Genomic DNA, 900,730 nt, shown 5'->3' on the forward strand with positions numbered 1-900,730 from the left:
CGACTCCCCGCCCCGCCGCCCCCGACCCGCGCTCGCGCTCTGCACGGCCCTGGCCGTCCCGTCCGTTCTGCTGCTCGTCCTGGTGGCGGTGCGCTGGAGCCCGCTGATGGGCCTCGACCGCGACATCGCCCGCTCCCTGCACGGCCGGGCCGTCGCCGACCCCGGGATCACCCGGGTCAACCGGGTCCTGACCGACTGGGTGTGGGACCCGTGGACGATGCGGCTGCTGTGCGCGGTGGTCGTGCTGGCCCTCGTGTGGCGGCTCCGTGACTGGCTGCTCGCGGGCTGGGTGGCGGGCACCTGTCTGGTGGGCACGCTGCTGCAGCAGGGCCTGAAGGCGGCCGTCGACCGGCCGCGCCCGGTGTGGCGGGACCCGGTGGACTCCGCGCACTACGCGGCGTTCCCCTCGGGCCACGCGATGACGGCGGCCGTGGTGTGCGGGCTCGTCCTGTGGCTGCTGCGGCGGTACGGGGCCGGGCGCGCGCTGTGGCGGACGGCGCTCGCGCTCGCCGTGGTGTCGGTGCTCGGCGTCGGCCTGACCCGGCTGTGGCTGGGCGTGCACTGGCCGACGGACGTGCTGGGCGGCTGGCTGCTCGGTGCGCTGACGGTGACGCCGGCCGTGGCGGCGTACGACCGCTGGGTGGCGCCGAACGCGCGCGCTTGACCGGCGTGTTCGGGGCGCCGGAGGATCGGGCGCATGACGATCAAAGCCGTGCTGTTCGACTTCTCCGGGACGCTGTTCCGCATCGAGTCCACCGCGTCCTGGCTGCGCGCCGTGCTCGACGAGGCGGGCCTGACGATGCCCGAGGAGGCGTTCGTACGCGCCGCCGAGGACCTTGACACGGCGGGCGCGCTGCCGGGCGGCAGCACGCACCAGTCGAACGTGCCGGAGCACCTCGCCGAGCTGGTCGCCGTCCGCGACGTGGACGCCTCGCGGCACCGGGCCGCGTACACCGGCCTCGCCCGCCAGGTGCCGCTGCCGGACGAGCGGCTCTACGACGCCCTGTACGACCGGCACATGACGCCCGCCGCCTGGCGGCCCTACCCGGACGCCCGCGAGGTGCTCGCCGCCCTGCGCGAGCGCGGCGTCCGGGTCGCCGTGGTCAGCAACATCGGCTGGGACCCGCGCCCCGTCTTCGAAGCGCACGGCCTCGACCGGTACGTCGACACGTACGTCCTGTCGTACCGGCACGGCGTCACGAAGCCGGATCCGCGGCTCTTCGCGGCGGCCTGCGAGGAGTTGGGCACCGCGCCCGGCGACACGCTGATGGTGGGCGACGACCGGATCGCGGACGGCGGTGCGGCGGAGCTGGGCTGCGCGGTGCACTTCGTGGACCATCTGCCCGTCGAGGCCCGCCCCGACGGGCTGCGCCCCGTGCTCGACCTGCTCTGACGGGACGCCCGCCCGACGCCGCGTCACCTGACACGGCGGCACCCCACACGCACACATCCCGCACACGACACGACCGCACTCGGACGATCCCCCGCGTCGCCCGAGTACGGCCGGTCCTCCCCCGCGCGCACCACACCCCGAGGGGCCGGTGGCCGGGAAGCGCTGAGTATAGTTGGCTGCGAGCCAGTCAACGCAGGAGTCAAGAATGTCCCCCCGCAGCGCATCGGTCAATGAGGAGTTGCGCCGACGTTCCCGCGAGCGGCTCCTGCAGGCGACGCTGGAGCTCGTCGGGGAGCGCGGGTACGACGCGACGACGCTCGGCGACATCGCGGACCGCGCCCGTTCGGCGCGCGGTCTCGTCTCGTACTACTTCCCCGGGAAGCGGCAGTTGTTGCAGTCGGCCGTGCACCGGCTGATGCACCGCACGCTGGAGGAGGCGCTGGAGCGCGAGCCGCGGCCCGCGCCCGAGGACGGCGACGAACGCCTTGCGCGCGCCATCGACGCGATCCTGGGTCTGGCCCGCGACCATCCGGTGCTGATGCGCACGCACATGGCGGGGATCCTGCAGGCCGAGGGCTTCGTGCAGTGCCCCGAGCAGCAGCGGCTCGCGGCGCTGCTGCGGGACACGGTGCTGCGGCACGGCACGCTCGACGTCGACACGGACTACCCGCTGCTGCGGGCGCTGTTGATGGGCGCCGTGTTCTCGATCCTGGTGCCCGGGGTGCCGATGCCGGTCACGACGCTGCGCACCGAACTGTTCCACCGCTACGAGCTGGAGTGGCGGCGGGGCTTCCCGCCGGACGACGAGGATGACGCGTCGTCCGACGAGAGCCCCGCGCACGGCAGACCGGCGGATTTCTCACGCTACTTCGAGCCGCTCTCGCCCGCCGCTCACGGCGATGCGTCCGCTCAGTCGAAGTAGTCCGGCTGCGTCTGGACGTTGAGCTCGCCGAGGCGGACCTTGGCCGCCGGGTCGGTCCTGGCGTCCTTGATCTTCAGGACGTCGAAGCCCTTGGCGATGTCGTTCGAGTACACGTAACCGTTGTAGTAGTACGCGGACCAGGAGCCGCCCGTGGTCATCTTGTCCGTGGTGAGCGGGCCCCGCTCGAAGTAGCCGATCTCCTTGGGCTTCGAGGAGTCGGTGAAGTCCCAGACGGAGACGCCGCCCTGGTACCAGGCCTGCACCATCAGGTCCTTGCCCTTGACCGGGATCAGCGAGCCGTTGTGGGCGACGCAGTTCTCGGTGTCGGCCTGGTGGCGCGGGATCTTGAAGTAGCTCTTGAAGACGAGCTTGCGCTTGTCGCCCTTGCCGGTGATGTCGTAGATGCCGTCGGCGCCGCGGTTCGGGCCGATCTCGGCGTTGCAGGTGGCCGCGCCGCCGCCACCCAGCTCGTCGGTGAAGACGACCTTGTTCGCCTTCTGGTTGAAGGTCGCCGAGTGCCAGAACGCGAAGTTGACGTTGTCCTGGACCTGGTCGATGACCTTCGGGTTCTCCGGGTCCTTGATGGAGAACAGGATGCCGTCGCCCATGCAGGCGCCCGCCGCGAGGTCCTTGGAGGGCAGCACGGTGATGTCGTGGCAGCCGGTGGTCTTGGAGACGCCCGGGTTGGTGGGCGCGCCGGGGTTGCCGCCGCCGTCCTCGCCCTCCCCGGGGAAGAGCACCGGGAAGTTCACGACGGCCGCCTTCTGCGGCGCGTCGCGCGGCACCTTGATGACCGAGATGCCGTCGTGCGGCGGCTGGCAGTCGGGGAAGGACGCGCTGGGCGAGTAGGAGGAGACGTAGATGTAGACGTTCTTCTTCTCCGGCACCAGGCTGTGGGTGTGCGAGCCGCAGGCGGTCTCGACGGCGGCGACGTACTTCGGGTTCTTCTTGTCGCTGATGTCGAAGACCTTCATGCCCTCCCAGGACGACTTCTCGGTCGCCGGCTGGGTGGTGGAGGCGCAGGAGTCGTCGCTGCGGGAGCTGTCCGTGGACAGGAACAGCAGGTTCCCGGAGACGGAGACGTCGTTCTGGGAGCCGGGACACAGCACCTGGGCGACCGTCTTCGGCGCCTTCGGGTTGCTGATGTCGAAGACGCGGAAGCCGTCGTAGTTCCCGGCGAACGCGTACTTGCCCTGGAAGGCGAGGTCCGAGTTCGTGCCGGGCAGCGCGTCCTTGGGGATGTTGGTGACGTGCTCGACGTTGTCCGAGTGGACGACCTCGTCCTGGCCGGGTATCTCACCGGCGGATATGGACTTCTCGACCTCGGCCTCGGTGCTCTTCGAGACGCTCTTGGGCGCCTGCGACCTGTCGCCCGGGTCGGGCGTCGCCGAGACGGGTCCCGCGGCGAGCAGCGCCGCGAGGAGTCCGGCCGCGGCCGTGGCAACTCCCAGGCGTCTGCGCCGTGTTCGGGGGGAGTACAGGGTCACTGTTGTCTCCTTGGGTGACGGTGAGTTCGCTCGTACGTGAACGATTCACGGATCTCCCCGAGTATCGTCTTCCTCATGCACAGATCAATAGATGGCAACGCAATCGTCATGAAAGTTGCTGTCGCCGCGCTGGCGGCGGTGTCGGCGCTGGCATTGACCGGGTGCGACTCAGGGGGTTCGGACGGCGCCGCCAAGGCCAACTCCCGTGTGTCCGACGGCCCTTCGGTGATCGCGCCCGGCAAGCCGGGCGACGCGGCCGAGACACTGTCGGCCAAGGACGCGGAGCGGCGCGGCGCGGACGACACCCCGAACTCGGCGGACGTCACGTACGCGCAGATGATGATTCCGCACCACGAACAGGCCCTGGAGATGACCGAATTGGCTCCGAAGCGGGCCGATTCGGAGCAGGTCAAGCGGCTCGCCGAGCGGATCTCGGCGGCGCAGGGCCCGGAGATCGGGGCGATGCGCGCCTGGCTCCAGAAGTACGACAAGGACACCGAGGCCGGCGGCCACCACGCGCACGACGCGATGCCCGGCATGGCGACGCCGACCCAGCTGAAGAAGCTGAAGGCCGCCCACGGCAAGGCGTTCGACGAGCTGTTCCTGAAGCTGATGATCACGCACCACCAGGGCGCCGTGACGATGGCCACCGAGGTCAAGAGCGGCGGGAACAACGTGCAGGTCGAGGAGATGGCGGACGACGTGATCGCGCAGCAGACCACGGAGATCGCCCGGATGCGCGACATGTCCTGAGCCACGGCCGCACCCCTCCCCCGCCGCGGCTCCCGGTGTCATGCTGGAGGTCAGGAGCACCACGGCGGAGGGAGCCTCCAGTGCCGCACATCGCCGTCGTCGGCTCGGGCCCGAGCGGGGTCTACACCGCGCAGGGCCTGGTGCGGCAGGACCGCGTCCCGGACCTGCGCGTGGACGTGCTCGACCGGCTGCCGTGCCCGTACGGGCTCGTGCGGTACGGGGTGGCGCCGGACCACGAGAAGATCAAGTCGCTCCAGGGCAGTCTGCGTTCGGTCCTGGAGGACGAGCGGGTGCGCTTCGTCGGGGGCGTGGAGATCGGCCCCGCGCTGCCGCCCGCCCGACTCCTGGAGCTGTACGACGCGGTGGTGTACTGCGTGGGCGCGGCGGCCGACCGGCGGCTCGGGGTGCCGGGCGAGGATCTGCCGGGCAGCTGGTCGGCGACGGACTTCGTGGCCTGGTACAGCGCGCACCCGGACGCGGTCGACGGCGGTTTCGTGCGCGGCGTGCGCGCGGCGGTGGCCGTCGGGGTGGGCAATGTCGCGGTCGACGTGACGCGGATGCTGGCGCGCGGCGCCGCCGAGCTGCTGCCCACCGACATGCCGGACGCCGCGCTCGGCACCCTCGCGGCGAGCGAGGTCAGGGACGTGCACATGGTGGGCAGGCGCGGCCCCTCGCAGGCCCGTTTCACCACAAAGGAGCTGCGGGAGCTGGGCGGGCTCCCGGACACCGGGATCGTCCTGGACGAGCGGGAGCTGGCGCTCGACCCCGCGTACGTCGATCCGTCCGGGCTTACCGCGGCGCAGCGGCGCAATGTGGAGGTGCTGCGGGGCTGGGCCGCCGCCCCCGGGCGGAACACGGGCCGCCGGATCCATCTGCGCTTCTTCCTGCGCCCCGTGGAGATCCTCGCGGGCGGCGACGGGCGGGTGGCCGGGGTGCGCTTCGAGCGGACGCGGCCCGACGGGCGGGGCGGCGTGGTGGGCACGGGCGCCTTCGAGGACATCGACGCCGGTCTTGTGCTGCGGTCGGTCGGCTATCGCGGGGTGCCGCTGAAGGGCCTGCCGTTCGACGAGGCCACCGGCACCGTGCCGCACGAGGCCGGAAGAGTGCTGCGGGACGGGCGCGTGTCGCCCGGCGAGTACGTCGCCGGATGGATCAAGCGGGGCCCGACCGGCGTGATCGGCACCAACCGCCCGTGCGCGAAGGAGACCGTCACCTCGCTCCTGGACGACGCCCCCGGGCTCGTACGCGGCGGCGGGCGGGCCCGTGATCCGCTGGCCGGGCTGATCGAGGCCGGGGCGCGGCCCGTGCTGTGGGACGGGTGGCGGGCGATCGAGCGCGCCGAGGCCGAACTCGGCCGGGGTCTCGGGCGCGGGCCCGTGAAGATCCCGGACTGGGACGGGCTGCTGAGCGTCGCGCGCGAGGCGTAGCGCCCGGCGGGGTCAGCCCTCGCCGAGCCGCGCGTCCTGCCGGTCGGCGGCGTCGAGCACGGCGTCGAGCAGGCCGGGGAAGAGCGCGTCCAGGTCGTCCCTGCGCAGCCCGTTGAGCTTGGCGGTGCCCCGGTAGACCTGGACGATCACGCCGGCCTCGCGCAGCACCCGGAAGTGGTGCGTGGTCGTCGACTTGGTGACGGGCAGGTCGAACGCGGAGCAGGACAGCTCGGCCTCCTCCGACGTCGCCATCTCGCGGACGACGGCGAGCCGCATCGGGTCGGACAGCGCGTGCAACACGGCCTCGAGCCGGATCTCCTCGCGCTCGGGGTGCGCGAGCGTGCGGCCGCCGACGGCGGTCCCGGTGTGCGGTGCTGCGGTCGTCATGGACGACTCCCCTTCGCGGTGCGTGCGGCTCGACGCGTACGGCGCGTCACGGCTCATTGTACGAGACCTCTCGTAGTTTGACATCTGCCGTACTACGATGGCTATCGTACGAAGCAGGTCCTCGTCGCACCCCTCGAGGCCATTTCCGCGATCCACACCGAATGGAGTCCGCCGTGAGCGCACTGTTCGAGCCCTACACCCTGCGGTCCCTGACCATCCCGAACCGCGTGTGGATGCCGCCGATGTGCCAGTACAGCGCGGCTCCCGAAGGCCCGCTCACGGGTGCGCCGAACGACTGGCACTTCCAGCACTACGGGGCGCGCGCCGCCGGCGGCACCGGCCTGATCATCGTCGAGGCGACGGCCGTCTCCCCCGAGGGCCGGATCTCCCCGCAGGACCTCGGCATCTGGAACGACACGCAGGTCGAGGCGTTCCGGCGGATCACCTCGTTCCTGAAGTCGCAGAACACCGTGCCGGGCATCCAGCTCGGGCACGCGGGCCGCAAGGCGTCGACCGACCGGCCCTGGAAGGGCGGCGCGCCGGTGGGCCCCGAGGCGCACGGCTGGCAGCCCGTCGCGCCGAGCGCCGTGCCGTTCGACGAGCAGCACCCCACGCCGACCGAGCTGACGGTCGACGGCATCAAGGAGATCGTCCACCAGTTCGTGGCCGCCGCGAAGCGCTCCCTCGACGCCGGTTTCCAGGTGATCGAGCTGCACGGCGCCCACGGCTACCTGATCGGCGAGTTCCTCTCCCCGCACTCCAACAAGCGCACCGACGCGTACGGCGGCTCGTACGAGAACCGCACGCGCTTCGCGCTGGAGGTCGTCGACGCGGTGCGCGCCGTGTGGCCCGAGGAGCTGCCGCTGCTGTTCCGCATCTCCGCCACGGACTGGCTGGAGGGCGAGGAGGGCTGGACCGCCGACGACACCGTCCGGTTCGCCGCCGAGCTGAAGGAGCACGGCGTGGACCTGATCGACGTGTCGACGGGCGGCAACGCGGCGGGCGTCCGCATCCCGGTCGGCCCCGGCTACCAGGTGCCGTTCGCGGCCCGTGTCCGCAACGAGGCCGGTGTCCCGGCCGCCGCCGTCGGCCTGATCACCGAGGCCGAGCAGGCGGAGAAGATCCTCGCGAACGGCGAGGCCGACGCGGTCCTGCTCGGCCGCGAGCTGCTGCGCGACCCGTCGTTCGCCCGCCACGCGGCGCGCGAGCTGGGCGCGGAGAGCCACGTCCCCGACCAGTACCACCGCTCGGTCTGAGCCCAGCAGCACGTACGCCCCCGCGTGACCACGGATCGCGGGGGCGTACGCGTTTTGGGGGCCGGGCGGACAGGCCCTAGTGTCCGGCCACCACACCCGACAGCTCGTTCGTGCCCTTGGGCAGCTTCACGGACGTGATCTTCTTGCCACTGTCGAGGTCGATGGCGTGCAGGGCCTTCTCGCCGGGCTCGGAGACGTACGCGGTGTGGTCGCGGACGAACAGGGTCGGCCGGGGCTGCTGCCAGTCGAGGGGCTCGCGCCACTCGCCGACCGCGTCGATCCGCTTCTCGACCTTGCCGGTGTCCGGGTCGATGACGTGCAGCTTTCCGTCGGTGCCCAGGACCAGTGCCTCGCCCTCGGGGCCGCGCGCGAGGGAGCGGAAGGAGTAGCTGGTGCCGAGGTCGACGAGGCGGAGCTTCTTCTTCTCCGTGTCGACGAGGGAGATCCGCGTGGGCCGCTCCAACTCGGCCTCGGCGTCCGTCTTGTAGTCGCCGAGGAGGACAGGGGACTTCTCGCTGCCGGCCTGGTTCCCGATGCGGCCGTAGTCGTCCGGAGCGTCGATCTTCGTGAACTCGCCGTCCTTGTGGACGAGGATGCCGTCCTCGCAGCCGATGCCTATCGCCTCGCCCTGGGCGGCGGCCTCGCCGTGCACGCCGGGGCACTTCTCGTTGCGGGCGATCTCCTTGTTGTCCTTGTCGAGGACGAGGACGCCGGTGCGCTTCTCCTTGTCGCCGAGCGTGCTGAGGAGCTGTCCGTTCTTCAGCTCGATGGCCACGCCGTGGTGGGCCTTCGCGGAGGTGTACGTGCGGCCCTCGGGCTTCTCGCCGCCTGCCAGGTCGGCGGGGTCGAAGACGTTGACCTCGCCGGTGCCGTCGGTGAACAGCACCGTCTTCCCGGCGTGCCGCACGACGTGGCCCGGCTCGGAGCCCTTGTACGTAATGTCGGTGAGGCGCTTTCCGGTGGCGTCCAGGACACGGAAGCCGCTGTCGGTGGAGACGACGACGTGGTCCTTGTCGCCGGCCGGGTTGAGGCGGTTGAAGCCGGGCAGGTCGATCGTGCCGCCCAGCTTCAGGGTTGTGCCGTCGAGGATGTAGAGGCCGCCGTCGAATCCGGCGACGAGCGGGTCGTCGACCGCCTGCGCGGGTGTGGCGCGGGCCCCCTTGGCGGCGCTCTTCTTCGTGTCGTCCTCGTTGCCGCAGGCGGTCAGCACGGTGGCGAAGGCCAGGGCGCAGGCGGTTCCGCCGAGGGCTCTCCTGCGGGTGGTGGTGTTCACGGGTGATCCTTCCGGGTGGGAGCTGGTGGGGTCAGCGGGCGGTGAGGCCCTTGGTCATCGCGGTGGTGTTGGCGCGCATCATGCGCAGGTACGTGTCCGCTCCCTCGCCCTTCGCCGTCAGGGACTCCGAGTACAGCGGCACTACCTGGACCCGGCCGCCCATCTCCTTGCGGAGCACGTCGGCCAGGCGGGTGGGCTGCGAGGAGTCGGCGAACACGGTGTTCACGCCCGCCCGTTCCATGGCTTCGGTGAGGGAGCGCAGGTCGGAGGAGCTGGGCGAGGCGAGGGTGGTGCCGCTGGGGACGACGGCGCCGATGACGCGCAGGTCATAGCGGTCGGCGAGGTAGCCGAAGACGTGGTGGTTGGTGACGAGGGAGCGGCGGTCCTCCGGGACACTGTCGAAGGACTTCCGCATCCACGCGGCGAGGTCGGCGAGTTGTCCGTCGTAGCGCGCGGCGCGGGCCCGTACCGCGCTCTTGTCGACGCCGCCGACGTGCTCGGTGATCTGCTCGGCGATGAGTCCCGCCGCCTTGCGCATGCGCTCGGGGTCGGTCCAGAAGTGCGGGTCGGGCTGCCCCTCACCCGCGCCGTCGCCCGTGTGGAAGGTGAGCGGGGCGACGGCCCTGCCGACCTCGAAGGTGGCGACGCCCGACTCGCGGGCGGCGTCGACGTGCCGCAGCACGTTCTCCTCCAGGCCGAGGCCGTTGTGCACGACGAGGTCGGCGCGCTCCAGGTCGGCGGCCTGCCGGGCGGACAGGCCGAAGGAGTGCGGGTCGGCGTCGGGTTTCATGAGGACGGTGACCTCGGCCTGGTCGCCCGCGATCTGCCGGGTGACGTCGCCGAGGATGTTCGTGGTGACGACGATCCGGGGCCGCTCGCCGCCGGTGGCGCAGCCGGTCACCGTGGCGAACGCGGCCAGGGCCAGCAGTCCGAGCAGCAGGCTCCGCAGCCGCGCGGCGCCCACCCGTACGCGCTTCTTGGCCTCGCCCGCGCTCATCGGCCGGTCTCCGCCATGAGCGCGGGTTCGATGTCGAGGTCGAAGGTGCGGGCGATGCGCAGGTCGTCGTTGTAGTCGACCTCGAACACCCGCTTGCCGTCGGGGTCGTTGACATAGGCGCGGCTGCGGTCGACCTCGACGACCGGGGCGTCCGGCTTCCCTGTCAGCAGCTTCTTCGTACGGGCGGTCTCCTTGCCGGTGCCGATGTCGTAGCCGTGCAGCCGGCCGTCGGTCTCCAGGACGAGGAGCGGTGCCCCTTCGCCCGCGGTGTTGGCCGCGACGACGGGCCCGGTGTCGATCCGCTTCCAGTCGCGCTCGCCGACGTCGAGGACCCATACGGCGTCGTCGCCTGCCCGCGCGGTGAGGGTGTCGCTGCCGGGGCGCTGCCGGAACTCGACGGCGCGTTCGCCGTCCGTCACGTCCTCGTCGTACGGGATCCGTTCGGCGGTGAAGGTGCCCTTGTCCTCGCGGACGAGCAGGGCGCCGTCGGCGCAGCCGAGCACGAGGCCGCGCCGGGTGACGGCGTCGCCCTTCGGGTCGTCGCACGTCGCGTCGGGTGCGATGACGCGCTTGCCCTTGCGGTCCAGGACGGTGAGTTTCGTGGTGCCGTCGTCGTCGGCGAGGCCCACCAGGTGCTCCGCGTACGGGACGACGGGTCCTGTGCGGGTGCCGGGCAGGGTCCGGGTGCGGGCGATGTCGCCCTTCTCCAGCTTGCCGCGGTCGTACAGGACGGTCCTTCCGTCCTCGCCGGTCACCGCGGTCACGGCGGCGTCGCCGCGGATCGACGCGTCGCGACTGTCGGGCAGTTCGCCGACGTCGCGTATCGCGGCGCGGTAGTAGTGCACGTGGTCGCCGTGGTCCACGGTCCAGGAGCCGCCGTCGACCAGGTGGGTGCCGTCGGGGGTGTGGAGGTGGCCGAAGCGGCCGTCGGTGGTGAGGCGCGTGGCGTCGGCGACGCGGTCGGTCGTGGTCACCTTGCCGGTGATGAGGTCGAGGACGCGGGTGTCTCCGCTGTCGGGGTCGTTGAGGACGAGCCGGGACTGCTGCTCGGCGCCCTCCTTCGCGCCGGGGACGTAGCCGTGCGGGGCGGCGGACGGCGAACTCGCGGTGGACTTCGGGTCGTTGGACTCGCCCGAGGCGCACCCCGTGGCGAGCAGGGCGGTGAGGGCCAGCGGGACCGGGGCCCACTTCGCCGCGCTGGTTCTGGCGGTCAAGACATTGCCTCCGACGTGCTTCGGTCGAGTTCGGGTACGGGGGCCGGGGCGGCGGCGCGTGACACACGCCGGTGCCGCACGCCCGACGCGAGGTGGGAGAGGAAGAAGAGGCTCACGGCGAGCGCCGACACGGTGGCCCCCGCGGCCGTCCCCAGGTGCCAGGACAGCAGCAGCCCGCCGAAGGTGGCCGCGGCCCCGAGCAGCGCCGCGCCTGCCATCACCCCGCGTACTCCGCGGGCCCAGGGCAGCGCGGCGGCGGGCGGCGCGATCAGCAGTCCGAGCACGAGCAGCGTGCCCACGATGTGGAACGAGGCGACGATCGCGAGTCCGAGCAGCCCGAGCAGCACGGCGTGCGCGAGCCGCGGCCGCAGCCCCAGGGTGTGCGCCTTGCGGGCGTCGAAGGTCAGGGCGAGGAAGGCCCGGTGGCCGAGCGCCGACACGACGAGCGCCACGAGGAGCGCACCGCCGAGCAGCACGAGGTCCCGGTCGCGTACGGCGAGGACGTCGCCGAAGAGGAGGCCGGTCAGATCCACCGCGAAGGACTGCGAGCGCGACACGATGATCACGCCGAGGGACAGCATGCCGACGAAGAGCAGTCCGATGCCGGTGTCCCGCGAGAGCCTTCTGGTCCGGCCGAGGGCGGTCACGCCCGCCGTCATCACGGCGGCGCTCGCGACGGCGCCCAGCATCAGGTTCCCGCCGAGCAGCGCGGCCAGCGCGACGCCGGGCAGCAGGCCGTGGGACATCGCGTCGCCGAGGAAGGCCATCCCCCTGAGCACGACCCAGGTCCCGGCGAGCGCGCAGATCGCGGACACCAGGATGCCGCCCCACAGGGCGCGCTGCACAAAGGCCACCTCGAAGGGGGCCGTCAACCACTCCATGCGGAGGACAGTACAATGAAAACCATGTTCAACAAACCGACCGTCCCACCGCAGCGGCACCCCGCTCCGGGCGTCCGCGTGCGACTCACCAGCCTCTGCGCGGGTTATCCGGGCCGCCCGGTGCTCGACCAACTCACCTACGACGTACGGGCATTGGGCAGCACGGCGCTCGTCGGACCGAACGGCAGCGGGAAGTCCACGCTGCTCGGTGTGCTCGCCGGTGTGATCCGTCCTACATCCGGCGAGGTGGTGCACGGCGGGGAGCTGCGGCCCGCGTTCGTGCCGCAGCGCGGCGCCGTCGGGGACGAACTGCCGCTGACCGTGCGGCAGACGGTGGAGATGGGGCGCTGGGGCGGGCTCGGGGTGTGGCGCAGGCCGACGCGGCGCGACCGGGCGGCGGTCGACGAGGCGCTCGACCGGCTCGGCGTCGGCGCCCTCGCGGGGCGTCAGTTGGGCGAGCTGTCGGGTGGGCAGCGGCAGCGGACGCTGATCGCGCAGGGGCTCGCCCAGGAGTCCGACCTGCTGCTCCTGGACGAGCCGACGACGGGCCTCGACCCGGAGGCCAGGGACCGGATCGGATCACTCCTGGCGGACCTCGCGGCCGAGGGCGTCACCGTCGTCCAGGCCACCCACGACCTGGACACCGCACGCTCGGCCGACGCGTGCCTGCTGCTGCGCGACGGCCTCCTCGCGGGGCAGGGCCGCCCCGACGAGGTCCTGACGGACGCGGCACTGGCCCGGGTCTGGCAACCGGCCTGACGTGCGGTTCAGCGGGCCGGCGGCCCGGACAGGGCTGTCAGCGTGCCGGGCCCGGTTCGCCCAGGTTCCGCGTCGGACCGCCGAACGGCAGGACCAGCGTCCGGCTCGCCATCAGCCACTGCCCGTCCACCCTGCGGAAGGTGTCCTCGTAGTGGCCGATGTTCGCGGGCGGCGGTGGCGGGACGTAGCCGTGGCCCGGGTATCCGTCGACGCGGTATGTCGCGAAGTACGTGGTGGCCCGCGCGGTGTCCGGTGAGTCGACGGTGACCAGGATGTTCGTGCACAGCCGACGGGACAGGCGGTCGGCGGGGCGGCCGCCGAAGTAGGCGCGCAGGGCGTCGCGGCCCGCGATCCTGCGGTCGTCGTAGGGCCACTCCCAGACACCGTCGGTCGTGAAGAGCTCGGCGACCGTCGCCGGGTCGCCCAGGTCGAGGCGGCGGACCAGCTCCAGGATCAGGCGCTCGCAGGCGCGCTCCGCCAGGAGGCGGTCCAGCGGGTCGAGGGGGTCGTCGGCCGGGGTGTCCTTGGTCATCGTCCAGTCCTACCAAGTGGCGCCCGGTGGCTACGAGTTGTTTTGGAAGCGGCGGCGGGTCGGCTCGTCCGCCGGGAGGAACGTCTCCAGGTGCAGGCCTTCGAGCGCGGCGTCGGTGGGCGTGGTGAGCTGGGCCGACGTGCTGAAGAAGCGCAGCGGGTCCGCGCCGGGGACGGTGAGTTCCAGGGTGAGGACGGGGCTGCCGGTCGGGGCGGTGCGGGGCACGGACGCGAGGTGCCGGGCGGTCTCCTCCGCGAGGGCGAAGTGCCGCGGGTCGTGGCTGCGTTCGGCGCGGTGGACCAGCTGGTGGTGCAGGTGGGAGGCCCACTCCGTGAAGTTCCGGATGCGCGGGGCGAGGCCGCGCTCGTGCACGCACAGGCGGATGACGTTGATGGGCGGCTCCAGGAGTTCCGGCGCGCAGCCTTCGAGGAGCGCGCCCACGCCGTCGTTCGCGTCGACGACGTCCCAGTAGGTGTCCAACAGCAGCGCCGGGTACGGCATATGGGCGTCGAGGAGTTCGCGCAGCCCGTCCATGACGACGGCGAGCGAGGCGTCCGCCAGGTCGCGGTCACGGTACTGCGGCGCGTAACCGCCCGCGAGGAGCAGCCGGTTGCGCTCGCGCAGCGGAACGTCGAGGTGGTCCGCCAGGTGCAGGATCATCTCCGGCGTCGGATGCGCCCTGCCGGTCTCGACGCGGCTGAGGTGCCGCGTGGAGACGGCGGAGCGGTTCGACAGCTCCTGCTGGCTGAAGCGGCGGCGCTCGCGCCAGCCGCGCAGCAGCGGTCCGACGGCGCGGGTGTCCACGGGGTCCACGACGGTGGTCATGACGGCAGCCTACGACGGCGAGGCGCGCTCGCCATGACCTGTGAGGTCATGGAGGTTCCGCCGCCGCCCGGCCACCGTGGTGGGCGTCAACACACCACAGACCAGCGGAGGTTCGGACCATGACCACCCACCACGCCGTCGACGCCTACCTCGCCACCTGGAACGCGCGGGGCGAGCAGCGCACGAAGCTCATCGCCGAGCACTGGGCGTCCGACGCCACGTACACCGACCCGCTGGCCGAGGTCGCGGGGCACGACGCGCTGGACGCGCTGATCGGCGGGGTGCACGAGCAGTTCCCCGGCTGTGTGTTCACGCCGGTCGGCGCCGTGGACGCGCACCACCGGCAGCTGCGGTTCCAGTGGGGTCTCGGGCCCGATGGCGCCGAACCGCTGGCGGTCGGCTTCGACGTGCTGATCCTGGACGAGGACGGCCGGATCAAGGACGTCCGCGGCTTCCTGGACAAGGTGCCCGGCGCCTGACCCGACGCGACGTCACCTAGGGTGTCGTGGCATGTACATCTCGAACAGCGCCCTCTCCGGGTCCCGCCGCAACCGCCTCGTCATGGGCGGGATCCTCACCCCGTTTCTGGCCCTGCTCGGGGTGGTGTTCACCGTCGTGGCCGTGAACTCCGCCGACAGCCCGCTGTCGCTCGCCGCCTTCGCGGCGGTGGCGGTGTCGGCGTTCGCGGTCGCGTGGTGGGGCGCCCGCTACTGGCACGCGGCGCTCAAGGGGACCCGGGAGCCGAGCTGGTGGCCGTGGGCCCTGCCGCCCGTCACCCTCGTCACGATCCTCGTCGTGTCCGGCGTCCGCGCGCTGCGGGCCGGGGACGACGGGGGCGTCGGCCTCCTGGTGATGGCCGGTTTCCTGCTGCTCCCGGCCGTCATCGGCGGCGTGGCGGGCCTGATCGGAGGCCGCGCGCACCGGAACCGCACACGGCGGGCGCCCGCCCCGGCCCCGCACTCCCCCGCGCCTCAGCGGCCGGCGCGGGCCTGGGGCTCGATCGACCGGGACGCCTCCTGAGCGCTACGCCTCCGCGGTCGGCGCCTGCGCCGGGTGGACGACCCGTGCCAGGAACGAACGGGTGCGCTCGTGGCGGGGGTTGCCGAGCACCTCGTCCGGGCGGCCCTCCTCGACGACCACGCCGTCGTCCATGAACACCACGCGGTCCGCGACCTCGCGGGCGAAGCCCATCTCGTGGGTGACGACCATCATCGTCATGCCCTCGTCGGCCAGGGACCGCATCACGCCGAGCACATCGCCGACGAGTTCGGGGTCGAGCGCGGACGTCGGCTCGTCGAACAGCATCAGCTCGGGCCCCATCGACAGGGCGCGGGCGATGGCGACCCGCTGCTGCTGGCCGCCGGAGAGCTGCGCCGGATAGCTGGTCTCCTTGTCGGCGAGGCCGACCCGTTCGAGGTGGGCGCGCCCGGTCCGCTCGGCCTCGGCCCGGTCCCTGCCGAGCACCCGGCGCTGCGCGATCGTCAGGTTCTCCAGGACGTTCAGGTGCGGGAAGAGGTTGAACTGCTGGAACACCATGCCGATCCGGCGGCGCACGCGGTCGATGTCGAGGTCCGGGTCGGTGAGGTCGGCGCCCGCCACCACCACCCGCCCCGAGGTGGGCTCCTCGAGGAGGTTGGTGCAGCGCAGCAGGGTGGACTTGCCGGAGCCCGAGGGGCCGATGACGCACACCACCTCGCCGCGCTCGACGGTGAAGTCGATGCCGCGCAGCACCTCCAGGTCGCCGAACGACTTGTGCAGTCCCTGGATCTCGATGGCCGCGGTCATGGGTGTGTCCCCGTCCTTGGTGTCGGATGTCATGGCGCGTGTCACCTGGCCTTCGCGTGCCGCGCTTCGAGGCGGCGCACCAGATAGCCGAGGGGGACGGTGACGAGGAGGTAGCACAGGCCCGCGACGAAGATGGGTGTGCTGTTGGCGGTCTCGCCGGCCAGGTCCCGGCCGAACTTGGTGAGTTCGCGGGTCTCCAGGGAGACACCGAGGAAGAGGACCAGCGAGGAGTCCTTGAACAGGAGCACCAGTTCGTTCGTGAGCGGCGGCACGATGACGCGGAAGGCCTGCGGGATGACGATCGAGCGCATGGCGAGGGCCTGCGACATGCCGAGCGTGCGGGCGGCTTCCAACTGGCCGCGGGGCACCGCCTGGATGCCGGCCCTGATCGTCTCGGCCATGTACGCGGCGGCGACCAGGCCGAGCGCGATGGCCACCTGCCCGTACACACCGCCGGGCAGCGCGGTGCCGGGGAAGGCGAGCGGCACGCCGACGCCGATGAAGATGAAGATGAGCAAGGCGGGCAGGCCGCGGAAGAACTCGATGTAGACGGAGGCGAGCCAGCGGTAGGGCGCCACGGACGACAGCCGCATCAGGGCGATGACCAGGCCGAGCACGAGGCCGACGCCGAATCCGGTGAGGGTGTAGATCACCGTGTTGACCAGCGCCGTCGTGATCAGGTCGGGGAACATCCGGCGGGCGACGGACGGTTCGAGGAACTGGTGCTGGAGCTGCCCCCAGTCGGCGAGCGTCGCGGCGAGCAGCACGGCGGCGGCCAGGACCACGTACTGGACGACGCGCGTCACCTTGCGCCTGCGGCGTGGCGACATGCGCTTGCGGGGCGTGGCCGCCTCCCGCGAACTGCCGTCTGCGGAGGGCGACTTCACGGTGCTCACTTGTCGGCGCCCTTCGGCATCGGGCCGATCCACTTCTCGTAGAGCTTCTTGTACGTGCCGTCCTTCTTGGCCGCGCCGATCGCGTCGTTGATGGCGGCGAGCAGCTTCGGGTTGCCGCCCTTCTTCACGGCGAAGCCGTACCGCTCACCGGTCGGGACGGTGCCGAGGAGTTCGAACTTGGCGGCGACGGAGGAGTCCTTGAGCCAGTTCTGGACGACCGGGTAGTCCTGGATGAGGACGTCGACGCGGCCGGTGCGCAGCCCGTTGAGCTCGGCGTCGGAGCTCTCGAAGGACTGCGGGTCGACGCCCGTGGCGTGCGCCTTGTCCTCGCCGGTGGTCGCGGCCTGCGAACCCAGCCTGAGCTTCTTGGCCTTGACGTCGTCGAGGGTCTTCGCTTCGACGCCCTTGCGGGCGAGCAGCGCCTGGTCGGCGTCGAAGTACGGGTCGGAGAAGTCGAGGTTCTGCTTGCGCTCGTCGGTGATGGTCATGCCGGCGGCGGCGACGTCGCACAGGCCCGCGTTGAGGTCGGCGCCCGTCTTGATGGTCTCGAAGGACTTGTCGATGATGTCCTGCTTCACGTCGAGCTTCTTCGCGACGAGGTCCATGAGGGAGACGTCGAAGCCGACGACCTTGCCGTTCTTCTCCGACTGGAAGGGCGCGTACGGCAGGTGGGTGCAGGTGGTCAGCCTGCCCTTGTGGACCAGCTTCACCCCGCCCGCGGTCGTCGTGACGTCGGAGCTCTTGCTGCACGAGGTCGTCAGGGCCACGAGGCAGGCCGTGACGGCGAGCGGGACACAGCGGCGGGCGATGCGTGCGGTTGAGGTCACGTGACTTCCCTGGGTCGTGGCGGGACGAGTGGTGCGCTGCACGGACGCCCGAGAGCGTCGGTCCGGGGTGTGGGACCGGCACTGACCTCGGGAAACACGGGGGTTCGGACACACTGACGCACGGGCGCCGCGAGGTCCACATCGCGTTTCTTTGGCACCCCCAAGAAACTCTTATCGATCTTGACTTGCGGGGTGAACTCCATAGCTTGTACGCATGTTTGACTCGCGGCACATCCAGACGTTCGCCGAGGTCGTGCGCACGGGCTCCTACGCGGCGACCGCGCGGGACCTCGGGTACACGCAGCCCGCCATCAGTCAGCAGATGAAGGCGCTCGAACGCGCCGCGGGCACCCCGCTGTTCATTCGCGCGGGACGCGGGCTGCGGCTCACGGACGCGGGGCAGTTGCTGGCCCGGCACGCGACGGGCATCCTCAGCTCCCTGGAGACGGCCCATGGTCAGCTGAGGGCGATCACGCGCCTGGAGTCGGGGCGGGTACGGGTCTGCGCCTTCCCCAGCGCGAACGCCGCGCTGCTTCCCGCGACCGTCGCCCGGGTCGCGGCCGAACACCCCGGAATCCGCGTCGAGTTGTCGGAGGAGGAGCCGCCGGACTCGCTGCGCGCGCTGCGCGAGGGCCGCTGCGACCTGGCGCTCGCGTTCGCGCCCGAGGACGGCGCGACGGGCCGGGGGGCCGAGGAGGGGCTTGTCGAGGTGCCGCTGCTCGACGATCAGCTGCTGGTCCTGCTGCCGGTCGGGCATGCGCTCGCCGGGAGCGAACGGGTGGCGCTCGCGCGTCTGGAGCGGGAGCGGTGGATCGCGGGCTGCGCCCGCTGCCGTGGTCATGTCGTCGCGGCCTGCGCGGAGGCGGGCTTCGCGCCGGACATCGCCTTCACCACGGACGACACGCTGGCGGTGCGGGGGCTCGTGGCGGCGGGCGCGGGGATCGCGCTGGTGCCCGGCATGGCGCTGTCGTTCCTGCGCCACCCCGAGGTCGTGGCCCGTCCTCCGGAGCCCGCGAGCAGCCGCCGGGTGTCGGCGTACGTCCTGGCGGGGCACGAGTCGGCGCCGGTGACGGAGCTGATGCTGCGGACACTGGCCGAGACGGCGGCCGGTCTGCGGGACGGGAGCGCCGACCTCGGGAACGGAAACCGATAATTTGCATTCCAGATGCAACATTTATACTGTGCATTTATGCGGTTGACGCGATTCACGGACCTCGCCCTGCGCGTCCTGATGCGTCTCGCGGTGGAGGAGGGCGAACTGCCCACCACGCGCGAGGTGGCGGGCGCCATGCAGGTGCCGTACACGCACACCGCGAAGGTCGTCGCGAAGCTTCAGCGGATGGGGCTCGTGGAGGCGCGGCGCGGCCGGGGCGGCGGACTCGCCCTCACCGCGGGCGGCCGCTCGGCCTCCATCGGCGGACTCGTGCGCGAACTCGAGGGGCCGGGCGACGTCGTGGACTGCGACGGCGCGACTCCGTGCCCGCTGCGCTCGGCCTGCCGGCTGCGCGGCGCGCTGCGCGAGGCGCAGGAGGCGTTCTTCAGGACGCTGGACCCGCTCACGCTCGACGACCTTGTCAAGGACCCGACCGGCCCCCTCCTGGTGTCCCTCTCGCCCCCTCCGCCGACCGGCTGACTCCGACACCATGAGTGCGGGCAGCCGCCCGCCCCCACCCCCAGCGAGCCGGGAACCACCCGCACGCTTAAATATGAATCTGAGATGCAACTTAAGGAGTCCCGTCGATGCTCACCGACCAGTCGGCCGCCGTCGTCCGCGCCACCCTCCCCGCCGTGGGCGCCGCCATCGAGGACATCACCGGCCTCTTCTACGAGAAGCTGTTCGCGGCCCACCCCGAGCTGCTGCGCGACCTGTTCAACCGCGGCAACCAGGCGGCCGGCACCCAGCGCCAGGCCCTCGCCGGCTCGATCGCCGCGTTCGCGGGGCACCTCGTGAACCACCCGGACGACCGCCCCGACGTCATGCTGGCCCGCATCGCGCACAAGCACGCCTCCCTCGGCGTGCGCGCGGACCAGTACCCGGTCGTGCACGAGCACCTCTTCGCCGCCATCGCCGAGGTGCTCGGCGACGCGGTCACCCCCGAGGTCGCCGCCGCCTGGGACGAGGTGTACTGGCTGATGGCGAACGCCCTCATCGCCATCGAGAAGCGGCTCTACGCGGAGCAGGGCGCGGTCGACGGCGACGTGTGGCGCGAGTGGGAGGTGGTGTCGCGCGCCGAGGAGACGCCCGACGTCGCGTCCTTCCTGCTGCGCCCGGCCGACGGTGCCCCCGGACCCGCCTTCAAGGCGGGCCAGTACGTCTCCGTACAGGTCGAACTCCCGGACGGGGCACGCCAGATACGCCAGTACAGCCTGACCGGCGCGCCCGGCGCCACGGTCCGCTCCATCGCGGTGAAGCGGGTCGTGGGCGACGCGCCGTCGCCCGACGGCGAGGTCTCGAACCACCTGCACGCCCACGTCCACGAGGGCGACCGGCTGCGCGTCTCCGCACCGTACGGCGACCTCACCCTGACCGCCGTCGAGGCGCCCCTCCTGCTCGCCTCCGCCGGCATCGGCTGCACCCCGATCCTCGCCATGCTGGAGGATCTCGCCGCCACCCGGCACACGGGCCCGGTCACCGTCGTGCACGCCGACCGCTCCCCCGCCACCCACGCCCTGCGCACCGAACACGCGGCCCTCACCGCCAAACTCCCGGACGCCACGGCCCACTTCTGGTACGAGGAGGGCGCACCGACGGACCACCACGCGGGCCTCGCCGACCTCACGACCGTCCCCGTGCCCTCGGGCACCCACGCCTACCTCTGCGGCCCCCTCCCCTTCATGCGCACCCTGCGCGAACAACTCCTCGCCAAGGGCGTCTCCCCGTCGAACATCCACTACGAGGTCTTCGGCCCTGACCTGTGGCTGGCGGCCGCGGCGTAGCGGAGAGAGCCGGTGTCCGCGGCCCTTCCGAGCCGTGGACACCGTCTTCACCGGTGTGAACTCTTCTGACAGGGTGTGCCGCTGGACGATTCGTTCAGCTTGCAATCAACTGTCGAGGAGTAGTCGCGATGAGCCGCCGCACGTCCAGACAACGTGTCGCCACCCTGTCCGCCCTGGTCTGCCTGCTGGGCCTGACCGCCGCCGCTCCCGCCGCGCCGTCGGCGGTGCAGAAGGCCACCGGTAAGAAGGCGAGTCTGCTCGACTCGGTGCCGAAGTCCGGGGTGCTGCGGGTGTGCACGACCGGGGACTACAAGCCGTTCACGTACAAGGACCTGAAGGACGGTTCGTACAGCGGCATCGACATCGACATGGCGAAGGAGCTCGCCAAGAGCCTCGACGCGAAGGCCCGGTGGGTGGACACCACCTGGGCGAACATCGCCTCCGACCTGTCGGCCGGGAAGTGCGACGTCGCCGTCGGCGGTGTCTCGATCACTCTGCCGCGCGCCCGCCAGGTGTACTTCAGCGAGCCGACCCGCGAGGACGGCAAGACGCCGATCGTGCGGTGCGAGGACAAGGACAAGTACCAGACGCTGAAGGACATCGACCAGGCGGGGACGACCGTCATCGTCAACCCCGGTGGGACGAACGAGCAGTTCGCCCGGGCGAACATCAAGAACGCCACCATCAAGCTCCACCCGGACAACCGCACGATCTTCGACGAGATCGTGGCGGGCCGGGCGGACGTCATGATGACCGACGCGAGCGAGACGCTCTACCAGTCCAAGCTCCACCCCGAGCTGTGCTCGGTCCACCCCGACAAGCCGTTCACGTTCGCGGAGAAGGCGTACGCGACGCCGCGCGGCGACCGCGACTTCCACGAGTACGTCGACCAGTTCGTGCACCTGACGACGCACGACGGCACGTACGAGAAGTACGAGTCGGAGTGGTTGGACTGAGACCTACAACAGAGTCGCGGTGAGGTCGGGGCCCGGCCCCGTCTCGTACGCGTCCTCGTCGAAGGGGTACAGCGGGCGCTCCACCCGGTGGTGTCCCAGGCGCAGCAGGTCCTGGTCGACGCCGCCGGGGGTGAGCGCGAGCAGCCAGTCCGCCGCCATGTCGTGCAGCTCCGGCTCCAGGTAGCCGATCTTGACGACGACCACGTCGTACGTGCGCGGGTCGATGCCGAGTCCGCCGTCGGCCGGTCCCATGAAGTCGGCGAGGGTGTGGAACGGCTTGCGGCGCTCGACGAGGATCACGGTGAGGCCGCCGACGCGGACGGCCGCCATGTCGACGCCCCGGTCGTACGCCCCGCCCTCGGCGCGGTCCTTCTGGTCGGTGGCGCGCTGCAACGCCTCGACGGTTCCGGTGAGTTCGTACGGCCCGCCGTGGTTCGCGTCGACCTTGCCGCCGACGGAGAGCGTGACCTCGGCGCCGACCCCGGCCTCGAAGCAGGCCGCCACGGCGACGGGGTCGGTGATGCCGGGGTGGACCGCCGTGACCTTGCCCGTGCGGATCGCGTCGTTCTCGAGCAGCTTGCCGAGCATGTACGCGAGGTCGCCCGCGCCGCCCGCCGTCGGGTTGTCTCCGGAGTCGCTGATGAGGAAGGGGCGCCGGTCGGAGGCGACGGCCTGCTCGATGCACTCCTCGGCGCTGCCGGTCGGGCCGACGAAGAGGAAGTCCTTGCGGGCGTCCCAGTAGCGGCGGGCGAGGGACTCGGCCTCCCGCGCCGCGAGTTCGGCGTCGTCGCCGGTGACGACGATGGCCGCCTTGCAGCGCGGCTCGTCGGCCCAGGCGTAGCCGACCCACATGGCGGCGTCGAGGATGCCGTCCTTCTGCTCGATGTCGGCGAGCGAGGCGTAGAGCGACTTGGCGGGCTCCAGCCGTGTGCTGGTCTTCTCGCCGGGGAGCAGCACCGGGACCTGGACCCAGGCGCGGTGCGGGCGGACGCCCTCGCGCAGGCAGCGCACGAGGTTGCGGGCGGCGCGCTCGCGGGTGTCCCAGGCGTCCTCGTGCGGGGCGAGGCGGTGCGCGGTGAGCAGGTCGACGGGCTCGGCGAAGCGGCGTGAGACGTTGCCGTGCAGGTCCATCGCCGTGGAGATCATGGGGCGCCCCGCTGCCGGGTCGTCGGGGGTGCCGTTGTGGTCGAGGGCCGCGCGGACCGCTTCCGTGAGGTCGCCCTCGGCGTCGGTGAGGCCGATGACGCTCATGGCGCCGTGGATGTCGTAGACGAGCCCGTCGAGCGGGCCCGCCTCGCGTATCCGGGTGACGAGTTCGTTCTTGAGGATCAGGTACGACTCGGCCTCCACCGGGCCGCCGGGCAGCGACGTGGCGTGCAGCAGCGGCACCCACTCGACGAGATCGGCGAGGTCCGAGCCGGACCGCGTCCACGTGTAGCGGTCGAGGAGGTCCTGGCCGCGCGTCTGCCGGAAGTCGTCGGTGGTGGAGCGGTGCGGGCAGAACGTGGACGACTCGATGCCGATGCCGCCGATGCCGATGCGCAGGCGGCGGCCGGTGATCGGCGGGGTGGTGCTCGTCATGCGTGGACGCTCTCTTCCTTCGGGGCGGGGGCGGTGGTCGACAGGTGGGTGTGCAGCGCCGTGAGTCCCGCGCCGAGCAGGCCCGCGTCGCGGCCCGCGGCCGTCGTTGTGATCTCGAGGTCCGCCGTGGCGAGCGGCAGGCAGCGCTCGTAGAGGACGCCTCGCACGGCGGCGACGAGGGGTTCGGCGGTGGCGAGGACGCCGCCGATGGCGACGGCCCGCGGGTTGAAGAAGTTCACGACGACGGAGAGCACCGTGCCGATGTGGCGTCCCGCGGCGCGGACGAGGGTGGTGGCGACGGGGTCGCCGTCGGCGACGAGCTGGAGGAGTTCGGTGGTGTTCGCCACCTCGACGCCCTGCTCGGCAAGTTCGCGGATGAGGGCGGCGCCGCTGGCGACGGTCTCCAGGCAGCCGATGTTCCCGCAGGAGCAGGGCCTTTCGCCCGCGGCCTCGACGCGGACGTGGCTGATGTCGCCCGCGCTGCCGTTCGCACCGTCGTGCGGGCGGCCCGCGACGATGACGCCGCTGCCGATGCCGCGGCCCGCCTTCACCACGACCATGTGGTCGAGCTCGGGCCGGGAGGTGCGGTGCTCGCCGACCGCCATCATCGTGGCGTCGTTGGCGACGGTCACCGGCATGCCGAGCCGCTCGGCGAGGACGTCGCGCAGCGGGTAGCGGTGCCAGCCCGGCATCCGCGACGGGCTCAGGACCCGGCCGTCTGCGGGGTCGACGGGGCCGGGGAACGACACCCCGAGCGCCCGCACCGTACGCCCCGATTCCCGCTGCTTGTCCGCGAGCCGGGCCACCTGCTCGCACAGCCAGTCGACGGCGGACTCGGGTCCCGCGGTGATGTCGTGCGGCAGGTCGACGGCGTCATGCACCTCGGCGCCGAGGTCGACGGCGCCGAGCCGCGCGTGCCGGCTGCCGAGGTCGGCGGCGAGCGCGACGCCGCCCTGCGCCTTCACCCGGAGCAGCCGGGGCCTGCGCCCGCCGCGCGATGCGCCCTCGCCGGACTCGGTGAGCACGCCCGCCGCGACCAGCTCCTGCACGCGCAGCGAGACGGTGGAGGGCGCGAGGCCCAGCTCCCTGACGAGGTCGGCGCGGGAGGCCGCTGCTCCGGACGAGACGAGCCGCAGTATGTGCTGGGCCGAGCCCGGCTCGCCCTCGTGCGCGGTGTCCGCCATCACGTCCCCCTGGAGACTTGCTTCGCTGCGTACTTGCTTCGATCGGTTTGTTCGAGGTCGGACTGAACATTAACCACCTCCGAATCAAGTCCGCCAGACCCACCCGGACTTTGCACTACTTTCCGAATGAACCTATTGACTTGCTTCGAACGGTCGACTTAGCGTTCGGGCGCCCCTCGTCGAATCTTCACACGGGGCTGGATCCCGTCCCCTTGGAGGCCCTTCGGCATGCGTTCCCTCAGGTCAAAGGCGCCCGCCGCGCTCGCCCTCGCGGCGGCGCTCGTGGCGCTCACCGGCTGCACGCGTGAGGCCGGCGGCATCGCCATGGGCCCGACGGGCGGCACCCCGGTCGAGGGCGGCACGGCCACCATGGCCCTGCCGCCCGCGGCCACGCCGAACTGGATCTTCCCGATCGGCGCGCCCGGCTACGGCGCCTCGTACAACTACGGCATCCAGTCGCAGCTCTTCATGCCGGTGTACGACGCCGTGCAGAAGAAGGGCGAGCTGGTCACGCACGGACCGAGCACGCTCGGCCTGGAGCCGGAGTACAGCGACGGGAACAAGACGGTGACCGTGCCGCTGCGCAAGGGCGTGACGTGGTCCGACGGCACCGAAGTGACCTCCCGCGACCTCGAGTTCTGGTTCAACCTCGTCAAGGCGAACAAAGCCGACTGGGGCAGCTACTCGGTCGGCACCATGCCCGACAACGTCAAGCGGTTCGAGGCCGTCGGCGACCACACCGTACGGCTGCACCTGGACCGCGCGTACAACCCGGACTGGTTCACCGCCAACCAGCTCTCGCTGATGCGAGCGCTCCCCCAGCACGCGTGGGACGCGAAGACCGACGGAGGGAAGGTCGGCGACTTCGACCGCACCACCAAGGGCGCCAAGGCCGTCTTCGCCCGCCTCACCCGGCACGCCAAGAGCCTCGGCTCGTACGGCAGCGACCCGCTGTGGAAGACGGTCAACGGGCCCTGGAAGCTCGCCGGATGGCGGGACAACGGACAGGTGACACTCGTCCCGAACGAGAAGTACACCGGCCCGAAGTCGGAGCGCCCGCACCTCGACAAGGTGGTCTTCAAGCCGTTCACCACCGCCGACTCCGAGTACAACGTGCTGCGCTCCGGCGGCGTCGACTACGGCTACATCCCGCCGTCGGTGATGGCGCAGAAGGAGAAGTTCGAGGGCAAGGGGTACCGCGTCGACCCGTGGGAGGGCTGGGCGGTCACCTACATCGTCTACAACTTCAACTCCACGCACGCCGGGCCCGCGATGAACCAGCTCTACATCCGGCGGGCGATGCAGCACCTCGTCGACCAGAAGGCGATGAGCGACGTCGTCTGGCAGGGCAGCGCCACACCGACGCTGGGCCCGGTGCCGGTCACGCCGAAGAGCCAGTACTTGTCGAAGGACATGGCGCACAACCAGTACCCGTTCTCCGTCGCCAAGGCCAAGGCGCTGCTCACGGCGCACGGCTGGCGGACGGTCGACGGCACGGCGCGCTGCGTGCGGCCCGGCACCGGCGACGACGAGTGCGGCAAGGGCATCGGGAAGAACGACCCGCTGGAGCTGACCCTGCTCTCGCAGTCCGGCTCGACCGAGACGACGAACATGATGCAGGAGCTCAAGTCCTCGCTCAGCAAGGCCGGCATCGACCTGACGGTCCGCCAGCAGCCGCTGAACTCCGTGCTCGGAAACTCCGTTCCGTGCAAGGCCAAGGACCCGGGCTGCAACTGGGACATGTCCTTCTTCGGCACCGCGGGCAGCTGGTACTACCCGCTCAACCCGAGCGGCGAACAGCTCTTCTCCACCGGCGCCTCCTCCAACTTCGGCAACTACAGCGACGAGAAGGCCGACCGCCTCATCCGCGCCGTGCAGTACGCGCCCGACATGAAGGCCGTGCACGCGTACGGCGAGTACCTCGCGGAGCAGCTGCCGGTGATGTGGATGCCGAACCCGGCCTACCAGGTGTCGGTGATCAGGAACGATCTGCGCGGCATCGAACAGAACCCGACCGTGACGTTCCAGCCGTCGCACTGGTACTTCGTCAAGGATTCCAAGAACGTCAAGAAGGGAGCCGCGCAGTGACCGGCTTTCTGGTCAAGCGTTTCCTTCAGGCGCTCGTCGTCCTGTTCCTCGTGTCGATCATCGTCTTCACGCTGCTCCACCTGCTGCCGGGCGGCCCCGCGCGGGCCATCCTCGGCCCCAAGGGCACACCGGAGCAGATCGCGCACTTCAACCACCAGCAGGGCTACGACCGTTCGCTGCCGACGCAGTACCTGATGTACCTCAAGCGGCTGCTGACCGGCGACCTCGGCGAGTCGTACAAGCTCAACTCGCCGGTCCTGGACCTGCTCACCCAGCGGCTGCCGAAGACGCTGCTGCTGACGGTGCTGTCGACCGTCCTCGCCGTCGTCATTGCGGTGCCGCTCGGACTGCTCCAGGCGGTGCGGCGCGGCAAGGCGTCCGACTACGCGCTGACCGGTCTCGCGTTCCTGATGTACGCGACGCCCGTGTTCTTCCTCGGCCTCATCATGATCATCCTGTTCGCGCAGGTGCTGCCGATCTTCCCCGCGGAGGCCCCGCAGGGCGAGACGATCGGGGAACTCCTCGGGGACATACCGGGGTTGATCCTGCCGGTCGTGACCATGGCATTCGGCATCGTGGCCATGTTCAGCCGCTACATGCGCTCGGCCGTCCTCGACAACCTCACCGAGGAGTACGTGCGCACGGCCATGGCGAAGGGCCAGTCGAGCCGCCGGATCATGGTCAAGCACGTGCTGCGCAACGCCCTGATCCCGCTCGCCACGCTCCTCGGCCTCTACCTCCCGACGCTGTTCAGCGGCGCCCTCGTCGTCGAGTCGATGTTCAACTACCCCGGCATGGGGCTGCTCTTCTGGAACGCCGCGCAGGGCTCGGACTTCCCCGTCCTCCTCGGCGTCACCCTCGTCGTCGGCATCGCGACCGTCCTCGGCTCGCTGCTCACCGACATCCTGTACGCCGTCCTCGACCCGCGGATCCGGAGCGTGGCATGACGACCGCTGTTACTTCTGCGATACCCGGGCACGAGGAGGCCGCGCAGGCCACCCCCTCGCTGGCCCGCCGCACCCTGCGCGTGTTCACGGGCAACAAGCTCGCCCTCAGCGGCGTCGTGCTGCTCGTCCTGCTGCTCGCCTTCTGCTACCTGGGCCCGCTGCTGCACCCCACCGAGCAGGTGCACACGAACCTCTCCCAGGCGAACCTCGCGCCCGGCGCCTCCGGTCACCTGCTCGGCACCACCGACCTCGGCTACGACATGGTGGGCCGCCTCATGGTCGCCGGGCAGACGTCCCTGGAGATCGGCCTCGCGGCCGGCCTCCTGGCGACCCTCTTCGGCACCGTCTACGGCGCCGTCGCCGGATACTTCGGCGGCTGGGTCGACGCCGCGATGATGCGCGTCACCGACGCCGCGCTCGCCATACCGGCGATGTTCCTCCTGGTCGTCGTCGCCGCGATCATCACGCCCAGCAAGGGCATCCTGATCCTCATCATCGCGGGCGTCGCCTGGCTCTCCCCCGCCCGCCTGGTGCGCGGCGAGGCGCTGTCGCTGCGCAACCGCGAGTACGTCCAGGCGATGCGGATGATGGGCGGTGGCGGCGCCCGCGCCGTCTTCAAGCACATCGTCCCGAACGCCATCGGCACGGTCATCGTCAACTGCACGTTCCAGATCGCCGACGCCATCCTCTACGTCAGCTACCTGGCCTTCCTCGGCCTGTCGATCCCGCCGCCGTCCGCCGACTGGGGCTCGATGCTGTCCTCCGGCATCACCTACACGCAGAACGGCTACTGGTGGCTGATCTTCCCGCCGGGCATCGCGATCGTCCTGGTCGTCGCCGCGTTCAACTTCATCGGCGACGGGCTGCGCGACGCGTTCGAAGTACGGCTGCGCAAGTGACGTACGCACCACGGCATCCGACCGGCGAGAAGGGCCGCACCACGACCATGACGACTCCCCTGCTCCGCATCGAGGACCTCCGCGTCGACATCGCCACGCGCGACCGCACGGTGCACGCCCTCGACGGTGTCTCCCTCGACCTCGCGCCCGGCGAGGCCCTCGGCATCGTCGGCGAGTCCGGCTGCGGCAAGACCATGACGGCCCTGTCGGTGCTCGGCCTGCTGCCGTCCGGCGGCGAGGTCACGGGCGGCCGCATCCTCTTCGACGGCCAGGACCTCGCGGCGGCGCCCGCCCCGGTCCTCCAGGACGTCCGCGGCAACACCATCGGCATGGTCTTCCAGGACCCGCTGACCTCCCTCAACCCGACCATGACGATCGGCGCGCAGGTCGCGGAGCCGCTGCTCCTCCACCGGGGCGTGACCAAGAAGGAGGCGTGGGCGCGCGCCGAGGAGACGCTGCGCCTGGTCGGCATGCCGCAGCCGGCGGAGCGCATGAAGGCGTACCCGCACCAGCTGTCCGGCGGCATGCGGCAGCGCGTCGCGATCGCGATGGCCCTGGTCTGCGAGCCGAAGCTGCTGATCGCCGACGAACCGACGACCGCCCTCGACGTGACGACCCAGCACCAGATCCTCGAACTCATCGACGACCTGCGCGAGCGGCTCGGCATGGCGATGATCCTGGTGACGCACGACCTCGGCGTCATCGCGAACCGGGTCGACCGGGTGGCGGTGATGTACGCGGGCCAGGTGGCGGAGCAGTCGGACGTGCGCGGCCTGTTCGCCCGCCCGCGGCACCGCTACACGGAGGCGCTGTTCGCGGCGCTGCCCGAGCGCGCGGCGGACAACGAGACGCAGCTGCACACCATCCCCGGCCTGCCGCCGAGCCTGACGGTGCGGCCCACGGGCTGCCGGTTCGCGCCGCGCTGCCTGTTCGCGACGGACGACTGCCGGACCCTGGAGCCGTTCCTGGAGGAGGACGAGGTGCAGGGGGCCGAGCACCGGTTCGCGTGCTTCCACCCGGTGCCGCACGAGGCGGCCGCGGTGGACGCCGACGAGGTGATCGCGCCGCCGTCGATCCCCGCGCAGTCGGCGCCCGGCGACGTCCTGGTCGAACTCGACTCCCTGGTCAAGGAGTTCCCCCTCAAGGGCGGCCCGTTCTCCCGCAGCCGCGGCACGGTCAGCGCCGTCGGCGGGGTGTCGCTGAGCATCCGCAAGGGCGAGACGTTCGGCATGGTCGGCGAGTCCGGCTGCGGAAAGACGACGCTGGGCCGGATCGTGGCGGGCCTGGAGGAGCCGACGTCGGGTTCCGTACGGTTCGCCGGCCGCGACCGCGCCTCGTTGTCCCGCTCGGAACGGCGGGCGCACCGCCGCGACGTGCAGCTGATGTTCCAGGACTCGACGGCGGCGATGGACCCGCGCATGCGCGTGGGCGAGATCCTGCGCGAGCCGCTCGTCATCCAGGGCGTCGGCGACAGGGCCGAGCAGGAGAAGCTGATCGGCGAGCTCCTCGACGCGGTGGGCCTGCCGCGCGGCGCGGTGCACCGCTACCCGCACGAGTTCTCCGGCGGCCAGCGCCAACGCCTGGGCCTGGCACGGGCCTTGACTCTGTCGCCGGACCTGGTGGTGGCCGACGAACCGGTGTCGGCGCTCGACGTCTCGGTCCAGGCGCAGATCCTGAACCTGATGCGGGAACTGCAACGCGAACGCGGCCTCACCTATCTGTTCATCTCGCACGACCTCGCGGTGGTCCGCTACCTCGCGGACACGGTCGGCGTGATGTACCTCGGCAAGCTGGTGGAGGTGGGCCCGGCGGAGCAGGTGTACGCGCATCCCCTGCACCCGTACACGCGCGGCCTGCTCGACACGGTCAACGTGCCCGACCCGGAGGCGGAGACCGTGGGCACGCCGCTCACCGGCGAGACGCCGTCGGCGGCGAAGCCTCCGTCGGGCTGCCGGTTCCGCACGCGGTGCCCGATCGCGCGGGACGTGTGCGCGACGGAGGAGCCGCCCGTGTCGGAGCCGGCCGCGGCGGGTCACCGGGTGGCGTGCCACTTTCCGCTGACGGCGCGCGACGGGGCCGGTCTGGAGGCGGGACAAACCGCCTGACCTGCGGCGATGCCCGATGCGGGGGCCATTGTCAGTGGTGGGGTGCAGACTGACCGATACCTGGAGACAACGACGTTTCGGAGGTATCGGCATGACGGACGTACTACTGGCCGTGGGCACCCGCAAGGGCCTCTTCCTGGGCCGCAAGCGCGACGGGGACCCGTTCGAGTTCGACGAGAGCCCGTACTTCAACGCGCAGGCGGTGTACTCGGTCGCCATCGACACCCGCGGGGAGCGGCCACGGCTCCTCGCGGGCGGCGACAGCGCGCACTACGGCCCCTCGGTGTTCCACTCGGACGACCTGGGCCGCACCTGGACCGAGCCACCCAAACCCGCGGTCAAGTTCCCCGAGTTCACGGGCACGTCCCTCGAGCGGGTCTGGCAGCTGCACCCCTCCGCCTCCGAACCGGACGTGGTGTACGCGGGCACGGAGCCCGCGGCGCTGTACCGCTCGGAGGACCGCGGCGAGACCTTCGAGCTGTGTCGCCCGCTGTGGGAGCACCCCACGCGCTCGCAGTGGGTGCCGGGCGGCGGCGGTGAGGGCCTGCACACGATTCTGACGGACGCCCGCGACCCGCGCGCGGTGACGGTGGCGGTGTCCACGGCCGGCGTCTTCCGCACGAGCGACGGCGGGCAGAGCTGGTCCCCCGCGAACAACGGGGTGGCGGCCGTCTTCCTGCCCGACCCGAACCCCGAGTTCGGCCAGTGCGTGCACAAGGTGACGCGGGACGCCGCCGACCCCGACCGCCTCTACCTCCAGAACCACTGGGGCGTGTACCGCAGCGACGACGGCGGCGGCAAGTGGCTCGACATCGGCGAGGGCCTCCCCTCCACCTTCGGCTTCGCCGCCGCCGCGCACCCGCACCGGGGCGACACGGCGTACATCTTCCCCATCACGGCGGACATCGACCGCGTCCCGGCCGACCACCGCTGCCGCGTCTACCGCACCCAGGACGCCGGAGCCACCTGGGAACCCCTCACCTACGGCCTCCCCGAGGGCGACCACTACGGCACAGTCCTCCGCGACGCCCTCTGCACGGACGACAACGACCCGGCGGGCATCTACTTCGGCAACCGCAACGGCGAGGTGTACGCGTCCCCGGACGAGGGCGACACGTGGGACCAGGTGGCATCGCATCTGCCGGATGTGTTGTGTGTGCGGGCGGCGGTGGTGGGCTGAGGAACGGGCTGCCGCGTGGGGGTGGGAGCCGGGGTCCGCTCAGCTCCCGGGCTCTCCCTCCCTTGATGTCTCTTCGCCGTCGTCGACCCGATACCACACCGTGGCGTCCGGTGGCAGCAGGCGGGCCGTCGGCGGGAGGGGAAGGCTGGTCAGGGCCGGGGGTGTCTCCGGCGTGAAGGGGAGGAGGGCCGGTTCGGGAGTGGGGTTGGCGACGCAGCGCAGGGCGCCGACCGTGAAGTCGAGTACGGGGTCCGCTTCGGCGGAGTTCCAGGTCAGGGCGGTGTCCGCGGTGAGCAGTGCCCGGCGCAGTCCGAGGGCCTCGCGGTAGAGGGACAGCGTGCTGGTGGGGTCGTCCCGCTGGGCCTCCACCGAGAGCGCGGCGAAGGACTGCGGCTGCGGCAGCCAGGACGCGGCCGGACCGAATCCGTACGAAGGGCCCGCACGCTCCCAGGGGATCGGTACGCGGCAGCCGTCCCGGCCCTTGCGGGCGCCCGCCGAGCGGTGGTGCACCGGGTCCTGGAGGACGGCGGCGGGCAGGTCCGCGACCTCGGGGAGACCCAGTTCCTCGCCCTGGTAGAGGTACGCGGCGCCGGGCAGGGCGAGGAGCAGCAGGGCGGCGGCGCGGGCCCGGCGAGTGGCGGTGGCCGGGGGCACGTGGGGCTCGGTGCCGCCCGACCACAACCAGGACTCGATGTCCGTGCCGGGAGGCAGGGCGAGACGGGAGGAGTGGCGTACGACGTCGTGGTTGGAGAGAACCCACGTGGGGGCGGCGCCGGCCTCGGCCGCGAGGGCGAGGGAGCGGTCGATCGTCGCGCGCAGCGTGCCGCCGTCCCAGTCGGTGCCGAGGAAGTCGAAGTTGAAGGCCTGGTGGAGTTCGTCGGGGCGGACGTAGTGTCCGCGTCGGTCGAGGGCCGCCCAGGACTCGGCGACGGTGACGCGGGGCGGGGCGTAGGAGTCCGTGACGCGGCGGAAGCCGCGCAGCAGTTCATGCACCTCGTCGCGGTCCCAGAACGGATGGCTGCCGTGCCATCCGTCGCCGACGATGCGGTGGTGCACCTGGTCGGGGCCGAGGTCGCGGAGGGGTGCGGCGAGGTCCTTGGCCATGCCGTGGGCGACGTCGAAGCGGAAGCCGTCGACGCCGCGGTCGAGCCAGAAACGCAGGACGTCGTGGAACTCGGCGACGACCTCGGGGTGGGTCCAGTCCAGGTCGGGCTGGGTGGTGTCGAAGAGGTGGAGGTACCACTGGCCGTCGGGTACGCGGGTCCAGGCGGGGCCGCCGAAGACGGACTGCCAGTCGGTGGGCGGTTCGGTGCCGTCGGCGCCGCGGCCGTCACGGAAGACGTAGCGGGCGCGGGACGGGCTGCCGGGCTCTGCGGCGAGGGCGCCCTGGAACCAGGAATGCTGATCGGAGGTGTGGTTGGGGACGATGTCGATGATGACGCGCAGCCCCAACGTGTGAGCGCGTGCGAGGAGTTCGTCCGCGTCGGCGAGCGTGCCGAAGCGGGGGTCGACGTCCCGGTGGTCGGCGACGTCGTAGCCGCCGTCCCGCATCGGTGACGGGTAGAACGGGGTCAGCCAGACGGCGTCCGCGCCGAGGTCGGCGACATGCGGCAGACGGGCGGTGATGCCGGGAAGGTCACCGATGCCGTCGCCGTCGCTGTCGGCGAAGCTGCGGACGTAGATCTGGTAGATGACGGCGGAGCGCCACCAGGGGTCGTCCGGGTTCACAGGTCGGCTCCCTTGTGGGGCAGGGCGGAGAGTTGGGCCGTGCCGGAGCGCGGCGAGGTGAGCACGGGGACGACGACCGCGTCGGCCGGCAGAGCGGCGAGTGCGTCGGCCATGGAGGCCTGGGCGAGGACAAGGACGTCGTGGTCGGCGGCGAGGCGGCGGGCCTCGGCGGCGATGAGCGCGTCGTGCCGGTCCTGGTCGCCGCCGGTCCGTGCCTCGTACGCGCCCGGGCAGGCGGTGGTGGTCAGCGTGACGCTGCGGCCTTCGTCGGCGGCGGCGCGGCGCACCAGGTCGGCGGTCGGGGCGAGTGTCGACTCGAGCGTGGCGAGGACCGCGATGCGGCTGCCGGTGCGGACGGCCTCGACGGCCATCGGCTCGTCGATGCGGAGCACCGGGATCCCGGCGAGCGGTCGCGTCTGTTCGACGAAGGGGCCGACGGACGAGCAGGTGACGAGCACGGCGTCGGCGCCCGCCGTCTCCGCCTGGTGGACGTAGGCGGCGAGGCGGGCCGCCGTGCGGGGCAGTGGGCCGTGCTCGACGGTGTCTGCGAGCAGGCTCTCGTCCACGACGTGATACGGGCGTACGTGCGGGGCGAGTTCGCGCAGCAGCGGGTCGAAGGTCGCGGGGAGGGAGGCGACGGTGTGCAGAACGCAGACGCGCGGGGCGGTGCCGGTGTTCATGCCGCTCCCTCCGTGCGGACCGCCGCGGTGTCCCACCATGGGCGGCCGTGGGCGTCCACGATGTCGCCGAGCAGGCGGAGCCGGTCGGCGCTCGGGCCCCGCAGCGCCGCGTCGCGGTCGCCGGTGAGGGCGTCGGTCCACAGGGCGCGGCCCGCGAGGAAGCCCGAGGCGCCGGCGCGGCAGGCGGCCTCCACCGCCGTCGGAAAGTCGCGGGCCGTGACGCCCTGGGAGAGGACGACCCAGGGGACGTCGACGACGGCGTCGATGCGGGCGGACTGCTCGGTCAGGTGGGCGAGGCCGCCGACGCCGCCGTCGGGGACCTGGCACTTGTAGAGCGAGGGGCGCAGCGGGGCGAGTTCGCGGGCGGCCTCGACGATGGCGTCGTTGAGGTCGAACGCCGCCTCGTCGCCGTGGGCCGGGCGTGCCACCGGTTCGAGGACGGAGGCGAGGCCCGCGGAGCGGCACAGGTCGATGAAACGGGAGGCGAGTGCGACGCGGCGCTCGCGCTGGTCGTCGGGGCGCCAGATGACGAGGAGCTTCAGGCCGCGGGTGCCGTCGGCGACGACGGCGGCGGTGTCCACGGACGCGTCGAGGGACGTGCCCTCCACGGGGCCGCCCGGCTGCTGGTCGAGCACGTCCACCGCGAGGATCGGGGCACAGGTCGCGGGGAGCACCTTGTCGTCGATCAGGCGGCGGTAGCCGTAGTCCCGGTCGATGAGCAACGCGGAGGCGTACGGGCCGAGTTCGCGGGCGGCGGCGAGCTTGAAGTCGGTGAGCCGGTCGTCCGGGATGTCCCTGCCGGGGACGCCGGCGCGCTCGGCCATCATCGTGCGCAGGGAGTCGCGCTGATCGGCGGCGACCATCGCGAACGTACCGGTCTCCCGGGCCAGGTGGGCGACGGCGGGGGTGCGGGTCATGGGTGTGCGTTCCTTGGGTTGGTTTGCGGAAAGGTGGGTGGGGTCGTCCGGCCACGGAGCCGTGGCGCGGGGGCGCCGGTCGCCAACGGCAGGAACCGGTCCAGGTGATGGGCCTGGTGGGCCCGTGCCGTGGCCTCGTCCGCGACGACGGGGCGCGACGGCGCCGCGGGGGCGCGATCGAGGCCGATCGCCGCCCCCGCCAGCAGCGCCGCTCCGAGCCCGGGCGCCTCCGGCTCGGCGCACACCCGCGTGGGCCAGGGCCCGACGGCGGCCTTCAGCGCGGTCCAGGCGGCCAGCCGGGTCGACCCGCCGAGCAGCGTCACCGATTCCGGCGCCGCCGCGCACAGTCGCGCCTGCACGTCCGTCATCCATCGCGCCTGGTGCGCCGTGCCCTCCAGGATCGCGCGGGCGATGTGGGCGGGTCCGTGCTCGATCCGCAGGTCGTGCACCGCGAGCCGGGCGTCGGGGTCGGGGCTCGGGGCGCTGCGTCCGCGGGCGTACGGGGTGATGGTCGGGCCGCACGGGGTCGCCGGCAGCGTCGCGACGAGCCGGGCGAACTCCTCGTAGCGGTCCGCCCCTTGCAGGCCGGCGTCGAGGAAGCGGTCGCAGAACCACTCCACCAGGAGACCGGATCCGGCCGCGCCCGCGAGGACGATGAAGTGGGTGCCGTCGGCGTGCCGGCCCCAGGACATGCCTTCGGCGGCGGCACCGGCCCGGTCCGGCGGGTCCGCTGTGACGGTGAGGACGGCCTCGGCGGTGCCCATGGAGTCGGCGACCTGCCCGGGCCCGCGCACTCCGGCGGCCCACGCGCCGACGAGGTGGTCGTGTCCGGCCACGACGACAGGTGTCCCGGCGCGCAACCCGGTCTCACCGGTGACCCGCGAGATGACATGTCCGACGGGCTCGCCCACTCCCCGCACCCGGGGCATGTGCGTGTCGCGGAGCCCGGCCTCCGCCAGCAGTTCGGGGATCCACTGCCGCTCGACGGGGTCCCAGGCCATGGTGCGCTGTGCGAACGTGGCATCCGTGCCGACCGCCCCCGTGAGCGCGTGGGCGACGAGATCCGCGGCCCCCACCCACGTCCGCATGCGCGCGGGCAGTCCCGGATCATCGGCCACCAGCGCACACCACTTGGCGAGCGGCACCTTCGGGCTGGGCAGCACCCCCGTGCGGGCGTGGAGTCGATGTGCGCCGAGTGCCGAGGCGAGACGTGTCGCGTGCGGTGCCGGTTCCGGGTCGGACCATGCGCGGACGGGCCCGATGGCGTGCCCGTCGGCGTCGAGCGGCACGCCCGCCTCCGCCATCCCGGTCACCCCGACGGCCGCGGGAGCGCGCCCGGCCTGCCGTACGCACCGCGCCAGAGCCCCGAGCGCGGCGGCGACGAGGCCGTCCGCCGGGTGGGTGTGAGGGGTGCTTCCGTACGGGGTCGGGGACGTGGCGCGGGCGAGGACCCGCCCGTCCGCGTCGCACAGCACGGCCTTCACATGGGTCGTGCCGATGTCGAGCCCGGCCAGCGGCTCCCCGCTCATCGCCCGGCCGCGTCCAGCGGCGGCAGCACGCCCGAGCGTGCCACCCGCGCGTACCAGCGGCCGCTGTCCTTGATCGTGCGGCGCTGGGTCTCGCGGTCGACGTGCACGAGCCCGAAGCGCGGCCAGTACCCCATCGCCCACTCGAAGTTGTCGAGGAGCGACCAGTGGTAGTAGCCCTCCACGGGGGCGCCCGCGGCCATCGCCCGGTGCACGGCGGTGAGGTGGGCGTGCAGGAAGGAGATCCGTCGGTTGTCGCGCACGCGGCCGTCGTCACCCGGCTCGTCCCCGTGGATGGCACCGTTCTCGGTGATCAGGAGCGGCACGCCCGGGTGCTCGCGGTGCAGGCGCACGAGCAGCGCTTCCAGGTCGCCCGGGACGACCTCCCAGCCGAGGTCGGTGCGTTCGGTGTCGGGACGTCCCTCCTCGACCTTCCAGGGCCACGGGCCGTCGCCGCTTCGGGCGCTGACGATGCGGCGCGTGTAGTAGTTGACGCCGATGAAGTCGCTGCCCGCGGCGATCGTGTCGAGGTCGCCTTCCTGGATGAAGTCGAGCTCCCCCACGGCCCGTTCCCAGTGGGCGCGCATGTCCGCGGGGTAGCCGCGGCCGTGCACGGGGTCGAGGAACCAGCGGTTGACGTAGCCGTCGGAGGCTTCGGCCGCGGCCCGGTCGGCGGTGCTCGCGTGGTCGTCGGGGGTGTGCGGGAACAGGGAGTACGCGATCCCCGCGCGCGAGTCCGGCCGGTCCGTGTTCCGCAGCTCGCGCACCGCGAGGCCGTGCGCGAGGAGCAGGTGGTGCATGACGGTGACGGAGGTCTTGAGGTCCTTCTCGCCCGGTGCGTGCAGGCCGAGCTGGTGCCCGAGGAGGCCCACGATCCAGGGCTCGTTGATCGTGACCCAGTCCCGGACGCGGTCACCGAACGCGTCGAAGCAGAGGGCCGCGTAGTCGGCGAACCGCTCGGCGGTCTCCCGGTTCCGCCAGCCCCCGCGCTCCTGGAGGGCCTGAGGCAGGTCCCAGTGGTAGAGGGTGACGAGCGGCTCGATGCCGCGCTCGAGCAGCCCGTCGATGAAGCGGTCGTAGTGGTCCAGCCCCCGCTGCTCGACCCGTCCCACGCCCTCGGGGAGGATGCGCGGCCAGGCGAGGGAGAACCGGTGGGCGTTGGTGCCGAGTTCGGCCATGAGCGCGGTGTCGTCGGCTCGGCGCCGGTACTGGTCGACGGACACGTCGCCGGTGTCGCCGCCGTCGATCGCGCCGGGCACGCGGCAGAACCGGTCCCAGATCGACTCACCGCGCCCGTCGGCGTCGACGGCACCCTCGACCTGGTACGCGGAGGTGGAGGTGCCCCACCGGAAGCCGGCGGGGAAGGATGCTCCGGGCGTGGTCACAGTGCCTCCTGGAACTCGGGCAGTTCACGGGCGTGCTCGCAGGCGTACAGGAGCACGCCCGCCGACCAGGCGTGGGAGAGCGTGAGCAGCATGCCCTTCGCCTGGAAGCACTCGGTCTGGTAGAAGCGTTCGCTGACCATGCCGCGGTAGGCGTTGAAGTCTCCGTCGGCGCGGGCGACGAACTGGCGGAAGCAGTCGAGGTTCTCGCGGGTGGCACGCAGGTAGTACGGGTCGTCGAGGTGCCGGGCGAGGCGGACGGCCTCGGGCAGGCAGATCAGGCCGAAGGCGTGCAGGTGCTGGTTGGAGGGCGAGGCCTGGTCGGCGCCGCGGGTGCGGAATCCGTAGCGGGCGAGGAGGGTGTGCTCGTCGAAGTGGACGTCGTAGGTGTAGCGGAAGGTGAGCGTCCAGTCGGCGGCGCGGCGCGCCAGGTCGAGCCAGCGTCCGTCGGGGTCCCCTGCCTCGTGGAGGAGCGTGTACGCGATGATCGCGTTGTAGCCGTCCTCGGAGGTGGGGGCGAGGGAGACGTCCTCGGGGGCGCCGCACAGGAATTCCGAGCGCACGTCGTCGGCGAACGCGGCGCCCGCGCGCCGGGCGGCCTCCAGGTAGCCGCGTTCCCCGAAGGCCTCGGCGGCCTCGACCAGCGCGCCGACGAACGCGAGCCCCGCCGCGCCCTCGTGGTCGAGTGCCTTGCCGGTGTGCACGTCGTGGGCGGCGGCGAGGCGCCCGGTGCTCGGGTCCTGGCCGGCGAGCGCGGCGGCCAGGTTGTCGCGGACGGCCGCCTCCCAGTCCGGATGATCGTGGCCGCGGGCCCGTTCGGCGACGAGGGCGCGCAGCGTGAACAGGGTCGCGTCGCCGAGGGTGCGGGCGTGCAGCCGGTCGGCGTCGCCGGTCCAGCCGGCGGACCAGCCGCGCGAGCGGGACCACTGGCCCCAGAAGGTGCCGCCCGGTGTGCGGTGGGCGCAGATGTGGTCGATGACGGCTTCGGCCGCCGCGGCCCGGTCGGTGTCGCCGACCCGTCGTGCGTGCAGCAGCAGGGCGTGGGCGTAGGGCACGCCGCTGATCCAGGAGACGTGCATCGCCTGCCGGTCTCCGTCGTCCCCGAGCGCTTCGCGGTCGAAGGCGGCGGTCTCCAGGAGGACGGGTGGATCGCTGCGGTAGTGCCAGCGGTGCAGCCCCTCGGCGGACAGCGCGGCGGCCTCGTCGATGCCGACCCAGGCCGCGGGCGCGCCCTCCGGTACGGCTTGGTGCAGGGCGCGCAGCACGGGCGCGTAGGCGTGCGGGTCGGTGTCGAGGAGGTGCACGGTGAAGCGCAGGGTGTGTTCCTCGCCGGGGCGCCAGGTGTGCGGCGGCGTGTCGGCGGGCCGCGGTGTGCCGGAGCCGTAGTACGTGACGGGTTCCTCTCGGTACGGGGCGTGCAGCCGCAGCGCCGGGCGGTCGCCGTCGAGGAGGGCGAAGCCGACTCCCTGCTCACCCAGCGGTCCGGTCTCGGCCAGGGCGAGTGCGGCGCCGCCGTGCCGGTCGCGGGCGAAGACGGCGGGTGTGCCGCAGCGGTCGGCGCGGAACGACCAGGCGGATGCGGTGAGGCCCGTGGGGTCCGTGCCGTCCGCGGCGTAGCGCGGGTAGGGGCGGGCGCAGTCGGCTCGCCGGTTCTCGCCGTAGAAGGCGCCGGGGATCAGCCAGCCTGGGTCGTCGCTCGCGCCGAGCCGCAGCTCCACGCGGAGTCCGGCGTCGAAGGGTTCGGTGCCCTCGTGGCGGACGGTGAGTTCCGCGGCGCGGGCGGAGCCCTCGCCGGTGAGCCGGAGGGCGGCGTGGAAGCCGTGGGCCCGTCCGGTGACGGTCGTCGCACCGTCGCCGCCAGTCGCGGGCACGGGAAGACAGGCACCGTCTGCGGTCAACAGGGCGACGACGTAGGGAAGTTCCAGGAGGCCGTCGGCCTCGCCGCGGAGCACCAGCGGCTCAGTCAAGGACTCGGGCATCGACATTCCAGCCTTCCAGCAGTACGGCGCGGCCCGCTTCGGGGGCGTCGCGCCATGCGACGGGCACCTCGGCGGTCTCACCGGGCAGCAGATCGAGCATGTTGTCCCCGAAGACCGCCCATCCAGGGGCTTCGACGGGGCGGGCGTCGGTGAGGTGGAGGCCGAGGGCGGCGGGGCCCTCGACATGGGCGAGGCGCAGGGCGCGGCGGTCGCGGGTCCAGTCGAGGGTGACGTGGGCCGGGGGCAGGTCGAGGTAGGCGGAGAGGTCGGGCCCGACGGCGTGGACGTACCGGTTCCCCGCGACGAATTCGCCGCGCTTCGAACGGAGTTGGAGGTCGAGCAGGAAGAGCGGACCCGGCAGCTGCACGGTCTCCAGGGTCAGCTCCGCGCCCCGGCTCTCCCGCACCACGCTCCCGTCGAGTGCCACGATCCGCGCGCGCGTCGTCCCGGAGCGCCACGCGTGCACCCGTGCCGCGAACCGCTCGTGACCCGCCCATGCCTGCGTGGCGAACGACGCGCACACGTGGTCGGGGCGGTACGCGCGGCGCACGCCGTGGTACGCGGGTTTGGGGTCGCCCCGGTGGTCGACGGCGGCCGTGCACCAGGCATTGGGGAACGGCTCGTTGAACTGCCAGGGGACGGCCCCGGACGAGCGGGGCGCCCGCCGCAGGTTCGCCTCCACCGCGTACCGCAGGCCGTCGTACTGGAGTTGCTGGCTGGCCCGGCGCATCCGGTCGACGCTGTCGAGCCGGCCGCCGAACGTGCGCTGCACCAGCGGCGCGTTGTTCCACCAGGCGCCGAGGTGTTCCATGACGGGGTTGCTGCGGTCGGTGGGCCACTGGGCCTCGGCGGGCACGACGGCGTCCCAGGTACGCCGGTTGGCCATGCCCTCCACACCGAACTCGGAGTGCAGCAGACTGGTCCCGGCGTCGTACAGCTCCTGGTGGGCGTCGAGCCCTTGGTGTTCCCAGGGGCCGTGCACGTCGTGCTGGCCGTCCGGCGCCCGCTCGATGTTCTCCCGTGTGTTGAGGAAGTCGCGCCCCGACGGCGAGCCGGGGAGCCAGCAGCGATCGGGGTCGAGTTCGGCGACGACGCGGGCAAGCCTGCCGACGACCGGCGAGGACTTCTCGTCGAGCGGTGTGGCGGTCGCCGTGTCGTGGAGCTCGTTGCCGGGCCCCCACAGGGCCAGCGCCGGGTGATGGCGCAGTGCGGGCACGATCGTCCGCGCCTCACGTTCCATCAGGTCGAGATAGGCGTCGTCGGTCGCGGGGACGGAGTCGATGCCGGAGCTGGAGAGGCTGAACTCCTGCCACACCAGCAGGCCGAGACGGTCGCAGAGGGAGTAGAACTCCTCGGTCTCGATCAGTCCGCCGCCCCACACCCGCAGCAGCGTGACGTGCGCGTCGGCGGCGAGGTTCAGAAGATGCGCCAGCCGTTCCGGGCGCGGGACCCCGTGGAGCGCGTCCTGCGGCACCCAGTTCCAGCCCTTGGCGTAAACGCGGCGGCCGTTGACCTCGACGGTGTACGGCAGGGCATCGGCGGGCGCTCCGGGATTCGGCACCAGCCGGACCGTGCGGAAGCCGACCGTGCGCACGACGGGTTCTCCGCCCGACGCCCGGACGGTCACGGTGTACAGCGGCCGGTCACCGTGGCCGTTGGGCCACCACAACTCCGGCTGCGACACGACCGCTTCCGCCACCACCGTGCCGTTCCCCGCACCGAACGGGACGTGCCGCTCGGCGACGAGCGCGCCGTCGGGGGCGTGCACGGTCACCTCGAGCGTCCCCGGTTCGGCCGCCTCGACCTCGGCGTCGACCCGCACGCTCCCGGAGCCGTCCGCACCGACCACCGCGTCCTTGAGCCGCACGGGCCCCGCGATCTCCAGCCGGACCGGCTTCCAGATGCCCTGGTGGACGAGGCGTGGGCAGAAGTCCCAGCCGTAGTTCATGCGCGTCTTGTGAGTGCGCACCCGGTCCGTGCGGCCCACCTGAGGTTCCCCGGGCGGTGCGGGGTGGACGACGACGGCGAGTACGTGCGGGCCGCCGTCCGCGTACGCGCTCACGTCGACCTCGAAAGGCACGAACATGCCCTCGTGGTGAGCCAGTTCGTGGCCGTCGACGAGGACGGTCGCCTCGTGGTCGACGCCCTCCAAGCGCAGCAGTGCGCGCTCGCCCGACGCCAGGCGGGGCAGCTCCAGGGTGCGTCGGTGGAGCCAGGCGCGCTGCGGCACCCATTCGGTCAGCAGGCTGTCGGTGCCCACGTACGGGTCGGGGATCTGCCCGCCCACTCGCAGATCGTCGAGGACGGAGCCGGGGACCCGTGCGGGGAACCAGCCCGGTTCTCCGTCCGGGCGGCCGGGGCCGCACAGCCAGCGCCAGGTGTCCCCCAGGCAGCCGCGCAGCTCCCAGCCGTCGTCGAGCACGTGCACGGAAGTCAGGCCTCCACCGGCAGTTCGAGCAGGTCCGTCTCGGTGACGGGTGCCGCCGGGTCGGCCGGCACGCGGAACGTCTTGATCTCGTGCGGGCCGAACTCGGCCTCGACGAGGCGCTGTTCGCCGAGCATCGGCAGTCCGATCCGGGCCGAAGCCGCCGCACCGCGGGATTCGTAGGCACGCACGATCACATCTCCGGAGGCGTCCTCGTCGCCCTTGACGACGGTGACGAGGACACTGCCCGCGCCGTCGTCGGCGTAGGACGCGCGCTGCCCGAGCGGGCCCTCGTGGAAGGTCTCCATGAGCGCGAAGGACGGCTGGTTCAGCTCGGCGGCGCGCCGCGCGGGGTCGACCGCGCGCCAGTCGGCGCCGTGCGGGAGCAGCAGGTAGCGGAATTCCTGGCGACCCTGGTCGAGGTACTCGTAGACGCCGTCCTCGTCGAGGATCTTCGGCTCGTGCCAGGCGTAGACGGGGCTGCGCAGCGCCGTCATGCCGATCTCCGCGCCGGTGACGTCGTGCCCGTGCTTGCTGTCGTTGACGACGGTCAGCCCGGCGCGCATGCCGCCGGGCAGGGTGCCGGTCACGTCGACCCAGGCCTGGGTGGGCTCCTCGGTGCCGTCCGGGGTGCGCTCGACGAACCCGTACGGGATCTCGTGCGTGGCCGTGGGGTCGGTGAGCGAGGTCGGGAAGCGCAGCTTGAGCGTCTTGAGCTGCTCGTGCCAGTCGACGGCGGTGCGCACCTCGACGCTCCTCGCGCCCGCGGACAGGACGAGTTCCTCGGCCATCCGCGAGGCGCCGTACGTGGATTCGATGCGCAGCACCGCACGCACAGGACCGGACTCGACGAGCCGGACGCGACGCCCCGTGAAGGAGCCGATGGCCTGGTCGTAGGCGCGGACGCGGTGTCCCCAGGTGTCACTCCGGTCGTCGACGACGACGGCGTGCGGGCCGGGGTTCGCGGGAATGAGCTCGGCACCGGTCGACTTGTCGACGAACGAGGTGAGCCAGCCGCTCGCCGGGTCGACCTCCAGGCGCAGGTGCTCGTTCTCCAGCGTGGTGTCGGTCGCGCGCACCGGCCCTTCGGCGGAGTCCGCCCCCGGCACCAGGTGGTACACCCGGTGCCCCAGCGGCGGCACGGTGGCCCGGAACGCGAGGCGGCCCCGGCTGCCCATCATGCTGGCCTCGGAGCGGGTGAGCTGCGCCGGCACCGGGTCGCCGTTCTCGTCGGTGAGGCGCACGGTGGCGGCCTGGGCGAACTCGACCTCGACGTCCTGTTCGAGCTCCCAGGGGTGCGGGTTGAAGACGACGACGGGCACGGTGCCGTCGGCGAGCGGGATGTCGATGCGGCGGGCGATGGCCTGGGTGGCACGGTTGAAGATGTCGGCGGCGATCGAGCGGGCGCGGCCATAGTCGTCGCGCGCGTCGTCGTACGCCGAGCGGATCGACGTCCCCGCGAGGATGTCGTGGAACTGGTTGAACAGAACCAGCTTCCAGGCCTCGGTCAGCTTCTCGACGGGGTACGTCTCCCCCGCCACGGCCGCCGCGACCGAGGCCCACTTCTCGGCGCGCTGGAGGTCGTTCTCGGCGCGGCGGTTCCACGCCTTGACTCCGGAGTGCGCGGAGTAGCAGCCGGGGCCGTGGTGCTGGAGCTCGCCGGTGTGCACGGGCACGTCCTCGCGGTCGCGGAGCCGGTCGAAGAACCGTGCCGGGTGGGAGAGTTCGAGCCTGGGCAGGCCGCCGAGCGCGTCGAGGCGGGCGATGGAGTCGAGATTGGCCCTGGTGGGGCCGCCACCGTGGTTGCCGACGCCGTAGAACACCATCAGCTCGGGCTCGTCCGGCGGCATCATGGCGAGGGACTTGTCGAGGTGGTTGCCGATGTCCTTGCCGGGCGTGCAGTACTCGTTGGGCAGCCGGTAGGCCATCACGCGGGAGCCGTCGGGCGCCTCCCAGTGGAAGAACTGGCCGGGCAGCACCTGCTCGTGCGGGCCGGGCCGCAGGAAGATGTACCCGTCCATCCCGGACTTGCGGAGGATCTGCGGGATCGTCGCGTTGTGCCCGAACGGGTCGAGGTTGCAGCCGATGGTGGCGGCCTCGCCGAACTTCTCGATCAGGTACCGCTGCCCGTACAGGGCCTGGCGGACGAAGGACTCGCCGGAGGGGATGTTGCAGTCGGGCTCGATCCACCAGCCACCGACGATCTGCCAGCGGCCCTCGGCGACGCGCTTGCGGATCGTGGCGAACAGCTCGGGGTCGTGGCTCTCGATCCACTCCAGGTACATGACGGAGTCGCAGGTGAACACGAAGTCGGGGTACTCCTCCATGCGGTCGACGGCGGACTGGAAGGTGGCCCGGATCTCCTGGAGTCCCTCCGGCCAGCGCCACAGCCACACCGGGTCGATGTGCGCGTTGCCGACGAGATGCAGGGTGCGGTCACGGGAGTTGGGCTTGGCGGTGGTCATACGGCGGCCTCCGGGCGGTGGTCGTACGGCTGGTCGGCGACGTCCGGACCCGCGGCCCAGGCGTCGACGTGCTCGCTGAGCAGGTGCAGCAGGGTCAGGTGCATCTCCTGGATACGGGCGGTGGTGGCGGCGGGGGCCACGAGGACGTGCTCGGCGTGCGCGGCGGCGGGCATGCCATCGTTGTCACCGCCCGCGAAGAGCACCGTGCGGGCGCCCCGCTTCCCGGCCTCTTCCAGGCCCCGGATCACGTTCGCGGACCGGCCCGACGTGGTGAAGCCGACCACCATGTCGTCGGCGGTGACGAGGGCCTCGACCTGGCGGGCGAAGACCTCCTCGTACGCGTAGTCGTTGCCGATGCAGGAGACGACGGAGGGGTCCGTGACGAGCGAGACCGCGGGCAGCGCACGGCGTTCGCGCAGGTAGCGGCCGATGAACTCGCCGGCAAGGTGCTGGGCGTCGGCGGCGCTGCCACCGTTGCCGAAGGTGTAGAGGCGACCGCCGCGGCGGAACACCTCGACGAGTGCGTCGCCGACGGTGCGCAGGGTCGGCAGCAGCTCCTCCAGGCGCTGCGCGGCGGCGATGTGTTCGGCGATCTGGGTCGTCGGGCTGAGGCGGGCGGTGGGCGGGGCGGACATGGAGCTCCAGAGGTGCGCGGCAGGCGGTCAGCTGAGGGTGGGCAGGGGCGCGCCCGCCCCTTCGTGGTGGGCGAGTCGTTCGAAGGCGATGGCGGCGGCGCCGAGCACCCCGGCCCGGTCGCCGCCGGTCGCGGTGACGACGCGGGCGGCGTTCGCGGCGGGCCCCATGGCGAGCCGCGCCACCCTTTCGCGTACGGGGGCGAGGAGTCGGTCGCCCGACCGGGTCACGCCGCCGCCGAGGACGACGAGCTCCGGTTCGTAGAGGTTGACGATGGACGCGAGACCTTGTGCGAGGAGTTCGCAGGTCTCGTCCCAGAGTTCGGTGGCGAGGGCGTCGCCTTCGCCGGCTGCACGCGCCACGTCGGCGGCGGTGATCTCGTGAGCGGGCAGGTCGGCGAGGACGGACCCCCGACCCCGGCGGGCCAGGGCCTCGCGGGCACGTTCGGCGATCGAGGTACCGGAGGCGTACGCCTCCAGGCAGCCGGCCCGGCCACAGCTCTTGCAGGTCCGCCCGTCGGAGCGGACGGTGATGTGGCCCGGCTCGCCCCCGTTGCCCGCCGCGCCGCGGTAGGTGCGGCCGTCGACGACGAAGCCGCCGCCGACGCCGGTGGACACGGTGAGGTACACGAGGTTCCGGGTGCCGCGTCCGGCACCGAAGCGCCACTCCCCCGCGGCGCCGGCCGTCCCGTCGTTGTCGAGGACGGAGGTCAGTCCGTAGTGCTCCCGGGTCAGCCGGGTGATGGGGATGTCGAGCCAGCCGGGCAGGTGGGGCGGTGCGACGAGCACGCCGGTGGCCGAGTCGAGGGGGCCACCGCAGCCGATGCCGCAGCCGAGCAGGGCGCGCGGCGCCTCGTCCGGGTCCACGCCCGCGGCCGTCAGGGCGGCGCGGCCGAGGGTGAAGAGCCGGTCGAGGCAGGCGTCGGGGCCCTCCTCGACGCGGGTGGGCACGGTCAGGAACGACAGCGTCCCGCCGTCCTCGCCGACGACACCGGCCGCGAGCTTGGTGCCGCCGATGTCGAGCGCGAGCACGCTTGAGTTGGTCATGTGACTGTTCAGCCCTTGCTTCCTGTGGTGGCGATGCCCTGCGTGAAGTGCCGCTGGCAGACGAAGAAGGCGATGATCATGGGCACGGTGACCACGACGCTCGCCGCGCAGACGATCTCCCAGCGCATCTCGCCGCCGTCGCCGAACTGGTCGAGGACCGCCTTGAGACCGCGCGGCACCGTGTAGAGCTGGGGGTCGCGCAGATAGATGAGGGGTCGGACGAGGTCGGTCCAGGAGGCCTGCACCTCGAAGATGAAGGTGACGATGAGTGCGGGCCTGCACAGCGGCGCCGCGATCCGCCAGAACAGCGTCCAGTAGCCCGCTCCGTCCACCCTGGCCGCTTCGAACAGCTCGCGCGGCAGGCCGAGGAAGAACTGGCGGAGCAGGAAGATGTAGAACGCGGATCCGAACAGGTTCGGCGCCCACAGCGGCACTTGGGAGCTGGCGAGGTGGAGCCAATTCCACACCATGTACTGCGGCACCATCGTGACGGCGGCCGGCAGCATCATCGTGCCGATGACCAGCGCGAACAGCGCGTCGCGGCCCGGGAAGCGGAAGTACGCGAAGCCGAAGGCGACGACCGCGCTGCTGATCGTGACGGTGACGGCCGCCGCGAGGGTCACCGCGACGCTGTTGCCGATCCAGGTGAGCAGCGGCAGCGCCTTCCAGAGCTCCTGGTAGTTGGCCCACTGCACCACGTGCGGGATCAGCGCGTTGTCGAAGACGTCCGTGGAGGGCTTGAGCGAGGCGCTGATCAGCCAGACGAACGGGTAGAGGAAGACGACGGAGGCGAGCAGCACGCCGAGGACGCGCAGCGCCCGCTTGACCAGGCCTTCCTTCGTGTCGGGTCGCATCGTGAGCTGGGTCATCGCTGGTCACCCTCGTAGTAGACGAACCGCTTGCTGACCTTGGCCTGGACGACCGTGATGAGGAGGATCACCAGGAACAGCAGCCATGCGAGCGCTGAGGCGTAGCCCATGTGCATGTACTGGAAGGCCTGTTGGAACAGGTAGACGACGTAGAACAGCGCCGCGTCGCTGCTGTACGACTGCGTGGTGGCGGTTCCGAAGAACGCGGTGTACGCCTCCGTGAACGTCTGCAGCGAGGCGATCGTGTTGACGATCAGCGTGAAGAACAGCGTGCCGGAGATCTGGGGCAGCGTCACGTGCCGGAACGACGTCCAGCGGCTCGCGCCGTCCAAATCGGCTGCTTCGTAGAGGTCCTTGGGGACGTTGCGCAGTGCGGCGAAGTAGATGACGACGGTGGAACCGACGGACCAGAGGCTCGTGAGTACGAGGCCCGGCTTCACCCAGAGACTGTCGGTGGTCCAGGACGGGCCCTCGATCCCGAAGAACCCGAGGACGTGGTTGATCAGACCGACGTTGCCGTTGAACAGCAGCAGGAAGAGGATGCCGACCGCGACCGGGGGCGTCATCACCGGCAGGTAGAACACGGTGCGGAAGAACCCTGCGCTGCGGCCGACCTTCAGCAGCAGCATCGCGAGGACCAGGGCGAACGCCATCGACAGCGGCACGCGAAGGACGGCGAAGATCAGCGTGTTCATCAGGGACTTCGCGACCTGCGGGTCCTCGAAGAGCTGACGGTAGTTGGCGAGGCCGACGTTGTGGGTCGAGCCGATGGCGTCGTAGTCGGTGAAGGACAGCACGAGGCTGGCGAGCATCGGCCCGGCCGTGAAGACGACGAAGCCGATGATCCACGGCGAGATGAATCCGTAGGCGGCCCAGATCTCGCGGCGCCGCGCCCGGCCGCCGGGCTTCTCCCCTCCGACGGCGGAACCGACGGAGCCGGCGGGCCTGCGGCGCTTGGCGGACTTCGAGGGCTTCGGGGTGAGGACGGACTGCATGGCTACTCACGTCCTTCGTTGGCGATGTCGAGCGCGCTCTGCGCCTTGCGCTGCGCCTGGTCGAGGGCCTGCCGCGGGGTCTGCTCGCCGGACAGGACCCGGTTCACCGCGGACTGCCACGCGTCCTTGAACTCGCTGCCCGCCGCGTTGGCGGGGACCGCGAAGCCCTTGCGGGAGAGGTCGAAGACGATCCGGGTGGCCTTGTCGAAGGCCTTGTTGCCGGTGGGCTTCCAGACGTCGTGCTCGATGATCCGGTCCGCGGCGAGATTGCCGGTGACGTCGCCCGTGTAGGGCGCCCCGCTCTTGCGCGTCTCCTTCGCCTTGGCCCGCGCGGCGTGCACCCAGGTCTTCGTCGCCGTCATCGTCTTGACGAACGTGCAGGCGGCGTCGGGGTGCTTGGCGTTCTTGGGGATCGCCCAGCCGAGTCCCGACGACCAGTTGAGCGGCTTTCCGTCACGGCCGCGGAACACGTCGGGGGCGAGGTCGATCTTGGGTGAGGCACCGGCCAGGACGTTGACGTACCAGTCCTCCATCGGGAACGAGCCGAGCTGTTCGCGCACGAACTCGTTCTTCGCTCCGAACATGTCGAAGGAGTCGCGCAGCGCCTTCAACTTTCCCCAGCCGCCCTGCGCGTTGACGAGCTTCACCGCGTACGTGAGCGCCTCGACGGCCTTCGGGTCGTTCAGCTCGGCGGTGCGGCCGTCGGCGCTGATCAGGTCGGCGCCGTTGGCCTTCGCCCACAGCGGGAAGAACTCGGGGATCTTGGGGTCGAAGCCGATCCGGGTGAGCTTGCCGCCGCTGCGCCGTTGCAGCGTCCGGGTCGCCTCCTCGAGCTTCTTCCAGTTCCCGGTCGAGAACTCGGCGGCGCTGGTGCCGTTGTCCTTGAGCACCTTGTCGTTGGTGAGCAGCAACCGGCTGTCGTACGAGTCCGGGAGCGCGTACACCGTGCCGTCGAGGGAGCCCTCGTCGATGGCGGTCCTCACATAGCCGTCGGTGTCGATGTGCTCGCGCTTCAGGCAGTCGGTCAGCGGCATCAACGCGCCGCGGGCCGCGTAGCCACCGACGAGGGTGCGGTCCATGACGACCGCGTCGGGGGCGTCGCCCGCGGCGACCGCGGAGAGGAACTGCTGCGAGTCGAAGGCGCCTTCGTTGACCTGGATGTGCAGTCCGTCGGGTGCGAGCGCCTTGCGGGCCGCGTCCATGCGGTCGCGCGCGAGGGCGTCGGACTGCATGAACCCCATGGTGGTGAAGGTGGAGTTCCCGCTGTCTGCCACGCTCACGCCGCCGCAGCCGGACAGGGCCGGCAGCAGGGCGAACGCCGCGGCGAGTCCCGCCGCCTTGCGGCGTATGCGCTGGGGTGGTGCCGCCATCGTCTCTCCTTTGAGTGGCGAGCTACACGAGGGGGAAGGGGGATGCGGCTCTGTTCCACCGGCGTCGTGGCGACGTCCGCGGTGTGGCATCGATCCCACATGAGAACGTAACCACGTCCGGTGCGGGCGTCAACGGTTTTCGGCCGGGCAGTTGCCGGAATCGATCGGTCGGTGCGGTCGGGGTCAGCTCTTGGGCGGCGCGGTGGACCCGCGCAGCACCAACTCGGGCTGCAGAACGACGGATTCGGCCCGCCCCGCACCCTCTCGCCCGACCCGGTCGAGCAGCAGCTCGGCGGCCCTGCCACCAAGGTCGAACACGGGCTGGCGCACGGCGCTCAGGCCAGGCTCGACCATCTTCATCCATGCCAGGTCGTCGAACGAGACGACGGAGCAGTCATCGGGAACCGTGACGCCACGCCGCTTGAGTTCCTGCCACACGAGTTCGGCCATCACGTTGTTCGCGGCGAACACGGCGGTGAGCGACGGGTTTCCGTCGAGGAACGCGGCGAGCTGCGCCGCCTGATCGCCCTCGCCCTGGCTCAGGTCGAGGACGTGCCGACGCGGCACGGGAAGCCCCGCGTCCCGCAGCGCCGCCCGATAGCCCTTGAGGCGGTTGCGCCCCGTGTCCCACTGGACCTCGTCGACCACGATGGCGATGTCACGGTGCCCGAGCCCGACGAGGTGCTCCACGGCGAGCCGCGCACCCCGCTCGTTGTCGATCGCCACGGCGTCGCAACCGCGCACGCCCGACCTGCGGTCCAGTTCCGTGACCGGCACCCCGTGCCCGACGAGGGTCTCGGTGGCGCCCCGCGCGACGGGCGTCAGCAGCACTCCGTCGGCGCGCATCGACAGGAAGGCGCGCGCGCCCGCGGCGGCCCGCTCGTCGTCGCCGTGGTCGTCGACGAGCACCATCTGGTACCCGGCCGCGGACAGGGTGTGCTCGACCCCCGCGGCCAGCTCCGCGTAGAACTGGTTGCGCAGGTCGGAGACGAGCACGCCGACGAGTCCGCTGTTGCGCCCCTTCAGGGTGCGCGCCGACACGTCCGGCACATACCCGAGCCGCTCGGCCGCGGCCTCGACCCGCTCCTTGATGTGGTCGGCGACGTACCCGTGCCCGCCGAGCGCCCGGGATGCCGTGGAGCGCGAGGTCCCCGCGGCCTCGGCGACGTCCCGCAGGGTCGCCCGCGCGCGCTTGCCGCCCGAACCGCCGCCGCGCACCGCCGCCGCCCCGTTCGCCATCAGGCCGTCCTTCCCTTCGCCCCCGCCGGCCCGCTCCTGGGCTGGTCACGGCTCCGCCAGCGAGCCCACATCGTCCGCAACGCAGCGTAGTCGATGTCCTCCAGCGGCTCCCCCGTCCGGTCCACATGGCTGCTCAGGTACAGCGCCGGGACGCCGAGTTCATCCTTGACCTCGGTGTACGCGCGCCACTGCGCGCGGTCGGGAGCGCACCAGTCGTCGGTGTCGACGGGTGTGTCCGGGCATGCGGCCGCGGCGACGGCGGCGCGCAGCCGCATCTGCGGCACCACCCGCGCGTACGGCTCCGGGTCGTCGAGGCGCAGCATGTCGTTGAGCCGGATCATGTCGGTGACGTCGGCGAAGGCCGGGTGCGGGGTGTGGGTGACGACGAGGGCGTCCGGCTTCGCGGCCTTGGCGGCGTCGTACAGGACCTTCAAGTGGGCGTGCAGCAGCGCGATGCCCCAGGTGTCGCTCGCGTGGGCGCGCAGGCTCTCGCCGGACGGGGTGTCCGCCGTGAAGTCGATCTTCAGTCCGTCGGCGTCGAGGCCGTCCGGCGAGAGCATGGCGCGGATGTTCCCGGCGAGAAGTTCACGGGCCTCGGGGTGGGTGGGGTCGAGCGCGACCGGAAGGCCGTCGGCGGTGCGCACGCACAACGCGTCGGGTACGCCCTCGGTCGCCCAGGCCCGCCACCACAGGAGGACCTTCTGGCCGCGGGCGTGCCGATCGGCTATCCATTCGCGGAGTTCCGGCCATGCGACGCGGTCTGGTTCCCATCGCCCGTACGCCTGCTGCCATTTGTCGTCGATCACGACGGTCCCCGGCACGAGGCCGTGGGCTTCGAGGTGGTTCAGGTGGGCGTCGTACTCGGCACGGGTGCTCAACGCGGGGGCGGGCGTGCCGGTGGTACGGGATCGGGCCATCTGCGCGCCCCAGCCGCAGAACATCGGCTCGGTCCACCACGCGGGACGGTCCTCCGGGGCGGTGCGTGGGCGCGCGGCCCAGCCTTCGCGCTCCAGCCAGGCGCGATGCGCCCGCAGTCCGCTGTACGGGTCCGGATGCCCCGGCGAGAGGAGCACCGAGGGTGAGTGGTGACGGCCGTCGACACGGGTGTGCCCCTCGTGGGCGAGGGCCAGGTGGAAGCCGCCGTCCGACGGCACGTACGTGAGCTCGGTGAAGGTCAGGTCGTCGACGGGCGCCCCGGCCGACACGGTCCACCAGCCGTGCGGGGTCTCGGCGGCGGCCGGATCGACCGCCTCGTCCACGCGGTCCTCGGTCAGGGCGAGGGCGAGCGGCGCCGGCGTGAAGAACCAGTGGCCCCGGCCGGGCCGGGCATCGCCGCACACTCCGACGGCGGCGCTCTCGCCGGCGCCCCTGGTGAGGCGGCGGGGCGGTCCGGGGTTGGGGGTGAAGAGCGTCCGCCAGGCATGGCCGCTCGGACGCAGGCCGCCGCCGCGACCGCCGAGCGCGGCCCGCTGCGCGAGCAACAGGCTCTGCCGCAGCCTGCCTTCACCCTCGACCTCCCACGTGAGGACGGGCCCTTCCGGCGTGCACTCGATGCGGGTGCGGGCCGCGCGCCATGCGGTGCTGCGGCGGGAGATGGTGACGACCGGGTGCGGTCCTGTGGTGTCGAGTTCGGGGGCGTCGACCGACAGGGTCTCGTCGGTACGGTCGGTGCGGTCGAGGGCGCCGGGGAGTTCGATGTGGACGGGGCGGTGGGGCACGGCGGTGTCGGTCCTGCGCAGCGTGGCGGTCTGCCCGTCCGTCGCGACGGTGAGCCGCCAGCCCGGTGCCCGTACGTCCACGCGGCCGTCGACGTACTCGCCCTGGATGTGTGCCGTCGTCATCGCACGCTCACCAGCGCCTCCGCCTGCTGACCGAAAGCCGTCCGGCCCACGGTCAGGTCCACCGCGACCCGTGTCCGCTCCTGCGGCGGCGCGTCTGTGGGCACGCGCAGGGCGAACTCCGTTTCGGTCACCTGGTGTGCGGAGAGCCCGATGTCCCGGACGGGTGGATCGGCCTGCCAGCCGGGTGGCACGACCAGTTCGAGGCGTGCCGTCTCCGCCCGGTCGAACGGGTTGCGGACCTCGACCGTCAGCGGCAGCGTGCCGCCCCGGGGCGGCACGCTGCGGTACGGGAAGATGCGCGCGCCGAACCCCTCGGCCTCGAAGTCGACGTCGCGCGGGAGGAGTTCGCGGTGCAGCCGGGCCAGGCGCGCACCCTCGGTCGTCAGCATGTCGAGGTACGCGTCGGTCACCTCGAAGGGGTGCCAGTGCCCGCTGATCATCATCTCGGGGCGCAGCCGCTGGTACAGCTCGGCGCTGCGCACGAAATCGTCGACGCGGAAGCGGTTGCGGTACTGGTAGTTGAGCAGTTCCGGCTGCCTGTCGTCCGGGTTCCACGCGGTGTTCTGCTGGTCCCCCGTGGCGATGACCCGGCGGCCGTCGACGGTGAAGGCGTATGCGGCCGCGTAGAGCGTGTGTCCGGGCAGCTCGTGGACGCCGATCTCGTACTCGCGCCAGCGCACGGTGCCGTTGTCCGGCAGGGCACGGTCGACCGGGATCGGGTCGTACCAGAGGCAGGGCAGGTCCCAGCGGGTGGGCGCGGCGAGCACGGGGGCGATGTGCTCCGGGGCCCAGACCTCGGTGCCGTGCACCTCGCGGAGCAGGTTGAAGCCTGCGACGTGGTCGTCGTGGTAGTGCGTCGGCAGGGCGACCTCGACGCGGTCGATGCCGTGGTCGCGGCGCAGCGACTCGATGGAGGTGAGCAGCGGACGGCGGGAGGAACGGTCGTGGCCGCCCGGCAGGCCGGTCGTCAGATCGAAGCCGAAGTCGATGAGCAGGGCGGTCCCGCTGTCGGAGAGCAGGGCGTACGAGTTCGCCATGCTGGTGACGTTGCGCAGCAGGTGGGGGGTGACCGGCTTCCAGGGGTGAGTGAGCATCGGCTCGGGCCGCCACGGGGTGGCGCGCCGCATGTCGATGAGCTCCTGGAGGTGGTCGCGCAGACGGGCCACCGCGGCGGGCGGGTCGGTGACCGTGTCGCCGTGGGACGGCAGGAGCAGGTCCGGGGCGTGGTCGAGGAGTTGGGCGCAGGACAGGACCGTCGCGGCCGCGCCCTCCATGCCCGCGTTGGGGTGGAAACCGGTGTACGCCCACTGGGTCGCGGCCAGGGACCAGACGCGGCCCTCGCCGTGGATCAGGTCGCCCGTGAAGGCGAGGCGGCGGCCGTCGATGTCCACCAGGTAGCCGACCGAGCCGACCGTGTGGCCCGGCAGCGGCAGCGTGTGGACGTCGAACGCGCCGTGGCGTGCGGTGCGGTACTCGGCGACCGTGCCGGTGACCGGGACCTGGTTCAGGAGCGAGAAGCGGTCCTGTCGTACGTCGTAGTCGTTGTCCAGGGGGCGGGTGCGCCAGTGTTCGTCGACCGCGTCGATCAGGTCGCGCTCGACCGGGGGCACCCAGATCCGGATGCCTTCGCGGGCGGCTCGGGCCAGGCCCTGGACCTGGTCACGGTGGTGGTGGGTGACGAGGATGTCCGTCACCCGGTCGATGCCGAAGTCTCCGATGTGGTCGAGGATCCGGCCCGAGCCGAAGTCGACGAGGACGGCCTCGCGGCCGTCGCGGAGGGCGTAGACGTGGCAGGTGTCCTCGAAGCGGAAGACGTTCTCTGTTGGCCCCGAGTGTGGCATCGATCCCATGTGGGAACGATGCCACGCCGGGGTGTGGGGGTCAATGCTTGCGGTGGGACGGGGTCGGCGTCGCGGGGCGCCTCAAGCCACTGCCGGACTCGATGCGGCCAACAGACGCTGCAACCGCACCCCCCTGCGCACATCCAGCTCACCCGACCGCCCCGCCCGGACGGACTCCGCGAACTCGCGGCGGAGGATCGGCCAGCACTCGTCGTGGTCGATGTCCGCCGTGTCGTAGACCAGTTCCGGTCCGGGGCCGAAGAGTTCGACGCGGGTGAGGGCGCGGGGGCGGGAGACGGAGCCGGAGAGGGAGGCCTGGCTCACCGCGCCGTTCTCGTGTTCGCAGGTCAGCTCGATCCAGCGGCGGGAGTCGCCCGTCGCGCGGATCGAGGCGATGGGGCCGACCGCGGCGTCGAGGAGGTCGAGGAGGTGCGGGCCCAGGTCGTACAGGGCGCCCTGTTCGAGGCGCCAGGAGGTGGCGAAGTCGCCGCCCAGGAAGGCGCCGTGGAGGTAGCAGGAGCGAGCCCCCGTCACCGTCATCTGTTGTGCCCGGTCGAGGAAGGCGCGGGTCGTCGGGTGGTAGCGCTTCGTCAGGACGAGTTGGGTGACGACGCCCGCCTCGTCGACGGCGTCCGCCAGGCGTTCGGCCGCCGCCAGGTCGAGGGCGAGGGGCTTCTCCAGGAGGAGGGCCTTGCCCGCCTTCGCCGCGCGCGGCGCCAACTCCGCCTGGACGGACGGCGGTACGGCGAAGGCGACGGCCTCGCAGCCGTCGAGGAGTTCGTCGAAGCTCGCCGCCACCGCGGCGCCGTAGGGCTCCGCCGTCGCGAGGGCCGCTTCCGGGCGGCGGGCCCAGACGGCGGTGAGGCGGGTCTCGGGGCCCGCGGCGAGCATCCGGGCGTGCATGGTGCGGGCCCAGGGCCCTGCGCCGACGAGTCCGACGCGGACGGGGGCGTGCGGCCATGCGGGGGTGTCTGTCACGGGGTTCCTTGGGGTGGTGCCGGTGCGGCGGAGGATGCGGCCGCCGCGCGCAGGCGGGCGTCGGCGCGGTCGGGGGCGTAGAGGACGTCGACGACCATCGCGGCGGCGCCGGTCAGGCCCGCGTGTTCGCCGAGCCGCGAGGTGACGACGTCGAGGTGGGCGGTGGTGCGGGGCATGGCGCGCTGGTAGAGGAGTTCGCGGACGCCGGTGAGGAAGGGGATGCTCGCGAGGTCGCCGGCGAGCATCAGGACGCCGGGGTTGAGGAGCGTCACGACCGTGGCCAGGACCTCGCCGGCGCGCTGTCCCGCCTCGCGGGCGAGCCGGACGGCGTCCGGGTGGCCCTGTTCGAGCAGGGCCCTGACCTCGGCTCCGGTGGCAGCCTCGATGCCCTGGGCGGAGAGGTCCCTGGCGAGGGCCCGGCCGCTGGCGACCGCCGCGAGGCAGCCGTAGGACCCGCACATGCACAGCGCGTCCGGCCGGTCGTGGAGCCGGATGTGGCCGATGTCGCCGGCGCCGCCGTCGATGCCGCGGTAGATCTCGTTGTTGACGACGACGCCCGCGCCGATGCCGGTGGACACCTTGATGAGGACGAAGGCGGCGCAGTCGGGGTGGCCCGCCTGCTGTTCGGCGAGGGCCATCAGGTTGGCGTCGTTGTCCACGAAGACGGGGACCGCACGGCCGGTCGGGTCCTCCAGGGAGGCGCCGACGTGCTCGGCGTACGCCTCCCGCATGCGTTCCCTGACCGGGAAGCGGTCCCAGCCGGGCATGATCGGCGGCTGCACGATCATGCCGGTCTCCCAGTCCACGGGGCCCGGGACCGAGAGGCCGATGCCGCAGATCCGGTCCGCCGCCGTGCCGGACTCGGCGAGGAGTTCGGGGAAGCGGCGGGCCAGCCGGTCGAGGACCCGGTCGGGGCCGTCGCCGATGTCGAGGTCGAGGGCCCGCTCGGCGAGGACCGTGCCCGCGAGGTCGAGCACGGCCACGCGCGCGTACCGGGTCTCCAGGTCGACGGCGAGGACGGCCGCGTGCCGGGTGTCGAAGGCGATGCGGTGCGAGGGGCGGCCTCCGGTGGAGGTGCCGGTGTCCTGGCGCAGCCAGCCCGCCCCTGCGAGTTCGTCGAGGCGGAGCCCGACCGTCGAGCGGGACAGGCCGGTCGCGCGTTGCAGCTCGGCACGGGTGGTGGCCTGGCCGCCGCGGATCAGTTGCAGCAGTCGGCCCGCGCTCGCCGGGCTGGGCGTGCTCATCGTCGTCTTCCCCTGTTCACCTGAGTCGTTCCCCCGGTCAGCTCTTGTCGGCGCCGGCGGTGAGGCCCTCGGTCAGCAGACGTTCCGCGGCGAAGAACAGAATTACCACGGGGATCGTCAGCACCACGGACCCGGCCATCAGCACCGTTTTCGACACCTCGATGCCGTTGGAGAGCTGGGCGAGGCCGAGCGACACCGTCCACTTGTCGGGGTCGGCGGCCAGGAAGAGGAGGGCGAAGAGGAATTCGTTCCACGCGATCATCAGCACGTAGAGGCCGGTGGCCATCAGGGACGGCAGCGCGAGCGGCAGGATGACCTTGCGGACGGTCTGGAGGCGGCTGCACCCGTCGAGGGCGGCGGCCTCCTCGATCGAGTACGGGATGGTGACCAGGTAGTTCTTGAGCATGTAGATCGCGACGGGCACGGTCTGGGCCACGTAGACGATCGCCAGGCCGACCAGGCTCGACGAGAGCCCCATCTTCGCGAACATCACGAACAGCGGGACCGCGAGCAGCGTCGACGGGAACATGTAGACGGCGAGGAACAGGGCGCTGACCTGGCGGTTTCCGAAGAACTTGAGGCGACTGATCGCGTATGCGCCGGGGACCGCCGCGAGGAGGGTGAGGAACACCGTGCCGAGCGAGACGAGCGCCGAGTTGCGCAGGAGCTGGAGGAAGCCCTGGCCGCCGTGGTCGGTGGAGCGCAGCACTTCGGTGTACGTGTCGAGGGTGAACTGCTTGGCCGACACCCACAGCGATCCGGGGTCGAGGAGCAGCGCGTCGATCGGCTTCACCGACAGGAGCAGCATGTAGTAGAAGGGCACGATCGTGATCAGCGCGAGGAACGCGATGACCACCCAGCGGGCGACGCCGAAGAACCGCTCCTCGAACTGCGCGCGCGTCATGGTCCGCCTGCCGGGACCCGTATGCGTGCTCGTCACGACTCCTCCTGGACCTTGTTGCCGAAGAACTTGAAGTACAGGCCCAGCAGGACCATCAGGACGACGGCCAGGACAAGGGCCTGAGCCGCCGCGGCCCCGACGTCGTAGCGCGAGGTCAGGAAGTCATAGACGCGCACGGCCGCGACGTCGGTGCCGGCGCCGCCGCCGGTCAGCAGGTAGACGTCGTCGAACTTGTTGAACGTCATGATGAAGCGCAGCACGCACAGGAGCGCGATCACCGGCATGAGCTGCGGGAGCAGGATGTGCCGGAAGCGCTGGGTGGGCGTCGCGCCGTCGACCTTCGCGGCTTCCTCCAGGCCGTCAGGGACCGCCTGGAGGCGGGCGAGGATGAAGAGGAAGGCGAACGGGAAGTAGCGCCAGCACTCGAAGGCGATCACGGTGAGCAGCGCGAGCGGGATGTCGAAGTGCGCCCCGAGCACATGGACTTCGTACGAGCGCGTGGACAGGAACGCGATCGGGTCGTCCCAGCCGAACAGCTTCTGGCCCCACTCGTTGACGATGCCGTACTGCGGGCTGAGCGCGACCTCCCACACGAACGCGACGGCCACGACCGGGGCCACGTAGGGCAGGAGCATCGCCGCGCGCAGCAGTCCGCGTCCGCGGAACGGCGTGCGCAGCGCGAGCGCGGCGAGCAGGCCGAGGGCGACGGAGCCGAAGGTGGCGCCGACGGTGTAGGTGAGAGTGGTGCCGAGGCTGGACCAGAAGCCGGCGGACTCGAAGACCTGCGTGAAGTTGCGCAGGCTCCAGTTGCCGAACAGGCCCATGCCCTGGATGTCGACGAGCTTGGCGCGCTGGAAGGCGAGCAGCACGGTCCACAGGATCGGCAGCACCACGACGACGAGGACGACGAGGAAGGTCGGGCTGACGAAGGCGAAGCCCGCGCGGGCCTCGCGGCGGCTCGCCGTCATGGGCTTGCGGGTGCGGCGTCCGGGCGGGGTGGGTGATCCGTCCGGCGGTTCAGGGCGCTTCGTCGCGCGGGAAGTGGCAGTGGTCATGGCAGGGCTTTCGACGCTTCCGACGGGGAGTGGGCGGGGTGCGGCGGGCCGCTACTGGAGCGACTTCTTCAGGGCGGCGACCTCTTCCTCGGCTTCGCGCGAGGCCTCGCGGGGCGAGGTCTGTCCCGCGGTCATGGCGCCGATGGCCTTGGGGACGGGCAGTTCGCCGTTGGTGGCGCCGACGAGGGCGCCCTCGCCCTGTTCGATGCCCCAGCGGCGCAGGTCGCCGATGCCGTCGGCGAGCTGGTCGAGGACCTTGGGCGAGTAGACCTCGTCGAGCGGTTTGCGCTCGCCGACGCCGATGCTGCTGTGCCGCCAGGCGGCCATGTACTTCTCGGGCTCGGCGGCGGTGCCGCGGCGCACGGGGATCTTGCCCTCGGGGGCCTGGCCGAACCAGTCCTCGTAGCCGCTGCCCATCATGTACTCGATGAACTGGCGGGAGGCGTCGGTCTCGGCGGTCTTGGTGGTGACCCAGGAGGTGATCTCGCCGAACTGGGCGGCCTTGTTCGCCCCCGTGCCCCTGAGGGCGGTGACGATGCCGGTGTTGTCGGCGAGGAACTGCTTGTCCTTGCCGCACTGCGGGCAGCTGGGCAGCGCGTCCTTGCGCAGGCCCGCGAGTTCGTCGAGGAGGAACGAGGACCAGATCATCATCGAGGAGCGGCCCGCGAAGTAGGTGGCGCGCGTCGAGTCGACGGTCTGGGTGCCGGGCGCCCCGTACTCGCGCGCCAGCTGGTCGTACGTGTCGAAGGCCTTGACGCACTGCGGGGAGTCGAGGGTGACCTTGCCTCGGCCGTCGACGAGCTGGCAGTCGCCCGCAAGCGCGAGGCTCTCGAAGCTCTGCGAGGTGAAGACGTCCGAGGGGTCGGTGGCGGCGGAGACGCCGTCGTGCCCCTTGGTGGTGAGCTTCTTGGCGGCCTTGACCAGCTTGGCGTACGTGTCGGGCTTGCTCAGGCCGGCCTTGGCGAAGTCGTCCTTGCGGTAGACGAGCAGCTGGAGCCAGGCGTCGGAGGGGACGCCGAGAGCGGTGCCGTCGTCGCTGGTCAGCTTCAGGGCGTTCTTGTCGAACGTGCCGCGGCCCAGCTTGTCGACGATCTGCCGGGGGATGTCGGTGTTGAGCAGGCCGTTGCTGTACATCTGCCAGGTCTGGCCCATGGGGGCCGCGCCGATCACGTCGGGCAGGTGTCCTGAGGCGGCGGCCGACATGATCAGCTGCGGCATCTGGCCCTCGTCGACGCCGACGAGGTGCACCTTGACGCCGGTCTTCCTCTCGAAGCCGTCGATGATCTTCTGCGTCGCCGCGACGCGGTCCGGGAGGTTCTCCTGGGACCACACGGTGATCTCACGGTCCGGTTTCCCCGGCCCCGTGCTGCTCGCGCAGCCGCTGAGCAGCCCGATGCCCAGCGCCGCGGCGGCACCGACCGCGGTCGCCCTCGACCGTCGCGTCCTGATGCGCATTGCCCGTCCTCATCGCCGACTTACGTCTGTCAAGCACGCATCTCAGCACTACTTTTGCATGTTGACAAGACATAAGTTGCGGATATTGTCGACTCAACCAACAGCCGCACCACCCTTTTCGGAGTCGTCCGTGGAACGCGTCGTTCAATTCACAGGTCCCCGCCAGGTGGAGGTGGCCGAGCACGAGCGCCTGGAGCTGCCGCCGGGCCACCTCCGCGTCCACACGCGCTACTCGGGCATCTCGGCCGGCACGGAGCTGACCGCCTACCGCGGCACGAACCCGTATCTGACCCGCACCTGGGACGCCGACGCCCGGCTCTTCCGCGACGACGAGGCCGGCATCAGCTATCCGGTCGTCGGCTGGGGCTACTCCGAGGTCGGCGAGGTCACCGAGGTCTCCCCCGAGTTGGCCGGCACGCCCGGCATGCCGGAGGTCGGCGACCTCGTCTGGGGCATCTGGGGCCACCGCAGCGAGGGCATCGTCCCGGCCGAGCGGATGATCGGGCACACCCTCCCCGCGGGCCTCGAACCACTGGCCGGGGCCTTCGCCCGCGTCGGCGCCATCGCGTACAACGCGGTCCTGGCCGGCGGGATCAACCTCGGCGAGGACGTCGCCGTGTTCGGCCAGGGCGTCATCGGCCTGATCGCCACCCGCCTCGCCCGGCTCAGCGGCGCCCGCGTCACCGCGGTCGACGCGCTCCCCGGCCGCCTCGACACCGCGAAGAAGTACGGCGCCCACACCACCCTGAACGCCCGCACCGACGCCGTCGCCGAGCGCGTCCGCGAGGCCACGGAAGGCCGCGGCGCCGACCTCGCCATCGAGATCAGCGGCGCCTACCCGGCGCTGCACACGGCCGTCCGCTCGGTGACCGTCGGCGGCCGGGTCGTCGCCTCCGGCTTCTACCAGGGCGACGGCATCGGCCTGCGGCTCGGCGACGAGTTCCACCACAACCGCGTCGAGATCGTCTGCTCCCAGATCGGCGGCGTGCCCTCCCAGCTGTCGGGCCGCTGGACGGTGGAGCGCCTGCAGCAGACCTTCCTGCGTCTGGTGGCCGAGGGGCAGGTGGACGTGGAGTCCCTCGTCAGCCATGTCGTCCCGGTCGCGGACGCCGCCGACGCCTATGTCCTGCTCGACGAGCGCCCCGCCGACGCCCTCCAGGTCGTCCTGGAGTTCTGAGAGGTTCCCCGAAACATGCTGAAGTTCGCTGCCCAGGAACAGCTGCTGCCCGGCGAGACGCTGCAGCAGAAGTGGGAGTTCGCGCAGGGCGCCGGGTACGACGCCATCGAGCTGCGCGCCAAGGGCGATCTGCACTTCGCCTCCCGGCTCCCGGAGTTGAAGCAGGCCCTCAAGGACGGCGTGGTCATGCCGACCGTGTGCGTCGAGATGCTGCATTTCTTCGGCGCCTTCGACGACGAGCTGCGCCGCGACGCGCTCGTCCAGATGAAGTCGCAGCTCTCCGTCATCGCCGAGATCGGCGGGCTCGGGGCGCAGACCCCGGCCTCGTACGGGATGTTCTCGCGGCGGCTGCCGCCGTTCGAGCCGCCGCGCTCGGAGGCCGAGGACCGCGAGATCCTGCTCGAAGGCCTCACCGAACTCGGCGAGCACGCCTCCGCCGAGGGCGTCACGCTCTACCTCGAACCGCTCAACCGGTACGAGGACCACATGGTCAACCGCCTGGAGCAGGCAGCCGAGTTGATCCAGGAGGTCGGCCTCGACTCGGTCCGGATCGGCATCGACAGCTACCACATGAACATCGAGGAGTCCGACCCCGCGCAGGCGATCCTCACCCACGCCCCGTACATCGGGCACGCCCAGGTCTCGGACTCCAACCGCTTCCAGCCGGGCGCGGGCCACCTCGACTGGCAGGCCTGGCTGGGCGCCCTGCACACCGCGGGGTACGAGGGGTATCTCGCGGCCGAGTGCCGGCTGACCGGTGACCCGGTCGAGGCGGTCCGTTCGGTGCCCGCGTTCCTCAAGGGGTCCGGCGCGTGACCGCACTCCTCGACCGGCCCGCCCGCACCGCCGCCGCGGACCTGACCCTGCGGCGCGGTGCGGGCCGGGTGCTCATCGACAACTGGGCGGGGACGAGCACCGTGCCGTCCCGGACCCTCTATCCGCACCAGTGGAGCTGGGACTCCGCGTTCATCGCGATCGGCCTGCGGCACCTGTCCGCGCGCCGAGCGCAGCGCGAGCTGGAATCGCTGCTGGCCGCGCAGTGGGGCGACGGGCGGATCCCGCACATCGTGTTCAACCCGGCGGTGCCGAACGGGGCGTACTTCCCGAGCCCCGACTTCTGGCGCTCGTCCACGGCGGGCGCCGGCGTGGGCGCGCCGGCCGCCCTGGAGACGTCGGGCATCGTGCAGCCGCCGGTGCACGCGCTTGCCGCGTGGCTCGTGCACCGGGCCCACCCGGCCGAGTCGCGGCGCCGCGGCTTCCTCGGCCGGGTGTACCCGCGGCTCGTGGCGTGGCACCGCTATCTCCTCGACCGGCGCGACCTGGGCGGCGGTGGCCTCGCGGCGGTCGTGCACCCGTGGGAGCCCGGCATGGACAACAGCCCGTGCTGGGACGGGGCCTTGGCCCGGATCGCCCCGGCCGACCGGGGCAGCTACCGGCGCGCCGACCTCGACCACGGACACCCGGCCGACCGCCCGACGGACCTCGACTACGGCCGTTACGTGCGGCTCGCCGTCGACTACCGGGACGCGGGCTACGACGACCGGGCGGCCGCGCACCCGTTCCGGCTCGAGGATCCGTGCGTGAACGCCCTGTTGATCGCGAGCGAGCTGGCGCTCGCGGAGATCGCGCGGTGCGTGGACGGTGACGCGGCGGCGCACGAGGCGCGCGCGGCGCGGCTCACCGAGGCGCTGGTCGCCCGCCTGTGGGACGCGGACGCGGGTCTGTTCCTGGCCCGTGACCTGGTCGACGACACGTTCGTCCCGGCGCGCAGCGTCGCGGGGCTCGTGCCGCTGCTGGCGCCCGGCCTTCCGGGAGACGTGGTGGAGCGCCTGGTGGCGACGCTTGCCGGTCCGTCGTTCCGGGCCACGGCCACCGATCTGGTGCCGAGCTACGACCTCACGGGACCGGCCTTCGACCCGACCCGCTACTGGCGCGGACCCGCCTGGTTCAACACGGCGTGGCTCGTGGAGCGCGGCCTGCGCACGCACGGCCTGCACGCCCGCGCCGACCGGATCCGCGCCGCGCTCCTCGACACGGCGGGCGCGTCCGGCTTCGCGGAGTACGTCGATCCGACCACCGGAGCGGCACGCGGCGCGCGGTCGTTCTCCTGGACGGCGGCGCTCGCCCTCGACCTGCTCACCCCCGAGGAGACACCCCGATGAGCGGCGCGGCCCCCCGCATCCAGCTCGTGCGCGACGCCACGTTCGCGCACCTCGACCCCGACGGCGGCATCACCGGCACGCGCGGCGCCGTCCCCGACGGCCTGTTCGTGCGCGACGCCCGGCACCTGAGCCGCTGGCTGCTCACCGTCGACGGCGCCGCCCCGGCCGTCCTCTCCCCCGTCGACCCGGCCGGCGCGTGCGTGCTCACCCCTGAGGGCACCCGCGACGCGCCTCCCGCATACACGGTGTTCCGCCAACAGGCCGTGGCGGCCGGCGAGTTCACGGACACGCTGCGCCTCGTCAGCAACAGCGCGGACCCGCTCGTCGCCGAGGTCGTGGTCGCCGCCGACGCCGACTTCGCGGACACCTTCGAGCTGCGGGCGGACGAGCGCGCCTACCCGAAGCCCGGCGCCGAACGGTCCGTGCGACGCACCGGCGACGGCGTCGAGTTCGGCTACCGGAGGGCGGACTGGCACGCCCGCACCACCGTGTCCGCGTCGCCCGCTCCCGACGACGTGCGCGGCACCGACCTCGTATGGCGGCTGCGCCTGGAGCCGCACGGTGAGGCGGAGCTGCGGCTGACGGTCACGGCGCACCCGCACGGCGGTCCGCAGCTCGCGGCGGAGCCGGTACGCGGAGGTGAGCACGGACTCCGCGACGCGCCGGACGACTTGGACAAGGCGTGCGCGCAAGGGCTGTCGGATCTCGACCTGTTGACGATCGCCGTGCCGGGCCTCGACGGCGAGCCCGTCAGCGTCCCGGCGGCCGGAGTGCCGTGGTTCCTCACCCTGTTCGGCCGGGACTCGCTGCTCACCTCGTACTTCATGCTCCCCTACCGGCCCGCCTTGGCGGCCGGCACGCTCAGCGCGCTGGCGGCCGTGCAGGGCCGGGAGTACGACGCGTTCCGCGGCGAGCAGCCCGGCCGGATCGTGCACGAGACACGGCGCGGCGAGCTCGCGCACTTCGGGCAGGTCCCGTACGGGCGTTACTACGGCACGATCGACGCGACGCCGCTGTTCCTGGTGCTGCTGCACGCCCACTACGAGGCGACGAAGGACCCGGACCTCGCCGACCGTCTGGAGGCGCACGCCCGGTCCGCCGTCGACTGGATGCTCGGCGACGGCGGCCTGCGCGAGCACGGCTACCTGGTGTACGAGCCGGATCCGAACGGTCTTGTCAACCAGAACTGGAAGGACTCCGCGGGCGCCATCTGCTTCAAGGACGGCGCCCAGGCGGAAGGCCCGATCGCCGTCTGCGAGGTCCAGGGCTACGCGTACGACGCGCTGCGTCGCACGGCCCGGCTCGCCGCCGAGGTGTGGCGGGGTCCGGAGCTCGCACGGGAGTTGGACGGGCTCGCCGACGCCCTGCGGGAGCGGTTCGCGCGCGACTTCTGGCTCGACGAGGACGACTTCCCCGCGCTCGCGCTCGACGGCGCGGGCCGCCGCGTCGACGCGCTCGCCTCGGACGCCGGGCATCTGCTGTGGTCGGGCATCCTCGACGAGGACCGCGCGCGCCGGGTGGGTCGGCGGCTCCTGGAACCGGACTTCTTCTCCGGCTGGGCGATCCGCACGCTCGCCGCGGGCCAGCGGCCCTATCACCCGTTGTCGTACCACCGCGGCAGCGCCTGGCCGCACGACAACGGCGTCATCGCGCTCGGCCTCGCCCGCCACGGGCTCCGCGACGAGCTGCGCCGCCTCGCGTCCGGGCTCGTCGACGCGGCGGCCCGGCACGGGTACCGGCTCCCCGAGGTCCTCGGCGGATACGCCCGCGCGGCCGCCGCGCGCCCCGTGCCCTACCCGCACTCCTGCTCCCCGCAGGCGTGGGCGGCGGCGACGCCGTGGGCGCTGCGCACCGCCCTTACCACGGCCGGACGTTGATCGACGGGCGGTTGAGGCGGGGTGTCGGTGCGGCAGTAGGGTGACCGCGTGGCACCACGACCTCTGCATGAAATCGTCGAAGCGGGCTGGGCGAAGGCCCTCGAGCCCGTGGCCGGGCAGATCTCCGCGATGGGGGAATTCCTCCGCGCGGAGATCGCCGCCGGGCGCACCTATCTCCCGTCGGGCGCCAATGTGCTGCGCGCCTTCCAGCAGCCGTTCGACGACGTACGGGTGCTGATCGTCGGGCAGGATCCGTACCCGACGCCGGGTCACGCCGTGGGGCTCAGCTTCTCCGTGGCTCCCGACGTGCGGCCGCTGCCGCCCAGCCTCGTCAACATCTACCGGGAGCTGAACACGGACCTGGGCCTGCCCCAGCCGTCGAACGGCGACCTGACGCCGTGGACCCGGCAGGGCGTGCTGCTCCTCAACAGGGCGCTGACGGTGGCGCCGCGGCGTCCGGCCTCGCACCGCGACAAGGGCTGGGAGCAGGTCACCGAGCAGGCCATCCGGGCGCTCGCCGCGCGCGGGACGCCGCTCGTGTCGATCCTGTGGGGCCGTGACGCGCGCAATCTGCGGCCGCTGCTCAGCGACTACCCGGCGGTCGAGTCGCCGCACCCCTCCCCCATGTCGGCGGACCGCGGCTTCTTCGGGTCCCGGCCGTTCAGCAGGGCCAACGACCTTCTCGAACGCCAGGGCGCGCGGCCCATCGACTGGCGCCTGTCGTGAGCGGCGCCTCGTGGGTGCTCGGGGTCGACTCGGGCGGCTCGGGGCTGCGCGTCGCGCTCGCGCCCGCCGACGACCTCGGCCGCGCGGTCGCCACCGCATCCGCCGTGCCGGTACGGACGTCGGGCGCGGGCATCGACCCGGAGCACATGGTCGGGCAACTCGTGCCGATGGCGCGGGAGTTGCTCGGCCGGGTGGGCGACGTGCCGCTCGGTGGCGTCGCGTTGGGGGCCGCCGGGATGGCGACGCTCGGCGACGGGCTGCGGGCCGAGCTGCCCGGGGCCCTCGCGCGTGAACTCGACGTGGAACGGCTCGCGTTGGCGGCCGACGGCGTCACCGCGTACGCGGGCGCGCTCGGGCAGCGACGCGGGGCGGTCGTCGCCGCGGGCACCGGAATGATCGCCCTCGGCACCGACCTCACGGACTGGCGGCGGGCCGACGGGTGGGGACACCTGCTCGGCGACTGCGGCGGCGGATCGTGGATCGGGCAGTGCGGGCTCGGCGCCGCGATGCGCGCCTTCGACGGGCGGCGCGGCGGGAGCAAGGCGCTGCTCGCGGCGGCGGAGGAGCGGTTCGGGCCCGCCGTCGAGCTGCCGGGCCTGATCTACCCGCGCACCGACCGCCCCGCCGCGCTCGCCTCCTTCGCGCCCGACGTGGCGCGCTGCGCCGCCGACGGGGACCCCGTGGCCGCGGAGATCCTGCGCGCCGCCGCCGTCCACATCGCGGAGGCCGCCGCGGCGGTCTGCCCGGCCGACGGCGGCGAGGTCGCGCTGACCGGCGGGCTGTTCAGGACCGGCGAGCCACTGCTCGGGCCGCTGCGCGTGGAACTCGCCGGGCAGCTGCCGCGCGCCACCGTGGTGAGCGCGGCCGGGGACCCGCTGCACGGCTCCCTCGTGATCGCCTCCGCGCTCGCGGAGGACGGTCTGCGACTGCCGCTCGATCCGCGCCTGCTGCATGTGCCGTAATTCACTTTCAATGCGCCGCACACCCCTCCGGACCAGGACACTTGCAGAATTCGTAACTGAAAGGACAATCTCGGACGGATACCGCTCAGCTGCACCCTGACCGAACAACGAAGCCGGTCGAGCCAGTAGCATGCGGCGCCATGAGCACCCCCACTGGGCCCGCATCCGGCCTGCCCGTACGAATGCCGCGACCCCGACAGCCCGGACGCCACCGTCGTCCGGAACCCGTGGCCGCCCCCGAGGGCGCGCCGTCCCTTGTGCTCGCGGTGCCCGGCACGCCCAGCGCCGCCACGCGCATGCTCGCCGACGAGGTGGTGAGCATCGCCCGTTCCGAGCTGCCCGGCCTGGACGCGCGGGTCGGTTTCGTGGAGGGCGAGCTCACCGACTTCCCGATCTCCGCGGAGTTCCCCTCGCTGGCGTCCGTGCTCGCGCACGCCGCGAAGGAGCGCACCGCCCGCTACGAGCAGGCGCTCGCGGCCGGCGTCGAGGCGCAGGAGCCGGCCGGGCCCGTCGGGGTCGTCGTGCCGCTGCTCGCGGGGCCCGACAACGCCCAGCTGCGGCAGATCCGGCAGGCCATCGCCGACAGCCGCGTCGCCGCGGAGCTCACCGACGTGCTCGGCCCGCACCCGCTGCTCGCGGAGGCGCTGCACGTGCGGCTGTCCGAGGCCGGTCTGGCGCGCGCCGACCGCGCCCGGCTGTTCGCCGTGACCACGGCGGCCGACGGCATCATCCTCGCGTCGATAGGCGGCGAGGAGGCCGTGCAGGCCGCCGGGATCACCGGGATGCTGCTCGCCGCGCGGCTCGCCGTGCCGGTGATGGCCGCCGCGCTCGACGAGGAGGGGGCGGTCGCCGCCACCGCGGAGCAGCTGCGCGGCTCCGGTTCGCAGCAGCTGGCGCTCGCGCCGTATCTCGTCGGGCCCGAGCTCGACCCGGCCGTCCTCGAGGCCGCCGCCAAGGACGCGGGGTGCGCCGTGGCGGAGCCGCTGGGGGCGTACCCGGCGATGGGCAAGCTCGCGCTGGCCAAGTACACGACGGCGCTGGGGATCACGCCCCAGCCGGTTGCCTCCGGCGGCTGAGCGGTCGGGGGGTGGGGCCTGGGACGGTGTCCCGGGCCCCTTTGTTCTGCCTATGGCTGACGACGGTGATCTTCGGCCGTTACGGTCGGGGGATGAGCCTCGATGACGCCTTGGTGACGGAACAGATGGCTTACTACCGGGCAAGGGCGCCCGAGTACGACCGGCCTTATGCGGAACGCGCCGACCTGCGGGAGCTGATGCGGTCCAGTGCGCAGTGGCCGGTCGGCGGGGACGTGCTCGAGCTGGCCTGCGGGACGGGGCAGTGGACCGCCCTGTTCGCGCCGCGGGTGACGTCCGTGACCGCGGTCGACGCGTCGCCGGAGGTCCTGGCCATCGCACGGGAGCGGGTGTCGGCGCCCAACGTCCGCTTCGAGCAGGCCGATCTGTTCGAGTGGCGGCCTCAGCGGCGCTACGACACCGTGTTCTTCGGTTTCTGGCTGTCGCACGTGCCGCCCGCCCGGATGCCGGGTTTCTGGAGCTCGGTCGCCGCCTCCCTCGCCCCGGGCGGCAAGGTGGTATTCGTCGACGACGGCCCGCCGATGGCCGCGCAGGAGGAGCTGCTGACGGGCGAGTCGAGCCCGGCCGCCGTGCGGGAGCTGGACGACGGCAGCCGGTACCGCATCGTGAAGGTCTTCCACGACGCCGAGGCGCTCACCGGCGACCTGGCCTCCCTCGGCTGGGCGGCCACGGTGCGCCCCGCCTCCGAGAACTACCTCCTCGGCGTGGCGGAGCCCGCGGTCTAGGCGAAGACCACGCAGGACGGGGACGGTACGGGGACGCTGCCGCCGCGGACCGGGACGCCCGAGGCGTGGTCCAGGGCGAACCAGGTGACGTCGCCCGAGCGCTCGTTCGCGGCGTAGAGGTAGCGCCCCGACGGGTCGAGGGCCAGGTCGCGCGGCCAGTTGCCGCCGCACGGGACGGTGCCGTGGAGCGTCGGCTGCTCGCCGCTCGTGTCGAGGGCGAAGAGGGAGAGCAGGTCGGCGCCGCGCGTGGCCGTCCACAGGAAGCGGCCGTCGGAGTCGACGACGATCGCCGAAGGGTACGCGTCCCCGGCCGGCGCCCCCGTCAGGACCGGGATCTCGGTGAGCGGCTTCAGCACGCCGTCCGTGGCGTCCCACGCGCAGACCGTCAGCGTCGGGGCGAGTTCGTTGAGCACGTACACGTAGTCGCCCGAGGGGTGGAAGGCCAGGTGGCGGGGGCCCGATCCGGGGCGCAGGGCCGTCTCGTGGTGCGGGCGCAGTCCGTCGCCCTCGGGCCCCTTCGCGTACGTGTGGACGGAGTCGGTGCCCAGGTCGACGGCGAGGGCCCAGGTGCCGGTCGGGTCGGGCAGGATCTGGTGGGCGTGCGGGGCCTGTTGGCGCTGCGGATGCGGGCCCGAGCCGGTGTGCCGGTGGGCAGCGGCGATGGTCCCGGGGATGCCGTCGGCGCGCAGCGGGACGGAACTGACGCTGCCCGAGCCGTAGTTGGCGGTCAGTACGTGGCCGTCCCAGACGGACAGGTGGGTGGGGCTCGCGCCGTCGACCTGGACGGGCGGCGCGGCGAGCGCGAGCGGCGCCGAGTCCGTGCGGAAGGCGGCGACCGCCCCGTCCTCCGTCTCGCTCACCGCGTACAGCAGGTCGCCCGCGCGGGACAGCGTCAGGTACGACGGGTCGGGGAGTTCGTCCGTGGCGTCGAGGAGGGTGAGCGAGCCGTCCCTGCGGTCGTGCGCCGCGGTCACGATGCCGCGCCCGCCGGCCGCGGTGAACGATCCGATGTAGGCCCGCCCTGTCTGACTCGCGGTCACTGCGTCCCCTTTCGGCGTACGGGCCGGGCGCCCGTGCCGCCGACGGTAGCAGCGGGGTGCGCGGGGAGGGTCAGAGCAGGTCCCGCCAGGGCCGCGCGGTTGGTTCCTGTGGCGGTGCCTCGCCGCGGGCGCGGGCGAGGGCTTCGGGGTGGTGGACGTAGCCGGGGGTGCTCGGCGCGTCGTCGTAGGTGCGGTGGAAGACCGGGGTGGTGGAGCCGGAGAGCGGCGGCACGATCCAGGACCAGTCGGCGCCGACGGTGCGGCCGCGGGACTCCTCGCGGGCCACGTGGGTGAGGAAGCGGCGGGACTCGGTGTGGTGGTCGGTCATGGTGACGCCCGCGGCGTCGAAGGAGTGCAGCACGGAGCGGTTCAGCTCGACGAGCGCGCGGTCCTTCCACAGGGAGCGGTCGGTGGAGGTGTCGAGGCCGAGGCGGTCGGCGAGGTAGGGCAGCAGGTTGTAGCGGTCGGTGTCGGCGAGGTTCCGGGCGCCTATCTCCGTGCCCATGTACCAGCCGTTGAAGGGGGCGGCGCCGTAGCAGACGCCGCCGATCTCCAGGCACATGTTGGCGAGGGCGGGGACCGCGTGCCAGCGCAGCCCGAGCCCGGACCACCAGTCGAACTCCGGGTGGTGGAGCGGCACTTCGAGGACGGCGTCCGGCGGCAGGTCGAAGCAGCGGGGCGGGCGGTGCGGGTCGTCCTGGACGAGCAGCGGCAGTACGTCGAAGGGGGTGCCGTCGCCGCCGCGCCAGCCGAGGTCGCGGGCGTACGCGGTGAGTCCCGCGCCGCGCGGATCGCCGACGACGTGGCCGTCGCGCTGCACGTATCCGGCGTAGCGGACGAGTTGTTCGTTCCAGATGCGGGGGCCGGGGCGGCCCGGCAGGTCCGGGGCGAAGACGGTGATGAGGGGGCGGATCCGGCCGCCGGGCGCCGCCTCGCGCAGATGGTCGGCGCAGGCCTCGGCGATCTCCTCGGCGGTGGTGAGGTGGCGCAGGTCGCGGACGCGCAGGGACTGCCAGTAGAGGCGGCCTATGCAGCGGTTGGCGTTGCGCCAGGCGACGCGGGCGCCGAAGGCGAGTTCGCGCGGGGTGTGGGTGTACGTGCCGGTGGCGGCGAGCTCCGCGTCGACCTCGGCGATGCGGGGTGCGGGGTCGCCGAGGTCCTGCTCGGCGTGGTGCCTGCGGATGAACGCGGCGGCGGCGTGGGCGACTTCGCCGGTGCCGCGCGGGGCGGCGGGGCGGGGGCGGGCGCCGTCGGCGGTGACCGGGCAGCGGTCGTGGCGGGGTGTTTCGGGGGTGCGGGATGCGGGGTTCCGGTGCGGGGCGAGGGCGAGCCAGCCGGCGGCGTCGGGCGGTGCGGCGTCCCTCCGGTCCGTGGCGTTCTCGGCGGCTCGCGTGCCGTTCCGGCGCAGGTTGCTACGCATGGTGCACTCCCAGCTGGTCGTTGGCGCGAGACAACCACAAGTCGGGTGCGGCGGGCGGCGGGTTCCGCAGGCACCGGGAGCGCGAGGAACTGTTCGGGGGCGCGCGACGCCTCGAACACGCCCCCTCAGCCCTCGGCCTGCCTCCCGCGCCTGTTGGCGTTGAACCGCGCCTTCTTCTGCCGGTTGCCACAGGTGTTCATCTCGCACCAGCGGCGGGACCTGCTCTGGCTCGCGTCGAAGAAGGCGGCGCGGCAGGTGGGCGACGCGCACAGGGCGAGCTTTCCGTCGCGTTCGCCCGCGAGGATGTCGATCGCGTCGGCGGCGACCACGCCGAGAGCGTCCTCCACGCGGGCGTCGGGGCCGAGCCGCCAGCGGCGCTCGCCGTCGGGCGTCAGGACGGCGGCGGCCGCGCCCTGCGTGCTGCACGCGTTGATGACGTCGACGGCGGGCGCGGGGAGGGGTTCCTGGAGCGCACCCGCGGTGGCGGCGGCGTGGATCGCCTCCCGCAGCTCGCGGGCGCGATCGAGCTGGGCGTCGGTGCAGGACGCCACGTCGAGGCCGTACACCGCCAGCCAGTCGACGAGCCGCTGGGGCACGGGGATCCGCTCGACGGGTTCGCCGCGGCGCTCCGTCAGTGTCGCCGTGAAGCTCGTCGCCAGCACCTTCCCGAGGCGGAACTCGGGGAACTCAGCACGCATGGAACCACCTTAGGCGGTTGCGGTGCGGCGCGGAACCTTGCTAGAACCGTCTTAGCCGGTTCCACGACGCCAGGAGGCCAGGAGGCCGTGATGGACGTACAACCGTTCGAAGCGCGAGCGACCGATGCCGAGCTGGACGACTTGCGGGCCCGCCTCGCCGCCGCACGCCTGCCGGAACCCGAAACGGTGCGGGGTGCGGATCCTGGCCCGGACCGCTGGTCGCAGGGCGTCCCCCTCGCCGACCTGACCGACGTGGTGACGTACTGGCGGACGACGTACGACTGGCGGCCGTTCGAGGCCCGCCTCAACCGGATCGGCCAGTTCCGGACGACCATCGACGGCCTCGGCATCCACTTCCTGCACCGCAGGTCGCCGCGCGCGGACGCCACTCCCCTGCTCATGACGCACGGGTGGCCCGGAAGCGTCGCGGAGTTCGTCGACGTGGTGGACGAGCTGGCGGATCCGGAAGACGCGCAGGCGCCGGCGTTCCACGTCGTGGCGCCCTCGCTGCCGGGCTTCGGCTACAGCGACAAGCCGGCCACGACCGGCTGGGGCACCGAGCGGATCGCGGCGGCGTGGGTGGAGCTGATGGGGCGGCTCGGGTACGACCGTTTCCTGGCGCACGGCGGCGACTGGGGCGGCAACATCACCACGGTGCTCGGCGGCCGTCACCCCGACCACGTCATCGGCGTCCACACGCTCTTCGCGGAGGCGCCGCCCGGCCTGTCGACGGAGGGCCTCACGGAGACCGAACGCCGCTGGACCGAGGAGACCCACGACTTCTGGCACCACCGAGCGGCGTACGCGAAGCAGCAGGCGAGCCGACCGCAGACCATCGGCTACGCGCTGGTGGACTCGCCGGTCGGGCTCCTCGCGTGGATCCTCGACAAGTTCGCCGACTGGTCGGACACGGTCGACAGCCCCTTCGAGACGATCTCCCGGGACCGGATCCTCGACGACGTCACCCTGTACTGGCTGACCCGCTCCGGCGCGTCGGCGGCCCGCATCTACTACGAGAGCCACGCGTCCCTGGACCCCGGCCTCCGCGTCGACGTCCCCGCGGCGATCACCATGTACCCCCGCGACATCGAGAAGACCCCCCGCCCCTGGGCGGAACACCGCTACCGCACCATCGTCCACTGGACCGAACCCACATCCGGCGGCCACTTCCCGTCCCTGGAACGCCCCACGTACTTCACCCGGGACCTCCAGACCGGCCTCCAGAAGGTCCTGACGGCGACCGCGCCTCCACCCGCGTCGACCGTCTAGGACCACGAGCCCCGGCCCGGCGGACACCCGCGTACGGGCCCCCGACTTCAAGCCCGCTGGGCACGTGAACGCGGGCCCGACGGGCGACAGACCGGCCATCGACGCGAGACCAGCAACTCAAGCCTGTCCCACGATGGAGGACAGACCGGTCAGCGGCGCGAGACCACCGAATCAAGCCCGCCCGGCGCTTGAGGCCGCCCGGGCGACAGATCCATCAGCCGCGCGGGACCACCAGGTCAAGCCGGCTCGGCGTTCGACGACTGAGGAGCCCCCGGGGCCGACGGGACGAACGGCAGTGCGAGATCACCATCGAGCCCGTCCGGCGTTCGAAGACAAACCCCGGGCCCGACCAACCCATCGGCGGCACAGGACCACACAATCAAGCCCGCCCGGCGATTGAGGACAAGCCCGCAGGGTGACCAGGCCCATCGGCGGCGCGGGACCACAATCCAAGCCCGTCCGGCGATTGAGGACCAGGGGGGCCGGGGGCGGAGCCCCTGGGGTGCGAGCGCGGCGCCGCGCGACAGGAAACCGCTACGCCCGGCGGAGCGGAACCGCCAGTTCGGCCAAGGCGCGCTCCAGCGCATGCACATGCGCCAGCACCGGATGCTCCACGTCCACCGCCGGCGGCACCGCCACACCCCCGTTCGGCGCGGGCGCCGTGAGGGACTCGACCGCCGCCTCCACCCGCTGGCACGCCGCCGCGAGCCGCACGTCGTGCGACGCCTCCGGGTCGGCCGCGACGGACGCGAGCCCCCGCACCTCCCGCGCACACTCGTCGAGCAGCGCGAGCACCTGCCGGGCCCGTCCCTTGCGCGCCTTCATCAGGCTCAGCGGATGCACGAGCGGCGACAGCGAGAGCCGGACGCGCCCGAGGATGTGTTCCAGTTCGGCGACGCGCGGCGCGGGGTCCGCGCTCGTGTCGCCGCCCAGCCGCGCCGCCGCCTCCGCCGTGCACGCGTGCACGCACCGCAGGGCCCGCTCGACCCACGCCTCGGTCACGGAGTGCGTGGTCACCGGCAGCAGGAGCAGCACCGCGAGCACGGCGCCCAGCGACCCGACCGCCGTCTCCGCCACCCGGAGGGCGAGGAGCGCCGGGTCGAGCACGCCCAGCAGCCCGTACAGCATGCTCGCCATGACGGTGACCGCGAGCATCATCCACGTGTACGAGACGTGGGCGGTGTAGAAGATCCCGAAGACGCTGATCGCGACGATGACGGCGGCGGCCACCGCGTGGTGGTGCAGCGGCACGGCGACCAGGAACCCGAGGACGATGCCGAGCACCGTGCCCAGGAACCGGCGGAATCCGCGCACCACGGTCTCGCCGCGCGACGTCGTCGCCACGAACACCCACCACGTGGCGCCCACGGCCCAGTACCACCGCTGGTCCGAGAGCAGCTGCCCGACGCCGAGCGCGAAGGCCGCCCCCGCGGTCGCCTGCACGGCCTGCCGCGTCGTGATCCGCGCGAGCCCCGTCCCCCCGGTCGGCGCGGGCACGGCGACGGGTGCCGGGAGCCGCCGCTCGTAGCACCAGACCCCGAACCGTACGGTCGCAGCCGCGCCGAGCGAGAGCAGCACGGCGACGTACAGTTCGGGCAGCATCCGGGGCACGGTGTGCAGGAACTGGGCGGCGAATAACGTCATGAACGCGAAGACGCCGAGCGAGTGCCCGCGCGGCCCCCACCTCCGCGCGTACACGCCCGCTCCGACGACGGCGAGGAAGGCGAGGTCGCGGGCGACCGGGGCGTCGTGCAGGGCGGCGGCGAGCGCGAGCACCGGCAGGCCGACGACCGGCAGCAGCGCGGTGGTGACGGCCTGCCCGCGCACGGTCGCGTCGGTGACCGTGAACAGCGCGAGCAGCGCGGCGAGCCCGCCCGTGATCGCGCCCGGCAGCGAGTGTCCGACGGCGCCGCACAGCGCGACGGCGAGCCCGATCCCCAGAACTGCTCGCGCCGCGAAGCGCAGCCGTATCCGTCCCGGGTCCGCCGCCACGAACGCCCTCTTCAGCAAGTGCCCCGCCCCTTCCGTACCGCGCGTGCTCCCGACATGGAAAAGGCGCCGCGGAGACCCTCCCGGGGTCCGCAGCGCCATCGACGCCTCCATTTCAGCAGCAGAGGGGCCTGTGGTTCAACAGTGGCCGGATCCACTGGGCCATTGGCACAGCGACGGCTCGGTGTCACGGCCCGCCGCCGGACCATCTGCCCAGTCGGCACAACCGGTCACCGCGCCCGACCGGAAACCCCGCGATGCGCGGTGTCTGTGAAGTGGCGGTGAAGCGGGTTTCGACCGCGCGCGACGGGCAACATGCCGCCCGTGACTCACCCCAACGACGGCATACCCAACAATGCCCCATACGGCCCCGGCCCGAACAGGCCGCCTCACAACGGCCCATACCCCTCTCAAGGCGGCGACACCGCCCCGCTGTACGGCGGCCCGCGTCCGCACGACGCACCGCCGCCGCAGCACGGCCCCCGTCCGTACGACGGCCCGCCGCCGCCCCCGCGGCAGCAGTCCGCGTACCGCCAGGACCCCGACATCCCGTACGAGCCGGTGCCGCACACCGGCTACGGGCAGAACTCCGGGTTCACCCCGTCGGGCCGTCCGGTGCGCAACCGCAGCGGGCGCGGCCAGGACCGGCTCGCGCTGCTGGTGCACACGCTCGCCGACATCGCCGCGGTCTTCCTCGGCCTGTGGATCGTGCTGTACCTGCTGGACGCCAACCAGGCGAACGTGTTCGTCGAGTTCGTGCACGACATGGCCGACTGGCTGTCCGGCTGGGCGCAGGACATCTTCACCATGGACACCGAGGGACTGCGGGTCTTCTTCAACAACGCGCTGCCCGCGGTGATCTACCTCGTGGTGGGCCACGGCGCCGCCGCCTGGATCCGCCGCCTCTGAGTCGCTCGTCGGCCGGACTTCGGGGCGCCCCCACCGCCCTGGAGACTCCGCCCGGCGGGCCACATCGCGATCACTCCCGTCGCGCACCTTGACGGCCGCGGGAGCCCGGCTGCACGCTCGGCTCACCTTGAATCCGACGTCAACTCCGACGTCCCCGTCGAGAGGTGTGCCGATGACGGAGGTCTGGACGGTCCGCGGACCGATCGACTCCAGCGAACTCGGGAACGTACTCGTCCACGAACACGTCGTCATCGTCGGCGAGGAGTTCCGGCAGAACTACGCGCGATGGGACGAGCAGGCCGTCGTCGACGACGCGGTCGCCCAGCTGAACGAGCTCAAGGGGCTCGGCATCGACACGATCCTCGACCCGACGGTGCTCGGCCTCGGCCGGTACATCCCCCGCATCCAGACGATCGCCGCGCGCACCGACCTCAACATCGTCCCGGCGACCGGCCTCTACACGTACGACGATCTGCCGTTCCAGTTCCACTACCACGGACCGGGCACGCTGTTCGGCGGTCCCGAGCCGCTCGTCGACCTGTTCGTGAAGGACCTCACCGAGGGCATCGCGGACACCGGTGTGCGCGCCGCGTTCCTCAAGTGCGCGATCGAGGAGCAGGGCCTCACGCCCGGCGTGGAGCGCGCCATGCGGGCGGTCGGGCAGGCGTCGGTGGCCACCGGGGCGCCGATCACGGTGCACACCCATCCGGCGTCGGAGTCGGGGCTCGTCGCGCAGCGGGTGCTCGCGGAGGAGGGCGTCGACCTGTCCCGCGTCATCGTCGGGCACTCCGGGGACAGCGACGACCTCGACTATCTGATGCGGCTCGCCGACGCCGGTTCGTACCTCGGCATGGACCGCTTCGGGCTCGACGCCCCGCTCACCACCGAGCAGCGTGTGGACACGATCGTCGAGCTGGTGCGCCGCGGCTACACGGACCGGATCACGATCTCGCACGACGCCTCGTGCGTCATCGACTGGTTCGGCGACGTGGACCGTGCCGAGGTCGCCCCGCACTGGAACTATCGGCACATCAGCGAGGACGTGCTGCCCGCCCTCGCCGAGAAGGGGGTGTCCAAGGACGACATCGACACGATCCTGCGGGTCAATCCCCGTCGGAGCTTCGAGACCCGGGGGTGACGGCGCCGCCGCCGCGCTCGACGTCGCGCAGCACCGTCTCGTGCAGGGCGGCCAGGCCGTCCTCCGGCACGGCGGCGGGGCTGCCGGTGAGGGTGTACCACTCGTCGGCGTCGGTGTACTGGATGGCGATCCGGGCCCGGTCGCCGGACTCGCGGATCGTGCTGACGGTGAGGTCCCCGGTGATCACGCCGACCTCGTCGGTCATGGCGCCGCCGGGGCCCGCGTGCACCTGGCCGGTGAGGGACTCGGCCTTCCCGTCCTTGTCGGCGCTCATGCGGAACACGTTCCCAGCATCGTCGTCAGCTCCTTCTTCTCCGCGTCGGTGACGGTCAGTTCGTACGTCGACTTCACCGACACCCACGAGCGGGCGTACGTGCACCAGTAGTCCTTGGACTCCGGCTGCCACTCGTCGGGGCCCTGGTCGCCCTTGGAGCGGTTGGAGTGCGCGGACACCGACAGGAGCTGCGGGTGCTCCAGGTCGTTGGCGAACGCCTTGCGCTCCTCCTGGGTCCACTTGTCGGCGCCCGAACGCCAGGCGTTGGCGAGCGGCACGGTGTGGTCGATGTCGAGGTCCTCGGACTGAGTGAACCTTTCTCCGTCGTAGACGCTGACCCAGTTCCCCGAGACGGCGCGGCACTCGTCGTCCGTCTTCACGTCCTTGCCGTCGCGCTTGAGGACGGCTTCGCGGGTGGAGCAGTTGTCGCCCTGCTCGGCCCAGTGCGGGAACTTGTCGCGGCTGTAGCCGGACATCGATCCGTGCGGCGCCACCTTCAGTTCCGCGAGTTCGTCGCGGGCCTGGTCCGCGCCGGGCACGCCGGGCAGGGTGCCCTCCTGGGCAGCGCCGCCGGAGCCCGCGCCGGCCGACTTCGAGGGTTCCGCGCCGTGCGCCGAGTCCTCGGACCCGCCGCCGTCCACGCCCTGACAGCCCGTGAGCAGCAGCGCCGCGAGCGCGGCGGGCGCCACCGCCCGCGCCAACCGCCCGACCCTCGTACGTTCCTGAAACCGCATGCCCCGCAACTCACCTTCCGTCGACCGCTACGAACACACGCAGCGTACGGCGCGACCGACGGGCTGTGAGGGACCGGGGCGCGGCTCAGTGCGTCGGGGCGAGCAGCTTCAGGACGTCGTCGGTGGTGCCGGTCTCCCCCAGGCGCGGGAAGATCCGCTCGACGCTGCCGCGGTGCGCCTCCGGGTCGAGGTCGGTCATGGCGTCGGTGGCGAGGGTGACGTGGTAGCCGTGTTCGTGGGCGGCGCGGGCCGTGGACTCGACGCCGATGCTGGTGGCGACGCCGGTGAGGACGACCTGGGTGATGCCGCGGCGACGCAGATGGAGGTCGAGGTCGGTGCCGTAGAAGGCCGACCAGTTCCGCTTGGTGACGGTGATGTCCTGCGGGTGCCCGGCGAGCGCGTCGGTGATCTCGTCCCACCCCTCGGGCATGGCGCGGCCGCTGCCGGGGGTCTCGGTGCGGCCGGGTACGGCGTCGGATCCGTCGGCCGCGAACGTGACGCGGACGAGGACGACGGGGAGCCCCGCGGCGCGGAAGGCGTCGGCGAGGCGGGCGCTGCGGTCGACGACGTCGGACACGGGGTGCGGGGCGCCGGACACGCCCATGAGGCCCTTCTGGAGGTCGACGACGACGAGGGCGGTCCTGGGGTCGAGGGTCGTGAGAGGCACGTGACGTTCCTTTGGTACGAGGCGGGTTGAGAGGGTGGGGACGGGGTTTCAGTCCCGGCCCACGCGGCGCAGCGCCCGGTCGACCGAGGTCACCAGGAGCAGCAGCACGGAGACGACGACGAGCGTCCACGCCAGTTCGTGCAGTCCCGCCGTGTCGGCGCCGCCCTTGAAGAAGGCGGCGTTGGCGGCGGAGGCGAGCAGCGCGCCGAGGTAGCTGAAGGTGCGCAGGAGCCCGGCGGAGGCGCCGGTGCGCTCGGGGTCGGCCTGCGCGTAGAGGGCGTTCTGGTTGGCGAGCCCGACGAGACCCTGCGGGACACCGAAGAGCGCGCCGACGACCACGAGGAGCCAGATCGGACTGTCGGAGCCGAGGCCCAGCAGAGCGGTGACACCGGCGAGTTGGGCGATGCCGCCGACGTACAGCTTGCCCCGCACCTGCGGGCTGCGTCCGGTGAGGACGGTGACGCCGATGGCCATGAGGGACATCGGGAGCAGCAGCAGACCGGCCTGCTCGGGGCCGAGACCGCGGCCGTCCTGGAGCCACTGGCTGTAGCCGTACAGGAAGGCGTACGACGTGGTGTAGGCGAGGAGTTGGCGTGCGTACGTGGCGAGCAGCGGGGTGTTGCCGATGAGGACGCGGAGGTCGATGAACGGGTCGCGGGAGGCCAGCTCCCTGCGGGCGAAGACGGCTCCGGCGGCCAGGCCGATCACCGGCAGGTACCAGTGCGCGGTGCCGGGCGCCGTGAGGAAGAGCATGAACGCGGTGAGCGAGCCGGCGAACAGCAGCATGCCGGGCACGTCCGCCGACGCCACGGCGTCGGTGTCACGGCCCGCCCGGACGGATCTCGGCAGCCGCAGCGCGCCGAGGACGAGGCAGGCGAGGGCCAGCGGCACGTTGATGGCGAAGATGAGGTGCCAGCCGCCGAGTCCGATGAGCACGCCGCCGAGGGTCGGGCCGATGACGGCGATGACCTGGTTGGAGACCGACAGCGCGGCGAGGATGCCGCTGGGGCTCTTCAGGCCGGTGCGCTCGGACTCGGTACGCAGCAGATACATGGAGGCCGGGTACGCGGCGGAGGTGCCGAAGCCGAGGAGGACACGGGAGACGATCAGCACCCAGAAGCTCGGCGCGAGCACGCCGAGCAGGCCCGCGACGCCGACGAGCGCGGTGCCGAGCAGATAGAGCCTGCGCGGCCCGAACGCGTCGACGAGCCGGCCGATCACCGGCTGGCCGACGGCGGTGGCGAGGTAGAGGGCGGAGACCAGCCAGGCCGTCTGCGAGGGCGGGACGCCGAAGGCGTGGCCGATCGGGACGAGCGCGACCGCGAGCATCGACGAGTTGATCGGGTTGAGGATCGACCCGAGGATCATCGGCGCGACGAGACGCCGGTCGAATCCGTCGACCGCGCCCCGCTTCCGTGCGCCGCGGACGCGCTGGGCTATGCCGCTCATGCCTGCGTCGCTTCGTCGAGCAGCGCCATCGCGGTGATCACGGCGCGCAGCTGTTCCGCGCTGCCGTGCTCGGCGAGCCGCCCGGCGAGCCACGCCTGGCGGGCCCTGCGCACGCCCTGTCGGCGCTCGCGCCCCGCGTCGGTGAGCGCGACGACGCGGCGCCTGCCGTCCTCGGGGTCCTGGTGCCGCTCGACGAGGCCGCGCTCCTCCAGGGCGATGACGTGCTTGGCCATGGACTGCGGCCGGACGTTCTCGATCGCCGCGAGGTCGCTGGCGGTGGCGGGCCCGTACTTGTCGAGCCGGGAGAGCACGGAGGCCTGCGCGGGCGACAGCTCGCCCTCCGGATCCACGTCGAGCGCCATCAGCCTGCGGCGGAGCCTGCTGATGATCACCCACACCTCGTCGGTCGCCCGGACCGCGAGCTCCTCGACCGTCGCGCTGTCGTCGTTCATGCCTCCACGCTAGATCGACAGCCAAGACTGTGCAACCTTGGCTGCACAGTTTGGCTGTCGATCATCCGTCCCGTGGGTCAGCGGGTGAACACCGCCACGCTGCGGGCGGGCACCTCGAACGTGCCGGTGTCCTTGCTGTACGCGGACGACTTCACGGTGTCGTCCGCACCGTCGGCCTGCACCGGATGCAGCCGGTACGCCGTGCCCGCCGCGTCGGCGACCCGCTGCTTCTGCCGCTCGGGCGTCGCGTTGAACACGATCACGAGGTCGCCGAGCCGCATCGTGATGACGCCCGGTGTCTCGTCCTTGCCGGAGAGCGGAAAGGACAGCGCCTTCTGGACCTCGGCCGCCGTCGACAGGTGGAACGCCGGCTCGGCGGTGCGGATCTTCAGGAGGTCCTGGTAGGCGGCGGAGGCGCCCTCGATCTCCGCGCAGCCCGGCACCTTCACCGAGGACAGCAGCGGCTTCGCGTACGGCCACTTGGCCTTGTTGTCGGCGGCCATCGGCAGGCCGCGGCCGAAGCCGTTGCCCGCGCGGCAGTCCCAGTGGATCGCGTTGAACCAGTCGCCGCTGTCGAACGAGTTGCGGTCGAGCGACTTCGAGCGCAGCAGGTCGGTGCCCGCCTGCGAGAGCGCGGGCCCCTGGGAGAGGGCGGCCGTCGCCATCGCGAGCACCTGCATCCGGGAGCGGTCCGCCGCGCTCGTCGACGCGGGCAGCTTGTACGTCAGCGTGTCGTACAGCGACTCGTTGTCGTGCGCGTCGGCGTAGGCGAGGGCGTCGCCGGGCGCGGCGGCGTATCCGGCGGGCGCGCCGTTGTAGTCGACGCCGGAGCCCTTCACCTTCTCCCCCGCCGTGTCGGTGAACTCGTACGCCGCCAGGTTCCCCGACAGGCCCACCTTGATGAGGTCCTGGTAGTGCAGGAGCCGGGCCTTCTGCTCGGCCGACGTGCCGTTCGCCTTCGACGAGTTGGGGTCGGTGTAGAGGCCGGAGGCGAAGCCCTGGACGCCCGGGTCCTCGTCGAACGGGGAGCCGCCGCGCACGGCGTCGCGCGCCCGGTCGGAGAACGTGGCGATGCCGGTGCCGGCCATGTTCTTCTGCGTGGCCTGCTCGAAGCGGGCGTCGTCGGCGACCTCGCCGAAGTTCCAGCCCTCCCCGTAGAGGATGATCTTCTTGCCGTCGACGCCGTCCTTCTCCAGGGTCAGAGCGTCGAGGGCCTTGCGGACGGCCAGGATGTTGGCCTTCGGGTGGTGGCCCATGAGGTCGAAGCGGAAGCCGTCGACCTTGTACTCCTTGGCCCAGGTGACGATCGAGTCGACGACCAGCTTGCCCATCATGGTGTTCTCGGGCGCCGTGTTGGAGCAGCAGGTGGAGTTCGCCACCGAGCCGTCCGCCATGAGCCGCTGGTAGTAGCCGGGCACGATCCGGTCGAGGACGGACGTCTTGTCCTGTCCTGCCGAGGCCGTGTGGTTGTAGACGACGTCCATGACGACGCGCAGTCCGTCCTGGTTCAGCGACTTGACCATGTCGCGGAACTCGACGGTGCGCTGCGTGCCGTCGGGGTCGCTCGCGTACGAGCCTTCGGGGACGGTGTAGTGGTACGGGTCGTAGCCCCAGTTGTAGGCGTCCTTCGCAGCCGCCTTGCCGACGCACTCCTGCTGCTTGTCGCTGTCGGGCGCGTACGCCTTCAGGTCGCAGTCGGGCGTGGACTGTTCGGACTTCTTCTCGGGGATCGTCGCGATGTCGAAGGCCGGGAGCAGGTGCACGTACGAGGTGCCGGACTCGGCGAGGGCGCGCAGGTGCTTCGAGCCGTCGCTGTTCTTGTCACCGAAGGCGTTGTACGTGCCGCGGTCCTCGGCCGGTGTCGTGGCGTCCTCGGCCGAGAAGTCACGGACGTGGAGTTCCTGGATCTGGGCGTCCTTCATGGGGACGGCCTTCGGCTTGGCGAGGCCGGACCAGCCCTTGGGGGCGAGTGACTTGTCACCCAGGTCGACGACCAGACTGCGTTCCGAGTTCGCGGTGAGCGCCACGGAGTACGGGTCGGTCACCTTGTTCGTGACGAGCTTCTGGACGCTGGGCGCCCACACCTTCACGGCGTACCGGTACTCCTCGCCACGCCACGCGGACGCGCTGCCGGTCACGGCCCATACGCCGGTCCTGTCGTCGCGGCGCATCGCGACGGGCTTGCCGCCGAGTTCGAGGGAGACGTCGCGGGCGGTCGGCGCCCATACCGACAGGGTCACCTTGCCGTTCTTGAAGACCGGTCCGAGGGCGGCCTTCTGCGCGGCGTCTCCGTACGTGGCGTCGAGGACGCCCGCGGTCTGCACGCCGGTGGCCGCGAGGAGCGCCCCGTTCGCCGCCCGCTGCGTGGCGATCAGCTGGCCGCGCAGCGCCTCGCGCACCCGGTCGCGGTCGCGCGCGTCGACGGTGAACGCCGGATAGTCCTTGAGGTGGGGGTACTTCGCCTTCTGCGCGTCGGTCAGGTCACCGGGGTTCAGGCGCAGCCACCGCCCCTCGCTGGTCAGCGCCCCGTCCTCCACGCCGATGCCGCCCTCCGGCGCGTACACCAGCTGCTGGCTGGTGGCGGCGGTGGCCTTCACCTTCCAGACGACGGTGTCGGCGTCGATCCACTGCGCCTCGGCCTTCGACAGGTCGAGGTCGGCGCCGGATCCCACGGACGGGAGGAGGTAGCTGGTGTCACCGGAGTTCAGCCACACCTCCTTGCCGTAGGTGGCGAAGTCGAGGGAGCGGTCCGTGGCGATGTCCTTCTCGTCGCCCTTGTGGAGGATGTAGCTGAGCGAGGTCGCGCCGTCGGCCAGCGGCACCTCGAAGGTCAGGCCGTAGGCGTCCTTGCCGGTGGGCTCGAGCGGCTTCGACCAGTCGGTGGGGTTCGCGGCGCCGGTCCAGGTGTGCAGGCCCCAGCCGTCGTAGTCGCCGTCGGGGCGATGCACGTGGATGACGGCCTTCTTGGCGTCCTGCGGCGGATGGACACCGTCGGGCCGCGCGGTCTCCTGCCCTTCCTTGCCCTGCTCGGTCCAGACTTCGCCGGTCTTCCCCAGCTCGATGGTGCGCTGCGGCCCGTCGGCGGTGCCGGACTTCTCGATCGTGTACGTCACCGAGCTCGCGCCGTCGGGGACCTTCACCCAGGCGAACGCGCCGTAGGCGTCACGGCCGACGAACTCGGCGGTGGTGTCGCCGGACTTCAGGCGCACGTCGTCGTAGTCGCCGTCGGCCCGCTTGTAGTGGACGACGGCGTGATCGCGGTCGACGGCCGTCGGCTTCTCGGGCGCGGGCGGCTGCCCCGCCGTCGTGTCGGCGAGGGCGCTCGCGGTGCGTCCGGCGCGGTCCACCACGACTGCCTTGTACCGCAGCGGCGTCCCCGCGGACACCGTGTCGGCGATGTGCTGCGTGATCCGGTACGGGGCGTGGTCGACGGATCCGAGGGTGCGCCATGCGCCGTTGCCGACCTGGGCGGCGAAGACGACGCGGGCCGAGGCGGTGTCCCCGGGGTCGGCGGAGAGCGTGACCGTGCCGGTGGCCCCGGCGGCCGGGGCCTTCAGGGACAGCGTGGGCTGCACGGCCGGCGCGGGGAGCTTCGACTCGGCGCGCAGGACCAGCGAGGACAGGGCGGGCACGGTGACCTTCACACGGCCGCCGGACGCCGACTCGACGCCGGAACCGCCGTACAGAGTACGGAACTTGGCCGACTCCACCGGCAGCTCGACCGTCTTCGCCTCGTTCGCGTTGTTCACGGCGACGACGTACTCGCGGTCGTCGCCGGTGCGCGAGAAGGCGTACACCGAGTCCTTCGCGTACAGCTCCTTCTGCGCCCCGTCGGCGAGCGCCGGGTTGTCCTTGCGGAGCTTCGACAGGGCGGCGATCGACCTGAACAGCGGGTGCTTGGTGTCGTACGCGTCGTCGGCGTGCGTGCGGTCCGTGCCCAGCTCGTCGTCGTCGAGGTAGTCGGCGACCTTCGAGCCGAACATCGTCTGGCGGGCGTCCTTGTCGCCGCCCGCGCCGGTGAAGCCCTGCTCGTCGCCGTAGTAGACGACGGGGTTGCCGCGCGAGAGGAACATCAGCTCGTTGGCGAGCCGGTCCCGCTTCACCAGCTCGGCGTCGGACGCCTTGGGGTTGTCGGACTTCAGGAAGGTGCCGATGCGGCCCATGTCGTGGTTGCCGAGGAAGGTGACCTGCTCGTACGCGTTCGCCTTGTCGGTGGCGTACTTGTAGTCGTCGGCGAAGACTTTGGCGAGCTTGTCGGCGGAGGCGCCCTGCGAGGCGTAGGCGCGGGCCGCGTCCTGGAACGGGAAGTCGAGCGTCGCGTCGAGGCGGCCCCGGGTGACGTACGGGGAGGTGACGTCGGTGTCGGCGGAGTAGACCTCGCCGAACATGAAGAAGTCCTTGCGGCCGTGCGCGGCGGCGTACTTGTCGAGCGCCGTCGCCCACTGCGTCCAGAAGCCCATGTTCACGTGCTTGGTGGTGTCGATGCGGAAGCCGTCGACGGCGAAGTCCCGCACCCACTTCTCGTAGATCTTCTCCATGCCGGAGACGACCTCGGGGCGTTCGGTCCACAGGTCGTCGAGGCCGGAGAAGTCGCCGTAGGTGGTCGACTCGCCCTCCCAGGTGGAGTCGCCCCTGTTGTGGTACATCGTCGGGTCGTTGAGCCAGGACGGCACCATCTCGCCGGTGTTCTTGGGCGTGTACGGGAACGAGTCCTGGTCGACCTTGGCGGTCACGCCCTTGCTGTCGTCGAAGGGGCGGCCCTTGGTGTCGAGGTACGGGTAGGCGCCCTTGGTGCGGTAGCCGTACTTCTTCTCGGCGTAGTCGACGGTGTCGGCGGTGTGGTTGGTGATGACGTCGAAGAAGACCTTCATGCCCTTGGCGTGGGCCTTGGATATGAGGGTCTTGAGGTCGGCGTTGCTGCCGAAGTGCGGGTCGACCTGGGTGAAGTCGGTGATCCAGTAGCCGTGGTAGCCGGCCGATGCGTCCTTGCCCTCGCCCTGCACGGGCTTGTTCTTGAAGATCGGGGCGAGCCATATGGCCGTCGTCCCGAGGTCCTTGATGTAGTCGAGGCGGTCCGTCAGGCCCTTGAGGTCACCGCCCTGGTAGAAGCCCTTGTCGGTGGGGTCGTGGCCGGTCGCGAGGCGGGAGCCGGTGAGGCCGCCCTTGTCGTTGCCGGTGTCGCCGTTGGCGAAGCGGTCCGGGAGCACGAAGTAGTACTGCTCGCGGGTGAGGTCGTGGCGCGCCGGTTCGGCGGCGAGTTTCGCGTCGGAGGGCGGTGCCGGGGGCGCGGCGGCGCGGGCCGCCAGGGGCTGGGCAAGCGTCACGAGGAGCGCGGCGGCCGCGGTGTACGCGGCGGCCCGTCTCGGAGTCGTACGGCGGGATCTGCGGCTCAAGGCGTGAACTCCTCGCGGAATCAGGGCTCTTGGGTGCGCGGCCCGGGGCCGGGGAGGCGGCCCCGGTGCGCGCCGCGTGACGGTATCGCTTGCGGCAACTTTGCTGCAAGAGTCTTGAAAGACACGGCAAGAATTTTCAGCACCGGTCTTGACGTGACCTTCTCAACTGACACACGCTCACGACGCGTCATCCGACACCCCGGCCACCCCACACAGGCCGGGGACCCCACATTCAGGAGCCGCGACATGCCCCCCAAACATCGCACCGCCCTGCCGCTGGCCGTGGCCGCGCTCAGCCTCGGCGGCGTGTTCACGTTCAGCCCGTCCGCCGCAGCCGCGGACACCGGCACACCGAACGGTGATGTCATCGCCAACCTGTGGCAGTGGAACTGGGCTTCGGTCGCCAAGGAGTGCACCGACACCCTCGACCCCGCGGGCTACGGCGCCGTCCAGGTGGCCCCGCCGCAGGAGTCGCTGCGCCAGGCCGACCACTACTGGTGGGACGTCTACCAGCCGTACTCGTACAAGCTCGACAGCCGCTTCGGCAGCGCCGCGGACTTCAAGTCCATGGTCGACACCTGCCACGGCGCCGGCATCGAGGTCTACACGGACGCCGTCATCAACCACACGTCCGCGCAGACCGGAACCGGGTACGCGGGCACAGCCATCACCAACAAGTACGACACCCCGGACTACGACCCGGCCGACAGCGACGACTGCACGAAGACCATCTCCAACTGGTCGGACCAGCACGAGGTGCAGCACTGCGAGCTGCTCGGCCTGCCCGACCTCGACACGTCCGAGTCGGGGGTCCGCGAGAAGATCGCCGGGTTCCTCAACAAGCAGATCGACCTGGGCGTCGACGGATTCCGCATCGACGCCGCCAAGCACATCGAGACCGCCGACCTCAACGCGATCGTCGGCGCGCTGCACACCACGGGCGCGGGCGACGCCCCGTACATCACGCAGGAGGTGTATCCGGGCACACCGCCCGCCACGGGCGACTACTACGACAACGGCGACGTGCTGGACTTCACGTACGCGTCCGCCATGAAGTCCCAGTTCGGCGGCGGCGACATCGCCAACCTGTCGTCGTTCGGCAGCAGTTGGGGCCTGGCCGACGAGGAGCACTCCAACACCTTCGTCACCAACCACGACACCGAGCGCAACGGCGACACGCTCAGCTACAAGGACGGCGCGACCGCCACCCTCGCCAACGTGTTCCAGCTCGCGCGCGGCTACGGGCGGCCCTCGGTCTACGCGGCCTGGAAGTTCGACCAGAGCGACCAGGCGCCGCCCGGCGACGGCGACGGCTTCGTGAGCGACACGGACTGCTCCGGCGCCTGGGCCTGCCTGGACCGGGACGTCGCGATCACCGGAATGGTCGGCTGGCACAACGCGGCGGCCGGCAAGCCGGTCGCGGACTGGCAGTCGCCCGCGTCGAACGTGATCGGCTTCGGGCGCGGCGACGTCGGCTTCGTCGCCCTCAACAACTCGTCGTCCGCGCACACCCACACGTACACGACGAGCGTGCCCGACGGCACGTACGACAACGTGGTCGGCGACGGTTCGGTGACCGTCTCCGGCGGCAAGGTGGAGCTCACGGTGCCCGCGAAGGGCGCGGTCGCCTTCCACACGTCGTAGCCGCTCAGCGCGGGTCGCGGGCGCGCCGCACCGCCCACAGGACGTAGGCGGTCGCGCCCGCGACGGCGAGCGCCGCCCCGTAGCCGAACACCATCGCGGCTTCGGGCGGCGCCTCGTCGTAGTGGGCCGAACCGGCACCCGAGACCCAGATGCGCACCGGGTAGCTCTCGGCGTCCTCCTCGACCGGCTCGTCGAAGTACCCCTTCTCCCCGAGGCCGTGCACGACACCGTGCACGGCCTCGCCGCGCGGCGTCCTCCAGCGGAACGTCTCGCTGGTGTTCCGGTCCCCGACCTGGTCCGCCGTCGCCCAGTACCCGTCCAGGTACGCACGCGTCGCCAGCAGCCCGTGCCGCAGCGGCAGCGCGAACGCGACGAGCACCGCCGCCCACACCGCAACCCGCACGGCCCGGCGCGGACCCGCACGCCGGCCACCCCTCCCCTGTGCCGTCACATCCGGGAGCCTATGCGTAAGGGGGCGGCACCCGGCCGGGTGCCGCCCCCTTGCGCGGTTGCCAGGCGTCAGGCGATCTCCCACCACACCGCCGTGTCGGCGGGCAGCTCGACGTGGCCGTCGGCGACCGTCACCGGGGCGGAGGCGAGGAGCACGGTGCCGGGGGCCGGGAGGCGCACCGGGGCGCCCGTGGTGTTCACCGTGCAGGCGAAGCCGGGGCGCTCGAAGTGCAGGACGCCCTCGGGGGCCTCCTCGTGCCACTTCACGCTGTCGCCGGCGCCGAGGCCGGGCGTGGCGCGGCGCACGGCGAGCGCGGAGCGGTACATCTCGAGCGTCGAGTCCGGGTCGCCGGTCTGCGCCTCGACGCTCAGCTCGCCCCATGTGTCCGGCTGCGGGAGCCAGCTGCCGCCGTCGCCGAAACCGTACGAGGGTCCCGTGCGGGTCCACGGGATCGGGACGCGGCAGCCGTCGCGGAAGCCGTCCTGGCCCGCGCCGCGGAAGTACGCCGGGTCCTGGCGGGCCTCGTCGGGCAGGTCCGTGACGTCGGGGAGGCCGAGCTCCTCGCCCTGGTAGATGTACGCCGAGCCGGGCAGGGCGAGCATCAGGAGGGTGGCGGCGCGGGCGCGGCGCAGGCCGAGCTCGCGGTCGCCGGGTGTGCGGATCTGGGTGCCGAGGCCCGGCGGGTTGGCGTAGCGGGTGGCGTGCCGGGTGACGTCGTGGTTGGAGAGGACCCAGGTCGCGGGGGCGCCGACCGGGCGCATGGCGTCGAGCGAGCTGTCGATGATCTCGCGCAGGCCCGCCGCGTCCCAAGGAGCGCCCAGGTACTGGAAGTTGAAGGCCTGGTGCAGCTCGTCGGGGCGCACGTAGTTGGCGGTGCGCTCGACGGTCGGCGTCCACGCCTCGGCGACGAAGATCCGGCCGCCGTCGTACTCGTCGAGGATCGTGCGCCACGAGCGGTAGATGTCGTGGACGCCGTCCTGGTCGAAGAACGGCATCACGTCGTTGCCGAGGAGCTTCAACTGGTCGGCGCCGCCGAGGTCGGGCAGCCCGGCCGCCTTGACGAGGCCGTGCGCGACGTCGATGCGGAAGCCGTCGACTCCCATGTCGAGCCAGAAGCGCAGGATGGAGCGGAACTCGTCGGCGACCGCCGGGTGTTCCCAGTTGAGGTCGGGCTGCTCGGGCGCGAAGAGGTGCAGGTACCACTCGCCGTCGGCGAGCCGGGTCCAGGCGGGGCCGCCGAAGATGGACTCCCAGTCGTTGGGCGGGAGTTCGCCGTTCTCGCCCTTGCCGGGCCGGAAGTGGTAGCGGTCCCGCAGCGGCGATCCGGGGCCCTCGGCGACGGCCCGCTTGAACCACTCGTGCTGGTCCGAGGAGTGGTTGGGGACGAGGTCGACGATGATCCGCAGGTCCAGGGCGTGCGCGTCGCGGATCACCGCGTCGGCGTCGAGCAGCGTGCCGTACATGGGGTCGACGGCCCGGTAGTCGGCGACGTCGTAGCCGCCGTCGGCCTGCGGCGAGGCGTAGAACGGGGAGAGCCACACCGCGTCGACACCCAACTCGCGCAGGTGCGGCAGGCGTCGGCGGATGCCTTCGAGGTCGCCCGTGCCGTCACCGTCGCTGTCCGCGAAACTGCGCGGATAGACCTGGTAGATGACCGCGTCCCGCCACCATTCGGCGGGCTCGCGGGTCGTGGTGGCGGACGCCACCGACTGGTCCGTGGAGTGCTGACTCATGATGTCCTTGCTGCGTAGCCGGGTTCAGCCCTTGGTCCCGCCGGCGGTCAGGCCGGTGACCAGGTGCTTCTGGACAAGGTAGAAGAAAGCGGTCACCGGGATGGCGATCAACACCGCGGTCGCGGCCATCAGGTTCCACTGCGCGTCGTGTTCGCTGACGAAGCTCGACAGGCCGATCGCGAAGGTGTACTTGGTGTCGCTGAGCATGAACGTGTTGGCGAAGGCGACCTCGGCGAACGCCGTGATGAAGGCGTAGAACGCGGCGACGGCGATGCCCGGCTTCGCGAGCGGCAGGATGAGCCGCCAGAACGTGCCGAAGGGGCTGAGCCCGTCGATCCGGCCGGCCTCGTCGATGTCGGCCGGGATGGTGTCGAAGTAGCCCTTCAGGAGCCAGGTGCAGTACGGCACGATCGTCGTGCAGTTGATGAGGATGAGGCCCTGGTACGTGTCGATGAGGCCGAGCTCGGAGAAGATCTCGTAGATCGGCACGATGAGAACGGCGATCGGGAACGCCTGCGTGAGCAGCAGCACCCACATCAGGGAGCGGTAGCCGGGGAAGCGCATCCGGGAGACGGCGTAGCCGGTGGTCGCCGCGAACAGCACGCCGACGATCGTGGTGCCGAAGGCCACGATCAGCGTGGACTCCGCCCACTTGAAGAAGTTCGTGTGCTGGAGGACGTACGCGTAGTTGTCCAGCGTCGCCTTGCCGACGATGCCGCCGGGGTGCAGGTAGTCGTCCTTGTCGGGGCCGGCCGACAGATACACCAGCCAGACGACGGGGAACAGCGCGACGAGGCTCGCGACGGCGAGCACGCCGTGCGAGAGCGCGCGGGCGAGCGGGCTGCGCTCGCCGCGTCGGCGCACCGGGCGCTTGGGCTCCGTGGGCGGCCGGACCGAGCGCGGCGCGGGCACCTGCACAGCGGACGGGGACGAAAGAGTGGGCATGGTGTCGGCTCCTGCGGCGTCAGACGGCGAGCTGCTCATTGCGCTTCAACCAGCGGTAGTAGAAGGACGTGAAGACGGTGAGGATCGACAGGAGCAGCACGCCGTACGCGGCGGACTGCGCGAAGTCCCGCGGCTGCTGCCCGAAGCCGAGCCGGTAGGCCCAGGTGACGAGGATCTGCGCGTCCGGTGCCGTGTTGCCGAAGAGCAGGAAGATGATCGCGAACTGGTTGAACGTCCAGATGATGCCGAGCAGGACGACGGTCGAGCTGACCGACCTGAGGCCGGGCAGGGTGATGTGCCGGAACCGCTGCCAGGAGTTGGCGCCGTCCATCTCGGCGGCCTCGTACAGGGAGGCGTCGATGGACTGGAGGCCGCCGAGCAGCGAGATCATCATGAACGGGACGCCGCACCAGGTGTTGACGAGGATCGCGGCGATCCGCTGGAAGGTGGGGTCCTCGAGCCAGCTCGGCTGCGGCAGGTGCAGGGAGCCGAGGGTGACGTTGATGATGCCGGAGTCGGCGAGCATGATGCGCCAGGCGAACACGGTGACGAACGTCGGGACCGCCCACGGCAGGATCAGCAGCAGCCGGTAGAAGGTGCGTCCGCGCAGCTTCTCGTTGAGCAGCAGCGCGAGGCCGAGCCCGATGCAGTAGTGCAGGGCGACGCAGATCGCGGTCCAGGCGATGGTCCACACGAAGTGCGACCAGAAGCGGTCGTAGGCCGATGGCCCCCACAGGATGTCGGCGTAGTTGTCGAGGCCGATGAACTTGTAGGTGGCCTCGATCTGGTTGACGCCGATGGTGCGGGCCGAGTTGAGGCTGTTGGCGTCGGTGAGCGTCAGATAGAAGCCGCGTACCAGGGGGTACAGGACGAGGACGCCGAGGACGACGACGACCGGGGTGATCATCGCGTACGCGTACCAGTACTTCCGGTACGAGTCCTTGAGGCGCCGGATCGGTCCGGGGCGCGGCGCGGGCTTCTTCGCGGCCGGTCGGTCGACGGCAAGGGTCATGCGGGGCACCTTCTGATTTCGGGCTGCCTGATGGGGGCTGCGGCAGGTGTGTGCCGGTCCGCGCCCTCCCCTCCGGGGCACGGACCGGCCGGTGTCAGCAGGTCACTTCGAGAAGCCGGGCAGCAGCTTGGCGAACGAGGTCTCCAGTCCGCTCACGCCCTGGCCGAGGGACTCCTTGCCGGTGGCGATCTTCGGCAGCTCCTGGTCCATGGGCGTCCACAGCGAGCTGTACTCGGGCAGCTCGGGGCGCGGCTGGGCGGCGGGCAGCACCTTCTGGTATCCGGCGATGCCCGGGTCGGCGGTGACCTTCGCGGTGAAGGCGTCCTCGCGGGTGGGCAGCGTCGAGTTCTTCAGGGCGATCTGCTCCTGCGTCTTCGCCGACGTCATCCACTTCACGAACTTGAGGGAGGCCTCCTGGTGGGCCTTGTCCGAGCCCGCGTACACGGACAGGTTGTGGCCGCCGGTCGGGGCGCCGGGCTTGCCGCCGGAGCCGGCCGGGACGGTGGCGATGCCCAGGTTGTCCTTGTCCTTGAAGGCCGAGCCCTTGTAGAAGTTCGTGATCTCCCAGGGGCCCTGGATGATCGAGGCGACCTTGCCGTTCACGAACGCGTCCTGGATGTGCGCGTACGCGTCCGCGGTGGCGTCGGCCTTGTGCAGGCCCTTGCCGTCGAAGAGACCCTGCCACTCCTTCAGGCCCTTCTTGGCCTCGGCGGAGCCGATGGTGATCTTCTTGCCGGAGGCGTCGACGGTGTCGGTGCCCTCGCCGAAGAGGAACGGCTGGGCGTAGTAGCCGGCCGTGGAGCCCCAGTAGCCGTCGGCGCCGGTCTTCTCCTTGACCTTGGCGGCGTCCTTCTTCAGCTGCTCCCACGTGGTGGGCGCCTCGGTGATGCCCGCCTTCTTGAACAGTTCCTTGTTGTAGACGAAGGCGAGGGTGTCGGTGACGAGCGGGACGCCGTACGTCTTGCCGTCGAACTGGGCCTGCTTGATGAGGGACGCCTGGAACTTGTCCTTGTCGGCGAGCGCCTCGGTGCCGTCCAGCGGCAGCAGGTAGCTCTTCTTGGCGAACGCGGGGGTCCAGCCGACCTCGGCGCGCAGCACGTCGGGGGCGCCGCTGGCGCCGGCCGCGGTGTCGAACTTGTTCTGCGCCTGGTCGAAGGGCACGTTCGTGTACTTGACCTTGATGTTCGGGTTGGCCTTCGTGAACTCCTTGGCCAGGGCCTTGTACGTCGGCGCCTCGTTGGTGGCGTTCGACGTGTCCCACCAGGTGATGGTGACCGGGCCGGACGCCTTGTCACCGCTGTCGTCACTACCGCCGCAGGCCGTCGCCGCGAGAGCGAGGGACGCCACCACCGCGGTGGCCGCTATGCCACGCCGCATGAGATCTCCTAGAGGGTTAATGCCCGACTGAGCGACGTGAACGTAACAGCGCTGCAAGCCGGAGGAAAGACCTTGCTGAAAAAAATTGCAGCCACGGCCGGAGGTTACGGGTTCGTGACCTCCAAGTTGCGGCACTCGACGGGTAGTTATGGGCGGTTACGTGGGCTTGTGCGGCGTTGCAAAGCTCTGCAAGCTCTTGCCACGGGGCGGCGTCCCAGGGATCATCGGGGGTCTTGCCCAGCTCTTGGCCCCCACAAGGAGTGCGATGACCCAGCTGCCCGCCCAGGCCGACCGCAGGCCGGCCCAGGAGCCGCCCGCGACCGCGCGCCTCGCCGACATCGCGGCGCAGGCGGGCGTGAGCGAGGCGACGGTGAGCCGGGTCCTGAACAGCAAGCCGGGCGTCGCCGCGTCGACCCGCCAGTCCGTCCTCGCGGCGCTCGACGTACTCGGGTACGAGCGGCCCGTGCGGCTGCGGCGGCGCAGCGAGGGCCTGGTCGGCCTGATCACCCCGGAGCTGGAGAACCCGATCTTCCCGGCGCTCGCCCAGGTCATCGGCCAGGCCCTGACCCGGCAGGGCTACACGCCGGTCCTCGCGACCCAGACCCCGGGCGGCTCCACCGAGGACGAGCTGACGGAGATGCTGGTCGACCGGGGCGTCACCGGCATCATCTACGTCTCGGGGCTGCACGCCGACACCACGGCGGACATGCACCGCTACGAGCAACTGCGCGCACAGGGCGTGCCCTTCGTCCTGGTGGACGGGTTCTCGCCGCAGGTACGGGCGCCGTTCATCTCGCCGGACGACCGGGCGGCCATGCAACTGGCGGTCACCCACCTCGCCTCCCTCGGCCACACCCGGATCGGCCTCGCGCTGGGGCCGAAGCGGTTCGTGCCGGTGCAGCGGAAGATCGAGGGCTTCGTCCGGGCGATGCGGGACCGCTTCGACCTCGGCGCGGACGTCGTCGAGCGGGACCTCGTCCAGCACTCCCTCTACACCCTGGAGGGCGGGCAGGCGGCGGCGAACGACCTGATGGACCGGGGCTGCACCGCGATCGTGTGCGCCAGCGACATGATGGCCCTCGGCGCGATCCGCGCGGCCCGCCAGCGGGGCCTCGAGGTGCCGGACGACATCTCGGTGGTCGGCTTCGACGACTCCTCCCTGATCGCCTTCACGGACCCGCCCCTGACGACCATCCGCAAGCCGGTCCAGGCGATGGGCCAGGCGGCGGTCCGCACCGTCCTGGAGGAGATCGCCGGCACCCCGGCCCCGCACACCGAGTTCGTCTTCATGCCGGAACTGGTGGTGCGCGGCTCGACCTCGTCGAAGCGATCAGGCCCCTCCGGCGGCCATTCAAGCCCCTCCGGCGTTTGAGGAGCGGGGTCCGGGGCAGCGCCCCGCGACCGCAACACCGGCGCCGCGAAACTGTGCCATTGGTACACTCCAACCCGTGCCGGTAGACCACTTGGACACCCGAATCCTCACCCTCCTCCTGGAACAGCCCCGCACCAGCGTCCGCGAGTACGCCCGCATCCTCGGCGTCGCCCGCGGCACGCTCCAGGCCCGCCTGGACCGCATGGAGCGGGACGGTGTGATCACGGGTGTGCAGCCGTCCCTCTCCCCCGCCGCGCTCGGCCACCCGGTCCTCGCGTTCGTGCACATCGAGACGACGCAGGGCCACCTGGGCGACGTCGGGGACGAGCTGGCCGGGGTGCCGGAGATCATCGAGGCGTACTCCACCACCGGCGGCGGCGACCTCCTCGCCCGCGTGGCGGCCCGCGACGCGGAGCATCTGGAGGACGTGATCCAGCAGCTCAACCGGCTGCCCGGGGTCGTCCGCACCCGCACCGAGGTGGCGCTGCGCGAGCGGGTGCCGCACCGGGTGCTGCCGCTGGTCCGGTCGATCGGCCGGGCGACGGCGCCGACGCGCGGATGATCCGGTGACCCGGGTCCTGCATCCTGGGTCACATGAGCGACGCGAACCACCCCTCGTACCACTTCGGAGACACCGCGGTCGTCTTCGATCTCGACGGCACCCTCGTCGACAGCGAGCCGAACTACTTCAGGGCCTCCCTCGGCACGCTGGCCCGGCAGGGCGTCACCGACTTCACGTGGGCCGACCACGAGAAGTACGTCGGCATCTCCACTCTCGAGTCCATCGAGATCTGGAAGCGCCGGTACGGGATCGACGCCCCGGCCGAAGACCTCCTCGAGGAGATGAACACCCGGTACCTGGACCTGGCGCGCGCCGAGACCCACGTCTTCCCGCAGATGCGGCTCTTCGTGGAGCATCTGCACGCGGCGGGCGTGCCGATGATCGTCGCGTCGGGTTCCTCGCCCGCCGCGATCGAGGCGATCCTGACGGGTACGGGGCTGATCGCCCAGCTGCCGCTGTTCGTGTCGGCGGACGAGGTGGAGCACGGGAAACCGGCCCCCGACGTGTTCCTGGAGGCGGCCCACCGGCTCGGCAGGCAGGCCTCGCACTGCGTCGTCCTGGAGGACGCGGCGCCGGGGGCGGCCGCCGCGCACGCGGCCGGCATGCGCTGCATCGCGCTGCCGTACGTCGCGGCGCAGGCGGACGACCCGGCGTTCACCACGGCCGACCTGCTGTTCAAGGGCGGTCAGGAGGAGTTCACGGCGCGGGCCGCGTGCGAGTGGCTCGAGCGCTCAGCTCCGTCTTCCTGATCTTCCCGGTGGGGGTGAGCGGCAGCTCGTCGAGGATCTCCACGACGCCCGGGACCTTGTACGTCGCCATGTTCCCGGCCGCCCACGCGCGCAGCTCGTCGCCGGTCAGCGCGGCCCCCGGCGCCGTACGGACGAAGGCGTGGGGCCGCTGACCGCTCTCCGGGTCCTCGACGGCGACGACCGCGGCGGCGAGCACGTCGGGGTGCTGGGCGAGCAGCGTCTCCACCTCCGTGGGGAAGACGCTCATGCCCTTCACCTTGATCATGTCCTTGTCGCGACCCAGGTAGTGCAGGCAGCCCTCCTCGTCGAGGGCGCCGATGTCGCCGGTGTGCAGCCAGCCGTCGCGCAGCGCCTCCTTCGTGGCCTCGGGCGCCCGCCAGTAGCGCGTGAGCACGGAGGGGCCGCGGACCACGATCTCGCCCCGCTCCCCCAGCGGCAGCGGCTCCCCCGTGGCGAAGTCGACGATCATGAAGTCGGTGCCGGGCACGGGCAGTCCGCAGAACACCGGGTCGCTCAGCAGGTCGCGGTCGTCGTCCTGGAAGCCGAGCGTGTTGGTGTCGCTGGTGTGCGTCTCCGTCATCCCGTACGAGGCCTCGCGCAGCACGCTGTGCTCGCCGACGGCCGCCTTCCAGCGGGCGCGCAGGGCCGGGGTGAGCTTGCGGATGAAGGAGACGGTGAGCGGAGTCGACAGGCTCGTCAGGTCGCGGCGCGGGAAGTCGGGGTGGTCGAGGAGCTCCAGGTAGTTCTCGACGGTGCCCGCCATGGTGGTGGCGCCGTGGGTCTCGATGGCGTCGAGGACCTCGGCCGCGTTCCAGCGGGGCAGCAGGATGCTGGTGCCGCCGGAGACGAGCGGGGCGAGGATGCCGAGGTTCTCGCCGGCTATCCAGAAGATCGGCAGGTAGCAGACGGAGACGATGCCGCGCTCGCGCTCCGCCTCGGTGGGCATCCGGCCGTTGTCGATGGCGGTCGCCGTGTAGACCATGTGCCGCTGGGTGTGCTCGCAGCCCTTGGGGAGACCCGTGGTGCCGCCGGTGTAGTTGAGGGCGGCGAGCGCGTCGAGGTCGTCGGCGATCGGTTCGTGGCGTGCGTGCGCGAGGGCGGCCGGCCAGTCGGCGTCGGCGAGCACGGTGCGTACGGGGGTGTCGGCGCGCACCTCGTCGACGGCGGGCAGCAGCGGGTCCTGGGTGATCAGCACCTCGGGTTCCGCGTCGTTGAGTTCGTGGCGCAGTTCCGCGGCGCGGAACATCGGGTTCACCGGCACGTGCACGGCGCCGATCCTGAGAACGGCGAGCAGGGCGACGACGAAGCGGGCGCCGTTCGGCAGGAAGACGCCGACCCGGTCGCCCGGTCGCACGCCCCGGTCGATGAGCCAACCTGCCAACCGTGCGCTGTGGTCGTCGAGTTGACGGTAGCTCAGCGTCTGCGCGGCCGTGACGATCGCGGGCCGGTCCGGATTGATCCCGGCCCACCGGGCCACATGCCCGGGGAGGGTCAGCTCGCCGCCCGGGTGGCGGGTTTCGGTCGGCTGGCGGCCGGACCTGGACGCGGACTGGCGGGCCCGCAGGTCGTGCAGATGTGCCTCGATGGCTGTGCCGGTGGACAACGTGCGGCTCCCTACTGCTGTGGTGCTGCTCCGATACCGAGAAGGTGCAGATACATGGCGGTCACGTCGGCGACCGCCGTGTCGTACGCGGCCGGGTCGTCGGCGACGAGCCGGGCGAACTCGACGCTCATGCCGCCGACGGCGCGGGACAGGGTGAGCGGGTCGACGACCGGGTGCGCCCGGCCCTCGGCCGCGACCCGGCGGACGTAGCGGGCGGCGCGGCGGACCGGGCGCTCGCGGATCTCCTCCCACAGGGCGCGCACCTCGGCGTCGCCCCGCGCCTGCTGGTCGAGGAGACCGAGCAGCGGCAGGTGGCGCGCGTAGGCGGCGATGAACGCGGCGGTCGAGGCGCGGGCCACCGCCGCCACGTCGTCGGTGTCGACGCCGGGCACGTCCTGGGCGGCGAGGAACGCGTCCCGTACGCGGCCCGCGAGCACCCGGAAGATCTCCTCCTTGGACGCGAAGTAGACGTAGAACCCGGCGCGGGACACCTCGGCGCGCGCCGTGATGTCGGCGATCGTCGTCGGCCCGTAGCCGAGCCGCGCGAAGACGTGTTCCGCCGCGTCGAGCAGCCGTCCGCGCGCCGGGGCGTCGGTCCGGTCGCGGGCCGTGCGGACGGCCCATTCCTGTTGTGCCTGCTGACTGCGTGCCACAGCGCCAGAGTATTGACGTTGACGTCAGTGTCAATGAGCATGACGGAATCCGAGCCTGAATCCGAGTTCGACTTCCGGAGGGACACATGGGGTCTGCCGCCGTACTCGTCGCCAACCGTGGGGAGATCGCCGTCCGGGTGCTGCGCGCCGCCGCCGAACTGGGGCTGCGCACGGTGGCCGTGCACGAGCCGGGCGACGAGGCGCACGCGGCGTGGGCGGACGAGGCCGTGCCGCTCGCGGCGGGCGGCTATCTCGACGCGGAGGCCCTGGTGGCGGCGGCGCGGCGGACCGGGTGCACGTGTCTGCATCCCGGGTACGGCTTCCTGAGCGAGTCGGCGGCGCTCGCGCGGCGGTGCGCGGAGGCGGGCGTCACGTTCGTGGGCCCTTCGCCCGAGGTGCTCGACCTGTTCGGGGACAAGGCGCGGGCGCGGGCGCTCGCCGTGGAGGCCGGGGTGCCGGTCCTACCGGGCACGGAGGGCGACACCACGCTCGACGAGGCGCGGGCGCTCCTCGCGGACGGACCCGTGATGGTGAAGGCCGTGGGCGGGGGCGGCGGGCGCGGGATGCGGGTCGTACGGGAGGCGGCGGAGCTCGACGAGGCGTGGCGGCGGTGCGCCTCCGAGGCCCAACAGTCCTTCGGCCGCGGCGAGTTGTACGTGGAGCGGCTCTGGGAGGGCGCGCGCCACATCGAGGTGCAGGTCGTCGGCGACGGCGAGACGGTGAGTCATCTGTGGGAGCGGGACTGCAGCGCACAGCGCCGCCACCAGAAGCTCGTCGAGATCGCGCCCGCGCCGGGGCTCGACGCGGCGCTGCGCGACCGGCTCGTGGACGCGGCCCTGCGCCTGGCCCGCGCCGCCGGGTACGCGGGGGTCGGCACGGTCGAATTCCTGGTGCGGGGCGACGCGTTCGTGTTCATGGAGGCCAATCCGCGCCTTCAGGTGGAGCACACGGTGACGGAGGAGGTCACCGGGGTCGACCTCGTCGCGACGCAGCTGCGGATCGCGGCCGGGGAACGCCTCGCGGACCTGGGCCTCGCGGCGGAGCCGCCGGCCCCGCGCGGATTCGCGGTGCAGCTGCGGGTGAACGCGGAGGTCACCGAGGCGGACGGCGGGGTGCGCCCGTCGGCGGGCCGCCTCACGCGCCTCGACGTGCCGACCGGGCCCGGTGTGCGCGTCGACACGGCGGCCAGGACCGGCGCGGAGCTCGGCACGCGCTACGACTCGCTCCTCGCCAAGGTCGTCGCGCACGCCCCGGCGGGCGACTTCGCGGCGGCGTGCGCGCGGGCGCGGCGGGCGCTCGACGAGTTCACGGTGGAGGGCGTGCGGACCGGCATCCCGTTCCTGGCCCGGCTGCTCGACCACCCCGGCTTCACGGCGGGCGGCTTCGACACCGGCTTCGTACAACGCCACATCGCCGAGCTCGTACCGCCTTCCGACCCGCAGAACGCCGGCGACGCGGAACCGGGGACGGTGAAGGCCCCGATGGCAGGGACGGTCGTCTCGGTCGAGGCCGAGCCGGGACAGCACGTCGCGGCCGGTGCCACGCTGCTGGTCCTCGAGGCGATGAAGATGGAGCACGTCGTGCGCGCCGAACACGCGGGCGTCGTACGGTCCGTGGGCGCGGCCGTCGGTGAAACCGTCACGGAGGACGCCGAGTTGGTGCTGCTCGACCCGGCCGACGACGAGGGAGCCGGCCTGGAGACGGCCGAGGAGGTCGACCTCGACGCGGTGCGCCCCGACCTCGCGCAGGTCGTCGCGCGGCATGCCTTCGGGCTCGACGAGCACCGCCCGGAGGCCGTCGCCAAGCGGCACGCTGCGGGGCGGCGCACGGCCCGCGAGAACATCGAGGACCTGTGCGACCCCGGCACGTTCACCGAGTACGGGGCGCTCGCGGTGGCGGCCCAGCGGCGGCGCCGCGCGCTCGACGACCTGATCCGCTCGACGCCCGCCGACGGCATGGTCACCGGCACGGGGCGGATCGGCGGCGCGCCCGCGGTCGCCATGTCGTACGACTACACGGTGCTCGCCGGGACGCAGGGGCTCAACAACCACCGCAAGACCGACCGGATGCTGCACCTCGCCGAGGAGCGCGGGCTGCCCGTGGTGCTGTTCGCGGAGGGCGGCGGCGGCCGTCCCGGCGACACGGACACGACGTCCGTCGCCGGCCTCGACGTCATGACGTTCCATCAAATGGCCCGTCTCAACGGGCAGGTGCCGCTCGTCGGCATCGCGTCCGGGCGCTGCTTCGCGGGGAACGCGGCGCTGCTCGGCTGCTGCGACGTCATCATCGCGACGCCCGAGGCGAACATCGGCATGGGCGGCCCCGCGATGATCGAGGGCGGCGGCCTCGGCGTGCACCGGCCCGAGGACATCGGGCCGCTGTCCGTGCAGGTGCCGAACGGGGTGGTGGATCTGCCGGTCGCCGACGAGGCGGAGGCGGTAGGCGCGGCCCGCGCCTACCTGTCGTACTTCCAGGGCCCGCGGCAGGACTGGGAGGCGCCGGACCCGCGGCTGCTGCGGCACGTCGTGCCCGAGAACCGGCGGCGCGCGTACGACGTCAGGGCCGCGATCGACGGGCTCGCCGACACGGGCTCCGTGCTCGAACTGCGGCGCGGGTTCGGCGTCGGCGTGATCACGGCGCTCGTCCGCGTCGAGGGCCGGCCGGCGGGCCTGATCGCCAACAACCCGGGGCACCTCGGTGGCGCGATCGACCGGGACGCGGCGGACAAGGCGGCGCGGTTCCTGCGGCTGTGCGAGGCGTTCGGGCTTCCGGTCGTCTCGCTGTGCGACACGCCGGGGTTCATGGTCGGCCCGGAGTCCGAACGCACCGCGACGGTACGGCAGTTCGCTGACCTGTTCGTAGCGGGGGCGCGCCTCAGCGTGCCCCTGGTGTGCCTGGTGCTGCGCAAGGCGTACGGGCTCGGGGCGATGGCCATGATGGGCGGTTCGACGCGGGCGCCGCGGGGCACGGCTGCCTGGCCCAGCGGGGAGTTCGGCGGGATGGGCCTGGAGGGCGCGGTGCGGCTCGGCTACCGGCGCGAACTGGAGGCGATCGCCGATCCCGCCGAGCGGGAGCGGGCGTTCGAGGCGCGGGTCGCCGAGATGTACGAGCACGGAAAGGCGGTGAACGCGGCGGCCGCCCTGGAGATCGACGCGGTCATCGATCCGGCGGATTCCCGGAGTTGGATCATGTCGGCACTCGATGTGCCGGGCGTGTCCGCGCTTTGAGACGGCTCGGAGAGGGTACTCGGACGATCATGCGTATCAGTGTGGTGGATGTCGGTTCGAACACCGTGCGCCTCGCCATCGCGGACGCCCGCGACGGGGCGCCGCTGCCCGTGCACACGGCGAAGCGGCGGCTGCGTCTCTCGGAGCTCGTCGACCACGACCGCAGGCTCGGGCCCGCGGCCGTCGCGCGGCTCGTCGACGCGGTACGGGCGGCGGTCGAGGAGGCCGAACGGTGGGGCAGCGACGAGCCGTTCGCGTTCGCCACGGCCATCGTCAGGGACGCGCCGAACCGGGACGAGGTCCTCGACGCCGTCGAGCAGGGTGCCGGGGTGCGGCTGCGGGTGCTGCCGGGCGAGGTGGAGGCCGAGCTCACGTTCCTCGCGGCGCGGCGCTGGATGGGGTGGCGGGCCGGTCCGCTCGGCGTCCTCGACATCGGCGGCGGGTCGCTGGAGGTGGCGTTCGGGCGTGGGCGGCTGCCCGAGTTCGCGATATCGCTGCCGCTCGGGGCGGGGCGGCTGACGCGGGAGCACCTTCCGGGGGACGGGGTACCGCCGTCGGAGAAGGAGCTGAAGGCGCTGCGGCGGCATGTGCGCCATCAACTCCGGGACGTGGCGGCGCGCATCCGCTGGGAGGGACCTCTCACCGCCGCGGCCACGTCCCGCACGTTCACACAGTTGGCACGGCTGTGCGGGGCACCTCCCGGGCGTTACGGGCCGTTCGTGCCGCGGCGCCTGAGCCGGAAGGCACTGGGCGCGGCGGTGCGCGAACTGGCGGTCCTTCCGGCGGAACGCAGGGCGGAGCTGCCGGGCATCTCGGCGCCGCGGGCGGGGCAGTCCCTGGCGGGGGCGCTGGTGGGCCACACGGCGATGAAGCTGATGGGCATCCGCGAGCTCACGGTGTGCCCGTGGGCCATCCGCGAGGGCATCCTGCTCCGCCGCATCGAGGGCGACGAAGGCTGGACCACGCCCCCGCATCCCCCGCTCCACCTGACCCCCACGACAGGGCTCCGCCCGTCACTGGCCGACGGCGCTTGACCTGCACCCAGGGCTCCGCCGTTCACCGGCCGTCGGCGCTTGACCTGCGCTTAGGGATCCGCCCGCCGCCGACCGACGGCGCTTGACCTGCACGCCGGGGCTCTGCCCCGGGCCCCCGCTGCTCAATCGCCGCAGGGGCTGGCCCCACCGGCCCGCACCGCCCCTTGACGCCCCCGGCTTGCCTTGCCTGTTACGCCCCGGGCTCAAATGGCTTGCCCTGCACCGTGCTCGACGACACGGGGCTCAGCCCCGGCCCCCACTGCTCAAGCGCCGCAGGGGCTGGACCCACCTGCCCGCACCGCCCACTACCGCCGCCCAATATCCCCCCCCCCACCCGCCCCCTCCGGGGGCGTAGGCCCCACGGGGCCCCACAACCACCCCGGCCGACCACACGGTCCAGGGGACGCCCAGCGCCTCGGCCGGCCACCCGCGCGACAAGCCAACTCCAGCGGTTCAGCTCCCCCGCCGATGACGCGCAGCCCTCACCACCTTGGGCGATCCGCCACCGGAACGGTTGAGCAACCGAAGCATGACCACGGCCTCCCACCCCTGACGCGCACTTCGGCGACTCGGGCTGTGCAACGCCGGAACGGTTCCCGCCCGGGGACAGGCAACCGCCACCGCTTTGAACACGCGGCGCCGCCACGCCTTCCCACCCGTTGCGGTCAGCCGACCCCGTCTTGGCCCACCCTGCCCCGGTGCAGCGCAACCAGAACGGCTGGCCCGGCCATGGGAGTCGAGGCGGCGTCCCGGAGGGGACGGGTGGGTGTTGGGTGGGCAGGGGCGGAACGGCCGCGTGCACGAACAGGCCCCGGCACCGCACAACCCGGCCCACGGCCCCGGCACCGCGCAATCGCGGCAACGCCTCTCTGGCACCCGCAACCGCGAGCGACAACGGCCCCCGCCACGGAGATCAGGGCGACGCCCCCGGAGGGGGCGGGCGGGTGGGAAATTGAGCGAAGGCCGGAACAGCCGCGTGCAGGGCCGGGCCACGGCACCAGGGCAGCGGGACAACAGCCCAGCGTCACGCAACCGCGGTCCCGCGCAACCGGACCGCAGCATCCGGTGCCGCACGACCAGGACCACGGCCCCGGCACCGCGGAACCGCGACAACAGCCCCCGCCACGGAGATCGGGGCGACGCCCCCGGAGGGGGCGGGTGGGTGGGAGATGAGCGAAGGCCGGAACGGCCGTGTGCCCGGCTAGGCCACGGCGCCGCACAAGCCCGGATACCAGACCCCGGCACCGGGTGAGCAGGACAACGGCCCGGCGTCGCGCAACCAAACCGCAACCCCGGTCCCGCGCAACCGGACAGAAGCACCCCGCGCCACTCGACCGGACCTCAGCACCCGTGCCGCACGACCAGGACCACGGCCCCGGCACCACGGAACCGCGACAACACCCCTCCGGCACCCGCAACCGCGACAACGACCCCAGCCACGGAATTCGGGGCGACGCCCCCGGAGGGGGCGGGCGGGTGGGAAATTGGGCGAGGGCCGGGACGGCCGCGTACACGGCCAGGCCCCGCGCGCGGCACAAACGGCATGGCAGACCCCGGCACCGTGCGAGCGGAACCGCAACCCCGGTCCCGCGCAACGGGACAGAAGCACCCCGCGCCACTCGACCGGACCGCAGTACCCGTGCCGCACAATCAGGACCACGGCCCCGGTCCCGCGCAATCGAACCGCAACCCCGGTGCCGCGCAACCGAACCGCAACCCCCGGTCTCGCGCAACCGAACCGCAACCCCGGTCCCGCGCAACCGAACCGCTGCCCCCCTACCGCGCAACCAGGACGCCCCCGTGGCCGCGGGACCACGGGGAACCGGCAGCGCCTACGTCGTCCGGACCAGGTCGATCGCGCGGGCCAAGGTCGTCAGGCGGGCGCGCAGCGTAGGGCCCGACGGGTAGAGGCGGACCGTGGTGACGCCTGCCGCACGCCAGACCTTGAGGCGGTCGCGGACCATCGGCTCCGTGCCGATCAGCGTCGTCGCCAGCACCATGTCGTCCGTGACGAGGTCGACCGCCCCCGCCCGGTCGCCGGCCTGCCACCGTTCCCGTACCGCCGCGGCGACGTCCGCCCAACCCTGCCGACTGTACGCCTGGTTGTAGAAGTTGGTCGTGGCGGAGCCCATTCCGCCGAGGCTGAACGCCAGTTCCTTCTTGCGGCTGCCCACGACGGCCGCCAGCTCCGCCTCGTCCTCGACGAAGTTCACCTCCGCCCCCTGGCAGATGTCGAGGTCGTCCCGCTTACGGCCGGACGCGGCCAGTCCCGCGTCGAGGTGGTCGAAGTAGGCCTCCTTCGAACCCTCCGGGACGAAACTCGTGCCCAGCCAGCCGTCCGCCACCTCCCCGGTGAGCCGCAGCATCTTCGGCGACAACGTGGCCAGATAGATCGGCAGTTCGTGCTCCGCCCGCATCGAGAGCCGCATCGGCCGCGCGTCCCCGCCGGGCAACGGCAGCGTGAACTCCCGCCCCTCGTAGGCGATCTTCTCGCCGGTCGCCGCCATCCGCACGATCTCGACGGTCTCGCGCATCCGCGTCAGCGGACGCGCGAACGGAACCCCGTGCAGCCCCTCGATCACCTGCGGCCCGGACGGGCCGAGGCCGAGGAGGAAGCGGCCGTCGGAAATGTTCGACAAGGTGATCGCGGCCCGCGCGATGGCCGCGGGCGTGCGGGTGGCGAGCTGGATGATCCCGGAGCCGAGCAGCATGCGGTCCGTGCGCGCCGCCAGATAGCCGAGCGGCGACGGCGCTTCGGAGCCCCACGCCTCGGCGACCCAGCAGATGTCGAGGCCCAGTTTCTCGGCCTCGGTGACGTACTCGACGGTCTCCCGCCAGTCCCCGCCGGACGCCTCGACGGTGGTCGCCGTCCTCATCGCGCCTCGCCCCCGACCGCGTTCTCGGCCAGCGCCTTGAGGCCGTCGAGCGTCGCACCCATGCTCCGCTCCCACTCCTGAAGCCGTACGTGGACGATCTTCTGCTCCTTCTCCGGCATCCGGTCGATGGCGTAGGACAGTCCGGAGCGGCCGGGTCCCATGCGGGCCCACTGCGTCAGCTCGGTGCCGCCGTCGGCCCGCTCCGCGAGGCTGAACCGCCAGACGGCGCTGGGCTGTTCGGCGTCGCCCACGGCCCACGCGAACACCCGGCCCGCCGCGCACTCGACGACATACGACGTGGTCTCCCACTCGCCGAACGCCTCGTGGCTGCTGCGCCCGAGGAAGCGCGCGCCGACGCCGCGCTCCGCCCCGAGCCACTCGGTCGACTGGAGTTCGGCGCTGAAACGGGGCATCAGGCCGATGTCCGTCACCAGCTCCCACACCCGGCCCGGCGGCGCGTCGATCGTGCGCCGCACCTCGACGGTCGGCAGGTCCGCGTACCGGGCGCCCGTCCACTCCATCGTGCTCCACCTCTCCGTAGAACGGCTGTGACCTTGAGAGTTTCGTAGTTGGACTCACTACGTCAAGAGGCACGCCCGCAGGGAGCGCGGCGGTTCAGCGGGTGAAGCGGCGGGCGATCTCGGGGCGGTGCGCAAGCCGTTCCGGGTAGCCCGGGCCCATCCGGGCGTGCGTGTCGTAGGCGGTCATCGGGTCGCCGCAGTGCCCGCAGACGACGGCGGCCTCGGCCTGGTGCCCGCACCGGTCGTGCTCGAAGACGACGGGCGCGCCCTCATCGCCGGACAGCCAGCGGTTGCCCCACGCGTTCATGGCGGCGAGGACGCCGAAGAAGTCGCGGCCCTTCTCCGTGAGCACGTAGTCGTGCCGCACGGGCGCGGTGTCGTACGCGCGCTTCTCCATCAGCCCCGCCTCCACGAGCCGCCGCAGCCGCTCGGCGAGGGTCGTGCGGGCGATGCCGAGCTCCTGCTGGAACACGTCGAACCGGGTGATCCCGTAGAACGCCTCGCGCAGCACCAGCGGCGTCCACCAGTCCCCCAGGAGGTCCATGGTGCGGGCGATGGAGCAGGGCCAGTCGGCAAAGGATGTGCGCCTCATGACCGCAAGGATACGAAGGCGGCGGGGCCGGGTCTCCGTACGAGACCGAGGAGGCCACGGCGGGCGACCGGCGGAGTGACGTTCGCCATGAACGGCGCGCGCCCATTGTGGGCGGGCCCTTGTGCTGATCACCTGGAGTCCTACAACGCACCGAGCAGGAGGCCCCGTTGTTCGCTTCCGTGGACGAAGTCACCACGCGCCTGGCCGGCACCGGCTATCTGGCCTCGCCCGCCGTGGCGACCACCGTCTTCCTGGCCGCGAAGCTCGGCAAGCCGCTGCTCGTCGAGGGCCCCGCGGGTGTCGGCAAGACGGAGCTGGCGAAGGCGGTCGCGGCGATCTCCGACGCCCGTCTCGTCCGCCTCCAGTGCTACGAGGGCGTGGACGAGAGCCGCGCGCTCTACGAGTGGAACCACGCCAAGCAGTTGCTGCGGATCACGGCGGGCCGCGACGAGACGTGGGACCAGACCCGCACGGACATCTTCAGCGAGGAGTTCCTGCTCTCGCGCCCGCTGCTGACCGCGATCCGCGGCGACGATCCGAAGGTCCTGCTCATCGACGAGATGGACAAGGCCGACGTGGAGGTGGAGGGGCTGCTCCTCGAGGTGCTCTCCGACTTCCAGGTCACCGTGCCCGAGCTGGGCACGATCGCCGCCGCCCGGCGCCCGTTCGTGGTGCTCACCTCGAACGCGAGCCGTGAGCTGTCCGAGGCGCTGCGCCGCCGCTGCCTGTTCCTCCACATCGGCTTCCCCGAGGAGGAGTTGGAGCGCGAGATCGTCGCCCTGAAGGTGCCGGAGCTCGACGCGGTGCTCGCGGAGTCCCTGGTACGGGTCGTGGGCGCGCTGCGGGCGATGGACCTGCGCAAGGTGCCGTCGGTCGCGGAGACGGTGGACTGGGCGCGCACCCTCCTCGCGCTCGGCGCGGACCGGCTCGACGAGGAGGTCGTACGGGCGTCGCTGGGGGTCGTCCTCAAGCATCAGGAGGACGTGAACACGGCGGCGGCCAAGCTCGACCTGGACGCGGTGTGAGCACCGCTTCGGTCGCGGACCGCGTCACGTCCCTGGTGCGGGCGCTGCGCGCGCACGGGGTGCGGATCGGCACGGGCGAGAGCGTGGACGCCGCGCGGGCCGTCGCGGCGCTCGGCCTCGACAGCCGGGAGCACCTGCGCGAGGGCCTGGCGGCCGCGCTGCTGCACGACCAGGGGCAGCGCGCGGTGTTCGACCCGGTCTTCGACGTGTACTTCCCGCACACCGTGGGCGCGCCGGGCTCGGCCGCCGACCGGGACACGCTGCGGGAGCGGCTCACGGAGGCGCTGGTCGCGAACGACAGGGCGGCGCTCGCCCGGATCGCGGCCGATGCCGTGGACTCGCTCGGCGGCTACGACGCGAACGGCTGGTCCTCGCAGCAGACCCTGGACCGGCTGCGCCCGCAGACGCTGCTCGCACCGGTCATGTCGGCGATCAGGGCGGGCGGCAGCGGGCAGTCCGGGGCGTTCACCGACCGGATCGAGGCGGACGAGATCCGCCGCCGCATCGAGGAGTTCAGGGAGCGGGTGCGTGGCGAGGCGCGCCGCCGGGTGGCGGAGGCCCGCGACCGGGACGAGCTGGCCCGCCGGATGCCGGTGCACACGCCGGACCGCACGGTGTTCCTGTACGCGGACAAGGCCCAGCTCGCGGAGTTGCGGCGCACGGTGCATCCGCTGGCCCGGAAGCTGGCGACGCGCCTAGCGGCCCGCAGGCGGCGGGCGGCGCGCGGTCACATCGATCTGCGCCGCACGCTGCGGGGTTCGCTGTCGACGGGTGGCGTGCCGATGCGGCCTGTGCTGCGCAAGCGCCGTCCCTCGCGTCCCGAACTGGTGCTGCTGTGCGACGTGTCGGGTTCGGTGGCGGGTTTCGCGAACTTCACGATGCTGCTGGTGCAGGCCCTGCACGACCAGTTCAACAAGATCCGGGTGTTCGCGTTCGTCAACCGGATCGACGAGGTCACGGAGCTGATCGCGCACGGCGCGGCGGACGCGGAGGGGCTCGGCGCCCGGATCGCGGCCGAGGCCACGCTGACCGGCTGGCACGGCAGCAGCGACTACGGGACGGCGCTCGGCGAGTTCGTGGAGCGCTACGAGTCGGCGATCGGCCCCCGCTCCACCGTGTTCGTCCTCGGCGACGCCCGCAACAACCAGCAGAATCCGAACCTGCCCGCGCTGCGCCGCATCACCCGCGCCGCCCGCCGCACGTACTGGCTCAATCCGGAGCCCCGCTCCCAGTGGGACACGGGCGACTCGGCGGCGTCCACGTACGCGGCGCTCGTCGACATGCACGAGTGCCGCAACGCACGGCAGTTGAGCGCGCTCGTGGGCCGGCTGCTGCCCGTGTAGCCGCTACGGCGCGCTGCGCTCCAGGTCCCACACCACGCGCTTCTTGCGGGGGCCGCGGAAGAGCCCTGGCGTCTGCGAGCGCAGGGCGGCGAGGGCGTTGATGGTCCAGTACGCGAGCGGGTAGAGGGGCAGCAGCAGGCAGGCGTACGGGAGTTTGGGGTCGAGCCGGAGGTCGACGAGCGCGGCGACGGCGACCTGGATCATCGCGATGACGGCGATGCCGATGCCCCAGGCGAGCATCGCCTTGAAGTGGGCGTCCTCGGGGTCGACGGCGTAGCGCACGGAGCTGAACACGATGGTGAACAGCATCAGGACGACCCAGAGGTACGAGAGCAGTGCCTCGGCGGCGATCGGCCACAGCGCGGCGTTGCGGAGCCGGAACACGGTGCGCAGATGGGTGCGGAGCACCTCGCCCTGGCCGCGGGCCCAGCGGGTGCGCTGCGCCCAGATGCCGCGGAGGTCCTGCGGCACCTCCATGCCGACGAGGGCGTGCGGGGCGAAGCCGGTGAGGTGTCCGGCCTCCATGAGGCGCCAGGTCAGCTCGATGTCCTCGGTGGCCATGGTGGGGTCGTAGCCGCCGACGTCGAGAACGGCGTCGCGCCGGAACAGGCCGAGGACTCCGGCGACGGTGCCGACGTGTCCGGCGAGGGCGTGGGTGCGGCGCATCAGGCCGATGAGGGAGGCGGTCTCCAGCATCTGCATGACGGTGATGACGCCGCGCCGGTTGGTGACGCGGGGGCTGCCGGCGAACGCGGCGTAGCGCGGGGAGCGGCTGATGCCCATCGCGAGGTGGCGGATGGCCTGGGGGTGCAGATGGGTGTCGGCGTCGGTGACCAGCACGAGGGCGTGGCGGGCCCTGCGGAAGCCGTCGTTGAGGCGGTCGGCCTTGCCGAGGTTGACGCCGTCGTCCCACACGGTGATGCGGGGGTCGCCCGCGGCGGCCGCCTGGGCGACGGCGACGGTGGCGTCCTTGGAGCCGTCGTTGAGGATCTGGATCTCGAGCTTCGGATAGTCGACCTCGCGCAGCGCCTCGACGCAGCGCGCGATGACCTTCTCCTCGTTGTACGCGGGGACGAGGACGGTCACGCCCGGCCAGCCGCCCTCCGGCGTCACGATCTCGGGGCTCTCCTCGCGCACCCGGAAGACGACGCCGCCGACCATCCACGCGGCGGCGGTCACGACGGGGTAGAAGGCGAGGAAGACGAGGACGATGTCAAGGACGCTCACGGCGTTCCTCCCGCCCTCTGAGGGTGATGGCCCAGACGAGGGCGAGGGAGAAGAAGGCGCAGGAGATCACGGTGACGAAGAGGAGCCGGACGAGGATGCCGGTGTGCCCGAGCAGGGCCACACCGAGGAGTCCGGAGCCCACCCAGAGCAGCGCGCCGAGCCCGAAGGCGACCAGGCGGCGGGTCCTGGAAGCCGGGCGGGTGGGCTCGAAGACGGGGAGCGCGTGGGCTCCGGTCGCGGGCGTGCTGGGCACCGGACCACCTTCCGACGACAAAGTCAGCAAATGGGGCAGATGAGGTTAATCAGGATACAGGGGGCGTTTTGAAGACTCGGGGAGCCGGGAAGCGTGACGGCGGGGAGTCGTCGACCAGGCACGGAGGGCGCATGAAGGCGGACGGCCGCGACGCGTTCTTCGACAACGCCAAGTACCTGGCGATCGTCCTCGTCGCGCTCGGCCACGCCTGGGAGCCGCTGCGCGGGGACAGCCGGGCGGCCGCCGCCCTCTACTTCACCGTCTACACCTTCCACATGCCGGCCTTCATCGTGATCTCCGGCTACTTCTCACGCTCCTGGGACGCGAGCCCCCGCCGGATGAAACGCCTGGTCACGGGCGTGCTGGTGCCGTACGTGATCTTCGAGCTCGCGTACACGTTCTTCAAGCGCACGGTCGGCGACGACCCCGACTACCCGATCACCCTGCTCGACCCCTGGTACCTGACCTGGTTCCTGATCGCGCTCTTCATCTGGCGCATCACCACGCCGCTGTGGAAGGTCGTCAGGGCGCCGCTGCCGCTGGCCCTCGCGATCGCCGTGCTCGCCGCCGTCTCCCCCGACATCGGCGACGACCTCGACCTCCAGCGGGTCCTCCAGTTCCTGCCGTTCTTCGTGCTCGGCCTGTGTCTGCGGCCCGAGCACTTCGCCCTGGTGCGGCAGCGCGCCGCGCGGATCGCGGCGGTCCCGGTGTTCGCGGGCGCCCTGCTCGTCGCCTACTGGGCGGCGCCCCGGATGACCGCCGCCTGGTTCTACCGCAGGGACAGCGCGCAGGAACTGGGCGCCCCCGGCTGGACGGGGGTCGTGATGACGCTGGCCCTGTTCGGCTGCTCGGTGATCCTGATGGCCTGCTTCTTCGCGTGGGTGCCGGGGCGCCGGATGTGGTGCACGGCCCTCGGCGCGGGCACCCTGTACGGCTATCTGCTGCACGGCTTCCTGGCGAAGGGCTCGCGCTTCTGGGGCTGGTACGACCACGACTGGGTGCACACCCCGCTCGGCGAGATCACCGTGACCGTGATCGCGGCCGCGGTGATCACGGCGCTGTGCACACGGCCCGTGCGGTGGGCCTTCCACTGGGCGATGGAGCCCGAGATGGCGTGGGCCTTCAAGCGGGACGCTCCCGCTCCGAAGCACCCCGCGCCACCACCCGGATCGTCCTGAGCGACGGGTCCGCCGGGTCCGGCACGTTCATCCCCGCGTCGAGGCCGGTGCGCAGATACGTGATGACCTGCTGGTTCAGCCGCTCCCCCGGCAGCACCGCCGGAATGCCCGGCGGGTACGGGGTGGCCATCTCGGCGGCGATCCGGCCCGCGGCGTCGGCCAGCGGGACGTCCTCGACGGGGCCGAAGAAGGCGTCTCGGGGCAGCACGGCCTGTTCCAGGCGGAGCTCGGACGGCTTCGGCACCGCGACCTCCGGCGCCCCGCGCAGCTCGTCCCGGTGCTCGACCACGTCCCGGAGTCCGTCAAGGAGCGGGGCGAGGGTGGCCGCGGAGTCGGCGAAGGTGAGCTGGGCGCCGATCCTGCGGTGGTCGGCGATGTGCACGTCGAGGGAGCGGTGCGAGCGCAGCCAGTCGGCGACGCGGTACCCGGTGGTGTCGAGGTCCGCGACGTCGATGAGGATCGGCAGCGGGTCGAGGTCGTGGCCGAGCCCGGGCCCGGCGAGGTCGTCGCGCCCGTACACGTGCATGCCGTCGACGGCGTCGATCGCCCGCCGCGCTTCCGCCGCCAGGTCGAGGGCGTCGCCGAGCAGCTCGCGGCCGTGCAGCCGCATCTGGCGGCGCCAGCCGTCGAGGCCCGCGTAGATGAGCACGGAGGGGCTCGTGGTGCCGAGCAGATCGGCGCGCAGGGTGAGCGTGGCCGGGTCGATGAGGTCGCCGCGCAGATGGAACACCGAGCCCTGCTCCAGGCCGCTGCCCATCTTGTGGATGCTGGTGACACAGACGTCGGCGCCCGCGTCCATCGCCCACTTCGGCAGGTCCGGGTGGAACGGCAGGTGTGCGCCCCACGCCTCGTCGACGATCAGCGGCCTGCCGCGCGCGTGGCACAGGTCGGCGATCGCCCGCAGGTCGGCGCAGGTCCCGTACGGGGTGGGGCTGGTGACCAGGGCGCCGCGGGCGTCCGGATGCCGCTCGAAGGCCTCCTCGTACGCCTGCGGGGACGGCGGATGGGCGAGGCCGCGCTCCGCGTCCCACTGCGGTTCCACCCACACGGGGTCGATGCCGCACAGGATCAGCCCGCTGACCACGGACTTGTGGGCGTCACGGCCGATGAGCAGCTGCTCCTGGGGCCCGGCGACGCTCAGCATGGCGGCCTTGACCGAGAGGGAGCTGCCGCACGTGGTGAAGAAGGTGTGCTCGGCGTGGACCGCGTCGGCCATCAGCTCCTCGGCGTCCTTGAGGACGTGGCCGCGCATGCGGCGGTCGTCGAGGCCGCCGTTGGCGAGCACGTCGGAGTGGAACACGGCGTCGCCGAGCACCCGCCTGGCCTGCTCGTCGACGCTCCGGGCCTGTTTGTGGCCGGGTGGTGTGAAGGCGAGCCTGCCGTTCGCGTGGTAGGAGTCCAGGGCTTCCAGTACGGGGGCGCGGGTGTGGTCCATGGGGTCCGGGTACCGGGGCTCGGGTCTGTTCATGCCCTTCCTCCATCGGTGCGCGCGAAGCGGGCCGCCCGCAAGCAGCGCTTCAGCTCCTCGCCGTACGGCAGGGCCACGCCCGCGCCGATGGTGGCGGCGAGCGCCGCGAGGTACCGCTTCGGAAGGCGGGGGCTCTTGGCGCGCAGCCGCCAGTCGTCGGCGCCTGGCCCGCCGCGCAGGGTGGCGCGCACGGCGTCGGGGTGCAGGCAGGCGACGTAGGACAGCGCGGTGAGCGGCAGCACCTCGAGGAAGCTGTGGATGTGCTGCTCGATGGGGCGTACGTCGCGGGCGTCGACGGCCATCCGGACGTCCCACAGGGCGGTCGCCCCGTGCGCGGCGGCGGCGCCGCCCATGACGGACAGGACGAGCGGGTTGATGCGGGCGAGCAGGCCGAGGGCGACGGGGACGCCGGCCTCCGTCATCATCAGCGCGTGCACCGCCGACTCGCGCACGCCCGTGGTGTGCTCGATGCGGGTGCGCCGGTGCATCCACCAGTCGGCGATTCCGGGGACCACCCACAGGGGCAGCAGCCCGTACAGCAGGAACCGGCGGCTCGCCGTCTCGATCTCGGCGGCCGGCGGTGTGTCGAGAACCGGGGGTGTGGGGGTGGGCATGCCCGACGAGTCACCCGTTTTCCGCGGTCCATGTGTCCGGTGAGCAGCGCGGATCCGATTCGGCCCGAATGAGTCCCCCGGGCGGGGGTACTCCGCGCCGAGTGACCCCAGCCACCGATCCGCAGGGACGGAGGACGTGACATGACCGGCATGGTCCGGGACGTGATGACCCAGGGTGTGACGGCGGTCCCCCCGGACACCCCGCTCAGCCAGGCCGCCCAGAGGATGCGCGACGAGAACATCGGCGATGTGCTGGTCTGCGAGGGCGACCGGCTGCTCGGAGTGATCACCGACCGTGACATCGCGCTGCGGGTCGTCGCCGACGGGGCCGATCCGCGCGTCATCGACGCGGGCATGGTGTGCACGCCCGACCCGCTGTGCGTGGGCCCCGACGAGGAGGCCGAGCACGCGGCGGCCCTGATGCGGCGGCACGCGGTGCGCCGGCTGCCCGTGGTCAGCGGGGGTGTGCCCGTCGGCGTCGTCAGCATGGGCGACCTCGCGCGGCACCGGGACCCGGATTCGGCCCTCGCGGACGTCAGCAGGGCGGAGCCGAGCCCGCGTCAGGGCTTCGTCGCGCCGTGACCGCCCCACCCCCACCCAGCATGTGAGGAGCCAGTCGTGACCACCGACCGCAAGCAGGAGCAGCGCGAAGAGGCACGCGCCGAGGACCCGGCGTCCGGGCCGCTCACCACCGACCAGGGCGTGGCCGTCGACCACACGGACGACTCGCTCGCCGCGGGCGAGCGCGGTCCCACGCTGATGGAGGACTTCCACTTCCGGGAGAAGCTCACCCACTTCGATCACGAGCGGATCCCGGAGCGGGTGGTGCACGCGCGGGGCGCGGGCGCATACGGCTATTTCGAGCCGTACGAGTCCTGCGCCGAGTTCACGCGCGCGGCGTTCCTCCAGGACCCGTCGGTGCGCACCCCCGTCTTCGTACGGTTCTCGACCGTGCAGGGCCCGAAGGGGTCCGCCGACACGGTGCGCGACGTGCGCGGGTTCGCCACCAAGTTCTATACGTCCGAGGGCAATTACGACCTCGTCGGGAACAACTTCCCGGTCTTCTTCATCCAGGACGGCATCAAGTTCCCGGACTTCGTGCACGCGGTGAAGCCGGAGCCGGACACCGACATGCCGACCGGCGCGTCCGCGCACGACACGCTGTGGGACTTCGTGTCGCTCCAGCCGGAGACGCTGCACGCGATCATGTGGCTGATGTCGGACCGGGCGATCCCGCGCAGCTACCGCATGATGCAGGGCTTCGGCGTGCACACGTTCCGGTTCGTGAACGAGGCGGGTCGCGGCACGTTCGTGAAGTTCCACTGGAAGCCTAAGCTGGGCGCGCACTCCCTGGTGTGGGACGAGGCGCAGGAGTGCCAGGGCCGCGATCCGGACTTCAACCGGCGTGACCTGTGGGACGCCATCGAGGCCGGCGAGTACCCGGAGTGGGAGCTGGGCGTCCAACTGGTGCCGGAGGAGGACGAGTTCGCCTTCGACTTCGACCTGCTGGACGCCACGAAGATCATCCCGGAGGAGCAGGTGCCGGTGCGGCCGATCGGCCGGATGGTGCTGAACCGCAACCCGGACAACTTCTTCGCGGAGACCGAGCAGGTCGCCTTCCACACGGCGAACGTCGTGCCCGGCATCGACTTCACGAACGACCCGCTGCTCCAGGCCCGCAACTTCTCCTATCTGGACACGCAGTTGATCCGGCTCGGCGGCCCGAACTTCACGCAGATCCCGGTGAACCGGCCGATCGCCCCCGTGCGCACCAACCAGCGGGACGGCTACCACCAGTCGCGGATCCACCGGGGCACGAACTACTCGGAGAACTCGCTGGGCGCGGGCTGCCCCGCGGTGTCCGGCGCCGACGGGCACGCGTACACGCACTACGCCGAGCGGGTCGACGGCGCGAAGATCAGGCGCCGCTCCCCCAGCTTCCAGGACCACTACAGCCAGGCAGCGCTGTTCTGGCACAGCATGGCGGACTGGGAGAAGGAGCACATCGTCTCGGCGTTCCGCTTCGAGCTGGGCAAGGTGAACGCGCTCGCGGTGCGGGCCCGCACGGTCGAGGAACTGACGCACGTGAACACGGAGTTGGCCCAGGAGGTCGCCCGGGGCGTCGGTGTCCCCGTGCCGGACGGCGGCCAGGAGCCCGGCCCCCACAAGTCGGCCTCGCCCGCGCTGAGCCTGGAGGCGCTGCCCGGCGACGGGTCGATCCGCACACGGCAGATCGCGGTCCTGGTGACGGACGGCGTGGACGCGGCGCAGGTGACGTCGGTGCGCGAGGCGCTGGCCGCCGAGGGCGCGATCGTCGAGGCGATCGCCCCGACGGACGGCGAGGTGACCGGCGCCGACGGCGAGAAGTACCAGGTCGACCGGGCGCTGCCGACCGTCGCCGCGGTGCTCTACGACGCCGTGCTGGTGCCCGGCGGCCCGGTCGGCACCCCGGCCGTGGCCCAGGACCCGGACGCCGTACGGTTCGTGCGCGACGCCTACCGGCACGGCAAACCGGTCGGCGCGCTCGGCTCGGGCGTCGGCGTGCTCACGCCCGTCGTCCCGGACGGCGTGCGGGTGTCGGCGCAGACCGGCAGCGTCGTCGCCGACCAGGGCGTCGTGACGGATCCGGCGCCGGGCGCGGCGGGCGAGGAATTCGTCCGTGAGTTCACCCGGGCCGTGGCCGCGCACCGGCACTGGGACCGCCCCCAGGTGCGGATCTGAGGCCGCCGTGAACACGCCCGCGCGCGCCGCGCTCTTCGACGTCGACGGCACCCTCGTCGACACCAATCACCTGCATGTGACGGCCTGGTGGGAGGCGTTCCGCCAGGCCGGTCACCGGGTGACCATGCACGATGTGCACCGTTCGGTCGGGCTCGGGGGCGGCGATCTCGTCGAGCGCCTCCTCGGCCCCGACCGGGACCGGGACGCCGACGCGGAGATCAGCGCCGCGCACAAGACGCTGTACGCCACGTACTTCGAGCGGCTGCCCGCGTTCGACGCTGCGGGCGATCTGCTGCGCGCCCTCGCCGAGCGCGGGCGGCGCATCGTGCTGGCCACGTCGGCGGGCGGCGCCGAACTGAAGGCACTGCGCCGGGCCATCGACGCCGACGAGGTGATCGCGGGCGCGGCGAGCGCGGACGACGTGGCGGAGGGCAAGCCCGCACCCGACCCCGTCCAGCAGGCGGTGGAGCTGGCCGACGTGCCGCCGGAGCGCGCGGTGTTCGTCGGCGACACCGTGTGGGACATGGAAGCCGCCGTACGGGCGGGTGTCACTCCTGTGGGGCTGCTGTGCGGCGGCATTCCCGCGGAGGCGCTGCGGGAGGCCGGGGCGCGGGCCCTTTACCAGGACCCGGCCGACCTGTTGCGGCACTTGGACGACAGCCCGCTCGCCGAGCGGGGCTGAGGCCGAGCCGTCTCAGTCGCGCCGGACGCGGCGGTGGCTGGTGTCGCACCACGGGTAGCGGCGGCTGCGGCGGCAGGTGCACACGGCGACCTGGAAGCGGTCGGAGCGCACCGTCGTGCCGTCGTCGAGCGTGACCTCGACGGGGCCCTCCACGAGGAGCGGCCCCGTGCGGCGCGCGGTGATGCGGGTGACGTCGTCGTCGCGGGCGGGCCGCTCAGTCGGTTCGTTCGGCACGGACGACCACCAGTCCTTCCGTCGAGGCGTCGGGCGCCAGCAACTCGCGGCTGCGCAACCACTGTTGGCGCTCTTCCAGTACGGGCCCGAACGGGATCAGGCGGCGGCCCACGACGTCCGCGCGCAGTCCGTGGGAGCGCAGCAGGTCGAGGGTGCGGTCGGCGTCGCTGAGCGCCGACTGGACGATCAGGAGCACGCCTCCGGCCCGCAGCAGCGGCGGCGCGCCCTGGCAGATCCGGTCGAGCACGAGCCGTCCGTCGCGGCCCGCGTCCCAGGCCCGCGCGGCGCCCCGGCTCGGCGCGCGGGCCGCGGGCGCGGGGACGTACGGCGGGTTCGCGACGATCAGGTCGAAGCGGCGGTCCGCGACGGGCGCGAGCAGGTCGCCGCGCAGGACGCGCAGCGGCAGCCGGTTCAGGCGGGCGTTCAGACGCGCGGTCAGCACGGCGCGCCAGGACACGTCGACGGCGGTCACCCGCGCGCCGCGCCCGGCGGCGAACAGGGCGACGGCGCCCGTCCCCGTGCCGACGTCGAGCACGTCGGCGCCGGGCGCCAGCGGCTCGTTCAGCAGGGCGTCGGCCAGCATCCGGGTGTCGTCCTGCGGTGCGTACACGCCGGGGAAGGTCAGCAGTGGGCTCGTCATGCCGGGCTCCCGGGGTGGGCGGCCGCGGTCGAGCGCAGGGACGACTCGCCCGCGTCCCAGGCCGCCCGGAGCGCCCGGCCGAAGCGGTCCTCCAGGTGTTCGGTGGCGTCGACACCGAAGGCGATGTCCGCGTCGAGTCCTGGTTCCTGGTCGAGGAGGCCGTCCACGACCTCGTGGCGCACGATCTGTTCGTGCACCGCGTCGGCCTCGACGTGCTCGTCGTAGAAGAACACCGCCCGCTCCCCCGCGCCGACGCGGCGCAGCGCGTCGGCGAGGCGTCGGGAGCCGGGCGACGACGTGGTCTCGACGGTGGCGAAGTGTCCGACCAGCGCGCCCCGCAGGGAGCGGTGCAGGCCGAAGAGGGACATCAGGTTGACGAGGGCGAGCGCCTCGGCGGACGCCGCGTCGAGGTAGTGACCGTAGTCGGTGACCAGGCCGAGGTCCGCCATCAGGTCCGCGAACAGCTGGGCGTGGATGCGGTCGGCGCGGCCACCCCCGTACTCGTCGTACTCGACGGCCGCCATGCCCGCCTTGGGCCGCCCGTACAGCCGGGGCAACACCCAGGCGTGCGGGTCGGCCTCCTTCAGGTGGTAGATCGAGCGGTGCGCCGCGTACTCGCGCAGCTGCCACAACTCGCCCTTCTCGCTGAGCCGATGGCTGAGGCTGTCGCCGTCCGCCGGTTCCACCAGCAGGTCGTCGAGGGCCTCGTGCGCGTGCTTGTGGGCCGTCGCGCGGTCCCGCAGCTCGGCCAGCATGCGCCGCTCGAGCCCGCCGCGTACGCGCAGCAGGTCCGGGTCCCACTCCAGGCTGTCGGGGACGCCCGCGAAACCCCGGTAGTGGAGTTCGTAGCAGAGGTGGAGGGCCAGCTGCGCGTCGTCGCCCAGCGGAGGCGCCGCGGCGATCTCCTCCGGTGTCGGCAGCGGGTGGTCCGTCTCGCGCAGCCGCCCGAGCACGGCGGCCGACACCGGGCCGCGCGGGGGCGGTGGAGCAGGGGCATAGGTGGTCATGGCCGCCGAGTACCCCCACCCTCCCGCACCACTCCCGGCCTGCGACGTTTCATCCGCCACCACCCGGGAACCCGGCGCGGCGCCGAAGTGAGCGGACCTTGCCGACCCGACGTTTCCGGAGGACGCCCGATGCCCCACATGCCCGGGCGCGCGATCGTGGAAGAGGCCCGGGCCATCGGCGTCTCGGCCCGCCGCGCCGTGACGGTGCCGGGTCCCGAGCGGGCCACGGCCGTGCAGGCCCTGAAGGCCGCGGCCGCCGCGATCGTGGCGTGGAGCCTCGCCGGCTGGTGGTGGAACGCGCCGATGGCGCTGCTCGCCCCGTGGACCGCGGTGGTCCTCGTGCACAGCACGGTGTACCGCTCGGTGCGCTCCGCGGCGCAGCAGTTCCTGGTGGTCGCGGTGGGCACGCTGATCGCCTCCGGGGCGATGTCGCTCACCCACAACGTGCTGGCCGGGATGGCGATCGCGCTGCCGCTGACCGTGCTCATCGGCTCGTACGGACGCTTCGGCGACCAGGGCTGGTACGCGCCGAGCGCGGCGCTCTTCGTGGTGACGTACGGCTCGTACGCGCCCGTGGAGATCGGGCACCGGCTGATGGAGACCCTGCTCGGCGCGGTCGTCGGTGTGCTGGTCAACGCTCTGGTGCTGCCGCCCGTGCACACCAGCGACGTGCGGCGGCTGCGGGCCCAGGTGCCGGCCGACTGCGCGGAGCTGCTGCGGGAGATCGCGGACGGCGTGGAGGACGGCTACGAGGCGGCCGACGCCGAGGAGTGGCACGGCCGGGCGCTGCGGCTCGGCGCCACCGTCGCCGAGCTGCGCACGGCCCGCAGGCACGCCGACGAGAGCCGCCGCCTCAACCCCGGCCGCAGGCTGCGCCGTCAGGGGCCCGCACCGCCGTCCCGCGACAACCGCTGGGACCGGGTGGCCGACCATCTCGCGACGGCGCTGCGCTCGCTGACGGAGGCCGCGCACGACACGCCGCCGTTCGAGACGCCACCACCGCGGGCGCTGCGCGAGCTGGCCGAGCTGTTCAGGTCCGCGGGCGAGGCGTGCGCCACGGACGCCGACCGGGTCGGCAGGCAGGACGCCGAGCAGCCCGTGGAGGCCCTGGAGGCGGCCCGCGCCGCCGCCCGGCGGTTCGCCGCGCACCTGTCCGACCCGGACGGCCGCGGCTTCGCGGCGCTCGGCGAGCTGACGACGGTGACGACCCGGCTCCTGGACGACCTGGAGGCGGCGACGGATCACTCCGCCCAGCCCCCCGGCTCCCGCTCCGGCACGGAGAAGTCGGCGCACACGCCGTAGTGGTCGCTGACCTGGACCCCGTCGACCGGCGCGACGAGGAAGCGTTCGCAGGACTCGACGCGCAGGGTCGGCCCGTGCGGGCCGCAGCGCGCCAGGACGTGGTCGATGCGGCGCCCCGGCTCCAGCGGCATGTCGCCGGCCCGCACCAGCGGATTGTCCGGGCTGAAGGTGAGTCCTGGCGCGTCGGCGTGCCGGGCCTCCCACGCGTCCTGGTAGCAGACGCTCGCTCCGCCCAGGGACTGGAGCCCGCGCCAGAACCGCAGGCTCGCGCTGTCCGGGCCCGCGTCGAAGTCGCCGAGGACCAGGACGTGCCGCAGCCGTCCGGCGCCCGCGGCGAGCATCTCCTCGGCGAGGAGGGCGGCGGCCCGCGCCTGCCGTTCCCGCTCGGCCTCGAAGCCGTAGGGCCAGCTCGGCTTGTGGTGGACGACGAGGACGCCGCCGAACGGCTCGCCGTACGTCACTTCGGCCGCGGCCACCCCGCACCACGGCGTGCGCTCGGTGCGGTCCGTGACCCGAAGCGGGTCGGTGCGGACCCGGCCGAGCGGCGCGCGGACGGCGAGGACCGCGCCGACGCCGTCGGGCCCGTACCGCGGATGGGGGACGACCCGCCAGCCGCCGGCCTGAAGGGCGCGCACGTCGTCCCGCACGACCTCCTGGAGCGCCAGCACGTCGGGCGCGGCTTCGGCCAGTGCGGCGGCGAGGGCGCGGCGGCGCGCCGGCCCGTCGGCGTACTCGGGGGCGAGCACGTTCATGGTCAGCGCCCGCAGGCGCGGTGAGGTGGTCATCGGGGCTCCTCGCGGAAGGGGGCTCGGGGCGGGTACCCGGATGCCAGGCTTGAGCAGCACGTTCCGGGGGACCCGTGCGCCATGACCGACAGCGCAGCGCTCCGGAGTTCGTACTGGATCGAGTCCGCGCCGGGACCGCGGTTCCCGCCGCTGGAACAGGACGTGGACGTGGACGTCGCCGTGATAGGCGCGGGCATCGCCGGGCTGAGCACCGCGTGGGAACTGACGCGCGCGGGCCTGAGCGTGGCGGTCCTGGAGGCGGGACGCATCGCTGAGGGCGTCACAGGGCACACCTCGGCGAAGCTGTCCGCCCTGCACACCCTCGTCTACGAGCGGCTGCGGCGCACCCGGGGCGCCGAGGCGACCCGGCACTACGCACGCTCCCAGTCGGAGGCCGTGGAGCACGCCTTCGAGGTGTCCGAACTCCTCGGCGTCGACTGCGACCTGGAGCGCCGCGACGCCTACACGTACGCCACCGAGGGCCACCACCTGCCGACGCTGCGGGCCGAGGCCGGCGCGGCACAGGCCGCGGGGCTCCCCGCGTCGTTCGTGACGACGACCGACCTCCCGTTTCCCGTCGCGGGGGCGGTACGGGTCACGGGGCAGGCCCAGTTCCATCCGCGCAAGTATCTGCTCGGGCTCGCCGACGACCTGCGGGCCCACGGGGCGCTGGTGCACGAGAACACGCCGGTGTTCGGCCTGGAGGAGGACCACGCCTGCCATGTGACGGCGGAGACCGGCGCCCGGGTGACCGCGCGCGACGTGGTCGTGGCGACCCACTACCCCATCTTCGACCGGGCTCTGCTGTTCGCCAGGCTCGCGCCCCGCAGGGAGCTGGTGGTGGCGGGGCCGATCGACGCGGACCGCGATCCGCGGGGCATGTACATCACGCCGGAGGAGAACACCCGGTCGGTCCGCACCGCGCCGTACGCGGAGGGGCAGCGGCTGCTCATCGTCACCGGTGAGAAGTTCACGCCCGGCACCGGCGACACCACCGAGCGTTTCGAGCGGCTCGCGGAATGGACCCGGCGGCACTTCCCCGGCGTCGAGCCCCGCTACCGGTGGGCGACGCAGGACACGTTCCCCTGCGACACGACACCGCTGGTCGGTCCGCTGCACCCGGCGGCCCGGCACACGTACGTCGCCACCGGCTTCAGCGGCTGGGGCCTGAGCGGCGGCATCATGGCCGGGACCCTGCTGACGGCGCTCATCAAGGGCGACGCCAAGCCCGAATGGGCCGGTGTCTACGATCCGAGCCGGGTGCGCTCGGTGCTGCGCGAGGCGCCGCGTTTCCTGAAGAACCAGGCGGATGTCGCCACCCACTTCGTCGGCGACCGGCTGCGGCCCCCGAGCGTGGGCTCGGTGGACGAACTGCCGCCGGACACCGGCGCTGTGCTGCGCACCCAGGGCGGGCGCAGCGCCGTGTACCGGGATCCGGACGGCAAGCTGCACGCCCTGTCCGCGCGCTGCACCCACCTGGGCTGCCTGGTCGCGTTCAACGCCGCGGAGCGGGCCTGGGAGTGCCCCTGCCACGGCTCCCGCTTCGACATCGACGGACAGGTCGTCCAGGGCCCCGCCACCCGCCCGCTGAAGCCGCGGGACCTGTGAAGCCACGGGATTTCCGAACCCGAGGGGAGAGCCATGACGCACCACAAGCACGAACAGCACCGCCAGGACACCGACGAGCCGTCCGCGGAGACCGCGGCGGAGAGCGTCCTGGAGGAGTTCGAGGAGTCCCAGACCGACCCGCGCCACCGCGAGGAGAAGGACCGCCGCGCCGGGGAGAGCGGCGACGCCATCACCCCCAACGAGCATGCGCAGGAGCAGGCGCGTGACGACGAGTGAACCGGACGAGGAGCCGAGGGATCCGACCGAACTCCCCGCCCGTTCCTGGTGGGCGGTGCTGCGCCGCACCGGCAAGGAGTTCCTCGACGACGACCTGCCCGACCGGGCGGCCGCGCTGACGTACTACGGCGTCCTGTCCCTGTTCCCCGCGCTGCTCGTCCTGGTGTCCCTGCTCGGGGTGATCGGTGAGCGGGCGACGCAGGGCGTCCTGGACAACCTGCGCCACCTCACGCCGGGCCCCGTGCGGGATCTGCTGAACGACGCGGTACGGCAGTTGCAGGACGCCGGGGGCGCGAGCGGTGTGGTCGCGGCGGTCAGCCTGCTGGCCGCCGTCTGGTCGGCGTCCAGCTACGTCGCCGCGTTCATCCGCACCGCGAACGCCGTGTACGACACCCCGGAGGGGCGTCCGGTGTGGAAGCTGACGCCGCTGCGGCTCGGCCTGACGGTGGCGCTGATGGTGCTGCTGGCGCTGAGCGCGACGATCGTCGTGTTCACGGGGCCGCTGGCCAAGCGTGCGGGCGACGCGCTGGGGGTGGGCGACGCGGCCCTCCTGACGTGGAACATCGCGAAGTGGCCGGTGCTGCTCGTTCTGGTGGTGCTGATGGTGGCGCTGCTGTTCTGGCGCGCCCCGAACGTCCGGGGTCCCGGATTCCGCTGGCTGAGCCCCGGCAGCGTGCTCGCGGTGGTGCTGTGGCTGGCCGCGTCCGGCGGATTCGCGCTGTACGTCGCCGGCTTCGGCTCGTACAACAAGACGTACGGCACCCTCGCCGGTGTCGTCGTGTTCCTGATCTGGCTGTGGCTGTCGAACCTGGCGCTGCTGCTCGGCCTGGAGTTCGACGCGGAGCTGGCCCGCCAGCGCGCCATCAGCGGCGGCCACCCGGAGAGCGAGGAGCCGTACGTGGAACCCCGCGACACCCGCAAGTGGCCGCCCCGCCTGCGCCGCCGGGCCGCAACCCGACGGAGCGCGGTCTAGGGCCTGTCGTCAAACTCCCGTCGTCGCCCGAAGGGCGGCGGCGCGGCGTCTGGTGCGTGCGATCGCAAGGCGCCGGAAGATCCTAGTAGCGGAGCTACTCGGGTCTTTCGGCAACGCCGCTGGGGGTCCCCCCGGCCGAAGGCTGGGGGAGTGCGTGCCAGGCGTCGCGCCGCAGACGGGAGTTTGACGACAGGCCCTAGGGCCTGTTGCCCTTGGGCCGGCCCGGCTGGTCGAGCGTGCCGTGCGGCGGCGAGTGCCGCGGCTCCGGCGAGGACGCCGGGGTGACAGGCGAACCGGCGGCGTGGTGCCCGTGCTCGGGTCGCACGGCGTCCGGGTCGCCGCCGGTGGGCTCGGCCCCGGCGTCGAGCTGGTCGAGCCGGGCGGCGAGCACGGCGTGCGCGGCCGGTCGGCCTGCGTGCTCGTCCTCGTACCGCATCAGCTGCCGCACCTCGTCCCCGTCGAGGGACCTGATCCGGTGCTCGAGGGAGCCGATGGGCAGTTCGTCGTAGTCGGGCAGCGGCAGGGCGTCAGCGCTGTTCCTGCTCATGGCGTGGTTCCTCTCCGACGGTCTGCGCGTGCGTCGCACGGGTGCCCTCATGTGGCGGGTGTGAACCCGGTGGACCTCACGCCCCGACGGCGCTGCCCGCCAGCGGCGGCGTGTCGGCGCCCGCGCCCGCGCGCAGTCCGCGCAGCAGTTCCTCGACGGCCTCGACGGAGGTGCGCTCGGGCCGCCAGCCCAGGACCTCGTGGGCGCGCGCGCAGTCCATCAGCGGCAGCCGGAGCACGGCGTCGAACAGCTGCGGCGACGCGGGCACCAGGTGCAGCCCGTACGCGGCGGCGAGCGCCGAGCGGGCCGCGACGCGCGGCAGCGGCACCGCCCGCGCGTGGAACAGCTCGCCGAGCACCTGGGCGTCGAGCGGCGGGTCGGCGGCGAGGTTGAAGGCGCCGCGCGCGTCGTCGTCGAGCGCGGCGATGCGGAAGGCACGGGCGGCGTCGTCGGTGTGCAGGGTCTGCACCCGCAGACCGGGAATGTCGGGGAACAGCGGCAGCAGCTCGGGCCGGGCGAGCTGCCCGGGCGCGAACCGGCCGCCGAACAGGCGCCGTTGCTCGCTCGCGGACTCCTCCTTGAAGAGGAAGGCGGGCCGCATCCGCGCCACCCGCACCTCGGGATGGCGCTGCTCGAAGCTGTCCAGCGCCCGTTCCATGTAGGCCTTCTCGCGGGTGTAGGCGGCTTCGGGCCAGCCGTGCGTGGGCCACGACTCGTCGACGGCGCGGTCCTTCGGCCCCGGCGAGTAAGCGCCGACGGACGAGGAGTACACGAGCGCGGGCACGCCCGCCTCCGCGACGGCGTCGAAGACCCGCACGCCGCCCAGGACGTTGACACGCCACGTCAGCGCGGGGTCACGGGCCGGCATGAACCGCCAGGCAAGGTGCACGACGGCATCGGCGCCCCGGAAGTGTTCGACGAGTCCGTCGCCCTCCTTCAGGTCCCCCAGGTCCACGGCCCGCCACTCGGTCTTCGGCGGCGACCAGTCGGGCACCCGCCGCGCGATCCCCACGACGGAGTCGACCTCGGGGCTCTCGGCGAGCTGCCGCACCACGCTCGTGCCGACGTTCCCGGTGGCCCCCGTGACCACGATCCGCTTGCCTGACATGACCATCACACCTTCCGGACTTGTCTGTCGATACCTGGATGTACGTCCTGGTGGGCGCACTGCGACGTGTGCCCCTGAGGCGGAGGGGTACACGGCGGCGGTCCCGACCACCGACTTCAGGAGCCGTCCGTGACCGACCGCCCGCTGAACGTCTTCGTCCTCGGCCTCGACGAGGCGAACCTGCCGACGCTGCGCGCCGTGCCCGGCGCCGATGACATGGCCTTCCACCCGCTGCTCACGATCAAGGAGCTGCAGAGCGGGGAGGTGTCCGTGCCCGATCTGCTGGACCGGGCCCACCGGGTCCTCGACGCCTTCGACGGACCCGTCGACGCGATCGTGGGCTACTGGGACTTCCCCGTCAGCACGCTCGTCCCGCTGCTCGGCGAGCGCTACGGGACCCGCGCCACCAGCCTCGAGTCCATCGTCAAGTGCGAGCACAAGTACTGGAGCCGGCTGGTGCAGCAGGAGGTGATCAGCGAGCATCCGCGCTTCGGCCGTGTCGATCTGACCGCCGACGACCCGCGCCCGCCGGACGGTGTCCGCTTCCCGATGTGGCTCAAGCCGGCCCTCTCGTACTCCTCCGAACTCGCCTACGGCGTCGGCGACATGGACGAGTTCCGGCAGGCCGTCGACGCCATCAAGAAGGGCATCCACCGGGTCGGCCGCCCCTTCGAGTACATCCTCGACCGGCTCGACCTGCCCGAGGAGATGGCCGGCGTCGGCGGGCAGGTGTGCCTCGCGGAGGAGACGCTGAACGGGGTGCAGGTCGCCGTCGAGGGCTACGTCCACGACGGCGAGGTCACCGTGTACGGCGTCCTCGACTCGATCAACTACCCGGACTCCACCAGCTTTCTGCGCCACCAGTACCCGTCGGCGCTGCCCGAGCCCGTGCAGGCGCGGCTGCGCTCGATCGCCGACCGGGTGATGCGGCGCATCGGCTGGTCGGAGGCAACCTTCAGCATCGAGTTCTTCCACGACCCGGCCACCGACACCACGGCCCTCCTGGAGATCAACCCGCGCCACTCGCAGTCCCACGCCGAGCTGTTCCAGTACGTCGACGGGGCACCGAACCACCACTGCATGCTCGCGCTCGCGCTCGGCCGCGACCCGGCGCTCCCGCACCGCCAGGGCCCGTACGACCTTGCCGCCAAGTGGTACTACCGCTGGTTCACGGACGGCGTCGTGCACGAGCTGCCCAGCGACCGCGAGATCGCCGCGATCGAGCGCGACATACCCGGCGTCCGCATCGACCTGGTGCCCGACGCCGCGCAGCGCCTCTCCGACAGCGATCAGCAGGACAGCTACAGCTACGAGGTGGCGCACATCTTCACCGGCGGCGACAGCGAGGCCGAGCTGCGCGAGAAGTACGACCGCTGTGTGGCCGCGCTCGGCCTCGGCCTCGGCACCCCGGATGCGACCCCGTCCTGAGAGAGCCACGCACCATGCGACACATCGAGAACCTCCCTCACCCGACGAAGGAAGAGGACCACGTCACCATCCCGATGCCGGACGGCGTCCGGCTGTCGGCCCGCGTCTGGCGTCCGGTCTCCTCGGACACCGAACCCGTCCCCGCGGTCCTGGAGTACATCCCGTACCGCAAGCGTGACCTGAGCTCCGTGCGCGACTCGATCCACCACCCGTACATCGCGGGGCACGGCTACGCCTGCGTCCGCGTCGACGTGCGCGGCACCGGCGACTCCGAGGGCGTCCTCACCGACGAGTACCTGGAGCAGGAGCAGGCCGACGCCGAGGCGGTGCTCGCCTGGCTCGCCGAGCAGCCGTGGTGCGACGGGTCGACGGGGATGATGGGCATCTCCTGGGGCGCGTTCGCCGCGTTGCAGGTGGCTGCGCGGCGGCCGCCGTCCCTGCGGGCGATCGTCATCTCCTCGTTCACCGACGACCGGTACGCCGACGACATGCACTACATGGGCGGCGCGCTGCTCTCGGACAACCTCGCCGAGGCGGGCACGATGTTCGCGTACTCGACGTGCCCTCCCGACCCGGCGGTCGTCGGCGAACGATGGCGTTCGATGTGGCGGGAGCGGCTCTCGGCCGTCGACCCGTGGGTGCTCAACTGGCTGCGGCATCAGCGTCGCGACGCGTACTGGCGGCACGCGTCGGTGTGCGAGGACTACGCGGCGGTGGCCTGCCCCGTGCTGGCCTCCAGCGGCTGGGCGGACGGCTACTCGAACGCCGTCGCCCGGCTCCTCGCCCACCTCGACGTCCCCCGCAAGGGCCTGGTCGGCCCGTGGTCGCACAAGTACCCGCACCTCGGCGAGCCGGGGCCCGCGGTCGGCTACCTCCAGGAGGTGGTGCGCTGGTGGGACCACTGGCTCAAGGGCGAGGACAACGGCGTGCTGGACGGGCCGATGCTCAGCGCGTGGATGCAGGAGAGCATGCCGCCGTCCACCGCGTACGAGGAGCGGCCGGGGCGCTGGGTCGGCGAGCCGACGTGGCCGTCGCCGCGCATCGAGGACACGCCGTACCGGCTCGGCGAACGGCATCTGACGGGGCCCGGCGAACCGGCCCGTGAACCGGGCGCGCCCGAGGTCAGGTCGCCGCTGTCCGTCGGCCAGTTCGCCGGGAAGTGGGCCTCGTACAACGCGCCGCCCGACCTGCCCTACGACCAGCGCGAGGAGGACGGCGGCTCGCTCGTCTTCGAGACCCGGCCGCTGACCGAGCGGGTGGAGATCCTCGGCTCGCCGCGCGTGGAGCTGGAGGTGAGCGCGGACCGCCCGGTGGCGACGGTCGCCGCGCGCCTGTCGGACGTGGCGCCCGACGGCGGCGCGACCCGGGTCACGTACGGGATCCTGAACCTGACGCGCCGCGACGGCGGCGACGAACCCGAGCCCCTCGAACCGGGCCGCAGGTACCGCGCGGTCCTCGAACTCAACGGGGTGGCGCAGGCGTTCCCGCCCGGCCACCGCATCCGGCTCTCGCTGTCGACGTCGTACTGGCCGCTGGCCTGGCCGCCGCCGGAGCCCACGCTGCTGACCGTGCACGAGGAGGGCTGTCGTCTGACGCTGCCGGTGCGGCCCGTCTCCGCGCCGGACGACGCGCCCGACTACGGGCCGCCCGAGGGGGCGCCGCCGATCCGGACGACGCAGGTGACGCCGCCCGAGGAGCGCTGGGACGTGACCCGTGACCTGATCGACTACGGCGCGGCGCTCGACATCGTCAAGGACCGCGGCACGATCCGCTTCGACGCCGCCGACATCGACGTGGGCTGCCGCGCGCACGAGCGGTACACGTCGACCGCGGACGACTTCGCGTCGACCGCGGGCGAGTCGACGTGGACGATGCGGTTCCGGCGGGCCGACTGGGACGTCCGGATCCGCACGTCCACGACGCTGACGTGCGACGCGGACACGTTCCACGTCAACGCGACGCTCGACGCGTACGAGAACGACCGCCGGGTCTTCTCCCGCACGTGGAACGAGTCGGTGCGGCGGGACGCGCTGTAGGCCGTCCCGCCGCTCAGGCCTCGCGATGGATCGCCCCGGCCCCCTCCCGCAGCGGCTGTCCGCTGCCGCCCCGGCGCGACGCCACGATCTCCGCTCCGATGGAGATCGCCGTCTCCTCCGGGGTGCGCCCGCCGATGTCGAGGCCGATCGGCGAGTTGAGGCGCGCCAACTCGGCCTCCGTGACGCCGGCTTCGCGCAGCCGCTCGAGGCGGTCGTCGTGCGTGCGGCGCGAGCCCATCGCGCCGACGTACGCCGCGGGGATGCGCAGCGCCACCTCCAGGAGCGGCACGTCGAACTTGGCGTCGTGCGTGAGCACGCACAGCACCGTCCGCTCGTCGGTCGTCGTGGAGCGCAGATAGCGGTCGGGCCACTCCACGACGACCTCGTCCGCCTCGGGGAAGCGGGCGGGCGTCGCGAAGACGCCGCGCGCGTCGCAGAGGGTGACGTGGAAGCCGAGCAGCTTGCCGACCTTCACGAGGGCGCCCGCGAAGTCCACCGCGCCGAACACGATCATTCGGGCGGGCGGCACGGACGACTCCACGAACAGGGTGACGTCGCCCTCGCAGCGCGCCTTGCTCTCGGGCACCTCGCACAGTCCGGTGCGGCCGAGGTCGAGGTACGCGCGGGCCTGCGCCGCGAGCCCGGAGTCGTCGCCGGAGGCGAGACTCCCCTCGTACGAGCCGTCGGGCCGGACCGTCAACACGCCGCCGGTTCCCGCGAGTTCGCCGGGACCCGCCAGTACGCGCGCCACCGCGACCGCCTCGCCGCGGGCCGCGACGGCGAGCGCCGAGAGCACGGCCGCCCGCGACGGCGAGTCGAGCCGCACCGGCACGACGTGCACCTCGACCTCGCCGCCGCAGGTGAGCCCCACGGCGAACGCGTCGTCGTCGCTGTACCCGAACCGCTCACGGACGGGCGCCCCGTCCTCGAGGGCCTGCACGCACAGCTCGTACACCGCGCCCTCGACGCAGCCGCCGGACACCGAACCGATGACCTCGCCGCCGGTGTCCACGGCGAGGGCCGCGCCGGGTGGCCGGGGCGCGCTGCCGCTCACCGAGACGACGGTGGCGACGGCGAACTCCCGGCCCTGCGCGGCCCATTCGCTCAGTTCGGCGGCGAGATCAAGCATGGCTTCGCTGCGCCTCGGCCAGCAGGATCCGGTCCGGCCGCAGCGGCAGGTCGCGGTGGCGCACGCCGGTCGCGTGCCACACCGCGTTGCCGATCGCGGCGGCCGTGCCCACGATCCCGATCTCGCCGACGCCCTTGATGCCGACGGGGTCGTCCGGGTCGGTGTCGTCGACCCAGTGCGCCTCGACGACGGGCACGTCCGCGTTGGCCGCGACGTGGTAGCCCGCGAAGTCGGCGCCGACGTGGCCGCCGCTCGCCTCGTCGCGGACGGCCTCCTCGTGCAGGGCCATGGAGATGCCCCACGTCATGCCGCCGACGAGCTGGCTGCGCGCGGTGAGCGGGTTGATGATGCGGCCCGCGGAGAACACGCCGAGCAGCCGCCGCACCCGGACCTCGCCGCTCGCCACGTCGACGGCGACCTCGGCGAACTGGGCGCCGTACGAGTAGCGCTCCTTCTGCGCGAGCGCGCCGACCAGTTCGGTGGTGTCGGTGCGGACCGTGAGGCCCTCGGTCGGGATGGCGGCGGTCGGCGACAGGCGGTCGCGCAGTTCACGACTGGCCGCCATCACGGCCCAGCCCCAGGAGCGGGTGCCCATCGAGCCGCCCGAGAGCCAGGCCTCCCCGAAGTCGCTGTCGGCGATGCGCACCCGCACCAGGCCCTGGTCGACGCCGAGTTCGTCGGCGGCGATCTGGGTCAGCGCGGTGCGGGCGCCCGTACCGACATCCGCCGCCGTGATCCGGACGGTGAACGTACCGTCGTGCTCGGCGGTGACGGACGCCGTCGACGGGGCGACACCCGACGGGAAGGAGGCCGCCGCGACGCCGGTGCCGAGGAGCCAACGGCCCTCGCGGCGCACGCGGGGTCGCGGGTCTCGGCCCTCCCAGCCGAAGCGACGGGCACCTTCCTCGTAGCAGCCGAGAAGGTTGCGGCTGCTGAAGGGCAGGCCCGAGACGGGACCGACCTCCGGCTCGTTGCGCACGCGCAGCTCGACCGGGTCCATGCCGAGCTTCTCGGCGAGCTCGTCGAGCGCCGACTCCACGGCGTAGGAGCCGGGGGCCTCGCCGGGCGCCCGCACGAACCCCGGGGTCGGCAGGTCCACGGGCACCACACGGTTCACGGAGAGGTGCGCGTCGGACGCGTACATCACGCGGCCGTACCCGGCGCTCGCCTCGACGAACTCGCGGATGTTCGAGGTCAGCGACTGCGCGTCGTGCCCGAACGCGCGAAGCCGTCCGTCGGTGTCGGCGCCGAGGCGTACCCGCTGTGTGGTGGGGCTGCGGTAGGTGGTGAGCGCGAAGACCTGACGTCGCGTCATCGCCAGGCGGACGGGGCGCTGGAGTTCGGTCGCGGCCATCACTGCGGCGATGTGGTGCGCCGCCACGAGCTTGCCGCCGAAGGCGCCGCCGACGTGTTCCGAGCGGACGCGCACGGCGGACGGGTCGAGCGAGAAGGTCGCCGCGAGCTGGTCGGCGACCGCCTTGCTGCCCTGGTTGGCGTCGAACACCTCCAGGCGCCCCTCGTCCCAGCGCACGGTCACCGCGTGCGGCTCCATGGCCGTGTGGTGGGTTTCGGGCGTGGTGTACCGCTCGTCCACGACGGCGGCGGACGCGGCGAGTTCGGCCTCCAGGTCACCCTTGGCGACCTCCGAGCCCTCGGGGGCGTAGGTGCCGGGCCTGTCGGCCTCGAAGGCGATGTCGTGCGGCTCGACGTCGTACTCGACGACGAGCGCCTCGGCGGCCTCCCGCGCCTGCTCGGACGTCTCGGCGACGACGAGCGCGACGGGCCAGCCCGCGTGCAGCACCTGGTCGTGCTGGAAGACGTGCAGGATGCCGTCGGGCGGGCCCATCAGGGTGAGGTAATCGGTGTTGATCCGGGGCGCGTTGCCGTGGTGCATGACCGCGAGGACGCCGGGCATGGCGCGCACGGCCTCCTCGCCGACGGAGCGGATCCGGCCGCGCGCCACGGTGGAGAGCACGAGCCAGCCGTGCGCGAGGTCGGTGAACGGGAACTCGCCCGCGTACCGGGCGGCGCCCGTGACCTTCTCGCGGCCCTCGACGCGGCTGCGTCCGACGCCCACCGAGTCCGCTGCGGTCCGTCCTGCGGCCGTGGTGGTGGTCGTCATCGGGTCGCCTCCGAGCTGAGTTCGGTGAGCATCGCAACGATCAGATTGCGCATCAGGGACACCTTGTACGTGCTGTCGGGCAGGGGTTTCGCCGCGGCGAGCTCGGCGTCGGCCGCGGCCTCGAACGTCTCGCCGGTGGCCGGTTTGCCGATCAACGCGGCCTCGGCGGCGCGGGCCCGCCAGGGCCGGGACGCCACGGCGCCGAGCGCGATGCGCGCGTCCCGTACGACGCCGTCCTTGACGTCGACGGCGGCGGCCACGGAACCGATCGCGAAGGCGTACGAGGCGCGCTCGCGGACCTTGCGGTACTTGGAGTGCGCGGCGACGGGCGCGGGCGGCAGGGTGACGGCGGTGATGAGCGCGCCGGCGGGCAGCGCGGTCTCCAGGTGCGGAGTGTCGCCGACGGGCAGGTAGAAGTCGGCGAGCGCCAACTCCCCCTTCCGCTCGGCGGTTTCGTACTCGACGACGGCGTCGAACGCGGCGAGCGCGACGCCCATGTCGGACGGGTGCACGGCGACGCAGTGCTCGCTCGCGCCGAGGATGGCGTGGTTGCGGTGCTCGCCCTCGACCGCCGGGCAGCCGGTGCCGGGCTCCCGCTTGTTGCAGGGCTTACTGACGTCGGTGAAGTAGCCGCAGCGGGTGCGCTGCAGCAGGTTGCCGCCGACGGTCGCCATGTTGCGCAGCTGCCCGGAGGCGCCCGCGAGGACGGCCTGCGTCAACGCCGGGTAGCGGCGCCTGACTTCGGGGTGGGCGGCGAGGTCGCTGTTGGTGACGGTGGCGCCGATGCGGAGCCCGCCGTCGGCGGTCGCCTCGATGGTGTCGAGGGGCAGCTCGCGCACGTCGACGAGGCGCGCGGGGCGCTCCACGCCGATCTTCATCAGGTCGACGAGGTTGGTGCCGCCGCCCAGGAATCGGGCCTCGGGGTCGGCGCCGAGCACCGCCACCGCGCCCGACACGTCGGCCGCCCGCTCGTATCCGAACTCCCTCACGCCACGGTCTCCTTCGCGTCGTCCTGGGTCTGCGCGGCGGCCTGCGCGACCGCCCGTACGATCGACACGTACGCGCCGCAGCGGCACAGGTTTCCGCTCATGCGTTCCCTGATCTCGTCCGCCGTGAGCGGCGGCGGGCCCGCCTCGGGCCGTACGTCGTCGGTGGCGGCGGAGGGCCAGCCGGCGGCGTGCTCGTCGAGGACGGCGAGGGCCGAACAGATCTGGCCCGGCGTGCAGTAGCCGCACTGGTAGCCGTCGAGGTCGACGAACGCCTCCTGGACGGGGTGCAGTTCGCCGTCGGGGCCCGCGACGCCCTCGATGGTGGTGATCTCGCGGTCCTCCGCGGCGACCGCGAGCTGGAGGCAGGACACGGTCCTGCGGCCGTCCACGAGCACGGTGCAGGCGCCGCACTGCCCCTGGTCGCAGCCCTTCTTCGTGCCGGTGAGATCGAGCCGCTCGCGCAGGGCGTCGAGCAGGGTGGTGCGGTGGTCGACGGGCAGCGTGTGCTTCTCCCCGTTGATGTTCAGGGTGACGACGCTGGACGTGGACGGGTCGGACACAGTCGTGCCGCCGATGTCGGCTGGGGACATGTGTGCAGCCTTCTTTCGCGTGTCTGGTACGTGGAGAATCGGCGCTGTACGAAGGGTGGTCGGCGGGGCGGTCCGAGGTGCGGCCCGTGGCCCGCACCCACTAGGGTGTCAACCCTAAACGGACAGCTGTCCGTTCAACGGAGAACGAACGTAGTGGACAACTGTCCGCTCAGCAAGGACTATTCCCCGCCACGGGCCGGAGGAGGAGAACTCGCGTGGGGCACTCGAAGAAGCCGGCCGCGCTGCGCTCGGACGCGCAACGCAACCGCGACCGCATCCTCGAAGTGGCCCTGGCCGAGTTGACGCGCTCCGCGGACACGCCGTTGAGCGCGATCGCGAAGAAGGCGGGGGTCGGGCAGGGCACGTTCTACCGCAACTTCCCCAGCCGTGAGGCGCTGGTCCTCGAGGTGTACCGCTACGAGGTGGAGCAGGTCGCCGCCACGGCCTGCGAGTTGCTGTGCTGCCGTCCGCCCGACGTGGCGCTGCGCGAATGGATGGACCGGCTCGCCCAGTACGCGATGGCCAAGGCGGGCCTCGCGGACGCGCTGCGGGAGGCGACGAGCGCGCGCGGCACGATGAAGCAGCTCGCCCACGGCCCCCTCACGGAGGCCGTCACCCGCCTCCTGGACGCGAACGAGAAGGCGGGCACGATCCGCCCCGGCGTCACACCGGAGGACTTCATGCTCGCGATCGCGGGCCTCTGGCTGATCGACCCGCACTCCGACTGGCAGTCCCAGGCGGGCCGCCTTCTGGACCTGGTGATGGCCGGATTGCGCGCGGGAGCGCCGGGGCGGCCGGCCGTGAACTGACCGGTCGGCTCAGGGGCGCCGGCGCGGCTTGTTCGCGCTCCGCTTCGACTGCGGTCGACCGTCCTGCCGAAGGCGCCCCGGCTTCACGAACGGCTTCTTCCCCGCCGGCTGCTGCTTCTTCTTGTCGGACCGCTTCTTGTCCGGCTCCGACTGCGTCCGCCCGCGGGAACTGTTCACCGTGCGGCCCCGGACGATGCCGATGAAGTCCTCGACGCGGTCCGTGGTGCGCTCCTCCGGCCAGGCGAGCGCCACGCTCGACTCGGGCGCGTCGGTGACCGTGCGGTAGGTGAGGTCGCGCCGGTGGTGCAGGCGGGCCAGCGACATCGGCACGACGAGCAGGCCCACGCCGGCCGCGACCAGCTCGATGGCGTCGCCCGTGGTGGCGGGACGCTCGAAGGCGGGCTGCCCCGGCGGCGTCTCCCAGCCGAGCACGTCGTCCAGCGGGTGCTGCACGATCTCGTCGGCGAGGTCGGCGAGGGTGACCTCGTCCGCCGCCGTGATCAGGTGGTCCTTCGGGACGACGACGACCGTCTTCTCGGTGTAGAGCGGGATCGCGCTGAAGTACGTCCGGTCCACGGGCAGCCGTACGAGACCGGCGTCGGCGTCCCCGGCGCGCAGCACGTCGGACGCCTCGGCCGCGGCGACCGCCACGAGGTCGAGCGGTACGTCCCGGAAGCGCTCGCGCCAGATCCGCACCCACTTGGCGGGCGTCGCCCCGGGAACGTAGGCCAGCCTGAAGCCGGGTTCCGGAGCGGGTGCGGGGGTGTCTTGCGTGCCAGTCACCCGGCCAAGGCTACCCGCCGTGGTCGGCGGGCCCCGCCGCGCTCGATACCCTTGACCTCATGAGTTCGCAGCAGAGCACCCAGACCATGAAGCCCGCGACCGCGGCGAAGAAGCTGGGTGTGTACCTCGAGGCCACGCCCGCCGAGTTCCGTGAGGGCACCGTCTCGCGCGCGGAGCTGAACGCGTTGCAGGCCGAGCCGCCGCAGTGGCTCGTCGACCTGCGCGCGAACGGCCCGCACCCCCGCCCCGTGGTCGCCCAGAAGCTGGGCGTGTCCATCTCGGGTCTGGCCCGCGGCGGCGTCACGGAGGCGCTGACCACGGAGCAGATCGAGGCCATCAAGGACGAGAACCCGGAGTGGCTCCAGGCGGAGCGCGCCACGCAGGCCGACGTCCGCAAGGAGAACGTCCGGATCAAGAAGCTCCACGCGGAGCAGGCGGAGAAGCGGGCGAGGCGCGCCGCGGGTGACCTGGACTGACGCTCGGCCTGCGACGGGGCTGCGCTCCGGGGGTTACGCCCCCGGGCCCCCGTCGCCCTTCGGGCTCGTCCTCCATCGCCGGACGGGCTCGATCCCGCGGCCCATGGTCGCGGCAAGACCCGCCACCGCCAGCACCCCGCACACCACCCCGCTCGCCGCGCCCCAACCGCCCCACGACACCAGAGGCGCCGCGAGCGCCGCGCCGAGGGCGCCCGCCAGGAAGTACAGGAGCAGGTAGACCCCGCTGAGGCTGCCGCTGCGGCGCGGGTCGATGGAGAGGATGCGGGTCTGGTTCGCGGCCTGCGCCGTGAAGCACCCCGCGTCGACGAGCGCGAGCCCCGCCGCCGTCACGACGGGCCGGTCGAGCCCCGTGCACAGCAGCGCCGCCCCGCACACCGCGACGGCCATGCTCCCGGCGATCACGCTCCGCGGCGAGTACCGGTCCCCGAGCCTCCCGGCCACCGGCAGCGCCGCGAACCCCAGGGCTCCGGCGAGGCTGTAGAGACCGATGGCCGCGGCGTCGAGCCCGTACGGCGGGCGGGCGAGCCGCACCGTGAGCGCGACCCAGACGAGGCTGAACGCCAGGTACCAGAGGCTGCCGCCCAGGACGGCGCTCCGCAGTTCGCGGTGGCGGCGCAGCAGCCCCGGCATCGCGGCCAACGTCCCCAGGTAGCCCCCGCCCCCACCCTCCGGCCGCTCCCCCGGAAGCCGCGTCCACGCCGCCGCCCCGCACACCACGACGAGCGCAGCGAACGCGAGCAGCATGCCGCGCCACCCGAAGGCGTCGGCCAGCGCCCCGCCGACGAGCCGGCTCAGCAGGATCCCGGCCGACATGCCCGCCGCGACCCCGGCGACGGCCGCTCCGCGCCGCTCCCCCGGCACACCGCGCCCGGCGATGGTGGAGGCCATGGCGCTGACGCTCGCCCCCGCGCCCACCATCACGTACGCGAGGAGCAGCACACCCAGGCCCGGTGCGCGGGACGCGAGCAGCAGACCGACGGTCAGCAGGGCGAGCTGTCCGGCCACGAGGCGGCGGGGCGCGGCCCGGTCGGCGAGCGGCAGCAGGAACGCGAATCCGGCGATGCATCCGGCGAGCGCGGCCGTCGTGACGAGGCCGATGGCGGCGGCGGACGCTCCGGTGTCGCGGGCGACGTCGCCGAGGGCGGGCTGGATCGCGTAGTTGTTGGCGAGGGCCACTCCCGCGGTGCAGGAGAGCACGGCGACGCCGCCGCGCGGCAGCCTCACGGGGCCTCGGCGCGCACGAGCACGACGGCGTAGCGGCAGTCGGTGTCGGTGGTGTTGGCGAAGACGCAGGCGGCGGGCGGCCCCAGCTCGACGGTGTCGCCCGGGTCGAGTTCGTGGACGGTGTCGCCCTCGTGGAAGGTGAGGTGGCCTTCGATGACCCAGATGACCTGCCGGTGGAAGGCGAACGCCGCCGCCGGGTACGGGACCTCGGCGCCCGCGGGCAGCCGGATCTCGGCGACCTCCGCGGGGAAATCGGGGCCCGAGACCTGTCGTCGTACGTATCCGGTCTCCGGGTCGTGCCAGCGTGGCGCCGCCTCCGCGCGCCGCACCCGCTCCCCCGCGGGCTCGGGCTCGGGGTCGATGAGCGTCGCCACGCTGAGCCGGAACGCCGCCGACAGCTTGCCGAGGATCACGGCGCTCGGGCTGCTCTCGCCGCGCTCGATGCGGTGGATCATCGCCCGTGACACCCCGGACTCGTCGGCCAGCTCGGCGAGGGTCCAGCGCCGCCGGTCCCGCTCCTCCCGGATCCGGGCACCGATCCGCTCCACCAGGGGGTCTACGATATTGGACATGGATCCACGATACGAGACACGGGCCCCGGCGGTGAAGGTCCGCCCGGCCCACGAGGACGACCTGGACGCCGTCCTCGCCATCCGCAACCACGCCATCGAGCACGGCACGGCGCTGTGGACGGACACCCCGCAGTCCCGCGAGGAGGGCGCGGCCTGGCTGGGCGCGCACCTCGAGCGCGGTTCCGCGTACGTGGCGGAGCTGGGCGGAGAGGTCGTCGGCTTCGGTGTCTACGGGCCCTGGAAGGCGTACTCCGGCTTCCGGCACACCGTGGAGAACTCGGTCTACGTCACCGGCGGCCACCAGGGCGCCGGCATCGGCTCCGCCCTGCTGTCGACGCTCGTCGACTCCGCCACCGCCGCGGGCCTGCACGTCATGATCGCCGGCATCGAGTCGGGCAACGCGGCCTCGATCCGGCTGCACGAGCGGCACGGCTTCGAGCACGCGGGCACGGTGCGCGAGGTCGGCACCAAGTTCGGCCGCTGGCTCGATCTGACGCTCATGCGGCGGCAGTTGAGCTGATCACGGGCGGGGCGCCCCCCTGCCGCTCAGCCCTCGGCCCGCTCCTGCGGCCCGGGCCGCAGCGCGGCGTAGCGGTCGATGGCGCGCTGGAGTTCGGTGCGCTCGTCGGGCGGCAGCTCGGCGCCCTGGGCGAAGTCGAGGATGTGCCGGGCCACCTGGTTCAGCTTGACGTTGCTGCGCTGGGACACGTCGCGCAGCACGCGCCACGCGTCCTCGGGCGGGATCTGGCCGAGGACCACGACGACGCCGATGGCCTGGTCGACCAGGGCGTGCGAGGTGACGGCCTGCTTCAGCTGGGCGACCTCGGTCTGGAGCCGTTCGTACTCCTTGGCGAGGTCGGTGGCGGACAGGAGAGCGAGCGGCCGCGACGACGACAGCATGAAGAATGCCATGGGGCCACCAGAGGGGGACGCGGGAGACGCGGGAGCGGGCAGGACGTTCACCTTTCTCGGACTTCGGCGGGAGCGTCGGCTGCGACGCTCTCGACCCGTCTCCCACACGGTACTTGCACCCGGGAGGGGCCGACATCTCGATGCTCGGGCCTGCCACACACGGTGCGCAGTCCCCGGAACGAAGCGTCGGTCCCGCGTCATCCACGGAACGAAACGCGTCAACTGCGCGACCCTGCCGGTCAACGCCGTGGCAACCGCCCCGTACCGGCCCGTAGGCTGCGCGCGCGGGCATATTCGGTCAGCGGGAGGCCAGTCCCATGGGCACGGTGCATTTCGACAGCAGTGACATCGAGGTCACCGAGGATTTCCTGAGCCGTCACTACGCCCGGATGCGCATCGGCAACGGCACACCGCAGTCGAGCCGGGCCCGTATCCGGCGCGACGAGCTGCCCGGGGTGACCGTCGACGAGCTCGACCTCGACTTCGACATGCGGTACGAGGTGACGCCGCTCCAGAAGATCTGCCTGTGCCTCGTCCACGAGGGCACCATCCAGGACCACTCCTTCGGGCGGGTCGAGGACGCGTTCGGGCCGGGCGACATGGTGTCCTTCGCGCCGCCCGAGCTGCCGTACGAGGGCCGGATCTGCGGCGCCCGGTACAACATCACGATGCTCGACCCCGATCTGCTGACCCAGGTCGCCGCGACGGCCCCCGGCGCGGAGCCGGGACCGGTCAGGCTCACCGGGCACCGGCCCGTCTCCGAAGCGGCCGCCCTCCACCTGAAGCGGACCATCGTGCATCTGCGCGACCACGTCCTCGCCGACCCGGAGGTCGCCGCGCAGCCGCTCGTGGCGTCGACGGCCGCGCAGTACCTGGCCGCGAGCGTCCTCGGCGCCTTCCCCAGCACGGCGCGGACGCGGCCGACGGGGACGGACCGGCACGACGCCCACTCCGCCACGCTGCGCCGGGCCGTCGCCCACATCGAGGCGCACGCCCAGGAGCCGCTCACCGTGCGGGAGATCGCGGCTGCGGCCCATGTGACGGTGCGGGCGCTCCAGTACGCGTTCCGGCGCCATCTGGACACGACGCCTCTGGCGTATCTGCGCCAGGTCCGGCTCGCGCACGCGCACGACGACCTGCGGGCCGCCGATCCGTCGAACGCGACGGTCACGAACATCGCCGCACGCTGGGGCTTCCACCACACCGGCCGCTTCGCGGCGCTCTACCGGGAGGCGTACGGGCGCGCTCCCCTCCAGACGCTGAACGGCGACTGAGAGCGCCGAGAGAACGAGGGTGCGAGCGGCCGGGGCCCCGCGGTCTCCCCGTAGCCGTGCGTCACCCGACTCGCCCCTCCCCCGGGGCGGGTCGCTACGGGGACCCCGCACCATGGCCACAAGGGCTCTTCGCGCGTGGCCGGGACGGGCGGCAGACTGGCGGCGCAGAGCACACCGCTGCCGCTACCGATGGAGCTGCCATGGCGAAGGATCTGTCCAAGCACCAGGCCGCCGCACTCGACGCGCACTGGCGCGCCGCCAACTATCTCGCGGCGGGCCAGATCTACCTCCTCGACAACCCGCTGCTCACCGAGCCGCTGTCCCCGGAACACATCAAGCCGCGCCTGCTCGGCCACTGGGGCACGTCCCCCGGCCTCAACCTCGTGCACACCCATCTCAACCGCGTCATCAAGGAGCGGGACATCGAGGCGCTGTGCGTGTGGGGTCCCGGCCACGGCGGGCCCGCCGTGCTCGCGAACTCGTGGCTGGAAGGGACGTACTCGCAGGTCTATCCGGACGTGTCGCGGGACGCCGCCGGGATGGGCCGGCTGTTCAAGCAGTTCTCGTTCCCCGGCGGCGTGCCCAGCCATGTCGCGCCCGAGACGCCCGGCTCGATCCACGAGGGCGGCGAGCTCGGCTACTCCCTCGCGCACGCCTACGGCGCCGCGCTCGACAACCCGGACCTGCTGGTCGCCTGCGTGATCGGCGACGGCGAGGCGGAGACGGGGCCGCTGGCGACGTCCTGGCACGCGAACAAGTTCCTCGACCCGGTGCACGACGGCGCGGTCCTGCCGATCCTGCACCTCAACGGCTACAAGATCGCCAACCCGACGGTGCTCGCCCGCATCCCCGACGCCGAGCTCGACGAGCTGCTTCGCGGCTACGGGCACGAGCCGCTGCACGTGACGGGCGACGATCCGCTGCGCGTCCACCGCGACCTCGCCCGCGCCATGGACCAGGCCCTCGACCGCATCGCCCGCATCCAGCGCGAGGCACGGGACGGACGGACCACCGAGCGCGCCCGGTGGCCGATGATCGTGCTGCGCACCCCGAAGGGCTGGACGGGCCCGGAGACCGTCGACGGCGAACCGGTCGAGGACACGTGGCGCTCGCACCAGGTGCCGCTGCCCGGCGTCCGCGAGAACCCGGAGCACCTGCGGCAGCTGGAGGCCTGGCTGCGCTCCTACCGCCCCGAGGAACTCTTCGACGCCGAGGGCCGCCCCACCGACGAGGTCCTGGCGTACGTCCCCGAGGGCGACCGGCGGCTCGGCGCCACGCCGCACGCCAACGGCGGGCTGCTCACCCGGGCGCTGCCGATCCCCCCGCTGGAGCGCTTCGCCGTCCAGGTCGACAAGCCGGGCACCGCGCTGCACGAGCCCACCCGGGTGCTCGGTGATCTGCTCGCCGAGATCATGCGGGACACCGCGGACCGCCGCGACTTCCGCCTCGTCGGCCCGGACGAGACGGCCTCCAACCGGCTCCAGGCCGTGTACGACGCGACCGGCAAGGCGTGGCAGGCGGGCACGCTCGCCACCGACGAGCACCTGGCACACGACGGCCGGGTGATGGAGGTGCTGTCCGAGCACCTCTGCCAGGGCTGGCTGGAGGGCTACAACCTCACCGGCAGGCACGGACTGTTCTCCTGCTACGAGGCGTTCGTGCACATCGTCGACTCGATGGTGAACCAGCACATCAAGTGGCTGAAGACCTCGCGCGGGCTGCCGTGGCGTGCGCCGCTGCCCTCCCTCAACTACCTGCTGACCTCGCACGTGTGGCGCCAGGACCACAACGGGTTCTCGCACCAGGACCCCGGCTTCGTCGACCACGTCCTCAACAAGAGCCCCGACGTCGTACGGGTCTATCTGCCGCCGGACGCCAACACGCTGCTCTCGGTCGCCGAGCACGTGCTGCACAGCAGGGACTACGTCAATGTGGTGGTGGCCGGGAAGCAGCCGTGCTTCGACTGGCTCTCGCTCGACGAGGCCCGCGCCCACTGCGCGCGCGGCGCCGGGGTGTGGGACTGGGCCGGCACGGAGGACGGCAGCCGGGACCCGGACGTCGTGCTCGCCTGCGCCGGTGACGTGCCGACGCAGGAGGTCCTGGCCGCGGCGAGCCTGCTGCGCACGCATCTGCCGGAACTCGCGGTGCGCGTCGTCAACGTCGTCGACATGACGCGGCTGCTGCCGAAGGGCGAGCACCCGCACGGCATGCCGGACTTCGAGTACGACGCGCTGTTCACGGCCGACAAGCCGGTGATCTTCGCGTACCACGGCTACCCGTGGCTGATCCACCGCCTCGCGTACCGGCGCACGGGCCATGAGCACCTGCACGTGCGCGGGTACAAGGAGTCGGGGACCACGACCACGCCGTTCGACATGGTCGTGCTCAACGACCTGGACCGGTACCGGCTCGTCATGGACGTCATCGACCGGGTGCCGGGGCTCGCCGTGCGGGCCGCCGCGGTGCGCCAGACGATGGCGGACGCGCGCACCCGGCACCACGCGTGGATCCGGGAGCACGGCACGGACCTGCCGGAGGTCGCGAACTGGTCGTGGACCGGGTGACCGTTCCGGGGCCGGTCAGCTCTGGCCGTTCGTGAACCAGTCGGCGAGGTCGGGCGCGAGCCGCTCCACCGTCACGGGACGCCCGTCGGCCCGCAGCGACTCGGTGGCCGCGACGCCCGCGGCCACCGCCTCGCGGGCGGCGACGGGGCTGGTGTCGGTGGCGCCGCCCGCGCGCACGAAGCGCAGGAACTCGGCGACGAGCAGCGGGTCGGAGCCGCCGTGCCCGCCCTCACCCGGCGCCGGCATCGGCACGACGAGGTCGGCGTCGGCGCGGTAGCCGCTGCGCCGCTTCCAGACGCGGACCTCGGCGGTGTCGCCGTGGTCGCCGAAGTTCTCCAGGCGGCCCTCGGTGCCGATGACGGTGTAGTTGCGCCAGTAGTCGGGCGTGTAGTGGCACTGCTGGTAGCTGGCGTGGATGCCGCCTTCGAGGCGCATCACCATCATCGACAGGTCCTCGACGTCGACGACCGGGTTGAGTCCGGTGAGGGAGAGCGGCGGCCAGTTGTTCTCGGGGTCGTACCAGTCGGGCATCGTGGCGCCGGGCGCCTGCCCGGAGCGGTCGGTGATGTCGCCGTAGACGGTGAGCCCGCCGAGGGCGCTGACACGCTCGGTGTAGGCGCCGGCGAGCCAGTGGATGACGTCGAGGTCGTGGGCGCCCTTCTGGAGGAGCAGTCCCGTGGTGTTGCGGCGGTCGGCGTGCCAGTCCTTGAAGTAGAAGTCGCCGCCGTGGCCGACGAAGTGGCGGCACCACACGGCCTTGACCTCGCCGATCTCGCCGCGCTCGATGAGTTCCCGCATGACGCGGACGACGGGCATGTGGCGCATGTTGTGGCCGACGTACAGCCGGGAGCCGGAGGCGCGGGCGGCCTCCAGGACGCGGTCGCAGCCCTCGGTGGTGATGGCGAGCGGCTTCTCCACGAAGACCGCGACCCCGGCTTCGAGGAGGTCGACCGCCAGCTCCTCGTGGGTGTGGTCGGGGGTGATGACGAAGACGGCGTCGAGGTCCTCGGCGGCCAGCATGGCCTTGTGGCCCTCGTAGGTGCGCACGTCGCCGCCGAACCACTCGCGGGCGCGGTCGAACATGCCGGGCGCGGTGTCGGCGACGGCCACCACGGAGGAGCCCTCGCCGGGGTGGTGGGCCTCGCGGGCGACGGTGGCGCGCAAGCCGAGCCCGATGACGCCCAGGCGCAGGTCGCGGGTGGGGGTGGGGGTGGGGGTGTGCTGCGGCTCGTCCGTACGGAGTTCGGTGGTCATGCCTGGTTCAGCCCTTCATTCCGGAGAAAGCGATGCCCTGGATGAACTGGCGCTGCATCGCGACGAACACCACGATCACCGGGAGCGTGGCGAGCAGGGACCCCGCCATCAGCACCGGGTACTCGGTGAGGTGGGCGCCCTGGAGCGAGGCGAGGCCCGCCGAAAGCGGCATCTTGGCCGGGTCGGTGTTGACGATGAGCGGCCACATCAGGTCGTTCCAGGACCACAGGAACGTGAGGATGCCGAGTGCGAGAAGGCCGGGCCGGGCGAGCGGCAGCGCGATGCGCCAGAAGACGGTGAACGGGTTGGCGCCGTCGAGCCGGGCCGCCTCCTCCAGCTCCTCGGGAAGCCCCATGAAGAACTGCCGCAGCAGGAACGTCCCGAACGCGGAGAACATGCCGGGGACGACCAACGCCTGCATGGAGTCGAGCCAGCCGAGGTTCTGCATGATCTGGTACTGCGGCAGCAGGAAGAGCTGGCCCGGCACCATCAGCACGGCGAGGAACCCGAGGAAGATCGGCCCGCGTCCGGGGAAGCGGATCCGGGCGAAGGCGTAGGCGGCCATGGAGCAGAGCAGCAGCTGGGCCGCGGTCCGCAGCAGCGCCATGATCACGGTGTTCACGAACTGCCGCCCGAACGGGACGCCGTCGAAGACCTTCGCGTAGTTCGAGAAGTCCCAGTGCTCGGGCAGGATCGTGGGCGGTACGCGCACGGACTCGCCGAAGGTCTTGAAGGAGGTCAGGAGCTCCCACAGGAGCGGGAACACGGTGATGACCGCGCCGAGCACGAGCAGCACGTGGGCGGGCCAGATCCGCCCCTGCCGGATGGCCGTCTTACGCATAGTGGACCCACTTCTTCTGCAGCCGGAACTGGACGGCGGTGAGCGCCATGATGAGGACGAAGAGCACGCACACGATGGCCGCGCCGTAGCCGCGCTGGTTGTCGAAGAACGCCTTCTGGAAGAAGAGCATCACCACCGTCTGGCCCTCGCCGTAGGCGGGGTTCTGCAGCGCGTTCTGGGTGTTGGCGCCGAGCATCAGATAGACGAGGTCGAAGACCTGGAGCGACTGGATGACCGAGAGCACGGTGGTGAAGAACAGCGTGGGGCTCAGCAGCGGCAGGGTCACGGAGACGAACTGCCGGACGCGGCCCGCGCCGTCGAGCGCGGCGGCCTCGTAGTAGTCACCGGGGATGGACTGGAGCCCGGCGAGCAGCAGGATCATGTTGTAGCCGACGGTCATCCACACGCCGACGGCGGCGACCGCGAAGCGGATCGTGTGCGGGTCGGACACCCAGGCGGTGCCGTCGATGCCGACGGTGGACAGCGCGTGGTTGAGGATGCCGGCGTCGCCGTTGTAGAGCCAACGCCAGACCACGGCGACCGCGGCGGGCATGGTGACGACCGGCAGGAAGTAGAGGGTGCGGTAGACGCCGGTGCCGCGCAGTCCCTTGAGGTTGAGCAGGACGGCGACGACCATCGAGAGCGGGATGCCGAGGAGGACGAGCCCGGTGTAGACGGCGGTGTTGCCGAGGGACTGCCAGAACTCCGGGTCGCCCACGAGGGTGCGGTAGTTGGAGATCCCGATCCAGGTCGTGCCGCCGAAGGGTCCCCACTCGGTGAAGCTGTAGTACAGGGTCTGCACCACGGGCCACAGGTAGAAGACGGCGAGGCCGAGCCCGGCGGGGGCGATGAGGGCGTAGCCCCACCACTTGTCGCGGTGGCGGAACCGCCGCTCGCGCCGCTTCAGCTCCTTCTGGTCCAGCGGCTTCGGCTTGCCTCGCTGCGCGGGTACGGCGACAGCCGTCCGTGTGTCGACGCTCATCAGGCCCGGCCCTTCCGCTCCTGAGCGAGGAGCTGGTTCATGGCGTCGGCGAGCGAGCCGCTGGCGCCTTCGAGGCTCTCGACGCCGCTCCAGGCCCGCGCGAGCCAGATCTGTTCCTTGTGCGACCAGGCGGCCGTGTTGGCGGAGCTGGGGAACGGCACGGCGTAGTCGAGCGCGTCCAGGTGGGTCCGGAGGTTGAAGCGCGGCATGCCGGCGGCCCACGGCTCGGCGGTGCCGTTGCGTGCGGGGATCGCGGTGCCGTACTTGCCCTGGAGGAGGGAGATGCGTTCGGTGCCGAGGAACCGGACGAAGTCGCGGGCGAGTTCGGGCTGCGGCGTGCGGGCGTACACGACATTGGCGAGTCCGTGCAGCACGGTCGCGCGGCGGCGCCCCTTGGGCATGGGCGCGACGTCGACCTTGGCGCGCAGCTCGCGGTCGGCGTAGAACGTCGCGGCGTTGTACGACGCCTCGTACGTCATGGCCAGCGTGCCCGACTGGAACATCTGGGTGGGGTCGGTGTCGGCCATCTGCTCGAGGGTGGGCGAGGCGCGGTAGCGGTGGATGAGGTCGACCCACAGGCGCAGGCCCTCGCGGGTGCGCTCCTCGGCGTATCCGGACTCCCGCTTGTCCTTCGAGATGACCCAGCCGCCGGCCTGCGGCACGGAGTTGTAGTAGTTCTCCTGGGCGCGGACGGGTGCGCCGACGCCGTAGATCCCGCGCCTGCGGTCGGTCAGCCGCTGGGCGTTCTCGATGAGGTCCTGCCAGGTCCAACGCGCGTCCGGGTAGGGCACCTTGGCGCGGTCGAAGAGTTCCTTGTTGTACCAGAGGGCGACGGTGTCGAAGTCCTTGGGGGCGCCGTACTGGGTGCCCTTCCAGCGGTACAGGGAGACGAGGTCGTCGGGGAAGTCGGCGGTGGGGACCACGGCGTCGTCGCCCTCGGTGTCGAGCGGCAGCAGCTGGCCCGCCTGGGCGTACATGCCGAAGTTCGGCCCGTTCATCCAGAACACGTCGGGCGCGGAGCCTCCGGTGCAGGCGGTGCGCAGCTTGGTCCAGTACGTGCCGTTGGGCGTGAGCTGGACGTCGACGGTCACGCCGGGCCGCGCCCGTTCGAAGGCCCGCGCGGCGCGCTGCATGGCGGGCAGTTGGTAGACGTCCCAGACGCCGTACGTGAGGTGGCCGCGCCGCGAGCCGGACCCGGCGTTCGAGGATTTCGGGGCGTTCGACGAGGAGAGGCCGCAGCCGGACGCGAGCGGCGCCGCCGCGAGTGTCGTGGCGGCCGCGGCGAGGAGAGAGCGCCTGCGCACAGGGAGCCTTCCTGGTGAAGGGTCGACCGGAATGCAAGGACGCTATTTGCTCGAAGTTGATGGGTCAAGGCTTGTTTCGATCACCTTTAAGCAAACCTGGCGATGGTCGGGCGCGCTCACCCGGCGCGGGCGACGTGCGCTCGGGCGGTCGGCCCGACAGTGCTCGGCAGGAGCGTGTTCCCCGTCCGGGAGGGCGTTGTCATGACGATCACGGACGCCGCCCGGCCCCTGACGGGCCGGATCGTGCGGCAACTGGTGCACGTCAGCATCCTCGACATGGCGACACGCCTCGCCGCGCAGGCGTTCCTCGCCGCCCTGCCGATGCTGATCGCGCTCGCGTCGTTCTGTCCGGGGGCGGTCAGGCGCGAACTCCTCGCCTCGCTGCGTACGTTGATCGGCACGAGCGGGCCCGTGGTCGCGCAGGCCGAGGAGCTGACCGGGGGCGGCGACGCCACCTTGCACAGCTGGGGCGCCGCGGGCGTGCTGGTCGCGCTGCTCTCGGCCACCGCGTTCACCCGGGCGTTGCAGCGGCTGTGCGAGCGGGCGTGGGAGCTGCCGCACTCCGGGGTGCGACTCGTGGCGTGGCGCTGGGCGGTGTGGCTGCTGGTGTGGGTGGCGATGCTGATCGTGCAGGGCGCCCTGCACCGGGCGTTCGGCGCGGGCGCGCTCCTCGGCTATCCGTTGCAGTTCGCTGCGGCCGCCCTGATGTGGTGGTGGACCCAGCATCTGCTGCTCGCCGGGCGGGTGCCGTGGCTTCCGCTGCTGCCGGGGGCGCTGCTGACCGCGGCGGGCGCGGTGGCGTTCTGCGGGGTGTCGGGCCTGTGGCTGCCCAGGGCGCTGCGGATGAGCGTGGAGCGCTACGGGGCCCTGGGCTCGGTGTTCACGGTGCTGTCCTGGCTGATCCTGTTCTTCACCACGGTGGTGTTCGGGGTGGCCGTCGGCCGCGTCCTCGCGCAGGAGGAGTTCCTGCGGAGCAGGATCGGCGGCGCGGCGGCCACGGGCTCACGCTGACGCGACCGGCACCCTTCCGTCCCGCGCGGCCGCGGCCAGCGCCTCGTGGTCGCGCTCGTTCTGGTCGGCGTACGCCTCCGCGAAGCGGGCCAGGGCCTGGTCGAAGCGGTCGGAGCCGCCCAGGTAGGCGGCGATGGCGATGCGGTCGCCGGAGCGGGCGTGGGCGCGGGCGAGCGTCGCTCCGCAGGCCCGGCCGAACAGGCCCATGACGCGCGGCGACATCAGATCCGCCTGCGGGATCGCCTTCCAGTCCCGCAACTGCCTTATGTAGAAGTCGCGTTGCCGCCCGTCGAGGCCCTCCACCCGCTCCCAGCCGAGGAACATGTCCCCCGCCGCCTGCATGAGTCGCTGCCCCACGACGACGCGTTCGCCCTGGTTGGTGTGGGCGCCGGCGCCCGCGTACGGCGCGAGCACGGACGTCTGCGCCTCCTTGGCCTGGAGCAGCAGCGGATCGTGGTCGTCGCGGCCGAGCAGCAGGATGATCCAGCAGCGGGTCCCCACGCTGCCGACCCCGACCACCTTGCGTGCCATGTCGACGACCCGGTACTGGCCGAGCAGCGCCCTGCGTTCGGCGGTGAGCGTGCGCGCGTACCGCTCGATCAGGTCGATGAGCTGCGCCTCCGGCTGTTTGCGCTCGACGCCCGGCAGGAGCTGGTCGAGCGGGGTGACGAGCGGCGGGTCGGCGGCGATGCGCAGTTCGCCGTCCACGACGTGTGCGAGCTTGTCGAGGGCCTGGAGGTGGTCGCGGCCGCGCGCCTTGCTGAGCGCCTGCGCCATGCGCCGCCGACTGCGGGTGTCCAGCTTCCCTGACACGGCGGCGTACAGCTCGTCCGCCTCGATCCGCGCATACCACACGTCGAGCGTGCGCATCCCGGCGAACCGCTCCATCGACTGCCGGTACGAGGCCGCCGTGGCCCGCACCACGCGGGCGCGCTCGTCCTTTCCGAAGCCGTTGCCGCGGCCCGCGATGACGAGGCTCGCGGCGAGCCGCTTGACGTCCCACTCCCACGGGCCGCGCAGCGTCTCGTCGAAGTCGTTCACGTCGAACATCAGGCGCCGCTCCGGCGAGGCGAGCAGCCGGAAGTTCAACAGGTGGGCGTCGCCGCAGAGTTGGGCGCGCAGGCCGGTGGCCGGGGTGCCCGCCAGGTCGGACGCCATGATCGCCGCGGCGCCCCGGAAGAACCGGAACGGCGACTCCAGCATCCGTGCGTAGCGGATCGGGATCAGCTCGGGGAGCCGGGTCGCGGACTGCTCCTCCAGGATGCGGACGGGGTCGGGGCGGTCGGCGGCGGGAACGTACACGGCGTGCCCGGAGCGCGGGACGCGGGACCGGGCCGAGCGGCCCGCGCTCGCCCGCTCGCGCGCGGTGGGGTGCCTGCTCGTCGTCTCGGTCATGGCGGGCTCCTTCCCGGTGAGGCCCCACCGTGCGCCGGGCGGGGCGCCGCCACGTCACCCCGACGGTGTGAGGTCGCCTCCCGGGGGTGAGCCCGGCAGTCGCGGCCGGTCGCAGACTCCCGGTCATGGAACCGACGACGCGGGAGACGACGCGGGAACGGGTGCGGGGGCAACGGTGGCTGGCGCGCGCCTCCTTGGCCGCCGCGGCGGGCGCCGTGCTGGTCCTGGCCGCCTTCGCGGGGCTGCGGACCTTCGCGCTGCTCGGCGTGGGGGTCCTGGGGACCGTGGTGACGGCCGCCGCCGTGTGGTGGGTGCTCAGCAGGCGGGGCCCGGTGCGATATCTGGCGCTGCTCCTGGCGCTGGCCGCGCCGGTGTGGGTGCTGGTCGCGTACGCCCGCGCGCATCTGGTGTGGGTGGTGCTGGTCGCGGGCGGGCTGTGGCTGCTCGCGGCTGGGACGGGCCGTGCGGCGCTCGGGCCGCGCCGGGCGCCCGCACCGATGCCGGAGGCGCCCGCGCCCGCCGTCCGCAGGCCGGTGCTGATCATGAATCCGCGCTCGGGCGGCGGCAAGGTCGACCGCTTCGGGCTGCGCGCGAAGGCCGAGCGGCTCGGGGCCGACGTGGTGCTGCTGGAGGGGCCCGAGGCGGTGGACGTCGCGGCGCTCGCCCGGGAGCGGGCGGCGGCCGGGGCGGATCTGCTCGGTGTCGCGGGCGGCGACGGCACGCAGGCGCTCGTCGCAGACGTCGCCGCCGAGTTCGGCCTGCCGTTCCTGGTGATCCCCGCGGGGACCCGCAACCACTTCGCGCTCGACCTCGGCCTCGACCGTGAGGACCCGGCGAAGGCCCTGGACGCGCTGGCCGACGGCGTGGAACTGCGGGTCGACCTCGGCCGGGCGGGCGGCCACCCGTTCGTCAACAACGTGTCGTTCGGGGCGTACGCCGAGGTGGTGCAGAGCCCCGCCTACCGCGAAGGCAAGACCCGTACCACCCTGGAGCTGCTGCCCGATCTGCTGGTCCGGCACAGGGGCGCGACGCTGACGGCCCGCGTCGGCGGGGACGAAGTCGCCGACCCGCAGGCGCTGTTGGTGAGCAACAACCCGTACGGCGCGCACGACGTCGCGGGCCTCGGCCGCCGCACCCGCCTCGACGGCGGGGTGCTCGGCTGCGTCGGTGTGCGGGTCACGAGCGCCGCCCGGGCCGCCGGGCTGCTGCGCGGCGGCAGGTCCGCGGGGCTCACCGCGCGGACCGCGACCTCGGTGGTCGTCGACGCGGACCGGGACACGATCCCCGTCGGCCTCGACGGGGAGGCGGTGCGGATGGCGGTCCCCGTGCGCATCGAGGTGCGGCCCGGGGCGCTGCGGGTGATCGTGCCGCGGCAGCGCCCGGGGACGTACCGGGAGCGCCCGCCACTGGACTGGCGCGGCGTCACGGCGCTCGCCCGTACGGTCCGCGGTCCCTAGAGCGGCGTGCCGTAGACCTTGTGGGCCTCGCGGTGGCCGTACACGGCGAGCGACCAGATCACCAGGATGTCGAGGGCGATCAGGATCGCCGACCACACCGGTTCGTACGGGGTGAAGAAGAAGTTCTCGATCGCGCTCATCGCGGCGATGGTCATGACGACCACGCGGGCCCAGGTGCGGCCGCTGAACAGGCTCACGGCCGCCGCGAACACGATCACTCCGGTGATCAGCTGCACCCAGCCGCGGGCGTTGGTGTCAAAGTCGAACGCGTAGTCGTTCTGCGCCTGGTAGTAGTTCTCGTTGAGGATCGCGGCGAGTCCCGCGATCGCGTGATAGGCGCCGATGATGCCCATCACGAACGCCGCGAAGACCACTCCCCCGACGGCGACCGGACGGACATGGGGCTCCGCTTCCGGCGCTCCGGAACGCGCCGCGCGCGGCGACATCTGCTCCGCCATGTCGACCCTCCTCCTCGCTCTGTGCCGAACCGGACTCGATGCACCCGGAGCATGCGGCCCGCGCCGCCCGCACCGGTTCACCCGCAGCGGATGAGCGCACGGCCGCGGGCCGCTGTCACCCGCCCAAGGTGATGCCCGCACCCGTACGGCCGCCGGGACAATGGCCTGCGGGGTGAAGCTCGCACAGGAGGTGACGCCATGGGCGGGTCGTACACCGGTCCGGGCCCCGAGCCCGTCGGGCCGCTCTCCGGCGGCGACTTCGAGATCCGGATCAGGGGACGGATCGGCGACGCGTTCCGGTCCGCGTTCGACGAGCTGACCGTCGTGCTGCGGCCCGCGGAGACCGTGCTGCTCGGCGCCGGTCTCGACCAGGCGGCCCTGTACGGGATCCTCGACCGCATCCAGGGCCTCGGTCTCGAACTCCTCGAGGTGCGCAGGCTCCCCGGGCCGCGCGACGCGCGCGAGTGAGGTCCTCGCGGTCCCCGCAAGGGGCCCGACCGCTCCGAAATCGGCGCGGAAGGCCCCTTACGCGCCGCGCGCCCGAGCGCCACCGTGGGTGGCGTCATGCCCTCCACATGGGGAGGTGAGGGGCTTGCAGTCGACACTCCGCCCGCGCACGACCGACGATCCGGTGACCGCCGAGCACATCGGTGCGCTCCGTCTGCGACTGAGCTGGCTCAGCGAGGAGAGCGCGCCGGCGGACGCCACGCTGACAGCGTGCCTGATGTGGGTCGCCGAAGTCCTGGTCGAGGTCGCGGGAGACGTGGCCGACCCGCGCGCCGCGGGCGCCCTGGTGCACCGCGCGTCGGTCGCGCTCGCCGCGGTGCCCGTCCCGCCGGACGACGCGTCGGCTCCGTCCGACGAACGACTGACCGACCGTCAACTGGCGGTGCTCAAGCAGTTGCAGGAGGAGGTCTCGCTCCGGCAGATCGCGGACGGCCTCTACGTCTCGTACAACACGGTCAAGAGCCACACGCGCGCCGTGTACCGGAAACTGGGGGCACGCTCGCGGGCCGAGGCGCTCGCCCGCGCGCAGGAGCTGGGCCTCGTCTGACCCGGCGGCTCACAGGATCTGGAGCTCGCGGGCCCTGCGGACCGCGGCGGAGCGGCGGGACACGGCGAGCTTGCGGTAGACGCTCTTGAGGTGCGTCTTCACCGTGTTCACCGAGAGGTACAGCTCCTGGGCGATCTCCTCGGTGGTCATCATCTGGGCGAGCCGATCGAGCACGTCGCGCTCGCGGGCGCTGAGCCGTTCCGTGGGCGACGCGGCGGGTTCCTCTCGCTCGGCCGGCGCGGCGCCGGCACGCCGCGGGTGCGCGGTGCCGAGCAGCCGGGCGCAGGTGGGCGCCACCGTCCGCTGCACCGTCTGCGGCAGCCGGGAGACCGTGACCGCGTCCGCGACGGCCTCGGGGCCCCGGCCACCGTGCTCCACGGTGGCGGCGACGCGGGCGACGACCCCGCCGATCTCGGCGAGGAAGGAGTCGGGGACCTTGCCCAGCACGCCGTCGCTGTGCGCGAGTTCGTCGCGGGCCCGGCCGGGCTCGCCGCGGGCGAGGGCGCCCCAGGCGCGCACCAGGTGCAGGGTGGCGCGCGCCGGTTCGCCCATGGTCCACGGCGGCATCGGGGGCTGGACGGCCTGCGCGGTCAGTTCGTCGGCCGCGCGGAAGCGGCCGCGCAGCGCTTCGAGGAGCGCGAGTTCGACGAGGCAGTCCCTGCGCAGCGCCCCGTTGCCCGCGGCGCCCGCCGCCTTGAGTCCCCGGGTGAGGGAGACCTCGGCTGCCTTGAGGCTGCCGTCCCGCAGCTCCCCACTGCCGCGTACGGACAGGATGAGGGCGGGGATCTCGGGCCGCTCGGCGAGCAGGGTGTGCGGCACGCGGGGGCCCGCCGACTCGGCGTCGGCCGCGGCGGCGCCCGCCCTGCGCGGGTCGCGGCAGCGCAGCCGCTCCATGCGGATCACCGCGTGGGCGAGCCGGCAGCGGGCGACGCGGTCCTCCTCCTCGGGCCGTAACCGGTCGAGGAGTTGGGCGGAGCGCTCCAGGTTCCTGGTGCACGCCTGGTCGTCCCTGCGGATGCGGGCGACGGCCGCGGCGAGCAGCACGGCCTCCGGCTCGTCCGCGGGCGGTTCGGCCGTCGCCCTCGGGTCGGTGTCGACAGGCAGTCTGGACCGGGTGAGGCCGAGAACCTGACCGATCGCGAGGCGGTGCACGATGAGCCGGGCCGCCTCGTTCCAGTCCCCCGCGGCGAGCAGATGGCGCACGGCATCGGCGAGCAGCCCGTGGTCGGCGAGCCAGGCGGCGGCCGTACGGTGCAGGTGCGGCACGAGGCCGGGTGTCTCGTGGCGCAGGCAGGTGCGCAGCACGTCGGCGAACATCTGGTGGCAGCGGTACCAGCCGTGGCCCACGGGCCGCAGGAAGGAGTTCTCCCGCACGAGCGCGGCGAACAGGGCGCCGTCGGCGTCGCCGACGAGTTCGGCGGCCAGCTCCGCGTTGACGCGGTCCAGGATGCTCGTGGTGAGGAGCAGCCGACGCATGCCGGGCGACTGCTGGTCGAGCACCTCCTCGACGAGGTAGCTGGAGATCGCCTCGTCGTCCCCCACGAGCCGCTCGACGAAGCGTTCGGGATCGCCGCTGCGCTCCATGGACATCGCGGCGAGCCGAAGGCCGGCGGCCCAGCCGTCGGCGCGCCGCCGCAGCGTGCTCACCGTCTGCCGCGTCACGTCGATGCCGTGCTGGGCGAGGAGGGCCGCCGCCTCCCGGTCGTCGAAGGCCAGGTCGGCGGTGCGCACCTCGGCGACCTCGCTGGTGAGCCGCCCCCGGTGCAGGTGCAGCGGCGGGTCGCGGCGGGCGAGCACGACGAGCCGCAGCCGGTCGGGGGCGTGCCGCAGCAGGTGGGTGACGCCGCGCGCGACCGGCGATTCGAGGGCGGGCTGGAAGTCGTCGAGGACGAGGACCACCGGTTCGGTCCGCTCGTTCAGGCGGTCGGCGAGGGCGGCCACGAGGAGCGGTCCCTCCTCGCCCGCGCGCGGTTCGGGCACCGCGACGCCCGCGGAGCGCAGCGCGCCGAACACCCGCTGCCAGAAGACATCGGGGTGTTCGGCGGAGCCGTCACAGGTGACCCAGGCGAGCGGCCAGGGCGGCCTTCGCGTGTGGGCCCACTCCAGGGCGAGCGCCGTCTTGCCCGCGCCCACCGGTCCGACGACGACGGTGAGCGGACCGCGCACGCCCCTGGCCAGTTGGTCGGTCAACCGGGGGCGCGGCACGATCCAGTCGGGCAGCGCCGGCACGGTGTCGCCCGGCTCCGTGCCGCGCCCTCCTGACGGTGTGCGGTGCGACCACTCGCCCATGGTGACCCCCGCTCTCGCGACGACGTGGACCCACCCCCGTGGAGGCAAGTGTGGCCCCGCGCACGCCGCCCGGCACATGCCAGGCGGGGTTTCACCCGGGTGAAGTTCCCGGTCCCGGCGACCGCTGGGACGGGAGGGCTGCCCGGGCCGGAGGGCTACTGGGACTGGAGGGCCTTCACCAGTTCCTCTTCCCTGTCCTTGGTCAGGGAAGTGTGGATGACGGTCGGGTTGAAGGGGCGCAGCGCGTCCTGCACCCGGTCGGGCGTGGTGCGCCGGACGAGCGCGAAGAGGGCGGCGCGGCCGGGTTCGAGGGCGCGCGCGGTCTCCTTCACGAAGGCGTCGTTGATGCCGATGTCGGTGAGCTTGCCCGCGACGGCTCCGGTGGCCGCGCCGACGGCGGCGCCGAACACCGGCATCAGGAAGAGCAGTCCGAACAGCGAGCCCCACAGGGCGCCGCCGGCCGCTCCGGCCCCGGTGGTGCTGTGCGTCTGGTGGACGTGCATCTTTCCGTCCATGGTGCGCCAGGCCACCGCGGCGTCCTCGAGCTCGAGCAGTTCCTGCCGGGACAGCTCGCCCGCGAGACGCAGCACCGATTCGGCCTTCTCCTTGTCCGAGAATCCGAGTACGACGAGTTCGGCCATCAGGTCCTCCTGCGACGGTTTCCGGGTTGGGGTGTGGGATCGGTTTCGGGCCCGACGGGCTCGCCCAGGCGGCGGGCCGCGGCGGTGAGTTCGACGACCACGGGCTCCAGGGCCTCCTCGGTGAGGAAGCCCTCGGCGACGGGTACGCCGCCCGCGTCCCTGACCGCCTTGCGCAGATACTTCGCCCAGACGTGCTCGAGCAGGATGTACGCCGCCGACGTGCCCGGGTCCTGGGACGCGGCCATCTCCTGGATGTCGCCGGTGCTCAGGCCGAACGCGCTGCCCTCGGTCAGACTCGGGTACGTGTCCCGCACCGCGCGGATCCGCTCCCTGGAGATGCCGAGCAGGGCGGCGACGGTCTCGCCCATCCCCTCCTGCTGGTAGTCGAGGGAGACCAGGCCGCCATCGGGCTCCTTGCCGACGAAGAGCAGGTCGAGGACGCGGATCTGTTCGTTCGCCTCGAGGATCGCCAGCTCCTCGATGATCCGCCCCTCGAACTTGGCGTCGGGCCCGAACTCGATGGTGAGCAGCTGGACCGGTCCGATGACCGCCATGGTGTCTCCCTCCGACTGTCGACGTCCGTCTCCACCGGCATCACAGCGGCGCCGCCCGCGCCGCGCGTCACCCGCCGCAGGTGAGCAACGTGCCGCGGCCCGCGGCGACGCTGACCGCGGGAGGTGTCGCGCCATGAGCGAGGAACAGGCCCCCGGTCCCGGCGAGCCCGCGACCGGTCCCCCGTCCGCCACAGAGTCGGAGCTGGAGCGGCTGCGTGCCGAGGTCGAGGCGCTGCGCGACCGGGCCGGCACCGAACGCCGCCGCAGGGCCCGCACGTTCGCGCTGCGCCGCCTGGTCGCGGCGGTGCTGATCGCGCTGGTGGCGGTGCTGGCGGTCACCTCCGTGGTGGGCGTGTGGGGTGCGCGGACCACCCTGAACACGGACCGCTGGATCGCCACGGTGGGCGCGCTGCCCGAGGATCCGAAGGTGAACGCCGCGGTCTCGAAGTATCTCGCGGACGAGATCTTCGACCAGCTCGACGTCGAGCAGCGGCTCTCCGAGGCGCTGCCGCCGCGCGCGGCGTTCCTCGCGGGCCCGGTGACGGGCGCCGTGCACGACTTCATGCGCGAGAAGGTCTCGCAGCTGATCGCGGACGAACGGTTCCAGGAGCTGTGGCGGACCACCAACCGGTTCGCGCACGAACGCATCGTCGCCCTCCTGGAGAAGCGCAACGAGAACATCCGGGTGAGGGGCGACACGGTCACCCTCAATCTGCTGCCGGTGGTCAACAACCTGCTGAACGCCCTGGAGAACGAGCTGCCGGACGTCTTCGGCAAGAAGCTCGACCTGCCCACGCTGTCCTCCGGGGAGCTGCCGCCGGGCCTGCACCAGCGGATCGAGAAGGCGCTCGGCAGGGACCTGCCCGAGGACTTCGCGCAGATCCGGCTCTACGACCGGCACACGCTCGGCCAACTCCAGGACGCGGTCGTGCTGTTCAAGCGGGCGCTCGTGGGCCTGCTCATCGGCGTGCCCGTCGTGCTCGCTCTCGCCCTGTGGGTGTCGCCGAACCGGCGGCGCACCCTGCTCCAGCTCGGCCTGTGGCTGGTGGTCACCGTCACGGTCCTCACGGCCGTCCTGCGGGGCGTGCGGAACCAACTGCTCGGACAGCTGCCGGAGGGCGTCTACCGCGAGGGCCTGCGCTCGGCGCTGTGGACCGTCTTCACGACGCTGCGGGAGAGGGGCGATCAGCTCCTGTGGATCGGCGTGGCCGTCGCCGTCCTCTGCTATCTCGTCGGACCCGGCCGGCTGCCGTCCGCCCTGCGCCGCTGGACCGTCCAGGGCGCGCGTGCCACCTGGCACGGCATGACGCGGGCGGGCGAACGCCTCGTGCGTGACCGCCAGTTGCGGCCGTGGATCGCCCGGCACGCGGACGTGCTGCGCGTCGGCGGGGCCGTCGTCGCGGCCCTGGTGTCGATCCTGCTGTCGTCGTGGACGGCGCTCCTGGTGATCGCCGTGCTGCTCGCCGCGTACGAGATCGCGGTCACGCTCGCGGCCCGCGCCGGCGGCTCACCCCCGGAAGGTGAGGCGCCTCCGCGGCCCCCTGCCGAGACTGGCGCCCCGGGCTGACCGAGGGGCACGTGGGAGGGTCACATGAAGAAGGAATCGCGCGTCGGGCCGACCGGCGACTCGAGCGGACGCTCCCGGCTGTGGGGCCCGTACCTGAGCGAGCGGCAGTGGGGGACAGTGCGCGAGGACTACAGCCCGGGTGGCGACGCGTGGTCGTACTTCCCGCACGACCACGCGCGTTCGCGCGCCTACCGCTGGGGGGAGGACGGCCTCGGCGGCATCTGCGACGAGAAGCAGCGGCTGTGCCTGGCGCTCGCGCTGTGGAACGGCCGCGACCCCATCCTGAAGGAACGTGCCTTCGGTCTGACCAACGCGGAGGGCAACCACGGCGAGGACGTCAAGGAGTACTACTTCTACCTCGACGCCACGCCCAGCCACTCCTATCTGAAATACCTCTACAAGTATCCGCAGGCCGCGTACCCGTACAACGAGCTCGTCGCCGTCAACGGCGGTCGCACGCGCCAGGAGTTCGAGTACGAGCTGCTCGACACGGGCGTCTTCGACGAGCGCCGCTACTTCGACGTGACGGTGGAGTACGCCAAGGCGGACCACGACGACGTCCTGATGCGGATCACCGTCGACAACCGGGGCCCCGACGAGGCGACCCTGCACGTCCTTCCGACGCTGTGGTTCCGCAACACCTGGTCGTGGGGCGAGCACGCCACCGCTGCCACCAAGCCCGTGCTGCGGGAGGCGGAGGGTCCGCACGACACGCGCACGATCCGGGCCGACCATCCGGAGCTCGGCAGCTACGACCTGCGCTGCTCGACCGGGGCCGAGCTGCTGTTCACGGACAACGAGACCGACAAGGCACGCCTGTTCGGCACCGCGAGCGACACCCCGTACGTCAAGGACGGCATCGGCCGGCACGTCGTCGAGGGCGAGCCGCACACCGTCAACCCGGACCGCGTGGGCACCAAGGCCGCCGCCCACCACACGCTCACCGTGCCCGCCGGCGGGTCCGAGACGTTGCGGCTGCGTCTCGGACCCGCCGGTGCCCAGCTCTCCCTCACTCGCGGCTACGACACGGTGTTCAAGGACAGGATCGCCGAAGCGGACGCGTTCTACCGGGAGTTGACGCCGAAGGGCGCGGGCGAGGACGAGGCGCGAGTGCTGCGTCAGGCGCTCGCCGGGATGCTGTGGTCCAAGCAGTACTACGCGTTCGACCTGGAGACATGGCTCGCGGAGCACGATCTGACGCCGTGGAGCCTGCCGCGGACCGGCGTGCGCAACCGCGAGTGGTTCCACATGGTCAGCGACGACATCGTGTCGATGCCGGACAAGTGGGAGTACCCGTGGTTCGCGGCCTGGGACCTCGCCTTCCACGCGGTGGCGCTCGCGGCCGTCGACCTCGGCTTCGCCAAGGAGCAGCTCGAACTCCTGCTGCGCGACTCCTTCCTGCACCCCAACGGGCAGATCCCGGCCTACGAGTGGAGCTTCGGCGACGTCAACCCGCCGGTGCACGCCTGGGCCGCGTACTTCGTGTACACGGTGGAGAAGGAGACGACCGGGCACGCCGACCACGCGTTCCTGGAGCGCACCTTCCAGAAGCTGCTCACGAACTTCACGTGGTGGGTCAACCGCAAGGACCCCACAGGACGCAACGTCTTCCAGGGCGGATTCCTCGGCCTCGACAACATCGGCGTCTTCGACCGCAGCGCCCCGCTGCCCACCGGCGGCTCCCTGGAGCAGGCCGACGGCACGGCGTGGATGGCCCTGTACTGCCAGTCGATGCTCCAGATCGCCCTCGAACTCGTCGAGCGGAACGAGGCGTACGAGGAACTGGTCCTGAAGTTCGTCGAGCACTATCTGTGGATCTCCGCGTCCATGGACCGGATCGGCGACCTCGGCGACGAGCTGTGGGACGAGGAGGACGGGTTCTTCTACGACGTGCTGCGGCTGCCGGACGGGCAGGCGGTCCGCCTCAAGGTGCGCTCGATGGTGGGGCTGCTGCCGCTGTGCGCGTCGACCGTCTTCCAGCCGCAGCAGCTGGAGCGGCTCTCCGGGCTCGGCGAGCGGCTCCAGCGGTTCGCCGCGCGGCACCCCTCGCTGTCCGTGACGCTGTCGCAGGCGCAGGCCGGGAGGGCGGGCGGGCCGCGGCTCCTCTCGGTCGTCGACGAGAAGAAGCTGGTGCGCGTCCTGTCGCGGCTCCTGTCGGAGGACGAGTTCCTCAGCCCGTACGGGATCCGGGCGCTGTCCAAGTACCACGAGGAGCACCCGTACACGTTCTGGGTGCACGGCGAGGAGTACCGGGTCGGCTATCTGCCGGCCGAGTCCGACACCGGCATGTTCGGCGGCAACTCCAACTGGCGCGGCCCGGTGTGGCTGCCGATGAACGCCCTCGTCATCCGCTCCCTGCTGCACCTGTACGGCTTCTACGGCGACGAGCTGACCGTGGAGTGCCCGACGGGGTCCGGGGTGCGCAAGAACCTGTTCGAGGTCGCCGAGGAGATCTCCACGCGGCTCACCAGGATCTTCCTGCGCGACGAGAACGGGCACCGCCCGGTCTACGGCGGCCAGCCGCTGTTCCGCGACGACCCGCACTGGCGGGACCTCGTCTCGTTCTACGAGTACTTCCACGGAGACAACGGCGCCGGCATCGGCGCCTCCCACCAGACCGGCTGGACGGGCCTGGTCGCCGCCCTGATGAAGATCTTCGGCACGCTCGGCCCCGACGCCTTCCGGCCGCGGACCACGAAGAGGTGACAGCGATGGCCACAGTGCCGGCACAGCCCGTGATCCACGAGGTCAACACCCGTGTGTGGCTCAAGGAGACGGGGCGGCGGCTCGGCCGCGAGATCGGTCTCGCGGACGTGCCCAAGGACGTCTGGGACGAGATCACCCCGTCGGGCGTCGACGTCGTGTGGCTGATGGGCGTGTGGGAGCGCAGCCCGCAGGGGCGGGACATCGCCCTGCGGAACCCGAACCTCCGGGCCGCGTTCGAGGCGGCCGTCCCCGGCATCGGCGAGCAGGACATCGCCGGTTCCCCGTACTGCATCCGGCGCTACGAGGTGGACGGCGCGCTCGGCGGAGCCGTCGGGCTCACCGCTGCGCGCGCCGAACTCGACCGGCGGGGCGTGGGGCTGCTGCTCGACTACGTGCCGAACCACGTCGCCCCCGACAATCCGTGGGTCGGCGAGCACCCGGAGCTGTTCGTGCGCGGCGACGCCGAGGACCTGCGGCGGGATCCGGACGGCTTCCTGGACACCGGGCGCGCGGTGCTCGCGCGGGGCCGGGACCCGTTCTTCCCGCCGTGGCCGGACGTCGTCCAACTCAACGCGTTCGCACCCGAGTTGCGGCACTCGACCGTCGAGGTACTCGACCACATCGGCCGGTTCTGCGACGGGGTGCGCTGCGACATGGCGATGCTCCTGACCAACGACGTGTTCGAGCGCACCTGGGGCGAGCGGGCCGGGAAGCGTCCCGGCGAGGAGTTCTGGGTCGAGGTGCTCGGCGCGGTGCACGAGCAGCGGCCCGACATGCTGTTCGCGGCGGAGGCGTACTGGGACCTCGAATGGGCGCTCCAGCAGCAGGGCTTCGACTTCTGCTACGACAAGCGGCTCTACGACCGGATCCTCGCCCACGACGCGGCGTCCGTGCGGGCCCACCTGGCCGCCGACGTCACGTACCAGCGGCGGCTCGTCCGCTTCCTGGAGAACCACGACGAACCGCGCGCCGCGCACACCATGGCCCCGGCGAAGGAGCGAGCGGCGGCGGCCCTGATCGCGACGCTGCCCGGCGCGACGCTGTGGCACGAGGGCGAGTTCACCGGGCGCCGCGTCCAGCTGCCGGTCTTCCTCGACCGGCGGCCCGACGAGCCGGCCGACGACGAGCTGCGCTCCTTCCACGAGCGGCTGCTGTCGGCGGTGCGCCAGAGCGGCATGCGCACCGGGACCTGGCGGCTCCTCGACTGCACCGGCTGGCCCGACAACGACTCGGCGGCCGCACTGGTCGCGTCGTGCTGGACGGGCCCGGCGGGCCGCTTCCTCACCGTGGTCAACCTCTCCGACCACCCGGCCCAGGGCCGCATCCGTCTCCCGTGGCCCGACCTCGGCCCGGGCCCCTGGCAGCTGACGAGCCTCCTCGGCGCGGACCGCTACGAACGCACCGGCGCCGAACTCCTCGACACGGGGTTGTACGTGGACCTCCCGGCGTGGGGCACGCACATGTTGTCCGCCTCTTGAGGCTGGTTCACCAGTCCACGCCCGCGCGGGAACGGAACGCCTCCACCGCGCTCTCGACCGTCGGGAAGAACGCGTCGGGCCCGAACGCGCGGGTCAGACCGTAGCGTTCGAGCTTGCGCCGCACCGGGTCCTTCAGCTCGGCGAAGACCAGGTCGACCCGCTGCCCGCGGAGCGCCTCCCGCAGCTCCTCCAGGACGTCGGCCGCGGTCGTGTCGACGTCGGTGATCGGCTCGGCCGCGACCACGACGCACCGCGGCTCGTCGGCCGAGCGGAGCGCGCCCCGCACCTCGTCCCGGAACGACTTGGCGTTGGCGAAGAACAGCGGCGCGTCGAAGCGCAGCACCACGAGCCCCGGCAACTGCCGCGCCCCCGGATGCGAGCGGACGTCGTGGTAGCCCTCGATCCCGGCCACCCGCCCGAGCACCGTGCTGTACGGCCACCACGCCCGCCGGAACACGTTGAGGATCGACAGGCCGACGGCGACCGCGATCCCCGGAAGGACCCCCAGGAGCGCCACCCCGAGGAACGCGGCCCCGCACAGCCAGAACTCGGCCTTGCGCTGCCGCCACAGCTTCGCCATGCCCGGCAGATCCGCCAGGGACAACGACGCGGTGATGACGACGGCGGCGAGCGCCGGCTGCGGCAGATCACGGAAGAGACCGGGGAGGAGGACGAGCATCAGCAGGATGAGCCCGGCGCCCACGAGGCCCGTCAACTGCGTCCTGGCGCCCGCCCGTTCGGCGACCGCGGTCCGCGATCCGCTGGTGCTGACGGGAAAGCCCTGGAAGAGCCCCGCCGCCGCGTTCGCCGCTCCGATGGCGATCATCTCGTCGTTCCCGCGGACCTCCTGCCCGCTGCGGCCCGCGAACGCGGACGCGTTGGAGATGGTGTCGGCGAGGGAGACGAGCGCGATGCCGAGGGCGCCCACGAACAGCGGCCCGAGGTCGTCCCAGCGGACGTCGGGCACGGTGAACGGCGGCAGCCCCTCCGGCAGCCGCCCGACGAGCTTCACCCCGTGCTCCCCGAGGTCGAACACGACGGTCGCGCCGATGGCGAGCACCACCATCACGAGCACGGCGGGCACCTTCGGCAGCAGCCGCTGGAGCAGCAGGATCAGCGCGATGCAGCTCGATCCCACGGCCACCGCCGCCGGCACGGCCGCCCCGTCGGCCAGCTTCCGTACGAGCCCCTCGAGTTCTCCGATCAGCCCGTCCGCGTCCACGGAGAACCCGAACAGCTTCGGCAGCTGCCCGACGAGGATGGTGAGGGCGAGCCCGTTCATGTAGCCGATCATCGTGGGCTTGGAGATGAGGTCGGCGACGAAGCCGAGCCGCGCCACCCCCGCCAGGATCGTGATCGCGCCGACCATCAGGGCGAGCACGGAGGCGAGGGCGACCGCGCGACCGCTGTCGCCGTCGGACGCGACCAGCGGCAGCACGGTCGCCGCGATCATCGGCCCGAGCGAGGAGTCGGGCCCGAGCACGAGGATCCGGGACGGGCCCGCGACGGCGTAGGCGAGCAGGCAGAGCACCGACGTGTAGAGCCCGGTGATCGCCGGGAGCCCCGCCAGTTCGGCGTAGGCCATGCCCTGCGGCACCAGGAGCGTGGTCAGGACGACGCCCGCCACGAGATCCTTGACCAGCCAGGACCGCCGATACTCCCGCAGGGTCTGCACACCGGGCGGCACCGGCAGGGCCTTCGGCACCGGTGGTTCACCTCCGCCGGGCGATCAGCTTGCCCAGCTCCCACAGCGCGAGGAGCGCGAGCGCGGGCAGCAGCGCCCAGCCGAACTGGCCGAGCCCCAGCGGCACCGTGTCGAGCAGCCGGTTGAAGGCGTCGGTCTGCGTGACGAGCACGGCGAGCACGAACTCGGCGAGGATCGTCCAGTTGAGCTGCTTGCTGTCGAAGGTGTCGACGGTGAGCGCGGTCCCGGTCTGGCTGCGGCACTCGACGGCGGCCACGATCAGGCACAACGCGAACGCGGCGAAGGCGATCGAGTTGCCGATCCGGACGCTGTCGTAGCGCGCCTCACCGAGCTTGATCAGGCTCAGCAGCGCGACGGCGATGCCCGCGCCGACGAGGCCGACGGTGAGCATCAGCGCCGGGGTCATCACCGGCTCGCCGCGCGGGCGCGGTTTGCGGGTCATGAGGCCCGCGCCGACGCGGTCGAAGCCGAGGGAGAAGCCGAACGCCGCGTTGACGACGAAGTGGATCCACAGCACCTGCGCGGGGTTGAAGGGTTCCGCGTCGGCGATGTCGAAGAGCGAGGCGCCGAGGAAGGTGAGCACGAACACGACGAGCAGGATCAGGACGAAGCGGATGTACTTGGTGAGGTTGTCGTAGATCTTGCGGCCCTGCTCGACCGCGTGGACGATCGTCGCGAAGTTGTCGTCGGACAGGATCATCCGCCCGGCGTTCTTGGCCACTTCGGTGCCCGACCCCATGGCCACTCCGATGTCGGCGGCCTTGATGGCGGGCGCGTCGTTGACGCCGTCGCCGGTCATGGCGACGACGTCGCCCTTCTTCTTCAGCGTCTCGGCGAGCAGCACCTTGTGCTCGGGCGCCACCCGGCCGAGGACGCCGATCCGGTCGATGCGGGCGAGCCGCTCCTCCTCGGGCAGCGCCGCGAAGTCGGCGCCGAGGATCGCCTCGCCGCGGATGCCGACCTGCTCGGCGATCGCGGCGCCCGTGATGACGTCGTCCCCGGTCACCATGCGTACGCGAATGTGGGCGGCCTGCGCGGCGGCCACGGCGTCCCGCGACTCGGGGCGCGGCGGGTCGACCATGCCGACGAGGCTGGTGACGCTCAACTCCCGTACCAGGTCGAGCAGATCGCCGTCCGGTGCGAACGCGGCGGGGTCCAGGTCGCGGGTGGCGGCGGCCATCACCCGGCGGCCGGCCCGCTCCATCCGCTCGACCTCTCCCTCGGCCCGGCTCCGCAGCCCGGCGTCGAGAACGATGTCCGCGCCGTCCGAACGGGCGGTGGTCGTGCGCGCGAGGACGGCGGGCGCCGCGCCCTTGACGAAGCAGCGCACGACGGGCCGACCCTGCCCGTCGTGCGCCGCATGGAAGGTGGCCATCAGCTTGTACGCCGGGTCGAAGGGCAGCGTGGCGAGGCGCGGCAGCCGCTCCCGGGTGGCGGCCACGTCGAGGCCCGCCTTGTGGCCGAGGACGAGCAGCGCGCCCTCGGTTGGGTCGCCGACCACCTCGCCGTCGACCAGCGCGGCGTCGCTGGCGACGAGGTGCGGCAGGATCGCGTCCTCGATGCCGGGCGAGCTGCCAGCGGCGTGGTGGATCCGGCCCTCGAGGCCGTAGCCGGTGCCGGAGACGGTGTACCGGTCGAAGGCGTCGACGACCTCGACGACGGTCATCTGATTCATCGTCAGGGTGCCGGTCTTGTCGGAGTTCACGGCCGACGTGAAGCCCAGGGTCTCCACGGACGGCAGGTCCTTGACGATCGCGTGCCGCCTCGCCAGGTCGAGCCCGCCCATGGAGAGGATCGTCTGTGTCACCGTCGGCAGCGCCTCGGGCACGGCGGCGATGGCGAGCGAGACGGCGCTGATGAACAGCGCGTCCCAGGGCTCGTCGCGTCCCCGGCCGAGCGCGAACATCACGACCATGGTGAGCGCGGCGGCCCCGACGATCCACAGGGTGAGCCGGTTCAACTCCTTGGACAGCGGCGACATCTCGCGCCGCGCGGCCGTCAACATGCCGGAGATCCGGCCGAGTTCGGTGGCGGCGCCGGTGGCGGTCACGAGGAGCACGCCGCTGCCGTGCGTCACCGGCGTGGACATGAACGCCATGTCGCTCTGGTCGGCGGGGCCGACCTCCTTGCCGGTCACCGGGTTGGCGTCCTTGGCCGCGGGCACGCTCTCGCCGGTGAGCGCCGACTCGTCGATCTGGAGGGCGGTCGCCGCGACGAGCCGCCCGTCCGCCGGGACCTCGTCGCCCGCGGCGAGCAGCACGACGTCCCCGACGACCACGTCCTCGGCGGCGATCTCGGCCTCCTTGCCGTCGCGCCGCACCCGCGCGGTGGCCTTCGTCATCGCCTTGAGGGCGTTCATGGCGCTGTCCGCCTTGCCCTCCTGGCGCAGTCCGATCACCGCGTTCACGACGGACAGGGCCAGCAGCACCACGGCCGTGCCCCATTCCTGGATGAGCAGCGAGACGATCGCGGACGCGACCAGGATGATCTGCATGTACGAGGTGAACTGGCCCAGGATCCGGCGCAGCGCGGGGACCGGCCGCTCCTCGGGCAGCGCGTTCGGCCCGGCCTCGGCCCTGCGCGCCGTCGCCCGCGCGGAGTCGAGCCCCACGGCCGGGTCGACGCCCAGTTCGTACGCGACCGATTCGGCGGGTTCGGCGTGCCACAGGTGCGCCGACGCGGTCACCGCTCCCGCCTCCGGTGCTTCGTGCCGTACGGATCGGCCGCGGCCCCGGCGGGCGCCTCCTTCTCCAACCGGCGCTTCTCCAGCTCCAGTTCCCGGCGGGTCTCCTCGCGGATGACCGGGTAGCGCGGGCCGATGTCCATCAGGGTGTGCGCGAGCACCGCCGCCGCGCAGATCCGCGCGTACCACTTGTGGTCGGCGGGCACGACGTACCAGGGGGCCCAGCGGGTGCTCGTCGCGGACAGCATGTCGTCGAACGCCTCCTGGTAGTCGTCCCAGCGGGCCCGCTCGCGCGCGTCGGCCGCCGAGAACTTCCAGTTCCGCTCGGGTACGTCGATGCGCTTGAGGAAGCGGATCCGCTGCTCCTCCTTGGACAGGTTCAGGAACAGCTTCACGAGCCTGAAGCCGTTGTCCGTCAGATACCGTTCCCACTCGTTGATCTCGCGGTAGCGGCGCCGCCACAGCTCCTTGCCGTGCCGCTCACGGCCCGGAAGCCGCTGCCGGTCGAGGAGTTCGGGGTGCACGCGCACCACCAGGACCTCCTCGTAGTGGGAGCGGTTGAAGATGCCGATCTCGCCGCGGCGCGGCAGCGCGCACGTGTAGCGCCACAGGTAGTCGTGGCTCAGCTCGTCGTGCGAGGGCACCTTGAAGCCGGCGACGCGCACGCCCTGCGGGTTCACCCCGCTCATGACGTGCCGGATGGTGCCGTCCTTGCCGCCGGCGTCGAGAGCCTGGAGGCAGAGCAGCACTCCGTGCGTGCCGTCGGCGGCGAGGCGGCGCTGGTGGTCGGCGAGCAGGGCGACGCCCTCGCTCAGCAGTTCCCTGCCCTGCCGCTTGTTCTTCAGGCCCGACGTGCTGCCGGGGTCGAAGTCCTTGGACAGGCGCACCTTCTCCCCCGGCTCGACCCGCAGGGGTGCGATGAACTCGGCGATGCGCTCGGCCCGTTCGTCCCTCGGGCGCGCCCGTCCGTCCTTCATGAGCCACCTCGGTCCGTGTCCGCCGGGGAGCCGGCCGGTCAGATCAGCGTGTCCCGCTTCACGGTGCACAGGCCCCAGATCACCAGGGCGTCGAGAGCGATCAGCGTCAGGGACCAGAACGGGTAGTACGGGATGGAGAGGAAGTTCCCGATCATGATCAGGACGGCGAGGACCACGCCGAGCACCCTGGCCCACTTCATGGCGACGAACAGGCCGAGGCTGACGACCACGGCGACCACGCCGAGGATCAGATGGATCCAGCCCCAGGCCGTCAGGTCGAACTGGAAGGTGTAGTCGGGCGTGCGGAGGAACACGTCGTCCTCCAGGACCGCCATCAGACCGCGGAAGAAATCCATGGCGCCCGCGATGAAGAGCATCACCGCCGCGAAGACGGTGACCCCTCCGGCGGCCGCGTCCTTCGCGCTGCCCATGCCGTGCTGCGAAGTGGTCGAGGTGGCCATCACAGGACCCCCAGGTGTGAGGAGGGTGCCGATTGCACCGCTGTGCCGCCGAGTGTCGGGGCCCCACGGAGCGCGAGTCGTCACCCTTCGGGGGTGACGACCCGGGCGGGCGGCGCCCGGAGGCTGTCCGGAGTCCGGCCCGCGACGCGAAGCGAGGCGATGAGCGTGGCAAGCACTCCCGAGGCGGCCCACGGCCGAGGGCCGGGCGGCGACGAAGGTCCCGAGCGGGGCGGCGGCCGTCGGCGCCGGGTCCTCGCGCCGCTCGCGCTGGCCCAGTTCATCTGCAGCTTCGCCGGCTCGAACATGAACGTGATGATCCACGACATCAGCGAGGACCTGGACACCACCGTGCAGGGCGTCCAGACGGCGATCACTGTCTTCCTGCTGGTCATGGCCGCGCTGATGATCCCCGGCGGGATCCTCGCCGACCGCTACGGCCGCAAGCGCTGCCTCGTCGCCGGGCTCGCGATCTACGGGGTGGGGGCGCTGCTCAGCGCGGCGGCGCCCGGCCTCGGCGTGCTGATCCTCGGCAACTCGATCCTGGAGGGCATCGGGACGGCGCTGCTGATCCCGCCGGTCTACATCCTCACCACGCTCCTGTTCACCGAAGTGACGCGGCGGGCGCGGGCGTTCGGCGCCATCATGGCGCTCGGCGGCATCGGCGCCGCGACGGGGCCGCTGCTCGGCGGGCTCATCACGTCGGCGATCAGCTGGCGGGCGGCGTTCGTGTTCCAGGCGGCCGTCGTCGCGGTCATCATCCTGCTGAGCAGGAGCCTGCACGATCCGCTTCCGGCGGACCGCGGGCGCGACTTCGACACGGTGGGCGCGATCCTGTCGGCGGCCGGCCTCGTGCTCGTCGTCCTCGGCATCCTCGCGGCCGACGACAACGCCTGGCTCATGGGGGCGCTGCTCGTGGCCGGGGCTCTCGTCCTCCTCGCCTTCTTCCGCTGGGTACGCGGACGGGAGCGTTCCGGCTCCCGACCCCTGCTCCCCACGAGCCTGTTCAAGAACCGGACGTCCAACCTCGGCCTGATCACCCAGCACACCCAGTGGCTGATGCTCATGGGGGTGTCGTTCGTGGTCGCCGCGTACCTCCAGGTCGTCCGCGGCTACGACGCCATCGGTACGGGCGTCATCTTCACCGCCTCGACGGTGGGGCTGCTCATCAGTTCGCTCGGCGCGGAACGGTTCGCCGAGCGGCGCGAGCAACGTACGCTCATCATGGCCGGTTTCATCGTCACGGTGTGCGGTATCGGCATCCTCCTCGCCCTGGCCAACGCCTCCCAGAAGGCCTGGGCCTCCACTCCCGGCCTCCTCCTGATCGGCCTGGGCCTCGGCCTCATGCTCACGCCGTCCGTCAACGTCGTCCAGTCCAGCTTCCCCGAGGACCTCCAGGGCGAGATCTCCGGCCTCTCCCGCAGCATCTCCAACCTCGGCTCCTCGGTCGGCACGGCTTTGGCCGGCACCATCCTCGTCGCCAACCCCGCGGTCGGCCCCTACGCGACAGCCCTGGCGGTCCTGGCGGCGATCGGCCTGGTGGGTCTGGGGGCGGCGGCGATGCTGCCGAAAGGACGGAGGGGGACGGAGGGAGCGTCGTAGCGGGGTCCGCACGGGCTGAAGGTGGGCACGGGCCCACCCTCGGACCGCGCGGTCACGGGACCTCGGGCTCGCAGGGGTGGCGGACCAGCCGTAGCCACGGCCGTACGAGCCGATACGGGGGCGCGCCCACCGTCAGCCCGTACGCGGCGGCACTCCGGCCGCACGGCCGCCGAGCACAGGCCCAGTTGAGGCCGCGGTCGTACGAGGCCACGGGGGCGCGCCCGGTGTCTGACGGCGGCCCGGCCACGCGGGCGATGGGTGCCGGGTGAGCCGTCGGCACTGCGGTCGTACGAGGCGATGCAGGCGGTGCCATTCGCCTCAGACAGCGGCGCCGTTCCCGCAGGGTCGCCGAACACGGGATCAGCGGGTGGACACCCGGTCAGTCCTCGGAGCCGCGGTCGTACGACACCGCGCTGCGCACCACCAGGTCCTGAAGCGCGGCGCCGCGGCGGCTGAACGGGATCCAGAGCAGGCCAAGCGGCACGCTCACGGACAGCGCGGCCCGCGCGAGGGAGCGGACCGTGCGCAGCCTCCGCCCCGCCCTGTCCGCCACGTGCACGCCCATCAGGCGCGCGCCCGGCGTAGCCCCGACCAGCGCCCACGAGCCGCCGAGGTAGCAGACCGCCAGGGCCCACCCCAGCACCCCGCCGACCCAGCTCGACGCGTCCGGCATCCGAAACGGCGGCCCGACGACCATCATCCGCGCGCAGCCCGCCGCCACCTCGAGGAACAGCCCGACCAGAGCGAGAACCAGCACATCAACCAGCGCGGCGAGCCCACGCGAAACGATCCCGGCCGCTCCGTTCACGTCGCACGCCGCCGCAACACCCGCCCCGCGAACCGCTCGACGTTCCGATCCCCCCGCCGCCCCAGCGCCCGCACACCCTCGACCGCCTCGACGGTCAGCCCACCCCCGGTGTCCCGCACGATCCGCCCCAGATCAACCTCCCGCAGCACCCCTCGGGTGACCCCGGCGATCTCCCCCACATCAACCCTGCGAACGACCCGCCCCACATCAACCCGCTCAACGACGGCATCCACGTCCACCCGCCGCGCCACGCGATCAACATCGACCCGATCGGCGACGGCATCGACGTCGACCCGGCCGGCGACCCGATCCACATCGACGCGATCAGCAACCGCGTCCACATCCACGCGCCGCGCAACACGATCCACATCCACCCGATCGGCGACGGCATCCACATCAACCCGACAGGCGACCCGATCCACATCAACTCGATCAGCAACCGCATCCACATCAACCCGCGCCGCAACAGCGTTCACGTCCACCCGGGCGGCAATGGCATCGACATCCACACGGTCCACGACCGCCCCCACGTCCACCCTCCGAACCACCCCGTCCACGTCCACGCGACGCACGACCCGCTCGACATCGACTCGGTCGGCGACGGCATCCACGTCCACCCGGCGCGCGATCCGGTCCACATCCACCCGGTCCGCCGCCGCATTCATGTCCACCCGCGCGACGACCGCGTCCAGGTCCACACGGTCGACCACCCCACCCACATCCACCCGCCGCACGACCCGCTCCACATCCACCCGATCCGCCACCCCGTTCACGTCCACCCTCGCCACCACCGCGTTCACATCGATACGCGCCACGACCGCGTTCAGGTCGACGCAGTCGAGGACCACGTCGACCGACTTGCGGATCACCAGGCGCGGCGCCTCGCGCAGCGCGCCGAGCAGAGTCCGCGCCATTCGGCCGGCCACCTCGACGGTGCCGCCCGCGCTCACCTCGACCATGCCGCGACCGAAGCAGCGGTCCGGACGCTCGGCATCCTCCGCGGCGGGTGAGGAGGAGCCCGCCAACCCCATTCACCCCGACGGGAGTTCGGGAACACGGCGTACCGCTCCCGCGAAAGCGAAGGGGACGCAGCGTTGCGCCGCCAGCAGGCGGGCCAGGCGCAGCACGCTCAGGCCGCTGGCCCCCAGGTCGTCCACCTGCCGCAGGTCCACCACGACACCCGCGCCGCCGCGCCGGATGGCGCCGTGCAGCACCCTCCCGATGCGGGCCTCCGCCGCGGGCTCGATGGCGCCACGTACCTCGATGACCACCAGGTCGGCCACCCGCCGCACCACGACGGGCGCGACCCCGGATCGGCCACGGACCACGAGCGGAACGTTCCACGTCATGAGCGAGTCCCCCCGAGCGCACCGGACTTGGTAGCCCACAGGATCGGCACGCCGCCCCACCACGGCATCGCTCCGCAGGGGTGAGGGGGGTGGGGAAATCCCCCATCAGCGGTCCCGTCCGCACTGTTGATCACCACCGGGGAGCTTCTTAGGCTCGACCCGTCGCAGCCCTGACGAAGGTGGAGCACCGTATGAGTCACGCAGATCAGGCACAGCACACCGGCCCCCGCCGCCGCACGGTGATCGGCGGCGCCGCCGCCCTCGCCGTCGTCTCGACAACGTTGCCATCCGCCCCGGCCTCCGCCGCCCCCGCCTCCTTCTCCCCCACGGAGCGCGCCCGTTGGAAGAGACAGGCGGAGCGCGTGACGATCACCCGCGACGACTGGGGCATCCCGCACGTCGTCGGAAAGACCGACGCCGACGCGATCTTCGGCATGATGTACGCGCAGGCCGAGGACGACTTCAACCGCATCGAGCGCAACTACCTGGTCAGCCTCGGCCGCCTCGCCGAGTCCGAGGGGAAGAGCGCGCTCTGGCAGGACCTCCGCCAGCGCCTGTACATCGACCCGGACGACCTGAAGAAGCAGTACGCGACGTGCCCCGCCTGGCTGCGCGCCCTCATGCGGGCCTGGGCCGACGGCCTGAACCACTACCTGGCCACCCACCCCGACGTACGCCCCCGCGTCCTCACCCGCTTCGAGCCGTGGATGCCGCTGAGCTTCTCCGAGGGCAGCATCGGCGGCGACATCGAGTCGATCGCCCTGAGCCAGTTGGAGGCGTTCTACACGGACCGCGAGATACCGCCGACCGACGAGGAACGCGGCCTGACGTTCCGCGAACCGTCGGGCTCGAACGGCATCTCCCTCGCCCCGAGCCGCACCCGCGACGGCCACGCCCTCCTCCTCATCAACCCGCACACCAGCTTCTTCTTCCGCTCGGAACAGCACGTGACGAGCGAGGAGGGCCTCGACGTCTACGGCGCCGCGACCTGGGGCCAGTTCTTCATCTACCAGGGCTTCAACGAGAACACCGGCTGGATGCACACCTCCAGCGGCGTCGACAACATCGACGAGTTCGCGGAGACCGTCGACCGCGCGGCCGACGGCTCGTACACGTACCGCTACGGCAAGGAGAACCGCCCGGTCACCACCCGGGAGGTCACCCTGTCGTGCCGCACGGAGAGCGGCGGCCAGGAGCGGCACACCTTCACCACGTACGCGACCCACCACGGCCCGATCGTCCGCGCGGCGGACGGCAAGTGGATCGCGTGCGCCCTGATGAACAAGCCGGTCGAGGCGCTGAAGCAGAGCTATCTGCGGACGACGACGAAGGACTACGCCGCGTACATGAAGGTGGCGGAGCTGAAGGCGAACAGCTCCAACAACACGCTGTTCGCGGATTCGAAGGGCTCGATCGCCTTCCTGATGCCGCAGTTCATGCCGGTGCGGGACGACCGCTTCGACTACATGAAGCCGGTCGACGGCAGCGACCCTGCGACCGACTGGCAGGGCCTGCACTCCCTGGACAGCATGCCTCGTGCGGTGAACCCGAAGAGCGGCTGGGCGTTCAACAGCAACAACTGGCCCTGGACCGCGGCCGGCGCGGACAGCCCGCACAAGGAGGACTACCCCCGCTACTTCGACAAGGCGGGCGAGAATCCGCGCGGCCCGCACGCGATCCGCGTCCTCACGTCACGCGACACATTCACGCCGCAGACCCTGATGGAGGGCGCGTTCGACCCGTACCTGACGGCGTTCGCCCGCCTGGTCCCCGGTCTCGCGAAGGCCTGGGACGGCCTGCCGAGGAGCAGTGCCCGGCGCAGGCGGCTCGCGGCGCCGATCGGGCTGCTGCGGGACTGGGACTTCCGCTGGTCGGCGAGGTCCACGGCGACCTCGCTCGCGGTGTTCTGGGGCGAGGCCCTCTGGGCCCTGGTGTCCAAGGCCGCCGCGGACGCGGGCCTGTCCGTGTGGGACTACGCGGCGGACCGCGCCACGGACGCGCAGCGCCTCACTGCGCTCGACTCCGCGGTGGACCGTCTGACGCAGGACTTCGGCGACTGGCGCGTCCCGTGGTCGGAGATCAACCGCTACCAGCGCAACGACGGCTCCATCACCCAGACCTTCGACGACGCCAAGCCCAGCCACCCCGTCCCGTTCACCTCCGCCCAGTGGGGTTCCCTCGCCTCCTTCGGCGCCAAGCGCTACCCCGGTACGAAGCGCTACTACGGCACGAGCGGCAACAGCTTCGTCGCGATCGTCGAGTTCGGCCCGAAGGTGCGGGCGTGGGCCGTGACCGCGGGCGGCGCGAGCGGCCACCCGGATTCCCCGCACTTCGGCGACCAGGTCAAGCGGTACGCGAGCGGCGACCTGCGCCCCGTGTACTTCTACCCGGAGGAGCTGGCAGGGCACGTCGAGCGGAAGTACCACCCCGGGGTGTGACCCGGCCGCGGGTCCGGTCGACACATGATCGCCGCGGCCCGAGCATGTGGGATATGCAGGCACCCGCATCCCCCCGTGGTCCACGAGGCCGGGCGCTGCCGCTGCTCCTGGTGGCGGCGGCGTCCGACGTCTCGCTCGACTGGCTGGCCGAGCTGGACGACCCCCGCTTCTCGTACCGCATGGTGCACAGCGGCCGGGAGGCCCTGCGCGATCTGTACCGCTACCGGCCGGACCTGCTCGTCCTCGGGATGCGCGTACGGGACCCGGGGCTCTGGGAGGTGCTGCGGCGGGTCCGGGAGATGACGGAGGACCTGCACGTCATCGTCGCCGCCCCGCGCCTCGACCGGGACGACGCGGTGCGGGCACTGGAGTCCGGCGCGGACGACGTGCTCTGGTACGGACTGCCCGAGGGGCTGCCGCGGGCCCTGGTGATGGCCCGGCTGCGCCGCGCGACGCCCGCCGCGCGTCCCGAGCAGCTCCTGGAGGACGGCTCCGTCCGCATCGACCTCGCCACCCACGAGGTGACCATGGGCGGGCACTACGTGCCGCTGACCCCGCTGGAATTCGACCTGCTGCACGTCTTCGCCCGCAATCCCGGGCAGGTGCTCACCCCGGAGCAGCTGCTGCACCACGCGTGGCGCGGCCATGCCGAAGGGGACCCGGGCAAGGTCAAGTACGCCGTGCTCCGGCTGCGACGCGGCATCGAGCGGGCGACCGGCGGCGCGGCGCCGATCGAGACCGTGCGCGGGGTCGGCTACCGGTACGTTCAGCCCGCCCCCGACCCGGCGTAGGTCCCGGGCCGAAGGTCCCGAACCGGGCCGCGGCGCGCGCCGCAACCGTCGCGCAACCTCGCCACGACCTCGCCGCCCCCTGGCCCGCCCATCGTCGTAGACATCGCACGGCGCCCCGCCTGCGAGAGTCCACGACAGGGCAAGGGACAGCTCGTCAATGACACTCGTCGCACTCATCCCCGCACACAACGAGCAGGACCGCATCGTCGCCACCCTCGCGGGCCTGTACCGCCAGACGGTCCGCCCGGACCGCATCGTCGTCGTCGCCGACAACTGCACGGACCGCACCGCGCGGATCGCCGCGTACTGCGGCGCCGAGGTCTTCGAGCCGACGGACAACAAGGACAAGAAGGCCGGCGCGCTCAATCAGGCGATGGCCCCGCTGATCGCCGACCTCGCCGACGAGGACCTGGTGCTCGTCCAGGACGCCGACACCGTCCTCAACCCCGAGTTCGTGCGGTGCGCGGTCGAGGCCATGGAGGACCCGACGATCGGCGCCGTCGGCGGCATCTTCTACGGCGAGCCGGGCGGCGGCCTCCTCGGCCAGCTCCAGCGCATGGAGTACCAGCGCTACGCCCTGGAGATCCGCCGCAAGAACAACGAGGCCGTCGTCCTCACCGGCACCGGCAGCCTGTTCCGCGCGGGTGTGCTGCGCCAGGTGCGCCGGGCGCGCCTGGACGGGGTCATCGGCGGCGGCGAGAGCTACTACTCGCTGGCCTCGCTCACCGAGGACGACGAGATCACGAAGGCCGTCAAGACGCTCGGGTACCGCACCGTCTCGCCCGACGGCTGCTGGCTGGTCACCGAGGTGATGCCGTCGGTGGGCAAGCTGTGGCACCAGCGGCTGCGCTGGCAGCGCGGCGCCCTGGAGAACCTGCGCGACTACGGCTGGACGCCGGTCACCCGGAAATACTTCGGCCAGCAGTTCATGCTCGGCGTCGGCGCGCTCGCGCTCGGCCTGTTCTTCCTGTTCGCCGTGTTGAACCTGGCGATCGTCGGCTGGGGCGGACTGTCCCTGTTCTGGTCCTCGATCATGCTGATCTTCGTCGTGGAGCGGACGCTGACCGTACGACGCCTGGGCTGGCGGGCCACGCTGCTCGCGCTGCCCCTGATACCGGAGCTGCTGTACGACGTGTTCCGGCAGGCCGTCTTCGTTCGCTCGCTCGTCGACCTGGTGCTGCGCCGCGAGGCCCACTGGGTCGCCACCTGAAGCCACCCCTCTCCCCGCCTCAACCACCGAACCCCACCAAGGAGTTGCCCCATGTACGCGAACCCCACCAGCGCCGCGATGCTCGGCGGCGCGGGCACCGGCGCCCTCGCCATGACCGGCAGCCTCAGCCCGCTGGCCCTCCTGGGCCTGGTCGTCGGCTGCCTCACCCTGATCGCCGCGGGCCTCGCCCTGCGCACGCTCAGCCCCGTGATCGCCGGCAAGGACCGTGGCCCCGGCCCGTACTGAGCGGGCCCGCGCGCCCCTCAGCCGTAGTACGCCAGGAACATGTCCACGCCGCGCTCCACGAGCCGCTCGGCCAGGTCGGGCGCGAGCCGCTCGCCGTACGCGCTGTGGACGATGTGCGGGTACAGCACCAGCGCGTAGAACTGGAGGATCGCCACCTCCATGTCGTCGATGCGCAGGTCGGCGCAGGACTCGAGGGCGGCGGCCAGGGGCTTCGCGAAGCGGTCGGGACCCTGGGCGCGCCAGGCGCGGCCCAGCTGCGAGAAGCGGTGCGACTCGGCGGCGATGAGCGCGCGCAGCGCCAGCACCTCGTCCTGGGCGATGCCCTCGACCCAGCCGCGGGCCGCACCGGTGAGCACGTCGCGGATGTCGTCGTCGGCGGTCAGGCGGCGGCTCATCGCGCGGGCCGATTCACCGAGGGCCTGTTCGAGTGCGTCGCCGACCACCTCGGTGAACAGGTCCTCCTTGCTGCCGAAGTGGTTGTAGATCGTCACCTTGGAGACGCCCGCGGCGGTGGCGATCTGGTCCACACCGACCCCGAAACCGTGCTGCAGGAACTGCGCCCTGGCCGCTTCGATGATCGCCACGCGCTTCCGGGCGGCACGCTCCCCCGACGGCTTCTGCCTGGTCACCGCGTTGTCGCTCATGTCCTTCAAGCCCTTCATCGGTCGCATCCTAGCAATCGGGCTGAACTGAACAGTTGAGTTCACTTCATATGAACTGTACTGTGCAGTTCAGATTGCTCCCCCGCTCGACGCCCCCAACGGAGCTGAATCCCTATGCGCCCGATCGACGTCCTCACCGCCTCCGGCAGCCTGCGCCCCGACTCACACAACACCGCGCTGCTGCGCGAGCGGACCGCGGCGGCGGACGCCCTGCTGATCGCCACGCCCGAGTTCAACTACTCGGTGCCAGGCGTGCCGACCGGCGCCGCGCCCACCAACTTCGGTTCGGTGCGCGCCCAGTTGCCGCTGGGGCACCGATGACCACCGCCATCGCTCCCGTGCGGGGCACGGTCGACGCCCGATTCACCGGCGTGCGCGACGCGTTCGCGGCCGTCGCGGGCGAAGAGCCCGGTCTGAGCGCGCAGTTGTCCGTGCGCCTGCACGGCCGGCCGGTCGTGGACCTGTGGACCGGCCAGGACATCACCGGCGACGCGCTGCTCGCCCTCTACTCCTCCGGCAAGGGCGCCGCCCACCTCGTCACGGCGCTGCTCGTCCAGGACGGCGTGCTGGAGCTGGACCGGCCCGTCGTCCGCGACTGGCCCGAGTTCGCCGCGGGCGGCAAGGGCGGTCTCACGCTGCGCGATCTGCTGGCCCACCGGGCCGGCCTGCTCGGCGTCGCCGGGGGCCTGAGCACCGATGAACTCTCCGACGAACCACGGCTCGCGGCACGCCTCGCGCCACTGTCACCCGCCTGGGAGCCGGGCACCGGGTACGGCTATCACGCGTTCACCGTCGCCGCGCTGACCGGCGAGGTCGTGCGCAGGGTCACCGGGCGCACGCTCCAGGAGCACTACGCGGAGCGGCTGCGGATCCCGTACGGCCTCGACTTCCACCTCGGCCTGCCGGAGTCGGAGGAGCCCCGCTATCTGCCGGCACAGCCGCAGCCGGCGGTCCCGGGCCAGTCACCGCCCACCGGACTCACGACCCTCGCCTTCAACGCGCCGACCGACCTCGTGTCGTACGCCAATACGCGCGCGGTCCGCGCGCGGGGCCCGGCGTCGTCGGGGAGCGTCGGCACGGCGCGCGGCCTGGCGAAGATGTACGCCGCGGCGATCTCCACGGTCGACGACCGCGCGCCGCTCCTGGCGCCCGGCACGCTCGCGGAGTTCACGACGCCGCACTCCCCCGGCGTCGACCTCGTCACCGGGGAGCCGGACCACTTCCTGCTGGGTTTCGAGGCGCAGGGGGTGCGGTACGAGGCGCTGGGCGCGCGGGCGTTCGGGCACAGCGGCGCGGTCGGGGCGCAGTCGTTCGCGGATCCGGACACCGGTCTCGCGTACAGCTACACGCGGCGCCGCTTCTCGGCGGGCGGTGGCGGCGGGGCACAGGAGAACCACCGGCTGATCGCGGCGGTGACCGAAGCACTGTGAGGTGGTGACACGGAAGAGTTCCGCCGGGCGATGATGACCGGCATGGAACTCCTCCTCCAAGGCGACAAGGTCCTCCTGCGCCCGGTGACGAGCGACGACGTCGACATCCTCGCCGGGATCGTGCGGGAACCCGAGGTGGCGGCGTGGTGGCCGCCACCGGACGACTACGACAAAATGCTCGCGATCGTCCACGACGGCGAGGTCATCGGCGCGATCCAGTACGCCGAGGAGAACGACCCGGAGTTCCGCCGCGCCGGCATCGACATCTTCCTGTCGGCGCGCCACCGCGGGCAGGGGCTCGGCCCCGACGCGGTGCGCACGCTGGCCCGGTGGCTGGTGCGGGAGCGGGGCCACCACCGGCTGACCATCGACCCGGCGGCGGCCAACACGGCGGCGATCCGCAGCTACCGCAAGGTCGGGTTCGAGCCGGTGGGGGTCATGCGGTCGTACTGGCGCAACCATCGGACGGGGGTGTGGGAGGACGGCCTGCTCATGGACCTGCTGGCCGACGAACTGAAGTGAGGTGCTCGGGAACAGGCGGTCGGGTCGACGCCGTTGCACCTCCGGGGAGAACGCGAGGTTCTCCGACGACCGTCCGCAGGAGGACCTCCGATGACCGAACGACCCTTGACGCTCATGGCCGTGCACGCCCACCCCGACGACGAGGCCACCAGCACCGGCGGCGTGCTCGCCCGCTATGCGGCGGAAGGCGTCCGTACGGTGCTCGTGACCTGTACCGACGGCGGTTGCGGTGACGGGCCGGGAGGCGTCAAGCCCGGCGAACACGGGCACGATCCCGAGGCCGTCGCCGCGATGCGCGCCCAGGAGCTCAAGGCGAGCTGCGAGGTCCTGGGGATCAGCCACCTGGAGACCCTGGACTACGCGGACTCCGGAATGATCGGCTGGCCGAGCAACGAGGCGCCCGGCTCCTTCTGGCAGACCCCCGTCCCGGAGGCGGCCGCCCGGCTCGCGGACCTGATGCGCCGCTACGAGCCCGATGTGGTCGTCACCTATGACGAGAACGGTTTCTACGGCCACCCCGACCACATCCAGGCCAACCGCATCACGATGGCGGCCCTCGACCTGATCGACTTCTCGCCGAAGGTGTACTGGACGACGATGCCGCACTCGGGCATGCGGAAGTTCGGCGAGATCATGCGCGAGTTCAACGAGGACATGCCGGAGCCCGACCCGGCCGAGGTCGCCGAGATGGAGAAGATCGGCCTCCCCGACGAGGAGATCACCACGTGGGTGGACACGTCCGCCTACAGCGACCAGAAGTTCGACTCCCTGGCCGCCCACGCCAGCCAGGGCGAGAACATCTTCTTCCTCAAGATGGGCAAGCCCCGCTTCGCCGACCTGATGGGCCTCGAGACCTTCGTCCGCGTCAAGGACACCACCAACGCCCCTCTCCCCGAGAACGACCTGTTCGCGGGCCTGCGCTGATTCAGCCCGCGAAGCAGCAGTCCCCGCACACCGAGCCGCCCGGGACCCGGTAGTAGAGGCAGCAGCTGCGGCGGTGGAAGGTCAGGGGTGGGCCCGGGGTGAGGTGGCCGGTGTTGTGGAGGCGGCCCTGGGTCAGGAGGTGGCGGGTGCGGGTGAGGATCGTGGGGTGCAGGTCGGGGCGGGTGCGGGAGAGGACGGAGGCCGTGCCGGCGAGGGCCGATGCCATGTTTCCGGCCAGGAGGCGGGGCGCGAGCTTGACCGGCAGGGTGCGTTCCACGTGGCGCAGGACGCCGTCGACCTGGTCGAAGAGGGCCTCGGTGGGGAGGGCGGCCGGCGCGGCGAGGCGCAGGGCGGCGCCCTCGCCCGTCCACTCCAGGCCGTCGAGGTCCGGGACGATGCCGTACAGGAGCGCGCAGGCCAGGGTCGGTGACCAGACGCGTGCGGCGAGGCCCAGGTGGGCGATGGAGACGCCGACCCGGGTCTCGTCCGTGGCGTAGCGCGCGGTGACCGAGCGGGCCAGGCCGGTGAAGTGGGAGGGGGAGTTCGGGGATGTGAGGGCGGAATCGGGGGCGCGGTGCACGGTTGTGGGGAGGGTGAAGAAGCCGCCGAGGGCGGACACTTCGCGCAGGGCGTGCGTGATGTCCGTGCTCACGGCTGCTGCGCCCGTACGCGGCGGGGCGGCCTGATCGTGTAGAAGTCGAGCATCTCCGGCATCGGCGCGACACCGGGGCCTCCCGCCCGTACCCACTCCGCGATGTCGTCGTTCGCGTCCGGGTCGTTGACGAGGCCGAGCCACACGGGTCGGGCGCCGGCCGCGCGGCCCTCCGAAGAGGGCTGCACCACCACGACGTTGGCCTGTTCGCAGACGTCGAGGCACTCGGAGATCTGCACGGGCGCCGCCGCGCGCAGCCGCGCCGTCTGCGCGGCATGGTCGCCGTTCACCTTGACCGTGCCGCAGCAGCAGTCGCGGCACACCACCAGCCTGCACGGCACGGAGCGTTCACGGCGGGCGTCGGCCGACCTCTTGGGCATGCCGCGTTCCTTCCTCTCGCCGGGGAGATCCGCCCCGGAGTACGTCGAGGGGGCGGCGGCGTGAGTGTCCTGGCTCTCGGGTCCGCGCTCGTCCCGGCCTTCCCGCCCCATGCGGGGCAGTGGCTCGTTCGGGATCCGCTCGCCGATCACAGTGGCGGTACCGCACCGGAATCGCACCGGTTTCCTCGGCCCGCCGTCGCCCATGTCGGCGCCCATCATGCCAGTCGGGCGGGTCCGGCCTGCCCGGCGACGGCCCCGCGGGCCGTTTTTTGACCAACGGTCGATTATTGACCTCGTGTCATCCATACTTGCGCCATGCGTACTGTGCAAAGAAAAGCCAAAGAAGTGGCGGAGCGTGACCAGTCCCTGGTGCGGCTCGCACTGGAGATGGTCGAGCGGGACGGGTTCCACAACCTGACCCTGGGGCGCCTCGCCGCGGAGGCCGGCTACTCCAAGGGAACCATCTACAACCACTTCCGGAGCCGCGAGGACCTGCTCATCGAGCTGTCCACGGAGAGCGCGCGGCGCCAACTCCTCTACTACCAGAACATCGCGGACCTCGCGTGGGGCGGCGTCCAGGCGCTGTACGGCCTGATGCTCGCCTACATCCGGCACGCCGAGGTCGCCCCGATCCTGTTCGAGTGCAGCATCACCGCCCGCACGGACGCGGTCTGCGGGGCCGCGTCCGAGGCCCGCCTCAAACGCCGTGACCTGGTCGAAGCCCAGATGTCGCAGGTGGTCGGATCCATCGTCGAACGGGCCGTGACCGAGGGCCCGTTCGACAACCCGCACATCTCCCCCGCCGTGGCCGTGGACGCCCTGCGCTCCTCCATCCTCGGCTACGCGGCGATGCATCTGCTGTCCCGGCGCTTCCTGTGGGCCGCGGAGGAGAGCCCGCGGGACCGCCTCCTGGTGCTGGCGTCGATGGTCCACGGCCTCGGCTGGCCGCGCCTCGACGCCGAGGAGATGGTGCCGATCCAGCGCGCCGTCGCCGACATCGTCGAGGCCGCCGACGCACGCGCCTGACCGCATCCGCGACCGCACCCGCATCACCCTCCGTGATCGCCCCGCCGGCGGAGCCCCACGCTCCGCTGTGGCGCGTTCACGACGTGTTCATGTGAACTGGTTGTCAAAAAACGACCGATGGTCATAACGTTCTTCGCGCCTGGTCCGATCAGGGCCGGGCGGATGCGAACGGAGGGGATATGCGCATCACCATCGCCCGACGAGGCAGCGCCTTATGGGAGGCGTGTGCCGAGCTGGCGCGCACTCGCTACGCACGGGACTACGGGGCCCGGATCGAGCCCACGCCCGACTGCTTCATCGCCCTGAGACCCGCGGACGGCCCCGACGGGGCGCCGCTGGCCTGCGCAGGGCTCACGCATGGGGGGACGCGGGGGCTCCTCATCGAGAACTACTTCGGCGGCCCGGCCGACCGCGTCGTCGCCGAGCACACCGGCGAGCACTGCGAGCCGACCGCCCTGCTGGAGATCGGCCCGCTGGCCTCGATCGAGGCGGGCGCGGGCCTCGCCCTCATGCGGATGCTGCCCGCCTTCTGCTGGTGCAACGGCGCCTCGTTCGCGCTCTGCACCATCACCCGGCCGCTGTCCGCGATGCTGGCCCGCATCGGCATCGGCTTCACACCCCTGGCCCCGGCCACCGAGGACCTCCTGCCGCCCGAGCAGCGGGGCCGCTGGGGCACGTACTACGCCACCGACCCCATCGCCGGCTACGTCGACCTCCGGCACTTCGGCGCGGAGATCAGCGAACGCGCGGAGCTCGGCTACCACATGGCCGTGACCTGGGGACAGCGGACACAGGACGCGCGGCGCACGCCCGCGGTCGCGACGGCGGGTGCCCGATGAGAGCGGCCCTGACGGCGCTCGCCGCGCCCGCGAACCGGAGCAGGGTCCTCGTCGAACGGCTCACCGCCGACGGGACGCCGCCCGAGACCTACACATACGCACAGATGCACGCCTGGAGCGACCTCGTCCGGGGCGAACTGCGCGCGCGGAACGTCCCCGCCGGCAGCCGCGTCGGCCTCGTCGCGGGGAACGGCCCGGAGTGGGTCGCCGCCGACCTCGCGCTGCTGGCCGAAGGGCTCGTGGAGGTGCCGGTCCCGCTGGCGTTCTCCGCCGAGCAGGCCGCCTCCCTGCTGCGCGGCGTGGACGTCTGCCTGGCCGACGCGGCGGGCGCGGCCCGGCTCGAGGAATGGGGGCTCGACGGCTCGGCCGCCGTGATCCGCGTGGAGCCGACAGGCGGCGAAGTCCCGGACCATGAAGGCGACTTGAACGAGCCGGTGTCCGACGCCGACCGGATCATCAAGGTCATCCACACCTCGGGCACGACGGGCGCCCCCAAGGGCGTCAAGATCCGCTCCGCCGGTCTCTTCGCGCTCCTGGAGTCCCTCGACACCGTCTGCCCGCAGGGGATCTTCGAGCGCTATCTGTCGCTCGTACCGTTCAGCCTCCTCATCGAGCAGGTCACCGCGGTGTATCTGCCGATCGTGCGCGGCGGCCGCATGGTGCTGCTTCCCGAGTCGGTGTCGCTGCTCGGCACCGCGGGCTCACGCGCCGACGACGCGCTGCGGTGGCTGCGGGCGGGCCGGCCGACGGCGGCCGTGCTGCCGCCCGCCGTGGTCAGCGCGCTCGACAAGGCGGTACGGGGCTCGGGCGCCGACGCCGACACCGTGTTCGGGGCGGGACGCAGGCCCTTCCTGATGGCGGGCGGCGCCCCGGTCGACGCGGCGGCGTTGCTCCGGCTCGACGCGGCGGGCCTGCGGATCCACGAGGGCTACGGGCTGTCCGAGAACAGCTCGGTCGTCTCGTGGAACACCACCGACCACTGGCGCCCCGGCACCGTGGGCCGCCCCCTGCCGCACTGCGAGGTCCGCCTGTCCGACGGGGGCGAACTCCTGGTCAGGTCGACCTCGCTGTTCGCCGGATACACGGTCGAGGACCCCACCAGCCGCCCGGTGGACGAGGACGGCTGGCTGCACACCGGCGACCGCGCCGAGATCGACCCCGACGGCAGCATCCGCATCCTCGGCCGCCTGAAGAACGTGATCATCACGGGGCACGGCAGGAACGTGTCGCCGGAGTGGGTCGAGGGCCGCCTGCGCACCTGCCCCTCCGTCGTCGACGCGGTGCTCTTCGGCGAGGGCATGGAGTATCTGACCGCCGTCCTCGTCACCTCCGACGCCGCCGCGGCGGCCGACGGCGAGGTCGTCCGGCAGGCCCGCGCCTACGCGGCGGAGCACCTCGCGGAGACCGACCGACCCGAGCACTTCATCGCGCTGCCGGACGAAACGTCGCTGCGCGAGCGGTACTTCACCGTCACAGGACGCCCCAGACGCGACCTGATCCTCGCCGAGCTCGTCACGCCCGCGCCGACCACGCGCTGACGACACCGCTCGGCCCGACACTTCCATGGGGGATGACATGACCACCACGCAGCACAGCCTCCGCCTCGCGTCCATAGGGGACGGCGACGGCATGCTGATCACTCCGCGCACCGAGGGCACGCCCTTCGCCGCGCTCTTCGACGCGGGGCTCGACGGGCTGCTCGCCGACGCGGGGCACCTGCTGATCCGCGGCTTCGACCCGTCGGTCGAGGACTTCAACGAGCTGGTGCGGCAGTACAGTTCGCGCACCACGCTCGACCCGGCCCGCGTCTTCCACGGCTCCGCCGCGCAGAAGGTCGACTCCGGGCACGCCCCGATCGGCCTGCACCTGGAGAACGGCGGCACCCCGTTCGCGCCCGAACTCCTCTGGTTCCACTGCGTCAAGGCCGCCAGGTCCGGCTCCCAGACCACCGTCTGCGACGGCTACCGAGTCTGGGACGCGCTCTCCGACCGGGCGAAGGAGGCCTTCACCGCGCAGCCGATCCGGTACGCGAGGACCGTGCCGGCCGAGCTGTGGCGGCGCCTCGCCGCGTTCATGGCCGGCGACGGCCGCGGCCTCGACGAGATGTCCGTCGCCGACCTGTACGCCCAGGCCAACCCCGGCGCGAAGGTCGAGTTCACGGAGAACGCGGACGGCAGCCTGCGCTACGACTACCAGGTGTACGCGGCGCACCCCACCAAGTGGTCCACGCGCACGGCCTGGGCGAACAGCCTGCTGGGCCCGTCCTTCAACTACGAGACGCCCGACATCCGCTTCGCCGACGGCAGCCCCGTGCCGGACGCCGTCGTCGCCGAGTACACCGAGGTCACGGAGGCGGTGACCGAGGAGATCGCGTGGGCGGACGGCGACATCGTCCTCATCGACAACTCCCGGGTCATGCACGGCGCCGCGCCATCACCGACCCGGACCGCACCATTCTCAACTCCCAGAGCTACGCGAGGACCTGACATGAAATACGGCATCGTCATCCGCTACCAGTTCGACCCCGCGTGGCTGCGGCTCAGCAGGGAGGAGCGTCGCGCGTACGAGGACGTCTTCCAGAAGGAGATCGTCGGCCCCTACGTCGACCGGCTGACCGTCCGGCACTTCGACGCCGAGGCGTTCACCGCCGACTACTCGGACTTCCTGCTGATCGAGACCGAGGACCTTCAGGCGTACTACTACTTCGTCGAGGGCCTGCGGGACAGCGACTTCATCGCGCGCGGCTGGGTGCGCATCCACGACATCACCATCGGCGTCCCGGACGGCTACAAGGAGTACGAGCATGACAACGCCTGAGCAGTTCGCGGCCGTCGCCGACGAGATCCGCGGCGAACTCGCCTCGGTGACGCGGCTCGCGCACGTCAACACGTTCCACCCGAACGCCTTCGACTGGTCGGAGGCGGCCTCCCCCACCGAGCTGGCCCATCTGTCCACGGTGGTGCACGGCGAGCCCGGCCACGAGGCGGAGGCGGTCGCGTACATCACCAAGGAGCTGGCGCAGCTCGCCGAGATCGAGCGGCACGTCAGCACGGTCATGGCCCTGGTCATGGGCGAGCTGCACGATCTGCGCGACCCCGTGAACGTGGGGCACGAGCTGCACCACGCGCTCTCCTGCTTCGCGGCGGAGGAGATCCAGCACGCCAACACGTTCTACCGCTACGTGCGGGCCCTCAGCGGCATCGAACCCCGAGTGCGGAGCGCCCTGTTCGACGCGCGGCTCGACGTCTTCCGCACGGACGACCACCCGTACGTGAAGCTGGTGGCGCTGTGCTGCTCGGCGTACGTGGGTGAGTCCGTGATCACGGTGTTCGAGCACCGCACCGACAGCCTCGACCCGCGGCGCGACCGGTTCTTCACGCGGCTGCTGCACACGCACGGTCTGGACGAGGCGCGGCACGTGAAGATCGACCACGTGGCGATGAAGCTGCTCCACCCGGCGCTGACGGCCGAGCAGCAGGGCCGCGTCCGGGTGCTGCTCGCGGAGATCGAGGACCTCAACCGGCAGCTCGCGCTGGCCTTCCAGGAGGCCACGACCGAGGCCCTCGGCATCGACTTCGTGACCGGAAACCCGTCGGCGGCCGTGCAGTTGCGGATGACGACGGGGTTCGCGGAGCGGATCTTCGCGCCCGACGGCACCCTGCACACCGTGGACGAGGTGCTCGACGACGAACTGCGCGAGCTGATCACGCGGTTCGCCGGTGTGGGACGCGTGCACGGGGCGGACGCTCCGCAGTTGTCCGCCGCCGTGCCGAGCCCGGCGGGAGCCGTCCGATGACCTCGTCCACGGTCGGCGCCGCCCACGCGCCGGGACGCGCGCGGTCCGGCGCGGCGACGCACCGGCTCGGTGTCGCCGCCGCCGTCCTCGCCCTGCTGCTCGCCGCCATGGACGCCACCGTCATGGGCACGGTGCTGCCCGATGTCCTCTCCGACGTCGGCGGCGGCTCGGGCGGCGGCTACGCCTGGCTGGTCTCCGGCTTCATGCTGGCCCAGGTGGCGGGCACGCCGCTGGCCGGCTGGATCGCCGACCGCCTCGACGACCGGGTGCTCGCGGTCGGCGCCACCCTCGCCTTCCTCGCCGCGTCGGCGGGCGCCGGACTCGCCGGCTCGTTCGGCGTCCTGGTGGCGGCCCGGGTCCTGCACGGCCTGGCCGCAGGAGCGATCGTCGTCTCCAGCTACGTGATCGTGGGGCGCCTCTACGGGCCCGAGCGCCGCGCCGCCGCGCAGGGCATGCTCAGCATGGTCTGGGGCCTCGCCGCCGTGCTCGGCCCGGTCGTCGGGGCGGCGGTCACGGGGGCCTGGGGCTGGCGGTGGGTGTTCTTCATGAACGTACCGCTGTGCGTCGCGGTGGCCGTCGCGGTGGCGTTCGCGCTGCCGAAGCGGGCGGCGGGCTCCGGTGCCGGGCAGCCGTCACGCGGATTCCCCGCCACGGAGTACGCGCTGGTCACGGGCGGCGCCGTGCTGCTCCTCATCGGGTTCCAGGGGTCGTCGCTCGGGCTCGGCGCGCTCGGCGCGGGCGCGGCGGTCGTGGCCGGTCTCGGGGCGCTCGCGCTGCTGCGCCGGTTCGGCGGGGCGCTGGTGCCTAGGCAGGTGTTCGGCCGGACGCCGTCGGCGGGCGCCGCGCTGGCGACGGTCGGCGCGTGTGTGGTGATGTACGCGACGGTGACGGTGCTGCCGGTGCGGCTCGCCGCGCACGGCGCGTCCACGACGCGGATCGCGGTGATCGTCGGTGTGTCGGCGGTCGGCTGGGTGCTCGGCAGCGCGGTGACCGGGGGCGTCGTGGCCAAGCACGGCTACCGGCCCCCGATGGCGGCCGGTTCGGTGGCGCTGCTGGTCAGCACGGTGTGCAGCGCGACCGGGACACTGCCGTGGCTCGCGGGAGCGACGGCGGGGCTCGGCACGGGCGCCGTCACGGCGGCGACGCTCGCGCTGCTCCAGGACCAGGCCCCGGCCGAACAGCTCGGGGTGGCGACGTCCGCCGCGACGATGCTGCGCAACGTCGGTTCGGCGCTCGGCGTCAACGGGATCGCCGCGCTCACCGCCGTCCTGGCCACGTCCTCCGGCTCGGGCGACCGTGCCTTCTGGGCGCTGACCGTCCTTGTCGCGGCGCTGGTCGTCGTGCCCGCGCTGACCGCGCCGCGACGGCGCACGACGGCGGCCTGACCGAATCCATTGCCGTCGGGGCCCGCGGCCGGTCCACCCGGCCCGGGCCCCGACGCGTCCCACGACCGAACGGGAACACTTCATGACGACCTCCACACCCGGCCTCCGCGCTCCCGCACCGCCGCGCCCGGCCTCCTCCGGACGCGCCGACTGGGCCCGCTTCGGCGGCAGTTGCCTGCGGATCCTGTCCGTGCTGCTCGTGCTCGACGTCCTGCTCCAGGCCGCTCTCGCCGGTCTCTTCGTCACTGGCGACGTCTCACTGCTGGCGTGGCACGCGGCGAACGCGCAGGTGGTCGGCCTCCTGGCCGTCCTCGTGTGCGGCGCCGCCGTGCTCGTGTGGCGTGCGGGCCGCCGCAGCGGGTGGCCCGCACTGCTCGGCGCCGTGCTCGTCGCGGCGGTCCTCCTCCAGCACGGCCTCGGCGAGTCCCGGGAGCTCGGCGGTCATCTGCCGCTGGGCATGACGGTCTTCGGGCTCGCGACGGTCCTCGCGTACTGGGCCTGCGCGCTGCCGGCCGCCGGGCACGAGGAGGTCGGTCCGTGACGGCTCCGCGTGGTGCGCTGGGCCGCCGGCGCTTCCTCGGTGTCGCGGCGGGCGCGGGCGTCGCGGCGACGACCGTCGGCGCCACCGCCGGGGCCCGGCTCGGCGGGCAGACCACCGGCAGGACACTGACCAGCGCGGGGCCGCCCGTCCCCCGGTTCGCCGTGCCGCTGCCGATCCCGCCGACCGCGCGCCCCGTCGGGCGCGAGGACGGCACGGACCGCTTCGAGGTCGAGCAGAAGGTGGCCTCGGTGGAGATCATCCCGGGCCGCCGGACGACGATCTGGGGGTACGACGGCGTGTTCCCCGGCCCCACCTTCACCGGCCGCACCGGACGCGGGGCCGTCGTCCATGTCCTCAACAGCCTTCCGGTGCCCACCTCCACGCATCTGCACGGCGGAGTCACCCCACCGGACTCCGACGGCCACCCGACCGACCTTGTCGTCCCCACGGAACGCTGCGGCGAACGGCTGCGGGCGGGCCACGGCATGCACACCCCGTCCGCCGCCCGGCGCCTCTCCCCCGGTTCCAAGGCGTACGAGTATCCGCTGGAGCAGCGGGCGGCCACGCTCTGGTACCACGACCACCGGATGGACTTCAGCGCCCCGCAGGTGTGGCGCGGCCTCGCCGGTTTCTTCCTCGTGCACGACGACGAGGAGGAGCGGCTGCCGCTGCCCGGCGGCGAGAAGGACGTGCCGCTGCTGCTGTGCGACCGGGCGTTCGCCGAGGACGGCGAGTTCCGCTACCCCGCGAAGGCGCCGGACTGCATGGGCGAACCCGGGGTGCGTGCGGAGTTCATGGACGGTGTGCTGGGCGACGTACAGCTGGTCAACGGCGCGCCGTGGCCGGTGCTCGACGTGTCGGCGACGCGCCACCGCCTCCGCCTCCTCAACGCGTCGAACGCCCGCCGCTACCGTCTGACGCTCTCCCCCAGCCCGCGGCAGGGCGTGCCTTTCACTCAGATCGGCAGCGACGGCGGCCTCCTCGCCCGGCCGCGCGGGCACCGGGAGATCCCGCTCGCGCCCGGCGAACGCCACGACGTGGTCGTCGACTTCTCCGGCCACCGGGTCGGCACCGAGGTCACGTTGGAGAACACGCTCGGCCGTGGCCGCATGCGGCAGGTCATGCGCTTCCGGGTCGTCCGCCGCGAGCGGGACGACACTCATGTGCCCACCCGGCTGTCCACGACCGCCGAACCCCTGGACCCGGCGTCCGCCGTCCGCGTCCGCCGGTTCGACTTCCGGCGCACGAACGCCGGGGACGACCGGGCCATGTGGACGGTCAACGGCCGCCCCTTCTCCGTGTCCGACGTGCTGGCCCAGCCGCGCCTCGGCACGGTCGAACGCTGGCGCTTCACCAGCGACTTCCACCACCCGGTCCATCTGCACCTGGCCCACTTCCAGGTCGTCGCCCGCGACGGCCGGCCGCCCCGCGCCACCGACGCGGGCTGGAAGGACACGGTCGACGTCCGCCCGTACGAGGTGGTCGACGTCCTGGCCCGCTTCACGGGGCACCGGGGCCGCTACATGCTCCACTGCCACAACCTCGAGCACGAGGACATGGCGATGATGGCCAACTTCGAGGTGGTGTGAACGGCCGCTCCGGAGACGCGAACACCTCTCCAGAGCGGCGAGTTGCGCTTCTGACAGACTCTCCGGCAAGCACCACACCACCCGGCGCCGCCACGGCGACGACCCGCCGGAGAGCACCGCAGGAGGGGCAGCGTGACCGACACCAGCGACACCCGATCCGCCGACAGCGAGGTGCCCGCCGCCCCGCCGGGCCTCCTGCACCGCCTGATGCGGTTCATCCCGCTGATCGCCCCGGTCCTGCTCTGGGCCGTGCCCTGCTGGGTCCTCCTGTACGCGGGTCAGGACTGGCCGCTCACCGTCGCCCTCACCGGCACCGCGGTGTGCGTCCTCGGCCTGGTCGGGATGCCGCTCGCGATGGTGCGCGGCCACGGGAAGCGCCAGCGAGACCGGGCGGCGATCGTCGGTGACGTCCTGCTGGGCGGCGTGTGGGTGCTGTTCACGTGGTCCGTTCTGCTCGGCGTCCTGCTGCGGATCGCCCTGACCGTGGCCGGAATCGGGGAAGGGCAGGAGCGGGCGCGTCTCGTCACGTGGGCCGTCCTCGGTGTCACCGCCGTGCTGCTCGCCTGGGGGTACGCGGAGGCGCGCCGGGTGCCGCGGGTGCGCCGCCTCGACGTACGACTGCCGCGCCTGGGCGCCGGATTGGACGGCACGCGGGTCGTCCTGATCACCGACACCCACTACGGTCCGCTCGACCGCGTCCGCTGGTCGGAGCGGATGTGCGCGACGGTCAACGCCCTGGAGGCCGACCTCGTCTGCCACACCGGTGACATCGCCGACGGCACGGCCGAGCGCCGCCGGGCGCAGGCGCTGCCGCTGGGCACCGTACGGGCGACGCACGCACGGGTCTACGTCACCGGGAACCACGAGTACTACAGCGAGGCCCAGGGCTGGGTGGACCTGATGGGCGAGCTGGGCTGGGAGCCGCTGCGCAACCGGCATGTGCTGCTCGAACGGGGTGGTGACACGCTCGTCGTCGCGGGGGTCGACGACGTCACCGCCGAGTCGTCGGGGCTCGCGGGCCACCGCGCGCACCTCGCCGGCGCCCTCGACGGCGCCGACCCCGAGCTGCCGGTGCTTCTCCTCGCCCACCAGCCGAAGTTCGTCGACAGGGCGGCCGCACACGGCGTCGACCTCCAGCTCTCCGGGCACACCCACGGGGGTCAGATCTGGCCATTCCACCACCTGGTCCGCCTCGACCAGCCGGCGCTCGCAGGACTCACCCGGCACGGCGCGCGCACGCTCCTCTACACGAGCCGCGGCGCCGGATTCTGGGGCCCGCCGTTCCGTGTCTTCGCCCCGAGCGAGATCACGCTGCTCGTTCTGCGCTCCCATACGTAGGTCAAATCCAGGAAGAACAAAGGAAAAGAAGGAGTCAAGGCGGCCGGAGCAGGCCAACCCGAGGCATGTTTGGATCATGAAGGGGGTTAGCCTGGATCTTGGTTGTCTGGGGCAACCAATGACCCGGGGCGGGCGCCACTTGTGCCGGGCGCGGCGCCATGCGCCGACGACCCCGGACCTCCACCCCCACACCCAACAGCACGACCACCGGCACGCCCCAAGACCAGCGGGCCGGTGACGCCAGGAGGACGATCCATGCCTGCCGAGGCATCCGCAGCCACCCCCACAACTCCCCACGCGCCCGAGGCCACTTCGCAGAACCCGGCGATATCCGACGCCACGTCAGAAGAGCCGCACCGCTTCCGCACCTTCGTCGAGGACAATCTCGACACCCTCGCGGACCACCCCGACCGCGAACTCCTCGTGTACCAGGACCGCCGCCTGACGGCCGGTCAATTCCGTTCCCTGGTGCACCGCATGGCCCAAGCCCTCGCCGCGCAGGGCGTCGAGCGCGGCACGACGGTCACCCTCCTCAGCGGCAATCTGCCGGAGACCCTCGCGGCCCGCTACGCCGCCAACCTCGTGGGCTGCCGCGTCAACCACCTCTACAACAAGCTGTCGGCCGACGTGCAGGCAGCGATCGTCCAGGACGTCGAGACGCAGGCCCTGATCGTCGACCCGCAGTACGCCGACCGCGCCGCGGAACTGACCGCGGCGGCGCCCGTGCCGCACGTCCTCGTCCTCGGCGAGAGCAAGCGCGAGCTCGGCCGCGACATGCTCGCGCTCGCCGCCGAGCAGCCCGACGAACCGTTCGTCTCCCGCGCCCGGCCCGACGACATCTGCACGATCCGGCACACCGGCGGCACCACGGGCCACCCCAAGGGCATCGTCACGACCTTCGAGCAGGTCAACCGGATGCGCCGGATGGTGGCCGAGGCGCGCCCCGCCGAGCAGGAGGCGCCGCGCCAGCTCGCGTGCACGACGCTCGCGCACGCCGCCGGCATGCTCGCGGACAACGTGATCCAGTCCGGCGGCTGCGTCGTGCTGCACGACGACTTCGACGCCGGCGAGGTGCTCGCCACCATCGAGCGCGAGCGCATCACGCACCTGTTCCTGCTGCCGCCGCTCGTGTACCAGCTGCTCGACCACCCGGACTCCGAGCACCGTGACCTGAGCAGCCTGCGCGGTCTCACGTACGGCGGCTGCCAGGCCTCGCCCGCCCGGATCGCCGACGCGGTGCGCCGCTTCGGCCCCGTGCTCCTCCAGTTCTACGGGCAGAACGAGGCGGGCGGCATCAGCGTCCTCACCCCCGAGGACCACGACCTGGACCGGCCCGAGCGGATGCGCTCGGCGGGCAAGGTGCTGCCGAGCGTGGAGGTCGCCATCCGCGACACCGACGGCAGGGACCTGCCGACCGGCGAGCTGGGCGAGATCTGCGTACGGTCCGAGGGCACGATGACGGGCTACTGGAAGCAGCCGGAGCTGACCGCGGAGGTGCTGCGGGACGGCTGGCTGCACACCGGTGACATCGGATTCCTCGACGAGGACCGCTACATCACCGTGGTCGACCGCCTCAAGGACATGATCGTGGTGGTCGGCGGCCACGTGTACACCACCGAGCTGGAGGACCTGCTCAACTCGCACCCGAAGGTGCTCCAGAGCGCGGTCTTCGGCGTACGCGACGCGGACCGCATGGAGCAGGTGCACGCGGCGATCGTGCCCGCGCCCGGCGTCACGGTGGAGCCGGAGGAGCTGCGGGCGGCGGTCCGCGCCCAGCGCGGCGCGATGTACGAACCGTCCGCCATCACCTTCGTGGACGCCCTGCCCCTGACGGACGCGGGCAAGCCGGACAAGAAGCTGCTGCGGAAGCGGGCGGAGGAAGCGGCCTGACCACGTGCGGCCCCGCCCTCCGATCCGACGCACGGAGGGCGGGGCCGCACGCACACACCCGTCGCCTACGCGGTCGTCAACAACCCGGTGCGCAGCTTGGTGAGGAGACGGGACAGCAGGCGCGAGACGTGCATCTGGGAGATGTCGAGGGCGTCCGCGATCTCCTGCTGCGTGCGCTCCTCGACGAAGCGGAGGTGGATGATCCGGCGGTCGCGCTCGTCGAGCCGGGCGACGAGCGGAGCCAGCGAGCGGTAGTTCTCGATCAGCTCGTACGTGTCCTCCTCCACGCCGATCACGTCGGCGAGCCTGCCGTCCTCCCCGTCGGCCTCCTGGCCGGTGAGGGAGGCGTCGAGGGACGCCGCGTTGTAGCCGTTGGCGGCCTTCTGCACCTCGGCGATCTCGGCCGGCTCCAGCTGCATCAGCTCGGACAGCTCGTCCGTGGTGGGCTGCCGGCCGAGACGGGACTGCAACTCGTCGGTGGCCTTGGACAGTTCGACCCGGGCCTCCTGAAGTCTGCGCGGGACGTGCACCGCCCAGGTGGTGTCGCGGAAGAACCGCTTGATCTCGCCGGTGATGTACGGCAGCGCGAAGGAGGTGAACTCGACCTCCCGCGAGAGCTCGAACCGGTCGATCGCCTTGATCAGGCCGATGGTGCCGACCTGGATGATGTCCTCCATCTCCTCCTGCCCCCGGTGCCGGAAGCGGGAGGCGGCGTACTTCACGAAGGACAGATTCATCTCGATCAGCGCGTTCCGCACGTACTGATGCTCACGGGTCCCCTCCTCGAGGCGGCTGAGCCTCTCGAAGAAGTACTTGCCCACATCACGCGCATCGCGGGGCGCTATCGAGCCCGGGTCCACGCAGGCCCGCTCGATCAGCCTCCGCTGAGGCCGCGATGCCGCGTCGGATGCGAGCTGGTGTGCCGTCTCAGTGTTCATGAGGATGCCCCTCTGCAACTGTGCTGGCGAATGTGGGGTCGAGGATGTTCGCCCGCGCTGTCTCGGGCCCTTCTTCCGCAGGGGTGAACAGCCCGTGGGTGCGGGTGATGCGGAGCAACCGCGCGACCGGCGCACTGGCCGAGCACAGCCGCACGGTCTTCCCCACCGCCAGGGCCTCCTGCCGTAAGCGGAGCAGCACCCTGAGTCCCGCGCCGTCGCAGAACGTCAGGCGCTCCAGCTCCAGGTCGAGGCCCGCGATCGACCGCGCGAGGGCGGTGCGCAGGGTGTCCTGGAGGGCGTGGGCGATGTCGAAGTCGATCTCGCCGTACACCGCCGCGGCGACGCGGTCACCACGCTCGAACACCTCGACGACGGGCGCCGACGGAGCGGCACGGGCGGTTCGCGCATCGCCGCTGACCTGCAGCGACGTCCACGTGGCGGTCGAAGCATCCATGCCGTCCAGCACCGCCCCACCTCCCCGCTCGGCCCGTCGAGTGGCACACAGCTTGGTACGAACTCTGAATCACGTCAACCAATACCTGAAACAAAATTCGTGATTCGTATGGCCGGGAGGCCCTATAGTGGGCGCATGGAGGAGCAGACCACGTCGCACACCGGGTGGACGTTCTTGACCAACCACGCCCGGGTCCTGGCAGCCATCGCCGACAACCATCAGGTCCGCATCCGGGACCTGGCCGCGCACTGCCGACTGACCGAGCGGGCCGTGCAGCGGATCATCACCGACCTCGAAGAGGCGGGCTACCTCTCCCACCGCCGCGAGGGGCGCAGCAACGTCTACGCGATCGACCCCTCGAAGATCCTCCGCCACCCGGCCGAGGCGGACGTGAGCGTGGCCTCCCTGCTGGCGGTCCTGGCCCGCGACGAGGCGAAGCGCAATACGTCGGCGTATCACATGTCTTGAGCGGGTCCGGGGGAAGGCGGGGCCCCGCCCCCACACCTCCCCCTCCCCTGCGTGCAATCCGGACGGACGGGCGGAGACGAGCCGCTAGTCAGCCCCACGGTCACTCGTAGGGCGCCCTCGCCGATCTGCTCGATGCCGACGCCCGGCGGACGCTTCATGGGGCCACCTTCTGCACCGACACGATGTCGCGTCGGCTCATGGTCTGCTCGTGATGCGTGCGGGCGTCCGCGAGGTTGTCCCGCGCCTACAAGGCGAGGAACTCGCGACGGTCCCGCGCGAGCCCGCGGTCGCCAGTGGTCCGATCACTTGCCTCCAACTCCGGGGAAAGTTCCCGCAGATGAGAGTCATCACAGCAATGTGGTCCGACGAATACAGCTGCCAGAGGGGTGTCGGAGGTGCTGCGGCAAGTGGTATACACCACTCTTGTCGGACAGGAGTTGACCCCGTTACCCGCAGGAGTGCTGGTATGAGCGAAGACGACAGGCGCCGACTCACACGACGGCACTTCACCGTCGCCACCGCGGCCGCTGCGGCAGCCGGCCTGATCGGGTCGCCCGCCCGGGCCGCCGCGGCTCCACGCACCACAGCCCCGTACGCGGCCCGAAGAGACACGTCGGGCGCCCCCTTCGTCGTACCGGCGCTGCGGGAATGGGTCGGCGCGGAGGGTGAGTTCCGGCTCCGCCCGGACTGCCGGATCACCGTGCCCCGCGGGGACCGACGGTTGATCCGGCTCGCGCACAAGGTCACCGGCGAGATGGCCGAGCTGACCGGCGTCCACCTCCGTCCACCCCGGGTCGGCGACGGAGCGCGCGACGGCGAGATCCACATCAGGATCGACCCAACGGACAGCCACCCGGCCGGAGGCGAGCGCTACCGCACCGAGGGCTCCCGGATCGCCGTCACCCCACGGCACATCCACATCACGGCACCCGCCCACACCGGCGCCTTCCATGCCACCCGCAGCCTGTTGCAGATCCTCGTGGGCGGAGGCCGCCGCGCCCTCCCCGCCGGCACCGCCGTCGACTGGCCCGCCTACGCGCGACGCGGGTTCGTACTCGATGTCGGACGACGGTGGTTCGAGCCGTCCTTCGTGCGTGACTACGTCCGCTACCTGAGCTGGTTCAAGTACAACACCTTCCAGATCCACCTCAACGACAACGAGATCAGCCCGCCCGACGGAGACTGGAGCAAGGCCTACTCGGCCTTCCGGCTGGCCTCGGACCACCCCGGGTTCACCGGGCTGGCCGCCACGGACGGCGCCTTCACCCGGCGGATGTGGAACGAGCTGGAGGACGTGGCGGCCGACCACTGCGTTCAGTTGATCCCCGAGATCGACGCGCCGGCCCACGCCCGCGCCTTCATCGAGTTCAAACCCGAACTCGGGCTCGACGGCGGGAGCTCCGACCACCTCGACCTGGCCAAGCCCGGGACCACCGAGTTCATGAAGTCGGTCTTCGACGAGTTCGTGCCCTGGTTCCGCAGCCCGATCGTCCACTTCGGCGCCGACGAATACCCCAAGGAGCACGCCCGGCAGTACCGCGACTACTTCAACGCCATCGCGGCCCACCTGCACTCGCTGGGCAAGCAGCCGATGGCGTGGGGCTCGATGAAGTGGATGACCGGGACGGCCGAGGGGTACGTCCGCGACGTGCTGCTCAGCATGTGGAGCGAGGACTGGTACACCCCGGCCATGGCGCTCGAAGACGGTTACCACTACGTCAACACCGACGACTCCAACCTCTACATCGTGCCGCTGGCGGACTACTACCACGGCAAGACCGGCCTCGACGGGCCCTGGCTCTTCGAGAACTGGGAACCCCACGTCTCCCGTACGCAGCGGGTCGAGCCGATGGCCCCCGGCCTTGACGGAGCCATGTCGGCGGTGTGGAACGACCTGGTCCACGCGGACTACGGCAGTGAGGACGTCCACCGTCTGGTCGAACCGACCTTCGGTCTGCTGGCTCAGAAGATGTGGCGCGGCGTCGAACCCGGGCAGACCTACGAGGAGTTCATGGACGGGGTGAGTCGTCTCGGCGTCGGCCCCGGTACCGAACACCTCACTTCCACCCTCGGCAACCCGTCGTCGGGCTGACCGTCAGCGGCGGCGTATCCCCTGCACGTCTTCAGCGCTCGCCTCGACCGAGAGAGGATTGTCATGCTCCGAACATGCAGCATCGCCCGAGCCGCAGCAGCCCTGCTGCTCGGCGCACTGCCCTTGGCCCTCGGCACCACCGCAACCGCCGCACCGGCGATACCAGCGCCGACCGAACTCACCGCGGCGGGCAACCCGGCGACGGTTCCCGCCCTGTCGGACTGGAAGCCGGCAGTCGGCAGCTTCACCCTGACCCGAACCAGCCGCGTCCTGGTCCGCGACGACACGCTGGCCGACGACGCGGCGACCTTCGTCGGCGACCTGGCCGACGAGCTGGGACGCACCCTTCCGGTCAAGACCACCGCCGTGGCACCGAAGGCGGGCGACATCGTGCTGGACGTCGACTCGGCACGCACAGCGCTCGGGCGGGAGGGCGTCGCTCTCAGCGTCGGCAGCACGATCAGGATCACCGGGCGTACAGGGGACGGCGTGTTTCTCGGAACGCGGACCGTGCTCCAACTGCTCCGCAAGGGAACCCCGGTGCCCGCCGGCCAGGCCGTTGATGTGCCGAAGTACGCGGAGCGCGGCGTCGGTGTGTGCGCCTGCTACATCCACGTGTCGATGCCCTGGCTCGAGCGTCTGATCAAGGACGCCTCCTACCTCAAGCTCAACCAGCTCTGGCTGGAACTCAAGGTGAAGAGCACGGCCCACCCCGAGGCCAACGAGTGGGGCTACTACACACCTCGGGAGGTCGAGCGGTTGCAGAAGCTGGCCGACAAGTACCACGTCCAGCTGGTTCCGGAGGTCAACTCCCCCGGGCACATCGACCCGTGGATCCGCAACCGCCCCGACCTTCAGCTCACCGATGCCGACGGTGTCAAGCACCCGTCGGGCCTCGACATCACCAAGCCCGAGGCGTTCGACTTCGTCACCTCGATCATCGACGAGTACTTCCAGGTCTTCGACACCCCGTACTGGCACATGGGCGCCGACGAGTACCTGATCGGCGGGTTGGAGTACTCCGATTTCCCGCAGATGGAGACGTACGCGAAGCAGAAGTTCGGCCCGGACGCGGTGCCCGAGGACGCGTTCAACGACTTCATCAACCGGGTCAACGCCTATGTCAAGGCCAAGGGCAAGCGACTGCGGATCTGGAACGACGGGATATCACCGAACGCGACCGTGCCGCTGGACCGGGACATCCTCGTCGAGCACTGGACCAACGACGAGGTGAAGCCGTCTCAACTGATTGCCGACGGGTACGAGGTGATGAACGCGGCGAACGCGCTGTACCACGTGCGGGGCACCTACACGATCAACACTGAGCGCCTGTACGACGAGGGCTGGACGCCGCAGTCCTTCGAGGGCGAGAAGGTGACGAGTGCGGACGGGATCCGCGGCGCCAAGATCTCCATGTGGCCGGACAACGCCTCGGGCAACACGGAGAACGAGGTCGAGGACGACGTCCGGATGCCGCTGCGCTTCGTCGCGCAGGCCACGTGGGGGCAGTCCGCTCCGGACGCGACGTACCGCGCGTTCGAAGAGCGCGCCGAGGCCGTGGGCCGAGCCCCCGGGTTCGACAACGTCGAGCGCACACCGATCCGTTCCGGCGACTATCTCGTGGCCGCAGGCAAGAGCTATTTGACCGGTGAGGGCTCCGAGGACGGGGCGCGTGTCGTATTGGGCTCCCGGGGCACCCCGCTGCGGTTCGCGCCCACCCCGGACGGCTACTACACCATCGGGGATCGGCGGACCGGCCGCTGCCTGGAGACGCGGCTCGGCGACCGGCAGCTGAACACACCCCTCCAGCCGCTGAGCGCCATCACCCTGCAGGACTGCGACACGAACAATCGCCTGCAGCGGTGGGAGGTCGCCGCGTCCCACGGCGACGTGACCCTGACCAACGCCGTCACCAGGATGGTCGCCGTCATCGACGGCACCGGTCTCGTTCAGCAGATTCCTGACGGGCATCGGGCCCAGGTGTTCGAGCTGGCCGAGACCGCGGCGAGCGGAGCCGCCGACACCCGGCGGGAGGCCGAACGGAGTTAGGGCCCTTCTGACGGATCAGGCTGGATGCGGGTGGCCGGGAGCACCCGGCTCCATGAGCGGGGTCTGGTGCGTGCAGCTGCAAGGCGGAGGAGGGCGTCAACGCGGAGCGTTGGCAACCGACGACAACGCGGCAGATGGGCGTGCCAGGGCCCGCGACTCCAGCAAGATCCGTCAGAAGGGCCCTAGGCCAGGCGTCGCCCATGTGACGGAGGACCGGAGCCGGAGGACGACGGGATCCGCCCACCCGTCGTCCGTGCACCGCAGCCGACCAGAGAGGACGATCATCATGAACGAGCCCCGGTCTTCGGGACCCGACCGACGCACCTTCCTCAAGCTCGGAGGCCTCGCGGTCACCGCGCCCGTGATCGCGACGTACATCGGTGACCCCGGCGCGGCGGCCGCGCAGCCTGCCGGAGACGGTGCGGGAACAGCGGGGGCCCTGCGGGTCGCCATGGCGGGAGCGGCCGACAGCGACCGGATCCTCATGGAGGGGCTCCCGGTCGGCAACGGCCGCCTCGCGGCCCTGGTCGGCGGCGGCGCCCGCGAACACCTCGCCCTCAACGAGGGTTCCCTGTGGAGCGGAGGCGAGAACCCCACCGGCGACTACGGCTCGATGGGCAGCTACAAGGCGCTGGGAGACGTCCACATCGACCTCGGCCACGACCCTGCGCTGATCCGCGGGTACCGCCGCGAACTCGACCTGGAGACAGGCGTCGTCACGGTCAACTACACGTACGAGAACCGCGCCTACGTCCGGGAGACCTTCGCCAGCTACGCGGACCAGGTCGTGGTCACGACCGTCACGACCTCCGAGAAGCACGCCCTGTCGGGGTCCGTACGGGTCGCCGACGGCGGCGGCCGCACGTCGGGGTCCACCGTGTCCCGGCCGGGCCGACTGTCCGTCTCGGGCGGCATCGGGGGCGGCGGCGTGCGGTACGGGTGGCAGGTGCTCGTGGACGCGCCCGGGGCCCGCTCCACCTCCGCGGAGCAGGCCACCGCCTCGACGTCGTTCGCCGGTGCGACCAGCCTGACCGTGATCGTCGGCGCACGCACCACCTATGTCCCCGATGCCGACAGGTCCTTCCGGTCCTCCGTGGACCCGCTCGCCGAGGCCGCCCGCGACACGACGGCGGCGCTCGCGCGTGAGGTGCGGTCCCTGCGGCGCAGGCATCTCGACGACTTCGGTGCCCTTTTCTCGCGGCAGAGAATCACCCTCGAAGGGTCGGACGAGGCCCAGCTCGCGGCACCGACATTCCAACGAGTGGAGGACAATCGGACCACTCCGGATCCCCAACTGTACGCGCTCTACTACCAGTTCGGCCGCTACCTCGTGATCTCCACCTCGCGTCCCGGCGGGCTCCCGCTCAACCTGCAAGGGTTGTGGAACGTCTCCGACTCCCCGCCGTGGAGCTCGGACTACCACCACGACATCAACATCCAGATGTGCTACTGGCTCTCCGACCCCGGCAACCTGCCCGGCACGATCGACCCGCTGGTGGACTACCTGCACGTCCAGATCCCCGCTTGGCGCCGCGCGACCCGGGCGGCAGTCCACAAGCCGGGCACCACCCGTCCGGTGCGCGGCTGGACCGTCCGGGTGTCGAGCAACGTCTCCGGCGGTCTGGGCTGGGACTGGCTTCCCGCGGGCTGTGCCTGGTTGGCCTGGCACCTGTGGGACCACTACACGTACACGCTGGACGAGACCTTCCTGCGCGAACGTGCCTACCCGGTCCTGAAGGAGGTCTGCCAGTACTTCGAGGACCTCCTCGTCGACGACGGAGCCGGCCGGCTGGTGGTGCCCGAGACGTGGACACCGGAGCAGACGGTCGCTTCGCCGTGGCGGGTCACCCGCGTCGGCTTCGAGGCGGGGGCCGAGATGGGGCCGTACGAGGACGGCGTGAGCATGGACCAGGAGCTGGCCTGGGACGTCTTCGGCAACTTCATCGAGGCCTCCCGGATCCTGGGGCTCGATGCCGCCTACCGCGCGACGGTGGCCTCCCTGCGCGAGCGACTGCACGTGCCCGCGGTCGGCAGCTGGGGCCAGCTGCAGGAGTGGTACATCGACCGCGACGACCCCGACAACCACCACCGCCATGTCTCCCACCTGTGGGGGCTCTTCCCCGGCCGCCAGCTCACCACCGACGCCTCCCCCGAGCTGGCGGAGGCCGCGCGCGTCTCGTTGGCCGCGCGGGGCATCGGCCCGACGGGGTGGTCGGCCGCCTGGAACGCCAACCTCTGGGCGACCCTCGGCGACCCGGACAAGACCATGCAGGCGCTGAGGAACCTCACGCAGCCGGTCACCTCCGACCACGGCGACGTCGACATGAATTACCACGGCGGCGTCTACCCCAACCTGTTCGACGCCCACCCGCCGTTCCAGATCGATGGCAACATCGGTGGCGCGAGGGCCTTCGTCCAGGCGATCGCCGCGAGTTCGTGGAAGCACATCGACCTGCTCAAGGCACTCCCTGAGCAGTGGCCGACCGGCACCTTCACCGGCATCCGTGCCCGTGGCGGGTTCGAGCTGGATGTGCAATGGGCGGACGGCGCCCTCACGGCGGTCACCGTCCGTTCGCTCGCCGGACGCGACACCACCCTGCGGTACCGGGACCTCAGCGTCCACGTGGCGATGGCCAAGGGCACCACGGCACGGTACGACGGGAGGCTTCGCCTGGTGGAGAGCTGACCGGGGGCCGCCGGGCGTGACCGGATGGCTGTGGCCGATGCCGTGGCCTTGCGGGACGGCATCCGTGTGTAGTGCCCTACGCCCCATGACGAACCTGAGAAAGAAGGGCGTCACCACACTGGGCGCCCTCCTGATCGCGGTACCCCTCGCTGTCACCGCACCGTCCCCCTCGGCAGCCGACACCGGCACGCCCCTGGGCGTCGACCTCGACACGGTGACCATCCCGCAACTACAGGCGCGGATGGCGAAGGGCTCGCTGACCCCGTCGGCGCTGACCACTGCCTACCTCCAGCGGATCAGATCCATCGACCCCACAATCCACGCGGTGCTGCGCATCGACCCGACGGCGCTGCGCCAGGCCGCCGCCAGTGACGCCCGCCACCGCAAGGGCACCGTCCGCGGCCCCCTCGACGGCATCCCCGTTCTGATCAAGGACAACGTGAACACTCGCGGACTGTCCTCGACGGCCGGATCCCTGGCACTGGCCGGGAAACCGCCCCGTACCGACGCCGACCTCGTGACACGGCTGCGCAAGGCCGGAGCGGTCGTCCTCGGCAAGACCAACCTCTCCGAGTGGGCGAACTTCCGTGCCGCGAAACCGACCTCGGGGTGGTCGGCGGTGGGCGGGCAGACCAACAACCCGTACGTATTGGACCGCAACCCCTGCGGGTCCTCCGCGGGTTCGGGCGCCGCGCTCGCCGCGTCCCTTGCACAGGTGGCGATCGGCACCGAGACGGACGGCTCCATCGTGTGCCCCGCCGGCATGAACGGAGTCGTCGGCCACAAACCGAGCCTCGGTGTGGTCAGCCAGGACGGCGTGGTCCCGATCTCCGCCGAGCAGGACACGGCGGGACCGATGGCGCGCAACGTCACCGACACGGCGCTGACCCTGGCGGTGATCCGCGGCGACACCGGCGGTACGACGGCCGGCCGTACGGACGCGCTGCCCGGTCCCGCCGGCCTGCGGGGCAAGCGGATCGGCCTGTGGCGGCTGCCGTCGCTCGGATCCGGCGTGGACGCCCTGATGACCCGTACGGCGAAGAAGCTGCGTGCGGCAGGCGCCGACGTCGTCGAGGTGACGCCGCCGTACCAGAAGCGGCTCGCCGAGCTCGAGTTCCCGGCGCTGCTGAGCGAGTTCCACCGGGACATCGACGCCTATCTCTCGACCCGCAACGGGCCGCGGGATCTCGCCGCGCTCGTCGAGTTCAACCGCACCCACCCCCAAGAACAGACGTGCTTCGCCGGACAGGAACTGTTCGAGCAGGCCCTCGCCGCGCCGTCGACCACCGACCCGGAATACCTGGCCATGCGCGCGGAACTGAAGGACCTCTCCCGGCGCTCCATCGACGAAACGATGGCCGCCCACCGCCTCGACGCCATCGCCTCCCCGACCAACCCGCCCGCGTGGACGACCGACTGCGCCCGCGGCGACAACGACGTCATCCCGTCGTCCACTCCGGCGGCCGTGTCCGGATACCCGTCCCTGTCGGTGCCCGCGGGCTTCGTGGGAGAACTGCCGGTCGGCATCCTGCTGATGGCCGGAAACCACGAGGACGGCAAGCTGCTGTCGCTCGGTGCGGCGATGGAACGCCGCCTCGCGGCTTGGCGGGCACCGCGCTATCTGTCGACGCAGGGCAGCAACGCCGGCCGGTAACCCGGATCAGCCCCTCAGAACAATCTTGCTCGGCTCCTGGTCACCCCATGAAGCTCAATCGGACGTGACGGTCGGGGTTGTCCACGTTCGTATCCACCAGACAAACCGACTGCCACGTCCCCAGCTCCAGGGCCCCCGACACCACCGGCAGCGTCGCGTGCGGGGGCACGATTGCCGGGAGGACGTGGTCGCGGCCGTGGCCCGGGGAGCCGTGGCGGTGCTGCCAGCGGTCGTCGGCGGGCAGGAGGGTGTGCAGGGCGGCGAGGAGGTCGTCGTCGCTGCCGGCGCCCGTCTCGATGACGGCGATGCCCGCGGTGGCGTGCGGGACGAAGAGGTTGAGGAGGCCGTCGCGGCCTCGGGCCACCTCGCGCAGGAAGGACTCGCAGTCGCGCGTGAGGTCGACGACGCGCTCGCTGGAACCGGTGGTGAGGTCGAGGACTCGGGTCGTGAAGACGTCTGACATGCGGACATTGTCCCCCGAGGGGGCGACTGGGCGCATGGCGGCGCTGTCCGTGGAGCCATCCTCGCTGGTCCACACGGTGAGACACCGTTGACCATGGGGCGGCAACTGGATACGTTCTGCGGCATGTTGCGTTCAGCCCTGCTCACCACGCGCGGTCACATCGACCTGCTGCGGGTGGCTTCTGCCGCGTGTCGCTGCGGCCGCTGACGCCCACTCTCCCTGCTTGAGCGTTTCTCGCTCCTCTTCTCTGCACCCTCTTCGTTTCTCGTCGCTGCTTCGGCGTTCGTCCGTGCCGGCGCGCCGCTGACGCGCGCCCGCCGACGCCGAGGCGTGCCCTCGCCTGCCATGGAGCGCCATGAGCATCAGTCATGCCCCGCCCGTTTCGTCGGCGCCGCGGACACCTTCGCCAGAGAAGGCGTCCGGCCCGTCGCCCGAACTCGTCCCCCTCGTCCCCTCCTCCACCCGACGCACCCGCGTGCCCCGTTGGCTGCGCCGCACCAGTGGGCCGTTGTTGCTCCTCGTACTGTGGCAAGTCCTCACGTCCGCAGGGGTGTTGACGCCTGAGGTGCTCGCGTCGCCGGGCACCATCGCGCGGGTCGGGACGGATCTCGTCTCCGACGGGTCACTGCCCGCGGCGATGGGTGTCTCGCTGCAACGTGTCGCCGTCGGGCTGCTCTGCGGTGTCGTCGTCGGGACGGGGCTCGCGCTGCTGTCCGGGCTGTTCCGGGTCGGCGAGGATCTCGTCGACGCGAGTGTGCAGATGCTGCGGACGGTGCCTTTCGTCGGGCTCATCCCGCTGTTCATCATCTGGTTCGGGATCGGTGAGGCGCCGAAGATCGCCATCATCACGCTCGGCGTGTCGTTCCCGCTGTATCTGAACGTGTACGCCGGGATCCGCGGCGTCGACTCCCAACTCATCGAGGCGGGCGAGTCGTTGGGCCTCAGCCGCTGGGGTCTCGTACGGCATGTGGTGCTGCCGGGGGCGCTGCCCGGAGCCATGACCGGGTTGCGGTACTCGCTCGGCATCGCGTGGCTGGCCCTGGTGTTCGCGGAACAGATCAACGCGGACGCCGGCATCGGCTTCCTGATGGTGCAGGCCCGGGACTTCCTGCGGACCGACGTCATCGTCGTCTGCCTGGTCGTCTACGCCTTCCTCGGCCTGCTCGCCGACTTCGTCGTCCGTTCCCTCGAAAGGCTGCTGCTGCAATGGCGACCGACGTTCACGGGCCGGTGACCCCCGCGCCCGCCGCCTCCTCCGTCGACACCGGTTCCGCCGTGCGCGTCGAGGGGCTGTCCCGCTCGTTCGACGGACGTACCGTCATCGACAATCTTCAACTCGACGTACGGCCAGGCGAGTTCGTTGCCCTGCTGGGGCGCAGCGGCTGCGGCAAGTCCACTCTGCTGCGCATCCTCGCGGGTCTCGACCGTGACATCGACGGCACCGTGCTCGTGCCGCGCCGCAAGGCCGTCGCGTTCCAGGCGCCGCGGCTCATGCCGTGGAAGCGGGTGTGGCGCAACGTACTGCTCGGGCTGCCCGGCACACCCGAACGGGCCGTGGCGGAACGGGCGTTGGAGGAGGTCGGGCTCGGGCATCGCGTGGACGCCTGGCCCAAGACGCTCTCCGGCGGCGAGGCCCAGCGCGCCTCGCTGGCCCGCGCCCTCGTGCGCGAACCGGACCTGCTGCTGCTCGACGAGCCGTTCGGAGCGCTCGACGCGCTCACCCGGATCAAGGCCCAGCGACTCGTCGGCGAACTGTGGCAACAGCGGGGCTGCGCCGTGCTGTTGGTGACACATGACGTCGAGGAGGCCGTGCTGCTCGCCGACCGGGTGCTCGTCATGGACGACGGTGTCATCGCCCACGAGACACCCATCGACCTCGAACGACCCCGGGAACTCACCGACCCGCGCTTCGCCGAACTCCGCGCGGAGCTGCTGCGACGCCTTGGCGTGGACGAGTCCACCGAGCACTGATCCCGTCCCACTCTTCGATGACCGCACCTCCCCTCACTGCGAACGGACTTGTCATGCGACGCCCTCTGATAGCCGGCGCCCTCGTCACCCCTCTCGCCCTCCTCCTCGCCGCCTGCAACGGCGCCTCCACCGCCAGCACCTCCACAGGAAGCGGCGGCAGCGGTGGTCACACCGACGGGAAGGGCTCGCTCACCCTCAACGTCGGTGACCAGAAGGGTGGTTCGGAGGCCGTACTGAGGGCTGCCGGGGAACTCGACGACCTGGACTACAAGATCCGCTGGTCCACCTTCACCTCCGGTCCGCCGCTCCTCGAAGCCATCAATGCCAAGGCCGTCGACGTCGGCGGCGTCGGCAACACACCGCCGGTCTTCGCGGCCGGCGCCGACTCGAAGATCAAGGTGGTGTCGGCGAGCCACGGCACCGCGAAGGGCGACACGATCCTCGTCCCGAAGGACTCGAAGCTGAAGAGCCCGGCGGGGCTCAAGGGCAGGTCGGTCGCGGTGGCGCAGGGCTCGTCCGCGCACTACCAACTCGTCGCCTCGCTCAAGAAGGTCGGGCTCGGCCTGAAGGACATCAAGGTCAAGTACCTGCAACCGGCGGACGCGCTGGCCGCGTTCACCGCGGGCAAGGTCGACGCCTGGGCCGTCTGGGACCCGTACACCTCGCAGGCGCTGCGCGGGAAGCTCGGCCGTGTACTGACCGACGGCGACGGCGTCACGAACGGGCTCGCCTTCCAGGTCGCCGCCCCGGGCGCCCTCGCGGACAAGAAGAAGTCCGCCGCGATCAAGGACTACCTCGACCGGCTGCGGCGCGCCCAGAACTGGGTCTACAAGCATCCGCAGGCGTGGGCGAAGGTGTGGGCCAAGGACACCGGACTGCCGTACGAGGTGGCGTACGACGCCGTGAAGCGCACCAACGGCACCCGTGTCACGGTCGCGGTCGACAAGGACGTGGTCCGCTCCGAGCAGGAGATCGCCGATACGTTCGCCCGGCTGAAGCTGATCCCCCACAAGGTCGACTTCTCGAAGTTCGTCGACACGCGCTTCAACGGCGAGCTGCCGCCGTCGTCCACCGCGCCGCGTACGTACGAAGCGGGCTCCGACGGGCGCTGATCCATTTCGCCGTCCCGGCCCGATCACGCGGGAAGATCTCGACCCCTGGTGGAGTTAGTAGAAACGTGAACGACATCGGGGCACGAGACGCCATCTCCGCCACAGCGCCGCGCGCGGTCGACGTGGTGGTCGTCGGGGCCGGTCAGGCCGGTCTGTCCGCCGCCTACCACCTGCGCCGCGTGGGTTTCGAGCCGGAGCGGGACTTCGTCGTCCTCGACCACGCGCCCCGGCCGGGCGGCGCCTGGCAGTTCCGGTGGCCCTCGCTCACGTACGGCAAGGTGCACGGGATGCACGCGCTGCCCGGCATGGAGCTGACGGGCGCCGACCCCGCCCGGCCGTCCTCCGAGGTCGTCGGCGAGTACTTCACCGCGTACGAGGAGACCTTCGACCTGCGCGTACGACGGCCGGTCGATGTGCGTGCGGTGCGTGAGGGGGACGGCGGGCGGCTGCTCGTCGAGACCTCGGAGGGGGTGTGGTCGACGCGGGCGCTGATCAACGCGACCGGCACCTGGGACCGCCCGTTCTGGCCGCGCTACCCGGGGCAGGAGACGTTCCGCGGGCGTCAGCTGCACACCGCTCAGTACCGGGGGCCCGAGGAGTTCGCGGGTCAGCGGGTCGTGGTGGTGGGCGGCGGCGCCTCGGGGACGCAGCACCTGATGGAGATCGCGCCGTACGCCGCCGGGACGACGTGGGTGACCCGTCGGCCGCCCGTCTTCCGCGAGGGGCCGTTCGGCGAGGAGCAGGGGCGGGCCGCCGTGGCGCTGGTCGAGGACCGGGTGCGTCAGGGGCTCGCGCCGCTGAGCGTGGTGTCGGTGACCGGGCTTCCGGTGAACGACGCGGTGCGCGAGGCCCGTGCGAACGGTGTCCTCGACCGTCACCCGATGTTCGACCGGATCACGCCGACCGGTGTGGCCTGGGACGACGGGCACGAAGTTGCGGCCGACGTGATCCTCTGGGCCACCGGTTTCCGGGCCTCCATCGAGCACTTGGCGCCGCTGAGGCTGCGGGAGCCGGGCGGCGGCATCCGCATGGAGGGCACGCACGCGGCGCTCGATCCGCGCATCCATCTGGTCGGATACGGTCCGTCGGCGAGCACGATCGGCGCGAACCGCGCGGGGCGCGCGGCCGTGCGCGACATTCAGCGGCTCCTGGGGCGGAAGCGGGTGCCGTCGGCAGCGACCGTCGGGGCCTGAGAAGGCGCTGGGCGGGGCACCCCGTAGCGCAGGGCTGCGACCTGAGAGCGGTCGCCGTCAGCCGGCCTCCCTGCCCTTCGCCTGGATCTTGTTGAACTCCGCCACGTTCTTCTCCTGCTCCCGCAGGTCCGCCGTGAAGCGGGTGTCCCCCGGCTTCACCGTCACGAAGTACAGCCAGTCCCCCGCCGTCGGCCGCGTCGCCGCCCGCATCGCCTCCTCACCCGGGTTGCCGATCGGAGTGGGCGGCAGTCCCTTGCGCGCGTAGGTGTTGTACGGGCTGTTGATCCGGGTGTCGTCGTGAGTGGTGTCCAGGGTGGAACGGCCCAGCGCGTAGTTGATGGTGGAGTCCATCTGGAGCGGCATCCCGTGGTCGAGCCGGTTGTATATGACCCGCGCGACGCGCCCCATGTCCTCCTTGTTGTCCGCTTCGGCCTGCACGATGCTCGCGATGATGACCCGCTGGTACGGGTTGACGGCGTCCCGCTCGGCACCGGCGGTGGTCCCGGAGCCTTCGGAGCTTCCGGCGCCGGCCGTGGTGCCGCTGCCGCCGAACCTCTTGTTCGCCGTGTCGACCATGTACGCAAGGACCGACTGCGGGGTCGCCTCGTCGTCCAGGGGGTACGTCGCCGGAAAGAGGTACCCCTCCGCGTTGCCTCCCGCGTCTCCGGGCAGCTTGAGGTGGGCCGTGCGCGCGGCCTTCTTCGTGCTGCCGGCCGGTACGTCGAGGGCCTTGTCGACGGCCTCGTACACCTGGCCGGAGCGCCAGCCCTCCGGGATCGTGAGGGTCCGGCCCGATCCGTCCTCGCGTGCCAGGGCGAGCGGCACCGCGACGGCGGTGGCCGCCACGACCGCACCCGTCACCGTCATGGCGACGCGTCCTCGGCGCGTGAGTCGCATCGTGCTCCGTTCCCGGGTCTCGGTCTGCATGCGGGCACGTTAACGCCTGCGTCGGAGCATCCCGGACACATCTCCCGCCTCCTTGACTCCCTCACCGTCTCTGTGCGGACTGTTCGCCCCGATGTCATCGCCGAGGCCGGGTCACGCGGCTGCCTCCACGCGTGCGTCCCTGCGGACGAGCGCGGCGTAGCGGCCGTCGCGGGCGAGCAGTTCCTCGTGCGTGCCGCGCTCGGCTATGCGGCCGGAGTCCAGGACGACGATCTGGTCGGCGCCGCGGACCGTGGAGAGACGGTGGGCGATAGTCAGCGTGGTGCGATTGGCGCACAGCGCGTCGATGGCCTGCTGCACCGCGTGTTCGGTGCGGGTGTCCAGGGCGCTCGTCGCCTCGTCGAGGATGAGCACCGGCGGATCACGCAGGATGGTGCGGGCGATGGCCAGGCGCTGCTTCTCGCCTCCGGAGAAGCGGTGGCCTCGCTCGCCGACCACGGTGTCGTAGCCGTCCGGCAGGGACGCGATGTGCTCGTGGATCTGTGCCGCGCGGGCCGCCGCGTACAGCTCCTCGTCGGTGGCGTCGGGCTTGGCGAACCGCAGGTTCTCGGCGACGGAGGCGTGGAAGAGGTACGTCTCCTGGGAGACCACGCCGATCGCGCGCGCGAGGGTGTCGAAGTCCAGGTCCCGCACGTCGACCCCGTCGAGCGTGACGCGCCCGCCCGTGACGTCGTAGAGCCGCGGCACCAGATAGCTGAGCGTCGACTTCCCCGAGCCGGTGGGGCCGACGACGGCGAGGCTGCCGCCCGCGGGGACGGTCAGGTCGATGCCGTCGAGGATCGGGGCCTGCCGCTCGTCGTCCGTGTCGTAGCGGAAATCGACGCCCTCGAAGCGGACCTCGCCCTTGACGGTGTCGAGGCGGGTGGCGTCCGCGCGCTCGGTGATGTCGACCGGCAGGTCCAGGTACTCGAAGATGCGCTGGAACAGAGCGAGCGAGGTCTGGATCTGGACGCCGGTCTGGAGCAGGCTCACGGTCGGCCGGAACAGGCCCTGCTGCAACGAGACGAACGCGACGAGCGTGCCGATGGAGACCGTGGGCCCGCCGAAGTGCAGGGCTATGCCCGCCGCCCAGTAGATGACCGCGGGCATGGCGGCCATGACGATGCTGATGACGGCCATCCGCCAGCGCCCCGCCATGTTCGACCTGACCTCCAGGCCGACCAGCTGGTCCGACTCGTCGGCGAACGACTTGGTGAGGGAGTCGGCGCGGCCCATGGTGCGGCCGAGCAGGATGCCGCTGACGGAGAGCGACTCGGTGACGGTGGCGGCCATCGCCGCCATCTGCTTCTGGCGCTGCGTGGCGATCTTCTTGCGCTCGCGACCGACGCGACGGCTGATCCACACGAAGACCGGCAGCAGGAGCAGGGAGACGACGGTGAGGCGCCAGTCCAGGGCGATCATCGCGACGACCGTCGCGATGACGCTCGTCAGGTTCGAGACGAGGGAGGTCGCCGTGGAGGTCACGGTGGCCTGCATGCCTCCGATGTCGTTGGCGATGCGGGACTGGACCTCGCCGGTGCGGGTGCGGGTGAAGAAGGCGAGCGACATGCTCTGGAGCCGGCCGTAGACGGCGGTGCGCAGGTCGTGCATGACGCGCTGGCCGACGGTGGTGGAGATCAGCGTCTGGAGCACGCCGAAGACGCTCGTCACGACGGCGCTGACGATCATGCCGAGGGCGAGCAGGCTGAGCAGCCCGGTGCGGCCCTGCGGGATCGCGACGTCGAGGATCTCCTTGAGCAGGAACGGGGTCGCGACCGTGACCAGGGACGCGGCGCAGACGAGCAGCCCGACGAGGGCGAGCCGGCCGCGGTAGGGGCGGAAGAGGGACAGGATGCGACGGATCTGCCGCGGCTGGTCCGACGCGCGGGCATCGGGGGGCGGCGTCCAGGGGATCTCGGGGCTGCGCATGGGCCTCCTAGGCACTTCTGGGATTCGACTTCGAGGAGCATAGTGCATTGTTACCTCTATTCACAATGCACGGGGTCCTGATAATGTTCCCGGCATGAAGACACCGGACGCCGACGGTTTCCTCGCCGAGCAGCTGCTGCGGCTCACGCGCCGCCTGCAGCGGATACAGCGCCGCCAGCTGGAGCCGGTCGGGATCACGCCCGCGCAGTCCCGGCTGCTGCGCACGCTCGTGCACTACGAGACGCCGCCGCGCATGGCCGATCTGGCCGAGCGCCTTGAGGTGGTTCCGCGGGCCGTGACGACGACGGTGGACGGCCTGGAGTCGGCGGACCTGGTGCGCCGCGTCCCGGATCCCACGAACCGCCGGGTCATCCGGATCGAGCTCACCGACAAGGGCCGGGCCGCCCTGCGGGAGCTGCGCAGCGCGCGCCGCGCGGCGGCAGAGGAGATCCTGGCCCCATTGGACAAGGAGCAGCGGGCGCAGCTGACGGTGTTGCTGAACACGCTGTTCGGGTCCCCGCACGACCGCGACTGCTGAGCGAGGAGAGGCCATGCCGCTGCTGGAGCCGAAGCCGGAAGCCCTGCGTCCCGGACCCCGCTCGTCGGGTCCGGCGCCCGACCGGGTCCCGGACCGGCAGGCGGGCGGCACGCCCGAGCCGCTGCGCTCGGAGCTGACGGAGCTGCTCGGCGCGGACAAGGTGCTCACGAAGGTCTCGGACCTGGTGCGCTACGCGTCGGACGCGAGTCCGTACCGCTTCGTGCCGCAGGTCGTGGTGGTCGCCGAGGACATCGACGACGTGTCGGCCGTTCTCTCTTACGCGCACGGCAGGGGCCGCGAGGTCGTCTTCCGCGCGGCGGGCACGTCGCTGAACGGGCAGGCGCAGGGCGAGGACATCCTCGTCGACGTGCGGAAGTCCTGGGCGGGCATCGAGGTGCTCGGCGACGGTTCGCGCGCCCGGATCGGCCCGGGCACCACGATCGTGCGGGCGAACGCGACGCTGGCGCGGCACGGCCGCGTGCTCGGCCCGGACCCCGCGAGCGCCATCGCCTGCACGGTGGGCGGCGTGGTGGCGAACAACGCGTCGGGGATGACGGCGGGCACGACCCGTAACTCGTACCGGACGGTCTCCTCGCTCACCTTCGTCCTGCCGTCCGGGACGGTGGTGGACACCGGCGACCCGCGCGCGGACGAGGACCTGGCGCATGCCGAACCGGCGCTGTGCGAGGGCCTGTTGGCCATCAAGCGGGAGATCGAGGCGGACGCGGAGCTCACGCGCAGGATCCGCGCCAAGTACGAGATCAAGAACACGAACGGGTATCGGCTCGACGCCTTCCTCGACGGCGAGACGCCGGTGCAGATCCTGCGCGGGCTGATGGTGGGCTCCGAGGGCACCTTCGGCTTCATCTCCGACGTCGTCTTCGACACGCTGCCGTTGGACCGGAAGGTGTCGACGGCGCTGCTGTTCTTCCCCTCGCTGCCCGCTGCCGCCGCGGCGGTCCCCGTGTTCAACGCGGCGGGGGCGCTCGCCGTGGAGCTGATGGACGGCAATACGCTGCGCGCCTCGGTCAGCGTGCAGGGCGTGCCGCAGGACTGGGCGGAGCTGCCGAAGGAGACGACGGCGCTGCTCGTCGAGTTCCGCGCCCCGGACGAAGCGGCGCAGGCCGACTACGAGGAGGCGGCGGCGAGGGCCCTGGAAGGGCTCGAACTCGTCGCGCCGGTCGCCTCGGTGACCAATGCGTTCACGCGCGACAACAAGACGATCGCAGGCTACTGGAAGGCCCGGAAGGCGTTCGTGACGGCGGTCGGCGGCTCGCGCCCCTCGGGCACGACGCTGATCACGGAGGACTTCGCGGTGCCGCCCGCGCGGCTCGCCGAGGCCTGCGAGGAGCTGCTCGACCTCCAGACGCGGCACGGTTTCGACGCCGCGGTGGCGGGCCACGCCGCGCACGGCAATCTGCACTTCCTGCTGGCGTTCGACGCGGGCAAGCCGGAGGACGTGGAGCGGTACGCGGCGTTCATGGACGACTTCTGCCGCCTCACGGTCGAGCGGTTCGACGGCTCTCTGAAGGCGGAGCACGCGACGGGCCGGAACATCGCGCCGTTCTTGGAGCTCGAATGGGGGCCGCGGGCGACGGAGTTGATGTGGCGCACGAAGCAGGTGATCGACCCCGACGGGGTGCTCGCGCCGCGCATCGTGCTCGACCGCGACCCGAAGGCGCATCTGCGGGGCCTCAAGACGATCCCCAAGGTGGAGCTGATCGCGGACCCGTGCATCGAGTGCGGCTTCTGCGAACCCACGTGCCCCAGCGAGGACCTCACGACCACGCCGCGCCAGCGGATCGTGCTGCGCCGCGAGATGATGCGCCAGCCGTCCGGCTCGCCGGTCGAGGACGAGCTGATCGATGCGTACGGGTACGACGCCGTGGACACCTGCGCCGGCGACTCCACGTGCAAGCTGGCCTGCCCGGTCGGCATCGACACGGGCGCGTTCATGAAGGGCTTCCGGCACGCCCGGCACTCGCCGCGCGAGGAGCGGACGGCCGCGCTCGCGGCGAAGAACTTCAAGGCGGTGGAGGCCTCGGCCCGGCTCGCTGTGGCCGCCGCCGACAAGATCGGTGACCGGCTTCTCACCGCGGTGACGGGCGCGGCGCGCAAGGCCGTCCGGCCCGATCTGGTGCCGGAATGGCTGCCCGAGGTGCCCGCCGCGGCGGCCCGGAAGCTGCCGCGCACCGCGCGCGTGGGCGCGTCGGCCGTCTACTACCCGGCGTGCGTGAACCGCATCTTCGGCACCCCCGGCGACGTATCGCTGCCGCAAGCCGTCGTCGCCGTCTCCGCGCGCGCGGGCCGACCGGTGTGGATCCCGGACGACGTGGCGGGCACGTGCTGCGCCACGATCTGGCACTCGAAGGGCTACGACGAGGGCAACACGGTCATGGCGAACCGGATCGTCGAAGCGGCCTGGGGCTGGACCGCCGGCGGCAGGCTGCCCCTCGTCGTGGACGCCTCCTCGTGCACGCTCGGCATCGCGCACGAGGTGGTGCCGTATCTCACCGACGACAACAGGGAGTTGCACGAGGAGCTGACCATCGTGGACTCCCTCGTGTGGGCCGCCGACGAGCTGCTGCCGCGGCTCACCGTCGAGCGCACGATCGGCTCCGCCGTGCTGCATCCGACGTGTTCGATGGAACACCTGGGCGATGTGGCGCAGTTGAGAGCCGTCGCAGAGGCGTGTGCCGACGAGGTGGTGATCCCGGACGACGCGGGCTGCTGCGGATTCGCGGGCGACCGAGGCATGCTCCACAAGGAGCTGACCGAGTCCGCGACGGCGAAGGAGGCGGCGGACGTGACGTCCCGCGCGTACGACGCGCATCTGTCGGCGAACCGGATGTGCGAAGTCGGCATGGATCATGCGACGGGCCGCTCGTACTACTCGGTCCTGGTGGAACTGGAGCGGGCGACGCGCCGCGCCGCACCCCGCCCCTGAGAGCACGCCACACGAGTCCAAAGGTTCGACCCCAGAAGTCCAACTGCCCGCCCACACCGCCCTCTTGCGTCCCTGCTCGCACTCCCAGCAGGGTGGCTTGCGCTTGCTCCCGGCACCGCACCCACCTTGTTGGAGGTCCGATGCACGACAACGAGCGCAGCCCTCTCGAATCCCCCGAACCCGACGGCCGGTCCCGCCGCGACGTGCTGCGCGCCGCGGGCGTCGCCGGTGCGGGACTCGGGCTCGGCGCGCTGGGATCGGCCTCGCCGGCCCAGGCAGCGCAGGCCTCCGGCGACTCAGGGACGGCCGAGGCCACGACGGCGGCCGCACCGGCGCGGCAGGGCGACACGATGATCGGCGTGCCGTTCGAGGGCCGGTCCACGGTCCGCGTCGGCATCGTCGGGCTCGGCAACCGCGGCGGCAGCATGATCGACCTCTTCCTGGCGATCCCGGGCGTCCGCGTCCTCGCCCTGTGCGACCCGGTCAAGGACAAGACCGCCAAGGCGGCGGCGAAGGTGACGGCGGCGGGCCAGCCCGCGCCCGCCACGTACGTCAAGGGCGATCACGACTTCGAGAACCTCTGCAAGCGCGGGGACATCGACTTCGTGTACGTGGCGACGCCCTGGGACTGGCACTTCGAGATGGCGAAGACGGCGATGCTCAACGGCAAGCACGTCGGCGTCGAATGCCCGATCGCGCTCCAACTCGACCAGCTGTGGGAGCTGGTGGACCTGTCCGAGCGCACCCGAAGACACTGCATGCAGCTGGAGAACTGCTGTTACGGACGCAACGAGATGCGCGTCCTGCGAATGGCCCACGCAGGCAAGTTCGGCGATCTGCTGCACGGCGCCGGCGCGTACAACCACGACCTGCGCGGCCTGATGTTCGACCCGGACTACTACGAGGGCCCGTGGCGCCGCCTGTGGCACACGAGGCTGCGCGGCGACCTGTATCCGAACCACGGCTTCGGCCCGGTCGCCAACTACATGGACATCAACCGCGGCGACCGCGTCACCCACATCTCCAGCTTCGGCACCCCCGCCCTGGGCCTCGCCGAGTACCGCGAGGCGCACATGCCCAAGGGCGACCCGAGCTGGAAGGAGACGTACATCGAGTCGGACCGCACCATCAGCCTGGTCCAGACGGCGAAGGGCCGGGTGATCCGCCTCGAACACGACGTCAGCACGCCGCATCCGTACTCACGTATCAACCAACTCGGTGGGACGAAGGGCGTGTTCGAGGACTACCCGGCGCGCATCTACATCGAGCCCGACCACACCGACGACGCCTGGGGCGACTTCGCGAAGTACGCCGACTGGGACCACTGGCTGTGGAAGGAGCACGCGAACCCGCCGGGCGGGCACGGCGGCATGGACTACATCATGGTGTTCCGCCTGATGCAGACGATGCGCCTCGGCCTCGTCCCCGACTTCGACGTGTACGACGCCGCCACCTGGACCTCGCCGGTGCCGCTGAGCCACCTCTCGATCAAGGCAAAGGGCGCGCCGCAGCAGATCCCCGACTTCACGCGCGGCGGCTGGCGCAAGTCACGCGGCGGCGTCGACTCGGAGAAGCCGAAGGAGGCCTGAGCCGGGAGGGGCGGCGGTTCAGGCCTTGAGCTCGGCCTTGTCGCCCATGACCACCACCGGGTGCTGCTTCGGGTCCAGCGTCTTGAGCAGGTACTCCATGTCCGACTTCGACTGGCTCACGCAGGCCGACGTGCCGCTGCCGTGATCCATGTGCAGCCAGATGCTGCCGCCCTTCGACTGGCCCTGCGGCCGGGTCGGGTCGTTGGGCGGCGTGCCCTTGGCCCGGTTGTAGTCGATGGCGATCACGTAGTCGAAGTCGTTCCAGTGCGACTTCGCCCAGTAGTGCGGGGCCTGGAACGACGACGACTGCGTGTACGGCAGCTTCGCGCCCGGGTCGGCAAGCACGCCGCCCGCGTCGGTGAGCGTGAAGACGCCGACGGGGCTGCGCTTGTCGCCCTCCCGGTGGTTCGTCGTCCAGCCCTTCTTGCCGTTGTGCCCGGACCAGCTGCGCTGCTTCTTCCAGGTGTCGCCGGACTTCGTGAAGAGCGCGATGGTGGAGCCCGCGGCGTCCTTGCCGTCCCCGTAGACGGCGACGACCTGCCGGCTGTTCGCCGGGATCTGCTTCTGGTAGCGCTCCCCCACGTCCGGGATGCGCTTGAGGTCCACCGCGCGCGCCTCGGAGCCCTGGGACTCACCGCCCGAGGCGGTAGCCCCCTCCGTGCTCTTCTTCCCGCTGCCGCCGCCGTCGGCGCCACAGGCCGTCACCGTCGTCAGCAGGACACCGCAGGCCGCCATCGCGACGCCCACCCTGATCACACCCGCACTCCGCATGCGTTCCATGGTCGCACCACCGTTCGCGAAACTCGGGATCGACCCTGAGCACCCCGGACAATCCGGGCCGAATCTTTGCCCGGCGCCGTAAAACCGTTTGCCTCGGCTCGGCCCGGGACGCGAACCTTTCACGGTTTGCTGCCCTTGAGTCCGCTTCTTCGATCCACCCCGCTTCGAGTCCTGGGACATCATGCAGATCTCCGACCTTCCGTATCCAGACCCGGGCGTGCCGGACGCACGCTCGGGCCCCCGGTTCCTGCTCTGGCTCGGCCGGAACCAGCTCGGTGGGCAGGCCAAGTCCCTTGCCTGGGGCCTGATCCACTTCGTCTCCGTCGCCGGTCTCGCGTACGGCGTCGGGCACGCCGTGCAGTCCGTCGTCGACCGCTCCGGCGCCGGTCTCGCCAAGGCGGGCGCGCTGATCGTGCTGCTCGGCCTCGGTGTCGCGGTCGGCGACACGATGCTGCACCGCACGGCCGTCACCAACTGGATCACCGCCGCCGCCCGCGTCCAGCAGCTCCTGGCCCGCAAGACGGCGTCGCTGGGCGCCGCGCTGACCCGGCGGGTCGCCGCGGGCGAGGTCGTCGCCGTGTCCACGGGTGACGTGGAGAAGATCGGCTGGTTCGTCGAGGCGCTCTCCCGCTTCGCCGCCGCCGCGCTCACCGTCGTGCTCGCCTCCATCGGCCTCCTGATCTACCAGCCCGCGCTGGGCGTGGTCGTCGCGCTCGGCATGCCGGTCCTGGCCCTCGCCGTGCTGCCGCTGCTGCCCCGCGCCACCCGGCGCGCGGACCACCAGCGGGAGAAGGCGGGTCACGCCACCGAACTCGCCTCCGACACCGTCGCTGGCCTGCGCGTGCTGCGCGGCATCGGCGGCGAGGAGCTGTTCCTCGACCGGTACCGGCGCGCCTCCCAGGACGTGCGGCGGGCCGCCGTGCGCAGTGCGCGCATGTGGTCGCTGATCTCCGCGATCCAGGTCCTCCTTCCCGGCCTGCTGACGATCGCCCTCGTCTGGTACGGCATCCATCTCGCGCGCGAGGGCCGCATCACCGTCGGCGAACTCGTCACCGTCTACAGCGGCGTGATGCTCCTGAACTACCCGCTGCGTCACTTCGAAGAGATCGCCATGGCCTACTCGTTCTCCCGCCCGTCCGCCCAGCGCGCGTCCCGGGTGCTGTCGCTGGAGCGCGTCACCGATCCGGACGGCGGGCTGCGCGACGCGAAGGTGCCGACCGGCGATCTGTACGACCCGGCGACCGGCGTGCTGGCCCCCGAGGGTCGGCTCACCGCCGTGGTCTGCGGCGACCCTGACCTGGCGGGCCGGCTGGCCGACCGGCTGGGCGGCCACCCGGCGACCGGCACCGGCTCCGGCTCCGGTGAGGCGGCACCGTCCGTGCTGCTCGACGGTGTGCCGCTCGACGAGCTGCCGCTGGACGTCGCCCGTACGGCCGTGCTCGTCCAGGACAAGGACCCGGTGCTGCTCTCCGGCACCCTCGCCGAGCTCCTCGCCGTACCGGCCTCCGGAAGCGTCACGCCCGAGGAGGCCCTGTCCGCGGCCCAGTGCTCCGACGTGCTCGACGCGCTCACCCAGGCCTCCGTGGACGAGGACCCGATGACCGCGATCATCACCGAACGCGGCCGGTCACTCTCCGGCGGCCAGCGCCAGCGTCTCGCGCTCGCCCGCTCCCTGGTCACCGACCCGGCGACTCTGGTGCTCGACGAGCCGACGTCCGCCGTCGACTCGCACACCGAGGCCCGTATCGCCCAGGGCGTGCGCGCCCTGCGCCGCGGCCGCACCACGGTGGTGCTGACCTCGTCGCCGCTGGTGCTCGACCGCGCCGACCGCGTGGTGTTCGTCCACGAGGGGGAGGTCGCCGCGGTCGGCGAGCACCGCGAACTGGTGCGCACCGAGCCCCGGTACCGCGCGGTCGTCACCCGCGAGACCGACGACGAGAAGCCTTCCGCCGAGGCCGCCCCGGGCGCCGATCCGGGGCCCGGTCGCGGCGGCAGGCCGGGCGTCATCGGCACGGGTCCCCGCACGAACACCGGCCCCGGCACCCATGCAGGCGCGGCCACCGCACGTGACACCGAGATCGACATCGAGGAGACGGCATGATCGGCGTAGCGCCACCGGCCTACGATCCGGCGGCCCCCACCACGGCGAACACCCTGCCGGTCGGCGCCCCGGCCACGGTCCGTGCCTACGTGCGCGAGCTGTACCGGCGCCACCGGCGCGAGTTCCTCCTGCTCATCGGCGTGAACACGGTCGCCGTCGTCGCGTCGATGGCCGGACCGTACCTGCTCGGCGGCCTGGTCCAGGACGTGTCCGACGACCCGGGCGGCGTCGGCGCGCTCGAAGGCACCGAACTCGCCCGCACCATCGGCCTGTTCGCCCTGGCCCTGGTCGTCCAGGCCGTGTTCATCCGGCAGGTGCGGCTGCGCGGGGCGGTCCTCGGCGAGCGGATGCTGGCGGACCTGCGCGAGGACTTCCTCGTACGGTCCGTCGGCCTGCCGCCCGGCGTGCTCGAGCGGGCCGGCACGGGCGACTTGCTGTCCCGGATCACCACGGACATCGACCGGCTGGCGAACGCGATGCGGGAGGCCGTGCCCCAGCTGTCCATCGGCGTGGTCTGGGCGGCCCTGCTCATCGGAGGGCTCGCGGTGACCGCGCCGCCGCTGGCGCCCGCGCTGCTCATCGCGGTGCCGGTCCTCGTGCTCGGCTGCCGCTGGTACTTCAAGCGGGCGCCTTCGGCGTACCGCTCGGAGGCGGCCGGGTACGCGGCGGTCGCCGCGGCGCTCGCCGAAACCGTGGACGCCGGGCGCACCGTCGAGGCGCACCGGCTCGGCGACCGCCGCATCGAGCTGTCGGAGCGGCGGGTCAAGGAGTGGACGGCGTGGGAGCGCTACACCCTGTATCTGCGCTCCGTGCTCTTCCCGGTGATCAACGCCGTGCACGTCCTCGTGCTGCTGTCGGTGCTCATGGTCGGCGGTGTCTTCGTCCTCCAGGGCTGGATCGGCGTGGGGCAGCTGACCACGAGTGCGCTCATCGCGCAGATGCTGGTGGATCCCATCGGCCTGATCCTGCGCTGGTACGACGAGCTTCAGGTCGCCCAGGTGTCGCTGGCCCGGCTCGTCGGTGTGCGGGACATCGAGCCGGACGCGGGCGACGCCTCGGTGCGGCCCGACGGCCGTGACGTCCAGGCGGACGGGGTGCACTTCGGCTACCGCGAGGGCGTCGACGTGCTGCGCAAGGTGTCCCTCGAGGTCGCGCCCGGCACCCGGCTCGCCCTGGTCGGCCCCTCGGGCGCGGGGAAGTCGACGCTCGGCCGACTGCTCGCCGGGATCTACGCCCCGCGCGCCGGGCAGGTCACGCTGGGTGGCGCGGAGCTGTCCCGGATGCAGGCGGAGCGCGTGCGCTCGCACGTGGCACTGGTCAACCAGGAGCACCACGTGTTCGTGGGGTCGCTCCGCGACAACCTGCGGCTGGCCCGCACCGGCGCCGAGGACGCCGAGCTGTGGGCCGCCCTCGGCGCCGTCGACGCCGACGGGTGGGCCCGTGGCCTGTCCGACGGCCTCGACACCGAGGTCGGCTCGGGCGGCGTCGCCCTCACTCCTGCGCAGGCGCAGCAGATCGCGCTGGCCCGCCTCGTCCTGGCCGACCCGCACACGCTGGTCCTGGACGAGGCGACGTCGCTGCTCGACCCGCGCGCGGCCCGCAACCTGGAGCGTTCTCTCGGCCGGGTGCTCGACGGCCGCACCGTCGTGGCCATCGCGCACCGGCTGCACACCGCGCACGACGCGGACGTGATCGCCGTGGTCGAGGAGGGCCGGATCCGGGAGCTCGGGAGCCACGACGAGCTGGTCGCGGCCGACGGGGCGTACGCGGCGCTGTGGCGGTCCTGGCACGGCTGACGCCCGGACGGCGGCGGCGGTCGGGAGTCCTCCCTCGGGGGTGGCTCCCGGCCGGTGTCGCCTCAGTAGCCGTAGCCACCACCGCCGCCGCTGGACGCGGCCTTCTTGATCGCCTTGCCGTGGGGGTCGACGACGTACCAGATCTTGTCGATGCCCTGGCCCTTGGTGTCCCCCGCCTTGTGGTCGTCGGCGAAGTAGTACAGCGGGTGCCCGGCGTACGTCGCCTGTGGCGTGCCGCCGCCCTTCGTGGTGCCGATGAGGTTCGCCTGGACGCCGTCGCCGGCCTTCGGCTTGCCCTTCATGTGCGGCCACTCCTTGACGCACTCCGCGTCGCACTTCATGGAGTTGGTGTTCTTGCCGTCGCTGGTGAACAGGTACAGCGTGCGGCCCTTGCCGTCGACGAGGATCTTGCCCATCGGCGAGTCGCTCGTGCTGAGCGTGGTCGGGTCCTTGGCGGCGGGTGTGCCACCACCTGAGCCGCCACCGCCGCCGCTCGAGCAGCCTGCCAACGCCAGGGCGGCCACGAGGGTGCACCCGGCCCCGGCGATCCTGATCTTCTTCATGATCGTTCCGTCCCTTCTCACGAAGGTTGTACGGCCACGGCGGGCCGACGGATTGCGCCACCCGACGGAACACGGAGACGGGGTTCAATCCCTTCACCTCTCTCGTACGTATAAGGGAGCGTGGAACTGTTCTCGCGGGCGGATCGCGCCGACGACGCCTCGCTCGTCGCGGGCTTCGCCCTGGGCGACGAGCAGGCGGCGGTGGCCTTCGTGCGCCGCTTCCAGGACGCGGTGTACGGCCTCGCCCTGTCGGTGACCCGCGACGCCGCCCTCGCCGAGGACGTCAGCCAGGAGGTGTTCGTCCGGGCCTGGCGGGCCGCGGGCAGCTACGACGCCCGCAGGGCCTCGGCGCTGACCTGGCTGCTGACGATCACACGCAACGCGGCCATCGACGCAGTCCGCGCCCGCAAGCCCGTGCCGGTGCTCGCGGAGACGCTGGAGCGGCTGCTCGACGTGAGCCTGCAGAGCGAGAGCCCGGAACGTCTGGCCCTCGTCTCGCTGGAGAGCGAACGCGCGCTGCGCCGGCTGCGGGCCCTGCCCGTGGAGCAGGCCCGTGCGGTCGCGCTCGCGGTGCTCGGCGGCTGCACGGCGCGGGAGGTGGGCCGGCACGAGGGCATTCCGCTGGGCACCGCCAAGTCCCGGATCCGGGTCGGCCTGCGCAGGCTGCGTGAGGCGTCGAAGGAGGAGAGCCGCGATGGCACGCCACCCCGATGAGGAGGAGCTGGTCGCCCTCGCTCTCGGCACGCTCTCCGAGGGGCAGGACGAGCTGCTGAGCCATCTCTCCGTGTGCGCGAACTGCCGCGCCACGTACGACGACCTGGCCGCGGCCGTCGACAGCGTGCTGCCCGCGGCCCCCGCGCTCGCGGCCCCCGCGGGCTTCGACGCGCGGGTCATCGAACGCCTCGACGTGCAACGGCCGAAGCGGCGCCGCGCGCTGCGCCCGGCCCTGCTCGTCGCGGCGGCCGTGATCGCCGGCGTGTGCGCGGGAGGCGCCGGCGTCACGGTCCTCGGTCAGCCGGGCCACGAGAGCCCGCCCGCGGTCAGCGCGAGCGACCGGGGGGCCCGGCTCGTCACCGGTTCCGGCACGACGGTGGGCACGGTGGAGCCCAGCCGGGTGGGCGATCGGGACGTGGTGGTCATGCAGATCGCGAAGGGTGCCCCCGGCGGCTACTACACGTGCCGGCTGCTGCTGAAGGACGGCACCGTCCGCGACGCGGGCCACTGGTGGCTGCCGTCGTCCGGGCAGGCCACCTGGATCGCCCACGGCTCGGTGGGCTCCATCGACCGGGTCGACCTCCTGGACGACTCCGGCCGGGTCTGGTCGTCCGCGGAGCTGAACGGCTGACGCCCCGCGCCGCCGCGGACGACCTCGGGTCAGATGAAGTTCAGCGCGGCCGCGCAGCCCACGCCGCCGGCGAGCATGAACACCGGCATGAGCACCTTGAGCTCGACCCAGCTGCCGGCCCGGAACCGCATGGGCTTCGGCGGTCCGATCGGGTACCAGCGCTTGCGGCCGATCGGGATGGGCCACAGGATCGGGCAGCCCGAAACCGTGAGTGCGTCCCCGATGTCGTGCACCAGGGCGCCGAGCACGATCGGCAGGCCCAGCCACAGGTACTCCTGGCCGGGGTCCGTGAACAGCCAGTCCGAGCCGTTGCCCGGCTGGTCCAGGATCCCGGCGAGTATCCACGCGCTGGTCGCGGCCAGCAGCCAGACCAGGAGGTCGCTGCTGTGGCCGCGGGCGGCCCGCCACAGCAGGCCCTCGATGGCGAGCACCATGTGCACGAACAGGATCCCGAGGACCGTCCAGCGGCCTCCGGTGATGGCCGCGACCGAGGTACCGGCCCCGATGAGGACCGCCCACACCCACGTATGGGTGAGCGTGCGGTGGCCGCCCGAGCGCCGGGGGTCGCCCTGCTTCCTGGTCGCCTTGTAGACGGCGTAGGAAAGTTTGTCGACGATCTCGCAGAGCCCCCGGGAGATCGGCCCGAAGGCGCCCGAGATGGTCGCGGACTTGTGGTCGAGGTCGGGGGCCAGCGCGGCGCCCGCGCAGATCAGCGCTCCGACGAGGAGGACCGGCCATGGCATCGGGTACCCGGCTGCCGCCGTCGCCGCTCCCACCCCCAGCCAGGCGGCCGCTCCTGACAGCGAGTGTGCCGGTCCCATCATGTGTGTGTTCCGCCCCTGTTTCCGCACTGCCGGCCGCGCGCGATGTACCGACATGTCCCGTGTTGCTGCGCCGAGCTGCCCCGTGGGGGCCGCGCGCGTGCTGACGCCCCGTCGGCGACCCAGCGTAGCCTTCGTGATCTTCGCTCGGACATCCGATTGCCGGATCGAGCCGGATGGCAGGCAAGATGGTTCCGTGACCCTTATCGATCAGCTCCCGCAGACCGCCGACCCGGACACCCTCTACGACGCCTTCGAGTCGTGGGCCGAGGAGCGTGGGCTCACCCTCTATCCCCACCAGGAGGAGGCGCTGATCGAGGTGGTGTCGGGCGCGAACGTGATCGTTTCGACGCCCACCGGGTCCGGCAAGAGCATGATCGCTGCGGGTGCGCACTTCGCCGCGCTGGCCCGGGACGAGGTCACCTTCTACACGGCGCCGATCAAGGCGCTGGTGTCCGAGAAGTTCTTCGAGCTGTGCAAGCTGTTCGGCACGGAGAACGTCGGCATGCTGACCGGCGACGCCTCCGTGAACGCGGACGCGCCCGTCATCTGCTGCACCGCCGAGGTCCTGGCATCGATCGCGCTGCGCGACGGCGCGCAGGCCGACATCGGCCAGGTCGTGATGGACGAGTTCCACTTCTACGCGGAGGGGGACCGCGGCTGGGCCTGGCAGATCCCGCTGCTCGAGCTGCCGCAGGCACAGTTCATCCTGATGTCGGCCACGCTCGGCGACGTCTCCATGTTCGAGAAGGACCTCACGCGCCGCACCGGCAGGACCACGTCGGTGGTCCGCTCGGCGACGCGCCCCGTCCCGCTCTCGTACGAGTACCGGGTCACGCCGCTCACGGAGACGCTGACGGAGCTGCTGGAGACCAAGCAGGCGCCCGTCTACATCGTGCACTTCACGCAGGCGCAGGCCGTCGAGCGCGCGCAGGCGCTGATGAGCATCAACATGTGCACGCGCGAGGAGAAGGACCAGATCGCCGAGCTGATCGGCAATTTCCGGTTCACCACCAAGTTCGGCCGCAATCTCTCCCGCTACGTTCGGCACGGCATCGGCGTGCACCACGCCGGCATGCTGCCGAAGTACCGCCGTCTCGTGGAGAAGCTCGCCCAGGCGGGCCTCCTCAAGGTCATCTGCGGCACCGACACGCTCGGCGTCGGCGTCAACGTGCCGATCCGTACGGTCCTGTTCACGGCCCTCACCAAGTACGACGGCACGCGCGTGCGGACGCTGCGCGCGCGGGAGTTCCACCAGATCGCGGGGCGCGCGGGCCGCGCCGGGTTCGACACCGCGGGCTTCGTGGTGGCGCAGGCGCCCGAGCACGTCATCGAGAACGAGAAGGCGCTCGCGAAGGCCGGTGACGACCCGAAGAAGCGCCGCAAGGTGGTGCGCAAGAAGGCGCCGGAGGGCTTCGTCGCCTGGACGGAGAACACCTTCGAAAAGCTGATCGCGTCCGACCCCGAGCCGCTGACCTCGCGCTTCCGGGTGACGCACACGATGCTGCTCTCGGTCATCGCACGGCCGGGCAACGCCTTCGAGGCCATGCGGCACCTGCTCGAGGACAACCACGAGCCGCGCAAGGCGCAGCTGCGGCACATCCGCAGGGCCATCGCGATCTACCGCTCGCTCCTGGACGGCGGCATCGTCGAGAAGCTGGACGAGCCGGACGCCACGGGCCGCATCGTGCGCCTCACCGTCGACCTCCAGCAGGACTTCGCGCTGAACCAGCCGCTGTCCACGTTCGCCCTCGCCGCGTTCGACCTGCTCGACAAGGAGTCGCCGTCGTACGCCCTCGACATGGTGTCCGTCGTGGAGTCCACGCTGGACGACCCGCGGCAGATCCTGCACGCCCAGCAGAACAAGGCGCGCGGCGAGGCCGTCGCCCTGATGAAGGCGGACGGGGTCGAGTACGAGGACCGGATGGAGCGGCTCCAGGACATCAGCTACCCCAAGCCTCTGGAGGAGCTGCTGTTCCACGCGTACAACACGTACCGGATGAGCCATCCGTGGGTCGGCGACCACCCGTTGTCGCCGAAGTCCGTGATCCGCGACATGTACGAACGGGCCATGTCCTTCACGGAGTTCGTGTCGTTCTACGAGCTCGCTCGCACCGAGGGCATCGTCCTGCGCTACCTGGCCAGCGCCTACAAGACGCTCGACCACACCGTGCCCGACGACTTGAAGTCGGAGGACCTGGAGGATCTGATCGCCTGGCTGGGCGAGATGGTGCGCCAGGTCGACTCCAGCCTCCTGGACGAGTGGGAGCAGCTCGCCAACCCGGCGGAGATGACCGCCGAGGAGGCCCAGGAGAAGGCCGACCAGGTCAAGCCGGTCACGGCGAACGCGCGGGCTTTCCGGGTCCTCGTCCGCAACGCCATGTTCCGCCGCGTCGAACTCGCCGCGCTCGACAACGTCGAGGAGCTGGGCGAGATGGACGCCGACTCGGGCTGGGACGCGGACGCCTGGGGCGACGCGATGGACAAGTACTGGGACGAGTACGAGGACCTGGGCACGGGCCCCGACGCGCGCGGACCCAAGCTGCTCATGATCGAGGAGGATCCGGAGCACGGCCTGTGGAAGGTGCGCCAGACCTTCCAGGACCCGAACGGCGACCACGACTGGGGCATCAGCGCCGAGGTCGACCTCGAGGCGTCCGACGCCGAGGGCCGCGCCGTCGTCCGCGTCACGGACGTCGGCCAGTTGTAGATCCGATGGCGGCCGGGCGGTAGATTCCGGCCGCGTCCCCGCGCCGGAGCGGTCCGGCGGCACACACGAGAGAGAACCACCCATGACGAATCCTGCGGAGAAGCTCGTCGACCTGCTCGACCTGGAGCAGATCGAGGTCAACATCTTCCGCGGACTCAGCCCCGACGAGTCCCTCCAGCGCGTCTTCGGCGGGCAGGTCGCGGGGCAGGCGCTGGTCGCGGCGGGACGCACCACCGAGGGCGACCGCCCCGTGCACTCGCTGCACGCGTACTTCCTGCGCCCGGGCCGTCCGGGCGTGCCGATCGTGTACCAGGTCGAGCGGGTGCGCGACGGGCGCTCGTTCACCACGCGGCGCGTCACCGCCGTGCAGCAGGGCCGCACGATCTTCAATCTCACCGCCTCCTTCCACAAGCCCGAAGAGGGTGCCTTCGAGCACCAGTTGCCGCCGGCCCGGCAGGTGCCGGACCCGGATTCGCTGCCGACGATCGCCGACGAGGTGCGGGGGCATCTGGGTGCGCTGCCCGATGCCCTGGAGCGGATGGCCCGCCGCCAGCCCTTCGACATCCGCTACGTCGACCGGCTGCGCTGGTCGCCCGAGGACATCGAGGCGGCCGAGCCGCGCAGCGCCGTGTGGATGCGTGCCGTGGGCCCGCTCGGTGACGATCCGCTGGTGCACACGTGCGCGCTCACCTACGCGAGCGACATGACGCTGCTCGACGCGGTGCGGCTGCCGATCGAGCCGCTGTGGGGTCCGCGCGGCTTCGACATGGCCTCGCTGGACCACGCCATGTGGTTCCACCGCCCGTTCCGTGCCGACGAGTGGTTCCTGTACGACCAGGAGTCGCCGATCGCGACGGGCGGCCGCGGTCTGGCCCGTGGCCGTATCTACGACACGGAGGGCCGCCTGCTGGTCTCGGTCGTCCAGGAGGGCCTGTTCCGCAAGCTCGAGGGCTGACGGGCGGGCCAACGGGCTTGGCGGGCCCGGGAGTTCATCCTCCCCTGCCCACGAGCCGCGCCCACAGTCCAGGCCGTGACCGAGCGGGTGCCTGTACGGGCGTGGGCAACGGCGCCGCCTCGGGCACTGGCTCCGGCGTGGCCTCGACCGCCTCGGCCACCTCTTCGTACCCCATGGGCGACGAGGGTCGGGGCGCCGGAAGTCGGCGTCGCGCCTGTTGCAGGTTGAGCAGCAGGTTCCCGCGCAGCCAGCTGATCTCGTTCGGGTCGTCGGCGGTCATGATGCGCTGGACGATCGCGGCGTTCGGCGACTCCGGTGTGCCGTGCCAGAACTCGTCGGGGCGCAGCCGGTTCAGGTGTGCCCGCTCGTAGGGACTCTCCACCAGCTCCGCCAGTTGCACGGGATCCAGGAACGTGGCGACGGCGGCCGCCCGCTCCCACGGGCCCTCGGCCTGGCCGAGCAGGTATCCGGCGTGCCGGGCCCGCCAGTTCTTCGGCCGCAGATCCTCCCCGGCCTTGAGCCTGGCCCGTACCCGGTCGGGCGCGCGTCCCGTGAGCAATGGGCCGTTGACCTCCGCCGCCGCGAACTCCCGCAGTTCCTGGGCCAGGTACATCCAGACCACGGTGCGGTACCGGTTCACGTAGAAGCTCGCGGGCGTCAGCATTCCGGCGCGGGCGAGGCGCGTGAAGCGCGTCGAGGGGATGTCCATGAGCTCGGCGCCTTCCGCCGTGCCCACGACCCTGACGTGCGCGCGCAGCGTGTCCGGGAATCCCTCGGCCTCGCGGAGACGCTCGATCTCCTCGCGCGGGACCCGGCGCCGGCCGCCGCCGGGCGCCGGGACGGTGCGGATGCAGCCCAGTCGGACAGCGAGGTCGAACTCGCCTCGTTTCAGCCCCAGCTCGCGTGCCGCGCTGCTCTGGGGCCTGGTCATGGTGTCGCCTTGCACGATGGTTCTCCCCCGTCTGCGGTTCAGACGCAGTCACTCTCCGTGACCGCTGGAAAAACCGTAGCGGGGATCGACCGATCGCGTGCGGGCCTGTGGATAACCTTGGCGAGCGGGGCGTCTGCGCAGGTCAGAGGTCTGCGAGCGGGCCTCGCTCGGGGCTGCGGGCGTCGACGGTCAGGTGCTCGCCGACGCGGTGCACCAGCAGCGTCATCTCGTACGCGACCTGCCCGATGTCGGCCTCGGCCGCGCTGAGCACGCACAGGCAGCTGCCCTCGCCCGCAGCGGTGACGAACAGCACCGCGTCGTCGAACTCGACCATCGTCTGCCGCACGCCGCCGGTGCCGAAGTACCGGCCGGACCCCTTGGCGAGGCTGTGCAGGCCGGACGAGACCGCGGCCAGGTGTTCCGCGTCCTCGCGGCGCAGGCCCTCGCTCGCCCCCGCCACCAGCCCGTCGTTGGACAGGACCAGCGCGTGCCGCACGTGTTCGACGCGCTGCGTCAGGTCGTCCAGCAGCCAACCGAGCCCTTCGTACTGCTGCCCCATGATCCCCTGTCCCCGTTTCCGTGTGGCTCCCCACCCCGGGAGAGAGTCCGCTCCCCTACCCGGAGGATCTGATTCGCCAGCCTCCCCCACGGTCGACGTCCGGGCAAGAAGAATGGGGACATGGCACACAAGATGACCGATGAGCAATGGAAGGCCTTCGTCTCCGAGGGCACCCACACCGCGAAGCTGTCGACCGTCCGGGCCGACGGCAGCCCGCACATCGCGCCCGTCTGGTTCGTCCTCGACGGTGACGACATCGTTTTCAACACCGGGAAGGACACGGTCAAAGGCCGCAATCTGGCGCGGGACGGGCGAGTCGCCCTGTGCGTCGACGACGAGCGCCCGCCGTTCTCCTTCGTGTCCATCCAGGGCCGCGCCGAACTCAGCGAGGACCCGGACGAACTGCTGGATTCGGCCACCCGGATCGGCGGCCGGTACATGGGCGCGGACCGCGCCGAGGAGTTCGGCCGGCGCAACGCGGTGCCGGGCGAACTCGTCGTCCGTGTCCGGGTCGAGAAGGTCGTGGCGCTGGGCGACATGACGGGCTGAGCCGGTCGCCCACGGGTGTCAGCCCACCGAGTCGAGCAGCCGGGCGGCGTGCATGCGCCCGGCGTACTCGACCAGTCTGATCAGCACCTCCTTTCCCGAGTCGCGGTCGCGCGCGTCGCACAGCACCACGGGGGTACCGCGGTCGAGGTCCAGGGCGCGGGCCACTTGGTGCGCTCCGAAGGCCTTGCTGCCCGCGAAGCAGTTCACCGCCACGACGAACGGGATGTGCCGGTGCTCGAAGTAGTCCACGGCGGGGAAGCAGTCCTCGAGCCGTCGGGTGTCCGCGAGAACGACCGCGCCGAGCGAGCCCTGCGAGAGCTCGTCCCACAGGAACCAGAAGCGGTCCTGCCCCGGCGTGCCGAACAGGTAGAGCGACAGGCCCGACCTGATGGTGATGCGGCCGAAGTCCATGGCGACGGTCGTGGTCGTCTTGCGTTCGACCGCCCCGATGTCGTCCACGTTCTGGCCCAGTTCGCTCAGTCGTTCCTCGGTGCGCAGCGGCCGGATCTCGCTGACCGAGCCGACCAGGGTGGTCTTGCCCACCCCGAAGCCACCCGCGACCAGGATCTTCAGGGCCAGGGCGGGGGTGGGTTCCGCCGCCGTGGTGTCGGCGTGTGCCGTGGTGTCAGAGTGCTCTGAGCCCATCGATGACTTCTCTCAGGATCTTCTCGTCGGGTAGCTGTGCGGGCGGCACCGGCCTGCTGACCTTGACGCAGGCCAGTTCGAGCAAATCGCCGAGGAGCACCCGCACCACGCCCACGGGCAGGTCAGTGCCCGCGGCGAGTTCGGCGACGGTCTGCGTCTCCGTGCGGCACAGCTCGATGATCGACCGGTGTTCGGGGCCGAGCGCGGTGTCGTCGTCGGCGGCGGGCGCGGCGGAGTCGAGCGACACCAGGGCGATCAGGTCGAAGTGCACGCCCTGGGGCCCCGGCGCGGTCCGCCCGCCGGTCATCGCGTACGGGCGGACCAGCGGGCCGGCCTCTTGGTCGAACCACTGGCTGCCGGGGTCGTTGTCGTTCATGTCGGCGCCCGTGCCCGTCAGCCCGCGGTGGGCGGCTGCCCGGCGGCTCTCGGGGCCGTGTAGAGGTGTTCGCCGACCCGCTTGACCAGACGGGCCATTTCGTAGGCGACGAGACCGATGTCGGCGATGCCGGTGCTCAGGACGGCGAGGCAGGAGCCGTCGCCGGCGGCCGCCACGAAGAGGAAACCTTCATCCATCTCGACCATCGTCTGGCGCACGCCGCCCGCTCCGAAGTGCCGCCCCGTGCCCTTGGCCAGGCTGTTGAAGCCGGAGGCGACGGCGGACAGATGTTCCGCGTCCTCCCTGCGCAGTCCGCTGGAGGAGCCGACGGCGAGCCCGTCGTTGGAGAGGATCACGGCATGCCGCAGTTCGGGCACTCGCAGCACCAAGTCGTCGAGGAGCCAGTCGAGTTCGCCGGAACCGTGGGCCGTGCCCGTCGTGCTCGGTTCCTTGATCATGCGGGGTCTCCTTCATGGGTGTCGGTGCCGGGCGGCCGGCCACCGCCTCTGGCCCAGCCGTCCCGGAAGGAGGTCATCCGGGCCCGGACCTGTTCGGGGGTGCGCTCGTCCGCTGCGGGTACGCGCGCGGGGGACGGCGGTTCGGCCGGGCGTTCGCGCAGTTGGGGCGCGAGGCTGGCCTGGCGTACACGGCGTGGGAGGCCGTCGGGGGACAGTGCCGTGTCGTGTTCGGGTGGGTCGTCGGGCCCGGGGCCGCCGGGGTGTTCGGCGGGTTCGGGGTCCGGTGTCGTGCGCAGGCGCAGCGCGGTGACGCCCGGCGGATGCCGGGGTTCCTCGCGTTCGGCCGAGGGGGCGAGCGCCGGGCGCGGGGTCGGTGCGGGGACGGGGTGGCTTTCGTTCATCGGCGCTGCTTCGGGCTCGGGCACGCGCGCGTAGCGGCGCTCTTCCGGGGGCGGTTGGTGCGGATCGTGGGCGCTCGGGCCGACCTCTCCGTCCTTGTGCAGCAAGGGGGTCGGCAGCAGCACGACGGCGGTGGTGCCTCCGTAGGGGGACGTGCGCAGGTGGACCTTGATGTCGTGTCGCTTGGCGAGCCTGCTGACCACGAAGAGGCCCAGTTGGTCGCTGTCGAACAGGTCCAGGGCCTCGGAGTGGCCGATCCGCTGGTTCGCTTCGGCAAGAGTCTCCTTGCCCATGCCGAGGCCGCGGTCCTCGATCTCGATCGCGTACCCGTTGCCGACGGGCTCGCCGCTGATGCGCACCTTGGTGTGCGGGGGCGAGAACTGGGCGGCGTTCTCGACGAGTTCGGCGACGAGGTGGGTGAGGTCGGCGACGGCGGCTCCGGTGACCTGGGCGTCGGAGAGCTGGCGCACCTCCACGCGCGCGTAGTCCTCGATCTCGGAGACCGCCGCCCGTACGACGTTCGTCAGGGGGACGGGGTGCCGCCAGGCGCGGCCGGGGGCGGCGCCGGAGAGGATGATCAGGCTCTCGGCGTGCCTGCGCATGCGCGTGGTGAGGTGGTCGAGCCGGAACAGGTCGCCGAGTTCGCTCGGGTCGTCGGCGCGGCGCTCCATGCTGTCCAGGAGGCCGAGTTGGCGGTGGACGAGGACCTGACTGCGGCGGGCGAGGTTGACGAAGACCCCGGAGATGCCGCTGGCGAGCTCGGCGCGCTCCACGGCGGCGTACAGGGCCGCGCGGTGCACCGTGGTGAGCGCCTCCGACACCTGCCCGGTCTCGTCCTCCGCCGGTGGGCCCTGGGGCGCCTCGGCGGCCACGTCGATCTCCTCGCCGGCCCGCAACCTGCGCATGGCGCGGGGCAGTTTGCGGCGAGCGATCTCCAGTGCGCTGTTGCGCAGGCCGACGAGTTCGACGACGAGGCCGCGGCCGATGCGTACGGAGATCACCAGGGAGGCGATCACGGCGGCGAGGCCGAGCAGGACCGCCCCGCCGGCCGGGGTGAGCAGTCCGCGGGCGAACGGGTCCGCGCGGTCGGCGGCGCCGCGCGCCGCGTCCGTCTCGATGGCGTGCAGGCGGTCCTGCACGGTCGCGTAGGCCGGGTTCCAGGCCTCGGTGGAGGCCGCAGCCAGGGCCTTCGCTCCGGGGTCCGCGATGAGGGTGCGGTCCTCGACGGCGCGCACGTCTCCGTAGGCGCCGCTCGCGGCCAGCTTCTTGAAGGCGGCGCGTTCGGGGCCGCGCAGGTCGGTCGCGGCCGTGTCGACGAGGTTCCTGCGGGTGGCCACCGCGCCCGTGAACAGGCGCAGCCGCTCGTCCGCCAGGGTGCCGGCGAGATGGGCGCCGACGAGCACCGCGTTCTCGCGGGCGAGCATCTCGGTGGAGCGGCCGAATTCGAGCAGTACGCGCGCGTCGGAGCCGAGTTCGGCGTCCTGGATGCCGGTGAGCGAGCCGCCGACCGCGAAGGCGTCGTCGACGGCCTTCGTGTACTGCCCGTACGCGTCGTCCCAGCCGGTACGCCGTTCCTGCACGGCCTTGCGCACGCCCTTCAGGTGTTCCACGCCCGCGACGAACGTGTCCAGACGGGCGGCCACCGCGCGCGGGAGGCCCGCTCCGTCCGCGACGGTGCCGTCCTCGCCGACGCGCAGCGCCGAGGCGGCGCGGTCGGTGGCGGCGGCGCGCCTCTGCAGGGTGTCCTGCCTTTCGGCGCTCGGCCTCGTGGCGTAGGCGACGGCGGCCGTGCGCTCGGCCTGGAGGGCGGCGACGAGCGCGCCGACGGGTTCGCGCAGCGTTTGGTCGACACGCTGCAACTGGCGCAGGCGGGCGACGTCCTGGGCGGTGGTCACGGTGGCGTAGCCCCACAAGGCGAGCAGCGAGACGACGGGCACCATGAGAAGACAGATGACCTTCGCCCGGACCGTGCGAGGACGGAGGTTTCTGGCCGCTACGCGCGTGGGTGCCTCCTTGCGGGGCTCCGGCTCCACCAGGACGTCCTCTTCGGCGGGCGGACCGGCGTGCGCGCGTCGCCCGCGCGCCGGGGTCGGGCTCGGTTGCGGAGGGCCGGAACCGGTGGTGCTGCGGGGCGGGCGCATGGCCTCCTCGATCGGGATCGGGGCACCTTCACGTACCGGTGCCGGGCCGGTCTGGTCGTCGTTCAGGGGGTGAGGTGCTCCAGCGGGCGCTGGGCCGACTCGGAGGCCTCCTTCTCGTCCGCGGTCGGGGACAGCGCGACGAACGCGGCGGTCAGGAAGAGGTAGGAACCGAGCCCCACGGCGAGGGGGAAGATGAACTGCATCGTCGTGACGCCGGCGAGCTCCGCTGTGGACGGGACGACGTGTACGCGGACGGCGATCATGCCCGTGTAGTGCATGCTCGTCACCGCGCCGCCCATGACGAGGGAGGCGGCCACGACGGCGACCGGTGTCTTGATGTTGAGTCCCGCCCACAGTGCCGCGGTGGCCGCGACGACGGCGATCACCACGGAGAGCGCGACGAGCAGCGGGTCGTAGTCGACGCGCCCGTGCAGGCGCAGCGCGGCCATCCCGAGGTAGTGCATGCTCGCCACGCCGACGCCCGTGGTGAGGCCCCCGAGCGCGAGGGCGCGCCCGCGCTCGCGGTGGTGGGCGACCGCGAAGACGCCGACGCCGACGACGGCCACCGCGACGAGCAGGCTGAGCATGGTCAGCGGAACGTTGTAGCGGATCTCGGTGCCGGTGACGCTGAACCCGAGCATCGCGACGAAGTGCATGGTCCAGATGCCGGTGCCGATGGCGGAGGCCGCGGTGAGCAGCCAGTTGCGCCGCGAGCGTCCCGTGGTGTTCAGGGCGCGCACGGTGCAGCGCAGTCCGAGGGCTGCGCCGATGCAGGCCATCGCGTACGACAGCACGGGGGTAAGCCAGCCGAAGGCGGCCTGGTCCAGGTGTCCCATGGGTCAGGGACGGTATGCCGGTGGGGGCGTGCGGAAGGGGCGCAGTTCGAAAGGTTTTGGAATACGGCAGATATGCGATGCGGAACGGTCGCGTGAGTGTCGAACATGCGCACCGCACGTGCATGCGATGTCTTCGACGGAGAACGGGACCTTTCGATCTTTCGTCCCCCACTCGTGTGACGGCACGCGCCTGGGCGCCGCTGTCGGTGCGCTGCGCAATCATGGAGCGCATGAACGATGACGCCACACGTGTGCAGGAGTTCTTCGCCGCCAGAGCCGCCGACTGGGACACCCGGTTCCCCGACGACGGCCCCGCCTACGCGGCGGCGGTGGCCGCGTTGGAGCTGCGTCCCGGGGCGCGTGTGCTCGACGCGGGCTGCGGCACGGGGCGGGCGCTGGCGCCGCTGCGCGCGGCCGTGGGGCCCTCCGGCACGGTCCTGGGCGCCGATCTGACCCTGGCCATGCTGGAGCGGGCCGTGCGGGCGGGGCGGGACGCCGAGGGGCTGCTGCTGCACACCGATGTGGGCCGGCTGCCGCTGCGCGCGGGCGTCCTTGACGCGGTGTTCGGCGCCGGCCTGATCTCGCACCTGCCGCAACCGGCGGAGAATCTGCGCGAGTTGGCGCGCGTGGTGCGACCCGGCGGGCTGCTCGCGCTCTTCCACCCCGTGGGGCGGGCCGCGCTGGCGGCCCGGCACGGCCGTGAGCTCACCCCGGACGACCTCCGCGCCGAGCCGAATCTGCGACCCCTGCTCGCGGGCGCGGGCTGGCGCCTGACGACGTACGTCGACGAGGACGAGCGCTTCCTGGCGCTCGCGGTGCGGGAGGGATGAGAGCGGGCGCAGGCGGCGGGCGACCGGCCGCGATCGGGCCCTCCCGCACGGGATCCGCCGCGCGGCCCGTTCTGTCACCATGGCTGCAACTGCGCGACACACGTCGGCGGTTCCGGACAGGGGGACGGTGGCGCCCATGATCGACCGAGTCCGCAAGGCATGGAAGACGTGGCGCGAGAGCGACGGGGCGCCGGCCGCGAGAGAGCGTGCGCACAACCTCTTCGACGCGGCTGCCACCTATGTGGTGGCGTGCGTCGAGGACGACCAGGAGCGCGCCGACGAGGCGGCCGGCTGGGTCGAGCCGAGCGCACTGGTCTTCGGGGTGAACGAGTTGGCCTGCCGCGCCGTCATCGCCCTCGCCCGGGAGCGCGACGAAACACCCAGGGCGGTCGCCCGGAGTCTTCTCGGGCTGCCCGTCGGCTGACCCGGACCGGTCGGCCGACGCGAACGACCCGCGCGCGAGGCACACAAAGCACACACCCCGTGTCGACAGACCGTCCACCACTGGACGCCCGGATTCCAACTGTCGGCGAATTTCCTGGTCATCGACCCTGGACCCCCCTGTACGACGCCGTCCGCCAGTGACTAAGGTCTCGCCGGTGGAACGAGGTTCAGGGGAGGCTGGCGTGGCCGGAGTGGACGAAGCAGCGGTCGAGGGGGACGACGCGCTCTACGTGCTGACGGCGGTGTTGCTGACACCTGCGAAGTTCCCGAGCGTGCTCGGCGACGACTACCCGGAGGCCTGCGAGGCCCTCGGGCTCACGCCGGTGACCGAGGGGTACGGGCTCGTGCTCGGCCAGGACGGCCAGGGCGCCCGCTGGACCGTCGTGGTCGACGACGTGTCGCTGGTCGCCGTCGCCATCGCGTCGTGGGACTGCGGCATGGAGTACGAGCTGTCGCCCGACGAGAACAGCATGGTCGCGGCGCTGCCCGGCTGGCCGCTCGCGCTCGCCGTGGCGGCGCCGGGCGTCCCCGCACCGCACGACCCGGAGCCCGACCCCGAGTACGCGGACACGCCGCCGCTGACCCCGCCCGACACGGAGACGTGGGGTCCGGCCCAACGACGCCTGGGAGCGGACGAGATAGCCCTCCAGTGGGCCGTGTGGCGGGAACAGCTCGACGACTCGCAGTTCGCCACGGAGGAGGACGCACAGGACCCTCAGGAGGGCGACGGCGCGGAGACCGCGGCGAGCGGTTCGCACGCGGGCATCCGGCGGGTCCTCACGGAGGCGCGCGGATACGTGGACGCGCCGCCGCCCCTGGGCCGCGTGCGCTCCGCGTTCGCCTCCGGCGACGCCCGGACACTGCGCGCCGACGGCCCCGGCTGGTCCATGGTCGCGCGCACCGACGACATCGCGTTCGTCCTCCTCGACGAGGAGCCCGGCGAGGTGCTGCCGGTCGGCAGGGGCCGGGAGCTGCCCGGTCTCCTGGAGGCGCTCGACAAGATGGCCGTGCGTCCTACGTGAGCCGCGGGGGCCGCACCGGGCGTCCGCGCCCCGCACGGCCCCCGACGTCCCGCCTCAGCGCCCCAGTTCCTTGCGCGAGACGCGGCGCAGCCTGCGCCGCTGCGACGGGTCGAGCATCAGGTACGCCGCCGTGGGCGCGCCCAGGACGATGAGCAGGGCCGCCCACCAGGGCAGCCAGATCAGCAGGATGATGCCGGCCGCGACGCCTCCCGCGGCGATCTTCGCGTTCCTCGACATGTGTGGCCTCCTTCGGGGCGGCCCGCCCTCGCCTGAGTGGGGCGGGCCCGTCCTCTGCTGTGAAAAACGGGCCCACGTCGCCCGCAGTTCCTTCGGGTGACCCTGATACATCCCTGATTCCGCGCCCCGAGACGGGCGGTCGTCAGATGTCGGCCCGCAGCGGCTCCCCCACTTCATACATGTGGCGCAGCGCTTGGCGGTAGGAGTCGACGAGCCCGGTCTCCGTGAAGGGGATGCCCAGTTCGCGGCAGTGGGCCTTGACCATGGGCTGGGCGAGGCGCAGGTGGGGACGGGGCATGCTGGGGAACAGGTGGTGCTCGATCTGGTAGTTGAGACCACCGAGGAACCAGTCGGTCAGGGCGCCACCCTTGATGTTGCGCGAGGTGAGGACCTGACGCCGCAGGTGGCCCCACTTGTCGCCGTTCGGGTCGGGCATCTCCATGCCCTTGTGGTTGGGGGCGAAGGCCATGCCGAGGTGCAGTCCGAACAGCGCCTGGTGGAGCGCCGCGAAGGCGAGGGCGTGGCCGAGCGGCATGGTGGTGAGCAGCAGGGTGAGATACCCGGCGACGTGCGCGACCAGGAGGGCGCCCTCCACGAGGCGTTCGCGACCGCTCTGGCGGCGCAGGTCCTGGAAGCCGTACAGCTTCAGGGCCAGGCCCTCGAGGAGGGTGAGCGGGAAGAAGAGCCAGGCCTGGTGGCGGGTGAGCCAGCCGCGGAACCCCGCGCGCGTGGCGGCCTGCTTGCTGGTGAAGACGAGGACGTCGGCGGCGACGTCGGGGTCCTTCTCGATGTGGTTCGGGTTGGCGTGGTGGCGGTTGTGTTTGTCGTTCCACCAGGCGTAACTCATGCCCAGGAGCAGATTGCCGTGGATCAGCCCGATGGCCCGGCTGACCGAGCGGTTGCTGGTGATCTGGGCGTGGCCGGCGTCGTGTCCGATGAAGGCCGTGCGGGCGCCCAGGACCGCGAGGACGGGGGCGAGGGCCAGCACCCACCAGGAGCCGCCGACGAGGGCCATGCCCGTGACGACGGCGGCGAGGCAGAGGGCGTTGACGGCGATGGTGCGCGCGTACCAGCCGGTGCGCCGTTCCAGGAGGCCCTGCCCCTTGATGGCGCGCAGCAGGGGCGTGAACTCGCTTCCCGTTTCGGGCGGTACCCGTATGGTGGCGGGCTGCGGCAGGGTTCCGACGGCGGAGGGCATGACGGTTCTCCGGTCTGTGATGGGTCAGGTCGACGCGGCGGGCTACGCGTCGCCCGACCACTGGAAACCTATGGATCACGGACCTTGATCGACCATGGCGCCACCACCCCAGTGCCGCCCGGGCCGACCCCACCTCCGAAGGGGGGTAAGCCCCACCCTTAAGGGTCAGGTGATTCAGATCACGACATGAGGAGGCGCTTCCGGTGGATCCGGGGGTGTACTCTCGGCGCCTTCAGGGTGAGTAGTCAAGTTTGATGAATACGAGGAATTCGCCATCTCCCAGCACACCCGTACCGCCCCGCCCACACCGTCCGAGACCTCCGAACTCGCCCGCTGCGGCGCCGTGTTCGTCCCCGCCGATCCCGCCCGCACCTCGACCGTGGCCTTCTGGCGGCCGAACGGCGGCGAACTTCCGCTGCCGGACGTGGGCACCCGCACCGACCTGCGGCTCGTCCTGCCCGGCGACGACTCCGTGGAACCGGTGACGGTGCCGGCCGTCGCCCTGCCCGTACGCGAGGCGCTCCCGGTGCTCACCCGCGCGCGTGCCCGAGCGGACGCGGAGCCGACGGCGGCCTTCTGGGGCGCGGCCGGGCTGCTGGCACTGCAACTGGTGGCCCGCGGGCTGCTGTTGCCGGGCGTGAGCGCCGAAGGCCACGACGCCTGGCGGGCGGGACCACTGGGGGCGAACGACCTCGACCGGGTCAGGGAGTTGGCCGCCGCGATGCCGCCCGAGGCGCACGCGGCGCCCCTGGAGGGGCACGAGCCGCCGCGCCTGCATGCCCCGGAGCAGCTGATCCGCGCGTTCCTCGACGCGGTGGCCGACGCCCTGCCGCGCTCCCCCGCCGCCGAGCACGCGGCCGGCGGCCCGGCATTCGCCGCGCGGGCTCCGCGGCGGGTGCCCGAACTGCGGCCGTGGGCGGCGGACGTCGCGGCGGGGCACGACGCGGGCGTGCGGATCTCGCTCCGCGTCGAGGTGCCCGGCCTGGAGCGGAGCATGGACGACGAGAGCCGCGCCCCGTTCCGCGCCGTGCTGCAACTGCACAGCGTCAGCGACCCCACGCTCGTCGCGGACGCCGCCGAGGTGTGGGCCGGGACCGGGGCGGCGGGCCGAGCGTTCGGGGACCGCGCCCACATGGACGCGCTGCTGGCGCTCCGCCGCGCGACGCGCGCGTGGTCGCCGCTCGCGCCGCTGCTCTCCGCCGGCGTGCCGGACGCCCTGGAACTGGCCGACGAAGAGGTCACCGAACTGCTCGGCGAGGGCGCGCGGTCGCTGTCGGCGGCGGGTGTCGAGGTGCACTGGCCGAAGGAGTTGGCGCGGAAGCTGACGGCCCGCGCGGTGATCGGCCCCGCGGGCGGCGACGACCCCGACGGGCTCTCGTCCGACACACCGTCGTTCCTGTCCGCCGATGCCCTGCTCGCGTTCGACTGGCGCTTCGCCCTCGGCGGCCAGGAGTTGAGCCGCGAGGAGCTGGACGTCCTCGCGGAGGCGAACCGCCCGGTGGTGCGGCTGCGCGACCAGTGGGTCCTGATCGACCCCGAGGAGGCCCGGCGCGCCCGCTCCCACCAGGACCGCAAGGTCACCCCCGTCGACGCCCTGAGCGCCGTTCTGACGGGCTCGGCGGAGGTCGACGGCCGCCGGGTCGATGTGCGGCCGACGGGCTGGCTCACGGCCCTCAGGGACCGCCTGGCCGACCCGGAGGACATGGACCCCGTCGACCAACCCGCGGCTCTCGCGGCGAACTTGCGCGACTACCAGTTGCGCGGTCTCAACTGGCTCGCCCGCATGACCTCGCTCGGCCTGGGCGCCTGTCTCGCCGACGACATGGGCCTGGGCAAGACCATCACGCTGATCGCGCTCCACCTGCACCGCCAGACCTCGCCGGAGAGCGCGGGGCCCACGCTCGTGGTCTGCCCGACGTCCCTGATGGGCAACTGGCAGCGGGAGATCGAGAAGTTCGCGCCCGGCACCCCGGTCCGCCGCTTCCACGGCGGCCGCCGCTCCCTCGACGACATCGCCGACGGCGAGTTCGTGCTCACCACGTACGGAACGATGCGCCTCGACGCCGCCCGGCTCGGCGGCGTGCCCTGGGGCATGCTCGTCGCCGACGAGGCGCAGCACGTGAAGAACCCCTTCTCGGCGACGGCCAAGGAGCTGCGCACCATCGGCGCACGCGCGCGCGTGGCGCTCACCGGCACCCCGGTCGAGAACAACCTCTCCGAGCTGTGGGCCGTCCTCGATTGGACGACGCCGGGCCTGCTCGGACGCCTGGGCACGTTCCGTACGCGCTACGCGCAGGCGGTGGAGGGCGGCAAGGACCCGGCCGCCGCGGAGCGCCTCGCCAAGCTCGTCGGACCCTTCCTGCTGCGCCGCCGCAAGTCGGACCCCGGCATCGCGCCCGAGCTGCCGCCGAAGACCGAGACGGACCGCGCGGTGTCCCTCACACCCGAACAGACCGGGCTCTACGAGGCCGTGGTGCGCGAGACGCTCGCGGAGATCGCCGGGGCGGACGGATTCGAGCGGCGCGGCCTCATCGTCAAGCTGCTCACCGCGCTCAAGCAGATCTGCAACCACCCGGCGCAGTACCTCAAGGAGGACAAGCCGCGGATCACCGGCCGCTCCGGGAAGCTGGAACTCCTCGACGAACTCCTGGACACCATTCTGGCGGAGGACGCGAGCGTGCTGGTCTTCACCCAGTACGTGCAGATGGCCCGCCTCGTGGAGCGGCATCTGGTGGCCCGCGGCGTCCCCGTGATGTTCCTGCACGGCGGCACCCCCGTCGCGGAGCGCGAGGCGATGGTGCGGCGCTTCCAGGAGGGCGAGGTGCCGGTGTTCCTGCTCTCCTTGAAGGCGGCCGGTACGGGGCTCAACCTCACGCGCGCGGAGCACGTCGTGCACTACGACCGCTGGTGGAACCCGGCCGTGGAGGCGCAGGCCACCGACCGCGCGTACCGCATCGGGCAGACCCGGCCCGTGCAGGTGCACCGGCTGATCGCCGAGGGCACCGTGGAGGACCGCATCGCGGAGATGCTGCTGCGCAAGCGGGAGTTGGCGGACGCCGTGCTCGGCTCCGGTGAGGCCGCCCTCACCGAACTCACCGACGCGGAACTGACGGATCTGGTCGCGCTGCGAGGGGGCACCCGATGAGCCACACCGAAGACGACATGCGCACGTTCTCCGCGTTGCCGCCCGCGCGCGGGCGGGCCTTCGCCCGGACGTGGTGGGGGCAGGCCTGGTTGAAGGCCCTGGAGGACACCGCGCTCGACACCGCGCAACTGAAGGCGGGACGCAGGCTCGCGCGCGCGGGCGCGGTGGGCGCGGTGTCGGTCCTCCCAGGGCGCATCACCGCCGTGGTGGAGGACCGCGGCGGCGCCACGCACCGCTCCGACGTGCTGCTTCAGTGCCTCGACGAGGACGAGTGGGACCGCTTCCTGACGATGGCGGCCGAACGCGCGGGGCACATCGCGGCGCTCCTGGACCGGGACATGCCGCCGCACCTCGTGGAGGACGCCTCCGGCTCGGGTGTGGAACTCCTGCCGGGGATCGGCGACCTGGAGCCGCACTGCGACTGCGACGCCTGGGACCACTGCGCGCACACGGCCGCGCTGAGCTATCAGCTGGCCCGGCTCCTCGACCAGGATCCGTTCGTGCTGCTTCTGCTGCGCGGGCGCGGCGAGCGGGCCCTGCTCGACGAGCTCCAGGTGCGCAGCGCCGCGCGGGCCGAGCCCGAGGCGCGGCCCGCCGACGAGGAGACCGAGGGGGTGGACGCGGCGGAGGCGTACGCGTCGGCGATCGTGCTGCCGCCGCTGCCGGGCCCGCCGCCGCTGCCGGACGAGCCGGGTCTTCCGCCTTCGCTCGACACGGAGACACCGCCTCCCGCGGGCACCGCCGACATCGAAGCGCTCGGCTTCCTGGGCGCGCGGGCGGCGGCCGAAGCGCACCGGCTGCTCGCGGACGCGCTGACGCCGGGGCACGAACAGCGGCCCGTCGCGCCCGAGTTGGCACTCCCCCACGACGCCGTGCGCCTGGCCGCCGCGGGGCCCGCCCCGCACATCCGGGACCGGCTCGCCCAGGTCGAGGGCCGCGGCAGGGAGGGACTCGCGCTCGCCGTGCGCGCCTGGGAGTACGGGGGCGCCGCCGCGCTCGACGTACTGGAGGAGGGGTGGACGCCGGACGCGGACGGCCTGGCACGCGCGCGTGCCGCGATCGACGCGGCGTGGGACGACGACGAGCGCCCCGCACTGAAGGCCGCCCGCGGCCGGTGGAGCACCGCGGACGGCCGGGCCCAGCTGCGGATCGGCCGGGACGGGCGCTGGTGGCCGTACCGCAAGCAGCGCGGCCGGTGGGCCCCTGCGGGCCCCGCGGCGTCCGACCCGGCCTCCGCGCTGGCCGGCGCGCTCGGCGCCGCCGACGAGGACACGTAGCCCTCGCCGGGCAGGCGGCTAGCGGATCGGCATCCCGGAGAGGGTGCGGGCGATGACCAGGCGCTGGATCTCGCTCGTGCCCTCGAAGATCGTGTAGATCGCGGCGTCGCGGTGCATGCGCTCCACGGGGTACTCGCGCGTGAAGCCGTTGCCGCCGAGGATCTGGACGGCCTGGGCGCTGACCTTCTTGGCGGTCTCGCTCGCGAACAGCTTGGACATGGAGCCCTCGGCGTTCTCGAACTTCTTGCCCGTGGACGCCATCCAGGAGGCGCGCCACACCAGGAGACGCGCGGCGTCGATCTGGGTGCGCATGTCGGCGAGCTGGAAGGCCACGCCCTGGTTGTCGATGATCGGGCGGCCGAACTGCTCGCGCGTCTTGGCGTACTCCAGGGCCTCCTCGTAGGCGGCGCGTGCGGTGCCGACCGCCATGGCGCCGACGGCGGGACGCGAGGCCTCGAAGGTGGCCATCGCCGCGTTCTTCACGCGCTCGCCGCCCTTCTTGGCCTTCTCACGCGCGCGGGCGAGGCGCTCGTCGAGCTTGTCCTTGCCGCCGAGCAGGCAGGAGCCGGGGATCCGGACGTTCTCCAGGACGACCTCGGCGGTGTGCGAGGCGCGGATGCCGTGCTTCTTGAACTTCTGGCCCTGGGACAGACCCGGGGTGTTCGGCGGCACGATGAAGGAGGCGTGGCCCTTGGAGCCGAGCTCCGGGTCCACGGAGGCGACCACCACGTGGACGTTGGCGATGCCGCCGTTCGTCGCCCACGTCTTGGTGCCGTTCAGGACCCACTCGTCCTTGGCCTCGTCGTAGACGGCGCGCGTGCGCATGGAGGCGACGTCGGAACCGGCGTCGGGCTCGGACGAGCAGAAGGCGGCCACCTTCACGTCGTTCACGTCGCCATACATCTGCGGTATCCAGGTGCCGATCTGCTCCTCGGTGCCGTTGGCGAGGACGCCGACGGCGGCGAGGCCGGTGCCGACGATGGACAGGCCGATGCCCGCGTCGCCCCAGAACAGCTCCTCCATGGCCATCGGGATGCCGAGCCCGGTCGGGTCGAAGAACTGCTGCGCGTAGAAGTCCAGGGAGTAGATTCCGAGCTTGGCCGCCTCCTGGATGACCGGCCAGGGAGTCTCCTCGCGCTCGTCCCACTCGGCGGCCGCGGGGCGGATCACATCGGCGGCGAAGCCGTGAAGCCAGTCACGGACTTCCTTCTGCTCGTCGTTGAGATCCATGGTGAACTCGGCCATAACCCCTCCAGGGCGCACGCACTACTGTGTTACTTAAGGTAACCCGAGTCTGTTACTGGCGAGTAGCCCATGTCAACCTCCGAGTGCGCGTTCGATACCGAATAGCCATGGGGTGTTACCTTTCGCGTGCGTCAGGCAATCGCACGGGGCGGGGAGAGCTCATGGAGACCACACAGCGGACCGATCAGCGCGCGGACCAGCAGTCCGCCGCCGAGCGTCGGCGGCGCGAGCTGCTGGAGGCCGCGGACCGCGTGGTGCTCCGGGACGGGCCCGGCGCCTCGATGAACGCGATCGCCGCCGAGGCCGGGATCACCAAGCCGATCCTGTACCGGCACTTCGGCGACAAGGGCGGTCTCTACGCCGCGCTGGCCACGCGCCACACCGACGCGCTGCTCGCCTCGCTGCGCGCCGCCCTCGACGCCCCCGCCGAGCGCCGCGAGCGCGTGGAGGCGACGCTCGACACCTACCTGGCCGCCATCGAGGCCCGCCCCCAGGTCTACCGCTTCCTGATGCATCCGTCGGAGGGCTCCCCCGCCGATTCCGGGTTCGACGTGGGACGCCACTCGGCGCCCCTGCTGCGACGGATGGGCGAGGAGCTGGCCGAGGTCATCGAGGAGCGAGTCGACCTCGGCCCGCACAGCCAGCAGCTGGCACGCGTGTGGGGGCACGGGATCGTCGGCATGATGCACGCCGCGGGCGACTGGTGGCTCGGCGAACGGCCCTGCGAGCGGGCCGAATTGGTCCGCGGCCTCGCGGATCTGCTGTGGGGACGCCTCGCGGCGGCCGGCGACAAGGTGGGCGGCCCCGGGTTCTGACCCGGGCTCCGGCCCCGCCTCAGGAGCCCACGGCCCCCGTCGCCCACGACGCCCTCGCCGCCTGGCGCAGCACCCGGCGGCGCCGCCACCCGGTGACCCGGTCCGTGTACGTACGCCCCTCCAGGTGGTCGCACTCGTGCTGGAGGCAGCGGGCGAACCAGCCGGTGCCGTGGATCACGACCGGCTCCCCCTCGACGTCGTACCCCTCCACGCGCGCGTGGTCGAAGCGCGGGGTGCCCGCCTCGAGTCCGGGGAGCGACAGGCAGCCCTCGGGGCCGCGGATCACCTCGCCGTCGGCCTCGACCAGACGCGGGTTCACGACGTGGCCGACATGGCGCACGTCGTCGTCATCCTCACAGTCGTAGACGAAGACCCGAAGGCTCTCGCCGATCTGGTTCGCGGCGAGGCCGACGCCCTGCGCCGCGTACATCGAGGCGAACATGTCCTCGACGAGCCGGGCGAGCTCAGGACCGAACTCCGTGACGGGCGCGCAGGGTTGGTGCAGCACCGGGTCGCCGAGCAGGGTCAGGGGTCGTACGCGCCCTGAGGCGCCCGGGATCGAGCCGTGTCGCATGCCCGTAAGGGTACGGTCCCACGGGCCCCACGATGCGCTGGTGGTGCCGCTGTTCGGGCTTGTCAGAGGATCTCGATAGGCTGAGCACGTAAACGATGCCGGGGGCAGGCGCGGCGCCGTACGCAAGGAGGACCCAGGAAGATGGCAGGCAACTCGGAGCCGATGACTCCGCGCGCCAAGCTGGCCGTGACGGCCGGCCGGGCCGCGGCCGCGGTGTCGCGGGCGGCGGGCCGCGGCAGCGGATCAGTGATCGGCGGCAAGGTCGCGCTGCGGCTCGACCCCGAGCTGCTCGCGCGGGTCGCCCAGCACCTCGACGTGGTGCTCGTCTCGGCCACGAACGGAAAGACGACCACCACGCGCCTGATCGCGGAGGCCCTGCGCGCCAGCGGCCCCGTCGTCTCGAACGCGCTGGGGGCGAACATGCCGGCGGGCATCACCTCCGCTCTCGCGGGCGGCGGCGAGGCCAAGTACGGCGTCATCGAGGTCGACGAGAAGTACCTGGCCGGAGTCGCCCGCGACACCGACCCGAAGGCGATCGCGCTGCTCAACCTCTCGCGCGACCAGCTGGACCGCGCGGCCGAGACCCGCATGCTCGCCGAGAAGTGGCGCGAGGGCCTGGCCGGTTCGAAGTCGATCGTGATCGCGAACGCGGACGACCCCCTGATCGTCTGGGCCGCCTCCTCCTCGCCGAACGTGGTGTGGGTCGCCGCGGGCCAGGAGTGGAAGGACGACGCCTGGTCGTGCCCGGCGTGCGGCGGCGTCATGCAGCGCCCCGGTGACGACTGGTTCTGCGGCGAGTGCGGCTTCCGCCGCCCGACGGCGAGCTGGGCGCTCCAGGGCGACCACGTCGTGGACCCGCACGGCTCGGCCTGGCCGATCCACCTCCAGCTGCCGGGCCGCGCGAACAAGGCGAACGCGGCGACGTCCGCCGCCGTGGCCGCCTGCTTCGGCGTGCCCCCGCAGGTCGCCCTGGAGCGCATGTACCAGGTGCAGGCCGTGGCGGGGCGCTACGACGTGGTGCAGTTCCAGGACCGCGACCTGCGGCTGCTGCTCGCCAAGAACCCGGCGGGCTGGCTCGAGACGTTCACGCTCATCGACCCGCCGCCGACCCCGGTGATCCTGTCCGTGAACGCGCGGGGCGCCGACGGCACCGACACCTCCTGGCTGTGGGACGTCGACTACACGCGTCTGGCCGGGCACCCGATCGCGGTGATCGGCGACCGCCGGCTCGACCTCGCGGTCCGCCTCGAGGTCGCGGGCCTGGACTTCCGGGTCTGCGACACGCTCGACGAGGCGGTGCAGATGTCGCCGCAGGGCCGCATCGAGCTGATCGCCAACTACACCGCGTTCCAGGACGTCCGCCGCCGTGTGGGCAACTGAGCCGGGCGCTACGAGGACCAGCGAAGGATCATGAGCATGAGTGACAACAGCCTGCGTCTCGTGTGGGTCTACCCCGACCTCCTGAGCACCTACGGCGACCAGGGCAACGCACTGGTGGTGGAGCGCCGCGCCCAGCAGCGCCGCCTCCAGGTCGAGCGCTACGACGTGCGCAGCGACCAGGCGGTGCCGACCTCCGGCGACATCTACCTGATCGGCGGCGGCGAGGACCGGCCGCAGCGCCTCGCGGCCGAGCGGCTGCGCCGCGACGGCGGCCTCCAGCGCGCGGTGGCCAACGGCGCGATCGTCTTCTCCGTCTGCGCCGGGTACCAGATCCTCGGCCACGAGTTCGTGAACGACCTCGGGGAGCGCGAGGCCGGCCTCGGCCTGCTCGACGTGGTGTCGACGCGCGGCGAGGGCGAGCGCTGCGTCGGTGACGTCCTGGCCGACATCGACCCGGAGTTGAACCTCCCGCAGCTCACCGGCTTCGAGAACCACCAGGGCGTCACGCACCTCGGCCCGTCCGCCCGCGCCTTCGCCCGCACCCGCTTCGGGAAGGGCAACGGGACGGGGGACGGCACCGAAGGCGCCTTCAACGACACGGTGTTCGGCACGTACATGCACGGCCCCGTGCTCGCGCGCAACCCGCAGATCGCCGACCTGCTGATCAAGCTGGCGCTCGATGTGAACGCGCTGCCGCCGGTCGACGACCGCTGGTACGAGGAGCTGCGCAAGGAGCGGATCGCGGCGGCCACGGCACAGCCCGCATAGCCCTTTAGGGCGGCCTCGCGCCCATGTGAGCAGGCCGGTCCACCAGTCGGACGCCCGGTGCGGACGGACCCCCGAACGCCGATAAGGTACGGGGGTCCAGCCGGACGACGCAGTCCGGTCATCGGCCCACGTTTGCAAAGGTATTCCGGGCTTATGCGTATTGGTGTCCTGACCTCCGGGGGCGACTGCCCCGGCCTGAACGCCGTGATCCGTTCGGTCGTGCACCGTGCCGTCGTCGACCACGGCGACGAGGTCATCGGCTTCCACGACGGATGGAAGGGCCTCCTCGAGTGCGACTACCGCAAGCTGGACCTCGACGCGGTGGGCGGCATCCTCGCCCGCGGCGGCACCATCCTCGGCTCCTCCCGCGTCCAGCCCGCGCATCTGCGTGACGGCGTCGAGCGGGCCAAGGGGCACGTCGCGGACCTCGGCCTCGACGCGATCATCCCGATCGGCGGCGAGGGCACCCTGAAGGCGGCCCGGCTCCTGTCGGACAACGGGCTGCCGATCGTCGGCGTACCGAAGACGATCGACAACGACATCGCTGTCACCGACGTCACGTTCGGCTTCGACACGGCCGTCGGCGTCGCCACCGAGGCGCTCGACCGCCTGAAGACCACCGCCGAATCGCACCAGCGCGTGCTGATCGTCGAGGTCATGGGGCGGCACACCGGCTGGATCGCGCTGCACTCCGGCATGGCGGCCGGCGCGCACGCCGTCGTCGTGCCGGAACGCCCCTTCGACATCGACGAGCTGACCAAGAAGGTCGGCGAGCGCTTCGAGGCGGGCAAGAAGTTCGCGATCGTCGTCGCCGCGGAGGGCGCCAAGCCGCGCGCCGGCTCCATGGAGTTCGACGAGGGCGGCAAGGACATGTACGGCCACGAGCGGTTCGCGGGCATCGCCCGGCAGCTCGCCGTCGAGCTGGAGCAGCGCCTCGGCAAGGAGGCCCGCCCCGTGATCCTCGGCCATGTGCAGCGCGGCGGCACCCCCACCGCGTACGACCGGGTGCTGGCGACGCGGTTCGGCTGGCACGCGGTGGAGGCGGCGCACCGCGGCGAGTTCGGCAAGATGACGGCGCTGCGCGGCACGGACATCGTGATGACGTCGCTCGCCGAGGCCGTCGAAACGCTGAAGACCGTGCCCGACGAGCGGTACGCCGAGGCGGAGTGCGTGCTCTGACCCACGCGCCACACCAGCGCTCATAACTGCCCCCGGCCGATACGACGGCCGGGGGCAGTTCTACTCTGGGTGCGCACAATCCGTACGAAACGAGCAACAGGAGCCAGGCGGATGGATCACAGCGGGCACGGCATGAACATGGATCTGCCGCCGTTCACGCTGGGGCGTGGCCTGGAATGGTCGGCCGACCCCTTCTTCCTCGTCGGGTGCCTGCTGGCGCTCGCCCTCTACGGATGGGGCGTCGTGCGGCTCGCGCGGCGCGGCGACGCGTGGCCGGTGTCCCGGACGATCTCGTTCGTCGTCGGCGTGCTCACCATCGGCCTGGTGATGTGCACCAAGCTCAACGACTACGGCATGGTCATGTTCAGCGTGCACATGGTGCAGCACATGGTGATCAGCATGCTGTCGCCGATCCTGCTGCTCATGGGCGCCCCGATCACGCTCGCGCTGCGGGCGCTGCCGGTGGCGTCGAAGCGCGGCAGCAAGGGTCCGCGCGAGGTGCTGCTGTGGCTGCTGCACAGCCGGTACATGCGGATCATCACGCACCCGGCGTTCACGATCCCGCTGTTCATCGCGAGCCTCTACGCGCTGTACTTCACGCCGCTCTTCGACTTCCTGATGGGCTCCAAGGTCGGCCACATCGCGATGATGGTGCACTTCCTCGCCGTCGGCCTGGTGTTCTTCTGGCCGATCATGGGCGTGGACCCGGGTCCGCACCGGCCGGGCTACGTGATGCGGATGCTGGAGCTGTTCGCCGGCATGCCGTTCCACGCGTTCTTCGGCATCGCGCTGATGATGGCGTCGACGACGATGGTCGGCACCTTCGAGAACCCGCCGGCCTCGCTCGGCATCGATCCGCTCGCCGACCAGACGGCGGCGGGCGGCATCGCCTGGGCGTTCAGCGAGGTGCCCTCGGTCCTGGTGCTGCTCGCCCTGCTCTTCCAGTGGAAGAAGTCGGAGGACCGCCAGGCGCGCCGCAAGGACCGCGCCGCGGACCGGGACGGCGACAAGGAGCTGGAGGCGTACAACGCCTATCTGGCGTCGCTCCACGCGCGCGGTCAGTAGCCGTTCGGCGCGGGCAGTAGCGCTCCTGCACCGTTACGGGTGAATATGGCCTCCTGGTCGCGGCTCGGGCGCCGCACGCCTCACGTACGCCGTCCGGCTGCTGGGAGGAGGGTGTGTGATGCCCGGTTCCACGAAGACGATGGGTGCGTTCACCGTGGGCGGCCTGGTGGCCGTGACCGCCTACACGGTGGCGCTCGGCAGCAATGGGTGGCTGTGGTTCGGCTGGGTCGTGCTCGGCCTGCTGACCGTGGCGATGGTGGCGTCCCGCAGCAGCTGACGGGCGGGCCGCAGGGGGTTCAGAAGCGGAAGACGGGGCCCGTCGACGCCTCCATCTCGCACCGGTTGCCGTAGGTCTTGCGCCAGTCGACGGCCTTGCCGCGGTACGTGCCGGTGGCCGCGACCGTGACGGGGGCGTACACCTGCGTGCACATCTGATGTTCGACCGGCAGCGCGTCCAGGTCGCCGTCCGCCGCGTCGAGCGCCGCGCAGGCCTCGGCGGCGTACGGGTGCCGGCCCGCGGGCTCGGGCGCGCAGCTCAGGTGGACGCCGCGGATCCAGGTGCGCTCGGATCCGGAGACGGTCAGGAAGAGGTCGCTCGGCTGCTCGGTGTCGACGGTCGCGGCGTGGGCGGGGGCGGCAGCGACGAGCGACAGGAGCGCGGCGGCGACCACGTGGGCGGGGCGCATACGGAAGTCCTCCGGTACTGAGAGAGACGGTGCTGGGACGGCGCGGGGCCGCCAGGGTGACAACAGAGCACCCGCCCGGACCGCCGCCGCCCAGCGGACACGCCGAAGGGTCCCCGGAGTGCACCCGATCGAGCTCTCGCGTCGGCGCCGACGATTGGTTACTGTGCGCACGCACGCGGCGGCACAAGCGGTCCAAGTGGTTCGTGGGGGAAGGCGATCGGCATGTTCTACCGGCTGCTCAAGTACGTGATTCTCGGGCCGCTGCTGCGGCTGGTGTTCCGGCCCCGGATCGAGGGTGCGGAACACATACCGGAGTCGGGTGCGGCGATCGTCGCGGGCAATCATCTGTCGTTCGCCGATCACTTCGTGATGCCCGCGATCATCAAGCGGCGGATCACGTTCCTGGCGAAGGCCGAGTACTTCACGGGGCCCGGCATCAAGGGCCGGCTCACCGCCGCGTTCTTCCGCAGCGCGGGCCAGATCCCGGTCGACCGGTCCGGCAAGGAGGCCGGGCAGGCGGCGATCCGCGAGGGCCTCGGGGTGCTGGGCCGGGGCGAGCTGCTCGGCATCTACCCGGAGGGCACGCGCTCGCACGACGGGCGGCTCTACAAGGGCAAGGTCGGGGTCGCCGCGATGGCGCTCAAGGCGCAGGCGCCGGTGATCCCGTGCGCGATGATCGGCACGTTCGAGGCGCAGCCGCCGGGCCAGAAGCTCCCGAGGATGCACCGCGTGACGATTCGTTTCGGCAAGCCGCTGGACTTCTCGCGGTACGTCGGGATGGACGGCGAGAAGGCGATCCTGCGGGCCGTCACGGACGAGATCATGTACGCGATCCTGGAGCTGTCCGGGCAGGAGTACGTCGACAAGTACGCGGCCGTCGTGAAGGCGGAGGCCGAGGAGGAGAAGGCCCGGAGGTTCCCGCGGATGCCGCTGAGTTGATCCACGCGGAGTGGTGCCGTTCTCTGCGCTGAGCAGATTCCCGGGCCCCGGCGCCCGGAGCCGACGTACGGTCCGGCCATGAAGACGGCATTGGTGATCGGTGCGGCAGGGCAGATCGGGCGGCCCGCGGTGCGGGCGCTCGCGGCGGACGGCTGGGAGGTGACGGCGGCCTCGCGCGGCGGCGGCCGGGACGCGGGCTGGCCGGACGGGGTGCGGGCGGTGCGGCTCGACCGGGAGGACGGCGGCGCGCTCGGGGAGCTGGTCGGGGACGGCGTCGACCTCGTCGTCGACATGGTGGCCTTCACGCGGGAGCACGGGCGGCAGCTCGCGGGCCTGGCGGGCCGGGTCGGATCGGCGGTGGTGATCTCCAGCGGCGCCGTGTACGAGGACGCGGCGGGGCGCAGCTTCGACACGCAGGCCGAGCCGGACGGCTGGCCGCGCTACGACGGCCCGGTCGAGGAGACCGACCGGACGGTGGCGCCCGGCGGGGCGACGTACGGGACGCGCAAGGTGCGCATCGAGCGGGATCTCCTGGCGCTCGGGGACGCGCTGCCGACCACGCTGCTGCGGGCGGGCGCCGTGCACGGTCCGCACTGTCGGTCGCCGCGCGAGCTGTACTTCGTGAAGCGGAACCTCGACGGGCGGCGCAGGCGCGTACTCGCGTACAACGGGGAGAGCCGGTTCCACCCGGCGAGCACGCGGAACCTGGCGGAGCTGATCCGGCTCGCGGCGGCGCGGCCGGGCTCGCGGGTGCTCAACGGCGCGGACCCCGACTCCCCCACCGTCGCCGAGATCGGCGCGCTGGTCGACGGGCTGATGGGCGTGGAGACGGAGACGGTGCTGGTGGACGGGCCGCCGCCCGCGGAGACCGTCGGGGACACGCCGTGGTCGCTGCCGCATCCGTTCGTCCTCGACATGTCGGCGGCGGAGCGGGAGCTGGGGTACAAGCCGGTGACGACGTACGCCGAGGCGCTCCCGGAGACGGTCGAGTGGCTGGTCGCGCGGCTGCGGGAGCGGGACTGGGAGTCCAGCTTCCCGAAGATGGTCGCGTCGTACACGACCGGGTTGTTCGACTACGCGGCCGAGGACGCCTGGCTGGAGTCCTCGGCCGCGTAGCGCTAGAAGGCGGTGCCTACGGCTTGGGGGTGGCGTGCGGGGCGCACGTCACGTCCTTGCTGTCGGTCTTGCCGGTGAGCATGTACGTGTCGACCCGGTCGTTGATGCACGGGTTGGTCAGGCCGGTGACACCGTGCGAGCCCGCGTCCTTCTCGGTGATCAGGCGGGAGCCCTTGAAGCGCTTGTGCAGCTCGACGGCGCCCTCGTACGGGGTGGCGGCGTCCCGCGTGGACTGCACGATGAGGACCGACGGCAGGCCCTTGCCGGTCTTCACGTCCAGCGGCGTCTGCTGCTTGGTCTTCCAGGTGGCGCACGGCAGGTTCATCCACGCGTTGGACCACGTCATGAACGGGTACTGCTTGTGCAGCGCCGTGTTGTCCTTGTCCCACTTCGACCAGCTGGTGGGCCACTTGGCGTCGGCGCACTCGACGGCCGTGTAGACCGCGTTGCCGTTCTCCGCCGACGCGTTGCCCGCGGTGTCCGACATGTCGGGGGCGGCGGCGTCGACGAGCGCCTGCGTGTCGCCGGCGACGTACTTGCTCCACACCTGGGCGGTGGACGCCCACGCCGAGTCGTAGTACGGGGCGCTCTGGAAGAAGGCGATCAGCTCGGCCGGGCCCACGAGCCCGCCGATGGGGTTCTTCTTCGCGGCGGCGCGCAGCGTCTCCCACTGCTGCTGCACCTTGGCGCGGGTGTCGCCGAGGTGGTAGGTCGCGTCGTTCTTGGCGACCCAGTCCTGCCAGTCCTTCCAGCGGCCCTCGAAGGCGATGTCCTGGTTCAGGTTGGCCTGGTACCAGATGTTGTCCTTCGCCGGGTTGACGACGCTGTCGACGATCATGCGGCGGACGTGGCCCGGGAAGAGCGTGCCGTAGACGGCGCCCAGGTACGTGCCGTAGGAGACGCCGAGGTAGTTGAGCTTCTTGTCGCCGAGGGCGGCACGGATGACGTCGAGGTCGCGCGCGGTGTTCGGCGTCGTCATGTGCGGCAGCATCTCGCCGCTCTTCTCGTAGCAGCCGTCCGCGTACTCCTTGGCGAGCTTGCGCTGGGCGAGCTTGTCGGCCTCGGAGTCGGGCACCGGGTCGGCCTTCGGCGCCTTGACGTACTCCTGCGGGTCGACGCAGGAGATCGGCGCGGAGTGGCCGACGCCGCGCGGGTCGAACCCGACGAAGTCGTAGGCCTTCGCCATCTTCGCGTAGATCGGGTTCTTGGTGGTCACGCGCGTCGGGAAGCGCAGGCCCGAGCCGCCGGGGCCGCCCGGGTTGTAGACCAGGGAGCCCTGCCGCTCGTCCTTGGTGCCGGTGTTGCCGATGCGGTCGACGGCGAGCTTGATCTGCTTGCCGTTCGGCTTCGCGTAGTCGAGCGGCACGCTGACCCAGCCGCACTGGATGGGCTTGGCGATGCCCCAGTCGGCGGGGCAGTCCTTCCAGTCGATGCCGGCCTTCGCGGCCTTGGCGGCGGCGATGGCCGCGCCGCGCGCCTGCAGGTTGGCGGTGCTCGCACCGGACTTCTGGGCGTCGGCCTGCGCGGCGGGGGCGGTGACCGCGCCCGCTATCAGCGCCGCCGCGGCGAACGCGCCCGCGGAGCCGATCACCGCCTTCCGGCTGCCGCGCGCAATCTGTCTGGTCCGTCTCAAGTCAGGCCTCCCGCACATCGATTCGATCCGTACGTCGATCGTGTTGCTGATCGGTACGCGGATCCTGACGCGTGGGAGGCCCCTGGCAACAGAGACAGCAGGTGTTCTTTACCAATCCGATAAACGGTATAACTCGCCCGGTGAGCGGATCAGTCCAGCCGTTTCAGCGCCTCGTCGAGGTGTCCACGCAGCCGCAGGGCGTCCGGAGCCACCGCCGTGACCAGCACCGCGGCGCCCGCGAGCGGGGTGAGGGCCACCGTTCCCGCCTCGTCGAGGACGGTCGCGGCCGGCTTCTCCGTCTCGAATTCCGGTCGTACGACGACCAGTTGGCCGAGGGCGCGGTGGCCCGCCAGCACGGCGGGGCCGTCCCAGCCGCCGGGCGCGCCCGGGCCGCAGGCCAGCTCCTGGTCGAGCAGCGGGCGTCCCGCGCGGTACACGGTGAGCCGGCTGGTGAGCCGCCCCGGCTCCTCCGCCGCCCGCCCGAGCACCTGCTCCTCGCGCAGCACGAGGCGCGCGCCCGGTGCGACGTCGGCGCGCGTGGTGACGCGCAGATCGCTGCCGCCCACCGAGATCAACTGTTCGGGCAGCCAGTCGAGTCGGCCCCCGTCGGCGACCTCGAGCCGCACGTCGTACTGGGCCGCGTCCTTGGCCTGCCCCGGCAGGGCGATGGTCGCGGCGATGGACCCCACGTGCAGGTGCGCGCCCTCCTCGGCGCGCGCCTCCACGGTGAGGTGGTCGCCGCCGAGCGGACCGCTCATGGCACCGACGAGCATGACGCGGGACTCGGCGGGGACCGCGCCGCGGGTGCGGCGCAGCGCGAACGAACCCTCGCCCTCGAGGACGGGCAGCGCGGTCCCGCCCCGCCCGTTCCCGCGCGCGACGATCCGGGCGGTGGACCGGACTCCGGCGCTCACGCGGTCCACGCGGCGAGCTGCGCCCGCACCCAGGCCGCGACGTCACCGACGCCGACCTCGGAGCGCAGCGACTGGAGCACCACGGGGAGTTCGGCGCGCGCCTCCTTGGCGTCGGCCTCCATCCGCGCGAGGTCGGAGCCGACGTAGGGGGCGAGGTCCGTCTTGTTGATGACGAGCAGGTCGGCGGTGGTGACGCCGGGGCCGCCCTTGCGCGGGATGTCGTCGCCGCCCGCGACGTCGATGACGAAGATCTGCGCGTCGATGAGGCCCTTGGAGAAGGTGGCGGTGAGGTTGTCGCCGCCGGACTCGACGAGGATCAGGTCGAGCGGACCGACCTCGTCCTCCAGGTCCTCGACGGCCTCCAGGTTGGCGGAGATGTCGTCGCGGATCGCCGTGTGCGGGCAGGCGCCGGTCTCGACGGCGGCGATCCGCTCGGGCGGCAGCACGGCCTCGCGCAGCAGGAACGCGGCGTCCTCGCGGGTGTAGATGTCGTTCGTGACGACGGCGAGGGACAGCTCCTCGCGCAGCGCGCGGCAGAGCGCGGCGACGGTGGCGGTCTTTCCGGACCCGACGGGCCCGCCGAGCCCGATCCGCAGCGCCCGCCGCGTCCCGTCGGGCCGGTGGGCGTCGGCGGACACGGCGGAGGCTTCGTCGTGGGTGTGTCCGAGGTGCATGGAAATCACAGCTCCAAAAATTCAGGTGTCACCGGCCGGCCGACGTGTGCCATCGGCCCGTCCGGCGTTTCAGGATGCGAACAGCCGCACCGGCCACGCCGCGTGCGCTTCCGCGCCGATCTCGAGCAGCGGCGCCGACCCGGCGGGCAGCACGTCGACGCCGAGTTCGACGGCCCGTCCGGCCGCCTCCACGGCATCGGCCACCACCCGGTCGACCTCGGGCGCGAGCCGCGCGAGCACCCCGGTCGCGTCGAACGGGTCGAGGCTCAGCAGCCGCACGACGGCGGTCGCGGCCCCGCTCACTCCTTCGTACGCGGAGCAGTACGCGGCGTCCTGGGCTCCGAGCCCCGCGGCCCGGGCGGCGAGCCCGAGCACGACGGGCTGGTGTGCGCCCTTGGGGAACCGCCGCGCGAGGGCGTCGAGTTCGGGATGCGGCCAGGTGGCGCGGGCGGCCCGCATCATCTGCCGCCCCAGCTTGCGCGCGGCGACCCGCAGCGCGGCCGACGGCGTACGGGCGTCGGCGGCCGCGTCGAGGGCGCCGGGGTCGATGCCGAGCGCGGCCGCCGCGGCGAGGGCGGCCGTCACGGCACCGCTGGTGTGCAGGCGGCCCCGGCAGAACTCCTCCAGGGTCGCCGCGTCGGTGATGCGGCCCGCCTTGACCGCGGCCTCCGCCCCGCCGGAGTGGGCGTGCCCACCGGCGGGGAAGCGGCCGTCGGCCAGGACGAGCAGTGCGGCACGGGACATGGTGTGCGTACCGGGCCGCTCAGAAGAGGAAGTACCGCTGCGCGAGCGGCAGTTCCGCGGCGGGGGCGGGCTCGACGAGCTCACCGTCGATGGTGACGGCGAAGGAGTCCGGGGCGACCTCGACGCGCGGCAGGGCGTCGTTGTTGATCATGTCGGACTTGCCGCGGCCACGCGTCGAGTGGATCGGCACGAACGAGCGTCCGAGCCCGAGCCGCTCGGGCAGCCCGTCCTCGATGGCCCACTCGCTGGTGAAGTTCACCGAGTTGGCCTGCGGGGACTTGCCGTACGCCCCGTACATCGGGCGCGGCAGGACCGGCTGGGGCGTGGGGATCGATCCGTTGGCGTCGCCCATCTGCGCGTAGGCGATCTGGCCGCCCTTGATGACGAGCTGCGGCTTCACACCGAAGAACTTCGGGTCCCAGAGCACCAGGTCGGCGAGCTTGCCGGACTCGATGGAGCCGACCTCGTGGTCGATGCCCTGCGAGACGGCCGCGTTGATCGTGTACTTGGCGACGTAGCGGCGGGCGCGCAGGTTGTCGGCGCGGGTGTCGCCGGGCAGGAAGCCGCGGCGGCGCTTCATGACGTGCGCGGTCTGCCAGGTCCGCATGATGACCTCGCCGACGCGGCCCATGGCCTGCGAGTCCGAGGACATGATGGAGATGGCGCCGAGGTCGTGCAGGATGTCCTCGGCCGCGATGGTGGTGGGCCGGATGCGGGACTCGGCGAAGGCGAGGTCCTCGGGCACCGCGGGGTTGAGGTGGTGGCAGACCATCAGCATGTCGAGGTGTTCCTCGACGGTGTTGACGGTGTGCGGCCGGGTCGGGTTCGTCGACGACGGCAGCATGTTGGGCAGCGACACCGCGGTGATCATGTCGGGGGCGTGTCCGCCGCCCGCACCCTCGACGTGGAAGGCGTGCAGGGTGCGCCCGGCGACCGCGTCGAAGGTGTCCTGGACGAACCCGGCCTCGTTCAACGTGTCGGAGTGGATGGCGAGCTGGACGCCGGACTCCTCGCACACGTCCAGGCAGGCGTCGATCACGGCGGGGGTCGCGCCCCAGTCCTCGTGGATCTTGAAGCCGATGGCACCGCCGCGCAGCTGGGCGCGCATCGAGTCCTTCGACATGGTGTTGCCCTTGCCGAGGAAGCCGATGTTGACCGGGCTGTTCTCCATCGCGGCGAACATCCGGGCGAGGTGCCAGGGGCCCGGCGTGATGGTGGTGGCCTTGGAGCCCTCGGCCGGGCCCGTGCCGCCGCCCACGAGCGTGGTGACACCGGAGGCGAGCGCCTCGTCGAACTGGGTCGGCGAGATGAAGTGGATGTGGGTGTCGATGCCGCCCGCGGTGACGATCTTGCCGTTGCCCGCGATGACCTCGGTGTCGGGACCGAGCACCAGTTCGGGGTGCACACCGTCCATGGTGTCCGGATTGCCGGCCTTGCCGATGGCGGTGATGCGGCCGTCGCGGATGCCGACGTCGGCCTTGACGATGCCCCAGTGGTCGATGATGACGACGCCGGTGATGACGGTGTCCGGGGTGCCGTCGGCGCGGGTGGCGCGCGACTGGCCCATCGACTCGCGGATGACCTTGCCGCCGCCGAAGACGGCCTCGTCGCCGGAGAGTCCAGGCCCGCCGGAGCGGTCCTCCTCGATCTCGACGAGCAGGTCGGTGTCGGCCAGGCGGATCCGGTCACCGGTGGTGGGGCCGAACAGGTCGGCGTATGCGGCGCGGGACAGCTCAGGCATCGAGGGCACCTCCGGTCTCGCCGCGCAGGCCGGTGACGATGCGATTGCCTGCGAGGGCTACGAGTTCGACGTCGACGGGGATGCCGGGCTCGAAGCGAACGGCGGTGCCCGCGGCGATGTTCAGCCGCTTGCCGCGGGCGGCGGCGCGGTCGAAGTCGAGGCCGGGGTTGGCCTCGGAGAAGTGGTAGTGGGAGCCGACCTGGATGGGACGGTCGGCGGAGTTGAGGACCGTCATACGTATGACGTCGCGGCCCTCGTTGTATACGACGGGTTCGTCGGCGAAGAGGATCTCTCCGGGAATCATGGCTTCCGCTCCCCCCGTCAGACGATCGGCTCGTGGACGGTGACGAGCTTGGTGCCGTCGGGGAACGTCGCCTCGACCTGCACGTCGTGGATCATCTCGGGGATGCCCTCCATGACGTCGTCACGGGTGAGCAACTTGCGGCCGGACGCCATGAGTTCGGCCACCGTGCGCCCGTCCCGGGCGCCTTCGAGAATGTGCGAGGTGATCAGGGCGACCGCCTCGGGATGATTGAGCTTGAGACCCCGGGCCCGACGCTTCTCGGCGACGTCGGATGCCACATGGATGAGCAGTCTTTCCTGCTCGTGCGGGGTCAGTTGCACGATCCACCTCACAGTCCTTCATGCCGGGCCGTGCGGGCCCGGCTGCCGCGGCCACCGCGACGGGTCTAGATGTAACACACACGGAAATCGGACAACCGTGCGGACCCCTGCCATGAAAAGCGGCCGATGACCTGGGACTGAAGGCTAATTGTGCGGAGTTTCAACGGCGTTAACCGACGCTTGACCGTCTTATTGCTGAACGCCGACCGCGCTACCTGATCTCGGGCCCGCGGTGCTCGGCGGCAATACCGAACCTTTGCTGTTCGCCGGGAGCGGACGTCAGGGAGCCGATCCGTGACACAGACGTGATCACAGCTTCATCCGCGGACTCGGCCGCCGGCTCGTTCATCGCCTCGAGTCGCTCCAGGTCGGCGGCCGAGACCAGGGCGGCGAGCGGCTTGCCGTGCCGCGTGACGACCACGCGCTCCCCGCCGTACACGACGCGGTTGATCAGGTCGGCGAGCTCAGCCCTGGCTTGCGTCACCGGAATCTCGTAGGCCATGCTCACCATCGTACGTCATGTACGTCCTGTACATTTTTACAGAGCAGGTCCTTGAAGCAGCGTCTTGAGGAGGCACCATGACCCGTCCGACCGGCCGCTATGTCCTGCCCGAGTTCACCGAGCGCACCAGTTCGGGGAGCCGCACCCTCGACCCCTACTCGAAGCTCCTGGAGGAGCGGATCGTCTTCCTCGGGACGCCGATCGACGACATCTCGGCGAACGATGTGATGGCGCAGTTCATGCACCTCGAGTACCTCGACCCCGACCGGGACATCTCCCTGTACATCAACTCGCCGGGCGGCTCGTTCAGCGCCATGACGGCGCTCTACGACACGATGCAGTACGTCGGCTGCGACGTCGCCACGACCTGCCTGGGGCAGTGCTCGTCGGTGGCTGCGGTGCTGCTCGCCGCGGGGGCTCCGGGGAAGCGGATGATGCTGCCCGGCGCGCGCGTGGTGATCGACCAGCCCTCGCTGCCCGAGCCGGCCCAGGGCCAGCCGAGCGACCTGGAGATCTACGCGAGCGAACTGACGCGGATGCGCGACCAGTTGGAGCAGCTGCTCGCCAGGCACACCGGACGCGACAAGGAGCGGGTCAGCGCGGACATCGAGCGGGACACCGTCCTGACGGCCGAACAGGCCCTCGACTACGGCCTGGTCGACCACGTCGTGCAGAACAGGACCGCCACGCTGCGCTCCCCCGGGTCGAGGTGATCGGCCGATGTACCCACCCGAGCTTCCGCCGCTGCCCGCCCTCACCCGCGCCGAGTGCGAGCTCGTGGACCGCTATCTGGAGGTGGTCGACCTCGTCGCGCGGATCAACCCGGCCCGCTGCGACGACACCTACAGCGGGCTGCGCGCGGCGCAGGCGCTGGTGAGCCGGGCGGCCGAGCTGCGGGACGCGCTGACCCTGATGCATCAGCGGGGCGAGAGCCGGGTGCACGCGAGCACCCTGGCGCGCGCCCTGCGCGTCCTGGACGGTGAGCGCCGCACCAGTCGGGTCGCTCTTCCGCCAGAACCCGTCAGTTGATGTCGAAAGCGGTCACCCCGAGCCCCGAACCGTTTCGCCGCGACCCAAACGACCCGGACGGGGTACCCCGGACGGCTTAGCAACCGGTGGACAGATCGGACCGGCAAAGTTGCGCATGCGGTGGAGACGCACGCCGGAATCCGATGTTCCGCCGCTGGTACGAGGCTCGTCAGGCCTCGCCGGGCGGGGGCGAAAGCCGCACTGTCCACCTGAACGGGCCAAGCGTGACGAGCCTCACTTACCGCCGGTTCAACTCGGATTTCGCCTTCCCCGTGCGTGAAGATCCGTTGCGACGACAAGCCCCCGCCACAGCGGCGGGGCGGTCCGCACGGACGCCGAGTCCTGCCGCCGTGCGGATGCCAGGTCGACAGAAGTGCATCGGCAGGAGTGGAGGACCCGAGCACGACGGGCCCCCGCCGCGCCTCGTCAGAGGCCGCGACGGACGGCCCTTGGGGTGAAGCCGCAGCATGCGGCCGGGCAACTTCGCCGGCCCGAACCCGACAGGTCATCCTTCACAGGCGGCTGACGAAGGGTTGCGCATGACTGCGCTCAATCGTGTTCCGTCGCTGCTGACCCGGGCGGGCACCGCTTCCGCCCTGTCGATCGCCGTCGCCGGCGCGGGGCTCATGGTCCCCGGCGCCGCCACCGAGGCATCGGCGGCCACGGCATCCGTGAAGGCACTGCACATCGCCGCGTCCAAGAAGGGTGCACCGTACAAGTGGGGCGCCGCGGGGCCGCACCGGTTCGACTGCTCGGGCCTGACGCTCTACTCGTTCAAGCGAGCGGGCAAGAAGCTCCCCCGTACGGCGGCCCAGCAGTACAACAAGACCAGGCACGTCTCCAGGTCGTCCAGGCAACGCGGCGACCTGGTGTTCTTCCGCAACGGCCGAAGCATCTACCACGTGGGCATCTACGCGGGGAAGGGCCGCATCTGGCACTCCCCGAAGACCGGCGCCGTGGTGCGTCTGGAGCGGATCTGGTCGAACAGCGTGCTGTACGGCCGGGTCCGGTGACCGGCAGCGCTCGCGCTTGAGGCCGCCGTGAGCGGATACTCGTAGGAGATGCACGAGCGCAACGAGACACCCCTGGAGCGCGCCGACCGGAACTTCGGCGAGCTCCTTCAGGAGCTCCGGGTCACCCAGACCGGAGTGCAGTTCCTGTTCGCGTTCCTGCTGACGCTGGCGTTCACACCGCGCTTCCCGTCGCTGGACACGACGCAGCGGGCCACCTACGTCACGACGCTGCTTCTCACGGTCATCGCGGCCGCGCTGTTCACGGCGCCGGCCGCGGTGCACCGGATGCTGTTCCAGCTGGGTGCGAAGCGGCAGATCGTGCGGGTGTCCTCGCGGCTCGCCGCGTGCGGCATGGGCGCGCTGGTGCTCGCGCTGAGCGGATCCGTGCTGCTCGTGGTCGACGTGACCGTCGGCAGGGCGGGCGGGATCGCCGCGGGCGCCGGCACCTTCTGCGTGTGCGCGGGGCTGTGGGGCGTGATGCCGTGGCTGATGCGGCGCGAGCTGCTCAGGCGGGACGACTGACCGAGGCCACCCACGGCAGCTCGATCCACACGGTCTTGCCGCCCTCGGGGGTCGGGCGGACCGTCAGGGTGCCGCCGCACTCCGCGGTGAGACAGCGGATGATGACCATCCCCCGCCCGTTGTCCTGCTGGACCGCGGCCGGCAGCCGCTTCGGATAGCGCGGGTGACTGTCGGTGACACCGATGCGCAGCTGCTCGTCCCGCTCCAGCTCCACGTCGACGGTGAACGTGGGTGACTGGCCGAGGGTGTGCTGCACCGCGTTCGTCGCGAGCTCGGACACGATCAGGCGGACGGTGTCCGCCGCCTCGGTCCCCGACGGCATGCCCCATTCCGCGAGTACCGTGCCGACGTACCTGCGGGCGGCCGAGACCGAGGCGGGATCGCTCGGCAGCGTGACGGATGCTTCCTGGTGATCTGCCATGACGACGTGTCCCTTTCCCGCCGAGGTGGCTCGTCCGGCCTCGCGGATCGCTCGCGCGCGGGCCCCGGCAACTGCTTCGCGCCAGATTGCCACTTGGACGTCCCACTGTGGTGGCGATCCCCCAAGATATGCATATATCTGTCGCTCGATGCGGTGAACTCTGCGGTGGCGGACCGTATTTGGGCCACGGCGCGTTCCGTCCTCTACCGTCTGCTCTGACACACGCCCCGTGCGGGCCGGGAGGGAGCCCGGCCGGGTGGCGCGAGGAGCCCCGAGGAGTCCTCCATGAAGTACGGTCCCGCGGTACGTCGTCGCAAGCTCGGTGCCGAATTGCGGGCGCTGCGCGTCCAGGCCGGCCTCACGAGCGGGGAGGCCGCCCGGCTCGTCGGCTGGCACCAGTCGAAGGTGAGCAGGATCGAGACAGGGCGCAGCGGCGTGAAGCCGTCCGATGTGCTGCGGCTGCTCGACGCGTTCGAGGCACGCGATCCCGAACTGCGGGAACTGGTCGTCGCGTTGGCCGGCGGTGACAACGCCGGCGGGCACCACTGGTGGCACGCGTACCGGGGGCTGCTGCCGCCCGCGTACCGCGACTTCATCAGCCTGGAGTCACAGGCGTGCCGGATCAGGACCCTGGAGACGAGCGTCGTGCCGGGACTCCTCCAGACCCCCGAGTACGCGCACGCGGTCACGCGTTCGGTGCTGAACGGAGCGCCGGACCGGCACATCAACGCGCTGGTGGAGGTGCGTCTGGCCCGCCAGGACGTGCTGCGCGCCGATCCACCGCTGCGGCTGACCGCCGTGCTCGACGAGGCGGTGCTGCGCCGGGAGGTGGGCGGGCGCGGTGTGCTGCGGCGGCAGTTGGCACATCTGGCCGAGGCGGCGCGGATGCCACATGTCCGGATTCACGTGCTGCCGTTCTCGTCGGGAGGCCATATCGGCCTGACGGGACCTTTCGTTGTGTTCTCTTTTCCGAACACATCTGATCTGGATGTGGTTGTTCTCGACCATTTGACGAGTAGCCTCTACCTCGAACGGAAAGAAGACCTCAAGGCGTACACGGACGCCTTCGACGCTCTTCTGCTCCATGCCAGGTCACCCGAGGATTCACTCGAATTCATCGCAAAGATTGCCGGGTAAGCGAGGTCGCCGACACCTCGTCGTGCGCCGGCTCCGCGTGAGGAGGCACCATGACCACAATGCCTCGGTATGTTCCGTGGGTTCCTACCGTCGCGTGCAGCACATCGCTCCGCGGCGTCCGATGGCGGCGCAGCAGCCGCAGCACGGGCGCCAACAACTGTGTGGAGGCGGCCCCGCTGAGCTCGGGCACGACGGCCCATCTGCTGGCCGTCCGTGACTCCAAGCACACGGCGGGACCCGCGCTCCTGTTCACGTCCGCCACCTGGCGGAGGTTCGTCAACTCCCTGCGGTAGCGGCACCGTTCGGAGCACTGCGGCTGATCACCCGTACGGCCTCGGCGACCTCGGTCGCCGTCAGGTCGGCGCGGGCGGTCAGCCGCAGTCGTGCGATGCCGTCGGGCACGGACGGCGGCCGGAAGCACCCCACCGAGAGACCGGCGTCCCGGCAGTCCGCCGCCCAGCGCACCGCCGCGTCGGGCGAGGGCGCCCGCACGGACACCACCGCCGCGTCGGGCCGTACGGCCAACAGCCCCTCCGCCACGAGACGTTGGTGCAGGGTCGTCGCCACGTGCCGGGCGTGCGCGGCGCGCTCCGGCTCGCGGCGAAGGAGCCCGAGCGCCGCGAGCGCCGAGCCGCACGCCGCGGGGGCGAGCCCGGTGTCGAAGATGAAGGTGCGGGCCGCGTTGACGAGATGGTCGATGACAGGGGCCGGGCCCAGCACCGCGCCGCCCTGGGCGCCCAGGGACTTGGACAGGGTGACGGTGGCGACGACGTCCGGCGCGCCCGCGAGCCCGGCCGCGTACGGGACACCACGGCCTCCGGGGCCCACCACGCCGAGCCCGTGCGCGTCGTCGACGACCAGACCGGCGCCGCATTCCCTTGCCGCATCGGCCAGTTCGCCCACGGGGGCGCGGTCGCCGTCCACCGAGAACACCGAGTCGGTGACCACGACGGCGGGGCCTTCGTGTGTGCCCAGGGCCTTGCGCACGGCGGCCGGGTCCGCGTGCGGAGCCACCTGCGTGACACCTCGGGCGAGGCGGCAGCCGTCGATCAGCGAGGCGTGGTTGCCCGCGTCGGACACGATCAGCGAGCCGTGCGGGGCGAGCGCCGTCACGGCGGCGAGGTTCGCCGCGTAGCCGGAGGAGAACACCAGGGCGGCCTCGAAGCCGCAGAACTCGGCGAGCTCGCGCTCCAGTTCGGCGTGGAGTTCGGTACTGCCCGTCACCAGGCGTGAACCGGTGGCACCACCGCCCCACCGGCGGGCCGCCGCCGCGGCGCCCTCGATCACCTCGGGGTGCCGGGCGAGTCCCAGATAGTCGTTGCTCGCGAGGTCGAGGACCGGACTGTCCGCCGGGCGGGGGCGCAGGGTCCGGACGAGTCCGGCGGCCTCGCGGGCGCTCCGCTGCGCGCCGATCCAGTCGAACGCGCGTGTGTGGGCCGTCGTCATGGCTCCCCCGTCGGGTCCCTGGGTTTGTAGGTAATGCACAGACACTAGCCGTCGGGCCACAGGGGCAGGGTGTGGCAATACCCACACGTCCTCCGCGGTCCTTTGTAGGGAGTCTCCTTTCCCCGGAGCGCCGGGATAGGTAAGGATCAGGGGCCATGGACCTGCTGAACACGCTGGTGGACAAGGGGCTTCGGCGCGAACTGCCGAGCCGTGAAGAGGCGCTCGCGGTGCTCGCGACGTCCGACGACGAACTGCTCGACGTGGTGGCCGCGGCCGGCAAGGTGCGCCGTCAGTGGTTCGGGCGGCGGGTGAAACTCAACTATCTGGTGAACCTCAAGTCGGGTCTGTGCCCGGAGGACTGCTCGTACTGCTCGCAGCGCCTCGGCTCGAAGGCGGAGATCCTCAAGTACACGTGGCTCAAGCCCGACGAGGCGTCGAAGGCCGCCGCCGCGGGTGTCGCGGGCGGCGCCAAGCGGGTGTGCCTGGTGGCGAGCGGGCGCGGCCCGACCGACAAGGACGTGGACCGGGTCGCGAAGACCATCGACGCCATCAAGTCGGAGAACGAGGGCGTCGAGGTGTGCGCGTGTCTCGGGCTGCTCGACGAGGGGCAGGCGGAGCGCCTGCGAGGCGCGGGCGCCGACGCGTACAACCACAACCTCAACACCTCCGAGGCGACGTACGGCGACATCACGACGACGCACACCTACGCGGACCGTGTCGACACCGTGAAGAAGGCGCACGCGGCGGGCCTCTCGGCCTGTTCCGGGCTGATCGCGGGGATGGGCGAGAGCGACGAGGACCTGGTCGACGTCGTCTACGGGCTGCGTGAACTCGACCCGGACTCGGTGCCGGTGAACTTCCTGATCCCGTTCGAGGGGACACCCCTGGCGAAGGAGTGGAACCTGACGCCGCAGCGGTGTCTGCGCATCCTGGCCATGGTGCGGTTCGTCTGCCCCGACGTGGAGGTGCGGATCGCGGGCGGCCGCGAGGTGCATCTGCGGTCGATGCAGCCGCTCGCCCTGCACATCGCCAACTCGATCTTCCTCGGCGACTACCTGACCAGCGAGGGCCAGGCCGGGAAGGCCGACCTCGACATGATCGCGGACGCCGGTTTCGAGGTCGAGGGCACCGACCGGGTGACACTGCCCGAGCACCGGGCCGGCAGCGGCTGCGGGTCGGGCTCGGCCTGCGCACCGGAGGCGGTGTCGGAGACGGAGCCGGAATCGGTGGCGGGCGAGGCCCGCACGGACCTCGTGTCCGTACGCCGCCGGGGCGCGGGGACGGATCTGGCGCCCAATGCCTGACCCGAACGTGGCGGAACTGCTCGACCTCGACCGGCGGCATGTCTGGCACCCGTACGGGCCGATGCCCGGCCGGCAGGAGCCCCTGGTCGTCGAGTCGGCGGCCGGGGTGCGGCTGCGGGTCGCGGACCACGGCGAGCTGGTGGACGGGATGTCCTCGTGGTGGTCGGCGATCCACGGCTACAGCCACCCGGTGCTCGACGAGGCGGCGCGCGGCCAGTTGGGGCGGATGAGCCATGTCATGTTCGGCGGGCTCACGCACGAGCCCGCCGTGCGGCTCGCGGAGCGCCTTGTCGACATGTCTCCCGAGGGCCTCGAGCATGTGTTCCTGGCCGACTCGGGCTCGGTGTCGGTCGAGGTGGCGCTGAAGATGTGCCTCCAGTACTGGCGTTCGCTCGGCCGCCCCGAGAAGCGGCGGATGCTGACGTGGCGCGGCGGGTACCACGGTGACACCTGGCAGCCGATGTCCGTGTGCGACCCGGTGGGCGGCATGCACGGGCTGTGGTCGGGCGTGCTGCCCGAACAGGTCTTCGCGGACGCGCCGCCGAGCGGCTTCGACGCGTACGAGGAGTCGTACGCCGAGCATCTGCGGGAGACGGTCGAGCGGCACGCGCACGAGGTGGCGGCCGTGATCGTGGAGCCAGTGGTGCAGGGCGCGGGCGGGATGCGGTTCCACTCCCCCGCGTATCTACGGGTGCTGCGGGAGGCGTGCGACGCGCACGATGTGCTGCTGGTGTTCGACGAGATCGCCACGGGGTTCGGACGCACGGGCGAGCTGTTCGCCGCGGACCACGCGGGGGTGTCGCCCGATGTGATGTGCGTGGGCAAGGCGTTGACCGGTGGCTATCTGACGATGGCGGCGACGCTGTGCACGGCGCGGGTGGCCGACGGCATCTCGCGGGGCGAGGTGCCGGTGCTCGCGCACGGGCCGACGTTCATGGGCAATCCGCTGGCGTCGGCGATCGCGTGCGCGTCGATCGACGTACTGCTCGGGCAGGACTGGCGCCGCGAGATCAAGCGGATCGAAGCGGGCCTGCACGAGGGGCTCGCCCCCGCGGCGTCGCTCCCCGGGGTGCGGGACGTACGGGTCCTCGGCGCCATCGGGGTCGTCCAGCTCGACCGGGAGGTGGACATGGCGGCGGCGACGCGGGCCGCGGTCGCGGAGGGTGTGTGGCTGCGGCCGTTCCGGGACCTCGTCTACACGATGCCGCCGTACGTCACCGGGGACGAGGACGTGGCACGGATCGGTCGAGCGGTGTGCGCGGTGGCGGCCGCCGCGGGAGAAGGGTGAGGGTGCGACATGGGTGTGCTCGTGGTGACCGGGACCGGTACCGAGGTGGGCAAGACCGTGACGACGGCCGCGGTGGCGGCGGTCGCCGCGCGGGGCGGGCGGTCCGTGGCCGTGCTCAAGCCGGCGCAGACGGGGGTCGCGGCCGGGGAACCGGGTGACGTGGACGAGGTGGTGCGGCTCGCGGGCGGCACCGTGACCGGGGTCGAACTGGCGCGGTATCCGGAGCCGTTGGCGCCGGGGACGGCGGCGGCGCGTGCCGGTCTCGCGCCGGTGCGTCCTGCGCAGGTGGCGGAGGCGGCGGAGAAGCTGGCGGCGTCGCACGACCTCGTGCTGGTCGAGGGGGCGGGCGGGCTGCTGGTCCGCTTCGACGAGGAGGGCGGCACGCTGGCGGACGCGGCGCGGCTGCTCGGGGCGCCGGTCCTGGTCGTCGCGGCGGCGGGCCTCGGAACCCTCAACTCCGTCCAGCTGACGGGCGAGGCGCTGCGCTCCCGCGGCCTGCGCCAGTCGGGCGTGGTGATCGGCAGCTGGCCGGGGGAACCGGGGCTGGCGGAGCGCTGCAACGTGGGCGACCTGCCGGTGGCGGCGGGGGCGGAAGTGGTGGGGGCGGTGCCGGAGGGGGCGGGATCGTGGGCCCCTGAGGTGTTCCGGTCGGAGGCGGCGGGGTGGTTGTCGTCCTCGCTGGGCGGGAGGTGGGACGGGGGTACGTTCGCGCGAGCGATGGCGCCGCCGGTGCGGTAGCGGGGGCCCGTCGTTCCGACTGCCCGCAGCCGTTGCGGTGGTTCCGCCGGTCGGCGGGGAAGAAAGTGGGGAGGGGGCCGGAGGCCGAGGAGGCGCATCGTGGTCAAGGCTCAGGCACTGTTCGCCAGGACTGCCCGGCCACGCCGGGACGTCGTCCACCACCCCGTGTTCGCGCGCTACTACGCCCAGGCCGTGCAACGGGTCGAGCCCGCCATGCGCCCGGTGCGCGGCGAACTCGTCGCCGGCCTCACCGGCCGCGTCCTGGAGGTCGGCGCCGGCACGGGGGCCGGTTTCGCCCACTACCCCACCACGGTCTCCGAGGTCGTCGCGATCGAGCCGGAGCGCACCCTGCGCCGCCTCGCCGTCGACGCGGCGCGACGCGCGGACGTCCCCGTCGACGTGGTGCCCGGCGCGGCCGAGGCGCTGCCGGTCAAGAGCGAGGCGTACGACGCCGTGGTGCTGAGCACCGTCCTGTGCAGCGTCCGCGACGTGGACCGCGCCCTCGCCGAGGTCCACCGCGTGCTCCGCCCCGGCGGCGAGGTCCGCTTCTTCGAACACGTACGCGCCCCCGGTCGCGGCATGCGGTTCGTCCAGGGCGCCCTCGACCGCACCGTGTGGCCGTGGTGCGTGGGCGGCTGCCACCTGCGCCGCGACGCCCTCGCGGCCCTGAGCGCCGCCGGTTTCGACCTCGTCACGCACCGCGCCCTGACGATGCCGGGCCACGGCCCCCGCCAACCGATGTCGTACTGCGTCCTGGGCACGGCCCGCCGCCCCGCTCCGGCCGACATCGAGTCATAGCGTCACCGCGCTGTCGCGTCATCGCGTCCGCGTCACAGACACCACGTACGGAGTTCCTTCTCGATGTCGTGGACGCTCGCCGCCCCCGTCTTCACGAGCCGCGCCAGATCCCGGATCTGCTCGGGCGAGGTGGCGATCTTCAGCCCGCTGGCGACGAGGTACGCGTAGGCGACCGCCGTCGCGTACATGACGTTCGACCGCTCCAACGCCGGTACTTGGATGAGGAGTTGCAGGAGCGCCGCGGCCCGCGCGTGCGGCGAGTCGTAGACCGGGACGTCGAATATCACGGCCCGGTGGCGGGCGACGGCGGAGACGAGCGCGCCCCAGTCGGTGACCTGCGGGTCACCGGGCGTCTTCTGCTCCGCGATCATGAGCAGCCAGGCGAGGTCGACCGAGAGATGCGGCGGCTGCGGCGGTTCACTCAACGGGACGGCGCCGACCTTCGTTCTCCGCGCCGAATTCCTCGGCGAACACCGATTCGTACTGCTTCATGAAGTCCGCGGCGGCGTCGACGAACGTCTTGCCCTGCTCGCCGGCGTCCCGCTGCACCAGTTCCTCGATGTACCGGTTCACGCTCACCCCGCGGGCGAGGGCACGCTCACGGGCGGCGCGGGCGGTGCCCTCCTCCACCCGGACGTTCAGCTGCGTCTTGGCCATGCCGCCACGCTAGCGCCGGGATGCTAGCACCGGCAAGCTCCGGGCATTGTCAGACCCAGCGGCTATTCTCGGAAATCCGATGTCGGGCCTCACGGCTCGACGTCCAACTGGCTTACGACGTAAGGGAGTTGGGGTGGGGGGAACGGGTGTGGTGGACGATGCTGTCGCCGCGCGGGCCAGGAGCCTGACGAAGGCGTACGGAGCGGGCGAGACGCAGGTGCTCGCCCTGGACGCGGTGGACGTGGACATCGCGCGCGGCCGGTTCACGGCGGTGATGGGCCCTTCGGGCTCGGGAAAGTCCACGTTGATGCACTGCCTGGCGGGGCTCGACACGGTCTCCGCGGGACAGGTGTGGCTGGGGGACACGGAGATCACGGGCCTGAAGGAGCGGGAGCTGACCCGGCTGCGGCGGGACCGCATCGGGTTCATGTTCCAGTCCTTCAACCTGATCCCGACGCTGAACGCGGCGGAGAACATCACGCTGCCGATGGACATCGCGGGCAAGCCCCCCGACCGCAAGTGGCTGGAGCAGGTCATCGACACACTGGGCCTGCGGGACCGCCTCGAGCACCGGCCCGCCCAGCTGTCCGGCGGCCAGCAGCAGCGCGTGGCCTGCGCACGGGCGCTCGCCGCACGCCCGGAGCTGATCTTCGCGGACGAGCCGACGGGGAACCTGGACTCGCGCGCCGGTCTCGAGGTGCTCGGCTTCCTGCGGCAGTCCGTGGACGAGCTGGGGCAGACGGTGGTGATGGTGACCCACGACCCGGGCGCCGCCGCCCACGCCGACCTGGTGCTCTTCCTCGGCGACGGCCGGCTCGTGGACGAGATGCGGGAGCCGACGGCGGAGGCGGTCCTGGAGCGCATGAAGCGGTTCGACGTGGTGCGCCAGGCCGTCACCGAGAAGCCGGGACCGAGGACGTAGCCATGCTGAAGGCGACGCTACGGAGCTTTCTCGCGCACAAGGGACGCCTGGTCCTGTCCGCGCTCGCCGTCGTCCTGTCGGTGGCGTTCGTCGCGGGCAGCCTGATCTTCTCGGACACCGTGTCCCGCACCTTCGACCGGCTCTTCGCCTCGACGTCGGCGGACGTCCGGGTGGGGCCGAAGGAGGACGACTTCGACGAGTCGGTGCCGTCGGGCGCGGTGCGTACGGTGCCCGCGTCGCTGGCCGCGCGGATCGACCGGGTCGACGGGGTGGCGGCCACGCACATAGATGCCGGCGTCGAGAACATCACGGTGGTCGACCGGCACAACAAGTCGGTGGGTCCGACCACGGGCGCGCCCACGATCGCCACGAACTGGGAGCCGACGGACCGCAGCCCGGTGCGCCTGACCTCGGGGCACGCCCCGCGCGGACCCCGGCAGGCACTGCTCGACGCGGACACGGCCGACAAGAAGCACGTTCGCGTCGGGGACCCGCTGACGGTGCTGGCGAAGCCCGGCTCGTTCAAGGTCGAGGTCGTCGGCATCGCCACGTTCCGCACGACGAACCCGGGCGCGGCCCTCGTCTTCCTGGACACCAGGACCGCGCAGCGGAAACTGCTCGGCGGCACCGGCAGGGCCACGAGCATCGCGGTGGACGCGGCGCCCGGCGTCGCCGACGCGACCCTCAAGCGGCGCATAGGCCAGGAGCTGGGCACGGCGTACGACCTGAAGACGGCCGACGAGGACGCGAAGTCGGCGGCCGAGGACCTGGGCGGGTTCCTCGATGTCATCAAGTACGTGATGCTCGGGTTCGCGGGGATCGCCGTGCTGGTCGGGGTGTTCCTGATCGTCAACACGTTCTCGATGCTGATCGCGCAGCGGACCAGGGAGCTGGGGCTGCTGCGGGCGCTCGGCGCGGACCGCAGGCAGGTGCGGCGCTCGGTGCTCACGGAGGCCGTGCTGCTCGGGCTCGTGGGTTCGGCGACCGGGCTCGCGCTCGGCGTGGGGCTCGCGTTCGGGCTGATCAAGCTGATGGCCGTCTTCGGGATGAACCTCAAGTCCACGGAGATGGTGGTGGGTTGGGGCACGCCGGTGGCGTCGTTCGTGGTCGGCGTCGGAGTGACGTTCGTGGCGGCGTATCTGCCGTCGCGGCGTGCGGCGCGGGTGTCGCCGATGGCCGCGCTCGCGGACGCCGAGATCGCGGGTGTGGGGCGGCCGTTGCGGGTGCGGGCCCTGGTGGGGGCGGTCATCGGGGCGTCCGGCGCCGCGGCCCTCATCGGGTGCTGGGTGGCGGACGAGACCGGTCCCGCTGCCTCGCTGCTCGGGCTCGGCATCGTGCTCACACTGATCGCGACGGTCGTCGCGGGGCCGCTGCTCGTCCGTCCCGTGATCCGGGTGCTCGGCGGCGCGTTCCCCGCCGTGTTCGGTTCGGTCGGCCGGATGAGCCAGCGCAACGCGCTGCGCAACCCGCGCCGCACCGGAGCCACCGCCGCCGCGCTGATGGTGGGGCTCGCCCTGGTGGCGGGGATGTCGGTGGCGAGCGCCTCCATGAGCAGATCGTTCGACCAGCAGATCGACAAGACGCTGGGTGCCGACTTCACGGTGCAGAACGCCAACTTCGTGCCGTTCCCGCAGGAAGTCACGCGGAAGATACGGGCGACGGACGGGGTCGGCCTGGCCGTGCGGCAGCGGTTCACCGCGCTCGCCGTGCGGATGCCGGACGGGAAGCGGGTGAAGACGACGGCCGCCGGCTGGGACCCGCGTGTCGACGACGTCGCGCACGTGACGTACGCGCGGGGCGGCAGCGCGGCGGGGCTGGCGCCCGGACGCGTCCTGCTCCAGAAGGAGTTCGCGGACGAGCACCGGGCGCGGGTCGGCAGCGTGCTGCCCGTGGAGTTCCCCGGCGGTCGGCGCGCCGAGCTGACCGTGGGCGCCCTGACCGACCAGGAGGCGAACGACTTCGGCATGACGGGCGGCTTCGCGATGGGCATGGCGACCCTGGTGCGGTACGCGCCGGGCGGCCAGGACTCGGCGGTGTACGTGAACGCCGCGGCCGGTACGTCGCCGGACACGCTGCGGGCCCGACTGGAGAAGACGCTCGATCCCTATCCGCAGGTGCAGGTGCGCGATCTCGCCGACTACAAGGACCTGATCCACGGGCAGATAGCCGTGCTCCTGTATCTGGTGTACGCGCTGCTCGGGCTCGCCATCGTGATCGCGGTGCTCGGCGTGGTGAACACGCTGGCGCTGTCGGTGGTGGAGCGCACGCGGGAGATAGGCCTGTTGCGGGCGATAGGTCTGGCGCGGCGCCAGTTGCGGCGGATGATCCGCCTGGAGTCGGTGGTGATCGCCGTGTTCGGCGCGGTGCTCGGCCTCGCGCTCGGACTGGTGTGGGGCGTGGTCGCGCAGCGGGTGCTGGCGCTCGAGGGCATGAAGGCGCTGGCGATCCCGTGGTCGACGATCGTCGCGGTGGTGGTCGGCTCCGTGGTCGTGGGTCTCGCGGCAGCGCTGCTGCCGGCGCTGCGGGCCTCGCGGATGAACGTGCTGGCGGCGATCGCGCACGAGTAGCCGGTGCGGCCGTGAGTCGCAGGCTGGTGCGGTCGTGCGGAGACCGGTGTGGCCGTAGGGTCGGACATCGGCAACTGTCCACGTATCGAGGAGAGTTCAGGAGAGTTCATGGGTTCGGAAACAGCGCGGCCGTTCCGCTTCGGTGTCAACCTCGTCTCCCCCGCCCCCGACGACGCGTGGCGCGCCAAGTGCCGCAGGGCCGAGGAGCTCGGCTACGACGTGATCCTGGTGCCCGACCATCTGGGCGCGCCGTCGCCGTTCCCCTCGCTCGTGGCGGCGGCCGAGGCGACGAGCGGGCCGAGGGTGGGCACGTTCGTCCTGAACTGCGCGTTCTGGAATCCGGTGCTGCTCGCCCGCGAGGTCACCACGACGGTCGCGCTCACGGGCGGCCGTCTGGAGCTCGGCCTGGGCACCGGGTACGTGCGTGAGGAGTTCGAGCAGGCCGGTCTGGAGTGGGGCACGCCGGGCAGCCGCGTCGACCACCTCGAGCGCACCGTCGCGGAGCTCGACCGGCTGCTTTCCGCGCCCGACCAGGGGCCCCGGCCGCCGCTCCTGATCGGGGGCAACGGCGACCGGATGCTGCGGCTGACGGCGGAGCGCGCCGACATCGCGGCGTTCACCGGGGCACGGGCGAACGCGCGGAACGCGGGCGGGCTCGAACCGCTGTCCGGGGACGAGCTGGAGGAGCGCGTCGCCACGTACCGGAAGTTCGCCGGTGCTCGGGACGAGCCGGCCGAGCTGAATCTGCTCGTCCAGCTGGTGGCGATCACGGAGGACCGCCGGGCCGCCGTCCAGCCACTGCTCGAACGCCTGCCCTCGATGACCGAGCAGCAGGTCCTCGACTCGCCGCTCCTCCTGGTCGGCACCGTCGACGAGATCACCGAGCAGCTCCTGGAGCGGCGCGAGCGGTTCGGGTTCTCGTACATCACGGTCCTGGAGCCGTCGATGGAGGCGTTCGGGGAGGTGATCGCGGGGCTGCGGGACCGCTGAGCGTCCGCCATGTGGAATCCGCGGCGCGCGCCGGGCCGCGGTGGTGGGATCGGGCCATGAGTGATCTTCGTATGCGTGCCGCAGGACCCGACGATCTCGACGCCGTGCTCGCGTTCTGGAAGGAGGCCGCGGAGGGCACCAGCATCAGCGACGACCGTGCCGGGGTGGAGCGGCTCGTCGCGCGGGACCCGCAGGCGCTGCTGCTGGCCGAGCGCGACGGAGAGCTGGTGGGCACCGTCATCGCCGGGTTCGACGGCTGGCGCTGCCATCTGTACCGGCTCGCCGTGCACCCCGACGCGCGGCGGCAGGGCATCGGGTCCGCGCTGCTCGCCGCGGCCGAGGAGCGGTTCGTGGCGCTCGGCGGGCGGCGCGGGGACGCGATGGTCCTGGACAGGAACGAGCGGGCGCACCATGCGTGGAAGGCGGCGGGGTACGCGCCGCAGCCGCAGTGGTCGCGCTGGGTCAAGCCGCTCGGCGACGACCAGGGCTGACGGTTTCCACAGCCCGGAAAACACGCTTTGCCGGTCCTTTACCATGGATGGGTCATTCGAACTCTGCGAAAGGTGTGAGCGTCCGCCCATGGGCGAGCCCCCCAGTCCCCGCTGTCAGCCTCCGCGCGGCCCCGTTGAGCGCGCATCCGTCCCGGCCCTGGCCGACCATGGGACGGAGGTGACGTCCCGATGACCGAAGTGCTGCTGCTCGCCGTCGCGGTCCTGCTGTCGCTCGCCTGCGGCGCCTTCGTCGCGGCGGAGTTCTCGCTCACGACCGTCGAGCGCGCGGACCTGGAGGAGGCCGTCGACCGCGGGGAGCGCGGCGCGGCCGGCGCCCTGAAGGCCGTCAAGAACCTCACCTTCCAGCTCTCCGGCGCCCAGCTCGGCATCACCGTGACCAACCTGGTCGTCGGCATGCTCGCCGAGCCGTCGATCTCCAAGCTCCTGGCGGGGCCGCTGGAGTCGATCGGCCTGTCGGAGGCGGCGTCCACCTCGGTCGCCCTGGTCCTCGGCACCGCGCTGTCGACGGTGTTCCTGATGGTCGTCGGCGAGCTGGTGCCGAAGAACTGGGCGATCTCCTCGCCGCTGGCGGTGGCGAAGCGGGTGGCAACGCCGCAGCGCTGGTTCAGCGCCGCGTTCCGCCCGTTCATCACGCACCTGAACAACACGGCGAACCGACTCGTGCGCCGCTTCGGCATCGAGCCGACCGAGGAGCTGGCGTCCGCGCGCGGCCCGCAGGAGCTGATGGCGCTGGCCCGGCACTCCGCGAAGGAGGGCGCGCTGGAGCCGGACACGGCCGAGCTGTTCGTGCGCACCCTGAACCTCGCCGACCTGACCGCGGAGAACGTGATGACGCCTCGCGTCCAGGTCATGGCCCTCGACATCCAGGCCACCTGCGAGGACGTGGCGAACGCGACGCGGGCCACCGGCCTGTCCCGCTTCCCCGTGTACCGCAACAGCCTGGACTCCGTCGTCGGCGTCGTGCACATCAAGGACGTGCTGGCCGTCCCCGACGAGCAGCGGGCCCGCAAGGGCGTCGCCGATCTGCTGCGCGAGCCGCTGCTCGTGCCGGAGACGCTGACCGTGGACCGGCTCCTCGACCGGCTCTCGGGCAAGCGCACGATGGCCGTGGTCATCGACGAGTACGGCGGCACGGCCGGTGTCGCCACGCTCGAGGACATCGTCGAGGAGGTCGTCGGCGAGGTCCGCGACGAGCACGACCCGCACGAGACCCCCGACATCGCCGCCGCGGGCACCGACCCCGAGGGCCGTTCGCTGTACTCCGCGGACGGCGCGGCCCGCACCGACCAGCTCGCGCGGGTCGGACTGCGGGCGCCGGACGGACCGTACGAGACGCTCGCCGGGCTCGTCGCGACCGAGCTGGGCCGGATCCCGGACATCGGCGACAGCGTCGAGGTCGCCGGGTGGCGGCTCGACGTCGTGGACGCGCACGGGCACCGCGCGGCGCGCGTGCTGCTGCACGCGCCGCTGATCCTGGACACCGAGGAGCGCCGCAGGGCGGACGAGGCGAAGGCCGACAGGCCGGCCGCCGACGAGAAGAAGGGGGCGGCCCGATGACCGCGGTCCAGTTGCTGATCGGCCTGGCGACACTGCTCGTCAACGCCTTCTTCGTCGGCGGCGAGTTCGCGCTGATCTCGGTGCGCCGCAGCCAGATCGAGCCGCACGCCGAGGAGGGCGACCGGCGGGCACGCAGCGTCCTCTGGGGCCTCGAACACGTGTCGGCGCTGCTGGCCGCCGCGCAGCTCGGCATCACGCTGTGCACGCTGGTGCTCGGCATCGTGGCCGAGCCGGCCATCGCACACCTCCTCGAGCCCGCGTTCGACGCGGTGGGGGTGCCGCACGGCCTGGTCCACCCGATCTCGTTCGTGATCGCGCTGACCGTGGCGACGTATCTGCACATGCTGCTCGGCGAGATGGTGCCCAAGAACATCGCGCTCGCCGAGCCGGTGCGCTCGGCGCTGCTGCTCGGCCCGCCGCTGGTCGCCATCGCGCGCGCCCTGCGCCCGGTGATCTTCGCGATCAACGCCTTCGCGAACGGGCTCCTGAAGCTGCTGCGCGTGGAGGCGAAGGACGAGGTCGCGGCAACGTTCTCGGACGACGAGCTGGCCCGCATGGTCAAGGACTCCTCCGACGCGGGCCTGATCGACGACCGCGCGCAGGAGCGCCTGCACGACGCCCTCGAACTGGGGCGGCGCCCGATCAAGGACGTCGTCCTGCCGATCGAGAAGGTCGTCTACGCGCGCGTGGGCGTGACGCCCGAGGGCCTGGAGCGGCTGTCGGCCGAGTCCGGTTTCTCGCGCTTCCCCGTGGTCGACGAGGGCCGCAGGATCGTCGGCTATCTGCACGTCAAGGACGCCCTCGACGCGACGCCGCGCGATCTGCCGTTCCGGGTGCCGGACATGCGGTCCATCGCGCGGGTGCGCGAGACGACGCCGCTGGACGACGTGCTGACCGCGATGCGCGGCAGCCGTACGCACGTGGCGGCGGTGCTCGGCGCGGACGGCCGCCTCGCGGGCCTCGTGACCATGGAGGACGTGCTGCGGGAGCTGTTCGGCCAGCCCGTCTGAGCGGTCAGCCCGGCGGAGCCGTCAGCTCCGGGCGGCGGGCGGTCCCGTCGACGGCTCGGCGTCCGGAGTGGGTGCTTCGAGGACGCCGGGCCCGTGCGGCCCGACGCCCGCCGTGCCCACCGCCGTGAGGACGGCGAGCAGCGCCGCGAGGCCCGCGGTGCCGAGGGCCGCCGCCCAGTCGACGTCGAGCAGGTTGGTCGCGCCCGCGACGAGCACGGCGGCGAGCGCCTGCGCGAAGGTGCGGACGGCGCGCTCGGCGGTGGCCTTCCAGAATCCGATGGTCCACATGTCGTACTCCCCCGTTCGTGGTGCCCGCTCCTGGCATACCGCTGCCAGGGGCGGCTGCACAGACCTGCGGCGCACACGGGTTCGTTGCCTCGGGATACGATCTGGGCAGCCATGCACACGAACCCTCACCACACCAGCCTCGTCGCGCTCGGCGACTCCTTCACCGAGGGCATGTCGGACCTGCTCCCCGACGGTTCCTACCGCGGCTGGGCCGACCTGCTCGCCGCCCGGATGGCCGCGCGCACCCCGGACTTCCGGTACGCGAACCTCGCCGTACGGGGCAAGCTCATCGGCCAGATCGTCGACGAGCAGATCGATGTCGCCGCCGCCATGAAGGCCGACGTCGTGACGCTGGTCGGCGGCCTCAACGACACCCTGCGCCCCAAGTGCGACATGGTCCGCGTCCGCGATCTGCTGACGCGGGCCGTGGAGACGCTGGCCCCGTCCTGCGGGCAGCTCGTGCTGATGCGCAGCCCGGGGCGGAACGGCCCGGTGCTCGAGCGGTTCCGGCCGCGCATGGAGGAGCTGTTCGCCTGCGTCGACGAGCTGGCCGAGAAGCACGGCGCCCTCGTCGTCGACCTGTACGGGGCGCCGGCCCTCGCCGACCAGCGGATGTGGGACGTGGACCGGCTGCACCTGACGGCGGAGGGGCACCGCCGGGTCGCCGAGGCGGTCTGGCAGTCGCTCGGCTACGAGCCGGAGTCCGACTGGCGGGCCGCGCTGCCGCCCGCCACCCCGCCGAACTGGGCGGCCCGCCGCGTCGCCGACGCCCGCTTCGCCAAGCAGCACCTGGTGCCGTGGATCGGCCGCCGGCTGACGGGCCGCTCCTCGGGAGACGGCCGCGCCCCGAAGCGCGCGGAGCTCGCCCCGTACACGGACCTCGTCCCGGAGGACCCGCGCTCCTAGTCGCGCAGGTCGAGCCGCATCAGGACGCGGGGGTGGCCCGCGAGGACCGATGTGGTGTCGGCGGCGTGCGTGAAGCCTGCGCGTTCGAAGTTCTTGCGGAGGCCGGCGTACGCCATGGTGGTGTCCACGCGGGCGTCGCCGTTGTCGAGCGGGTACGCCTCGACGGCCGGCGCTCCGTGCGCGCGGGCGAAGTCGACGGCCCCGGCGATGAGGGCGTGCGAGACGCCCTGCTTGCGGTGGCCTGGACGGCTGCGGACACACCACAGGGACCACACCGGCAGGTCGTCGACGTGCGGGATGGTGCGGCTGCGGGCGAACGAGGTGTCGGAGCGCGGCGCGACGGCGGCCCAGCCGACCGGCTCGTCGCCGTCGTAGGCGAGGACGCCCGGCGGCGTGCCTGCGGCGCACAGCTCACTGACGTAGGCGCCGCGCGCGGGCCCGCGGAGTTCGTCGTTGAGCTTGGACGGGATCCGGTAGCTCAGGCACCAACACACGTTGGCCGTGGGCGACTTCGGGCCGAGCACGGCTCGGACGTCCTCGAACACCGAGGCGGGGCGCACTTCGAAGGTCATGCGCCCCACCCTGGCACGAAGCGCGGGACAAAGCCCCCGGTTACACGGAAAGCACGATCTTGCCGCGCGTGTGCCCCTCCGCGTTGAGCCGCCACGCCTCCGCCGCCTCCGCGAGCGGAAGCACGCGGTCGATCGGCACGGTCAGCCTCCCCGCGTCGGCAAGCTCGGCGAGCGCCGTGAGGTCGGCCGTGTCCGGGCGCACCCACACGTAGTGGCCGCCCTTCTCGGCGACATCGGCCTCGACGATGGACGCGAGGCGTTCGGGCCCGCCGAGCAGGTCCAGCGAGGCGTCGACGGCCTCGGCGCCACCGACGAAGTCGAGGGCCGCGTCGACGCCGGGCACCAACTCCCGTACGCGGTCGGCGAGTCCGGGCCCGTAGGCGACGGGTTCGGCGCCCAGTTCCCGTACGAAGGCGTGGTTGTGCTCGCTCGCCGTGCCGATCACGCGGGCGCCGAGGGCCACGGCGATCTGAACGCCGAAGGAGCCGACGCCGCCCGCGGCCGCGTGCACGAGAACGGTGTCGCCCGCGCCGACGCCGACCCGCTTCGCGGCCTGGTACGCGGTGAGCCCGGCGAGCGGCACGCCCGCGGCCTGCTCCCAGCTGAGCGCGGCGGGCTTGCGGGCCAGCATCCGTACGTGCGCGCAGACGCGTTCGGCGTAGGCGCCGAGTTGGACGGCGTCCTTGCGGATGTAGCCGAAGACCTCGTCGCCGGGCGCGTACTCCTCGACGTCGAAGCCGACGCGCTCGACGACCCCGGCGACGTCCCAGCCGGGGATCAGCGGGAAGTGCGTCTCCATGAGCGCGTCGAGGCCGCCCGCCGCGAGCTTCCAGTCGACCGGGTTGACCCCGGCGGCCTCGACCCGGATCAGCACCTCGCCGGGCGCCACCTTCGGGTCGGGCACCTCGCTGAGCTGCAGGGTTTCGGGGCCGCCGTATCCGTTCAGGGTGATCGCTCTCATGCGGCCAATGGTTGCACACGGCGGTTACCGCACTCCACCGATACATGCGTTTGCATTTATCCCGCGTCTGCAATTACCGTCGTACGACGTAAGCCACCGCACCACCGGAAAGGCCGCCCGCATCATGGCACCGTCCACCCTTCCCACCGTCACCCTCAACAACGGCGTGGAGATTCCGCAGCTCGGCTTCGGCGTCTTCCAGGTGCCGGACGACGAGACCACCGCCGCGGTCGCCGCCGCCCTCGAGGCCGGTTACCGCTCCATCGACACCGCCGCGATCTACGGGAACGAGACCGGCGTCGGCCGCGCCGTCGCCGAGTCCGGGATCCCCCGCGAGGACCTCTTCATCACGACGAAGCTGTGGAACGCCGACCAGGGGTACGACGCCACGCTCGCCGCCTTCGACGCCTCGCTGCAGAAGCTCGGCCTGGACCACGTCGACCTGTACCTGATCCACTGGCCGACGCCGCAGCGCGACCTGTACCGCGAGTCCTGGAAGGCCATCGAGAAGCTCGTCGCCGACGGCCGGATCCGCGCCGCGGGCGTCTCCAACTTCCAGCCTGACCACCTCGAGCGCCTCATCGCCGGCGCGGACCTCGTCCCCGCCGTCAACCAGGTCGAGCTGCACCCGGGCCTCCAGCAGAGCGAGCTGCGCGCCGTGCACGCCGACCGCGGCATCGCCACCGAGGCGTGGAGCCCGCTCGCGCAGGGTGCCGTCCTCGGCGACGAGGCGATCACCACCATCGCCGCGCGGCACGGCAAGTCCCCCGCCCAGGTCGTGCTGCGCTGGCACCTCCAGCTCGGCAACGTCGTGATCCCCAAGTCCGTGACGCCCGCCCGCATCCGCGAGAACCTCGACGTCTTCGACTTCACGCTCACGGACGAGGAGATGGCCGCGATCGCCGGCCTCGACCGCGACCTGCGCACGGGCCCGCACCCGGACGAGCTCAACTGATCCGGCCGACCGAAACCGCTCCTCGAAAGCGTCACCTGTGATGTCCGCTGCCCCGACGACCGCCCCCACCGCCCTCGACCGGCTCGTGAACCCCACGGGCGGGCTGCCCACCCTCGGGCTCGAACTCCCCCTCGACCACGACTGGGGCCGCACCCGGCTGCGGGCCGACCGGGCGGCGGGGCGCCCCTTCGGCGTCCCCGACCTGAGCCGGCACGCCGAACTCGCCCGGCTCGCCGACACCTTGGGCTTCGCGGCGCTCTGGGTGCGGGACGTGCCCCTGTACGACCCCGAGCACTTCGGCGACGCCGGTTCGGTGTTCGAGACGTTCACGCACCTGGGACATCTTGCGGCCGTCACGGAACGGGCGGTGCTCGGGACCGCGGCCGTCGTCCTTCCGCTGCGGCAGCCGCTGCTGGTCGCGAAGGCGGCGGCCACGGTCGACGCACTGTCCGGCGGCCGGTTCGTGCTCGGCCTCGCCAGCGGGGACAGGCCCGTCGAGTACCCGCTGTTCGGCGCGGACTTCGAGGCGCGGGGCACGACGTTCCGCGAGGGCGTGGAGCTCCTGCGGGAGGCCTGGGCCGGGCGGACGGGCGAGGAGGGCATGAGCCTGCCCGGACTCGGTCTCGACGCCGGCCGCCGCCTGGACGTGCTGCCCAAGCCGACCGGCCCGTCCATTCCGATCGCCGTCGCCGGGAGCGCCCGGCAGTCGGCGGAGTGGATCTCCCGGAACGCCGACGCGTCCCTCAACTACCCCCGCCCGCTGGGGGCGTTGCGCCTCAAGACGCAGGAGTGGCACCGACTCACGGGCGGGGCCCCGAAGCCGTATCTCACGCCGATGATGCTGGACCTGCTGCCGGACCCGGCCGCTCCCGCGGCCGCGATCCGGCTCGGCCTCAGCACCGGTCGCGAGGCGCTGGTGGACCATCTGAGGGCCATGGGCGAACTGGGCGTCGCCCACGTCTCGTTGAACCTCCGCCCGAGCGACCGCCCGATCGACGAGGTCCTGACCGAACTGTCGGAGACGGTGCTGCCGCACTTCCCCTCCGCCTGAGGGGATCAGCGCGCGGCCACGGCCTGGGCCGCCTCCGTACGCTCCCCCTCGCCCCCGATCTCCGAGAGCTCCCGCCCCCGCAGATCGGGGGCGAACGCGATGGCCGCCATCGCGACCAGGGTCGTGACGATCGCGAAGGCGATCACCATCCACAGGCTGCCGTCCGCCCACAGCACCATCGCTCCGGCCAGCGCGGGCGTGAAGCTCGCGAGGAGGATGGAGGCCATCTGGTAGCCGATGGAGATGCCGGAGTAGCGGACCGCCGTGGGGAACAGCTCGCAGTACAGGGCGGGCAGCGGCGCGTAGACCATGGCGTGGCCGAGGGCGAGGAAGAGAACGACGCCCGCGACGATCGCCCAGAGGCGGCCGGTGTGCACGAGGGCGAAGACCGGCCAGGTGGTGAGGACGATCAGGGCGCCGCCGACGAGGAAGGTGCGGACGCGGCCGATGCGGTCGGAGACGGCGCCGAACACGGGGATCATCACGATGTTGACCACGGCGCCGATCATCGACGCCGTCAGGCCGTAGCTCTTCGGCGCGCCGAGCGTGCTGGTGACGTAGGACAGGATGAACGTCGTGAACAGGTAGTAGTTGCCCGCCTCGGCGAAGCGGCCGAAGACCGTGATGAGCAGGGCCTTGCGGTGGTCGCGGAAGACGACGGCCGCGGGCGCCTTGCGGCGTTCCAGCTCGGCGTCCATCTTCTCCTTCTCGGCGAGGAACGCCGGGCTCTCCGTGGCCCGCAGCCGGATGAAGAAGCCGACCCCGGCGAGGACCACGCTGAGCAGGAACGGCAGCCGCCAGCCCCACTCGTCGAAGGCGTCGCCGGACAGCCACGAGGCGAGCGACACCGCTGCCGTGCCGAGCAGCAGTCCCGCCGAGACCCCGATCTGCGGCCACGCGCCGAAGTAACCGCGGCGCTCGCGCGGCGCGTTCTCCACGGCCACGATCGCCGCGCCGCCCCATTCACCGCCGACGGCGAAGCCCTGCGCGAGCCGCAGCACGCACAGCAGCAGCGGCGCCGCGACGCCGATCTGCTCGTACGTCGGAACGAGGCCGATCGCCGCCGTGGCCACCGTCATGACCGAGAACGTGAGGATCAGCGTCGACTTGCGGCCGATCCGGTCCCCGAGGTGCCCGGCGACGAACGCGCCGATCGGACGGGCGAGGAACCCCACGCCGAACGAGGCGAGCGAGACGATCTGGCCGATGCCGGGCGACAGGTTCGGGAAGAACAGCTGCCCGAAGACCAGCGCCGCGGCGGTCCCGTAGATCGTGTACTCGTACCACTCGACGATCGCGCCGATGGTGCCGGACTGCAACGACCGGCGCCGTAGCTGCTCCGGTGTCGGGGTGGCGGCGGTGGGCATGGGGATCTCCGTTGATCGGGGTGAGCGGGGGTGCGGTCGCCGGGTGTCAGGCGCGGTCGGACGCGTAGTGGTCGGTCCACGGCAGCTGCGCGCCGGCGTACTTGGCGGCGCGGACGTCACCCGAGCGGGCGTGGCCCTCGAACAGCTCGACGCGGGCGGCGCGGCCGCACAGCTCGCCGAGTTCGGCGGAGGACTTCTCCTCGCGCACCTCCTGGTACGTGACGGTGCGCAGGTACATGCCGACCCAGAGGCCGCCGGTGTAGCGGGCGGCGCCGCGGGTGGGCAGCACGTGGTTGGTGCCGATGACCTTGTCGCCGTAGGAGACGCAGGTGCCCTCGCCGAGGAACAGGGCGCCGTAGGCCCGCATCCTGTCCAGGGCCTCGCGGGGGTTCTCGGTGAGGATCTGCACGTGCTCGTACGCGAACTCGTCGGCGACGCGGTACGCCTCGTCGAGGTCGTCGACCAGGACGATCTGCCCGTGGTCGCGCCAGGCGGGGCCCGCGATGTCGCCGGTCTGCATGCCGGGCAGGATCTCCTCGATGTGGCGCTGCACCTCTTCGGCGACGCGCTCGCTCGTGGTGATGAGGGCGGCCGGCGAGTCGGGGCCGTGCTCGGCCTGCGAGAGGAGGTCGACGGCGGCGACGAACGGGTCGGCGTGCTCGTCCGCGACGACCAGGATCTCCGTCGGCCCGGCGAACAGGTCGATGCCGACCTCGCCGAACAGCTGGCGCTTGGCCTCGGCCACGTACGCGTTGCCGGGCCCCGCCAGCATGTCGACCTTGCCGATGGTCTCGGTGCCGACGGCCATCGCGGCGACGGCCTGCACGCCCCCGAGGACGTAGATCTCGTCGGCGCCCGCGAAGTGCATGGCGGCGATGGTCGCGGCGGGGATCTCGCCGCGGATCGGCGGGGTGCAGGCGACGACGCGCGGCACGCCCGCGGCCTTCGCGGTCACGATCGTCATGTGCGCGGAGGCGGTCAGCGGATAGCGCCCGCCGGGGATGTAGGCGCCGACGGACTGGACCGGTACATGGCGGTGGCCGAGGAAGACGCCGGGCGCGGTCTCGATCTCGATCTCGGACATCGAGTCGCGCTGGGCCTCGGCGAACCGGCGGACGTTGGCCTGGACCGTCTTGATGTCCTCGACGACCTGCGGGTCGAGAGTGCCGATGATCTCGGCGATCCGACCCTCGTCCAGGCGGAAGGACTCCGGCTCCCAGCGGTCGAAGCGCGCGGAGAGCTCGCGGACGGCGGCGTCGCCGCGGGTGCGCACGTCGGCGATCAGCTCGCGGACGGCCTGCCCGACGGTGTCGTTGCCGGACGGGGCGGTGGACGGGGTGGCGGCGGCCTTGATGGTGCGGGACACGCCCAGCTCCTCACTCGTGATGGATACGTATCCATTGGATACGTATCCACAGAATGGGAGACGGACCGTGGGACGGTCAAGAGGGGTGGGTGAGGAGATTTACGCGGGGCCGGTGGTGGAGCGGCCGACGAACTCCACCGGCAGCACCTCGTGCCGGTGCGGCAGCTCGGGGTCGTCCAGGCGGCCGAGCAGCAGCTCCACGCCGACCCGCGCGATCCGCTCCAGCGGCTGGCGCACGGTCGTCAGATCGATCCGCTCCCACGCGGACAGCGGCACGTCGTCGCAGCCGACCACGCTCAGCTCGCCGGGCACGGCGACGCCCGCCGCGGCGGCGGCGTTGAGCGCGGCGTACGCCATCACGTCGTTGTGGCAGTAGAGCGCCGTCGGCCGCTCGGGCGAGGCGAGCAGGGTCCGCACCGCCTCGTACGCGACGTCGTAGTCGTAGTCGCCGTCGAGTTCGGTGAGGGTGACGCCTTCGACGGCCGCCACCCGGTCGCGAAATCCGCGCCCGCGCTGCTGGGCCGTGCTGGAACCGGCGAGGCCGCGCACCATGGCGATGCGCCGGTGGCCGAGTTCCAGGAGGTGGGCCGCCGCGAGCTCGCCCGCCGTCGCGTTGTCGGCCTCGACCTGGTCGGCGGGGAAGCCTTCGAGGGTGCGGTGGACGAGCACGACGGGGATGCCGTGGTCGGCCATCCGGTGCGCGAGGGGTTCGTCGTGCAGCGCCGAGGTGAACACGACGCCGTCGACGCCGTCGCGGCGCAGTTGCGCGAGCCCCTCCTCCGCGGTCATCACGTCGGTGACCAGCGTCAGGCGCAGGCCGCGCTCGTGCAGGACGCGCTCCATCGCCTTGACCATGACCGGGTAGAACGGGTTCGTCAGATCGCGGATGACCACGCCGATCAGGCCCGAGCGGGAGCCGACGAGGCTGCGGGCGGCCTGGCTGGGCTGGAAGTCGTACTTGGCGACGACGTCGAGGACGCGGCGGCGGGTCTCGGGGGCGACGCTGCCGCCGTTCAGGACGCGGGAGACGGTCGACTGCGCGACTCCGGCCTCGCGGGCGATCTGCACGCTGGTGACGGTCGGCCGCCGCGCCATGGGTCCTTACCTCCGGGTCGGGTCGAGGCAAGGATACGGATCGCCGGGTGCCGGAGGCATTCCGCCTCCGGCACCCGGCGTCGGCGCGCGTCAGCCCTGAACGGTCGTCAGGAGCGCGGCGAGTCCGTCGGCGTAGATGCCGTGGAACAGCTCCTCGACCTCGGCGTCGCCGACCCCGGCCGGGGTGAACGAGCCCGACCACTCGACGCGGGAGGCGTCGGGGCTGCCGGGGACGGCGTGCACGGTGAGGGTGGAGAGATAGTCGGTGACGGGGAACGGTGCCTGCTCGATGGCGTAGCTGTAGCGCCGCTCGGCGTCGTCGAACGCGACGAGGCGCTCGACGATGACGCCGCCGTCCTGGTTGGTCAGGCGGCGTACGCGGCCGCCCTCGCCGAGCTCGCTCTGCGGGATGTACGGGAGCCAGTCGGGCAGGGAGCCGAAGCCGCCGATGAGCCGCCAGACGTGGTCGGGGCTCCGCGGGATGTCGAGGGAGGTGGTGGTGGAAGCCATGAGAGGCCTCGCTTTCAACTGGCTGGGTTTCAGGCGTTGTTCGGGAGCGGGGCGGCCGGGCTGACGAGGCCCTCGGCGCGCAGGTCGGTCCAGAACGCGGCGGGGATCTCCTCGGCGAGGGCGGCGGTGTCCTCGGCGATGCGGCTGGGGCGAGTGGCGCCGGGGATGACGGCGGCGGAGGCCGGGTGGGCGAGGGAGAACTGGAGGGCGGCGGACTTGATGCCGATGCCGTGCTTCTCGGTCAGGGCCTTCAGGCGGCCGACGCGGTCGACGATCTCCTGCGGGGCCTCCTGGTACTCGAAGTGGGTGCCGCCGGCGAGGATGCCGGAGCTGTAGGGGCCGCCGGCGACCATGTCGACGCCCTGCTCCTGGGCCATCGGGAGCAGCCGGGTCAGGGCGTGCTCGTGGTCGAGGAGGGTGTAGCGGCCGGCGAGCAGGAAGCCGTCGGGCTTCGGCTCGTCGAGGGCGAGGGTCAGCTCGATGGGCTCGGTCTTGTTGACGCCGAGGCCCCAGGCCTTGATGACGCCCTCGTCGCGCAGCCGGGACAGGACACGGAAGGCGCCGGTGCGGGCCTCCTCGAACTTCTGGATCCAGTCGTCGCCGTGGAAGTCCTGGGCGATGTCGTGGACCCACACGATGTCGAGGCGGTCGGTGCCGAGGCGCTCGAGGCTCTGCTCGATGGAGCGCTCGGTGGCGTCGGCCGTCCACTCGTGCAGGATCTTGTTCGGGTTGCCGTGCTCGAACAGGCCGCCCTTCTCGCCGAAGTCGGGGACGTCCGTCTCGTGCTCGTCGAGGATGACGCGGCCCACCTTGGTGGACAGGACGTAGGAGTCGCGGGGCTTGATGGACAGCACCTCGCCGAGGCGCTCCTCGGCGAGCCCCGCGCCGTAGAAGGGGGCGGTGTCGAAGTAGCGGATGCCGTGGTCCCAGGCCGCCTCGACGGTGGCGCGGGCCTCGTCGTCGGGGATCGCGCGGAACATGTTGCCGAGGGGTGCGGTGCCGAAGCCGAGCTTGCCGGGGAGGAAGGGCTTGAGGCCCATGAAGATCGTTCCTTGCCTTGGTGCGTACGCGGCGTTCGGGAGTTTTCTTGGGGTTTCTCCTGTTCCGCGCCTCTTGCTCCTCCGAGGTTAGGATCGACGGGTAAGACTGTCCAAGACTTGCTCGGACACACTTGAGTCCCCCGAGGTCCAACATGCTTGACCTGCGACAACTTCGCTATTTCGTGGCCGTGGCCGAGGAGGAGCACGTCGGCCGGGCGGCCGAGCGGCTGCACATCTCGCAGTCCCCGCTGAGCCGGCAGATCGCGCAGCTGGAGAAGAACCTGGGCCTGACCCTGTTCGAGCGCAGCCAGCAGCGCATCCGGCTCACCTCCGACGGGCGCGTCTTCCTCACCGAGGCGACGGCGCTGCTGCGGCACGCCGCCCGCCTCGAGAACCTGGGCCGCCGTCTCGGCCGGGGCGAGGAGGGCGGCCTGTGCGTCGGCTACGTCGGCGACGCCATGCACACCGGGCTGCTGCCGAAGGCGCTGCGCTCGCTGAACGAGGAACGCCCCGGCATCCATGTCGCCCTGTACGACATGACCGCGCACGAGCAGTTCGAGGGCCTGCGCCAGCGCAGCCTGGACATCGCGCTCGTCCCGGAGGCGCCGCCCGCGGACGACCCGGACCTGGACAGCACGCTCCTCCTGGAGGACCCGCTGCTGCTCGCCGTCCCGGCCTCCCATCCGCTGGCGGAGGCCGACGAGGTGCCCCCCGGCGATCTCGACGGGCTGCCGTGGATCGCCGTGGAGGACGGGCAGGACCACGTGTGGCGGGACGACTTCGTCGCGGCGTGCGCGGCCGCCGGGTTCACCCCCGACATCCGCTTCGAGGCGCCCGAACCGCTCACCGCGGTGGGCCTGGTGGCGTCGGGACTCGGCCTGGCGTTCGTGCAGCGGAGCATGCTGCCGGGCCGCACGGCGGGGATCGCGGTGCGCGAACTCCCCTGGTTCCGCCGGTCTGTTCGCCTCTGGGCGACGTGGCACCGGGTCGACCTGCGCCCGATCGTCACGTCGTTCCGCGCGACGGTGCTCGCGACGGGAGCCGAGGAGCCCGCCACCTGACTCACGATCACACCCCCGCCCCCGCACCGGCGTTCAACGCACCGGGTCGTACGCCGCCAGGCCCCGGAGGCGCCACGGTGCTCGCGCCGGGGACCAAGGGACCCGACACCGGACTCGCGACCACGCCCCCGCCCCCGCCCCCGCACCGGCATTCAACGCACCGGGTCGTACGCCGCCAGGTCGAGGCCCGGGTCCGCGCCGCGCGCCAGGCGGGCCGCGACGGAGCCCGCGTACGGGCCCATGGTGAGGCCGGAGGCGCCGAGGCCGTTGACGACGACGAGCCCCGGCGCCTTCGGGACCGTGCCGAGCAGCGGGCGGATGTCGGGGCCGACCGGGCGGAAGCCGATGCGGGTCTCGACGTGGGTGGCGTCGGCGAGGCCGGGGGCGACGGCCAGCGCCTCGTCGAGCACCTCCTTCATCCCGGCGGCGGTGACCCGGTGGTCGAAGCCGCTGCCGTCCTCGCGGGTGGCGCCGACGACGACCCGGGAGTCGTCGAAGGCGAGCAGGTAGTGCCGGGACATCGGCAGGACGACCGGCCAGTCCGCGGTGTCCGTGCCGGGCAGCCGCACGTGCATGATCTGCCCGCGCTGCGGCTCGACCCGTACGTGCACGCCGACCGGGTCGAGCAGTTCGGGCGCCCAGGCGCCGGCCGCCACGACCACCGCGTCCGCGCCGATGAGCTCACCGTCGACCCGCACGCCGCGCACGCCGCCGTCGTCCGCCTCGAGCGAGGCCGTGCCCTCGACGAGGCGGGCGCCGTGCCGCGCCGCCGCCCCGCACATCGCGTCCCGCACCAGCCGCCCGTCGAGGCGGGCCGCGCCGGGGATGTGCACGGCGGGCCCCTCGTGCCCGAGCGGCGGGAAGAGCGCGCGGGCCCGCCGGGCGTCGACCAGCTCCACGTCGCCGGCGAGCGGGGACCCGGCCGCCCGTTCGGTGACGCGCCGCAGCACGGCCTCGGCGTCGTCCTCGGTGGTGAGCCGCAGCGAGCCGACCCTGCGGTACCCGAGGTCGGTCTCCCCGTCGGCGGCGAGCGCCGCGCGCAGACCCTCGTAGTACTCGGCGCCCGCGACCGCGAACCGGTACCAGTCCGGGTCGTCGACCCGCGACGACCACGGGCAGACGATCCCGGCCCCCGCGGACGTGGCACGCCCCTGCCTCCGTGAGTCCACGAGGGTCACGTCGACCCCACCCCTGGCGAGCTCGTACCCGGCTGCCGCCCCGGCGATCCCACTCCCGACGACCACTGCGCGCATGCTGTGCTCCTTGTCGTTCACCGTTCCCGGACTCGCGATCACCCCGGTTCGTACCCCGCCGCGCCGCCTGTACGTTCCTACATTCGGACGACGGTTCGGAGCCTGTAGGGACGGCCGGTAAACTTCGTGCACGTGACTGCGCCTGCAAAGCCCCGTATCCCGAATGTCCTCGCCGGACGCTATGCCTCCGTCGAGCTCGCCACCCTCTGGTCCCCCGAGGAGAAGGTGAAGCTCGAGCGGCAGCTCTGGCTCGCCGTGCTGAAGGCCCAGAAGGACCTCGGGATCGACGTCCCGGACGCCGCGATCGCCGACTACGAGCGCGTGCTCGACCAGGTCGACCTGGCCTCGATCGCCGAGCGCGAGAAGGTCACGCGGCACGACGTGAAGGCCCGCATCGAGGAGTTCAACGCGCTCGCCGGGCACGAGCAGGTGCACAAGGGCATGACGTCCCGCGACCTGACGGAGAACGTCGAGCAGCTGCAGGTCCGGCTCTCCCTGGAGCTGATCCGGGACCGTACCGTCGCGGTGCTCGCGCGCCTGGGCAAGCTGTCCGGCGAGTACGGGGAGCTGGTCATGGCCGGCCGCTCGCACAACGTCGCGGCGCAGGCCACCACGCTCGGCAAGCGCTTCGCGACCGCGACCGACGAGCTGCTCGTGGCGTTCGGCCGGGTCGAGGAGCTGCTCAACCGCTACCCGCTGCGCGGCATCAAGGGCCCGGTCGGCACGGCGCAGGACATGCTCGACCTGCTCGGCGGCGACGCCGACAAGCTGGCCGACCTGGAGCAGCGGATCGCCCAGCACCTGGGCTTCTCGCAGGCCTTCACCTCCGTCGGCCAGGTCTACCCGCGCTCGCTCGACTACGAGGTCGTGACCTCGCTGGTGCAGCTGGCCGCCGCGCCGTCCTCGCTCGCCAAGACGATCCGCCTGATGGCCGGGCACGAGCTGGTCACCGAGGGCTTCAAGCCGGGCCAGGTCGGCTCGTCCGCGATGCCGCACAAGATGAACACCCGCTCCTGCGAGCGCGTCAACGGCCTGATGGTCATCCTGCGCGGCTACGCGTCGATGACCGGCGAGCTGTCGGGCGACCAGTGGAACGAGGGCGACGTGTCGTGCTCGGTCGTGCGCCGGGTCGCGCTGCCGGACGCGTTCTTCGCGCTCGACGGTCTCCTGGAGACCTTCCTCACCGTCCTCGACGAGTTCGGCGCCTTCCCGGCCGTCGTCGCCCGCGAGCTGGACCGCTACCTGCCGTTCCTCGCCACCACGAAGGTGCTCATGGCCTCGGTGCGCGCGGGCGTCGGCCGCGAGGAGGCCCACGAGGCGATCAAGGAGAACGCGGTGGCCTCGGCCCTCGCGATGCGCGAGCAGGGCGTCGAGCGCAACGAGCTGCTCGACAAGCTCGCCGCCGACTCCCGGATCCCGCTGGACCGCGCGCAGCTCGACGAGCTGATGGCGGACAAGCTGTCGTTCACGGGCGCCGCCGCGGGCCAGGTCGCGCAGCTCGTGGCCCGCGTCGAGGAGATCGTGAAGCAGCACCCGGAGGCCGCCGGCTACACGCCGGGAGCGATCCTCTGACCCGGCTGACCCAAGCGGACCTGGAGGCCGCTCGCGACCGTCTCGTTCCGGACGTCGTCGCGAGCGGCCTCCGGGTTCTGTTCTGCGGCATCAACCCCGGCCTGATGACCGCCGCGACCGGCCATCACTTCGCCCGCCCCGGCAACCGCTTCTGGCCGGTCCTCCACCTGTCCGGTTTCACGCCCCGCCTGCTGAAGCCGTCGGAGCAGCAGGAGCTCCTCTCGTACGGGCTCGGGATCACGAACGTCGTGGCGCGGGCCACGGCGCGGGCGGACGAGCTGAGCGCCGACGAGTACCGCGAGGGCGGTCGCCTGCTGGAGGCGAAGGTCGCCGAGCTGCGACCGCACTGGCTCGCCGTCGTGGGCGTGACCGCGTACCGGTCGGCCTTCGGCGAGCCCAGGGCGAAGATCGGCCCCCAGGACCGGACGATCGGCGGCGCCCGTGTGTGGGCGCTGCCGAACCCGAGTGGCCTGAACGCCCACTGGACGGCGCAGACGATGGCCGAGGAATACGCCCGCCTGCGCGAGGCCGCGGCGTAAGCGTCAGGGCTTGCGGGCCACCACGCCGTACTGGGCGACCTGGGTGGCCTCGTCGTCGCGCCAGCGGGCGCAGGAGACGAGGCCGGGGTCGACGAACTCCAGGCCGTCGAGGAACGCCGCGATCTCGGCGCCGGTGCGGGCGGTGATCGGCGGCTTCGCGTTCTCGTTCCAGAACGCCATGGCCTCCTCGTTGCCCTCCCCGCCCAGTTCGAGGGTGGGGTGGGTGAGCACCACGTAGCTGCCGGAGGGGACGGCGGCGACCAGCTCGCGCACGATGGACGCGGCCTCCTCCGTGTCGAGCACGAAGTTGAGGATGCCCAGGAGCATGATCGCGACCGGCTGGTCGAAGTCGAGGGTCTCGGAGGCCGCCTCGATGATCGCCCGCGGGTCGCGGGCGTCCGCGTCCACGTAGTTGGTCCTGCCCTCGGCGGAGCTGGTGAGCAGCGCGCGGGCGTGGGTGAGGACGATCGGGTCGTTGTCGACGTAGACGACGCGCGCGTCCGGCGCGATGCGCTGGGCGACCTCGTGCGTGTTGTCGACGGTGGGCAGGCCCGTCCCGACGTCGAGGAACTGGCGGACGCCCTCCTGCCCCGCGAGGTAGGAGACGGCGCGGCCGAGGAAGGCGCGGTCGGCGCGGGCGACCTCGCCGATGCTCGGGTACATGGAGGTCACCATGTCGCCGACCTTCTCGTCGACCTCGTAGTGGTCCTTTCCGCCCAGCCAGTAGTTCCAGACGCGCGCGTTGTGCGCGATGTGGCTGGAGATCCGGCCTTCCGGCGCGGCCCCGTCGGCGTCAGTCATGCGATCTCCCTCGTGCGTTGCCGGTATCGGCTCAAGATCCCATCTTGGCACGGGAGTTCGATGATGTCCGCCGGGGCCGCCCCTATGCGTCCCTGCGCCGCACCGCCCACCACCCGGCGAGCACCGCGGCCGCGGCCCACAGGGCGCTCACGGCGAGCCCGGACCATGGCCCGAGCGAGCCCTGCGCGTGCTGGTACAGGACCTGTTGGCCCGCGCGGTCGGGCAGATAGTCGGCGGCCGAGCCGGCGACGTCCCCGACGACGAACGACACGATCAGCAGGAACGGCACGAGGATGCCGAGCACGGCCACCGCGCTGCGCAGCACGGCCGTGAGCCCCGCGGCGAGCAGCGCCATCAGCGCGAGGTACACCCCGCCCCCGACGCACGCCCGCACCGCGCCCGGATCGCCGAGGTCCAGCGCGTACGGGCCCATGAACGCCTGCCCGACGAGGAACGCGGCGAAGCTCGTGAGCAGGCCGACGACGAGCCCGCAGGCACCGATGACCGCGGTCTTGGCGGCGTAGAAGAGGGTGCGGTGCGGGACGGCGGCCAGCGAGACGCGCAGCGCGTTGTTCAGGTACTCGGCGGAGACCGCGGTGGCGCCGAAGGCGATGGCGGCGATCTGGCCGAAGTTGAGGGCGTAGAAGGCGCCGAAGAGCAGGTCGCCGCCGTTGTCGGCCTCGGCCTGGCCGACCGTGGCGAACGCGAGGGTGGTGACGGCGAGCGTCGCGACGAAGACGGCGAGCAGCGAGCCGAAGCTGCCGCGCAGCGACCGCACCTTGATCCACTCGGAGCGCAGTACGGCGGTGGGAGACATGGCGGACATGGTCAGGCCTCCTGGAGGGGCGTGGCGGCGAACTCGGTGTCGTGCGCGGTGAGGGCGAGATAGGCCTGCTCCAACGAGGCCCGCTCGTCGGCGAGTTCGATGACGGGTACGCCCTCGGCCGCGGCGAGCGCCCCGACGTCGGCGGCGGTGGCGCCCTCCACGTCGCAGCGGCCGTCGGCGGCGAGCGTCACGGTGTGCCCGGCGCGTACGAGCGCGGCCCGCAGGCGCGCGGGGTCCGTGGAGCGCACCCGTACGCGGCGCGCGCTGTGCGCGGCGATGAACTCCGGCATCGGGGTGTCGGCGAGGAGCCTGCCGCGGCCGAGGACGACGAGGTGGTCGGCGAAGGTCGCCGTCTCGTTCATGAGGTGGCTGGAGACCAGCACGGTGCGGCCCGCGCGGGCGAGGTCGCGCATCAACTCGCGGATCCAGATGATGCCTTCGGGGTCGAGCCCGTTCGACGGCTCGTCGAGGAGCACCACTTCGGGGTCTCCGATGAGCGCCGCCGCGATGCCGAGGCGCTGTCGCATGCCGAGCGAGAACGTCCTGACGCGCTTCTTCGCGACGGCGGCGATCCCGGCCTGCTCCAGGACCTCGTCGACGCGCGCGACGGGGATCCGGTTGCTGACGGCGAGCGCCCGCAGATGGTCGCGTGCGGTGCGGGAGCCGTGCGCCGCCTGCGGGTCGAGGAGCGCGCCCACGACGCGCAGCGGTTCGTCGTACGCGGCGTAGGGCCTGCCGCCGATGCGCACGCTCCCCGAGGTGGGGCGGTCGAGTCCGAGGGCGAGGCGCATGGTGGTGGACTTTCCGGCGCCGTTCGGGCCGAGGAAGCCGGTGACGCGGCCGGGCCCGACCGTGAAGGTCAGGCCGTCCACGGCGCGCGTCGCCCCGTACTCCTTGGTGAGGTCCTTGACGTCGATGCTGGTCATGGCATCAGCCTCGCGGGCGGGCCGGGGCGCGGTCCTCCCCCGCCGGCGGGCTTCGCCTCCCCCGTGCGGGGGAGCCGGGCCGTGGGCGGTGGCTGGCACGATGACGGCATGCCCCGCTTCTGGAGACCGCTCGCGCGTGCGGTCACGTACACCCGCTGGCTGCATCTGCTGTGCGCGTCGGTGGTCGGCTTCGCGTGCTCGTTCGTGTACCCGGGGCTCGTGGACCCCGACTTCGGGGACTGGCTGACGATCTACGCGATTCCCGTGGCGCTGCTCGTGCCGGCGGGACTGGTGCCGGTGGTGCGGCGGGCCGAGGGTCTGCAGGCGCGGCTGATGCTGTTCCCGGGTGGGCACGCGCGCGTGGCGGGGAGCGGGGAGGCCGACGGCGTCTCGGTGGCGCCCTCGGCGTCGTGGCGGGACCGGGGCAGGACGGCGCTGTGGCTCGTGCTGCGGCACCTGCTGGGGCTGAGCGTGGCGCTGTTCTCGGGCCAGGCGATGGCGCTGGTACTGGAGTTGGCGGGGGCGAGCGTCGGTCAGCACGTGGACTCCACGTGGCGCTTCGCGGTCACGGGAACCGGCTGGTGGTACGCGGCGGGCATCCCCGTCGTCCTGGTGGCGATGCTGTACGGGGTGGCGGGCGCCGGCTGGGCGATGGCCCGTCTCGCGCCGCTGCTGCTCGGGCCCTCCGCCGCCGAGCGCCTGGCCGCCCTGGAGGAGCGCACCGAGCAGCTCCTGGAGCGCAACCGCATCGCCCGCGAGCTGCACGACTCCATCGGGCACGCGCTGACGGTCGCCGTCGTGCAGGCGGGCGCGGCGCGGGCGGCGGGCGATCCGGCGTTCACGGAGCGGGCGCTGGACGCCATCGAGGAGACGGGGCGGGCGGCGCTCGACGACCTGGAGCGGGTCCTCGTGGTGCTGCGCGAGTCGGAGCGCCCGGCGAGCACCCGGCCGACGCTCCAGGACGCCGACCGGCTCCTCGACTCGGCGCGGGCGGCGGGCGCGAAGGTGGACGTGGAGGTGTCGGGGCCGCTGGAGAAGGTGCCGGGGCCCGTCACGCGCGAGGGCTACCGCATTCTTCAGGAGGCGCTCACGAACGTGCTGCGGCACAGCGGGACGGTGCCGGTCGCGGTGACGCTCCGGGTGGCGGACGCGCGGCTCGTCCTGGAGGTCCGCAATCCGCTGCCGCCCGAGCGCGGCACCGGGCACGGCGGCACCGGCAGCGGGCTGCGCGGCGTACGGGAGCGTGCGGCGCTGCTCGGCGGCCACGCCCGTACGGGCCCGGTCGGGGACGAGTGGCAGGTGCGCGTCGAGCTGCCGGTCGCGTGACCTAGTCTGGCGGCGTGCCGATCACCGTGCTTCTCGTGGACGACGAACCGCTGGTCCGTGCCGGGCTGCGCGCGGTCCTCGAGGCGCAGCCGGACATCACGGTCGTCGGCGAGGCCGCCGACGGCGCGGCGGTCGTCCCGCTGGTGCGCGAACTGCGGCCCGACGTCGTCGCCATGGACGTCCGGATGCCGCTCCTCGACGGGATCGAGGCCACGCGCGCGGTGCTGCGCGGCGCGGACCGCCCGCCGAAGATCCTCGTGATCACCACCTTCGAGAACGACGAGTACGTGTACGGGGCGCTGCGCGCGGGCGCCGACGGGTTCCTGCTGAAGCGGGCACGGCCCGAGGAGATCGTGCACGCGGTGCGGCTCGTCGCGGCAGGCGAGTCGCTGCTCTTCCCCGCGGCGGTCCGCAAACTGGCGGCGGAGTACGGGAGTTCGGCCGCGCGCGAGGCGCTGGAGCGGGCGGCGCTGACCGAGCGCGAGGGGCAGGTGCTGCGGCTGATGGCGCGCGGCCTGTCGAACGCGGAGATCGCGGCGGACCTCGTCGTCGGCACCGAGACCGTCAAATCGCACGTCAGCGCGGTGCTGACGAAGCTGGGCGCGCGGGACCGGACACAGGCGGTGATCGCGGCGTACGAGTCGGGGTTCGTGGCGCCGCGCTGAGGTTCGGCCGGGGGGTGCGCGGCTGAGCACCACGCGGCCCAGAAGTGCACCCGGCTCTCGCCGGTGTCGTTCCCTGCGGGTACCATCCGGCGAACACGCGCGACTGCGGGAGGACGACGGTGGGGCGGCTGACCGGCGGAGACCCCTCTCTGCTCAGGCGGATCAATTCCGTGGTGGTACTGCAGGCGCTGCGCGCCACCGACTTCGCGACGCTCACCGAGATCACCCGAGTGACCGGGCTTTCGCGGCCCACCGTCGAGGGAGTCGTCGAAGGACTCATCGAGGTCGGGTTCGTCGTCGAGACGATGGTCGACGAGCCGGGGGCGCGGCGGCAGGGGCGGCCCGCGCGCAAGTTCCGCTTCCGGGCCGAGGCCGGGCATCTGCTGGGCCTGGAGATCGGCGCGCACCGGGTCGCCGCGGTGCTCTCCGCGCTCGACGGGCGGGTGCTCGACTCGGCGTCCAAGGAGGTCGACGAGACCGCGGAGGCGGACGAGCGGCTGGAGAAGCTGCGCGGCACCGTCGCCGATCTGCTGCGCCGGGCGGGTGTGGCGCGTGACCAGCTGTGGGCGGTCGGCGTCGGCAGTCCGGGGATCGTCCAGGCGGACGGCACGGTGCGGCTGGGGACGGCGCTGCCGGGGTGGACCGGGCTGCCGCTCGGGGAGCGGCTGCGGCGCTCCTTCAAGTGCCCGGTCCTCGTGGAGAACGACGCGAACGCGGCGGCCGTGGCCGAGCACTGGAAGGGTGCCGGTGCGGACACGGACGACATGGTGTTCGTCATGGCGGGGCTCAGCCCCGGGGCCGGCGCGCTGATCGGGGGGCGGCTGCACCGGGGGTACGGGGGCGCCGCCGGGGAGATCGGGGCGTTGCATCTGCTGGGGCGTGAGGTGCGGCCCGAGGCGTTGCTGTCCACCACGGACGAGCCCTTGCATCCGTTGGACGAGATCGCGGTGGCGCGGGTGTTCGCGCTGGCGCGGGAGGGCGACGAGCGGGCGTCGGCGGCGGTCGAGCGGTTCCTGCAGCGGCTCGTGCACGATGTCGCCGCGCTGGTGCTCGCGCTCGATCCGGAGCTGGTCGTCGTGGGTGGGTGGGCTGCGGGGCTCGACGGGGTGCTCGATCCGTTGCGGCGGGAGCTGGAGCGGTATTGCCTGCGGCCGCCGCGGGTGGCGTTGTCGGAGTTGGGGGAGGCGGCGGTGGCGACGGGGGCGTTGCGCCTTGCGTTGGACTTCGTCGAGGGTGAGTTGTTCGCTACGGAGGGGGCGGTTACGGCCCGCCGGTGACCGGTCGCCCGTGTGTTGCGGTCGACCGGGGGTGCGGTGCGCGGTTCCTCGCGCCCCTGATCCTCTCGGTCGACCGGGCGTGCATGCCACCCGGGGGTACGGTGCGCGGTTCCCCGCGCCCCTGATCCTCTCGGTCGACCGGGCGTGCGCGTCACCCGGAGGTACCGTGCGCGGTTCCCCGCGCCCCAGGTGGGCGGGGGTCTTTAGGACGCGCGGGAGTGGGGGGTGTGGGTGAGTTGGACGGAAGGGGTGTCGCCGAAGGTGAGGCGGCAGGTGTCGGCGCGGTAGGTGGCCACCGAGACCGCGGCGGTCGTGCCGTGGCGGAAGTAGCGGGTCGTGACGACGAGGACGGGGGCGCCGGGGAGGCGGTCCAGTTCCTTCGCGTCGTCGGCGCGCGCCGAGCCCAGCTCGACCGCGCGGTCCTCGCCGTCGAGGCCGAGGCGCTGGAGCTCGCGCAGAACCGCACGCGCGCGTGCCGCGCCGGACGCCGCTTCGATGGCCGTGAGGTCGGGGGCCGAGGTCACGGGGACGTAGAGCAGCTCGGCCGCGACGGGCTGGCCGTGCGAGACCCGGGTGCGGCGCAGGACGTGCACCTCGGTGTCGGGGCCGGTCTCCAGCGCGGCGGCGACCGAGCCGGGCGGCGCCTCGAAGGAGCAGTCGACGGCCTGCCAGGCGTCGGCGCTGCCACCGGGCCAGTCCCGGTCGTCGGAGGCGACGGGGACGCCCATGCGGGGCGGCGCGACGGTGGTGCCGACGCCGCGCCGGCGCTGCAGCCTGCCCTCCAGCTCGAGCTGCTCGAGCGCCTGCCGGAGCGTGGCGCGGGCGACGCCGAAGCGCGCCGCGAGGTCCCGCTCGTTCGGCAGGATCTCCCCCACCGCGAACTCGGAGTCGAGCGCGTCGCTGAGCACGGTCTTCAGGTGCCAGTACTTCGGCTCCGGAGCCGCTTCCAACTGCGTGGTCCCCACCCTGTCCTCCGCAACAACCGCGCCCGGGCGGCTTTTTAGCGCCCTTGTTTATTAAAGGTTCCTGCCTTATCCCTGCGAGAGTAGGACCGCCCTCGGAACTTGGTCAATACCAATCGCCCGGGGCAGCCCACGCGCCGGAATGCGGAAGGCCCGCCCCCGGCTGCGCGTCGGGGGCGGGCCTCGGTGGAGTGGTCAGCCGATCGAGCCCAGCTTGTCCGGGTTCCGCACGATGTAGATCTCCTGGATCCGGCCGTCGCGCACGCCGAGTTGGATGACGGCGTCCGGCTTGCCGTGCCCGGTGACGAGCACGCCGAGCGCGCCGTTGAACTCGACGAGGCCGAGCTCGAAGCCCTCGCCCGCGCCCTGCCGCGCGGCGCCGTGCACGAACCTGCCCACCTTGTCGGCGGACTCGACGACCCGCAGCGGCGCCCTCGCCTTGCCGCCGCTGTCGCCGACGAGCCGGGCGTCGGGGGCGAGCATGGCCATCAGCCCGTCGAGGTCGCCGTCCGACGCCGCGGCCAGGAACCGCTCGGTGAGGTCGCGCTGCTGCGCCGGGTCGACGTCGAAGCGCGGCCTGCGCTCGTCGACGTGCTTGCGGGCGCGGGCCGCGAGCTGCCGCACGGCCGCCTCGCCCCGCTCCAGCGTGCCGGCGATCTCCGCGTACGACAGGCCGAAGGCCTCCCGCAGCACGAACACGGCGCGCTCCAGCGGCGAGAGGGACTCCAGGACGACGAGCACCGCGAGGGACACCGAGTCGGCGAGCACGGCCTGCTCGGCGGTGTCGGGGACCGTGGGCCCGAAGTCGGTGACGAGCGGTTCGGGCAGCCAGGGCCCGACGTAGGACTCGCGCCGGGACTGGACCTGGCGCAGCCGGTCGATGGCGAGGCGGGTGGTGATCCGCACCAGATAGGCGCGCGGTTCGCGGACGTCGGCCCGGTCGGCGCGGGACCAGCGCAGCCAGGCGTCCTGCACCACGTCCTCGGCGTCGGCGACGCGGCCCAGCATGCGGTAGGCGACGCCCATGAGGACGGGGCGGTGCTCCTCGAAGTCGTCGCTGTCGTCGGTGGGATGGATGCGGTCGAGCTCGCTGTCGGTGGCCACCCGTCCATCCCATAGGAAGCGCGGGGCGCTGTCCAGCGGGCGCGGATCGTCTTCGACGCGGGCACTTGAACTGGGGGCTACCGAGCGGTAATTGTTGCTGACAAGGTGTCTAAGGAACCGTCGGGGCGTGGCGGGGACAGGGAGCGAGCGACATGGCGACAGAGGCGTCCTTCACCATCGAGAGCGCCGGAGGCCCCCGCACGGTGCGTCTCGCGTACGAGCGCAGGGGCGCGGGCGAGCCGCTGCTCCTGCTGCACGGCATAGGCCACCACTGGCAGGCCTGGGAGCCGGTCCTCTCGATCCTCGCGGCGGACCGCGACGTGATCGCGGTGGATCTGCCGGGGTTCGGGGACTCGCCCGCGCTGCCCGAGGGGGTCGCGTACGACCTGGCGGGCGTGGTGCCGATACTGGACGCGTTCTGCCGGCACCTCGGGGTCGAGCGGCCGCACGTGGCGGGGAACTCGCTGGGCGGGCTGCTCGCGCTCGACCTCGCGCGGGAGAAGCGGGTGCGGTCCGTCACCGCGCTCTCCCCCGCCGGGTTCTGGAGCGAGGCCGAGCGGCGGTACGCCTTCGGGACGCTGCTGGCGATGCGGGCGGGCGCGCGGGCCCTTCCGGTGCCGGCGATCGAGCGGCTGTCCCGCTCCGCCGCCGGACGCGCGGCGCTCACCAGCACCATCTACGCGCGGCCCGGCCGCCGTTCACCGGAGGCGGTCGTCGCGGAGACGCTGGCGCTGCGGGACGCCGCCGGGTTCAGGGAGACGCTGGAGGCGGGACGTTCGGTGCTGTTCCGTGACGACATCCAGGAGCTGCCGGTCACGATCGCGTGGGGCGTCAGGGACCGGCTGCTCGTGCGCCGTCAGGGCGTCCGCGCCAAGCAGGTCCTTCCGCGGGCCCGGCTCGTGAGGCTGCCCGGCTGCGGGCACGTCCCGATGAACGACGACCCGGCGCTCGTCGCCCGCGTGATCCTCGACGGCAGCCGCTGAGCGCCGCGCGAACACTCCCGAGCCCAGGGCGACCCCGGCGGCGACGAGCGCGCTGCCCGCGCCTTGGGCGACGCCGTACGTACCCGTGCCGACCAGCGGCGCGGTGGCGGCGGCCGCGACGGGGATGAGCCCGGAGAACAAGGTGGCCCGCTCGGCGCCGATCCGTTGCAGCCCCATGTACCAGCACACGAAGCCGACGACCGTGACGACCACGGCCTGCCACACGAGGGCCGCGGACTCGGCGCCGTCCGGCATCCGCAGCCAGCCGCCGCGGTCCACGACGATCCCGACGAGCGCCGACTCCAGAGCCGCGATCCCGCACACCGCGCAGGACAGCAGCCGCGGCCCGAGCGGGCGCAGCACCGGCACGGCGAGCACGGAGAAGCCGACCTCGCCGGCGAGCGCGCCCACGGAGAACGCGATCCCCGCGGCGTCCGTACGCCCCCACCCCTGGACCGTGAAGGCACCTGCGGCCACGAGCAACGCCCCGTAGAGCACGGCCCGTTGGGGGCGTGCGCCGCTCAGGAGGGGGACGAGGACGGCGACGACGACCGGGGCGCAGCCCACGAAGACGCCGGGCACGGCCGGTTCGGCGGAGCGTTCCGCGGCGAGGATCGCGAGGTTGAAGCCGACCATGCCGACGGCCGCCAGCAGCGCGAGCCTCCCCCACTGGCGCGGCGCGAGCCGCCGCAGCGGGCGCAGGCCGCCCCGACCGACGAGCGGCACGAGCAGCAGACAGGCGACGGCGTAGCGCAGGAACTGGCCGCCCGCGTACGGATAGTGGCCCAGCACGCTGTTGGCGGTGAACGAGCCGCCCACGAGGACGCAGGCGAGGGCGGCGAGCAGGGAGCCGCGGAGTGAAGTGGCGTTCATGGGGCCGACGTTAGGAAGCGCGGTGGTCCGTCACGAGGTCCATTCGCGGGCCCGTATCGGGGACCAATCCCGGATGGCCGGGCTCCGCCGTAGGGTCCCGGTATGACTCGGTCGCCCGCCTGGGAGTTGCTGCTGCCCGCGACGAACGCCCCGGCACGCGCGCGTGGTCGCTCGTTGCGGTCGGCGCTGCGGGACGCGGTGCGGTCGGGGCGGCTCGCGCCGGGCACCCGGCTGCCGTCGAGCCGCGATCTGGCGCGCGACCTCGGGGTGTCGCGGGGCCTGGTCACGGAGGCGTACGAGCAGTTGACCGCCGAGGGGTATCTGCGGGCCGGGCGGGGCGCGGGCACGTGGGTGGGCGAGGGGGTGCGGGCGGCGGCGCCGGGCGCGAGCGATCTGGCGCCGCGCCCCGCGACCGGGGTGCGGGCCGACTTCGTGGCGGGCAGCCCGGACCTGGCGCTGTTCCCGCGCGCGGCATGGTCGGCGGCGCAGCGCGCGGTCGTCGCCGACCTTCCGCACCAGGCGCTGGGCTACCCGGACCCGCGCGGCCTGCCCCGCCTGCGCACCGCGCTCGCCGAACTCCTCACGCGGCGGCGCGGCGTGGTCGCGGATCCGGAGCGGATCGTCGTGTGCTCGGGGGTGACGCAGGCGGTGACGCTGCTCGGGATCGTGCTCCGCGCGCGCGGGCAGCGCGACTTCGGGGTGGAGAGCCCCGGAAGCCCGCAGTACGAGGACCTGTTCGCGACGGTCGGAGCGCGGGCGGTGCGCCTCCCCCTGGACGACGAGGGGCTCGCGCCGGGACCGCTGCGGGAGTCCGGGGTGCGCACGGTGGTCACCACCCCTTCGCACCACTTCCCTTCGGGCATCGCGTACTCGGCGGACCGCAGGACGCGGCTCCTCGACTGGGCGCGGGAGACGGGCGGGCTGATCGTGGAGGACGACTACGACGGGGACTTCCGCTACGACCGGGCGCCCGTCGGAGCGTTGCAGGGGCTCGACCCGGAGCACGTCGCGTACACCGGCTCGGTGAGCAAGTCGCTGGCGCCGGGGCTGCGGCTCGGCTGGCTGCTCGTCCCGGACGCGCTGGCCGACGACGTCGTGGCGCGCAAGCGCTACATGGACCTCGGCAATCCGGCGCTCGACCAGGCGGTCCTGGCCCGGTTCGTCGAGCGCGGCGACTACGACCGCCAGCTGCGGCGCTGCCGGCGCGCCTACCAGGAGCGCCGCGACGCCCTCGTGACGGCGCTGCACCGGTACATCCCCGGCACCGAGGTCTCCGGCATCGCGGCAGGACTGCACGCCATCGCGACCCTCCCCGACCGCTTCGGCCCGTCCCGCGAGCTCGTGGACCGGTGCGCGGCGGCCGGCGTGGCGGTCCGTCCGCTGGAGCACTACGGGGGCGGCGCGGGCGGCGGCGTGTCCCTGGTGCTCGGCTACGCGCACCTGTCACCGGCCCGCATCACCGAAGGGATACGCCTCCTGGCGGACGCGGCGCCGCGCGCCCCGTTCCCCTGACGGCGGGGGCGGTTGTTCACTTGGGGTTCGCGTGTGCGCCGCGGCACGGCAGTAGGAGTGGCTGCGCGGCGCCTCGCGTGGGCCAGGCACCGCACTGTCGTCGAGACCGTCACTGGAGGCGTCCATGTCAGACCGTTCGGAAACTCCCCTGCCCGGCCGCCGCGGGGTGCTGCGCGGCGCGCTCGCCACGTCCGCCGCGCTCGCCCTGCCGGCGATCGGCGGGGCCGCCGCGCCCGCGTTCGCGCTCTCCGGGCGGCCGAAGGCCGGCTGGGGCGTCCAGGCGGGCGACGTGGGCGCGCACTCGGGACTCGTGTGGGTGCGCTCCGACCGGCCCGCACGGATGGTCGTGGAGACGTCGGCCACCGACTCGTTCAAGAAGGTCACCAGATGGCGGGGCCCGCTCGTCGGCCCCGACACCGACTTCACCGGCACGACCCGGCTGCGCGGTCTGCCGCCCGGCGAGCAGATCCACTACCGCGTGCTGCTCGCCGACCCCGACGACCCGCGCCGCACCGGCGAGCCCGTCGAGGGCACCTTCCGCACCGCTTCGGTGTCGCGCAGGGACGGCGTGCGGTTCCTGTGGTCGGGCGACATCGCCGGGCAGGGCTGGGGCATCAACCCGGACCGCGGCGGCTACCGCGTGTACGAGGACATGCGCGCCCTCGACCCGGACTTCTTCCTGTGCAGCGGCGACAACATCTACGCCGACGGGCCGATCCTGCCGAGCGTGACGCTGCCCGACGGCCGCGTGTGGCGCAACGTCACCACAGAGGAGAAGTCGAAGGTCGCCGAGACGCTCGCCGAGTTCCGCGGCGCGTTCCGGTACAACCTGCTCGACGAGAACCTGCGCCGCTTCAACGCGCAGGTCCCCACGATCACGCAGTGGGACGACCACGAGGTGCACAACAACTGGTACCCCGGCCAGATCCTCAGCGACGACCGGTACACGGAGAAGAACGTCGACGTGCTGTCGGCGCGCTCGCTGCGCGCGTTCAGCGAGTACTTCCCGATCTCCACGCTGCCGCCCGGCGACGCGGAGGGCCGCGTGTACCGCGTGCTGCACCAGGGGCCGCTGCTCGACGTGTTCGTGCTCGACATGCGCACGTACCGGAACGCGAACTCGCCGGGCCGGCAGGCCGACGACGCCACCGGCATCCTCGGCGCCGAGCAGCTGGCGTGGCTGAAGCGGGAGTTGTCGCGCTCGCGCGCCGTGTGGAAGGTGATCGCCTCCGACATGCCGCTCGGCCTCGTCGTCCCCGACGGCAGCGCGAACTTCGAGGCGGTGGCCCAGGGCGACCCGGGCGCGCCGCTCGGGCGCGAGCTGCAACTGGCCGAGCTGCTGCGGCACATCAAGCATCAGCGGATCACCGGCACGCTGTGGCTGACGACCGACGTGCACTACACGTCGGCGCAGCACTACGAGCCGGCGAACGCGGCGTTCAAGGACTTCGAGCCGTTCTGGGAGTTCGTGTCGGGGCCGCTCGCCGCGGGCGGCTTCAAGGCGCTGAAGCTGGACGGCACGTTCGGCCCGCGCCAGGCTTTCGTCAAGGCGCCCGACCGGAACAACACGTCCCCGGCCGAGACCCCGCCGTACTTCGGCGAGGTGGAGATCGACGGCGGCAGCGGGGAGCTCACCGTGCGGCTGCGGCAGGAGGGCGGCGACGTGCTGTTCGCGCAGACGTTGCAGCCGGGCCGTGTCGGCCAGTGAGGCCCGGCCCGAAGGCTGGCCGAAATCCGACATAAGCACGCTTAACCCGTCGGTCACAAAGCGTTTGTGATCACGCAACACCGGTCCGGCACAGTGGACTCATGAGTAATGAGACGCAAGTTGTCGCTGTTGTCCTCTGCTGCGCCGCGGCGCTCCTCGCGGTGTCCGCCGCCGGGTTCCGCTTGCTGTGGTCACGACGCAAGGAGCACGCCCCACCGCGGGCGGATACCGGCGCCCGGCCGTCCGCCTCCGCCGAGGAGGCCGCGGCCGGGCCGCTCGACCCGGCGAGCAGCGCGCTGTGGCGGATGCGCACGACCGTCAGGGACGAGCCCGGTTCCCTGGCGGCGCTGTGCACGGTGCTCGCCCACCGGCGGGTCGACATCCTGAGCCTCCAGACGCACCCGCTGGCCGAGGGCACCGTGGACGAGTTCCTGCTGCGCGCGCCCGAGGATCTGGCAGCCGCCGAGCTGACGGAGGCCGTCGCGGGCGCGGGCGGCGCCGACACCTGGGTCGAGCGGGCCGACGCCCACGACCTGGTGGACGCCCCGACCCGGGTGCTCGGCCTCGCCACCCGCACCGCGCTCGACGCCGCCGAACTCCCGCTCGCCCTGCGCCAGCTCCTCGGCCGCTGCACGATCAGGTCGCTGCCCGCCCGGTCCGCCACGGCGTCCGGTGACGCGCCGGTCGAGGGCGGCTTCGACGACACGGTGCTGCGGCTGCGCACCCCGGAGGGCGGGGTGATCGTGGTCGAGCGGCCCCATCTGCCGTTCACGCCGACCGAGTTCGCGCGGGCCCGCGCCCTCGTCGAGCTGGACAACCGGCTCGGCCCCCGCGTGCCGCACGGCGGCGACACGCTGACGCTGCCGGAGGGCCACGACATCACGGTGCGGCGCGCCGACTCCGGCGACCTCGCCCTGGCCAAGGCCATGCACGAGCGCTGCTCGCAGGCCACGCTCGCCAGCCGCTACCACGGTCCCGTCGCCGACGCCGACCGCTATCTCGACCACCTGCTGAGCCCCCGCTTCGGCCGCACGCTCACCGCGCAGACCGCGTCGGGCCGCATCGTCGCCCTCGGCCACCTGCTGTGGGACGGCGACGAGACCGAGGTCGCGCTGCTCGTGGAGGACGACTGGCAGCGCCGCGGCATCGGCGCCGAACTCCTCGGCCGCCTGGTCACGATGGCGATCGAGGCGGGCTGCGCCAGCGTGTACGCGGTGACGCGGTCGGCCAACACGGGCATGGTCGCGGCGATGCGCGGCCTCGGCCTGCCCCTCGACTACCAGATCGAGGAGGGCACCCTGGTGATCACCGCCCGGCTGGACGCGGCGCCGGTGACGTCGCCGCTGCCGTACGCCCACGAGGACGGGTACGCCCCGGCCGAGCAGCGCCGTTGACGGCGTGGGCGGACCCGGGCCGGCTGCCGAGCGCCCGGTCCAGGTCCGCCCACAGGTCCTCGACGTCCTCCAGGCCGACCGAGAGGCGCAGCAGCTTGTCGACGACGCCCGCGGCCCTGCGGTCGTCCGCCGCGACCACCCGGTGGCTGATGGACGCCGGGTGCTGGATGAGCGAGTCGACGCTGCCGAGGCTGACCGCGGGGGTGATGAGCCCGACCCCCGCGGTCACGTCGTGCGGGTCGCCCGCGACCTCGAACGCGATCATGGCGCCGCCGATCCGCGGGTAGTGGACGCGGGTGACGCGCGGGTCGTCGGCGAGCCGCGCGGCCAGTTCGGCGGCCGTCGCCGACGCGGCCCGCACCCGTACCGGAAGGGTCGACAGGCCGCGCAGCAGCAGATAGCCGGCGAGCGGATGCAGGACGCCGCCGGTCGCGAACCGGATCTTGCGCAGCTCGCGGGCGAACTCCTCGTCGCAGGCCACGACGCCGCCGAGGACGTCGCCGTGCCCGCCGATGTACTTGGTGGCGCTGTGCAGGACGAGCCGGGCGCCGCTCTCGGCGGGGCGTTGCAGGACGGGCGTCGCGAAGGTGTTGTCGGCGAGCAGCGGCACCGAGCCGCAGGCGTGCGCGACGGCCGCCAGGTCGACCTCCGCGAGCGTCGGGTTGGCCGGCGACTCCACCATCACGAGGCCCGTGTCGGCGCGCACCGCGTCGGCGATCCCCGCCGGGTCCACCCAGGTCACCTCCGAGCCGAGGGCGCCCGCGGTGAGCAGGTGGTCGCTGCACCCGTACAGCGGGCGGACCGCGACGACATGGCGCAGGCCCGCGGCGCCCCGTACGAGGAGCACGGCGGTCAGCGCCGCCATCCCGCTCGCGAACGCGACGGCCGCCTCGGTGCCTTCGAGGCGGGCGAGCGCGGTCTCGAAGCGGGCGACGGTCGGGTTGCCGAGGCGGCCGTAGACGGGCGGTCCGTCGTCGAGGGCGCCCTCGGCGGCGAACGCGTCGATGCGGGCGGCCTCCGCGCGGGTGTCGGCCGACGGGTAGGTCGTGGACAGGTCGAGGGGCGGGGCGTGCAGGCCGAGGGCGGCGAGATCGTCGCGGCCCGCGTGCACGGCTTCGGTGGCGAAGGCCCGGGTGCGGGCGGTGCTCATGTCCCAGTGCGTATCCATGCCCCGCATGCTGAACAACGGGCGGGGTCGATGGGGCAACTCCCGTGCTACGTTCGGCCGATGACCGACTCCGTCGTACTCGATCCGGTCGACCTGGACATACTGCGGCTGTTGCAGAACGACGCCCGTACGACCTACCGGGATCTGGCGGCGCACGTCGGAGTCGCGCCGTCCACGTGTCTCGACCGGGTGAACCGGCTGCGGCGCTGCGGCGTGATCCTCGGGCACGTCCTGCGGCTCGACCCGGCCAAGCTGGGGCGCGGCCTCGAGGCGCTGCTGTCGGTGCAGGTGCGCCCGCACCGCCGCGAGCTCGTCGGCCCTTTCGTGGAGCGGGTGCGCGCGCTGCCCGAGGCCCGCACCGTCTTCCATCTGACCGGGCCCGACGACTACCTCGTGCATGTCGCCGTGCGCGACATGGCGGACCTCCAGCGGCTCGTGCTCGACGCGTTCACGGCGCGCCCCGAAGTGGCCCGCGTCGAGACCCGGTTGATCTTCCAGCAGTGGGAGTGCGGACCGCTGCTTCCGCCCGCGGCGAATCATGGTGACGCGGGCCCCTGACTCGTACGAGGATGTGTCACATGCCACACACCGCGAGCTCACAGCACTCCGCCGCCCGGCTGCCCCGGCAGGTCGCCGACGCCTACGTCGACGCCTTGGTCGCCCTCGACCCCGTCGAGGGCAGCTACCTGGGCGTGCGCGAGTCCCACAGCAAGCTGCCCGACCTCTCCCCCGCCGGTCTGGAGGCCGTCGCGGACCTCGCGCGCGAGACGCTCACGCGGCTCGACGAGGCGGAGCAGCAGCCCGGCGCCGACAGCGACGTCGAGCGGCGCTGCGCCCGGCTGCTGCGCGAGCGGCTGACCGCGGCGCTCGCCGTGCACGACGCCGACGAGCACCTGCGCGAGGTCTCCAACCTCGGCTCGCCGATCCACGGCGTGCGCGAGGTGTTCACGGTCACCCCGACCGACACCGACGAGGACTGGGCGGCGATCGCGCAGCGGTTGCGGGCGGTTCCGGCGGCGTTCGCCGGGTACCAGGAGACGCTCGCGCTGGGCCTCGACCGCAAGCTGTACGCGGCGCCGCGTCCCACGGAGACGTTCGTCGGGCAGCTCGGCGAATGGCAGGGCTGGTTCCAGGAGTTCGCGGGCGCGGGCCCCGATGCGCTGCGCGAGGAGCTGACGGAGGCCGCCGTCGCCGCGGACGCCGCGACCGTCGAACTGCGGGACTGGGTGCGGGACGTGTACGCGCCGGCCATCGAGGGCGCGTCGAACGTGGTGGGGCGCGAGCGGTACGCGCGCTGGTCGCGCTACTACAACGGCACGGACCTCGACCTGGACGAGGCCTACGCGTACGGCTGGAGCGAGTTCCACCGGCTGCTGGCCGAGATGCGCGCGGAGGCCGAGAAGATCCTGCCGGGAGCGGAGACGCCGTGGGTGGCGCTCGCGCACCTCGACGAGCAGGGGCGGCACATCGAGGGTGTCGACGAGGTGCGACAGTGGCTCCAGAAGCTGATGGACGAGGCGATCGACGCGCTCGACGGCACGCACTTCGAACTCGCGGACCGGGTGCGGCGCGTGGAGTCGTGCATCGCCCCGGCGGGCAGCGCTGCGGCCCCGTACTACACGCCGCCGTCGGAGGACTTCTCCCGCCCCGGCCGCACCTGGCTGCCCACGATGGGCCAGACCCGTTTCCCCGTCTACGACCTGGTGTCGACGTGGTACCACGAGGGCGTTCCCGGGCATCACCTCCAGCTCGCGCAGTGGGCGCACGTCGCCGGTGACCTGTCCCGCTACCAGGCGACGCTCGGCATCGTCTCGGCGAACGCGGAGGGCTGGGCGCTGTACGCGGAGCGGCTCATGGACGAACTGGGCTTCCTCACGGACGCGGAGACCCGGATCGGCTACCTGGACGCGCAGATGATGCGGGCCTGCCGGGTCATCGTCGACATCGGCATGCACCTGGAGCTGGAGATCCCCGCCGACTCCCCGTTCCACCCGGGCGAGCGCTGGACGCCGGAGCTCGCGCAGGAGTTCTTCGGGGCGCACAGCAGCCGCCCGGCGGACTTCGTGGAGAGCGAGCTGACCCGCTACCTCTCGATCCCCGGCCAGGCGATCGGCTACAAGCTGGGCGAGCGGGCGTGGCTCATCGGCCGCGCCAACGCACAGGCGGCGCACGGCGACTCCTTCGACGCGAAGGCGTGGCACATGGCGGCCCTCTCGCAGGGTTCGCTGGGCCTGGACGACCTGGTGGACGAGCTGTCGAAGCTGTAGCGGCTACACGAGGGTGCGGCGGAAGCCGCCCTCCGAGTCGATGACCTGCCCGGTGATCCACGCGGCCTCGTCCGTGGACAGCCACGCGACGAGCCGCGCCGGGTCGTCGGGCATGCCCCAGCGCTTGGCGGGGAACAGGCCGGCGATCGCGTCGTACGCCTCGCCGTCCATGTAGTCCGTGTCCACGGGGCCCGGGTTGACGGTGTTCACCGTCACGCACCGCGGCGCGAGGGTGGTGGCCAGGGAGCGGGTGATGGAGGCGAGTGCGCCCTTCTGCAGGGCGTACGCGATCTCGCCGGGCATGCCGTCGGCGATGTCCTGCCCCGACGTCATCATGACGACGCGGCCTCCGGGCTCGTCCGGGACGGCGGCACGGTGCCGGGCGAAGGCCTGGACGAGCAGCACCACGGAGCGGGCGTCCACGGCCCAGTGCGCGTCCAGCATCGCGGCGTCGATCGTGTCGAGCGTGCCGTCGGAGCCGCTGAGAGCGTGGTTGGCGACGACGATGTCGAGCCGGCCGCCGAGCGCGTCCGCGGCGTCCCTGATCAGCTGGGCGGGCGCGTCGGGCGCGGTCAGGTCCGCGGGCCCGTGGACGACGACGGCCTCGTCGTCACCGCGCGCGTCCCGCACGGCGGCGGCGACCTCGTCGGGCCGGTCGGCGCCCCACGGCATCTCCTGGTCGTGCGCCACATGATGGTGCAGATAGACGCTCGCCCCGTACGCGGCGAGCCTCCTCGCGACGGCGAACCCGATCCCGCCGCGCCGGCTGGCACCGGTGACGAGGGCGGTGCGTCCGCGCAGGGGGTGCGGGTCGCGGCGGAGTTCGGCGGGGGTGGGGTGAGGCATTCTGGGCATGCGGCGCATCATGCCAACCCGTGCGTGCCGCCGCCCGTCCTTTTCGACGCGGCCCGATCAGCAGCCGCAGCTCTCCGCCTCCAGGGGCGCCGTCAGCGGATCGGCGGCGCGCCGCGCGGGGCCCTCCCACGTCTCGTAGGCGAATCCCTCCCGTGCCCAGTACTCGAATCCGCCGAGCATCTCCTTGACCTGGAAGCCGAGTTGGGCGAGGGCGTGGGCGGCGCGGGTCGCGCCGTTGCAGCCGGGGCCCCAGCAGTACGTGACCACCGGCACGGACCTGTCGAGCAGCCGCTCCGCCTGCTCCGCGATCAGCGCGGTCGGCAGGTGCAGCGCGCCGGGGATGTGCCCCTGGTCCCACGACTCCGTGGACCGGGAGTCGATCAGGACGAACCCGGGGTCGCCGCCGGAGGCGAGCGCCGCGGCGACGTCCGACACGTCCGTGTGGAAGGCGAGGCTCGCGCCGAAGTAGGCGGCAGCGGCGGAGGGCGAGGCGTACGTGGTGGTGGTCATGCCCGAAAATCTACGGTCACGGGGCCGGCACCTGAAGGCCCGATCCACGGGAACTCCCTTGCCGGACCGGGGATTCCCCGGCAATCTGTCCCACATGGCCGCCGATTCCACACCCGCCTCCCCCTACGTCCCCGACGCCACGGACTGGCGCATCCTCCAGGCCCTCCAGGACGAGGGCCGCGCCAGCTACGCGGAGCTGGCCAGGACCGTGTCGATGTCCCCCAGCGCCGTGACCGAGCGGGTCCGCAGGCTGGAGGAGGCCGGCGTGATCGCCGGGTACACGGCGGTGGTCGTCCCCGAACGCCTCGGCCTCCCGATCCTGGCCTTCGTCCGCCTCCGCTACCCGAACGGCAACTACAAGCCGTTCCACGACCTCGTCGAGGCGACCCCGGAGATCCTGGAGGCGCACCACGTCACGGGCGACGACTGCTTCGTCATCAAGGTCGCGGCCCGCTCCATGCGGCACCTGGAAGAGGTCTCGGGCCGCATCGGCGCCCTCGGCTCGGTGACGACGAGCGTCGTCTACTCCTCACCACTGCCCCGCCGCCCGATCGGCCACTGACGGCCCACGGGCGGCCCCTCGACCACGAGGGCCTCCCGCGCCAGTTCACGGGCACGCGCCCACGCGGCGTCGTCGTAGGTCAGCGCGATCTCGTCGGCGTCCACCGCGCGCCCCGCTATCCGGCATCCGCCCCTCGCTGGCGCACCACCGAGCCCTCGCGGCCCTTGACGACCTCCAGTTGGGCGTGGACGCGGCGGCGGAGGTCGGCGACGTGGCTGACGATGCCGACGCTGCGGTCGCGTTCGCGCAGGGAGTCGAGGACGTCGAGGACCTCGTCGAGGGTCTGGTCGTCGAGGCTGCCGAAGCCCTCGTCGATGAAGAGGGTGTCGAGGCGGACGCCGCCCGCCTCGTCCGTGACGACGTCGGCGAGGCCGAGCGCCAGGGCCAGGGAGGCGAAGAAGGTCTCGCCGCCGGAGAGCGTCGCCGTGTCCCGCTCGCGGCCGGTCCACGCGTCGACGACATGCAGGCCGAGGCCCGAACGGCCGCGTCCCGCGAGGGAGTCGGAGTGCACGAGGGTGTAGCGGCCCGACGACATCCGGCGCAGGCGGGCCGTCGCCGCGGCCGCCACCTGTTCCAGGCGGGCGGCCAGTACGTACGACTCCAGACGCATCTTGCGCTCGTTGTCGGCAGCGGTTCCGGCCGCGAGGGAGGCGAGGCGGGCCACCCGGTCGTACGTCTCGCGCAGCGGGCCGAGGCGGCGGGCCTCGGTGGCGGCGCGCCGCGAGAGCCGGTCGAGTTCGGCGCAGCGGCGTTGCGCGGCGTCGCGGGCGGAGGCCGCCGCCCGTACGCGCGTGTCGGCCGCCCGCGCGGCGGACTCGGCCGCCGTCACGTCGGCCGCGGGCCTGGCGGCGGCCGCCGCGGTGTCCTCCTCGGCGAGCACGGCGCGCACGGCCGCCTCCTCCGACTGCCGGGCGTCGATGCGGTGCTGCAGCTCCCGGTGGTGCGCGTCGTCGAGCAGCGCGGCGGCCGCCGCCTCCGGCGTGTCGAACCCGGCGCGGAACGCCGCGTCGGCGAGTCGCCCCTCCGCCTCCTTGAGGCGTCGGGCCGTGTCCTCGACGGCGCGGGCCGCGTCGGCGGCCTCGGTGAGCAGCGCGCCCTGGCGCTCCAGTTGGGCCGCGCGCGCCTCGACGCTCTCGGCCCCGCCGCGCGCGTCCGCCAACTCCCCTTCCAGGCTCGCCTGTTCGCGGTCGAGCGCATCGCGCAGGGAGGCGCGGGCCGCGGTGCGCTGCGCCGCCTCCTGCCGTGCGGCGAGGCGCCGGTCGTGTTCGCTCTGCTCCCTCGTGAGGGCCTCGCGGGCCGCGTGCGCGGTGGCCGCGAGGGCGTGCGCCTCGGCGTGTCGCTCCCCCAAATCACGGACGGCGTCGGCGAGTTGCGCGGCCGGCGCGTCGCCCGCCGCCGCCTTCGCCGCCGCCAGTTCCTCCCGTACGTCGCCCAGGGCGCGCTCGGCCTCGGCGCGGCGCTCGTCGGCGGCGCGGTAGGCGGCGAGGGCGGCCTCCTCGGCGGCGCGGTCGACGTGGCCTTCGGACTTCCGCATGGGTGCGGGGTGTTCGGTGGCGCCGCACACGGTGCAGGGTTCGCCGTCGGCGAGGGCCTCGGCGAGTTCGGCGGCGACGTCGCGCAGGCGCCGTTCCTTGAGGCCGAGCCAGTGCTCGTGGGCGGTCGCCGAGCGCTCACGGGCCCGCAACGCGTCGGCGTCCGCGGTCTCGACGCGCTCGGCGAGCCGGTCGCGGTCGACGGCGGCGCGGGCCTGCTTGCGGGCCGGTTCCAGCTGGCCCGCGAGGTGTTCGGCGCGGGTCGCGGCGTCCTGGGCCTCGTCGACGCGGGCCTGGAGCTCGGCGCGGCGGGCCTCCCAGCCGTCGAGCCAGCCCTCGGTGTCGGCGAGGAGTTCGGCGTCGGCGCGCTCCTCACGGTCGAGTTCGGCGCGCTCCCGCGTCAATTCGGCGAGCCGCCGTTCCGCCCGCCGCGCCGCGTCCAGTCCCCCGAGCTCCTGCGCGACACGCCGCGCGGCCTGCGACAGCGCCTCCGGCGACACGGGGACGTCACTGCTGCCCGGCCACGCCTCCCCCAGCTCACGCCGTGCCCTGCGGTCCTCCTCCAAGGCCGTGCGGTGGGCCGTGTCGGATTCTTCACGGAGGGCCAGGGCCGGTTCCACCGTTGCCGCCTTGCGGGCGCGGTCCATGCGGGACTGGAGGGCGCGGTGCTCGTCCGCGTGGTCCGCCAGGGCCGCCTCACGCTCGCGGGCCTGGGCGAAGCGGAGCTGGAGGCGGTGGGTCTCCGTCTCCTCGGCCAGTGCGCGCTGCGCCGCGATCCGCGCCGACTCGGCGGCGTCCAGGGCGAGATGGGCGTGCGTGAAGTGTTCGCGGGCGGTCGAGCGGGCCGTGGCCCCCCACGTCAGGACGGCGTCGGCCAGGCCCGGGTCGCCGGGTGCCAGGTCGACCGGGTCCAGTTCCACCAGGCCACCGGCGGCCTGCTGCATACGGTGCGCGTCAGCCAGCAGCTCCGCGTCCCCCGCGGCCACCTGCTTCTGCGCCGCCTTGCGGTCCTCCGCGAGCCGCTGCTCCACCGCCGCGAACCGGTGCGTGTCGAAGAGCCGACCGAGCAGCTTGCCGCGCGCCTCCGCGTCGGCCCGCAGGAACCGCGCGAAGTCGCCCTGCGGAAGGAGGACCACCTGGCAGAACTGGTCCTTGCTCATGCCGAGCAGCTGCGTGATCTCCTCGCCGATCTCCTGGTGGGAGCGGCTGAGGTCCTTCCACGCCCCGGCCACGGCGTCGTACTCGCGCAGCCAGCTCTGCGCCTTCTCCGTGGTGAAACCTGTGCCGCGCTTCTTGGGGCGCAGGAACGGCGGCTGCCGGGTGATCTCGAGGCGGCGGCCCGCCACCGTCAGGTCGAGCGACACCTCGGTGCGCACGCCCGGTTCGGCGTGGTCGCTGCGCAGGTTCTGCCCCTGGCCGCTGCCGCTCTGCCGGGCCCCGGGCACGGACCCGTACAGCGCGAAGCAGACCGCGTCGAGGACGGAGGTCTTGCCGGCGCCGGTCGGTCCTTGCAGCAGGAAGAGGCCCGCCGCGGACAGCTCGTCGAAGTCGACCCGCTGCGTCCCCCCGAAGGGTCCGAACGCCGTGATCGTGAGGGTGTGCAGCCTCAACGCGCCACCTCGCGCACCACGTCGTCCGCGCGCACCGCGTCGAAGGCGGCCCGCAGCACCGCCCGCTCGCTGTCGTCGGGCCCTGTGCCCCTGACGTGGGTCACGAAGTCCTCCGCGATCTCGTGGTCGTCACGCCCCTTGAGGCGCTCGGCGTAGGTGGCGTCCGGCTCGTCTTCGTCCGTGCGGCGCGGGTCGAAGAGCAGGCTGAGGGTGTGCGGGAAGCGTTCGGCGATACGGGCCATGGGGTCGTCGGGCCTGACCGCGTCCGTGAGCGTGGCCTCCACCCAGGACTCCTCGTGGCATGCGAGGTCCGGGTCGGCGAGCAGGTCGTCGAGGTCGCCGCGGATCCGGGCGAGGGGCCGCGGCACGGGGCAGTCGATCCGCTCGGCGCCGACCGCGCCGTCGGCGTCGAGGTCGATGAGCCACATGCTCTTGCGGTGGTCGGTCTCCGAGAACGAGTACGGGAGGGGTGAGCCCGAGTATCTGACCCGGTCGGCGATGACCTGGCTGCCGTGCAGATGGCCGAGTGCCACGTAGTCGACGCCGTCGAAGACCCCGGAGGGGACCGCTGCGACGCCGCCGACCGTGATGTCCCGCTCGCTGTCGCTGGGCGCGCCGCCGGTCACGAAGGCGTGCGCGAGGACGACGGACCGGGTGCCGGCGGGGCGCGTCGCGAGGTCGGCCCGTACGCGCTCCATGGCGGCGGCGAGCACCTGCTCGTGGCCCGCCTTCGCGACGCCGAACTCGTCCTTGACCAGGGCGGGTTCGAGGTACGGCAGCCCGTAGAAGGCGACGTCGCCGTGCGCGTCGGGCAGCACGACCGGCTCGCCCGCGCGCGCCGGTTCCGTGCGCAGATGGATGCCGGCCCGCCCGATGAGTCCCGCGCCGACGCCGAGGCGGCGGGCCGAGTCGTGGTTCCCGGAGATCATCACGGTGGGCACGCCGAGGTCGGCGAGGCGGTGCAGCGCGTCGTCGTACAGCTCGACGGCCGCGAGGGGCGGGACCGCGCGGTCGTAGACGTCGCCCGACACGACCACGGCGTCGACGTCCCGCTCACGGGCGGTGTCGACGAGGTGGGCGATGAAGGTGGCCTGGGCGTCGAGCATGTTCACGCGGTGGAACGAGCGGCCCAGGTGCCAGTCGGACGTGTGCAGCAGCCTCATGGGGAACGAGGCTAACGTGTCGCGGTCGGCCGTTCTGACGTCTCGGGACTCCGCCCCTGACCCCGCTGCTCAACCGCCGCAGGCGCTCCCTCGGCTCACCCGTACGCCTCCCCGCCCAGTTCGAAGCTCGCCGTGCCCGCCGTCGCGTCCGCGAGCCAGCCGCGGAAGCGGTCCACGTCGGACTCGGGGAGGCCGATCTCGATCGTGACGGCGGCGCCGTACTGGACGTCGCGGACCTCGCAGCCCGTGGCGCGGAGGTCGTTCTCCATCTTGCCCGCGCGGGCGTGGTCGACGGTGACCGTGGCGAGGCGGAAGCGGCGGCGGGTGACCGTGCCGAGCGCGTCGAGGGCCTCGCCGACCGCGCCGCCGTAGGCGCGGATGAGGCCGCCCGCGCCCAGCTTCACGCCGCCGAAGTAGCGGGTGACGACGGCGACGACGTAGCGCATGTCGCGGCGCGTGAGCATCTGGAGCATGGGGACGCCCGCGGTGCCGCCCGGCTCGCCGTCGTCGCTGGCCTTCTGGACGGAGGCGTCGGCCCCGATGACGTACGCGTAGCAGTTGTGGTTCGCCGTCGGGTGTTCCTTGCGGACGCGCGCGACGAAGGCCTGGGCCTCCTCCTCGGTCGCGGCGGGCGCGAGCGCGCACAGGAACCGGGAGCGGCTGATCTCTGTCTCGTGCACGCCCTCGCGGGCCACCGTGCGGTACTCGTCCTGCATCCGACCAGCGTATGCGCAGGTGGCGCCGGGCTCGCCCCCGCCCGGTGCACAGGTGACGATGTGATGGATACTCGCTCGTCGTCCCTGAGAGCCGCCCGACAGGAAGCACCCGCACATGACCGGCATTCCGGCCGAGACCTCCGCCGCCTCCACGAGCCGCTGGCGGTCGTGGCTGCTGGAGGGGCTGAGCGAGCAGACGGCCCGCCATCAGGGTCCGCACGGGCACGCTCCCGAGGAGCACAAGGGCCACAAGTGGTGGCGTGTGATGTGTCTGACGGGTGTCGACTACTTCTCGACGCTCGGCTACCAGCCGGGCATCGCGGCGCTCGCCGCCGGCCTGCTGTCGCCGCTTGCGACGCTCGTCCTGATCGCGCTGACGCTGCTCGGCGCGCTGCCGGTGTACCGCAGGGTCGCGAAGGAGTCGCCGCACGGCGAGGGTTCGATCGCGATGCTGGAGCGGCTGCTGCCGTGGTGGGCGGGGAAGCTGTTCGTGCTCGTGCTGCTCGGCTTCGCCGCGACCGACTTCATGATCACGATGACGCTCTCGGCGGCGGACGCGGCGGCGCACGTCGTGGAGAACCCGTTCGCGCCGAGTTCCCTGCACGGGGCGAACACCTGGATCACGCTGGCGCTGCTCGCGGCGCTCGGCGCGGTGTTCCTCAAGGGGTTCCGGGAGGCGATCCGGGTCGCCGTGCTGCTGGTCGGCGCGTATCTGACGCTGAACGTCGTGGTGCTGATCACGGCGGCCGTGCATGTGTTCACGGAGCCGGTCAAGATCGGCAACTGGTGGGACGCGATGACGGCCGAGCACTCCTCGCCGTTCGTGATGATCGGCGTCGCGCTGCTCGTGTTCCCGAAGCTGGCGCTCGGCATGTCCGGCTTCGAGACCGGGGTCGCGGTCATGCCGCAGGTGAAGGGCGACTCCGCGGACACGTACGCGCGGCCGAAGGGGCGCATCCGGGAGACGCGCAGGCTGCTCACGACGGCCGCGCTGATCATGAGCGGGTTCCTGCTCCTTTCGAGCCTGGCCACGACGATCCTGATCCCGCAGCACGAGTTCGAGTCGGGCGGCTCGGCGAACGGGCGGGCGCTCGCGTATCTCGCGCACGCCTACCTCGGCGAGGGCTTCGGCACGGTGTACGACGTGTCGACGATCTGCATCCTGTGGTTCGCCGGGGCCTCCGCGATGGCGGGGCTGCTCAATCTGGTGCCGCGCTATCTGCCGCGCTACGGGATGGCGCCGGAGTGGACGCGGGCGGTGCGGCCGCTGGTGCTGACGTTCATGGCGGCGGCGGTCGTGATCACGCTGTGGTTCAACGCGAACGTCGACGACCAGTCCGGCGCGTACGCCACCGGTGTCCTCGTCCTGATGCTGTCGGCCGCGTTCGCGTCGACGGCCGCGGTCCACCGGTACGGGCACCGCGGTGCGACGATCGGCTTCGGGACGATCACCGCGGTGTTCGCGTACACCCTGGTCACGAACGTCGTGGAGCGCCCCGAGGGCATCCGCATCGCGCTGATCTTCATCGCGGCGATCCTGATCACCTCCTTCGCCTCCCGCGTCCACCGCGCGTTCGAGCTGCGCGCGGGCGCGGTCTCGTACGACGACACGGCGCTGCGGCTGATCGACGAGGCGGCGGCGCGGGGACCACTGCGGATCATCGCGAACGAGCCGCACGAGGAGACGGCGGAGGATTACCGGGCGAAGGAACGGTGCCAGCGCGAGGACACGCCGATGCCGGAGGACGGCCGGGTGCTGTTCCTCGAGGTGTTCGTGCAGGACTCGTCCGACTTCACCGAGGACCTGCTGGTGCACGGCGACGAGAAGCACGGCGTGCGGCGGCTGCGGGTGCGCGGCCCCGGCGTCCCGAACACGGCCGCCGCCGTCCTGATGGATCTGCGCGAGCGCACCGGCGGCGTCCCGCACGCCTACTTCAACTGGACCGAGGGCCACCCCCTCGGCCACCTGCTCCGCTTCCTGGTGTTCGGCGACGGCGAGGTGGCCCCGGTGACCCGCGAGGTCCTGCGCCGCGCGGAACCCGACCCGGCGCGCCGGCCCCGGGTCCACGTCGGCTAGGAATCCTCGCGGCGCGTGCGGAGTTACCCGTACGCAGAGACGATCCGCCCCTAGGAGGCCACCATGTACGGCGATCACGACACGGTTCGCAAGATCCTCACGGAGAGCGGTGACACCTGGGCCGTCGTCGGCCTGTCGTCGAACCGGGCGCGCGCCGCGTACGGGGTGGCCGAGGTGCTGCAGCGGTTCGGCAAGCGGATCGTGCCGGTGCATCCGAAGGCGGAGACCGTCCACGGCGAGCAGGGGTACGCCTCGCTCGCGGACATCCCGTTCCCGGTCGACGTGGTCGATGTCTTCGTGAACAGCGACCTCGCGGGCCCGGTGGCCGACGAGGCCGCCTCGATCGGCGCCAAGGCCGTGTGGTTCCAGCTCGGGGTCGTCGACGAGGCGGCGTACGAGCGGACGCGGGAGGCCGGTCTGGCCATGGTGATGGACAAGTGCCCGGCGATCGAGATCCCGCGCCTCGGCTGATCCGCCGCGTTCCTTCCTACGCCTCGGCGCTCACGCCGTCCGTGGAGGCGCCGGAGGCGATGCCGTAGCCGGGCTCGGGGACGGAGTCGGGGGCCAGCAGGGTGGAGCGGCGGCCGTCGACGCCGACCGGGACGTCGCCGTCGACGGTGACGCGGCGGAGGGTGCGGGTGTGGGCGTCGGAGTCGTCCACGCCGTAGTGCTGGGTGGCGCGGTTGTCCCAGATGGCGACGTCGCCGACGCGCCACTGCCAGCGGACCGTGTTCTCGGGACGCTCGACGTGCGACTGGAGGACGCCGATCAGGGCGCGGGAGTCGCGGGCGTCGAACCCGGTGAGCTTCTGGAGGAAGTTGCCGAGGATCAGGGTGCGTTCGCCGGTCTCCGGGTGCACGCGCACGACGGGGTGCTCGGTCCTGAACGTGGTCGACGTGAACACCTTGCGGTGCTGTTCGAGCGCCGTGGAAGGGGCGTCGGGGCGGGCGGCCGCGTAGTCGTAGTCGTTGGTGTGCACGCCGCGCAGGCTGTCGGCCAACGCGCGGAGCGGTTCGGGGAGTTCGGCGTAGGCGGCCGCGGTGTTCGACCAGAGGGTGTTGCCGCCGTACGGCGGGACGACCTCGGCGCGCAGGATGGAGAAGGCGGGCTAGGCGGGCACGAACGTGACGTCGGTGTGCCACTGGTTGGCTCGCCCGCCGTGCTCGTTGTCGATGCCGAGGGCGTAGCGGCCGTCGACGGACGGGACGGTGGGGTGGGCGACGGGGGTGCCGAGGAGCCGGGCGAACGCCTCGTGGCTGTCGGCGTCGAGGTGGTGCTGGTCGCGGAAGAAGACGACCTTGTGCTCGAGGATCGCGGCGCGGACGGCGGCGACGGCGGCCTCGTCCAGGTCGCCGCCGAGTCGGACCCCGGAGACGACGGCGCCGAGCCGCCCTCCGACCTTCTCGACGGTGACCTCGGTGGCTGCGGTGACGGTGGCTGCGGTGGACGTCATGGCGGGAACCCCTTCACTGGGCGGGTGGGGGCGGGAGTGCCGGCTTGGTGCCAACAGGAGCTTGTCCAGCCGCCGTTGACCTGGTCAAGGAGGTCCGGCACCGCTTCACGACCTTGCAATGCCGGTGACACCCGGCGACATCCGGCGACACCCGGACGCCGTCAGCGCGCCCGTCTTGTGGCGAGCCGGAGTTCCGTCAGGTAGCGCTTGGTCACGGTGCCGCCGTAGCGCGTGTCGATGAGGGAGGCGATGCAGTCGAGGAGGGCCGCGCGGAGCTTCGGGGGCAGGGCGAGGGTGCCGGAGTAGGTCTGGAGGAGGTCGAGGTAGGCGGCTGTGGTGTACGTCAGGTCGCGTTCGTAGCGGTGGAAGACGGGGGCTTCGAAGCGGTCCGCGCCGGGGAGTGCGGTGGTGCGCTGGTCGACCGTGCGGTTCGGGGCCTCCTGGCTGTCGTGCGGGATGTCGGCCGCGGGGGTGGGGCGGAGGCCGGGCGGGGTGGTGGGGTCGAAGCGTTCGTAGCAGCGCTGGACCTCGGTGAAGAAGTCCTCGGTGCCGCCCGCCACATGGTGGGTGGAGACGGTGGCGAGGGTGCCGCCGGGGCGCAGCGCGTCCGCGCTCTTGGCGACGCGGACGGCGGGGTCGATCCAGTGGAAGGACGTCGCGGCGAGGACGAGGTCGAAGGGTTCGGCGGGCAGCGGCCAGTCCTCGAAGGCCACGACGTGGACGGTGGTGCCGGGGAGCCGGTCGCGGAGCACGGCGGCCATCTCGGCGCCGAGTTCCACGCCGACGACCCGGCAGCCCCGTTCGACGAGCGGCACGGTCGCCTTGCCCGTGCCGCAGCCGATCTCGAGGACGCGGCAGCCGGGCCCCGCCCCGGGGAGGTCGTCGAACATCCGGGGCGGGTAGCCGGGTCGGGCGCGGTCGTAGCGCTCGGCTTCCTGGGTGAAGGTGCGGCGCAGGCGTTCGCGTTCGGTGTCGGTCACCGGCCGCAGGCTACGCGCCCGTCAGCCGTCCGACTCCGCGAGCCGGGCCGAGAGCGCCTCGGCGATCCGTTCCACGTGTTCCTCCCTGAGCAGCTCGGGGTGGGTGCAGGGCAGGTCGTGGTTGGTGATGCGTCCGGTGATGTGCGGGCGCCACGCCTCGCGGGTGAGCCAGTCCTCGGGGCGCGGGGCGGCCGCCGTGAAGAACAGGGCGTCGCCCTCGAAGCGGCGGTGGGTGTGGGCGCGCATCATGCGGGCGTGGTTGGGGACGATGTCGACGATCCGGGAGAGCGTCGCGTCCGTGAGCCCGGCGAGAGGGCTGCCCGCCTTGCGCAGCGTGGCGAGGACGTCCTCACGGCAGGCCTCGTCGGTGCGTTCGAAGCCGGCCATGCGCAGCACGGCGGTGAGGGCGTCGCCCTCCTCGGGCGCGGGGCGCTCGCGCCACTGCTCGGCGGGGAACGCGTCGAGCAGCGCGAGGAGTTCGACCGTCTCCCCCGCCTCCTGGAGCAGTACGGCGACGGCGTGCGCGAGGATGCCGCCGACGGACCAGCCGATCAGCCGGTAGGGGCCGTGCGGGCTGATGCGGCGGATCTCGTCGACGTAGTCCGCCGCCTGCTCCCACAGGGTGCCGGGCAGCGGGTCGTCGGAGGTGAGGCCGCGGGCCTGGATGCCGTGCACCGGCTGGTCCGGGCCGAGACGTGCGGTGAGGCCCGCGTAGCACCAGGAGATTCCGCCCGCCGGGTGGATCGCGAAGAGCGGCGGGCGTGTGCCCTCGCGGCGCAGCGGGAGGACGACGCCGAGTGCGTCGGCGGACACCGGCGACGCGTCGTCGATGCGGGCGGCGAGGGCCGCGGGGGTGGGCGAGGCGAAGAGGGAGCCGATGGTGAGGTCGGCGCCGAGTTCCTCGCGGACCCGGTGGACGAGGCGCACGGCGAGCAGGGAGGTGCCGCCGAGGTCGAAGAACGCGTCGTCGGGGCCCGCTCCTTCGACGCCGAGGACCTCGGCGAAGAGGCGGGTGAGGGTCTCCTCGCGGGGGCCGGCGGGGCGCCTGGTGTCATCGCTCGCGCCGAAGACGGGGGCCGGGAGTTCGCGGCGGTCGAGCTTGCCGTTGGGGCTGAGCGGGAACGCGTCGAGCGGCACGATCGCGGTCGGCACCATGTGCTCGGGCAGGGTCCGGGCGAGCGCGGCGCGGACGGCCGCAGGGTCGACGTCGGTTCCGGTGACATAGCCGACGAGGCGGTCGTCGAGGACGAGCGCGCACGCCCCGTCGACGCCCTCCCGCGCCGCCAGCTCGGCCTCGATCTCGCCGAGTTCGATGCGCTGGCCGCGCAGTTTGACCTGGTGGTCGGTGCGGCCGAGGTATTCGACCTCGCCGTGCTCCGTCCAGCGGGCGAGGTCGCCGGTGCGGTACATGCGGCCGCCGCGGAAGGGGTCGGGGACGAAGCGTTCGGCGGTCAGCTCGGGCCTGTTCAGATAGCCGTCGGCCAACTGCCGCCCCGCCAGGTGCAGTTCGCCGACGATGCCGGGCGGGCACGGCTGCCCGGCAGGGTCGAGGACGTACAGGCGGGTGTTCCAGACCGGGCGGCCGATGGGCACGGGCCCGGACGCGGACGGCTCGCAGGCGTGGTACGTGACGTCGACCGCGGCCTCCGTCGGGCCGTACAGGTTGTGCAGCGCGACGCCGGGGAGGGTGCGCGCGAAGGCGTTCGCCGTCTCGCGGGGCAGGGCCTCACCGCTGCAGAAGACGCGCCGCAGCGCCCCCGCGCAGGCGGGCGCGGCGGGCTCGGCGAGGAACACCTGGAGCATCGACGGCACGAAGTGGCAGGTGGTGACGGCCTGTTCGCGGATCAGGCGGGCCAGGTACGCGGGATCCTTGTGGCCGCCCGGTGCGGCGACGACGAGCGTGGCGCCCTCGCGCAGCGGCCAGAAGAACTCCCACACCGACACGTCGAACGACGACGGTGTCTTCTGGAGGACGACGTCGGCGGCGCCGATCCGGTACGTGTGCTGCATCCAGCGCAGCCGGTTGTCGATCGCGGAGTGCGGGACGACGACACCCTTCGGCTTCCCCGTCGACCCGGAGGTGTAGATGACGTACGCCGGGTGGGCGGGGGTCAGCGCGCGGGCCGGGTCCACGGTGGCGTACGCGGAGAGGTCGAGTCCGTCGAGGGCGACCAGCGGGGTGCCTGCGTCGGCCGGCAGGCGGTCGGCGGTGTCGGTGACGGCGCAGACGGGGGCGGCGTCCCGCAGCATGTACGTGAGGCGCTGCTCGGGGTAGTCGGGGTCGAGCGGCAGATACGCGGCGCCGGACTTGAGCACGGCGAGCAGCGTCACGATCAGCTCGGCCGAGCGCGGCACGGAGACGGCGACGAGCCCGCCGGGCGCGGCGCCGAGCTTCTGGAGGTGGCGGGCCAGTTGGTTGGCGCGGGCGTTGAGTTGCGCGTACGTGAGCACCGTGCGGTCGTGCACGAGGGCCGTCGCGTCGGGGGTGCGGGCGGCCTGGGCCTCGATGGGGCCGATGAGGGTGGTGGGCGGCAGGGCCCGCTCGGTGCGGTTGAACTCGTCGAGGACGAGGGCGAGTTCGGCGGGCGTGGCGATGCCGTGCGCGGCGAGCGGTCCGTGCGGGTCGGCGTCGGCGAGCCGGCCGAGGAGGTCGAGGAACCTGGCCTGGTGCGCGGCCAGGTCCTCGTCCTCGTAGAGCGCCGGGTTGCCGTCGTGGTCGATGCGCAGGCCGCGGCCGTCGGCGCGGTCGTAGATGTTGACGGTGAGGTCGTCGACCGGGCCCGCCGACAGGTTGTGGGCGCGGGCCGGGGCGCCGGCGAACTCGGTGCCGTAGTCGAACGGCATGACGTTGACGAGGGGCCCGACGAGGCCGCGGCTCTCGCCGAGCAGGCCGAGGTCGCGGCGGATGTCCTCGTACCGGTACCGCTGGTGGCGTCGCACCGCGCGGACGCCGAGGACGACCTGGCGGACGAGCTCCGCGAACGTGCTGTCGGGGGTGACGGTGAGGCGCAGCGGCAGCACGTTCATGACCATGCCGGGGACGCGCAGCGCGACCGAGCCCATGCGGCCCATCATCGGCAGGCCGAGCACGACGTCGGAGCGGCCCGTGGCGCGGGAGGTGTAGAGGGCCTGCGCGGCGATGAGGACGTCGGGCCAGGTGGCGCGGGTGCGGGCGGCGAGCTCCTTGAGCCGCTCGGTGGTCCCGGGCGCGAGCCGTGCGGTGCGGCGGCGGAAGGTGCGGGACGGCAGGGCCCCGCGTCCGGCGAGCCGCGGCGCCTCGGGGCGGTCGGCGAACGCCTCGGCCCAGTGCGCGCGGTCGGCGGCGTACGCGTCGGACGCGCGGTACTCGGCGTCGACGGCCAGCAGGTCGGCCAGGGTCTCGAAGGGGCGGGGTCCCGGATCGTCGCCGCGGACGAGGGCCGTGTAGACGTCGGCGGTCCTGCGCACGAGCAGCGAGTAGCCGAAGCCGTCGATGACGAGGTGGTGGATGCGCTGGTACCAGAGCCAGCGCCGCTCCCCCACCCGGAACAGGGCGTGACCGAAGAGCGGTCCCGCGGCGAGGTCGCAGGGCGCGGCCAGGTCGGCGCGCATCCACTCGAGCGCCTCGGCCTCGCTCAGGTCGTCGCGCACGGTCAACGGCAGGTCGACGCTGCCGCACACGCGCTGGCGCGGCCCGTCGGGGGTGTCCTCGACGCGGACGCGCAGCGCGTCGGCCTCGGTGACGACGCGGCGCAGCGCGGCGGCGAAGAGGTCCGGGTCGAGCTCGCCGTCGATCTCCAGGTACTCGGCGGTGTTCTGGGCGGGGCTGAGCGGGTCGAGGGCCTGCGCGAACCACATGCCGGACTGGGCGGCGGTGAGCGGCAGGACGAGGTCGCCGACGGAGGTGGGCGCGCCGATGAGGGCGGTCATGAGGCGACCACCCCCAGGAGCTCGGCCCAGGCCTCGACGGCGGGCCGCTCGGCGAGGTCGACGAAGGACGCCTCGACGCCGTGGTCCTTGCGCCAGCGCTCGAGGAGGGTCATGACGCGTACGGAGTCGAGCCCGTAGTCGACGAGGTTCTCGTCGACGGGGATGTCGGCGGGGTCCTCGCCGAGGCAGTCGGCGACGTCCTCGCGGATCTTCTGCACGGTGAGGGTGGTCATGCGGCGCGCACCTCCTCGATGAGCCGGTCGGTGGTGGTGACGGCGGCGCAGCGGCCGGCGGCCCAGCGCAGCGCCATGTCGTGGTCCTCGCGGCCGAAGTCGGCGACGGCGTCGGCGACGACGAACGCCTGGATGTCCCGCATCCACGCGTCGGCGGCGCTGATCATGACGCCGATGTGCGCGTACACGCCGACGATCACCAGCTGGTCGCGGCCGGACTCCCGCATCAGGTGCTCGAGTTCGGTGCGGACGAACGCGCTGTACTTCCACTTGGTGAGGACCGTGTCGCCGTCCTGGGGCGCGACGGCGTCCGGCATGGCGAGGGCGGCCGGGTCGTCGGCGGCGCCGGGCCCCCAGAAGTCGAGCTGGAGCCCGCGCTCCTCCGGTGTCTGGCCGCCGCGCTGGGCGGAGTAGTACACGGGCACGCCGAGAGCCCGGAACTCCTTCAGCAGGCGCGCGGCATTGTCGAGCATGCCGGTCAACGGCTGTTCGTCCTGCGGGTACGCGGCGAGGAAGTGCTGCTGGAGGTCGTGGACGAGCAGCACGGCGCGGGCCGGGTCGACGGTCCACGGGACGCGGTTCGCGGGCAGCTCGTCGGGGGTGGGGAGCGGATAGGCGGCGATGGCGGGCAGGGCCATGGTGGGGGTGAACCTCTCAGTGCTGCTCGGCGGCGGACCGCTGATGCTTCTTGCTGATCTTGCCGATGCCGGTCTGCGGGAAGGCGTCGACGAATTCGACGAGGTCGGGGACCTTGTACGCGGCCACGCCCCGCTCCCTTACGAAGCGCTTCACGGCGACGGGCCTCAGCGGTGCGGCGTCCGCGCGCAGGATGACGTACGCGAGGGAGCGCTCGCCGAGGTACTCGTCGGGGACGCCGACGACGGAGACGTCGTGCACGGCGGGGTGGGCGAGGAGGATGTTCTCGATCTCCTCGGGGGCGATCTTCTCGCCTCCCCGGTTGATCTGGTCCTTGGCGCGGCCCTCGACGACGAGGTGCCCCGTCGGGGTGCGGCGCACGATGTCGCCGGTGCGGTAGAAGCCGTCGGCGGTGAAGGAGCGGGCGTTGTGCTCGGGGGCGCGCCAGTAGCCGCGGACGGTGTACGGGCCGCGGGTGAGCAGATGCCCGAAGTCGCCGTCGGGGACGTCCTGGTCGGCGTCGTCGACGACGCGCACCTCGTCGTCCGGGGAGATGGGGCGGCCCTGGGTGGCGACGACCGTCTCGGGATCGTCGTCGAGCCGCGTGTAGTTGACGAGTCCCTCGGCCATGCCGAAGACCTGCATGAGCCGGCAGCCGAGCGCGGGTTCGAGGCGGCGGGCCGCCTGTTCGCTGTACTTCGCGCCGCCGACGAGGACGAGTTCCAGGGTCGACAGGTCGTGGGCGGTGCCGGCCGCGGAGTCCGTCCAGACGAGGGCGAGCGGCGGGACGAGCCCGGTCATGGTGATCCGCTCGCTCTCGACGAGCGGGAACGCGGTCTCGGGGTCGGGCGCGGGCGAGAGCACGACGGTGCCGCCCGCGTACAGCACACCGAGCCACCCCGGGCTGCTCATGGGGTAGTTGTGGGCGGCGGGCAGCACGACGAGGAAGCGGGTGTCGGCGTCGACGCCGCAGATCTCGTTCGAGCCCCACAGCGAGTACAGGTAGTCGTCGTGGGTGCGCGGAATGAGCTTGGGCCGTCCGGTGGTGCCGCCGGAGAGCTGGAGGAAGGCGAGCTGATGCGGCTCGGGCCCGTCCAACGCGACCGGTTCGTGCGGCACGTCATCGAGCGCGGTGTGCTCACCGGGATCGCCGCCGACGACGAACACGTGCTTCAGGCTCGGCGCCTCGGCCCGCACCTTGCTCGCGAGCGCCCGGTGGTCGAACCCGGCGTGCCGCTCGGGGATCACGTAGGCGACGGCCTCGGTGAAGGAGCAGAAGTACGTGATCTCGCTGTCGCGGTGCGCGGGCAGCGCGTACACGGGCAGCGCGCCGATGCGGAACAGGGCGAAGACGACCTCGACGAACTCGCCGACGTTCGGCAGCTGCACGACGACGCGGTCGCCCTTGCCGATGCCGCGCGCGACGAACCCGGCGGCCAACCGGTCGACCCGCTCGTCGAGTTGGCGGTACGTCCAGGTGCGCCGCTGCGGCGCGGGGTCGACGAGGGCGACCCGGTCCGGATGGCTCGCGGCCCGCTCGCGCAGGACGCCGCCAAATGTTTCGCCGCGCCAGTACCCGGCGGCGCGGTACCGCTCGGCGAACTCGGCGGGCCAGGTGGGCGCGTCGACGCCGGGGGTGAGGGAGTCGGCGGCGGTCACAGGGTGGCTCCCACGGCGTTCAGGAACGTACGGAACTTGGCGCCGGTCTCGGCGGTCTCCGCCTCGGGCGAGGACTCGGCGACGACGCCCGCGCCGGCGAACAGGCGCAGCAGATTGCCTTCGGCCTCGGCGCAGCGGATGGTGACGACCCACTCGCCGTCGCCTTCGGCGTTCTGCCAGCCGACCATGCCGGTGTAGGCGCCGCGGTCGAAGGGCTCGGACTCCGCGATGACCCGCCGTGCGAGGTCCGTGGGGGTGCCGCAGACGGCCGGGGTCGGGTGCAGGGCGGAGGCCAGGTCCAGGGCGGTGATGCGCCCCGGGTCGGCGAGTTCCCCGGTCACGGTCGTGGACAGGTGCCACATGGCGGCGGTGCGTACGAGGGTGGGGCGGGCGGGTACGTCGATGGTGCGGCAGAACGGGGCGAGGGCCGCGCGCACGGCGTCCACCACGACGGCGTGCTCGTGCAGGTCCTTCGCCGATTCGAGGAGCGCGGCGGCGCGGCGCACGTCCTCGGCGAGGTCGGCGGAGCGCGGCGCGGAACCGGCGAGCGGGTTGGCGGTGAGCGTGGCTCCGGTGCGGGACACGAGGAGTTCGGGGCTGGCGCCGATGAGCGTGCGGCCGGGGGCGCTGGGCACCGCGAAGGTGTAGCCGGCCGGGTCGCGGCGGGCGAGGCGGCGCAGCATGGCGGGCAGGTCCGGGGCGCGCCGTGCGGTCAGTTCGAGGGTGCGGGCGAGCACCACCTTGTCGAACTCGCCGGCCTTCATCCGGTCGACGGCCGCGGCGACGGCGGCGCCGTACACCTCCGGCTCCGGCACCTCGCGCATCGCCCACTCCAGGTCGACCGGCGCCACTGGCAGGGCTATGAGCGGATCCTCCCGCAGCGGCGCCGCCCACCGCACGCTCTCCGGCACGGCGAGCGCGGGCCTCGCGTCGGGCGCGAACGGGATCGCGCCCATGACGACGGGGTCCGGATCCCCGCCGCGCCGCCGCGCGTCGAGCAGCGCCCGCACGCGCGCACTCAACACCCCATCTCTGTAAGGGAGTTCGGCGACGACACCACGCCCGAGGAGCGTGCGGTGCGGGGTGGCGAGGAACCGGTCGGTGGCGGGCAGGTACGCGTCGAGGAGCGCGGTGGCGGATCCGGGCGAGACGATTTCGGGCACACGAGGACTGACGACCGTGGTCATGGGTGGTCTCCAAAAGTGGGGTACGAAAAGCCCCTTGGGGGTTTCCCGGACGAAGTCTGGGGAGTTTGAGCAGCGGGGTCCGGGGCGGAGCCCCGCGACGGGGGGAACGGGCACCCGGTCACCCCCGGAGGGTGGCGCCTCCGTCGACGTACAGGTCCTGCATCGTGACGTGCCGCGCCCGGTCGGACGCGAGGAACGCGACCGCCTCCGCGACGTCCTCCGGCTCGGCGATGCGCCCGAGCGGGATGCCGGTGCGGTACGCGGCGAGGTCGCCCTCGATGACGGAGCGTTCGCCCGCGCCCGTCTCCCACATGCCGCGCTGCATGTCGGTGAGGGTGGAGCCGGGGCACACGGTGTTGCAGCGCACGCCGTGCGGGGCGACCTCCAGGCCGAGGCACTTGGTGAACATCGCGGTGGCCGCCTTCGACGCGGCGTACGCGGCCATGCCCTGCCGGGGGATTCCCGCGGCGTTGGACGCGACGGTGACGATGCTGCCGCTCCCCCGCCGGGTCATCCGCCGGGCGGCGGCGCGGGAGACGTGCAGGACGCCGTTGGTGTTGACGGCGAAGCAGGCGGCCCAGTCCTCGTCGGTGAGGTCGACGACGGGTGCGCCGCGCAGGACGCCGGCGACGTTGACGGCGATGTCGAGGGGGCCGACGGTGTCCTCGGTGTCGGCGACGAGCGTGTCGACAGCGGCCGCGTCGGTGACGTCGAGGGGACGGGCGACGACCTGCCCCTCGGCGTACGGGGCGGCGGTCTCGGCGACGGCGTCGGCGTCGCGGTCGGTGGCGACGACGCGGGCACCGCGGGCGGCGAGCGCGGCGACGACGGCCGCGCCGATCCCCCGGCCCGCCCCCGTGACGAGGGCGAGCCGGCCGGCCAGGTCCTGGCCTGTGGTCGGGGAAGTCACTTGGCGAGCGCCTCCTCGATGTCGTCGAGGACGGTGCGCGCGGCGAGCGGGCCGCCCGCGCTGTTCCAGGCGGAGCCGTCGATGACGACGACGTGCCCGTCCTTCTCGGCCTTCAGCTTGCCGAAGTTGGTGACCTTCCGGGCCTCGGCGTAGGCCTTCTCGCTGTCGTCCTCGCTGCCGAGGGCGCCGAAGAACAGCCAGTCTCCGTCGATGGTGGAGAGCTTCTCCAGGGAGACGGGTTCGCTGTGCCCCGTACTCGCGCCCTGCTGGTCCTTCGGGCGGTCCATGCCGAGCGCCTTGAGCGTCGAGCCGACGTGTCCGGCGCCCTTGCCGACGACGGAGGGGGCGCCGTCCTGCCAGCGGATGACGGAGACGGAGGCGCCGGCGTTCTTGCCGAGGTCCTTCTTGGTGGCGGCGACCCGGGTGTCGAAGTCGGCGAGCCACTTCTCGGCGTCGGACTTCTTGTTGAGGGCGTCGGCCGTGTCGGTGAAGGCCTTCTTCCAGTCCTCGTTGAGCTTCGCGGTGACGACGGTCGGCGCGATCTCCTGGAGCTTGGCGACCGACTTCTTCGCGCCGGTCGTCTCGTCGAGGAGGATCAGGTCGGGCTGGAGCGCGGCGAGCTTCTCCATGTCGGCCTCGGCGACGGACGCGACGACCTTCGACGTGGCCGCCTTGTCGGCGAGGTACGAGGACACGCCCTTCTGGCCGCGGCCCGCGGTGGTGCCGACCGGTTCGACGCCGAGGGCGAGCGCCGCGTCGAGGGTGGGTTCGCTGAGCGCGACGACCTTCTTGGGGTCGCTCGGCACCTCGACCTTGCGGCCCTGCGCGTCGGTGAGCTGCCGCGTCTTCGCCGCCGATCCGGCCTTCGCGGCGCTGTCGGCGTCGTCGCCGCCGTCGCCGCCGCAGCCGCTGAGGAGCAGCGCTCCGGCGACGGCGGGTATGAGGGCGGCGTGACGGGCTCTGAGGGTGGACATGTGAGTGACGCTCCTTGAGGAACAGAGATGTCTACGGGGTGGGGAACCGCCCTAGGCGGAAGCTTCAGGGCCGCCGAGCAGCCGGATCAGCGCGTCGACGAGGGCCACGCGCCAACAGGCGTAGTCGTGGCCGCCGTTGAACTCGTTGCGGGTGACGCGGTAGCGGGCGGAGTGCAGGACGTCGTGGAGCGCGCGGCAGTGGTCGACCATGTCGCCCTCGTGCAGGCCCACGTCGAGGTGGACGGTGATCGGGGCCGGCGGGTCCTCCGCGAACCGGGCGACGAGCCACGGCGTGCCGAAGACCTGTTTCCGTACGACGCCGGGCGGCAGCGACGGCCGCCACCACAGGGAGGGCGACTGGGCGAGGATGTGGCCGAAGCGGTCGGGGCGGAGCCGTCCCGCGTGCAGCGCGGCCATGCCGCCGAGGCTCTGGCCCGCGACGACGGTGCGCGCGGGGTCGGTGGTGAGGGGCCAGTGGCCCGCGGCCCACGGCAGCAGCTCGTCGGCGAGGAACTCCACGAAGGCGTCCCGGGCGCCGAGTTCACGGTTGCGGGTCTGCCGGTCGACGGCATCGGGCGCGAGCACGGCAAGGGGAGGCAGCGTCCGGTCGGCGATCAGCGCGTCGAGGGTGTGCCGAAGGCCCATGCGGCCGAACCACATGTCGCCGTCGCAGAGGACGAGGACGGGCAGCCGCTCTCCGTCGGCGCGGGGGCCCGGGGGCGTGTAGACCCAGACGTCCCGTTCCGCGCCGAGGGCCGTGGCGTTCACCCGGTGGCGCTCGACGTGTCCTGCAGGGGTGTCGCCGCGGCGTTCGGACCAGGCGGGGGCGGGGGCCTCGGGCAGGGCGAAGACGGAGTTGTCGCTCCCGCCCCACCGGGTGGGCAGGCGGCGCGGGTTGAGCGGGTCGTGGGCCGCGTGCACGCCGAGCGAGCGCAGCCGCGCCTGGAGCACCGCGGGGTCCCGCGGCGGCTCCTTGGCAGAGATGTCGGCGGCGATCCGGTACGAGCCCCGATGGTCGGCGCGCAGCCGCAGGCCGAGGTGCCAGACGTCGGTGCCGGGGATCCGCTCCATGAGGGAGTCGGCGAGGCGGGCGCGGTCGCCGATGCGGTTGGCCAGGAGCAGCACCTGCCGGGTGGCGCGGTGGCCGCGCCACAGGAAGGTGACGGCCCGGTGGTCGGGGTCGCCGTCGAGCTCCTCGACGAGCGGGGTGCCGCGGGCGGCGGCCTCCCGCCAGAACGCGTCGACTGCGAGGGCGCGTCCGGCGGCGTCGGCCGCGGCGCAGCGCTCCGCGAGGCGCGCGACGCGGGCGCCGGTGACGCGCTCCGGACGGTGGTCCGGCAGGGCGGCGACGGACTGGACGCTCATGTCTCCTCTTCCTCCGGGCTTCCTCCGGCACGACGACAACCACGACCGACGACAGGCGACTTTCGTCGACACAATTGTCAGCAGTCGAGCTTAGGTTAGCCTAAGCTAACCACATGCCCGCAGGAATACGACTCCGCCCCGGCGGAACACAGCAACTCCCGGCCACCGAGCCGCGCAGCCGCCCACCCCGCGCCACGGGACTCGTCATCGGTCTGGTGCTGCTCGTCGCGGCGGCGGCCCTCTCGCTCGCGGTCGGCACGGAACACCTCGCGCCCGGCCGGGTCTGGAGCGGGCTCTTCACGCCCTCCGGCTCCGCGAGCGACAACATCGTCAGGGAGTTGCGGCTGCCGCGGACGCTCATCGGCATCGCCGTCGGCGCGGCCCTCGGCCTGGCGGGCGGCGTGATGCAGGTGCTGACCCGCAACCCGCTCGCCGACCCGGGCCTGCTGGGCGTGAACGCGGGCGCTTCGGCCGCCGTCGTCACCGCGATCAGCGTGCTCGGCATCACGTCGTTCACCGGCTACCTGTGGTTCGCGCTGATCGGCGCCGCCGTCGCCGCCGTCGCCGTGAACGCGCTCGGCGGCACCCGCTCGGCAACTCCCGTCCGCCTCGCGCTCGCGGGAACGGCCGTCAACGCCGCGCTGTTCGGCTACGTCAACGGGCTCCAGCAGTGGGACCTGAACGCCCTCGACTCGATGCGCCACTGGTCCGTCGGCACGCTGGAGAAGCGCGATCCGCACCTCCTGCTCCAGGCGCTCCCGCTGCTGATCGCGGGCGCGCTGCTCGCCCTCGCCCTGGCACGGCCGCTCGGCGCGCTCTCGCTCGGCGAGGACCACGCCCGCGCGCTCGGCACCTCGGTGCGCCGCACCCGGCTGCTGTCCATCGTGGCCATCACGCTGCTGTGCGGCGGCGCCACCGCCGTGTGCGGGCCCATCGGCTTCGTCGGCCTGATGATCCCGCACGCCGTCCGCGCCTTCACCGGACCCGATCCCCGCTGGCTGCTCCCCTACTGCGCGCTGTTCGCTCCCACCCTGCTGCTGGTGGCCGACGTGCTCGGCCGGGTCGTGGTGTCGCCTTCGGAGATCCAGGCGGACATCGTCACGTCGTTCCTCGGCGGACTCCTCTTCGTCCACCTCGTGCGGCAGCGGAAGGTGGCGCAGCTGTGACCCTCGTGAAGAGCGAACCCCGGGCCCGCGCGGCCGAGTTGCGGCGCGGGCGGGTGCGGGCGGGCCGGTTCTCGGTGCGCTTCGGCCCGCGCGCCCTGCTCGTCTGCCTGGCGCTGATCCTGCTCACGGCGTGCCTGGTCGTGCTGTCCGTCGGCACGGGAACGTACGAACTGTCACCGGTGGAGGTGGTGCGGACCTTCGCGGGCGACGGTCCGCCCGGCGCCGGGTTCATCGTGCTCGACCTGCGGCTGCCGCGCGCGGTCGTGGCCGTCCTCGTCGGATTCGGGACCGGCATGGCGGGCGCCGTCTTCCAGTCGCTCACCCGCAATCCGCTGGGCAGCCCGGACATCATCGGCTTCGGCAACGGCGCGTCGGCGGGCGCGCTCGTCGCGATCATCGTGCTCGACGCGGGGGCCGCGCAGACCGCGCTCGGCGCCCTGGTCGGCGGCTTCGCCACGGCCGCCGCCGTGTATCTGCTGGCCTGGCGGCGCGGCGTGCACGGCTACCGGCTCGTCCTCGTCGGCATCGGGGTGTCCGCCGTGCTGGGCGCGGCGACCAGCTTCCTGTACGTCCGCGCCGACATCGGCAAGGCGGCGCAGGCCGCGAGCTGGATGATCGGCTCGCTCAACGACCGGGGCTGGGCCGAGGCCAGGACGGCCGCGCTCGGCCTGCTCCTCTGCGTCCCCGTCGTCCTGACATACGGCCGCAGACTGACGATGCTGGAGATGGGCGACGACACGGCGGGCGCACTCGGGGTGCCGCCGGAGCGCAGCCGGCTGATCCTGCTGTGCGCGGGCACGGGACTGACCGCACTGGCGGTCGCGGCGGCCGGCCCGATCCCCTTCCTCGCCATGGCCTCCCCGCAGCTGGCCCGCCGCGTCACCCGCTCGACCGGGCCGAACGTGCTGCCCGCCGCCTGGATGGGCGCCCTCCTCGTGACGGCCGCCGATCTGCTGACGCAGCGCGTGACCGGCTCGGCGCTGATGCCGGTCGGCGTGGTGACGGGGGTGGCCGGCGGACTGTTCCTGGCCTGGCTCCTGCTGCGCGAGCGCCGGGCGCGGCACGTCTGAGCACGTCACACGTCTTCTTCCGGGAGGTATCACCGCATGACCCGCACGACGGCCCCGGCCGACATCGAGAGCCCCCGCCTGGCACGGCTCGTGGCCGAGACACGGGCCCACGGCCGCGCGGCGGTCGACCGATTCTGGCGTGAACTCGCCGCTGCGGGCGCGCCGTTGACCGAGCCGGTACCGGGTTCCGCCGACGAGCGTCTGGTGACGGTGGTGTGGCGGCAGGACCGGCCCGTCGAGGGCGTGTACGTGCTGGCGAACCGGGTCACCGACAAGCACCGGTTCCGCGAGGGCCTGATGCGGCCGCTGCCCGGCACGGACGTCTGGTACGTCACGCTGCGGCTGCCGCTGGGGCTGCGCTGCGGTTACCGCATCCACCCGTTCGACGCGGACGACCCCTGTCTGACGGCCGAGGGGCCGCGCGGCGGCACGTTCCGGGAGCTGCCGGACGACCGGGTGGATCCGCTGAACCGGCACGCGGACGGTCCTTTCGGCTCCCTGATCGAGCTGCCCGGCGCGCCCTCGCTGGCCGAGTGGCCGACCGCCCGCCCCACGGATCGCGGTGAGGCGTTCGACTTCGCCGCCGCCGACGGTTCCGTGCACCGCGTGCGGCGGTTCGTGCCGGACGACCCGGGCACGGGCGCCCCGCCGGGGCTCCTCGTGGTGTGCGACGCCGAGCAGTGGTTCGACCGGTACGGGATCGTCGCCGCGGTCACGGCCGCCGTCACGGCGGGCCGGATCCCGCCGCTGGCCGTCGTGGGCGTCGAGTCGGGGCCCGATGTGCCGTCGCGGATGCGGCAGTTGGGCGCCAACCCGCGCTTCATCGACATGCTCGCCGACGAGCTGCTGCCGTACGTCGTCCGCGGTCTGCCCCGCGCCCCGGACCGCCGGAACATCATGCTGTGCGGGCAGAGCCTCGGCGGACTCACCGCGCTCGCGACGGCCCTGCGCAGGCCCGACGCCTTCGGCACGGTCCTCGCCCACTCGGCGTCCACGTGGTGGCGCCCCGGCATGACGGCGCGGCCCCGGCAGTGGGACGAGGACGCCGTCACCTGGCTGTACGAGCGGGCCGCCGCCGCGCCCGTCGGCGACGTCCGCATCCGTATGGACGTCGGCCGCAACGAGGGCCCGATGGTCGACGACCTGCGCCGCCTGCACGCGCTGATGGCCCGCCGCGGCTTCGACGCCTCCCTGCACGTCTACACCGGAGGCCACGACTACGCGTGCTGGGCCGCCGCCCTCATGGACGGCCTCGCCGAGGCCGCCGCTCCCCCGGCCTGACGCGCGGACGCGCCCCGCGGCACGGGCCGCGGGGCGCGCGTTCCGGGACGCCGGTCAGGCCGTCACGTCGGTGACCCGCCAGCGCTGGTTGGCGCCGGAGTTGGGCGTCCACGTCCCGACGGGCGCCCCGTCGTGCGTGGCCTGCCCGCCGACGTCGAGCAGGCGGCCCGTCCCCGCGTTGACGAACGTGTACGTGCCGTCGCCCGTGGTCGACAGGATCCACTGCGCCGCCGGGTCCCGCTCGTCCGTGTCGGGTTCGACGACCGGCGCCCCGTCCCGTACGGCGAGGCGGCGGCCGTCGGCGGCGCTGGTGAAGACGTGCCGGCGGGTGTTGGTCGGCCCGTCGCCGCCGATCGTGGCGAGCCGCCACCGCTGCCCGGCCGCCTCCGCCGCCGTGCTGATCACGAGGGTTCCGTCGTCGGCGACGGTGAGGTCCTTGCCGCTCTGGACCCCGGTCAGTTCGTACGTGCGCCCCTTGCGCAGGAGCGCGGCGTCGCGCGCGACCCCGGAGACGCCCTTGACCACGAACGTGGTGACGGACTGCGCGGGCACCGTGATCGTGGCCCTGCGCCCCTTCACCGCCACCGGTGCCTTCGTGTCGAGCTTGCCGTCCGCGCTGGTCACGACCGGTGTGACGGTGGCCCCCGACCGTACGGTGGCGAACTTCGACAGGTCGAGCACGACCGTGCGCGCGCTCGTCGTGCCGTTGACGTGGACGACGGTGGCGCCGTTGCCGCCGCGGGTCACGGCCGCCGTGCTGTTGGTGTCGTCCGTCCTGACGAGGTGGTCGCCCGGGCGAATGTAGTGCGTGAAGTTCCGCGCGGTGTCGAACTTGGTGTTCGTGTAGACCGGGCAGGTCTCCAGGGTGTCGTCCGGTCCCGCGCTGAAGGACACCTGGATCTCTCCCCAGTTGCCGCCCTTGGCGGACTCGCCGCCGGGCTTCATGTTGTCCCAGTCCTCGACGGGCTGCCAGAACACCCAGGCGCTGGGCTCCAGTTCGCGCAGATCGTCGACGATGTGCTGGGCGAGCCCGAGGCCCGGCCGCATGTCGGTGAAGGACTGCCCGTCGCCCCAGTCGCCCTCGACCTCGCTCATCCACAGCGGCTTGCCCTCCGCCTTGGCGAGGTCACGGACGGAGGTGCGGCCGCCGGTGCCGTACGTGTGGACGTTCATCTGGGCGACGCGGGCCTTCACGTCGGCCGGGTAGCTCGTCCAGTTGGTGACGAAGGTCGTCGGGTTCGTCTCGTCCATCGCCGAGACGACGGCCGTGGTCCGCGCCTTCTTCAGCGCGGCGTCGAGCGCGGACACGATCTTCTGCTGGAGGGCGGGCCCGATGTGGCAGCCCTCCTGGCGGCCGCCGGTCGGATTGCCGTCCGACCCCAGCTTCGTACCCCAGTAATCGGTGTTCGGCTCGTTGCAGGGGTCGACGGTCTTCACCTTGATGCCGTGCGCCTGCTCAAGGCGCCGCGTCGCCCCGGCGAGGTAAGCGGCGAAGTCGTCGACGGACGCCTCCTTCAGCTGCTCCTTCGACGCGTCGAAACCGCCGGAGACATAGCCGCTGACCGTCATGAACCAGGGCGGCGAGTTGGAGAACGTCTCCCAGTGGGTGATGTCCTTCTTGATCCGGTCGACCCACCAGCGCTGGGTGGCGTCGGCGTCCTCGTTCCAGTGGTCCGGGTCCGCCGGGTCCCACCAGTCGGTGTCGGTGCGGGTGGTGCCCTCGGGCGCCTTCCACCAGCCCTCGACGGCGCCGCCCGCCCGCAGGTAGTCCGGCACGTCGGGGGCGTTGCCGCCGCCGATGTTGTAGCGGGCGATGTTCAGGGCGAGTCCGTCGCGGCCGAAGACGAGTTCGGCGATGCGCTCGCGGATCTCGTCGGGGTAGTGCCCGGTCGCGTTCGCGAACCAGACGAGGCTGGTGCCCCATCCCTCGAACCGGTCGTGCCGGTACGAGGGGTCGGGCGTGACGGTGACCGTCGCCGCGGTGGTGGCCGCGGCGACGAGCTGTCCGGCCGATATCTGGGTTCCGGCGGCGGCCGCCGTGGCGGCGGCGATGCCGATGAACCGTCTGCGGGTCAAGCGCGCCAACGTGTGCTCCCAACGCAGGGGTGTGAGTGGGGTGTTGGTGGTGCCGAACGGTGGTGGTGCTAGGCGGAGGCGGGCTGCCGCACGACCGCGACCTGGCGGGGCGCCAGGACGAGTGCGTCGCCCGCGGGACCGAGGAGGACGTCGCCGGCGAGGCCGGGCACCGCCACCCGCTCGTCCGTCCGGTTGACCAGGAAGAGGTAGCGGTGCGTGTCGTCGCGCCGCACGGTCAGCTCCACCCGGCCTCGCGCCTCCTCCGGGAGTTCGCTGGTCACCCCGGCGGGCGCGAGCAGTTCGGGCAGCAGCACGGCGAGTCCTTCGGCGCCGAGCCGGGTGGAGACGTAGCCGGCCGAGCCGCCGCCCGTGGCCCGCCGGGTGACGGCCGGGCGTGAGGCGTACGTGCCGGTGCGGTACCCGGCGAGGACCTCGACGTCCGTGCCGGTGACGGAGATCCGGTCGGTCCACAGGCTGCCCGTGGTGCCGTTGTCGAGGTCGACGGTGTCGCCGTCGAGCAGCGGCCCGAACTCCTCGATGCGGATGCCGAGGACGTCGCGCAGGGCGCCCGGGTAGCCGCCGAGCCACACGTGGTCGTTCTCGTCGACGATCGCCGAGAAGTACGTGGTGACGAGGTGGCCGCCGCCCTCGACGTACCGGGTCAGCTCCTTGGCGAGCGGCTGCGGCACGACGTGCAGGACGGGCGCGATCACGACGTCGTACGCCGACAGGTCGGTGCGCCGGGCGGGCACCACGTCGGCGCGGACGCCGAGGCGGAGCAGCGCCGAGTACCAGTCGAGGGCCTCGCGGTGGTAGTCGAGGCGGGTGGTCGGGTGCGAGTCCTGCTCGCTCGCCCACCAGGAGTCCCAGTCGAAGAGGATCGCGACGCGGGCGGGCTCGCGGCGGCTGCCCGCGATCGGGGCGAGCGCGTCGAGGGTGGCGCCCAGCTCGACGACGGAGCGGAAGAGTTCGCTGTCGGCCCCGGCGTGCGGGACCATCGCCGAGTGGTACTTCTCGGCGCCGGCCACGGACTGGCGCCACTGGAAGAAGCAGACGGCGTCGGCGCCGTGCGCCACGTGCAGCAGCGAGTCCCGGGCCAGCTCCCCCGGCTTCTTGGGCAGGTTGACGGGCTGCCAGTTCACGGCGCTGGTGGAGTGCTCCATCAGGAACCACGGGCGGTGGCCCGCGACGCCGCTGGTGAGGTTGGCGGAGAAGGACAGCTCGTCGCGGTCCTGCGGTCCCGGGACGACGTAGTGGTCGTTGGCGACGAAGTCGACCTCGTCGGCCCAGTCCGCGTAGTCCATGCCCTTGGTGCCGGGCATCACCATGAAGTTGGTGGTGACGGGCGTGTCCGGGGTCAGCTCGCGCAGGATCTCCCGCTCGGCGAGCAGATGCTCCTTGAGCGCGTCGGACGAGAACCGCTTGAAGTCGAGCTGCTGCGTCGGGTTGGGGTGCGAGGCGGCGAGCCGGGGCGGGAGCAGCTGCTCCCAGTCGCTGTACCGCTGGGACCAGAAGGCCGTCCCCCACGCGTCGTTGAGCGCGTCGAGCGTGGTGTAGCGGCGGCGCAGCCAGAGCCGGAAGGCGCGGGCCGCGTCGTCGGAGTGGTCGTAGACGTTGTGGCAGCCCAGCTCGTTGTTGACGTGCCAGGCGACGAGTGCCGGGTGGTCGGCGTAGCGCGCCGCGAGCTTGCGGACCAGGGTGAGGGCGTGCTCGCGGAAGACGGGTGAGGTGGGCCGCCAGTGCTGGCGGGCGCCGGGCCACAGGGTCTCGCCGCTCGCGGTGACCGGCAGGATCTCGGGGTGCGCGGCGGTCAGCCAGGGCGGCGGGGACGCGGTGGCGGTGGCCAGGTCGACGCCGATGCCGCCCGCGTGCAGCAGGTCCATGATCTCGTCGAGCCAGCCGAAGTCCCAGGTGTCGGCCGTGGGCTGGATCCTGGCCCAGGAGAAGATGGCGAGGGAGACGACATTCACCCCGGCCTCGCGCATCAGCCGGATGTCGTCCGCCCACACCTCCCGTGACCACTGCTCGGGGTTGTAGTCGGCGCCGTAGCCGAGACGCCGGGCGCCGTCCGAGCCCTTCGCGTACGGGAAGCGGGAGGTGAGGGGGGCGGTCATGCACGTCCTTCCGGGGATGCGGTCACGAAGAGGGGGCGCGGGGCTACTTGTCGACGGTGAAGCCCTGCTCGGTGCCGTACTTGACGGACGCGTCCTGCCACGACTTCAGCCCGGCGGTGAGCTGGGTCGAGGAGACGTAGGCCTTGCCGACGGTGTCGTTGAAGATCGAGTTGGCGTACACCTGGAACGGCAGGTACTTCCAGTCGGTGGGCACGTTCTTCGCGGACTCGGCGAAGATCTTGTTGGCCTTCTGGCCGCCGAAGTACGGGAACGCGGTGTTCTGGAACGACGAGGAGTTCAGGTCCTTCGTCGTCGCGGGGAACGCGCCGTTCTTGATGCGGGTCTGCACGCCCGCACCGGAGTTGGCGTACTCGACGAAGGCGTAGGCGAGCTCCTTGTTCTTGCCGAGCTCGGGCAGAGCGAGGGAGCTGCCGCCGTTCTCGGAGCTGACGTTCGCGCCCTTCTCCCACTGCGGCATGGGGGCCACGCGCCAGTCACCGGCGGCGCCCTTCACGCCGGAGGCGAAATTGGCGGGCATCCAGGCGCCGGTCGGCAGGGTGGCGATGGTGCCGTCGCCGAGGCCCTTGTACCAGTCGTCGGTCCAGCCGGTGACGGGCGAGACGAGCTTGTCGTCGATCAGCTTCTGCCAGGTGTCGGTGTACTTCTTGGCACCGGCGTCGGTGAAGTCGATGCCGACCTTGGTGCCGTCGACCTTGTACGGGTGCGAGCCGGCCTGCCACAGCAGGCTGGTGGTCAGGCCCGCGTCGCCGACGTCGCTGGTGATGTACGCCTTCGGGTTCGCCTTGTGGAGCTTGCGGGCGGCCTCGACGTACTCGTCCCAGGTGGTCGGGACGGCGATCTTGTACTTGTCGAAGACCTTCTTGTTGTAGAAGAGCGCCATCGGCCCCGAGTCCATCGGCAGGCCGTAGATGCCGTCGCCGGACTTCACCGAGTTCCACGGGCCGGGCGAGTACGAGTCCGCCAGCTTCTCGGCGCCGTACGCCTTGAGGTCGGTGATCTGCTTGGTCAGGGCGTACTGGCCGAGGGCGTAGTACTCGATCTGGGCGACGTCCGGGACGCCCTTCTTCGCGGATATCGCGTTCGACAGGGCCTTGTACTGGTCGTTGTTGGTGCCCGCGTTGACCAGCTTGATGTCGACCTTCGGGTACTTCTTCTCGAAGTCGGCGGCGACCTGCTTCAGGGTGGGCTCCCACGCCCAGACCGTGACGGTGCCGCCCTTCTTCAACGCCGACCGGATGTCGGACGAGCCGACCTTCTTGTCGGCGGAGTCGTCGCCGGAGCCGCCGCAGGCGGTCGCGCCGAGGGCGAGGGCGCACAGGAGACCGAGGCCGCGCAGCGCACGGCGGGAGTTCTTGGGCATGGGCATGCTTCCACTTCTTCGTGGTCCTACGGAGGGTGGGCCGAGCGGGGTCTACTCCTTGACGCTTCCGGCGGAGAGACCGGACTGCCAGTACTTCTGGAGCAGCAGGAACGCGGCGATCAGCGGCACGATGGTGAGCAGCGAGCCGGTGAGCACGAGATGGGGGATGGCCTCGCCGCCGGCCGTCTGCGCCTGCTTGTTCCAGGAGTCGAGGCCGAGCGTGAGCGGATACCAGTCGGGGTCCTTCAGCATGATCAGCGGAAGGAAGTAGTTGTTCCACGTCGCGACGGTGGTGAAGAGCAGCACGGTGACGGTGCCGGGCGCGAGCAGCGGCAGGGCGACCTGGAAGAAGGTGCGCAGTTCGCTCGCGCCGTCGATGCGGGCGGCCTCCATCAGTTCGGTGGGGATCGCCTCGGTGGCGAACACCCACATCAGGTAGAGCCCGAACGGCGAGATCAGCGACGGGATGATGACGGCCCAGGGGGTGTCGGTGAGCCCCATCTTGCTGAACATCAGGAACGTCGGCACGGCGAGCGCCGTGCCCGGCACCGCGACCGCGCCGATGACGACGGCGAACACGGCGCGCTTGCCGGGGAAGTCGAACTTGGCGAGCGCGTACCCGCCGAGCACCGCGAGGAAGGTGGCGCCGCCCGCACCCACCACCACGTACAGGAGGGTGTTGAGCAGCCAGCGGCCGAAGACGCCGTCCTGGTACGTGAAGGTCTCGGCGATGTTGTGCCAGAGGTCGAAGTCCGAGTCGAACCAGAGGCCGAACGAACGGGCGAGCCCCTGCTGCGACTTGGTGGCGCTGATCAGGAGCCAGACCAGCGGCAGCAGGCTGTAGACGAGGACGACGCCGGTCAGCACGGTGAGCAGGAGGCTGCGCCGGGGGCGGCCAGGCGTCGCCCTGCGCGGCGCACGCAGGCGCGGGGCGGCGGACTTGAGGGGTGTCGTCGTCGGGGCGGGGCTTGTGGTGGTCATCGCGGTCACGCTCCCTTGCGCATGCCGCGCAGCTGGACGACGTAGGCGACGACCATCGTGATCACGCCCATGACGATGGCGACCGTCGCGGAGTAGTTCTGCTGCTGGCCGGCGAAGGACAGCGAGTACGTGTAGTAGTTGGGCGTGTAGTCGGTGGTGATCGCGTTCGGCGCGAGCTTCTGGAGGATGGCCGGCTCGTTGAAGAGCTGGAAGCTGCCGATGATCGAGAAGATCGTGGCGATGACGAGGGCGCCGCGGATCGCGGGGATCTTGATGGCGGTGATGACGCGCCACTGCCCGGCGCCGTCGATCTCGGCGGCCTCGTACAGGGAGTGCGGTACGACGCGCAGCGCGGCGAAGAAGATCAGCATGTTGTAGCCGACGAACTCCCAGGTCACGATGTTGCCGAGGGAGGCGAGGACGAGGTCGGCGGAGAGCGGGTCCGGCAGCTTCGTGCCGAGCGCGTCGTTCAGATCGCCGACCAGGCCGTAGCGGGTGCCGTACATGAAGCCCCACATGAGGGTGGCGACGACGGCGGGGACCGCGTACGGCAGGAAGACGGTGATGCGGAAGAAGTCCTTGCCGTAGAGCCGGCCGCTGTCGATGGCGAGGGCGACGAGCAGGGCGATGCCGAGCATGATCGGCACCTGGATCAGCAGGAACAGGCCGACGCGGGCGACACCTTCCCAGAACTGGCCGTCCTGGAGCGCCTGTTGGTAGTTGTCGAGGCCCACGAAGGTGGTGCCGCCGATGAGTTGTGTACGGAACAGGCTCAGATAGACCGAGTACGCGAGCGGCGCGAGGAAGACCAGGGCGAAGACGAGCACGAAGGGGCCGATGAACCCCCATCCCGTCCACGAGCGGCGCCGCCTCACGGCGACCGGCGGTTGCAGCGTGGTCATCTCGCGTCCCTCACTCGTCCTCGCGTCACGGCTCGCGATGTTTGCGTAAACATCCCGGGGCGTGAAGGCCCCTTGGGCTGTTATGTTTGCGTAAACATTCGGTGGCGGCATGTCTACACTGCCCCGAGGAGGACGGTCAAGAGTCGGTGAGGGACACGGTGACAACCCAGGAGAGCACCCCGCGGCGCGGCAGGCGCCGCACACAGAACGCGTCGATGGCCGACGTCGCCCGGGTCGCGGGGGTCTCGTCCCAGACGGTCTCCCGCGTCTCGAACGGCTTCCCCGGCGTCAACGAGGAGACCCGCGAGCGGGTCCTCGCCGCGATGAAGGAGCTGGGCTACCGGCCCAACAGCGCGGCACGCGCGCTGAAGAGGGGCGACTTCCGCACCATCGGCGTCATCACGTTCACGCTGTCCACGACGGGCAACATGCGCACGCTGGAGGCGATCGCGACCTCGGCGGCGCAGGAGGGGTACGCGGTCACGCTGCTGCCGGTGGCGGTGCCCACACAGGACGAGGTGCGCGGCGCGTTCTCGCGCCTCGGCGAGCTGGCCGTGGACGCGGTCGTCGTGATCATGGAGGTGCACCTGCTCGACTCGGCGAAGCTGTCGCTGCCGCCTCACGTGAAGGTGGTGGTCGCCGACTCCGACGCCGGCGACCGGTACGCGGTGGTGGACACGGACCAGGCCGGTGGCACCCGCGACGCAGTGCGCCACCTCCTCGACCTCGGCCACCGCACGGTGTGGCATCTCGCGGGGCCGTCCGACTCGTTCGCGGCGCAGCGCCGAACGGACGCGTGGCGCGCGGCACTTGAAGAAGCGGGCCGCGCCGTGCCGCCGCCGGTGCGCGGCGACTGGTCGGCCGAGTCCGGCTACCGCGCGGGCCTGCGCCTCGCCGAACAGGCCGACTGCACCGCGGTGTTCGCGGCGAACGACCAGATGGCGCTCGGTCTGCTGCGGGCCCTGGAGGAGCGCGGCCGCAAGGTCCCGGACGACGTCTCGGTCATCGGCTTCGACGACATCCCCGACTCCGGCTCCTTCCAGCCCCCGCTCACCACGGTCCACCAGGACTTCGCCGAGGTCGGCCGCCGCTGCGTGGAGAGCGCCCTGCGCCAGGTGCGGCAGAGCGAGGCGGAGCAGGGCACGACGCTGGTGCCGACGCGGCTGGTGGTGCGGGAGAGCACGGCGGCGGCGCGGCGGGGGTGACCGGGGCCCGGCGCCTCAGACGGCGACGCCCAGGCCCTCCACCACGACCGCGCCCGGGAGTTCGGTGAGGGCCTTGCCGGGGACGATGAGTTTGCCGCGCCGTGTACCGCTGCCGATGAGGACGTGGGGCAGGTCGACGACGGCCGCGTCCACCAGGATCGGCCAGTCGGCGGGCAGGCCGATCGGGGTGATGCCGCCGTACTCCATGCCGGACTCGCCGGTCGCGGTGTCCATAGGGGCGAACGACGCCTTGCGGGCGCCGAGTTGGCGGCGCACCGCGCCGTTGACGTCGACCTTCGTCGCGGACAGGACCACGCAGGCCGCGAGGGTGGTCTCGCCGCCGCGCTTGCCCGCGACGACGACGCAGTTGGCGGACGACTCGAGGAGTTCGGGCCCGTAGTGCTCGACGAACGTCGCCGTGTCCGCCCACGCGGGGTCGGTGTCGACGTGGATCAGGTCGCGGGCCGGCACGGTGCCGCGCCAGTCGCGGACGGCGTCGGCGACCGGCCGGGTGAGCAGGTCGAGGGCCTCGGGGGCGGGCAGTACATGGTCGAAGGTGCCGATGGGTGCGCGCATGGCGGCACGCTAACAGCCGCCGCGCGCACGGGAGACGGGCGTCTCAGCGTACGAAAGGCACCGACACGGCCATGATCATCTCGACGGCCTCGGCCCCGTCGTTGCGGTACGTGTGGGGGGTGCTCGCCTCGAACGAGACGCTCGCCCCCGCGGGGACCGCGTGCGCGACGCCGTCCACGACCAGGGTCAGCTCCCCCGCCGTGACATGGACCAGCTCGAAGGTGCCCTGCGGGTGCGGGTCCGAGTCGCTGCCCTCTCCGGGCACGAGGTGCCAGTCCCACATCTCCAGCGGGCCCTGCGCCTCGGTCCCGGCGAGCAGCCGGTTGTAGCTGCCGGCGTCCGTGTGCCAGAGGCGGACGGCCTGGTCGGCGGTGACGATGCGGACGTTGGGGCCCTGCTCGTAGTCGAGCAGCGTGGTGATGCTGACGCCGAGCGCGTCGCCGATCTTGACGACGGTGCCGATGCTGGGGTTCGTGCGGGCCTGCTCGATCTGGATGAGCATGCCGCGGCTGACGCCCGCCCGGGCGGCCAGCGCGTCGAGGGTGAAGCCGCGCTCGGCGCGCCAGTGCTTGACGTTGCGCGCGAGCGCCTGGTTCAGGAGGTCGAGGTCCGACACGTTCCGTCCTGGGTCGGGGTGCAGTGCAATATCTTGGGTGACGTGGTTCAGCTTGTTGGACTACGGTGTGGTGCACCAAAGCGTCCAGCAAACTGTACTGCGAGGTCCGTCATGACAGCACTCTTCGCCCTGGTCACGAGCCTCATGTGGGGCCTGGCCGACTTCGGCGGCGGGCTGCTGACGCGACGTACGCCCGCGCTGACCGTGGTGGTCGTCTCCCAGTCGATCGCGGTGGCGGTGCTCGGTGTCGTCGTCGCCGCCACGGGCGCGTTCTCCGAGGCCGGGCCGAAGCTGTGGTTCGCCGTCGCGGCGGGGCTCGTCGGGCCCGTCGCCATGCTCGCCTTCTACAAGGCGCTCGCGCTCGGGCCGATGGGGGTCGTCTCGCCGCTCGGCTCGATCGGCGTCGCGGTGCCGGTCGGGGTCGGGCTCGTGCTCGGGGAGCGGCCGGGAGTGCTCCAGTTCGCGGGCATCCTGGTCGCCGTCGTGGGCGTGGTGCTCGCGGGCGGTCCGCAGTTCACGGGGGCGCCCGTGCAGCGGCAGGCGGTGCTGCTCACGCTGCTTGCGGCGTTCGGCTTCGGGGCCGTGATGGCGCTGATCGCGGAGGCGTCGACGACGGTGACCGGGCTCTTCCTCGCGCTGTTCGTGCAGCGGGTGACGAACGTCGTGGCGGGCGGGGCCGCGCTGTACGTGTCCGCGCGGCGGGGCGGGCGGGTGCTGCCGCAGGACGGCGGGTGGCGGGTCGTGCGGGCCGCGCTGCCGGCGCTCGCGTTCGTCGGGCTCGCGGACGTGGCGGCCAACGGGACGTACGCGATCGCCGCGCAGCGGGGTCCTGTCACCGTGGCGGCGGTGCTGGCGTCGCTGTATCCGGTGGTCACGGCGGTGGCGGCGCGGGGTGTGCTCAGGGAGCGGTTGCGCGTGGTGCAGGCCGCCGGGGCAGGGCTCGCCGTGGTCGGGAGCGTGCTGCTGGCTGCCGGGTGACGGTGCGCGCAGCGCCTCAGACGCGGTACCGCCGCAGCGCGGGCACCGCGAAGGCCAGGGCGAGCATCGTGACGACCACCAGGACTCCGCCGCCCGCCACCGCCTGCTGGGGGCCGAAGGTGGAGCCCGCCGTGCCGTGGAGGACGTCGGCCAGGCGGGGGCCGCCCGCGACCACCACGGTGAACACGCCCTGCATGCGGCCGCGCATCTCGTCCGTCGCGGCCGAGAGGAGGATCGCCCCGCGGAACACCATCGACACCATGTCCGCCACCCCGGCCACCGCGAGGAAGACGACCGCGAGCCACAGGCTGTCGCTCAGGCCGAATCCGGTGATCGCGAGGCCCCACGCCACGATCGCCCCGATGACCATCCAGCCGTGCCGCTCGGCCCGCGAGAACGTTCCCGAGAACAGCCCGCCGACCACCGCGCCGATCGGGATCGCCGCGAACAGCAGGCCGAGCGCGAGCCCTTCCCCGTACGGCGCGTACGTCTCCGCCGCGAGCTGCGGGAACAGTGCGCGCGGCATGCCGAACACCATCGCGATGATGTCCGCGAGGAACGACAGCAGCAGCACCTTGTGCGTGGACATGTAGCGGAAGCCGTCGACGATCGCCCGCACTCCCGCGATCTTCTTCGTCGCCGCCGCGAGCGGGGGCAGCGACGGCAGCCGGTACACGGCCCACACGGTGACGCAGAGCGCCAGCGCGTCGATCAGGTACAGCTCCGGCAGCCCGATCACCGGGATGAGGACGCCCGCCAGGAGGGGGCCGACCACCTGTCCTGTCTGCATCACCGTGGAGCCGAGCGCGTTCGCCGCCGCCAGTTGGCTCTCCGGCACGAGCCGCGCGATCGACGCGTTCCGCGCGGGCGCGTTGAGCCCCCAGAACGCCTGCTGCATCGCGAGCAGCACCATGAGCACGGCCACCGAGTCGAGCCCGGATATCGCCTGCAGCCAGAAGAGCACCGAGGTCACGGCGATGCCGCTGTTGGTGATCAGGAGGAGCTTGCGGCGGTCCATGTGGTCGGCGATGGCGCCGCCCCACAGCGCGAACACGATGAGCGGCACGAGCCCCGCCATGCTCGCGGCGCCGACCCACGCCGACGAGCCGGTGATGTCGAAGATCTGCTTCGGCACGGCGACGGCGGTGAGCTGGCTGCCGACGGCCGTGACGATGGTCGACGACCACAGCCTGCGGTAGGCGGGGATGCGCAGCGGCCGGGTGTCCATCGCCCAGCGCCGCCAGCCGCGCGGCTTGGCCTCCGCCGTCGTCTCCCCGTCGCTCGGCCTGCTGTCGTCTCTCGTCTCGCTCGTGTCCACGGCTTCCCTGATTGCTCGCTACATCTATCCGGTCCGGGGTTCAGTGTCCCAGGCGTCGTCGTCGAGTTCGGACAGAGCGAGCAGTTGGTCGGGCGTGACCCCCTCGGGTATCGCCCGCGGCGCCGGTGTGCGCAGCGGTGGCTGCCAGCCGGACTCCGCGTCCCAGCTGCGCACGACGCGTGCGGGGGCGCCCGCGACCACCGCGTGGTCGGGCACCTCGCCGCGCACCACGGCCCCGGCGGCGACCACCACGTTCCGGCCGATGCGGGCTCCGGGCAGGATCACGGCGCCGGTGCCGATCCAGCAGCCGGGGCCGATCTCGACCGGTTCCATCCGCGGCCACTGCTTGCCGATGGGCTCGTGCGGATCGTCGTACGAGTGGTTGGTGGAGGTGATGTAGACGTACGGGCCCATGTAGACGTCGCTGCCGATGGTCACGGTGGTGTCGGCGATGACATGGCTGCCGCGGCCGATCACGACGCCGTCGCCGATCGTCAGGATCGGGTCGGGGCCGAGGTCCAGGTCCGGCATCAGGCCCGCCGTCAGCGTCACCTGCTCGCCGATGATGCAGTGCGCGCCGAGCCGGATCCACGGTTCGCCGAACACCGTGCCCTGCGGGAACGCCAGCTTCGTGCCGTGCCCGATCGCGCCGAACCGGTGCCCGCCCGGCTGCCGCGCGGTGACCGCGCCCTTGCGCTGCGCCCAGCGCCAACCGGCCTGCACCAGCCGGTGGCCGAGCCCACCCTTGTCGTTCCGCTTCATCGGCACGGCGTCACGTTACCCACGCGTATCGTCGGCCCCCACCTCGGTGACCTGTGATCTTCGCCCCACGGGTACGGTTCGCTCCGGCACGACCCATGCATGATCCACGTACGTACGACAGCTAGGGAGCACCGACCGCATGTCCCACGAGCCGCTCGTCACCGGCATCAACGGCAAGGAACCGAACGTGGCCCCGGAGGCGTTCGTCGCCCCGGCGTCCGTGCTGGTCGGCGACGTCACGCTGCGCCCCGGCGCGAGCGTCTGGTACGGCGCGGTGCTGCGCGCCGAGTTCGAGCCGATCACTCTCGGCGCCGACAGCAACATCCAGGACAACTGCACGGTCCACGTCGACCTCGGGTTCCCCGCGACCATCGGCGAGCGGGTCTCCGTCGGGCACAACGCGGTGCTGCACGGCTGCACCGTGGAGGACGACTGCCTCATCGGGATGGGCGCGACGGTGCTCAACGGCGCGGTGATCGGGGCGGGTTCGCTGGTCGCGGCGAACGCGCTGGTGCCGCAGGGGATGGTGGTTCCGCCGGGTTCGCTCGTGGCGGGGGTGCCCGCGAAGGTCAAGCGGGAGCTGTCCGCTGAGGAGCGGGAGGTCGTGACGCTCAACGGAACGCACTACGTGGAGCTGGCCAAGGCGCACCGGGCCGCGCACGCGTAGACGTCGGCCGGGGCGGGGTCACTGAGCGGGTTCGGGCTCCGCCTCCGCGGCCTCGTGCTCCGCCGCCATCTTCGCCGCCCTGCGCTTCACGATCAGCATGGAGGCCAGGCCGATGAGGACGGCGATGCCGAGGCCCACGTAGGAGAACTTCTTGAGCCACTCCTCCGCGACCACGCCCACGTAGTAGATGACCGCGGTCGTGCCGCCCGCCCAGACGACGCCGCCCAGCAGGTTCGCCGTGAGGAACTTCCAGTACGGCATGTGCAGGACGCCGGCGAGCGGGCCCGCGAAGATGCGGAGCAGGGCGATGAACCGGCCGAAGAAGACGGCCCACATGCCCCACTTCTCGAAGGACCGCTCGGCGGTGGCCACATGGCCCGGCCCGAAGTGCTTGGGGAACTTGCGGCCCATCTTCGCGAGCAGCGGGCGTCCGCCCTTGCGGCCGATCGCGTACCCGATGGAGTCGCCGACGACCGCGCCCGCGCTGGCGCAGGCGCCGAGGACGACCGGATTGACGTCGCCGTGCTGCGAGGAGAGCAGGGCCGCCGAGATCAGCACGATCTCGCCGGGCAGCGGAATGCCGAGGCTTTCGAGGCCGATCACGCCGGCCACCAGGGCGTAGACGGCGACCGCCGGAATCGTGTCGAGCCATTCCTGGACGTGCACCGACGTCGCCTCCCGCTACCCACCGAATGTGTTGCCCGGCGTGCGCTCCCCTCCAGGTGTGCGCACGCCGGGCAGCCTACCTGCTCCCTAGGACGCGGCCGCGTCCCACAAGGTGCAGTGGTGCTCGCGATGAACCTGCGTCGAGAGCGTGATCCCGCCCACACCCGATGTCCTCAGTGACAGCACGTGACCGGGGTCGCGGCGCTGGTCGGGCATCGCGGGCGCGCCGTCGGCCCGCGGCGCCCCTCCCCTGATGAAGGAGCCCCAGTACCGGACCATCCGGTCGGCGAGCGCCCGCTGTTCGGTGTCGAGCGGCGAGTCGAGCCCGAAGTGCTTGAAGAGGTACTGGACCTCGTTGACGTGGGTGGCACCGAAGTCGAAGGTCCGGCCGGCCTCCCGGATCGAGGCGAACGGGGGCGAGGTGCGGTCCGCGAACTCGTACGCGTAGACGGGCGGTCCGCTCGCCGCGAGCCGCCGGTCGAGGCGGAGCGCCGGGCAGGCCATGAGCTGGTCGCCCTGGGCGGCGGCGTAGGCGTGGGTGGGCGAGGCGTAGGAGGCGAGGGGGTAGGCGCGCAGGGCCTTCTCGCCCGTCGCCTTGCCGAAGGTGTCGGTGAGGGCCTTCGGGTACGCCTCCGCGGTGAGGGGTGTGCCCTGGCCGTCGTACGCGCCGTAGGCGAAGAGGGTGCCCTCGTCCTTGTTGGCGCCGTTGAGGACGGGGACGTGAGCCGAGCGGCCCGCGGCGATGGCGGTCGCCGGCTGTTCGGGCAGGAACGCGCCGCCGACGACGGGCGCCCAGTCGAATCCGGACTGCGCCTCCAGGATCTCCTTGGCGGACTTTCCGCGCAGGCAGGCCACCGTGTCGGCGGCCGATCCGCACCCTGCCTTCTCCGCGAACCTCGCGCCCTCGGCGACGGCCGCCTCGTGCGCGCGGGCCGCGCAGTCGCCGTACGCGCCGGACTGGATGATCCCGGCCCGGAAGAGGCCGCGGCCGGTCGGCGAGGCGAGCTGGGTGCAGACCGAGCGGCCGCCCGCCGACTCTCCGGCGATCGTGACCCGCGCCGGGTCGCCGCCGAAGCGGCCGATGTTGGCGCGCACCCAGCGCAGCGCCTGCTGCTGGTCCTGGAGCCCGAAGTTGCCCGACACCCCGTCGGACGCCTGCTCGTCGAGTCCCGCAGAGGCGAGGAAACCCATCGCGCCGAGCCGGTAGTTGACGGTGACGACGACCGTGCCGGTCCTGCGGGCGAAGGTGTCGGGGACGATGTCGGCGCCCGCGCCCGCGGTGAGCCCGCCACCGTGCAGCCACACCATGACGGGCCTGCCCGCCGATCCGTCGGGCGCGTACACGTTCAGGTCGAGGCAGTCCTCGGTGTACGTCGGCCGCTCGTATCCGGGGTCCCAGCTCGACGTCTGCACGCAGCGGTCGGAGAACCGGGTGGCGTCGCGCACGCCCCGCCAGGGCTCGGCGGGACGCGGTTCGCGCCAGCGCAGTTCGCCGACGGGCGGCTCGGCGTACGGGACGCCGAGGAACTGCCGCCCCTCGCCGGTGTGCTGCCCGCGCACCCAGCCGGACGCCGTGCGCACGAGCGTGCCGTCGGCGCTTCCTTCGGCGTGCGCGGGCACGAGGGCCGCGGCGGTCAGCGCCACCACGGCCGCGAGCACCGTGCGTATGTGACCTCGCCTCATGTCACTTCCCCTTCCGCTGTCCGACGGTCACGTCCGTGCTGCCGCGCAGGTCACCCGCGGAGGCGCCGAGCCATACGGTGCGGCGTCCGGTGCCGAGGACCCAGTCGTGCCGTCCCGTGTCCCAGGAGGAGAGCGTCCGGGGCGTCACGCGGACGGTGACCCGGCGCCGCTCCCCCGCGTCCAGGGCGAGCCTCCGGTAGCCGCCCAGCACCCGGACGGCCTGGTCGACGTCGAGGTCGGGCGACGGGCCGACGTACACCTGGGGCACCGCGATGCCCGCCCGGCTCCCGGTGTTGCGGACGGTGAACTCGACGTCGAGCGCGCGCCCGGTCCAGCGCGCGGCCAATTCCTCGTACGCAAAGGTGGTGTACGAGAGGCCGTGACCGAAGGGGAACAGCGGTTCGACATTCTGTGCGGCGTACCAGCGGTGGCCGAGGTGGATGCCCTCCGAGTACTCCTCGACCTTGTTCACGCCGGGGTAGCGGCGAGGGTCGCCGGACATCGGGTGCGTGTCCTCGGAGGTCGGGAAGGTCTGGGTGAGCCGGCCGCCGGGGTCGACGTCCCCGTACAGGACGGCGGCGGTGGCGGCGGCGCCCTCCTGGCCCGGGTAGTACATCTGGAGCACGGCGCCGACCTCGTCGAGCCAGGGCATGGTGATCGCGGACGAGCTGTTGAGGACGACGGTCGTACGAGGGTTGGCCCGCGCCACCGCCGTGATCAGCGCCTCCTGGTGGTCGGGCAGCGCGAGCGAGGTGCGGTCCGTGCCCTCGGTGGCGTCCTCGTACGCGAAGAGCACCACGTGGTCGGCGCCGCGCGCGGCCCGCACCGCCGCGGCGACGTCGTCGGCGCGGGTCGCACCCGTCACCCGGCGCAGCCGGAACGTCTGGCCCTCGGCGCCGCCCTTCGCCGTGATCTCGAGCGTGTGCCGGCCGGCCGCGAGGGTGCGGGACGCGCGGCGCACCGTGAGCCCGTCGGGGGCCACCGCGACCAGGCCGCCGCTGAAGTGCTCGGCGCTGCCCGGCAGTTTGGGGAAGAGTTCGGTGCCGTCGAGGACGACCTCGGGGCGCTCGCCCGAGTAGTGGACGGCGAAGGTCCAGGCGTCGTCCTCGTCGACGGTGAGGTTCCCCTCGTACGTCCACGTCCTCCCGGCCGGGACCGTGCGCTCCTCCAGGTCCGCCGCGGGTGCGAGGGCGCCGCCGGGCAGGGCCCGTCCGTAGATGTCGGCGCCGAGCGCGTAGCCGACCGAACCTCCTTGGCGCATCCGGGACTTGATGGCCTGGTACGGGCTCTCGGCGTGGTCGGGGACGACGTGCGCGCTGCCGCCGCCGCTGACGAACGGCACGTACCCGGTGGGCCCGATGACGGCGACGGAGGCGTGCGCGGGCAGCGGCAGGGTGCGGTTCCTGTTGTGCAGCAGGGTGGCGCCCGCCTTGGCGATGTCGAGGGCGACGGCCGCGCCCGCCGCGGCGTCCCGGCCGGGCCGTGGCGGCGGTTTCGCGGCGAGGAGGCCGAACCGGTCCATCACCGTCAGGATCCGCCGCACCGCCGCGTCGACCTGCGCCTCGGGCACGGTGCCGTCCTTGACGGCTTTCTTGAGCGCGGCGCCGAACGCCTGCTCGCCCGGCATCTCCATGTCGAGCCCGGCGGCCATCGCGGCGACGGTGGTGTGGGCGGCGTACCAGTCGGTCATCACCCAGCCGGCGAAGTGCCACCGGTCGCGCAGGATGTCGCCGAGCAGCTGCTTGTTCTCGCAGGCGTATGTGCCGTCGACCTTGTTGTACGAGCCCATCACGGAGCCCGCGCCCGCGGCGACGGCGGCCTCGAAGCCGCGCAGCTCCAGTTCGTGCATGGTCTGTTCGTCGGCACGCACGTCGACCGAGGTGCGGTTCTTCTCCTGGTTGTTGAGCGCGAAGTGCTTGACGGTGGCGATCAGCCCTTGGCCCTGGATGCCGCGGATCTCCTCGGTGACCATGTCGGCGGAGAGCAGCGGGTCCTCGGAGAACGTCTCGAAGTTGCGGCCCGCGTACGGGGTGCGGATCAGGTTGACCATCGGCGACAGCAGCACGTCCTGGCCGAGCGCCCGGCCCTCGCGGCCGATGACCTCGCCGTAGCGGCGGGCGAGCGCCGGGTCGAAGGTGGCGGCGAGCAGGACGGGGGCGGGCAGCGCCGTGGCGTGCTTGGTGACGCGGACGCCTGCGGGACCGTCGGCGAGGCGCAGCGGCGGGATGCCGAGGCGGGGGACGCCGGGGACGTAGCCGGCCTGGCCCAGGTCGTGCGGGTCGTCGGCGCCGTGCAGGAAGGTGAGCTTCTCGTCGAGCGTGAGCCGGCCGAGCAGGGACTCGACGCGCGGTCCCGCGCCACGGGCGGGCGGGGCCGCCGCTCGGGCGGGGCTCGGGAGGCCGGTGGTGACGGCGGCCGCGACCATGATCGCGCCGCCCATCCGGCGCAGGGCCGCGCGTCTGGAGACTCCGTCCGCGCTGTTTCCGCTGTGGGGCATGGGCTGTCTCTCCTCGTTGCGTTCGAGCACTAAACGCACTGTGCGACAAAACGGACTTGACGCATCGTTAGACACCGCAAAACCGAAGCGGAAACTATGACCGTCATTGACTCGTGTCAATGGATCGAACGAGAAACGCGAGGAGCGCCGACCGGAATCGGTCGGCGCCCCTCGCACGGTGCGGACGGTTCAGCTGTTGGGACGCAGCGTCCAGAGGACGGTCATCTCGCCGGTCACGGCCCCGTCCTCGCGGGTGATCGCGATGCTCACCGGGAACTCGGGGCGCTGCCCCGCGTCCAGCTCGGCGACCACGTCGGCGATCGGACGGCCGAGCGTCGCGGTGGCGGTGACCGGGCCCATCGCCAGCTTCTTGTACGCGATGTCGGCACTCACGGCGAGCGGCACGGCGCGGGAGAGCTGGTCGCCGAAGGCGGCGAGCACGATGGCGCCGCTCGCGGACTCGCCGAGCGTGAACATCGCACCGGCGTGCGGTCCGCCGACGTGGTTGTGGTACTCGGCCTGGTCGGGCAGCGAGAGGACCGCCTTCTCGGGCGTCGTCTCGTGGAACTCGAGGTTCAGGGTGCGGGCCATCGGCACCGTGGCGGCGAGCATCTCGCCGATGGACATCTGATCTGCGCTCATGCCCGAATGTTACCCACCAGTAGCAAGCTTGGCCATCCCCGTGTGCGGCACGGACAAACCGCAGATTCGGAACATCGGCCGACCAATCCCCCGGTCTCCGCGGAAACGGTTTGTCGATTCGGTCGCGGGCGGCGATAGTCCCTCCGTGACCTCTGCCGACGCCGCCGAACCGAAGCGCCCCCGCCTGCGACCCGCGTGGGCCGGACGGAACTACACGCTGCTCTCCGTCTCGGCGGTCGTCACGACGCTCGGCGCGCACGGCGCGCTGATCGCCTCCGCGTTCGCCGTCCTCGAAGCGGGCGGCGACGGCGGCGACGTCGGCCTGGTGGCGGCGGCCCGCACGCTGTTCCTCGTGGTGTTCCTGCTGGTCGGCGGCGCCGTCGCGGACCGGCTTCCGCGCCACCACGTGATGGTCGCGGCAAACGCCCTGAACTTCGTGTCCCAGGGCGCCTTCGCGCTGATCGTGCTCCAGGGCGATCCGAAGCTGTGGCAGATGATGGCGCTGAGCGCGCTCGGCGGCACCGGGCAGGCCTTCTTCAACCCCGCCGCCGAGGGCATGCTCATGGCCTCCGTCACCGGCGAGCAGGCCAGCCGCGCCTTCGCCCTGTTCCGGATGGGCATGTCGGGGGCCGGCGTGGGCGGCGCCGCGCTCGGCGGTGCGCTGGTCGCGGCCATCGGGCCGGGCTGGGTGCTCGCCGTCGACGCGGCGGCGTTCCTGGTCGCGGGCGCGCTGCGGATGTTCCTCGACGTCAAGCACATACCGCCGCGCGAGCCCGGCGGCGGGCTGCTCGCCGACATGCGGGACGGCTGGCGGGAGTTCATCGGGCGCCCGTGGCTGTGGACGATCGTCGCCCAGTTCGCGGTCGTGGTCGCCGTGGTGGGCGCCGCCGAGTCGGTGTTCGGCCCGCTGGTGGCGCGCGACGAACTGGGCGGGGCGGGCCCCTGGGGTCTCGCGCTCGGCGCGTTCGGCGTGGGCACGATCCTCGGCGGCCTGCTGATGATGCGCTGGAAGCCGCAGCGGCTGCTGTTCGCGGCGACGCTCTCGGTGTTCTCGCTCGCCCTGCCGTCGGCGGCGCTCGCGGTCCCCGTGCCGCTCGGCGTGCTGATCGCGGTCATGTTCGTCAGCGGCGTCACCATCGAGATCTTCGGCGTCTCCTGGATCACCGCCCTGCACCAGGAGATCCCGGAGGAGAAGCTGTCCCGGGTGTCGGCCTACGACTGGTTCGGCTCCGTGGCGATGGTGCCGCTCGCGACGGCGCTCGCCGGGCCCGCGGAGTCCGCGTTCGGGCGGACGGCCTCGCTGTGGGGCTGCGCGGCGCTCGTCGTCGTGGCGACGTCGGCCGTGCTCTTCGTGCCCGACGTACGGCACCTGCGGCGGCGCGCCCCGGAGGACGGCGGCAAGGTCGCCGAGGGCGGCGGGACACCGCAGGCCGAGGTCACCCCACGCTGAACGAGCCGCCCGGCGGCTCCGGCGATTCGACCGCGTCCGCGTCCGCCACCGGCTTCGCTTCGCCCACGAAGCGGCGCAGCGCGGCGCCGTGCTCCACGCGCGCCGGGAACGCGTCGCGGGCCGTGCGCCGGGCCAGCTCCGCCACCTCCAGCTCCTCGCGGGACGCGAGCAGCACCGCGTTGCCGAACCGCCTGCCCCGCAGTACCGCGGGCTCCGCGACCAGCGCGACGTGCGGGAACACGGCAAGGAACGTGGCCAGTTGCGAGCGCAGGAACGCGAAGGGCGCGCCGTCCGCGAGGTTCGCCGCGTACGTCCCGCCGGGCCGCAGCACCCGCGCCACCTGACGCGCGTACGCGAGAGTCGTGAAGCTCGCGGGGACCCGGGAGCCGCCGAACACGTCGCCCACCAGCACATCGGCCGAGGCGTCGGGCGCCGACTCCAGCCAGGCCCGCGCGTCGGCGCCGTGCACGCCGATGCCCGAGCCCTCCGGCAGCGGCAGATGTTCGGCGACGAGCGCCAGCAGCCCGCAGTCCGCCTCGACGACCTGCTGCCGCGATCCGGGCCTGGTGGCGGCGACGTACCGGGGCAGGGTCAGCGCCCCACCGCCCAGGTGCAGCACGTCGAGTGGGGCGCCCTCCTCGCCGAGGCCGTCGAGGACGTGGCCGAGCCGGCGCGCGTACTCGAACTCCAGGTGGGTGGGGTCGTCCAGGTCGACGTACGACTGGGGCGCCCCGTCCACCGTGAGCAGCCAGGCCCGCCTGCGGTCCACGTCGGGCAGCAGTTTGGCGGTGCCGTGGTCGACGTCGCGGGTGACGGGTATCGGCTCGGGTTCGGTCACCCGCACATTGTGCCGGGTCGGGGCCGGAACCCGTACGGTCCCGGCCCCTCCCCCGTCTCACTCCACGGCGGTCACCGTGCCCGCGCCGACGGTGCGCCCGCCCTCGCGGATCGCGAAGCCGAGCCCGGCCTCCAGCGGCACGTCACGGCCGAGCTCGACCGTCATCGTGACGGTGTCGCCGGGCCGCGCGACGGCCGCGTCGCCGAGGTCGACGTCCCCGACCACGTCCGCCGTGCGCAGGTAGAACTGCGGCCGGTACCCGGTGGACAGCGGCGTGGCACGGCCGCCCTCCGCCGCCGACAGGACGTACACCTGCGCCGTGAAGCGGCGGGCGGGGCGCACGCTGCCCGGCTCGGCGACGACGTGGCCGCGGCGCACCGCGTCGCGGGCCACTCCGCGCAGGAGCAGCGCCACGTTGTCCCCCGCCTGCGCCTCCTCCATCGGCTTGCCGAAGGTCTCGACGCCGGTGACCACCGTCTCCACCTCCTCGACGGGCCCGTACACCCGCACCCGGTCGCCGACCCGGATCCGGCCGCGCTCGACGGCGCCGGTGACGACGGTGCCGCGTCCGCTGATGGTCATCACGTTCTCGACCGACAGCAGGAACGGCGCGTCCACGTACCGCTCGGGCATCGGCACGTACGTGTCCACGGCGTCGAGCAGCGCCTCCACGGACGCCGTCCACCGCGGGTCGCCCTCCAGGGCCTTGAGCCCGGAGACCCGGACGACCGGCACGGAGTCGCCGCCGTAGCCGTGCGCGGAGAGCAGCTCGCGGACCTCGAGCTCGACGAGGTCGGTGAGCTCTTCGTCGCCTGCGTCCGCCTTGTTGATCGCGACGACGATGTGGTCTACGCCCACTTGCCGGGCGAGCAGCACGTGCTCGGCGGTCTGCGGCATGATCCCGTCGAGCGCGGAGACGACGAGGATCGCCCCGTCGAGCTGGGCGGCGCCGGTGACCATGTTCTTGACGTAGTCGGCGTGGCCCGGCATGTCCACGTGCGCGTAGTGCCGGGTGTCGGTCTCGTACTCGACGTGTGCGATGTTGATGGTGATGCCGCGCTGGGCCTCCTCGGGCGCCTTGTCGATGCGGTCGAAGGAGACGTACTGGGTACCGCTGTCGGCGCCGCGCTCGGCGAGGACCTTGGTGATGGCGGCGGTCAGGGTCGTCTTGCCGTGGTCGACGTGACCCATGGTGCCGATGTTGAGGTGCGGCTTGGTGCGCACGTATGCCGTCTTGGGCATGGCTGGCCGTGTTCCTTTCCGGAACAAGAAAAGTGAAGCCTCCTGGTGCCGAGGCGGGGACCCCTGAGCCGGACCGACCCTCCCCCTGCGGGGTCCGCCGGAATGTCCGGAGAGGGTCAGCTTCGCGCGCCGTCTGCTGCTGCGGCGATCAGGAGAGCGGCAGCCCGAGCAGCGCCCGCGACTGCGGGCGTAGCTGCGATGAAGGCGTGCCGGAACATGAGGCAGATCCTCTCCGACGGGGCGCCGCGCGTCGACTCATTTTCCGCGCGCCCGGCGGGACTTACGCTCCGATGTTCTTCAGGGCCTCGCGCACGGAGAGCGGGGAGAGGGCGTCGCGGTGGGCGGCGACGAAGGACCGTACGGCGTCGGCGTCGGTCTTCGCGTACTCGCGCAGCGCCCAGCCGATGGCCTTGCGGACGAAGAAGTCGGGGTGGTCGGAGCGGCGCAGGCAGTAGGCGAAGAGCCGGTCGGTGTCGGTGGCGTCCTTGTGGCGCAGCTGGTGGAGGAGGGCGGTCCTGACGACCCACAGGTCGTCGTCCTCGATCCACGCGTCCATGTCGGCGCGCAGTGCGGGGTCGGCGGCGACGAGCCCGCCGACGATGTGCGCGGCCAGGTGGTCGACGGTGTCCCACCACGGCACGGTCGTGATCAGCTCGCGCGCGACGGGCAGGAAGCCGGAGGTCAAGGCGGTGACGTGGCGGCGCAGGACGTCGATCGCGAAGTAGGCGTACTCCCGCTCGGGCAGCGCCCAGCAGCGCAGCGCGACGGCGGTGAGGTCCCGCTCGTCGGGGCGCGCCGTGCCCGCGAGCACGGTCCGGCTCAGCTCCCTGCGGACGGGGGACGCGAGGCCGAGGAAGGGCGCCACGTCCTTCATGTACGCGCGCATGTTTGCCGCCCGCTCCGGGTCGGCCGCCGCCCCGTACACCTCGGGGAGCCGGGCGAGGAGGGTGTCGGCGAGAACGCTCGGCGGCGGCGCGGTGGCGGGCACGTGACGCTCCTCGCAACTGGGGCAAGAGCCGGGAAAGTGAGACACAACCTACGGCGATCTTATGTGGGGGTCGGTTAGTCTCCCCGGATGTTCGAGACCGTCCCCGCCCGTCCCGCCGGGTTCGCCGCCCGTTGCGGCCAGGCCCTGCTGTCGCCGTGGTCGCGGCTGTCGCTGCTTGTGATGCTGCTGGCCGCGGGTGCGACGTGCGTGCTGCTCTTCGAGCCGCAGCGGCTGCTCACGCAGGGCTGGCCGCCGCAGGTGAACGGGGCGGCGGCGGTCGTCCTGTTCGCGGTGGCGTACGGGGTGTGCACGGTCGCGTTCGTGCCGAGGCCGCTGCTCAATCTGGCGGCGGGCGCGCTGTTCGGCTCCCAGCTGGGGCTCGCGGGCGCGATCGCGGGGACGACGCTCGGCGCCGGGCTCGCCTTCGTACTGGGCCGGGTGCTCGGTCAGGACGCGCTGCGGCCGCTGCTGCGCGGGCGCTGGCTGAAGGCGGCGGACGGGCAGCTGAGCGAGCACGCGTTCCGGTCGATGCTGGCGGCCAGGCTGTTCCCCGGCATCCCGTTCTGGGCGGCGAACTACTGCGCGTCGATCTCGAGGATGAGCATCGTCCCCTTCCTGCTGGCGACGGCGCTCGGCTCGATCCCGAACACGGCGGCGTACGTGGTGGCGGGCGCCCGCGCGTCGACGCCCACGTCGCCCGTCTTCCTGATCGCGATGGGCTTCATCGTCGTCACGGGGTGCGCGGGCGCGGTCGTGGCGTGGTGCAAGCGTCACCACCTGGGGAAGCGGACGTCGGACTGACGGGTTCGCCCCGCAGTCCCCTGCCGAGGCGCAGCGTCACCGCGACGGAGGCCGCGGCGAGCACCGTCATCGCGGTCGCGGGTGAGGTCGCCTGGGCGATGCCGCCCGCGAGGACGGCGCCGAGGCCCTGCGTCGTGAGCATGCCCGCCGTGTGCAGGCCGAGCGCGTGCCCGCTCGACGTCTCCGGGGTCAGCGCCATGAGCCGTTCCTGGAGCAGCAGGCTCGCGGAGAAGCCGACCGACGCGAGCGCGACGGCGGCCACGGCGTACGGCAGACCGGGCCGCAGCGCGAACACCAGGTACGGGGCGGCCAGCAGCAGCCGCAGCGGCGCGGCGAGCCGGGCCCGCAGACGGGGCGGCAGGAGGCGGCCGGTGAGCACGTCCCCGGCGAGCATGCCGAGGGCGGCGCCCGCGAACAGGACGCCCGCGTGCCCGGGGTCGTACGGGACGAACAGCGCCTCGCAGCCGACGATCAGGCCGTTGGGCACCCACAGCGCGAGGTACACGTAGCGGCGCGGGACCGATGACCACAGGGCGGCGTTGCCGCGCATCGTCTCGCGTGGGGACGGGCGTCCGGCCGCGCGGGGTGGGCGCCGGGGCAGTCCGGCGCGGGCGACGAGGGCGGCGAGTGCGTAGAGGGACGCGGCGACGAGGAGGGTGCCGCGCGGCGACAGGACGGCGACGAGCAGCCCGCCGAGCGCGTAGCCGAGGATCTGGCAGACGCCCGCGCTCATGTTGAGCACGGACCGGCCGAGCAGATAGCCGTCGCGGGACAGGATCTCGGTGAGCAGCCCGTAGCGGACGCCGCCGCCGAGCGCGGCGGGCACGCCCTGGGCGATGACGAGCGCGAGCGCCGCGGCCGTCGGAAGACCCGGCGTCGCCTGTACGGCGGTGGCCAGGCCGAGGAAGAGCGCGAGGCCCGCGAGCGCGGCGCGCGGCGGCAGCCGGTCGGCGGCGGACAGCAGCGTGAGGGCGCCCACGACCTGGGCCAGCGAAGGGCCGAACATGGCGAGCGCGGACAGCAGCGGCGACCCGGTCGACGCGTACACGAGCGAGCCGAGCGCGAGCCCTCCGACGGTCTGCCCCGCGACCTGGAGCGAGGCGGCGCCGAAGAGGGCGGTGAAGGCGGGCGTGCGGAACAGGTCCCGGTAGGTGTGCATGCGGGGAGGCTGGGGCGTGCGCGCCGGCGGGCGTTAATGTTTCGCGCACCTGCGAAACGACGGGGCATGGGGCGGGAGGCGAAGAGGCGTGGGGGTGTGGCGGGTCGGGGCGGACACGCTCGCGGGCAGCCGGTTCGTCGTGTCGCGGCTCGGCGAGGCGACCGCGAGCCTGCGGAAGCTGGCGGACCCGGTCGCCGCGCACCCCGGGGAGCGGCGCTGGCTCGACGCCCATCTGCCGGCCTACCGGGCGCGGCTCGCCGCGGACCCCGTGACGGCGCTGCTGCTCGACGCCGGTTTCGGCGCGCACTGGATCGCCGACTTCCTGACGCCGACCCCGGACGGCGTCCGCGAGGACGATCTGGCGGACGGCCTCGCCCGGATCCGCGCCACACCGCCCGACGTGGTGCGCGCGCATCTCGCGGTGTCCTCGCCGGGCCCGCTGCCCCGCGCGCTCGCGGACGCGGACGACCTGGCGGAGCGCGCTGCGGACGTGCTCGCGTGGGTGTGGTGGGAGACGGTGCTTCCGGAGTGGCCGCGCCGCCGCCGGATCATCGAGGCGGATGTCGTCGCCAGGACCCGGGAGTTGACGCGCGGCGGCTGGGCGGCGGCGTTCGGCGGGATGCGGCCCACGATGCGCTGGCTCGGCGACGGCCTGCTCCGGATCAACGCGCACGACCATCCGCCGCGCGATCTCGCGGGCGCACAGCTCCTGTTCGTCCCGGTCACTCCGAAACAGGGCTGGGTGTCGTGGCCCGAAGGACCGCGCGTGGACCGGTACGCGCTGGTGTACCCGTGCGCCGGCACCCTCGCGGACGCCGGCCGGACGACGCCGCCCGACGGCCTCGCCGCACTCGTCGGCACGGCCCGCGCCCAGGTGCTCGTCCTGCTCGAACAGCCGCTGACGACGACGCAGTTGGTGGCGCTCACCGGGCAGGGGCTGGGTTCGGTGGGCCGGCATCTGAAGGTGCTGCACGAGGCGCGGCTCGTCGAGCGGCGCCGCGCGGGCCGCTCGGTGCTCTACTTCCGGACGCCCACCGGGGACGCGCTCCTCGCCGCGCAACGGCCGGGCGCGTAAACCTTCCGCTCACTCCCCCGTGGTGTCCGCTTCACTTTCGAACGCTACTCTGCCCCACGCGAACACCCGGGCGTGGAGCGACGGTTGTACGCACCGCCCCGCCCGGCCCGCCTTCGCGGCCGGTTCCGCCGAGCACCCTGGATCGCGTAGTCACCTCATGTCCTGGTTCGAATCGTTCATCCTCGGGCTCGTCCAGGGGCTCACCGAGTTCCTGCCGATCTCGTCCAGCGCCCATCTGCGGCTGACGGCCGCGTTCGCGGGGTGGCACGACCCCGGCGCCGCGTTCACTGCGATCACCCAGCTCGGCACCGAGACGGCGGTCGTCATCTACTTCCGCAAGGACATCGCGCGGATCGTCTCGTCGTGGTTCAGGTCCCTCACCGACCGAACGATGCGGGGCGACCACGACGCGCAGATGGGCTGGCTGGTGATCGTCGGCTCGATCCCGATCGGTGTGCTCGGCGTGACGTTCAAGGACCAGATCGAGGGCCCGTTCCGCGATCTGCGGCTGACCGCGACGACGCTGATCGTGATGGGCGTGGTGCTCGGCGTCGCGGACCGGCTCGCGGCCCGCGACGAGGCGGGCGGCCGGCACCGCGCGGCGCGCTCCCGCAAGGAGCTGAAGGACCTCGACGTCAAGGACGGCCTGATCTACGGACTGTGCCAGGCGCTCGCCCTGGTCCCCGGCGTCTCCCGCTCGGGCGCCACGATCAGCGGCGGCCTGTTCCTCGGCTACACCCGGGAGTCGGCGGCCCGTTACTCGTTCCTCCTGGCGATCCCGGCGGTCCTCGCGTCCGGTGTCTTCGAGCTGAAGGACGCGGGCGAGGGCGGCCATGTCTCCTGGGGGCCCACGATCTTCGCGACGCTGATCGCCTTCGCCGTCGGCTACGCGGTGATCGCCTGGCTGATGAAGTTCATCTCGACGCGCAGCTTCATGCCGTTCGTCTACTACCGGATCGCCCTCGGCATCGCCCTGTTCATCCTGGTGAGCGTGGGCGTCCTGAGCCCGCACGCGGCGGAGTCGGCGGGCTGACGTGCCGGGCCGGGAAGAGACCGTCCTTCCCAAGTGTTCCGCTCCACATCCGAGTTGAGCCGACAGGACGGGCGTGCGATGCGAGCGGTGCGGTTTCACGAGTACGGCGGGATCGATGTGCTGCGGGTCGAGGACGTGCCCCGGCCCGTTCCCGCGGCCGACCAGGTGCTCGTCGAGGTGCGGGCGGCGGGCATCCAGCCCGGTGAGGTGAGCATCAGGACGGGGTTCCTGCACGCGCGCTGGCCGGCCACGTTCCCTTCGGGGCAGGGCAGCGATCTGGCCGGTGTGGTCGTCGACGTCGGCTCGCACGTACGGGACTTCACGGTGGGCGACGAGGTCGTCGGGTTCACGCACCGCAGGGCCAGCCACGCCGAGTACGTCACGGTCGACGACGTGCACCTCGTGCACAAGCCTGAGGGCCTCGACTGGGACGTGGCCGGTTCCCTGTACGTCGCCGGGTCCACCGCGTACGCCTGTGTGTGGGCGGTGGACCTCGGGCCCGGCGACACGGTCGTGGTGTCCGGCGCGGCGGGCGGCGTCGGCTCCTTCGCCGTGCAGCTCGCCCGCCGCACCGGTGCCACCGTGATCGGCCTCGCGAGCGAGCCGAACCACGGCTGGCTCAAGGAGAAGGGCGTCCTCCCGCTCGCGTACGGGGACGGGGTGCGGGAGCGGATCCGGCAGGCCGCGGGCGAGGGCGGCGTCGACGCGTTCATCGACACGTACGGCACCGGGTACGTCGAGCTGGCCGTGGAGCTCGGCGTGGCCCCCGGCCGGATCAACACCATCCGGGACTGGGAGGTCGCGGGCCGGGTCGGCGCGCGGACGTACGGGGAGGGCGCGGCGGCCAGCGCGGTCGTGCTCGGCGAGCTGGCCCGGCTCGCGGCGCGCGGCGAGCTGGAGGTGCCGATCGCCAGCGGCTACCCGCTGGAGCAGGTGCGCGAGGCGTTCGAGGAGCTGGAGAAGCGGCACACCCACGGCAAGATCGTGCTGCGGCCGTAGCCGCTCACCAGGGCAGCGGGCCCTCGGCGGAGACGTACGTGCCGGTGGGCCCGTCCGGCCCGACGAGCGCCATCCGCACGATGATCTCGGCGCCCTCCTCGACGGTCTGGACGCCCGTGTTGCCGTTCAGGTCGGTGCGGGTGAATCCGGGCTCCACGGCGTTGATCCGCAGCTCGGGGAAGGCCTTGGCGTACTGCACGGTCAGCATGTTCACGGCCGTCTTGGAGGCCGGGTAGGCGAGGCCGGGATACGCCGACGCCGGGTTGGCGGGATCGGTCGCCCCGGCCAGGGACGCCAGGCCGCTGCTGACATTGACGACGACGGGGGCGGCGGAGCGGCGCAGCAGCGGCAGGAAGGCGTGCGTGACGCGGACGGTGCCGAAGACGTTCGTCTCGAACAGCGGGCGCAGCGTGTCCACGGTCTCGTCGGCCGGGAGCACGATGCCGTTGCCCTCGGTGCGGCCCTCGATCCCGGCGTTGTTGATCAGTACGTCGAGGCCGCCGTCCGCCTCGATGGTCTTCGCGGCCGCCGCGACGGAGGCGTCGTCGGTGACGTCGATGACGACGTGCCGGGCGCCGAGATCCTCGGCGGCGCGGCGGCCCCGCTCGGGGTCGCGGGCGCCGACATAGACGGTGTGACCTGCGGCGACGAGACGGCGGGCGGTTTCGTGCCCGAGGCCCTTGTTGGCCCCGGTGATGAGTGTGGTGGTCATGCGTCCAGACTGCGCCGGGATCGGGGCCGCGCCCAGTCGTCCCGTCTTCCTGGGACCAGCGGTACCAGGAAGATCCGTCCGGGACGGGGCACAGTGGTGACATGGCACATGCGGAGCTCGGCGACTTCGGGGATGCGGTGCGGCGCTGGCGGGACCGGGTCCCGCCGCGGGCCGTCGGGATCGCCGCCGTGGGGCCCCGGCGGGCGGCGGGGCTGCGCCGCGAGGAGCTGGCGCTGCTCGCGGGGATCTCGGCGGACTACGTCACCCGACTGGAACAGGGCCGCGCCGTGAACCCGTCGGACCAAGTGGTGGAGGCGCTCGCCCGCGCGCTGCGCCTGACGGACGCGGAGCGTGAGCACCTGTTCCGGCTCGCGGGGCTCGCGCCGCCCGGCCTGGAGACGGTGCCGGGGCGGCTCACGCCGAGCGTGCGCAGGCTTCTGGACCGGCTGTCGGGGACACCGGCCGCCGTGTTCGACGCGGCATGGACGCTGCTCCTGGCGAACCCGCTGTACACGGCGCTGCTCGGCGAGCGGCCCGAGTGGGGCGGGCACGGGCGCAACGCCGTGTGGTGGACGTTCCTCGGCCCGCCCAGCCGGGTCAGGCAGACCCCGGACGAGCGGCAGGCGATGGAGGAGGCGCTGGTGTCCGACCTGCGCACGACCGCGGCCCGCTACCCGCTCGACCCGCGCCTCTACACGCTGGTGGACGAACTCCGCACGCGCAGCCCCCGGTTCGCCGAGCTGTGGGAGTCGGGCGCGGTGGGCCGGCACGCCGCCGCGCGCAAGACGGTGGACCACCCGCAGGTCGGCCCGCTGACGCTGGACTGCGACATCCTCACGGTGGCGGGCGACGACCTGCGGGTCATGCTCTACACGGCCGAGCCCGGCACCCCGGACGCGGACCGGCTCACGCGGTTGGAGACGACGGTGCTGCCGACGCTCGTCGGCGCCTGATCGGTCACGGAGCCAACTCCTTTACAGCATTGGTCACTTGACGCACAGGACCGCTCGCTCAGGGTTCCCAACCGGCCACCGCGAACGTAGCCTTGGCACATGCCGCCCGCCTCATCCCGTCCCGTGCGGTCTGCCGAGGAAGTCAACGAGCAGATCCGCGGACTGTGGCTGCGCTCCGGCGGCCGGCTCACCGGCGAGCAGCGCAGCGAGTACGCGCACCTGGTCACGGAGTGGGCCGCCGCGATGCGCGCGCAGGTCGTCGAAGCGGCCTGAACCGCCCGGCTCAGCGTCCGCCCGCCACCCGCAGCACGGTCCCCGTCGCGTACGAGGCGTCCGGTGACAGCAGCCAGGCGACGGCCGCGGCGATCTCGTCCGCCGTGCCGGGGCGCCGCATCGGAATGCCGGGCGCGGCCTCCCACGCGATGTCGGGCGTGCCGCTGGTGGCGTGGATCTCGGTGTCGACGATGCCCGGCGCCACGCCGTTGACCCGCACGCCCGCCGGGCCGAGCTCCTTGGCGAGGCCGACGGTGATCGTGTCGACGGCCGCCTTGGACGCCGCGTAGTGCACGTACTGGCCGGGACTGCCGAGCGTGGCGGCGCCCGACGACACGTTCACGACGGCGCCCGCGCCCGCCGCCGTCATGTCGCGGGCGGCGCGGCGGCAGCACAGCAGCACGCCCAGCACGTTCACGTCGAGGACGCGGCGGAAGTCCTCGGTGCGCGCCTCGGCGAACGGGCCGACGGGCGCGGTGACCCCCGCGTTGTTCACAAGGCCCGTGAGCGGCCCGAGTTCGGCAGCCACCTCGTCGAACATCCGCTCCACGTCGGCCTCCTGGGACGTGTCGGCCCGCACGACGAGGCAGCGGGCGCCGGCCTCGCGCACGGCCCGCGCGGTGCGCTCGGCGGCGTCCTTGTCGCTCACGTACGACAGCGCGACGTCGTGACCTTCGCGCGCGAGCCGCACCGACGTGGCGGCGCCGATGCCGCGGCTGCCGCCGGTGACGAGCGTGATGGGGCGGGTCAAGGGGACCTCCTGGTCAGGGGGCGTCCCCGTGGGCCGGGTTGGGGCCGCGGGGGACGTTGATCATGTCGCGCCGGGCGCACCGTACCAGCGCCACCTCTCGCGCCGCTCCCGGCCCTCGAGCTCGCCGCGCCCGGTGGCCCACAGGAGCGTCGCCCACGGGTCCCCGTCAACCGGCACGTCCGGGAAGAGGCGGTGCAGCGTGCGCGCGCACAGGTCGGCGGGGGCCGCGAAGTCGACGCCGAGGCCCTGCGCCAGGTCGTGCGCGTGCACGAGCGTCTCGACGACGCCCATCGCGGCGAAGCCCTCGGGGTCGGAGGCGCCGAAGACATGGAAGCCGCGGGCGGTCGGCGGCGTCGACCGCACCACCGCGGCGAGGATGCCGCCGCCCGCCTCCAGGGCGCCGAGCAGCGCTCCAGGACCCGCCTCGATGTCGACGGTGATGGTGTTCTCGGGCCCTTCGGGGCGGCGCCTGCTGTACCCCCAGCGCACGTAGTCGTCGGCGAGGGGGCGCAACGAGCCGATCTGCGCGGCGTAGAAGAAGAGGTCGTCCGCGAGGTGTTCGCCGGTCTCCCAGCACGTCCACTCCAGCGTGCCCGCCGGGACGTGCCAGTCGGCGTCGAGCGCGGGCCGCAGCGCGTCGACCAGCAGCTCGACGGAGCGCGCCACGTCGTCCGCCGTGACGGGGCCCGTCCTTGGGGTGTTCGGATCAGCTGACATGGCGTGAAGGTAGCAGCGGCTGCGGCGCGTCCCCCAGGCGTTTTCGGCCCGGGCGGCGCACGCCTCTTGGATCTGTGCGCCCGGGGCCCGACACTGAGCCGATGACGCAGCGTGTGGAACTCGCGACCGTCCTCGACCGGCTCGCCGTGGACGAGGTGGTGACCGACTACGCCGCGGCCGTGGACGACGGCGACTGGTCGGCGTACCGCGCCCTGTTCGAACCGGCGGGCCGCGCCGACTACCGGGAGGCGGGCGGCGTCGAGGGCAGCGCCGAGGAGATCGCGCAGTGGCTGGCGAAGACGATGGAGCTGTTCCCGATGCGCCAGCACCTGATCGTGAACCGGCGGGTCCGCTTCGACACCGTCGACCGGGAGATCGGTGACACGGCCCGGGTCCGCGCCGACTACTTCAACCCCATGCGCTTCGCGAACGACGGCGACTCGTCCGCGCCCGACTTCATCTGCGGCGGCCGGTACGCGTTCGACCTGGTGCGCGCGCCGCAGGGCTGGCGGCTGCACCGGGTGACGGTCCACGAGAAGTGGCGTCGGCTGCCCGAGCGGCCCGTCGGCGGCAGCTGACCGGCTCCGACGGCGCCCACTGTCGTCGCCCGGCGACGGCGCGCACACTGGGGGCGCGGGGCGAAGGACGTGCACGGACGAGTTCGGGTCGGGAGGCGCGGCGGATGGGGCGGTGGCGGCAGCGGCTCGACGCGTCGCCGTGGTGGCGGGGCGCGGCGGCGGTCGTGGCGGGCTCCCTGCCCGCGCTCGCGTTCCCCGCGCCCTCGCTGTGGTGGTGGGCGTACGCCGCCCTCGTGCCGTGGATGCTGCTCGCGCGCTCGGCGGGGACGCCGCGCCGTGCGGCGCTCGACGGCTGGCTGGGCGGCCTCGGGTTCATGCTCGCGGTGCACCACTGGCTGCTGCCGAGCCTGCACGTGTTCACAGTGGTGCTCGCGGCGCTGCTCGGCGCGCTGTGGGCGCCGTGGGGGTGGCTCGTGCGGCGGCTCGTCGGCGGGCGGCCGACGCCGTGGCAGGCTGCGGCCGCGCTCGTCGCCGTCCCCTCGTGCTGGCTGATGGTCGAACTGGTCCGTTCCTGGCAAGGCCTGGGCGGTCCGTGGGGGCTGCTCGGATCCAGTCAGTGGCAGGTGGCGCCGGCGCTGCGGCTCGCGTCGGTCGGCGGCGTGTGGCTGCTCAGCCTGATCGTGGTGGCGGTCAACACCGCGGTGACGCTGCTCGTCGTCGCGCGCGGGGCGCGTCCCGTGGCGGTGTCCGGGCTCGTCGCGACGGTCGCGGTGACCGGGTCCGCGTGGGCGTGGGCGCCGCGCCCCGAGACCGACGGGCGTGCGCGGATCGCGGTGGTGCAGCCGGGGATCGTCGACGGGTACGGCAGCGTCCAGCGCCGCTTCGACACGGAGGTCCGGCTCACCCGGCAGCTCGCCGACCGGGGCGCCGACCTCGTCGTGTGGGGCGAGAGCAGCGTCGGCCACGACCTGCCGCGCCGTCCCGACCTGGCCCGCCGCCTCGCGGCGCTCTCCCGCGAGGTGGACGCGGAGATCCTCGTGAACGTCGACGCCCGGCGGCGTGCGAGCGACGGCTCGGGCCAGGGCATATACAAGAGTTCCGTGCTGGTCGGCGCGGGCGGCCTCACCGGCGACCACTACGACAAGATGCGGCTCGTCCCGTTCGGCGAGTACGTGCCCGCGCGCTCGCTGCTCGGCTGGGCGACCTCGGTCGGCAGGGCGGCGGGCGAGGACCGGATGCGCGGCACGCGGCAGGTCGTGATGGACGTGCGGCACGGCGGGCAGGTGCTGCGGGTCGGCCCGTTGGTGTGCTTCGAGTCCGCGTTCCCCGACATGACGCGGCAGCTGACGAAGGACGGGGCGCAGGTGCTGCTCGCGCAGTCCTCGACGTCGACGTTCCAGCGCAGTTGGGCGCCCGAGCAGCACGCCTCGCTCGGCGCGCTCCGGGCGGCGGAGACGGGCCGCCCGATGGTGCACGCGACGCTGACCGGGGTGTCCGCCGTGTACGGCCCCGACGGATCACGGGCCGGCGCCTGGCTCGGCACGTCGGCGAGCGCGGCCCGCGTCTACGACGTGCCGACCGCGCACGGCACGACGCTGTACGTCCGCTTCGGCGACTGGCCGGTGCACGGGGCGGTCACGGTCCTCGTGGCGCTGGCCGTGCTCCAGCCGCTGCGGCGGCTGAGCAGCGGAGTCCGGAGGCGGGCGCCGAGCCCGCAGCCCCGCTGAGGTCAGGCCGCTCGCCGCACCTCGCGTACGACCTGTTCGCACAGCTCGTGCGTGGCGAGCGCGTCCCGCGCGCTCAGCACCTTCCCGGCCCGCACCGCGTCCAGGAAGGCGAGGACGGCCTGCTCGATGCCCCGCTGGCGGGCGACGGGCACCCAGTCCCCGCGGCGCCGCACCGTGGGCTGCCCCTTGTGGTCGATCACGTCGGAGAGGTTGAGCACCTGCCGCTTGGAGTCCTGGCCCGACACCTCCAGGATCTCCTCGGTGGAGCCGCTGAGCCGGTTCATGACGCCGAGCGCGGTGAAGCCGTCGCCCGCGAGCTGCAGCACGACGTGTTCGAGGAGTCCGTCGGCGACGCGGGCGCGCACGCTCACGTCGTCGATCGGGCCGGGCGCGAGGAACCGCAGGGTGTCGACGACGTGGATGAAGTCGTCGAGGACCATCGTCCGCGGCTCCTCGGGGAGCCCGACGCGGTTCTTCTGCAGGAGGATCAGCTCGCGCGGGTGCTCGGCGCACTGCGCGTACCCGGGCGCGTACCGGCGGTTGAAGCCCACGGCCAGGCTGACGCCGCGCTCCTCGGCGAGCCGCACGAGCCGCTCGGAGTCGGCGAGTTCGTACGCGAGCGGCTTGTCGACGTACGTCGGGACGCCCGCCTCGACGAGCCGCGTCACGATCTCCGGGTGCGCGACGGTGGGTGCGTGCACGAAGGCCGCGTCGAGGCCTTGCGCGAGGAGCGCGTCGAGGTCGGCGTGGCGCTGCGGCTCCGGCACCCGGAGCTGGTCGGCGACCTCGGTGAGGGTCGCGGGCGTCCGGGTCTGAAGGTGCAGTTCGAGTCCGGGCTGCGAGGCCAGGACCGGCAGGTACGCCTTCTTGGCGATGTCTCCGAGTCCGATGACGCCGACTTTCACGTCTGTGTGCTCCTGTCCTGCGACTGCTGCGACGGGCGGGCCGCCGCGCCGGTCCCCTCCCGGGTCCGTGCAGCATACGGGTCCTGGTAGGGCTCGCGCTGGGGCGGGCGCCAGTCCGCGATGCCGTCCATGCCGCGCAGCAGGAACGTGGGGCCGAGGGCGCCGACGGCCCGGATCGCGGTGTTGCGGAGGGCGATCAGTGGCCGGTTCGCGGTGAGGTTGACGCGGCTGACGGTCAGCGCCTTGCGGGTGATCGCCGTGGTGCGGGGCAGCCGGGCCGCGGTGTAGCCGGGCAGGTCGAGCGGGGTGTCGGGGGCGGCGTGGTGGGCGAGGACGACGGCGTCCTCGATGGCCTGGTTGCCGCCTTGGCCGAGGGTGGGCGCCATGGCGTGCGCGGCGTCGCCGAGCAGGGCGACGCGCCCGCGGTGGAGGGCGGGGAGCGGCTCGGCGATCTGGTGGACGTCGTGGCGCAGCACCTGCCCCGGTTCGACGGCGTCGAGGATCGCGGGGATCGGGTCGTGCCAACTCCCGTACCTGCGCAGGAGCTCCGCCTTCTCGTCGCCGCCCGGCGCCCGTTGTCCGGCCGGGGCCATGGCGGCGCCGTACGCGTAGATCGTGCCGTCGGCGAAGGGGTGGGTGCCCCAGATCTGCCCGCGGCCCCAGGTCTCGTGCTGGGTGAAGGGGCGGCCGAGCGGCGGCACGAGCACGCGCCAGGTGGTGAAGCCGGTGTACGCGGTGCCGGGGTGGTCGGGGAAGAGCGTGCGACGGGTGGCGGAGTCGATGCCGTCGGCGCCGACGACGAGTTCCGCCTCCAGGTCGCCGTCCGGGGTGGCGACGCGCGCCGGCCGGGCGGGATCGCCCTGGACGCCGGGGTCGGTGAGCCGTGCGTCCGACGCCGTGCGCACGGTGTCGTCGGGGAGCCGGGCCGCGAGCAGGTCGATCAGGGTCGCCCGGTGCAGCAGCACGATGGAGCCGCCGAACCGCTCGGCCGCGTGCTTCGGGTCGGCGCGCGAGAGCCAGCGGCCCGCGGGTGTGAGCAGTCCGCCGTCGCCCTCCCAGGCTTCGAGCGAGCGGATCTCCGCGCCGAGCCCCACGATGTCCAGGGCGCGCTGCGCGTTGGGCGCGAGCGAGATGCCCGCGCCGACCGGCCGGAGCCCGTCGGCCCGCTCGAGCACGGTGACGTGCCAGCCGCGCAGGTGCAGCGCGAGGGCGGCGGTGAGCCCGCCGATCCCGCCTCCGACGACGACGGCACGGGGCTGTCCTGACATGACGCCTCCCAAGTGGCCCTGACCCCGTTCACTACAGCTGTAGTGAACGCATGACACGACCGTACTACAGCTGTAGTCGCGGGGTGTAGATTGGCCCCATGAGCAGCAATCACTCCGGGCCCACGCGCGCCGACCGGATCGCCGACGCGGCACTGACGCTGCTCGCCGAGCGCGGCATGCGCGGCCTCACCCATCGGGCGGTCGACGAGACGGCCGGGCTGCCGCAGGGGTCGACCTCGAACCACGCGCGCACCCGGCTCGCCCTCCTGGAGACGGCGGTGCGGCGGCTCGCGGTGCGCGAGGGGCGGGTGCTCTCGGTCGACGAACTGCCGAGTCCGGCGGGCGGGCTCGACTCCCTGGTCGACGGCATGGCGCTCGCCCTGCACCGCTACCTCACCCGCCACCCCCAACTGCTCGTCTGCCGCTACGAGTTGGCCCTGGAGGCCACCCGGAGGCCCGAGCTGCGGACGTTCTTCGACGAGACGGGCCGCCAGTTCCGCGAACCGCTCACCGATCTGCTCCGGGCCGCGGGTTCCCGGGCCCCCGAGCGGCACACGCTGTCCCTGGTGGCGTGGACGGAGGGCATCATGTTCTCGTGCGTGGCGGGCTCCTTCCACGCGTCGGTCCCGACGCTCGCGGAACTGCGCGAGGGCTTCGGCGAGTTGCTGCACGGCATGCTGGGCCCGCACCCGTCGAGCTGAGCGCCCCGGCCTCCGGGGGTGAACCCCGGGCCCCGCCTTCACCCGTGCGGGGCAACCTCCCCCGGTTCGCCCGCCCGCGCCCCCGTCGTCGCACACAGTGACCTCGTGCCAAGAACCTCCAGCTCAGCCACGATCCTGCTGACCGCTGCCGTCGCCGCCCTCACCGCGGCCACCGCCTCCGGTTGCGTCAGCGTCGGCCCGTCGGCCACTCCGAAGTCACCCTCCTCCCCATCGGCCTCCGCCCGGGCGCCCCGCCCGGAGGGTCACGCGGGCTCCCCGGTCGTCCCGTCCCCGGGCCGCGAGTCCCTGGAGCGGACGAAGCCGACCACCGCGCCGCACGCGCGGGAGCACGACGCCGAAGACCTGCCGCAGCAGCCCGCACCCCCGGCGACGGACCGGAAACCCGCCCCCGGCGCCGCCCGACACGGCGCCGCCGACCCCGAACCCCCGGCGGGCCCGAAGCCTCCGAGGCACCCCCACCCCCGAAACGCCCACAAGCCCCCGAAGGTCCCGGCCCAGACCGACGTCTGCGCACTCGGCCGCAAGTACGGCGGCTGGGACCCGGACAGCCCCCAGTCCGCCATCTGCCACGACGCGTACGGCGGTTGACGGACCCTCGCCTCTGCCTGGGCCGCGCGGTGGCACACTCCGCAGCGGCCCGGCGCGGGCCGGCCGCCGCGCCGCGGTCCGGCGTGTGCCCGCCCCTACGACCCGCTCCGCGGCGGCCCCAGCGGCTCGCCGCCGGAGTGCCCCCCGTCCCCCTCTCCCGGCTCGCCGGACCCGGCCCCCATCGCCGCCACCCGTTCCTCGAGGCGGGAGAGGGCGGCGCGGACGCCCTCTCCGTAGCCGTCGTCCGCCAGTGACCCCGCCGCCGCGCGAGCCCTCGCGAGGTGGCTGCGGGCCGCGTCTGGGCGGTCCAACTTCACGTAGTCCGCCGCCAGGTTGAGATGCAGCGACGGGTAGAACGCCCGCAGCGCGAGGGACGACTCGTGTGCCGAGAGCCGCTCCTGGGTCAGGGAGTCGGCCGCCGACAGCGCCCGCAGGTCCCACGCCAGCTCGTCCGAAGGGTCGTCCTGGGTGTCCGCCATGTAGTGCGCGAGCGTGCACCGATGCAGTGCGTCCCCGTCCTCCCCGATCTCGGCCCACAGGCCGAGGAACCGGCCCTGCGCCTCCTCGCGGTCGCCGCCGTGATGCAGCATGACCGCCTGCCCGATGCGGCTCATCATGGCGTCGTCCGCCGCCTGCTCACGCTGCTGTGCCACTGTCTCCTCCAAGCCCGGTCGCCCGGCGCGCCCGACCACGATGTCCGATGCGACGACGCTAGCCGCCGCCACTGACAATCCCGCTCAAGCGCGACTCCCCCGCGAGCCGGACCACGGATCAGCCCAGGTCCGGGATGGTCCAGTCGATCGGCGTGTGCCCCTGCGCCGCGATGGCCTCGTTGATCTGCGTGAACGGCTGGGAGCCGAAGAACTTCCGCGCCGAGAGCGGCGACGGGTGCGCGCCCTTCACCACCGCGTGCCGCTCCGTGTCGATGAGCGGCAGCTTCTTCTGCGCGTAGTTCCCCCACAGCACGAACACCGCGGGGTCAGGCCGCTGGACGACGGCGCGGATCACGGCGTCAGTGAACTTCTCCCAGCCCTTGCCCTTGTGCGAGTTCGCCTCGCCGGCCCGCACCGTCAGCACCGCGTTGAGCAGCAGCACGCCCTGCTCGGCCCACGGCATCAGATATCCGTTGTCGGGGATCGGGGTGCCGAGCTCGGCCTGCATCTCCTTGTAGATGTTCCGCAGGGACGGCGGCGTCTTCACGCCGGGCCGCACGGAGAAGCACAGTCCGTGCCCCTGCCCCTCCCCGTGGTACGGGTCCTGGCCGAGGACGAGCACCTTCACCTTGTCGTAGGGCGTCGCGTCGAGGGCGGCGAAGACCTGCTCGCGCGGCGGGTAGACGGGACCCTTCGCGCGCTCCTCCTCGACGAACTCGGTCAGCTCCTTGAAGTAGGGCTTCTGCAGTTCGTCGCCGAGGACGCCGCGCCAGGACTCGGGCAGCATCGCGGTGTCGGTCACGTCAACAACCTCCGGGGTACGGGCAAGTGCGCGCCCGCGCCCCACCGTGCCGGGGACGCGGTCGCATCGACACCCAGAAACCTACCGGCGCCCACTGACATTCGACGCCCGCACCCGACGAGACCGCCGGCTCACCGGACCACCCAGGTCACCCGGCTCACCAACTGGTCTTGCGGTGCAGCTCCCACATCATCATGATCGTCGACGGGTCGAGCGCCCGCTCCCCGCCCGAGATCTCCTCGCTCGCCGCGATGAACTGCTTGCCCTGCCACAGCGGCAGCAGCCGCGCGTCGCGCACCATGATGTGCTGCGCCTGCTCGAACTGCCGCACCACGACGCCCCGGTCGCGCTCCTTGCGGGACTGCGGGAGGAGCCGGTCGGTGATCTCCGGCGAGACGTACGGCGTGCTCAGGGCGTTCTTCTCGCCGACGAAGGGCGCGATGAAGTTGTCGGCGTCCGGGAAGTCGGGGAACCAGCCGCGCCCGAACACCGGGTACTCGCCCTTCTTGTAGCCCTGTTCGAACGACTTCCACGGGCGGCTCTTCAGCGTCACGTCGAAGAGCTTGGACGCCTCCAGCTGCCGCTTGAGCTCCTCGAACTCGGGCTTGGTCGCCGAGCCGTAGCGGTCGGACGTGTACCAGAGGGTGAGCGGAACGGGCGCGGTGATGCCCGCCTTGGAGAGGATCTCGGCGGCCTTCGTGGCGCTCGGGTTGTTGAACTCGTCGAAGAAGTCGGTCGTGTGGCCCGCGAGACCCCTGGGGACCATGGAGTACAGCGGTTCCACGGTGTTCGCGTACACCTTCTCGGCGATCGCCCCGCGGTCGACGACCTGGGCGACGGCCCGCCGCACGGCGCGCTTGCCCGCCCACGGGTCCTTGGGGTTGAAGACCAGGTAGCTGATCTCCATGCCCGCGCCCTCGACGAGCTGGAGGCCGTTGCCGCCGTGCTGGTCCTGGAGGCTCACGATGTCGTCGGCGGCGAGCCCGCGGAAGGTCGCGTCGATCTTCTTCGCCTTGAGGGCGCCGACCATGGCGGCGGACGACTGGAAGTAGCGGATCGTCACCGCGTCGTTCTTCCGGTCGGCGAAGCCCTCGTAGTTCTCGTTGCGCACGAGTTCGGCCTTGCTGCCGTCGACGTAGGACTTGAGGGCGTACGGGCCCGAGCCCGTCACCTTGCCGTCCTTGCGCACGGACGTCGCCGGGTAGTCGGCGGGGTCGACGATCGACATGGCGGGCGTGGAGAGCACGAACGGGAAGGTGGCGTCCGGCTTGGTGAGGCGGAACGTTACGCCGCGCTCACCCTGCGTCTCCACCCGGTCGAGGCTGCCGAGCAGTCCGGCGGGGCCGCCCTCCACGCCGATCTTGCGGATCCGGTCGATGGAGTACTTCACGGCCTTGGCGTCGAGCGTGTCCCCGTTGGAGAACTTCATGCCCTCCCGCAGCTCGCAGTGGTAGACGCGGTTGGCGGAGTCCTCGAAGCGGCACTCGGCCGCGTCCGCCTGAGGTTCCGCCGCGCCCGACGGCAGGGAGACCAGGGTCTGGTACACGTTGCGGAACAGCTCCCACGAGCCGTCCCAGGACGCCGCCGGGTCCAGCGTGCTCGGCGCGCTGGTGGTGCCCACCACGATGGGCTGCTCGTCGGAGTCCTCGCCCGTGGTCATCAGCCCGCACCCGGCGAGCAGGGTCATCGACGCGAATGCCGCCCACGCGCGAGGGGCAAGGAACCGGTTGAACACGCGCACGCTCCTCGATCAGCCATGCCAGGGTCGGCCGACAATATCGCAGCACCCCGCCGGTTCAACTGCTGCAACCGACGGGGTATTTGGCGAGCGAGGACGTTTGTCGGACGTTGTCTTCAACGTCCGGAATCTGACCTCGGGGCCGAGCGGTCAGCGGCCGCTCACTCGACGCCCGCGTTGAGGAACTTGCCGCCGTCCACCACGAGGTTCTGCCCGGTGATCCAGGAGGACTGCTCGGAGGTGAGGAACGCGGCGGCGCCCCCGATGTCCTCCGGCACGCCGAGCCTGCCCATCGGGTAGGTGGCCGCGACCTCGGCCTCCCGGCCCTCGTACAGCGCCTCGGCGAACTTGGTCTTCACGACCGCCGGGGCGATCGAGTTGACCCGCACCACAGGGGCGAACTCGTGCGCGAGCTGGAGCGTCAGGTTGACCATGGCGGCCTTGCTGACGCCGTACGCGCCGATGAACGGCGAGGCGGAGACGCCGGCCACGGACGCGATGTTGACGATCGCGCCGCCGTTCTCCTTCTGCCACGCCTTCCACGTCTGCTGCGCGAAGCCGAGCGCGGAGACGACGTTCGTGTCGAACACCTTGCGCGCGACGTTCAGGTCGAGCTCGGCGATCGGCCCGAAGACGGGGTTCGTACCGGCGTTGTTGACGAGGTAGTCGACGCGGCCGAAGGCCTCCATGGTGCGCTCGACGGCGGCGGCCTGGTGCGCCTCGTCGTGCGCCTTGCCGGCCACGTAGATCACGCGCTCGGGGCCGAGCTGCTCGACGGCCTCCTTGAGGGCGTCCTCGCCGCGGCCCGTGATGCACACGCGGTCGCCGCGCGCGACGAGGGCCTCGGCGATGCCGTAGCCGATGCCGCGGCTCGCGCCCGTGACGAGCGCGACCCTGCCGGTGGGCTCGGGGAGTTCGGAAGTGGTCATGTCGTGATCCCCCGGCCTCAGTTGAGCGGGCCGCCGGCCACGTACATGACCTGGCCCGAGACGAAGCCGGCCTGCTCGCCGGTGAAGAAGGCGATGGCGTTGGCGATGTCCTCCGGGCGGCCCACGCGCTGCACCGGGATCTGGGTCGCGGCGGCGGCCTGGAAGTCCTCGAAGCCCATGCCGACGCGCTCGGCGGTGGCCTTGGTCATCTCGGTGACGATGAAGCCCGGGGCGACGGAGTTGGCGGTGACGCCGAACTTGCCGAGCTCCTTGGCGAGGGTCTTCGTGAAGCCCTGGAGTCCTGCCTTGGCGGCGGAGTAGTTGACCTGGCCGCGGTTGCCGAGCGCCGAGGAGGAGGACAGGTTCACGATGCGGCCGAACTTGGCGTCCACCATGTGCTTCTGCACGTACTTCGACATCAGGAACGCGCCGCGCAGGTGCACGTTCATGACCGTGTCCCAGTCGTTGGCGCTCATCTTGAACAGCAGGTTGTCGCGCAGCACGCCCGCGTTGTTCACGAGGATCGTGGGGGCGCCGAGCTCCTCGGCGATGCGCGCGACGGCCGCCTCGACCTGCGCCTCGTCGGAGACGTCGCAGCCGACGGCAAGGGCCTTGCCACCGGCGGCGGTGATCGCCTCGACGGTGTCCTTGCAGGCGGCCTCGTCGAGGTCGATCACGGCGACGGCGCGGCCCTCTTCGGCCAGACGGATCGCGGTGGCGGCGCCGATGCCGCGCGCGGCTCCCGTGACGATCGCTACGCGCTGCTCAGTGGTGGACATGCTCTTCGGTCTCCTCGCCCTAGAGGTGCGGCCGCCCTGTCCGGTGCGGGTGAGCAACCGCTTAGTACCTTGTGCGTGCGACGCTAGAAGGCCTGGCACCCGGTGTCAACGTGCGGATCAGGTGCCGCAGCTCACGTGCCGCCCACGACCAGGGCTTTCAGCGCACCAACAGGTCGAGCAGCCGCTCCGCCTCCGCGGCCGGATCCGCGGTCAGCCCGGTGTGCACAGGGCCCGGCTGGACCACGGTGGAGCGGGGTGCGACGAGCCAGCGGTAGCGCCGCCCCGCGTCGTCCTCGGCGGCCTGTCCCGCGGCGTCTCCCCCGCGGCAGTGCCGCTCGACGGCGCCGAGCACGGCGCGCACCCCGGTCACGTCGGCCTCGGGGTCGAGGGCGAGCAGCCGCTTCTCGTCGAGGTGGGTCAGGGCCGTGACGAACGACTTGGCGCGGCAGTACAGGACCACCCCTGCGTTGATCTGCTCGCCGCGCTCGACGCTCGGCACGACGCGCAGCAGCGCGTACTCGAAGACATGGCGTTCGGTCATCGGGCCGCTCCTTCGGTCACCCAGCCGGGGGTTCCGGCGCTCGGGGTGGTCGCCTCGGGCAGGGTGACGCGTTCGTGGATCGTGGCGGCACGCGCGCGTAGCGTCTCGACGTAGGCGCGCCGCACCGCGTCGGGTGTGTCGAAGCCCGGCTCGTCGGCCAGCCATACGTCCGGTACGTCGGCGGCGGCCTCGGCGAGCAGCTCGTCGGTGACGCGCGGCGCCAGCTCGGCGGCGGCCGCCGCGACATCGGGCCCGAAGGGGGCGAGGGCGTGGTCGCTCGCGTCGTACGGCTTGTCGGCCCAGGCCGCGGCGCCCCGCCAGTTGTGGTGCCAGATCATGCTGGCGCCGTGGTCGATGAGCCACAGCTCGCCGCCCTGCACCAGCATGTTGGGGTTGCGCCAGGACCGGTCGACGTTGTTGATCAGCGCGTCGAACCAGACGATCCGGCCCGCCTCCACCGGGTCGACGACGTACGCGAGCGGGTCGAAGCCGAGCGCGCGCGGCAGGAACCGCATGCCGAGGTTGGTGCCGCCGCTCCCCTTGAGCAGTTCCTGCACCTCCTGGTCGGGCTCGCCGAGGCCGATGACCGGGTCCAGGTCGATGGTGACGAGCTCCGGCACGCGAAAGCCCAGCGCGCGGGCGAGCCGGCCGCAGATCACTTCGGCGACGAGCGTCTTGCGCCCCTGCCCGGCGCCCGTGAACTTCATGACGTACGGGAGGAGGTCGTCGGCTTCGACCAGACCGGGCAGCGATCCGCCTTCCCTCAATGGGGTGACGTAGCGGGTCGCGGTGACTTCGGTGAGCATGGGCCAAGGTTATGAGATCAGGATGGCTTTGAACGTCCAGGGATCACCGTACGTACCCCTGAAGGAACCCCCACGGGATCCAGCTCGTCCCCTCGACCAGACCTACCGATGAAGGGACCACCACCCCATGACCTCTTCCACCTCTTCGCAGGAGTCGGCACCCATGAGCCATGTTCCGTCGCGCCGCACCGTCGTCACGGCGGTCGGCGCCGCCGGGCTCGCCGCGGCGCTGACCGCGTGCGGCGGCTCCGACGGCGACACGTCGCAGCCCGCGGGCAACGCGTCGGAGGGCGGCGGCGGGAAGGGCGAGGAGATCGCCAAGACCTCGGACATCCCGGAGGGCGGTGGAAAGATCCTGGCCGACGCCGGGGTGGTGGTGACGCAGCCGAAGGCGGGCGAGTTCAAGGCGTTCACGAACGTCTGCACGCACCAGGGCTGCAAGGTCAACAAGGTCGCCGACGGCACCATCGACTGCCCCTGCCACGGCAGCAAGTTCTCCATCAAGGACGGCAGCGTGGCGCATCCGCCGGCCACGCAGGCGCTGGAGGAGAGGAAGCTCAAGGTGAGCGGCGACTCGATCGAGCTGGCGTAACTCCCGCGCGGCTAAGGGCGCTTCCAGGCGTCCAGCACGTCCGGGGTCGTCGTCACGGTGGCGACCAGGGCGAGCGTGTTGTCGATCACCGCGGGGGTGTAGTCGGCGGGCACCCCCGCGATCGCGTCCCGGGGCACGACCGCGGTGTAGCCGAGGTTCACGGCGTCGAACACCGCGTTCGGGACGGCTACGTTGGCGGAGACGCCGGTGACGACGAGCGTGCGGCAGCCGAGGTTGCGCAGCAGCGCGTCGACGTCGGTCCCGGCGATCGGTGAGAGCCCGTGCAGGCGGCGTACGACGAGGTCCTCGGGCGCGACCTCGACGGGCGGGGCGACGCGGACGGCGTCGGTGCCGGAGAGCTGCTTCACGGGGAGGCGTTCGGTGGCCCGGAAGAGCCGGGCGTTGCGGCTCGCGCCGCGGCCGTCGGGGCGGCGCTCGGCGACGGCGTGCAGCACCTGGACTCCGCTCGCGTGGGCGGCGTCCACCAGGCGGGCCACATTGGCGAGGGCCCCCGACGACCGGGCCTCTTCGGCGAGTTCGGGCAGCGCGCTCTGTGTGCCGACGACGCCCTGCTGGCATTCGACGGTGAGCAGTACGGTGTGCGCGGGGTCGAGCAGCTCCTCCGGCGACATGGCTGGAGGGTAGCCACCATTGCGTGGGCAAGGAAGAGGCCGCATGCTGCGTTTCTGATACGACGTCAGCTCGCGTTCGGCTCACCTCGGCGTGCGCCGGCCGCGTCGGTTCGCACCGGATGCCGGACACAGGGAGCCCGTATGACCACCGCAAGCCAGCGCCGCGGCCGCAGGATCATGATGTCCCCCGAGGAGCGCGACGCGTTCCTCACCGAGCAGCGCACCTGCCGCGTCGCCACGGTGGCGGCGGACGGGACGCCGCACGTCAGCCCGCTCTGGTTCCTCTGGGACGGCGCGTCGCTGTGGCTGTACTCACTGAACCGCAGCCGCCGGTGGGCCGATCTGCGGGCCGACGGCCGGATGGCGGTGGTGGTCGACGCGGGCGAGGACTACGGGGAGCTGCGCGGCGTGGAGCTGTCCGGGCGCGTCGAGTTCGTCGGCGAGTCCCCGCGGTCCGGTGAGCCGTGCCCCGAACTCGAGGCGCCCGAGCGGATGTTCGCGCAGAAGAACTTCGGGTTGCCGGAGATGGTGTACGACGGCCGGCACGCGTGGGCGCGGCTGACGCCGGACAAGATCACGTCGTGGGACTTCCGGAAGCTGGGCGGCTGAGCCGACCGGTCCCGCGGGATCATCCGTCGGCGAGCCGCCCCAGGTCCGCCCCCACCTTCTGCAGCGCCCGCACGGCGGCCCGGATCGAGGGCCGCCGGTCGGCGTCCGCGCGCCACACGACGTACACGTGCCGGCGCACCTTCTGCCGCACCGGCACCGTCACCACGCCCTCCGGCATCGGGTGGCGCCCGAGCAGCGGCGCGACGCACACGCCGAGGCCCGCGGCCACCAGACCCAGCTGCGTATGGGTCTCGGCGGCGCGGTGGCCGACCTGCGGCTCGACCCCCTTGGCGCGCAGCGTGAACATCAGCCACTCGTGACAGAACTCGCCCTGCCCCCACGTGATCCACTCGTCGTCGGCGAACTCCTCCAGGCCGACCTCGTCGCGCCCCGCCAGCGGATGGTCCACCGGCATGGCGATGTCGGCCGGGTCGTCGAGGATGCTCGCCTTGACGAGGCCGTCGGGCATGGGCATCGGCTTGTTGTACCAGTCGAGTACGACGGCGAGGTCGAGGTCGCCGCGGATCACCCCGGCCACCGCGTGCTCGGGCTCCAACTCCTGCGACCGTACGCGCAGTTGCGGATGCTCGGCGCGCAGCGCGGCGAGTGCGGCGGGGAACAGTCCGCGCGCCGCGGTCGGGAACGCGGAAAGTCGCAGCTCCCCCGCGACCTGACCGCGCTGCGCCTCCAGGTCGGCCTGCGCCAGCTCGACCTGCGAGAGGATGCGCGCGGCGTGCTCCGCGAGCAGCCGGCCCGCGTCGGTGAGACGCACGCCGCGTCCGCGCTTGGCGAGCAGCTGCTGCCCGGCCTCGCGCTCCAGCTTGGCCATCTGCTGCGAGACGGCGGACGTCGTGACGTGCAGTCCTTCGGCCGCGCCGCTCACCGATCCGTGCCGGGCCAGGGCGTCGAGGACCCGCAGGCGCTCCAGGTTCAACATGTAAGCGATGCTAAGCGGTATCGCGCACATAATCTCGCTTGTGCTACGAAGACCGGTGGCCGCACTCTGGTCCCCATGAGCACGACGACCGCATCCCGAGTCACCGAGACCCCGGCCCCTCCTGCCTCTCCTCGCCGCGCCTTCGACTGGCGCATCCGCTTCGGCGTACTCGCCCTCATCTGGGGCTTCAGCTTTCTGTTGATCAAGGTCGGCACGGAGGGGTACGCGCCGCTCCAGGTCACGCTCGGGCGGCTGCTGTTCGGCGCCGCGGTGCTGGTCGTGGCCATGGTCGTGAAGCGGCAGCGGCTGCCGCGCGGGGCGCGCACCTGGGGGCATCTCGCGGTCGCCGCGCTCTTCCTGAACGCGCTGCCGTTCTCGCTCTTCGCGTTCGCCGAGGAGACCATCCCCTCGACGCTGGCGGGCATCGCGAACGCGACGTCGCCGCTGTGGGGCATGGCGCTGTCGCTGGTCGCGCTCTCCGAGGACCGGCCGACGCGGCGCCGGGTCGCGGGGCTCGGCATCGGCTTCCTGGGCGTCCTGACGGTCCTCGGCGTCTGGCAGGGCTTCCACGGCCTGGACGTCGCGGGCACGGCGATGGCCCTGCTCGCCTCCCTGTGCTACCCGATCGGCTGGATCTACGTCCGCCGCACGCTGGCGAACACGGGCGAGTCGAATGTCTCGATGATCGGCGCCCAACTCCTCCTGGCCACGGTCCAACTGGCCCTGGTGACCCCCTTCTTCACCTCCTGGCCGACCACCTTCACGCTCGGCCCCCTCCTCGCGATCGCCGCCCTGGGCGCACTCGGCACGGGCATCGCCTTCCTCATCCAGTACGGCCTGGTGGCCGAGGTCGGCCCGACCACCGCCCAAATGGTCACCTACTTCGTCCCGGTCATCGCAACAGCAGCGGGCGTCGCGGTCCTCGGCGAATCCCTCTCCTGGTCGACCCCGGTGGGCGCGGCGATCATCTTGGCGGGCGCGGCGCTGACGCAGGAGAGGCGTAAGGGGCGCGGCTAGGCGTGGGGCGGCGGGGCGGACCCGGTGGGGGCGTCCCACCGGGTCCGCCCTACGCGTAGTGCCTCCGCGGCCCCGGCCGCACCGCCTCCACCACCGCGTCCGCCACCGCTCCCACGTCCGCGGCCGTCAGGCGTGACACGGTGATACGGACTCCGGCCGGCGCCTCCATCCGGAAGCGCGCTCCCGGGGCCACCGCCCATCCGGCGTGCAGCAGGCGCGCCACCGCGCCCGTCTCGTCCGGGACCGGCACCCACACGTTCATGCCGCTGCGGCCGTGCGCCTCGACGCCGCGCTCGGCCAGCGCGGCGATCAGCGCGTCGCGCCGCTCCCCGTAGGACGCCGCGACGGCCGCCGCGTCCACGGCTCCCGCTTCCCACAGACCGAGCACGGCCCGCTGGGTGATCCGGCTGACCCAGCCGGGGCCCAGGCGCTGCCGACCGCGCACCCGGTCCACCGTCCCGGCGTCGCCGGTGAGCACGGCCAGCCGAAGGTCGGGCCCATAGGCCTTCGCCACGGAGCGTACGAACGCCCACTGCCGCGTCGCCCCGGCGAGCGGGCTCAGCGGCAGGTCGACGATGCCGTGCCCGTGGTCGTCCTCGATGAGCAGGACCTCCTCGCTCCGGGCGAGTATCGCGCGCAGGGCCTTCGCCCGCGCCGCGCTCACCGCGGCCCCCGTGGGATTCTGCGCCCGGTCGGTCACGACGAGCGCCCGCGCCCCCGCACGCAGCGCCCGCTCCACGTCGTCCGGCCGCGGCCCCTCGTCGTCCACGCCGACCGGCACCGTCCGCAGCCCGAGCGCCGGCACGAGGTCGAGCATGCTGCCCCAGCCGGGGTCCTCCACGGCGACCGAGTCCCCCGGCTTGAGGTGCACGGCGAGCACCCGCTCGATGGCGTCGAGCGACCCCGAGGTCACGGCCAGCGGCCCGTCCGGCACGCCGTCCGCGTCGAGGTCCACGCGCGCGCGGCGCACGAGCCCCGGCTCCAGCGAGTCGTCCCCGTACAGCACCGGCTCCTTGTCGGCGACGCGCGCCGCCGCCGCGAACACCTCCTCCAGGGAGGGCAGCAGCGCGGTGTCGGGGTTGCCGTCCGACACGTTCCGCACGCCCTCCGGCACGTCCACGCGGATCGCCTCGCGCGCGGTGATCGCCGGCTTCGACCGCACCCGACTGCCGCGCCGCCCGGCCGTCTCGATGACCCCGCGCTCGCGCAGTGTCCGGTACGCGGACGCGACCGTATTCGGATTCACGCCGAGCCGCTCGGCCAACTCCCGCATCGGCGGCAGCAGTTGACCCGGCTCCAGGTCTCCCGCGATCACCCCGCGCTCGACGCTGGCGCAGATCTCTGCTGCGCGACGCCCACTGATCCGATACTCTCCTAGCACAAACCACACTATGCACTAGTGCAATGGAGTTCGCAACATGAGCGTCGCCCAGGAACAGCCGGCCACCTCCTACGCCCCGACGGAGCGCACGGTCCCGACCCGCGCCAAGGAGCGCGCCGCGTACGACCAGGACCTGGTGCACTCGATACTCGACGAGACGTACATCTGCCATCTCGGCTTCGTCCGCGACGACGCCCCCGTCGTGCTGCCGACGCTGTACGGCCGGGTCGGCGAGCGGCTCTATGTGCACGGGTCCACCGGTTCGCGCCCCCTGCGGATGGCCGGACAGCGGGACCCGGGCCTCCCGGTCTGCCTGACGGTGACGCACGTGGACGGCCTGGTGCTCGCCCGCTCCGCCTTCCACCACTCCATCAACTACCGCTCCGTGGTGGTGCACGGCACGGCCCACCAGGTCACGGACCCCGAGGAGAAGCGGCTCGCCCTGGACGCGATCGTCGACCACGTGGTGGCGGGCCGCTCCGCCGACTCCCGCGCCGCGAACGCGAAGGAGCTCGCCGCGACGGCCGTGCTCCGCATCGACCTCGCCGAGGTCTCGGCGAAGGTCCGCGCGGGCGGCCCGAACGACGAGCCGGAGGACATGGACCTGCCGCACTGGGCGGGCGTGGTCCCGGTACAGCGCGGCTACGGCGCGCTGCTGCCGTCGGACGACCTCGCCGACGGCATCGACGTCCCGTCCTACCTCAAGGAACTCTGATGCTGATCCACCCCTGGGACGCGGCTCGCGACACCGCCGAGTGGCAGCGGTGGCTCGCCGCCCACGACTTCGGCCAGCTCGCCGTGAACGGCCTGGCCGGCGAGCCCCCGTTCGTCCAGCCCATGCACTTCGCGTACGACCCCGAGGGCGCTGGCCCGTACGGCGAGGCCGTCGCCCATCTCGCCCGCCCGAACCCGCTGTGGCCCGCGCTCGACGCGCACCCCGAGGTGCTCCTGAGCGTCGTCGACGACTACGCGTTCGTGCCCGGCCCCTGGCAGGCGCCGCCCGACGTCCCGCCGGAGCACGGCACACCGACCAGCGTCTACGCCGCGGTCCAACTGCGCTGCACCGCGCGCGTGGTCGACGATCCGGACGAGAAGGCGGCCCTCCTGAACCGCCAGGTCGCCCACTTCCAGCAGCCCGGCACGTCCGTCCCGGTGACCGCGGGCGACCCGCCGTACGGCCGCATGCTCCCGGGGATCCGCGCCCTCCTCCTCGAAGTGACGGACGTCCGCGCCAAGTTCAAGTACGCGACCCACAAGCCCGAGGAGGTCCAGGACCGGATCGCGGCCGGCCTCGCCGAGCGCGGCGCCCCCCGCGACGCCGGCGCCCTCGCCATGCAGCGCGGCCGACGGCGTCAGCCGGTGTAGCTAGACGGCGCCGCCCGAGCGCGAGAGCACGCTCTCCGGCGCCGCTTCGGCCGGCGTCGGCGGCGCCTGCTCCGCCTTCGAGGACTGCGCGATCAGCGCGCCCACCAGGACCATCGCCCCGCCGAACAGCTGCGGGGCCGAGAGGTGTTCGCCGAGGAGGATCCAGGCGAGGACGGTCGCGACGACCGCCTCCAGGCAGGCCACCACTCCGGCCACCTGGGGCGACAGGAGGCGCACCGACACGACGCCGGTGACGTACGCGACGACCGTGGCGAGGAGGACGATCCAGCACAGGAGCAGCCAGGCGGGGACGGATGCGCCGTCCATGGAGGCGTCGCCCGCGAGCACGGACCAGTCCATGCTCCAGGGGCGGGCGATGACCGTGAGCAACGCGGCGCCGACGAGGAGCCCGTACGCGATCACGCCGAGCGGGTCGGGCGCCTCCGTCGTGTCGCCGCCGTGGTCGGAGAGCACGAAGTAGCCGACCTGGCAGCAGGCCGCACCGAGCGCGAGGAGCAGGCCGAGGGCGTCGAAGCCGAGCCCCGACCAGACCTCGACGACACAGGCGAGTCCCGCCACGGCGATGACCACGCCGATCGCGGCGGCCCGCGTCACGGGCTTGCGCTGCACGAACCGGACCCAGCCGAGCACCAGCGCGGGCGCCAGGTACTCGATGAGCAGGGCGACGCCGACCGGGATGCGGGAGATCGCGGCGAAGTAGCAGGCCTGGACGCCGGCGACCGCGAGCAGTCCGAAACCGGCGAGCAGCGCGGGCCTGCGCAGCACGAGCGCGCGGTGTCGCCAGGCGACCGGCAGCATGACGAGCGCGCCGCCCGCGACGCGCAGCCACACCACGTGCAGCGGGTCGAGGCCGGCCTCGATCAGCGGTTTGGCCGCCACCCCCGAGCCGCCGAACGCGAGCGCGGAGAGCAGGGCGAGGCCGAGGCCCATGCCGCGCGTGCGGGTGGCCTGGTTCGCAGAAGACGTCTTTGACTCGTGCACCGGCACATCATGGCAGTCGGCGTCAGGACCGTCATCCCCGTTGACCCCTGTCTCACGAGGTGGACGCCCCGCGGCCCCGCCGTGTCACACGGGTCGGTTGAGCCGGTCGCGCAGCCCCTCGACATCGACCCCGGCCCGGCCGAGCACCTCCACGGCGCGGCACTCCATGTCCGCGGCGAGCGCCGCCAGCACGTCGACGCCGCGCGCCCGCTCGTCGCCGCGGGCCGCGGCCCGCTCCACGCCCGCCTCCATCGCGGCGGCCGCGACGGGCGACCAGCCGGGCGCCGAGGGCACGAGAGGGACGGCTCCGGAGTCCTCCACGGAGCCCTGCCAGCGCAGCCCGTAGCCGATGCTGCGCTGCACGAGATAGCCGAGCAGCCGCGCCACCTGGGCGCCGTCCGGGAACGCCGCGCGGACGTCGGGGTCCGACTCCAGGAGCGAGTGCAGCAGGTGCGCGGTGTCGATCTGCCGGTCCCCGTCCCTGACCGCGCGCCGCCGAGCCCCCGCGACCACCGCCGCGAGCTCGTCGCTCAGCTGGGCTGCTGCGGGATCTTCACTGGTGGGGCCGAGCGCGTCGGCGTCGGACGGGGTTGAGCTATGCACAGTCCCCACCCCATCAGCGCGGGCCTTCCGGAACATCCACGGTGAGGAGCATTCTCGTGTCCGACACAAGTTGGGCACCGATCCGGGACATCTCCTCCTTACGGATGAGATCACGCCACTCTCCCCCGAGGGGATCCGGACAACCCGTCCCAGAACTGACGGTTCATCAGTATTGAATGTTCGAGGCCAGGCGGCTACTTTCCGCGACGACGCGACACCGAAGCCCGTCATGGCTCTCGACTCAAAGGGGTGGCCACATGGCCGAAGTCAGCGCGGAAGCACGCATGGAAGCGCCCGCGGAGAAGGTCTGGGCGCAGCTCACCGACTTCTCCTCGTACGGGAAGTGGAACGCCACCCACACCGACTTCCCCAAGGGCGGACCCGCCTCGCTCGAAGTGGGCGGGCAGTTCGAGGAGAACATGAAGCTGATGGGCTTCCCCGCCGAGGTCACCTGGACCATCGAGGAGCTGGAGACCGCCCGCACGTTCGCCATCCGGGGCAAGGGCCCGATGGGCGTCAACCTGTTCATGCACTACTCGCTCACCCCGGAGGGAGACGCGACGACGGCGCGTATCAAGGGCGAGTTCACGGGCGCGGCGGTGTCGTTGATGGCGGGCAAGCTCAAGGACTCGGCAACGGCCGCGCTCGACGAGTCACTGCGCAAGCTGAACGGCCTGGTGACCTGAGAGCCAGGGCGACACACACGGAGAAGTGCCCCGTACGCGCGCGTACGGGGCACTTCTCATGCGCTCTGTCCGACTCCTGGGCCCGCACGGGGCTCAGTCCTCGTCGGCGAGGATCAGGTACAGCTTCTTGCGGGCTTCGTTGATGACGCCGATCGCCTTGTCGCGCTGATCCTTGCTGCCGGTCTTCCAGACCTGGCCGAAGGCCTCCATGAGGCCGAAGCTCGCGCTCCGGATCTCGTTCATGGCCTCCCAGTCGACGCCCCTGCCGGCCTCCTCCCAAGGAGCCTCTGGCCCCTCTTCGGCGGCGGTGCGGCCGTCGTCGGTGAGCGAGAAGAGCTTCTTGCCGCCCTCGCTCGCGCTGGCGATCAGACCCTCGTCCTCGAGCAGTTGAAGCGTCGGGTAGACCGAGCCGGGGCTCGGCTTCCACGCGCCACCGCTGCGCTCGGCGATCTCCTGGATCATCTCGTAGCCGTGCATCGGGCGGTCCTTCAGGAGGGCCAGGATCGACGCGCGCACATCTCCGCGCCGCGCCCGTCCGCGGGGCCCGCCGCCGCGACCGCCACGGCCCCAGGGGCCGCCCGGTCCGCCGAATCCGGGCCCGAACGGCCCGAACGCCGCCCGGCGACCCTCGAAGCCGCCGCGCTCGAATCCGCCCCTGCCCTGATGGCCGGGGCCGCAGTGTCCATGCCCGTGTCCGGGCTCGTATCCATGAGTACGCATGGCAATCAGTCCTTTCGTACGTTGCGCGATCTTCAACCGATCGCGATGCCTCAACGATATATCGGAACTGTTCGGACGGCAAGCCCCGGCGAATGATCGAGTGCCGCGAAGGCAAGGCCAGGCGTCCCGAATTGGCCTTGGGCCGTTGTCAGTGGGTGCGGCTACCGTCCCTGACATGCGTATTCGTATCGTCGACGCCTTCACCGACCGACCGTTCGCCGGCAATCCCGCCGGCGTGCTGCTCCTGGACGCCTTCCCGGACGACGCCTGGCTGCAGAGCGTCGCCCTCGAGATCAATCACGCGGAGACCGCCTTCGCCCACCCTCTGCCCGAGGGCGGGGAGGCCGACTGGGCGCTGCGCTGGTTCACGCCCGCCGCCGAGGTCGACATGTGCGGGCACGCCACCCTCGCGACGGCCCACGTGCTGCACACCACCGGGCTCACGCACGGCCCCGTACGGTTCGCGACGCGCAGCGGTGTGCTCGTCGCGACGCCTGGCGAGGGCGGCGCGCTGACCATGAACTTCCCGACCGCCCCGCTCACGGAGGAGCCGGTGCCCGCGGGGCTCGCGGAGGCCCTCGGCGCCACCCCGCTCTCCGTGCACGACACGGGTGCGAGCGTCGGGGACCTGCTCGTCGAGCTCGCCGACGAGAAGACCGTGCGGTCCCTCGCCCCCGACCTGAGAGGGCTCGCCAAGCACTCCAAGCGCGGCATCATCGCGACCGCGCGGGCCGAGGACCCCGCGCGGGGCTACGACTTCGTGTCGCGCTGCTTCTTCCCGAACGTGGGGGTGGACGAGGACCCGGTCACCGGCAGCGCGCACACCGCGCTCACCCCGTTCTGGGCCGAGCGCCTGGGCAGCGACGAGCTGACCGGGCTCCAGGCCTCCGCCCGCACCGGACTGGTCCGCGTGGCGCTGCGCGGCGAGCGCACCCTGCTGACAGGACACGCGGTCACCACGATCGAGGGCGAGCTCAACGTGTAGTTCGCGACGGACAGGTGGGTCAGGCCGTCGGCAGCCAGCCCACCTTGCCCGCCAGCAGGGCGTATCCGACGAACGCGCCGATGTCCAACAGGGAATGGGCCACCACCAGTGGCCCGACCCGCCCCCACCGCCGGTAGAGGAGGACGAAGACGACGCCCATCGCGAGGTTCCCGAAGAAGCCGCCGATGCCCTGGTACAGGTGGTACGAGCCGCGCAGCACGGACGACGCGACGAGCGCCGTCCCCGGCGTCCACCCCAACTGCCCCAGCCTGCGCAGCAGATACCCGACGACGATGACCTCCTCTACCACGGCGTTCTGCACCGCGGAGAGGATCAGCACGGGGAACTTCCACCACACGTCGGGCAGCGCCTCAGGCACCACCGTGAGGTTGAAGCCGAGGCCGCGCGCCGCCAGGTAGAAGGCGATGCCGGTGCTGCCGATGACGGCGGCGACCGCGGCCCCGCGCCCCGTGTCGAACCACGGCCGCTTCCGGTCGAAGCCGATCGTGCGCAGCCCCTCGCCCTCCCTGAGCAGGAAGTGCGCGACGAGCGCGACCGGCACGAGCGCGCTCGCGATGCCGAACAGCTGCCAGGCGAGGTCGAGCCACGGGCGGCCTGGTGCGGCCGACGCGTTGAGCGTCGCCGCCTGGTCCTTGAGGCCGCCGGGTTTCGTGACGGAGCCGACGAAGCTGATGAGCGCGGACACTCCGCTCGCACCGAGCGAAAGCCCCAGAACGAGCAGCGTCTCGTCCCGCAAAAAGCGCCGTGAGAGCCGCCCTTCGGGACAAGAACCGGGCATCGGCTCCGCCTCCACCTGCACACCTGCCTCCAGTTGGTCATTCCCGCCGCATCCGCAACAGCGCCCCGCTAGGGTCTCGAATGCAGGTACGAAGATCGCGTGCGACAGGCCGAGGGGGCCGAGGCGACGCAATTCGGCGCACCGCTCCCCCCTTGGCTGCTCCACCGCTTATACCGCAACAGCCTTTGTGGCTCAGGGAGGGGCTCCATCGCCATGGGACGTCACAGCAGCATGCCCGACGCGTACGGGACGGCGGACGCCGCACCCCGTCCCCGCTCGCGCGGCCGCACCGTCGCCGTCGCGACCGCGCTCGTCGTCGTGGCCGCGGCGGGCACGGCGGCGGTGGCCCGCCCCGACCTCATCGGCCTCGGGGGCGGCTGCGAGGACGAGGTCCACCTCGACGTGGTGGCCTCCCCCGACATCGCCCCCGCGCTGCGCGAGGCGGCGACGCAGGCCCGCAAGGAGAAGGTCACGTCGGACGGCAACTGCCTCGACGTCGCCGTCACCGCCCGCGACGCGTACAAGGTCGCCGACACCCTGCGCGCGGGCGAGGGCCGCGCTGACTTCCAGGTGTGGGTGCCGGACTCGGACGTCTGGGTGCAGCGCGTCGCCTCGGGCTCGGGCGCCGCCCAGGTCACCCCCGCGGGCAACATCGCCTCGTCGCCGGTCGGCGTGGGCATGGTGCCGTCCGCAGCGAAGTCGTTCGGCTGGCCGCGCAAGACGTACACCTGGGCCCAGTTGACGGGCGCCGCGCTGGAGAGCGACAAGCTGCGCCTGGGCGCCGCCGACCCCGCCCGCAGCGCCAGCGGACTCCTCGCGCTCACCAAGCTGGCCGCCACGACGAAGAAGGGCGACAGCACGCAGGCCGCGTCGATGGCGAAGGCGCTGTCGCAGCGCACGTCCGACAGCGACGCGCAGCTCATGGACACGGTGCCGCGCGACGGCTCGGGCACCGAGCAGGGCAATCCGCGGCGCAACGAGGCGCTGATCCTGTCCGAGCAGGCCGCGTACGCGCACAACAAGGAGGCGGGCGAGGCGGGTTCGGTCGACCTCTTCTACCCGAAGGACGGATCGCCCGCCCTCGACTACCCGTTCTCGCTGGTCGGCGAGGACACGCTGAGCACCGACGAGAGCCGCGCCGCCGTCCGCCTCATGACGCTGCTCGGCGCCCCCGAGGGCCGCGCGATCCTGGAGCGGCACGGCTTCCGCACCCCGAACGAGCGCTCCCCCGAGAACGTCGCCTCCCGCGCAGGCGGCCGTTCCCCGCAGCCGTACGAGCAGGCGGCGGCCGAGACGCCCACCGAGGAGCAGCTCGAGGAGACCCTCGGGATGTGGACGATCACCGTGCAGAGCGCCCGCATCACGACGGTGGTGGACGCCTCCGCCTCGATGGGCAACATCGTGCCGAACCGCGGCGAGTCCCGCATGGAGGTGACGAAGGCGTCGATGCTGGCGGCCCTCTCGACGTTCACGCCGGAGGACGAGATCGGCCTGTGGGAGTTCTCCACGTTCCTCGACGGCGAGCGCGACTACAAGAAGCTCGTGCCGACCGAGCGGCTGGGCGACCACGTCGGCTCCGGCACCCAGCGCGACCGCCTCTCGGCCGCCTTCACCGCGCTCCAGCCCGTGCAGGGCGGGGCCACCGGCCTGTACGACACCACGCTCGCGGCGTACAAGGCGGCCACGTCCTCGTACAAGAGCGGTCGGTTCAACGCGGTCGTGGTGGTCACCGACGGCGTCAACGAGGACGAGGGGTCGATTTCCCGCGCGCGCCTCATCGAGAAGCTCGGCGACCTCAGCGACCCGGAGCACCCCGTCCCGCTGATCGTCATCGCCGTCGGGCCCGACACCGACAAGCACGAGGTCGAACAGCTCGCCGAGGCCACGGGCGGCTCCGGGCACCAGGTCACCGACCCGGCGGACATCCAGAAGGTCATCCTGAAGGCGATCATCGAGGCGGGCGCCAAGGCGAACTGACCGCCGGGACCTCAGCCCAGCGGAACCGTCGGCTCCGGCAGCCCGACCGGCCAGGTGTGCACCGGATCGCCGTGGTGCATCAGCTCGCAGTACCGGCGCGTGGTCGCCGCGAGCGCCGCGTCCCGCGCCAGCCCGCTCTCCAGCGCCCGGTGGTACGTCGCCGACTGCCACGCCGCACCGTTCATCCGCTGCCGGCAGCGCCCCTCGATCACGCCGAGGTACAGGTCCCGGTCGGCCGGCTCCACGCCCCACGCGTCGAGCCCGGCCGCCGCGAGCGGCAACAGCTCGTCCCGTACGAGGTGCACCGCGGGGACCCGCTCCGTGCCGCCGAACCGGCCCCTGCGCGGCCACTCCAGGCGCGCGTCGATGCCGTACCGGCACGCGGCGTCGAAGTTGCGGGCCGCCGCGGCGAAGGGCAGCCGCGACCACACCGGCCGGGAGTCCTCCGCCAGGGCGCGCACGATCCCGTAGTAGAACGCGGTGTTGGCGATGACGTCGACGACGGTGGGTCCCGCGGGCAGCACCCGGTTCTCCACGCGCAGATGCGGCACGCCGTTGGCGACGCCGTACACCGGGCGGTTCCAGCGGTACACCGTGCCGTTGTGCAGCACGAGTTCGGCGAGGTTCGGGGTGTCGCCCTTGGCGATGACGTCGAGCGGCCGTTCGTCGTCGAGGATCGGGAGCAGCGGCGGGAAGTACCGCAGGTTCTCCTCGAAGAGGTCGTACGCGGAATCGATCCAGCGCTCCCCGAACCAGGTGCGCGGCCGCACCCCCTGCGCCGCGAGCTCCGGCGGCCGGGTGTCCGTCGACTGCTGGAACAGCGGCGGCCGCGACTCCCGCCACAACTCACGCCCGAACAGGAACGGCGAATTGGCGCCGAGCGCGATCTGCACGGCGGCCACCGCCTGCGCCGCGTTCCACACGTCGGCGAAGCGGCCCGGGGTCACCTGGAGGTGCAACTGCACGGACGTACAGGCGGCTTCGGGCGCGATCGAGGAGGACGTGCAGGTCAGCCGCTCGACACCGGCGATGTCGAGGGTGAAGTCCTCACCGCGCGCGGCCGTGATCTGGTCGTTGAGCAGCGTGTAGCGGTCGACGTCCGACAGGTTCGCGGAGACCAGGTCGTCGGCGCTCAGCGTCGGCAGAATGCCGATCATCACGATGCCCGCGTCCACCTCGTTCGCCTTGCGGTGCGCATATCCGAGCCCGGTCCGCAGTTCCTCGGCGAGCTGGTCGAGAACGCGGCCGCCGAGCCGGTGCGGGGCAATGTTCACTTCGAGATTGAACATCGCGAGTTCGGTCTGGAAATCGCGGCTCGCGATCCGCTCGAGAACTTCCGCATTCATCATTCTCGGCAGCCCGTCGGGCCCGGCGAGATTCAGCTCGATCTCCAGGCCCATGAGATTCTGCGGGCGGTCGAAGCGCTTCTCGTCCAGCAGCCGCCCGAGCCCCTCCAGGCACTCGCCGAGCTTCTCCCGATAGCTGCGCGGGTCGGCCAGGTCGACCGACTCCGCATCGACCTTCTCCCCCATGGAAGCGTCCCTCCTCGCGCGGGCGGCTCGTCGGTCCGGCCGCGTGTCACGGTGGATGATGCCCCGGCAATGTGATCGATAACGCCCCGCGCGGATCCGCGGGGCAGTACTCTCGACCCAGTTACCCACGGGCACATTCCTTAGGCATGCGGCCGACCGCAGATTCTTCGGACCGCGGCCCTGGTGAAAAACGCCGACAAGAACAGGCCGTCCGCTCGACCGAAAGACATCGAGGTCACGGACGGCGGCACCGGCGAATATGGGGAGAATACCCACAAAACCCCGCGAGAACACGCCCGAATAGCGTCTTGCGGTCTTCACGGGGCGTGCTAGCGGAAACACCCTGTGAACACGCGTCGTATAAACTCCGCTGGCGAGACAGAGAGTTGGCACCCTCGGTCCGGGTCCGGTCCTGAGCCCCGCCCCCTCTGCCCCGCGCATCCCAGTGCACCCGCAGCAGACAGCGCCGTCCGCTCGTCCCGCACCGCCCTCGCACCACGTGTCACGTGCCTGTCGAATGAGAGGCGACCCACCATGCCGCTGCACGTCCCACCGACCCCAGCGCCCGCCCTGCGCAGCGTCCTCACGGCCCTCGGTTCCCCCACCGCCGTCCGCGAGGCCCGCACCCCGTCCCTGCGCGCCGCACAGGGACCCGCGACCCCCGAACTCCCCCTGCCGCTCCATGTGTTGGACCACATCACCGAGGCCACCGGGCCGTCCAGGGCCCGGCTGACCGGCTGGCGTTTCCTGATCCGCTGCGGAGAGCGCGCGGTGGCGGCGGCCGACACCATGCTCACACCCGACGGCTGGGCCTTCTCGCACTTCTTCGAGGGCCCGTACATCCGCTCGACCGAGCGGGCCCTGCGCCAGGCCGAAGCGCTGCCCAAGGCCCATCAGCCCCGGCTGCTCTCGGTCCCCGAGCTCTACATGCTCACGCTGTGGCTGCACGGCGATCCGGCCGCCGATCCCGAGCGCGGCCACCCGGCCGCCGACGACATCCTGATCCCGCTGGCGCCCGCCCCGCCCGGCATCGCCCCGTACCGCCCGCACCGGGTGGCGGAGCTGCTGCCGGTCCTCACCCACCGGCTCACGCCGGCCCCCTTGGGTCTGCTCGCCTGATCCGGCCGGGGTCCGCCGACGACCCCGGTCGCACGAAGCCTGTGCCCCGCACCGTCCGCCGTCCGGTCGCGGGGCACAGCCCTGCCCGGGCGGACTAGCCCGTACCGACCACTCCTAACCACCCGAAGGGTCAGTCGAGTTGGACTGAACCGTCCGCACGGGTGATGCGTCTCCCACCTATGAGGACCGCTGCAAGGAAATCCCTGCGGATTGACGTCCACAGGGCAACACTGGGTTCCAGAACTCACGACATCGGGGGGCGGCCATGAACATTCCTTCAAGCCGCGGCACGTCGAGCACCATCAGCACAGCAAGCACAGCCCACGTCATAGAGACAACTTCGCAGCGAAAGATCCCATCCATGTGCCAGCACCAGCCATCCTGCCCGACAGCGGAATCCGAGGACAGGGAAGCAGCGCTCCCCGTGGCTCACCACCCCGAGCAGGGGTGGAGCCTCCTCTGCAACGGGGTCCTGCTCTTCGAGGACACCGGCGAACTGCTGCCCAACGGCAGGATCATCGCCCCGCACCGCCCCTTGGGCACGGTGGTGACGGCGGCCTAGCGGGCCGCCGAGCGGGACTGCGCGACCGAGGGCCGCGCAGTCCCCTTGAACATCAGCCCTCGTAGGCGTCGATCGGCGGGCAGGAGCACACCAGGTTCCGGTCGCCGAACGCCTGGTCGATGCGCCGGACCGGCGGCCAGTACTTGTCCGAGGCGACCACACCGGCCGGGAAGACACCCTCTTCCCGGCTGTACGCGTGGTCCCACTCGCCGCCGAGCATCCCCGCCGTGTGCGGAGCGTTCCGCAGCGGATTGTCCTCGGCGGGCCACTCGCCGGACGCGACCCGCTCGATCTCGCCGCGAATCGCGATCATCGCGTCGCAGAACCGGTCGAGCTCCTCGATGTCCTCGCTCTCCGTCGGCTCGATCATCAGCGTCCCCGCGACCGGGAACGACATGGTCGGCGCGTGGAAGCCGTAGTCGATGAGGCGCTTGGCGATGTCGTCGACGCTGACGCCGGTCGCCTTGCTGATCGGGCGCAGGTCCACGATGCACTCGTGCGCGACGAGTCCCGCGGGTCCCGTGTAGAGCACCGGGAAGTGCGGCTCGAGGCGCTTGGCGATGTAGTTCGCGGAGAGCACCGCCACCTGCGTGGCCCGCTTCAGGCCCTCGCCGCCCATGAGCCGCACGTACGACCAGGAGATCGGCAGGATGCCGGCGGAGCCCCACGGTGCGGCGGAGATCGGGCCGACGCCCGTCTCCGGGCCCGCGGCCGGCTGGAGCGGGTGGTTCGGCAGGTACGGGGCGAGGTGCTCGCGGACGCCGACCGGGCCCACACCGGGACCGCCGCCACCGTGCGGGATGCAGAAGGTCTTGTGCAGGTTCAGGTGCGAGACGTCGCCACCGAAGCGGCCCGGCTTGGCGAGGCCCACCAGCGCGTTGAGGTTCGCGCCGTCGACGTAGACCTGGCCGCCCGCGTCGTGCACGGCGGCGCAGATGTCGGCGACGTGCTCCTCGAAGACGCCGTGCGTCGACGGGTACGTGATCATCAGGACGGCGAGCTGCTCGGCGTGCTGCTCGATCTTGGCGCGCAGGTCCTCGATGTCGACCTCGCCGTCGTCGGCGGTCTTCACGACGACGACCTTCATGCCGGCCATCACGGCGCTCGCCGCGTTCGTGCCGTGCGCGGAGGACGGGATGAGGCAGATGGTGCGCTGCTCGTCGCCGTTCGCCCGGTGGTAGCCGCGGACCGCGAGCAGACCGGCCAGCTCGCCCTGCGAACCGGCGTTCGGCTGGAGCGACACCTTGTCGTAGCCGGTGACCTCGGCGAGCCGCTCCTCCAGCTCACGGATGAGCGTCAGGTAGCCCTGCGCCTGCTCGGCCGGGACGAAGGGGTGCAGCTGGCCGAACTCGGGCCAGGTCACCGGCTCCATCTCGGTCGTCGCGTTGAGCTTCATGGTGCACGAGCCCAGCGGGATCATGCCGCGGTCGAGCGCGTAGTCGCGGTCGGCGAGCCGGCGCAGGTAGCGCAGCATCGCGGTCTCGGAGCGGTACTGGTGGAAGACGGGGTGCGTGAGGTACTCGTCCTCGCGCAGCAGCCCGGCCGGCAGCGCCTCCTCGACCTCGGCGTCCAGCGCCTCGATGTCGGCCTCGACGCCGAAGGCGTTCCACACGGCGCCCAGCTGCTCGCGCGTGGTGGTCTCGTCGCAGGCGACGGAGACGTGGTCGGCGTCGACGAGGCGCAGGTTGACACCGGCCTCGCGCGCGGCGGAGACGACCTCGGCGGCCTTCCCCGGCACGCGCGCCGTGACGGTGTCGAAGTACGCGCCGTGCACGAGCTCGACGCCGCCCGCGGTGAGCCCGGCGGCGAGCAGGGTGGCGTAGCGGTGGGTGCGCCGCGCGATGGACTTCAGCCCGTCGGGTCCGTGGTAGACGGCGTACATGCCGGCCATGACGGCGAGCAGCACCTGCGCCGTACAGATGTTGCTGGTCGCCTTCTCGCGGCGGATGTGCTGCTCGCGGGTCTGGAGGGCGAGGCGGTACGCCTTGTTGCCGTCGGCGTCGACGGAGACGCCCACGAGGCGGCCCGGCAGGGAGCGCGCGAACTTCTCGCGCACGGCCATGTATCCGGCGTGCGGACCGCCGAAGCCCATCGGGACGCCGAAGCGCTGCGTCGTACCGACGGCGATGTCCGCGCCCAGCTCACCGGGCGAGGTCAGCAGCGTCAGAGCCAGCAGGTCGGCGGCGACGGTGACGATGGCGCCCAGCTCGTGCGCCTGGTCGATCACGGGCTTGATGTCGCGGACGGCACCGGAGGCGCCCGGGTACTGCACGAGCACGCCGACGACGCCGCGCTCGGCGACCTCGGCGGGGATGCCCTCGCTCAGGTCGGCGACGACGATCTCGACACCCGTGGGCTCGGCGCGCGTCTGGATCACGGCGATGGTCTGCGGCAGGGCGTCGGCGTCGACGACGTACACGCCGTTCTTGACCTTGCCGACGCGGCGCGAGAGGGCCATGGCCTCGGCGGCGGCGGTGCCCTCGTCGAGCAGCGAGGAGCCCGAGGTCGGCAGCCCGGTCAGCTCGGCGACCATGGTCTGGAAGTTGAGCAGCGCCTCCAGGCGGCCCTGCGAGATCTCCGGCTGGTACGGCGTGTAGGCCGTGTACCAGGCCGGGTTCTCCATGACGTTGCGCAGGATCACCGGCGGCGTGAACGTGCCGTAGTAGCCGAGGCCGATCATCGAGCCGAGCACCTGGTTGCGCTCGGCGAGCGACGTCAGCTCGGCGAGCACCTCGGCCTCGCTGCGGGCGTCCGGAAGGTTCAGCGCCTCGGCGCTCTTGATCACATCCGGCACCGCGGCCGCGGTCAGCTCGTCGAGCGAGCCGTAACCGACCTGCGCGAGCATCTTGGCCTGAGCGGCGTCGTCGGGACCGATGTGACGCTGCTCGAAGGGGATTCCCCGCTCCAGGTGGGAGAGCGGAATACGGTTGGCGGTCATTGCGGAGGCCTCCTGGTCATTGCGACCTACGAGGGGCACCACGGCGCGGGTACCCGGACGGCCTCCCCCTCTGTCATCTCAACCTGAGAGCTTCACCGGCCCACCCCGCGAGAACACGGAACACACCGGCTTGCACCGTCGGTGAGAGCGGAAACCGTGCACCCCGCCCTGCTTTCCAGAGTGACCTCGTCCGTGCGGTACGTGAGCCTGAGAGATTCCGGGGAGGATTTGCTCCTTCGGCGCCCCCGACGACTGCCGGAGGACTCTCCCGCACGGGGTCAACAGCCATCTGCCAGCCTACCAGCGGCGACATGGCCCGAGCCCTCGAGTGGCCGCCTTCCCCAATGTGCTCTTTCGTAGTGGTTACAGACCAGTTGCGGTCATTGCGATCCGCGCGATCAGTTGGAGGGCCCGTGCAGACCGATGTCGATCCGCGCAATCTGATCGGCCGCAAGGCCTTCGACCGCGACGGGGCCAAGATCGGCACCATCGACGAGGTGTACCTGGACGACGCCACGGGCGTCCCCGAGTGGGCGGCGATACGGACCGGCCTGTTCAGCCGCGACGCCTTCGTCCCGCTCGAGCCCAGCGAACTCGTCGACGGCACGCTCCGGGTGCCCTTCGAACGCTCCCTCATCAAGGACTCCCCCGACTTCGGCGTGGGCCGCCACCTCTCCCCCGAGCAGGAACTCCAGCTCTACGACCACTACGGTCTCGACATCACGGCCCCTCAGTCGTCCGACGTCACGTTCGGCAAGGTCGCGGGCGCCGACGACGACCCGGCCTGAGCCCTCTCCCTTTCGCCGCCCTCCACCAGCGGCAGCGGCTCCGCGGGCACCAGCTCCGGATCGTCGACCCGGAACGTCCGCACGCGGCCCGGCACCGCCGCGTACGGCGTCTCGAAGCGCACCGTGACCCGCCCCAGGCCGCTCCCCTGCACCCAGCCGGGCCCGAACTCGGTGTGCCGCACGTCGTGCCCGGCCAGCCACCGCCGCTCGGCGGGCTCGGGCTCCGGCTCGACCGCCTGCACGGGCTCGGCCGGCACCTCGGCGCCCTCCGGCTCCCCCGCTGCCGCGGCGGCCTCCTCCTCGGCCGCGGCGAACTGCGCGAACAGGTCCTCCTGCGTGAAGTCCGCGAGGCCGCTGACGCCGACCCCGAGCAGCCGCACGCCACCCGTCGTGTCCACGGACTCCAGGAGCCGCGCGGCCGCCTCCCGCACCACTCCCGGATCGTCCGTCGGCCCGCGCAGCGTCTCCGACCGCGTCAGCGTCGAGAAGTCGTAGCGCCGCACCTTGAGCACCACCGTCCGCCCCGACCGCTCGGCGGCTCTGAGCCGCTCCACGCACCGGTCGGCCAGCCTGCGCACCTCCATGCGCACCCGCACCCGGTCGTGGATGTCCACGTCGTACGTGTCCTCGACCGAGACCGACTTCGAGTCCCGCTCGGCGACCACGGGACGCTCGTCGCGCGCCAGCGCCATCTCGTACAGGTGGCTGCCGTGCGCCTTGCCCAGGAGCCGCACCATCTCGTCCTCGCCCGCCTCGGCGATCTCCTGCACGGTGAGGATCCCGGCACGCCGCAGATGGTCCCCCGTCGCGGGCCCGACACCCGGCAGGATCCGCACGGACTGCGGGCCGAGCAGCTCGCGCTCGGTGCCGGGGCGTATCAGCACGAGACCGTCCGGCTTGGCCTCCTCTGAGGCGATCTTCGCGAGCATCTTGGACGCGGCGAGCCCCACGGAACCGGTCAGACCCGTCACCCGCCGGATGTCCGCCCGCAGCCGGTACCCGACGGCCTCCGCGGAATCGGCGTCCCAGGCCGCCTCACCGGCCTCCAGATCCACGAACGCCTCGTCCAGGCTCAGGGGTTCCACCAACGGCGAGAGAGCCCCCAGGAGGCCCATCACCTGCTCGCTGATCGACCGGTACAGCCGGAAGCGCGGCACGAGGTACGCGGCATGCGGGGCGAGCCGGCGCGCCTGCCCCATCGGCATCGCCGAGTGCACCCCGAACTTCCGCGCCTCGTACGACGCCGTGGCCACGACGCCGCGCGGGCCGAGGCCGCCCACGACCACCGCTTTCCCGCGCAGGCTCGGCTTGGCCGCCTGCTCCGCCGAGGCGTAGAAGGCATCCATGTCGAGATGCAGGATCGTGGGCGCTGTTCTCACATGTCCGATGCTGCCCTACGGCACTGACAACGCGGCCGATCGGCCCTCACACGGCCCGGTTGCGCCGCCTCGCCAGCTCGTCCGTGGGGTTCGGCGGCACGATCGTCTCGCCGGTGTCCACGCGCTCTCCGTGGAGCTGCGACAGCGCCGCCTCCACGTCGCGCCAGACGACGCCGACGGCGATCCCGAAGACGCCCTGCCCGCCCTGGAGCAGATCGTGCACCTCGTCGGGCGACGTGCACTCGTAGACCGTCGCGCCGTCGCTCATGAGCGTCATCCGCTCCAGGTCCCGGAAGCCGCTCTCGCGCAGGTGCTGCACCGCGGTCCGGATGTTCTGGAGCGAGACGCCGGTGTCCAGGAAGCGCTTGACGACCTTGAGGACGACGACGTCCCGGAAGCTGTAGAGCCGCTGCGTCCCCGATCCGTACGCCGCGCGCACGGACGGTTCGACGAGTCCGGTCCTGGCCCAGTAGTCGAGCTGCCGGTAGGTGATGCCGGCCGCCGCGCACGCGGTCGGTCCCCGGTATCCCAGCTGCTGCGAAGCGACCGAGCCGCTGTCCCCCGCCACCACAGGCACGGCCTGCGGGCGCTGCGGAGTGTGATCGGCCGCGCTGCCGTGAAACCGGTACGGACCGCCCGTCGCCGTACCGTCGCCGCTGCTTCTCACGCCGACCTCCTCTTTGACCTGCCTCATCGACGGTAGGCAGTCACAGGGGGTGCGTCAACGAACGCCACACTCGGCACGCCGAGTGATAATCACCCTAAGAGTGGTTTCCCGTGACCCACCGCCGGGAAAGGCTAGCCGAATGTCTTGAGGCAGCCGCCGCTCGACGACCGGAAGCCGGTCGCCGGCCGCACGGTCACTGGCTGTTGGTGCCGAAGTCCTCGGGAGAGATCTGGTCGAGGAACTCGCGGAACTTCTCCACCTCGTCCTCCTGCTCGTCGGGGATCGCGATCCCCGCGTCGTCCAGGACCCCGTCACTGCCGAAGATCGGCGTTCCGGTGCGCAGCGCGAGGGCTATGGCGTCGGACGGGCGGGCGCTGACCTCGACCCCGCTCGCGAACACCAGTTCCGCGTAGAAGACGCCTTCGCGCAGGTCCGTGATGCGCACTTCCGTGAGCTCCTGGCCGACCGCCTCAAGGACGTCCTTGAACAGGTCGTGCGTCAGCGGACGCGCGGGCGCCATGCCCTGCTGGGCGAAGGCGATCGCGGTCGCCTCCCCCGGTCCGATCCAGATGGGGAGGTACCGTTCGCCTCCCACTTCACGCAGGAGCACGATCGGCTGGTTGGAGGGCATTTCGACCCGGACACCTACGACGTCGAGCTCGTTCACACAGCAACCCTAGGACGTGCCCGGCCGGTTTGGGTAGTCGGGGATCCACCGAGGGCCGGGCCATCGGCGCTCACCCGCGCCCACGATCAGGGCAGACGCACCCCGAGCGCGGTCTGTACGAGGGCGGAATGGAGCTTCACCGTGAGGCCGGCCAGCTCCTTCGCGCGGGCCTCCGCGTGCGCCCGCGTCTGCGGGTTGCGGTGCACCTTCAGCGGCGCCACCACCTGGTCCACGAGGCCCGCCTCGCGGTCCGCGGCCGCCCGCATGACCCGCAGGTGGCGCGGCCCGATGCCGAACCGGGCCAGCTCGCCGATCAGCTCGGCGACCGACACGGCGGACGCGTCGTAGCCGCCGTCCGGCAGTGGAGTGAGGAGCCCGTACGACTCCCATTCGTCGAGCTCGTGCTCCTCGACGCCGACGGCCGCCAGCAATTCGTCCCGCCCGACCCGCGCGGCCGTCGGCACCTCGGCGCCGCCCTCCGCGTCGCCGGGGCGTCCCGGCGCGGGCACGGTCAGGCTCTCGCCCGGCTCCATGGCGTCGAGCTGCTCCTTGATGACCTTCAGCGGCAGGTAGTGGTCCCGTTGCATGCGCAGCACGTGGGCCAGCCGCTCGACGTCGTCGGAGCTGAACTTCCGGTACCCGGAAGGCGTGCGCCGGGGCTCGACGAGGCCCTCGGACTCCAGGAACCGGATCTTGGAAATCGTGACTTCGGGAAACTCTTCTCGGAGCACGTTCAGTACGGTGCCGATGCTCATCAGCCGACTGTCCGTGGTGGCGGCGCCGCTCGGGGCGCCGCCACTCGTCGTGTGCAGCATGGACCTTCCTGAAGGGTCGCGGACGGTTCAGATACCGCGCTGGCTCGCGTAGAACACCAGCCGGTACTTGCCGATCTGCACCTCGTCCCCGTTGTTCAGCGTCACCGAGTCGATGCGCTCACGGTTCACATACGTGCCGTTGAGGCTGCCGACGTCGGCGACGGTGAACGAGCCGTCCTGGAGGCGACGGAACTCCACGTGGCGGCGCGACACGGTCACGTCGTCCAGGAAGATGTCGCTCTGCGGGTGCCGGCCCGCGGTGGTCAGCTCGCCGTCCAGGAGGAAGCGGCTGCCCGAGTTCGGACCGCGCCGCACCACCAGGAGCGCCGAGCCCAGCGGCAGGGCGTCGACGGCAGCCTGCGCCTCGGGCGAGAGGGCCGGGAGCTGCGTCTGGCCCGTCGCCTCCGGGTCGTAGGACTCGAGGCCGGAGATGGAGATCGTGGACGTCGTCTCGGACGGCCCCTCCGGCGCCGCGCCACCGCGCAGCGGCGCACCGCAGTTGGAGCAGAACCGGCTGTTCTCCCCGTTCCGGTTTCCGCACCTCGTACACACCAGGGCCGACATGCCGAACTCTCCACCCGTACTTGAGGTTGACGGTTCTCCGAAACCTATGCGGCCGGAACCGGCAGGGTCAACAGACGACGCGCCCTGTCCGCCCGAATTGTCTCCCGCGACCTGGTCGCGGAACAGCGGGCGCTCGCCCACCTGGGTCTCCGGCGCGTCTCCTTGGCGCGGCGCACGATGACGGTTGTCCTCACGTGCGCTCTTGCCGAACAACTTCGCAAACAACTTCACGGGCGATTCCCCTTGACCGAAACAGACCCGCCCGTGGGGCAGGACGAACCCTGACTGCACACATCGGCGTACATCGCGTACATCAATGACACGGACACCCTCACAACGTCCGTATCCGCCAAACAGTTTCCACCACGCACCCCACCCTTGCTGCGGCGACCCCCCGCAACGTCATGCCCTCGCACGGTGTTCACCATGCACCTCCGCCTCACTCGGAGGACGACCGAGCGTAATCAGGCCGTTGCGCGGATCGCAAGGCATCTACGACGATCTTGTCCGAACGGCGCACGTCCACCGTGGCCTGCTCCTTCTCCAGCGTCTGCACCACACCTCCGGGGATGTTCAGGGCCGGCTCGAGGTCCTGCGGCTTGCCGATGACCTTGAACCGGTAGGGGCGACTGATGTCGTGCCCGTCCACACTGACCCCCTTCCCGCCACTGCCGTCCGTCAGATACGTGTTGGCCACGACGCGGACCCCGTTCACCTGGATCGCCTCCGCGCCCGCAGCGCGCAGCTCCTGGACCGCGTCGAGCAGCATGTCCGCCTCCACGGCCCCCTTCGTGTCAGTGACGGTCATGGTGATCCCGGGGCCCTGCGCGGCGGTCGTGCCCGCGAGGATGCCGAGCTGCTTCTGCTTCTCGGCCGTCTGCTTGCGGGCCTCGTTCGCCTGGTCCGAACTGCTCTCCAGCTCGGACCGCTGGTCCTCGAGACCTTGCTTCTCATCCTCAAGACGCTGAGTTCGATCGTCCAGTTCATCGAGAATGCGGACAAGATCCTCCTGACGGGCACCGCGCAGCGCGCTGTTGTCGCTGGTGGACCGCACCTGGATGGCGAGCCCGAGCCCCAGCACGAACAGCAGCACGGCCATGATGAGCTGGGCGCGCGACGCGCGCGGCGGCCACAGACCCTTCACGAGCCGCTGCCTTCCGGTCAGCTCCGGCTCCTCGACGTGCGAACCCGCCGCGTCTGGCCGCTCGGCCTCGGCCTCCTCGCGCTCGGCCGGCGCGGGCTCGGGTTCCGGCTCGGGCACCTGCTGCGCCTTCGCCTTCTCCGTACGGGCCTCCGGCGGGACCTCCGCCGGCAGTTCCCTGCGCAACTGCTCGCGGCCCTCGCCGTCCTGACGGTTCTCGCGGCTCTCCGCGGACTCCGTGTTCTCGGCGTTCTCTGCGTTCTCGTCCTGACTCATCGGCCTCACGCCCGGAACACGTGCCGCCGGATCGCGGCCGCGTTGGAGAAGATGCGGATGCCGAGCACCACGACGACACCGGTCGACAGCTGGGCGCCGACGCCCAACTTGTCGCCCAGGAAGACGATCAGCGCGGCCACGACCACGTTCGACAGGAACGACACGACGAACACCTTGTCGTCGAAGATCCCGTCCAGCATGGCGCGCAGCGCGCCGAACACCGCGTCGAGCGCCGCTACGACGGCGATCGGAAGGTAAGGCTCAACAACCGCCGGAACCTCGGGCCGGACGAAAAGACCGACCACGACTCCCACGACGAGGCCCAGTACGGCGATCACGATGTGCCCTTCTGCTCTGCTCTCGGCTGTGCTGTACGTACGATCACGCTGGGTGCGGCGGGAAGTCGGACGTCGTCCTGAACCGAAATGCTGGTCCTGACCCCGAAGTTCTCCTGCAACGCGTGCAGATAGAGACCGTCGGGGCTGTTCTGGAACCGGGTGCTCAGCTTCTGCCCGTCCCCCACCGCGAGCACCGTGTACGGCGGCACCAGCGGCTTGTTGTCGACCAGTATCGCGTCACCCGCCGCCCTGATCGCGGACAGCGACGTGAGGCGCTGCCCGTTGATGCTGATGGCCTCGGCGCCGGACTGCCACAGGCCGTTCATGACCCGCTGCATGTCCCGGTCGCGTACCCGGCCGGTGTCGGAGAAACCGTTGCTCTCGCGGGGGCCGCTCCCGTCGCCCGTGGAGGCCGACTTGGCGTCGTCGACGACGAGCTTCACTCCGGGGCCGTGCACGGCGACGGCGCCCGAGAGCATCCCCGCCAACTCGCCCTGCTCGCCGCCGTGCTTCTTCAGCGCCTCGCGCTGCATCTCCCCCACCCGACCGCGCAAGGAGTCGACCTCGCCCTCCAGCCTGTCGGCGGACTCGGTCTCCTTGTCGATACGGTCGATGAGTTCCTCGCGCTCCTTGGCCACCACGGGCGCGGCCACACGGGCCTGCGCCGCACCGACTGTCACCACGAGGGCCGCGAGTACGAGACCCGCCGCGAGCCCCAACTTCGCCCGGAGCGTCTTCGGGAGACCGCTCTGCCCCAGCGCCTTCTTGCGCGCGGTGGCCTCCGCGTACCCGTCGTCCAGGCTGTGGTCCATGACGTTGGTCAGCAGCGACATGGAGGCGTCGGGGCGCGAGGGGCGCTCTGGGGTGCTCCGATTGGGGGGCTGCTGCGGCATGCCGCACATCGTCGCACGTCGTGGCCCCCACTACCCAACGACCCCACTGGTAGCACCCGACGACGCCACCGACCGGCTGCCCGGCGCCCGAAATGGGCGCCGAGCAGCGGGTATCCGCGCGTCAGCGTCCCGCGCTGTCCACCACGGCCGACCACTCGTCGAGGAGTTGCTGGGCCGAGGCGTCGTCCGGGCCCTCGGCCCACAGATGCGTGACCGCCTCCGCCGGGTCGGGCAGCACCATCACCCAGCGCCCGTCGGCCTCCACGACCCGCACGCCGTCGGTGGTATCGACGGACCGCTCGCCCGCCGCCTCCACGACGCGGCGCATGACCAGGCCCTTGACGGCCCACGGCGTCGCCAGATCCCGCTTGAGCACGTGCGCCCGCGGAATCCGCGCGTCGATCTGGCTGAGCGTCAACTGCGTACGGGCCACGAGCCCGATGAGCCGCACGAACGCCGCGGCCCCGTCGAACACGCTGCTGAACTCGGGAATGATGAACCCGGCCTTGCCGTCACCACCGAAGATCGTCCCGTCGTCGCGCCCCACGCGCGTCAGGTCGTCGGGCGACGTCGTCGTCCACTCGACCTGCGTCCCGTGGTACGCCGCGACCTGCTCGGCGATACGTGTCGTGGTCACGGGCAGCGCGACCCGCCCGCTCCTGCGCTCCGCGGCGACCAGATCGAGCATCACGAGCAGCGCCCGGTCGTCCTCGACGATCCGCCCCTTCTCGTCGACGAGCGAGAGCCGCTCGCCGACCGGGTCGAACCGCACGCCGAACGCGGCCCGGGCCGACGCCACGATCTCCCCGAGCCGTACGAGCCCTGCCCTGCGCGAGTCCGCGGTCTCGGTGGGCCGCGACTCGTCGAGCCCCGGGTTGATCGTCAGCGAGTCGACGCCGAGCCGCCCGAGCAGGCTGGGCAGCACGAGCCCGGCGCTGCCGTTGGACGCGTCGACGACGACCTTGAGACCGGCGTCGGCGATCCCCGTCGTATCGACATTCCGCAGCAGAGAACCCGTGTACGAGTCGAAGACGCTCGACGGGAAGTGCAGGTCACCGATCTCCCCGGGGAACGCCCTGCGGTACTCCTGCCGCGCATACACGCGGTCGAGCTTGCGCTGACTGCCCTGCGACAGGTCGGCTCCGCGCTCGTCGAAGAACATGATGTCGACGGAGTCCGGCACCCCCGGCGTCGTACGGATCATGATCCCGCCGGCGCTGCCCCGCGCGGTCTGCTGCCGCGCCACGGGCAGCGGCACGTTCTCCAAGTCCCGTACGTCGATGGCACTGGCCTGCAACGCGGAGATCACGGCCCGCTTGAGCGCCCGCGCACCACGCGAGTGGTCACGCGCGGTCGTGACGGTCGACCCCTTCTTCAGGGTCGTCGCGTACGCCCCCGCGAGCCTTACGGCCAGCTCGGGCGTGATCTCGACGTTCAGGATCCCGGAGACGCCCCTGGCCCCGAACAGATGGGCCTGCCCGCGCGACTCCCAGATCACCGACGTGTTGACGAAGGCGCCGGCCTCCACGGTCTTGAACGGGTAGACCCGCACATTGCCCTGGACGATCGATTCTTCGCCCACCAGACACTCGTCGCCGATGACCGCGCCGTCCTCGATCCGCGCGGCCCGCATGATGTCGGTGTTCTTGCCGACGACGCAGCCGCGCAGATTGCAGTGCTGCCCGATGTAGACGTTGTCGTGCACGACGGCCTTGTGCAGGAAGGCGCCGTTCTTCACGACGACGTTCGAGCCGACGACGGTGTGCTCGCGGATCTCGACATCGGCCTCGACCTTGGCGTAGTCGCCGATGTAGAGCGGCCCGCGGAGCACGGCGTCGGGGTGCACCTCCGCGCCCTCTGCGACCCATACGCCGGGCGAGATCTCGAACCCGTCGAGTTCGACGTCGACCTTTCCTTCGAGAACGTCGGCCTGCGCCTTCACATAGCTCTCGTGTGTGCCGACGTCCTCCCAGTAGCCCTCGGCGACATAGCCGTAGATGGGCTTGCCTTCCTTCATCAGTTGGGGGAAGACGTCTCCGGACCAGTCGACCGGAACATCTGGTTCGACGTAGTCGAAGACCTCGGGCTCCATGACGTAGATGCCCGTGTTCACCGTGTCGGAGAAGACCTGCCCCCAGGTCGGCTTCTCCAGGAAGCGCTCGACCTTTCCTTCCTCGTCGACGATGGTGATTCCGAATTCCAGCGGGTTGGGCACTCGGGTCAGACAGACCGTGACGAGCGCACCCTTCTCCTTGTGGAATTCGATGAGCTCGGTGAGGTCGAAATCGGTGAGGGCGTCACCCGAGATGACGAGGAAAGAGTCGTCCTTCAGCGCTTCCTCGGCGTTCTTCACGCTGCCGGCGGTGCCGAGCGGTTTCTCCTCGTTTGCATAGGTGAGCTCCATTCCCAACTCTTCGCCGTCACCGAAGTAGTTCTTGACGAGAGACGCCAGGAACTGCACGGTGACCACGGTCTCGCTGAGCCCATGCCTCTTGAGCAGCCTGAGTACATGCTCCATGATCGGCCTATTGGCCACCGGCAGGAGCGGCTTGGGCATGCTCGAGGTCATGGGGCGAAGACGAGTGCCTTCGCCTCCGGCCATCACGACGGCCTTCATGTCGGAAGCGTCCTCCTTGAAGAGACGACGGTCTAGCCGACTTCGCCCGTCCGGAATGGCCCGCAGTTCTCACTGCGGCCCATCTGGCCTCCGCCAACGCGCAATGGCGAGCTCAATCGGCCTTGGTGTCCGCCCGGACAAGCCGGCGGACCTGTACTACGTAGAGGATCCCTGCCCACCAATACAGTGTCGTACCCCATCCGGCGAACGCCCACCCGAAAACGGCCGCGAGTTCGTGGATCCATCCCGATCCGTCACTGAGAAGCAGCAAGGGGAACGCATACATCAGGTTGAACGTAGCGGCCTTCCCGAGGAAGTTCACCTGCGGCGGCGGATAGCCGTGCCGCCTGAGGATCCCCACCATCACCAGAAGAACCAGTTCACGCGCCAAAAGTACGGCGGTCAACCAAATGGGCAGAATGTCACGCCAGGTCAAACCGACCAGAGTGGACAGAATGTAGAGCCGGTCGGCGGCCGGGTCGAGCAGCCGCCCAAGGCTGCTGATCTGATTCCAGCGCCGCGCGAGCTTCCCGTCGAGATAGTCGCTGACGCCGCTCAGCGCGAGCACGAGCAACGCCCAGCCGTCACTCTTGGGGCCCCCGAACTCAGGGCGCAGGATGAGCCACAGGAAGAGGGGTACGCCGACGAGCCTCGCCATGCTGAGGATGTTCGGGATGGTGAGGACCCTGTCCGTCTGAACACGGGTCTCCTGGACCTCCACCCGGGGGCCTCCTGTGGGGAACGAACCAACGATGCCCCCTGACTTTACCCTCCGTGTCGAGGGGCGAGAGCAAGGGGGGCGGTCGGCGCCTCCCCATTAAACGCAGAAAAGCCCGGACCGTATCCCGGTCCGGGCTTTCCTTGCAATATGAGTTCGGCGGCGTCCTACTCTCCCACAGGGTCCCCCCTGCAGTACCATCGGCGCTGTGAGGCTTAGCTTCCGGGTTCGGAATGTAACCGGGCGTTTCCCTCACGCTATGACCACCGAAACACTATGAAACACACAACCGGAGCCGCAGCCTTGACGGCTTCGACGGTTGTTCGTGGTTTCAGAACCAACACAGTGGACGCGAGCAACTGAGGACAAGCCCTCGGCCTATTAGTACCGGTCACCTCCACACCTCACGGTGCTTCCAGATCCGGCCTATCAACCCAGTCGTCTACTGGGAGCCTTAACCCCTCAAAGGGGGTGGGAATACTCATCTCGAAGCAGGCTTCCCGCTTAGATGCTTTCAGCGGTTATCCCTCCCGAACGTAGCCAACCAGCCATGCCCTTGGCAGAACAACTGGCACACCAGAGGTTCGTCCGTCCCGGTCCTCTCGTACTAGGGACAGCCCTTCTCAATATTCCTACGCGCACAGAGGATAGGGACCGAACTGTCTCACGACGTTCTAAACCCAGCTCGCGTACCGCTTTAATGGGCGAACAGCCCAACCCTTGGGACCGACTCCAGCCCCAGGATGCGACGAGCCGACATCGAGGTGCCAAACCATCCCGTCGATATGGACTCTTGGGGAAGATCAGCCTGTTATCCCCGGGGTACCTTTTATCCGTTGAGCGACGGCGCTTCCACAAGCCACCGCCGGATCACTAGTCCCGACTTTCGTCCCTGCTCGACCCGTCGGTCTCACAGTCAAGCTCCCTTGTGCACTTACACTCAACACCTGATTACCAACCAGGCTGAGGGAACCTTTGGGCGCCTCCGTTACCCTTTGGGAGGCAACCGCCCCAGTTAAACTACCCATCAGACACTGTCCCTGATCCGGATCACGGACCCAGGTTAGACATCCAGCACGACCAGAGTGGTATTTCAACGACGACTCCCCCGATACTGGCGTACCGGGTTCAAAGTCTCCCACCTATCCTACACAAGCCGAACCGAACACCAATATCAAACTGTAGTAAAGGTCCCGGGGTCTTTCCGTCCTTCTGCGCGAAACGAGCATCTTTACTCGTAGTGCAATTTCACCGGGCCTATGGTTGAGACAGTCGAGAAGTCGTTACGCCATTCGTGCAGGTCGGAACTTACCCGACAAGGAATTTCGCTACCTTAGGATGGTTATAGTTACCACCGCCGTTTACTGGCGCTTAAGTTCTCAGCTTCGCCACACCGAAATGTGACTAACCGGTCCCCTTAACGTTCCAGCACCGGGCAGGCGTCAGTCCGTATACATCGCCTTACGGCTTCGCACGGACCTGTGTTTTTAGTAAACAGTCGCTTCTCGCTGGTCTCTGCGGCCACCCCCAGCTCACACTGCAAGAGTGATCACCAGAAGTGGCCCCCCTTCTCCCGAAGTTACGGGGGCATTTTGCCGAGTTCCTTAACCATAGTTCACCCGAACGCCTCGGTATTCTCTACCTGACCACCTGAGTCGGTTTAGGGTACGGGCCGCCATGAAACTCGCTAGAGGCTTTTCTCGACAGCATAGGATCATCCACTTCACCACAATCGGCTCGGCATCAGGTCTCAGACTCATGTGAACCGGATTTACCTGGATCACGTCCTACACCCTTACCCCGGGACAACCACCGCCCGGGCTGGACTACCTTCCTGCGTCACCCCATCACTCACCTACTACCAACTTGGGTCAGCGGCTCCACCACTCCCACCACCGGCAAAGCCGGCGCGGGCGGTTTCACGGCCTTAGCATCACTGGATTCGATGTCTTTCGCGTCACAGCGGGTACCGGAATATCAACCGGTTATCCATCGACTACGCCTGTCGGCCTCGCCTTAGGTCCCGACTTACCCTGGGCAGATCAGCTTGACCCAGGAACCCTTAGTCAATCGGCGCACACGTTTCTCACGTGTGAATCGCTACTCATGCCTGCATTCTCACTCGTGAACCGTCCACAACTACCTTCCGGCGCTGCTTCACCCGGCACACGACGCTCCCCTACCCATCACAGCCGCCGTTGGGCGTATAGCTGCAATGACACGACTTCGGCGGTACGCTTGAGCCCCGCTACATTGTCGGCGCGGAATCACTTGACCAGTGAGCTATTACGCACTCTTTCAAGGGTGGCTGCTTCTAAGCCAACCTCCTGGTTGTCTCTGCGACTCCACATCCTTTCCCACTTAGCGTACGCTTAGGGGCCTTAGTCGATGCTCTGGGCTGTTTCCCTCTCGACCATGGAGCTTATCCCCCACAGTCTCACTGCCGCGCTCTCACTTACCGGCATTCGGAGTTTGGCTAAGGTCAGTAACCCGGTAGGGCCCATCGCCTATCCAGTGCTCTACCTCCGGCAAGAAACACACGACGCTGCACCTAAATGCATTTCGGGGAGAACCAGCTATCACGGAGTTTGATTGGCCTTTCACCCCTAACCACAGGTCATCCCCCAGGTTTTCAACCCTGGTGGGTTCGGTCCTCCACGAAGTCTTACCTCCGCTTCAACCTGCCCATGGCTAGATCACTCCGCTTCGGGTCTTGAGCGCGCTACTGAATCGCCCTATTCGGACTCGCTTTCGCTACGGCTTCCCCACACGGGTTAACCTCGCAACACACCGCAAACTCGCAGGCTCATTCTTCAAAAGGCACGCAGTCACGAGATATGTGCAAGCACATATCCGACGCTCCCACGGCTTGTAGGCACACGGTTTCAGGTACTATTTCACTCCGCTCCCGCGGTACTTTTCACCATTCCCTCACGGTACTATCCGCTATCGGTCACCAGGGAATATTTAGGCTTAACGGGTGGTCCCGCCAGATTCACACAGGATTTCTCGGGCCCCGTGCTACTTGGGTGTCTCTCAAACGAGCCGCTGACGTTTCAGCTACGGGGGTCTTACCCTCTACGCCGGACCTTTCGCATGTCCTTCGCCTACATCAACGGTTTCTCACTCGTCCCATCGCCGGCAGACGATGGAAGAGAGATCCCACAACCCCGCACACGCAACCCCTGCCGGGTCTCACACGTGTACGGTTTGGCCTCATCCAGTTTCGCTCGCCACTACTCCCGGAATCACGGTTGTTTTCTCTTCCTGCGGGTACTGAGATGTTTCACTTCCCCGCGTTCCCTCCACACTGCCTATATATTCAGCAGCGGGTGACAGCCCATGACGACTGCCGGGTTTCCCCATTCGGAAACCCCCGGATCAAAGCCTGGTTGACGACTCCCCGGGGACTATCGTGGCCTCCCACGTCCTTCATCGGTTCCTGGTGCCAAGGCATCCACCGTGCGCCCTTAAAAACTTGGCCACAGATGCTCGCGTCCACTGTGCAGTTCTCAAACAACGACCAACCACCCGTCACACACCAAGAACCTTGGCGCTTCACCGGGGCCGGCACTGAAGGCGACCTCGCGGCCGTACCTTCAGACACCCAACAGCGTGCCCGACACCCTCGCCCCTCCATCTCGCTTTCCACGCCGAAGCAGTACTCGCGACCAGAGCAGGTCAAGTGTGCCGAATAATCAACGTTCCACCCATGAGCTATCCACCGTCGAACGTTTGCCGACGTAGTGGCTCTGGCATCCCTTGCGGGACGCTAGATGCTCCTTAGAAAGGAGGTGATCCAGCCGCACCTTCCGGTACGGCTACCTTGTTACGACTTCGTCCCAATCGCCAGTCCCACCTTCGACAGCTCCCTCCCACAAGGGGTTGGGCCACCGGCTTCGGGTGTTACCGACTTTCGTGACGTGACGGGCGGTGTGTACAAGGCCCGGGAACGTATTCACCGCAGCAATGCTGATCTGCGATTACTAGCAACTCCAACTTCATGGGGTCGAGTTGCAGACCCCAATCCGAACTGAGACCGACTTTTTGAGATTCGCTCCACCTTGCGGTATCGCAGCTCATTGTATCGGCCATTGTAGCACGTGTGCAGCCCAAGACATAAGGGGCATGATGACTTGACGTCGTCCCCACCTTCCTCCGAGTTGACCCCGGCGGTCTCCTGTGAGTCCCCATCACCCCGAAGGGCATGCTGGCAACACAGAACAAGGGTTGCGCTCGTTGCGGGACTTAACCCAACATCTCACGACACGAGCTGACGACAGCCATGCACCACCTGTACACCGACCACAAGGGGGACCCTGTCTCCAGGGTTTTCCGGTGTATGTCAAGCCTTGGTAAGGTTCTTCGCGTTGCGTCGAATTAAGCCACATGCTCCGCTGCTTGTGCGGGCCCCCGTCAATTCCTTTGAGTTTTAGCCTTGCGGCCGTACTCCCCAGGCGGGGCACTTAATGCGTTAGCTGCGGCACGGACAACGTGGAATGTTGCCCACACCTAGTGCCCACCGTTTACGGCGTGGACTACCAGGGTATCTAATCCTGTTCGCTCCCCACGCTTTCGCTCCTCAGCGTCAGTATCGGCCCAGAGATCCGCCTTCGCCACCGGTGTTCCTCCTGATATCTGCGCATTTCACCGCTACACCAGGAATTCCGATCTCCCCTACCGAACTCTAGCCTGCCCGTATCGACTGCAGACCCGGGGTTAAGCCCCGGGCTTTCACAACCGACGCGACAAGCCGCCTACGAGCTCTTTACGCCCAATAATTCCGGACAACGCTTGCGCCCTACGTATTACCGCGGCTGCTGGCACGTAGTTAGCCGGCGCTTCTTCTGCAGGTACCGTCACTTTCGCTTCTTCCCTGCTGAAAGAGGTTTACAACCCGAAGGCCGTCATCCCTCACGCGGCGTCGCTGCATCAGGCTTGCGCCCATTGTGCAATATTCCCCACTGCTGCCTCCCGTAGGAGTCTGGGCCGTGTCTCAGTCCCAGTGTGGCCGGTCGCCCTCTCAGGCCGGCTACCCGTCGTCGCCTTGGTGAGCCACTACCTCACCAACAAGCTGATAGGCCGCGGGCTCATCCTGCACCGCCGGAGCTTTCAACCCCTCCAGATGCCTGAAGGAGTGTCATCCGGTATTAGACCCCGTTTCCAGGGCTTGTCCCAGAGTGCAGGGCAGATTGCCCACGTGTTACTCACCCGTTCGCCACTAATCCACCCCGAAGGGCTTCATCGTTCGACTTGCATGTGTTAAGCACGCCGCCAGCGTTCGTCCTGAGCCAGGATCAAACTCTCCGTGAATGTTTCCCCGTAATCGGGGTGACACCACGAGAGCGGAACAGTCGGAGGAATAATCCGACCGTTCACAGCGTCCTCGCTGTGCGCCTACCGATCAAAGACCGACAGGACTTTTTCAAAGGAACCTCGTCCCAGCGAATGCTGGAGACGGGGTATCAACATATCTGGCGTTGATTTTTGGCACGCTGTTGAGTTCTCAAGGAACGGACGCTTCCTTTGTACTCACCCTCTCGGGCTTTCCTCCGGGCGCTTCCCTTCGGTCTTGCTGTTTTGCGTTTCCGACTCTATCAGACCGTTTCACCGGCCGATTTCCTCGGATTGACGCATGCCTTTGGAATTTCCGCTTTCGCAGTTCTTCCTTCGGCGAGGTCAAACACTATCAGTCTTTTTTCGGCCCGCTTGCCACGCTCCGCAGACATGCAGAAGCACGGTTCACAATGCGACTTAGGACTTGATAGATGCTGCCGGGGTGGTGGACGCTCGTTGACGTCTGTTGGCCCTCAGCAGGGGTACGACAGTACATCGGGCCCGAGCTTCGGCGCAAATCGTTTGCCCGCGGCCCCTACGTCCGCCAACCGGGACCTCTCGTAGGGAACCGGGACTTTTTATGACTTACGCTTCTGAACAGTGCGCCGTCCAGGACAGGCAGTGACGGCGACCCCGAATCTCCGCCCCTGGGAGGCTTGCCATGACCAGTGTGACGTCCCCGCTCACCGGACGCGCCATCGGGCTCTCCGCCGTTCCTGACCCGGTGTTCTCCGGTGCGATGGTCGGCCCCGGCTCCGCCATCGACCCCGCGCGCGAGGCGTCGGACGCCGTCGCTCCCGTCGACGGCATCGTCGTCTCCCTGCACCCGCACGCCTTCGTCGTCGTGGACGAGCAGGGTCACGGGGTGCTGACGCACCTGGGCATCGACACCGTGCAGCTGAACGGCGAGGGCTTCGAGCTGCTCGTCAACAAGGGCGACACCGTGCAGCGCGGTCAGTCCGTGGTCCGCTGGGACCCGGCCGCCGTCGAGGCCGCGGGCAAGTCGCCGATCTGCCCGGTCGTCGCCCTGGAGGCCACCGCCGAGTCCCTCTCCGACGTCGTCGAGGACGGGGACGTCAAGGCCGGTGACGCGCTCTTCAGCTGGAAGTGACACGCTCCGTCACTGACGGCCAGCAGGACTATCAACGCGGCGGCACGGCTCGCCGCACTATCGGAGACGGTGAGATGGAGACAACGCTGCGAGGCGTCGGCGTAAGCCACGGTGTCGCGATCGGCGAGGTTCGGCACATGGGAACGGCGGTGCTGGAGCCGCCGGCCAAGCAGATCCCGGCGGAGGAGGCGGAGCGCGAACAGGGGCGCGCCCGTCAGGCCGTCGAGGCTGTCGCGGCCGACCTGATGGCGCGCGGCAATCTGGCCGGCGGCGAGGCCCAGGCGGTGCTCGAGGCCCAGGCCATGATCGCTCAGGACCCCGAGCTCATCGCGGATGTCGACCGTCGTATCGCCGTCGGGAGCACGGCCGAGCGCGGCATCTACGACGCGTTCTCGCACTACCGCGAACTGCTCGCCGGCGCCGGTGAGTACATGGCAGGACGAGTCGCGGACCTCGACGACGTGCGGAACCGCATCGTGGCCCGTCTCCTCGGTGTGCCGATGCCCGGCGTTCCGGACAGCGACAAGCCGTACGTGCTGATCGCCCGGGACCTCGCTCCCGCGGACACCGCGCTGCTCGACCCCGCGCTCGTGCTCGGTTTCATCACCGAAGAGGGCGGGCCGACGAGCCACAGCGCCATCCTGGCCCGCGCCCTCGGCGTGCCGGCCGTGGTGGCCCTGCCCGGTGCCGGTGAGCTCGCCGAGGGTTCCGTGGTCGCCGTCGACGGCAGCACCGGTGAGATCTTCGTTGACCCGAGCGCCGAGAAGCGCGCCGCCATGGAGGCCGCTGCCGCCGAGCGCAAGGCGGCGCTGGCCGCGTCGACCGGTCCCGGCGCCACGTCCGACGGCCACAAGGTGCCGCTGCTCGCCAACGTCGGCGGTCCCGCCGACGTGCCTGCCGCGGTGGAGGCGGGCGCCGAGGGCGTCGGCCTGTTCCGTACCGAGTTCCTCTTCCTGGACGACAGCAAGAACGCGCCGTCCGAGGAGAAGCAGGTCGAGGCGTACCGGCAGGTGCTCGAGGCGTTCCCCGAGGGTCGTGTCGTGGTGCGTGTGCTCGACGCGGGCGCCGACAAGCCGCTCGACTTCCTGACGCCGGGCGACGAGCCGAACCCGGCGCTGGGCGTGCGGGGTCTGCGGACGCTGCTCGACCACCCGGAGGTGCTGCGCACGCAGCTGACCGCGCTGGCGAAGGCTTCCGAGGGGCTCCCCGTCTACCTCGAGGTCATGGCGCCGATGGTCGCCGACCGTGCCGACGCCAAGGCCTTCGCCGACGCTTGCCGCGAGGCCGGGCTGCAGGCGAAGTTCGGTGCGATGGTGGAGATTCCGTCCGCCGCGCTGCGTGCCCGGTCCGTGTTGCAGGAGGTCGAGTTCCTGTCGCTCGGCACCAACGACCTGGCCCAGTACACGTTCGCCGCCGACCGTCAGGTCGGTGCGGTGTCGCGTCTGCAGGACCCGTGGCAGCCCGCGCTGCTCGACCTGGTGTCGCTGTCCGCCGAGGCGGCGAAGGCCGAGGGCAAGAGCTGTGGCGTCTGCGGTGAGGCGGCGTCCGACCCGCTGCTCGCGTGTGTTCTGACCGGTCTGGGTGTCACCTCCCTGTCCATGGGTGCGGCGTCGATTCCGTACGTGCGGGCGACGCTCGCCAAGTACACGCTGGCGCAGTGCGAGCGTGCGGCTTCCGCGGCGCGTGCCGCCGAGTCCGCCGAGGAAGCGCGCAACGCCGCTCAGGCCGTGCTTTCGGGCGAGTAGTCGAGCACGATCGGTGCCTTTTCGAAGGGCGCTCCGCCTTTGGGCGGGGCGCCCTTCGCGTCTGTTCGGCGGGTTAGTGGGTGTGCCTCCCGTCCTGTTCGGTGTCGGCGACGTCCGGCGCGGTGCAGTAGTTCACGCCGGGTTCCGGTGCCGAGAGGTCTCCAGAGTTCGCGTCGGTGCAGTAGGCGTCGAAGACCCGGCTCGCGGGGATGGGGCGGAGTCCCTCGTCCTTGAGGTGCCAGCCGTGGACGCGGTCCTCCTGGCCCGCGACCGAGCTGCGGACGATGACCGCGCAGGCGCGTCGGGTGACGATGGCGAGGGCGATGACGGCGGTGACCTCCATGGCCGCCGACTCGTCGAGCTTCACCGTGTCGGTCTCGGTCGCGTCCACGTGGAGCACGGCGTGCAGAGGCTCCCTGTCGGTGAGCACGCTGCACACCCAGTGGTGGGCGCCGTCGCCGAGAGCCTCGATCATGCGGGCGACCAGATAGGAGGCCCTGGCGAAGGCCATCCGTCCGACGTCCTGTCCGCACACGGTGCACAGTCCGGTCTTGGAAAGGATGGACGTCGCGTACTCCCAGGTGGCCTGGCGGACGGCCTCCTCCACCAGTTCGGGGACGAGGTCGGCCATGGGCTGGCCCTGGTAGGCGACGCCGGGGCCGGTGGAGGCGAGCTCCGCGGTGAAACGGGTGCGGCTGCCGGCGTCGTCCGGGTCGATGCCCTCCGCCGCGCAGAATTCGGTGAACTCGGCGGGGTCGAAGAGCGTGACGGTGGTGTGCCCGCCCGCCTCCGCGAGGGATTTGAGCAGGCCCTCCACTTGGTTCAGGTAGGTCGTGTGGTCGTCGAAGGTGAAGCTGCGGTAGTGCCGCATGGCCGCGAAGTCCTGCTCGTCGGCCAACAGGCCGATGGTGCCCGCCACTTCGCGGCGCAGGACGCTGCGCATGCCGGTCGTGGTGCTGTCGTGCGTGTGCCCCATGATTCCCCCTGAGTGCGATCCGTCGATGCTCACTCAGAGTAATCAGGGGCACTGACAACGCGACGATCGGTGACCGTGCGGGGCCGCTCCGGCCGGTGGGTCAGGCGCGCTTGCGGGCGATTTCCTCGTAGAACTTGAGGAGGTCGAGGTTGTCGATGGAGCCCGGGTTGACGGCCTTCTCCAGCGGTGTGCCCTGGAGCAGGCGCTTGACGGGGACCTCGATGCGCTTGCCGGTGAGGGTGTGCGGGACTCCGGGGGCTTCGATGATCTCGTCGGGCACGTGGCGCGGGGAGAGCTGCTCGCGGATGACCTGCTTGATGCGGGTGCGCAGCGCGTCGTCGAGGGTGGCGCCCGGGGCGAGGTGGACGAAGAGGGGCATCCAGTAGCCGCCGTCGGGCTGTTCCAGGCCGATGACGAGGGACTCGCGGATCTCGGGGAGCCGCTCCACGGCCTCGTAGATGTCGGCGGAGCCCATCCGGACGCCCTGCCGGTTGAGGGTGGAGTCGGAGCGGCCGTGGATGACGACGGAGCCGCGCTCGGTGAGCGTGATCCAGTCGCCGTGGCGCCAGACTCCGGGGTAGGTGTCGAAGTAGCTGTCGTGGTACCGGCTGCCGTCGGGGTCGTTCCAGAAGCGGATCGGCATGGACGGCATCGGGTTGGTGACGACGAGCTCGCCGACCTCTTCGGTCAGCGGGTTGCCCTCGGGGTCCCATGCCTGGAGGTCGGTGCCGAGGCTGGGCGCCTGGAGTTCGCCGATGTGGACGGGGAGCGTCGGTACGGCGCCCGCGAAGCAGGAACAGACGTCGGTGCCGCCGCTGACGGACGCGATCCACAGGTCGTCGCGCACCTCGTCGTGCAGCCAGCGGAATCCGTCGGGCGGCAGCGGGGAGCCGGTGGTGGCGACGCACTTGACGCGGGACAGGTCGTGGTCGCGCGAGGGGTGCACGCCGGCCTTGCGGCAGGCCATGACGTAGGCGGCGGAGGTGCCGAAGAGTGTGGCGCCTGTGCGTTCGGCGACGGCCCACTGGGCGCCGGTCTCGGGATAGCCGGGGCTGCCGTCGTAGGTGACGATCGTGGTGCCGGTGAGCAGGCCGCCGACCAGGAAGTTCCACATCATCCAGCCCGTGGACGTGTACCAGAAGAACCGGTCGTCGGGGCCGAGGTCGCAGTGCAGGCCGATCTGCTTGAGGTGCTCGACGAGGATGCCGCCCTGCGACTGGACGATGGCCTTGGGCAGGCCGGTGGTGCCGGAGGAGTAGAGCACCCACAGTGGGTGGTCGAACGGCACGTCTTCGTAGACGGGCGCCGTGTCCCCCGATGTGAGGGCGGACCACTCGAGGGCGCCTTCGGGGGCGTCGGTTCCGAGGAGCGGAATGTGCACCACCGCGCGCAGGGAGGGCAGTTCGTCGCGGAGTTCCTGGACGGTGTCGCGGCGGTCGTGCTCCTTGCCGCCGTAGCGGTAGCCGTCGACGGTGAACAGGACGACGGGTTCCACCTGCTGGAAGCGGTCGAGGACGCTGCGGGCGCCGAAGTCGGGGGCGCAGGAGGTCCACACGGCGCCGACGGCCGCGGTGGCGAGGAGGGCCGCGACGGCCTCCGGGATGTTGGGCAGGTAGCCGCTGACGCGGTCGCCTGGGCGTACTCCGAGGGCGCGCAGTTCCGCGGCCAGGGAGCCGACCTGCCTGCGGAGTTCTGCCCAGGTGACCGGGCGGGGCTCGTGCGTCTCGTCCACGTGGAGGATGGCGGGGGTGTCCGCGCGGGCGGGGTCGTCGGCAGTGCGCAGGGCGTGGGCGGCGTAGTTGACGGTGGCGCCGGGGAACCATTCGGCGCCGGGCATGGAGCGGTCGCCGAGCACGCGCGCGTAGGGGTGGGTGAAGCGCACGTCGAACCACTCGGTGACGGCCTTCCAGAAGGCTTCGAGGTCCGTGACCGACCACCGGTGCAGCGCCTCGTAGCCACCGTCGGCCGGCGCGCCGTGGTGCTCGGCGGCCCAGGCCTGGAACCGCGTGATCTGGGCGTCGGCGATCTGCTGCCGGTCGGGCTGCCAGAGCGGTGACGGGTTCACGGTGGACATGATGCGGCTCCAGAAAGGTCGTGCGCGGCGTGTGCGTCGCTGGCGCGCTCCGTGGAGCGGACGCCTGACGCGGCTCACAGGACGATGCCACGTGATCGACTTCGGCACCAGGGTGTGCCCCACATAGTCGACCTCTCGTAGATGTGCTGGGACCACGGGTGAACGGCAGTTGAACGGGGCCCTCACGCGCGCGTCGCGGTGGCAGGCTGAGCAGCATGGATGGTCGTGACCTGGTGCGCTTGGCGAAGGCGGTCTCTTCCGTGGGGTCGGCCCAGGGGCTGCGCGCCGTTCGGGCGTCGTGGCGGCACCGGCGCGCGGATGCCGCGGGGCTGCCCCGGCGTGGCGTCGAGCGGGCCCGGGTGCCGGGTTCCGTGGTCGACGCGACGCCGGAACCGGGTGGCGGCCTGGTGCGGTTCACGCGGTCCCGGCTGCGCATCACCGTGACGGCGAGCGGCGCGGTGTTCTGGGGTTGGGACGGCGCCGAGCCCGAGCCCTCGTACGCGCTGGCGGGGATCTGCCCGGAGGCGGACCCGCGGGCGGTCCTGGAGCCGGACAAGGACGACGGCTGGCGGGTGGTGTCCGAGCGGATGACCGTGGTGGTGTCGCGGCACGGCGCGTTGGAGGTGCGGACGCCGGGCGGGGTGCTGCTGCGGCGTGAGCTGCCGCCCCGGTGGTGGGAGCCGGAGGGCGGCGGTGAGGCGCGCTGGGCGCAGCGGAGCGAGGTGGCCGCGGACGCGCGGTTCTTCGGGCTCGGCGGGCGTGCGTCGGGGCCCCGGCTGCGGAACGGGACGTACCGGTTGTGGAACACGGATCCTGGTGGCTCGTTCGGCCGGCATGACGATCCCCTGTCGCTCACGATGCCGGTGCAGATGGTCGTCGCGGACGCCGGGACGCATCTGGTGTTCCACGACAACACCTGGGACGGCACGGTCGCGCTCCGGGAGGGCTGCGAGGGCGAGGGGTCCGGGCACGACTGCGCCGGGACCTCCGAAGTGCGCATGGACGGCGGCCCGTTGCGCTCCTGGGTGGTGGTGGGCGCTCCCGCGCGCGTGTTGAGTGTCTGGACGCGGTTGACCGGCGCTCCGGCCGTGCCTCCTGGGTGGGCGCTCGGTCATCAGCACGCGCGGTGGGGGTTCGGGAGCGAGCAGGAGGTGCGGCGGGTCGTCGCGGGCTACAAGGAGCGCGATCTGCCTCTGGACGCGGTGCACCTGGACATCGATCACTTCGCGGCGCGGCAGGCCTTCACGGTGGATCGTGAGCGGTTTCCTTCCTTGCCGCGGCTGGCCGAGGACCTGCGGGGCGAGGGCGTCCGGCTGGTGTCGATCGTCGATCCGGCGGTCAAGGCGCAGCGCGGCAATGCCCTGTACGACGGCGGGCGGGCGATCGACGCCTTTGTGCGGGACGCGGCGAACCGTCCGGTGCGCGGTGTCGTGTGGCCCGGCGAGTCCGTGTTCCCGGACTTCACGGCGGAGCGCGTGCGCAAGTGGTGGGGCGGTCTCTACGAGGAGCGCCTCGCGCAGGGTTTCTCGGGCTTCTGGCACGACATGAACGAGCCGGTGTCCTTCGCCGCCTTCGGGGAGCCCACGCTCCCCCGTTCGGCCCGTCACGCGGTCGAGGGGCGCGGCGGCGACCATCGGGAGGCGCACAACGTCTACGGACTGTGCATGGCGCGGGCCGGCTATGAGGGGTTGCGTGAATTGCAGCCCCAGGAACGGCCCTTCCTGTTCTCGCGGTCGGGCTGGGTGGGTCTTCAGCGCTACGGAGGGACGTGGTCCGGTGATGTCGCCACCGGGTGGGAGGGGCTCCGGTCCTCGCTCTCCCTGGTGCTGGGGCTCGGCTTGTGCGGGGTGCCGTACTCGGGGCCGGATGTGGGCGGGTTCGACGGGGAGCCGTCCCCGGAGCTGTTTCTGCGCTGGTTCCAACTGGGCGCGCACATGCCGCTGTTCCGGACGCATTCGGCGCTGCGGGCGGGGCGGCGCGAGCCCTGGACGTTCGGGGCGGAGGTGCTCGACCACGCGCGCGTGGTGCTGCGGGAGCGGCGGCGGCTCCACCCGTACCTCATGACGCTCGCGCACCTCGCTCGGCGTACCGGCGCTCCTTATGTGCGGCCCTTGTGGTGGGGCGCTCCGGAGGACCGGGCGTTGCGGGACTGCGAGGACGCCTTCTTGTTGGGCGACTGTCTGCTGGTGGCGCCGGTCCTCGACCGGGGCGTGAAGCGCCGCGCCGTGCAGCTGCCGCCCGGGCGCTGGTACGACACGGTGACCGGTGCGGTGTTCGACGGTCCGGGGCAGGTCGCCGTGGACGCGCCCTTGTCGCGTATTCCGGTCCTCGCGCGTGGTGGGGCGGTTCTCCCGGTGCGCGACCGGGATGGCGGCGTCGTCCTGGAGGCGTGGGCGCCCGCTCCCGGGCGGACGGGAGGCGGCCATGTGGCGCGGGACGTCGGGGACGGCTGGGAGGAGCCGCGGATCGACCGGTTCCGGGTGCGCTGGAACGAGGGGCGAGTGGTCGTCGAGTGGGACGGGGAGGACGGCGACGTGGAGCCGTCGTACCCCGTCCGCGTGCGCGGGCTCTGAGGGGTCTGGCGGCCTAGAGGTAGCGGCCCTCGAACCATGCCTTGGCTGCCAGCGTGTGGAGCGGGAAGGCGAGTTCGGCCGGACGGCGCAGCAGGTGCCAGCCGTCGGTCTCGTCCGTGGCCACGCTGTCGGGCAGAAACCCGGCGGGGCGCTCGGGCAGGAGACCGAAGAGCAGGAGGTGGCCGTCGGGGGCGCTCATGGCGTCCGCGAGGCGTACGTCGCGGGCCTGGGCGACGATGCCGGTCTCCTCCTGGAGTTCGCGGACGACGGCCCGCCGCCAGTCCTCCCGGTCGTCGATGAAGCCGCCGGGCAGAGCGGGCTCCCCGCGCGCGGGAGCGATGGTCCGGGTGATGGCGACGAGCGCCGTGCCCACCGTGTCGTAGACCGGTTGGAGGGCGACGGCCACGGGGAGCGGGTTGCGGTAGGCCACGGAGTCACAGGCCCCGCAGGTGCGCGGCCAGCCGTGCGCCTCGGCCCCGTAGGCGGTCCCACAGCTCGAACAGTGGGAATCCGGAACGGGGTTGAGCGTGGGGTGGGTTGATGCGGACACGGCGCGGACTGTATCCGATCACTCGGCCGCGGTCTTCCCCGGTGGGGTCGGCGCCTGATAGACGCTGATCCATGACTCGAGCCACCACCGCTCTGCGGAAACTCGCCGCCCTGACCGCAGCCGCGCTTCTGGGCGTGGCCGCCGCGCCCTCTGCCGCGCAGGCGACGCCCGACCCCAAGGCGCCCAAGGACTTCGTGGCGCTCCATGATGTGGACCCCACGATCATCCAGGAGATGCGCTACTACACGGAGCACGACTTCATGGGTGAGCCGGTCGACGGCTACAAGAAGCCGATGTGCATCCTCACGAGACCGGCCGCGCGGGCGCTGCACACGGCGCAGGCGGGCCTCCTGAAGAGGGGCTACTCCCTCAAGGTGTACGACTGTTACCGGCCGCAGCGCGCGGTCGACCACTTCGTCCGCTGGGCGAAGGACCTCGACGACCAGCGGATGAAGGCGGAGTTCTACCCGCGCGTGGACAAGACGCGGCTCTTCGAGGACGGCTACATCGCGGAGAAGTCGGGCCACAGCCGGGGCTCCACTCTCGATCTGACCGTCGTGAAGCTGCCCGCGGTGCCCACGCGTCCGTACGTACCCGGGGAGCAGCTCACACCCTGCTACGGGCCCAAGGCCGAGCGCTTCCCGGACAACTCGGTGGACATGGGGACGGGCTTCGACTGCTTCGACACGCTCGCCCACACCGACGACCCGCGCATCAAGGGCGTCCAGCGGGCCAACCGTGACCTGCTGCGGGACGCGCTCGGCGCGCAGGGGTTCGTCAATCTCCCCGAGGAGTGGTGGCACTACACGTACAAGCCGGAGCGGTACCCGGACACCTACTTCGACTTCCCGGTCTCCAGGAGGTCGCTGACGGGGCGGTGACGTCGTCCGGTTCCCCGTGGCACACTTCTGACGTTCCGTCAGATCCAATGCCGGGGAGGGACTGTGGCGCGCACGCGTACACCTGTCGTGGCCGACTGGTTCGCCGGAGAGGGGGACGACTTCCGCCTTCTGGGCACGCGCTGCGCCGCGTGCGCGTCGGTGTTCTTCCCACGCGAGGACACGGCGTGCCGCAATCCCGCGTGCGCGGGCGGTGAGCTCGTCGAAGTGCCGCTTTCGCGGCGCGGGCGGATCTGGTCGTACACGGACGCCCGGTACCGACCGCCGGAACCGTACGTGTCGGATCGGGAACTCCCGTGGGAGCCCTACGCGTTGATCGCTGTGGAGCTCGAGGCCGAGCGCATGGTCGTGCTCGGCCAGGGGGCTCCGGGAGTCTCCGCCGCCGATCTCGCGGTCGGCATGGAGGTGGAGGTCGTACCGGGCGTACTCGACGAGGAGGGGGACGAAGAGACCGGGACGACGTGGACGACGTGGCACTGGCGGCCGACGGGGGTGACGGCATGACGGCGGACGTGGCGGTTCTCGGAGCGGGCATGCACCCCTGGGGCAAGTGGGGGCACGGATTCGTCGAGTACGGGGTGGCGGCGGCCCGGGCGGCGCTCGCCGACGCGGGGATCGACTGGCGCGACGTGGGGTCGATCGTCGGGGCGGACACGGTGCGCGGCGGATACCCCGGCTATGTGTCGGGGGCGACGTTCGCGAAGGCGCTGGGCTGGCAGGGCGCGCGCGTGACCAGCGTCTACGCGGCGTGCGCCTCGGGCGCGCAGGCCGTCGGCACGGCGCGGGCGCAGATCCTGGCGGGGCTCGCGGACGTGGTACTGGTGGTGGGCGCCGACGCCGCGCCCAAGGGGTTCTTCAAGCCCGCGGGCGGCGACCGGCCCGACGATCCCGACTGGCTGCGTTTCCGCGCCCTGGGGGCGACCAACCCGACGTACTTCGGGCTGTACGCGCGCCGGAGGATGGCCGTGCACGGGGACACCCTGGAGGACTTCGCCCAGGTCAAGGTGAAGAACGCCGCCTCAGGCGCGCTGAATCCGAACGCGCGCTACCGCAAGACGGTGACGGCCGACGAGGTCGCGGCCTCCGCCGTGGTCGCCGATCCGCTCCGCCTGCTCGACATCTGTGCGACGTCGGACGGCGGGGCCGCGCTGGTGCTGTCCAGCATGGAGTTCGCGCGCCGTCACGGCGCCGCGGATCCCGTCCGCATCCGTGCGGTGTCGACGGTGACGCCGACGTATCCGAACACGGTGCTCGACCTTCCCGACATCGCGACGGACTCGGCCGCCGGCGTCGCGCCCGAAGGGCCCACCTTCCGCGCCTCGATCGCGCGCGCCGCCTACGAGGAGGCGGGCATCGGCCCCGAGGACCTGTCCCTCGCGGAGGTCTACGACCTGTCGACGGCCCTCGAACTGCAGTGGTACGAGGACCTGGGGCTGTGCGGCGAGGGTGAGGGCGCGAAGCTGCTCAGGGACGGCGCGACCGCGCCCGGCGGGCGCATACCCGTGAACAGCAGCGGCGGACTGGCGTCCTTCGGGGAGGCGGTGCCCGCGCAGGCGATCGCCCAGGTCTGCGAGCTGACATGGCAGTTGCGGGGCACGGCCGGCGACCGGCAGGTGGCAGGGGCCCGGGCGGGGATCACGGCCAACCAAGGCCTGTTCGGGCACGGTTCCTCGGTCGTGGCGGTGCGCTGACCGCCGTCGCGACCGTGCGCCCACCCGCGGCGTCTGTACGCAGCGTGTCCGCGCGGGAATCCTGCGTGAACAGCGCGTGAACCGGCCCTCATCGCGCGCGCGTGGGGCCATCATGCTGGCGTGCACACCTGGTCGGACAGCCTCCGTTTCGCCTTCCAGCCCGTGGTCAATCTGGCCACGGGCGCGGCGGCGGCCCTGGAGATCCTCGCCCGTCCCGAGTCGGGTGACGTGCTCGCGCGGGCGCAGCGCGAGCCCGAGCTCGACGGCGATCTGGCCGCCCTGGCGCTGCGGGACGCGGCGCGCCGGGAGTCGCTGCTGCCGCTGCATGTGAACGTGTTCGCGGGGACGCTCGCCGATCTGGGCGGGCTCGACGCGCTGCGGCGTGCCGTGCGTGAGGCGGGGCGGTTGCCGTGGGAGGTGACGGTGGATGTGGGGCCGCCGTTCACGCATGTGCCGCACCGCGCGCTCCTGGAGGGCGTCGACGCGCTGCGCAAGGAGGGTTTCCGGGTCAGCGCGGACGGCGTGGGCGACGGCGACGTACCGCTGCGGCTGCTCGACGATCTGGCGCCCGACCTGATCAAGCTCGACGCCTCACTGCTGTCGCGTCGGGCGACGGTGCGGGCCATGCGGACGCTGTGCGAGGAGATCGGCGCGCTGCTCGCCGTCGAGGGCGTGGAGACCGAGACCCAGTGCGCGGCGGCCCTCGACGCCGGGGCGCAGCTCGCGCAGGGCGACCTGTTCGCGCCCGCCGCCCGGCTGCCGGCCGCCAAGGTGTACGTGCCCGAACTGCGCCCTGCCGTCCGCGCGCAACGGCCGGCAGGCCCCACCGTGCGCGACTTCGTGCGGCCCGCCGCACTGCTGCCCGAGACGGCGTCCGCCGAGCAGGTGCGGCGACGGCTCACCGGGGCGGCCGAGGTCACCGGCGTCCTGCTCGTCGACGCCGCCGGGGTACCGGTGCGGTCGGTGCAGCGGGACCGCTTCCTGCTGTCGCTCTCCACGCGCTACGGGCACGCCCTGTACGCCGACCGGCCCGCCGCGCGGCTCGGCGACCGGCCGCGCACGGTCGGGGTCACCGCGACCGCCTGGGAGGTCCTCGACGTGGTCGCGGACGGCGAGCACACCCGCACCGCCGACGACGTCGCGGTGGTGGACGACGACGGGCGCTGCGTCGGCGTCGTACGCCTCACCGACCTCGTACGGGCGCTGGCCGAGAGTCGGGTCGAGGAGGCGGCCGGGCTCAATCCGCTGACGCGGCTGCCCGGTTCGGACGCCGTGACGGGCGAGCTGGATCGGTGGGTGGCGCAGGGCCGCGCGTTCGCCCTCAGCTGGCTGGACATCGACGGATTCAAGCAGGTCAACGACAGCGCCGGGTTCGCGGCAGGGGACGAGCTGATCCGTTCGGTGGGGCAGGCTCTCGCGCGGGCGGAATCGGACGCCGTGCGAGTGGGGCACATCGGGGGCGACGACTTCCTCGTCCTCGCCGATCCGGAGCGGCTCGGTCCGCTGGCGGCCGCGGTGCTCGACGCGCCCTGGTCCGCGGGCGGTGAGGCGGTGACGCTCTCGCTGGCCACGGTGGTCTGCCCGCCCGGCAGCGTCCTGGACCACCGGCAGGCGGCGGCGCTGCTCGCCCCGCTGAAGAAGGCCGCGAAGGCGCGCTCCGGGGCGAGTTGGGTGTGCGGGCAGGCGGGGCGCGAGGGCTTCGATGTGCGCCGCGGCGCACGCGCCACGGCGGCCGCGTGCGCGCGAGGAGGAGCGCCCACCACCGGTTAACCGTTGCCGTCCGCGACCTTGACGCTCCAGTACCGCCGGTGAACACTTCCGGTGTCAGTCGGCATCGCCGCACATCGGCCCACCGCCGCTCGGGGTCCGGACTGCCCTGGGCGCGCTCTCCTGCCGGATTGCGGCAGGTCACGGCCGCTTCCCCACATGTGGTTCCGGCTGTGCGCGCCCACTCGTCGCGGCTGCCGGGCGGGGCGCGGGACTCCCCTGCTCACGGCGGCCGCGGTTCGGAACCAGCCATGGAAACGCACCCTGCACGGAGGACCGGGGCGCACTGTCCCGGGCGAGGGCCTAGGAGCCGCCATGAGCAACGGAGACATTTTCATCGGTGAGGTCATCGGCACCGGCATTCTGATCCTGTTCGGCGCGGGCGTCTGCGCCGCCGTCACCCTGAAACACTCCAAGGCGAAGGCTTCCGGGTGGGTCGTCATCGCGTTCGGCTGGGGCTTCGGCGTGCTGGCCGGCGCCTACACGGCCGCCCCGCTGTCGGGCGGTCATCTCAACCCCGCGGTCACCATCGGCATCGCGGTCGACACCGGCAAGTGGGACAAGGTCTGGGTCTATCTGCTCGGCCAGATGGTCGGCGCGATGCTCGGCGCCGTCCTCGCCTACCTGGTGTATCTCGCGCAGTTCAACGCCAACGTCGGCTCCGGCGAGGAGTCCGCTGAGGACGGCCCGACACCGACGCTCGGCATCTTCTCGACGATCCCCGAGATCCGGAACCTGGCCGCGAACCTCATCACCGAGATCATCGCGACGATCGGCCTGGTGCTGCCCATCCTCGCGTTCGGACTCACCAAGGGGCTCGGCGAATCCGGCACCCAGGTGCTGATCGTGGCGCTCCTGGTCGTCGGCATCGGTCTGTCGCTCGGCGGGCCGACGGGTTACGCGATCAACCCCGCGCGCGACCTGGGGCCGCGCATCGTGCACCAGCTGCTGCCGATCCCCAACAAGGGGACGTCCGACTGGGGTTACGCCCTCGTGCCGGTCGTCGGACCGCTGATCGGCGGCGCGCTCGCGGGGGCCATCTACAACGCAGCGTTCTGAAGCGCAGAAGCAGTTTCGACCGTCTTCTTAAGAAGGGGGAGCCATGCCCGACGCTTCCGTGAAGTACGTCGCCGCCATCGACCAGGGCACCACGTCGAGCCGCTGCATCATCTTCAACCAGGACGGCGAGATCGTCGCCGTCGACCAGCGCGAGCACCGCCAGATCTTCCCGAAGCCGGGCTGGGTCGAGCACGACGCGACCGAGATCTGGTCCAAGGTCCAGGCCGTGGTCGCGGGGGCGATCGCCAAGGCGGGGCTGCGCGCGGACCAGCTCAGCGCGCTCGGCATCACCAACCAGCGCGAGACGACGGTCCTTTGGGACCGGGCCACCGGAAAGCCCGTGCACAACGCGATCGTGTGGCAGGACACCCGGACGTCCGCGCTCTGCAACGAACTGGGCGGCGCCGACGGCCAGGACCGCTTCCGGGAGACGACCGGGCTGCCCCTGGCGAGCTACTTCTCCGGGCCCAAGGCGGCCTGGCTGCTCGACAACGTGCCGGGCCTGCGCGCCAGGGCGGAGCGCGGCGAGCTGGCCTTCGGCACGATCGACTCCTGGCTGATCTGGAACCTCACCGGAGGCACCGACGGCGGTGTGCACGTCACCGACGTGACGAACGCCGGTCGCACCATGCTGATGAGCCTGGAGACCCTTCAGTGGGACCCGTCGATCCTGTCGGCGATGAACGTCCCGGAGTCGCTGCTCCCGGAGATCCGCTCGTCCGCCGAGGTGTACGGCACCGCGGTCGGGCAACTGGCGGGCGTGCCGGTGGCCTCGGCGCTCGGTGACCAGCAGGCGGCCGTGTTCGGGCAGGCCTGCTACGACACGGGGACCGCGAAGAACACGTACGGGACGGGCAGCTTCCTGCTGCTCAACACCGGCAACAGGCCGGTGCCTTCGAAGAGCGGCCTGCTCACCACCATGGGGTACAAGATCGGCTCCGAGGCGCCCGTGTACTGCCTCGAAGGGTCGATCGCGATCACCGGCGCCCTGGTGCAGTGGTTCCGCGACCAGCTCGGCATCATCAAGACGGCCGACGAGATCGAGACGCTCGCGGCGAGCGTGGACGACAACGGCGGCGCGTACATCGTCCCGGCGTTCTCGGGCCTGTTCGCGCCCTACTGGCGTTCCGACGCGCGGGGTGTCGTCACGGGCCTCACCCGGTACGTCACCAAGGCGCACCTGGCGCGTGCCGTCCTGGAGGCGACGAGCTGGCAGACCCGCGAGGTCGTCGACGCGATGTACCAGGACTCCGGGGTGCAGATCACGACCCTGAAGGTCGACGGCGGCATGACCAAGAACAATCTGCTGATGCAGCACCAGGCCGACGTCCTCGGCGTGCCCGTGATCCGGCCCAGGGTCTCCGAGACGACCTGTCTGGGCGCCGCGTACGCGGCGGGGCTCGCGACGGGCGTGTGGAACGACCTGGACGAGCTGAAGGCCCACTGGCAGCGCGACGCCGAGTGGACCCCGGCGATGGACGCGGGCGCCCGGGACCGTGAATACCACAACTGGCGCAAGGCCGTGGAGAAGAGCTTCGGCTGGCACGAGGACGGAGACGGCGCGTAGGCGACGGCCACGCGCGTGTGCACGCGCGCGTGGTGACGTACGGCCATGCACGCGCGTGGGCGGCGGTTCGCACCCCGGTCGGCGGAGGTGCGGATCGCCGCTGCGCGTTCGGGGGGCTCAGGTCGTCGCGGGCTGGCGGCGCTCGGCGGCCTCCGCGGCGTGTCCGACGACGCCGATGAGGATTTCCTTGACCGACTCCTTGTCGCGCGCGTCACCCAGGAACACCGGGACGTCCGGATCCAGGTCGAGCGCCTGCCGGACCGCTTCGGCCGGGTAGCGGTCGGCGCCGTCGAAGCAGTTGACACCGACGACGAAGGGTATGGAGCGCTTCTCGAAGTAGTCGACGGCGGCGAAGCAGTCCTCCAGGCGGCGGGTGTCCGCGAGGACGACGGCGCCCAGCGCGCCGGTCGCCAACTCGTCCCAGAGGAACCAGAAGCGGTCCTGCCCCGGCGTACCGAAGAGGTAGAGCACCAGGTCCTCGCGGAGTGTGATGCGGCCGAAGTCCATCGCCACCGTGGTGGTGTTCTTGCCCTCGACGCCCGCCGTGTCGTCGACGGGGCGGCCGGCCTCCGTGAGGACTTCCTCCGTGCGCAGCGGCCGGATCTCACTCACCGCGCCGACCAGCGTCGTCTTGCCCACGCCGAAGCCGCCGGCCACCAGGATCTTGAGCGTCACGGGCTCGACGGGGGCCTTGCGGCGATCGGAACGCCCGAAGATCATGACTTGTCTCCTGCCTCACTGGTGTCGCCGTTGCGGGTACTGCTGTGCTCCTCGGGCGGCCCGTAGCCACCGCCTCCGGGCGTTTCGACGACGAGTACGTCGCCAGGGGCCACGTCGGCCGTGTCGCTGCCGTCGAGGCGGGTGACGGTGCCGTCCACGCGTTCCACGGAGTTGGCGCCGAGGGCTCCGGGAGCGCCGCCCGCCATCCCGTAGGGCGGCACCCTGCGGTGCTGGGTGAGCGTGGAGACGGTCATCGGCTCCCGGAAGCGGATGCGCCGCACCGCGCCGTCGCCGCCGGGCCAGCGGCCCGCTCCCCCGCTGCCGCGCCGCACCGCGAACTCCTCCAGGACGACGGGCAGCCGCCACTCGAGGACCTCGGGGTCGGTGAGTCGGGAGTTGGTCATGTGGGTCTGTACGACCGATGCTCCGGGGAAGCCGTCACCGGCGCCGGAGCCGGAGGCCACGGTCTCGTAGTACTGGTGCCGGGCGTTCCCGAAGGTGACGTTGTTCATGGTTCCGGAGCCCTCGGCCTGCACGCCCAGGGCTCCGTAGAGAGCTCCGGTGATGGCCTGGGACGTCTCCACGTTGCCCGCGACGACGGCGGCGGGTGGCTCGGGCGAGAGGAAGGAGCCGGGCGGCACGACGATGTCCAGGGGTCGCAGGCAGCCGTCGTTGAGCGGGATGTCGTCGCCGACGAGCGTGCGGAAGACGTACAGGACTGCGGCGTTGACGACGGCGAACGGGGCGTTGAAGTTCGTGGGGAGCTGGTCGGACGTGCCGGTGAAGTCGACGGTGGCGGCGCGGCGTTCCCTGTCCACGCTCACGCGCACGTGGATGACCGCGCCCGAGTCGGTCTCGTAGGCGAACTCGCCGTCCTCCAGGGCGTCGATGACGCGCCGTACGGACTCCTCGGCGTTGTCCTGCACGTGCTTCATGTAGGCGAGCACGACGTCGAGGCCGAAGGTGTCGATCATGCGGGCGACTTCGTCGACGCCCTTCTGGTTCGCGGCGATCTGGGCGCGCAGGTCGGCGAGGTTGGTCCGCGGGTTGCGGGACGGGTATGCGGCCCCGGTGAGCAGGCGCAGGGTCTCCTCCTCGCGGAACCGGCCGGCCTCGACGAGCAGCCAGTTGTCGAAGAGCACGCCTTCCTCGTCGATGGTGCGGCTGTTCGCGGGCATGGAGCCGGGGGCGATGCCGCCGATCTCGGCGTGGTGGCCGCGGGAGGCGACGTAGAACAGGATGCGGTCGCCGTCGGTGTCGAAGACCGGGGTGATCACGGTGACGTCCGGCAGGTGCGTGCCGCCGTGGTACGGGTCGTTGACGGCGTAGGTGTCGCCGGGGCGCATGGTCGCGCCGCGGCGGCGGATCACTTCCTTGACGCTGGTGCCCATCGAGCCCAAGTGCACGGGAATGTGCGGGGCGTTGGCGACGAGGCTGCCGTCGGGGTCGAAGAGGGCGCAGGAGAAGTCCAGGCGCTCCTTGATGTTGACGGACTGCGAGGTCGACTCGAGGCGGGCGCCCATCTGCTCCGCGATCGACATGAACAGGTTGTTGAAGACCTCGAGCCTCACCGGATCGAGTGAAGCATCGACTTCCGCGCCCGGATCGGAACTCTCCGTAACCGCCACCCGTTCCATGATCAGGTGGCCGTCGTCCGCGAGGGCCGCCCGCCATCCGTCGTCGACGACGGTCGTGGAGCCGTCCTCGGCGATGATCGCCGGCCCGTCGACGGGTGCGCCGGGCGGGAGTTCGCCCCGGTGGTGGAGGGGGACGTCCCGCCAGGCGCCGCCGGTGTGCAGGCGGACGGTGGCGGGCGCGGAGGCGGTCGGGGCGGTGACGCGGGGTGCGAGGTGGGAGAGATCGGGGGGATCGGTCAGACCAGTGGCTTCTACGGAGAGTGATTCGACGACGAGCGGTCGGTCCAGGGTGAAGGAGTAGTGAGCGCGATGACGTTCTTCGAAGGCGCGGATCATGGCGTCGGGTTCGGCGAGTTCCACGGTGAGCGCGGTGTCCGTGCCGTCATAGCGGAGCTGGGCCCTGCGCACGATCCGCATGCGCTCCTCGGGGACGTCCTCGGCGCGCAGTTCCTCGCGGGCGGCGCTCTCCAGGTCGTCGGCCGTCTTGAGGATGTGCGGCATGGCGGCGGCGTCCACGGTGGCCTCGACGGACTGCTCCCGCATGGCCGTGGTGTCGGCGAGCCCGATCCCGAGCGCGGAGAGGACACCGGCCATGGGCGGTACGAGGACGGTGCGGATGCCGAGTTCGTCGGCGACCTTGCACGCGTGCTGGCCTCCCGCGCCGCCGAAGGTGGTGAGGGCGTAGCGGGTGATGTCGTGGCCCTTCTGGACCGAGATCCGCTTCACCGCGTTGGCGATGTTGGCCACGGCGACCTGGAGGTAGCCCTCGGCGACCTGCTCGGGGGTGCGCTCGTCGCCGGTCCTCTCGCGGATCTCGGTGGCGAGGTCGGCGAAGCGCTCGCGGACGAGGGCGTCGTCGAGCGGCTGGTCCCCTTCGGGGCCGAACACGTAGGGGAAGTGGGCGGGTTGGACGCGGCCGAGCGCGACGTTGGCGTCGGTGACCGTGAGGGGGCCGCCGCCCCGGTAGCAGGCGGGTCCGGGGACGGCGCCCGCCGAGTCGGGACCGACGCGGTAGCGGCTGCCGTCGAAGTGCAGCACGGAGCCGCCGCCCGCGGCGACGGTGTGGATGTCGAGCATGGGGGCGCGCAGCGGGACGCCGGCGATCTGCGTGGTGAGCACGCGCTCGTACTCGCCCGCGTAGTGCGAGACGTCGGTGGAGGTGCCGCCCATGTCGAAGCCGATGACGCGGTCGAAGCCTGCGCGCTCGGACATCCGGGCCATGCCGACGATGCCGCCGGCGGGGCCGGACAGGATGGCGTCCTTGCCGCGGAACTGTCCGGCTTCGGTGAGTCCGCCGTTGGACTGCATGAACATCAGTTGGACGTCGGGCAGTTGGTCGGCGACCTGGCGCACGTAGCGGCGCAGGACGGGCGAGAGGTAGGCGTCGACGACGGCGGTGTCGCCGCGGGGCACGACCTTCATGAGCGGGCTGACCTCACTGGACAGCGAGATCTGCGGGAACCCGACGCGTTCGGCGAGGGCGCCGATCTCGCGCTCGTGGGCCGGGTGGAGGTGGCTGTGGAGGCAGACGACGGCCACGGCGCGGATGCCGTCCTCGTGGGCGCGCCGCAGGTCCGCCTCGAGGGCGTCGAGGTCGAGCGGGGTGAGCACCTCTCCCTGGGCGTCGACACGCTCGTCGACCTCGATGACGCGCTCGTGGAGCAGTTCGGGCAGCTCGATGCGGCGGGCGAAGATGTGCGGCCGGTTCTGGTACGCGATCCGCAGGGCGTCGCGGAAGCCGCGGGTGATGACGAGGGCCGTGGGCTCGCCACGTCGCTCCAGGAGGGCGTTGGTGGCGACGGTGGTGCCCATCCGGACGGAGTCGATCGGCCCGTCGTCCTCGCCGAGCAGTTCACGGATCGCGAAGACGGCCGGGTCCGGGTAGCGCGCGGGGTTGTCGGAGAGCAGCTTGTGCGTGACGAGGCGACCGTCGGGCCGCCGGGCCACGACGTCGGTGAAGGTGCCGCCTCGGTCGATCCAGAACTGCCAGCCTGCCACGTGTGTCTCCTGCCGTCCGCCCCGTTCCTGTGCCTCGCGGGCTCCGCTGTCGGATCAGAGCGCTCTGAGGCCGTCGATCACGTCGCGGAGAATACTCGCGTCGGGCAGTTCCGCAGGTGGGACGGGCCGCGTCACATGGACGAGTTCGTCGTCGACGAGATCGCCTATGAGGACGCGCACCACGCCGATCGGAAGGTCGAGTTCCGCGGCGAGTTCCGCCACCGACTGCGGGCTGTCCTGGCAGAGCTCGACGATGTCGACGTGCTCGGGCGACAGCGTCTGGTCCCGTGCGGCGTCGCTCTCGCGCTGTTCGGCGACGACGACGGCGATCAGGTCGAGCCGGTGCTGGGCCGCGCTGGTGGTGCGGCCGCGGGTCATGGCGTAGGGACGGACGACGGGTCCCGCGTCGTCGTCGAACCAGTGATGCGTGTCCTGACCGTCTGGTCTCATGCCAACCCACTACCCTCCGGCGGGCAGGTCCGTGCGCCGGGCCGTGCCAAGGTGCGCCCCGACGCGCTTGACCAGCAGGGTCATCTCGTACGCGACGAGGCCGACGTCGGAGTCCGCGTCGGAGAGCACGGCGAGGCAACTGCCGTCGCCCGCCGCTGTGACGAACAGGAAGGCCTCGTCCAGTTCGACGACCGTCTGCCGGACGCCGCCCGCCTCGAAGTGCCGGCCCACGCCCTTGGCGAGGCTGTGGAACCCGGAGGCCACGGCGGCCAGGTGTTCGCTGTCCTCCCGGCTGAGGCCCTCGGAGGCGCCTGTCGGCAGTCCGTCGCCGGAGAGCACCATCGCCTTGCGGACACCGGCGACACGCTCGACCAGGTCGTCCAGGAGCCAGTTCAGCTCGCTGACGACGCCGTTGGTGGTCTGCGGATTGGCCTTCGGCGCGGTCATCGACCGTCCCCCTCAGAGTTCGTTCCTCGTGCTGCACCGTCGGCGCGCTCATCGCCCGCGGTGTTCTCCGCCCGTCCGCGCCGCCAGCCGCGCTGGAGCGAGGCCATACGGCTGCGCACCTCGTCGGCGTCCCGGTCGGCGGGGAGGGCGGAGGGTGTCCTGTCTTCGGCCGGTGCCGTGCCTTCGCCGCGCAGGTCCGGGCCGTCCTTCAACTGCGGGGCCAGGTTGGCCTGTCGGACGCGGCGGGGCAGGCCGCCGGGCGTGGTGCCGCCGGAGGGACCGGCGTCGCGGGTGGGCGGCTCGGTCGCCTCGGTCGCGTCCGTCGTCGGCTCGGAGGTCTCGCGGACGGGCCCGGCTTCCTCGGCCGCGCGCGGGCGGCGCCTGGGGAGACCTGCCGGGGTGGAGCCGCGCACCTCGCCGCGCAGGGACGGGCCGCCGCCCGCCTCGCCGCTCCCCCGGTCGTGCCGCTCGCCGGGTTCGGCCGGGGCGCGGTCGGCCTCACCGGGCCGGCTGTGGGTGACGGGCCTGCCGTGCGAGCTGACGAGCTTGGGCACGCGCCGGCGCGGGAGCGGCAGCGGGCCGTCCGGAGCGCCGTCGCTCCCGGCGCCGTCGTCCTGGGCCTGCTGGTGCTGTTCGCCGGAAGGACCGGTCATGGCGCGGCGGGGGCGGAACAGACCGCCGCGCTCACTGTCGTCGTCGCCCAGGGCTCCGGGGAACTCGGTCATGTCGGAGGTCGTCAGCGGGGCCTCCAGCTCGACGGGGCCGTCGAGCACGGAGGCCGGCAGACCGGGGAGACCGGCCACGCCGCCCGACTTCGCGTGCGGTCCCGTGCCGGGCGTGCGGCGCGGCGCGTTCGGCCGGTCGAGGCGGAAGCCCGCGCCCTCGGTGTCGGGGGCGTCGGTGAGCAGGGCGTCGGGGATGAAGACGACGGCGGTGGTGCCGCCGTACGGCGACGGCTGGAGGGAGACGCGGATGTTCTGCCGCTGGGCGAGACGGCTGACCACGAACAGGCCGAGCCGGTCGGTGTCGGAGAGTTCGAACTCCGGTGTCTCGGCGAGCCGCAGATTGGCGTCGAGCAGCGCGTCGGGGGCCATGCCGAGGCCGCGGTCGTGGATCTCCAGGGTGAAGCCGTTCGCGACGCGCTCGCCGAGCACCTGGACGGCGGTGTGCGGCGGCGAGAACACGGTGGCGTTCTCGACGAGTTCGGCGACGAGATGGGTGAGGTCGGCGACGGCCGGGCCCGTCACGGCGATCCGGGCCAGTCGGCGGACCTCGATGCGCTCGTAGTCCTCGACCTCGGCGACGGCCGCGCGGACGATGTCCATGAGCTGCACGGGCCTGCGCCACTGCCGGGACGGGGCGGCGCCGGACAGGATGACCAGGCCCTCCGCGTGGCGGCGCATGCGGGTGGTGAGGTGGTCGAGGCGGAACAGGTCGGCGAGTTCGTCGGTGTCCTCGGTCCTGCGCTCCATGGTGTCGAGCAGGGTCAGCTGCTTGTGCAGCAGGACCTGGCTGCGGCGGGCGAGGTTGACGAAGACCTCGGAGACACCGCGGCGCAGTTCGGCCTGCTTGACCGCGGCCTCGACGGCGGAGCGCTGAAGCGTGTTGAGCGCCTGGCCGACCTGGCCGATCTCGTCCTTGTCGTATTCGAGGCGCGGCGCCTCGGTCTCGACGTCGACCTGGTCGCCCGCCGCGAGGCGGCGCATCACGCCGGGCAGCCGGACGCCGGAGGCCTCGTGGGCCTCCAGGCGGAGTCGGCGCAGGTCGCGGACGAGGCCGCGGCCGATGCGTACGGAGAGGTAGAGGGAGACGAGGAGGGCGAGCAGGCCGAGCACGCCGGCGACGCCGGCCCGCAGCAGGACGCCGACGGCCTCGGGGCGCGCCCGGTCCTGGTAGCGCTCGGTGGCGGCGGAGTCCCGGTCGACGAGTTCGGCGAGCACCGGCTGGGATGCCTTGTCCCAGCTCCGGGCGGTGACGCCTCTCGGTGTCCCGGGGGCGCCGCTGACGACCGCTTCCTCAGCGGTGCGCAGCGGGTTGGTCTCGGGGCTGCGCCAGTACCGCTGGTAGCGGGAGCGTTCGCTGTCGGGCAGCAGCGCGAGGTTGGTCTCGTAGAGGAGGGAGCGCTGGGCGACGAGGTCGGAGACCTGGCGCTGTTCCTCCTGCGTGAACCGGCGGGCGACGAGACCCGAGCCGACCAGTGCGTCCTCCTGGGACAGGAGTTCGCGCGCCTTGACGATACCGACGAGGGCGCGTGCCTCGCGTTCCACCTTCGCGTCGTCGAGTGCGGTGAGGTCGAGGAGGAAGTCGTACGTCGGTGCGATCAGGCGGTTGTAGAACTCGAGGGCCTGGGCGCGGGTGACGGTGCCCTCGTCGACGTTCCGGCGCAGGGAGGCGATGCCCTCGAGGCCCTCGATGGCGGTGTCGAGGGAGGCGCGGGCGTCGGGGTCCAGATCGTCCCTGACGCTTCCGTCGCGGGCCCTCTCCTTGATCCGGCTGATCGATTCGTCGGCGTCGGTCCGCTTGACGCGCAGGGCCGACTGGGCGTCGGACGCGCGGGGGTCGGCGAGGTAGACGAGCGTCTGGCGGCGCTCGACCTGAAGCGCGCGGCTCGTGGCGACCAGGGGGGAGGCGATCGAGTCGACCGCCTTGCCCGCGGAGATCAGCTGGACGGCGGCGCGCCCGGTGATCACCGTGGCGAAGGCCCAGATGGCCGTCAGGGACAGCAACGGCACCAGAAGCAACGCCACGATCTTCCGGCGGATGGACTTCCCGCGAAAGCGCACGGCCTCCCCCAAGATCGTCCCCTCTGCCTCAAGGGGCACACATGTGCGTCAACAAACGGCGCGAGCCTACTACTGAGACACGAGCAACTCGAAGACCTGTCCGGATGCTGTCCTTCCGAACTCGGGCCCTGACGTCATGAGTTGTCCGGCATTGCGGGAGATTCCCGCCGCCCGCTCATGGCAGGGGCGACGATCACAATCGGCCTGCCCCCTACGAGAGTTGGCCGGAACTCTCCGCGCGCCCTGTTCGGATCACTGGAGTTCGGGGGAACGGGAATCTTCGCGGCCCTCCGTTCGTCTTCAAGAGAGGGCAGCCGACCCGACGGCGTAAAGCACGGCAATTCGGGCAGTCACTGTGCAGTGCCGGTGCGGAGGCATCGGTTTGAGGGTCCCGAGGGGCCCGAGATCGGCGGGGAGTGACGTGGCGATGGGCACGGCGGAGCGAAATGGACTGTGGGTCGAGGAGCCGGCGCGTCGGCGCCGCATGCCCGATCCGGTACGGACGTCGGCCGTGCGGGCCGTCCTCATCGTCGCGCTCACCCTGATCCAGGCCATGATTGCCGTGTTCTCCACGCTGGCCGACTCCTGGCTGGCCTTCCCGATGGTGCTCAGCAGCGTGGGCAGCACGGTGGTGGCCACGTGGGGCGTCCTGGACGTCTGGGTGACGCGCCAGGTGTGGAACCAGCGGCACGGCGTGGTCTCGGTCCCTGCGAGCACGGCGCGGCAGCTGCGCAAGGAGCGCCGCCAGGCCCGCCGTGCCGCGCGGTCACGGGGCGGCGCCGCCCGGCCCGACGCGGTCGACATACGCGGCCGTCGCCGGACCGGGCAGCTGACGCACGGCTGAGCCGCCGCGCCGGGCCGCCCCGCCTCCAGGACGAGGTCAGGCGTCGACCGGCCGCTTGTACATCCGCGTCGCCGTGATCTCGCCGTGCACCGTCTCGCCCTCGGGGTCCTGCTGCGGCAGCCCGGGACGCAGATGCTCCTCCACACTGATGTACTTCAACCCGGCCCGGAGGTCCGCGTCGTTGCGCATCCTGATCACAAGGGGGAACTCGGCGAGCGCCGTCGTGTCGAACAGGCCGGTCGTGTAGAGGAGTTGCACGCCGAGCGCGTCGGACACCGCGCGCTGTAGTTCGAGCAGGTACGTGGCGTTGGCGCGGCCGATCGGATTGTCGAGGAACAGCGTGCCCGCGTGCCGGTGCTTGTCGCGGCCCCGGTCGTTCGAGCGCAGCGCCGCCATCGTGCAGTACAGGGCGATGGCCGCGGTGAGCAGCTGGCCGCCGGAGAACACGTCGCCCATCTGTCCGACCGGGACCCGCTCGGCGCGCAGCACCGCGTCCGGCTTGAGGATCTCGACGGCGACGCCCTTGGGCTGGAGCGCCGCGCTGACGCCGCGCAGCAGCAGGGACATTCCGTCGCGGCGCAGGTCGGAGTTCTTCTTCACGGCCGCGCGGGTCGCCTCGTCGATGACCTCGCCGAGCCGCGCGATGAGCGTGGCCTGGTCGGGCTCCTCGAAGCGGATCCGCAGGAACTCCTGCCCCGACCACTCACCGAGCCCCTCCGGCAGGCGCGAGAGGCGCTGCGCGGACCGCAGGGTGGCCAGTGAGGACTCCACGAGGCCGCGCAGCCGGTCCACGATCGAGTCGCGGTTGCGCTCCAGCTGGGCCAGCTCGTCGGTGAGGACGCGCAGCCGGGGCGCGAACGCGTCGGCCCACTTCTGCGCGTGCTCGGGCAGCGCGGACGCGGGCAGTTCCCGGATCTGCTGCCGGGCGGGCGTGCGCACCTGCTCGTACCGCGTCGAGTTGGCGTGTCGTACGAGGATGTCGCTCGCCTCGCGGACGGCCGCCTCGGCCGCGGACAGGTCGGCGGCGCAGCCGCGCAGCGAGCGCCGGGTCTCGGCCGCCGTCCGGCGGGCCTCCTCCAGGGCTCCCGGGTAGGGCTCGGGCTCCTCCTGGTCCTCGGCCGGGTCCGCGTGGTCGCGCAGCAGGTCGCGCAGGAGCGCGGCGGTCTCGTCGAAGCCGCCTGCCCCGTCCTCGGCGGCGCGGTGGGCGTCGACGAGTTCGGCATGGGCGGCGCGCGCGGTGCTCAACGCCTCGGTGCGCGTGGCCAGTTCGGTGGTGGCCGTGCGCAGCAGCGTCTGGGCGTGCTCGGTGTCGGAGGGGACGAGGTCGTCGGGCAGCTCGGTGTGCGCGTCGCCGTCCTCGGGCGCGTGCCGCTCGGCCTCGCCGCGCAGTCGGCCGAGCTGCTCGCTCGCGGTGGAGGCGCGGGTCTCCAGGAGTTGCACGAGCTCCTCCGCGCGGGCGGCGGCGGCCTGCCGGGACGGTCCGTCGGCGCCCTCGGAGGTCTCCAGGAGGGCGGCGGCGCGGGTGCGCACCTTGTTGCTGAGGCGGTCCAGCTCGGCGAGCGCGGCGGACTCGTCGGACTCGGCGCGGGCCTGCTCGGCGCGCAGGTCGGCGCCGACGCCCACCTTCTCGTAGACCTGGGACGCGGCGCGGTACGCCTCGCGCAGGGCGGGCAGCGAGGCCTGCGGCGGCTCGCCCTCCGGTACGTCGTCGGGGGCGCCGGCGATCTCGGCGCGCTCGGCGCGCAGCGTGCGGGCGGTGCGGCGCGCGTCGTCGGCGGAACGCTGGGCCGCGCGCCGGTCCTCGTCGGCGGAGCGGGCGTGCTCCAGGCAGGTCTGGGCGCGGGCCTCCGACTCGACGGCCTCGTCGGCGAGTTCGCGGACCTTCGCCTGCCAGCCCGCGCGCTCGCGCAGGCGGAACGCGAGACCGGCGAGCGCGTCGGCGGCGCGGCGGGCCTTCTGCGCCGCCTCCTGCCGCTCGTCGCGGACGCGGGTCGCCTCGGCGGCGGCCTCGTCGGCCTCGGCGCGCACCGTGCGGGCCTCGGCGAGCTCGGCCTCGGACTCCTCGGCGAACGTACGGGCTTCGTGGGCGGCCGCGGCGAGTTCGGCGAGGCGGCCCGCGGGGCAGCCGGAGCGCCAGGAGGCGAGGCGGGCCGCCAGCTCGCGGTCCTTGCCGAGGCGGCTCGCGAGCGCCCGGATCTCCTCGTCGCGGCGGGCGGCGCGCTCGCGCAGGGCCTGTCGCTCCTCGTCGGCGGCGTGCTCGTCGTGCATGGCCGGGTTCGGCGGCACGAGGAAGACGTTCTCGTCCGACGCGTTCTCGGCCGGGGTCGGGGCGAGCAGGGCGGCGGCGGTGCCGACGGCGACGGCGGAGCGGGGCAGCAGGGCCGCCCCCGCGAGGGCCTCACGGGCGCGGCCGTGGGCGGCGTCGTCGGTGATCACGACGCCGTCGACCAGCTCGGGCCGGGCCGCGAGCACGCGCGCGTGGTCCGTCGGATCGACCGACTGCGCGAGGTAGCGCCAGCCGGGAAGGGCCGGGATGCCGTGCTCGCCGAGGAACTCGACGGTGGCCAGCACGTCCGGTCCCGGCGGCAGCAGGCCGCCGTCACCGAGGGCGCCGAGGATCCGGGAGTCGTCGGCCGCGGCCGTACGGAGGTCGAACAGCTGCCGCTCGGCGGAGGACACGGTGTCGTCGAGCAGCGCCTTGAGGTCGTCGGCCGCGCGGTCCAGGTCCTCGGCGCTGAGCGGGCCTCCGGTGGCGTCCGAGCCCGGCTCGTCGTCCCCGTCCGGATCGGCGGACTGCCCGCCCACACCGAGGAGTTCGGCGATGCGCTCCTCCCCCGCGAGGGCCGCGGCGGCGCGCTCCTCCGCGCGGTGGGCCTGCTCGGCGGCGCTCGCGGCGTCGGCGGCGCGGGCCGCCGTCAGCTCGGCGCGGGCCTCGGTGGCGGCGGCCTCGCGCGCGTGCTCGGACGCCCGGCGGGCGGCTTCGCGCGCGGTGTCCCACGCGGCGACGGTGGTCTTCTCGGCGTCGGCGGCGGCGAGGGCCGCGCGGGCCGGGTCGGCGTCGGGGGCGCTGTCGTCGATCCACCCGGCGCGGACGGCCTCCGCGGTCTCCTGCTCGACCTCGGTCAACCGCTGGCGCAGGTGCCCGAGTTCACTGCGGGCGCGCTGTGCCTCGGTGGCGGCGACGGTCGCGTCGTGGTGCGCCTTCTCGCCCGCCTCCTGGAGGACGGCGGAGCGCTCCTCCTCCTCGTTGGCGTGGTTCTCGGACTGCTCGGCGGCGCTGTGCAGGGCCCGTACGAGCTCGGAGGCGGCCTTGGCGCGGGCCGCGAGCGCGGGGGCGGCGTCCCGCTCGGCCTCGCGGATGGCGACGGCCACGCGCGCGGAGCGGTCCGCGGCGGCGCGGTGCCGAAGGACGGCCTCGGCGGCCTGCCAGGCGGAGTACAGGGTGCGGGCGTCGGCCAGCTCGCGCTTCTGCGCGGCCGCGGCCTTCTCGGCTCCGGCGAGCGCCAGGGAGGCGTGCCGGTAGGCGAGTTCGGCGGCGATGAGGGAGCTGCGCTCGCGCGCCGACTCGGCCTCGGTGACGGTGTGCGCGGCTGCGGTGACCTGCTGGGCCAGCTCCCCGGCGCGGCCGCGCTCGACGGCGGCGCGGGCGGACAGGCGGCGGGCCAGCGTGCGCGTGCGGCGCTCGGCGGCGGTGTGGATGTCCCGCGCGCGTGCTCGCGTGTCGGCGGCCTCCACGATGCGGGTGAGCAGGTCGACGGAGCCGGCGGTGAAGTCGCGCTCGGCGATCAGTTCGGCGCGCCGCCCCAGCTTGTTCCCGAACCCGCTGACCAGGTCGGCGAGGCCGTCCGTGTCGCGGGTGTCGGTGACGGCGCGCAGCAGCAGGTCGGTGAAGTCGGAGTCCTTCTTGACGGCGAAGAGGCCTGCGGCCTCGCCCTCGTCCGCGTTCATCTCCCGCTGGTAGCGGAAGAGTTCGGGGTCGAGACCGAGGTCACCGAGGTGCTCGTTCCACCGGTCGTGGATCTCCTCCCAGTGCACCTCCAGGTGCGGGTACGCCTTCACGGCGTCCATGAGGGCGTCGCGGAAGCCCTTCATGGTGCGGCGTCGGCCCTGCGCGCCCGACGCGCCCTCGGCGACGGGACGGACGGCGCTGGACTCGGCGACCGGCAGCGAGTCGAGGCTCAATCCGGGGCCCGGCCGGAACGAGTACCAGGCCTCGGCGAACTTCCGCGGGTCGTTCGAGACCTGCCGTCCACGCCACTCGCTGACCTTGCCGACGACGACGCACTCGCCGGTCAGCGTGTGCTGCCACTCCAGGGCGACGTGCCCGCAGTCGTCGGCGAGGAGGAACTTGCGCAGCACTCCGGAGCTGGCGCCGCCCAGCGTGTTCCGGTGGCCCGGCAGCATCACCGAGAAGATCAGCTTGAGCAGGACCGACTTTCCGCCGCCGTTCTCCAGGAAGAGCACGCCGGCCGGCGCGGGGCGGCGCGGCGGCCCGACGGGCTCGTCCTCGAAGAACTCCGCCTGGGTGGGCGCGGGGTCGGGCACGGGCTCGCCGACTCCGCGCAGGTCAAGCACCGTGTCGGCGTAGCGCGCGCCGGCGGGCCCGATGGAGTAGAGGCGAACCCGGGACAGCTCGTACATGGCGGACTCTCGTGGTAGGTACGGACGTTCAGAAGGTCAGGAGTGGAACGGCAGGCCCGCGTCGGCGGCGAGCTCGGTCGCTTCCTCGTCCATGGGCGGCACCAGGCTCGCGGTCCCGTCGGTGACGGGCACGACGCCCAGCTCGAGCAGTTCAGCCATGGCGGCCGTGCCGGCCATGTCGCGGACCTGGAGCTGGTAGCGCGCGGTGGTGCGGTACGTGCCGCCCGCGTCGTCGCCGGTTCTCTGGAGGAAGCCGGAGTCGGTGAGGAACGCGACGGCCTTGCCGACGATGCCGGTCGTCGAACTGGCCAGGCGGCGGGTGTCCTTGGTGGCTCCCGTGGAGCTGCGGCGGGCCCAGATGCGCCAGGCGGCCTCGAGTCCTGGGGCCTCGGTCGCCGGGTCGGTGTTCTCGCCGGTCTCCTCGGCGCGCTCCTCCAGCTTGCGGCAGGCCTGCCGGACGAACGCGTCCACGCCGTTGACACTCACGCGCCCGATGTAGCCGTCGTCGGCGAGGTCCTCGGGGCGCGGGAAGGCGAGCGCGGCGACGGCGAGGTGGGCGAGGCCGTGCAGGAAGCGGTCGGTGGAGTCGGTGGCCGCCTTGCGCGCGTAGTCGCCCATGCGGACCGCGAACACGGAGTCCTCGGCGGCGGTGACGGCCATCCCCGCACGCGGGGACACCTCCAGGACGACGAGGCCGAGCCCGGTGGCCACGGCGTCGGCGAGCCGGGCGAACGGCGGGTCCTCGCGGTACCGGCGCAGCAGCTCGCCGTACTCCTGGTCGCGGGAGGGCTGGAGCTTGGGCTGCAGCCCGAAGGAGACGAGCCGGGCCGCGTCCGCGGCATCGGCGGGGGTGACGGGCGTCTGGGTCCTGGCCGCGCCCGATGCGTCGGGCTCGCCCCATTCGGCGTGCTCTTCGGCGTACTCGGTCACGGGTGGTGCTCCTTCATGGGTTCTGCGGGGTGGACGGGGACGCTGCTCGGCATCACGCGGCCTCCGTCCGGTCCGTGGCCATCCCGACCGCGTCGAGCAGGGCGGTGCCCACGATGAGGTCGGCGCCGCCGAACTCCGGGTCGTCGAGCTCGGTGCCGTCGTCCACGGCGAACAGCAGCTTCTCCTCGCCCTGCCGGTAGGCCGTGCCGACCGGGGGGCTCGCGGCGTGCACCGCCAACAGGGCCACCAGGTACGGCAGTTCGGCATCGCGCTCGCGGGCGTCGGCGAGCAGCCCGGAGAGCCGGCGCGGCGCGTCCGCGGGCAGGTCGAGCAGCTCCATGGCGCCCGCGAGCTGTTCCTCGCTGAACCGGCTGTCGTCGGGCGTGGCGATGAGGTCGGGCTCGGGCATCTCGGCGCCGAGGTGCTCGCGCTCCTGGGGCGGCGTCAGCAGTATGTCGACGAGGTCCCCCACGCGTACGGACACGGGCGTACGCAGACCGGTGCCGCGCGCGAAGAACGCGTCGGTCGCCTTGGTCGCGCTCTCCACGGGCAGCGGCAGCAGTGGCGCGAGGAGCTGCCCGTACAGGTCGAGTCCCGCGCGCGCGGAGGGCGTGGTGAAGGCCTGCCGGTCCTGCTCGGCGCGGAACAGCGGGCCCGCCTCCAGGAGGCGGGACTGCAACTGCGTGTGGCGGCGGATGCAGTCCTTGACGATGTCGACGAGCTCGGCGGCGCGGCGCTTGTGCTCGGGCTCCTCCGACTCGTCCCGGGCCTTGCGGATGTTCGTCAGGATCGCGTTCTCATGGCGGTAGCGGTCCGCCACGTGGTCGAGCGCCTCGGCGATCATGTCGGGGACGGCCTGGAGCCAGTCGACCGCGCGGACGTTGCGCCGCGTGGCGTCGAGGGCCTTGCGGAGGGTCTCCGAGTACTGCACGGTCCGGTACCTGGCCTGCTCGGCGGCGAGCTGGGCGTCCGCGAGGCGGCCGCGGCTGATCAGCACCTCCAGCTTGACCTCGGCGGCGATCTGCGCGCTGGTGACGTCGGTGTCGAGGGCGCCCACGAGCACGTTCACCGCCTCGTCCGTCGTGCGGAGGTAGACGCTGCCGCCGTAGCCGGGGACTTCCTCGATCAGCTTGAAGTCGTAGTCGCGCCGCACGTAGGAGCCGTCCGGCGCGAACGTGCCGTACACGGCGCGGAAGCCGCGGTCGACGCTGCCGACGTTGATCAGGTTCTCCAGGACCCAGCGCGCCACCCGCTCGTGCTCGGCGGCGGGGCGCTGCGGGGCCTGGGCGGCGATGCGGGGCACGAGCCTGGCCACTATCTGCTCGTGGTCGGCGCCCGTGTCGAAGTCCATGTTCAGCGTGACGAGGTCGATGGCGGCCAGGGCCACCTCCGCCATCCCGTACGTCGAGTACTCGCCCGCGAGATTGGCCTTGCGCACGTCCAGGTCGTGCAGCGGGGCGGTGCAGGCGAGCGCGCGGAGCCGCCGCGCGAGCCCTTCGTCGGCGGCCGGGCCCGGTGCGGGGCGCGGCCCCGCGCTGAGCTGGGGCGGAACGGATTCCGTGCTGGCAGGCGAAGTCACGGAGCACAGGGTATGCGCTGGGTCTGACAACGGTCGAAACGGCGCAGATGCGACGGCTCGCCGGCCCGCCCGTGACGGGCGCCGGGAGGACTTTACGCGTCCTTCGGCATCCGCTGCCCGTACGCCTCGACGAGCCCGTCCCGCGAGTCGTCGAGGTAGGCCCCGAGCAGCGCTTCGGCGGTGTCCCTGCGCCCCTCGCGCAGCATCTCGACGAGCTCCCGATTGCGTGCCAGGTACGGCTCGTGCAGGCGTCGGGGATCGTCCACGACGTGGAACGCGAGGCGCAGCTCGGCGAGGACGCTGCGCATCAGCTCGTCGGTGCGCTCGCTGCGGGCCAGGGCGACGAGCTCGCGGTGGAAGTGGATGTTGGCGGTCGAGACGCCCTTCCACTCGCGCCGCTCGGCGGCCCGGTGCCCGTCGGCGACGGCCTCGGCGACCCGGTCAAGGGCGTACGGCGGGTCGCCGAGGGAGCGGACCACGGCGCACTCGACCATGCGCCGGATCCGGTAGATGTCCTCGACGTCGTCGACGCTCAGGACACGGACGAAGACCCCGCGGTTCAACTGGTGTTCGAGCAGTCGCTCGTGCGTGAGGAGCCGGAACGACTCGCGGAGCGTGTTGCGGGACACCCCGAGGGCGCCGCCGATGCTGTCCTCCGAGAGGCGGGTGCCGGGCGGGAAGTAGCCTTCCGCGATCCGGTTCCGCAGGATGTCCGCGACGCGCTCCGCGGTGCTGGTGCGGCCCAGCAGCGCGCGGTCGTCCGCGAGATCGGTGAGTTCGTCCATGGCCACGGCCGCATTCAAGCGCAGTTCGCGGGACGAGACAACGTGGGTATCCGCGGATCGTTCAACGAGGTCATCGCGGGTTTCGGGCCCTGAGCCCGGCCCCCGGCCCCGGCCTCGGCCCCGATCAGGACCTGAGCGCCTGAAGCGCCGCGAGCAGCCGCTCCACGTCCTCATCTGAGCTGTAGGGCGCGAGCCCGACGCGGACGCCGCCAGTGTCACCCAGCCCGAGCCGCCGCGAGGCCTCCAGCGCGTAGAACGACCCGGCAGGGGCGTCGATTCCGTGCTCGGCCAGATGCCGGGAGACGTCGGCCGGTTCGTGGCCCTCGACGGTGAACAGGAGGGTCGGGGTGCGGCGCTCCGCGCGCGCGTAGCGGGTGACGCCGCCGAGGTCCGCGAGGCCCTGCTCCATACGCAGGCGCAGCGCGTCCTCGTGCTCCTCCAGGGCGACGAAGGACGCGACCAGGCGTTCCCTGCGGCTGCCTTGGGCATCGGTGTCGAGGCCCGCGAGGAAGTCCACGGCCGCCCTGGCGCCGGCCAGCAACTCGTAGGGCAGCGTGCCGAGTTCGAAGCGCTCGGGCACGGCGTCGCTGGACGGCAGGAGCTTGTCCGGGCGCAGCGATGCGAGCAGTTCGGCGCGGCCCGTGAGCACGCCGAGGTGCGGGCCGAGGAACTTGTACGGGGAGCAGACCAGGGTGTCCGCGCCGAGCGCCACGAGGTCCACGGCGGCGTGCGAGGCGTAGTGCACGGCGTCGACGTGGAAGAGCGCGCCCACCGCGTGCGTGAGGTCGGCGAGGGCCGGGAGGTCGGGGCGGGTGCCGATCAGGTTGGACGCGGCGGTGACGGCCACCAGGCGGGTGCGCTCCGAGAGGACCGCCTCGAGGTGCTCCGGCCGCAACTCGCCGGTCTCCGGGTCGAAATCGGCCCACCGGACGGTGGCGCCCGCGGCCTCGGCCGCCTGGATCCACGGCCGGATGTTGGAGTCGTGGTCGAGGCGGGTGACGACCACCTCGTCGCCGGGTCGCCAGGTCTTGGCGAGCGTGCGGGACAGGTCGTAGACGAGCTGTGTGGCGCTGCGTCCGAAGACGACGGTGTCGGGTGTGGTGCCGAGCAGGTCGGCGAGGGCCGCGCGGGACTCGACGACGATGCGGTCGGCGTTGCGCTCGCCCTCGGTGGTCAGGCCCCGGTTCGCCAGCGGACCGGTCAGGGCGGCGGCGACGGCGTCGATGACGGGCTGCGGGGTCTGGGTGCCGCCCGGCGCGTCGAAGCGGGCCGTGCCGGACTTCAGGGCGGGTACCTGGGCGCGGATGGCGGCGATGTCGAGGGCCATGTCTCAACTCCTGTGGTCCGTGGGCGAAGCGGGGCCGCCCCGTCAGGGGCGGGCCTCGCGCGGCTGGCTCGTGCCCGGAGCCGCTGCCGCGACTCCCGCCACATGATCGCAAGCGGGTGGCGGCGGCTCCAGGCCCGGTACCGATGCGAGCGCCGCCGCGACCCCGGCCGATGCCCGTATGTCGAGCCTCGCGCGCGTGCCGCGCAGTCCGTGCCGTACGTCGTCGGCGGCGAGCGCGAGCAGTCCGGGCAGCAGGTCGGTGCAGCGGCGCGCGACCCAGCCGGTTCCGGCGGTGGCGAGCCACCACATGCCCGCCGCGCGGGTCGGCGCCGACCGGTCCGCTTCGGTGCCGGGTGCCGGGCCCCGCGCGTGGCCCGCGTCGGCGAGCACGGCGTGGAACCGGGCGGCGAATCTGCGGTGGCCCAGCTCGCCGGGGTGCAGGCGGTCCGCGCTCCACAGGGCGCGGTCGTTCGTCCAGGCCGCGTCGGCGGCGTGCAGATGCGCCGCCGCGTGGCGTGCGGACAGGGCGTGGACCACGGAGTTGACCGCCCGCTGGCGGCGCGCGAGCGGGCGCGCCAGGACGCCGGGCAGGCCGAGCAGGGCGCCGGGGTCGGGCAGGCACGCGGTGAGCAGGAGGGCGCCTCGGCCTGCGAGGGCACCGTAGGCGGTGTCCAGTCGGGCGGCGACGGCGTGGATGTCGAACGCGGCGCGCAGCGTGTCGTTCACGCCGACCACGACGGAGGCGACATCCGGGGCGAAGTCCAGGGCCTCCGGCAGCTGGCGGTGGAGGACGTCGCCGGTCTGCGCCCCGCCGGCGGCGAAGTTGCGGAAATCCACGGGCGATCCGGCGGGCGCGAGGCCGTCGGCGAGCAGCGCCGCCCAGCCCCGCCACCCACCGCCGACCGGATCACCGATCCCTTCGGTGAGCGAGTCCCCGAGCGCGGCGAACCGCAGGGGCTCCGCCTCTGGCCGACCGTCGTACGCGAAGCCCTTCATGCCGCACCCCACCGTGTGCCGCTACCGGCGATGCTCGATCCGCCCCGCGGCTCGCGGCACCAAGCGGCCTTCATGCCGCTCCCTCGGAGCGCGCCCCGCGTGAGACGCCGCCGCGAGTCGCCATGCCTGAAGGCCTCACGCCGCACCCCTTGCCCGCACCCGCACGGGCGCGTCGTGCGCCGCCAGGAAGGCCGCCACCGATGCGTCCCAGCCGAAGCGTTCGGCACGCGCGCGTGCCGCCTCGCGGCGAGTGGATGCGGGGCGGCCGAGTACGTCGCGGACGGCGGAGGCGAAGGCCGGGCCGTTGTCGTCGGCCGCCGCTCCGGCCGTGCCGACCACCTCCGGCAGCGCCGAGGACGCGCTGACGACGACCGGGGTGCCGCAGGCCAGGGTTTCGAGTGCCGCGAGGCCGAAGGTCTCGGCCGGTCCCGGTGCGAGGCCCACGTCGGCCGTGGCCTGGAGCGCGGCCAGCAGGGCCGGATCGGCGACGTGCCCCAGGAAGTCGACCGGCAACCGCCGGGCCCGCGCGCGTTGTTCGAGCCGCGCCCGCAGGGGCCCGTCGCCGGCGACGACGAGCCGCGCGGGCACACCGGCCCCGCGCAGCGCGGCCACGGTGTCGAGGCCGATGCCAGGACGCTTCTCCACGGAGAGCCGGGTGCACATGAGGAGCAGCACCTCGCCCACGCGCGCGTACCGCGCACGCAGCTCACGGCTCCGGGCGCCGGGCCCGTACCGCGTCAGGTCGACGCCGAGCGGGGCCCGCACCACGTTGCGCGCCCCGACCCGCAGGAACTCGCGCTCGGCCCACTCCGTGGTGCACACCACGCGCGCGTAGGAGTGCGCCGTACGGGAGTTGAGGACGTCGGCGGCGCGCCGCGCGGCGGTCTCGGGCAGGCCCCAGGTGCGCAGCACGCCGTGGGCGGTCTCGTGGGAGACCATCACGGCGGGCACGCGCGCGTGGCGGGCCCATGCGCCGGTCCAGCGCAGCGTGGTGCGGTCGGAGACCTCGAGCCTGTCGGGGCGCAGGTCGGCCAGGAGGCGGGCGATCCGGTGCCGCTCGGTGAGGACCCGGTAGCCGCCGCTGGCGGGGAGCGGCGCCCCCGGCAGCGTAATGACGCGCCCCTGAGGAGTCTCGGTGTCCGAGAGCCGCTCCCCCGGCACGATGAGCACCGGTTCGTGGCCTGCGGCCAGGTAGCCCGCCCCCAGCTCGCGCAGCGCGGTGCGCAGGCCGCCCGACGCGGGGGCGACGAAGTTCGCGAGCCGCACGATCCGCAGCCGCCCGCTCATGCCGCCACCCCCGCCGCCCGCGCGTGCAGCACCTCGGCGTAATGCTCGACCAAGAGGTCGCCCACGGCCTCCCAGCTGCGCCCGGCCACGGCGGCGCGCCCCGCGCTCCCGTACGCGGCCCGCAGCGCGGGGTCGGCCGTGAGCGCCCACACGGCGTCGCGCACCGCGTCCGGGTCGCCGGGCGGCACCAGGAGCCCTGTACTGCCGTGGGCGACGAGGTCGAGCGGTCCGCCCGCGGCCGGGGCGATCACCGGCACGCCGCTCGCCATGGCCTCCTGCACGGTCTGACAGAACGTCTCGTAGGGCCCGGTGTGCACGAACACGTCCAAGGAGGCGAAGATCCGGGCGAGTTCGTCGCCAGTGCGGCGGCCCAGGAAGACCGCTCCGGGCAGCGCGCCCCGCAGCGCGGTCTCGCTCGGCCCGTCGCCCACGACGACGACCCGGACGCCGTCGAGGCCGCACACGCGCGCGAGGAGCTCGACGTGCTTCTCGGGCGCGAGCCGTCCCACGTAGCCGACGATCAGCTCGCCGCGCGGCGCCAGTTCGGCGCGCAGCAGCTCGCAGCGCCGCTCGGGCCTGAACCGCACGGCGTCGACGCCTCGCGGCCACAGTCGGACTCTGGGCACCCCGTGCGCCTCCAGGTCGTGCCGGGCCGCGGTGGAGGGCGCGAGCGTCCGGTCGGCGGCGCTGTGCACGGCGCGGATCCGCCGCCAGGCGGCGCCCTCGCCGGCCCCCACGTACGTGCGCGCGTAGCCCGCGAGGTCGGTCTGGTAGACGGCGACGGCGGGCACCCGGAGGCGGTGGGCGGCCGCCATGGCGCGGACGCCGAGCACGAAGGGCCCGGCGAGGTGGACGAGTTCGGCCCGGTGCTCGGCGACCGCCTGCGCGAGGCGCCGCCCCGGCAGGGCTACGCGGACCTGCGGATAGCCGGGCAGGGGCAGTGACGGCACCCGGACGACCGGGCAGGGCGCCGCGGCGTCGGACGTGGGCCCCGCGGGCGTGGCGGGGGCGACGACGAGGGGTTCGTGTCCGCGGGCGGCGAGGTGCCGCGCGGTCTGGAGGGCGCAGTGCGCCACGCCGTTGACGTCGGGAGGGAAGGACTCGGTCACGATGACGACACGCATGCCCCAGGGATCCCCGCCGTGGACGTGCCCACGTCAAAGTGGATCTTTCCGGGCGAGGAACGGCCCGTGAGCGTTGACCACCGGCGGGAACCGGGGGTGAACGCGGAGGAGACGACCCCTCACATCGGAGGAGACGGCCCCCACGGCGGCAGGAGACGCACCCCTCACCACGGGCTCACCACGGAAGGAGACGCCCCCTCCTCACCACGAGAGGAGACGGCCCCTCACGAGAGGAGACGCCCCCACCACGAGAGGGAGACAGCCCTTCACCGCGGGAGGGGGCAGCCCCTCACCACGGGAGTAGACCGCCTCTCACCACGGAAGGAGACGGCCCCTCACCACGGGAGTAGACCGCCTCTCACCACGGAAGGAGACGGCCCCTCACCACGGGAGGAGACCGCCTCTCACCACGAGAGGAGACCGCCCCTCACCGAAGGGCCGCCCCCGGGCGACCAGCGCGTCACAACGCCGGCGCGTCGGGGCCGATCCTGCTGCGGACGGCGGTCTGCACCTCGTCCTCCTCGGCCGGGTCGGCGGCGAGGCGGCGGAGCTGGTCGACGACGCGGGCGTCGCCGGTCTCGGCGTGCCGCGCGGCGACCTCGCGGGTGCTCTCCTCGCAGTCCCACAGGCACTCGACGGCGAAGCCCGCGGCGAAGGAGGGATCGGTGGCGGCGAGGGCGCGGGCGGCGCGGCCCCGCAGATGCGAGGAGGCGGTCTCGCGGTAGATGTGCCGCAGTACGGGGGCGGCGCAGGCGATGCCGAGCCGTCCCGCCCCGTCGACGAGCGGCCAGAGGGTGGGGGCGTCGGGGCCGTCGCCCCGTACGGCCTCCCGGAGGGAGGCGAGGACGAGCTCGCCGTCCTGGGCGCCGCCCCGACAGGCGAGCATGCGGCCCGCGGCGGCGCCGAGCGCGTCGGGCCTGGGCGCCCACTGGCGGGCGCGCTCCACGACGGTGGCGCCGCACATCCGCTCGAAGGCGTCGAGGGCGGCGTCCACGACGGGGCGTGAGGGCGCCTCCACGGCGGCCTCGATGAGGTCGAGCACGACGGGGTCGTGGGTGTCGGCGAGGTAGCGCAGGGCGGTGCAGCGCGCCCCGTCGGTGCCGTTCTGCGCGGCCCGCAGGATTTCGGCGCGGTCCTCGGGACCTGCCACGGCGGTCAGACAGCGGGCGGCGGGCACGTACAGGACGGCGCCCCGCTCGAAGCCCTCCTGGGCCCAGTCGAAGACGGCCTGCACGCTCCACTCGGGGCGCGGGCCCGACGGCCGCATCTGACGCTGCCAGCGGTCGAAGGAGCCGGCTTCCTGTGCGGCACGCACGCGTGCTCCGACGTGCGGGCGCGGGTCCTCGGCCCACAGCCGCCAGGGTCGCGGCTCGAAGGCGTCGCGCACGACGGCGGCGAGCTCGGCCTCCGCGCCGGCCGGGAACCGGGCGAGGATCGGCTCGGCGAGGGCGCGCAGGCCCGCGTCGTCGTCGCGCAGGGCCAGCTCGTCGAGGGCCCACGCCCAGTTGCCGCCGAGGGCGGCGTACTTGCGCAGCAGCTCCAGGGCGTCCTGCCTGCCGTAGGAGGCGAGGTGGCCGAGGACGGCGAGCGCGAGGCCCGTGCGCGACTCCTCGGTGTCGAGGAGGTCGTCGGGGTCGAAGAGGTGCCGCTCGATCTCGTCGAGTCCGCCGTGCAGATCGACGTAGAGCCGGGCGTAGTAGAGCGAGCGGTTCTCCACCTGCCAGTCGTGGCGGGGATCGCTCAGCACACAGTGGTTGAGAGCCGCGAGCGCCTCGTGGCGCGGCGCGGTCAGCGCGTGCAGGGTGCCGTCGCCGCGGCCCCGCTGCAGCAGGCCGAGCAGCGTACCGCTGGGCGCTATGACCGGTTCGAACATGGGAAACAGCCTCACATCAAGCGTCGACGCAACCGGGGATGCTCACCTACCTGGCCACGCGACAACACGTCGGAGCGCCCGCCGTCTTCTGCTTGCTGTCAGCCATTTCTCTGCCTCTCGTCCAAGGCCCGGATCGGGCCGTTCACGGCCCGCTCTGCCCGTGGGCACCACCTGCCCCGGCATCGCGTCCGTAAATCACGCCGTCATCATGACCCAGCGGCTCAGCCCACCGCGACCACATTTCGCGCACCCCCGTTTCGCCTGGTCGGAGCCGGTGTGTCAGGAGGTTCCGAAGAGCTCCACGAGGTCCGCCTTGCCGAACATGCGGGCCGTGTCGACCGCCGAAGGGGTCCCCGCGGCCGGATCGGCTCCCCCGTCGAGCAGCGCCCTGATCACGTCGTCCGCGCCCTTGAAGACGGCGCCCGCGAGCGGGGTCTGGCCCTTGTCGTTGGCGCGGTTGGCGTCGGCGCCGCGCTCCAGGAGGGCGCGGACCGCCGCGGCGTGCCCGTGGTAGGCGGCGAGCATGACGAGCGTGTCGCCGCGGTCGTTCGTGAGATCGGCCGGAACACCGGCGTCCACATAGCCCACGAGAGCCTCCGTCTCGCCGCGTCGCGCGAGGTCGAAGATCTTGGTGGCCAGCTCCACGACCTCCGGGTCGGGGGCTTCGCTCATCGGCCGGACCGCCTTTCTCCTACGTGCTGGTACGACCGTGCGGCCGTACGAGTGAATCGACAGGGTACTGCCCGCCTCGGTACATGGTCGGACCCCACCGAGGCAAAGATCACGAAGAGTGCGGACGACCGTCCGGCAGCACGCTCGAGCAGCTCACCAGAGGTTCGTCGAACGGGTGAAAGATACGAATTTCCACCCATTTGCACCTTTTGTCGTATAGATACATGCTGTGAGCCTGGAAGAACTCATGGTGACTGTCCCCATCAACCAGGAGAACCCTCATGATCCTGTCCATCTCGGGCGTCGTGCTGCTCGGCATCATCGTCTTCTTGTTCTTCCGCAAGGACGGCCTGAAGGCATCGCACGCACTGGTCTGCGCCCTCTTCGGCTTCTACTTGGCGGGCACGGCCATCGCCCCGAGCATCAAGGCGGGCGGCCAGAGCCTCGCCAGCCTGCTCGGCGGGATCAAGTTCTGACGGACCCCTCACCCGCACACACCATCAGGAGAACGACGTGGCCAGGCGCCCACTCCCCCGCATTCTGAGCAACGGCAGCGCCACGATCGCCCGGAGCCGGGACATGGCTCGGACGGCCGCCGACGGTGCCACCGACGTACTCCACCCCCTCATCACGATCAGCCGTGGTCTGCGCCGACTGGCGGGGGCCGGGCGGGCCAAATGGACGAACACCCCCAAGGAGAAGCGCGGACCGCTGCTCTTCCTGGTGGCCGCCCTGGTCCTCGTCGTGGTGTTCATTCCGTACGGTCCGCTGCTGGCGCTCATCACCCTGATGGCGGCGGCCGCATGGAAGGGGCGCGATCCGAAGCCGCCGGAGCAGACCGGCCCCAACGCATCGCAGGTCCAGCGCCTCTCGTCGCTCTACGAGGCGCTGGTCCCCTACTTCTCCGTCCCCGAGGACCCGAGCCCGCTGTACGCGCACGGGGGCGAGTGGGAGAAGGCCTTCTCCACGTACGACTTCGACGGCGACGGCCGGCTCGACCGGATCGACATCCGCTACCCGGCCTACTTCACGGACGGCGAGGCGGAGTCCAGGGCCCGTATCGAGCAGCTGCTGCACGCCAAGCTCGGCCGGGGCCGCGAGTACCACTTCGCCTGGGACGAGGAGGGCAACCACCTCACGGTGAGCGTCCTCGACCCGCTGCCCACGGACATCGCCGCCCAGCGCTTCGTGACCTCTCCCGGTGAGACCGTGCTCGGCTTCACCGACGGCACCGGCGTCCAGCGCACCCTCCCGGTGCTCGCGGGCGACGAGGAGCGCGACGTGCCGCCCGTCGTGTGGCGCACCGGCGTCCGCTCCACCGAGCCGCACCTGCTCATCGCGGGCCAGCCCGGCAGCGGCACCACGTCCCTGATGCGCTCCGTCGCGCTCCAGGCCCTGCGCCACGGCGACGTGCTGATCGTCGAGGGCGGCGGGACGGGCGACTACGCGTGCCTGGTCGGCCGGTCCGGGGTGCTCGCCGTGGAGTGCGGGCTCGCCGGGGCGCTGACCAGCCTCGAATGGGCCGCGCACGAGACGGAGCGGCGGCTGATCGCCGCGAACCGGGCGCGTCAGGCCGGGCACCCCACCCCGGACGACATCAAGCGCCCCCTGTGGATCCTGGTCGACCGGCCCGGCGCCCTCGGGCACCTCGCGGCGGCGGACGGCCGCAAGGACCCGCAGACGCTGCTCCAGGTGCCGCTGCGGCACGGGCGCGCGGCCGGTGTCACGGTCGTCGTGGCCGAGCAGTTCGACAGCCTGGACGCCCTGATCGAACCGGTCCGCCAGCACACCCGCGCGCGCGTGGTGCTCGGTCCGGCCTCCCCGGAGGAGCTGCGGGACGTGCTCGGCACGGTGCCGCAGACGACGCCCACCGCCGACGTCCCGGCGGGCCGCGGCTACGCCCGGCTCGGCACGGGCCAGGTGCACCGCCTCCAGGTGCCCGCGACCCCCGACCCGTACGACGACGCGACCAGCGAGGCCCACCGGCAGGCGGTCACGGCGCTCCTCCCGGAGCGCAGCACCCCGGCGGACGCGGCCGTGGAGTCGCCGGTCGAGGCGGTCCCCGAGGAGGCCGAGGCACTCTCCAAGCGCTGACCGCACGACGAGGGCGGCCCTCTCCACCCGGAGAGGGCCGCCCTCGTCGTGCGTCCTCGAAGAGATCTACGCGATCAGGGTGCGCGGCACGTCCCCGCCCGCGCTCTGCCCCTCGCGGACCAGGCGGGCCGCCGACGCGAGACGGGCCGCCGCCTCGTCCGCCACCGCGCCGCCCACGGTGAACGGCAGCCGCACGTACCCCTCGAAGGCGCCGTCGACGCCGAACCGGGGTCCCGAGGGGACGCGCACACCGACCCGCTCCCCCAGTTCGGCGAGGCGCGAGCCGGACAGGCCCCCGGCCCTCACCCAGAGGGTCAGACCGCCGCTCGGCACGTCGAACTCCCAGTCGGGCAGCTCCCTGCGCACGGCGGCCACCAGCGCGTCCCGGTTCTCCAGCGCCTGCCCGCGCCGCAGCGCGACCGCCTCCTCCCAACCGCCGGTGTTCAGGAGCCAGTTCACCGCCAGCTGCTCGAGGACCGGGGTGCCGAGGTCCGCGTACGCGCGCGCGGCGACCAGGCTGCGGATGACGTCGGGCGCTGCCCGCACCCAGCCGATCCGCATGCCCGCCCAGAACGCCTTGCTGGCCGAGCCGACCGTGATCACCGTGGAGCCCGCGGGGTCGAACGCGCAGACCCGGCGCGGCATGTCGAGGTCCGCCTCCAGGTGCAGCTCGGTCATCGTCTCGTCGACCACGAGCACGGTGCCCGCCGCGCGCGCGGAGTCGACGAGCGAGCGGCGCTGTTCCTCGTCGGCGAGCGCACCGGTCGGGTTGTGGAAGTCGGCGACCACGTAGGCGAGTCGGGGCGCCGCCTCGCGCAGCACCTGCCGCCAGCGGTCGAGGTCCCAGCCCTGGAGCCCGTCGGCCATGGCGACGGGCACGAGCCGCAGGCCCGCCTCGCGCATCAACTGGAGGATGTTCGCGTACGAGGGTGACTCCACCGCCACGCGCTCGCCGCGGCCCGCGAAGAGGTGGCAGATCGCGTCGATGGCACCCATGGCGCCGGTCGTGACCATGATCTGTTCGGGCATGGTCGGGATGCCGTGCGCGGTGTACCGCTCGGCGATCATCGTGCGCAGCGCGGGCAGCCCCGCCGGGTAGTCGCCGTGGGTGTGGGCGTACGGCGGCAGTTCCTCCAGGGCGCCCTGGACGGCGCGGGTCAGCCAGGGTTCGGGCGCGGGCAGGGCCGCGGTGCCGAGGTCGATCATGGAGCCGAGGGCCTCGGGCGGCAGCGGTTCGAGGCCGCGCGCGGGCAGCGGGTTCCCGGCGGGCACGGCGGTCCAGCTGCCCGCTCCCCTGCGGGACTCGAGGAAGCCCTCGCCGCGCAGCGCCTCGTAGGCGGCCGCGACGGTGGTCCTGCTCACCGAGAGCGCCTGGGCCAGTTCGCGCTCGGCAGGCAGCCGTGTGGCCACCGGGACGCGGCCTTCCAGGACGAGGAGGCGGATGCCGTCGGCGAGCGCGCGGTAGGCGGGCGGGCGGCGGGTGCCGGGTCCCGCGGGGCGCGGCTGCTGCGAGGTGAGCAGCCGGGCGAGCTGGGTCGAGCCGATCGCCGAAGTCCACTGGGCCATGGGAGCCAGTCCACCTTCCCGGAATTGGCCATGGTTGGCATCCGATTCCACGCCACAGAGTGTCATGCGTCAGGCCACTACCACTACAGGGGGCTCCTCTTGTCCGCGTCACCGTCCGCTCTGTCGCCCGGCGGCCCGCTCGTCCGCCGCCTCGCGCAGCTCTACGTGGGTCTCGCGCTGTACGGCGCCAGTTCGGCGCTCCTCGTGGAGGCGGGCCTCGGCCTGGAGCCCTGGGGTGTGCTCCATCAGGGGCTCGCCGAGCTGACCGGCATCTCCATCGGCGTCGTGTCGATCATCGCGGGTGCGATCGTGCTGCTGCTGTGGATCCCGCTGCGGCAGCGTCCCGGCCTGGGCACCGTCTCGAACGTCTTCGTGGTGGGTCTCGCGATCGACGGCACGCTCGCGGTCGTCCCCGACGCGCACTCCTACGGGGTGCGCATTCCGCTGATGCTGGCCGGGATCGTCCTCAACGGCGTCGCGACCGGGCTCTACATCGCGGCCCGGTTCGGCCCGGGGCCGCGCGACGGCCTGATGACGGGCCTGCACCAGCGCACCGGCCGTTCGATCCGCCTCATGCGCACCGTCATCGAGGTCGCCGTCGTCGTCAGCGGATTCCTCCTGGGCGGCACGATCGGCGTCGGCACGGTCCTGTACGCGCTGGCGATCGGCCCGCTGGCCCAGTTCTTCCTGCGCTTCTTCGCCGTCCCCGCGTCGCCCGCCGGCTCCACCGCGGTCGCCGGCGGCTCACCCGGGCGGGCCATACTGCGACGGTGACCACGCACGTACGCCACCCCTACCTCGACCATCCGGGGCCGCTCGCCCTCGCCCACCGGGGCGGGGCGGCGGACGGCCTGGAGAACACCGTCGCCGCGTTCCGGCGCGCCGTGGACCTCGGCTACCGGTACATCGAGACCGACGTCCACGCGACGTCCGACGGGCGTCTGGTCGCGTTCCACGACACCACGCTCGACCGGGTCACCGACGGCAGCGGCCGGATCGCCGACCTCCCCTGGTCGACGGTCCGGCACGCGCGCGTGGCGGGCACGGAACCGGTGCCGCTCTTCGAGGACCTCCTCGAGGCGTTCCCCGATGTGCGGTGGAACGTGGACGTGAAGGCGGAGCCCGCGCTGCACCCGCTCCTCGACCTGTTGCGCCGCACGCGCGCGTGGGACCGCGTCTGCGTCGGCTCGTTCTCGGAGGCGCGCGTCGCCCGCGCGCAGGCCCTCGCGGGCCCCCGCCTCGCCACGTCGTACGGCACCCGGGGCGTCCTTGGGCTGCGCCTGCGCTCGTACGGGATGCCGACCGCGCTGCGCCGCTCGGCGGTCTGCGCCCAGGTGCCGGTGACGCACGGGCGGGTCCGGGTGGTCGACCACCGCTTCGTGCAGGCGGCCCACGCGCGCGGGCTGCAGGTCCACGTGTGGACGGTGAACGACGAGAGTCAGATGCGACGTCTTCTCGACCTCGGGGTCGATGGCATAGTTTCCGATCACATCGAGACGCTGCGGGACGTCCTCAAGGACCGGGGGGCGTGGGTCTGACCGCCACATCCCGCGACGTCTGACGGCCGGAACGGCACGGCAAGGGGACACGGGTGGGCACCGAGATCGCGCGGGAGGCGGCGCCGGAGGCGTCACCCGCCGCCGAGCGCAAGCGCGAGCAGCGCGGCTGGTACTTCTACGACTGGGCGTGCTCGGTCTATTCGACCAGCGTCCTGACGGTGTTCCTCGGCCCCTACCTGACCTCGGTCGCCAAGGCCGCGGCGGACGCCGACGGCTATGTGCACCCCCTGGGGATCCCGGTCAGCGCCGGCTCCTTCTTCGCGTACTCGGTGTCCCTCTCGGTCATCCTGGCGATCTTCGTGATGCCGCTCGCGGGCGCGGCCGCCGACCGGACGGGCCGCAAGAAGCCGCTGCTGGCACTCTCCGCCTATCTGGGCGCGGCGGCGACGACCGGGATGTTCTTCCTCGACGGCGACCGCTATCTGCTCGGCGGGCTGCTCCTCGTGGTCGCGAACGCCTCGCTGGCCGTGTCGATGGTGCTCTACAACGCGTACCTGCCGCAGATCGCGCCTCCGGAGGAGCGCGACGCGGTGTCCTCACGCGGCTGGGCCTTCGGATACGCGTCGGGCGCGCTCGTGCTCCTGGCGAACCTGGTGCTCTACACGGCCCACGACACCTTCGGCGTCTCCGAGGCCACGGCGGTGCGCATTTGTCTGGCGTCGGCGGGCGTCTGGTGGGGCGCGTTCACCCTGGTGCCGCTGCGCCGCCTGCGCGACCGGCGCGCACAGCCCGCGGCGGGCGGCACGGCATCGGGCCCGCGCCAGCTGCTGGCCACCCTGAAGGACATGCGCCGCCACCCGCTGACGCTCTCCTTCCTGCTGGCCTATCTCGTCTACAACGACGGCGTGCAGACGGTGATCTCGCAGGCCTCCGTGTACGGCTCCGAGGAGCTGGGGCTCGGCCAGTCGACGCTGATCGTGGCGGTGCTGCTCGTGCAGATCCTCGCGGTGGCGGGCGCGCTCGGAATGGGCCGCCTCGCGCGCGTGTACGGCGCGAAGCGCACGATCCTCGGCTCCCTCGTCGCGTGGACGGCGACGATCGGGGCCGGGTACTTCCTGCCGGCCGGTGAGCCCGCGTGGTTCTTCGTGCTCGCCGCGGGCATCGGGCTCGTCCTGGGCGGCACGCAGGCGCTGTCCCGCTCGCTGTTCTCGCATCTGGTCCCGGCGGGCAAGGAGGCCGAGTACTTCTCGGCGTACGAGATGAGCGACCGCGGGATGAGCTGGGTGGGGCCCCTGGTGTTCGGTCTCGCGTACCAGCTGACCGGGAGCTACCGTGACGCGATCGTGTCGCTTGTGGCCTTCTTCGCGATCGGTTTTGTCCTGCTCGCACGGGTTCCGGTGCAACGCGCGGTGCGCGACGCGGGCAATTCCGTGCCCGCCCGGATTTAGCACCTGAAGGCAAAGCCCGGTAGTGTACGCGGTTGGCCTGCCAGGCGTACCGTTACTGCACGTCTAGATCGCGAAACGCTGGGTGACATCCTGCGTGAGATGTGACAAAGCGGTCACCGGTGGGTACAACAAGGGGCGGCTACGACGGCGACGCAATAACCCGGAAACCGGGAATCTTTACCGCCGACCGGACGTTGACCGGATGACGACGACAGCGACACCTGTCCTGTGGGCGACAAGCCCGGGAGGCACGATTCATGAGTGAGCGAGCTCTTCGCGGTACGCGCCTCGTAGTGACCAGCTACGAGACGGACCGCGGCATCGACCTGGCCCCGCGCCAGGCCGTGGAGTACGCATGCGAGAAGGGGCACCGCTTCGAGATGCCCTTCTCGGTGGAGGCCGAGATCCCGCCGGAGTGGGAGTGCAAGGTCTGCGGGGCCCAGGCACTTCTCGTGGACGGTGACGGCCCTGAGGAGAAGAAGGGCAAGCCGGCCCGTACGCATTGGGACATGCTGATGGAGCGGCGCACCCGCGAGGAGCTCGAAGAGGTCCTCGAGGAGCGCCTGGCGGTCCTGCGCTCGGGCGCGATGAACATCGCGGTGCACCCGCGGGACAGCCGCAAGTCGGCCTGACCCACGCGGCGCGCAGCGCGCACAGAACGGCCGGGGGCCGGACACGTCACGTGTCCGGCCCCCGGCCGTTCCGCATGTTCCCGACGCTCAGGGCGTGAGCGGCGGGCGCGGGTCCGTGTCGTCGCCACGCGGTCCCGGCCGCTCGTCGTCCCTGATCACCTCGCCCTGGATCACGGTGCTGCCGGGCTGCCGCATGCGGGCCTGCTGGAAGGCGTCCCCGAACGGGCTGCGGCCCGCCGCGGCGCCCATCCGCCGCTCCATGGTGCGCTCCGTGTACTTGCTCAGCGCCGTCCTCAGCGGCGGCACGAGCAGCAGCAGGCCGAGCAGGTCCGAGACGAGCCCGGGGATCATCAGGAGGAGCCCGGCGAGCATCAGCAGCCCGTTCCCCTGCGAGCGCTGCTCCGCGGCCTTGGCGGGGTCCTGGACGCCGCTCTGCTGGCGCTGGAGCGTCTCCGTGAGGTTCTTGAACGCGCGGCGCCCAGCGGACTTCATCACCACGGCGCCGAGCACGATCCCGGCCACCAGGAGGATGCCGAGCGTGAATCCGCCGATCGCGCCCGCCACCACGGTGAGCAGCCAGATCTCCAGGACCATCCAGGCCGCGACACACAGCGGCAGATAGCGGCGGAGCCCGGAGCGACGGGCTCCGGAGGACGGGTTGCGAGGCGGAGTGCCAGTGGTCATGCCCCCAGTCTGCCTGGGGCCGGGTCCGAATGGCGTAAGCGGGGGATCAAGATCGCTCAGAGCGATCGTCCGGCTTGTGGCCGACCACCTTGCCGACCCGCGCCCCGACGCCCCACGTGGTGACCCGCCACAGGGCCTCCACGACGATGTCCTTGCTCATCTTGGAGTCGCCGCGCTCGCGCTCCACGAAGGTGATCGGGACCTCGACGACGTGATAGCCGGCCTGCACCGCGCGCCGGGCGAGATCGACCTGGAAGCAGTAGCCCTGCGAGGCGACCTCCTCCAGGCCGAGTCCCTCCAGGGTCTCGCGGCGGAAGGCGCGGTAGCCGCCGGTGACGTCGCGGATCGGGACGTCCAGGAGGAGCCGGGAGTACGTGGAGCCGCCGCGGGAGATGAACTGGCGGTGCTTGGGCCAGTTCACGACCCGGCCGCCGGGCACCCAGCGGGAGCCGAGGACCAGGTCGGCGCCCTTGAGCGCGGTCAGCAGGCGGGGCAGCTCCTCGGGCTGGTGGGAGCCGTCGGCGTCCATCTCGACCAGGACGCCGTAGCCGTGCTCCATGCCCCAGGCGAAGCCCGCGAGGTACGCGGCGCCCAGGCCCTCCTTGCCGGTGCGGTGCAGGACGTGGACGTGATCGTCGTCGGCCGCCAGCTCGTCGGCGAGCTTTCCGGTGCCGTCGGGGCTGTTGTCGTCGGCGATCAGGACGTGTGCAGCGGGCACGGACTCCCTGACCCGGCCCACGACGGGCTTGATGTTCTCCGCCTCGTTGTAGGTCGGGATGATCACCAAGGTCGTGCCGAGAGGGCCGAACTTCCGCCCACCGCCGTCGTTCACAGCTTCCCCTTAAAACTTCCGTCCACAAGGGGACCACCATAGCGAGCACCCCAGTTCACGCCGATAAGGCGCCCTGGACGGGCCGAGGAGACATGGGCTGGGGGACTGCGGATCGGGGCCGGGCGTCCTTCGGGCCGACCTGGGGCCCGCTGGCTGCGGGTCGACCGAAAGCCGTTGTCTACTGAACGCCCGGGCCCCACCCGGGTCGCACCTGGCCGACCGGCCGGAACGTTCCAGCGCCCCGTGGCGCGGGCGCTGAGCCTGGCTCCCAGTGGCGGTGCGCCGGTGCGGCGCACCACCCCCTGACCCAGCTGCGTTCAACGACTGCCTGGACTTCCCCGGTCGTGCCTGGAGGTGGTGGACTCGGCCGAACCTACCCGTCGACCTCGGCGCCTTGTCAACAGCCGTTCGACCTGCGCCTCTCCGCGAACTCCCCTGGTCAGCGCCGAGGATTCGCAGGTCGTACGGGACCGTGCCGCGCCAAGATCGAAGTCCTGGGCGGCGCGGTTATCACTCGTCCGGCCGTACGAACACGGTCTGACCGAACACCACCGTCCGCAGGCAGACCGGGAGTTGAGAGCCCGGCGAGAGGTCCGGGAGTCCCGGCGTGCCGGAGCGCGGATCGGTCGACCAGCGGGCCACACGGTCGTCCGGGGCCTGCACGATCAGCTCGTCGGTACGCCACACGGCGTAGTCCGCGGGAGCGCCGGGGACGAGGATCCCCGCGTCGTCGCGGCCGACCGCGCGCCAGCCGCCGCGCGTGTGGGCGGTGAAGGCGGCCCGTACGGAGACCCGGTGTTCGGGCGTCCGGTGGAACGCGGCGGCGCGGATGGTGCCCCACGGGTCGAGCGGGGTGACCGGGCTGTCGGAGCCGAAGGCGAGCGGCACACCGGCCTTCAGGAGGGCCGCGTACGGGTTGAGGGTGCGGGCCCGCTCGGCGCCGAGGCGGTCGGCGTACATGCCGTCCTCGCCGCCCCACAGGGCGTCGAAGGCGGGCTGCACGGAGGCGGTGAGGCCGAACTCGGCGAACGCCGCGACGGTTTCGGGGCTGAGCATCTCGGCGTGCTCGACGCGGTGCCGCGCTGCGCGCACGCGCGCGAGGCCGAGCTTCTCGGTGGCGGCGCGCATGCCGTCGACGACGGCGGTGACGGCGGCGTCGCCGATGGCGTGGAAGCCCGCCTGGAGGCCGATCTCGGTGCAGGCGACCACGTGGGCGGCGATGTCGTCGGCCGACAGGTAGGCGGTGCCCTGGTGCGACGCGTCGGCGTACGGCTCGTGCAGGCAGGCCGTGTGGGAGCCGAGGGCGCCGTCGACGAACAGGTCCCCGGCGGCGCCGAGCGCGCCCAGGCCGCGGGCGCGCTGGATGTCGCGGTCCGCCCAGTAGCCGGCGACGCGCGGTCCCGGCTCGGAGCGGGCGAGGTCGAGGAGGCCGGTGAAGTCGTCCTCGGAGGAGATGTCGGGGCCCGCGCACTCGTGGAGCGAGCCGATGCCGAGCGAGGCGGCGTGCTGGAGGGCGGCGCGCTGGGCCTCCGTGCGCTGCTGGGGGCCCACGGCGGCGAACGCGGCGGCGCGCACGGCGTGGTGGGCGTCGCGGGTGAGCGGGCCCTCCGCGTCGAATCCGGGGCGGTCGGCGACGCCGGGGACGAGGTCGAGAAGGGCGGTGCTGACGACGGCCGAGTGCACGTCGATGCGGGTGAGGTAGACGGGACGGCCCGCGGTGGCCTCGTCGAGTTCGGCGCGGGTGAGGGGCGCGCGGTCGGGCCAGCGGGCGGCGTCCCAGCCGTGGCCGAGGAGGACGCGGTCGGTGGGGTTGGCCGCGGCGTGGTCCCGGACGAGGGTCAAGGCCTCGGCGCGGGTGCGGGCGGCCGTGAGGTCGAGACCGGTCAGGGCGAGGCCGGTCGACGTGGTGTGCACGTGCGCGTCGGTGAACGCCGGGGTGACCAGGGCGCCGTCGAGGTCGACGACCTCGTCCACGCCGTCCGCGAAGGAGTCCGCCGCGCCCTCCGAGCCGACCCAGGCGACATGGCCCGCCTCCACGACCATGGCGGTGGCGAAGGGGTCGGCGGGGCTGTGAATCTCGCCTCTGCGCAGGAGTACGGTGCGGGGGCTGGGGGGCGTGCTCATGCAGACAGTTTCCCGTGCCCGCGGCCCGCGGCCACGACCGGGGTGTCCCTTTTCCGCCCGCGTCGCGGCGGGCGGAGTTCAGATCCGCGGGGGCCGCGCCTCGTACGGAGTGGAGAGGACCACCGTCGTACGGGTGGAGACGCCGGCGAGGGAGCGGACGCGGGCCAGGAGGTCCTCCAGGCCGTGCGGGGTCTCCACGCGGACCTTGAGAATGTAGTTCTCGTCGCCGGCCACGCTGTGGCACGCCTCGATCTCCGGCACGCCCGCGAGGCGCTCCGCGATGTCGTCGGGGGCGCTCGGATCGAACGGCTTCACCGAGATGAACGCCGTCAGGGGCAGCCCGACCGCCTCGGGGTCGACGACCGCGGCGTAGCCACGGATCACGCCGCGCTGTTCGAGGCGGCGCACCCGCTGGTGCACCGCGGACGTGGACAGGCCGGTGGCCTTGCCCAGGTCGGTGTAGCTCATCCGCCCGTCCTTGACGAGCAGCTGCACAATCTGTCGGTCGAGCTCCTCCATGCCGCCGAACCTACCCGCCCCTTGATCCTCGCGGATACCGGAAAGCGGCAGACGGCGGCGAGATGGGCGATACGTCTACCGCGGGACGGGCAAGCGCATTCGACATGTGACGAACGCCACAGGCATCCGACCGTGTCCACCGGCATGCGGCGATTACCTCGACGACCGGGCGGGAAATGCTTGCTGTGGCCGAGGCCGCCACCCATGGACATCAGCGGCCGGCCCACCCGAGGGGGAGAATCCCATGCAGAGTGTGAAGCGTTCCGGACGTCCTGGCGCGCGCGGTCGCCAGCAGGCGGTCACCGAGCCCCAGCCGGAGGGCGTCGAACCCGTCCTCTTCGACGCCGAGGGGGACGACGCGGACGGCTACGAGACGTTCGAGATGTACCGGGTGGCCTGCCCTGACTGCGGCAAGGCCATCGCCCTCCTCGCGGAGGAGGACGTACTGCCGGAGCACGCCTATGTCACGTCCCCCTGGGACCCGTTCGGGCTGACCGTGTGCGCCGGCAGCGGCAGAACCGTCGCGGAGTCGCTGCCCACGGACGACCTGGCGGGCGCTCAGGAGCAGGACGCCGCGCTCCTTCTGACGCTCCCTCAGGGGCTGGACTGGCGCACGCAGCCGTTCTCGCACGTCGGCGGTCCCGGCTCGCGGCCCATCCGGGTGCCCGACCAGCCCTACCGCCGAGCCGCCGCCTGATCCGCTACCGCCGCTCGGCCCAGTAGTCGCCCCGCACCATGGCCCGCAGACTGTCGTGGTGCAGGATCAGCGTGTCCGGGTCCGCCGGTTCGACGGCCTCGCCGAAGTGGATCTGCCGGTAGGCGACGCGGAGCATCACGACGGCGTGCCGCAGGGCCGCGTAGAGCGTGTGGAAGTCCATGTCGCGCGGCGTGTGGCCGGTCAGTCGCGCGTACCGGCTCTCGACGCGGTCCCGGCGCAGGAGGTCCGGCAGTCCGCGCTGGCCGAAGGTCTCGGTGAGGTCCTGGAAGAAGCGGTGCAGATAGATCGTCCAGCCGAGGTCGACCTCGCGCGGGGCGAGCGCGGCCATCTCCCAGTCGAGGACCGCGGCGGGCTCGAAGCCGTCCTGCGCATAGATGATGTTGCCGATCCGGGCGTCGCCCCAGTTGAGGACCGCGGGGCCCTCCTCGCGCGGCCACAGCTCCTCCAGGCGCGCGAAGGCGCTCTCGATGAGGGGTGAGGGGCTTCGGCCCGCCACCACCCAGGCGTAGTACGCGCGTTGGGCCTCGACATGCCGGCGCAGCGGGCTGCCCGGCCCCGGCAGTTCGAGGAAGTCCGCCTCGGACGCCGGCACGCCGTCGTGCAGCCGCGCGAGCACGCGGACGCTCGCGGCCTCCAGTCGCTCCCGGTCGGCGTCGCTCGCCTCGTGCAGCCAATTCCCCTCGTACGTGTAGGGCATGACGTCGGGCGGCACCCGGCCCGCGACCCCTTCCATGACGAAGAAGGGCGCGCCGAGCGGCCCGGCGTCCTCCTCCAGCCAGAGCACGCGCGGCACCGGAATCCCGGTGCGCTCGGCGGCGAGCCGCATCGTCCGGTACTGCCGCGGCATGTCGTACACCGGGAAGATCGTGTACGCCGACGGGTCGGCGGCGAGCCGCAACGCGCAGGCCCGTACGGGTGGTTCGGGGTGTTCGATGTCGAAGAGGAGGGTCTCGCTCGACATGCCGTTGGACTCGGGGACGGTGACGTTCACCGCCTTCGCGCCCGGCAGCCGACGGCCGAGCCAGGCGGTGAGCCGCCTGGCGATCTCCTCGGGCTCGCGGGTGGAGGTGCGGGGCCTTGACTGTCGGGGGGCTGTCGCCATCGCCTGACTCCCTGTCCGTGGCGGGTGGTTACGGACGTTCCTCGGCCGGGGCCACCGAGTCGAAGCCCGTGAAGCCGCTCGGGTCGTGGCGGCCGAAACTGCCGTGCTCGAAGATGCCGTGCCCGACCTGCCCGTCGAGGGTGAAGCGGGCCGCGTGGTCGACGACCCCGTACGCGGCGCGCGGGTGGGCCGTGGGGTCCGAGAGGTCGTAGCTGCGGCGGTCGCACCAGTCGCGCCCGCGCCAGGTGCCGTGCTGCCAGTCGTCGGCCGGCGGGTAGCCCGCGCCGACGGCCAGCGGCGAGGAAGCGAGGATCTCGACGCCCACCTCGACGGGCTTGCGGCCGACGGGATCCACGAGGTGGATGACGGCGCTCTCGGGGTGGCGGGTGCCGGGGCGGTAGGCGATGTCGGTGTGCGGCCAGCCGAGTTGGCGGTCGCGGTGGCCCTCACGGACGAGCGTGGCGTCGTTCAGCGTGCGGTAGCCGTCGGCGTCCTCCTGGGTGATGACCATGAGGAAGCGGTCGTCGAAGCGGATCGGCGACCAGATCCAGTGGAAGCCCTCGGTGGGGTGCTCCTGCGCGATTCGGCCGCCCTCCTCCCCCGGCACGGGGCGCACGCCCCAACTCCGGTCGCGGGTACCGGTCCAGCGGTCGAGACCGACCTCACGGCCGCCGATCCTCAGCCACCCACTGCACCGCCCGGCCTGCACGAACCGCTTGCCCTCCAGGGTGAGCCGCGCGCCCCTGCGCTGGGTGTGGTGCGGTTCCCACAGTGCGGGGAAGTCGGCGCTCCAGTTGATCTCGTACGAGAGTCCGTCCGGGTCGTCCGGGTCTGCGGCGCAGGAGAGGACGAAGTCCTTGAGGGGGCGCTCGACGAAGATGTGCAGGGGGCCGACGCGCATGCTCATCCGGGTGTCGTCGCGCAGGGCGTCCGATGCCCGGACCGCGTGCAGGGTGTCGCCGACGCGCAGGGTGGCGTAGGCGTCGATCACTCCGAGGTTCGGGTAGACGCCGAGGCCGAGGATGAGCAGGAACCGTCCGTCGGGGTCGACGACATGGAAGATGCAGCGGTCGTAGGCGTTGCGGTCGCTGGTGGCGACGTGCTTCATCGACAGCGGGACCTGGTGCACGGGGTACTCGTCGAAGGCGACGGGACGGTCGACGGCCTCGTCTGCGGACACGGGCAAACCTCCCTGGGCGCACGGTCGTTGACGTCGCCCGGTAGGGGTGCGGCCCGCCCGGCGGCGGAGTTGACGGTACGTCAGCTCGCTGCCACTGGCCAGATGTTCGACGCTCCGCGCCACGCGTACGGGGAGGGCATGAACTGACGCTCGAATTCGTCAACCAGTGACCCCGCCGTCCCCCTTTCGTTGAAGGGGCATGACCTCGACGCAGACCTCGGCACCTGCGCCCACGGGACGACGCAGGCGCATCCTGGTGCCGGTTACCGCAGAATCGGTTCAGCAGGGCCGCCAGTCCCCCACGTCGCCCACGTCCCACCCGCTCCCTCAGGCCCAGCAGGTGCCACAGGAACCGCAGTCCCCGCACACGTCACAGGTTCAGCGCAGCTCGCAGGCCGCATCGTCCCCGCGGCCCGCGACGCCCCCCGCCGGGGCGGGCTCACCGTCCTTCCCGGCCGCCCCGGCCTCTCCGGCGGCCGCATCCGCCCCGCAGGCCGCATCGACCCCACAGCCCACACCGGTCCCTCAGGCCGCTCCGGCCCCACAGGGCGCACCCGCCCCGCAGGCCGCACCGGTCGCCCCCGCCCCGCAGCCGCCCGCGCTCCAGCCGGCGGGACCGCAGCCACTCCCCCGGCCGCAGCCGCCCCGCCCCCAGGAGGCCCGGCCGTCCCAGCCGCAGCCGCCGCGGCTCCGACCGCACAATCCGCCGATCTACCAGCAGATGATCACGGCCTGGACGGAGCGCGGCAGGACACTGCCGGGGCGCGACGACCCGGAGTGGGCGCGGCTCGTCGCGCCCACCGTGCGCCCGGGCGAGTTCAGCGCGATTCAGGACCGGCGAGGTGGCGGGCGATGACCATCCGCTGGATCTGATTGGTGCCCTCGACGATCTGGAGCACCTTCGCCTCCCGCATCAGGCGCTCCACGGGGAAGTCGGCCGTGTAGCCGTACCCCCCGAGGACCTGCACCGCGTCCGTGGTGACCTTCATCGCGGCGTCCGTGCACAGCAGCTTCGCCATGGCGGCCTGCTTGGAGAACGGCCGCCCCGCGTCCCGCAGCCGGGCCGCCGACAGATACAGGGCGCGACCCGCCTCGATCTGGGTCGCCATGTCCGCGAGCATGAAGCGCAGCCCCTGGAAGTCGGCGATCGGCCGGCCGAACTGGGCGCGCCCCCTCGCGTACTCCACCGCCGCGTCGAGCGCGGCCTGCGCGACGCCGACCGCGCAGGCCGCGATGCCGAGCCGGCCCGAGTCGAGCGCCGAGAGGGCGATCTGGAAGCCCTGCCCCTCGTCCCCGATCCGGCGCGCGTCGCTCACCCGCACCCCGTCGAAGTGCATCTGGGCGGTGGGCGAGCCCTTCATGCCCATCTTCTTCTCGGGGACGGCCGCGCTCAGGCCCGGTGCGTCGCCGGGGACCAGGAACGCCGTGATGCCGTGCGCGCCCTCGCCTCCGGTGCGGGCCAGCACCGTGTAGAAGTCGGCGACGCCGCCGTGCGTGATCCAGGCCTTCGTGCCCGTGAGCACCCAGTCGTCGCCCTCGCGCACCGCCTTCGTACGAAGGGAGGCCGCGTCGGAGCCGGATGCGGGCTCGGACAGGCAGTAGGCGCCGAGCAGGCCGCCGCCCAGCATGTCGGGCAGGTGCTCGGCGCGCTGCTCCTTGGTCCCGAAGTTCGCGAGCGCGTGGCAGGCCAGCGAGTGCACGCTGACCCCGAGACCGACGGTCAGACGGGCGGCCGCGAGCTCCTCCAGGACCTGGAGGTACACCTCGTACGGCTGCTCGCCGCCGCCGAACTCCGCGTCGTACGGCAGGCCCAGCAGGCCCGCTTCGGAGAGCAGTCCGAAGGTCTCGCGCGGGAAGCGGCCGGCTTCCTCTTCGTCGGCCGCGCGCGGGGCGATCTCCCGCTGCGCGATGTCGCGGACGAGCCGCATCAGATCCTGAGCTTCGTCCGTCGGCAGCTGACGCTCGACTCCTGGCTCCGGCATGGCGACGCTCTCCTCCCTGGGCGGGCCCTGCGGCGGCACCCGCCGGGTGAGCGGGCGGCGCCGGATGGTCACTGCCGGGCCGATGCTGCCCTCCCGGATCACGGAAAGCGCAGACCAAGCGGCCGCGGCGTGTTGAGTATTCCCGATCCGGAGCGTCACGTCACTGGTTAACGACCGCTTACTCAAAGTTTTTCCACGAGCGGCCCGCGCGGTGCAGCACCGGGGCCGGATACGCGGGCTCGAACTCCTCGATGACGCGCAGCGTGCCGTCGAGCGTGCGGACCAGGAGGGCGCGCACGGCGTCCCGTTCGGGCTCGTGGTGGCCGATCCAGTCGAGCGTGATGCCCTCGACGCCGCACAGCCAGCCGAGCAGCGCGGTCCGTGCGAGCCGTGGCACGTGCGGGGTGCCGTACGCGGCCCGTGCGATGGTCTCGATCAGCGCGTCGCGCACCTCGTCCCTGATGGCCTGCACCTCGGCGTCGAAGCCCACGCCGCCGGTGACGATCGTGCGGTACGCCGCCTGGTTCCGCTCGGCGTAGCGCAGATAGCCGTCGACCGTGCGGTGCACGCGGTCGACGGGCGCCAGGTCGCCGACGCTGCTGGCGCCGTCGACGAGGGCGCCGACGGACTCCTGGATGATCGCCAGGTAGTAGCCGCGCTTGGACGCGAAGTAGTAGTAGATCAATCCCTTCGCCACGCGCGCGTGGCGGGCGATGTCGTCCATGGACAGCGCGTCGTAGGACGTGTCGGCGAACAGTTTGCGGCCGATGGCGATGAGTTCGGCGCGGCGGGCGGTGGAGCGGTCGGTCGCGCGCTCCCGCTGATGGCTGGTGTTCACTTCCGGCCCTGGTCTCGGCAAGCTCCTGCGGAAGCCGCAGTATGGCACTTTCCGCGCCGGTTCCGAGGCGCCCTCACGGCGGCCCGGACGGGGCCGTGAGGGCGGGGCGTCACGTCGCCGTGGGCGACGGGCGGGTCACATCCAGCCGAGCTGCGTGACGAGCATCGCGACGACCACGACGAGGGTCCAGCCCATGACGTGTTCGAGGATCTTGGGACCGTCGTCGTCCGGACCGCCGGTGCGGGCGCGCGCGGTCGTGGTCGAGGCGGTGGCAGAGCTTGCGGTCATGGTGTCTCGCTCGGGTCGCGGTGCTGGTCCTGACTCCCCCGGCTGCGCCCGTGCCCCCTGTGGCGCGCACTTCCACCTTGCCATCGGATCGCAGGGGTGCGGCCGAGAGCTTGGTCACGTACAACCGGGCCGCCGGATCGTGCGTCCCACACTGCGACGCGTTCCGTCCGACCGGAAGGTTCCCGATGACGTACCGGACACCACGCCGCAGAACCCGTCTCGTCCTCGCCGCCGCGATCACCGTCGCCGCGGCGCTCACCGGCCCGGCGGCCGTCTCCCGGGCGGCCACCGACACGCCCACGCCGGGCGCGGCGGGCCTCGGCGACCCGATGTTCCCGCTCGACGGGAACGGCGGCTACACCGTGCGCCACTACACGCTCGACTTCGACTGGCAGGCTCCGCGCACCCCGTTCGCCGCCGCCACCACGATCAGGGCCACCGCCACCCAGGCGCTGTCCCGCTTCGACCTCGACTTCGCCGGGAACGAGCTGCGCTCGGTGACCGTGAACGGCCGCGCGGCCGAGACCCGGCGGGACGGCGACGAGCTGGTCGTCACGCCCGCAGCGCCGATCCCCAAGGGCGCCGCCTTCACCGTGAAGGTCGCGTACACGGCCGATCCGACGCAGGTGCGCCACCGCGACGACGCGATCGAGGACTACGGCTGGATCCCGACGCCCGACGGCACGGTCCTGTACCCGCAGCCCAACGGCGCCAAGATGATCTTCCCGGCGAACGACCATCCGAGCAGCCGCGCCCCGTTCACCTTCCGCGTGACCACCCCGGCCGACCGCACGGCCGTCGCGAACGGGCGCCTCGTCGACCGCACCGCGCGCGCCGACGGCCGGATCCGCTGGACGTACGAGTCCGAGCAGCCGATCGCCACCCAGCTGGTCCAACTGGCCGTCGGGAAGTTCACGTTGATCGACAGCAAGGGCCCCGGCGGGCTGCCGCTGCGCGACGTCGTGCCCGACGATCTCGTGGCACCGACCAAGCAGTACCGCGACCTCACGCCCGAACATCTGACCTGGCTGCAAGAGAAGTTGGGCCCCTACCCCTTCAACCGGTACGGCGTCCTGGTCGGCGACACGGACCTCGGGGTCGCCCTGGAGACGCAGACGCTGTCGCTCGTCCCCAAGGCGGACCTGCTCGGCACCAAGGTCGACGCGGAGCGCAATCTCGTGCACGAGCTGACCCACCAGTGGCTCGGCGACAGCGTCGGCATCGCGAGCTGGTCCGACCTGTGGCTCAGCGAGGGCCACGCCCGCTTCTACGAGCGCTGGTACTCCGAGGAGCACGGCGGCGACAGCTTCGAGGCCGCCATGAAGACCGCCTACGAGAACCACGACCAGTGGCGCCACGACTACGGCGCCCCCGCCGAGCCCACCGAGCCGAACCTCTTCAAGCGCATGCGCTACGACGGCTCCGCGCTCGTCCTGTACGCACTGCGCGAGCAGGTCGGCGCGGACACCTTCGGGAGGATCGAGCGGGCCTGGATCTCCCGGTACCGGGGGAAGACCGCGTCCACGGCCGACTACATGAAGCTGGCCTCGAAGGTCGCGGGCCAGGACCTGACGGGCTTCCTGCGCCCGTGGCTGTACGGCGCGAAGACCCCGCCGATGCCGGGCCGTCCGGACTGGGTGGTGAAGCCCGTCGTCACCGGCTGAGGCGCCTCGTGGTCTCCTCGCGGCGCGGCACGCGCGCGAGGAGACCACACCGGGCGGTCAGCGCACGCCCACGGCCGCCAGCGCCTTGCGCTGCTTCTCGGTCGGGTGCGCCGGGAAGTACAGGTAGCAGACGCCTCCGGTGCCGGAGACGACCTTCCCCGAGGCGTTGTAGCGCTTCGTACGCAGCCAGATGTTCTCCCATTCGCGCCGCTTGTAGACGCGACGCACCGCGGGGTCGTCGGGCGAGGCCGGGTCGTTGGCGATCACGTCGCCTTCGGCGGTGAAGCCGATGACCGTCATCAGGTGCCCCGACGTGCCGTAGCCCGCGCCGGTCAGCTCCTCCTTGAGGAACGACTGGGACGTTATGGCCGGGATGCCGGCCGCGATCAGCGTCTCCAGGTCGGTGAGCGAGGAGAGCCGGGTGACGACGCCCTGGAGGTCCTTGTACGTCGCCGCGTACGCCGCGTTGAACGGCCAGTTGCCGCAGCCCTCGTACTGGTAGTCGTACGTATGACGGGCCGCGTGGCAGACCTGCGGGTCGGCGTACGCGGGGTTCACCCAGGCGAGCTGCTCCGCCGTCGGCTTCCTGCCCCAGTACTCGATGATCATCTGTGAGGACGTGGGGCTGCACCAGGCCTCGCCCCCGTTGTCGTACTCCGGGTACTGGCCCGCGTGGATGTTCTGCGAGTAGCGCGGGACCTTCAGCTCCTTGGCGAGGCCCGGCGTGGACGCGGGGACCGTGAAGCGGTCGGGGACGTCCGAGCCCATCGCGCCGAGCCGCCACACCGTGGGCGCCGCCTTGGAGCCCGGAGCACGCAGCAGCCGCAGACGGAGCCGGTACGAGACCAGGCGCAGGCCCGAGGCGGCGTCGTCGATGGAGAACGTGTCCGTCCAGATGCTCGACTTCCCGTCGGACTGGTCGTCCACGGACGTGCGGCGGATGTCGGCGTCCTTGTCGTCGCCCGCGGTCCAGCGGCCCATCACGTACCAGGGCGTCTCGGCGCCGTCCGTGTATGTGCCCTGGAGCTCGATCTGGATCCAGGTGCCCTTCGGGGTGCGTGCGTTCCAGGAGGTGATGACCTCCGTGGCGGGGACCGAGAGGGCGTGCATCGGGGAGAGCCACTCGGCGTACTCCCACTCGGCCGTCCTGTTCAGGTGCGGGTCCTTGTACGTCGTCGTACCGGCGGGCGCGTCGATCGTCACGCCGGGGCGCGCGCCGCCCACGACGCGCGTGCCGTGCGCGGTGCCGGAGCGCCAGTCGACGGCCGTCGTCCAGGTGCGGTTGTCCACGAGGCGGTTCACGGGCGCTTTCCGGGCGGTCGGGGCGGATCCCTGGGAGCCGGCGGCGGCGCGGGCGGTGCCGGCCGCGGCCGTCGTGGCGAGCGCGGCGCCCGCGGCCGCCGCCAGAACGGTTCTGCGGGAGAGCGGGGACGGGGTTTCGGGTCGGGTCATCTGCTGATCCCTCGGTCGTCGGGTCGGAAGGACGTGACGGAGACGGAGACTGACGTGACAGAGTGCGCCAACTATGGCCGCCGGGGCGGGATTTCCACCAGCGTTTCGCGCCGGACCACCGGCACCAATATTGGTCTTCACCACTGGCATGACCTGCGGCGGCGTGCGCGAAACCGATCCGGCCCCCGTCGTACCCTTGCGGCCGTGAGCTACCACCCTGTGCCCCTCGCCGACTGCGCCGCCCGGATCCGCCGGCTGCCGCCCTCGTGCGGCCCCGTGCGCCTCGTCGGCATCGACGGGCACGCCGGTTCCGGCAAGTCGACCTTCGCGACCCGGCTCGCCGAGGCCCTCGGCGGGGCGCCCGTCCTGCGACTCGACGACATCGCGAGCCACGACGCCCTCTTCGCCTGGACGGACCGGCTGCGCGCCCAGGTCCTCGACCCGCTCTCCCGGGGCGCGACCGCGCGCTACGAGACGTACGACTGGACCGCGCGCCGGTTCACCGCCGAGCGCGAACTGCCGCCCGCCGACGTCGTCCTGGTCGAGGGCGTGGGAGCGGGGCGCCGCGAGGTGCGGCCGGAGCTGGCGCTGCTGGCGTGGCTGGACATGGCCGAAGAGACGGCATGGGCGCGTGGCAGGGCGCGGGACGGAGAGGCGCAGCGGACGTTCTGGGACGGCTGGATCCCAGCGGAACGCAGGCACTTCAAAGAGAACCCGTCGCTCCCCTTCGCGCACCTCCTGGTACGGGAGTGTCCAGAGGGGTACGAGGTGCGGGAAGGGCCTGGCGGGATCCCACCCTTGAAGGCGTCCGTCACTCACCGTGACGGACCGCCAGCGGTGCGGTGAACCTCTGGAAACACCCTTCCGCCACTTTCCACGAGAGCCTCAACTCTGCTTGACCGGGGGGCCGTACAGGACTTACGTTCTCAATGTGCGGCCTTTCGAGACCGCCCGCAGACGCGAAGCCCCCGGTTGTTCCCCCGTGATCGGGGGCTTCGTTCTGCCCGCAATGCCCCTTACCGAGCGCGCCGAGGCGTTCCCCGCTCACCCTGGGTCACCACCGCGCGCCGCGCTCACCTGCGCCGAATCACCCCCGCCGCGCCCCGATCCGTCCGGCTTGCGCCCTACGGTCCACCTCGCCCCCGCAGGTACGATGCCCTCGGTGCGGTCTACGGACGGCTCGCTGTCCGCATCGTGACAACTCCCGTCCATGACAGAGCGGTTCATCGGGGGCACGGTTTGTGGGGGACGTGATGGACTTCGGCACCGGTGCACAGGCCGGCCCGGCCGACCTCGCCTGGCTGCGAGGCGTCGACGCCTACACCATGGGCGCCTATCCGCAGGCGGAGGAGGAATTCCGCACGGCGGTACGGATGGACCCGGGGATGGCCGACGGCTGGCTCGGGCTGCACGCCCTGCGCGTCGACACGACGACGGCGCTGCTGCGCATGTTCCGGCACCGCGAGCGGTTCGGCGAGCAGCGCGTACGCCACCGTCGCACGCTCAACTCCTGGTACTGGCTGGGCTGGTGGGTGCAGCCGGTCCTCGAGCACCCGCGGGATCTGCTGCTCGCGCACGCCTCGCACTGGCTGGACGGGCGGCACGTCCCGGACCTGGACCGGGCGCTGGCGACGCTGCCGCCGTTCGACGCGGACCCGCAGGTGCGGTTCCTGCACGCCTGCCGCTCGTATCTCGTGAAGGACTGGGAGCAACTGGTCCGGCACACCGATCCGTTGACCGACGACCCGATGCTCGGCATCGAGGCCGGTCTCTTCGGCGGCATGGCGCGGGTGCGCCTGGAGATGTTCGGGCAGGCGGAGCCGCTGCTCTCGTCGGCCCTGATGCGCTGCCGCAGCGAGCAGCCGCAGCGCAAGGAGCTGCGGTACTGGCTGGCCAGGGCCCATGAGGGCACAGGCCGTTCGGCGGCGGCGCTCCCCCTGTACCGGGCGGTGCACCGGGTCGACCCGGCGTTCATGGACACCTCCGCGCGGCTCGCCGCGATCGCGGAGGGGGACGGGTACGGGGACTTCGGCGACGGCTCGGACCTCGCGACGCTGTCCATGACCGGGTACCAGGACGGGCTCGACACCGACACCGGCGATCCGCTGTACGAGAGCGACGGGCGGGACCTCAAGGTGTCCGAGCCCGATCTGCCGCCGACCGGCGGCGCGGGCGGCGACGACGCGGACGTGGTGCGGGAGAAGGCCGTGGTGCCGGTGCCCGCGCCGCCGCCCGCCTCCAGCACGGATCCGGTGCTCCTGGAGGAGGCGCTGGCCGAGCTGGAGCGGATGGTGGGCCTCGAGCCCGTGAAGCGCCAAGTGAAGGCGCTGTCCGCGCAGTTGAACATGGCGCGGCTGCGGGCCGGGCAGGGGCTTCCGGTGCAGCCGCCCAAGCGGCACTTCGTCTTCTCCGGCCCTTCGGGCACGGGCAAGACGACCGTGGCGCGGATCCTCGGGCGGGTCTTCTACGCGCTCGGGCTGCTCGGCGGGGACCACCTCGTGGAGGCGCAGCGGGCCGACCTGGTCGGCGAGTACCTGGGGCAGACCGCCGTGAAGGCGAACGAGCTGATCGACTCCGCGCTGGGGGGTGTGCTCTTCGTCGACGAGGCGTACGCGCTGTCCAACTCCGGCTACGGGAAGGGCGACGCGTACGGCGACGAGGCGCTTCAGGTGCTCCTGAAGCGGGCGGAGGACAACCGGGACAACCTCGTGGTGATCCTCGCCGGCTACCCGGAGGGCATGGACCGGCTGCTCGCGGCGAACCCCGGGCTCTCCTCGCGGTTCACGACGCGGGTCGACTTCCCGTCGTACCGGCCGCTCGAACTCACCTCGATCGGTGAGGTGCTGGCGGCGGAGAACGGGGACGTGTGGGACGAGGAGGCGCTGGACGAGCTGCGGTCCATCGCCGGGCACGTGGTCGACCAGGGGTGGATCGACGAGCTCGGGAACGGGCGGTTCCTGCGGACGCTGTACGAGAAGTCGTGCGCGTACCGCGACCTTCGGCTGACCGGGTACGCGGTCGAGCCCACGCGGGACGACCTGGCCACGCTGCGGCTGCCGGATCTCATGCAGGCCTACGGCGAGGTGCTGTCGGGGCGGGGGCCGTCCGGCGGTTGACCGGCGCGGACGGCCCCGATGGGTTGGCCCCGACGGGTTACGCCAACGCCTCCTCGCGCTTGCGGGAGGAGGGGATGCCGGTGGGTTCCGGAGCGCGGTGGGTCGGGTCGTTGACCTCGCCCACCAGGAGTTCCAGGGCGTCCTCGAGAGCGACCAGGCCGAGGGTGCGTCCCGAGGCGTCGGCGACCTGGGCCAGATGGGTGGCCGCGCGGCGCATCACCGTGAGGGCGTCGTCCAGCGGAAGCTCCGAGCGGAGCGTCGCCATCGGGCGCCACAGCTGCTGCGGGACCGCGCGGTCCGTGTCGGGGCCCTCGATCAGGTCGAGGACGTCCTTGACGTGCAGATAGCCCATGAACGCGCCGTCGTCGGAGCAGATCGGGAAGCGCGAGTAGCCCGTCCGGCCGGTGAGCTCGATGATCTCGGCCGGGGTGACCCCCGGGCCCACCGTGACCAGTGAGGCGCGAGCGATCAGGACGTCCGTCACCGGGCGGGAGCCCAGCTCCAGGGCGTTGTCGAGGCGCTCCTGCTCCTCGGGCGCCAGCAGGCCGGCCTGGCCGGAGTCCTCCACGAGCCGGTTGAGCTGTTCGCTCGTGAAGACCGCCTCCACCTCGTCCTTCGGCTCGACCCGGAACAGCTTGAGGATCAGGCGGGCGCAGGCGCCGAGGGCCACCGTGACCGGCTTGCAGAGCCGGGCGAAGGCGACGAGTCCCGGGCTGAACCACAGCGCCGTCTTCTCCGGCGCCGCCATCGCCAGGTTCTTCGGCACCATCTCGCCGATGACGAGGTGGAAGAAGACCACGGCCGCGAGCGCGATCACGTACCCGAGCGGATGGATCATGCCGTGCGGGACGTGGGCCGCCTCGAAGACGGGTTCCAGGAGGTGCGCCACCGTCGGTTCGGCGACCGCGCCGAGGGTCAGCGAGCAGACCGTGATGCCGAACTGGGCCGCCGCCATCATCTGCGGCAGGTGCTCCAGGCCGTACAGGACCTGCTTGGCGCGCTTGCCGGGGATCGGCTCGATCTGGCTGCGGCGGACCGACACGAGGGCGAACTCCGCGCCGACGAAGAAGCCGTTGGCCAGGACCAGCAGGGCCGCGAAGACGAGTTGCAGGGCGCTCATCGGGCCGCCCCCAGGAGCGCCGGCTTCGGGGCGTCCGACGTACGGACGATGCGGACGCGTTCCGCCCGGTAGTGGTCGACGGCCCGCACCGACAGGCGCCAGCCGGGGAGTTCGGCCTTGTCGCCGGGGGCCGGGATGCGGCCCAGGAGGTCGGCGACCAGGCCGGCCACCGTCTCGTACGGGCCTTCGGGGACGTCCAGGCCGATGCGGCGCAGGATGTCGACGCGGCAGCCGCCGTCGGCGTCCCAGGCGGGGCGGCCGTCCTCGGGCGGGGCGGCGGCCAGCTCGGGCAGGTCGAGACCGTCGTGCTCGTCGCGGACCTCGCCGACGAGTTCCTCCACGATGTCCTCCAGGGTGACGACCCCGGCCGTGCCGCCGTACTCGTCGACGACGACGGCGATCGGCTGCTCGCTGCGCAGACGGGCGAGCAGGGGCTGTACGGGGAGGGTCTCGGGGACCAGGAGCGGCTGTTGCGCGATCCGGCTCACCGGCGTGCGCAACCGTTCGTGCGCCGGCATCGCGAGCGCGTCCTTGAGGTGGACCATGCCGATGATCTCGTCGATCCGCTCCCGGTAGACGGGGAAGCGGGACAGGCCCGTGGCGCGCGTCAGGTTGACGACGTCCTGCGCGGTCGCGGACGCCTGGAGCGCGCTGACCTTCACGCGCGGCGTCATGACGTGCTGCGCGGTCAGCTCGGCGAGCGAGAGCGTACGGACGAAGAGGTCGGCCGTGTCCTGCTCGAGGGCGCCGGCCTGCGCGGAGTGGCGGGCCAGCGAGACGAGTTCGCCGGGCGTGCGGGCCGAGGCCAGCTCGTCGGCTGGCTCGACGCCGAGGGCGCGGACGAGACGGTTCGCCACCGCGTTGAGGAGGGCGATCACCGGGCGGAACAGGCGGGAGAAGGCGTGCTGCGGTCCCGCCACGAAACGGGCGACCTGGAGCGGCTTCGACACCGCCCAGTTCTTCGGCACGAGTTCGCCGACCACCATCTGCACGGCGGAGGCCAGGAGCATGCCGACGACGACGGAGACACCGCCGACGGCCCCTTCCGGGATGCCGATCGCGGTGAAGGGGGCGTTGAGCAGCTCGGCCAGGGCCGGTTCGGCGAGCATGCCGACGACCAGCGAGGTGATGGTGATGCCCAGCTGGGTGCCGGACAGCTGGAACGACAGCTGCTTGAGGGCCTGTACGACGGTGCGGGCGCGCTTGTCGCCCGCCGCCGCGGCCTTCTCGGCGTCGGGGCGCTCCACCGTGACGAGGCCGAACTCGGCCGCGACGAAGAAGCCGTTGGCGAGGATCAGGACGAAGGCGGCCGCGAGGAGCAGCAACGGGATGGTCATGCCGCCGCCTCCGGGGACATGTGCGCCTCGGGGGCGCTGTGTCGGGAGGGGGCGGCGCAGGTACTACCGGACGATCCGTCCATCGCTGGAGGGAGTCACTCCTTGGTCAGCAGGAGCCCCCTGGCTCCGCCGGTTCGGCGGGCGGGGGCGGGGCGGCGCGGTGGGCACGCCCCGGCACCAGATTAATCAAGCGGGCGGCCTGTGCGTCAGGGGCTGCGCCCGGCCGCAGGGGCTTTACCTGCCTGTCGATGCGTGGGCCGACTCCGTCAGGGCGCGGAGCGCCTTGGCGTCGCGGATGGCCGACTGCTTGGCGATGCCGGGCTGGATGCCCATGGCGGCCATGCTCGTGCCGTCCGTCAGGTCGAGGAAGACCCAGGGGTCGCCGGGTCGCAGGTTGACCTTGACGATCTCCGCCCAGGCCAGGCGGCGGCTGCGGGCCACGTTGACGACCGTGACGCCGTCCGCGTCGGCGACGACCTTCGGGCGGGCCAGGAGCCCCAGCACGGCCCAGAACAGAGCCCCGGTGAAGACGAAGCTCGCCTTCTCCCCCGGGCTCAGGCCCGCGAGGAGCAGCGCGACGATCGTGATCACGACGAAGGACGCCGCGCCGAGGGCGTGCAGGATCGCGCGGGTGCGCCCCGGACGGAAGGTGACGGGAAGGTCAGGGGTGTCCGACATCGCAGGTCCTCAGAGGCGGCAGGCGTGGATGGCCGTGGTGAGGATGGCCCGGGCGCCGAGGGCGTACAGGTCGTCCATGATGCGCTGCGCGTCCTTGGCGGGGACCATGGCGCGGACGGCGACCCAGCCCTCGTTGTGCAGCGGGGAGACCGTCGGGGACTCCAGGCCGGGGGTGAGGGCGACCGCCTTCTCCAGGTGCTCGGCGCGGCAGTCGTAGTCCATCATCACGTACGTCCTGGCGACGAGGACGCCCTGGAGGCGGCGCAGGAACTGCTGCACCTTGGGGTCGTCCGAGGTGTCGCCCTTGCGGCGGATGACGCAGGCCTCGGAGCGCATGATCGGCTCGCCGAAGACCTCCAGGCCGGCGTTGCGCAGCGAGGTGCCGGTCTCGACGACGTCGGCGATGGCCTCGGCGACTCCGAGCTCGATGGCGGTCTCGACGGCGCCGTCGAGGTGCACGACGTTGGCCTCGACGCCGCGCTCGGAGAGGTACTTGGCGACGATGCCCTCGTAGGAAGTGGCGATCGTCTTGCCCGCCAGGTCGGCGACGTCCTTGACCGCGCCGGGACGCGACGCGAAACGGAACGTGGAGCGGGCGAAGCCGAGCGGCAGGATCGTCTCGGCCTGGGCGCCGGAGTCGATCAGCAGGTCCTCGCCGGTGATGCCGATGTCGAGCTTGCCCGAGGACACGTAGATCGCGATGTCCTTGGGGCGGAGGTAGAAGAACTCGACCTCGTTGTCCGGGTCGACCGTGACGAGTTCCTTGGACTCCTTGCGCTGCCGGTATCCGGCCTCATGCAGCATGTCCGACGCAGGTCCGGAGAGTGAACCCTTGTTGGGGACGGCGATGCGCAGCATGAGGTCGGATTCCTTTGCGTAGGTGGTGCGTTGGGGTGGCGGTGGGCTGCGTACGGCTCAGAGGTGCGCGTACACGTCGTCGAGGGAGATGCCGCGGGCGACCATCATCACCTGGACGTGGTAGAGGAGCTGCGAGATCTCCTCGGCGGCGGCGTCCTTGCCCTCGTGCTCGGCGGCCATCCAGACTTCGGCGGCCTCCTCGACGACCTTCTTGCCGATGGCATGGACGCCCTTGCCGACCAGCTCTGCGGTGCGGGACGTGGCGGGGTCGCCGTTGGCTGCCTTGTGCTGGAGCTCGGTGAAGAGCTCCTCGAACGTCTTATTGGACATGGTGGCGTCTACTTTACGCGTCCCGGGCCGGCCCTTAACGCCAGGGCTCGGCGATCGTACGGAGCGTGGTCGCGGTCGCGACGGCCGCGGTGACCGCCTCGTGGCCCTTGTCCTCGTTCGAGCCCTCGATTCCGGCGCGATCGAGGGCCTGCTCCTCGGTGTCGCAGGTCAGGACGCCGAAACCGACGGGGACGCCGGTCTCGACGGAGACCTGGGTGAGCCCGTTCGTCACGCCCTGGCAGACGTACTCGAAGTGCGGGGTGCCGCCGCGGATGACGACGCCGAGCGCGACGATCGCGTCGTAGCCGCGGCCCGCGAGGACCTTGGCGACGACCGGCAGCTCGAAGCTGCCGGGGACGCGCAGGACGGTGGGCTCGCTGATGCCCAGCTCGTTCAGGGCGCGCAGCGCGCCGTTCACGAGTCCGTCCATGACCTGCTCGTGCCACTGGGCCGCGATGACGGCCACGCGCAGGTCGCCGCAGTTCTTCACGCTCAGTTCGGGTGCACCCTTGCCGCTCACGCGCTTCTCCTCGTACGTACGTAGATCAACTGTCGGTCGTTACTGGTTGTTGCAGGCGGACGCGTGCGGGGCGTCGAGCCACGGCAGGTCGTGGCCCATGCGGTCCCGCTTGGTGCGCAGGTAGCGCAGGTTGTGCTCGCCCACCGTGACGGGCATCGGCTCCCGCTCGGTGACCTTGAGGCCGTGCCGGGTGAGGGCCTCGGTCTTGTCGGGGTTGTTCGTCATCAGGCGCAGGCTGCGCACGCCGAGATCGCCGAGGATCTGGGCGCCCGCCGCGTAGTCCCGCGCGTCGGCGGGCAGGCCGAGCTCCAGGTTGGCGTCGAGGGTGTCGCGGCCCTGCTCCTGGAGCTCGTAGGCGCGCAGCTTGGAGAGCAGGCCGATGCCGCGGCCCTCGTGTCCGCGCAGGTAGACGACGACGCCGCGGCCCTCCTCGACGATGCGGCGCATCGATTCCTCCAGCTGGGGGCCGCAGTCGCAGCGCAGCGAGTGGAAGACGTCGCCGGTGAGGCACTCGGAGTGGATGCGGGCGAGGACCTCCTCGCCGTCTCCGATCTCGCCGTGGACGAGGGCGACGTGCTCGACGCCGTCGACGGTGGAGCGGTAGCCGTAGGCCGTGAACTCGCCGAAGGCGGTCGGGAGCTGCACGGTCGCCTCGCGCTTGACCGTGGGCTCGGAGGTGCGGCGGTAGTCGATCAGGTCCTTGATGGAGATGATCGTCAGGCCGTGGCGGCGGGCGAAGGGGACGAGCTCGGGCAGGCGCAGCATCACGCCGTCCTCGCCCGCGATCTCCACGATGGCCCCGGCGGGGCGCAGGCCCGCGAGGCGGGCGAGGTCGACGGCGGCCTCGGTGTGGCCGTCGCGGACCAGGACGCCGCCCTCCTTGGCGCGCAGCGGGAAGATGTGGCCGGGGCGGACGAAGTCGCCGGCCGCGGCGGTGCCGGAGGCGAGCATGCGGAGCGTCTTGGCGCGGTCGGCGGCGGAGATGCCGGTGGTCACGCCGTGCTCGGCGGAGGCGTCGACGGAGACGGTGAACGCGGTCTGCATCGACTCGGTGTTGTTGCCGACCATCTGCGGCAGCTCGAGCCGGTCCAGCTCCGCGCCCTCCATGGGGGCGCAGATCAGGCCGCGGCACTCGCTCATCATGAAGGCGACGATCTCGGGCGTGATCTTCTCGGCGGCGACGACGAGGTCGCCCTCGTTCTCGCGGTCCTCGTCGTCGACGACCACGACGGGCCGTCCGGCGGCGATGTCGCGGATCGCCATCTCGACCGGGTCGAGCGACAGGTCCTCGACCTCGTAGAGGTTGGGTGCCGTACTCATGCGCGGGCTCCTTCCATGGCCGGGGCGGGGGTAGCGGCGGCGCGGGAGCGCAGCCACCAGTCGCGCATGCCCCACAGGACGAGCGCGCCGTAGATGACGTAGACGAAGCCGGAGAAGGCGAAGCCGTTGGCGAAGTTCAGGGGGACGCCGACGAGGTCGACGAGGAGCCAGGCGAACCAGAACTCGACCATGCCGCGGGCCTGCGCGTACATGGCGACGACGGTGCCGACGAAGATGTACGCGTCCGGCCAGGGGTCCCAGGACAGCGTCGGGAAAGCGGTGAACAGGCCGCCGACGGCGAGGGTGCCAAGAGCGGCCGCGCCGATCAGACAGCCGCGCTCGCGCCAGGTGGCGAAGCGGACCGCGATGGAGCCGTCCTGCGCCTGGCCCTTGCCGCGGTTCCACTGCCACCAGCCGTAGAGGGCGACGGCGATGACGACGAGCTGCTTGCCCGCGCTGCCCGAGAGGTGGGCGGTGGCGAAGGCGGTGAGCAGGATCGCGCCGGAGATCAGCTGGGCGGGCCAGGTCCATATGGAGCGGCGCCAGCCGAGCGCGAGGGCGATCAGGCCGATCGTGTTGCCGATCATGTCGGACCAGAGGATGTGCTGGCCGAAGATCGTGAAGGCTTCGGTGTTGAGCCAGTTCACTTGCCCGCCCCCTGGCTGCCGAGCATCCGCTCGACGTACTTGGCGATGACGTCGACCTCGAGGTTGACCGGGTCCCCGGCCTGCTTCACGCCGAGCGTGGTCAGGGCGAGGGTGGTGGGGATGAGGCTGATGGTGAAGTAGTCGTCGGCGGCCTCGACGACCGTCAGGCTCACGCCGTCGACGGTGATGGAGCCCTTCTCGACGACGTACTTCGACAGCTCGGCGGGCAGCGAGATCTTGACGATCTCCCAGTGCTCGGAGGGTGTGCGGTCGACGATCGTGCCGGTGCCGTCGACGTGGCCCTGCACGACGTGCCCGCCGAAGCGGCCGTCGGCGACCATCGGCCGTTCGAGGTTGACGCGGGAGCCCGTGGTCAGCGCGCCGAGGCTGGAGCGCTTGAGGGTCTCGGCCATGACGTCGGCGGTGAACTCGTCGTTCTCGTGCTCGACGACGGTCAGGCACACGCCGTTGACGGCAATCGAGTCACCGTGCTTGGCGCCTTCGGTGACGACGGGGCCGCGGACGCGGAAGCGACAGGCGTCATCGAGATTCTCGACGGCGGTGATCTCGCCCAGCTCTTCGACGATTCCGGTGAACACTTCCCGGGTCCTCCCTCTACGGGCCTGGACTCCGGGGCACTGTCGTACGACGACGACAGAACGTGCGGACCGCGACACCGGGGGCGACGCCGCGTTCGACACCGGTCCCCTGGAGGGACCGCTGAAACAGCCGGCGACGCGCACTCACGTGCCCGCCCGCCGCGCACTGCCTCCCATCCGGACTTTAACCGTCGGTCCAGGAATTTCACCTGGTCAACCGGTCACAAGGTGCGTGACCGGGTCGCGGACTGTAACCGCCGGTTCGGACTTTCACCGACCCCGGAGTGCGCTGCTTCTGGTACACCGCCAGTCTGCCACGTTCGCTCGACGTGCACGCATGCGAATGCTGTGGGCTGACTCACAGCCCGTGCGGCTGGTCTTCGCCCGCGCGCGGGAATACGCGGCCGTTCTGGCAGTCTGAGGGCGTGACCAGCACGCAAGGCACGGAGCGCGCCGCCGAGTTCGAGAGCCACAGGGGCCGGATGTTCGGGCTCGCCTACCGGATGCTCGGCTCCGCCGACGAGGCCCAGGACATGGTGCAGGACGCGTATCTGCGGTTCCGCGCCACCGAGCCGGGGTCCGTCGAACACGTGGGCGCCTGGCTCGCCAAGGTCGTCACGAACCTCTGTCTGAACCGGTTGTCGTCGGCGCGCGTCCAGCGCGAGCGGTACGTGGGCCCCTGGCTGCCCGAACCGGTCCTCACCTCGGACGGCACGCTCGGCCCGCTGGAGTCGGCCGAGCAGCTCGACTCGGTGTCCTGCGCGCTGCTCGTCCTCCTGGAGCGGCTGACGCCGACGGAGCGGGCGGTGTACTTGCTGCGGGAGGCGTTCGCGTACGGGTATCGGGAGATCGCCGGGGTGCTCGACCTCGGGGAGGCCAACTGCCGTCAGCTGTACCGGCGTTCCGTGGCGCGCCTGGACGAGGAGCGGGCGCGGTTCGAGCCGTCGGAGCGGGTGCGGCGGGAGCTGGTCGAGGCGTTCGTCGGGGCGGCGCGCGAGGGGGATCTGGCGGGCCTGGAGAAGATGCTCGCCACGGATGTGCAGTGGTGGGGCGACGGCGGCGGCAGGGTCAGCGCGGCCCGCAAGGCGGTGTCGGGCCGCGAGAAGGTGCTGCGGTTCCTGGTCGGGGTCGCGGAGAAGTACCTGGTGGGCGTGGAGCTGTACGTCGAGGAGATCAACGGGGAGCCGGGGATCGTCGCGCGGCGCCCGGACGGCGGACTGTTCGCGGTGGTCTGCTTCGAGGCGCGGGACGGGCGCGTTTCGGTGGGGCGGACGATCCTGAATCCGGACAAGCTGGGGTTCGTGACGCGTCAGCTGGCCGCGGCCGCGTAGGAGCGAACCTACGGCTGTCACAAACGCGCGGGGCCGCCGGTTCTCAGTTGACGACGGGCGTTCCGCAGGGGGACGTCCGGTTGCGAAGGAGCTGATGCGGCGATGACCACGATCCTGGTGACCGGCGGAACGGGAACGCTCGGCCGGCTCGTCACCGAACGGCTGATCGGGGCCGGGCACGAGGTGCGGGTGCTGAGCAGGCACAGCGAGCCGTACGCCGTGGATCTGCGGGAGGGCGGTCCCGCGCTGGACCGGGCCGTGACCGGCGTGGACGTGATCGTGCACTGCGCGACGACGCAGACGGGCGGGGACGAGAAGGCGGCGGCGAACCTGATCGCGGCGGCGCGGCGGGCGGAGGTCCCGCACCTCGTCTACATCTCGATCGTCGGCGTGGACGAGGTGCCGTTCCCGTACTACAAGGCGAAGCTCGCGGTGGAACGGCTCGTCGAGGGGTCGGGGCTCGGGTGGACGGTGCTGCGGGCGACGCAGTTCCACGATCTGGTGGCGACGATCGTGCGGGTCGCGGCGAAGCTGCCGGTGGTGGTGCTGCCCGCCGGGGTGAGCGATCAGCCGGTCGAGGTGGCGGAAGTGGCGGAGCGGCTGGCCGAGTTGGCGCAGGCGCCTCCGGCGGGGCGGGTCGAGGACATGGGCGGGCCGGAGGTGCTCCCGTTCACGGATCTCGCGCGTACGTATCTCAGGGCGGCGGGAAAGCGGCGCGCGGTCGTCTCGGTCCCGCTGGCGGGGAAGGCGTATCGGGCGTTCCGGGCGGGCGGCCATCTGGCGCCGGGGCGGCGGACCGGGAAGGTGACGTTCGCGGAGTATCTGGCTCGGCGTTGACGGTTCCTACGCCTCGGGGCGCTGCCCCGGACCCCGCCGCTCAATCGCCGCCGGGGCTGGACATGCGCGCCTCGCGTGGGTAGACGGCTTCCTGGGCCGCCTCCCGGGCCATCAGAAGGGCGCCGCGCAGCACCGCCGCGCCGCCCAGCTCACCGGCGCGGACCTCGGTCGGCAGCGGGGACATCGCGGCGACGCGGTCCGCCACCCGGTCCGCGAGCGCCGCGCCGCCCGCGCGGCCGACCTCGCCCGCGAGCACGACGCAGCCGGGGTCGAGGACGGCGACGACCGCCGCGGCGCCGAGCGCCACCCGGTCGGCCAGCGCGTCGAGGAAGGCCTCGTCCCCGGCCCGCACCACGTCGGCGGCCCGCTCCAGCGGCTCACCGGGGTCGACGAGTCCGTGCGCGGCGGCCAGGTCGAGGATCGCCGCGGACCCGGCCAGCGAGTGGAAACCGCCGTCGCAGCCGGACCGGGAGGGCAGCCCGGCGGTCCCCGGCACCGGCAGGAAGCCGACCTCACCGGTGCCGCCGGAGGCACCCCGTCGGAGCTTTCCGTCGAGGACGACCGCGGCGCCGATGCCGAGCCCGAGCCACAGCAGGACGAACGTGTCGCGGTCGCGGGCCGCGCCGTCGCGGCGCTCGGCGAGCGCGGCGAGGTTCGTCTCGTTCTCCACGAGGACCCGCGCGGGCAGCCGTTCCTGGAGGGCGGCGACCAGGCCGCGGTGCCACTCCGGCAGCCCGGAGGAGTCGCGCAGCTCGCCGGTCGCGGGGTCGATCAGGCCTGGTGCGCCGACGCCGACGGTGTGCAGCCGTTCGACGCCCGCCTCCTTCGCGGTGCGCTCGAGCGTCGTGACGGTGCGCTCGACGGCGGCGCCCGCCTCCTCCCCCGCCGCGACCGGTACGGACGCCTCGGCGAGCACGGTGCCCAGCAGGTCGGCGACGACGAGGCGGACGCCCCCGGTGCGTACGTCGAGCGCGGCGAGGTGGGCGCGGTCGGCGGCGATGCCGTACAGCCGGGCGTTGGGTCCGCGCCGCCGGGCACCCGCCTCGCCGACGACCTCGACGAGCCCCGCCTCGGTGAGCCGCTCGACGAGGTCGGCGACGGTGGGCCGGGAGAGGCCGGTGCGTTCCTTCAACTGCCCCGCGGTGAGCGGCCCTTCCTCCTGGAGGAGGCGCAGCGCGAGCCGGTCGTTGATGGCTCGGGCGGTTCTCGGGGATGCGGGCATGGCGGGATCCTACGCGGAAAACACTGGCATTATCAGGCAGGCTTCCTGATAGTTTACGGCGGCACGCAAGGGAGACTCGGGGAGGGCCCGCGGAATGCAGGAACCGACGTACGCACCAAGGGAGTTGCGGCGGGCGCGGTACGCCGTCGCCGCCGTCTTCTGCATCCACGGCTCGGTGACCGGGTCGTTCGCGACGCGCGTGCCGTGGATCCAGGAGCACGCGGGCGTGAGCGCGGGACAGCTGGGCCTCGCGCTCGCCTTCCCCGCGATCGGCGCCTCGCTCGCGATGCCGCTGGCCGGCACGGTCACCCACCGCTTCGGCGCCCGCGCGGGACTGCGCGGGCTGCTCGCGCTGTGGACGCTCGCCCTCGTCCTGCCCTCGCTCGCGCCGAATCTGCTCACACTGTGCGCGGCGCTCCTCGTCTACGGGGCGACGGCCGGCATGTCGGACGTGGCGATGAACGCGCTGGGCGTCGAGATCGAGACCCGGCTCGACAAGTCGATCATGTCGGGGCTGCACGGGCTGTGGAGCGTGGGCGCCCTGATCGGCTCGCTCGGCGGCACCCTCGCCGCGCACCTCGGCTCGGACGCGCGGCTGCACCACGTGCTCGCGGCGGCCGTCCTGACGGTGGCGGGCCTGATCGTCTGCCGCTGGGTCCTCGACGTACGCCCGACCGAGGAAGAGGAGGCGCCGCCGCGGTTCGCCCTGCCGCCCAAGTCGGCGGTGCTGATCGGGGCGGTCGGGTTCTGCGCGGTGTTCGCGGAGGGCGCGAGCCTGGACTGGTCTGCGGTGTACCTGCGGGACGTGCTCGGTACGTCGGCCGGGCTCGCGGCGGCGTGCACCACGGCGTTCACGCTCACGATGGCGGTGGCGCGGATCGCGGGCGACGCGGTGGTGGACCGGTTCGGCGCGGTGCGCACCGTGCGGCTGAGCGGGGTCGTGGCGACGGTCGGGGCGCTGCTCGTGGTGATCGCACCGAACCCGGGCGTCGCGATGGCCGGATTCGGTCTGGTCGGCCTCGGTATCGCGGTCGTGGTGCCGCTGTGCTTCGCGGCCGCCGGGCGCAGCGGCCCGAACCCGAGCCTGGCCATCGCGGGCGTCGCCACCATCACGTACACCTCGGGTCTCATCGCTCCGTCGGCGATCGGCACGATCGCCGACGCGACCAGCCTCGTGGTGTCGTTCGGCCTGGTCACGGCGCTCGCGTGCGGGCTCGTGGTGTTCGCGAAGGTGCTGCGCGGCGGCGACCGTACGCGGGCCGGGGCGACGGAGCCGAGCGGGACGCGGGCAGCGGACCACGCCTCGTAGGACCGTCGGGGCGGGGCCGGCTCGGTGCGAGTTCGCACGTGCGTCGCATTAGCATGAAGCGATCATTCCGAGCCGCACAGGCACCACCCACCTCACGGCCACCACAGAAGGCGGAAACTCTCATGGACCTCGGCGTGCGCTGGAAACTGCACGGCGGCGATGGGCGCACGCCGGCCCCCGGCGCGGTCGTCCGCCCCGACGAACGCCTGACCTGGCCGCGCACGGTCGGTCTCGGCGCGCAGCACGTGGTCGCGATGTTCGGGGCGTCGTTCGTGGCGCCCGTCCTCATGGGGCTCGACCCGAACCTCGCGATCATGATGTCCGGCGTCTCGACGATCATCTTCCTGCTCGCGACGCGCGGCCGGGTGCCCAGCTACCTGGGCTGTTCGCTCTCCTTCGTGGGGGTCGCGGCCGTCATCCGGGCGCAGGGCGGCACGAGCGCGACGGTCACGGGCGCGGTCTTCGTCGTGGGCGTCGCGCTGTTCCTGGTGGGGCTCGCGGTGCAGAAGTTCGGGGCGCGGATCATCCACGCGGCGATGCCGCCGGTGGTGACCGGCGCGGTCGTGATGCTGATCGGCTTCAACCTCGCCCCGGTCACGGCCTCCACGTACTGGCCGACCGATCAGTGGACGGCGCTGCTCGTCATGCTGTTCACCGGTTTGGCCGTGGTCTGCCTGCGCGGTTTCTGGTCCCGGATCGCGATCTTCCTCGGCCTGGTCTTCGGCTACGCGCTCTCCTGGGTCCTCGACAAGGTCTTCGGGCAGATCCACTCGCCGAACAGCGGCGGCAAGGCCGTCGACCACTGGCGGCTCGACCTGTCGGGCGTCGGCAAGGCGGACTGGTTCGGCCTGCCGACCTTCCACGCCCCCTCCTTCCAGTGGTCGGCGATCCTGGTCGCGCTCCCCGTCGTCATCGCGCTGATCGCGGAGAACGCGGGCCACGTCAAGGCCGTCGGCGAGATGACCGGCGACAACCTCGACGGCAAGCTCGGCACGGCGATCTCCGCGGACGGCGTCGGCTCGATGCTCTCCACGGCCGTCGGCGGCCCGCCCAACACCACGTACTCCGAGAACATCGGCGTCATGGCCGCGACCCGCGTCTACTCCACGGCGGCGTACTGGGCGGCGGCCGGATTCGCCCTCCTCTTCGGCCTCTGCCCGAAGTTCGGCGCGATCGTCGCGGCGATCCCGGGCGGCGTCCTCGGCGGCATCACCGTCATCCTCTACGGCATGATCGGCCTGCTCGGCGCGCAGATCTGGATCAACGCCAAGGTCGACCTCCGCAACCCCCTGAACCTGGTCCCCACCGCCGCGGGCATCATCATCGGCATCGGCGACGTCTCCCTGAAGTTCACCGACAACTTCTCCCTGAGCGGCATCGCCCTCGGCACCATCGTCGTGATCACCGGCTACCACGTCCTCCGCGCCCTGGCCCCGGCCCACCTCAAGACGCAGGAGCCCCTCCTGGACGAGGGGACGTCGTCGTACGACGAGTCCCCGTCGGAGCGGCAGTAGCGAGCTCGGACAGGGCGTCGGGCCGGTCGGCCCCCGCCCCCGCCGAGCCGCGCAGCAGCGCTGACAGATCGTGCGCCCCGGCCGGCTCGTCGATCGGCACGGCCTTCTTGATCCGGTCGAGCCGAAAGCCTCGCCCGGCCCGCCGGGAGCGGCACCACGCGATGAGATACCAGTGCCGCCCCGCGGTGAGCAGCCCGGCGGGCTCGACGTCGCGACGGCTCTCCTCACCGGCCGCATCGGTGTACGTGAGTCGGAGGACGAGCTGTTCCGCGAGCGACCGCTCCACCGCCGTGCGGACCGAGCCGTCATGGCTCGGCCGCAGGGCGACGATCCGCGCGGCGAGGTCCCTGGCCGCCTCCGAGCCCGGCCCCGTCAGTGTCGCGGCGATCTTCTGGGCGGCGGTCCGGGCCGCTCCCGCGTAGGGCGTGGCCTCGTCGACGGCTGCGAGCGCGGCGGTCACCGCGGATGCCTCGTCGGCGGTCAGCCGGATCGGCGGCAGCGTGGTCCGCGGGTCGATGGCCCAGCCACCGCCGCGCCCGGTCACCGCACGCACCGGAACCCCGCTGTGCATCAGGGCCTGGAGGTCGCGCTGCACCGTGCGGACGCTGACCTCGAACCGTGTGGCGAGCACGCCGACGGTCACCGCCCGCGGCGCCGCCGCGCGCAGCTCCTCGACGAGCGCGTAGAGCCGGGCAGTGCGGTTCATGCGGGAGACGGTAGCCGTTGCCGAACGGCGGCGGCCAAGTACGCCGCTTGTCGGTGCCGCTCGCGCTCGGCGATCGTCAGCGGGAACAGTGTGAAACCGTGCATCGCCCCGGCGACGACGCCGAGTTCCACCGGCGCCCGCCAGCGCGCGGCCAGGAACAGCGAGTCGTCCAGCAACGGGTCCTCGGTACCGACGACCATCCGGGCGGGCGGCAGTCCCGACAGGTCGGCGAAGAGCGGCGAGATCCGCGGGCTGCGCCGCTGTTCGGCCCCCAGTCCCGGTGTGAACCGCTCGTACGCACCGCGCAGCGACTCGGTGTCGCTGAGCAGCCGGCGGGCCCCGAACCTGCGCTGGCTCGGCGTCATCGACAGGTCGTAAGCCCCGAAGAGCAGATGAGCCGCCCGGAACGCCCCGGCTCCGCCGTCCTCGTCCCGCAGTCGCAGCAGTGTGAGGACACTGAGGTGGGCGCCGGCCGATTCACCTCCGATGAGAAGGCGCTCGCTGCCGAACTCAGCCGCCGCGTGCCGCACCAGCCAGCGGGCGGCGGCAGCGCAGTCGTCCGGCCCCGCGGGGAACGGGTGCTCGGGAGCGAGCCGATATCCGACGCTCACCACGGCGATCCGGGCCTCCTGCGCGAGCCCCCACAGCCGCTCGTCCTGCCCGTCCGCGGACCCGAAGGTCCAGCCTCCGCCGTGCAGATGGAGGAGCACGCCGTCGACGGCGTCCGGCACGAACACGCGGACCGGGACCCGGCCCGCCACGGTGCGGTCGCGGCCCTGCGGCAACCGCACGGGCGGGGTGCCGCCGCCGAGGCGATTGCGGCGCAGGCGGGCGAGCGCGGCCGCGTCGAGGGCCGGCCGGGGCGGCGCGGCGGCCTCGAACCGCTCGTTGAACTTCAGAGTTTCGGAGAGGCAGTCCTGATCCGTGATCGGCGTCATGGCACCAACCTCGCAGGGGCCCGCGACACCGTGGTGTCACCCTTTTCAGAAACATCTCCGGGGACTCCGGCGAACGGGCTCGCCTATCCCCATCGCTCGATGTCCGGGCCGGGCAGCCCGAGTTGGTCGAGGATCCGGGCGACCGTGTGGTCGACCAGGTCCTCGATGGTTTTCGGGTGCTGGTAGAAGGCGGGCATCGGGGGGACGATGCGGGCGCCCATGCGGGTGAGGGTGAGCATGTTGTCCAGGTGGATCTCGTGGAGCGGGGACTCGCGGGGGACGAGGACGAGGGGGTGGCGTTCCTTCAGGGTCACGTCCGCCGCCCTGCCGAGCAGGCCGTCCGCGTAGCCGGCCCTGATGCCCGCGAGGGTCTTCATGCTGCACGGAGCGATCACCATGCCGTCGGTGCGGAACGAGCCGGAGGAGACGGCCGCCGCCTGGTCGCCGGGGCGGTGCACGACGTCGGCGAGCTTCTGTACGTCGGCGACCGTGCGGTCCGTCTCGAGCTCGATGGTCGTACGGGCCCAGCGGGTCAGGATCAGGTGCGTCTCGACGTCGGGCAGCGCGCGCAGGGCCTCCAGGAGGCGGATGCCGTAGACGGCGCCCGTCGCGCCGGTCATCCCGACGACGAGCCTCACGGCGCGCCCCGGTCGAGGAGTTCACGGACGCGCGCGACGCGGGTGGGGTCCGTGCGGATGCGGACGGCGTCGAAGTGCGGGGCACGGGTGGCGTCGAGGGCCATGCGGGACGTCGTGCCGTCCGGGGTGGACGAGGGGTCGAGGGGGCTTCCGGGCAGCCCGTCGACAGTGAACAGGTCGGCGTGCGGCTGGAAATGGGTGGCCAGCGCCCACAGCACGTCCTCGTCGCGGGTGACGTCCACGTCCTCGTCGACCGCGACGACCGTCTTCAGGTACGGGTCCCAGCCCAGCAGCGCCAGCATGATCTGCCTCGCCTGTCCCGGGCGGGCCTGGCGCAGGGCGACGTACGCGTGGAGGTGCGTGCCCGACGTCGGGTAGTGCAGCGCCGTGACCTCGGGGAACCGGGACCTGAGCTGTTCCGCCATCTCCGACTCTCGCGGGATGCGGGCGAGGTTGAGGTGCTCGGCGCTGTTGCCGCCGACGACGTCGAAGAGGACCGCGTCGCGGCGGCGCAGCACGGTGTGCACGGTGAGGACGTTGTTCGTGGAACGGTCGGACGAGTAGCCGGAGAACTCTCCGAAGGGGCCCTCGGGCGCGGTGCGGGCCGGGTCGATGACGCCTTCGAGGACGAGTTCGGCGGCGGCGGGGACGCGGATGCCGTGGCGTGGCGTGCGGACGACGTCGAGGGGTGCGCCCAACAGGCCGCCCGCCAGGGTGCGTTCGTCGACGTCGGGGCCGACGCGGGCGGAGGCGGCGAGCTGGAAGAGGGGGTGGGCGCCGACGACCATGGCGACGGGCAGCGGTTCGCCGCGCTCCTCGGCGAGGCGGAGCAGCTGCCACAGGTGGCCGCGGGAGTGGAGGCTGGTGGCGAGTTCGGTGCGGCTGTGGACGAGGGCGCGGTGGTAGCTCAGGTTTCCGGAGCGCCCCGGGGTGTCCGGCGGTGCCTCCGCCGTGATGACGCCGCTGGTGATGTACGGGCCGCGGTCCGAGTCGAAGTGCTTGAGCAACGGGAGCGTGGTCAGGTCCACGTCCGGGCCCTCGGCGACCGTGTCGAGTACGGGTCCTGTCGGGACGACGCGGGGTTCGGTGCGGCGGGCGGCGGCGCGCTGGTACGCGTGGTGCAGGCCGGCCGGGTCGGTGCCGAGGAGGCGGGCGACGCGGGTGCGGTCGGCGAAGAGATTCGTGACGAGGGGCGTGCCGTCGAGGCCTGCGACGTGCGAGCAGACCAGGAGTTCGGCGCGGCCTCGGGCGGCGAGTTCGGCGACGAGGGCGGCGACGTCCTCGCCGTCGAGTTTGTCGTCGACGGTGAGGATGTCCTCGGGGTGGGCGGCGCGGTAGACGTCGAGGAAGTGGTGCAGGTCCTGGTGGTGGACGAGGCGGCTCCGGTCCTCAGTGGCTGTCACAGCAGACTCCCGCGGGTACGGCGCCGGTGAACAGGTCGCCCCACGCGGGTGCTTCGACGCCCGTGCCGAGCAGATCGAGGCCGGTACGGACGGCGACCCGGGCGCCGTCGTGCACGGGCTTGCCCAATTCGCGTTCCACCATGGCGGCGACGGGGGCGACCGGGAGTTCCGTGCCGGCCACCACCAGGCATTCGGCGTCCACGGAATCGGCGTCCAGGAGGATGCGGCGGACCTTCGACATGGGGAGTTCGGCGGCCTCGCGCGGGGTGGCCAGGTCGAGGGCCGTGAGGGACGCGATGCGGAGGCCCGCGGCGAGGCAGGTGTCGGCGAGGCGGCCGGCCTGCTGCTCGGAGCCGGCGGTGATCAGGGCGATGGAGTGGGTGGCGGAACGGGCCAGGAGGTCGAGTTGGCCGAGGGTGACGGTGGAGGCGCGGACGCCGGCGGTGCGTTCGATGAGGCGGGCGACGGTGCGGGCGTGGGCGGCGCCGTCCAGTCCGGCGGACGTGCCGTGCCACACGATGGCGTCGGCGCCGGCCTGGGCCAACTGTTCGGCGCCGCGCTCCAGTTCCGCGGTGTGGGTGGGCGGGAGGGCCGGGCCGTACTGGAATTCCGGGAGCAGGGCGCGGGCGGTCGGGTGGGCGATGTCCACCTGAACGGGGGCGCAGATCTGGGTGGTCCAGCGGTCGGCGCCGAGGGAGGTGGCGGGGAGGAGGTGACCGATACGTTGCATTTCTTTACGGGTCCTGTCTGTTTCGGTGGGGCGGGGTTGGGGTGGGGTGGGTCGTGGTGGTGGTCGGTGGGGCGGGTCGTGGTTTCGGACGGCGTTGCGCCGCGGCGGGGGCCGGGTTGACGCCTGTGGTGACCGTTGCGCGGCAACGGGCTCCTGGTGGCTGCGCCGTTCCCCCCGGGGCCGCACCGGGTCCCGTCCCGGCCGCACGCGTCACGTCACGCGAACGCCGCGCCTCCCGCGGCACCGCCAGCCCGGCGACTCCCCGTGGCCCGCCTATCTCCCACCCACCCGCCCCCTCCAGGGGCTTCGGCCCCCGTGGGCGACGGACGTGCCCTTGCGCCGCACCGTTCCACTGAGCCGCACCGGGGCCGGGGCCCCACTCGACCGTTCCCGCCGCGCGGCGCCGCGGCTCATACCCGTGGCCGAAGCCTCCCGCCGATTGCGCGGAACCGGGGGCCGCCTTGCCCACCCTGCCGCCCTGGGCGGCAGACTGCCCAAGGCGGTGGCGGTCGACCGTCACGGGCTGGGAGCCGTTCCGGCGGCTGCTTGCCCGAGGCGGGTGCGGCCCGTTCACACGGCGTCCGACGCGGGAACGACCGCACCAGTTGCGGTTCCCCGTGGGGCCTACACCCCTGAAGGGGGGCGGGTGGGGCAGATCGAGCCCCTGCGGCGATTGAGCAGCGGGGGCCGGGGCGGAGCCCCGAGGCGTAGGGACGGGTGGGTTATGCGAGCGGGGGCGGGTGGAGCCCCGTGGGAACGCCGCGGGCGCGGCCCCGCCGCAGGCCGAACCGCCCCCGCCCACCCCCACGTCACCTCACGCCCGCGCCACCCGATCCAGCGACGCATACGTGTCCGTGAGCCGCAGCTGCGCCTCCTCCTGGTTCCGCGGCGGCGGCGTCGGCTTCAGGCCGAGGAGCTTGGCCATGTTGTTGCCGAGGTACCCCTCCAGGTCCTCCTCGGAGAGGTTCATGCCCTGCGGCGGCGGCCCGCACAGCACCTCCAACTCCCGCGCCCACATGCCCGGTTCGTTCGGCGGCGAGTCCGTCCCGAACACCAGCTGGTGCTTCTCCATCTGCTGCGCGAACTCCACGATCCGCGACTGGAGCAGCCACCCGGACTCCCCGTACACGTTCGGAGAGTCGAGGATCATGTAGAGCGCCTCGAAGCAGTACACGCCGCCGGTCTGCACCCCGAAGTGCGCGAGGATGAAGTTGACGTTGGTGAACTCCCGGATGATCGGGTAGAACTGCGTCGGGATCGAGTACGGCCCGTCCCCGGTGTGGATGAGGACGACGACACCCAGTTCGTCGCAGACGCGCAGCACGGGCCGCAGCCAGTCGAGCGCCCGGTCGGGCCGGTAAGCGTGCATGTTGGCATGCAGCTTGAGCATCTTGTAGCCGTACTCCTTGACGTGGAACTCCAGCTCCTTCGCCCCGTTCTCGGGCCCGAAGCGCGGGTTGTACATGAAGTTCCCGATGAACCGGTCGGGGTACGTGGTGACCAGTTCGGTGATGTACGACATGTAGTCGCGGATGCCCTCGCGCCCGGTGCGCATCCCGTCCTGCCAGACGGAGTTGCCGGGCGGCGGCATGATGCAGCCGTAGTCGATGCGGCGCGGCTTGCCGTTGATCATGTACGGGCCGTCCATCATCTCCAGCGTGCGCTCGCCCGTGAACGGGGAGCCGTCGTGCCGCCACGCCTGGTCGACGATGTTGGTCGGGTGCATATGGGTGTCGATGATCAAGGTGATGCTTCCTTCCCAGCTGGTTCCAACCGTGTTCGTTCACTGGTGGACCGTTTGGGGACCCAGGGCAGGGCCCGCCTCACCTCCCTTCCGTCTCGGCGGCGATGTCCTCGGGCCGCACCGGCACCCTCGCCAGCTCCAGGCCGGTCGCGGCACGCAGCGCGTTCGCGATCGCCGGAGTCGAGGACAGAGTGGGCGGCTCGCCGACGCCGTTGAGGCCGTACGGCGAGTCCGGGTGCGGAAGTTCGAGTAGGTCGATCGGCACGTGCGGCATGTCGGCGATGGTGGGGATCAAGTAGTCGGTGAACGACGGATTGCGCACCCGCCCGTCCTCGACCCGCAGCTCCTCCATCACGGCGAGGCCCAGGCCCTGCGCGCTGCCGCCCTCGATCTGGCCCTCCACGGCGAGCGGGTTCATGGCCCGGCCGACGTCCTGCGCGGTGGCCAGTTCCACCACCTTCACGAGCCCGAGCTCCGTGTCGACGTCCACGACCGCCCGGTGCGCGGCGAACGCGAACGCGATGTGGGCGTCGCCCTGCCCCCGTTCGTCGTCGATGGGGAACGTGCGGCGGTGCGCGTACTCGTACTCCGCCTCCAACGGGCCGTATTCAGCGAGCAGTTCGGGCAGCGCCCTGCGGTCGCCCAGTTCCGCGATCCGTTCGCGCAGCGCCTTGCACGCGCCCTGCACCGCTCCCCCGCTCATCCAGGTGATGCGCGAGGCGGACGACGAGCCCGCGTCCCCGACGGACGTATCGGCGGGGAGCACCACCACACGCTCGACGCCCAGCTCCGTCCGGGCGATCTGGGTCTGGACGGTGACGATGCCCTGGCCGCACTCGGCGGCGGCGGTGTGCACCTCGGCGACGGGTTCGCCGCCGTTCAGGACGAGCCGTACGCGGGCGACGGAGCGGTCGTCGACGCCGCCCGAGAAGCCGATGGCCTTGACCCCGATGGCGTATCCGACGCCGCGCCGCACGCCTTCCCCGCGGCTGGTGTTGTTGAGGCCGCCCGGTTTCCCGAACGGTCCTTCGCCCGCCTCGGGCAGCGGTCGCGCCCGCAGGCGTTCCAGGAGTTCCGCCGCCGGCGCCGGGCCGTCCACCGCCTGTCCGGTCGGCAGCACCGTCCCGGTCGTCATGGCGTTCCTGATCCTCAACTCGACCGGTTCCATGTCGAGTTCGCGCGCGAGTTTGTCGAGGTTCGACTCGACGCCGTAGCAGGACTGGACGGCGCCGAAGCCGCGCATCGCGCCGCAGGGCGGGTTGTTGGTGAAGACGGAAAAGCCGTCGATCTCGGCGTGCGGCACGTCGTAGGCTCCGGCCGCGAAGTACGAGCCGTTGGCGATGACGACCTGCGAGGTGGATGTGTAGGCGCCGCCGTCGAAGAGCAGCCGCGCCCGTACGAACACGATGCGTCCTTCGCGCGTCGCCCCGTGCTCGAACCACATGCGCGCCGGGTGGCGGTGCACGTGTCCGTAGAAGGACTCCTCGCGGTTGTAGCTCATCTTGACCGGGCGGCCGGTGCGCAGCGCGAGCATCGCCGCGTGGATCTGCACGGACACGTCCTCGCGCCCGCCGAAGGCACCGCCCACGCCGGAGAGCGTGAGCCGTACCTTCTCGGGCGGCAGGCCGAGTGCGGCGCACATCTGGTGCTGGTCGTCGTGGAGCCACTGCGTGGAGACGTAGACGTCGACTCCGCCGTCGTCGGCCGGGATCGCGAGGCCCGACTCGGGGCCGAGGAAGGCCTGGTCCTGCATGCCGACCTCGTACGTGCCGCTGACGATCACGTCGGCCTCCGCGCGGGCCGCCGCGACGTCGCCGTGCCGGATGCGGACGTGCCGCACGACGTTGCCGCGCTTGCCGTCGACGCGCTCGGCGTGGACGAGCGGGCCCGTGCCCCGTACGGCCTCCTCGGGGTCGGTGAGCGCGGGCAGTTCCTCGTACGCGATGTCGATCAGCGCGAGCGCCCTACGGGCCGTCTCGGGGTGATCGGCGGCCACGAGGGCGACCGGTTCACCCTGGTAGCGGACGCGGTCGGCGGCGAGTACGGGCTGGTCGGAGACCTTCATGCCGTACGTCGACCGTCCGGGTACGTCGTCGTGGGTGAGCACCGCCACCACTCCGGGCAGCCGCAGCGCCGCGGTCGTGTCGAGCCGGACGATGCGGGCGCTGGGGTGCGGGGAGCGCAGGGTGGCGCCCCACACCATGCCCTCGGCCCGCAGGTCGGACGAGTAGGCGAAGTCGCCCTTGACCTTGAGTCGGCCGTCGGGGCGTGTGCTGCTGGCGCCGACGCCGTCACGGACAGCGGTGGCGGGGCCGGTTGCGGTGCTCACGGTCGTTCACTTCCCTTCTGGCTTGCGCTGAACGGGAGTTGATCGTGCGAACGAGCTGCTGTGGCGCTAGTCGACGGGGCGTACGCGGCCGGGCTCCGCGGATTCCGAGGGGCCCGGAGCGACCGCCTGGGAGAGGCGGATGCGGAGCTTGCGGATGTGGTCGCGGGCCGCGAGGTCGGCGGCGTCCGGGTCGCCGGAGGTCATCGCCTCGAAGATCCGGCGGTGCTCGGCGACGGCGAGCCGCGGCGCTTCCTGGCCGCGCCACAGCTGGTGCAGGGCGAGGTGGGCGCGGCCCTGGATGGTGTCGAGGGCCGCGGTGAGATGGGGGTTGCCGGCCACTTCGCGGATCATCCGGTGGTAGGCCATGTCCATCTCGATGTGCGTGCGCTCGTCGACTCCGGTGCCGACCTCACGCTCGTGCCGCTCCAGGAGGTCGCGGAGTTCGGCGAGCCGGGAGGCGTCGAGGCGCTCGGTGGCGAGGCGGGCGGCGAGTCCCTCCATGACCTCGCGGACGACGTACAGCTGGCGCACGTCGTGGACGTCGACGGTGGCGACCACGGCGCCCTTGTGCGGGACGTGCGTGGCGAGTCCGTCGTGGATGAGGCGCTGCACGGCCTCGCGCACCGGGCTGCGGCTGATGCTCAGCTGCGCGGCGAGGGCGGGCACGGAGAGGGCGTCGCCGGGGCGCAGCCGGTTCGCGAGGACGGCGCCCTTCAGCTCCTCGTACGCCCGGTCGGCCAGGAGGCTGCCGGCCGCGACCGGATTGACCGCACGTTCTGCGCTCATCTCAACTCCCCCTCAGCTCTTGCCCGTTGAGGAAACATGTTGCATGTAATGTTCGGGCCCGTCAATGGATCCGGCGTCCTTCGCGTCCTTCGACCGGTCTCCTCGCCGCCTCCCGAAGGGGATGCGCAGGTGGTGGAAGAACAGGTTGAGGAGGACGGCGGTGAGCGTGCCGAGGATGATGCCGCTCTCGAACAGCGCGTGCAGCTGCCGTCCGGGCATCTGCTCGGCGAACTGCGGGAACGCGGTCGGCAGGAACCCGACGCCGACGCTCGCGGCGACGAGGATGGTGTTGCGCTGGTCGGTCAGGTCGGCCTGGAAGAGGATCTGCACTCCGACGACGGCGATGGTGGAGAACAGCACGATGGTGGCGCCGCCGAGGACGGAGGCCGGCATCGCGGCGACGATCGCGCCGACCTTCGGGACGAGCCCGAGCACCATCATGATCACGCCGGACGAGGCGACGATCCAGCGGGACTTCACCCTGGTCAGCCGAATGAGGCCGATGTTCTGCGAGTACACCGTGCTGGGGAAGGAGTTGAAGACTCCGGCGACCGCGGTGGCCAGGCCGTCGGCCCGCAGGGCGCGGGTGACGTGTTTGCCCTCGACCTTCCGGTCCACGATCTCGCCGACGGCGAAGAACTGCCCGATGGACTCGACAGCGATGATGACCATGACGAGGACGATCGAGAGCACCGCGACGACGTCGAACCTCGGCGCCCCGTAGTGCAGCGGCGCCGCCGTCCCCACCCACGGGGTGGACGCGATGCCCGAGAAGTCGGCGAATCCGGCGATCGCGGCGACGACCGTGCCCACGAACAGGCCGACGAGGACCGCCACGGTCGCGAGGAAGCCCCGAGACAGCTTGTGCAGGAGCAGGATGACGACGAGCGTGACGGCGGCGAGCCCCAGGTGCGCGGGCGAGCCGAACGAGCCGCGGCTGGGGTCTCCCCCGCCCACCTGCCGCGCGGCGACGGCGAGCAGCGTGATCCCGACGATGGTCACGATGGTGCCGGTGACCAGCGGCGGGAAGAAGCGCACCAGCTTGCTGAAGACGGGCGCGACGACGAAGAGGGCGAGCCCCGCCGCGATCACCGCCCCGAACACGGTCGGCAGTCCCGCCTCGGCCCCGCCCGCGGCGAGCCCCACGGACACCAGCGAGGGCACGGCGGTGGTGGACGTGCCCTGCACCACCGGCAGCCGGATGCCGATGCCCGGCAGGCCCGCGGACTGGAGCAGGGTGGCGAGGCCGCAGGTGAGCAGTGAGGCGTTGACGAGCAGGGCGATGTCCTCGCCCTTCATGCCGATGCCCTCGGCGACGAGCAGCGGCATCACGACGGCGCCCGCGTAGAAGGCGAGCACGTGCTGGAATCCGTAGACGACGAGGCGCCACACGGCGGGCACGGAGTCGACGGCGTCCTTGCGCGGCGCCCCGGAGGCCTCCGCTTCCGCCGTCCCGCCCTGAACTTCCTTCTCGGACATGTGCGTTGCTCCCTCCACCCGGCGCTGCGGGTGTTGTCTCGTTGCGCATGTACCGGGGCCGTGGACGGACGGCCGTGACCTGTGGCTTTCAGGTGTTCCAGGGGGTGGTGAGCGGAGCGAGTCCGGCCCGGTGGACGAGGCGTTCGGCCCGTTCCTGGGCCTCGGCCATGAGCGCCTGCTCGTCGACGAGGGTGCAGCGGCCGTCCTCGACGACGACGCGCCCGCCGACGACGGTGGTCTCGACGTCGCCGCCGCGCGCGGAGTACACGAGCGCGGCGACCGTGCGGTGCAGCGGGCGCAGATGGGGCCGGTCGAGGTCGACCACGACGAGGTCGGCGGGGGCGCCGGGCGCGAGCACGCCCGCGCCGGATCCGACGTAGCGGCCGCCTTCCCTGGTGGCGAGTTCCAGGGCCTCCTCGCAGCGGGCGACCGCCGGGTCGAGGGTGTCGAGGCGCTGCGCGAACAGGGTCTGCTTCATGACCTCGAACATGTCCTGGCGGTGCCCGGCGCTGGGCCCGTCGGTGCCGAGCGACACGACGGCCCCGGCCTCGCGGAGCCGGCGCAGCGGCATCACTCCGGAGGCGAGGTACGCGTTGGAGGCCGGGTTGTGGGCGACGCGGGCGCCGTGTTCGCCGACGGCCTTGACCTCGGCGTCGTCGAGCCAGACGGCGTGCGCGAGGGTGGCGCGCTCGTCGAGCAGCCCCTCCGCGGCGAGCCAGCTCACGGGCCTGACGCCGTACGCGTCGAGGTAGCTCGCCGGGTCCTTGGCGCCCTCGCTGCAGTGGGTGTGCCAGCGGGCGCCGAAGGCGTGGGCCAGCTCGGCGGCGCCGCGTATCAGGTCCTGGTCGCCGTAGCTGAGGTTGAGCGGGGCGGGCCAGATCTCGACGGCGGAGCCGGGCGGCCTGCGGCGCATGCAGTCGCGGGTGATGTCGAGTTCCTCGGCGACGGAGTACCGGAAGAGGGCGTCGGGCAGTCCGCGGGCCGCGGCGACGGCGGTCTTGTGGCCGACCATGCCGCGGGCGACGACGCCCCGCAGACCGGTCGACTCGATGGCGTCGGCCACCGAGAGAACCGTTTCCGCGTCGGTCGGCGCGTAGTGGTTGTCGACGACCGTGGTGATGCCCGAGCGCAGCGCCTCCACCGCGCCGAGCGTCGCCGCGACCCGGGCGTCCTCGGGGTCGACGGCGATGGAGTACGGCCACATGAACGCGCAGAGCCACGGCCAGATCGACTGCCCCTCGCCGAGCCCCCTGGCCAGCGCCTGGAACAGATGGCTGTGGCCGTCGACGAACCCCGGAAGCACCGCCCGGCCCCGGCAGTCCAGCACCCGCGCTGCCCGCCACCCGGCCTCGATCTCCGCCGCGGAGCCGACGGCCACGATCCGGTCGCCCGACACGGCGACGGCGCCGGGTTCGTACACGTTCCTCGTGTCGTCGACGGTGACCACGTGGCCACCGGTGAGGAGAAGGTCGCATTCGCGTGGGTCGCGCTGCCGCACGGATTCCATCGAGCCTCCAGGGTCCAGGGATCTCGGGCATCGGCCATGTTTCACATTGCATGCAACATATTCCGGCCACTGGAAGTGTCAACCCCTCATGTACGTACGGGACTTACGGGAGCGGGAGCGCGAGCCGTCGGCTCAGTCCGCCAGTTCGTACGCGTAGTCCGCCGTGAACGTGCCCGGTTCGCCCTTGCAGCCGTCCGACTCGCCGGGCAGCTTCACCCACAGGTACGCGTCGATCCGCGGCTCCCCGGTGCGCAGCGTCGGGGCCTGCCCCAGCTTGCGGCCGTCCGGATCGCACCACTCGCCGTCGGCCGGGGCGCCGTTGCCGTTGCGGCTGGTGTCGATCACGGCGCCGAGGCCGCTCGGCCCGCCCAGCGCGGCGAGCACCTTGCGGGCGTACGCGATCTCGTCCGACGTCCGGTAGAAGTTGGAGACGTTGGTGAACACGCCGTCGGACGACGCTGCCGCTCCCGCTCCGGCGGCGCGCAGCCGGGCGGCCTGGGTGCCGGGCGGGTTCCAGGCGGAGTGCCCGGCGTCGTAGTAGACGCGGGCGCGCGGGTTCGCGGCCTTCAGGGTGCGGCCCGCGCGTGCCAACGCCGCGTAGCGGTCGGCCTGTTGCCCCTTGGACAGGCACTCCGTCTGGGAGAGCGCGTCGGGCTCCAGGATCACGATGACCTCGCGGGTGCCGAGCCCGCGCGCGAACCGCTCGATCCAGCCGCCGTACGCGTCGAGGTCGGGCGCCCCGCCGTCGGAGCGGCCTCCGCAGTCCCGCTCCGGGATCGCGTACGGGACGAGCACCGGCACCTGTCCCGCGCGCGCGCCCGCCGAGGTGACGGCGCGCACCCGGGCGGTGATCGTGGCGGGCGCGTAGTCGGCGAACCAGACGGCTGCGGGGCGGTTCGCTATCCGGGACTCGATGAGGGGGCGGCGCGGGTCGGAGCGGTTGGCGCGCACCCAGTCGAGGACCTGGGAGTCGCCGTAGCGGTAGAGCCCGCTCGCGGCGGGCGACTTGGGCGCCGGTTTCGGTGCGCGGGTGGTGCGGCGGGGCGAGGGCTTCGCGCTCTTCGACGGGGACGGCGACGCGCGGGACGGCGTGGGTGTCGGCACGGCGGGCAGCGGGCGCAGGCTCGGGGTCGCGCTCGCGGTCGGGCGGGCCGCCTCGGTGCCGCCCGCGCCGTCGTCGAGCGCGGAGACGAGTCCCGCCACGGTGCCGACGGCGACCACGGTGGAGGCCGCCGCGGCGAGCGCGCCGCGCACGGTCCTGCGTCTGCGTTCGGTCCGCCGCTCGGCCAGTCGCCGCGCACGTGAGCCCGACACCGCACCCCTCCCCCTCCTGGTCCGCCGTTCCCTCGTTCTGGGGAAGCCCCCGGCCCGCCGACGTCCGCGCAAGGCTACGGCTGAGACGCTGCGTCCATGGCGCAGTTGGAGCGGTTCGCACAGGCCCGGGTCCCCGCTCACGGGGTCGACATCGTGATCGCGAGAATGCGCGCGCTCGGCGCGGATCTGCCGCCGCGGGACGGTGTGGCCGTCTTCAACCGGGTCTATCTGTCCGTCACGGAGGCGGTCGGCAGGGCCGTCGCGCAGGGCCCCGCGGGCGGCTTTCCGGACGCGGCGGCCGCGGTCACGCTGGACGTCCGGTTCGCGGAGCGGTATCTCGTGGCGGTCGACGCGGCGGCGCACGGCGCGCGCCCGCCCGCCTGCTGGCGGCCGCTGTTCCAGTTCCGGCGGCATCCCGGCGTACGTCCGTTGCAGTTCGCGCTCGCGGGCGTCAATGCGCACATCGGGCACGATCTGGCGCTCGCCGTCGTGGACGCGTGTCGCACGCTCGACTGCGCACCGGATGCCCTGGAGGACGAGTTCGAGCGCGTGGGCGACCTCCTCGTGACGCTGGAGGAGCGGATCCGCGAAGAGCTGATGCCGGGCCCCGATCTGCTCCAGGTCGCCGATCCGCTGACGCATCTGCTGGGCTCGTGGAGCCTGGAGCGGGCCCGTGACGGGGCGTGGGGCGCGGCCCGCGCGCTGTGGGCGCTGCGCGAACTGCCGTCCGTGGCGGCCGAGTTCACGCACCGCCTCGACACGTCGGTGGGTCTGGTGGGCCGGATGCTGCTGACCCCGCTGCCCGACTGAGCCCCCGACCTGCCCGTCCGGCACGCCGGGAACACCCGTGCCGCGTCCGGACGTTGACAGTCGGACACGCGCTGTCGAGCGAAGGAGCACGAGCATGGCGAAGACGACCCGACTCGGCCTCGGACTGCCCCAGATGCGCCAGTACGACATCGGCAGGGACGTCCCGGACGTGGCGCGCGCGGCGGAGGCGGTGGGCTACGACAGCCTGTGGGTGTTCGAGCGGGTCCTGTTCCCCGAGCCCGCGACCCAGGGTCTGTACGGGATTCCGGGCCTGCCGTGGCCCGACCAGTACCGCTCGGTCGCCGATCCGCTGGTCACCCTCGCGCTCGCGGCGTCGGCCACGTCGCGGGCCCGGCTCGGCACGAGCGTGCTGGTGGCGCCGCTGCACATCCCCTTCCAGCTGGCCCGCTCCCTGGCCTCGCTCGACGCGGCGAGCGGGGGCCGCGTCGTCGCGGGGGTCGGCACGGGCTGGTCGCACGACGAGTACGCGGCGGCGGGCGTGGCGCCGTTCGAGCGGCGCGGCAAGGTGCTCGACGAGCTGATCGACGTGTGCCGCGCGGTGTGGGGCCCCGACCCGGTGTCGTACGAGGGGGAGCTGACGACGATCGCGCCGTCGGTGGTCGGGCCCAAGCCGGCCGGGCCGCTGCCGATCCTGCTTCCGGCCAACAGCCCGAAGGCCGCCCGCCGGCTGGTCGACAGGGCGGACGGCTGGATGCCTGCGGCGATGGGCGCGGAGAACCTGAAGCAGCAGTGGGCCGATCTCCAGGCGCTCGCCGAGGAGCGTGGGCGTACGGCTCCGCTCCAGACGGTGCTGCGGGCCAACACCGTCCACACCCGCGAGCCGTACACGGGCGACGACCGCCGCCCGTTCCAGGGCAGCGTCGACCAGATCGTCGAGGACCTGGTGGCGCACGACGAGGTGGGCCTCGACGAGATCCTGATCGAACTCCAGGGCCAGGCCCGCGACGCCCAGGAACTCAAGGACGTCGCGGCCGAGCTGTACGAGAAGGCGCGGGCGGCCGGGGTGTAGACCCCGGAGAGCCCTCAGTCCTCCGGGAGTTCCACCGGCGCGATCTCATCGAACACGTCGCCGGGGCCGGGGTTGGAGGCGTCCGTGCCGCCCCCGAGGTGGTGCATGACGCCCCACACGGCGTTGAGCGCGGTCTGCACGGCGCCCTCGGCCCATCCGGCGGTCCACGAGATGTCGTCGCCTGCGAGGAAGATGCCGCGCCGGTCCTCGGGCAGCGTCTCCTGCATGAAGTGCGTGAACAGGCGGCGCTGGTAGCGGTAGTGGCCGGGCAGGTTCGCCTTGAACGCGCCCATGAAGTACGGCTCGTTCTCCCAGGACACGGTCACCGGGTTGCCGATGATGTGCTTGCGGATGTCGACCTTGGGATAGATCTCGCCGAGCGACTTCAGCATCACTTCGAGGCGCTCGTTCGCGGACAGCGGCAGCCACTTGAGGCTGTCGTCGCACCACGTGTAGGAGAGGCAGATGGTGGCGGGCTTGTCCGGCCCGTCGTCCAGGAGGTAGGTGCCGCGGGTCATCCGGTCGGTGAGCGTCATCGACATGACGTCACGGCCGGTCGGATTTCCCCTGTCGTCGACGGCCTTGTCCAGCCAGAACGGCCGGTCGACCGGCACGAACAGCTTGCTGGACTCCATGTAGTGCGTGCGCTCGATCGCCGTCCAGTGGTCGATCGGGAACAGCTCGTCGTCGCAGTCGACCTTGGACAGCAGCATCCACGACTGCGCGGTGAAGATCGCCGCCTTGTACGTGCGGATGTCGCCGTCGGCGTCCGTGACGGTGATGTGGTTGCCCGCGGTGCGGGACAGCCGGGTCACGGCGGGGCGCGGCGTGCCGTCGGCGTGCAGGGAGGACAGCGAGGTGCCGGGCGCCCAGTGCACGATCTTCTGCGGCTCGCGCTCCCACAGGCGCAGCGGCAGCTGCTGGGAGCCGCCGACGATGCCGCGGTGGTGGTCGTCGGCCTCGGTGTAGACGACGCGCAGGATCTCCAGGATGGAGTTGGGGAAGTCGGTGTCCCAGCCGCCGGTGCCGAAGCCGACCTGGCCGAAGATCTCGCGGTGCCGGAAGGACTTGAAGGCCTCTGACTCGCAGAGGAAGCCGTAGAACGTCTGGTTGTCGAGCTTCTCGACGAGCTTGGACCAGATCTCGCGGATGCGCGGCACGTCGCGCTCGCGCATCGCCTGGTTCATGTCGGAGAAGTCGGCGCCCTCGTCGAGGCACTTGTTCCAGGCGTCGGCGACGTCCCGGTAGACCTGCGGAAGGTCGGCGAGCGTCTCCGCGTAGTGGGACTCGCCCTTGAGGTCGACGACGGTGGAGGGCGTAGCCTCGGAGAGCGGGTTCGGGAAGGCCTTCGTCTCCAGGCCGACCATGTCGATGTAGTGCTGGAGCGCCGTGGAGGACGGCGGGAAGCGCATCGCGCCCATCTCGGCGGTGAGGTCGGAGGCCCCGGCGGGGGTGCCCTCGAAGCCGACCGTGCGCAGCCGGCCGCCGATCTGGTCGGCCTCGTACACGACGGGCTTGAGGCCCATCTTCATCAGCTCGTACGCGGCGACGATGCCGGACAGGCCGCCGCCGATGATCGCCACCTCGGTGCCGTGCTCGGTCGCGGGTATCTGACCGAGGCCCGCCGGGTGGGCGAGGAAGTCGTCGTACGCGTACGGGAAGTCCGGCCCGAACATGGTGATGGGCGGCTGGCCCTCGGTGTGCTGGGCTGCGGTGGGCACCGTGGACGTCATGGGGTGCGGACTCCTTGCGGGGTGCTGAAGTGCTGGGCAGGAAGCGGGAGTTGAGGCGGGGCCGGGGGCGGGGCCTCAGGAGGTGAGCGGGCCGTACAGCGCCGGGCGGCGGTCGCTCAGATAGGGGTTGGCCGCACGGGAGGCGGCGAGGAAGTCGGGGTCGGCGTCGGCGAACACCAGCTCCTCGGCCCGGCCCGCGCGGGCCCTGGCGACCCCGTCGGGGCCCGCGAGCGTGGAGAGCCCGACGAACTCGAACTCGCTTTCGGCGCCGACCCGGTTGACGTACGCGACGTACATCTGGTTCTCGAAGGCGCGCACCGGGACGACCGATTCGGCGACGAACTGGAAGGGGTGCATCTGCGCGGTCGGCACGAGCAGCAGGTCGGTGCCGGCGAGGGCGTGCGCCCGTACGTTCTCCGGGAACTCGACGTCGTAGCAGATCATCAGGCCGACCCGCAGACCGTTCACCTCGGCCTGCACGACCGGCTGGTCGCCCGGCGTGAACTGCTCGCGCTCGAAGCAGCCGAAGAGGTGGGTCTTGCGGTAGTTCGCGAGGCGCGTGCCGTCGGCTGAGATCAGCTGTACGGAGTTGTGGACCGTGTCGCCGTCCCGCTCGGGGTAGCCGTAGGCGACGGCGAGGCCGTGCCGGTGGGCGATCTCGGCGATCGCGTCGGCGGCGTCCCCGTCGGCGGGCTCGGCGAGCCGGGCGACGTCGTCCCCGATGGCGTACCCGGTGAGGAACAGCTCCGAGGTCACGAGGATCCCGGCGCCCGCGGCGGCGGCCCGGCCCGCGGCGGCGTCGAGAACCTTCAGGTTCGCGGCGGTCGAGCCGAGGTGTCCTGAGCTCTGGAGCAGGGCGGTGCGCATGGGTGTCCTCAACCGGTACGGGTGGGTTCGGGGGTCACCTAGAAGTTACGGTCGGCCGCCACCCGTGGACAAGAAGCACCTGTTGCATGCTGGCGAGCTGTTCGTTGCGCGATTCTCGGCTCCCGCGGCGATTCGTTGCGCGGGGCCCGCGGGGCCCGTTACGTGGGCGAACCGGACGTGAAGCGGCGCATCAGCGGCGACAGGACGAGCACCGACTTCGTGCGCTCGACGAAGGGCTCCCCCGCGATCCGCTCCAGGACCCGCTCGAAGTGCCGCATGTCGGAGGCGAAGACCTGGACGATCGCGTCCGCCTCACCGGTGACGGTGGAGGCGGACGCGACCTCGGGATAACGCTCCAGGCCCCGCCGGATCGCCTCCGGCGAGGTGTTGGAGCGGCAGTACATCTCGATGAACCCCTCGGTCTCCCAGCCGAGCGCGGCCGGGTCGACCCGCACCGTGAAGCCGGTGATCGCGCCGGTGGCCCGCAGCCGGTCCACGCGCCGCTTCACGGCGGGCGCGGAGAGGCCGACCATCTGTCCGATGTCCGCGTAGGAGCGGCGGGCGTCCTCGGCGAGGGCGTGCACGATGCGTTCGTCGAGATCGTTCAGCAAGGCAGGTGTGTCACTTCTGGGCTGCGGGTTCGGCGAGACGGGAGCGGCGCATCCCGTAACAGAAGTAGAACACGAGACCGACGGCCATCCAGACACCGAAGACGATCCAGGTGATCGCGGACAAGCTGCCCATCATCCACACGCAGAACCCGAATCCGGCGATCGGCAGGATCGGCGAGAGCGGCACCCGGAACGTGCGCTTCATGTCGGGGCGCGTCCTGCGCAGCACGATCACGGCGATGTTGACCAGGGCGAACGCGAAGAGCGTGCCGATGCTGGTGGCGTCGGCGAGCTGGCCGAGCGGGATCGCCGCGGCGAGGACACCGCAGAAGAGGGACACGATGATCGTGTTGGCGCGCGGTGCGCCGGTCTTCGGGTGGACCTTGGCGAAGACCTTGGGGACGAGGCCGTCGCGGGACATCGCGAACAGCACGCGGGTCTGGCCGTAGAGGACGGTGAGCACGACGGACGCGATGGCGATGACGGCGCCGGCGGCCAGGACCGTGCCCCAGAAGGGCTGCCCGGTGACGTCCTTCATGATCGCGGCGAGGGTCGCCTCGGAGTCGGTGAAGCCGGTCCACTTGCGGGCACCGACGGCGACGGCGGCCACGAGGACGTAGAGCGCGGTGACGATGATCAGCGACAGCATGATGGCGCGGGGCAGGTCGCGCTGCGGGTTCTTGGCCTCCTCACCGGCGGTGGAGGCGGCGTCGAAGCCGATGTACGAGAAGAAGAGCGTGGCACCGGCGGCACTGACGCCCGCCATGCCGAGCGGCATGAAGTTCTCGTAGTTGCCGGACTTGAAGCCCATGAAGCCGATGACGCAGAAGAGCAGCAGCGCCGCGATCTTCACGGCGACCATGATGGTGTTGGCACGCGCCGACTCCTTGGCGCCGCCGAGCAGGAACACCATGGCGAGCAGGACGACGATGAGCGCCGGCAGGTTGAAGATGCCGCCGTCGCCGGGCGGCGCGGACAGGGCCGCCGGGATGGTGACGCCTATCGTCCCGTCGAGCAGCTCGTTGAGGTACTCGCCCCAGCCGACGGCCACGGCGGCGACCGAGACGCCGTACTCGAGGACCAGGCACCAGCCGCAGACCCAGGCGAGAAGTTCGCCCATCGTTGCGTACGCATACGAGTAGGAGGAGCCGGCGACCGGGATGGTGCCGGCCAGCTCGGCGTACGAGAGCGCCGAGAAGAGCGCGGTGAGACCGGCGATCACGAAGGACAGCGTGACGGCGGGACCGGCCTTCGGGACGGCCTCGCCGAGCACCACGAAGATGCCGGTGCCGAGCGTGGCACCGATGCTGATCATGGTCAGCTGCCAGAGCCCGAGGGAGCGCCGCAGCGAGCCGCCCTCGCCCTGGCCGCCCTCCGCGACCAGCAGGTCCACCGGTTTGCGCCGCATGAGGCGGGCACCGAACCCCGCGGGCGCGGGGTCGGCTTGCGGGGTGCGCGGGGGTGCGCCGTGGTCGAGCACGGGCTGGCTCCTTGATCGCTGCCGGGTGGGGTTGACCGCAGCGAGGGGGACGCGGCGGAGCACACCCGAAAACGGGTCCCGCCGAGCAGGCCGAACCCCCGCCACGCAACGTACAGCGGATGACTTTAGAGGAGTTCTCTTCTCAGGTGTAATGCAGCAACCTTGCGCAGTCGCGCATGATCGTTGCGCTACATTCCGCGAGGTGAACGATCATTGCGCGCGACGTTTGGTTCATTGCGCGCGAATGGTCCGGAAACGACAAAACCCCGCGCCCCTCCGGAGAGGGACGCGGGGTCTCGAAGCGGTGGCGCGGGAGGGGTCAGCTCCAGCTGGCGTGCAGCGGCTTGCCCTCGGCGTAGCCGGCGGCGGACTGGATGCCGACGGTGGCGCGCTCCTCGAACTCGGCGAGCGAGTTGGCGCCCGCGTAGGTGCAGGACGAGCGGACGCCCGCGATGATCGAGTCGATCAGGTCCTCGACGCCGGGACGCTGCGGGTCGAGGAACATCCGCGAGGTGGAGATGCCCTCCTCGAAGAGCGCCTTGCGGGCGCGGTCGTACGCGGACTCCTCGCTCGTCCGGTTCTTCACGGCGCGCGCGGAGGCCATGCCGAAGGACTCCTTGTACGCGCGGCCCTGGGCGTCGTGCTGCAGGTCGCCCGGCGACTCGTACGTCCCGGCGAACCAGGACCCGATCATCACGTTCGACGCACCGGCGGCCAGCGCCATGGCGACGTCGCGCGGGTGCCGGACGCCACCGTCGGCCCACACGTGCTTGCCGTACTTCTTGGCCTCGGCGGCGCACTCCAGGACGGCGGAGAACTGCGGGCGGCCGACGCCGGTCATCATGCGCGTGGTGCACATGGCGCCGGGACCGACACCGACCTTGATGATGTCGGCGCCCGCCTCGATCAGATCCTTCACGCCCTCCGCGGCCACGATGTTGCCCGCCACGATCGGCACCTGCGGGTCGAGCGCCCGGACGGCCTTGATCGCGGAGATCATCGACTCCTGGTGGCCGTGCGCGGTGTCCACGACGAGCGTGTCGACACCGGCGTCGAGCAGCTGCTTGGCCTTGCCCGCGACGTCGCCGTTGATGCCGACGGCGGCGGCGATGCGCAGCTTGCCGTTCGCGTCGGTGGCCGGGGTGTAGAGCGTGGCGCGCAGGGCGCCGGTACGCGTCAGGATGCCCGCCAGCTTGCCGTCCTTGTCCACGGCCGGGGCGTAGCGGCGGTTGGCGCCGTCCAGCTTGTTGAAGGCGTCGCGCGGGTCGATGTCCGCGTCGAGCAGCAGCAGGTCCTTCGACATGACCTCGGAGAGCTGCGTGAAGCGGTCGACGCCGGTCAGGTCCTGGTCGGTGACGACGCCGACGGGCCGCTGCTCGCCGTCGACGACGACACCGGCGTTGTGCGCGCGCTTGTTGAGCAGCGCGAGGGCGTCCGCGACGGTCTGGCTCGGGGCGAGCACGATCGGGGTGTCGAGCACGAGGTGGCGGGTCTTCACCCACGAGATGACCTCGGTGACGACCTCGATCGGGATGTCCTGCGGAATGACGACGAGCCCGCCACGACGGGCGACGGTCTCGGCCATCCGACGCCCGGCGATCGCGGTCATGTTGGCGACGACCAGCGGGATCGTGGTGCCCGTACCGTCCGGCGACGACAGGTCCACGGCCTGCCGGGAGCCGACGGCGCTCCGGCTCGGCACCATGAAGACGTCGTCGTACGTCAGGTCGTACGCGGGCTTGATGTCATTGAGGAAACGCACGTGCGGACATCCCAGTCGGTAGAAGGGGGCCCCAGAAGTCTGCTCCCGGGGCACAAAGCACGTACTTCATTTTCCCACGCCACCCGAATCCACGTCTCCGGGCCGAACATCCCAAGGTCAGAACGCCCGATTGGTTGATCACCCAAGCCTGGCCGCCGCGATGCGTCCTTCATTCCACCTCTTGACATGGGGTGCCTCCGAACCAAGACTGCGGAGTACGCAAGTCACGTGCACTATGTGGATGTCACCACCGGACAGTGCACTTCGAGTGACAGGACACCCGTCGCGCAGGCCGCCCAGCGCGGCCGCCGCCAGGAAGGCACGTTCGATGTCGAAAGCTATGGATGTGAGCAACGAAGCCCCCGTCCCCACCGGCGCCGCGGACGACTCCCCCGATGAGCAGCGGCGCGGAGCCCGCCGCAGGGTGCTCGCCGCGGCCGGCGTCGGGCACTTCGTCGAGTGGTTCGACTTCGGGCTCTACGGCACGCTGGCCGTCGTGATCGGGAAGCACTTCTTCCCGTCCGACAACCCCCAGACCTCCCTGCTGGCCTCCTTCGCCGTCTTCGGCGCCAGCTTCGTCGTACGTCCCCTCGGTGGCCTGTTCTTCGGCCCGCTCGGCGACCGGATCGGGCGCCGGGCCGTGCTGTCCATGGTCGTGCTGCTCACCTCGGGCTCCACCTTCGTGATGGGGCTGCTGCCCACCTACTCGGCGATCGGGCTCGCGGCACCGGTGCTGCTCGTGCTCGTCCGCCTCGTGCAGGGATTCGCCGCCGGCGGCGAGAGCTCCGGCGCCACCGCGCTGCTCGCCGAGTACGCCACACCCAAGCGGCGCGGCTACTTCTCCAGCTTCGTGGACACCTTCGGCTTCCTGGCCTTCGTCGCCGGTTCGGGTCTCGTCCTGCTGCTCACCAGCGTGCTGAGCGACCACAGCATGGACACCTGGGGATGGCGCCTGCCGTTCCTGCTGGCGGGGCCGCTCGGCCTGGTCGGCCTCTACATGCGGCGCAAGCTCGAGGACACGCCGGACTTCCGCAAGTTGGAGGAGACGGGTTCCGTCGAGCGCAGCCCGCTGCGCACCGCGCTGCGCACAGGCCGTGCGGCGATGCTCTTCTGCTGCGGCTTCGTCGTCATCAAGGCCGTCGGCCACTGGAGCCTGCAGAGCTTCATGCCCAGCTACCTCCAGACGACGCTCGGCTTCTCCAGCACGGCCTCGTACGCCGTGACGACCGTCGGACTGCTGGCGATCGCGGTGGCCGTGCCGTTCATGGGGATGCTGTCCGACCGGGTGGGTCGCAAGCCCGTCATGCTCGGCGCCTGCGCGGGCATCGTGCTGCTCTCGTACCCGGCGTTCCTGCTCATGGCGCAGGGGAGCGCCTGGGGAGCGCTCGCCGCGATGCTCGTCCTCGGCTGCCTGATCGCCGCGTTCGACGGGGCGTCCAGCGCGGCGATGGCCGAGCTGTTCCCGACATCGATCCGCTACGGCTCCATGGCCATCGCCTACAACCTGGCCGTCGCGGTCTTCGGCGGCGCCACGCCGTACTTCTCGACGTGGCTGATCGGCAGCACGGGCAACAACCTCGCGCCCGCCTTCTACATCTCGCTCTGCGCGCTGATCACCCTCGTCACGGTCGCCCGGGCCCGCGAAACGGCCGGTACCTCGCTGCGCGACGTCTGACCGAGCCCCTCCCCGACCACCAGCACGCCCTCTTCGAGAAGGACTGAACCCTCATGCACATCGTCGTCACCGGAGCCGCCGGCCGCGTCGGCCGGGCCGTCACCGCTCAACTCGTCGAGCGCGGGCATCAGGTCACCGGCATCGACATGGCCCGCCCCGCCTCCCCCGTCGAAGGCGTCCGCTACGTCACGGCCGCGTTCTCCGAACTGGAGCCCGGAGACCAGCGGCTCGCGGGCATCGACGCCGTCGCGCATCTCGGCGCCATGATGTCGTGGCGGGACGCCGACGCGGCCGCGATGTTCGAGGCCAACGTCGTCGGCACCTTCCGGCTCATCGAGGCGGCGGCCCCGCACGGCGTGCGCCGCCTCGTCCTGGCCAGCACCGGCGAGGTCTACCCGGAGAACGCCCCCGCCTACCTGCCGCTCGACGAGGCGCACCCGCGGAACGCCACCACCCACTACGGGATGACGAAGGTACTGAGCGAGGACCTCGCCGACTTCGCGGGCCGCAAGTACGGCATGGCGGTCACCACCCTGCGCTTCGCGCACACGCAGGACCCGGCCGAGCTCCTCGACCCCGACAGCTTCTTCTCCGGCCCCCGGTTCTTCCTGCACCGCAGGCTGGAGAAGGAGCGGGCCGCGGGCAACACCGATGTGGTGCGGCAGTTGGAGGCATGGGACGGCGGCGAGGCCCTGATCGCACCCCGGCGGGCCGACGGCCGCCCCGTGCGCATGGGCATCCTCGCCACCGAGGATCTGGCGCGCGGCGTCGTCCTCGCCCTTGAGGCCGACGCGTCCGTCGACGGCGTGTTCGGGCTCGGCCCCGACGAGAGCACCGACCTGGCGGAGTTCGCCCGCGCCCTCGGCGCGGCGGCGGGGCTGCCCGTCGTCGACGTGACCGTGCCGAACACCGCGGCCGACTACTGGACCCTCAACGCCCGGGCCCGCGAACTCCTCGGCTTCCGGCAGCGGATCGGGGCCGAGGAGATGGTCGCGCAGGCCGTCGAGGCCCGTAAGCGGCGGCACGACGGCGCCTGAGCACCGCTCGGCCCGCACCATCAGGACTACAGGGAACGACCTTCATGCGTGACGAACAGATCCAACACGACATCGCGGTGATCGGCGGCGGCCTCGCCGGCGTCTGCGCCGCCGTCGCCGCCGCCCGGCTGGGCCGCCGCGTCGCCCTCGTGCACAACCGGCCCGTGCTCGGCGGCAACAGCAGCAGCGAGGTACGGGTGTGGGTGTGCGGGGCCACCGCACACGGTGTGCACCGCTACGCCCGTGAGACCGGCATCATGGGCGAGCTCTACACCGAGAACCAGTACCGGAACCCGGAGGGCAACCCCTATTACTGGGACCAGGTCGTCCTCGACGCGGTCCTCGCCGAGCCGCTCATCGACCTCTACCTCAACACCGACGTGCGGGAGGTCGAGGCCGAAGGCCCCGAGGACGAGCGGGTCGTCCGGTCGGTCACCGGCTGGATGATGGGCTCGGAGCGGCGGATCACCTTCCGCGCGCAGCAGTTCCTCGACTGCACAGGGGACGGCCTCGTCGGCCACCTCGCCGGGGCCCGCCACCGCATCGGCCGGGAGGCGCGGAGCGAGTTCGACGAACCGTGGGCCCCGCCTGAGGCGGACGGGGAGCTGCTCGGCTCGACGATCCTCTTCTACACGAAGGACGCGGGCCGCCCGGTCAAGTTCGTGCCACCGTCCTACGCGAAGGACCTGTCCACCACTCCCATCCTGCGCAACCGTGTCCTGCGGACCGGGGACAACGGCTGCGACTACTGGTGGGTCGAGTGGGGCGGCGAACTCGACACCGTCGAGGACAACGAGGCGATCCGCGACGAGCTGCACGCGGCCGTCATGGGCATCTGGGACCACATCAAGAACTCCGGGGAGTTCGACGCGGACAACCTCACCCTCGAGTGGGTCGGCAGCCTCCCGGGCAAGCGGGAGTACCGGCGCTTCATCGGCGACCACGTCCTCACCCAGAACGACATCCTGACGCAGCGCCAGTTCGACGACCGGGTCGCGTACGGCGGTTGGTCGGTGGATCTGCATCCCGTGCAGGGCATGTACGCGGACGAGCCGGGCGCCCGCCAGCGGTACGCGGACGGCGTCTTCCACATCCCGCTGCGCAGCCTGTACTCCGTCAACGTCCGCAATCTGTTCTTCGCGGGACGCAACATCTCCGCCACGCACATCGCCTTCGGTGCGACCCGGGTCATGGCCACCTGCGCCACCCTCGGCGAGGCCGCCGGGACCGCGGCCGCCCTGTGCGTCTCCGAGAAGACCGACCCGCGCACCCTGGCCACGCAGCGCACCGACCTGGTCAGGCGGGTGCTGCTGCGCCAGGACGCGTCCGTGATCGGTGTCCGCGACATCGACCCGGCGGACCTCGCTCCCCGCGCCCGCGTCACCGCCTCCAGCCACCTGCACCGTCTGGCCGCGGAGCCCGCGGACGGGCAGCCCCCAGAGCCGTACCCGCTCACCCGCGACGTGGGCCTGCTGCTGCCGGTCGACCCCCGCCTGGAATCCGTCGACCTGCTGGCGTCCTCGGCCGACGGCGGCGAGCTCACCGTGGAGCTCTGGTCCACCCGGCTGCCGGAGAACGGTGTGCCGCTCGACCACCTCGCGACGACGACGGTGACCGTGCCGGCCGACGACGCCCCGAGCTGGGTCACGGCACGGTTCGACCACCGGCCCTCGACGCCGGAGAACGTGGTCGTGCTCGTTCGCAGGTCCCCGGGCGTCGCCCTGCACCTGTTGCCGTGGCGCACCGACGGCGTCCTGGCCCTGCAGCGCAAGGCCGAGGGCGACGCCGCCGTGGACCACGACATCCCGGAGGAGGAGGGCCAGTCGGTCATCGAGTGGTCGGCCCGCGAGCTGCGCCGCCGCTCGTTCGCCTTCCGCGCCGCACCGGCGACCGCCGCGTTCGCCCCCGACAAGACGGTGAACGGGTACCAGCGACCGTACGGAGGCCCCCAGATGTGGTCGTCGGCCACCGTCGACGACCCCGAAGACGTACGGGAGCACCTCCAGCTGACCTGGAACACGGAACAGGACGTGCGGACCGTGCACCTCGTTCTCGACGACGACGTGGACGAGTACCTGAACAATCTGCACCGCCACCGCACGCCCTTCGAGGTCATGCCGGAGCTGCTGCGGGGCTACCGGCTGCAGGCCCTCGAAGCCGACGGCACGTGGCGCACCCTCACGACGGTCACCGACAACCGGCGCCGCCATCGGGTGCACCGGTTCGAGGACGGGGAGCCGGTCCGTACGAACGCGTTGCGTGTGCTCGCCGACGCCACGCACGGCGCTCAGCGGGCGCACATCCACGCGATCCGCGTGTACGCCGACTGAGCATCCTCGGGGTCGACACCTGCGGCCTGCGGCCCACCCAGGGGTGGGCCGCAGGCCGCACGCACGATGTGGACGTGCCGGTGGGAGGCTCAGCGCGCCCCGAGTCCCTGGCTCACGGCGTCCGCCGCCTCGATGACCTGCCGCACGAGGGCCGCGCGGCTGTCGGGGGTCTCGCCTCCCGCGGGCAGACCAAGCTCCGATGCCGGTCCCCACAACGAGATAGCGGCGACCACGTGGTCCTCGGCGTCGCGCACGGGCGCGGCCAGGGAGGCCCGCCCCAGGGCACGCTCCTCCGCCTCGACGGCGAACCCGCTGCGACGCACCTCGTCGACCGCCGTGTCCAGGTCCTCGTGCCGGGTGAGGGTGAATTCCGTGTGCTCGGCCAACGAGTCGCCGAGCAGCTTGCGCCGCTCCCGCCCGCTCATCCCGGACAACAGGCACTTGCCGATGCCGGTGGCGTGGAGGGGGGCGGTGTGCCCGGCCTGGGTCTGGGCCTTGGGCGTCTTGGTGCCCTCGAAGTTGCACAGGAACATGAGCTGGTCCCCGCGGCGCACCGCCACGTTCGCGCCCAGGCCGGTGGTCGCGGCCAGTCGCTGCAGGACCATGCGGGCGGCCTGGTGGACGGGGTGCCGGTTCACGGCGACGGCGGCGAGCGGCAGCGTTCCCAGGCCGAGCCGGTAGAGGTTGCTCACGGGGTCGCGCTCGACGAGGTCGAGCTGTTCCAGGGTCGCGAGCAGCCGGGACGCGGTCGAGGCGCCGAGGCCCGCGGCCGCCGCGACGTCGGAGACCCGCAGCTCGGGGCGCCCCTCCCCCAGGGCGCGCAGCACCGCCACCGCTCGCTCCACGCTCTGATTGGTCCCCGCGTCCGCCGGCATTCCACGCCCTCCCTGTGCACGCTACTTGCGCTCAGTGCACGACTTTACCGGGATCCGGGTCAGCGCAATGCCAGAAGGACGCCGAGTGCGGGCTCGGAGTCCTCGCGCCGCCCGACGGCGTCCTCGAACACGTCGAGCGCGGTCCCCCACACGTCAGGGCATCGCCCCTCGAAGTCCCGCCACCCGGAGACGACGACCACGAGCGTCCGGTCGGAAGCGGGCCACACCCCTGGATCGGACAGGCAGTCAGCCAGCGCGTCCCAGTTCCGCCCGAACCACTCCGGCAGCCCGAGCGCGGCGGCGCAGCGGTCCATGAAGGCGGTCTTGTCCGTGGCGCCGGTCAGGTCGACCTGCCGGACGGTCCACAGGTCGGGGGACGCGGGCAGCCCGCTCATCGAAGCACCGCCTTGAACGACTCGTAGTGGTCATCGGTGTAGTACGTCTCCCCGTCGGTGCCGGTGACGATGCGGCGGGCGCCGCGGTCGTCCTCGCCCGGGGTGCGCACGGTGTACTCGTGGTAGTGCCCGCGGGGCTGCTTCGGCAGCTCCCCCTCGAAGTTCCCGAACACGCTGCCGTCCTTCTCGTACGGGAAGGGCCCACCGTCGTCGATGAGCTCCAACGTGTCCCGCGCCTCCTCCGGCAACTCGCCGACGGCCACGGTGGCCATGCCCCGCGCCCAGGAGGGCGCGTCCCCGGAGGCCTGCTGCCCGGATTCCCCGGCACACCCGCCGACGACGAACACAAGCAGGCAGGCGAGCACCACTCGCAACACACATCTCATGCGCCGATGCTGCCACCAGAACCGGAGGCGCGCGGCCCGGAGCGGAGCTCCGAGACGTCAACGCCGGTCGGCCGTCACACGCCGTCCGGGTCCGCCCGCTGGAGCGCCGGCTTCGGGGCGGGCCCGGCCGCCAGCAGGAAGTCCGCCGCGGCCGTGTCCGTGACCAGGCTGGTCACGAGGCCCGACCGCAGCACCGCGTCGATGGCTGCGGCCTTCCGCTGGCCACCCGCGATCGCCACGACCTCCGGAATCCGCCGGAGGCGATCCGCCTCGACGGTGATGCACCGCTCCCCGAGGTCCCGCCCGACCCGCCGCCCCTGCGCGTCGAACAGGTGGGCGGACATCTCCGCGGCGACACCCAGGGACGCGTAGTGCGCCCGCTCCTCGTCGCTGAGCATGTCGTGCACGGTCGAGATGCCGGGCTCCCAGGAGCCGATCGACACGCACGCGACGGTGACCTTGTCGAAGTACTCGAAGGCGCGCGCGATCCCGGTCTGGTTGCGCAGCGCCGCCGCCGTCGCCGCGTCCGGCAGCAGCATCGGGGCGTAGATGGGGTGTGCGTCGCCGCCCGAGACCTGCGCGGCCCGCCGCACGGCCTCCACGGAGCCGCGCTCCGCGGTCCCCGCGTCGTACACGCCCGTCAACTGCACGACCGTGCACGGCGGAAGCCGGTCGAGCGCGGCCGCCATGTGGATCGTGGAGCGGCCCCACGCGAGGCCGAGGACGTCGCCCTCGGTGACCAGCTCGCCCAGCAGGTCCGCGGCGACCTCGCCCAGGTTCTCGGGGTCGGGCGACTCGTCGACCTCGGCGGGCGACTCGACGACGACCGCGTGCCGCAGTCCGTAGCGGGCGCGCAACGCGTCCGAACGCTCGGCGTCCAGCTCGGCAGGGACCCGGATCTCGATGCGTACGAGATCCCGCTCGAGGGCGGTCTCGAGGACCCGTGCCACCTTGAAGCGGCTCACGCCGAACTCCTCGGCGATCTGGATCTTGGACTTGCCCTCGAGGTAGAAGCGACGGGCCATGGCCGCCGCCTGCACCAGCTCCGCGGGTCCCATCCGCAGGGCCGCCCGTCCCGCCGATGATGCGGACACGGCGTTCTCCTCACTTCTCTTCAGTCACGAATCGACTGCTGCTCACGAAAACGACTGCTGCTCACAACCTGGATACGCCGTTCATCCTTGCAGATCCGACGCCGTTGATCAGCCTCGATGGCCGCCGTTCACGTACCTGTGGCTCAGTGGTCGCACGCCCATGCGGCGGCCGCCGTGGCGCCCTCCGCCTGGGTGCGCAGTGCACGTACCGCGTCCGCCGGATCCTTCGCGCCGTAGACCGCCGAACCGGCGACGAAGACGTCGGCTCCCGCCTCCGCGCACCGCTCGATCGTCGCCGCGGAGACTCCGCCGTCGACCTGCAGCCACAGCTCCAGACCGTGCTTCCCGATCAGCTCACGGGTGCGGCGGATCTTGGGCAGCATGATGTCCAGGAACGCCTGCCCGCCGAATCCCGGCTCAACCGTCATGATCAGCAGCATGTCGAGCTCGGGCAGCAGATCCTCGTACGGCTCGATCGGCGTGGCCGGCTTGAGGGCCATCGAGGCGCGGGCGCCCTTGGCGCGGATCTCGCGCGCGAGGCGGACGGGCGCGGCGGCGGCCTCCGCGTGGAAGGTGACGGAACCGGCACCCGCTTCGACGTACTGGGGGGCCCAGCGATCGGGGTCCTCGATCATCAGATGGCAGTCCAACGGGGTGTCCGTCGCGCGCGCCAGCGACTCTACGACCGGAACCCCGAGGGTCAGGTTCGGGACGAAGTGGTTGTCCATGACGTCGACATGGAGCCAATCGGCGCCTTCGACGGCCTTTGCCTCGTCGGCAAGGCGGGCGAAGTCCGCGGACAGGATGCTGGGGTTGATCTGCACGGCCATGACCCAAGCGTGCCATGCCCGGCCCGCCCGCTCCCTATCGGTCCGGACCAAGACGTGAGACCGATACCGAGCCGTGCCCCCGCGTGCCATTCTTGGCGGCTCGCGGAGGGGCCGGCACGGGCCCCGGGGGAAGCACCGCGCGGGACGCGGCGGGGGACGCCATGGCGGACAGGCAGAGCGGCGAGCGGACCGACGAGCGGCGCGACGGTCGCGGCGGAGTGGACGGCGGTGCGACCGGGCGGCGCGGCGTCGCGTGGCTGGTGTGCGGGCGGCGCAGCAAGTGGCTGGTGCTGCTCCTGTGGCTCGTCGTCATCGTGGGCACGGCGCCGCTCGCCCAGAAACTCACGGACGCGCAGGACAACGACGCGCAGTCCTGGCTCCCCGGCTCCGCCGAATCCACTCAAGTCCTCGACCTGTCCAAGGACTTCCGGCCGGAGACGATCCCCGCCGTGGTGGTCTACGCGCGCGAGGGCGGGCTCACCGCAGCGGACCGGGCCCGGATCGCCACCGACGTCGCCCAGATCAAGAGGTTGACGGCGCACGGCGTGCGGGGCTCGGAGACCCGCGGCCCGCTCCTCGACAAGCGGCCGGGCCCCTCGGCGGCCCAGATCTACGTTCCGATCACGATGGACGCGAAGGGCTGGGAGCGGATCGCGCCCGCGGTGGACTCCATCCGGGACCGCACCGGCACCTCCACGGACGGCCTCAAGATCCACATCACGGGTCCGGGCGGCACGTCGGCGGACTTCTCGAAGGCCTTCGAGGGCATCGACTCGACGCTGCTGTTCTCGGCCCTCGGCATCGTGATCGTGATCCTGCTGTTCACGTACCGCAGCCCGTCCCTGCTGCTCGTGCCGGTGCTGAGCGTGGTGGCGGCGCTGTTCACGGCGCAGGCGCTGATCTATCTCCTCGCCCAGCACGCGGGGCTCACCGTGAACGGGCAGAGCGCGGGCATCCTCACGGTGCTCGTGTTCGGCGCGGGGACGGACTACGCGCTGCTCCTGGTCGCCCGATACCGCGAGGAGCTGCGCCGCCACGAGGACCGGCACGAGGCGATGGCGCTCGCCCTGCACCGGGCGGGCCCTGCCGTGCTCGCGTCCGGCGCGACCGTCGTCCTCAGCATGCTGGTCCTGCTGACCGCCGACATGAACTCGACGCGGGGTCTCGGCCCGGTCGCCGCGATCGGTGTGGCGGTGGCGCTGCTGGCGATGCTGACGCTGTTCCCGGCCCTGCTGGTGATCTTCGGCCGCTGGCTGTTCTGGCCGGTGATCCCGCATCTCGGCTCGCCCGAGCCCACCGAGCGGGGCGTGTGGGCGCACGCCGGGCGCCGTATCGCACACCGTCCGCGCCTGGTCTGGATCGCGACGGCGGCGGCGCTCGCGCTGCTCTCCCTCGGCCTGATCCAACTGCGGGCGGCCGGCATCAGCAACGCCGACTCGTTCACCGACAAGCCCGACTCGATCGTGGGCCAGGAGGTCTCCGCCGAGTACTTCCCCGCGGGCACGGGCGACCCGCTGGTGGTCGTCGCGGACCAGGACCTGGCTCAGCAGGTGCGGCGCGCGGTCGCGACGACGGAGGGCGTGGTCCGGGGCAGCATCGGCGTACCCCCGAACACCAAGCCCGTGCACGACGACCGGGTCCTGTTCGAGGCGACGACGACCGCGCCGTCCGACAGTCAGGCCGCCAAGGACACGGTGGACCGGGTGCGGGCCGCGGTGCACGACGTGGCGGGCGCGGACGCGAAGGTCGGCGGCGGTACGGCGGCCCTCCTCGACATGGACCGCGCCACCGCGCACGACAACAAACTGGTGATCCCGCTGGTCCTGGTCGTCGTCCTGCTCATCCTGGGCCTGCTGCTACGGGCCCTGGTGGCACCGCTGCTGCTGATCGGAACGGTCGTCCTGTCGTTCGCGGCGGCCCTCGGCATCAGCGCGCTCGCCTTCCGGCACGTCTTCGACTACGCGGGCGAGTCGACGGACTTCCCGCTGTTCGTCTTCGTGTTCCTGGTGGCGCTCGGCATCGACTACAACATCTTCCTCACGACCCGCATCCGTGAGGAGGCCGCCCGCCAGGGCACCCGCCCCGGCGTCGTCACGGGCCTGGCCGCGACCGGCGCGGTGATCACGTCGGCGGGCCTGGTCCTGGCGGGCACGTTCGCCGCCCTCGGCACGCTCCCCATGGTCGCTTTCGCCGAGATCGGCTTCGCGGTGGCGGTGGGAGTCCTCCTGGACACGTTCGTGGTGCGGTCGGTGCTGGTGACGTCGTTGTTCCTGGATGTCGGGTCACGGGTGTGGTGGCCGAGCAAACTGGGGCACGAGCGCATGGGCCGGTCCGGCGACTGAGGAGCGGGGCCCGGGGCCTGAGCCCCGGGCCGTCAACCCCGCCTCCCGGAACGGGACTTACGCGGTACGCCGGATCAGCGCCAGATACATCGCGTCGGTCCCGTGCAGATGCGGCCACAGCTGCACATCCGGCCCCTCGCCGAGCCCCGGCACCCCGTCCATCAACGGCCGCGCGTCGATCAGCTCCGCCGCGCCGAACTGCTTGAGCACGTCGTCCACGACCGCCCGCGTCTCCGCGAGGTGCGGCGAGCACGTCGCGTACCCGACGACACCCCCGACCCGTACGGACTCCAGCGCCTTGCGCAGCAGCCCCCGCTGGAGCGGCCCGAACCCCTCCAGATCCTCGGGGCGCCGCCGCCACCGCGCCTCGGGACGCCGCCGCAGCGCTCCAAGTCCCGTACAGGGCACGTCCATCAGGATCCGGTCGAACGTCCCGGGCCCCCACGGCGGCCGCGTACCGTCCGCGGCGATCACCTGGTAAGGCCCCGGGTTCCCGGCCAGCGCCTTGGCGACGAGGCCGGCCCGGTGCGGCTGCTTCTCGGAGGCGAGCAGCGTCGCGCCGCGCTCACTGGCGAGCCCGGCCAGCATGGCCGCCTTGCCGCCGGGGCCCGCGCACCCGTCGAGCCACTTCTCGTCGCGCCCCTCGAGCGGAGCGTTCGCGAGCGCAAGGGCGACCAGCTGGCTCCCCTCGTCCTGCACACCGGCACGCCCTGACCGCACGATGTCGAACGAGCCCGGCTCGCCGCCCTCTGCGAGCCTGACGGCGTACGGCGACCAGCGGCCCGGAAGCCCGGAGTCCTCGCCCACTTCGGCGAGTACGGCCTCGGCGGTGGTCCGCCCCGGCCGCGCCACAAGCGTCACCTCGGGCCGCTCGTTGTCGGCCTCCAGCAGATCCTCGATCCCGGCACGCCCGCCGCCCAGCGAGTCCCACAGCGCGGAGACGACCCATCGCGGATGCGAATGCACCACGGCGAGATGGTCGTCGGGGTCCTCGTCGTACGGCGGCGCGACCCGCTCGACCCACGCGTCGAGATCGTGCTGCGAGACCTTCCGCAGCACGGCGTTGACGAACTTGGCCCGTCCGTCGCCGAGCACGACGCGCGCCAGTTCGACCGAAGCCGACACGGCGGCGTGCGTCGGGATGCGCGTGCCGAGCAGCTGGTGCACACCGAGGTTCAGCACATCGAGCACCGGCGGGTCGACCTCGCGCAGCGGCCGGTCGATGCAGGCCGCCACGATCGCGTCGTACGTCCCCTGCCTGCGCAGCGTCCCGTACACGAGCTCGGTCGCGAGCGCGGCGTCGCGCCCGTCGAAGTCGCCCTTCTCGCGGGCCTTGCGCAGCAGCGGCGGCAGCACGAGGTTCGCGTACGCGTCCCGCTCGTCGACCGCGCGCAGCGCATCGAAGGCGAGGATGCGCACGGGGTCCTTCTTCGGACGGCGGTGGGGCTTGCCGGGCTTGCGAGGGGGCCGGCCGGGCTGGTCGCTCAAAGGTGCTCCGCTGGTGGGGTCGTACGGGCGCTACGCACAGGTCGGGCGCCGGAATGAACCCTCCCAGGGTACGTCCCGGCGCCGACAGGCCCCCACAGCGGTCCGCTCCGGACCGTCAGCCCAGCGTCTCGCCCTCGGCGATCCGCGTACCGCGCGCCCAGTCGGCCGCGGCCATCGGCTTCTTGCCCTGCGCCTGCACCCACAGCAGCTCGACGGCGTGCGAACCCGTGCCGACGTAGAGGTTCTTCTTGCCCGCGCTGATCTCGCCCGGCGCCAGGTCGGTGCGGTCCGGCGCGAGGGCGGCCGTGCGCACCTTGAGGCGCTCGCCGCGGAACTCGGTCCAGGCGCCGGGCGCGGGCGTGCAGCCGCGCACGACACGGTCGACGCGCAGGGCGGGCGCGTTCCAGTCGATACGGGCGTCCTCGACGGTGATCTTCGGGGCGAGGGTGACGCCGTCGGCGGGCTGCGGAACGGCCTGCACGGTGCCGTCCTCGATGCCGTCCATCGTGGCGGAGAGCAGTCCGGCGCCCGCGAACGCGAGGCGGGTCAGCAGGTCGCCGCTGGTGTCAGTGGGCCGGACGGCCTCGGTCACCGTCCCGTACACGGGCCCGGAGTCGAGCCCCTCCTCGATCAGGAACGTCGACGCGCCCGTGATCTCGTCGCCCGCCATGACCGCGTGCTGCACGGGCGCGGCGCCTCGCCACGCGGGCAGCAGCGAGAAGTGCAGATTGACCCAGCCGTGGGCCGGCACGTCGAGCGCGACCTTCGGGAGCAGCGCCCCGTACGCGACGACCGGGCAGCAGTCCGGGCCGATCTCGCGCAGCCGTGCCAGGAACTCCTCGTCGCGCGGCTTGGCCGGCTTGAGCACCTCGATGCCGGCCTCCGCGGCCCGCTCGGCGACCGGGCTCGCGACCAGCCGTCGGCCGCGGCCCGCCGGGGCGTCGGGGCGGGTGACGACAGCGGCGACCTCGTGCCGGTCGGAGGCGATCAGGGCGTCCAGGGCGGGAACGGCGACCTCGGGGGTGCCTGCGAAGACGAGCTTCATCGGTGGCTTACGGCCTCTCGGGGCAGGGTCACGGGCAGCGCACCAGTCTATGGGCGCCGTGCGGCGGGCGCGTACGGGGCGCACGTCATGACGTGCGCCCCTCGAATATGCGGATACGCCCGAACAGCGTGACCCCACACCGAATGGCGCGTTGGTCAAGAAAGAGTTGACCAGTCAATGGGCCGCAATCAGTCACTCGTCGCCCTTCTTCGGTGTCGCTTGACGCGAGGGTGGCCCGATTCCTTTTACATCGCCGGTTCGAGAGGCTTGTTCATGGCCGACCACGCAACCCACGACGCCCAGGCACGGGCCAGCCTGCATCTTCTTGTGCGGGACATCGAGCGGGTCCGCCGTCAGGTGGACGCACTGCGCACCCTCACCGCACAGCTGGGCAACGTCTACCGCCCGCGCCGCTCAGGCCCCTCCGCGGGGTTCGTCGTCTACGGGAGGGCACCCGCACCCACCGTCCGTCTCGCCCAGGAACTGCGCGACAGCGTCGAGACGTTGGTCACCGCGGCCGTGGACTTCGACCGCTCGCTGGGCTTCTCGTGGGACGCGGTGGGCTCCGCGCTCGGCGTCACCAAGCAGGCGGTGCACCGCCGGTACGGGGCGCGGCGCGCGGCGACGCAGGCGGCGGCCGAGGCGGAGCGCGGCACGGACACGTCGACGGCCTCGGTGCCGCCCGCGCGTCCCGCGGTGCCGATGGGGGCGGGTCCCCTGGTGCCGGCGGCGCGGGCGCTGCCCACCCAGCCGACGGCAGGCACCGCCGCGATCCGCGAGGACCCCCGCCCCACCCCCTTCCCGGGCCCCCGTCACGGCTGACGCCCTCCTCCCGATGCCTCCCCGCACACCATGCGGGGAGGCATCCGCATGCCCGGCCACGGCGCGGCAGCACCAGCGAGTGGCCTCCCACCCGCCTTGGGCAATCTGCCCCCCCAGACTCCGTCCGGGGCCCCCAGGGCGGCAGGGTGGGCAAGGCGGCCCCCGGTGCCGCGCACCGATACGGACGGCCCCAGCCACGGCGCCGCGCGCGGAAACCCGACCCACCGGTCACCGTCGCACTTCGCAGCGCACCCCCGGCCCACCAGTCACCCGATATCGAGCGGATCCACGCGAACCCGCACCGGTTCACCGGCCCCCCGCGCCATCCTCGCCGCCTGCGCCCTCTTCAACGCCCGCGCCAACACCGCCCCACTCCCCGGCGGCACCCGCACCAACACCCGCTCCCACTCCTCCCCCACAGGCGCCCCACCCCGCCGCGACGCTCCGCCCGGTACCGCCGAGGGCACCGGAACCGGCCCCAACACCTCCGCATCCCCCGGAAGCTCCACCGCCCCCATGAATCCGGCCACCGCCTCCGCCGTCCCGGAAACCGCCGCCATCCGCGACACCGGCGGAAACCCGAGCTCCGCCCGCTCCCCGAGCTCCCGCACCGCATGCCCCACCGGATCCCACCGCACCAAGGCCTGCACAGGCCGCAACGTCGGCTCCGCCACCACGACCACCGCTCCCCCGGCCTCCTGCGAGCGCACCAGCGCCGACGCCGCGATCCACCGCCGCAACGCCTCCTCACCCGCCCGCAGATCGGCCCGCCCGAGCATCGCCCACCCGTCGAGCAGCAACGCCGCCGCGTACCCGCCCTCGGCCACGGGCTCGGCCCCCGGCGTACTCACGACCAGGGCAGGCGTCCCCGGCACCGTGTCGAGCACCTGCTCGCGCCCCGACGTCCGCACCGGCACCGCCGCGAACGCCCGCCCCAACTCCTCGGCCGTACGCCGCGCCCCGACCACCTGTGCCCGCAACCGCGTCCCCCCGCACTCGGCGCACTGCCAGCGCTCCTCCTCACGCCCGCACCACCCGCACGCGAGCCCCCCTGTCGCCTCCCGCGCCTCCAACGGGCCCGCGCACTGCCGGCACCGGGCGGGCTCACGACACCGCTGACACGCGAGCCGCGGCACGTACCCCCGCCGCGGCACCTGCACCAGCACGGGCCCCTCCCGCAGCGCGTTCCGCGCGACCTCCCACGCGAGGCTCGGCAACCGCGCGGCGCGCGCGGCCTCGTCGCGCGCCACATCCCGATCCCCCACCGTCCGTACGAGCGGAGCCACCCGCCGTACGACATCCCGTGACGCGCTCACGGCGGCGGCCCACCCGCTCCGTACCAACTGCGCCGCCTCGACGGTGCAGCTCCAACTCCCCAACAGAAAAGCGCACTTGTCCCGCGTGGCCCGCAGCTCCAGCACCTCCCGCACATGCGGGAACGGCGCATGGTCGTCGCTGTGGTGCTGGTCCCCGTCCTCCCACACGACCACGAGCCCCAGATCCCGTACGGGAGCGAACATCGCGGCCCGCGTCCCCACCACGGCCCGCACGGCTCCCCGGCGCACGGCGAGCCACTCGCTGTACCGCCGCTGCTGCCCGGCGTCGGCGGTCAGCAACGCGTGCTGCCCCTCGCCCAACTCCGCCCGCAGCGCGGCATCGACACGCGCCGCGAGCCGCACGGTCGGCACGACGACCAGGGCCCCGCGCCCGGACGCGAGCGTCGCCCGCACGGCCCGCGCGATCTCGTCGGCCCACTCCGGCCCCGGCAGCGCCGTCCACACCGCGCGCGGCGCACCCCCGGCGGCCAACGCCGCCACGAAATCCGCCCCGCGCTCGTACCGCGCCCAGGACCCCGCCTCGGGAGCCGAAGGCGGCGCGGGCGGCGCCGGAAACTCCCTGGCCTCCGCCTTCGCATGCCGCGGCGGAATCGCCAGCTGCAACACATCGGCGAGGCTCCCCGCATACCGGTCGGCGACGGCCCGCGTCAGGCCGAGCAACTCCTCGTCGAGCACCCGCTCGGGCGACACGACCTGCGCCAGCGCGGCGAGCGGCCCCTGATACTCCGCCTCGGCCACCCGCTCGACGATGAACCCGTCGATGAGTCCACCCCCCTCGCGCCGCCCGTCGCGCACGTTCCGGTTCCCCGCACCGAACCGCACCCGCACCCGCACCCCCGGCTGCGCGGCCGCGTCCAACTCCTTCGGCACCGCGTACTCGAAGTACCGGTCGAGATGCAGCACCCCCTTGTCCACCAGCACCCGCGCCACCGGCAACTCATCCGCCAACGGCGCCCCCCGCCACGTCCGCGGCTTCGCCTTCGGCACCTTCGCAGCCCGCACACTCTCCCGAATCAACGCAAGCTGCTCCGGCTCCCCGCCTTCGCCACCCCTGCCGTTCTCGCTGCTCACACGTGCATTCCTACCAGAGCCCACTGACAGCGGGCCTTCCCACCGCGTCCGTGCCCCATCACGTGCCGGCCGCTCCCGCAACACCGCATGTCCAGCCAAATCCGCCAGCTATCCGGACTACGCGGTACCCACGGGCGTCGCGCTCCGCACCCGCCCGGTATCTGAACTGGAAACGGGAAACACCGCCCGCGGCCTTGCTCGTGTCACCGATGGGAGTCGACTCTGGCTTGCGCCAACAAGCATTCCGGTGCGTCACCGGTGTCGGAGCTGAGGGGGAACATGCTGGAACGGGCGTCTGCGTTCGGCGTCGAACTGCGCCGCTTACGGATGGCCGCGGGGCTGTCGCTGGCCGACTTCGCTTCCGCTGTGCATTACAGCAAAGGCCAGATCAGCAAGGTCGAAACGGGACACAAGCGGGCAACCATCGAGTTCGCCCAGCTCTGCGACGCCGTCCTCGGCACCGGCGGTCGGCTGGTCGCACTCGTACCGCTCGGCACACCACCGTCCCGACGTGGCGTGATGACCGTAGGCGCGGCCTCTTTCCTGGCCTTGGGCTCGGCGCCGCGGTCTGCGGCTGTCCATGACAGCGTTGCTGCGGCGACGTCACTTCCAGAGATCGCGCACTCGCTCCTCGCCCACTACCGGCGCATGGGGCAGGTCGCTCCGCCCACAGCATTGCTGTCGCCCCTCGCCGAGCAGACACGGTCCTTCGCAACACTCGCCTCGGACGCAAGCAGCCGTACCGGCCAGGCTCTGTATCGAGCTGCCGCCCGATTCGCCGAGTACACCGGGTGGATGGCACAAGAGGCCGGTGACGACGACGCAGCACTCCGCTGGACCACCGACGCCGTGGAACTCTCCGCTGCGGGCGGTGACCACGACCTGGCGGCCTACGCCCGCGTGCGCCGGGCTCTGATCACGTACTACCGCGGAGAGGCCGCCGAAACCGTCTCCCTCGTCGAGCCCGCCCGCAACGGCCGACTTCCTCCGCGAATCCGCGGTCTTGCCGCCCAACGCGCAGCACAGGGACACGCCTTGTCGGGCGACTACGACGCCTGCATGCGCGACCTCGACACCGCCCGCGCACTCCTGAGCATCGACGCCACCGCAGTGGCCGATCCCGCACGTGGTGCCCTCCTGGGCACCTCACATCTGACCGACCCCGCGTCCATGACCACCGGATGGTGTCTAGTCGATCTTGGGCGGCCCCGGGCTGCCGCCCACGTCCTCGACCGAGAACTCTTGAAAGTTCCGGCCTCAGCGCTGCGCACGCAGGCCCGGTACAGCACGCGACGCGCCCTGGCACACGCTCTGGCCGGAGACATCGACACGGCGTGCGAGCACACAGCAGCCCTGTTGCCGACCCTCGGAACAGTCGCCTCGGCGACCGTGTCCCTGGACGTCCGTCGGCTCAACCGGACCCTGGCTCGCTATCACCAGCACCCCGCCTACAGGGCGATCGCACCGCGTCTCGCGGCTGTGGCTCTCGTCGACCCCACCTGAGCACCGGCACTGCTGCCGGAAGGGCCCACCACTCTCTCCCACTCACTCAACCAGGAGGCGACTTCGCCATGCCCGATGTCTTCATCAACTACCGCACCGGTGACGGAGAACAGTTCTCTGCCACTCTCGAGAGCGCACTCACGGCACGGTTCGGCGCCGACCGTGTGTTCCGCGCGAGCAAGGACATCCCTCCAGGCGCGCCCTTCGACCAGAGCCTGATCCACGGTGTACGGCGCAGCGGTGCTCTCCTCGCCCTCATCGGCCCGGGCTGGGTCGAACACCCCGGCCTCCGACGGCCGGAGGACTGGGTACGCAAGGAAATCCTGGAAGCCTTTGCCCACGGGATCCGCGTCATACCCATCCTGGTCGGGCGCAAGACGGAACGGCCGACTCGTGACCAGCTGCCAGGCCCCATGGCCCATCTGGCCGACTGCCAGACTCTGCGCTACGACCACCAGTCCAACGCCCACGACCTCAAGCGCATCGGAGACGCACTGTCCACGCTGGTACCTCAGCTTGCCGCCAACGACAGCGAGCGCCCACCGCGGCAGCCTTCTCCAGACGCCACCACGAATACGGCAACCGGCGGCAACAGCGGCTTCCTCGTCCAGTCGGACTCCGTGGCAGGCGACCTCAACAGCAACAGCCCTCACCACAACCGGATCCATATCGGGCCCACCCATCGAACGGTCAACCAATCCGGGGATGGCGCCAGCTACGCCGAGGGAGACAACACCAACCATCACACCTTCGGGCGCAGGGACGATGATCGTCGATGAGTGGCGACACCTACTACAGCTACGTCAACGGCGTTCCACTCCTCGCCCCGCCCTCGGCCTCACCTCGACTGGTGGCCGAAGACCAACTGGAGCGACTGCAAAGGCAGTTCGCCCGCCCTGAGCGCATGAACACGGCGTACGACATCTTGGAGTCGGAGCGCACGGTATTCCTTCACGGACCAGCGGGCTGCGGCCGCAGCGCCGCGGCCCGTGTCCTTCTGTGCGAGCTTCCGTCAGAGCGCGGGACGTACCACGAACTGAGCCCGGAGATGACGGACGGCGAAAGCTCCTGCCTGTCGGCCGACCTGATCGGCACGGGGGACCGCATTCTGCTGGACCTGTCGACTGCGGACGAGCCCCTCTGGAGGGAAGTCCGTCGAGAACTGTCCGGGTTCCGGCATAGGCTGCTGAGCAGGGACGCCTACCTGGCCGTCGTACTTCCTCATCATCTTGAGAACGATCTTCCGAACGAGTTCGTCCGGACCTGGATCGGCCGACCCGATGCGAAAGAAGCCTTCGCTCGGCACCTGCGCAGTCACGGCATCGACGACGCACTCTGGGCCCCGCTGCCCGAAGAGGCTCTCGCGCATCTGGCCACGCATCCCGCGATGGGGGAACTCGCCCAGCTTGTCGGGCGGGTCGCAGAGGCGCGGGCGGCGGGTCGCCCCTCCGACACCTTCATCGACTGGCTGCGTCTCGCGCTCGCGAGCGCGGCGGACCACAGCGCAGAACTCGACGACCTCCTGCCCGAACTGCCAGAGGGGAGACAACGGGCCCTGCTCCTTGCTTCTGCCCTGCTGGAGGACACGCCAGCGGAAGCCGTCCATGAGTCCACAGCACTCCTTCTGAGTCGGGTCGGATCCGCGGACGACGACCGCCCCATGCTGGAGCACTCAGGGCTGACCGAGCGCCTCCGCCCGTTCCACGCGCATCTGACCGCCGACGGCCGCGTTCGATTCCTCCGCCGTGGCTTCGCCGAAGCCACGCTGCGCTATTTCTGGGCCAACCTCCCGCATTTCCGGGAGGCCATGCGCGAGTGGTTCTGCACCACCCTCAGGAGAACAGCATTGCCCGACGAAATGCGGGCACAGATGGTGGGCCGCTTCACCACCCTGTGCCTGTCGGTCGGTGAGATCGGCGTGGTCGTGCGTCTGATCGAGCAGTGGACCGGGCCCACTTCACCCCGAGCAACCGAAGTGACGGCCGCGGCACAGGCACTCAGGCAAGGAGTCCTTGATGAGGAGCACGGTCGGGCGTTTCTCAGGCAGATGTACGACTGGTGCCGGTCCCCGGCGACGGATCCGCTGCGTGACGTCCTGATCGAGGTCTGCGAGAAGGTCCTTTCGATCCATCACCCCGATGCCGCTCTGGTCCGACTGCACCACCTCGCACGGCGGGAGTCGCACATTCCCGGCGGCTCCGGTACGAAGGCCCTCCTGCGCTTCGTCAGCCAGGACGCGGGGATCCAACGCCGTCTGCTCTTCCGGCTTGCCACGACTCGGAACTCCGACCATCACCGCTCCGACGCCAAGCTCTTTCTGCAGATCCCGGACCTTCCGGAGGTCTTTTTTCTCCAGCGTTCGCCTCATGAGTGGCTGACCGTGTGCTGGAGCAGGGTGTTCCAGCTCGAGCCCGCTGATTGGCGGCCTGCGGCCCGCGCATTGCTGCTGCAGGCGGACAACGCTCGGGACGACGACCTCACCGAGGCCGTACTGCGAGTCCTGACCGGTGCGTCGGTCTCGAAGTACGCCATCGTCTCTCGGCTGTACGCGGATGCCAGGCGGGTCGCGTCGCCCGTACTCGCCACACGTCTATTGCACGCGATCAACCAGGCCCAATGCATGGCGTTCGCCACCCAAGCCCGCAATCCGGAGGTGCCTGTTACATGAGTTCGGGCCAGAAGACTGTCTCTGTCTTCGCCAGTGTCATCGGCGCGCTGCTCACGCTCATCCTCGGGCTCTGGCTGCACTGGCCGGTGTGGACGTGGCTGAGCGCCATCGCGGTGTTGTGCGCGGCCGGTACCACCACGGTGGTGCTGACCCGGCGAACCGCCCTGCGCGAGCCATTCCCCGACCACATGCTGCCGGAGCGGCCGGCTCCCCCTGTCGAGCGCCGGGAGGTACGTGTCCATCGCGTGTCACTCCCGAGCAGCGTCGAAGATTACGACTTCCGGTTCAGCGCCAATGTTCGGTGGTGCCCTGCGGACCCCGCAGCGGGTGCCGTTGCCGTCAACCCCGGGGCCATCGCCGTGGAATCGGTCCTTCAGCGCGCCTCCGCGATCACCGCCACGATGGAACCGAGCAGAGCCTCACTGGTCCAGCACGAACTGAGCGGATTCCTCGCCTCTATGGAACCGGTCCGCGAGGGGCACGTTCTCGCCATGGCCCTGGACGTGGAACTCACGCTCTCCGAAGCTGACCAGTCCCGTCTGGACCGGCTCTCAGCGATCCGCAAGGACGTGGCCGTCTGGGAGGAAGAGCGGGCGTACGAACAGAACAAGCGCGCCTACCTCGGTGGTGATGTACTGCAGAGCACGGGCAGCGCTGTGGTCTGGTGGCTCGCCAAGAACGATGATCACGTCGAGAAGACGGTCAAGGATCTCGGCCTACTGGCGAAACTCGCCTCGGCGGCAAACGACAAGGACGTCGACGAACATTTTCGCTATCTGGTGCCGGAAGCCTTCACACCGATCCTTGCGCCCGACGTCGACGTGACTGACACCCCCGAGTCGGCACCGCCAGAACCGTCCCCGGCAGACGTGTTCGGCGAGTTCCTTCGCCGCATCGGCTTCGGCCCCGGTGACGAGGACGTGACGCTTCTGGCGGAGCAAGTGGCCATGGCCGTGGCTCTTAAGGACCACATGTCCGCAGAGGAGATACGCCGGCGCTTCGCCGCGTCGGCATTCGGCGCTCGCGCCAACGGCGCCGGCCCGGCAGGGGAGCCTGAGGGTATGTGAAAACGCCGGGGCCCGGAGTTCTCTCGCGAGAGAACTCCGGGCCCCGGCGTAGGAACGGAGAGGTCGGGTGCCTACAGGCCCGCCGCCTTGCGGAGCGCCTCCACGCGGTCCGTCTTCTCCCACGTGAAGTCGGGGAGCGCGCGGCCGAAGTGGCCGTAGGCCGCCGTCTGGGAGTAGATCGGGCGGAGCAGGTCGAGGTCGCGGATGATCGCGGCCGGGCGGAGGTCGAAGACCTCGGAGATGGCCTGCTCGATCTTGTCCGTGTCGATCGTCGCCGTACCGAAGGTCTCGACGAAGAGACCGACCGGCTCGGCCTTGCCGATGGCGTACGCGACCTGGACCTCGCAGCGCGCGGCGAGGCCCGCGGCCACGACGTTCTTGGCGACCCAGCGCATCGCGTACGCGGCGGAGCGGTCGACCTTGGACGGGTCCTTGCCGGAGAAGGCGCCGCCGCCGTGGCGGGCGTAGCCGCCGTACGTGTCGATGATGATCTTGCGGCCGGTGAGGCCGGCGTCGCCCATCGGGCCGCCGATCTCGAAGCGGCCGGTCGGGTTGACCAGCAGGCGGTAGCCCTCGGTCTCCAGCTTGATGCCGTCGTCGAGGAGGGCCTTCAGCTCCGGCTCCACGACGAACTCGCGGATGTCGGGGGCGAGGAGCGAGTCCAGGTCGATGTCCGACGCGTGCTGCGAGGAGACGACGACCGTGTCGAGGCGGACGGCCTTGTCGCCGTCGTACTCGATGGTGACCTGGGTCTTGCCGTCGGGACGCAGGTAGGGGATCGTGCCGTTCTTGCGGACCTCGGAGAGGCGGCGCGACAGGCGGTGCGCGAGGTGGATCGGGAGCGGCATGAGCTCCGGCGTCTCGTCGCACGCGTAGCCGAACATCAGGCCCTGGTCGCCGGCGCCCTGCTTGTCGAGCTCGTCCTCGTCGCCCTCGACGCGCTTCTCGTACGCGGTGTCGACGCCCTGCGCGATGTCGGGCGACTGGGAGCCGATGGAGACCGAGACACCGCAGGAAGCGCCGTCGAAGCCCTTCTTCGAGGAGTCGTAACCGATCTCGAGGATCTTGTCGCGCACGAGCTGCGCGATCGGCGCGTACGCCTTCGTGGTCACCTCGCCGGCCACGTGCACGAGGCCGGTGGTGATCAGCGTCTCGACGGCGACGCGGGACGAGGGGTCCTCACGCAGCAGCGCGTCGAGAATGGTGTCGCTGATCTGGTCAGCGATCTTGTCGGGGTGACCCTCGGTCACGGACTCCGAGGTGAACAGGCGACGGGACACAACGCTCCCTGTGGTTGCAGCGGCTGCTGGCTGATCATTTGACGGTTGGTGCGGGGGGCTGCGCCCGGCACCGTCCGGGAACAGTTTATCGGTCGTGCTCGGCCGTCGGGCCACGTGTCTCGCCCAATGGGAGGGCTGTGACCTGCGACACCGCATTCTGCGATACGACGATCGGTCTTCGGAAGGGTACTGCTCGCCCGAAATTAGCGTGTTTTCGGGCTTTGGACGATCCCGAAGCGTCAGATGTGAAATTCACGCGGCGGAGGGATTCCGCGCGTGTTCCACCAAGGTTCAGCCGGTCGTCAGGGGCCCGAGGCGGCGCGCGGTCTCGTCCCAGACGAGGTCGGCGAGCGCTTCCTTCGGGCCGTGCGGGACCGGGGTCTCGTGCCCGTCGGCGCCCAGGATCACGGCCTCGTTCTCCTCGGAGCCGAAGGTCTTGCGCTCCCCCACCTCGTTGACGACGAGCAGGTCGCAGCCCTTGCGGGCGAGCTTGGCGCGGCCGTTCGCGAGCACGTCGTCGGTCTCGGCGGCGAAGCCCACGACGACCTGTCCCGGGCGCGGCCGGTCGGCGGAGAGCTCGGCGAGGATGTCGGGGTTGCGGACGAGGGCGATCGGCGCGGGGCCCTCGTCGTCCTTCTTCTTGATCTTCCCGGTGGCGTACGTCTCGGGGCGGAAGTCGGCGACGGCCGCGGCCATGACGACGGCGTCGGCGTCCTCGGCCGCCTTGAGGACGGCCTCGCGCAGCTGCACGGCCGTTCCCACGTGGACGACGTCGATGCCGGCCGGGTCGGGGAGCGTCGCGTTCGCGGAGAGCAGCGTGACGCGGGCGCCGCGGGCCGCGGCGGTGCGGGCCAGCGCGTAGCCCTGCTTTCCGGAGGAGCGGTTGCCGAGGAAGCGGACCGGGTCGAGGGGTTCGCGGGTGCCGCCGGCCGATACGACGACGTGGCGGCCCGCGAGGTCCTGCGAGGCCTCCCCGCGGGCCAGCACCCGGCGTACGTACTCGAAGATCTCGGCCGGGTCGGGGAAGCGGCCCTTGCCGGTGTCGACGCCGGTGAGGCGGCCGACGGCGGGCTCGATGACGAGGGCGCCGCGGCGGCGCAGCGTCGCGACGTTCTCCTGGGTGGCCGGGTGCTCCCACATCTCGGTGTGCATCGCGGGCGCGAAGACGACCGGACATCGGGCGGTGAGCAGCGTGTTCGTGAGGAGGTCGTCGGCGAGGCCGTGGGCCGCCTTGGCGAGCATGTCGGCGGTGGCGGGGGCGACGATCACGAGGTCGGCGTGCTGGCCGATGCGGACGTGCGGCACCTCGTGGACGGATTCCCAGACCTCGGTGGAGACCGGGTTGCCGGAGAGCGCGGACCAGGTCGCGGCGCCGACGAAGTGCAGCGCGGAGTCGGTCGGCACGACGCGCACGTCGTGGCCGGACTCCGTCAGGCGCCGCAGCAGCTCACACGCCTTGTAGGCGGCGATTCCACCGCTGACCCCCAGTACGACCTTCGGCTTCGACGACACCGGCTCTCCCCTGATTCGGAAACGTACGCCTGGAAAACGTACGACTCCATGACACACCACAGGCCCGGCAGATGTACTGCCGGGCCTGTAAGTACCGAAACGACGGGCGTTACTGCGCCGGGCCCTCGATGGCCTCGGACGTCAGCAGGCCCGCGTTGATCTCACGAAGGGCGATCGAGAGCGGCTTCTCGTGGACGTGCGTGTCCACCAGCGGGCCGACGTACTCGAGCAGGCCCTCACCGAGCTGCGAGTAGTACGCGTTGATCTGACGCGCGCGCTTGGCGGCGTAGATGACCAGGCTGTACTTCGAGTCGGTGGCCTCAAGAAGCTCATCAATCGGCGGGTTGATGATGCCCTCGGGCGCGGTGATGGAAGAGGACACTCTCTGCCTTCCGATGGGGTAAAGACTGCTAAAGATCAAAGAACTTTCATCAAGGCTAGCAGCTCGGCGGCCACACCCTCGACGGAGGTGTTGACAAGCGTGGTGTCGAACTCCGATTCGGCGGCGAGCTCCACCTTGGCGGCCTTGAGACGACGCTCGATGACCTCCGGCGCCTCCGTCCCGCGCCCGGTGAGCCGGCGGACCAGCTCCTCCCAGCTCGGCGGGGCCAGGAAGACCAGCTGCGCCTCCGGCATCGACTCCCGGACAAGACGGGCACCCTGGAGGTCGATCTCGAGCAGCACGGGCTCCCCCGCCTCCAGGCGGTCGAGCACGGCACGGCGCGGGGTGCCGTAGCGGTTCCCCGCGAACTCTGCCCACTCGAGGAGCTCACCGTTGGCGATCAGCTTGTCCATCTCCTCGTCCGTGACGAAGAAGTACTGGACACCGTGCTGCTCGCCGGGGCGCGGCTTGCGGGTCGTGGCCGACACCGAGAGCCAGACCTCGGGGTGTTCCTTGCGCATATGGGCGACAACCGTGCTCTTGCCGACCCCCGAGGGGCCGGAGAGCACGGTCAGCCGCGGACGTTCACTCATGCAGCGATTATTCCAGTTGTTCCGGAGTGCCCGGACCAGCCCCGGGATTCGGCCCGGGGCGGTCGCGGTCGCTCAGGCGCCGGTGCTGCCGAACTCGCGCTCCAGGGAGGCGATCTGGTTGGAACCGAGACCGCGCACCCGGCGGGATTCGGAGATCCCGAGACGCTCCATGATCTGCTTGGCGCGGACCTTGCCCACGCCCGGCAGCGACTCGAGGAGGGCGGAGACCTTCATCTTGCCGATGACGTCGTTCTCCTGGCCCTGCTTGATGACCTCGTGGAGGGAGGCGCCGGAGTGCTTGAGTCGATTCTTGACCTCGGCCCGCTCCCGGCGAGCCGCGGCGGCCTTTTCGAGCGCGGCTGCGCGCTGTTCAGGGGTAAGGGGCGGAAGAGCCACGCCTACGTCACCTCGGATGTCGAACTGTCGGATACGGACCGGTGAGGAACCTAGTCGCCCCACACCTGGGGAGCAACGAACAACCCGCTGGCGTGCAGTTGACCGTTGACTCTCGACGGAGACTAGCGGGCATGGCCGTCAGAGTCAGCGAGAACAGACGAAAAGTCCTGGTCAGCCTCTGTCGAGCCGTGCATTTTGGACAAATCGACCAAGAATCTGGACAGGTTTCGGACGCAAAACCCAAGGTCGGCACGGAGTGCCACCCTTAAACCTCGCGCGAAACCGCTTCCCGCACCTCGTCCGCGAAGCGTACGGAGGCGTCCCGCAGCGCCGATACCGAGGGTCCCGCCTTCAGGACGCCGCGGCTCACGTTCGGCACGACATTGCGCACGGCGGCGCCGAACACCGACGGGAGATCGGCCGCGGTGGCACCCTGCGCCCCGATGCCGGGCGCGAGGAGCGGCCCGTTGATGTCCAGCTCGTACGAGGACAGGTCGCCGAGCGTCGCGCCGACCACCGCGCCGAAGGAGCCCATGGGGTCCTCCCCCGCGTTCTCCTCGGCGAGGTGCCCGAGCATCGTCGCCCCCACGTTGCGGCCGTCGGCGCGCACCGCGTGCTGGACCTCGCCGCCCTCGGGGTTCGAGGTGAGCGCGAGCACGAAGAGTCCCGCGCCGGACTCGCGGGCCAGGTCGACGGCCGGCTTCAGGGACCCGTAGCCGAGGTACGGCGACACCGTGAGGGCGTCGGAGAACAGCGGGGAGTCCTTGCGCAGGTACGTCTCCGCGTACGCGGCCATGGTGGAGCCGATGTCGCCGCGCTTGGCGTCCATGACGACGAGCGTCCCGGCCTCGCGCAGGTCGGCGACCGCCCGCTCCAGGACGGCGACGCCGCGCGAGCCGAACCGCTCGAAGAACGCCATCTGCGGCTTGACCACGGCGACCGTGTCGGCCAGTGCCTCCACGCACGCGCGCGTGAAGGCCTCGAGGCCCGCGATGTCGTCGTTCAGGCCCCAGGAGGAGAGCAGGGCGGCGTGCGGGTCGATGCCGACGCAGAGCGGGCCGCGCTCGTCCATGACGCGGCGCAGGCGGGCGCCGAACGGATCCATCGAGGTCATGCGGAGGCCTTCTTCCTCACGTCGGCGCCGATCGCGTCGGCGAGCGTGGCGTACGGGGAGCTGTGCAGGCGGGCGGCGAGGCCCTTGTGGATCGCGCGGGCGTAGCAGGGGCCTTCGTAGATGAAGGCCGAGTAGCCCTGGATGAGCGTGGCCCCGGCGAGGATGCGCTGCCAGGCGTCCTCGGCGTTCTCGATGCCGCCGACGCCGACGAGGGTGATCCGGTCGCCCACGCGCGCGTAGAGGCGTCGCAGGACCTCCAGGGAGCGCTCCTTGAGGGGGGCGCCGGAGAGGCCGCCCGTCTCGTTCACGACGTCGCCCTTGGTGGCGAGGCCCTCGCGGGTGATCGTCGTGTTGGTGGCGATGATGCCGTCGAGGCCGAGTTCGACGGCCAGGTCGGCGACGGCGTCGATGTCCTCGTCGGCGAGGTCGGGCGCGATCTTCACGAGGAGCGGGACGCGGCGGCTCTTGACCGTGCGGTCCGCGGCCTCGCGCACGGCGCTCAGGAGCGGGCGCAGCGCCTCGGTGGCCTGGAGGTTGCGCAGGCCGGGGGTGTTCGGCGAGGAGACGTTCACGACGAGGTAGTCGGCGAACGCGGCGAGGCGTTCGGTGGACTTCACGTAGTCGGCGGCGGCCTCCTCCTCGGGCACGACCTTGGTCTTGCCGATGTTCACGCCGACCGTCGTCTTGAAGACCGGGTTGCGGGAGGCCAGGCGGGCCGCCACGGCGAGGGAGCCCTCGTTGTTGAAGCCCATGCGGTTGATGAGCGCGCGGTCCTGCACGAGGCGGAAGAGGCGCTTCTTGGGGTTGCCGGGCTGGGCCTCGCCGGTGACGGTGCCGATCTCGACGTGGTCGAAGCCGAGCATCGACATGCCGTCGATGGCGATGGCGTTCTTGTCGAAGCCGGCGGCGAGCCCGAAGGGGCCGTGCATGCGCAGGCCCAGGGCCTCCGTGCGCAGCTCCTTGTAGCGCGGCGCGAGATACGCGGCCACGAAGGTGCGCAGAACGGGCGTGCGAGCGGCGAGGCGGATCCAGCGGAAGGCCAGGTAGTGCGCCTTCTCGGGGTCCATGCGCTTGAAGACGAGGTTGAAGAACAGCTTGTACATGCCTGAAGTCCTATAGGTCCTCATGAGGCGGTGGCCTCATGAAGAGGGGGACACCGGTGTGGTGTCCCCCTCCTGGGCTGCTACTGGATCCTTAGTCGCGGGCCGCGGTCAGGTGCTCCGCGTGCTCCTGCAGGGAGCGCACGCCCACGTCGCCGTGGCCCAGCGCCTCGATGCCCTGGACGGCCGCCGCGAGCGCCTGGACCGTGGTCAGGCAGGGCACGGAGCGGGAGACCGCCGCCGTACGGATGTCGTAGCCGTCGAGGCGGCCGCCGGTGCCGTACGGGGTGTTGACGATGAGGTCGACGTCGCCGGAGTGGATCAGCTGGACGATCGTCTTCTCGCCGTTCGGGCCCTCGCCCTCGGACTGCTTGCGCACGACCGTGGCGTTGATGCCGTTGCGCTTGAGGACCTCGGCCGTGCCGGACGTGGCGAGCAGCTCGAAGCCGTGGGCGACCAGCTCGCGCGCCGGGAAGATCATCGAGCGCTTGTCGCGGTTGGCGACGGAGATGAACGCCCGGCCCTTCGTCGGCAGCGGCCCGTAGGCACCCGCCTGCGACTTGGCGTACGCCGTGCCGAAGACGGAGTCGATGCCCATGACCTCGCCGGTGGAGCGCATCTCCGGGCCGAGGACCGTGTCGACGCCGCGGCCGTGGATGTCGCGGAAGCGCGACCACGGCATGACGGCCTCCTTGACGGAGATCGGCGCGTCCATGGGGAGCGTGCCGCCGTCGCCGGTCTTCGGGAGCAGGCCCTCGGCGCGCAGCTCGGCGATGGTGGCGCCCAGCGAGATGCGGGCGGCGGCCTTCGCGAGCGGCACGGCCGTCGCCTTGGAGGTGAAGGGGACCGTGCGCGAGGCGCGCGGGTTGGCCTCCAGGACGTACAGGATGTCGCCCGCCATCGCGAACTGGATGTTGATCAGGCCGCGCACGCCGACGCCCTTGGCGATGCCCTCGGTGGAGGCGCGCAGCCGCTTGATGTCGTAGCCGCCGAGCGTGATCGGGGGCAGGGCGCACGCCGAGTCGCCGGAGTGGATGCCGGCCTCCTCGATGTGCTCCATGACGCCGCCGAGGTAGAGCTCCTCGCCGTCGTAGAGCGCGTCGACGTCGATCTCGATGGCGTCGTCGAGGAAGCGGTCGACGAGGACCGGCCGCGAGGGGCTGATCTCGGTCGACTCCTCGATGTACGCGGAGAGGCGCTCCTCGTCGTACACGATCTCCATGCCGCGGCCGCCGAGCACGTAGGACGGACGGACGAGGACCGGGTAGCCGATCTCGTCGGCGATCGTCTTCGCCTCGGCGAACGTGGTGGCGGTGCCGTGCTTCGGCGCGGGCAGGCCGGCCTCGGCGAGCACGCGGCCGAAGGCGCCGCGGTCCTCGGCGGCGTGGATCGCCTCCGGGGGCGTGCCGACGACGGGCACGCCGTTGTCCTTGAGCGCCTGCGCGAGGCCCAGCGGGGTCTGGCCGCCGAGCTGGACGACGACGCCCGCGATCGGGCCCGCGAGGGACTCCGCGTGGACGATCTCCAGGACGTCCTCGAGGGTCAGCGGCTCGAAGTAGAGGCGGTCGGACGTGTCGTAGTCCGTGGAGACCGTCTCCGGGTTGCAGTTGACCATCACGGTCTCGTAGCCGGCGTCGCTGAGCGCGAAGGAGGCGTGGACGCAGGAGTAGTCGAACTCGATGCCCTGGCCGATGCGGTTCGGACCCGAGCCGAGGATGATCACGGCGGGCTTCTCGCGCGGCGCGACCTCGGACTCCTCGTCGTACGAGGAGTAGAAGTACGGCGTCTTGGCGGCGAACTCGGCGGCGCAGGTGTCGACCGTCTTGTAGACCGGGCGGACGCCGAGGGCGTGCCTGACCTCGCGGACGACGTCCTGGCGCAGTCCGCGGATCTCGGCGATCTGCTGGTCGGAGAAGCCGTGCCGCTTGGCCTCGGCGATCAGGTCCTTGGTCAGCTCGGGGGCCGCGGCGAGCTCGTCGGCGACCTCCTTGATGAGGAAGAGCTGGTCGACGAACCACGGGTCGATCTTCGTGTAGTCGAAGATCTCCTGCGGCGTCGCACCGGCGCGGATCGCCTGCATGACCGTGTTGATGCGGCCGTCGGTCGGGCGGACCGAGGCCTCCAGGAGCTCCTGCTTGTCGCCGGTCTCGCCGACGAAGGAGAACTGCGAGCCCGCCTTCTCCAGGGAGCGCAGCGCCTTCTGGAACGCCTCGGTGAAGTTGCGGCCGATGGCCATGGCCTCGCCGACCGACTTCATGGTCGTGGTCAGCGTGGCGTCGGCGCTCGGGAACTTCTCGAAGGCGAAGCGCGGGGCCTTGACGACGACGTAGTCGAGCGTCGGCTCGAAGGAGGCCGGGGTCTGCTCGGTGATGTCGTTCGGGATCTCGTCCAGCGTGTAGCCGACGGCCAGCTTGGCGGCGATCTTCGCGATCGGGAAGCCGGTGGCCTTGGAGGCGAGCGCGGAGGACCGGGAGACGCGCGGGTTCATCTCGATGACGATGATGCGGCCGTCTTCGGGGTTCACCGCGAACTGGATGTTGCAGCCGCCGGTGTCGACGCCGACCTCGCGGATGATCGCAATGCCGATGTCGCGCAGGCGCTGGTACTCGCGGTCGGTGAGGGTCATCGCCGGGGCGACGGTGATCGAGTCACCGGTGTGCACGCCCATGGGGTCGAAGTTCTCGATGGAGCAGACGACCACGACGTTGTCGTTCTTGTCGCGCATCAGCTCCAGCTCGTACTCCTTCCAGCCGAGGATGGACTCCTCCAGGAGCACCTCGGTGGTCGGCGAGAGCGTGAGGCCCTGTCCGGCGATGCGGCGCAGCTCCTCCTCGTCGTGCGCGAAGCCGGAGCCCGCGCCGCCCATGGTGAAGGAGGGGCGGACGACGACGGGGTAGCCGCCGAGCTCCTCGACGCCCTTCATGACGTCGTCCATGGAGTGGCAGATGTACGAGCGGGCGGACTCGCCGTGGCCGATCTTCTTCTTGACCTCTTCGACGACCTCCTTGAAGAGGTCGCGGTCCTCACCCTTGTTGATCGCCTCGACGTTGGCGCCGATGAGCTCGACGCCGTACTTCTCGAGGACGCCCTGCTCGTGCATGGAGATCGCGGTGTTGAGCGCGGTCTGGCCACCGAGGGTGGGCAGGAGCGCGTCGGGGCGCTCCTTGGCGATGATCTTCTCGACGAACTCGGGGGTGATCGGCTCGACGTACGTGGCGTCGGCGATCTCCGGGTCGGTCATGATCGTCGCCGGGTTGGAGTTGACGAGGATGACCCGCAGGCCCTCCTTCTTCAGCACCCGGCAGGCCTGGGTGCCGGAGTAGTCGAACTCCGCGGCCTGGCCGATGACGATCGGGCCCGAGCCGATGACGAGGACGGACTTCAGGTCGTTGCGCTTAGGCACGGGCGGACTCCATCAGGGACACGAAGCGGTCGAACAGGTACGCGGCGTCGTGCGGACCGGCCGCCGCCTCGGGGTGGTACTGGACGGAGAAGCCCGGCTGGTCGAGCAGCTGGAGCCCCTCCACGACGTTGTCGTTGAGGCACACGTGGGAGACCTCGGCGCGGCCGAACTTGGTGTCGCTCACCTTGTCCAGCGGCGCGTCCACGGCGAAGCCGTGGTTGTGGGCGGTGACCTCGACCTTGCCGGTGGTGCGGTCCTGCACCGGCTGGTTGATGCCGCGGTGGCCGTACTTCAGCTTGAAGGTGCCGAAGCCGAGGGCGCGGCCGAGGATCTGGTTGCCGAAGCAGATGCCGAACAGCGGCGTCCTGCGCTCCAGGACGGCGGTCATCAGCGCGACCGGTCCTTCGGCGGTGGCCGGGTCGCCCGGGCCGTTGGAGAAGAACACGCCGTCGGGATTCACGGCGTACACGTCCTCAGGGGTCGCAGTCGCCGGCAGGACGTGCACCTCGATGCCGCGCTCGGCCATCCGGTGCGGGGTCATGCCCTTGATGCCGAGGTCGACGGCGGCGACGGTGAACTTCTTCTCGCCGATCGCCGGGACGACGTACGCCTCCTTGGTGGCGACCTCCTCGTAGAGGGAGGCGCCCTTCATCTGAGGCTGCGCCTTGACCTTCTCGACGAGCTCGGCGTCGGTGGCCAGCGTCTCGCCGGAGAAGATGCCGGAGCGCATGGAGCCGCGCTCGCGCAGGTGGCGGGTGAGGGCGCGGGTGTCGATGCCGGAGATGCCGACGACGTTCTGCGCGACCAGCTCGTCGTCCAGGCTGCGCTTGGCACGCCAGTTGGACGGTACGCGCGCGGGGTCGCGCACGACGTAGCCGGAGACCCAGATGCGACCGGACTCGTCGTCCTCGTCGTTCCAGCCCGTGTTGCCGATCTGCGGGGCAGTCGCGACGACGATCTGGCGGTCGTACGACGGGTCGGTGAGGGTCTCCTGGTAGCCGGTCATGCCGGTGGAGAACACGGCCTCGCCGAAGGTCTCCCCCACGGCCCCGTAGGCGCGGCCGCGGAACACCCGGCCGTCCTCCAGGACGAGCACGGCGGGAACGTTCGCGGTTCCCCTGGTGGAGGTGGTCATCGTGCGGTGCCTTCCGTCGTGTTGATCATGTCGTTGATGGTGGTGACCCAGGCGCCCTGGTCGGCGGCGTGGTCGGCGCGGAACCCGGAGTCGATCAGCTTGTCGCCGTGTTCCCAGGTGACGACGAGCAGGCCGCCCTCGGTGAGGACCTTGCCGGCGATGCCCTTCTCGAGCCGGGCCTCGCGCAGCGCGGCCGCGGGCACGAAGAAGTCGCTCGCTCCGGGGCGTACGACGTCCAGTCCCGCGTCGGTGAGCGTCAGCTCGACGCGGCTGCGGGTGCCGAGGCCGTGCGCCACGATGCGGTCGAGCCACTGCCCGGCGCTGGTGGAGCCGTGGTAGCGACCGCTCAGCTCCAGTTTCGCCGGGCCCTGCTCGCTCGGCGCGGTGGGCAGCTCCGGCAGGTCGCCCTGGAGGGTGCCGCGCCACTTCCAGCCCTGGCGCATCAGCCAGTAGACGAGCGCGATGAAGAGCAGCAGTCCGACGATCCAGCCGATCCTGTCGGGCCAGTCCGTCACGTCCGCCGACTTCTGTTCGGCGGCGAGGTAGAGCAGTGAGGTCACGCGAGCTTCCCGTCGGCGAGGGTGGCCTTGCCCCGCAGCCAGGTGTGGGTGACGCGCCCCGGCAGCTCACGGCCCTCGTACGGGGTGTTGCGGCTGCGGGAGGCGAAGCCCGCGGGGTCCACGTCCCCACGGTAGTCGGCGTCGACCAGAACGAGGTTCGCGGGCTCACCAGCCGAGACGGGGCGTCCGTGGCCCTTGGCCTGCCCGATCTCGGCGGGCTTGACGGACATCCGGTCGGCGACGCCCGCCCAGTCGAGCAGGCCGGTCTCGACCATGGTCTGCTGCACGACGCTGAGCGCGGTCTCCAGGCCGACCATGCCCATGGCGGCGGCGGCCCACTCGCAGTCCTTGTCCTCGTGCGGGTGCGGGGCGTGGTCGGTGGCGACGATGTCGATCGTGCCGTCGGCCAGCGCCTCGCGCAGGGCCATCACGTCCTTCTCCGTGCGGAGCGGCGGGTTGACCTTGTAGACCGGGTTGTACGAGCGGACCAGCTCGTCGGTGAGGAGCAGGTGGTGCGGGGTGACCTCGGCGGTCACGTCGATGCCGCGGGACTTGGCCCAGCGGACGATCTCGACGGAGCCGGCGGTCGACAGGTGGCAGATGTGGACGCGGGAGCCGACGTGCTCGGCGAGCAGCACGTCGCGGGCGATGATCGACTCCTCGGCGACGGCGGGCCAGCCGCCGAGGCCCAGCTCCGCGGAGACGGTGCCCTCGTTCATCTGGGCGCCCTCGGTGAGGCGGGGCTCCTGGGCGTGCTGGGCGACGACGCCACCGAAGGCCTTCACGTACTCCAGGGCGCGGCGCATGATCACGGCGTCGTGGACGCACTTGCCGTCGTCGGAGAAGACGGTGACGCCGGCGGCGGACTCGTGCATGGCGCCGAGCTCGGCGAGCTTCTCGCCCTCAAGGCCGACGGTGACGGCGCCGATGGGCTGCACGTCGCAGTAGCCGTGCTCCTGGCCGAGCCGGTAGACCTGCTCGACGACGCCGGCGGTGTCGGCGACGGGGAACGTGTTGGCCATCGCGAACACGTTCGTGTAGCCACCGGAGGCGGCCGCCTGCGTACCGGTGAGGACGGTCTCGGAGTCCTCGCGGCCGGGCTCCCGGAGGTGGGTGTGCAGGTCGACGAGGCCCGGCAGGAGGACCTTGCCCTCGGCCTCGACGACGGTCTCGACGCCGTCGGCGGAGAGCCCTGTGCCGACCTCGGCGATGACGCCGCCGTCGATCAGGACGTCCTGCGGCTCGCCGCCCAGCACCTTCGCACCACGGATCAGGGTCTTGCTCATGATTACTTCGTCTCCTCGGTACGAGAGTGGGACACGGCGGGCTCGTTGCCGCCGAGCAGCAGGTACAGGACGGCCATCCGCGTGTGCACGCCGTTGGCGACCTGCTCGATGACCGTGCAGCGGTCGGAGTCGGCGACCTCTGCGGTGATCTCCATGCCGCGGACCATCGGCCCTGGGTGCATCACGATGGAGTGCTCCGGCATCTTCGCCATGCGGTCGCCGTCGAGGCCGTAGCGGCGGCTGTACTCGCGCTCGGTCGGGAAGAACGCGGCGTTCATGCGCTCGCGCTGGACGCGCAGCATCATCACGGCATCGGACTTGGTGAGCGTCGAGTCGAGGTCGTACGAGACCTCGCAGGGCCATGTCTCGACGCCGACCGGGACCAGGGTGGGCGGCGCGACGACGGTGACCTCGGCGCCGAGCGTGTGCAGCAGGTCGACGTTCGAGCGGGCGACGCGGCTGTGCAGGACGTCGCCGACGATCGTGACGCGCTTGCCGTCGAGGCCCTGGCCGATGCCGGCGTCGGGGCCCACGAGGCGGCGGCGCATGGTGAAGGCGTCGAGCAGCGCCTGCGTGGGGTGCTGGTGGGTGCCGTCGCCCGCGTTGATGACGGGCGCGTCGATCCAGCCGGAGTTCGCGAGCCGGTACGGGGCGCCGGACGCGCCGTGCCGGATGACGACGGCGTCGACGCCCATGGCCTCGAGGGTCTGGGCGGTGTCCTTCAGGGACTCGCCCTTGGAGACGCTCGACCCCTTGGCGGCGAAGTTGATGACGTCGGCGGACAGGCGCTTCTCGGCGGCCTCGAAGGAGATCCGGGTGCGCGTGGAGTCCTCGAAGAACAGGTTGCAGATCGTGCGGCCGCGCAGCGCGGGCAGCTTCTTGATGGGCCGGTCGGCGACGCGGGCCATCTCCTCGGCGGTGTCGAGGATGAGCACGGCATCGTCGCGGGAGAGGTCGGCGGCCGAGATGAGGTGTCGCATCATCTGGGGTGCTCCGTAAGGCAGTTCAGGAGATTCAGGACATACGAGCGCGCGAGGGCACACCTTTCGGGCCGTACGCGCGTGCGTGCGTACGGCGGGAAGGGGTGCTACTGCTCGGCCGCCTTGGTGTCCGGCTTGGCACCGAGCAGCACGGCGTCGCGGCCGTCCTCCTCGGCGAGCTGGACCTTGACCGTCTCCCGCAGCGACGTGGGGAGGTTCTTGCCGACGTAGTCGGCACGGATGGGGAGTTCGCGGTGGCCGCGGTCGACGAGGACCGCGAGCTGCACGGCACGCGGGCGCCCGATGTCGTTCAGGGCGTCGAGGGCGGCGCGGATGGTGCGCCCGGAGAAGAGCACGTCGTCGACGAGGACGACGAGCCGGCCGTCGATGCCGTCACCGGGGATCTCGGTGCGGGCGAGCGCGCGCGGCGGGTGCATGCGCAGGTCGTCGCGGTACATCGTGATGTCGAGCGAGCCGACGGGGATGGCGCGGCCGGTGATCTCTTCGAGCTTCTCGGCCAGGCGGCGGGCGAGGAAGACGCCCCGCGTGGGAATGCCCAGGAGGACCACGTCCTCGGCGCCCTTGGCGCGCTCGACGATCTCGTGGGCGATACGGGTCAGTACCCGCGCGATGTCAGGGCCTTCGAGCACCGGCCGAGCATCGGAATGCTGCGTGTCCATACGAAACGGACCTCCTTCTCCGCCTCACGGGACGGACCTTAAAGGACGTCGAATTTGCGTCGTCAACTCTACCAGCCCTCACAACGTCGCTGATCACCCGCCTGGGGGTACGCCCCGCGGACTTCTGGAGGTGCGAGACCCCGGAATTCACGAGAAGGTCGGTACGGACCATTCGGCTTGACGCGGCCAAGTAACGCTGCGTAACCTCACAGTGAGTTACAGCCACGCGGCGCAGCCGCTTAGTGATGCAGTGTCCGGGGAGCTATATGTCCAGCGAATACGCCAAACAGCTCGGGGCCAAGCTCCGCGCGATCCGTACCCAGCAGGGCCTTTCCCTTCACGGTGTCGAGGAGAAGTCCCAGGGACGCTGGAAGGCGGTCGTCGTGGGGTCGTACGAGCGCGGCGACCGTGCCGTGACCGTGCAGCGCCTCGCCGAACTGGCGGACTTCTACGGCGTGCCGGTGCAGGAGCTGCTGCCGGGCACCACCCCGGGTGGCGCCGCCGAGCCGCCGCCGAAGCTGCGCCTCGACCTGGAGCGCCTTGCCCACGTGCCGCCGGAGAAGGCGGGCCCGCTCCAGCGCTACGCCGCCACGATCCAGTCGCAGCGCGGTGACTACAACGGCAAGGTGCTGTCGATCCGCCAGGACGACCTGCGCACCCTCGCCGTCATCTACGACCAGTCGCCCTCGGTCCTGACCGAGCAGCTGATCAGCTGGGGCGTGCTCGACGCGGACGCGCGCCGCGCCGTGGCGCACGACGACGTCTGATCCGGACGCGCACCGCAGAAACGTCACAGCCCTGAGGGGGCGGAGCCGCACGGCTCCGCCCCCTCAGGCGTTCCCGGGGCCGCGCCGCCGCTCAGACCCGGTACAGGCGGCCGATGACCTCGGGCAGCAGACGGGCGCTCAGCCTCGGAGGCAGCGCCTGGAGCACCGCGAGCACGGGCGCCATCCGCTCCGGCAGCCGGCCGCCCTCCCCCACCCCGGCGAGCGCGAGCGCCAGCTCGACCTCCTCCGAGGTCAGCGCCTCCGGATCGAGCGTGGCGGCGGCCTCCACGACCTCCGGGTCCACCCGGACGGGCCCCAGCTCACGGGCCCGCGCCACAGCCTTCTCCAGCTCCGCGAGCAGCAGCCGTACCGTCTCCTCGTCCGCCACGGCCGCCGTCACCGTGAGATGCAGGGTGGCCGGTGAGGCGCCGAACGCCGGCTGCGGTTGCAGATACCAGCCGCTCCCCCGCATCTCGTCCGCCACCACGAAGACATCGATGTCCGGGTCGTCGGAGGCCACCGCCACGAGCGACGCCTCGGGCCGCGCGGCGAGCCGCAGCCCCGCGATCCGCTCGACACCCTCGGCGAGCGCGCGAGTCGTCCGGTGTACGCGCGTCGACAGCACCGCGTAACCTTCCGCCCCGACGCGCTCCGTCACCGCCCAGGCCGCCGCGAGGGGTCCGGCCGACTTGGTGCCCTGGAGCGTGGAGTTCACGACGGGGTAGCCGGGCCAGGCGGCGTGCGCGAACCAGCCGTGGCGGCGCAGGCCCGCGTCGCGGAAGAGCAGCAGCGAGGCGCCCTTCGCGGTGTACGCGTACTTGTGCAGGTCGACGGAGAGGGACGTCACGCCGGGGACGGTCAGGTCGAACTCCGGTACGTGCGGTGCGCCCTCGCCGTCCTGGAGCTCCTTCGCCGCGATCCGCAGATGCCCCAGGTACCAGCCGCCGATGCACGCGTCGACGTGACACGGCACCCCGCGCCGCTCCGCCTCACGCGCCACCTCGGCGACCGGGTCGATCACGCCGTGTGCGTACGAAGGGGCGGAGACGACGACCAGGGCGGTGCGTTCGGTGATCGCCGCCGCCATGTCCGCGGGGCGCGCCTTGAAGGTGTCGGGGTCGACGGGGACGCTCACCACGCGCAGGCCGAAGAGGTCGGCGGCCTTGTGGAAGGCGGCGTGCGCGGTCTCCGGGAGCACCAGCTCGGGCTCGGTCACCCCGCGTTCCTTGCGGGCGTACTGGCGCGCGGTCAGGACGGCGAGCAGACAGCTCTCGGTGCCGCCGCTGGTGAACGTGCCCGCGCTGCCGCCGAGCAGCGCGGTGGCGCGCCGCACCAGGTCGTTCTCCAGCTCGACGACGCTCGGGAAGGCGGTCATGTCGAGCCCGTTGACCCCGGCGAACGCGGCCTGCGCGGCGTTCGCCAGCTCGTCGAGCCCCTCGAGCCCGGAGTCGTAGACGTACGCCATGGTGCGGCCGCCGTGCACGGGCAGATCACCGGCGCGCAGCGCGGCGAGCCGCGCCAGGATCGGGTCGTCGGTCGTCATGCGGACTCCTCGTCTCGCTGAGTGGGCGCTTGTTCGGCATCGGTGCGCATACGGACCAGGGCGGCCTCGGTGAGGCGGTACCTGGCCAGCAGCGGGAGGCTGAGGACGAGCAGCAGGGCGGGCAGCACGCCGAAGCCGACGACGATCGCGGTGAGCGCCGATTCGGGCTGGGCGACGCGGTCGGTGGCGTCGGACGACACGAACCCGCCGACGGCGAGGACGAGGCCGAACAGGCCGGGCCCCAGGGCGAGTCCGAGCGTCTCGCCCGCGGTCCACAGGCCGGTGAAGACCCCGGCTCTGCTGCGCCTCCGGCCGGTGCAGGCGTCGGCGGCGATGGCGTCGCCGAGCATCGCGAGCGGCAGCATCTGCATGCCCGCGTAGCCGACGCCCGCGAGGGCCACGGCGGCGTAGACCGCCACGGTCGGCAGCGCGCGGCCCGCCGCCGCGCCGACCGCGCCGAGCAGGAAGCACACGGAGGCCGCGAGCGCGGCGTTCCGCTTGCCGACGCGGCGTCCCACGGCCAGCCACAGCGGCATCGCGAGGAGCGAGGGAACGATGAGGCAGGCGAAGAGGACGGTGGTGGCGCTCGGCCGGTCGAGGATGTACGTCGCGAAGTACTGGGTGCCGGCGAGCATCAGGCCGGACGCGGCGGCCTGCACGACGTACGCGCCGAACAGCCACCAGAAGGGCGCGTGCCCCCACGCGGCCCGCAACTGCGCCCGCAGGCTGCTCTCGGTGGTTGTACGTATGACGTCGGGTGTGGCAGATGAGGTCGCGGGCGTTTTACGTATGACGTCCGACGCGGCCGCAGCGGCCCGGCGCGTTGTACGTATGACGCCCCGGGTTCGCGGCGCGGTTCCGGGCGCGCCCGCCGTGGCGAGGACCGCCGCCAGCATGCCCACGGCGAGCAGGGCGCCGATCGCGACGCCCATCAGCCGGTAGCCGCCCGCGCTCCCCCGGTCGTCACCCGTGGCCCCCGCGAGGACCGGCGCGAGGGAGCCGGACAGCAGGATGGCGACGCCGAGGAAGGCGACGCGCCAGGCCATGACGCGGGCCCGTTCGTCCGGATCGCCGGTGAGCTCGGCGGGCAGTGCGACGTAGGGCACCTGGAAGCAGGCGTAGGCGGAGGCGCTGAGCAGGAAGAGCACGGCGACGTACGCCGCGGCGGGACCGCCGGCGAGGCCCGCGGGCGCGGCGAACATGCCTGCGAAGCAGACCGGCAGGGTGAGGGCGCCGAGCAGCATCCAGGAGCGGCGCGGCCCGAGCCGTGCGCGGGTGCTGCGGTCGGAGCGGGCCCCGACCCACGGATTGAACAGCACGTCCCACGCCTTGGGCAGAAAGACGAGGAACCCGGCGAGGCCCGCGCCGACGCCCAGCACGTCGGTGAGGTAGTACAGCAGCAACAGGCCGGGAACCGTGCCGAAGGTACCGGTGGCGAGGGAGCCGAGCCCGTAGCCGACGCGCACACGCGCGGGAAGCGCGGGGGCAGCGGGGCGGGAGTCCGGGCCTGTCGGTGACATGGCCAGAACCTAGTGAAGATCCCAGGGAACGCACCAGGCCCGGAGCAGAACATTGTTCATGTTCTGCTCCGGGCCTCCGGAACGGTGCTGTCCTCCGCGTCGCGACCGGGGCTCAGGCCTCGTCGCGGCGCAGGGTCGACTTCAGGTCCTTGAAGCGACCCAGAAGTCCGTTGATGAACGCCGGAGACTCGTCGGTGGAGAACTCCTTGGCCAGCGAAACGGCCTCGTCGAGCACCACGGCGTCCGGGGTCCCGTCGACCCAGACCAGCTCATAGGCGCCGATCCGCACGATGTTGCGGTCGACGACCGGCATCCGGTCCAGGGTCCACCCGACGGCGTACTGCGAGATGAGCTCGTCGATCCGGGACGCCTGCTTGGCGTACCCCTCGACCAGCTCCATCGTGTACTCGCTGACCGGCGGCTGCCGCGTGTCACTGCGGGAGTGCCGGATCCAGTCCGCGAGGACCGTCAGGACGTCGGCGCCGCGCTGGTCGGCCTCGAAGAGGATCTGAAAGGCGCGCTTGCGGGCCGTGTTACGGGCAGCCACGGTTAGCTGTTCACCCGGCCGAGGTAGTCGCTGGAGCGGGTGTCGACCTTGATCTTCTCGCCCTGCGTGACGAAGAGCGGCACCTGGATCTGGTGGCCGGTCTCCAGGATGGCGGGCTTGGTGCCACCGGTGGAGCGGTCGCCCTGGACGCCCGGCTCGGTCTCCTTGATGACCAGCTCGACGGCGGCCGGCAGCTCGACGAAGAGCACCTCGCCCTCGTGCTGGGCGACCGTGGCCTCGAAGCCCTCGATCAGGAAGTTGGCGGCGTCGCCGACGGCCTTCTTGTCGACGTGCAGCTGGTCGTACGTCTCCATGTCCATGAAGACGAAGTAGTCGCCGTCCATGTACGAGAACTGCATGTCGCGCTTGTCAACGGTGGCCGTGTCGACCTTGACGCCGGCGTTGAACGTCTTGTCGACGACCTTGCCGGAGAGCACGTTCTTGAGCTTGGTGCGCACGAAGGCCGGGCCCTTGCCGGGCTTGACGTGCTGGAACTCGACGACGGACCACAGCTGGCCGCCTTCGAGCTTGAGCACCATGCCGTTCTTGAGGTCGTTCGTGGAAGCCACGGTTGCGGAATCTCCTGGACTGACGTGGACGACCCCGGGGGCACGCGAGCAGCCTTACGGGCTACAGCGCGAGCAGCTCCTTGGTCGTGATGGTGAGTAGCTCTGGTCCGCCGTCCGCTTCGGGGCGGACGACGAGCGTGTCATCGATCCGGACCCCGCCCCGACCCGGGAGGTGGACCCCCGGCTCGACGGTGACCGGCACACAAGTGTCCAGTTTACCCATGGCTGCGGGGGCCAACTGCGGGTCCTCGTCGATTTCGAGTCCCACACCGTGTCCGGTCAGCGGTGCGAGCCCGTCACCATACCCTGCCGCGTCGAGCACGTGCCGGGCGGCCCTGTCCGCCTCGCGGCACTCGACGCCGGGGGCGAGGCTTTCGCGGCCGGCCCGTTGCGCGGCGAAGACCAGTTCGTACAGCTCGATCTGCCAGTCGGCGGGCGAGGTGCCGATGACGAACGTACGGCCGATCTCGCAGCGGTAGCCGCGGTACGCGGCGCCCAGGCACACGGAGAGGAAGTCGCCCTCCTCCACGCGGCGGTCGGTGGGGCGGTGGGCGAGGCGGCCGGAGTTCGGTCCGGTGCCCACGGAGGTGGGGAAGGCGGGTCCGTCGGCGCCGTGGTCGACAAGTCGACGTTCCAGTTCGAGGGCGAGGTGGCGTTCCGTGCGGCCCACGAGGATCGACTCGAGGAGTTCACCGAGGGCCTGGTCGGCGATCTCCGCAGCGATGCGCAGGCAGGAGATCTCGTCCTCGTCCTTGACGAGACGGAGCTGTTCGACGCCGCCGTTGAGGTCGGTGAGGCGGAGGCCGGGGGCGACGGAGTCGATCGCGCGGTGCCGGGCCACGGTCAGGTGGTGCTCCTCGACGGCGAGGGAGTCGGCGCCGCGGGCGGTGGCCAGGTCGGCCGCGGCGACGGCGGGGTCGCCCGCGGGGCCGTCGAGGACCTGGACGCGCAGGGCCTCGTCGGGGCGGCCGTCGGCGGGTTCCCCGCTGGGCGCTCGCGCGCACAGGAGGAGGTCGTCGTCGCCCCTGCCCAGGAGGAGTACGGCGCCGTGGGGGGCCGTTCCCGCCAGGTAGCGGACGTTGGCGGGGCGCGAGACGAGGGCGGCCGCGCTGCCGCCAGCCATCGCGCGCTCTCTGAGCCGGTCCCGTCGGGCCGCGTACACCTCTGCCATGTCCCGAGCGTACGAGCGCCTCCGGCGGGGGGCCGGTCCAGCGCGTCCGGATGGGGTGCCCCTCCGGGGGCGGGTGGGGTGGGTGAGGTGGGCCGGGGGTGTGGGTGAAGTGGGCCGGGGCCGGGGTGCAGGTGGGGTGGTACGGGGTGCGGGTGAGGCAGGTGGGGCGGGCCGGGGTACGGATTGGGTGGTACGGGGTCGGGGGCGGGGCCGTCGCCGACCGCGACGCGACCGGGGCCCGCCCACCCCGGACTGCGCCTCCGCCGCTCACCTCCCACCCGCCCGCCCCCTCCGGCGAGCGTGGCCATCTGCCGACGCAACCAGGTCTGCAGGTAGGCGGGAAGATTGAGGCTCCACGGACCAGCGGGCGTTGTCCGTAACCGGCGGTGGCAACTCACACGCGGCGAGCCCCGTTGGGGGGCGGGTGGAAGATTGGCCGCAGGACTGCACAGGCCCGGCGCTGTCCCCTCGGGCTCGGCGCAACGCAAGCCCGTTCCCACGGTGGGCCGGTGCGCAGGCGACGGCTTCCACTCACGCCCGGCGCAACCTCATCGGTGCGAAGCCCCCGGAGGGGGCGGGAGGGTGGGAGACAAGTGAAGGAACCGGCCCCGCCACGCCGAGGCACCGTCGTTCGGCGGGCCGGTTCGCCGGCGGCCGGACCCGCTCGCGGCCGACACAAGCCGACGGGGCGAGCCGGGGAACCGTAGGCCTGACCGACACACGTGCCGCGCCCACCCGGCAGGACCTGGAAGGGGCGGTCGCTCGACGGCCCGGTTGCGCAGGCGGCACGCTCCGCTCGCACCCCGCGCAACCCCATCGGGGCGAAGCCCCCGGAGGGGGCGGGAGGGTGGGAGATGGGCGGGCCCCGAAGGGGAGGGAAGCAGACGTTGAGCCGGGGGCCGTAGCCCTCGGATGGCCGGCTGCCACTCAGGCCCCGCCGGAACCGCTCCCTGGAACCGCCCGCCGGGCAACCTCACCCCCCAGCCACCCGGCACCGCGGCCATCCGCCCCAGCCACCCGGCACCCCGGCACCCGGCACCCGGCACCCGGCCCAGGCCGTCCGGGTCCGGCTCCCGGGGCCAGGTCGCCCGGCCACCCGTAACGCCCCCGCTACCCCGCCCTCACCACTTCGGCGGGCTCGTGATCGCCCGGGACAGGACCTCGTCCAGGACCTGCGCCGTACCCCGCACGTCCAGCTGGGAGTTGTCGATGATCGGGAGGCCCGAGCCGTACCAGCCGGCCATGCGGCCGTGGATGCGGGCGACCTCCTCGTCGGTGAGGCGGCGATTGCCGCTGCGCCGCGCGTTGCGCTCCAGGACGATCTCCAGGCCGGGAAGGAGGACGACCGGAAGAAGCCCAGGCCCCACGTGCCGCTTCCAGCCGCCCAGGCCCACCACGGGCCGGTCGGGGAACACCGCGTCGTCGAGGATGCAGGAGATTCCATTCGCCAGGAAGTTCCGGGCCGCGAACCCGCAGGTGCGGCGGGCCAACCGATACTGCGCCTCGCTGTTGTCGTTCCACCCCGACTGGGGGTCGGCGAAGCCCGAGCGGACCCATTCCCGTACGTCGTCGAGGCTGATGTGCGCCGTCGGAACGCGACGGCTCTCCGCCCAGTGCTTGGCGACGCTCGTCTTGCCCGCGCCCGCGGGCCCGATGAGCAGCACGGCGAGCGTCGTCGACGTCGGATCGGCGGGCGCCTGCGCGGGCGGCGGGCTCGGCACGGCGACGGGTGCGCCGGGCGGCAGCGGCAGGTGCCCCGTGTTCTCGCGCGGCTGCTGCGGCTGCGGATGCGAGGCCCGCGGCGGCTGCGGCGGAGGCGGCGCGGGGGCCTGCGGCGCCTGGATGTGCGGCGGCTGGGCCGGCGGATGCTGCGGCGGCGCCCCGGTGAACCCGGGCGGCATGTGCGGCGGCTGCTGCGCGTGGCTCGCCTGCGGCGAGGGTCCGGCCTGCGCGTGCCCCGGCCTGTGGGGCGGCGGCAGCGGAGATCCCCCAGCATGCTGCATCCGGTGCCACTCCATCTCGTACGACGGTCACTTGGGCGCCGGCGAACGGGGCGCTACTGAACGGTACCGTCCCCGGCCGCCGTTGTGTGAACGGCCGGGGACGTCACGACGTGCCCGAACGTGAACGGACGGGACTATTCCGCCACTTCGCCGTACGCGGCGAGCAGAACCGCGGGGTCGGGACCCTCCAGGACGGTGGGCCGCCCGAGGCCGTCGAGGACGATGAAGCGCAGCAGGTCGCCGCGGGACTTCTTGTCGACCTTCATGGTTTCCAGCAGCTTGGGCCACTGGTCGTAGCGGTACGACAGGGGCAGCCCCACGGACTCCAGGACCGTGCGGTGGCGGTCGGCCGTCGCGTCGTCCAAGCGGCCCGCGAGGCGGCCGAGTTCGGCGGCGAAGTGCATGCCGACGGAGACGGCCGCGCCGTGCCGCCACTTGTACCGCTCGTTCTTCTCGATGGCGTGCGCGAGGGTGTGCCCGTAGTTGAGGATCTCGCGCAGGCCCGACTCCTTGAGGTCGGAGGAGACGACCTCGGCCTTGACCCGGATGGCGCGCTCGATCAGCTCGGCGGTGTGCTTGCCGGTGGGCGTGCGGGCCGACTCCGGGTCCTCCTCGATGAGTTCGAGGATCCGCTCGTCGGCGATGAACCCGGCCTTGATGACCTCGGCGAGACCGGACACGAAGTCGTGCACGGGCAGCGAGTCGAGGGCGGCCAGGTCGCACAGGACGCCGGTCGGCGGGTGGAAGGAGCCGACGAGGTTCTTGCCCTCCGCGGTGTTGATGCCGGTCTTGCCGCCGACGGCCGCGTCCACCATGGCGAGCACGGTGGTCGGGATGGCGATCCAGCGCACGCCGCGCAGCCAGGTCGCGGCCACGAAACCGGCGAGGTCGGTGGTCGCGCCGCCGCCGACGCCGACGACGACGTCGGAGCGGGTGAAGTTGGACTGGCCGAGCGCCTTCCAGCAGTAGGCGGCGACCTCGGCGGTCTTGGCCTCCTCGGCGTTCGGCACCTGGATGGCGACGGCCTCGTAGCCCTGGTCGGCGAGGTCGGCGCGCAGGGCCTCGCCGGTCTCGGCGAGCGCCTCGGGGTGGATCACGGCGACGCGCTTGACCTTGTCGCCGATCAACGAGCCCAGCTCGCCCAGGAGTTGGCGCCCCACCAGGACCTCGTACGGGTCCGTGCCGGCGGTGCCGCCGACGTGGATACGGGTCACTTCCTCACTCATGCCTGCTTCAACTCCAGTGCGTCGAGGACGGCTTCGGCGACCTCGTCGGGGGTGCGGCCGTCGGTGGCGACGACCACCCGGGCGACCTCGGTGTACAGATGCCGGCGCGCCTCCATCAGCTCCCGCCACTGCTTGCGCGGGTTGACGGCGAGCAGCGGGCGGGCCGCGTTCAGGCCGGTGCGCTTGGCGGCCTCCTCGACGTCCATCGAGAGGTAGACGACGGTGTGCCCGTTGAGCAGCGCGCGGGTGTCGGCGTCGAGGATCGCGCCGCCGCCGAGCGAGAGCACGCCCTCGTGCTCGGCGAGCGCCGTCGCGACGGACGCCTTCTCCAGGGCGCGGAAGTGCGCCTCGCCCTCGTCGACGAAGATGTCGGCGATGGTGCGGCCCTGTGCGGTGACGATGTCCTCGTCGGTGTCCCGGTAGCCGCAGCCGAGCCGCTCGGCGAGCAGCGCGCCCACCGTCGACTTGCCGACGCCCATGGGTCCGACGAGGACGACCTGCGGGGCGGTCACCGGATCTGGAGGTTGTCGAGGTACGAGGTGACGTTGCGCCGGGTCTCCGGCACGCTGTCGCCGCCGAACTTCTCGGCCACCGCGTCGGCGAGGACGAGCGCGACCATGGCCTCGGCGACGATGCCGGCGGCCGGCACGGCGGAGACGTCGGAGCGCTGATGGTGGGCCTGCGTGGCCTCGCCGGTGGCGACGTCGACGGTCTGCAGGGCCCGCGGCACGGTCGCGATCGGCTTCATCGCGGCGCGCACGCGCAGCAGCTCGCCGGTGGACAGGCCGCCCTCGGTGCCGCCTGCGCGGCCGGAGACGCGGCGGATGCCCTCGTCGGTCTTCACGATCTCGTCGTGGGCCTTGGAGCCGGGCACGCGGGCGAGGTCGAAGCCGTCGCCGATCTCGACGCCCTTGATGGCCTGGATGCCCATGAGGGCGCCGGCCAGGCGGGCGTCGAGCTTGCGGTCCCAGTGCACGTGCGAGCCGAGGCCGACGGGCACGTCGTAGGCGAGGACCTCGACGACGCCGCCGAGCGTGTCGCCGTCCTTGTGGGCCTGGTCGACCTCGGCCACCATCTGCTTCGACGCGTCGGCGTCGAGGCAGCGCAGCGGGTCGGCGTCCAGCTTCTCGACGTCGGCGGGGGTCGGGTAGACGCCCTGCGGGGCCTTGACCGAGCACAGCTCGACGACGTGGGAGACGATCTCGATGCCGGCCGTCTCCTTGAGGTACGACCGGGCGACGGCGCCGAGAGCGACACGGGCGGCCGTCTCGCGGGCGGAGGCGCGCTCCAGGATCGGGCGGGCCTCGTCGAAGCCGTACTTCTGCATGCCGGCGAGGTCGGCGTGGCCGGGCCGGGGACGGGTCAGCGGCGCGTTGCGGGCAAGGCCCTCGAGGACCTCCGGGTCGACCGGGTCACCGGACATGACCTGCTCCCACTTGGGCCACTCGGTGTTGCCCACCATGATCGCGACCGGGGAGCCGAGGGTCAGGCCGTGGCGCACGCCGCCGAGGAAGGTGACCTCGTCGCGCTCGAACTTCATCCGGGCTCCGCGGCCATAGCCGAGGCGGCGCCGTGCCAGGTGGTCCGCCACCATCTCCGTGGTGATCGGAACGCCGGCGGGAAGTCCCTCCAGCGTCGCGACGAGTGCGGGGCCGTGCGACTCCCCCGCGGTCAGCCAGCGCAACCTGCTCAACGGTGCTCCTCATGCTCGCGCTCTGTGTATGGGAACGATCCTCCCACGTCCGCGGAGCCCGGCGTTTCGGGTGTCCGGGGTGCGGACGCCCCGTGAGACGCGTGCCACACGCCAGGGCCCGGCGCGGAGGGTCAGCCGAGCGCCTTCACGCCCGCCTCGCGCATGGCGTCGAGCACGGGGCGGGTGTCCCCCGTGAACTGCTCGAACTGGAAGACGGCCTGGTGGACGAGGAGGTCGAGCCCGCTGAGCACCGCCCCGCCGCGGGCCTGCCAGGCGGCGGCGAGCGGCGTGGGCCACGGGTCGTAGAGGACGTCGAAGAGGGTGCCGACGCCGTCGGGGACGGAGTCCGCGAGGTGGTCGGTGCCACCCTTCGGTGTCGTGGCGATGACCAGCGGCGACTCGAAGGCGCGGGCCGCGTCGGACCAGTCGGCGGTGCGGACCTGGACGCCGAGGCGCTCGCCCCAGCCGCGCATCTCGTCGGCGCGCTGTTCGCTGCGTACGTAGGTGACGACCTCGCCGGTGCAGATCCGGGAGAGCGCGGCGAGCGCGGAGGACGCGGTGGCGCCGGCGCCGAGGATCGCCGCCGATTCGACCTTCTCCACGCCGCGCTCGTGCAGCGCCGCGACGAGCCCGGGGATGTCGGTGTTGTCGCCGACCTTCCGTCCGTCGGGGCGCAGCACCACGGTGTTCACGGCCTCGACGGAGCGCGCGGTCTCGGTGATCTCGTCGAGCAGCGGGATCACGGCCCGCTTGAGCGGCATGGTCAGCGAGAGGCCCGCCCACTCCGGGCCGAGTCCGGCGAGGAACGCGGGCAGCGCCGCCTCGTCGGTCTCGAACCGGTCGTACCTCCAGTCGTCCATGCCGAGCGCCCGGTACGCCGCGATGTGCAGCTGCGGCGAGAGGGAGTGGGCGATGGGCGATCCGAGAACCGCCGCCCTGCGCACGTCAGTTGGCCTGGCTGGCATTGAACTTTTCCTTGAGCCTTTCGAACTCGGCGTTGGTCTTCGCGAACTCCGTCTTGTGCATGCCGTCGGTCGCCACGAAGTAGATCCAGCCGTCGCTCGTCGGGTTGAGCGTCGCGGCGAGGGCGACGTCGCCGGGGTTGCCGATCGGGCCCGGCGGCAGTCCCTTGCGCGTGTAGGTGTTGTACGGGTCCTTGTTGCTGTTGATCTCGGACTCGCTGATGTTGATGTTGCTCTGCTTGTTCAGGTAGTTGAACGTCGAGTCGAACTGGAGGAGCTGGTTGGTCTCCGTGTTCGTCGGCTTGAGGCGGTTGTAGACGACCTCGGCCATCCTGCGGAAGTCGTCGTGCGTCTTGCCCTCGGCCTGGACGAGGCTCGCGACGGTGAGCACCTGCCACGGGTTGTCGAGCTTGAGCTTCTTGGCCTCGCCCTCGAGGTCGAGCTTCTCGTACTTGTCGCTGGCCCGCGCGACCATGTCCTTCAGGACCTCCTCGGGCTTCATGCCCTTGGCGGCCGCGTAGCTCGACGGGTAGAGGAAGCCCTCCAGCGGGTCCTTCACGCCGGGGCGGTTCGTCGCCCAGTCGGGCAGGCCGAGGTCCTTGTAGTCCTTCTTGGCGACCTTGGCCGTGGTGCCCTTGGCGACCTTCAGCTTCTTGTCGATCTGCGCGTAGACCGCGGCGTTGCGGGTGCCCTCGGGGATCGTGAGGTTGGCGCGGGCCGTGGGGCTGAGCAGCATGTCGACCGCGCTCGCGGCGGACATCTGCTTCTCCATGACGTACGCGCCGTCCTGGATCGCCTTGCCCTTGGGGTCGGCCGACTGGGCGGCGACGAACGCGTCGACGCTCTGCACGACGCCGGCGTCCTTGAGCTTCTGGCCGATGGTGTAGCCGCCGGAGCCCTTGGGGATGACGACGGTGACCTGCTCGCCGTTGCCGCTGCCCGCGTAGTCGGGGGCCGCGCCGAATCGGTCCTGGTAGAACTGGTAGCCGAAGTAGCCGACGCCGCCGACGCCGGCCGCGAAGATGGCCGTCAGGACCAGGCAGGCGCAGCCGCTGCGCCGCTTCTTGGGCTTCTTGCCGCCGCGGCCGCGACGACCGCCGCGCCCCTCGTCGTACTCGTCCTCGTCGTCGCCCCCGCCGTTGAAGAACGCTTCCTCGCCCTGGTCGGGGCCCGCGTCCCAGCCGGTGTCCGGCTCCGGTGGGCGGCGCCTGCCGGGCGGCTCCGGCGGCGGGTAGGCGCCGGGCGTGTGGTAGTAGTCCGGCTCCTCGCCGGTGTACGCGGCGTGCTGCCCCGTGCCGTACGGATCGGCGGGGTCCACACCGTACGGGGGCTGGGCCTGGGAGCCGGTGTCCCAGCCGCCCTGGCCGCCCTGGCCCTGCCCGCCGCCGTACGCCTGCTGTCCGTAACCGGGGTCCTGGCCGTAGCCGTAGCCCTGCTGACCGCTGGTGTCCCAGTCACCGCCGTATGCCTGCTGCGGGTCGTACTGCCCCTGGCCGCCGTAGGCAGCCTGGCCGTGTCCGGCCTGCTGCCCCCATCCCTGGTCCCCGTAGAGAGGGTCCGTGGGATGCCACGGTTCGGAGCCTTGGCCCCGGCCATACTCAGTCATCGGTCCCCTACAAGCCGCGAGGCGGGGGTGCGCCGGTGTCCGATCAGGATGGCCCGACCAGGAAGGGCAACCGTTCCGCCTCTTGATGCTGTGCGGCGGCTATTCGAACACCGCCGGTCGCGCGGAACGTTACCGTATCGCGATCAGATGACCACTTCGACGCCCTCGCCCGGAGCTTTACCTGACGCCCGTTCGGACTCCAGGGCCTGCTGGAGGATGATGACGGCGGCGGCCTGGTCGATGACAGAGCGGCCCTTTTTGGACTTAACGCCGCTGGCGCGCAGCCCCTGACTGGCCGTCACTGTGGTCATCCTCTCGTCCAGCAATCTCACTGGAACGGGTGCCACGCCCCGGGCGAGTTCCTGCGCGAAGCCGCGGACCTTCGTGGCCGCGGGCCCCTCGCCGCCCTTGAGGGAGCGAGGGAGCCCGACGACGATCTCGATCGGCTCGTACTCCTCGACGATCTGCTTCAGCCGCCGGTGGGCGGCCGGGACGTCGCGTCCCGGCACGGTCTCCACCGGCGTGGCGAGGATCCCGTCGGGGTCGCAGGACGCGACCCCGATCCGGGCGTCGCCGACGTCGATCGCCAACCGGCGGCCTCGGCGCATCAGTTCGCGGTCTCCGCGACGAGGCGCTCGACGGCGTCGATGGCGTCGCCGATCGCGGCCGGGTTCTGGCCGCCGCCCTGCGCGACGTCGGGCTTGCCGCCGCCACCGCCGCCGAGGGTCTTCGCGGCCGTACGGACCAGGTCGCCGGCCTTGAGGCCGCGGTCGCGCGCGGCGTCGTTCGTGGCGATGACCGTGAGCGGCTTGCCGTTGACCGTGGTGAAGAGCGCGACCACAGCGGCGCGGCCGCCCTGGATGCGGCCCCGCACGTCGAGGACCAGCTTGCGCAGGTCGTCGGCGGTGGTGCCGTCCGGGACCTGGCCGGTGACGACGGCGACGCCGCGGACGTCCTTGGCGCCCTCGGCGAGACCGGCGGCGGCCTGCAGGACCTTCTCCGCGCGGAACTTCTCGATCTCCTTCTCGGCGTCCTTCAGCTTGCCGAGCATCGCGGAGACCTTCTCGGGCAGCTCCTCGGAGCGGCCCTTGATCAGCTCCTGGAGCTGGGCGACGACCGTGTGCTCCTTGGCGAGGAAGTTGTACGCGTCGACGCCGACGAGGGCCTCGATGCGGCGCACGCCGGAGCCGATCGACGACTCGCCGAGCAGCTTCACCAGGCCGAGCTGGGCGGTGTTGTGCACGTGGGTGCCGCCGCACAGCTCCTTGGAGAAGTCGCCGATGGTGACGACGCGGACGCGCTCGCCGTACTTCTCGCCGAACTCGGCGATGGCGCCCTGCTTCTTCGCCTCGTCGATGCCCATGACCTCGGCCTGGACGTCGAGCTCGCGGGCGAGCACCTCGTTGATCTTCTGCTCGACGTCGGTCATCACGGCCGTCGGGACGGCGGACGGGGAACCGAAGTCGAAGCGGAAGCGGCCCGGCTGGTTCTCGGAGCCGGCCTGCGCGGCTGTCGGGCCGAGCGCGTCGCGCAGCGCCTGGTGCGTGAGGTGCGTGGCGGAGTGCGCGCGGGCGATGGCGCGGCGCCGGGTCACGTCGATGACCGCCTGGGCGGGGGCGCCGACGGTCACCTCGCCGACCTGGACGGTGCCCTTGTGGACGTACACGCCGGGGACCGGCTTCTGGCAGTCGCGGACCTCGATGACCGCGCCGTTGTCGAGCTTGATGCGGCCGGTGTCGCCGATCTGGCCGCCGCCCTCGGCGTAGAACGGGGTGCGGTCGAGGACGACCTCGACCTCGTCGCCCTCGGTGGCGGCGGGCGAGGAGACGCCGTTGACCAGGAGGCCGACGACGCGGGACTCGCCCTCGGTGGCGGAGTAGCCGATGAAGTCCGTGGCACCGGAGGCGTCGGCGATCTCGCGGTACGCGCCGACGTTCGCATGGCCCGTCTTCTTGGCCTGGGCGTCCGCCTTGGCGCGCTCCCGCTGCTCCTTCATCAGGCGCCGGAAGCCGTCCTCGTCCACGGACAGGCCCTGCTCGGCCGCCATTTCGAGGGTGAGGTCGATCGGGAAGCCCCACGTGTCGTGGAGCAGGAACGCCTTGTCGCCGGCGAGGACCGTCTTGCCGGCGGCCTTCGTCTCGGTGACGGCGGTGTCCAGGATGTTCGTGCCGCCCTTGAGGGCCTTGAGGAACGCGGCCTCCTCGGCGAGCGCGACCTGCTCGATGCGCTTGCGGTCGGTGATCAGCTCCGGGTACTGCTGCCCCATCGTGTTGATCACGACGTCGAGCAGCTCCTGCACGACGGGACCGGTGGCGCCGAGGATGCGCATGTTGCGGATGGCGCGGCGCATGATGCGGCGCAGCACGTAGCCGCGGCCCTCGTTGCCGGGCGTGACGCCGTCGCCGATGAGCATCGTCGACGTGCGCATGTGGTCGGCGACGACGCGGAGCGAGACGTCCGACTCGTGCTTCTCGCCGTAGCGGACACCGGTCAGCTCGGTGGCCTTGTCGATGATGACGCGCAGGGTGTCCGTCTCGTACATGTTCTGGACGCCCTGGAGGATCATGGCGAGACGCTCGAGGCCGAGACCCGTGTCGATGTTCTTCGACGGCAGGTCGCCGAGGATCTCGAAGTCCTCCTTGCCGATGCCGGCGCCGCGCTCGTACTGCATGAAGACCAGGTTCCAGATCTCCACGTAGCGCTCGTCGTTGACGAGCGGGCCGCCCTCCTCGCCGAACTCGGGGCCGCGGTCGTAGTTGATCTCCGAGCACGGGCCGCAGGGTCCGGGGACGCCCATGGACCAGAAGTTGTCCTTCTTGCCGAGGCGCTGGATGCGCTCCTTCGGCACGCCGACGACCTCGTGCCAGATGCGCTCGGCCTCGTCGTCGTCGAGGTAGACGGTGATCCAGAGCTTCTCGGGCTCCAGGCCGTAACCACCCTTGTCCTGGGGCGTGGTGAGCAGCTCCCAGGCGTACTTGATGGCGCCTTCCTTGAAGTAGTCGCCGAAGGAGAAGTTGCCGCACATCTGGAAGAACGTGCCGTGGCGGGTCGTCTTGCCGACCTCTTCGATGTCCGGCGTGCGCACGCACTTCTGCACCGAGGTGGCGCGCGGCGCGGGCGGCTTGACCTCGCCCAGGAAGTAGGGCTTGAACGGGACCATGCCTGCGGGGACGAGCAGCAGAGTCGGGTCGTCCGCGATGAGCGACGCCGAGGGCACGACCTTGTGGCCACGCTCCTCGAAGAAGCTCAGCCAGCGGCGACGGATTTCAGCCGACTCCATCAGTGGTCCTCATTCCGGTTGTTGATCGAGTACCTGGTGTTCTCGAGGTACTTGGGTTGCTTGGTGTTCTGAATGACCGCGAAGCGGCGCTGCGGCAGCTCGTCCGGCTCGGGGCGCTCGCTGATGCCGAGCGCGTCGCCGAGCTCGGCCTCGCGCTCCGCCATGTTGTCGCGGACGTCGAGGGCGAAGTCCTTGAGCTTGTGCCCCGCCTCGACCGCCTTGTTGGCGGCCTGGGCCGCAAGACTCTCCGGCGTCAGCTGCTTGAGCTTGCGGTTGACCTTGGTGGTGGCCCAGACGCCGGCGGCTGCGCCCGCGGTGAACCAGAACGTACGGCGGAACATGTCGTCGGTCAGTCCCTCTTCACGATCACGGTACGACGCGGCTGCTTGGCGGGCGCGTCCTTGCCCCGGCCGCCGATGGCGCGGCGCACCCCGTAGCCGAACGCGGCCACCTTGACCAGCGGGCCGCCGAAGGTGGAGGCCACGGTGGAGGAGAGCGCCGACGCGTTCGACGTGACTTCCTGGACGTCAGAGGCGATCGAGTCGACGCGGTCGATCTGGGTCTGCGCGGAGCGCACCGCGGCGGACGCGTCGGCGAGCAGCGGGACGGCCTGTTCGGTCACGTCCGCGACCAGCTTGGTGGTGGCCCTGAGCGTCTGGGCCAGCCTCACGAGCGCCACCGCGAGGAAGGAGACCAGGATCGCCCAGAAGACAGCCACCAGGATCCCGGCAACCTCTCCACCGGACACTTGGCACCGCTCCCTAGCTCTGCCGAAAGCTCTGTACGAACGCACAGCTGCTGAACATCGAAAAGTCGTGCCCCGAGCCTATCGCGCCCACCGCCGCGCTCCGTACCGCATTCGCCTCCCGGGCGGCGGTGAATCGAAAGAGCGATTGTACGGGCCGCACACGGCTGAGTACGCTCTGTGGTCTATGCGACGCCCTTCGCACCCCACCGATGTCCCCGCGAGTCCCCCGCGCCCCGGCAATCTGCCCCACGAGGTGAACCGCTTCGTCGGTCGCGCCGCCGAGGTCACCGCGCTGGTGGCGGCCCTGGAGGCCGGTCGCCTCGTCACCGTCACCGGGGTCGGGGGCGTCGGCAAGTCCCGCTTCGTCGCGCGCGCCGCGGCCCACGTGCCGAGGGAGCTGTGCCCCGACGGGGTGTGGCGGGTGGAGCTGGCCGATGTGCGGCTCCCGGAGCTCGTCGAGTACACGCTGGCCGAGGCGCTCGGCCTGACCGACCACACCACGCGCCCGCCCCGGCAGGTCCTGGTCGACCATCTCGCGGAGCGCGGGATCGTCCTGGTGCTCGACGGCTTCGAGCACCTCGTCGACGCGTGCGCCGCGCTCGTACGGGATCTGCTGCGCGCGGCGCCGGGGCTTCGGGTGGTCGCGGTGGGCCGCAGGCCGCTGGCGGTCGACGGGGAGCGGGTGTTCCCGCTGGCACCGCTGACGCCGGCGGACGCGGCCGAGCTGTTCGCGGACCGGGCGGCGGCGCTGCTGCCGTGGTTCGAGCGGGACGGGCGCACCCGGGTCGACGTGCTGGAGGTGTGCCGCCGCCTGGACGGGCTGCCGCTCGCGGTGGAGCTGGCGGCGGGCCGGCTGCGGGCGCTGTCGCCGGGGCAGCTGGTGGAGCGGCTCGACGATCGGTTCCGGCTGCTGCGGGGCGGCGGCAGGGACGCGCTGCCGCGCCACCAGACGCTGCGCACCACGATCGGCTGGAGCCACGAACTGTGCACGCCGCGGGAGCGGTTGCTGTGGGCGCGCCTGTCGGTGTTCTCCGGCTCGTTCGATCTGGAGGCGGCGGAGTACGTGTGCGGGGGCGAGGGCCTTGCCGCGGACGACGTCCTCGACGTGCTCGACGCGCTGCTCGCGCAGTCCGTGGTGGTGCGCGAGGAGGCGCGGGGCGGGGCGCGCTACCGGATGCTCGACACGGTCCGCGCGTACGGGGCGGAGTGGCTGGACGACCTGGGCGACGGCCGCCGGATGCGGCGCAGGCACCGCGACTGGTACATGGGGCTCGCGACCTGGTGCGAGCTGGACTGGTTCTCGCCGCGGCAGAGCGAGGTGGCGGCCCGCATCGAGGCGGAGCTGCCGAATCTGCGGGCGGCCCTCGAGCACTGCCTGACCGAGCCGGGCGAGACGTATCTGGGCCAGTACCTGGCGGGCACGCTGTGGTTCTACTGGGCGGGCTGCGGGCGGCTCGCCGAGGGGCGGCACTGGCTGGACCGCAGCGTGGGGCGCGACGCCGACCCCGACGGCGGCGGGCCCGGTGCCGGGGACCTGGAGTACGAGGCCTCGCGCCTCAAGGCGCTGTGGGTGCTCGGCTACGTCGCGATCCTCCAGGGCGACACCGTGCCCGCGCTCGCCGCGCTGCAGGAGTGCCGCGAGGAGGCGGAGCGGGCGGGCGACGCGACGGCGCTCGCGTACGCGGTGCACCGCACGGGCTGTCTCGCGCTGGTCACGGACGATCTGCCGCGCGCCGAGGAGTGGCTGCGCAGCGCGCTCGCGGACTACCGGGAGATCGGCGAGCTGAACAGCAACGTCCTGATGGGTCAGGTCGAGCTGGCGATGGCGGTCGCGTTCCAGGGCGACCTGGCGCAGGCCGTGGCGCTGTGCACGGACGTACGGCAGGTGTGCGAGGACCACGGGGAGCGCTGGACGCTCGCGTACGCGCTGTACGTGCTGGCGTACGCGCGGTGGACGGAGGGCCGGCTCGGTCAGGCGCGGGCGCTGCTCGACGAGTGCCTGGCCATCGACCACGAGTTCCACGATCTGCTGGGCACGGTGCTGGCGCTCGAGCTGCTCGCGCTGGTCACGGTCGAGGAGGGGGACGCCGCGGAGGCCGCGGTGCTCCAGGGGGCCGCGGCCCGGATGTGGACGTCGGTGGGGCTGCCGCTGTTCGGTTCGGCGCACTACAACGCGCCGCACGAGCGGTGCGAGAGGCGGGCGCGGCAGGCGCTCGGCGACGCCCGCTTCGCCGAACTGGCGCGTACGGGCGAGGAGTTGGGGCTCGACGAGGCGGTGGCGCGGGCGCTCGGCAGCGGTCGGCGGCCCGCTCGGGCCGCGGCGGTGCCACGGCCCCGACCCGCGGAACCGGTCCCCGACACACGCGAACCCGCCACCTCCCGCACCCGTAGGGGCGGGGAGACGGCGGGCTGAAACGCAGGTGGTACTACGTCCGCGAACCGGGGATCCGGTTTAGCGGGCGTAGTACTCGACGACGAGCTGCTCGTCGCAGACCACGGGGATCTCCTTGCGGTTCGGGTCACGGTCCAGGCGGAAGGCCAGGGCCTTCAGGTTGACCTGGAGGTAACGCGGGGTCTCGCCCTCGGGGGCGAAGCCGCCCTCACGCGCGACCTGGAACAGCGGCTTGTTGCGGCTGCGCTCACGGACCATCACGACGTCGTCGGGACGGACACGGAACGAGGGCTTGTCGACCTTCTGGCCGTTGACCTCGATGTGGCCGTGCACGACCATCTGACGGGCCTGGTAGATCGTGCGGGCGATGCCCGAACGGAGAACCAGGGCGTCGAGACGACGCTCGAGCTCGACGACGAGCGCCTCGCCCGTCTTGCCCTCGACCTTCTTGGCACGCTCGTAGGCGCGCGCGATCTGCTTCTCGCTCAGGTCGTACTGGGCGCGCAGACGCTGCTTCTCGAGCAGACGGACCTTGTAGTCCGAGTTCTGCTTGCGGCCGCGGCCGTGCTCGCCCGGCGGGTAGGGGCGGGCCTCGAAGTACTTGACGGCCTTCGGGGTCAGCGCGATGCCGAGGGCACGCGACTTCTTGACCTTGGGGCGGGACTGGTTCGCCATGAACCAAACACCTCATGTTTCTGATGCGAATACGGCTTCACCAGGGTTCGGGGAGGTCGCATCCGCAGCCCGGGAAACCCTTCTCACCGAGGTGAACAGGGCAGCCGCTCCCGGATCTGGGCACATACGTGCAGCACGCGAGTGGCCCACCGACCGTGTCCCCGGCCCTCGCGGGCGGAACGGGTGGTGGGCTGCCCGCGACACCTTCGAAGGTGCGCGACGCTCCTGGATCTCCTGTGCCGCGCGGTTTCTACGCCGTGCGGTTCGGGGGATCCGGCTTGATGTCCCGCTCTGGTGGTGCCGGTCTCCCTTTCGGGATCCCGGGCACGGGACACAGCACTTCGCAGCAGTCTACCGGATCAGGCGGACCCCTCCGTCCCCGGGCCCTTGAGCCGCTCGCGGACCCGCTCCACCACGTCCGCGTACCGGGCCTCCGCCCCGTAGCGCGTCGGCTGGTAGTAGCGGCGGTCGGCGATGGCGTCCGGGGCGTACTGCTGGGCGGCGATGCCGCCGGGCACGTCGTGCGGGTACACATAGCCCTGCGCGTGGCCCAGCTTGGCGGCGCCCTTGTAGTGGCCGTCGCGCAGGTGCGGGGGGACGGGGCCCGCGAGGCCCTTGCGGACGTCCTCCATGGCGGCGCCGATCGCGGTCGTCGCCGCGTTGGACTTCGGGGCGAGGGCCAGGGCGATCGTCGCGTGACTGAGGGTGAGCGCCGCCTCCGGGAAGCCGATCATCGCGACGGCCTGGGCGGCGGCGACGGCGGTCGGCAGGGCCGTCGGGTCGGCGAGGCCGATGTCCTCGCTCGCGGAGATCATCAGGCGGCGGGCGATGAACCGGGGGTCCTCGCCCGCCTCGATCATCCGGGCCAGGTAGTGCAGCGCCGCGTCCACGTCCGAACCGCGGATGGACTTGATGAGGGCGCTCGCCACGTCGTAGTGCTGATCCCCGCCCTTGTCGTACGTCACCGCCGCGCGGTTGACGGACTCCTCGACGCTTTCGAGGGTGATGGTCTCCTCGCCCTTGGCGATGGCCGCTCCCGCCGCCGCTTCCAGGGCGGTGAGGGCCCGCCGGGCGTCGCCGCCGGCCACCCGCAGGATGTGGTCCCGCGCGTCCTCGTCGAGGGTGACCGCTCCGTCGAGGCCGCGGTCCTCGGTGAGCGCGCGGTCGAGGAGGCCGCGCAGGTCGTCGTCGGTGAGCGGCTCGAGCGTGAGCAGCAGGGAGCGGGAGAGCAGCGGGGAGATCACCGAGAAGTACGGGTTCTCCGTGGTCGCCGCGATCAGCGTCACCCAGCGGTTCTCGACGGCGGGCAGCAGGGAGTCCTGCTGGGCCTTGCTGAAGCGGTGGATCTCGTCGAGGAAGAGGACGGTGTCCTTGCCGTGCGCGCCCAGGGCGCGGCGGGCGCCCTCGATGACGGCGCGTACTTCCTTGACGCCCGCGGTGATCGCGGACAGCTCCACGAACCGCTTGTTCGTCGCCTTCGACACCACGTACGCGAGCGTGGTCTTGCCGATGCCGGGCGGGCCCCAGAGGATCACCGAGGAGGCTCCGGCGGGGCCAGACCCGCCCTCGCCGACGAGGCGGCGCAGCGGCGAACCCTGCTTGAGCAGGTGCTGCTGGCCGACGACCTCGTCGAGGGTGCGCGGGCGCATCCGGACGGCCAGGGGGCTGGCGGACGGGTCCTTCTCCTGGCGGTCTTCGGCTGCGGCGGTGAACAGGTCGGCTTCCACGGTCAAAACCCTAAGTCACGCCACTGACAACGCCGCGGGCGCGGGCCGCTCAGGCCCAGAGGGTGGAGCCCCAGCGCGTGAAGATCAGGACGGCGATGATGCCGATGTGCAGGACGGGCAGCGCCCAGGTGAAGTCCTCGAAGAACGTCCGGACCCCGCGCGGCGCGGGCAGGAAACCGTTGCGGACGTTGGACGACGTGACGTACCAGAACATCAGGATGGTGGCGACCCAGGCCAGGCAGCACCACAGGCACAGCGCGTTGATCCGGTACAGGGACTGGAACTGCAGCCAGGACACGAAGCAGACGCCGAAGAGGCAGCCGAAGTTGAAGGTCAGCCAGTACCAGCGCGGGAACCGGGCGCGGGCCAGCAGGCTCATGCCGACGCAGATCACGATGCCGTAGGTGACGAGGCCGAGCCACGGGTTCGGGAAGCCGAACGCCGTCGCCTGGTCGCTCTTCATGATGTTGCCGCAGGAGATGACCGGGTTGATGGAGCAGCCCGGCGTGAAGTTCGGGTCCTCGGCCAGCTTGAGCTTGTCGAGGGTGATGACCCAGGAGGCGAGCAGCCCGGCGGCTCCTGTGATCACCAGCAGCAGCCCGAAGGCCATGCTGCCGCCGACGGAGCGGGATGCGGGCTCGGCACCGCTGTCGCGGGACGCACCGCTGTCGCGGGACACGGTGTCGCTTGCTGGGGTCGTCTTGCTCATCACGCCGATCCGTAGGTGAGTACGCGAGTGGGGTGCTGCGGTCGTGCTCATTGTGCCGCACCGGCCCCCGTGTCCACCGTTCGTTGGACATAAGCATGTACGCCTCACGGGGCGAAATTGTTCGAGGCCCCGGAACAGAGTTCCGGGGCCTCGAACACAGGCTGTGCGCCGGCTGTGAGCCGTACGCGGGGCGCTACTTCAGCTTCGCGGTGAGCACGCCGACGACGTCGTCGACCGCGACGGCGTCCTGCTCGCCGGACTCCATGTCCTTGAGCTGCACGACACCGTCGGCGAGGTCCCGCTCGCCGGCGACGAGCGTGAAGCGGGCGCCCGAGCGGTTGGCGTTCTTCATGGCGCCCTTGAGGCCCTTGCCGCCGAAGGAGAAGTCGGCCGAGATCCCGGCCTTGCGCAGCTCGGTCACCTTGGCGAAGAGGACGCGCCGCGCCTCGTCGCCGAGCGGCACCGCGAACACGCTGGTGGTGGCGGGCAGTTCGAGCTCGACGCCCTCCGCCTGGAGCGCGAGGACCGTACGGTCGACGCCGAGGGCCCAGCCGACGGACGGCAGCGAAGGGCCGCCGATCATCTCGGAGAGGCCGTCGTAGCGGCCGCCGCCGCCGACCGCGGACTGCGAGCCGAGGCCGTCGTGGACGAACTCGAAGGTGGTGCGGGTGTAGTAGTCGAGCCCGCGGACCAGCTTCTCGTCGTCCTCGAAGGCGACGCCCTCGGCGGTGAGCAGCTCGCGCACCTGCTCGTGGTACGCCTTGCAGGCGTCGCACAGGTAGTCGCGCAGCAGCGGTGCGTCGGTGAGCTGCTTCTGGACGTCGGGCCGCTTGTCGTCGAGGACGCGCAGCGGGTTGATCTCGGCGCGGCGCAGGGTCTCCTCGTCGAGGTCGAGGCCGCGCAGGAAGGTCTGGAGCGCCTCCCGGTAGACGGGGCGGCACTCCTTGTCGCCGAGCGAGTTCAGCAGGATGCGGAAGTTCCGCAGGCCGAGCGAGCGGTACGCCTGGTCGGCCAGGATGATCAGCTCGGCGTCCAGGGCCGGGTCCTCGGCGCCGATGGCCTCGGCGCCGACCTGGGAGAAGTGCCTGTAGCGGCCCTTCTGGGGGCGCTCGTAGCGGTAGTACGAGCCCGAGTACCAGAGCTTGACCGGGAGGTTGCCCGCCTTGTGGAGGTTGGCCTCCAGGGCGGCGCGCAGCACGGAGGCGGTGCCCTCGGGACGGAGGGCGAGCCTGTCGCCGCCCTTGGTCTCGAAGGCGTACATCTCCTTGGTGACGATGTCGGTGGACTCGCCGACACCGCGCGCGAAGAGCTCGACGTTCTCGAAGCCGGGCGTCTCGATGTAGCCGTAGCCGGAGTTCCGCAGCGGGGCGGAGATCGCCTCGCGGACCGCGAGGTACGTTGCGGAGTCCGGCGGAAGCAGGTCGTAGGTGCCCTTGGGGGCCTGGAAGGTACTCACGGGAGGTTTCTCGTCACATTCCTCGTCGGGGACCGGTGGAGGGTCCCTGGCCGGCGGCCACCTGCCGCAGATACGGGTTGGTGGCGCGCTCCTGGCCGATGGTCGTCTGGGAGCCGTGTCCGGACAGCACCACGGTCGAGTCGTCGAGCGGCAGGCACACGCGGGCCAGCGATTCGAGTATGTCGTCCATGGAGCCACCGGGAAGGTCGGTGCGTCCGATGGAGCCGGCGAACAGCAGGTCGCCCGAGAAGAAGACGGACGGGACGTCCGCCGCCTCGGGCATCCTGAAGGTCACCGACCCCTTGGTATGGCCCGGCGCGTGCGCGACGCTGAAGTCGAGCCCGGCGAGCTTCAGCTCGGCGCCGTCGGACAGCTCCCGCACGTCGTCCGGCTCCCCCACGGACAGCTCGCCCATGAGCGGCATGCCGATGGCGCGGCCGATGCCCTTCTCCGGGTCGCTCATCATGTAGCGGTCCTCGGGGTGGATCCAGGCCGGGACGTCGTGCGCCCCGCAGACCGGGACGACCGAGGCGACATGGTCGATGTGCCCGTGCGTGAGGACGACCGCCACCGGCTTGAGGCGGTGCTTCCTGAGCGCTTCCTCGACTCCCTCGGCGGCCTGGTGGCCCGGGTCGATGATCACGCACTCCTCACCCGCGGCGGGGGCAACCAGATAACAGTTGGTGCCCCAGGCCCCGGCGGGGAACCCGGCAATCAGCACAATCGTCCTTCGTATGTCGTGGAACCGTCGTCCAAACGGAATGCGGCGCCTCAGAGCCTACCGGCGCGGCCGTTTCCACAGCGAACCCGTATACGGTACGGGGCACCAACAGGGGCCCCACGAGGTCACGAGACGTACGAGGAGAAGACCCGGTGGTCAGCAAGGATCAGCGGCAGCGTCAGCTCGCCCGGGAGAAGTTCCTGCGCCAGCAGCAGCGGCGCGAGTCCGCTCGACGCAAGGCGCGCACCCGCAACACCGTGATCGCCTCCGTGCTCGCGGTGGCCGTCCTCGGCACCGGTGGTGCGTACGCCGCCGGGGCCTTCAGCGGTGACGACAAGAAGGACACCGCGGGCGCGGAGGCCAGCCCGTCGGCCTCGCCGAGCAAGAAGGCGTCCGAGCCGAAGATGGCGATCGACAAGAAGGCCGCGTACGACATGGCCCTCAAGACGAGCGCCGGCGACATCACGGTCGCCATGGACGCGGCGAAGACCCCGCACACCGTGAACTCGTTCAAGCACCTCGCCGACAAGGGCTTCTTCGACGGGACGAAGTGCCACCGCCTCACCACGCAGGGCATCTACGTCCTGCAGTGCGGCGACCCGGAGGGCACGGGCGCGGGCGGTCCCGGGTACACGATCCCGGACGAGAACCTGAAGGGCCTCGGCAAGCCGGCCAAGGACGGCTCGGTGACGTACAAGGCGGGCACGGTGGCGATGGCCAACACCGGGCAGCCCGACTCCGGCGGCAGCCAGTTCTTCCTCGTCTACAAGGACAGCAAGCTGACGCCGACGTACACCCCGGTGGGCACCATGGACGCCAAGGGTCTGAAGGTCGTCCAGGACGTCGCCGCGAAGGGTGTCACCGGTGGCTCCGGGGACGGGGCGCCGAAGAAGGCCGTCAAGGTCGAGAAGGCCACCGTCACCAAGAAGTGAGGCCGCAGGCCACCCCACGCGCGCGTACGCAGGAATTGAGCCGCGCTGAGTGCGGACAGTGGGGTGGCCGTTCGCCTAGATTGGCTTCGTACAGCGCGGATTCGAGCCGCGTTGTGGAGGGCGGGCCGGGCCCGCCAGGAAACTGTGGACGATGCCGGGGGCGCCACGCCCCGCACGGGCATCATGTGGAGGAGGCGCTGTGAGCAGCGACCCGTGGGGCCGCGTCGACGAGACGGGGACCGTGTACGTGCGTAATGCCGACGGCACCGAGCGTGAGGTCGGTTCGTGGAAGGCCGGGTCTCCCGACGAGGCCCTTGCCTACTTCAAGCGCAAGTACGACGGCCTGGTCGTCGAGATCGGGCTCCTCGAACGCCGGGTGCAGACGACGGACCTGTCGGCCAAGGACGCCATGACGGCGATCGAGCACCTGCGGGAGCAGGTCACGGACGCGCATGCGATCGGTGACCTGGACGCGCTCGGCAAGCGGCTCGACAAGCTGGTGGAGAACGTCGAGGCCCGCCGCGAGGAGCGCAAGGCCCAGAAGGCCAAGCAGTCCGACGAGGCGCGGCACGCCAAGGAGGCGCTGGTCACCGAGGCGGAGGAGCTGGCGCAGTCCGAGCAGTGGCGGGCGGCCGGCGAGCGGCTGCGCGCCCTGGTGGACACCTGGAAGGGTCTGCCGCGCCTCGACCGCAAGTCGGACGACGAGCTGTGGCACCGCTTCTCGCACGCCCGCTCTGCCTTCTCGAAGCGCCGCAAGGCCCACTTCGCCTCGCTCGACGCGCAGCGCGAGGAGGCCCGCAAGACCAAGGAGAAGCTGGTCGCGGAGGCCGAGTCGCTGTCGAACTCGACGGACTGGGGGGCCACGGCCGCCCGGTACCGCGACCTGATGGCGGACTGGAAGGCCGCGGGCCGCGCGCAGCGCGAGCACGAGGACGACCTGTGGAACCGCTTCCGGGGCGCCCAGGACGTCTTCTTCGCGGCCCGCAGCGCGGTGTTCGCCGAGCGCGACGCCGAGCAGGGCGAGAACCTCAAGCTCAAGGAGGCGCTCGCAGACGAGGCGGAGAAGCTGCTGCCGATCGAGGACCTGAAGTCGGCGCGCGCCGCGTTCCGCTCGATCAACGAGCGGTGGGAGGCCATCGGTCACGTGCCGCGGGACGCCCGCCCGAAGGTCGAGGGCCGGATGCACGCCGTGGAGCGCGCCATCCAGGAGTCCGAGGAAGCCGAGTGGCGGCGTACGAACCCGGAGGCGCGGGCGCGTGCGGAGGGCCTCACCGGCCAGCTCCAGGCGGCCGTCGACAAGCTGACGGGCCAGATCGAGCAGGCCCGCGCGCAGGGCAACAACGCGAAGGCGGACAAGCTCCAGAAGGAGCTCGACGGACGCCAGGCGCTTCTTGACCAGGCGCTGAAGGGCTTGCACGAGTTCGGCGGCTAGCGGCCACCCGAGACGCAAGTACGGCCCCCGAGCACTGTGCTCGGGGGCCGTACTTGCGTCTCGGGGATTTGCCCCGGACTCCGCGCCTCAATCGCCGGCGGGGCTTGATCGTTATGGCCTGCGCGCCGACGTCACCCGGTAGACGTCGTACACGCCCTCCACGCCACGCACCGCCTTCAGGACGTGGCCCAGGTGCTTCGGGTCGCCCATCTCGAAGGTGAAGCGGGAGGTGGCCACCCGGTCGCGGGAGGTCTGCACCGCCGCGGACAGGATGTTGACGTGCTGGTCCGACAGAACGCGGGTCACGTCGGACAGCAGCCGGGACCGGTCGAGCGCCTCCACCTGGATCGCCACCAGGAAGACCGACGACTGGGTCGGCGCCCACTCGACCTCGAGGATCCGCTCCGGCTCGCGGGACAGCGAGTCGACGTTCACGCAGTCGCTGCGGTGAACCGATACGCCGCTCCCCCGCGTGACGAAGCCGATGATCGGGTCGCCGGGCACCGGCGTGCAGCAGCGCGCCAGCTTCACCCAGACGTCGTCGACGCCCTTGACCACGACACCGGGGTCCGCGTTCGAGCGACGCTTGGAGCGGCCGCGCGAGGGCGGTGCGCTCTCGGCGATGTCCTCGTTGGCGGCCTCTTCCCCGCCGAGCGCCTGGACGAGCTTCTGCACGACGGACTGCGCCGTGACATGGCCCTCGCCGATCGCGGCGTACAGCGACGAGATGTCGGGGTAGCGCATCTCGTGCGCGAGCGTCACCAGGGAGTCGCCGGTCAGGATGCGCTGGATCGGCAGGTTCTGCTTGCGCATGGCCCGCGCGATGGCGTCCTTGCCCTGCTCGATGGCCTCCTCGCGGCGCTCCTTGGAGAACCACGCGCGGATCTTGTTGCGCGCACGCGGCGACTTGACGAAGCCCAGCCAGTCGCGGGACGGGCCCGCGCCCTGCGCCTTGGACGTGAAGACCTCGACCAGGTCGCCGTTGTCGAGGGTCGATTCGAGCGGGACCAGGCGTCCGTTGACGCGTGCTCCTATGGTCCGGTGGCCGACCTCGGTGTGGACCGCGTACGAGAAGTCCACCGGGGTCGCCCCGGCCGGGAGCGCTATGACGTCGCCCTTCGGAGTGAAGACGAAGACCTCGTTGCGGGAGAGGTCGAAGCGCAGGGACTCCAGGAACTCCCCGGGGTCCTCCGTCTCCTTCTGCCAGTCGAGCAGCTGGCGCAGCCACGCCATGTCGTTGAGGTGGTCGTCCTTGCCCTTGCCGGACGACTTCGGCGCGTCGGTGCGCACCTTGGAGGCGCCGGCGACGGCCTCCTGCTTGTACTTCCAGTGCGCGGCGATGCCGTACTCGGCACGGCGGTGCATGTCGAACGTGCGGATCTGGAGCTCGACGGGCTTGCCGTTCGGGCCGATCACCGTCGTGTGCAGCGACTGGTACATGTTGAACTTGGGCATCGCGATGTAGTCCTTGAACCGCCCCGGAACCGGGTTCCAGCGGGCGTGGACGGTGCCCAGTGCCGCGTAGCAGTCGCGGACCGTGTCGACGAGGACGCGGATGCCCACCAGGTCGTAGATCTCCGCGAAGTCACGGCCGCGGACGATCATCTTCTGGTAGACGCTGTAGTAGTGCTTCGGGCGGCCCGTGACGGTCGCCTTGATGCGGGCCGCGCGCAGGTCGGACTGCACCTCGTCGGTCACTATGGCCAGGTACTCGTCGCGCTTGGGCGCGCGCTCGGCCACGAGCCGCACGATCTCGTCGTACATCTTGGGGTAGAGGATCGCGAAGGCGAGGTCCTCCAGCTCCCACTTGATGGTGTTCATGCCCAGGCGGTGCGCCAGCGGAGCGTAGATCTCCAGCGTCTCCCGGGCCTTCTTCTCCTGCTTCTCGCGCTTGAGATAGCGCATGGTGCGCATGTTGTGCAGGCGGTCGGCCAGCTTGATGACGAGGACACGCGGGTCCTTGGCCATCGCGACGACCATCTTGCGCACGGTCTCGGCCTGCGCGGCCTCGCCGAACTTGACCTTGTCGAGCTTGGTGACGCCGTCGACGAGGAGGGCCACCTGGTCGCCGAAGTCGCGGCGCAGGGTGTCGAGGCCGTACTCGGTGTCCTCGACCGTGTCGTGCAACAGGCCCGCCATCAGGGTGGCCGGGTCCATGCCCAGCTCGGCGAGGATCGTCGTCACGGCGAGCGGGTGCGTGATGTACGGGTCCCCGCTCTTGCGCTTCTGGCCGCGGTGCCAGCGCTCGGCGACCTGGTAGGCGCGCTCGACCTGGCGCAGCGTGGACGTCTCGATCTTCGGGTCGTTGCTGCGCACTATCCGCAGCAGCGGCTCGAGGACCGGGTTGTACGGGTTGGAGCGCTGGACGCCGAGGCGGGCCAGGCGGGCGCGGACACGGTTGGAGGAGCCGGAGCGGGCCGCGGGCTGGTTCGTGGCCGCGCGGATCGCGGGCGGCGGCGTGGGGCGCTGCTGCTCGGTCGGGGGCTTGGGGCGCGGCGCGGCGGCAGCGGAGCCGCCGGACGGCGGTGCGGGCTTCGGGGCCTTCGCGTCCTTCGAGGGCGCGCCGGAGGGAGCCGCGGACCGGTCGGCCTGCTGGTCGTGCGCGGCGGCGGTAAGTGGCTTGGCCTCGTCTGGCAACGGCGCTCCTCGTGCACGACGGGTCCCCCGTTCAGGTCCCGGAGAGCCCATGGTATCGATCCGGCGCCGTCGGCTCGCCCTGGGCGGGAGGGACGACGTCGTACTCCTGAAACACCGGGGGCGGGCGCCGGATTCCTCCGGGCCCGCCGGGACGGCTGTGAGCTGGCGTTCTACACGACGAGCAGGGCATCGAGGGGGGCTCCGTCGAGCGCGGATTCGAGGCGCTCGCGGCCCGGCAGGAAGCCCAGCTCCATGAGGACGGCGCAGCCCGCGACCTCAGCGCCCGCGCGGCGGATCAGGCGGACCGCGGCCTCGGCGGTGCCGCCGGTGGCCAGCACGTCGTCGATCACCATGACGCGGTCGTCGCCGCCCAGGTCCTCGGCGTGCACCTCGATCTCGGCGGAGCCGTACTCCAGGTCGTACGACTGCGCGAGCGTCGCGCCGGGGAGCTTGCCCGCCTTGCGTACGGGGATGAATCCGAGGCCCGCGCGGACGGCGACGGGGGCGCCCAGGATGAAGCCGCGGGCCTCCAGGCCGACGATCTTCGTCGCGCCGCTGCGGACGCAGAGCTCCGCGAGGGTGTCGGTGAGGGCGGTGAAGGCGGCCGGGTCCGCGAGCAGCGGGGTGATGTCCTTGAAGAGGACACCGGGCTCCGGGTAGTCCTGCACGTCGCGAATGCGGCTGAGGAGCAGCTCCTTGATGTCGGTCATTTCTGCACCTCAGCGAGTGGGTAAGGGGGTGTCCGGACTTTTCGACCGCTTTGCGCGACCGCCAAACACTAACAGTCGCCACCGACGGGGAACGCCGAGGGCGCCAGGAGCCCGATGGCTCCTGGCGCCCTGGTGACGACCGGTGCGGTCCGGGTCAGCGGCGCTTGCCCGAGGGGCGGCCGCGGCCGCGGTTGCGGACCGGCTGGTTGCGCGGGCCGGATCCGGCGCCCGCTGCGGCGGCGTCCTGCGGCTCGGCGTCGGTGTCCACGGTGCCGTCGGCCTGGTGGCCGACGACGGCCGTGTCGCCCTTCGCCGCGGCGGCGCCCCGCTTGGCGAGCACCCGCTTCTTGAGCGTCTTCATCTTCGGGTCGCGCTCCTTGAGGTCGGCGACCAGCGGAGTGGCGATGAAGATCGACGAGTAGGCACCGGCGGCGAGACCCACGAAGAGCGACAGCGAGATGTCGTTCAGCATGCCCGCGCCGAGGAAGCCGCCGCCGATGAACAGCAGGCCCGCGACCGGGAGGAGCGCCACGACCGTGGTGTTGATCGAGCGGACCAGGGTGCTGTTGATCGACCGGTTGGCGACCTCGCTGTACGTCCAGCGCGTCTGCTTCTCCAGGCCCTTGGTCTGTTCCTTGAGCGAGTCGAAGACGACGACCGTGTCGTAGAGCGAATAACCGAGGATGGTCAACAGACCGATCACCGTGCCCTGGGTGACCTCGAAGCCCACCAGGGCATAGATCCCGACGGTGATGGTGATGTCGTGGATCAGGGCGACCAGTGCCGCGAGTGCCATCCGCCATTCGAAGGCGATCGCCAGATAGATCACGACGAGGACCATGAAGATCGCGAGGCCCTGCCAGGCCTTGTTCGCGATCGACGCGCCCCAACTCGGGCCCACCAGGTCGGCGTTGATGTCGTCGGCCTTGATGTCCATGTCCTTGGACAGCTCGGCCTTGATCTGGTCCGACTTGGCCGTGTCGACGCCCGCGACCTGGATGCGCAGGCCGCCGGAGCCGAGCTCCTGGACGACCGCCGGGTGGCCCGAGGCGTCGGCGGCGTACTCCTCGGCCTTCTGGGCCGAGACGCTGGTCTTGGGCGTCGTGAAGATCGCGCCGCCCTCGAACTCGATGCCCATGTTCAGGCCGCGCACCGCCAGGCCGACGATGGCCGTGATGGTGATCAGGATCGAGACGCCGTACCAGATCTTGCGCTTCCCGATGAAGTCGTACCCGACCTCACCGCGATACAGCTTGGCGCCGAGATTGCCCAGCTTCGACATCTCACGCCTCCTTCGGGTCGACAGGGCGGGTGGCGCGGCGGGTGCGACGCAGCGGGGGCTGCACGCCGAGGCGCTTCGGATCGAGGCCGGACCACTTGTGCCCGCCGGTGAAGAACTTCGTACGGGCCAGGAGCGTCATCAGCGGCTTGGTGAAGAGGAACACCACGACGATGTCGAGCAGGGTGGTCAGGCCCAGCGTGAACGCGAAGCCCTGCACCTTGCCGACGGTCACGATGTAGAGCACCGCGGCCGCGAGGAACGACACGAAGTCGGAGACCAGGATGGTGCGCCGGGCCCGCGGCCAGGCGCGCTCCACGGCGGGCCGCACCGTGCGGCCCTCTCTGATCTCGTCGCGGATCCGCTCGAAGTACACGATGAACGAGTCCGCGGTGATGCCGATGGCCACGATGGCACCGCAGACGGCCGGCAGGTTCAGCGCGAAGCCGATGGCCGGGCCGAGCAGCGTCATCAGGGTGTACGTGAGGATGCCGGAGGTCAGCAGCGAGGCGAGCGCGATGAGCGACAGGCCCCGGTAGTAGACCACCAGGTAGATCACGACGAGCGCGAGGCCGATGGCGCCCGCGATCAGGCCGGCGTCGAGCTGCTCACCGCCGAGCGCGGCGGTCACGGAGGTGACGCTCTGCTCGTGGAAGGTCAGCGGCAGGGCGCCGTACGACAGCACGTTGGCGAGGTCCTGGGCGGACTCCTGGGTGAAGGAGCCGGAGATCTCGGCGTTCTGGCTCAGGGTGGAGCTGACGCTGGGGGCGGAGACCACGTCGCCGTCGAGGACGATGGCGAACTGGTTCATCGGCGACTGCTGGCTCTTGAGCTTGCTGGTCGTCGCAGCGAACTTCTTCGAGCCCGCGCCCGTGAACTCCATGTTCACGACCCACTGGCCGGACTGCTGGTTGATGACCGCCTGGGACTTCTTGACGTCCTTGCCGCCCACCTCGGACGGGCCGAGGATGTACTTCTGCCACTGGCCCTGGTTCTGGCCGCAGGCGATGATCGGGTCGGTGGACTTCGCGCCCTCGTTGATCTTCGTGCGGGCGGCCTTGTCCGTGCAGTCGAGCTGCATGAACTTCTTCTGCAGCGCGCTGGTCGCCGGGTCGGTGCTGGCGCTCGGGCTGGCCTTCGCGTCGTCGCCCTTCGCGGAGGCGCTCGGCGTGGCGTCGGCCTTGAGGCTGTCGGTGACGGCGCGGCCCTGCGTGGTGGCGCTCGGGGTCGGCGTGGCCGTCGCCTTGTCGGTCGCCTTGTCGGAGCCGGTGGCCTTGTCGGTCGCCTTGTCGCCGGAGGAGGCGCTCGGGGACGGGGTGGCGGTCTTGTCACCCTTGCCGGCCGGCTGGCCGGAGGTCATCGTGAGCACCGGACGGAAGTAGAGCTGAGCGGTCGTGCCGACCTGCTCGCGCGCCTGCTTCTCGTTCGTCCCTCGCGGGATGTTGACGATGATGTTGCTCTTGCCCTGCGTCTGGACCTCGGCCTCGGAGACGCCCATGCCGTTGACGCGGCGGTTGATGATGTCCGCCGCCGTGTTCATGTTCGTCTGGTTGATCGCGTTGGGCTTGCCCGGCTCGTTCTTGGCCTCCAGCGTGATGCTGGTGCCGCCCGCGAGGTCGATGCCAAGGCGCGGGGTGAACGTGCCGGAGGCGAACATCCCCCCGACGAGCGCGACCATGATGATCACGATCAGGGCCAGGGCACGGCCCGGCTTCGACTGGGCACCCGCCCCTCGGCTCTTCTTAGGTGTGGCCACCTTCTCGTACTCCCTCTCCATCCGTCCGGCATCGGGGTGGGGTGCCAGGACGGCCATGAAATGGTCGAGAGTCCGCGCGGGTCACGCACGAACAGGAACCGCGGGGCACAGCGAACGGAGGCCCCACGGTTCCGGTCGTACTACTTCGCGTCGGACTCGCCGTCGGTCTTCTTCACCTCGGCGTCGTCGGCCTTGTCGGCCTTCTCGGCCTCGACAGGCTCGTCCTTCTTGCCGAGGTCGATGCGCGAGTCGTCGGCGGCGGCGGTCTCGTCGGTCTCGGTGAGGGAGGACGCGTCGTCCGGCACGACGGCGTCGTTGGTCAGTTCGTCATCGTCAACGACTTCCTCGCCGTGAACGATGCGGTTGTACTCGTCATCGGAGAGCACGGCGCCGATGGCGTTCTTCGCGAACATCAGGTGGACGCCGGGGCCGGCGTCGAGGAGCACGGCATCGTCGTGAACCTCCTTGACCGTGGCGTACATGCCCCCGATCGTGCGGACGCCGGATCCGGGCTGCATCTCATTGCGCATCTGTGCGGCCTGCTGCTGCTTCTTCTTCGCAGACCGGGTCATCAGGAACATGGCCCCGATGAGCACGATGAACGGGAGGAGGGTCACGAGACTCACGGGTAGGAACTTCCTTCATTCGGCCGCGTCGAAATGCGGCCGTGTCGATGATGGGGTATTACGCCGCCGCAAAGGCGACGTCGGCGGAGTCTAAGCGAGTCCGCACGGTGGGAACAACGCTCAGCATGGCACCGGGGTTCCAGCCCCGGCGAGTACCAACGCCGTCATGCCCCGAACAGGTCTTGTTGTCCGCCTGCCCCAGGTCTCCCTTGGGGTGCGGTCAGTCCCAGGTGGGCCCACGCGGCGGGAGTCGCCACGCGTCCCCTGGGCGTGCGCGCCAGGAGTCCCTCGCGGACGAGGAAGGGCTCGGCGACCTCTTCCACCGTCTCACGCTCCTCCCCCACGGCGACGGCCAGTGTCGAAAGTCCGACGGGTCCGCCGCTGAACAGCTTGAGGAGCGCCTCGAGGACGGCGCGGTCCAGGCGGTCGAGGCCGCGGCCGTCCACCTCGTAGACGCCGAGGGCGGCGGACGCGATGTCCCGCGTGATCTGGCCGTCCGCCTTGACCTGCGCGTAGTCGCGGACGCGGCGCAGCAGCCGGTTGGCGATACGGGGGGTGCCGCGGGAGCGTCCGGCGATCTCGGCGGCGCCCTCGGTGTCGATCTCCACGTCGAGGAGGCCCGCCGAGCGGTGGATCACGCGCTCCAGCTCGGGCGGTCCGTAGAACTCCATGTGGGCGGTGAAGCCGAAGCGGTCGCGCAGCGGCGGGGGCAGCAGCCCCGCGCGCGTGGTCGCGCCGACGAGCGTGAAGGGCGGCAGCTCGAGCGGGATGGCGGTGGCTCCGGGGCCCTTGCCGACGATCACGTCGACGCGGAAGTCCTCCATCGCCATGTAGAGCATTTCCTCGGCGGGCCGGGACATCCGGTGGATCTCGTCGAGGAAGAGGACCTCGCCCTCCTGGAGGGAGGAGAGGATCGCGGCGAGGTCGCCCGCGTGCTGGATCGCGGGGCCGCTGGTGATCCGGATCGGGGCGCCCATCTCGGCCGCGATGATCATCGAGAGGGTGGTCTTGCCGAGGCCGGGGGCGCCGGACAGCAGGACGTGGTCCGCGGTGGCCCCGCGCGCGCGGGCGGCGCGCAGCACGAGGTCGAGCTGCTCCCTGACCTTCTCCTGGCCGATGAACTCGCCCAGGTCCTTGGGGCGCAGCGCCGCCTCCACGGCCTGGTCCTCATGGTCGGCGGACGCACCGACGAGCCGGTCGGCCTGCGGCGGCGCGGCGTCTTCGGTGGTCTCGTCCCAGTTCATGTGTGGTGCCTCGCGTTACGGATTCGGAGGGGCGGTCGGCTTGCGGTGCGCGGCCGGAATGGCCGGATCTAGCGGGTGCGGTTCAGGGTCTGGAGGGCCGCCTTGAGGAGCTGGCCGACCTGCGGCATGCCGTCCGTGGCCTCGGCCTGCGGGGCGACCGCGTCGACCGCCTCGTCGGCCTCGCGCGTCGCGTAGCCGAGGCCGATCAGGGCGGCGTGCAGCTGCTCGCGCCAGCCGCTGGTGACGGCCGTGCCGATGGCGCCGCCGCCGGTGCCGACGGGCTCGCCGAGCCGGTCCTTCAGCTCGAGGAGCAGCTTCTGGGCGCCCTTCTTGCCGATGCCGGGGACGGCGGTGAGCGCCTTCTCGTCGCCGGTGGAGACGGCTCTGCGCAGCGCGTCGGGGCTGTGCACGGCGAGCATCGCCTGGGCCAGGCGCGGTCCCACGCCGCTCGCGGTCTGGAGCAGCTCGAACGTCTGCTTCTCGTCGTCGTCCGCGAAGCCGTACAGGGTGAGCGAGTCCTCGCGGACGATGAGGGAGGTGGCGAGCTTGGTCTGCTGGCCGATGCGGAGTGTGGACAGCGTGTTCGGCGTGCACTGGAGGGCCATGCCGACACCGCCCACCTCGACCACCGCGGCGTCGGGGGCGAGGGCGGCGACGGGGCCGCTGACGAAGGCGATCATGCGGTACGGCCTTTCGGTGTCCTGGCCGTGCTCGACGCGTGACGGGCGACGGCCTGCTGGAGGCGGTTCTGCGCGGGGGCGCGCCAGATGTGGCAGATGGCGAGGGCGAGGGCGTCGGCCGCGTCGGCCGGCTTGGGCGGCGCGTCGAGCCGCAGCAGGCGCGTCACCATGGCGCCGACCTGTGCCTTGTCGGCACGGCCCGTGCCGGTGACGGCGGCCTTGACCTCGCTGGGCGTGTGCAGCGCGACGGGGATGCCGCGGCGCGAGGCGCACAGCATGGCGACGGCGCTGGCCTGGGCGGTGCCCATCACCGTGCTCACGTTGTGCTGGCTGAAAACGCGCTCCACCGCGAGGACTTCGGGCCGGTGCTCGTCGAGCCACTGCTCGATGCCCTGCTCGATGGCGACGAGGCGGTGGCCGAGCTCGGCCTCGGGCGGTGTCCGCACGACGCCGACGCCGCGCATGGTCAGCGGCCGCCCCGCGACCCCCTCGACCACACCGACACCGCACCGGGTCAGACCCGGGTCCACGCCCAGTACGCGCACGCCTCGCCCCCATTTCCCTCTGCCTGTTCGTGCAGGCTATCGGGTGGCACTGACAAAGCGGCGGGCCGATGGGGTGTGTCCCATCGGCCCGCCGCTGATGTCACGTCAGGCGTCGACCTTCTCCATGACCTCGTCGGAGACGTCGAAGTTGGCGAAGACGTTCTGCACGTCGTCGCTGTCCTCGAGCGCGTCGATGAGCTTGAAGATCTTCCGCGCGCCCTCCTCGTCGAGCTCGACCTGCATGGTCGGGACGAAGTTGGCGTCCGCCGAGTCGTAGTCGATCCCGGCGTCGACGAGCGCGGTGCGGACCGCGACGAGGTCGGTGGCCTCGGAGAGCACCTCGAAGGACTCGCCCAGGTCGTTGACCTCCTCGGCACCGGCGTCGAGGACGGCGCCCAGGACGTCGTCCTCGGAGAGCTCGCCCTTGGGGACGATCACGACGCCCTTGCGGTTGAAGAGGTACGAGACCGAGCCCGGGTCGGCCATCGAGCCGCCGTTGCGCGTCATGGCGACACGCACGTCGGACGCGGCGCGGTTGCGGTTGTCGGTGAGGCACTCGATGAGCACCGCGACACCGTTGGGACCGTAGCCCTCGTACATGATCGTCTCGTAGTCGGCGCCGCCGGCCTCGAGGCCGCCGCCGCGCTTGACCGCGGAGTCGATGTTCTTGTTGGGAACCGACTGCTTCTTCGCCTTCTGGATGGCGTCGTACAGCGTCGGGTTGCCCTCGACGTCGGTGCCGCCCATGCGCGCAGCGACCTCGATGTTCTTGATCAGCTTCGCGAAGAGCTTGCCGCGCTTGGCGTCGATCACGGCCTTCTTGTGCTTCGTCGTAGCCCATTTAGAGTGGCCGGACATCTGCCTGTCTCCTTCGCGTAACCAATGAACGAACGCCAGAGATCCTACAAGGAACCCGAGGCGTCCTTCGCCCGCACCATGTCCACGAACAGGCCGTGGATCCGGTGGTCCCCCGTGAGCTCGGGGTGGAACGACGTCGCCAGGGCGTTGCCCTGCCGAACTGCGACGATGTGGCCCTCGTACTCGGCGAGCACCTCCACCTCCGCGCCCACGGACTCCACCCAGGGGGCCCGGATGAAGACGCCCTCCACAGGATCGCCCGCGACGCCGCGCACGTCGACCGCCGCTTCGAAGGACTCGTTCTGCCGTCCGAAGGCGTTGCGCCGCACGATCATGTCGATGCCGCCGATGGTCTCCTGGCCCGAGCGCGGGTCGAGGATCTTGTCGGCGAGCATGATCAGGCCGGCGCACGTCCCGTAGACGGGCAGTCCTTCGCGCACGCACGCGCGGAGGGGCTCCATCAGGCCGAAGAGGTGGGCCAGCTTGGAGATGGTGGTCGACTCGCCGCCGGGGACGACGAGCCCGTCGACCTCGGCGAGTTCCTCGGGGCGCCGCACCGGGCGGGCCACGGCGTCGGCCGCGGCCAGGGCGACGAGGTGTTCCCGTACGTCGCCCTGGAGCGCGAGCACTCCGATGACGGGAGTGGTCATCACCAGCCCCGGTTCGCGTAACGCTCGCCCTCGGGGAGCGTGTCGCAGTTGATGCCGACCATGGCCTCGCCGAGGTTGCGGGAGGCCTCGGCGACGATCTTCGGGTCGTCGAAGAAGGTGGTGGCCTTCACGATGGCGGCGGCGCGCTTGGCCGGGTCGCCGGACTTGAAGATGCCGGAGCCGACGAAGACGCCCTCGGCGCCGAGCTGGCGCATCAGCGCGGCGTCGGCGGGGGTGGCGACGCCACCGGCGGAGAACAGCACGACCGGCAGCTTGCCGAGCTCGGCGACCTCCTGGACGAGCTCGTACGGCGCGCGCAGCTCCTTGGCGGCGGCGTACAGCTCGTTGTTGTCGCAGCCGCGCAGCTTGGCGATCTCGCCCTTGATCTGGCGCAGGTGGCGGACGGCCTCCACGACGTTGCCGGTGCCGGCCTCGCCCTTGGAGCGGATCATCGCGGCGCCCTCGGCGATGCGGCGCAGGGCCTCGCCCAGGTTGGTGGCGCCACAGACGAACGGGGTGGTGAACGCCCACTTGTCGGAGTGGTTGACCTCGTCGGCGGGGGTGAGTACCTCGGACTCGTCGATGTAGTCGACGCCGAGCGACTGGAGCACCTGGGCCTCGACGAAGTGGCCGATGCGGGACTTGGCCATCACCGGGATCGACACCGCGTCGATGATGCCCTCGATCATGTCCGGGTCGGACATCCGGGCCACACCGCCGTCCTTGCGGATGTCGGCCGGGACCCGCTCCAGGGCCATCACGGCCACGGCGCCGGCGTCCTCGGCGATCTTCGCCTGCTCGGGCGTGACGACGTCCATGATGACGCCGCCCTTGAGCTGCTCGGCCATGCCGCGCTTGACGCGGGCGGTGCCGGTGGCGGTGTTTTCGGAAGTGGACACGGGTGACCTCACTCGGTGAAGAAGGCTGTTGCAGCACCGAGGAAACCTCTGGGGAGCAGGCCACTACAAGGGCCAATGAGCAGGCGGTGGCTCCTTTTGGCCTGCGATCCGGTTGTGCGGGCCTCGTACGGGCCTTCTGCGCGGCGCTACGCGGTGGCGCGATCGGCGAGCGCCGCCGGGGCCTCGTCGTCCATCTCGAAGGCCAGGGGGAACGGGGCGTGTCCGGCGAGCCGGAACCAGCGGACCTTGCGGTGGCGGCGCAGCGCGCGGGCGGCGCGGACGGCGTCGTTGTGGAAGCGGCGGGCCATGGGGACGCGGCGAACCGCCTGGGCGAGCTCCTCCGCGGCCTCGTCGCCGCCGGGGGCCTCCCGGACCGCCTCGACCTGGTCGGGCTCGCTGAAGACGGCCCTGAGCGCCTGGCTGAGCTCGCTCTCGGCGACCTCGCGCTGCTCCTCCTCCGCCTGCCGCGCGGCGTGCGCCGCCTCGTACAGCACGATCGACGCGGCCGGGTCGAGGACGCCGGACGTGGCCAGTTCCTGGGCGACCGAGGCGCGGCGCAGGAGTTGGGCGTCGAGGGCGGCGCGGGCCGCGTCGATGCGGGCGTGCAGGCGGTCGAGCCGCCCCGCGGTCCAGCTCAGGTAGAGCCCGATCGCGAAGAGGGCTACGGCGATCCAGATGAGGGTGACGGTCACGGGCGGCAAGGCTACCGGGGTGGCGCGGGGGCTCAGTCCCGCGCCAGACCGAACCGCGCCCGCAGGCCCGTCCGCTCGTCCGCCGCCACCGCGGCCGCACCCTGGGTCACCGTCTCGTACACGGAGAGGATGTCGGCGCCGACCGTGGACCAGTCGAAGCGGCGGACGTGCCGGCTGCCACGCGCGCGTAGTTCGGCGCGGCGCTCCGGGTCGCCGAGGAGGCGCAGCGCGGCGACGGCGAGGGTGTCGGCGTCCTCGTTGGTGAACAGCTCCCCCGCCGCGCCCTGGTCGAGGACCTGGGCGAAGGCGTCGAGGTCGGAGGCGAGCACGGGCGCGCCCGCCGACATGGCCTCCACCAGGATGATGCCGAAGCTCTCGCCTCCGGTGTTGGGCGCGACGTAGACGTCGACGCTCGCCAGGAGGCGCGCCTTGTCCTCGTCGCTGACCATGCCGAGGAACTCGACGCGGTCGCGCATCTCCTTGGGGAGCGAGGCCACCGCCTCGTCCTCGTCGCCGCGGCCCGCGACCAGGAGGCGGGTCTGCGGGCGCTCGGCGAGGATCTTGGGGAGCGCCTTCATGAGCACCGGCAGGCCCTTGCGGGGCTCGTCGATGCGGCCGATGAAGCCGATCGTGTCGCCCTGCCACTCGGCCTTGGGCTCGGCACGGGCGAAGAAGTCGACGTCGACGCCGTTCGGGATGACGACCGCGTCGCCGCCCAGGTGCTCGACGAGGGTCCTGCGCGCGTACTCGCTCACCGCGATGCGCGCGCTGATCTTCTCCAGGGCGGGCTGGAGGATCGGATACGCGGCGATCATGGCGCGCGAGCGCGGGTTGGACGTGTGGAACGTGGCGACGATCGGTCCCTGGGCGGCCCAGCACGTCAGGAGGCCGAGCGAGGGCGACGCCGGCTCGTGGATGTGGATCACGTCGAACGTGCCGTCGTGCAGCCACCTGCGGACGCGCGCGGCGCTCAGGAAGCCGAAGTTGAGCCGCGCCACCGAGCCGTTGTACGGCACCGGGACCGCGCGCCCCGCCGACACGACGTACGGCGGCAGCGGGGTCTCGTCGTCCGCGGGCGCGAGGACGGACACCTCGTGCCCCAGGGCGATGAGGTGCTCCGCCAGATCGCGGATGTGGAACTGGACGCCGCCCGGCACGTCCCAGGAGTACGGGCAGACGATTCCGATCCTCACGCCGGCCGCTCCTCGAAATTGCCCAGGTCTGAGAGCCACAGCCGCTGCAGCATGTGCCAGTCCTCCGGATGGTCCGCGATCCCCGTGGCGAAGGCATCGGCCAGCGCCTGCGTCATGACAGACGTCTTCTCGGCCCGCGTACCTGTCTCCGGCACGTCGATCGGCGGGTGGACGCGCCCCCGCATGATCTCCGATTCGTCGTACCAGAGGGTGACCGGCAGGAGCAGCGCGCCGGTCTGCTGAGCGAGCATCGCGGGCCCCGCGGGCATCCGCGTCGTCTCGCCGAAGAACTTGACCTCCACGCCGGAGGACGACAGGTCCCGGTCGGCGACCAGGCAGACCAGGCCGCCCGCGCGCAGCCGCCGCGCGAGGGTCCCGAAGGCGGCGCCGCCGGTGTGCGGCAGCACCTCCATGCCGAGGCCCTCCCGGTAGGCGACGAACCGGTCGTACAGGGTCTCCGGCTTGAGGCGCTCGGCGACGGTGGTGAACGGAGTGTCGAGCTTGGTGGTGACCCAGGCGCCCGCCAGGTCGTAGTTGCCCATGTGGGGCAGCGCGAGGACGACGCCCTTGCCGGCGTCGAGGCCCTCGGTCAGGTAGTGCACGTCCTTGGGCGTGAAGCCCTCCTTGATGCGCTGCTTGCTCCAGGCGGGGAGCCGGAAGGACTCCATCCAGTAGCGCAGGTACGAGCGCATGCCCGCCTGGGAGAGCTGCCGCAGGCGCTGCGGCGTGGCGTCGGGCACCACGCGCGCGAGGTTGGCCTCCAGACGCAGCACGCCCTTGCCGCGCTTCTTCCAGACGGCGTCGGCGATGGTGCGGCCGAGGCGCTTGGCGACCGGCTCGGGCAGCTTCTTGACGGTCGACCAGCCGAGCCCGTACAGCGCGTCCGTGATCCGCTCCTGGGTCCCGCTCACGAGGCGGCCCCCTCCTGGGCGGCGGCGTCGGCCTCGGCGGACTCGCGGCGCACCGTCACCACGCGCTGGATCAGCGTGACGAGGCTGCCGACGGCGACGATCCACAGGGCGACGGGCAGCAGGTACTGGATGCCGGGCACGCCGAACTTGTGGAGGCCCGCGAAGCCCGCCGCGACGAGCGAGATGACGAGCCGCTCGGCGCGCTCCACGAGGCCGTTCACGGCCACGGGCAGGCCGATCGACTCGCCGCGCGCCTTCGTGTAGGACACGACCTGGCCGCTGGCGAGGCAGAAGATCGACACGGCGCACAGCACGTTGTCGTCGCCCCCGCCCGCGTACCAGAGCGCCAGGCCGCCGAAGATGGCGCTGTCGGCGACGCGGTCGAGCGTCGAGTCCAGGAAGGCGCCCCAGCGGCTGGAGCGGCCCAGCTGGCGCGCCATGTTCCCGTCCACGAGGTCCGAGAACACGAACAGCGTGATGACGACGGTTCCCCAGAAGAACTCGCCGCGCGGGTAGAAGACCAGCGCACCGGCCACGACTCCGGCGGTGCCCAGGAGCGTGACCGCGTCGGGGCTGACTCCGCGGCGGATGAGAAACGCGGCGAACGGTGTGAGGACACGCGTGAAGAATGCACGCGCGTACTTGTTCAGCATGGCCTTCCCGAGGGTCGGTGGCCGCGCGGCCCCTCTGGCCACCGGCTGGCCCATCGTAGCCAGGAGCGCGCGTAGAACGCGGACGGGCCGCCACGCGCGCGTGCGATCCCGTACGACGTATGGACGCACAGTGACCCGAGTGGAAAGCTCGAAGACACCGCGGGCGTCGCCGAAGCCGCCTCCGCACGCGGATTCGCGTGTCCGCGCCCTTCAGGACCTCACCGAGCAGTAAACCGGGAGGCAAGGCATGGGCGACAAGAACAACGGACACCCCGGAGCCGCCGGCAGGGCGGCGACGGCCGACCATCCCGCGTCCGTACGGAATGTGGTGCTGGTCGGCCACAGCGGATCGGGCAAGACCACGCTCGTGGAGGCCCTCGCGCTGACCGCGGGGGCGGTGAACAGGGCGGGGCGTGTCGAGGACGGCACCAGCGTCTCCGACTACGACGAGATCGAGCACCGCCAGCAGCGCTCGGTCCAGCTCTCGCTCGTCCCGCTGGAGTGGGACGGATTCAAGATCAATCTTCTGGACACCCCCGGTTACGCGGACTTCGTCGGGGAGTTGAGGGCCGGTCTGCGCGCGGCGGACGCGGCCCTCTTCGTCGTCTCGGCCGCCGACGGTCCGGAGACGATGGCGGGCGCGACCCGCATGGTGTGGGAGGAGTGCGCCGCGGTCGGCATGCCGCGCGCCATCGTGATCACGCACCTGGAGGCGGCGCGCGCCGACTTCGAGGACATGACGCGGACCTGCGCCGAGGTGTTCGGCGGCGACGACCCGGACGCCGTGCTCCCGCTGTACCTGCCGCTGCGCGGCGAGCGGGCGCCCGACGGGCACGCGCCGGTGACGGGCCTGATCGGGCTGCTCTCGCAGCGCCTGTTCGACTACGCGTCGGGCGAACGCAAGGAGTCGGACCCGGGCGAGGAGCAGGCCGCACTGATCGAGGAGGCCCGCAACCGGCTCATCGAGGGGATCATCGCGGAGAGCGAGGACGAGACCCTCATGGACCGCTATCTGGGCAGCGAGGACATCGACGTCAAGACGCTCGTCGACGACCTGGAGCGGGCCGTCGCGCGCGGCGTCTTCCACCCGGTCCTCGCGGCGGCCCCGGCGGCGGAGGGCGCACGGCAGGGCATCGGCACCGTCGAACTCCTCGAACTGATCACCGGCGGCTTCCCGACCCCGCTGGAGCGCGCCGCGCCCGGCGTCCGCAAGCGCGACGGCAAGGAACTCGACATCCACGCCTGCGACCCCGAGGGGCCGCTGGTGGCCGAGGTCGTGAAGACGGCGTCCGACCCGTACGTCGGCCGGGTCTCGCTCGTCCGCGTCTTCTCCGGCACCCTGCGCCCGGACGAGACGGTGCACGTGTCGGGCCACGGCCTCACCGACCACGGGCACGAGACCAGGGCGCTGCACGAGGCGGACGAGCGGATCGGGGCGCTCTCGGCCCCCTTCGGCAAGCAGCAGCGCACGCTGGCCCACTGCATCGCGGGCGATCTGGCGTGCGTCGCGAAGCTGAGCCGGGCGGAGACCGGTGACACGCTGTCGGCGAAGGACGATCCGCTGCTGATGTCGCCGTGGGAGATGCCCGACCCGCTGCTCCCGCTCGCCATCCAGGCGCACAGCAAGGCCGACGAGGACAAGCTGTCGCAGGGCCTGTCGCGGCTCGTGGCCGAGGACCCGACGATGCGCCTCGAACAGAACCAGGACACGCACCAGTTGGTGCTGTGGTGCCTCGGCGAGGCGCACGCGGACGTCGCCCTTGAGCGGCTGCGCAGCCGGTACGGCGTGCAGGTCGACGTCGTCCCGCACAAGGTCTCCCTGCGGGAGACGTTCGCCGGGAAGTCGGCGGGACGCGGACGCCATGTGAAGCAGTCCGGCGGCCACGGCCAGTACGCGATCTGCGAGATCGAGGTGGAGCCGCTGCCGGGCGGCTCGGGCATCGAGTTCGTGGACAAGGTCGTCGGCGGCGCGGTCCCCCGGCAGTTCATCCCGTCCGTGGAGAAGGGCGTGCGGGCGCAGGCTGCGAAGGGCGTCGCGGCCGGGTATCCGCTGATCGACGTGCGGGTGACACTGCTCGACGGGAAGGCGCACTCGGTGGACTCCTCCGACGCCGCGTTCCAGACGGCGGGGGCGCTCGCGCTGCGGGAGGCGGCGTCCGACGTGCGGATCCACCTGTTGGAACCGGTGGCCGAGGTGGAGGTCCTCGTCGGCGACGACTACGTCGGCACCGTGATGAGCGATCTGTCGGGGCGGCGCGGCCGCGTCGTCGGAACCGAACAGGCGCCCGGTGGGCGGACCTTGGTGCGGGCCGAGGTGCCGGAGATCGAGATCGGCCGGTACGCGGTCGACCTGCGGTCGCTGTCGCACGGCACCGCCCGTTTCAGCCGCGCGTACGCCCGTCACGAGCCGATGCCCCCGCAGTTGAGCGAGCGGATCCGCGAACAGGCCCAGGACGTCCCGTAGTCGACCCGGCCCCGCGCGCCGGCCCCGGCTTTCCGTTCCCCGGGGCCGGTGTCGGTGGTGGCGGCTAGGCTGGTCGATGATCAGCCGAATCCGGCCGACGGCGCGCTCAACAGGTGTGCGGGGACCGGAAGTCGGGAAAAGCCGCAGCGACGGCGTGCGGTGATGGGGGTGGCAGTGGCAGTGGCGGACACGATGAAGCCGGCTTCGGCCGACGGCGTATTCGACTTCCGGCCGGGCGCGCAGATCCCGCTCCAGGGGTCGGCGGGCCAGACCGCCGCGACGTTCGCCATCGCCTCGGCCGCGTACCGGGACGACCCGGCCTCGAAGATCGAGGACACGAACAACGAGTGGCACAAGTCCGAGGTCAAGAAGGGCATCTGGTCGCTGTTCGCGCCGAATCTGGGCGAGGCGTTCGCGCGCGCCGTGCAGGTGCGCATGCTGGGCGGTGCCCGCAAGCCCCTCATCCAGTCGTTCGGCACGGAGCCGCAGGTCGTCGTGGAGCACTGCCTCGCGGCGAACCGGATCAGGCGCCAGCGCGACAGCCTGCTCACGCTGGTCACGGTCGTGTTCGGCTTCCTCTTCCTGCCCGGTTTCCTGCTCTGGGTGACCGCCTTCGAGATCCGCCGCAGGGACACCATCCGGGTGACCCAGGCGGAGAAGGAGGTCAAGGAGGCCGAGGGCAAGGGCGCCAAGGAGAAGCGCGAGGCGAAGAAGCGCGAGCGCGCGGCGCGCGGCCGGGCGGCCCTCACCATGTCGGTGATGGCCGTCGTGTTCGTCGCCGTCGTGATCGTCCTCATCAGACTCCCCTCCACCAGCGGCTGGACCTGGTATCTGCGCGCCTCGTTCGTGGCGCCGGTGATCGGCGGTTTCTGGGCGCGGCGGATCTGCGAGCGCACGGCGCGGGATTTGCGGGACCGCTGGGGCGGGCTGCTGTCGGGCGGCGGCATCGGCGCGAAGATCCCGGAGGCCGTCCCCGGCAGCCCGGGCGAGACCGCCGCGGAGCAACTGCGGCAGAACCTCGCGAAGTTGTCCGCCGAGCAGCAGTCGAACTCGGTGTTCTACGCGGGGCCCAAGGGCATCCTCGGCATGGGCACGCGCTGGGGCGGCTGGCAGCTGGCCGAGGACCTGGTGTCGAAGGAGCCGGGCAAGGACATCCACCCGTTCCGCAGCTGGGACGTCATACGCGCGATCCACGATCAGCTGCGTCTCCTGGAGCGCAAGCCCATCCACACGGGCGGCTTCCCCACGCCGTCGGTGAAGCACTGGATCGTGTCGCCGATCGGGGAGAACGCGAAGGCGGTGAGCCGCCCCTCGGGCGTGAACGTCGAGGCGTTCGAGACGAAGCAGCACGAGATAGAGCGGATCTGCAACGAGCAGCAGTTCGGCGGCGGCAGCCGCCACTATCTGGGCGTCCAGTTCACCCTCTGGGACGGCCAGTTGGTGATCACGATGCTGATCACGGTGACGGTGCTGCACCAGACGCTGCGCATCGAGGTGACGGGGCACGCGCTGGGCCCGGTGCACTCGCTGTTCACGTCGAAGCCGGAGCCGCGGACGAAGGTGATCTCCAAGCCCATACGGTTCTGGGAGACCACGGAGAAGACGCTGCCGCTGATCACCTCGGACGAGGCGGTCCGGATCGCGGTCCGCGCCCCGTTCACCTGGTACCCGCCGCTCCTGGACCACCTCGGCGGCAAGCTGGTGCTGCCCGAGCCGTTCGGCCTGCGGCACGCCTGGGCGGACCAGCCGTGGCGGCACCGCTTCATGGCGGACGACGCGCTGCGCACGGCCACACCGGTGCTGCGCGTGGTGCACGCGGCGGCCATCCGGGTGCTGGACGAGCACGGCGTGGACACCGAGAAGTTCGGCACCCGCTCCGGCTTCCTCAGCGGCCAGGTCCAGGACCCGACGCCGGGGAAGGCGGACACGTACAACGCGTGAGGGGCCGCGCGCGGCGCGGGCCCCGGCTCAGTCGGTGGGCCAGGCCTTCGCGAGGGCCGTGCGGGTGTCGGCGAGCATCTGCGGCAGCACCTTGGTGTGGCCGACGACCGGCATGAAGTTCGTGTCGCCTCCCCAGCGCGGCACGATGTGCTGGTGCAGATGGGCGGCGATGCCGGCGCCCGCGACGGCGCCCTGGTTCATGCCGATGTTGAAGCCGTGCGCGCCCGAGGCGGCCCGCAGTGCGGTCATGGCCCGCTTGGTGAAGTCGGCGAGCTCGACGGTCTCGTCCTGGTCGAGGTCCGTGTAGTCGGCGACGTGCCGGTAGGGCAGCACCATCATGTGCCCGCCGTTGTACGGGTACAGGTTGAGGATCGCGAAGACGTGCTCGCCGCGCGCCACGATCAGCGCGTCGTCGTCGGACTTGCCGGGAGCGGCGCAGAAGGGACAGCCGTCGTCGGCTCCGGGGCCCGTCGGTTTGCCCTCGCCCTGGATGTAGGCGATGCGGTGCGGGGTCCACAGCCGCCCGAACCCGTCCGGCTCACCCACTGGACCGACCTGCTGCTCCGGCTCACTCGTCATGCAATGCAGCATATGGCGTCGCCTTCCGGAGGCGTGTCGCCGGGTGCCGCCCCCGGCCGGCCCGGGTGATGCTGTCGGCATGACCGACACCCCACTCGCCCGCTGGGAGCGGCACAACGGCGTCGCCCTCGCGGTGGCCTCGCTCGTCTACCTCGCCGGGTACGCGGTCCGGGTCCTCGGCCAGGCCCTGCCCGGCGCCCTGCGGGACCTGTGCCTCGCCCTCACGCTCGCCGCGTGGGCGGTGTTCCTCGTGGACTACGTGGTGCGCCGGCGGCTGAGCGGACAGCGCTGGCCGCGCTTCGTCCGCACGCACTGGCTGGACACGCTGGTCCTGCTGCTTCCGCTGCTGCGTCCCGTCCGGATCGTGCAGGCCTACGAGACGGTGCAGCGCCGGCGGAACGAGCCGCGGCTCTCGCTGCACGCGCGCGTGATCGCGTACGCGGGCCTGTCGGTGACGCTGCTCGGTTTCGCGGGCTCGCTCGCCCTGTACCAGCAGGAGCACACGGCGCCGGGCGCGAACATCCGTACGTACGGCGACGCGGTGTGGTTCACGTGCACGACGCTGTCGACGGTGGGCTACGGCGATCTCGCTCCGGTGACCCCGCTCGGGCGGCTCGTGGCGGTGGGCGTGATGGCCTGCGGCCTGGCGCTGCTCGGCGCGGTCACCGGCTCGTTCTCGTCGTGGCTGCTGCAGGTGTTCGCGCGGGAGGACGAGCAGGGGACGGAAAGGCCCCCGGGGGACTCCCCGGGGGCCTCACACCGTACGGACTGACCTGGTCAGACCTGCGCGCGCTCCTCGACGACCTTCACGATCTTCGCGATGGCCTCGTCGACCGGAATGCCGTTCTCCTGCGAGCCGTCGCGGTAGCGGAAGGACACCGAACCGGCGTTCATGTCCTCGTCGCCCGCGATGACCATGAAGGGCACCTTGGCCTTCTGCTGGTTGCGGATCTTCTTCTGCATGCGGTCCGAGGACTTGTCGACCTCGACGCGCAGCCCCTGGGCGCGCGCCTTCTCGGCGAACTCCTCCAGGTACGCGACGTGGCCGTCGCCGATCGGGATGCCGACGGCCTGCACCGGGGCGAGCCACGCCGGGAAGGCGCCCGCGTAGTGCTCCAGGAGCACGCCGAAGAACCGCTCGATGGAGCCGAACAGGGCGCGGTGCAGCATGACGGGCTGCTGGCGCGAGCCGTCCGCCGCCGTGTACTCGAGACCGAACCGCTTGGGCTGGTTGAAGTCGACCTGGAGGGTCGACATCTGCCAGGAGCGGCCGATGGCGTCCTTGGCCTGCACGGAGATCTTCGGGCCGTAGTACGCGGCGCCGCCCGGGTCGGGCACGAGGGGCAGGCCCTGCTTCTCGGCGGCGGAGCGCAGCGCCTCGGTGGCCTCGGCCCAGTCCTCGTCTGTGCCGATGAACTTGTCGGAGTCGTCGCGGGTGGACAGCTCCAGCTCGAACTCGGTCAGGCCGTAGTCGCGCAGCAGGTCGAGGACGAAGGTGAGGAGCTTGTCGAGCTCCTCCGCCATCTGCTCCTTGGTGCAGTAGATGTGCGAGTCGTCCTGGGTGAAGCCGCGCGAGCGGGTCAGGCCGTGCACGACGCCCGACTTCTCGTAGCGGTACACGGTGCCGAACTCGAAGAGCCGCAGCGGGAGTTCACGGTAGGAACGGCCGCGGGACTTGAAGATCAGGTTGTGCATCGGGCAGTTCATCGCCTTGAGGCGGTAGTTCTGCTCGTCGAACTGGATGGGCGGGAACATGCCCTCCGCGTAGTGCGGCAGGTGGCCCGAGGTCTCGAAGAGCGCTTCCTTCGAGATGTGCGGGGTGTTCACGAACTCGTAGCCGGAGGCCTCGTGGCGGCGCCGCGAGTAGTCCTCCATGACCTTGCGGATCACGCCGCCCTTGGGGTGGAAGACCGCGAGGCCCGGGCCCAGCTCGTCCGGGAAGGAGAACAGGTCGAGCTCGGCGCCCAGCTTGCGGTGGTCGCGCTTCTCGGCCTCGGCGAGGAACTCCAGGTAGCCCTTGAGCTCGTCCTTCGACGGCCACGCGGTGCCGTAGATGCGCTGGAGCTGCGGGTTCTTCTCGCTGCCCCGCCAGTACGCGGCGGCGGAGCGCATCAGCTTGAACGCGGGGATGACACGGGTGGTCGGCAGGTGCGGGCCCCGGCAGAGGTCCTTCCAGCACAGCTCGCCGGTCTTCGCGTCGAGGTTGTCGTAGATGGTCAGCTCGCCGGAGCCGACCTCCGCGTCGGCGCCGTCGGCGGCCTGCGCCGCGTTGCCCTTGAGGCCGATGAGCTCCAGCTTGTACGGCTCGTCGGCGAGCTCGACCGCAGCGTCCTCGTCGGTGGTGACGCGACGGGAGAACTTCTGGCCCCGCTTCTGGATCTCCTGCATCTTCTTCTCGATGCGCTTGAGGTCCTCGGGGGTGAAGGGCTCCTTGACGTCGAAGTCGTAGTAGAAGCCGTCCTTGATGGGCGGGCCGATGCCGAGCTTGGCCTCCGGGAACAGCTCCTGCACGGCCTGCGCCATGACGTGCGCGGTCGAGTGCCGCAGGATGTTGAGACCGTCCTCGGAGGAGATCTCGACGGGCTCGACGGTCTCGCCGTCGGCGACCTCGTACGCGAGGTCCTTCAGCTCGCCGGCCACGCGGGCGGCGACGACGGTGCGCTCGCCGGGGAAGAGCTCGGCGGCCGTAGTGCCCGTCGTCACCACGCGCTCTTCCCGCTCGGAATCGCGTTGGATGGTCACACGGACGTCAGACACCGGGTTCTCCTACCTGAAGATGGAACGCCGCGCCATTACCTGTGACGCGTGCAGCAACGATCGTACCGAGTCACCGGGACCGCTCGCGAAACGGTTGACCGGGGCCAGGGTGCGCACGCCGGGCGACTGTCAGTGCCGCCCCCTAGCGTGAGACGTATGACACTCGACTGGAACACGCTCCTCGCCGACCAGCTCGACTGGCACTGGCGCCACCAGCTCCGCGACCGGCTGGCCGGGCTGACCGACGACGAGTACTTCTGGGAGCCGGTGGCGGGCTGCTGGACCCTGCACCCGCGCGGCACCGGGACCGCCGCGATCCAGGGCGGCTCGGGGGATCTCACGATCGACTTCCAGTTCCCTGAGCCGGTCCCCGCTCCCGTGACGACGATCGCGTGGCGCCTCGGCCACATCCTGGTGGGCGTCCTCGGCATGCGGAACGCGTCGCACTTCGGGGCGGAGCCCGTGGACTACATGTCGTACGACTATCCCGGCACGGCCGCCGAGGCCCTGGACCGGCTCGACGCGGCGTACGGGCAGTGGATCGCGGGCGTCCGCGGCCTCGACGAGGCGGGCCTGGCCCGGCCGTGCGGCCCCGCCGAGGGCCCGTACGAGAAGGAGCCGATGGCGACGCTCGTGCTGCACATCAACCGCGAGATGCTGCACCACACGGCGGAGATCGCGCTGCTCAGAGACCTGTACGCGCACCGGCCCCCGACCGGCTAGTCGTCGCCCGCGCACGCCTCCTCGAAGAAGTCCAGGTTCTCCTGGAGCGACTTCATCAGGCGGTCCCGCTCGGCCTCCTCCACCTGCACCGGTACGACACCGGCCGCGTCGGTGAGGCGGCGGAAGCCGCCCCGGCTCTCCAGGTGGCCGTGCACCCGGATCGGCAGGCCCACCAGGTGCGCGTGCCCCGCGATCCGGTACGCCTCCTCGTCCAGCGTCATCCGTACGTGCGGCACGTCGGCGCCCGCGAGCACCCGCAGCCGCACCGTGCCCGCGCCGCGCGGCCCCGCCCTGCGCATCCGCACGACGGTGCCGGTGACCCGGACGGAGACGGCGGGCTCCGCGTACCGGTAGCGGGCCCCGGCCTCCCGCAGCACGTCGAGGTCGCCCGGTGAGAACTCCACGGGCGCGTCGCCGTCCGTGCACTCCCCCGGCACCCCGGCCGCCGGCGCCCACGCCACGCCGACGCGGGCGCCCTCGGTGCCCCGCACCAGCGCGACCAGCGCCTCGGTCAGCTCGTGGCTGACGCCCGCCTCGATCGCGCCGTCGAAGGCGTCCATGCCGCCGGTGGCCCGCCGGTAGTCGATGGCCTCCCGCGCCGCGTACAGCGCCTGGTGGAGCCGGACGGCGAGCGAGCGGCCGGTGGCGACGGGCACGAACGCGGTGAGGCGGCGGCCTCCGGACGACGTCTGCACCAGCACGTTCTCCAGGGCCGCGGCGGCGGGCCGCCGGTGCCGGGCCCCGTAGTACCCTGCCCGGCCGCGCGCGGCGAGGGCCCCGGCGAGCAGCATCTGCCGCGCCGCGCCCCGCAGTTGCTCCTCCGCCGTCCACGACGAGGCGCCCGCGGGCCCTGCCGGAACGTCGCGCGTCCAGCGGATCTCGTCGCTGGGCACGGCGAGCGAGACCAGGACCTCGCGCGCGGACGGCGTGCCGCTGCGCTCCAGCGCGACGAGCGCCTCGCCGAGGAGTTCCTCGCTGTCCGGGAAGGCCCGGCTCTCCGGCACGAGCAGGCTGGTCCGCTCCCCCGCCCCGGGCAGCGTCCAGCGCGCGTACCGCCCGGCGGCCCCGCCGCGCCGCCGCCAGCCGTGCCGGTCGAGCAGGGCGCTGAGCACCGCGGGGTCGACCTGCCCCGGTTCGGGTCCCGCGAGGTCGACGGGGTGGCCGCGGCCCGCGCCGAGCGGGCGCAGGGGCTCGTCGATGGGGCGATGCTGCATCACACAACTCCCTTCGGCCCGCTCCGGGTCGCACCCGTCAGGGCCGGCCTCCCGCGCCCACCCTGGTCATGATGTCGCAGAGCGCGCGGTCGTCGAAGATCCGTGCCGTCGGGACCCGCACGGTGGTCCTGCGCCGGCCCGTGACGGGGTGTCCGGCGAGGTTGATCCAGTAGCAGCAGTGCCGCAGGTCGAGCCGGTCGTGGCCGGCCCGCAGCCAGTCGTCCTGGGAGCGCGGCACGATCATCACGACGAGGATCTTGTGCACCGAGACGGGGGTGCGGGCCAGCTTCTCCAGGTGCGCGTTGTCGAGGGTGAACGCGAAGGTCGGGCCCGGCGGATCGGGCGCCACCTGGTACGTCGCCTTGAGCTGCACCTTGATGGTGACCTCGTCGTCGATGGCGTGTCCCGGCGAGCTGTGGCTGACGTGCCAGTCGATGCCGTTGTCGGGGAACGGCTGGGAGAGCGAGCAGCCCGCTGCGGCGGTCACGGCGTGCAGATAGCCCACCTGAAGGGTCTCCATGCAGGCGGTGGTGGCGAGAGTGCCGCGCGGCGGTGCGATCCGCTCGGGCAGCAGCCCGCCTCGTTCGGGCCGCGCGAGCGCCATGGTGCAACTGGCCTTCCGGGAAAGCGGGTTCGCGCTGATCGGCACCCCGCTGAACTGCCATGACTCGTACCTGTGTTGTCACCGCTCGGCGTACGACGCAAACAGCGCGGGTATCACCGCTTGGGGCAGGGACATCGGTCGACGGGACGTCATCTGCCGCGCGGGATCCAGGAGTTGAGTCATCATGACGTGCTGGTACGAAGGCCCCCTGGCCGCTTTCGACACGGAGACCACCGGCGTGGACGTGGAGAACGATCGCATCGTCTCCGCCGCCGTGGTGGTGCAGGACGCCGCGGGCACCCGTCCTCGGGTGTCGCGCTGGTTGGTGAACCCCGGGGTGCCGGTGCCGCCGGGGGCGACGGAGGTGCACGGTCTGACGGACGAGCACCTCCAGCGCAACGGGCGGTGGCCCGCGCCGGTGATGGAGGAGGTCGGCAGGGCGCTCGCCGAGCAGGCCGCGGCGGGGCGTCCGCTGGTCGTGATGAACGCCCCGTTCGATCTGACGCTGCTCGACCGGGAGTTGCGGCGGCACCGGGCGTCGTCGCTGTCCCGCTATCTGGCCACGGCGTCCCTGTGCGTGGTCGACCCGCGGGTCCTGGACAAGCACCTGGACCGGTACCGCAAGGGCCGCCGCACGCTGACGGACCTCTGTGAGCACTACGAGGTGGAGCTCGCGGGCGCGCACGACGCGGCGGCGGACGCGCAGGCGGCGCTCGACGTGGTGCGGGCGGTGGGCCGCAGGTTCGCGGCGCGCCTGGACCGGCTCTCGCCCGCCGAGCTGCACACGCTCCAGGCGGTGTGGCACGCGGCGCAGGCCCGTGGCCTGCAGGCCTGGTTCGCCCGCAGCGGCAGTCCGGAGATCGTGGACCCGGCGTGGCCGCTGCGTCCGGAACTTCCGGCGGCGGCCTGAGCGTTCCCCCGTTGGGGCCCCGGAGGCAGAAACGAAAAACCGGCCCGCCACATCTGGCGGACCGGTCATTCTCCGGGTGGGCGATACTGGGTTCGAACCAGTGACCTCTTCGGTGTGAACGAAGCGCTCTCCCACTGAGCTAATCGCCCGGGAACGCGTTGAACAATACAGGTCGCGGCGCCCTCTGTTCAAACCGGTCCGGTCACGCCGGCCGCAGATACGCGGTGAGCCCGCGCCGGCCGCCGCGCATCATCCACGCGTGATTGGCGAGGAACACCGGCCGCCCCGCCACCGCGAAGCGGCGCATCAGCGGCTTGCTCACCTCGACCTCCTGGTCGTAGACGGCTCGGGTGCCGCCGCCCGGCAGCAGCGTCAGCGTCCAGCGCGCCCATCCCTCCAGGTCTCCGGTCATCGCGACCTCCAGGACCCCGGCGGCCGGGTCGCGCCGCTTCTCGCACGCCGTGACGTGCAGCTCGTACGGGAGGAAGGACCGGAAGACGGCGGCGCCGCTGGTCTCGCTTCCGTCCAGCGGCGTCACCGAGCGCACCTGGGGCCACCACCGCGGGTACTCCTCGGCCCGCTCGAGCACCGCGTACACGGCGCCCGGCGGCGCCGGGAGTTCCCACACGCTGCGGAAGCGGTAGTGGTTCCAGTCCCTGGCCTTCCAGTCCCTGGCCTTCCAGTCCATGGGCCGAGTCTGCCGGGGTCAGGGCATCTTGTCCCCGACCAACGCCAGGTTCTCGATGGCGGCGAGGCCGTACAGGGCCGTGTCGTTCGTGTAGACCCAGTTCGCCTCGGTGCCGGCGACGAGCGTCACAGGACCGTCGACCTTCTCGGTCTTCCAGGGCGAGGACTCGGTGTAGCCGTCGCTCTTGAAGAACTTCTCCCAGGCCCGCTTGGCCAGCTTGTCGTCGCCGGTGCGCACGGCGGCGTAGGCGTCGAGGCGCGAGTGGCCCTGGAAGAGGATGAGGGAGCCGAAGTCGGATCCGTAGCGCGCCTTCTGCTCGGCCTTCGTCGCGTTGAAGTAGCGGCAGTAGTCGTAGTACGCCTCCTCGAACTTCGGCATGTCGACCTGGTCGATGAGTTCGGCGCACAGTTCGTTGAGGCCGAAGACCGCGGAGAGGTGGGAGACGCTCACGGCGGGCTTGTCGGCGATGGCGAACTTTCCGGTGTCGAGGTCGTAGAGCCCGCTGCCCTGCACGAAGCCGTTGGGCTGCGCGGCGATGGTCTCCATGGTCGACAGGACGCGGGCCTTCGCCTTCTCCCACTTGGGCCCGCGCCGCTCCCACTCGGTGAGCCAGGCGGAGACGAGGCCGCTCCAGTCGGTGCCGAAGCCGATGGAGAGGGCGTGCGGGTCGGGCTTGTAGTCGGGGTCGGGGCGGACCTTGCGCTGCGGGTCGAGGACGAGGAACGTCTCGTCGGAGTCGACGTTGGCGTGCATGAGGTCGCCGACGCGTTCGTCGCCGGTGAGGAAGTAGTAGTAGCGGCGGTACGTGGTGTTGGCGATGCGCTGCTGCTTGGCGGAGTCGGCGTAGTGCTGGACGCCGTGCCGGGTGCCGAGGCCCGCCCATTTGCCGAGGTGGTAGACGTCGACCTCGCCGGTGTGCCGGGTCATGGCCTCGGCGAAGCGGAAGATGTCGGCGCGGCCCGAGCGCAGGTAGGCCATCCAGAGCCAGATGTCGGGCGACAGCTCCGAGTTGTCCCAGGCGTAGCCGCCGACGTCGTAGCGCCACTGGTGGCGGGCCGGGTCGTAGGAGTGCATCACGTCGCCGTAGTCCCAGAAGCCGTACCAACGGCGCATCTCCACCTGGTCCTTGTAGTAGGTGAAGAGGAAGTCGAGGTGGTCCTCGATCTTCGCCTTGGCGGGGGTGGAGCGGTCGGGCTCGGAGTAGAGGCCGGGGCCGAAGACCCTGGCCTTGATGAGCTGCTCGGGCGGAGCGGCGAGCTGCGGGAGGACGCGGACGGCCTCGACCTGCCGGGCGAACGTCTCCGGCTTGGGCGTCGCGTCGTTCGCCCAGAACATCAGCTCGCTGGTGCGGGCGATGCCGTACGGGGTGCCGAACTCGGGTTCGTAGTCCTCGTACGTGATGTTGAGGCCCTCGAGCTGTTCTGCGTACGTGTCCTGGCCCATGCCGTCGTGGTAGAAGCGCAGGTCCATGGGCTGGGCCTCGGGTGACCAGAGCCAGAGGGTGACCTCGGCCTCGTCGGTCTGGGCGCCGCGGATGTCGAGGCCCGCGGGGTGCTTCTCCCAGAAGTCGCGCAGGCCGAAGGAGAGTCCGCCGCTGGGGCCGCCGACGTAGCCGAATCCGCTGGCCCGGCGGCCGCCGCCCGCGCCGATCCAGCCGTGCCCCTTCTTGGTGCGCTTCTTGAGCGTGAAGCCGTCCGCCGACAGCTGGGAGAGGCTGTAGTCGCCCCACTCCGGGATGTACTGGAGGCGGGTCGTGACGCGCTGGTCCCAGGTCGAGGGGTCGGGCAGCTTCTCGCCGGCGAACTGTGCGGCCTGCACGGCGGCGCCCGGGTCGCGGCGCAGCCCGGTGATGCCCTGGACGGCCTCCCGGAGCATGCCGGTGCCCTCGCCGCCGATGCGGATGTGCCGGTCGTACGCCTTGTCGCGCATCGGCACGGTGAAGCGGACGCCGAGCCCGCGGATGAAGTCGCCGGAGGCCTTGCCGGGTTCCTGGGTGCCGTCGTACGTGATGGTGTGCACCATGCGGAACGATTCGGCGCCCGCGTAGAAGTAGCAGCGGATGGAGAAGGGCAGCCAGCTGCGGGTGCCCTTGCGGTGCTTGCCGTCGATGCGGACGACGGCGCGGACGGGCCCGTCCTGTTCGACCTTGGTCTCCTCGATGACGGACTCGAAGCGCTCGTACTTCTGGGTGCCCTGGTCGCCGTCCTCGATCTCGCCCTGCCGCAGGAGGACGAGTCGGCCGTCCTTGGCGATCTCGGTGGAGCCGCGGGTGACGGTCTTGACCAGGCTCGATCCGCTCTTGCCGAGCTTGGCGACGACGACGCCGGTGTCGACGGTGACGACTCCCCCGCTGGTCGAGACGGTCACCTTCTTGTCGGGCGCGGCGGCGGTTCCGGCGGCGAGCTTCAGCTTTCCCGCCCCGGCGCCGGGACCGACGGCGTGCGCGGTCCACTTCAGGGAGCCGTCGGGCCACTGGGCGAGCGGCCAGGTCTGGACGGGGACCTGCTTGCCGTCCTCGGTGGTGAGCGCGAACTCCTGTCCCTTCTCGTACGCGCCCTTGGGCCAGGGCACGCCGACGGTGGAGCCGGGGGCGGCGCCGAGCCCGCCGTCCTCCAGCCAGCCGAGGGTGACCGGTTCGGCGTCGGCGGGGGCGGCGGCCGGTGCGGCCTCGGCCTCCTTTCGGCCGAGCGCCCAGCTGAACTGGGCGGCGGCGCCGGCGACCGCGGCGGCCTTGAGGAGGGACCTGCGGGGAATGGGGGACATCGTCGTTCCTTTCCGTGCATGCCAAACGTGGGGTACGAGACGTGCTGTACGAGAAGGGGTGGGGCGGCGGCGTCAGCGGTTGCGGGCGCGCTCCTCCACGGCGACGGCCGCCGCGGCGAGGATGCCGAGCACCGGGACGGCGAGCGGCGTGAGGAATTCGGCGCCGAGGATCACGAGCGCGATGCCGCACACCAGGAGCAGCGAGCCGCCGGGGTCCCGGACGGAGCGGCGGGCGGCGTCGGCGAGCAGCGACCGCCAGGTGCGGCCCGGTTCCCAGCGGGCGGCGGCCCGCAGGACGGTCACGGCGCCGGCGATGAGCGCGAAGATGCCGACGGCGGCGGCGAGCCGGCCGCCGGGGAGCCCGGCCCGCGCCACGCGCAGGTCGATCCAGACGGCGAGCAGGGCGCCGATCCCGGCGAGTCCGACGAGCCAGCCGCGGCGGGCGGCCGCGCGGACGTCGGCGGCGAACTCCCGCCACCCGCCCGCCTGTTCGCCGACGCGGCGGCGCAGGTGCCGGGCCCCGGCGGCGAAGGCGGCGGGCGCGGTGACCAGCGGGACGGAGGCGAGGGCGATCCACACGCCGGTGAGCAGGCACTCGGCGAAGACGGCGAACCCGACGCGGCGCCGCGACTCCGCCACGGGTGCCGCCGCGCGCCTCACTTGAGCCCCGATGTGGCCATGCCGTCGATGAGGTAGCGCTGGAAGGCCATGAAGAAGGCGATGACCGGGATGAGCGCCATCATCGCCATGGCGATCTGACCGCCGTAGTCGGAGATGCCCTGCTGGTCGCGGAACATCATCAGGCCGAGCGAGACGGTGTACTTGGAGGGCTCGTTGAGGTAGATCAGCGGGCCCATGAAGTCGTTCCAGGCGTTGATGAAGGTGAAGATCGCGCTGGTGATGAGGGCGGGCCTGCACAGTGGCAGCACGATCGACCAGTAGATCCGCAGGTGGCCGCAGCCGTCGAGGCGGGCGGCCTCGTCCAGTTCGCGGGGCAGTCCGCGCATGAACTGCACCATGAGGAAGACGAAGAAGGCCTCGGTGGCGAGGAACTTCCCGGCGAGCAGCGGCACGTACGTGTTGATGAGCTCCAGCTTCTGGAACATCACGTACTGCGGGATGAGCAGTACGTGGTACGGCAGCAGCAGGGTGCCGATCATCATCGTGAAGAGCAGGTTGCGGCCCCGGAAGGGGATCTTCGCGAAGGCGTACGCGGTGAGCGAGCTGGAGATGACGACGCCGACGACGGCCAGGCCCGCGTAGAGCAGCGAGTTGGTGAAGAACGTGCCGATGGAGACGCCGGCGATACCGTCGGCGAGACCCTTGACGTTGTCGAGGATCGGGTCCGCGGGGAACAGGTCGAGGGAGCCGATGATCTGCTTGCCGGGCTTGAAGGCGGCGCCGATCACCCAGACGACGGGGTAGAGGACGACGCAGAGGACGGCGAGCGCGAAGACGTGCCAGACGATCGATCCGGTGCGCTTGCGCGGGCTGGTCCCGCGCGGCAGCTCTGGTGCGACGGTGGTCACTTGACGTCCTCCTCGTAGTGCACCCACTTCTTCTGGGACCAGAACAGGACGGCGGTGACGAGGGCGACGGCGAGCAGCAGCATCCAGGCCATCGCGGAGGCGAAGCCCATCTGGGACTGCTGGAAGCCCTTTTGGTAGAGGTAGCAGGTGTAGACGAGGGTGGCGTCGGCCGGTCCGCAGAACGTGTTGGAGACGACGTACGCGGAGCCGAAGATCTGGAACGAGTGGATCGACTCCAGCAGGACGTTGAAGAAGAGCACCGGGGAGATCATCGGCAGGGTGATGTTCCAGAATCGGCGCAGCGGTCCCGCCCCGTCCACGGCGGCCGCCTCGTACAGCTCCTTCGGGACCTGCTTGAGTCCGGCCAGGAAGATGACCATGGGCGCGCCGAACTGCCAGACGGTGAGCGCGACCAGGGAGTAGAGGATGAGGTCGGGGTCGCCGATCCAGCCGCCGAGGTCGAGGCCGAGGGAGCCGAGTCCCTTGTCGACGACGGCGTTGTCGGAGAAGATCGCCCGCCACACGAAGCCGACCGAGACGCTGGCGCCGATCAGGGACGGCGCGTAGAAGGCGGCCCGGTACAGGCCCTGGCCGCGGCGGCTCTGGTTGAGCAGCAGGGCGACGCCGAGGGCGAGCAGCAGCTTCAGCGGGGTGCCGATGACCACGTACTTGAGGGTGACCTGCACGGACTTCTGCCAGCGCGGGTCGTCGAACATGGCCGTGAAGTTGTCGAGGCCGACCCACTTCGGCGCCGCGAACAGGTTGTAGTCCGTGAACGCGTAGTAGAGCGAGGCGATCATCGGGCCCGCCGTGAGCAGCAGGAATCCCGCGAGCCACGGCGACATGAAGAGATAGCCGGCGAGGGTGTCGCGCCGCCCCCGTCGCTTATGTGCGACGGGTCGGACGATGTTCCTCTCGTCGGCCAGGACTGTGGCGTCCTTGACGAGCGACATGGTGCTGTTTCCCCTCGGAAACGTAGGGGCTGTCAGGCCTGGAAGGCGGCCTCGGCCTCGCTGAAGAACTGCTTCACGGCCGCGGGGACCTTCTGCTTGGCGTTGGCGACGTCGCCGGCGATGCGCAGGAACGCGGCCTCGACGACGTCGGCGCCGGACGGGTGCGGGGTGATCTTGCCGAGTACGCCGGCCTTGTCGACCTCGGTCTCGTACGCGGCGATGCCCTTGTTGGCCTCGGCGACCGCCTTGTCGGTCTCGGCGCCGGGCTTGTACGCGTCGAACTGTTCCTGGGTGGCGAGGACGCCCATGTCGTAGCCGAGGATCTTGCCGACCTCGGGGTCGTGGACCATGAAGTCGATGAATGTGGCGGCCTGCGCCTGGGCCTTGCACTTGGTGGAGATCGACAGCATCAGCGAGCCGAGGTACTGGCCGGTGTCCTTGCCGTCGGTGGTGGGGATCGGCGCGAGCGCGTAGTCGGAGTCGCCCTCGCCCTCGTAGCGGACCGAGAAGTTGTCCCAGGTGAACTCGGCGCCCGCGAGCCCGGCGGAGAGCCCGGACTTGGGCTTGACCTGCTCGATCTTCTTGGGGTCCGCGACGATCCCGGACTTGACGCGCTTGTAGTAGTCGGACCACCACTGCATCAGATCGTCCTGGGTGAAGCCGAGTTTGCCGTCCTTGAAGAACGCCTTGCCGTTCTGACGGAGATACAGGTCGTAGAGGTACATGACGCCCGCGTAGCCGGTGTCGCCCGAGATCTTCAGCTTGTCCTGGACGGTCTGGAGCGAGTCGAAGTACTCGTCCCAGGTCCAGCCGAACGTGGGCTGCACGCCCGCCTTGTCCCAGGCCTTCTTGTCGATGACGAGCGCCATGGTGTTGGCGCCGACCGGAACCGCGACCTGCTTGCCGCCGGAGACCTGTCCGGCCGCCTCGACGCCGCCGCGGAAGTTCTTCAGGTTCAGATTTCCCGCGTCCACCTGGGACTTGAGGTCGAGCAGAACTCCGCGCTTGTCGTACTTCGCCAGGAAGGCAACGGAGTTGAGGAATACATCCGGAGGATTTCCGCCCGAGGCCTGCGTCTGGAACTTCTCCCAGAATGCCTGGTAATCGGTGAATTCGGGCTTGATTTTGATCTTCGGATTCTTCTTCTCGAAGAGCGCGATCGCCTTCTTGATTTTCACCGCGCGCGGCTCGCCTCCCCACCACGCGAACCGCAGCGTCGCCGGACCGTCCGCGTCTCCGGCGCTTCCTGACCCACCGTCACCGCCGCAGCCGGCCGCCGTGAGGCCGAGTACGGCCACCGACGCCCCCGTCGCCTTCAGCAGGCCACGTCTGTCGAGATCCCTGTTCATAGGCACAGCTCGCCCCTCCACCCGCGCATTGAATCGTTTTAGGTAAGCGCTTGCCGAGCAAAAGTAGAGACGGGTGGGGGGTGCGTCAACAGTTCGGACAAAGTTGGGGCCCGAAGCCCCTCGAAGCCGCAGGTGGCGGCCGAAAAACGCCGAGGGCCCCGGAGACTCGACAGTCTCCGGGGCCCTCGGTCCGGGTGGGCGATACTGGGTTCGAACCAGTGACCTCTTCGGTGTGAACGAAGCGCTCTCCCACTGAGCTAATCGCCCGGGCGCAGGAAGAACATTACCCCATGTCAGGGGGTGCCTGGGACCACCCTGCGCCGCCCTCGGTCACTGCTTGATGTTCCACGGCATCTCGAGGCCGAACTTCCACACGTAGACCCCGCCGAGCACCGCGATGACCACCACGCCGATCGTCGTCAGGATGATGTTGCGCCGCCGCACCTTCGGGTCGAGCGCGCGCTGCGTGGCCTCCGTGACCTTCCGCTTCGTCCAGCGCAGGACCAGCTGCGCCCAGACGAACTCGGTCGCCCAGATCGCCATGCCCCCGAAGATCACCAGCCAGCCGGGCCCCGGCAGCGGCAGCATGATCACGCCGCCCACCACGACGGCCAGACCCACGATGAAGACGCCGACCTGCCAGCTCAGGTGCAGCGTCCTTCTGGCCTGGATGAACCCCGGCGCGCGCGAGCCCAGCGGCTTGGCCGGCTCGGGCGCCTCGGTCGCCTCAGCCGCCTCGGGCTCCTTGGCCCCCTTGTCACTCCCCGTATTCATGCACTCAAACCTACCGGACTCTTTCAGGTCACTGGAATGGGCGTTCCCGTACGGATAAGACTCGGCCGTACGAGCTACCAAAAGACGCTCAAAACACTCAGAGGGGTTTACAACGGCACCGTAGGTGGCATGTCGATTTCGCCGACGTGCGAATCCCCGAGCGCACACTGAGCGAAAGGCCCTGGCGCTTATGAACACCACGGTCAGCTGCGAGCTGCACCTGCGCCTCGTTGTGTCGAGCGAGTCCTCACTGCCCGTTCCCGCAGGTCTGCGGTATGACACGGCCGATCCGTATGCCGTGCACGCCACCTTCCACACCGGAGCCGAGGAGACAGTCGAATGGGTGTTTGCCCGCGACCTCCTCGCCGAAGGCCTCCACAGGCCGACCGGCACCGGAGACGTCCGAGTCTGGCCGTCCCGGAGCCACGGTCAGGGCGTTGTCTGCATCGCCCTGAGCTCTCCCGAGGGCGAGGCTCTGCTCGAGGCCCCGGCGCGGGCCCTGGAGTCGTTCCTCAAGCGGACGGACGCCGCCGTGCCACCCGGCACGGAGCACCGCCATTTCGACCTCGACCAGGAGCTCTCGCACATCCTCGCGGAAAGCTAAGCGCCGCACACGAGGAGGCCCCCGCCGGCAGCCGGTCGGCGAGAGCAGCGCGAGAGCGTGCCGTGTCGTCCACTCGGGGAGACACGCGGCATTCGGTCGGGACAACCGCATACGGCATACACCGGCGCCGCCGCCGTGGGAGCGACCACGGAGGCGGCGCGGGTGCGTTCCCACGGGCCCGCAGGTACTAGGCTCGGCCAGCATCGGCGGGCGGGAGCCCTACCCCAGGCCAGGGAGCGAATCGTGCTGATCACCCACGACACCCGGTGCGCGCTCGACACCGTGGTCGATCTGGTGAACACGACACCGGACGGCGAGACGAAGGCGGACGGCCTCGACAGTCTGCCCGCGCTGACGGATTTCGTACGAAGGAACGATGTCAGCGATGTCGGGGTGCTCACGGAAGACGATCTTCGGTCGGTGCGCACGGTGCGTGAGCGGTTCGCGGCCGTGTTCGCGGCGAGTGACCAGCGGTCCGCGGCGTCCGTGATCAACGAACTGGTGGCCGAGGCCGGCACCACTCCCCGGCTCACCGACCACGACGGCTACGACTGGCACATGCACTACTTCGCCCCGGGCGCCTCCGTGGCCGACCACCTGGCGGCCGACTGCGGGATGGCCCTGGCGTTCTTCGTCGTCGCGGGAGAGCAGGAGCGGCTGCGCCGCTGCGAGGCGCCGGACTGCCGGTTCGCGTTCGTCGACCTGTCCCGCAACCGCTCCCGCCGCTACTGCGACAGCCGTACGTGCGGGAACCGACTGCACGTCGCGGCGTACCGGGCGCGCCGCAAGGAAGCCACCGGCTGAAACCGTTCACCCGCGGCGCTCGCGCGGCCCCGGTCACAGCAGCAGAAGATCGTGCAGCGCCGCCATCAGGAGCAGGCCGCCGATCACCCCCAGGAAGATCATCAGCGGGGGTTGGGAGAGCGCGAACAGACAGCCGCGGGGATTCTCGGCCGGCTGCTCGGGGGTCTCGGTCGGTACGGGCGGTTCGGCGTCCAGCTGATCGGGCAGCTGCGGTGTGTCCAGCATCTCGCCGCGATGATGACGCACTCACCGCGTGACGGTCACTCAACGCACCACTTTCGAGGGGCAGTTCGGCCCGACCCGTGACGGCGGGGCGCCTGCACCTGTTGTCGCCAGATGCCCTGCTCGCCCAGAGGTCCTGCTCGCTCAGATGCCGTGCTTCTTGAGGATCGCCTCGATGTCGCTGAAGTCCTCGGCCGGTTCGGTCTTCGGCTGCGCGGACCGCTTGGGCTGCGCTGCGGGGGTGGCGCGCCGGCTCTCGCCGAGCGAGGGCGCGGACGCGGCGGGGGCGACCGCCTCCCGCTCCTTGCCGCCCGCGACTGCGGCGCGACGCCGCTCGACGGCGCGCGTGCCCATGAAGAGCAGCCAGGCCGCGCCGAGCACACCGAAGCCGGCCCAGGCGGTCGGGCTGAACGCCGTGTCCACGACCCACTCGACCGCGCCCGTCATCACCAGGCCCAGGGGGACGAGCGCGTACGCGGCGGTGCGGGCGGCCTTGAGGAACCGCTTGCGGAAGGCGAGGACTCCGGAGATGCCCAGGCCCGCCACGGCGACGGCGGAACACACGGTCTCGGCGATCATCCGGTCCTCCCGAGTTCGGACGCCACAGGGCGATGGAGCGCATTCGGGGCGCTTCGCCCCTTCCATCCTGCACCTGCCGGGGTCCCGCGGGCCACGCCTCGGGCCCTCCCCGGCCACATCTGGGGGACATCTCGGGGTCGCGGCTCCTCCGCAGGTCCAGGTTGGGGCCCGGCGGCCGGTCCTGGAAGACTGGCCGCCATGAACGCCCCGAACCCGATCCTTGACGTGTGGTGCGAGCTGCAGTGCCCCGACTGCCGCTCCGCCCTGGACGACCTGCGCGCGGTGCGCGAGCGCTACGGCGACCGCGTCGAGCTGCGCCTGCGGCATTTCCCGCTCGAGAAGCACAAGCACTCCTTCGCCGGCGCGCAGGCCGCCGAGGAGGCGTTCGCGCAGGGCAAGGGGTGGCCGTACGTGGAGGCCGTGCTCGGCCGCGTCGAGGAGTTCGACCGCAAGGGCGAGAAGTTCCTCGTCGAGGTGGCGGGCGAACTGGGCCTGGACGCCGAGGAGTTCGACACCGCGCTGGTCGACGGCCGGCACATCCTGATCGTCGACGCCGACCAGGCCGAGGGCAAGGTGATCGGCGTGACGGGCACGCCGACGTACGAGATCGGTGGCGAGCTGCTGCACGGCGGCAAGAGCCAGGAGGGGCTGCGGGAGCGCATCGAGGAGATCGCGGACCGGCTCCTGGCCGAGCAGGAGTAACTCAGAGCAGCTGTTTGTAGAGGTAGTACGTGGTCGGCTCGTAGCCGAGCGACGCGTACAGGCCGAGCGCGGCCGTGTTGCGCGCGAAGACGTTGAGGCCGATCCGGGTGGCGCCCGCGGCGATCGAGTCGGCCTCGGCCAGCAGCATCAGGGAGCGGCCGTGGCCCCTCCCCCTGTGCTCGTCGGCCACCTCGACGTCGAAGACGAACGCGCCGTCGGGGCGCTGCGCGAGCCAGAGGGTTCCGACCCGCTCCCCCGCGTGCTCGAGGACGCTGAGCAGGACGTCCGGGGTGGCGACGCCGTCGGGCAGCAGCGCGGCGTGGTCGCGCTCGGCCTTGCGGCGCGCCTCCTCCTCGGTGACGCCGCGCTCCACCCAGGTGCGCGCGTAGCCCTCCTTGGTGTGGGCGAGCCACGGCCCGTACTCGGCCTCCGTCATGCGCCGTCCGACGCTGCCCTCCGGGAGGGCGGGCGGCGTGTCGGGCAGTGGCTTCGCCATGTTCCGGTTGCGTTCCAGGTACCCGAGGGCGCCCGCGAGGCGGAGCAGGCCCGTCTCCTCCGCGGGGACCGCGGCCTCGATGCGGCGGCAGTCCCAGGAGCGGGCGACCTCCTCTGCGGCGAGCGCGGCGACGGTGCCGCGGCCGCGCCCCCGGTCCTTCTCGTCGACGCGCAGGTCGAGGATCTGGGCGACGGAGGGGCCGAAGACCGGGTGCGTGGCGAGGTGCAGGGTGCCGACGGGGCGGCTGTTCACGCACACCGCGTAGTGCCGCGAGCGCGCGCCGTCGGGAGTGCGCTGGAGCGGCTCGGTCGGCCGCAGGGTCGTGGTCATCACGGGAGTTGTACCCGCCCGCACCCCGCACGCGACAAGGGATTTACGGGTCGAGGCGGTCTGCCGCCCGCTCCTCCCACACGCGCATCGCCTTCGCCGTGACTGGGCCGGGCGCGTCCGTCAGGTTCCGGTCGTCGACGCGGTGCACGGCCTGGATGTCGCGCAGCGTCGACGTCAGGAACACCTCGTCGGCCTCCGACAGGACGGAGAGCGGCAGGTCCGTCTCCTTCGCGCCGGTCCACTCGACGGCGAGGGCGCGCGTGATGCCGGCGAGCGGGCCCGCGGTGAGCGGCGGCGTGTGGATCTCGCCGTCGAGGACGACGAAGACGTTGGATCCTGTGCCCTCGCACAGCTGCCCGACGGTGTTCGCGAACAGGGCCTCGGTCGCGCCGTGTTCGTGGGCGCGGGCCAGGGCCACGACGTTCTCCGCGTACGAGGTGGTCTTCAGGCCCGCGAGGGCGCCGCGCTCGTTGCGGGTCCACGGGACGGTGATCACCGCGGTGGTGTCGGGGCGCCGCTTGGTGGCGCCGAGGGCGACGACGAGGGTGGTGCCCTGGTCGCCGCGGTCGGAGCCGAGCGGCGAGAGCCCGCCGGTGTAGGTGATGCGGAGGCGGCCGAGCGGCATCGGGTTGGCCTCGAGGACGGCGTCGCAGGCGCGGCGCACCTCGTCGAGGTCGGGTTCGGGCAGGCCGAGACCGCGGGCCGAGCGGGCGAGCCGGTCGAGGTGCCGGGTGAGCGCGAAGGGCTTCCCCTCGACGGCCTTGACCGTCTCGAAGATGCCGTCGCCCACGGTGAGCCCGTGGTCGAAGACGGAGACGCACGCCGCCTCGGTGTCCTGCAGCCGGCCGTCGAGCCAGATCTTCACGGGTTCTTGCCTCTCACTGTTCGAGTGCGTACGTTCCCGACGCTACCGCCAACAGGCGCGCCGCCTTCAGCTCGGTCTCCCGCCACTCCCGCTCCGGATCCGAGCCCCAGGTGATGCCGGCGCCCGTGCCGAAGCGCAGCACGCCGTCGTCGATCCAGAACGTGCGGATCCCGACGGCCAGTTCCCCGCGCCGCCGGTCGGCGTCCACCCATCCGATGCCGCCGCAGTAGGGGCCGCGCGGCGCCGTCTCAAGCTCGTCGATGATCCGCAGGGCGCTGGACTTCGGGGCGCCGGTGACGGAGCCGGGCGGGAACGCGGCGTCGAGCAGCTCGGGCCAGCCGGCGTCCTCCGGCAGCTCGCCGCGCACGGTGGAGACGAGATGGACGAGTCCGGGGTGCTTCTCGACCACGCACAGTTCGGGGACGGTCACGCTGCCGGTGGCGCAGACGACGCCCAGGTCGTTGCGGACCAGGTCGACGATCATCACGTTCTCGGCGTGGTCCTTGTCGAGGAGGTCGTCCTCGGTCCGCCCGGTCCCCTTGATCGGCCCGGACTCGACGGTCCGGCCGTCCCTGCGCAGGAACAGCTCCGGCGACGCCGTGGCGACCTGCACCCCGTGTTCGGGCAGCCGGATCGTTCCCGCGTAGGGCGCCGGGTTCCCGCGCGCGAGCAGAGCGGTGAGCGCGTCCACGTCCGCGTCCGGGGAGACCGGCGCGGAGAGCACGCGGCAGAGGTTGGCCTGGTAGACCTCGCCGGTCGCGATGCGCGCGCGGACGCTCCGCACGCCGTCCGTGTACGCGGTGTGGTCGAGCGACGACGTCCAGTCGGCCGGGGCGGGCCCCCGCCAGGCGCCGGGGCGCGGGGCGGGCACCGGTTCCTCGCGGACCTCGCCGAAGCGGGCGCAGGTCAGGCGGCCCTCGAAGTCCGCGCAGACGGCCCAGAAGCCGGTGGAGTCCAGGGCGGCGGGATCGCTGGTGACGTCGCGCAGATCGGTCGCGACGAGCCCGCCGAAGCGGGCCAGAGGAGGGAGGTCGTGCACACCTTCGAGTCTATGGCGGGTGTCGGTGGACCCACCTGAGCAGGACCTTCGCCGGTGGCACCGCAGCACGCTGCGCAAACGCGTTTTGGACCTCCCCCAGGAATCCGCTAGAGTTCAACACGTCGCCGGGACGCGCAAGCGGACCGGAAAGACACGCGAACGTAGCTCAGTTGGTAGAGCGCAACCTTGCCAAGGTTGAGGTCGCCGGTTCGAACCCGGTCGTTCGCTCAGGATGTGGGGGATCTTCCCGAACCCCCACGCTCCTGGTGGAGTGGCCGAGAGGCGAGGCAACGGCCTGCAAAGCCGTCTACACGGGTTCAAATCCCGTCTCCACCTCCAAGCGCGATTAGCTCAGCGGGAGAGCGCTTCCCTGACACGGAAGAGGTCACTGGTTCAATCCCAGTATCGCGCACTGGAGCCGCAAGGCTTCCATCCCGGACGATTAGCTCAGCGGGAGAGCGCTTCCCTGACACGGAAGAGGTCACTGGTTCAATCCCAGTATCGTCCACTGATCCGCAAGGGTCCCCGCGCGATTAGCTCAGCGGGAGAGCGCTTCCCTGACACGGAAGAGGTCACTGGTTCAATCCCAGTATCGCGCACCAGCAAGAAGCCCCCGGTCCGAGGACCGGGGGCTTCTTCGTGCTCCGGGGGGCTGGTGGCCCAGCCCCCCCCGACAGCTCAGGAGGAGAAGAGCATCCGGCCGAAGCCACGGTTGTGGTGACCGTGGTGGTGGCCGTGGTGACCGCCGTGGTGCGGGGCGCCCCAGGCCGGGGCGGCGGGGGCCGGGGCCGGATAGCCCTGCGGGGCGGGCGGGGGCGGCGGGGCTTGCTGGCTCCACTGCGCCTCCAGGCGGGTCAGCGACTCCAGCTCGCCGTAGTCCAGGAATATCCCGCGGCAACCGCTGCACTGCTCGATCTGGACGCCATTGCGGTTGTACGTGTGCATCGGTGCGTGACACTTCGGACACTGCATGCTCGACTCAACTCCCTGCCGTTCGGTACTGCTTCGCCGGGATCCTGCCCCGGCTTCCGTCTCCGGCACCCTACTTGGCGGGGCCGTTCTCCAACTGCGGCGGGACGGATGCCATTCGGGCACAGGCGTCGACGACCGACTCCTCCACCTCGTCGAGCGCACGGCCCGCGGCGGTGGCCTTCGCGAGGGCGAGCGCCGCGGTCTGCACGGTGAGGGCGCGGGCCGGCACGTCCAGGGCCGGCCACGGGTCGGGGACGGTCAGCTGCTTTGCGCCGCCCGTGCGTTGGTAGGCGCCGAGGAAACGGGCCCAGTCGTCGGGCGCGAGGAGGCCGCAGGCGAACCAGGCGGCGGGCCGCGCCAAGTCCCAGGCGGGGTCGCCCACTCCGAGGTCGTCGACATCGATGAGCGTCCACGCGCCGGAGTCGGCGGGGTGGCGGACCAGCTGGCCGAGGTGCAGGTCGCCGTGGCACAGGGCGCGGGCGTGCGCGTACGGGGTCTCGGCGCGGGCCCAGGGCGGGAGGGTGCGCCAGGCCGCGAGGATCGGGCGGGCCGCCGGATGGTCGGGGGCCGCCGCGCGCAGGCGGGCGACGGCGCGGGCGGCCTTGAGCGGTCCGCGCATCGGCGGGAGACCGGGCGGCAGCGTGTGCGCGGGGACGGTGTGCAGGCGGGCGAGCAGGGCGCCGACGGCCTCCCAGGGCGCGAGCTCCGGATGCTCGGGGTCGACGGGCAGGCCGCGCGGCCAGAGCGTGACGAGCCGGCCGTGCACGGGGAGCGCCGTCGGTCGCAGCGGGCGCAGCAGCACGCCGGCCAGGTCGGGGTGGGCGGTCACGGCGAGGCGGAGGTCGAGCTCGGCCGGGTCGGTGTCGGGGGCGTGCGCCTTGGCGACGGTGTCGCCGTGCCGGACCACCGTGGCGTCGGCGCGGTCGGCGAGGGTGTCGGCGCCGCAGACGCAGGCCGGGTCCGACGGGTGGGCCGCGCCCCGGGCCTCGGCCCTGAGCGCGGGAAGGATGTGCGTGGTCACCGCCGCAGCCTACGGCGGCGCGGGCACAAAATAATGCTGCGCGCAGCTCCCCAGCTGCGCGCAGCATTTGTGCCGTCCGCCGCACCCCCGTCCCCACGGGGTTTCATGGCCGGATGTCCCCGCCCGGACCGCTCTTCCGGGCCTGGGAGCGCCGCTCAGCGCCCCAGCATCACGCCCACGGACGACGCCTGTGTGACCACCGCGTCCCAGCCGCCGAACACGACGACGAGAAGGGCCGCGAGAGGGAGAACCATGGCCGTGGCCACCAGCGGGTGCCGGCGTCCGGTCACGGGCCCACCGAAAAGGCCCGTCCTGCGGGCCACTGTGCGGAACGTCGTCCGCGGCGCCGTGTCCGCCATGGTCCTCTCCCGGTCGAAATCCTTGAGTTCACTTGTCTGGCAAGCGGCGAGTGCCTGACCTCGGGGGACGAGTGCCGCACCCGCCGCTTGACCTCAAATCTACGAGCGGCGGGCCCCCCGGACGTCATGCCCTCGTACCGAATGCCGGGCCTCCCGGAGGATGACCGGCACCACCCCGCGTACTCCCCTGGGTGGAGAACAGGACCTAGGCCTCGGGGATGACCCCGAGGGGGCGGGTGAGGCGGGCCTCGCGTTCGGTGGGCTCCTCGCGCGGGACGGGGTGTTCTACCAGGGCGAGGACCCTGGTCGCCATGAAGCGCGCGGTGCGCACCACGGATCCGGATCGGGTGACTTCGCTCACTTCCACCACCCCTCTGCGCACGGCCGTCTCCACCCTCCGGCCCGCCCTGCTCGCCGCCACTTCGTACGTGCGCGTCGTGTCCCCTGCGTCCACGACTATCTCGACCCGGTCGCCCTTCATGGGTCCAATCCCCCTTCAGCACCGCCCTGTTGGCTCACGGGGCCGCCACAAGGCGCCCCGCCGCCGCACCGCCTGACCACTCTTCAAGTCTCGCACCGGGCACTGACAATCGAATCGGCCGTGAGGGCGCGGCCTTTGCGCGCCGCCGTGCGCGAAAACGTAAGCTGTGGCTCGTCAGACGGACCGGGCAGCAGCGGGGATGGACATGGCGATGATGCGCCTGAGGCGCGAGGACCCGCGCGTCGTCGGCTCGTTCAGGCTTCACAGACGCCTAGGGGCCGGCGGGATGGGCGTGGTCTATCTCGGCTCGGACCGGCGCGGCCAGCGGGTCGCGCTCAAGGTGATCAGGCCGGACCTGGCCGAGGACCAGGAGTTCCGGTCGCGGTTCGCGCGCGAGGTGTCCGCCGCGCGCCGGATCAGGGGCGGCTGCACCGCGCGCCTGGTCGCCGCCGACCTGGAGGCGGACCGCCCGTGGTTCGCCACGCAGTACGTGCCGGGCCCCTCGCTGCACGACAAGGTGGCGGAGGAGGGCCCGCTGGCCGCTTCGGACGTGGCCGCCGTGGGCGCCGCGCTGTCCGAGGGGCTCGTCGCGGTCCACGAGGCGGGGGTCGTGCACCGCGATCTCAAGCCGTCGAACATTCTGCTGTCCCCGAAGGGCCCGCGGATCATCGACTTCGGCATCGCGTGGGCGACCGGCGCCTCGACGCTGACCCATGTGGGCACCGCCGTCGGCTCCCCCGGCTTCCTCGCGCCCGAACAGGTGCGCGGCGCCGCCGTGACGCCCGCGACCGACGTGTTCGCCCTGGGGGCCACGCTCGCGTACACGGCCATGGGCGACTCGCCGTTCGGGCACGGCAGTTCCGAGGTCATGCTCTACCGGGTGGTGCACGAGGAGGCGCAGCTCGCCGGGGTGCCGGACGCGCTGGCCCCGCTGCTGCGGGCGTGTCTCGCGAAGGACCCGGAGGAGCGGCCCAGCACGCTGCAACTGTCGCTGCGGCTCAAGGAGATCGCGGCCCGCGAGGCGCAGGGCATGGTGACGGAGGCGCGACCGCCCGCGCCGCGCACCGCCGAGCAGGACAGGCCGACGGGCCGACTCGCCGACACGCACGGCTCGTACGAGGGTCAGCGCACGCAGCGGCGTACGCAGTCGGGGACGCCGACGCCCCGGCCCAGCAACGGCAGGAGCAACGGGTCGGCGCCCGCGCGGAACACCAACAGCCGGTCGGGCAGCAGCAGGCCGGGGCCGCGCAGCGGTGCGGGCCGTCCGGCGCCGCGCACGAACGGCACGGGCTCGGGCAAGAAGCTGCGGCCCGCGAACCCGCGGCTTCTGCGGCAGCGTCTGTTCGTGTTCGTGGTGGTGACGCTGCTGGTGGCGCTCGCCATCGCGGCGGCGCAGGGCTGCCAGGGTCCGACCCGCGGCCTCGGCGGCGGTGAAGGACAGCGGACGACGTCGGCCGCAGGGACGCTGCCGCTTCCGGAGAGCTGACGGCGGCCGGCCGTCAGAGTTCGGGGCGGCCCGTCGCCACGGCGTAGAACGCGACGGCCGCCGCCGCGCCCACGTTGAGCGAGTCGACGCCGTGGGCCATCGGGATGCGGACCCATTCGTCCGCGGCCATCAGCGCCTTGGTGGACAGGCCCTCCCCTTCCGCGCCGAGCATCAGCGCGACGCGGTCCATGCGGTGCGGCGCCACCTCGTCGAGGGACTTGGCCTGCTCGGCCGGGGTCAGCGCGAGGAGCTGGAAGCCGGCGTCGCGGACCGTCTCCAGGGACTTCGGCCAGGCCTCCAGGCGTGCGTACGGCACGGAGAAGACGGCGCCCATGGAGACCTTCACGGAGCGGCGGTAGAGCGGGTCGGCGCAGTCGGGCGAGAGCAGCACCGCGTCCATGCCGAGCGCGGCGGCACTGCGGAAGATCGCACCGATGTTCGTGTGGTCGTTGACCGACTCCATGACGACGATGCGACGGGCCGTGGTGAGGAGTTCCTCGGCGGTCGGCAGCGGCTTGCGCTGCATGGAGGCGAGGGCGCCGCGGTGCACGTGGTAGCCGGTGACCCGCTCGGCGAGGTCGGGGGCGACGGCGTAGACCGGGGCGGGGACCTCGTCGATGACGTCGCGCATGACGTCGACCCACTTCGCGGACAGCAGCATCGACCGCATCTCGTACCCGGCGAGCTTGGCCCGCCGGATGACCTTCTCGCCCTCGGCGATGAACAGGCCCTCGGCCGGTTCGCGTTTGCGACGCAGCTCGACGTCGGTCAGGCCCGTGTAGTCGGACAGGCGCGGGTCGTCGGGGTCATCGATGGTGATGATCCCTCGAGGTTCAGCTTCAGCCACGGGTCGATACTGCCTTGTTCTGGGTGTGGTGCCAACGGCTCTGGACGAGTTGTGTTACCGCTGGTTACTTTTCCGGTCCCTCGCGCACCACGTCGCCGATCACGATGACGGCGGGCGGCTTGACCCCTTCGGACACGGCACGTTCGCCGACCGTCGCGAGGGTGGCGTCGACCCGGCGCTGGGCCGCGGTGGTGCCCTCCTGGACGAGCGCGACCGGGGTGTCCGGGCTCTTCCCGTACGAGACGAGGGCCTCGGCGATCTTTGCGATCTTGTCGACGCCCATGAGGATCACGAGGGTGCCGGTGAGCCGCGCCATCGCCTCCCAGTCGACCAGCGAGCGCTCGTCGTCCGGCGCCACGTGGCCGCTCACGACGGTGAACTCGTGGGCGACGCCGCGGTGCGTGACCGGGATGCCGGCCGCGCCGGGGACGGAGATCGAGCTGGAGATGCCGGGGACGACGGTGACCGGGATGCCGACGGCGGCGAGCGCCTGGGCCTCCTCCATGCCGCGGCCGAAGACGAACGGGTCGCCGCCCTTGAGGCGGACCACGGCCTTGCCCTGCTTGGCGTGCTCGATCAGCGCGTCGTTGATGGCCTCCTGGACCATCTGGCGGCCGTACGGGATCTTCGCGGCGTCGATGACCTCGACGTGCGGCGGCAGTTCGTCGAGGAGGTCGCGCGGGCCGAGCCGGTCGGCGATCACGACGTCGGCCTCGGCGAGGAGCCTGCGGCCGCGCACGGTGATCAGGTCCGGGTCGCCGGGGCCGCCGCCGACCAGGGCGACGCCGGGCTTGTGGGTGCGCTGGACCGTGACCGTGCCGTCGTGGAGGGCCTCGACGATCGCGTCGCGGACGGCGGCGGTGCGGCGCGGGTCGCGGTCCGCGGCCGAGGTCGTCAGGACGGCGACGGTCACCCCGTCGGCGCGGCCCGTGGCCGGGGTCCAGGCGGTCGCCTCGTCGGCGTCGTCGGAGCGGACGCACCAGACACGGCCCGCCTCGGCCTCGGCGGAGGCCGCGTCGTTCGCCTCCGCGTCGCTGGTGGCGACCAGGGCGTACCAGGTGTCCGCGAGGTCGCCCGGCTGGTAGCGGCGCTTCGTCCAGGTCAGCTCGCCCGCGGTCGCCATCGCCTCCACGGAGGGGGTCGCGGACGGCGAGATCAGCGTGATGTCCGCGCCCGCGGCGATCAGAGCGGGGAGCCGGCGCTGGGCTACCTGGCCGCCGCCCAGGACGACGACTCGGCGGCCGGTCAGGCGGAGCCCTACGGGGTAGGCGGGGTGGTCGGCGGCGGGCATGCGGTGTCCTCTGGCGTGCGGGTGCTTGTGGGTGTGAGCGTACGTCGTGGGCGTGACGGGGATGTTTCACGAACCGGGGGCTCCGCCCTCCGGACCCCCGCTCATCAGTCGCCGGAGGGGCTTGCGGATCAAGCCCCTCCGGCGATGGTGCGCGGAGGTTACTTCTCTGTCACGCCCGCCGAGTCGAACGTCGCGACCTCGTGCATCGCCCGCGCCGCGCTCTGGACGATCGGGAGCGCCAGGAGCGCGCCCGTGCCCTCGCCGAGGCGCAGGTCGAGGTCGACCAGCGGGCGCAGGCCCAGCTTGTTGAGCGCGGCGACGTGGCCGGGCTCGGCGCTGCGGTGGCCCGCGATGCAGGCCGCGAGGACCTCGGGGGCGATGGCGCGCGCGACCAGGGCGGCCGCTCCGGCGCTGACGCCGTCGAGGATCACCGGCGTGCGCAGCGAGGCGCCGCCGAGCAGCAGGCCAACCATGGCCGCGTGCTCCAGGCCGCCGACCGCCGCGAGGACGCCGATCGGGTCGGCCGGGTCCGGCTGGTGCACGTCGAGGGCGCGGCGCACGATCTCGACCTTGCGGGCGTGCGTCTCGTCGTTGATGCCGGTGCCGCGGCCGGTGACCTCGGAGGGGTCGGCCTCGGTGTAGACGGAGATCAGGGCGGCGGACGCGGTGGTGTTCGCGATGCCCATCTCGCCGGTCAGGAGCGCCTTGTTGCCCGCCGCCACGAGGTCGCGGGCGGTCTCGATGCCGACCTCGATGGCCTCCTTGACCTCTTCGCGGGTCAGGGCGGGGCCGGTCGTCATGTCGGCGGTGCCCGCGCGGACCTTGCGGGGCAGCAGGCCAGGGGTGGCCGGGAGTTCGCCGGCGACGCCCACGTCGACGACGCAGACCTCGGCGCCGACCTGGTTCGCGAACGCGTTGCAGACCGCGCCGCCGCCCAGGAAGTTCGCGACCATCTGGCCGGTGACCTCCTGGGGCCAGGGGGTGACGCCCTGGGCGTGCACGCCGTGGTCGCCCGCGAAGATCGCGACGGCCGCGGGCTCCGGGATCGGCGGCGGCGAGACGCGGGACAGACCGGACAGCTGAGCGGCGATGATCTCCAGCATGCCGAGCGCGCCCGCGGGCTTCGTCATCCGCTTCTGCCGCTCCCACGCCTCGCCGAGCGCCTTGGCGTCCAGCGGGCGGATGTTGGCGACGGTCTCCGCGAGCAGGTCGTGCGGGTCCTCGCCGGGCAGGGCGCGGCGGCCGTACGTCTCCTCGTGCACGACCCACGACAGCGGGCGGCGCTTGGACCAGCCGGCCTGCATCAGCTCCGGCTCCTCCGGGAACTCGTCGACGTAGCCGACGCAGAGGTACGCGACGACCTCCAGGTGCTCGGGGAGGCCGAGGGAGCGGACCATCTCGCGCTCGTCGAAGAAGCTGACCCAGCCGACGCCGAGGCCCTCGGCGCGGGCCGCGAGCCACAGGTTCTCGACCGCGAGCGCGGAGGAGTACGGGGCCATCTGCGGCTGCGTGTGGCGGCCCAGGGTGTGGCGGCCGCCGCGGGTCGGGTCGGCGGTCACCACGATGTTGACCGGGGTGTCGAGGATGGCCTCGATCTTCAGTTCCTTGAACTGCTTCGCGCGGCCCTTGGGGAGCGACTTGGCGTACGCGTCCTTTTGGCGCATGGCCAGTTCGTGCATCGCGCGGCGGGTGTCCGCGGAGCGGATGACCACGAAGTCCCAGGGCTGCGAGTGGCCCACGGACGGCGCGGTGTGGGCCGCCTCCAGGACGCGCAGCAGCACCTCGTGCGGGATGGGGTCGCTGCGGAAGCCGTTGCGGATGTCGCGGCGCTCGCGCATCACGCGCAGGACGGCCTCGCGCTCGGGGTCGTCGTAGGCGGGGGCGGCGGGGGTCGGCTCCGCGGCGGCCTCCGGCTCCGGCGCCGCTTCCGGCTGCGGGGCGGGCTCCGGCGCGGTCTCGGCCTCGGCTTCCGGGGACAGGTGTTCGGGTTCGCCCGTCAGCTCGGCGGGGGCGACGGTCTGCTCCGCGGGCTCCTCGTCCTCGGCGTCCTCGATCACGAGCACGGCGCCGGAGTCGCCCTCGCGCGGGGCGGGGACGGTGGCGGCGTCCTGGTGGACGTCGACGGCCTCGGGCTCGGGCTCCACCGGCTGGGTGGCGGGTGCCTGGACGGCCTCGGGCTGCTGCTCGGGGGCCACGTGCTCGTCCGCGACGACCTGCTGCTCGGCCTCGGGCTGCTGCGGCGCGGGCTCCTGCGGAACCTCGGGCTGCTGAGCGGCCACGGGCTGCGGGGCGGGCTCGGCCTCCTGCGCGGGGGCCTCGGGCGCGGGGGCCTCGGGCGCGGGGGCCACCGGGGCCGCGTCCTGCTGGACGGGCTCGGCCTGCGGCGCGACCTCGGCGGGCTGCACGGGCGCGGGCTGCTCGACGGGCACGGACTGCTCGACGGGCGCCTGACCGGCGAGGCTCCGGTCCTCGACGACGGCCTGCGGCTGCTCCGGGACCTGCTGCTCGGCCACCGGCTGCTCGGCCACCGGCTCCTGAGCCACGGCCTGCTGCCCGGTGTGCGCCTCCTCGGGAACGGCGACCGGCTCCTGCTGGGCCGGAACGCCCTGCTCCTCGACGCCGCCCTGCGGAACATCGGCGACCTGCTGCTCCGGGAAGTCCTGCTGCCCGGCCTGCTCGGCCGTCTCCTCCGGAAGCGGCGGGACCACCATCGCCTGCGGCGGGGTCGGGGCCAGGTGCGGGGTCGTGGGAACGATGCCGTCGACCGGGACGAACTGGCCGAGGGTCTGGTCGGCCTGGCCGAGGGACTGCTCCGCGTACTGCGCGTCGAGCGGCTGCTGCGGGTGCTCGTGGCCGCCCGCGGCTTGCTCGTGGCCCGCGTACGGGGCCTGGCCCGCGTAGGCGAACTCCTGCGCGTGGGCGGGCGCTTCGGGCTGCGCGTACTGCGGAGCGACCGTTTCTGCTGTCTGCTGCGCCTGCGCGGGCTCCCACGGGGCGGCGCCCTGCGGCGGGATGTCGAGGTACTCGGGTCCCGTCGTCGGCGGGCCGGACTGGCGGGCCGGCGGCGGGGTGTGCTGCGCGGGGCCGCGGTCGGCGAGCGAGCGCACCGGTCCCGTGCCGGTCTCCGGAACGGCCGGGCCCATGTGCAGCGGACGCCGGGCGGCCTGGGCCTGCGCCTGTGCCTGGGCGGCCTGCGCGGCCTGGGCCTGCGCGTACTGCTCGTGCTGCTGCTCGTACGGCTGGCCCTGCCCCTGGCTGTGGTCCATGCCGTGCTGCGGCTGGCCCCAGGCGCCCTGCGCCCCGGGCATCAGAAGGATCTCGTCCTCCTCGGCCGCGCCTTCGGGCTGATCGAGGTAGGTGTACGCGCCGGGTGCGGGAACGCCCGGCTGCTCCGCCGTGCCTGCGTCCTCCGGCAGCCCTTCGCCCGGAACCCGACCGGTGTCGGTCATGCCTACCCCTCGCCCATCGAATGAGAACTTTCCTGGCCGCCCCCGGCCGTCCGCCGGAACTGCGAGCACCTTCACAATTCACTGTTTCGCTACCCGGAGCGACGCGTGGACCGCCCACAGGGGACAACGAGCACACGCGCCGCGCGGCACGAACCGCCCCGGACAACAGGCATTGTCCCGGTCGGACCGCGGCCACGGAACGTAGTTCGACCATGGCCTTCTGTGGACTGCGCCACGTTGCGCGTCCACCGGTCGCTGCCGTACCACACACGCCCCAAGACTGGTGCGTTTTCCGGACATTGGCGTACGAAGGACCCGACGTCGCGGTGCGGTACAACGATCGGCCAGCCTACCGCGCGCGGCGCGCCGTCAGGTCACGGGTGGCGTTCCTGGAGCCTTCCGGACAGCAGGAAGCCGACGGTCCGCTCCTTCTCCGTCCAGGCGCGAGTGTCCAGTTCGACGGATTGCAGGAGGGCGCACTCGACGTCGTAGCCGTGCTCGGTGAGGTCCCGGCCGATGAGCTCGGCGTCGTCGCGTGTCGCGGCGTGCGTGACGATCCGCGCGGGGCGCCGGTCGGCGACGGCGGACACGACGGCCGCTCCCCCGCCCCCGACGCGTACGACATCGGGCTCGGGGAGGTCTTCCAGGGCGTGCGGGGCCGTGCCGTGCACGATCTGCGCCTGGACGCCGAAGCGGCGGGCCACGGCGAGGGTGCGGGCGCAGGCGTCGGCGTCCCGGTCGACGGCGATGACGGCGGCGCCGAACCGCCCGGCCTCGGTGGTGAACGCGCCGCTGCCGCAGCCGATGTCCCACACGAGGTCGCCCGTCCGCGGCCCCAGCCGGGCGAGTTGGGCCGCGCGCAGTTGTTCGGTCTCGCCCTCGCCGAAGGGTCCCGCGTACTCCTCGGTGGGCAGTGCCCAGCCGCGCGGGCCCGCGTCGGGGTCGCCGCCCGCCAGCCAGTTGCCGTTCTCCGGGGCGCCGGTGACGGGGCCCCCGATGACGATGACGACGTTGGGGTCGCGCCAGGCGTGGTCGGCGGCCTTGTCGGAGGTGACGACGGAGACCTGCTCGCGGTCGGTGCCGAGTTCCTCGCAGATGACGAAGGTGCGGTGGACGCCTTCGAGGAGCAGGCCGAGTTCGGCGGGGCCGGCGCCCGGCGACGTAAGAACCGCGACCTTGGTGTGGGCGCGGCACACATTCACCGCGCGTCGCAGGGTGCGGCGGTGTGCGACGACCACCTGTGCGTCGTCCCAGGGCATGCCTGCTCGGGCGAACGCCTGGGCGACGGAGGAGACGGCGGGCACGACCTCGACCTCAAGGCCGTACTGGGGTGCGCGCAGGGTGCGGACGACGCCGAAGAAGCCGGGGTCGCCGTCCGCGAGCACGACGGCCGTGCCGCGGTGGCCCGCGATGCGGCGGGCGGCGAGGGCCACGCTGCCGAGCCGGACGCGCTCGGCCTGTGCGGGCACCTCGGGCAGCGCCAGGTGGTGGGCGGCGCCCGCCACGAGGGTGGCCGCGCCGAGTGCTGAGCGGGCCGCGTCCGTCAGCGGCGAACCGTCCCAGCCGATCACCGTGACCCGGTCGGCCATCGTCGTCAGTCTCCTGGGTGTGCTCGGGTACGTACGTGCCCATGCGGCACTGAGGTCGGTGCGCCGCCCGGGACGGGGCACCGTGAGCGTACCCAACCGCCCTTCGGGTCGCCCGTGGGGTCAGTTCCAGTCGGAGAAGGCGGTGAAACCCCCGGCCTCGGCCAGTTGCTCGGTGACGCCCTCCAGGTCCTCGGGCAGCAGGCTCCACACGATGAAGTCCGTGCGGACCTCGGCGAGGCCGCCGTCCTCGGTGCGGGTGCGTGCTATGCAGGCGTTGCGCAGGACGCCCTCGCTGATGCAGCCGATCTTCTGGGCGACCTGCTGGGACGCGGTGTTGTCGGCGGCGGTGCGCAACTCGATGCGCTCCAGGCGCTGGTCGCGGAAGAGCCACTGGGCGGCGGCGAGCGCGGCCTCCGAGGCGTAGCCCTCGCCGCGGGCCCAGGGGGCGACGATGTAGGAGAGTTCGGTGGACCGCACGTGCCAGTTGGCCTTGGACAGTTGGAGGACGCCGACGAGGCGCTGGGTGAGGAACTCCGTGATGGCGAGGGTGAGTCCGGTGCCGGCCTCCCGCTCCTTGGGCGCGTCCTCGCAGATCCAGCCCCGGGCACCTTCCTCGGTGAACGGCTGGGGCACCGAGGTCCAGGCGGCGACCAGCTCGTCGTTCATCATCTCCGCGAGCGCCGGTACGTCGTCCTCGTCGAGCGGTCGCAGCACCAGGCGCTCCGTGCTGATGGAGACTTCCGGGAAGGTGTTCGTCATGCGCCGCTCTCCGTAACCTTCGTTGGCCTTCTACCTTCGTGTCGGCCTGGTGAAGTGCCCAGCATGCAGCATGAAGGCACGTAACTGCACATGGGGCCGCCCCTGTTGCCGGGTGCGGCCCCCATGGGAGAGCGCGGACGGCCCCTCAGAAGGAGGGGAGCACCGAGCCCTTGTACTTGTCGTCGATGAACTTCTTGACCTCGGGCGAGGTGAGGAGCTTGGCGAGCTTCTTGACGCGCGGGTCGTCCTGGTTGCCGTCCTTGACGGCGAGCACGTTGTTGTACTCGTTGTTCTTGGTGGACTCCAGGGCGAGGGCGTCCTTGGCGGGGTTGAGCTTGGCACCGATGGCGTAGTTGCCGTTGATCACCGCGGCGTCGACGTCCTTGAGGGAGCGCGGGGTCTGCGCCGCCTCGACCTCCTTGAACTGGAGGTTCTTCGGGTTCTTGGCGACGTCCTGCGGGGTTGCGGTGGCCTCGGAGCCCTTCTTGAGGGTGATGAGGTCGTTCGCGGCGAGGAAGCGCAGGGCGCGGCTCTCGTTGTCGGCGTCGTTCGGGAGGGCGACGGTACCGCCCTTCTTGATGCCGTCGAGCTTCTTGGCCTTCTGCGAGTACAGGCCGAGCGGCTCCAGGTGGACGGTGGCGACCGACTTGAGGTGCGTGCCGTTCTTCTTGTTGAAGTCGTTCAGGTACGGCGTCGTCTGGAAGTAGTTGGCGTCGACCGAACCGTCCTCGGTGGCGTTGTTCGGCGTGACGTAGTCCGTGAACTCCTTGACCTCGAGCTTGAGGCCCTCCTTCGGCGCGAGGTCCTTCTTGATGTAGTCGAGGATCTCGGCGTGCGGGACGGGAGTCGCGGCGACGACCAGCGGGTCGGAGGCCTTGGCCTTGGTGTCGGCCTTGTCGCTGCCGCAGGCCGTGAGGCCCAGGGTGAGGGCGCCGGTGGCGAGGACAGCTGCGGTGATCTTGGTGGTGTTACGCACGAAAAGTGCCTTTCTCCATCGTGGTGCAACCCGCTTGGTGGGGCGGGAGTTCGGGGGTCAGCGGGTCTTGGCGTCCGCGGCGGCGGGGCCGCCGGGCAGGAAGCCGAGGAGCGCGCGGAAGCGGATCGGGTCTCCGCCCTTGCCCGCGCGGCGGTGCAGGACGCGGGCACCGCTGTCGCCCGCGAACTGGATGACGGCGATGACGACGGCGAGGATCGCCACGATCGTCCACATCATGCTGGTCTCGAACCGCTGGTAGCCGTAGCGGATGGCGAGGTCGCCGAGGCCGCCGGCGCCGACGGTGCCCGCCATGGCGGTGTAGCCGATGATCGCGACGATCGTCGTGGTGGTCGCCGAGATCAGCGAGGGCAGCGACTCGGGCACCAGGACCTTGCGCACGACGGTCCAGGTGTTGCCGCCCATCGACTGCACGGCCTCGACGAGGCCGTGGTCGACCTCGCGCACGGACGTCTCGACGAGCCGCGCGAAGAACGGGATGGCGCCGATGGCGAGCGGCACGATCGCGGCGTCGCGGCCGATGGTGGTGCCGACGACGGCGCGCGTGAAGCCCATGAGGGCGACCATCAGGATGATGAAGGGCATCGAGCGGACGATGTTCACGATCTGCCCGATGACCTTGTTCACGAACGCGTTCTGGAGCAGTCCGCCCCGGTCCGTGAGGACGAGCAGGACGCCGAGCGGGAGTCCGCCGACGACGGCGATCAGCGTGGACCAGCCGACCATGTAGAGCGTGTCCCAACACGCCTGGGACAGCAGCGGCTGCATCTCCGACCAGGTCACTTGCTGACACCTTCCTTCTGCAGCACGGGCGTCTCGGCCTGGCGGCCCTGGATCTCGACCTGGAGGCCCTGCTCGCGCAGGAAGCCGATCGGGACCACGTTCTCGTCGTAGCCGCCGGGCAGTTCGATGCGCATGCGGCCGACCTGCTTGCCCGCGACGGTGTCCATCGCGGCGCCGAGGATCGAGATGTCGACGTTGTAGGTGCGGGAGAGCTGCGAGATGACCGGCTGGGTCGTCGACTCGCCGTGGAAGGTGACGTCGATGACGGTGCGGTCGGGGCCCGCGGCCTCGCCGCTGACGGGGAAGAGCGCGGAGGCGAGCTCGGAGCCCGGCGTCGCGAGGAGTTCGCTGACGGTGCCGGACTCGACGATCCGGCCGCGCTCCATGAGGGCGGCGGAGTCGCAGACGGTCTTGACGACGTCCATCTCGTGGGTGATGAGGAGGACGGTCAGGCCGAGCTGCCGGTTGAGGTCGCGGAGCAGCTGGAGGATCGAGCGGGTGGTCTCCGGGTCGAGGGCGGAGGTCGCCTCGTCGGAGAGCAGCACCTTCGGGTCGCCGGCGAGGGCGCGGGCGATGCCGACGCGCTGCTTCTGGCCGCCGGAGAGCTGCGCGGGGTAGGACTTGGCCTTGTCGGCGAGGCCGACGAGGTCGAGCAGTTCCAGCGCCTTGGTGGAACGTTCCTTCCCCGACTTTCCGAGGATTTCGAGCGGCAGCTCGATGTTGTCCTGCACGGTCCGCGAGGACAGCAGGTTGAAGTGCTGGAAGACCATGCCGATCCGGCTGCGCGCCTCGCGCAGCTCCTTGCCTGCGCGGGGTCCGCGCCCGGCGAGGGCGGTGAGGTCCTGGCCCGCCACCGTCACGGTGCCGGAGGTGGGACGCTCCAGGAGGTTGACGCAGCGGATCAGCGAGGACTTGCCGGCGCCCGACTGGCCGATGACGCCGTACACCTCGCCTTCGCGCACGTGCAGATCGACGCCGTCGAGGGCGGTGACCTCGCGGCCGCGCGAGCGGTAGACCTTGGTGAGGCCCTGAGTGGTGATCACGTGGGTTTCCGTAGCTGTCGAGTGCGCGGCGCGGGTGGCGCCGGGCACGGGGCATTCGGTCGGGAACTTGCGAAGTTTCCGGGCGCGCGACAGGTCTCGCAGAGGCGGGTGAACCCGTGAGGAGAAGCTGTGCGCGGGGCAGGCCCGGTCACGTAGGCGGACTGTTTCTCCCTGCGGAGTCACTCCCTACGGAACAGGGCGCGCGGGTCTCGCTTCGGGGCGCGAGAACAGGCGTGGTGGGGGCCCTCAGAAGGCGCACATTCGACACATACAAGCAGCACCGGGCGTCATGGTCGCCTCGGTCGCAAGGGTGCGGCTGCTCGTCGTGGTCATGTCGGCAAGTAAAGCAGACGTGAGGACGCGGCAGAGCCCCGCTGTCCGCTATTCGGACAGCGCGGGCCCCTGGTCCTCGCCCGCTCAGGGCGTGGCGACGATCTCCACGCCCGCGTCCGTGACCTGCGCGGACACGGCGGAGAGGTCCTTCACCACGACGTCCGCCACCAGCTCCCCCGCCTCGTGCGTTGTGGTCAACGCCACGGTCCTCATGCCGCCCGCGTGACCCGCCGTGAGACCGGCGGGGGCGTCCTCGAAGACGACGCAGCGGGCCGGGTCGACGCCCAGCTTCTCGGCGGCGAGCAGGAACGGCTCGGGGTCGGGCTTGCCGCGCGTGATGTCGTCGGCGGCGATCAGCAGCGGCGGCTCGATGCCGACGGCCGCGAGCCTGGCCTCCGCGAGCCGCCGGGTGGCGGAGGTGACGACGGCCCAGCGCCCGTCGGGCAGCGAATCGACCAGCTCCTTCGTGCCGGGCAGGACGTGAGTGCCGCCGTTGGGCACGTCCTCGACCTCGAGCTCCTCGATACGGGCCACTGCCTCGGCCACCTTCTCGGCGGGCAGCAGGTCGGCGGCGATCTCGGCGGCAGGGCGGCCGTGCAGCTCCACGGCGGCGAAGTCCTCGGCGGTGATCCCGTACTCCTCGGCCCAGCGGGTCCAGCAGCGGTACACCGACTCCATGGACGAGAGCAGCGTTCCGTCGTTGTCGAACAGCAGGGCGTCAGCGGTGATCTTCATGTGTCCCAAGGCTAAGGGCGACCCCGGGGCCGAGCGCATCGGGTCTTTTGGCCCGTAATAGGCTCACGGCCATGCTTGATGTCCTGACCCTGGTGACGGGTCTCGCCGCGCTGGCGCTCGCGGCCTGGTGCGGCTTCGCCGCCTATCGCGACCAGCCGACCAAGGACTGGCACTTCATCGGCATGGCCGTGGTGTCGGTGCTCGCGCTGGTGCAGCTGGTGGTCGGGATCGTGCAGCTCGCGCGGGGCGAGAAGCCGGACCAGGGCACGACGATCTTCGTCGCGTATCTGATCGGCGCGTTCGCGTGCGTGCCGGCGGCGGGCTTCATGTCGCTGGCCGAGCGCACCCGCTGGGGTTCGGTGACGGTCGCCGCGGGCGGCGTCGTCCTTGCCGTGCTCGAAGTACGGCTCTTTGACATCTGGGGAGGCTGAGGTGGCCGTGGCCGCACCGGAGAAGAACGAGAAGCCGGGGACCGACAAGAAGCGCCGCCGCCTCATCAGCGGCCCGGGCATGCTGCTCGTCTGGCTGTACGGCGTGATGGTGGTCGGGGCCGTGTCCCGCTCGGCCGTGCAGATCTCCACCGAGTTCGACAAGGCGCCGCTCGCGTACACGCTGTCGGCGGTGGCGGGGCTCGTGTACGCCTTCATCACGTACTCGCTAGTGCGCGGCGGCGACACGGCGCGGCGGGCCGCGTTCGTGTGCTGCGGCCTTGAGCTGGCGGGCGTGCTGATCGTCGGTACGTGGACGCTGGTGGAGCCGTCCGCGTTCCCGGACGCGACCGTGTGGTCGGACTTCGGCGTCGGCTATCTCTTCATCCCGATCCTGCTGCCGCTGAGCGCCATGTACTGGCTGCGCAAGGGCGTGCTGCAGCGGCAGCAGCCGGAGGGCTGACCGTCAGGCGCTCGCCGCGAAGGCCTTCGCCTCGATGTCCTTGGCCAGCGTCACCACGGTGAGCCGGTCGTCGACGCGCTCGGTCGACACCGGCGCGTAGCCGTGCTGGCGGTACAGGCGCAGGTTGTGGTCGCTGCGGTGGCCGGTGAACAGCTGGTAGCGCTTGGCGGTGCCCGCCGCGCCGAGGGCGGTCTCCACGGCGGCGAGCAGCCGGCCGCCCAGGCCGTGGCGCTGCATCCGGGGGTGCACGATCAGCTTGTTGATGTGCGCCGTGCCGTCGGCGTCGACGGTGCCGCGCACGGACGCCACCACCTCGTCGCCGAGCCGGGCGACGAGCACCGTGCCGCCGTCGAGCTCGGCCCTGATCGAGGCCAGGGTCTGAGTGAGCGGTTCGATCGAGTAGTCCCCGTAGAGCTGCGCCTCGCTCTGGTAGCAGAGGTACTGCAGCTTCAGAATCTGCTCGGCATCCGCTTCGGTCGCCGCAGAGATGGTCACGCTCATGCCCATGTGTGCATGCCTCCCGCTCACCTGTTCGCCGGTTGTCCTTCACCCTTTTCCCCGGCGGGCCGTGAGCGCAACCTCGGAGGGCAGGATTCTGCGCAGGCAACCCAGACATCTGGAACGTTCCGGCCCAAGACTGCCCTGTGACATACCCAACTCGCCCGCGATTTCCCGGTACGTCAGGTCGTGCGGGGAGAAGAGCGCACCGAGGAGCCGGGGGCAGCGTCCCGGCAGCCGGCGCACGGCGCTGCGCAGCGCCCGGTCCCGCTCACCGATGAGCACCCGGCGCTCGGGGTCCACGGCGTCCGGGTCGGCGGCGGGTTCGAGCCCGTACGGAAGTTCTCGCAGCGCGGTACGCCGTTGGAGGCGGGCCTCCGCGCGGACGGCGCGGCGGAGCCAGGCGGCGGGCTCCGCCGGCGGGCCCTCGGTGCGCAGGTGCTCGAGCAGGCGCACCCAGACCGCCTGTTCGAGGTCGCCGGGGTCTGCGGCGGCGCTCGGCAGTTCGGCGCGGACCTCGGCGGCGAGGAGGGGGCGCAGGGACGCGATCACGGAGTCGTACGTCATGCACTGCGCGACGAGGCCGCCCCTGCGACCGGTTGCCGGGGCGGCCTCGTCTCACTCCAATCGGCGCCCGGGGATCACCCGTTGACGAAGTCCTCGCGGGCGAGGAGCGCCGTGTCGCAGTTGTCGGAGAAGATGCCGTCGATGCCGGTCTCGTAGTACGCCTTGAAGGCGCCGAACGCGTCGCCGTACGCGTTCGGGTCCGTGCCCTTCTTGAAGTCGGCCGGCAGGAAGGTGTTCTCGTTGCGCATCGTGTACGGGTGCAGCACGAGGCCCGCCTTGTGCGCGTCCCGCACCAGGGTGGTGGGCTCGAGCAGCTTGCCGTTCGCGTCCTTCGGGATGATCAGGTCGAGCGTCGGGCCGATGCCGTTCGCGTACGACGCGATCTCCGCGAGGCCCTTCGGCGTGATCAGGTCGGCGACGGTGCGCGGGTCGCCGCTGTCCACGAAGTCGTACGGGCGGGACTTCGCCGTGGAGAGCAGCACCGCGAGCGGGTTGTCGACCAGCTTGTTCATGCGCTGGATGCTCGTCGGCTCGAACGACTGGATGATGACGGGCGAGTTCTTGCGGTGCAGGCCGTGGGCGCGCAGCACCTTGGCGAGGCGCTCCTCCAGGGCGAGGTTCTGCTTGCGGAAGTACGTGGGGTGCTTGAGCTCGGGGTAGATCCACACCTCGCGGCCCAGCTTCCTGCTCTGCTCGGCGCGCCAGCGAAGGACCTCCTCGAAGGTGGGCACCTCCCAGCGGCCGTCGTAGATCGTGTTGTGCTGGCGGGTGCCGGGGATGCGCTCCTTGGCGCGCAGCGTCTTCAGCTCGGCGAGCGTGAAGTCCTCGGTGAACCAGCCGGTGGTCGCCACCCCGTCGAGGCTCTTCGTCTTCTTGCGGTCGGCGAACTCGGGGTGCTCGGACACATTGGTCGTGCCGCCGATCTCCGGCTCGTGACGGCAGACGAGATGCCCGTCCTTGGTCGGACAGAGGTCGCCCGCCTCGATGATGTGCGCGCCCATGTCGAGAGCCAGCTGGTACGAGCCGAGGGTGTGCTCCGGCCGGTAGCCGCTGGTGCCCCGGTGCGCGATGACCGTGGGCACAGGGAGGCCCGCGAGGCCGCGGCCGGTGTTATTCGCGCCACTTTCCCTGCCGGCGGCTCTTGCGGTTCCGGCCCCGCCGAGGGCCGTCGCGCCCGCGCCGAGGACTGCGGCGCCGATCAGCGAGCGCCGGCCGAACCCTCCGGTGCCGCGGGGCTGCTGCGCGCCCTGCGCGACCTGTGACTTCTCGTTCCCCTTGTTCCCCATGGAGCACTCCTCCCACCAAGTACTGCCTTGCACCTGTCAAAGCGAGCTCGATCGTAGGGGTGGGCGAGTGACGAGTGGGAGACCTCGGACGGAACGGCAGGGTGATGCGGCGTGGCGTCTGGGCGTTGCGAACACATCAACGGGGCGAAAACTTCGGTCAACTCGGCGTATCCAGTCGGTGAACCCGATGTGCAACGGGTACCCGGGCGCGAGTATCGTCCTCACCTGCACAGACTCGTCAGTACGCTCCTTCACCCATTCCTTGACATCGGAGGGCTCGTTGTCCCGCTTCGCGCTCATCAAGGCAGTGCTCGGTCCGATCATGCGCCTGATGTTCCGCCCACGTGTGGAAGGCGCTGAGAACATTCCGGGGAACGGCCCCGTCATTCTGGCGGGCAACCACCTGACGTTCATCGACTCGATGATCCTGCCGCTCGTCTGCGACCGGCAGGTCTACTTCATCGGCAAGGACGAGTACGTCACCGGGAAGTCCCTCAAGGGCCGCCTCATGGCGTGGTTCTTCACCGGGGTCGGCATGATCCCGGTCGACCGCGACGGGGCGAACGGGGGCGTGGCCGCGCTCATGACGGGCCGTCGGATCCTCGAGGAGGGCAACATCTTCGGGATCTACCCGGAGGGCACCCGCTCCCCCGACGGCCGGCTGTACCGCGGCCGGACCGGGATCGCCCGGCTGACGCTGATGACGGGCGCGCCCGTCGTCCCCTTCGCGATGATCGGCACGGACAAGCTGCAGCCGGGCGGCGCGGGGATGCCGCGGCCCGGACGGGTGACGGTGCGCTTCGGCGAGCCGATGGAGTTCTCCCGCTACGACGGGATGGGCCGCGACCGGTACGTTCTGCGGGCCGTGACGGATTCCGTGATGGCGGAGGTCATGCGGTTGTCGGGGCAGGAGTACGTGGACATGTACGCGTCGAAGGCGAAGGCGGCGTAGAGCCCCCGGAGGTGGGGGCGCGGCGGCGCATACCGGCGCCCGCCGCGCCCCATCCGCCCCCGGGCACTACTGCTCCAACCGCTGCCCCCGCAGCAACACCCACGCCACCACCGACGTAGCAAGAAGCACCACCGCTCCGACCCCCGCCGCCACCTGGAGGCCGTCCACGAAGGCCGACTGGGCGCCGGCCAGGAGGGCTTCCGCCTGCCCCCGCGGCAGCGCGGACGCCGCCTCCACCGCCCCGCCGAGCGAATCGTGCGCCGCGACCGCGACCTCGTCCGGCGTGCCCGCCGGCACCGTGAAACCGCCGTACACGCCCGTCACGATCGACCCGAGCAGCGCGATGCCCAGCGCCGTACCGAGTTCGTACGCCGTCTCGGACACCGCCGACGCCGCGCCCGCCTGCTCCTTCGGCACGCTGGACAGGATCACGTCCGCCGTGACGGTGAACGAGAAGCCCGCGCCGACGCCGACCACGAGCAGCACCGTCCCGAGCAGCGGATACCCGGTCGACTGGCTGAGCGTCGTGAGCGCCGCCAGGGCGAGGCCCACCGCCGCGAGCCCGCCCGCGACCACGGATCGTACGGAGAACCGCCGCGCCACCGTGCCGGCGACGAGTCCCGCCGCCACGGCCCCGATGGCGGCCGGGAGTTCGGCGAGGCCCGCCTCGAACGGCTCACGCCCCTGCACCAGTTGCAGGAACTGGGAGAGGAAGAAGACCAGCCCGGCGAGGCCCAGGATCGTCAGCAGGTCGGCGAGGACCGCGCCGGAGAAGCCGCGGTTGCGGAACAAGCGCATGTTCAGGAGCGGCGTCTCGAGCGTCAGTTGGCGCCGGACGAACCCGCCGAGGGCAGCCGCACCGACCACCGCGGACGCCGCGACGCCCCACCCGAAGCCGTGCGCCGCCGCCTCCTTCACCGCGTAGACGACACCGATCATTCCGATGAGCGACAGGCCCACGCTCAGCAGGTCCCAGGGGCCGGGCACCGGGTTCTTGGACTCCGGGATGAGCTTCGCTCCGACGACGACCAGGATCGCCATCACCGGCAGGTTGATCAGGAAGACCGAGCCCCACCAGAAGTGTTCGAGCAGGAAGCCGCCGACGACCGGGCCGACCGCCGCGCCCGCGGAGGCCATGGCGCCCCAGATGCCGATGGCGAGGGACCGTTCGCGCGGGTCGTGGAAGATGTTGCGGATCAGGGCCAGCGTGGACGGCATGAGGGTCGCGCCCGCGACACCCAGCAGGGCGCGCGCCAGGATCATCAGCTCCGGCGTCGTCGCGTACGCGTTGAGCACGGACACCGCGCCGAACGCGACCGCTCCCGTCAGGAGCAGCTTCTTGCGGCCGATGCGGTCGCCGAGGCTGCCCATGGAGACGAGGAGCCCGGCAATCACGAAGGAGTAGACGTCGCCGATCCACAGCAGCTGGGTGCCGGACGGCTTGAGGTCCTCGCTGATGTACGGGGTCGCGAGGCCGAGGACGGTCGCGTCGACGGCGACGAGCAGCACGGCCAGCACGAGGACGGAGAGGGCGAGCCACCGCGCGGGACGCGAGGACTCCACCACCTCCGCCGCAGGAGTGCGCTGTGGTGTGCTGGTCATGGTTCCACTCTCCGTAGTGCGCCGCCGAGCAGCAGCTCGACGATCATGAATTGGAAGTCCTTGGCCGCGACGCGGCCGTCCTGCACCGCCCATGCCCCGCTGCCGATCAGGCCGTAGAGCGCCTCGGTCAGCCAGGCGGGCGTCAGGTCGATCCGGAACTCGCCCGTCTCCTGGCCGCGCCGGAACAGCGCTTCGATGCGGGAGTCGAGGCGGGCCCAGCCCTCGTGCTGCTGCTCGCCCTCGAACAGCTGGTTCTCGGTGACGAGGAAGGCGAGCAGCGGCGCCGCGGGCTCGATCTCGCGGATGAGGCGGCGCAGCGCGTCCGCCGCGGGGCCCTCGTCGGGCCGGGCGCGGTCGAGCGCGCTCTCGCACTCGGCGATGCCCAGCTCCTCGAGGGCGCGCACCAGCGCGTCGCGGCTCGCGAACTGGCGGTGCAGGGTCGCGCGGCTGATACCGGCGGCCCGCGCGACCTCGTCCATGGTGGCCGTGGACTTGCGGGTGAGCAGGGCGGCGGCGCTGTGCAGCACCTGGGCTCGATCGACTGGCATGAGACGAGAGTACACCGAATGAGACATTGACGTCTCATGGGAGGCGCCACCGTCTCCCCCTCGCCCCCTCTGCCGGCTCCCCGAGCCCCCGAACTCTCCAGTGGCCCGCCCGCTCACCCAGTGTTACGACTGTCGGGACGTCGGAGTGAGTCTCTGGAGGTATCGGCATGGGGTGCTGCATCTTCGCCGCGATGGCCGCGATCGGCCCGCGCGTCGCCCTGGTGATCACGTGGCTGTTCACCAACCTCGTGGACCGTGCCTTCAACGGCGTCCTGCTGCCGCTCATCGGCCTGATCCTGCTGCCGTGGACGACGCTCGGATACGTCATCGCGTACGCGCCGGTGGTCGGCGTGCGCGGTATCGGCTGGGTCGTCATCCTCTTCGGGCTGCTGCTCGATCTGTCGAGCTACGGCGGCGGGGCGCGGGCCCGCCGCTGACCCCGTACGCGGATACGCCGAAGGGCCCGGCCCGTCCACGGATGGACGAACCGGGCCCTTCGGGCTACGGGCGGGTGGGCGCGGTTACTTCTTCGCGTCGGCCCAGGTGCGCTGCACCGCAAGGTCCTGCTTGACCTCGGTGAGCTGGACGGCGACCGCGCTCGGCGCCGTGCCGCCTCGGCCCGAACGGGAGGCCAGGGCGCCGGGGACGTTCAGGACCGTGCGGACCTCGGGCGTGAGGTGCTCGGAGATCTTGGCGAACTGCTCGTCGCTGAGCTCGTCGAGTTCCTTGCCCTCCGCCTCGGCGACCTTGACGCACTCGCCCGCGACCTCGTGCGCGACACGGAACGGGACGCCCTCGCGCACCAGCCACTCGGCGATGTCGGTCGCGAGCGAGAAGCCGGCCGGGGCCAGCTCCTCCATCCGCTCCCGGTTGACCGTGAGCGTGGCCATCATGCCGGTGAACGCCGGGAGCAGGAGCCGCAGCTGGTCGCAGGAGTCGAAGACCGGCTCCTTGTCCTCCTGGAGGTCGCGGTTGTACGCGAGCGGGAGCGCCTTGAGCGTCGCCATCAGGCCCGTGAGGTTGCCGATGAGGCGGCCCGACTTGCCACGCGCCAGCTCGGCGATGTCCGGGTTCTTCTTCTGCGGCATGATCGACGAGCCGGTGGAGAAGGCGTCGTGGAGCGTGACGAAGGAGAACTCCTTCGTGTTCCAGAGGATGACCTCCTCGGCGATCCGCGAGATGTTCACGCCGATCATCGCGGTGATGAAGGTGAACTCGGCGACGAAGTCGCGGGAGGCCGTGCCGTCGATGGAGTTCGCGGAGCTGCCGTGCTCGAAGCCGAGGTCGCGAGCCACCGCCTCCGGGTCGAGGCCGAGGCTGCTGCCCGCGAGGGCACCGGAACCGTACGGCGAGACGGCCGTCCGCTCGTCCCACTGCCGCAGCCGCTCGGCGTCCCGGGACAGGGACTGGACGTGCGCGAGGACGTGGTGCGCGAAGAGCACCGGCTGGGCGTGCTGAAGGTGCGTACGACCCGGCATCGCGGTGTCGGGGTGCGCCTCGGCGAGGCCGACGAGCGCCTCCTGGAGGTCGGCGATGAGGCCGCCGATGACCCGGGCCTCGTCCCGCAGGTACATCCGGAAGAGCGTCGCCACCTGGTCGTTCCGCGAGCGGCCCGCGCGGAGCTTGCCGCCCAGGTCGGGGCCGAGCCGCTCGAGCAGGCCGCGCTCGAGGGCGGTGTGCACGTCCTCGTCGGCGATGGTGCCCACGAAGGAGCCGTCCGCGACGTCGGACTCCAGCTGGTCGAGGCCGGCGATCATGCGGGTCAGCTCGTCCTCGGTGAGCAGCCCCGCCTTGTTGAGCACGCGCGCGTGGGCACGCGAACCCGCGATGTCGTAGGGGGCGAGGCGCCAGTCGAAGTGGACGGAGGCGGAGAGTTTCGCCAGGGCCTCGGCTGGGCCGTCGGCGAACCGGCCGCCCCAGAGGCGGACATCGCCGGTGTTGCTGCTCACGTGCTCTGCTCCTCGGGCCGGTGGACACAAGTCCTGTGGGCTTGTCGCTGTGCATGATTATGCAGGGTCATGCATGATTCGTCAATCGCCTCGTCGGCGACCTCGAGTGCACCACGGCGAGGTGCCGCATGGGCGGGCGGTCCAGGGGTACCCGGCGGTCTCATGATCAAGCGGCCCGAGGTACCGACGCACGCCCGCGCCCTGATCGGCATGGGCGTGGGCGCGCTGTCCCTCTCCCTCGCGCCCGTCTTCATCGACCTCTCCGGTACGTCTCCGGGCACCGCCTCGTATCTGCGGTGCGTCCTGGCGCTGCCGCTGCTCGCCCTGCTGTGCGCGCCCGAGCGCCGCAGGGAGGGCACGCCCGACGCCCGCCACCTCGGGCTCGCCGTGCTGGCGGGCGCGCTGTTCGCGGGCGACATGCTGCTGTGGACCGCGGCCATCGGGGAGGTCGGGGCGGGGCTCTCCACGGTCCTGGTCAATGTGCAGGTCGTGCTCGTCCCGCTGCTCGCGTGGCTGGTCGACGGGGAGCGCGTCACCCGGCGCTTCCTGCTGTGGCTGCCGCCGCTCGTCGTCGGCGTCGCGCTCACCGGCGGCGTGCTCTCCCACGCGGTCGGCGACGAGCCGCTGCTCGGCACCGTGCACGCGCTGCTCGCCGCGGTCTGCTACTCCGGGTTCCTCTTCCTGCTGCGCCGCGGCGGCCTCACCGGGCAGGTGCGGCAGACGTATCTGACGGTCACCGCGTCGGCGGGCCTCGTCTCGCTCGCGGCCGGCGCGGTGTGGTCGGGCGTGGAGTTCGCGCCGGGGTGGGCGGCCGTCGGATGGCTGGCCGGGGCCTCGCTGAGCAGCGGCGTCGTGGGGTGGCTGCTCGTCGCGGTGCACTCGCCCCGGCTCGCGAGCCATGTGGGCGCCGTCCTGTTGCTGCTCACGCCGGTCGGCGCGCTGGTGTTCGGGGCCGTGGCGCTCGGCGAACGTCCCGCGCCGTTGCAGCTCGCGGGCTGTGCGCTGCTGCTGGCCGGCGGGTATTTCGCGATGCGGACGCCGACCTCCGACTCCCCCTGAATCAAGGGCGGTTCGGGCATGATTCCCGTATGGGAAAAAGCCATGAACGCATAGAAGGAAGGCTGCGCACCTTCATCGAGGAGCAGCCGGTGTTCTTCACCGCCACCGCGCCGCTCGCCGACGACGGAACGGTCAACCTCTCCCCCAAGGGGCTCAAGGGCTCGTTCGCGGTGTTCGACGAACGGACCGTGGGCTATCTGGACTTCGCGGGGTCGAACGCGGAGACCATCGCCCATCTGCGCGAGAACGGCCGGATCACGCTGATGTGGTGCGCCTTCCAGGGCCCGCCGAACATCGTCCGGGTGCACGGCCGCGGCGAGCCCGTGTTCCGCGACGACCCGCGCTTCACCGAACTGCTCGGCCACTTCCCCGACATCGACCCGACCCGGAACGGGCTGCGCGCGATCATCGTCGTGCACGCCGAGCACATCCGCGACACCTGCGGCTACGCCGTGCCCTTCATGACGTACGACGAGGACCGCGACCTGCACGGCAGGCGGTTCGAGCGGGAGGACGACGCGGGGCTCGACGCGTACTTCCAGAAGAAGGAGTACATCGCGACGAGCCTGGACGGACTGCCCGGGCTGCCGTTGCCGCTGCCGCCCGCTACGTTCTGAGCCATGCGTCCCTTTCGAGCAGGTATCGCCAGTGTCGTCGCCGCCTGCGCCGTCCTCGGCGCCGTCCCCGCCGCCTCCGCCGCTCCCGCCGCCGACCCGCTGCCCGCACGGATGGCGGACACGGGCGGCGGCCGCCAGCTGATCACCGCGCAGGCGCCCCGCACGTCCTCCACCACCGGCACCGTCACCTGGTGGGACCGGCGCGCGGACGGCAGCTGGGCGAAGGCGGGATCGGCGCCCGCGCGGTTCGGCGCGAAAGGGCTCGTGGCGGGGACGAAGCGCAGGCAGGGCACGAACACCACGCCCACCGGCGTCTACGACCTGCCGTTCGCGTTCGGCAACGCGGCGGCGCCCGCCGGAACCACCACGCCGTACCGCCGCGTGCACCGCGACTCGTGGTGGTGCGAGGACAACGCGTCCCGCGCGTACAACCGTTGGACCGAGCCGCGCCCCCGGGACTGCCGCGCCGCCGAGTCGGAGCGGCTCGCCGACTACCCGACGCAGTACGCGCACGCGCTCGTGGTCGGCTTCAACTACCACCGGCCCGTGCACGGCCGGGGCGCCGGGATCTTCCTGCACGTCAACGGGCGCGGGGCGACGGCCGGATGCGTGTCAGTGCCCGCGGACGCCATGCGCCGGATCCTCACCTGGGTGCGCCCCGAGCGGTCCCCGCACATCGCGATCGGGACGGCGGGCGGCGCCACGGCGCTGTCCCGTGTAAGGACCACATAACGAGACGGGGTTGCGCGCGTTCGACGCCGAGGCGTTGCATCGCCCGGTGCGAAGCGAATCCGAACAGACGTCCCCCGACTCCCCCGCGGCGGAGACTCCTGCCGAGACCACACCCCAGGCGACCGGCGGGACCGCCGACCGAGCCGCGCGGCTCGCCGTCACCGTCTTCCCGGTGCTCGTCCTCGTGGCCGGCGCCCTGGGCCTCGCCTCGCCCGGCACGTTCGCCGGCTGGGGCACCAATGTGCCGTACCTGCTCGGCGTCGTGATGTTCTGCATGGGCCTCACCATGACCCTCGCGGACTTCAAGGGCGTGGCGCAGCGGCCGTGGGCCGTGGGTCTCGGCCTCGTCGCGCACTACGTGATCATGCCGGGGCTCGGCTGGGCCATCGCCCACGCGCTGGGCCTGTCCCCGCAGTTGGCGGCCGGTGTCATCCTCGTCGGCTGCGCGCCCAGCGGCACCGCGTCCAACGTCGTGACCTATCTGGCGCGCGGCGACGTCGCCCTGTCGGTGTCCGTGGCGACCGTCTCCACGGTGCTCGCCCCGCTCATCACGCCGCCGCTGACGCTGCTGCTGGCGGGCGCGTACCTGCCGGTGGACGCCGGGTCGATGATGACGGACATCCTGAAGACGGTGCTGCTCCCGGTGATCGCGGGCCTGGTGGTGCGCCTGGTGCTCGGCCGGTACGTCGACCGGCTGCTCACCGTCCTGCCGTGGCTGTCGGCGCTGACCATCGCCGTGATCGTGGCCGTGGTGGTGGCGGGCAGCGCCGACGCCATCAAGTCGGCCGCCGCGCTCGTCGTGGTCGCGGTGGTGCTGCACAACGGCCTCGGCCTCGCGCTCGGCTACGGCGCGGGCAAGCTCGGCCGTCTCGGCAAGCCGGCGTCCCGCGCGATGGCCTTCGAGGTCGGCATGCAGAACTCGGGCCTCGCCGCCTCCCTCGCCACGGCCCACTTCAGCCCCCTGGCCGCCCTCCCCGCCGCCGTCTTCTCGGTCTGGCACAACGTGTCGGGAGCGCTGGTGGCGGCGTGGATGTCGTATCGGGCGCGGAAGGCGGAGCAGGCCTAGTCCCGCCAACCGAAGCAGCGCGTACGCACGCACGAGAAGCCGACCGCGTCGACACTGGACCAGGGATCGTGACTGGACAGGTGTAGACAGGTCGGCTTCTTCGTGTCTACCTTCTAGACATGCCTGGACAGGTTCACAAGCATCACCGCATCGCCCATGTCCTCGCGGAGGAGATCCGCACGGGCGTGCACGCCGACGGCAGCAAGCTGCCGGGCGAGTACGCGCTGCGGGAGCGGTTCGGGGTCAGCCGGACGACCGTGCGGCAGGCCCTCGGCGTCCTCGGCGAGCAGGGCCTCATCGAGACGCACGCCGGGATCGGCTCGATCGTCACCTTCGACGGCACACCGCTCGACCAGCGGCTCGGCTGGACCCGGGCGCTCGCCGCGCAGGGCACGGAGCTGACCACGGAGACGCTCCGCCTCGCGCGCGTCACGGACCGGGAGCTGGCCGCGGAACTCGGCCTGGACAGCGCCGAGTTCACCGCCCTCGACCGCGTTCGGCGACTGCCGGACGGGCAGGGCGTCTCGCTGGAGTTCAGCCGGGTGCCGGCCGTCGGCGCGCTCGCCGATCTCGCCGAGCGCGGCCTCGACGGCGGTTCGCTCAGCCGCACCCTGACCGCCGCCGGTCGCGTCCCCGACTCCGGCGACGCCCATATCGCCGTCGTCGGCCTGGCCGCCCACGAGGCGGACCGGCTGCACCGCTCCCCCGGCGAGTCCTTCCTGCGCGTCGCCCAGGTGTTCCGCGCCGCCGACGGCAGCGTGGTCGAGCAGGTCACGAGCCTCCTCGATCCCGGGCGGTTCCAACTGCACGTACGTTCCGGCCGAGGAGGCCACCCGTGACCGAGACCCCCCTGTTCGACCGCGCCCTCGGCGCCTTCCACGGGCTCGCGCTCGGTGACGCGCTCGGCATGCCGACGCAGGTGATGCCCCGCGCGGACGTCGTGCGCGTGTACGGCACCCTGACCGGCTTCGAACCGGCCCGCCCCGACAACCCGGTGAGCGCCGGGATGCCGGCCGGGTCCGTCACCGACGACACCGACCAGGCGGTCATCGTGGCGCGGCTGATCGTCGAGGGCGGCGGGCACGTCGACCCGCTGCGGTTCGCCGAGGAACTCCTGTCCTGGGAGAAGGAGATGAAGGCCAAGGGCTCCTTCGACCTGCTCGGCCCCTCGACCAAGGCGGCGCTCGACGCCGTGGCGCGCGGCACGGACCCGAAGGAGGCCGGCAAGCACGGCACCACGAACGGCGCCGCCATGCGCGTCACCCCCGTCGGCATCGCCTTCTCCTACGCCCCCGGGGACACGGACGCCTTCCTCGACAGGGTCGTGGAGTCCTGCCAGGTCACGCACGACACGACGGTCGGCATCGCGGGCGCTTCGGCCGTCGCTGCGGCCGTCTCCACCGGGATCGCGGGCGGCACCCTGGACGACGTCTTCGAGGCCGCCGTCGCCGCCTCGGCGGCCGGCTCCCGACGCGGCCACTGGATCGCGGGCGCCTCCGTCTCGGCGCGGATCGCCGCCGTACGGGACCTGGTCGCGGGCCTCGACGAGGCGGCGGCCCTCGACCGGATCGACGCCCTGATCGGCACCAGCGTCGCCAGCCAGGAGTCCGTCCCGGCGGCCTTCGCGGTGCTCGCGCTGACCGGCGGCGACCCGTGGCGCTCCGCGCTGCTCGCCGCGAACCTCGGCGGCGACTCCGACACGATCGCGGCGATCGCGGGCGCCGTCGCCGGTTCCGTGCACGGCCTGAGCGGCCTTCCTGCCGACGCCGTACGCACCCTGCGCGAGGTCAACGGCCTCGAACTGGAGCCGCTGACCCGCCAGTTGCTCACCCACCGCACTGCCTGACCCCTGCCCTTCCCCGCACCAAGGAGGTTCCGCGATGGCCGCTTCAACGGAGAACGACCGCGTCGGCACCGTGGAGACCCGAGGGATCGAACCGATCCCCGACAGCGAGCGGCACGGCCACGCGAGCCAGATGTTCTGGACGTGGTTCGCCGCCAACATCTCGATCCTCGGGCTGCCGCTCGGCGCGACGCTCGTCGCCTTCCGCGGCCTGAACATCTGGCAGGCCGTGCTCGTCGCGGCCGTCGGCTCGGTGGGCTCGTTCGCCCTGGTCGGCGCGCTCAGCCTGGCGGGCCGCAAGGGCGGGGCACCGGCCCTGACCCTGTCGCGGGCCGTCTTCGGGCAGCGCGGCAACCACGGCCCCACGCTGATCAGCTGGCTCAGCCGGGTCGGCTGGGAGACGATCACCACGACCACGGCGGCGTACGCGCTGCTCGCCCTGCTCAAGACGGTGTTCGGGGTCGGCAGGGGAACGGTCCTCACCCTCGTCTGCCTTCTGGTGTTCATCGCCTGCACGCTGCTGATCAGCGGGCTCGGGCACGCCACGATCATGTGGATCAACAAGTGGGCGACGGTCGTCTTCGGCGTCCTGAACCTCGTCGTGATGGGCTTCCTCGTCGCCACCGTCGACTGGTCCAAGGTGCTCGACGCGCCGGCCGGGCCGGTCTCGGGCGTCATCGCCGGCATCGGGTTCATCGCGTCGGGCACCGGCATCGGCTGGGCCAACGCCGGTGCGGACTACGCCCGTTACCTGCCGAAGGCGATCCCGGGCGGGCGTCTCGTGCGGGCCTCGGCGTTCGGCGCCGGCATCCCGCTGGTGCTGCTGATCTCGCTGGGCTCGCTGCTCACGGCGGGCGACCCGACGCTCGCGACGTCCTCCGACCCGGTCGCGGCGATCAACGCGATGCTGCCTTCGTGGATGGCGGTGCCGTATCTGATCGCGGCGTTCGGCGGACTGCTGATGTCCAACCACCTGTCCACGTACTCCGCGGGCCTGACGATGATCACGCTCGGCCTGCGGGTGCCGCGTGCCTGGGCGGTCTGCCTGGACGTCGTGCTGATGTTCCTCGGCGGCGTCTACTTCATGCTGATCGCGGACGACTTCTACGGCCCGTTCAGCACGTTCCTGACACTGCTCGCCGTGCCGATCTCGGCGTGGATCGGCATCATCGCGGTCGACATGCTGCGCGGACGCGCGTACGACCCCGAGGCCCTGATGGACACCGGCCCCGGCGGCCGGTACTGGTACCGGGGCGGATTCCAGCCCTCGGCCGTCGTGGCGTGGCTGGCGGCGATCGCGGCGGGCCTGCTGTTCACGAAGGCCGCGACGAGCGCGGACGACGTGTGGTTCGAGGGGCCGCTCGCCGACTCCTGGTTCGGCGTGAACGGGCTCGGGTGGCTGGTCGCGATCCTCGTGGGCGGTGCGGTGTACGGGGTACTGGGGCGCAGGTCCTCGGTGACCCTCGGCGAGCCGGGTGCGATGGACTCCGCCTCCGGTTCCGGTGCCGACAAGGAGGCCGCGCGATGAGCGGGGCGCGTGTGGTCCTCGCCGGGAACGTCATCGCGGACCTCGTCATCGACGTGCCCGCCCTGCCCGAGCGCGGCGGCGACGTCATCGGCACCCGCACCGAGCTGTACGCGGGCGGCGGCTTCAACACGCTCACCGCGGCCCGCAGGCTCGGCGCCGAGGCCGTCTACGCGGGCGTCCACGGCTCGGGGCCCTACGGCGAGCTGGTGCGCGCCGCGCTCGCGGCGGAGGACATCGGCACGGTCCTTCCGGTGCGGACGGACGGCGACACCGGGTTCTGCGTGGCGCTCGTCGACGGCGGCGGCGAGCGGACGTTCGTGACGAGCTTCGGCGTCGACGCGCGGATGACGGAGGAGGAGGCCGCCGCGGTGGGCGCCGCCGTGCGCGGCGGCGATCTCGTGCAGGTCTCCGGCTACGGCCTGGTGATGGAGGTCAACGGTCCGCTGCTCGCCGCCCTGGTCGCGGGCCTGCCCGACGACGTACGGGTGTGTCTGGATCCGGCGCCCCTGGTGGCCGACATCCCGGCGGGGGTCATCGAGCCGGTGCTCGGCCGTGCGGACTGGCTGAGCTGCAATTCGCGCGAGGCCTTCCTCATGACCGGGGTGGAAGGGCCCCGGGAGGCGGCGGAGGCGCTGCGCTCGCGGCTGCGGGAGGGAGGCGGTGTCGTGCTGCGGGCCGACAAGGACGGCTGCTGGGTGGCTCCGCCCGGTGCGGCGGACGTCGTGCACGTGCCCGGATTCCCGGTGGATGCCGTCGACAGCAATGGGGCCGGGGACGCGCACGTGGGGGCGTTCCTGGCGCTGCTGGGGCGGGGAGTTCCACCGGTCGACGCCGCGCGCGGCGCGAATGCGGCGGCGGCGCTGGCCGTCACCCGGCGGGGACCCGCCACCGCGCCCACCGCGGGCGAGCTGGCGGCGTTCCTCGGGCCCGACGGAGCACGGGCGGCCGGGCTGGGCTGAGGGATTCCGTTCCCCCAGCCCGCCCTCTCGTACGGGCCGTCGGTCAGTGCTCGTTCTGCGCCAAGCGGAGCATGTGGTCCGCCAGGGCCTGGCCGCCTGCCGGGTCGCGGCTGATCAGCATCACCGTGTCGTCGCCCGCGATCGTGCCGAGGATGACGTGGAGTTCGGCCTGGTCGATCGCCGAGGCGAGGAACTGGGCCGCGCCGGGCGGTGTGCGCAGGACGACCAGGTTGGCCGAGGCCTCCGCCGAGATGAGCAGCTCGCCGGCGAGGCGGCGCATCCGCTCCTCCTTGGCCGACTCGCCGAGCGGGGCCTGCGGGGTGCGGAAGCCGCCCTCGCTGGGCACCGCGTAGATCAGCTCGCCGCCGGTGTTGCGGATCTTGACCGCGCCCAGCTCGTCCAGGTCGCGGGAGAGCGTGGCCTGGGTGACCGTGAGCCCGTCGTCGGACAGCAGCTTCGCCAACTGGCTCTGGGAGCGCACCGGCTGACGGTTGAGGATGTCCACTATGCGGCGGTGGCGCGCGGCGCGGGTCTGCGGCACCGCTGCCGCCGCCGCGTGCGCGAGGTTCGTCGCCGCGGCTACGTCTCTCTCCGCTTTGCTGCTCATCGTCGTCCCATTCCTCAGGATCGTCCTTCCGCGTCGGCCGACGCCGTGTCCAGTACGGCGGGCAGCGCCGCGAGGAACGCGTCCGCCTCGGCGTCGGTCAGGTTCAGCGGCGGCATCAGCCGGACGACGTCGGGTGCGGGAGCGTTCACCAGGAGGCCCGCTTCCTGGGCCGCCTGCTGCACCTGCGGTGCGCGGGGCCCGGTGAGCACGATACCCAGCAGCAGGCCCTCGCCCCGGACGTGGCTGATCAACGGGTGGCCGAGACCCTCGACGCCGGACTTGATGCGCTCGCCGACCGCCTTGGTGTTCTCCAGGAGGCCCTCGCCCGCGATCGTGTCGAGGACGGCGAGGCCCGCGGCGCAGGCGACAGGGTTGCCGCCGAACGTCGTGCCGTGCTGTCCGGGCTTCAGGAGCTTCGCCGTCTCACCGAAGGCGACCGTGGCGCCGAGCGGGAGGCCGCCGCCGAGGCCCTTGGCGAGCGTCACGACGTCGGGGTCGATGCCCTCCTCCGCCTGGTACGCGAACCAGTGCCCGGTCCTGCCGACGCCGGTCTGCACCTCGTCGAGCACGAGGAGGGTGCCGGTGGCTCGGGTGATCTCGCGGGCCGCCTTCAGGTAGCCGGCGGGCGGCACGACCACGCCGTTCTCCCCCTGGATGGGCTCGATGATGACGAAGGCCGTCTGCTCCGTGACCGCCGCCCTGAGCGCCTCCACGTCGCCGTACGGGACGTGTGTGACGTCGCCGGGCATGGGCGTGAAGCCGTCCTGCTTGCCGGGCTGGCCGGTCAGGGCGAGGGATCCCATGGTGCGGCCGTGGAAGCCGCCGGTCGTGGCGACCATGTGCGGGCGGCCGGTCAGCCGGCCGATCTTGAACGCGCCCTCGTTGGCCTCGGCGCCCGAGTTGCAGAAGAAGACCGCGCCGTCCCGGCCGAAGAGCTGGAGCAGCCGCTCGGCGAGCGCGACGGGCGGCTCGGCGACGAAGAGGTTCGACACATGGCCGAGGGAGGCGATCTGCGTGGAGACGGCCTCGACGATCGCGGGGTGGGCGTGCCCGAGCGCGTTGACCGCGATGCCGCCGACGAAGTCCAGGTACTCCTTGCCGTCGGCGTCCCACAGTGTGGCGCCCGCGCCCTTGACCAGCGGGAGCCTCGGCGTGCCGTAGTTGTTCATGAGGGCGCCCTGCCAGCGCTCCGTCAGCTCCTGGTTGCCGCTCATGCGGTGTCCTCCCCCTCTGTGTCGGCCATGACCATCGTGCCGATGCCTTCGTCGGTGAAGATCTCCAGCAGGATCGAGTGCTGGACCCGCCCGTCGATGACGCGGGCGGTGCGCACGCCGTTGCGCACGGCGTGCAGGCAGCCCTCCATCTTCGGGACCATGCCGCTCGCCAGCTCGGGGAGCAGCTTCTCGAGTTCGGTGGCGGTGAGCCGGCTGATGACCTCGTCGGAGTTGGGCCAGTCCTCGTAGAGGCCCTCGACGTCGGTCAGGACCATCAGTGTCTCGGCGTCCAGCGCAGCAGCGAGTGCCGCAGCCGCCGTATCAGCATTGACGTTGTAGACATGCGAGTCGTCCTGGGAGCGGGCGATCGAGGAGACGACCGGGATGCGGCCGTCGGCGAGCAGGGCCTCGATGGCGCCGGTGTCGATCTCGGTGATCTCGCCGACGCGACCGATGTCGACCAGCTCGCCCTCGATGCGGGGCTGGTGCTTGGTGGCGGTGATGGTGTGCGCGTCCTCGCCGGTGATGCCGACGGCGAGCGGCCCGTGCTGGTTGAGCAGGCCGACCAGCTCGCGCTGGACCTGTCCGGCGAGCACCATCCGTACGACGTCCATGGCGTCCTCGGTGGTGACCCGCAGGCCCGCCTTGAACTCGCTGACGATGCCGTGCCGGTCGAGCGCCTTGCTGATCTGGGGGCCGCCGCCGTGCACGACGACGGGCTTGAGCCCGGCGTGGTGCAGGAAGACGACGTCCTGGGCGAAAGCGGCCTTCAGGTCCTCGTCGATCATGGCGTTTCCGCCGAACTTGATGACGACCGTCTTGCCGTTGTGCCGGGTCAGCCAGGGCAGCGCCTCGATGAGCGTCTGGGCCTTCGGGAGCGCGGTGTGCTTCCGCGCGGTGGGCTGGTTCATGACGAGTACGCGCTGTTCTCGTGGACGTAGTCGGCGGTCAGGTCGTTGGTCCAGATCGTCGCGGTCTCGGTGCCCGCGGCGAGGTCGGCGGTGACGACGACCTCCCGGTAGCGCATGTCGACCTTGTCGCGGTCCTCGCCGACGCCGCCGTTCTTGCAGACCCACACGCCGTTGATCGCGACGTTCAGCTGGTCCGGCTCGAAGGTGGCCTTGGTGGTGCCGATGGCGGACAGGACGCGGCCCCAGTTGGGGTCCTCGCCGTGGATGGCGCACTTGAGGAGGTTGTTCCGGGCGATGGAGCGGCCCACCTCGACGGCCTCGTCCTCGCTCGCGGCGTTGATCACCTCGACCTTGATGTCCTTGCTGGCGCCCTCTGCGTCGCCGATGAGCTGGCGCCCGAGGTCGTCGCAGACGAGGCGGACGGCCTTGGCGAACTCCTCGTACTCCGGGGTGACCTCGGCGGCGCCGGAGGCGAGCAGCAGCACCGTGTCGTTCGTCGACATGCAGCCGTCGGAGTCGACCCGGTCGAAGGTGACGCGGGTGGCGTCGCGCAGCGCCTTGTCGAGGACGTCGCTGTCGAGGTCGGCGTCGGTGGTGAGGACGACCAGCATCGTGGCGAGGCCGGGGGCGAGCATGCCCGCGCCCTTGGCCATGCCGCCGACGGTCCAGCCCTCGCCCTGGTACACCGCCGTCTTGTGCACGGTGTCGGTGGTCTTGATGGCGATGGCGGCCTTCTCGCCGCCGTGCTCGGAGAGCTGGGCGGCGGCGGTCTCGACGCCGGGCAGCACCTTGTCCATGGGGAGCAGCTCGCCGATGAGGCCGGTCGACGCGACGGCGACCTCCCCGGCGTTCAGCTCCAGGACCTCGGCGACCTTCTCGGCGGTGGCGTGCGTGTCCTGGAAGCCCTTGGGGCCCGTGCACGCGTTGGCGCCACCGGAGTTGAGGACGACGGCGGAGACGAGGCCGCCCTTGAGGACCTGCTCGGACCAGAGGACCGGGGCGGCCTTGACGCGGTTGGAGGTGAACACGCCCGCGGCCGCCAGGCGGGGGCCGCGGTTGACCACGAGGGCCAGGTCCGCGTTCCCGCTGTTCTTGATTCCGGCGGCGATGCCCGCGGCCTGGAATCCCTTGGCTGCCGTCACACTCACGGCGCGACTCCGATCGTCGAGAGGCCCGTGGTCTCGTCGAGACCGAGGGCGATGTTCATGGATTGAATGGCACCGCCGGCGGTGCCCTTGGTCAGGTTGTCGATCGCGCTGATGACGATGACGCGGCCCGTTTCGGAAGCCGCCTCGTCGAACGCGACCTGGATCTGCGCCGCGTTCGACCCGTACACGGCGGCCGTCTGCGGCCACTGGCCCTCGGGCAGCAGCGTCACGAACGGCTCGTCGCCGTACGCCTTCTCGTACGCGGCGCGGACGGCCTCGGCGGTGACGCCGGGCTTCGCCTTGGCGCTGCTGGTGGCGAGGATGCCGCGGGGCATCGGCGCGAGCGTCGGCGTGAAGGAGACGGAGACCCGCTCCCCGGCCGCCGCGCTGAAGTTCTGGATCATCTCGGGGGTGTGCCGGTGACCACCGCCCACCCCGTAAGGCGACATGTTCCCCATGACCTCGCTGCCCAGCAGGTGCGGCTTGGCCGCCTTGCCCGCGCCGGACGTGCCGGACGCGGCGACGATCACGGCCTCGCTCTCCACGAGCCCCGCCGCGTACGCGGGGACGAGGCCGAGCGAGACGGCCGTCGGGTAGCAACCGGGCACCGCGATGCGCTTGGACCCCTCCAGCGCGGCGCGGCCACCCGGAAGTTCGGGAAGGCCGTACGGCCAGGTGCCGGCGTGCGGGCTGCCGTAGAACTTCTCCCAGTCACCCGCGTCCTCGAGCCGGAAGTCGGCGCCCATGTCGACGACGAGGACGTCCGGGCCGAGCTGCTCGGCGACGGCGGCGGACTGCCCGTGCGGCAGCGCCAGGAAGACGACGTCGTGTCCGGTGAGCACCTCGGCGGTGGTCTCCTGGAGGACACGGTCGGCGAGCGGTCGCAGGTGGGGCTGGAGCGCGCCCAGGCGCTGCCCCGCGTTCGAGTTGCCCGTCAGGGCGCCGATCTCCACCTCGGGGTGGGCGAGCAGCAGGCGCAGCACTTCGCCGCCCGCGTATCCGCTCGCTCCCGCCACTGCTGCGCGTACCGCCATGGAACCCTCCTCTTGGATGGCATGACTATACGTCGCGATGCACGTTTATGCAATCAGTGAATACGGAGGCGGTGATCGGTGGACACCGGACGGTGATCAGCGGGGCGACCGCTCCAGGCGTACGACGACGGGGGCGCCGAAGGGATCGCCGGACTGGCTGACCTCCACCTTTCCCGCGCCGATCCAGTCGTCGGTGCCCGGCACGCGGTGGATCTCCTTGAGCCACAGCGTCTGGTGCGAGCCCTTGCGGGCGCCGGTCGACAGGGGCAGCCGGGGGCGCTGGATCTTGAGGCAGCGGTTGTCGTCGGTCAGGTACCAGTTGCCGTCCAGGAAGAGGCCGCCCTCGTCCTGGCCCACCGGGATCCGCTGCTCGCACTGGCCGGGGGCCGGGTCCTGGTCGACCCACTTCGTGCCGTCCCTGCGCAGCCGGATGTACTCGTCCTGCGGCTCGGGCTCGACCTCGCCGTGGTTGAAGGAGTTCATGCCGTAGGCCCGCACCTCGCCGCCTTCGAGGGCGACGACCTTGGTCAGGCCCGCGCCCGGTTCGGGCGGTATCGGCTCCTCGAAACGGGCTTGCGGCGTGTCGACCGGTTTCCAGGACGTGCCGTCCCAGTGCGCGGAGGCGGGCTGGGCGTAGCGCTCGCCGCCGTTCAGCTCGGTCCCCGGCCCGGTGGAGCGGCTGCCGACCGCCCACACGTCGTCGGGCCCCGCGACGGCCAGGTCCACCGTCGCGTACGGGAGCCGGGTCGTCGTCCACCGCGTGCCGTCCCAGTGGGCGGCGGTCCGCTCGCCGGTGAGGGTCCAGATGTCGTCGGGGGACGCGGCGTCGAGGTCGGCGGCGGCGCCGGGCGGCGGGTTCGGCACCGGGGACCAGCGGGTGCCGTCCCACCGCGCCCACGCGACGCCCTCTCCCCCGGCGGCCCCCTGGCGCGGCACGGACCGCATCCACAGCGCCTTGTCGCCGACCTCCTCCAGGGCGGGCGGATATCCGTCGTCGTCGCCGAGCGCGTCGGGGAGGGGTTCGCGGCTCCACTTCTCGCCGTCGTAGTGCAGCAGGAGGGGTGCGTACGTGCCGTCGTTCTCGGCGCCGGTCGCCCAGATGTCGTCCTCGGCGAGGACCGCGACGTCGGTCAGCTCGCCGTTGAAGTCCGCGATGTGCGCGAACGTCCAGGCAGGGCCCCGCTTTTCGGCCGCCGGCCTTTCGGCCGTGGACGCGGCCTTGTCCGGTGCCTTCGCCTGCCCGCCGCCGGGCGCCCCGCACCCCGCGAGGGCGAACAGGGAGGCCGCGAAGGCGGCGCACACCGCCGCCCCTCCACCCCGGATCCGCGCTGTGCCCATGACCACTCCCCCTTGTCGCCCCGCCGGCGTGCCCGGCGCGCGGGCAGCGTACCCGGGAGCGCGGCGCTTGCCCTGGAGTGCGCTCCAAGCCATACGGTCGAGCGCGTACGGCACCGGCACCACACCTGGAGGCAGCACACCCATGTCGAACCTTCCCACTCGCCGCCTGGGCGCGCTCGCCGTCTCCGCGCAGGGGCTCGGCTGCATGGGCATGAGCCACGGTTTCGGCCCGTCCGACGACGAGCAGTCGATCGGCACGATCCACCGTGCCCTCGACCTCGGCGTCACCCTGCTCGACACGTCGGACTTCTACGGTTCCGGGCACAACGAGGAGCTGATCGGCCGCGCCCTCGCCACCCCGGGCCGCCGCGAACAGGCCGTCCTGGCCACGAAGTTCGGCTTCGCTAACAAGCTGGGCGAGCCCGTCGCTATCCGCGGCGACGCGGCCTACGTGCGCGAGGCGTGCGAGGCCTCGCTGCGCCGCCTCGGCGTCGACCACATCGACCTGTACTACCTGCACCGCGTCGACCGGAGCGTGCCCATCGAGGAGACCGTGGGCGCGATGGCCGAGCTGGTGAAGGAGGGCAAGGTCCGCCACCTGGGCCTGTCGGAGGCGGGCGCGGACACGCTGCGCCGCGCGCACGCGACGCATCCGATCGCGGCGCTCCAGAGCGAGTTCTCGCTGTGGACGCGCGATCTGGAGGCGGAGATCCTGCCGGTGTGCCGGGAGCTGGGCATCGGGCTCGTGCCGTTCTCGCCGCTGGGCCGCGGCTTCCTCACCGGCGCCTACAAGTCGACGGAGCAGTTCCAGGAGGGCGATCTCCGCCGCCACCAGCCGCGCTTCACGGACGGCAACCTGGAGCGCAATCTGGCGATCGTCGCCCGCCTGGAGGAGCTCGCGGCCGGGAAGGGCGTCACGGCGGGCCAGTTGGCGCTCGCCTGGGTGCAGCACCAGGGCGACGACGTGGTGCCGATCCCCGGCACCCGCCGCCAGAAGTACCTGGAGGAGAACGTCGCCGCCGCCACGCTCGACCTGACCGCCGACGACCTGGCCGCGATCGACGCGGCGGCCCCCGCCACCGAGGTGGCCGGGGACCGCTACGACGCGAACAGCATGCGGTTCGTCAACGGCTGAGCGACGCTCGGGCTCAGCCCTTCTTGATCCGCAGGAACGTCACCGAGTTGCCCGGGAACGTGTACGTGAACCGGTCGGCGACCCCGTCGAACGTCGACGTCGTCGGCTTCACGGGCCGCTCGGTGGCCGTGTTCTCGGCGTCGGGCGCCGCGGTCAGCGTCGTCACCGCCGCCGAGTCCGCGACGTCGGCACCGCCGAGGTCGATCTTCGTACGGGCCGCGGAGTCCTGCGCGTTGACGACCTTGACGATCAGGTCACCCGTCTTCTTGTCCGTGGTGACGACCTGGCGGAACGGCTCGGCCGGCTTGTCGTCCTTGAAGGAGCCCCATTCCTGGCCGTCCAGGTAGAGCGTCACCTGACGGCCCCGGACCTTGATGTCGACGTCGTAGGCGCGGCCCGTCTCGATCGAGCCCGCCTTGGAGATCAGCGTCGACTTGCCGCCGTTCACGGCCTGTTCGACGGCGGACTGGGTGTTGTTCCAGCCGCCGAGGTTCCACCAGTAGTAGTTGCCGGTGTCCTTGACGCCGAAGGCGACGAGGAAGCCCTCCTTGCCGGACTTCTTGGTGGCCTTCACGTGCAGGTCGTAGTTCTGCCAGCTCGGGTCGCCCGCGGTGACCAGGGTGTTCTCGGCGGCCGCGTCGGACTGCACGTACTGGCCGTCCTGGACGGCCCACGCCCCCTTGCCGCTGCCGGTCCACTGCCCGGCGTCACCGCTGAAGTCGTCGCTCAGGAGGGTCTTCCCGTCGGCGTCCGTGACCTTCACGTCGTCGTACGCGGCGCTGGTCGCCCATGTCGAAAGACCCACGGCGCCGGTGATCGGCTCCAGTGTCGACGGGGTCGCGGTGGCCTTCGAGGGGACGACGCGGTCGCCGACGTTGCGCATGAAGAGCTTCTGCACCTCGTAGTCGGCCGAGCCCCACGACTTCTGGTCGTCGAACCAGATCATGTCGGGCTTCCACTGCACGGTGTCGGTGCGCGCGAACAGCGGTGCGTAGGAGGCGAGCTTGACGACGTCGGCGTTGCGTTCGAGGCCGGTCATGTACGCGGCCTCGGCCATGGCGTTGGACCACTGGTTGCCGAGGGAGGCGTACTCGCCGAGGAAGACCTTCGGGCCCTGCCGGTCGTAGGAGTCGTAGCGCTCGTTGTTCTGGAGGAACCACTGCGGGCTGTTGTAGTAGTGCTCGTCGACCATGGCGACCTTGGCGTCCTTGTTGAGCTTCCACGCCGTGTCGAAGATCGAACCGCTGTCGTCGGGGCCGGAGTTGGAGATGACCTTGACGTCGGGGTACGTGGCGGCGATGGCGGAGCGGAACTCCTTGAAGCGCGCGAAGAACTCGTTCGGCAGGTTCTCCTCGTTGCCGACCTCGAGGTGCGTGAGGTGGAAGGGCTTCGGGTGGCCCATGTCGGCGCGGAGCTTGCCCCACTTGCTGCTGGTCGGCCCGTTGGCGAACTCGATCAGGTCGAGGGTGTCCTGGATGTGCCGCTTCAGGAGCGCGTCGTCGTCGGTGGCCTTGTTCTGGCCGCAGCCGGTGACGAGGGCGGGCACGACGGGCAGCGGCATCGCGCCGATGTCCTCGGCGAACTGGAAGTACTCGAAGTAGCCGAGGCCGTAGCTCTGGTTGTAGCCCCAGAAGTTGGAGTTGGTGGCGCGCTGCTCGACCGGCCCGACGGTGTCCTTCCACTGGTACGCACGCTTGCGCTCGTAGCCGGACGCCTCGTCGTAGCCCTTCATGGAGCCGGTGTTGACGAGGCAGCCGCCGGGGAAGCGCACGAATCCCGGCTTGAGGTCGGCGACCTTCTGCGCCAGGTCCTTGCGCAGGCCGTTCTTGCGGCCCTTGTAGGTGTCGCGCGGGAACAGCGACACCATGTCGAGCGCGGCGTCCTTCGTGGTGGCGACGGTGAGGCGGCCCGTGGTGGTGTCCCGGCTCGGTGTGAACGTCGCCCGGTACTGGGCCCAGCCGCCGCGCGTGCGGACCTTGCGCGGCGTCGCGAGGGCGCCGTCGGCGTCGCCGAGGGTCGCGGTCAGCTCGGAGTCGCCGCGCGCCCAGACGGAGAAGTCGTACGTGGCGCCCTTCTCGAGGGTGTAGCCGGTGCCGTAGCCGGAGTTGGTGGCGCTCGCACCGGCGCCCAGCGCGAGGTAGTTGCGGTTGCGGGCGTTCAGCCGCCCGTCGTCGTCGACGACCTTCGCGGTGCCGCTGGTCTTCCAGGCGGTGAGCGGGGTGTACGAGGCGTTGTCGGCGGTGGAGTACTCGAAGGACCTGTTCTGCACGAGTTCGGCGTAGAGCCCGCCGTCGGCGGCCCGGTTGATGTCCTCGAAGAAGACGCCGTACATCGTGTCGTCGATGGCCGCGCCCGAGCGGCTCGGGTCGACGGTGACGGAGTAGTCGGTGACATCGGCCTCCGCCGCCGACGTCGGCAGCACGGCGGTGCCGACCAGCAGGGAGCCCACCGCGGCCCCGAGCCCGAATCTCCAGCGCCTGCGTCGTCCACGCGTCATGCGCACTCCCCAGTTCTGTTCGATATCCCGTACGGCGTCCTAAACTGCGAACGGCAAGATAGGAAGCGTCGGTACGCGCGTCAACGGTTCGCGCAGAGGTGAGCGGGAGTGATGTCCGTGGCGGACGAAGTCTGGCCGGTTTCCGACGCGTTGGCGTTCCTGGCGGGACGCTGGCGGGTCGAGCGGACGGTGCGGGACCTGGCGGACGACCTGACAGGCACGTTCACCGGGACGACCGACTTCACGGCCGAGGGCGAAGGGCTGCTGCACGTCGAGTCCGGCACGTTCGAGTGGCGCGGCACCGCGCGCCCCGCCGAACGCACCCTCCGCTATCTGCCGTCCCCGGAGGTCCCCGGCGCCGCCGTGGTGCACTTCGCCGACGGCCGCTTCTTCCACGGCCTCGACCTGCGCTCCGGGCACCACGTCGCCGACCACCCGTGCTCGGCCGACCTCTACCGGGGCGAGTTCAGCGCCTACGACCCGGACAGGTGGCGGACCGTGTGGCGGGTGAAGGGGCCCGCCAAGGACCTGCTGCTCACGACGGACTACCGCCGCGACTACCGGAAGTAGAGCGCCATCCACTGGTCCGGGTGTTCGAGGGGCTTGAAGCCCACCTCTTCGTAGACGCCGTGCGCGTCCTTCGTGGCGAGCAGGATGCGGCGGATGCCGAGGGCCTCCAGATGGTCGCGGACCGCCGCCACCATCGCCCCGCCAATGCCCTTGCCGCGCACCGAGCGGTCCACGTAGACGTCGCAGAGCCAGGCGAACTCGGCCTCGTCCGTCACCACGCGCGCGTAGGCGACCTGTTCGCCCGAAGCGGTGTCGTACACCCCGAAGTTGAGGGAGCCGGCGACCGCCCTGTCCTGCCGGGCGCGCGGCCGGTCGAGCGCCCAGTACGCGTCCTGCGAGAGCCATGCGTGGACGCGGTCCGTGTCGAGGCGGCCGGGGTCGGTCGAGAGCGTGTAGCCGTCGGGCAGTGTGCTGGTCATTCCGGGATCCTCACAGGTCGGACGCGGGCGCGTCGAGCGGATTCGGGGCCAGGACCTCGTCGCAGGCCGCCTTGAGGCGACGTACGCCCTCGGTGATCTCGGCGCTCGACGCGACGCCGACGAAGCTGAGCCGGATGTGCGGGGCCGGGGGTTCGGCGGAGAAGTACGGGCGGCCGGGGGCGACCGCGACGCCGGCCCGGAGGGCGCCCGTGACCAGCGCCGTCTCGTCGCTGCCGTCGGGCAACCGCAGCCACAGGTGGTAGCCACCGGCCGGGATGTGGGTGAGGTCGAGCCCGGGAAGTTCGGTGGTGACCGCGGCGGCGAGGATGTCGCGCCGCGCCCTCAACTCGCCCGCCAGTGTGCGCAGATGGCGCGGCCAGGCCGGGGAGCCGACGAGTTCGAGCGTGGCCTCCTGGAGCGGGCGCGGGACGAAGAGGTGGTCGACGACCTGGATCGCGCGCAGCCGTTCGAGGACCGGGCCGCGGGCGGCGAGGCAGCCGATGCGCAGGCTCGGCGAGGTCGCCTTGGTGAGCGAGCAGACGTGCACGACCACGCCGTCCGGGTCGTCGCTCGCGAGCGGCCTGGGCAGCGGTCCCGCGTCGTCGTGGACGAGGCGGCGCACGAAGTCGTCCTCGACGACGAACGCCCCGGCCTCCCGCGCGATCCGCAGCACTTCGGGGCGGCGGTCGGCGGAGAGCACCGCGCCCGTCGGATTCTGGAACAGCGGCTGGCACACGAAGAGCCTGGCGCCCGTCGCCCTGAACGCCTGCGCGAGCAGCTCGGGCCGCACCCCGTCCCGGTCGACGGGCACCGGCACGGGCCGCAGCCCCGCGGCGCGGGCGATCGCCAGCATGCCGGGGTACGTGGGCGATTCGACGAGCACCGGGGCCCCCGGCGGGGCGAGCGCGCGCAGCGCCGTCGTGAGCGCGGACTGCCCGCCGAAGGTGATCAGCACGTCGGACGCGGAGATCGCGCCGCCGATGCCGCGGGCGAACCACTCGCGCAGTTCGGGGAGTCCGTCGACCGGCGGCTTCGCCCAGGCGCCCGGGCGCCGGCCGGCGCGGGCGAGGGCGGCGGAGAGCGCGGCGCCCGGCTGGAGCACCGGGTGCAGATAGCCGGTGTTGAGCTCGATGACGCCGGGCGGTGGCGGGGAGAGCGTCACGAGGACGCCCGCCGCGTCGACGGCGCGCGGCACGACCTCGGTGGCGGCGTCGGCGCTCAGCGCGACCTCCTGCCAGGACGTGTCGCCGACGGGCGCCGCCGCGGGGCGGGCCTCGGCACGGAAGGCTCCGGCGCCGGGCCGCGTGACGACGAGCCCTTCGGCAGCCAGCTGGGCGAGCGCGCGGGAGACCGTGACCGGGCTGACCTTGAAGCGGTCGACGAGGGAGCGGCTCGACGGCAGCTTCTCGCCCGGCGAGTAGCGGTTCAGCTCGGATCGGAGCTGTTTCGCCAGTTCACTCACGCTGCTACTCTGTTGCATGAGAGCACAGAATAGCGCTATCGAGCACAGCCGGGTAGCGGTCACCGACCGGCCGAAGGTCTCCGGGGCCGTTGGGACCCCGCCCGCCGACCGACCGGTCAAGGTTGCCGGAACGCTGCTGGCCGCCCTCGGCGTCACCGCCTTCTCGCTGACCTTCCCCGCCACCGTCTGGGGCCTCGAGGGCTTCGGCCCCTACTCCCTGATCAGCGTCCGCTGCGTCCTCGCGGGGCTCGTCGCGGGCGCCTGTCTTCTGGCGCTGCGCGTCCGCGTCCCCGAGCGACGGCACTGGGCGGGTCTCGCGGTCGTCGCGACCGGTGTGGTGCTCGGGTTCCCGCTGCTCACCACGCTCGCCCTGGAGACCGCGACCACCGCGCACTCCGCGGTCGTGGTGGGCCTGCTTCCGCTGACCACGGCGGTCCTCTCGTCGATACGGACCGGCTCCCGGCCCTCGCGGACGTTCTGGATCGCGGCGTGCGTGGGCGCGGCGGCGGTCATCGCGTTCACGGTGCAGCAGAGCGGCGGCGCCCTGACGCGGGCCGACCTGTTCCTGTTCGCGGCGCTGCTGATCTGCGCGGCGGGCTACACGGAGGGCGGCAGGCTCGCGTCCGTGATGCCGGGCTGGCAGGTCATCGCGTGGGCGCTCGTGCTGTGCCTGCCGCTCGCGGTGGCGGGCGCGGCGGTCGCGCTGCCGTACGAGCCGGTGCACCTGACCGGGCACGCGGTGGCCGGGCTCGTCTGGGTGGCGGTCGGCTCGCAGTTCCTCGGCCTGGTCGTCTGGTACAAGGGCATGGGGATGATCGGCATCCCGAAGGCGAGCCAACTCCAGCTCGCGCAGCCGCTGTTGACGCTCCTGTGGTCGGTGGTGCTGCTCGGCGAGGCGCTGCCGGTGGCGGCGCCGCTCACCGCGGTGGCGGTCCTGCTGTGCATCGCGGCCACCCAACGGGCACGCGGTTGAGGGAGGTTCCCCCCGGGGCCCCGCGCCGTAAACTGGGCGGCACAGCACGGTCCGTAGAGGAGGTCACTCCCGATGCGCGCAACCGTAGGCGATCAACTCCTGGTGCACGGCCGGATCGTCGGGCAGCACGACCGGGTGGCCCGGATCGTCGAAGTGCTCGGCGCGGACGGCGGGCCGCCGTTCCGGGTGCGCTTCGACGACGGCCACGAGGCGATCATGTCGCCGGGCCCGGACTCCGTGGTCCGGCACGGTGCCCCCAAGAAGTCCTGACCCGGCCGGGACGGTCAGCTGTAGTGGTCCGCGACCACGCGGGCCATCGCGCCGTTCCTGTCCTGCCCGACCTCCTTGGCCGAGAAGAAGACGTGCCCCCGCACCTCAGGGAAGCGGTCCGCGAACGTGAGGTGCCGGGACAGCTCGGCCGGGTCCTGCCAGGCGGCGGGCTGCGCCGGATCGCCCGCCTTGTAGAGCGCCTCGCCGATGTGGAGGCGCACGCCCGTGCCCCGCGCGACCTCCGCCCACCACGGCACGAGCTTCGCGTAGTCGGCGGCGGCGAAGCCGATGTTCCAGTAGACCTGCGGCACCACGTAGTCGATCCACCGCTCCCGCACCCACTTGCGCGTGTCCGCGTGCAGGTCGTCGTACGTCTGCACGCCGGCCGTGGTGTCCGAGCCCAGCGGGTCGGTCGCCCTGTTGCGCCACACCCCGAAGGGGCTGATGCCGAAGCGGGTCCGCGGCCTGGTCTTCTTGATGCGCGCCGCCATCTCGCGGATCAGCCGGTCGATGTTGTCGCGCCGCCAGGCCGCCCGGTCGGGGAACCCGCCGCCGTACCGCGCGTAGGCCGCGTCGTCGTCGAAGGTCTGGCCGGCGACGGGGTACGGGTAGAAGTAGTCGTCGAAGTGCACGGCATCCACGGGGTACTTCTCGACCGCGTCCAGCATCGCGTCGACCACGAAGCGGCGGACCTCCGGAAGCCCGGGGTTGTAGTAGAGCTTCCCGCCGTACGCGACGACCCACTCGGGGTGCTGCCGTGCCGGGTGGGTGGGGACGAGGCGGCCGGGGTCGGTGTGGTTGGCGATCCGGTACGGGTTGCACCAGGCGTGCAGTTCGAGGCCGCGGGCGTGCGCCTCCTCGACGGCCGTGCCCAGTGGGTCCCAGCCGGGGTCCTGGCCCTGGGTGCCGGTGAGGACGGACGACCACGGTTCGTACGGGGACGGCCACAGCGCGTCGGCGGTCGGCCGGATCTGGAAGATCACCGTGTTCAGCCGTCGGCGTACGGCGGTGTCCAGGTGCGCGATCAGCTCCGCGCGCTGCTGCTCGGCGCTCAGACCGGACCGCGAAGGCCAGTCCCGGTTGGCGACGGTGGCCAGCCACATGCCCCGCAGCTCCCGCCGCACCGGCACCGACGCCACCGCGTCGGGCGCCGTGACCGCGGCGAGCACCAGCGCCGCACCGAGCGTGAATCTGCGTCGCGACATACGTGAGATACGTCCCATAGGTTCCCCCCTATCTCATGTGCCACGGTGTTGCCCGCATGAACAGGCGTTAACCCGGGCTCCACCCCACTCATGTCTACGGGGTAACGTGCGGTTCCGGAAGCCCCCGGAGAGACACGCGCGCCCCTGGCGCCCGTACCCCGGGAAGAAGAGCGAAAGGCACGAGGTGACGGACCCCTTGACGGACATCCAGCGCGTCGGAGTGGTGGGTTGCGGCCAGATGGGCGCAGGGATCGCGGAGGTCTGCGCTCGTGCGGGACTCGACGTGATGGTGGCGGAGACCACCGGCGAGGCCCTGGAGTACGGCCGCACGCGGCTGCTCAGCTCGCTCGCGAAGGCGGCCTCCCGCGGCAAGATCACCGAGGAGGAGCTGGCGGAGACGCAGGAGCGCCTCACGTTCACCACGGACCTCGGCGAGTTCTCCGACCGTGACCTCGTGATCGAGGCCGTCGTGGAGAACGAGCAGGTCAAGACGGAGATCTTCCAGGTCCTCGACCAGGTCGTGACCCGTCCCGACGCGATCCTCGCCTCGAACACCTCCTCCATCCCGCTGGTGAAGCTGGCCGTGGCGACGTCCCGCCCCGACCACGTGGTGGGCATCCACTTCTTCAACCCGGCCCCGGTGCAGAAGCTCGTCGAGCTGATCCCGGCGCTCACCACCTCCGAGGGCACGATCAGCCGCGCCCAGGTGCTGGTGGAGAAGACGCTCGGCAAGCACGCGATCCGCGCGCAGGACCGCTCGGGCTTCGTGGTGAACGCGCTGCTGGTGCCGTACCTGCTGTCGTCCATCCGCATGTTCGAGTCGGGCATCGCGAGCCGCGAGGACATCGACAACGGCATGGAGATGGGCTGCGCGCACCCGATGGGTCCGCTGAAGCTCTCCGACCTGATCGGCCTCGACACCATCGTCTCCATCGCGGACTCGATGTACGAGGAGTACAAGGAGCCGCTGTACGCCGCTCCCCCGCTGCTGCAGCGGATGGTCGACGCGGGCCGGCTCGGCCGCAAGAGCGGTTCGGGCTTCTACACCTACGCCTGACCACGCTGCGTAGTCCGCGAGTGGGCCCGGTGTTCTTCGGAACACCGGGCCCATCGCGTTCGCACGGGGAGTGCGCGGGTGACCCGCATATGCCGTTCGCACACGCTCCCGCGGCGCCCACCAGGCGAGTTGACTTCCGGTGCGTACATCAAGGGATGTCACGCCTACGGAAAGGAGCCGACTCGTGACCACCGACCCGGATCATCCGGTGATCCCCGAAGAACTCGCAGAGTTACGACGGGTCTTCGAGGTCCAGCTGGCCCGCATCGACGGTCAACTTGCCCTGCTCACGCACCGCGACGACCAGACCGCCAAGGATCAGGACGACCTGAACACCCGGCTCAGCGCGCTGGAGCACAGCCGCTGGCCGCTGCCCGCGGTGGCCGCGCTGACCTCGGTCGGCGCGCTGATCATCGCGGTCTGGCAGGCACTCGGGCACTGACCCGCCACGGCGCTAGCCGAGGTTGAGGTGGTGCAGGAGAAGCAGTGCGGCCGCCATGTTGGCGGCCGGGACCTCTCCACGAGCGATCATGTCGGGGACGAGTTTGAGCGGGACCCATTCCCTGCGGTCCGACTCGAAGTCGTCCTGGGGGTGGCCGATGTACGTTCCCTCGTCGGTCCAGTAGATGTGGTGCCGGGCGTCCGTGAGGCCGTTGGACGGTTCGACGCTCATCAGGTGCCGCAGCGGTCCCGGCCGCCAGCCGGTCTCCTCCTCCAGTTCCCTCGCCGCCGCGTACGCGATGTCCTCGCCGTCCTCGACGACACCCGCGGCCAGTTCCCAGCCCCAGCTGTCGGTGATGAAGCGGTGCCGCCACAGCAGGAGCACTTCGTGCGCCTCGTTGACGATCGTGGCGACCGCCACGGGGCGAAGACGTATCACGAAGTGGTCGAGATGCCGGCCGTCCGGCAGCGCCACGTCTGCCAGATTGACGCTGAACCATCGGTTTGCATACACAGTTTGTTCGTTCTGTTTCGTCCACTGCACGGTTCTGCCACCTTCCGCCGAGTTGATGGCAATATCGCAGCAGTGGCGTTCGCGGGCGCCCCGCGTAAAGGCTCACAGGGGCACGCGCAGTGCCCCGTCGATGAGTTCGGCGGCCTCGGCCGTACCCGCGCATCCGCTGCGCACGAGGTGCTCGCGCACCGCCCGGAGTCTGTCGCGAAGGCGCTGCGACTCCATGCCCCGAGCGGTCTCGGCCATTTCCACGGCGGTGGCCACGGCCTGTTCCGCGTTCCCCTGTCTCAGCTGGATCTGGCTCAGCACCGCGAGCCGGTGCACCCGGCCCCGGTCGTGCGCCGGGGTGTGCACGGCCTCCTGCGCGTGCTCCTTCGCGGCGGCGTAGTCCCCGAGGCTCAACAGGGCTTCCGCCACCTGTACGTTGACGAATCCGGGCTGCACGTAGCCCGTCTCGTCCGGCTCGTGACCGCGCCGGATGCGGTCGGCGGCGGACTCCGCACGCCGGATGCACTCCAGGGCGCTCGTACCGTCGCCGAGGTGTGCGTACGCCTTCGCCTGCATCGCGTACAGATCGGATGCGAGCGCGGGCGAGATGTGCCGGCCCGCGGCGCGCAGCGCGGCCTCCGCGAACGCGACGGCCTGCCGGTGGTCGCGCATGTGCAGCGACTGGTTGACGAGCAGCGCGATGACGTACGCGCCGAGCCCCCGGTCGCCGCTGGCCTTCGCGAGCCGCAGCGCCTGGTGGAAGTAGCGCTGCGCGAGCCCGTGCGCGTCGGAGTCGTACGCGCAGATGCCCGCGATGGCCACCAACCCGCCCGTGGCGCGGTGCAGTTGGCGCCCGGTGTCGTCGGTGTAGCTGCCGCGAAGGAGCGGCGCCGCCTCGGTGTTGAGGAAGCCGACGATGCGGCTGCGCGTCGCGATGCCGCCGGCCTTGCGGTACATCTGCTCGTAGTGGGCGCGGGCCGAGCGCATCATCTCCAGGTCGGCGACGCTCACGGGGTGCCGGCCGCCGCGCGAGACGTCGGTGTCCTCCGGCGGGTTCTCCCACTCCCACACGGGCATCACGGCCGGGGTGCCGGTGACGGCGGGCGCGTCCAGGATGTGTCGGCGCTGCTGCTGGTCGGAGCGCCACAGCGCGGTGGCCCGCTCCACGAACCCGGAGAGCGTGGTGGCGTGCGCGGCGGCGGGCTCGCAGGAGATGCCGAGGCCGATGTCGTCGAGGGTGACGTGCCGCTGGAGCCGGGCGGCGAGCACCTCGCAGATCAGGTCGGGCACCTGGCCGCGCGGGCGCTGGCCCTTGAGCCAGCGGGCGACCGCGGTGTGTTCGTAGCGGAGGGCGAGGCCGCGCGCCTTGCCCGCCTGGTTCACATGCGCCGCGAGTCCCGCGTGGGAGATCCCGGCCTCGTCGAGAATCGCGTCGAGCAGGGTGTTGGGCTGCATCGAGAGCCTCCGTTGCCCTCCGTTGGCTCGGTGTCGCCAGCCTAGTGGAGCCGCGTTCACACGGGGTGTGATCGGAATGCCCAACTCCGTGGCGTGTGCGCGCTGTTGTGGCTGATATCGACCCGGTTGACTGAACTGCCTCGCAAGAGGCCGGCCGGGCCGCCGGCTCCCCCTCGTACAGCGCGGCGGCCCGTACCCGCGTCGTCCGCCCGCTCGCCTGCCCGACACACTCCGCGGCGGGCGGACGACGCGGCCCCCGGCCTCAGAGGACCTTGTGCGCCGCGCGCACGGTCGGCCCGGGGTGCTGGGCCGGCACCCGGCTCCGGTCGTTGCGCAGCACGAGGAGCGCCGCGTCGTCGCAGAGACGCCCGCCGACGTGGCCCTGGAGCCGGCTGCAGACGGTGTGGACGACGGACTGCGGGACGACGGTGCCGCGCCGCACGCAGGCGTCGAGCGTGGAGCGCAGCGGGAAGAACCGGCCGCGCGGGTCCCGGGCGTCCTCGACCCCGTCGGTGTGCAGCAGCAGTCCCTCGCCCGGGCGGATCCGCCCGCAGCGCACCGGCGGCAGCTCGGCGGGCAGCGGGAACGGGCCGAGCGGCGGCAGCGGGTCGCCGCCGCTCATCGGCTCCACGCAGCGGGCGGCGCCGGGCCGCAGCACGTACGGCCAGGGGTGCCCGCAGTTGAGGGCGTGCACGGCGCCGTCCCCCCCGGATCTCCAGGAGCAGCACCGTCACGAACTCCTCCGCGAGCGGGTTCTCGGGCTCGCCCCGTCCTGCGGCCGGGTGCTCGTCGCGGGCGCGCTGGCGCAGATAACGGGCGTGCGCGCGCTCCAGCCTGCGCAGCACGGGCCCCAGCTCGTCCTCGTCGTGCGCGGCCTCGCGGAAGCTGCCGAGGACGGCGCCCACGGTGCCGAGCGCGGCGATCCCGTGCCCGCGCACGTCGCCCATGACCACGCGGACGCCGTGCTCGGTGGCGACGACGTCGTACAGGTCGCCGCCGACGCTGGCGCCGCGGTCGGCGGAGAGCTGTCCTGCGGCGAGCGCGAGCCCGTCGAGCCGGTCGGGCAGCGGGCGCAGCAGCGCCGACTGGGCGGCGGCCGCGACGGTCCTGGTCTCGCTCAACTCCCGCATCAGCGTGTGCCGTACGCGCAATATGAGCCCGGTACCGACGGCGAAGAAGACGGCGCTGGTCGCGATCCGCGCCCCGATCCCGTCGAGCTGGGCCAACGGACAGACGAGCTTGTACGTGACGGCGACCGCGCCCCAGACGGTCGGCAGGCCCAGCATCAATGTGCGCCGGGCGCGCCGGGGTTCGGGTCCGGTGGGCGCCTTGGTCTTGATACGGATCATGCCGACGGCCCCCTCGGCCCACGAACAGCGCGCTCACCGGTCGGCCCGGCGGCCGCAATGATTCTGTCGACCGCCTGCCCGTTCGGGACCGGATCATCGGCAATCCTCACCCGAATGAGTGAGAGGGGGCGGAGGGTGCCCGCCGGAAAGCGTGAGGGGCGCGTCCGGTGTCCCGGACGCGCCCCTCACATGCGGTTTCGTGCGCTGTTACGCGCCGCGCAGCACCGCGCCCGTGCGCTCGGCGGCGAGTGCCACCGCGGTGTCGCGGGCGGCCGACGCCTCGTCGACCTTCAGGGTGCGGTCGGAGGCGCGGAAGCGCAGCGCGTACGCGAGCGACTTCTTGCCCTCGCCGAGCTGCTCCGCGTTCTCGTACACGTCGAACAGGCGCAGCGACTCGAGGAGTTCGCCTGCGCCCTCGCGCAGCGCCTTCTCGACCTCGCCGGCCGGGACCTTCGTGTCGACGACCAGCGCGACGTCCTGCGTGGCGACGGGGAACGTGGAGATCCGCGGCGCCTCGACGATGCCGGTGCCCGCCTGCTCCAGGAGGTCGAGGTCGAGCTCCATCGCGCAGGTGCGCTCCGGCAGGCTCAGCGCCTTGACGACGCGCGGGTGCAGCTCGCCTGCGTGACCGATCAGCTGGTCGCCCGCGTACAGGGCGGCGCAGCGGCCGGGGTGCCACGGCTCGTGCTGGTCCGCGCGGACCGTGAGCTCCACGTGCGCCTCGCGGGCGAGGGTGCGCGCGGCCTCGACGGCGTCCGCCCAGTCCGCCGGGCGGCCCTTGCCCCACCAGCCGGCCTGCTCGCGGGCGCCCGCGAGGACGACGGCGGCGCGGCGCGGCTGCGCGGGCAGCGCGGCGTTGAGGCCCGCGATCTCCTCGTCGGTCGGGCGGCGGTCGACGGGGAGGCGGACCGGGGCGGTCTCCTCGCCGGTCGGCCGGAACACCAGGCCGGTCTCGAAGAGCGCCAGGTCGTGGCTGCCGCGGCCGTCGTTGCGGCGCAGGGCGTTCAGCAGGCCCGGCAGCAGCGTCGTGCGGAGCGCGGGCTCCTCGTCGTTGAGCGGGTTGATCAGCTTGACGACCTTGCGGCGGGCGTCGTCCGCCTCCAGGCCGAGCTGGTCGAAGACGCCCTCGCCGATGAACGGGTAGTTGAGCGCCTCGACGTACCCGGCTCCGGCAAGCGCGCGGCCGGCACGGCGGTGCAGGCGCTGGCGCGCGGTGAGGCCGCGGCCCGCCGGGGGCTTCGGCAGCGTGGAGGGCAGGTTCTCGTAGCCCTCCAGGCGGATGACCTCTTCGGCCAGGTCGTTCGGGTCCGCGAGGTCGGGGCGCCAGGACGGCACGGTGACCGTCAGGGCGTCCTGGCCGTACACGTCGCAGCCGACCTGCTGGAGGCGGCGCACCACGGTCTCGCGGCCGTACGCCACGCCGGCCACCTTGTCCGGGTGGTCGGCCGGGATCGTGATGGTGTGCGGCCCCGACGGGGCGACGACCTCGGTGACGCCGGGCTCGGCGCGGCCGCCCGCAAGCAGCACCAGCAGGTCGACGGCGCGCTGGGCGGCGGCCGACGAGGCCTGCGGGTCGACGCCGCGCTCGAAGCGCTTGGAGGCCTCGGACGACAGCTTGTGGCGGCGGGCGGTGCGGGCGATGGAGACGGCGTCGAAGTGCGCCGCCTCGATGACGACGTCGGTGGTGCCGGCGTCCTCGGCGTGGTCCGCGATCTCCGTGTTGGCGCCGCCCATCACGCCGGCGAGGCCGATGGGGCCGCGCTCGTCGGTGATGACCAGGTCCTCGGCGTCGAGCGTGCGCTTGGCGCCGTCGAGGGTGGTGAGCACCTCGCCCTGCTCGGCGCGGCGGACGCCGATCGCGCCCTGTACGAGGGAGCGGTCGTAGGCGTGCAGCGGCTGGCCGAGCTCCATCATCACGTAGTTCGTGACGTCGACGGCGAGCGAGATCGGGCGCATGCCGACCTTCTGGAGGCGGCGCTGCAGCCAGATCGGCGAGCGGGCCTCGGGGGCCAGGCCGCCGACCGTGCGGGCGGTGAATCGGTCGCAGCCGAGACGGTCGTCGATCCGTACCGGGTAGCCGTCGGCGTTCGGCGTCGGGACGTCGAGGAGCGCCGGGTCGCGCAGCGGCAGGCCGTAGGCGATGGCGGTCTCGCGGGCGACGCCGCGGATGGACAGGCAGTCGCCGCGGTTGGCGGTGACGGCGATGTCGAGGACCTCGTCGACCAGCTCGAGCAGCTCGATGGCGTCGGTGCCGACCTCGTGCTCGGGCGGCAGCACGATGATGCCGTGCGTGCCGTCGTCGCCCATGCCCAGCTCGTCGCTGGAGCAGATCATGCCGTGCGAGGTCTTGCCGTACGTCTTGCGCGCGGAGATCGCGAAACCGCCGGGGAGCTCGGCGCCGGGCAGGACGACGACGACCTTGTCGCCGACGGCGAAGTTCCGGGCGCCGCAGACGATCTCCTGCGGCTCACCGGTGCCGTTGGCGGTGCCGACGTCGACGGTGCAGAAGCGGATCGGCTTCTTGAAGCCCTCCAGCTCCTCGATGGTCTTGACCTGACCGACGACGAGGGGGCCCTTGAGACCTGCGCCGAGCTGCTCGACCGTCTCGACCTCGAGGCCCGCGGACACGAGCTTGGCCTGCACGTCGCGGCCGGTCTCGGAGGCGGGGAGGTCGACGTACTCCCGCAGCCAGGAAAGCGGGATACGCATCAGATCTCCATCCCGAACGGTCGGGTGAAGCGGACGTCACCCTCGACCATGTCTCGCATGTCTTCGACGTTGTGGCGGAACATCAGCATCCGTTCGATGCCGAACCCGAAGGCGAATCCGCTGTACTTCTCGGGGTCCACACCGCAGGCGACGAGCACCTTCGGGTTGACCATGCCGCAGCCGCCCAGCTCGATCCAGCCCTCGGAGGAGCAGGTGCGGCAGGGGCGGTCCGGGTTGCCGACGGACTCGCCGCGGCACACGTAGCACACCATGTCCATCTCGGCGGACGGCTCGGTGAACGGGAAGAAGTTCGGGCGCAGCCGCGTCTTCATGTCCGGGCCGAACAGGGCCTGGACCATGTGGTCGAGGGTGCCCTTGAGGTCGGCCATGGTGAGGCCCTCGTCGATGGCGAGGAGCTCGACCTGGTTGAAGACGGGGGTGTGCGTGGCGTCCAGCTCGTCGGAGCGGTACACGCGGCCGGGGCAGATCACGTAGACCGGCGGCTCGCGGTCCAGCATCGAGCGGATCTGCACGGGCGAGGTGTGCGTGCGCAGCACGAGCCCGGCCTCGTCGTCACCCTTCGCCTCCTGGGCGCCCTGGACGAAGAAGGTGTCCTGGGTGCCGCGGGCGGGGTGGTCGGGGCCGATGTTCAGCGCGTCGAAGTTGAACCACTCGGCCTCGATCTCCGGGCCCTCGGCGACCTCGTAGCCCATGGCCACGAAGACGTCCTCGATGCGCTCGGAGAGCGTGGTCAGCGGGTGCCGGGCGCCGGCCTGCTGACGGTCGTAGGGCAGCGTGACGTCCACGGCCTCCTCGACCAGGACGCGCGCGTCGCGCTCGGCCTCGAGCTCGGCCTGGCGGGCGGCGAGGCCCCGGCCGACGGCGGCGCGCGCCTGCCCGACGAGCTTGCCCGCGGCGGCCTTGGCCTGCGGCGGCAGCGCGCCGATCTCGCGGTTGGCGAGCGCCAGCGGCGACGTGCCGCCGGTGTGCGCGACCTTGGCCTCCTGAAGCGCCTCGAGCGAGTCCGCGGCGGCGAAGGCGTCGAGCGCCTCCTTCTGGACGCGCTCGATCTCTTCCGGTTTCAGTGCCTCGACCTCGACAGGGTCGTACGACTTGTTCGGTGCCGACATCTCTTCCCGTGCTTCCGATTGGATTGGCTGAGGTCCCGCAGACGCGTCGACGGCCGTCGGGTGTGCTGGACGCAAACGTGCCAAAGGACGAGTCTAACGGGGGTGAGGTGTGCGAATGCGCCCGTGGTGCCCGACGGCAGCTGCTTCGGTCAGCTGGTGAGATACGCCGGTGTCGCCACGGGCAACGTAAATCGGAACTCCGCGCCGCCGCCGGGCGCGCGGCCGACGGTGATCGTCCCGCCGTGGGCCTCGACGATGCCCTTCACGATGTAGAGCCCCAGGCCCGTGCCACCGCGCTTGCTGCCCCGCCAGAAGCGGGTGAAGACGCGGTTCATGGACTCCTCCGGGATGCCGGGGCCCTCGTCGGACACGGTGACCGACGCGCCGCTCGGCGTGGTGGGCTCTACGTCAATGGTGACGGTTCCCTCGCCGTGGCGCACGGCGTTTTCCAGCAGATTGCTCAGGACCTGGTCGACCTTGTCCGGGTCGGCCCACGGGTCGGGCAGCGGATGCTTGACCCGCAGCAGGAAGCGGTCGGCCGACTGACCTGCGGCGACGTGCGCCTGGATGTGCCGGGAGACGGCGGCCGCGACGTCGACGGGCTGGCGCCGCAGCTCCAGCCGCCCGGAGTCGATGCGGGAGATGTCGAGCAGCTCGGCGATCAGCCTGGTCACCCGGTTCGCGTCGGCGTCGACGGTCTCCAGCATCAGCCGCTTCTGCTCGTCCGTGAACCTCTCCCACTTGGCGAGGAGGGTCGCGGTGAAGCCCTTGACCGAGGTGAGCGGGGAGCGCAGCTCGTGCGCGACGGTGGCGATCAGCTCCGCGTGGCTGCGCTCGGTGCGCCGCCTGGCCTCGGTGTCGCGGAGCGAGACGACGACGCGGCGTACGGGCCCCGTGGGGCGGGTGCGTACGTAACGCGCGGTGACGAGGACCTCGCGGCCGCCCGGCAGCAGCAGATTCCGCTCGGGCTGCCCGACCCGCGTCGCGAGCCCCCCGTACGGGTCCGTGAGCTGCCACCAGCGGCGGCCCTCGAGGTCCTCCAACGGGAGCGCGCGCTCCAGCGGGGCGTCCAGGGCGGTGTCCGCGCGGACCGCGGTGATGCGCTGCGCGGCGGCGTTGAAGCAGATGACACGGCCGCGCTCGTCCGCGACGACGAGTCCGTCGGGCAGGTCGTCGGGGTGGACGCCGAGCGCCGCGAGTCCGTCGGGACCGGACACGTCGGATCCGTTCAGGCCGCGCGAGCCGCTGCCGTCGACGACGCTCATCTCCCGCGCTCCCCCTTCCGGCGGTCGATCCGGAAGAGTCACCCTACTAGCCGGGAGTGACGGAGCGGCACCCTCCGGGGGCGCGCTGCGCACGCGCGGAGGCGTACAGGCAGACGGCGGCGGCCGTGGCGAGGTTGAGGCTCTCGGCCTTGCCGTGGATGGGCACGCGCACGACGGCGTCGGCGAGCGCGCGGGTCTCCTCCGGGAGGCCCCACGCCTCGTTGCCGAACACCCACGCGGTGGCGGCGCCCATGGAGCCCTGGTCGAGTTCGGCGTCGAGGTCGTCCTCGCCCGCGCCGTCGGCGGCGAGGATCCTGACGCCCGCCTCCTTGAGCCCGGCGACGGCCTCCTCGACGGGGACGCCGACGGCCACGGGCAGGTGGAACAGGGACCCGACGGAGGCCCGTACGGCCTTGGGGTTGTAGAGGTCCACGGAGGCGTCGGTCAGCACGACGGCCTCGGCGCCCGCGGCGTCGGCGCAGCGCAGCACGGTGCCGGCGTTTCCGGGGTCGCGCACGTGGGCGAGGACGGCGACGAGCTTGGGCCGCGCCGCGAGGATCTCCTCGAACGGCGTGTCGAGGAACCGGCACACACCGACGAGCCCCTGCGGCGTGACGGTGGTGGAGATGTCGCCGATCACTGCCTCTTCGGCGAGGTGCACCCGGGCGCCCGCGTCCCTGGCCTCCCCGACGATGTCGGCGTAGCGCTCCGCGGCGTCGACGGTCGCGAACATCTCGACGAGCCCGCCGTGCGCGGCGGCCTCCCGCACGGCCTGCGGCCCCTCCGCGAGGAACAGCCGCTCCTTGCCCCGGAAGTTCCGCTTGGCCAGCCGCCGCGCGGCGCTCACGCGGGGCGACTTGGGAGAGATCAACTCGGGCGTTGCGACCATGCGCCTAACTTTCGGGATGGATGTGCGTTTCAAGCGGCGGGTGGGCTGTCGAAGCCCCTGCGGCGATTGAGCAGCGGGGTCCGGGGCGGAGCCCCGAACAACGTGGGACCCGCAAGCCCGTTGGCTTGCGGGTCCCACGTCACATGCGGCTCAGCGGAGCGTTCACGCAGCCTTGGGCGCGTTCACGTCGGCCGGAAGCGCCTTCTGAGCGACCTCGACGAGCGCGGCGAACGCGTTGCTGTCGTTGACGGCCAGCTCGGCCAGCATCTTGCGGTCCACCTCGATGTTGGCGGCCTTCAGACCCTGGATGAGGCGGTTGTACGTCATGCCGTTCTGGCGGGCAGCGGCGTTGATGCGCTGGATCCACAGCTGACGGAAGTCGCCCTTGCGCTTCTTGCGGTCGTTGTAGTTGTAGACGAGGGAGTGGGTGACCTGCTCCTTCGCCTTGCGGTACAGACGCGAACGCTGACCGCGGTAGCCGCTGGCCTGCTCGAGGATCGCCCGACGCTTCTTGTGCGCGTTCACCGCGCGCTTGACGCGTGCCACTTGTTAACTCCTTGTAGCGGGGCCGGGGTTGTCTTCACCCGACCCGAATTCGAATAGTCCCGGTCCAGCCGACGTACAGGGCGCGAGTGCGCCCGTACATCACTTGCCGAGAAGCTTCTTGATCTTCGCGGCGTCGCCCGGGGCCATCTCGGCGTTGCCGGTGAGGCGACGCGTCACGCGGGACGACTTGTGCTCGAGCAGGTGGCGCTTGCCGGCGCGCTCACGGAGCACCTTGCCGGAGCCGGTGACCTTGAAGCGCTTGCTGGCACCGCTGTGCGACTTGTTCTTCGGCATGGCGCCGTTCTCTCCTCGTCAGTGGCGTTCCCGACCGGTCCGTGCCATGGGCGCGAACCGGCCGCTGGGAAACGTCAGTTGTGTCAGTTGGTATCCGTGGCGTGCGGGCTGCACGCCACCGGATCATGCCTCGGCGGGCTGCTCCTCCGCGGGCTGCTCCTCGGCTGCGTTCTGCGAACGTCCGGGGTTGGCCTTCGCGTCGGCCTTGCGGGCGGCCTGGGCCTCGCGGGCCTCAGCCATCGCCTCGGTCTTCTTCTTGTGCGGACCGAGGACCATGATCATGTTGCGGCCGTCCTGCTTCGGGTTCGACTCGACGAACCCGAGGTCCTGGACGTCCTCCGCGAGACGCTGCAGCAGCCGGAAGCCGAGCTCCGGACGGGACTGCTCGCGACCACGGAACATGATCGTGATCTTGACCTTGTCGCCCTGCTTGAGGAACCGGACGACGTGACCCTTCTTGGTGTCGTAGTCGTGCGGGTCGATCTTCGGCCGGAGCTTCATCTCCTTGATGACCGTGTGCGCCTGGTTCTTGCGCGCCTCACGGGCCTTCATGGCCGACTCGTACTTGAACTTCCCGTAGTCCATGAGCTTGCATACGGGCGGACGGGCGTTCGCCGCCACCTCGACGAGGTCGAGGTCGTACTCCTGAGCAAGCTCAAGGGCCTTGGCAAGCGGAACAATCCCGACCTGCTCGCCGCTGGGACCGACAAGTCGCACTTCGGGAACGCGAATCCGGTCGTTGATGCGGGGCTCGGCGCTGATGGATCCTCCTCGGTAGCACCACACGACGGCCTGGCGGACCGCCGCGTACGTTTGTGACGTAAGTACCAACCGCGCCGAAGCACAAAAAATGCCCCGGACGGTACACACGCGGGGCTCCAAGGACTACCGGAACACCGCCACGGTGAACCGCGGGGCGCAAGCTCGGACGGTTCCGTCGTCCGTACGGAACGACGGTGACCGTCTGACCGGTGACCCACCGCCCTGGTCGGGCGGTCAGGTGGGAGATCGGAGCCTCCACTTGTGGGCCGGGGCCTTCGGTCCGTGAGGACGTGGGCTTCCGGCCGGTCGTCACACAAGGTTAGCAGGACTTGGGGGGTGCGCCCAATCGAGTGCGCGCGACATATCGTGGGGGCCATGAGTGACGCGACCCCCGCAACCGAAAATCCCGACTACGACGCGCTGACCCGCGACATCGCCGAGGTTCCCGCCGTCGAGGTCATCGTGACGGTCGCGGTGAACCTGATGAGCGCCGCCGCGGTGAAGCTCGGCCTCACCGAGGAGGGCGACGCCCACAAGGACCTCGACGAGGCCCGCAAGCTGATCCACGCCCTCGCGGGCCTGCTCGACGGCAGCGCGACGGAGATCAGCTCCTTCCACGCCGCTCCCCTGCGCGACGGTCTGAAGTCGCTGCAGCTCGCCTTCCGCGAGGCCTCGGTCGTCCCGGACGAGCCCGGCAAGGGCCCCGGCGAGAAGTACACGGGCGCCGTCTACGGCTGACGGCGCCCGCCCGCATCACCCGCGTACGTAGAGGGGCTCGCCCGGTGGCGTCGCCTCGGCCGGCAGGAGTGCCAGGTCGAGGCCGCGCACCAGGCGGGCCCTCAGTGTTTCGTCGGCGGCGATGCGGCCCGCGATCGCCTGGGCGGTGGCCTGCACGTCGGTGTCCGCGTCGAGGACCAGGGCGAGGGTGCCGTCCGCCTGGCCGGGGCCCAGGTAGGCGCGGGCGACGGACGGCTCGGCGGCGACCGCGGCGCGCGCCGCGTCCCTGACGGCGGGGTCGGCGAGCGGGTCGGCGTCGGTGCGGCCCTCCGCGAGGGCGTACAGGGCGGCGCCCGTCAGCTCGTACGGGACGGGGCCCGCGACGTCGAGGACGACGGTGTCGGCCTGCTCGTGGGCGGCGGCCTGGAGTGCCTGGTGCAGCGGTACGGCGACGGGGCGGGCCTCGGGGTCCCACAGGGCGAGCGAGGCGGTCGAGGTGAAGGCGGGCAGCGCCTTGCGGCCCGCGGCCTTCAGGGTCGGGACCGCCATGTCGGACGTCTTCTCGCGGCGCAGGCCGTTCTCGTCCTCCTCGACCTCGCCGAGCACGGCGACCACGGGGACGAGCAGCCGGGCGTCCTTGAGCGCCGCCAGGACCGGGCCGTGGGCCGTGCGGTCCTCCGACCACGCGGCCAGGGCCTCGGTCAGGCGCGGGTCGGCCGTGCCGTCGTCGTCGGAGAAGCCGGGGTCGGGAATGTTCTTGTTCGCCACGATCAGGGAGCCTACCGAGGCGGCGGGGGCGGATTCTCAGCGGACCCTGAGGCGGGGCTCATGGTGCGCACAGGGCGGCGGCCGAGCATCGCGGCATGTCCCGCAGAGCCCGCAGAGTCCGTCGAAGGCGTTTCCACGTCGCCGCGGCGCTCGTCGTCGCCCTCGCCGCCGGCGCTACGGTCGGTGCGAAGGCGTGGCCGCACACCGGTGCGACCGCCCTCGTCTCGCACGCCTCCCCCACGCCCGAGGAGAGTACGACCGTGGATCCGGACACCGAGCTCGCCGAGGCCGTGAAGAAGGCGGCCGCGGGCCACGACGGCGGGGTCTCCGTCGCGGTCCTCGACGCTGCCGGAGGGACGAGCGCCTCGTACGCGTCGGAGGACGGCGGCACGTACGACACCGCGAGCATCGTGAAGGTCGACGTGCTGGCGGCGCTGCTGCTGCGGGCCGCGGACGAGGGGCGCTCGCTCACCGCGCAGGAACGGACGTACGCCGCCGCGATGATCGAGCGGAGCGACAACGACGCGACGACCGCGGTGTGGGACGAGATCGGGCGGGCGGACGGCCTGGACGCCGCGAACGAGCGCCTGGGCCTGACCCGGACCAGCGGCGGCGAAGGCGCGCTGTGGGGGCTGACGCAGACCACGGCGGCCGATCAGCTCACCCTGCTCAAGCAGGTGTTCGGGGTCGGCGACGACCTCGTCCTGGGCGCGGACGCGCGGGCGTACGTCCAGGGGCTCATGGGCAACGTGGAGAGCGATCAGGCGTGGGGCGTCTCGGCGGCGGGGGACGGCGCCGCGGCGCTGAAGAACGGGTGGCTGAAGCGCAGCACCACGGGCCTGTGGGTCATCAACAGCGTGGGGCGGGTGACCGTCGACGGGCGCTCGTACCTGGTGGCCGTCGTCTCCCGGGGGAGCGCCACCAAGGAGGCGGGCGTCGATCTCGTCGAGGCGGTGGCGAAGGCCGCGGTGCCGGTGGTCAGCGGCGCCGCGTGAGGCGGTGGCCGCGCCACAGGTGGCCGCCCACACCGAGCAGCACCACGCCGACACCGGCCGCCAGCGCCGCCACCCAGGTCGCGAGGCCCTCGTCCGAGTCGTCGTCGGGGCCGGGACCGAAGTACTCCTTGCCGTACGAGGCCGGGGTCAGGCGCTGCGGTTTCAGCTTGGCGCCCGCGTCGATGGCCGCGGCGGGGTCGACGAGGCCGAAGCCGCGCGAGTCGTCGCGGCCGCCGGAGGGCGGGTCGTCGGCCGTCTCCTCCATGAGCCGCTTGATCTGGGCGGGGCTCAGCCCCGGGTGGGCGGCGCGGACCAGGGCGACGGCGCCGGACACGAACGCGGAGGCAGCGCTGGTGCCCCACGCCGAGTAGTACTTGCGGTCGGGGTCGGCCGTGACGATGCCCCGGCCGGGCGCGGCCACGGAGGCGTACCAGCGGCGGGTGGAGAAGGAGGCGCGGGCGCCCGTGGAGTCGACGGCGGTGGCGCTGATGACGCCGGGGTACGCGGCGGGGTACGAGATGTGGTCGCCCTGCTCCCCGCCGTTGCCCGCGGAGGCGACGACGGAGACGCCCTTCTTCAGCGCGTACTGGACGGCGGCGTCCTCGCTGGCCTCCGGGTGCGCGGTGCTGGAGTCGTCGCCGAGGGAGAGGTTGATGACGTCGGCGCCGTGGTCGGCGGCCCAGCGGATGCCGTCCGCGAGCGCGTTGCCCCGGGTCTCGCGGGCCTTCGCGCGGGCCGGGTCGCCGTCCTCCAGGATCACCCGCACCGGCAGGATCCGTGCTTCGGGGGCGACGCCCATGACGCCGTCGCCGTCGTCCTTGCCGTGTCCGTGGCCGGCGATGATGCCCGCTATGGCGGTGCCGTGCCGGGCCCAGGGGCGGTCGCCGCGCTGCGCGCCGAAGCCGACGAGGTCCTTGCCCTCCAGCACGTTCCCCTCGAGGTCGGGGTGCTCGTCGTCGACGCCGGTGTCGAGGACCGCGACGGTGACGCCCTTGCCGCGCGTCGTCTTCCAGGCGTCGTCGGTGTGCAGCGCGGTGAGGCCCCACTGCTGGGAGCGGACCGTGTCGGCGTGGGCCGCGGTGGTGGGCAGCAGCGCGATGAGGGCCGCGGTGGTGGCCGCGGCGATCGTGTGGTGGCGCTTCATGACGGCTACTGCTCCGTGTCCCGGTCGGCGGCCTGCTTGACCGTCTTGCGCAGGTCCCTTTCGATGCGGTCGGCGACGCCCTGCGCGTCGTGGCCGAGGCCCGCCTGGGCGGGGGCGCTGGTGGCGCCGCTCTTCATGGCCTCCGCGGCCGGTTCGGGCTCGCTGACGGCGCGGCCGTCGGCGAAGCCGGACACCGCGTACACGACGACCGGGGCGTCGGTGAGGATGTTGATCGTCCAGGACGCGCGCTGGCGGTCGCCGAACTTCTCGGCGGCGGTGCCCTTGGCGGCGTACGGGCGGGGCATGAGGTCGTCGCGCCGGTCGAGGCCCTGCTCCATGAAGCGGGAGCGCAGCGCCTGGGTCGCCTCCGCGTCGGCCTTCGTGAACATCAGGCCGACCGTGGTGACGTTGCTCTGCGAGGCGTCGGTGTACGTGGCACGCAGCAGGCGCAGGCAGCCGGCCGAGCGCAGCGCCTTGTGCAGCAGCGGGTCGAAGGCCTTGGCACAGGTGCCGTCGGGGGCGACGGCGATCCGGGTCCAGGTGCGGTCGGCGCGGCCGGGTCCCGCGCCCTCGCCCTTGAGGGTGCGCGGGAAGAGGCGGTCGACGGGGACGCCGTGCCAGAGCTGCCCGGCCTCCCGGTAGGCGGTCTGCACGGACGGCGGTCCGTCGTCGCCGGTGAGCAGGGTGCCGGTGGTGGCGCCGCCGATCAGGCCGAGGCCGAGTATCAGGCAGGCGGCGATGGCGGCGGTGCGGGGCTTCAGGCGGGCGCCGATGGGGCGCAGGAGCGTGGTGCGGTCGTCGTAGTGCTCGGGGGGCGCGAACCGGACGAAGGGCCTGCCGGCCGTTTCCGGGCGGGGGGTGAGGTCGACCGTGCCTATGGGGCGGCGGGGCGGTTTTGGTGGTGCCGGTGGCATCGGCGGCAATGGGGGCGCCGTCGCGGGGCTCTGCCCCGGGCCCCGCTGCTCAGTCGCCGCAGGGGCTTGATTCTGCCCACCCGCAGTCGGCGGCACCGGGCGCAGACGTGTCGTCGACTCGACGGCGGGGACCTCAGGCGGGAGAGGGGTGCCGGTGGAGGCCGGAGGTGCGTCCGGGAGGCGCGTCGACGGGGACGGAGGCGGGGGTGTGGGAGGCAACGGTGGGGCCGTGGGGGGAAGTTGGGTGGGGGTGGGAGGCGTGGTGGGGCGCGGTGGGACGCGTCGGGCCTGCGTGCTCATGCCTCCCCCGTCTTCTCGAGCAAACCTGCGCGTCACTCTAACGGGCGCGGCGAGGTCGCGGCGCGACCCGCACACGGGATCGACCGTTCCATCACCATCCGTCCCCCTACCCTGCGGTAATCCTGTCTGGCAGGCTTCGGCCATGACACCGCGCGCCGCCGATCGGGCCCGGTACGACCGGGCCACCGCTCATCTCGACGCCCCTCTGGCGATCGTCGACCTCGACGCGTTCGACGCGAACGCCGACGACCTGGTGCGCCGGGCCGCAGGCAAGCCGATCCGGGTCGCCAGCAAGTCCGTGCGCTCCCGCGCCCTGTTGGAGCGGGTGCTCACGAGGCCGGGGTTCGCCGGGATCATGTCGTTCACCCTCGCCGAGTCGCTGTGGCTCGCGCGCTCCGGGTTCGAGGACGTGCTGCTCGCCTATCCGTCCGCCGACCGCTCCGGTTTCGCGGAGCTGGCGCACGACCCGAAGCTGGCGGCCGCCGTGACCGTGATGGTCGACGACCCGGCGCAGCTCCGGCTCATCGAGGGCGCGCGGGACGGGGGCCGGGAGGAGATCCGGGTCTGCCTGGAGCTGGACACGTCGTGGCGGACGCTCGGCGGCCGGGTCAGGATCGGCGCGCTCAGGTCCCCGCTGCGTACGCCGTCCCAACTCGCGGACCTGGCCCGCGTCGTGACCCGTCGCCCGGGATTCCGGCTCGCGGGGCTCATGGCGTACGAGGGTCATGTCGCGGGCGTCGGGGACTCGCTGGCCGGGCGTCCCGTGCGCTCGCGGGCGATCCGGCTGATGCAGGGCGCGGCCCGCAAGGAGCTGGCGGTGCGGCGGGCCGAGGTGGTGCGGGCGGTGCGGTCCGTGGCGCCCGACCTGGAGTTCGTGAACGGGGGCGGCACGGGGAGCGTGCAGCACACGGCGGCGGAGGCGGCCGTGACCGAGATCGCGGCGGGTTCGGGGCTCTACGTCCCGCGGCTCTTCGACAACTACACGTCGTTCACGGGGCGCCCCGCCGCGCTGTTCGCGCAGCCCGTGGTGCGCAGGCCGGGCGTCGGTGTCGTCACCGTGCTCGGTGGCGGGTATCCGGCCTCCGGTGCGGCGGGCGCTGACCGGCTGCCGGTGCCGTATCTGCCGGAGGGGCTGCGCTACGACGCGCAGGAGGGGCCGGGCGAGGTGCAGACGCCGCTGCTCGGTTCGGCGGCGGACGATCTGCTGATCGGGGACAAGGTGTGGTTCCGGCACGCGAAGGCCGGGGAGCTGTGCGAGCGGTTCGAGACGCTGCACCTGGTGTCGGGCGACCGCGTCGTGGAGACGGTGCCGACGTACCGGGGCGAGGGCTACACGTTCCTGTAGCCCCCGCCTCCGGTGGACCTATCCGTGGATGGAGTCGACCTGGTCGGGGACGACCGAGCCGTCGTCCCTGAGCAGCGGGCCGAAGCCGCCCTCCGGCTTGTTGTAACCGGCCGTGGAGCACGGGTACGTGCCCGACTTCTGCGGCAGCGGCTCGATGAACATCGGGTTGGCGACCCAGCGTCCGTCGGCGTTGTCGTAGGCCCGGCACATGATCTCGGGCTTGTTGCGGTTGAGGACGAGGTGGGCGCCGGTGGCGTCGCCGACGAAGGTCACGTCGGTGTCGGCGTCACCGCCGCCGAGCGCGATGCGCTTGCCCCACTTCTGCTTCTCCCAGGCCGCCTTCCCCTTGATGTGGAAGATGTCCTGGTTGATCCAGCAGCGCTTGCCGTCGATGTACGGGATGGCCTCGCCCTGGTTCGCGCCGACGCCGCCGCAGCCCTCGTTGTACGTGGTGATGCGGCCCCGGGAGTCCAGGACGGAACGGATCGCGATGGTGTGGTCGCGGTCGATGCCGACGCCCTTCGACCAGACCTCGGTCACCGGTTCGGACCCTGCGGACACGATGTAGACGTCGAATCCGGCCCGCTGGAGCGTGCGGATGAGGTCGCGCTGCTGCTCGTAGTAGCGCACGTAGCCGGGGATGGTGTGCGTGCCCAGCTTCTGCGTGGCGCCGACGGGCGCGGCGAGCGCCTCCTCGCGTGCGGCGGCGGCGTACGACTCCAGTTCGGGGACGGTGTGGCCCGCGAAGAGCTGGGGCACCCAGGCGTACTGGGGCACGGTGCGGCGGTGGTTCCACTCGCCCGCGAAGGCGGCGGCGCCGCTCATCGTCTTGCCCGACTCACGGATGTTGAAGATCTCGTCCGTGCAGTCGGTGTCGGTGGAGGTGGGGAGCGGGGCGCCGACGGGGACGTCGGTGCCGCAGGCGGCGGTGAGCGCCTTGTCGGCGTCGTCGGTCATCCACTTGCTGGTCTTCTTCCAGCTCGCGGGCCGCAGGATCTTGTCGTGCCTGAGCGACCAGGCGATGGTCGCGTCGGTGACGTCGTTCTTGCTGACGGTGTTGTCCCAGTCGAACGCGGCGACGGGACGCGGGCCCTTGTGCCCGCCGCAGATTCCCCGCTCGTCGATCATGCGCTGGAGCTTGGCCCGGTTCTGGCCGTACCAGGGCAGCTTTTCCGAGAGCTGGGGGCAGTGCGCGGAGGCCGGCTGTGCGGACGTGGCGGCGGCCGCGGGTGTGGTGAGGCTCGCGGCCGCCATCAGGGCGGCGGCCGCGACCGAGGTCCACGCGGCAACATGTCTGTTACGCATGTGAGTGGACCGTACACGCGTGAGCGCGATGCTCACAGGGTTCTCACACCGGTGTCACGTACGCGCCGGAAATGCCTCCGTCGACCAGGAAGTCGGTGGCGTTCACGAATGCCGCGTCGTCGCTGGCGAGGAAGGCGACGGCCGCCGCGATCTCGGTCGCCTCGGCGAACCGGCCGACCGGGATGTGCACGAGCCGGCGCGCCGCCCGCTCCGGGTCCTTCGCGAACAGCTCCTGGAGGAGCGGGGTGTTCACCGGGCCGGGGCACAGGGCGTTGACCCGGATGCCCTCGCGCGCGAACTGCACGCCCAGCTCCCGTGACATGGCGAGGACGCCGCCCTTGGAGGCGGTGTACGAGATCTGCGAGGTGGCGGCGCCCATCCGGGCGACGAACGACGCCGTGTTGATGATGGAGCCCCTGCCCTGCCGCCGCATGTACGGGATGGCCGCCTTGCAGCACAGGTACACGGAAGTGAGGTTGACGTCCTGAACCCGCTTCCACGCCTCGAGGCCGGTGTCGAGGATGGAGTCGTCGTCGGGCGGCGAGATGCCCGCGTTGTTGAACGCGACATCGACGCTGCCGTAGGTGTCGTACGCGGCCTTGAACAGCGCCTCGACCTGCTCGGCGTCGGTGACGTCGACCTGGACGAAGGTGCCGCCGACCTCGTCGGCGGCCTTCTTCCCCGCCACCGGGTCGATGTCGCCGCAGACGACGCGGGCGCCCTCGGAGGCGAGGCGGCGCGCGGTGGCGAGGCCGATGCCGCTGCCCGCGCCGGTGATCACGGCGGTGCGGCCGACGAGGCGGCGGCAGCCGGGGGTCTGGGGGGAACCCCCAGGAGATGTAGCAGTCTCTTCGCTCATAAGGGGTTCAGGCCTCCGTGCTGATGAAGACGTTCTTGGTCTCGGTGAAGGCGGCGAGGGCGTCGGGCCCGAGTTCGCGGCCGAGCCCGGACTGCTGGTAGCCGCCGAACGGGGTCCAGTAGCGCACGCTGGCATGCGAGTTGACGGAGAGGTTCCCGGCGCGGACGGCCTGGGAGACGCGCAGCGCGCGGCCCACGTCGCGGGTCCAGATCGAGCCGGAGAGACCGTAGTCGGTGGCGTTCGCGAGCCGCACGGCGTCGGCCTCGTCGTCGAAGGGGAGGACGACGGCGACCGGGCCGAAGACCTCCTCGACGGCGGCGCGGGCGTCGGGGGCGGAGCCGGTGAGGACGGTGGGCGGGAACCAGAATCCGGGGCCCTGCGGGGCCACGCCCCGGATCGCGGGCTCGCACAGCGGGACGTAGGAGCGCACCCGCTCCAGCTGGGCCTTGGAGATGAGCGGCCCCATCTGCGTCTTCTCGTCGGCCGGGTCGCCGACGACGACCGATTCGACGGCCGGGGCGAGCAGCTCCAGGTACCGCTCGTACACGGACCGCTGGACGAGGATGCGGGTGCGGGCGCAGCAGTCCTGTCCCGCGTTGTCGAGGAAGGACATCGGAGTGGCGAGCGCGGCGGCCTCGAGGTCGGCGTCGGCGAAGACGATGTTCGGGTTCTTGCCGCCGAGTTCGAGGGTCACGCGCTTCACCTGGTCGGCGCATTTGGCCATGATCTGCTTGCCGACGCGCGTGGACCCGGTGAACACGATCTTCGCGACGCCCGGGTGCTCGACGAGGGCGTCGCCCGTGACGGTCCCCTCGCCCGGAAGGACCTGGAAGACGCCCTCGGGAATCCCTGCCTCCAGGGCGAGTTCGGCGAGCCGCAGGGCGGTGAGCGGGGTGGTCTCCGCGGGCTTGAGGAGCACCGCGTTGCCCGCGGCGAGGGCCGGGGCGGTGCCCCAGGCGGCGATCGGCATCGGGAAGTTCCACGGCGCGATGACGCCGACGACGCCGAGCGGTTCGAGCAGGGTGACGTCGAGCCCGCCGGGCACCGGGATCTGGCGTCCTGTCAGCCTTTCCACTCCCCCGGCCGCGTAGTCGAGGAGATCGCGTACGTTGCCGGCCTCCCAGCGGGCGTTGCCGATGAGGTGGCCCGCCTCGCGGACCTCCAACTGGGCGAGTTCCTCGAGGTGTTCGTCGACGACGGCCGCGAATCGGCGCAGCAGGCGGGCCCGGTCGGCGGGGGCGGCCGCGGCCCAGGCGCGCTGGGCCCCGGTGGCGCGGACGACGGCGGTGTCGACGTCGGCGCGGGTGACGGACGGGACGGTGGCCACGTGTTCCTCCGTGGCCGGGTTCAGTACGTGCAGCAATGCGCTCCCTTTCACAGCCTCTCGAATCCCCGGCGGAGTTCCCAGTCGGTCACGGCGGCGTCGTAGGCGTCGAGTTCGACGCGCGCCATGTTGCGATAGTGGGCGACGACCTCGTCCCCGAAGGCGGCCTTGGCGATCGGGCTGTTCTCCCACAGCTCGGCGGCCTCGCGCAGGGTGGCGGGCACGTGCTCGTAGCCGCCGGTGTAGGCATTGCCCGTACAGGCCTCGGGAAGGGACAGCTTGTTCTCGACGCCGTACAGCCCCGCCGCCACGAGCCCGGCGACGGCGAGATACGGATTCACGTCACCGCCCGGCAGCCGGTTCTCGAAGCGGGTCGAGCGGCCGTGGCCGACGACGCGCAGCGCGCAGGTGCGGTTGTCGTGCCCCCAGGCGACGGCGGTCGGCGCGAAGGAGCCTGGCTGGAACCGCTTGTAGGAGTTGATGTTCGGCGCGTACAGGAGGGAGAATTCGCGCAGCGCGGCGAGCTGCCCGGCGAGGAACTGCCGCATGACCTCGGACATGCCGTCACCGCCAGGACCCGCCATCACGTTCGCGCCGTCGGCGTCGGCGAGCGAGAGATGCACGTGGCAGGAGTTCCCCTCCCGCTCGTTGTACTTCGCCATGAAGGTGAGCGAGCAGCCCTCCTGCGCGGCGATCTCCTTGGCGCCCGTCTTGTAGATGGCGTGCTGGTCGCAGGTGACGAGGGCCTCGTCGTAGCGGAAGGCGATCTCGTGCTGCCCCGGATTGCACTCCCCCTTGGCGGACTCGACGGTGAGCCCCGCGCCGGCCATCTCCGTACGGATGCGGCGCAGCAGCGGCTCGATCCGCCCGGTCCCGAGCACGGAGTAGTCGATGTTGTACTGGTTGGCCGGGGTCAGGCCCCGGTAATTGGCGTCCCACGCCTGCTCGTACGTGTCCTTGAAGACGATGAACTCGAGCTCGGTGCCGACCTGGGCGGTGAGCCCGAGCTCTGCGAGCCGGTCGAGCTGGCGGCGCAGGATCTGCCGGGGCGCGGCGACGACCGGGGAGCCGTCCTCCCAGGCGAGGTCGGCGGTGACCATGGCGGTGCCCGGGTTCCACGGCACGCGGCGCAGCGTGGACAGGTCGGGACGCATGGCGAAGTCGCCGTAGCCGCGCTCCCAGGAGGACATCGCGTAGCCGTCGACGGTGTTCATGTCGGTGTCGACGGCGAGCAGATAGTTGCAGCCCTCCGTGCCGTGTTCGAGCACCTCGTCGAGGAAGAAGCGGGCGGCGAACCTCTTGCCCTGGAGCCGGCCCTGCATGTCGGGGAACGCGAGGACCACGGTGTCGAGCTCTCCGCTGCGGACGAGGGCGTGCAGCTCCTCCACGCTCAGCGGGGGTGTGCGGTCTGCCACGGGACGTTCCTCCTCAGGTCAACCGGAAGCCACAACGTAATCTCCGCACCGCCACCAGGGAAGCAGCCACGGGGCACGCCGCAAGGACACTGCCCCGGTGGCGCTGCCCGCATGCTGAACGCCCCGGTGCGGCGCCGCGCGATCTCGTACGCTCGGGTGCTCGGCACGTACGGCATCGGGGAGCGCGCACCATGGTGAGCAGGCCGCTGATCGGCATCAGCACCTACCTGGAGGACAAGGCCGCCTGGGGCATCTGGGAGTTGCCGGCGGCGCTGCTGCCCGCGGGCTACCCGCGCCTGGTGCAGCGCTCGGGCGGCCTCGCCGCGATGACGCCCCCGGACGACCCGAAGCACGCGCCGTCGGTCGTGGCGCGGCTCGACGGGGTGATCGTGGCGGGCGGCGCCGACGTGGACCCCGCCCGGTACGGCGCGGAGCGCGACCCGCGCACCGGGCCCGCGGCGGCGGAGCGGGACGCGTGGGAACTGGCCCTGATCCGGGCGGCGTTGACGTCCGGCACGCCGCTGCTCGGCATCTGCCGCGGCATGCAGCTCCTCAACGTCGCGCTCGGCGGGACGCTGACGCAGCACATCGAGGGCCACGTGAAGGAGACGGGCGTCTTCGGCACCCACACCGTCACCCCGGTGCCCGGCACCCGCTACGGCGACCTCGTCCCGGAACCCACCGAGGTCCCGACCTACCACCACCAGTGCGTCGACCGCCTCGGCAAGGGCCTGGTCGCCTCGGCCCACGCGGACGACGACACGGTCGAGGCGGTCGAACTCCCCGGCATGTCCTGGGTGATGGGCGTCCAGTGGCACCCCGAGATGGGCGAGGACGCGCGCCTCACGGACGGCCTCATCCGCGCAGCCGGCACCCCCCACGGCTTCTAACCCTCAACTCCCGTCCCGCCGGGGGCGCTTCGGCGTGTGCGGTGCGGTGGGGGGGGCAGCCCCGGTTCGGCAAATCAAGCCCCTGCGGCGATTGAGCAGCGGGGTCTGGGGCAGAGCCCCAGGGCGCATCGGCGGCGGGCGAGACAAATCTAGCCCCGCCGGCGATTGAGGCGCGGGGCCCGGGGCAGAGCCCCGCGACGTCAACCCCGGTGTGCGGCCGGGACCCGGGGACAGGGCCCCAGGACGCATCGGCGGCGAGCAACACACACCAAGCCCCGCCGGCGATTGAGGCGCGGGGCCCGGGGCAGAGCCCCGCGACGTCAACCCCGGTGTGCGGCCGGGACCCGGGGGCAGAGCCCCAGGACGCATCGGCGGCGAGCAACACACACCAAGCCCCGCCGGCGATTGAGGCGCGGGGCCCGGGGCGGAGCCCCGTGACGTCAAGCCCGGTGTGTGGCGGGGGCCCGGGGGCAGGGCCCCCAGGAGCGCAACCCCGGTGCCGGTCAACCTGAACGGGTCAGCGACAGCAGGTCCCTCGCCGGGCCGACCGGCCGATGCCCCGTCGTCCACACCGCCCGCAAATCGCGCGCCAGCCTCGCCCCCTCCAACGGAATCTCCACGAGGCGCCGCGCCGCCAGCTCCTCCCCCACCGCGAGCTCGCTCAACACGGAGGGCCCCGCCCCGCTCACCGCCGCCGACTTCACCGCGGTCGTCGACGACAGCTCGATCAACGGTCGCGCGAGCCCGCCGAGCGCGGCGTCGAGGACCTGCCGCGTCCCCGACCCCTCCTCGCGCAGGATGAGCGGCGTCGCCGCCAGCTCCTCCGCCGCGAGGGGCTTGCGCCGCCGCGACCACGGATGCCCCGGGGCCGTGACCACGATCAGCCGGTCGTGCGCGATGACCGCCGAGTCGAGCCCCGCGGGCACGGAGACCCCCTCCACGAACCCGAGGTCCGCCTCCCCGCCGAGCAGCCGCTCCGCGACCACCGTCGAGTTCCCGGCGAGCAGCGACACCGCCGTGTCGGGCCGTTCGGCGCGCAGCGCGATCAGCCAGCGCGGCAGCAGATACTCGGCGATCGTCATGCTCGCCGCGACCCGCAGCCGCGAGTCCCGCCGGTCCCGCAGCGCGGACGCCCCCGCGTCGAACTGTTCCGCCGCCTCGACGATGGGCCGCGCCCAGTCCGTGACGAGCGCGCCGCTGTCGGTGAGCCGGGAGCCGCGCGGCGACCGGTCGACGAGCGCGAGCCCGAGCTGCCGCTCCATGGACCGGATCCGGCTGCTCGCGGCGGGCTGCGTGATGCCGAGGGCGCGGGCGGCGGCGCCGAGGCTGCCGAGCCGGGCGACGGCGAGGAGCAGTTGCAGCGCGCCGAGTTCGGGCACCCGGTGGGCGAGTCCCGCGTCCGTCGCGTGCTCGGTGATCCCTGTCGCGGCCGTGTCCGGCGTCTCCTCCTGGCTCATAAGCCCAGGTTATGCCCTCATAGCGGGAACGTCCCTGGTGGGGGCCTTCGTCGGGCGGGACCGTAGGACCATGGTCACCGCCGCCGTCCGACAGCTCGGACCCAACTGGTACGCGTCCGTCATGGGCACCGCCATCGTCGCGAACGCGGGCGCCACGCTGCCCGTACGGATTCCGGGCCTGCGGTCGGCGCTCACGGCGGTGTGGGCCCTGTCGTTCGTGCTGCTGCTGGTCCTCCTGGCCGCCCGCGCCCTGCACTGGCGGCACCACTCCGACCGGGCGAGGGAGCAGTTGCTCGACCCGGCCGCCGCGCCGTTCTACGGCTGTCTGTCGATGGCGCTCCTCGCGGTGGGCGCGGGCACGCTGCTCGTCGGCCGGGACTGGATCGGCGAGCCCGCGGCGGTCGCCGTGGACGCCGTCCTGTTCACGGCCGGCACGGTCGTCGGCCTCGGCGCCGCGGTCGCCATCCCGTACCTGATGGTGGTCCGGCACCGGATCGCCGCCGACGAGGCGTCTCCGGTGTGGCTGCTTCCGGTGGTCGCGCCGATGGTGTCGGCGGCCGTGGGTCCGCTCCTCGTACCGCGTCTGCCGGCCGGGCAGGCGCAGCAGACGCTGCTCCTGGCCTGCTGCGCGATGTTCGGCGTGAGCCTGCTGGCGACCCTGGTGATGCTGCCGGTGATCTTCGCGCGGCTCGTCACGGCGGGTCCGCTGCCCCTGGCGCTCACGCCGACGCTGTTCCTGGTGCTCGGCCCGCTGGGCCAGTCGACGACCGCCGCGAACAAGTTCGCCGACGCCGCGCCGGGCGTGCTCCCCACCTCGTACGCGCACGGTTTCCCGGCGTTCGCCGTCCTGTACGGGGCGCCGGTGATGGGCTTCGCCCTGATGTGGCTGGCGCTCGCCCTTGCGATGGTGGTGCGGGCGCGGCGACGGGGCATGGGGTTCGCGATGACGTGGTGGGCGTTCACCTTCCCGCTCGGCACGTGCGTGACGGGCGCGGAGGGCCTGGGCGCGCACACGGGCCTCGCGGCCTTCGACGCCCTCGCGCTGGCGCTGTACGCGGGCCTGGTCACGGCCTGGACGCTGGCGGCGGGCCACACGGCCCGCGGCCTCCTGACGGGCCGCCTGCTGCCATCCCGCCCCGCGTCCCCCGCCCCGGCCCCTGTCAGCGCTTGAGCGCCCGGTACCGCTTGAGCAGCGCCGAGAGGCGGGCCGGGTCCGCCGCCCCGTTGAGCTCGGTCAGCAGGTCGTCGGGGCACAGCTCGTACAGGTCGCCCCACCAGCGCCTGCCCCGGTTGTCCCAGATCCGGTAGCCGCCGGGCACCCCGCGGGCCACGTACCTACGCCTGCTCACCGCTCCCCCGCCGCGCGCGAAAGCACCCCGCCGAGCACGGCCGCCGCCTCCGTCAACGACGGGCCGTACCAGGTCAGGTGGCGGCCGCTGACGAGGGCCGAAGGGGAGTCGAAGCATTCGGGGCCGTCGTCCACCGTGAAGCGGTACGGCTCGTCCGGGAGGACCACGACGTCCGGCTCGCGCGCGCGGAGTTCGTCGAGCGGGATCCGCGGGTAGCGCTCGGCGTGGCCGGCGTACAGGTTGTCCACGCCGAGCCGCGCCAGCAGGTCCCCGGCGAAGGTGTCGCGGCCGAGCACCATCCACGGCCGCCGCCAGATCGGCACGACGGCCGTCGACCGGCGTCCGGGCACCGGGAGTTCGGCCCACGCGGCCTCCGCCTCGTCCAGCCAGCCGGGCCGCCCGGCCGCCCCGCACGCCCGCAGCACCCGGCCCAACTCCCGTACGGCCTGCGGCAGTTCACGCACCTCCGTGACGAGGACCTCGATGCCCGCGGCGCGCAGGGCGGCGAGGTCGGCGGGGCGGTTCTCCTCCTCGTTGGCGACGACGAGGTCGGGGCGGAGCGCGACGATCGCCGGGACGTCGGGGTTCTTGGTGCCGCCGATCCGGGCCACCGCCAGGTCCGCGGGATGCGTGCACCAGTCGGTCGCGCCGACGAGCACCCCGGGCAGCGTGACGGCGACCGCCTCGGTCAGGGACGGCACGAGCGAGACGACGCGCACGGCGGCCGGGCCTACTTCGGGCCCGGCTCGTCGACCGCGTCGATGTGCTCGGCGACCGCGACGACGAGCACCCGCGCGTCCGGCACGGTCGCCCGCCACCGGTGCCGCACGCCGCCGGTCAGGTACAGGGTGTCGCCGCGCACCAGCCGGTAGGCGCGGCCCTCCGCCTCGACCTCGACGGCGCCCTCGGTGACGTGCATCAGCACGTCGTTGCGGAGCTGGAACTCGCGGCCCGGGTCGTGGTCGCCGACGAATTCCTGGGCGTTCATCTGGTGGTGGCCGCGGACCAGGGACCGTACGACGAAGTCCGTGCCGTCATCGGCCGCGGTGGGGTCGTCGGCGCGCACCAGGTCGACGGTGCGGGCCGGGTCGGCGGCGGCGAGGAGTTCGACGGCGGTGGTGCCGAGCGCGTCGGCCACCTTCTCCAGGGAGCGGCGGCTGGGCCTCGCCCGCTCGTTCTCGACCTGGCTGAGGAACGGCACGGAGAGCCCGCTGCGCTCGGCGACGGCCGAAAGGGTCAGCTCGAGCGCACGGCGGCGGCGCCGGACGGCCGCGCCCACGCGCAGTGATTCCTTGTGTTCGTCCATGGCTTCCGCTCCCTCCCGCCGGTCGCGCCGTGCTGCTGTCCTGTTCGTTTGACAGCACCCTACGCATGTTCACCCCACGGTTTCATGTGAGCGGGGGAAAGCGGTGGGTCACGATCGGGCCCGGGCACGTCCCCGGACATGCCGTGAGGGGCGGGCTCCCTCATGGGAACCCGCCCCTCACGGTCGTTCACGCCTCTACGGAGGTCAGGAAGCGGTCATCCGCTTCTCGACGTCCTGGTGCGTCTCGAGCCACTTGGACACGGCGTCCTCCTCGTGGCCCTGGCCCGCGCTCTTGATCTCGGACTCCAGGCTCGCCAGCTCGTCCTCGCTCATCTTGAAGTTCTTGAACCACTTCGTGAGCTGCGGGTACTTGCTGGGGAAGTCCTTGTTCGAGATCGTGCGGATCTTGTCGCCGGGACCCCAGGCCTTCTTGGAGTCCTTCAGCTTCGTCAGCTTGTAGTCGCTGTACGCCCAGTGCGGGGACCAGAGCACGACCGCGATCGGCTCCTTCTTGGCGTACGCGCGCTTCAGCTGCGCCAGCATCGCCGGCGTGGAGCCGTCGACGACCTTGTACTCCTTGTCCAGGCCGTAGGCCGGGAGCACGTCCTTCTTCAGGAGGTTCATCTCACCGGTACCGGCCTCGATACCGACGATCTTCCCGTCGAAGAGCTTCGACTTGCCCTTCAGGTCCTCGTAGGACTTGACGCCCTTCACGTAGGAAGGAACCGAGACCTCGAGGGAGGTCGGGCTGTACCAGCTGCCCAGGTCCTTGAGGTTCTTCTTGTTCTTGTTCCAGTAGTTGGACTGGGCGTGCGGCAGCCAGGCGTCGAAGTTCACGTCGATGTCGCCGGAGGCGAGGCTCGTGTAGACCGGGCCGACCTCCATCTGCTTCAGGTTGAGCTTGTAGCCCTTCTTCTCCAGAACGTGCTTCCAGAGGTGCGTGACGGCGATGTCCTCGTCCCAGGGGAACCAGGCGACGTTCACCGGGCGCTTGGCCTCGGCCGGGGTGCCCTGCTTGACCGGGGCGACCTTGTCGACGAAGCCGGGGTTCTGCTTCAGCCACGTCTTGACGGCGTCCTGCTGCTTGCCCTTGCCGGCCTTGTTGATCTCGGCCTCAAGACTCGTGAGCTGCTTCTCGCTCATCTTGAAGTTCTTGACCCACTTGTCGACCTCGGGGAACTCCTTCCCGAAGCCCTTGCGGGCCAGCGAGTGCACGCCGTCGCCCTTGCCCCAGGCACCCTTCGGGTCCTTGAGCTTGGTCAGCTTGTAGTCGTTGTACGCCCAGTGCGGCGACCACAGCGGAACCACGATCGGCTTCTTGGCGGCGTACGCGCGCTTCAGCTGCGCCAGCATGGCCGGCGTCGAGCTGTCGACGACCTTGTACTCCTTGTCGAGGCCGTACTCCTTGAGGACCTTGCTCTTCAGCAGGCCCGTCTCGCCGGCGCTCGCCTCGATGCCGGTGATCTTGCCGTCGAACTTGTCGGCCTGGCCCTTCAAGTCCTCCATGGACTTGATGTCCTTCATGTAGGACGGGACGGCCAGCTCCAGGGACGTCGGGCCGTACCAGGCGCCCAGGTCCTCGAGCTTCTTGCCGTACTTCTTCCAGTACTGGGCGTGCGTCGTCGGCAGCCACGAGTCGGTCTGGAAGTCCACGCTGCCGTTGGCGAGCGAGGTGTACAGCGGGCCGGCGTCGAACTGCTTGGCCTCGACCTTGAAGCCGCGCTGCTCGAGGATCTCCTTCCACAGGAACGTGGAGGCGACGCCCTCGTCCCAGGGGATGTAGCCGATGGAGATCTTCTTGCCCTGGCCCACGTTGGTGGAGGCGGCGGTCGGGGAGGCCCCGCCGCTGTTCTGGCCGAACATGCCCATGCCGCCCGCGACGAGCGCGAGGACGACGACACCGATCACGGCCACGGCCGGACGGGGACGGTACGACCAGATCTTCAGGCCGTGCGTGGCCCGCAGCTTCGCCAGTGCACGACGGCCCAGCGGGGACACCTGCTGACCCAGCGAGCTGGTCATGCGGTCCAGGTAGACCGCCAGGATCACGATCGAGATACCGGCCTCGGCACCCAGACCGACATTCAGCTGGCCGATGGCCTCGTTGACCGCGCCGCCCAGACCACCGGTACCGACCATGCCCGCGATCGCGGCCATCGACAGACCCAGCATGATGACCTGGTTGACACCCGCCATGATCGTCGGCAGCGCCAGCGGCAGCTGCACCCGCCACAACGTGTTGCTGGGCTTGGTACCGAACGCGTCGGCCGCCTCCACCAGCTCCTTGTCGACCTGCCGGATGCCCAGCTCGGTCATGCGCACACCCGGCGGCACCGCGAAGATCAACGTCGCCACGATGCCCGCGGGCGCACCCGAACCGAAGAACAGGATCGCCGGGATCAGGTAGACCATCGCCGGCAGCGTCTGCATCAGGTCCAGGACCGGACGGAACAGATTGCTGATCCGGTTCGAACGCGCCGCCCAGATACCCAGCGGCACACCGATGATCAACGCGATCAGCGTCGAGACGAGGACGAGCGACAGCGTCAGCATCGCGTCGTCCCACAGCTCCAGGTTCTGGATGAACCAGAACCCGATGAAGGTGAGGACACCGCCGAGCGTGCCGCGCAGCCAGAACGCGATCACGGCGAAGATGCCCGCCATGAGGAGGGGCTCAGGGGCCTGGAGCACGTCGCTCAGGCCGTTGTAGACGCCGTTGAAGATGTCCTCGAAGAAGCCGAACAGCCAGTCGAGGTGGGTCAGCATCCACTGGACGACGTCGTTGACCCAGTCACCGAAGGGAATCCTAGGCACCGGCGTTCACCTTCTCGGCGGGCTCGTCGCCCTCGCCGTGCGGCGAGGGGACGGTGTCCTGCTTGTCCTCGACGACGCCTGCGGCCTCGCCCTTGTCGGCGTCGTCCTCGACGGTCTTCATCGGCTCGCCGAGCACGGCGAGGAGGCGCTCGCGGGGCACGACGCCCTGCAGCTCGCCCTCGTCGTCCACCACGGCCACCGGTATCTCACTCATCGAGCACGGCGTGAACAGATCGATGATCGGCGCATCCTGATGCACCTTCGCCGGAGCCTTCGCCAGCGTGTAACCCGCCTCCGGCTCCGCCATGATCGCCCGCGCGCTCAGCACCCGGGAACGGTCCACGTCCTGCGTGAAGGAGGCCACGTAATCGTTGGCCGGCGTGACCAGGATGTCCTCGGCCGAACCGATCTGCACGATCCGACCGTCGCGCATCACCGCGATGTTGTCGCCCAGCCGCATCGCCTCATTGAGGTCGTGCGTAATGAAGACGATCGTCTTCTTCAGCGTCTTCTGCAGCTCAAGCAGCTGATCCTGCATGTCGCGGCGGATCAGCGGGTCCAGCGCGCTGAAGGACTCGTCCATCAGCAGCAGATCCGCGTCCGTGGCCAGCGCCCGGGCCAGACCCACACGCTGCTGCATACCGCCCGACAGCTCGTCGGGGAAGGACTTCTCCCAGCCCTTCAGCCCCGCCAGCTCCAGCGCCTCGACCGCCCGCTTCTCACGCTCGGCACGGGCCACACCCTGCACCTCGAGCCCGTACGCGGCGTTCTCCATCACCGAACGGTGCGGGAACAACGCGAAGTGCTGGAACACCATGCTGATCTTGTGCGAACGCACCGCACGCAGCTCCTTGGGAGCCAGCTCCGTCAGATCCTGCCCGTCGAAACGGACGTGTCCCGCGGTCGGCTCCAGAAGTCCGTTCAGCATGCGCAACAGAGTGGACTTCCCCGAACCAGACAGACCCATGACGACGAAGATCTGGCCGGACTCCACCGTGAACGACGCGTCGATCACAGCGGCGGTGGTTCCCTCGGCGCGCAGCTCCTCACGGTCTGCACCGCTGCGGAGTTTCTCCACAGCCTCATCGGGTCGTCTGCCGAATACCTTGTACAGGTCTTCGGCTTCAAGCCTGGACACATACACCTCTCGGGTCGAAACAACACGGCCCGCCTCCCCCGCCGGCGGGCCGTAGAGCGATACGGATCCGTCCGCTTGACCGGTCACCCCTCAATGGTTGAAGTGCGAACCGGCACCGCTCCGTGGCCGCGCCTGCCCTCGTTTATCTGAAACAAACCGGGGAGTTACCCAGTTCACAGCGTGTTCACTCATGACGATCACGCCCTCACGTTCGGTGACTGTCAGTGGTGTCAGGCATGATGCGAACGTGACCCAGACGACATCCACGACAGGAGCGGCGGCGGACCGGCGCCTGATGCTGCTCGACACCGCATCTCTGTACTTCCGGGCCTACTTCGGGGTGCCGGACTCGGTGAAGGCCCCGGACGGCACGCCGGTGAACGCGGTGCGGGGACTCCTCGAATTCATCACCCGCCTCGTGCACGACCACCGCCCCACCCATCTGGTGGCGTGCATGGACGCGGACTGGCGCCCGCAGTGGCGCGTCGACCTCATCCCCTCGTACAAGGCGCACCGGGTCGCCGAGGAGACGGCGGCCGGGACGCCGGACGAGGAGGAGATCCCCGACACCCTCTCGCCGCAGGTCCCCGTCATCGAGTCGGTCCTCGACGCGCTGGGCATCGCGCGCGTGGGCGTGGAGGGGTACGAGGCGGACGACGTGATCGGCACGTTCACGGGGCGCGCCGAGGGCCCCGTCGACATCGTCACGGGCGACCGGGACCTGTTCCAGCTGGTCGACGACAAGCTGGAGCGGCGCGTCCTCTATCCCCTCAAGGGCGTCGGCACGCTCCAGGTCACCGACGAGGACCTGCTCCGCGAGAAGTACGGGGTGGACGGCGCGGGCTACGCGGACATGGCGCTGCTGCGCGGCGACCCGAGCGACGGTCTGCCGGGCGTGCCCGGTGTCGGCGAGAAGACGGCGGCGAAGCTGCTCGCGCAGTACGGGGACCTGGCCGGGATCATGGCGGCCGTCGACGACCCGAAGTCGAAGCTGACGCCGACCCAGCGCAAGCGGCTCGACGAGGCGCGCCCGTATCTGGCGGTGGCGCCGACGGTGGTGCGCGTCGCGGGCGACGTACCGCTGCCGGACGTGGACACGGCGCTGCCGCGCGAGCCGCGCGACGCCGAGGCGCTCGACGCGTTGGCGGAGCGGTGGGGCTTGGGAGGTTCTTTGCAGCGCCTTCTCACCACCCTCTCAGAATGAGGTGTTAGCTTAGGTATACCTAACCAACTGTGGATCGAGGGAGACCGCCACATGGCCGAGCGCCCCGCACGCCCGCCCCGCAAGGCCCGCTTCGCACAGGTCGTGCGCGCCGAGAGCCTCACGCCCCACATGCGGCGGGTGGTGCTCGGCGGCGAGGGGCTCGCGGACTTCCCTCGGGAGCTCGAACACACCGACCACTACGTGAAGTTGCTCTTCCCGCCGGCCGGTGTGAGCTACGACGAGCCGTTCGACATCGCGCGGATCCGTGAGGAACTCCCCCGCGACCAGTGGCCCGTGACGCGTACGTACACGGTGCGTGCCTGGGACCCGCAGGCGCTCGAGCTGACCCTCGACTTCGTGGTCCACGGCGACCAGGGCCTGGCCGGGCCCTGGGCCGCGCGCGTCGAGGGCGGCGAGACCATCCACCTGATGGGTCCCGGCGGCGCCTACCACCCGGACGCCACGGCGGACTGGCATCTGATCGCCGGTGACGAGAGCGCCCTGCCGGCCATCGCCGCCGCCCTCGAAGCGCTGCCCGAGGGCGCGCGGGCGCACGCCTTCATCGAGGTGGAGGGCCCCGAGGAGGAGCAGAAGATCGACTCCCCCGTCGAGGTCACCTGGCTGCATCGCGCGGGTCGCCCGGTGGGCCAGGCGCTCATCGCGGCGGTCACAGGACTCGACTTCCCCGCGGGCCGTCCGCAGGTGTTCGTGCACGGCGAGGCGGGCTTCGTGAAGGAGCTGCGCCGCCATCTGCGGATCGACCGGGAGATCCCCCGCGAGGACCTGTCGATCTCCGGCTACTGGCGCCTCGGGCACAACGAGGACGGCTGGCAGGCCTCGAAGCGCGACTGGAACGCGCAGGTGGAGGCCGAGCAGGAGACCTCGGCCTGACCCGTACGCCGTACGCTTGCCCGATGTGAGACGACGCAAGCGCCCCGCCCCTCCCCCCTCCCCGCTCCCGCAGCGCGAAGGCATCGACGCCGTGCGCGTCCGGATGCCGGAGGGCGCCGGGGAGGGCGGCACGGTCCGGGACCACCTCGTGGCGCGGCTGCCCGCGGAGGCGACGGTGATCGACCGGATGATCGACCGGGGTGCCTTCGTGACGGCGGACGGCCGCCCCGTCACCGCGGACAGCCCTTATGTGGTGGGCGGCAGCGTCTGGTTCCACCGGGAGCTCGCCCCCGAGGTCCCCGTGCCGTTCCCCGTCGAGGTCGTGTACCGCGACGAGCACATCGTGATCGCGGACAAGCCGCACTTCCTCGCCACGACGCCGCGCGGCAGCCATGTCACCGAGACGGTGCTGGCCCGGCTCCGCCGCGACCTCGGCCTCGAACGGCTGAGCCCGGCCCACCGTCTCGACCGCCTCACGGCCGGGCTCGTGCTGTTCGTGGTGCGGCCCGAGGAGCGCGGCCGCTACCAGACCCTGTTCCGCGACCGCCGCGTCACCAAGGAGTACGAGGCGGTCGCCGCGTACGACCCGGCGGTGGAGCTGCCCGTCACCCTGCGCGGCCGGATCGAGAAGGTGCCCGGCAGGCTCGCCGCGTTCGAGGTGCCGGACGGCGAACCGAACGCCGAGAGCACCATCGAACTCGCGGAGCACCGGGGCGGGTTGGGGCGCTACCGCCTGACCCCGCACACGGGCCGCACGCACCAGCTGCGCCTCCACATGAACCGCGCCGGCCTGCCGATCCTCGGCGATCCGCTCTTTCCGTACGAGACCGAGCGGGTGGCGGACGACGACTTCCGCCGCCCCCTCCAACTGCTCTCCCGGACCCTGGAGTTCACGGACCCGGTGACCGGCCGCGAGCACCGCTTCGTGAGCGGACGGCGACTCGCGGCCTGGTCCTCGTACGAGGAGTGGGAGCGGGGACCCGCCTAGACCGGCAGCCCGTCACTCACCGCGCCACCAGCGGAGGAACCGCTGCCAGACGCCGAGCCTGACGGTCTCCCGGGGCGGCTCGGCCGTCAGCCGCGGGCCCGGCACGGAGGCGGCGGGCGCGGGCGGCGCGGCGTGCCCGGGGCCCGGCGTCGGCGGCGTGGGGGCGCCCTCCGAGGAGATCTCCCAGTTGTAGCGGCTCGGGGTGCCGATGCTCGGCTTGGCGGTGACGTCCTGCTGCGCCCGCGGGCTGAACTCCACGGGCAGCTCCACGAGATGCCGCGACAGGATCGTCGAGACCCACCGCAACTCGGCCTCCGACACCGCGAGTTCGGCATCGGGCAGACGCATCAGGAAGGCGTCGACGCCGATCTCGGCGACGGCACGCCCGATGTCCTGTCCCGGGCACTCGTGCGGCCCGCCGCCGAACGCCAGGTGCGAGCGGTTGCCCTGCATGTGGGCGCCCGGCTCGGGGCGGATCACCGGGCAGGCGTTGCCGGGCTGGATGCCGAAGATCAGGCCGTCGCCCGCGCGGATGCGCTGCCCGCCGAGTTCGGTGTCGGTCTTGGCGAAGTAGCCGACCATGGCGCTGAACGGCGGTTCGTCCCACAGCGACTGCTCGACCGCCTCGGGCACCGTCATCTGCCCGCCGTTGAGCCGCGCCCTGAACCGCGGGTCGGTGAGGACGACGCGCAGCACGTTCGCGATGAGGTTGGCCGTCGCCTCGTACGCGGCGATCAGGATGAGCCGCAGGTGCTGGCCGACCTCGTCGTCGCTGAGGCCCGCGGGGTGGGTGATGAGGTGACTGGTGAGGTCCTCGGCGGGCTGGGCGCGGCGCCGGTGGGTGAGCTCCATGAGGACGCTCATGATGAACTCGTTGCTGGCGATCGCCGTCTCGGTGCCCTTGATCATGTCGCGGGCGGCCTGCACGAACCGCTCGCTGTAGGCCTCGGGCGCCCCGATGATCTCCAGCAGGACCATCATCGGGAGGTGTTCGGCGAACTCGCTGACGACCTCGCACTCGCCGCGCTCGGAGAACCGGTTGATGATCTCCTGGGTGGCCTTGTTGATGGAGCGGCGCAGGTCGCGGTGGTTGATGGTCTCCACGGCGCTGTCGACGGCGTCGCGCAGCCGCCGGTGCGTCTGCCCCTCGTTGAAGGATGTGATGGGCTGCCAGCCGAAGACCGGGGCGAGCGGGTGCGTCGGCTTGACGTTGCCGTTGCGCAGCTCCGTCCAGTTGCGGGAGTCCCGGTTGAACAGACCGGTGGACGTCACCATGTGCAGGTTCTCGCTGTGCCCGAGCACGGCCCACATGCGCACGTCGTCGTGGATGAGCACCGGGGCCACCTGGCCGTGCTCGGCGCGCAGCTTCTCGTACACGCCGGCGATGTCCGCGTCGGCCTCGGGACCGTAGAGCCTGCGCAGTCCGCCGGGGCCGAGGGCGTGGGCGGGGCAGCCCGGCGGCGGCTCCAGCGGTGACTCTCCGAGGGCGTCGAATGCGGTGGGCGACTGTGGAGGCTGGGAGGGTGACGTCACGGGAATGCTCCGGTCGGTGTGGTTCGACGGAATTCGACGGGATTCAGCGGGATTTTCAGCTGGATTCAGCGGATGAAGAGGCGTACGGGGTGTCAGGCGCGGTGCAGTGCCATCTCGTGCAGGAAGCGCATCAGCGTGAGCAGCACCTCGCGGCTCGACGCCCTGCGGCGCACGTCGCAGTCGATGATGGGGACGTAGGGGTCGAGGTCGAGGGCCTTGCGCAGCTCCTCGGTGGGGTAGCGCGGGCCGTCGGGGAACGTGTTGTTGGCGATCACGAACGGCACGCCGCGCTCCTCCAGGCGCCCGATCACGTCGAAGCTGACCTCGAGACGGCGGGTGTCGACGAGGACGACGGCGCCGAGCGCGCCCTCGAACAGGCCGTTCCACAGGAACCAGAACCGCTCCTGCCCCGGCGTGCCGAAGAGGTAGAGGACGAGTTCCTCGGTGATGCCGATGCGGCCGAAGTCCATGGCCACGGTGGTGGCGGTCTTGGTGTCCGAGCCGTAGTTGTCGTCGACGCCGATGCCCGCCTGCGTCATCGTCTCCTCGGTGGTCAGCGGGCGGATCTCGCTGACGGAGCCGACCATCGTGGTCTTGCCGACGCCGAAGCCGCCGACGATGACGATCTTGACGGCGGACGTGACCGTGTCGGGCAGTCGTTCCTCGGCCCGGGGTCCCGGAATGTGCACGCTCCCGATCGCGGCGGTGTCGGTACCGGCCGGGCTGTCAGAGCTTCTGTAGTCCATGCATCACCGCTTCGAGAAGGGAACGGTCCGCGACCGCGCCTCGGATCACCGGCGCGCGCGCCTGCACCAGCTCGGCCGCGAGGAGTTCGCCGAGCAGCACGGTGACCACGCTGAACGGCAGTTGGAGGTAGGCCGAGATCTCGGCCGTCGACAGGGGCGTCCTGCACAGTCGGATGACGGCGGCCTGTTCGGGGGGCGCCGAAGGCGGCGGGTCGCCGCGCGCCACGATCAGGGTCACCAGGTCGAGGGGCGCGCGCTCGCTGCCGTCGGTGCCGCCCGTGATGACGTACAGGCGCTCGGGGTCGGGCTTTCCGTCGCCCTGCGGCGCGCGGCGCTCGCGTTTGGGCGGCGGTTCCCTGAACGGGGGTTCGGGTGGGCGGTGCGTCATACGGTCTGGCCGTTGTGCCGGGGCGGGCTCGTCAGATGGGCGCCGATCCGGATGACGAGATCGCGCATCTGGTGGCTGACGAGCCCCGCGTCGACGAACTGGTCGGCGAGCACGGCGAGATACGCGCCCTTACCCGCGGCCATCAGATAGAAGAAGCCGCCGTCGACCTCGATGATGACCATGTTCATCTTGCCGCTGCTCTCGGGGATCTCCGTGGCGACGGCGGAGGCCAGCGACTGAAGTCCCGCGCAGGCGGCGGCGATCCGGTCGGCCGCGTCCGGGTCACCGCCGTAGCGGGCGATCCGCAGGCCGTCCGACGAGAGCACGACCACCTGCTTCACATTGGGCACGCACTCGGCGAGCTCCTTGAGCATCCAGTCGAAATTGGCCCGTTGCTGGATCACTGGCGGTCTCCCTCGTCGACCTGCTGGTTGTACGCGTCGTCATGCGGCTTGGCCGAGCCCTCCGCGCCCGCCGCGGTCTCCCCCACCGCGTCGGCCGTCCCGGCCTGGCCCCCCTCGGGCTTCAGTCCGTTCATGAACGCCTCGACCCACAGGCCGGGTTCGGGCTGTTCGGGCCCGTCGTGCCGGTCCGGCTCCGCGGGCGGCGGCGTGGTGAGGTCCGGGTTGCGGGGCGTCACGATGATCTGGTCCTCGATGACCTTCGTGTCGTACTTCCTGCGCCGCTGCGGCAGGCCGTTGGGCCGCCATTCGGTGACCACGGGTACGTCGTCCTCCATCGCGGCGACGAGCGGTGCGGAGGGGCGCGGTCCGGTGGCTGCCGCGGGGCGCGGGCCCGTGGTGGGGCGGCGCGTCTTCTTGAGCCGCGGAGTCTCCTTGACCGGTACGCCGTTGTGGTCGACGCGGGGCACGGCGGAGGCGCCGATGCCGTGGGCGAGACCGGGCGCGGGCTGCGTGCTCATCATGTCGCGCGGCACGACGAGCACCGCGCGCACGCCGCCGTACGCGGACTGGCGCAGCGAGATCTGCATGTTGTACATCGCGCACAGCCGGCCGACGATGGCGAGGCCGAGGCGCGGGTTCTCGCCGAGGTCGTTGAGGTCGTAGCCGGCCTTGGCCTTCTCGAGCATGCCCTCGGTCTTGCGGCGCTGTTCCTCGCTGAGGCTGACGCCGCCGTCCTCGATCTCGATGGCCACGCCGGTCTGCACCTCGACCGCGGTGACGTGCACGCGGGTGGTGGGCGGCGAGTAGCGGGTCGCGTTGTCGAGGAGTTCGGCGCAGGCGTGGATGACGGGCTCGACGGAGACGCCCTTGATCGCGACGTCGCAGATGGCGTGCAGGTCGATGCGCGGGTATTCCAGGATGCGCGACATGGCGCCGCGCAGCACGCTGTAGAGCTTGACGGGCTTGGGCCACTGGCGTCCGGGGCGGGCGCCGCCGAGGACGGTGACGGAGTCGGCGAGGCGGCCGATCAGGGCCGTGCCGTGGTCGACACGGAGCAGGTCGTCGAAGACCTCGGGGTTGCGGCCGTGGTCCTCCTCCATCTCGCGGAGTTCCTCTGCCTGCTTGTGCACGATGGCCTGGACGCGGCGGGCGATGGAGACGAAGGCGCGCTGCGCGGCGTCCCGCATCGTGATCTCGGTGTCGATCTCCTTGAGGGCGATGCCCATCAACTCGCGCTCGCCGGGGGTGACATCGCGGAACGCGGGCTCGGAGTCGCAGGTGTTGCGGACGGCGTCGTAGGGGCGGTCGCCGCAGTGCATCCGGTACAGGGCGTGCGGGAAGACCTCCTTGGCCACCCGCATCGTCCGGTGTTCCTGGGCCGCGATGTGCGCTTCCAACTCGGCGACGTGCTGGGTGTACTGGGCTCGCTGCGCCCTGTTGACGCGGCCGCGGCGGACCGCTTCGGCGGAGACGGCGAGCACGAGGAGCACGCCGAGCGCACCGCACAGGGCGACGGCGAGCCGGGCGGGCTCCGTGACCAGGGCGACGGCCGCTCCGGTGGCGGCCGCCATGACCATGGCGGGCAGCAACAGCACGCGCAGATAGGGGACTTCTCGGCCACCGGGAGGCGATTGAACACTCACCATGTATGCCCTCTGAACGGTCGGGTCGGGGAAATTCGGGGTGGTTCGGGACGGTTCGGCACCCTGGAGACGCGCCGCATCGAGGAGCTTCGGCGCATAAGGGAACAAGCGGCCGAATCCATCTCAACTCGGTGCGCTGCGAGCGAGCTTAGTCCGACCGGATCATCGCCGTGTCATATTCAGCAAGGCCCTGAAATCGGCCCCGCGACAGGAATACACTCGCTCCATTTGCACGCTGGGTCGCGATTCGCACACGTGGAGCAATGCCGTCCGCGCGCCCGAACGCACAGGTGCCCGCGCCCCCTTGAGGGCGCGGGCACCTGTGCGAAACCCCGACGCGCTACCCGACGGACGAGTAGGCCACGACCCCTCGGCGTACGGCGTCGACGGCCTTGCGGGCGTTGCGCCCCACCGTCGAGTCCGTCGGCGTGGCCGCCGCGATCTGTCCCAGTACGTCGATGACCTGCTTGCACCAGCGGACGAAGTCGCCGGCCGGCATCTCGGCCTCCCGCAGCACCTCGTCGAGCCCCTTGCCGGAGGCCCACTGGTAGGCGATCCAGGCGAAGCCGAGGTCGGGCTCGCGCTGGCCGACGCCCTCCGCCTGGTTGATCCGGAACTCCTCCTCCAGGGCGTCGAGCCGGCCCCAGATCCGGACCATCTCGCCGAGCGCCGCCTTGGCCTTCCCTGAGGGCAGCTTGGGCGCGAGGGCGTCGTCCGCCGCGCGCGCCTCGAACACCAACGCCGAGACGCAGGCGGCGAGTTCGGCCGGGTTCAGGCCCTCCCAGACGCCGTCGCGCAGGCACTCGCTGGCGAGCAGGTCCAGCTCGCCGTAGAGCCGGGCGAGCCGCTTGCCGTGCTCGGTGACCTCGTCGCCGCGCAGATAGTCCATCTCCGTGAGGAGCTTGACGATCCGGTCGAAGGTGCGCGCGATGGTGTTCGTGCGGCCCTCGATGCGGCGCTCCAGCTGACCGGTGTCCCGCTTGAGCCGGTAGTAGCGCTCGGCCCACCGGGCGTGGTCCTCGCGCTCGGAGCAGCCGTGGCACGGGTGCGCCCGCAGCTCGGCACGGAGCCGCGCGATCTCCCGGTCGTCGGCGGCCTGCGAGCGGCCCTTCTTCTTGTGCCGATCGGGCACGATGTGGCCGGCCTTCGTGCGCAGCGCGGACGCGAGGTCGCGCCGGGACTGCGGCGAGCGCGGGTTGAACGACTTGGGGATCCGCATCCGCTCCAGGGCCTCCACCGGCACCGGGAAGTCGATGGACGCGAGCCGCTTGACCTGCCGCTCGGCGGTGAGGACCAGCGGCCGGGGGCCGTCGTGGTGCTCGAATCCGCGGTGCCCGTTGGACCGGCCCGCGGGCAGGCCCGGGTCGAGGACGAGGGCGAGGCCGGCGAACTTCCCCGTCGGCACGTGGATCACGTCGCCGGGCTTGAGCTTCTCCAGCGCCGCCGCGGCCTGCGCGCGCCGCTGCGCCGCGCCCTGCTTCGCCAACTCGGTCTCGCGGTCCTTGAGTTCGCGCCGCAGCCTGGCGTACTCCTCGAAGTCGCCGAGGTGGCAGGTCATGGACTCCTTGTAGCCCGCGAGCCCCTCCTCGTTCTTCTGCACCTGCCGCGAGATGCCGACGACCGAGCGGTCCGCCTGGAACTGGGCGAAGGACGTCTCGAGCAGTTCACGGGACCGGTGCCGACCGAACTGCTCGACCAGGTTCACCGCCATGTTGTACGACGGCTTGAAGCTGGAGCGGAGCGGGTACGTGCGCGTACCGGCCAGGCCCGCCAGGTACTCGGGGCTGAAGCCGCGCTGCCACAGCACCACGGCGTGGCCCTCGACATCGATGCCGCGGCGGCCCGCGCGGCCCGTGAGCTGCGTGTACTCGCCGGGCGTGATGTCGGCGTGCTGCTCCCCGTTCCACTTCACGAGCTTTTCGAGGACCACGGATCTCGCGGGCATGTTGATGCCGAGCGCCAGCGTCTCCGTCGCGAACACGGCCTTGACCAGGCCCCGGACGAACAGCTCCTCGACGACCTCCTTGAAGGTCGGCAGCATGCCCGCGTGGTGCGCGGCGATCCCGCGCTCCAGGCCTTCGAGCCACTCGTAGTAGCCGAGGACGTGCAGGTCCTCGTCGGGGATCGCGGCCGTGCGCTCCTCGACGATGGCGCGCACCTTGGCGCGCGCGTCCTCGTCGTTGAGCCGGAGGCCCGCGTACAGGCACTGCTGGACGGCGGCCTCGCACGCGGCGCGGCTGAAGATGAACGTGATGGCGGGGAGCAGGCCCTCGGAGTCGAGCCGCTCGATGACCTCGGGGCGCCCCGGCGTCCAGATCCGGGAGCGCTGTCTGCGCTCCCGCTCGCGGTCGGCCTCGCGCATGTGCCGCCCGCGTCTGCGGTCCTGGTACGAGGGGCGGCTGGCCTCCATGCGGGCCATCCGCGTCAGGTCGGGGTTGACGGCCTTCTTGCTGCCCTCGCCCTCCTCGAACAGGTCGTACATCCGGCGCCCGGCGAGCACGTGCTGGAACAGCGGCACGGGCCGGTGCTCGGAGACGATCACCTCGGTGTCGCCACGGACCGTGTCCAGCCAGTCACCGAACTCCTCCGCGTTCGACACCGTCGCCGACAGGGATACCAGGGTCACGGACTCCTGGAGGTGGATGATCACCTCTTCCCAGACGGCGCCGCGGAAGCGGTCGGAGAGGTAGTGCACCTCGTCCATGACCACATAGCCGAGGTTCAGGAGCGACTGGGAGCCCGCGTACAGCATGTTGCGGAGCACTTCGGTGGTCATGACGACCACGGGCGCGTCACTGTTCACGCTGTTGTCGCCCGTGAGCAGGCCGACCTGCTCCGCGCCGTAGCGCTTCGCGAGGTCCTGGTACTTCTGGTTCGACAGCGCCTTGATGGGGGTCGTGTAGAAACACTTCTTGCCCTGCTGGAGGGCGAGGTGCACGGCGAACTCGCCGACGATCGTCTTGCCGGAGCCGGTGGGCGCCGCGACCAGGACGCCCTTGCCCGCCTCCAGCGCCTGGCACGCCTCGATCTGGAAGGGGTCGAGGCCGAAGTCGTACATCTCGCGGAAGGACGCGAGTGCGGTGGCCTGCTCGGCGGCCCGCTTACGGGCTGCCGCATACCGCTCGGCCGGTGAGAGGTCCTCTGTCATCGTGCTTTCCAGCCTACCGACGACCACTGACAACGGACGATCATTATCCGGGAAGGCCTGTTCAGGCGGCTCCGGTGAGGATCCGCACGGCTCCCGGCACACACTCCGCGACCAGCGGCAACGCGCCGACGGGCTCCCCGTCCGCGTACCCGGTGATGTGCTCCGCGGCCAGCTCGACGCGCGCGGCCCGGTGCACGGTGACCGCCGGGTGGTCGAGGTGGGTCCCCTTGTAGACGCGCGGGAACACCTTGAGGAGCGTGGTGCGGGAGCAGTCGCCGACGACGGTCACGTCGAACAGTCCGTCGCCCATGTCGGCGTCCGCGCAGATCCGCATGCCGCCGCCGTACGAGGTCCCGTTGCCGACGGCGATCAGGGTCGCGGCGACCTCGCGCACGGTCCCGTCGTCGAGGGTCAGCTTGAAGGGCACGGCCTTGAAGGTGGCCAGTTCGAGGGCGATCGCCAGGTCGTACTTGAAGCGGCCCAGCGGGAGCCGCATCCGGTTGCCGCGGTCGTTGACGCGGGAGTCGAATCCGGAGGCGAGCACGGTGCCGAACCAGTGGTCGCCGATCCGGCCGAGGTCGACCGCGCGGGTCCGCCCGCCCTTCAGCGCGTCGGCGGCGAGTCTCCCGGCCGCGGCCGGGTCCCGTATCGGAAGCCCGAGGGCGCGGGCGAAGTCGTTCCCCGTACCGACCGCGACGACGCCGAGCGGCGTTCCGGTCCCGGCGACCGCCTGGAGCGCGAGGTTCACTAGTCCGTCCCCGCCGACGGCCACCAGGGCCCCCGTCCCCTCCGCCACCGCCGCACGCGCGCGGACCAGGGCGTCGTCGGCGTCCGTCCCGACGACGGTCCGCACCTGGAAGCCCGCGGCCCGCAGAGCCGAAGCGGCCGGCTGCGCGGCCTGCGCGCCCCGGCCGCGTCCCGCGGTGGGATTGACGAAGAGGGTGATCTCACTGCTCACGGGCGGACACTAACAAGTGCCCGGCCGTGAACTGGAGTTACCTCAGGTCACATCGTCGTAACCGTTGACCCGGTCCGTGCGGGTCGTTCCCTCGGCGCGCTCCGCCGTGGCCTGCTCCGGAAGCGCACGGCTCGCCGGTACGGGCTCGATCTCGCCGATGTCATCGGGCGTCAGGTCGAGCTCGGACGCCTCGTCGTCGCCGGGGCCCGCCGCCTCGGTGAGCCGCCTGCGCCGGTCGTTGAGCAGCGAGAAGATCACCGCCGCGAAGTAGAGGACCCAGATCGGGCCGGCGAGCGCCAGCATGGTCAGCGGGTCGGTGCTCGGCGTCGCGATGGCGGCGAACACGGTGATACCCATGATCATCGCGCGCCACCAGCCGAGCATCCGCTTGCCGGTGATCGCCCCGATCAGGTTGAGGAAGATGAGCAGCAGCGGCAGCTCGAAGGCGAGGCCGAAGACGAGCACCATGCGCAGCACGAGGTCGAGCAGGTCGTCGAGCGGCAGCAGGTTCTGGGCATTGCCCGGGGTGAACTCGATGAGGACCTTCGCCGTCGTCGGCAGTACCGAGTAGGCGAAGTAGGCGCCGGCCACGAAGAGCGGGGCACCCGTGCCCACGAACGCGTACGCGTACTTCTTCTCGTGCTTGTGCAGTCCGGGCGCCACGAAGCCCCAGAGCTGGTACAGCCAGACCGGGGAGGCGGCCACGACACCGGCCATCAACGACACCTTCAGCGCGAGGGTGAAGGGGGTCAGCAGACCGTTGAGGGTGATCTGGGCGCAGGGCTTGTCCGAGGTGGACCTGGCCAGCTCCGAGAACGACTGCTCACAGCCGACCGAGTCGAGGATCGGCCGGGTGATCAGGTTGATGATGTCGTTGTAGAAGAACGCGGCGACGACCGTGATCGCGACAATGGCCAGGAGCGCCTTCGCGAGCCTGTTGCGGAGCTCGCGCAGGTGCTCCGCGAGCGGCATCCGCCCCTCGGGATCCTTCTCCTGTTTGCGGGCAGACTTGATCAACCCACGTCCTCATCTCGTGCGGCAGGCTGCCTGCGGGGGCGGCCTTCGATCAGCTCTTGGTCGTCTTCGTCTGCTCGTTCACGGGACGCGAGCTGTCGACGTCGCCCGGGGCCGCCTGGATGGTGCGCTGCGCGGGCGTCTGGGCGTCCTGCGGCGGGTCGGAGGGAGCGGCCGACTTGTCGCCGCCCTCGCTCTTCATGGCCTTGGCCTCGCTCTTGAGGATGCGGGCGGACTTGCCCAGCGAACGCGCCATGTCGGGAAGCTTCTTCGCGCCGAACAGCAGAATGACCACTACGAGGATCAGGATGATCTCGGGTGCACCGAGCCTTCCGAACATATCCGTTTACCTTCTCACTGAGGCGGCAGGGGGCGGGGCTGCCGGTACCGATCGGACCTCGGACTGTTGTCCGACCACCGTGCTGGCAGCGATCGTATCCCGTGGGGGTAAACATGAGGCAATGCCCATGCGTCCACCCAATTGCGGACCGCGCCTCACTTTCGGACCGCCTAAGGGAGCGTACCCGTCGACCCCGACAACGGGACAGGCCGCGGCGGTAAAGCGCTTTCCACACCCTCTCCCGGAACGCCGACGGCGTGTCAGGCGGGGCGCCGGGCGGGGTCTCAGACGACGTCGCCGCCGGCCTTCGCGACGCCCACGGCGGCCCGCTCGAGGTCCTCGGCCGCGCGGTTGATCCGCTGTGTGGTGTCGGCCACTTGACGGCCGAGGCGCTGCGCCTCGGCGAAGACCCGCACCGCGAGGACCGCCAGCACGGCGAGCCCCACGAATCCCACAGCAACCGCCAGCATCGCCCAGAACATGCGCCGAGCCTAGACGGTCTGGTGGAGGCGGAGGGTGTTGACCCCGCCACCGGTGAGGAGTTCGACGATGCGCTCACCCGCGGGCTTGCGTACCGAGGTCTCGCACTCGGGGCAGGTGAACGAGTAGAAGGTGGTGCGGCTGCTGCCCCCGATCGCCAACCGGATCGCCGAGGCGGCCAGTTCGAAGCGGGCGCGACAGTCGGGGCAGGCGGCCCTGAAGACGACGGGCGCCACGGTGGACGCCGTGGCGGGCATTTCGGCAATGTCAGTGAAACCGGCCACACCAGTCATGTCACACACCTCATACCTTTTGTCCGTTGTGCACCGTACGTCGCACCTCGTCGCCGGGGATCCGGGGCGCGTCCAACTCCCTCACGCCACCCCGTCGTACGCCGCCAGCGCCTCGCGCGCCGCGTCCCGCGCGCTGTCGGCGAGCTCGGCGGGCGCGACGATGTGCCCGTCCCTGCCGAGCCGCAGCGCGAGCCTGCGCAGCGAGGACGGGTCGGGGGTGCGCAGTGTGATCCGCAGTCCGCCGTCCGGCAGCTCGTCGGCGCTGTCGTGCGGGTAGTACTCGGCGACCCAGCGCCCGCCGGGTCCGACCTCGACGACCACCTCGGGGTCCTCGGCCGCGGGCTGCACGAGCCCCTCGGACAGGTCCCGCAGCTCGACCTCGGGCGGGGCCGACGGCTCGTCGAGCACCTTGATCTCGGCGACCCGGTCGAGCCGGAACGTCCGCCGCGCCTCCGAACGCCTGCACCACGCCTCTACGTAGGTGTGGCCGACGGAGACGAGCCGGATCGGGTCGATCTCCCGCTCGGTCACCTCGTCGCGCGCGGGCGAGTAGTAGCGGATCCACAGTCGGCGCCGCTCCGAGATCGCCCGGTCGACGTCCGCGAAGACGCCGCCCTCCGACTCGAACGTGACGCTCAGCCGGGCACTGGCCCCGGCCACCTCGCCGGCCGCGGCCTCCAGCTTCGCGGTCGCCCGCAGCAGCGCGAGCCGGTCGCTCTCCCGCAGGCCCGGCAGCGTCGCCACCGCGCGGGCGGCCACGAGCAGCGCGGTCGCCTCGTCGGCGGCGATCCGCAGCGGCTCGGCGACATCGTCCGGGTTGTGCCACCAGATGCGGTCGCCGTCGGTGTCGATGTCGAGCAGATCGCCGCCGCGGAAGCTCGTCCCGCACAGCGGCAGCACGTCCAGGTCGGAGATCAGCTCGTCCTGCGTGATGCCGAAGGCCCGCGCGACGTCCTCCACGCGAGCGCCGGGGCGCTCGCGCAGATACGTCACCAGGGACAGCATCCGGCGGGTCTGGTCGATGGCGTTGGCAGCCATGTGTGTGCGTACTCCCCCTCAGCCCTTGGCCACCGCGCGCAGCCGGTCCACGACGTCGGCCCGCAGCTCGGCGGGCTCGAGCACCACCACGTCGGGGCCGAACTCCACGAGCCAGGCGTCGAGCCCGTGCCCGTACGGGATCTCCACCTCGTCCCAGCCGTCGCCGAGCTCGCGCACGGAGGCGGCCTTGGCGCGCAGCGGGTAGCCGGCGCCCGCGCGCAGCCTGATCAGCGCGGACCGGTCGGCGGTCTCCCCCGCCCAGCCCGCGACGGTCTCCCGCACGGTCACGACGTCCGGCACCCGCGCCGTGAACTGTCCGGCGCGCGAGCGGACCTTGCCGGTGATCCGGGAGAGCCGGAAGACCCGCTCGGCCTGCCGGTCGCGGTCCCAGCCCGCGAGGTACCAATGGCCGCGCCAGCACTCCAGGGCCCACGGCTCGACGTGCCGCTGCTCGGGCCGGGCGGCGGTGGCCTTGCGGTAGTCGAAGACGACGGGGCGGCGGTCGCGGCAGGCCAGCATCAGCGGCTCGAAGGCCGCCTCGTGCGCGGGGATCCGCGGCTCGAGCGCGCCATGGCTCTCGTACGGGTCCACGTCCTCGGGCATCCCGGCCGCGCGCAGCTTCTGGAGCGCGCCGGACGCGGCGCCGGCGAGGCGGGCCTGCTGCCAGACCTTCGCGGCGAGGCCGAGGGCGGCGGCCTCCTCCGCGTCGAGCGTGACGGGCGGCAGGCGGTTGCTGTCGCGGCCCGCGAGATAGCCGACCTCGCCGTCCAGGTTCTCCACGGTCTCGATGACCAGGCCGAGTTCGCGCAGATCGTCCTTGTCGCGCTCGAACATCCGGTTGAAGGAGTCGTCGTTGGCCGCTTCGAGGTAGGCCTCGATGGAACCGCGCAGCTCACGCTTGCTCAGCGGGCGGCGCGTCCCGAGCAGACACAGCGCCAGATTCATCAGCCGCTCGGCCTTGGCAATCGCCATCGACGCCCTTTCATCAGATGACTCCCGACGGACGACCGTACCGCTCGGGCGTGTCCTGGCAAAAGCCGAAGGCCCATGCCAGGCGGCATGGGCCTTCCGTTGACCGCTCGCGGTCGGAGTGTGACCGGACTCAGACGCCCATCAGGTCACACACGAAGATCAGCGTCTCGCCGGGGGCGATGCGGCCGCCACCGGCGCCACGGTCGCCGTACGCGAGGTGCGCGGGGATGGTCAGCCGACGGCGGCCGCCGACCTTCATGCCCTGCACGCCCTTGTCCCAGCCCGCGATGACCTGACCGGCACCGAGCTGGAACTCCAGCGGCTTGCCCCGGTTCCAGGAGGCGTCGAACTCCTCGCCGGTGGAGAAGGACACGCCCACGTAGTGGACCTTCACGAAGTCGCCGGCCTTGGCCTCGGCGCCGTCGCCCTCCCAGAGGTCCTCGATCTGAAGGTCCGTCGGCGCGTCGCCGATCGGGAAGTCGACCTCGGGCTTGTCGATGTTCACGTGAAGTGCTCCTGCTGTGTTGACTGCTCTGCAACCGGGACAGTCTGCCATCTTCCGCGGGGCGGTGCGTGACGGCTCAGTGAGCGGCGAGGATGTCGACCGTGAAGACCAGCGTCGAGTTCGCCGGCAGCGTCTTGCCCTGCGCCTTCTTGCCGTACGCCTGGTCCGGCGGGATCACCAGCAGGACGCGGTCACCGACGTGCTTGCCGACGAGGCCCTTGTCCCAGCCCTTGATGACCTGACCGGCGCCGATCGGCGTCGTGAACGGCTGGCCGCTCTTCCAGGACGAGTCGAACAGCTCGGCCTTCTTCTTGCCCTCGTTGATCTTCCAGGCGGCACCGCTGTACTGCATGGTGACCGTCTGGCCCTTCTTGACCTCGTTGCCCTTGCCCTGGATCAGGACCTTGTCGACGAGGTCCTTCGGCGGGTCGCTCTTCGGGATCGAGATCGTCGCGGGGGCTTCCTTGTCGGCCTGGATCTGCGGCAGGTCCGAGGGGATCGCGGCCTGCTTGCCCTCGGCCTTCTTCGGGATGACCTTGCCGACGTCCAGGGCGAAGACGAGCGTGTCGGTGCCCTTGATGCCCACCTGCTGGTTGCCCTGGCTGCCGAAGCCCGCGGCCGGGGGCGCCACGACGAGGACCCGGCTGCCCTCCTTCTGCCCGAGCACGGCCTGCGCGAACGCGGGAAGCTGGCCCTCGGCGCCCGCGGTCACCATCTGGTCGCCGCCGCCCTGCGCCCCGTACGTCGAACCGAGGTCCTTGGCGCCCTTCCAGACCTTGCCCGTGAAGTTCATCGACACCAGGTCGTTCTTCTTCACCGCGGGTCCGTCGCCCTCGGAGAGCGTGTGCACGACGAACTTGTCGCTCGGGTCGCCCTTGGGCAGCGTGATCTTCGCCTGCTTGCCGTACGCGCCCGAGACCTTCGGCATCGGGTCGGCCTTGTCGACCGGCTTCGGGACCGCGGCCGCCTTCGAGGAGGACGAGTCGGCCTTGTCCGCCGAATCCTTCTTGCCGTCGTCGCTGCCGCAGGCCGTCGCGGTCAGCGCCAGTGCCGGCACGATCAGTAGAGCTGCAAGTCGGCGTCGCACAGTGGTCCTCAAGTCGCTCGAATACGGTCCGGCCACTCTAGGCCCTCGCCCCGACATTCCAAGGTACGGCCAGGGACCTCGTACGAATGATTCGTACGAGGTCCCTGGCCGGATTGCTCAGCGTGTGCGACCGCCTACATACCGGCGATCAATTTCTCCACCCGGTCGTCGACACTGCGGAACGGGTCCTTGCAGAGCACCGTGCGCTGCGCCTGATCGTTCAGCTTCAGATGCACCCAGTCGACCGTGAAGTCACGACGCTGTTCCTGGGCGCGCCGGATGAAGTCGCCGCGCAGCCTCGCGCGCGTGGTCTGCGGCGGCACCGACTTGCCTTCGAAGATCTTCAGATCGTTGCAGATCCGCGTGGCCTGGCCCTTCTTCTCCAGGAGGTAGTAGAGACCGCGCTGCCGGTGGATGTCGTGATACGCGAGGTCTATCTGCGCGACCCTCGGGTGCGACATCGTCATGTTGTGCTTCGCGCGGTAGCGCTCGATGAGCTTGTACTTCATGACCCAGTCGATGTCGTTGGCGACGAGGTCCAGGTCCTCCGTCTCGATCGCGTCGAGCGTGCGGCCCCACAGCTCGAGGACCTGCTCGACGGTGCCGGTGCGGATGCCCCGGCGCTCGCAGAAGTCCACGGCCTTCTCGTAGTACTCGCGCTGCACCTCGAGCGCCGATGCCTCTCGCCCGCTGGCGAGGCGCACCTTGCGGCGGCCCGTGATGTCGTGGCTCACCTCGCGGATCGCCCGGATCGGGTTCTCCAGGGTGAGGTCCCGCATCACCGTGCCCGCCTCGATCATGCGCAGCACGAGGTCGGTCGCGCCGACCTTCAGGAGCATCGTCGTCTCCGACATGTTCGAGTCGCCCACGATGACGTGCAGCCGGCGGTAGCGCTCGGCGTCGGCGTGCGGCTCGTCCCTGGTGTTGATGATCGGCCGGGAGCGCGTCGTCGCGGAGCTGACGCCCTCCCAGATGTGCTCGGCGCGCTGGCTCACGCAGTACACCGCACCGCGCGGCGTCTGGAGCACCTTGCCCGCGCCGCACAGCAGCTGCCTGGTGACCAGGAAGGGGATGAGAATGTCCGCGAGCCGCGAGAACTCCCCGTGCCGCGCCACCAAGTAGTTCTCATGGCAGCCGTAGGAGTTACCCGCCGAGTCGGTGTTGTTCTTGAACAGATATACGTCGCCCGCGATTCCCTCCTCGTGCAGGCGGCGTTCGGCGTCGACGAGCAGGCCTTCCAGAATGCGCTCGCCCGCTTTGTCGTGCGTGACCAGCTCGGTCACGTTGTCACATTCGGGAGTTGCGTATTCCGGATGTGACCCGACATCGAGGTAAAGGCGGGCGCCGTTCCGCAGAAAGACATTGCTGCTGCGGCCCCATGACACGACACGGCGGAAGAGGTACCGCGCCACCTCGTCAGGAGACAGGCGGCGCTGTCCCCTGAACGTACATGTGACGCCGTACTCGTTCTCCAGCCCGAAAATGCGGCGGTCCATGACTGAACATTACGCCCGATCCCCCGAGCTGAAACGGGGTTCGACGGCACGGTTTGGATCATTTTCCGACGAGCGTGCGACACGCCCGGACGTGCGCGGCTCCGCGAGGACCCGACCCGTCGTCAGCAGCACGACCAGCGCGACCGCTCCGCTGACCGCCGGCACGGCGAAGCCCCACCGGGTGCCGCCCCATTCGACGACGGGGCCCGCCACGGCCGTTCCGACGCTGGAGCCCACCATGAACGTCGTCACGAGCCAGGAGAACGCCTCCGTGACCGTGCCGCGCGGTGCGTGCCGGTCCACCACGATGAAGGCGCACGCGATCGACGGCGCCAGGAACACGCCCGCCACCGCGGTGAGCGCCACCATCGCCACGGGTCCCGGCATCAGCGTCAACGGCACGTAGAGCACCGTCAGAAGAGCCACGAGCCACCGAAGTCGCGCCTCCGGCACACCACTCCACTGCCGCGCGCCGTAGACGCCGCCGCCGACCAGCGCGCCGAGTCCGATGGCCGCCATCAGCCAGCCGTACACGACGTCGCCGCCGCGCCCCTCCGCGTACGACATCGCGGCCACGGTGATGGAGCCAAGGGCGATCCCGATGAACAGGAAGGCGGCGAGCAGCACCAGGAGGCCCGGCGAGCGCAGGGCGCCCAGCCAGTGCGCCTCGCGCGGAGCCGAACGCCATTCCCGCGAAGGCTTCGACACCACCACCGACAGGGCGCCCAGGACCCCGATCACGTTCAGGACGACCAGCGCGGCCTGCGGCGACCACAGCGACACGCACAGGGTCACCAGCAACGGTCCGACCGTGAACATGACTTCCTGCGCGATCGCGTCCATCGCGTACGCCGTGTGCACCTGCTCCTCGCGCGGCAGCACGCTCGGCCACAGCGCGCGCAGGCCGCCCTCCAGCGGCGGCGTGAAGAGTCCCGCCAGGGCCATCGCCGCGTACGACACCGGGAGCACGTCCGTGCCCACGAACGCGAAGACCGTCATCGCGAGCCCGGACAGGACCGCGGCGGGCAGCTGCACCTTCGGCTGGCCGCGCAGGTCGACGAGCCGCCCGAGCACCGGCTGCCCGATGGCGTTCGCCACCCCGTACACCGCCGCGAGCGCGCCCGCCAGGCTGTACGTGCCGCCCTCCGCCCGGATGAACAGCACGACCGCGATCGGCGCCGTGGCGTTGGGCAGCCGCCCCACCAGCGTCCCCGTCAGCAGCCGCATCGCGTGCCGCGCCCTGAGAATCTCCGCATAGCCCGCGGCCATCGCCCGCCCCCGCTGTGAGGTTTTACGTATAACGTCTTGGCGTTATACGTACCACGTGCCCGCACGCGGAACCAGCCCGATAACGTCGACCACCTCTGAACGACACCCACGGAGGCACCTGTGACCAGCGGTCAGGACGGCGCCACGACCGCGCGCCCCACCAGCAGGGACGTCGCCCGCGCGGCAGGCGTCTCGCAGGCCGCCGTCTCCCTCGTCATGGGCGGCAAATGGCGCGGCCGCGTCTCCGAGGCCACCGCCGAGCGCGTGCGCGCGGCGGCCGAGGGGCTCGGCTACCGGCCCAACCTCGCCGCCCGCAATCTCCGCACCGGCCGCACCCGCACCGCCCTCCTCGTCGTCCCCGCCCTCACCAACGAGTTCTTCGCGGGGGTCTACACCGGGGCGGCCCGCGTCGCCGCCGAGCACGACTTCGGGGTCGTCCTCTACCCGTCACCCGACGGGATCGGCCCGGCCCGGGACCCCTTCCCCAACGCGCGCGCCGCCCTCGACGGCGTCCTCGCCTCCTCCATGGCCGCCGACGCGCTCACCGATCTGCGCGGCGGCGACGACCTGCCGCTCGTCATGCTCGACAGCGACCCCGCGGGCAGCCCCGGCGCCACGACCGTGAACCTGGACCTGGCCGACGGCATCCGGCAGCTCGTCGACCACCTCCGCGCGCACGGCCACCAGCACTTCCTGCACCTTGCGTCCGCCGTCGACTCCTGGACGTTCGACGTCCGCGCCCGCGAACTCGCCGCCCGCACCGCCGATTCGCCGGGCACCACCGTGCGGACCGTCCGCTCCGCCCTGACCGTCGAGGACGCCCGCGCCACCACCGAACGCGCCCTGCGCACATCGGGCCTCGTCGAGCCCACCGCCGTCATCTGCGACGACGACAAGCTGGCCGCCGGCGCCTGCAAGGCCGCCCGCCGCATGGGCCTGCGGGTCCCCGACGACCTGTCCGTGACCGGCTTCGACGACCTGTCGCTCGCCACCGCGATCGACCCCGAGCTCACCACCGTCCGGCTCCCGGCCGAGGAGTTCGGCGCCCACGGCATGCGCGCCCTGCTCGCGGTGCTCGACGGGCGTGCCGCCGAAACGGCCCCGCTCCCCGTCCGGTTGATCGTCCGCGGCTCCACCGGCCCTGCCGCGCCCCGCCCCTGACACACCTGTGCCCCGGCCGGAACACCACCCGGCCGGGGCACACGCACGAACCGAACTAGTCCTCCGAGGACTCCGAGGAACCGGAGGAGCCCGAAGAGGACGGACCCTCGTCGTCGGAGACCGCCTCCGACTCCGCCTCCGTGGTCGCGGCAGCCCCCTCGGCCGTGAGGAGGTTCGACAGCTGCCGGCCCACGATCCGCTTGAACTTCCGCTGCTGCGGACGCGTGCGGTCCAGGACCGCCACCTCGAGGCGCTCCGCGGGGATCTCCCGCTCGCCGCCGTTCGTGTCGCGGGACAACGCCGTCACAGCGAGCTTCAGCGCCTCCGACAGCGTCATGCCGTCCTGGTGCCGCTGGTCCAGATAGCTGCTGATCTGCTCCGCGTTGCCACCGACCGCGACCGAGCCGTGCTCGTCCACGATCGAGCCGTCGTGCGGCAGCCGGTAGATCTGGTCGCCCTCGGCCGACTGGCCGACCTCGGCGACCACCAGCTCCACCTCGTACGGCTTCTCCCCCGCGCTCGAGAAGATCGTGCCCAGCGTCTGCGCGTACACGTTCGCCAGGCCACGCGCCGTCACATCGTCGCGGTCGTACGTGTATCCACGCAGGTCCGCGTAGCGCACGCCGCCGATCCTGAGGTTCTCGTACTCGTTGTACTTGCCGGCGGCCGCGAAGCCGATCCGGTCATAGATCTCGCTGAACTTGTGCAGAGCACGGGACGGGTTCTCGCCGACGAACACGATGCCGTCGGCGTACTGCAGCACAACCAGGCTGCGACCGCGGGCGATGCCCTTGCGCGCGTACTCCGCGCGGTCGGCCATCGCCTGCTGGGGTGAGACATAGAACGGCGTCGACACCTGTTATCCGTCCCTTTCTGTCAGTGGCTCGATGAGTAGGCAACCAAGAAACAGGCGGTCGGCTAGAGCAGAGCGGCCCGCGGGCCGTCCGGCTCCTGAAGACGCCGCTCCAGGATCGACTGGGCGATCGCCGACGACTCGTCGTCCGAGAGACGCCGGAAGCCGTCCTCCGTGATCACCGTGACGATCGGGAAGATCCGCCGCGCCATGTCGGGGCCGCCCGTCGCCGAGTCGTCATCGGCCGCGTCGTACAGCGCCTGCACGACCAGCGTCGTCGCCTGCTCCTCCGTCAGGTCCTCGCGGTAGAGCTTCTTCATCGCCCCACGCGCAAACACCGAACCGGAGCCGGTGGCGGCGAAGCCGTGCTCCTCGCTGCGGCCGCCCGTGACGTCGTAGGAGAAGATCCGCCCCTTCTCACGATCCACGTCGTACCCGGCGAACAGCGGCACCACGGCGAGGCCCTGCATGGCCATGCCGAGGTTCGACCGAATCATGGTCGACAGCCTGTTCGCCTTGCCCTCCAGCGACAGCTGGGCGCCCTCGACCTTCTCGAAGTGCTCCAGCTCCAGCTGGAAGAGCTTCACCATCTCGACGGCCAGACCGGCGGTGCCGGCGATGCCGACGGCCGAGTACTCGTCGGCCGGGAAGACCTTCTCGATGTCGCGCTGCGCGATCACATTGCCCATCGTGGCGCGGCGGTCACCGGCGAGCACCACGCCGCCGGGGAACGTGGTCGCGACGATGGTCGTGCCGTGCGGGGCCTCGATGACGCCCTGCGTCGGCGGCAACTGCCGGTTGCCCGGCAGGATTTCGGGCTGGTGCTCGGACAGGAAGTCCATGAACGACGACGATCCAGGCGTCAGGAAGGCGGCCGGTAGACGCCCGGTGCTACGAGGGTTGGCTTCCACGCGTTTCCTTCCAAGTAGGCGGTGGCCCGACGGACGGTGCCGGGATCGGATCCCAACTCGCCGGTGGCCGAATTGCAGTTGAAGCACAGTACGCCACGGACCCTACCCGTCTCGTGGCAATGATCCACATGTGGTTTCGGTGCGCGTGGGCGCAGGACCTGCGAGGCCCTGCGCCCGTCGCGATCACCCGAGTGGCGTGAGGACGGCACACCCGCCGCCGTTCACGTACGTGGACTACTCTCCACCCTTTTGAACGAAGGACCGCACGAAGTCCTCCGCGTTCTCCTCCAGCACGTCGTCGATCTCGTCCAGGACGGAGTCGACGTCGTCGCTCAGCTTCTCCTGGCGCTCCTTGAGGTCCTCGGTCGACTGCTCGTCGACCGACTGCTCCTCGACCTCCTCGGTGGAGCGCGTCGCCTTCTGCTGTCCGCCGCCGGTGTCCTTGGTTGCCATGTCCAGCTCACCCCGCTCGGTTCGACATCCACGCCGGGGACGACGTGGTTCGCTCAGGTCGTTCGTGATCAGAACCCTACGCGTCGGCTCTGACATCGGCCCCGCACTTCGTCCAACGTGCGGGGCCCACCTCTGTGATTCCCCTGCCGCCGACTTTTCAGCCGCGGATCGGTGATTGATCAGCGGTGGATCGGCCCGCGGTCACTGCCCCGACAGCACCCGGACCAGGTCCTCGGCCGTGCGGCAGCGGTCCAGGAGCTCCTTCACGTGGTTCCGCGTGCCGCGCAGTGGCTCCAGGGTGGGGACCCGCTGGAGCGAGTCCCGGCCCGGCAGATCGAAGATGACCGAGTCCCAGGAGGCCGCCGCGACGTCGTCCGCGTACTGCTCCAGGCAGCGCCCGCGGAAGTACGCCCTGGTGTCCTCCGGCGGCTTCGTACGGGCGTTCTCGACCTCGGTCTCGTCCAGCAGCCGCTTCATCTTTCCGCGGGCCTCCAGACGGTTGTAGAGGCCCTTCTCGGCCCGTACGTCGGCGTACTGGAGGTCGAGGAGGTGCAGTTTGGCCGCGTCCCACTCGAGGTTGTCCCGGCGCCTGTAGCCCTCCATGAGAGAGCGCTTGGCGACCCAGTCGAGCTCGCCCGACAGGCTCATCGGATCGGACTCCAGGCGGCCGAGCACGTCCTCCCAGCGGGCCAGGACGTCCTTGGTCTGGTCGTCCGCGTCGGCCCCGAAGCGCTCCTCCACGTACTTCCTGGCGAGCTCGTAGTACTCCATCTGGAGCTGCACCGCGGTGAGTGTCCGGCCGCTACGGAGCGTGATCAGGTGCTGGAGGGACGGGTCGTGGGAGACCTGGTGGAGGGTGCGGACCGGCTGGTCCACGGCCAGGTCGACCGCGATGAATCCGTCCTCGATCATGGACAGAACGAGTGACGTGGTGCCGAGCTTGAGGTACGTCGAGATCTCGGAAAGGTTGGCGTCGCCGATGATGACGTGCAGCCGCCGGTACTTCTCGGCGTCCGCGTGCGGCTCGTCGCGGGTGTTGATGATGGGCCGCTTGAGCGTGGTCTCGAGGCCCACCTCGACCTCGAAGTAGTCCGCGCGCTGGCTCAGCTGGAAGCCGTGCTCGTGGCCGTCCTGGCCGATGCCGACGCGGCCCGCCCCCGTCACGACCTGGCGCGAGACGAAGAACGGCGTCAGGTGGCGCACGATGTCCGAGAACGGGGTCTCCCGCTTCATCAGGTAGTTCTCGTGCGTCCCGTAGGAGGCGCCCTTGTTGTCGGTGTTGTTCTTGTAGAGGTGGATGGGCTGGGCGCCGGGCAGCTGGGCCGCCCGCTCCGCGGCCTCGGCCATGATGCGCTCGCCGGCCTTGTCCCAGAGCACGGCGTCGCGCGGGTTGGTGACCTCCGGCGCGCTGTACTCGGGGTGCGCGTGGTCGACGTAGAGCCGCGCCCCGTTGGTGAGGATCACGTTGGCCAGGCCGATGTCCTCGTCGGTGAGCTGGCTGGAGTCGGCGGCCTCGCGCGCGAGGTCGAAGCCTCGCGCGTCGCGCAGCGGGTTCTCTTCCTCGAAGTCCCAGCGGGCCCTGCGGGCCCGGTGCATCGCCGCGGCGTAGGCATTGACGATCTGGGACGAGGTGAGCATGGCATTGGCGTTGGGGTGGCCGGGGACGGAGATCCCGTACTCCGTCTCGATGCCCATTACTCGCCGTACGGTCATGCGGCCCTCCTTGCCCGGCAGCGCCCTCGGTCGGGGGCGTCGCTCAAGTACCGCTGGTTCTCCGGTGCGCGTGCGGTGCCCGTCCCCGCACTGCGCGACCCGGCGGCATGGAAGAGCCTAGAACGCCTTTGCGCTGGTGGGGAGATCATTTGCCTCATTGAATTCGCTCCGCAAAACAGTCGGCTGCGGGTACCCGGTTCGGGCACCCGCAGCCACCCTGTCTTTTACAGGTACTGACCGGTGTTCGCCACCGTGTCGATGGAGCGTCCGGTGTCCGCGCCCTGCTTTCCGGTGACGAGCGTGCGGATGTAGACGATCCGCTCGCCCTTCTTGCCGGAGATTCGGGCCCAGTCGTCGGGGTTGGTGGTGTTGGGCAGGTCCTCGTTCTCCTTGAACTCGTCGATGCAAGCCTGGAGGAGGTGGGAGACCCTGAGCCCCTTCTGGTTCTGGTCGAGGAAGGCCTTGATGGCCATCTTCTTGGCGCGGCCGACGATGTTCTCGATCATTGCGCCGGAGTTGAAGTCCTTGAAGTACAGGACTTCCTTGTCGCCATTGGCGTACGTCACCTCGAGGAAGCGGTTTTCCTCGGATTCGGCGTACATCTGCTCCACGGCCGTCTGGATCATGGCGTGGACGGTGGCCGCCTTGTCGTTGCTGTGCTCGTCGAGGTCGTCGAGGTGCAGCGGGAGACGTTCGGTGAGGTACTTGCCGAAGATGTCCTTGGCGGCCTCGGCGTCCGGGCGCTCGATCTTGATCTTCACGTCGAGTCGTCCGGGGCGCAGAATGGCCGGGTCGATCATGTCCTCGCGGTTCGAGGCACCGATCACGACCACGTTCTGGAGGCCCTCCACACCGTCGATCTCGGCCAGCAGCTGCGGGACGATGGTGTTCTCCACGTCCGAGCTGACGCCCGAGCCACGGGTCCTGAACAGCGACTCCATCTCGTCGAAGAAGACGATGACGGGAGTGCCCTCGCTGGCCTTCTCACGGGCGCGCTGGAAGACGAGGCGGATCTGCCGCTCGGTCTCACCGACGTACTTGTTGAGAAGCTCGGGACCCTTGATGTTGAGGAAGTAGCTCTTGCCCTGCGCCTGTCCGGTCACTTCCGCGACCTTCTTGGCGAGGGAATTGGCCACTGCCTTGGCGATCAGTGTCTTGCCGCATCCGGGGGGCCCGTACAGGAGGACGCCCTTCGGCGGCCGCAGTTCGTGCTCCCGGTAGAGGTCCGGGTAGAGGTAGGGCAGCTCGACCGCGTCGCGGATCAGTTCGATCTGGTTGCCCAGGCCGCCGATCTGGTCGTAGCCGATGTCCGGGACCTCTTCGAGGACCAGTTCCTCTACTTCACTCTTTGGTACGACTTCGTAAACGTAGCCGGATCGGGGTTCGAGCAGGAGGGCGTCGCCGGGGCGGATGGTGACGTCCAGCAGCGGCTCGGCGAGCCGTACCACCCGTTCCTCGTCGGTGTGCCCGACCACGAGGGCTCGATCGCCGTCCTCGAGGATCTCCTTGAGGGTGACGATGTCACCGACGCTCTCGAACTCCATGGCCTCGACCACGTTGAGCGCTTCATTGAGCATGAGTTCCTGGCCGCGCCGGAGCTCTTCGAGCTCGACGCTTGGGCTCACGTTCACGCGGAGTTTGCGGCCGCCGGTGAAGATGTCGGCGGTGCCGTCCTCGTTCGCCGAGAGGAAGACTCCGAAGCCTGCCGGTGGTTGTGCGAGCCGGTCGACTTCTTCCTTGAGGGCCACGATTTGGTCGCGGGCCTCACGGAGCGTGTTGGCGAGCCGCTCGTTCTGGGCGGACACGCCGGCCAGGTTGGTCTGCAGCTCGACGATCCGCTCTTCGAGAATCCTCGTGTGACGCGGAGAGTCGGCGAGCTTGCGCCGCAGGACGGCGATTTCCTGCTCGAGATAGGCAACCTGCCCGGCCGGGTCGTCGGACCCTCGTCCCGGGCGGATGCCGCGGTTGATGTCGTCGTCGTGGGCTGCCACGGTCCTCACCTCCTCCAAGGGGAGCTGGACGCTTCCAGACCCTACCTGGGCGGGTGTCGATTGAAACCCCTAGATCAAAAAGACGGTGGGGGTGTGTCCGATCTTCACCCTTGCGCTCTCCCTCACGCCAGGGGAATACCCACCCAACAACATCGGAAAGCGGCCGGTTGTAGGGTCGAACTGTTCAACACCCGTCAGGCTTGGCCGGACTTGCTCCTCTGAAGGAGGTTTTCGGGGGCCGCGACGCAGGAAACGGCAGGAGACATGACCGTGCGGCAAGAGGCCGGATCCGATACCGACAGCAGCGTTCCGCTGGAGGTGTGGATCGACCAGGATCTGTGCACCGGGGACGGTATCTGCGCGCAGTACGCTCCGGAGGTCTTCGAGCTGGACATCGACGGTCTCGCGTATGTGAAGAGCGCGGACGACGAGCTGTTGCAGGACGTGGGCGCGTCAACGCCCGTGCCGCTTCCGCTTCTCACCGATGTGGTGGCCTCGGCGAAGGAATGTCCTGGGGACTGCATCCATGTGCGGCGCGTTTCGGACAAGGTCGAGGTGCACGGGCCGGACGCGGAGTGAACGCGCGGTAGCGAATCGTGTGCGAACGGGCCCTGTCCGCCGGTTTCCGGCGGACAGGGCCCGTTGTACGTGGTGTCAGGCGGCGCGGGCCTCGGAGGGCGTGGAGCGGACGAACGCCCCGTCCTTCCACTGCCACTTGGCCTTCTCGTGGACGTCGGGGCGGTAGCGCGGCACCGAGGGCGAGGAGTAGCCGTCGAGGTCGGCGAGGACCGAGCCGTCCTGTATCGCGAGCGCGGTCGCGGAGTAGTCGTCCTTCGGGGTGACGAGGGTGGCCACCACGCGGGGCTTGGCACCGGCGGGCTGGGTCACGACGTAGATGCCGCTGGGCGGCGTGCCCACGCCGGCGTCGCAGCGCACCACGGCGACCGTCTCGGGGCGTCCGTCGCCGTCGAGGTCGCCGGTGGCCTTCTGGACGACCTTGGTCTTGACGGGCCCGCAGTCGAGCGGGAAGCGGACGGCGGAGGGATCGGGCGGGGCGACGGCCGCGGGCTTGTGCGCGGGCGCCTTGCCGTCGGACTGGGCCGCGGTGGCGGCGTCGGGCTGGAGGAAGCCGGAGGCCGCGACGACGGCGGCGAGGGCGGCCGCGGTGGCCAGCCAGTGGATGGGGCGGGTGGTGGTGTGCGCCAGTTCCGGGACGGCGGGTTGCTGCACGAGGAGCGTCTCCTGTGAAGGGCTGTGCCGGTGGGGGTGGCCAGCATCGTGCCATACGTCACAGTGCGCGGGAACGGCGGGGTCCGTTCTTTTCTGCGGTGATGTCCGGTCCTGGTGCTGCCGCTTCGCCAACGTACGGGCGCCGCCGCCGAGTTCCCGCTGGTGCGGGGGAACTCGACGGCGGCGCTTTCACGTTGTGCGGTGGTACGGGTGGCGGTGGCTCAGCGGCCCCGGTTGCCCCCGTCGGCGTTCGGGCCGTCGTAGTCCTCGCCGTAGGCGCCCTTGGCGGGGCGGCGGCGGCGCATGGGCGGCTCGACGCCGTCCGCGAGGCGGCGGGCGGTGAGGAGGAAGCCGGTGTGGCCGATCATCCGGTGGTCGGGGCGGACGGCGAGGCCCTCCACGTGCCAGTTGCGGATCATCGACTCCCAGGAGGTCGGCTCGTTGAAGCAGCCGATCTCGCGGATGGACTCGACCGTGCGGGCGAGCTGCGTGGTGGTGGCCACGTAGCAGCACAGGATGCCGCCGGGGACGAGCGCCTTCTTGACGACGTCGAGGCACTCCCAGGGGGCGAGCATGTCGAGGATGACGCGGTCGACGTCGGTGTCGACCAGGTTGTCCTGGAGGTCGCCGACGGTCAGCTCCCACGCGGGGTGGGGGCCGCCGAAGTAGCGCTCGACGTTGCCCTTGGCGATCTCGGCGAAGTCCTCGCGGCGCTCGTAGGAGTGCAGCATGCCGTGGTCGCCGATGGCGCGCAGCAGGAAGCTGCTGAGCGAGCCTGAGCCCACGCCCGCTTCCACGACGCGGGCGCCGGGGAAGATGTCGGCGAAGGCGAGGATCTGCCCCGCGTCCTTGGGGTAGACCACGGCGGCGCCGCGGGGCATGGACAGGACGTAGTCGGGGAGCAGGGGGCGCAGCGCGAGGTAGGCGACGTTTCCGGTGGTGCGGACAACGCTGCCCTCGGGTGCGCCGATCAGCTCGTCGTGCGGGAAGGAACCCTTGTGGGTGTGGAAGTTCTTTCCCTCTTCGAGCGTGAACGTGTAGTGGCGGCCCTTGGGGTCGGTCAGCTGAACCTGGTCCCCGACCTTGAAGGGCCCGCGCCTGCGGGCGGCACCGGTCGGTTCGGACATGTGAACAGACTACCGGGCCGCGCGCGGGCCGCCGACCACAGTGCGGCCTCCAGGGCTGCTACGAGGGGCGGGCCATGGCCTTGACGAAGGCGCGCTCGACGTCGGCGGCGGACAGGACGCCGTAGATGGCGCCGTTCTCCTCGACGACCAGGTACTCGGTGGCGGGGGTGGCGCGCAGGGTGTCGAGGAGTTCCTCGCCGGCGAGCTCGGCGGAGACCCGCATGCCGTCGGTCAGCTCCTGGGCGAGTCCGCTGACGGGGACCCAGGGGCGGCGGTGCTCGGGGACGCCGACGATGGCGGCCTCGCGCACGAGGGAGTGCGGGTCGCCGTCCGGGTCGACGACGACGAGGGCGCGGGCCCCGGCCTCGTTCGCGCGGCGGAGGGCCTCGGAGAGCGGGGTCTCGGGCTCGACGGGGACGGCGCGCCGGGTGAGGGCGCGGGCACGCAGGTCCGGGAGGTGTTCGCGCAGGCGGGCCATGCGCAGGCTGTTGCCAGCGCCGGTCCAGATGATCGCGGCGAGGATCGCGGCGAGCAGCGCGTCCATCAGGGTGTCCATGCCGCCGGACTGTTCGGCGCCCTCGCCGAGGGCGCCGGTCTGCGTGAGCAGGGGCAGGCCGATGAGGACGCTGATGGCGAGGGCGCGGCCGACCCAGGCGGCGGCGACGGTGCCGCTCATGGGCCTGCCGGTGATCTTCCAGACGACGGCGCGGAGCATGCGGCCGCCGTCGAGGGGAAGGCCCGGCAGGAGGTTGAACGCGGCGACGATCAGGTTGGAGATCATCAGGCCCGCGAGGAGGACGCCGGGGACGGAGCCGGGCTCGACGGCCTTGCCCGCGGCGTAGAAGACGCCGGCGAGGACGAGGGACAGCAGCGGGCCCACGAAGGCGAGCACGAACTCGCGGCCGGGGGTCTCGGACTCCTTCTCGATCTCGGAGACGCCGCCGAAGAACTGGAGCTGGATGCGGCGCACCGGCAGCTTGAAGCGGAGCGCGGCGACGGTGTGGGCGAGTTCGTGGACGAGCACGGAGGCGTAGAAGGCGACCGCGAAGAAGAGGGAGACGAGGTAGCGGGCGGCGCCGAGCTCGGGCAGCACGCGGTCGAGCTGGCCGCCGAACACCCACGTGATGAGCGCGGCGACGAGGAACCAGCTGGGGGCGACGTACACGGGCACGCCGAACGGCCGTCCCATGAGCAGCCCGCCCCGCGGCTCGGGCCGCTTGGTGGGCCCCTTGGTGACGCCCTTCCGCTTCCCGGACGAGGCGACGGCCCGCTCGGGGTGGAGGTCGTGGGGGTGGGAGGGGGGCGCGTCGTCGAGCGGGGCAGGGGCGGGTGGGGTGTCGGACGGCTCGTCGGTGGCGCTCGGGGTGCTGCCCGCACCGCCTCCCGCGGCGCTGTCGGTCGCGCCTCCCGTGGCGCTGTCGGGTTCCGCCGTGGGGCGGTCCTTCGGGTCCTCGGCCGCTCGGGGCGTCTCCCGTTCGGTCGGCTCCCGGGCCTCACTGGTCTCGCGGGATTCGGTCGCGTCCGGCTCGACCGCGGCCGCCGGCCGGGGCGGCGTCGCCTCGCCGGTGCCGGACTGCGGCTGCCCGCTCTCGTCCACGGTGATCCCTCGGTCCCCTCGTTTCGAAGCGTCTCCCGCCGCCCGGCGGGACGTTCTGGCGTCGATGGTATGCGGACAGTGTCGACGGGCCCCCGTCGACTCCCCCGCGCCACGCTACGCAAGACGCGGGCCCTCGTGCAGATGCCTGACTGTCAGTGCGGACCCGTATCGTCTTACGGCATGGAGACCAGCACCGAGAAGGAGCCCGCTCCGGCCGCCGCAGCGCCGCCGCGGTCGCTCTCGCCGTCGCGCGCGAGCGATTTCATGCAGTGCCCGCTGCTGTACCGGTTCCGGGTGATCGACAAGCTGCCGGAGAAGCCGAGCGAGGCGGCGACCCGGGGCACGCTGGTCCATGCCGTCCTTGAGCGCCTGTTCGACGCGCCCGCGGCGGAGCGGACCGCGCCGCGCGCCGCGTCCCTGATCCCCGGGCAGTGGGAGCGGCTGCGGGAGTCGCGGCCCGAGCTCGCGGAGCTGTTCGCGGAGGACGACGAGGCGGCCGCGGGCGAGCGGATGACGCGCTGGCTCGGCGACGTCGAGCGGCTCGTGGAGCGGTGGTTCACGCTGGAGGATCCGACGCGGCTCGAGCCCGTCGAGCGGGAGCTGTTCGTCGAGGCCGAGCTGGATTCGGGACTGAAGCTGCGCGGGATCATCGACCGGGTGGACGTGGCGCCGACCGGCGAGGTCCGCATCGTCGACTACAAGACGGGCAAGGCGCCCCGCCCCGAGTACGCGGAGGGCGCGCTGTTCCAGATGAAGTTCTACGCGCTGGTGGTGTGGCGCCTGAAGGGCGTCGTGCCGCGCCGTCTTCAGCTGGTGTATCTCGGCAGCGGTGACGTGGTGACGTACGACCCGGTGGTCGCGGACCTGGAGCGGGTGGAGCGGAAGCTGCACGCGCTGTGGGAGGCGATCCAGCAGGCCACGGAGACCGGGGACTGGCGGCCGAGACCGACGAAGCTGTGCGGGTGGTGCGACCACCAGGCGGTGTGCCCCGAGTTCGGTGGCACTCCCCCGCCGTATCCGCTCCAGGTGTCGGTGGCACCGGCGGCCGGGGCGCGGGACGCCGCGCAGGCATAGCAGGGCAGAATGGGCCGCCCGGTCTATCGAAGGAGATTTTCGTGGCCATCCGCGTCCTACTGGTCGACGACCAGCCGCTGCTCCGTACGGGCTTCCGCATGATTCTCGAGGCCGAGCAGGACATCGCGGTGGTCGGTGAGGCCGGGGACGGTCTTCAGGCCCTCGACCAGGTCCGTGCCCTCCAGCCCGACGTGGTCCTGATGGACATCCGGATGCCGCGGATGGACGGCGTGGAGGCGACCCGGCAGATCTCGGGTCCCGGCAAGGACGGTCCGGCGAAGGTCCTGGTGCTGACCACGTTCGATCTCGACGAGTACGTGGTGGAGGCGCTGAAGGCCGGCGCGAGCGGCTTCCTGCTGAAGGACGCGCCGGCGGGCGAGCTGGTGCAGGCGATCCGGGTGGTGGCGGCGGGCGAGGCGATGCTCGCGCCGAGCATCACGCGCCGCCTGCTCGACAAGTACGCGGACCACCTGCCGTCGGGGGACGAGCCGGTCCCGGACACGCTGCACACGCTGACGGAGCGCGAGGTGGAGGTCCTGAAGCTGGTCGCGCGCGGCCTGTCGAACGCCGAGATCGCCGCGGATCTGTTCGTGAGCGAGACGACCGTGAAGACGCATGTCGGCCACGTCCTGACCAAGCTCGGCCTGCGCGACCGGGTGCAGGCGGCGGTCTACGCGTACGAGAGCGGCCTGGTCCGCCCCGGCGCCCAGTAACCCGGCACGCCTGCCGCCCCGTCGGCGCCTGGCAAGGCAACGCGCCGCAGGCGGAAACTCCCCGGGAAACCGTCCCGGCGCGCCTCCGGTCCTGTCGCCTCGTCGCCGTCCGGGAGGCCGCAGCCCCCTCCAGGGCCACAGCAAACCGCCCCGGCCCCACACGGGCCGGGGCGGTTTGACGTCGGGGGTCAGCCCTTGCTGATTTCCCAGAAGCGGAAGACCGTCGACGCGTCGAGGCAGTTCTCCAGGCCGTAGACGTCGGACTTGGCGACCGCGTACTGCTTGGCCTGCCAGACCGGCAGGATCGGCAGCTCGTCGGCGACGATGTTCTGGAGCTGCTCGTAGCGCGGCGTCGTCGCGGAGCGGTCGCTCTGGGCGCCGGTCTCCGGGATGATCTTGTCGCTGAGCGTCCGGTTGTCGTAGCGGTTGTCGAGGACGTTGCCCTTGCCGAAGAACGGCTGGGTGAAGTTGTCCGGGTCCGGGTAGTCCGGCACCCAGCCCTTGACGTAGACGCCGTACTTGCCGGACTTGATGTCCCGCTCGTACTGGGCGAACTCCACGGACTTCACGTCGGCGTCGAAGAGGCCGCTGGCGTTGAGCTGCTTGGCGATGGTCTTCAGCTCGGCGTCGGTGGCGGGACCGTAGCGCGCGGGCGTGGACCAGAGCGTGAGCTTGACCGGCGTGCTGATGCCGTCGGCGCGCAGCGCGGCCGCCGCCCTGCTCTTGGAGGGGCGGGCGCCGTACTTGTCGAAGAAGGCGGTGTTGTGGCCGGTGATGCCCGCCGGAATGATCGAGTACAGCGACGTGGCGGTCTGGTCGTACACGTCGTCGATGAGGGCGTCGCGGTCGATCAGGTAGGCCATCGCCTTGCGGACGCCGATCTTGCCCGCGACCGGGTCGTCCATGTTGAAGACGAGGTGCTGGACCTCGGCGCTGGTGCCCTCGATGACGTCCATGTCCTTGGTGCCGGACTTCTGGATGTCGGCGACGTCCTTGGCGGCGAGACCGCGGTAGGCGAGGTCGAGCTTCCCGCCGAGCAGGGACTTCTTGAGGCCCGCCTGGTCGCCGTGGAAGAACTTCATGGTGACGCCGTGGTTCTTGACCTTGGCGGTGCCCTGGTACTTCGCGTTGACCGAGAAGTCGGCCTGCTTCTTTCCGAAGGAGTCGAGCTTGTACGGGCCCGAGCCGACGGCCTTGCCGTCCGTGCGGAGCTTGTCGGCGGGGTACGCGGTGTGGTCGACGATCGATCCGGCGCCCGAGGCTATCTTGCTGGGGAAGGTCGCGTCGGCGGACTTCAGCCGGAAGACGACGGTCTTGGCGTCCGGGGTCTCGACCTTGTCCAGCATCGGGAACATGATCGCCGGGCCGGCCTCGTCGTTGATCTTCATCATCCGGTCGAAGGAGAACTTGACGTCCTTCGACGTGAGCGCGTGCCCGTTGCTGAACTCCAGTCCCGACCGGAGCGTGCACCGGTAGACCTTGGTGGCGCTGTCGCTGAAGTGGCACTCCTTGGCGGCTTCCGGCTGGGGTTCGGTGCCCCCGTTGGGGAAGCTGAGCAGCGACTGGAAGACGTTGTTGAACAGCAGCCACGAGCCGGGGTCGTAGCCGGAGGCCGGGTCGGTGGCCTGGATGTCGTCGGACATTCCCATGACGACGGCGTTGCCGCCGTCGGCGGAGTTGCTCTCATCAGAGCCACAGCCGGTCAGGAGTGCCGCGGCGAGTCCCGCGCCGAGGGGCATGGCCAGCCACTTGTTGCGCTTTCTCACGTACGTGCCTTGTCGTCGTTCGAGCGGACGGGCTGGGACCGGCCCGCGAGTGGACCGGCCCCGGGTGGGCTCAGCCGCTGACGCCGCGGCCCAGCTCCCACAGCTGGAGGACGGAGGAGGCGGACAGCGCCCACTCCACCCCGGTGATGTCGTCGCGCGCGGCGACGTACTGCTTGCCCTGCCACAGCGGGAGGACCGGCACGTCGTCGGCGACGATGTTCTGGATCTGCTGGATGCTCTTGGAGGCGGTGAGCCGGTCGGCCTCGCGGCGCTCGGCCGGGATCAGGTCACTGCGGATCCGACCGTTGACGTACGGGGACGACAGGAAGTTGTCCTTGTCGAGGAACGGCGCGAGGAAGTTGTCGGCGTCCGGGAAGTCGGGGAACCAGCCGAGGCCGTAGACGTCGTACTTCCCCTTGAGCTGGGCGTCGCGGTAGGTGTCCCAGACGTCGCCCTTGATGTCGACGTGGAAGAGCCCGCTGGCGTTCAGCTGCTTCTGGAGGAGCTCGAACTCCTTCTTCGTCGCCGGACCGTAGTGGTCGCTCGTGTAGTGCAGGGTCAGCTTCACCGGAGTGCTGATGTTCGCCTGCTGGAGGATCGAGCGCGCCTTGGAGGTGCTGGGGTTGCCGTACTTGTTGAAGAACGAGTTCTGGTGGCCCGTGATGCCGCTGGGGACGAGGGAGTACAGCGGCTCCGCGGCGGTGCCGTAGACCTTGGAGGCGATCTCGCCGCGGTCGACGAGCTGCGCCATGGCCTGCCGGACGGCCTTGTCCTCGACGGTGGTCGCGCGGGTGTTGAAGCCGAGGTAGCGGATCTCCATGCCCGGCATCTCGACCAGGTTGACGTTCTTCGGCGCGTCGTCGGAGTACTTCTTGATCTGCTCGGGCGACATGGAGCGCGACATCATGTCGATCTTGCCCTTCTCCAGCGCCTCGCCCATGGCGTCGGAGCTGGTGAAGGAGTCCAGTTCGACCTTGTCGTTCTTCGGCTTCAACTGACCCTTGTAGTGCGGGTTCTTGGTGAAGACGGTCTTGACGACGGCGTCGTTCTTGACCTGCGCCTTGAGCGTGTACGGGCCGGAGCCGCTCACCTCGAAGCCGTTGCGGAGCTTGTTCTTCGGGTACTTGGAGGGCTCGACGATGCCCGCGGAGGGCGTGGCCAGCTTGTACGGGAAGGTGGCGTCCGGGGACTTGAGGTGGAAGATCACCTCGCGGTCGCCCTGCGTCTCGATGGTGTCGATCGAGGAGAGCAGGCCGTACGAGCCGCTGTCGCTCTTGATGTTGCGGACGCGGTCGATGGAGTACTTCACGTCGGCCGCGGTGACGGGCTTGCCGTCGGAGAACTTCAGGCCCTTGCGGAGCTTGCAGGCGTAGCGCTCACTGCCGCTGTCGGAGAAGATGCAGCTCTCCGCGGCCTCCGGCACGGGGTCGCCGCTGCCGCTGCGCGGCATCGCCATGAGCGTCTGCACGGTCTGGCGCAGCACGTTCCAGGACCCGGTGTCGTAGGCGTACGCGGGGTCGAAGGGCGCGGGCACCTTGCCGGAGGCGATGAACCGGTCCGTGGTGCCGACCTTGATCGCGTCGCCGCCCGCGTCGCCGCTGTCGGACCCGCCGCACGCGGCGAGCACGGGGGCCAGCAGACCGATGACGGCCGGCAGCACCAAAGTCTTGCGGTTCATGCTCGAAATTCTCCAGAGCTGTTGAACCCGTCGGTTCCGGCGTGAGGGGTGGGACGCCTGGGCGACGGGAGGGTACGGCGATGTTCTCGCGACGACATTAATGGGCGTGCCGTCACGGTTCGCGGGCGCGGGAGCGGGGCGCCCATCACGCTGTGGAATCAGGCGTGGACGCACCGAAAACACCTCAGGAGGAAGGTTCGGCGCAGGGGGTGCCCAATCGGGACACAAGGGCACTCCCCCGGGCACGTAAAGCGGTCAACCAGCACGCACTCGGGCACCTGTCGACCCTCATGCAAGTGGGAAAGGTCACACCTCGGACACGGTGGTTGTAGGAGCCGATTCGGCCACTCGGCAAGGCTTCACGGCGTCATGAGGCCCTGGAGGAAAGGCACGTTGACGTGTTCGAGGGAGCGGACGACGGTGCGCCGGGGCGCGGGGTCGATCGGGGCGACGGACGGCACCGCGACGACGTGGCAGCCGGCCGCCTCCGCCGAGGTGACGCCGGTGGCGGTGTCCTCGATGACGGCGCAGCGGGCGGGCTCGGCGCCGAGGCCGGAGGCGGCGAGGAGGTACGGGTCGGGGTGCGGCTTGGTGCGTGAGACCTCGTCACCCGCGACGGTGAGCCGGAAGTTGTCGGCTCCGAGCGAGTGCAGGACGCGGTCGATGATGCGCCGGTGGGAGGCCGAGACGAGGGCCGCGGGCACATCGTGCGCGGCCAGCTCGGCGAGGAGTCTCGCGGCGCCCGGCATCAGCGGCAGGGAGCGGCTGATGCGCTTCTCGAAGCCCTCGTTGAGGAGGACGGTCAGCTCGGGCACGGTGATGTCGGCGCCGGTGGCCTCGATGAGGAAGCCGGCGCTGCGGGTCATGGGGCCGCCGACGACGACATGCCGCCAGGAGTCGTCGAGGGTGTGGCCGAGTTCGGCGAAGACGGCCACCTCGGCATCCCACCAGAATCCCTCGGTGTCGACGAGTGTTCCGTCCATGTCGAGGAGCACGGCCTGAAGGGTGGAGCCTTCGGCCGTTCGGGTACCGAGTGCGGGGACCGTACTGGTCATCCGTACACCTCCATGAGGGACGAAGAGGCCGGTCGCCCCTTTTCGAACACAAGGGGCAACCGGCCTGCGCTGGACCGACCAGTGTACGACTGTTCGGAATTACCGCGCGTTGAAGTACTTCGCCTCGGGGTGATGGATGACGATCGCGTCGGTGGACTGCTCGGGGTGCAGCTGGAACTCCTCGCTGAGCTGCACGCCGATCCGCTCCGGCTCCAGCAGGTCGGCGATCTTCGCGCGGTCCTCCAGGTTCGGGCAGGCGCCGTAGCCGAGGGAGAAGCGGGCGCCCCGGTACTTCAGGGCGAACATGTCCTCCATCTCGGCCGGGTCCTCGCCCGCGAAGCCCAGCTCGGAGCGGACGCGGGCGTGCCAGTACTCGGCGAGCGCCTCCGCCAACTGCACGGACAGGCCGTGCAGTTCGAGGTAGTCGCGGTAGGAGTCGGACGCGAACAGCTTCGCCGTCTCCTCGCCGATCCGCGAGCCGACGGTGACGACCTGGAGGCCGACGACGTCGGTCTCGCCGGACTCCTCCGGGCGGAAGAAGTCGGCGAGGCACAGGCGGCGGCCCCGGCGCTGGCGGGGGAACGTGAACCGGGTCCGCTCGTTGCCCGCGTCGTCCAGGATGATCAGGTCGTCGCCCTTGGACACGCACGGGAAGTAGCCGTGCACGACGGCCGCTTCCAGCATGTTCTCCGTGTGCAGCTTGTCGAGCCAGCCGCGAAGCCGCGGCCGGCCGTCGGTCTCCACCAGCTCCTCGTACGTCGGCCCGTCGCCGGTACGGGCCTGGCGCAGGCCCCACTGGCCCTTGAACAGGGCGCCCTCGTCGAGCCAGGAGGCGTACTCCTTGAGCTGGATGCCCTTGATGACGCGGGTGCCCCAGAACGGCGGCTCGGGGACCGGGTTGTCGACGGCGACGTCGGAGCGCACGGGCCCCTCGTCGGGCTGCTCCTCGATCACCACGTCGCGCTTGGGCACGCGGCGCTGCTTCAGCTCGGGAAGCGTCGCGCCGGGCACGCCGCGCTTGACGGCGATGAGCGCGTCCATGAGGCGCAGGCCCTCGAACGCGTCGCGGGCGTAGCGGACTTCGCCCTCGTAGATCTCGTGCAGGTCCTGCTCGACGTACGCGCGGGTGAGCGCGGCGCCGCCGAGGATCACCGGGAACTCGGCGGCCAGCTTGCGCTGGTTGAGCTCCTCCAGGTTCTCCTTCATGATCACGGTCGACTTCACGAGGAGCCCGGACATGCCGATCACGTCGGCCTTGTGCTCCTCGGCCGCCTCCAGGATCGCGGAGACGGGCTGCTTGATGCCCAGGTTGACCACGTTGTAGCCGTTGTTGGACAGGATGATGTCGACGAGGTTCTTGCCGATGTCGTGGACGTCGCCGCGCACGGTGGCGAGGACGATGGTGCCCTTGCCCTCGGCGTCGGACTTCTCCATGTGCGGTTCGAGGTAGGCGACCGCGTTCTTCATGACCTCGGCGGACTGGAGCACGAACGGCAGCTGCATCTGGCCGGATCCGAACAGTTCGCCGACGACCTTCATGCCCTCCAGGAGGGTGTCGTTGACGATGTCGAGGGCGGGCCGGTCCCGCAGCGCCTCGTCGAGGTCGGCCTCCAGGCCGTTCTTCTCGCCGTCGATGATGCGCCGCTGGAGGCGCTCCTCCAGCGGGAGCGCGGCCAGCTCCTCGGCCTTGCCGGCCTTGAGGGACTTGGCGGTGGCGCCCTCGAACAGCTCCATCAGCTTCTGGAGCGGGTCGTAGCCCTCGGAGCGCCGGTCGTAGATCAGGTCGAGGGCGGCCTTGACCTGCTCCTCGTCGAACCGGGCGATCGGCAGGATCTTCGAGGCGTGCACGATCGCCGAGTCGAGCCCGGCCTTCACGCACTCGTCGAGGAACACCGAGTTCAGGACGATGCGGGCGGCCGGGTTGAGGCCGAACGAGATGTTGGACAGGCCGAGCGTCGTCTGGACGTCCGGGTGGCGGCGCTTGAGCTCGCGGATCGCCTCGATGGTGGCGATGCCGTCCTTGCGGGACTCCTCCTGGCCGGTGCAGATCGTGAACGTGAGGCAGTCGATGAGGATGTCCGACTCGTTGATGCCCCAGTTGCCGGTGAGGTCGTCGATGAGCCGTTCGGCGATGGCGACCTTGTGCTCGGGGGTGCGGGCCTGGCCCTCCTCGTCGATGGTCAGCGCGATCAGCGCGGCGCCGTGCTCCTGGGCGAGCTTGGTGACCTTCGCGAAACGGGACTCGGGGCCGTCCCCGTCCTCGTAGTTCACGGAGTTGATCACGGCGCGGCCGCCGAGCTTCTCCAGGCCCGCCTGGATGACGTCGACCTCGGTCGAGTCCAGGACGATCGGCAGCGTGGAGGCGGTGGCGAAGCGCCCGGCCAGCTCCTGCATGTCGGCGACGCCGTCGCGGCCCACGTAGTCGACGCACAGGTCGAGCATGTGCGCGCCCTCGCGGATCTGGTCGCGGGCCATCTCCACGCAGTCGTCCCAGCGGGCCTCCAGCATGGCCTCGCGGAACTTCTTCGACCCGTTGGCGTTCGTCCGCTCGCCGATCGCCAGGTACGCGGTGTCCTGCCGGAACGGCACGGTCTGGTACAGCGAGGCGGCACCCGGCTCGGGCTGCGGGGTGCGCGGGGTGGGCTCGGTGCCACGGACGCGCTCGACGACCTGGCGGAGGTGCTCGGGAGTCGAACCGCAGCAGCCGCCGATGAGCTGGAGACCGAAGTCGCGCACGAAGGTCTCGTGGGCGTCGGCCATCTCCGGAGGCGTCAGCGGGAAGTGCGCGCCGTCCTTGGTGAGGACGGGCAGGCCGGCGTTCGGCATGCACATCAGCGGCGTCTTGGAGTGCCGGGCGAGGTAGCGCAGGTGCTCGCTCATCTCGGCGGGACCCGTGGAGCAGTTCAGGCCGATCAGGTCGATGCCGAGCGGTTCGAGGGCGGTGAGCGCGGCGCCGATCTCGGAGCCGAGCAGCATCACGCCGGTGGTCTCGAAGGCGAGCGAGCAGATGAGCGGCACGCTGACGCCGAGCGCGTCCATGGCGCGGCGGGCGCCGATGAGGCTGGACTTGGTCTGGAGCAGGTCCTGCGTGGTCTCGACGATCAGCGCGTCGGCGCCGCCCGCGAGCAGACCCTCGGCGTTCTGCTGGTAGCCGTCGCGGATCGTGGCGTAGTCGATGTGGCCGAGCGAGGGCAGCTTGGTGCCGGGGCCGATGGAGCCGAGCACCCAGCGCTGCCGACCGTCCTTGGCTGCGAACTCGTCGGCGACCTCGCGGGCGATGCGGGCGCCGGATTCGGACAGCTCGTGGATCCGGTGGGCGATGTCGTACTCGCTGGCCGCCGTGTGGTTGGCGCCGAAGGTGTTGGTCTCGACGCAGTCCACACCGACGGCGTAGTACTCCTCGTGCACGGAGCGCACGATGTCGGGGCGGGTGAGGTTGAGGATCTCGTTGCAGCCCTCGAGGTTCTCGAAGTCCTCGAGGGTCGGGTCCTGCGCCTGCAGCATGGTGCCCATCGCCCCGTCGGCCACCACGACACGGGTGGCGAGGGCTTCTCGGAGGGCGTCCACGCGGGCGCGGGAATCGGTGGCGGGCGTCGGCAACGAGGCCATGAAAGTTCTCCCAGAGGTGCGACGGCTGTCGGCTTTGCGGCTCCACTCCCGGAGGCGCACCCGGTCAGGGTAGCCGGGACGATGGTCCCGTCGTGAGGGCGTCCACGGTCCGGAACGGCGTGTGCGTGTCGTGGCCGAAAGCGTGCGATGGAAATATTGGCGCACGCCGCGCTCGCAGGAGGTCGGCAACGACCGATACTGTTCAGCATTGCCGAACGTTGCATGGCAACTCCAGCCTGCGACCTGTCGCGAGAAGAACCGAGGGAGGAAGGGACTGCGATGGCACGCAACATCCAGTCGCTCGAAAGGGCCGCGGCCATGCTCCGGTTGCTCGCGGGCGGCGAGCGGCGGCTCGGCCTCTCCGACATCGCGGCGGCGCTCGGCCTCGCCAAGGGCACGGCCCACGGCATCCTGCGCACGCTGCAGGCCGAGGGCTTCGTGGAGCAGGACTCCACCTCGGGCCGCTACCAGCTGGGCGCGGAGCTGCTGCGCCTCGGCAACAGCTATCTGGACGTCCACGAGCTGCGGGCGCGCGCGCTGGTGTGGACGGACGACCTGGCCCGCTCCAGCGGCGAGGCGGTCTACCTGGGCGTACTGCACCAGCAGGGCGTGCTGATCGTGCACCACGTGTTCCGGCCCGACGACAGCCGGCAGGTCCTGGAGGTCGGCGCGATGCAGCCGCTGCACTCCACGGCCCTCGGCAAGGTGCTCTCCGCGTACGACCCGGTGGCGCACAGCGAGGTCCTGGAGGCCGAGCGCAAGGACTTCACGGCCCGTACGGTGTGCGATCCGGTGGACCTGGAGGGCGTCCTCGACCTCACCCGGGCGCGCGGGTACGCCGCCGACATCGAGGAGACGTGGGAGGGCGTGGCCTCGGTCGCGGCCCCGATCCACGACCGGCACCGGATGCCGGTGGGCGCCGTGGGCATCACGGGCGCCGTGGAGCGCGTGTGCCGGGACGCCGATGACGGGACCCCGACCGCGCTGCGCCCCGAGCTGATCGCCGCCGTACGCGACTGTGCCCGCGCCGTGTCGCGGGACCTGGGCGCCTCCCGCTTCTGAGCCCGCAGGGTCGCCGCGCGCCCTCTGGTCACCGCCTCAGGTGACTCAAGGTGCAGACCACACCATTCCGGGCGACCATCGTTGGACGCCCCACGGCGCTGCCGCCCACCGCCGCAGGCCGACAACTCAAGGCGATCAATAACGATCGCGCATTCGACAAGAGATCCCTTGACGAGCCGGGAACCCCGGAGCGAGACTCGCGTCCATCGGTCGGCATTGTCGAACACCTACCGGCAATACGCGTTAGAGTGTGAACAGGCCAGACCGGACCCGACCCTCGCCTGAGGGCTCGGACCACCGGAAAGGGACCCGGGAGGTTCGTTACTCGGGTTTTCCCCTGGACGAAGGACAAAGGAGTCGCGGGTGTCCAGCCACGACATCTTCCTCGGCGAGACCATCGGTACCGCCATATTGGTTCTGCTGGGCGGTGGCGTGTGCGCCGCCGTCACTTTCAAGCGCTCGAAGGCATTCGAGGCCGGCTGGGTCGCCATCGCGTTCGGCTGGGGCTTCGCGGTTCTCACCGGCGCCTACCTGGCCAGCGGCGTCTCCGGCGCCCACCTCAACCCCGCCGTCACCGTCGGCCTCGCCATCGAGGGCGGCACGAAGTGGAGCGACGTACCGCTCTACCTGGTCTCCCAGCTCTTCGGCGCCATGATCGGCGCGGCGCTGGTCTGGCTCGCCTACTACGGGCAGTTCCAGGCCCACCTCACCGACCGTGAGGTGCTGGCCGCGCACAACGGCACCGACGGCGACGAGGGTCTCGTCGACCCCAAGGCCGCGCCCGAGGCGGGCCCCGTGCTCGGCATCTTCTCCACGGGACCGGAGATCCGGATCGCCTGGCAGAACCTCCTCACGGAGATCATCGCCACGGTCGTGCTGGTCCTGGCGATCCTCACCCAGGGCCTCAACAACGAGGGCAACGGCCTCGGTGTCCTCGGCGCCCTGATCACCGCGCTCGTCGTGGTCGGCATCGGTCTCTCCCTCGGTGGCCCGACGGGGTACGCCATCAACCCGGTCCGTGACCTCGGCCCGCGCATCGTCCACGCACTGCTCCCGCTGCCGAACAAGGGCGGCTCGGACTGGTCGTACGCCTGGATCCCGGTGGTCGGCCCGCTCATCGGCGGCGCCCTCGCCGGACTGATCTACAAGCTGTTCTGAGCGACGCCGCAGACCGAGACCACCCACGCACCACGAGGAGCACACCGTGACCGACGCACACACCACAGGCCCCTTCATCGCGGCGATCGACCAGGGCACCACGTCCAGCCGCTGCATCGTGTTCGACAAGGACGGCCGGATCGTCTCCGTCGACCAGAAGGAGCACGAGCAGATCTTCCCGAAGCCGGGCTGGGTCGAGCACGACGCGAACGAGATCTGGGCCAACGTCCAGGAGGTCGTCGCCGGTGCCATCACCAAGGCCGGCATCACCCGCGACGACATCAAGGCCATCGGCATCACCAACCAGCGCGAGACGACGCTGCTCTGGGACAAGAACACCGGTGAGCCCGTCCACAACGCCATCGTCTGGCAGGACACCCGCACCGACGCGCTCTGCAAGGAGCTGGGCCGCAACGTCGGCCAGGACCGCTTCCGCCGCGAGACCGGCCTCCCGCTGGCCTCGTACTTCGCCGGTCCCAAGGCCCGCTGGCTGCTCGACAACGTCGAGGGCCTGCGCGAGCGCGCCGAGCGCGGCGAGATCCTGTTCGGCACGATGGACACCTGGGTCATCTGGAACCTGACGGGCGGTGTCAACGGCGGCAAGCACTACACCGACGTCACCAACGCCTCCCGCACCCTCCTGATGAACCTGCACGAGATGCAGTGGGACGAGCGGATCTGCTCCTCCATCGGCGTCCCGATGTCGATGCTGCCGGAGATCCACTCCTCCGCCGAGGTCTACGGCGAGGTCACCGGCGGCAAGCTGGGCGACCTCATCGGCGGCATCCCGGTCGCCTCCGCGCTCGGCGACCAGCAGGCCGCCCTGTTCGGCCAGACCTGTTTCGCCGAGGGCGAGGCCAAGTCCACGTACGGCACCGGCACGTTCATGCTGATGAACACCGCCGACAAGGCCATCAACTCGTACTCGGGCCTGCTGACCACGGTCGGCTACCAGATCGGCGACCAGAAGCCGGTCTACGCACTCGAGGGCTCGATCGCCGTCACGGGCTCCCTGGTGCAGTGGATGCGCGACCAGATGGGCCTGATCAAGTCGGCCGCCGAGATCGAGACGCTGGCCTCCAGCGTCGAGGACAACGGCGGCGCGTACTTCGTGCCCGCCTTCTCCGGCCTGTTCGCCCCCTACTGGCGCTCCGACGCGCGCGGTGTCATCGCGGGCCTGACCCGCTACGTCACCAAGGCGCACCTCGCGCGCGCCGTACTCGAGGCCACCGCCTGGCAGACCCGCGAGATCACCGACGCCATGACGAAGGACTCCGGCGTCGAGCTGACCGCGCTCAAGGTCGACGGCGGCATGACCTCCAACAACCTGCTGATGCAGACCCTCTCGGACTTCCTGGACGCGCCCGTGGTGCGCCCGATGGTCGCCGAGACGACCTGCCTCGGCGCCGCCTACGCCGCCGGCCTCGCCGTCGGCTTCTGGTCCAACACCGACGAGCTGCGCGCCAACTGGCGCCGGGCCGCCGAGTGGACCCCCCGCATGGACGCGGACACCCGCGACCGTGAGTACAAGAACTGGCTCAAGGCCGTGCAGCGGTCCATGGGCTGGCTCGAAGACAGCTCTGTCGAGGAGTAACACCCCACCATGAGTACCCAGTCCACCCTGCAGACCGTGCCTGCCCTCGGAACGCACCCGGTCGCCGGTTCCAACCCGAGCCGCGCCGAGACCCGCGAGCAGCTTTCCAAGGCGACGTACGACCTCCTGGTCATCGGCGGCGGCATCCTGGGCATCTCCACTGCCTGGCACGCGGCGCAGTCCGGTCTCAGGGTGGCCCTGGTCGACGCCGGCGACTTCGCCGGCGCCACCTCCTCGGCGTCATCGAAGCTGCTCCACGGCGGTCTGCGCTACCTCCAGACCGGTGCGGTGAAGCTGGTCGCGGAGAACCACTTCGAGCGGCGCGCGGTGTCCCGCAACGTGGCCCCGCACCTCGCCAACCCCCTGACCTTCTACCTGCCCGTCTACAAGGGCGGCCCGCACGGCGCGGCCAAGCTGGGCGCGGGCGTGTTCGCGTACTCGGCGCTGTCCGCGTTCGGCGACGGCGTGGGGCACCTGCTGTCCCCCGCCAAGGCGCAGCAGGACGTGCCCGAGCTGCGTACGGACAACCTCAAGGCCGTGGCCGTGTACGGCGACGACCAGATGAACGACGCGCGGATGGCCCTGATGACCGTGCGCGCGGCGGTCGACGCGGGCGCCGTCGTCCTCAACCACTCCGAGGTCACCGGCCTTCGCTTCACCAACGGCCGGGTCACGGGCGCCGAGCTCAAGGACCGTACGAGCGGTGACGAGTTCGGGGTCAACGCCCGGCTGGTGCTGAACGCGACCGGACCGTGGGTCGACCACCTGCGCAAGATGGAGGACCCGAACTCGGCTCCGTCCATCCGCCTGTCCAAGGGCGCGCACCTGGTCATGAAGCGGACCTCGCCGTGGAAGGCCGCGCTGGCGACCCCCATCGACAAGTACCGCATCACGTTCGCCCTCCCCTGGGAGGACATGCTGCTCCTCGGCACCACCGACGAGGAGTACGAGGGCGATCCGGCCGACGTCTCGGTCACCGAGAAGGACATCGACCAGATCCTGGACGAGGCCGCGTTCTCGGTGCGCGACCAGCAGCTCAAGCGGGACCTGATGACGTACTCGTTCGCCGGTCTCCGGGTGCTGCCCGGCGGTCCGGGCGACACGTCGAAGGCCAAGCGCGAGACGGTCGTCACCGAGGGCAAGGGCGGCATGCTGTCGGTCTCCGGCGGCAAGTGGACGACGTTCCGGCACATCGGCCGCACGGTCATGAAGAAGCTGGAGTCGCTGCCGGGCCACCCGCTCGGTGACGACTACGAGCCGATCAGCTCGCTGCCGAGCAAGCTGCCGCTGCCGGGCATCGCCAACCCGCGTGCCGTCGCGCACCGGCTCCTGGTGGACAGCCCGGCGCCCGGCCCGCGGATGGCCGCCGACACGGCGAAGCACCTGGCGACGCACTACGGCTCGCTGTCCTTCGACATCGCGCGGCTGGCGAACGAGAACCCGGAGCTGGCCGAGCGGGTGCACCCGGACGCGCCGGAGATCTGGGCGCAGGTCGTGTACGCCCGCGACAACGAGTGGGCCGAGACGCAGGACGACGTGCTGCGCCGCCGGACGACGCTGACGATCCGCGGCCTCGACACGGACGACGTGCGGTCCAAGGTGCAGGACCTGCTCGACAAGAAGTAGGCCCTGTGAACGCGTGAAAGGGGCGGCTCCCGCGGGGGGAGCCGCCCCTTTCACGTGTCGACCGCCGTCACGCGGCCGCCGTCATTCGTCGTCCGCGTCCAGGATGGAGCACTCCAACTTGTTGAGCAGCCGCGCCAGTTGGCGGCGCTCCGAAGGGGTGATGCCGGCGAGCATGCGCTCCTCGTTGGCGAGGTGGTCGGTGAAGACCTCGTCGACCGTGGCGAGGCCGAGGTCGGTGAGGCGGGAGTAGACGACGCGCCGGTCGTCGGCGTCGCGCTCGCGGACGATCAGGCCGTCCTTCTCCAGACGGTCCATCCGCAACGTGACACCGGCCGACGACACGAGCCCCGAGTCGGCGAGCTGCCCGGCGGTGAGCCGGTACGGCTTGCCCGCGCGGCGCAGCGCGGTCAGCACGTCGAAACCGGCGACGGACAGGCCGTGCCGCTCGATCGACGCGTTGAGCTTGGTGTTGTAGCGCAGGAACGAGCGGTGCAGGCGGGCCAGCACCTCCAGCGGTCCCGTGTCGAGCTCGGGCCGCTCGCGCGCCCAGTCCGCCACGATCTGTGTCACGGCGTCCTGCCGCTTCGCCTTCCGCTCGGCCATCCCCGTCCCCTCGTGCGCTTTCCCGCGGGCGGACGCGAAATCGTACGCCCCTGAAAATTCTACCCCTCAAATGATCCGCGTCGGCGCCTGCCGATCACTCCCACCAGTATCACCACGGCGAGCGCGGCGGCGGCCGGAACCGCGGCCTTCCTCAGGAGTACGGGCAGGGCGACGGCCCCGAGGTCGACGGCCTCCGGCTCCGCGGGGGCCGCGGCCTCCGACGGCGGCGTGGACAACAACTCCGCCAGGCGGCCGGCGAACTGGCCGACGATCCGGTCGCCCACCTCCGTCATGATGCCGCGCCCGAACTGGGCGGGGCGGCCCGTGATGTCGAGGTCGGTGCGGACGCGGACGCGGGTGCCCGCCGGGTCGGCGAGGAGTTCGGCGGTGACGGTCGCGGAGGCCGTGCCCGCGCCGCGGATCTCGCTGCCGCTGAGGTCGAGCCGCATGCTGCGGGCCGCCTCGTCGCGGGTCACCGTGCCCTCGCCGCGGTAACTCATCTGCACCGCGCCGACCTTGACCTTCACGCGGCCGGTGAAGCGGTCGCCTTCAAGGGTGTCGAGGACCGCGCCCGGCATGCAGGGGGCCACACGGGGAGCTGCTCGGCGGGCTGCGCCCCCAGGAGCGGCGGGAGCTGCGGGCCCTGTTGGGGACGCTCGGCGACGCGCTCGCGGACCCGCCGCCCGGCGCGTAGCCCCTGGTACGACGACGACGCCGGACCCCACCGGGCCCGGCGCCGCGACAACCCCACGGGGCCGTCACGCGTTGAGCTCCTCCAGCGTCTTCCCCTTGGTCTCCACCGCGAACAGGGCGATCACCGCGCCGATCACGGCCATGCCCGCGAGCTGGGCGAAGACCAGGCCGAGCCCGCCGCCGGAGCCGAGGATCGCGCCGACCACGATCGGGCCGAGGATCACGCCGAGGCGGTTCCACAGGCCGCCGAAGGCCGCGCCGGTGGCCCGGTTCGCCGTCGGGTACAGCTCCGGCGAGTACAGGTAGAGGCTCGCGTTGATCGCGTAGACGAAGAACGTGGTGCAGGACGCGAACAGGGCGACCTGGAGGCCCGAGGTGACGCCCGCGAGCGCCAGCACGCCGAGCGCGACGGCCGCGCCGCCGAGCCCCGCGACCAGGGCGGGCCGCCGGCCGATCCGGTCGATGAGCATCGCGACGACGAAGGTGCCGAGGAGGCCCGTGACGTTGCCGAGCATCGTGTAGGCGAGCGACGTCGTCAGGTCGAGGCCGAAGTTCTTCGTGTAGAGCGACGGCAGCCAGCTCGCGATGCCGTAGTTGACGTAGTACGCGACGAACCAGAGGGCCGAGAGGACGGCGGTGCGGCGCAGGTAGCGGCCGGTGAACAGGTCGCGCAGGCGGCCCCTGGACAGCTTCGCGTCGGGCGTGCCGCCGGGCGCGGGGAGCGGTTCGCCGACGGCCCGCTCGACCTCGGCCTCGATCCGCGCGATGGCCCGCTCGGCCTCCTCGACCCGGCCCTGCGACAGCAGCCAGCGCGGCGACTCGGCGACGTACTTCGGCAGCGCCACGGCGATCAGGACCGGCAGCGCGCCGAGCACGAACATGGCGCGCCAGCCGAGGTTCGGCACGACCCACACGGCGACGAGGCTGGCGGCGGCGAGACCGGCCGGGAAGATCATCTCGTAGAGCAGCACGAAGCGACCGCGCTTGTCGGAGCGGGAGATCTCGTTGATGTACGTGGCCGCGACCGGGACGACGCCGCCGATGCCGAGGCCCTGGACGAAGCGGAAGAGCGAGAACAGCTCGATCCCGTTCGCGAGGGCCACCGCGAGGCTGCCGAGGCCGGTGATCGCGACGCCGAGCGCCACGGTGCGCACCCGGCCGATCCGGTCGCCGAGCCACCCGGCGATCAGGGCGCCGAGCAGCATGCCGACGGATCCCGTGGTGACCGCGAAGGTCGCCTGGCCCGTGGTGAGGTGCCAGTCCTTGATGAGGACGGGCAGGGCGGAGGCGGCGAGCAGCTGGTCGAAGGCCTCGAAGAAGGTCACGGCGCCGATGAGGAAGCGCACCTTCACGTGCCAGCGGGAGTGCGGCAGCCGTTCGAGCCTGGCCGCGATCGAGCCGAGGCCCTGTTTTCCGGCCACAGTCGTCATGGGAGGGGTCCTTCCGCGAACACGTGAGCTGGGGGACGAGCGGGGTGTTGTACCGGGGACGAGCAAGAGGAGTTCCGGCGACAGTAGAAGGCAACTCCTAAGCGGTCAATGGTTAGCCACTTAGAGATCTGAAGACGAGACGAAGGACGAAGACCCCGACGGAAGGGTCTTGCGGAGAAACATTTAAGCGCTTAGCTTTCTAGTGCTTCAGCAAGTCAACTCCCGTTCGCCGGAGGTCATGCCGTGTCCCACCACCCCACCGAGATCCTTGTCGCGGGCCAGTGGCGGCACGGCGCCGGCGCTCCCCTCGACACCGTCGACCCCGCCACCGGAGAGGTGATCGCCACCGTCGGCACCGCCTCGGCGGAAGAGGTCGACGAGGCGGCGCGGGCAGCGGCCGAAGCGGCGGCCGACCCGGCCTGGCGCGGCCTCCTCCCCCACGAGCGGGCCCGGCTCCTGTACCGGATCGCCGAGCTGACCGAGGAGTCCGCCGACGAGCTCGCGGCGACGCAGACCGCCGACACCGGCAAGACCCTCACCGAGACGAAGGCCCTGGCGCTCAGCGCGGCCGGCACCTTCCGGTACATGGGCGCCGCCCTGGAGACCGCCGAGGATCCGATCACCCCGTCCCGCGGCCCGTACGTCACGATGAGCGTGCACGAGCCGATCGGCGTGGTCGGCGCGATCAACCCGTGGAACTCGCCGGTCGCCAGCGACGCGCAGAAGATCGCGCCCGCGCTCGCCGCGGGGAACGCGGTGCTGCTCAAGCCCGCCGCCTGGACCCCGCTGGTCTCCCTGAGGCTGGGCCGGATCATCACCCGCGCCCTCACCGAATTCGGCCTGCCCACCGCCCTGTTGTCGGTCCTCCCGGGCAGCGGACGGGTGGTCGGGGACGCCGTCGTCAAGCACCCGCTCGTCGGCCGGATCGGCTTCACGGGCGGCACGGAGACGGGCCGGAACATCGCGGAGATCGCGGCCCGCAAGCTGATCCCCGCCTCCCTCGAACTCGGCGGCAAGTCGCCGACGATCGTGCGCGAGGACGCCGACGTCGAACAGGCCCTGGCGGGCGTGATGTTCGGCATCTTCTCCTCCAGCGGCCAGTCCTGCATCGCGGGTTCGCGGCTCTTCGTGCACGCGTCGCTGTACGACTCGTTCGTCGGCGAACTCGTCGCCCGTGTCCGCAAGCTGAGGGTCGGCCCCGGCACCGCGCCCGACACCCAGGTCGGCCCGCTGGTGCACCACAAGCACCGCGACTCCGTCGCCGCCTACGTCGACCTCGCCCGCTCCGAGGGCGCCGACGTGCTGTGCGGCGGCGCCGCCCCCGAGGGCCCCGCGTACGAGAACGGCGCGTACTACCTGCCGACCGTCCTCGCGGGCCTCGCGAACGACTCCCGCACCTGCCAGGAGGAGATCTTCGGCCCGGTCCTCGTGGTCCTCCCCTACGACGACGAGGACGACCTGGTCGCGCAGGCCAACGACTCCGTGTACGGCCTGGCCTGCGGGATCTGGACCCGCGACCACCGCGCCGCCTGGAACCTGGCCCGCCGGATCGACGCGGGCACCGTCTGGATCAACACGTACAAGCAGTTCAGCGCGTCCACCCCGTTCAGCGGGATGAAGGACAGCGGCCTCGGCACGGAGAAGGGACGTGACGCCATCCGCGCCTACCAACGCCAGAAGTCCCTGTACTGGGGCACGTCCGAAGCCCCGCTCCCCTGGGCCAACTGACCACCCCCGCAACGGAGTTCTCATGTCCCACCCCCCGATCGCCCGGCTGCGCGCGCTGCGCTCCGTCGAGCTGCTCACCCCCTCGTTCGCCGAGGCCACCGACTTCTACGAGGAGGCGTGGGGCCTGGAGGTCGTCGAGTCCGAGCACAGCGCGAGCTGGCTGCGCGGCACCGGCGAGCAGCACCACGCCCTCCAGCTCACCCGCTCCGAGCGCACCGGCCTCGGCCGCCTCGTGTTCGCCGTGACCACGCCCGCCGAGATCGACGAGGCGGCCCGCCGCCTGGAGGCCCGCGGCATCGTGCCCGTCGCGGGTCCTGGCCCGCTCGACCAGGTCGGCGGCGGCTACGGCCTGCGCTTCCACGACCACGAGGGCCGGCTCGTCGAGCTGTCCGCCGAGACGTGGGCGGTGGCCCCGCGCGGCCGGGACGCGGCCGTGCCGGTCGGTGTCACGCACGCCGTCCTCAACACCCCGGACATCGACGCCGCCGTCGCCTTCTACTGCGACGTCCTCGGCCTGCGGGTCTCCGACTGGTCCGAGCACCAGATGGCGTTCCTGCGCTGCAACGCCGACCACCACTGCATCGCGTTCAACCAGGCCGAGTGGGTGTCCCTCAACCACGTGGCGTACGAGATGAGTTCGGTCGACCACTTCATGCGTGGGCTCGGCCGGCTGCGGCACCACGGGATCGTCCCGAAGTGGGGCCCCGGGCGGCACGGCCCCGGCAACAACACCTTCTCCTACTTCACCGACCCGACGGGGCTCGTGTGCGAGTACACGTCCGAGGTCGCGCAGATCGTCGAGGACCAGTGGATCGCCAAGGTGTGGCGGCGGGTTCCCGAGCTGTCCGACCTCTGGGGCACGGCGGGGCCGCCGTCGAAGGAGATCCGCTGTCACATGGCCGGTTCGCCGGAAGGGATTCAGGTATGAGCACGCTGAAGGTCGGACTCGTCGGCTGGGGCGCCATCGGCCGCGTCGTCGGCACCGCCCTCGCCCAGGGAGACATCCAGGGCGCCGAGTTGACGTGTGTCGTCGACAACCGGCCGCTCGGCGAGGCGGCGCCCGCGGCGCAGGTCACCTTCGAGGAGGCCATCGACCGCTGCGACCTGATCGTCGAGGCGGCGGGCCAGGGCGTCGTACGGGAGTGGGGCGAGCGCGTCCTCACCTCCGGCACCGATCTGCTCGTGGCATCCACCGGGGCCCTCACCGACGACGAGCTGGCCAAGAAGCTGCTCGCCGCCGGTCCCGGCCGGGTGTTCTTCACGGGCGGCGCGGTCGGCGGCCTCGATCTGCTCCAGGCCGTGCGGACCCTGGGGCCGATCGAGGACGTCCGGCTCACCACCACGAAGCTGCCGTCCACCCTGGAACAGCCGTGGATGGACGAGGAGTTGCTGGGCCGCATGCGCGCGGCGACCGGTCCCGTCACGGTGATGTCCGGCACGGCGCGCGACGTGCCGGTGAAGTTCCCCAAGTCGACGAACGTGGCCGCCTCCGTGGCCCTCGCCGTCGGCGACCTGGACGCTGTGCGGGTCGAGGTCGTCGCCGATCCGGGGGCCGCGCGCACCCGGCACGTCATCGAGGCCTCCGGGGAGCACGGCGCGTACCGCTTCGAGGTCGCGCACCGCCCCGACCCGGAGAATCCGGCGACCAGCCAGGTCGTGCCGTACGCGGTGCTGCGCTCGCTCGCCGCGCTGGCCGGCCGCTCGGGGCAGATCCTGTGATCCACCTGGAAGAAGCCGGCACCGAAGGCCCCCTGCTGCTGTGCCTGCACGGCATCGGGTCCTCGTCGGCCGCGTTCGCCCCGCAGCTCGAAGGGCTCGCGCCGCACGCCCGCGTCGTCGCCTGGGACGCGCCCGGCTACGCCAAGTCGGCCGACCCGGAAGGGCCGTTGGACCTCGACGGGTTCGCGGACGCCGCGGCCGACGTGATTCGCTCGTACGGCCCGTCCGCGCACGTCCTCGGCGTCTCGTGGGGCGGCGTCGTCGCGCTGCGGCTCGCGACCCGGCACCCCGACCTCGTCGACTCGCTGATCGTCGCGGACTCCAGCGTCGGCTCCGGCACCGACCCGGCGAAGGCCGACGGCATGCGGGCCCGCGCCGCGGACCTGGCGGAGGCCGGGCCCCGCGCGTTCGCCGAGAAGCGCGGCCCCCGCCTCGTCTCCGAGCTGGCGCCCGCCGAGCTCGTCGAGCGGGTCGTCGACACCATGGCCACCTCCGTGCGCCTGCCCGGCTACGGGTACGCCGCCGAGGCCATGGCGAGCGCCGACCTGCGCCCCGAACTGTCCGCCGTCACCGCTCCCACCCTCGTGATCTGCGGCGACCGCGACAAGGTCACCGGCGTCGAGGCCTCCCAGGTCATCGCCGGGGGCCTGCACAAGACCGCCTACGTGATCGTCAAGGACGCCGGTCACCTGGCCAACCAGGAACAGCCCGAGCGGTTCAACGCCTGGGTCCTGTCCCACCTGCACATCGCCACCGCCTGACCGAAGGACGGAACACCATGCCTCTGACCACCACCGAGTACGACAACGGCGGCGACCTCGGCAAGTACACCGACTCGCTGATCGCCACGAAGGAGTCCCGCGTCGCGGACTTCGACACGCTCTCCTTCCAGGAGAAGGCGGGCCCGCAGTACCGCCGCGGCCAGATCCGCTACGTCGGCTCCGGCGCCACCGGCAACCACGAGGGCGACAGCCGCATCCTCCCGTCCGGCGGCTTCACCTTCTCCAACATGCTGCTGCCGCCCGGCGCCGAGGGCCCGGCCCACACCCACCACGACGTGGAAGAGGCCTTCTTCGTCCTGGAGGGCCAGGTCCGTGTCGGCATCCACCGCGGCCCTGACGAGGTCGAGTACCGCACCCTCGGCTACCGCGACATGATCGTGGTGCCCGCCGGTGTGACCCGCTCGCTGAAGAACGAGGGCGACACCGACGCCCTGTTCTGCGTCGTCATCGGCACGCAGAAGCCGCAGGTGCCCTCGTACCCCGAGTACTCGCCGATGCACGGCGTCACCCGTGACTGAAGCGCGTGACGCGCGCACGGTCGTCGTGACCGGGGCGGGCCGTGGCCTGGGACTGGCCATGGCCCGCCGGGCCGGCGAGGACGGCTTCCGGGTCGTCGTCGCCGAGCTCGACCCCGAGCGCGGCGCCCGCGCGGCGGAGGAACTGCGGGCCGAAGGACACGACGCGCACTTCGCCCGCTGCGACGTGGCGGACCCGGCGTCGGTCGAGGAACTCGCCGTGTTCGTAAGGGAGTTGGGCGGCCTCTACGGGCTCGTCAACAACGCGGCCCTCGCCAACGGCGTCGGCGGCAAGGAGTTCCAGGACATCGACATCGAGACCTGGGACCGCCTGATGACGGTGAACGCGCGCGGCCCCTGGCTGGTGTCCAAGGCGCTGCACCCGCTGTTCGGCCCCACGGGACGCATCGTCAACATCGCGTCCGACGCGGCCCTCTACGGATCCCCGCGGCTCGCCCACTACATCACGTCGAAGGGCGCGGTCATCGCCCTCACCCGGGCCATGGCGCGGGAGCTGGGCGAACGCGGCATCACCGTGAACGCGCTGGCGCCGGGCCTCACCGAGTGCGAGGCGACCGAGTCGGTCCCCGAGGAGCGGCACGGCCTGTACGCCGCGAACCGGGCGATCTCCCGGCCGCAGCAGCCCGACGACCTCACCGGGCTCGCCTCCTTCCTCCTCTCGGAGGAGTCCCGCTATCTGACCGGACAGGTGATCGCCGTCAACGGCGGATTCACCATGAACTGACCCAACTGCCTTACTGGAGAACGTAGTTATGGATCTGGGCCTCGCCGACCGGACCTATGTGGTCACCGGAGGCAGCTCGGGCGTCGGCCTGGCCACGGTCCGCGCCCTCCTCGACGAAGGCGCGAACGTCGCCACCTGCGGGCGCGACGCCGACCGCCTGAAGAGGATCGGCACGCACGACCGGCTCTACACCGCGACCTGCGACGTGCGCGACGCCGACGCCGTGCGCGGGTTCGTCACGGCGTCCGCCCAGGCGTTCGGCGGGCGCGTCGACGGGCTGGTCAACAACGCGGGCCAGTCCCGCATGAAGCGCCTCGACGACACCACAGAGGACGACTGGCGCGACGAGCTTGAGCTGAAGTTCGCGGGCGTGCTCAACCCGCTGCAGGCGGCGCGGAAGTATCTGAAGGCGTCCGACGCGGCCTCCGTCGTCAACGTCAACGCGGTGCTCGCCAAGCAGCCCGAGCCGCGGCTCATCACGACGAGCGCCGCCCGCGCCGGCATCCTCAACCTCTCGAAGTCCCTGTCCCAGGAGCTGGCCCCCGAGGGCATCCGGGTCAACTCGGTCTGTCTCGGCCTCGTCGACACCGGCCAGTGGACGCGCCGGCACGCCGCCGCCGGCTCCGGGATGTCGTACGAGGACTGGCAGGCGGAGCTCGCCGCCGACCGCGGCGTCTCGCTCGGCCGGCTCGGCCGCGCCGAGGAGGTCGCCTACGCGATCGTCGCGCTGCTCTCGCCGCGCGCCTCGTACATCACCGGAACCGGCATCGATGTCTGCGGCGGCGTCGGCCGCGGCATTCTCTGAGGAGTTCGCATGTCCGATACGACATCCACGGCGTACGCCAACGGCGGTGACCTCCTCGTCGCCGTCCTCAAGGAACTGGGCGTCGACACGGTCTTCGGGATCGTGTCCGTGCACAACCTGCCGCTGGTCGAGGCCGTCGACCGCGAGCTGCGCTTCGTGCCCGTGCGGCACGAGGCGAGCGCGGTCAACGCCGCCGACGCCTACGGCCGGGCCCGCGGCACCATCGGCTGCGCGCTCACCTCGACGGGCACGGGCGCGGGCAACGCGGCCGGTTCGCTCATCGAGGCGCTCGCATCCGGCACGTCCGTGCTGCACGTCACCGGCCAGGTCGAGGCCGAGTTCCTCGGCAGCGGACGCGGGTTCATCCACGAGACGAAGGACCAGCTCGGCATGCTGGACGCCGTCTCCGCGTACGCCGCCACCGTGCGCTCCACCGACGAGGCGGGCGACGTGCTGCGCGCCGCCGCCCGCGCCGCGCTCGCCTCGCCCGGCGGCCCGGCGAGCGTGGAGTGGCCGATCGACCTGCAGTACGCGGCGCAGACGGACGCTCCCGTCGCGGTGGAGCCGACCGTCACGTCGGTTCCTTCGGTCGAACTCGCCGCGGCCGCCGCCCTGTTGGCCACTGCCGAACGTCCCCTGATCTGGGCAGGTGGCGGCGCCGCCCGCGCGGGCGCCGAGCTGACCGCGCTCGTCGAGGCGACCGGCGCGGGCCTGCTCACCTCGAACTCCGGGCGCGGCGCGGTCCCCGAGGACCACCCGCAGGTCATCGGCAACTTCGCGACCACCCCGGCCGGGCGGGCCCTGCTCGCCGACGCCGACGTGCTCCTCACCGTCGGCACCCACTTCCGGTCCAACGAGACCGCCGACTACGGCCTGAGGCTCCCGGACGCCGAGCGGCACATCCAGATCGACGTCGACTCCGCCGCCCTCGGCCGCGTCTACCCGGCCGCGCACACCCTGCACGCCGACGCCGCCGACGCCCTCACAGCGCTGCTCCCCCACGCCCGCCCGGCCGACGCCTCGTGGACGCGACGGATCAAGGACGTACGCGCCGAGGTCCGTGCCACGCTGCACGACAACATCGGCCCGCAGGCCGCGATCTGCGACGCGCTGCGCGCCGTGCTGCCCCGCGACGCCGTCGTCGCCCGCGACGTCACCATCCCGTCCAGCAGCTGGGGCAACCGGCTCCTGGAGATGTACGACCCGCGCTCCAACGTGTTCCCGCGCGGCGGCGGCATCGGGCAGGGCCTCGGCATGGGCATCGGCGCCGCGCTCGCGGACCCCGAGCGGCCCACCGTCGTCATCGTCGGCGACGGCGGCCTCGCCGTGCACCTCGGCGAGCTGCTCACCGTCGCCCAGGAGCGACCGCGCCTCACCGTCCTCGTCTTCAACGACGGCGGCTACGGCGTGCTGCGCAACATGCAGGACCGATACAGCGAGCGCCGCTCCGGCGTCGACCTCGCGACGCCGGACTTCGAACTCCTCGCCCGCGCCTGCGGGTTGCCCTACCTGCGGATCGCCGACGCCGAGCACGCCCGGCCGGTCCTGGAGCAGGCCGTGACCTCCGACGGCCCGACCCTCGTCGAGGTCGACCTGGCCGCGCTCGGCCCGATGAAGAACCCGTTCACCCCGCCCGTGAAGATCCCCGGCGCGTAAGGAGGCCCACCACCATGACCGAAGAGCGTCGAATGGATCTGCTGGTCCGGCGGATGACCTGGGAGGCCGAGGGCGTCCTGTCCGTCGAGCTCGCCCACCCCGAGGGCAAGCCGCTGCCCACCTGGGAGCCCGGCGCGCACCTCGACGTGCACGTCGGCGGCCAGATCCGCCAGTACAGCCTGTGCGGCGACCCGGCCGACTGCGGCACGTACCGCATCGGTGTGCTCAACGAGCCGTCGTCGCGCGGCGGTTCGCGGCACGTGCACACCAAGCTGCGCCCCGGCCAGCAGGTCACCGTGTCGGAGCCGCGCAACCACTTCGCCCTGGAGGACGCCCCGGCGTACGTGTTCGTCGCGGGCGGCATCGGCGTCACGCCGATCCTCGCGATGGCCCGGGAGGCCGCGCGGCGCGGCGCCGACTGGCGCATGGTGTACGGCGGCCGGGGGCGCGCCTCGATGGCGTTCACCGACGAGCTGGCCGCGCTCGGCGGCGACCTGACTCTCGTACCGCAGGACGAGCAGGGGCACATCGACCTGGACGCGACGCTCGCGGAGCTGCCGGAAGGGGCCCTCGTCTACTCGTGCGGGCCCGAGCCGCTGCTCGCCGCCGTCGAGGAGCGCTGCCCCGCCGAGCGGCTGCGCCTGGAGCGGTTCGCCGCGCCCGTCGTCGAACGGTCCGCGGACGACGGCGAGTTCGAGGTCGAGTGCCGGGCCTCCGGGCAGACCCTCACCGTCGGCGCCGACACCTCGATCCTGGAGGCCGCCGAGTCCGCGGGCATCGACGTGTCCAGCTCGTGCCGCGACGGCATCTGCGGCTCCTGCGAGACCCGCGTCATCGAGGGCGCCCCCGACCACCGCGACTTCCTCCTGTCGGAGGCCGAGCACGCCGCGAACGCCTCGATGATGATCTGCGTCTCGCGCTGCGCCGCCGGCTCCCGCCTCGTCCTGGACCTGTAATCCCCTCCTGGAATCCGTAGGAGACACCCATGAGCAGCACCCCGACCACCGACTGGCCCTACCTGGAGGTCCACCAGTCGCGCACGCACGAGCCGAGCCCGTACGAGTACAAGCTCGCGGCGACGCTCGAAGAGGTCTTCACCAAGGTCGGCCACGAACTCGCCGACGTCGTGACCGGGTTGAACGCCCGTCAGGTCCACGCCCCCGACGGGCAGCCGTGGACCGAGGAATCCTTCCGCGCCGAGATGCACCGACTGGGAGCGTGACGCACCATGGCTCTGACCGCCGACAAGATCTACGCGACCGGCCTGCGCAACCAGTGGCACCCCGTCGTCCCGTCCTCCTTCGTCGCGCCCGGCGCCATGCGCAAGGTCACCGTCCTCGGTGAGCAGTGGCTGCTGTTCCGCCGCTCGGACGGCACCCTGAGCATGCTCGCCGACCGCTGCCCGCACCGCGGCGCCCCGCTCTCCCTCGGCAAGCACCTGGGCGACCGGGTGGCCTGCTGGTACCACGGCGTCGAGGTTGAGACCGACGGCACCGTGTCCTCGGTGCCCGGTCTGCCCGGCTGCAACCTGGAGGGCAAGAAGCTCGTCACGTCGCTGCCGGTGCGCGAGGTGGCGGGCGCCGTCCTCGCGTATTTCGGCGACGAACAGCACCCGGAGCCCGTCGAGTTGACGCTCCCGGACCCGCTGACCGACCCGGACATCGACGCGTTCCTGTGCTACGCCGAGTGGGAGGTGCCGTGGCGCTTCGGCGTCGAGAACCTGCTCGACCCGATGCACGGCCAGTTCCTGCACCACGACTCGCACACGATGTTCGACGGCGACACCACCGCCAAGTTCCGCATCCGCGAGACCGATCGCGGCTACTTCTTCGAGAAGACCGACCAGCGGGGCGTCAACTTCGACTGGGTCGAGCTGTGCCGCACGGGCGTGGACTGGGTCGACCTGTCGATCCCGTACCCGCCGTCCGCGGGCCCCGGCGGCCCGTTCGGCATCGTCGGCATGGTGCGCCCGGTCGACGAGGAGCGCTGCGCCGTCTTCTTCTGGCGCTACCGCAAGGTCCAGGACTGGCAGCGCGACACCTGGCGCTTCCTCTACAAGACGCTCATCGAGGAGCGCCACTGGGAGGTCCTGGAGCAGGACCGCACCATGCTGGAGGCCATGCCGGCCGACGCCGACCAGCAGGAGAACCTCTACCAGCACGACCTCGGCGTGGTGCGCCTGCGTCGCATGTACCGCGGCGAGGCCGAGAAGCAGTCCGCGGGCGCATGAGCACCAGGGCCCGCTGGGCGGGCGTCCTCAGCCTGCTGGTCATCGTCCTGATCAGCTACGTGGACCGGGTGAACGTCTCCGTCCTCATCACGGACAAGGCGTTCACCGACCACTTCGGCATCACCGGCGACCCGACGGCGCAGGGCGCCCTGTCGACCGTGTTCCTCGTCGGGTACGGCATCGCGGCGTTCGTCCTCACCCCGTTCTACGAGACGTCGCTCGGGGTGCGGCGCGGGCTCGTCGTCAGCGTCGCCCTGTGGTCGCTGATGACACTGCTGTCCCCGTACGCGCTCGGCGCGCTCACGCTGACCGTGCTGCGCGCCCTGCTCGGCGCCGCCGAGGGGCCGCTGTTCTCGCTCAAGACGATGTACGTGCGCGAGCACTTCGCGCCGCACGAGGCGGGCCGCCCGAACGCCGTCAGCTCCATGGGCGTCTCCCTGGGCACGGCGGCGGGCCTGCCCCTGATCACGTGGCTCGTCTACCGCTTCGACTGGCACACCTCGTTCATCGCCCTCGCGGCCCTGAACGCGGTCATCGGCCTCCCGCTGATCCTCCTCTTCGTACGAGGACGTGGGGTGCGCGGCGCCGAGCGCCCCGGTTTCGGGGCCACGCTCAAGGGCGCGCTGCGGATGCCACGCCTGGCGCCGATCCTGGTCATCGAGATCGCCACGCTCGCGTACCTGTGGGGGTCGAGCGCCTGGCTGCCGTCGTACCTGCTGCGCGAGCGGCACTTCTCGCTGTCGGCGATGGGGATCGTCTCCGCGCTGCCGTTCCTGATGTCGCTCGTCTCCGGGTTCCTCGGCGGACTGGTGCTCGACCGGCTGCCGCGGCGGCTGCTCGCGCTGCCGTTCGTCGTGGGCTCCGCGGGCACGGCGGTCTGCGTGCTGCTCGTCGCGGGCGCGGACAGCGACGGCCTCGCGGCCACCGGGCTGATCCTGGCCGGCGGCTTCTGGGGCCTTCAGGGCCCGGCCATCCCCACCCTCGTCCAGCACTGCGCGCCCGCGCACTTCGTCGGCAGCGCCTACGGAGTCGTGAACGGCGTCGGCAACCTCGTGTCGGCGTTCATGCCCACCCTCATGGGCGCGGCCATCGCGGCGAGCGGCGGCCACGGCTTCGGCGCCGGATTCACCCTCCTCGCGGGGGCGCAGGCGCTGACCCTGCTGTGCGGGGCATGGCTGCTGCTCAGGCCGATCCGCGAGACACCGGCCGACGCGCCCGACGCCGCGTCCCTCGCCCGGGCGTAACGCCGGCCCGCCGGGTGGAGTGGACCACTCCACCGCGGGGCAGTGTTCGGGGCAGTCCGCGCCCACAAGGGGATGCGGAGGGCCCCCGCCGACGCCGTAAGGTGGGCAGGTACGCGAGGGCACGTTGGAAGGAGGCGCTGGGTGATCGAGCTCGAGGGGGTTCCCGAGCTGGTCGACCCGGTCATGGTGGCCGCGTTCGAGGGCTGGAACGATGCCGGCGACGCCGCCTCCACCGCGGTCGCGCATCTCGACAAGGAGTGGAAGGGCGAGGTGTTCGCGGCGCTGGACGCCGAGGACTACTACGACTTCCAGGTCAACCGCCCGACGGTGTTCGTCGAGGACGGCGTGCGAAAGATCACATGGCCGACGACGCGGCTCTCGGTGGTCAGGGTCGGCGGCGACAAGCCGCGCGATCTGGTCCTGGTGCGGGGCATCGAGCCGTCGATGCGCTGGCGCTCGTTCTGCAACGAGCTGCTGGGCTTCGCGCACGAGCTGGGTGTCGAACTGGTCGTGGTGCTCGGCGCGCTGCTCGGCGACACCCCGCACACCCGGCCGGTGCCGGTCAGCGGCGTCACGTCGGACGCGGACCTGGCGACGCGGATGAACCTGGAGGAGACCAAGTACGAGGGTCCGACGGGCATCGTCGGCATCCTCCAGGAGGCCTGCACGCACGCGGGCGTCCCCGCGGTCTCGCTGTGGGCGGCGGTCCCGCACTACGTGTCGCAGCCGCCGAACCCGAAGGCGACGCTGGCCCTCCTGAACCGCCTCGAGGACCTGATCGACCTGCGCATCCCGCTGGGCGAGCTGGCCGAGGACGCGCGCGCCTGGCAGTTGGGCGTGGACCAGCTGGCCGCGGAGGACAGCGAGGTCGCCGAGTACGTGCAGTCCCTCGAGGAGGCCCGCGACACCGCGGAGCTGCCCGAGGCGTCCGGCGAGGCCATCGCCCGCGAGTTCGAGCGCTATCTGCGGCGCCGCGATCCGGGCGCGGGCCCCGGCGGTCACGCGACGGACGGCGGCGAGGGCTCCTCGCACCTGCGGGACAACCCGAGCGGCAGGACCAGGCCGCCGAAGCCGCCGCGCCCGGACGGCGACGAGGGCGACGAGTAGAGACGACATGACCGGAGGGCGGGGCGACGAGCGCCCCGCCCTCCGTCGTGTCCGCGCGGCAGGCTTGGCCGGTTTGCGGCGTGACAGCGATTTGCGACCCGACGAGTCTCGACGGCACACGGCACAAGCAGACGACCCGTACGACCGGATGTGGCGAGGGGAGCTGTGGACCGATGACAGACCAGCACGCGGGCCCGGCGCAGGGGCCGGGAGCGGCGGGTCCCGGACCGGACGGATCCGGTTTCACCTATCGCGGAGCCGAAGAGGAACTCATCGTCGTGGCGCGCCCGGAGGCCCGGCTGCGTGCCGAGGCGGACGGCGTGCGCTCCGCCGCGGGCGCCGACGTCTCGGCGTTGAACATGTTCCTCGGGGACGAACAACTCGCCCTTGAACCGCTGTTCGGCGGCGAGGAGCGGGTCCAGGAGGCGGCGGCACCCGGCGCCGACGTGCCCGACCTGGCGCAGTTCTACCGGGTGCGCGGCGGCGCCGACCGGGCGCAGGAGCTGCGGGCGCGGATGGCGGCGCTCCCGGAGATCGACACGGCGTACGTGAAGCCGGGCGCGGTCCCGGCGCGCGCGCCGTCGCCCTCGCCGTCCCCGGAGAACTTCGACGAGGCGCGGCGGCTCAAGGAGAAGACGGCCGCGACGCCCGACTACACGGGCCGCCAGGGCTACTTGGGGCCCGCGCCCGCCGGCATCGACGCGCACTGGGCGTGGCGGCGGCTCGGCGGCAGCGGCGAGGGCGTCACCGTCGTCGACGTGGAGGGCGCCTGGCAGCTGGGCCACGAGGACCTGTCGGCGAAGCTCGCGGGGATCGTGGTCGGCACCCCGCTCGCGGACGTCGCGTGGCGCAACCACGGCACGGCCGTCCTCGGCGTGATCGGCGGCGACCGCAACGAGCGGGGCATCACCGGCATCGTGCCGGAGGCCGTCACCGCGGCCGCCTCCTTCCAGGGCGTGGGCACGGCGGCGGCGATCCACGCGGCGGCCGAGCGGCTGAGCCCCGGGGACGTGATCCTGATCGAACTGCACCGCCCCGGGCCGCGGTTCGACTTCGAGCCGCGCGACGACCAGCGCGGCTACATCGCCCTGGAGTGGTGGCCCGACGACTTCGCGGCCATCGCGTACGCGACGGCCAAGGGCATCGTGGTCGTCGGCGCGGCGGGCAACGGCGCGGAATCCCTCGACGACGCGGTGTACGAGCGGCGTCCAGACGAGTTCCCGGCGTGGTGGCACAACCCGTTCAACCCGTCGAACCGCTCGACCGACGCGGTCCTCGTGGGCGCGGGCGCGCCGCCACCCGGCACGCACGGCCGCGACCACGGCCCGGACCGCTCGCGCCTCGCGTTCTCCAACTACGGCGCCCGCGTGGACGCCCAGGGCTGGGGCCGCGAGGTCACCACCACCGGCGGCTCCTGGGACCGGCCCGGCGATCTGCAGGGCGGCGCCGAGGAGATCGCCTGGTACACCGACACCTTCTCCGGCACCTCGTCCGCCTCCCCGGTGGTCGTCGGCGCGCTGGCCGCCCTCCAGGGAATGCTCAAGGCAGGCGGTCAGCGCCCGATGACGTCACGGCGGGCCCGCGAGGTGCTCAGGGCGACCGGCTCCCCGCAGCAGGACGCCCCCGGCCGGCCCGCGTCGCAGCGGATCGGCAACCGGCCCGACATCAAGGGGGCGGTGACCAATCTGCTGCCCTCCACGGTCGGTTCGGGCCAGGCGGAGCGGTACTGGGACGAGCTGATCCCGTACCCGCCGGAACTCCCGCCCCGGCTGCGGCTCTTCGTGGCCGGATCCTGGCGCAATCTGACCGACCCGTCCCCCGACATCCGGCAGGCGGTGCACGCCGCCTTCCGCGGAGGACGGCCCGACGTACGCGTGTGGTTCTCGGACGACGAGGTCGTCGGCCTGGTCGTCACGGGCTGAGGCACGACAGCACCAACCGTTGATGGAAGGTGACACCCGCATGAGCATGACACCGCAGACGGGTCAGCAGCAGTTCCCGAGCACCTCGCCCCACCAGCAGCAGGGCATGGGCCCGCAGCAGCAGCCGTACGGCCAGCAGATGCAGCAGCCCTTCGGCCAGGAGCAGTTGCAGCAGCAGCTCCAGCAGCTCGGCCAGCAGCAGCCGTACCAGCAGCTGCTCCAGCAGCTCGGCGGCCAGCAGCAGCCGTACGGTCAGCAGCAGTTCGGCGGCCAGCAACAGCAGTACGGCCAGCAGCAGTTCGGGCAGCAGCAGGACCAGCAGGCGCAGCAGATGGAGCAGCAGACGCAGCAGCTGCTCCAGCAGATCCAGCGGACCGCGATCCAGCAGTCCCACCAGCAGGTGCAGCAGCAGGCGCTGGCCGCGGGCGTCGCGGACGGCTACATCGACATCGTGCAGCCGCTGCCGGGCCAGCCGAGCCAGATCTTCCTGCGCATCAACAACCAGTTCCGGGTCCTCAACAACCCGACCCCGCAGGCGCACGACGAGATCCAGGAGGCCTTCGCCTTCGGCCACCAGGTGGTCGGCGTCTGGGACACGGGTTCGCCGACGGTCCTGCGCAGCGTCAGGGTGCAGCGCGTCTGACGACGTGAAGAGGGCGCCTCCCGCACGGGAGACGCCCTCGATGCCTACGGAGGAGGTGTTACAGCGCCACGCCCAGGAGGGCGTCCACGGCACGCGAGACGACGCCGGGGGCGCCCTCGTCCGTGCCGCCCTCGGCGGACTGGGCCTCGACCCAGCGGTCGACGGCGGTCAGCGCGGCCGGGGCGTCCAGGTCGTTCGCGAGCGCCTCGCGGATCTCCTCGACGAGGGCCTCGGCGGACGGGCCGTCGGGGCGGGAGACGGCGGCGCGCCAGCGGTCGAGGCGGGCCACGGCGTCGGCGAGCACCTGGTCGGTCCACTCCCAGTCGGAGCGGTAGTGGTGCGCGAGGAGGGCGAGCCGGATGGCGGCGGGGTCGACGCCATCGCGCCGCAGCTGCGACACGAACACGAGGTTGCCCTTGGACTTGGACATCTTCTCGCCGTCGAGGCCGACCATGCCGGCGTGCACGTACGCCTTGGCCATCGGGAACTCGCCGGTGAGCGCCTGGGCGTGCGAGGCGCCCATCTCGTGGTGCGGGAAGGCGAGGTCGGAGCCGCCGCCCTGGACGTCGAAGCCCATGCCGAGGTGGTCGAGGGCGATGGCGACACACTCGATGTGCCAGCCGGGCCTCCCCTGGCCGAGCGTTCCGCCGTCCCAGCTGGGCTCGCCCTCGCGGGCGGCCATCCACAGCATCGGGTCGAGCGGGTTCTTCTTGCCGGGGCGCTCCGGGTCGCCGCCGCGCTCGGCGGAGAGCAGCCGCATCGCCTCGGCGTCGAGGTTCGAGACGGACCCGAAGTGCGGGTCGGCCTCCACGGAGAAGTAGATGTCGCCCTCGAGCTCGTAGGCGGCGCCGCTGTCGCGCAGCCGCTCGACGAGCGGGACGATTCCGGGTATCGCCTCGACGGCGCCTATGTAGTGCTGCGGCGGCAGCATCCGCAGGGCGGTCATGTCCTCGCGGAACAGGGCGGTCTCGCGCTCGGCGAGGCCCTCCCACTCGATGCCGTCGCGCACGGCCCGCTCCAGGAGCGGATCATCGACGTCCGTCACGTTCTGGACGTAGTGAACCTGCCGCTTGGTGTCGAGCCACACGCGCTGCACGAGGTCGAACGCGTTGTAGGTCGCCGCGTGACCCATGTGGGTCGCGTCGTACGGCGTGATGCCGCAGACGTAGATACGGGCGACGGGACCGGGGTCGAGGGTGACGAGCCCACCGGTCGCGGTGTCGTGGATCCGGAGGTCGCGGCCCTTGCCGGGCAGGGCGGGGACCTCAGAAGCGGGCCAGGCATGCATGCATCGAGCCTAACCGGATGCTGCTTCCGTATACGAACCGGACCAGGCGTAATGGCCGAACCGGCCCTCTTGCGCGATCATGCGAGAGGCGTTAGGGCCCTCGGGCTCACACCGGTGGCCAGGGGATCGCGGGCCAGTCGCCGCCCGGCTCGCGATGGCGGCCGGTCTTCAGGAGGCCCGCGACCCGCTCCCGTACGGCGTCGAGCTCCACCGGGGTGATCAGCTCACCGAGCCGCGCCGCGAGCGGCTCGCCCTCGCCCAGGGCCGCCCGCAGCCCCTCCAGGGCGACCGTCGCCTCCTCGGTGAGCGGCTCCCCCGCCCACCCCCACAGCAGCGTGCGCAGCTTGTCCTCGGCGTTGAACGTCACACCGTGGTCGATGCCGTACAGGTGACCCTCGGCGTCGACGAGCAGGTGCCCGCCCTTGCGGTCACCGTTGTTGATCACGGCATCGAGCACCGAGAGCCGGCGCAGACGGGGGTCGTCGCGGTGCACGAGAAGCGCCGTACGGCCCTCTCCGACCTCCGCGAACCCGATCGCCTTCCAGCCCTCCTCGGGCTCCTCACGGTCGACGAGAGCCAGCAGCTCCCGCCCCTCGGACCCGGCCTCGTCCTCCTCGTCGGGGCCGTCGATCCACAGCTGGACCATGCCCTCGCCGTACGGCCCCTCGCGCAGCACGGTCGGCGGCACCAGGCCCCAGCCCAGCGCCTCCGATACCTCGTACGCGGCGACCTCGCGCTGCGCCAGCGTGCCGTCGGGGAAGTCCCACAGGGGGCGCTCCCCGCGCACCGGCTTGTAGACACAGGTCGCCTCGCGGCCCTCGTGGGCGACGGTGCACAGGAGCACCGCGTTCGAGGCCTCGCGGATCTGCCCTTCCACATGCAGCTCACCGAGGGCGAGCAGGTCCCGGTCGCTCACGCGTCGCGCCGGTATCCGTTCTGGCGCGGACATACGTGTCCCTCCGGGTCGAGCGGCAGGCTGCACAGCGGGCACGGCGGACGGCCCGCGTTCACGACGTCGAGCGCCCGCTTGGCGAACGCGCGGGCCTGGTTCCCGGTGAGGCGGACGCGGAGCATCGGCGGGCCGTTCTCCTCGTCCTGGAGGAGCCGCTCCTCGGCCTCGGCCAGGTCCTCGTCGGACTCGGCGTCCAGCTCGACGAGGGCCTGCGCCTCGACGATCATGCGCTGCTCGTCGCCGTCCCAGGCGAGCGCCATCGTCCCGACGCGGAACTCCTCCTCGACCGGCGCCTCAAGCGGCGCGGTGTCGGAGATCTCGCTGGGGGCCACGGCGGGCACCGGGGCGTTGCCACCACTGCGCCGCACGACCTCGTCGAGCAGCTCGTCCATGCGCTCGGCGAGCGCGGCCACCTGGGTCTTCTCCAAGGCGACGCTGGTGACCCGCGTTCCTGCCGTGGCCTGCAGGAAAAAGGTGCGGCGCCCGGGGAGACCGACCGTACCGGCCACAAAGCGCTCCGGAGGGTCGTAGAGGAACACCTGACGGGACACGTCCTGTCTCCATGGGATCGGGATCGACTGGCTTGAACCGGTCATGCGCGACCGGGCCGACTGTGCTTACGGCTGCTTCACCCTACTGCGGCCGACGATCACGGTGCGCCCGCGCCGCCCCCGACGGGAGCGTCGGGCCCCTGCGGCGTCTCGCGCGGCGCCAGGGACGCGAAGTCGCCGGTGTCGCCGAGGCGTACGAGAAAGGGGCGCAGGCGGGTGTAACGGATCGCCGTGATGGAACACGGCTCTACGGAGATCCGCTGAAAGAGGTCCAGATGCAGCCCGATGGCGTCCGCGACAAGGGACTTGATGATGTCGCCGTGCGAACACATGACGTAGACGGCGTCCTCGCCGTGCTCGCGCTCCACGCGCGCGTTCCACTCCCGCACCGCCTCGGCCGCCCGGTGCTGCATCTCCCGCATCGACTCGCCGCCGGGGAACGCGGCGGCCGTCGGATGCTGCTGCACCACCTGCATCAACGGCTCGTCGGTCAGCTCGGCGAGCTTGCGGCCGGACCAGTCCCCGTAGTCGCACTCGCCGATCCGCTCGTCGGTGTGCGCGGTCAGCTCGGGCCGGGCGGCGAGCAGCGGTGCGACGGTCTCCCGGCAGCGCTGCAGGGGGCTCGTGACGACCTCGGCGACCGGCACTCCCGCGAGCCGCTCGGGCAGCCGCGCGGCCTGCGCGGACCCGCGCTCGTCGAGCGCCACACCGGGCATCCGGCCGGCGAGCACACCGGAGGTGTTTGCGGTGGACCGGCCGTGCCGGACAAGGATGAGCGTGGGCATGTGCCCCAGCCTAAGCACACGACGACGTGCGGCAGTGGCCGGTCCTGGGAAGAATTCGCCTCGTGATCGTCGACTGCGCCATCTACCGGGACGGGCGCCGCATCGAGCGGCCCGCGGACTTCTCCGTCGCGCTCGACGAGGCGCGGGCCGCCGGGGACGCGTTCGTGTGGATCGGGCTGCACGAGGCGAGCGAGGAGGAGTTCGACCGGGTCAGCCACGAGTTCGGGCTGCATCCGCTGGCCGTCGAGGACGCCATGAAGGCACACCAGCGGCCCAAGCTGGAGATCTACGACGACTCGCTGTTCGTGGTCCTCAAGCCGGTCGTGTACGAGCCGAAGAGCGACAAGGTGTCCACGGGCGAGCTGATGCTGTTCCTCGGCGACTCCTTCGTGGTGACCGTCAGGCACGGCGAGGGCGCGCCCCTGAAGGCCGTACGACAGCGCCTGGAGGCCGAGCCGGACTTCCTGAAGCAAGGGCCCACGGCGGTCCTGTACTCGGTCGCGGACGCCACCGTGGACCACTACCTGGAGGTCGCGGCGGAGCTCCAGACGGACCTGGAGGAGCTGGAGACCGAGGTGTTCTCGCCGCAGGGCGGCGGCACCCGGGACACCGCCGAGCGGATCTACACGTTCAAGCGGCAGATCCTGGAGTTCCGGCGGGCCACCGGGCCGCTGGCGATGCCGCTGGAACGGCTCGCGGGGGTCGGGCCCTGGGGCCTGGCCGCCGTGCCGTTCGTGCACGAGGAGGCGCGCCCGTTCTTCCGGGACGTGAACGACCACCTGACGCGGGTCAACGAGTCCGTGGACGGCCTCGACCGCCTGGTCTCGGACATCCTTTCGGCGCACCTGGCGCAGATGAGCGTGCGGCAGAACGACGACATGCGGAAGATCTCGGCGTGGGCGGCGATGGCGGCGGTCCCCACGATGATCGCGGGCGTCTACGGCATGAACTTCGACCACATGCCGGAGCTGCACTGGGTGTGGGCGTACCCGGCGGTGATCGTGGTGATGGCCGCGCTTGAACTCCTGCTGTACCGCATGTTCAAACGCCGCGGCTGGCTGTAGTCCGCCTCGGGCTCCGGCTCAGGCGAACTCGACGGACGTGCTCGCGGGGCCGCCCAGCGCGTCACGCCGCTCCGGCATCCTCAGCGACACCATGCGCCGCCATCCGCCGAGGCGCTCGTACACGTACATGGCCTGGATCCCCGCCGCGAGCGCGGCGGCCTTCGGCTTCGACCAGCCCAGTACGCGCCCCATGTGCGCCATGACGGCGAGGCTCACGTCCCGGTAGATCGCGATCTCGGCCAGGGCGCACTCGCGCAGGATCCGCTGGATGGTGCGCCCGTGCCCCGCGTAGGCGAACCGCAGCAACTCCTCGTGGCAGTACGCGAGGTGGTTGTCCTCGTCGTTCGAGATCATCCTGACGGCGCGGCCGAGATCCGGATCGTCGGCGAAGTGCTTGCGGAGCATCTCCATCTGCTCGGAGGCCCGCTGCTCGGTGACCCTGCTGTGCGCCAGGTACGTGACGATGTCCTGCACCGAGAGCCGCACGTCGCGCTTGAGCTGCTCGTGCGCGAGCCCGATGCCGTGCCGCTCCAGGAGCATCGTGTAGTCGGTCTCCGGGGGCACGGGCACCGGTTCGAGGCCGCGCTTCTTCATGAGGGCGTTGAAGATCCGCCCGTGCTTGTCCTCGTCCGCGCCGTGCCGCGCGATCTTGGGGGCGAGGCCGTGCTCGCTCTCGGGGACCAGGGCGGCGATCCGCCCGTTCTCCCAGCCGCCCTGGGACTCGCCGCTGGCGGCGATGGAACAGAACAGTCGGAACGACTCGTCGTTGTCGATGATCTCTTGGAACAGACTCCTGGCCGACAGCATCTGCGACCTCCATCTCGCCGCGCCGGACTCCCACTACTGCAAAGTCCGAGTCAAATGCGGGACATGGGGTGGGGCAACAGCTGTGCGGGCCAACTCGTCCGAACGGGGGACCCCGGCCGCGGAACCAGGCCGTAACCCGGCCCCGCGTGACGCGTTGTGCTCTGTGACGGCCGTGGCGGGGAAGACCCCCCGAGCCCCCACCACGGCCGCAGAAATCTCCCCGAGGCTTTACGCCAGTCCGGCGCGCTCCAGAGCCTCGGTGCCCGCCCGCAGCGAGGCGAGCCGCTCGTCCAGCGTGAGGCCCGCCGGGTTGACGGTCAGCGTGGTGACACCGGCCTCCGCGTAGGCCCGCATCCGGTCGGCGATGCGGTCCACGGAACCGAGCAGCGTGGTGGAGTCGATGAGCTGCTGCGGGATCGCCGCGGCCGCGCCCTCCTTGTCGCCCGCCAGGTACTTGTCCTGGATCTCGGCGGCCTCCTTCTCGTAGCCCATGCGCTGCGCGAGCTGGTTGTAGAAGTTCTGCTTGCGGCTGCCCATGCCGCCCACGTACAGGGCCGTGTAGGGGCGGAACATGTCGGCGAGCGTGCTGACGTCCTTGTCCTCGCCGAGCGCCAGCGGGACCGTGGGGCAGACGTCGAAGCCCTCCATGGTCTTGCCGGCCTTCTCGCGGCCCGCGCGGATGTGCTGCAGCGCGGTCTCCTCCAGGTGCTCGGCCGCCGGGAAGATCAGCAGGGCGCCGTCGGCGATCTCGCCGGTCTGCTCCAGGTTCTTCGGGCCGATCGCGGCGATGTAGAGCGGGATCCGCTCGCGCTCCGGGTGCACGATCAGCTTGAGCGGCTTGCCGGGCCCGTCGGGCAGCGGCAGCGTCCAGTGCGCGCCGTCGTGGGAGACCCGCTCGCGGCTCATGGCCTTGCGGATGATCTCCACGTACTCGCGGGTGCGCGCCAGTGGCTTGTCGAACTTGACGCCGTACCAGCCCTCCGAGACCTGCGGGCCCGAGACGCCGAGGCCGAGCCGGAAGCGGCCGCCGGACAGCGAGTCGAGGGTCGCGGCCGTCATCGCCGTCATCGTGGGCTGCCGGGCCGGGATCTGGAAGATGGCAGAGCCGACGTCGATCCGCTCCGTCTGGGCGGCGACGTACGCGAGGACGGTGGCGGCGTCGGAGCCGTAGGCCTCGGCGGCCCAGCACACCGCGTATCCGAGCTTGTCGGCCTCCTTCGCCACGGCCAGGTTGTCCGCGTCCATCCCCGCGCCCCAGTAGCCGAGGTTGATGCCGAGCTTCATTGACCACATCCCCTTAACGCCGTACCGAATCCGGTGAATTACCCATGGGTAAGGTGCCTCGACCGGCACCCTAACCCGCGGACCCCGGCGACAGATATCCACAGGAGCCCCGTTCCTGACCTTCGGCCAGTAACCTCAGCGCCCATGGAGCAGAGGCATCTCGGCCGCACCGGCCTGCGTGTGTCCCGGATCGGGCTCGGCACCCTCCTGTGGGGCCGGGACACCGACGAGCACGACGCCGCCGACCTGTTGAAGGCCTTCTGGGAAGCGGGCGGCACCCTCGTCGACACGGCCGACGTGTACGGGGACGGGGAGTCCGAGTATCTGCTCGGCAGGCTCATGGAGCGCCTGGTGCCGCGGCGCGACCTGGTGATCTCCACGAAGGCGGGCAGCGTGCCCGACCCCGACCGCCGCTTCGACGGCTCCCGCGGCCACCTCCTCGCCGCGCTGGACGCCTCGCTGTCCCGGCTCGGCACGGAGTACGTCGATCTGTGGCAGGTGCACGCGTACGACCCGGCGACCCCGCTCGACGAGACGCTCCAGGCCCTCGACATCGCGGTCAGCAGCGGGCGCGCGCGGTACGCGGGAGTGTCGAACTTCTGCGGCTGGCAGCTGGCCAAGGCGGGCACGTGGCAGCTCGCCGCGCCCGGGATGCGGACGCGGCTCGCCAGTACGCAGATGGAGTACTCGCTGCTCCAGCGGGGCGTGGAGCGCGAGGTGCTGCCCGCCGCCCTGGACCTGGGCATCGGCCTGCTGCCGTCGTCGCCGCTCGGCCGCGGGGTCCTGACCGGCAAGTACCGCACGGGCACGCCGTCCGACTCGCGGGGCGGCTCCGACCACATGGCGCCGTTCGTCGCGCCGTACCTCGACGAGGCGGCGGCGCACGTGGTGGACGCGGTGGCGATAGCGGCGGACGGGCTCGCCGTGACGCCGCTCCAGGTCGCGCTCGCGTGGGTGCGGGACCGGCCCGGGGTGGCCGCGCCGATCGTCGGCGCGCGCAACGCGCAGCAGCTCACGGCGGCGTTGTCAGTGGAGGCGCTTAGTCTTCCTGACGAGATCTGCCAGGCGCTCGACGATGTGTCGGCGCCCGTGCACCGCTACCCCGATCAGGACTGGAGCACGTTGTGAGTACGGAGTCCGCTGCCGCGGAGAACGAGTCAGGGGCCCGCCCCGACACGGGGCCGGACACGAACCCGGGGGGCCCGTCGGGGGGCGCCGGCACGGACACCGCGCCCCTGGAGAACACCGCCGAGGCCGGCGCCGGTGCCGAGGCGTCGGCGGGCGGGGCCGCCGAGGGGGCCGAGACGGGCGCTGCGGATGGCGACGGTGCCGGGGGCGAGGCGTCGGTGGATGGGGCCGCCGAGGTCGCGTCCGGGGAGGCCGCCGAGGCGATCGCTGCCGAAGGTGATGGAGCCGAGGTCGAGGTGCCGGCCGACGGGGCCGCCGAGGGTGCTTCCGAGGAGGTCGCTGCCGAGGGCGACGGAGCCGGGGCCGAGGTGTCGGCCGACGGGGCCGCCGAGGGTGCTTCCGAGGGGGCCGAGACGGTCGTTACCGAAGGCGACGGAGCCGGGGTCGAAGTGTCGGCCGACGGGGCCGCCGAGGGTGCTTCCGAGGGGGCCGAGCCGGTCGTTACCGAAGGCGACGGAGCCGGGGTCGAAGTGTCGGCCGACGGGGCCGCCGAGGCGGGCGGTGCCGAAGGGGACGGTGCCGGGGAGATGTCGGAGGCCGAGGCGGAGCTGGCCGCGCAGCGGGAGTTGCGGGAGCGGATCGCGCAGCGGAAGGCCGCCAAGGACGGGCCGATCGAGGCCGGGACGAAGCTGAGCGGCACCGCCGCCGACCTGCTCGCCGCCGTACGCGCGGTGGAGAGCGGCGAGAAGCCGGTCACCGCCCCCGTACTCGCGCGCCCCGAGCCCACCCCCGAGCCGCAGCGGGCCGCCGCCGAGGCCCCGCCCAGGCCGCGGGCCGACGCCCAGGCGGGCCCTGCCCCCGAGGCCGTCGCGGCCGTGCGTGCCGTGCTCGTCGAGGGCGGCGCGCCCGAGACGCTCGCCGACGCGGCCGCCGCCACCCTCGGCGAGGGAGCGGGCGAAGAACTGCGCGCGGACCCGTGGCAGTTGCTGCGGGTGAGCGGGGTCAGGCCCGAGCAGGCGGACGGTTTCGCGCGGGCGCTGCTCGGCGCCGAATGCGGTCCGGAGGACGAGCGGCGGGGCCGCGCCGTCACCGTCTGGCTCCTCGAACAGGCCGCGGACGCCGGCCACACGGCCCTCGACCTCCCGGTCCTCGCGGAGGCGCTCGGCAAGCGCGGCGTGCCCGACCCCGAGGAGGCCGTGCAGAGCGCCGTCGCGGAGGGCGACGCGCTGATCTTCCACGACCCCCTGGAGGACGCCCCCGCGCCCACCCCTGCCGCCGCGGAGGAGGACGGCGAGGAGGAGGAAGAGGCTGAGCGCCCCGTACGGGTCCTGGTCGGGCTCGAGCGGTACGCGCTCGCGGAGGAGAGCCTCGCCGACGGCCTCGCGCGGCTGATCAACGCCGCGCCCAAGGACGGAGGTCCCGCCGCCGCGGGCCTGGAGGAGGCGGCGGCTGCCGCGCGCGGCACGACGGCCGAGCTGATCCGGGCGATCGCCGCGCACCGCCTCGTCCTGCACACCGGCGGCGAGGCCGCCCGTGCCGAGCCGGTCGCGGCGGCGGAGGCCGCGGGCCGGCTGGGGCTGCGGGTGTGCGTCGCCGCGCACAGCACGGACGGCCGCCGCCGCGCCGCCGAACTCCTCGGCCCCGACGCCCCCGAGTCGGCGACGGCGACGGTGGCGGGGCTGCTCGCGCAGGCGGAGGGACCGGGGCTCGACCGGGACGGGGCGTTCGCCCTCGACGTGCTGGTGGTCCTGGACGCGCCGCAACTGACGGTGGGCGACGCGGCGATGCTCGTCGAGCTGCTCGCGGACGGCACGTGCCTCGTCCTGAGCGGCGATCCGGGGACGCTGTGGTCGGCGGGGCCCGGCCGGGTGTTCGCGGACGTCGCGGCGGCGGAGATCTGCCCGCGCATCGCCTCCCGTACGCCGGACTTCGGGCCGATCGGCGAGCTGGTCTCCGGTATCGGCATCGGTGAGCTGAACCAGGTGGAGGCGCCGGGCAAGGAGGTCGTGATCGTTCCGGTGCGGGACGCGGCGGAGGCGATCCACCGGACCGTGCAGCTGGTGGCGGACTCGGTGCCGCGGGCGATCGGGGTGCCGGCGGAGCAGACGCAGGTGATCACGCCGGGGCACGGTGGTGCGGCGGGGACGCGGGCGTTGAACGAGGCGTTGAAGGAGCGGCTCAACCCCGGGCCTGGACGGTTCGGGGGCTTCGACCCCGGGGACCGGGTGGTGTACGTGACCGGGCGCGGGCGGATTCGGCCCGGTGTGGTGGTCGGGGCGGACGCGGAAGGGTTGCGCATCGAGTGCGACGGGGCGCCGGTCCTCGTACCGAAGGAGCAGGTGGACCGGGGCGCGGTGCGGCACGGGTGGGCGATCACCGGGCATCAGGCGGTGGGGGTGCGGTGGCCCGCGGCCGTCGTGGTGCTGCCGGGCGATGCGACGCAGGCGCTCAGTCGTCCCTGGGTCTATACGGCCTTCGGACGCGGTGAGCGTCACCTCTCGGTGGTCCACGGCGCGGACGCGGCCCTCCCCCGAGCGGTCTCCTCGGTCCCCCCGAAACCCCGCACAACCCGCCTGCGCCCCCTGGTCCGAGCCCAGGTCCCGTCTCCGTAGCGCTCCCGCTCCACGGGGGACCGGGGGTTGGCGCCTGCCGCACCGTGGTTGGGGTTCGGCCCTGCCGCGCCGTGGCTGGGCTTGCCGCCTGGTGCGCCCTGGTTGGTGTTGGCGCCTGACCGCGCCGTGGTTCGCGCCCTCGTACCCGCTGCGCGGCACCGGGGGCCGCCTTGCCCACCCTGCCGCCCTGGGGGTCCCCCCGGACGGAGTCTGGGGGAGGCACGTTGCCCAAGGCGGTGGTGGCTGCCCGTAGGCGTTGCGGCACCCCGGGGTGCCTACGCCCCCGGAGGGGGCGGGGGGTGGGATCTTGGGCGGCGGCAGCAGCCCGTAGGCCGCGCGGCGACCGCAACGGGTGGGGCAGCCGCCCCGGCGGCCGTTCGCCCGAGGCGGTGGCGGCTGACCCCAGCCGTTGCGGCACCCCGTAGGGCCTACGCCCCCCGGAGGGGCGGCCCGCCGCCAGCAGCCGCACCGCCCGCTACACGCCCGGGTCCAGCGGCGGGTCGTCCGGGTCGAGGGTGTCGTCGTCGAAGACCGCGCTCACGTCGAAGCGGCAGACGACCTGCTGGGGGTCGACCTGGTCGAAGGGGGACTCCAGCCACTCCCCCGGTTCCGCCGGCTCGTCCGATGCCGTGACCCAGAGCGTGGAGTCGCCCTCCTCCAGGCCGAACTCCTTGTGCCGGGTGGCGATCTCGTCGGGCTCGAACTCGCCGAAGAGGACGCCGAGCGCGGCGTGCACGCTGCTCCCCGCCCCGTTCCCGGCGGAGCCGTCCTCGTCCAGGTCGGCGACCCGCCCGGCCTGGGAGAGCAGACGCTGCGGCTCGACCACGGCGTAGTCGCGTCGGATCAGCACGCTCAGCGCGTTCGGCTCCTCGGGCCCCGCGTACGGCGGCAGCGAGTCCTCGCCGCCGGGGATCTCGAAGGGGGTGACCTCGTCGTAGCGGTCGTAGAGGAGCTCGTCGTACTCCTCGGCCGCGGCGGCCAGTTCGTTGAACGCTTCGTAGACGGCCGGGTCGTCTTCTCCCGACCGGCGCTCGACGGCCGCCAAGTGGGCGTCGAGCGCAGCCTTGACCGCCTCAGCGGCGGCGCGTACCTCGGCAGCGGTGGGCTGCGCAGCATCAGACATAGTGCAGACGCTATCCGTACCGGGCCGCTGCCCGCACAATAGATGCGATGCCGGAATACGAATTTGTCGACGTGTACGTACCGCGCGGGGTCTCCCGCAAGGAGGCGACGCGTCTGCTGACGGACCATGCCGAGTACGGACACTGGGAGTTGGACCGATTGAGCCTGCGCCGCGACGGCAGTCGCCGCGTGCGCCTGCGCCGACGGATCATCCGCCAGGTACGGGCGACATGGTGACCTGACGCCGTACGAGAAGCCGTACGAGAAGAAGAGAAGCCGCCAGAGATCAAGAAATACGGAGCGGGCCCCGTCGCGCGGGACCCGCTCCGTCTCGAACCACTCTCTCGTACCGCCCGATGTCAGGCCGCGGCGTTCGCCCGCCGGTACAGCAGCGCGCCCGCGAGCAGCGCTCCGCCGGCGAGCGGCAGGGCCGCGCCCAGCGGCACCGAGCTTCCGGTCTCGGCGAGCGTGCCGGTCGCCCGGGGGCTGCCGGTCGGGCCGAGCTGGGACTCGCCCTTGGGCTGAGACACCGTCTGCGTCCCCGGCTCGTTCGGCGTGTTCCCCCCGCCGTCGTGCGGGGTGTCGGCCGGCGGCTGCCCGTGGTGCGAGGGCGGCGGGGTGTGCGAGTCCGACGGCGGCGGGGTCGAACTGTCGCCCCCGTTGGAGCAGTCGTTGCCCGTCGTGCTGTTCCCGATGGAACCGAGACCGACGGAGTTGCCGCACGCGTTGACCGGCACGTGCACCGGGATCGACACATGGTTGCCGGAACCGACGCCCGGCGAGTCCGATGAGCTTCCGCTCGCCTGCGAGCCGCCGGACTTGTCGCCCGAGTCGCCCGAGTCGTTCGAGCAGTCGTTGCCCGACGCGGGGTTGAGCAGTCCGACGACGTTGATGGTGTTGCCGCAGGCGTTCACCGGTACGTCCACGGGAGCCTCGACGGAGTTGCCGGACAGGACGCCCGGAGAGTCCGACGAGCTTCCGCTCGCGCCCGAGTCGGCCTGCGCGTAGCCCCCGGTGACGGCGAGTACGCCGGACGCGGCCGCCACGGTGATCAGGCCCTTCCGCATGACCTGTCGCATAGGTTTTCCTGCCTTGCCTAGAAGTCTTGCCCTGGAACGATGCCCAACCCGTCGGCCCCGGAGTGCGTGGACACGCGCTCCGGGGCCGGGGGCTCAGACCCTCAAGGGGTGAGGCACAACGACGTCAGTCGTTGGCGCAGGTGTTGCCGAAGGCGGGGTTCAGCAGACCGATCACGGAGATCGTGTTGCCGCACACGTTCACCGGGACGTGGATCGGAGCCTGAACAACGTTGCCCGAGAGCACGCCGGGGGACTGCACGGCAGCACCCTGAGCGCCCGAGTCGGCGACGGCCATGCCCGCACCCGCGAGAACCAGACCACCAGTGGCAGCCGCAGCAGCGACGACCTTCTTGATCATTATTCCTCCTTGTTGGCAAATGCAGTCCCAGCCGCGGACTGCACTCCCTGTAACGAGGAACAACCAATGGGGCTACGAGCGTCAGGACGGGTTCACTCGTTCCGGTTCACCATGTACACGCGAACGATTTCAGGACGCGTCGATGAAACGGTCGAGGACCCGCACGCCGAACTTCAGGCCGTCGACCGGCACCCGCTCGTCGACGCCGTGGAACATTCCGGCGAAGTCCAGCTCGGGCGGCAGCTGGAGCGGTGCGAAGCCGAAGTTGCGGATGCCGAGCTCCACGAAGGACTTGGCGTCGGTGCCGCCGGAGAGCATGTACGGGATGGCCTTGCCGATCGGGTCCTCGGCCTCGATGGAGGTCTTCATGGCCTCGACGAGCGCCCCGTCGAACGTGGTCTCGACGGCCTTGTCCGCGTGCACGTCCTCGCGCCGCACCTTCGGGCCGAGGATCCGGTCGAGGTCGGCGAGGAACTCGTCCTCGTGGCCGGGCAGGAAGCGGCCGTCGACGTTGGCCGTGGCCTCGCCGGGGATCACGTTCACCTTGTAACCGGCGCCCAGCTGCGTCGGGTTGGCGGTGTTGGAGAGCGTGGCGCCGATCAGCTTGGCGATGCCGCCGAGCTTGGCGATCGTCTCCTCCATGTCCTCCGGGTCGAGCTCGGTGCCGAGCGCGTCCCCGAGCTCGTCGAGGAAGGCGCGCAGCGTCTTGGTGACGCGGACCGGGAACTTGTGGCGGCCGAGCCGGGCGACGGCCTCGGACAGCTCGGTGATCGCGTTGTCGCGGTGGATCATGGAGCCGTGTCCGGCGGTGCCGGCCACGGTCAGCTTCATCCAGTGCATGCCCTTCTCGGCGGTCTGCACGAGGTAGAGCCTGCGCTGCTCGCTGACGGTGAACGAGAAGCCGCCGACCTCGCTGATCGCCTCGGTGACGCCCTCGAACAGGTCGGGGTGGTTGCGCACCAGGTGGCGGGCGCCGTAGACGCCGCCGGCCTCCTCGTCGGCGAGGAAGGCGAGGACGATGTCGCGCGGGGGCTTGCGGCCCGTGCGCAGCCGGTCGCGGACGACCGCGAGGGTCATCGCGTCCATGTCCTTCATGTCGACGGCGCCGCGGCCCCAGACGCAGCCGTCGGCGACCTCGCCGGAGAACGGGTGGTGGGTCCAGTCCGCCGCGTTCGCCGGGACGACGTCGGTGTGCCCGTGGATGAGGAGGGCGGGCCGCGAGGGGTCCTCGCCCTCGATCCGGGCGACCGTGGAGGCGCGGCCCGGATGGGACTCGAAGATCTGCGGGTCGAGGCCGACCTCCGCGAGCTTCTCGGCGGTCCACTCGGCGGCCTTGCGCTCGCCCGGGCCCGAGTGGTCGCCGTAGTTGCTGGTGTCGATCTGGATCAGTTCGCGGCAGAGGTCGACGACCTCGTCCTGCCCGGAGACCGCCCTGCCCGTGCTCGGCTCGCTCACGCTGCTTCCTCTCTTGCCGTGGATTCCCTCATCCTCTCTCTCCTCGGCCTCGGGACCCAAGGCCGGGCGCCCGGCGTCACGTGCCGTTCACAGTCGCGGGGCCGTCGGGCGGGGGGCTGATCGAGGCACTCCGAATCCCTGGTAATGTTCTCTGTGTCGCCGCGGGGAGCACCCCGCACAGAGCGGCAGACACCTTGTCCGGGTGGCGGAATGGCAGACGCGCTAGCTTGAGGTGCTAGTGCCCTTTATCGGGCGTGGGGGTTCAAGTCCCCCCTCGGACACAGAGAAAGACCCCAGTTCATCTGGGGTCTTTTGCGTTTCCGGGGGAGCTGGCTCCCTGTGGCCCGAGTGGCGCGTGATGCAATGGTCGGCCACGAGAGGGAACAGGGGTGGCGTACGGCGTGTTGGCGAACGGTGGGCCCGGGGCGGACGGTTTCCGCCCACTGGACGACCGCGATCCTCGGACGGCGGGCGGGTACCGCCTGGTCGCACGGCTCGGTGCGGGTGGCATGGGCCGGGTCTATCTGTCGCACACGCCGGGCGGCCGTGCCGTCGCCGTCAAGGTGATCAGACCGGAGCTGGCCGAGGACCCCGAGTTCCGCCGCAGGTTCCGTATCGAGGTCGCCGCCGCGGGCAAGGTGCACGGGCTCTACACGGCGCCGGTCGTCGACAGCGACACCGAGAGCGATGTGCCGTGGTGCGCGACCGCGTACGTCCCCGGGCCCTCGCTCGCGGAGGCGGTGCGGGAGCACGGGCCGCTGCCGGTGGACACGGTCCTCCGGATGACGGCCGGGATAGCGGAGGCGCTGCAGGCCGTGCACGACGCGGGGATCGTGCACCGGGACCTGAAGCCGTCGAACGTGCTGCTGGCCTCGGACGGGCCCCGGGTCATCGACTTCGGTGTGGCGCGGGCCGCGGACGCGACGTCCGTGACGAGCAGCGGGACGACCGTGGGCACGGTCGCGTACATGGCTCCCGAGCAGGTGCTCGGCGGTTCGGCGAGCGGGTCCGCCGACGTGTTCGCGCTCGGGCAGACCGCGGTGTTCGCGGCGACCGGGAGCACCGCGTACGGGGAGGGCGAGGCGCACGCGGTGCTGTACCGCGTGGTGCACGAGGAACCGGATCTGTCGCAGGTGCCGGAGCCGCTGCGGGAGTTGGTGTCCGGCTGCCTCAGCAAGAAGCCGGAGGACCGGCCCTCGGTGACGGAGGTCATCGAGAAGGTCCACTCCATACGTGAGTCCCTGCCCGGTGGTCCGGCCCCCGCCACGGACGCGTGGCTGCCGGGCGAGGTCGCCGAGGGGATCGCCGTACGGGCCGAGGGGGCGCGGGTGGCGGGGGCGGAGCCGACGGGGCCCGCGGAGCCGCCGAGCGAGGCGGCTCCCGTCGCGCCGGCCGGGGCCCCGGTCGCGGGCCCCGCTGGTGCCGAGACGGCCGCCGTGGGCACGCGGCCGCCGCGCAAGCGGGCGCGGGCCTGGCTCGCGGCGGCCGGAGTGGTGCTGGTGGCGTGCGGCGCGGCGGCGACGGTGTTCTATCTGGTGCCGCGGGGCGGGGGCCCTGACGGCAAGGCCGCGGGGCCCGCGACGTCGGCCCGCGCGGACGTGACGCGGTCGGCCTCCGCGTCGGCCTCCCCCGGCGGAAAGGCGTCCCGCTCCCCCGGTTCCTCCGCCGCTCCGGAGGCGTCCAGGTCGGCGGTGGCGCCCGCGCCTTCGGGGGCTCCGGCGGACGGCGGCGGGGACGAGCCCTCGACGCCCGAAACGAGTGGGGCGCCGACGTCCGAGCCGCCGCCCGCGGCGACGTACCCGGGCATCCTGATGACGGACGGCCAGGACCTGTATCTCGCGGACGATCCGGTGCGGGCGAAGCCCGACGACGGGCGGGTGGACGAGGATCTCCACTACGCCGTGTTCAGCAACGGCGCGAAGCTGTCGCCGGGCACCGCGTCCGGGGCCTCGCTTGCGCTGCTGCCTGCCGACCAGCCGGCCACGCTCGACGCGTGCAGGGGCGCGGGGGCGGGCCAGGACGCGTACTGGGTGTACGAGCTGCCGGTGGGCCAGCGGCTCTGTCTGACCAGCGGTTCGGGGAACGTGGCGCTGCTGACGCTGCGCGGCAAGACCGAAGGCAAGAACGTGACGCTCGACGCAAAGGTGTGGCGCGCCGCCGCCCAGTAGGCAGGACAGCACGAAGCCCGCGGGACCACGGGGTCGCGCGGGCTTCGTGTGCCGGTGGGCCGGGTTACTTGGACTCGACCGCGTGGCCGCCGAACTGGTTGCGCAGAGCGGCGATCATCTTCATCTGCGGGGAGTCCTCCTGGCGGGAGGAGAAGCGGGCGAAGAGCGAGGCCGTGATCGCCGGGAGCGGCACCGCGTTGTCGATGGCCGCCTCGACGGTCCAGCGGCCCTCGCCGGAGTCCGCCGCGAAGCCGCGCAGCTTGTCCAGGTGGGCGTCCTCGTCCAGGGCGTTGACGGCGAGGTCGAGCAGCCAGGAGCGGATGACCGTGCCTTCCTGCCAGGAGCGGAAGACCTCGCGGACGTTGTCCACGGAGTCGACCTTCTCCAGGAGCTCCCAGCCCTCGGCGTAGGCCTGCATCATGGCGTACTCGATGCCGTTGTGGACCATCTTGGAGAAGTGGCCCGCGCCGACCTTGCCGGCGTGGACGTAGCCGTAGTCGCCCTCGGGCTTGAGGGCGTCGAAGATCGGCTTCACGCGGGCGACGTTCTCGTCCGAGCCGCCGACCATCAGGGCGTAGCCGTTCTCGAGGCCCCAGACGCCGCCGGAGACACCGGCGTCGACGAAGCCGATGCCCTTGGCCGCCAGCTCCTCGGCGTGCTTCTCGTCGTCGGTCCAGCGGGAGTTGCCGCCGTCGACGACGACGTCGCCCTCGGAGAGGAGCTCCTTCAGCTCGTCGACCGTGGACTGGGTGGCGGCGCCGGCCGGAACCATCACCCAGACCACGCGCGGGCCTTCGAGCTTCTCGACGAGTTCGGCGAGGGAGGCGACGTCCGAGACCTCGGGGTTGCGGTCGTAGCCGACGACCTCGTGGCCTGCGCGGCGGATGCGCTCGCGCATGTTGCCGCCCATCTTGCCGAGACCGATGAGACCGAGCTGCATGTCAGTTCACTACTTTCCGTGCTGGTAAGGGCTAGTTGCGGCCGCGCAGCGCGCGGTAGGTGTTGACCAGGGACCGCGTGGACGCGTCGAGGCCGGGGACCTCGGCGCCCTCGGTCAGCGCGGGCTCGACGCGCTTGGCGAGGACCTTGCCGAGTTCGACGCCCCACTGGTCGAAGGAGTCGATGTTCCAGATGGCGCCCTGGACGAAGACCTTCTGCTCGTAGAGGGCGATGAGCTGGCCGAGGACCGAGGGAGTCAGCTCGCGGGCCAGGATCGTCGTGGTGGGGTGGTTGCCCTTGAACGTGCGGTGGGCGACCTGCTCCTCCGCGACGCCCTCGGCGCGCACCTCGTCGGCGGTCTTGCCGAAGGCGAGGGCCTGGCCCTGCGCGAACAGGTTGGCCATCAGCAGGTCGTGCTGGCCCTTGAGGTCCTCGCTCAGCTCGCCGACCGGCTGCGCGAAGCCGATGAGGTCCGCGGGGATCAGCTTCGTGCCCTGGTGGATGAGCTGGTAGTAGGCGTGCTGGCCGTTGGTGCCGGGGGTGCCCCAGACGACCGGGCCCGTCTGCCACTCGACGCCGCGGCCCTCGCGGTCCACCGACTTGCCGTTGGACTCCATGTCCAGCTGCTGGAGGTAGGCGGTGAACTTCGACAGGTAGTGCGAGTACGGGAGCACCGCGTGCGACTGCGCGCCGTGGAAGTTGCCGTACCAGACGCCCAGGAGGCCGAGCAGCAGCGGCGCGTTGGCCTCGGCGGGGGCCGTGCGGAAGTGCTCGTCGACGAGGCGGAAGCCGTCGAGCAGCTCGCGGAAGGCGTCGGGGCCGATCGCGATCATCAGCGAGAGGCCGATGGCGGAGTCGAAGGAGTAGCGGCCACCGACCCAGTCCCAGAACGCGAACATGTTGTCCGTGTCGATGCCGAACTCGGAGACCTTCTCGGCGTTCGTCGACAGGGCCACGAAGTGCTTGGCGACGGCCTTGTCGTCGCCGCCGAGCCCGTCGAGGAGCCAGGCGCGGGCGGCCTTCGCGTTGGTGATCGTCTCGATCGTCGTGAAGGTCTTGGACGCGATGATGAAGAGCGTCTCTGCCGGATCGAGGTCGCGGACGGCCTCGTGCAGGTCGGCGCCGTCGACGTTCGAGACGAAGCGGAACGTCAGGTCGCGGGCGGTGTACGGGCGCAGGGCCTCGTAGGCCATGGCGGGGCCGAGATCGGAGCCGCCGATGCCGACGTTGACGACGTTCTTGATCCGCTTGCCGGTGTGGCCCGTCCACTCCCCCGTACGGATCCGGTCGGCGAAGACGGCCATCTGGTCGAGGACGGCGTGCACCTTCGGCACGACGTTCTCGCCGTCGACCTCGATCACGGCGTCGGCCGGGGCGCGCAGGGCCGTGTGCAGGACGGCGCGGTCCTCGGTCGTGTTGATCTTGTCGCCGCGGAACATGGCGTCGCGCTGCCCGAACACGTCGGTGGCGGTGGCCAGTTCCTGGAGCAGGGCGAGGGTCTCGTCCGTGACCAGGTGCTTCGAGTAGTCGATGTGCAGGTCGCCGACGTTCAGGGTGTAGCGCTCGGCGCGCTGCGGGTCCTTCGCGAAGAGGTCGCGCAGGTGCGTGCCGTTGAACTTCGCGCGGTGGTCCTCGAGGGCCGTCCACTGCGGGCGGCGGGTGAGGAAGGGGGTGCTGTCAGGCATGTTGAACGGACTCCTTGGGTGCGGAGGTGCCGGCTTGCAGCGCGACCGCGTACATCTCGTCGGCGTCGAGGCGGCGGAGTTCCTCCGCGATCAGCTCGGCGGTGGAGCGGACCTTGAGGGCGAGGGTGCGCTCGGGCTGGCCCGGCAGGGTCAGCGTGGCGAGCGGGCCCTCGGGCCTGTCGATGCGGATGTCGCCGCCGGGCGTGCCGAGGCGGACCGCGGTGACGACGGGGCCCGGGGTGGTGACGCGCTCGACGGGGACGCCGAGCCGGGCGCCGAGCCAGCGTGCGAGCAGTTCGGCGCTGGGGTTGCCGGCCTCGGACTCGACGGCGGCGGACACCACGTCGGCGCGCGCCTGGTCGAGGGCGGCGGCCAGCATGGAGCGCCACGGGGTGAGCCGGGTCCAGGCCAGGTCGGTGTCGCCGGGCGCGTAGTGGGCGGCGCGCCGGTCGAGGGCGGCGAGCGCGTCCTCGTCGGCGTACAGGTCGGTGATGCGGCGGGCGGCGAGGGCGCCGAGCGGGTCCTTGGCGGGCTCGTCGGGGGCGTCCACGGGCCACCACACGACGACCGGGGCGTCGGGCAGCAGCAGCGGCAGGACGACGGAGTCGGCGTGCTGGCCGGTCTCGCCGTACAGGCGCAGGATCACGGTCTCGCCGGTGCCGGCCTCGGAGCCGACCCTGACCTCCGCGTCGAGGCGGTTGCCGTGCCGGTCGCGGGGCAGCCGCTTGGTGCGCCGGATGACGACGAGGGTGCGCGAGGGGTGCTCGCGGGACGCCTCCTGGGCGGCCTTCGTCGCGTCGTACGCGTTCTCCTCGTCCGTGACGATGACCATCGTCAGGACCATGCCCACGGCGGGCGTCCCGATGGCCCGGCGCCCTTCGACGAGCGCCTTGTTGATCTTGCTTGCCGTGGTGTCGGTCAGGTCGATCCTCATGGCCTGCGCCAGCTCCGTCCGTCTCGTGCGAGCATCTCGTCCGCTTCCCTCGGGCCCCAGCTGCCCGAGGCGTACTGGGCGGGCCTTCCGACCTTGTCCCAGTGCTCCTCGACGGGGTCGAGGATGCGCCAGGACTCCTCGACCTCCTCCGTGCGCGGGAAGAGGTTGGCGTCGCCCAGCAGCACGTCCAGGATCAGTCGTTCATACGCTTCCGGGCTGGACTCGGTGAACGACTCGCCGTAGGCGAAGTCCATGGACACGTCGCGGATCTCCATCGACGTACCCGGCACCTTGGATCCGAAGCGCACCGTCATGCCCTCGTCCGGCTGGACGCGGATGACGACGGCGTTCTGGCCGAGTTCCTCGGTGGCGGTGGAGTCGAACGGGGAGTGCGGGGCGCGCTGGAAGACGACGGCGATCTCGGTGACGCGGCGGCCGAGGCGCTTGCCGGTGCGCAGGTAGAACGGGACGCCCGCCCAGCGGCGGTTGTCGATCTCCAGCTTCACGGCGGCGTAGGTGTCGGTCTTCGACTTGGGGTCGATGCCGTCTTCCTGGAGGTAGCCGCGGACCTTCTCGCCGCCCTGCCAGCCGGCCGCGTACTGGGCGCGGACGGTGGAGTTCTCCAGGTCGGCGGGGAGCCGCACGGACTTGAGGACCTTGAGCTTCTCGTTGACCAGCGACTCGGCGTCGAACGCGGCCGGCTCCTCCATCGCCGTGAGGGCGAGCAGCTGGAGCAGGTGGTTCTGGATGACGTCGCGGGCGGCGCCGATGCCGTCGTAGTAGCCGGCGCGGCCACCGATGCCGATGTCCTCGGCCATCGTGATCTGCACGTGGTCGACGTACGACCGGTTCCAGATGGGTTCGTACATCTGGTTGGCGAAGCGGAGCGCCAGGATGTTCTGGACGGTCTCCTTGCCGAGGTAGTGGTCGATGCGGAAGACCTGCTCGGGCGAGAACACGTCGTGCACGATCGCGTTCAGCTCGCGCGCCGACTCCATGTCGTGGCCGAACGGCTTCTCGATGACGGCACGCCGCCACGAGCCCTCGGGGGCGTCCGCGAGGCCGTGCTTCTTGAGCTGCTGGACGACCTTGGGGAAGAACTTCGGCGGTACGGAGAGGTAGAACGCGTAGTTGCCGCTGGTGCCGCGCTTCTCGTCGAGCTCGTCGACGGCGCTGCGCAGCTGGGAGAACGCGGTGTCGTCGTCGAAGTCGCCGGGGATGAAGCGCATGCCCTCGGCGAGCTGCTGCCAGACCTCCTCGCGGAAGGGGGTGCGGGCGTGCTGCTTGACCGAGTCGTGGACGACCTGCGCGAAGTCCTGGTCCTCCCACTCACGCCGGGCGAAGCCGAGGAGCGAGAAGCCCGGCGGCAGCAGGCCGCGGTTGGCGAGGTCGTAGACGGCCGGCATCAGCTTCTTGCGGGACAGGTCGCCCGTGACGCCGAAGATGACGAGCCCGGAGGGGCCCGCGATGCGCGGCAGGCGCCGGTCGCGGGGGTCCCTCAGCGGGTTCTGCCAAGCAGTGGAGCTCACTTGGACTCAGCCTCCGTCAGGCGGGAGGAGACGGTGGAGAGCAGGTCGTTCCAGGCGGCCTCGAACTTGGCGACGGCCTCGTCCTCGAGCTGCTGGGTGACCTCGTCGAGCGAGATGCCGAGCGCGTCGACGGCCTTGAGCTCGGCGCGGGCCTGCTCGTAGCGGCCGGTGACGGTGTCGCCGGTGATCTCGCCGTGGTCGCCGGTGGCCTTGAGGGTGCCCTCGGGCATGGTGTTGACGGTGCCGGGGGCGACCAGCTCGTCGACGTACAGGGTGTCCTTGTACGCCGGGTCCTTGACGCCGGTGGAGGCCCACAGCGGGCGCTGCTTGTTGGCGCCGGCGGCCTCCAGCTTGGTGGCGCGCTCGGAGCCGAAGACCTGCTCGAAGGCCTCGTAGGCGAGACGCGCGTTGGCGAGCGCGGCCTTGCCCTTGGCGTTCTTGGCCTCGTCCGTGCCGATCTTGTCGAGGCGCTTGTCGATCTCGGCGTCGACGCGCGAGACGAAGAAGGAGGCGACCGAGTGGATCGAGGAGAGGTCGATGCCGCGCTCGTGGGCCTTCTCCAGGCCCGCCAGGTAGGCGTCCATGACGGCCTGGTAGCGGTCGAGGGAGAAGATCAGCGTGACGTTGACCGAGATGCCGAGGCCGATGACCTCGGTGATCGCCGGGAGGCCCGCGAGGGTGGCCGGGATCTTGATCATCACGTTGGGGCGGTCGACGAGCCAGGCCAGCTGCTTGGCCTCGGCGATGGTGGCCTCGGTGTTGTGGGCGAGGCGCGGGTCGACCTCGATGGAGACGCGACCGTCACGGCCGTTCGTGGCGTCGTACACCGGGCGCAGGATGTCGGCGGCGGCGCGCACGTCCTGCGTGGTCATCATGCGGACGGCCTCGTCGACGGTGACCTTGCGGACGGCCAGGTCGGCGAGCTGCTCCTCGTAGCCCTCGCCCTTGCCGATGGCGGCCTGGAAGATCGAGGGGTTCGTCGTGACACCCACGACGTGGCTGTCCGCGATGAGCTCGGCGAGGTTGCCGGACTCGATGCGGGTGCGGGACAGGTCGTCCAGCCAGATGGAAACGCCTTCGTCGGAAAGGGCCTTGAGGGGGGCGACGGCGTTGCTCATGGTCTGCTTCATCTTCTTTCGTACGTACGTGCTTGCGTAAGGGTCAGGCGCGGGCGGCGGCCAGGGACTCCTTGGCCTTGGCGGCGACGTTCTCGGCGGTGAAGCCGAACTCGGCGAACAGGGTGCCGGCGTCGGCGGAGGCGCCGAAGTGCTCCAGGGAGACGATGCGGCCGGCGTCGCCGACGTAGCGGTACCAGGTCAGGGCGATGCCGGCCTCGACGGCGACACGGGCCTTGACGGACGGCGGCAGGACGGACGCGCGGTAGTCGGCGTCCTGCTCCTCGAACCACTCGACGGACGGCATGGAGACGACGCGGGTCGCGATGCCCTCGGCCTCCAGCTGTTCGCGGGCGGCGACGGCGAGCTGGACCTCGGAGCCGGTGGCGATGAGGACCACGTCCGGGGTCTCCTTCGACGCCTCGACCAGGACGTAACCGCCCTTGGCCGCGTCGTCGTTGGCCTCGTACGTGGGCAGACCCTGGCGGGAGAGGGCCAGGCCGTGCGGGGCGGGCTTCTCGGTTCCACGCTTCAGGATCTCGCGCCAGGCGATGGCGGTCTCGTTGGCGTCGGCCGGGCGGACGACGTTCAGGCCGGGGATGGCGCGCAGCGCGGCGAGGTGCTCGACGGGCTGGTGGGTCGGGCCGTCCTCGCCGAGGCCGATGGAGTCGTGGGTCCACACGTAGGTGACCGGGAGCTGCATCAGGGCGGACATGCGGACGGCGTTGCGCATGTAGTCGGAGAACACGAGGAACGTGCCGCCGTAGATGCGGGTGTTGCCGTGCAGCGCGATGCCGTTCATCTCGGCGGCCATCGAGAACTCGCGAATGCCGAAGTGCACGGTGCGGCCGTACGGGTCGGCCTCCGGGAGCGGGTTGCCCTTCGGGAGGAAGGACGACGTCTTGTCGATGGTGGTGTTGTTCGAGCCGGCGAGGTCGGCGGAGCCGCCCCACAGCTCGGGGATCACCGGGCCGAGCGCCTGGAGGGTCTTGCCGGACGCGGCGCGCGTGGCGACCTTGGTGCCGGTCTCGAAGACGGGCAGCGCGTCCTCCCAGCCCTCGGGCAGACGGCCCGCGAGCACGCGGTCGAGGGTCGCGGAGCGCTCCGGGTTGGCGCCGCGCCACTCGGCGAGCTTCTTGTCCCAGGCGGCGTGCGCCTCGGCGCCGCGGTCCAGGGCCTTGCGGGTGTGCGCGACGACCTCGTCCTCGACGATGAAGGACTGCTCGGGGTCGAAGCCGAGGACCTTCTTCGTGGCGGCGATCTCCTCGGCGCCGAGCGCCGAGCCGTGGGAGGCCTCGGTGTTCTTGGCGTTCGGGGCGGGCCAGGCGATGATCGTGCGCATCGCGATGATCGACGGCTTGTCGGTGACGGCCTTGGCGGCGGCCAGCGCCTCGTACAGGGCCTTCGGGTCGACGTCGCCCTCGGCGGTCGGCTCGATGCGCTGCACGTGCCAGCCGTACGACTCGTAGCGCTTCAGCACGTCCTCGGAGAACGCGGTCGCGGTGTCGCCCTCGATCGAGATGTGGTTGTCGTCGTAGACGAAGACGAGGTTGCCGAGCTTCTGGTGGCCCGCGAGGGAGCTGGCCTCGGCGGAGACGCCCTCCTCCAGGTCGCCGTCGGAGACGATCGCCCAGATGGTGTGGTCGAAGGGGCTGGTGCCCTCGGGGGCCTCCGGGTCGAAGAGGCCGCGCTCGTAGCGGGCGGCCATCGCCATGCCCACGGCGTTGGCGACGCCCTGGCCGAGCGGACCCGTCGTGGTCTCGACGCCTGCGGTGTGGCCGTACTCGGGGTGGCCCGGCGTCTTCGAGCCCTGCGTGCGGAACGCCTTCAGGTCGTCGAGCTCCAGCTCGTAGCCGGAGAGGAAGAGCTGGGTGTAGAGGGTGAGGCTGGTGTGGCCGGGCGAGAGCACGAAGCGGTCGCGGCCGGTCCACTCCGGGTCGGCCGGGTCGTGCCGCATGGCCTTCTGGAAGATCGTGTACGCGGCCGGGGCGAGGCTCATGGCGGTGCCGGGGTGACCGTTGCCGACCTTCTGCACGGCGTCCGCCGCGAGGAGGCGCGCGGTGTCGACGGCACGCTGGTCGCTTTCGGTCCACTCGAAGGGGGCCTCGAAGGGGTCGAGTCCGTCCGGTGTCTGCGTGCTCATCTGTACAGCTTCCTTCGCATCCGTTGTCCTGCCGAGGTGCCGAAAGGCACCGCCCGACCGGGCCCAAAGTCCCAGGTCGAACCACCTACGAATGTAAAGGTCATACTTTTGGCTCGACAGGTGCCCCCGTGCCAGCGTTCGGTGAAAATGGGACACGCACAACGGGCCGAGCCAAGGACAGTGGATGACGGAGCAGGACCCCTCACAGACGAGCGCACATCTGGGATCGGGGGCGCACATCCGCACGTATCCGTTCGACCCGAGCGCGAGCCTCTCGGGCGTCGGGATCCAGGTCGGACCGATGGGTTCGGAGGGTCCGTGGGCGGGCGGCGTCGGCCTCTCGCGGCGCGTGCACCGCATCGACTTCCACGTCCTGTTGTTCTTCCGCGAGGGCCCGGTCCACCACATGATCGACTTCACGGAGTACGAGGTGGGGGCCGGGGACGTGCTGTGGATCCGGCCGGGCCAGGTGCACGGGTTCTCGACGGACGAGCCGTACGTCGGCACCGCGCTCACCATGCAGCCGGGGTTCCTGCCGCGGGCCATCGTCGAGGCGACCGGGCTCTACCGCTACGACCGGCCGCCGCTGCTCCACCCCGATCCGGACCAACTCGCCGCGATCGACGCCTCGTTGGTGCAGCTGCGGCGCGAGTACCTGGACACGTCGACGCTGCCCCTGAGCCTGCACACGGCGGTGCTGCGGCACACCCTGACGGCGCTGATGCTGCGGGTGGCGCATGTGTCGGCGCAGGCCGCGGCGGAGGACGACGGGACGCCGCAGCAGGACACGACCTTCACCCGGTTCCGCACGGCGGTCGAGCAGGGGTTCACGTCCAACCACAGCGTGAGCGCGTACGCCGACGAGTTGGGGTACTCGCGCCGCACGCTGGTCCGGGCGGTGCGGGCGGCGACGGGTCTCACCCCGAAGGCGTTCATCGACCGGCGGGTGGTCCTGGAGGCGAAGCGGATGCTGGCGCACACGGAACTGCCCGTGGGGCGCATCGGGGTGGCGGTCGGCTTCGCGGACTCGGCCAACTTCTCGAAGTTCTTCCAGCAACATGTGGGGGTGTCACCCGCGGGGTTCAGGGCCGAACAGGCGTGAGCTGTCCCGTTGGCACAATGACCCCATGTCACGCACCTCCCCCGCCTGCCCCTGCGGGCTCCCGGCCCCGTACGAAGACTGCTGCGGGCGCTACCACTCCGGCAGCGCCGCCGCCCCCACCGCCGAGGCCCTGATGCGGTCCCGGTACGCCGCGTTCGTGCGGCAGGACGGGCCGTATCTGCTGCGGACCTGGCACCCGGACACCCGGCCGCCCGGCATCGACTTCGCGGACGCGCCGAGGTGGGCCGGGCTCGAGATCGTCGAGGCGACGGACGGCTCCGCCTTCCACCAGCGCGGCACCGTCACCTTCCGCGCCCACTACCGGGGCGGTGTGCTGCACGAGCGCAGCCGGTTCTCCCGGGTGGACGGCGCGTGGGTGTACGTCGACGGCGACTTCGTCGAGTAACCCCCGTGCGGGGCGCGGGAGTTCGCGGGAGTTCAGGGCGCGAGGATGTCCAGCTCCTGCAGCGCGCCGACCGCGATCTCGCGCGTCAGCTCCTCCGCGCGCTCCGCGTTCCGCTCCCGCACCGCCTCCGCGACCTTGACGTGCAGGCTGACCGCCGCCGGGTCCGGGTCCTCGAACATCACCTGGTGGTGGGTGCGGCCCGCGAGGACCTCCGCCACCAGGTCGCCGAGGTGGGCGAACATCTCATTGCCCGACGCATTCAGGACGATGCGGTGGAACTCGACGTCGTGGCCGAGGTAGGCCTCCAGCTGCTGACCGCGTGACGTCGCCACCATGCCGAGCGCGCACTCGGTGAGCGCCGCGCACTGCTCCGCGCTCGCGTTCCGCGCCGCGAGGCCCGCCGCCACCGGCTCCACCGCCGAACGGAGCACCGTCAGCGAGCGCAGCTGCCGCGGCCGGTCGGAGCCCGCGAGGCGCCACCGGATGACCTGCGGATCGTAGACGTTCCACTCCTCCGCGGGCCGCACCGTGACGCCGACCCGCCGCCGCGAGGCCACGAGGTGCATCGACTCCAGGACGCGCACCGCCTCCCGCATGACCGAGCGGGACACCTCGAACCGCTGAGCGAGTTCATCCGTGCGCAGGACACTACCGGCGGGGTACTCGCCGGCCGTGATCGCGGGCCCGAGGCTGTCCAGTACGCGGGCGTGCAGGCCCCGGCCCTCTGTGGTCATGGGACAACCCTAGCGCCGGACTCAATGGTCTGACTTTTATGTCACACCCTCTTGAATTAATCAGACCTATTGAGTTTCAGTGTGGTGTCACAGCGATGTCGACGAAGACAGCGAAACGAGGCAGTACCCGATGAGCACCCCCCACGTCGTCGTGGTCATGGGCGTCGCAGGAACCGGCAAGACCACGATCGGTCCCCTGCTCGCCGAACGGCTCGGCGTCCCCTACGCCGAGGGCGACGACTTCCACCCCGAGGCCAACATCGCGAAGATGTCGGCCGGCACCCCCCTGACGGACGAGGACCGCTGGCCCTGGCTCGACGCCATCGGCCGCTGGGCGCACAGCCGCGCGGGACTCGGCGGGGTGGTCTCCAGCTCCGCCCTCAAGCGCAGCTACCGCGACCGCCTCCGCGCCGAGGCCCCCGGCGCCGTCTTCGTCCACCTCACCGGCTCGCGCGAGCTGATCGAGGACCGGATGGGTCATCGGGAGGGGCACTTCATGCCCACGTCGCTGCTCGACTCGCAGTTCGCCACGCTCCAGCCGCTCGCCGCGGACGAGGCAGGCGTGGCCGTCGATGTCTCGGGCACGCCCGAGGAGATCGCGGACCGGGCCGTCGCGGCCCTGGCGGAGCTCGACTCCACCGCCGCGACGCCGTAACCCCCGCACCGGAACCCCACACCGGCAAGTTCCCCCCGTCCTCCCCCCCCCACTCGTTCAAGGGATAAGACCGTGACCAGACTCAGCGTCGAGATGCTGGCAGCGGACACCGTCGAGCCGATCACGTCCGCGGGCCATGCCCAGCTCGGGATCGCCGTGCTCGCGGGCATCGCCGTCATCGTCCTGCTCATCACCAAGTTCAAGATGCACGCCTTCCTGGCGCTGACCATCGGCTCGCTCGCGCTCGGCGCGTTCGCCGGGGCGCCGCTGGACAAGGTGATCGAAAGCTTCAGCGGCGGGCTCGGCGACACCGTCGCGGGCGTCGGCGTGCTCATCGCGCTCGGCGCGATCCTCGGCAAGCTGCTCGCCGACTCCGGCGGCGCCGACCAGATCGTCGACACGATCCTCGCCAAGGCCGGCAAGTCCGGTGGCAGGGCCATGCCGTGGGCCATGGTGCTCATCGCGGCCGTGATCGGCCTGCCGCTCTTCTTCGAGGTCGGCATCGTCCTGCTGATCCCCGTCGTCCTGATGGTCGCCAAGCGCGGCAACTACTCGCTGATGCGGATCGGCATCCCGGCCCTCGCGGGCCTCTCCGTGATGCACGGTCTGATCCCGCCGCACCCCGGCCCGCTCGTCGCCATCGACGCGGTCGACGCCAACCTCGGGCTCACGCTGGCCCTCGGCATCCTCGTCGCCATCCCGACGGTGATCGTCGCGGGACCCGTCTTCTCGAAGTACGCGGCCAAGTGGGTCGACGTCCAGGCCCCCGAGAAGATGATCCCGGCCCGCGCCTCCGACGACCTGGAGAAGCGTCCGAGCTTCGGCGCCGCCGTCGCGACGATCCTGCTCCCGGTCGTGATGATGCTGGCCAAGGCGCTCGTCGACGTCATCGTGGACAACCCGGACGCCACCGTCCAGCGCGTCTTCGACGTGGTCGGCAACCCGATGATCGCGCTGCTCGTCGCCGTCGTCGTCGGCATGTTCACGCTGGGCCGGCCTGCCGGCTTCACGCGGGGCAAGCTCCTCGCCACCACCGAGAAGTCCCTCGCGCCGATCGCGGGCGTGCTGCTCATCGTCGGTGCCGGTGGTGGCTTCAAGGGCACCCTGGTCGACTCCGGCGTCGGCGAGATGATCATGGAGATCTCCAAGGACTGGGGTCTCCCGACGCTGCTGCTCGCCTGGCTCATCGCGGTCGTCATCCGCGTCGCCACGGGTTCGGCGACGGTCGCCACGGTCTCCGCCGCCGGTCTGGTCGCGCCCCTCGCGGCCAACATGAGCGACTCGCACACGGCGCTGCTCGTGCTCGCCATCGGCGCGGGTTCGCTGTTCTTCAGCCACGTCAACGACGCGGGGTTCTGGCTCGTGAAGGAGTACTTCGGGCTGAGCGTCGGTCAGACGGTGAAGACGTGGTCCGTGATGGAGACGATCATCTCCGTCGTGGCAGGCGCGCTGGTGCTGCTGCTGTCGCTGGTGATCTAGCGGCCGACCGCACCCTACGACGGCGATGGGCGCCCACCACTCGGTGGGCGCCCATCGCCGTTGTGTTGTGCGGCAGCGGTGTCACGGCCTCGGGGCTCCGCCCCGGACCCCGCTCCTCAATCGCCGGAGGGGCTTGATCGGGTCGACTTCTGGTCCAGTTGGAAGGCCTCGTTGCCCAGGCCGATGCGGGCGTGTGCCTGGGGGGAACGGCGTCGCAGGAGGACGCCGTGGACGGCGCCTGCGAGCGCGGCCAGGGCGATCAGGCCGGGGAGGAGCCAGTTGAGGGCGGAGTCGGGGCCCGAGCCGACCAGGACGTCGAAGTCCTTGACCGTGTAGACGGCGATCACGAGGAGGGCGAGGCCCGCCACCGCGGAGGCCGCGAGACGCCACGCCTGGGCCGCCGCCGCGCCGCGGCGGGCGAAGAAGACGATGACCGCGAGGGACGCCGTGGCCATCAGGACGATGACGCCGAGCGCCCCCACGTTGCCGCCCCACGTGAACAGGTGCAGCACCGGCGCCGTCGGGTCGCCGAAGGGCCCGTCGTCGGCCACCGCGAAGCCGATCACGGCGACGAGCGAGATCACCGACTGGAGCACCGAGCCCGTGCCCGGCGCCCCGCTCACCGTGTTCGTCCGGCCGAAGGTGGCGGGCAGCAGCCCCTCACGGCCCATCGCGAACGCGTACCGCGCCACCACGTTGTGGAAGCTGAGCAGCGCCGCGAACATGCCGGTCACGAACAGGACGTGGACGACGTCCGTGAACGCGCCGCCGAGCCGGTCCTCGGTGAGCCCGAAGAGGAGCCCCGCCGACTGCTTGCGGGCCGCGCCGACGATGCCGGAGGGGCCCGTGGCCACCGTCATCGCCCACGAGCTGAAGGCGAAGAACAGGGCGACGCCGCCGACGGCGAGGAACATCACGCGCGGCACCAGGACGTGCGGCCTGCTCGTCTCCTCCGCGTACACCGGCGCCTGCTCGAAGCCGGTGAACGCGGCGATGCAGAAGCACAGCGCCGTGCCGAGCCCGACGCCCGACAGGGTCTCCGGGTTGAACGCGTGCAGGGACAGGCCCTGGGCGCCGGGGTCGCCGATGGCGGCGATGTCGAAGACGACCACGACGGCCACCTCGATGAGGAGCAGCACGCCGAGCACCTTGGCGTTGACGTCGATCTTCAGCAGCCCGAGCGCGCCGACGGCGAGCACCGCCACCAACGCCGGTATCCACCAGGCGAGTTCGACGCTCAGATACTGCTGGGCGAGCCCCGCGACCTCGTAGCCGAACAGGCCGTAGATGCCGACCTGGAGCGCGCTGTAGGCGACGAGCGCGACGAGGGCCGCCGCGGAGCCGGCCGTCGGGCCAAGGCCGCGGGCGATGTACGCGTAGAAGGCGCCGGCGTTGTGCACGTGCCGGCTCAACTCCGCGTAGCCGACGCTGAAGAGGGCGAGGACGACGCCGAGGAGGAGGAAGAGGAGCGGCATGCCGACCACCCCCATCACCGCGAACGTCGTCGGCATGACGCCCGCGACGACGAGCAGCGGCCCGGTCGCGGCCAGCACGGAGAGCAGCAGCCCCGCCGTGCCGAGCCGCCCGGCCCGCAGCGCGCTCGTCTCGCCCAGGTACGTGTGAATGGCCGGGTCCTTCGTGGCCTCGGGCGGTCTCTCGCTGGCGCTCATGGGCGGAGGTCCCTTCCTTGGTGAGGTGTGACGTGCGGTGCTACACCGAGCCGAGCGCGGCGCCGCGCGCGACCCGGAACGCTTCGTAGGGATCGCGGTCGGGGTACGACCAGGGGTGCGGCGTGCTGTGCCGCCCGATCCGGTGGAAGAGGGCGGCGGCCTCGGCGGGCCGGCCCTCGCAGTACTTCGCGTGTGCCAGGTAGTTGAGGTCGATGCGGCCGCGCGGGTGCGGCGCGTCGGGCCGCTCGCGGGCCGCGCCCCACTCCAGCCACCAGTCGAACGCGGCCTTCAGGACGCCGCGGGCCCGCCGCCCCGACCAGTGCCCGGACGCCTTCGGGTCGTCGGCGAGGACTCCGGCGCGGGCGAGCACCCGGTAGCGCTCGGCGTGCGCGACGACCGGCAGCACGGCCAGCGGCGAGTCGGGCGGGGCCTGTTCGGTGGCCCAGGACGCGAAGTCGTACACCTCGTGCAGCGGGTCCTGGCCGACGTCGGCGCGGCGCTCGGCGAGCCGGGCGACCATCAGGTGGTGCGCGTGGTGGTGGCCCGGATGCCGCAGCCTGACCTCGTCGAAGAGCCGTACGACGTCCTCCTCGCTGCCCAACTCGCGCTCCAGGAGCATCAGTCCGAGCAGGGGCGTCGGGTCGTCGGGCACGCGTTCCGCCGCTTCGGCGCAGGCGGCGCGCGCCTTCTCGGGACGGCTGTGGCCCTCGACGGCGCGCACCACGCCCGCGACGGCGAGCAGCACGACGGCGTCCGTGGAGTCGGGTTCGGCGAGCAGCCAGTCGCGGGCCCAGATCCGTGCGGTGGGTTCGCCCGCGAGTCCGAGGACGCGGTGGCCGCGCAGGTCCCAGTCGGAGCCGGTGGCGCGGAGCAGGGAGCGGGCCTCGGTCCAGCGTCCTCGCGCGAGGGCGGATCGGGCGGCGACCAGCTCGGTGTCGTCGAGCGCGGGGTCGCCGAAGACGTGCGGGTGCGCGGGCTTCTTGCGGGAGCGCCCGAGCGGAGGCGGGGGTGGGGGCACCGCGGCGGGGTCCTTACGAATCTTCAGATGTGGGTGGGGTGGACGGCGGGTCGATGATCACGCACAGCAAACCGGTCCGGAGGTGTCCGCGTCAAGGGCGATCGGTGACACAGCTCACCAACTCGCCGAAAACGCTGGCGAGTTAGGGCGTGGTACGCACGGGCGGGTGCGCTCGCGCGCGGTGGGTCCCGGCGGCCGCTATCGTCGGGAGCGTGTCCGTAGTCGTCCTCGTCCTCGCCGTGAGCGCGGCGTTCTGTCTGGGCATCGGTTTCGTCCTCCAGCAGAACGCGGCGGCGCGGGCCCCGCTCGGTGACTTCCTCTCGCCCCGGCTGCTGCTCGACCTGATGCGGGTGCCGCGCTGGCTCGGCGGGATCGGCCTGATGGTGTGCGGGATGGTGCTCGGCGCCATAGCGCTCGGGCGGGGCGAGGTGACCCTCGTCGAACCGCTGCTCGCGACGAATCTGCTGTTCGCCCTGCTGCTCTCGCGGCGGCAGACGAGACAGCCGCTGGGCCGGCAGGGCTGGGCGGGTCTGCTGCTGCTCGCGGGCGGCGTCACGGCGTTCATCGTGGCGGGGCAGCCGCACGGCGGCAGCGCGGTCACCGATCCGCTGCGGCACTGGCTGATCATCGGCGTGATGGTCGGCGGGGCGCTGGGCCTCGCGGCGCTCGCCAAGCGGTCCCGGCTGAGCGCGGGCCCCGCGCTGCTCGCGGTCGCGGCGGGGATGCTGTACGGGGTGCAGGACGCGCTGACGCGGGTGAGCGGTCAGCGGTTCTCCGCAGGCGGCTGGGCGGAGCTGTTCGGCGGCTGGCAGCCGTACGGGGTGCTCGTGCTCGGGGTGACGGGGCTCGTCCTGGTGCAGAGCGCGTTCGAGACGGCGCCGCTGCGGATGTCGCTGCCCGCGCTGACGGCGGCGCAGCCGCTGGCCGGGATCGCGTGCGGCGTGGGCTTCCTCGGCGACCGGCTGCGCACGGACACGGCGGCGCTCGCGTGGGAGGCGGCGGGGCTCGCCGGGGTCGTGGTGGGCGTCGTCCTGCTGGGCCTGCACCCGGCGATGCCGGGGACGGCGACGACCGGCAGGGACCGGGTCGGGGCGCCGCTCTGATCCTTCCGGTCCCTCTAACCTGCGGGGTATGAACCCCGCCGGAGTGAACCCCTCGGAAGAGATCCTCGACATCGTCGACGAGCAGGACCGTGTCGTCGGGCAGTCGCCGCGCGGCGAGGCCTACGCGCGGAACCTGCGCCACCGCTGCGCCTTCATCCTCGCCAGAAACCCGGCGGGCGAGATCTTCGTGCACCGCCGCACCCCCACCAAGCTGGTCTTCCCCTCGCACTACGACATGTTCGTCGGCGGGGTCGTCGGCGCGGGCGAGACGTACGACGCGGCGGCGCTGCGCGAGGCCGAGGAGGAGCTGGGCGTGAGCGGCCTGCCGCAGCCGACGCCGCTGTTCAAGTTCCTGTACGAGGGCGATGCCGGCCAGTCCTGGTGGTCGTACGTCTACGAGGTCGTCTTCGATCTGCCGGTGCGCCCGCAGGCCGAGGAGATCGACTGGCACGCCTTTCTGAGCCCGGCCGAGCTGGAGCGGCGGATCGGCGAGTGGGACTGGACGCCCGACGGGCTCGCCGCGTACGAGCGGTGGAAGGCGCACAGGTGAGCCGGGGGCCCGGAGTGGCCTGAAGGTAATGTGCCGCGCGTGATCGATTTCGTACGCAGTATCCGGCTCTGGTTCGCTCCCGAGCGGATCCGGGAGGAGGGCGACACTCCCGACTACCGCTTCTCGCTCGCCAACGAGCGCACCTTTCTGGCCTGGGTGCGCACCGCGCTCGCGCTGATCGGCGGCGGTTTCGCCGTGGACCAGTTCCTGCCGGACCTGCGCTGGGGCTGGCGGGTCGGGCTCGCGCTCGCGCTGCTCGGGGCGGGCGCGCTGTGCTCGCTGCGGGCCGTCGGGCACTGGGTGCGCAGCGAGCTGGCGATGCGGCGCGGCGAGGACCTGCCGGTGTCGCGGTTCCCCGCGGTGCTCGGCGTGGTGGTGGCCCTGGTCTCGGTGGCCATGGTCGTCATCGTGTTCGTGGGGTGGGAGGGGTGAGCGAGGCGGCGCCGCCCTCCCGGGACCCGGGACTTCAGCCCGCGCGGACCCGCCTGGCGTGGCGGCGTACGACGCTGTCGGGCACGGTCGCCGCGGTGCTCGCGCTCAAGGCGACGCTGGCGAGCGACGCGGGCGTGGTCCGGTTCGTGGCGACGGCGCTGTGCCTGCTGCTCTGGCTGGGGTTCGTGGCGGTCGCGCACCAGCGGATCACCGGGCTCGCGCGGAACGAGGCGGCGCCGCCCGTCATGACCCGGCGGCAGGCCGCGACGGCCGCGCTGTGCACGGTGGCGATCACGCTGTGCGCGGCGGCCCTGATCGTGTGACGCCCGGACGGCTTGGAAGGCTCACTCGTCCCACGGGACCGTGACCACGATCTTCCCCCTCGTCCTGCCGGTCTCGATCAGTTCGTGGGAGCGGGCCGCCTCGTGCAGCGGGAGCGTCTCGTCGACGTGCACGGTCACCACGTCGGCCTCGGCGAGGGCCGAGAGGCGGGCGAGGTCGTCGGCGTCGGGGCGGACCCAGCAGTAGCGGCCGCCGAGCCCGACGACGTCGCCGTCGGCGATGGACGCGAGCCGGCCGCCGGGCGCGAGGAGTTCGGCGGAGACCCGCAGCGTGTCGCCGCCCACGGTGTCGAAGGCCGCGTCGACGCCCTCCGGGGCGAGCGCCCTGACCCGTTCGGCGAGGCCCTCCCCGTACGAGACGGGTTCCCCGCCGAGTTCGCGCACGTAGGCGTGGTTGCGCTCGCTCGCGGTGCCGATGACGCGGGCGCCGAAGTGCCGGGCGAGCTGCACGGCGAACGAGCCGACGCCGCCGGCCGCCGCGTGCACCAGGACGACGTCGCCCTCCCGCACCTCGAGGCCGCCGGTCAGCACCTGGTACGCGGTGAGCCCGGCGAGCGGCAGTCCCGCCGCCTCCTCGAACGTGAGGTTGCGGGGCTTGCGGGCGAGGGTGCGCACGGGCGCGGCGACGTACTCGGCGAAGGTGCCGCGCGACAGGAAGTCCTCCCGTACGTAGCCGATCACCTCGTCGCCCGGCTCGAACTCGGTGACGGCGACGCCGGGCTCGACGACGACACCGGACACGTCCCAGCCGGGGATCACCGGGAACACGGGGTCGAGCAGGGCGTCCAGGTGGCCGGCGCGGCAGTGCCGGTCCACGGGGTTCACGGCGGCGGCGCGCACCTTCACCAGGACCGAGTCCGGGCCCACCTTGGGGTCGCGGACCTCGCCGTACTCCAGGACTTCGGGGCCGCCGTACGAGTGGTAGCTGATCGCCTTCATGGCCGGAGGCTCCCACGGGCGGCGGGCGCGGGCATGCGGGGCGGGGCCGGGCGGGTCAACGGGGCGCCGCGCGGGGAAGGCCGTAAGAACGATCACGTTTCCTGGAGACCCTGGACGCCATACCGACTGGTCGGCATGATGGTCCACCACTGTTGCCCGGATTCTCGGAGGACCGCGATGAGTCACCCCCAAGGCCTCGACCTCGACCGGCTGCGCGCCCATCTGGACCGGGAGCGCCCCGGCCTGGTCGCGGGCCCGCTGACCGGGCGGCTCATCGAGGGCGGTCGCTCGAACCTGACGTACCAGGTGACCGACGGGACCACGAAGTGGGTGGTGCGCAGGCCGCCGCTGGGGCACGTGCTCGCGACCGCGCACGACATGAAGCGCGAGCACCGGGTGATCGCGGGCCTGCACCCGACGAACGTGCCGGTGCCCGAGCCGGTGCTGCTGTGCGAGGACGAGGAGGTGCTGGGGGCGCCGTTCTACGTCATGGAGTTCGTGGACGGGACGCCGTACCGGACCTCCGACCAGCTCGCGCCGCTCGGCCCCGAGCGGACCCGGGCCGCCGTGCTCGGGCTCGTGGACACGCTCGTCGACCTGCACGCCGTGGACCCGGAGGCCGTGGGGCTCGGTGACTTCGGGCGTCCCGACGGCTTCCTCGACCGGCAGCTGCGGCGCTGGGGCAAGCAGCTGGACGCCTCCCGCAACCGGGACCTCGCCGGGATCGACGAGCTCCAGGCCGCGCTCGGCCGCGAGCTGCCGACGTCGCCCGCGCCGACGATCGTGCACGGCGACTACCGGCTCGACAACGTCCTCGTACGCCAGGACCCGGACGGGGTCGACCGGATCAAGGCGATCCTCGACTGGGAGATGTCGACGCTCGGCGACCCGCTCACCGACGTCGGCCTGCTGGCCATGTACAGCGCGAAGCTGGACATGCCCGACTCCCCCATCTCGACGACGGCGTCCGCGCCGGGCCACCCGACCCCGGCCGAGCTGATCGAGCGCTACGCCGAGCGCTCGGGCCGCGACGTCTCGGCGATCTCCTGGTACACCGCCTTCGCCTGGTTCAAGCTCGCGGTGATCCTGGAGGGCATCCACTACCGCTACACCCTCGGCCAGACGGTCGGCGCCGGCTTCGACCGCATCGGCGAGCTGGTCCCGGTCTTCATCGACCACGGCCTGCGCACCCTGAAGCAGGGCTGAGGCCCGCCCGCCGCTACGGCCGCAGCGCGCGCAGCAGCAGGTCGGCCAGCTGGTCCGCCAGCTGCTGCGGCGTCAGCGGCCCGTCCGGCCGGTACCACGTGGACAGGTGGTGGATCGAGCCGAAGTGGTAGTCGACCACCAGATCGGCCGGCGTCTCCGTGGTGAAGACCCCGGCCTGCTGGCCCTCCTCGATCAGCGCGCGGAACCGCTCGTGGTAGCGGCGCCGCTCGGCCCGCACCTGCTTGTTCTTCTCCGGGCTGAGGTGGTGCATGGACCGGAAGAAGATCGACGCGTCGTCGAGGTTCTCGATGGTGGTGACGACGACGTCGGCCGCCGCCTCCCGCAGCCGCTTGTCCACCGGCTCGTCCCGGTCCGCGAACGCGTCGAGCCGCTCCTGCTGGAGCCGCAGCACGCGCGCGTACACCTCGTGCAGCAGATCGTCCTTCGACCCGAAGTAGTGGTAGAGGGCGCCCTTCGTGACGCCCGCCGCCTCGACGATCTCCTGCACCGACGTGCGGTCGTAGCCGCGGTCGGCGAACAGCCGGGTGGCGGCCGCGAGGAGTCGTTGCGGGACGGGCGTGCCGTCGCCGTCGGTCGTCCTGGGCACTGCCGCCACCTGCCTTTCCGTAGTTCTCAGCCTCGTACTGACGGGGAACGCAGTTCCCGCCGGAGGATCTTCCCACTTGCCGTCTTCGGCAGTTCGGAAAGGACCTCCACCTCGCGCGGGTACTTGTACGCGGCGAGGCGTTCCTTGCAGTACGCGGACAGCTCGTCGGGGCTCGCCTCGGCTCCCGGGCGCAGGCTCACGTACGCCTTGACGCTCTCGCCCCGGTACGCGTCGGGGATGCCGACGACCGCCGCCTCGCGCACGGCCGGGTGACCGTAGAGGACGTCCTCGACCTCGCGCGGCCAGACCTTGAACCCGGACGCGTTGATCATGTCCTTCTTGCGGTCGACGACGTACAGCCAGCCGTCCGCATCCATGAAGCCGATGTCGCCGGTGCGCAGCTCCCCGTCGGGGAAGCCCTCGGCGGTGGCCTCCGGGCGGCGCCAGTAGCCGGGCACGACCTGCGGGCCGCGGACCGCGATCTCGCCCTGCTCACCGAAGGGGACGTCCGCGCCGTTGTCGTCGACGATCCGGACCACCGAGTCGGGCCCCGGCACGCCGACCGCGAGCGTCCCCGACGCCGGGTCGACGGGCGCCTCGACGCCCGGCGGCACGGACGCGCAGGGCGCGGTGCACTCGGTGAGCCCGTAGCCGTTGTGGATGTACGGGCCGAAGGACGCGCGGAACTTCTCGACCAGGGCGGGCGGCACGGGCGCGCCGCCCGAGGAGATCGAGTGGAACGACACGAAGTGCTCGCGGGTGGCCTGCGGCTGAGCCCCGAGCGCCATGAAGGCGGTCGAGGGGCCGACGGTGTACGCGGGCCGGTGCTCGGTGAACGCGTCGAGGACGACGCCCGGCTCGAAGCGGTAGGCGAGCGCGAGCGTCCCGGCGTTGGCGAAGGAGGCGACCAGTTCGCAGACCATGCCGGTGATGTGGAAGAGCGGCGCGAGTGCGAAGTAGACGGCGCCTTCCGGGAGGCCGAGGCCCGTGCGCTGGCGCTCCGCGTTGAAGGTGATGTTGCGGTGCAGGTTGGTGGCGCCCTTCGGAGTGCCGCTCGTGCCGGACGTGTAGCTGATCAACGCGATGTCGTCGCCGGTGAGTTCGCGGCCCTCCGGCGCCTTGTGACCGGCGTGCGCGACCGCGACGAGGTCGTCCGCGTCGGACGCCGCCGGTTCGACCCGCTCGAAGTTCAGGACCCGCTCGTCGTTGCGGGTCTGGAGGTCCAGCTCGCAGGCGGTCAGGGCGATGCGCACGGGCGAGTCGGCCGCGGTCTCGCGCAGGTACGACTCCCAGGCCCGGTCCGAGCAGACGATGCCGGTGACCTCGGCGTCGTGCAGGACGTGCCGCACCTCCCCCGCCTTGTACATCGGGTTGACCGGCACCACGACGGCGCCCGCCTTGAACGCGCCGAGCAGCGCGAGCACGAAGTGCGGCGAGTTCTGCAGCATGATCGCGACACGGTCGCCGCGCTCCAGGCCGCGCGCGGCGAGGTGGCCGGCCACGGAGTCGGAGAGCGCGTCCACGTCTGCGTACGAGAGGCGGCCGTCGAAGTAGGCGAGGGCCGTGCGGTCCGGGGCCCTGCGTGCCGCGTCGGCGAACGCGTGGACGACGGTGGCGGCCGGGTCGACCGGGGCCTTCTGGGCCTCGTTGAGGACGGCGAGCCAGGGCCTGGCCGCGTAGATCGAACCGGTCTGTCCCTGCGAATCGTGCACCATCGATCTCCTTCGAAAGCTCCCCGAATGCTCCGGCTGCCCCGGCAGACTAACCAGTCGGTATGTCGCCGGGAAAGACCTTCACGGCGTCGGCTCGTTCCGCGGGGGGCATTCCGCGACTAGCGTGCGTGACCATCCGGTCCCGAAGATCACGGAGGTTCACCCATGAAGGTGTCGAGACGAGGGCTGCTCGCGGCGGGTGCGGGCGTCGCGGGTGGCCTGGGCGTGGGCGGCGCGACGGCGAGCGCCGCCCCGGGCATCGGCGGTCCCCGCCTGCGTACCGGGTTCGAGCGCCTGGTGGACAGCGGCTACGCGGTTCTCGCGGGCCAGAAGGTCGGCATGGTCACCAACCCGACCGGTGTCACCCGCGACGTCCGGCACATCGTCGACGTGATGCACGCCGACGAGCGGGTCGATCTGAAGGCGGTGTTCGGGCCCGAGCACGGCTTCCGCGGCACGGCGCAGGCCGGTGGCTCGGAGGGCAAGACGGAGGACCCGGCCACCAAACTGCCCGTCTACGACACGTACCTGAAGAGCGGTCAGGCGCTGGCCGACATCTTCACGGAGTCCGGCGTCGACACGATCGTCTTCGACATCCAGGACGTCGGCGCGCGCTTCTACACGTACATCTGGACGCTCTACGACTGCATGGAGGCGGCGCAGCTGGCCAGGAAGCGGTTCGTGGTGCTCGACCGCCCGAACCCGGTCACCGGCCGCGACGCGTACGGGCCGATCCTGGACCGGAAGTACGCGAGCTTCGTGGGCCGCAGGGAGATCGCGCAGGCGCACGGCATGACGGTCACCGAGCTGGCCCGCCTGTTCAACGGCGAGTACCTGGAGCACCCCGTCGAGCTGGAGACGGTCACCATGACCGGCTGGAAGCGGCGCGACTTCTACGACGCGTCGGGCCTGCCGTGGGTGCCGCCGAGCCCGAACATGCCGACGCCCGACACGGCGCTCGTGTACTCCGGCACCTGCATGTTCGAGGGCACGCTGCTCTCCGAGGGCCGCGGCACGACCCGCCCGTTCGAGCTGCTCGGCGCCGAGGGCATCGACGCGGGCTGGGCGGCCGCCGCGAACGAACTCGGCCTCCCCGGTGTGCACTTCAGGGAGGCGTACTTCGCGCCGACATTTTCCAAGTTCCAGGGCAAGACGATCGGCGGCGTCCAGATCCACGTCGACGACCGCGAGGCGTTCGAGCCGGTGCGGACCGGCATCGGCCTGCTCGTGACGGCCAAGAAGACGTGGAAGGGCTTCGGCTGGCGCCCGGACAACGCGATCGACCGCCTCACCGGCTCCACGCGGGTGCGCACGATGGTCGACGCGGGCGCCTCCACGGACGAGATCGTCGGCGCGTGGCAGGAGGAACTGGCCGCGTTCCGCGCGGTCCGCCGCGGATACCTCATGTACAAGTGACCGCCATCTCGGCATCCGGGACGGGCGTTCCGGGATATTGACTGGGCCGTACACGGACAACGACAGTCTGCTCGTGCTCAAAGACGAATCGACCAGGGAAGACGCCGCCACGGCCGCGGCGGCCCCGGCCTCCGAACCGGAGAGCCTGCGCCGCGTGGCCGTGGCCAGCTTCATCGGCACGGCCATCGAGTTCTACGACTTCTACGTCTACGGAACGGCCGCGGCGCTCGTCCTGAACGCCGCGTTCTTCCCGAACCTCACCCCGATCAACGCCACCCTGGCCTCGTTCTCGACGTACGCCGTCGCGTTCGCGGCCCGCCCGATCGGCTCGCTGGTCTTCGGTCACTTCGGCGACCGGATCGGCCGCAAGTCGGTCCTGGTGGCCTCGCTGCTCCTGATGGGCCTGTCGACGGCCTTCGTCGGACTGCTGCCCGGATACGGCACGTTGGGCCTTTGGGCGCCGATCCTCCTCGTCCTGCTGCGCTTCCTCCAGGGCGTCGGGCTCGGCGGCGAATGGGGCGGGGCCGCGCTGCTCGCGGTGGAGCACGCGCCGCGCGGCAAGCGCGGACTGTTCGCCGCGTTCCCGCAACTCGGCCCGTCCGTGGGCTTCTTCGCCGCGACCGGCATCTTCTGGCTGCTCTCCGAGTCCCTCTCGGACGAGGCGTTCCGTTCGTGGGGCTGGCGCATCCCGTTCCTGCTGTCGTTCCTCCTCGTCGCGGTCGGCCTGTTCGTCCGTCTGAAGATCAGCGAGACGCCGGTCTTCGCGAAGGTGATGGCGGAGCAGGAGGCCAGCAAGGCGCCCGCCCTCGAGGTGTTCAAGCGGCACCCGAAGGAGATCCTGCTCGGCGCCGGCGGCATGATCATCGCGTACGGGCTCTTCTACACGGCCACGACGTACTGCCTCGCCTACGGCACGGCGACGCTCGGCGTCCCGCGCTCCACGATGCTCGCCGTGTCGCTGGTGGCCTGTCTGTTCCTCGCGGCCGGCACCTGGCTCGCGGCGACGCGCTCCGACGCGGGCGGGCGGCGCAGGATGGTGCTCGGTGGCTCGGTCCTCGCGATCGTGTGGGGCCTGGTGCTGTTCCCGCTGATGGACACCGAGAAGCCGCTGCTCATCGCGCTCGCGCTCGGCGGCGCCCTGTTCTGCATGGGCGTCGTGTACGGGCCGATGGGCGCGTACCTGCCGGAGCTGTTCGGGGCGAAGGTCCGCTACTCCGGGGCCTCCTTCGCGTACAACCTGGGCGGTGTGCTCGGCGGCGCGGTGTCCCCGCTGATCGCGACGCGGCTCCAGGGGGCGCTCGGGTCCTCGTCGGTGGGGTGGTACGTCAGCGCGATGGCCATCGTGTCACTGCTGTGCGTGCTGGGGCTCCCGGAGACGCGGGAGCGTCAACTCGGTTGAGTTGTCCGCCCTTTGACGGCGGAACATCTGGCCAACCCCCTGGGGCGGCGGGACGATGCGCGGCACGCGTTGTCGTACGACGCCTTCCACGGGGGTTTCGCCATGTCCGCATCCCAGGCTCCTGAAGTCAACGTCCGGCCGTACTGGGAGCTGACGTTCGACGCCGACGGCGATCCGGACGTCGGTCAGCTCGCGCGTCTGCTGCGCCAGGCCCATCAGGTGCGCGACCTGGTGGTCTTCGCGCACGGCTGGAACAACGACCACTCCATCGCGACCCGCCTCTACGACCGCTTCCTCGCCCCGTTCCCGGCCCTCGCGCCCGGCGCCTCCGTCGGGTACGTGGGGGTGTTCTGGCCGTCGATGCGGTTCACGGACGAGAAGATCCCGGACTTCGACCGGTCGGCCGCGTCCCCGGTGCCGCGCACCACGCTCGACAAGGGCACCCGGCAGGCGCTCGCCGAAGTCTTCCCGCGCGGCGCGCCCGTCGTCGACCTGCTGGCGCGGCGCCTGGAGGAGCAGCGGGACGCGTCGTCCGCGTTCGACGAGTTCGGCGGCCTGGTACGGCAGCTGGTCGGGGTCGGCCCCGCGACGGCGGGATCCGACACCACGGAGGACGGCGGCCGGCACGGCATGCCCGCGATGCTGCACGAGGACACCCGGGCGATGTGCCTGGAGTTCGCGGCGGCCCTGGAGACGGCCGCGGGCCCGGAAGCGGCGGCGGCCTTCACCCTGCCCGGCGGGCTCGCGAAGGCGTGGAAGGGGGCCCACGAACTGCTGCGTCAGGCCACGTACTTCGCGATGAAGCGACGGGCGGGGAAGGTCGGTCAGGCGGGGCTCGGCCCGGCGCTCGGCCGGCTCGCCGAGGAGGCGCCGGGGCTGCGGGTGCACCTCGTCGGGCACAGCTTCGGCGCGCGGCTCGTCTCGTTCGCGCTCGCCGGAATGCCGAAGTCGGCCCACAACGTGAAGTCCGTGACGCTCCTTCAGGGCGCCTTCTCGCACTACGTGTTCGCGCGCCGCGGCGCCCTGAACGGCCGGCAGTCCCGTGTCGACGGCCCCCTCGTGGCGTGCTTCTCGCGCCACGACACCGCGCTGAGCGTGATGTACCCGCTGGCCTCCCGGCTCGCGGGCGACGACCGGGCGCTGGTCGACCTCGGCGAGCGGTGGGGCGCGCTCGGCCACGACGGCTTCAAGGACGTCGACGGCGCGGTCCGTTTCACCCTGGCGGACGTGCTGCGCGCCGGGGTGCCGGGCGCGGGCTGTGTGAGCGTGGACGCGGCGCAGGTGGTGCGCGACGGGCCCCCGCCGTCGGGGGCCCACAGCGACATCTGCCACGCGGAGCTGGCGCGAGTGGTGCTCGGCGCGGGGCGGATCACCCGGTAGGCGACCCGCCCCTGCCCCCTATCGGTGTGCCGGGAACTCCACGACCTGCTGGTACGTGGGCCGGTTCTGCCACTGGATGCTGCGGTGGGTGATGCCGCCGACGGCGCGGTGGGCGATGCTGTCCGCGCACCACTGGTCGCCCGCCTTGCAGGTGTCGTCGCCGGGGTACACCTCGGTGGCCGGCTTCGCGGCGGCCTCGGCCAGCGTGGCGAGGAGGACGTCCCGGCAGGCCGAGAGGTCTCCGGAGCCGCAGTACGCGGCGCCGAGCCTGCCCTTCACCGGTTCGCCGAGCACGGACCGCAGGTCCTTGTCGACAAAGCCCCACCAGCCGTACTGGAAGGCCGATCCGGCGTGCGAGCCGGTCGGCCCGTGTCCGGCGGACGGCGCCTCGTCGACGCTGAGCTGAGCGGTGAGCGACGTGTAGAGGTCGTCGCCGAGCCCCGGCTTGAACTCGGCCTCGACCAGCAGCGGCCACCACGCGTCCATGATCCGTACGGCGTCGGGGTGCGCGTACGTCCTGGAGCCCGCGGAGGTCTGGTTGCGCTGCGCGCCCGCCTTCTCCCATGCCTCCAGCTGCTGGACGGCCTTGGTCAGCTCCGGGTTGCCGAGGTCGCCGAGCGGCTTGCTGCGGACGACCTCGAGCAGCTCCGGCAGCACCTGCTCGCCGCGCAGGTCCGTGACGGCGGCCTCCTCCATGGCCCGGGTGAGCGCGGCGCGGGTGACGCCGCCGCGCTCGGTGAGCTTCTTGACGCGGTCGTTCAGGAGGTCGGCCCTGTGCACCGCGCCCATGCTGAAGTTGGGCGAGGAGAAGCCCTTGGCCTGCTTGTTGTTCCAGGAGACGTAGTAGTCCTGGTCGACGGAGTTCGGGTGCTGGGAGGGCGGCGTCTCGGCGGAGGTGTTGTCCGTCGGGTCGAAGTCCTTCCACTCGTAGGCCTGTTCGCCCCGCACCGGGAGCGACATGTCGACGTCCTTCGCGCGCACCGGGTTGCGGCCGCTGTTGTAGTACGCGATGTCGCGGGAGTCGGCGTAGAACCAGTTGAACGCGTAGTTGATGTGCTGGGCCGCCTTCTGGAAGGACGCGGCGTCCTTGACGTAGGTCGGGTCGTTCAGCATCTGGAAGCCGAGGATCGAGTCGGCCTCGTGGCGGTACGTGGAGCGAAGTGCCGTGTAGGCGACGGGTTTGCCGTCGACGGTGGCGCGGTGGCTGACGATGCCGTACTTGGTGCGGAAGACCTGCATCCGGTAGGAGCCGGCGGCCGTGGAGTCGGCGATCGTCGGCTTCCAGGAGTTCTTCTTCTCCATCTTCTCCATGGGCGTGCAGGTGCCGCGGTACAGGTACGAGTTCGACTGCCGGTTCGGCGTCGAGCCGTCGGGCTCGCACAGCGGGACGGCGTAGGTGTCGGTGATGTCCTGCGTCGCGGAGGTCGCGGACCACGCGTAGTCCTGGCCGCGGCCGAGCTGCACGTACATGCCGACGCCCGCGAAGGAGACGCCGCGCGCGCTGATGCCGGGGCCCTGCAGCTCCTGCATCATCAGCAGCTGGGGCGCGAAGTAGCCGGTCTGCGGGCCGAACACGGCGACCGGGTTGCCGGACGCGGTGTGCTTGCCGGAGACGAGCAGGGCGTTCGACATGCCCTTCTTGGACGCCGAGCGGGTGAACAGGTCGGAGGGCAGCACCCCGTCGTCGTACATGCCTTGCAGCGGCTTGAGCTTGGCGGGCGCCTTGACGGGGTCCTTCTTCAGGGACGTCGTCTTCGTCGCGGCCGAGCCCTGCCGGTCGTGGACGAGGGGTTCCTTCTCGACCGAACCCTTGTCGGGGAGCGCCTGCCCGCGCGCGTGCTCGGGCTTCTCGCCGTACGGGAAGCGGGTGCCGTCGTGGATCGTGGTGACGGTCTCCGGGTCGTCGCGGCCGCGGAACGACTCCCAGACCTGGGTGCCCTTCTCTACGCCGTACTTCTCCTGCGCCTTGAGGAGGGAGAGCGCGGCGTCGACCTCTCCGCCGCCGCCGTTGCCGAAGAGTCCGCCGACCACGGAGGCGAGGGCGATCATGTCGGTCACCTTGAACGGCTGGATCTCGCCCACGTTCGTGATCGCGTCGACCTTGCCGGTGAGCACGTACTCGCCGGGGAAGTAGCGGCCCTTCTTCGACTTCTCGCGATAGGCGTTGAGGCCGTCGATGTAGGCCTGCGCGTCGGCCATGGCCTGTTCGCCGCGAGCGCCGCCGGTCTTCTTGATGTACTCGACCTGCTGTTCGAGATCCTTTTCCGTGTACGGGGCCTGCGGCCAGAACTCCTGCTCGAGTCCCTGATTCGCGAGGGCGCCGCCTGCGAAGGACGTCAATTCGCCCCGGCCTATGTGGCGGAACAGGTCGATGAGCCAGAGGCGGTCCTGACCTGCGGCGTAGCCCGCGCCGAATTCTGTTCCGTAGCGCGAGGAACCTTTGATGTGGGGTACGCCGTTCTTCTTGTCACGGGTGATCGTGACGTCCTCGCGGGGGCGGGTGACGGAAGCGACCTGATCGTCCTTGACGCCGAAGGAGGAATCGTTGAAGAAGTTCGTAAGTGTGTCGTCGGTCAGAGACGGATACCCGGAGGACAGCGCGTCATAAGGACCGAGTTGATCGTCGGCGTGCGGCGGCTGGGTTCCCAGCAGCTTGTTGCCGAGGATCTGGGCGAGCGTGGCGCTGCCGTTCGCGCCGGGCGGCAGGATGTCCGCGCACTGCCCCTTGCAGTAGTCGGCGGCCGGATTCGGTTCGTCGGCGGCGGTCGCGGTCGAGGCGCCCGCCGTCGAGACGGGAGAGAGCAGTCCGGCGGTGAGCACGAGCGCCGCGACGGCCGTAACTCTCTTCGTGAGGCTTCTGTACAGGGTGGTGCGTGGAATGCGTCGTCGCATGCCTGGTCCTCCCGACGATGGTGAGCCGGAGGTTACCGACGGTTAGCCGCGGACAGAAGATGAACATGCGTCACGTTTTCGGAATCAGCACAGGGATCACTCAGGTACTCCCCGGCCTCAGAAGGTGACGGTGATGGGCCCCATCGGAAATCGGATGGGACCCGGTGGCCTTCGGGGGGATCCGAATCGCGTGTCGATACGTCTATTCGGCGACGTCGCTTCCTTGCCGCGGCGACGCCGACGTACGTGTGACGGAGGTGCAGGGCGATGGCCGGATTCCGAAGTCTGGCGAGACAGGTGCGCGATCCGCTGAGCGATCTGGCGCTGCGGCGGTACTCACTGCGCAAGTGCCTTGAGAGATTTGCCCCTTACGGGCACCGAGCGACCTGGGACCACCTCTGCTCCCGGGCGGGGTTCGACCCCGAGGACCGCTCCCCCGACCCGGCCCGCCTCGTCGCGGCCCTGGAGGAGCTGGAGGAGGCGCGGGCCGTCTGGCTCGCGTACGAAGTCGCCTTCGCGGAGCGCAGGCGCAAGGAGAAGCACGACGGGCTGCGCCGCCCGGGCAGCGTGGACGACTGGCACCGGCTGACCTGGGGCGGCTTCGGAGTCGCCTGGTGCGACGACCCGTCGGTGCACCCCACGGAGCCGCTGGCTGAAGTGCTGCGCCGGCTCATCACGGCCCTGGAGCGCGATCCGGGCGACTGCTGCCCGGTCTGCTCGGGCACCCGCCTGGTCTGGGAGCACGATCTGGCGCACGAACCGTCATCCGGTCCCGTGTGCACCAGCTGCGGCATCGTCGTGCCGCGGCCCGTCCTCACACCCACGGCCCTCGCGGAGGCCCGCCTCGCACGCCTGCTCGTCTCCGCCTAGGCACGACGGGGGTGCGGCCCCGACATCGGCGCACCCCCGGAACTAGGAGCGGTCCGGGGCGACTTCCAGGCGCTGCCGGTTGAGCAGGTACTTGGGCAGGTACGGGAGGTCGGTGCGGACCGGGAAGTCCATGTCGTAGGCGAGACAGGCGAGGGCGAGCGGGCCGAGGGCCACGCGGGCGCGCGGCGCGGACGACTCGCCCCAGTGCCCCGCGTGCCGCACGAGGGACTCGGCGAGCGCCTCGCCGAAGGCCTCGTGGTCGTGCGTGAGCAGCCGGTGGAAGAGCGCGACCGGCTGGTAGTCGACGAGGTTGAGGAAGTCCTTCGGGGCGAGCGTCTCGGCGTCGGGGTGCGAGGCCTTGATGGTGGTGACGAGCAGGTCCACGACGTCGTCGACGGGCCGCCGCAGCCAGTGGCCGCGCAGCACTTCGGCCCAGTGGAGCACGTAGTCGTCCACGGGGGCGCCGCCGCGCAGCGCCTCGGCCGGCACCTCGCACAACCGCGTGGTGCGCTCGCGGTCCCGGGTGACGAGGGTGACGTAGAAGGCGTCGAGCCAGGCGCGGGCGGGGTCGTCCACCGGTTCCGGCACGGCCTCGGCGGCCGGGGGTTCGCCGTCCTTGCCGTGCGGGAACAGGGCGCATCCGCGGTCCTGCGCCGCGAGCCAGGCGTCCCACGTCTCGGCGCGCGCGGCGTCGGGGTCGCTCTCCGCGAGCGCGAAGGCGTGGGCGAGCGCGGCGGCGAAGGGCTCTCCCGGCGGGGCGGTCGACCCGGCGGAGGCGAGCCGTCCCGCCTGGTCGAGGGCGCTCAACGCCCGCAGCACGTCGGCGAGTTCCCGGGGCGGACGCCGGGCGTCGTCGATGGCGGTGAGGCGGCCGTCGTACCACCAGTGGACCCGCGGCGACAGCGGCCCCGGGTCCTCGGCGTGGGCGCGGGCCGCGTACGTGGCGAGGTCGGTGAGCGCGTCGGCCGCGTCGCCGTCGACGATCGGGTGGAAGGCGAGCAGGTGCCGCGTGGGCATCGCCACGAGGGCGCCCGCGTCCGGCATCCGCCGCCCCGTGACCTCGGCGACGACCTCGGGCAGCAGGACGGCCCTGCTCGCCACGAACGGGGAGTCGCCGTACACGGAGCAGAGCACCGGATGCCCCTCGAGCCGCACTTCCTCGTGGCGCATCGGCTCCCGGGTCAGCGCCCGCCGGCCCGCGCGCCACAGCTCGTCGGCGCCGGCCCGCGCCACCTCCTCGTCGGTCAACAGGCGTACGGAGTCGGGGGACGCGAGCGCGAGGGCGAGGCGCAGGCCCTCGGCGACCTCGCGCGGGTGCGCGAGCCCCGCGGCCTCGTCCGCGGGCACGAGCCGCAGGCAGGCCCCGGCGAGCAGTTCCGCGGCGCTCTCGCCGCCGGGCGCGGCCTCGGCGAGTGCCGCGACGTGGGCGTCGACGAGCCCCGGCCAGTCGGCGTCGGGTGCCTCCGCGCACCGCCGCGCGAGGTTCGCCAGTGGGAACAGGTGTCCGGCGCGCTCGACGGCGTCGGGGGCCAGGACCAGGCCCGTCTCCGCCCCGTACCGGGCGCGCACGCTCTCGGCGACGAGCGCCCTGAGCCGCTCGGCCTGCGGTGTCGCGAGCATGGGCAGATGCGAATCCGGGGCGTCGTTCTCCATCACGGGTGCGACTCTACGAGGCGGACACCGTGTCCTGCGGGCCAACGGCGAAGACGCACCCGAACCGGTTCCGCGGCCGCGTCAGGGCGTGATCACGTCCGTCTGGATCGCCAGCTTGAACTCGGCCAGCGTGATCGGCGGCTTCACGAGGCTGCCGCCGGAGCGGGCCGACACCTTGAGGCCGACGGGCGTGCCGGGGTGCACGAACATCTGCCAGGTGTACGAGCGGTACTGGCCGCCGCCGGTCGGCGAGATGTCGGTGGTGGCGGTCGAGTCGTAGCCGCCCGCCACGTTCAGCGGGTCGCGCACGAAGCGGGCGCGGTACTCGGTCGCCCGGTCGTCGGGGCCCCAGAAGACCAGCGCGGAGAGCGTGCCCCAGCCGTCGTGGCTCGGCCAGATGAGCCCCGAGCGGGCGTCCGGGTACGTCGACGAACCGCCGCCGCCCGCCGGGTCGTGCATGCCCCACGGGTCGTACGACTCCTCGTCCGCCTCGTAGGGAAAGCGCACCAGGTGGTAGCCGTCGGCGTCGTAGACCAGCGTCTGCCGTCCCGTGCGGGCCGACTCGTACTTGAGCGAAACGACCGCCACTGTCATGCGACGCATGGTGACGCCAACGGCCGTCGCCGACAAGGGGTTTCGTCGGCTACGGCGCGGCGATGCCCACGACGAGGACGCGGGTGCCGGGCTCCAGCGGGCGCCAGCGGTGGGCGAGTCCGGCGGCGCAGTACAGGGTGTCGCCGCGCTCCAGCACGTAGTGGGTGTCGTCGACCTCGGTCTCGATGGAGCCGTCGGCGACGTACATGACCTCGTCCCCGGCGTGCCGGAAGACCCGGTCCCAGTCGTGGTCGCCGGTGAACTCCAGGGCGTGCAGCCGCTGTTCGCCGCGGACGAGCGGGCGGGCGCCGTCGGCCATCGCGGGCTTCTCCGCGGCGCGCACGACGTCGACCGGCCGCGGCGGTTCGGCGGAGGCGAGGAGTTCGACGGCGGTGGTGTCGAGGGCGTCGGCGATGCGCTGCAGCGAGGCCATGCTGGGGCGCGAGCGCCCGTTCTCGACCTGGCTGAGGAACGGCACCGAGACCTCGGCCCTGCGCGCCACCTCGGCGAGGGTCAGGTCCAGGGCGCGGCGCCTGCGCCGGATGCCGGGTCCCACGTTCATGAACTTGTAACGCCCTTTCGCTCCGACCCCTGTTCCCCCGCAGCCTACCGTCGTGGTTAACTCATTAACCAGTACTTAAAAAAGTTAACCACGGGAGATCCCGGGTTGACCTGCCGACCACTGGACGGAGGGCCTCCATGGCTCGTGTGGACCAGAACCAGCGCCGCCGCCGCGGCACCGGGCTCATCGCGCTCGACGAGGACGCCGCGTCCCCGGGCTACACGCTGTTCGCGCCGCTCACCGGCACCGGCGAGGTGTACCTGATCGACCTGCGCGGCGAGGTCGTCCACCAGTGGAACCTGCCGAACCGCCCCGGCCGGCACGCCCGCATCCTCGCCAACGGGAACCTCGCCTACAACGGCGTGCTGCCCGACGAGCCGGCCCTCTTCCCCATGTGGCACAAGTACCGCGGCGGCCTCATGCAGGAGATCACCCCGGACGGCACGGTCGTGCGCGAGCACCGCGACCCGCTCCAGCACCACGACGCGCACCACTACGGCGACGGCCGGATCCTCTACACGGCCCTCGAGCCGCTGACCGGGGACGCGGCGGCGGCCGTGCGCGGCGGCGTGCCGGGCTCGGAGGGCGTGGACGGGAAGATCTGGGCGGACACGATCGTCGAGGTCGACGCCGAGGGGAACACGACCTGGGAGTGGAAGGTCTCCGAGCGCCTGGACCGCGCGGACTTCCCGCTCCACCCGGACTACGCGCGCGAGCACTACCCGCTGATCAACAGCGTGCTGCCGCTCGCCGACGGGAACATCCTCGCGAGCTTCCGCTCCGTGTCGGCCGTCGTCGTCATCGAGCGCGCGACGGGTGACATCATCTGGCGCTCCGAGCCGGGCGTCGTCTCGCAGCAGCACTGCCCGACCGAGCTGGAGAACGGGAACTTCCTCGTCTTCGACAACGGCGTCTTCCGGCCGCACTGGGACGTGCCGTTCAGCCGCGTCATCGAGATCGAGCGGTCCAGCGGCAAGATCGTCTGGGAGTACCACGACCCGGCACGCGAGTCCTTCTTCGCGCCGTTCATGGGCAGCGCCCAGCGCCTCCCGAACGGCAACACGCTGGTCACCGACTCCCCCGCGGGCCGCCTCTTCGAGGTGACCGAGGACGGCTACCTGTGCTGGGAGTACATCGTGCCGTTCTTCGGCGGCTACTCCGAGGAAGAGGTCCGCAAGCTCTTCCCGTCGGAGCCCAACGCCGTGTTCCGCTCCTACCGCTACACCGCGGCCGAGCTGCCGTGGCTGAACCGGTGACCGCCACCGCAGCACCACCCGTGGCACCCGTCGACGAGCGGCTTCCCCTGAAGCGGCTCGTCCCCCTCGCCTGCCAGCACGTGCTTGCGGGCGTGGCGGCCCCCGTCTCCTCCGTCATCCTGATCGCGACGACGCTGAAGCTGTCGACGACGCAGACGGCCTCGCTGCTCAGCGCGACGCTCGTGCTGTGCGGCGTGGGCGCGCTGCTCCAGTCGCTCGGCGTCGCGGCGCTGCGGGTCGGCGCCCGGCTGCCGTTCCTGATGCTGCCGGGCGGCGCGGCGGTGGCCATCTTCCTCCAGATCGCGCAGGAGTACGGGCCCGCGACGGCCTCCGGATCGGTGCTGGTCGCCGCCGCGTTCCTGCTCTGCGTCCTGCCGTTCTACGGGCGTCTCGTGCGGCTCTTCCCGCCGCTGGTGATGGGCACGACGGTCGTGCTCATCGGCATCAACATGATCAAGGTGACCGCGCCGATGGTCGCCTCGGGCCCCGGGCTCGGCTTCGCGACGCTCGGCGTGATCGCCGTGTTCTTCCTCGTCCTGCGGGGCGTGTGGCGGCAGATGGCGGTGCTGCTCGGGCTGCTGGGCGGCACGCTGATCGCGGTGCTGTCGGGGACGGAGCTGGAGGTGGCGCACGGCGGCACGTTCGCGCTGCCGGACCCCTTCCCGTACGGGGCGCCGCACTTCGATCTGCTGGCCGCGATCCCGCTCCTGGTGTTCGCGCTCGCCTCGCTCGCCGAGGCCACCGGGCAGACCGTGCTCAACAGCGAGGCCGTGGGCCGCACTCCGGACGCGGGCCGCGACGTGCCGCGCATCGCCCGCGCCGACGCCCTCGTCTCGCTCGGCTCGGGGCTGTTCGGTACGTCGCTGATGGTGACCAGCGCCGAGAACATCGGCATCGTCCAACTCACGCGCGTACGCTCACGGTTCGTCACGGCGGCGGCCGGTGTGCTGCTGATCGTGTGCGGCCTGATCACCCCGCTGACCCGGGTGCTCGCGGCCATCCCTGAGCCGGTGGTGGGCGCGGCCGGGCTCGTCATCTACGCGGTGATCGCCGTGATGGGCTTCGGCATGCTGTCCCGCACGGACCTCTCGCACGGCACGGACAGCGTGGTCATCGCGCTGGCGCTCGTCGTCGGCATGCTGCCGATCGTGGCGCCGGAGATGTACGCGGAGCTGCCGACGTGGGCCCGCACGCTGTTCGGCAGCGGGGTCGCGGCGGGCGCGATCGCGGCGGTCGTCCTCAGCGCGGTCTTCCGGGCGCTCGGCCCGAAGCTCGCGCCTACGCCGGACGCTCCCGACGCTCCCCCATCAGACGGGAGCCCGTGAGGCGCTCGCCGAACACGTCGTCCGGATTGGACAGCACGCAGGTCTCCAGGGACAGGCAGCCGCAGCCGATGCAGTCGGTCAGATGATCCCGCAGCCGGCCCAACTGCTTGATCCGCTCGTCCAGTTCGGAGCGCCAGACCTCCGAGAGGCGCGCCCAGTCGTCCCGGTTCGGGGTGCGCTCCTCGGGGAGTTCGGCGAGGGCGTCCCTGATCGTGGCGAGCGGGATCCCGACACGCTGCGCGGCGCGGATGAAGGCGACGCGGCGCAGCGTGTCGCGGCTGTAGCGGCGCTGGTTGCCCGAGGTGCGGCGGCTGCTGATCAGGCCCTTGGACTCGTAGAAGTGCAGCGCGGACACGGCGGCCCCACTGCGCGCCGCCACCTGCCCGACGGTGAGCTCATGAACCTTCTCCGGAATCTGTGGCACCCGGCCGAGCCTAGTCGGCGCGGCCTCGCGTTGTTAGCATGCCCAGTGGTCTGAGCAAGCGCTTAGACAAGTTACCTGGGAGGTCACGGAAACATGGCTGAGCCGCGCGTTTTCAAGGACGTCGACGATCTGAAGGGCGCCGTGGGCGAGCAGCTCGGGTACAGCGACTGGGTCGAGATCGAGCAGAGCCGGATCGACACGTTCGCCGAGGCCACGGGCGACCACCAGTGGATCCACGTCGACCCGGAGCGCGCGAAGGAGGGCCCCTTCAAGACGACCATCGCGCACGGGTACCTGACCCTGTCGCTGCTGCCGCTCTTCGGCCCGCAGTTGATGGCGGTCGAGGGCATGAAGATGGGCGTCAACTACGGGACGAACAAGGTGCGCTTCCCCGCCCCCGTCCCGGTCGGCTCGCGCCTGCGCGCCACCGCGAAGATCACGAACGTCGAGGACGTGCCGGGCGGCGTGCAGGTGAGCGTGGCGTTCAGCGTGGAGCGCGAGGGCGGCGACAAGCCCGTGTGCGTCGCGGAGTCGGTGTCCCGCTACTACCTCTGAGGCCCGCTAGCGCCTCTGCGCACCCACCATGCGCAGCACGAGGTCGGCGTAGAGCGCGCCGACCTCGTCGGGCGTGCGCTTGCCCTCGGCGTTGAACCAGCGGGCGACATCGATGCACAGGGACAGCACGGCGACGGTGGTGCCCGGCACGTCGGGGACGTCGAACTCGCCCGCCTTCACGCCGTCGTTGATGATCTCCCGCACCGAGGCGTCGCTCTCGCGGCGCAGCGCCACGATCGCCGGCCGGTTCTCCTCGCCGAGCGAGTCCAGCTCGTACTGGACGACGCGCGCGGTCATGTGGTGCCCCGCGTGCCAGCGGACGAAGGAGCGGACGGCCTCCGTGAGGCGTTCGGCGGCGGTACCGTCGCTCTCGACCGCGCGGCGCAGGATCGCCAGGGCCTTCTCGTGGCCGATCCGGCTGATCTTGAGGAGCAGCTCTTCCTTGGTCTTGTAGTGGATGTAGAGCGCGGCCGGGCTCATCCCGGCGCGGCTCGCGATGTCGCGCGTGGTCGTCGCGTGGTAGCCGCGCTCGGCGAACGCCTCCACGGCCGCGACGAGCAGTCGGCGGGCCGCGTCGGGCGTGACGTCGGCCCACGGCATCTCGTCGAGGGCGTCCTCGACCCGTTCGTCCTGCGTCATCGCTGCACTCACATCCTCCCGCGGGGCTGGTGCCACACCATACCCTCCGGGGTGAGCGCGCGCTTAGGGCGTCACGCCACCGGCTTGAACGGGTCGTGCTCGGCGAGGATCTTCTCCAGGCGGGCCTGGTCGACCCGGCTGACGATCTGCCCGGCCTCCTGGCGGTCGCGGATCACCTTGGCGAGGGTGAACGCCGAGGTGGTGAGGTAGAGCACGGCGATGGCCAGGAAGGCCCTGATCCAGCCGCTGACGTCGAGGCTGTAGATCCCGATGGCCGTCGCGGCGAGGGCGACGACGAAGGACGCGACGGCCTGTCCGTAGAAGGCCACGGTGTTCTGCTGCTTGACCGGTGTCTCACTCATGGAGGAAGCATCGGGCGGAAGGGGCGGTACCCCTATCCGCTCCGGTACTCATCCACGTACTCAGAACGCCCGTGCGCTCAGAACGCCGACACCCCCGTCAGAGCGCGGCCGATGATCAGCTTCTGGATCTGGCTCGTGCCCTCGTAGAGGGTCATGACGCGGGCGTCGCGGAGCAGCTTGCCGACGGGGTACTCGTCGATGTAGCCGTAGCCGCCGAAGACCTGGAGGGCGTTGTTCGCCGCGCGCACGGCCGCCTCGGAGGCGAACAGCTTCGCCTTGGACGCCGCCGTCGCGAAGTCCTCGCCGCGGTCGATGAGGTCGGCGACGCGCCAGGTCAGCAGGCGGGCCGCGTCCACGTCGACGGAGATGTCGGAGATCAGCTCCTGCACCAGCTGGTACGAGGCGATGGGCTTGCCGAACTGCTCGCGCTCCCCCGCGTAGCCGACCGCCGCGTCGAGGGCGGCCTGGGCGATGCCGACGCAGCCCGCGGCGACCGACATCCGCCCCTTGGCCAGCGCGGACATCGCGATCGAGAAGCCCTTGCCCTCCGGTCCCATCATCGCGGAGGCGGGCACGCGGACGTCCTCGAGGACCAGCTCGGCGGTGGCCTGGCCGCGCAGGCCGAGCTTGCCGTGGATGGTGTTGCGGGTCAGCCCCGGGGTGTCGGTGGGCACCAGGAAGGCGGAGATTCCCTTGTGGCCCGGGGTGTCGTTGGTGCGGGCGAAGAGGAGGACGACGTCGGCCCAGGTGCCGTTCGTGATGAAGATCTTCGTGCCGTTGATCACGTAGTCGTCGCCGTCCCGGACCGCTCGGGTCTGGAGGTCGGCGGGGTTCGAGCCGTGCCCCGGCTCGGTGAGGCCGAAGCAGCCGAGCGCGTCGCCCGCGGTCAGCTTCGGTATCCAGTGCCGCTTCTGCTCCTCGCTCGCCCACTGCTGGATCGGCTTGGTGACCAGGCCGAGGGAGACGGAGACGATGCCGCGCACGGACGAGTCGCCGCGCCCCAGCTCCTCCGTGACCAGCACGTACGAGAGGTGGTCGCCGCCCGAGCCGCCGTACTCCTCGTCGATGGTCAGACCCAGGAAGCCGACCTCGCCGAGCTTCTTGACGATGCCCCGGTCGACCTCCTCCGCGCGGTCCCACGTCACGACGTTCGGCGCGATCTCGCGGTCCACGAAGTCCTTGGCGAGCCGGCGCACCGCCGTCTGCTCCTCGCTCAGTTCCAGGTTCATGGCCACTCCCGCGTAGTCCGTGTGCGTACAGCGCTTAATTAGCACTGCTAGTTTTAGTTCGCAGCCCTACTATGTGCCGCATGGCCCGACCGCGCAAGCCCCTCCTGAGCACCGACCGCATCGTCGAAGCGGCCCGGGCGCTCGTCGACGCCGAGGGCCTCGCGGCCGTCTCGACGCGGCGGCTCGCCGCCGAGCTCGGGGTGAGCGGGCCCTCGCTCTACAACCACTTCCGCACCAAGGACCAGATCCTGGAGGCCGTCGCGGACTCGGTGAGCGCACAGGTCGACCTGTCGATGTTCGACGCCGACGACGAGCGGGACTGGCGCACCGCGCTGCACGACTGGGCCGTCTCCTACCGGGCGGCGCTGCGCGCCCACCCGAACATCGTCCCGGTGCTGGCGCGGGGCCCCGGGCACCGCCCGGCCGGACTGCGGCTCGCGGACGCGGTGTTCGGCGCGATGGTCGACGCCGGCTGGCCGCCGCCGCAGGCCACGTCGATCGGCGCGCTCATGCGGTACTTCGTGACGGGCTCGGCGCTCGGCTCGTTCGCGGGCGGCTTCCCCGACGACCAGGCGGCGTACGACCCCGCCGACTATCCGCACCTCGGGCAGGCGCACCTGCTCGCCGAGCGGCAGGACATCGTCGACGACCGGGCCTTCGAGACCGGCCTCACGGCGCTGCTCGACGGGCTCGCCGTGCAGTACGCGCAGGTGGCGGCGGAGCCGGAGGCGCGCTGACCTTTCGGCGCGCGCCGAAGGGTGTCCGGGGCATCCTGGGCACATGGCCGCCCTCAAGGAGTCCAAGGAACCCGGCGCCCCGCGCCTCGCCGCGCTCGCCTCGCTGATCGCCGACGAGACGCGCGCCGCCTGCCTGCTCGCGCTGCTCGACGGGCGGGCCTGGACGGCGGGCGAGCTGGCGCGGCACGCGGGCGTCGCCGCGTCGACCGCGAGCGAGCACCTCGGCAAGCTCGTCGCGGGCGGGCTGCTCGCGGAGGAACGGCAGGGCAGGCACCGGTATCTGCGGCTCGCCGACGCGCAGGTCGCGCAGCTCGTCGAGGGGCTCGCCGGGTACGCGGCGCCGGGCGGCGGCGAGCGTCCGGCCACGCTGCGGGCGGCCTCGGCGCGGACGGCGATGGCGCGCGGGCGGACCTGTTACGACCACCTGGCGGGGCGGCTCGGGATCGAGGTCACCGATGGGATGGTCGGGCGGGGGCTATTGGCACCGGACGTCGATTCGTCGACTTTCGCCCTCACCGACGCGGGGCGCGGCTGGTTCGAAGGGCTCGGGGTGCCGCTGGAGGGCGGCGCGCGGCGGCCGTTGACGCGCGGCTGCCTCGACTGGACGGAGCGCCGGCTGCACCTCGCGGGCCGCGCGGGCGCCGCGCTGTGTGCGCACGCCTTCGCGGCGGGGTGGATCAAGCGGATCGGGTCCGAGCGCGCGGTGCGGGTGACCGGGGCCGGGGAGCGGGCGCTCCGCGCGGAGCTGGGGGTCTCGCTGCCGCACTGACCGGCTTGTTCGCGCCCCCGGCACCGCCTCTCCCAGAAATTAGCTGTAACGTACACCAGCTGTACTGGGAAACATCTTCGTAACACGGGAGCGGGTCGGCGCATGACGCAGACGGCGGATGCCGCGATGGGGCGGACACTCGGGCGGATCCGGGCCGCCGCGTGCAGAGAGTTCGCGCTGCGCGTCCTGCGCGGCATCGGCCAGGTGACATTCCTGCCGCGCGCGCTGACCGGCCTGCTGTTCGCCTCCGCCCTCTTCGCCGCCGGGTGGGAGTACGGGCTCTACGGGATCGGGGGCGCGGCCGTCGGCACGGTCGTCGCGGCGCTGCTCGGCGTGGACAAGGAGCGGCTCGCCGTCGGCATGGAGGGCTTCAACTCCTGCCTCGTCGGCGTCAGTTGCGCGGTCTTCCTCAACCCCGACCGGCTGTCGTCAGTGCTCGTGGCGCTGCTCGGCTGCACCGCCGCGACCGTGGCCACCGCCGCCGTGGGGCGGGCGCTCGCGGCGTGGGAGCTGCCCGCCCTCACGCTGCCGTTCTGCCTCGTGGCGAGCGTGGTCACCCTGGCCGCGCCCGGGTTCGCGCGGGTGTGGACCGGCGGGGGCGGCATCGCCGCGTTTCCGCGGGCGGTGTCGGGGGCCCGCACGGGCATCGGGTTCGACGACGCCGTGCGGGGCTTCTTCGCCGGTTTCGGCCAGATCTTCCTGATGCCGCAGTGGTACGCGGGAGCCCTTGTCCTCGCGGGGCTCCTGGTGGCGGGGCCGCGGGTCGCCGGGGTCGCCTGCCTCGGGAACGTGGCGGGCATGGTGACCGCGTGGGCCCTCGGCGAGCCCGCGGCGCAGCTCGCCGACGGGACGTCCGCGTACAACGCGGTGCTCGTCGCGCTCGCGCTGTGCGGGGTGTTCCTGAAGGCGACGCCGCGGACGGCCGCGTACGCGGTGGCAGGGGCGGTGGCGGCGACGGTGTGCGCACCGGCGTTCGGCGCGCTCGCGAAGCCGGTGGGCGGGCACATGTTCACGTGGCCGTTCGCGCTGACCACGCTGGTGTTCCTGGTCGCGGCGAGGTCGTTCCCGCGGCTGACGGCGTCGGCCTGAACCCCCGGAGAACTCAGGCGGCTTCCAGCGCCGCCACGTCCAGCTTGCCCATCTTCATCATCGCGGACATGACGCGGGCGGCGCGGTCGCGGTCGGGGCCCGCGAGCAGGTCGGGCAGGGTGCGGGGGACGATCTGCCAGGACAGGCCGTACTTGTCCCTGCACCAGCCGCACGGGCCCGGCTCCCCGCCGTCGCCCGTGATGCGGTCCCACAGGCGGTCGACCTCGGCCTGGTCGGCGCAGTCGACGGCGAACGAGACCGCCTCGTTGAACGTGAACTGGGGGCCGCCGTCCAGCGCCTGGTACTCGGTGCCCGCGAGGCGGAACGACACGACGACCCCGGAGCCGGGCTCCTGGACGCCCTCCTCGCCGAAGCGGAGCACCTCGAGCACCTCGTTGTCGCCGTCCGGGAACAGCGACATGTAGTACGCGACGGCCTCCTCGGACTTGCCGTCGAACCACAGGCAGGGGCGGATCTTCTGGACGTCGGACATGGTGTGCCTCCGGGTTCCCTCTGCGGCGCCCGTGGCGCCGGTCTGCCATTCAGGCTTCTCCTCCTGCAGACCGGCTGCCACTCGGGAACTCATCGGCGGGAGCGGTACTAGAAGACGACGAGCGCGCGGCCGCCCTTGCCCGCCACCATGTTGTCGAACGCCGCGGGGATGCCGTCCAGGGCGATCCGCTCGGTCACGAGCGTGCTCAGGTCGAGGCGGCCCGCCCTGATGTGCTCGGCGAGCACCGGCAGGTCCTCGGCGGGGTCGCAGTTGCCGTAGACGCAGCCGGACAGCGTGCGGCCCCAGTGGAAGATCTCCAGGGCGTTGAACGTGACCTGCTGGTCCTTGCCGCCGATGCCGACGACCGTGGTGCGGCCGCCGCGCCGCGTGGACTCCCAGGCCGTACGGATCGTGACGGCGCGGCCGACGCACTCCACCGCCACGTCGACGCCCTGCTTGTCCGTGAGGCCGCGGATCTCGCGCGCGGTCGTCTCCGACGCGACCACGTAGTCCGTGGCGCCCGCGGCGCGCGCAAGGGCCTCCTTCTCCGGCGACACGTCGACCGCGACGATCTTCGACGCGCCCGCGATGCGCGCCGCCTGGAGGGTCGCGAGGCCGACGCCTCCGACGCCGTACACGGCGACCGTCTCCCCTTCGCGTACGCGGGCCGAGTGGTGCACCGCGCCGTAGCCGGTGAGCACCGCGCAGCCAAGGAGGGCGGCGTCGGTGAGCGGGACGCCGTCCGGCACGGGCAGCACGCAGTTCGCGGCGACGACCGTCTCCTCGGCGAACGCGGCGACGTTCAGGCCGGGGTGCAGATCGCTGCCGTCGGAGGCGCGCCTGGCGTGGATGTCGCCCGCGCCCGTGAGGGCGTTGGCGCACAGCCAGACCTCGCCGAGCGCGCAGGCGTGGCAGGCGCCGCACGAGGGCGCCCAGTTGAGGACGACGCCGTCGCCGGGCGCCACGTGCGTGACGCCTTCGCCGACGGAGACGACGGTGCCCGCGCCCTCGTGGCCGAGGACCGCGGGGACCGGGACCCGCATCGTGCCGTTGGTCAGGGACAGGTCGGAGTGGCAGACCCCGGCGGCGGCGAGCTCGACGCGGACCTGGCCGGGTCCCGGGTCGGGCAGCTCGATGTCGGCGATCTCCAGCGGGGAGCCGACGGCGGGCAGTACAGCGGCGCGGACCATGAGTGCCAACTTCCTTAGAACTGGAGGGACTTCGTCTGGAGGTACTCGGACAGGCCGTGCGAGCCGAGTTCGCGGCCGACGCCCGACTGCTTGTAGCCGCCGAACGGGGCGAGCGGGTTGAAGCGGCCCCCGTTGATGTCGACCTGGCCGGTGTCCATGCGGCGCGCGAAGGCGACCGCCTCCTCGTCGGTGGCCGCCCAGACCGCTCCGGCGAGCCCGTACACGGTGCCGTTGGCGATGCGCAGGGCGTCCTCCTCGTCCTCGTAGCGCAGGATCGACAGGACGGGGCCGAAGATCTCCTCCTGGGCGATGGTCATCTCGGGCGTGACGTCGGCGAAGACGGTGGGCGCCACGAAGTACCCCCTGTCGTGCGGGGTTTCGGCGCCGCCCGCGACGAGCCGGGCGCCCTCCTCCACGCCCTTCTCGATGTAGCCGCGCACGCGGGCCTGCTGCTTGGCGTTGACGAGCGGGCCGATGCGGTCGCCGTACTTGGCGGCAGCGGCGGCGGCGAGCTCGACGGCCTCGTCGTACTGGGAGGTGTGCACGAGCATCCGGGTCCAGGCGCTGCACGTCTGGCCCGAGTTGCCCATGACGTTGGCGACGCCGACGTTGACGGCCTTGGCGAGGTCGGCGCTGGGCAGGATCACGTTGGCGGACTTGCCGCCGAGTTCGAGGGCGACGCGCTTGACGGCGGCGCCCGCCGTCGCGCCGATACGGCGGCCGACCGCGGTGGAGCCGGTGAACGAGACGAGGTCGACGTCCGCGTGCTCGGCGAGCGCCTGTCCGGCGACCGGGCCGAGCCCGGTGACCAGGTTGAAGACTCCGGCCGGCACCCCGGCCTCGTCGACCGCCTCCGCGAACAGCTGGGCCGTCAGCGGGGTGTCCTCGGCGGGCTTGAGGACGACCGTGCAGCCCGCGGCGAGGGCCGGGGCGACCTTCGCGACGATCTGGTGCAGCGGATAGTTCCAGGGCGTGATGGCGCCGACGACGCCGACCGGCTCCGCGTACACCGTGGAGTTGCCGACCTTCTCCTCGAACGGGTACGTGGCGGCGAGTTCGGCGTACGAGCCGGAGACCAGGATCGGGACGCCCGCGTGCACCGTCTGCGAGAACGGGGCGGGCGAGCCCAGCTCGGCGGTGACGGTCTCGGCGATCTCGTCCTTGCGGGCCACCAGCACGTCCCGCAGCGCGGCGATGCGCGCGGCGCGCTCGGCGGGCGGCGTCGCGGCCCAGGCGGGGAACGCGGCGCGGGCGGCGCGCACGGCCGCGTCCACGTCCTCGGCGGTGCCCGCGGGGACATGGCCGATGACCTGCTCGTCCGCCGGGTTCACGACGGCGATCGTGTCGCCGCCCCCGGCCGGGCGCCAGGCGCCGTCGATGTACATCCCGTCGTGGGCCTTCATGGCACTCCCTCAGCATCAGGTACGTCCTGGCGCCCCAAACTAGCGCCGCTAGTTTCTGGGGTCCAGGGGTACCGGGTGCCGGTTCAGTGCCGTTGACGCTCTCCCTCGGGCTGCCCGGACCGCGGCGCGGGGGCCTTCCGCCCTTGTGCCACACCGCTTTTCGCGCCCCGCCCGCGGCCGCCCCTGACGCCGAGCCCGGCCGCCACGAACAGCAGACCGCCCAGCATGACGAACGGCGCCGCCGTGCCCGCGACGCCCGCGATCAGACCCGCCGAGGCCGGGGCCGCGACCTGCCCGAGCCGGTTCCCCGTGAGCCGCAGCGCGAGCGCGGTGGAGCGGGCCTCGTCGGGCGCCGCCTGCACGACCGTGGTCATGGACAGCGGCTGGCCGACGCCGAGGCAGAAGCCGAGCACGACCAGCATCACGCCGAGCGCCCACACCGGCACCGGCAGCGCGATGCCCGCGCAGAGCACCGCCGCGAGCAGGCACGTCGTCGCGATCAGGGCGGTCCTGCCGAGCCAGTTGATGAGCGGGGTCATGACGAGGCGGCAGGCGACCGTGGCACCCGCGCGCAGGCTGAGCAGCACGCCGATCACGGACGGCGCGATGCCGCGGTGCTCACCGACCACCGGCAGGTACGCGGTGAGGATGTCCGTGGCCGACAGGACGGCGAGGCTGATGAAGATGCCGCCGGGCACGCCGCGGGTGCGCAGGATGCGGTGCACGGGGACCTTGGAGGCCTCCTTGGGGCGTGCCCCCTCCCCCGTACGACGGGTCTCGATGCGCCACAGCGAGGTGAAGGACAGCGCGCAGACGCCGGCGGAGACGAGGAGGGCGAGCGCGCTGGTGGCGGCCATGTCGTAGCCGTCGATGAGGGCGCCGGCCGCGATCGGGCCGACGAGCTGGCCGAGGGAGGCGCCGATGGTGAAGTGGCCGAAGTTGCGGTCCTGGTCCTCGGGTGCGGACTGCCGGGCCACGATGGACTGGGCGCCGATCACGAAGCAGAGGTGGCCGAGGCCCATGACGCCGCTCCACGCGGCCATCCACACCAGGGATCCCGCGCCGCCGCTGAGCGCGCAGCCGCCCGCGATGAGCGCGACGCCGACCGGCAGCAGCGGCGCGCAGCGCCCGTGGTCGGTGCGGCGGCCCAGCGGCACCGCGGCGAACAGCGGCAGCAGGGCGTAGACACCCGCGATCACGCCGACGGCCCGCTCGTCGGCGCCGAGCGCGAGCGCCCGGTACGAGACGGCGGGCCGCGCCATCGACACCGCCCCCTGCGCGAAGCTGAAGGCGATGACGAGGCGGAGCAGCCAGGTACGACTCATGGTCATGAGCTAACAGGACTCACACGATGCCGAACAACAGACCGGCGCCGAGGACCACGAGCGCGGTCAACGCGGCCCATTTCACGGTGAACTTGGTGTGGTCGCCGAACTCGACCTTGGCCATGCCCACGAGCACGTAGACGGCGGGCACCAGCGGGCTCGACATGTGCAGCGGCTGGCCGGCGAGCGAGGCGCGGGCGATCTCCAGGGTGGAGACGCCGTGCGCGTGTCCGGCCTCGGCGAGCACCGGCAGGATGCCGAAGTAGAAGCCGTCGTTGGACATGAAGTACGTGAACGGGATGGACAGGACGCCGGTCACGAGCGCCATGTGCGGGCCCATCCAGTCGGGGATGCCGCCCACGACCCACTTCGCCATGTGGTCGACCATGCCGGTGCCCTGGAGCACGCCGGTGAAGACGGCGGCGGCGAAGACCATGCCCGCGACGTTCAGCACGTTCTCGGCGTGCGCGCCGATCCGGGCCTTCTGGTCGGCCATGTGCGGGAAGTTGACCGAGAGGGCGAGCGCGGCGCCGAGCATGAAGAGGACCGGGATCGGCAGCCACTCCATGATCATGGCGGTGAGGAGCACCACGGTCAGCAGCGCGTTGAACCAGTACAGCTTGGGGCGCAGCGTGGCCCGGTTCGGGTCGAGCCCGGAGAACGTCTCGCCCTCCTCGTTCTCGTACGAGGGGCCGCCGGTCGCGGCGGCGCCACCGCCGGAGGCCGAGCCCTTGCTGCCGCTGCCCGCGCCGACGAGGACCTTCTCCTCGGCGGTCTCGGTGACGGTGAGCTCCTCGTCGATGGACAGATAGCCGAGGCGCTTGCGCTCGCGGCGGCCGAGGACGTACGAGAGGGCGAACACGAAGAGCAGGCCGACGCCGAGGGCGGGGATCATCGGCACGAAGATGTCGCTCGCGTCCACCTTGAGGGCGGTGGCGGCGCGGGCCGTGGGGCCGCCCCAGGGCAGCGTGTTCATGACGCCGTTCGCGGTCGCGGCGACACCCGTCATCACGATCAGGCTCATCTTCAGGCGCTTGTAGAGCGGGTACATCGCCGAGACGGTGATCATGAAGGTGGTGGAGCCGTCCCCGTCGAGGGAGACGATCGCGGCGAGCACGGCGGTGCCGACGACGATCCGCACCGGGTCGGCCTTCGCGAACTTCAGGATGGCGCGCACGATCGGGTCGAAGAGGCCGACGTCGATCATCACGCCGAAGTAGACGATCGCGAACATCAGCATGGCGGCGGTCGGCGCGAGGTCCCCCACACCGGCGATCACATAGTCGCCGAGGTGCGCGCCCTTGCCCACCAGGACGCAGAACAGCGCCGGTATGAGCACGAGCGCCGCGATCGGCGACACCTTCTTCATCATGATCAGCACCAGGAAGGTGGCGATCATCCCGAATCCGAGGATGGTCAGCATGGAGAGGTCCCTAACGTTGCGTTCGCCTTCGAACTGCCGCCCTGGGGGTGACGACCAGCGCGACGTTAGGTGGCCGCGAGAAGCGTTAACAAGATGTTGACGCGTGAGCAATAAGCGCAAAACTCCAGGTCACAGCCTTGGTCAGGCGAGCACCTCGGCCAGGTAGGAGCGCAGCAGCGTCCGGACCTCCGCGATGACCGCCTCGTCGCCGCGCGCCGGGTCGAGCCGGAAGGCGAGCCGGACCAGGGCGTCGGCGGACTCGACGGCGACGAGGAAGGCGCGCCGCAGGTCCGCGTCGGGCTCGCGGCCGATGCGCGGGGCGAGGAGTTCGGTGAGGGTGTCGGCGACCCGGTGGTTGGGGTCGGCGTCGGAGGTGCCCACGGGGATCTGGGTGCCGAAGTCGACGAGGGAGAAGCCGGGCGCGGTGCGCTTCATCGCCAGGTACTCGTCGAGCACGGCGTCCATCGCGGCCCGCCAGTCGCCCTCGGGCACGGCGGTCAGGCGGGCGGTGACCCGCCGCACGTACCGGTCGAGATTGCGCTCGGCCAGCGCCTCGACGAGGGCCCGCTTGTTGCCGAAGAAGCGGTAGACCGAGCCGATCGGCACCTCGGCGCGCTGGGCGACGGCGCGGGTGCTCAGCTCGTCGTAGCCGGTCTCGTCGAGGAGTTCGGCGCAGGCGTCGAGGATCCGGGACAGTCGCTCGGCGCTGCGCCGCTGAACGGGCATGCGGCGCAGGGACGTTGGTTCGGCCATGGGGTCACCCTACGGTGACGCCGTCAGGTCCGCCGTGGCCTCGACCGGCTCGTCGGCGACGGCCCACACCGTGTGGTCGTCGGCGTACAGGCGCGCGGTGAGGTGGTGGGTGCCGCGTCCGACGCGGTCGCCGGGGAGCCGGTAGTCGACGGCGCGCAGCCGGGCGAGGCAGCGCCCGTCGAGGTAGAGGCGGGCGTAGCCGCGGCCCGCCACGGCGCGGGCGGGGGCGTCCGGCGGGCTGAGCCGGAAGCGCCGGATCCAGATCCGCACGTCCCAGCCGCCCGCGGGTCCGGTGCGCGGCTTCACGATCACGCCGACCTCGGGGGCGTCCTCGTCGGATATCCGGCGGTAGTGGCGCCCTTCGTCATCGGTGCGGTCGATGACCTCTCCGGCGTGGCGCCGTCCGCCGTCGTCGTCCCCGCATCCGGCGGCGCCCGCGAGCAGGGCGCAGGTGAGCAGGGGCGCGGCGGCGGCGCGGATCGAACGGCGGACGGAGGGCATGCACCGGACGCTAGAGGACCGTTGACGTCGGCGGATCCCCCTCGGGGAGGAAGGCTGCGGCGCCCGCGTAGGCCGTGCGGCGGAGGGCCGACGGGCGGTGATGTCTTGCGCCACCCACCCCGGAATCCTACGGTGTCCCATAGGAATCATTGACGAGGGAGCGATGATGAGCGGGGACGCACGCAAGACGGCCCAGGGCCTCGGCTACCTGTCGGGCTTCGGGAACGAGCACGGCTCGGAGGCCGTGCCCGGAGCCCTTCCGCAGGGGCGGAACGCGCCGCAGCGCGCCCCGCTCGGCCTCTACGCGGAGCAGCTCAGCGGCACCGCGTTCACCGAGCCCCGCGCGCACAACCGGCGCTCGTGGCTGTACCGGATCCGCCCGTCGGCGGCGCACCCGGAGTTCACCCGCGCCGACAACGGCGCGATCCGCACGGCCCCCTTCACGGAGGCCGTCCCCGACCCCAACCGCCGCCGCTGGAACCCGCTTCCGGCCCCCGCTCCCGGCACCGACTGGCTGGCCGGCCTGTGGACGCTCGGCGGGAACGGCGACGCGACGCAGCGCTCCGGCATGGCGGTACACCTCTACCACGCCAACTCCCCCATGACGGGGCGGGTGTTCAGCGACGCGGACGGCGAACTGCTGATCGTCCCCGAGCACGGCGGGCTGCTGCTGCGCACCGAGTTCGGCGTGCTGGCCGCCGATCCCGGCGAGGTCGCGCTGATCCCGCGCGGCGTCCGCTTCCGCGTGGAGCTGCTCGACGACACGGCGCGCGGGTACGTGTGCGAGAACTACGGCGCCCCGTTCCAGCTCCCCGACCTCGGCCCGATCGGCGCCAACGGCCTGGCGAACGCGCGGGACTTCCGGGCGCCGGTCGCCGCGTACGAGGACACCGACGAGCCGGTGGAGGTCGTCAGCAAGTTCTGCGGCAACCTCTGGACAGCCACCTACGACCACTCCCCGCTCGACGTCGTCGCCTGGCACGGCAACCACGTCCCGTACGTATACGACCTGCGCCGCTTCAACGTCATCGGGAGCATCTCGTACGACCACCCGGACCCGTCGATCTTCACGGTGCTCACGTCGCCCTCGGACACGCCGGGGCTCGCCGGGGTCGACTTCGTCGTGTTCGCGCCGCGCTGGCTGGTGGGCGAGGACACGTTCCGGCCGCCGTACTTCCACCGGAACGTGATGAGCGAGTACATGGGCCTCATCGAGGGCGCGTACGACGCGAAGGCCGAGGGGTTCGTGCCGGGCGGCGGCTCGCTGCACAACATGATGTCGGCGCACGGCCCGGACCGGGACACGTTCGAGAAGGCGAGCGCGGCCGAGCTGAAGCCGCAGAAGGTCGACGACGGCCTCGCGTTCATGTTCGAGACCCGCTGGCCCGTCACGCTCGCCCCGCAGGCGGCGACGGCCGGACATCTCCAGCGCGGGTACGACGACGTGTGGCGCGGTCTGGAACGCCACTTCCGCGGCTGACCAAGAGGTTCGCCACATTGCACCACTCCCCCCACGACCGGTACGGATAACCCGTGACGTCATTCGCCCCGGACTCGATCGTCCTGAACCGCAAATTGCCGCTCTGGTATCAGGTGTCGCAGTCCTTGCGCGCCTCGATACTCGGGAGATCGCCGCAGGACCCGCTGCGCCTGCCCACGGAGGAGCAGCTTGCGGGTCACTACGGCGTCTCCGTGCTCACCATGCGTCAGGCGCTGAAGGAGCTGGAGGACGAGGGCCTCATCACCCGGCACCGGCGGCGCGGCACGTTCATCGAGCCGGACGCGCGGGAGGGAGCCCCGGTGCGGCTGCTCGGTTCGGTCGACGCGATCGTGGCGCAGCAGTCCGGCATGACCACGCGACTGCTCGAACACGGCACGACGCCGGTCCCCGTGGCCTTCGCCGACCACTTCCCGGGCGTCTCGACCGTGCCCGCGTACCACCGGCTGCGCAGCGACGAGAAGACCGGCGAGCCCACCAACCACGCCCGCAACTATCTGCGGCCCGACATCGGCGCCCGCGTCGACGTCGCGGACCTGGAGCGGTGGCCGATGACGAAGGTGCTGCGGGACGTGGTCGGCGTCCGGATCAGCCGGATCACGGACTCGGTGCAGGCGCGGCTCGCGGACCCGGAGACGGCCCGCCTCCTCGAAGTCCCCCTCCTGAGCCCGATCCTGCACTACACCGGCATCACCTACGACGAAGAGGGCAGGGTCCTCGACGTGGCGGTCATCCACTACCGGGGCGACCGCTTCTCGTTCACGGTGACGCTGGACGCGGACTAGACGGAACAGGCCCATGGGGGGACGTAGCATGCCGGGCGTGGTGACGAACGACCGGCTCGGTGACGCGACGCGGCTGACGGACCTCATGCCCTGGTCCGTCGCTCCGTTGCGCACGGGCCGCGGCTGGCCCGTCGCCCCGGACACCGCGTCCCTGAAGGCTCGTTGGGACACCTTCGTACGAGCGGAGGGGGACGCCCGCGCCGCGCTCCTCGAGCCGTCCCGCGCCCGCACCCTGCACACCGCCGCCGCCCAGCTGCCGGGCCAGCGCACCGGCACCGAACCGCTCGCGCACGCCGAAGGGCCCTGCCCCGAGCCCGTGCCGCTGCTGCACGGCCCGTTCGACGAGCAGTGGCTGATCCCGGACCAGCGGCTGCTCGACGCGGCGCGGCCCGAGCTGTGGCGGGTCGCGGACGAGCGGCAGCTGTTCCTCGTCGAGCAGGGGTACGTGCCCGACGCCGGCGGCCCCGCCCTCCTCGCGTCGGCCGTCCTCCCGGAGGGCCGCTCCCCCGCGGGCCGCCCAGGCCGCATCCGCCCGCTGTACCGCCGCCCCGGCGGCGCCGAGCCGAACGTGGCGCCGGGCCTGCTCACGCATCTGTCGGGGACGTACGACCGCGAGGTCACGGCCGCCGACCTGTTCGCGTGGATCCTGGCCGTCGGGGCCCGCGCGGGCTCCCCCGACGTCCGCGTGCCGCTGCCGGACGACGCCGACGTCTGGGCGCGCGGGGTCGACCTGGGGCGCCGCGTCCTGTGGCTGGAGCGGCGCGGTGCGGGCTCCGAACGCCCGAAGCTGCCCGGCGGCCGCCGCCCCTACGTCCGCGCCCCGCTGCCCGCCCGACCGACGGAGCTCCACTACGACCGCGACGAGGAGGCGCTGCTCATCGGCGAAGGGCGGGTCTCGCCGGTGCCCGCGGCGGCCTGGGACTTCCGGGTGAGCGGAGTCGGCGTCCTGGAGCAGTGGTTCGCGCGCCGCACGGCCCCGTCCGAGCCGGGAACGCTCGCGGCGGTGCGCCCGAAGACCTGGCCGCAGCCGTGGACCTCGCAACTCCTGGAACTGGTCACGGTCCTGACCCTGCTCGCCGAACTCGACCCGGCGCGGTCCGAGTTGCGCGCCGCCGCCCTCGCGGACCCGATCACGCCGGAGGACCTGGAGAAGGCGCACGTCCTTCCGGTCCCGGAGTCCGCCCGCCGTCCGGCCTCGGTCCTGGACCACCAGGAAGAGGGCCCCGGCGGCCAGTTCGCGTTCCTGTGAGCCGTCCTCAGCCCGCCACGAACCCCTCGAGCGTCCGCCGCAGCGCCCGCTCGAACACGGCCTCCAGGTCGATGGGCCCCGCGTCCTCGGCGAACGACGCGGCGAGCCGCGGATAGCGGCCCGACGCCAGCTGACCGCCCAGGTAGGCGATGCGCGCCGCCTGTTCCTGCTCGGCGCTCCACGGCAGGGAGCGGGTGCGCTCGGCGGTGGCGATCTCGTTGGCGACGTACGTCGTGACCACGCCGGTCACCGCGGCGATCAGCTCCATCTTCGTGCCGGACGGCAGGTCGAGCGGGTCGAGGCAGCTCAGGCAGTACTCCAGGTACGCAAGGGCGTTCGGGCTGAAGCCGTAGACCGGTGACATCAGGCGCGGCAGCCAGGGATGCCGGTGCATCAGGGTGCGCGTCTGCCGGGCGAGGCCGAGCACGTCGGCCCGCCAGTCGCCGCTCGGCTCGGGGAAGTCGTACTCGGCGCTGACGGCGTCGACCATCAGCTCGTACAGGTCCTCCTTGCGCGGCACGTAGTTGTAGAGCGACATCGTGCCCATGCCAAGCTCGCCGGCGATCTTCCGCATGGAGACCGCGTCGATGCCCTCCGCGTCGGCGACGCGGACCGCGGTCGCCGCGATGTCGGCTCTGCTGTGCGCGGGTCTCGGCCCCCGCCCGGCGCGCTCGGGGCGCGCCCAGATCACTTCGGGTTCGGCCGCTCGGCCCGCCATTGATCATCACCTCGCGCACCATCCTAGTTACGTACACCGTACGTAGTGCGCTACGGTGGGACCATGACTACTACGTACGCTGTACTGAGTCAGGGTCTCGAGCGGAGCTTCGGCAAGGGCGCGAAGGCCGTGCACGCCGTACGCGGCCTGGATCTGGCGGTGCGCGAGGGCACGGTCTGCGGACTGCTCGGGCCGAACGGGGCGGGCAAGACGACCGCGGTCCGGCTGTTGACGACGCTGCTCCGCCCGGACGCCGGCACCGCGCGTGTCGCCGGGCACGACATCACCGCGGACCCGCAGGCGGTGCGCCGCAGCATCGGCGTCACCGGGCAGTACGCGTCGGTCGACGGGGACCTCACGGGCCGCGAGAACCTGCGCCTGTTCGCCCGCCTGCTGCGCGCGCCGCGCGCCAGGGCCCGCGCCGACGAGCTGATCGAACGCTTCGACCTGGCCGACGCCGCCGACCGCGCGGCCCGTACGTACTCCGGCGGCATGCGGCGCCGCCTCGACCTGGCGGCGAGCCTGCTCACCCGGCCCGCCGTGCTCTTCCTCGACGAGCCGACGACCGGACTCGACCCGCACAGCAGGAACGGCATCTGGGACGCCGTGCGCGAGCTGTCCCGCGAGGGCACGACCGTCGTCCTCACCACGCAGTACCTGGAGGAGGCCGACCGGCTCGCCGACGACATCGTGCTGATCGACGAGGGCCGCGCCGCCCACACCGGTACGCCCGCCGAACTGAAGGCGCAGATCGGCCACTACGCGGAGGTCGTCGTGGCCGAGGAGGCGGGCGAGCGGGCGCTGCACGCCGCCGCCGTGGTCCTCGACCAGCTGACCGGGTCACGGCCCCGCCTCGACGCCCGGCGCCGCACCGTCGGCGCCGTCGTCCTCGACCCCTCGGTCACGCTCCCCAGCGTCGTGCGCGAACTCGACGCGTCCGGCGTCCCGTTGCTCGACGCGGCGCTGCGCCCGCCCACCCTCGACGAGGTGTTCCTGCGCCTCACCGCCACCACGACCCAGGAGGTCGCCGCATGAGCACCGCGATCCTGTACGACGGCACGGCCATGCTCGGCCGACACCTCCAGCGGGTCAGGAACGCCCCGGCGATCCCGATCCTGACGCAGACGATGCCGGTCGTCTTCCTGCTGTTCTTCGGCTACGTCTTCGGCTCCGCGCTCGCCATGCCGGGCAGCGACTACCGGGCGTTCCTGGTGCCAGGGATGCTGGTGGCGACGGCGGCCAACGGGCTGATGACCGGGATGTTCGGCGCGGCGCAGGACGCGCACCGGGGCGTGATGGACCGCTTCCGGGCGCTGCCGATGAGCCGCGCGGCGGTGCCGGTCGGGCAGGCGGTCGGGGATCTGCTGACGGCGGCGGTCGGCCTGGTGCCGCTGGTCCTCGTGGGGCTCGCGATGGGCTGGCGGATCGACGGCGGGCTGCCGGGCGCGCTCGGCGCGTTCGGGCTGCTGCTGCTCTTCCGGTTCGCGACGACGTGGGTGGGCATCCTGCTGGGTCTGGCGTCGCAGAGCGAGGAGGCGGCGGGTCAGCTGGGCAGCGCCACGTTCATGCTGCCGCTGCTGTCCAACGCGTACATCCCGACCGACGGGATGCCGGGGTGGGTGCGCACGCTCGCCGAGTGGAACCCGATCAGCGCCGTGGCCACGGCCGTGCGCGAGCTGTTCGGGAACGCGCCGGTGCCGCACGGCGCGGCCTGGCCGGTGACGCATCCGGTGGCGGGCTCCCTGGTGTGGTGCGCGGTGCTGCTCGCGGTGTCCGTGCCGCTCGCCGTCCGCCGCTGCGCGCGCGGCGGACGGTGAACAGGCTTTCCGCGGCGGCTACTTCTGGGGTTCGAGGGCGGGGCCGAGCGAGGAGAACTTCTCCTGGGAGACGACCCGCTTCGGCGGCCAGGTGATGTTGTTCGGCGGCCACTTCTGGCCGGTCTTCTTCAGGAACCACTCCGGCGGCTCGTACATGGGCGGCTCATAGCCGTCGGGGATCGCCGTCTTCCACTCGACGTCCTTGGTGCGGTCCTTGAACTCGTCCTTGATGGCCTTGAGCCGCTCCGGCTGGGTGATCAGGTCGACGGCGGTGGCCGCGAGGTACTTCGCGGCGGCCAGCACGGCGGCCTGTCCGGGCGCCGCTGCGGCACAGGCGGCGGTGGACCAGGTGTGCATCTTCGTACCGATCGGGGCGAGCGCGGAGCCCATCGACACGGTCGGCACGTTCCAGCTGATGTCGGCGACGTCGGTGGAGCCGCCGCCGAGGAACACCGGGTCCGGCGGCTTGAGTTCGGCGACCTTGTCGTGCATGCCGGCCTCGGGCAGCCCGAGCGACTTCTGGAGGTCCTTCGCCAACTGGTGGGCCTCGGCGCTGAACTCGGGCGGCCCGATCTGCCGCATGTTGTCGTGCAGCAGCTCCGCGAAGGACTTGGAGGGCAGCTGGTTCCAGCAGGCGGAGGTGATGCGGTGCTGCACCTTCGTCTGCGATGCCTTGGCGGCGGCCTCGGAGATGGCGATCACCTTGTCGAGCAGCACCTGGACGCGGGCGGTGCTGCCTTCGCGGACGTAGTAGGAGATCTCCGCGATCTCCGGAGTGACATTGGGGATGTCTCCGCCGTTGTTGATCACCCAGTGCAGGCGGGCGCTCGGCGCCATGTTCTCCTCGCGCAGGAACTCCGACATGGTCGCCATCATCACGGCGGCGTCGAGCGCCGACTTGTTGCCGAGCGGGGTGCCGCCGTGCCCGGCCACGCCGAGGAACGTGAAGGTCACGGCGGTCATGGCGTTGCTGGTGCCCCAGCCGGTCGCGTTGGAGGTCGAGGGGTGCCAGTCGAGGAAGGCGTCGAGGCCCTCGTACACGCCCTTGCTGACCGCGTACGTCTTGCCGATCAGGGTCTCCTCAGCGGTGGAGCCGAAGAACTTCACCGTGACGGGGAGCTTGTGCTTCTTCGCGGCCTGGGCGACCGCTGCCGCCGCCGCGGCGGCCGCCGTGCCGAGCGCGCTGTGCCCGCAGCCGTGGCCGGGACCGTAGCTCGGGGTGAAGGGGTCGTGGATGTACTCACGGGGGTCGTGGTGCCCCACGCCCTTGTTCTGCGAGAGGCCGGGCAGCGCGTCGTACTCGCCGCTGAACCCGAGCACCGGGCCGCCACTGCCGTACGAGAAGGTGGCGGTGAACGCGGTCGGGAAGCCGGCCGTGCCGAACTTCACGTCGAATCCGGCCCGTTCGAGGAAGCCGGCCTCGGCGAGCGAGGAGTTCCACTCGCGCAGCGACAGCTCGGCGTGCTCCCAGATCTCCTCGTTGAGGCCGGTGATCCGGGAGCTGTTGGCGCCGATCCAGGCGAGGGCCGAGGTCTTGGCGGGGCTGTCCTTCGCGAGGCCCTCCGGCGCCTCGTAGTCGGCGGGCGTCGCGGCCGCGGCGTCCGATGCGGCGGCCATCGCCGGGTCGGCCTGCGCGGTCATGGCGGCGGTGGTCACTCCGGCGGCGCCGAGCATCTGCATGATGCGGCGTCTGCTGATCTGCGGGCCCGATGTCGCCTGGGGCATCTCGTGCTCGTGGTGGTCGTGCAGGTCACACACGCGTACCTCCGGGGGTGAGGTTGCTGTAGCTGTAACTGCCAACGACGATCAGGCGCCACATTGAACCCTGGAGGTTGCCCCGTCAACATCCGTGCGTGACAAGCCGGTTACGCGAGGTGCGGAACGGCGGGCACGACAAAGGCCCGCATCGACCTCCTCGCCGGAGTGTCCACCGCGTGCCGTGGGGATGACGGTCGCTTTGATGCGCGGCGGAGCACCGGACGGCGCGGAGGCGCGATACGGGCCTTGTCTTCTACTGAGGCGGCCGGACTGCTAGTGGCCGCCGAACAGCGAGCGGCGAAGCCGCCGCAGGGGCGCGAAGAGGGAGACCCTCCGCACGCGTGCGCGCCTGCCGCTGCGCTCGTGCGCTGTGTCCCGCGTGGTCAGCTCGCGCATCAGCGTCGTCGCCTCGACCGTCTCGCGCTGCGGGACGGCAGGGCCGCCGAGCACCGAGAGATGGCGGTCGAGGCGCGAACTGGTCGCACTGTTCCCGCAGGTGATCGCAGGCACACGTGGCCTGCTGCGCACTGTTATCTGTTCCATGTCACTCCCCACCCGTACGAGGGCACCCGGCCCGGGCAGGTTAACCCTATCGCCCCCGCCCGACACTCGTGTATCCCGGTCGCAGTATTCACCTCCCTCGTAAGGGGGTTGACGGTTCGAAACCGATCACTCTCCGAATACTGCTTAATCCAGGGCGAGTTGGACAAGTGGGGCTCCTGAGGGCCTCTGGGAGCCGCCCGCGGGTTCGGTTGTCACAGCGAGTGATGAGCCGCTCGCAGTCAAGCCGGAGGCCACCGTGGGCGTGTCGGGCCCCTCGTCGGGCAGCAGACCGAGGGAACGCGGCGGCGCCGACGGCGTCATGAGCCACAACTGGTGGACCCGGCCGGGCGGCGCCGCGCCGAGCCCTGTGACAGTGATCACGGCGCTGCGCAGCTCGTCCGACGCGACCGCCCCGAGCCCGTCGGCGCGCACCGCCCGCGCGTCCGGCGCCGCGAGCACCCGCGCCACGGCGCGCGCCTCGGCCCGCTGAGCGTCGAGCCGGTCCGCCGTGCGCTCCAGCTGCACGGCGAACAGCGCGGCGACGGTGAGAGCGGCAGCGCCCGTGGCGACGCCGACCGGAATCAGCAGTCCACGCGCGCGTGGTGGGGCGTCCGCCACGGCCGCCGGGGCCTGGGCGGTGAGCCGTACGGCGGTCAGCACCCGCTCCCGCAGGGCGGCGGGCGGCGCCACCGCGGCCGAGCAGGCGAGCCGCAGGGAGCTCTCGGTCAGCGCCCGCACCTCGTCGGCACAGGCGTCGCAGCGGGCCAAGTGCCGCTCGAACCGGGCGCGTTCGCGCTGGTCGAGGGCGTCGAGGGCGTAGGGCGCGGCCAGCGAGTGGGCGCGGGAGCCGGATTGGAAGGGGAGCCTGGGGAGCCTCATGCGGCCTCCCCCAGGCAGGCGCGGAGCCGGCTGAGGCCGTCGCGCATCCGGGTCTTGACGGTGCCGAGCGGCACGGCGAGGCGCTGCGCGACCTCCCGGTAGGTGTAGCCCTCGTAGTAGGCGAGGGTCACGGAGCGGCGCTGAAGGTCCGTGAGGCCTTCGAGGCAGCGGCGCACCCACTCACGGTCCAGGTTCGTCTCCACCTGCTCGGCGACCTCGTCGAACGCGGTGCGGTGCCAGCGGCTCGCGGCCCGCTCCTCGCGCTCCCGGGCGGCGCGGGCCTGCCGCACCCGGTCGACCGCTCTGCGGTGGGCGTGCGTGAGGACCCAGGCCATGGCGGTTCCCCTGCGGGGGTCGAAGCGGGCGGCGTCCCGCCACAGTTCGAGGAACACCTCCTGGGTCACCTCCTCGGACTGGGCGGGGTCGCGCAGGACCCGGAGCACCAGCCCGTACACCGGCCCCGACACCAGTTCGTACAACTCCTCGTACGCCCGTACGTCGCCCCGGCCGACCATCGGCAGCAGCTTGTCCGCCCGCATCGGTTCCCCTCCCGCTCGGCGGCGCGGCCCGGTGCCGCGCCGCCCCCACTGGGTCGTTCGCGGCCGGGCCCGGTCCGGATCGGGTGCGCCGCGAAGTTTCGTGAAGGGAGTACGGGCGGGCGGGGCCGTGGCGCCCAACCGGCGGCCTGCCAATCGCCGGACGGCCGATCGGCGTCCGACCAATCCGCCGGGCGCGGCGCGCCGAATGGCTTGGCGTCAACCGCACTTCGTGCACGCACCGCGTGAGGACGGACCCATGACCTCTCTGTCAGCGAAGCCCCGGCGGGCTTCGGCAACGATGGCGCTCCTGGTGTGCGGCGCCCTGGCCGCGGGCGGGCTCGCGGCCGCCGGTGCCCCCGGCATCGGCCCGCAGCGCGCCGAGGCGTCCAGCCACCGCGAGGCCCCGCTGATCTCGGGCCAGCCGCAGTACGACAACACGGACGTGTACGCGTTCGTGAGCCCCGACAAGCCCGACACCACGACCCTGGTGGCGAACTGGACGCCGTTCGAGGAGCCGGCCGGCGGCCCGAACTTCTACCCGTTCCCCGAGGACGCCCACTACGACCTGCACATCGACAGCGACGGCGACGCGCAGGGCGACCTGCTCTACCGGTGGACGTTCAAGACACACACCAGGAACGGCGACACGTTCCTCTACAACACCGGCCCGGTGAACAGCCTCGACGACCCGAACCTCAACGTCACGCAGACGTACGACATCGATCTGCTGCGCCTGAAGGACCAGCGGATCGTGTCGAAGTCGAAGATCGCCGACGATCAGCCGGTGGCCCCTTCGAACGTCGGCAAGGCGTCGATGCCCGACTACAAGAAGCTGCGCGACCAGGCGGTGAAGAAGCTCGGCGGCGGCGTCACCTCGTACGTGGGCCAGGCCGACGACCCGTTCTTCCTCGACCTGCGCGTCTTCGACCTGCTGTACGGCGGGAACCTCTCCGAGGTCGGCCGGGACACGCTCAAGGGCTACAACGTGAACACGGTCGCCCTCCAGGTGCCCACCGCGTTCCTCACGGAGTCGAAGGACCAGCCCGTCATCGGCGTGTGGTCGACGACCTCCCGCAAGGACGCGAAGGGCGACTGGACACAGGTGTCGCGGCTCGGCAGCCCGCTGGTCAACGAGGTCGTGAACCCGCAGCGGGTCAAGGACCGCTTCAACGCGTCCGCGCCGTGGAACGACAGCCAGTTCCTGCCGTTCGTGACCGAGCCCGAGCTGCCGAAGCTGATCGAGTCGATCTACAAGATCAAGGCGCCGAAGACGCCGCGCAACGACCTGGTGGACGTCTTCCTGAAGGGCGTGAAGGGCCTCAACCAGCCCCCGGGCGTGCGTCCCTCGGAAATGCTGCGCCTCAACACGTCGATCCCGCCGACGAGTTCACCGAAGCGTCTCGGTGTCCTCGAGGGCGACAAGGCGGGCTTCCCGAACGGACGACGGCTCTCCGACGACGTCGTGGACGCCGAGCTCCAGGTCGTCGAGGGCGAACTCCTCGGCAAGAAGAACGACCTGGGCGACGCCGTGAACACGAACGACAAGAAGTTCGAGTCGGCGTTCCCGTACGTGGCGCTGCCCACGGAGGGCTCGCGCGGACCGCTCGCCAAGAGCAAGGCGCAGAGCGACACCGAGGTCCGCGACCAGCTGACCGGCAGTTCGACGCCCTCGGGGTCCGGTGACGACAGCACCCTCGTGGCGGCCTCCGTCGCAGCGGCGGGCGCCGGGTTCCTGCTGATCGGGACCGGGCTGCTGTGGTGGCGGGCCCGTGGCAGGCGGCGGAACGGGTTCGGCACGCCGTTCTCCCCGTGACCCGTCCCCCGGACCGGCGCGGCCCGCGTTCTCCTTCCTCCACGGCGCGGGCCGCGCCTCCCCTCGTCCTCACTGGAAACCGCCAAGGAGCGCGCATGCAGACCTTGTTCGGCCGGGGGTTCGGGCGGCTGCTCGCCCTGGGCGCCGCCCTCGCCCTCGCCCTCACCGCGGGCGCCCTCGTCGCCCACGACGACCCGCCGCCGCAGTCCACCGCGAGCACGGCCCCGAACCCGGCCCCTGCCCGGCTCGCCTCCGGGGACATCGGCCGCGGGATCTCCGCGCTCCAGAAGCACCTCGAGGCGCAGCCCAAGGACCACGCGTCGTGGGCCTCCCTCGGCACCGCGTACGTCGAGCAGGCGCGGGTGAGCGCGGACCCGTCCCGCTACCCGCAGGCCGAGCGCGCGCTCGCCCGCTCCCTGAGGCTGCGGCCGGGCAACGACCCGGCGCTGGCCGGGCAGGCGGCGCTCGCGGCGGCCCGGCACGACTTCCACGGCGCGCTCCGCCTCGCCCGCAGGGCCCTCGACGTCAACCCGTACAACGAGGCGGCGCTGGCGCTCCGCGTCGACGCGCTCGTCGAACTCGGCCACTACGAGCGGGCGTCGCGCGCCGTCGACGAGGCGGACGACCGTCGCCCCGGCATCCCGGTCTTCACCCGCTTCGCCTACGTCCACGAACTGCGCGGCGACGCCACGACCGCGCGCAAGGTCCTGGAGCGCGCCCTGGCCGGTGCCACGGCCCCCGGCGACGTCTCGTACGTGGCGACGGCCCTCGGCCAACTGGCGTGGCGCCAGGGCCACTACAAGGCCGCGCTCCGCCACTACGCGACGGCCCTGCGCGCCGACCCGACGTCCATCGCCGCCCTGGAAGGACGCGGCAGGGCCCGGGCGGCACGCGGAGACACGTCGGCCGGGATCCGCGACCTGAAGACGGTGGTCGCCCGCGCCCCGCTGCCCGCGGTCCTCGTCGAACTCGGCGAACTGTACGAGTCCCGGGGCGACCGCGCGGCGGCGAAGCGCCAGTACGCCCTCGTCGACACGTGGCTCCGTCTCGCCCGTGCGGGCGGCGTCGACGTCGACCTCGACACGGCCCTGGCGGCCACGGAGCACGGCGACCGGGCGGCGGGCCTGAAGGCGGCCCGCGCCGAGTGGCACCGCCGACAGACCGTCCACACGGCGGACGCCCTCGCCTGGGCCCTGCACACCACGGGCCACTCCGAGCAGGCCCTTCCCTACGCCCGCCGCGCCACGGCCACCGGCTACGACGAGGCCACGTTCCTCTACCACCGCGGCGTGATCGAACTCGCGGCGGGCGACAGGGCCGAGGGCCGACACCTGCTGCACCGCGCCCTCGACCGCAACCCGGCCTTCTCCCCCCTGGGCGCGAAGTCGGCGCGAGCGGCACTGGCCGCCGAGAAGGGATCGGCCCGATGAGGCACCGAACGCGGTACGCCACCGAGGACGACACGGGCGGCGGTCGCCGTCGGAACGGGAGTCGGGCGGCGAGGTGCTGGATGCGGTACGTCGTGGTGTGCGCGGTGGTCGGCGTCGGCGCGGGCGGGCTGCTGATCAACGGCGCCCCGCGGGCGTCCGCGCATCCGCTGGGGAACTTCACCGTCAACCATTACGACGGGCTGCTCGTCGGCCCCGGCGTCCTGCGCGTCGACCACGTGGAGGATCTGGCGGAGATTCCGACGCGGCAGGTCAGGGACGCACTCGACGAGCGGGGGCGGGAACGGTGGGCGCGGGAGCGGTGTGCGGGCGCCGCCGGGCGGATGCGCGTGGAGGTCGACGGGCGGCGTCGCGCACTCGACGTACGGGCGGCGGATGCCGTGTTGCGGCCCGGGCAGGCGGGGTTGCGGACGTTGCGGGTGGAGTGCGCGTTCGCCGCGCCGTTGCCGCGCGGCGAGAAGGTGCGCGTCGCGCTGCGTACGGGCGCCGGGCAGGGGCCCGGCTGGCGTGAGGTCACGGCGCGCGGCGACCGGACGACGCTGACCCGCTCGGACGTGCCCGCCGCGTCGGCGTCCGACCGGCTGACCCGCTATCCGAAGGGCCTGCTGTCGTCGCCGCCCGACCGGGTGTCGGCATCTGTCACGGCGGTGCCGGGTGGCCCGGCGGCGGGCGCCTCCCGCGACCGGCCGGCCGGCTCCGACGTGCTGCCGCGCGGCGCGGACCGCTGGACCGAGAAGCTGACCGGCCTGGTGTCACGGCACGAACTGGGCCCCGGCTTCGCGGCGTTGGCCCTCGGCATCGCCCTGCTGCTGGGCGCGCTGCACGCGCTCGCGCCCGGCCACGGGAAGACCCTGATGGCGGCGGCCGCCGCGGCCCGCCATCAGGCCCGGGTGCGGGACGTGCTGCCGCTCGCCGCGTCCGTGACGGTCACGCACACGCTCGGCGTGATCGCCCTCGGGGTGCTCGTGACGGCCGGTTCGGCGGCGACGCCGTCGGTGATCGCCTGGCTGGGCCTGGCGAGCGGGGTGCTGGTGACGTTCGCGGGGGTGGGCCTGCTGCGCCGGGCGTGGCACCACCGCACCCACGCCCACGACCACCCCCACACGCACGACCACAAGCACCACCATCACCACCCGATGCCGCGCCCCACCCTCCGCGGCACCCTCTTCCTCGGTTTCGCCGGGGGACTCGTGCCCAGCCCCTCCGCCGTCGTCGTGCTCGTCGGCGCCGCCGCCCTCGGCAAGGCGTGGTTCGGCCTGCTGCTCGTCCTCGGTTACGGCGCCGGGCTCGCGCTCACCCTCACCGCGGTCGGCCTGGCGGTGGTCCGGGTCGGCGGCCGGATCACCCGCGCCCTGACCGACGCCTCCCGCCCGGGACACGGCCCGCGCGGCACCGTGCTGCGCCGCGCCCTGGGCCGAGCGGTGCCGTTCGGTTCGGCGTGCGTCGTCGTGGTACTCGGCTGCGGATTGGTGTTCAAGGGGGCGGCAACGGCGCTCGGTTGAGCTACTTTTGTTCGTACTTGTCTTGCCGCACCGACTGGTATTGCCACGAATGGGGGCGCCCGTGGTGGAGCGTGTGGTCGCCGGACGGTACCGGCTGCTCGATCCGCTCGGCGAGGGCGGAATGGGCACGGTGTGGCGGGCCCGCGACGAGGTGCTCGGCCGCGAGGTCGCCGTCAAGGAGGTGCGCGCCCCCGCCGGGCTCCCGGACGCCGAGGTGCAGCGGATGTACGCGCGCCTGGAGCGGGAGGCGTGGGCGTCGGCGCGGGTCACGCACCGCAACGTGGTGACGGTGTACGACGTGGCCACCGACAGGGACCGGCCCTGGGTCGTCATGGAGTTGATCCGCGGTGTCTCCCTCGCCGAGCAGCTGGACGCGGACGGGCCGCTGCCGCCGGCCCGCGCCGCGCACATCGGCGCCGAGGTGCTCGCCGCGCTGCGCGCCGCGCACGACGTGGGCGTGCTGCACCGCGACGTGAAGCCCGGAAACGTACTGCTGTCGAACGACGGCCGGGTCGTGCTCACCGACTTCGGCATCGCGATGGTCGAGGGCACTCAGGCGCTCACGATGACGGGCGAGGTGATCGGCTCGCCCGAATTCCTCGCGCCGGAGCGCGCGTTGGGCCGCACGCCGGGCCCGGAGTCCGACCTGTGGTCGCTCGGCGTGCTGCTGTACGCGTCCGTGGAGGGCCACTCGCCGTTCCGGCAGGACACCCCGCTGAGCACGCTGCGGGCCATCGTGGACGAGGAGCTGCCGCCGCCGCGCCGGGCGGGCCCGCTGGCTCCGGTGATCGAGGGGCTGCTGCGCAAGGATCCGGCCGAGCGGACCCCGGCGTCCGACGCGGAGCGGGATCTGCGCATCGTCGGCTCGGGCGGCACGCTGCGCGCGGGCCCCGTGCAGGCGTCACCGCTGGCCTCGGCGCCGACGATGACGTCGCTCCAGTCGCCGGTGTCCACGCCTCCGCCGACGCCGGTGCCGATGGGCGCGGCCGGGACGTCGGGCACGGCCCCGGTCACCACCGAGCCGGGCCCCGGCTACCCGCGCCGCGCCTCCACCGCCCTGATCGCCGGCATCGTGGTCCTGCTCCTCGCCATCGGCGGACTGACGTACGCGCTGCTGAACCGGGACACGAACGACCCCAACGGGTCGGCGAACAACGGCGGCGGCTCGTCCGGCGGCTCGTCCGGCGGTTCGGGCGGCGGGCAGAGCACGGGCGGCTCCAACGGCGGCAAGGACGACGGCAACGGCTCGGGAGGCGGCGGAACCACCGGCGGCGACAACGGCGGCGGGGGCGGCTCGTCGAGCGGCGGCAACGGCGGCGGGAACGGCGGTTCTGGAGGCGGCGGCCACACCACGACCCCGGCGCAGTCCGTGCGCGTCAGCGTGCACGCGGTGCGCGGCAGTTACTCGGGCCCGTGCCCGCCGCCGTCCGGCGCGGCCCCCTCGTTCAGCGCGACGATCACCGTGGGCCGCGCCCCGGTCTCCGTGCAGTACCGCTGGGTGGTGCGGAACGGCGAGGCGTCGGACCCGGGCTGGAAGACGCTGAAGATCCCGAAGGGCGACACGAACGGCTCGGTCACGACCACGCAGACGAAGTACGAGGAGGGCGGGACGCTGCGCGACAGCATCGGCGTCGAGGTGCGCAGCCCGGTGGCGGCGACCTCGAACTACGTGTCGTACGCGATCACATGCAAGGTGGTGACGCCGACGAGCGGCGCCACCACCGGTTCACCCACGTACTGAGGTCCGCGTTCCGGATTCCGCTTTACGCGGCGGAGGCGAACACGGGCAGATAGCCGCCCGACTGTCCGGCGGCCGTGGGGTGGTAGGACTCGCCGATGTTCGACCAGTTGACGCTGTGCAGCCACGAGTCGCCGGAGCAGATCTCGTGCCCGGTGAACGTGGTGGTCACGTCGCCGAAGGAGAAGCCGCGGGTGCCGGCGTTCTGCTTGATGGTGGAGTTGAGGAGGTCGGCGGCGCCGTTGATGGCCGAGCGCTCGGTCTCGGTCAGTCCTGCGACGCAGCTGCCGCTGAGCTTGTAGAAGCGGGGGTAGCCGAGGACGACGACGTGGGCGGACGGCGCCTTGGTGCTGATCGCCGAGTAGACGTCGGAGAGCTTTCCGGGAAGCGTCGAAGTGATGTACGCGCGGGCCTCGTTGACGCGGTTGACGCAGGTCGACTCCGAGTACAGGACGCAGGTCGTCATGACGTCGGCGAAGCCCGCGTCGTTTCCGCCGATCGAGATCGACACGAGTCCGGTGCCCGAGCCGAGCGGGCCGAGCTGGTTGGCGATGACATCACCCGTACGAGCGCCCGAGCACGCGGTGAAATTAAAGCTCGCGGGTGAATGGGCGGCCGCCCACAGGACGGGGTACGCCTTGGTGGAGCGCTTGCAGTCACCGCTGTTTCCGTCGTAGCTGCCGGCGCCGACGCCGGAGGAGTAGGAGTCGCCGAGGGCCACGTAGCCCGTGGGGGCCGCGGAGTCGGCGGCCTGTGCGGCCGTCGCCCCTGTCAGGGCGGCGACCGCGGCGAGGGCGAAGGAGGAGACGTAGGCCGCAATCCGGAAAGATCTCATGGAACCTCCCTTTAGCAGGATCAGCAGGGTCTCTGCCGACCGCCGTTGTTGCAGGTTCATGTCAGGGGTATGACATACCCTCAGCTCAACGGCGCTACGCCCGTAGAGCCTTCTCCAACTGGACGCCGCGGGCCCGGAGTTGCCCGACGCGGCACCTTGACGTCGCCCCGGCGGCTGCGCGACATTGAAGCCCGGCATCCGGCGCTTCGGGGGGCAAAGTCGCCAATGCAGACCATCGGCATCAAGCCGTCTCCATCGGACGGCCCATATCTGCTCGCGGGGGCGGGCGCCGTCGCGGGAGGCGCGGGCCTGCTGCTCGCGCTCTCGGGCGCCGACACCCCGCTGCGCGGACCGCTCGCGCTCTTCTTCCTGCTCGCCGCGCCCGGCGCCGCGTTCGCCGCGGCGCTGCGCGGCCTCGATCCGTGGGCCCGGACGCTCGCCTCGGCCGCGGGCGCGGTCGCGGTCGTCATGCTCGTCGCCCAGGGAATGCTCGCCGTTCACCGCTGGTCGGTGAACGGCGGAGTGATCGCCATTGGGGCGCTCAGCGCTTCCGCTTTTCTTCTGCAATGGCTCGTCCGACGGCTGCGCGGGGGCGCACTGCCGGACATCCGTAAGCGGATCGGGAAAATCCACTGAGGAGGGACGCAAGTAAAGAGAATGGCCAAAACAATAAAAACGTGAGGCCTCGTTCCAGGTCTTGCCATACAGTCTCAATCATCAATACCGTCGTACATCCACCCGCATCGGGCCGGCACGAACAGCGATCAAGGGGAGGGACCGAGGTCGCGAAGGGTCCGGGCGGGGCGCGGCAGGGGGGTGCCGCGTTCCGGTGAGCCGCTCGCTTCGGCGTCCTGGGTCTCCGGGTCGCGTGCCGCGCGACCGGTCCGACAGACCGGTGTGTATTGCCAGCTCACCCGGCCCGTACGGAGAGCTCTTCCGGCACGGCCGTCAGTGAGAACCCCCCTTTCGAACCGGACACGAAGCCGGACCGCCCGGGGGCGGGCGGTCCACCGGACGAGAGGGACCAGACTCATGAGCAGTTCCGTTGTGCCTCCGGTGATACCCGAGGGGACACCTCCGGAAGGCCGAATTCCCGCCCGCTACCGGGCCATTTCCACGCACCTGGCGATCGCGCCGCGGGTCAGCGTGGTCATTCCGGCCATGAACGAGGCGGAGAATCTTCCGTACGTCTTCAAGACCCTTCCCGAGTGGATCCACGAAGTGGTTCTCGTGGACGGAAATTCGACCGACGACACCGTGGAAGTGGCCCGCGAATTGTGGCCCGACGTCGTGGTGGTCCCGCAGCGCGGAAAGGGCAAGGGGGATGCCCTGATCACCGGTTTCAAGGCGTGCGGCGGCGACATCATCGTGATGGTCGACGCGGACGGCTCCGCCGACGGCCAGGAGATCGTCTCCTACGTCTCCGCGCTCGTCTCCGGCGCCGACTTCGCCAAGGGCTCGCGGTTCGCCAACGGCGGCGGCACCGACGACATGACACCCATTCGCAAGCTCGGCAACTGGGCGCTGTGCTCGGCGGTCAACGCCAAGTTCGGCGCCCGCTACACCGACCTGTGCTACGGGTACAACGCGTTCTGGCGGCACTGCCTCGACGAGATCGACCTCGACTGCACCGGCTTCGAGGTCGAGACCCTGATGAACATCCGGGTCGTCAAGGCCGGCCTCAAGGTCCAGGAGATACCGAGCCACGAGTATCTGCGGATCCACGGCGCCAGCAATCTGCGCGCCGTCCGCGACGGGCTGCGCGTCCTCAAGGTCATCATGAAGGAGCGCTCCAACCGCCGCGCCCTGCGCAGCAGGCAGGCCCCCACGAAGCTCGGCCTCGTGCGGGGGGACGGGTCTTGACGGAGCGACAGGACACGCGGATGACGGCGTCCGTCGTCATCTGCGTGTACACCGAAGACCGCTGGAGCGACATCCTCGCCGCCGTCGACTCCGTGCGCGGGCAGTCGTACGCCGCGCTGGAGACGCTCCTCGTCGTCGACCACAATCCGGCGCTGCTCGACCGGCTCGGCGAGGAGTTCGGGGACGCGGCGGACGTGCGGGTGCTCGCGAACGCCGGGCCGCGCGGACTGTCCGCCGGGCGCAACACGGGGATCGCCGCCGCGCGCGGCGAGATCATCGCGTTCCTCGACGACGACGCCGTCGCCGAGCGGGACTGGCTGCACTGGTTCGCCGCCGGCTACACGGACCCGCGCGTCCTCGCGGTCGGCGGCCGCACCGAACCGATCTGGGCCTCGGGCCGCAGGCCGCCGTGGTTCCCGGAGGAGTTCGACTGGGTGGTGGGCTGCACGTACAAGGGGCTGCCGCGCGGCAAGGTCAGGGTGCGCAATGTGCTCGGGGGCAACGCGTCGTTCCGGCGCGGCGCGTTCGACATCGCGGGCGGCTTCGCGACCGGCATCGGCAGGGACGGCGACAAGCGCCCGCTCGGCTGCGAGGAGACGGAGCTGTGCATCCGGATCACGCGGGCCAGGCCGGACGCGGTGCTGCTGATCGACGACCGGGCCGTCATCCACCACCGGGTGCCGGCCGGGCGCGAGCGCTTCGGGTACTTCCGCACCCGTGCGTACGCGGAGGGCCTGTCCAAGGCGCTCGTCGCGCGCAGCGTCGGCGCGGACAAGGGGCTCGAGACCGAGCGGGCGTACACGACGCGGGTGCTTCCCGCGGGGGCGGCGCGCGGCGTGCGGGACTTCGCGCTCGGCAGGGCCGGGGGCGCGGGCCGCGCCGGTGCGATCGTCACCGGGGTCCTCGCGGCAGCCGGGGGCTACGCGCTCGGCACGTGGCGGGCGCGGGGCGGCGGCGCCACGTTCGCCGTACCGGAGATCGCCGCACCCGGCCCGCCCGCCGCCGACGGTGCGGTCGTCGACGGCACCGGGAGAGCGGAGGCGGTGGCATGAGCGCGCGGCACGAGGCGGCGGTGCCGATCCTCATGTACCACGCCGTCTCCTCCCACCCGAACGACGCGACGCGTGGACTCTCCGTCTCCCCCAGCCAGTTCGCCGAGCAGATGGAGCTGCTCGCCGACCACGGCCGCACCCCGCTGACCACCGCGGAGCTCGCCACGATCTGGCGCGGCGACGGCCGCACGCTCCCCGACCGGCCCGTCCTCATCACCTTCGACGACGGCTACGAGGGCGTGCACACGCACGCCCTGCCCGCGCTCGCCAAGCACGGCTTCGCGGCGACCCTGTTCGTCTCGACGGGCTGGCTGCGCGGCGCGTACGACACCGGGGGCGGGCTCGACGCGATGCTCGACTGGGACCAGGTGCGGGCGCTCGCCGGACAGGGCGTGGAGATCGGCGGGCACAGCCACACGCACCCGCAGCTCGACCAACTCGACGACGCCGACCTGGAGTTCGAGCTGTTGCGCTGCCGGGAGATCGTCACCGGCGAGCTGGGCCGGGCGCCGCGCTCCTTCGCGTACCCGTACGGCCACTCCGACCGGCGGGTGCGGCGGGCGGTGCGCGCGATCGGGTTCACCCAGTCGCTCGCGGTCGGCAACGCGCTGGCGCGCCGCCGCCAGGGCCCCTACGCCCTGCGGCGGGTCACCGTGCGCCGCTCCACCGACGTCACCGAGTTCGAGCGACTGATCGACGGCCGCGACATCGGCCGCACCTTCGCCAGGGACCGTGCCCTCACCAAGGGTTACGCCGTGGTCCGCAGAGCCCGACAGGCCCGCCGGAAGGCAGCGCGAATCCGTGTCTGACACGACCACCTCCCCCGCCCAGGCCGATCCGGCCACGACCGACACCGGACCGCGGCAGGCCGGCCGCAGGCTCAGGCTGCCCGGCATGGGGCGCGGCAAGAAGGGCAGCAAAGACGGCATGGGCGGGTCGGGGGGCGGTAGCCAGCTGTTCCGGAACGCGTATGCGCTGATGCTGAACACCGGCATCTCCGGAGTGCTCGGCGTCGGCTTCTGGCTGGCCGCCGCGCACTACTACACGGCGGACGCGGTCGGTCAGGGGTCGGCCGCGATCGCGGCGATGAAGTTCCTCGCGGGCCTCACCGCCGTGACGCTGACGGGTGCGCTCGCCCGCTTCATCCCCGTCGCGGGCCGCGCCACGGGCCGCCTGATCTTCCGTACGTACGCGGGGAGTTCGGCGGCCGTCGCGTTCGCGGCGCTCGTGTTCCTGCTGACGCTCGACGTGTGGGGGCCCTCGTACCGCTTCCTGCACGGCACGCTGCACGGGCTCGGGTTCATCGCGGCCGTCATCGCCTGGTCGCTGCTCACGCTCCAGGACGGGGTGCTGACCGGGCTGCGCAGCGCGCTCTGGGTGCCGGTGGGCAACACGGTGTTCTCGCTGGTCAAGCTGGGCCTGCTGGTCGCCTTCGCGACCGCGCTCGCGACGACCGGGGTGTTCGTGTCGTGGGTCGTCGCGATCGCGTTCTCCGTGATCCCGCTCGGCCTGCTCGTGTTCCGGCGGCTCGTGCCGCGGCACATCGAGGCCACCGCGGGGAAGGCGGAGCCGCCGTCGCTGCGGGAGATGGGCCGGTTCCTCGCGGGCGACTACACCGGCTCGCTGTTCTCGCTCGCCGTCGTCTACCTGGTGCCGGTGATCATCGCCTCGCAGGTCAGCTCGGCGGACAACGCGTACTTCTACATCACGACCACGATCGGCGGCACGGTCAACCTGCTGGCCATCAACATGGGCGCCTCGCTGACCGTCGAGGGCTCGCACGACCCGGCGCAGCTCGCCGCGAACACCCGGGCCGCGCTGCGCCGCATGGCCCGCATCATGCTGCCGATCTGCGGGCTCCTCTTCGTCCTCGCCCCGTACGTGCTGCACGTGTTCGGGCAGGACTACTCGGAGGCGGCGACGCCGCTGCTGCGCTGGTTCGCGGTCGGGGCGGCGCTCCGGGTCGTCATGGAGACGTACTTCGCGGTGCTGCGCGCGCAGAGCCGCACCTCCGGACTCGCCTGGCTCCAGGGCCTGTTGTGCGTGCTCGTGCTCGGTCTGACGCTGCTCCTGCTGCCCCGGATGGGCCTCACGGGCGCGGGCGTCGCCGAGATCTCCTCGCTCGCCGTCATCGTGGCGATCGCCGCGCCGAAGCTGTGGCGTGTGGTGCGCGCGGCGCCCGCGGCCCCGGTGCCGCAGGACGCGCCGCCGGACGGGGACCTCGCCGACCTGGGCGTGCCGAAGGTGCCGGCCGTGGCGGGCGACGGGCCGAAGTGGGCGCTGCGGGACGCGATGGACTCGGACACGTTGCGGCTCGCGGTGCAGCTCAATCTGGACCACCAGGAGCGCAGGCCGGACGTCCGTCCGGGGCCCGTGACGCCGGCGGCGGGCACCCGTATGCCCACGTGGGCGACCGGTCCCGGCGCGCCGTCGTCCCCCTCTCAGGCGTCCCTCTCCCAGCCGTCCGCTTCTCAGGCTTCCAGCGATGAACACGGCGAGGACGGATCCGCCCCCGTCGAACCGCGACCGGAACCGGACCCGGCACCGGCACCGGCACCGGTCCGGCGTCCCCGGCTCACGCCCTCCGTCGTCGTGCTCGCCCTGCTGCTCGTCGCGGCGGTCGGGCTCTACTGGGGGCCCGTGCTCGGGATGGGCGAGGCAGACCTGGACCGGATGGGCGGGCTCGGCCTGATCTCCGTCCTGTCCCCCGTGACGCTGCTCGGCGCGGCCCTGCTCATCGGAGTCTTCGCCTCGCTCCTGTGGCTCGAACGCCCGCACAAGCGGCTGCTCCTGCTGACGCTCCTCGCCACCGTCGTCTCTCTGCACGCGCTGCCCGCCGTCATCGAGGCCGAGCCGCGGTTCGCGACGGCCTGGCAGCACCTCGGCTTCATGGACTACATCGACCGCACCGGCTCCGCGGTCCCCGACCTGGACGCCCGCTGGAGCTGGCCCGGCTTCTTCGCCACCGCCGCGTTCCTCGCGAAGGCCTGCGGGGTGAACGACCTCACCGAGGTCATCCGCTGGTGGCCGACCGTCATCCAACTCCTCTACCTGGCCCCGATGTTCCTGCTGCTGCGCTCGATACGGGCGAGCTGGCGGGCCAAGTGGACCGGCCTCTGGATCTTCGTCCTGAGCGGCTGGGTCGGCCAGGACTACTTCTCGCCGCAGGGCTTCACGTACCTCCTCTATCTGGTCTTCGTGGCGATCCTGCTGGTGTACTTCCGGGCGCCGCGCGTGCTGTGGGCGAAGCGGCGCCCCGGCGAGGCGGAGGTCGGGGGGACCGACCGACGGCAGCGCGCGGTGCTGCTCGTCGTCCTGATCGCCCTGTTCGCGGCGACGGTCCCGGCGCACCAGCTCACGCCGTTCGTGATGCTGGGCGTCCTCGCGGTCCTCGTCCTCGTCGGCCGGTCCGAACTGCGGGGCCTGCCGCTCCTCTTCGGCGTGATCGTCGTCGTATGGCTGGGCTTCCTCGCCGAGCCGTACTGGTCGGGTCACTTCAACGACCTGTTCGGCGGCGTCGGCGGCGTCGGCGGGAACGTGACGTCGTCCGTGTCCGGCCGTATCCAGGACGGCAGTTCGACCCACAAGCTGGTCCTCTACACGCGCGTGCTGCTGGCAGGCGCCGTCATGGCGTTCGCCTGCTACGGCTGGTGGCGGCGGCGCGACTGGAAGTACCGCGAGCGCTCGCTGCTCGTCCTCGCCTTCGTGCCGTTCCTGGGCTTCGGCATGCAGTCGTACGGCGGCGAGATGGCGCTGCGCGTCTTCATGTTCGCCCTCCCGGGCTCCGCCCTGCTCGCAGGGCTCGCGCTCTTCCCGCGCACCGGCGTCACGGCGAAGGAGCGCGACAAGGACCGCATCAGCCTCGCGCCGCTGGCCGCGCTCATGGCGGGGCTGCTGCTCATGGGCGGCTTCCTGGTGGCCCGCTGGGGCAACGAGCCGTTCGAGCGGATCCGGCCCGGCGAGGTCGCGGCGATGGAGTACGTCTACGCCCACGACGAGCCGACCGTGCGGCTGCTGTGGATGAGCAATGACACGGTGAACAACGTGACGCCCGCGATGCCGTGGGGCGCCCGCGACATGGAGAAGGTCAACTACGTCCCGACGCTCGCGCCCGCCGACCCGGTCCTGGTCGGCGGCCTCGTCAAGGCACTCAAGGACGCGGGCCCGAACTCGTACCTCATGCTCAACAAGAGCCAGATCGTCTACCTGCAGATGGACGTCGGCTACTCGACGTCCTGGCCCGCGCGCCTCGTCGAGAACCTGGACCGGCGCACGGAGCTGAAGAAGGTCTACGTCAACGCCGACGTCACCATGTACCAGCTCCGCGACGAGCCGGCCGGCAAGGCGCCGAAGGCCGATCCGGGGCCGATCGGCCCGCAGATCACCTGGACGCCGTGGTCGCTGGTCGGGGCGCTCGCCGCGGTCGCCCTGATCGTGCTCCTCACGGCCCGCGAGGTCGTCCGGGTGGCGGTGCGCCCCAGCACCCGCCAACTCCGGTGGCTCCAGAGCACGTTCTGGTTCTCGCTGCCGCTGCTCGCGGTGGTCCTGGCCTCGCTGATCCAGCGGTTCATCACGATGGGGCTCAACTGACCGTACGGAGGTGAGGGCTGCGGCGCCCGGCTAGCGGCGCAGCCACTTCACCTCGTAGGCACCCATCTCGAAGCGCTTGCCGTCGATCTTCGCGCTGATCGGGCGCTTCAGGATGTTCACGACGAGGACGGTCCTGTCGGTCGCGAGGACCCGTACGTTCGGCACGTCGTCCGGGGCGACCGACACCTTCTCGAACGTGGTGCCGGGGCCGAACTCCTCGTTGAAGCGGGACACCAGGTCGTACATCGGCAGCTTGCCGCCGCCCGACGCGCGGTCCGTGGGGCGCCACAGGCAGCCGGCGCAGCCCGCGCCCTTCTCGTCCTCGGGGTTCCAGTAGAAGCCGGACCTGGCCCCGCCCCTGACCATCGCGATCATCCCGGAGGCCTGCACGGCGACGCGGTGCGGTTCGCTCCAGCCCTGCCGCTCGTCGCGGCTGTCGGCGGGCTCCACGTAGTACTCGGCCCACCACAGCGGCAGATCGCCGGTCTGCCGCTCGATCCATAGGCCGACGGCGGTGAACTTGTCGGTGGCCGCGAACTCGTCCGGCAGCATCTCGTCGTCGTTCGTGTAGCTGGACCCGTCGACGACGACGAAGTCTGCGCCCTCCTTGTTCCTGTTCCAGTACGTGAAGGCGTCGACGATCCGCTGGTCGAGGCGCCCCCAGGCGCCCTTCACCGCGTCGGACCCGCCGTCGTCCTGCTTCGGGTGGACGCTGTCCATGACCAGGTAGGGGCCGCCGACCATGATGTCCTTGTCGACGCCCTTCAGCGCCTTGTAGACGAGGTTGTAGAGCTTCGTGTACCCCTCGTAGTCCCAGCGGGCCTCGTCGTCGTTCCAGAATCCCTTGAACTCGTTCCAGACGATGAAGTGCCGTACGTACGGGTACCGCTTGGCGACCGTCGCCGCGAGGTTCGCGAAGTCCTTGTAGTGGTCGGGCGACGGGGCGGTCTCCAGGCTGGCCCGACTCCAGTCCGTGTTGCCGACGCCCGCCTTGCCGCCCTTCATCCAGTCGGGCGCGCAGCACAGGGTGACCACGGGGGTGCCGCCGGACTTGCGGATGAAGTCGATCCGCCGGTCCATCTCCTCGAACTGGTAACGGCCCTTCACCGGCTCCGGGTTGCTCGCGCCCCAGCCCATGATGTGCTGGTTCTGCGGCAGCGGGCGCTCGCCCAGGAGTTTCTCGGCGCGCTCCGTCGCGCTCGACGCGCCCTCGTCGGCGGAGAACTGGGTGTGGGTGAACCCCCAGCCGACCTGCGGCCCCAGCTTCTTCGGCGGCTCACCAGGGGTGTCGTGCACCTTCGCGCCGTCGGGCGTCGTGCCCGCGGTGTCGTGGCCGCCGCTCGGAAGCGTGCTGATCACCGTCAGCACCAGGGCCAGTACGGCCATCCCCACGCCGAGCAGGGCGATGAGTCGCCATCGCCGCGCCCCCGATTCCCACCCATGACGTCCCATCAAGGACAAGAGTAACGAGGTGAGTTGGCGGAAGGACCAGCTCCGTTGCCACGGACTCGTAACGAGGTTCGACAGCTGACACGGGCGTGTCGGCCGGGACGCGCTGCGGAAATTCCGTGCGGTCGACCCCTTCGTGCCGGATCATGGCGGCATGTCTGCGAACCCTTACGACGTGCTGCCGGTCCGGCTGGGCGTCGACGACAGCGACTCGCCGTCCGACGTCGTCGACGCGCTGTTCCTCGGCCGCTTCGCCACGGGCGAGCAGCCCTTCTCGCACGCGAAGAACATCGACCGGGTGCGCTCGGCGGCGACGCTGCTGCCGCCGGGGGCGCGGGTGCTGCGCTCGGCGCGCGACGACGACCGGAGCGCGACGCTCGCCGAGGGCGACGGGTGGACGCTGCTCATCTCCCGGTGGAGCAGGGGCGCGGACGTCACCGTGACGGCGACGACGGCGGAGCTGGCGGAGAAGGTCCTGAAGCAGGCCACGGACGGCGCGGCCGACGAGCCGGAGCCGCAGCCGGAGAACGTGGCGATGGGGTTCTGGTACGTGTCCCCGCGCCGCGGGCCGCACCGGACGACGCGGCAGATCTCCGCCGGTACGTGGGAGGAGGTCAGGCCCAACTACACGGCGCCGGTCGCCGAGGCCATGGACGAGTTGATGAAGACGCGGCCCGAGGACATCGCGGGCCGGCTGCTCCTGCTGCACGGGCCGCCGGGCACGGGCAAGACGTCGGCCCTGCGGACGCTGGCCCGCTCCTGGCGGGACTGGTGCCAGGTCGACTGCGTCCTGGACCCGGAGCGGCTCTTCTCCGACGTCGGCTACCTGATGGACATCGCGATCGGCGAGGACGACGGCTCGGCGAACGGGCGCTGGCGCCTGCTCCTCCTGGAGGACTGCGACGAGCTGATCCGCGGGGAGGCGAAGCACACGGCGGGTCAGGCGCTGTCGCGGTTGCTGAACCTGACGGACGGGCTGCTCGGGCAGGGACGCAACGTACTGGTCGGGGTCACGACGAACGAGGACCTGGAGCGGCTGCACCCCGCGGTCGTGCGGCCCGGCCGCTGCCTGGCGCGGATCGAGGTGTCGGGGCTGACGCGGCGTGAGGCGACGGAGTGGCTGGGCACGGACGAGGGCATCGGCCGCGACGGCGCGACCCTCGCCGAGCTCTACGCCCTCCGCCGCGGCATCACCCCACCCTCCTCGGTCCCCGACCCCCGCGGCGGCGCGGACGCGGGCCTGTACCTGTAGCGGGTCCGGGCCCCGCGCCTCGATCGTGGGCGGGGCCGTCATGCCGAACCGGCGTTCCACCCTCGGGGTTCCGTCCGAACCCGAGGGTGGAACGCCGCAAGGGCTCACTTCACCTACCTGCACCGGCGCTCGGGCCGCTGCCGCCGCCCAAGCCCCCACCACCCGCCCCTCCAGGAGCGTTGCCACCCCGGGGAGTCGCCTGTTGCGGCCAGCCGCACCCGCACTCGCACCACCGGAACGGCCCCCACCATTGCGGTCGACCGCGGCCCTGGGTCGCCCCCCGGCCGGCCCTCTCCAGGGGCGTAGGCCACACGGGGTGCCGCACCGCGGCCAACCGACACCCGCCTCAGGCACGCGTCCTCCGAAACTGCGCCGCCCCCACCACGCCTCGAGCACACGACCGCCGGAACGGCTTCCCGCCCGGTGCGGTCGGCCGAACCGCGCCGTGGGCAAAACAGCCGCCGGAACGGCCCGCCCGCCCCGACGGGCAGCCCTCACCGCCGCGGGCCACCTGCCTCCCGCAGACTCCGTCCGGGGAGGCCCAGGGCGGCAGAGTGGGCAAGGCGCCCCGGTGCAGGCCGCACCGGCGGTAGGCGCCAACCCCGACGCCGGCCACCAGGCCCGGTGCAGCACACCGAAGCGGACAGGCCGCGAGCCCTCGAATTCGGCCACCCGCGGGGCCCAAGCCCCCCGGAGGGGCAGGCGGGTGGGACGTAGGCGGGGCATTCGGAGCATGCGGCGGTGCCGCACAACCGTGGAGCCGGGCCCGGCGGCATCAGCGGTGCCGCCTCACGGCAACGACAGGCGCCGCCCCGGCACAGGCCCCACGCCCACAGGGGCCGAGCCCCCAGAGGGGGCGCGAGGGCGGGAGATAGGCGAGCAACGGGAACAACGACCGGCCCGCGGCGCCACAGCCGCGCCACGGCAGACACCTGCCCCGGCACAGCCGGGAAGCACGGCGCCGCGCAACCGGGACCAGCGGCCGCGCGCACGGCCAACGGCGCCGCATCACGACAGGGAACAGCACCGCCCCAGCGCCACAGAAACGACGACCTGGGCCCATCGCAGGCCCCAGGCCCACGGGGGCCAAGCCCCCGGAGGGGGCGGGAGGGAGGGAGATAGCCGGGCAACGGGGAAAGCCGGGCCGCAGCGCCGCAGACGCGCAACGGCAGACGCCCGCACCGGCGCAGCCGGGAAACACGGTGCAGCGCAATCAGGAAGAGCGGTCGGGCAGGCCCAGCGGCCCCGCGCCACACAAACGACGAGCGCCGTCTCGGCGCAGACCCCGCACCCACGGGGGCCGAGCCCCCGGAGGGGGCGGGTGGGTGGGAGATCGGCGCGCAACGGGGAAGCACGGTGCCGCGCAACCGGACGACAGAGCCCGGCCACCGCGCCGCACTCCGGACGACCGGGCCCCGGTTACGCGTACGCCGCGCGCAGAGCGTCCCGCGCGGCGGAGAGGGCCGCCGATTCGGAGAGGCCCAGGCGGTGGGCCCGTTCCGCGTACGCCTGCGCCGCGGACGCCGCCTCCCGCTCCGCCGCGTCCCCGGCCGCCGCGACGAACGTCCCGTTGCGGCCCCGCGTCTCGATCACCCCGTCCGACTCGAGGGCCCGGTACGCCTTGGCCACCGTGTTCGCGGCGAGGCCCAACTCCTCGGCGAGGCCGCGCACCGTGGGCAGCTTGTACCCGACGGGAATCGCCCCGGACCGGGCGAGCTCGGAGATCTGGGCCCGCACCTGCTCGTACGGCGCCCCACTGTCGTCAATGCGGATCTTCAAGGTCACGCCGTCGATTCTCCCGCAGCGCCGAAAAATGGGAGGCACCCGGTGGCGCGCGGCGCGTAGCGTGCGCCCCCATGACCGTCATCGTGCGCACGCTGCGCCTGGACGAGCCGTCCGACCCCGCGGCCTTCGCCCGTGTCCGGCGCGCCTGTCTCCCCGCCATGCTCGCGACCCCGGCCTCCGTCGCGTACGACGCCGCGCACGCCCACCCCGACGCCCACTACCGCCAGCTGGTCGCGCAGACCGGCGACGGCGAGGTGATCGGCACGGCGCAGGTCGGCATCGCCCACGACAGCCCGGAGCCGGGCCAGGGCTACGCGAACGTGTACGTCCACCCGGACCGCACCGGCCGCGGCGCCGGCACCCTGCTGCTGCGCACGGCGGAGGAGCACCTCGCCCAGCACGGCGCGACCCAGGTGCACTGCTGGGCCCTGGACGCCCCGCGCAACCTCGCCTGGGCCGCGGCCCGCGGCTACCGTCGCGGCCGCAGCGCCCACTTCCTGCGCCTCGACCTGGCGACCCGCCCCCTCCCGCCCGCTCAACCGGTGCCGCCCGGCGTCGAGTTGCGCACCGCGTCCACGTACGCCGCCGACCCGCGCCCTCTCTTCGTCCTGGACGCGGAGGCCACGAGCGACGAGCCGAGCGACATCAAGGCCGAACTCACCGACTACGAACAGTGGCTGGCCGACACCTGGCACCAGCCCCTGCTCGACCACGAGCTGACGACGGTGGCCGTCGTGGACGGCGTCCCCGCCGCGTTCTCCGCCGCCCTGACGGACGGTGAGGGCCGCTATGTGTCGGGCATGACCGGAACCGCCCGCGCCTTCCGCGGCCGGGGACTGGCCAAGCTCGCCAAGAACGCGTCGCTGCACCGGGCCCGCGCCGCCGGCGTCACCGTGGCGTTCACCGGCAACGACGCGGGCAATGAGCCGATGCTCGCGATCAACAAGTGGTTCGGCTACGTACTCGACACGACGGAGATCCGCCATGTCCGCCCCCTCCCCCACTGACGGCGTCCGCCACGTGCACCTGCGCAAGGCGGGCCGCACGAAGATCCGCTACCCGGTCGACCTGCTGCACGACGACGGCACCCGGATCACGGTCCGCGCCCCCTGGGCCGGCGACGGCGTGCGCGACTTCGGCTTCGTCCGGTTCGCCCCCGGCGACGTGTTCACCGAGCACTACTGGCGCGACCGCTGGTACGCCGTCAAGGAGGTCCGCACCGCCGACGGGACGCTGAAGGGCTGGTACTGCGACATCACCCGGCCCGCCGTCCGCACCGACGAGGGCGACATCGTCTCCGAGGACCTCGATCTCGACCTGTGGGTGTCGGCCGACGGCGGCGAGGTGCTGCGGCTCGACGAGGACGAGTTCGCCGACAGCGGCCTCGCCGAGCGGGACCCGGAGGCCGCGCGGGCGGCGGTCCGCGCCCTCGACGACCTGGAACGCCTGGCCGAGCGGGAGGGCCTCGCCGCCCTGCTCGGCCGGTAGCCGCTCAGACGGTCCCGACCACCGCGTACCTCTCGTCCGTGACGGCCCGGCCCCACAGCCGGGCGTCCCCGGAGAGGGGTTCGTGGCGGACGGCCGCGACGAGCGGCGCGAGCGCGTCCGTGAGCCACGCCCCCGGGATCCCGGCCGGGCTCACCTCGCCCCACACGCCCTCCACCAGCACGATCCGCCCGCCGGGCCGCAGCAGCGAGACCCAGCGCCGCAGCACGGCCCCGGTGTCGGGCAGCGCCCACAGCACGTGCCGCGCGAGCACCACGTCGTACGATCCCGGCTCGACCGGCGGTCGCGCGGCGTCCCCGAGCAGGAACTCCGCGTCACGCCCCGCGAGCTTGCGGCGCGCGTGTTCCAGCATCCGCGGCGCGCTGTCCACGCCGGTCACCCGGTGCCCCCGCTCGACCGCGAGCAGTGACAGGCTGCCCGTCCCGCACCCGAGGTCGAGGACGTGTCCCGCCGCCTCCGGCAGCCACCGCGCGAGCCGCCCCGCCCAGGCGGCCCTTACGTCCTGACCCCGCAGGCCGTGGTCCGGTTCGTCGTCGAACGCGTCCGCCTCCGCGTCCCAGTCGACCGGTCCCTCTGTCGTGCCCCCATGTGTCGTCATGCCCCCATCGTGACAACGGCCACTGACAATTGCGCTTCGAAGGGGGACCCTCCGGGAACAGGTCTACAACGGCACCACGTTGGAACCCGTGTAGGTACAGGAGGCACCATGCGCCGAGTGACCATGCACAAGCCGACCGGAGCGAGCACCATCACGCGCCGGCTGCGGGAGGATGCGGCCGAGCGCGGGCGGGAGCGCCCCGAAGTGCGCAAGGACGTCCGGAAGACCTGGTGGCCGGACGAGTGAGCGGTGCGGGTCAGACGGCGCCGGGAGCGAGCCGTTTGCGGTAGTGGACGCGGTCGTAGGGGCCGTCCGTGCGGCGCTCCACGACCTCGTATCCGTAGCGCGGGTACAGCTCCTGGTTCTCCCACATGAGGGCGTTCGTGTAGAGCCGCACCTCGGGGAGCCCGAGGGCGCGGGCGTGCTCGTCCACGAACGCGAGCAGGCGGCGGCCAAGGCCCCGGCCGTGCGCCTCGGGGTGGACCGCGATGCTGTCGAGGAAGAGGTGGTCGTCCCGTGCCTCGACGACCACCAGGCCGACGACGTCCGGCTCCCCGGTGACATGGACGCGGCCCGCCGCGACGTTCGCCGCGTGGTCGGCCTCCATCGGCGCGGGCACGACACCGATGCGGGCGATGTAGTGGTGGTACGCCGCGTCCGTGACCGCCTTGACGGCGGGCACGTCGGCGGCGGTCGCCCGCCGGATCACGGGCTCATGGCGTTCGTCTGTCATGCCGTCCTGTCTACGTCACTCCCCCTCCCGCGCACCACCAGCTTCTTGACGAGCGGCCACGCCACGATGAGCAGCACGACGGCGTAGACCGTCACGGAGAACGGGGTGTCGACGAGCCCGCCGACGCTGCCGTCGCTGATCTGGAGGGCGCGGCGCAGCTGCTGTTCGGCGTTGGGGCCGAGGATGACGCCGATGACGGCGGGCAGCACGGGCAGTCCGTAGCGGCGCATACCGAAGCCGATGAGGCCGACGATCAGGAGGATGACGAGGTCGACGGCCTCGCCGCCCACCGCGTAGGCGCCGACGGCGGCGAAGAAGAGGATGCCGGCGTAGAGGTACGGGCGCGGGATGCGCAGCAGCTTCGCCCAGACCGGGGCAAGCGGCAGGTTCAGGGCGAGGAGCAGCACCATGCCGACGAACAGCGAGGCGATGAGGCCCCAGACGAGCTCCGGTTCGCGTTCGAAGAGGAGCGGGCCGGGCTGGATGCCGTACTGCTGGAAGGCCGCGAGCATGACGGCCGCGACCGCGGTGGTCGGGAGGCCGAGGGTGAGCATGGAGACGAGCGTGCCCGCCGCCGAGGCCGACGAGGCCGATTCGGGTCCCGCCACGCCTTCGATGGCGCCCTTGCCCCACTCGTCCTTGTGCTTGGAGAGGCGCTTCTCGGTGACGTAGGAGAGGAACGTGGGGATCTCGGCGCCGCCCGCGGGGATCGCGCCGAACGGGAAGCCGATGAGGGGGCCGCGCAGCCAGGACTTCCAGGTGCGGCGGACGTCCGAGCGGCCGAGCCAGGGGCGGCCCACGGGGATCGCGTCGCCGCTGGTGCGGCGCAGGTGGGCGGCGACCCACAGGGCCTCGCCGATGGCGAAGAGGCCGACCGCGACGATGACGACGTCGATGCCGTCGGCGAGCTGCAAGGAGCCGAAGGTGAGGCGCTGTTGGCCGGTCATCTGGTCGAGGCCGACAAGGCCGAGGGTGAGGCCGATGAGGAGCGAGGCGAGTCCGCGTACGCGGGAGGAGCCGAGCACCGACGTCACCGCGATGAACGCGAGGACCATGATGGCGAAGTAGTCGGGCGCGCCGATGTCGACGGCGAGCGCGGCGACCTTGGGGGCGAGGGCGACCAGCAGGATCGTGCCGATCATGCCGCCGGCGAAGTGGCCGACGGCGGCGGCCGCGAGGGCCTGTGCGCCGCGTCCGGACTTCGCCATGGGGTTGCCCTCCATGGCGGCGACGACGGCGGCGCTCTCGCCGGGGGTGTTGAGCAGGATCGAGGTGGTGGAGCCGCCGAACATGGCGCCGTAGTAGATGCCGGCGAACATGATGAAGGCGCCGGTGGGTTCGAGTCCGTACGTCACCGGGAGGAGCAGGGCGACGGCCATGGCGGGGCCGATGCCGGGCAGGACGCCGATGGCGGTGCCGAGGAGCACGCCGATGGCGGCCCACAGCAGGTTGATCGGGGTGAGGGCGGTGCCGAACCCGTCGAGGAGTGAGTTGAGGGCGTTCATCGGGTCACAGCACTCCCATCAGGGGGCCGCCCGGCAGGGGGACGCCGAGCAGGTTGTTGAAGACGATGAAGGTGAGGAGGGCGAGCCCGGCCGCGATCAGGGGGTCGCGGGTGAGGTTGCGGCTGCCGAGCGCGTAGGCGGCGCCCCAGAACAGCAGGGCGCCCGCGACGGGGAAGCCGAGCGGTTCGATGAGCACGGCGGTGGCGAGGAAGACGCCGGCGAGCAGCAGGACGGTGCGCCAGTCGGCGGGTTCGGACAGGTCGATGTCCTCGCCGGCCTCGGCCTCTCCCCTGCCGCCGCGCAGCACGTCGACGGCGAGCAGCACGGCGACGAGGAGCAGCCCGATGCCGACGACGATCGGCACGGTCTTGGGCCCCACGGGCCCGCGCTGGGAGATGTCGACGTCCATGGTGAGGGCGTCGGTGAGGACGAGCACGCCGAGCGCCAGGAGCAGGACGCAGACGCCGAGTTCGGAGTGTTCGCGCAGCCAGGACGCGCGGGTGCGCTCGGCCGGGCGGGTGTCGGTGGCGGTCACAGGCCCAGCTCCTTCAGTACGGACACGACACGCTTGTCCTCGGCGTCGAGGAACGTCCCGAAGTCGTCGCCCACGAGGAAGGCGTCGTCCCAGCCGTTCACCTCGAGCGACTTCTTCCATTCCTTGGAGGCGTGCAACTTCTTGACGAGGTTGGTGAGTTTGGCGCGCTGCGCGTCGGAGATGCCGGGCGGGGCGACGATGCCGCGCCAGTTGGTGAAGTCGACGTCGTAGCCGGACTCCTTGAGGGTGGGCGCGTCGAGTCCGGTGGCGCGTTCGGGGCCCGTGACGGCGAGGAGGCGGAGCTCGCCGCTCTTGATCTGGTCGAGGTACTCGCCGACGCCGGAGACGCCGAAGGCGACCTTGTTGCCGAGGATGGAGGCGAGGAGTTCGCCCCCGCCGTCGAACGGGACGTAGTTGACCTTCTTGGGCTCGATGCCGGCGGCGCGGGCCATCAGCATCGGCGCGAGGTGGTCGGGTCCGCCGGGCGAGGAGCCGCCGCCGACGGGCAGCTTGCCGGGGTGCTTCTTCCAGGCGTCGACGAGCTGCTTGATGTTCTTGTACGGGGAGTCCTTCGCGACCACGACGACGTCGGACTCCTCGGTGAGCCGGGCGATGGGCGTGGTGTCGGCGAGGGTCTTCGGGGAGTGGTTGGAGCGGGCGGCGCCGACGACGCCGAGGCCCATGGACATGGCGAGCTTGCCGTTGCCGTGCTCGCCGACGAGGCGGGTGAGGCCGACGGTGCCGCCGGCGCCGGGCAGGTTGAACACCTCGATGTTGTGGGTGAGTTCGGCGTCCTCGGCGTTCTTCGCGGCGGTGCGGGCGGTGATGTCGTAGCCGCCGCCGGGCGTGTTGGGGACCATGAGACGCAGGCCGGGGATCCGGGTGCCGGTGTCGGCGCCGCTGCCCGAGGTGAGCAGCGGGGGCGCCACCAGGACGAGCAGGGCGGACCCGAGCAGGGCGAGGGGTGTGCGCAGGCGCACGTGTGCCACCTACTTCTTGGGTTCGTTTTGGGGACGGGTTGGTTGTGAGGTGGCCCACATGTTGCCCACGCGTTAACAAGCTGTCTCTCTTCCGCAAGCAACGAACGTTGTGGTCCTTGTGGTCGCGTGCCTAACCTGCGCCCGTGACAAAGGTCTTGATCAAGGTCTTGATCGTGGACGACGACTTCATGGTCGCGAAGCTGCACAGCCGGTACGTGTCCGCGATGGACGGGTTCGTGGTGGCCGGGGTGGCGCACAGCGGCGAGGAGGCACTGCGCGTCGCGGCGGCGGTGCGGCCCGATCTGGTACTGCTCGACGTGTACCTGCCCGACATGGACGGCGTGGAGGTGCTGCGGGCGCTGCGGGCCGAGGAGGAGCGGGATCCGGGGCGTGTTCCGGTGGACGCGCTGTTCATCACGGCGGCGCGGGACGCGGACGTGGTGCGGGCGGCGCTGCGGGCGGGGGCGCTGCACTATCTGATCAAGCCGTTCAACCAGGCGGCGCTGCAGGAGCAGTTGCGGCACGTGGCGGCGTTGCGGGCGCGGCTCGACGATCTCGGGGAGGCGCGGCAGGAGGACGTCGACCAGATCTTCGGGGCCAGGCCGCCGGGGTCGCGGGAGCTGCCGAAGGGGCTCGCGGCGCACACGGCGGATCTGGTGGAGCGGACGCTGCGGGCGCATCCGGACGGTCTGTCGGCGACGGAGTGCGCGCAGGAGGCGGGGTCGTTGTCGCGGGTGAGTGCGCGCCGGTACCTGGAGTTCTTCGCGGGTACGGGCCGGGCGCGGGTGTCGCTCCGCTACGGCGGGACGGGCCGCCCGGAGCGGCGGTACCGGTGGGTGTCCTGAGGCCGGTACGAGGGGGCGTCGGAAGGGGTGTCCTGAGGGGAGTCTGAGTGGCACCTTAAGGGGGCCATAAAGATCCACTCGGAGCGCTGTTCGGCGCCGATCAGGCTGTTTTTCCGGGCTAACTTCCTTGCCGCACCCCCCAATGCACGTGATTGCACTCGATCAAGGAGCACACCCATGCCCGCATCCCGTCGCAAGGTCACCGCGTTCGCCACGCTCGGCGCGCTCCCCCTCGCGCTGACCGCCCTGTCGGCGGCGCCCGCGGCAGCGCACGGCACGCTCGGCGACCCGGTGAGCCGGGTCGCCGCCTGTTACGCGGAGGGCGCCGAGAGCCCGACGTCGGCGGCGTGCAAGGCGGCGGTCGCCGAGGGCGGCCCGCAGGCCCTGTACGACTGGAACGGCATCCGGGACGGCGAGGCGGCGGGGAAGCACCAGGAGAACATCCCGGACGGCAAGCTGTGCTCGGCGAACTCGGAGGAGTTCAAGGGCATGGACCTGGCGCGCGACGACTGGCCCGCGACGAAGGTCTCGGCGGGCTCGTACACCTTCAAGTACAAGGTGACGGCCCAGCACAAGGGCACCTTCAACCTCTACATGACGAAGCAGGGCTACGACCCGTCGAAGCCGCTGAAGTGGTCCGACCTCGACCTGGAGAACCCGGTCGCGACGAAGACGGACCCGACGGCGTCGAACGGCTACTACACGTTCTCCGGCACGCTCCCCGACCGCACGGGCCGCCAGCTGATCTACGGCATCTGGCAGCGCTCGGACAGCCCGGAGGCCTTCTACTCCTGCTCCGACGTGACGTACGGCGGCACGTCCACCGCCACGACGGCCTCGGAGCCCACGGACCGGCAGATCGCCGCGGACGCCGACAAGTCGACGATCGACCACGGCGGCATGGACATGGGCGAGGACCACGCCACCCACGAGCCGGCCAACGCCCCCGCGGCCCAGGGCGGCACCACCGAGAAGCAGAACCTCGCGGAGACGGGCGGCGACTCCGCCACCCCGTACGTCGCGATGGGCGGCGCGGCGGCCCTCGCGATCGGTGCGGCCACCCTGCTCACCTCGATGCGCCGCCGCGCGACGAGCGGCCGCCACGGTCGCTGACCTTCACCAGGTGGGCCTGATCGGGCCGTTGGGCGCGAGGGCGAGCAGCCGCTCCGTCAGCGCGTGGGCCTCTCGCTCGCCGATCCGCTCCGCCCAGGGCCGTACCGCTTCGGCCGCGGCCTCCTCGGCGGCCCGGGTGCAGGCCCACCCGCGCTCGGTGAGGACGACGAGCCGGGCCCGCGCGTCCCGCGGGTGGGGCTGCCGCTCGGCGTAGCCCTTGCGCACCAGCTCGTCGACGAGCTGACTCGCCGCCTGCTTGGTGACGCCGAGGTGGGCGGCGAGTTCGGTGCCGGTGGCGCCGCCGGCGGCGAGCCGTGCGAAGGCGAAGCCGTGCGCGGGCCGCAGTCCGTCGAACCCCCTGGCCACGACGCCTTCGTGGATGCGTCGCGTCAGCTCGCTCGCGGCGGCGAGCAGGGCGGCGGTCAGGTTCATGGCGTCGGCGTTCTGCACGCGGTCATTCAAACACCCTTGACAAGATGGTCAAGCAGCCTGACTATATGGTCAAGCCGCTTGACCATCTGGGCGAGCGGCACCGGCCCACCCACGGGCGTCAGCCCACCATGAAGGAGAAGCCATGCCGGTCGTCCGCGCCCCGGAAGCCGTCGTCCACGAACTGCACGGCGCCCGTTTCGTCTCGTACGCCTCGTCGACCAGCGGCAGCAAGGAGCTGGCGGCCTGGCGGAGCGAGATCCCCGCGGGCATGAAGGGGCCCGCGCACACGATCTCCCGCGAGGAGGTCCTGCACGTGCTCGGCGGCACCCTGGTCCTCAGCCTCGACGGCACTCCCCACACCCTCACGGCCGGCGACACGGCGATCGCCCACGCCGGCACGACACTCGGCGTGGAGAACCCGACGGACGAGCCGGCCTCGATGTGGGTGACGGCGCCGATCGGCCTGGAGGCGGAGCTCGCGGACGGGACCCGGATCGCCCCGCCGTGGGCCCGGTAGGGCTCAGGCCGCGGGGGGTGTCGCCGCCGCGGGTCGCACCGCGTCCGGGCCGTACTTCCTGCGGGCGCGGTCGACCGCCTCCTCGATGCGGCGGTCCCGCTCGTCGGTCGGGTCGAACAGGAGCTGGCGGGAGGCCTGTTCGGCCGCGACGAGCTGGTCGGCGCGGAGGGTGAAGGAGCGGACCCGGGCGCGTTGCAGGGCGAGGCGGTCGTGGAGGTCGTACGCGGCCGCGGTGAGGGCCGGGGTATGGGCGGTGGCCTCGGCCAAGGTGCGGGTGCGCGTGGTCGTGCTGCGGTCCGCGTAGCGCACGGTGAGGGCGAGGGACCGGGTCGTCTGCTCCTCGGAGCGCAGGCGCAGACCGAGCCGGTCGGTGAGGGCGAGCAGCGCGGCGCGTTGCCGGTCGCGGTCCAACTCGTCCTGCGGGAAGCCGTGTTCGACGCGGATCGAGCGGGCGGGCGCCGCCGGGACCACGGGGGTCGGGTCGAGGCCGCGGGCGGCGTCGTGCAGGCGGCGGCCCGCGGCGGCGCCGAGGATGCGTTGCAGGGTGCCGAGCGGCGCTGCGGCGATCCTCCCGACGCTGTCGAGGCCGTACGAGGACAGGGTGCGGGCGGTCGCGGGCCCCACGCCGTACAGCGCGGCGGCCGGTTTGTGGGCGAGGAAGGCGGTGACCGCGTCCAGGTCGGCGGGCAGCTCGCGGACGGCCGACGGCGGCCCGTCGGCGGCGACCATGCGGGCCAGCATCGGATTCGTGGCGACGCCGACGGTCGACCGGATCCCGTACAGACCACCGGTGCGGGCCCTGATCCGTTCGGCGAGGGCCGGGGCGTCCGTGCCGAAGTAGCGCAGGCCGCCCGTGACGTCGACCAGCGCGGCGTCGGGCGGCAGCGCCTGCACGAGGGGCGTGAACTCGGCGAGCAGCGCGAGCAGACGGCGGTAGAGCTGCTCGTCCGTGAGGTCGTGGAAGTGGATGTAGAGGATCTGCGGCACGTGTTCCTCGCCCTCTCTCGTCATCCCGCGCTCCCCGGGCTCTGGTGCCACAGCTTGCGGCTCTGCTTGACGGGTTCGCCGGGTGGCTGGAGGTCCGCCCAGGGGTGCAGGTCGTAGCCCGTCTCCAGGCGGATGCTGCGGCTCTCCGTCGTGTCGGCGGCCGCGGGGCGCTGTTCGGTGAGCCGGTCGGTGACCGCGGACAGGCCGCCGGTGCGGCGCAGTTCGGCGAGTTCGGTGAGGTCCCAGGCGGCGGATCCGGTGACCGAGAGCGCCTTGCCGCTGCCGCCGCCGCGGCGCTGCACCACTCCGCGTACGAGGAGCAGCCAGGAGTGGAAGACGGTGTGCGCCGCCGCGTCGTGGCTGTCCTCGAAGAACGCGCAGTCGACGAGCCCGGAGGTGTCGTCGAGCGTGGTGAAGATGACGCGCTTGCCGGAGCGGACGGGCGGCGTCTGCACGGCGCCCTTCGCGCCGGCGACCAGGACCACCTGTCCGTGCGGCAGGTCCTTGAGACGGCGCGCGGAGGCCACGCCGAGTTCGTCGAGCAACTCCCGGTGGTCGCCCAGGAGATGGCGCGAGGTGTCCATGCCGAGCACGCCGAGTTCGGCGCCGAGCCGTTCGACGTCGTCGAGGTCGGGCAGCTGGGCGGGGGCCACCTCCGCGGGCGCCTCCCCCGTCTCACCGAGCGCCAACTGGCCCTGCGCGCCGCTGCGTTGGGCCCGCAGCGACTCGGCGATGTGCAGCATCAGGTCCCGCCGGTTCTTCCCGAAGGCGTCGAGCGCGCCGACCTGCGCGAGGCGTTCGGCGACCGGCCGGGAGGGGCGGGCGCGGGAGAGGAAGTCCTGGAGGGAGACGTAGGGGCGGCCCGCGACGATCCGCTCCGCCTCGGCGTCGCTCATGCCGCGTACGTCGGCGAGCGCGAGCCGGATGCCGTGCACCAAAGATGCCCCCTCCCCACCATTTATGTCAGACACCAGTTCGATTCGGTAGGCCGCGTCGGACGCGTTCACGTCGAGCGGCAGCACCGGCACCCCCCACCGCCGCGCGTCCGCGAGCAGCAGCCGCTTCGGGTACATGCCGGGATCGTGCGTGAGCAGCCCCGCGTAGAACGCCGCCGGATGGTGCGCCTTCAGCCACGCCGACTGGTACGAGGGCACGGCGAACGCCACGGCGTGCGCCTTGCAGAACCCGTACGCGCCGAACGCCTCGACGATCTCCCAGGTCCGTGCCGCGACCTCCTCCTCGTAGCCGCGCTCGCGGGCCCGCTGTTCGAACCAGGCGCGCACCCGCCCGACCTGGTCCGCCTTCGAGAGCGCCCGCCGCGTGTAGTCGCCGAAGGCGAGGCTGCACCCGGTCATGACGTGCAGGATCCGGATGATCTGCTCGTGGAAGACGACGACGCCGTACGTCTCCTCCAGCGCGCCCTTCAGGTCCTCGTGCGGGTACACGGGCGCCTGCCTGCCGTGCCGCGCCTTGATGAACGGGTCGACCATGTTGGCCGCGACGGGCCCCGGGCGGAACAGCGAGATGTCCACGACCAGGTCGTGGAAGGTCTCGGGCTGGAGCCGCGCGAGCAGATCGCGCTGGCCGGGCGACTCGGTCTGGAAACAGCCCAGCGTCTGCGACTGCTTGATGAGCTGATACGTCTTCGGGTCGCCGGGCGGCACCTGTTCCGGGTCGTCCAGGTCGATCCGCTCCCCGGTCGACCGTTCGATCTCGGCGACGGAGTGCGCCATCGCGGACTGCATCCGCACCCCGAGGACGTCGAGCTTGAGCAGCCCGAGGTCCTCCACGTCCTCCTTGTCGAACTGGGACATGGGGAAGCCCTCGGTGCTGGTCGGCACGACCGGGGTGCGGCGCAGCAGCGACGTGTCGGAGAGCAGCACGCCGCACGGGTGCATGGCGATCCCGCGCGGCAGCGCGTCGAGCGCCTCGACGAGGTCCCACATCCGGCTCCCGCCGTGCGCCTCGGGATCGATGCCGCGCAGCTCGGGGAGTTCCTGGAGCGCGGAGCGGGCGTCGCGGGCGCGGATGTGCGGAAAGGACTTGGCGAGCCGGTCCACCTCGGCCGGCTCCATGCCGAGGGCGAGGCCCACGTCCCGTACGGCATGGCGGACCCGGTACGTCTCCGGCATGGACACGGTCGCGACCCGCTCGGCCCCGAAGCGGTCCAGGATCGCCCGGTAGACCTCCAGGCGGCGGGCGGACTCCACGTCGATGTCGATGTCGGGCAGCTCCATGCGCTGTTCGGACAGGAAGCGCTCCATGAGCAGCCCGTGTTCGACCGGGTCGGCGGTGGCGATGCCGAGCAGGTGGTTGACGAGCGAGCCCGCGCCGGAGCCGCGCGCGGCGACCCGGATGCCGAGGCCCCGGGTGTCCTCCACGACCTGGGCGACGGTGAGGAAGTACGAGGCGTAGCCCTGCCGTTCGATCAGGCGCAGCTCGTCCTCCAGGCGCTCCCAGTAGCGGCGCTTGTAGTCGTAGCGGCGAGCCAGCATCGCGGCGTCGCAGCGCGAGCGGAGCACCCGCTCGGGGGTGCGGCGGGCGGCGCCGACGAGGCCGGGCTCGGGGAAGTGGACGCGGCCGAGCCCCAGGTCGTCCTCCGGGTCGACGCGGCAGGACTGGGCGGTCTCCTCGGTGACGGTGAGGAGGCGGCGGGCGGTGTTCTCGCGGTAGCCGGCGGCCTCGGACACCTTCAGGGCGATGTCGGCCATGTCCTGGGCGGGCTTGAGCCAGCGTTCGCCGCTGTCGAGGGCACCGCGCGGGTCGATGGGCACCAGGCGGCGCGCGGAGTCGAGCACGTCCGCGACCGGACCCTGGCCCGCGTCGGCGTACCGGACGGCGTTGCTGAGCACGGGGAGGATCCCCTGCTCGGCGGCGAAGCCGAGGGAGCGGGCGGCGTGCCGCAGCGATCCCGGCCCGGTGCCGCTCAGCCCGTGCGAGACGACCTCGATGCGCAGCGCGGCGCTGCCGTACCGCTCCCGCCAGGGCCCGAGCAGCCGGGCCGCGCGGTCGGGGCGCCCCGCGGCGAGCGCGCGGCCGACGTCGGAGTCGGGGCCGAGGAGCACGACGACGTGGTCCGCCCCGAGGGCGTCCCAGGGCAGCAGCGGACGGCGGTCGCCTCCCGCGTCCCGGTGCGCCGCGGTGACGAGGCGGCACAGCTCGGCCCAGCCGGCGGCGCCGTCCCTGGCGAGGAACGCCACGCGCTGCGCCGACTCGTCGACGAAGGCTCCTCCCCTGGCGGGGGTGCGCCGCCTCTCGGTGCGCTCGACCGTCTCCGCGGGTGCCGCCACGGCGAGATCCACGCCGAACAGCGGGCGGATCCCGGCCCGGCCCGCGGCCTTCGCGAAGCGGACGGCGCCGCCGAGGGTGTCCCGGTCGGTCAGGGCGAGGGCGTCGAGGCCGCGCTCGGCGGCCCGCTCGGCGAGCGCGTCCGGGTGCGAGGCCCCGTACCGCAGGGAGAACCCTGAGGCGGTGTGCAGATGCGTAAAACCCCGCATCCGAACCACCTCGCCACTACTCCCCCCTCTGTACGACCTGCCACATCAGCCTCATCAGGACCGATGCCCTCACCGTAAACCATGTTCGAATACTTGTGCGAGTCGAAACGCGAGGTGGCGGACCGTGCGGGGAGTCATACGGGGAGTCGCCCCACTCGTTCGGCCCTCCCCGACTGCACGAGCCGGGGCCGCGCCCGAGCGTTGAGGCATGAAGTTCGCCGAAGAGTTCAAGAACGCCGTCACGCCGAGAGCCGCGCTCCTAGTCATCGGCGTCCTGGCTCTCCAGCTCCTGTTCATCACCTCCTACGTGGGGGCGCTGCACAATCCGAAGCCGAAGGACGTCCCGTTCGGCGTCGTCGCGCCGCAGCCCGCGGCGGCGAAACAGCTCGCGCAGCAGCTGGACAAGCTGCCCGGCTCCCCGCTCGACACCCGGGTGGTCGCGGACGCGCGGACGGCGCGCGAGCAGGTCCTGAACCGGGAGATCGACGGCGCCCTGGTCTTCAAGGCGAAGGGCTCCCAGGACACCCTCTACGTCGCGTCCGGCGGCGGCACCGTCCTGGCGTCCGCGCTCGAGGGCCTGGCCACCACGATCGACGCCCAGCAGCAGCGCACCGTGCGGACCGTCGACGTGGCGCCAGCGTCGGCGCAGGACTTCGACGGCCTGTCCGCCTTCTACCTCGTCGTCGGCTGGTGCGTCGGCGGCTATCTGTGCGCCTCGATCATGTCGATCAGCGCCGGGTCCCGGCCCGCGAGCCCACAGCGGGCCGCCATCCGGCTCGGTTCGCTCGCGGTCTTCTCGATCGTGGGCGGCATCGGCGGCTCTCTGATCATCGGCGACTCGATCCTGAGCGCGCTGCCGGGGTCCTTCTGGGGGCTCGCGGGGCTCGGCGCCCTGGTCACCTTCGCGGTCGGCGCGATCACGCTCGCCCTGGAGGAACTCACCGGCGTCGTCGGCATCGGCCTCGCGGTGCTGCTCATCGTCATCGCGGGCAACCCGAGCGCGGGCGGCGCCTTCCCGCTGCCGATGCTGCCGCCGTTCTGGCAGGCGATCGGGCCCTGGCTGCCACCGGGCGCGGGCACCTGGGCGGCCCGCTCCATCGCCTACTTCAAGGGCAACGACCTCACCCAGTCGCTGCTCGTCCTGTCGGCGTGGGCGGTCGTGGGCGTCGTCGGCACCCTGCTCGTGGCGGGCGTGCGCGACAAGCGGCGCCGCGCGGGGGCCACCGAGGCCCGGCCCGCCGAGGTCTGACGCCCGGCGTTCGAACGCACGACGAGGCCCCGCCCCCGATGTCCGGGGCGGGGCCTCTCGCTCGTTCCGGTCGTCGGCCGGTCAGCCGATCTCGGTGCCCGTGGCGGAGAGCGCCTCGGTCACCGGCTGGAAGAAGGTCTCGCCGCCGGAGGTGCAGTCGCCGCTGCCGCCGGAGGTGAGGCCGACCGCCGAGTCGCCGGAGAACAGCGAGCCGCCGCTGTCACCGGGCTCGGCGCAGACGTCGGTCTGGATGAGGCCGTTGACGATGTCGCCGTTGCCGTAGTTCACGGTGGCGTCCAGGCCGGTCACCGTGCCGTCGTGGACCTGCGTGGTGGAGCCGGAGCGGGTCACCTTCATGCCGACGGTGGCGTCCGCCGCCTTGGTGATCTGCTGCGCGGAACCGTTGTAGAGGTTGACCTCGCTCGGGTGGTCGACGTCGGCCGTGTACTTCACGAGGCCGAAGTCGTTGTCCGGGAACTGGGAGTCGGCGTTCGTGCCGATCTCCTGGCCGCTGGAGTCCGACCACGTGGAGATCGACTCGGTGCAGTGGCCCGCCGTGAGGAAGAACGGCTCGCCGCCCTTGGTCACGTTGAAGCCGAGGGAACAGCGGCCGCCGCCCCCGCTGATGGCGTCGCCGCCCGCGATGAAGGGCTTGAACTCGCCCTGGCTGCGCTTGAGCTCCGCCTTGCCGCCGAGCTTGTCGACGACGCCGCTGAGCTGCTTCCAGTCGGCGCCCTTGACCGTGCGGTCGGCGGTGACGACGACCTTGTTGGTGGCGGGGTCGACGGCCCAGGACGTGCCCGGGATGGTCGCGTCCTGCTTCAGCGTCGTACGCGCGCCCTTGAGGTCGGCGAGCGAGTTCTGCACGACTCTGGCCTTCGCGCCGGCGGCCTGCGCCGTCTGCGCGGCCTCGTCGTTCAGGACGTTGACGACGAGCTGCTTGGCCTTGGCGTCGTAGTAGCTGCCCGCCGCGTCCGCGCCCAGGTCCTTGGTCAGGCTCGAGGCGAGAGTTCCGGCCTTGGCGATCGAGAGCTTCTGGGGGACGAGCTCCGGGGCGTCCGTGCTGGCGTTCGCGGTCTGGAAGGTGATGCCCGCGGCGACCACGGCGAGGATGCCCGCTCCGGCCACGGCGGCGCGCCGCTTGGGTATGCGTCGGTGCTTCAACTCACGTCCTCCTGTGGGGGGTTGGGATGACCGGTACGAGTGGGGTCGGACCGGCTCCGTGAGGCTGACCCGGCCACTATCCCGACCGTCACAGGGAACACACAAGGTCGACTTCCGGACGCGCGTTCGTCAACTCTCGTACGCTCCCCCTCACTCGAAAGCGCCATCGCGCCGCACGTCGATCCCCATTGCAAACACTCCGGGCTCCCAGGGGTGGGCGGAGGGTGAGGTCTACGCCTGTCCGGATTTCGCCCCTGGTTGCTCGCTCCGCTCGCCGATCGACAGCGCCCCCTCGGCGAGCTCCGTGACGGCGGCCTGCGCCGCGTGGACCGCGTCGCCGGGCGTGGCCCGCTCCAGGAAGCGCAGCAGTTCGACCGGGAACGGCAGCACCAGCGTCGAGTTCTTCTCGGCCGCGACCGCCACCACGGTCTGCAGCAGGCGCAGTTGCAGGGCAGCCGGCTGGTCGGACATCACCCCGGCCGCCTCGGCCAGCTTCTTCGACGCCTGGAGCTCGGCGTCGGCGTTGATGACCCGGGCCCTGCGCTCCCGGTCGGCCTCGGCCTGCCGCGCCATCGAACGCTTCATCGTCTCCGGCAGCGAGACGTCCTTGATCTCGACGCGGTCGATCTGCACGCCCCAGCCGACGGCGGGGCTGTCGATCATCAGCTCCAGGCCCTGGTTGAGCTTCTCCCTGTTCGACAGCAGGTCGTCGAGGTCGCTCTTGCCGATGATGGAGCGCAGCGAGGTCTGCGCCATCTGGGAGACGGCGAACCGGTAGTCCTCGACCTGCACCACGGCCTCGGCCGCGTCGACCACCTTGAAGTAGATGACGGCGTCGACGCGCACGGTGACGTTGTCCCGCGTGATGCCGTCCTGGGCGGGCACCGGCATCGTGACGATCTGCAGATTGACCTTACGGAGCCGGTCCACGAACGGCACGATCATCGTGAACCCCGGGCCGCGCACGGACTTGGTGAGCCGGCCGAGCCGGAACACCACCCCGCGCTCGTACTGCTTGACGACCCGCGCCGCCGCCATCACGTACACGGCTCCGGCACATGCGACGGTCACTCCCGCCGTCACCAGTTCCTCGACCATCTCACGGCCCCCCAGGGTCCGAAGTGGGCGCAAAAGGCGTGTACTTCGAAGGTAGGCCCGTAAGGCGGACAAAGGGAGAGCCCCCGCCCGGCCGAAATGGCCGGACGGGGGCTCGCGCCGCTGGCTGCGACCGCGGAGGGTGCCGCGGGGTGGCGCGCTCGGATCAGTAGACGCTCACGCCGTACGCGCTGAGCGCCTCGGTCACCGGCTGGAAGAACGTGGTGCCGCCGGAGGAGCAGTTGCCGCTGCCGCCCGACGTGAGGCCGTAGGCCTTGGTGCCGCCGTACAGCGGGCCGCCGGAGTCGCCGGGCTCGGCGCAGACCGTGGTCTGGATGAGGCCGGAGACGATGTCGCCGCCGCCGTAGTTCACGGTGGCGTTGAGGGCGGTGACCCGGCCGCTGTGCGTGCCGGTGGTGGAGCCGCGGCGGTACACGGTCGTGCCCACGGAGGGGGTCGCCGCGCTGGTGATGTCCTGGCTGCCTACGGTGCCGGGGGGAGTGGAGACCCCGCTCGCGTACTTGACGATGCCGTAGTCGTTGCCGGGGAAGCTGGACCCGGCGGTGGAGCCGAGGGTGGAGGTGTGCGAGGAGTTGGACCACCAGGTCCCGGCGCCGTCGGTGCAGTGACCGGCGGTCAGGAAGTAGTAGGCCCCGGAGCTGTTGCGGACGTTGAAGCCGAGGGAGCAGCGCCAGCTGCTCGCGTAGATGGCGTCGCCGCCGGAGAGCAGCTTCTTGAAGGTGCCCGCCGTGCGTTCGATCTTGAGGGCGCCGGCGGTGTCGCCGGCCTCCTTCTTGATCTTGTTGATCTCGGCCTGCGAGACCGTGCTGTCGACGGTGACGACGACCTGTTTGGTCTTGGCGTCGACGGCCCAGGCGGTACCCGCGACGTCCGCGGAGCGCACCGCGTCACGGGTCTGGGTGAGTTCGGCGGCGCTGAACGTCTGGGGTGCCTCGGACGCGTTGGCGGAGGGGATCGCGAATGCTGCCACGGCGAGCAGACCGGAGCCGACGGCGATCAGCCGGGTCGATCTGGTTCTGCCGCTGCGGGGGGTGCTGCGCTTGATCCTCACTGCTCGTTCCTCCCGTAGGAAGTCGGGGGCCCTCGTGGGGTGGGGCCCGTGAGGCGCAGTCAGGATCAGGACGTCGGTCCGGATTCCGAACACGTCGTGCTCCTGACAATCGCTGACGGGAGTATTCGCCGGTCGAACCGCCACGCACAAGAGGGCCTTTCAGACTTCCCCCTTTTCTTCGCAACCGCCCCCGCCCCGCCGGAGGAGGAGCGGGGGCGGGGGCGCTCGCGGTTCAGCGGGACAGCGCCGGCATGCGCCGCGGCCGGGTGCGCACGCCGATCACCTGGTCCATCAGCGCGCCGAGCACATCCCGCACGGAGGACCGGGTGCGCGCGTCGCACTCGACGACCGGCACCTCGTCCCCGATCCCCAGCGCCTCACGGATCTCGCCGATCTCGAACCGTTCGGCGCCCTCGAACCGGTTCACGGCGAGCACGAACGGCGCCCCCTGCGCCTCGAAGTAGTCGAGCGCGGGGAAGCAGTCCTCGATGCGCCGGGTGTCGACGAGCACCACGGTGCCGAGCGCGCCCTCCACCAGGTCGTCCCAGAGGAACGAGAACCGGTCCTGCCCGGGCGTCCCGAACAGGTACAGCGCGAGGGTCGGATCGAGCGTGATGCGGCCGAAGTCGAGGGCCACGGTGGTCGTGGTCTTGTCCGCCACCCCGGCGAGCGAGTCGACGCCCACGGAGACCTGGGTGATGGAGGCCTCGGTGTCCAGCGGTTCGATCTCCGACACCGCCCCGATGAACGTGGTCTTGCCGACGCCCAGACCTCCGCTGACCACGATCTTCACGGCCAGCGGGGCGATGCGTTCAGAGCGCCCTGACATGGTCCCTGATCCTTTCGAGGGTGTGGAGCGGCAGCTCCGCGGGTTGCGAGCACGCCAGGCGTCCGCCGACGACGAGGTCGGCGACGAGCACCTTGGCGACTCCGAGCGGAACCCCCACCGCCTCCGCGATGTGCGCGACAGTGGTGGGTTCCTGGCACAGCGCCACGATGCGCTGGTTCTCGAACGCGAGCGGCGCGGCCCCCTCCGCCGCGTCGAGCGCGACGACGAGGGTCTCCAGGCGCAGATCGGCCTGCGCGGGCAGGGCGCGTCCGCCGGTGATGATGAAAGGACGGACGAACTGGCCGTCCTCCGGCTCCTGTTCCCGCTCCTGTTCCCGGGACGGCTCACTCATCGCGGCAGCGTCTCCCGCAGGTCGGCGATGAGCGTCGGCGTGAGGAGGTCTCCCGCCCGTTCGGCGAGAACGGCCATCTCGTACCCCACGAGGCCGAGTTCACCGCTGCTGTCGGCGAGCACACCGAGGCAGCTGCCGTCGCGGATCGCCGAGACGAGCAGGAAGCCGCGCCCCATCTCGATCATGATGAGTTTCACGCCGTCGAAGCTGTACCGCTTCGAGGCGCTGCGGGCGAGGCTGGACAGGCCCGACACGATCGCGGCGAGCCGGTCCGCCTCGGTGCGGTCGAGCCCGTCCGACACCGCGATGAGCAGCCCGTCGGAGGAGACGGCGACGGCGTCGCGGACGCCGTCGGTGGTGCGGACGAAGTTGGCGAGCAGCCAGTTGAAGGTCTGCGATTCGCCCCGCGTGTCGACGGTGGTCACTTGGTGTCGCCCTGCCCTTCGGCGCCGTCCCCGGCCTCGGTCCTCTGCTGTGCGCCGGCCTTCTCCCGGGCCTCGCGCTCCTTCTCGACGCTGATGGAGCCGCGCAGGTGCGCGCTGCGCAGGCCCGACAGCATCCCGGACACCCCCTCGGGGGTGCGCTCGGCGGCGGGCGCCTCGGGCGCGGGCCGCGTCGAAGGGCCGCTCTCGTGCGCCGCCTTCGAGATGGCGCTCCGCTGCGGCCGTTTGACCAGGCCGTTACGGGTACGGGACGCGGAACCGGAGTGCGCCGTACGAGATGTGGTCCCGGCGCCCGACAGGGCCGGTGCCGGTGCCTCCTTGCGCGGAACGGGCACCTTGGCCTGCTCCGCGGGGGCCCGACCGGACTTTTCCTCGGACTTGTGCCCGGGCTCCACGGCGGGCCTCGCGGGCGAGCCCGCCGTGGCCTTGGCCTCGGTGAGCAGCCCCGCGGGCACCAGCACCCGGGCCACCACGCCGGCGGCGGGCGCCTCGCCGAGCCGCACCTCGATGCCGCACTTGCGGGCGAGGGCGCCGACCACGAAGTGGCCGAGGAACCGGGTGGGTTCGGCCATGAAGCTGGCGTTGCCCGAAAGCCGGACGTTGGCCTCGGCGAGGGACTTGGTGTCCATGCCGAGCCCGTGGTCGACGATGGCCACGAGGTAGCCCTCGCTGGTGCGCCGCCCCTCGATCTCGACGTCGGCGTCCGGCGGCGAGAAGGTCAGCGCGTTCTCCACCAGCTCGGCGAGCAGATGCGAGAGTTCGGCGACGACGGAACCGGAGATGTGGGCGGGCTCGACGCGCCGCAGGGTGACCCGCCGGTACTCCTCGACCTCGGAGAGCGAGGCCCGCAGCACGTCCGTGACGGACAGCGGGGTCGACCAGGTGCGCGGGCTCGACTCCCCCGCGAGCACGAGCAGGGATTCGGCGTTGCGGCGCATACGGGTGGCCAGGTGGTCGAGTTCGAAGAGGTTGGCGAGGGTGTCGGGGTCGGCGTCCTGGTGCTCCAGCCTGTTGATGAAGCCGATCTGTCGGCGCACCAGGTTCTGGTTCCTGCGACCGAGGCTGACCAGCGAATCGGTGGCGTTGCGGCGCAGCACGGCCTGCTCGGTGGCGAGGTCGAACGCGACGTTCTGCACCCGGTCGAAGGCCTCGGCCACCTCCCGGACCTCGGCGCCCGCGCGGGGGTCGGGGGTCAGCGGGGCGGGTGGCTCGGGCGCGCTGTCCCCGGAGGTCTGCACCGCGGCGACGGCCCGTGGCAGCCGCGCCTCGGCCAGCTCCCGCGCCTGCCGGGCGAGCCCGGTGAGCGGCGCGGAGACGGAGCGTACGCAGTCGTGGGCGAGCGCCGCGAGTGCGGCGACGACGGCGAGCGCGAGGATGCCGAAGAGCAGCAGGTCGCGCTGGGCGGAGGCCTCGAGCTCCGCGGCGCGGTGCTCGACGTCCGCGCCGATGGACACCTGCACGTCCCGCAGGCCGTTGATGGTCGACGTCATCGTGTCCCACCAGGCCGAGGGCGGAACGTCGCGGGGGCCGAGCCGGCCCGCGCCGTGGGCGGCGGTCGACTCGTAGGACAGGGCGCGCTCGGCGTCGGGCGTGGCGAGAGCCGCGTCCAGGCGGCGTTCCTGGGCGGCGGTCGCGGTGCGCGGGAACGCGTCGAGGGCGGCGAGCCGGCCGGCGCGGATCTCCATGAAGGTGCTGTAGTCGTCGCTGCGGAAGTGTCCGCCGGCCCGCACGGAGCCGAGCACGATGGCCCGTTCCTGCCCCATGAACTCCTTGGCGCGGCCGAGTACCTGGAGCGACTGGTAGGCGTCGCGCAGCGGCCCGTCGGCCACGTCGTCGAGACCCCGGCCGAGCCCCACCAGTTCGGCGATGGTGCGCGTGAAGTACTCGAAGGTGGGCTTGACCTGCCCGGAGCCGTCGTCCGCGCTCTTGCGGATGCCCGGGAGCGAGTCGAGTCGACCGAGCGCGTCGTGGGCGGCGGCGGAGGTGCCGCGCTCTTCGTACGCGTCCTGGAGTGCGACGCGCGCGGCGTCGGTGGCCTTGCGCTGGGCGGGCAGCTTGGCGCTGAACTGCCGCACCCCGCCGACGTAACCGGTGGTGAGGCCGCGCTCCTTCTGCAGTTCGTGGACGAGCCCCTGGAGGGTGACCTCGAGGCGGGCGTCGGCGGCGGTCGCGGAGGCGCTGCGGTAGCCGGAGATCTGCTCGGCCGCGAAGAAGCCGAGGAGGGCGAGGAGTACGGCGGTGGCCAGCGCGAGGATGCGCAGGAGTCGTGTGCGGATGGTTCTGGGTCGGGATGAGGCGGTGACGAATGCCGTCACCGACGAGACGAGGTCCACGGAAATGCCTTATGGAGAGGGCCAGTTGACGGTGCGGAAACGGTGCTTCCCGCGCCGGGCCAACGAGCCCTCGAAGACCCCGGTCACCGGATCAGATGATGGTTTTACGTTCTGGAAACAGCGCCGCGGAAGGCGCGCAGGTGGTGCCCCGTCACACGTTCGGGCCGCCCCGTGGCCGTATACAGGGCCAGGACCTCACGCCCCGCAGTCGCAGCACGAGCAGCAGTCACAACAGTCGCAGCAGTCCGGCCCGTCGCAGTTGCGGCAGCAGCCCTCGCGCTTCTTCCGGGACCAGGCCCCCTCGTACTCCTCGGCGCAGCACACCTTGCACGTGCAGCACAGCCCGATCGCGACGGCGCACCCGGCGAGCAGGCCCCGCTTCCCCGGCTTCGGCGACTTCCCGAACGGGTCGCCTCCGGGGCCGCCGGGCCCTCCGGGACCGCCCGGCCCGCCGGAGCCACCGCCCGCGTACGGATTGCCGCCGTCGTACGGATGCTGGGGTCCGTACGCCCCCGCGCCCCCGGAGCCGTACGGCGCGTCGTCGCCGTGCCGCGGCGTCGACGCCGAGCCGGAGTGCGCGTGGGCGGTGGCGCAGGCCCCCGTCCCGAACGCCCGGTCCACCGAGCGCCCCAGCTCGTGCGCGAGCAGCAGATGCGCCAGCTTCGCGTCCACGAAGTCGACGTCGCGCAGCGCGAGGCGGATGCCGTGCAGGGCGTCGTCCGCGAGGCGCCGCGCCTCGTCCAGCGACGTGCCGGTCGCGGTCAGCGGGTTCCAGGCGCCGGACCCGGCGTCGGCCTCCCGGTCCTCGACGGCGTCCAGGAGGTGCGCGAGCCGCCCGAACAACCGGCCCACCTCGGCGAGCGGTTCCGCGTTCCCCGGCCGCCCGGCGAGCGTCGCGGTGTGCGCGAAGGCGGCGGCGGTCGCGGTCTCGGTCGGCTCGGTCACGGCGAGCACGGAGCTGCCGGGCCCCGCGAGGGCCTCGACACCGGCCTGCCGTTCGACGGCGTCGAGCAGGACCGCCGTGTCGAACCCGACGTCGGATCCGGTACGGGCCCCGGCCCTCGACCAGCCCGCCGCGACCTTCCGCGCCGCCGCGGCCACCGGCCTGCGCGCGAAGAGGCCGTCCCGGTCGTCGACGTGGTCGCGCACCTTCGCCGACGCGAGCACGAGCGAGACGGCGGCGGCGAGCCGCGCGCCCTCGCCGCGCGCGACGGAGGCGCCGCGCATGCCGCGCAGCGGACACGGCCCCGCCTGCCGCCGCCACGCACCGCCGGAGCCCGCCCGCTCGCTCTGAGCCTCCGTCAGAACCGAGATGAGCAGACCGTCGTAGTTCGTGACGACCCGGGCGAACTGCCCGTGGTCGCCGCGCAGCGCCAGGCACAGCCCGCAGAGGTGCGCCATCCACTGGGTCCTGAGGCTCTCGCCGAGCCGATGCGAGCAGGGTCTGACCATGCCGAACAAGAAGACTCCCCCGTCCTCCGAATGACGGCTCGTCAACTCGGCCGCCCCGTCACGGCATCGTATCGAGCCCTTGCGCGGGCACTTCGTTCACCCGTACGCACCGAAGGTCACCCATACGCCGTGAAGAATCATATTTCACTCACCATCAGCAGCCGTATCCCGTACAACCCTTGGGAACTGGGGGACAACACCGCGTTGACTGTGCACCAGTACCGTCACGAAAACCCCGCGCGGCGGCTATCCCCTTGGCGTCGCATCTGCATCATGGACGAACATTGGGGATGCACGAACATGCGGAACGCAGAGGAACCGCGGTGAGAGGAGGCGTCCATGGGATCGGTGCGCAAGGCGAGTGCCTGGCTTGGCCTCGTCGACGACAACGATGAAGAGCGTTACTACGACGACGACTACGACGAGGGGCCCGAGCCCGCCGCCGCCGCAGACGCGGCCTGGGTCACGGACCCGCGCGTGAAGGTCGCCGCCGAGGAGGCCCAGGAGAAGGGCCGCCGGATCGGCACGGTGACCCCCGACACCTTCCGGGACGCCCGGCGCATCGGTGAGATGTTCCGGGACGGGGTGCCGGTCATCATGAACCTGACGTCGATGGAGCCGGCCGACGCCAAGCGGGTCGTCGACTTCGCGGCGGGCCTCATCTTCGGCCTGCGGGGTTCGATCGACCGGGTCGCCACCCGGGTGTTCCTGCTGAGCCCCGCGGACACGCAGATCGTGTCGGGCCGTGACGTCAAGGAACCGACGGACGGTTTCTTCAACCAGAGCTGAGAGCGGTTCGGGGTCCTCCCCCCGGACCGCGGATCACGCGGCCGAGGACGCCGAGGAGTCGGCCCGTGACGAGGTCCGCCGCGGCGCCGCCACGTCCTCCGCGTCGTCCGCCGCGGGCGCCTCGCACTCCATCCGCCGGGGCAGCCGCAGCGCGGCGAGCGCCCCGAGGAACAACAGAACGGCACTGACCACCAGCGTGACGTGCAGACCGTGCACGAACGCGGAGCGCGCGGCCTCCCGCAGCGCGTCGCCCGCCGCGCCCCCGAGCCGCGCGGCGAGCTGGTACGCCTCCCCCAGCGAGTGCCCCGCGGCCGTCGACGTGCCGTCCGAGACCCCCGGCACATTGCCGAGCCCCGGCGCGTACGCCGCGTTCATCACCGAGCCGAGCAGCGCGATGCCCATGCCCGCGCCGAGCTGGTACGAGGTCTCGCCGATCGCGGCCGCTCCCCCGGCGTCGTCGGCGGGCGCCTCCGTGAGCATCGACTCGTAGGCGCCGAACAGCGTGGTCTGGAAGCCGAAGCCGAGGAGTATGAAGCCGAGGCCGAGCAGCCACGGCTTGTCCTGCTCGCCCATCGCGCAGAGCATCAGGACCGAACAGGCGGTGAGCGCGAAGCCGGTCGACACCATGGCGCGCGGGCCGAAGCGGCGCAGGTTCGCCGAGCCCATGACGCCCGCGGTCATCGCGGCGAAGGTCAGCGGCAGCATCCGCAGGCCGGTCTCGAGCGGGCTGAGGCCGAGCACCAGCTGGAGGTACTGGACCGCGATCAGCTCCAGGCCGACGAGGGCGAGCATGGCGATGACGATGCAGCCGACGGACGTGGAGAACGCGGCCCGCGAGAACAGCGTCATGTCGATGAGCGGGTGCTCGCGACGGCGCTGGCGGCGCACGAAGAGGGCGAGCAGCACGACTCCCGCGAGGAACGGCAGCACGGCCTCGGCGTCGAGGAGGTCGCGCTTGGTGCCGAGCTCCTTGATGCCGTAGACGACGCCGAGGACGCCGAGCGCGGCGAGCAGCGCGCCGAACAGGTCCCAGGGCCCGTCGCTGCGGCCCTTGGACTCGGGCACGAGGACCCGGCACAGCGGCAGCATGATCAGCATCAGCGGGATGTTGATCAGGAAGACCGAGCCCCACCAGAAGTGCTCGACGAGGAAGCCTCCGAGCACGGGCCCGGTGGCGGCGCCGACCGCGGCGACCGCGGTCCACACGCCGATGGCGACGGCCCGCTCGTGCCGGTCGGGGAAGACGTCGCGCAGGATCGAGAGCGTCGCGGGCATGATCATCGCGCCGCCGATGCCGAGGATCGCGCGGGCCACGATGAGCACCTGCGCGGTGTCGGAGAACACGGCGAGCGCGGAGGCCGCGCCGAACAGCGCGTAGCCGAGCAGCAGGATCCTGCGGCGGCCCACTCTGTCGCCGAGCGTGCCGAACAGGATGAGGAGCGAGGCGCACACCAACGGGTACGCGTCACCGATCCACAGCAGCTCGACGGAGGTGGGCTTGAGGTCCTCGGTGACCGCGGGCAGCGCGACGTAGAGGATGGTCGAGTCGAGGGCGACGAGAAGGAGACTTGTGCACAGGACGACGAGGACGACCCAGCGATTGGTGCGGGCGCCCTTTGCGGCCAGGCGCCCGAGCGGACGCCCGGAGGCCGTGTTCGTCCCGGACATGTGCGTACCTCCCAGTGGTCCTCGCGTTCGGCGGATCCCAGGACTGGGGTTGTCCTCGGTCTCCGGCTCGGGAGGAGCGGTCTCCCGGCCCCGCGGCGACAAGGCGAGTAAGCCGTCAGCGTACGCGAGTTCTCGCCAATGACACGTGGCGGACCTCTCAAGGGACAGTCGAGCGGGTGTGGCGTGCACCACTCCAGGGGCGAGGACCTGCTGGTGGGGCCCGTGGGGCGGACGCCGATAATCGGGGCCGTGACGGACGTGGACCCTCGACATCGACCCTCGCCGCGGTACGCCGCTCCCGCCCTGCTCGGATACGCCGCGGTGCGCGCGCTCGGCCTGCTCGTACTCACGGTATGGAGCGCGGCGAGCGGGAAGAGCGCGCACACGCTGCTCACGGCCCGCTGGGACTCGCTCTGGTACACGCGGGTCGCCGAGCACGGCTACGGCTGGTCGGTGACGCTGCCGGACGGCACGGTCCACTCGAATCTGGCCTTCTTTCCGCTGCTGCCGTGGCTCGAACGTTTCGGCGCCGCGATCAGCCCGCTGTCGTACGCGGACGCCGGGCTCGTGGTGAGCGTGCCGGCCTCGCTCGCGGCGGCGTGGGGGATCTTCGCGGTCGGCGATCTGCTGCACGGGCGGAAGGCCGGGGTCTGTCTCGCCGTGCTGTGGGGCGCGCTGCCGGTCGGCGTCGTGGCGTCGATGGCGTACAGCGAGGCGCTGTTCACGGCGCTCGCGGCGTGGGCGCTGTACGCGGTGCTGCGCCGGCACTGGGTGACGGCGGGGCTGCTGGCGGCGTGCGCGGGTCTGACCCGGCCGATCGGCGCCGCGGTCGTGGCGGCGGTGTGGGTCGCGGCCGCGCTGTGGGTGCGGCGGGAGCGGCGGGCCTCCTGGCGGCTCGTGGCGGGTGTGCTGCTGGCCCCGCTGGGGGCGGCGGCGTACGTGCTGTGGGTCGGGCGGCGGACCGGCGGCGGGCTGCTCGGCTATCTCGACGTGCAGGAGCAGTGGGGCAACGGCTTCGACGGGGGCGTGGCCTTCGCCCGCTTCGTCGCCGGGCAGTTCACGTCGCCGCTGGGGGCGCTCGGCGGAGTGGGCCTGATCGTCGGGGTGGCGCTGGTGGTTTGGCTGTATGTCGTCGGTGTGCGGCAGCGGCAGCCGGCGCCGCTGCTCGTCTACACGGGCATCGTGGTGGCGCTCGCGCTGTGCGCGTCGGGGTACTTCGGGTCGAAGCCGCGACTGCTGCTGCCCGCGTTCCCGCTGCTGCTGCCGCTCGCCGCGGCGCTCGCCCGGTGGCGTACGAGCAGGTCGGCATGGGTACTCGGCGGTCTCGCAGTGTTGTCGGCGGTCTACGGAGCGTTCTGGCTGAACGGTTCGGGACCGCCGTGAGCGGTGAGTGAACGGCCAATTCCGCAGGGGTATCAGGTGAACGCATTCATAAGCGTCATACAATGAGACACGGAAACGATCATTGAATTCGGGAATGCTTCCTTCCGGGCGGCCGAAATCGCAGGAATAATCGGCCATCTGAGAGCAATCCCACATCACATCGTCATCACAAAGCCCCTGTTTCGTTCTGGTCCACCTCGCGATCGCTGTAGCGTCGATTGGGTGCGTACCGAACGAAACCTGACCCGCCGGGTGGAGCGGGTCTTCGCCAGGCTCGATCGCGAGCCCGAACGACCGACCCATGTGGACATCCCCCACATGAGCCGGCACCGGGTCGTGCTCTTCGGGCTGACCCTGTCCTTCTACCTGACGATCGTCGTGGCGGTGCTCACCACGTCCTGGCTGGTCGCGGTGGACTGGCAGGTCATGTTCTTCCGGCCGTACCAGCAGTGGCCCGACATCCACGCCTTCCTCGACTACTGGGTCGTCCTCGGCCAGCGCGGCCCGACGGCCGTGATGGTGACGGCGTGGCTGGGCTGGCGCTCGTGGCGGCAGCACACGCTGCGACCGCTGCTGATGTTCGGCACGGCGCTGCTGCTGCTCAACGTGACGGTGGGCGCCGCCAAGTACGGCATGGGCCGCGCGGGACCGCACTACGCCACGGCCATCGGGTCGAGCGAGATGTGGCAGGGCGGCGACATATTCCCCTCGGGTCACACCGCGAACGCGGTGGTGACCTGGGGCATCCTCGCCTACCTCGCCTCCACCCCGCGCGCCAGGCGTTGGCTCTCCGCGGTCTCCGCGGTGATCTCGCTGAGCGTCGGCCTGACCACGGTCTACCTCGGTACGCACTGGCTCAGCGACGTGCTGCTCGGCTGGGCCGCCGGCCTGCTGATCCTGCTCGCGCTGCCCTGGTTCGAGCCGCTGGTGGCCCGCGCGGAGGCCTGGGTCTTCGCCCTGCGCGACCGTTGGCGGGCCCGCCGCACCGGCGCCGCGCTGCCGCAGCCGGAGTCCGACCCGGTGCCGGTGCCCGCGCTGACGGCGCCGCACGGCCGGGAGGCCGGCGGCCACACGAGGGGCGGCAGGCAGCTGCTCCCGCAGGGTCCGCACACCCCGCGCGGCGAGCGCACGCCGATCACCCCGGCGGGCAGCCGCCGCCCGACCACGGAACGACTGACGCGCGGGACGCCGTCGACGAGAACGGTGTCCTAGCGCGGCCACGGACGGCGGGGCATCGGTACGCACAGCCAACGCCCCGCACCGCGAAGGCCCCCGAACCACCTGCGGGTTCGGGGGCCTTCGCACGTCCTCACGGGGCCAATCGGTGGGCCGTCAGCCCTTCCAGCAGCGCGTCACCCGTCCGTCGGTGACCTCGAAGTTCAGCCGCCCCGCCAGGTACTCCATGGTGATGATCGCTCCCGGCGGCAACTGCCTGACGGTCGACCAGCCGCGGCCGCGGGCCTGCGACTCCGCGCCCGCCGCTTCGAGGCCGACGTACGCGTCCGGATCGTCCTGTGGTTCCGCCGGAGGTGTGGGGATGGGTGCCATGCGGCCACGGTAGGCCGCGGGTCACGCTTTTGTCACAAGATCACGACAGTTGCCCGATAGAACTTCCTCACACGTTCGGGCGCTTTTCGGCTCTTACTCGCTTCTTACATTCGGGCATCACGCCCCGCCCTATGGAATTGCGGCGGCCCGCGATAAACCTTCCGCCGGGCCGTCGTCACGACGTCCTCACATGCCCGCGCAATTCTCCGTGCATTCCGAATCCAACGGCGCCGCCGACGAGTTGGGGCCGTCCGGGAATTACCCGTCCATGCCAGAAACAGGGGTACGACCTCTGTCGCGGTGGGTACCCGCGCGCGCATCATGGCCTGAGTCCGCAGCAGGCCCGAGGCGCGCAGCAGAGCAGCGAGGGGGCAAGCGATGGGAACGACCGGGGTGCAGGCCGGGCCCGCGACGGTGGGGACGCCGCGCGAGGGACGTCCGGGCCGGATCGTCGTGGACTGGCTGACCACGACCGACCACAAGAAGATCGGTCACCTCTACCTGATCACGTCGTTCGTGTTCTTCCTCGTCGGCGGCATGATGGCGCTGCTGATGCGGGCCGAGCTCGCCCGCCCCGGGATGCAGGTCATCTCCAACGAGGAGTACAATCAGCTGTTCACGATGCACGGCACGATCATGCTGCTGCTGTTCGCGACGCCGACCTTCGCGGGCTTCGCCAACGAGATCATGCCGCTGCAGATCGGCTCGCCCGACGTCGCGTTCCCGCGCCTCAACATGTTCTCGTACTGGCTGTTCCTCTTCGGCGGGCTGATCGTGCTCAGCTCGCTCGTGGTGCCGGGCGGGGCCGCCGACTTCGGCTGGTTCGCGTACGCGCCGCTGAACAGCCTGACGCGCTCCCCCGGCATCGGGGCCGACCTGTGGATCATGGGGCTCGCGCTCGCCGGCTTCGGCACGATCCTCGGCTCGGTCAACTTCCTGACCACGATCATCGGGATGCGGGCGCCCGGCATGACGATGTTCCGGATGCCGATATTCACGTGGAACACGCTGTTCACGTCGATCCTCGTGCTGCTCGCGTTCCCCGTCCTGGCCGCGGCGCTGCTCTGCCTGGAGGCGGACCGGAGGTTCGGATCCGTGGTGTTCGAGGCCCAGTTCGGGGGTGCGCTGCTGTGGCAGCACCTCTTCTGGTTCTTCGGGCATCCGGAGGTCTACATCATCGCGCTGCCGTTCTTCGGGATCATCAGCGAGATCCTGCCGGTCTTCAGCCGCAAGCCGATCTGGGGCTACACGATGCTGGTCGGCGCGACGATGGCGATCACGGGCCTGTCGGTGGTCGTGTGGGCGCACCACATGTTCGCGACGGGCGGGGTGCTGCTGCCGTTCTTCTCGTTCATGTCGTTCCTGATCGCGGTGCCGACGGGCGTGAAGTTCTTCAACTGGACCGGGACGATGCTGAAGGGCTCGCTGTCCTTCGAGACGCCGATGCTGTGGTCGATCGGCTTCCTGACCACGTTCCTGTTCGGCGGCCTGACCGGCGTCATCCTCGCCTCGCCGCCGATGGACTTCCACGTCACGGACTCGTACTTCGTGGTGGCGCACTTCCACTACGTGGTCTTCGGAACGGTCGTCTTCGCGACCTTCGCCGGCTTCTACTTCTGGTGGCCGAAGCTGACGGGGAAGCTGCTCGACGAGCGGCTCGGGAAGATCCACTTCTGGACGCTGTTCGTCGGCTTCCACACGACGTTCCTGGTGCAGCACTGGCTGGGCGCCGAGGGCATGCCGCGCCGGTACGCGGACTATCTGGCGGCTGACGGGTTCACGGCGCTCAACACCGTGTCGTCGATCGGCGCGTTCCTGCTGGGCCTGTCGACGCTGCCGTTCCTCTACAACATCTGGCGGACGGCGAAGTACGGGGTGAAGGTCGAGGTCGACGACCCCTGGGGGTACGGCCGTTCGCTGGAGTGGGCGACGGCCTGTCCGCCGCCGCGCCACAACTTCGTCACGCTGCCGAGGATCCGCTCCGAGTCCCCCGCGTTCGACCTGCACCACCCGGAGTTCGCGGCCTTCGAGGACCACCCGCTGGAGGCCGAGCGGAGGTCGTGAGCCCCCCCCGGCTGCCAGGCCCTAGTCCTGGGCCGCTGCCACCTGCACGGAGAGGTCGTTGTCGCGGGTGTAGTAGGCCTCAGCGGCGAGTTCACCGCGGCCGGGGACGGTCACCCGCTCCACCGGATACGTGAAGATCGGCTTCTTGTCGGCGACGTCGTCGAGCAGCCGGGCGAGCCGCACCTGCGGCCCGTCGTCCCCCGCGGGGCGCAGCCACAGGTCCCAGCGGCCCTCGCGCAGCTCGTCGTAGCCGATGCGGAGGGTGAACCGCGGTCCTTCGCAGGCGAGTTCGGCGCGCAGCACGGGGCCGCGCACGGCGCGGGAGCGGATCTCCGCGTACGCCTTCGCCGTGAAGGAGGTGCCGTAGAGCCGCCCGTGCACGGTCAACTCGCCGTGCGATATGAGCAGTTCGCCGGCCTCGGCGTGCGGGGCCCGCAGCCAGCTGCGCACGCTGAGGTTGCCGTGCTTGGTGGCGTACGGGATGCGCACGGCGACGTAGCCGCGCGAGCCGCTGGGCGCCCGGTCCACGAGGGAGCGCAGATCGTTGACCCCGGGCACGAGGCGCACCGGCTCGTCCCCCGCGACCTGCGCGTACGCGTCCCAGCGGCCTTCCGGCAGGGCGACGCTTATCGGCAGCGACGCCCGCAGCCTGCCCTCGCCGGTCGGCGTGAGCGGCAGCCGCACCGACTGCCCCGACGCCCGGTCGACGAGCACCAGGTGGGCCGGGTCGGGCGACCCGTGGTCGGTGACGTCGAAGGTGAGGCCGCCGGCGGAGTCGGCGATGCAGTCGGCTCGGGGCGGCATGCGGGCGCTCCTGTCGCTGTCGTCGGGGCCGTAGCACGGCGGGGGCGGGGCCGTGGGGGCTGTCATGCGGGGTGTCCCTTCCGCTGCGGTCCGAAGGCGTCACGCACGGCGTAGGCGCCGCCGAGGAGCGAGCCGCGGGCGCGGTGCAGCAGGCTCACGGAGCCGCCGCGCGCGGTCAGCGAGCCGAACAGGTCCTCGTAGCGCTCGGCGATCCGTGCCGGGTCGAAGCGCTCGGAGCGGCTGAGGGCGCGGGCGCTCATCTCCTGGCGCAGGTCGTCGTCGTTGATGAGTTCGAGCAGTCCGCCGGCGATCGAGTCGACGCTGCCGACCTGGACGAGACGGCCGTCCACGCCGTTGTCGATGATCTCGCCGGGGCCGTGCGGGCAGTCGGTGGAGACCACGGGGAGCCCGCACCGCATGGCCTCGACGATCGTCATGCCGAAGGACTCGTACGTCGAGGTCACCGCGGCGAGGGAACCTTTCGCCCACTCCGGCTCGATGGGGTGGGCGGGCCCCATCAGATACACGTGGTTGTAGAGGCCCAGCTCGTCGATGAGGGTGCGCAGCTTGTCCTTCTGCTTGCCGCCCCCGTAGATCCGCAGCCGCCAGTCGGGCCGCTCGGCGCGCACCTTGTCGAAGGCGCGGACCAGCAGGTCGTAACGCTTCACGGGCGCGAGCCTGCCGGCCGCCACGACCCATTTGCCGCTGCCGTCGGCGGGCGCGACGCCGGGCTCGGGCACCGGGTTGGGCATCGCCTCGACGCGGACGCCGGGCAGCCGCATCTTCTGCCGGTAGGCGTACGCGTCGGCCTCTGTGGTCGTGGTCAGCGCGTCGAGCCGCGGGTAGACGCCGCGCAGTTCGCGGCGGAGCGCCGGCGAGTGCGTGTCGAGGGTGAGGTGTTCCTGGCCCACGCGCCGCACGCCGCGCCGGGTGTCCCGGGCGAGGTGCACATTGAGTCCCGGCCGGGTGCCGACGACGACGTCGGCCTCCAGCGAGCCCAGGTGCTCGGCGATCCGCCGGTCGGTGAGCGCGCTGTACTGCTCGTAGCGCCCCTCGCTGCGCGGGAAGACCGCGGCGGACCGCCGGAACTCCGGGTCGTCGCCCTCGTACCCCGCGGTGCCCTTGCGCAGGTCGACCAGGTGGCGCACGCGGACCCGGGGGTCCGGCGCGAACACCGGCTCGTCCCGGTGCCGGAAGACGGACACGACCTCCACGTCGTGGTGGTCGGCAAGCGCGCTGGCGAGGTTGTACGTGGTGCGGATCGTCCCTCCGATCCCGTACGCATTGTGAATCAGGAAAGAAATCTGCATGCGCCCTCGTATCTGTCTGAACAGTCCGTCTTCTCCGCCTACCGGACAGTTAGACGGAGATGACCTTCGGAGGGTTGTTCCTCATCATCATGTTGTTCCTGAACGGATGCCGGATTGATAGGCGTTTTCGGGAACCAAAACACCGGAATGCCCGTCAGGGCTGGTAGGAGAGCTGCGGGACGTCGAAACAGGTGCGCGTCATTCCGCCGCCCTGGGTCACCCAGCCTTTTGCGTCGCTCCATCTCGCGACCGACAGACACGTCTTTCGAGTTCTCGGCGGCTCGGCGTACTTCTCGAACGTCACGGGAAGCAGCAGCCCGTCGGCCGAGTACCGTGCGCCGCGCTCCATGAAACGGTCGACGCACGCGCGCGTGACGTCCCGGCAGGAACGCGCGGCGTCCGTGAACCACATCGCGGCGGCCCAGCCCTCCAACTGCCACTGCGAGTGCGTCCGCAGGTTCCGCGTCGCGTCCCGGAAGGCGCGCACGGCGGGGTGCCCGGTGTCCTCGAAGTTGCGGCTCGCGCCGGTGGCCCACAGCGAGGCCCGGCAGCGCGGCGCGTCCTTGTAGGCGGAGCGGACGGTCGACGACCAGTTCTGCACGTTCGTCACCTTCGCGATGACGCGGGCGCCGACCTGGTCCATGGCCTCGCAGAGCCGCGCGTTGCCGTGCGCGTCGATGGCGTCGAAGACGAGGTCGGCCTTCCGGTCCTTCAGGTCGGCGGCCGCGGCCCGGAAGTTGGGCAGCGCGAAGTCGAGCTGCTCGGTGATCACGCGGTAGCCCTCGGCCTTCAGTCCGCGTGTCACCAGGCGGGCGTACGCGGCGGACGCGGCCTGGTTGTAGGAGACGACGGCGGCGGTACGGGCGCCGTGCTCGCGCTTGAAGTAGCGGTAGACCTCGGTGCCGCCGTACAGCTTGCCGTGCCAGCCCGGTGTGCCGTCGCGCGGCGCGAGGCTGCCGTAGATGCCGTACAGGTGCGGGTACGTGTCGTAGGCGGCGCCGATCGGCTGGCCGCCGATGTCGGGCACGCGCGCGCGGGAGACGCGTGCCGCGCCCGCGTAGTCGAGCGCCGTGGTGGCCACCAGGGCGACGACCTTCCGCTCGTCGACGAGCTTGTGCACGCAGGCGGTGTTGCCGACGCCGCTGCCGCCGTCGTCGCACAGGTGCACCTCGACGCGGCGCCCCTGGATGCCACCGTGCCGGTTCAGGTTCCTGAAGTACGCCTGCGCGCCGTCGCGGGTGTCGGTGAAGGCGGCGCCGCCGACGGGGCTGGTGGCGCTGGTGACGATGCCGACGCGCAGCGGCGCCGTGGAGTGCGGGGCGGGCGCGGTGCGGTCCTCGAAGTCGCTCTCCGGGAGCCGCGAGCCGCAGGCGGCGACGGCCACGAGGGCGAGCCCGGCGGCGAGCGCGCCCAGCGTCTCAGCAGCCGGGGCCGGGCGACGCATTGCCGCTCAGCTGCACCAGCGCGCACAGGGTCTTGACGGACACCTTCCACGTGCCGCCCTGCTCGACGGACGTGCCCTTGGCGTCGGGCAGCACGGTGGCGCCCTTGAGGGCGAGCCCGTACGTGACGTCGGCCTCGCTGTCCGAGGTGAAGGCGATCCTGGTGACGGTGGCCTCGACCTGGCCGCCGCGCTTGTCACCGCTGAAGCTCTTCAGGACGGGCCGCATCCGCGCGCCGTCCTCCAGGACGGTCTCCTTCTCCTTCATCGGCACCTCTGGGTCGAAGAACTTCTTCCAGTTGGTCCTGATCTCCTTCTCCGCGGCGGCCCGCTGCTCGGGGTCGTTGCCGCTCGGACGCGCCGACGAGGGCTCCGCGCTGGACGGCTCGCCGCTCGTGGGCGATGCGGAGGCGGGCGTCGGGGGCCTGCTGTCGCCCCCGCCGCTGTCGTCCCCGCAGGCCACGAGGAGAGACCCGGAGAACAGGGCACAGGCAAGGGCGAGGGCCGTGCCCCGCCCGCGAGCCGCGCGCGTCGTGCTCCCGATGACCATCAGGCTCACCGCCGGTTGTCGGTCCGTGCAGCGCCGCGCCCGTGCGGCCAACTGTCCACGGAACTTTCCGAGTTGGGCTCCAGAAGGCATAGTGCAAGCGATCGGCGGACAAGGCCAGACACGCGCGCACACCAGTGGGGGCCGGCGATGCGGACTGCCCGACCACGTACCGCGCACCCCGCCCTGTGGGCCGGGTGCGCCGCACTCGCGGCCGGAGCGGTGCTGTGCGTCATCGGCTGGTACGGCGTGTCGGGTGAACGCTTCGCCGAACGCCAACTCCCCTATCTGGCCTCTTGTACGGTGCCGGGCGCGGCGCTGATCGTCGCGGGAGCGGTGCTGCTCGCGGTGTCGCGCGTGGAGCGCCGGTACGAACCGCCGGCCATGGCGTCCCCCGACCCGGGCCCCTCGGAGGCCGCCCCGCCACTCGCCTCGAGCGACCGGTTGCTGCGGGTGCCGGGCGGCACGCTGTGGCACCGCGCGGACTGTCCGCTGGTGGAGGGAAAACCACAGGCGGCGCCGGTAGGGCCAGGGGACACGGAACTCGCCCCGTGCCCCATCTGCGAGCCTCCCGCCACGAGTTGAGTCGGCAGCGGGAGGGAGGGGGGCGATGTCGTCACTGACGTACGACCTCACGCTCGCGGGGCTGTCCGTGGGCGCGGCGGCGGCGCTCACGGGGATCGGCCTGATCGTCACCTACCGGGCGACCGGGGTCCTCAACTTCGCGCACGGAGCGGTCGCGATGCTGTGCGCTTACCTGCTGCGGCAGTTGGTGGTGGAGTGGGGCGTGCCGCTGTGGCCCGCGGCGGCACTCGTGCTGCTCGTGGCGGCGCCCGGGCTCGGACTCGCCCTGGATCGCTGGGTGTTCGCGCCGCTCGCCCGGTCGGGCGGCGACCCGGCGCGCACGCTGGTGGCGTCGACGGGCGTCTTCGTGCTGCTGGTCGGGGCGGTGGCGCTGGTGTGGGGCACGGGGGCGCGGGAGGACGCGCCGACGCTGATCGGCGGGGAGCCGTGGGGGCAGTTGGCGGTGGCCTGCGCGATCGGGGCCGGGGTGTGGGCGGTGACGCGCTGGACGCGGTTCGGCGGGGAGCTGCGGGCGGTCGTCGACAACCGGTCGCTGGCCGTGCTCGGCGGGGTCGACGCGGACCGGGTGGCGGCGGTGGGCTGGGTGTTCGGCACGTTCACGGCGGGTCTTACGGGGGTCCTCCTCGCCCCCTCCGTACGCCTCGACCCGTACGGTCTTCCGCTGCTGGTGATGGAGGTCGTGGCGGTGGCGGTCGCGGCGGGCATGCGGCGGCTCGGGGTGGCGGTGGGGGCGGCGCTCGCGATCGCCGTGGCCCAGAGCCAGCTGACGCGGCTGCATCCGGGGGGCTGGGCGGAGCCGTTGGTGCAGGCGGTGGGGGCGAATCTGTTCGTGGTGGCGCTGGTGGTCGCGGTGGTGGTGATGAAGGGGGTGGGGGCCGGGTCGGCGCGCGGGGCGGATGCGGTGCCGTTGAAGGTGACGCGCGGGTGGGTACGGGTGGCTCCGCCTGTGTGGCTGGTGGCGGGGGTGCTCTTCCTGCTCCCCTTCGGGTTCGCGGGCACGGATTTGAGGACGTCGGTCCAGGTCCCGGCGATGGCGCTGATCCTGCTGTCGCTGGTGGTGGTGACGGGGCGGGCCGGTCAACTGGCGTTGGGTCAGGGAGCGTTCGCGGGCCTGGGCGCACTGTTCACGGCGCTCCTCGCGACGGGCGGCGTCCCAGGCGTTCCGCAACTCCCTGGCCTGCTGGCCCTGTTGGTCGGGGTGACGGTGGTGGCGCCGCTCGGGCTGCTGACGGCCGCGCCCGCCATCCGGCGTCAAGGTCTGGCGTTGGCGCTGGCGACGTTCGCGGTGGGGGTCGGGGTGAGCCGTTTCGTCTTCGCGCAGCCCTACGCGGCGGGGCTCGCGCCGTCGCGGCCGGCGGGGCTCGGGGACGACAGGGCGTTCTACGCGCTCGAACTCGTGGTGCTGGCCGGGGCGTTGGTGATGGTGGGCGGGTTGCGCCGGGGAAGGGTGGGGCGGGCGCTCGCGGCGGTGCGGGATCACGAGGCGGGGGCGTCGGCGGCGGGGGTCGGGGTGCCGGGGCTCAAGGTGGCCGTGTTCGTGGTGGGGGCAGGGCTCGCGGCATTGGGCGGCGGCCTGCTCACGCTGGGCCTCGGCACGTTCACACCGGAGGCGTACGACCCGGTGCGGGGCTTGTTGTGGTTCGCCGCGGTGGTCGTCCTCGGCGCGGACACCCCCTTCACAGCCCTCGCGGCCGCAGCCCTCCTGGTCCCCCTGGACGCAGGACCCCAGGGCGGAGCGGCGACGCTGGCGATCGGCGTACTGGGGGTGGCGGTGGGGCGGGGGTGGGACCTGCGGCGGGGGTGGGCCTTGGGGGGCGGTGTGGCGGCGGGGTCGGGGCCTGCGCCGGGGGCGGGCCTTGGGGGCGAAGCCCCCGGAGGGGGCGGGCGGGTGGGAGACAGGTCGGGCACCGGAGCGCAGAGCGACAGGCCAGCGGCGCAGCCAGAGCCACGTGGCACACAGGCCGTGCGACCAGCACACACGGAACAAACCGAAGCCACACCACAGCGGGGCGAAGCCCCCGGAGGGGGCGGGCGGGTGGGAGATGGGCGAGGGACCGGAGCGAGGAGCGGCGGGGCACCCGTCGGCGGCGCCGCAGGGCCTGGTGCCACGGATGGCGCCGCGAGGCCCACGGTTCGCGCCGCGAGGCACCACGTCGGCGCCGAATCCCTGCTGCAGGCCGACCAGGTCAGCGTCGCCTACGGAGGCCGCGGCGTCGTGCGGCACGTGAGCGTCGGCGTTCGTCGCGGGGAGGTCGCCGCCGTGGTCGGGGCGAACGGGGCCGGGAAGAGCACCTTGTTCCACTGCCTCGCCGGCACCGTCCGGCCCGACGCCGGACGGGTCAGGCTCGACGGACGGGACGTCACCCGCCTCCCGGCCCACGCCCGGACGCGCCGAGGAATCGCCCGCACCTTCCAGCAGCTCGCCGTCTTCCCCACCCTCACCGTGGCCGAGAACATCCGCGTCGGAGCCGACCACGGCCGCGTACGGGACCCGGCGGCCACCCCGCGCATGCTGCGACTCCTCGACCTGCGCGGCGAGCAACGCACGGACGGCCTGCCCACGGGAACGTTGCGCCGGATCGAACTGGCCCGCGCCCTCGCCGGCGACCCCCGCGTCCTGCTGCTCGACGAGCCGACCGCGGGCCTCGACCCCGCCGAGGTCGCCGCCCTCTCCCGCCTCCTGCGGGCCCTCGCAGCGGACGGCGTGGCCGTGCTCGTCGTCGAACACGACCTCGACCTCGTCGCCGAACTGGCCGACACCGTGCACGTGATGGACGCGGGCCGCATCGTCCGCTCGGGCCCACCGGGCTCCGTGCTCGACCACCCCCTGGACGGCACCCCATGACCACCACCGTCGAGCTCCGCGACGCCCGCGTCCGCTACGGCCCCCTGGAGGCCCTCCACGGCATCACCCTCGCCGCCCCCGCCCACGCCCTCACCGTGCTGCTCGGCCCGAACGGCTCGGGCCGCACCACCGCCCTGCGCGCCCTCGCCGGAACCGTACGGCTGACCGCCGGATCCGTGGTCCGCGACGGCGTCGACATCACCCGGCACACCGCCCACGCCCGCGCCGCCGCGGGACTGCGCCTCGTACCGGACCGGCAGGCCGTCTTCGCGGGCCTCACCGTCACCGAGAACCTGCGGCTCGCGAAGCCCCGCGACGACGACATGGAGGCCGCCCTCTCCGCGTACCCGGAACTGCGCCCACTCCTCCCCCGCCGCGCCGGCACCCTCTCCGGCGGCGAACAACGCATGCTCGCCGTCGCCGCCGCGCTGCTCTCCCCCGCCCGCGTGCTCCTGCTCGACGAGCCCACGCAGGGCATGGCCCCACCGGTCGCCACCCGCACGTACGGGCTCCTGCGCCGCCTCGACGCCTGCGTGGTCGTCGCCGAGCAGCGCCTCCCGTCCGCCCTCCGCACGGCCGGTGGGCCGCCGGTCCTCGTGCACGAACTGCGCCGCGGCGCGGTCGTGTTCCGGGGCGAGGCGGGCGAGCTCAGTCGGGGATGACGAGCATCGCCCCGGGGTCGAGCCGGTCGGGGTCGGGCCCGACGACGTCCCGGTTGGCTTCGTAGAGCGCCTCCCAGCCGCCCCGTACGTGGAACCGCCGCGCGACGGACGCCAGGGTGTCTCCGGGCTGCACCACATGGGCCCGGCCCTTCAGCCCGTACCGCTTCGAGCATTGCGGCCACGCCTCCCAGCCCTGCGTGCGCAGCACCTCCTCCGCGACCGCGATCTGCTCCTCGCGGGTGGCGAGGTCGGCGCGCGGCGCGTACTTCAGGCCGCCGTGCTCCTCCCAGGTGGGCTGGTGGAACTGGAGGCCGCCGTAGTAGCCGTTCCCGGTGTTCTCGTCCCAGTCGCCGCCGCTCTCGCACTCGGCGAGGCACGACCACGGCCACCCGCTCTTGGCACACGCGTACGGCTCACCGGCCGCGAGGGCCGGGGCCGCCGCGACAGGTGCGCCGCCCAGTGCGAGCAGCGCGCCGAGCAGGGCCGCCGCCCACCGCCGCGCGCCGTACGTCTTCGTACTCACCGGGGTCGGATCCATGGCGCGGACGCTAGGCAGCCGACGCGCGGCGCCCCGTCGTGCCGCGCCGCGACCGCGCCACGGCCCCACCCGGTCGTGTGGACCGGATGGGGCCGCGTGGCGCACCGGCCGGCGGGCCGGGCGGTCAGCCGAGCCGCAGCCGCTGGCCGGGCAGGATCAGGTCGGGGTCGTCGCCGATCACCGCCTTGTTGACGGTGTAGAGGCGCTGCCAGTTCGTGCCGTGCGCCGCGGCGATACGGCCGAGAGTGTCGCCCTCGCGGACGACGTAGCCGCCGCCCCGGGTGGCACCGCGGTCCGGGTGGCCGGAAACGCGCGGTTCCGAGGGAGCCGCGTTGGGCACGGACCTCGGCGCCGCCTTGGGCGCGGCCTTGGGTGCCGCCTTGGGTGCCGCCTTGGGCACCGAACGCACGCTCGGCGCCCCCGGTGCGCTGCCGTACGCCCCGGCCCGCGCCGCGCAGGTGGGCCAGGCGCCCCAGCCCTGCGCCCGCTGCACCTTCGTGGCGACGGCGATCTGCTGCTGCTTCGTGGCCTGGTCGGCCGTCGCGGCGTAGGCCCCTCCGCCGTACGCGCGCCAGGTGCCGGCGGAGAACTGGAGCCCGCCGTAGTAGCCGTTCCCGGTGTTGGTGTGCCAGTTGCCGCCGCTCTCGCAGCGTGCGATGCGGTCCCAGACGCCGCCGTCGGCCGCTGGTGCGGGGCCGGCGAGGGCGAGGAGACCGAGCGGGGCGGCGAGTACCGCCCCCGCGAGGACCGCTGTCGTGCGTGCCGTACGGATCGGCGCGGACATGAGAATCCCTCTCGTGGACTGCTCGTTGCGGACGGCGCTGGAATCTAGGCAGCTCACGTCGGCCGCGGCAACCAACGGCTCGTCCCGCCAGGCCAGTTCGCCGTTACCCGTGGTATCGACGATATTCGGCCAACCGATAGATACGGGGATTTCCACATTTGTCGACCTGTCGCCCTGACGATCTGTGACCCACTTCACCGGTCCAACTTCCTTGGAAAACCAACAAGTTGGCGGGGAGTGACGGATTCCGGGCGGTCGTTCACGGTGTGCGCCGGATGGGGTGATTCCGTTCGGATCCGGGCGTGACCGAGGACACAGATCGTCCGTTGTCTTCATAAGCACTCGCCTGACCGTGGCCGATCATCCCGATCGGTCCACCAGATCCCAAGGAGCCCCCGTGCCGCGCTTGCTCGACGTCAGCAACGACGTACGCGCCGAGATCGGCGACGAAGAAGCCGACCGGCTGCTCGCCGGCGAGAACGCCCCCGGCAACTACGACTGCACCTCCTGCCGCACGCCGGGCGACTCGCAGCACCAGCCGACCAGCACCGTGCTCTTCATCGGCGACGAGACCGCCGTCCTCGCCTTCGCGCACGCCGCCTGCCTGCCCTCGCAGGTCGTCAGGGTCGCGGAGGACCAGCTGCAGGGCGCGGTCCAGTCCCTCACCGACGGCGGCGAGCAGCCCGCCGTGCCGGCGCAGCAGAGCGGCGGCCCGGCCGCCGCCCCCGCGCAGGCCGTGCTCGGCGTGACCAGCGGCCTCGTGCTGATCGGTGACACCGTGCACCCGGCCCTCGTCGTCGAGCCGACGGGCCCGATCGCCCGCCCCGGCACCACCACGGACGGGGACGACTTCCTGCCCCTCCTGATCGAGCAGGGCTTCCTGCCGCTCTCCGACCTCTCCGAGGCCCCCTCGGAGCTGAACGGGTGGTCGGTGCTGCTCGCCATGGGCCAGCTGCACGCCATCCTGCAGCCCGGCATCGGCGGGGCCCCCTCCCAGGTCGCCTGGTGGCAGGCGCATCAGCCGCTCCTGGTGACGGAGGGCTGGCGGGCCGCGGCGAACAAGACGCAGAAGGTGCTCGTCTTCGCCGGCTCCGCGGGCTCGATCGGCAGCCAGCCGCGCGAGGACCTGCTGCGCCAGGCCCTCGACAAGGCGGCGGCGAACGGGCGTCTGGTGGGTGCCGCGCTCCCCCTCGCCGGCACCTGAGCCTCCCCACCCCCGCACCGGACCCCCGCGAACGCGCCGGTCACACCGCTGACAGCCCGCAACAGCGCAGGCCAAGGGCGCATCCGTAGGGGGTCCGGTTCGTTGGCACATACGTGCACCCTTATGACCCCACCTCATCGACCGCGTCCGCTTCGGCCTCCGCCTCCCGCAGGCACCAGCAGTATCCGAGTCCCATCCCGTCGATGCGCCCCGCCGAGGAGCAGCCGGGCGGGCACGCGGCGGGCGGCCGCTCGGCCACCCCGATCTACGACGCCCTGTACGCGGAGTGGCGCCGCTCCTTCCGGACGCTGCCCGGCGACCGCAGCGGCGAGGAGGATCTGGGCTTCAGGGGCTTCGACCCGCTGCACGGACCGCGTCCGCACCACCCGCCGCGCTGGCAGCCGTATCCGCAGCCGCCGCACACGACGGGCCGGCACTTCCCCGCGGCGCTGCCGCCGGGGCCGCGCCGGGAGCACTGACCTCCCGCCCGTACACGACGAACGCCGCCGGTGGATTCCTCCACCGGCGGCGTTCGCTTTCTCACATACCCCTGAGGGCTACTTCTTCTTGCCGCGCTTCTCGCGCACGCGCACGGAGATGTGGATCGGCGTGCCCTCGAAGCCGAACTCCTCGCGCAGGCGGCGCTCGATGAAGCGGCGGTAGCCGTGCTCGATGAAGCCGGAGGCGAAGAGCACGAACCGCGGCGGCTTCGACGCGGCCTGCGTGCCGAACAGGATGCGGGGCTGCTTGCCGCCGCGCACCGGGTGCGGGTGGGAGGCGACGAGCTCGCCGAGGAAGGCGTTCAGGCGGCCCGTCGGGATGCGGGTCTCCCAGCCCTCGAGGGCCGTCTCGATCGCGGGGACCAGCTTCTCCATGTGGCGGCCCGTGCGCGCCGACACGTTCACGCGGGGCGCCCAGGCGACCTGGCCGAGCTCCGTCTCGATCTCGCGCTCCAGGTAGTAGCGGCGCTCCTCGTCGAGGGTGTCCCACTTGTTGAACGCGAGGACGACCGCACGGCCCGCCTCGACGGCCATCGTGACGATCCGCTGGTCCTGGATGGAGATCGACTCGGAGGCGTCGATCAGGATGACCGCGACCTCCGCCTTCTCCACGGCCGCGGCGGTGCGCAGCGAGGCGTAGTAGTCGGCGCCCTGCTGGAGGTGGACGCGCTTGCGAATGCCCGCCGTGTCGACGAACTTCCAGGTGACGCCGCCGAGTTCGATCAGCTCGTCGACCGGGTCGCGGGTGGTGCCCGCCAGCTCGTTGACGACGACGCGGTCCTCGTTGGCCACCTTGTTGAGGAGCGAGGACTTGCCGACGTTCGGGCGGCCGATCAGGGCGATGCGGCGGGGGCCGCCGACGCCGACGCCGCCGAAGGTCTGCTGCGGGGCCTCCGGCAGCGCCTCGAGGACGGCGTCCAGCATGTCGCCTGTACCGCGGCCGTGCAGCGAGGAGACCGGGTGCGGCTCGCCGATGCCGAGCGACCACAGGTACGCGGCGTCGGCCTCGCCGCTGGGGCCGTCGACCTTGTTGGCGCAGAGCACGACCGGCTTGTTCGCCTTGCGCAGCAGGCGCACGACGGCCTCGTCGGTGTCGGTGACGCCGACCTTGGCGTCGACGACGAAGACGACGGCGTCGGAGGCCTCGATCGCGTACTCGGCCTGCGCGGCCACGGACGCGTCGATGCCGAGGACGTCCTGCTCCCAGCCGCCGGTGTCGACGACCTTGAAGCGGCGGCCCGCCCACTCGGCCTCGTAGGTGACGCGGTCGCGGGTGACGCCGGGCTTGTCCTCGACGACGGCCTCGCGGCGGCCGATGATGCGGTTCACGAGCGTCGACTTGCCGACATTCGGACGGCCGACGACGGCGAGCACGGGCAGCGGGCCGTGGCCCGCCGCGTCGATCGCGCCCTCGACGTCCTCGAGGTCGAAGCCCTCCTCCGCGGCGAGCTCCATGAACTCCGCGTACTCAGCGTCGCCCAGCTCCCCGTGCTCGTGTTCCGGGGAGCCCTCGGGCTGGATCTGGTCGTTCATGAAGTCCGTACCTCGTCGTTCATTCGTGGTGATCGGTGCGCCCGCTTCCCGAGGGAGGCCGGTGCACTACTGAAAGTCTCGCTCAGCGCCCGGTCAGGCGCCTGGCGTTTTCCAGGTGGCCGCTGAGCCGCTCCTGGATGCGCACGGTGGCCTCGTCGAGGGCCTTGCGCGTGCGCCGCCCGCTGCCGTCGCCCGCCTCGAAGGGGTCGCCGAAGACGACGTCGACCCGGCTCCTGAGCGGGGGCAGCCCCTTTATCAACCGCCCGGACCGCTCCGTGCTTCCCAGGACGGCGACCGGGACGATCGGCGCCCCGCTGCGCACGGCGAAGTACGAGAGTCCGGCCCGCAGCGACGCGAAGTCGCCCTCGCCCCGCGTGCCCTCGGGGAAGATCCCGAGGACGCCGCCGTCGGAGAGCACGCCGAGCGCCCGCGTGATGGCCGTGCGGTCGGCGCTGGTGCGGTCGACCTTCACCTGCCCGATCCGGTCGAGGAACGGGCCGAGCGGTCCGACGAACGCCTCCTGCTTGATCAGGAAGTGCGTCGGGCGCGGGGCGACGCCCATGACCATGGGGCCGTCGATGTTGTGGGAGTGGTTCACCGCGAGGATCACCGGGCCGGCCGCGGGGACCCGCCAGGCTCCCAGGACCCGCGGCTTCCACAGCCCGTACATGAGGCCGACGCCGATGCGCCGACCCACCTCGGCGCCTCGCTCGGAGGGCGCATCGGTCACTTGGAGGCCCGCTTCTCCTCGACCAGCGTGACGACGCACTCGATGACCTGCTGGAGCGTGAGGTCGCTGGTGTCGACCTCGACGGCGTCGTCGGCCTTGGCCAGCGGCGACGTCTTGCGGCTCGAGTCGGCCTTGTCGCGGGCGATCAGCGCCTCCTGCGTGGCCTTCACGTCGGAGCCCTTGATCTCGCCGGAGCGGCGGGCGGCGCGGGCCTCGGGCGAGGCGGTGAGGAAGATCTTCAGGTCGGCGTCGGGCAGCACCGTCGTACCGATGTCACGGCCCTCGACGACGATGCCCTTCTCGGCGCCGAGCGCGATGGTGCGCTGGAGCTCGGTGATCCGGGCGCGCACCTCGGGGACGGCGCTGACGGCGCTGACCTTGGAGGTGACCTCGGTGGTGCGGATCGG

Annotated in this window: 807 protein-coding genes, 8 tRNA genes, 3 rRNA genes, 5 pseudogenes and 3 riboswitches (2 of these 826 running past the window's edge); of the genes and pseudogenes, 331 read left to right on the forward strand and 492 right to left on the reverse strand. The window is 71.8% G+C overall.

All coding sequences use genetic code 11. From position 1 onward, the window contains the following. From ACTWJ8_RS06595 to ACTWJ8_RS06605, 3 genes are all read left to right on the forward strand, one after another. Positions 1 to 664 carry the 3' portion of a phosphatase PAP2 family protein gene (locus tag ACTWJ8_RS06595; protein WP_443263264.1) on the forward strand. The gene continues 17 nt to the left of window position 1, outside the view, so only the last 664 of its 681 coding nucleotides appear in the window; the start codon falls outside the window, past its left edge; the stop codon is at positions 662 to 664. 33 nt (positions 665 to 697) lie between these two features. After that, positions 698 to 1,393 carry an HAD family hydrolase gene (locus ACTWJ8_RS06600; protein ID WP_443263265.1) on the forward strand — a complete coding sequence of 232 codons (696 nt, stop codon included), beginning with the start codon at positions 698 to 700 and terminating at the stop codon, positions 1,391 to 1,393. Positions 1,394 to 1,598: 205 nt separating this feature from the next. Further along, on the forward strand, positions 1,599 to 2,315 hold the full coding sequence (locus ACTWJ8_RS06605; protein ID WP_356383804.1) for a TetR/AcrR family transcriptional regulator: 717 nt from the start codon (positions 1,599 to 1,601) through the stop codon (positions 2,313 to 2,315). Here ACTWJ8_RS06605 and ACTWJ8_RS06610 read toward each other — a convergent pair. After that, positions 2,303 to 3,802, reverse strand: coding sequence for an LVIVD repeat-containing protein (locus tag ACTWJ8_RS06610; protein WP_443263266.1), 1,500 nt, complete (start codon positions 3,800 to 3,802; stop codon positions 2,303 to 2,305). The two genes, ACTWJ8_RS06605 and ACTWJ8_RS06610, sit on opposite strands and share 13 nt — an antisense overlap. A gap of 108 nt (positions 3,803 to 3,910) precedes the next feature. On the opposite strand from ACTWJ8_RS06610, the gene ACTWJ8_RS06615 reads away from it, so the two are divergent. Continuing rightward, a complete protein-coding gene (locus tag ACTWJ8_RS06615; protein ID WP_356383801.1) occupies positions 3,911 to 4,555 on the forward strand; it encodes a DUF305 domain-containing protein in 645 nt (214 codons plus the stop codon). A gap of 80 nt (positions 4,556 to 4,635) precedes the next feature. After that, positions 4,636 to 5,982, forward strand: coding sequence for an NADP oxidoreductase (locus tag ACTWJ8_RS06620; RefSeq protein ID WP_443263267.1), 1,347 nt, complete (start codon positions 4,636 to 4,638; stop codon positions 5,980 to 5,982). 12 nt (positions 5,983 to 5,994) lie between these two features. Here ACTWJ8_RS06620 and ACTWJ8_RS06625 read toward each other — a convergent pair whose 3' ends face one another. Beyond that, complete coding sequence (locus ACTWJ8_RS06625; RefSeq protein ID WP_443263268.1) at positions 5,995 to 6,369, reverse strand: ArsR/SmtB family transcription factor; 375 nt, start codon at positions 6,367 to 6,369, stop codon at positions 5,995 to 5,997. Between the two features lie 173 nt (positions 6,370 to 6,542). Here ACTWJ8_RS06625 and ACTWJ8_RS06630 point away from each other — a divergent pair, with 173 nt between their 5' ends. Further along, the gene (locus tag ACTWJ8_RS06630) at positions 6,543 to 7,625 is read left to right on the forward strand and encodes an NADH:flavin oxidoreductase/NADH oxidase (RefSeq protein WP_443263269.1); all 1,083 of its coding nucleotides are present in this window, start codon (positions 6,543 to 6,545) and stop codon (positions 7,623 to 7,625) included. Positions 7,626 to 7,701: 76 nt separating this feature from the next. Here the strand turns inward: ACTWJ8_RS06630 and aztD are convergent, their stop codons facing one another. From aztD to aztB, 4 genes are read right to left on the reverse strand one after another with little or no spacing between them, the layout of a single operon-like run. Continuing rightward, positions 7,702 to 8,898 (reverse strand): zinc metallochaperone AztD, encoded by a 1,197-nt coding sequence (aztD, locus tag ACTWJ8_RS06635; RefSeq protein ID WP_443263270.1) that lies wholly within the window; start codon positions 8,896 to 8,898, stop codon positions 7,702 to 7,704. A 31-nt stretch (positions 8,899 to 8,929) separates the two neighbouring features. Beyond that, positions 8,930 to 9,895: a zinc ABC transporter substrate-binding protein AztC gene (gene aztC / locus ACTWJ8_RS06640; RefSeq protein WP_356383787.1), complete on the reverse strand. Its 966-nt coding sequence runs from the start codon at positions 9,893 to 9,895 to the stop codon at positions 8,930 to 8,932. Beyond that, entirely contained in the window at positions 9,892 to 11,109 is a 1,218-nt protein-coding gene (locus tag ACTWJ8_RS06645; RefSeq protein ID WP_443263271.1) for a hypothetical protein, read from the reverse strand. Before ACTWJ8_RS06645 ends, aztC begins: the two co-directional genes overlap by 4 nt. Next, the gene (aztB, locus tag ACTWJ8_RS06650) at positions 11,106 to 11,990 is read right to left on the reverse strand and encodes a zinc ABC transporter permease AztB (RefSeq protein WP_443263273.1); all 885 of its coding nucleotides are present in this window, start codon (positions 11,988 to 11,990) and stop codon (positions 11,106 to 11,108) included. Before aztB ends, ACTWJ8_RS06645 begins: the two co-directional genes overlap by 4 nt. A 15-nt stretch (positions 11,991 to 12,005) precedes the next feature. On the opposite strand from aztB, the gene aztA reads away from it, so the two are divergent. Next, entirely contained in the window at positions 12,006 to 12,749 is a 744-nt protein-coding gene (aztA, locus tag ACTWJ8_RS06655; RefSeq protein ID WP_443263274.1) for a zinc ABC transporter ATP-binding protein AztA, read from the forward strand. Between the two features lie 37 nt (positions 12,750 to 12,786). Here aztA and ACTWJ8_RS06660 read toward each other — a convergent pair whose 3' ends face one another. Both ACTWJ8_RS06660 and ACTWJ8_RS06665 read right to left on the reverse strand, forming a co-directional pair. Continuing rightward, a complete protein-coding gene (locus ACTWJ8_RS06660) occupies positions 12,787 to 13,281 on the reverse strand; it encodes a nuclear transport factor 2 family protein (RefSeq protein ID WP_443263275.1) in 495 nt (164 codons plus the stop codon). Between the two features lie 30 nt (positions 13,282 to 13,311). Beyond that, positions 13,312 to 14,106 (reverse strand): helix-turn-helix domain-containing protein, encoded by a 795-nt coding sequence (locus ACTWJ8_RS06665; RefSeq protein WP_443263276.1) that lies wholly within the window; start codon positions 14,104 to 14,106, stop codon positions 13,312 to 13,314. Between the two features lie 119 nt (positions 14,107 to 14,225). Between ACTWJ8_RS06665 and ACTWJ8_RS06670 the strand changes: the two genes are divergently transcribed. Continuing rightward, the gene (locus tag ACTWJ8_RS06670; protein WP_443263277.1) at positions 14,226 to 14,585 is read left to right on the forward strand and encodes a nuclear transport factor 2 family protein; all 360 of its coding nucleotides are present in this window, start codon (positions 14,226 to 14,228) and stop codon (positions 14,583 to 14,585) included. A 31-nt stretch (positions 14,586 to 14,616) separates the two neighbouring features. Beyond that, positions 14,617 to 15,126, forward strand: a complete 510-nt coding sequence (locus ACTWJ8_RS06675; protein WP_443263278.1) for a hypothetical protein — start codon at positions 14,617 to 14,619, stop codon at positions 15,124 to 15,126. 3 nt (positions 15,127 to 15,129) lie between these two features. Here the strand turns inward: ACTWJ8_RS06675 and ACTWJ8_RS06680 are convergent, their stop codons facing one another. The 3 genes from ACTWJ8_RS06680 to ACTWJ8_RS06690 form a co-directional block, all read right to left on the reverse strand. Further along, a complete protein-coding gene (locus ACTWJ8_RS06680) occupies positions 15,130 to 15,924 on the reverse strand; it encodes an amino acid ABC transporter ATP-binding protein (protein ID WP_443263279.1) in 795 nt (264 codons plus the stop codon). An 8-nt stretch (positions 15,925 to 15,932) separates the two neighbouring features. Further along, the gene (locus ACTWJ8_RS06685; RefSeq protein ID WP_356383889.1) at positions 15,933 to 16,721 is read right to left on the reverse strand and encodes an amino acid ABC transporter permease; all 789 of its coding nucleotides are present in this window, start codon (positions 16,719 to 16,721) and stop codon (positions 15,933 to 15,935) included. Positions 16,722 to 16,783: 62 nt separating this feature from the next. Further along, entirely contained in the window at positions 16,784 to 17,614 is an 831-nt protein-coding gene (locus ACTWJ8_RS06690) for a transporter substrate-binding domain-containing protein (protein ID WP_443263280.1), read from the reverse strand. Between the two features lie 214 nt (positions 17,615 to 17,828). Between ACTWJ8_RS06690 and ACTWJ8_RS06695 the strand changes: the two genes are divergently transcribed. The 4 genes from ACTWJ8_RS06695 to ACTWJ8_RS06710 all read left to right on the forward strand — a co-directional run bounded on the left by ACTWJ8_RS06695 (position 17,829) and on the right by ACTWJ8_RS06710 (position 21,507). Further along, complete coding sequence (locus ACTWJ8_RS06695; protein ID WP_356383762.1) at positions 17,829 to 18,767, forward strand: LysR substrate-binding domain-containing protein; 939 nt, start codon at positions 17,829 to 17,831, stop codon at positions 18,765 to 18,767. A gap of 36 nt (positions 18,768 to 18,803) precedes the next feature. Next, positions 18,804 to 19,247: an RrF2 family transcriptional regulator gene (locus tag ACTWJ8_RS06700; protein WP_443263281.1), complete on the forward strand. Its 444-nt coding sequence runs from the start codon at positions 18,804 to 18,806 to the stop codon at positions 19,245 to 19,247. Positions 19,248 to 19,354: 107 nt separating this feature from the next. Then, entirely contained in the window at positions 19,355 to 20,551 is a 1,197-nt protein-coding gene (locus ACTWJ8_RS06705; RefSeq protein WP_443263282.1) for a globin domain-containing protein, read from the forward strand. 128 nt (positions 20,552 to 20,679) lie between these two features. Beyond that, positions 20,680 to 21,507 carry a transporter substrate-binding domain-containing protein gene (locus ACTWJ8_RS06710; RefSeq protein ID WP_443263283.1) on the forward strand — a complete coding sequence of 276 codons (828 nt, stop codon included), beginning with the start codon at positions 20,680 to 20,682 and terminating at the stop codon, positions 21,505 to 21,507. 3 nt (positions 21,508 to 21,510) lie between these two features. Here ACTWJ8_RS06710 and ACTWJ8_RS06715 read toward each other — a convergent pair whose 3' ends face one another. Then, positions 21,511 to 23,088, reverse strand: coding sequence for a M81 family metallopeptidase (locus ACTWJ8_RS06715; protein WP_443263284.1), 1,578 nt, complete (start codon positions 23,086 to 23,088; stop codon positions 21,511 to 21,513). After that, positions 23,085 to 24,272, reverse strand: coding sequence for an ROK family protein (locus ACTWJ8_RS06720; RefSeq protein WP_443263285.1), 1,188 nt, complete (start codon positions 24,270 to 24,272; stop codon positions 23,085 to 23,087). Before ACTWJ8_RS06720 ends, ACTWJ8_RS06715 begins: the two co-directional genes overlap by 4 nt. A 228-nt stretch (positions 24,273 to 24,500) precedes the next feature. On the opposite strand from ACTWJ8_RS06720, the gene ACTWJ8_RS06725 reads away from it, so the two are divergent. From ACTWJ8_RS06725 to ACTWJ8_RS06745, 5 genes are all read left to right on the forward strand, one after another. Continuing rightward, complete coding sequence (locus ACTWJ8_RS06725; RefSeq protein WP_443263286.1) at positions 24,501 to 26,360, forward strand: peptide ABC transporter substrate-binding protein; 1,860 nt, start codon at positions 24,501 to 24,503, stop codon at positions 26,358 to 26,360. Continuing rightward, the gene (locus tag ACTWJ8_RS06730; protein WP_356383741.1) at positions 26,357 to 27,307 is read left to right on the forward strand and encodes an ABC transporter permease; all 951 of its coding nucleotides are present in this window, start codon (positions 26,357 to 26,359) and stop codon (positions 27,305 to 27,307) included. The genes ACTWJ8_RS06725 and ACTWJ8_RS06730 overlap by 4 nt, the downstream gene beginning before the upstream one ends. Next, the gene (locus ACTWJ8_RS06735; protein WP_356383738.1) at positions 27,304 to 28,206 is read left to right on the forward strand and encodes an ABC transporter permease; all 903 of its coding nucleotides are present in this window, start codon (positions 27,304 to 27,306) and stop codon (positions 28,204 to 28,206) included. The genes ACTWJ8_RS06730 and ACTWJ8_RS06735 overlap by 4 nt, the downstream gene beginning before the upstream one ends. A 47-nt stretch (positions 28,207 to 28,253) precedes the next feature. Then, the gene (locus ACTWJ8_RS06740) at positions 28,254 to 30,311 is read left to right on the forward strand and encodes an ABC transporter ATP-binding protein (protein WP_443264825.1); all 2,058 of its coding nucleotides are present in this window, start codon (positions 28,254 to 28,256) and stop codon (positions 30,309 to 30,311) included. 91 nt (positions 30,312 to 30,402) lie between these two features. Further along, positions 30,403 to 31,491, forward strand: a complete 1,089-nt coding sequence (locus ACTWJ8_RS06745; RefSeq protein WP_443263287.1) for a WD40/YVTN/BNR-like repeat-containing protein — start codon at positions 30,403 to 30,405, stop codon at positions 31,489 to 31,491. 39 nt (positions 31,492 to 31,530) lie between these two features. Here ACTWJ8_RS06745 and ACTWJ8_RS06750 read toward each other — a convergent pair whose 3' ends face one another. The 21 genes from ACTWJ8_RS06750 to ACTWJ8_RS06850 all read right to left on the reverse strand — a co-directional run bounded on the left by ACTWJ8_RS06750 (position 31,531) and on the right by ACTWJ8_RS06850 (position 60,060). Beyond that, positions 31,531 to 33,219, reverse strand: a complete 1,689-nt coding sequence (locus ACTWJ8_RS06750) for an alpha-amylase family glycosyl hydrolase (protein ID WP_443263288.1) — start codon at positions 33,217 to 33,219, stop codon at positions 31,531 to 31,533. After that, positions 33,216 to 33,899, reverse strand: a complete 684-nt coding sequence (locus tag ACTWJ8_RS06755; protein ID WP_443263289.1) for an aspartate/glutamate racemase family protein — start codon at positions 33,897 to 33,899, stop codon at positions 33,216 to 33,218. The genes ACTWJ8_RS06750 and ACTWJ8_RS06755 overlap by 4 nt, the downstream gene beginning before the upstream one ends. Then, a complete protein-coding gene (locus ACTWJ8_RS06760; RefSeq protein WP_443263290.1) occupies positions 33,896 to 34,816 on the reverse strand; it encodes a hypothetical protein in 921 nt (306 codons plus the stop codon). The genes ACTWJ8_RS06755 and ACTWJ8_RS06760 overlap by 4 nt, the downstream gene beginning before the upstream one ends. Next, a complete protein-coding gene (locus ACTWJ8_RS06765; RefSeq protein ID WP_356383723.1) occupies positions 34,813 to 36,345 on the reverse strand; it encodes an FGGY-family carbohydrate kinase in 1,533 nt (510 codons plus the stop codon). The genes ACTWJ8_RS06760 and ACTWJ8_RS06765 overlap by 4 nt, the downstream gene beginning before the upstream one ends. Continuing rightward, positions 36,342 to 37,727 carry a GH1 family beta-glucosidase gene (locus tag ACTWJ8_RS06770; RefSeq protein WP_443263291.1) on the reverse strand — a complete coding sequence of 462 codons (1,386 nt, stop codon included), beginning with the start codon at positions 37,725 to 37,727 and terminating at the stop codon, positions 36,342 to 36,344. Before ACTWJ8_RS06770 ends, ACTWJ8_RS06765 begins: the two co-directional genes overlap by 4 nt. Then, on the reverse strand, positions 37,724 to 39,703 hold the full coding sequence (locus tag ACTWJ8_RS06775) for a hypothetical protein (protein WP_443263292.1): 1,980 nt from the start codon (positions 39,701 to 39,703) through the stop codon (positions 37,724 to 37,726). The genes ACTWJ8_RS06770 and ACTWJ8_RS06775 overlap by 4 nt, the downstream gene beginning before the upstream one ends. Then, positions 39,684 to 42,131: a glycoside hydrolase family 2 protein gene (locus tag ACTWJ8_RS06780; protein WP_443263293.1), complete on the reverse strand. Its 2,448-nt coding sequence runs from the start codon at positions 42,129 to 42,131 to the stop codon at positions 39,684 to 39,686. The genes ACTWJ8_RS06775 and ACTWJ8_RS06780 overlap by 20 nt, the downstream gene beginning before the upstream one ends. 5 nt (positions 42,132 to 42,136) lie before the next feature. Next, positions 42,137 to 44,593, reverse strand: coding sequence for an alpha-mannosidase (locus tag ACTWJ8_RS06785; protein ID WP_443263294.1), 2,457 nt, complete (start codon positions 44,591 to 44,593; stop codon positions 42,137 to 42,139). Further along, the gene (locus ACTWJ8_RS06790) at positions 44,590 to 45,228 is read right to left on the reverse strand and encodes a D-sedoheptulose-7-phosphate isomerase (RefSeq protein WP_443263295.1); all 639 of its coding nucleotides are present in this window, start codon (positions 45,226 to 45,228) and stop codon (positions 44,590 to 44,592) included. The genes ACTWJ8_RS06785 and ACTWJ8_RS06790 overlap by 4 nt, the downstream gene beginning before the upstream one ends. A gap of 27 nt (positions 45,229 to 45,255) precedes the next feature. Further along, positions 45,256 to 46,272, reverse strand: coding sequence for an ROK family protein (locus ACTWJ8_RS06795; protein ID WP_356383706.1), 1,017 nt, complete (start codon positions 46,270 to 46,272; stop codon positions 45,256 to 45,258). A gap of 8 nt (positions 46,273 to 46,280) precedes the next feature. After that, positions 46,281 to 47,141 carry a carbohydrate ABC transporter permease gene (locus tag ACTWJ8_RS06800; protein ID WP_356383703.1) on the reverse strand — a complete coding sequence of 287 codons (861 nt, stop codon included), beginning with the start codon at positions 47,139 to 47,141 and terminating at the stop codon, positions 46,281 to 46,283. Next, positions 47,138 to 48,136: a carbohydrate ABC transporter permease gene (locus ACTWJ8_RS06805; RefSeq protein ID WP_443263296.1), complete on the reverse strand. Its 999-nt coding sequence runs from the start codon at positions 48,134 to 48,136 to the stop codon at positions 47,138 to 47,140. The genes ACTWJ8_RS06800 and ACTWJ8_RS06805 overlap by 4 nt, the downstream gene beginning before the upstream one ends. A gap of 2 nt (positions 48,137 to 48,138) precedes the next feature. After that, positions 48,139 to 49,506 carry an extracellular solute-binding protein gene (locus ACTWJ8_RS06810; protein ID WP_443263297.1) on the reverse strand — a complete coding sequence of 456 codons (1,368 nt, stop codon included), beginning with the start codon at positions 49,504 to 49,506 and terminating at the stop codon, positions 48,139 to 48,141. A gap of 183 nt (positions 49,507 to 49,689) precedes the next feature. Further along, a complete protein-coding gene (locus ACTWJ8_RS06815) occupies positions 49,690 to 50,745 on the reverse strand; it encodes a LacI family DNA-binding transcriptional regulator (RefSeq protein WP_356383695.1) in 1,056 nt (351 codons plus the stop codon). Then, positions 50,745 to 52,586, reverse strand: a complete 1,842-nt coding sequence (locus ACTWJ8_RS06820) for a hypothetical protein (protein ID WP_443263298.1) — start codon at positions 52,584 to 52,586, stop codon at positions 50,745 to 50,747. Before ACTWJ8_RS06820 ends, ACTWJ8_RS06815 begins: the two co-directional genes overlap by 1 nt. Continuing rightward, a complete protein-coding gene (locus ACTWJ8_RS06825) occupies positions 52,583 to 54,436 on the reverse strand; it encodes an MBL fold metallo-hydrolase (RefSeq protein WP_443263299.1) in 1,854 nt (617 codons plus the stop codon). Before ACTWJ8_RS06825 ends, ACTWJ8_RS06820 begins: the two co-directional genes overlap by 4 nt. A 72-nt stretch (positions 54,437 to 54,508) precedes the next feature. Beyond that, the gene (locus tag ACTWJ8_RS06830) at positions 54,509 to 55,405 is read right to left on the reverse strand and encodes a Gfo/Idh/MocA family protein (RefSeq protein ID WP_443263300.1); all 897 of its coding nucleotides are present in this window, start codon (positions 55,403 to 55,405) and stop codon (positions 54,509 to 54,511) included. Continuing rightward, positions 55,402 to 56,649: an ROK family protein gene (locus ACTWJ8_RS06835; protein WP_443263301.1), complete on the reverse strand. Its 1,248-nt coding sequence runs from the start codon at positions 56,647 to 56,649 to the stop codon at positions 55,402 to 55,404. The genes ACTWJ8_RS06830 and ACTWJ8_RS06835 overlap by 4 nt, the downstream gene beginning before the upstream one ends. Before the next feature lie 37 nt (positions 56,650 to 56,686). Continuing rightward, complete coding sequence (locus ACTWJ8_RS06840) at positions 56,687 to 57,553, reverse strand: carbohydrate ABC transporter permease (protein WP_356383883.1); 867 nt, start codon at positions 57,551 to 57,553, stop codon at positions 56,687 to 56,689. 32 nt (positions 57,554 to 57,585) lie between these two features. Then, positions 57,586 to 58,605, reverse strand: coding sequence for a carbohydrate ABC transporter permease (locus tag ACTWJ8_RS06845; protein WP_443263302.1), 1,020 nt, complete (start codon positions 58,603 to 58,605; stop codon positions 57,586 to 57,588). 51 nt (positions 58,606 to 58,656) lie between these two features. Continuing rightward, entirely contained in the window at positions 58,657 to 60,060 is a 1,404-nt protein-coding gene (locus ACTWJ8_RS06850; RefSeq protein WP_443263303.1) for an ABC transporter substrate-binding protein, read from the reverse strand. 130 nt (positions 60,061 to 60,190) lie between these two features. On the opposite strand from ACTWJ8_RS06850, the gene ACTWJ8_RS06855 reads away from it, so the two are divergent. From ACTWJ8_RS06855 to ACTWJ8_RS06890, 8 genes are all read left to right on the forward strand, one after another. After that, a complete protein-coding gene (locus ACTWJ8_RS06855; protein WP_356383674.1) occupies positions 60,191 to 61,237 on the forward strand; it encodes a zinc-dependent alcohol dehydrogenase in 1,047 nt (348 codons plus the stop codon). Positions 61,238 to 61,252: 15 nt separating this feature from the next. After that, positions 61,253 to 62,053: a TIM barrel protein gene (locus tag ACTWJ8_RS06860; RefSeq protein WP_443263304.1), complete on the forward strand. Its 801-nt coding sequence runs from the start codon at positions 61,253 to 61,255 to the stop codon at positions 62,051 to 62,053. After that, a complete protein-coding gene (locus ACTWJ8_RS06865; RefSeq protein WP_443263305.1) occupies positions 62,050 to 63,399 on the forward strand; it encodes an MGH1-like glycoside hydrolase domain-containing protein in 1,350 nt (449 codons plus the stop codon). Before ACTWJ8_RS06860 ends, ACTWJ8_RS06865 begins: the two co-directional genes overlap by 4 nt. Continuing rightward, entirely contained in the window at positions 63,396 to 65,276 is a 1,881-nt protein-coding gene (locus ACTWJ8_RS06870) for an amylo-alpha-1,6-glucosidase (protein ID WP_443263306.1), read from the forward strand. The genes ACTWJ8_RS06865 and ACTWJ8_RS06870 overlap by 4 nt, the downstream gene beginning before the upstream one ends. A 48-nt stretch (positions 65,277 to 65,324) precedes the next feature. Further along, complete coding sequence (locus ACTWJ8_RS06875) at positions 65,325 to 66,002, forward strand: uracil-DNA glycosylase (RefSeq protein WP_356383664.1); 678 nt, start codon at positions 65,325 to 65,327, stop codon at positions 66,000 to 66,002. Then, a complete protein-coding gene (locus tag ACTWJ8_RS06880) occupies positions 65,999 to 66,964 on the forward strand; it encodes an N-acetylglucosamine kinase (protein WP_356383661.1) in 966 nt (321 codons plus the stop codon). Before ACTWJ8_RS06875 ends, ACTWJ8_RS06880 begins: the two co-directional genes overlap by 4 nt. 140 nt (positions 66,965 to 67,104) lie before the next feature. After that, complete coding sequence (locus ACTWJ8_RS06885; protein ID WP_356383659.1) at positions 67,105 to 68,040, forward strand: sirohydrochlorin chelatase; 936 nt, start codon at positions 67,105 to 67,107, stop codon at positions 68,038 to 68,040. A gap of 92 nt (positions 68,041 to 68,132) precedes the next feature. Continuing rightward, entirely contained in the window at positions 68,133 to 68,783 is a 651-nt protein-coding gene (locus tag ACTWJ8_RS06890) for a class I SAM-dependent methyltransferase (protein ID WP_356383656.1), read from the forward strand. Here ACTWJ8_RS06890 and ACTWJ8_RS06895 read toward each other — a convergent pair. The 3 genes from ACTWJ8_RS06895 to ACTWJ8_RS06905 all read right to left on the reverse strand — a co-directional run bounded on the left by ACTWJ8_RS06895 (position 68,780) and on the right by ACTWJ8_RS06905 (position 71,941). Continuing rightward, positions 68,780 to 69,823 carry a lactonase family protein gene (locus tag ACTWJ8_RS06895; RefSeq protein ID WP_356383654.1) on the reverse strand — a complete coding sequence of 348 codons (1,044 nt, stop codon included), beginning with the start codon at positions 69,821 to 69,823 and terminating at the stop codon, positions 68,780 to 68,782. The genes ACTWJ8_RS06890 and ACTWJ8_RS06895 overlap by 4 nt on opposite strands. 70 nt (positions 69,824 to 69,893) lie before the next feature. Beyond that, positions 69,894 to 71,243: a nitric oxide synthase oxygenase gene (locus tag ACTWJ8_RS06900; RefSeq protein ID WP_443263307.1), complete on the reverse strand. Its 1,350-nt coding sequence runs from the start codon at positions 71,241 to 71,243 to the stop codon at positions 69,894 to 69,896. Positions 71,244 to 71,368: 125 nt separating this feature from the next. Continuing rightward, positions 71,369 to 71,941 carry a CGNR zinc finger domain-containing protein gene (locus ACTWJ8_RS06905; RefSeq protein WP_443263308.1) on the reverse strand — a complete coding sequence of 191 codons (573 nt, stop codon included), beginning with the start codon at positions 71,939 to 71,941 and terminating at the stop codon, positions 71,369 to 71,371. A gap of 90 nt (positions 71,942 to 72,031) precedes the next feature. Here ACTWJ8_RS06905 and ACTWJ8_RS06910 point away from each other — a divergent pair, with 90 nt between their 5' ends. After that, entirely contained in the window at positions 72,032 to 73,210 is a 1,179-nt protein-coding gene (locus tag ACTWJ8_RS06910; protein WP_443263309.1) for an epoxide hydrolase family protein, read from the forward strand. Positions 73,211 to 73,744: 534 nt separating this feature from the next. Here the strand turns inward: ACTWJ8_RS06910 and ACTWJ8_RS06915 are convergent. Next, positions 73,745 to 75,220 (reverse strand): FUSC family protein, encoded by a 1,476-nt coding sequence (locus ACTWJ8_RS06915; RefSeq protein ID WP_443263310.1) that lies wholly within the window; start codon positions 75,218 to 75,220, stop codon positions 73,745 to 73,747. Positions 75,221 to 75,814: 594 nt separating this feature from the next. Between ACTWJ8_RS06915 and ACTWJ8_RS06920 the strand changes: the two genes are divergently transcribed. Then, the gene (locus tag ACTWJ8_RS06920; RefSeq protein WP_356383880.1) at positions 75,815 to 76,108 is read left to right on the forward strand and encodes a hypothetical protein; all 294 of its coding nucleotides are present in this window, start codon (positions 75,815 to 75,817) and stop codon (positions 76,106 to 76,108) included. A 172-nt stretch (positions 76,109 to 76,280) separates the two neighbouring features. Then, positions 76,281 to 77,246 (forward strand): phosphotriesterase family protein, encoded by a 966-nt coding sequence (locus ACTWJ8_RS06925; protein WP_443263311.1) that lies wholly within the window; start codon positions 76,281 to 76,283, stop codon positions 77,244 to 77,246. On the opposite strand, the gene ACTWJ8_RS06930 is transcribed toward ACTWJ8_RS06925, so the two are convergent. The 6 genes from ACTWJ8_RS06930 to pulA form a co-directional block, all read right to left on the reverse strand. Continuing rightward, positions 77,212 to 77,520, reverse strand: a complete 309-nt coding sequence (locus tag ACTWJ8_RS06930; RefSeq protein WP_356383637.1) for a hypothetical protein — start codon at positions 77,518 to 77,520, stop codon at positions 77,212 to 77,214. The two genes, ACTWJ8_RS06925 and ACTWJ8_RS06930, sit on opposite strands and share 35 nt — an antisense overlap. Beyond that, a complete protein-coding gene (locus tag ACTWJ8_RS06935) occupies positions 77,517 to 78,254 on the reverse strand; it encodes an HNH endonuclease family protein (RefSeq protein ID WP_443263312.1) in 738 nt (245 codons plus the stop codon). Before ACTWJ8_RS06935 ends, ACTWJ8_RS06930 begins: the two co-directional genes overlap by 4 nt. Positions 78,255 to 78,339: 85 nt before the next feature. Then, positions 78,340 to 78,921, reverse strand: coding sequence for a hydrolase (locus tag ACTWJ8_RS06940; protein ID WP_443263313.1), 582 nt, complete (start codon positions 78,919 to 78,921; stop codon positions 78,340 to 78,342). Between the two features lie 48 nt (positions 78,922 to 78,969). Next, complete coding sequence (locus ACTWJ8_RS06945; protein ID WP_356383628.1) at positions 78,970 to 80,370, reverse strand: MFS transporter; 1,401 nt, start codon at positions 80,368 to 80,370, stop codon at positions 78,970 to 78,972. After that, on the reverse strand, positions 80,367 to 80,822 hold the full coding sequence (locus ACTWJ8_RS06950) for a MarR family winged helix-turn-helix transcriptional regulator (RefSeq protein WP_356383625.1): 456 nt from the start codon (positions 80,820 to 80,822) through the stop codon (positions 80,367 to 80,369). Before ACTWJ8_RS06950 ends, ACTWJ8_RS06945 begins: the two co-directional genes overlap by 4 nt. A gap of 77 nt (positions 80,823 to 80,899) precedes the next feature. Then, positions 80,900 to 86,215 (reverse strand): pullulanase-type alpha-1,6-glucosidase, encoded by a 5,316-nt coding sequence (pulA, locus tag ACTWJ8_RS06955; protein ID WP_443263314.1) that lies wholly within the window; start codon positions 86,213 to 86,215, stop codon positions 80,900 to 80,902. A 246-nt stretch (positions 86,216 to 86,461) separates the two neighbouring features. Here pulA and ACTWJ8_RS06960 point away from each other — a divergent pair, with 246 nt between their 5' ends. Then, positions 86,462 to 87,859, forward strand: a complete 1,398-nt coding sequence (locus ACTWJ8_RS06960) for an alpha-amylase (protein WP_443263315.1) — start codon at positions 86,462 to 86,464, stop codon at positions 87,857 to 87,859. A 4-nt stretch (positions 87,860 to 87,863) separates the two neighbouring features. Here the strand turns inward: ACTWJ8_RS06960 and ACTWJ8_RS06965 are convergent, their stop codons facing one another. The 5 genes from ACTWJ8_RS06965 to ACTWJ8_RS06985 all read right to left on the reverse strand — a co-directional run bounded on the left by ACTWJ8_RS06965 (position 87,864) and on the right by ACTWJ8_RS06985 (position 93,377). Continuing rightward, on the reverse strand, positions 87,864 to 88,310 hold the full coding sequence (locus ACTWJ8_RS06965) for a hypothetical protein (protein ID WP_356383620.1): 447 nt from the start codon (positions 88,308 to 88,310) through the stop codon (positions 87,864 to 87,866). A 68-nt stretch (positions 88,311 to 88,378) separates the two neighbouring features. Beyond that, positions 88,379 to 90,043 (reverse strand): glycoside hydrolase family 13 protein, encoded by a 1,665-nt coding sequence (locus ACTWJ8_RS06970; protein WP_443263316.1) that lies wholly within the window; start codon positions 90,041 to 90,043, stop codon positions 88,379 to 88,381. Between the two features lie 24 nt (positions 90,044 to 90,067). Continuing rightward, positions 90,068 to 90,988 (reverse strand): sugar ABC transporter permease, encoded by a 921-nt coding sequence (locus ACTWJ8_RS06975; protein ID WP_356383614.1) that lies wholly within the window; start codon positions 90,986 to 90,988, stop codon positions 90,068 to 90,070. Positions 90,989 to 91,007: 19 nt separating this feature from the next. Beyond that, positions 91,008 to 92,000, reverse strand: a complete 993-nt coding sequence (locus tag ACTWJ8_RS06980; protein ID WP_356383611.1) for a carbohydrate ABC transporter permease — start codon at positions 91,998 to 92,000, stop codon at positions 91,008 to 91,010. Between the two features lie 102 nt (positions 92,001 to 92,102). Then, positions 92,103 to 93,377 carry an extracellular solute-binding protein gene (locus ACTWJ8_RS06985; RefSeq protein ID WP_356383608.1) on the reverse strand — a complete coding sequence of 425 codons (1,275 nt, stop codon included), beginning with the start codon at positions 93,375 to 93,377 and terminating at the stop codon, positions 92,103 to 92,105. 265 nt (positions 93,378 to 93,642) lie between these two features. Between ACTWJ8_RS06985 and ACTWJ8_RS06990 the strand changes: the two genes are divergently transcribed. The 3 genes from ACTWJ8_RS06990 to ACTWJ8_RS07000 all read left to right on the forward strand — a co-directional run bounded on the left by ACTWJ8_RS06990 (position 93,643) and on the right by ACTWJ8_RS07000 (position 96,060). Then, positions 93,643 to 94,749 carry a LacI family DNA-binding transcriptional regulator gene (locus ACTWJ8_RS06990; RefSeq protein WP_356383605.1) on the forward strand — a complete coding sequence of 369 codons (1,107 nt, stop codon included), beginning with the start codon at positions 93,643 to 93,645 and terminating at the stop codon, positions 94,747 to 94,749. Between the two features lie 76 nt (positions 94,750 to 94,825). Further along, the gene (locus ACTWJ8_RS06995; protein WP_356383602.1) at positions 94,826 to 95,311 is read left to right on the forward strand and encodes an Lrp/AsnC family transcriptional regulator; all 486 of its coding nucleotides are present in this window, start codon (positions 94,826 to 94,828) and stop codon (positions 95,309 to 95,311) included. A 32-nt stretch (positions 95,312 to 95,343) separates the two neighbouring features. Then, positions 95,344 to 96,060 carry an HAD family hydrolase gene (locus tag ACTWJ8_RS07000; protein ID WP_356383600.1) on the forward strand — a complete coding sequence of 239 codons (717 nt, stop codon included), beginning with the start codon at positions 95,344 to 95,346 and terminating at the stop codon, positions 96,058 to 96,060. Here the strand turns inward: ACTWJ8_RS07000 and ACTWJ8_RS07005 are convergent. Both ACTWJ8_RS07005 and ACTWJ8_RS07010 read right to left on the reverse strand, forming a co-directional pair. Then, positions 96,008 to 97,663, reverse strand: coding sequence for an AMP-binding protein (locus tag ACTWJ8_RS07005; RefSeq protein WP_443263317.1), 1,656 nt, complete (start codon positions 97,661 to 97,663; stop codon positions 96,008 to 96,010). The two genes, ACTWJ8_RS07000 and ACTWJ8_RS07005, sit on opposite strands and share 53 nt — an antisense overlap. An 11-nt stretch (positions 97,664 to 97,674) precedes the next feature. Then, positions 97,675 to 98,316: a TetR/AcrR family transcriptional regulator gene (locus tag ACTWJ8_RS07010; RefSeq protein ID WP_443263318.1), complete on the reverse strand. Its 642-nt coding sequence runs from the start codon at positions 98,314 to 98,316 to the stop codon at positions 97,675 to 97,677. Positions 98,317 to 98,402: 86 nt separating this feature from the next. Here ACTWJ8_RS07010 and ACTWJ8_RS07015 point away from each other — a divergent pair, with 86 nt between their 5' ends. Next, on the forward strand, positions 98,403 to 101,543 hold the full coding sequence (locus ACTWJ8_RS07015; RefSeq protein ID WP_443263319.1) for a carboxyl transferase domain-containing protein: 3,141 nt from the start codon (positions 98,403 to 98,405) through the stop codon (positions 101,541 to 101,543). Between the two features lie 29 nt (positions 101,544 to 101,572). After that, positions 101,573 to 102,577, forward strand: coding sequence for a Ppx/GppA phosphatase family protein (locus tag ACTWJ8_RS07020; RefSeq protein WP_356383588.1), 1,005 nt, complete (start codon positions 101,573 to 101,575; stop codon positions 102,575 to 102,577). A gap of 1,832 nt (positions 102,578 to 104,409) precedes the next feature. Here the strand turns inward: ACTWJ8_RS07020 and ACTWJ8_RS07025 are convergent. From ACTWJ8_RS07025 to ACTWJ8_RS07035, 3 genes are all read right to left on the reverse strand, one after another. Then, a complete protein-coding gene (locus ACTWJ8_RS07025) occupies positions 104,410 to 105,453 on the reverse strand; it encodes an LLM class flavin-dependent oxidoreductase (RefSeq protein WP_443263320.1) in 1,044 nt (347 codons plus the stop codon). Further along, on the reverse strand, positions 105,450 to 105,974 hold the full coding sequence (locus ACTWJ8_RS07030; protein ID WP_356383582.1) for an SRPBCC family protein: 525 nt from the start codon (positions 105,972 to 105,974) through the stop codon (positions 105,450 to 105,452). Before ACTWJ8_RS07030 ends, ACTWJ8_RS07025 begins: the two co-directional genes overlap by 4 nt. A 94-nt stretch (positions 105,975 to 106,068) precedes the next feature. Continuing rightward, positions 106,069 to 106,566, reverse strand: a complete 498-nt coding sequence (locus ACTWJ8_RS07035) for a winged helix-turn-helix transcriptional regulator (RefSeq protein WP_443263321.1) — start codon at positions 106,564 to 106,566, stop codon at positions 106,069 to 106,071. A 167-nt stretch (positions 106,567 to 106,733) separates the two neighbouring features. On the opposite strand from ACTWJ8_RS07035, the gene ACTWJ8_RS07040 reads away from it, so the two are divergent. Then, positions 106,734 to 107,591, forward strand: coding sequence for an AAA family ATPase (locus ACTWJ8_RS07040; RefSeq protein WP_443263322.1), 858 nt, complete (start codon positions 106,734 to 106,736; stop codon positions 107,589 to 107,591). Then, positions 107,588 to 108,934, forward strand: a complete 1,347-nt coding sequence (locus tag ACTWJ8_RS07045; protein WP_443263323.1) for a vWA domain-containing protein — start codon at positions 107,588 to 107,590, stop codon at positions 108,932 to 108,934. The genes ACTWJ8_RS07040 and ACTWJ8_RS07045 overlap by 4 nt, the downstream gene beginning before the upstream one ends. A 3-nt stretch (positions 108,935 to 108,937) precedes the next feature. Here ACTWJ8_RS07045 and ACTWJ8_RS07050 read toward each other — a convergent pair whose 3' ends face one another. Together ACTWJ8_RS07050 and ACTWJ8_RS07055 are read right to left on the reverse strand one after the other, a co-directional pair. Then, positions 108,938 to 110,161: a glycosyltransferase family 2 protein gene (locus tag ACTWJ8_RS07050; RefSeq protein WP_443263324.1), complete on the reverse strand. Its 1,224-nt coding sequence runs from the start codon at positions 110,159 to 110,161 to the stop codon at positions 108,938 to 108,940. Beyond that, positions 110,148 to 110,414: a hypothetical protein gene (locus ACTWJ8_RS07055; protein WP_356383563.1), complete on the reverse strand. Its 267-nt coding sequence runs from the start codon at positions 110,412 to 110,414 to the stop codon at positions 110,148 to 110,150. Before ACTWJ8_RS07055 ends, ACTWJ8_RS07050 begins: the two co-directional genes overlap by 14 nt. Positions 110,415 to 110,545: 131 nt before the next feature. Here ACTWJ8_RS07055 and ACTWJ8_RS07060 point away from each other — a divergent pair, with 131 nt between their 5' ends. Continuing rightward, positions 110,546 to 111,592: an acyltransferase family protein gene (locus ACTWJ8_RS07060; protein WP_443263325.1), complete on the forward strand. Its 1,047-nt coding sequence runs from the start codon at positions 110,546 to 110,548 to the stop codon at positions 111,590 to 111,592. Here ACTWJ8_RS07060 and ACTWJ8_RS07065 read toward each other — a convergent pair. Both ACTWJ8_RS07065 and ACTWJ8_RS07070 read right to left on the reverse strand, forming a co-directional pair. Continuing rightward, complete coding sequence (locus ACTWJ8_RS07065; protein WP_443263326.1) at positions 111,537 to 113,060, reverse strand: aminotransferase class I/II-fold pyridoxal phosphate-dependent enzyme; 1,524 nt, start codon at positions 113,058 to 113,060, stop codon at positions 111,537 to 111,539. The two genes, ACTWJ8_RS07060 and ACTWJ8_RS07065, sit on opposite strands and share 56 nt — an antisense overlap. Continuing rightward, positions 113,057 to 113,674: a diguanylate cyclase gene (locus ACTWJ8_RS07070; RefSeq protein WP_443263327.1), complete on the reverse strand. Its 618-nt coding sequence runs from the start codon at positions 113,672 to 113,674 to the stop codon at positions 113,057 to 113,059. Before ACTWJ8_RS07070 ends, ACTWJ8_RS07065 begins: the two co-directional genes overlap by 4 nt. A gap of 141 nt (positions 113,675 to 113,815) precedes the next feature. Here ACTWJ8_RS07070 and ACTWJ8_RS07075 point away from each other — a divergent pair, with 141 nt between their 5' ends. From ACTWJ8_RS07075 to ACTWJ8_RS07085, 3 genes are read left to right on the forward strand one after another with little or no spacing between them, the layout of a single operon-like run. Next, complete coding sequence (locus ACTWJ8_RS07075; RefSeq protein ID WP_443263328.1) at positions 113,816 to 114,256, forward strand: CBS domain-containing protein; 441 nt, start codon at positions 113,816 to 113,818, stop codon at positions 114,254 to 114,256. Between the two features lie 36 nt (positions 114,257 to 114,292). Then, positions 114,293 to 116,395: a catalase gene (locus ACTWJ8_RS07080; protein WP_443263329.1), complete on the forward strand. Its 2,103-nt coding sequence runs from the start codon at positions 114,293 to 114,295 to the stop codon at positions 116,393 to 116,395. A gap of 7 nt (positions 116,396 to 116,402) precedes the next feature. Then, positions 116,403 to 117,077: an HAD family hydrolase gene (locus ACTWJ8_RS07085; protein WP_443263330.1), complete on the forward strand. Its 675-nt coding sequence runs from the start codon at positions 116,403 to 116,405 to the stop codon at positions 117,075 to 117,077. A 12-nt stretch (positions 117,078 to 117,089) separates the two neighbouring features. Here the strand turns inward: ACTWJ8_RS07085 and ACTWJ8_RS07090 are convergent, their stop codons facing one another. Genes ACTWJ8_RS07090 through ACTWJ8_RS07100 form a run of 3 tightly spaced genes read right to left on the reverse strand, consistent with a single transcriptional unit; the run spans position 117,090 to position 118,958 of the window. After that, on the reverse strand, positions 117,090 to 117,311 hold the full coding sequence (locus ACTWJ8_RS07090) for a CDGSH iron-sulfur domain-containing protein (protein WP_356383544.1): 222 nt from the start codon (positions 117,309 to 117,311) through the stop codon (positions 117,090 to 117,092). After that, on the reverse strand, positions 117,292 to 117,951 hold the full coding sequence (locus tag ACTWJ8_RS07095; RefSeq protein WP_443263331.1) for a HemK2/MTQ2 family protein methyltransferase: 660 nt from the start codon (positions 117,949 to 117,951) through the stop codon (positions 117,292 to 117,294). Before ACTWJ8_RS07095 ends, ACTWJ8_RS07090 begins: the two co-directional genes overlap by 20 nt. Then, complete coding sequence (locus tag ACTWJ8_RS07100; RefSeq protein WP_443263332.1) at positions 117,948 to 118,958, reverse strand: iron-containing redox enzyme family protein; 1,011 nt, start codon at positions 118,956 to 118,958, stop codon at positions 117,948 to 117,950. Before ACTWJ8_RS07100 ends, ACTWJ8_RS07095 begins: the two co-directional genes overlap by 4 nt. Positions 118,959 to 119,087: 129 nt before the next feature. Here ACTWJ8_RS07100 and ACTWJ8_RS07105 point away from each other — a divergent pair, with 129 nt between their 5' ends. Further along, complete coding sequence (locus tag ACTWJ8_RS07105) at positions 119,088 to 120,260, forward strand: FUSC family protein (RefSeq protein WP_356383535.1); 1,173 nt, start codon at positions 119,088 to 119,090, stop codon at positions 120,258 to 120,260. On the opposite strand, the gene ACTWJ8_RS07110 is transcribed toward ACTWJ8_RS07105, so the two are convergent. Beyond that, positions 120,200 to 121,045, reverse strand: coding sequence for an endonuclease/exonuclease/phosphatase family protein (locus ACTWJ8_RS07110; RefSeq protein ID WP_443263333.1), 846 nt, complete (start codon positions 121,043 to 121,045; stop codon positions 120,200 to 120,202). The genes ACTWJ8_RS07105 and ACTWJ8_RS07110 overlap by 61 nt on opposite strands. Before the next feature lie 81 nt (positions 121,046 to 121,126). Here ACTWJ8_RS07110 and ACTWJ8_RS07115 point away from each other — a divergent pair, with 81 nt between their 5' ends. Genes ACTWJ8_RS07115 through ACTWJ8_RS07125 form a run of 3 tightly spaced genes read left to right on the forward strand, consistent with a single transcriptional unit; the run spans position 121,127 to position 123,863 of the window. Then, complete coding sequence (locus tag ACTWJ8_RS07115) at positions 121,127 to 122,653, forward strand: FAD-dependent oxidoreductase (protein ID WP_443263334.1); 1,527 nt, start codon at positions 121,127 to 121,129, stop codon at positions 122,651 to 122,653. A gap of 33 nt (positions 122,654 to 122,686) precedes the next feature. After that, positions 122,687 to 122,890, forward strand: a complete 204-nt coding sequence (locus ACTWJ8_RS07120; RefSeq protein ID WP_443263335.1) for a hypothetical protein — start codon at positions 122,687 to 122,689, stop codon at positions 122,888 to 122,890. Beyond that, positions 122,859 to 123,863: a YihY/virulence factor BrkB family protein gene (locus ACTWJ8_RS07125; RefSeq protein ID WP_443263336.1), complete on the forward strand. Its 1,005-nt coding sequence runs from the start codon at positions 122,859 to 122,861 to the stop codon at positions 123,861 to 123,863. The genes ACTWJ8_RS07120 and ACTWJ8_RS07125 overlap by 32 nt, the downstream gene beginning before the upstream one ends. 196 nt (positions 123,864 to 124,059) lie before the next feature. Here ACTWJ8_RS07125 and ACTWJ8_RS07130 read toward each other — a convergent pair whose 3' ends face one another. Continuing rightward, entirely contained in the window at positions 124,060 to 124,410 is a 351-nt protein-coding gene (locus tag ACTWJ8_RS07130) for a hypothetical protein (RefSeq protein WP_356383521.1), read from the reverse strand. Positions 124,411 to 124,486: 76 nt separating this feature from the next. Then, positions 124,487 to 125,527, reverse strand: coding sequence for an SDR family oxidoreductase (locus tag ACTWJ8_RS07135; RefSeq protein ID WP_443263337.1), 1,041 nt, complete (start codon positions 125,525 to 125,527; stop codon positions 124,487 to 124,489). Positions 125,528 to 125,647: 120 nt separating this feature from the next. On the opposite strand from ACTWJ8_RS07135, the gene ACTWJ8_RS07140 reads away from it, so the two are divergent. After that, positions 125,648 to 126,946 (forward strand): ATP-grasp domain-containing protein, encoded by a 1,299-nt coding sequence (locus ACTWJ8_RS07140; protein ID WP_443263338.1) that lies wholly within the window; start codon positions 125,648 to 125,650, stop codon positions 126,944 to 126,946. A 14-nt stretch (positions 126,947 to 126,960) separates the two neighbouring features. Then, positions 126,961 to 128,982 (forward strand): CocE/NonD family hydrolase, encoded by a 2,022-nt coding sequence (locus ACTWJ8_RS07145; protein ID WP_443263339.1) that lies wholly within the window; start codon positions 126,961 to 126,963, stop codon positions 128,980 to 128,982. 13 nt (positions 128,983 to 128,995) lie between these two features. Here ACTWJ8_RS07145 and ACTWJ8_RS07150 read toward each other — a convergent pair whose 3' ends face one another. The 4 genes from ACTWJ8_RS07150 to ACTWJ8_RS07165 are packed head-to-tail and all read right to left on the reverse strand — an operon-like array spanning position 128,996 to position 133,812. Further along, on the reverse strand, positions 128,996 to 130,111 hold the full coding sequence (locus tag ACTWJ8_RS07150) for an XdhC family protein (protein ID WP_443263340.1): 1,116 nt from the start codon (positions 130,109 to 130,111) through the stop codon (positions 128,996 to 128,998). Then, positions 130,104 to 132,233: a xanthine dehydrogenase family protein molybdopterin-binding subunit gene (locus tag ACTWJ8_RS07155; RefSeq protein ID WP_443263341.1), complete on the reverse strand. Its 2,130-nt coding sequence runs from the start codon at positions 132,231 to 132,233 to the stop codon at positions 130,104 to 130,106. Before ACTWJ8_RS07155 ends, ACTWJ8_RS07150 begins: the two co-directional genes overlap by 8 nt. After that, entirely contained in the window at positions 132,230 to 133,222 is a 993-nt protein-coding gene (locus ACTWJ8_RS07160; protein ID WP_356383504.1) for an FAD binding domain-containing protein, read from the reverse strand. Before ACTWJ8_RS07160 ends, ACTWJ8_RS07155 begins: the two co-directional genes overlap by 4 nt. Beyond that, positions 133,219 to 133,812 (reverse strand): 2Fe-2S iron-sulfur cluster-binding protein, encoded by a 594-nt coding sequence (locus tag ACTWJ8_RS07165; protein WP_356383501.1) that lies wholly within the window; start codon positions 133,810 to 133,812, stop codon positions 133,219 to 133,221. The genes ACTWJ8_RS07160 and ACTWJ8_RS07165 overlap by 4 nt, the downstream gene beginning before the upstream one ends. A gap of 215 nt (positions 133,813 to 134,027) precedes the next feature. Between ACTWJ8_RS07165 and ACTWJ8_RS07170 the strand changes: the two genes are divergently transcribed. After that, on the forward strand, positions 134,028 to 134,621 hold the full coding sequence (locus ACTWJ8_RS07170) for a TetR/AcrR family transcriptional regulator (RefSeq protein ID WP_356383498.1): 594 nt from the start codon (positions 134,028 to 134,030) through the stop codon (positions 134,619 to 134,621). Between the two features lie 9 nt (positions 134,622 to 134,630). Here the strand turns inward: ACTWJ8_RS07170 and ACTWJ8_RS07175 are convergent, their stop codons facing one another. Continuing rightward, positions 134,631 to 135,404: a LysR family transcriptional regulator substrate-binding protein gene (locus ACTWJ8_RS07175; RefSeq protein WP_443263342.1), complete on the reverse strand. Its 774-nt coding sequence runs from the start codon at positions 135,402 to 135,404 to the stop codon at positions 134,631 to 134,633. A gap of 59 nt (positions 135,405 to 135,463) precedes the next feature. Here ACTWJ8_RS07175 and ACTWJ8_RS07180 point away from each other — a divergent pair, with 59 nt between their 5' ends. After that, complete coding sequence (locus ACTWJ8_RS07180) at positions 135,464 to 135,880, forward strand: DUF5997 family protein (protein WP_356383492.1); 417 nt, start codon at positions 135,464 to 135,466, stop codon at positions 135,878 to 135,880. A 33-nt stretch (positions 135,881 to 135,913) separates the two neighbouring features. Here the strand turns inward: ACTWJ8_RS07180 and ACTWJ8_RS07185 are convergent, their stop codons facing one another. Beyond that, the gene (locus ACTWJ8_RS07185) at positions 135,914 to 137,125 is read right to left on the reverse strand and encodes an MFS transporter (RefSeq protein WP_443263343.1); all 1,212 of its coding nucleotides are present in this window, start codon (positions 137,123 to 137,125) and stop codon (positions 135,914 to 135,916) included. Continuing rightward, positions 137,122 to 137,697 carry a helix-turn-helix domain-containing protein gene (locus ACTWJ8_RS07190; RefSeq protein ID WP_443263344.1) on the reverse strand — a complete coding sequence of 192 codons (576 nt, stop codon included), beginning with the start codon at positions 137,695 to 137,697 and terminating at the stop codon, positions 137,122 to 137,124. The genes ACTWJ8_RS07185 and ACTWJ8_RS07190 overlap by 4 nt, the downstream gene beginning before the upstream one ends. Here ACTWJ8_RS07190 and ACTWJ8_RS07195 point away from each other — a divergent pair. Further along, positions 137,696 to 138,217, forward strand: coding sequence for a GNAT family N-acetyltransferase (locus ACTWJ8_RS07195; RefSeq protein WP_443263345.1), 522 nt, complete (start codon positions 137,696 to 137,698; stop codon positions 138,215 to 138,217). The genes ACTWJ8_RS07190 and ACTWJ8_RS07195 overlap by 2 nt on opposite strands. A 26-nt stretch (positions 138,218 to 138,243) precedes the next feature. Here the strand turns inward: ACTWJ8_RS07195 and ACTWJ8_RS07200 are convergent, their stop codons facing one another. Beyond that, positions 138,244 to 138,609 carry an ANTAR domain-containing protein gene (locus ACTWJ8_RS07200; RefSeq protein ID WP_356383481.1) on the reverse strand — a complete coding sequence of 122 codons (366 nt, stop codon included), beginning with the start codon at positions 138,607 to 138,609 and terminating at the stop codon, positions 138,244 to 138,246. A gap of 317 nt (positions 138,610 to 138,926) precedes the next feature. Here ACTWJ8_RS07200 and ACTWJ8_RS07205 point away from each other — a divergent pair, with 317 nt between their 5' ends. Continuing rightward, entirely contained in the window at positions 138,927 to 139,883 is a 957-nt protein-coding gene (locus ACTWJ8_RS07205) for a helix-turn-helix transcriptional regulator (protein WP_356383478.1), read from the forward strand. Positions 139,884 to 140,083: 200 nt separating this feature from the next. Further along, positions 140,084 to 142,447, forward strand: a complete 2,364-nt coding sequence (locus ACTWJ8_RS07210; RefSeq protein WP_443263346.1) for a phosphoketolase family protein — start codon at positions 140,084 to 140,086, stop codon at positions 142,445 to 142,447. A 15-nt stretch (positions 142,448 to 142,462) separates the two neighbouring features. Here the strand turns inward: ACTWJ8_RS07210 and ACTWJ8_RS07215 are convergent, their stop codons facing one another. Genes ACTWJ8_RS07215 through ACTWJ8_RS07230 form a run of 4 tightly spaced genes read right to left on the reverse strand, consistent with a single transcriptional unit; the run spans position 142,463 to position 146,828 of the window. Further along, entirely contained in the window at positions 142,463 to 143,701 is a 1,239-nt protein-coding gene (locus tag ACTWJ8_RS07215) for a Gfo/Idh/MocA family protein (RefSeq protein WP_443263347.1), read from the reverse strand. 7 nt (positions 143,702 to 143,708) lie between these two features. Continuing rightward, complete coding sequence (locus ACTWJ8_RS07220; RefSeq protein ID WP_356383469.1) at positions 143,709 to 144,542, reverse strand: carbohydrate ABC transporter permease; 834 nt, start codon at positions 144,540 to 144,542, stop codon at positions 143,709 to 143,711. Continuing rightward, complete coding sequence (locus ACTWJ8_RS07225; protein WP_356383466.1) at positions 144,535 to 145,524, reverse strand: carbohydrate ABC transporter permease; 990 nt, start codon at positions 145,522 to 145,524, stop codon at positions 144,535 to 144,537. Before ACTWJ8_RS07225 ends, ACTWJ8_RS07220 begins: the two co-directional genes overlap by 8 nt. After that, positions 145,524 to 146,828 (reverse strand): ABC transporter substrate-binding protein, encoded by a 1,305-nt coding sequence (locus ACTWJ8_RS07230; RefSeq protein WP_443263348.1) that lies wholly within the window; start codon positions 146,826 to 146,828, stop codon positions 145,524 to 145,526. Before ACTWJ8_RS07230 ends, ACTWJ8_RS07225 begins: the two co-directional genes overlap by 1 nt. A 201-nt stretch (positions 146,829 to 147,029) precedes the next feature. Here ACTWJ8_RS07230 and ACTWJ8_RS07235 point away from each other — a divergent pair, with 201 nt between their 5' ends. Beyond that, positions 147,030 to 147,839 (forward strand): YhjD/YihY/BrkB family envelope integrity protein, encoded by an 810-nt coding sequence (locus tag ACTWJ8_RS07235; RefSeq protein ID WP_356383460.1) that lies wholly within the window; start codon positions 147,030 to 147,032, stop codon positions 147,837 to 147,839. Here ACTWJ8_RS07235 and ACTWJ8_RS07240 read toward each other — a convergent pair. Then, on the reverse strand, positions 147,831 to 149,234 hold the full coding sequence (locus ACTWJ8_RS07240) for a DUF2252 domain-containing protein (protein ID WP_443263349.1): 1,404 nt from the start codon (positions 149,232 to 149,234) through the stop codon (positions 147,831 to 147,833). The two genes, ACTWJ8_RS07235 and ACTWJ8_RS07240, sit on opposite strands and share 9 nt — an antisense overlap. A gap of 125 nt (positions 149,235 to 149,359) precedes the next feature. On the opposite strand from ACTWJ8_RS07240, the gene ACTWJ8_RS07245 reads away from it, so the two are divergent. Then, positions 149,360 to 150,691 carry a diacylglycerol/lipid kinase family protein gene (locus ACTWJ8_RS07245; RefSeq protein WP_443263350.1) on the forward strand — a complete coding sequence of 444 codons (1,332 nt, stop codon included), beginning with the start codon at positions 149,360 to 149,362 and terminating at the stop codon, positions 150,689 to 150,691. On the opposite strand, the gene ACTWJ8_RS07250 is transcribed toward ACTWJ8_RS07245, so the two are convergent. Next, complete coding sequence (locus tag ACTWJ8_RS07250; protein WP_356383452.1) at positions 150,688 to 151,149, reverse strand: DUF7144 family membrane protein; 462 nt, start codon at positions 151,147 to 151,149, stop codon at positions 150,688 to 150,690. The genes ACTWJ8_RS07245 and ACTWJ8_RS07250 overlap by 4 nt on opposite strands. 198 nt (positions 151,150 to 151,347) lie before the next feature. Between ACTWJ8_RS07250 and ACTWJ8_RS07255 the strand changes: the two genes are divergently transcribed. Beyond that, complete coding sequence (locus ACTWJ8_RS07255) at positions 151,348 to 151,617, forward strand: hypothetical protein (RefSeq protein ID WP_356383449.1); 270 nt, start codon at positions 151,348 to 151,350, stop codon at positions 151,615 to 151,617. Positions 151,618 to 151,741: 124 nt separating this feature from the next. Continuing rightward, positions 151,742 to 152,203 (forward strand): response regulator transcription factor, encoded by a 462-nt coding sequence (locus tag ACTWJ8_RS07260; protein ID WP_356383446.1) that lies wholly within the window; start codon positions 151,742 to 151,744, stop codon positions 152,201 to 152,203. A 9-nt stretch (positions 152,204 to 152,212) separates the two neighbouring features. Here ACTWJ8_RS07260 and ACTWJ8_RS07265 read toward each other — a convergent pair whose 3' ends face one another. The 3 genes from ACTWJ8_RS07265 to ACTWJ8_RS07275 all read right to left on the reverse strand — a co-directional run bounded on the left by ACTWJ8_RS07265 (position 152,213) and on the right by ACTWJ8_RS07275 (position 155,687). Beyond that, positions 152,213 to 154,492 (reverse strand): LuxR C-terminal-related transcriptional regulator, encoded by a 2,280-nt coding sequence (locus ACTWJ8_RS07265; protein WP_356383443.1) that lies wholly within the window; start codon positions 154,490 to 154,492, stop codon positions 152,213 to 152,215. Between the two features lie 155 nt (positions 154,493 to 154,647). Continuing rightward, positions 154,648 to 155,133 carry a DUF1269 domain-containing protein gene (locus tag ACTWJ8_RS07270; protein ID WP_356383440.1) on the reverse strand — a complete coding sequence of 162 codons (486 nt, stop codon included), beginning with the start codon at positions 155,131 to 155,133 and terminating at the stop codon, positions 154,648 to 154,650. Further along, positions 155,133 to 155,687, reverse strand: a complete 555-nt coding sequence (locus ACTWJ8_RS07275; RefSeq protein WP_356383437.1) for a DUF1269 domain-containing protein — start codon at positions 155,685 to 155,687, stop codon at positions 155,133 to 155,135. The genes ACTWJ8_RS07270 and ACTWJ8_RS07275 overlap by 1 nt, the downstream gene beginning before the upstream one ends. 133 nt (positions 155,688 to 155,820) lie before the next feature. Here ACTWJ8_RS07275 and ACTWJ8_RS07280 point away from each other — a divergent pair, with 133 nt between their 5' ends. From ACTWJ8_RS07280 to ACTWJ8_RS07290, 3 genes are read left to right on the forward strand one after another with little or no spacing between them, the layout of a single operon-like run. Further along, positions 155,821 to 157,254: a hypothetical protein gene (locus tag ACTWJ8_RS07280; RefSeq protein WP_443263351.1), complete on the forward strand. Its 1,434-nt coding sequence runs from the start codon at positions 155,821 to 155,823 to the stop codon at positions 157,252 to 157,254. A 24-nt stretch (positions 157,255 to 157,278) separates the two neighbouring features. Then, on the forward strand, positions 157,279 to 159,960 hold the full coding sequence (locus ACTWJ8_RS07285; protein WP_443263352.1) for an MGH1-like glycoside hydrolase domain-containing protein: 2,682 nt from the start codon (positions 157,279 to 157,281) through the stop codon (positions 159,958 to 159,960). A 5-nt stretch (positions 159,961 to 159,965) separates the two neighbouring features. After that, positions 159,966 to 161,438, forward strand: coding sequence for an alpha-amylase family glycosyl hydrolase (locus ACTWJ8_RS07290; protein ID WP_356383429.1), 1,473 nt, complete (start codon positions 159,966 to 159,968; stop codon positions 161,436 to 161,438). Positions 161,439 to 161,445: 7 nt separating this feature from the next. Here the strand turns inward: ACTWJ8_RS07290 and ACTWJ8_RS07295 are convergent, their stop codons facing one another. From ACTWJ8_RS07295 to ACTWJ8_RS07310, 4 genes are read right to left on the reverse strand one after another with little or no spacing between them, the layout of a single operon-like run. Continuing rightward, positions 161,446 to 163,143 carry a SulP family inorganic anion transporter gene (locus ACTWJ8_RS07295; RefSeq protein ID WP_443263353.1) on the reverse strand — a complete coding sequence of 566 codons (1,698 nt, stop codon included), beginning with the start codon at positions 163,141 to 163,143 and terminating at the stop codon, positions 161,446 to 161,448. Between the two features lie 7 nt (positions 163,144 to 163,150). After that, on the reverse strand, positions 163,151 to 165,829 hold the full coding sequence (locus ACTWJ8_RS07300; RefSeq protein WP_443263354.1) for a cation-translocating P-type ATPase: 2,679 nt from the start codon (positions 165,827 to 165,829) through the stop codon (positions 163,151 to 163,153). Further along, a complete protein-coding gene (locus ACTWJ8_RS07305; RefSeq protein WP_443263355.1) occupies positions 165,826 to 166,803 on the reverse strand; it encodes a polyphosphate kinase 2 family protein in 978 nt (325 codons plus the stop codon). Before ACTWJ8_RS07305 ends, ACTWJ8_RS07300 begins: the two co-directional genes overlap by 4 nt. 38 nt (positions 166,804 to 166,841) lie before the next feature. Continuing rightward, positions 166,842 to 167,264: a DUF7144 family membrane protein gene (locus ACTWJ8_RS07310; RefSeq protein WP_356383419.1), complete on the reverse strand. Its 423-nt coding sequence runs from the start codon at positions 167,262 to 167,264 to the stop codon at positions 166,842 to 166,844. Between the two features lie 303 nt (positions 167,265 to 167,567). Here ACTWJ8_RS07310 and ACTWJ8_RS07315 point away from each other — a divergent pair, with 303 nt between their 5' ends. Then, a complete protein-coding gene (locus tag ACTWJ8_RS07315) occupies positions 167,568 to 168,863 on the forward strand; it encodes an MFS transporter (protein ID WP_443264827.1) in 1,296 nt (431 codons plus the stop codon). Positions 168,864 to 169,242: 379 nt separating this feature from the next. On the opposite strand, the gene ACTWJ8_RS07320 is transcribed toward ACTWJ8_RS07315, so the two are convergent. From ACTWJ8_RS07320 to ACTWJ8_RS07330, 3 genes are all read right to left on the reverse strand, one after another. Continuing rightward, on the reverse strand, positions 169,243 to 169,671 hold the full coding sequence (locus ACTWJ8_RS07320) for an RDD family protein (protein ID WP_443263356.1): 429 nt from the start codon (positions 169,669 to 169,671) through the stop codon (positions 169,243 to 169,245). After that, complete coding sequence (locus ACTWJ8_RS07325) at positions 169,668 to 170,630, reverse strand: hypothetical protein (protein ID WP_443263357.1); 963 nt, start codon at positions 170,628 to 170,630, stop codon at positions 169,668 to 169,670. The genes ACTWJ8_RS07320 and ACTWJ8_RS07325 overlap by 4 nt, the downstream gene beginning before the upstream one ends. Before the next feature lie 72 nt (positions 170,631 to 170,702). Beyond that, complete coding sequence (locus ACTWJ8_RS07330; protein ID WP_356383410.1) at positions 170,703 to 171,020, reverse strand: STAS domain-containing protein; 318 nt, start codon at positions 171,018 to 171,020, stop codon at positions 170,703 to 170,705. Between the two features lie 191 nt (positions 171,021 to 171,211). Between ACTWJ8_RS07330 and ACTWJ8_RS07335 the strand changes: the two genes are divergently transcribed. From ACTWJ8_RS07335 to ACTWJ8_RS07350, 4 genes are all read left to right on the forward strand, one after another. Further along, positions 171,212 to 173,458 (forward strand): penicillin acylase family protein, encoded by a 2,247-nt coding sequence (locus ACTWJ8_RS07335; RefSeq protein WP_443263358.1) that lies wholly within the window; start codon positions 171,212 to 171,214, stop codon positions 173,456 to 173,458. A gap of 53 nt (positions 173,459 to 173,511) precedes the next feature. Then, positions 173,512 to 174,249 (forward strand): response regulator transcription factor, encoded by a 738-nt coding sequence (locus ACTWJ8_RS07340; protein ID WP_356383404.1) that lies wholly within the window; start codon positions 173,512 to 173,514, stop codon positions 174,247 to 174,249. A 157-nt stretch (positions 174,250 to 174,406) separates the two neighbouring features. Further along, a complete protein-coding gene (locus ACTWJ8_RS07345) occupies positions 174,407 to 175,459 on the forward strand; it encodes a glycosyltransferase family 2 protein (RefSeq protein ID WP_443263359.1) in 1,053 nt (350 codons plus the stop codon). 51 nt (positions 175,460 to 175,510) lie between these two features. Next, positions 175,511 to 175,705, forward strand: coding sequence for a hypothetical protein (locus ACTWJ8_RS07350; RefSeq protein WP_356383399.1), 195 nt, complete (start codon positions 175,511 to 175,513; stop codon positions 175,703 to 175,705). 17 nt (positions 175,706 to 175,722) lie between these two features. Here ACTWJ8_RS07350 and ACTWJ8_RS07355 read toward each other — a convergent pair whose 3' ends face one another. Next, positions 175,723 to 176,367 carry a TetR/AcrR family transcriptional regulator gene (locus tag ACTWJ8_RS07355; RefSeq protein WP_443263360.1) on the reverse strand — a complete coding sequence of 215 codons (645 nt, stop codon included), beginning with the start codon at positions 176,365 to 176,367 and terminating at the stop codon, positions 175,723 to 175,725. Positions 176,368 to 176,481: 114 nt separating this feature from the next. Between ACTWJ8_RS07355 and ACTWJ8_RS07360 the strand changes: the two genes are divergently transcribed. The 4 genes from ACTWJ8_RS07360 to ACTWJ8_RS07375 all read left to right on the forward strand — a co-directional run bounded on the left by ACTWJ8_RS07360 (position 176,482) and on the right by ACTWJ8_RS07375 (position 179,243). Continuing rightward, entirely contained in the window at positions 176,482 to 176,688 is a 207-nt protein-coding gene (locus ACTWJ8_RS07360) for an NADPH-dependent FMN reductase (RefSeq protein WP_443263361.1), read from the forward strand. Next, complete coding sequence (locus ACTWJ8_RS07365) at positions 176,685 to 177,797, forward strand: serine hydrolase domain-containing protein (RefSeq protein ID WP_443263362.1); 1,113 nt, start codon at positions 176,685 to 176,687, stop codon at positions 177,795 to 177,797. The genes ACTWJ8_RS07360 and ACTWJ8_RS07365 overlap by 4 nt, the downstream gene beginning before the upstream one ends. A 42-nt stretch (positions 177,798 to 177,839) precedes the next feature. After that, on the forward strand, positions 177,840 to 178,319 hold the full coding sequence (gene aac(6') / locus ACTWJ8_RS07370; protein WP_443263363.1) for an aminoglycoside 6'-N-acetyltransferase: 480 nt from the start codon (positions 177,840 to 177,842) through the stop codon (positions 178,317 to 178,319). Between the two features lie 90 nt (positions 178,320 to 178,409). Then, a complete protein-coding gene (locus tag ACTWJ8_RS07375) occupies positions 178,410 to 179,243 on the forward strand; it encodes a PIG-L family deacetylase (protein ID WP_443263364.1) in 834 nt (277 codons plus the stop codon). A gap of 1 nt (position 179,244) precedes the next feature. Here the strand turns inward: ACTWJ8_RS07375 and ACTWJ8_RS07380 are convergent, their stop codons facing one another. After that, positions 179,245 to 179,895 carry a (2Fe-2S)-binding protein gene (locus tag ACTWJ8_RS07380; protein WP_443263366.1) on the reverse strand — a complete coding sequence of 217 codons (651 nt, stop codon included), beginning with the start codon at positions 179,893 to 179,895 and terminating at the stop codon, positions 179,245 to 179,247. Next, complete coding sequence (locus tag ACTWJ8_RS07385) at positions 179,892 to 180,275, reverse strand: (2Fe-2S) ferredoxin domain-containing protein (protein WP_443263367.1); 384 nt, start codon at positions 180,273 to 180,275, stop codon at positions 179,892 to 179,894. Before ACTWJ8_RS07385 ends, ACTWJ8_RS07380 begins: the two co-directional genes overlap by 4 nt. Positions 180,276 to 180,337: 62 nt before the next feature. Further along, a riboswitch (cobalamin riboswitch) is annotated at positions 180,338 to 180,462 on the reverse strand. 158 nt (positions 180,463 to 180,620) lie between these two features. On the opposite strand from ACTWJ8_RS07385, the gene ACTWJ8_RS07390 reads away from it, so the two are divergent. From ACTWJ8_RS07390 to ACTWJ8_RS07435, 10 genes are all read left to right on the forward strand, one after another. Further along, on the forward strand, positions 180,621 to 181,301 hold the full coding sequence (locus ACTWJ8_RS07390) for a TetR/AcrR family transcriptional regulator (protein WP_443263368.1): 681 nt from the start codon (positions 180,621 to 180,623) through the stop codon (positions 181,299 to 181,301). Between the two features lie 179 nt (positions 181,302 to 181,480). Further along, a complete protein-coding gene (locus tag ACTWJ8_RS07395; protein ID WP_443263369.1) occupies positions 181,481 to 182,140 on the forward strand; it encodes a thermostable hemolysin in 660 nt (219 codons plus the stop codon). Then, positions 182,137 to 183,678 carry an AMP-binding protein gene (locus tag ACTWJ8_RS07400; RefSeq protein ID WP_443263370.1) on the forward strand — a complete coding sequence of 514 codons (1,542 nt, stop codon included), beginning with the start codon at positions 182,137 to 182,139 and terminating at the stop codon, positions 183,676 to 183,678. Before ACTWJ8_RS07395 ends, ACTWJ8_RS07400 begins: the two co-directional genes overlap by 4 nt. Positions 183,679 to 183,715: 37 nt before the next feature. Next, positions 183,716 to 184,957, forward strand: coding sequence for a darcynin family protein (locus ACTWJ8_RS07405; protein ID WP_443263371.1), 1,242 nt, complete (start codon positions 183,716 to 183,718; stop codon positions 184,955 to 184,957). Beyond that, a complete protein-coding gene (locus ACTWJ8_RS07410) occupies positions 184,944 to 185,936 on the forward strand; it encodes a hypothetical protein (protein WP_356383362.1) in 993 nt (330 codons plus the stop codon). Before ACTWJ8_RS07405 ends, ACTWJ8_RS07410 begins: the two co-directional genes overlap by 14 nt. Then, the gene (locus ACTWJ8_RS07415; protein WP_443263372.1) at positions 185,933 to 187,321 is read left to right on the forward strand and encodes an MFS transporter; all 1,389 of its coding nucleotides are present in this window, start codon (positions 185,933 to 185,935) and stop codon (positions 187,319 to 187,321) included. Before ACTWJ8_RS07410 ends, ACTWJ8_RS07415 begins: the two co-directional genes overlap by 4 nt. An 82-nt stretch (positions 187,322 to 187,403) precedes the next feature. Then, the gene (locus ACTWJ8_RS07420) at positions 187,404 to 187,862 is read left to right on the forward strand and encodes a hypothetical protein (RefSeq protein ID WP_443263374.1); all 459 of its coding nucleotides are present in this window, start codon (positions 187,404 to 187,406) and stop codon (positions 187,860 to 187,862) included. Further along, complete coding sequence (locus ACTWJ8_RS07425) at positions 187,859 to 189,451, forward strand: multicopper oxidase family protein (RefSeq protein WP_443263375.1); 1,593 nt, start codon at positions 187,859 to 187,861, stop codon at positions 189,449 to 189,451. Before ACTWJ8_RS07420 ends, ACTWJ8_RS07425 begins: the two co-directional genes overlap by 4 nt. A 132-nt stretch (positions 189,452 to 189,583) precedes the next feature. Then, positions 189,584 to 190,789: a metallophosphoesterase gene (locus ACTWJ8_RS07430; protein ID WP_443263376.1), complete on the forward strand. Its 1,206-nt coding sequence runs from the start codon at positions 189,584 to 189,586 to the stop codon at positions 190,787 to 190,789. Positions 190,790 to 191,044: 255 nt separating this feature from the next. Then, positions 191,045 to 192,679, forward strand: coding sequence for an AMP-binding protein (locus ACTWJ8_RS07435; RefSeq protein ID WP_443263377.1), 1,635 nt, complete (start codon positions 191,045 to 191,047; stop codon positions 192,677 to 192,679). Positions 192,680 to 192,744: 65 nt separating this feature from the next. Here ACTWJ8_RS07435 and ACTWJ8_RS07440 read toward each other — a convergent pair whose 3' ends face one another. Next, positions 192,745 to 193,617: a SigB/SigF/SigG family RNA polymerase sigma factor gene (locus ACTWJ8_RS07440; RefSeq protein ID WP_443263378.1), complete on the reverse strand. Its 873-nt coding sequence runs from the start codon at positions 193,615 to 193,617 to the stop codon at positions 192,745 to 192,747. Next, the gene (locus ACTWJ8_RS07445; RefSeq protein WP_443263379.1) at positions 193,607 to 194,071 is read right to left on the reverse strand and encodes an STAS domain-containing protein; all 465 of its coding nucleotides are present in this window, start codon (positions 194,069 to 194,071) and stop codon (positions 193,607 to 193,609) included. The genes ACTWJ8_RS07440 and ACTWJ8_RS07445 overlap by 11 nt, the downstream gene beginning before the upstream one ends. Positions 194,072 to 194,206: 135 nt before the next feature. Here ACTWJ8_RS07445 and ACTWJ8_RS07450 point away from each other — a divergent pair, with 135 nt between their 5' ends. The 5 genes from ACTWJ8_RS07450 to ACTWJ8_RS07470 all read left to right on the forward strand — a co-directional run bounded on the left by ACTWJ8_RS07450 (position 194,207) and on the right by ACTWJ8_RS07470 (position 203,020). Then, on the forward strand, positions 194,207 to 194,539 hold the full coding sequence (locus tag ACTWJ8_RS07450) for a helix-turn-helix transcriptional regulator (protein ID WP_356383339.1): 333 nt from the start codon (positions 194,207 to 194,209) through the stop codon (positions 194,537 to 194,539). A 466-nt stretch (positions 194,540 to 195,005) separates the two neighbouring features. Beyond that, positions 195,006 to 196,631 carry a family 20 glycosylhydrolase gene (locus ACTWJ8_RS07455; protein ID WP_443263380.1) on the forward strand — a complete coding sequence of 542 codons (1,626 nt, stop codon included), beginning with the start codon at positions 195,006 to 195,008 and terminating at the stop codon, positions 196,629 to 196,631. A 63-nt stretch (positions 196,632 to 196,694) separates the two neighbouring features. Beyond that, the gene (locus tag ACTWJ8_RS07460) at positions 196,695 to 198,680 is read left to right on the forward strand and encodes a family 20 glycosylhydrolase (RefSeq protein WP_443263381.1); all 1,986 of its coding nucleotides are present in this window, start codon (positions 196,695 to 196,697) and stop codon (positions 198,678 to 198,680) included. A gap of 286 nt (positions 198,681 to 198,966) precedes the next feature. After that, positions 198,967 to 201,366 carry a glycosyl hydrolase family 95 catalytic domain-containing protein gene (locus tag ACTWJ8_RS07465; RefSeq protein ID WP_443263382.1) on the forward strand — a complete coding sequence of 800 codons (2,400 nt, stop codon included), beginning with the start codon at positions 198,967 to 198,969 and terminating at the stop codon, positions 201,364 to 201,366. A gap of 85 nt (positions 201,367 to 201,451) precedes the next feature. Then, entirely contained in the window at positions 201,452 to 203,020 is a 1,569-nt protein-coding gene (locus tag ACTWJ8_RS07470; protein ID WP_443263383.1) for an amidase family protein, read from the forward strand. Between the two features lie 40 nt (positions 203,021 to 203,060). On the opposite strand, the gene ACTWJ8_RS07475 is transcribed toward ACTWJ8_RS07470, so the two are convergent. Then, the gene (locus ACTWJ8_RS07475) at positions 203,061 to 203,483 is read right to left on the reverse strand and encodes a YjbQ family protein (RefSeq protein ID WP_356383325.1); all 423 of its coding nucleotides are present in this window, start codon (positions 203,481 to 203,483) and stop codon (positions 203,061 to 203,063) included. A 123-nt stretch (positions 203,484 to 203,606) separates the two neighbouring features. On the opposite strand from ACTWJ8_RS07475, the gene ACTWJ8_RS07480 reads away from it, so the two are divergent. The 5 genes from ACTWJ8_RS07480 to ACTWJ8_RS07500 all read left to right on the forward strand — a co-directional run bounded on the left by ACTWJ8_RS07480 (position 203,607) and on the right by ACTWJ8_RS07500 (position 207,759). Beyond that, positions 203,607 to 203,690 (forward strand): putative leader peptide, encoded by an 84-nt coding sequence (locus tag ACTWJ8_RS07480; protein ID WP_443264829.1) that lies wholly within the window; start codon positions 203,607 to 203,609, stop codon positions 203,688 to 203,690. Between the two features lie 148 nt (positions 203,691 to 203,838). Beyond that, positions 203,839 to 204,717, forward strand: coding sequence for an ABC transporter permease (locus tag ACTWJ8_RS07485; RefSeq protein ID WP_443263384.1), 879 nt, complete (start codon positions 203,839 to 203,841; stop codon positions 204,715 to 204,717). Then, positions 204,690 to 205,454 carry an ABC transporter ATP-binding protein gene (locus ACTWJ8_RS07490; protein ID WP_443263385.1) on the forward strand — a complete coding sequence of 255 codons (765 nt, stop codon included), beginning with the start codon at positions 204,690 to 204,692 and terminating at the stop codon, positions 205,452 to 205,454. The genes ACTWJ8_RS07485 and ACTWJ8_RS07490 overlap by 28 nt, the downstream gene beginning before the upstream one ends. Before the next feature lie 53 nt (positions 205,455 to 205,507). Then, entirely contained in the window at positions 205,508 to 206,566 is a 1,059-nt protein-coding gene (locus ACTWJ8_RS07495) for an ABC transporter substrate-binding protein (protein ID WP_443263386.1), read from the forward strand. A gap of 65 nt (positions 206,567 to 206,631) precedes the next feature. Further along, a complete protein-coding gene (locus ACTWJ8_RS07500) occupies positions 206,632 to 207,759 on the forward strand; it encodes an NAD(P)-binding domain-containing protein (protein WP_443263387.1) in 1,128 nt (375 codons plus the stop codon). A 57-nt stretch (positions 207,760 to 207,816) separates the two neighbouring features. On the opposite strand, the gene mltG (ACTWJ8_RS07505) is transcribed toward ACTWJ8_RS07500, so the two are convergent. Continuing rightward, positions 207,817 to 208,686 carry an endolytic transglycosylase MltG gene (mltG, locus tag ACTWJ8_RS07505; protein WP_443263388.1) on the reverse strand — a complete coding sequence of 290 codons (870 nt, stop codon included), beginning with the start codon at positions 208,684 to 208,686 and terminating at the stop codon, positions 207,817 to 207,819. 111 nt (positions 208,687 to 208,797) lie between these two features. Beyond that, positions 208,798 to 210,612, reverse strand: a complete 1,815-nt coding sequence (locus tag ACTWJ8_RS07510) for an ABC transporter ATP-binding protein (protein ID WP_443263389.1) — start codon at positions 210,610 to 210,612, stop codon at positions 208,798 to 208,800. Positions 210,613 to 210,706: 94 nt separating this feature from the next. Between ACTWJ8_RS07510 and ACTWJ8_RS07515 the strand changes: the two genes are divergently transcribed. The 3 genes from ACTWJ8_RS07515 to ACTWJ8_RS07525 all read left to right on the forward strand — a co-directional run bounded on the left by ACTWJ8_RS07515 (position 210,707) and on the right by ACTWJ8_RS07525 (position 215,686). Next, the gene (locus tag ACTWJ8_RS07515) at positions 210,707 to 211,150 is read left to right on the forward strand and encodes a MarR family winged helix-turn-helix transcriptional regulator (protein WP_356383303.1); all 444 of its coding nucleotides are present in this window, start codon (positions 210,707 to 210,709) and stop codon (positions 211,148 to 211,150) included. A 13-nt stretch (positions 211,151 to 211,163) separates the two neighbouring features. Next, positions 211,164 to 214,097 carry an FAD-binding and (Fe-S)-binding domain-containing protein gene (locus tag ACTWJ8_RS07520; RefSeq protein ID WP_443263391.1) on the forward strand — a complete coding sequence of 978 codons (2,934 nt, stop codon included), beginning with the start codon at positions 211,164 to 211,166 and terminating at the stop codon, positions 214,095 to 214,097. Positions 214,098 to 214,237: 140 nt separating this feature from the next. After that, the gene (locus ACTWJ8_RS07525; protein WP_443263392.1) at positions 214,238 to 215,686 is read left to right on the forward strand and encodes a Gfo/Idh/MocA family protein; all 1,449 of its coding nucleotides are present in this window, start codon (positions 214,238 to 214,240) and stop codon (positions 215,684 to 215,686) included. 18 nt (positions 215,687 to 215,704) lie between these two features. Here ACTWJ8_RS07525 and ACTWJ8_RS07530 read toward each other — a convergent pair whose 3' ends face one another. Next, complete coding sequence (locus ACTWJ8_RS07530; protein WP_443263393.1) at positions 215,705 to 216,457, reverse strand: L,D-transpeptidase family protein; 753 nt, start codon at positions 216,455 to 216,457, stop codon at positions 215,705 to 215,707. A gap of 190 nt (positions 216,458 to 216,647) precedes the next feature. Here ACTWJ8_RS07530 and ACTWJ8_RS07535 point away from each other — a divergent pair, with 190 nt between their 5' ends. Both ACTWJ8_RS07535 and ACTWJ8_RS07540 read left to right on the forward strand, forming a co-directional pair. Further along, complete coding sequence (locus ACTWJ8_RS07535; RefSeq protein WP_443263394.1) at positions 216,648 to 218,567, forward strand: ABC transporter transmembrane domain-containing protein; 1,920 nt, start codon at positions 216,648 to 216,650, stop codon at positions 218,565 to 218,567. After that, on the forward strand, positions 218,564 to 220,363 hold the full coding sequence (locus ACTWJ8_RS07540) for an ABC transporter ATP-binding protein (protein ID WP_443263395.1): 1,800 nt from the start codon (positions 218,564 to 218,566) through the stop codon (positions 220,361 to 220,363). The genes ACTWJ8_RS07535 and ACTWJ8_RS07540 overlap by 4 nt, the downstream gene beginning before the upstream one ends. 62 nt (positions 220,364 to 220,425) lie before the next feature. Here the strand turns inward: ACTWJ8_RS07540 and ACTWJ8_RS07545 are convergent, their stop codons facing one another. Continuing rightward, the gene (locus ACTWJ8_RS07545) at positions 220,426 to 220,926 is read right to left on the reverse strand and encodes a COG4315 family predicted lipoprotein (protein WP_443263396.1); all 501 of its coding nucleotides are present in this window, start codon (positions 220,924 to 220,926) and stop codon (positions 220,426 to 220,428) included. Between the two features lie 120 nt (positions 220,927 to 221,046). Between ACTWJ8_RS07545 and ACTWJ8_RS07550 the strand changes: the two genes are divergently transcribed. Beyond that, entirely contained in the window at positions 221,047 to 221,640 is a 594-nt protein-coding gene (locus ACTWJ8_RS07550; RefSeq protein ID WP_443263397.1) for an RNA polymerase sigma factor, read from the forward strand. Beyond that, the gene (locus ACTWJ8_RS07555) at positions 221,621 to 222,271 is read left to right on the forward strand and encodes an anti-sigma factor family protein (protein ID WP_443263398.1); all 651 of its coding nucleotides are present in this window, start codon (positions 221,621 to 221,623) and stop codon (positions 222,269 to 222,271) included. Before ACTWJ8_RS07550 ends, ACTWJ8_RS07555 begins: the two co-directional genes overlap by 20 nt. 29 nt (positions 222,272 to 222,300) lie before the next feature. Here the strand turns inward: ACTWJ8_RS07555 and ACTWJ8_RS07560 are convergent, their stop codons facing one another. Beyond that, on the reverse strand, positions 222,301 to 223,095 hold the full coding sequence (locus ACTWJ8_RS07560; RefSeq protein ID WP_356383281.1) for a metal-dependent hydrolase: 795 nt from the start codon (positions 223,093 to 223,095) through the stop codon (positions 222,301 to 222,303). 193 nt (positions 223,096 to 223,288) lie between these two features. Here ACTWJ8_RS07560 and ACTWJ8_RS07565 point away from each other — a divergent pair, with 193 nt between their 5' ends. After that, positions 223,289 to 225,802 (forward strand): DEAD/DEAH box helicase, encoded by a 2,514-nt coding sequence (locus ACTWJ8_RS07565; protein ID WP_356383278.1) that lies wholly within the window; start codon positions 223,289 to 223,291, stop codon positions 225,800 to 225,802. Between the two features lie 82 nt (positions 225,803 to 225,884). Then, positions 225,885 to 226,757: an acyl-CoA thioesterase gene (locus ACTWJ8_RS07570; protein ID WP_356383275.1), complete on the forward strand. Its 873-nt coding sequence runs from the start codon at positions 225,885 to 225,887 to the stop codon at positions 226,755 to 226,757. 34 nt (positions 226,758 to 226,791) lie between these two features. On the opposite strand, the gene ACTWJ8_RS07575 is transcribed toward ACTWJ8_RS07570, so the two are convergent. Both ACTWJ8_RS07575 and ACTWJ8_RS07580 read right to left on the reverse strand, forming a co-directional pair. Then, complete coding sequence (locus ACTWJ8_RS07575; protein WP_443263399.1) at positions 226,792 to 227,688, reverse strand: DUF6397 family protein; 897 nt, start codon at positions 227,686 to 227,688, stop codon at positions 226,792 to 226,794. A 142-nt stretch (positions 227,689 to 227,830) separates the two neighbouring features. Next, positions 227,831 to 228,247 carry a roadblock/LC7 domain-containing protein gene (locus ACTWJ8_RS07580; RefSeq protein ID WP_356383270.1) on the reverse strand — a complete coding sequence of 139 codons (417 nt, stop codon included), beginning with the start codon at positions 228,245 to 228,247 and terminating at the stop codon, positions 227,831 to 227,833. Positions 228,248 to 228,367: 120 nt separating this feature from the next. Here ACTWJ8_RS07580 and ACTWJ8_RS07585 point away from each other — a divergent pair, with 120 nt between their 5' ends. After that, positions 228,368 to 228,796: a PPOX class F420-dependent oxidoreductase gene (locus ACTWJ8_RS07585; RefSeq protein ID WP_356383267.1), complete on the forward strand. Its 429-nt coding sequence runs from the start codon at positions 228,368 to 228,370 to the stop codon at positions 228,794 to 228,796. An 18-nt stretch (positions 228,797 to 228,814) separates the two neighbouring features. Here ACTWJ8_RS07585 and ACTWJ8_RS07590 read toward each other — a convergent pair whose 3' ends face one another. The 5 genes from ACTWJ8_RS07590 to ACTWJ8_RS07610 form a co-directional block, all read right to left on the reverse strand. Further along, positions 228,815 to 229,441: a GTP-binding protein gene (locus ACTWJ8_RS07590; protein ID WP_356383264.1), complete on the reverse strand. Its 627-nt coding sequence runs from the start codon at positions 229,439 to 229,441 to the stop codon at positions 228,815 to 228,817. Further along, complete coding sequence (locus ACTWJ8_RS07595) at positions 229,422 to 229,817, reverse strand: DUF742 domain-containing protein (protein WP_443263400.1); 396 nt, start codon at positions 229,815 to 229,817, stop codon at positions 229,422 to 229,424. Before ACTWJ8_RS07595 ends, ACTWJ8_RS07590 begins: the two co-directional genes overlap by 20 nt. A gap of 17 nt (positions 229,818 to 229,834) precedes the next feature. After that, the gene (locus tag ACTWJ8_RS07600) at positions 229,835 to 230,275 is read right to left on the reverse strand and encodes a roadblock/LC7 domain-containing protein (RefSeq protein ID WP_356383258.1); all 441 of its coding nucleotides are present in this window, start codon (positions 230,273 to 230,275) and stop codon (positions 229,835 to 229,837) included. Then, positions 230,272 to 232,815, reverse strand: a complete 2,544-nt coding sequence (locus ACTWJ8_RS07605; RefSeq protein WP_443263401.1) for a sensor histidine kinase — start codon at positions 232,813 to 232,815, stop codon at positions 230,272 to 230,274. The genes ACTWJ8_RS07600 and ACTWJ8_RS07605 overlap by 4 nt, the downstream gene beginning before the upstream one ends. Before the next feature lie 62 nt (positions 232,816 to 232,877). Further along, positions 232,878 to 233,651: an MHYT domain-containing protein gene (locus ACTWJ8_RS07610; protein WP_356383252.1), complete on the reverse strand. Its 774-nt coding sequence runs from the start codon at positions 233,649 to 233,651 to the stop codon at positions 232,878 to 232,880. Between the two features lie 230 nt (positions 233,652 to 233,881). On the opposite strand from ACTWJ8_RS07610, the gene ACTWJ8_RS07615 reads away from it, so the two are divergent. The 3 genes from ACTWJ8_RS07615 to ACTWJ8_RS07625 all read left to right on the forward strand — a co-directional run bounded on the left by ACTWJ8_RS07615 (position 233,882) and on the right by ACTWJ8_RS07625 (position 235,947). Then, positions 233,882 to 234,481: a class I SAM-dependent methyltransferase gene (locus ACTWJ8_RS07615; protein ID WP_443263402.1), complete on the forward strand. Its 600-nt coding sequence runs from the start codon at positions 233,882 to 233,884 to the stop codon at positions 234,479 to 234,481. A 136-nt stretch (positions 234,482 to 234,617) separates the two neighbouring features. After that, positions 234,618 to 234,905 (forward strand): hypothetical protein, encoded by a 288-nt coding sequence (locus ACTWJ8_RS07620; protein ID WP_443263403.1) that lies wholly within the window; start codon positions 234,618 to 234,620, stop codon positions 234,903 to 234,905. 202 nt (positions 234,906 to 235,107) lie between these two features. Then, entirely contained in the window at positions 235,108 to 235,947 is an 840-nt protein-coding gene (locus ACTWJ8_RS07625) for a hypothetical protein (protein ID WP_443263404.1), read from the forward strand. Between the two features lie 54 nt (positions 235,948 to 236,001). Here the strand turns inward: ACTWJ8_RS07625 and ACTWJ8_RS07630 are convergent, their stop codons facing one another. Together ACTWJ8_RS07630 and ACTWJ8_RS07635 are read right to left on the reverse strand one after the other, a co-directional pair. Continuing rightward, positions 236,002 to 236,184 carry a hypothetical protein gene (locus tag ACTWJ8_RS07630; protein WP_356383241.1) on the reverse strand — a complete coding sequence of 61 codons (183 nt, stop codon included), beginning with the start codon at positions 236,182 to 236,184 and terminating at the stop codon, positions 236,002 to 236,004. 142 nt (positions 236,185 to 236,326) lie between these two features. Then, entirely contained in the window at positions 236,327 to 237,382 is a 1,056-nt protein-coding gene (locus ACTWJ8_RS07635; protein ID WP_443263405.1) for a fatty acid desaturase family protein, read from the reverse strand. Positions 237,383 to 237,656: 274 nt separating this feature from the next. Here ACTWJ8_RS07635 and ACTWJ8_RS07640 point away from each other — a divergent pair, with 274 nt between their 5' ends. Together ACTWJ8_RS07640 and ACTWJ8_RS07645 are read left to right on the forward strand one after the other, a co-directional pair. Continuing rightward, positions 237,657 to 240,527, forward strand: coding sequence for an SNF2-related protein (locus ACTWJ8_RS07640; protein WP_443264830.1), 2,871 nt, complete (start codon positions 237,657 to 237,659; stop codon positions 240,525 to 240,527). Continuing rightward, complete coding sequence (locus ACTWJ8_RS07645; RefSeq protein WP_443263406.1) at positions 240,524 to 241,804, forward strand: SWIM zinc finger family protein; 1,281 nt, start codon at positions 240,524 to 240,526, stop codon at positions 241,802 to 241,804. The genes ACTWJ8_RS07640 and ACTWJ8_RS07645 overlap by 4 nt, the downstream gene beginning before the upstream one ends. A gap of 18 nt (positions 241,805 to 241,822) precedes the next feature. On the opposite strand, the gene ACTWJ8_RS07650 is transcribed toward ACTWJ8_RS07645, so the two are convergent. Further along, on the reverse strand, positions 241,823 to 243,049 hold the full coding sequence (locus tag ACTWJ8_RS07650; protein WP_356383231.1) for an acyl-CoA dehydrogenase family protein: 1,227 nt from the start codon (positions 243,047 to 243,049) through the stop codon (positions 241,823 to 241,825). Between the two features lie 161 nt (positions 243,050 to 243,210). Between ACTWJ8_RS07650 and ACTWJ8_RS07655 the strand changes: the two genes are divergently transcribed. Further along, positions 243,211 to 243,864, forward strand: coding sequence for a TetR family transcriptional regulator (locus tag ACTWJ8_RS07655; RefSeq protein WP_356383228.1), 654 nt, complete (start codon positions 243,211 to 243,213; stop codon positions 243,862 to 243,864). A gap of 19 nt (positions 243,865 to 243,883) precedes the next feature. On the opposite strand, the gene def is transcribed toward ACTWJ8_RS07655, so the two are convergent. After that, on the reverse strand, positions 243,884 to 244,438 hold the full coding sequence (gene def / locus ACTWJ8_RS07660; RefSeq protein ID WP_356383225.1) for a peptide deformylase: 555 nt from the start codon (positions 244,436 to 244,438) through the stop codon (positions 243,884 to 243,886). 141 nt (positions 244,439 to 244,579) lie between these two features. On the opposite strand from def, the gene ACTWJ8_RS07665 reads away from it, so the two are divergent. The 5 genes from ACTWJ8_RS07665 (at position 244,580) to ACTWJ8_RS07685 (ending at position 249,107) form a co-directional block, all read left to right on the forward strand. Next, the gene (locus ACTWJ8_RS07665) at positions 244,580 to 245,818 is read left to right on the forward strand and encodes a Mur ligase family protein (RefSeq protein ID WP_356383222.1); all 1,239 of its coding nucleotides are present in this window, start codon (positions 244,580 to 244,582) and stop codon (positions 245,816 to 245,818) included. A 36-nt stretch (positions 245,819 to 245,854) separates the two neighbouring features. Beyond that, positions 245,855 to 246,586, forward strand: coding sequence for a type 1 glutamine amidotransferase (locus ACTWJ8_RS07670; RefSeq protein ID WP_356383219.1), 732 nt, complete (start codon positions 245,855 to 245,857; stop codon positions 246,584 to 246,586). Between the two features lie 153 nt (positions 246,587 to 246,739). Further along, positions 246,740 to 247,765: a 6-phosphofructokinase gene (locus ACTWJ8_RS07675; RefSeq protein WP_356383216.1), complete on the forward strand. Its 1,026-nt coding sequence runs from the start codon at positions 246,740 to 246,742 to the stop codon at positions 247,763 to 247,765. Between the two features lie 111 nt (positions 247,766 to 247,876). After that, positions 247,877 to 248,830, forward strand: a complete 954-nt coding sequence (locus ACTWJ8_RS07680; RefSeq protein ID WP_356383213.1) for a cytochrome c oxidase assembly protein — start codon at positions 247,877 to 247,879, stop codon at positions 248,828 to 248,830. 118 nt (positions 248,831 to 248,948) lie between these two features. Beyond that, positions 248,949 to 249,107, forward strand: a complete 159-nt coding sequence (locus ACTWJ8_RS07685) for a hypothetical protein (RefSeq protein ID WP_326020160.1) — start codon at positions 248,949 to 248,951, stop codon at positions 249,105 to 249,107. A gap of 19 nt (positions 249,108 to 249,126) precedes the next feature. On the opposite strand, the gene ACTWJ8_RS07690 is transcribed toward ACTWJ8_RS07685, so the two are convergent. Further along, a complete protein-coding gene (locus ACTWJ8_RS07690; protein ID WP_443263407.1) occupies positions 249,127 to 249,516 on the reverse strand; it encodes an SSI family serine proteinase inhibitor in 390 nt (129 codons plus the stop codon). Between the two features lie 222 nt (positions 249,517 to 249,738). Here ACTWJ8_RS07690 and ACTWJ8_RS07695 point away from each other — a divergent pair, with 222 nt between their 5' ends. Together ACTWJ8_RS07695 and ACTWJ8_RS07700 are read left to right on the forward strand one after the other, a co-directional pair. Continuing rightward, positions 249,739 to 250,455 carry a lysophospholipid acyltransferase family protein gene (locus tag ACTWJ8_RS07695; protein WP_443263408.1) on the forward strand — a complete coding sequence of 239 codons (717 nt, stop codon included), beginning with the start codon at positions 249,739 to 249,741 and terminating at the stop codon, positions 250,453 to 250,455. A 78-nt stretch (positions 250,456 to 250,533) separates the two neighbouring features. Further along, complete coding sequence (locus ACTWJ8_RS07700) at positions 250,534 to 251,571, forward strand: NAD-dependent epimerase/dehydratase family protein (RefSeq protein ID WP_443263409.1); 1,038 nt, start codon at positions 250,534 to 250,536, stop codon at positions 251,569 to 251,571. A 16-nt stretch (positions 251,572 to 251,587) separates the two neighbouring features. Here the strand turns inward: ACTWJ8_RS07700 and ACTWJ8_RS07705 are convergent, their stop codons facing one another. The 8 genes from ACTWJ8_RS07705 to ACTWJ8_RS07740 all read right to left on the reverse strand — a co-directional run bounded on the left by ACTWJ8_RS07705 (position 251,588) and on the right by ACTWJ8_RS07740 (position 258,403). Beyond that, positions 251,588 to 253,186, reverse strand: a complete 1,599-nt coding sequence (locus ACTWJ8_RS07705) for an alpha/beta hydrolase (protein ID WP_443264832.1) — start codon at positions 253,184 to 253,186, stop codon at positions 251,588 to 251,590. A 167-nt stretch (positions 253,187 to 253,353) separates the two neighbouring features. After that, positions 253,354 to 254,118 carry an urease accessory protein UreD gene (locus tag ACTWJ8_RS07710; RefSeq protein ID WP_443263410.1) on the reverse strand — a complete coding sequence of 255 codons (765 nt, stop codon included), beginning with the start codon at positions 254,116 to 254,118 and terminating at the stop codon, positions 253,354 to 253,356. Next, positions 254,115 to 254,792 (reverse strand): urease accessory protein UreG, encoded by a 678-nt coding sequence (gene ureG, locus ACTWJ8_RS07715; protein WP_356383195.1) that lies wholly within the window; start codon positions 254,790 to 254,792, stop codon positions 254,115 to 254,117. The genes ACTWJ8_RS07710 and ureG overlap by 4 nt, the downstream gene beginning before the upstream one ends. A 69-nt stretch (positions 254,793 to 254,861) precedes the next feature. Then, the gene (locus tag ACTWJ8_RS07720; protein WP_356383192.1) at positions 254,862 to 255,536 is read right to left on the reverse strand and encodes an urease accessory protein UreF; all 675 of its coding nucleotides are present in this window, start codon (positions 255,534 to 255,536) and stop codon (positions 254,862 to 254,864) included. 19 nt (positions 255,537 to 255,555) lie between these two features. Then, the gene (locus ACTWJ8_RS07725) at positions 255,556 to 257,277 is read right to left on the reverse strand and encodes an urease subunit alpha (RefSeq protein ID WP_356383189.1); all 1,722 of its coding nucleotides are present in this window, start codon (positions 257,275 to 257,277) and stop codon (positions 255,556 to 255,558) included. Further along, a complete protein-coding gene (locus ACTWJ8_RS07730) occupies positions 257,270 to 257,581 on the reverse strand; it encodes an urease subunit beta (protein ID WP_356383186.1) in 312 nt (103 codons plus the stop codon). The genes ACTWJ8_RS07725 and ACTWJ8_RS07730 overlap by 8 nt, the downstream gene beginning before the upstream one ends. A 17-nt stretch (positions 257,582 to 257,598) precedes the next feature. Continuing rightward, a complete protein-coding gene (locus tag ACTWJ8_RS07735; protein ID WP_356383183.1) occupies positions 257,599 to 257,901 on the reverse strand; it encodes an urease subunit gamma in 303 nt (100 codons plus the stop codon). A 211-nt stretch (positions 257,902 to 258,112) separates the two neighbouring features. Further along, on the reverse strand, positions 258,113 to 258,403 hold the full coding sequence (locus ACTWJ8_RS07740) for a type II toxin-antitoxin system Phd/YefM family antitoxin (protein ID WP_356383180.1): 291 nt from the start codon (positions 258,401 to 258,403) through the stop codon (positions 258,113 to 258,115). A 77-nt stretch (positions 258,404 to 258,480) separates the two neighbouring features. Here ACTWJ8_RS07740 and ACTWJ8_RS07745 point away from each other — a divergent pair, with 77 nt between their 5' ends. From ACTWJ8_RS07745 to ACTWJ8_RS07760, 4 genes are all read left to right on the forward strand, one after another. Next, positions 258,481 to 259,116 carry an ATP-dependent Clp protease proteolytic subunit gene (locus ACTWJ8_RS07745; RefSeq protein WP_443263411.1) on the forward strand — a complete coding sequence of 212 codons (636 nt, stop codon included), beginning with the start codon at positions 258,481 to 258,483 and terminating at the stop codon, positions 259,114 to 259,116. 7 nt (positions 259,117 to 259,123) lie between these two features. Then, on the forward strand, positions 259,124 to 259,432 hold the full coding sequence (locus ACTWJ8_RS07750; RefSeq protein ID WP_356383174.1) for a hypothetical protein: 309 nt from the start codon (positions 259,124 to 259,126) through the stop codon (positions 259,430 to 259,432). 539 nt (positions 259,433 to 259,971) lie between these two features. Next, complete coding sequence (locus ACTWJ8_RS07755) at positions 259,972 to 260,445, forward strand: C40 family peptidase (RefSeq protein WP_356383171.1); 474 nt, start codon at positions 259,972 to 259,974, stop codon at positions 260,443 to 260,445. Positions 260,446 to 260,493: 48 nt separating this feature from the next. Further along, entirely contained in the window at positions 260,494 to 260,967 is a 474-nt protein-coding gene (locus ACTWJ8_RS07760; protein ID WP_443263412.1) for a DUF6328 family protein, read from the forward strand. On the opposite strand, the gene ACTWJ8_RS07765 is transcribed toward ACTWJ8_RS07760, so the two are convergent. Then, on the reverse strand, positions 260,951 to 261,388 hold the full coding sequence (locus tag ACTWJ8_RS07765; RefSeq protein ID WP_443263413.1) for an ATP-binding protein: 438 nt from the start codon (positions 261,386 to 261,388) through the stop codon (positions 260,951 to 260,953). The genes ACTWJ8_RS07760 and ACTWJ8_RS07765 overlap by 17 nt on opposite strands. A gap of 285 nt (positions 261,389 to 261,673) precedes the next feature. On the opposite strand from ACTWJ8_RS07765, the gene ACTWJ8_RS07770 reads away from it, so the two are divergent. Next, positions 261,674 to 262,525, forward strand: a complete 852-nt coding sequence (locus ACTWJ8_RS07770; protein ID WP_356383162.1) for a helix-turn-helix domain-containing protein — start codon at positions 261,674 to 261,676, stop codon at positions 262,523 to 262,525. Positions 262,526 to 262,575: 50 nt separating this feature from the next. Continuing rightward, positions 262,576 to 262,818 carry a DUF397 domain-containing protein gene (locus tag ACTWJ8_RS07775; protein WP_356383159.1) on the forward strand — a complete coding sequence of 81 codons (243 nt, stop codon included), beginning with the start codon at positions 262,576 to 262,578 and terminating at the stop codon, positions 262,816 to 262,818. On the opposite strand, the gene ACTWJ8_RS07780 is transcribed toward ACTWJ8_RS07775, so the two are convergent. Continuing rightward, entirely contained in the window at positions 262,802 to 263,971 is a 1,170-nt protein-coding gene (locus tag ACTWJ8_RS07780; RefSeq protein ID WP_443263414.1) for an 8-amino-7-oxononanoate synthase, read from the reverse strand. The two genes, ACTWJ8_RS07775 and ACTWJ8_RS07780, sit on opposite strands and share 17 nt — an antisense overlap. Positions 263,972 to 264,126: 155 nt before the next feature. Here ACTWJ8_RS07780 and bioB point away from each other — a divergent pair, with 155 nt between their 5' ends. From bioB to ACTWJ8_RS07800, 4 genes are all read left to right on the forward strand, one after another. Next, complete coding sequence (bioB, locus tag ACTWJ8_RS07785) at positions 264,127 to 265,275, forward strand: biotin synthase BioB (protein ID WP_443263415.1); 1,149 nt, start codon at positions 264,127 to 264,129, stop codon at positions 265,273 to 265,275. Then, positions 265,268 to 266,563, forward strand: coding sequence for an adenosylmethionine--8-amino-7-oxononanoate transaminase (locus tag ACTWJ8_RS07790; protein ID WP_356383150.1), 1,296 nt, complete (start codon positions 265,268 to 265,270; stop codon positions 266,561 to 266,563). The genes bioB and ACTWJ8_RS07790 overlap by 8 nt, the downstream gene beginning before the upstream one ends. A gap of 9 nt (positions 266,564 to 266,572) precedes the next feature. Beyond that, the gene (gene bioD, locus ACTWJ8_RS07795; protein ID WP_443263416.1) at positions 266,573 to 267,301 is read left to right on the forward strand and encodes a dethiobiotin synthase; all 729 of its coding nucleotides are present in this window, start codon (positions 266,573 to 266,575) and stop codon (positions 267,299 to 267,301) included. Between the two features lie 99 nt (positions 267,302 to 267,400). Then, the gene (locus tag ACTWJ8_RS07800) at positions 267,401 to 268,099 is read left to right on the forward strand and encodes a class I SAM-dependent methyltransferase (protein WP_443263417.1); all 699 of its coding nucleotides are present in this window, start codon (positions 267,401 to 267,403) and stop codon (positions 268,097 to 268,099) included. A 32-nt stretch (positions 268,100 to 268,131) separates the two neighbouring features. Here the strand turns inward: ACTWJ8_RS07800 and ACTWJ8_RS07805 are convergent, their stop codons facing one another. Both ACTWJ8_RS07805 and ACTWJ8_RS07810 read right to left on the reverse strand, forming a co-directional pair. Further along, entirely contained in the window at positions 268,132 to 268,470 is a 339-nt protein-coding gene (locus ACTWJ8_RS07805) for a fic family toxin-antitoxin system, toxin component (protein WP_443264834.1), read from the reverse strand. Between the two features lie 46 nt (positions 268,471 to 268,516). Further along, positions 268,517 to 268,756 carry a toxin-antitoxin system HicB family antitoxin gene (locus tag ACTWJ8_RS07810; protein ID WP_356383141.1) on the reverse strand — a complete coding sequence of 80 codons (240 nt, stop codon included), beginning with the start codon at positions 268,754 to 268,756 and terminating at the stop codon, positions 268,517 to 268,519. A 133-nt stretch (positions 268,757 to 268,889) separates the two neighbouring features. Here ACTWJ8_RS07810 and ACTWJ8_RS07815 point away from each other — a divergent pair, with 133 nt between their 5' ends. From ACTWJ8_RS07815 to ACTWJ8_RS07840, 6 genes are all read left to right on the forward strand, one after another. Continuing rightward, entirely contained in the window at positions 268,890 to 269,678 is a 789-nt protein-coding gene (locus ACTWJ8_RS07815; RefSeq protein ID WP_356383138.1) for an ABC transporter ATP-binding protein, read from the forward strand. Positions 269,679 to 269,680: 2 nt separating this feature from the next. Then, positions 269,681 to 272,245 carry an ABC transporter permease gene (locus ACTWJ8_RS07820; RefSeq protein ID WP_443263418.1) on the forward strand — a complete coding sequence of 855 codons (2,565 nt, stop codon included), beginning with the start codon at positions 269,681 to 269,683 and terminating at the stop codon, positions 272,243 to 272,245. Positions 272,246 to 272,353: 108 nt separating this feature from the next. Then, entirely contained in the window at positions 272,354 to 273,235 is an 882-nt protein-coding gene (locus ACTWJ8_RS07825) for an LLM class F420-dependent oxidoreductase (protein WP_443263419.1), read from the forward strand. 56 nt (positions 273,236 to 273,291) lie between these two features. After that, a complete protein-coding gene (locus ACTWJ8_RS07830; protein WP_356383133.1) occupies positions 273,292 to 273,726 on the forward strand; it encodes a GNAT family N-acetyltransferase in 435 nt (144 codons plus the stop codon). Between the two features lie 189 nt (positions 273,727 to 273,915). Next, positions 273,916 to 275,304 (forward strand): hemolysin family protein, encoded by a 1,389-nt coding sequence (locus tag ACTWJ8_RS07835; RefSeq protein WP_356383130.1) that lies wholly within the window; start codon positions 273,916 to 273,918, stop codon positions 275,302 to 275,304. Further along, positions 275,301 to 276,314, forward strand: coding sequence for a hemolysin family protein (locus ACTWJ8_RS07840; RefSeq protein ID WP_356383127.1), 1,014 nt, complete (start codon positions 275,301 to 275,303; stop codon positions 276,312 to 276,314). Before ACTWJ8_RS07835 ends, ACTWJ8_RS07840 begins: the two co-directional genes overlap by 4 nt. Before the next feature lie 21 nt (positions 276,315 to 276,335). Here ACTWJ8_RS07840 and ACTWJ8_RS07845 read toward each other — a convergent pair whose 3' ends face one another. Further along, positions 276,336 to 276,602, reverse strand: coding sequence for a holin (locus tag ACTWJ8_RS07845; protein ID WP_356383125.1), 267 nt, complete (start codon positions 276,600 to 276,602; stop codon positions 276,336 to 276,338). A 111-nt stretch (positions 276,603 to 276,713) separates the two neighbouring features. Between ACTWJ8_RS07845 and ACTWJ8_RS07850 the strand changes: the two genes are divergently transcribed. Further along, positions 276,714 to 277,508 (forward strand): SGNH/GDSL hydrolase family protein, encoded by a 795-nt coding sequence (locus ACTWJ8_RS07850; protein WP_443263420.1) that lies wholly within the window; start codon positions 276,714 to 276,716, stop codon positions 277,506 to 277,508. On the opposite strand, the gene ACTWJ8_RS07855 is transcribed toward ACTWJ8_RS07850, so the two are convergent. Together ACTWJ8_RS07855 and ACTWJ8_RS07860 are read right to left on the reverse strand one after the other, a co-directional pair. After that, positions 277,505 to 278,080, reverse strand: a complete 576-nt coding sequence (locus ACTWJ8_RS07855; protein WP_443263421.1) for a GNAT family N-acetyltransferase — start codon at positions 278,078 to 278,080, stop codon at positions 277,505 to 277,507. The genes ACTWJ8_RS07850 and ACTWJ8_RS07855 overlap by 4 nt on opposite strands. Before the next feature lie 40 nt (positions 278,081 to 278,120). Then, positions 278,121 to 279,041: an NADP-dependent oxidoreductase gene (locus tag ACTWJ8_RS07860; protein WP_443263422.1), complete on the reverse strand. Its 921-nt coding sequence runs from the start codon at positions 279,039 to 279,041 to the stop codon at positions 278,121 to 278,123. A gap of 124 nt (positions 279,042 to 279,165) precedes the next feature. Between ACTWJ8_RS07860 and ACTWJ8_RS07865 the strand changes: the two genes are divergently transcribed. Both ACTWJ8_RS07865 and ACTWJ8_RS07870 read left to right on the forward strand, forming a co-directional pair. Then, on the forward strand, positions 279,166 to 279,996 hold the full coding sequence (locus ACTWJ8_RS07865) for an aldo/keto reductase (protein ID WP_443263423.1): 831 nt from the start codon (positions 279,166 to 279,168) through the stop codon (positions 279,994 to 279,996). A 40-nt stretch (positions 279,997 to 280,036) separates the two neighbouring features. Then, positions 280,037 to 281,047 carry a TIGR03571 family LLM class oxidoreductase gene (locus ACTWJ8_RS07870; RefSeq protein WP_443263425.1) on the forward strand — a complete coding sequence of 337 codons (1,011 nt, stop codon included), beginning with the start codon at positions 280,037 to 280,039 and terminating at the stop codon, positions 281,045 to 281,047. 5 nt (positions 281,048 to 281,052) lie between these two features. Here the strand turns inward: ACTWJ8_RS07870 and ACTWJ8_RS07875 are convergent, their stop codons facing one another. The 5 genes from ACTWJ8_RS07875 to ACTWJ8_RS07895 all read right to left on the reverse strand — a co-directional run bounded on the left by ACTWJ8_RS07875 (position 281,053) and on the right by ACTWJ8_RS07895 (position 286,425). Continuing rightward, positions 281,053 to 282,414, reverse strand: a complete 1,362-nt coding sequence (locus ACTWJ8_RS07875; RefSeq protein WP_443263426.1) for an MFS transporter — start codon at positions 282,412 to 282,414, stop codon at positions 281,053 to 281,055. 46 nt (positions 282,415 to 282,460) lie between these two features. Continuing rightward, positions 282,461 to 283,780, reverse strand: coding sequence for a histidinol dehydrogenase (gene hisD, locus ACTWJ8_RS07880; RefSeq protein WP_443263427.1), 1,320 nt, complete (start codon positions 283,778 to 283,780; stop codon positions 282,461 to 282,463). Positions 283,781 to 283,879: 99 nt separating this feature from the next. Continuing rightward, positions 283,880 to 284,875 (reverse strand): LacI family DNA-binding transcriptional regulator, encoded by a 996-nt coding sequence (locus ACTWJ8_RS07885; RefSeq protein WP_356383105.1) that lies wholly within the window; start codon positions 284,873 to 284,875, stop codon positions 283,880 to 283,882. A 90-nt stretch (positions 284,876 to 284,965) separates the two neighbouring features. Continuing rightward, positions 284,966 to 285,385 (reverse strand): SRPBCC family protein, encoded by a 420-nt coding sequence (locus tag ACTWJ8_RS07890; RefSeq protein WP_443263428.1) that lies wholly within the window; start codon positions 285,383 to 285,385, stop codon positions 284,966 to 284,968. A gap of 29 nt (positions 285,386 to 285,414) precedes the next feature. Next, a complete protein-coding gene (locus tag ACTWJ8_RS07895; protein ID WP_443263429.1) occupies positions 285,415 to 286,425 on the reverse strand; it encodes an aldo/keto reductase in 1,011 nt (336 codons plus the stop codon). Positions 286,426 to 286,577: 152 nt separating this feature from the next. Here ACTWJ8_RS07895 and ACTWJ8_RS07900 point away from each other — a divergent pair, with 152 nt between their 5' ends. Continuing rightward, on the forward strand, positions 286,578 to 287,486 hold the full coding sequence (locus ACTWJ8_RS07900) for a LysR substrate-binding domain-containing protein (protein ID WP_443263430.1): 909 nt from the start codon (positions 286,578 to 286,580) through the stop codon (positions 287,484 to 287,486). 152 nt (positions 287,487 to 287,638) lie between these two features. On the opposite strand, the gene ACTWJ8_RS07905 is transcribed toward ACTWJ8_RS07900, so the two are convergent. Continuing rightward, the gene (locus ACTWJ8_RS07905) at positions 287,639 to 288,739 is read right to left on the reverse strand and encodes an NAD(P)/FAD-dependent oxidoreductase (RefSeq protein ID WP_443263431.1); all 1,101 of its coding nucleotides are present in this window, start codon (positions 288,737 to 288,739) and stop codon (positions 287,639 to 287,641) included. 132 nt (positions 288,740 to 288,871) lie between these two features. Between ACTWJ8_RS07905 and purB the strand changes: the two genes are divergently transcribed. Both purB and mug read left to right on the forward strand, forming a co-directional pair. Further along, positions 288,872 to 290,311 (forward strand): adenylosuccinate lyase, encoded by a 1,440-nt coding sequence (gene purB / locus ACTWJ8_RS07910; protein WP_356383092.1) that lies wholly within the window; start codon positions 288,872 to 288,874, stop codon positions 290,309 to 290,311. 5 nt (positions 290,312 to 290,316) lie between these two features. Further along, on the forward strand, positions 290,317 to 290,850 hold the full coding sequence (mug, locus tag ACTWJ8_RS07915; protein WP_443264836.1) for a G/U mismatch-specific DNA glycosylase: 534 nt from the start codon (positions 290,317 to 290,319) through the stop codon (positions 290,848 to 290,850). 3 nt (positions 290,851 to 290,853) lie between these two features. Here the strand turns inward: mug and ACTWJ8_RS07920 are convergent, their stop codons facing one another. The 3 genes from ACTWJ8_RS07920 to ACTWJ8_RS07930 form a co-directional block, all read right to left on the reverse strand. Beyond that, the gene (locus ACTWJ8_RS07920; protein ID WP_356383089.1) at positions 290,854 to 291,651 is read right to left on the reverse strand and encodes an SAM-dependent methyltransferase; all 798 of its coding nucleotides are present in this window, start codon (positions 291,649 to 291,651) and stop codon (positions 290,854 to 290,856) included. A gap of 82 nt (positions 291,652 to 291,733) precedes the next feature. Then, complete coding sequence (locus ACTWJ8_RS07925; protein ID WP_356383859.1) at positions 291,734 to 292,468, reverse strand: ABC transporter permease; 735 nt, start codon at positions 292,466 to 292,468, stop codon at positions 291,734 to 291,736. Between the two features lie 11 nt (positions 292,469 to 292,479). Beyond that, positions 292,480 to 293,403, reverse strand: a complete 924-nt coding sequence (locus ACTWJ8_RS07930) for an ABC transporter ATP-binding protein (protein WP_356383086.1) — start codon at positions 293,401 to 293,403, stop codon at positions 292,480 to 292,482. A 108-nt stretch (positions 293,404 to 293,511) separates the two neighbouring features. On the opposite strand from ACTWJ8_RS07930, the gene ACTWJ8_RS07935 reads away from it, so the two are divergent. The 3 genes from ACTWJ8_RS07935 to ACTWJ8_RS07945 all read left to right on the forward strand — a co-directional run bounded on the left by ACTWJ8_RS07935 (position 293,512) and on the right by ACTWJ8_RS07945 (position 296,671). Further along, positions 293,512 to 294,729, forward strand: a complete 1,218-nt coding sequence (locus tag ACTWJ8_RS07935) for a sensor histidine kinase (RefSeq protein ID WP_443263432.1) — start codon at positions 293,512 to 293,514, stop codon at positions 294,727 to 294,729. Positions 294,730 to 294,743: 14 nt separating this feature from the next. Then, the gene (locus ACTWJ8_RS07940; RefSeq protein ID WP_356383080.1) at positions 294,744 to 295,394 is read left to right on the forward strand and encodes a response regulator transcription factor; all 651 of its coding nucleotides are present in this window, start codon (positions 294,744 to 294,746) and stop codon (positions 295,392 to 295,394) included. Positions 295,395 to 295,513: 119 nt separating this feature from the next. Then, the gene (locus ACTWJ8_RS07945; RefSeq protein WP_356383078.1) at positions 295,514 to 296,671 is read left to right on the forward strand and encodes an ROK family protein; all 1,158 of its coding nucleotides are present in this window, start codon (positions 295,514 to 295,516) and stop codon (positions 296,669 to 296,671) included. Between the two features lie 203 nt (positions 296,672 to 296,874). Here the strand turns inward: ACTWJ8_RS07945 and ACTWJ8_RS07950 are convergent, their stop codons facing one another. Together ACTWJ8_RS07950 and sigJ are read right to left on the reverse strand one after the other, a co-directional pair. Next, the gene (locus ACTWJ8_RS07950; RefSeq protein WP_356383076.1) at positions 296,875 to 297,636 is read right to left on the reverse strand and encodes a GntR family transcriptional regulator; all 762 of its coding nucleotides are present in this window, start codon (positions 297,634 to 297,636) and stop codon (positions 296,875 to 296,877) included. A gap of 192 nt (positions 297,637 to 297,828) precedes the next feature. After that, positions 297,829 to 298,659, reverse strand: coding sequence for an RNA polymerase sigma factor SigJ (gene sigJ / locus ACTWJ8_RS07955; protein WP_443264837.1), 831 nt, complete (start codon positions 298,657 to 298,659; stop codon positions 297,829 to 297,831). 230 nt (positions 298,660 to 298,889) lie between these two features. Between sigJ and ACTWJ8_RS07960 the strand changes: the two genes are divergently transcribed. Beyond that, complete coding sequence (locus tag ACTWJ8_RS07960; protein ID WP_443263433.1) at positions 298,890 to 299,720, forward strand: alpha/beta fold hydrolase; 831 nt, start codon at positions 298,890 to 298,892, stop codon at positions 299,718 to 299,720. 36 nt (positions 299,721 to 299,756) lie between these two features. On the opposite strand, the pseudogene ACTWJ8_RS07965 reads toward ACTWJ8_RS07960, so the two are convergent. Then, positions 299,757 to 300,593 (reverse strand): annotated as a pseudogene (locus ACTWJ8_RS07965) (DMT family transporter); the annotation flags it as partial. 102 nt (positions 300,594 to 300,695) lie between these two features. Between ACTWJ8_RS07965 and pdxR the strand changes: the two are divergent. The 3 genes from pdxR to ACTWJ8_RS07980 all read left to right on the forward strand — a co-directional run bounded on the left by pdxR (position 300,696) and on the right by ACTWJ8_RS07980 (position 305,207). Next, entirely contained in the window at positions 300,696 to 302,105 is a 1,410-nt protein-coding gene (pdxR, locus tag ACTWJ8_RS07970) for a MocR-like pyridoxine biosynthesis transcription factor PdxR (protein ID WP_356383068.1), read from the forward strand. Between the two features lie 124 nt (positions 302,106 to 302,229). Continuing rightward, a complete protein-coding gene (locus ACTWJ8_RS07975; RefSeq protein WP_443263434.1) occupies positions 302,230 to 303,813 on the forward strand; it encodes an alkaline phosphatase D family protein in 1,584 nt (527 codons plus the stop codon). A gap of 101 nt (positions 303,814 to 303,914) precedes the next feature. Next, positions 303,915 to 305,207: a GNAT family N-acetyltransferase gene (locus ACTWJ8_RS07980; protein WP_356383062.1), complete on the forward strand. Its 1,293-nt coding sequence runs from the start codon at positions 303,915 to 303,917 to the stop codon at positions 305,205 to 305,207. On the opposite strand, the gene ACTWJ8_RS07985 is transcribed toward ACTWJ8_RS07980, so the two are convergent. Continuing rightward, positions 305,119 to 306,375: a trans-sulfuration enzyme family protein gene (locus tag ACTWJ8_RS07985; RefSeq protein WP_443263435.1), complete on the reverse strand. Its 1,257-nt coding sequence runs from the start codon at positions 306,373 to 306,375 to the stop codon at positions 305,119 to 305,121. The genes ACTWJ8_RS07980 and ACTWJ8_RS07985 overlap by 89 nt on opposite strands. A gap of 60 nt (positions 306,376 to 306,435) precedes the next feature. Between ACTWJ8_RS07985 and ACTWJ8_RS07990 the strand changes: the two genes are divergently transcribed. Together ACTWJ8_RS07990 and ACTWJ8_RS07995 are read left to right on the forward strand one after the other, a co-directional pair. Next, on the forward strand, positions 306,436 to 306,933 hold the full coding sequence (locus ACTWJ8_RS07990) for an Lrp/AsnC family transcriptional regulator (protein ID WP_356383056.1): 498 nt from the start codon (positions 306,436 to 306,438) through the stop codon (positions 306,931 to 306,933). Between the two features lie 20 nt (positions 306,934 to 306,953). Next, positions 306,954 to 308,642, forward strand: a complete 1,689-nt coding sequence (locus ACTWJ8_RS07995) for a DUF885 domain-containing protein (RefSeq protein WP_443263436.1) — start codon at positions 306,954 to 306,956, stop codon at positions 308,640 to 308,642. Between the two features lie 3 nt (positions 308,643 to 308,645). Here the strand turns inward: ACTWJ8_RS07995 and ACTWJ8_RS08000 are convergent, their stop codons facing one another. Further along, the gene (locus tag ACTWJ8_RS08000; RefSeq protein ID WP_443263437.1) at positions 308,646 to 309,497 is read right to left on the reverse strand and encodes an SDR family oxidoreductase; all 852 of its coding nucleotides are present in this window, start codon (positions 309,495 to 309,497) and stop codon (positions 308,646 to 308,648) included. A gap of 57 nt (positions 309,498 to 309,554) precedes the next feature. Beyond that, positions 309,555 to 310,007: a rhodanese-like domain-containing protein gene (locus ACTWJ8_RS08005; RefSeq protein WP_356383047.1), complete on the reverse strand. Its 453-nt coding sequence runs from the start codon at positions 310,005 to 310,007 to the stop codon at positions 309,555 to 309,557. A 94-nt stretch (positions 310,008 to 310,101) separates the two neighbouring features. Here ACTWJ8_RS08005 and ACTWJ8_RS08010 point away from each other — a divergent pair, with 94 nt between their 5' ends. Further along, entirely contained in the window at positions 310,102 to 310,569 is a 468-nt protein-coding gene (locus ACTWJ8_RS08010) for an Lrp/AsnC family transcriptional regulator (RefSeq protein ID WP_356383044.1), read from the forward strand. On the opposite strand, the gene ACTWJ8_RS08015 is transcribed toward ACTWJ8_RS08010, so the two are convergent. From ACTWJ8_RS08015 to ACTWJ8_RS08030, 4 genes are all read right to left on the reverse strand, one after another. After that, positions 310,530 to 310,673, reverse strand: a complete 144-nt coding sequence (locus tag ACTWJ8_RS08015) for a hypothetical protein (protein ID WP_443263438.1) — start codon at positions 310,671 to 310,673, stop codon at positions 310,530 to 310,532. The genes ACTWJ8_RS08010 and ACTWJ8_RS08015 overlap by 40 nt on opposite strands. A gap of 11 nt (positions 310,674 to 310,684) precedes the next feature. Further along, positions 310,685 to 313,711, reverse strand: coding sequence for an AAA family ATPase (locus ACTWJ8_RS08020; RefSeq protein WP_443263440.1), 3,027 nt, complete (start codon positions 313,709 to 313,711; stop codon positions 310,685 to 310,687). After that, positions 313,708 to 314,874: an exonuclease SbcCD subunit D gene (locus tag ACTWJ8_RS08025; protein WP_356383038.1), complete on the reverse strand. Its 1,167-nt coding sequence runs from the start codon at positions 314,872 to 314,874 to the stop codon at positions 313,708 to 313,710. Before ACTWJ8_RS08025 ends, ACTWJ8_RS08020 begins: the two co-directional genes overlap by 4 nt. Positions 314,875 to 314,969: 95 nt before the next feature. Continuing rightward, complete coding sequence (locus ACTWJ8_RS08030) at positions 314,970 to 315,590, reverse strand: YigZ family protein (protein ID WP_356383035.1); 621 nt, start codon at positions 315,588 to 315,590, stop codon at positions 314,970 to 314,972. A gap of 115 nt (positions 315,591 to 315,705) precedes the next feature. Between ACTWJ8_RS08030 and ACTWJ8_RS08035 the strand changes: the two genes are divergently transcribed. Together ACTWJ8_RS08035 and ACTWJ8_RS08040 are read left to right on the forward strand one after the other, a co-directional pair. Beyond that, entirely contained in the window at positions 315,706 to 317,667 is a 1,962-nt protein-coding gene (locus tag ACTWJ8_RS08035; protein WP_356383032.1) for an amino acid transporter, read from the forward strand. Positions 317,668 to 317,730: 63 nt separating this feature from the next. Continuing rightward, a complete protein-coding gene (locus ACTWJ8_RS08040) occupies positions 317,731 to 318,138 on the forward strand; it encodes a CoA-binding protein (RefSeq protein ID WP_356383029.1) in 408 nt (135 codons plus the stop codon). 16 nt (positions 318,139 to 318,154) lie between these two features. Here the strand turns inward: ACTWJ8_RS08040 and ACTWJ8_RS08045 are convergent. From ACTWJ8_RS08045 to fes, 10 genes and pseudogenes are all read right to left on the reverse strand, one after another. Beyond that, positions 318,155 to 319,120, reverse strand: a pseudogene (locus ACTWJ8_RS08045) (TauD/TfdA dioxygenase family protein). Between the two features lie 161 nt (positions 319,121 to 319,281). Further along, positions 319,282 to 320,100, reverse strand: coding sequence for a class I SAM-dependent methyltransferase (locus tag ACTWJ8_RS08050; RefSeq protein ID WP_356383026.1), 819 nt, complete (start codon positions 320,098 to 320,100; stop codon positions 319,282 to 319,284). Between the two features lie 21 nt (positions 320,101 to 320,121). Continuing rightward, complete coding sequence (locus ACTWJ8_RS08055; protein WP_443263441.1) at positions 320,122 to 324,009, reverse strand: amino acid adenylation domain-containing protein; 3,888 nt, start codon at positions 324,007 to 324,009, stop codon at positions 320,122 to 320,124. Continuing rightward, positions 324,006 to 324,242, reverse strand: coding sequence for a phosphopantetheine-binding protein (locus ACTWJ8_RS08060; RefSeq protein WP_356383022.1), 237 nt, complete (start codon positions 324,240 to 324,242; stop codon positions 324,006 to 324,008). Before ACTWJ8_RS08060 ends, ACTWJ8_RS08055 begins: the two co-directional genes overlap by 4 nt. Continuing rightward, positions 324,239 to 324,880, reverse strand: coding sequence for an isochorismatase family protein (locus ACTWJ8_RS08065; protein WP_443263442.1), 642 nt, complete (start codon positions 324,878 to 324,880; stop codon positions 324,239 to 324,241). The genes ACTWJ8_RS08060 and ACTWJ8_RS08065 overlap by 4 nt, the downstream gene beginning before the upstream one ends. Before the next feature lie 16 nt (positions 324,881 to 324,896). Next, the gene (locus ACTWJ8_RS08070; RefSeq protein ID WP_443263443.1) at positions 324,897 to 326,537 is read right to left on the reverse strand and encodes a (2,3-dihydroxybenzoyl)adenylate synthase; all 1,641 of its coding nucleotides are present in this window, start codon (positions 326,535 to 326,537) and stop codon (positions 324,897 to 324,899) included. Beyond that, positions 326,534 to 327,724 (reverse strand): isochorismate synthase, encoded by a 1,191-nt coding sequence (locus tag ACTWJ8_RS08075; protein ID WP_443263445.1) that lies wholly within the window; start codon positions 327,722 to 327,724, stop codon positions 326,534 to 326,536. Before ACTWJ8_RS08075 ends, ACTWJ8_RS08070 begins: the two co-directional genes overlap by 4 nt. Before the next feature lie 118 nt (positions 327,725 to 327,842). Beyond that, entirely contained in the window at positions 327,843 to 328,634 is a 792-nt protein-coding gene (locus ACTWJ8_RS08080; RefSeq protein ID WP_356383012.1) for a 2,3-dihydro-2,3-dihydroxybenzoate dehydrogenase, read from the reverse strand. Continuing rightward, positions 328,631 to 329,608: an ABC transporter substrate-binding protein gene (locus ACTWJ8_RS08085; RefSeq protein ID WP_356383010.1), complete on the reverse strand. Its 978-nt coding sequence runs from the start codon at positions 329,606 to 329,608 to the stop codon at positions 328,631 to 328,633. Before ACTWJ8_RS08085 ends, ACTWJ8_RS08080 begins: the two co-directional genes overlap by 4 nt. 51 nt (positions 329,609 to 329,659) lie before the next feature. Beyond that, complete coding sequence (gene fes / locus ACTWJ8_RS08090) at positions 329,660 to 330,973, reverse strand: enterochelin esterase (RefSeq protein ID WP_356383007.1); 1,314 nt, start codon at positions 330,971 to 330,973, stop codon at positions 329,660 to 329,662. Between the two features lie 113 nt (positions 330,974 to 331,086). Here fes and ACTWJ8_RS08095 point away from each other — a divergent pair, with 113 nt between their 5' ends. From ACTWJ8_RS08095 to ACTWJ8_RS08105, 3 genes are read left to right on the forward strand one after another with little or no spacing between them, the layout of a single operon-like run. After that, the gene (locus tag ACTWJ8_RS08095; RefSeq protein ID WP_443263446.1) at positions 331,087 to 332,139 is read left to right on the forward strand and encodes a FecCD family ABC transporter permease; all 1,053 of its coding nucleotides are present in this window, start codon (positions 331,087 to 331,089) and stop codon (positions 332,137 to 332,139) included. A 5-nt stretch (positions 332,140 to 332,144) separates the two neighbouring features. Further along, positions 332,145 to 333,209: a FecCD family ABC transporter permease gene (locus ACTWJ8_RS08100; protein ID WP_443264839.1), complete on the forward strand. Its 1,065-nt coding sequence runs from the start codon at positions 332,145 to 332,147 to the stop codon at positions 333,207 to 333,209. A 36-nt stretch (positions 333,210 to 333,245) separates the two neighbouring features. Next, positions 333,246 to 334,490: an alpha/beta hydrolase-fold protein gene (locus ACTWJ8_RS08105; RefSeq protein ID WP_443263447.1), complete on the forward strand. Its 1,245-nt coding sequence runs from the start codon at positions 333,246 to 333,248 to the stop codon at positions 334,488 to 334,490. Positions 334,491 to 334,544: 54 nt separating this feature from the next. On the opposite strand, the gene ACTWJ8_RS08110 is transcribed toward ACTWJ8_RS08105, so the two are convergent. The 5 genes from ACTWJ8_RS08110 to ACTWJ8_RS08130 are packed head-to-tail and all read right to left on the reverse strand — an operon-like array spanning position 334,545 to position 341,944. Next, on the reverse strand, positions 334,545 to 336,575 hold the full coding sequence (locus ACTWJ8_RS08110; protein ID WP_443263448.1) for an RICIN domain-containing protein: 2,031 nt from the start codon (positions 336,573 to 336,575) through the stop codon (positions 334,545 to 334,547). A gap of 59 nt (positions 336,576 to 336,634) precedes the next feature. Continuing rightward, on the reverse strand, positions 336,635 to 338,680 hold the full coding sequence (locus ACTWJ8_RS08115) for a beta-galactosidase (RefSeq protein WP_443263449.1): 2,046 nt from the start codon (positions 338,678 to 338,680) through the stop codon (positions 336,635 to 336,637). Between the two features lie 43 nt (positions 338,681 to 338,723). Next, the gene (locus ACTWJ8_RS08120; protein ID WP_356383856.1) at positions 338,724 to 340,061 is read right to left on the reverse strand and encodes an ABC transporter substrate-binding protein; all 1,338 of its coding nucleotides are present in this window, start codon (positions 340,059 to 340,061) and stop codon (positions 338,724 to 338,726) included. A gap of 51 nt (positions 340,062 to 340,112) precedes the next feature. After that, the gene (locus ACTWJ8_RS08125; protein WP_443263450.1) at positions 340,113 to 341,042 is read right to left on the reverse strand and encodes a carbohydrate ABC transporter permease; all 930 of its coding nucleotides are present in this window, start codon (positions 341,040 to 341,042) and stop codon (positions 340,113 to 340,115) included. Positions 341,043 to 341,047: 5 nt separating this feature from the next. After that, positions 341,048 to 341,944 carry a carbohydrate ABC transporter permease gene (locus ACTWJ8_RS08130; RefSeq protein WP_356382987.1) on the reverse strand — a complete coding sequence of 299 codons (897 nt, stop codon included), beginning with the start codon at positions 341,942 to 341,944 and terminating at the stop codon, positions 341,048 to 341,050. Between the two features lie 215 nt (positions 341,945 to 342,159). Here ACTWJ8_RS08130 and ACTWJ8_RS08135 point away from each other — a divergent pair, with 215 nt between their 5' ends. Continuing rightward, positions 342,160 to 343,149, forward strand: a complete 990-nt coding sequence (locus tag ACTWJ8_RS08135) for a LacI family DNA-binding transcriptional regulator (protein WP_356383853.1) — start codon at positions 342,160 to 342,162, stop codon at positions 343,147 to 343,149. A gap of 15 nt (positions 343,150 to 343,164) precedes the next feature. Here the strand turns inward: ACTWJ8_RS08135 and ACTWJ8_RS08140 are convergent, their stop codons facing one another. Both ACTWJ8_RS08140 and ACTWJ8_RS08145 read right to left on the reverse strand, forming a co-directional pair. After that, positions 343,165 to 343,725, reverse strand: coding sequence for a YbaK/EbsC family protein (locus ACTWJ8_RS08140; protein WP_443263451.1), 561 nt, complete (start codon positions 343,723 to 343,725; stop codon positions 343,165 to 343,167). 43 nt (positions 343,726 to 343,768) lie between these two features. Continuing rightward, the gene (locus ACTWJ8_RS08145) at positions 343,769 to 344,341 is read right to left on the reverse strand and encodes a helix-turn-helix domain-containing protein (protein WP_443263452.1); all 573 of its coding nucleotides are present in this window, start codon (positions 344,339 to 344,341) and stop codon (positions 343,769 to 343,771) included. Between the two features lie 111 nt (positions 344,342 to 344,452). Here ACTWJ8_RS08145 and ACTWJ8_RS08150 point away from each other — a divergent pair, with 111 nt between their 5' ends. After that, positions 344,453 to 345,319 (forward strand): EamA family transporter, encoded by an 867-nt coding sequence (locus ACTWJ8_RS08150; protein WP_443263453.1) that lies wholly within the window; start codon positions 344,453 to 344,455, stop codon positions 345,317 to 345,319. Positions 345,320 to 345,335: 16 nt separating this feature from the next. On the opposite strand, the gene ACTWJ8_RS08155 is transcribed toward ACTWJ8_RS08150, so the two are convergent. Together ACTWJ8_RS08155 and ACTWJ8_RS08160 are read right to left on the reverse strand one after the other, a co-directional pair. Beyond that, positions 345,336 to 346,637, reverse strand: coding sequence for an MFS transporter (locus ACTWJ8_RS08155; protein WP_443263454.1), 1,302 nt, complete (start codon positions 346,635 to 346,637; stop codon positions 345,336 to 345,338). A 24-nt stretch (positions 346,638 to 346,661) separates the two neighbouring features. Beyond that, positions 346,662 to 347,399, reverse strand: a complete 738-nt coding sequence (locus ACTWJ8_RS08160) for an acyltransferase (protein WP_443264841.1) — start codon at positions 347,397 to 347,399, stop codon at positions 346,662 to 346,664. A gap of 139 nt (positions 347,400 to 347,538) precedes the next feature. Between ACTWJ8_RS08160 and ACTWJ8_RS08165 the strand changes: the two genes are divergently transcribed. Further along, entirely contained in the window at positions 347,539 to 348,066 is a 528-nt protein-coding gene (locus ACTWJ8_RS08165) for a gamma carbonic anhydrase family protein (protein WP_443263455.1), read from the forward strand. A gap of 18 nt (positions 348,067 to 348,084) precedes the next feature. Here the strand turns inward: ACTWJ8_RS08165 and ACTWJ8_RS08170 are convergent, their stop codons facing one another. The 4 genes from ACTWJ8_RS08170 to ACTWJ8_RS08185 all read right to left on the reverse strand — a co-directional run bounded on the left by ACTWJ8_RS08170 (position 348,085) and on the right by ACTWJ8_RS08185 (position 353,554). Continuing rightward, on the reverse strand, positions 348,085 to 348,732 hold the full coding sequence (locus ACTWJ8_RS08170; RefSeq protein ID WP_356382969.1) for a DedA family protein: 648 nt from the start codon (positions 348,730 to 348,732) through the stop codon (positions 348,085 to 348,087). Positions 348,733 to 348,819: 87 nt separating this feature from the next. Further along, on the reverse strand, positions 348,820 to 350,415 hold the full coding sequence (locus ACTWJ8_RS08175) for a carboxylesterase/lipase family protein (protein WP_443263456.1): 1,596 nt from the start codon (positions 350,413 to 350,415) through the stop codon (positions 348,820 to 348,822). Between the two features lies 1 nt (position 350,416). Beyond that, positions 350,417 to 352,912: a beta-glucosidase family protein gene (locus ACTWJ8_RS08180; RefSeq protein ID WP_443263457.1), complete on the reverse strand. Its 2,496-nt coding sequence runs from the start codon at positions 352,910 to 352,912 to the stop codon at positions 350,417 to 350,419. Positions 352,913 to 353,101: 189 nt separating this feature from the next. After that, complete coding sequence (locus ACTWJ8_RS08185; RefSeq protein ID WP_356382961.1) at positions 353,102 to 353,554, reverse strand: DUF4442 domain-containing protein; 453 nt, start codon at positions 353,552 to 353,554, stop codon at positions 353,102 to 353,104. A 145-nt stretch (positions 353,555 to 353,699) separates the two neighbouring features. Here ACTWJ8_RS08185 and ACTWJ8_RS08190 point away from each other — a divergent pair, with 145 nt between their 5' ends. Further along, positions 353,700 to 355,004, forward strand: a complete 1,305-nt coding sequence (locus ACTWJ8_RS08190) for an MFS transporter (protein ID WP_356382958.1) — start codon at positions 353,700 to 353,702, stop codon at positions 355,002 to 355,004. Here the strand turns inward: ACTWJ8_RS08190 and ACTWJ8_RS08195 are convergent. The 3 genes from ACTWJ8_RS08195 to ACTWJ8_RS08205 form a co-directional block, all read right to left on the reverse strand. Beyond that, positions 354,991 to 355,842, reverse strand: coding sequence for a spermidine synthase (locus tag ACTWJ8_RS08195; protein WP_443263458.1), 852 nt, complete (start codon positions 355,840 to 355,842; stop codon positions 354,991 to 354,993). The genes ACTWJ8_RS08190 and ACTWJ8_RS08195 overlap by 14 nt on opposite strands. Positions 355,843 to 355,899: 57 nt before the next feature. Then, the gene (gene tuf / locus ACTWJ8_RS08200; protein ID WP_443263459.1) at positions 355,900 to 357,084 is read right to left on the reverse strand and encodes an elongation factor Tu; all 1,185 of its coding nucleotides are present in this window, start codon (positions 357,082 to 357,084) and stop codon (positions 355,900 to 355,902) included. 280 nt (positions 357,085 to 357,364) lie between these two features. Then, the gene (locus ACTWJ8_RS08205; protein WP_443263460.1) at positions 357,365 to 358,072 is read right to left on the reverse strand and encodes a DNA alkylation repair protein; all 708 of its coding nucleotides are present in this window, start codon (positions 358,070 to 358,072) and stop codon (positions 357,365 to 357,367) included. Positions 358,073 to 358,159: 87 nt separating this feature from the next. Between ACTWJ8_RS08205 and ACTWJ8_RS08210 the strand changes: the two genes are divergently transcribed. Beyond that, positions 358,160 to 358,873 carry a TVP38/TMEM64 family protein gene (locus ACTWJ8_RS08210; RefSeq protein WP_356382947.1) on the forward strand — a complete coding sequence of 238 codons (714 nt, stop codon included), beginning with the start codon at positions 358,160 to 358,162 and terminating at the stop codon, positions 358,871 to 358,873. Here ACTWJ8_RS08210 and ACTWJ8_RS08215 read toward each other — a convergent pair. Further along, a complete protein-coding gene (locus ACTWJ8_RS08215) occupies positions 358,803 to 360,032 on the reverse strand; it encodes an MFS transporter (RefSeq protein ID WP_443263461.1) in 1,230 nt (409 codons plus the stop codon). The two genes, ACTWJ8_RS08210 and ACTWJ8_RS08215, sit on opposite strands and share 71 nt — an antisense overlap. 88 nt (positions 360,033 to 360,120) lie before the next feature. Between ACTWJ8_RS08215 and ACTWJ8_RS08220 the strand changes: the two genes are divergently transcribed. From ACTWJ8_RS08220 to ACTWJ8_RS08230, 3 genes are all read left to right on the forward strand, one after another. Continuing rightward, positions 360,121 to 361,107 carry an ArsR/SmtB family transcription factor gene (locus tag ACTWJ8_RS08220; protein ID WP_443263462.1) on the forward strand — a complete coding sequence of 329 codons (987 nt, stop codon included), beginning with the start codon at positions 360,121 to 360,123 and terminating at the stop codon, positions 361,105 to 361,107. Positions 361,108 to 361,264: 157 nt separating this feature from the next. After that, on the forward strand, positions 361,265 to 362,140 hold the full coding sequence (locus ACTWJ8_RS08225; RefSeq protein WP_443263463.1) for an undecaprenyl-diphosphate phosphatase: 876 nt from the start codon (positions 361,265 to 361,267) through the stop codon (positions 362,138 to 362,140). A gap of 78 nt (positions 362,141 to 362,218) precedes the next feature. Continuing rightward, a complete protein-coding gene (locus ACTWJ8_RS08230) occupies positions 362,219 to 363,139 on the forward strand; it encodes an NADP-dependent oxidoreductase (RefSeq protein ID WP_443263464.1) in 921 nt (306 codons plus the stop codon). Between the two features lie 4 nt (positions 363,140 to 363,143). On the opposite strand, the gene ACTWJ8_RS08235 is transcribed toward ACTWJ8_RS08230, so the two are convergent. Beyond that, a complete protein-coding gene (locus ACTWJ8_RS08235; RefSeq protein WP_356382932.1) occupies positions 363,144 to 363,851 on the reverse strand; it encodes an SDR family NAD(P)-dependent oxidoreductase in 708 nt (235 codons plus the stop codon). Positions 363,852 to 363,952: 101 nt separating this feature from the next. On the opposite strand from ACTWJ8_RS08235, the gene ACTWJ8_RS08240 reads away from it, so the two are divergent. Beyond that, a complete protein-coding gene (locus ACTWJ8_RS08240; RefSeq protein WP_356382929.1) occupies positions 363,953 to 364,804 on the forward strand; it encodes a helix-turn-helix transcriptional regulator in 852 nt (283 codons plus the stop codon). Positions 364,805 to 364,903: 99 nt separating this feature from the next. Then, a complete protein-coding gene (locus ACTWJ8_RS08245; protein WP_356382926.1) occupies positions 364,904 to 365,077 on the forward strand; it encodes a hypothetical protein in 174 nt (57 codons plus the stop codon). Between the two features lie 10 nt (positions 365,078 to 365,087). Here ACTWJ8_RS08245 and ACTWJ8_RS08250 read toward each other — a convergent pair whose 3' ends face one another. Continuing rightward, positions 365,088 to 365,828, reverse strand: coding sequence for an SDR family oxidoreductase (locus tag ACTWJ8_RS08250; protein ID WP_356382923.1), 741 nt, complete (start codon positions 365,826 to 365,828; stop codon positions 365,088 to 365,090). Positions 365,829 to 365,888: 60 nt separating this feature from the next. After that, positions 365,889 to 366,545, reverse strand: coding sequence for a maleylpyruvate isomerase N-terminal domain-containing protein (locus ACTWJ8_RS08255; RefSeq protein WP_356382921.1), 657 nt, complete (start codon positions 366,543 to 366,545; stop codon positions 365,889 to 365,891). 101 nt (positions 366,546 to 366,646) lie between these two features. Here ACTWJ8_RS08255 and ACTWJ8_RS08260 point away from each other — a divergent pair, with 101 nt between their 5' ends. Next, positions 366,647 to 367,123 carry a nuclear transport factor 2 family protein gene (locus ACTWJ8_RS08260; RefSeq protein WP_356382918.1) on the forward strand — a complete coding sequence of 159 codons (477 nt, stop codon included), beginning with the start codon at positions 366,647 to 366,649 and terminating at the stop codon, positions 367,121 to 367,123. A 104-nt stretch (positions 367,124 to 367,227) separates the two neighbouring features. Continuing rightward, a complete protein-coding gene (gene lnt, locus ACTWJ8_RS08265) occupies positions 367,228 to 368,790 on the forward strand; it encodes an apolipoprotein N-acyltransferase (RefSeq protein ID WP_443263465.1) in 1,563 nt (520 codons plus the stop codon). A gap of 2 nt (positions 368,791 to 368,792) precedes the next feature. Here lnt and ACTWJ8_RS08270 read toward each other — a convergent pair whose 3' ends face one another. Further along, positions 368,793 to 369,695, reverse strand: a complete 903-nt coding sequence (locus ACTWJ8_RS08270) for a Gfo/Idh/MocA family protein (RefSeq protein WP_356382912.1) — start codon at positions 369,693 to 369,695, stop codon at positions 368,793 to 368,795. Beyond that, complete coding sequence (locus tag ACTWJ8_RS08275; RefSeq protein WP_443263466.1) at positions 369,692 to 370,963, reverse strand: FAD-dependent monooxygenase; 1,272 nt, start codon at positions 370,961 to 370,963, stop codon at positions 369,692 to 369,694. The genes ACTWJ8_RS08270 and ACTWJ8_RS08275 overlap by 4 nt, the downstream gene beginning before the upstream one ends. 98 nt (positions 370,964 to 371,061) lie before the next feature. On the opposite strand from ACTWJ8_RS08275, the gene ACTWJ8_RS08280 reads away from it, so the two are divergent. Then, on the forward strand, positions 371,062 to 371,664 hold the full coding sequence (locus ACTWJ8_RS08280; protein ID WP_443263467.1) for a TetR/AcrR family transcriptional regulator: 603 nt from the start codon (positions 371,062 to 371,064) through the stop codon (positions 371,662 to 371,664). Between the two features lie 105 nt (positions 371,665 to 371,769). Beyond that, positions 371,770 to 372,273, forward strand: coding sequence for a hypothetical protein (locus ACTWJ8_RS08285; protein WP_443263468.1), 504 nt, complete (start codon positions 371,770 to 371,772; stop codon positions 372,271 to 372,273). Between the two features lie 95 nt (positions 372,274 to 372,368). On the opposite strand, the gene ACTWJ8_RS08290 is transcribed toward ACTWJ8_RS08285, so the two are convergent. From ACTWJ8_RS08290 to ACTWJ8_RS08320, 7 genes are all read right to left on the reverse strand, one after another. Continuing rightward, positions 372,369 to 372,926, reverse strand: coding sequence for a hypothetical protein (locus ACTWJ8_RS08290; RefSeq protein WP_443263469.1), 558 nt, complete (start codon positions 372,924 to 372,926; stop codon positions 372,369 to 372,371). A 118-nt stretch (positions 372,927 to 373,044) separates the two neighbouring features. After that, on the reverse strand, positions 373,045 to 373,728 hold the full coding sequence (locus ACTWJ8_RS08295; RefSeq protein WP_356382897.1) for a uracil-DNA glycosylase: 684 nt from the start codon (positions 373,726 to 373,728) through the stop codon (positions 373,045 to 373,047). Positions 373,729 to 373,885: 157 nt separating this feature from the next. Beyond that, positions 373,886 to 375,463, reverse strand: coding sequence for an ABC transporter substrate-binding protein (locus tag ACTWJ8_RS08300; protein ID WP_443263470.1), 1,578 nt, complete (start codon positions 375,461 to 375,463; stop codon positions 373,886 to 373,888). Positions 375,464 to 375,627: 164 nt separating this feature from the next. Then, entirely contained in the window at positions 375,628 to 376,395 is a 768-nt protein-coding gene (locus tag ACTWJ8_RS08305; RefSeq protein ID WP_356382894.1) for an SDR family oxidoreductase, read from the reverse strand. A 17-nt stretch (positions 376,396 to 376,412) separates the two neighbouring features. Next, a complete protein-coding gene (fabG, locus tag ACTWJ8_RS08310) occupies positions 376,413 to 377,174 on the reverse strand; it encodes a 3-oxoacyl-ACP reductase FabG (protein WP_356382891.1) in 762 nt (253 codons plus the stop codon). A gap of 157 nt (positions 377,175 to 377,331) precedes the next feature. Beyond that, the gene (locus ACTWJ8_RS08315; protein ID WP_356382888.1) at positions 377,332 to 377,715 is read right to left on the reverse strand and encodes a DUF3037 domain-containing protein; all 384 of its coding nucleotides are present in this window, start codon (positions 377,713 to 377,715) and stop codon (positions 377,332 to 377,334) included. Beyond that, positions 377,712 to 378,521 carry a HipA family kinase gene (locus tag ACTWJ8_RS08320; protein ID WP_443263471.1) on the reverse strand — a complete coding sequence of 270 codons (810 nt, stop codon included), beginning with the start codon at positions 378,519 to 378,521 and terminating at the stop codon, positions 377,712 to 377,714. The genes ACTWJ8_RS08315 and ACTWJ8_RS08320 overlap by 4 nt, the downstream gene beginning before the upstream one ends. 163 nt (positions 378,522 to 378,684) lie before the next feature. Between ACTWJ8_RS08320 and ACTWJ8_RS08325 the strand changes: the two genes are divergently transcribed. After that, positions 378,685 to 379,113, forward strand: coding sequence for a Rieske (2Fe-2S) protein (locus ACTWJ8_RS08325; RefSeq protein ID WP_356382882.1), 429 nt, complete (start codon positions 378,685 to 378,687; stop codon positions 379,111 to 379,113). A gap of 11 nt (positions 379,114 to 379,124) precedes the next feature. Here ACTWJ8_RS08325 and ACTWJ8_RS08330 read toward each other — a convergent pair whose 3' ends face one another. Further along, positions 379,125 to 379,745 (reverse strand): cysteine hydrolase, encoded by a 621-nt coding sequence (locus ACTWJ8_RS08330; protein WP_443263473.1) that lies wholly within the window; start codon positions 379,743 to 379,745, stop codon positions 379,125 to 379,127. Positions 379,746 to 379,886: 141 nt separating this feature from the next. Between ACTWJ8_RS08330 and ACTWJ8_RS08335 the strand changes: the two genes are divergently transcribed. Next, complete coding sequence (locus ACTWJ8_RS08335) at positions 379,887 to 380,354, forward strand: pyridoxamine 5'-phosphate oxidase family protein (protein ID WP_443263474.1); 468 nt, start codon at positions 379,887 to 379,889, stop codon at positions 380,352 to 380,354. Positions 380,355 to 380,373: 19 nt separating this feature from the next. On the opposite strand, the gene ACTWJ8_RS08340 is transcribed toward ACTWJ8_RS08335, so the two are convergent. After that, the gene (locus tag ACTWJ8_RS08340) at positions 380,374 to 381,291 is read right to left on the reverse strand and encodes a LysR family transcriptional regulator (RefSeq protein WP_443263475.1); all 918 of its coding nucleotides are present in this window, start codon (positions 381,289 to 381,291) and stop codon (positions 380,374 to 380,376) included. A gap of 75 nt (positions 381,292 to 381,366) precedes the next feature. On the opposite strand from ACTWJ8_RS08340, the gene ACTWJ8_RS08345 reads away from it, so the two are divergent. Further along, positions 381,367 to 382,308: a DMT family transporter gene (locus tag ACTWJ8_RS08345; RefSeq protein WP_356382870.1), complete on the forward strand. Its 942-nt coding sequence runs from the start codon at positions 381,367 to 381,369 to the stop codon at positions 382,306 to 382,308. 49 nt (positions 382,309 to 382,357) lie between these two features. Here ACTWJ8_RS08345 and ACTWJ8_RS08350 read toward each other — a convergent pair whose 3' ends face one another. After that, positions 382,358 to 383,689: an aminotransferase class I/II-fold pyridoxal phosphate-dependent enzyme gene (locus ACTWJ8_RS08350; RefSeq protein ID WP_443263476.1), complete on the reverse strand. Its 1,332-nt coding sequence runs from the start codon at positions 383,687 to 383,689 to the stop codon at positions 382,358 to 382,360. 37 nt (positions 383,690 to 383,726) lie between these two features. Between ACTWJ8_RS08350 and ACTWJ8_RS08355 the strand changes: the two genes are divergently transcribed. Further along, positions 383,727 to 384,404: a pyridoxamine 5'-phosphate oxidase family protein gene (locus tag ACTWJ8_RS08355; protein WP_356382864.1), complete on the forward strand. Its 678-nt coding sequence runs from the start codon at positions 383,727 to 383,729 to the stop codon at positions 384,402 to 384,404. Continuing rightward, positions 384,404 to 385,054: an FMN-binding negative transcriptional regulator gene (locus ACTWJ8_RS08360; RefSeq protein WP_443263477.1), complete on the forward strand. Its 651-nt coding sequence runs from the start codon at positions 384,404 to 384,406 to the stop codon at positions 385,052 to 385,054. The genes ACTWJ8_RS08355 and ACTWJ8_RS08360 overlap by 1 nt, the downstream gene beginning before the upstream one ends. Here the strand turns inward: ACTWJ8_RS08360 and ACTWJ8_RS08365 are convergent, their stop codons facing one another. Further along, entirely contained in the window at positions 385,055 to 386,062 is a 1,008-nt protein-coding gene (locus ACTWJ8_RS08365; RefSeq protein WP_443263478.1) for an EamA family transporter, read from the reverse strand. It lies immediately after the preceding gene. Between the two features lie 78 nt (positions 386,063 to 386,140). Then, positions 386,141 to 386,659 carry a Clp protease N-terminal domain-containing protein gene (locus tag ACTWJ8_RS08370; RefSeq protein ID WP_356382856.1) on the reverse strand — a complete coding sequence of 173 codons (519 nt, stop codon included), beginning with the start codon at positions 386,657 to 386,659 and terminating at the stop codon, positions 386,141 to 386,143. A gap of 257 nt (positions 386,660 to 386,916) precedes the next feature. Between ACTWJ8_RS08370 and ACTWJ8_RS08375 the strand changes: the two genes are divergently transcribed. Continuing rightward, complete coding sequence (locus ACTWJ8_RS08375) at positions 386,917 to 387,345, forward strand: type II toxin-antitoxin system Rv0910 family toxin (protein ID WP_356382853.1); 429 nt, start codon at positions 386,917 to 386,919, stop codon at positions 387,343 to 387,345. A gap of 93 nt (positions 387,346 to 387,438) precedes the next feature. On the opposite strand, the gene ACTWJ8_RS08380 is transcribed toward ACTWJ8_RS08375, so the two are convergent. Continuing rightward, positions 387,439 to 388,065 carry a PadR family transcriptional regulator gene (locus ACTWJ8_RS08380; RefSeq protein ID WP_356389895.1) on the reverse strand — a complete coding sequence of 209 codons (627 nt, stop codon included), beginning with the start codon at positions 388,063 to 388,065 and terminating at the stop codon, positions 387,439 to 387,441. A gap of 175 nt (positions 388,066 to 388,240) precedes the next feature. Between ACTWJ8_RS08380 and ACTWJ8_RS08385 the strand changes: the two genes are divergently transcribed. Beyond that, positions 388,241 to 389,050, forward strand: a complete 810-nt coding sequence (locus ACTWJ8_RS08385) for a PhzF family phenazine biosynthesis protein (protein WP_443263479.1) — start codon at positions 388,241 to 388,243, stop codon at positions 389,048 to 389,050. A 19-nt stretch (positions 389,051 to 389,069) separates the two neighbouring features. Here the strand turns inward: ACTWJ8_RS08385 and ACTWJ8_RS08390 are convergent, their stop codons facing one another. Further along, a complete protein-coding gene (locus ACTWJ8_RS08390; RefSeq protein ID WP_443263480.1) occupies positions 389,070 to 389,849 on the reverse strand; it encodes a CPBP family intramembrane glutamic endopeptidase in 780 nt (259 codons plus the stop codon). Positions 389,850 to 390,062: 213 nt separating this feature from the next. On the opposite strand from ACTWJ8_RS08390, the gene ACTWJ8_RS08395 reads away from it, so the two are divergent. Next, positions 390,063 to 391,826: a substrate-binding and VWA domain-containing protein gene (locus tag ACTWJ8_RS08395; protein WP_356389889.1), complete on the forward strand. Its 1,764-nt coding sequence runs from the start codon at positions 390,063 to 390,065 to the stop codon at positions 391,824 to 391,826. An 11-nt stretch (positions 391,827 to 391,837) separates the two neighbouring features. On the opposite strand, the gene ACTWJ8_RS08400 is transcribed toward ACTWJ8_RS08395, so the two are convergent. Further along, the gene (locus ACTWJ8_RS08400) at positions 391,838 to 393,358 is read right to left on the reverse strand and encodes a glutamate-cysteine ligase family protein (protein ID WP_356389887.1); all 1,521 of its coding nucleotides are present in this window, start codon (positions 393,356 to 393,358) and stop codon (positions 391,838 to 391,840) included. 534 nt (positions 393,359 to 393,892) lie between these two features. On the opposite strand from ACTWJ8_RS08400, the gene ACTWJ8_RS08405 reads away from it, so the two are divergent. Then, positions 393,893 to 394,477, forward strand: coding sequence for a hypothetical protein (locus tag ACTWJ8_RS08405; protein ID WP_443263481.1), 585 nt, complete (start codon positions 393,893 to 393,895; stop codon positions 394,475 to 394,477). A 361-nt stretch (positions 394,478 to 394,838) separates the two neighbouring features. Next, entirely contained in the window at positions 394,839 to 395,039 is a 201-nt protein-coding gene (locus ACTWJ8_RS08410) for a DUF5999 family protein (RefSeq protein WP_356389883.1), read from the forward strand. 52 nt (positions 395,040 to 395,091) lie between these two features. Here the strand turns inward: ACTWJ8_RS08410 and gcvP are convergent, their stop codons facing one another. Beyond that, on the reverse strand, positions 395,092 to 397,977 hold the full coding sequence (gene gcvP, locus ACTWJ8_RS08415; RefSeq protein WP_443263482.1) for an aminomethyl-transferring glycine dehydrogenase: 2,886 nt from the start codon (positions 397,975 to 397,977) through the stop codon (positions 395,092 to 395,094). A gap of 185 nt (positions 397,978 to 398,162) precedes the next feature. Continuing rightward, a riboswitch (glycine riboswitch) is annotated at positions 398,163 to 398,258 on the reverse strand. A 132-nt stretch (positions 398,259 to 398,390) separates the two neighbouring features. On the opposite strand from gcvP, the gene ACTWJ8_RS08420 reads away from it, so the two are divergent. Continuing rightward, positions 398,391 to 398,765 carry a PRC-barrel domain-containing protein gene (locus ACTWJ8_RS08420; protein WP_356389879.1) on the forward strand — a complete coding sequence of 125 codons (375 nt, stop codon included), beginning with the start codon at positions 398,391 to 398,393 and terminating at the stop codon, positions 398,763 to 398,765. Here the strand turns inward: ACTWJ8_RS08420 and ACTWJ8_RS08425 are convergent. From ACTWJ8_RS08425 to ACTWJ8_RS08485, 13 genes are all read right to left on the reverse strand, one after another. Beyond that, entirely contained in the window at positions 398,708 to 400,144 is a 1,437-nt protein-coding gene (locus ACTWJ8_RS08425; RefSeq protein WP_443263483.1) for a DNA polymerase IV, read from the reverse strand. The genes ACTWJ8_RS08420 and ACTWJ8_RS08425 overlap by 58 nt on opposite strands. 46 nt (positions 400,145 to 400,190) lie before the next feature. Continuing rightward, the gene (locus ACTWJ8_RS08430; RefSeq protein ID WP_443263484.1) at positions 400,191 to 400,811 is read right to left on the reverse strand and encodes a MerR family transcriptional regulator; all 621 of its coding nucleotides are present in this window, start codon (positions 400,809 to 400,811) and stop codon (positions 400,191 to 400,193) included. 193 nt (positions 400,812 to 401,004) lie between these two features. After that, entirely contained in the window at positions 401,005 to 401,478 is a 474-nt protein-coding gene (locus tag ACTWJ8_RS08435; RefSeq protein ID WP_356389873.1) for a bifunctional nuclease family protein, read from the reverse strand. Positions 401,479 to 401,564: 86 nt separating this feature from the next. After that, a complete protein-coding gene (ftsR, locus tag ACTWJ8_RS08440; protein ID WP_443263485.1) occupies positions 401,565 to 402,293 on the reverse strand; it encodes a transcriptional regulator FtsR in 729 nt (242 codons plus the stop codon). A 27-nt stretch (positions 402,294 to 402,320) separates the two neighbouring features. Beyond that, the gene (locus tag ACTWJ8_RS08445) at positions 402,321 to 403,175 is read right to left on the reverse strand and encodes an FHA domain-containing protein (protein ID WP_356389897.1); all 855 of its coding nucleotides are present in this window, start codon (positions 403,173 to 403,175) and stop codon (positions 402,321 to 402,323) included. Positions 403,176 to 403,296: 121 nt separating this feature from the next. Then, on the reverse strand, positions 403,297 to 404,274 hold the full coding sequence (locus ACTWJ8_RS08450) for a DUF881 domain-containing protein (protein ID WP_443263486.1): 978 nt from the start codon (positions 404,272 to 404,274) through the stop codon (positions 403,297 to 403,299). Between the two features lie 5 nt (positions 404,275 to 404,279). Then, complete coding sequence (locus ACTWJ8_RS08455) at positions 404,280 to 404,612, reverse strand: small basic family protein (RefSeq protein WP_266722032.1); 333 nt, start codon at positions 404,610 to 404,612, stop codon at positions 404,280 to 404,282. Then, entirely contained in the window at positions 404,609 to 405,514 is a 906-nt protein-coding gene (locus tag ACTWJ8_RS08460) for a DUF881 domain-containing protein (RefSeq protein ID WP_356389867.1), read from the reverse strand. The genes ACTWJ8_RS08455 and ACTWJ8_RS08460 overlap by 4 nt, the downstream gene beginning before the upstream one ends. Before the next feature lie 112 nt (positions 405,515 to 405,626). Then, complete coding sequence (locus ACTWJ8_RS08465; RefSeq protein ID WP_443263487.1) at positions 405,627 to 408,122, reverse strand: sugar phosphate nucleotidyltransferase; 2,496 nt, start codon at positions 408,120 to 408,122, stop codon at positions 405,627 to 405,629. 112 nt (positions 408,123 to 408,234) lie between these two features. After that, positions 408,235 to 408,843, reverse strand: coding sequence for a CDP-alcohol phosphatidyltransferase family protein (locus tag ACTWJ8_RS08470; RefSeq protein WP_443263488.1), 609 nt, complete (start codon positions 408,841 to 408,843; stop codon positions 408,235 to 408,237). 151 nt (positions 408,844 to 408,994) lie between these two features. Then, positions 408,995 to 409,111, reverse strand: a 5S ribosomal RNA gene (gene rrf / locus ACTWJ8_RS08475). Positions 409,112 to 409,201: 90 nt separating this feature from the next. Then, positions 409,202 to 412,324, reverse strand: a 23S ribosomal RNA gene (locus tag ACTWJ8_RS08480). Positions 412,325 to 412,627: 303 nt separating this feature from the next. Next, a 16S ribosomal RNA gene (locus ACTWJ8_RS08485) occupies positions 412,628 to 414,153 on the reverse strand. Together the 16S, 23S and 5S rRNA genes form the textbook arrangement of a ribosomal RNA operon. Positions 414,154 to 414,838: 685 nt before the next feature. On the opposite strand from ACTWJ8_RS08485, the gene ACTWJ8_RS08490 reads away from it, so the two are divergent. Both ACTWJ8_RS08490 and ptsP read left to right on the forward strand, forming a co-directional pair. After that, positions 414,839 to 415,288, forward strand: a complete 450-nt coding sequence (locus ACTWJ8_RS08490) for a PTS sugar transporter subunit IIA (protein WP_356385401.1) — start codon at positions 414,839 to 414,841, stop codon at positions 415,286 to 415,288. Positions 415,289 to 415,362: 74 nt separating this feature from the next. Beyond that, positions 415,363 to 417,033 carry a phosphoenolpyruvate--protein phosphotransferase gene (ptsP, locus tag ACTWJ8_RS08495; RefSeq protein ID WP_356385404.1) on the forward strand — a complete coding sequence of 557 codons (1,671 nt, stop codon included), beginning with the start codon at positions 415,363 to 415,365 and terminating at the stop codon, positions 417,031 to 417,033. A gap of 73 nt (positions 417,034 to 417,106) precedes the next feature. Here ptsP and ACTWJ8_RS08500 read toward each other — a convergent pair whose 3' ends face one another. After that, positions 417,107 to 418,009, reverse strand: a complete 903-nt coding sequence (locus ACTWJ8_RS08500; RefSeq protein ID WP_443263489.1) for a hypothetical protein — start codon at positions 418,007 to 418,009, stop codon at positions 417,107 to 417,109. A 100-nt stretch (positions 418,010 to 418,109) separates the two neighbouring features. Continuing rightward, complete coding sequence (locus ACTWJ8_RS08505; RefSeq protein ID WP_356385410.1) at positions 418,110 to 420,083, reverse strand: acetoacetate--CoA ligase; 1,974 nt, start codon at positions 420,081 to 420,083, stop codon at positions 418,110 to 418,112. A 215-nt stretch (positions 420,084 to 420,298) separates the two neighbouring features. Here ACTWJ8_RS08505 and ACTWJ8_RS08510 point away from each other — a divergent pair, with 215 nt between their 5' ends. Further along, positions 420,299 to 422,656 carry a glycoside hydrolase family 31 protein gene (locus ACTWJ8_RS08510; RefSeq protein WP_443263490.1) on the forward strand — a complete coding sequence of 786 codons (2,358 nt, stop codon included), beginning with the start codon at positions 420,299 to 420,301 and terminating at the stop codon, positions 422,654 to 422,656. A gap of 13 nt (positions 422,657 to 422,669) precedes the next feature. Here ACTWJ8_RS08510 and ACTWJ8_RS08515 read toward each other — a convergent pair whose 3' ends face one another. After that, entirely contained in the window at positions 422,670 to 423,206 is a 537-nt protein-coding gene (locus tag ACTWJ8_RS08515) for an NUDIX domain-containing protein (protein WP_443263491.1), read from the reverse strand. A gap of 71 nt (positions 423,207 to 423,277) precedes the next feature. On the opposite strand from ACTWJ8_RS08515, the gene ACTWJ8_RS08520 reads away from it, so the two are divergent. From ACTWJ8_RS08520 to glpK (ACTWJ8_RS08545), 6 genes are all read left to right on the forward strand, one after another. Next, on the forward strand, positions 423,278 to 424,087 hold the full coding sequence (locus ACTWJ8_RS08520) for a M15 family metallopeptidase (RefSeq protein ID WP_356385419.1): 810 nt from the start codon (positions 423,278 to 423,280) through the stop codon (positions 424,085 to 424,087). A 63-nt stretch (positions 424,088 to 424,150) separates the two neighbouring features. Continuing rightward, positions 424,151 to 424,609: a Zn-ribbon domain-containing OB-fold protein gene (locus tag ACTWJ8_RS08525; protein ID WP_356385422.1), complete on the forward strand. Its 459-nt coding sequence runs from the start codon at positions 424,151 to 424,153 to the stop codon at positions 424,607 to 424,609. Beyond that, positions 424,606 to 425,796, forward strand: a complete 1,191-nt coding sequence (locus tag ACTWJ8_RS08530) for a lipid-transfer protein (RefSeq protein ID WP_443264842.1) — start codon at positions 424,606 to 424,608, stop codon at positions 425,794 to 425,796. Before ACTWJ8_RS08525 ends, ACTWJ8_RS08530 begins: the two co-directional genes overlap by 4 nt. 120 nt (positions 425,797 to 425,916) lie before the next feature. Further along, complete coding sequence (locus tag ACTWJ8_RS08535; RefSeq protein ID WP_443263492.1) at positions 425,917 to 427,566, forward strand: EAL domain-containing protein; 1,650 nt, start codon at positions 425,917 to 425,919, stop codon at positions 427,564 to 427,566. Between the two features lie 312 nt (positions 427,567 to 427,878). Further along, the gene (locus tag ACTWJ8_RS08540; RefSeq protein WP_356385428.1) at positions 427,879 to 428,622 is read left to right on the forward strand and encodes an MIP/aquaporin family protein; all 744 of its coding nucleotides are present in this window, start codon (positions 427,879 to 427,881) and stop codon (positions 428,620 to 428,622) included. 43 nt (positions 428,623 to 428,665) lie between these two features. Further along, complete coding sequence (gene glpK / locus ACTWJ8_RS08545) at positions 428,666 to 430,189, forward strand: glycerol kinase GlpK (RefSeq protein WP_443263493.1); 1,524 nt, start codon at positions 428,666 to 428,668, stop codon at positions 430,187 to 430,189. A 117-nt stretch (positions 430,190 to 430,306) separates the two neighbouring features. On the opposite strand, the gene ACTWJ8_RS08550 is transcribed toward glpK (ACTWJ8_RS08545), so the two are convergent. The 5 genes and pseudogenes from ACTWJ8_RS08550 to ACTWJ8_RS08570 form a co-directional block, all read right to left on the reverse strand. Continuing rightward, on the reverse strand, positions 430,307 to 430,909 hold the full coding sequence (locus ACTWJ8_RS08550) for a GTP-binding protein (protein WP_443263494.1): 603 nt from the start codon (positions 430,907 to 430,909) through the stop codon (positions 430,307 to 430,309). Then, positions 430,893 to 434,544: pseudogene (locus ACTWJ8_RS08555) on the reverse strand (hydantoinase B/oxoprolinase family protein); the annotation flags it as partial. The gene ACTWJ8_RS08550 and the pseudogene ACTWJ8_RS08555, both read right to left, overlap by 17 nt. 54 nt (positions 434,545 to 434,598) lie before the next feature. Then, the gene (locus ACTWJ8_RS08560) at positions 434,599 to 434,994 is read right to left on the reverse strand and encodes a DUF742 domain-containing protein (protein ID WP_356385438.1); all 396 of its coding nucleotides are present in this window, start codon (positions 434,992 to 434,994) and stop codon (positions 434,599 to 434,601) included. 9 nt (positions 434,995 to 435,003) lie between these two features. Then, positions 435,004 to 435,441, reverse strand: a complete 438-nt coding sequence (locus ACTWJ8_RS08565; RefSeq protein ID WP_356385441.1) for a roadblock/LC7 domain-containing protein — start codon at positions 435,439 to 435,441, stop codon at positions 435,004 to 435,006. After that, complete coding sequence (locus tag ACTWJ8_RS08570) at positions 435,438 to 438,224, reverse strand: nitrate- and nitrite sensing domain-containing protein (protein WP_443263495.1); 2,787 nt, start codon at positions 438,222 to 438,224, stop codon at positions 435,438 to 435,440. The genes ACTWJ8_RS08565 and ACTWJ8_RS08570 overlap by 4 nt, the downstream gene beginning before the upstream one ends. A 421-nt stretch (positions 438,225 to 438,645) precedes the next feature. Here ACTWJ8_RS08570 and ACTWJ8_RS08575 point away from each other — a divergent pair, with 421 nt between their 5' ends. Then, complete coding sequence (locus tag ACTWJ8_RS08575) at positions 438,646 to 439,068, forward strand: hypothetical protein (protein WP_356385447.1); 423 nt, start codon at positions 438,646 to 438,648, stop codon at positions 439,066 to 439,068. Between the two features lie 36 nt (positions 439,069 to 439,104). On the opposite strand, the gene ACTWJ8_RS08580 is transcribed toward ACTWJ8_RS08575, so the two are convergent. The 10 genes from ACTWJ8_RS08580 to ACTWJ8_RS08625 form a co-directional block, all read right to left on the reverse strand. Further along, entirely contained in the window at positions 439,105 to 443,709 is a 4,605-nt protein-coding gene (locus tag ACTWJ8_RS08580) for a hypothetical protein (protein ID WP_443263496.1), read from the reverse strand. A 36-nt stretch (positions 443,710 to 443,745) separates the two neighbouring features. Then, entirely contained in the window at positions 443,746 to 444,639 is an 894-nt protein-coding gene (locus tag ACTWJ8_RS08585) for a hypothetical protein (protein ID WP_356385453.1), read from the reverse strand. A 52-nt stretch (positions 444,640 to 444,691) separates the two neighbouring features. Further along, positions 444,692 to 446,218, reverse strand: a complete 1,527-nt coding sequence (locus ACTWJ8_RS08590; RefSeq protein WP_356385456.1) for a hypothetical protein — start codon at positions 446,216 to 446,218, stop codon at positions 444,692 to 444,694. A gap of 92 nt (positions 446,219 to 446,310) precedes the next feature. Next, positions 446,311 to 447,003: a GntR family transcriptional regulator gene (locus tag ACTWJ8_RS08595; protein ID WP_443264844.1), complete on the reverse strand. Its 693-nt coding sequence runs from the start codon at positions 447,001 to 447,003 to the stop codon at positions 446,311 to 446,313. A gap of 124 nt (positions 447,004 to 447,127) precedes the next feature. After that, on the reverse strand, positions 447,128 to 448,330 hold the full coding sequence (locus ACTWJ8_RS08600) for a cysteine desulfurase-like protein (RefSeq protein ID WP_443263497.1): 1,203 nt from the start codon (positions 448,328 to 448,330) through the stop codon (positions 447,128 to 447,130). A gap of 42 nt (positions 448,331 to 448,372) precedes the next feature. Then, a complete protein-coding gene (locus ACTWJ8_RS08605) occupies positions 448,373 to 449,326 on the reverse strand; it encodes an SGNH/GDSL hydrolase family protein (RefSeq protein ID WP_443263498.1) in 954 nt (317 codons plus the stop codon). A 135-nt stretch (positions 449,327 to 449,461) separates the two neighbouring features. Beyond that, complete coding sequence (locus ACTWJ8_RS08610) at positions 449,462 to 450,613, reverse strand: glycosyltransferase (RefSeq protein WP_443263499.1); 1,152 nt, start codon at positions 450,611 to 450,613, stop codon at positions 449,462 to 449,464. After that, on the reverse strand, positions 450,610 to 451,737 hold the full coding sequence (locus tag ACTWJ8_RS08615; RefSeq protein ID WP_443263500.1) for a glycosyltransferase family 4 protein: 1,128 nt from the start codon (positions 451,735 to 451,737) through the stop codon (positions 450,610 to 450,612). Before ACTWJ8_RS08615 ends, ACTWJ8_RS08610 begins: the two co-directional genes overlap by 4 nt. A gap of 460 nt (positions 451,738 to 452,197) precedes the next feature. Further along, positions 452,198 to 453,610 (reverse strand): HEAT repeat domain-containing protein, encoded by a 1,413-nt coding sequence (locus ACTWJ8_RS08620; RefSeq protein ID WP_443263501.1) that lies wholly within the window; start codon positions 453,608 to 453,610, stop codon positions 452,198 to 452,200. Between the two features lie 279 nt (positions 453,611 to 453,889). Then, positions 453,890 to 454,282, reverse strand: coding sequence for an ankyrin repeat domain-containing protein (locus tag ACTWJ8_RS08625; RefSeq protein WP_443263502.1), 393 nt, complete (start codon positions 454,280 to 454,282; stop codon positions 453,890 to 453,892). 281 nt (positions 454,283 to 454,563) lie between these two features. Here ACTWJ8_RS08625 and ACTWJ8_RS08630 point away from each other — a divergent pair, with 281 nt between their 5' ends. Further along, positions 454,564 to 454,758, forward strand: a complete 195-nt coding sequence (locus ACTWJ8_RS08630; RefSeq protein WP_266598445.1) for a hypothetical protein — start codon at positions 454,564 to 454,566, stop codon at positions 454,756 to 454,758. Positions 454,759 to 454,795: 37 nt separating this feature from the next. Further along, a complete protein-coding gene (locus ACTWJ8_RS08635) occupies positions 454,796 to 456,376 on the forward strand; it encodes a hypothetical protein (protein WP_443263503.1) in 1,581 nt (526 codons plus the stop codon). A gap of 66 nt (positions 456,377 to 456,442) precedes the next feature. Here the strand turns inward: ACTWJ8_RS08635 and ACTWJ8_RS08640 are convergent, their stop codons facing one another. Further along, positions 456,443 to 457,942 (reverse strand): SCO1417 family MocR-like transcription factor, encoded by a 1,500-nt coding sequence (locus tag ACTWJ8_RS08640; protein ID WP_356385478.1) that lies wholly within the window; start codon positions 457,940 to 457,942, stop codon positions 456,443 to 456,445. A 99-nt stretch (positions 457,943 to 458,041) separates the two neighbouring features. Between ACTWJ8_RS08640 and yczE the strand changes: the two genes are divergently transcribed. The 4 genes from yczE (at position 458,042) to ACTWJ8_RS08660 (ending at position 461,521) form a co-directional block, all read left to right on the forward strand. Beyond that, positions 458,042 to 458,716: a membrane protein YczE gene (gene yczE / locus ACTWJ8_RS08645; RefSeq protein WP_443263504.1), complete on the forward strand. Its 675-nt coding sequence runs from the start codon at positions 458,042 to 458,044 to the stop codon at positions 458,714 to 458,716. Further along, complete coding sequence (locus tag ACTWJ8_RS08650) at positions 458,713 to 459,480, forward strand: glycerophosphodiester phosphodiesterase (protein ID WP_443263505.1); 768 nt, start codon at positions 458,713 to 458,715, stop codon at positions 459,478 to 459,480. Before yczE ends, ACTWJ8_RS08650 begins: the two co-directional genes overlap by 4 nt. 53 nt (positions 459,481 to 459,533) lie before the next feature. Beyond that, complete coding sequence (locus ACTWJ8_RS08655) at positions 459,534 to 460,889, forward strand: MFS transporter (RefSeq protein WP_356385484.1); 1,356 nt, start codon at positions 459,534 to 459,536, stop codon at positions 460,887 to 460,889. Between the two features lie 257 nt (positions 460,890 to 461,146). Then, the gene (locus tag ACTWJ8_RS08660; RefSeq protein WP_109379407.1) at positions 461,147 to 461,521 is read left to right on the forward strand and encodes an RNA polymerase-binding protein RbpA; all 375 of its coding nucleotides are present in this window, start codon (positions 461,147 to 461,149) and stop codon (positions 461,519 to 461,521) included. Positions 461,522 to 461,608: 87 nt separating this feature from the next. Here ACTWJ8_RS08660 and fxsA read toward each other — a convergent pair whose 3' ends face one another. The 4 genes from fxsA to ACTWJ8_RS08680 form a co-directional block, all read right to left on the reverse strand. Further along, on the reverse strand, positions 461,609 to 462,205 hold the full coding sequence (gene fxsA, locus ACTWJ8_RS08665) for an FxsA family membrane protein (protein ID WP_356385487.1): 597 nt from the start codon (positions 462,203 to 462,205) through the stop codon (positions 461,609 to 461,611). 46 nt (positions 462,206 to 462,251) lie between these two features. Then, positions 462,252 to 463,037 (reverse strand): polyprenol monophosphomannose synthase, encoded by a 786-nt coding sequence (locus ACTWJ8_RS08670; protein ID WP_356385489.1) that lies wholly within the window; start codon positions 463,035 to 463,037, stop codon positions 462,252 to 462,254. Between the two features lie 510 nt (positions 463,038 to 463,547). Next, complete coding sequence (locus tag ACTWJ8_RS08675) at positions 463,548 to 465,161, reverse strand: amidohydrolase (RefSeq protein WP_443263506.1); 1,614 nt, start codon at positions 465,159 to 465,161, stop codon at positions 463,548 to 463,550. 78 nt (positions 465,162 to 465,239) lie between these two features. After that, positions 465,240 to 465,680: an Lrp/AsnC family transcriptional regulator gene (locus tag ACTWJ8_RS08680; RefSeq protein ID WP_356385494.1), complete on the reverse strand. Its 441-nt coding sequence runs from the start codon at positions 465,678 to 465,680 to the stop codon at positions 465,240 to 465,242. A gap of 244 nt (positions 465,681 to 465,924) precedes the next feature. Here ACTWJ8_RS08680 and ACTWJ8_RS08685 point away from each other — a divergent pair, with 244 nt between their 5' ends. Continuing rightward, complete coding sequence (locus ACTWJ8_RS08685) at positions 465,925 to 466,377, forward strand: hypothetical protein (protein ID WP_443263507.1); 453 nt, start codon at positions 465,925 to 465,927, stop codon at positions 466,375 to 466,377. 4 nt (positions 466,378 to 466,381) lie between these two features. On the opposite strand, the gene ACTWJ8_RS08690 is transcribed toward ACTWJ8_RS08685, so the two are convergent. The 5 genes from ACTWJ8_RS08690 to ACTWJ8_RS08710 all read right to left on the reverse strand — a co-directional run bounded on the left by ACTWJ8_RS08690 (position 466,382) and on the right by ACTWJ8_RS08710 (position 471,788). Further along, positions 466,382 to 467,500: a phosphotransferase family protein gene (locus tag ACTWJ8_RS08690; RefSeq protein ID WP_443263508.1), complete on the reverse strand. Its 1,119-nt coding sequence runs from the start codon at positions 467,498 to 467,500 to the stop codon at positions 466,382 to 466,384. Positions 467,501 to 467,528: 28 nt separating this feature from the next. After that, positions 467,529 to 468,608, reverse strand: a complete 1,080-nt coding sequence (locus ACTWJ8_RS08695) for a hypothetical protein (RefSeq protein WP_443264846.1) — start codon at positions 468,606 to 468,608, stop codon at positions 467,529 to 467,531. Positions 468,609 to 469,498: 890 nt separating this feature from the next. Next, entirely contained in the window at positions 469,499 to 470,662 is a 1,164-nt protein-coding gene (locus ACTWJ8_RS08700; protein WP_443263509.1) for an acyl-CoA dehydrogenase, read from the reverse strand. A gap of 178 nt (positions 470,663 to 470,840) precedes the next feature. Continuing rightward, positions 470,841 to 471,500: a TetR/AcrR family transcriptional regulator gene (locus ACTWJ8_RS08705; RefSeq protein WP_356385506.1), complete on the reverse strand. Its 660-nt coding sequence runs from the start codon at positions 471,498 to 471,500 to the stop codon at positions 470,841 to 470,843. A 135-nt stretch (positions 471,501 to 471,635) separates the two neighbouring features. Beyond that, positions 471,636 to 471,788 carry an SCO1431 family membrane protein gene (locus tag ACTWJ8_RS08710; RefSeq protein WP_356385509.1) on the reverse strand — a complete coding sequence of 51 codons (153 nt, stop codon included), beginning with the start codon at positions 471,786 to 471,788 and terminating at the stop codon, positions 471,636 to 471,638. Positions 471,789 to 471,973: 185 nt separating this feature from the next. Here ACTWJ8_RS08710 and ACTWJ8_RS08715 point away from each other — a divergent pair, with 185 nt between their 5' ends. Further along, a complete protein-coding gene (locus ACTWJ8_RS08715; RefSeq protein WP_443263510.1) occupies positions 471,974 to 473,452 on the forward strand; it encodes a M1 family metallopeptidase in 1,479 nt (492 codons plus the stop codon). Positions 473,453 to 473,509: 57 nt separating this feature from the next. Here ACTWJ8_RS08715 and ACTWJ8_RS08720 read toward each other — a convergent pair whose 3' ends face one another. Next, the gene (locus ACTWJ8_RS08720) at positions 473,510 to 474,904 is read right to left on the reverse strand and encodes a peptidase C39 family protein (RefSeq protein ID WP_356385515.1); all 1,395 of its coding nucleotides are present in this window, start codon (positions 474,902 to 474,904) and stop codon (positions 473,510 to 473,512) included. Positions 474,905 to 475,108: 204 nt separating this feature from the next. Between ACTWJ8_RS08720 and ACTWJ8_RS08725 the strand changes: the two genes are divergently transcribed. Continuing rightward, positions 475,109 to 475,750 carry a uridine kinase family protein gene (locus ACTWJ8_RS08725; protein WP_356385518.1) on the forward strand — a complete coding sequence of 214 codons (642 nt, stop codon included), beginning with the start codon at positions 475,109 to 475,111 and terminating at the stop codon, positions 475,748 to 475,750. A gap of 407 nt (positions 475,751 to 476,157) precedes the next feature. Beyond that, positions 476,158 to 478,020: an AAA family ATPase gene (locus ACTWJ8_RS08730; protein ID WP_356385521.1), complete on the forward strand. Its 1,863-nt coding sequence runs from the start codon at positions 476,158 to 476,160 to the stop codon at positions 478,018 to 478,020. A 37-nt stretch (positions 478,021 to 478,057) separates the two neighbouring features. Here ACTWJ8_RS08730 and ACTWJ8_RS08735 read toward each other — a convergent pair whose 3' ends face one another. The 9 genes from ACTWJ8_RS08735 to ACTWJ8_RS08775 form a co-directional block, all read right to left on the reverse strand. Then, entirely contained in the window at positions 478,058 to 479,140 is a 1,083-nt protein-coding gene (locus ACTWJ8_RS08735) for a hemolysin family protein (protein WP_356385523.1), read from the reverse strand. Then, entirely contained in the window at positions 479,137 to 480,477 is a 1,341-nt protein-coding gene (locus ACTWJ8_RS08740) for a hemolysin family protein (protein ID WP_443263511.1), read from the reverse strand. Before ACTWJ8_RS08740 ends, ACTWJ8_RS08735 begins: the two co-directional genes overlap by 4 nt. A gap of 234 nt (positions 480,478 to 480,711) precedes the next feature. Then, positions 480,712 to 481,155, reverse strand: a complete 444-nt coding sequence (locus ACTWJ8_RS08745; protein ID WP_356385529.1) for a PH domain-containing protein — start codon at positions 481,153 to 481,155, stop codon at positions 480,712 to 480,714. A 9-nt stretch (positions 481,156 to 481,164) separates the two neighbouring features. Next, positions 481,165 to 482,013: an ATP phosphoribosyltransferase gene (gene hisG / locus ACTWJ8_RS08750; RefSeq protein ID WP_356385532.1), complete on the reverse strand. Its 849-nt coding sequence runs from the start codon at positions 482,011 to 482,013 to the stop codon at positions 481,165 to 481,167. Between the two features lie 57 nt (positions 482,014 to 482,070). Continuing rightward, positions 482,071 to 482,343: a phosphoribosyl-ATP diphosphatase gene (locus ACTWJ8_RS08755; RefSeq protein ID WP_356385535.1), complete on the reverse strand. Its 273-nt coding sequence runs from the start codon at positions 482,341 to 482,343 to the stop codon at positions 482,071 to 482,073. A gap of 34 nt (positions 482,344 to 482,377) precedes the next feature. Then, entirely contained in the window at positions 482,378 to 482,863 is a 486-nt protein-coding gene (ribH, locus tag ACTWJ8_RS08760; protein WP_356385537.1) for a 6,7-dimethyl-8-ribityllumazine synthase, read from the reverse strand. A gap of 39 nt (positions 482,864 to 482,902) precedes the next feature. After that, complete coding sequence (locus ACTWJ8_RS08765; protein ID WP_356385540.1) at positions 482,903 to 484,183, reverse strand: bifunctional 3,4-dihydroxy-2-butanone-4-phosphate synthase/GTP cyclohydrolase II; 1,281 nt, start codon at positions 484,181 to 484,183, stop codon at positions 482,903 to 482,905. Then, positions 484,180 to 484,830, reverse strand: a complete 651-nt coding sequence (locus ACTWJ8_RS08770; protein WP_356385543.1) for a nicotinamide mononucleotide transporter family protein — start codon at positions 484,828 to 484,830, stop codon at positions 484,180 to 484,182. The genes ACTWJ8_RS08765 and ACTWJ8_RS08770 overlap by 4 nt, the downstream gene beginning before the upstream one ends. Further along, entirely contained in the window at positions 484,827 to 485,429 is a 603-nt protein-coding gene (locus ACTWJ8_RS08775; RefSeq protein WP_356385546.1) for a riboflavin synthase, read from the reverse strand. The genes ACTWJ8_RS08770 and ACTWJ8_RS08775 overlap by 4 nt, the downstream gene beginning before the upstream one ends. A gap of 159 nt (positions 485,430 to 485,588) precedes the next feature. Further along, positions 485,589 to 485,721: riboswitch (FMN riboswitch) on the reverse strand. Positions 485,722 to 485,854: 133 nt separating this feature from the next. Here ACTWJ8_RS08775 and ACTWJ8_RS08780 point away from each other — a divergent pair. Further along, positions 485,855 to 486,760: an RNA polymerase sigma-70 factor gene (locus ACTWJ8_RS08780; RefSeq protein ID WP_443263512.1), complete on the forward strand. Its 906-nt coding sequence runs from the start codon at positions 485,855 to 485,857 to the stop codon at positions 486,758 to 486,760. A gap of 102 nt (positions 486,761 to 486,862) precedes the next feature. After that, on the forward strand, positions 486,863 to 487,597 hold the full coding sequence (locus ACTWJ8_RS08785; protein ID WP_356385551.1) for an SDR family oxidoreductase: 735 nt from the start codon (positions 486,863 to 486,865) through the stop codon (positions 487,595 to 487,597). Between the two features lie 40 nt (positions 487,598 to 487,637). Here ACTWJ8_RS08785 and ACTWJ8_RS08790 read toward each other — a convergent pair whose 3' ends face one another. Continuing rightward, positions 487,638 to 488,819, reverse strand: a complete 1,182-nt coding sequence (locus ACTWJ8_RS08790) for an ROK family transcriptional regulator (protein ID WP_356385554.1) — start codon at positions 488,817 to 488,819, stop codon at positions 487,638 to 487,640. Positions 488,820 to 488,913: 94 nt separating this feature from the next. Between ACTWJ8_RS08790 and ACTWJ8_RS08795 the strand changes: the two genes are divergently transcribed. Together ACTWJ8_RS08795 and ACTWJ8_RS08800 are read left to right on the forward strand one after the other, a co-directional pair. Next, on the forward strand, positions 488,914 to 490,128 hold the full coding sequence (locus ACTWJ8_RS08795; protein ID WP_443263513.1) for an MFS transporter: 1,215 nt from the start codon (positions 488,914 to 488,916) through the stop codon (positions 490,126 to 490,128). 122 nt (positions 490,129 to 490,250) lie between these two features. Continuing rightward, positions 490,251 to 491,642, forward strand: coding sequence for a uracil-xanthine permease family protein (locus tag ACTWJ8_RS08800; RefSeq protein ID WP_443263514.1), 1,392 nt, complete (start codon positions 490,251 to 490,253; stop codon positions 491,640 to 491,642). Here the strand turns inward: ACTWJ8_RS08800 and ACTWJ8_RS08805 are convergent. The 11 genes from ACTWJ8_RS08805 to ACTWJ8_RS08855 form a co-directional block, all read right to left on the reverse strand. Then, a complete protein-coding gene (locus tag ACTWJ8_RS08805) occupies positions 491,572 to 492,348 on the reverse strand; it encodes a helix-turn-helix transcriptional regulator (protein WP_443263515.1) in 777 nt (258 codons plus the stop codon). The genes ACTWJ8_RS08800 and ACTWJ8_RS08805 overlap by 71 nt on opposite strands. Continuing rightward, complete coding sequence (locus ACTWJ8_RS08810) at positions 492,345 to 493,286, reverse strand: alpha/beta hydrolase (RefSeq protein ID WP_443263516.1); 942 nt, start codon at positions 493,284 to 493,286, stop codon at positions 492,345 to 492,347. Before ACTWJ8_RS08810 ends, ACTWJ8_RS08805 begins: the two co-directional genes overlap by 4 nt. An 83-nt stretch (positions 493,287 to 493,369) precedes the next feature. Beyond that, a complete protein-coding gene (locus ACTWJ8_RS08815; protein WP_443263517.1) occupies positions 493,370 to 493,924 on the reverse strand; it encodes a UbiX family flavin prenyltransferase in 555 nt (184 codons plus the stop codon). Then, a complete protein-coding gene (locus ACTWJ8_RS08820) occupies positions 493,921 to 495,327 on the reverse strand; it encodes a UbiD family decarboxylase (RefSeq protein ID WP_356385566.1) in 1,407 nt (468 codons plus the stop codon). The genes ACTWJ8_RS08815 and ACTWJ8_RS08820 overlap by 4 nt, the downstream gene beginning before the upstream one ends. Beyond that, positions 495,314 to 496,057 carry a hypothetical protein gene (locus ACTWJ8_RS08825; protein ID WP_443263518.1) on the reverse strand — a complete coding sequence of 248 codons (744 nt, stop codon included), beginning with the start codon at positions 496,055 to 496,057 and terminating at the stop codon, positions 495,314 to 495,316. The genes ACTWJ8_RS08820 and ACTWJ8_RS08825 overlap by 14 nt, the downstream gene beginning before the upstream one ends. An 814-nt stretch (positions 496,058 to 496,871) precedes the next feature. Continuing rightward, positions 496,872 to 497,801, reverse strand: coding sequence for an amidohydrolase family protein (locus ACTWJ8_RS08830; protein WP_356385572.1), 930 nt, complete (start codon positions 497,799 to 497,801; stop codon positions 496,872 to 496,874). Positions 497,802 to 497,880: 79 nt separating this feature from the next. Further along, positions 497,881 to 500,130, reverse strand: a complete 2,250-nt coding sequence (locus ACTWJ8_RS08835; RefSeq protein WP_443263519.1) for a molybdopterin cofactor-binding domain-containing protein — start codon at positions 500,128 to 500,130, stop codon at positions 497,881 to 497,883. A gap of 66 nt (positions 500,131 to 500,196) precedes the next feature. Continuing rightward, positions 500,197 to 500,916: a GntR family transcriptional regulator gene (locus ACTWJ8_RS08840; RefSeq protein WP_356385580.1), complete on the reverse strand. Its 720-nt coding sequence runs from the start codon at positions 500,914 to 500,916 to the stop codon at positions 500,197 to 500,199. 12 nt (positions 500,917 to 500,928) lie between these two features. Next, positions 500,929 to 502,395: a nucleobase:cation symporter-2 family protein gene (locus tag ACTWJ8_RS08845; protein WP_443263520.1), complete on the reverse strand. Its 1,467-nt coding sequence runs from the start codon at positions 502,393 to 502,395 to the stop codon at positions 500,929 to 500,931. An 88-nt stretch (positions 502,396 to 502,483) separates the two neighbouring features. Next, positions 502,484 to 503,902 (reverse strand): amidohydrolase family protein, encoded by a 1,419-nt coding sequence (locus tag ACTWJ8_RS08850; protein ID WP_443263521.1) that lies wholly within the window; start codon positions 503,900 to 503,902, stop codon positions 502,484 to 502,486. Positions 503,903 to 504,034: 132 nt separating this feature from the next. After that, a complete protein-coding gene (locus tag ACTWJ8_RS08855; RefSeq protein WP_443264848.1) occupies positions 504,035 to 505,156 on the reverse strand; it encodes a glycoside hydrolase family 6 protein in 1,122 nt (373 codons plus the stop codon). Between the two features lie 156 nt (positions 505,157 to 505,312). Here ACTWJ8_RS08855 and ACTWJ8_RS08860 point away from each other — a divergent pair, with 156 nt between their 5' ends. Both ACTWJ8_RS08860 and ACTWJ8_RS08865 read left to right on the forward strand, forming a co-directional pair. Then, entirely contained in the window at positions 505,313 to 506,026 is a 714-nt protein-coding gene (locus ACTWJ8_RS08860) for a DUF5995 family protein (RefSeq protein WP_443263522.1), read from the forward strand. Positions 506,027 to 506,120: 94 nt separating this feature from the next. Continuing rightward, on the forward strand, positions 506,121 to 507,056 hold the full coding sequence (locus ACTWJ8_RS08865; protein WP_356385591.1) for an LLM class F420-dependent oxidoreductase: 936 nt from the start codon (positions 506,121 to 506,123) through the stop codon (positions 507,054 to 507,056). A 14-nt stretch (positions 507,057 to 507,070) separates the two neighbouring features. Here the strand turns inward: ACTWJ8_RS08865 and ACTWJ8_RS08870 are convergent, their stop codons facing one another. The 5 genes from ACTWJ8_RS08870 to ACTWJ8_RS08890 all read right to left on the reverse strand — a co-directional run bounded on the left by ACTWJ8_RS08870 (position 507,071) and on the right by ACTWJ8_RS08890 (position 513,509). Continuing rightward, positions 507,071 to 508,789, reverse strand: coding sequence for a flavin monoamine oxidase family protein (locus ACTWJ8_RS08870; RefSeq protein WP_443263523.1), 1,719 nt, complete (start codon positions 508,787 to 508,789; stop codon positions 507,071 to 507,073). Between the two features lie 75 nt (positions 508,790 to 508,864). Continuing rightward, positions 508,865 to 509,656: a carbon-nitrogen hydrolase family protein gene (locus ACTWJ8_RS08875; protein WP_443263524.1), complete on the reverse strand. Its 792-nt coding sequence runs from the start codon at positions 509,654 to 509,656 to the stop codon at positions 508,865 to 508,867. Between the two features lie 158 nt (positions 509,657 to 509,814). After that, positions 509,815 to 510,267, reverse strand: a complete 453-nt coding sequence (locus ACTWJ8_RS08880; RefSeq protein ID WP_356385600.1) for an Lrp/AsnC family transcriptional regulator — start codon at positions 510,265 to 510,267, stop codon at positions 509,815 to 509,817. 10 nt (positions 510,268 to 510,277) lie between these two features. After that, a complete protein-coding gene (locus tag ACTWJ8_RS08885) occupies positions 510,278 to 511,747 on the reverse strand; it encodes an amino acid permease (RefSeq protein ID WP_356385603.1) in 1,470 nt (489 codons plus the stop codon). A gap of 319 nt (positions 511,748 to 512,066) precedes the next feature. After that, positions 512,067 to 513,509, reverse strand: a complete 1,443-nt coding sequence (locus ACTWJ8_RS08890; RefSeq protein WP_356385606.1) for a GuaB1 family IMP dehydrogenase-related protein — start codon at positions 513,507 to 513,509, stop codon at positions 512,067 to 512,069. A gap of 346 nt (positions 513,510 to 513,855) precedes the next feature. Here ACTWJ8_RS08890 and ACTWJ8_RS08895 point away from each other — a divergent pair, with 346 nt between their 5' ends. The 3 genes from ACTWJ8_RS08895 to ACTWJ8_RS08905 are packed head-to-tail and all read left to right on the forward strand — an operon-like array spanning position 513,856 to position 518,551. Beyond that, on the forward strand, positions 513,856 to 515,184 hold the full coding sequence (locus ACTWJ8_RS08895; protein WP_356385608.1) for an MFS transporter: 1,329 nt from the start codon (positions 513,856 to 513,858) through the stop codon (positions 515,182 to 515,184). A gap of 53 nt (positions 515,185 to 515,237) precedes the next feature. Continuing rightward, the gene (locus tag ACTWJ8_RS08900; protein WP_356385611.1) at positions 515,238 to 516,221 is read left to right on the forward strand and encodes an NAD-dependent epimerase/dehydratase family protein; all 984 of its coding nucleotides are present in this window, start codon (positions 515,238 to 515,240) and stop codon (positions 516,219 to 516,221) included. A 44-nt stretch (positions 516,222 to 516,265) separates the two neighbouring features. Next, entirely contained in the window at positions 516,266 to 518,551 is a 2,286-nt protein-coding gene (locus tag ACTWJ8_RS08905; protein WP_443263525.1) for an FAD-dependent oxidoreductase, read from the forward strand. A gap of 89 nt (positions 518,552 to 518,640) precedes the next feature. Here ACTWJ8_RS08905 and ACTWJ8_RS08910 read toward each other — a convergent pair whose 3' ends face one another. The 5 genes from ACTWJ8_RS08910 to rpe all read right to left on the reverse strand — a co-directional run bounded on the left by ACTWJ8_RS08910 (position 518,641) and on the right by rpe (position 522,131). Then, entirely contained in the window at positions 518,641 to 519,396 is a 756-nt protein-coding gene (locus tag ACTWJ8_RS08910) for an IclR family transcriptional regulator (protein WP_356385617.1), read from the reverse strand. Positions 519,397 to 519,485: 89 nt separating this feature from the next. Further along, complete coding sequence (locus tag ACTWJ8_RS08915) at positions 519,486 to 519,821, reverse strand: barstar family protein (RefSeq protein ID WP_443263526.1); 336 nt, start codon at positions 519,819 to 519,821, stop codon at positions 519,486 to 519,488. After that, the gene (locus ACTWJ8_RS08920; RefSeq protein WP_443263527.1) at positions 519,818 to 520,207 is read right to left on the reverse strand and encodes a ribonuclease domain-containing protein; all 390 of its coding nucleotides are present in this window, start codon (positions 520,205 to 520,207) and stop codon (positions 519,818 to 519,820) included. The genes ACTWJ8_RS08915 and ACTWJ8_RS08920 overlap by 4 nt, the downstream gene beginning before the upstream one ends. 74 nt (positions 520,208 to 520,281) lie before the next feature. Next, positions 520,282 to 521,325: a sugar-binding transcriptional regulator gene (locus ACTWJ8_RS08925; RefSeq protein WP_443264849.1), complete on the reverse strand. Its 1,044-nt coding sequence runs from the start codon at positions 521,323 to 521,325 to the stop codon at positions 520,282 to 520,284. A gap of 119 nt (positions 521,326 to 521,444) precedes the next feature. After that, the gene (gene rpe, locus ACTWJ8_RS08930; RefSeq protein WP_443263528.1) at positions 521,445 to 522,131 is read right to left on the reverse strand and encodes a ribulose-phosphate 3-epimerase; all 687 of its coding nucleotides are present in this window, start codon (positions 522,129 to 522,131) and stop codon (positions 521,445 to 521,447) included. A 161-nt stretch (positions 522,132 to 522,292) separates the two neighbouring features. On the opposite strand from rpe, the gene ACTWJ8_RS08935 reads away from it, so the two are divergent. After that, positions 522,293 to 524,473 (forward strand): MMPL family transporter, encoded by a 2,181-nt coding sequence (locus ACTWJ8_RS08935; RefSeq protein ID WP_443263529.1) that lies wholly within the window; start codon positions 522,293 to 522,295, stop codon positions 524,471 to 524,473. Between the two features lie 57 nt (positions 524,474 to 524,530). Here the strand turns inward: ACTWJ8_RS08935 and ACTWJ8_RS08940 are convergent, their stop codons facing one another. Further along, positions 524,531 to 525,961 carry an RsmB/NOP family class I SAM-dependent RNA methyltransferase gene (locus ACTWJ8_RS08940; protein WP_443263530.1) on the reverse strand — a complete coding sequence of 477 codons (1,431 nt, stop codon included), beginning with the start codon at positions 525,959 to 525,961 and terminating at the stop codon, positions 524,531 to 524,533. Between the two features lie 115 nt (positions 525,962 to 526,076). After that, positions 526,077 to 527,006 carry a methionyl-tRNA formyltransferase gene (gene fmt / locus ACTWJ8_RS08945; RefSeq protein ID WP_356385635.1) on the reverse strand — a complete coding sequence of 310 codons (930 nt, stop codon included), beginning with the start codon at positions 527,004 to 527,006 and terminating at the stop codon, positions 526,077 to 526,079. 273 nt (positions 527,007 to 527,279) lie between these two features. Between fmt and ACTWJ8_RS08950 the strand changes: the two genes are divergently transcribed. After that, complete coding sequence (locus ACTWJ8_RS08950) at positions 527,280 to 527,828, forward strand: hypothetical protein (RefSeq protein WP_356385638.1); 549 nt, start codon at positions 527,280 to 527,282, stop codon at positions 527,826 to 527,828. Between the two features lie 266 nt (positions 527,829 to 528,094). Here ACTWJ8_RS08950 and ACTWJ8_RS08955 read toward each other — a convergent pair whose 3' ends face one another. Beyond that, the gene (locus ACTWJ8_RS08955) at positions 528,095 to 530,236 is read right to left on the reverse strand and encodes a primosomal protein N' (protein WP_443263531.1); all 2,142 of its coding nucleotides are present in this window, start codon (positions 530,234 to 530,236) and stop codon (positions 528,095 to 528,097) included. 279 nt (positions 530,237 to 530,515) lie between these two features. On the opposite strand from ACTWJ8_RS08955, the gene ACTWJ8_RS08960 reads away from it, so the two are divergent. The 4 genes from ACTWJ8_RS08960 to ACTWJ8_RS08975 all read left to right on the forward strand — a co-directional run bounded on the left by ACTWJ8_RS08960 (position 530,516) and on the right by ACTWJ8_RS08975 (position 535,474). Next, the gene (locus ACTWJ8_RS08960) at positions 530,516 to 531,739 is read left to right on the forward strand and encodes a helix-turn-helix domain-containing protein (protein ID WP_443263532.1); all 1,224 of its coding nucleotides are present in this window, start codon (positions 530,516 to 530,518) and stop codon (positions 531,737 to 531,739) included. Positions 531,740 to 531,807: 68 nt separating this feature from the next. After that, positions 531,808 to 532,518: a toll/interleukin-1 receptor domain-containing protein gene (locus ACTWJ8_RS08965; protein ID WP_443263533.1), complete on the forward strand. Its 711-nt coding sequence runs from the start codon at positions 531,808 to 531,810 to the stop codon at positions 532,516 to 532,518. Then, positions 532,515 to 534,407 (forward strand): hypothetical protein, encoded by a 1,893-nt coding sequence (locus tag ACTWJ8_RS08970; protein WP_443263534.1) that lies wholly within the window; start codon positions 532,515 to 532,517, stop codon positions 534,405 to 534,407. The genes ACTWJ8_RS08965 and ACTWJ8_RS08970 overlap by 4 nt, the downstream gene beginning before the upstream one ends. Then, a complete protein-coding gene (locus ACTWJ8_RS08975; RefSeq protein WP_443263535.1) occupies positions 534,404 to 535,474 on the forward strand; it encodes a hypothetical protein in 1,071 nt (356 codons plus the stop codon). The genes ACTWJ8_RS08970 and ACTWJ8_RS08975 overlap by 4 nt, the downstream gene beginning before the upstream one ends. Positions 535,475 to 535,545: 71 nt before the next feature. Here ACTWJ8_RS08975 and metK read toward each other — a convergent pair whose 3' ends face one another. The 13 genes from metK to pyrR all read right to left on the reverse strand — a co-directional run bounded on the left by metK (position 535,546) and on the right by pyrR (position 549,895). Further along, complete coding sequence (gene metK, locus ACTWJ8_RS08980; RefSeq protein WP_356385654.1) at positions 535,546 to 536,754, reverse strand: methionine adenosyltransferase; 1,209 nt, start codon at positions 536,752 to 536,754, stop codon at positions 535,546 to 535,548. A 291-nt stretch (positions 536,755 to 537,045) separates the two neighbouring features. Further along, on the reverse strand, positions 537,046 to 538,266 hold the full coding sequence (gene coaBC / locus ACTWJ8_RS08985) for a bifunctional phosphopantothenoylcysteine decarboxylase/phosphopantothenate--cysteine ligase CoaBC (protein ID WP_443263536.1): 1,221 nt from the start codon (positions 538,264 to 538,266) through the stop codon (positions 537,046 to 537,048). Positions 538,267 to 538,375: 109 nt separating this feature from the next. Next, the gene (gene rpoZ, locus ACTWJ8_RS08990; protein WP_005319902.1) at positions 538,376 to 538,648 is read right to left on the reverse strand and encodes a DNA-directed RNA polymerase subunit omega; all 273 of its coding nucleotides are present in this window, start codon (positions 538,646 to 538,648) and stop codon (positions 538,376 to 538,378) included. Positions 538,649 to 538,683: 35 nt separating this feature from the next. Further along, entirely contained in the window at positions 538,684 to 539,241 is a 558-nt protein-coding gene (gene gmk / locus ACTWJ8_RS08995) for a guanylate kinase (RefSeq protein WP_356385659.1), read from the reverse strand. A gap of 72 nt (positions 539,242 to 539,313) precedes the next feature. Then, positions 539,314 to 539,637, reverse strand: a complete 324-nt coding sequence (locus ACTWJ8_RS09000; RefSeq protein WP_026246651.1) for an integration host factor — start codon at positions 539,635 to 539,637, stop codon at positions 539,314 to 539,316. 265 nt (positions 539,638 to 539,902) lie between these two features. Further along, on the reverse strand, positions 539,903 to 540,751 hold the full coding sequence (pyrF, locus tag ACTWJ8_RS09005) for an orotidine-5'-phosphate decarboxylase (protein WP_356385662.1): 849 nt from the start codon (positions 540,749 to 540,751) through the stop codon (positions 539,903 to 539,905). Continuing rightward, entirely contained in the window at positions 540,748 to 541,854 is a 1,107-nt protein-coding gene (locus ACTWJ8_RS09010) for a quinone-dependent dihydroorotate dehydrogenase (protein WP_356385665.1), read from the reverse strand. Before ACTWJ8_RS09010 ends, pyrF begins: the two co-directional genes overlap by 4 nt. 91 nt (positions 541,855 to 541,945) lie before the next feature. Next, the gene (gene carB / locus ACTWJ8_RS09015) at positions 541,946 to 545,254 is read right to left on the reverse strand and encodes a carbamoyl-phosphate synthase large subunit (RefSeq protein WP_356385668.1); all 3,309 of its coding nucleotides are present in this window, start codon (positions 545,252 to 545,254) and stop codon (positions 541,946 to 541,948) included. Then, positions 545,247 to 546,389 (reverse strand): glutamine-hydrolyzing carbamoyl-phosphate synthase small subunit, encoded by a 1,143-nt coding sequence (gene carA, locus ACTWJ8_RS09020; protein ID WP_356385671.1) that lies wholly within the window; start codon positions 546,387 to 546,389, stop codon positions 545,247 to 545,249. Before carA ends, carB begins: the two co-directional genes overlap by 8 nt. After that, positions 546,386 to 546,949, reverse strand: coding sequence for a PH-like domain-containing protein (locus tag ACTWJ8_RS09025; protein WP_356385674.1), 564 nt, complete (start codon positions 546,947 to 546,949; stop codon positions 546,386 to 546,388). The genes carA and ACTWJ8_RS09025 overlap by 4 nt, the downstream gene beginning before the upstream one ends. Further along, on the reverse strand, positions 546,946 to 548,235 hold the full coding sequence (locus ACTWJ8_RS09030; RefSeq protein ID WP_443263537.1) for a dihydroorotase: 1,290 nt from the start codon (positions 548,233 to 548,235) through the stop codon (positions 546,946 to 546,948). Before ACTWJ8_RS09030 ends, ACTWJ8_RS09025 begins: the two co-directional genes overlap by 4 nt. A gap of 2 nt (positions 548,236 to 548,237) precedes the next feature. Beyond that, positions 548,238 to 549,218, reverse strand: a complete 981-nt coding sequence (locus ACTWJ8_RS09035; RefSeq protein ID WP_356385679.1) for an aspartate carbamoyltransferase catalytic subunit — start codon at positions 549,216 to 549,218, stop codon at positions 548,238 to 548,240. A 104-nt stretch (positions 549,219 to 549,322) separates the two neighbouring features. Further along, positions 549,323 to 549,895, reverse strand: coding sequence for a bifunctional pyr operon transcriptional regulator/uracil phosphoribosyltransferase PyrR (gene pyrR, locus ACTWJ8_RS09040; RefSeq protein ID WP_356385681.1), 573 nt, complete (start codon positions 549,893 to 549,895; stop codon positions 549,323 to 549,325). A gap of 266 nt (positions 549,896 to 550,161) precedes the next feature. Here pyrR and bldD point away from each other — a divergent pair, with 266 nt between their 5' ends. Next, positions 550,162 to 550,662: a transcriptional regulator BldD gene (gene bldD, locus ACTWJ8_RS09045; RefSeq protein ID WP_266721805.1), complete on the forward strand. Its 501-nt coding sequence runs from the start codon at positions 550,162 to 550,164 to the stop codon at positions 550,660 to 550,662. 91 nt (positions 550,663 to 550,753) lie between these two features. Here bldD and ACTWJ8_RS09050 read toward each other — a convergent pair whose 3' ends face one another. From ACTWJ8_RS09050 to ACTWJ8_RS09120, 15 genes are all read right to left on the reverse strand, one after another. Then, positions 550,754 to 552,205 (reverse strand): pyridoxal phosphate-dependent decarboxylase family protein, encoded by a 1,452-nt coding sequence (locus tag ACTWJ8_RS09050; RefSeq protein WP_443263538.1) that lies wholly within the window; start codon positions 552,203 to 552,205, stop codon positions 550,754 to 550,756. Then, positions 552,202 to 553,725: an MFS transporter gene (locus ACTWJ8_RS09055; RefSeq protein WP_356385687.1), complete on the reverse strand. Its 1,524-nt coding sequence runs from the start codon at positions 553,723 to 553,725 to the stop codon at positions 552,202 to 552,204. Before ACTWJ8_RS09055 ends, ACTWJ8_RS09050 begins: the two co-directional genes overlap by 4 nt. Positions 553,726 to 553,837: 112 nt before the next feature. Beyond that, positions 553,838 to 554,272, reverse strand: a complete 435-nt coding sequence (nusB, locus tag ACTWJ8_RS09060) for a transcription antitermination factor NusB (RefSeq protein ID WP_356385690.1) — start codon at positions 554,270 to 554,272, stop codon at positions 553,838 to 553,840. 2 nt (positions 554,273 to 554,274) lie between these two features. Then, complete coding sequence (efp, locus tag ACTWJ8_RS09065; protein ID WP_356385693.1) at positions 554,275 to 554,841, reverse strand: elongation factor P; 567 nt, start codon at positions 554,839 to 554,841, stop codon at positions 554,275 to 554,277. A 61-nt stretch (positions 554,842 to 554,902) separates the two neighbouring features. Beyond that, on the reverse strand, positions 554,903 to 556,012 hold the full coding sequence (locus tag ACTWJ8_RS09070) for an aminopeptidase P family protein (RefSeq protein ID WP_356385696.1): 1,110 nt from the start codon (positions 556,010 to 556,012) through the stop codon (positions 554,903 to 554,905). A gap of 1,121 nt (positions 556,013 to 557,133) precedes the next feature. After that, complete coding sequence (locus tag ACTWJ8_RS09075) at positions 557,134 to 558,015, reverse strand: Pro-rich N-terminal domain-containing protein (RefSeq protein ID WP_356385699.1); 882 nt, start codon at positions 558,013 to 558,015, stop codon at positions 557,134 to 557,136. Positions 558,016 to 558,149: 134 nt separating this feature from the next. After that, positions 558,150 to 559,241 carry a 3-dehydroquinate synthase gene (aroB, locus tag ACTWJ8_RS09080; RefSeq protein ID WP_356385702.1) on the reverse strand — a complete coding sequence of 364 codons (1,092 nt, stop codon included), beginning with the start codon at positions 559,239 to 559,241 and terminating at the stop codon, positions 558,150 to 558,152. Continuing rightward, positions 559,238 to 559,753, reverse strand: a complete 516-nt coding sequence (locus ACTWJ8_RS09085; protein WP_356385705.1) for a shikimate kinase — start codon at positions 559,751 to 559,753, stop codon at positions 559,238 to 559,240. The genes aroB and ACTWJ8_RS09085 overlap by 4 nt, the downstream gene beginning before the upstream one ends. Beyond that, the gene (aroC, locus tag ACTWJ8_RS09090) at positions 559,750 to 560,934 is read right to left on the reverse strand and encodes a chorismate synthase (protein WP_356385708.1); all 1,185 of its coding nucleotides are present in this window, start codon (positions 560,932 to 560,934) and stop codon (positions 559,750 to 559,752) included. Before aroC ends, ACTWJ8_RS09085 begins: the two co-directional genes overlap by 4 nt. Positions 560,935 to 561,065: 131 nt before the next feature. Beyond that, positions 561,066 to 561,899: a shikimate dehydrogenase gene (locus tag ACTWJ8_RS09095; RefSeq protein WP_356385711.1), complete on the reverse strand. Its 834-nt coding sequence runs from the start codon at positions 561,897 to 561,899 to the stop codon at positions 561,066 to 561,068. Continuing rightward, positions 561,880 to 563,502 (reverse strand): endolytic transglycosylase MltG, encoded by a 1,623-nt coding sequence (mltG, locus tag ACTWJ8_RS09100; RefSeq protein WP_356385714.1) that lies wholly within the window; start codon positions 563,500 to 563,502, stop codon positions 561,880 to 561,882. The genes ACTWJ8_RS09095 and mltG (ACTWJ8_RS09100) overlap by 20 nt, the downstream gene beginning before the upstream one ends. A 143-nt stretch (positions 563,503 to 563,645) precedes the next feature. Next, positions 563,646 to 564,110, reverse strand: coding sequence for a Holliday junction resolvase RuvX (gene ruvX / locus ACTWJ8_RS09105; RefSeq protein ID WP_356385717.1), 465 nt, complete (start codon positions 564,108 to 564,110; stop codon positions 563,646 to 563,648). Continuing rightward, on the reverse strand, positions 564,110 to 566,782 hold the full coding sequence (gene alaS, locus ACTWJ8_RS09110) for an alanine--tRNA ligase (protein ID WP_356385720.1): 2,673 nt from the start codon (positions 566,780 to 566,782) through the stop codon (positions 564,110 to 564,112). The genes ruvX and alaS overlap by 1 nt, the downstream gene beginning before the upstream one ends. Continuing rightward, positions 566,782 to 567,123, reverse strand: coding sequence for a DUF6167 family protein (locus tag ACTWJ8_RS09115; RefSeq protein WP_356385722.1), 342 nt, complete (start codon positions 567,121 to 567,123; stop codon positions 566,782 to 566,784). The genes alaS and ACTWJ8_RS09115 overlap by 1 nt, the downstream gene beginning before the upstream one ends. Before the next feature lie 8 nt (positions 567,124 to 567,131). Beyond that, entirely contained in the window at positions 567,132 to 567,530 is a 399-nt protein-coding gene (locus ACTWJ8_RS09120; protein ID WP_356385725.1) for a DUF948 domain-containing protein, read from the reverse strand. Positions 567,531 to 567,714: 184 nt separating this feature from the next. Here ACTWJ8_RS09120 and ACTWJ8_RS09125 point away from each other — a divergent pair, with 184 nt between their 5' ends. Next, positions 567,715 to 569,943 (forward strand): ATP-binding protein, encoded by a 2,229-nt coding sequence (locus ACTWJ8_RS09125; RefSeq protein ID WP_443263539.1) that lies wholly within the window; start codon positions 567,715 to 567,717, stop codon positions 569,941 to 569,943. Positions 569,944 to 569,982: 39 nt separating this feature from the next. Here ACTWJ8_RS09125 and rpsD read toward each other — a convergent pair whose 3' ends face one another. The 5 genes from rpsD to ACTWJ8_RS09150 form a co-directional block, all read right to left on the reverse strand. Beyond that, complete coding sequence (gene rpsD, locus ACTWJ8_RS09130; protein ID WP_356385731.1) at positions 569,983 to 570,597, reverse strand: 30S ribosomal protein S4; 615 nt, start codon at positions 570,595 to 570,597, stop codon at positions 569,983 to 569,985. Positions 570,598 to 570,956: 359 nt separating this feature from the next. Continuing rightward, entirely contained in the window at positions 570,957 to 572,324 is a 1,368-nt protein-coding gene (locus ACTWJ8_RS09135; RefSeq protein WP_356385734.1) for a replication-associated recombination protein A, read from the reverse strand. Positions 572,325 to 572,373: 49 nt separating this feature from the next. After that, positions 572,374 to 573,033 carry a vitamin K epoxide reductase family protein gene (locus ACTWJ8_RS09140; protein ID WP_356385737.1) on the reverse strand — a complete coding sequence of 220 codons (660 nt, stop codon included), beginning with the start codon at positions 573,031 to 573,033 and terminating at the stop codon, positions 572,374 to 572,376. A gap of 193 nt (positions 573,034 to 573,226) precedes the next feature. Then, positions 573,227 to 574,489 carry a histidine--tRNA ligase gene (gene hisS, locus ACTWJ8_RS09145; RefSeq protein ID WP_356385740.1) on the reverse strand — a complete coding sequence of 421 codons (1,263 nt, stop codon included), beginning with the start codon at positions 574,487 to 574,489 and terminating at the stop codon, positions 573,227 to 573,229. A gap of 13 nt (positions 574,490 to 574,502) precedes the next feature. Then, on the reverse strand, positions 574,503 to 575,210 hold the full coding sequence (locus ACTWJ8_RS09150) for an MBL fold metallo-hydrolase (RefSeq protein WP_443263540.1): 708 nt from the start codon (positions 575,208 to 575,210) through the stop codon (positions 574,503 to 574,505). A gap of 152 nt (positions 575,211 to 575,362) precedes the next feature. On the opposite strand from ACTWJ8_RS09150, the gene ACTWJ8_RS09155 reads away from it, so the two are divergent. Next, positions 575,363 to 576,142: a peptidylprolyl isomerase gene (locus tag ACTWJ8_RS09155; protein ID WP_356385746.1), complete on the forward strand. Its 780-nt coding sequence runs from the start codon at positions 575,363 to 575,365 to the stop codon at positions 576,140 to 576,142. A 199-nt stretch (positions 576,143 to 576,341) separates the two neighbouring features. Beyond that, positions 576,342 to 577,574, forward strand: a complete 1,233-nt coding sequence (locus ACTWJ8_RS09160; protein WP_443263541.1) for a DUF349 domain-containing protein — start codon at positions 576,342 to 576,344, stop codon at positions 577,572 to 577,574. 111 nt (positions 577,575 to 577,685) lie between these two features. Here the strand turns inward: ACTWJ8_RS09160 and ACTWJ8_RS09165 are convergent, their stop codons facing one another. The 15 genes from ACTWJ8_RS09165 to pgsA all read right to left on the reverse strand — a co-directional run bounded on the left by ACTWJ8_RS09165 (position 577,686) and on the right by pgsA (position 592,961). Next, complete coding sequence (locus ACTWJ8_RS09165) at positions 577,686 to 580,211, reverse strand: RelA/SpoT family protein (RefSeq protein WP_443263542.1); 2,526 nt, start codon at positions 580,209 to 580,211, stop codon at positions 577,686 to 577,688. 170 nt (positions 580,212 to 580,381) lie between these two features. After that, positions 580,382 to 580,921, reverse strand: a complete 540-nt coding sequence (locus ACTWJ8_RS09170) for an adenine phosphoribosyltransferase (RefSeq protein WP_356385755.1) — start codon at positions 580,919 to 580,921, stop codon at positions 580,382 to 580,384. 154 nt (positions 580,922 to 581,075) lie between these two features. Beyond that, positions 581,076 to 582,203, reverse strand: a complete 1,128-nt coding sequence (gene secF, locus ACTWJ8_RS09175) for a protein translocase subunit SecF (RefSeq protein WP_443263543.1) — start codon at positions 582,201 to 582,203, stop codon at positions 581,076 to 581,078. A gap of 1 nt (position 582,204) precedes the next feature. Beyond that, positions 582,205 to 583,956 (reverse strand): protein translocase subunit SecD, encoded by a 1,752-nt coding sequence (gene secD / locus ACTWJ8_RS09180; protein ID WP_443263544.1) that lies wholly within the window; start codon positions 583,954 to 583,956, stop codon positions 582,205 to 582,207. A 140-nt stretch (positions 583,957 to 584,096) separates the two neighbouring features. Continuing rightward, positions 584,097 to 584,582 carry a preprotein translocase subunit YajC gene (gene yajC / locus ACTWJ8_RS09185; RefSeq protein WP_356385763.1) on the reverse strand — a complete coding sequence of 162 codons (486 nt, stop codon included), beginning with the start codon at positions 584,580 to 584,582 and terminating at the stop codon, positions 584,097 to 584,099. A 164-nt stretch (positions 584,583 to 584,746) separates the two neighbouring features. After that, the gene (ruvB, locus tag ACTWJ8_RS09190; protein ID WP_443263545.1) at positions 584,747 to 585,826 is read right to left on the reverse strand and encodes a Holliday junction branch migration DNA helicase RuvB; all 1,080 of its coding nucleotides are present in this window, start codon (positions 585,824 to 585,826) and stop codon (positions 584,747 to 584,749) included. A 68-nt stretch (positions 585,827 to 585,894) separates the two neighbouring features. Beyond that, complete coding sequence (gene ruvA / locus ACTWJ8_RS09195; protein ID WP_443263546.1) at positions 585,895 to 586,506, reverse strand: Holliday junction branch migration protein RuvA; 612 nt, start codon at positions 586,504 to 586,506, stop codon at positions 585,895 to 585,897. Next, a complete protein-coding gene (gene ruvC, locus ACTWJ8_RS09200; RefSeq protein ID WP_356385772.1) occupies positions 586,503 to 587,051 on the reverse strand; it encodes a crossover junction endodeoxyribonuclease RuvC in 549 nt (182 codons plus the stop codon). Before ruvC ends, ruvA begins: the two co-directional genes overlap by 4 nt. 105 nt (positions 587,052 to 587,156) lie before the next feature. Further along, a complete protein-coding gene (locus tag ACTWJ8_RS09205) occupies positions 587,157 to 587,909 on the reverse strand; it encodes a YebC/PmpR family DNA-binding transcriptional regulator (RefSeq protein ID WP_356385775.1) in 753 nt (250 codons plus the stop codon). A 44-nt stretch (positions 587,910 to 587,953) separates the two neighbouring features. Beyond that, on the reverse strand, positions 587,954 to 588,559 hold the full coding sequence (gene pdxT, locus ACTWJ8_RS09210; RefSeq protein WP_356385778.1) for a pyridoxal 5'-phosphate synthase glutaminase subunit PdxT: 606 nt from the start codon (positions 588,557 to 588,559) through the stop codon (positions 587,954 to 587,956). Beyond that, positions 588,559 to 589,458 (reverse strand): pyridoxal 5'-phosphate synthase lyase subunit PdxS, encoded by a 900-nt coding sequence (gene pdxS / locus ACTWJ8_RS09215; protein ID WP_356385781.1) that lies wholly within the window; start codon positions 589,456 to 589,458, stop codon positions 588,559 to 588,561. The genes pdxT and pdxS overlap by 1 nt, the downstream gene beginning before the upstream one ends. 146 nt (positions 589,459 to 589,604) lie before the next feature. After that, positions 589,605 to 590,150 (reverse strand): hypothetical protein, encoded by a 546-nt coding sequence (locus tag ACTWJ8_RS09220; protein ID WP_356385784.1) that lies wholly within the window; start codon positions 590,148 to 590,150, stop codon positions 589,605 to 589,607. A 32-nt stretch (positions 590,151 to 590,182) separates the two neighbouring features. Further along, on the reverse strand, positions 590,183 to 591,343 hold the full coding sequence (locus ACTWJ8_RS09225; RefSeq protein ID WP_356385786.1) for a glycosyltransferase family 4 protein: 1,161 nt from the start codon (positions 591,341 to 591,343) through the stop codon (positions 590,183 to 590,185). Next, complete coding sequence (locus ACTWJ8_RS09230) at positions 591,340 to 592,254, reverse strand: phosphatidylinositol mannoside acyltransferase (protein WP_443263547.1); 915 nt, start codon at positions 592,252 to 592,254, stop codon at positions 591,340 to 591,342. Before ACTWJ8_RS09230 ends, ACTWJ8_RS09225 begins: the two co-directional genes overlap by 4 nt. Continuing rightward, a complete protein-coding gene (gene pgsA, locus ACTWJ8_RS09235; RefSeq protein WP_356385791.1) occupies positions 592,251 to 592,961 on the reverse strand; it encodes a phosphatidylinositol phosphate synthase in 711 nt (236 codons plus the stop codon). The genes ACTWJ8_RS09230 and pgsA overlap by 4 nt, the downstream gene beginning before the upstream one ends. A gap of 193 nt (positions 592,962 to 593,154) precedes the next feature. Here pgsA and ACTWJ8_RS09240 point away from each other — a divergent pair, with 193 nt between their 5' ends. Then, a complete protein-coding gene (locus tag ACTWJ8_RS09240) occupies positions 593,155 to 595,371 on the forward strand; it encodes an elongation factor G-like protein EF-G2 (protein WP_443263548.1) in 2,217 nt (738 codons plus the stop codon). A gap of 192 nt (positions 595,372 to 595,563) precedes the next feature. Further along, positions 595,564 to 597,312: a hypothetical protein gene (locus ACTWJ8_RS09245; RefSeq protein ID WP_356386076.1), complete on the forward strand. Its 1,749-nt coding sequence runs from the start codon at positions 595,564 to 595,566 to the stop codon at positions 597,310 to 597,312. Between the two features lie 27 nt (positions 597,313 to 597,339). Here ACTWJ8_RS09245 and ACTWJ8_RS09250 read toward each other — a convergent pair whose 3' ends face one another. Beyond that, positions 597,340 to 597,903, reverse strand: a complete 564-nt coding sequence (locus tag ACTWJ8_RS09250) for an HIT family protein (protein WP_443263549.1) — start codon at positions 597,901 to 597,903, stop codon at positions 597,340 to 597,342. A 67-nt stretch (positions 597,904 to 597,970) separates the two neighbouring features. Here ACTWJ8_RS09250 and ACTWJ8_RS09255 point away from each other — a divergent pair, with 67 nt between their 5' ends. Next, positions 597,971 to 598,663 carry a potassium channel family protein gene (locus tag ACTWJ8_RS09255; RefSeq protein ID WP_356385800.1) on the forward strand — a complete coding sequence of 231 codons (693 nt, stop codon included), beginning with the start codon at positions 597,971 to 597,973 and terminating at the stop codon, positions 598,661 to 598,663. A 5-nt stretch (positions 598,664 to 598,668) separates the two neighbouring features. On the opposite strand, the gene thrS is transcribed toward ACTWJ8_RS09255, so the two are convergent. Continuing rightward, the gene (gene thrS / locus ACTWJ8_RS09260) at positions 598,669 to 600,648 is read right to left on the reverse strand and encodes a threonine--tRNA ligase (protein ID WP_356385803.1); all 1,980 of its coding nucleotides are present in this window, start codon (positions 600,646 to 600,648) and stop codon (positions 598,669 to 598,671) included. 156 nt (positions 600,649 to 600,804) lie between these two features. On the opposite strand from thrS, the gene ACTWJ8_RS09265 reads away from it, so the two are divergent. Further along, positions 600,805 to 601,371: a DinB family protein gene (locus tag ACTWJ8_RS09265; protein WP_443263550.1), complete on the forward strand. Its 567-nt coding sequence runs from the start codon at positions 600,805 to 600,807 to the stop codon at positions 601,369 to 601,371. On the opposite strand, the gene ACTWJ8_RS09270 is transcribed toward ACTWJ8_RS09265, so the two are convergent. Together ACTWJ8_RS09270 and ACTWJ8_RS09275 are read right to left on the reverse strand one after the other, a co-directional pair. Then, complete coding sequence (locus tag ACTWJ8_RS09270; RefSeq protein ID WP_443263551.1) at positions 601,368 to 602,585, reverse strand: hypothetical protein; 1,218 nt, start codon at positions 602,583 to 602,585, stop codon at positions 601,368 to 601,370. The genes ACTWJ8_RS09265 and ACTWJ8_RS09270 overlap by 4 nt on opposite strands. Before the next feature lie 37 nt (positions 602,586 to 602,622). Then, positions 602,623 to 603,189 carry a DUF4365 domain-containing protein gene (locus ACTWJ8_RS09275; protein WP_356385811.1) on the reverse strand — a complete coding sequence of 189 codons (567 nt, stop codon included), beginning with the start codon at positions 603,187 to 603,189 and terminating at the stop codon, positions 602,623 to 602,625. A gap of 184 nt (positions 603,190 to 603,373) precedes the next feature. Here ACTWJ8_RS09275 and ACTWJ8_RS09280 point away from each other — a divergent pair, with 184 nt between their 5' ends. Further along, complete coding sequence (locus ACTWJ8_RS09280) at positions 603,374 to 604,099, forward strand: 3'-5' exonuclease (RefSeq protein WP_443263552.1); 726 nt, start codon at positions 603,374 to 603,376, stop codon at positions 604,097 to 604,099. 77 nt (positions 604,100 to 604,176) lie between these two features. Here ACTWJ8_RS09280 and ACTWJ8_RS09285 read toward each other — a convergent pair. From ACTWJ8_RS09285 to ACTWJ8_RS09325, 9 genes are all read right to left on the reverse strand, one after another. Continuing rightward, a tRNA-Val gene (locus ACTWJ8_RS09285) sits at positions 604,177 to 604,248 on the reverse strand. Positions 604,249 to 604,301: 53 nt separating this feature from the next. After that, positions 604,302 to 604,787: an SRPBCC family protein gene (locus ACTWJ8_RS09290; protein WP_443263553.1), complete on the reverse strand. Its 486-nt coding sequence runs from the start codon at positions 604,785 to 604,787 to the stop codon at positions 604,302 to 604,304. Positions 604,788 to 604,805: 18 nt separating this feature from the next. After that, entirely contained in the window at positions 604,806 to 607,550 is a 2,745-nt protein-coding gene (locus ACTWJ8_RS09295; RefSeq protein ID WP_443263554.1) for an exo-rhamnogalacturonan lyase family protein, read from the reverse strand. A gap of 72 nt (positions 607,551 to 607,622) precedes the next feature. Then, complete coding sequence (locus ACTWJ8_RS09300) at positions 607,623 to 608,189, reverse strand: hypothetical protein (protein ID WP_443263555.1); 567 nt, start codon at positions 608,187 to 608,189, stop codon at positions 607,623 to 607,625. Positions 608,190 to 608,206: 17 nt separating this feature from the next. After that, complete coding sequence (locus ACTWJ8_RS09305; protein ID WP_443263556.1) at positions 608,207 to 609,079, reverse strand: carbohydrate ABC transporter permease; 873 nt, start codon at positions 609,077 to 609,079, stop codon at positions 608,207 to 608,209. Then, on the reverse strand, positions 609,076 to 610,032 hold the full coding sequence (locus ACTWJ8_RS09310; protein ID WP_356385829.1) for a carbohydrate ABC transporter permease: 957 nt from the start codon (positions 610,030 to 610,032) through the stop codon (positions 609,076 to 609,078). Before ACTWJ8_RS09310 ends, ACTWJ8_RS09305 begins: the two co-directional genes overlap by 4 nt. 32 nt (positions 610,033 to 610,064) lie before the next feature. Further along, positions 610,065 to 611,381, reverse strand: a complete 1,317-nt coding sequence (locus ACTWJ8_RS09315) for an ABC transporter substrate-binding protein (RefSeq protein WP_443263557.1) — start codon at positions 611,379 to 611,381, stop codon at positions 610,065 to 610,067. Positions 611,382 to 611,576: 195 nt separating this feature from the next. Further along, positions 611,577 to 611,648, reverse strand: a tRNA-Val gene (locus tag ACTWJ8_RS09320). 63 nt (positions 611,649 to 611,711) lie between these two features. Then, a complete protein-coding gene (locus ACTWJ8_RS09325; RefSeq protein WP_356385835.1) occupies positions 611,712 to 612,155 on the reverse strand; it encodes a TIGR02611 family protein in 444 nt (147 codons plus the stop codon). A gap of 190 nt (positions 612,156 to 612,345) precedes the next feature. Here ACTWJ8_RS09325 and ACTWJ8_RS09330 point away from each other — a divergent pair, with 190 nt between their 5' ends. Further along, a complete protein-coding gene (locus ACTWJ8_RS09330; protein ID WP_004002642.1) occupies positions 612,346 to 612,759 on the forward strand; it encodes an SsgA family sporulation/cell division regulator in 414 nt (137 codons plus the stop codon). Positions 612,760 to 613,002: 243 nt separating this feature from the next. Further along, complete coding sequence (locus tag ACTWJ8_RS09335; RefSeq protein WP_356385838.1) at positions 613,003 to 613,563, forward strand: CGNR zinc finger domain-containing protein; 561 nt, start codon at positions 613,003 to 613,005, stop codon at positions 613,561 to 613,563. 33 nt (positions 613,564 to 613,596) lie between these two features. Here ACTWJ8_RS09335 and ACTWJ8_RS09340 read toward each other — a convergent pair whose 3' ends face one another. Then, on the reverse strand, positions 613,597 to 613,788 hold the full coding sequence (locus tag ACTWJ8_RS09340) for a hypothetical protein (RefSeq protein ID WP_356385840.1): 192 nt from the start codon (positions 613,786 to 613,788) through the stop codon (positions 613,597 to 613,599). 141 nt (positions 613,789 to 613,929) lie between these two features. Further along, positions 613,930 to 614,364 (reverse strand): hypothetical protein, encoded by a 435-nt coding sequence (locus ACTWJ8_RS09345; RefSeq protein ID WP_443263558.1) that lies wholly within the window; start codon positions 614,362 to 614,364, stop codon positions 613,930 to 613,932. A gap of 198 nt (positions 614,365 to 614,562) precedes the next feature. Between ACTWJ8_RS09345 and ACTWJ8_RS09350 the strand changes: the two genes are divergently transcribed. Beyond that, a complete protein-coding gene (locus tag ACTWJ8_RS09350) occupies positions 614,563 to 615,066 on the forward strand; it encodes a DsbA family protein (RefSeq protein ID WP_356385846.1) in 504 nt (167 codons plus the stop codon). Position 615,067: 1 nt separating this feature from the next. On the opposite strand, the gene ACTWJ8_RS09355 is transcribed toward ACTWJ8_RS09350, so the two are convergent. The 3 genes from ACTWJ8_RS09355 to ACTWJ8_RS09365 are packed head-to-tail and all read right to left on the reverse strand — an operon-like array spanning position 615,068 to position 617,796. Beyond that, entirely contained in the window at positions 615,068 to 615,892 is an 825-nt protein-coding gene (locus ACTWJ8_RS09355; RefSeq protein WP_356385848.1) for a GNAT family N-acetyltransferase, read from the reverse strand. Positions 615,893 to 615,935: 43 nt separating this feature from the next. Next, complete coding sequence (locus ACTWJ8_RS09360; RefSeq protein WP_443263559.1) at positions 615,936 to 616,757, reverse strand: aminotransferase class IV; 822 nt, start codon at positions 616,755 to 616,757, stop codon at positions 615,936 to 615,938. A 13-nt stretch (positions 616,758 to 616,770) separates the two neighbouring features. Next, on the reverse strand, positions 616,771 to 617,796 hold the full coding sequence (locus tag ACTWJ8_RS09365; RefSeq protein WP_443263560.1) for a chorismate-binding protein: 1,026 nt from the start codon (positions 617,794 to 617,796) through the stop codon (positions 616,771 to 616,773). Positions 617,797 to 617,951: 155 nt separating this feature from the next. Here ACTWJ8_RS09365 and ACTWJ8_RS09370 point away from each other — a divergent pair. From ACTWJ8_RS09370 to ACTWJ8_RS09390, 5 genes are all read left to right on the forward strand, one after another. Next, positions 617,952 to 618,024, forward strand: a tRNA-Gly gene (locus tag ACTWJ8_RS09370). A gap of 37 nt (positions 618,025 to 618,061) precedes the next feature. Next, positions 618,062 to 618,135, forward strand: a tRNA-Cys gene (locus ACTWJ8_RS09375). 1 nt (position 618,136) lies between these two features. After that, positions 618,137 to 618,208 (forward strand) — tRNA-Val (locus tag ACTWJ8_RS09380). 24 nt (positions 618,209 to 618,232) lie between these two features. Then, positions 618,233 to 618,304 (forward strand) — tRNA-Val (locus ACTWJ8_RS09385). A gap of 19 nt (positions 618,305 to 618,323) precedes the next feature. Further along, positions 618,324 to 618,398, forward strand: a tRNA-Val gene (locus ACTWJ8_RS09390). A gap of 76 nt (positions 618,399 to 618,474) precedes the next feature. Here the strand turns inward: ACTWJ8_RS09390 and ACTWJ8_RS09395 are convergent. The 4 genes from ACTWJ8_RS09395 to ACTWJ8_RS09410 form a co-directional block, all read right to left on the reverse strand. Beyond that, positions 618,475 to 618,768, reverse strand: a complete 294-nt coding sequence (locus ACTWJ8_RS09395; RefSeq protein WP_356385857.1) for a TFIIB-type zinc ribbon-containing protein — start codon at positions 618,766 to 618,768, stop codon at positions 618,475 to 618,477. A 70-nt stretch (positions 618,769 to 618,838) separates the two neighbouring features. Further along, on the reverse strand, positions 618,839 to 619,789 hold the full coding sequence (locus ACTWJ8_RS09400) for a phosphotransferase family protein (protein WP_443263561.1): 951 nt from the start codon (positions 619,787 to 619,789) through the stop codon (positions 618,839 to 618,841). 155 nt (positions 619,790 to 619,944) lie between these two features. Beyond that, complete coding sequence (locus ACTWJ8_RS09405) at positions 619,945 to 620,148, reverse strand: hypothetical protein (RefSeq protein WP_443263562.1); 204 nt, start codon at positions 620,146 to 620,148, stop codon at positions 619,945 to 619,947. Between the two features lie 205 nt (positions 620,149 to 620,353). Beyond that, positions 620,354 to 620,629, reverse strand: coding sequence for a hypothetical protein (locus ACTWJ8_RS09410; RefSeq protein ID WP_443263563.1), 276 nt, complete (start codon positions 620,627 to 620,629; stop codon positions 620,354 to 620,356). A 199-nt stretch (positions 620,630 to 620,828) separates the two neighbouring features. Between ACTWJ8_RS09410 and ACTWJ8_RS09415 the strand changes: the two genes are divergently transcribed. Continuing rightward, positions 620,829 to 622,115, forward strand: coding sequence for a serine/threonine-protein kinase (locus tag ACTWJ8_RS09415; protein ID WP_356386079.1), 1,287 nt, complete (start codon positions 620,829 to 620,831; stop codon positions 622,113 to 622,115). Between the two features lie 13 nt (positions 622,116 to 622,128). Here the strand turns inward: ACTWJ8_RS09415 and ACTWJ8_RS09420 are convergent, their stop codons facing one another. The 9 genes from ACTWJ8_RS09420 to ACTWJ8_RS09460 form a co-directional block, all read right to left on the reverse strand. Then, the gene (locus ACTWJ8_RS09420) at positions 622,129 to 622,962 is read right to left on the reverse strand and encodes a TrmH family RNA methyltransferase (RefSeq protein WP_356385869.1); all 834 of its coding nucleotides are present in this window, start codon (positions 622,960 to 622,962) and stop codon (positions 622,129 to 622,131) included. Positions 622,963 to 623,026: 64 nt separating this feature from the next. Beyond that, positions 623,027 to 624,253: a uroporphyrinogen-III C-methyltransferase gene (gene cobA, locus ACTWJ8_RS09425; protein WP_356385872.1), complete on the reverse strand. Its 1,227-nt coding sequence runs from the start codon at positions 624,251 to 624,253 to the stop codon at positions 623,027 to 623,029. Between the two features lie 158 nt (positions 624,254 to 624,411). Then, the gene (cobT, locus tag ACTWJ8_RS09430) at positions 624,412 to 627,702 is read right to left on the reverse strand and encodes a nicotinate-nucleotide--dimethylbenzimidazole phosphoribosyltransferase (RefSeq protein ID WP_443263564.1); all 3,291 of its coding nucleotides are present in this window, start codon (positions 627,700 to 627,702) and stop codon (positions 624,412 to 624,414) included. 374 nt (positions 627,703 to 628,076) lie between these two features. After that, on the reverse strand, positions 628,077 to 629,291 hold the full coding sequence (gene cbiE, locus ACTWJ8_RS09435; RefSeq protein WP_443263565.1) for a precorrin-6y C5,15-methyltransferase (decarboxylating) subunit CbiE: 1,215 nt from the start codon (positions 629,289 to 629,291) through the stop codon (positions 628,077 to 628,079). Between the two features lie 120 nt (positions 629,292 to 629,411). Continuing rightward, positions 629,412 to 630,050, reverse strand: a complete 639-nt coding sequence (locus tag ACTWJ8_RS09440) for a GNAT family N-acetyltransferase (RefSeq protein WP_356385881.1) — start codon at positions 630,048 to 630,050, stop codon at positions 629,412 to 629,414. Positions 630,051 to 630,195: 145 nt separating this feature from the next. Next, positions 630,196 to 631,026, reverse strand: a complete 831-nt coding sequence (locus ACTWJ8_RS09445) for a MetQ/NlpA family ABC transporter substrate-binding protein (protein ID WP_356385884.1) — start codon at positions 631,024 to 631,026, stop codon at positions 630,196 to 630,198. A gap of 57 nt (positions 631,027 to 631,083) precedes the next feature. Further along, a complete protein-coding gene (locus ACTWJ8_RS09450; protein WP_443263566.1) occupies positions 631,084 to 631,827 on the reverse strand; it encodes a methionine ABC transporter permease in 744 nt (247 codons plus the stop codon). Then, the gene (locus ACTWJ8_RS09455) at positions 631,824 to 632,870 is read right to left on the reverse strand and encodes a methionine ABC transporter ATP-binding protein (RefSeq protein WP_443263568.1); all 1,047 of its coding nucleotides are present in this window, start codon (positions 632,868 to 632,870) and stop codon (positions 631,824 to 631,826) included. The genes ACTWJ8_RS09450 and ACTWJ8_RS09455 overlap by 4 nt, the downstream gene beginning before the upstream one ends. A gap of 417 nt (positions 632,871 to 633,287) precedes the next feature. Continuing rightward, positions 633,288 to 633,938 (reverse strand): HAD family hydrolase, encoded by a 651-nt coding sequence (locus ACTWJ8_RS09460; protein ID WP_356385891.1) that lies wholly within the window; start codon positions 633,936 to 633,938, stop codon positions 633,288 to 633,290. Between the two features lie 71 nt (positions 633,939 to 634,009). Between ACTWJ8_RS09460 and ACTWJ8_RS09465 the strand changes: the two genes are divergently transcribed. Together ACTWJ8_RS09465 and ACTWJ8_RS09470 are read left to right on the forward strand one after the other, a co-directional pair. Beyond that, a complete protein-coding gene (locus tag ACTWJ8_RS09465) occupies positions 634,010 to 634,369 on the forward strand; it encodes a hypothetical protein (protein WP_266721663.1) in 360 nt (119 codons plus the stop codon). Beyond that, a complete protein-coding gene (locus tag ACTWJ8_RS09470; protein ID WP_443263569.1) occupies positions 634,350 to 634,829 on the forward strand; it encodes a hypothetical protein in 480 nt (159 codons plus the stop codon). Before ACTWJ8_RS09465 ends, ACTWJ8_RS09470 begins: the two co-directional genes overlap by 20 nt. Positions 634,830 to 634,832: 3 nt before the next feature. Here ACTWJ8_RS09470 and ACTWJ8_RS09475 read toward each other — a convergent pair whose 3' ends face one another. The 3 genes from ACTWJ8_RS09475 to ACTWJ8_RS09485 form a co-directional block, all read right to left on the reverse strand. Then, positions 634,833 to 635,336, reverse strand: a complete 504-nt coding sequence (locus tag ACTWJ8_RS09475) for a GNAT family N-acetyltransferase (RefSeq protein WP_356385897.1) — start codon at positions 635,334 to 635,336, stop codon at positions 634,833 to 634,835. A 39-nt stretch (positions 635,337 to 635,375) separates the two neighbouring features. Then, positions 635,376 to 635,894 carry an RNA polymerase sigma factor gene (locus ACTWJ8_RS09480; protein ID WP_443263570.1) on the reverse strand — a complete coding sequence of 173 codons (519 nt, stop codon included), beginning with the start codon at positions 635,892 to 635,894 and terminating at the stop codon, positions 635,376 to 635,378. 74 nt (positions 635,895 to 635,968) lie between these two features. Continuing rightward, a complete protein-coding gene (locus ACTWJ8_RS09485; protein ID WP_356385903.1) occupies positions 635,969 to 637,180 on the reverse strand; it encodes a glycerophosphodiester phosphodiesterase in 1,212 nt (403 codons plus the stop codon). Between the two features lie 262 nt (positions 637,181 to 637,442). On the opposite strand from ACTWJ8_RS09485, the gene ACTWJ8_RS09490 reads away from it, so the two are divergent. Beyond that, positions 637,443 to 638,132 (forward strand): lysophospholipid acyltransferase family protein, encoded by a 690-nt coding sequence (locus ACTWJ8_RS09490; protein ID WP_443263571.1) that lies wholly within the window; start codon positions 637,443 to 637,445, stop codon positions 638,130 to 638,132. Between the two features lie 66 nt (positions 638,133 to 638,198). On the opposite strand, the gene ACTWJ8_RS09495 is transcribed toward ACTWJ8_RS09490, so the two are convergent. Then, positions 638,199 to 639,734, reverse strand: a complete 1,536-nt coding sequence (locus ACTWJ8_RS09495) for an MFS transporter (protein ID WP_356385909.1) — start codon at positions 639,732 to 639,734, stop codon at positions 638,199 to 638,201. Further along, positions 639,731 to 640,282: a TetR/AcrR family transcriptional regulator gene (locus tag ACTWJ8_RS09500; protein ID WP_443263572.1), complete on the reverse strand. Its 552-nt coding sequence runs from the start codon at positions 640,280 to 640,282 to the stop codon at positions 639,731 to 639,733. The genes ACTWJ8_RS09495 and ACTWJ8_RS09500 overlap by 4 nt, the downstream gene beginning before the upstream one ends. A 167-nt stretch (positions 640,283 to 640,449) precedes the next feature. Here ACTWJ8_RS09500 and ACTWJ8_RS09505 point away from each other — a divergent pair, with 167 nt between their 5' ends. Further along, positions 640,450 to 640,719: a hypothetical protein gene (locus tag ACTWJ8_RS09505; protein ID WP_356385915.1), complete on the forward strand. Its 270-nt coding sequence runs from the start codon at positions 640,450 to 640,452 to the stop codon at positions 640,717 to 640,719. Between the two features lie 84 nt (positions 640,720 to 640,803). Here ACTWJ8_RS09505 and argH read toward each other — a convergent pair whose 3' ends face one another. Beyond that, entirely contained in the window at positions 640,804 to 642,231 is a 1,428-nt protein-coding gene (gene argH / locus ACTWJ8_RS09510; RefSeq protein WP_443263573.1) for an argininosuccinate lyase, read from the reverse strand. Positions 642,232 to 642,393: 162 nt separating this feature from the next. Between argH and ACTWJ8_RS09515 the strand changes: the two genes are divergently transcribed. The 8 genes from ACTWJ8_RS09515 to ACTWJ8_RS09550 all read left to right on the forward strand — a co-directional run bounded on the left by ACTWJ8_RS09515 (position 642,394) and on the right by ACTWJ8_RS09550 (position 650,035). After that, entirely contained in the window at positions 642,394 to 643,290 is an 897-nt protein-coding gene (locus ACTWJ8_RS09515; RefSeq protein ID WP_356385920.1) for a DMT family transporter, read from the forward strand. Between the two features lie 29 nt (positions 643,291 to 643,319). Then, positions 643,320 to 643,907 (forward strand): pyridoxamine 5'-phosphate oxidase family protein, encoded by a 588-nt coding sequence (locus ACTWJ8_RS09520; RefSeq protein ID WP_443263575.1) that lies wholly within the window; start codon positions 643,320 to 643,322, stop codon positions 643,905 to 643,907. A gap of 3 nt (positions 643,908 to 643,910) precedes the next feature. Next, positions 643,911 to 644,639 (forward strand): L,D-transpeptidase family protein, encoded by a 729-nt coding sequence (locus ACTWJ8_RS09525; protein ID WP_443263576.1) that lies wholly within the window; start codon positions 643,911 to 643,913, stop codon positions 644,637 to 644,639. A gap of 46 nt (positions 644,640 to 644,685) precedes the next feature. Beyond that, positions 644,686 to 645,705 carry a bile acid:sodium symporter family protein gene (locus tag ACTWJ8_RS09530; protein WP_356385929.1) on the forward strand — a complete coding sequence of 340 codons (1,020 nt, stop codon included), beginning with the start codon at positions 644,686 to 644,688 and terminating at the stop codon, positions 645,703 to 645,705. A 119-nt stretch (positions 645,706 to 645,824) separates the two neighbouring features. Next, positions 645,825 to 646,544: a GntR family transcriptional regulator gene (locus tag ACTWJ8_RS09535; RefSeq protein ID WP_356385932.1), complete on the forward strand. Its 720-nt coding sequence runs from the start codon at positions 645,825 to 645,827 to the stop codon at positions 646,542 to 646,544. Beyond that, positions 646,541 to 647,551, forward strand: coding sequence for an ADP-ribosylglycohydrolase family protein (locus ACTWJ8_RS09540; protein WP_443263577.1), 1,011 nt, complete (start codon positions 646,541 to 646,543; stop codon positions 647,549 to 647,551). Before ACTWJ8_RS09535 ends, ACTWJ8_RS09540 begins: the two co-directional genes overlap by 4 nt. Before the next feature lie 34 nt (positions 647,552 to 647,585). Beyond that, positions 647,586 to 649,076, forward strand: coding sequence for a purine-cytosine permease family protein (locus ACTWJ8_RS09545; protein ID WP_443263578.1), 1,491 nt, complete (start codon positions 647,586 to 647,588; stop codon positions 649,074 to 649,076). Next, entirely contained in the window at positions 649,073 to 650,035 is a 963-nt protein-coding gene (locus ACTWJ8_RS09550; protein ID WP_443263579.1) for a PfkB family carbohydrate kinase, read from the forward strand. The genes ACTWJ8_RS09545 and ACTWJ8_RS09550 overlap by 4 nt, the downstream gene beginning before the upstream one ends. Before the next feature lie 43 nt (positions 650,036 to 650,078). Here ACTWJ8_RS09550 and ACTWJ8_RS09555 read toward each other — a convergent pair whose 3' ends face one another. The 6 genes from ACTWJ8_RS09555 to ACTWJ8_RS09580 all read right to left on the reverse strand — a co-directional run bounded on the left by ACTWJ8_RS09555 (position 650,079) and on the right by ACTWJ8_RS09580 (position 656,287). Continuing rightward, entirely contained in the window at positions 650,079 to 650,642 is a 564-nt protein-coding gene (locus ACTWJ8_RS09555; protein ID WP_356385944.1) for an arginine repressor, read from the reverse strand. 14 nt (positions 650,643 to 650,656) lie between these two features. Further along, a complete protein-coding gene (locus ACTWJ8_RS09560; RefSeq protein WP_443263581.1) occupies positions 650,657 to 651,856 on the reverse strand; it encodes an acetylornithine transaminase in 1,200 nt (399 codons plus the stop codon). Then, positions 651,853 to 652,767 carry an acetylglutamate kinase gene (gene argB / locus ACTWJ8_RS09565; protein WP_356385949.1) on the reverse strand — a complete coding sequence of 305 codons (915 nt, stop codon included), beginning with the start codon at positions 652,765 to 652,767 and terminating at the stop codon, positions 651,853 to 651,855. The genes ACTWJ8_RS09560 and argB overlap by 4 nt, the downstream gene beginning before the upstream one ends. Beyond that, entirely contained in the window at positions 652,764 to 653,915 is a 1,152-nt protein-coding gene (gene argJ / locus ACTWJ8_RS09570) for a bifunctional glutamate N-acetyltransferase/amino-acid acetyltransferase ArgJ (RefSeq protein WP_356385951.1), read from the reverse strand. The genes argB and argJ overlap by 4 nt, the downstream gene beginning before the upstream one ends. Continuing rightward, positions 653,912 to 654,949 (reverse strand): N-acetyl-gamma-glutamyl-phosphate reductase, encoded by a 1,038-nt coding sequence (argC, locus tag ACTWJ8_RS09575; RefSeq protein ID WP_443263582.1) that lies wholly within the window; start codon positions 654,947 to 654,949, stop codon positions 653,912 to 653,914. The genes argJ and argC overlap by 4 nt, the downstream gene beginning before the upstream one ends. Before the next feature lie 96 nt (positions 654,950 to 655,045). Next, a complete protein-coding gene (locus tag ACTWJ8_RS09580) occupies positions 655,046 to 656,287 on the reverse strand; it encodes a hypothetical protein (protein ID WP_443263583.1) in 1,242 nt (413 codons plus the stop codon). A gap of 142 nt (positions 656,288 to 656,429) precedes the next feature. Between ACTWJ8_RS09580 and ACTWJ8_RS09585 the strand changes: the two genes are divergently transcribed. After that, positions 656,430 to 657,422, forward strand: a complete 993-nt coding sequence (locus ACTWJ8_RS09585; RefSeq protein WP_356385960.1) for an aldo/keto reductase — start codon at positions 656,430 to 656,432, stop codon at positions 657,420 to 657,422. Positions 657,423 to 657,435: 13 nt separating this feature from the next. Here the strand turns inward: ACTWJ8_RS09585 and ACTWJ8_RS09590 are convergent, their stop codons facing one another. Next, positions 657,436 to 659,919, reverse strand: coding sequence for an alpha-L-arabinofuranosidase C-terminal domain-containing protein (locus ACTWJ8_RS09590; RefSeq protein WP_443263584.1), 2,484 nt, complete (start codon positions 659,917 to 659,919; stop codon positions 657,436 to 657,438). 117 nt (positions 659,920 to 660,036) lie between these two features. Here ACTWJ8_RS09590 and ACTWJ8_RS09595 point away from each other — a divergent pair, with 117 nt between their 5' ends. Then, positions 660,037 to 660,489 carry a DUF6314 family protein gene (locus ACTWJ8_RS09595; RefSeq protein WP_443263585.1) on the forward strand — a complete coding sequence of 151 codons (453 nt, stop codon included), beginning with the start codon at positions 660,037 to 660,039 and terminating at the stop codon, positions 660,487 to 660,489. On the opposite strand, the gene ACTWJ8_RS09600 is transcribed toward ACTWJ8_RS09595, so the two are convergent. Both ACTWJ8_RS09600 and ACTWJ8_RS09605 read right to left on the reverse strand, forming a co-directional pair. Then, a complete protein-coding gene (locus ACTWJ8_RS09600; protein WP_443263586.1) occupies positions 660,477 to 660,908 on the reverse strand; it encodes a GNAT family N-acetyltransferase in 432 nt (143 codons plus the stop codon). The two genes, ACTWJ8_RS09595 and ACTWJ8_RS09600, sit on opposite strands and share 13 nt — an antisense overlap. Before the next feature lie 10 nt (positions 660,909 to 660,918). Further along, entirely contained in the window at positions 660,919 to 662,490 is a 1,572-nt protein-coding gene (locus ACTWJ8_RS09605; RefSeq protein WP_443263587.1) for an aminotransferase-like domain-containing protein, read from the reverse strand. On the opposite strand from ACTWJ8_RS09605, the gene ACTWJ8_RS09610 reads away from it, so the two are divergent. Both ACTWJ8_RS09610 and ACTWJ8_RS09615 read left to right on the forward strand, forming a co-directional pair. Then, positions 662,387 to 663,343, forward strand: coding sequence for a DMT family transporter (locus tag ACTWJ8_RS09610; protein WP_443263588.1), 957 nt, complete (start codon positions 662,387 to 662,389; stop codon positions 663,341 to 663,343). The genes ACTWJ8_RS09605 and ACTWJ8_RS09610 overlap by 104 nt on opposite strands. A gap of 72 nt (positions 663,344 to 663,415) precedes the next feature. After that, complete coding sequence (locus ACTWJ8_RS09615) at positions 663,416 to 663,613, forward strand: DUF1918 domain-containing protein (RefSeq protein ID WP_443263589.1); 198 nt, start codon at positions 663,416 to 663,418, stop codon at positions 663,611 to 663,613. A gap of 14 nt (positions 663,614 to 663,627) precedes the next feature. Here ACTWJ8_RS09615 and ACTWJ8_RS09620 read toward each other — a convergent pair whose 3' ends face one another. Continuing rightward, the gene (locus tag ACTWJ8_RS09620; protein ID WP_443264850.1) at positions 663,628 to 664,827 is read right to left on the reverse strand and encodes a glycoside hydrolase family 10 protein; all 1,200 of its coding nucleotides are present in this window, start codon (positions 664,825 to 664,827) and stop codon (positions 663,628 to 663,630) included. Between the two features lie 187 nt (positions 664,828 to 665,014). Between ACTWJ8_RS09620 and ACTWJ8_RS09625 the strand changes: the two genes are divergently transcribed. Both ACTWJ8_RS09625 and ACTWJ8_RS09630 read left to right on the forward strand, forming a co-directional pair. Beyond that, positions 665,015 to 665,875: a 3-hydroxybutyryl-CoA dehydrogenase gene (locus tag ACTWJ8_RS09625; protein ID WP_356385984.1), complete on the forward strand. Its 861-nt coding sequence runs from the start codon at positions 665,015 to 665,017 to the stop codon at positions 665,873 to 665,875. A 184-nt stretch (positions 665,876 to 666,059) separates the two neighbouring features. After that, positions 666,060 to 666,317, forward strand: a complete 258-nt coding sequence (locus tag ACTWJ8_RS09630) for a hypothetical protein (RefSeq protein WP_356385987.1) — start codon at positions 666,060 to 666,062, stop codon at positions 666,315 to 666,317. A gap of 12 nt (positions 666,318 to 666,329) precedes the next feature. Here ACTWJ8_RS09630 and ACTWJ8_RS09635 read toward each other — a convergent pair whose 3' ends face one another. From ACTWJ8_RS09635 to infC, 10 genes and pseudogenes are all read right to left on the reverse strand, one after another. Next, a complete protein-coding gene (locus ACTWJ8_RS09635; protein WP_356385990.1) occupies positions 666,330 to 666,860 on the reverse strand; it encodes an NUDIX hydrolase in 531 nt (176 codons plus the stop codon). A 72-nt stretch (positions 666,861 to 666,932) separates the two neighbouring features. Beyond that, complete coding sequence (locus ACTWJ8_RS09640) at positions 666,933 to 668,273, reverse strand: transcriptional regulator (protein ID WP_356385993.1); 1,341 nt, start codon at positions 668,271 to 668,273, stop codon at positions 666,933 to 666,935. 262 nt (positions 668,274 to 668,535) lie between these two features. Then, positions 668,536 to 669,622: pseudogene (locus ACTWJ8_RS09645) on the reverse strand (PP2C family protein-serine/threonine phosphatase). A gap of 207 nt (positions 669,623 to 669,829) precedes the next feature. Then, on the reverse strand, positions 669,830 to 672,331 hold the full coding sequence (gene pheT / locus ACTWJ8_RS09650) for a phenylalanine--tRNA ligase subunit beta (protein WP_443263590.1): 2,502 nt from the start codon (positions 672,329 to 672,331) through the stop codon (positions 669,830 to 669,832). Next, positions 672,331 to 673,461, reverse strand: a complete 1,131-nt coding sequence (gene pheS, locus ACTWJ8_RS09655) for a phenylalanine--tRNA ligase subunit alpha (RefSeq protein WP_443263591.1) — start codon at positions 673,459 to 673,461, stop codon at positions 672,331 to 672,333. The genes pheT and pheS overlap by 1 nt, the downstream gene beginning before the upstream one ends. A gap of 149 nt (positions 673,462 to 673,610) precedes the next feature. Continuing rightward, positions 673,611 to 674,726, reverse strand: coding sequence for an ATP-binding protein (locus tag ACTWJ8_RS09660; protein ID WP_443263592.1), 1,116 nt, complete (start codon positions 674,724 to 674,726; stop codon positions 673,611 to 673,613). Positions 674,727 to 674,772: 46 nt separating this feature from the next. Beyond that, positions 674,773 to 675,615, reverse strand: a complete 843-nt coding sequence (locus ACTWJ8_RS09665) for a TrmH family RNA methyltransferase (RefSeq protein WP_443263593.1) — start codon at positions 675,613 to 675,615, stop codon at positions 674,773 to 674,775. Between the two features lie 162 nt (positions 675,616 to 675,777). After that, positions 675,778 to 676,161, reverse strand: coding sequence for a 50S ribosomal protein L20 (gene rplT, locus ACTWJ8_RS09670; RefSeq protein ID WP_356386007.1), 384 nt, complete (start codon positions 676,159 to 676,161; stop codon positions 675,778 to 675,780). 99 nt (positions 676,162 to 676,260) lie between these two features. After that, positions 676,261 to 676,455, reverse strand: a complete 195-nt coding sequence (gene rpmI, locus ACTWJ8_RS09675) for a 50S ribosomal protein L35 (protein WP_004933563.1) — start codon at positions 676,453 to 676,455, stop codon at positions 676,261 to 676,263. 123 nt (positions 676,456 to 676,578) lie between these two features. Further along, entirely contained in the window at positions 676,579 to 677,241 is a 663-nt protein-coding gene (gene infC / locus ACTWJ8_RS09680) for a translation initiation factor IF-3 (protein ID WP_356386009.1), read from the reverse strand. 351 nt (positions 677,242 to 677,592) lie between these two features. Here infC and ACTWJ8_RS09685 point away from each other — a divergent pair, with 351 nt between their 5' ends. Next, positions 677,593 to 677,955, forward strand: a complete 363-nt coding sequence (locus ACTWJ8_RS09685; RefSeq protein ID WP_356386012.1) for a DUF1844 domain-containing protein — start codon at positions 677,593 to 677,595, stop codon at positions 677,953 to 677,955. Positions 677,956 to 677,970: 15 nt separating this feature from the next. On the opposite strand, the gene ACTWJ8_RS09690 is transcribed toward ACTWJ8_RS09685, so the two are convergent. Then, the gene (locus ACTWJ8_RS09690; protein WP_443263594.1) at positions 677,971 to 678,702 is read right to left on the reverse strand and encodes an SseB family protein; all 732 of its coding nucleotides are present in this window, start codon (positions 678,700 to 678,702) and stop codon (positions 677,971 to 677,973) included. 95 nt (positions 678,703 to 678,797) lie between these two features. Between ACTWJ8_RS09690 and ACTWJ8_RS09695 the strand changes: the two genes are divergently transcribed. After that, a complete protein-coding gene (locus ACTWJ8_RS09695; RefSeq protein ID WP_443263595.1) occupies positions 678,798 to 679,697 on the forward strand; it encodes a serine hydrolase in 900 nt (299 codons plus the stop codon). Here the strand turns inward: ACTWJ8_RS09695 and mycP are convergent. Continuing rightward, on the reverse strand, positions 679,681 to 680,841 hold the full coding sequence (gene mycP, locus ACTWJ8_RS09700; protein WP_443263596.1) for a type VII secretion-associated serine protease mycosin: 1,161 nt from the start codon (positions 680,839 to 680,841) through the stop codon (positions 679,681 to 679,683). The two genes, ACTWJ8_RS09695 and mycP, sit on opposite strands and share 17 nt — an antisense overlap. A 5-nt stretch (positions 680,842 to 680,846) precedes the next feature. Beyond that, the gene (locus tag ACTWJ8_RS09705; RefSeq protein WP_356386023.1) at positions 680,847 to 681,755 is read right to left on the reverse strand and encodes a hypothetical protein; all 909 of its coding nucleotides are present in this window, start codon (positions 681,753 to 681,755) and stop codon (positions 680,847 to 680,849) included. A gap of 442 nt (positions 681,756 to 682,197) precedes the next feature. Between ACTWJ8_RS09705 and ACTWJ8_RS09710 the strand changes: the two genes are divergently transcribed. Continuing rightward, positions 682,198 to 683,400 carry an amino acid deaminase/aldolase gene (locus ACTWJ8_RS09710; RefSeq protein ID WP_443263597.1) on the forward strand — a complete coding sequence of 401 codons (1,203 nt, stop codon included), beginning with the start codon at positions 682,198 to 682,200 and terminating at the stop codon, positions 683,398 to 683,400. Positions 683,401 to 683,418: 18 nt separating this feature from the next. On the opposite strand, the gene ACTWJ8_RS09715 is transcribed toward ACTWJ8_RS09710, so the two are convergent. Genes ACTWJ8_RS09715 through ACTWJ8_RS09730 form a run of 4 tightly spaced genes read right to left on the reverse strand, consistent with a single transcriptional unit; the run spans position 683,419 to position 688,303 of the window. Next, the gene (locus tag ACTWJ8_RS09715) at positions 683,419 to 684,705 is read right to left on the reverse strand and encodes a haloacid dehalogenase-like hydrolase (RefSeq protein ID WP_356386029.1); all 1,287 of its coding nucleotides are present in this window, start codon (positions 684,703 to 684,705) and stop codon (positions 683,419 to 683,421) included. Positions 684,706 to 684,748: 43 nt separating this feature from the next. Then, positions 684,749 to 685,564 (reverse strand): 3-oxoacyl-ACP reductase, encoded by an 816-nt coding sequence (locus tag ACTWJ8_RS09720; protein ID WP_356386032.1) that lies wholly within the window; start codon positions 685,562 to 685,564, stop codon positions 684,749 to 684,751. A gap of 7 nt (positions 685,565 to 685,571) precedes the next feature. Then, positions 685,572 to 686,927 (reverse strand): aldehyde dehydrogenase family protein, encoded by a 1,356-nt coding sequence (locus tag ACTWJ8_RS09725; RefSeq protein ID WP_443263598.1) that lies wholly within the window; start codon positions 686,925 to 686,927, stop codon positions 685,572 to 685,574. Between the two features lie 11 nt (positions 686,928 to 686,938). Further along, on the reverse strand, positions 686,939 to 688,303 hold the full coding sequence (locus tag ACTWJ8_RS09730) for a glutamine synthetase family protein (RefSeq protein WP_443263600.1): 1,365 nt from the start codon (positions 688,301 to 688,303) through the stop codon (positions 686,939 to 686,941). Between the two features lie 191 nt (positions 688,304 to 688,494). Between ACTWJ8_RS09730 and ACTWJ8_RS09735 the strand changes: the two genes are divergently transcribed. Next, a complete protein-coding gene (locus tag ACTWJ8_RS09735; RefSeq protein WP_356386040.1) occupies positions 688,495 to 689,193 on the forward strand; it encodes a gamma-glutamyl-gamma-aminobutyrate hydrolase family protein in 699 nt (232 codons plus the stop codon). Between the two features lie 503 nt (positions 689,194 to 689,696). Here ACTWJ8_RS09735 and ACTWJ8_RS09740 read toward each other — a convergent pair. Then, on the reverse strand, positions 689,697 to 690,650 hold the full coding sequence (locus tag ACTWJ8_RS09740) for a LysR family transcriptional regulator (protein ID WP_356386043.1): 954 nt from the start codon (positions 690,648 to 690,650) through the stop codon (positions 689,697 to 689,699). A 70-nt stretch (positions 690,651 to 690,720) separates the two neighbouring features. Here ACTWJ8_RS09740 and ACTWJ8_RS09745 point away from each other — a divergent pair, with 70 nt between their 5' ends. After that, on the forward strand, positions 690,721 to 691,821 hold the full coding sequence (locus tag ACTWJ8_RS09745) for a TDT family transporter (protein WP_443263601.1): 1,101 nt from the start codon (positions 690,721 to 690,723) through the stop codon (positions 691,819 to 691,821). Here the strand turns inward: ACTWJ8_RS09745 and ACTWJ8_RS09750 are convergent. The 5 genes from ACTWJ8_RS09750 to ACTWJ8_RS09770 form a co-directional block, all read right to left on the reverse strand. After that, positions 691,811 to 691,999 (reverse strand): hypothetical protein, encoded by a 189-nt coding sequence (locus tag ACTWJ8_RS09750; protein ID WP_356386047.1) that lies wholly within the window; start codon positions 691,997 to 691,999, stop codon positions 691,811 to 691,813. The two genes, ACTWJ8_RS09745 and ACTWJ8_RS09750, sit on opposite strands and share 11 nt — an antisense overlap. After that, the gene (locus tag ACTWJ8_RS09755; RefSeq protein WP_443263602.1) at positions 691,996 to 692,718 is read right to left on the reverse strand and encodes a helical backbone metal receptor; all 723 of its coding nucleotides are present in this window, start codon (positions 692,716 to 692,718) and stop codon (positions 691,996 to 691,998) included. Before ACTWJ8_RS09755 ends, ACTWJ8_RS09750 begins: the two co-directional genes overlap by 4 nt. A gap of 11 nt (positions 692,719 to 692,729) precedes the next feature. After that, a complete protein-coding gene (locus tag ACTWJ8_RS09760; RefSeq protein WP_356386053.1) occupies positions 692,730 to 693,305 on the reverse strand; it encodes a helix-turn-helix domain-containing protein in 576 nt (191 codons plus the stop codon). Positions 693,306 to 693,509: 204 nt separating this feature from the next. After that, complete coding sequence (locus ACTWJ8_RS09765; RefSeq protein ID WP_443263603.1) at positions 693,510 to 696,119, reverse strand: ABC transporter permease/substrate binding protein; 2,610 nt, start codon at positions 696,117 to 696,119, stop codon at positions 693,510 to 693,512. Beyond that, positions 696,112 to 697,257 (reverse strand): quaternary amine ABC transporter ATP-binding protein, encoded by a 1,146-nt coding sequence (locus tag ACTWJ8_RS09770; protein WP_356387958.1) that lies wholly within the window; start codon positions 697,255 to 697,257, stop codon positions 696,112 to 696,114. The genes ACTWJ8_RS09765 and ACTWJ8_RS09770 overlap by 8 nt, the downstream gene beginning before the upstream one ends. A 295-nt stretch (positions 697,258 to 697,552) precedes the next feature. On the opposite strand from ACTWJ8_RS09770, the gene ACTWJ8_RS09775 reads away from it, so the two are divergent. From ACTWJ8_RS09775 to ACTWJ8_RS09785, 3 genes are read left to right on the forward strand one after another with little or no spacing between them, the layout of a single operon-like run. After that, positions 697,553 to 698,461, forward strand: coding sequence for a 5'-3' exonuclease (locus ACTWJ8_RS09775; protein ID WP_356387959.1), 909 nt, complete (start codon positions 697,553 to 697,555; stop codon positions 698,459 to 698,461). A gap of 51 nt (positions 698,462 to 698,512) precedes the next feature. Then, complete coding sequence (locus tag ACTWJ8_RS09780; RefSeq protein WP_356387381.1) at positions 698,513 to 699,352, forward strand: siderophore-interacting protein; 840 nt, start codon at positions 698,513 to 698,515, stop codon at positions 699,350 to 699,352. 25 nt (positions 699,353 to 699,377) lie between these two features. Further along, positions 699,378 to 700,340: a pseudouridine synthase gene (locus tag ACTWJ8_RS09785; RefSeq protein ID WP_443263604.1), complete on the forward strand. Its 963-nt coding sequence runs from the start codon at positions 699,378 to 699,380 to the stop codon at positions 700,338 to 700,340. A 12-nt stretch (positions 700,341 to 700,352) separates the two neighbouring features. Here ACTWJ8_RS09785 and ACTWJ8_RS09790 read toward each other — a convergent pair whose 3' ends face one another. The 17 genes from ACTWJ8_RS09790 to ACTWJ8_RS09870 form a co-directional block, all read right to left on the reverse strand. Further along, entirely contained in the window at positions 700,353 to 701,873 is a 1,521-nt protein-coding gene (locus tag ACTWJ8_RS09790; protein WP_443263605.1) for a cytochrome P450, read from the reverse strand. Between the two features lie 92 nt (positions 701,874 to 701,965). Beyond that, the gene (locus ACTWJ8_RS09795) at positions 701,966 to 702,619 is read right to left on the reverse strand and encodes a GTP-binding protein (protein ID WP_356387387.1); all 654 of its coding nucleotides are present in this window, start codon (positions 702,617 to 702,619) and stop codon (positions 701,966 to 701,968) included. Then, positions 702,600 to 703,007: a DUF742 domain-containing protein gene (locus tag ACTWJ8_RS09800; protein ID WP_356387390.1), complete on the reverse strand. Its 408-nt coding sequence runs from the start codon at positions 703,005 to 703,007 to the stop codon at positions 702,600 to 702,602. Before ACTWJ8_RS09800 ends, ACTWJ8_RS09795 begins: the two co-directional genes overlap by 20 nt. After that, positions 703,004 to 703,411 carry a roadblock/LC7 domain-containing protein gene (locus tag ACTWJ8_RS09805; RefSeq protein WP_356387393.1) on the reverse strand — a complete coding sequence of 136 codons (408 nt, stop codon included), beginning with the start codon at positions 703,409 to 703,411 and terminating at the stop codon, positions 703,004 to 703,006. Before ACTWJ8_RS09805 ends, ACTWJ8_RS09800 begins: the two co-directional genes overlap by 4 nt. Further along, on the reverse strand, positions 703,408 to 705,057 hold the full coding sequence (locus ACTWJ8_RS09810) for an ATP-binding protein (RefSeq protein WP_443263606.1): 1,650 nt from the start codon (positions 705,055 to 705,057) through the stop codon (positions 703,408 to 703,410). The genes ACTWJ8_RS09805 and ACTWJ8_RS09810 overlap by 4 nt, the downstream gene beginning before the upstream one ends. Before the next feature lie 337 nt (positions 705,058 to 705,394). Further along, positions 705,395 to 708,202 carry a DEAD/DEAH box helicase gene (locus tag ACTWJ8_RS09815; RefSeq protein ID WP_443263607.1) on the reverse strand — a complete coding sequence of 936 codons (2,808 nt, stop codon included), beginning with the start codon at positions 708,200 to 708,202 and terminating at the stop codon, positions 705,395 to 705,397. A 61-nt stretch (positions 708,203 to 708,263) separates the two neighbouring features. Then, a complete protein-coding gene (locus ACTWJ8_RS09820; RefSeq protein WP_443263608.1) occupies positions 708,264 to 709,160 on the reverse strand; it encodes a diacylglycerol kinase in 897 nt (298 codons plus the stop codon). Between the two features lie 42 nt (positions 709,161 to 709,202). Beyond that, the gene (gene tatC / locus ACTWJ8_RS09825) at positions 709,203 to 710,177 is read right to left on the reverse strand and encodes a twin-arginine translocase subunit TatC (RefSeq protein WP_356387405.1); all 975 of its coding nucleotides are present in this window, start codon (positions 710,175 to 710,177) and stop codon (positions 709,203 to 709,205) included. 49 nt (positions 710,178 to 710,226) lie between these two features. Further along, a complete protein-coding gene (gene tatA, locus ACTWJ8_RS09830) occupies positions 710,227 to 710,514 on the reverse strand; it encodes a Sec-independent protein translocase subunit TatA (RefSeq protein ID WP_356387408.1) in 288 nt (95 codons plus the stop codon). A gap of 284 nt (positions 710,515 to 710,798) precedes the next feature. After that, positions 710,799 to 710,996, reverse strand: a complete 198-nt coding sequence (locus ACTWJ8_RS09835; protein WP_356387411.1) for a hypothetical protein — start codon at positions 710,994 to 710,996, stop codon at positions 710,799 to 710,801. 9 nt (positions 710,997 to 711,005) lie between these two features. Continuing rightward, positions 711,006 to 711,251: a hypothetical protein gene (locus ACTWJ8_RS09840; protein ID WP_356387413.1), complete on the reverse strand. Its 246-nt coding sequence runs from the start codon at positions 711,249 to 711,251 to the stop codon at positions 711,006 to 711,008. Positions 711,252 to 711,368: 117 nt separating this feature from the next. Continuing rightward, on the reverse strand, positions 711,369 to 712,325 hold the full coding sequence (locus ACTWJ8_RS09845; RefSeq protein WP_356387416.1) for a helix-turn-helix transcriptional regulator: 957 nt from the start codon (positions 712,323 to 712,325) through the stop codon (positions 711,369 to 711,371). A gap of 18 nt (positions 712,326 to 712,343) precedes the next feature. After that, positions 712,344 to 713,297 carry a helix-turn-helix transcriptional regulator gene (locus ACTWJ8_RS09850; RefSeq protein WP_356387419.1) on the reverse strand — a complete coding sequence of 318 codons (954 nt, stop codon included), beginning with the start codon at positions 713,295 to 713,297 and terminating at the stop codon, positions 712,344 to 712,346. A 130-nt stretch (positions 713,298 to 713,427) separates the two neighbouring features. Next, positions 713,428 to 713,802: an FKBP-type peptidyl-prolyl cis-trans isomerase gene (locus ACTWJ8_RS09855; RefSeq protein ID WP_356387422.1), complete on the reverse strand. Its 375-nt coding sequence runs from the start codon at positions 713,800 to 713,802 to the stop codon at positions 713,428 to 713,430. A gap of 76 nt (positions 713,803 to 713,878) precedes the next feature. Further along, on the reverse strand, positions 713,879 to 714,889 hold the full coding sequence (locus tag ACTWJ8_RS09860; RefSeq protein WP_356387425.1) for an FKBP-type peptidyl-prolyl cis-trans isomerase: 1,011 nt from the start codon (positions 714,887 to 714,889) through the stop codon (positions 713,879 to 713,881). Positions 714,890 to 715,023: 134 nt separating this feature from the next. Further along, a complete protein-coding gene (gene pafA, locus ACTWJ8_RS09865; protein WP_356387428.1) occupies positions 715,024 to 716,385 on the reverse strand; it encodes a Pup--protein ligase in 1,362 nt (453 codons plus the stop codon). Between the two features lie 9 nt (positions 716,386 to 716,394). Beyond that, on the reverse strand, positions 716,395 to 717,654 hold the full coding sequence (locus tag ACTWJ8_RS09870; protein WP_443263609.1) for an MFS transporter: 1,260 nt from the start codon (positions 717,652 to 717,654) through the stop codon (positions 716,395 to 716,397). Positions 717,655 to 717,774: 120 nt separating this feature from the next. Between ACTWJ8_RS09870 and ACTWJ8_RS09875 the strand changes: the two genes are divergently transcribed. Next, on the forward strand, positions 717,775 to 718,815 hold the full coding sequence (locus ACTWJ8_RS09875; protein WP_443263610.1) for a LacI family DNA-binding transcriptional regulator: 1,041 nt from the start codon (positions 717,775 to 717,777) through the stop codon (positions 718,813 to 718,815). Between the two features lie 55 nt (positions 718,816 to 718,870). Here the strand turns inward: ACTWJ8_RS09875 and prcA are convergent, their stop codons facing one another. From prcA to arc, 6 genes and pseudogenes are all read right to left on the reverse strand, one after another. After that, on the reverse strand, positions 718,871 to 719,671 hold the full coding sequence (gene prcA / locus ACTWJ8_RS09880) for a proteasome subunit alpha (protein ID WP_356387437.1): 801 nt from the start codon (positions 719,669 to 719,671) through the stop codon (positions 718,871 to 718,873). A gap of 62 nt (positions 719,672 to 719,733) precedes the next feature. After that, a complete protein-coding gene (prcB, locus tag ACTWJ8_RS09885) occupies positions 719,734 to 720,579 on the reverse strand; it encodes a proteasome subunit beta (protein WP_356387440.1) in 846 nt (281 codons plus the stop codon). Next, positions 720,531 to 720,764: pseudogene (locus tag ACTWJ8_RS09890) on the reverse strand (endonuclease domain-containing protein); the annotation flags it as partial. The pseudogene ACTWJ8_RS09890 and the gene prcB, both read right to left, overlap by 49 nt. 49 nt (positions 720,765 to 720,813) lie before the next feature. Further along, the gene (locus tag ACTWJ8_RS09895; RefSeq protein WP_356387443.1) at positions 720,814 to 721,032 is read right to left on the reverse strand and encodes a ubiquitin-like protein Pup; all 219 of its coding nucleotides are present in this window, start codon (positions 721,030 to 721,032) and stop codon (positions 720,814 to 720,816) included. Positions 721,033 to 721,233: 201 nt separating this feature from the next. Next, on the reverse strand, positions 721,234 to 722,745 hold the full coding sequence (gene dop, locus ACTWJ8_RS09900) for a depupylase/deamidase Dop (protein WP_356387446.1): 1,512 nt from the start codon (positions 722,743 to 722,745) through the stop codon (positions 721,234 to 721,236). Positions 722,746 to 722,969: 224 nt separating this feature from the next. After that, complete coding sequence (arc, locus tag ACTWJ8_RS09905) at positions 722,970 to 724,736, reverse strand: proteasome ATPase (protein WP_356387449.1); 1,767 nt, start codon at positions 724,734 to 724,736, stop codon at positions 722,970 to 722,972. A 264-nt stretch (positions 724,737 to 725,000) separates the two neighbouring features. Here arc and ACTWJ8_RS09910 point away from each other — a divergent pair, with 264 nt between their 5' ends. Then, complete coding sequence (locus tag ACTWJ8_RS09910) at positions 725,001 to 725,315, forward strand: ferredoxin (RefSeq protein ID WP_356387452.1); 315 nt, start codon at positions 725,001 to 725,003, stop codon at positions 725,313 to 725,315. 75 nt (positions 725,316 to 725,390) lie between these two features. Here ACTWJ8_RS09910 and ACTWJ8_RS09915 read toward each other — a convergent pair whose 3' ends face one another. From ACTWJ8_RS09915 to ACTWJ8_RS09925, 3 genes are all read right to left on the reverse strand, one after another. Then, the gene (locus tag ACTWJ8_RS09915) at positions 725,391 to 725,966 is read right to left on the reverse strand and encodes a hypothetical protein (protein ID WP_356387454.1); all 576 of its coding nucleotides are present in this window, start codon (positions 725,964 to 725,966) and stop codon (positions 725,391 to 725,393) included. A 221-nt stretch (positions 725,967 to 726,187) separates the two neighbouring features. After that, positions 726,188 to 727,093, reverse strand: a complete 906-nt coding sequence (locus tag ACTWJ8_RS09920; RefSeq protein WP_356387457.1) for a tRNA (adenine-N1)-methyltransferase — start codon at positions 727,091 to 727,093, stop codon at positions 726,188 to 726,190. A gap of 58 nt (positions 727,094 to 727,151) precedes the next feature. Next, entirely contained in the window at positions 727,152 to 728,690 is a 1,539-nt protein-coding gene (locus ACTWJ8_RS09925) for a site-2 protease family protein (protein ID WP_356387460.1), read from the reverse strand. A 180-nt stretch (positions 728,691 to 728,870) separates the two neighbouring features. Here ACTWJ8_RS09925 and ACTWJ8_RS09930 point away from each other — a divergent pair, with 180 nt between their 5' ends. Together ACTWJ8_RS09930 and ACTWJ8_RS09935 are read left to right on the forward strand one after the other, a co-directional pair. Next, the gene (locus tag ACTWJ8_RS09930; protein ID WP_356387463.1) at positions 728,871 to 729,764 is read left to right on the forward strand and encodes a RecB family exonuclease; all 894 of its coding nucleotides are present in this window, start codon (positions 728,871 to 728,873) and stop codon (positions 729,762 to 729,764) included. A 41-nt stretch (positions 729,765 to 729,805) separates the two neighbouring features. Beyond that, positions 729,806 to 730,477, forward strand: coding sequence for a response regulator (locus ACTWJ8_RS09935; protein ID WP_266721484.1), 672 nt, complete (start codon positions 729,806 to 729,808; stop codon positions 730,475 to 730,477). Between the two features lie 188 nt (positions 730,478 to 730,665). On the opposite strand, the gene ACTWJ8_RS09940 is transcribed toward ACTWJ8_RS09935, so the two are convergent. The 4 genes from ACTWJ8_RS09940 to metH all read right to left on the reverse strand — a co-directional run bounded on the left by ACTWJ8_RS09940 (position 730,666) and on the right by metH (position 738,585). Beyond that, positions 730,666 to 732,216 carry an ABC transporter substrate-binding protein gene (locus ACTWJ8_RS09940; RefSeq protein WP_443264851.1) on the reverse strand — a complete coding sequence of 517 codons (1,551 nt, stop codon included), beginning with the start codon at positions 732,214 to 732,216 and terminating at the stop codon, positions 730,666 to 730,668. A 97-nt stretch (positions 732,217 to 732,313) separates the two neighbouring features. After that, positions 732,314 to 733,921 (reverse strand): ABC transporter substrate-binding protein, encoded by a 1,608-nt coding sequence (locus ACTWJ8_RS09945; protein ID WP_356387469.1) that lies wholly within the window; start codon positions 733,919 to 733,921, stop codon positions 732,314 to 732,316. A gap of 359 nt (positions 733,922 to 734,280) precedes the next feature. After that, a complete protein-coding gene (locus ACTWJ8_RS09950; protein WP_356387472.1) occupies positions 734,281 to 734,976 on the reverse strand; it encodes an HAD family hydrolase in 696 nt (231 codons plus the stop codon). A 99-nt stretch (positions 734,977 to 735,075) separates the two neighbouring features. Then, entirely contained in the window at positions 735,076 to 738,585 is a 3,510-nt protein-coding gene (metH, locus tag ACTWJ8_RS09955; RefSeq protein WP_443263611.1) for a methionine synthase, read from the reverse strand. A 279-nt stretch (positions 738,586 to 738,864) separates the two neighbouring features. Between metH and ACTWJ8_RS09960 the strand changes: the two genes are divergently transcribed. The 4 genes from ACTWJ8_RS09960 (at position 738,865) to ACTWJ8_RS09975 (ending at position 744,025) form a co-directional block, all read left to right on the forward strand. After that, positions 738,865 to 739,647, forward strand: a complete 783-nt coding sequence (locus ACTWJ8_RS09960; protein WP_443263612.1) for an IclR family transcriptional regulator — start codon at positions 738,865 to 738,867, stop codon at positions 739,645 to 739,647. A gap of 363 nt (positions 739,648 to 740,010) precedes the next feature. Continuing rightward, a complete protein-coding gene (locus ACTWJ8_RS09965) occupies positions 740,011 to 740,805 on the forward strand; it encodes an MIP/aquaporin family protein (protein ID WP_443263613.1) in 795 nt (264 codons plus the stop codon). A gap of 46 nt (positions 740,806 to 740,851) precedes the next feature. Further along, on the forward strand, positions 740,852 to 742,399 hold the full coding sequence (gene glpK / locus ACTWJ8_RS09970; protein ID WP_356387483.1) for a glycerol kinase GlpK: 1,548 nt from the start codon (positions 740,852 to 740,854) through the stop codon (positions 742,397 to 742,399). Between the two features lie 9 nt (positions 742,400 to 742,408). Beyond that, positions 742,409 to 744,025 carry a glycerol-3-phosphate dehydrogenase/oxidase gene (locus ACTWJ8_RS09975; RefSeq protein ID WP_356387486.1) on the forward strand — a complete coding sequence of 539 codons (1,617 nt, stop codon included), beginning with the start codon at positions 742,409 to 742,411 and terminating at the stop codon, positions 744,023 to 744,025. Between the two features lie 81 nt (positions 744,026 to 744,106). Here ACTWJ8_RS09975 and ACTWJ8_RS09980 read toward each other — a convergent pair whose 3' ends face one another. From ACTWJ8_RS09980 to ACTWJ8_RS09990, 3 genes are all read right to left on the reverse strand, one after another. Further along, positions 744,107 to 744,628: a MarR family winged helix-turn-helix transcriptional regulator gene (locus tag ACTWJ8_RS09980; RefSeq protein WP_356387489.1), complete on the reverse strand. Its 522-nt coding sequence runs from the start codon at positions 744,626 to 744,628 to the stop codon at positions 744,107 to 744,109. A gap of 59 nt (positions 744,629 to 744,687) precedes the next feature. Next, on the reverse strand, positions 744,688 to 745,218 hold the full coding sequence (locus tag ACTWJ8_RS09985) for an SRPBCC family protein (RefSeq protein WP_443263614.1): 531 nt from the start codon (positions 745,216 to 745,218) through the stop codon (positions 744,688 to 744,690). A 168-nt stretch (positions 745,219 to 745,386) separates the two neighbouring features. After that, positions 745,387 to 746,751: an MFS transporter gene (locus tag ACTWJ8_RS09990; RefSeq protein WP_443263615.1), complete on the reverse strand. Its 1,365-nt coding sequence runs from the start codon at positions 746,749 to 746,751 to the stop codon at positions 745,387 to 745,389. Between the two features lie 243 nt (positions 746,752 to 746,994). Here ACTWJ8_RS09990 and ACTWJ8_RS09995 point away from each other — a divergent pair, with 243 nt between their 5' ends. The 15 genes from ACTWJ8_RS09995 to ACTWJ8_RS10065 all read left to right on the forward strand — a co-directional run bounded on the left by ACTWJ8_RS09995 (position 746,995) and on the right by ACTWJ8_RS10065 (position 761,847). After that, the gene (locus ACTWJ8_RS09995) at positions 746,995 to 748,479 is read left to right on the forward strand and encodes an aldehyde dehydrogenase (RefSeq protein WP_443263616.1); all 1,485 of its coding nucleotides are present in this window, start codon (positions 746,995 to 746,997) and stop codon (positions 748,477 to 748,479) included. Positions 748,480 to 748,501: 22 nt separating this feature from the next. Further along, positions 748,502 to 749,407, forward strand: a complete 906-nt coding sequence (locus ACTWJ8_RS10000) for a VOC family protein (protein ID WP_356387501.1) — start codon at positions 748,502 to 748,504, stop codon at positions 749,405 to 749,407. Beyond that, complete coding sequence (locus ACTWJ8_RS10005) at positions 749,404 to 750,198, forward strand: aspartate dehydrogenase domain-containing protein (RefSeq protein WP_443263617.1); 795 nt, start codon at positions 749,404 to 749,406, stop codon at positions 750,196 to 750,198. The genes ACTWJ8_RS10000 and ACTWJ8_RS10005 overlap by 4 nt, the downstream gene beginning before the upstream one ends. Further along, on the forward strand, positions 750,195 to 750,959 hold the full coding sequence (locus tag ACTWJ8_RS10010; RefSeq protein WP_443263618.1) for an alpha/beta fold hydrolase: 765 nt from the start codon (positions 750,195 to 750,197) through the stop codon (positions 750,957 to 750,959). The genes ACTWJ8_RS10005 and ACTWJ8_RS10010 overlap by 4 nt, the downstream gene beginning before the upstream one ends. A gap of 17 nt (positions 750,960 to 750,976) precedes the next feature. After that, complete coding sequence (locus ACTWJ8_RS10015; RefSeq protein ID WP_356387508.1) at positions 750,977 to 751,498, forward strand: cupin domain-containing protein; 522 nt, start codon at positions 750,977 to 750,979, stop codon at positions 751,496 to 751,498. Then, the gene (locus ACTWJ8_RS10020; protein WP_356387510.1) at positions 751,491 to 752,240 is read left to right on the forward strand and encodes an SDR family oxidoreductase; all 750 of its coding nucleotides are present in this window, start codon (positions 751,491 to 751,493) and stop codon (positions 752,238 to 752,240) included. The genes ACTWJ8_RS10015 and ACTWJ8_RS10020 overlap by 8 nt, the downstream gene beginning before the upstream one ends. A gap of 28 nt (positions 752,241 to 752,268) precedes the next feature. Next, entirely contained in the window at positions 752,269 to 753,045 is a 777-nt protein-coding gene (locus tag ACTWJ8_RS10025; protein WP_443263619.1) for an SDR family oxidoreductase, read from the forward strand. A 9-nt stretch (positions 753,046 to 753,054) separates the two neighbouring features. Further along, positions 753,055 to 754,701, forward strand: a complete 1,647-nt coding sequence (locus ACTWJ8_RS10030) for a thiamine pyrophosphate-binding protein (protein WP_443263620.1) — start codon at positions 753,055 to 753,057, stop codon at positions 754,699 to 754,701. Positions 754,702 to 754,715: 14 nt separating this feature from the next. Next, entirely contained in the window at positions 754,716 to 755,657 is a 942-nt protein-coding gene (locus ACTWJ8_RS10035; protein WP_443263621.1) for a PDR/VanB family oxidoreductase, read from the forward strand. 29 nt (positions 755,658 to 755,686) lie between these two features. Then, positions 755,687 to 755,923 (forward strand): recombinase-like helix-turn-helix domain-containing protein, encoded by a 237-nt coding sequence (locus tag ACTWJ8_RS10040; protein WP_356387522.1) that lies wholly within the window; start codon positions 755,687 to 755,689, stop codon positions 755,921 to 755,923. Positions 755,924 to 755,929: 6 nt separating this feature from the next. Next, positions 755,930 to 756,931 carry an aromatic ring-hydroxylating dioxygenase subunit alpha gene (locus ACTWJ8_RS10045; protein WP_356387524.1) on the forward strand — a complete coding sequence of 334 codons (1,002 nt, stop codon included), beginning with the start codon at positions 755,930 to 755,932 and terminating at the stop codon, positions 756,929 to 756,931. Continuing rightward, entirely contained in the window at positions 756,928 to 758,175 is a 1,248-nt protein-coding gene (locus ACTWJ8_RS10050) for an MFS transporter (RefSeq protein ID WP_356387527.1), read from the forward strand. Before ACTWJ8_RS10045 ends, ACTWJ8_RS10050 begins: the two co-directional genes overlap by 4 nt. A gap of 141 nt (positions 758,176 to 758,316) precedes the next feature. Continuing rightward, complete coding sequence (locus tag ACTWJ8_RS10055; protein WP_356387529.1) at positions 758,317 to 759,282, forward strand: PAC2 family protein; 966 nt, start codon at positions 758,317 to 758,319, stop codon at positions 759,280 to 759,282. Between the two features lie 173 nt (positions 759,283 to 759,455). Continuing rightward, a complete protein-coding gene (locus ACTWJ8_RS10060; RefSeq protein WP_443263622.1) occupies positions 759,456 to 761,204 on the forward strand; it encodes a S8 family peptidase in 1,749 nt (582 codons plus the stop codon). Positions 761,205 to 761,244: 40 nt separating this feature from the next. Continuing rightward, positions 761,245 to 761,847 (forward strand): hypothetical protein, encoded by a 603-nt coding sequence (locus ACTWJ8_RS10065; RefSeq protein ID WP_443263624.1) that lies wholly within the window; start codon positions 761,245 to 761,247, stop codon positions 761,845 to 761,847. 58 nt (positions 761,848 to 761,905) lie between these two features. Here ACTWJ8_RS10065 and mshC read toward each other — a convergent pair whose 3' ends face one another. The 4 genes from mshC to ACTWJ8_RS10085 form a co-directional block, all read right to left on the reverse strand. Beyond that, on the reverse strand, positions 761,906 to 763,135 hold the full coding sequence (gene mshC / locus ACTWJ8_RS10070) for a cysteine--1-D-myo-inosityl 2-amino-2-deoxy-alpha-D-glucopyranoside ligase (RefSeq protein ID WP_356387538.1): 1,230 nt from the start codon (positions 763,133 to 763,135) through the stop codon (positions 761,906 to 761,908). Positions 763,136 to 763,241: 106 nt separating this feature from the next. Next, complete coding sequence (locus tag ACTWJ8_RS10075) at positions 763,242 to 764,084, reverse strand: SCO1664 family protein (RefSeq protein ID WP_443263625.1); 843 nt, start codon at positions 764,082 to 764,084, stop codon at positions 763,242 to 763,244. Further along, positions 764,048 to 764,638 carry a DUF3090 domain-containing protein gene (locus ACTWJ8_RS10080; protein ID WP_356387544.1) on the reverse strand — a complete coding sequence of 197 codons (591 nt, stop codon included), beginning with the start codon at positions 764,636 to 764,638 and terminating at the stop codon, positions 764,048 to 764,050. Before ACTWJ8_RS10080 ends, ACTWJ8_RS10075 begins: the two co-directional genes overlap by 37 nt. 98 nt (positions 764,639 to 764,736) lie before the next feature. Next, a complete protein-coding gene (locus tag ACTWJ8_RS10085) occupies positions 764,737 to 765,423 on the reverse strand; it encodes a histidine phosphatase family protein (protein ID WP_356387547.1) in 687 nt (228 codons plus the stop codon). A gap of 62 nt (positions 765,424 to 765,485) precedes the next feature. Here ACTWJ8_RS10085 and corA point away from each other — a divergent pair, with 62 nt between their 5' ends. Next, the gene (corA, locus tag ACTWJ8_RS10090; RefSeq protein WP_356387550.1) at positions 765,486 to 766,487 is read left to right on the forward strand and encodes a magnesium/cobalt transporter CorA; all 1,002 of its coding nucleotides are present in this window, start codon (positions 765,486 to 765,488) and stop codon (positions 766,485 to 766,487) included. An 18-nt stretch (positions 766,488 to 766,505) separates the two neighbouring features. Here corA and ACTWJ8_RS10095 read toward each other — a convergent pair whose 3' ends face one another. Both ACTWJ8_RS10095 and ACTWJ8_RS10100 read right to left on the reverse strand, forming a co-directional pair. Beyond that, on the reverse strand, positions 766,506 to 767,294 hold the full coding sequence (locus ACTWJ8_RS10095; protein ID WP_443263627.1) for a ferritin-like domain-containing protein: 789 nt from the start codon (positions 767,292 to 767,294) through the stop codon (positions 766,506 to 766,508). 228 nt (positions 767,295 to 767,522) lie between these two features. After that, positions 767,523 to 768,578, reverse strand: coding sequence for an LLM class F420-dependent oxidoreductase (locus ACTWJ8_RS10100; RefSeq protein ID WP_356387556.1), 1,056 nt, complete (start codon positions 768,576 to 768,578; stop codon positions 767,523 to 767,525). Between the two features lie 144 nt (positions 768,579 to 768,722). Between ACTWJ8_RS10100 and ACTWJ8_RS10105 the strand changes: the two genes are divergently transcribed. Beyond that, a complete protein-coding gene (locus ACTWJ8_RS10105) occupies positions 768,723 to 769,706 on the forward strand; it encodes an aldo/keto reductase (protein ID WP_356387559.1) in 984 nt (327 codons plus the stop codon). A gap of 296 nt (positions 769,707 to 770,002) precedes the next feature. Next, positions 770,003 to 772,318 carry a helix-hairpin-helix domain-containing protein gene (locus tag ACTWJ8_RS10110; RefSeq protein WP_443264853.1) on the forward strand — a complete coding sequence of 772 codons (2,316 nt, stop codon included), beginning with the start codon at positions 770,003 to 770,005 and terminating at the stop codon, positions 772,316 to 772,318. 475 nt (positions 772,319 to 772,793) lie between these two features. Here ACTWJ8_RS10110 and ACTWJ8_RS10115 read toward each other — a convergent pair whose 3' ends face one another. Further along, positions 772,794 to 773,441 (reverse strand): hypothetical protein, encoded by a 648-nt coding sequence (locus ACTWJ8_RS10115; RefSeq protein ID WP_443263628.1) that lies wholly within the window; start codon positions 773,439 to 773,441, stop codon positions 772,794 to 772,796. 47 nt (positions 773,442 to 773,488) lie between these two features. On the opposite strand from ACTWJ8_RS10115, the gene ACTWJ8_RS10120 reads away from it, so the two are divergent. After that, positions 773,489 to 773,677 (forward strand): DUF5703 family protein, encoded by a 189-nt coding sequence (locus tag ACTWJ8_RS10120; protein WP_018535088.1) that lies wholly within the window; start codon positions 773,489 to 773,491, stop codon positions 773,675 to 773,677. A gap of 122 nt (positions 773,678 to 773,799) precedes the next feature. On the opposite strand, the gene ACTWJ8_RS10125 is transcribed toward ACTWJ8_RS10120, so the two are convergent. The 3 genes from ACTWJ8_RS10125 to ACTWJ8_RS10135 all read right to left on the reverse strand — a co-directional run bounded on the left by ACTWJ8_RS10125 (position 773,800) and on the right by ACTWJ8_RS10135 (position 776,332). Next, on the reverse strand, positions 773,800 to 774,519 hold the full coding sequence (locus ACTWJ8_RS10125) for a chaplin (RefSeq protein WP_356387568.1): 720 nt from the start codon (positions 774,517 to 774,519) through the stop codon (positions 773,800 to 773,802). 124 nt (positions 774,520 to 774,643) lie between these two features. Continuing rightward, positions 774,644 to 774,877 carry a chaplin ChpH gene (gene chpH, locus ACTWJ8_RS10130; RefSeq protein ID WP_356387571.1) on the reverse strand — a complete coding sequence of 78 codons (234 nt, stop codon included), beginning with the start codon at positions 774,875 to 774,877 and terminating at the stop codon, positions 774,644 to 774,646. Positions 774,878 to 775,006: 129 nt separating this feature from the next. After that, positions 775,007 to 776,332 (reverse strand): M20/M25/M40 family metallo-hydrolase, encoded by a 1,326-nt coding sequence (locus ACTWJ8_RS10135; RefSeq protein ID WP_443263629.1) that lies wholly within the window; start codon positions 776,330 to 776,332, stop codon positions 775,007 to 775,009. 196 nt (positions 776,333 to 776,528) lie between these two features. Between ACTWJ8_RS10135 and ACTWJ8_RS10140 the strand changes: the two genes are divergently transcribed. Together ACTWJ8_RS10140 and ACTWJ8_RS10145 are read left to right on the forward strand one after the other, a co-directional pair. Next, positions 776,529 to 776,613 (forward strand) — tRNA-Leu (locus ACTWJ8_RS10140). Between the two features lie 120 nt (positions 776,614 to 776,733). Then, complete coding sequence (locus ACTWJ8_RS10145) at positions 776,734 to 778,500, forward strand: serine/threonine-protein kinase (RefSeq protein WP_356387577.1); 1,767 nt, start codon at positions 776,734 to 776,736, stop codon at positions 778,498 to 778,500. 64 nt (positions 778,501 to 778,564) lie between these two features. Here ACTWJ8_RS10145 and gnd read toward each other — a convergent pair whose 3' ends face one another. From gnd to tkt, 6 genes are read right to left on the reverse strand one after another with little or no spacing between them, the layout of a single operon-like run. Further along, positions 778,565 to 779,440, reverse strand: coding sequence for a phosphogluconate dehydrogenase (NAD(+)-dependent, decarboxylating) (gene gnd / locus ACTWJ8_RS10150; protein ID WP_356387580.1), 876 nt, complete (start codon positions 779,438 to 779,440; stop codon positions 778,565 to 778,567). 31 nt (positions 779,441 to 779,471) lie between these two features. Further along, positions 779,472 to 781,124, reverse strand: a complete 1,653-nt coding sequence (pgi, locus tag ACTWJ8_RS10155) for a glucose-6-phosphate isomerase (protein ID WP_356387583.1) — start codon at positions 781,122 to 781,124, stop codon at positions 779,472 to 779,474. After that, positions 781,117 to 782,058 carry a glucose-6-phosphate dehydrogenase assembly protein OpcA gene (opcA, locus tag ACTWJ8_RS10160; protein ID WP_356387586.1) on the reverse strand — a complete coding sequence of 314 codons (942 nt, stop codon included), beginning with the start codon at positions 782,056 to 782,058 and terminating at the stop codon, positions 781,117 to 781,119. The genes pgi and opcA overlap by 8 nt, the downstream gene beginning before the upstream one ends. Further along, positions 782,055 to 783,587 (reverse strand): glucose-6-phosphate dehydrogenase, encoded by a 1,533-nt coding sequence (gene zwf, locus ACTWJ8_RS10165; RefSeq protein ID WP_356387589.1) that lies wholly within the window; start codon positions 783,585 to 783,587, stop codon positions 782,055 to 782,057. The genes opcA and zwf overlap by 4 nt, the downstream gene beginning before the upstream one ends. Then, complete coding sequence (gene tal, locus ACTWJ8_RS10170; protein ID WP_443263630.1) at positions 783,584 to 784,717, reverse strand: transaldolase; 1,134 nt, start codon at positions 784,715 to 784,717, stop codon at positions 783,584 to 783,586. The genes zwf and tal overlap by 4 nt, the downstream gene beginning before the upstream one ends. Positions 784,718 to 784,748: 31 nt before the next feature. Beyond that, the gene (tkt, locus tag ACTWJ8_RS10175) at positions 784,749 to 786,845 is read right to left on the reverse strand and encodes a transketolase (RefSeq protein ID WP_356387595.1); all 2,097 of its coding nucleotides are present in this window, start codon (positions 786,843 to 786,845) and stop codon (positions 784,749 to 784,751) included. 184 nt (positions 786,846 to 787,029) lie between these two features. Here tkt and ACTWJ8_RS10180 point away from each other — a divergent pair, with 184 nt between their 5' ends. Together ACTWJ8_RS10180 and ACTWJ8_RS10185 are read left to right on the forward strand one after the other, a co-directional pair. Continuing rightward, positions 787,030 to 787,947 carry a helix-turn-helix domain-containing protein gene (locus ACTWJ8_RS10180; protein ID WP_356387598.1) on the forward strand — a complete coding sequence of 306 codons (918 nt, stop codon included), beginning with the start codon at positions 787,030 to 787,032 and terminating at the stop codon, positions 787,945 to 787,947. Positions 787,948 to 787,972: 25 nt separating this feature from the next. Continuing rightward, positions 787,973 to 788,353, forward strand: coding sequence for a YchJ family protein (locus ACTWJ8_RS10185; protein ID WP_356387601.1), 381 nt, complete (start codon positions 787,973 to 787,975; stop codon positions 788,351 to 788,353). Positions 788,354 to 788,385: 32 nt separating this feature from the next. Here ACTWJ8_RS10185 and ACTWJ8_RS10190 read toward each other — a convergent pair whose 3' ends face one another. After that, positions 788,386 to 789,087, reverse strand: coding sequence for a FadR/GntR family transcriptional regulator (locus tag ACTWJ8_RS10190; protein ID WP_356387604.1), 702 nt, complete (start codon positions 789,085 to 789,087; stop codon positions 788,386 to 788,388). Positions 789,088 to 789,217: 130 nt separating this feature from the next. On the opposite strand from ACTWJ8_RS10190, the gene ACTWJ8_RS10195 reads away from it, so the two are divergent. After that, complete coding sequence (locus ACTWJ8_RS10195; RefSeq protein ID WP_356387607.1) at positions 789,218 to 789,742, forward strand: gluconokinase; 525 nt, start codon at positions 789,218 to 789,220, stop codon at positions 789,740 to 789,742. A gap of 72 nt (positions 789,743 to 789,814) precedes the next feature. Continuing rightward, complete coding sequence (locus tag ACTWJ8_RS10200; protein ID WP_356387610.1) at positions 789,815 to 791,221, forward strand: GntT/GntP/DsdX family permease; 1,407 nt, start codon at positions 789,815 to 789,817, stop codon at positions 791,219 to 791,221. A gap of 116 nt (positions 791,222 to 791,337) precedes the next feature. Here the strand turns inward: ACTWJ8_RS10200 and ACTWJ8_RS10205 are convergent, their stop codons facing one another. Further along, positions 791,338 to 792,891, reverse strand: a complete 1,554-nt coding sequence (locus ACTWJ8_RS10205; RefSeq protein ID WP_443263631.1) for an APC family permease — start codon at positions 792,889 to 792,891, stop codon at positions 791,338 to 791,340. A gap of 40 nt (positions 792,892 to 792,931) precedes the next feature. Continuing rightward, positions 792,932 to 793,909, reverse strand: coding sequence for a hypothetical protein (locus tag ACTWJ8_RS10210; RefSeq protein WP_356387616.1), 978 nt, complete (start codon positions 793,907 to 793,909; stop codon positions 792,932 to 792,934). A 212-nt stretch (positions 793,910 to 794,121) separates the two neighbouring features. Between ACTWJ8_RS10210 and ACTWJ8_RS10215 the strand changes: the two genes are divergently transcribed. From ACTWJ8_RS10215 to ACTWJ8_RS10230, 4 genes are read left to right on the forward strand one after another with little or no spacing between them, the layout of a single operon-like run. After that, complete coding sequence (locus tag ACTWJ8_RS10215) at positions 794,122 to 795,012, forward strand: DMT family transporter (RefSeq protein ID WP_356387618.1); 891 nt, start codon at positions 794,122 to 794,124, stop codon at positions 795,010 to 795,012. 28 nt (positions 795,013 to 795,040) lie between these two features. Continuing rightward, a complete protein-coding gene (locus ACTWJ8_RS10220) occupies positions 795,041 to 795,562 on the forward strand; it encodes an NUDIX hydrolase (protein WP_356387621.1) in 522 nt (173 codons plus the stop codon). 39 nt (positions 795,563 to 795,601) lie between these two features. After that, positions 795,602 to 795,994 carry a YidH family protein gene (locus ACTWJ8_RS10225; RefSeq protein ID WP_356387624.1) on the forward strand — a complete coding sequence of 131 codons (393 nt, stop codon included), beginning with the start codon at positions 795,602 to 795,604 and terminating at the stop codon, positions 795,992 to 795,994. Continuing rightward, positions 795,991 to 796,317, forward strand: coding sequence for a DUF202 domain-containing protein (locus tag ACTWJ8_RS10230; RefSeq protein WP_356387626.1), 327 nt, complete (start codon positions 795,991 to 795,993; stop codon positions 796,315 to 796,317). Before ACTWJ8_RS10225 ends, ACTWJ8_RS10230 begins: the two co-directional genes overlap by 4 nt. 21 nt (positions 796,318 to 796,338) lie before the next feature. Here the strand turns inward: ACTWJ8_RS10230 and ACTWJ8_RS10235 are convergent, their stop codons facing one another. Further along, positions 796,339 to 797,274 carry an NADP-dependent oxidoreductase gene (locus ACTWJ8_RS10235; RefSeq protein ID WP_443263632.1) on the reverse strand — a complete coding sequence of 312 codons (936 nt, stop codon included), beginning with the start codon at positions 797,272 to 797,274 and terminating at the stop codon, positions 796,339 to 796,341. A 177-nt stretch (positions 797,275 to 797,451) separates the two neighbouring features. On the opposite strand from ACTWJ8_RS10235, the gene ACTWJ8_RS10240 reads away from it, so the two are divergent. After that, positions 797,452 to 798,480, forward strand: a complete 1,029-nt coding sequence (locus tag ACTWJ8_RS10240) for a phosphotransferase family protein (protein WP_443263633.1) — start codon at positions 797,452 to 797,454, stop codon at positions 798,478 to 798,480. A gap of 13 nt (positions 798,481 to 798,493) precedes the next feature. On the opposite strand, the gene ACTWJ8_RS10245 is transcribed toward ACTWJ8_RS10240, so the two are convergent. Together ACTWJ8_RS10245 and ACTWJ8_RS10250 are read right to left on the reverse strand one after the other, a co-directional pair. Then, positions 798,494 to 799,087: a TetR/AcrR family transcriptional regulator gene (locus tag ACTWJ8_RS10245; protein ID WP_356387634.1), complete on the reverse strand. Its 594-nt coding sequence runs from the start codon at positions 799,085 to 799,087 to the stop codon at positions 798,494 to 798,496. 26 nt (positions 799,088 to 799,113) lie between these two features. Then, complete coding sequence (locus tag ACTWJ8_RS10250) at positions 799,114 to 800,802, reverse strand: class I adenylate-forming enzyme family protein (RefSeq protein WP_443263634.1); 1,689 nt, start codon at positions 800,800 to 800,802, stop codon at positions 799,114 to 799,116. Between the two features lie 162 nt (positions 800,803 to 800,964). Between ACTWJ8_RS10250 and ACTWJ8_RS10255 the strand changes: the two genes are divergently transcribed. The 3 genes from ACTWJ8_RS10255 (at position 800,965) to ACTWJ8_RS10265 (ending at position 804,994) form a co-directional block, all read left to right on the forward strand. After that, complete coding sequence (locus ACTWJ8_RS10255) at positions 800,965 to 802,215, forward strand: exo-beta-N-acetylmuramidase NamZ family protein (RefSeq protein WP_443263635.1); 1,251 nt, start codon at positions 800,965 to 800,967, stop codon at positions 802,213 to 802,215. A gap of 73 nt (positions 802,216 to 802,288) precedes the next feature. After that, the gene (locus ACTWJ8_RS10260; RefSeq protein ID WP_443263636.1) at positions 802,289 to 803,614 is read left to right on the forward strand and encodes an MFS transporter; all 1,326 of its coding nucleotides are present in this window, start codon (positions 802,289 to 802,291) and stop codon (positions 803,612 to 803,614) included. Positions 803,615 to 803,716: 102 nt separating this feature from the next. Continuing rightward, positions 803,717 to 804,994: a serine-threonine protein kinase gene (locus tag ACTWJ8_RS10265; RefSeq protein ID WP_443263638.1), complete on the forward strand. Its 1,278-nt coding sequence runs from the start codon at positions 803,717 to 803,719 to the stop codon at positions 804,992 to 804,994. A gap of 18 nt (positions 804,995 to 805,012) precedes the next feature. On the opposite strand, the gene ACTWJ8_RS10270 is transcribed toward ACTWJ8_RS10265, so the two are convergent. After that, positions 805,013 to 807,886: a penicillin acylase family protein gene (locus ACTWJ8_RS10270; RefSeq protein WP_443263639.1), complete on the reverse strand. Its 2,874-nt coding sequence runs from the start codon at positions 807,884 to 807,886 to the stop codon at positions 805,013 to 805,015. Between the two features lie 267 nt (positions 807,887 to 808,153). Between ACTWJ8_RS10270 and ACTWJ8_RS10275 the strand changes: the two genes are divergently transcribed. Next, a complete protein-coding gene (locus tag ACTWJ8_RS10275) occupies positions 808,154 to 808,756 on the forward strand; it encodes a hypothetical protein (protein WP_356387652.1) in 603 nt (200 codons plus the stop codon). A 42-nt stretch (positions 808,757 to 808,798) separates the two neighbouring features. Here the strand turns inward: ACTWJ8_RS10275 and ACTWJ8_RS10280 are convergent, their stop codons facing one another. The 3 genes from ACTWJ8_RS10280 to ACTWJ8_RS10290 all read right to left on the reverse strand — a co-directional run bounded on the left by ACTWJ8_RS10280 (position 808,799) and on the right by ACTWJ8_RS10290 (position 811,565). Next, positions 808,799 to 810,409 carry an immunity 49 family protein gene (locus ACTWJ8_RS10280; RefSeq protein WP_443264854.1) on the reverse strand — a complete coding sequence of 537 codons (1,611 nt, stop codon included), beginning with the start codon at positions 810,407 to 810,409 and terminating at the stop codon, positions 808,799 to 808,801. Positions 810,410 to 810,490: 81 nt separating this feature from the next. Then, complete coding sequence (locus ACTWJ8_RS10285) at positions 810,491 to 811,003, reverse strand: hypothetical protein (protein ID WP_443263640.1); 513 nt, start codon at positions 811,001 to 811,003, stop codon at positions 810,491 to 810,493. A 49-nt stretch (positions 811,004 to 811,052) separates the two neighbouring features. Continuing rightward, positions 811,053 to 811,565: a helix-turn-helix domain-containing protein gene (locus ACTWJ8_RS10290; protein WP_356387657.1), complete on the reverse strand. Its 513-nt coding sequence runs from the start codon at positions 811,563 to 811,565 to the stop codon at positions 811,053 to 811,055. Between the two features lie 137 nt (positions 811,566 to 811,702). Here ACTWJ8_RS10290 and ACTWJ8_RS10295 point away from each other — a divergent pair, with 137 nt between their 5' ends. Further along, a complete protein-coding gene (locus tag ACTWJ8_RS10295; protein WP_356387660.1) occupies positions 811,703 to 812,821 on the forward strand; it encodes an aryl-sulfate sulfotransferase in 1,119 nt (372 codons plus the stop codon). Next, a complete protein-coding gene (locus tag ACTWJ8_RS10300; RefSeq protein ID WP_443263641.1) occupies positions 812,818 to 814,146 on the forward strand; it encodes a uracil-xanthine permease family protein in 1,329 nt (442 codons plus the stop codon). Before ACTWJ8_RS10295 ends, ACTWJ8_RS10300 begins: the two co-directional genes overlap by 4 nt. Here the strand turns inward: ACTWJ8_RS10300 and soxR are convergent. Beyond that, complete coding sequence (gene soxR / locus ACTWJ8_RS10305; RefSeq protein WP_356387666.1) at positions 814,100 to 814,570, reverse strand: redox-sensitive transcriptional activator SoxR; 471 nt, start codon at positions 814,568 to 814,570, stop codon at positions 814,100 to 814,102. The genes ACTWJ8_RS10300 and soxR overlap by 47 nt on opposite strands. Before the next feature lie 93 nt (positions 814,571 to 814,663). Between soxR and ACTWJ8_RS10310 the strand changes: the two genes are divergently transcribed. Continuing rightward, positions 814,664 to 815,125 (forward strand): MaoC family dehydratase, encoded by a 462-nt coding sequence (locus ACTWJ8_RS10310; protein WP_443263642.1) that lies wholly within the window; start codon positions 814,664 to 814,666, stop codon positions 815,123 to 815,125. 6 nt (positions 815,126 to 815,131) lie between these two features. On the opposite strand, the gene ACTWJ8_RS10315 is transcribed toward ACTWJ8_RS10310, so the two are convergent. The 3 genes from ACTWJ8_RS10315 to ACTWJ8_RS10325 all read right to left on the reverse strand — a co-directional run bounded on the left by ACTWJ8_RS10315 (position 815,132) and on the right by ACTWJ8_RS10325 (position 817,355). Continuing rightward, positions 815,132 to 815,764, reverse strand: a complete 633-nt coding sequence (locus tag ACTWJ8_RS10315) for a TetR/AcrR family transcriptional regulator (RefSeq protein ID WP_356387672.1) — start codon at positions 815,762 to 815,764, stop codon at positions 815,132 to 815,134. 71 nt (positions 815,765 to 815,835) lie between these two features. Beyond that, positions 815,836 to 816,126 (reverse strand): YiaA/YiaB family inner membrane protein, encoded by a 291-nt coding sequence (locus ACTWJ8_RS10320; RefSeq protein ID WP_356387675.1) that lies wholly within the window; start codon positions 816,124 to 816,126, stop codon positions 815,836 to 815,838. A 77-nt stretch (positions 816,127 to 816,203) separates the two neighbouring features. Next, entirely contained in the window at positions 816,204 to 817,355 is a 1,152-nt protein-coding gene (locus ACTWJ8_RS10325) for an acyl-CoA dehydrogenase family protein (protein WP_356387677.1), read from the reverse strand. A gap of 80 nt (positions 817,356 to 817,435) precedes the next feature. Between ACTWJ8_RS10325 and ACTWJ8_RS10330 the strand changes: the two genes are divergently transcribed. The 3 genes from ACTWJ8_RS10330 to ACTWJ8_RS10340 all read left to right on the forward strand — a co-directional run bounded on the left by ACTWJ8_RS10330 (position 817,436) and on the right by ACTWJ8_RS10340 (position 819,950). Beyond that, positions 817,436 to 818,092, forward strand: coding sequence for a TetR/AcrR family transcriptional regulator (locus ACTWJ8_RS10330; protein ID WP_443263643.1), 657 nt, complete (start codon positions 817,436 to 817,438; stop codon positions 818,090 to 818,092). A 43-nt stretch (positions 818,093 to 818,135) separates the two neighbouring features. Beyond that, positions 818,136 to 818,861: an ArsR/SmtB family transcription factor gene (locus ACTWJ8_RS10335; protein WP_443263644.1), complete on the forward strand. Its 726-nt coding sequence runs from the start codon at positions 818,136 to 818,138 to the stop codon at positions 818,859 to 818,861. A 102-nt stretch (positions 818,862 to 818,963) separates the two neighbouring features. Beyond that, entirely contained in the window at positions 818,964 to 819,950 is a 987-nt protein-coding gene (locus tag ACTWJ8_RS10340; RefSeq protein WP_443263645.1) for an urea transporter, read from the forward strand. A 13-nt stretch (positions 819,951 to 819,963) separates the two neighbouring features. Here the strand turns inward: ACTWJ8_RS10340 and ACTWJ8_RS10345 are convergent, their stop codons facing one another. From ACTWJ8_RS10345 to ACTWJ8_RS10375, 7 genes are all read right to left on the reverse strand, one after another. Next, on the reverse strand, positions 819,964 to 820,443 hold the full coding sequence (locus ACTWJ8_RS10345) for a VOC family protein (protein WP_356387689.1): 480 nt from the start codon (positions 820,441 to 820,443) through the stop codon (positions 819,964 to 819,966). Between the two features lie 107 nt (positions 820,444 to 820,550). Beyond that, positions 820,551 to 821,633 (reverse strand): Zn-dependent alcohol dehydrogenase, encoded by a 1,083-nt coding sequence (locus ACTWJ8_RS10350; protein WP_443263646.1) that lies wholly within the window; start codon positions 821,631 to 821,633, stop codon positions 820,551 to 820,553. Positions 821,634 to 821,647: 14 nt separating this feature from the next. Continuing rightward, a complete protein-coding gene (locus ACTWJ8_RS10355; protein ID WP_443263647.1) occupies positions 821,648 to 823,036 on the reverse strand; it encodes an aldehyde dehydrogenase family protein in 1,389 nt (462 codons plus the stop codon). 83 nt (positions 823,037 to 823,119) lie between these two features. Continuing rightward, a complete protein-coding gene (locus tag ACTWJ8_RS10360) occupies positions 823,120 to 824,361 on the reverse strand; it encodes an MFS transporter (protein WP_443264856.1) in 1,242 nt (413 codons plus the stop codon). 19 nt (positions 824,362 to 824,380) lie between these two features. After that, the gene (locus ACTWJ8_RS10365) at positions 824,381 to 825,784 is read right to left on the reverse strand and encodes a CitMHS family transporter (RefSeq protein ID WP_356387698.1); all 1,404 of its coding nucleotides are present in this window, start codon (positions 825,782 to 825,784) and stop codon (positions 824,381 to 824,383) included. 141 nt (positions 825,785 to 825,925) lie between these two features. Then, positions 825,926 to 826,537: a TetR family transcriptional regulator gene (locus ACTWJ8_RS10370; protein ID WP_443263648.1), complete on the reverse strand. Its 612-nt coding sequence runs from the start codon at positions 826,535 to 826,537 to the stop codon at positions 825,926 to 825,928. 9 nt (positions 826,538 to 826,546) lie between these two features. Further along, on the reverse strand, positions 826,547 to 827,038 hold the full coding sequence (locus tag ACTWJ8_RS10375; RefSeq protein ID WP_443263649.1) for a hypothetical protein: 492 nt from the start codon (positions 827,036 to 827,038) through the stop codon (positions 826,547 to 826,549). A 166-nt stretch (positions 827,039 to 827,204) separates the two neighbouring features. Between ACTWJ8_RS10375 and hmgA the strand changes: the two genes are divergently transcribed. The 3 genes from hmgA to ACTWJ8_RS10390 are packed head-to-tail and all read left to right on the forward strand — an operon-like array spanning position 827,205 to position 830,570. Next, on the forward strand, positions 827,205 to 828,518 hold the full coding sequence (hmgA, locus tag ACTWJ8_RS10380; protein ID WP_356387707.1) for a homogentisate 1,2-dioxygenase: 1,314 nt from the start codon (positions 827,205 to 827,207) through the stop codon (positions 828,516 to 828,518). Positions 828,519 to 828,571: 53 nt separating this feature from the next. Beyond that, positions 828,572 to 829,321 carry a GntR family transcriptional regulator gene (locus tag ACTWJ8_RS10385; protein WP_443263650.1) on the forward strand — a complete coding sequence of 250 codons (750 nt, stop codon included), beginning with the start codon at positions 828,572 to 828,574 and terminating at the stop codon, positions 829,319 to 829,321. 28 nt (positions 829,322 to 829,349) lie between these two features. Further along, positions 829,350 to 830,570, forward strand: a complete 1,221-nt coding sequence (locus ACTWJ8_RS10390) for a type ISP restriction/modification enzyme (protein ID WP_356387967.1) — start codon at positions 829,350 to 829,352, stop codon at positions 830,568 to 830,570. Positions 830,571 to 830,577: 7 nt separating this feature from the next. On the opposite strand, the gene ACTWJ8_RS10395 is transcribed toward ACTWJ8_RS10390, so the two are convergent. After that, entirely contained in the window at positions 830,578 to 831,288 is a 711-nt protein-coding gene (locus ACTWJ8_RS10395) for a TetR/AcrR family transcriptional regulator (protein ID WP_356387713.1), read from the reverse strand. 63 nt (positions 831,289 to 831,351) lie between these two features. On the opposite strand from ACTWJ8_RS10395, the gene ACTWJ8_RS10400 reads away from it, so the two are divergent. Next, the gene (locus ACTWJ8_RS10400; protein WP_443263651.1) at positions 831,352 to 832,323 is read left to right on the forward strand and encodes an ATP-binding cassette domain-containing protein; all 972 of its coding nucleotides are present in this window, start codon (positions 831,352 to 831,354) and stop codon (positions 832,321 to 832,323) included. Further along, positions 832,320 to 833,105 (forward strand): ABC transporter permease, encoded by a 786-nt coding sequence (locus ACTWJ8_RS10405; RefSeq protein ID WP_443263652.1) that lies wholly within the window; start codon positions 832,320 to 832,322, stop codon positions 833,103 to 833,105. Before ACTWJ8_RS10400 ends, ACTWJ8_RS10405 begins: the two co-directional genes overlap by 4 nt. An 18-nt stretch (positions 833,106 to 833,123) precedes the next feature. On the opposite strand, the gene ACTWJ8_RS10410 is transcribed toward ACTWJ8_RS10405, so the two are convergent. The 4 genes from ACTWJ8_RS10410 to sigK form a co-directional block, all read right to left on the reverse strand. Further along, complete coding sequence (locus tag ACTWJ8_RS10410) at positions 833,124 to 834,863, reverse strand: amidohydrolase (protein ID WP_443263653.1); 1,740 nt, start codon at positions 834,861 to 834,863, stop codon at positions 833,124 to 833,126. Positions 834,864 to 835,136: 273 nt separating this feature from the next. Then, complete coding sequence (locus ACTWJ8_RS10415) at positions 835,137 to 835,406, reverse strand: hypothetical protein (RefSeq protein ID WP_356387728.1); 270 nt, start codon at positions 835,404 to 835,406, stop codon at positions 835,137 to 835,139. Positions 835,407 to 835,550: 144 nt separating this feature from the next. Then, positions 835,551 to 836,285 carry an anti-sigma factor gene (locus ACTWJ8_RS10420; RefSeq protein WP_443263654.1) on the reverse strand — a complete coding sequence of 245 codons (735 nt, stop codon included), beginning with the start codon at positions 836,283 to 836,285 and terminating at the stop codon, positions 835,551 to 835,553. Beyond that, complete coding sequence (gene sigK / locus ACTWJ8_RS10425; protein ID WP_356387733.1) at positions 836,282 to 836,824, reverse strand: ECF RNA polymerase sigma factor SigK; 543 nt, start codon at positions 836,822 to 836,824, stop codon at positions 836,282 to 836,284. The genes ACTWJ8_RS10420 and sigK overlap by 4 nt, the downstream gene beginning before the upstream one ends. 256 nt (positions 836,825 to 837,080) lie before the next feature. On the opposite strand from sigK, the gene ACTWJ8_RS10430 reads away from it, so the two are divergent. From ACTWJ8_RS10430 to ACTWJ8_RS10445, 4 genes are all read left to right on the forward strand, one after another. After that, positions 837,081 to 838,637, forward strand: coding sequence for a DUF4331 domain-containing protein (locus ACTWJ8_RS10430; RefSeq protein WP_443263655.1), 1,557 nt, complete (start codon positions 837,081 to 837,083; stop codon positions 838,635 to 838,637). Between the two features lie 95 nt (positions 838,638 to 838,732). Beyond that, on the forward strand, positions 838,733 to 840,067 hold the full coding sequence (locus ACTWJ8_RS10435; RefSeq protein WP_443263656.1) for a tetratricopeptide repeat protein: 1,335 nt from the start codon (positions 838,733 to 838,735) through the stop codon (positions 840,065 to 840,067). Positions 840,068 to 840,147: 80 nt separating this feature from the next. Beyond that, complete coding sequence (locus ACTWJ8_RS10440) at positions 840,148 to 841,587, forward strand: urease accessory protein UreH domain-containing protein (protein WP_443263657.1); 1,440 nt, start codon at positions 840,148 to 840,150, stop codon at positions 841,585 to 841,587. A 49-nt stretch (positions 841,588 to 841,636) separates the two neighbouring features. After that, positions 841,637 to 843,328, forward strand: coding sequence for a serine/threonine-protein kinase (locus ACTWJ8_RS10445; protein WP_443263658.1), 1,692 nt, complete (start codon positions 841,637 to 841,639; stop codon positions 843,326 to 843,328). A gap of 22 nt (positions 843,329 to 843,350) precedes the next feature. Here the strand turns inward: ACTWJ8_RS10445 and ACTWJ8_RS10450 are convergent, their stop codons facing one another. After that, positions 843,351 to 844,160, reverse strand: coding sequence for an SGNH/GDSL hydrolase family protein (locus ACTWJ8_RS10450; protein WP_356387745.1), 810 nt, complete (start codon positions 844,158 to 844,160; stop codon positions 843,351 to 843,353). Between the two features lie 225 nt (positions 844,161 to 844,385). On the opposite strand from ACTWJ8_RS10450, the gene ACTWJ8_RS10455 reads away from it, so the two are divergent. The 5 genes from ACTWJ8_RS10455 to ACTWJ8_RS10475 all read left to right on the forward strand — a co-directional run bounded on the left by ACTWJ8_RS10455 (position 844,386) and on the right by ACTWJ8_RS10475 (position 851,665). Continuing rightward, entirely contained in the window at positions 844,386 to 844,796 is a 411-nt protein-coding gene (locus tag ACTWJ8_RS10455; protein ID WP_356387749.1) for a hypothetical protein, read from the forward strand. 396 nt (positions 844,797 to 845,192) lie between these two features. Beyond that, positions 845,193 to 846,023, forward strand: coding sequence for a glycosyltransferase family 2 protein (locus tag ACTWJ8_RS10460; RefSeq protein ID WP_356387752.1), 831 nt, complete (start codon positions 845,193 to 845,195; stop codon positions 846,021 to 846,023). Between the two features lie 20 nt (positions 846,024 to 846,043). Next, entirely contained in the window at positions 846,044 to 847,075 is a 1,032-nt protein-coding gene (locus ACTWJ8_RS10465) for a glycosyltransferase family 2 protein (RefSeq protein WP_443264857.1), read from the forward strand. Continuing rightward, entirely contained in the window at positions 847,072 to 847,884 is an 813-nt protein-coding gene (locus tag ACTWJ8_RS10470; RefSeq protein WP_443263659.1) for a polysaccharide deacetylase family protein, read from the forward strand. The genes ACTWJ8_RS10465 and ACTWJ8_RS10470 overlap by 4 nt, the downstream gene beginning before the upstream one ends. Next, complete coding sequence (locus ACTWJ8_RS10475) at positions 847,877 to 851,665, forward strand: lipopolysaccharide biosynthesis protein (RefSeq protein WP_443263660.1); 3,789 nt, start codon at positions 847,877 to 847,879, stop codon at positions 851,663 to 851,665. Before ACTWJ8_RS10470 ends, ACTWJ8_RS10475 begins: the two co-directional genes overlap by 8 nt. A 30-nt stretch (positions 851,666 to 851,695) precedes the next feature. On the opposite strand, the gene ACTWJ8_RS10480 is transcribed toward ACTWJ8_RS10475, so the two are convergent. Further along, entirely contained in the window at positions 851,696 to 853,117 is a 1,422-nt protein-coding gene (locus tag ACTWJ8_RS10480; protein WP_443263661.1) for a GH39 family glycosyl hydrolase, read from the reverse strand. A 151-nt stretch (positions 853,118 to 853,268) separates the two neighbouring features. Here ACTWJ8_RS10480 and ACTWJ8_RS10485 point away from each other — a divergent pair, with 151 nt between their 5' ends. Continuing rightward, positions 853,269 to 854,366 (forward strand): DUF5925 domain-containing protein, encoded by a 1,098-nt coding sequence (locus ACTWJ8_RS10485; RefSeq protein WP_356387763.1) that lies wholly within the window; start codon positions 853,269 to 853,271, stop codon positions 854,364 to 854,366. A gap of 1,419 nt (positions 854,367 to 855,785) precedes the next feature. Here the strand turns inward: ACTWJ8_RS10485 and ACTWJ8_RS10490 are convergent. Beyond that, positions 855,786 to 856,151 carry a GntR family transcriptional regulator gene (locus ACTWJ8_RS10490; RefSeq protein WP_443263663.1) on the reverse strand — a complete coding sequence of 122 codons (366 nt, stop codon included), beginning with the start codon at positions 856,149 to 856,151 and terminating at the stop codon, positions 855,786 to 855,788. A 71-nt stretch (positions 856,152 to 856,222) separates the two neighbouring features. Between ACTWJ8_RS10490 and ACTWJ8_RS10495 the strand changes: the two genes are divergently transcribed. Together ACTWJ8_RS10495 and ACTWJ8_RS10500 are read left to right on the forward strand one after the other, a co-directional pair. Then, complete coding sequence (locus ACTWJ8_RS10495) at positions 856,223 to 857,158, forward strand: GNAT family N-acetyltransferase (RefSeq protein WP_356387768.1); 936 nt, start codon at positions 856,223 to 856,225, stop codon at positions 857,156 to 857,158. Further along, complete coding sequence (locus ACTWJ8_RS10500; RefSeq protein ID WP_443263664.1) at positions 857,136 to 857,639, forward strand: DUF402 domain-containing protein; 504 nt, start codon at positions 857,136 to 857,138, stop codon at positions 857,637 to 857,639. The genes ACTWJ8_RS10495 and ACTWJ8_RS10500 overlap by 23 nt, the downstream gene beginning before the upstream one ends. Before the next feature lie 4 nt (positions 857,640 to 857,643). Here ACTWJ8_RS10500 and ACTWJ8_RS10505 read toward each other — a convergent pair whose 3' ends face one another. Then, positions 857,644 to 858,255 carry a class I SAM-dependent methyltransferase gene (locus ACTWJ8_RS10505; protein ID WP_443263665.1) on the reverse strand — a complete coding sequence of 204 codons (612 nt, stop codon included), beginning with the start codon at positions 858,253 to 858,255 and terminating at the stop codon, positions 857,644 to 857,646. A 108-nt stretch (positions 858,256 to 858,363) separates the two neighbouring features. On the opposite strand from ACTWJ8_RS10505, the gene ACTWJ8_RS10510 reads away from it, so the two are divergent. Then, entirely contained in the window at positions 858,364 to 858,501 is a 138-nt protein-coding gene (locus ACTWJ8_RS10510) for a hypothetical protein (RefSeq protein WP_356387776.1), read from the forward strand. Positions 858,502 to 858,511: 10 nt separating this feature from the next. Here the strand turns inward: ACTWJ8_RS10510 and ACTWJ8_RS10515 are convergent, their stop codons facing one another. Genes ACTWJ8_RS10515 through ACTWJ8_RS10530 form a run of 4 tightly spaced genes read right to left on the reverse strand, consistent with a single transcriptional unit; the run spans position 858,512 to position 862,008 of the window. Next, the gene (locus ACTWJ8_RS10515) at positions 858,512 to 858,988 is read right to left on the reverse strand and encodes a GNAT family N-acetyltransferase (RefSeq protein ID WP_443263666.1); all 477 of its coding nucleotides are present in this window, start codon (positions 858,986 to 858,988) and stop codon (positions 858,512 to 858,514) included. Further along, entirely contained in the window at positions 858,985 to 860,493 is a 1,509-nt protein-coding gene (locus ACTWJ8_RS10520) for a tripartite tricarboxylate transporter permease (protein ID WP_443263667.1), read from the reverse strand. The genes ACTWJ8_RS10515 and ACTWJ8_RS10520 overlap by 4 nt, the downstream gene beginning before the upstream one ends. Before the next feature lie 4 nt (positions 860,494 to 860,497). Continuing rightward, positions 860,498 to 861,028, reverse strand: a complete 531-nt coding sequence (locus ACTWJ8_RS10525; protein WP_443263668.1) for a tripartite tricarboxylate transporter TctB family protein — start codon at positions 861,026 to 861,028, stop codon at positions 860,498 to 860,500. Then, entirely contained in the window at positions 861,025 to 862,008 is a 984-nt protein-coding gene (locus ACTWJ8_RS10530) for a Bug family tripartite tricarboxylate transporter substrate binding protein (protein WP_443264859.1), read from the reverse strand. The genes ACTWJ8_RS10525 and ACTWJ8_RS10530 overlap by 4 nt, the downstream gene beginning before the upstream one ends. Positions 862,009 to 862,163: 155 nt before the next feature. Between ACTWJ8_RS10530 and ACTWJ8_RS10535 the strand changes: the two genes are divergently transcribed. Both ACTWJ8_RS10535 and ACTWJ8_RS10540 read left to right on the forward strand, forming a co-directional pair. Next, a complete protein-coding gene (locus tag ACTWJ8_RS10535) occupies positions 862,164 to 862,853 on the forward strand; it encodes a response regulator (RefSeq protein ID WP_356387975.1) in 690 nt (229 codons plus the stop codon). Between the two features lie 177 nt (positions 862,854 to 863,030). Further along, a complete protein-coding gene (locus ACTWJ8_RS10540; RefSeq protein WP_443263669.1) occupies positions 863,031 to 863,966 on the forward strand; it encodes a lytic polysaccharide monooxygenase auxiliary activity family 9 protein in 936 nt (311 codons plus the stop codon). Between the two features lie 3 nt (positions 863,967 to 863,969). Here ACTWJ8_RS10540 and ACTWJ8_RS10545 read toward each other — a convergent pair whose 3' ends face one another. After that, positions 863,970 to 864,416: a MarR family winged helix-turn-helix transcriptional regulator gene (locus ACTWJ8_RS10545; protein ID WP_356387791.1), complete on the reverse strand. Its 447-nt coding sequence runs from the start codon at positions 864,414 to 864,416 to the stop codon at positions 863,970 to 863,972. Positions 864,417 to 864,540: 124 nt separating this feature from the next. On the opposite strand from ACTWJ8_RS10545, the gene ACTWJ8_RS10550 reads away from it, so the two are divergent. Next, positions 864,541 to 864,915, forward strand: coding sequence for a cupin domain-containing protein (locus ACTWJ8_RS10550; RefSeq protein ID WP_443263670.1), 375 nt, complete (start codon positions 864,541 to 864,543; stop codon positions 864,913 to 864,915). Positions 864,916 to 864,918: 3 nt separating this feature from the next. Here the strand turns inward: ACTWJ8_RS10550 and ACTWJ8_RS10555 are convergent, their stop codons facing one another. Together ACTWJ8_RS10555 and ACTWJ8_RS10560 are read right to left on the reverse strand one after the other, a co-directional pair. Next, on the reverse strand, positions 864,919 to 865,926 hold the full coding sequence (locus tag ACTWJ8_RS10555) for a DNA polymerase Y family protein (protein ID WP_443263671.1): 1,008 nt from the start codon (positions 865,924 to 865,926) through the stop codon (positions 864,919 to 864,921). Next, positions 865,923 to 869,399 carry a DNA polymerase III subunit alpha gene (locus tag ACTWJ8_RS10560; RefSeq protein WP_443263672.1) on the reverse strand — a complete coding sequence of 1,159 codons (3,477 nt, stop codon included), beginning with the start codon at positions 869,397 to 869,399 and terminating at the stop codon, positions 865,923 to 865,925. The genes ACTWJ8_RS10555 and ACTWJ8_RS10560 overlap by 4 nt, the downstream gene beginning before the upstream one ends. A gap of 208 nt (positions 869,400 to 869,607) precedes the next feature. Here ACTWJ8_RS10560 and ACTWJ8_RS10565 point away from each other — a divergent pair, with 208 nt between their 5' ends. Then, positions 869,608 to 870,648 carry an ABC transporter permease gene (locus ACTWJ8_RS10565; protein WP_443263673.1) on the forward strand — a complete coding sequence of 347 codons (1,041 nt, stop codon included), beginning with the start codon at positions 869,608 to 869,610 and terminating at the stop codon, positions 870,646 to 870,648. An 81-nt stretch (positions 870,649 to 870,729) separates the two neighbouring features. Here ACTWJ8_RS10565 and ACTWJ8_RS10570 read toward each other — a convergent pair whose 3' ends face one another. From ACTWJ8_RS10570 to ACTWJ8_RS10605, 8 genes are all read right to left on the reverse strand, one after another. Beyond that, positions 870,730 to 871,812 (reverse strand): S1 family peptidase, encoded by a 1,083-nt coding sequence (locus tag ACTWJ8_RS10570; protein WP_356387805.1) that lies wholly within the window; start codon positions 871,810 to 871,812, stop codon positions 870,730 to 870,732. Between the two features lie 231 nt (positions 871,813 to 872,043). Further along, entirely contained in the window at positions 872,044 to 872,910 is an 867-nt protein-coding gene (locus tag ACTWJ8_RS10575) for a slipin family protein (RefSeq protein ID WP_443263674.1), read from the reverse strand. Positions 872,911 to 873,073: 163 nt separating this feature from the next. Beyond that, complete coding sequence (locus tag ACTWJ8_RS10580; protein ID WP_356387811.1) at positions 873,074 to 873,979, reverse strand: S1 family peptidase; 906 nt, start codon at positions 873,977 to 873,979, stop codon at positions 873,074 to 873,076. 232 nt (positions 873,980 to 874,211) lie between these two features. Beyond that, on the reverse strand, positions 874,212 to 874,808 hold the full coding sequence (locus ACTWJ8_RS10585; protein ID WP_356387814.1) for a GTP-binding protein: 597 nt from the start codon (positions 874,806 to 874,808) through the stop codon (positions 874,212 to 874,214). Further along, the gene (locus ACTWJ8_RS10590; protein WP_356387817.1) at positions 874,792 to 875,160 is read right to left on the reverse strand and encodes a DUF742 domain-containing protein; all 369 of its coding nucleotides are present in this window, start codon (positions 875,158 to 875,160) and stop codon (positions 874,792 to 874,794) included. The genes ACTWJ8_RS10585 and ACTWJ8_RS10590 overlap by 17 nt, the downstream gene beginning before the upstream one ends. After that, positions 875,157 to 875,585: a roadblock/LC7 domain-containing protein gene (locus ACTWJ8_RS10595; RefSeq protein WP_356387820.1), complete on the reverse strand. Its 429-nt coding sequence runs from the start codon at positions 875,583 to 875,585 to the stop codon at positions 875,157 to 875,159. Before ACTWJ8_RS10595 ends, ACTWJ8_RS10590 begins: the two co-directional genes overlap by 4 nt. After that, entirely contained in the window at positions 875,582 to 877,936 is a 2,355-nt protein-coding gene (locus ACTWJ8_RS10600) for a nitrate- and nitrite sensing domain-containing protein (protein WP_443263675.1), read from the reverse strand. Before ACTWJ8_RS10600 ends, ACTWJ8_RS10595 begins: the two co-directional genes overlap by 4 nt. A 195-nt stretch (positions 877,937 to 878,131) precedes the next feature. Beyond that, positions 878,132 to 879,397 (reverse strand): DUF5685 family protein, encoded by a 1,266-nt coding sequence (locus ACTWJ8_RS10605; protein ID WP_443263676.1) that lies wholly within the window; start codon positions 879,395 to 879,397, stop codon positions 878,132 to 878,134. A gap of 330 nt (positions 879,398 to 879,727) precedes the next feature. Between ACTWJ8_RS10605 and ACTWJ8_RS10610 the strand changes: the two genes are divergently transcribed. After that, positions 879,728 to 880,177 carry a cell division protein SepF gene (locus tag ACTWJ8_RS10610; RefSeq protein WP_356387829.1) on the forward strand — a complete coding sequence of 150 codons (450 nt, stop codon included), beginning with the start codon at positions 879,728 to 879,730 and terminating at the stop codon, positions 880,175 to 880,177. A 33-nt stretch (positions 880,178 to 880,210) separates the two neighbouring features. Here ACTWJ8_RS10610 and ACTWJ8_RS10615 read toward each other — a convergent pair whose 3' ends face one another. Beyond that, complete coding sequence (locus tag ACTWJ8_RS10615) at positions 880,211 to 881,845, reverse strand: MFS transporter (RefSeq protein ID WP_356387832.1); 1,635 nt, start codon at positions 881,843 to 881,845, stop codon at positions 880,211 to 880,213. 249 nt (positions 881,846 to 882,094) lie between these two features. Between ACTWJ8_RS10615 and ACTWJ8_RS10620 the strand changes: the two genes are divergently transcribed. Together ACTWJ8_RS10620 and ACTWJ8_RS10625 are read left to right on the forward strand one after the other, a co-directional pair. After that, positions 882,095 to 883,228 (forward strand): hypothetical protein, encoded by a 1,134-nt coding sequence (locus ACTWJ8_RS10620; RefSeq protein WP_443263677.1) that lies wholly within the window; start codon positions 882,095 to 882,097, stop codon positions 883,226 to 883,228. A 222-nt stretch (positions 883,229 to 883,450) separates the two neighbouring features. Further along, positions 883,451 to 884,440 (forward strand): phosphatase PAP2 family protein, encoded by a 990-nt coding sequence (locus ACTWJ8_RS10625; protein WP_443263678.1) that lies wholly within the window; start codon positions 883,451 to 883,453, stop codon positions 884,438 to 884,440. Between the two features lie 120 nt (positions 884,441 to 884,560). Here ACTWJ8_RS10625 and ACTWJ8_RS10630 read toward each other — a convergent pair whose 3' ends face one another. Then, entirely contained in the window at positions 884,561 to 884,776 is a 216-nt protein-coding gene (locus tag ACTWJ8_RS10630; protein ID WP_356387841.1) for an I78 family peptidase inhibitor, read from the reverse strand. Between the two features lie 378 nt (positions 884,777 to 885,154). On the opposite strand from ACTWJ8_RS10630, the gene ctaD reads away from it, so the two are divergent. Next, positions 885,155 to 886,840, forward strand: coding sequence for an aa3-type cytochrome oxidase subunit I (gene ctaD, locus ACTWJ8_RS10635; RefSeq protein WP_443263679.1), 1,686 nt, complete (start codon positions 885,155 to 885,157; stop codon positions 886,838 to 886,840). A gap of 21 nt (positions 886,841 to 886,861) precedes the next feature. Here the strand turns inward: ctaD and ACTWJ8_RS10640 are convergent, their stop codons facing one another. The 4 genes from ACTWJ8_RS10640 to ACTWJ8_RS10655 all read right to left on the reverse strand — a co-directional run bounded on the left by ACTWJ8_RS10640 (position 886,862) and on the right by ACTWJ8_RS10655 (position 890,945). Then, positions 886,862 to 887,644: a hypothetical protein gene (locus tag ACTWJ8_RS10640; protein ID WP_356387977.1), complete on the reverse strand. Its 783-nt coding sequence runs from the start codon at positions 887,642 to 887,644 to the stop codon at positions 886,862 to 886,864. Between the two features lie 62 nt (positions 887,645 to 887,706). Then, positions 887,707 to 888,954, reverse strand: coding sequence for a glycosyltransferase family 4 protein (locus ACTWJ8_RS10645; RefSeq protein ID WP_356387847.1), 1,248 nt, complete (start codon positions 888,952 to 888,954; stop codon positions 887,707 to 887,709). Between the two features lie 154 nt (positions 888,955 to 889,108). After that, the gene (locus tag ACTWJ8_RS10650; RefSeq protein ID WP_356387849.1) at positions 889,109 to 890,398 is read right to left on the reverse strand and encodes an ABC transporter substrate-binding protein; all 1,290 of its coding nucleotides are present in this window, start codon (positions 890,396 to 890,398) and stop codon (positions 889,109 to 889,111) included. Continuing rightward, the gene (locus tag ACTWJ8_RS10655) at positions 890,373 to 890,945 is read right to left on the reverse strand and encodes a hypothetical protein (protein WP_356387852.1); all 573 of its coding nucleotides are present in this window, start codon (positions 890,943 to 890,945) and stop codon (positions 890,373 to 890,375) included. The genes ACTWJ8_RS10650 and ACTWJ8_RS10655 overlap by 26 nt, the downstream gene beginning before the upstream one ends. Before the next feature lie 147 nt (positions 890,946 to 891,092). Between ACTWJ8_RS10655 and ACTWJ8_RS10660 the strand changes: the two genes are divergently transcribed. From ACTWJ8_RS10660 to ACTWJ8_RS10670, 3 genes are read left to right on the forward strand one after another with little or no spacing between them, the layout of a single operon-like run. Next, positions 891,093 to 891,527 carry a hypothetical protein gene (locus tag ACTWJ8_RS10660; protein ID WP_443263680.1) on the forward strand — a complete coding sequence of 145 codons (435 nt, stop codon included), beginning with the start codon at positions 891,093 to 891,095 and terminating at the stop codon, positions 891,525 to 891,527. Between the two features lie 25 nt (positions 891,528 to 891,552). Continuing rightward, entirely contained in the window at positions 891,553 to 894,372 is a 2,820-nt protein-coding gene (locus tag ACTWJ8_RS10665) for an ABC transporter permease subunit (protein ID WP_443263681.1), read from the forward strand. Beyond that, positions 894,369 to 895,034 carry an ATP-binding cassette domain-containing protein gene (locus ACTWJ8_RS10670; protein ID WP_443263682.1) on the forward strand — a complete coding sequence of 222 codons (666 nt, stop codon included), beginning with the start codon at positions 894,369 to 894,371 and terminating at the stop codon, positions 895,032 to 895,034. Before ACTWJ8_RS10665 ends, ACTWJ8_RS10670 begins: the two co-directional genes overlap by 4 nt. Here ACTWJ8_RS10670 and ACTWJ8_RS10675 read toward each other — a convergent pair. Beyond that, positions 895,021 to 895,572, reverse strand: a complete 552-nt coding sequence (locus ACTWJ8_RS10675; RefSeq protein WP_356387863.1) for a LysM peptidoglycan-binding domain-containing protein — start codon at positions 895,570 to 895,572, stop codon at positions 895,021 to 895,023. The two genes, ACTWJ8_RS10670 and ACTWJ8_RS10675, sit on opposite strands and share 14 nt — an antisense overlap. 124 nt (positions 895,573 to 895,696) lie before the next feature. Then, positions 895,697 to 896,356 carry a transglycosylase family protein gene (locus ACTWJ8_RS10680; protein ID WP_443263683.1) on the reverse strand — a complete coding sequence of 220 codons (660 nt, stop codon included), beginning with the start codon at positions 896,354 to 896,356 and terminating at the stop codon, positions 895,697 to 895,699. Between the two features lie 397 nt (positions 896,357 to 896,753). Here ACTWJ8_RS10680 and ACTWJ8_RS10685 point away from each other — a divergent pair, with 397 nt between their 5' ends. Together ACTWJ8_RS10685 and ACTWJ8_RS10690 are read left to right on the forward strand one after the other, a co-directional pair. Then, a complete protein-coding gene (locus ACTWJ8_RS10685; RefSeq protein ID WP_356387868.1) occupies positions 896,754 to 897,560 on the forward strand; it encodes a hypothetical protein in 807 nt (268 codons plus the stop codon). Between the two features lie 203 nt (positions 897,561 to 897,763). Beyond that, entirely contained in the window at positions 897,764 to 898,039 is a 276-nt protein-coding gene (locus ACTWJ8_RS10690) for a hypothetical protein (RefSeq protein WP_356387871.1), read from the forward strand. A gap of 78 nt (positions 898,040 to 898,117) precedes the next feature. On the opposite strand, the gene der is transcribed toward ACTWJ8_RS10690, so the two are convergent. From der to cmk, 3 genes are all read right to left on the reverse strand, one after another. Next, complete coding sequence (gene der / locus ACTWJ8_RS10695) at positions 898,118 to 899,593, reverse strand: ribosome biogenesis GTPase Der (protein WP_356387874.1); 1,476 nt, start codon at positions 899,591 to 899,593, stop codon at positions 898,118 to 898,120. A gap of 82 nt (positions 899,594 to 899,675) precedes the next feature. Then, complete coding sequence (locus ACTWJ8_RS10700; protein ID WP_356387876.1) at positions 899,676 to 900,323, reverse strand: lysophospholipid acyltransferase family protein; 648 nt, start codon at positions 900,321 to 900,323, stop codon at positions 899,676 to 899,678. Next, positions 900,320 to 900,730, reverse strand: the 3' portion of a protein-coding gene (cmk, locus tag ACTWJ8_RS10705; protein ID WP_356387879.1) for a (d)CMP kinase. It continues 285 nt past the right edge of the window; only the last 411 of its 696 coding nucleotides appear in the window; its start codon lies off the right edge, out of view — the gene reads right to left on this strand; it ends in the stop codon at positions 900,320 to 900,322. The genes ACTWJ8_RS10700 and cmk overlap by 4 nt, the downstream gene beginning before the upstream one ends.

This window comes from Streptomyces sp. SDT5-1 (assembly GCF_052245995.1).
Taxonomy (GTDB): domain Bacteria; phylum Actinomycetota; class Actinomycetes; order Streptomycetales; family Streptomycetaceae; genus Streptomyces.

Bases quoted from the DNA above. Each gene is read 5' to 3' on its own strand.
- ACTWJ8_RS06600 (WP_443263265.1), top strand. From the start codon at position 698: ATGACGATCAAAGCCGTGCTGTTCGACTTCTCCGGGACGCTGTTCCGC.
- ACTWJ8_RS06605 (WP_356383804.1), top strand. From the start codon at position 1,599: ATGTCCCCCCGCAGCGCATCGGTCAATGAGGAGTTGCGCCGACGTTCC.
- ACTWJ8_RS06615 (WP_356383801.1), top strand. From the start codon at position 3,911: ATGAAAGTTGCTGTCGCCGCGCTGGCGGCGGTGTCGGCGCTGGCATTG.
- ACTWJ8_RS06625 (WP_443263268.1), bottom strand. From the start codon at position 6,369: ATGACGACCGCAGCACCGCACACCGGGACCGCCGTCGGCGGCCGCACG.
- aztC (WP_356383787.1), bottom strand. From the start codon at position 9,895: ATGAGCGCGGGCGAGGCCAAGAAGCGCGTACGGGTGGGCGCCGCGCGG.
- aztB (WP_443263273.1), bottom strand. From the start codon at position 11,990: ATGGAGTGGTTGACGGCCCCCTTCGAGGTGGCCTTTGTGCAGCGCGCC.
- aztA (WP_443263274.1), top strand. From the start codon at position 12,006: ATGAAAACCATGTTCAACAAACCGACCGTCCCACCGCAGCGGCACCCC.
- ACTWJ8_RS06660 (WP_443263275.1), bottom strand. From the start codon at position 13,281: ATGACCAAGGACACCCCGGCCGACGACCCCCTCGACCCGCTGGACCGC.
- ACTWJ8_RS06665 (WP_443263276.1), bottom strand. From the start codon at position 14,106: ATGACCACCGTCGTGGACCCCGTGGACACCCGCGCCGTCGGACCGCTG.
- ACTWJ8_RS06670 (WP_443263277.1), top strand. From the start codon at position 14,226: ATGACCACCCACCACGCCGTCGACGCCTACCTCGCCACCTGGAACGCG.
- ACTWJ8_RS06675 (WP_443263278.1), top strand. From the start codon at position 14,617: ATGTACATCTCGAACAGCGCCCTCTCCGGGTCCCGCCGCAACCGCCTC.
- ACTWJ8_RS06680 (WP_443263279.1), bottom strand. From the start codon at position 15,924: ATGACATCCGACACCAAGGACGGGGACACACCCATGACCGCGGCCATC.
- ACTWJ8_RS06685 (WP_356383889.1), bottom strand. From the start codon at position 16,721: ATGTCGCCACGCCGCAGGCGCAAGGTGACGCGCGTCGTCCAGTACGTG.
- ACTWJ8_RS06695 (WP_356383762.1), top strand. From the start codon at position 17,829: ATGTTTGACTCGCGGCACATCCAGACGTTCGCCGAGGTCGTGCGCACG.
- ACTWJ8_RS06700 (WP_443263281.1), top strand. From the start codon at position 18,804: ATGCGGTTGACGCGATTCACGGACCTCGCCCTGCGCGTCCTGATGCGT.
- ACTWJ8_RS06705 (WP_443263282.1), top strand. From the start codon at position 19,355: ATGCTCACCGACCAGTCGGCCGCCGTCGTCCGCGCCACCCTCCCCGCC.
- ACTWJ8_RS06710 (WP_443263283.1), top strand. From the start codon at position 20,680: ATGAGCCGCCGCACGTCCAGACAACGTGTCGCCACCCTGTCCGCCCTG.
- ACTWJ8_RS06715 (WP_443263284.1), bottom strand. From the start codon at position 23,088: ATGACGAGCACCACCCCGCCGATCACCGGCCGCCGCCTGCGCATCGGC.
- ACTWJ8_RS06720 (WP_443263285.1), bottom strand. From the start codon at position 24,272: ATGGCGGACACCGCGCACGAGGGCGAGCCGGGCTCGGCCCAGCACATA.
- ACTWJ8_RS06725 (WP_443263286.1), top strand. From the start codon at position 24,501: ATGCGTTCCCTCAGGTCAAAGGCGCCCGCCGCGCTCGCCCTCGCGGCG.
- ACTWJ8_RS06735 (WP_356383738.1), top strand. From the start codon at position 27,304: ATGACGACCGCTGTTACTTCTGCGATACCCGGGCACGAGGAGGCCGCG.
- ACTWJ8_RS06740 (WP_443264825.1), top strand. From the start codon at position 28,254: ATGACGACTCCCCTGCTCCGCATCGAGGACCTCCGCGTCGACATCGCC.
- ACTWJ8_RS06745 (WP_443263287.1), top strand. From the start codon at position 30,403: ATGACGGACGTACTACTGGCCGTGGGCACCCGCAAGGGCCTCTTCCTG.
- ACTWJ8_RS06755 (WP_443263289.1), bottom strand. From the start codon at position 33,899: ATGAACACCGGCACCGCCCCGCGCGTCTGCGTTCTGCACACCGTCGCC.
- ACTWJ8_RS06760 (WP_443263290.1), bottom strand. From the start codon at position 34,816: ATGACCCGCACCCCCGCCGTCGCCCACCTGGCCCGGGAGACCGGTACG.
- ACTWJ8_RS06765 (WP_356383723.1), bottom strand. From the start codon at position 36,345: ATGAGCGGGGAGCCGCTGGCCGGGCTCGACATCGGCACGACCCATGTG.
- ACTWJ8_RS06775 (WP_443263292.1), bottom strand. From the start codon at position 39,703: ATGCCCGAGTCCTTGACTGAGCCGCTGGTGCTCCGCGGCGAGGCCGAC.
- ACTWJ8_RS06785 (WP_443263294.1), bottom strand. From the start codon at position 44,593: ATGACCACCGCCAAGCCCAACTCCCGTGACCGCACCCTGCATCTCGTC.
- ACTWJ8_RS06790 (WP_443263295.1), bottom strand. From the start codon at position 45,228: ATGTCCGCCCCGCCCACCGCCCGCCTCAGCCCGACGACCCAGATCGCC.
- ACTWJ8_RS06795 (WP_356383706.1), bottom strand. From the start codon at position 46,272: ATGACCAACTCAAGCGTGCTCGCGCTCGACATCGGCGGCACCAAGCTC.
- ACTWJ8_RS06800 (WP_356383703.1), bottom strand. From the start codon at position 47,141: ATGACCCAGCTCACGATGCGACCCGACACGAAGGAAGGCCTGGTCAAG.
- ACTWJ8_RS06805 (WP_443263296.1), bottom strand. From the start codon at position 48,136: ATGCAGTCCGTCCTCACCCCGAAGCCCTCGAAGTCCGCCAAGCGCCGC.
- ACTWJ8_RS06810 (WP_443263297.1), bottom strand. From the start codon at position 49,506: ATGGCGGCACCACCCCAGCGCATACGCCGCAAGGCGGCGGGACTCGCC.
- ACTWJ8_RS06815 (WP_356383695.1), bottom strand. From the start codon at position 50,745: ATGGCGAACGGGGCGGCGGCGGTGCGCGGCGGCGGTTCGGGCGGCAAG.
- ACTWJ8_RS06820 (WP_443263298.1), bottom strand. From the start codon at position 52,586: ATGACGACGGCACACATCCAGGGCGAGTACGTCGACGGCCGCGTGGAC.
- ACTWJ8_RS06825 (WP_443263299.1), bottom strand. From the start codon at position 54,436: ATGGGATCGATGCCACACTCGGGGCCAACAGAGAACGTCTTCCGCTTC.
- ACTWJ8_RS06835 (WP_443263301.1), bottom strand. From the start codon at position 56,649: ATGAGCACGCCCAGCCCGGCGAGCGCGGGCCGACTGCTGCAACTGATC.
- ACTWJ8_RS06840 (WP_356383883.1), bottom strand. From the start codon at position 57,553: ATGACGCGCGCGCAGTTCGAGGAGCGGTTCTTCGGCGTCGCCCGCTGG.
- ACTWJ8_RS06845 (WP_443263302.1), bottom strand. From the start codon at position 58,605: ATGACCACTGCCACTTCCCGCGCGACGAAGCGCCCTGAACCGCCGGAC.
- ACTWJ8_RS06850 (WP_443263303.1), bottom strand. From the start codon at position 60,060: ATGCGCATCAGGACGCGACGGTCGAGGGCGACCGCGGTCGGTGCCGCC.
- ACTWJ8_RS06860 (WP_443263304.1), top strand. From the start codon at position 61,253: ATGCTGAAGTTCGCTGCCCAGGAACAGCTGCTGCCCGGCGAGACGCTG.
- ACTWJ8_RS06870 (WP_443263306.1), top strand. From the start codon at position 63,396: ATGAGCGGCGCGGCCCCCCGCATCCAGCTCGTGCGCGACGCCACGTTC.
- ACTWJ8_RS06885 (WP_356383659.1), top strand. From the start codon at position 67,105: ATGAGCACCCCCACTGGGCCCGCATCCGGCCTGCCCGTACGAATGCCG.
- ACTWJ8_RS06890 (WP_356383656.1), top strand. From the start codon at position 68,133: ATGAGCCTCGATGACGCCTTGGTGACGGAACAGATGGCTTACTACCGG.
- ACTWJ8_RS06900 (WP_443263307.1), bottom strand. From the start codon at position 71,243: ATGCGTAGCAACCTGCGCCGGAACGGCACGCGAGCCGCCGAGAACGCC.
- ACTWJ8_RS06905 (WP_443263308.1), bottom strand. From the start codon at position 71,941: ATGCGTGCTGAGTTCCCCGAGTTCCGCCTCGGGAAGGTGCTGGCGACG.
- ACTWJ8_RS06910 (WP_443263309.1), top strand. From the start codon at position 72,032: ATGGACGTACAACCGTTCGAAGCGCGAGCGACCGATGCCGAGCTGGAC.
- ACTWJ8_RS06925 (WP_443263311.1), top strand. From the start codon at position 76,281: ATGACGGAGGTCTGGACGGTCCGCGGACCGATCGACTCCAGCGAACTC.
- ACTWJ8_RS06930 (WP_356383637.1), bottom strand. From the start codon at position 77,520: ATGAGCGCCGACAAGGACGGGAAGGCCGAGTCCCTCACCGGCCAGGTG.
- ACTWJ8_RS06935 (WP_443263312.1), bottom strand. From the start codon at position 78,254: ATGCGGTTTCAGGAACGTACGAGGGTCGGGCGGTTGGCGCGGGCGGTG.
- ACTWJ8_RS06945 (WP_356383628.1), bottom strand. From the start codon at position 80,370: ATGAGCGGCATAGCCCAGCGCGTCCGCGGCGCACGGAAGCGGGGCGCG.
- ACTWJ8_RS06950 (WP_356383625.1), bottom strand. From the start codon at position 80,822: ATGAACGACGACAGCGCGACGGTCGAGGAGCTCGCGGTCCGGGCGACC.
- ACTWJ8_RS06960 (WP_443263315.1), top strand. From the start codon at position 86,462: ATGCCCCCCAAACATCGCACCGCCCTGCCGCTGGCCGTGGCCGCGCTC.
- ACTWJ8_RS06970 (WP_443263316.1), bottom strand. From the start codon at position 90,043: ATGAGTCAGCACTCCACGGACCAGTCGGTGGCGTCCGCCACCACGACC.
- ACTWJ8_RS06975 (WP_356383614.1), bottom strand. From the start codon at position 90,988: ATGCCCACTCTTTCGTCCCCGTCCGCTGTGCAGGTGCCCGCGCCGCGC.
- ACTWJ8_RS06980 (WP_356383611.1), bottom strand. From the start codon at position 92,000: ATGACCCTTGCCGTCGACCGACCGGCCGCGAAGAAGCCCGCGCCGCGC.
- ACTWJ8_RS06985 (WP_356383608.1), bottom strand. From the start codon at position 93,377: ATGCGGCGTGGCATAGCGGCCACCGCGGTGGTGGCGTCCCTCGCTCTC.
- ACTWJ8_RS06990 (WP_356383605.1), top strand. From the start codon at position 93,643: ATGACCCAGCTGCCCGCCCAGGCCGACCGCAGGCCGGCCCAGGAGCCG.
- ACTWJ8_RS07000 (WP_356383600.1), top strand. From the start codon at position 95,344: ATGAGCGACGCGAACCACCCCTCGTACCACTTCGGAGACACCGCGGTC.
- ACTWJ8_RS07015 (WP_443263319.1), top strand. From the start codon at position 98,403: ATGGGGTCTGCCGCCGTACTCGTCGCCAACCGTGGGGAGATCGCCGTC.
- ACTWJ8_RS07020 (WP_356383588.1), top strand. From the start codon at position 101,573: ATGCGTATCAGTGTGGTGGATGTCGGTTCGAACACCGTGCGCCTCGCC.
- ACTWJ8_RS07025 (WP_443263320.1), bottom strand. From the start codon at position 105,453: ATGAGGACGGCGACCACCGTCGAGGCGTCCGGCGGGGACTGGCGGGAG.
- ACTWJ8_RS07030 (WP_356383582.1), bottom strand. From the start codon at position 105,974: ATGGAGTGGACGGGCGCCCGGTACGCGGACCTGCCGACCGTCGAGGTG.
- ACTWJ8_RS07035 (WP_443263321.1), bottom strand. From the start codon at position 106,566: ATGAGGCGCACATCCTTTGCCGACTGGCCCTGCTCCATCGCCCGCACC.
- ACTWJ8_RS07060 (WP_443263325.1), top strand. From the start codon at position 110,546: ATGAAGGCGGACGGCCGCGACGCGTTCTTCGACAACGCCAAGTACCTG.
- ACTWJ8_RS07065 (WP_443263326.1), bottom strand. From the start codon at position 113,060: ATGAACAGACCCGAGCCCCGGTACCCGGACCCCATGGACCACACCCGC.
- ACTWJ8_RS07070 (WP_443263327.1), bottom strand. From the start codon at position 113,674: ATGCCCACCCCCACACCCCCGGTTCTCGACACACCGCCGGCCGCCGAG.
- ACTWJ8_RS07075 (WP_443263328.1), top strand. From the start codon at position 113,816: ATGACCGGCATGGTCCGGGACGTGATGACCCAGGGTGTGACGGCGGTC.
- ACTWJ8_RS07095 (WP_443263331.1), bottom strand. From the start codon at position 117,951: ATGACGAGCCCACTGCTGACCTTCCCCGGCGTGTACGCACCGCAGGAC.
- ACTWJ8_RS07100 (WP_443263332.1), bottom strand. From the start codon at position 118,958: ATGACCACCTATGCCCCTGCTCCACCGCCCCCGCGCGGCCCGGTGTCG.
- ACTWJ8_RS07105 (WP_356383535.1), top strand. From the start codon at position 119,088: ATGCCCCACATGCCCGGGCGCGCGATCGTGGAAGAGGCCCGGGCCATC.
- ACTWJ8_RS07110 (WP_443263333.1), bottom strand. From the start codon at position 121,045: ATGACCACCTCACCGCGCCTGCGGGCGCTGACCATGAACGTGCTCGCC.
- ACTWJ8_RS07115 (WP_443263334.1), top strand. From the start codon at position 121,127: ATGACCGACAGCGCAGCGCTCCGGAGTTCGTACTGGATCGAGTCCGCG.
- ACTWJ8_RS07120 (WP_443263335.1), top strand. From the start codon at position 122,687: ATGACGCACCACAAGCACGAACAGCACCGCCAGGACACCGACGAGCCG.
- ACTWJ8_RS07125 (WP_443263336.1), top strand. From the start codon at position 122,859: ATGCGCAGGAGCAGGCGCGTGACGACGAGTGAACCGGACGAGGAGCCG.
- ACTWJ8_RS07130 (WP_356383521.1), bottom strand. From the start codon at position 124,410: ATGAGCAGGAACAGCGCTGACGCCCTGCCGCTGCCCGACTACGACGAA.
- ACTWJ8_RS07145 (WP_443263339.1), top strand. From the start codon at position 126,961: ATGCGACACATCGAGAACCTCCCTCACCCGACGAAGGAAGAGGACCAC.
- ACTWJ8_RS07150 (WP_443263340.1), bottom strand. From the start codon at position 130,111: ATGCTTGATCTCGCCGCCGAACTGAGCGAATGGGCCGCGCAGGGCCGG.
- ACTWJ8_RS07155 (WP_443263341.1), bottom strand. From the start codon at position 132,233: ATGACGACCACCACCACGGCCGCAGGACGGACCGCAGCGGACTCGGTG.
- ACTWJ8_RS07165 (WP_356383501.1), bottom strand. From the start codon at position 133,812: ATGTCCCCAGCCGACATCGGCGGCACGACTGTGTCCGACCCGTCCACG.
- ACTWJ8_RS07180 (WP_356383492.1), top strand. From the start codon at position 135,464: ATGAGTTCGCAGCAGAGCACCCAGACCATGAAGCCCGCGACCGCGGCG.
- ACTWJ8_RS07195 (WP_443263345.1), top strand. From the start codon at position 137,696: ATGGATCCACGATACGAGACACGGGCCCCGGCGGTGAAGGTCCGCCCG.
- ACTWJ8_RS07190 (WP_443263344.1), bottom strand. From the start codon at position 137,697: ATGTCCAATATCGTAGACCCCCTGGTGGAGCGGATCGGTGCCCGGATC.
- ACTWJ8_RS07200 (WP_356383481.1), bottom strand. From the start codon at position 138,609: ATGGCATTCTTCATGCTGTCGTCGTCGCGGCCGCTCGCTCTCCTGTCC.
- ACTWJ8_RS07205 (WP_356383478.1), top strand. From the start codon at position 138,927: ATGGGCACGGTGCATTTCGACAGCAGTGACATCGAGGTCACCGAGGAT.
- ACTWJ8_RS07210 (WP_443263346.1), top strand. From the start codon at position 140,084: ATGGCGAAGGATCTGTCCAAGCACCAGGCCGCCGCACTCGACGCGCAC.
- ACTWJ8_RS07215 (WP_443263347.1), bottom strand. From the start codon at position 143,701: ATGACCACCGAACTCCGTACGGACGAGCCGCAGCACACCCCCACCCCC.
- ACTWJ8_RS07220 (WP_356383469.1), bottom strand. From the start codon at position 144,542: ATGCGTAAGACGGCCATCCGGCAGGGGCGGATCTGGCCCGCCCACGTG.
- ACTWJ8_RS07225 (WP_356383466.1), bottom strand. From the start codon at position 145,524: ATGAGCGTCGACACACGGACGGCTGTCGCCGTACCCGCGCAGCGAGGC.
- ACTWJ8_RS07235 (WP_356383460.1), top strand. From the start codon at position 147,030: ATGACGATCACGGACGCCGCCCGGCCCCTGACGGGCCGGATCGTGCGG.
- ACTWJ8_RS07240 (WP_443263349.1), bottom strand. From the start codon at position 149,234: ATGACCGAGACGACGAGCAGGCACCCCACCGCGCGCGAGCGGGCGAGC.
- ACTWJ8_RS07245 (WP_443263350.1), top strand. From the start codon at position 149,360: ATGGAACCGACGACGCGGGAGACGACGCGGGAACGGGTGCGGGGGCAA.
- ACTWJ8_RS07250 (WP_356383452.1), bottom strand. From the start codon at position 151,149: ATGGCGGAGCAGATGTCGCCGCGCGCGGCGCGTTCCGGAGCGCCGGAA.
- ACTWJ8_RS07255 (WP_356383449.1), top strand. From the start codon at position 151,348: ATGGGCGGGTCGTACACCGGTCCGGGCCCCGAGCCCGTCGGGCCGCTC.
- ACTWJ8_RS07265 (WP_356383443.1), bottom strand. From the start codon at position 154,492: ATGGGCGAGTGGTCGCACCGCACACCGTCAGGAGGGCGCGGCACGGAG.
- ACTWJ8_RS07270 (WP_356383440.1), bottom strand. From the start codon at position 155,133: ATGGCCGAACTCGTCGTACTCGGATTCTCGGACAAGGAGAAGGCCGAA.
- ACTWJ8_RS07275 (WP_356383437.1), bottom strand. From the start codon at position 155,687: ATGGCGGTCATCGGACCGGTCCAGCTGCTCACCATCGAGTTCGGGCCC.
- ACTWJ8_RS07280 (WP_443263351.1), top strand. From the start codon at position 155,821: ATGAGCGAGGAACAGGCCCCCGGTCCCGGCGAGCCCGCGACCGGTCCC.
- ACTWJ8_RS07285 (WP_443263352.1), top strand. From the start codon at position 157,279: ATGAAGAAGGAATCGCGCGTCGGGCCGACCGGCGACTCGAGCGGACGC.
- ACTWJ8_RS07290 (WP_356383429.1), top strand. From the start codon at position 159,966: ATGGCCACAGTGCCGGCACAGCCCGTGATCCACGAGGTCAACACCCGT.
- ACTWJ8_RS07305 (WP_443263355.1), bottom strand. From the start codon at position 166,803: ATGAAGGACGGACGGGCGCGCCCGAGGGACGAACGGGCCGAGCGCATC.
- ACTWJ8_RS07310 (WP_356383419.1), bottom strand. From the start codon at position 167,264: ATGGCCACCTCGACCACTTCGCAGCACGGCATGGGCAGCGCGAAGGAC.
- ACTWJ8_RS07315 (WP_443264827.1), top strand. From the start codon at position 167,568: ATGAACGTGATGATCCACGACATCAGCGAGGACCTGGACACCACCGTG.
- ACTWJ8_RS07325 (WP_443263357.1), bottom strand. From the start codon at position 170,630: ATGGTCGAGGTGAGCGCGGGCGGCACCGTCGAGGTGGCCGGCCGAATG.
- ACTWJ8_RS07330 (WP_356383410.1), bottom strand. From the start codon at position 171,020: ATGACGTGGAACGTTCCGCTCGTGGTCCGTGGCCGATCCGGGGTCGCG.
- ACTWJ8_RS07335 (WP_443263358.1), top strand. From the start codon at position 171,212: ATGAGTCACGCAGATCAGGCACAGCACACCGGCCCCCGCCGCCGCACG.
- ACTWJ8_RS07340 (WP_356383404.1), top strand. From the start codon at position 173,512: ATGCAGGCACCCGCATCCCCCCGTGGTCCACGAGGCCGGGCGCTGCCG.
- ACTWJ8_RS07345 (WP_443263359.1), top strand. From the start codon at position 174,407: ATGACACTCGTCGCACTCATCCCCGCACACAACGAGCAGGACCGCATC.
- ACTWJ8_RS07350 (WP_356383399.1), top strand. From the start codon at position 175,511: ATGTACGCGAACCCCACCAGCGCCGCGATGCTCGGCGGCGCGGGCACC.
- ACTWJ8_RS07355 (WP_443263360.1), bottom strand. From the start codon at position 176,367: ATGAAGGGCTTGAAGGACATGAGCGACAACGCGGTGACCAGGCAGAAG.
- ACTWJ8_RS07360 (WP_443263361.1), top strand. From the start codon at position 176,482: ATGCGCCCGATCGACGTCCTCACCGCCTCCGGCAGCCTGCGCCCCGAC.
- ACTWJ8_RS07365 (WP_443263362.1), top strand. From the start codon at position 176,685: ATGACCACCGCCATCGCTCCCGTGCGGGGCACGGTCGACGCCCGATTC.
- ACTWJ8_RS07375 (WP_443263364.1), top strand. From the start codon at position 178,410: ATGACCGAACGACCCTTGACGCTCATGGCCGTGCACGCCCACCCCGAC.
- ACTWJ8_RS07385 (WP_443263367.1), bottom strand. From the start codon at position 180,275: ATGCCCAAGAGGTCGGCCGACGCCCGCCGTGAACGCTCCGTGCCGTGC.
- ACTWJ8_RS07395 (WP_443263369.1), top strand. From the start codon at position 181,481: ATGCGCATCACCATCGCCCGACGAGGCAGCGCCTTATGGGAGGCGTGT.
- ACTWJ8_RS07400 (WP_443263370.1), top strand. From the start codon at position 182,137: ATGAGAGCGGCCCTGACGGCGCTCGCCGCGCCCGCGAACCGGAGCAGG.
- ACTWJ8_RS07405 (WP_443263371.1), top strand. From the start codon at position 183,716: ATGACCACCACGCAGCACAGCCTCCGCCTCGCGTCCATAGGGGACGGC.
- ACTWJ8_RS07410 (WP_356383362.1), top strand. From the start codon at position 184,944: ATGACAACGCCTGAGCAGTTCGCGGCCGTCGCCGACGAGATCCGCGGC.
- ACTWJ8_RS07415 (WP_443263372.1), top strand. From the start codon at position 185,933: ATGACCTCGTCCACGGTCGGCGCCGCCCACGCGCCGGGACGCGCGCGG.
- ACTWJ8_RS07420 (WP_443263374.1), top strand. From the start codon at position 187,404: ATGACGACCTCCACACCCGGCCTCCGCGCTCCCGCACCGCCGCGCCCG.
- ACTWJ8_RS07435 (WP_443263377.1), top strand. From the start codon at position 191,045: ATGCCTGCCGAGGCATCCGCAGCCACCCCCACAACTCCCCACGCGCCC.
- ACTWJ8_RS07440 (WP_443263378.1), bottom strand. From the start codon at position 193,617: ATGAACACTGAGACGGCACACCAGCTCGCATCCGACGCGGCATCGCGG.
- ACTWJ8_RS07445 (WP_443263379.1), bottom strand. From the start codon at position 194,071: ATGGATGCTTCGACCGCCACGTGGACGTCGCTGCAGGTCAGCGGCGAT.
- ACTWJ8_RS07450 (WP_356383339.1), top strand. From the start codon at position 194,207: ATGGAGGAGCAGACCACGTCGCACACCGGGTGGACGTTCTTGACCAAC.
- ACTWJ8_RS07455 (WP_443263380.1), top strand. From the start codon at position 195,006: ATGAGCGAAGACGACAGGCGCCGACTCACACGACGGCACTTCACCGTC.
- ACTWJ8_RS07460 (WP_443263381.1), top strand. From the start codon at position 196,695: ATGCTCCGAACATGCAGCATCGCCCGAGCCGCAGCAGCCCTGCTGCTC.
- ACTWJ8_RS07465 (WP_443263382.1), top strand. From the start codon at position 198,967: ATGAACGAGCCCCGGTCTTCGGGACCCGACCGACGCACCTTCCTCAAG.
- ACTWJ8_RS07470 (WP_443263383.1), top strand. From the start codon at position 201,452: ATGACGAACCTGAGAAAGAAGGGCGTCACCACACTGGGCGCCCTCCTG.
- ACTWJ8_RS07475 (WP_356383325.1), bottom strand. From the start codon at position 203,483: ATGTCAGACGTCTTCACGACCCGAGTCCTCGACCTCACCACCGGTTCC.
- ACTWJ8_RS07480 (WP_443264829.1), top strand. From the start codon at position 203,607: ATGTTGCGTTCAGCCCTGCTCACCACGCGCGGTCACATCGACCTGCTG.
- ACTWJ8_RS07485 (WP_443263384.1), top strand. From the start codon at position 203,839: ATGAGCATCAGTCATGCCCCGCCCGTTTCGTCGGCGCCGCGGACACCT.
- ACTWJ8_RS07490 (WP_443263385.1), top strand. From the start codon at position 204,690: ATGGCGACCGACGTTCACGGGCCGGTGACCCCCGCGCCCGCCGCCTCC.
- ACTWJ8_RS07495 (WP_443263386.1), top strand. From the start codon at position 205,508: ATGCGACGCCCTCTGATAGCCGGCGCCCTCGTCACCCCTCTCGCCCTC.
- mltG (WP_443263388.1), bottom strand. From the start codon at position 208,686: ATGCAGACCGAGACCCGGGAACGGAGCACGATGCGACTCACGCGCCGA.
- ACTWJ8_RS07510 (WP_443263389.1), bottom strand. From the start codon at position 210,612: ATGCGCAGCCCCGAGATCCCCTGGACGCCGCCCCCCGATGCCCGCGCG.
- ACTWJ8_RS07515 (WP_356383303.1), top strand. From the start codon at position 210,707: ATGAAGACACCGGACGCCGACGGTTTCCTCGCCGAGCAGCTGCTGCGG.
- ACTWJ8_RS07520 (WP_443263391.1), top strand. From the start codon at position 211,164: ATGCCGCTGCTGGAGCCGAAGCCGGAAGCCCTGCGTCCCGGACCCCGC.
- ACTWJ8_RS07525 (WP_443263392.1), top strand. From the start codon at position 214,238: ATGCACGACAACGAGCGCAGCCCTCTCGAATCCCCCGAACCCGACGGC.
- ACTWJ8_RS07530 (WP_443263393.1), bottom strand. From the start codon at position 216,457: ATGCGGAGTGCGGGTGTGATCAGGGTGGGCGTCGCGATGGCGGCCTGC.
- ACTWJ8_RS07535 (WP_443263394.1), top strand. From the start codon at position 216,648: ATGCAGATCTCCGACCTTCCGTATCCAGACCCGGGCGTGCCGGACGCA.
- ACTWJ8_RS07540 (WP_443263395.1), top strand. From the start codon at position 218,564: ATGATCGGCGTAGCGCCACCGGCCTACGATCCGGCGGCCCCCACCACG.
- ACTWJ8_RS07545 (WP_443263396.1), bottom strand. From the start codon at position 220,926: ATGAAGAAGATCAGGATCGCCGGGGCCGGGTGCACCCTCGTGGCCGCC.
- ACTWJ8_RS07555 (WP_443263398.1), top strand. From the start codon at position 221,621: ATGGCACGCCACCCCGATGAGGAGGAGCTGGTCGCCCTCGCTCTCGGC.
- ACTWJ8_RS07560 (WP_356383281.1), bottom strand. From the start codon at position 223,095: ATGATGGGACCGGCACACTCGCTGTCAGGAGCGGCCGCCTGGCTGGGG.
- ACTWJ8_RS07570 (WP_356383275.1), top strand. From the start codon at position 225,885: ATGACGAATCCTGCGGAGAAGCTCGTCGACCTGCTCGACCTGGAGCAG.
- ACTWJ8_RS07575 (WP_443263399.1), bottom strand. From the start codon at position 227,688: ATGACCAGGCCCCAGAGCAGCGCGGCACGCGAGCTGGGGCTGAAACGA.
- ACTWJ8_RS07580 (WP_356383270.1), bottom strand. From the start codon at position 228,247: ATGGGGCAGCAGTACGAAGGGCTCGGTTGGCTGCTGGACGACCTGACG.
- ACTWJ8_RS07585 (WP_356383267.1), top strand. From the start codon at position 228,368: ATGGCACACAAGATGACCGATGAGCAATGGAAGGCCTTCGTCTCCGAG.
- ACTWJ8_RS07590 (WP_356383264.1), bottom strand. From the start codon at position 229,441: ATGGGCTCAGAGCACTCTGACACCACGGCACACGCCGACACCACGGCG.
- ACTWJ8_RS07595 (WP_443263400.1), bottom strand. From the start codon at position 229,817: ATGAACGACAACGACCCCGGCAGCCAGTGGTTCGACCAAGAGGCCGGC.
- ACTWJ8_RS07600 (WP_356383258.1), bottom strand. From the start codon at position 230,275: ATGATCAAGGAACCGAGCACGACGGGCACGGCCCACGGTTCCGGCGAA.
- ACTWJ8_RS07605 (WP_443263401.1), bottom strand. From the start codon at position 232,815: ATGCGCCCGCCCCGCAGCACCACCGGTTCCGGCCCTCCGCAACCGAGC.
- ACTWJ8_RS07610 (WP_356383252.1), bottom strand. From the start codon at position 233,651: ATGGGACACCTGGACCAGGCCGCCTTCGGCTGGCTTACCCCCGTGCTG.
- ACTWJ8_RS07615 (WP_443263402.1), top strand. From the start codon at position 233,882: ATGAACGATGACGCCACACGTGTGCAGGAGTTCTTCGCCGCCAGAGCC.
- ACTWJ8_RS07620 (WP_443263403.1), top strand. From the start codon at position 234,618: ATGATCGACCGAGTCCGCAAGGCATGGAAGACGTGGCGCGAGAGCGAC.
- ACTWJ8_RS07630 (WP_356383241.1), bottom strand. From the start codon at position 236,184: ATGTCGAGGAACGCGAAGATCGCCGCGGGAGGCGTCGCGGCCGGCATC.
- ACTWJ8_RS07635 (WP_443263405.1), bottom strand. From the start codon at position 237,382: ATGCCCTCCGCCGTCGGAACCCTGCCGCAGCCCGCCACCATACGGGTA.
- ACTWJ8_RS07645 (WP_443263406.1), top strand. From the start codon at position 240,524: ATGAGCCACACCGAAGACGACATGCGCACGTTCTCCGCGTTGCCGCCC.
- ACTWJ8_RS07650 (WP_356383231.1), bottom strand. From the start codon at position 243,049: ATGGCCGAGTTCACCATGGATCTCAACGACGAGCAGAAGGAAGTCCGT.
- ACTWJ8_RS07655 (WP_356383228.1), top strand. From the start codon at position 243,211: ATGGAGACCACACAGCGGACCGATCAGCGCGCGGACCAGCAGTCCGCC.
- def (WP_356383225.1), bottom strand. From the start codon at position 244,438: ATGCGACACGGCTCGATCCCGGGCGCCTCAGGGCGCGTACGACCCCTG.
- ACTWJ8_RS07665 (WP_356383222.1), top strand. From the start codon at position 244,580: ATGGCAGGCAACTCGGAGCCGATGACTCCGCGCGCCAAGCTGGCCGTG.
- ACTWJ8_RS07670 (WP_356383219.1), top strand. From the start codon at position 245,855: ATGAGTGACAACAGCCTGCGTCTCGTGTGGGTCTACCCCGACCTCCTG.
- ACTWJ8_RS07675 (WP_356383216.1), top strand. From the start codon at position 246,740: ATGCGTATTGGTGTCCTGACCTCCGGGGGCGACTGCCCCGGCCTGAAC.
- ACTWJ8_RS07680 (WP_356383213.1), top strand. From the start codon at position 247,877: ATGGATCACAGCGGGCACGGCATGAACATGGATCTGCCGCCGTTCACG.
- ACTWJ8_RS07685 (WP_326020160.1), top strand. From the start codon at position 248,949: ATGCCCGGTTCCACGAAGACGATGGGTGCGTTCACCGTGGGCGGCCTG.
- ACTWJ8_RS07690 (WP_443263407.1), bottom strand. From the start codon at position 249,516: ATGCGCCCCGCCCACGTGGTCGCCGCCGCGCTCCTGTCGCTCGTCGCT.
- ACTWJ8_RS07695 (WP_443263408.1), top strand. From the start codon at position 249,739: ATGTTCTACCGGCTGCTCAAGTACGTGATTCTCGGGCCGCTGCTGCGG.
- ACTWJ8_RS07700 (WP_443263409.1), top strand. From the start codon at position 250,534: ATGAAGACGGCATTGGTGATCGGTGCGGCAGGGCAGATCGGGCGGCCC.
- ureG (WP_356383195.1), bottom strand. From the start codon at position 254,792: ATGCACCTCGGACACACCCACGACGAAGCCTCCGCCGTGTCCGCCGAC.
- ACTWJ8_RS07720 (WP_356383192.1), bottom strand. From the start codon at position 255,536: ATGTCCCGTGCCGCACTGCTCGTCCTGGCCGACGGCCGCTTCCCCGCC.
- ACTWJ8_RS07725 (WP_356383189.1), bottom strand. From the start codon at position 257,277: ATGCCTGAGCTGTCCCGCGCCGCATACGCCGACCTGTTCGGCCCCACC.
- ACTWJ8_RS07730 (WP_356383186.1), bottom strand. From the start codon at position 257,581: ATGATTCCCGGAGAGATCCTCTTCGCCGACGAACCCGTCGTATACAAC.
- ACTWJ8_RS07740 (WP_356383180.1), bottom strand. From the start codon at position 258,403: ATGGCCTACGAGATTCCGGTGACGCAAGCCAGGGCTGAGCTCGCCGAC.
- ACTWJ8_RS07745 (WP_443263411.1), top strand. From the start codon at position 258,481: ATGACCCGTCCGACCGGCCGCTATGTCCTGCCCGAGTTCACCGAGCGC.
- ACTWJ8_RS07750 (WP_356383174.1), top strand. From the start codon at position 259,124: ATGTACCCACCCGAGCTTCCGCCGCTGCCCGCCCTCACCCGCGCCGAG.
- ACTWJ8_RS07755 (WP_356383171.1), top strand. From the start codon at position 259,972: ATGACTGCGCTCAATCGTGTTCCGTCGCTGCTGACCCGGGCGGGCACC.
- ACTWJ8_RS07760 (WP_443263412.1), top strand. From the start codon at position 260,494: ATGCACGAGCGCAACGAGACACCCCTGGAGCGCGCCGACCGGAACTTC.
- ACTWJ8_RS07765 (WP_443263413.1), bottom strand. From the start codon at position 261,388: ATGGCAGATCACCAGGAAGCATCCGTCACGCTGCCGAGCGATCCCGCC.
- ACTWJ8_RS07770 (WP_356383162.1), top strand. From the start codon at position 261,674: ATGAAGTACGGTCCCGCGGTACGTCGTCGCAAGCTCGGTGCCGAATTG.
- ACTWJ8_RS07775 (WP_356383159.1), top strand. From the start codon at position 262,576: ATGACCACAATGCCTCGGTATGTTCCGTGGGTTCCTACCGTCGCGTGC.
- ACTWJ8_RS07780 (WP_443263414.1), bottom strand. From the start codon at position 263,971: ATGACGACGGCCCACACACGCGCGTTCGACTGGATCGGCGCGCAGCGG.
- bioB (WP_443263415.1), top strand. From the start codon at position 264,127: ATGGACCTGCTGAACACGCTGGTGGACAAGGGGCTTCGGCGCGAACTG.
- ACTWJ8_RS07790 (WP_356383150.1), top strand. From the start codon at position 265,268: ATGCCTGACCCGAACGTGGCGGAACTGCTCGACCTCGACCGGCGGCAT.
- bioD (WP_443263416.1), top strand. From the start codon at position 266,573: ATGGGTGTGCTCGTGGTGACCGGGACCGGTACCGAGGTGGGCAAGACC.
- ACTWJ8_RS07805 (WP_443264834.1), bottom strand. From the start codon at position 268,470: ATGATCGCGGAGCAGAAGACGCCCGGTGACCCGCAGGTCACCGACTGG.
- ACTWJ8_RS07810 (WP_356383141.1), bottom strand. From the start codon at position 268,756: ATGGCCAAGACGCAGCTGAACGTCCGGGTGGAGGAGGGCACCGCCCGC.
- ACTWJ8_RS07820 (WP_443263418.1), top strand. From the start codon at position 269,681: ATGCTGAAGGCGACGCTACGGAGCTTTCTCGCGCACAAGGGACGCCTG.
- ACTWJ8_RS07825 (WP_443263419.1), top strand. From the start codon at position 272,354: ATGGGTTCGGAAACAGCGCGGCCGTTCCGCTTCGGTGTCAACCTCGTC.
- ACTWJ8_RS07830 (WP_356383133.1), top strand. From the start codon at position 273,292: ATGAGTGATCTTCGTATGCGTGCCGCAGGACCCGACGATCTCGACGCC.
- ACTWJ8_RS07835 (WP_356383130.1), top strand. From the start codon at position 273,916: ATGACCGAAGTGCTGCTGCTCGCCGTCGCGGTCCTGCTGTCGCTCGCC.
- ACTWJ8_RS07840 (WP_356383127.1), top strand. From the start codon at position 275,301: ATGACCGCGGTCCAGTTGCTGATCGGCCTGGCGACACTGCTCGTCAAC.
- ACTWJ8_RS07845 (WP_356383125.1), bottom strand. From the start codon at position 276,602: ATGTGGACCATCGGATTCTGGAAGGCCACCGCCGAGCGCGCCGTCCGC.
- ACTWJ8_RS07850 (WP_443263420.1), top strand. From the start codon at position 276,714: ATGCACACGAACCCTCACCACACCAGCCTCGTCGCGCTCGGCGACTCC.
- ACTWJ8_RS07855 (WP_443263421.1), bottom strand. From the start codon at position 278,080: ATGACCTTCGAAGTGCGCCCCGCCTCGGTGTTCGAGGACGTCCGAGCC.
- ACTWJ8_RS07860 (WP_443263422.1), bottom strand. From the start codon at position 279,041: ATGAGAGCGATCACCCTGAACGGATACGGCGGCCCCGAAACCCTGCAG.
- ACTWJ8_RS07865 (WP_443263423.1), top strand. From the start codon at position 279,166: ATGGCACCGTCCACCCTTCCCACCGTCACCCTCAACAACGGCGTGGAG.
- ACTWJ8_RS07870 (WP_443263425.1), top strand. From the start codon at position 280,037: ATGTCCGCTGCCCCGACGACCGCCCCCACCGCCCTCGACCGGCTCGTG.
- ACTWJ8_RS07875 (WP_443263426.1), bottom strand. From the start codon at position 282,414: ATGCCCACCGCCGCCACCCCGACACCGGAGCAGCTACGGCGCCGGTCG.
- ACTWJ8_RS07885 (WP_356383105.1), bottom strand. From the start codon at position 284,875: ATGGCGCGGCGGCCGACCGTCACCAGCGTGCAGATCGCCCGCGAGGCC.
- ACTWJ8_RS07890 (WP_443263428.1), bottom strand. From the start codon at position 285,385: ATGGCTTCCACCACCACCTCCCTCGACATCCCGCGGAGCCCCGACCAC.
- ACTWJ8_RS07895 (WP_443263429.1), bottom strand. From the start codon at position 286,425: ATGGGCCTCAAGCCCTTCCTCCCCGGCAAGCTCGGCTTCGGCACCGCA.
- ACTWJ8_RS07900 (WP_443263430.1), top strand. From the start codon at position 286,578: ATGCTTGACCTGCGACAACTTCGCTATTTCGTGGCCGTGGCCGAGGAG.
- ACTWJ8_RS07905 (WP_443263431.1), bottom strand. From the start codon at position 288,739: ATGCGCGCAGTGGTCGTCGGGAGTGGGATCGCCGGGGCGGCAGCCGGG.
- ACTWJ8_RS07920 (WP_356383089.1), bottom strand. From the start codon at position 291,651: ATGACTGACGCCGACGGGGCCGCGCCGGAAGGCCGGATCTCCAGCCAC.
- ACTWJ8_RS07925 (WP_356383859.1), bottom strand. From the start codon at position 292,468: ATGTCTCCCACCGCCGTACTGCGCTCCGAGTGGATCAAGGTGCGGTCG.
- ACTWJ8_RS07930 (WP_356383086.1), bottom strand. From the start codon at position 293,403: ATGACCAGCATCGACGTCAAGGACCTCACCAAGGAGTACGGGGCGACG.
- ACTWJ8_RS07935 (WP_443263432.1), top strand. From the start codon at position 293,512: ATGCCCCGCTTCTGGAGACCGCTCGCGCGTGCGGTCACGTACACCCGC.
- sigJ (WP_443264837.1), bottom strand. From the start codon at position 298,659: ATGGGCGTCGCCTACCGCATGCTGGGCCGCGTCGCCGACGCCGAGGAC.
- ACTWJ8_RS07960 (WP_443263433.1), top strand. From the start codon at position 298,890: ATGGCGACAGAGGCGTCCTTCACCATCGAGAGCGCCGGAGGCCCCCGC.
- pdxR (WP_356383068.1), top strand. From the start codon at position 300,696: ATGACTCGGTCGCCCGCCTGGGAGTTGCTGCTGCCCGCGACGAACGCC.
- ACTWJ8_RS07975 (WP_443263434.1), top strand. From the start codon at position 302,230: ATGTCAGACCGTTCGGAAACTCCCCTGCCCGGCCGCCGCGGGGTGCTG.
- ACTWJ8_RS07980 (WP_356383062.1), top strand. From the start codon at position 303,915: ATGAGTAATGAGACGCAAGTTGTCGCTGTTGTCCTCTGCTGCGCCGCG.
- ACTWJ8_RS07985 (WP_443263435.1), bottom strand. From the start codon at position 306,375: ATGGATACGCACTGGGACATGAGCACCGCCCGCACCCGGGCCTTCGCC.
- ACTWJ8_RS07990 (WP_356383056.1), top strand. From the start codon at position 306,436: ATGACCGACTCCGTCGTACTCGATCCGGTCGACCTGGACATACTGCGG.
- ACTWJ8_RS07995 (WP_443263436.1), top strand. From the start codon at position 306,954: ATGCCACACACCGCGAGCTCACAGCACTCCGCCGCCCGGCTGCCCCGG.
- ACTWJ8_RS08000 (WP_443263437.1), bottom strand. From the start codon at position 309,497: ATGCCCAGAATGCCTCACCCCACCCCCGCCGAACTCCGCCGCGACCCG.
- ACTWJ8_RS08005 (WP_356383047.1), bottom strand. From the start codon at position 310,007: ATGACCACCACCACGTACGCCTCGCCCTCCGCCGCTGCCGCCTACTTC.
- ACTWJ8_RS08010 (WP_356383044.1), top strand. From the start codon at position 310,102: ATGGCCGCCGATTCCACACCCGCCTCCCCCTACGTCCCCGACGCCACG.
- ACTWJ8_RS08025 (WP_356383038.1), bottom strand. From the start codon at position 314,874: ATGAGGCTGCTGCACACGTCCGACTGGCACCTGGGCCGCTCGTTCCAC.
- ACTWJ8_RS08030 (WP_356383035.1), bottom strand. From the start codon at position 315,590: ATGCAGGACGAGTACCGCACGGTGGCCCGCGAGGGCGTGCACGAGACA.
- ACTWJ8_RS08035 (WP_356383032.1), top strand. From the start codon at position 315,706: ATGACCGGCATTCCGGCCGAGACCTCCGCCGCCTCCACGAGCCGCTGG.
- ACTWJ8_RS08040 (WP_356383029.1), top strand. From the start codon at position 317,731: ATGTACGGCGATCACGACACGGTTCGCAAGATCCTCACGGAGAGCGGT.
- ACTWJ8_RS08055 (WP_443263441.1), bottom strand. From the start codon at position 324,009: ATGACCGCCCTCATCGGCGCGCCCACCTCCGTCGGCGACCTCGTCCTG.
- ACTWJ8_RS08060 (WP_356383022.1), bottom strand. From the start codon at position 324,242: ATGACCACCCTCACCGTGCAGAAGATCCGCGAGGACGTCGCCGACTGC.
- ACTWJ8_RS08065 (WP_443263442.1), bottom strand. From the start codon at position 324,880: ATGGCCCTGCCCGCCATCGCCGCCTATCCGCTCCCCACCCCCGACGAG.
- ACTWJ8_RS08075 (WP_443263445.1), bottom strand. From the start codon at position 327,724: ATGACCACGGTCGTCAGTCCTCGTGTGCCCGAAATCGTCTCGCCCGGA.
- ACTWJ8_RS08085 (WP_356383010.1), bottom strand. From the start codon at position 329,608: ATGTCCACCCTCAGAGCCCGTCACGCCGCCCTCATACCCGCCGTCGCC.
- fes (WP_356383007.1), bottom strand. From the start codon at position 330,973: ATGAGCGTCCAGTCCGTCGCCGCCCTGCCGGACCACCGTCCGGAGCGC.
- ACTWJ8_RS08095 (WP_443263446.1), top strand. From the start codon at position 331,087: ATGCCCGCAGGAATACGACTCCGCCCCGGCGGAACACAGCAACTCCCG.
- ACTWJ8_RS08105 (WP_443263447.1), top strand. From the start codon at position 333,246: ATGACCCGCACGACGGCCCCGGCCGACATCGAGAGCCCCCGCCTGGCA.
- ACTWJ8_RS08115 (WP_443263449.1), bottom strand. From the start codon at position 338,680: ATGACCGCCCCCCTCACCTCCCGCTTCCCGTACGCGAAGGGCTCGGAC.
- ACTWJ8_RS08120 (WP_356383856.1), bottom strand. From the start codon at position 340,061: ATGCCCAAGAACTCCCGCCGTGCGCTGCGCGGCCTCGGTCTCCTGTGC.
- ACTWJ8_RS08125 (WP_443263450.1), bottom strand. From the start codon at position 341,042: ATGACCACCACAAGCCCCGCCCCGACGACGACACCCCTCAAGTCCGCC.
- ACTWJ8_RS08130 (WP_356382987.1), bottom strand. From the start codon at position 341,944: ATGACCACGCTGCAACCGCCGGTCGCCGTGAGGCGGCGCCGCTCGTGG.
- ACTWJ8_RS08135 (WP_356383853.1), top strand. From the start codon at position 342,160: ATGGCCGACGTCGCCCGGGTCGCGGGGGTCTCGTCCCAGACGGTCTCC.
- ACTWJ8_RS08140 (WP_443263451.1), bottom strand. From the start codon at position 343,725: ATGCGCGCACCCATCGGCACCTTCGACCATGTACTGCCCGCCCCCGAG.
- ACTWJ8_RS08150 (WP_443263453.1), top strand. From the start codon at position 344,453: ATGACAGCACTCTTCGCCCTGGTCACGAGCCTCATGTGGGGCCTGGCC.
- ACTWJ8_RS08160 (WP_443264841.1), bottom strand. From the start codon at position 347,399: ATGAAGCGGAACGACAAGGGTGGGCTCGGCCACCGGCTGGTGCAGGCC.
- ACTWJ8_RS08165 (WP_443263455.1), top strand. From the start codon at position 347,539: ATGTCCCACGAGCCGCTCGTCACCGGCATCAACGGCAAGGAACCGAAC.
- ACTWJ8_RS08175 (WP_443263456.1), bottom strand. From the start codon at position 350,415: ATGAGGCGAGGTCACATACGCACGGTGCTCGCGGCCGTGGTGGCGCTG.
- ACTWJ8_RS08180 (WP_443263457.1), bottom strand. From the start codon at position 352,912: ATGCCCCACAGCGGAAACAGCGCGGACGGAGTCTCCAGACGCGCGGCC.
- ACTWJ8_RS08185 (WP_356382961.1), bottom strand. From the start codon at position 353,554: ATGAGCGCAGATCAGATGTCCATCGGCGAGATGCTCGCCGCCACGGTG.
- tuf (WP_443263459.1), bottom strand. From the start codon at position 357,084: ATGCCCAAGACGGCATACGTGCGCACCAAGCCGCACCTCAACATCGGC.
- ACTWJ8_RS08210 (WP_356382947.1), top strand. From the start codon at position 358,160: ATGTTCGAGACCGTCCCCGCCCGTCCCGCCGGGTTCGCCGCCCGTTGC.
- ACTWJ8_RS08215 (WP_443263461.1), bottom strand. From the start codon at position 360,032: ATGCACACCTACCGGGACCTGTTCCGCACGCCCGCCTTCACCGCCCTC.
- ACTWJ8_RS08225 (WP_443263463.1), top strand. From the start codon at position 361,265: ATGTCCTGGTTCGAATCGTTCATCCTCGGGCTCGTCCAGGGGCTCACC.
- ACTWJ8_RS08230 (WP_443263464.1), top strand. From the start codon at position 362,219: ATGCGAGCGGTGCGGTTTCACGAGTACGGCGGGATCGATGTGCTGCGG.
- ACTWJ8_RS08235 (WP_356382932.1), bottom strand. From the start codon at position 363,851: ATGACCACCACACTCATCACCGGGGCCAACAAGGGCCTCGGGCACGAA.
- ACTWJ8_RS08240 (WP_356382929.1), top strand. From the start codon at position 363,953: ATGGCACATGCGGAGCTCGGCGACTTCGGGGATGCGGTGCGGCGCTGG.
- ACTWJ8_RS08245 (WP_356382926.1), top strand. From the start codon at position 364,904: ATGCCGCCCGCCTCATCCCGTCCCGTGCGGTCTGCCGAGGAAGTCAAC.
- ACTWJ8_RS08255 (WP_356382921.1), bottom strand. From the start codon at position 366,545: ATGTCAGCTGATCCGAACACCCCAAGGACGGGCCCCGTCACGGCGGAC.
- ACTWJ8_RS08260 (WP_356382918.1), top strand. From the start codon at position 366,647: ATGACGCAGCGTGTGGAACTCGCGACCGTCCTCGACCGGCTCGCCGTG.
- lnt (WP_443263465.1), top strand. From the start codon at position 367,228: ATGGGGCGGTGGCGGCAGCGGCTCGACGCGTCGCCGTGGTGGCGGGGC.
- ACTWJ8_RS08275 (WP_443263466.1), bottom strand. From the start codon at position 370,963: ATGTCAGGACAGCCCCGTGCCGTCGTCGTCGGAGGCGGGATCGGCGGG.
- ACTWJ8_RS08280 (WP_443263467.1), top strand. From the start codon at position 371,062: ATGAGCAGCAATCACTCCGGGCCCACGCGCGCCGACCGGATCGCCGAC.
- ACTWJ8_RS08305 (WP_356382894.1), bottom strand. From the start codon at position 376,395: ATGACCACTTCCGAACTCCCCGAGCCCACCGGCAGGGTCGCGCTCGTC.
- fabG (WP_356382891.1), bottom strand. From the start codon at position 377,174: ATGTCCACCACTGAGCAGCGCGTAGCGATCGTCACGGGAGCCGCGCGC.
- ACTWJ8_RS08315 (WP_356382888.1), bottom strand. From the start codon at position 377,715: ATGACCGAACGCCATGTCTTCGAGTACGCGCTGCTGCGCGTCGTGCCG.
- ACTWJ8_RS08320 (WP_443263471.1), bottom strand. From the start codon at position 378,521: ATGCTCACCGAAGTCACCGCGACCCGCTACGTCACCCCATTGAGGGAA.
- ACTWJ8_RS08325 (WP_356382882.1), top strand. From the start codon at position 378,685: ATGAGCCATGTTCCGTCGCGCCGCACCGTCGTCACGGCGGTCGGCGCC.
- ACTWJ8_RS08330 (WP_443263473.1), bottom strand. From the start codon at position 379,745: ATGTCGCCGGAGGAGCTGCTCGACCCCGCGCACACCGTACTGCTCACC.
- ACTWJ8_RS08335 (WP_443263474.1), top strand. From the start codon at position 379,887: ATGACCACCGCAAGCCAGCGCCGCGGCCGCAGGATCATGATGTCCCCC.
- ACTWJ8_RS08340 (WP_443263475.1), bottom strand. From the start codon at position 381,291: ATGTTGAACCTGGAGCGCCTGCGGGTCCTCGACGCCCTGGCCCGGCAC.
- ACTWJ8_RS08345 (WP_356382870.1), top strand. From the start codon at position 381,367: ATGAGCACGACGACCGCATCCCGAGTCACCGAGACCCCGGCCCCTCCT.
- ACTWJ8_RS08355 (WP_356382864.1), top strand. From the start codon at position 383,727: ATGAGCGTCGCCCAGGAACAGCCGGCCACCTCCTACGCCCCGACGGAG.
- ACTWJ8_RS08360 (WP_443263477.1), top strand. From the start codon at position 384,404: ATGCTGATCCACCCCTGGGACGCGGCTCGCGACACCGCCGAGTGGCAG.
- ACTWJ8_RS08375 (WP_356382853.1), top strand. From the start codon at position 386,917: ATGGCCGAAGTCAGCGCGGAAGCACGCATGGAAGCGCCCGCGGAGAAG.
- ACTWJ8_RS08380 (WP_356389895.1), bottom strand. From the start codon at position 388,065: ATGCGTACTCATGGATACGAGCCCGGACACGGGCATGGACACTGCGGC.
- ACTWJ8_RS08385 (WP_443263479.1), top strand. From the start codon at position 388,241: ATGCGTATTCGTATCGTCGACGCCTTCACCGACCGACCGTTCGCCGGC.
- ACTWJ8_RS08390 (WP_443263480.1), bottom strand. From the start codon at position 389,849: ATGCCCGGTTCTTGTCCCGAAGGGCGGCTCTCACGGCGCTTTTTGCGG.
- ACTWJ8_RS08395 (WP_356389889.1), top strand. From the start codon at position 390,063: ATGGGACGTCACAGCAGCATGCCCGACGCGTACGGGACGGCGGACGCC.
- ACTWJ8_RS08400 (WP_356389887.1), bottom strand. From the start codon at position 393,358: ATGGGGGAGAAGGTCGATGCGGAGTCGGTCGACCTGGCCGACCCGCGC.
- ACTWJ8_RS08405 (WP_443263481.1), top strand. From the start codon at position 393,893: ATGCCGCTGCACGTCCCACCGACCCCAGCGCCCGCCCTGCGCAGCGTC.
- ACTWJ8_RS08410 (WP_356389883.1), top strand. From the start codon at position 394,839: ATGTGCCAGCACCAGCCATCCTGCCCGACAGCGGAATCCGAGGACAGG.
- gcvP (WP_443263482.1), bottom strand. From the start codon at position 397,977: ATGACCGCCAACCGTATTCCGCTCTCCCACCTGGAGCGGGGAATCCCC.
- ftsR (WP_443263485.1), bottom strand. From the start codon at position 402,293: ATGCTGCACACGACGAGTGGCGGCGCCCCGAGCGGCGCCGCCACCACG.
- ACTWJ8_RS08450 (WP_443263486.1), bottom strand. From the start codon at position 404,274: ATGAGTCAGGACGAGAACGCAGAGAACGCCGAGAACACGGAGTCCGCG.
- ACTWJ8_RS08460 (WP_356389867.1), bottom strand. From the start codon at position 405,514: ATGTGCGGCATGCCGCAGCAGCCCCCCAATCGGAGCACCCCAGAGCGC.
- ACTWJ8_RS08465 (WP_443263487.1), bottom strand. From the start codon at position 408,122: ATGAAGGCCGTCGTGATGGCCGGAGGCGAAGGCACTCGTCTTCGCCCC.
- ACTWJ8_RS08490 (WP_356385401.1), top strand. From the start codon at position 414,839: ATGACCAGTGTGACGTCCCCGCTCACCGGACGCGCCATCGGGCTCTCC.
- ptsP (WP_356385404.1), top strand. From the start codon at position 415,363: ATGGAGACAACGCTGCGAGGCGTCGGCGTAAGCCACGGTGTCGCGATC.
- ACTWJ8_RS08500 (WP_443263489.1), bottom strand. From the start codon at position 418,009: ATGGGGCACACGCACGACAGCACCACGACCGGCATGCGCAGCGTCCTG.
- ACTWJ8_RS08505 (WP_356385410.1), bottom strand. From the start codon at position 420,083: ATGTCCACCGTGAACCCGTCACCGCTCTGGCAGCCCGACCGGCAGCAG.
- ACTWJ8_RS08510 (WP_443263490.1), top strand. From the start codon at position 420,299: ATGGATGGTCGTGACCTGGTGCGCTTGGCGAAGGCGGTCTCTTCCGTG.
- ACTWJ8_RS08520 (WP_356385419.1), top strand. From the start codon at position 423,278: ATGACTCGAGCCACCACCGCTCTGCGGAAACTCGCCGCCCTGACCGCA.
- ACTWJ8_RS08530 (WP_443264842.1), top strand. From the start codon at position 424,606: ATGACGGCGGACGTGGCGGTTCTCGGAGCGGGCATGCACCCCTGGGGC.
- ACTWJ8_RS08540 (WP_356385428.1), top strand. From the start codon at position 427,879: ATGAGCAACGGAGACATTTTCATCGGTGAGGTCATCGGCACCGGCATT.
- glpK (WP_443263493.1), top strand. From the start codon at position 428,666: ATGCCCGACGCTTCCGTGAAGTACGTCGCCGCCATCGACCAGGGCACC.
- ACTWJ8_RS08550 (WP_443263494.1), bottom strand. From the start codon at position 430,909: ATGATCTTCGGGCGTTCCGATCGCCGCAAGGCCCCCGTCGAGCCCGTG.
- ACTWJ8_RS08560 (WP_356385438.1), bottom strand. From the start codon at position 434,994: ATGAGACCAGACGGTCAGGACACGCATCACTGGTTCGACGACGACGCG.
- ACTWJ8_RS08565 (WP_356385441.1), bottom strand. From the start codon at position 435,441: ATGACCGCGCCGAAGGCCAATCCGCAGACCACCAACGGCGTCGTCAGC.
- ACTWJ8_RS08580 (WP_443263496.1), bottom strand. From the start codon at position 443,709: ATGTACGAGCTGTCCCGGGTTCGCCTCTACTCCATCGGGCCCGCCGGC.
- ACTWJ8_RS08595 (WP_443264844.1), bottom strand. From the start codon at position 447,003: ATGGACGAACTCACCGATCTCGCGGACGACCGCGCGCTGCTGGGCCGC.
- ACTWJ8_RS08600 (WP_443263497.1), bottom strand. From the start codon at position 448,330: ATGGCCCTCGACATCGCCGCCATCCGCGCCCAGGTACCCGCCCTGAAG.
- ACTWJ8_RS08605 (WP_443263498.1), bottom strand. From the start codon at position 449,326: ATGAAGGGCTTCGCGTACGACGGTCGGCCAGAGGCGGAGCCCCTGCGG.
- ACTWJ8_RS08610 (WP_443263499.1), bottom strand. From the start codon at position 450,613: ATGAGCGGGCGGCTGCGGATCGTGCGGCTCGCGAACTTCGTCGCCCCC.
- ACTWJ8_RS08615 (WP_443263500.1), bottom strand. From the start codon at position 451,737: ATGCGTGTCGTCATCGTGACCGAGTCCTTCCCTCCCGACGTCAACGGC.
- ACTWJ8_RS08620 (WP_443263501.1), bottom strand. From the start codon at position 453,610: ATGTTCGAACCGGTCATAGCGCCCAGCGGTACGCTGCTCGGCCTGCTG.
- ACTWJ8_RS08625 (WP_443263502.1), bottom strand. From the start codon at position 454,282: ATGAGCGAAGCCCCCGACCCGGAGGTCGTGGAGCTGGCCACCAAGATC.
- ACTWJ8_RS08630 (WP_266598445.1), top strand. From the start codon at position 454,564: ATGATCCTGTCCATCTCGGGCGTCGTGCTGCTCGGCATCATCGTCTTC.
- ACTWJ8_RS08640 (WP_356385478.1), bottom strand. From the start codon at position 457,942: ATGGCCCAGTGGACTTCGGCGATCGGCTCGACCCAGCTCGCCCGGCTG.
- ACTWJ8_RS08660 (WP_109379407.1), top strand. From the start codon at position 461,147: ATGAGTGAGCGAGCTCTTCGCGGTACGCGCCTCGTAGTGACCAGCTAC.
- fxsA (WP_356385487.1), bottom strand. From the start codon at position 462,205: ATGACCACTGGCACTCCGCCTCGCAACCCGTCCTCCGGAGCCCGTCGC.
- ACTWJ8_RS08675 (WP_443263506.1), bottom strand. From the start codon at position 465,161: ATGAGCACGCCCCCCAGCCCCCGCACCGTACTCCTGCGCAGAGGCGAG.
- ACTWJ8_RS08680 (WP_356385494.1), bottom strand. From the start codon at position 465,680: ATGGAGGAGCTCGACCGACAGATTGTGCAGCTGCTCGTCAAGGACGGG.
- ACTWJ8_RS08685 (WP_443263507.1), top strand. From the start codon at position 465,925: ATGCAGAGTGTGAAGCGTTCCGGACGTCCTGGCGCGCGCGGTCGCCAG.
- ACTWJ8_RS08690 (WP_443263508.1), bottom strand. From the start codon at position 467,500: ATGGCGACAGCCCCCCGACAGTCAAGGCCCCGCACCTCCACCCGCGAG.
- ACTWJ8_RS08695 (WP_443264846.1), bottom strand. From the start codon at position 468,608: ATGAAGCACGTCGCCACCAGCGACCGCAACGCCTACGACCGCTGCATC.
- ACTWJ8_RS08700 (WP_443263509.1), bottom strand. From the start codon at position 470,662: ATGCCGGAGCCAGGAGTCGAGCGTCAGCTGCCGACGGACGAAGCTCAG.
- ACTWJ8_RS08710 (WP_356385509.1), bottom strand. From the start codon at position 471,788: ATGACCGCAAGCTCTGCCACCGCCTCGACCACGACCGCGCGCGCCCGC.
- ACTWJ8_RS08715 (WP_443263510.1), top strand. From the start codon at position 471,974: ATGACGTACCGGACACCACGCCGCAGAACCCGTCTCGTCCTCGCCGCC.
- ACTWJ8_RS08720 (WP_356385515.1), bottom strand. From the start codon at position 474,904: ATGACCCGACCCGAAACCCCGTCCCCGCTCTCCCGCAGAACCGTTCTG.
- ACTWJ8_RS08730 (WP_356385521.1), top strand. From the start codon at position 476,158: ATGGACTTCGGCACCGGTGCACAGGCCGGCCCGGCCGACCTCGCCTGG.
- ACTWJ8_RS08735 (WP_356385523.1), bottom strand. From the start codon at position 479,140: ATGAGCGCCCTGCAACTCGTCTTCGCGGCCCTGCTGGTCCTGGCCAAC.
- ACTWJ8_RS08740 (WP_443263511.1), bottom strand. From the start codon at position 480,477: ATGACCATCCCGTTGCTGCTCCTCGCGGCCGCCTTCGTCCTGATCCTC.
- ACTWJ8_RS08745 (WP_356385529.1), bottom strand. From the start codon at position 481,155: ATGTCGGACACCCCTGACCTTCCCGTCACCTTCCGTCCGGGGCGCACC.
- hisG (WP_356385532.1), bottom strand. From the start codon at position 482,013: ATGCTGCGCATCGCCGTCCCCAACAAGGGTTCACTCTCCGGACCTGCG.
- ACTWJ8_RS08755 (WP_356385535.1), bottom strand. From the start codon at position 482,343: ATGTCCAATAAGACGTTCGAGGAGCTCTTCACCGAGCTCCAGCACAAG.
- ACTWJ8_RS08765 (WP_356385540.1), bottom strand. From the start codon at position 484,183: ATGAGTACGGCACCCAACCTCTACGAGGTCGAGGACCTGTCGCTCGAC.
- ACTWJ8_RS08785 (WP_356385551.1), top strand. From the start codon at position 486,863: ATGACCACGATCCTGGTGACCGGCGGAACGGGAACGCTCGGCCGGCTC.
- ACTWJ8_RS08790 (WP_356385554.1), bottom strand. From the start codon at position 488,819: ATGCCCGCATCCCCGAGAACCGCCCGAGCCATCAACGACCGGCTCGCG.
- ACTWJ8_RS08795 (WP_443263513.1), top strand. From the start codon at position 488,914: ATGCAGGAACCGACGTACGCACCAAGGGAGTTGCGGCGGGCGCGGTAC.
- ACTWJ8_RS08800 (WP_443263514.1), top strand. From the start codon at position 490,251: ATGGACCTCGGCGTGCGCTGGAAACTGCACGGCGGCGATGGGCGCACG.
- ACTWJ8_RS08805 (WP_443263515.1), bottom strand. From the start codon at position 492,348: ATGAACCGCACTGCCCGGCTCTACGCGCTCGTCGAGGAGCTGCGCGCG.
- ACTWJ8_RS08810 (WP_443263516.1), bottom strand. From the start codon at position 493,286: ATGACGCCGATCACGGATCAGGACTGCCTCTCCGAAACTCTGAAGTTC.
- ACTWJ8_RS08825 (WP_443263518.1), bottom strand. From the start codon at position 496,057: ATGCAACGTATCGGTCACCTCCTCCCCGCCACCTCCCTCGGCGCCGAC.
- ACTWJ8_RS08840 (WP_356385580.1), bottom strand. From the start codon at position 500,916: ATGAGCGCAGAACGTGCGGTCAATCCGGTCGCGGCCGGCAGCCTCCTG.
- ACTWJ8_RS08845 (WP_443263520.1), bottom strand. From the start codon at position 502,395: ATGTCCGAGAAGGAAGTTCAGGGCGGGACGGCGGAAGCGGAGGCCTCC.
- ACTWJ8_RS08850 (WP_443263521.1), bottom strand. From the start codon at position 503,902: ATGGAATCCGTGCGGCAGCGCGACCCACGCGAATGCGACCTTCTCCTC.
- ACTWJ8_RS08860 (WP_443263522.1), top strand. From the start codon at position 505,313: ATGGCGCAGTTGGAGCGGTTCGCACAGGCCCGGGTCCCCGCTCACGGG.
- ACTWJ8_RS08865 (WP_356385591.1), top strand. From the start codon at position 506,121: ATGGCGAAGACGACCCGACTCGGCCTCGGACTGCCCCAGATGCGCCAG.
- ACTWJ8_RS08870 (WP_443263523.1), bottom strand. From the start codon at position 508,789: ATGACGTCCACGGTGCCCACCGCAGCCCAGCACACCGAGGGCCAGCCG.
- ACTWJ8_RS08875 (WP_443263524.1), bottom strand. From the start codon at position 509,656: ATGCGCACCGCCCTGCTCCAGAGCTCAGGACACCTCGGCTCGACCGCC.
- ACTWJ8_RS08900 (WP_356385611.1), top strand. From the start codon at position 515,238: ATGCACATCGTCGTCACCGGAGCCGCCGGCCGCGTCGGCCGGGCCGTC.
- ACTWJ8_RS08905 (WP_443263525.1), top strand. From the start codon at position 516,266: ATGCGTGACGAACAGATCCAACACGACATCGCGGTGATCGGCGGCGGC.
- ACTWJ8_RS08915 (WP_443263526.1), bottom strand. From the start codon at position 519,821: ATGAGCGGGCTGCCCGCGTCCCCCGACCTGTGGACCGTCCGGCAGGTC.
- ACTWJ8_RS08920 (WP_443263527.1), bottom strand. From the start codon at position 520,207: ATGAGATGTGTGTTGCGAGTGGTGCTCGCCTGCCTGCTTGTGTTCGTC.
- rpe (WP_443263528.1), bottom strand. From the start codon at position 522,131: ATGGCCGTGCAGATCAACCCCAGCATCCTGTCCGCGGACTTCGCCCGC.
- ACTWJ8_RS08935 (WP_443263529.1), top strand. From the start codon at position 522,293: ATGGCGGACAGGCAGAGCGGCGAGCGGACCGACGAGCGGCGCGACGGT.
- fmt (WP_356385635.1), bottom strand. From the start codon at position 527,006: ATGAAGCTCGTCTTCGCAGGCACCCCCGAGGTCGCCGTTCCCGCCCTG.
- ACTWJ8_RS08950 (WP_356385638.1), top strand. From the start codon at position 527,280: ATGGCCGACCACGCAACCCACGACGCCCAGGCACGGGCCAGCCTGCAT.
- ACTWJ8_RS08960 (WP_443263532.1), top strand. From the start codon at position 530,516: ATGCTGGAACGGGCGTCTGCGTTCGGCGTCGAACTGCGCCGCTTACGG.
- ACTWJ8_RS08965 (WP_443263533.1), top strand. From the start codon at position 531,808: ATGCCCGATGTCTTCATCAACTACCGCACCGGTGACGGAGAACAGTTC.
- ACTWJ8_RS08970 (WP_443263534.1), top strand. From the start codon at position 532,515: ATGAGTGGCGACACCTACTACAGCTACGTCAACGGCGTTCCACTCCTC.
- ACTWJ8_RS08975 (WP_443263535.1), top strand. From the start codon at position 534,404: ATGAGTTCGGGCCAGAAGACTGTCTCTGTCTTCGCCAGTGTCATCGGC.
- gmk (WP_356385659.1), bottom strand. From the start codon at position 539,241: ATGAGTGAACGTCCGCGGCTGACCGTGCTCTCCGGCCCCTCGGGGGTC.
- pyrF (WP_356385662.1), bottom strand. From the start codon at position 540,751: ATGACCTCGATGGATCCGTTCGGCGCCCGCCTGCGCCGCGTCATGGAC.
- ACTWJ8_RS09010 (WP_356385665.1), bottom strand. From the start codon at position 541,854: ATGTACAAGCTGTTCTTCAACCTCGTCTTCAAGCGCATGGACCCCGAG.
- carA (WP_356385671.1), bottom strand. From the start codon at position 546,389: ATGACCACCTCCACCAGGGGAACCGCGAACGTTCCCGCCGTGCTCGTC.
- ACTWJ8_RS09030 (WP_443263537.1), bottom strand. From the start codon at position 548,235: ATGAGCAAGACCCTGATCCGTGGTGCGAAGGTGCTGGGCGGCGAGCCG.
- ACTWJ8_RS09035 (WP_356385679.1), bottom strand. From the start codon at position 549,218: ATGATGCGACACCTCATCTCGGCCGCCGACCTCTCCCGCGACGATGCC.
- pyrR (WP_356385681.1), bottom strand. From the start codon at position 549,895: ATGGACACGCAGCATTCCGATGCTCGGCCGGTGCTCGAAGGCCCTGAC.
- bldD (WP_266721805.1), top strand. From the start codon at position 550,162: ATGTCCAGCGAATACGCCAAACAGCTCGGGGCCAAGCTCCGCGCGATC.
- ACTWJ8_RS09050 (WP_443263538.1), bottom strand. From the start codon at position 552,205: ATGACGACCGACGACCCGATCCTGGCGCGGCTCGCCGCGCTGCGCGCC.
- ACTWJ8_RS09055 (WP_356385687.1), bottom strand. From the start codon at position 553,725: ATGTCACCGACAGGCCCGGACTCCCGCCCCGCTGCCCCCGCGCTTCCC.
- ACTWJ8_RS09070 (WP_356385696.1), bottom strand. From the start codon at position 556,012: ATGGCAGAGGTGTACGCGGCCCGACGGGACCGGCTCAGAGAGCGCGCG.
- ACTWJ8_RS09075 (WP_356385699.1), bottom strand. From the start codon at position 558,015: ATGCAGCATGCTGGGGGATCTCCGCTGCCGCCGCCCCACAGGCCGGGG.
- aroB (WP_356385702.1), bottom strand. From the start codon at position 559,241: ATGAGTGAGGAAGTGACCCGTATCCACGTCGGCGGCACCGCCGGCACG.
- ACTWJ8_RS09095 (WP_356385711.1), bottom strand. From the start codon at position 561,899: ATGCCAGCCAGGCCAACTGACGTGCGCAGGGCGGCGGTTCTCGGATCG.
- mltG (WP_356385714.1), bottom strand. From the start codon at position 563,502: ATGACTGAGTATGGCCGGGGCCAAGGCTCCGAACCGTGGCATCCCACG.
- ruvX (WP_356385717.1), bottom strand. From the start codon at position 564,110: ATGCGCCGAGGCCGCCGGTTGGCGATCGACGTCGGCGACGCCCGGATC.
- alaS (WP_356385720.1), bottom strand. From the start codon at position 566,782: ATGGAGTCGGCTGAAATCCGTCGCCGCTGGCTGAGCTTCTTCGAGGAG.
- ACTWJ8_RS09115 (WP_356385722.1), bottom strand. From the start codon at position 567,123: ATGTTCCGCCGTACGTTCTGGTTCACCGCGGGCGCAGCCGCCGGCGTC.
- ACTWJ8_RS09125 (WP_443263539.1), top strand. From the start codon at position 567,715: ATGCGACGCCCTTCGCACCCCACCGATGTCCCCGCGAGTCCCCCGCGC.
- rpsD (WP_356385731.1), bottom strand. From the start codon at position 570,597: ATGGCGAACCAGTCCCGCCCCAAGGTCAAGAAGTCGCGTGCCCTCGGC.
- ACTWJ8_RS09140 (WP_356385737.1), bottom strand. From the start codon at position 573,033: ATGAGCAAGACGACCCCAGCAAGCGACACCGTGTCCCGCGACAGCGGT.
- ACTWJ8_RS09170 (WP_356385755.1), bottom strand. From the start codon at position 580,921: ATGACCGACATCAAGGAGCTGCTCCTCAGCCGCATTCGCGACGTGCAG.
- secF (WP_443263543.1), bottom strand. From the start codon at position 582,203: ATGTCGAAGCTGGGCAATCTCGGCGCCAAGCTGTATCGCGGTGAGGTC.
- ruvB (WP_443263545.1), bottom strand. From the start codon at position 585,826: ATGAACTGGGACGAGACCACCGAAGACGCCGCGCCGCCGCAGGCCGAC.
- ruvA (WP_443263546.1), bottom strand. From the start codon at position 586,506: ATGATCGCCTTCGTCAGCGGCCCCGTCGCCGCCCTCGCCCCCGACGCC.
- ACTWJ8_RS09205 (WP_356385775.1), bottom strand. From the start codon at position 587,909: ATGTCCGGCCACTCTAAATGGGCTACGACGAAGCACAAGAAGGCCGTG.
- pdxT (WP_356385778.1), bottom strand. From the start codon at position 588,559: ATGACCACTCCCGTCATCGGAGTGCTCGCGCTCCAGGGCGACGTACGG.
- pgsA (WP_356385791.1), bottom strand. From the start codon at position 592,961: ATGGGCCAGCCGGTGGCCAGAGGGGCCGCGCGGCCACCGACCCTCGGG.
- ACTWJ8_RS09240 (WP_443263548.1), top strand. From the start codon at position 593,155: ATGGGCGACAAGAACAACGGACACCCCGGAGCCGCCGGCAGGGCGGCG.
- ACTWJ8_RS09245 (WP_356386076.1), top strand. From the start codon at position 595,564: ATGAAGCCGGCTTCGGCCGACGGCGTATTCGACTTCCGGCCGGGCGCG.
- ACTWJ8_RS09250 (WP_443263549.1), bottom strand. From the start codon at position 597,903: ATGCTGCATTGCATGACGAGTGAGCCGGAGCAGCAGGTCGGTCCAGTG.
- ACTWJ8_RS09255 (WP_356385800.1), top strand. From the start codon at position 597,971: ATGACCGACACCCCACTCGCCCGCTGGGAGCGGCACAACGGCGTCGCC.
- ACTWJ8_RS09265 (WP_443263550.1), top strand. From the start codon at position 600,805: ATGACACTCGACTGGAACACGCTCCTCGCCGACCAGCTCGACTGGCAC.
- ACTWJ8_RS09270 (WP_443263551.1), bottom strand. From the start codon at position 602,585: ATGCAGCATCGCCCCATCGACGAGCCCCTGCGCCCGCTCGGCGCGGGC.
- ACTWJ8_RS09275 (WP_356385811.1), bottom strand. From the start codon at position 603,189: ATGGCGCTCGCGCGGCCCGAACGAGGCGGGCTGCTGCCCGAGCGGATC.
- ACTWJ8_RS09280 (WP_443263552.1), top strand. From the start codon at position 603,374: ATGACGTGCTGGTACGAAGGCCCCCTGGCCGCTTTCGACACGGAGACC.
- ACTWJ8_RS09290 (WP_443263553.1), bottom strand. From the start codon at position 604,787: ATGGACTGGAAGGCCAGGGACTGGAAGGCCAGGGACTGGAACCACTAC.
- ACTWJ8_RS09295 (WP_443263554.1), bottom strand. From the start codon at position 607,550: ATGTCCCCCATTCCCCGCAGGTCCCTCCTCAAGGCCGCCGCGGTCGCC.
- ACTWJ8_RS09310 (WP_356385829.1), bottom strand. From the start codon at position 610,032: ATGTCGCTCGTCAAGGACGCCACAGTCCTGGCCGACGAGAGGAACATC.
- ACTWJ8_RS09315 (WP_443263557.1), bottom strand. From the start codon at position 611,381: ATGAACAGGGATCTCGACAGACGTGGCCTGCTGAAGGCGACGGGGGCG.
- ACTWJ8_RS09325 (WP_356385835.1), bottom strand. From the start codon at position 612,155: ATGAATACGGGGAGTGACAAGGGGGCCAAGGAGCCCGAGGCGGCTGAG.
- ACTWJ8_RS09330 (WP_004002642.1), top strand. From the start codon at position 612,346: ATGAACACCACGGTCAGCTGCGAGCTGCACCTGCGCCTCGTTGTGTCG.
- ACTWJ8_RS09340 (WP_356385840.1), bottom strand. From the start codon at position 613,788: ATGCTGGACACACCGCAGCTGCCCGATCAGCTGGACGCCGAACCGCCC.
- ACTWJ8_RS09345 (WP_443263558.1), bottom strand. From the start codon at position 614,364: ATGATCGCCGAGACCGTGTGTTCCGCCGTCGCCGTGGCGGGCCTGGGC.
- ACTWJ8_RS09350 (WP_356385846.1), top strand. From the start codon at position 614,563: ATGAACGCCCCGAACCCGATCCTTGACGTGTGGTGCGAGCTGCAGTGC.
- ACTWJ8_RS09355 (WP_356385848.1), bottom strand. From the start codon at position 615,892: ATGACCACGACCCTGCGGCCGACCGAGCCGCTCCAGCGCACTCCCGAC.
- ACTWJ8_RS09395 (WP_356385857.1), bottom strand. From the start codon at position 618,768: ATGCAGTGTCCGAAGTGTCACGCACCGATGCACACGTACAACCGCAAT.
- ACTWJ8_RS09405 (WP_443263562.1), bottom strand. From the start codon at position 620,148: ATGGCGGACACGGCGCCGCGGACGACGTTCCGCACAGTGGCCCGCAGG.
- ACTWJ8_RS09410 (WP_443263563.1), bottom strand. From the start codon at position 620,629: ATGAAGGGCGACCGGGTCGAGATAGTCGTGGACGCAGGGGACACGACG.
- ACTWJ8_RS09415 (WP_356386079.1), top strand. From the start codon at position 620,829: ATGGACATGGCGATGATGCGCCTGAGGCGCGAGGACCCGCGCGTCGTC.
- cobA (WP_356385872.1), bottom strand. From the start codon at position 624,253: ATGCCCGCCGCCGACCACCCCGCCTACCCCGTAGGGCTCCGCCTGACC.
- cobT (WP_443263564.1), bottom strand. From the start codon at position 627,702: ATGACCGACACCGGTCGGGTTCCGGGCGAAGGGCTGCCGGAGGACGCA.
- cbiE (WP_443263565.1), bottom strand. From the start codon at position 629,291: ATGGCCGACCGGGTCACGGTGATCGGCTGGGACGGTTCGCCGCTGACG.
- ACTWJ8_RS09440 (WP_356385881.1), bottom strand. From the start codon at position 630,050: ATGACGAACACCTTCCCGGAAGTCTCCATCAGCACGGAGCGCCTGGTG.
- ACTWJ8_RS09460 (WP_356385891.1), bottom strand. From the start codon at position 633,938: ATGAAGATCACCGCTGACGCCCTGCTGTTCGACAACGACGGAACGCTG.
- ACTWJ8_RS09465 (WP_266721663.1), top strand. From the start codon at position 634,010: ATGCTTGATGTCCTGACCCTGGTGACGGGTCTCGCCGCGCTGGCGCTC.
- ACTWJ8_RS09475 (WP_356385897.1), bottom strand. From the start codon at position 635,336: ATGGGCATGAGCGTGACCATCTCTGCGGCGACCGAAGCGGATGCCGAG.
- ACTWJ8_RS09480 (WP_443263570.1), bottom strand. From the start codon at position 635,894: ATGACGTACGACTCCGTGATCGCGTCCCTGCGCCCCCTCCTCGCCGCC.
- ACTWJ8_RS09485 (WP_356385903.1), bottom strand. From the start codon at position 637,180: ATGGGGAACAAGGGGAACGAGAAGTCACAGGTCGCGCAGGGCGCGCAG.
- ACTWJ8_RS09495 (WP_356385909.1), bottom strand. From the start codon at position 639,734: ATGACCAGCACACCACAGCGCACTCCTGCGGCGGAGGTGGTGGAGTCC.
- ACTWJ8_RS09500 (WP_443263572.1), bottom strand. From the start codon at position 640,282: ATGCCAGTCGATCGAGCCCAGGTGCTGCACAGCGCCGCCGCCCTGCTC.
- ACTWJ8_RS09505 (WP_356385915.1), top strand. From the start codon at position 640,450: ATGGGGTGCTGCATCTTCGCCGCGATGGCCGCGATCGGCCCGCGCGTC.
- ACTWJ8_RS09515 (WP_356385920.1), top strand. From the start codon at position 642,394: ATGATCAAGCGGCCCGAGGTACCGACGCACGCCCGCGCCCTGATCGGC.
- ACTWJ8_RS09520 (WP_443263575.1), top strand. From the start codon at position 643,320: ATGGGAAAAAGCCATGAACGCATAGAAGGAAGGCTGCGCACCTTCATC.
- ACTWJ8_RS09525 (WP_443263576.1), top strand. From the start codon at position 643,911: ATGCGTCCCTTTCGAGCAGGTATCGCCAGTGTCGTCGCCGCCTGCGCC.
- ACTWJ8_RS09535 (WP_356385932.1), top strand. From the start codon at position 645,825: ATGCCTGGACAGGTTCACAAGCATCACCGCATCGCCCATGTCCTCGCG.
- ACTWJ8_RS09545 (WP_443263578.1), top strand. From the start codon at position 647,586: ATGGCCGCTTCAACGGAGAACGACCGCGTCGGCACCGTGGAGACCCGA.
- ACTWJ8_RS09550 (WP_443263579.1), top strand. From the start codon at position 649,073: ATGAGCGGGGCGCGTGTGGTCCTCGCCGGGAACGTCATCGCGGACCTC.
- ACTWJ8_RS09555 (WP_356385944.1), bottom strand. From the start codon at position 650,642: ATGAGCAGCAAAGCGGAGAGAGACGTAGCCGCGGCGACGAACCTCGCG.
- ACTWJ8_RS09560 (WP_443263581.1), bottom strand. From the start codon at position 651,856: ATGAGCGGCAACCAGGAGCTGACGGAGCGCTGGCAGGGCGCCCTCATG.
- argB (WP_356385949.1), bottom strand. From the start codon at position 652,767: ATGAACCAGCCCACCGCGCGGAAGCACACCGCGCTCCCGAAGGCCCAG.
- argC (WP_443263582.1), bottom strand. From the start codon at position 654,949: ATGGCGGTACGCGCAGCAGTGGCGGGAGCGAGCGGATACGCGGGCGGC.
- ACTWJ8_RS09580 (WP_443263583.1), bottom strand. From the start codon at position 656,287: ATGGGCACAGCGCGGATCCGGGGTGGAGGGGCGGCGGTGTGCGCCGCC.
- ACTWJ8_RS09585 (WP_356385960.1), top strand. From the start codon at position 656,430: ATGTCGAACCTTCCCACTCGCCGCCTGGGCGCGCTCGCCGTCTCCGCG.
- ACTWJ8_RS09590 (WP_443263584.1), bottom strand. From the start codon at position 659,919: ATGACGCGTGGACGACGCAGGCGCTGGAGATTCGGGCTCGGGGCCGCG.
- ACTWJ8_RS09600 (WP_443263586.1), bottom strand. From the start codon at position 660,908: ATGACCAGCACACTGCCCGACGGCTACACGCTCTCGACCGACCCCGGC.
- ACTWJ8_RS09610 (WP_443263588.1), top strand. From the start codon at position 662,387: ATGAGAGCACAGAATAGCGCTATCGAGCACAGCCGGGTAGCGGTCACC.
- ACTWJ8_RS09615 (WP_443263589.1), top strand. From the start codon at position 663,416: ATGCGCGCAACCGTAGGCGATCAACTCCTGGTGCACGGCCGGATCGTC.
- ACTWJ8_RS09640 (WP_356385993.1), bottom strand. From the start codon at position 668,273: ATGCAGCCCAACACCCTGCTCGACGCGATTCTCGACGAGGCCGGGATC.
- pheT (WP_443263590.1), bottom strand. From the start codon at position 672,331: ATGCGTATCCCGCTTTCCTGGCTGCGGGAGTACGTCGACCTCCCCGCC.
- pheS (WP_443263591.1), bottom strand. From the start codon at position 673,461: ATGTCGGCACCGAACAAGTCGTACGACCCTGTCGAGGTCGAGGCACTG.
- ACTWJ8_RS09660 (WP_443263592.1), bottom strand. From the start codon at position 674,726: ATGAGCGTCGTCGACGGCAGCGGCTCGCGCGGCCTGAACGGATCCGAC.
- ACTWJ8_RS09665 (WP_443263593.1), bottom strand. From the start codon at position 675,615: ATGGTCGCAACGCCCGAGTTGATCTCTCCCAAGTCGCCCCGCGTGAGC.
- rpmI (WP_004933563.1), bottom strand. From the start codon at position 676,455: ATGCCGAAGAACAAGTCGCACAGCGGTGCCAGCAAGCGCTTCAAGGTC.
- ACTWJ8_RS09685 (WP_356386012.1), top strand. From the start codon at position 677,593: ATGAGTGACGCGACCCCCGCAACCGAAAATCCCGACTACGACGCGCTG.
- ACTWJ8_RS09695 (WP_443263595.1), top strand. From the start codon at position 678,798: ATGTCCCGCAGAGCCCGCAGAGTCCGTCGAAGGCGTTTCCACGTCGCC.
- mycP (WP_443263596.1), bottom strand. From the start codon at position 680,841: ATGAAGCGCCACCACACGATCGCCGCGGCCACCACCGCGGCCCTCATC.
- ACTWJ8_RS09705 (WP_356386023.1), bottom strand. From the start codon at position 681,755: ATGCCACCGGCACCACCAAAACCGCCCCGCCGCCCCATAGGCACGGTC.
- ACTWJ8_RS09710 (WP_443263597.1), top strand. From the start codon at position 682,198: ATGACACCGCGCGCCGCCGATCGGGCCCGGTACGACCGGGCCACCGCT.
- ACTWJ8_RS09715 (WP_356386029.1), bottom strand. From the start codon at position 684,705: ATGCGTAACAGACATGTTGCCGCGTGGACCTCGGTCGCGGCCGCCGCC.
- ACTWJ8_RS09720 (WP_356386032.1), bottom strand. From the start codon at position 685,564: ATGAGCGAAGAGACTGCTACATCTCCTGGGGGTTCCCCCCAGACCCCC.
- ACTWJ8_RS09735 (WP_356386040.1), top strand. From the start codon at position 688,495: ATGGTGAGCAGGCCGCTGATCGGCATCAGCACCTACCTGGAGGACAAG.
- ACTWJ8_RS09740 (WP_356386043.1), bottom strand. From the start codon at position 690,650: ATGAGCCAGGAGGAGACGCCGGACACGGCCGCGACAGGGATCACCGAG.
- ACTWJ8_RS09745 (WP_443263601.1), top strand. From the start codon at position 690,721: ATGGTCACCGCCGCCGTCCGACAGCTCGGACCCAACTGGTACGCGTCC.
- ACTWJ8_RS09760 (WP_356386053.1), bottom strand. From the start codon at position 693,305: ATGGACGAACACAAGGAATCACTGCGCGTGGGCGCGGCCGTCCGGCGC.
- ACTWJ8_RS09775 (WP_356387959.1), top strand. From the start codon at position 697,553: ATGCTGCTCGACACCGCATCTCTGTACTTCCGGGCCTACTTCGGGGTG.
- ACTWJ8_RS09780 (WP_356387381.1), top strand. From the start codon at position 698,513: ATGGCCGAGCGCCCCGCACGCCCGCCCCGCAAGGCCCGCTTCGCACAG.
- ACTWJ8_RS09795 (WP_356387387.1), bottom strand. From the start codon at position 702,619: ATGGACTACAGAAGCTCTGACAGCCCGGCCGGTACCGACACCGCCGCG.
- ACTWJ8_RS09800 (WP_356387390.1), bottom strand. From the start codon at position 703,007: ATGACGCACCGCCCACCCGAACCCCCGTTCAGGGAACCGCCGCCCAAA.
- ACTWJ8_RS09810 (WP_443263606.1), bottom strand. From the start codon at position 705,057: ATGGTGAGTGTTCAATCGCCTCCCGGTGGCCGAGAAGTCCCCTATCTG.
- ACTWJ8_RS09815 (WP_443263607.1), bottom strand. From the start codon at position 708,202: ATGACAGAGGACCTCTCACCGGCCGAGCGGTATGCGGCAGCCCGTAAG.
- tatA (WP_356387408.1), bottom strand. From the start codon at position 710,514: ATGTTCGGAAGGCTCGGTGCACCCGAGATCATCCTGATCCTCGTAGTG.
- ACTWJ8_RS09835 (WP_356387411.1), bottom strand. From the start codon at position 710,996: ATGTTCTGGGCGATGCTGGCGGTTGCTGTGGGATTCGTGGGGCTCGCC.
- ACTWJ8_RS09840 (WP_356387413.1), bottom strand. From the start codon at position 711,251: ATGCCCGCCACGGCGTCCACCGTGGCGCCCGTCGTCTTCAGGGCCGCC.
- ACTWJ8_RS09845 (WP_356387416.1), bottom strand. From the start codon at position 712,325: ATGGCTGCCAACGCCATCGACCAGACCCGCCGGATGCTGTCCCTGGTG.
- ACTWJ8_RS09850 (WP_356387419.1), bottom strand. From the start codon at position 713,297: ATGGCGATTGCCAAGGCCGAGCGGCTGATGAATCTGGCGCTGTGTCTG.
- pafA (WP_356387428.1), bottom strand. From the start codon at position 716,385: ATGGACCGCCGCATTTTCGGGCTGGAGAACGAGTACGGCGTCACATGT.
- ACTWJ8_RS09870 (WP_443263609.1), bottom strand. From the start codon at position 717,654: ATGGCCGCGGGCTATGCGGAGATTCTCAGGGCGCGGCACGCGATGCGG.
- ACTWJ8_RS09895 (WP_356387443.1), bottom strand. From the start codon at position 721,032: ATGGCAACCAAGGACACCGGCGGCGGACAGCAGAAGGCGACGCGCTCC.
- dop (WP_356387446.1), bottom strand. From the start codon at position 722,745: ATGACCGTACGGCGAGTAATGGGCATCGAGACGGAGTACGGGATCTCC.
- ACTWJ8_RS09910 (WP_356387452.1), top strand. From the start codon at position 725,001: ATGACCGTGCGGCAAGAGGCCGGATCCGATACCGACAGCAGCGTTCCG.
- ACTWJ8_RS09920 (WP_356387457.1), bottom strand. From the start codon at position 727,093: ATGTCCGAACCGACCGGTGCCGCCCGCAGGCGCGGGCCCTTCAAGGTC.
- ACTWJ8_RS09930 (WP_356387463.1), top strand. From the start codon at position 728,871: ATGGAGACCAGCACCGAGAAGGAGCCCGCTCCGGCCGCCGCAGCGCCG.
- ACTWJ8_RS09940 (WP_443264851.1), bottom strand. From the start codon at position 732,216: ATGCCCCTCGGCGCGGGACTCGCCGCGGCACTCCTGACCGGCTGTGGC.
- ACTWJ8_RS09945 (WP_356387469.1), bottom strand. From the start codon at position 733,921: ATGAACCGCAAGACTTTGGTGCTGCCGGCCGTCATCGGTCTGCTGGCC.
- ACTWJ8_RS09950 (WP_356387472.1), bottom strand. From the start codon at position 734,976: ATGACCAGTACGGTCCCCGCACTCGGTACCCGAACGGCCGAAGGCTCC.
- metH (WP_443263611.1), bottom strand. From the start codon at position 738,585: ATGGCCTCGTTGCCGACGCCCGCCACCGATTCCCGCGCCCGCGTGGAC.
- ACTWJ8_RS09960 (WP_443263612.1), top strand. From the start codon at position 738,865: ATGGCACGCAACATCCAGTCGCTCGAAAGGGCCGCGGCCATGCTCCGG.
- ACTWJ8_RS09975 (WP_356387486.1), top strand. From the start codon at position 742,409: ATGAGTACCCAGTCCACCCTGCAGACCGTGCCTGCCCTCGGAACGCAC.
- ACTWJ8_RS09980 (WP_356387489.1), bottom strand. From the start codon at position 744,628: ATGGCCGAGCGGAAGGCGAAGCGGCAGGACGCCGTGACACAGATCGTG.
- ACTWJ8_RS09990 (WP_443263615.1), bottom strand. From the start codon at position 746,751: ATGACGACTGTGGCCGGAAAACAGGGCCTCGGCTCGATCGCGGCCAGG.
- ACTWJ8_RS10000 (WP_356387501.1), top strand. From the start codon at position 748,502: ATGTCCCACCCCCCGATCGCCCGGCTGCGCGCGCTGCGCTCCGTCGAG.
- ACTWJ8_RS10005 (WP_443263617.1), top strand. From the start codon at position 749,404: ATGAGCACGCTGAAGGTCGGACTCGTCGGCTGGGGCGCCATCGGCCGC.
- ACTWJ8_RS10015 (WP_356387508.1), top strand. From the start codon at position 750,977: ATGCCTCTGACCACCACCGAGTACGACAACGGCGGCGACCTCGGCAAG.
- ACTWJ8_RS10025 (WP_443263619.1), top strand. From the start codon at position 752,269: ATGGATCTGGGCCTCGCCGACCGGACCTATGTGGTCACCGGAGGCAGC.
- ACTWJ8_RS10030 (WP_443263620.1), top strand. From the start codon at position 753,055: ATGTCCGATACGACATCCACGGCGTACGCCAACGGCGGTGACCTCCTC.
- ACTWJ8_RS10035 (WP_443263621.1), top strand. From the start codon at position 754,716: ATGACCGAAGAGCGTCGAATGGATCTGCTGGTCCGGCGGATGACCTGG.
- ACTWJ8_RS10040 (WP_356387522.1), top strand. From the start codon at position 755,687: ATGAGCAGCACCCCGACCACCGACTGGCCCTACCTGGAGGTCCACCAG.
- ACTWJ8_RS10045 (WP_356387524.1), top strand. From the start codon at position 755,930: ATGGCTCTGACCGCCGACAAGATCTACGCGACCGGCCTGCGCAACCAG.
- ACTWJ8_RS10050 (WP_356387527.1), top strand. From the start codon at position 756,928: ATGAGCACCAGGGCCCGCTGGGCGGGCGTCCTCAGCCTGCTGGTCATC.
- ACTWJ8_RS10060 (WP_443263622.1), top strand. From the start codon at position 759,456: ATGACAGACCAGCACGCGGGCCCGGCGCAGGGGCCGGGAGCGGCGGGT.
- ACTWJ8_RS10065 (WP_443263624.1), top strand. From the start codon at position 761,245: ATGAGCATGACACCGCAGACGGGTCAGCAGCAGTTCCCGAGCACCTCG.
- mshC (WP_356387538.1), bottom strand. From the start codon at position 763,135: ATGCATGCCTGGCCCGCTTCTGAGGTCCCCGCCCTGCCCGGCAAGGGC.
- ACTWJ8_RS10075 (WP_443263625.1), bottom strand. From the start codon at position 764,084: ATGTCCGCGCCAGAACGGATACCGGCGCGACGCGTGAGCGACCGGGAC.
- ACTWJ8_RS10085 (WP_356387547.1), bottom strand. From the start codon at position 765,423: ATGCCCACGCTCATCCTTGTCCGGCACGGCCGGTCCACCGCAAACACC.
- ACTWJ8_RS10095 (WP_443263627.1), bottom strand. From the start codon at position 767,294: ATGCTGTCGGCCAGGAGTCTGTTCCAAGAGATCATCGACAACGACGAG.
- ACTWJ8_RS10100 (WP_356387556.1), bottom strand. From the start codon at position 768,578: ATGAAGCTCGGCATCAACCTCGGCTACTGGGGCGCGGGGATGGACGCG.
- ACTWJ8_RS10105 (WP_356387559.1), top strand. From the start codon at position 768,723: ATGGAGCAGAGGCATCTCGGCCGCACCGGCCTGCGTGTGTCCCGGATC.
- ACTWJ8_RS10115 (WP_443263628.1), bottom strand. From the start codon at position 773,441: ATGTCTGATGCTGCGCAGCCCACCGCTGCCGAGGTACGCGCCGCCGCT.
- ACTWJ8_RS10120 (WP_018535088.1), top strand. From the start codon at position 773,489: ATGCCGGAATACGAATTTGTCGACGTGTACGTACCGCGCGGGGTCTCC.
- ACTWJ8_RS10125 (WP_356387568.1), bottom strand. From the start codon at position 774,519: ATGCGACAGGTCATGCGGAAGGGCCTGATCACCGTGGCGGCCGCGTCC.
- chpH (WP_356387571.1), bottom strand. From the start codon at position 774,877: ATGATCAAGAAGGTCGTCGCTGCTGCGGCTGCCACTGGTGGTCTGGTT.
- gnd (WP_356387580.1), bottom strand. From the start codon at position 779,440: ATGCAGCTCGGTCTCATCGGTCTCGGCAAGATGGGCGGCAACATGCGC.
- pgi (WP_356387583.1), bottom strand. From the start codon at position 781,124: ATGCCTGACAGCACCCCCTTCCTCACCCGCCGCCCGCAGTGGACGGCC.
- opcA (WP_356387586.1), bottom strand. From the start codon at position 782,058: ATGAGGATCGACCTGACCGACACCACGGCAAGCAAGATCAACAAGGCG.
- tal (WP_443263630.1), bottom strand. From the start codon at position 784,717: ATGAAGCAGACCATGAGCAACGCCGTCGCCCCCCTCAAGGCCCTTTCC.
- tkt (WP_356387595.1), bottom strand. From the start codon at position 786,845: ATGAGCACGCAGACACCGGACGGACTCGACCCCTTCGAGGCCCCCTTC.
- ACTWJ8_RS10180 (WP_356387598.1), top strand. From the start codon at position 787,030: ATGACGGAGCAGGACCCCTCACAGACGAGCGCACATCTGGGATCGGGG.
- ACTWJ8_RS10185 (WP_356387601.1), top strand. From the start codon at position 787,973: ATGTCACGCACCTCCCCCGCCTGCCCCTGCGGGCTCCCGGCCCCGTAC.
- ACTWJ8_RS10190 (WP_356387604.1), bottom strand. From the start codon at position 789,087: ATGACCACAGAGGGCCGGGGCCTGCACGCCCGCGTACTGGACAGCCTC.
- ACTWJ8_RS10195 (WP_356387607.1), top strand. From the start codon at position 789,218: ATGAGCACCCCCCACGTCGTCGTGGTCATGGGCGTCGCAGGAACCGGC.
- ACTWJ8_RS10205 (WP_443263631.1), bottom strand. From the start codon at position 792,891: ATGAGCGCCAGCGAGAGACCGCCCGAGGCCACGAAGGACCCGGCCATT.
- ACTWJ8_RS10220 (WP_356387621.1), top strand. From the start codon at position 795,041: ATGAACCCCGCCGGAGTGAACCCCTCGGAAGAGATCCTCGACATCGTC.
- ACTWJ8_RS10235 (WP_443263632.1), bottom strand. From the start codon at position 797,274: ATGAAGGCGATCAGCTACCACTCGTACGGCGGCCCCGAAGTCCTGGAG.
- ACTWJ8_RS10240 (WP_443263633.1), top strand. From the start codon at position 797,452: ATGAGTCACCCCCAAGGCCTCGACCTCGACCGGCTGCGCGCCCATCTG.
- ACTWJ8_RS10250 (WP_443263634.1), bottom strand. From the start codon at position 800,802: ATGGTGCACGATTCGCAGGGACAGACCGGTTCGATCTACGCGGCCAGG.
- ACTWJ8_RS10255 (WP_443263635.1), top strand. From the start codon at position 800,965: ATGAAGGTGTCGAGACGAGGGCTGCTCGCGGCGGGTGCGGGCGTCGCG.
- ACTWJ8_RS10265 (WP_443263638.1), top strand. From the start codon at position 803,717: ATGTCCGCATCCCAGGCTCCTGAAGTCAACGTCCGGCCGTACTGGGAG.
- ACTWJ8_RS10270 (WP_443263639.1), bottom strand. From the start codon at position 807,886: ATGCGACGACGCATTCCACGCACCACCCTGTACAGAAGCCTCACGAAG.
- ACTWJ8_RS10275 (WP_356387652.1), top strand. From the start codon at position 808,154: ATGGCCGGATTCCGAAGTCTGGCGAGACAGGTGCGCGATCCGCTGAGC.
- ACTWJ8_RS10280 (WP_443264854.1), bottom strand. From the start codon at position 810,409: ATGGAGAACGACGCCCCGGATTCGCATCTGCCCATGCTCGCGACACCG.
- ACTWJ8_RS10285 (WP_443263640.1), bottom strand. From the start codon at position 811,003: ATGACAGTGGCGGTCGTTTCGCTCAAGTACGAGTCGGCCCGCACGGGA.
- ACTWJ8_RS10290 (WP_356387657.1), bottom strand. From the start codon at position 811,565: ATGAACGTGGGACCCGGCATCCGGCGCAGGCGCCGCGCCCTGGACCTG.
- ACTWJ8_RS10295 (WP_356387660.1), top strand. From the start codon at position 811,703: ATGGCTCGTGTGGACCAGAACCAGCGCCGCCGCCGCGGCACCGGGCTC.
- ACTWJ8_RS10310 (WP_443263642.1), top strand. From the start codon at position 814,664: ATGGCTGAGCCGCGCGTTTTCAAGGACGTCGACGATCTGAAGGGCGCC.
- ACTWJ8_RS10315 (WP_356387672.1), bottom strand. From the start codon at position 815,764: ATGACGCAGGACGAACGGGTCGAGGACGCCCTCGACGAGATGCCGTGG.
- ACTWJ8_RS10320 (WP_356387675.1), bottom strand. From the start codon at position 816,126: ATGAGTGAGACACCGGTCAAGCAGCAGAACACCGTGGCCTTCTACGGA.
- ACTWJ8_RS10325 (WP_356387677.1), bottom strand. From the start codon at position 817,355: ATGAACCTGGAACTGAGCGAGGAGCAGACGGCGGTGCGCCGGCTCGCC.
- ACTWJ8_RS10330 (WP_443263643.1), top strand. From the start codon at position 817,436: ATGGCCCGACCGCGCAAGCCCCTCCTGAGCACCGACCGCATCGTCGAA.
- ACTWJ8_RS10335 (WP_443263644.1), top strand. From the start codon at position 818,136: ATGGCCGCCCTCAAGGAGTCCAAGGAACCCGGCGCCCCGCGCCTCGCC.
- ACTWJ8_RS10340 (WP_443263645.1), top strand. From the start codon at position 818,964: ATGACGCAGACGGCGGATGCCGCGATGGGGCGGACACTCGGGCGGATC.
- ACTWJ8_RS10345 (WP_356387689.1), bottom strand. From the start codon at position 820,443: ATGTCCGACGTCCAGAAGATCCGCCCCTGCCTGTGGTTCGACGGCAAG.
- ACTWJ8_RS10350 (WP_443263646.1), bottom strand. From the start codon at position 821,633: ATGGTCCGCGCCGCTGTACTGCCCGCCGTCGGCTCCCCGCTGGAGATC.
- ACTWJ8_RS10355 (WP_443263647.1), bottom strand. From the start codon at position 823,036: ATGAAGGCCCACGACGGGATGTACATCGACGGCGCCTGGCGCCCGGCC.
- ACTWJ8_RS10360 (WP_443264856.1), bottom strand. From the start codon at position 824,361: ATGAGTCGTACCTGGCTGCTCCGCCTCGTCATCGCCTTCAGCTTCGCG.
- ACTWJ8_RS10365 (WP_356387698.1), bottom strand. From the start codon at position 825,784: ATGCTGACCATCCTCGGATTCGGGATGATCGCCACCTTCCTGGTGCTG.
- ACTWJ8_RS10370 (WP_443263648.1), bottom strand. From the start codon at position 826,537: ATGGCCGAACCAACGTCCCTGCGCCGCATGCCCGTTCAGCGGCGCAGC.
- ACTWJ8_RS10375 (WP_443263649.1), bottom strand. From the start codon at position 827,038: ATGCCCTCCGTCCGCCGTTCGATCCGCGCCGCCGCCGCGCCCCTGCTC.
- hmgA (WP_356387707.1), top strand. From the start codon at position 827,205: ATGAGCGGGGACGCACGCAAGACGGCCCAGGGCCTCGGCTACCTGTCG.
- ACTWJ8_RS10390 (WP_356387967.1), top strand. From the start codon at position 829,350: ATGCCGGGCGTGGTGACGAACGACCGGCTCGGTGACGCGACGCGGCTG.
- ACTWJ8_RS10395 (WP_356387713.1), bottom strand. From the start codon at position 831,288: ATGGCGGGCCGAGCGGCCGAACCCGAAGTGATCTGGGCGCGCCCCGAG.
- ACTWJ8_RS10400 (WP_443263651.1), top strand. From the start codon at position 831,352: ATGACTACTACGTACGCTGTACTGAGTCAGGGTCTCGAGCGGAGCTTC.
- ACTWJ8_RS10405 (WP_443263652.1), top strand. From the start codon at position 832,320: ATGAGCACCGCGATCCTGTACGACGGCACGGCCATGCTCGGCCGACAC.
- ACTWJ8_RS10415 (WP_356387728.1), bottom strand. From the start codon at position 835,406: ATGGAACAGATAACAGTGCGCAGCAGGCCACGTGTGCCTGCGATCACC.
- ACTWJ8_RS10420 (WP_443263654.1), bottom strand. From the start codon at position 836,285: ATGAGGCTCCCCAGGCTCCCCTTCCAATCCGGCTCCCGCGCCCACTCG.
- sigK (WP_356387733.1), bottom strand. From the start codon at position 836,824: ATGCGGGCGGACAAGCTGCTGCCGATGGTCGGCCGGGGCGACGTACGG.
- ACTWJ8_RS10430 (WP_443263655.1), top strand. From the start codon at position 837,081: ATGACCTCTCTGTCAGCGAAGCCCCGGCGGGCTTCGGCAACGATGGCG.
- ACTWJ8_RS10435 (WP_443263656.1), top strand. From the start codon at position 838,733: ATGCAGACCTTGTTCGGCCGGGGGTTCGGGCGGCTGCTCGCCCTGGGC.
- ACTWJ8_RS10440 (WP_443263657.1), top strand. From the start codon at position 840,148: ATGCGGTACGTCGTGGTGTGCGCGGTGGTCGGCGTCGGCGCGGGCGGG.
- ACTWJ8_RS10445 (WP_443263658.1), top strand. From the start codon at position 841,637: ATGGGGGCGCCCGTGGTGGAGCGTGTGGTCGCCGGACGGTACCGGCTG.
- ACTWJ8_RS10450 (WP_356387745.1), bottom strand. From the start codon at position 844,160: ATGAGATCTTTCCGGATTGCGGCCTACGTCTCCTCCTTCGCCCTCGCC.
- ACTWJ8_RS10455 (WP_356387749.1), top strand. From the start codon at position 844,386: ATGCAGACCATCGGCATCAAGCCGTCTCCATCGGACGGCCCATATCTG.
- ACTWJ8_RS10460 (WP_356387752.1), top strand. From the start codon at position 845,193: ATGAGCAGTTCCGTTGTGCCTCCGGTGATACCCGAGGGGACACCTCCG.
- ACTWJ8_RS10465 (WP_443264857.1), top strand. From the start codon at position 846,044: ATGACGGCGTCCGTCGTCATCTGCGTGTACACCGAAGACCGCTGGAGC.
- ACTWJ8_RS10470 (WP_443263659.1), top strand. From the start codon at position 847,072: ATGAGCGCGCGGCACGAGGCGGCGGTGCCGATCCTCATGTACCACGCC.
- ACTWJ8_RS10480 (WP_443263661.1), bottom strand. From the start codon at position 853,117: ATGGGACGTCATGGGTGGGAATCGGGGGCGCGGCGATGGCGACTCATC.
- ACTWJ8_RS10485 (WP_356387763.1), top strand. From the start codon at position 853,269: ATGTCTGCGAACCCTTACGACGTGCTGCCGGTCCGGCTGGGCGTCGAC.
- ACTWJ8_RS10495 (WP_356387768.1), top strand. From the start codon at position 856,223: ATGACCGTCATCGTGCGCACGCTGCGCCTGGACGAGCCGTCCGACCCC.
- ACTWJ8_RS10500 (WP_443263664.1), top strand. From the start codon at position 857,136: ATGTCCGCCCCCTCCCCCACTGACGGCGTCCGCCACGTGCACCTGCGC.
- ACTWJ8_RS10505 (WP_443263665.1), bottom strand. From the start codon at position 858,255: ATGACGACACATGGGGGCACGACAGAGGGACCGGTCGACTGGGACGCG.
- ACTWJ8_RS10510 (WP_356387776.1), top strand. From the start codon at position 858,364: ATGCGCCGAGTGACCATGCACAAGCCGACCGGAGCGAGCACCATCACG.
- ACTWJ8_RS10515 (WP_443263666.1), bottom strand. From the start codon at position 858,988: ATGACAGACGAACGCCATGAGCCCGTGATCCGGCGGGCGACCGCCGCC.
- ACTWJ8_RS10520 (WP_443263667.1), bottom strand. From the start codon at position 860,493: ATGAACGCCCTCAACTCACTCCTCGACGGGTTCGGCACCGCCCTCACC.
- ACTWJ8_RS10540 (WP_443263669.1), top strand. From the start codon at position 863,031: ATGCCCGCATCCCGTCGCAAGGTCACCGCGTTCGCCACGCTCGGCGCG.
- ACTWJ8_RS10550 (WP_443263670.1), top strand. From the start codon at position 864,541: ATGCCGGTCGTCCGCGCCCCGGAAGCCGTCGTCCACGAACTGCACGGC.
- ACTWJ8_RS10555 (WP_443263671.1), bottom strand. From the start codon at position 865,926: ATGACGAGAGAGGGCGAGGAACACGTGCCGCAGATCCTCTACATCCAC.
- ACTWJ8_RS10560 (WP_443263672.1), bottom strand. From the start codon at position 869,399: ATGCGGGGTTTTACGCATCTGCACACCGCCTCAGGGTTCTCCCTGCGG.
- ACTWJ8_RS10565 (WP_443263673.1), top strand. From the start codon at position 869,608: ATGAAGTTCGCCGAAGAGTTCAAGAACGCCGTCACGCCGAGAGCCGCG.
- ACTWJ8_RS10575 (WP_443263674.1), bottom strand. From the start codon at position 872,910: ATGGTCGAGGAACTGGTGACGGCGGGAGTGACCGTCGCATGTGCCGGA.
- ACTWJ8_RS10585 (WP_356387814.1), bottom strand. From the start codon at position 874,808: ATGTCAGGGCGCTCTGAACGCATCGCCCCGCTGGCCGTGAAGATCGTG.
- ACTWJ8_RS10590 (WP_356387817.1), bottom strand. From the start codon at position 875,160: ATGAGTGAGCCGTCCCGGGAACAGGAGCGGGAACAGGAGCCGGAGGAC.
- ACTWJ8_RS10610 (WP_356387829.1), top strand. From the start codon at position 879,728: ATGGGATCGGTGCGCAAGGCGAGTGCCTGGCTTGGCCTCGTCGACGAC.
- ACTWJ8_RS10615 (WP_356387832.1), bottom strand. From the start codon at position 881,845: ATGTCCGGGACGAACACGGCCTCCGGGCGTCCGCTCGGGCGCCTGGCC.
- ACTWJ8_RS10630 (WP_356387841.1), bottom strand. From the start codon at position 884,776: ATGGCACCCATCCCCACACCTCCGGCGGAACCACAGGACGATCCGGAC.
- ctaD (WP_443263679.1), top strand. From the start codon at position 885,155: ATGGGAACGACCGGGGTGCAGGCCGGGCCCGCGACGGTGGGGACGCCG.
- ACTWJ8_RS10640 (WP_356387977.1), bottom strand. From the start codon at position 887,644: ATGCCGCCCCGAGCCGACTGCATCGCCGACTCCGCCGGCGGCCTCACC.
- ACTWJ8_RS10645 (WP_356387847.1), bottom strand. From the start codon at position 888,954: ATGCAGATTTCTTTCCTGATTCACAATGCGTACGGGATCGGAGGGACG.
- ACTWJ8_RS10650 (WP_356387849.1), bottom strand. From the start codon at position 890,398: ATGCGTCGCCCGGCCCCGGCTGCTGAGACGCTGGGCGCGCTCGCCGCC.
- ACTWJ8_RS10655 (WP_356387852.1), bottom strand. From the start codon at position 890,945: ATGGTCATCGGGAGCACGACGCGCGCGGCTCGCGGGCGGGGCACGGCC.
- ACTWJ8_RS10660 (WP_443263680.1), top strand. From the start codon at position 891,093: ATGCGGACTGCCCGACCACGTACCGCGCACCCCGCCCTGTGGGCCGGG.
- ACTWJ8_RS10665 (WP_443263681.1), top strand. From the start codon at position 891,553: ATGTCGTCACTGACGTACGACCTCACGCTCGCGGGGCTGTCCGTGGGC.
- ACTWJ8_RS10670 (WP_443263682.1), top strand. From the start codon at position 894,369: ATGACCACCACCGTCGAGCTCCGCGACGCCCGCGTCCGCTACGGCCCC.
- ACTWJ8_RS10675 (WP_356387863.1), bottom strand. From the start codon at position 895,572: ATGGATCCGACCCCGGTGAGTACGAAGACGTACGGCGCGCGGCGGTGG.
- ACTWJ8_RS10680 (WP_443263683.1), bottom strand. From the start codon at position 896,356: ATGTCCGCGCCGATCCGTACGGCACGCACGACAGCGGTCCTCGCGGGG.
- ACTWJ8_RS10690 (WP_356387871.1), top strand. From the start codon at position 897,764: ATGCGCCCCGCCGAGGAGCAGCCGGGCGGGCACGCGGCGGGCGGCCGC.
- der (WP_356387874.1), bottom strand. From the start codon at position 899,593: ATGAACGACCAGATCCAGCCCGAGGGCTCCCCGGAACACGAGCACGGG.